Source organism: Bacillus sp. SB49 (assembly GCF_000469135.2).
Classification (GTDB): Bacteria; Bacillota; Bacilli; order Bacillales; family Halobacillaceae; genus Halobacillus.
In genome coordinates, this window is the sequence record NZ_CP048117.1 from 1,475,708 (window position 1) to 2,398,453 (window position 922,746).

At 46.5% G+C, this 922,746-nt stretch carries 975 protein-coding genes, 5 tRNA genes, 2 other RNA genes, 2 pseudogenes, 8 riboswitches and 3 other annotated features (2 of these 995 only partly in view); of the genes and pseudogenes, 450 read left to right on the forward strand and 534 right to left on the reverse strand.

Features of this window, described 5'->3' with window-relative positions; all coding sequences use genetic code 11:
• The 11 genes from M662_RS07755 to M662_RS07805 all read left to right on the forward strand — a co-directional run.
• Positions 1–39 carry the final stretch of a GRP family sugar transporter gene (locus tag M662_RS07755; RefSeq protein ID WP_008639431.1) on the forward strand. 819 nt of this gene lie to the left of the window's left edge, so 39 of the gene's 858 nt are visible here — the last part of the coding sequence; its start codon lies off the left edge, out of view; the stop codon is at positions 37–39.
• Between the two features lie 13 nt (positions 40–52).
• A complete protein-coding gene (locus M662_RS07760; protein WP_026577602.1) occupies positions 53–838 on the forward strand; it encodes a glucose-1-dehydrogenase in 786 nt (261 codons plus the stop codon).
• A 156-nt stretch (positions 839–994) separates the two neighbouring features.
• On the forward strand, positions 995–2,581 hold the full coding sequence (locus M662_RS07765; RefSeq protein ID WP_026577601.1) for an L-lactate permease: 1,587 nt from the start codon (positions 995–997) through the stop codon (positions 2,579–2,581).
• Positions 2,582–2,651: 70 nt separating this feature from the next.
• Complete coding sequence (locus M662_RS07770) at positions 2,652–3,365, forward strand: FadR/GntR family transcriptional regulator (protein ID WP_026577600.1); 714 nt, start codon at positions 2,652–2,654, stop codon at positions 3,363–3,365.
• A 73-nt stretch (positions 3,366–3,438) separates the two neighbouring features.
• Positions 3,439–4,155, forward strand: coding sequence for a (Fe-S)-binding protein (locus M662_RS07775; RefSeq protein ID WP_026577599.1), 717 nt, complete (start codon positions 3,439–3,441; stop codon positions 4,153–4,155).
• Between the two features lie 15 nt (positions 4,156–4,170).
• The gene (locus M662_RS07780) at positions 4,171–5,595 is read left to right on the forward strand and encodes a LutB/LldF family L-lactate oxidation iron-sulfur protein (RefSeq protein ID WP_026577598.1); all 1,425 of its coding nucleotides are present in this window, start codon (positions 4,171–4,173) and stop codon (positions 5,593–5,595) included.
• Complete coding sequence (locus M662_RS07785; protein ID WP_026577597.1) at positions 5,595–6,299, forward strand: LutC/YkgG family protein; 705 nt, start codon at positions 5,595–5,597, stop codon at positions 6,297–6,299. The genes M662_RS07780 and M662_RS07785 overlap by 1 nt, the downstream gene beginning before the upstream one ends.
• Before the next feature lie 72 nt (positions 6,300–6,371).
• Positions 6,372–6,752, forward strand: coding sequence for a VOC family protein (locus M662_RS07790; protein WP_026577596.1), 381 nt, complete (start codon positions 6,372–6,374; stop codon positions 6,750–6,752).
• A 99-nt stretch (positions 6,753–6,851) separates the two neighbouring features.
• Complete coding sequence (locus M662_RS07795; protein WP_026577595.1) at positions 6,852–7,469, forward strand: HAD family hydrolase; 618 nt, start codon at positions 6,852–6,854, stop codon at positions 7,467–7,469.
• A 31-nt stretch (positions 7,470–7,500) separates the two neighbouring features.
• Positions 7,501–7,824, forward strand: a complete 324-nt coding sequence (locus M662_RS07800; RefSeq protein WP_026577594.1) for a hypothetical protein — start codon at positions 7,501–7,503, stop codon at positions 7,822–7,824.
• A 317-nt stretch (positions 7,825–8,141) separates the two neighbouring features.
• Positions 8,142–8,564, forward strand: coding sequence for a VOC family protein (locus M662_RS07805; RefSeq protein ID WP_008639436.1), 423 nt, complete (start codon positions 8,142–8,144; stop codon positions 8,562–8,564).
• A 44-nt stretch (positions 8,565–8,608) separates the two neighbouring features.
• Here M662_RS07805 and M662_RS07810 read toward each other — a convergent pair whose 3' ends face one another.
• Positions 8,609–8,800 carry a CsbD family protein gene (locus M662_RS07810; RefSeq protein ID WP_008639437.1) on the reverse strand — a complete coding sequence of 64 codons (192 nt, stop codon included), beginning with the start codon at positions 8,798–8,800 and terminating at the stop codon, positions 8,609–8,611.
• 357 nt (positions 8,801–9,157) lie between these two features.
• On the opposite strand from M662_RS07810, the gene abc-f reads away from it, so the two are divergent.
• Positions 9,158–10,780 (forward strand): ribosomal protection-like ABC-F family protein, encoded by a 1,623-nt coding sequence (gene abc-f, locus M662_RS07815; protein ID WP_026577593.1) that lies wholly within the window; start codon positions 9,158–9,160, stop codon positions 10,778–10,780.
• Positions 10,781–10,816: 36 nt separating this feature from the next.
• Here the strand turns inward: abc-f and M662_RS07820 are convergent, their stop codons facing one another.
• Positions 10,817–11,068 (reverse strand): SunI/YnzG family protein, encoded by a 252-nt coding sequence (locus M662_RS07820; protein WP_008639444.1) that lies wholly within the window; start codon positions 11,066–11,068, stop codon positions 10,817–10,819.
• A 206-nt stretch (positions 11,069–11,274) separates the two neighbouring features.
• Between M662_RS07820 and M662_RS07825 the strand changes: the two genes are divergently transcribed.
• The 6 genes from M662_RS07825 (at position 11,275) to M662_RS07850 (ending at position 17,035) form a co-directional block, all read left to right on the forward strand.
• Entirely contained in the window at positions 11,275–11,997 is a 723-nt protein-coding gene (locus tag M662_RS07825) for a nucleotidyltransferase domain-containing protein (RefSeq protein WP_026577592.1), read from the forward strand.
• Between the two features lie 225 nt (positions 11,998–12,222).
• Complete coding sequence (locus M662_RS07830; RefSeq protein WP_026577591.1) at positions 12,223–13,725, forward strand: amidase; 1,503 nt, start codon at positions 12,223–12,225, stop codon at positions 13,723–13,725.
• Positions 13,726–13,874: 149 nt separating this feature from the next.
• The gene (locus tag M662_RS07835; protein WP_051348870.1) at positions 13,875–14,813 is read left to right on the forward strand and encodes an AraC family transcriptional regulator; all 939 of its coding nucleotides are present in this window, start codon (positions 13,875–13,877) and stop codon (positions 14,811–14,813) included.
• Positions 14,814–14,909: 96 nt separating this feature from the next.
• Positions 14,910–16,046 carry an FAD-dependent monooxygenase gene (locus M662_RS07840; protein WP_026577590.1) on the forward strand — a complete coding sequence of 379 codons (1,137 nt, stop codon included), beginning with the start codon at positions 14,910–14,912 and terminating at the stop codon, positions 16,044–16,046.
• Positions 16,047–16,266: 220 nt separating this feature from the next.
• On the forward strand, positions 16,267–16,662 hold the full coding sequence (locus M662_RS07845) for a hypothetical protein (protein WP_026577589.1): 396 nt from the start codon (positions 16,267–16,269) through the stop codon (positions 16,660–16,662).
• A 16-nt stretch (positions 16,663–16,678) separates the two neighbouring features.
• Complete coding sequence (locus M662_RS07850) at positions 16,679–17,035, forward strand: nuclear transport factor 2 family protein (RefSeq protein WP_008639454.1); 357 nt, start codon at positions 16,679–16,681, stop codon at positions 17,033–17,035.
• A gap of 153 nt (positions 17,036–17,188) precedes the next feature.
• Here M662_RS07850 and M662_RS07855 read toward each other — a convergent pair whose 3' ends face one another.
• Entirely contained in the window at positions 17,189–17,689 is a 501-nt protein-coding gene (locus M662_RS07855; protein ID WP_026577588.1) for a GNAT family N-acetyltransferase, read from the reverse strand.
• Positions 17,690–17,706: 17 nt separating this feature from the next.
• On the reverse strand, positions 17,707–18,264 hold the full coding sequence (locus M662_RS07860; RefSeq protein WP_026577587.1) for a DJ-1/PfpI family protein: 558 nt from the start codon (positions 18,262–18,264) through the stop codon (positions 17,707–17,709).
• Positions 18,265–18,401: 137 nt separating this feature from the next.
• On the opposite strand from M662_RS07860, the gene M662_RS07865 reads away from it, so the two are divergent.
• The 8 genes from M662_RS07865 to M662_RS07900 all read left to right on the forward strand — a co-directional run bounded on the left by M662_RS07865 (position 18,402) and on the right by M662_RS07900 (position 25,601).
• Entirely contained in the window at positions 18,402–19,274 is an 873-nt protein-coding gene (locus M662_RS07865; RefSeq protein WP_026577586.1) for an aminoglycoside 6-adenylyltransferase, read from the forward strand.
• Between the two features lie 125 nt (positions 19,275–19,399).
• On the forward strand, positions 19,400–20,395 hold the full coding sequence (locus M662_RS07870) for a LacI family DNA-binding transcriptional regulator (RefSeq protein ID WP_026577585.1): 996 nt from the start codon (positions 19,400–19,402) through the stop codon (positions 20,393–20,395).
• Positions 20,382–21,272, forward strand: coding sequence for a ribokinase (gene rbsK / locus M662_RS07875; protein WP_026577584.1), 891 nt, complete (start codon positions 20,382–20,384; stop codon positions 21,270–21,272). The genes M662_RS07870 and rbsK overlap by 14 nt, the downstream gene beginning before the upstream one ends.
• Positions 21,269–21,655, forward strand: a complete 387-nt coding sequence (gene rbsD / locus M662_RS07880; RefSeq protein WP_026577583.1) for a D-ribose pyranase — start codon at positions 21,269–21,271, stop codon at positions 21,653–21,655. The genes rbsK and rbsD overlap by 4 nt, the downstream gene beginning before the upstream one ends.
• An 11-nt stretch (positions 21,656–21,666) precedes the next feature.
• Entirely contained in the window at positions 21,667–23,157 is a 1,491-nt protein-coding gene (locus M662_RS07885; protein WP_008638431.1) for a sugar ABC transporter ATP-binding protein, read from the forward strand.
• The gene (rbsC, locus tag M662_RS07890) at positions 23,144–24,103 is read left to right on the forward strand and encodes a ribose ABC transporter permease RbsC (RefSeq protein WP_051348869.1); all 960 of its coding nucleotides are present in this window, start codon (positions 23,144–23,146) and stop codon (positions 24,101–24,103) included. Before M662_RS07885 ends, rbsC begins: the two co-directional genes overlap by 14 nt.
• Before the next feature lie 12 nt (positions 24,104–24,115).
• On the forward strand, positions 24,116–25,042 hold the full coding sequence (gene rbsB, locus M662_RS07895; RefSeq protein ID WP_026577581.1) for a ribose ABC transporter substrate-binding protein RbsB: 927 nt from the start codon (positions 24,116–24,118) through the stop codon (positions 25,040–25,042).
• 181 nt (positions 25,043–25,223) lie between these two features.
• Positions 25,224–25,601, forward strand: coding sequence for a hypothetical protein (locus tag M662_RS07900; RefSeq protein ID WP_051348868.1), 378 nt, complete (start codon positions 25,224–25,226; stop codon positions 25,599–25,601).
• A gap of 77 nt (positions 25,602–25,678) precedes the next feature.
• Here M662_RS07900 and M662_RS07905 read toward each other — a convergent pair whose 3' ends face one another.
• A complete protein-coding gene (locus M662_RS07905; RefSeq protein WP_026577579.1) occupies positions 25,679–26,110 on the reverse strand; it encodes an Lrp/AsnC family transcriptional regulator in 432 nt (143 codons plus the stop codon).
• Between the two features lie 117 nt (positions 26,111–26,227).
• On the opposite strand from M662_RS07905, the gene M662_RS07910 reads away from it, so the two are divergent.
• Complete coding sequence (locus M662_RS07910) at positions 26,228–26,656, forward strand: carboxymuconolactone decarboxylase family protein (RefSeq protein ID WP_026577578.1); 429 nt, start codon at positions 26,228–26,230, stop codon at positions 26,654–26,656.
• A 551-nt stretch (positions 26,657–27,207) separates the two neighbouring features.
• Positions 27,208–29,130, forward strand: a complete 1,923-nt coding sequence (gene thrS, locus M662_RS07915) for a threonine--tRNA ligase (RefSeq protein ID WP_026577577.1) — start codon at positions 27,208–27,210, stop codon at positions 29,128–29,130.
• A 124-nt stretch (positions 29,131–29,254) separates the two neighbouring features.
• Here thrS and M662_RS19685 read toward each other — a convergent pair whose 3' ends face one another.
• The 4 genes from M662_RS19685 to M662_RS07930 are packed head-to-tail and all read right to left on the reverse strand — an operon-like array spanning position 29,255 to position 31,344.
• On the reverse strand, positions 29,255–29,611 hold the full coding sequence (locus M662_RS19685; RefSeq protein ID WP_328700177.1) for a Sir2 family NAD-dependent protein deacetylase: 357 nt from the start codon (positions 29,609–29,611) through the stop codon (positions 29,255–29,257).
• Complete coding sequence (locus M662_RS19690) at positions 29,571–29,936, reverse strand: Sir2 family NAD-dependent protein deacetylase (RefSeq protein WP_328700178.1); 366 nt, start codon at positions 29,934–29,936, stop codon at positions 29,571–29,573. The genes M662_RS19685 and M662_RS19690 overlap by 41 nt, the downstream gene beginning before the upstream one ends.
• The gene (gene nfsA / locus M662_RS07925) at positions 29,933–30,673 is read right to left on the reverse strand and encodes an oxygen-insensitive NADPH nitroreductase (RefSeq protein ID WP_026577576.1); all 741 of its coding nucleotides are present in this window, start codon (positions 30,671–30,673) and stop codon (positions 29,933–29,935) included. The genes M662_RS19690 and nfsA overlap by 4 nt, the downstream gene beginning before the upstream one ends.
• A 14-nt stretch (positions 30,674–30,687) precedes the next feature.
• Positions 30,688–31,344, reverse strand: coding sequence for a hypothetical protein (locus M662_RS07930; RefSeq protein ID WP_026577575.1), 657 nt, complete (start codon positions 31,342–31,344; stop codon positions 30,688–30,690).
• A 147-nt stretch (positions 31,345–31,491) separates the two neighbouring features.
• On the opposite strand from M662_RS07930, the gene M662_RS07935 reads away from it, so the two are divergent.
• Positions 31,492–31,839, forward strand: a complete 348-nt coding sequence (locus M662_RS07935; RefSeq protein ID WP_008638414.1) for a hypothetical protein — start codon at positions 31,492–31,494, stop codon at positions 31,837–31,839.
• Between the two features lie 8 nt (positions 31,840–31,847).
• On the opposite strand, the gene M662_RS07940 is transcribed toward M662_RS07935, so the two are convergent.
• Positions 31,848–32,099 (reverse strand): hypothetical protein, encoded by a 252-nt coding sequence (locus tag M662_RS07940; protein ID WP_008638412.1) that lies wholly within the window; start codon positions 32,097–32,099, stop codon positions 31,848–31,850.
• Between the two features lie 257 nt (positions 32,100–32,356).
• On the opposite strand from M662_RS07940, the gene M662_RS07945 reads away from it, so the two are divergent.
• From M662_RS07945 to M662_RS07980, 8 genes are all read left to right on the forward strand, one after another.
• Positions 32,357–33,325: a daunorubicin resistance protein DrrA family ABC transporter ATP-binding protein gene (locus M662_RS07945; RefSeq protein ID WP_026577574.1), complete on the forward strand. Its 969-nt coding sequence runs from the start codon at positions 32,357–32,359 to the stop codon at positions 33,323–33,325.
• The gene (locus tag M662_RS07950) at positions 33,318–34,097 is read left to right on the forward strand and encodes an ABC transporter permease (protein ID WP_008638410.1); all 780 of its coding nucleotides are present in this window, start codon (positions 33,318–33,320) and stop codon (positions 34,095–34,097) included. Before M662_RS07945 ends, M662_RS07950 begins: the two co-directional genes overlap by 8 nt.
• A 169-nt stretch (positions 34,098–34,266) precedes the next feature.
• The gene (gene rsgA / locus M662_RS07955; protein WP_026577573.1) at positions 34,267–35,286 is read left to right on the forward strand and encodes a ribosome small subunit-dependent GTPase A; all 1,020 of its coding nucleotides are present in this window, start codon (positions 34,267–34,269) and stop codon (positions 35,284–35,286) included.
• 246 nt (positions 35,287–35,532) lie between these two features.
• Positions 35,533–36,450, forward strand: a complete 918-nt coding sequence (locus M662_RS07960) for a DoxX-like family protein (protein ID WP_026577572.1) — start codon at positions 35,533–35,535, stop codon at positions 36,448–36,450.
• Positions 36,447–38,033 (forward strand): YndJ family protein, encoded by a 1,587-nt coding sequence (locus M662_RS07965; protein WP_026577571.1) that lies wholly within the window; start codon positions 36,447–36,449, stop codon positions 38,031–38,033. Before M662_RS07960 ends, M662_RS07965 begins: the two co-directional genes overlap by 4 nt.
• Before the next feature lie 100 nt (positions 38,034–38,133).
• On the forward strand, positions 38,134–38,880 hold the full coding sequence (locus M662_RS07970) for a class I SAM-dependent methyltransferase (RefSeq protein ID WP_026577570.1): 747 nt from the start codon (positions 38,134–38,136) through the stop codon (positions 38,878–38,880).
• Positions 38,881–39,220: 340 nt separating this feature from the next.
• Positions 39,221–39,457, forward strand: coding sequence for a hypothetical protein (locus M662_RS07975; protein ID WP_008638404.1), 237 nt, complete (start codon positions 39,221–39,223; stop codon positions 39,455–39,457).
• 21 nt (positions 39,458–39,478) lie between these two features.
• Entirely contained in the window at positions 39,479–39,994 is a 516-nt protein-coding gene (locus M662_RS07980) for a GNAT family N-acetyltransferase (RefSeq protein ID WP_026577569.1), read from the forward strand.
• An 87-nt stretch (positions 39,995–40,081) separates the two neighbouring features.
• On the opposite strand, the gene glnA (M662_RS07985) is transcribed toward M662_RS07980, so the two are convergent.
• The gene (glnA, locus tag M662_RS07985) at positions 40,082–41,392 is read right to left on the reverse strand and encodes a type I glutamate--ammonia ligase (RefSeq protein WP_008638400.1); all 1,311 of its coding nucleotides are present in this window, start codon (positions 41,390–41,392) and stop codon (positions 40,082–40,084) included.
• 216 nt (positions 41,393–41,608) lie between these two features.
• On the opposite strand from glnA (M662_RS07985), the gene M662_RS07990 reads away from it, so the two are divergent.
• A complete protein-coding gene (locus M662_RS07990) occupies positions 41,609–42,004 on the forward strand; it encodes a hypothetical protein (RefSeq protein ID WP_026577568.1) in 396 nt (131 codons plus the stop codon).
• Positions 42,005–42,104: 100 nt separating this feature from the next.
• Positions 42,105–43,031 (forward strand): manganese-dependent inorganic pyrophosphatase, encoded by a 927-nt coding sequence (locus M662_RS07995; protein ID WP_008638397.1) that lies wholly within the window; start codon positions 42,105–42,107, stop codon positions 43,029–43,031.
• Positions 43,032–43,147: 116 nt separating this feature from the next.
• On the opposite strand, the gene M662_RS08000 is transcribed toward M662_RS07995, so the two are convergent.
• The 4 genes from M662_RS08000 to M662_RS08015 form a co-directional block, all read right to left on the reverse strand.
• Positions 43,148–43,585, reverse strand: coding sequence for a tripartite tricarboxylate transporter TctB family protein (locus M662_RS08000; protein WP_008638395.1), 438 nt, complete (start codon positions 43,583–43,585; stop codon positions 43,148–43,150).
• 2 nt (positions 43,586–43,587) lie between these two features.
• On the reverse strand, positions 43,588–45,069 hold the full coding sequence (locus M662_RS08005) for a tripartite tricarboxylate transporter permease (protein WP_026577567.1): 1,482 nt from the start codon (positions 45,067–45,069) through the stop codon (positions 43,588–43,590).
• A gap of 17 nt (positions 45,070–45,086) precedes the next feature.
• Entirely contained in the window at positions 45,087–46,196 is a 1,110-nt protein-coding gene (locus M662_RS08010; RefSeq protein ID WP_236096560.1) for a type 2 periplasmic-binding domain-containing protein, read from the reverse strand.
• A gap of 103 nt (positions 46,197–46,299) precedes the next feature.
• Positions 46,300–47,169 (reverse strand): LysR family transcriptional regulator, encoded by an 870-nt coding sequence (locus M662_RS08015; RefSeq protein WP_008638388.1) that lies wholly within the window; start codon positions 47,167–47,169, stop codon positions 46,300–46,302.
• A 128-nt stretch (positions 47,170–47,297) separates the two neighbouring features.
• Here M662_RS08015 and M662_RS08020 point away from each other — a divergent pair, with 128 nt between their 5' ends.
• Positions 47,298–48,458, forward strand: coding sequence for a 2-methylaconitate cis-trans isomerase PrpF family protein (locus tag M662_RS08020; protein WP_026577565.1), 1,161 nt, complete (start codon positions 47,298–47,300; stop codon positions 48,456–48,458).
• A 109-nt stretch (positions 48,459–48,567) separates the two neighbouring features.
• Here M662_RS08020 and M662_RS08025 read toward each other — a convergent pair whose 3' ends face one another.
• Positions 48,568–49,185, reverse strand: coding sequence for a GNAT family N-acetyltransferase (locus M662_RS08025; RefSeq protein WP_235601459.1), 618 nt, complete (start codon positions 49,183–49,185; stop codon positions 48,568–48,570).
• An 86-nt stretch (positions 49,186–49,271) separates the two neighbouring features.
• Here M662_RS08025 and corA point away from each other — a divergent pair, with 86 nt between their 5' ends.
• Positions 49,272–50,222, forward strand: a complete 951-nt coding sequence (corA, locus tag M662_RS08030; RefSeq protein ID WP_026577563.1) for a magnesium/cobalt transporter CorA — start codon at positions 49,272–49,274, stop codon at positions 50,220–50,222.
• A gap of 44 nt (positions 50,223–50,266) precedes the next feature.
• On the opposite strand, the gene M662_RS08035 is transcribed toward corA, so the two are convergent.
• Positions 50,267–50,650, reverse strand: coding sequence for an SET domain-containing protein (locus M662_RS08035; RefSeq protein ID WP_008638380.1), 384 nt, complete (start codon positions 50,648–50,650; stop codon positions 50,267–50,269).
• Positions 50,651–50,751: 101 nt separating this feature from the next.
• Positions 50,752–51,312, reverse strand: a complete 561-nt coding sequence (locus M662_RS08040) for an FAD-dependent oxidoreductase (RefSeq protein WP_008638379.1) — start codon at positions 51,310–51,312, stop codon at positions 50,752–50,754.
• Positions 51,313–51,457: 145 nt separating this feature from the next.
• On the opposite strand from M662_RS08040, the gene M662_RS08045 reads away from it, so the two are divergent.
• A complete protein-coding gene (locus M662_RS08045; protein ID WP_008638378.1) occupies positions 51,458–52,834 on the forward strand; it encodes an MFS transporter in 1,377 nt (458 codons plus the stop codon).
• Positions 52,835–52,857: 23 nt separating this feature from the next.
• Here the strand turns inward: M662_RS08045 and M662_RS08050 are convergent, their stop codons facing one another.
• Both M662_RS08050 and M662_RS08055 read right to left on the reverse strand, forming a co-directional pair.
• A complete protein-coding gene (locus tag M662_RS08050; RefSeq protein WP_026577562.1) occupies positions 52,858–53,190 on the reverse strand; it encodes a hypothetical protein in 333 nt (110 codons plus the stop codon).
• A 73-nt stretch (positions 53,191–53,263) separates the two neighbouring features.
• Complete coding sequence (locus tag M662_RS08055) at positions 53,264–54,001, reverse strand: SDR family NAD(P)-dependent oxidoreductase (protein WP_026577561.1); 738 nt, start codon at positions 53,999–54,001, stop codon at positions 53,264–53,266.
• A 112-nt stretch (positions 54,002–54,113) separates the two neighbouring features.
• Here M662_RS08055 and M662_RS08060 point away from each other — a divergent pair, with 112 nt between their 5' ends.
• From M662_RS08060 to M662_RS19640, 3 genes are all read left to right on the forward strand, one after another.
• A complete protein-coding gene (locus M662_RS08060; protein ID WP_026577560.1) occupies positions 54,114–54,632 on the forward strand; it encodes an HD domain-containing protein in 519 nt (172 codons plus the stop codon).
• A 380-nt stretch (positions 54,633–55,012) separates the two neighbouring features.
• Complete coding sequence (locus tag M662_RS08065; RefSeq protein ID WP_161484895.1) at positions 55,013–55,150, forward strand: hypothetical protein; 138 nt, start codon at positions 55,013–55,015, stop codon at positions 55,148–55,150.
• A 117-nt stretch (positions 55,151–55,267) separates the two neighbouring features.
• Complete coding sequence (locus M662_RS19640) at positions 55,268–55,402, forward strand: hypothetical protein (RefSeq protein ID WP_008639943.1); 135 nt, start codon at positions 55,268–55,270, stop codon at positions 55,400–55,402.
• Positions 55,403–55,636: 234 nt separating this feature from the next.
• On the opposite strand, the gene M662_RS08070 is transcribed toward M662_RS19640, so the two are convergent.
• Entirely contained in the window at positions 55,637–56,992 is a 1,356-nt protein-coding gene (locus tag M662_RS08070) for a dihydrolipoyl dehydrogenase family protein (RefSeq protein ID WP_026577559.1), read from the reverse strand.
• A 160-nt stretch (positions 56,993–57,152) separates the two neighbouring features.
• Between M662_RS08070 and M662_RS08075 the strand changes: the two genes are divergently transcribed.
• The 4 genes from M662_RS08075 (at position 57,153) to M662_RS08090 (ending at position 61,482) form a co-directional block, all read left to right on the forward strand.
• Positions 57,153–58,418, forward strand: coding sequence for a molybdopterin molybdotransferase MoeA (locus M662_RS08075; RefSeq protein WP_026577558.1), 1,266 nt, complete (start codon positions 57,153–57,155; stop codon positions 58,416–58,418).
• Positions 58,419–58,431: 13 nt separating this feature from the next.
• Complete coding sequence (gene moaA / locus M662_RS08080) at positions 58,432–59,445, forward strand: GTP 3',8-cyclase MoaA (protein WP_026577557.1); 1,014 nt, start codon at positions 58,432–58,434, stop codon at positions 59,443–59,445.
• Positions 59,446–59,522: 77 nt separating this feature from the next.
• On the forward strand, positions 59,523–59,948 hold the full coding sequence (locus tag M662_RS08085; RefSeq protein WP_008639936.1) for a YwpF-like family protein: 426 nt from the start codon (positions 59,523–59,525) through the stop codon (positions 59,946–59,948).
• A gap of 172 nt (positions 59,949–60,120) precedes the next feature.
• Positions 60,121–61,482, forward strand: a complete 1,362-nt coding sequence (locus M662_RS08090; RefSeq protein ID WP_008639934.1) for a TrkH family potassium uptake protein — start codon at positions 60,121–60,123, stop codon at positions 61,480–61,482.
• Between the two features lie 80 nt (positions 61,483–61,562).
• Here M662_RS08090 and M662_RS08095 read toward each other — a convergent pair whose 3' ends face one another.
• Positions 61,563–61,697 carry a YjcZ family sporulation protein gene (locus M662_RS08095; RefSeq protein ID WP_008639932.1) on the reverse strand — a complete coding sequence of 45 codons (135 nt, stop codon included), beginning with the start codon at positions 61,695–61,697 and terminating at the stop codon, positions 61,563–61,565.
• Between the two features lie 75 nt (positions 61,698–61,772).
• Positions 61,773–61,976 (reverse strand): hypothetical protein, encoded by a 204-nt coding sequence (locus tag M662_RS08100; RefSeq protein ID WP_026577556.1) that lies wholly within the window; start codon positions 61,974–61,976, stop codon positions 61,773–61,775.
• A 257-nt stretch (positions 61,977–62,233) separates the two neighbouring features.
• On the opposite strand from M662_RS08100, the gene M662_RS08105 reads away from it, so the two are divergent.
• The 8 genes from M662_RS08105 to M662_RS08140 all read left to right on the forward strand — a co-directional run bounded on the left by M662_RS08105 (position 62,234) and on the right by M662_RS08140 (position 70,647).
• Positions 62,234–63,718: a phytoene desaturase family protein gene (locus tag M662_RS08105; protein ID WP_026577555.1), complete on the forward strand. Its 1,485-nt coding sequence runs from the start codon at positions 62,234–62,236 to the stop codon at positions 63,716–63,718.
• A complete protein-coding gene (locus tag M662_RS08110; RefSeq protein ID WP_026577554.1) occupies positions 63,715–65,190 on the forward strand; it encodes a phytoene desaturase family protein in 1,476 nt (491 codons plus the stop codon). The genes M662_RS08105 and M662_RS08110 overlap by 4 nt, the downstream gene beginning before the upstream one ends.
• Positions 65,191–65,193: 3 nt before the next feature.
• Positions 65,194–66,030, forward strand: a complete 837-nt coding sequence (locus M662_RS08115; RefSeq protein WP_008639923.1) for a phytoene/squalene synthase family protein — start codon at positions 65,194–65,196, stop codon at positions 66,028–66,030.
• Positions 66,031–66,104: 74 nt separating this feature from the next.
• Positions 66,105–67,121, forward strand: coding sequence for a LytTR family transcriptional regulator DNA-binding domain-containing protein (locus tag M662_RS08120; RefSeq protein ID WP_026577553.1), 1,017 nt, complete (start codon positions 66,105–66,107; stop codon positions 67,119–67,121).
• 107 nt (positions 67,122–67,228) lie between these two features.
• Positions 67,229–68,068 carry an ABC transporter ATP-binding protein gene (locus M662_RS08125; RefSeq protein ID WP_026577552.1) on the forward strand — a complete coding sequence of 280 codons (840 nt, stop codon included), beginning with the start codon at positions 67,229–67,231 and terminating at the stop codon, positions 68,066–68,068.
• Complete coding sequence (locus M662_RS08130) at positions 68,065–68,754, forward strand: ABC transporter permease (RefSeq protein WP_008639916.1); 690 nt, start codon at positions 68,065–68,067, stop codon at positions 68,752–68,754. The genes M662_RS08125 and M662_RS08130 overlap by 4 nt, the downstream gene beginning before the upstream one ends.
• 66 nt (positions 68,755–68,820) lie before the next feature.
• A complete protein-coding gene (locus M662_RS08135) occupies positions 68,821–68,967 on the forward strand; it encodes a hypothetical protein (protein WP_008639914.1) in 147 nt (48 codons plus the stop codon).
• A gap of 147 nt (positions 68,968–69,114) precedes the next feature.
• Positions 69,115–70,647 carry a UDP-N-acetylmuramoyl-L-alanyl-D-glutamate--2,6-diaminopimelate ligase gene (locus M662_RS08140; protein WP_026577551.1) on the forward strand — a complete coding sequence of 511 codons (1,533 nt, stop codon included), beginning with the start codon at positions 69,115–69,117 and terminating at the stop codon, positions 70,645–70,647.
• A gap of 48 nt (positions 70,648–70,695) precedes the next feature.
• Here M662_RS08140 and M662_RS08145 read toward each other — a convergent pair whose 3' ends face one another.
• The 4 genes from M662_RS08145 to M662_RS08160 are packed head-to-tail and all read right to left on the reverse strand — an operon-like array spanning position 70,696 to position 74,713.
• On the reverse strand, positions 70,696–72,171 hold the full coding sequence (locus M662_RS08145; RefSeq protein WP_035387997.1) for a phytoene desaturase family protein: 1,476 nt from the start codon (positions 72,169–72,171) through the stop codon (positions 70,696–70,698).
• Positions 72,168–73,280: a glycosyltransferase family 2 protein gene (locus M662_RS08150; RefSeq protein ID WP_026577549.1), complete on the reverse strand. Its 1,113-nt coding sequence runs from the start codon at positions 73,278–73,280 to the stop codon at positions 72,168–72,170. The genes M662_RS08145 and M662_RS08150 overlap by 4 nt, the downstream gene beginning before the upstream one ends.
• 19 nt (positions 73,281–73,299) lie before the next feature.
• Positions 73,300–73,962, reverse strand: a complete 663-nt coding sequence (locus M662_RS08155) for a lysophospholipid acyltransferase family protein (protein WP_062513286.1) — start codon at positions 73,960–73,962, stop codon at positions 73,300–73,302.
• A complete protein-coding gene (locus M662_RS08160) occupies positions 73,943–74,713 on the reverse strand; it encodes a carotenoid biosynthesis protein (protein WP_008639898.1) in 771 nt (256 codons plus the stop codon). Before M662_RS08160 ends, M662_RS08155 begins: the two co-directional genes overlap by 20 nt.
• Before the next feature lie 389 nt (positions 74,714–75,102).
• Here M662_RS08160 and M662_RS08165 point away from each other — a divergent pair, with 389 nt between their 5' ends.
• From M662_RS08165 to M662_RS08175, 3 genes are read left to right on the forward strand one after another with little or no spacing between them, the layout of a single operon-like run.
• Positions 75,103–75,327, forward strand: coding sequence for a DUF1659 domain-containing protein (locus tag M662_RS08165; RefSeq protein WP_026577546.1), 225 nt, complete (start codon positions 75,103–75,105; stop codon positions 75,325–75,327).
• Positions 75,328–75,347: 20 nt separating this feature from the next.
• Positions 75,348–75,560 carry a DUF2922 domain-containing protein gene (locus M662_RS08170; RefSeq protein WP_008639894.1) on the forward strand — a complete coding sequence of 71 codons (213 nt, stop codon included), beginning with the start codon at positions 75,348–75,350 and terminating at the stop codon, positions 75,558–75,560.
• A 51-nt stretch (positions 75,561–75,611) separates the two neighbouring features.
• A complete protein-coding gene (locus M662_RS08175; RefSeq protein WP_008639892.1) occupies positions 75,612–75,749 on the forward strand; it encodes a YvrJ family protein in 138 nt (45 codons plus the stop codon).
• A gap of 73 nt (positions 75,750–75,822) precedes the next feature.
• Here the strand turns inward: M662_RS08175 and lepB (M662_RS08180) are convergent, their stop codons facing one another.
• Positions 75,823–76,344, reverse strand: a complete 522-nt coding sequence (gene lepB, locus M662_RS08180) for a signal peptidase I (RefSeq protein WP_008639890.1) — start codon at positions 76,342–76,344, stop codon at positions 75,823–75,825.
• A 263-nt stretch (positions 76,345–76,607) separates the two neighbouring features.
• Here lepB (M662_RS08180) and M662_RS08185 point away from each other — a divergent pair, with 263 nt between their 5' ends.
• Complete coding sequence (locus tag M662_RS08185; RefSeq protein ID WP_236096547.1) at positions 76,608–76,805, forward strand: aspartyl-phosphate phosphatase Spo0E family protein; 198 nt, start codon at positions 76,608–76,610, stop codon at positions 76,803–76,805.
• A gap of 147 nt (positions 76,806–76,952) precedes the next feature.
• On the opposite strand, the gene M662_RS08190 is transcribed toward M662_RS08185, so the two are convergent.
• Positions 76,953–78,107, reverse strand: coding sequence for an aminotransferase A (locus tag M662_RS08190; RefSeq protein WP_026577545.1), 1,155 nt, complete (start codon positions 78,105–78,107; stop codon positions 76,953–76,955).
• Positions 78,108–78,215: 108 nt separating this feature from the next.
• On the opposite strand from M662_RS08190, the gene M662_RS08195 reads away from it, so the two are divergent.
• The 5 genes from M662_RS08195 to M662_RS08215 all read left to right on the forward strand — a co-directional run bounded on the left by M662_RS08195 (position 78,216) and on the right by M662_RS08215 (position 81,581).
• The gene (locus tag M662_RS08195; RefSeq protein WP_081694881.1) at positions 78,216–78,362 is read left to right on the forward strand and encodes an FbpB family small basic protein; all 147 of its coding nucleotides are present in this window, start codon (positions 78,216–78,218) and stop codon (positions 78,360–78,362) included.
• Positions 78,363–78,476: 114 nt separating this feature from the next.
• Positions 78,477–79,334, forward strand: a complete 858-nt coding sequence (locus M662_RS08200) for a patatin-like phospholipase family protein (protein WP_026577544.1) — start codon at positions 78,477–78,479, stop codon at positions 79,332–79,334.
• Positions 79,334–80,032 carry a DNA alkylation repair protein gene (locus M662_RS08205; protein WP_026577543.1) on the forward strand — a complete coding sequence of 233 codons (699 nt, stop codon included), beginning with the start codon at positions 79,334–79,336 and terminating at the stop codon, positions 80,030–80,032. The genes M662_RS08200 and M662_RS08205 overlap by 1 nt, the downstream gene beginning before the upstream one ends.
• 54 nt (positions 80,033–80,086) lie before the next feature.
• Positions 80,087–80,491, forward strand: a complete 405-nt coding sequence (locus M662_RS08210) for a hypothetical protein (RefSeq protein ID WP_008639878.1) — start codon at positions 80,087–80,089, stop codon at positions 80,489–80,491.
• A gap of 184 nt (positions 80,492–80,675) precedes the next feature.
• Positions 80,676–81,581, forward strand: coding sequence for a chemotaxis protein (locus M662_RS08215; protein WP_026577542.1), 906 nt, complete (start codon positions 80,676–80,678; stop codon positions 81,579–81,581).
• Between the two features lie 60 nt (positions 81,582–81,641).
• Here M662_RS08215 and M662_RS08220 read toward each other — a convergent pair whose 3' ends face one another.
• The 3 genes from M662_RS08220 to M662_RS08230 all read right to left on the reverse strand — a co-directional run bounded on the left by M662_RS08220 (position 81,642) and on the right by M662_RS08230 (position 83,520).
• A complete protein-coding gene (locus M662_RS08220) occupies positions 81,642–81,860 on the reverse strand; it encodes a hypothetical protein (RefSeq protein WP_008639876.1) in 219 nt (72 codons plus the stop codon).
• A 68-nt stretch (positions 81,861–81,928) separates the two neighbouring features.
• Positions 81,929–82,396: a YkyB family protein gene (locus M662_RS08225; protein ID WP_008639875.1), complete on the reverse strand. Its 468-nt coding sequence runs from the start codon at positions 82,394–82,396 to the stop codon at positions 81,929–81,931.
• Between the two features lie 263 nt (positions 82,397–82,659).
• Positions 82,660–83,520: a metallophosphoesterase gene (locus tag M662_RS08230; protein ID WP_026577541.1), complete on the reverse strand. Its 861-nt coding sequence runs from the start codon at positions 83,518–83,520 to the stop codon at positions 82,660–82,662.
• Positions 83,521–83,665: 145 nt separating this feature from the next.
• Here M662_RS08230 and fadH point away from each other — a divergent pair, with 145 nt between their 5' ends.
• Complete coding sequence (fadH, locus tag M662_RS08235) at positions 83,666–84,430, forward strand: 2,4-dienoyl-CoA reductase (RefSeq protein ID WP_008639873.1); 765 nt, start codon at positions 83,666–83,668, stop codon at positions 84,428–84,430.
• Positions 84,431–84,502: 72 nt separating this feature from the next.
• On the opposite strand, the gene trhA is transcribed toward fadH, so the two are convergent.
• Positions 84,503–85,141: a PAQR family membrane homeostasis protein TrhA gene (trhA, locus tag M662_RS08240; RefSeq protein ID WP_026577540.1), complete on the reverse strand. Its 639-nt coding sequence runs from the start codon at positions 85,139–85,141 to the stop codon at positions 84,503–84,505.
• Between the two features lie 258 nt (positions 85,142–85,399).
• Between trhA and cbpB the strand changes: the two genes are divergently transcribed.
• The 5 genes from cbpB (at position 85,400) to M662_RS08265 (ending at position 90,759) form a co-directional block, all read left to right on the forward strand.
• The gene (gene cbpB, locus M662_RS08245; RefSeq protein WP_026577539.1) at positions 85,400–85,870 is read left to right on the forward strand and encodes a cyclic-di-AMP-binding protein CbpB; all 471 of its coding nucleotides are present in this window, start codon (positions 85,400–85,402) and stop codon (positions 85,868–85,870) included.
• Positions 85,871–85,957: 87 nt separating this feature from the next.
• On the forward strand, positions 85,958–87,439 hold the full coding sequence (locus M662_RS08250; RefSeq protein ID WP_035387996.1) for an MDR family MFS transporter: 1,482 nt from the start codon (positions 85,958–85,960) through the stop codon (positions 87,437–87,439).
• A gap of 61 nt (positions 87,440–87,500) precedes the next feature.
• A complete protein-coding gene (gene dapD / locus M662_RS08255) occupies positions 87,501–88,220 on the forward strand; it encodes a 2,3,4,5-tetrahydropyridine-2,6-dicarboxylate N-acetyltransferase (protein ID WP_026577538.1) in 720 nt (239 codons plus the stop codon).
• A gap of 60 nt (positions 88,221–88,280) precedes the next feature.
• Positions 88,281–89,396 carry an N-acetyldiaminopimelate deacetylase gene (locus M662_RS08260; RefSeq protein ID WP_026577537.1) on the forward strand — a complete coding sequence of 372 codons (1,116 nt, stop codon included), beginning with the start codon at positions 88,281–88,283 and terminating at the stop codon, positions 89,394–89,396.
• Positions 89,397–89,469: 73 nt separating this feature from the next.
• On the forward strand, positions 89,470–90,759 hold the full coding sequence (locus M662_RS08265) for a hemolysin family protein (RefSeq protein WP_026577536.1): 1,290 nt from the start codon (positions 89,470–89,472) through the stop codon (positions 90,757–90,759).
• Positions 90,760–90,857: 98 nt separating this feature from the next.
• On the opposite strand, the gene M662_RS08270 is transcribed toward M662_RS08265, so the two are convergent.
• Positions 90,858–91,697, reverse strand: a complete 840-nt coding sequence (locus M662_RS08270) for a mechanosensitive ion channel family protein (protein WP_008640442.1) — start codon at positions 91,695–91,697, stop codon at positions 90,858–90,860.
• 342 nt (positions 91,698–92,039) lie between these two features.
• Here M662_RS08270 and M662_RS08275 point away from each other — a divergent pair, with 342 nt between their 5' ends.
• The 5 genes from M662_RS08275 (at position 92,040) to M662_RS08295 (ending at position 99,082) form a co-directional block, all read left to right on the forward strand.
• Positions 92,040–93,797, forward strand: coding sequence for an ABC transporter ATP-binding protein (locus M662_RS08275; RefSeq protein WP_026577535.1), 1,758 nt, complete (start codon positions 92,040–92,042; stop codon positions 93,795–93,797).
• Between the two features lie 15 nt (positions 93,798–93,812).
• The gene (locus M662_RS08280) at positions 93,813–95,636 is read left to right on the forward strand and encodes an ABC transporter ATP-binding protein (RefSeq protein WP_008640444.1); all 1,824 of its coding nucleotides are present in this window, start codon (positions 93,813–93,815) and stop codon (positions 95,634–95,636) included.
• A gap of 254 nt (positions 95,637–95,890) precedes the next feature.
• Complete coding sequence (locus tag M662_RS08285; RefSeq protein WP_026577534.1) at positions 95,891–97,252, forward strand: cytochrome ubiquinol oxidase subunit I; 1,362 nt, start codon at positions 95,891–95,893, stop codon at positions 97,250–97,252.
• The gene (locus tag M662_RS08290; protein WP_026577533.1) at positions 97,249–98,262 is read left to right on the forward strand and encodes a cytochrome d ubiquinol oxidase subunit II; all 1,014 of its coding nucleotides are present in this window, start codon (positions 97,249–97,251) and stop codon (positions 98,260–98,262) included. The genes M662_RS08285 and M662_RS08290 overlap by 4 nt, the downstream gene beginning before the upstream one ends.
• Before the next feature lie 154 nt (positions 98,263–98,416).
• Positions 98,417–99,082, forward strand: coding sequence for a potassium channel family protein (locus tag M662_RS08295; protein ID WP_008640449.1), 666 nt, complete (start codon positions 98,417–98,419; stop codon positions 99,080–99,082).
• Between the two features lie 159 nt (positions 99,083–99,241).
• Here the strand turns inward: M662_RS08295 and M662_RS08300 are convergent, their stop codons facing one another.
• The 3 genes from M662_RS08300 to M662_RS08310 all read right to left on the reverse strand — a co-directional run bounded on the left by M662_RS08300 (position 99,242) and on the right by M662_RS08310 (position 101,068).
• Entirely contained in the window at positions 99,242–99,385 is a 144-nt protein-coding gene (locus M662_RS08300; protein ID WP_161484896.1) for a hypothetical protein, read from the reverse strand.
• Positions 99,386–99,448: 63 nt separating this feature from the next.
• The gene (locus tag M662_RS08305) at positions 99,449–99,853 is read right to left on the reverse strand and encodes a M67 family metallopeptidase (RefSeq protein ID WP_008639056.1); all 405 of its coding nucleotides are present in this window, start codon (positions 99,851–99,853) and stop codon (positions 99,449–99,451) included.
• Positions 99,854–99,859: 6 nt separating this feature from the next.
• Positions 99,860–101,068, reverse strand: coding sequence for a hypothetical protein (locus tag M662_RS08310; protein ID WP_008639057.1), 1,209 nt, complete (start codon positions 101,066–101,068; stop codon positions 99,860–99,862).
• Between the two features lie 315 nt (positions 101,069–101,383).
• Between M662_RS08310 and M662_RS08315 the strand changes: the two genes are divergently transcribed.
• The 5 genes from M662_RS08315 (at position 101,384) to M662_RS08335 (ending at position 106,375) form a co-directional block, all read left to right on the forward strand.
• Complete coding sequence (locus tag M662_RS08315) at positions 101,384–102,070, forward strand: BMQ_0737 family morphogenetic spore coat protein (RefSeq protein ID WP_008639059.1); 687 nt, start codon at positions 101,384–101,386, stop codon at positions 102,068–102,070.
• 97 nt (positions 102,071–102,167) lie between these two features.
• Positions 102,168–102,719, forward strand: coding sequence for a hypothetical protein (locus M662_RS08320; RefSeq protein WP_008639060.1), 552 nt, complete (start codon positions 102,168–102,170; stop codon positions 102,717–102,719).
• Positions 102,712–102,993, forward strand: coding sequence for a hypothetical protein (locus tag M662_RS08325; protein ID WP_008639061.1), 282 nt, complete (start codon positions 102,712–102,714; stop codon positions 102,991–102,993). Before M662_RS08320 ends, M662_RS08325 begins: the two co-directional genes overlap by 8 nt.
• A gap of 29 nt (positions 102,994–103,022) precedes the next feature.
• Positions 103,023–104,486: a coiled-coil domain-containing protein gene (locus M662_RS08330; protein ID WP_008639062.1), complete on the forward strand. Its 1,464-nt coding sequence runs from the start codon at positions 103,023–103,025 to the stop codon at positions 104,484–104,486.
• Between the two features lie 167 nt (positions 104,487–104,653).
• Positions 104,654–106,375 (forward strand): pyruvate oxidase, encoded by a 1,722-nt coding sequence (locus M662_RS08335; RefSeq protein WP_008639063.1) that lies wholly within the window; start codon positions 104,654–104,656, stop codon positions 106,373–106,375.
• Between the two features lie 53 nt (positions 106,376–106,428).
• On the opposite strand, the gene rnjA is transcribed toward M662_RS08335, so the two are convergent.
• Complete coding sequence (gene rnjA, locus M662_RS08340; RefSeq protein ID WP_008639064.1) at positions 106,429–108,099, reverse strand: ribonuclease J1; 1,671 nt, start codon at positions 108,097–108,099, stop codon at positions 106,429–106,431.
• Positions 108,100–108,102: 3 nt separating this feature from the next.
• On the reverse strand, positions 108,103–108,312 hold the full coding sequence (locus M662_RS08345; protein WP_008639066.1) for a DNA-dependent RNA polymerase subunit epsilon: 210 nt from the start codon (positions 108,310–108,312) through the stop codon (positions 108,103–108,105).
• Between the two features lie 426 nt (positions 108,313–108,738).
• Here M662_RS08345 and M662_RS08350 point away from each other — a divergent pair, with 426 nt between their 5' ends.
• The gene (locus tag M662_RS08350) at positions 108,739–109,518 is read left to right on the forward strand and encodes a Cof-type HAD-IIB family hydrolase (protein ID WP_026577532.1); all 780 of its coding nucleotides are present in this window, start codon (positions 108,739–108,741) and stop codon (positions 109,516–109,518) included.
• A gap of 122 nt (positions 109,519–109,640) precedes the next feature.
• Here M662_RS08350 and def read toward each other — a convergent pair whose 3' ends face one another.
• Complete coding sequence (gene def / locus M662_RS08355; RefSeq protein WP_026577531.1) at positions 109,641–110,195, reverse strand: peptide deformylase; 555 nt, start codon at positions 110,193–110,195, stop codon at positions 109,641–109,643.
• A 181-nt stretch (positions 110,196–110,376) separates the two neighbouring features.
• On the opposite strand from def, the gene M662_RS08360 reads away from it, so the two are divergent.
• From M662_RS08360 to M662_RS08385, 6 genes are all read left to right on the forward strand, one after another.
• Positions 110,377–111,060 carry a YkyA family protein gene (locus tag M662_RS08360; RefSeq protein ID WP_008639072.1) on the forward strand — a complete coding sequence of 228 codons (684 nt, stop codon included), beginning with the start codon at positions 110,377–110,379 and terminating at the stop codon, positions 111,058–111,060.
• A 501-nt stretch (positions 111,061–111,561) separates the two neighbouring features.
• Positions 111,562–112,644: a pyruvate dehydrogenase (acetyl-transferring) E1 component subunit alpha gene (pdhA, locus tag M662_RS08365; RefSeq protein WP_008639074.1), complete on the forward strand. Its 1,083-nt coding sequence runs from the start codon at positions 111,562–111,564 to the stop codon at positions 112,642–112,644.
• A 4-nt stretch (positions 112,645–112,648) separates the two neighbouring features.
• Positions 112,649–113,626 (forward strand): alpha-ketoacid dehydrogenase subunit beta, encoded by a 978-nt coding sequence (locus tag M662_RS08370; protein ID WP_008639076.1) that lies wholly within the window; start codon positions 112,649–112,651, stop codon positions 113,624–113,626.
• 29 nt (positions 113,627–113,655) lie between these two features.
• Positions 113,656–114,936: a dihydrolipoamide acetyltransferase family protein gene (locus M662_RS08375; RefSeq protein WP_008639078.1), complete on the forward strand. Its 1,281-nt coding sequence runs from the start codon at positions 113,656–113,658 to the stop codon at positions 114,934–114,936.
• 3 nt (positions 114,937–114,939) lie between these two features.
• Positions 114,940–116,346: a dihydrolipoyl dehydrogenase gene (gene lpdA, locus M662_RS08380; protein WP_008639079.1), complete on the forward strand. Its 1,407-nt coding sequence runs from the start codon at positions 114,940–114,942 to the stop codon at positions 116,344–116,346.
• A 71-nt stretch (positions 116,347–116,417) separates the two neighbouring features.
• Positions 116,418–117,170, forward strand: coding sequence for an arylamine N-acetyltransferase family protein (locus tag M662_RS08385; protein WP_008639080.1), 753 nt, complete (start codon positions 116,418–116,420; stop codon positions 117,168–117,170).
• Between the two features lie 163 nt (positions 117,171–117,333).
• On the opposite strand, the gene M662_RS19645 is transcribed toward M662_RS08385, so the two are convergent.
• Entirely contained in the window at positions 117,334–117,456 is a 123-nt protein-coding gene (locus M662_RS19645) for a hypothetical protein (RefSeq protein WP_255358485.1), read from the reverse strand.
• Between the two features lie 255 nt (positions 117,457–117,711).
• On the opposite strand from M662_RS19645, the gene M662_RS08390 reads away from it, so the two are divergent.
• A complete protein-coding gene (locus tag M662_RS08390; protein ID WP_026577530.1) occupies positions 117,712–118,773 on the forward strand; it encodes a TcaA 3rd/4th domain-containing protein in 1,062 nt (353 codons plus the stop codon).
• 2 nt (positions 118,774–118,775) lie between these two features.
• Positions 118,776–119,027: a hypothetical protein gene (locus tag M662_RS08395; protein WP_442858833.1), complete on the forward strand. Its 252-nt coding sequence runs from the start codon at positions 118,776–118,778 to the stop codon at positions 119,025–119,027.
• Between the two features lie 112 nt (positions 119,028–119,139).
• Here M662_RS08395 and M662_RS08400 read toward each other — a convergent pair whose 3' ends face one another.
• From M662_RS08400 to M662_RS08410, 3 genes are all read right to left on the reverse strand, one after another.
• Positions 119,140–119,535, reverse strand: coding sequence for a hypothetical protein (locus tag M662_RS08400; RefSeq protein ID WP_026577528.1), 396 nt, complete (start codon positions 119,533–119,535; stop codon positions 119,140–119,142).
• 167 nt (positions 119,536–119,702) lie between these two features.
• Positions 119,703–121,232 (reverse strand): glycine betaine uptake BCCT transporter, encoded by a 1,530-nt coding sequence (locus tag M662_RS08405; RefSeq protein ID WP_008639085.1) that lies wholly within the window; start codon positions 121,230–121,232, stop codon positions 119,703–119,705.
• Positions 121,233–121,293: 61 nt separating this feature from the next.
• The gene (locus tag M662_RS08410) at positions 121,294–122,364 is read right to left on the reverse strand and encodes an FUSC family protein (RefSeq protein WP_026577527.1); all 1,071 of its coding nucleotides are present in this window, start codon (positions 122,362–122,364) and stop codon (positions 121,294–121,296) included.
• Positions 122,365–122,519: 155 nt separating this feature from the next.
• On the opposite strand from M662_RS08410, the gene M662_RS08415 reads away from it, so the two are divergent.
• Positions 122,520–123,356 (forward strand): polysaccharide deacetylase family protein, encoded by an 837-nt coding sequence (locus tag M662_RS08415; protein WP_008639087.1) that lies wholly within the window; start codon positions 122,520–122,522, stop codon positions 123,354–123,356.
• Positions 123,357–123,569: 213 nt separating this feature from the next.
• Positions 123,570–123,683, forward strand: coding sequence for a GapA-binding peptide SR1P (locus M662_RS08420; RefSeq protein WP_008639088.1), 114 nt, complete (start codon positions 123,570–123,572; stop codon positions 123,681–123,683).
• A 53-nt stretch (positions 123,684–123,736) separates the two neighbouring features.
• Here the strand turns inward: M662_RS08420 and M662_RS08425 are convergent, their stop codons facing one another.
• Positions 123,737–125,206, reverse strand: a complete 1,470-nt coding sequence (locus M662_RS08425; protein ID WP_008639089.1) for an aminotransferase class I/II-fold pyridoxal phosphate-dependent enzyme — start codon at positions 125,204–125,206, stop codon at positions 123,737–123,739.
• Positions 125,207–125,330: 124 nt separating this feature from the next.
• Here M662_RS08425 and M662_RS08430 point away from each other — a divergent pair, with 124 nt between their 5' ends.
• The gene (locus M662_RS08430; protein ID WP_442858826.1) at positions 125,331–126,296 is read left to right on the forward strand and encodes an NAD(P)H-dependent flavin oxidoreductase; all 966 of its coding nucleotides are present in this window, start codon (positions 125,331–125,333) and stop codon (positions 126,294–126,296) included.
• A 16-nt stretch (positions 126,297–126,312) separates the two neighbouring features.
• Positions 126,313–126,585 carry a UPF0223 family protein gene (locus M662_RS08435; RefSeq protein ID WP_008639092.1) on the forward strand — a complete coding sequence of 91 codons (273 nt, stop codon included), beginning with the start codon at positions 126,313–126,315 and terminating at the stop codon, positions 126,583–126,585.
• Between the two features lie 60 nt (positions 126,586–126,645).
• Here the strand turns inward: M662_RS08435 and M662_RS08440 are convergent, their stop codons facing one another.
• Positions 126,646–127,281, reverse strand: coding sequence for a YktB family protein (locus tag M662_RS08440; protein ID WP_008639095.1), 636 nt, complete (start codon positions 127,279–127,281; stop codon positions 126,646–126,648).
• A 181-nt stretch (positions 127,282–127,462) separates the two neighbouring features.
• Between M662_RS08440 and M662_RS08445 the strand changes: the two genes are divergently transcribed.
• Positions 127,463–127,651 (forward strand): hypothetical protein, encoded by a 189-nt coding sequence (locus M662_RS08445; protein WP_008639098.1) that lies wholly within the window; start codon positions 127,463–127,465, stop codon positions 127,649–127,651.
• Positions 127,652–127,798: 147 nt separating this feature from the next.
• Positions 127,799–128,605 carry an inositol monophosphatase family protein gene (locus M662_RS08450; RefSeq protein WP_008639099.1) on the forward strand — a complete coding sequence of 269 codons (807 nt, stop codon included), beginning with the start codon at positions 127,799–127,801 and terminating at the stop codon, positions 128,603–128,605.
• A gap of 39 nt (positions 128,606–128,644) precedes the next feature.
• On the opposite strand, the gene M662_RS08455 is transcribed toward M662_RS08450, so the two are convergent.
• Positions 128,645–128,827 (reverse strand): DUF5325 family protein, encoded by a 183-nt coding sequence (locus M662_RS08455; protein ID WP_008639100.1) that lies wholly within the window; start codon positions 128,825–128,827, stop codon positions 128,645–128,647.
• Positions 128,828–128,960: 133 nt separating this feature from the next.
• On the opposite strand from M662_RS08455, the gene M662_RS08460 reads away from it, so the two are divergent.
• The gene (locus tag M662_RS08460; protein ID WP_008639101.1) at positions 128,961–129,341 is read left to right on the forward strand and encodes a YlaH-like family protein; all 381 of its coding nucleotides are present in this window, start codon (positions 128,961–128,963) and stop codon (positions 129,339–129,341) included.
• A gap of 53 nt (positions 129,342–129,394) precedes the next feature.
• Here M662_RS08460 and M662_RS08465 read toward each other — a convergent pair whose 3' ends face one another.
• Complete coding sequence (locus M662_RS08465; protein ID WP_008639102.1) at positions 129,395–129,598, reverse strand: YlaI family protein; 204 nt, start codon at positions 129,596–129,598, stop codon at positions 129,395–129,397.
• A gap of 137 nt (positions 129,599–129,735) precedes the next feature.
• Here M662_RS08465 and M662_RS08470 point away from each other — a divergent pair, with 137 nt between their 5' ends.
• A complete protein-coding gene (locus M662_RS08470) occupies positions 129,736–130,020 on the forward strand; it encodes a hypothetical protein (RefSeq protein ID WP_008639103.1) in 285 nt (94 codons plus the stop codon).
• A gap of 28 nt (positions 130,021–130,048) precedes the next feature.
• On the opposite strand, the gene M662_RS08475 is transcribed toward M662_RS08470, so the two are convergent.
• Both M662_RS08475 and M662_RS08480 read right to left on the reverse strand, forming a co-directional pair.
• Entirely contained in the window at positions 130,049–130,627 is a 579-nt protein-coding gene (locus M662_RS08475; protein WP_008639104.1) for a YhcN/YlaJ family sporulation lipoprotein, read from the reverse strand.
• 85 nt (positions 130,628–130,712) lie between these two features.
• The gene (locus M662_RS08480; RefSeq protein ID WP_008639106.1) at positions 130,713–131,207 is read right to left on the reverse strand and encodes a hypothetical protein; all 495 of its coding nucleotides are present in this window, start codon (positions 131,205–131,207) and stop codon (positions 130,713–130,715) included.
• Between the two features lie 90 nt (positions 131,208–131,297).
• Here M662_RS08480 and glsA point away from each other — a divergent pair, with 90 nt between their 5' ends.
• The 10 genes from glsA (at position 131,298) to M662_RS08530 (ending at position 143,140) form a co-directional block, all read left to right on the forward strand.
• A complete protein-coding gene (gene glsA, locus M662_RS08485; protein ID WP_008639108.1) occupies positions 131,298–132,227 on the forward strand; it encodes a glutaminase A in 930 nt (309 codons plus the stop codon).
• A gap of 87 nt (positions 132,228–132,314) precedes the next feature.
• Entirely contained in the window at positions 132,315–132,596 is a 282-nt protein-coding gene (locus M662_RS08490) for an Fpa/YlaN family protein (protein WP_008639110.1), read from the forward strand.
• Between the two features lie 205 nt (positions 132,597–132,801).
• Entirely contained in the window at positions 132,802–136,245 is a 3,444-nt protein-coding gene (gene pyc, locus M662_RS08495; protein ID WP_026577525.1) for a pyruvate carboxylase, read from the forward strand.
• 698 nt (positions 136,246–136,943) lie between these two features.
• Positions 136,944–138,008, forward strand: coding sequence for a cytochrome c oxidase subunit II (gene coxB / locus M662_RS08500; protein ID WP_008639116.1), 1,065 nt, complete (start codon positions 136,944–136,946; stop codon positions 138,006–138,008).
• A 38-nt stretch (positions 138,009–138,046) separates the two neighbouring features.
• On the forward strand, positions 138,047–139,918 hold the full coding sequence (ctaD, locus tag M662_RS08505) for a cytochrome c oxidase subunit I (protein ID WP_008639118.1): 1,872 nt from the start codon (positions 138,047–138,049) through the stop codon (positions 139,916–139,918).
• Positions 139,915–140,538: a cytochrome c oxidase subunit 3 gene (locus M662_RS08510; RefSeq protein ID WP_008639120.1), complete on the forward strand. Its 624-nt coding sequence runs from the start codon at positions 139,915–139,917 to the stop codon at positions 140,536–140,538. Before ctaD ends, M662_RS08510 begins: the two co-directional genes overlap by 4 nt.
• Before the next feature lie 3 nt (positions 140,539–140,541).
• A complete protein-coding gene (gene ctaF / locus M662_RS08515) occupies positions 140,542–140,868 on the forward strand; it encodes a cytochrome c oxidase subunit IVB (protein ID WP_008639121.1) in 327 nt (108 codons plus the stop codon).
• A gap of 157 nt (positions 140,869–141,025) precedes the next feature.
• A complete protein-coding gene (gene ctaG / locus M662_RS08520; RefSeq protein ID WP_008639122.1) occupies positions 141,026–141,925 on the forward strand; it encodes a cytochrome c oxidase assembly factor CtaG in 900 nt (299 codons plus the stop codon).
• 63 nt (positions 141,926–141,988) lie between these two features.
• Positions 141,989–142,444 carry a DUF420 domain-containing protein gene (locus tag M662_RS08525; RefSeq protein ID WP_008639123.1) on the forward strand — a complete coding sequence of 152 codons (456 nt, stop codon included), beginning with the start codon at positions 141,989–141,991 and terminating at the stop codon, positions 142,442–142,444.
• A 153-nt stretch (positions 142,445–142,597) separates the two neighbouring features.
• Positions 142,598–143,140: a GNAT family N-acetyltransferase gene (locus M662_RS08530; protein WP_008639124.1), complete on the forward strand. Its 543-nt coding sequence runs from the start codon at positions 142,598–142,600 to the stop codon at positions 143,138–143,140.
• 39 nt (positions 143,141–143,179) lie between these two features.
• On the opposite strand, the gene ytvI is transcribed toward M662_RS08530, so the two are convergent.
• Both ytvI and M662_RS08540 read right to left on the reverse strand, forming a co-directional pair.
• Positions 143,180–144,238: a sporulation integral membrane protein YtvI gene (gene ytvI, locus M662_RS08535; RefSeq protein ID WP_008639128.1), complete on the reverse strand. Its 1,059-nt coding sequence runs from the start codon at positions 144,236–144,238 to the stop codon at positions 143,180–143,182.
• A 132-nt stretch (positions 144,239–144,370) separates the two neighbouring features.
• Entirely contained in the window at positions 144,371–144,847 is a 477-nt protein-coding gene (locus tag M662_RS08540; RefSeq protein WP_026577524.1) for a YugN family protein, read from the reverse strand.
• A 206-nt stretch (positions 144,848–145,053) separates the two neighbouring features.
• Between M662_RS08540 and M662_RS08545 the strand changes: the two genes are divergently transcribed.
• The 5 genes from M662_RS08545 (at position 145,054) to M662_RS08565 (ending at position 147,541) form a co-directional block, all read left to right on the forward strand.
• Positions 145,054–145,482 (forward strand): CBS domain-containing protein, encoded by a 429-nt coding sequence (locus M662_RS08545; protein WP_008639132.1) that lies wholly within the window; start codon positions 145,054–145,056, stop codon positions 145,480–145,482.
• A 105-nt stretch (positions 145,483–145,587) separates the two neighbouring features.
• Entirely contained in the window at positions 145,588–145,812 is a 225-nt protein-coding gene (locus tag M662_RS08550; RefSeq protein WP_026577523.1) for a hypothetical protein, read from the forward strand.
• A 15-nt stretch (positions 145,813–145,827) separates the two neighbouring features.
• A complete protein-coding gene (locus tag M662_RS08555) occupies positions 145,828–146,592 on the forward strand; it encodes a CAP domain-containing protein (RefSeq protein ID WP_051348866.1) in 765 nt (254 codons plus the stop codon).
• A 57-nt stretch (positions 146,593–146,649) separates the two neighbouring features.
• On the forward strand, positions 146,650–147,015 hold the full coding sequence (gene ylbD, locus M662_RS08560; RefSeq protein WP_008639137.1) for a spore coat protein YlbD: 366 nt from the start codon (positions 146,650–146,652) through the stop codon (positions 147,013–147,015).
• Between the two features lie 82 nt (positions 147,016–147,097).
• Positions 147,098–147,541 (forward strand): YlbF/YmcA family competence regulator, encoded by a 444-nt coding sequence (locus M662_RS08565; protein ID WP_026577522.1) that lies wholly within the window; start codon positions 147,098–147,100, stop codon positions 147,539–147,541.
• On the opposite strand, the gene M662_RS08570 is transcribed toward M662_RS08565, so the two are convergent.
• On the reverse strand, positions 147,542–147,868 hold the full coding sequence (locus M662_RS08570) for a hypothetical protein (RefSeq protein ID WP_152413415.1): 327 nt from the start codon (positions 147,866–147,868) through the stop codon (positions 147,542–147,544).
• A gap of 99 nt (positions 147,869–147,967) precedes the next feature.
• Here M662_RS08570 and M662_RS08575 point away from each other — a divergent pair, with 99 nt between their 5' ends.
• Entirely contained in the window at positions 147,968–148,246 is a 279-nt protein-coding gene (locus tag M662_RS08575; protein WP_008639144.1) for a YlbG family protein, read from the forward strand.
• Between the two features lie 34 nt (positions 148,247–148,280).
• Here the strand turns inward: M662_RS08575 and M662_RS08580 are convergent, their stop codons facing one another.
• Complete coding sequence (locus tag M662_RS08580; protein WP_008639146.1) at positions 148,281–148,670, reverse strand: DUF7147 family protein; 390 nt, start codon at positions 148,668–148,670, stop codon at positions 148,281–148,283.
• Positions 148,671–148,771: 101 nt separating this feature from the next.
• On the opposite strand from M662_RS08580, the gene M662_RS08585 reads away from it, so the two are divergent.
• The 3 genes from M662_RS08585 (at position 148,772) to coaD (ending at position 151,357) form a co-directional block, all read left to right on the forward strand.
• The gene (locus M662_RS08585; RefSeq protein ID WP_026577521.1) at positions 148,772–150,034 is read left to right on the forward strand and encodes a hypothetical protein; all 1,263 of its coding nucleotides are present in this window, start codon (positions 148,772–148,774) and stop codon (positions 150,032–150,034) included.
• A gap of 283 nt (positions 150,035–150,317) precedes the next feature.
• Positions 150,318–150,866 carry a 16S rRNA (guanine(966)-N(2))-methyltransferase RsmD gene (gene rsmD, locus M662_RS08590; RefSeq protein WP_008639150.1) on the forward strand — a complete coding sequence of 183 codons (549 nt, stop codon included), beginning with the start codon at positions 150,318–150,320 and terminating at the stop codon, positions 150,864–150,866.
• 14 nt (positions 150,867–150,880) lie between these two features.
• Complete coding sequence (gene coaD, locus M662_RS08595) at positions 150,881–151,357, forward strand: pantetheine-phosphate adenylyltransferase (RefSeq protein ID WP_008639152.1); 477 nt, start codon at positions 150,881–150,883, stop codon at positions 151,355–151,357.
• A 19-nt stretch (positions 151,358–151,376) separates the two neighbouring features.
• On the opposite strand, the gene ylbJ is transcribed toward coaD, so the two are convergent.
• The gene (gene ylbJ, locus M662_RS08600; RefSeq protein WP_236096548.1) at positions 151,377–152,573 is read right to left on the reverse strand and encodes a sporulation integral membrane protein YlbJ; all 1,197 of its coding nucleotides are present in this window, start codon (positions 152,571–152,573) and stop codon (positions 151,377–151,379) included.
• 161 nt (positions 152,574–152,734) lie between these two features.
• Between ylbJ and M662_RS08605 the strand changes: the two genes are divergently transcribed.
• Both M662_RS08605 and M662_RS08610 read left to right on the forward strand, forming a co-directional pair.
• A complete protein-coding gene (locus tag M662_RS08605; RefSeq protein ID WP_008639155.1) occupies positions 152,735–153,532 on the forward strand; it encodes a patatin-like phospholipase family protein in 798 nt (265 codons plus the stop codon).
• A complete protein-coding gene (locus M662_RS08610) occupies positions 153,529–154,557 on the forward strand; it encodes a SepM family pheromone-processing serine protease (RefSeq protein ID WP_026577519.1) in 1,029 nt (342 codons plus the stop codon). Before M662_RS08605 ends, M662_RS08610 begins: the two co-directional genes overlap by 4 nt.
• Before the next feature lie 35 nt (positions 154,558–154,592).
• On the opposite strand, the gene M662_RS08615 is transcribed toward M662_RS08610, so the two are convergent.
• Entirely contained in the window at positions 154,593–155,804 is a 1,212-nt protein-coding gene (locus M662_RS08615; RefSeq protein WP_026577518.1) for a nucleotidyltransferase, read from the reverse strand.
• 193 nt (positions 155,805–155,997) lie between these two features.
• Between M662_RS08615 and M662_RS08620 the strand changes: the two genes are divergently transcribed.
• The 4 genes from M662_RS08620 to M662_RS08635 all read left to right on the forward strand — a co-directional run bounded on the left by M662_RS08620 (position 155,998) and on the right by M662_RS08635 (position 158,146).
• Positions 155,998–156,519 (forward strand): YceD family protein, encoded by a 522-nt coding sequence (locus M662_RS08620; protein WP_008639161.1) that lies wholly within the window; start codon positions 155,998–156,000, stop codon positions 156,517–156,519.
• A 48-nt stretch (positions 156,520–156,567) separates the two neighbouring features.
• Positions 156,568–156,741: a 50S ribosomal protein L32 gene (rpmF, locus tag M662_RS08625; RefSeq protein WP_008639163.1), complete on the forward strand. Its 174-nt coding sequence runs from the start codon at positions 156,568–156,570 to the stop codon at positions 156,739–156,741.
• A 105-nt stretch (positions 156,742–156,846) separates the two neighbouring features.
• The gene (locus M662_RS08630; protein ID WP_026577517.1) at positions 156,847–157,599 is read left to right on the forward strand and encodes an enoyl-CoA hydratase/isomerase family protein; all 753 of its coding nucleotides are present in this window, start codon (positions 156,847–156,849) and stop codon (positions 157,597–157,599) included.
• A gap of 64 nt (positions 157,600–157,663) precedes the next feature.
• A complete protein-coding gene (locus M662_RS08635; protein ID WP_008639166.1) occupies positions 157,664–158,146 on the forward strand; it encodes an RsfA family transcriptional regulator in 483 nt (160 codons plus the stop codon).
• A gap of 103 nt (positions 158,147–158,249) precedes the next feature.
• On the opposite strand, the gene M662_RS08640 is transcribed toward M662_RS08635, so the two are convergent.
• A complete protein-coding gene (locus tag M662_RS08640; RefSeq protein ID WP_008639167.1) occupies positions 158,250–158,738 on the reverse strand; it encodes an N-acetyltransferase in 489 nt (162 codons plus the stop codon).
• Positions 158,739–158,896: 158 nt separating this feature from the next.
• On the opposite strand from M662_RS08640, the gene M662_RS08645 reads away from it, so the two are divergent.
• From M662_RS08645 to M662_RS08845, 41 genes are all read left to right on the forward strand, one after another.
• Entirely contained in the window at positions 158,897–159,775 is an 879-nt protein-coding gene (locus M662_RS08645) for a 2-dehydropantoate 2-reductase (RefSeq protein ID WP_026577516.1), read from the forward strand.
• Positions 159,768–160,151: a DUF3397 domain-containing protein gene (locus tag M662_RS08650; RefSeq protein ID WP_008639169.1), complete on the forward strand. Its 384-nt coding sequence runs from the start codon at positions 159,768–159,770 to the stop codon at positions 160,149–160,151. Before M662_RS08645 ends, M662_RS08650 begins: the two co-directional genes overlap by 8 nt.
• Before the next feature lie 158 nt (positions 160,152–160,309).
• A complete protein-coding gene (gene bshC / locus M662_RS08655; RefSeq protein WP_026577515.1) occupies positions 160,310–161,935 on the forward strand; it encodes a bacillithiol biosynthesis cysteine-adding enzyme BshC in 1,626 nt (541 codons plus the stop codon).
• Between the two features lie 162 nt (positions 161,936–162,097).
• The gene (gene mraZ, locus M662_RS08660) at positions 162,098–162,529 is read left to right on the forward strand and encodes a division/cell wall cluster transcriptional repressor MraZ (RefSeq protein ID WP_008639171.1); all 432 of its coding nucleotides are present in this window, start codon (positions 162,098–162,100) and stop codon (positions 162,527–162,529) included.
• Between the two features lie 21 nt (positions 162,530–162,550).
• Positions 162,551–163,531 carry a 16S rRNA (cytosine(1402)-N(4))-methyltransferase RsmH gene (rsmH, locus tag M662_RS08665; RefSeq protein WP_008639172.1) on the forward strand — a complete coding sequence of 327 codons (981 nt, stop codon included), beginning with the start codon at positions 162,551–162,553 and terminating at the stop codon, positions 163,529–163,531.
• On the forward strand, positions 163,528–163,899 hold the full coding sequence (gene ftsL / locus M662_RS08670; protein WP_008639173.1) for a cell division protein FtsL: 372 nt from the start codon (positions 163,528–163,530) through the stop codon (positions 163,897–163,899). Before rsmH ends, ftsL begins: the two co-directional genes overlap by 4 nt.
• A gap of 21 nt (positions 163,900–163,920) precedes the next feature.
• A complete protein-coding gene (locus M662_RS08675; RefSeq protein WP_008639174.1) occupies positions 163,921–166,068 on the forward strand; it encodes a penicillin-binding protein in 2,148 nt (715 codons plus the stop codon).
• An 87-nt stretch (positions 166,069–166,155) separates the two neighbouring features.
• On the forward strand, positions 166,156–168,078 hold the full coding sequence (locus M662_RS08680) for a stage V sporulation protein D (protein ID WP_008639175.1): 1,923 nt from the start codon (positions 166,156–166,158) through the stop codon (positions 168,076–168,078).
• 43 nt (positions 168,079–168,121) lie between these two features.
• Positions 168,122–169,597: a UDP-N-acetylmuramoyl-L-alanyl-D-glutamate--2,6-diaminopimelate ligase gene (locus M662_RS08685; protein ID WP_008639177.1), complete on the forward strand. Its 1,476-nt coding sequence runs from the start codon at positions 168,122–168,124 to the stop codon at positions 169,595–169,597.
• The gene (locus tag M662_RS08690; RefSeq protein ID WP_026577513.1) at positions 169,594–170,952 is read left to right on the forward strand and encodes a UDP-N-acetylmuramoyl-tripeptide--D-alanyl-D-alanine ligase; all 1,359 of its coding nucleotides are present in this window, start codon (positions 169,594–169,596) and stop codon (positions 170,950–170,952) included. Before M662_RS08685 ends, M662_RS08690 begins: the two co-directional genes overlap by 4 nt.
• A 39-nt stretch (positions 170,953–170,991) precedes the next feature.
• Positions 170,992–171,978 carry a phospho-N-acetylmuramoyl-pentapeptide-transferase gene (mraY, locus tag M662_RS08695; protein WP_026577512.1) on the forward strand — a complete coding sequence of 329 codons (987 nt, stop codon included), beginning with the start codon at positions 170,992–170,994 and terminating at the stop codon, positions 171,976–171,978.
• Positions 171,975–173,318 carry a UDP-N-acetylmuramoyl-L-alanine--D-glutamate ligase gene (gene murD, locus M662_RS08700; protein WP_026577511.1) on the forward strand — a complete coding sequence of 448 codons (1,344 nt, stop codon included), beginning with the start codon at positions 171,975–171,977 and terminating at the stop codon, positions 173,316–173,318. Before mraY ends, murD begins: the two co-directional genes overlap by 4 nt.
• Before the next feature lie 64 nt (positions 173,319–173,382).
• Complete coding sequence (gene spoVE / locus M662_RS08705; protein ID WP_008639186.1) at positions 173,383–174,480, forward strand: stage V sporulation protein E; 1,098 nt, start codon at positions 173,383–173,385, stop codon at positions 174,478–174,480.
• Positions 174,481–175,086: 606 nt separating this feature from the next.
• The gene (locus tag M662_RS08710) at positions 175,087–176,007 is read left to right on the forward strand and encodes a cell division protein FtsQ/DivIB (RefSeq protein WP_008639187.1); all 921 of its coding nucleotides are present in this window, start codon (positions 175,087–175,089) and stop codon (positions 176,005–176,007) included.
• 395 nt (positions 176,008–176,402) lie between these two features.
• Positions 176,403–177,704, forward strand: a complete 1,302-nt coding sequence (ftsA, locus tag M662_RS08715) for a cell division protein FtsA (RefSeq protein WP_008639188.1) — start codon at positions 176,403–176,405, stop codon at positions 177,702–177,704.
• A 75-nt stretch (positions 177,705–177,779) separates the two neighbouring features.
• Positions 177,780–178,937 (forward strand): cell division protein FtsZ, encoded by a 1,158-nt coding sequence (ftsZ, locus tag M662_RS08720; protein WP_008639189.1) that lies wholly within the window; start codon positions 177,780–177,782, stop codon positions 178,935–178,937.
• A gap of 389 nt (positions 178,938–179,326) precedes the next feature.
• Positions 179,327–180,214, forward strand: a complete 888-nt coding sequence (spoIIGA, locus tag M662_RS08725; RefSeq protein WP_235601461.1) for a sigma-E processing peptidase SpoIIGA — start codon at positions 179,327–179,329, stop codon at positions 180,212–180,214.
• Between the two features lie 17 nt (positions 180,215–180,231).
• Positions 180,232–180,951 (forward strand): RNA polymerase sporulation sigma factor SigE, encoded by a 720-nt coding sequence (gene sigE, locus M662_RS08730; RefSeq protein ID WP_008639191.1) that lies wholly within the window; start codon positions 180,232–180,234, stop codon positions 180,949–180,951.
• A gap of 78 nt (positions 180,952–181,029) precedes the next feature.
• Positions 181,030–181,809, forward strand: a complete 780-nt coding sequence (sigG, locus tag M662_RS08735; protein ID WP_008639193.1) for an RNA polymerase sporulation sigma factor SigG — start codon at positions 181,030–181,032, stop codon at positions 181,807–181,809.
• Positions 181,810–181,909: 100 nt separating this feature from the next.
• A complete protein-coding gene (locus tag M662_RS08740; RefSeq protein WP_008639194.1) occupies positions 181,910–182,185 on the forward strand; it encodes a YlmC/YmxH family sporulation protein in 276 nt (91 codons plus the stop codon).
• A 57-nt stretch (positions 182,186–182,242) separates the two neighbouring features.
• Positions 182,243–183,040: a peptidoglycan editing factor PgeF gene (gene pgeF / locus M662_RS08745; RefSeq protein WP_026577510.1), complete on the forward strand. Its 798-nt coding sequence runs from the start codon at positions 182,243–182,245 to the stop codon at positions 183,038–183,040.
• Positions 183,041–183,062: 22 nt separating this feature from the next.
• Positions 183,063–183,734: a YggS family pyridoxal phosphate-dependent enzyme gene (locus M662_RS08750; RefSeq protein WP_026577509.1), complete on the forward strand. Its 672-nt coding sequence runs from the start codon at positions 183,063–183,065 to the stop codon at positions 183,732–183,734.
• Between the two features lie 20 nt (positions 183,735–183,754).
• The gene (locus M662_RS08755) at positions 183,755–184,204 is read left to right on the forward strand and encodes a cell division protein SepF (protein WP_026577508.1); all 450 of its coding nucleotides are present in this window, start codon (positions 183,755–183,757) and stop codon (positions 184,202–184,204) included.
• 3 nt (positions 184,205–184,207) lie between these two features.
• Positions 184,208–184,477, forward strand: coding sequence for a YggT family protein (locus tag M662_RS08760; RefSeq protein WP_008639198.1), 270 nt, complete (start codon positions 184,208–184,210; stop codon positions 184,475–184,477).
• Positions 184,478–184,546: 69 nt separating this feature from the next.
• The gene (locus M662_RS08765; RefSeq protein WP_008639199.1) at positions 184,547–185,338 is read left to right on the forward strand and encodes a YlmH family RNA-binding protein; all 792 of its coding nucleotides are present in this window, start codon (positions 184,547–184,549) and stop codon (positions 185,336–185,338) included.
• Positions 185,339–185,403: 65 nt separating this feature from the next.
• Positions 185,404–185,925 carry a DivIVA domain-containing protein gene (locus M662_RS08770; protein WP_008639201.1) on the forward strand — a complete coding sequence of 174 codons (522 nt, stop codon included), beginning with the start codon at positions 185,404–185,406 and terminating at the stop codon, positions 185,923–185,925.
• 168 nt (positions 185,926–186,093) lie between these two features.
• Positions 186,094–186,567 (forward strand): signal peptidase II, encoded by a 474-nt coding sequence (gene lspA / locus M662_RS08775; protein WP_008639203.1) that lies wholly within the window; start codon positions 186,094–186,096, stop codon positions 186,565–186,567.
• Positions 186,564–187,475 carry an RluA family pseudouridine synthase gene (locus tag M662_RS08780; protein WP_026577507.1) on the forward strand — a complete coding sequence of 304 codons (912 nt, stop codon included), beginning with the start codon at positions 186,564–186,566 and terminating at the stop codon, positions 187,473–187,475. Before lspA ends, M662_RS08780 begins: the two co-directional genes overlap by 4 nt.
• A gap of 109 nt (positions 187,476–187,584) precedes the next feature.
• Positions 187,585–188,208: a bifunctional pyr operon transcriptional regulator/uracil phosphoribosyltransferase PyrR gene (gene pyrR / locus M662_RS08785; protein WP_152522195.1), complete on the forward strand. Its 624-nt coding sequence runs from the start codon at positions 187,585–187,587 to the stop codon at positions 188,206–188,208.
• 168 nt (positions 188,209–188,376) lie between these two features.
• The gene (locus tag M662_RS08790; RefSeq protein ID WP_026577506.1) at positions 188,377–189,771 is read left to right on the forward strand and encodes a solute carrier family 23 protein; all 1,395 of its coding nucleotides are present in this window, start codon (positions 188,377–188,379) and stop codon (positions 189,769–189,771) included.
• A 181-nt stretch (positions 189,772–189,952) separates the two neighbouring features.
• A complete protein-coding gene (locus tag M662_RS08795) occupies positions 189,953–190,831 on the forward strand; it encodes an aspartate carbamoyltransferase catalytic subunit (protein WP_026577505.1) in 879 nt (292 codons plus the stop codon).
• Entirely contained in the window at positions 190,832–192,121 is a 1,290-nt protein-coding gene (locus M662_RS08800; RefSeq protein ID WP_026577504.1) for a dihydroorotase, read from the forward strand.
• Positions 192,102–193,211: a carbamoyl phosphate synthase small subunit gene (locus tag M662_RS08805; RefSeq protein ID WP_026577503.1), complete on the forward strand. Its 1,110-nt coding sequence runs from the start codon at positions 192,102–192,104 to the stop codon at positions 193,209–193,211. Before M662_RS08800 ends, M662_RS08805 begins: the two co-directional genes overlap by 20 nt.
• The gene (gene carB, locus M662_RS08810) at positions 193,190–196,390 is read left to right on the forward strand and encodes a carbamoyl-phosphate synthase large subunit (RefSeq protein ID WP_026577502.1); all 3,201 of its coding nucleotides are present in this window, start codon (positions 193,190–193,192) and stop codon (positions 196,388–196,390) included. The genes M662_RS08805 and carB overlap by 22 nt, the downstream gene beginning before the upstream one ends.
• Entirely contained in the window at positions 196,387–197,148 is a 762-nt protein-coding gene (locus tag M662_RS08815; protein WP_008637272.1) for a dihydroorotate dehydrogenase electron transfer subunit, read from the forward strand. Before carB ends, M662_RS08815 begins: the two co-directional genes overlap by 4 nt.
• Positions 197,145–198,077, forward strand: a complete 933-nt coding sequence (locus M662_RS08820; RefSeq protein ID WP_026577501.1) for a dihydroorotate dehydrogenase — start codon at positions 197,145–197,147, stop codon at positions 198,075–198,077. Before M662_RS08815 ends, M662_RS08820 begins: the two co-directional genes overlap by 4 nt.
• Positions 198,043–198,765 (forward strand): orotidine-5'-phosphate decarboxylase, encoded by a 723-nt coding sequence (gene pyrF, locus M662_RS08825; RefSeq protein WP_008637269.1) that lies wholly within the window; start codon positions 198,043–198,045, stop codon positions 198,763–198,765. The genes M662_RS08820 and pyrF overlap by 35 nt, the downstream gene beginning before the upstream one ends.
• On the forward strand, positions 198,740–199,369 hold the full coding sequence (pyrE, locus tag M662_RS08830) for an orotate phosphoribosyltransferase (RefSeq protein WP_026577500.1): 630 nt from the start codon (positions 198,740–198,742) through the stop codon (positions 199,367–199,369). Before pyrF ends, pyrE begins: the two co-directional genes overlap by 26 nt.
• Positions 199,370–199,433: 64 nt before the next feature.
• The gene (locus M662_RS08835) at positions 199,434–199,706 is read left to right on the forward strand and encodes a hypothetical protein (protein WP_235601483.1); all 273 of its coding nucleotides are present in this window, start codon (positions 199,434–199,436) and stop codon (positions 199,704–199,706) included.
• A 150-nt stretch (positions 199,707–199,856) separates the two neighbouring features.
• Entirely contained in the window at positions 199,857–202,043 is a 2,187-nt protein-coding gene (locus M662_RS08840; RefSeq protein WP_026577499.1) for an FUSC family protein, read from the forward strand.
• A 139-nt stretch (positions 202,044–202,182) separates the two neighbouring features.
• On the forward strand, positions 202,183–203,532 hold the full coding sequence (locus M662_RS08845; RefSeq protein WP_026577498.1) for a vWA domain-containing protein: 1,350 nt from the start codon (positions 202,183–202,185) through the stop codon (positions 203,530–203,532).
• A gap of 46 nt (positions 203,533–203,578) precedes the next feature.
• Here the strand turns inward: M662_RS08845 and M662_RS08850 are convergent, their stop codons facing one another.
• Positions 203,579–205,306: an Rqc2 family fibronectin-binding protein gene (locus M662_RS08850; protein ID WP_008637243.1), complete on the reverse strand. Its 1,728-nt coding sequence runs from the start codon at positions 205,304–205,306 to the stop codon at positions 203,579–203,581.
• A gap of 136 nt (positions 205,307–205,442) precedes the next feature.
• Here M662_RS08850 and M662_RS08855 point away from each other — a divergent pair, with 136 nt between their 5' ends.
• The 14 genes from M662_RS08855 (at position 205,443) to spoVM (ending at position 218,841) form a co-directional block, all read left to right on the forward strand.
• On the forward strand, positions 205,443–206,321 hold the full coding sequence (locus tag M662_RS08855) for a YicC/YloC family endoribonuclease (RefSeq protein WP_162129288.1): 879 nt from the start codon (positions 205,443–205,445) through the stop codon (positions 206,319–206,321).
• A gap of 79 nt (positions 206,322–206,400) precedes the next feature.
• Complete coding sequence (gene remA / locus M662_RS08860; protein WP_008637241.1) at positions 206,401–206,664, forward strand: extracellular matrix/biofilm regulator RemA; 264 nt, start codon at positions 206,401–206,403, stop codon at positions 206,662–206,664.
• Positions 206,665–206,678: 14 nt separating this feature from the next.
• Positions 206,679–207,293, forward strand: a complete 615-nt coding sequence (gene gmk, locus M662_RS08865; protein ID WP_008637240.1) for a guanylate kinase — start codon at positions 206,679–206,681, stop codon at positions 207,291–207,293.
• Between the two features lie 2 nt (positions 207,294–207,295).
• Positions 207,296–207,523, forward strand: a complete 228-nt coding sequence (gene rpoZ, locus M662_RS08870) for a DNA-directed RNA polymerase subunit omega (protein WP_008637239.1) — start codon at positions 207,296–207,298, stop codon at positions 207,521–207,523.
• 123 nt (positions 207,524–207,646) lie between these two features.
• The gene (gene coaBC, locus M662_RS08875; protein ID WP_026577496.1) at positions 207,647–208,855 is read left to right on the forward strand and encodes a bifunctional phosphopantothenoylcysteine decarboxylase/phosphopantothenate--cysteine ligase CoaBC; all 1,209 of its coding nucleotides are present in this window, start codon (positions 207,647–207,649) and stop codon (positions 208,853–208,855) included.
• Positions 208,852–211,263, forward strand: coding sequence for a primosomal protein N' (gene priA, locus M662_RS08880; protein WP_008637237.1), 2,412 nt, complete (start codon positions 208,852–208,854; stop codon positions 211,261–211,263). Before coaBC ends, priA begins: the two co-directional genes overlap by 4 nt.
• 27 nt (positions 211,264–211,290) lie before the next feature.
• The gene (fmt, locus tag M662_RS08885; RefSeq protein ID WP_026577495.1) at positions 211,291–212,238 is read left to right on the forward strand and encodes a methionyl-tRNA formyltransferase; all 948 of its coding nucleotides are present in this window, start codon (positions 211,291–211,293) and stop codon (positions 212,236–212,238) included.
• Complete coding sequence (rsmB, locus tag M662_RS08890; protein WP_008637235.1) at positions 212,231–213,577, forward strand: 16S rRNA (cytosine(967)-C(5))-methyltransferase RsmB; 1,347 nt, start codon at positions 212,231–212,233, stop codon at positions 213,575–213,577. The genes fmt and rsmB overlap by 8 nt, the downstream gene beginning before the upstream one ends.
• A 61-nt stretch (positions 213,578–213,638) precedes the next feature.
• Positions 213,639–214,397, forward strand: coding sequence for a Stp1/IreP family PP2C-type Ser/Thr phosphatase (locus M662_RS08895; protein ID WP_008637234.1), 759 nt, complete (start codon positions 213,639–213,641; stop codon positions 214,395–214,397).
• Positions 214,397–216,427 carry a Stk1 family PASTA domain-containing Ser/Thr kinase gene (gene pknB / locus M662_RS08900; protein WP_026577494.1) on the forward strand — a complete coding sequence of 677 codons (2,031 nt, stop codon included), beginning with the start codon at positions 214,397–214,399 and terminating at the stop codon, positions 216,425–216,427. The genes M662_RS08895 and pknB overlap by 1 nt, the downstream gene beginning before the upstream one ends.
• Positions 216,428–216,439: 12 nt before the next feature.
• Positions 216,440–217,321: a ribosome small subunit-dependent GTPase A gene (gene rsgA, locus M662_RS08905; protein WP_008637232.1), complete on the forward strand. Its 882-nt coding sequence runs from the start codon at positions 216,440–216,442 to the stop codon at positions 217,319–217,321.
• A gap of 3 nt (positions 217,322–217,324) precedes the next feature.
• The gene (rpe, locus tag M662_RS08910; RefSeq protein WP_008637231.1) at positions 217,325–217,975 is read left to right on the forward strand and encodes a ribulose-phosphate 3-epimerase; all 651 of its coding nucleotides are present in this window, start codon (positions 217,325–217,327) and stop codon (positions 217,973–217,975) included.
• Between the two features lie 80 nt (positions 217,976–218,055).
• On the forward strand, positions 218,056–218,718 hold the full coding sequence (locus M662_RS08915) for a thiamine diphosphokinase (RefSeq protein ID WP_026577493.1): 663 nt from the start codon (positions 218,056–218,058) through the stop codon (positions 218,716–218,718).
• 42 nt (positions 218,719–218,760) lie between these two features.
• Entirely contained in the window at positions 218,761–218,841 is an 81-nt protein-coding gene (gene spoVM / locus M662_RS08920; protein WP_035531293.1) for a stage V sporulation protein SpoVM, read from the forward strand.
• 53 nt (positions 218,842–218,894) lie between these two features.
• On the opposite strand, the gene rpmB is transcribed toward spoVM, so the two are convergent.
• Entirely contained in the window at positions 218,895–219,080 is a 186-nt protein-coding gene (gene rpmB, locus M662_RS08925) for a 50S ribosomal protein L28 (RefSeq protein ID WP_008637223.1), read from the reverse strand.
• Positions 219,081–219,316: 236 nt separating this feature from the next.
• On the opposite strand from rpmB, the gene M662_RS08930 reads away from it, so the two are divergent.
• Positions 219,317–219,679, forward strand: coding sequence for an Asp23/Gls24 family envelope stress response protein (locus tag M662_RS08930; protein WP_008637222.1), 363 nt, complete (start codon positions 219,317–219,319; stop codon positions 219,677–219,679).
• Positions 219,680–219,711: 32 nt separating this feature from the next.
• Complete coding sequence (locus M662_RS08935; RefSeq protein WP_008637220.1) at positions 219,712–221,376, forward strand: DAK2 domain-containing protein; 1,665 nt, start codon at positions 219,712–219,714, stop codon at positions 221,374–221,376.
• Between the two features lie 89 nt (positions 221,377–221,465).
• On the opposite strand, the gene M662_RS08940 is transcribed toward M662_RS08935, so the two are convergent.
• Positions 221,466–222,338 (reverse strand): sulfite exporter TauE/SafE family protein, encoded by an 873-nt coding sequence (locus tag M662_RS08940; RefSeq protein WP_026577492.1) that lies wholly within the window; start codon positions 222,336–222,338, stop codon positions 221,466–221,468.
• Between the two features lie 139 nt (positions 222,339–222,477).
• Positions 222,478–222,573, reverse strand: a riboswitch (SAM riboswitch).
• A gap of 165 nt (positions 222,574–222,738) precedes the next feature.
• A riboswitch (SAM riboswitch) is annotated at positions 222,739–222,856 on the forward strand.
• Positions 222,857–222,934: 78 nt separating this feature from the next.
• Here M662_RS08940 and M662_RS08945 point away from each other — a divergent pair.
• From M662_RS08945 to M662_RS08995, 11 genes are all read left to right on the forward strand, one after another.
• A complete protein-coding gene (locus tag M662_RS08945; protein WP_026577491.1) occupies positions 222,935–223,663 on the forward strand; it encodes a phosphoadenylyl-sulfate reductase in 729 nt (242 codons plus the stop codon).
• Positions 223,664–223,693: 30 nt separating this feature from the next.
• Positions 223,694–224,839, forward strand: coding sequence for a sulfate adenylyltransferase (sat, locus tag M662_RS08950; protein WP_026577490.1), 1,146 nt, complete (start codon positions 223,694–223,696; stop codon positions 224,837–224,839).
• A 5-nt stretch (positions 224,840–224,844) separates the two neighbouring features.
• Positions 224,845–225,453, forward strand: a complete 609-nt coding sequence (gene cysC / locus M662_RS08955) for an adenylyl-sulfate kinase (RefSeq protein WP_026577489.1) — start codon at positions 224,845–224,847, stop codon at positions 225,451–225,453.
• Positions 225,454–226,233 carry a uroporphyrinogen-III C-methyltransferase gene (gene cobA, locus M662_RS08960; RefSeq protein ID WP_008637214.1) on the forward strand — a complete coding sequence of 260 codons (780 nt, stop codon included), beginning with the start codon at positions 225,454–225,456 and terminating at the stop codon, positions 226,231–226,233.
• A 17-nt stretch (positions 226,234–226,250) separates the two neighbouring features.
• Positions 226,251–226,991, forward strand: a complete 741-nt coding sequence (locus tag M662_RS08965; protein ID WP_008637213.1) for a sirohydrochlorin chelatase — start codon at positions 226,251–226,253, stop codon at positions 226,989–226,991.
• A 13-nt stretch (positions 226,992–227,004) separates the two neighbouring features.
• Positions 227,005–227,643: an NAD(P)-dependent oxidoreductase gene (locus M662_RS08970; RefSeq protein ID WP_008637212.1), complete on the forward strand. Its 639-nt coding sequence runs from the start codon at positions 227,005–227,007 to the stop codon at positions 227,641–227,643.
• Positions 227,631–228,446 (forward strand): uroporphyrinogen-III synthase, encoded by an 816-nt coding sequence (locus M662_RS08975; RefSeq protein WP_026577488.1) that lies wholly within the window; start codon positions 227,631–227,633, stop codon positions 228,444–228,446. The genes M662_RS08970 and M662_RS08975 overlap by 13 nt, the downstream gene beginning before the upstream one ends.
• A 22-nt stretch (positions 228,447–228,468) precedes the next feature.
• The gene (locus M662_RS08980) at positions 228,469–230,277 is read left to right on the forward strand and encodes an assimilatory sulfite reductase (NADPH) flavoprotein subunit (RefSeq protein WP_026577487.1); all 1,809 of its coding nucleotides are present in this window, start codon (positions 228,469–228,471) and stop codon (positions 230,275–230,277) included.
• Positions 230,278–230,298: 21 nt separating this feature from the next.
• Positions 230,299–232,011, forward strand: a complete 1,713-nt coding sequence (gene cysI / locus M662_RS08985) for an assimilatory sulfite reductase (NADPH) hemoprotein subunit (RefSeq protein ID WP_026577486.1) — start codon at positions 230,299–230,301, stop codon at positions 232,009–232,011.
• A 64-nt stretch (positions 232,012–232,075) separates the two neighbouring features.
• Entirely contained in the window at positions 232,076–232,516 is a 441-nt protein-coding gene (locus M662_RS08990) for an Hsp20/alpha crystallin family protein (protein WP_008637207.1), read from the forward strand.
• A gap of 94 nt (positions 232,517–232,610) precedes the next feature.
• The gene (locus M662_RS08995) at positions 232,611–232,997 is read left to right on the forward strand and encodes a YuzC family spore coat inner layer protein (RefSeq protein ID WP_026577485.1); all 387 of its coding nucleotides are present in this window, start codon (positions 232,611–232,613) and stop codon (positions 232,995–232,997) included.
• A 97-nt stretch (positions 232,998–233,094) separates the two neighbouring features.
• Here M662_RS08995 and M662_RS09000 read toward each other — a convergent pair whose 3' ends face one another.
• The gene (locus M662_RS09000; RefSeq protein ID WP_008637205.1) at positions 233,095–234,423 is read right to left on the reverse strand and encodes an NCS2 family permease; all 1,329 of its coding nucleotides are present in this window, start codon (positions 234,421–234,423) and stop codon (positions 233,095–233,097) included.
• 164 nt (positions 234,424–234,587) lie between these two features.
• Here M662_RS09000 and sdaAB point away from each other — a divergent pair, with 164 nt between their 5' ends.
• The 9 genes from sdaAB (at position 234,588) to rnc (ending at position 242,733) form a co-directional block, all read left to right on the forward strand.
• Positions 234,588–235,250, forward strand: a complete 663-nt coding sequence (gene sdaAB / locus M662_RS09005) for an L-serine ammonia-lyase, iron-sulfur-dependent subunit beta (protein ID WP_026577483.1) — start codon at positions 234,588–234,590, stop codon at positions 235,248–235,250.
• 22 nt (positions 235,251–235,272) lie between these two features.
• Positions 235,273–236,157: an L-serine ammonia-lyase, iron-sulfur-dependent, subunit alpha gene (sdaAA, locus tag M662_RS09010; protein ID WP_008637195.1), complete on the forward strand. Its 885-nt coding sequence runs from the start codon at positions 235,273–235,275 to the stop codon at positions 236,155–236,157.
• A complete protein-coding gene (recG, locus tag M662_RS09015) occupies positions 236,154–238,199 on the forward strand; it encodes an ATP-dependent DNA helicase RecG (RefSeq protein WP_026577482.1) in 2,046 nt (681 codons plus the stop codon). Before sdaAA ends, recG begins: the two co-directional genes overlap by 4 nt.
• A gap of 185 nt (positions 238,200–238,384) precedes the next feature.
• On the forward strand, positions 238,385–238,945 hold the full coding sequence (fapR, locus tag M662_RS09020) for a transcription factor FapR (protein ID WP_008637193.1): 561 nt from the start codon (positions 238,385–238,387) through the stop codon (positions 238,943–238,945).
• A gap of 15 nt (positions 238,946–238,960) precedes the next feature.
• Entirely contained in the window at positions 238,961–239,965 is a 1,005-nt protein-coding gene (gene plsX, locus M662_RS09025) for a phosphate acyltransferase PlsX (protein ID WP_008637191.1), read from the forward strand.
• Positions 239,962–240,906, forward strand: a complete 945-nt coding sequence (gene fabD / locus M662_RS09030; RefSeq protein ID WP_026577481.1) for an ACP S-malonyltransferase — start codon at positions 239,962–239,964, stop codon at positions 240,904–240,906. The genes plsX and fabD overlap by 4 nt, the downstream gene beginning before the upstream one ends.
• The gene (gene fabG, locus M662_RS09035) at positions 240,906–241,646 is read left to right on the forward strand and encodes a 3-oxoacyl-[acyl-carrier-protein] reductase (protein WP_026577480.1); all 741 of its coding nucleotides are present in this window, start codon (positions 240,906–240,908) and stop codon (positions 241,644–241,646) included. Before fabD ends, fabG begins: the two co-directional genes overlap by 1 nt.
• 85 nt (positions 241,647–241,731) lie before the next feature.
• On the forward strand, positions 241,732–241,965 hold the full coding sequence (gene acpP, locus M662_RS09040) for an acyl carrier protein (protein WP_008637184.1): 234 nt from the start codon (positions 241,732–241,734) through the stop codon (positions 241,963–241,965).
• A gap of 75 nt (positions 241,966–242,040) precedes the next feature.
• Positions 242,041–242,733, forward strand: a complete 693-nt coding sequence (rnc, locus tag M662_RS09045) for a ribonuclease III (RefSeq protein ID WP_008637182.1) — start codon at positions 242,041–242,043, stop codon at positions 242,731–242,733.
• Positions 242,734–242,806: 73 nt separating this feature from the next.
• On the opposite strand, the gene M662_RS09050 is transcribed toward rnc, so the two are convergent.
• Positions 242,807–243,028, reverse strand: coding sequence for a DUF1128 domain-containing protein (locus M662_RS09050; protein ID WP_008637180.1), 222 nt, complete (start codon positions 243,026–243,028; stop codon positions 242,807–242,809).
• A 176-nt stretch (positions 243,029–243,204) separates the two neighbouring features.
• Here M662_RS09050 and smc point away from each other — a divergent pair, with 176 nt between their 5' ends.
• From smc to mutL, 112 genes are all read left to right on the forward strand, one after another.
• Complete coding sequence (gene smc, locus M662_RS09055; RefSeq protein ID WP_026577479.1) at positions 243,205–246,765, forward strand: chromosome segregation protein SMC; 3,561 nt, start codon at positions 243,205–243,207, stop codon at positions 246,763–246,765.
• Positions 246,766–246,778: 13 nt separating this feature from the next.
• Complete coding sequence (gene ftsY, locus M662_RS09060) at positions 246,779–248,035, forward strand: signal recognition particle-docking protein FtsY (protein WP_026577478.1); 1,257 nt, start codon at positions 246,779–246,781, stop codon at positions 248,033–248,035.
• 75 nt (positions 248,036–248,110) lie between these two features.
• Positions 248,111–248,440, forward strand: coding sequence for a putative DNA-binding protein (locus M662_RS09065; protein ID WP_008637865.1), 330 nt, complete (start codon positions 248,111–248,113; stop codon positions 248,438–248,440).
• A gap of 12 nt (positions 248,441–248,452) precedes the next feature.
• On the forward strand, positions 248,453–249,793 hold the full coding sequence (ffh, locus tag M662_RS09070; RefSeq protein WP_026577477.1) for a signal recognition particle protein: 1,341 nt from the start codon (positions 248,453–248,455) through the stop codon (positions 249,791–249,793).
• Between the two features lie 85 nt (positions 249,794–249,878).
• On the forward strand, positions 249,879–250,148 hold the full coding sequence (gene rpsP, locus M662_RS09075) for a 30S ribosomal protein S16 (RefSeq protein ID WP_008637867.1): 270 nt from the start codon (positions 249,879–249,881) through the stop codon (positions 250,146–250,148).
• 18 nt (positions 250,149–250,166) lie between these two features.
• Positions 250,167–250,394, forward strand: coding sequence for a KH domain-containing protein (locus M662_RS09080; protein WP_008637868.1), 228 nt, complete (start codon positions 250,167–250,169; stop codon positions 250,392–250,394).
• Positions 250,395–250,474: 80 nt separating this feature from the next.
• Positions 250,475–250,861 carry a YlqD family protein gene (locus tag M662_RS09085; RefSeq protein ID WP_008637869.1) on the forward strand — a complete coding sequence of 129 codons (387 nt, stop codon included), beginning with the start codon at positions 250,475–250,477 and terminating at the stop codon, positions 250,859–250,861.
• An 8-nt stretch (positions 250,862–250,869) separates the two neighbouring features.
• The gene (gene rimM / locus M662_RS09090) at positions 250,870–251,385 is read left to right on the forward strand and encodes a ribosome maturation factor RimM (protein ID WP_008637870.1); all 516 of its coding nucleotides are present in this window, start codon (positions 250,870–250,872) and stop codon (positions 251,383–251,385) included.
• Positions 251,385–252,116 (forward strand): tRNA (guanosine(37)-N1)-methyltransferase TrmD, encoded by a 732-nt coding sequence (trmD, locus tag M662_RS09095; RefSeq protein WP_026577476.1) that lies wholly within the window; start codon positions 251,385–251,387, stop codon positions 252,114–252,116. Before rimM ends, trmD begins: the two co-directional genes overlap by 1 nt.
• 127 nt (positions 252,117–252,243) lie before the next feature.
• A complete protein-coding gene (gene rplS, locus M662_RS09100; RefSeq protein WP_008637874.1) occupies positions 252,244–252,588 on the forward strand; it encodes a 50S ribosomal protein L19 in 345 nt (114 codons plus the stop codon).
• A 107-nt stretch (positions 252,589–252,695) separates the two neighbouring features.
• A complete protein-coding gene (gene lepB, locus M662_RS09105; RefSeq protein ID WP_026577475.1) occupies positions 252,696–253,244 on the forward strand; it encodes a signal peptidase I in 549 nt (182 codons plus the stop codon).
• A 10-nt stretch (positions 253,245–253,254) separates the two neighbouring features.
• Positions 253,255–254,097 carry a ribosome biogenesis GTPase YlqF gene (gene ylqF / locus M662_RS09110; RefSeq protein WP_008637877.1) on the forward strand — a complete coding sequence of 281 codons (843 nt, stop codon included), beginning with the start codon at positions 253,255–253,257 and terminating at the stop codon, positions 254,095–254,097.
• Positions 254,098–254,205: 108 nt separating this feature from the next.
• Complete coding sequence (locus tag M662_RS09115; RefSeq protein WP_008637880.1) at positions 254,206–254,970, forward strand: ribonuclease HII; 765 nt, start codon at positions 254,206–254,208, stop codon at positions 254,968–254,970.
• Positions 254,971–254,986: 16 nt separating this feature from the next.
• The gene (locus M662_RS09120) at positions 254,987–256,648 is read left to right on the forward strand and encodes a hypothetical protein (protein ID WP_026577474.1); all 1,662 of its coding nucleotides are present in this window, start codon (positions 254,987–254,989) and stop codon (positions 256,646–256,648) included.
• Positions 256,645–256,917 (forward strand): EscU/YscU/HrcU family type III secretion system export apparatus switch protein, encoded by a 273-nt coding sequence (locus M662_RS09125; protein ID WP_008637883.1) that lies wholly within the window; start codon positions 256,645–256,647, stop codon positions 256,915–256,917. The genes M662_RS09120 and M662_RS09125 overlap by 4 nt, the downstream gene beginning before the upstream one ends.
• A 136-nt stretch (positions 256,918–257,053) precedes the next feature.
• Positions 257,054–258,214 (forward strand): ADP-forming succinate--CoA ligase subunit beta, encoded by a 1,161-nt coding sequence (gene sucC, locus M662_RS09130; protein WP_008637885.1) that lies wholly within the window; start codon positions 257,054–257,056, stop codon positions 258,212–258,214.
• A gap of 18 nt (positions 258,215–258,232) precedes the next feature.
• Complete coding sequence (sucD, locus tag M662_RS09135) at positions 258,233–259,135, forward strand: succinate--CoA ligase subunit alpha (RefSeq protein ID WP_008637886.1); 903 nt, start codon at positions 258,233–258,235, stop codon at positions 259,133–259,135.
• Positions 259,136–259,202: 67 nt separating this feature from the next.
• Positions 259,203–260,072, forward strand: coding sequence for a DNA-processing protein DprA (dprA, locus tag M662_RS09140; RefSeq protein WP_026577473.1), 870 nt, complete (start codon positions 259,203–259,205; stop codon positions 260,070–260,072).
• 384 nt (positions 260,073–260,456) lie between these two features.
• The gene (gene topA, locus M662_RS09145; protein ID WP_008637892.1) at positions 260,457–262,532 is read left to right on the forward strand and encodes a type I DNA topoisomerase; all 2,076 of its coding nucleotides are present in this window, start codon (positions 260,457–260,459) and stop codon (positions 262,530–262,532) included.
• 287 nt (positions 262,533–262,819) lie between these two features.
• The gene (gene xerC / locus M662_RS09150; RefSeq protein WP_008637894.1) at positions 262,820–263,719 is read left to right on the forward strand and encodes a tyrosine recombinase XerC; all 900 of its coding nucleotides are present in this window, start codon (positions 262,820–262,822) and stop codon (positions 263,717–263,719) included.
• A gap of 5 nt (positions 263,720–263,724) precedes the next feature.
• Positions 263,725–264,270 carry an ATP-dependent protease subunit HslV gene (hslV, locus tag M662_RS09155; RefSeq protein ID WP_008637896.1) on the forward strand — a complete coding sequence of 182 codons (546 nt, stop codon included), beginning with the start codon at positions 263,725–263,727 and terminating at the stop codon, positions 264,268–264,270.
• A gap of 12 nt (positions 264,271–264,282) precedes the next feature.
• On the forward strand, positions 264,283–265,680 hold the full coding sequence (gene hslU, locus M662_RS09160) for an ATP-dependent protease ATPase subunit HslU (protein ID WP_008637897.1): 1,398 nt from the start codon (positions 264,283–264,285) through the stop codon (positions 265,678–265,680).
• A 28-nt stretch (positions 265,681–265,708) separates the two neighbouring features.
• The gene (gene codY, locus M662_RS09165) at positions 265,709–266,488 is read left to right on the forward strand and encodes a GTP-sensing pleiotropic transcriptional regulator CodY (protein WP_026577471.1); all 780 of its coding nucleotides are present in this window, start codon (positions 265,709–265,711) and stop codon (positions 266,486–266,488) included.
• A 142-nt stretch (positions 266,489–266,630) separates the two neighbouring features.
• Positions 266,631–267,961, forward strand: a protein-coding gene (locus M662_RS09170; RefSeq protein ID WP_162129281.1) for an IS3 family transposase whose coding sequence is annotated in 2 segments (ribosomal slippage) — positions 266,631–267,003 and positions 267,003–267,961 — 1,332 coding nt in all. Because the reading frame shifts where the segments join, the coding sequence is not laid out codon by codon here.
• Between the two features lie 357 nt (positions 267,962–268,318).
• On the forward strand, positions 268,319–268,711 hold the full coding sequence (flgB, locus tag M662_RS09175) for a flagellar basal body rod protein FlgB (protein WP_026577470.1): 393 nt from the start codon (positions 268,319–268,321) through the stop codon (positions 268,709–268,711).
• A gap of 1 nt (position 268,712) precedes the next feature.
• Positions 268,713–269,165, forward strand: coding sequence for a flagellar basal body rod protein FlgC (gene flgC, locus M662_RS09180; protein ID WP_026577469.1), 453 nt, complete (start codon positions 268,713–268,715; stop codon positions 269,163–269,165).
• Between the two features lie 12 nt (positions 269,166–269,177).
• A complete protein-coding gene (fliE, locus tag M662_RS09185) occupies positions 269,178–269,492 on the forward strand; it encodes a flagellar hook-basal body complex protein FliE (protein WP_008639526.1) in 315 nt (104 codons plus the stop codon).
• Positions 269,493–269,556: 64 nt separating this feature from the next.
• Positions 269,557–271,161 (forward strand): flagellar basal-body MS-ring/collar protein FliF, encoded by a 1,605-nt coding sequence (gene fliF / locus M662_RS09190; RefSeq protein ID WP_008639528.1) that lies wholly within the window; start codon positions 269,557–269,559, stop codon positions 271,159–271,161.
• Between the two features lie 13 nt (positions 271,162–271,174).
• Complete coding sequence (fliG, locus tag M662_RS09195) at positions 271,175–272,188, forward strand: flagellar motor switch protein FliG (protein ID WP_008639530.1); 1,014 nt, start codon at positions 271,175–271,177, stop codon at positions 272,186–272,188.
• The gene (fliH, locus tag M662_RS09200; protein ID WP_026577468.1) at positions 272,181–272,915 is read left to right on the forward strand and encodes a flagellar assembly protein FliH; all 735 of its coding nucleotides are present in this window, start codon (positions 272,181–272,183) and stop codon (positions 272,913–272,915) included. The genes fliG and fliH overlap by 8 nt, the downstream gene beginning before the upstream one ends.
• On the forward strand, positions 272,908–274,215 hold the full coding sequence (gene fliI, locus M662_RS09205) for a flagellar protein export ATPase FliI (RefSeq protein WP_026577467.1): 1,308 nt from the start codon (positions 272,908–272,910) through the stop codon (positions 274,213–274,215). Before fliH ends, fliI begins: the two co-directional genes overlap by 8 nt.
• Positions 274,216–274,230: 15 nt before the next feature.
• The gene (gene fliJ / locus M662_RS09210; RefSeq protein WP_008639536.1) at positions 274,231–274,680 is read left to right on the forward strand and encodes a flagellar export protein FliJ; all 450 of its coding nucleotides are present in this window, start codon (positions 274,231–274,233) and stop codon (positions 274,678–274,680) included.
• Positions 274,681–274,684: 4 nt separating this feature from the next.
• The gene (locus tag M662_RS09215; protein WP_008639537.1) at positions 274,685–275,263 is read left to right on the forward strand and encodes a MotE family protein; all 579 of its coding nucleotides are present in this window, start codon (positions 274,685–274,687) and stop codon (positions 275,261–275,263) included.
• Positions 275,264–275,291: 28 nt separating this feature from the next.
• Positions 275,292–277,628 carry a flagellar hook-length control protein FliK gene (locus M662_RS09220; RefSeq protein WP_026577466.1) on the forward strand — a complete coding sequence of 779 codons (2,337 nt, stop codon included), beginning with the start codon at positions 275,292–275,294 and terminating at the stop codon, positions 277,626–277,628.
• A gap of 8 nt (positions 277,629–277,636) precedes the next feature.
• Positions 277,637–278,080: a flagellar hook assembly protein FlgD gene (gene flgD, locus M662_RS09225; protein ID WP_026577465.1), complete on the forward strand. Its 444-nt coding sequence runs from the start codon at positions 277,637–277,639 to the stop codon at positions 278,078–278,080.
• A gap of 1 nt (position 278,081) precedes the next feature.
• On the forward strand, positions 278,082–278,444 hold the full coding sequence (locus M662_RS09230) for a TIGR02530 family flagellar biosynthesis protein (protein WP_008639543.1): 363 nt from the start codon (positions 278,082–278,084) through the stop codon (positions 278,442–278,444).
• Between the two features lie 87 nt (positions 278,445–278,531).
• The gene (flgG, locus tag M662_RS09235) at positions 278,532–279,416 is read left to right on the forward strand and encodes a flagellar basal body rod protein FlgG (protein ID WP_008639546.1); all 885 of its coding nucleotides are present in this window, start codon (positions 278,532–278,534) and stop codon (positions 279,414–279,416) included.
• A 42-nt stretch (positions 279,417–279,458) separates the two neighbouring features.
• On the forward strand, positions 279,459–279,677 hold the full coding sequence (locus tag M662_RS09240) for a flagellar FlbD family protein (protein WP_008639549.1): 219 nt from the start codon (positions 279,459–279,461) through the stop codon (positions 279,675–279,677).
• A complete protein-coding gene (gene fliL, locus M662_RS09245) occupies positions 279,674–280,090 on the forward strand; it encodes a flagellar basal body-associated protein FliL (protein ID WP_008639551.1) in 417 nt (138 codons plus the stop codon). The genes M662_RS09240 and fliL overlap by 4 nt, the downstream gene beginning before the upstream one ends.
• A gap of 26 nt (positions 280,091–280,116) precedes the next feature.
• The gene (gene fliM / locus M662_RS09250; RefSeq protein WP_008639553.1) at positions 280,117–281,121 is read left to right on the forward strand and encodes a flagellar motor switch protein FliM; all 1,005 of its coding nucleotides are present in this window, start codon (positions 280,117–280,119) and stop codon (positions 281,119–281,121) included.
• On the forward strand, positions 281,111–282,283 hold the full coding sequence (fliY, locus tag M662_RS09255; RefSeq protein ID WP_008639555.1) for a flagellar motor switch phosphatase FliY: 1,173 nt from the start codon (positions 281,111–281,113) through the stop codon (positions 282,281–282,283). Before fliM ends, fliY begins: the two co-directional genes overlap by 11 nt.
• A 22-nt stretch (positions 282,284–282,305) precedes the next feature.
• Positions 282,306–282,668 carry a response regulator gene (locus M662_RS09260; RefSeq protein ID WP_008639557.1) on the forward strand — a complete coding sequence of 121 codons (363 nt, stop codon included), beginning with the start codon at positions 282,306–282,308 and terminating at the stop codon, positions 282,666–282,668.
• 13 nt (positions 282,669–282,681) lie between these two features.
• A complete protein-coding gene (locus tag M662_RS09265; RefSeq protein ID WP_008639559.1) occupies positions 282,682–283,314 on the forward strand; it encodes a flagellar biosynthetic protein FliO in 633 nt (210 codons plus the stop codon).
• On the forward strand, positions 283,307–283,972 hold the full coding sequence (gene fliP, locus M662_RS09270; RefSeq protein WP_008639561.1) for a flagellar type III secretion system pore protein FliP: 666 nt from the start codon (positions 283,307–283,309) through the stop codon (positions 283,970–283,972). The genes M662_RS09265 and fliP overlap by 8 nt, the downstream gene beginning before the upstream one ends.
• A 15-nt stretch (positions 283,973–283,987) precedes the next feature.
• A complete protein-coding gene (fliQ, locus tag M662_RS09275; protein ID WP_008639564.1) occupies positions 283,988–284,257 on the forward strand; it encodes a flagellar biosynthesis protein FliQ in 270 nt (89 codons plus the stop codon).
• A 3-nt stretch (positions 284,258–284,260) separates the two neighbouring features.
• Positions 284,261–285,037 (forward strand): flagellar biosynthetic protein FliR, encoded by a 777-nt coding sequence (fliR, locus tag M662_RS09280; RefSeq protein ID WP_026577463.1) that lies wholly within the window; start codon positions 284,261–284,263, stop codon positions 285,035–285,037.
• Between the two features lie 3 nt (positions 285,038–285,040).
• Positions 285,041–286,126 (forward strand): flagellar biosynthesis protein FlhB, encoded by a 1,086-nt coding sequence (gene flhB / locus M662_RS09285; RefSeq protein ID WP_026577462.1) that lies wholly within the window; start codon positions 285,041–285,043, stop codon positions 286,124–286,126.
• An 18-nt stretch (positions 286,127–286,144) separates the two neighbouring features.
• Complete coding sequence (gene flhA / locus M662_RS09290) at positions 286,145–288,175, forward strand: flagellar biosynthesis protein FlhA (RefSeq protein ID WP_026577461.1); 2,031 nt, start codon at positions 286,145–286,147, stop codon at positions 288,173–288,175.
• On the forward strand, positions 288,172–289,248 hold the full coding sequence (gene flhF / locus M662_RS09295; RefSeq protein WP_026577460.1) for a flagellar biosynthesis GTPase FlhF: 1,077 nt from the start codon (positions 288,172–288,174) through the stop codon (positions 289,246–289,248). Before flhA ends, flhF begins: the two co-directional genes overlap by 4 nt.
• Positions 289,241–290,101: a MinD/ParA family protein gene (locus tag M662_RS09300; protein ID WP_008639580.1), complete on the forward strand. Its 861-nt coding sequence runs from the start codon at positions 289,241–289,243 to the stop codon at positions 290,099–290,101. The genes flhF and M662_RS09300 overlap by 8 nt, the downstream gene beginning before the upstream one ends.
• Positions 290,098–291,156: a protein-glutamate methylesterase/protein-glutamine glutaminase gene (locus M662_RS09305; RefSeq protein ID WP_026577459.1), complete on the forward strand. Its 1,059-nt coding sequence runs from the start codon at positions 290,098–290,100 to the stop codon at positions 291,154–291,156. Before M662_RS09300 ends, M662_RS09305 begins: the two co-directional genes overlap by 4 nt.
• Positions 291,157–291,161: 5 nt before the next feature.
• On the forward strand, positions 291,162–293,147 hold the full coding sequence (locus M662_RS09310; RefSeq protein ID WP_026577458.1) for a chemotaxis protein CheA: 1,986 nt from the start codon (positions 291,162–291,164) through the stop codon (positions 293,145–293,147).
• 11 nt (positions 293,148–293,158) lie between these two features.
• Positions 293,159–293,629, forward strand: coding sequence for a chemotaxis protein CheW (locus tag M662_RS09315; protein WP_008639584.1), 471 nt, complete (start codon positions 293,159–293,161; stop codon positions 293,627–293,629).
• Positions 293,629–294,258 (forward strand): chemotaxis protein CheC, encoded by a 630-nt coding sequence (locus M662_RS09320; protein WP_008639586.1) that lies wholly within the window; start codon positions 293,629–293,631, stop codon positions 294,256–294,258. The genes M662_RS09315 and M662_RS09320 overlap by 1 nt, the downstream gene beginning before the upstream one ends.
• Before the next feature lie 7 nt (positions 294,259–294,265).
• Positions 294,266–294,745: a chemotaxis protein CheD gene (locus tag M662_RS09325; protein WP_236096549.1), complete on the forward strand. Its 480-nt coding sequence runs from the start codon at positions 294,266–294,268 to the stop codon at positions 294,743–294,745.
• A 38-nt stretch (positions 294,746–294,783) separates the two neighbouring features.
• The gene (locus tag M662_RS09330) at positions 294,784–295,560 is read left to right on the forward strand and encodes a FliA/WhiG family RNA polymerase sigma factor (protein WP_008639590.1); all 777 of its coding nucleotides are present in this window, start codon (positions 294,784–294,786) and stop codon (positions 295,558–295,560) included.
• 31 nt (positions 295,561–295,591) lie between these two features.
• On the forward strand, positions 295,592–296,053 hold the full coding sequence (locus tag M662_RS09335; protein ID WP_008639592.1) for a hypothetical protein: 462 nt from the start codon (positions 295,592–295,594) through the stop codon (positions 296,051–296,053).
• 148 nt (positions 296,054–296,201) lie between these two features.
• Positions 296,202–296,939, forward strand: a complete 738-nt coding sequence (rpsB, locus tag M662_RS09340; protein WP_008639593.1) for a 30S ribosomal protein S2 — start codon at positions 296,202–296,204, stop codon at positions 296,937–296,939.
• Positions 296,940–297,077: 138 nt separating this feature from the next.
• Complete coding sequence (gene tsf / locus M662_RS09345) at positions 297,078–297,962, forward strand: translation elongation factor Ts (RefSeq protein WP_008639595.1); 885 nt, start codon at positions 297,078–297,080, stop codon at positions 297,960–297,962.
• Positions 297,963–298,069: 107 nt separating this feature from the next.
• On the forward strand, positions 298,070–298,792 hold the full coding sequence (gene pyrH, locus M662_RS09350; RefSeq protein WP_008639597.1) for a UMP kinase: 723 nt from the start codon (positions 298,070–298,072) through the stop codon (positions 298,790–298,792).
• Positions 298,793–298,794: 2 nt separating this feature from the next.
• Positions 298,795–299,352, forward strand: coding sequence for a ribosome recycling factor (gene frr / locus M662_RS09355; RefSeq protein WP_008639599.1), 558 nt, complete (start codon positions 298,795–298,797; stop codon positions 299,350–299,352).
• Positions 299,353–299,506: 154 nt separating this feature from the next.
• The gene (locus M662_RS09360) at positions 299,507–300,274 is read left to right on the forward strand and encodes an undecaprenyl pyrophosphate synthase (protein ID WP_026577457.1); all 768 of its coding nucleotides are present in this window, start codon (positions 299,507–299,509) and stop codon (positions 300,272–300,274) included.
• Positions 300,275–300,290: 16 nt separating this feature from the next.
• The gene (locus tag M662_RS09365) at positions 300,291–301,091 is read left to right on the forward strand and encodes a phosphatidate cytidylyltransferase (RefSeq protein WP_008639604.1); all 801 of its coding nucleotides are present in this window, start codon (positions 300,291–300,293) and stop codon (positions 301,089–301,091) included.
• A 16-nt stretch (positions 301,092–301,107) separates the two neighbouring features.
• Positions 301,108–302,253, forward strand: coding sequence for a 1-deoxy-D-xylulose-5-phosphate reductoisomerase (gene dxr / locus M662_RS09370; RefSeq protein ID WP_008639606.1), 1,146 nt, complete (start codon positions 301,108–301,110; stop codon positions 302,251–302,253).
• A 108-nt stretch (positions 302,254–302,361) separates the two neighbouring features.
• A complete protein-coding gene (rseP, locus tag M662_RS09375; RefSeq protein ID WP_026577456.1) occupies positions 302,362–303,618 on the forward strand; it encodes an RIP metalloprotease RseP in 1,257 nt (418 codons plus the stop codon).
• A gap of 82 nt (positions 303,619–303,700) precedes the next feature.
• Positions 303,701–305,404: a proline--tRNA ligase gene (locus tag M662_RS09380; RefSeq protein WP_026577455.1), complete on the forward strand. Its 1,704-nt coding sequence runs from the start codon at positions 303,701–303,703 to the stop codon at positions 305,402–305,404.
• A 93-nt stretch (positions 305,405–305,497) separates the two neighbouring features.
• Positions 305,498–309,790, forward strand: a complete 4,293-nt coding sequence (locus M662_RS09385) for a PolC-type DNA polymerase III (protein WP_026577454.1) — start codon at positions 305,498–305,500, stop codon at positions 309,788–309,790.
• Between the two features lie 353 nt (positions 309,791–310,143).
• On the forward strand, positions 310,144–310,617 hold the full coding sequence (gene rimP, locus M662_RS09390; RefSeq protein WP_026577453.1) for a ribosome maturation factor RimP: 474 nt from the start codon (positions 310,144–310,146) through the stop codon (positions 310,615–310,617).
• 14 nt (positions 310,618–310,631) lie between these two features.
• Positions 310,632–311,741 (forward strand): transcription termination factor NusA, encoded by a 1,110-nt coding sequence (gene nusA, locus M662_RS09395; RefSeq protein ID WP_008639616.1) that lies wholly within the window; start codon positions 310,632–310,634, stop codon positions 311,739–311,741.
• A 14-nt stretch (positions 311,742–311,755) separates the two neighbouring features.
• Positions 311,756–312,031, forward strand: a complete 276-nt coding sequence (gene rnpM / locus M662_RS09400; protein ID WP_008639618.1) for an RNase P modulator RnpM — start codon at positions 311,756–311,758, stop codon at positions 312,029–312,031.
• A complete protein-coding gene (locus M662_RS09405) occupies positions 312,028–312,342 on the forward strand; it encodes a YlxQ family RNA-binding protein (RefSeq protein WP_026577452.1) in 315 nt (104 codons plus the stop codon). Before rnpM ends, M662_RS09405 begins: the two co-directional genes overlap by 4 nt.
• A 7-nt stretch (positions 312,343–312,349) precedes the next feature.
• Positions 312,350–314,392, forward strand: a complete 2,043-nt coding sequence (infB, locus tag M662_RS09410) for a translation initiation factor IF-2 (protein ID WP_008639622.1) — start codon at positions 312,350–312,352, stop codon at positions 314,390–314,392.
• Entirely contained in the window at positions 314,389–314,667 is a 279-nt protein-coding gene (locus tag M662_RS09415) for a DUF503 domain-containing protein (RefSeq protein WP_008639623.1), read from the forward strand. The genes infB and M662_RS09415 overlap by 4 nt, the downstream gene beginning before the upstream one ends.
• Before the next feature lie 26 nt (positions 314,668–314,693).
• Entirely contained in the window at positions 314,694–315,044 is a 351-nt protein-coding gene (gene rbfA / locus M662_RS09420; RefSeq protein ID WP_008639624.1) for a 30S ribosome-binding factor RbfA, read from the forward strand.
• Between the two features lie 71 nt (positions 315,045–315,115).
• Entirely contained in the window at positions 315,116–316,012 is an 897-nt protein-coding gene (gene truB, locus M662_RS09425; protein ID WP_008639625.1) for a tRNA pseudouridine(55) synthase TruB, read from the forward strand.
• 42 nt (positions 316,013–316,054) lie between these two features.
• Entirely contained in the window at positions 316,055–316,993 is a 939-nt protein-coding gene (gene ribF, locus M662_RS09430; RefSeq protein WP_026577451.1) for a riboflavin biosynthesis protein RibF, read from the forward strand.
• 128 nt (positions 316,994–317,121) lie between these two features.
• Entirely contained in the window at positions 317,122–317,391 is a 270-nt protein-coding gene (gene rpsO / locus M662_RS09435) for a 30S ribosomal protein S15 (protein ID WP_008639627.1), read from the forward strand.
• A gap of 119 nt (positions 317,392–317,510) precedes the next feature.
• Complete coding sequence (gene pnp, locus M662_RS09440; RefSeq protein ID WP_026577450.1) at positions 317,511–319,634, forward strand: polyribonucleotide nucleotidyltransferase; 2,124 nt, start codon at positions 317,511–317,513, stop codon at positions 319,632–319,634.
• 101 nt (positions 319,635–319,735) lie between these two features.
• Complete coding sequence (locus tag M662_RS09445) at positions 319,736–320,662, forward strand: polysaccharide deacetylase family protein (RefSeq protein WP_026577449.1); 927 nt, start codon at positions 319,736–319,738, stop codon at positions 320,660–320,662.
• Between the two features lie 20 nt (positions 320,663–320,682).
• Positions 320,683–320,916, forward strand: a complete 234-nt coding sequence (locus tag M662_RS09450; RefSeq protein WP_008639630.1) for a YlmC/YmxH family sporulation protein — start codon at positions 320,683–320,685, stop codon at positions 320,914–320,916.
• A 132-nt stretch (positions 320,917–321,048) separates the two neighbouring features.
• Positions 321,049–321,942, forward strand: a complete 894-nt coding sequence (gene dpaA / locus M662_RS09455) for a dipicolinic acid synthetase subunit A (RefSeq protein ID WP_026577448.1) — start codon at positions 321,049–321,051, stop codon at positions 321,940–321,942.
• Complete coding sequence (locus M662_RS09460) at positions 321,939–322,538, forward strand: dipicolinate synthase subunit B (RefSeq protein WP_026577447.1); 600 nt, start codon at positions 321,939–321,941, stop codon at positions 322,536–322,538. The genes dpaA and M662_RS09460 overlap by 4 nt, the downstream gene beginning before the upstream one ends.
• Before the next feature lie 104 nt (positions 322,539–322,642).
• The gene (gene asd / locus M662_RS09465; protein WP_008640047.1) at positions 322,643–323,689 is read left to right on the forward strand and encodes an aspartate-semialdehyde dehydrogenase; all 1,047 of its coding nucleotides are present in this window, start codon (positions 322,643–322,645) and stop codon (positions 323,687–323,689) included.
• Positions 323,690–323,713: 24 nt separating this feature from the next.
• Positions 323,714–324,955: an aspartate kinase gene (gene dapG / locus M662_RS09470; protein ID WP_008640049.1), complete on the forward strand. Its 1,242-nt coding sequence runs from the start codon at positions 323,714–323,716 to the stop codon at positions 324,953–324,955.
• Positions 324,952–325,824, forward strand: coding sequence for a 4-hydroxy-tetrahydrodipicolinate synthase (gene dapA, locus M662_RS09475; RefSeq protein WP_081694878.1), 873 nt, complete (start codon positions 324,952–324,954; stop codon positions 325,822–325,824). The genes dapG and dapA overlap by 4 nt, the downstream gene beginning before the upstream one ends.
• A gap of 165 nt (positions 325,825–325,989) precedes the next feature.
• Entirely contained in the window at positions 325,990–326,709 is a 720-nt protein-coding gene (locus M662_RS09480; protein WP_026577445.1) for a ClpP family protease, read from the forward strand.
• Positions 326,706–326,915: a YlzJ-like family protein gene (locus tag M662_RS09485; RefSeq protein WP_008640054.1), complete on the forward strand. Its 210-nt coding sequence runs from the start codon at positions 326,706–326,708 to the stop codon at positions 326,913–326,915. Before M662_RS09480 ends, M662_RS09485 begins: the two co-directional genes overlap by 4 nt.
• Before the next feature lie 127 nt (positions 326,916–327,042).
• Complete coding sequence (locus tag M662_RS09490; RefSeq protein WP_008640055.1) at positions 327,043–329,331, forward strand: DNA translocase FtsK; 2,289 nt, start codon at positions 327,043–327,045, stop codon at positions 329,329–329,331.
• Positions 329,332–329,707: 376 nt separating this feature from the next.
• The gene (locus tag M662_RS09495; protein WP_008640057.1) at positions 329,708–330,433 is read left to right on the forward strand and encodes a GntR family transcriptional regulator; all 726 of its coding nucleotides are present in this window, start codon (positions 329,708–329,710) and stop codon (positions 330,431–330,433) included.
• 120 nt (positions 330,434–330,553) lie between these two features.
• Complete coding sequence (locus tag M662_RS09500; RefSeq protein WP_008640058.1) at positions 330,554–331,675, forward strand: BMP family lipoprotein; 1,122 nt, start codon at positions 330,554–330,556, stop codon at positions 331,673–331,675.
• Positions 331,676–331,811: 136 nt separating this feature from the next.
• Positions 331,812–333,338 (forward strand): ABC transporter ATP-binding protein, encoded by a 1,527-nt coding sequence (locus M662_RS09505; RefSeq protein ID WP_008640059.1) that lies wholly within the window; start codon positions 331,812–331,814, stop codon positions 333,336–333,338.
• Positions 333,338–334,384: an ABC transporter permease gene (locus M662_RS09510; protein ID WP_026577443.1), complete on the forward strand. Its 1,047-nt coding sequence runs from the start codon at positions 333,338–333,340 to the stop codon at positions 334,382–334,384. The genes M662_RS09505 and M662_RS09510 overlap by 1 nt, the downstream gene beginning before the upstream one ends.
• Entirely contained in the window at positions 334,385–335,344 is a 960-nt protein-coding gene (locus tag M662_RS09515) for an ABC transporter permease (protein WP_008640060.1), read from the forward strand.
• Between the two features lie 131 nt (positions 335,345–335,475).
• Positions 335,476–336,759, forward strand: coding sequence for an EF-P 5-aminopentanol modification-associated protein YfmF (yfmF, locus tag M662_RS09520; protein WP_026577442.1), 1,284 nt, complete (start codon positions 335,476–335,478; stop codon positions 336,757–336,759).
• Positions 336,760–336,761: 2 nt separating this feature from the next.
• Complete coding sequence (gene yfmH, locus M662_RS09525) at positions 336,762–338,054, forward strand: EF-P 5-aminopentanol modification-associated protein YfmH (protein ID WP_026577441.1); 1,293 nt, start codon at positions 336,762–336,764, stop codon at positions 338,052–338,054.
• A complete protein-coding gene (ymfI, locus tag M662_RS09530) occupies positions 338,047–338,766 on the forward strand; it encodes an elongation factor P 5-aminopentanone reductase (RefSeq protein WP_026577440.1) in 720 nt (239 codons plus the stop codon). The genes yfmH and ymfI overlap by 8 nt, the downstream gene beginning before the upstream one ends.
• 67 nt (positions 338,767–338,833) lie before the next feature.
• Positions 338,834–339,094, forward strand: a complete 261-nt coding sequence (locus M662_RS09535; protein ID WP_008640066.1) for a DUF3243 domain-containing protein — start codon at positions 338,834–338,836, stop codon at positions 339,092–339,094.
• A gap of 195 nt (positions 339,095–339,289) precedes the next feature.
• Complete coding sequence (locus M662_RS09540) at positions 339,290–340,081, forward strand: DUF3388 domain-containing protein (protein ID WP_008640067.1); 792 nt, start codon at positions 339,290–339,292, stop codon at positions 340,079–340,081.
• A 19-nt stretch (positions 340,082–340,100) separates the two neighbouring features.
• A complete protein-coding gene (locus tag M662_RS09545; protein ID WP_008640068.1) occupies positions 340,101–341,000 on the forward strand; it encodes a helix-turn-helix domain-containing protein in 900 nt (299 codons plus the stop codon).
• Between the two features lie 98 nt (positions 341,001–341,098).
• Positions 341,099–341,677 carry a CDP-diacylglycerol--glycerol-3-phosphate 3-phosphatidyltransferase gene (gene pgsA / locus M662_RS09550; RefSeq protein WP_008640070.1) on the forward strand — a complete coding sequence of 193 codons (579 nt, stop codon included), beginning with the start codon at positions 341,099–341,101 and terminating at the stop codon, positions 341,675–341,677.
• Positions 341,674–342,918 (forward strand): competence/damage-inducible protein A, encoded by a 1,245-nt coding sequence (locus tag M662_RS09555; RefSeq protein WP_026577439.1) that lies wholly within the window; start codon positions 341,674–341,676, stop codon positions 342,916–342,918. Before pgsA ends, M662_RS09555 begins: the two co-directional genes overlap by 4 nt.
• Before the next feature lie 168 nt (positions 342,919–343,086).
• Positions 343,087–344,130 (forward strand): recombinase RecA, encoded by a 1,044-nt coding sequence (recA, locus tag M662_RS09560; RefSeq protein WP_008640075.1) that lies wholly within the window; start codon positions 343,087–343,089, stop codon positions 344,128–344,130.
• Positions 344,131–344,405: 275 nt separating this feature from the next.
• The gene (gene rny / locus M662_RS09565; protein ID WP_008640080.1) at positions 344,406–345,968 is read left to right on the forward strand and encodes a ribonuclease Y; all 1,563 of its coding nucleotides are present in this window, start codon (positions 344,406–344,408) and stop codon (positions 345,966–345,968) included.
• Positions 345,969–346,078: 110 nt separating this feature from the next.
• On the forward strand, positions 346,079–346,876 hold the full coding sequence (locus tag M662_RS09570) for a TIGR00282 family metallophosphoesterase (RefSeq protein WP_026577438.1): 798 nt from the start codon (positions 346,079–346,081) through the stop codon (positions 346,874–346,876).
• 108 nt (positions 346,877–346,984) lie between these two features.
• Positions 346,985–347,245, forward strand: a complete 261-nt coding sequence (locus M662_RS09575) for a stage V sporulation protein S (protein ID WP_008640081.1) — start codon at positions 346,985–346,987, stop codon at positions 347,243–347,245.
• Positions 347,246–347,552: 307 nt separating this feature from the next.
• On the forward strand, positions 347,553–348,593 hold the full coding sequence (gene tdh / locus M662_RS09580; protein WP_026577437.1) for an L-threonine 3-dehydrogenase: 1,041 nt from the start codon (positions 347,553–347,555) through the stop codon (positions 348,591–348,593).
• A 19-nt stretch (positions 348,594–348,612) separates the two neighbouring features.
• Positions 348,613–349,791, forward strand: coding sequence for a glycine C-acetyltransferase (locus tag M662_RS09585; protein WP_008640084.1), 1,179 nt, complete (start codon positions 348,613–348,615; stop codon positions 349,789–349,791).
• A gap of 135 nt (positions 349,792–349,926) precedes the next feature.
• Positions 349,927–351,477: a tRNA (N6-isopentenyl adenosine(37)-C2)-methylthiotransferase MiaB gene (gene miaB, locus M662_RS09590; RefSeq protein ID WP_026577436.1), complete on the forward strand. Its 1,551-nt coding sequence runs from the start codon at positions 349,927–349,929 to the stop codon at positions 351,475–351,477.
• Positions 351,478–351,906, forward strand: coding sequence for a YlbF/YmcA family competence regulator (locus tag M662_RS09595; RefSeq protein WP_008640089.1), 429 nt, complete (start codon positions 351,478–351,480; stop codon positions 351,904–351,906).
• 172 nt (positions 351,907–352,078) lie between these two features.
• Positions 352,079–352,657, forward strand: a complete 579-nt coding sequence (locus M662_RS09600) for an outer spore coat protein CotE (protein WP_008640090.1) — start codon at positions 352,079–352,081, stop codon at positions 352,655–352,657.
• A 172-nt stretch (positions 352,658–352,829) separates the two neighbouring features.
• Positions 352,830–355,421: a DNA mismatch repair protein MutS gene (gene mutS, locus M662_RS09605; RefSeq protein WP_026577435.1), complete on the forward strand. Its 2,592-nt coding sequence runs from the start codon at positions 352,830–352,832 to the stop codon at positions 355,419–355,421.
• 13 nt (positions 355,422–355,434) lie between these two features.
• Positions 355,435–357,291 (forward strand): DNA mismatch repair endonuclease MutL, encoded by a 1,857-nt coding sequence (gene mutL / locus M662_RS09610; protein ID WP_008640092.1) that lies wholly within the window; start codon positions 355,435–355,437, stop codon positions 357,289–357,291.
• 134 nt (positions 357,292–357,425) lie between these two features.
• Here mutL and M662_RS09615 read toward each other — a convergent pair whose 3' ends face one another.
• A complete protein-coding gene (locus M662_RS09615) occupies positions 357,426–357,785 on the reverse strand; it encodes a helix-turn-helix domain-containing protein (RefSeq protein ID WP_008640373.1) in 360 nt (119 codons plus the stop codon).
• 189 nt (positions 357,786–357,974) lie between these two features.
• Here M662_RS09615 and miaA point away from each other — a divergent pair, with 189 nt between their 5' ends.
• From miaA to glnA (M662_RS09650), 7 genes are all read left to right on the forward strand, one after another.
• Positions 357,975–358,904, forward strand: coding sequence for a tRNA (adenosine(37)-N6)-dimethylallyltransferase MiaA (gene miaA, locus M662_RS09620; RefSeq protein WP_008640372.1), 930 nt, complete (start codon positions 357,975–357,977; stop codon positions 358,902–358,904).
• A 45-nt stretch (positions 358,905–358,949) separates the two neighbouring features.
• Entirely contained in the window at positions 358,950–359,174 is a 225-nt protein-coding gene (hfq, locus tag M662_RS09625) for an RNA chaperone Hfq (protein ID WP_008640370.1), read from the forward strand.
• Between the two features lie 134 nt (positions 359,175–359,308).
• The gene (locus tag M662_RS09630) at positions 359,309–360,250 is read left to right on the forward strand and encodes an AAA family ATPase (protein WP_008640369.1); all 942 of its coding nucleotides are present in this window, start codon (positions 359,309–359,311) and stop codon (positions 360,248–360,250) included.
• Between the two features lie 75 nt (positions 360,251–360,325).
• The gene (gene hflX / locus M662_RS09635; RefSeq protein ID WP_008640368.1) at positions 360,326–361,555 is read left to right on the forward strand and encodes a GTPase HflX; all 1,230 of its coding nucleotides are present in this window, start codon (positions 360,326–360,328) and stop codon (positions 361,553–361,555) included.
• A gap of 18 nt (positions 361,556–361,573) precedes the next feature.
• Positions 361,574–362,821 carry a methionine gamma-lyase family protein gene (locus M662_RS09640; protein WP_008640367.1) on the forward strand — a complete coding sequence of 416 codons (1,248 nt, stop codon included), beginning with the start codon at positions 361,574–361,576 and terminating at the stop codon, positions 362,819–362,821.
• A gap of 114 nt (positions 362,822–362,935) precedes the next feature.
• Positions 362,936–363,340, forward strand: a complete 405-nt coding sequence (locus M662_RS09645) for a MerR family transcriptional regulator (RefSeq protein WP_008640366.1) — start codon at positions 362,936–362,938, stop codon at positions 363,338–363,340.
• Positions 363,341–363,361: 21 nt separating this feature from the next.
• Complete coding sequence (gene glnA, locus M662_RS09650) at positions 363,362–364,693, forward strand: type I glutamate--ammonia ligase (protein ID WP_008640365.1); 1,332 nt, start codon at positions 363,362–363,364, stop codon at positions 364,691–364,693.
• Between the two features lie 624 nt (positions 364,694–365,317).
• On the opposite strand, the gene M662_RS09655 is transcribed toward glnA (M662_RS09650), so the two are convergent.
• Entirely contained in the window at positions 365,318–365,521 is a 204-nt protein-coding gene (locus tag M662_RS09655) for a hypothetical protein (protein WP_026577434.1), read from the reverse strand.
• 387 nt (positions 365,522–365,908) lie between these two features.
• Here M662_RS09655 and M662_RS19755 point away from each other — a divergent pair.
• The 4 genes and pseudogenes from M662_RS19755 to M662_RS09670 form a co-directional block, all read left to right on the forward strand.
• A pseudogene (locus tag M662_RS19755) lies at positions 365,909–366,163 on the forward strand (PAS domain-containing protein); the annotation flags it as partial.
• Complete coding sequence (locus tag M662_RS19695; protein WP_152413439.1) at positions 366,152–366,748, forward strand: methyl-accepting chemotaxis protein; 597 nt, start codon at positions 366,152–366,154, stop codon at positions 366,746–366,748. The pseudogene M662_RS19755 and the gene M662_RS19695, both read left to right, overlap by 12 nt.
• A 210-nt stretch (positions 366,749–366,958) precedes the next feature.
• On the forward strand, positions 366,959–368,068 hold the full coding sequence (locus M662_RS09665) for an N-acetylmuramoyl-L-alanine amidase (RefSeq protein ID WP_051348864.1): 1,110 nt from the start codon (positions 366,959–366,961) through the stop codon (positions 368,066–368,068).
• 81 nt (positions 368,069–368,149) lie between these two features.
• On the forward strand, positions 368,150–368,383 hold the full coding sequence (locus M662_RS09670) for a WYL domain-containing protein (RefSeq protein ID WP_152413438.1): 234 nt from the start codon (positions 368,150–368,152) through the stop codon (positions 368,381–368,383).
• 23 nt (positions 368,384–368,406) lie between these two features.
• Here M662_RS09670 and lexA read toward each other — a convergent pair whose 3' ends face one another.
• On the reverse strand, positions 368,407–369,030 hold the full coding sequence (gene lexA, locus M662_RS09675; protein WP_026577432.1) for a transcriptional repressor LexA: 624 nt from the start codon (positions 369,028–369,030) through the stop codon (positions 368,407–368,409).
• A gap of 291 nt (positions 369,031–369,321) precedes the next feature.
• Here lexA and M662_RS09680 point away from each other — a divergent pair, with 291 nt between their 5' ends.
• The 8 genes from M662_RS09680 to M662_RS09715 all read left to right on the forward strand — a co-directional run bounded on the left by M662_RS09680 (position 369,322) and on the right by M662_RS09715 (position 375,257).
• Entirely contained in the window at positions 369,322–369,981 is a 660-nt protein-coding gene (locus tag M662_RS09680) for a YneB family resolvase-like protein (protein ID WP_026577431.1), read from the forward strand.
• A 101-nt stretch (positions 369,982–370,082) separates the two neighbouring features.
• Entirely contained in the window at positions 370,083–370,316 is a 234-nt protein-coding gene (locus M662_RS09685; protein ID WP_008640353.1) for a DUF896 domain-containing protein, read from the forward strand.
• 171 nt (positions 370,317–370,487) lie between these two features.
• Positions 370,488–372,491: a transketolase gene (tkt, locus tag M662_RS09690; RefSeq protein WP_008640352.1), complete on the forward strand. Its 2,004-nt coding sequence runs from the start codon at positions 370,488–370,490 to the stop codon at positions 372,489–372,491.
• A 158-nt stretch (positions 372,492–372,649) separates the two neighbouring features.
• Positions 372,650–373,066 (forward strand): sporulation inhibitor of replication protein SirA, encoded by a 417-nt coding sequence (gene sirA / locus M662_RS09695; protein WP_008640350.1) that lies wholly within the window; start codon positions 372,650–372,652, stop codon positions 373,064–373,066.
• Between the two features lie 73 nt (positions 373,067–373,139).
• Positions 373,140–373,364, forward strand: a complete 225-nt coding sequence (locus tag M662_RS09700) for a YneF family protein (protein ID WP_008640348.1) — start codon at positions 373,140–373,142, stop codon at positions 373,362–373,364.
• A 139-nt stretch (positions 373,365–373,503) separates the two neighbouring features.
• Positions 373,504–374,208 (forward strand): cytochrome c biogenesis CcdA family protein, encoded by a 705-nt coding sequence (locus M662_RS09705; RefSeq protein ID WP_008640346.1) that lies wholly within the window; start codon positions 373,504–373,506, stop codon positions 374,206–374,208.
• 67 nt (positions 374,209–374,275) lie between these two features.
• On the forward strand, positions 374,276–374,725 hold the full coding sequence (locus M662_RS09710) for a Na(+)/H(+) antiporter subunit B (protein WP_026577430.1): 450 nt from the start codon (positions 374,276–374,278) through the stop codon (positions 374,723–374,725).
• Between the two features lie 49 nt (positions 374,726–374,774).
• Positions 374,775–375,257 (forward strand): CcdC family protein, encoded by a 483-nt coding sequence (locus tag M662_RS09715; protein ID WP_026577429.1) that lies wholly within the window; start codon positions 374,775–374,777, stop codon positions 375,255–375,257.
• Between the two features lie 17 nt (positions 375,258–375,274).
• Here M662_RS09715 and M662_RS09720 read toward each other — a convergent pair whose 3' ends face one another.
• A complete protein-coding gene (locus M662_RS09720; protein WP_008640337.1) occupies positions 375,275–375,703 on the reverse strand; it encodes a DUF2621 domain-containing protein in 429 nt (142 codons plus the stop codon).
• Positions 375,704–375,988: 285 nt separating this feature from the next.
• Between M662_RS09720 and acnA the strand changes: the two genes are divergently transcribed.
• The 7 genes from acnA to M662_RS09755 all read left to right on the forward strand — a co-directional run bounded on the left by acnA (position 375,989) and on the right by M662_RS09755 (position 383,072).
• Entirely contained in the window at positions 375,989–378,694 is a 2,706-nt protein-coding gene (acnA, locus tag M662_RS09725) for an aconitate hydratase AcnA (RefSeq protein WP_026577427.1), read from the forward strand.
• Between the two features lie 128 nt (positions 378,695–378,822).
• On the forward strand, positions 378,823–379,401 hold the full coding sequence (locus M662_RS09730; protein ID WP_035387992.1) for a redoxin domain-containing protein: 579 nt from the start codon (positions 378,823–378,825) through the stop codon (positions 379,399–379,401).
• 51 nt (positions 379,402–379,452) lie between these two features.
• Positions 379,453–379,596, forward strand: a complete 144-nt coding sequence (locus M662_RS09735; protein ID WP_008638210.1) for an FbpB family small basic protein — start codon at positions 379,453–379,455, stop codon at positions 379,594–379,596.
• Between the two features lie 125 nt (positions 379,597–379,721).
• Positions 379,722–379,946: a small acid-soluble spore protein Tlp gene (gene tlp / locus M662_RS09740; RefSeq protein WP_026577425.1), complete on the forward strand. Its 225-nt coding sequence runs from the start codon at positions 379,722–379,724 to the stop codon at positions 379,944–379,946.
• Positions 379,947–380,065: 119 nt separating this feature from the next.
• Entirely contained in the window at positions 380,066–382,324 is a 2,259-nt protein-coding gene (locus tag M662_RS09745) for an AAA family ATPase (RefSeq protein WP_026577424.1), read from the forward strand.
• 2 nt (positions 382,325–382,326) lie between these two features.
• Positions 382,327–382,752, forward strand: coding sequence for an acyl-CoA thioesterase (locus tag M662_RS09750; RefSeq protein WP_026577423.1), 426 nt, complete (start codon positions 382,327–382,329; stop codon positions 382,750–382,752).
• Entirely contained in the window at positions 382,752–383,072 is a 321-nt protein-coding gene (locus tag M662_RS09755) for a hypothetical protein (RefSeq protein ID WP_026577422.1), read from the forward strand. The genes M662_RS09750 and M662_RS09755 overlap by 1 nt, the downstream gene beginning before the upstream one ends.
• Before the next feature lie 27 nt (positions 383,073–383,099).
• On the opposite strand, the gene M662_RS09760 is transcribed toward M662_RS09755, so the two are convergent.
• The 4 genes from M662_RS09760 to plsY form a co-directional block, all read right to left on the reverse strand.
• Entirely contained in the window at positions 383,100–383,390 is a 291-nt protein-coding gene (locus tag M662_RS09760; protein WP_026577421.1) for a HesB/YadR/YfhF family protein, read from the reverse strand.
• A 76-nt stretch (positions 383,391–383,466) separates the two neighbouring features.
• A complete protein-coding gene (gene yidD, locus M662_RS09765) occupies positions 383,467–383,697 on the reverse strand; it encodes a membrane protein insertion efficiency factor YidD (RefSeq protein WP_008638194.1) in 231 nt (76 codons plus the stop codon).
• Between the two features lie 12 nt (positions 383,698–383,709).
• Complete coding sequence (gene folE2, locus M662_RS09770; protein WP_026577420.1) at positions 383,710–384,642, reverse strand: GTP cyclohydrolase FolE2; 933 nt, start codon at positions 384,640–384,642, stop codon at positions 383,710–383,712.
• Between the two features lie 154 nt (positions 384,643–384,796).
• Positions 384,797–385,378, reverse strand: a complete 582-nt coding sequence (gene plsY / locus M662_RS09775) for a glycerol-3-phosphate 1-O-acyltransferase PlsY (protein WP_008638189.1) — start codon at positions 385,376–385,378, stop codon at positions 384,797–384,799.
• Positions 385,379–385,728: 350 nt separating this feature from the next.
• On the opposite strand from plsY, the gene M662_RS09780 reads away from it, so the two are divergent.
• From M662_RS09780 to M662_RS09840, 13 genes are all read left to right on the forward strand, one after another.
• Positions 385,729–386,784 carry an ABC transporter ATP-binding protein gene (locus tag M662_RS09780; protein ID WP_026577419.1) on the forward strand — a complete coding sequence of 352 codons (1,056 nt, stop codon included), beginning with the start codon at positions 385,729–385,731 and terminating at the stop codon, positions 386,782–386,784.
• Entirely contained in the window at positions 386,781–388,307 is a 1,527-nt protein-coding gene (locus M662_RS09785; RefSeq protein ID WP_026577418.1) for an ABC transporter permease/substrate-binding protein, read from the forward strand. Before M662_RS09780 ends, M662_RS09785 begins: the two co-directional genes overlap by 4 nt.
• A gap of 11 nt (positions 388,308–388,318) precedes the next feature.
• Positions 388,319–388,732, forward strand: a complete 414-nt coding sequence (locus M662_RS09790; protein ID WP_026577417.1) for a CoA-binding protein — start codon at positions 388,319–388,321, stop codon at positions 388,730–388,732.
• A 307-nt stretch (positions 388,733–389,039) separates the two neighbouring features.
• Positions 389,040–390,995, forward strand: a complete 1,956-nt coding sequence (parE, locus tag M662_RS09795; RefSeq protein ID WP_026577416.1) for a DNA topoisomerase IV subunit B — start codon at positions 389,040–389,042, stop codon at positions 390,993–390,995.
• A gap of 15 nt (positions 390,996–391,010) precedes the next feature.
• Positions 391,011–393,476, forward strand: coding sequence for a DNA topoisomerase IV subunit A (parC, locus tag M662_RS09800; protein WP_026577415.1), 2,466 nt, complete (start codon positions 391,011–391,013; stop codon positions 393,474–393,476).
• Positions 393,477–393,578: 102 nt separating this feature from the next.
• On the forward strand, positions 393,579–394,205 hold the full coding sequence (locus tag M662_RS09805) for a TetR/AcrR family transcriptional regulator (protein WP_026577414.1): 627 nt from the start codon (positions 393,579–393,581) through the stop codon (positions 394,203–394,205).
• 71 nt (positions 394,206–394,276) lie between these two features.
• Positions 394,277–395,419, forward strand: a complete 1,143-nt coding sequence (locus M662_RS09810; protein WP_008638178.1) for an acyl-CoA dehydrogenase — start codon at positions 394,277–394,279, stop codon at positions 395,417–395,419.
• Positions 395,420–395,440: 21 nt separating this feature from the next.
• Positions 395,441–397,081 carry an AMP-binding protein gene (locus M662_RS09815; RefSeq protein ID WP_026577413.1) on the forward strand — a complete coding sequence of 547 codons (1,641 nt, stop codon included), beginning with the start codon at positions 395,441–395,443 and terminating at the stop codon, positions 397,079–397,081.
• A 13-nt stretch (positions 397,082–397,094) separates the two neighbouring features.
• Positions 397,095–398,447 carry an acetyl-CoA carboxylase biotin carboxylase subunit gene (locus tag M662_RS09820; RefSeq protein WP_026577412.1) on the forward strand — a complete coding sequence of 451 codons (1,353 nt, stop codon included), beginning with the start codon at positions 397,095–397,097 and terminating at the stop codon, positions 398,445–398,447.
• 13 nt (positions 398,448–398,460) lie between these two features.
• Positions 398,461–398,673 (forward strand): acetyl-CoA carboxylase biotin carboxyl carrier protein subunit, encoded by a 213-nt coding sequence (locus M662_RS09825; RefSeq protein ID WP_008638172.1) that lies wholly within the window; start codon positions 398,461–398,463, stop codon positions 398,671–398,673.
• Between the two features lie 9 nt (positions 398,674–398,682).
• Positions 398,683–399,594 carry a hydroxymethylglutaryl-CoA lyase gene (locus M662_RS09830; protein ID WP_026577411.1) on the forward strand — a complete coding sequence of 304 codons (912 nt, stop codon included), beginning with the start codon at positions 398,683–398,685 and terminating at the stop codon, positions 399,592–399,594.
• On the forward strand, positions 399,594–400,376 hold the full coding sequence (locus tag M662_RS09835) for an enoyl-CoA hydratase-related protein (RefSeq protein WP_026577410.1): 783 nt from the start codon (positions 399,594–399,596) through the stop codon (positions 400,374–400,376). Before M662_RS09830 ends, M662_RS09835 begins: the two co-directional genes overlap by 1 nt.
• 14 nt (positions 400,377–400,390) lie before the next feature.
• The gene (locus M662_RS09840) at positions 400,391–401,920 is read left to right on the forward strand and encodes an acyl-CoA carboxylase subunit beta (RefSeq protein ID WP_026577409.1); all 1,530 of its coding nucleotides are present in this window, start codon (positions 400,391–400,393) and stop codon (positions 401,918–401,920) included.
• 37 nt (positions 401,921–401,957) lie between these two features.
• Here M662_RS09840 and M662_RS09845 read toward each other — a convergent pair whose 3' ends face one another.
• Entirely contained in the window at positions 401,958–403,922 is a 1,965-nt protein-coding gene (locus tag M662_RS09845; protein WP_026577408.1) for an AMP-binding protein, read from the reverse strand.
• Positions 403,923–404,117: 195 nt separating this feature from the next.
• Between M662_RS09845 and M662_RS09850 the strand changes: the two genes are divergently transcribed.
• The 4 genes from M662_RS09850 to M662_RS09865 all read left to right on the forward strand — a co-directional run bounded on the left by M662_RS09850 (position 404,118) and on the right by M662_RS09865 (position 409,554).
• Entirely contained in the window at positions 404,118–405,620 is a 1,503-nt protein-coding gene (locus tag M662_RS09850; protein ID WP_026577407.1) for a flotillin family protein, read from the forward strand.
• Between the two features lie 297 nt (positions 405,621–405,917).
• Entirely contained in the window at positions 405,918–407,066 is a 1,149-nt protein-coding gene (locus tag M662_RS09855; RefSeq protein ID WP_008638163.1) for an NAD-dependent epimerase/dehydratase family protein, read from the forward strand.
• A 13-nt stretch (positions 407,067–407,079) separates the two neighbouring features.
• Positions 407,080–408,243, forward strand: coding sequence for a glycosyltransferase family 4 protein (locus tag M662_RS09860; protein WP_062513464.1), 1,164 nt, complete (start codon positions 407,080–407,082; stop codon positions 408,241–408,243).
• Between the two features lie 777 nt (positions 408,244–409,020).
• Positions 409,021–409,554 (forward strand): YiiX/YebB-like N1pC/P60 family cysteine hydrolase, encoded by a 534-nt coding sequence (locus M662_RS09865; RefSeq protein WP_026577406.1) that lies wholly within the window; start codon positions 409,021–409,023, stop codon positions 409,552–409,554.
• Between the two features lie 21 nt (positions 409,555–409,575).
• Here M662_RS09865 and M662_RS09870 read toward each other — a convergent pair whose 3' ends face one another.
• The 17 genes from M662_RS09870 to M662_RS09950 all read right to left on the reverse strand — a co-directional run bounded on the left by M662_RS09870 (position 409,576) and on the right by M662_RS09950 (position 427,006).
• Positions 409,576–410,511, reverse strand: a complete 936-nt coding sequence (locus M662_RS09870) for an exonuclease domain-containing protein (RefSeq protein WP_152522193.1) — start codon at positions 410,509–410,511, stop codon at positions 409,576–409,578.
• Between the two features lie 296 nt (positions 410,512–410,807).
• Positions 410,808–411,362 (reverse strand): nitroreductase family protein, encoded by a 555-nt coding sequence (locus M662_RS09875; protein ID WP_008640036.1) that lies wholly within the window; start codon positions 411,360–411,362, stop codon positions 410,808–410,810.
• A 185-nt stretch (positions 411,363–411,547) separates the two neighbouring features.
• Complete coding sequence (locus tag M662_RS09880) at positions 411,548–412,420, reverse strand: CvfB family protein (protein ID WP_026577405.1); 873 nt, start codon at positions 412,418–412,420, stop codon at positions 411,548–411,550.
• A gap of 125 nt (positions 412,421–412,545) precedes the next feature.
• Positions 412,546–412,632: a YjcZ family sporulation protein gene (locus tag M662_RS09885; protein ID WP_008640034.1), complete on the reverse strand. Its 87-nt coding sequence runs from the start codon at positions 412,630–412,632 to the stop codon at positions 412,546–412,548.
• 83 nt (positions 412,633–412,715) lie between these two features.
• Positions 412,716–413,705, reverse strand: a complete 990-nt coding sequence (locus M662_RS09890) for an LLM class flavin-dependent oxidoreductase (protein ID WP_026577404.1) — start codon at positions 413,703–413,705, stop codon at positions 412,716–412,718.
• An 11-nt stretch (positions 413,706–413,716) separates the two neighbouring features.
• Positions 413,717–414,097 carry a PadR family transcriptional regulator gene (locus tag M662_RS09895; protein WP_008640031.1) on the reverse strand — a complete coding sequence of 127 codons (381 nt, stop codon included), beginning with the start codon at positions 414,095–414,097 and terminating at the stop codon, positions 413,717–413,719.
• Positions 414,098–414,240: 143 nt separating this feature from the next.
• Complete coding sequence (locus M662_RS09900) at positions 414,241–415,236, reverse strand: zinc-binding dehydrogenase (RefSeq protein ID WP_026577403.1); 996 nt, start codon at positions 415,234–415,236, stop codon at positions 414,241–414,243.
• Positions 415,237–415,405: 169 nt separating this feature from the next.
• Complete coding sequence (locus M662_RS09905) at positions 415,406–416,251, reverse strand: LysM peptidoglycan-binding and 3D domain-containing protein (protein ID WP_026577402.1); 846 nt, start codon at positions 416,249–416,251, stop codon at positions 415,406–415,408.
• A 333-nt stretch (positions 416,252–416,584) separates the two neighbouring features.
• Positions 416,585–418,204: an ABC-F family ATP-binding cassette domain-containing protein gene (locus M662_RS09910; protein ID WP_008640025.1), complete on the reverse strand. Its 1,620-nt coding sequence runs from the start codon at positions 418,202–418,204 to the stop codon at positions 416,585–416,587.
• Positions 418,205–418,314: 110 nt separating this feature from the next.
• On the reverse strand, positions 418,315–418,527 hold the full coding sequence (locus M662_RS09915; protein WP_026577401.1) for a cold-shock protein: 213 nt from the start codon (positions 418,525–418,527) through the stop codon (positions 418,315–418,317).
• Between the two features lie 75 nt (positions 418,528–418,602).
• A complete protein-coding gene (locus tag M662_RS09920) occupies positions 418,603–418,803 on the reverse strand; it encodes a cold-shock protein (RefSeq protein WP_008640023.1) in 201 nt (66 codons plus the stop codon).
• Between the two features lie 218 nt (positions 418,804–419,021).
• Positions 419,022–419,540: a superoxide dismutase family protein gene (locus tag M662_RS09925; RefSeq protein WP_008640021.1), complete on the reverse strand. Its 519-nt coding sequence runs from the start codon at positions 419,538–419,540 to the stop codon at positions 419,022–419,024.
• 103 nt (positions 419,541–419,643) lie between these two features.
• Entirely contained in the window at positions 419,644–423,234 is a 3,591-nt protein-coding gene (locus tag M662_RS09930) for a dynamin family protein (RefSeq protein WP_162129289.1), read from the reverse strand.
• Between the two features lie 55 nt (positions 423,235–423,289).
• Complete coding sequence (locus tag M662_RS09935) at positions 423,290–424,339, reverse strand: C45 family autoproteolytic acyltransferase/hydrolase (RefSeq protein WP_008640019.1); 1,050 nt, start codon at positions 424,337–424,339, stop codon at positions 423,290–423,292.
• Positions 424,340–424,342: 3 nt separating this feature from the next.
• Positions 424,343–425,182 (reverse strand): alpha/beta hydrolase, encoded by an 840-nt coding sequence (locus M662_RS09940; protein WP_026577398.1) that lies wholly within the window; start codon positions 425,180–425,182, stop codon positions 424,343–424,345.
• A 5-nt stretch (positions 425,183–425,187) separates the two neighbouring features.
• A complete protein-coding gene (locus M662_RS09945; protein WP_051348863.1) occupies positions 425,188–426,060 on the reverse strand; it encodes a gamma-glutamylcyclotransferase family protein in 873 nt (290 codons plus the stop codon).
• Between the two features lie 22 nt (positions 426,061–426,082).
• Positions 426,083–427,006: a P1 family peptidase gene (locus tag M662_RS09950; RefSeq protein ID WP_026577397.1), complete on the reverse strand. Its 924-nt coding sequence runs from the start codon at positions 427,004–427,006 to the stop codon at positions 426,083–426,085.
• 83 nt (positions 427,007–427,089) lie between these two features.
• Between M662_RS09950 and M662_RS09955 the strand changes: the two genes are divergently transcribed.
• Positions 427,090–427,365 carry an acylphosphatase gene (locus M662_RS09955; RefSeq protein ID WP_026577396.1) on the forward strand — a complete coding sequence of 92 codons (276 nt, stop codon included), beginning with the start codon at positions 427,090–427,092 and terminating at the stop codon, positions 427,363–427,365.
• 32 nt (positions 427,366–427,397) lie between these two features.
• Here the strand turns inward: M662_RS09955 and M662_RS09960 are convergent, their stop codons facing one another.
• The 6 genes from M662_RS09960 to M662_RS09985 form a co-directional block, all read right to left on the reverse strand.
• The gene (locus tag M662_RS09960; RefSeq protein WP_008640011.1) at positions 427,398–428,138 is read right to left on the reverse strand and encodes an SDR family oxidoreductase; all 741 of its coding nucleotides are present in this window, start codon (positions 428,136–428,138) and stop codon (positions 427,398–427,400) included.
• 124 nt (positions 428,139–428,262) lie between these two features.
• On the reverse strand, positions 428,263–428,502 hold the full coding sequence (locus M662_RS09965) for a ferredoxin family protein (protein WP_008640010.1): 240 nt from the start codon (positions 428,500–428,502) through the stop codon (positions 428,263–428,265).
• 174 nt (positions 428,503–428,676) lie between these two features.
• Positions 428,677–429,225 carry a histidine phosphatase family protein gene (locus M662_RS09970; protein ID WP_008640009.1) on the reverse strand — a complete coding sequence of 183 codons (549 nt, stop codon included), beginning with the start codon at positions 429,223–429,225 and terminating at the stop codon, positions 428,677–428,679.
• 263 nt (positions 429,226–429,488) lie between these two features.
• Entirely contained in the window at positions 429,489–429,692 is a 204-nt protein-coding gene (locus tag M662_RS09975; protein WP_026577395.1) for a DUF6501 family protein, read from the reverse strand.
• A 68-nt stretch (positions 429,693–429,760) separates the two neighbouring features.
• Positions 429,761–430,372, reverse strand: a complete 612-nt coding sequence (locus tag M662_RS09980; RefSeq protein WP_026577394.1) for an alpha/beta hydrolase — start codon at positions 430,370–430,372, stop codon at positions 429,761–429,763.
• Between the two features lie 101 nt (positions 430,373–430,473).
• Complete coding sequence (locus tag M662_RS09985; RefSeq protein WP_026577393.1) at positions 430,474–431,505, reverse strand: AbrB family transcriptional regulator; 1,032 nt, start codon at positions 431,503–431,505, stop codon at positions 430,474–430,476.
• A 47-nt stretch (positions 431,506–431,552) separates the two neighbouring features.
• Between M662_RS09985 and M662_RS09990 the strand changes: the two genes are divergently transcribed.
• Positions 431,553–432,215 carry a GNAT family N-acetyltransferase gene (locus M662_RS09990; RefSeq protein WP_008640004.1) on the forward strand — a complete coding sequence of 221 codons (663 nt, stop codon included), beginning with the start codon at positions 431,553–431,555 and terminating at the stop codon, positions 432,213–432,215.
• 48 nt (positions 432,216–432,263) lie between these two features.
• On the opposite strand, the gene M662_RS09995 is transcribed toward M662_RS09990, so the two are convergent.
• The 16 genes from M662_RS09995 to M662_RS10070 all read right to left on the reverse strand — a co-directional run bounded on the left by M662_RS09995 (position 432,264) and on the right by M662_RS10070 (position 446,698).
• Positions 432,264–432,839: a TetR/AcrR family transcriptional regulator gene (locus M662_RS09995; protein WP_008640002.1), complete on the reverse strand. Its 576-nt coding sequence runs from the start codon at positions 432,837–432,839 to the stop codon at positions 432,264–432,266.
• Positions 432,840–432,906: 67 nt separating this feature from the next.
• The gene (gene msrB, locus M662_RS10000) at positions 432,907–433,860 is read right to left on the reverse strand and encodes a peptide-methionine (R)-S-oxide reductase MsrB (protein ID WP_026577391.1); all 954 of its coding nucleotides are present in this window, start codon (positions 433,858–433,860) and stop codon (positions 432,907–432,909) included.
• Positions 433,861–433,951: 91 nt separating this feature from the next.
• Complete coding sequence (gene vrrA, locus M662_RS10005; protein ID WP_008639997.1) at positions 433,952–434,488, reverse strand: VrrA/YqfQ family protein; 537 nt, start codon at positions 434,486–434,488, stop codon at positions 433,952–433,954.
• A 62-nt stretch (positions 434,489–434,550) separates the two neighbouring features.
• Complete coding sequence (locus M662_RS10010) at positions 434,551–435,231, reverse strand: uracil-DNA glycosylase (protein ID WP_026577390.1); 681 nt, start codon at positions 435,229–435,231, stop codon at positions 434,551–434,553.
• A gap of 170 nt (positions 435,232–435,401) precedes the next feature.
• Positions 435,402–438,515 carry an AAA family ATPase gene (locus M662_RS10015; RefSeq protein WP_026577389.1) on the reverse strand — a complete coding sequence of 1,038 codons (3,114 nt, stop codon included), beginning with the start codon at positions 438,513–438,515 and terminating at the stop codon, positions 435,402–435,404.
• A 1-nt stretch (position 438,516) separates the two neighbouring features.
• On the reverse strand, positions 438,517–439,671 hold the full coding sequence (locus tag M662_RS10020) for an exonuclease SbcCD subunit D (RefSeq protein WP_026577388.1): 1,155 nt from the start codon (positions 439,669–439,671) through the stop codon (positions 438,517–438,519).
• Positions 439,672–439,673: 2 nt separating this feature from the next.
• Positions 439,674–439,892 (reverse strand): YozE family protein, encoded by a 219-nt coding sequence (locus M662_RS10025; protein WP_008640502.1) that lies wholly within the window; start codon positions 439,890–439,892, stop codon positions 439,674–439,676.
• A 154-nt stretch (positions 439,893–440,046) separates the two neighbouring features.
• The gene (gene tatC, locus M662_RS10030) at positions 440,047–440,811 is read right to left on the reverse strand and encodes a twin-arginine translocase subunit TatC (protein WP_026577387.1); all 765 of its coding nucleotides are present in this window, start codon (positions 440,809–440,811) and stop codon (positions 440,047–440,049) included.
• Between the two features lie 55 nt (positions 440,812–440,866).
• Positions 440,867–441,055, reverse strand: a complete 189-nt coding sequence (tatA, locus tag M662_RS10035; protein WP_008640498.1) for a twin-arginine translocase TatA/TatE family subunit — start codon at positions 441,053–441,055, stop codon at positions 440,867–440,869.
• Between the two features lie 38 nt (positions 441,056–441,093).
• Complete coding sequence (locus M662_RS10040; RefSeq protein ID WP_062513489.1) at positions 441,094–441,267, reverse strand: twin-arginine translocase TatA/TatE family subunit; 174 nt, start codon at positions 441,265–441,267, stop codon at positions 441,094–441,096.
• Positions 441,268–441,391: 124 nt separating this feature from the next.
• Positions 441,392–441,979 carry a molybdenum cofactor guanylyltransferase gene (gene mobA, locus M662_RS10045; RefSeq protein WP_008640494.1) on the reverse strand — a complete coding sequence of 196 codons (588 nt, stop codon included), beginning with the start codon at positions 441,977–441,979 and terminating at the stop codon, positions 441,392–441,394.
• On the reverse strand, positions 441,976–442,476 hold the full coding sequence (locus tag M662_RS10050) for a dihydrofolate reductase (RefSeq protein WP_026577386.1): 501 nt from the start codon (positions 442,474–442,476) through the stop codon (positions 441,976–441,978). Before M662_RS10050 ends, mobA begins: the two co-directional genes overlap by 4 nt.
• Positions 442,477–442,498: 22 nt before the next feature.
• A complete protein-coding gene (locus M662_RS10055; protein WP_026577385.1) occupies positions 442,499–443,458 on the reverse strand; it encodes a thymidylate synthase in 960 nt (319 codons plus the stop codon).
• Positions 443,459–443,471: 13 nt separating this feature from the next.
• On the reverse strand, positions 443,472–444,065 hold the full coding sequence (locus tag M662_RS10060) for an HD domain-containing protein (protein ID WP_026577384.1): 594 nt from the start codon (positions 444,063–444,065) through the stop codon (positions 443,472–443,474).
• A gap of 12 nt (positions 444,066–444,077) precedes the next feature.
• Complete coding sequence (locus M662_RS10065; protein ID WP_026577383.1) at positions 444,078–444,932, reverse strand: DUF72 domain-containing protein; 855 nt, start codon at positions 444,930–444,932, stop codon at positions 444,078–444,080.
• 95 nt (positions 444,933–445,027) lie between these two features.
• A complete protein-coding gene (locus M662_RS10070; RefSeq protein WP_026577382.1) occupies positions 445,028–446,698 on the reverse strand; it encodes a formate--tetrahydrofolate ligase in 1,671 nt (556 codons plus the stop codon).
• Between the two features lie 298 nt (positions 446,699–446,996).
• On the opposite strand from M662_RS10070, the gene M662_RS10075 reads away from it, so the two are divergent.
• From M662_RS10075 to M662_RS10085, 3 genes are all read left to right on the forward strand, one after another.
• On the forward strand, positions 446,997–447,197 hold the full coding sequence (locus tag M662_RS10075) for a cold-shock protein (protein WP_026577381.1): 201 nt from the start codon (positions 446,997–446,999) through the stop codon (positions 447,195–447,197).
• A 163-nt stretch (positions 447,198–447,360) separates the two neighbouring features.
• Positions 447,361–448,038: a queuosine precursor transporter gene (locus tag M662_RS10080; protein WP_008640569.1), complete on the forward strand. Its 678-nt coding sequence runs from the start codon at positions 447,361–447,363 to the stop codon at positions 448,036–448,038.
• Positions 448,039–448,049: 11 nt separating this feature from the next.
• Positions 448,050–448,454, forward strand: a complete 405-nt coding sequence (locus M662_RS10085; protein ID WP_008640571.1) for a ribonuclease HI family protein — start codon at positions 448,050–448,052, stop codon at positions 448,452–448,454.
• A 2-nt stretch (positions 448,455–448,456) separates the two neighbouring features.
• Here the strand turns inward: M662_RS10085 and M662_RS10090 are convergent, their stop codons facing one another.
• The 3 genes from M662_RS10090 to M662_RS10100 form a co-directional block, all read right to left on the reverse strand.
• Positions 448,457–448,756: a DUF6123 family protein gene (locus tag M662_RS10090; protein WP_008640573.1), complete on the reverse strand. Its 300-nt coding sequence runs from the start codon at positions 448,754–448,756 to the stop codon at positions 448,457–448,459.
• A gap of 316 nt (positions 448,757–449,072) precedes the next feature.
• Positions 449,073–449,585, reverse strand: coding sequence for an isoprenylcysteine carboxyl methyltransferase family protein (locus tag M662_RS10095; RefSeq protein ID WP_026577380.1), 513 nt, complete (start codon positions 449,583–449,585; stop codon positions 449,073–449,075).
• Between the two features lies 1 nt (position 449,586).
• Positions 449,587–450,672: a type III polyketide synthase gene (locus tag M662_RS10100; protein ID WP_026577379.1), complete on the reverse strand. Its 1,086-nt coding sequence runs from the start codon at positions 450,670–450,672 to the stop codon at positions 449,587–449,589.
• A 216-nt stretch (positions 450,673–450,888) separates the two neighbouring features.
• Between M662_RS10100 and M662_RS10105 the strand changes: the two genes are divergently transcribed.
• The gene (locus M662_RS10105; protein WP_008640578.1) at positions 450,889–451,431 is read left to right on the forward strand and encodes a hypothetical protein; all 543 of its coding nucleotides are present in this window, start codon (positions 450,889–450,891) and stop codon (positions 451,429–451,431) included.
• A gap of 42 nt (positions 451,432–451,473) precedes the next feature.
• Here the strand turns inward: M662_RS10105 and M662_RS10110 are convergent, their stop codons facing one another.
• The 7 genes from M662_RS10110 to M662_RS10140 form a co-directional block, all read right to left on the reverse strand.
• Positions 451,474–452,964: a carboxypeptidase M32 gene (locus tag M662_RS10110; protein WP_026577378.1), complete on the reverse strand. Its 1,491-nt coding sequence runs from the start codon at positions 452,962–452,964 to the stop codon at positions 451,474–451,476.
• Positions 452,965–452,979: 15 nt separating this feature from the next.
• Positions 452,980–454,116, reverse strand: coding sequence for a THUMP domain-containing class I SAM-dependent RNA methyltransferase (locus M662_RS10115; RefSeq protein WP_008638482.1), 1,137 nt, complete (start codon positions 454,114–454,116; stop codon positions 452,980–452,982).
• A gap of 101 nt (positions 454,117–454,217) precedes the next feature.
• Positions 454,218–454,596: RNase P RNA component class B (gene rnpB, locus M662_RS10120), an RNA gene on the reverse strand.
• A gap of 85 nt (positions 454,597–454,681) precedes the next feature.
• Positions 454,682–454,990 (reverse strand): cell division regulator GpsB, encoded by a 309-nt coding sequence (gene gpsB, locus M662_RS10125; protein WP_008638483.1) that lies wholly within the window; start codon positions 454,988–454,990, stop codon positions 454,682–454,684.
• A gap of 81 nt (positions 454,991–455,071) precedes the next feature.
• Positions 455,072–455,638 carry an SLOG family protein gene (locus M662_RS10130; RefSeq protein WP_026577377.1) on the reverse strand — a complete coding sequence of 189 codons (567 nt, stop codon included), beginning with the start codon at positions 455,636–455,638 and terminating at the stop codon, positions 455,072–455,074.
• A gap of 97 nt (positions 455,639–455,735) precedes the next feature.
• Positions 455,736–456,227: a CotD family spore coat protein gene (locus tag M662_RS10135; RefSeq protein ID WP_026577376.1), complete on the reverse strand. Its 492-nt coding sequence runs from the start codon at positions 456,225–456,227 to the stop codon at positions 455,736–455,738.
• Between the two features lie 152 nt (positions 456,228–456,379).
• The gene (locus M662_RS10140; protein ID WP_026577375.1) at positions 456,380–456,781 is read right to left on the reverse strand and encodes a cytidine deaminase; all 402 of its coding nucleotides are present in this window, start codon (positions 456,779–456,781) and stop codon (positions 456,380–456,382) included.
• A gap of 176 nt (positions 456,782–456,957) precedes the next feature.
• Here M662_RS10140 and M662_RS10145 point away from each other — a divergent pair, with 176 nt between their 5' ends.
• Complete coding sequence (locus tag M662_RS10145; protein ID WP_026577374.1) at positions 456,958–460,026, forward strand: efflux RND transporter permease subunit; 3,069 nt, start codon at positions 456,958–456,960, stop codon at positions 460,024–460,026.
• A 39-nt stretch (positions 460,027–460,065) separates the two neighbouring features.
• Here M662_RS10145 and M662_RS10150 read toward each other — a convergent pair whose 3' ends face one another.
• Together M662_RS10150 and M662_RS10155 are read right to left on the reverse strand one after the other, a co-directional pair.
• Complete coding sequence (locus tag M662_RS10150; RefSeq protein WP_008638489.1) at positions 460,066–460,416, reverse strand: YppE family protein; 351 nt, start codon at positions 460,414–460,416, stop codon at positions 460,066–460,068.
• A gap of 55 nt (positions 460,417–460,471) precedes the next feature.
• Positions 460,472–460,738 carry a hypothetical protein gene (locus tag M662_RS10155; protein ID WP_026577373.1) on the reverse strand — a complete coding sequence of 89 codons (267 nt, stop codon included), beginning with the start codon at positions 460,736–460,738 and terminating at the stop codon, positions 460,472–460,474.
• Between the two features lie 499 nt (positions 460,739–461,237).
• Here M662_RS10155 and recU point away from each other — a divergent pair, with 499 nt between their 5' ends.
• Positions 461,238–461,828, forward strand: a complete 591-nt coding sequence (gene recU / locus M662_RS10160; protein ID WP_008638494.1) for a Holliday junction resolvase RecU — start codon at positions 461,238–461,240, stop codon at positions 461,826–461,828.
• A 16-nt stretch (positions 461,829–461,844) separates the two neighbouring features.
• Complete coding sequence (locus M662_RS10165) at positions 461,845–464,499, forward strand: PBP1A family penicillin-binding protein (RefSeq protein WP_026577372.1); 2,655 nt, start codon at positions 461,845–461,847, stop codon at positions 464,497–464,499.
• Positions 464,500–464,512: 13 nt separating this feature from the next.
• Here M662_RS10165 and nth read toward each other — a convergent pair whose 3' ends face one another.
• The 16 genes from nth to M662_RS10245 all read right to left on the reverse strand — a co-directional run bounded on the left by nth (position 464,513) and on the right by M662_RS10245 (position 479,100).
• Complete coding sequence (gene nth / locus M662_RS10170) at positions 464,513–465,187, reverse strand: endonuclease III (RefSeq protein ID WP_026577371.1); 675 nt, start codon at positions 465,185–465,187, stop codon at positions 464,513–464,515.
• Positions 465,188–465,195: 8 nt separating this feature from the next.
• Entirely contained in the window at positions 465,196–465,891 is a 696-nt protein-coding gene (locus tag M662_RS10175; RefSeq protein WP_026577370.1) for a DnaD domain-containing protein, read from the reverse strand.
• 99 nt (positions 465,892–465,990) lie between these two features.
• A complete protein-coding gene (gene asnS / locus M662_RS10180; RefSeq protein WP_026577369.1) occupies positions 465,991–467,283 on the reverse strand; it encodes an asparagine--tRNA ligase in 1,293 nt (430 codons plus the stop codon).
• Positions 467,284–467,304: 21 nt separating this feature from the next.
• On the reverse strand, positions 467,305–468,489 hold the full coding sequence (locus M662_RS10185) for a pyridoxal phosphate-dependent aminotransferase (protein WP_026577368.1): 1,185 nt from the start codon (positions 468,487–468,489) through the stop codon (positions 467,305–467,307).
• A gap of 14 nt (positions 468,490–468,503) precedes the next feature.
• Positions 468,504–469,040 carry a cell wall elongation regulator TseB-like domain-containing protein gene (locus tag M662_RS10190; RefSeq protein WP_235601464.1) on the reverse strand — a complete coding sequence of 179 codons (537 nt, stop codon included), beginning with the start codon at positions 469,038–469,040 and terminating at the stop codon, positions 468,504–468,506.
• On the reverse strand, positions 468,994–469,164 hold the full coding sequence (locus tag M662_RS10195) for a YpmA family protein (protein ID WP_008638509.1): 171 nt from the start codon (positions 469,162–469,164) through the stop codon (positions 468,994–468,996). The genes M662_RS10190 and M662_RS10195 overlap by 47 nt, the downstream gene beginning before the upstream one ends.
• A gap of 87 nt (positions 469,165–469,251) precedes the next feature.
• Complete coding sequence (gene dinG, locus M662_RS10200) at positions 469,252–472,050, reverse strand: ATP-dependent DNA helicase DinG (RefSeq protein WP_026577366.1); 2,799 nt, start codon at positions 472,048–472,050, stop codon at positions 469,252–469,254.
• A gap of 84 nt (positions 472,051–472,134) precedes the next feature.
• Complete coding sequence (panD, locus tag M662_RS10205) at positions 472,135–472,524, reverse strand: aspartate 1-decarboxylase (protein WP_026577365.1); 390 nt, start codon at positions 472,522–472,524, stop codon at positions 472,135–472,137.
• A gap of 25 nt (positions 472,525–472,549) precedes the next feature.
• Entirely contained in the window at positions 472,550–473,404 is an 855-nt protein-coding gene (gene panC / locus M662_RS10210; RefSeq protein WP_008638516.1) for a pantoate--beta-alanine ligase, read from the reverse strand.
• An 11-nt stretch (positions 473,405–473,415) separates the two neighbouring features.
• A complete protein-coding gene (panB, locus tag M662_RS10215; RefSeq protein WP_026577364.1) occupies positions 473,416–474,237 on the reverse strand; it encodes a 3-methyl-2-oxobutanoate hydroxymethyltransferase in 822 nt (273 codons plus the stop codon).
• The gene (locus M662_RS10220) at positions 474,230–475,222 is read right to left on the reverse strand and encodes a biotin--[acetyl-CoA-carboxylase] ligase (RefSeq protein ID WP_035387990.1); all 993 of its coding nucleotides are present in this window, start codon (positions 475,220–475,222) and stop codon (positions 474,230–474,232) included. The genes panB and M662_RS10220 overlap by 8 nt, the downstream gene beginning before the upstream one ends.
• Positions 475,198–476,403: a CCA tRNA nucleotidyltransferase gene (locus M662_RS10225; RefSeq protein ID WP_026577362.1), complete on the reverse strand. Its 1,206-nt coding sequence runs from the start codon at positions 476,401–476,403 to the stop codon at positions 475,198–475,200. Before M662_RS10225 ends, M662_RS10220 begins: the two co-directional genes overlap by 25 nt.
• A complete protein-coding gene (gene bshA / locus M662_RS10230; RefSeq protein ID WP_008638524.1) occupies positions 476,396–477,523 on the reverse strand; it encodes an N-acetyl-alpha-D-glucosaminyl L-malate synthase BshA in 1,128 nt (375 codons plus the stop codon). Before bshA ends, M662_RS10225 begins: the two co-directional genes overlap by 8 nt.
• 7 nt (positions 477,524–477,530) lie before the next feature.
• Positions 477,531–477,944, reverse strand: a complete 414-nt coding sequence (mgsA, locus tag M662_RS10235) for a methylglyoxal synthase (RefSeq protein WP_008638525.1) — start codon at positions 477,942–477,944, stop codon at positions 477,531–477,533.
• An 18-nt stretch (positions 477,945–477,962) separates the two neighbouring features.
• Positions 477,963–478,763 (reverse strand): 4-hydroxy-tetrahydrodipicolinate reductase, encoded by an 801-nt coding sequence (dapB, locus tag M662_RS10240; protein WP_026577361.1) that lies wholly within the window; start codon positions 478,761–478,763, stop codon positions 477,963–477,965.
• The gene (locus M662_RS10245) at positions 478,756–479,100 is read right to left on the reverse strand and encodes a nucleotide pyrophosphohydrolase (protein ID WP_008638527.1); all 345 of its coding nucleotides are present in this window, start codon (positions 479,098–479,100) and stop codon (positions 478,756–478,758) included. The genes dapB and M662_RS10245 overlap by 8 nt, the downstream gene beginning before the upstream one ends.
• Before the next feature lie 129 nt (positions 479,101–479,229).
• Here M662_RS10245 and M662_RS10250 point away from each other — a divergent pair, with 129 nt between their 5' ends.
• The gene (locus M662_RS10250; protein WP_035387989.1) at positions 479,230–480,129 is read left to right on the forward strand and encodes a YitT family protein; all 900 of its coding nucleotides are present in this window, start codon (positions 479,230–479,232) and stop codon (positions 480,127–480,129) included.
• 39 nt (positions 480,130–480,168) lie between these two features.
• Here M662_RS10250 and M662_RS10255 read toward each other — a convergent pair whose 3' ends face one another.
• The 40 genes from M662_RS10255 to prsW form a co-directional block, all read right to left on the reverse strand.
• Positions 480,169–480,843, reverse strand: a complete 675-nt coding sequence (locus tag M662_RS10255) for a zinc metallopeptidase (protein WP_008638529.1) — start codon at positions 480,841–480,843, stop codon at positions 480,169–480,171.
• 63 nt (positions 480,844–480,906) lie between these two features.
• Positions 480,907–481,605 carry a hypothetical protein gene (locus tag M662_RS10260; protein WP_026577360.1) on the reverse strand — a complete coding sequence of 233 codons (699 nt, stop codon included), beginning with the start codon at positions 481,603–481,605 and terminating at the stop codon, positions 480,907–480,909.
• A gap of 56 nt (positions 481,606–481,661) precedes the next feature.
• Entirely contained in the window at positions 481,662–482,246 is a 585-nt protein-coding gene (locus M662_RS10265; protein WP_008638531.1) for a lipoprotein heptaprenylglyceryl N-acetyltransferase LhaT, read from the reverse strand.
• Between the two features lie 69 nt (positions 482,247–482,315).
• Positions 482,316–483,215 carry a menaquinol-cytochrome c reductase cytochrome b/c subunit gene (locus M662_RS10270; RefSeq protein ID WP_008638533.1) on the reverse strand — a complete coding sequence of 300 codons (900 nt, stop codon included), beginning with the start codon at positions 483,213–483,215 and terminating at the stop codon, positions 482,316–482,318.
• Positions 483,216–483,244: 29 nt separating this feature from the next.
• Entirely contained in the window at positions 483,245–483,919 is a 675-nt protein-coding gene (gene qcrB / locus M662_RS10275; RefSeq protein ID WP_008638535.1) for a menaquinol-cytochrome c reductase cytochrome b subunit, read from the reverse strand.
• A 2-nt stretch (positions 483,920–483,921) separates the two neighbouring features.
• Positions 483,922–484,428, reverse strand: a complete 507-nt coding sequence (locus M662_RS10280) for a QcrA and Rieske domain-containing protein (RefSeq protein WP_008638537.1) — start codon at positions 484,426–484,428, stop codon at positions 483,922–483,924.
• Positions 484,429–484,547: 119 nt separating this feature from the next.
• The gene (locus M662_RS10285) at positions 484,548–485,012 is read right to left on the reverse strand and encodes a DUF2487 family protein (RefSeq protein ID WP_008638539.1); all 465 of its coding nucleotides are present in this window, start codon (positions 485,010–485,012) and stop codon (positions 484,548–484,550) included.
• Positions 485,013–485,159: 147 nt separating this feature from the next.
• A complete protein-coding gene (locus M662_RS10290) occupies positions 485,160–485,720 on the reverse strand; it encodes a ReoY family proteolytic degradation factor (RefSeq protein ID WP_008638541.1) in 561 nt (186 codons plus the stop codon).
• A gap of 34 nt (positions 485,721–485,754) precedes the next feature.
• Positions 485,755–487,008 (reverse strand): tetratricopeptide repeat protein, encoded by a 1,254-nt coding sequence (locus M662_RS10295; protein WP_026577358.1) that lies wholly within the window; start codon positions 487,006–487,008, stop codon positions 485,755–485,757.
• Positions 487,009–487,026: 18 nt separating this feature from the next.
• Positions 487,027–487,833, reverse strand: coding sequence for a hypothetical protein (locus tag M662_RS10300; RefSeq protein ID WP_236096513.1), 807 nt, complete (start codon positions 487,831–487,833; stop codon positions 487,027–487,029).
• A gap of 135 nt (positions 487,834–487,968) precedes the next feature.
• Entirely contained in the window at positions 487,969–489,258 is a 1,290-nt protein-coding gene (aroA, locus tag M662_RS10305) for a 3-phosphoshikimate 1-carboxyvinyltransferase (RefSeq protein WP_026577356.1), read from the reverse strand.
• A gap of 12 nt (positions 489,259–489,270) precedes the next feature.
• Positions 489,271–490,368, reverse strand: coding sequence for a prephenate dehydrogenase (locus M662_RS10310; protein WP_026577355.1), 1,098 nt, complete (start codon positions 490,366–490,368; stop codon positions 489,271–489,273).
• 1 nt (position 490,369) lies between these two features.
• Complete coding sequence (gene hisC, locus M662_RS10315) at positions 490,370–491,464, reverse strand: histidinol-phosphate transaminase (RefSeq protein ID WP_026577354.1); 1,095 nt, start codon at positions 491,462–491,464, stop codon at positions 490,370–490,372.
• Between the two features lie 4 nt (positions 491,465–491,468).
• Positions 491,469–491,840 (reverse strand): chorismate mutase, encoded by a 372-nt coding sequence (gene aroH, locus M662_RS10320; RefSeq protein ID WP_026577353.1) that lies wholly within the window; start codon positions 491,838–491,840, stop codon positions 491,469–491,471.
• The gene (aroB, locus tag M662_RS10325) at positions 491,833–492,915 is read right to left on the reverse strand and encodes a 3-dehydroquinate synthase (protein ID WP_008638554.1); all 1,083 of its coding nucleotides are present in this window, start codon (positions 492,913–492,915) and stop codon (positions 491,833–491,835) included. The genes aroH and aroB overlap by 8 nt, the downstream gene beginning before the upstream one ends.
• A gap of 1 nt (position 492,916) precedes the next feature.
• Complete coding sequence (aroC, locus tag M662_RS10330; RefSeq protein WP_008638557.1) at positions 492,917–494,086, reverse strand: chorismate synthase; 1,170 nt, start codon at positions 494,084–494,086, stop codon at positions 492,917–492,919.
• Between the two features lie 164 nt (positions 494,087–494,250).
• Complete coding sequence (locus M662_RS10335) at positions 494,251–495,024, reverse strand: CheR family methyltransferase (RefSeq protein ID WP_008638559.1); 774 nt, start codon at positions 495,022–495,024, stop codon at positions 494,251–494,253.
• A 164-nt stretch (positions 495,025–495,188) separates the two neighbouring features.
• Entirely contained in the window at positions 495,189–495,638 is a 450-nt protein-coding gene (ndk, locus tag M662_RS10340) for a nucleoside-diphosphate kinase (RefSeq protein WP_026577352.1), read from the reverse strand.
• 88 nt (positions 495,639–495,726) lie between these two features.
• Complete coding sequence (gene hepT, locus M662_RS10345; protein ID WP_026577351.1) at positions 495,727–496,698, reverse strand: heptaprenyl diphosphate synthase component II; 972 nt, start codon at positions 496,696–496,698, stop codon at positions 495,727–495,729.
• A 12-nt stretch (positions 496,699–496,710) separates the two neighbouring features.
• Entirely contained in the window at positions 496,711–497,421 is a 711-nt protein-coding gene (menG, locus tag M662_RS10350; RefSeq protein WP_008638568.1) for a demethylmenaquinone methyltransferase, read from the reverse strand.
• A gap of 3 nt (positions 497,422–497,424) precedes the next feature.
• Entirely contained in the window at positions 497,425–498,228 is an 804-nt protein-coding gene (locus M662_RS10355; RefSeq protein WP_008638570.1) for a heptaprenyl diphosphate synthase component 1, read from the reverse strand.
• Positions 498,229–498,316: 88 nt separating this feature from the next.
• Positions 498,317–498,541: a trp RNA-binding attenuation protein MtrB gene (gene mtrB, locus M662_RS10360; RefSeq protein ID WP_008638573.1), complete on the reverse strand. Its 225-nt coding sequence runs from the start codon at positions 498,539–498,541 to the stop codon at positions 498,317–498,319.
• Between the two features lie 184 nt (positions 498,542–498,725).
• A complete protein-coding gene (locus M662_RS10365) occupies positions 498,726–498,998 on the reverse strand; it encodes an HU family DNA-binding protein (RefSeq protein WP_008638574.1) in 273 nt (90 codons plus the stop codon).
• A gap of 362 nt (positions 498,999–499,360) precedes the next feature.
• Entirely contained in the window at positions 499,361–500,839 is a 1,479-nt protein-coding gene (gene spoIVA, locus M662_RS10370; protein WP_008638576.1) for a stage IV sporulation protein A, read from the reverse strand.
• A 218-nt stretch (positions 500,840–501,057) separates the two neighbouring features.
• Entirely contained in the window at positions 501,058–501,786 is a 729-nt protein-coding gene (locus M662_RS10375; RefSeq protein WP_008638578.1) for a hypothetical protein, read from the reverse strand.
• 13 nt (positions 501,787–501,799) lie between these two features.
• Positions 501,800–501,997 carry a DUF2768 domain-containing protein gene (locus tag M662_RS10380; protein WP_008638581.1) on the reverse strand — a complete coding sequence of 66 codons (198 nt, stop codon included), beginning with the start codon at positions 501,995–501,997 and terminating at the stop codon, positions 501,800–501,802.
• A 236-nt stretch (positions 501,998–502,233) separates the two neighbouring features.
• Positions 502,234–502,491 carry a stage VI sporulation protein F gene (locus M662_RS10385; RefSeq protein WP_008638582.1) on the reverse strand — a complete coding sequence of 86 codons (258 nt, stop codon included), beginning with the start codon at positions 502,489–502,491 and terminating at the stop codon, positions 502,234–502,236.
• 61 nt (positions 502,492–502,552) lie between these two features.
• Positions 502,553–503,593: an NAD(P)H-dependent glycerol-3-phosphate dehydrogenase gene (locus M662_RS10390; protein WP_026577348.1), complete on the reverse strand. Its 1,041-nt coding sequence runs from the start codon at positions 503,591–503,593 to the stop codon at positions 502,553–502,555.
• A 23-nt stretch (positions 503,594–503,616) separates the two neighbouring features.
• A complete protein-coding gene (gene der / locus M662_RS10395; RefSeq protein WP_008638588.1) occupies positions 503,617–504,927 on the reverse strand; it encodes a ribosome biogenesis GTPase Der in 1,311 nt (436 codons plus the stop codon).
• A gap of 182 nt (positions 504,928–505,109) precedes the next feature.
• Positions 505,110–505,295, reverse strand: coding sequence for a capping complex subunit for YIEGIA (locus M662_RS10400; RefSeq protein ID WP_008638590.1), 186 nt, complete (start codon positions 505,293–505,295; stop codon positions 505,110–505,112).
• A gap of 12 nt (positions 505,296–505,307) precedes the next feature.
• On the reverse strand, positions 505,308–506,177 hold the full coding sequence (locus M662_RS10405) for a YIEGIA family protein (protein ID WP_008638591.1): 870 nt from the start codon (positions 506,175–506,177) through the stop codon (positions 505,308–505,310).
• Positions 506,174–506,767 carry a YphA family membrane protein gene (locus tag M662_RS19760; protein WP_008638593.1) on the reverse strand — a complete coding sequence of 198 codons (594 nt, stop codon included), beginning with the start codon at positions 506,765–506,767 and terminating at the stop codon, positions 506,174–506,176. The genes M662_RS10405 and M662_RS19760 overlap by 4 nt, the downstream gene beginning before the upstream one ends.
• An 84-nt stretch (positions 506,768–506,851) precedes the next feature.
• The gene (fni, locus tag M662_RS10415; RefSeq protein WP_026577347.1) at positions 506,852–507,877 is read right to left on the reverse strand and encodes a type 2 isopentenyl-diphosphate Delta-isomerase; all 1,026 of its coding nucleotides are present in this window, start codon (positions 507,875–507,877) and stop codon (positions 506,852–506,854) included.
• 16 nt (positions 507,878–507,893) lie between these two features.
• Positions 507,894–509,036, reverse strand: coding sequence for a 30S ribosomal protein S1 (gene rpsA, locus M662_RS10420; RefSeq protein WP_008638596.1), 1,143 nt, complete (start codon positions 509,034–509,036; stop codon positions 507,894–507,896).
• Between the two features lie 102 nt (positions 509,037–509,138).
• The gene (locus tag M662_RS10425; RefSeq protein ID WP_026577346.1) at positions 509,139–509,720 is read right to left on the reverse strand and encodes a lysophospholipid acyltransferase family protein; all 582 of its coding nucleotides are present in this window, start codon (positions 509,718–509,720) and stop codon (positions 509,139–509,141) included.
• Positions 509,721–509,727: 7 nt separating this feature from the next.
• On the reverse strand, positions 509,728–510,408 hold the full coding sequence (gene cmk, locus M662_RS10430; RefSeq protein ID WP_026577345.1) for a (d)CMP kinase: 681 nt from the start codon (positions 510,406–510,408) through the stop codon (positions 509,728–509,730).
• A gap of 143 nt (positions 510,409–510,551) precedes the next feature.
• Positions 510,552–511,205 carry a flagellar brake protein gene (locus M662_RS10435; protein WP_008638603.1) on the reverse strand — a complete coding sequence of 218 codons (654 nt, stop codon included), beginning with the start codon at positions 511,203–511,205 and terminating at the stop codon, positions 510,552–510,554.
• Between the two features lie 178 nt (positions 511,206–511,383).
• The gene (gene ypeB / locus M662_RS10440) at positions 511,384–512,724 is read right to left on the reverse strand and encodes a germination protein YpeB (protein WP_026577344.1); all 1,341 of its coding nucleotides are present in this window, start codon (positions 512,722–512,724) and stop codon (positions 511,384–511,386) included.
• Between the two features lie 11 nt (positions 512,725–512,735).
• On the reverse strand, positions 512,736–513,545 hold the full coding sequence (sleB, locus tag M662_RS10445; protein WP_442858834.1) for a spore cortex-lytic enzyme: 810 nt from the start codon (positions 513,543–513,545) through the stop codon (positions 512,736–512,738).
• Positions 513,546–513,674: 129 nt separating this feature from the next.
• On the reverse strand, positions 513,675–514,340 hold the full coding sequence (gene prsW / locus M662_RS10450) for a glutamic-type intramembrane protease PrsW (protein WP_008638609.1): 666 nt from the start codon (positions 514,338–514,340) through the stop codon (positions 513,675–513,677).
• A gap of 88 nt (positions 514,341–514,428) precedes the next feature.
• Here prsW and M662_RS10455 point away from each other — a divergent pair, with 88 nt between their 5' ends.
• Positions 514,429–515,397 carry an asparaginase gene (locus M662_RS10455; protein WP_008638611.1) on the forward strand — a complete coding sequence of 323 codons (969 nt, stop codon included), beginning with the start codon at positions 514,429–514,431 and terminating at the stop codon, positions 515,395–515,397.
• A gap of 30 nt (positions 515,398–515,427) precedes the next feature.
• Here M662_RS10455 and M662_RS10460 read toward each other — a convergent pair whose 3' ends face one another.
• The 6 genes from M662_RS10460 to M662_RS10485 all read right to left on the reverse strand — a co-directional run bounded on the left by M662_RS10460 (position 515,428) and on the right by M662_RS10485 (position 521,467).
• The gene (locus tag M662_RS10460) at positions 515,428–516,360 is read right to left on the reverse strand and encodes a YpdA family putative bacillithiol disulfide reductase (protein WP_051348880.1); all 933 of its coding nucleotides are present in this window, start codon (positions 516,358–516,360) and stop codon (positions 515,428–515,430) included.
• A 152-nt stretch (positions 516,361–516,512) separates the two neighbouring features.
• Positions 516,513–517,793, reverse strand: coding sequence for a Glu/Leu/Phe/Val family dehydrogenase (locus M662_RS10465; protein ID WP_008638617.1), 1,281 nt, complete (start codon positions 517,791–517,793; stop codon positions 516,513–516,515).
• A gap of 129 nt (positions 517,794–517,922) precedes the next feature.
• Positions 517,923–518,867, reverse strand: coding sequence for a D-alanine--D-alanine ligase (locus M662_RS10470; RefSeq protein ID WP_008638618.1), 945 nt, complete (start codon positions 518,865–518,867; stop codon positions 517,923–517,925).
• A 127-nt stretch (positions 518,868–518,994) separates the two neighbouring features.
• On the reverse strand, positions 518,995–519,576 hold the full coding sequence (locus M662_RS10475; protein ID WP_026577342.1) for a genetic competence negative regulator: 582 nt from the start codon (positions 519,574–519,576) through the stop codon (positions 518,995–518,997).
• Between the two features lie 134 nt (positions 519,577–519,710).
• Positions 519,711–520,610, reverse strand: coding sequence for a MerR family transcriptional regulator (locus M662_RS10480; RefSeq protein WP_008638621.1), 900 nt, complete (start codon positions 520,608–520,610; stop codon positions 519,711–519,713).
• A gap of 68 nt (positions 520,611–520,678) precedes the next feature.
• On the reverse strand, positions 520,679–521,467 hold the full coding sequence (locus tag M662_RS10485) for a metallophosphoesterase (RefSeq protein WP_026577341.1): 789 nt from the start codon (positions 521,465–521,467) through the stop codon (positions 520,679–520,681).
• A gap of 148 nt (positions 521,468–521,615) precedes the next feature.
• Between M662_RS10485 and M662_RS10490 the strand changes: the two genes are divergently transcribed.
• The 3 genes from M662_RS10490 (at position 521,616) to M662_RS10500 (ending at position 522,745) form a co-directional block, all read left to right on the forward strand.
• Positions 521,616–521,837, forward strand: coding sequence for a spore coat associated protein CotJA (locus tag M662_RS10490; RefSeq protein WP_008638623.1), 222 nt, complete (start codon positions 521,616–521,618; stop codon positions 521,835–521,837).
• Positions 521,834–522,100 carry a spore coat protein CotJB gene (locus M662_RS10495; protein ID WP_026577340.1) on the forward strand — a complete coding sequence of 89 codons (267 nt, stop codon included), beginning with the start codon at positions 521,834–521,836 and terminating at the stop codon, positions 522,098–522,100. Before M662_RS10490 ends, M662_RS10495 begins: the two co-directional genes overlap by 4 nt.
• A 75-nt stretch (positions 522,101–522,175) precedes the next feature.
• Positions 522,176–522,745 (forward strand): manganese catalase family protein, encoded by a 570-nt coding sequence (locus tag M662_RS10500; RefSeq protein ID WP_008638626.1) that lies wholly within the window; start codon positions 522,176–522,178, stop codon positions 522,743–522,745.
• Between the two features lie 101 nt (positions 522,746–522,846).
• Here M662_RS10500 and M662_RS10505 read toward each other — a convergent pair whose 3' ends face one another.
• The 4 genes from M662_RS10505 to M662_RS10520 are packed head-to-tail and all read right to left on the reverse strand — an operon-like array spanning position 522,847 to position 526,297.
• Positions 522,847–523,158 (reverse strand): hypothetical protein, encoded by a 312-nt coding sequence (locus M662_RS10505; protein ID WP_026577339.1) that lies wholly within the window; start codon positions 523,156–523,158, stop codon positions 522,847–522,849.
• Complete coding sequence (locus M662_RS10510; RefSeq protein ID WP_008638629.1) at positions 523,151–523,747, reverse strand: CPBP family intramembrane glutamic endopeptidase; 597 nt, start codon at positions 523,745–523,747, stop codon at positions 523,151–523,153. Before M662_RS10510 ends, M662_RS10505 begins: the two co-directional genes overlap by 8 nt.
• The gene (locus M662_RS10515) at positions 523,737–525,248 is read right to left on the reverse strand and encodes a RecQ family ATP-dependent DNA helicase (RefSeq protein ID WP_008638630.1); all 1,512 of its coding nucleotides are present in this window, start codon (positions 525,246–525,248) and stop codon (positions 523,737–523,739) included. The genes M662_RS10510 and M662_RS10515 overlap by 11 nt, the downstream gene beginning before the upstream one ends.
• Positions 525,245–526,297, reverse strand: coding sequence for a YpbB family protein (locus M662_RS10520; protein WP_026577338.1), 1,053 nt, complete (start codon positions 526,295–526,297; stop codon positions 525,245–525,247). Before M662_RS10520 ends, M662_RS10515 begins: the two co-directional genes overlap by 4 nt.
• 130 nt (positions 526,298–526,427) lie before the next feature.
• Here M662_RS10520 and M662_RS10525 point away from each other — a divergent pair, with 130 nt between their 5' ends.
• A complete protein-coding gene (locus M662_RS10525) occupies positions 526,428–526,676 on the forward strand; it encodes a ferredoxin (RefSeq protein ID WP_008638633.1) in 249 nt (82 codons plus the stop codon).
• A gap of 43 nt (positions 526,677–526,719) precedes the next feature.
• Here M662_RS10525 and M662_RS10530 read toward each other — a convergent pair whose 3' ends face one another.
• The 16 genes from M662_RS10530 to M662_RS10605 form a co-directional block, all read right to left on the reverse strand.
• The gene (locus tag M662_RS10530; RefSeq protein WP_026577337.1) at positions 526,720–527,160 is read right to left on the reverse strand and encodes a helix-turn-helix transcriptional regulator; all 441 of its coding nucleotides are present in this window, start codon (positions 527,158–527,160) and stop codon (positions 526,720–526,722) included.
• A gap of 81 nt (positions 527,161–527,241) precedes the next feature.
• Positions 527,242–528,330 carry a hypothetical protein gene (locus M662_RS10535; protein WP_026577336.1) on the reverse strand — a complete coding sequence of 363 codons (1,089 nt, stop codon included), beginning with the start codon at positions 528,328–528,330 and terminating at the stop codon, positions 527,242–527,244.
• Positions 528,323–528,859 carry an RNA polymerase sigma factor SigX gene (gene sigX / locus M662_RS10540; RefSeq protein ID WP_026577335.1) on the reverse strand — a complete coding sequence of 179 codons (537 nt, stop codon included), beginning with the start codon at positions 528,857–528,859 and terminating at the stop codon, positions 528,323–528,325. The genes M662_RS10535 and sigX overlap by 8 nt, the downstream gene beginning before the upstream one ends.
• 100 nt (positions 528,860–528,959) lie before the next feature.
• Positions 528,960–529,484, reverse strand: a complete 525-nt coding sequence (locus M662_RS10545; RefSeq protein ID WP_008638642.1) for an ECF transporter S component — start codon at positions 529,482–529,484, stop codon at positions 528,960–528,962.
• Positions 529,485–529,490: 6 nt separating this feature from the next.
• On the reverse strand, positions 529,491–529,892 hold the full coding sequence (locus M662_RS10550) for a DUF4430 domain-containing protein (RefSeq protein ID WP_035387988.1): 402 nt from the start codon (positions 529,890–529,892) through the stop codon (positions 529,491–529,493).
• 148 nt (positions 529,893–530,040) lie between these two features.
• A riboswitch (cobalamin riboswitch) is annotated at positions 530,041–530,217 on the reverse strand.
• 49 nt (positions 530,218–530,266) lie between these two features.
• Positions 530,267–532,045 (reverse strand): ATP-binding protein, encoded by a 1,779-nt coding sequence (locus M662_RS10555; protein ID WP_008638644.1) that lies wholly within the window; start codon positions 532,043–532,045, stop codon positions 530,267–530,269.
• Positions 532,045–532,761, reverse strand: a complete 717-nt coding sequence (locus M662_RS10560; protein ID WP_008638645.1) for a response regulator transcription factor — start codon at positions 532,759–532,761, stop codon at positions 532,045–532,047. The genes M662_RS10555 and M662_RS10560 overlap by 1 nt, the downstream gene beginning before the upstream one ends.
• Positions 532,762–532,839: 78 nt before the next feature.
• Positions 532,840–534,027, reverse strand: coding sequence for a c-type cytochrome biogenesis protein CcsB (ccsB, locus tag M662_RS10565; protein ID WP_026577333.1), 1,188 nt, complete (start codon positions 534,025–534,027; stop codon positions 532,840–532,842).
• Between the two features lie 18 nt (positions 534,028–534,045).
• Positions 534,046–535,677 (reverse strand): cytochrome c biogenesis protein ResB, encoded by a 1,632-nt coding sequence (gene resB / locus M662_RS10570; protein ID WP_026577332.1) that lies wholly within the window; start codon positions 535,675–535,677, stop codon positions 534,046–534,048.
• Between the two features lie 29 nt (positions 535,678–535,706).
• Positions 535,707–536,258: a thiol-disulfide oxidoreductase ResA gene (gene resA, locus M662_RS10575; protein ID WP_026577331.1), complete on the reverse strand. Its 552-nt coding sequence runs from the start codon at positions 536,256–536,258 to the stop codon at positions 535,707–535,709.
• A 53-nt stretch (positions 536,259–536,311) separates the two neighbouring features.
• Complete coding sequence (locus tag M662_RS10580) at positions 536,312–537,040, reverse strand: pseudouridine synthase (RefSeq protein WP_026577330.1); 729 nt, start codon at positions 537,038–537,040, stop codon at positions 536,312–536,314.
• A gap of 143 nt (positions 537,041–537,183) precedes the next feature.
• Positions 537,184–537,699, reverse strand: a complete 516-nt coding sequence (locus tag M662_RS10585) for a spore maturation protein (protein WP_026577329.1) — start codon at positions 537,697–537,699, stop codon at positions 537,184–537,186.
• A complete protein-coding gene (locus M662_RS10590) occupies positions 537,696–538,286 on the reverse strand; it encodes a nucleoside recognition domain-containing protein (protein WP_008640105.1) in 591 nt (196 codons plus the stop codon). Before M662_RS10590 ends, M662_RS10585 begins: the two co-directional genes overlap by 4 nt.
• Positions 538,274–539,422 carry a D-alanyl-D-alanine carboxypeptidase family protein gene (locus M662_RS10595; protein WP_026577328.1) on the reverse strand — a complete coding sequence of 383 codons (1,149 nt, stop codon included), beginning with the start codon at positions 539,420–539,422 and terminating at the stop codon, positions 538,274–538,276. Before M662_RS10595 ends, M662_RS10590 begins: the two co-directional genes overlap by 13 nt.
• A gap of 73 nt (positions 539,423–539,495) precedes the next feature.
• The gene (gene scpB, locus M662_RS10600) at positions 539,496–540,083 is read right to left on the reverse strand and encodes an SMC-Scp complex subunit ScpB (protein WP_008640108.1); all 588 of its coding nucleotides are present in this window, start codon (positions 540,081–540,083) and stop codon (positions 539,496–539,498) included.
• On the reverse strand, positions 540,074–540,832 hold the full coding sequence (locus M662_RS10605) for a segregation/condensation protein A (RefSeq protein WP_026577327.1): 759 nt from the start codon (positions 540,830–540,832) through the stop codon (positions 540,074–540,076). The genes scpB and M662_RS10605 overlap by 10 nt, the downstream gene beginning before the upstream one ends.
• A gap of 137 nt (positions 540,833–540,969) precedes the next feature.
• Here M662_RS10605 and M662_RS10610 point away from each other — a divergent pair, with 137 nt between their 5' ends.
• A complete protein-coding gene (locus M662_RS10610) occupies positions 540,970–541,443 on the forward strand; it encodes a DUF309 domain-containing protein (RefSeq protein ID WP_026577326.1) in 474 nt (157 codons plus the stop codon).
• Between the two features lie 43 nt (positions 541,444–541,486).
• Here M662_RS10610 and M662_RS10615 read toward each other — a convergent pair whose 3' ends face one another.
• The 23 genes from M662_RS10615 to M662_RS10725 all read right to left on the reverse strand — a co-directional run bounded on the left by M662_RS10615 (position 541,487) and on the right by M662_RS10725 (position 559,830).
• Positions 541,487–541,852 (reverse strand): GNAT family N-acetyltransferase, encoded by a 366-nt coding sequence (locus M662_RS10615; RefSeq protein WP_008640114.1) that lies wholly within the window; start codon positions 541,850–541,852, stop codon positions 541,487–541,489.
• A 283-nt stretch (positions 541,853–542,135) separates the two neighbouring features.
• Positions 542,136–542,582, reverse strand: coding sequence for a site-2 protease family protein (locus M662_RS10620; protein WP_026577325.1), 447 nt, complete (start codon positions 542,580–542,582; stop codon positions 542,136–542,138).
• A gap of 22 nt (positions 542,583–542,604) precedes the next feature.
• Positions 542,605–543,039: a peptidylprolyl isomerase gene (locus M662_RS10625; RefSeq protein ID WP_026577324.1), complete on the reverse strand. Its 435-nt coding sequence runs from the start codon at positions 543,037–543,039 to the stop codon at positions 542,605–542,607.
• 5 nt (positions 543,040–543,044) lie between these two features.
• The gene (lysA, locus tag M662_RS10630) at positions 543,045–544,349 is read right to left on the reverse strand and encodes a diaminopimelate decarboxylase (RefSeq protein WP_026577323.1); all 1,305 of its coding nucleotides are present in this window, start codon (positions 544,347–544,349) and stop codon (positions 543,045–543,047) included.
• Between the two features lie 121 nt (positions 544,350–544,470).
• On the reverse strand, positions 544,471–545,937 hold the full coding sequence (locus tag M662_RS10635; RefSeq protein WP_026577322.1) for a spore germination protein: 1,467 nt from the start codon (positions 545,935–545,937) through the stop codon (positions 544,471–544,473).
• Between the two features lie 23 nt (positions 545,938–545,960).
• Positions 545,961–546,311 (reverse strand): stage V sporulation protein AE, encoded by a 351-nt coding sequence (gene spoVAE / locus M662_RS10640; RefSeq protein WP_008640128.1) that lies wholly within the window; start codon positions 546,309–546,311, stop codon positions 545,961–545,963.
• Complete coding sequence (gene spoVAD, locus M662_RS10645; RefSeq protein ID WP_008640129.1) at positions 546,308–547,321, reverse strand: stage V sporulation protein AD; 1,014 nt, start codon at positions 547,319–547,321, stop codon at positions 546,308–546,310. Before spoVAD ends, spoVAE begins: the two co-directional genes overlap by 4 nt.
• Before the next feature lie 12 nt (positions 547,322–547,333).
• Positions 547,334–547,792: a stage V sporulation protein AC gene (gene spoVAC, locus M662_RS10650; RefSeq protein WP_008640130.1), complete on the reverse strand. Its 459-nt coding sequence runs from the start codon at positions 547,790–547,792 to the stop codon at positions 547,334–547,336.
• Positions 547,793–547,810: 18 nt separating this feature from the next.
• On the reverse strand, positions 547,811–548,221 hold the full coding sequence (locus M662_RS10655; RefSeq protein WP_008640131.1) for a stage V sporulation protein AB: 411 nt from the start codon (positions 548,219–548,221) through the stop codon (positions 547,811–547,813).
• Positions 548,208–548,822, reverse strand: coding sequence for a stage V sporulation protein AA (locus M662_RS10660; protein WP_008640138.1), 615 nt, complete (start codon positions 548,820–548,822; stop codon positions 548,208–548,210). Before M662_RS10660 ends, M662_RS10655 begins: the two co-directional genes overlap by 14 nt.
• Positions 548,823–548,945: 123 nt before the next feature.
• Positions 548,946–549,692 carry an RNA polymerase sporulation sigma factor SigF gene (gene sigF, locus M662_RS10665; protein WP_026577321.1) on the reverse strand — a complete coding sequence of 249 codons (747 nt, stop codon included), beginning with the start codon at positions 549,690–549,692 and terminating at the stop codon, positions 548,946–548,948.
• A gap of 10 nt (positions 549,693–549,702) precedes the next feature.
• Positions 549,703–550,143, reverse strand: coding sequence for an anti-sigma F factor (gene spoIIAB, locus M662_RS10670; RefSeq protein ID WP_008640148.1), 441 nt, complete (start codon positions 550,141–550,143; stop codon positions 549,703–549,705).
• Entirely contained in the window at positions 550,128–550,493 is a 366-nt protein-coding gene (spoIIAA, locus tag M662_RS10675) for an anti-sigma F factor antagonist (protein WP_008640150.1), read from the reverse strand. Before spoIIAA ends, spoIIAB begins: the two co-directional genes overlap by 16 nt.
• 95 nt (positions 550,494–550,588) lie before the next feature.
• Positions 550,589–551,764, reverse strand: a complete 1,176-nt coding sequence (locus tag M662_RS10680; protein WP_026577320.1) for a D-alanyl-D-alanine carboxypeptidase family protein — start codon at positions 551,762–551,764, stop codon at positions 550,589–550,591.
• A gap of 232 nt (positions 551,765–551,996) precedes the next feature.
• Positions 551,997–553,298, reverse strand: coding sequence for a pyrimidine-nucleoside phosphorylase (locus M662_RS10685; protein ID WP_026577319.1), 1,302 nt, complete (start codon positions 553,296–553,298; stop codon positions 551,997–551,999).
• Positions 553,299–553,385: 87 nt separating this feature from the next.
• Entirely contained in the window at positions 553,386–554,207 is an 822-nt protein-coding gene (locus M662_RS10690) for a purine-nucleoside phosphorylase (protein ID WP_026577318.1), read from the reverse strand.
• Between the two features lie 15 nt (positions 554,208–554,222).
• Positions 554,223–555,401: a phosphopentomutase gene (deoB, locus tag M662_RS10695; protein ID WP_026577317.1), complete on the reverse strand. Its 1,179-nt coding sequence runs from the start codon at positions 555,399–555,401 to the stop codon at positions 554,223–554,225.
• Between the two features lie 98 nt (positions 555,402–555,499).
• A complete protein-coding gene (xerD, locus tag M662_RS10700; RefSeq protein ID WP_008640155.1) occupies positions 555,500–556,387 on the reverse strand; it encodes a site-specific tyrosine recombinase XerD in 888 nt (295 codons plus the stop codon).
• A 7-nt stretch (positions 556,388–556,394) separates the two neighbouring features.
• Complete coding sequence (locus M662_RS10705; RefSeq protein WP_008640157.1) at positions 556,395–556,613, reverse strand: YqzK family protein; 219 nt, start codon at positions 556,611–556,613, stop codon at positions 556,395–556,397.
• 207 nt (positions 556,614–556,820) lie between these two features.
• On the reverse strand, positions 556,821–557,297 hold the full coding sequence (fur, locus tag M662_RS10710) for a ferric iron uptake transcriptional regulator (RefSeq protein WP_008640158.1): 477 nt from the start codon (positions 557,295–557,297) through the stop codon (positions 556,821–556,823).
• A gap of 114 nt (positions 557,298–557,411) precedes the next feature.
• Positions 557,412–558,080 carry a stage II sporulation protein M gene (gene spoIIM, locus M662_RS10715; protein ID WP_235601466.1) on the reverse strand — a complete coding sequence of 223 codons (669 nt, stop codon included), beginning with the start codon at positions 558,078–558,080 and terminating at the stop codon, positions 557,412–557,414.
• A 53-nt stretch (positions 558,081–558,133) separates the two neighbouring features.
• On the reverse strand, positions 558,134–559,282 hold the full coding sequence (locus M662_RS10720) for an endonuclease Q family protein (RefSeq protein WP_026577316.1): 1,149 nt from the start codon (positions 559,280–559,282) through the stop codon (positions 558,134–558,136).
• Positions 559,283–559,284: 2 nt separating this feature from the next.
• A complete protein-coding gene (locus tag M662_RS10725) occupies positions 559,285–559,830 on the reverse strand; it encodes an NUDIX hydrolase (RefSeq protein ID WP_008640162.1) in 546 nt (181 codons plus the stop codon).
• Between the two features lie 96 nt (positions 559,831–559,926).
• Between M662_RS10725 and M662_RS10730 the strand changes: the two genes are divergently transcribed.
• Positions 559,927–560,847 carry an aldo/keto reductase gene (locus M662_RS10730; RefSeq protein ID WP_008640163.1) on the forward strand — a complete coding sequence of 307 codons (921 nt, stop codon included), beginning with the start codon at positions 559,927–559,929 and terminating at the stop codon, positions 560,845–560,847.
• A gap of 71 nt (positions 560,848–560,918) precedes the next feature.
• On the opposite strand, the gene M662_RS10735 is transcribed toward M662_RS10730, so the two are convergent.
• From M662_RS10735 to nagE, 8 genes are all read right to left on the reverse strand, one after another.
• Positions 560,919–561,965, reverse strand: a complete 1,047-nt coding sequence (locus M662_RS10735; RefSeq protein ID WP_008640164.1) for a dipeptidase — start codon at positions 561,963–561,965, stop codon at positions 560,919–560,921.
• Positions 561,966–562,106: 141 nt separating this feature from the next.
• The gene (locus tag M662_RS10740; protein WP_026577314.1) at positions 562,107–562,634 is read right to left on the reverse strand and encodes a DinB family protein; all 528 of its coding nucleotides are present in this window, start codon (positions 562,632–562,634) and stop codon (positions 562,107–562,109) included.
• A gap of 537 nt (positions 562,635–563,171) precedes the next feature.
• On the reverse strand, positions 563,172–564,287 hold the full coding sequence (locus M662_RS10745) for an NAD(P)/FAD-dependent oxidoreductase (protein WP_369815265.1): 1,116 nt from the start codon (positions 564,285–564,287) through the stop codon (positions 563,172–563,174).
• A 53-nt stretch (positions 564,288–564,340) separates the two neighbouring features.
• Positions 564,341–565,057, reverse strand: a complete 717-nt coding sequence (locus M662_RS10750) for a sugar isomerase domain-containing protein (RefSeq protein ID WP_026577312.1) — start codon at positions 565,055–565,057, stop codon at positions 564,341–564,343.
• 13 nt (positions 565,058–565,070) lie between these two features.
• The gene (locus M662_RS10755) at positions 565,071–565,796 is read right to left on the reverse strand and encodes a GntR family transcriptional regulator (RefSeq protein WP_026577311.1); all 726 of its coding nucleotides are present in this window, start codon (positions 565,794–565,796) and stop codon (positions 565,071–565,073) included.
• Positions 565,789–566,529 (reverse strand): glucosamine-6-phosphate deaminase, encoded by a 741-nt coding sequence (gene nagB / locus M662_RS10760; protein WP_026577310.1) that lies wholly within the window; start codon positions 566,527–566,529, stop codon positions 565,789–565,791. Before nagB ends, M662_RS10755 begins: the two co-directional genes overlap by 8 nt.
• Complete coding sequence (gene nagA / locus M662_RS10765; protein ID WP_026577309.1) at positions 566,507–567,700, reverse strand: N-acetylglucosamine-6-phosphate deacetylase; 1,194 nt, start codon at positions 567,698–567,700, stop codon at positions 566,507–566,509. Before nagA ends, nagB begins: the two co-directional genes overlap by 23 nt.
• A 12-nt stretch (positions 567,701–567,712) precedes the next feature.
• Complete coding sequence (gene nagE / locus M662_RS10770) at positions 567,713–569,620, reverse strand: N-acetylglucosamine-specific PTS transporter subunit IIBC (RefSeq protein ID WP_026577308.1); 1,908 nt, start codon at positions 569,618–569,620, stop codon at positions 567,713–567,715.
• 168 nt (positions 569,621–569,788) lie between these two features.
• Here nagE and M662_RS10775 point away from each other — a divergent pair, with 168 nt between their 5' ends.
• The gene (locus M662_RS10775; RefSeq protein ID WP_026577307.1) at positions 569,789–569,974 is read left to right on the forward strand and encodes a hypothetical protein; all 186 of its coding nucleotides are present in this window, start codon (positions 569,789–569,791) and stop codon (positions 569,972–569,974) included.
• A 37-nt stretch (positions 569,975–570,011) separates the two neighbouring features.
• Here the strand turns inward: M662_RS10775 and M662_RS10780 are convergent, their stop codons facing one another.
• The 5 genes from M662_RS10780 to M662_RS10800 form a co-directional block, all read right to left on the reverse strand.
• On the reverse strand, positions 570,012–571,469 hold the full coding sequence (locus M662_RS10780; RefSeq protein WP_026577306.1) for a UDP-N-acetylmuramoyl-L-alanyl-D-glutamate--2,6-diaminopimelate ligase: 1,458 nt from the start codon (positions 571,467–571,469) through the stop codon (positions 570,012–570,014).
• Between the two features lie 242 nt (positions 571,470–571,711).
• Positions 571,712–572,968 (reverse strand): DUF5068 domain-containing protein, encoded by a 1,257-nt coding sequence (locus tag M662_RS10785; protein WP_008640188.1) that lies wholly within the window; start codon positions 572,966–572,968, stop codon positions 571,712–571,714.
• Between the two features lie 417 nt (positions 572,969–573,385).
• Positions 573,386–573,559 (reverse strand): hypothetical protein, encoded by a 174-nt coding sequence (locus tag M662_RS10790; protein ID WP_162129290.1) that lies wholly within the window; start codon positions 573,557–573,559, stop codon positions 573,386–573,388.
• Between the two features lie 14 nt (positions 573,560–573,573).
• Positions 573,574–573,948, reverse strand: coding sequence for a hypothetical protein (locus tag M662_RS10795; RefSeq protein WP_008639819.1), 375 nt, complete (start codon positions 573,946–573,948; stop codon positions 573,574–573,576).
• Positions 573,948–574,148 (reverse strand): helix-turn-helix transcriptional regulator, encoded by a 201-nt coding sequence (locus M662_RS10800; RefSeq protein WP_008639817.1) that lies wholly within the window; start codon positions 574,146–574,148, stop codon positions 573,948–573,950. The genes M662_RS10795 and M662_RS10800 overlap by 1 nt, the downstream gene beginning before the upstream one ends.
• Positions 574,149–574,372: 224 nt before the next feature.
• On the opposite strand from M662_RS10800, the gene M662_RS10805 reads away from it, so the two are divergent.
• Positions 574,373–575,095: a 3-ketoacyl-ACP reductase gene (locus M662_RS10805; protein ID WP_026577305.1), complete on the forward strand. Its 723-nt coding sequence runs from the start codon at positions 574,373–574,375 to the stop codon at positions 575,093–575,095.
• 96 nt (positions 575,096–575,191) lie between these two features.
• Here the strand turns inward: M662_RS10805 and M662_RS10810 are convergent, their stop codons facing one another.
• From M662_RS10810 to M662_RS10825, 4 genes are read right to left on the reverse strand one after another with little or no spacing between them, the layout of a single operon-like run.
• The gene (locus M662_RS10810; protein ID WP_026577304.1) at positions 575,192–576,541 is read right to left on the reverse strand and encodes an NAD(FAD)-utilizing dehydrogenase; all 1,350 of its coding nucleotides are present in this window, start codon (positions 576,539–576,541) and stop codon (positions 575,192–575,194) included.
• Positions 576,534–577,103 carry a GNAT family N-acetyltransferase gene (locus tag M662_RS10815; RefSeq protein WP_026577303.1) on the reverse strand — a complete coding sequence of 190 codons (570 nt, stop codon included), beginning with the start codon at positions 577,101–577,103 and terminating at the stop codon, positions 576,534–576,536. The genes M662_RS10810 and M662_RS10815 overlap by 8 nt, the downstream gene beginning before the upstream one ends.
• Positions 577,104–577,140: 37 nt before the next feature.
• Positions 577,141–577,626: a GNAT family N-acetyltransferase gene (locus tag M662_RS10820; protein WP_026577302.1), complete on the reverse strand. Its 486-nt coding sequence runs from the start codon at positions 577,624–577,626 to the stop codon at positions 577,141–577,143.
• On the reverse strand, positions 577,623–578,837 hold the full coding sequence (locus tag M662_RS10825; RefSeq protein ID WP_008639809.1) for an EAL domain-containing protein: 1,215 nt from the start codon (positions 578,835–578,837) through the stop codon (positions 577,623–577,625). Before M662_RS10825 ends, M662_RS10820 begins: the two co-directional genes overlap by 4 nt.
• Positions 578,838–579,082: 245 nt before the next feature.
• Here M662_RS10825 and M662_RS10830 point away from each other — a divergent pair, with 245 nt between their 5' ends.
• On the forward strand, positions 579,083–580,000 hold the full coding sequence (locus tag M662_RS10830; protein WP_026577301.1) for a hypothetical protein: 918 nt from the start codon (positions 579,083–579,085) through the stop codon (positions 579,998–580,000).
• 84 nt (positions 580,001–580,084) lie between these two features.
• Here M662_RS10830 and M662_RS19650 read toward each other — a convergent pair whose 3' ends face one another.
• The 10 genes from M662_RS19650 to M662_RS10880 form a co-directional block, all read right to left on the reverse strand.
• Positions 580,085–580,693, reverse strand: coding sequence for a BclA C-terminal domain-containing protein (locus tag M662_RS19650; RefSeq protein ID WP_162129291.1), 609 nt, complete (start codon positions 580,691–580,693; stop codon positions 580,085–580,087).
• 55 nt (positions 580,694–580,748) lie between these two features.
• Entirely contained in the window at positions 580,749–581,132 is a 384-nt protein-coding gene (locus M662_RS10840) for an S-Ena type endospore appendage (protein ID WP_008639805.1), read from the reverse strand.
• A 211-nt stretch (positions 581,133–581,343) separates the two neighbouring features.
• A complete protein-coding gene (locus M662_RS10845; protein ID WP_035387985.1) occupies positions 581,344–582,642 on the reverse strand; it encodes a TRAP transporter large permease in 1,299 nt (432 codons plus the stop codon).
• Positions 582,639–583,115 carry a TRAP transporter small permease gene (locus M662_RS10850; RefSeq protein WP_008639802.1) on the reverse strand — a complete coding sequence of 159 codons (477 nt, stop codon included), beginning with the start codon at positions 583,113–583,115 and terminating at the stop codon, positions 582,639–582,641. The genes M662_RS10845 and M662_RS10850 overlap by 4 nt, the downstream gene beginning before the upstream one ends.
• 58 nt (positions 583,116–583,173) lie before the next feature.
• Entirely contained in the window at positions 583,174–584,193 is a 1,020-nt protein-coding gene (locus tag M662_RS10855; RefSeq protein ID WP_026577299.1) for a TRAP transporter substrate-binding protein, read from the reverse strand.
• 27 nt (positions 584,194–584,220) lie between these two features.
• Entirely contained in the window at positions 584,221–584,874 is a 654-nt protein-coding gene (locus M662_RS10860; protein WP_026577298.1) for a bifunctional 4-hydroxy-2-oxoglutarate aldolase/2-dehydro-3-deoxy-phosphogluconate aldolase, read from the reverse strand.
• A gap of 11 nt (positions 584,875–584,885) precedes the next feature.
• Positions 584,886–585,428, reverse strand: a complete 543-nt coding sequence (gene hxlB, locus M662_RS10865; protein WP_026577297.1) for a 6-phospho-3-hexuloisomerase — start codon at positions 585,426–585,428, stop codon at positions 584,886–584,888.
• Positions 585,409–586,050 carry a 3-hexulose-6-phosphate synthase gene (hxlA, locus tag M662_RS10870; RefSeq protein ID WP_008639797.1) on the reverse strand — a complete coding sequence of 214 codons (642 nt, stop codon included), beginning with the start codon at positions 586,048–586,050 and terminating at the stop codon, positions 585,409–585,411. Before hxlA ends, hxlB begins: the two co-directional genes overlap by 20 nt.
• Positions 586,051–586,058: 8 nt before the next feature.
• Positions 586,059–587,012: a sugar kinase gene (locus M662_RS10875; protein ID WP_008639796.1), complete on the reverse strand. Its 954-nt coding sequence runs from the start codon at positions 587,010–587,012 to the stop codon at positions 586,059–586,061.
• Positions 587,009–588,034 carry a LacI family DNA-binding transcriptional regulator gene (locus tag M662_RS10880; RefSeq protein WP_008639795.1) on the reverse strand — a complete coding sequence of 342 codons (1,026 nt, stop codon included), beginning with the start codon at positions 588,032–588,034 and terminating at the stop codon, positions 587,009–587,011. The genes M662_RS10875 and M662_RS10880 overlap by 4 nt, the downstream gene beginning before the upstream one ends.
• Before the next feature lie 231 nt (positions 588,035–588,265).
• On the opposite strand from M662_RS10880, the gene M662_RS10885 reads away from it, so the two are divergent.
• Positions 588,266–588,796 (forward strand): DUF420 domain-containing protein, encoded by a 531-nt coding sequence (locus tag M662_RS10885; RefSeq protein WP_026577296.1) that lies wholly within the window; start codon positions 588,266–588,268, stop codon positions 588,794–588,796.
• A gap of 122 nt (positions 588,797–588,918) precedes the next feature.
• Positions 588,919–589,149 (forward strand): hypothetical protein, encoded by a 231-nt coding sequence (locus M662_RS10890; RefSeq protein WP_026577295.1) that lies wholly within the window; start codon positions 588,919–588,921, stop codon positions 589,147–589,149.
• Between the two features lie 42 nt (positions 589,150–589,191).
• Here the strand turns inward: M662_RS10890 and M662_RS10895 are convergent, their stop codons facing one another.
• Genes M662_RS10895 through M662_RS10905 form a run of 3 tightly spaced genes read right to left on the reverse strand, consistent with a single transcriptional unit; the run spans position 589,192 to position 590,640 of the window.
• On the reverse strand, positions 589,192–589,716 hold the full coding sequence (locus M662_RS10895) for a GNAT family N-acetyltransferase (RefSeq protein ID WP_026577294.1): 525 nt from the start codon (positions 589,714–589,716) through the stop codon (positions 589,192–589,194).
• A complete protein-coding gene (locus M662_RS10900) occupies positions 589,713–590,189 on the reverse strand; it encodes a GNAT family N-acetyltransferase (protein WP_026577293.1) in 477 nt (158 codons plus the stop codon). The genes M662_RS10895 and M662_RS10900 overlap by 4 nt, the downstream gene beginning before the upstream one ends.
• Positions 590,190–590,208: 19 nt before the next feature.
• On the reverse strand, positions 590,209–590,640 hold the full coding sequence (locus M662_RS10905) for a PH domain-containing protein (RefSeq protein WP_051348861.1): 432 nt from the start codon (positions 590,638–590,640) through the stop codon (positions 590,209–590,211).
• A 138-nt stretch (positions 590,641–590,778) separates the two neighbouring features.
• A riboswitch (TPP riboswitch) is annotated at positions 590,779–590,878 on the forward strand.
• 94 nt (positions 590,879–590,972) lie between these two features.
• Between M662_RS10905 and M662_RS10910 the strand changes: the two genes are divergently transcribed.
• From M662_RS10910 to M662_RS10925, 4 genes are read left to right on the forward strand one after another with little or no spacing between them, the layout of a single operon-like run.
• Positions 590,973–591,572 (forward strand): YkoF family thiamine/hydroxymethylpyrimidine-binding protein, encoded by a 600-nt coding sequence (locus M662_RS10910; protein WP_026577292.1) that lies wholly within the window; start codon positions 590,973–590,975, stop codon positions 591,570–591,572.
• The gene (locus M662_RS10915) at positions 591,569–592,147 is read left to right on the forward strand and encodes an ECF transporter S component (RefSeq protein WP_008639777.1); all 579 of its coding nucleotides are present in this window, start codon (positions 591,569–591,571) and stop codon (positions 592,145–592,147) included. The genes M662_RS10910 and M662_RS10915 overlap by 4 nt, the downstream gene beginning before the upstream one ends.
• Positions 592,147–593,772 (forward strand): ABC transporter ATP-binding protein, encoded by a 1,626-nt coding sequence (locus tag M662_RS10920; protein WP_008639775.1) that lies wholly within the window; start codon positions 592,147–592,149, stop codon positions 593,770–593,772. The genes M662_RS10915 and M662_RS10920 overlap by 1 nt, the downstream gene beginning before the upstream one ends.
• Positions 593,759–594,496, forward strand: coding sequence for an energy-coupling factor transporter transmembrane component T family protein (locus M662_RS10925; RefSeq protein WP_008639773.1), 738 nt, complete (start codon positions 593,759–593,761; stop codon positions 594,494–594,496). Before M662_RS10920 ends, M662_RS10925 begins: the two co-directional genes overlap by 14 nt.
• Before the next feature lie 101 nt (positions 594,497–594,597).
• Here the strand turns inward: M662_RS10925 and M662_RS10930 are convergent, their stop codons facing one another.
• Positions 594,598–595,323 carry an alpha/beta family hydrolase gene (locus M662_RS10930; RefSeq protein ID WP_008639770.1) on the reverse strand — a complete coding sequence of 242 codons (726 nt, stop codon included), beginning with the start codon at positions 595,321–595,323 and terminating at the stop codon, positions 594,598–594,600.
• Positions 595,324–595,522: 199 nt separating this feature from the next.
• Between M662_RS10930 and M662_RS10935 the strand changes: the two genes are divergently transcribed.
• Complete coding sequence (locus M662_RS10935; protein WP_026577291.1) at positions 595,523–596,056, forward strand: peroxiredoxin family protein; 534 nt, start codon at positions 595,523–595,525, stop codon at positions 596,054–596,056.
• A gap of 83 nt (positions 596,057–596,139) precedes the next feature.
• Here M662_RS10935 and M662_RS10940 read toward each other — a convergent pair whose 3' ends face one another.
• The 4 genes from M662_RS10940 to M662_RS10955 all read right to left on the reverse strand — a co-directional run bounded on the left by M662_RS10940 (position 596,140) and on the right by M662_RS10955 (position 599,470).
• A complete protein-coding gene (locus tag M662_RS10940) occupies positions 596,140–597,309 on the reverse strand; it encodes a GTP-binding protein (RefSeq protein ID WP_008639764.1) in 1,170 nt (389 codons plus the stop codon).
• Between the two features lie 16 nt (positions 597,310–597,325).
• On the reverse strand, positions 597,326–598,462 hold the full coding sequence (locus M662_RS10945) for an FAD/NAD(P)-binding protein (protein ID WP_035387984.1): 1,137 nt from the start codon (positions 598,460–598,462) through the stop codon (positions 597,326–597,328).
• A 28-nt stretch (positions 598,463–598,490) separates the two neighbouring features.
• The gene (gene rpsN / locus M662_RS10950; RefSeq protein ID WP_008639759.1) at positions 598,491–598,760 is read right to left on the reverse strand and encodes a 30S ribosomal protein S14; all 270 of its coding nucleotides are present in this window, start codon (positions 598,758–598,760) and stop codon (positions 598,491–598,493) included.
• Between the two features lie 161 nt (positions 598,761–598,921).
• A complete protein-coding gene (locus M662_RS10955; RefSeq protein ID WP_008639757.1) occupies positions 598,922–599,470 on the reverse strand; it encodes a GNAT family N-acetyltransferase in 549 nt (182 codons plus the stop codon).
• 278 nt (positions 599,471–599,748) lie between these two features.
• Here M662_RS10955 and M662_RS10960 point away from each other — a divergent pair, with 278 nt between their 5' ends.
• The gene (locus M662_RS10960) at positions 599,749–600,144 is read left to right on the forward strand and encodes a sporulation protein (protein WP_008639755.1); all 396 of its coding nucleotides are present in this window, start codon (positions 599,749–599,751) and stop codon (positions 600,142–600,144) included.
• 35 nt (positions 600,145–600,179) lie between these two features.
• Here M662_RS10960 and M662_RS10965 read toward each other — a convergent pair whose 3' ends face one another.
• The gene (locus M662_RS10965) at positions 600,180–601,319 is read right to left on the reverse strand and encodes an FtsW/RodA/SpoVE family cell cycle protein (protein ID WP_008639754.1); all 1,140 of its coding nucleotides are present in this window, start codon (positions 601,317–601,319) and stop codon (positions 600,180–600,182) included.
• 127 nt (positions 601,320–601,446) lie between these two features.
• Between M662_RS10965 and M662_RS10970 the strand changes: the two genes are divergently transcribed.
• Positions 601,447–601,824 carry a fluoride efflux transporter FluC gene (locus M662_RS10970; protein ID WP_008639752.1) on the forward strand — a complete coding sequence of 126 codons (378 nt, stop codon included), beginning with the start codon at positions 601,447–601,449 and terminating at the stop codon, positions 601,822–601,824.
• Complete coding sequence (locus tag M662_RS10975) at positions 601,821–602,192, forward strand: fluoride efflux transporter FluC (RefSeq protein ID WP_008639750.1); 372 nt, start codon at positions 601,821–601,823, stop codon at positions 602,190–602,192. The genes M662_RS10970 and M662_RS10975 overlap by 4 nt, the downstream gene beginning before the upstream one ends.
• A 17-nt stretch (positions 602,193–602,209) precedes the next feature.
• Here M662_RS10975 and M662_RS10980 read toward each other — a convergent pair whose 3' ends face one another.
• Positions 602,210–602,917: a GDSL-type esterase/lipase family protein gene (locus tag M662_RS10980; RefSeq protein ID WP_008639749.1), complete on the reverse strand. Its 708-nt coding sequence runs from the start codon at positions 602,915–602,917 to the stop codon at positions 602,210–602,212.
• 131 nt (positions 602,918–603,048) lie between these two features.
• Here M662_RS10980 and M662_RS10985 point away from each other — a divergent pair, with 131 nt between their 5' ends.
• On the forward strand, positions 603,049–603,474 hold the full coding sequence (locus tag M662_RS10985; RefSeq protein ID WP_008639747.1) for a YusW family protein: 426 nt from the start codon (positions 603,049–603,051) through the stop codon (positions 603,472–603,474).
• Positions 603,475–603,503: 29 nt separating this feature from the next.
• Here the strand turns inward: M662_RS10985 and M662_RS10990 are convergent, their stop codons facing one another.
• The 5 genes from M662_RS10990 to M662_RS11010 all read right to left on the reverse strand — a co-directional run bounded on the left by M662_RS10990 (position 603,504) and on the right by M662_RS11010 (position 609,468).
• Positions 603,504–603,803 carry a hypothetical protein gene (locus M662_RS10990; protein ID WP_008639745.1) on the reverse strand — a complete coding sequence of 100 codons (300 nt, stop codon included), beginning with the start codon at positions 603,801–603,803 and terminating at the stop codon, positions 603,504–603,506.
• A 163-nt stretch (positions 603,804–603,966) separates the two neighbouring features.
• Entirely contained in the window at positions 603,967–605,115 is a 1,149-nt protein-coding gene (locus M662_RS10995) for a saccharopine dehydrogenase family protein (protein WP_026577289.1), read from the reverse strand.
• Between the two features lie 27 nt (positions 605,116–605,142).
• Positions 605,143–606,639 (reverse strand): aldehyde dehydrogenase family protein, encoded by a 1,497-nt coding sequence (locus M662_RS11000; protein ID WP_008639741.1) that lies wholly within the window; start codon positions 606,637–606,639, stop codon positions 605,143–605,145.
• Between the two features lies 1 nt (position 606,640).
• Positions 606,641–608,296 carry a thiamine pyrophosphate-dependent enzyme gene (locus M662_RS11005; protein ID WP_026577288.1) on the reverse strand — a complete coding sequence of 552 codons (1,656 nt, stop codon included), beginning with the start codon at positions 608,294–608,296 and terminating at the stop codon, positions 606,641–606,643.
• Complete coding sequence (locus M662_RS11010) at positions 608,293–609,468, reverse strand: aminotransferase class I/II-fold pyridoxal phosphate-dependent enzyme (protein ID WP_008639739.1); 1,176 nt, start codon at positions 609,466–609,468, stop codon at positions 608,293–608,295. Before M662_RS11010 ends, M662_RS11005 begins: the two co-directional genes overlap by 4 nt.
• Before the next feature lie 280 nt (positions 609,469–609,748).
• On the opposite strand from M662_RS11010, the gene M662_RS11015 reads away from it, so the two are divergent.
• Both M662_RS11015 and M662_RS11020 read left to right on the forward strand, forming a co-directional pair.
• Positions 609,749–610,936: a CaiB/BaiF CoA transferase family protein gene (locus M662_RS11015; RefSeq protein WP_008639735.1), complete on the forward strand. Its 1,188-nt coding sequence runs from the start codon at positions 609,749–609,751 to the stop codon at positions 610,934–610,936.
• Between the two features lie 12 nt (positions 610,937–610,948).
• Entirely contained in the window at positions 610,949–612,142 is a 1,194-nt protein-coding gene (locus tag M662_RS11020) for an acyl-CoA dehydrogenase family protein (RefSeq protein WP_026577287.1), read from the forward strand.
• 2 nt (positions 612,143–612,144) lie between these two features.
• Here the strand turns inward: M662_RS11020 and uvsE are convergent, their stop codons facing one another.
• The 4 genes from uvsE to M662_RS11040 form a co-directional block, all read right to left on the reverse strand.
• On the reverse strand, positions 612,145–613,122 hold the full coding sequence (gene uvsE / locus M662_RS11025) for a UV DNA damage repair endonuclease UvsE (RefSeq protein WP_026577286.1): 978 nt from the start codon (positions 613,120–613,122) through the stop codon (positions 612,145–612,147).
• 593 nt (positions 613,123–613,715) lie between these two features.
• Positions 613,716–614,180 (reverse strand): SRPBCC family protein, encoded by a 465-nt coding sequence (locus tag M662_RS11030; RefSeq protein WP_026577285.1) that lies wholly within the window; start codon positions 614,178–614,180, stop codon positions 613,716–613,718.
• Between the two features lie 26 nt (positions 614,181–614,206).
• Positions 614,207–614,836 carry a class D sortase gene (locus tag M662_RS11035; protein WP_026577284.1) on the reverse strand — a complete coding sequence of 210 codons (630 nt, stop codon included), beginning with the start codon at positions 614,834–614,836 and terminating at the stop codon, positions 614,207–614,209.
• A 61-nt stretch (positions 614,837–614,897) separates the two neighbouring features.
• Positions 614,898–615,788, reverse strand: a complete 891-nt coding sequence (locus tag M662_RS11040) for an LPXTG cell wall anchor domain-containing protein (RefSeq protein WP_008639726.1) — start codon at positions 615,786–615,788, stop codon at positions 614,898–614,900.
• 264 nt (positions 615,789–616,052) lie between these two features.
• Between M662_RS11040 and M662_RS11045 the strand changes: the two genes are divergently transcribed.
• On the forward strand, positions 616,053–616,256 hold the full coding sequence (locus M662_RS11045) for a hypothetical protein (RefSeq protein ID WP_008639707.1): 204 nt from the start codon (positions 616,053–616,055) through the stop codon (positions 616,254–616,256).
• An 11-nt stretch (positions 616,257–616,267) separates the two neighbouring features.
• Here M662_RS11045 and M662_RS11050 read toward each other — a convergent pair whose 3' ends face one another.
• Positions 616,268–616,975 (reverse strand): DUF421 domain-containing protein, encoded by a 708-nt coding sequence (locus tag M662_RS11050; RefSeq protein ID WP_008639699.1) that lies wholly within the window; start codon positions 616,973–616,975, stop codon positions 616,268–616,270.
• A gap of 514 nt (positions 616,976–617,489) precedes the next feature.
• Between M662_RS11050 and M662_RS11055 the strand changes: the two genes are divergently transcribed.
• Together M662_RS11055 and guaC are read left to right on the forward strand one after the other, a co-directional pair.
• Positions 617,490–618,128 carry a FusB/FusC family EF-G-binding protein gene (locus M662_RS11055; protein WP_026577283.1) on the forward strand — a complete coding sequence of 213 codons (639 nt, stop codon included), beginning with the start codon at positions 617,490–617,492 and terminating at the stop codon, positions 618,126–618,128.
• Positions 618,129–618,251: 123 nt separating this feature from the next.
• The gene (gene guaC, locus M662_RS11060) at positions 618,252–619,235 is read left to right on the forward strand and encodes a GMP reductase (protein ID WP_026577282.1); all 984 of its coding nucleotides are present in this window, start codon (positions 618,252–618,254) and stop codon (positions 619,233–619,235) included.
• A 54-nt stretch (positions 619,236–619,289) separates the two neighbouring features.
• On the opposite strand, the gene M662_RS11065 is transcribed toward guaC, so the two are convergent.
• Complete coding sequence (locus M662_RS11065) at positions 619,290–620,390, reverse strand: GGDEF domain-containing protein (RefSeq protein WP_162129292.1); 1,101 nt, start codon at positions 620,388–620,390, stop codon at positions 619,290–619,292.
• A gap of 117 nt (positions 620,391–620,507) precedes the next feature.
• On the opposite strand from M662_RS11065, the gene M662_RS11070 reads away from it, so the two are divergent.
• Positions 620,508–622,691 carry a hypothetical protein gene (locus M662_RS11070; RefSeq protein ID WP_236096514.1) on the forward strand — a complete coding sequence of 728 codons (2,184 nt, stop codon included), beginning with the start codon at positions 620,508–620,510 and terminating at the stop codon, positions 622,689–622,691.
• A gap of 71 nt (positions 622,692–622,762) precedes the next feature.
• On the opposite strand, the gene M662_RS11075 is transcribed toward M662_RS11070, so the two are convergent.
• Positions 622,763–624,193, reverse strand: a complete 1,431-nt coding sequence (locus M662_RS11075; RefSeq protein WP_026577280.1) for a glycosyltransferase family 2 protein — start codon at positions 624,191–624,193, stop codon at positions 622,763–622,765.
• Positions 624,190–625,233, reverse strand: coding sequence for a HEAT domain-containing protein (locus M662_RS11080; protein ID WP_008639685.1), 1,044 nt, complete (start codon positions 625,231–625,233; stop codon positions 624,190–624,192). The genes M662_RS11075 and M662_RS11080 overlap by 4 nt, the downstream gene beginning before the upstream one ends.
• A gap of 233 nt (positions 625,234–625,466) precedes the next feature.
• On the opposite strand from M662_RS11080, the gene M662_RS11085 reads away from it, so the two are divergent.
• On the forward strand, positions 625,467–626,633 hold the full coding sequence (locus M662_RS11085) for an iron-containing alcohol dehydrogenase (RefSeq protein WP_008639683.1): 1,167 nt from the start codon (positions 625,467–625,469) through the stop codon (positions 626,631–626,633).
• A 33-nt stretch (positions 626,634–626,666) separates the two neighbouring features.
• Here the strand turns inward: M662_RS11085 and M662_RS11090 are convergent, their stop codons facing one another.
• Genes M662_RS11090 through M662_RS11100 form a run of 3 tightly spaced genes read right to left on the reverse strand, consistent with a single transcriptional unit; the run spans position 626,667 to position 628,169 of the window.
• Positions 626,667–627,122 (reverse strand): SRPBCC family protein, encoded by a 456-nt coding sequence (locus M662_RS11090; protein ID WP_026577279.1) that lies wholly within the window; start codon positions 627,120–627,122, stop codon positions 626,667–626,669.
• The gene (locus tag M662_RS11095) at positions 627,115–627,579 is read right to left on the reverse strand and encodes an effector binding domain-containing protein (protein WP_008639680.1); all 465 of its coding nucleotides are present in this window, start codon (positions 627,577–627,579) and stop codon (positions 627,115–627,117) included. The genes M662_RS11090 and M662_RS11095 overlap by 8 nt, the downstream gene beginning before the upstream one ends.
• On the reverse strand, positions 627,576–628,169 hold the full coding sequence (locus M662_RS11100) for a DUF7010 family protein (RefSeq protein ID WP_008639678.1): 594 nt from the start codon (positions 628,167–628,169) through the stop codon (positions 627,576–627,578). The genes M662_RS11095 and M662_RS11100 overlap by 4 nt, the downstream gene beginning before the upstream one ends.
• A 238-nt stretch (positions 628,170–628,407) precedes the next feature.
• On the opposite strand from M662_RS11100, the pseudogene M662_RS19565 reads away from it, so the two are divergent.
• Positions 628,408–628,488 (forward strand): annotated as a pseudogene (locus M662_RS19565) (YjcZ family sporulation protein); the annotation flags it as partial.
• 121 nt (positions 628,489–628,609) lie between these two features.
• Positions 628,610–629,116, forward strand: a complete 507-nt coding sequence (locus tag M662_RS11110; RefSeq protein WP_008639674.1) for a peroxiredoxin family protein — start codon at positions 628,610–628,612, stop codon at positions 629,114–629,116.
• 37 nt (positions 629,117–629,153) lie between these two features.
• Here M662_RS11110 and M662_RS11115 read toward each other — a convergent pair whose 3' ends face one another.
• Positions 629,154–630,647 (reverse strand): potassium/proton antiporter, encoded by a 1,494-nt coding sequence (locus M662_RS11115; RefSeq protein WP_026577278.1) that lies wholly within the window; start codon positions 630,645–630,647, stop codon positions 629,154–629,156.
• 118 nt (positions 630,648–630,765) lie between these two features.
• The gene (locus tag M662_RS11120; RefSeq protein ID WP_008639838.1) at positions 630,766–631,662 is read right to left on the reverse strand and encodes an NAD(P)/FAD-dependent oxidoreductase; all 897 of its coding nucleotides are present in this window, start codon (positions 631,660–631,662) and stop codon (positions 630,766–630,768) included.
• A 151-nt stretch (positions 631,663–631,813) separates the two neighbouring features.
• On the opposite strand from M662_RS11120, the gene M662_RS11125 reads away from it, so the two are divergent.
• From M662_RS11125 to asnB, 3 genes are all read left to right on the forward strand, one after another.
• On the forward strand, positions 631,814–633,370 hold the full coding sequence (locus M662_RS11125) for an ABC-F family ATP-binding cassette domain-containing protein (protein WP_026577277.1): 1,557 nt from the start codon (positions 631,814–631,816) through the stop codon (positions 633,368–633,370).
• Between the two features lie 231 nt (positions 633,371–633,601).
• Entirely contained in the window at positions 633,602–634,273 is a 672-nt protein-coding gene (locus tag M662_RS11130) for an NAD(P)H-dependent oxidoreductase (RefSeq protein WP_026577276.1), read from the forward strand.
• A 212-nt stretch (positions 634,274–634,485) separates the two neighbouring features.
• The gene (gene asnB / locus M662_RS11135; protein ID WP_026577275.1) at positions 634,486–636,312 is read left to right on the forward strand and encodes an asparagine synthase (glutamine-hydrolyzing); all 1,827 of its coding nucleotides are present in this window, start codon (positions 634,486–634,488) and stop codon (positions 636,310–636,312) included.
• A gap of 45 nt (positions 636,313–636,357) precedes the next feature.
• Here asnB and M662_RS11140 read toward each other — a convergent pair whose 3' ends face one another.
• From M662_RS11140 to M662_RS11175, 8 genes are all read right to left on the reverse strand, one after another.
• Positions 636,358–637,455 carry a hypothetical protein gene (locus M662_RS11140; protein ID WP_026577274.1) on the reverse strand — a complete coding sequence of 366 codons (1,098 nt, stop codon included), beginning with the start codon at positions 637,453–637,455 and terminating at the stop codon, positions 636,358–636,360.
• A 225-nt stretch (positions 637,456–637,680) separates the two neighbouring features.
• On the reverse strand, positions 637,681–638,013 hold the full coding sequence (locus M662_RS11145; protein ID WP_026577273.1) for a hypothetical protein: 333 nt from the start codon (positions 638,011–638,013) through the stop codon (positions 637,681–637,683).
• Positions 638,014–638,521: 508 nt separating this feature from the next.
• The gene (locus M662_RS11150; RefSeq protein ID WP_026577272.1) at positions 638,522–639,271 is read right to left on the reverse strand and encodes a TerC family protein; all 750 of its coding nucleotides are present in this window, start codon (positions 639,269–639,271) and stop codon (positions 638,522–638,524) included.
• Between the two features lie 599 nt (positions 639,272–639,870).
• Positions 639,871–641,214, reverse strand: a complete 1,344-nt coding sequence (locus M662_RS11155; protein WP_008639856.1) for a GH1 family beta-glucosidase — start codon at positions 641,212–641,214, stop codon at positions 639,871–639,873.
• A 24-nt stretch (positions 641,215–641,238) separates the two neighbouring features.
• Positions 641,239–642,252, reverse strand: a complete 1,014-nt coding sequence (locus M662_RS11160) for a LacI family DNA-binding transcriptional regulator (RefSeq protein ID WP_008639858.1) — start codon at positions 642,250–642,252, stop codon at positions 641,239–641,241.
• Positions 642,253–642,338: 86 nt separating this feature from the next.
• Positions 642,339–643,172 (reverse strand): carbohydrate ABC transporter permease, encoded by an 834-nt coding sequence (locus M662_RS11165; protein WP_008639859.1) that lies wholly within the window; start codon positions 643,170–643,172, stop codon positions 642,339–642,341.
• Positions 643,173–644,126: a carbohydrate ABC transporter permease gene (locus M662_RS11170; protein ID WP_026577271.1), complete on the reverse strand. Its 954-nt coding sequence runs from the start codon at positions 644,124–644,126 to the stop codon at positions 643,173–643,175.
• Positions 644,127–644,186: 60 nt separating this feature from the next.
• On the reverse strand, positions 644,187–645,461 hold the full coding sequence (locus tag M662_RS11175; protein WP_026577270.1) for an ABC transporter substrate-binding protein: 1,275 nt from the start codon (positions 645,459–645,461) through the stop codon (positions 644,187–644,189).
• 407 nt (positions 645,462–645,868) lie between these two features.
• Between M662_RS11175 and M662_RS11180 the strand changes: the two genes are divergently transcribed.
• Entirely contained in the window at positions 645,869–646,045 is a 177-nt protein-coding gene (locus M662_RS11180) for a hypothetical protein (protein ID WP_008639380.1), read from the forward strand.
• Between the two features lie 225 nt (positions 646,046–646,270).
• The gene (locus M662_RS11185) at positions 646,271–648,169 is read left to right on the forward strand and encodes an LTA synthase family protein (protein ID WP_026577268.1); all 1,899 of its coding nucleotides are present in this window, start codon (positions 646,271–646,273) and stop codon (positions 648,167–648,169) included.
• A gap of 84 nt (positions 648,170–648,253) precedes the next feature.
• Here M662_RS11185 and M662_RS11190 read toward each other — a convergent pair whose 3' ends face one another.
• A complete protein-coding gene (locus M662_RS11190; protein ID WP_026577267.1) occupies positions 648,254–649,270 on the reverse strand; it encodes an NAD(P)H-dependent flavin oxidoreductase in 1,017 nt (338 codons plus the stop codon).
• 21 nt (positions 649,271–649,291) lie between these two features.
• Positions 649,292–649,708 carry a VOC family protein gene (locus tag M662_RS11195; RefSeq protein ID WP_051348860.1) on the reverse strand — a complete coding sequence of 139 codons (417 nt, stop codon included), beginning with the start codon at positions 649,706–649,708 and terminating at the stop codon, positions 649,292–649,294.
• A 129-nt stretch (positions 649,709–649,837) separates the two neighbouring features.
• Here M662_RS11195 and M662_RS11200 point away from each other — a divergent pair, with 129 nt between their 5' ends.
• Positions 649,838–650,263, forward strand: coding sequence for a hypothetical protein (locus M662_RS11200; protein WP_026577265.1), 426 nt, complete (start codon positions 649,838–649,840; stop codon positions 650,261–650,263).
• Between the two features lie 134 nt (positions 650,264–650,397).
• Here M662_RS11200 and M662_RS11205 read toward each other — a convergent pair whose 3' ends face one another.
• Positions 650,398–651,252 carry an AraC family transcriptional regulator gene (locus tag M662_RS11205; protein ID WP_026577264.1) on the reverse strand — a complete coding sequence of 285 codons (855 nt, stop codon included), beginning with the start codon at positions 651,250–651,252 and terminating at the stop codon, positions 650,398–650,400.
• 399 nt (positions 651,253–651,651) lie between these two features.
• On the opposite strand from M662_RS11205, the gene cyoE reads away from it, so the two are divergent.
• Complete coding sequence (cyoE, locus tag M662_RS11210) at positions 651,652–652,569, forward strand: heme o synthase (RefSeq protein WP_008639369.1); 918 nt, start codon at positions 651,652–651,654, stop codon at positions 652,567–652,569.
• A 41-nt stretch (positions 652,570–652,610) separates the two neighbouring features.
• Here cyoE and M662_RS11215 read toward each other — a convergent pair whose 3' ends face one another.
• The 12 genes from M662_RS11215 to M662_RS11270 form a co-directional block, all read right to left on the reverse strand.
• Positions 652,611–653,321, reverse strand: a complete 711-nt coding sequence (locus tag M662_RS11215) for a P-II family nitrogen regulator (protein ID WP_035387983.1) — start codon at positions 653,319–653,321, stop codon at positions 652,611–652,613.
• Positions 653,281–654,048 carry a DUF1538 domain-containing protein gene (locus tag M662_RS11220; RefSeq protein ID WP_008639362.1) on the reverse strand — a complete coding sequence of 256 codons (768 nt, stop codon included), beginning with the start codon at positions 654,046–654,048 and terminating at the stop codon, positions 653,281–653,283. Before M662_RS11220 ends, M662_RS11215 begins: the two co-directional genes overlap by 41 nt.
• Complete coding sequence (locus M662_RS11225) at positions 654,045–654,737, reverse strand: DUF1538 domain-containing protein (protein WP_008639360.1); 693 nt, start codon at positions 654,735–654,737, stop codon at positions 654,045–654,047. The genes M662_RS11220 and M662_RS11225 overlap by 4 nt, the downstream gene beginning before the upstream one ends.
• A gap of 140 nt (positions 654,738–654,877) precedes the next feature.
• On the reverse strand, positions 654,878–655,534 hold the full coding sequence (locus M662_RS11230) for a DUF429 domain-containing protein (protein WP_026577262.1): 657 nt from the start codon (positions 655,532–655,534) through the stop codon (positions 654,878–654,880).
• The gene (locus M662_RS11235) at positions 655,522–656,778 is read right to left on the reverse strand and encodes an MFS transporter (RefSeq protein WP_162129293.1); all 1,257 of its coding nucleotides are present in this window, start codon (positions 656,776–656,778) and stop codon (positions 655,522–655,524) included. Before M662_RS11235 ends, M662_RS11230 begins: the two co-directional genes overlap by 13 nt.
• A gap of 66 nt (positions 656,779–656,844) precedes the next feature.
• Positions 656,845–657,104: a binding site (T-box leader), on the reverse strand.
• 53 nt (positions 657,105–657,157) lie between these two features.
• Positions 657,158–658,009, reverse strand: a complete 852-nt coding sequence (locus M662_RS11240; protein ID WP_026577258.1) for a VOC family protein — start codon at positions 658,007–658,009, stop codon at positions 657,158–657,160.
• A 111-nt stretch (positions 658,010–658,120) separates the two neighbouring features.
• Entirely contained in the window at positions 658,121–658,624 is a 504-nt protein-coding gene (locus tag M662_RS11245) for a GNAT family N-acetyltransferase (protein WP_026577257.1), read from the reverse strand.
• Positions 658,625–658,674: 50 nt separating this feature from the next.
• A complete protein-coding gene (locus tag M662_RS11250; RefSeq protein ID WP_026577256.1) occupies positions 658,675–659,691 on the reverse strand; it encodes a ThiF family adenylyltransferase in 1,017 nt (338 codons plus the stop codon).
• The gene (locus M662_RS11255; RefSeq protein ID WP_026577255.1) at positions 659,691–660,452 is read right to left on the reverse strand and encodes a thiazole synthase; all 762 of its coding nucleotides are present in this window, start codon (positions 660,450–660,452) and stop codon (positions 659,691–659,693) included. Before M662_RS11255 ends, M662_RS11250 begins: the two co-directional genes overlap by 1 nt.
• Positions 660,453–660,459: 7 nt before the next feature.
• The gene (gene thiS / locus M662_RS11260) at positions 660,460–660,663 is read right to left on the reverse strand and encodes a sulfur carrier protein ThiS (RefSeq protein WP_008639334.1); all 204 of its coding nucleotides are present in this window, start codon (positions 660,661–660,663) and stop codon (positions 660,460–660,462) included.
• The gene (gene thiO, locus M662_RS11265) at positions 660,647–661,768 is read right to left on the reverse strand and encodes a glycine oxidase ThiO (protein ID WP_051348857.1); all 1,122 of its coding nucleotides are present in this window, start codon (positions 661,766–661,768) and stop codon (positions 660,647–660,649) included. Before thiO ends, thiS begins: the two co-directional genes overlap by 17 nt.
• Positions 661,765–662,340, reverse strand: a complete 576-nt coding sequence (locus M662_RS11270; RefSeq protein WP_051348856.1) for a thiamine phosphate synthase — start codon at positions 662,338–662,340, stop codon at positions 661,765–661,767. Before M662_RS11270 ends, thiO begins: the two co-directional genes overlap by 4 nt.
• An 89-nt stretch (positions 662,341–662,429) precedes the next feature.
• Positions 662,430–662,539: riboswitch (TPP riboswitch) on the reverse strand.
• A 408-nt stretch (positions 662,540–662,947) separates the two neighbouring features.
• Between M662_RS11270 and M662_RS11275 the strand changes: the two genes are divergently transcribed.
• Positions 662,948–663,958 carry an LLM class flavin-dependent oxidoreductase gene (locus M662_RS11275; RefSeq protein WP_008639330.1) on the forward strand — a complete coding sequence of 337 codons (1,011 nt, stop codon included), beginning with the start codon at positions 662,948–662,950 and terminating at the stop codon, positions 663,956–663,958.
• A gap of 44 nt (positions 663,959–664,002) precedes the next feature.
• Here the strand turns inward: M662_RS11275 and panF are convergent, their stop codons facing one another.
• The 15 genes from panF to M662_RS11350 all read right to left on the reverse strand — a co-directional run bounded on the left by panF (position 664,003) and on the right by M662_RS11350 (position 682,736).
• Positions 664,003–665,469: a sodium/pantothenate symporter gene (gene panF / locus M662_RS11280; RefSeq protein ID WP_008639328.1), complete on the reverse strand. Its 1,467-nt coding sequence runs from the start codon at positions 665,467–665,469 to the stop codon at positions 664,003–664,005.
• On the reverse strand, positions 665,466–665,747 hold the full coding sequence (locus M662_RS11285; RefSeq protein WP_026577254.1) for a YhdT family protein: 282 nt from the start codon (positions 665,745–665,747) through the stop codon (positions 665,466–665,468). Before M662_RS11285 ends, panF begins: the two co-directional genes overlap by 4 nt.
• A 193-nt stretch (positions 665,748–665,940) precedes the next feature.
• The gene (locus M662_RS11290) at positions 665,941–667,155 is read right to left on the reverse strand and encodes a NupC/NupG family nucleoside CNT transporter (RefSeq protein WP_026577253.1); all 1,215 of its coding nucleotides are present in this window, start codon (positions 667,153–667,155) and stop codon (positions 665,941–665,943) included.
• 124 nt (positions 667,156–667,279) lie between these two features.
• The gene (locus M662_RS11295) at positions 667,280–668,218 is read right to left on the reverse strand and encodes a nucleoside hydrolase (protein WP_026577252.1); all 939 of its coding nucleotides are present in this window, start codon (positions 668,216–668,218) and stop codon (positions 667,280–667,282) included.
• 105 nt (positions 668,219–668,323) lie between these two features.
• Entirely contained in the window at positions 668,324–669,148 is an 825-nt protein-coding gene (locus M662_RS11300; protein ID WP_026577251.1) for an MBL fold metallo-hydrolase, read from the reverse strand.
• A gap of 115 nt (positions 669,149–669,263) precedes the next feature.
• Positions 669,264–670,406 (reverse strand): mannitol-1-phosphate 5-dehydrogenase, encoded by a 1,143-nt coding sequence (locus M662_RS11305; protein WP_026577250.1) that lies wholly within the window; start codon positions 670,404–670,406, stop codon positions 669,264–669,266.
• 5 nt (positions 670,407–670,411) lie between these two features.
• Entirely contained in the window at positions 670,412–672,490 is a 2,079-nt protein-coding gene (locus M662_RS11310) for a BglG family transcription antiterminator (RefSeq protein WP_008639316.1), read from the reverse strand.
• A gap of 89 nt (positions 672,491–672,579) precedes the next feature.
• Positions 672,580–674,484 (reverse strand): PTS mannitol transporter subunit IICBA, encoded by a 1,905-nt coding sequence (locus tag M662_RS11315; protein ID WP_026577249.1) that lies wholly within the window; start codon positions 674,482–674,484, stop codon positions 672,580–672,582.
• A gap of 234 nt (positions 674,485–674,718) precedes the next feature.
• Complete coding sequence (locus tag M662_RS11320) at positions 674,719–676,044, reverse strand: 2-hydroxycarboxylate transporter family protein (RefSeq protein ID WP_026577248.1); 1,326 nt, start codon at positions 676,042–676,044, stop codon at positions 674,719–674,721.
• 128 nt (positions 676,045–676,172) lie between these two features.
• Positions 676,173–676,880, reverse strand: coding sequence for a response regulator (locus M662_RS11325; RefSeq protein WP_008639312.1), 708 nt, complete (start codon positions 676,878–676,880; stop codon positions 676,173–676,175).
• Positions 676,873–678,483: a DcuS/MalK family sensor histidine kinase gene (gene dcuS / locus M662_RS11330; RefSeq protein ID WP_026577247.1), complete on the reverse strand. Its 1,611-nt coding sequence runs from the start codon at positions 678,481–678,483 to the stop codon at positions 676,873–676,875. Before dcuS ends, M662_RS11325 begins: the two co-directional genes overlap by 8 nt.
• A 124-nt stretch (positions 678,484–678,607) precedes the next feature.
• A complete protein-coding gene (locus M662_RS11335; RefSeq protein ID WP_035387981.1) occupies positions 678,608–679,636 on the reverse strand; it encodes a phosphotriesterase family protein in 1,029 nt (342 codons plus the stop codon).
• Positions 679,637–679,766: 130 nt separating this feature from the next.
• Positions 679,767–680,492, reverse strand: coding sequence for an exonuclease domain-containing protein (locus M662_RS11340; RefSeq protein WP_026577246.1), 726 nt, complete (start codon positions 680,490–680,492; stop codon positions 679,767–679,769).
• A 2-nt stretch (positions 680,493–680,494) separates the two neighbouring features.
• Positions 680,495–681,457, reverse strand: a complete 963-nt coding sequence (locus M662_RS11345; RefSeq protein WP_035387980.1) for a DUF294 nucleotidyltransferase-like domain-containing protein — start codon at positions 681,455–681,457, stop codon at positions 680,495–680,497.
• Positions 681,458–681,479: 22 nt separating this feature from the next.
• A complete protein-coding gene (locus M662_RS11350; RefSeq protein WP_008639306.1) occupies positions 681,480–682,736 on the reverse strand; it encodes an ammonium transporter in 1,257 nt (418 codons plus the stop codon).
• A gap of 392 nt (positions 682,737–683,128) precedes the next feature.
• Between M662_RS11350 and M662_RS11355 the strand changes: the two genes are divergently transcribed.
• Positions 683,129–684,652, forward strand: a complete 1,524-nt coding sequence (locus M662_RS11355; protein ID WP_026577245.1) for a BCCT family transporter — start codon at positions 683,129–683,131, stop codon at positions 684,650–684,652.
• A gap of 27 nt (positions 684,653–684,679) precedes the next feature.
• On the opposite strand, the gene M662_RS11360 is transcribed toward M662_RS11355, so the two are convergent.
• The 4 genes from M662_RS11360 to M662_RS11375 form a co-directional block, all read right to left on the reverse strand.
• A complete protein-coding gene (locus M662_RS11360) occupies positions 684,680–685,048 on the reverse strand; it encodes a rhodanese-like domain-containing protein (RefSeq protein WP_008639304.1) in 369 nt (122 codons plus the stop codon).
• Positions 685,049–685,191: 143 nt separating this feature from the next.
• Positions 685,192–685,395: a hypothetical protein gene (locus M662_RS11365; RefSeq protein WP_008639303.1), complete on the reverse strand. Its 204-nt coding sequence runs from the start codon at positions 685,393–685,395 to the stop codon at positions 685,192–685,194.
• 98 nt (positions 685,396–685,493) lie between these two features.
• Positions 685,494–687,632, reverse strand: a complete 2,139-nt coding sequence (locus tag M662_RS11370; protein WP_008639302.1) for a type IA DNA topoisomerase — start codon at positions 687,630–687,632, stop codon at positions 685,494–685,496.
• Between the two features lie 108 nt (positions 687,633–687,740).
• A complete protein-coding gene (locus M662_RS11375) occupies positions 687,741–688,364 on the reverse strand; it encodes a putative glycolipid-binding domain-containing protein (RefSeq protein ID WP_008639300.1) in 624 nt (207 codons plus the stop codon).
• Between the two features lie 263 nt (positions 688,365–688,627).
• Here M662_RS11375 and M662_RS11380 point away from each other — a divergent pair, with 263 nt between their 5' ends.
• A complete protein-coding gene (locus tag M662_RS11380) occupies positions 688,628–689,749 on the forward strand; it encodes a DUF2515 family protein (RefSeq protein ID WP_026577244.1) in 1,122 nt (373 codons plus the stop codon).
• A gap of 20 nt (positions 689,750–689,769) precedes the next feature.
• Here the strand turns inward: M662_RS11380 and M662_RS11385 are convergent, their stop codons facing one another.
• The 15 genes from M662_RS11385 to M662_RS11450 form a co-directional block, all read right to left on the reverse strand.
• Positions 689,770–690,162, reverse strand: a complete 393-nt coding sequence (locus M662_RS11385) for a VOC family protein (RefSeq protein ID WP_008639298.1) — start codon at positions 690,160–690,162, stop codon at positions 689,770–689,772.
• Between the two features lie 46 nt (positions 690,163–690,208).
• Positions 690,209–690,988: a class I SAM-dependent methyltransferase gene (locus M662_RS11390; protein WP_035387979.1), complete on the reverse strand. Its 780-nt coding sequence runs from the start codon at positions 690,986–690,988 to the stop codon at positions 690,209–690,211.
• Positions 690,945–691,442 carry a hypothetical protein gene (locus M662_RS11395; protein ID WP_008639294.1) on the reverse strand — a complete coding sequence of 166 codons (498 nt, stop codon included), beginning with the start codon at positions 691,440–691,442 and terminating at the stop codon, positions 690,945–690,947. Before M662_RS11395 ends, M662_RS11390 begins: the two co-directional genes overlap by 44 nt.
• 121 nt (positions 691,443–691,563) lie before the next feature.
• Complete coding sequence (locus M662_RS11400) at positions 691,564–692,856, reverse strand: NCS2 family permease (protein ID WP_026577243.1); 1,293 nt, start codon at positions 692,854–692,856, stop codon at positions 691,564–691,566.
• A gap of 72 nt (positions 692,857–692,928) precedes the next feature.
• A riboswitch (purine riboswitch) is annotated at positions 692,929–693,029 on the reverse strand.
• A gap of 126 nt (positions 693,030–693,155) precedes the next feature.
• Positions 693,156–693,380, reverse strand: coding sequence for a YqkE family protein (locus tag M662_RS11405; RefSeq protein ID WP_008639291.1), 225 nt, complete (start codon positions 693,378–693,380; stop codon positions 693,156–693,158).
• Entirely contained in the window at positions 693,377–693,706 is a 330-nt protein-coding gene (locus M662_RS11410; RefSeq protein WP_008639289.1) for an iron-sulfur cluster biosynthesis family protein, read from the reverse strand. Before M662_RS11410 ends, M662_RS11405 begins: the two co-directional genes overlap by 4 nt.
• A 64-nt stretch (positions 693,707–693,770) precedes the next feature.
• The gene (locus M662_RS11415; protein ID WP_008639287.1) at positions 693,771–695,045 is read right to left on the reverse strand and encodes a Y-family DNA polymerase; all 1,275 of its coding nucleotides are present in this window, start codon (positions 695,043–695,045) and stop codon (positions 693,771–693,773) included.
• A gap of 144 nt (positions 695,046–695,189) precedes the next feature.
• Complete coding sequence (locus tag M662_RS11420; protein WP_026577240.1) at positions 695,190–695,369, reverse strand: hypothetical protein; 180 nt, start codon at positions 695,367–695,369, stop codon at positions 695,190–695,192.
• The gene (locus tag M662_RS11425; protein ID WP_008639283.1) at positions 695,362–695,568 is read right to left on the reverse strand and encodes a hypothetical protein; all 207 of its coding nucleotides are present in this window, start codon (positions 695,566–695,568) and stop codon (positions 695,362–695,364) included. Before M662_RS11425 ends, M662_RS11420 begins: the two co-directional genes overlap by 8 nt.
• Positions 695,569–695,626: 58 nt before the next feature.
• A complete protein-coding gene (locus M662_RS19470; protein WP_008639281.1) occupies positions 695,627–695,779 on the reverse strand; it encodes a hypothetical protein in 153 nt (50 codons plus the stop codon).
• Between the two features lie 27 nt (positions 695,780–695,806).
• Complete coding sequence (locus M662_RS11430; RefSeq protein WP_026577239.1) at positions 695,807–696,874, reverse strand: LolA family protein; 1,068 nt, start codon at positions 696,872–696,874, stop codon at positions 695,807–695,809.
• A gap of 2 nt (positions 696,875–696,876) precedes the next feature.
• Entirely contained in the window at positions 696,877–698,346 is a 1,470-nt protein-coding gene (locus tag M662_RS11435; protein ID WP_008639278.1) for a sensor histidine kinase, read from the reverse strand.
• The gene (locus M662_RS11440) at positions 698,343–699,047 is read right to left on the reverse strand and encodes a response regulator transcription factor (RefSeq protein WP_008639276.1); all 705 of its coding nucleotides are present in this window, start codon (positions 699,045–699,047) and stop codon (positions 698,343–698,345) included. Before M662_RS11440 ends, M662_RS11435 begins: the two co-directional genes overlap by 4 nt.
• Before the next feature lie 162 nt (positions 699,048–699,209).
• On the reverse strand, positions 699,210–700,004 hold the full coding sequence (locus M662_RS11445) for an SDR family NAD(P)-dependent oxidoreductase (protein WP_008639274.1): 795 nt from the start codon (positions 700,002–700,004) through the stop codon (positions 699,210–699,212).
• Between the two features lie 4 nt (positions 700,005–700,008).
• A complete protein-coding gene (locus M662_RS11450; protein ID WP_026577238.1) occupies positions 700,009–700,974 on the reverse strand; it encodes an MBL fold metallo-hydrolase in 966 nt (321 codons plus the stop codon).
• Positions 700,975–701,189: 215 nt separating this feature from the next.
• Between M662_RS11450 and M662_RS11455 the strand changes: the two genes are divergently transcribed.
• Complete coding sequence (locus M662_RS11455; RefSeq protein ID WP_008639270.1) at positions 701,190–702,719, forward strand: AbgT family transporter; 1,530 nt, start codon at positions 701,190–701,192, stop codon at positions 702,717–702,719.
• A gap of 58 nt (positions 702,720–702,777) precedes the next feature.
• Here M662_RS11455 and M662_RS11460 read toward each other — a convergent pair whose 3' ends face one another.
• Positions 702,778–704,400 carry a M20/M25/M40 family metallo-hydrolase gene (locus M662_RS11460; protein ID WP_008639268.1) on the reverse strand — a complete coding sequence of 541 codons (1,623 nt, stop codon included), beginning with the start codon at positions 704,398–704,400 and terminating at the stop codon, positions 702,778–702,780.
• Positions 704,401–704,479: 79 nt separating this feature from the next.
• On the opposite strand from M662_RS11460, the gene M662_RS11465 reads away from it, so the two are divergent.
• The 4 genes from M662_RS11465 (at position 704,480) to M662_RS11480 (ending at position 708,821) form a co-directional block, all read left to right on the forward strand.
• Positions 704,480–705,226 carry a glycerophosphodiester phosphodiesterase gene (locus M662_RS11465; protein ID WP_008639260.1) on the forward strand — a complete coding sequence of 249 codons (747 nt, stop codon included), beginning with the start codon at positions 704,480–704,482 and terminating at the stop codon, positions 705,224–705,226.
• A 156-nt stretch (positions 705,227–705,382) separates the two neighbouring features.
• Positions 705,383–706,399: an NADPH dehydrogenase NamA gene (namA, locus tag M662_RS11470; protein ID WP_026577237.1), complete on the forward strand. Its 1,017-nt coding sequence runs from the start codon at positions 705,383–705,385 to the stop codon at positions 706,397–706,399.
• A gap of 121 nt (positions 706,400–706,520) precedes the next feature.
• On the forward strand, positions 706,521–707,447 hold the full coding sequence (gene rnz, locus M662_RS11475; protein WP_026577236.1) for a ribonuclease Z: 927 nt from the start codon (positions 706,521–706,523) through the stop codon (positions 707,445–707,447).
• A gap of 12 nt (positions 707,448–707,459) precedes the next feature.
• Positions 707,460–708,821, forward strand: coding sequence for an aldehyde dehydrogenase (locus M662_RS11480; protein ID WP_008639253.1), 1,362 nt, complete (start codon positions 707,460–707,462; stop codon positions 708,819–708,821).
• Positions 708,822–708,918: 97 nt separating this feature from the next.
• Here M662_RS11480 and M662_RS11485 read toward each other — a convergent pair whose 3' ends face one another.
• From M662_RS11485 to M662_RS11530, 10 genes are all read right to left on the reverse strand, one after another.
• A complete protein-coding gene (locus M662_RS11485) occupies positions 708,919–711,153 on the reverse strand; it encodes an ABC transporter permease (protein WP_026577235.1) in 2,235 nt (744 codons plus the stop codon).
• Positions 711,150–711,851: an ABC transporter ATP-binding protein gene (locus M662_RS11490; protein WP_026577234.1), complete on the reverse strand. Its 702-nt coding sequence runs from the start codon at positions 711,849–711,851 to the stop codon at positions 711,150–711,152. Before M662_RS11490 ends, M662_RS11485 begins: the two co-directional genes overlap by 4 nt.
• Before the next feature lie 194 nt (positions 711,852–712,045).
• Positions 712,046–712,270, reverse strand: a complete 225-nt coding sequence (locus tag M662_RS11495; RefSeq protein ID WP_008639055.1) for a DUF3892 domain-containing protein — start codon at positions 712,268–712,270, stop codon at positions 712,046–712,048.
• A 74-nt stretch (positions 712,271–712,344) separates the two neighbouring features.
• A complete protein-coding gene (locus tag M662_RS11500; RefSeq protein ID WP_026577233.1) occupies positions 712,345–712,497 on the reverse strand; it encodes a small acid-soluble spore protein P in 153 nt (50 codons plus the stop codon).
• 17 nt (positions 712,498–712,514) lie between these two features.
• Positions 712,515–712,643: a YpzI family protein gene (locus M662_RS19765; RefSeq protein ID WP_008639053.1), complete on the reverse strand. Its 129-nt coding sequence runs from the start codon at positions 712,641–712,643 to the stop codon at positions 712,515–712,517.
• A 59-nt stretch (positions 712,644–712,702) separates the two neighbouring features.
• A complete protein-coding gene (locus M662_RS11510; protein WP_008639052.1) occupies positions 712,703–713,950 on the reverse strand; it encodes a DNA polymerase IV in 1,248 nt (415 codons plus the stop codon).
• 159 nt (positions 713,951–714,109) lie between these two features.
• The gene (locus tag M662_RS11515) at positions 714,110–715,234 is read right to left on the reverse strand and encodes a M20/M25/M40 family metallo-hydrolase (RefSeq protein WP_008639051.1); all 1,125 of its coding nucleotides are present in this window, start codon (positions 715,232–715,234) and stop codon (positions 714,110–714,112) included.
• A gap of 68 nt (positions 715,235–715,302) precedes the next feature.
• Positions 715,303–716,850 (reverse strand): acyl-CoA carboxylase subunit beta, encoded by a 1,548-nt coding sequence (locus tag M662_RS11520; protein WP_008639050.1) that lies wholly within the window; start codon positions 716,848–716,850, stop codon positions 715,303–715,305.
• The gene (mce, locus tag M662_RS11525; RefSeq protein WP_008639049.1) at positions 716,850–717,662 is read right to left on the reverse strand and encodes a methylmalonyl-CoA epimerase; all 813 of its coding nucleotides are present in this window, start codon (positions 717,660–717,662) and stop codon (positions 716,850–716,852) included. The genes M662_RS11520 and mce overlap by 1 nt, the downstream gene beginning before the upstream one ends.
• Positions 717,663–717,677: 15 nt before the next feature.
• A complete protein-coding gene (locus M662_RS11530; protein WP_008639047.1) occupies positions 717,678–719,327 on the reverse strand; it encodes an acyl-CoA mutase large subunit family protein in 1,650 nt (549 codons plus the stop codon).
• A 174-nt stretch (positions 719,328–719,501) separates the two neighbouring features.
• On the opposite strand from M662_RS11530, the gene prli42 reads away from it, so the two are divergent.
• Positions 719,502–719,615 (forward strand): stressosome-associated protein Prli42, encoded by a 114-nt coding sequence (prli42, locus tag M662_RS11535; protein WP_235601469.1) that lies wholly within the window; start codon positions 719,502–719,504, stop codon positions 719,613–719,615.
• 47 nt (positions 719,616–719,662) lie between these two features.
• On the opposite strand, the gene M662_RS11540 is transcribed toward prli42, so the two are convergent.
• The 11 genes from M662_RS11540 to M662_RS11590 form a co-directional block, all read right to left on the reverse strand.
• Positions 719,663–720,175 carry a L,D-transpeptidase gene (locus M662_RS11540; protein ID WP_008639046.1) on the reverse strand — a complete coding sequence of 171 codons (513 nt, stop codon included), beginning with the start codon at positions 720,173–720,175 and terminating at the stop codon, positions 719,663–719,665.
• Between the two features lie 46 nt (positions 720,176–720,221).
• Positions 720,222–721,172, reverse strand: a complete 951-nt coding sequence (locus tag M662_RS11545; RefSeq protein ID WP_008639045.1) for an aromatic acid exporter family protein — start codon at positions 721,170–721,172, stop codon at positions 720,222–720,224.
• Between the two features lie 95 nt (positions 721,173–721,267).
• Entirely contained in the window at positions 721,268–721,735 is a 468-nt protein-coding gene (locus M662_RS11550; protein WP_193743892.1) for a BrxA/BrxB family bacilliredoxin, read from the reverse strand.
• Positions 721,736–721,844: 109 nt separating this feature from the next.
• On the reverse strand, positions 721,845–723,149 hold the full coding sequence (locus M662_RS11555) for a dihydrolipoamide acetyltransferase family protein (RefSeq protein ID WP_026577230.1): 1,305 nt from the start codon (positions 723,147–723,149) through the stop codon (positions 721,845–721,847).
• Between the two features lie 18 nt (positions 723,150–723,167).
• The gene (locus tag M662_RS11560; RefSeq protein WP_026577229.1) at positions 723,168–724,151 is read right to left on the reverse strand and encodes an alpha-ketoacid dehydrogenase subunit beta; all 984 of its coding nucleotides are present in this window, start codon (positions 724,149–724,151) and stop codon (positions 723,168–723,170) included.
• Positions 724,152–724,166: 15 nt separating this feature from the next.
• Positions 724,167–725,159 carry a thiamine pyrophosphate-dependent dehydrogenase E1 component subunit alpha gene (locus tag M662_RS11565; RefSeq protein ID WP_008639033.1) on the reverse strand — a complete coding sequence of 331 codons (993 nt, stop codon included), beginning with the start codon at positions 725,157–725,159 and terminating at the stop codon, positions 724,167–724,169.
• A gap of 21 nt (positions 725,160–725,180) precedes the next feature.
• Positions 725,181–726,602 carry a dihydrolipoyl dehydrogenase gene (gene lpdA, locus M662_RS11570; protein ID WP_008639030.1) on the reverse strand — a complete coding sequence of 474 codons (1,422 nt, stop codon included), beginning with the start codon at positions 726,600–726,602 and terminating at the stop codon, positions 725,181–725,183.
• 14 nt (positions 726,603–726,616) lie between these two features.
• Complete coding sequence (buk, locus tag M662_RS11575; RefSeq protein ID WP_051348877.1) at positions 726,617–727,753, reverse strand: butyrate kinase; 1,137 nt, start codon at positions 727,751–727,753, stop codon at positions 726,617–726,619.
• Positions 727,716–728,819: a branched-chain amino acid dehydrogenase gene (gene bcd / locus M662_RS11580; protein ID WP_008639024.1), complete on the reverse strand. Its 1,104-nt coding sequence runs from the start codon at positions 728,817–728,819 to the stop codon at positions 727,716–727,718. Before bcd ends, buk begins: the two co-directional genes overlap by 38 nt.
• Before the next feature lie 15 nt (positions 728,820–728,834).
• Positions 728,835–729,737, reverse strand: coding sequence for a phosphate butyryltransferase (gene yqiS, locus M662_RS11585; RefSeq protein WP_035387976.1), 903 nt, complete (start codon positions 729,735–729,737; stop codon positions 728,835–728,837).
• Between the two features lie 96 nt (positions 729,738–729,833).
• Positions 729,834–731,909, reverse strand: coding sequence for a sigma-54-dependent Fis family transcriptional regulator (locus M662_RS11590; RefSeq protein WP_026577227.1), 2,076 nt, complete (start codon positions 731,907–731,909; stop codon positions 729,834–729,836).
• 134 nt (positions 731,910–732,043) lie between these two features.
• Here M662_RS11590 and M662_RS11595 point away from each other — a divergent pair, with 134 nt between their 5' ends.
• From M662_RS11595 to M662_RS11605, 3 genes are read left to right on the forward strand one after another with little or no spacing between them, the layout of a single operon-like run.
• Positions 732,044–732,280 carry a DUF2627 family protein gene (locus M662_RS11595; protein WP_008639018.1) on the forward strand — a complete coding sequence of 79 codons (237 nt, stop codon included), beginning with the start codon at positions 732,044–732,046 and terminating at the stop codon, positions 732,278–732,280.
• 24 nt (positions 732,281–732,304) lie between these two features.
• Positions 732,305–734,212 (forward strand): DUF294 nucleotidyltransferase-like domain-containing protein, encoded by a 1,908-nt coding sequence (locus M662_RS11600; RefSeq protein WP_008639016.1) that lies wholly within the window; start codon positions 732,305–732,307, stop codon positions 734,210–734,212.
• Positions 734,213–734,959: a 3'-5' exonuclease gene (locus M662_RS11605; protein ID WP_051348855.1), complete on the forward strand. Its 747-nt coding sequence runs from the start codon at positions 734,213–734,215 to the stop codon at positions 734,957–734,959.
• A gap of 51 nt (positions 734,960–735,010) precedes the next feature.
• Here M662_RS11605 and M662_RS11610 read toward each other — a convergent pair whose 3' ends face one another.
• On the reverse strand, positions 735,011–736,360 hold the full coding sequence (locus M662_RS11610; protein WP_026577226.1) for an aspartate kinase: 1,350 nt from the start codon (positions 736,358–736,360) through the stop codon (positions 735,011–735,013).
• A 208-nt stretch (positions 736,361–736,568) separates the two neighbouring features.
• On the opposite strand from M662_RS11610, the gene M662_RS11615 reads away from it, so the two are divergent.
• Positions 736,569–736,841 carry a hypothetical protein gene (locus M662_RS11615; protein ID WP_008639223.1) on the forward strand — a complete coding sequence of 91 codons (273 nt, stop codon included), beginning with the start codon at positions 736,569–736,571 and terminating at the stop codon, positions 736,839–736,841.
• A gap of 36 nt (positions 736,842–736,877) precedes the next feature.
• On the opposite strand, the gene spo0A is transcribed toward M662_RS11615, so the two are convergent.
• The 27 genes from spo0A to M662_RS11750 form a co-directional block, all read right to left on the reverse strand.
• Complete coding sequence (gene spo0A / locus M662_RS11620; RefSeq protein WP_008639226.1) at positions 736,878–737,657, reverse strand: sporulation transcription factor Spo0A; 780 nt, start codon at positions 737,655–737,657, stop codon at positions 736,878–736,880.
• 242 nt (positions 737,658–737,899) lie between these two features.
• Positions 737,900–739,141, reverse strand: coding sequence for a SpoIVB peptidase (spoIVB, locus tag M662_RS11625; RefSeq protein ID WP_008639228.1), 1,242 nt, complete (start codon positions 739,139–739,141; stop codon positions 737,900–737,902).
• Positions 739,142–739,330: 189 nt separating this feature from the next.
• A complete protein-coding gene (gene recN / locus M662_RS11630) occupies positions 739,331–741,058 on the reverse strand; it encodes a DNA repair protein RecN (protein ID WP_026577225.1) in 1,728 nt (575 codons plus the stop codon).
• Positions 741,059–741,073: 15 nt separating this feature from the next.
• The gene (ahrC, locus tag M662_RS11635; RefSeq protein WP_008639233.1) at positions 741,074–741,523 is read right to left on the reverse strand and encodes a transcriptional regulator AhrC/ArgR; all 450 of its coding nucleotides are present in this window, start codon (positions 741,521–741,523) and stop codon (positions 741,074–741,076) included.
• A 62-nt stretch (positions 741,524–741,585) separates the two neighbouring features.
• A complete protein-coding gene (locus M662_RS11640; protein WP_008639235.1) occupies positions 741,586–742,410 on the reverse strand; it encodes a TlyA family RNA methyltransferase in 825 nt (274 codons plus the stop codon).
• A 7-nt stretch (positions 742,411–742,417) separates the two neighbouring features.
• Positions 742,418–744,310 carry a 1-deoxy-D-xylulose-5-phosphate synthase gene (gene dxs, locus M662_RS11645; RefSeq protein WP_026577224.1) on the reverse strand — a complete coding sequence of 631 codons (1,893 nt, stop codon included), beginning with the start codon at positions 744,308–744,310 and terminating at the stop codon, positions 742,418–742,420.
• An 18-nt stretch (positions 744,311–744,328) separates the two neighbouring features.
• Positions 744,329–744,928 carry a hypothetical protein gene (locus M662_RS11650; protein ID WP_008639239.1) on the reverse strand — a complete coding sequence of 200 codons (600 nt, stop codon included), beginning with the start codon at positions 744,926–744,928 and terminating at the stop codon, positions 744,329–744,331.
• Positions 744,929–745,635: 707 nt separating this feature from the next.
• Positions 745,636–746,505 carry a polyprenyl synthetase family protein gene (locus M662_RS11655; RefSeq protein WP_026577223.1) on the reverse strand — a complete coding sequence of 290 codons (870 nt, stop codon included), beginning with the start codon at positions 746,503–746,505 and terminating at the stop codon, positions 745,636–745,638.
• A gap of 12 nt (positions 746,506–746,517) precedes the next feature.
• Entirely contained in the window at positions 746,518–746,754 is a 237-nt protein-coding gene (locus tag M662_RS11660; protein ID WP_008637088.1) for an exodeoxyribonuclease VII small subunit, read from the reverse strand.
• The gene (xseA, locus tag M662_RS11665) at positions 746,751–748,097 is read right to left on the reverse strand and encodes an exodeoxyribonuclease VII large subunit (RefSeq protein ID WP_026577222.1); all 1,347 of its coding nucleotides are present in this window, start codon (positions 748,095–748,097) and stop codon (positions 746,751–746,753) included. Before xseA ends, M662_RS11660 begins: the two co-directional genes overlap by 4 nt.
• A gap of 12 nt (positions 748,098–748,109) precedes the next feature.
• Positions 748,110–748,967 carry a bifunctional methylenetetrahydrofolate dehydrogenase/methenyltetrahydrofolate cyclohydrolase FolD gene (gene folD, locus M662_RS11670; protein WP_008637076.1) on the reverse strand — a complete coding sequence of 286 codons (858 nt, stop codon included), beginning with the start codon at positions 748,965–748,967 and terminating at the stop codon, positions 748,110–748,112.
• A gap of 23 nt (positions 748,968–748,990) precedes the next feature.
• Positions 748,991–749,368 (reverse strand): transcription antitermination factor NusB, encoded by a 378-nt coding sequence (gene nusB / locus M662_RS11675; RefSeq protein ID WP_008637074.1) that lies wholly within the window; start codon positions 749,366–749,368, stop codon positions 748,991–748,993.
• A gap of 159 nt (positions 749,369–749,527) precedes the next feature.
• Positions 749,528–749,929, reverse strand: a complete 402-nt coding sequence (locus tag M662_RS11680; RefSeq protein WP_008637072.1) for an Asp23/Gls24 family envelope stress response protein — start codon at positions 749,927–749,929, stop codon at positions 749,528–749,530.
• 14 nt (positions 749,930–749,943) lie between these two features.
• The gene (gene accC, locus M662_RS11685) at positions 749,944–751,302 is read right to left on the reverse strand and encodes an acetyl-CoA carboxylase biotin carboxylase subunit (RefSeq protein ID WP_008637070.1); all 1,359 of its coding nucleotides are present in this window, start codon (positions 751,300–751,302) and stop codon (positions 749,944–749,946) included.
• A 16-nt stretch (positions 751,303–751,318) separates the two neighbouring features.
• Positions 751,319–751,816: an acetyl-CoA carboxylase biotin carboxyl carrier protein gene (gene accB / locus M662_RS11690; protein WP_026577221.1), complete on the reverse strand. Its 498-nt coding sequence runs from the start codon at positions 751,814–751,816 to the stop codon at positions 751,319–751,321.
• Positions 751,817–751,959: 143 nt separating this feature from the next.
• Positions 751,960–752,505 carry a SpoIIIAH-like family protein gene (locus M662_RS11695; RefSeq protein ID WP_235601470.1) on the reverse strand — a complete coding sequence of 182 codons (546 nt, stop codon included), beginning with the start codon at positions 752,503–752,505 and terminating at the stop codon, positions 751,960–751,962.
• 15 nt (positions 752,506–752,520) lie between these two features.
• The gene (spoIIIAG, locus tag M662_RS11700) at positions 752,521–753,150 is read right to left on the reverse strand and encodes a stage III sporulation protein AG (protein WP_008637064.1); all 630 of its coding nucleotides are present in this window, start codon (positions 753,148–753,150) and stop codon (positions 752,521–752,523) included.
• Positions 753,143–753,745, reverse strand: a complete 603-nt coding sequence (spoIIIAF, locus tag M662_RS11705; protein WP_008637063.1) for a stage III sporulation protein AF — start codon at positions 753,743–753,745, stop codon at positions 753,143–753,145. The genes spoIIIAG and spoIIIAF overlap by 8 nt, the downstream gene beginning before the upstream one ends.
• Before the next feature lie 13 nt (positions 753,746–753,758).
• The gene (gene spoIIIAE / locus M662_RS11710) at positions 753,759–754,937 is read right to left on the reverse strand and encodes a stage III sporulation protein AE (RefSeq protein WP_008637062.1); all 1,179 of its coding nucleotides are present in this window, start codon (positions 754,935–754,937) and stop codon (positions 753,759–753,761) included.
• A 14-nt stretch (positions 754,938–754,951) separates the two neighbouring features.
• Positions 754,952–755,344: a stage III sporulation protein AD gene (gene spoIIIAD / locus M662_RS11715; protein ID WP_008637061.1), complete on the reverse strand. Its 393-nt coding sequence runs from the start codon at positions 755,342–755,344 to the stop codon at positions 754,952–754,954.
• A gap of 3 nt (positions 755,345–755,347) precedes the next feature.
• Entirely contained in the window at positions 755,348–755,554 is a 207-nt protein-coding gene (gene spoIIIAC / locus M662_RS11720) for a stage III sporulation protein AC (RefSeq protein WP_008637060.1), read from the reverse strand.
• A gap of 17 nt (positions 755,555–755,571) precedes the next feature.
• On the reverse strand, positions 755,572–756,081 hold the full coding sequence (gene spoIIIAB, locus M662_RS11725) for a stage III sporulation protein SpoIIIAB (RefSeq protein WP_026577219.1): 510 nt from the start codon (positions 756,079–756,081) through the stop codon (positions 755,572–755,574).
• Positions 756,026–757,003, reverse strand: a complete 978-nt coding sequence (gene spoIIIAA, locus M662_RS11730; protein WP_008637058.1) for a stage III sporulation protein AA — start codon at positions 757,001–757,003, stop codon at positions 756,026–756,028. The genes spoIIIAB and spoIIIAA overlap by 56 nt, the downstream gene beginning before the upstream one ends.
• 156 nt (positions 757,004–757,159) lie before the next feature.
• A complete protein-coding gene (efp, locus tag M662_RS11735) occupies positions 757,160–757,717 on the reverse strand; it encodes an elongation factor P (RefSeq protein ID WP_008637056.1) in 558 nt (185 codons plus the stop codon).
• Between the two features lie 18 nt (positions 757,718–757,735).
• Entirely contained in the window at positions 757,736–758,797 is a 1,062-nt protein-coding gene (locus tag M662_RS11740; RefSeq protein ID WP_008637053.1) for a M24 family metallopeptidase, read from the reverse strand.
• A 2-nt stretch (positions 758,798–758,799) separates the two neighbouring features.
• Entirely contained in the window at positions 758,800–759,255 is a 456-nt protein-coding gene (gene aroQ, locus M662_RS11745; RefSeq protein WP_008637050.1) for a type II 3-dehydroquinate dehydratase, read from the reverse strand.
• Between the two features lie 42 nt (positions 759,256–759,297).
• Positions 759,298–759,813 (reverse strand): YqhR family membrane protein, encoded by a 516-nt coding sequence (locus tag M662_RS11750; RefSeq protein ID WP_008637049.1) that lies wholly within the window; start codon positions 759,811–759,813, stop codon positions 759,298–759,300.
• A 313-nt stretch (positions 759,814–760,126) separates the two neighbouring features.
• On the opposite strand from M662_RS11750, the gene M662_RS11755 reads away from it, so the two are divergent.
• Entirely contained in the window at positions 760,127–760,528 is a 402-nt protein-coding gene (locus tag M662_RS11755; RefSeq protein ID WP_008637047.1) for an SA1362 family protein, read from the forward strand.
• A gap of 27 nt (positions 760,529–760,555) precedes the next feature.
• Here the strand turns inward: M662_RS11755 and M662_RS11760 are convergent, their stop codons facing one another.
• The 3 genes from M662_RS11760 to M662_RS11770 all read right to left on the reverse strand — a co-directional run bounded on the left by M662_RS11760 (position 760,556) and on the right by M662_RS11770 (position 764,739).
• Positions 760,556–761,443 (reverse strand): patatin-like phospholipase family protein, encoded by an 888-nt coding sequence (locus M662_RS11760; RefSeq protein ID WP_008637046.1) that lies wholly within the window; start codon positions 761,441–761,443, stop codon positions 760,556–760,558.
• Positions 761,444–761,563: 120 nt separating this feature from the next.
• Positions 761,564–761,995, reverse strand: coding sequence for a transcriptional regulator MntR (mntR, locus tag M662_RS11765; RefSeq protein WP_008637045.1), 432 nt, complete (start codon positions 761,993–761,995; stop codon positions 761,564–761,566).
• Positions 761,996–762,165: 170 nt separating this feature from the next.
• On the reverse strand, positions 762,166–764,739 hold the full coding sequence (locus M662_RS11770; RefSeq protein WP_051348854.1) for a vitamin B12-dependent ribonucleotide reductase: 2,574 nt from the start codon (positions 764,737–764,739) through the stop codon (positions 762,166–762,168).
• 354 nt (positions 764,740–765,093) lie between these two features.
• Between M662_RS11770 and M662_RS11775 the strand changes: the two genes are divergently transcribed.
• The gene (locus M662_RS11775; protein WP_008637042.1) at positions 765,094–765,474 is read left to right on the forward strand and encodes a rhodanese-like domain-containing protein; all 381 of its coding nucleotides are present in this window, start codon (positions 765,094–765,096) and stop codon (positions 765,472–765,474) included.
• Between the two features lie 81 nt (positions 765,475–765,555).
• Here the strand turns inward: M662_RS11775 and gcvPB are convergent, their stop codons facing one another.
• From gcvPB to gcvT, 3 genes are read right to left on the reverse strand one after another with little or no spacing between them, the layout of a single operon-like run.
• On the reverse strand, positions 765,556–767,019 hold the full coding sequence (gene gcvPB / locus M662_RS11780; RefSeq protein ID WP_008637040.1) for an aminomethyl-transferring glycine dehydrogenase subunit GcvPB: 1,464 nt from the start codon (positions 767,017–767,019) through the stop codon (positions 765,556–765,558).
• Positions 767,012–768,361, reverse strand: coding sequence for an aminomethyl-transferring glycine dehydrogenase subunit GcvPA (gene gcvPA / locus M662_RS11785; protein ID WP_026577217.1), 1,350 nt, complete (start codon positions 768,359–768,361; stop codon positions 767,012–767,014). The genes gcvPB and gcvPA overlap by 8 nt, the downstream gene beginning before the upstream one ends.
• A 22-nt stretch (positions 768,362–768,383) precedes the next feature.
• Positions 768,384–769,484: a glycine cleavage system aminomethyltransferase GcvT gene (gene gcvT, locus M662_RS11790; protein WP_008637034.1), complete on the reverse strand. Its 1,101-nt coding sequence runs from the start codon at positions 769,482–769,484 to the stop codon at positions 768,384–768,386.
• A 66-nt stretch (positions 769,485–769,550) separates the two neighbouring features.
• Positions 769,551–769,646, reverse strand: a riboswitch (glycine riboswitch).
• Positions 769,647–769,649: 3 nt separating this feature from the next.
• A riboswitch (glycine riboswitch) is annotated at positions 769,650–769,738 on the reverse strand.
• Between the two features lie 177 nt (positions 769,739–769,915).
• On the opposite strand from gcvT, the gene M662_RS11795 reads away from it, so the two are divergent.
• Positions 769,916–771,559, forward strand: a complete 1,644-nt coding sequence (locus tag M662_RS11795; RefSeq protein ID WP_008637032.1) for a DEAD/DEAH box helicase — start codon at positions 769,916–769,918, stop codon at positions 771,557–771,559.
• On the forward strand, positions 771,556–772,362 hold the full coding sequence (locus tag M662_RS11800) for a YqhG family protein (RefSeq protein ID WP_008637030.1): 807 nt from the start codon (positions 771,556–771,558) through the stop codon (positions 772,360–772,362). The genes M662_RS11795 and M662_RS11800 overlap by 4 nt, the downstream gene beginning before the upstream one ends.
• 202 nt (positions 772,363–772,564) lie before the next feature.
• On the opposite strand, the gene M662_RS11805 is transcribed toward M662_RS11800, so the two are convergent.
• Both M662_RS11805 and M662_RS11810 read right to left on the reverse strand, forming a co-directional pair.
• Complete coding sequence (locus tag M662_RS11805; protein ID WP_008637028.1) at positions 772,565–772,750, reverse strand: YqzE family protein; 186 nt, start codon at positions 772,748–772,750, stop codon at positions 772,565–772,567.
• Positions 772,751–772,799: 49 nt separating this feature from the next.
• The gene (locus tag M662_RS11810; RefSeq protein ID WP_008637026.1) at positions 772,800–773,282 is read right to left on the reverse strand and encodes a shikimate kinase; all 483 of its coding nucleotides are present in this window, start codon (positions 773,280–773,282) and stop codon (positions 772,800–772,802) included.
• A gap of 98 nt (positions 773,283–773,380) precedes the next feature.
• Here M662_RS11810 and comGA point away from each other — a divergent pair, with 98 nt between their 5' ends.
• From comGA to M662_RS11840, 6 genes are read left to right on the forward strand one after another with little or no spacing between them, the layout of a single operon-like run.
• Positions 773,381–774,391 (forward strand): competence type IV pilus ATPase ComGA, encoded by a 1,011-nt coding sequence (gene comGA / locus M662_RS11815; protein WP_008637023.1) that lies wholly within the window; start codon positions 773,381–773,383, stop codon positions 774,389–774,391.
• Positions 774,345–775,397, forward strand: a complete 1,053-nt coding sequence (locus tag M662_RS11820) for a type II secretion system F family protein (protein WP_008637020.1) — start codon at positions 774,345–774,347, stop codon at positions 775,395–775,397. The genes comGA and M662_RS11820 overlap by 47 nt, the downstream gene beginning before the upstream one ends.
• 20 nt (positions 775,398–775,417) lie before the next feature.
• Positions 775,418–775,717 carry a competence type IV pilus major pilin ComGC gene (gene comGC, locus M662_RS11825; RefSeq protein WP_026577216.1) on the forward strand — a complete coding sequence of 100 codons (300 nt, stop codon included), beginning with the start codon at positions 775,418–775,420 and terminating at the stop codon, positions 775,715–775,717.
• Positions 775,704–776,150 (forward strand): competence type IV pilus minor pilin ComGD, encoded by a 447-nt coding sequence (gene comGD / locus M662_RS11830; protein WP_008637017.1) that lies wholly within the window; start codon positions 775,704–775,706, stop codon positions 776,148–776,150. The genes comGC and comGD overlap by 14 nt, the downstream gene beginning before the upstream one ends.
• Entirely contained in the window at positions 776,140–776,466 is a 327-nt protein-coding gene (locus M662_RS11835) for a type II secretion system protein (RefSeq protein ID WP_026577215.1), read from the forward strand. Before comGD ends, M662_RS11835 begins: the two co-directional genes overlap by 11 nt.
• Complete coding sequence (locus M662_RS11840) at positions 776,450–776,866, forward strand: ComGF family competence protein (RefSeq protein ID WP_026577214.1); 417 nt, start codon at positions 776,450–776,452, stop codon at positions 776,864–776,866. Before M662_RS11835 ends, M662_RS11840 begins: the two co-directional genes overlap by 17 nt.
• A gap of 507 nt (positions 776,867–777,373) precedes the next feature.
• Here M662_RS11840 and M662_RS11845 read toward each other — a convergent pair.
• Complete coding sequence (locus tag M662_RS11845) at positions 777,374–777,757, reverse strand: Spx/MgsR family RNA polymerase-binding regulatory protein (protein ID WP_008637011.1); 384 nt, start codon at positions 777,755–777,757, stop codon at positions 777,374–777,376.
• Positions 777,758–777,999: 242 nt separating this feature from the next.
• Between M662_RS11845 and M662_RS11850 the strand changes: the two genes are divergently transcribed.
• Positions 778,000–778,245, forward strand: coding sequence for a DUF2626 domain-containing protein (locus tag M662_RS11850; protein WP_008637009.1), 246 nt, complete (start codon positions 778,000–778,002; stop codon positions 778,243–778,245).
• 50 nt (positions 778,246–778,295) lie between these two features.
• On the opposite strand, the gene M662_RS11855 is transcribed toward M662_RS11850, so the two are convergent.
• Positions 778,296–778,919 (reverse strand): MBL fold metallo-hydrolase, encoded by a 624-nt coding sequence (locus M662_RS11855; protein ID WP_008637007.1) that lies wholly within the window; start codon positions 778,917–778,919, stop codon positions 778,296–778,298.
• A 159-nt stretch (positions 778,920–779,078) separates the two neighbouring features.
• On the opposite strand from M662_RS11855, the gene M662_RS11860 reads away from it, so the two are divergent.
• Positions 779,079–779,246, forward strand: a complete 168-nt coding sequence (locus tag M662_RS11860) for a DUF2759 family protein (RefSeq protein ID WP_008637004.1) — start codon at positions 779,079–779,081, stop codon at positions 779,244–779,246.
• Positions 779,247–779,295: 49 nt separating this feature from the next.
• Here the strand turns inward: M662_RS11860 and M662_RS11865 are convergent, their stop codons facing one another.
• From M662_RS11865 to M662_RS11890, 6 genes are all read right to left on the reverse strand, one after another.
• The gene (locus M662_RS11865; RefSeq protein WP_008637003.1) at positions 779,296–780,084 is read right to left on the reverse strand and encodes an ABC transporter permease; all 789 of its coding nucleotides are present in this window, start codon (positions 780,082–780,084) and stop codon (positions 779,296–779,298) included.
• Positions 780,085–780,098: 14 nt separating this feature from the next.
• Positions 780,099–780,785: an ABC transporter ATP-binding protein gene (locus M662_RS11870; RefSeq protein WP_026577212.1), complete on the reverse strand. Its 687-nt coding sequence runs from the start codon at positions 780,783–780,785 to the stop codon at positions 780,099–780,101.
• 139 nt (positions 780,786–780,924) lie between these two features.
• Entirely contained in the window at positions 780,925–782,805 is a 1,881-nt protein-coding gene (locus tag M662_RS11875; protein ID WP_026577211.1) for an LTA synthase family protein, read from the reverse strand.
• Positions 782,806–783,094: 289 nt separating this feature from the next.
• A complete protein-coding gene (locus M662_RS11880; RefSeq protein WP_008637000.1) occupies positions 783,095–784,054 on the reverse strand; it encodes an ROK family glucokinase in 960 nt (319 codons plus the stop codon).
• Complete coding sequence (locus M662_RS11885; protein WP_026577210.1) at positions 784,051–784,269, reverse strand: YqgQ family protein; 219 nt, start codon at positions 784,267–784,269, stop codon at positions 784,051–784,053. Before M662_RS11885 ends, M662_RS11880 begins: the two co-directional genes overlap by 4 nt.
• 66 nt (positions 784,270–784,335) lie before the next feature.
• Positions 784,336–785,739, reverse strand: coding sequence for a spore germination protein (locus tag M662_RS11890; RefSeq protein WP_051348876.1), 1,404 nt, complete (start codon positions 785,737–785,739; stop codon positions 784,336–784,338).
• Positions 785,740–785,941: 202 nt separating this feature from the next.
• Here M662_RS11890 and M662_RS11895 point away from each other — a divergent pair, with 202 nt between their 5' ends.
• Positions 785,942–786,802 (forward strand): hypothetical protein, encoded by an 861-nt coding sequence (locus M662_RS11895; RefSeq protein WP_008636997.1) that lies wholly within the window; start codon positions 785,942–785,944, stop codon positions 786,800–786,802.
• Here M662_RS11895 and M662_RS11900 read toward each other — a convergent pair.
• The 4 genes from M662_RS11900 to rpmG form a co-directional block, all read right to left on the reverse strand.
• Entirely contained in the window at positions 786,796–788,328 is a 1,533-nt protein-coding gene (locus M662_RS11900; protein ID WP_008636996.1) for a rhomboid family intramembrane serine protease, read from the reverse strand. The genes M662_RS11895 and M662_RS11900 overlap by 7 nt on opposite strands.
• 95 nt (positions 788,329–788,423) lie before the next feature.
• Positions 788,424–788,615, reverse strand: coding sequence for a hypothetical protein (locus tag M662_RS11905; protein ID WP_008636994.1), 192 nt, complete (start codon positions 788,613–788,615; stop codon positions 788,424–788,426).
• An 81-nt stretch (positions 788,616–788,696) separates the two neighbouring features.
• The gene (locus M662_RS11910) at positions 788,697–789,266 is read right to left on the reverse strand and encodes a 5-formyltetrahydrofolate cyclo-ligase (RefSeq protein ID WP_026577209.1); all 570 of its coding nucleotides are present in this window, start codon (positions 789,264–789,266) and stop codon (positions 788,697–788,699) included.
• Between the two features lie 55 nt (positions 789,267–789,321).
• Positions 789,322–789,471 (reverse strand): 50S ribosomal protein L33, encoded by a 150-nt coding sequence (rpmG, locus tag M662_RS11915; RefSeq protein ID WP_008636983.1) that lies wholly within the window; start codon positions 789,469–789,471, stop codon positions 789,322–789,324.
• A gap of 179 nt (positions 789,472–789,650) precedes the next feature.
• On the opposite strand from rpmG, the gene M662_RS11920 reads away from it, so the two are divergent.
• Positions 789,651–790,037 (forward strand): response regulator transcription factor, encoded by a 387-nt coding sequence (locus tag M662_RS11920; RefSeq protein WP_008636981.1) that lies wholly within the window; start codon positions 789,651–789,653, stop codon positions 790,035–790,037.
• Positions 790,034–790,477 (forward strand): hypothetical protein, encoded by a 444-nt coding sequence (locus M662_RS11925; RefSeq protein WP_008636979.1) that lies wholly within the window; start codon positions 790,034–790,036, stop codon positions 790,475–790,477. Before M662_RS11920 ends, M662_RS11925 begins: the two co-directional genes overlap by 4 nt.
• A 30-nt stretch (positions 790,478–790,507) precedes the next feature.
• Here M662_RS11925 and phoU read toward each other — a convergent pair whose 3' ends face one another.
• The 16 genes from phoU to M662_RS12005 all read right to left on the reverse strand — a co-directional run bounded on the left by phoU (position 790,508) and on the right by M662_RS12005 (position 804,562).
• Positions 790,508–791,167, reverse strand: a complete 660-nt coding sequence (gene phoU, locus M662_RS11930; protein WP_008636976.1) for a phosphate signaling complex protein PhoU — start codon at positions 791,165–791,167, stop codon at positions 790,508–790,510.
• Between the two features lie 19 nt (positions 791,168–791,186).
• Positions 791,187–791,942 carry a phosphate ABC transporter ATP-binding protein PstB gene (pstB, locus tag M662_RS11935; protein ID WP_008636974.1) on the reverse strand — a complete coding sequence of 252 codons (756 nt, stop codon included), beginning with the start codon at positions 791,940–791,942 and terminating at the stop codon, positions 791,187–791,189.
• 105 nt (positions 791,943–792,047) lie between these two features.
• Positions 792,048–792,926: a phosphate ABC transporter permease PstA gene (pstA, locus tag M662_RS11940; protein ID WP_026577207.1), complete on the reverse strand. Its 879-nt coding sequence runs from the start codon at positions 792,924–792,926 to the stop codon at positions 792,048–792,050.
• On the reverse strand, positions 792,926–793,873 hold the full coding sequence (gene pstC, locus M662_RS11945; RefSeq protein ID WP_008636970.1) for a phosphate ABC transporter permease subunit PstC: 948 nt from the start codon (positions 793,871–793,873) through the stop codon (positions 792,926–792,928). The genes pstA and pstC overlap by 1 nt, the downstream gene beginning before the upstream one ends.
• A 79-nt stretch (positions 793,874–793,952) precedes the next feature.
• Positions 793,953–794,927: a PstS family phosphate ABC transporter substrate-binding protein gene (locus M662_RS11950; protein WP_026577205.1), complete on the reverse strand. Its 975-nt coding sequence runs from the start codon at positions 794,925–794,927 to the stop codon at positions 793,953–793,955.
• A gap of 142 nt (positions 794,928–795,069) precedes the next feature.
• A complete protein-coding gene (locus tag M662_RS11955) occupies positions 795,070–797,238 on the reverse strand; it encodes a peptidoglycan D,D-transpeptidase FtsI family protein (RefSeq protein ID WP_008636966.1) in 2,169 nt (722 codons plus the stop codon).
• A gap of 84 nt (positions 797,239–797,322) precedes the next feature.
• Positions 797,323–798,558 (reverse strand): MFS transporter, encoded by a 1,236-nt coding sequence (locus tag M662_RS11960; RefSeq protein ID WP_008636964.1) that lies wholly within the window; start codon positions 798,556–798,558, stop codon positions 797,323–797,325.
• A 103-nt stretch (positions 798,559–798,661) separates the two neighbouring features.
• The gene (locus tag M662_RS11965; protein WP_008636963.1) at positions 798,662–799,276 is read right to left on the reverse strand and encodes a superoxide dismutase; all 615 of its coding nucleotides are present in this window, start codon (positions 799,274–799,276) and stop codon (positions 798,662–798,664) included.
• Positions 799,277–799,585: 309 nt separating this feature from the next.
• Positions 799,586–799,658, reverse strand: a tRNA-Phe gene (locus M662_RS11970).
• Positions 799,659–799,674: 16 nt separating this feature from the next.
• Positions 799,675–799,767 (reverse strand) — tRNA-Ser (locus M662_RS11975).
• Positions 799,768–799,779: 12 nt separating this feature from the next.
• A tRNA-Ile gene (locus M662_RS11980) sits at positions 799,780–799,856 on the reverse strand.
• 3 nt (positions 799,857–799,859) lie between these two features.
• Positions 799,860–799,935: transfer RNA gene (locus M662_RS11985), tRNA-His, on the reverse strand.
• A 21-nt stretch (positions 799,936–799,956) separates the two neighbouring features.
• Positions 799,957–800,033: transfer RNA gene (locus tag M662_RS11990), tRNA-Met, on the reverse strand.
• A 192-nt stretch (positions 800,034–800,225) separates the two neighbouring features.
• Positions 800,226–801,863, reverse strand: coding sequence for a Na/Pi cotransporter family protein (locus M662_RS11995; RefSeq protein ID WP_008638221.1), 1,638 nt, complete (start codon positions 801,861–801,863; stop codon positions 800,226–800,228).
• 209 nt (positions 801,864–802,072) lie between these two features.
• Entirely contained in the window at positions 802,073–803,848 is a 1,776-nt protein-coding gene (locus M662_RS12000; protein ID WP_008638222.1) for a methyl-accepting chemotaxis protein, read from the reverse strand.
• Between the two features lie 93 nt (positions 803,849–803,941).
• Complete coding sequence (locus tag M662_RS12005; protein ID WP_026577204.1) at positions 803,942–804,562, reverse strand: NfeD family protein; 621 nt, start codon at positions 804,560–804,562, stop codon at positions 803,942–803,944.
• Positions 804,563–804,814: 252 nt separating this feature from the next.
• On the opposite strand from M662_RS12005, the gene ispG reads away from it, so the two are divergent.
• Positions 804,815–805,927, forward strand: coding sequence for a flavodoxin-dependent (E)-4-hydroxy-3-methylbut-2-enyl-diphosphate synthase (gene ispG / locus M662_RS12010; RefSeq protein WP_008638223.1), 1,113 nt, complete (start codon positions 804,815–804,817; stop codon positions 805,925–805,927).
• 38 nt (positions 805,928–805,965) lie between these two features.
• Here ispG and M662_RS12015 read toward each other — a convergent pair whose 3' ends face one another.
• Positions 805,966–806,502, reverse strand: a complete 537-nt coding sequence (locus tag M662_RS12015; RefSeq protein ID WP_008638224.1) for a hypothetical protein — start codon at positions 806,500–806,502, stop codon at positions 805,966–805,968.
• A 207-nt stretch (positions 806,503–806,709) separates the two neighbouring features.
• Here M662_RS12015 and M662_RS12020 point away from each other — a divergent pair, with 207 nt between their 5' ends.
• Positions 806,710–806,994 carry a DUF2624 domain-containing protein gene (locus tag M662_RS12020; protein WP_008638227.1) on the forward strand — a complete coding sequence of 95 codons (285 nt, stop codon included), beginning with the start codon at positions 806,710–806,712 and terminating at the stop codon, positions 806,992–806,994.
• A 38-nt stretch (positions 806,995–807,032) separates the two neighbouring features.
• Here the strand turns inward: M662_RS12020 and M662_RS12025 are convergent, their stop codons facing one another.
• Together M662_RS12025 and M662_RS12030 are read right to left on the reverse strand one after the other, a co-directional pair.
• Positions 807,033–807,926, reverse strand: a complete 894-nt coding sequence (locus M662_RS12025) for a deoxyribonuclease IV (RefSeq protein WP_008638229.1) — start codon at positions 807,924–807,926, stop codon at positions 807,033–807,035.
• Between the two features lie 17 nt (positions 807,927–807,943).
• Positions 807,944–809,263, reverse strand: coding sequence for a DEAD/DEAH box helicase (locus M662_RS12030; RefSeq protein WP_008638231.1), 1,320 nt, complete (start codon positions 809,261–809,263; stop codon positions 807,944–807,946).
• 173 nt (positions 809,264–809,436) lie between these two features.
• Between M662_RS12030 and M662_RS12035 the strand changes: the two genes are divergently transcribed.
• Positions 809,437–810,393, forward strand: coding sequence for a 4-hydroxy-3-methylbut-2-enyl diphosphate reductase (locus M662_RS12035; RefSeq protein ID WP_008638233.1), 957 nt, complete (start codon positions 809,437–809,439; stop codon positions 810,391–810,393).
• A 135-nt stretch (positions 810,394–810,528) separates the two neighbouring features.
• Here M662_RS12035 and M662_RS12040 read toward each other — a convergent pair whose 3' ends face one another.
• From M662_RS12040 to gpr, 37 genes are all read right to left on the reverse strand, one after another.
• Complete coding sequence (locus M662_RS12040; RefSeq protein WP_008638235.1) at positions 810,529–811,647, reverse strand: Nif3-like dinuclear metal center hexameric protein; 1,119 nt, start codon at positions 811,645–811,647, stop codon at positions 810,529–810,531.
• Positions 811,644–812,363: a tRNA (adenine(22)-N(1))-methyltransferase gene (locus tag M662_RS12045; RefSeq protein WP_236096515.1), complete on the reverse strand. Its 720-nt coding sequence runs from the start codon at positions 812,361–812,363 to the stop codon at positions 811,644–811,646. Before M662_RS12045 ends, M662_RS12040 begins: the two co-directional genes overlap by 4 nt.
• A 62-nt stretch (positions 812,364–812,425) precedes the next feature.
• Positions 812,426–812,794 carry a cytochrome c550 gene (gene cccA, locus M662_RS12050; protein ID WP_008638240.1) on the reverse strand — a complete coding sequence of 123 codons (369 nt, stop codon included), beginning with the start codon at positions 812,792–812,794 and terminating at the stop codon, positions 812,426–812,428.
• Between the two features lie 109 nt (positions 812,795–812,903).
• Complete coding sequence (locus tag M662_RS12055) at positions 812,904–813,440, reverse strand: hypothetical protein (RefSeq protein ID WP_008638242.1); 537 nt, start codon at positions 813,438–813,440, stop codon at positions 812,904–812,906.
• A 72-nt stretch (positions 813,441–813,512) separates the two neighbouring features.
• The gene (rpoD, locus tag M662_RS12060; protein WP_008638243.1) at positions 813,513–814,646 is read right to left on the reverse strand and encodes an RNA polymerase sigma factor RpoD; all 1,134 of its coding nucleotides are present in this window, start codon (positions 814,644–814,646) and stop codon (positions 813,513–813,515) included.
• 38 nt (positions 814,647–814,684) lie between these two features.
• On the reverse strand, positions 814,685–816,499 hold the full coding sequence (gene dnaG / locus M662_RS12065; RefSeq protein ID WP_008638245.1) for a DNA primase: 1,815 nt from the start codon (positions 816,497–816,499) through the stop codon (positions 814,685–814,687).
• Between the two features lie 37 nt (positions 816,500–816,536).
• Positions 816,537–816,998 (reverse strand): YaiI/YqxD family protein, encoded by a 462-nt coding sequence (locus M662_RS12070; protein ID WP_026577202.1) that lies wholly within the window; start codon positions 816,996–816,998, stop codon positions 816,537–816,539.
• 254 nt (positions 816,999–817,252) lie between these two features.
• Entirely contained in the window at positions 817,253–818,065 is an 813-nt protein-coding gene (locus M662_RS12075; RefSeq protein ID WP_008638250.1) for a pyruvate, water dikinase regulatory protein, read from the reverse strand.
• Between the two features lie 25 nt (positions 818,066–818,090).
• Positions 818,091–818,720 carry a transcriptional regulator CcpN gene (locus M662_RS12080; RefSeq protein WP_026577201.1) on the reverse strand — a complete coding sequence of 210 codons (630 nt, stop codon included), beginning with the start codon at positions 818,718–818,720 and terminating at the stop codon, positions 818,091–818,093.
• Between the two features lie 81 nt (positions 818,721–818,801).
• On the reverse strand, positions 818,802–820,889 hold the full coding sequence (gene glyS / locus M662_RS12085) for a glycine--tRNA ligase subunit beta (protein ID WP_026577200.1): 2,088 nt from the start codon (positions 820,887–820,889) through the stop codon (positions 818,802–818,804).
• Positions 820,882–821,769, reverse strand: coding sequence for a glycine--tRNA ligase subunit alpha (glyQ, locus tag M662_RS12090; RefSeq protein ID WP_008638258.1), 888 nt, complete (start codon positions 821,767–821,769; stop codon positions 820,882–820,884). Before glyQ ends, glyS begins: the two co-directional genes overlap by 8 nt.
• A gap of 283 nt (positions 821,770–822,052) precedes the next feature.
• Positions 822,053–822,796 (reverse strand): DNA repair protein RecO, encoded by a 744-nt coding sequence (gene recO / locus M662_RS12095; protein ID WP_008638260.1) that lies wholly within the window; start codon positions 822,794–822,796, stop codon positions 822,053–822,055.
• Between the two features lie 17 nt (positions 822,797–822,813).
• Positions 822,814–822,966, reverse strand: a complete 153-nt coding sequence (locus M662_RS12100) for a YqzL family protein (RefSeq protein WP_008638267.1) — start codon at positions 822,964–822,966, stop codon at positions 822,814–822,816.
• A gap of 95 nt (positions 822,967–823,061) precedes the next feature.
• Positions 823,062–823,967, reverse strand: coding sequence for a GTPase Era (era, locus tag M662_RS12105; RefSeq protein WP_008638268.1), 906 nt, complete (start codon positions 823,965–823,967; stop codon positions 823,062–823,064).
• 72 nt (positions 823,968–824,039) lie between these two features.
• The gene (locus tag M662_RS12110; protein WP_008638269.1) at positions 824,040–824,420 is read right to left on the reverse strand and encodes a diacylglycerol kinase family protein; all 381 of its coding nucleotides are present in this window, start codon (positions 824,418–824,420) and stop codon (positions 824,040–824,042) included.
• Complete coding sequence (ybeY, locus tag M662_RS12115; RefSeq protein WP_026577199.1) at positions 824,395–824,874, reverse strand: rRNA maturation RNase YbeY; 480 nt, start codon at positions 824,872–824,874, stop codon at positions 824,395–824,397. The genes M662_RS12110 and ybeY overlap by 26 nt, the downstream gene beginning before the upstream one ends.
• Positions 824,871–826,991: an HD family phosphohydrolase gene (locus tag M662_RS12120; RefSeq protein ID WP_008638271.1), complete on the reverse strand. Its 2,121-nt coding sequence runs from the start codon at positions 826,989–826,991 to the stop codon at positions 824,871–824,873. Before M662_RS12120 ends, ybeY begins: the two co-directional genes overlap by 4 nt.
• A 62-nt stretch (positions 826,992–827,053) precedes the next feature.
• Positions 827,054–828,016 carry a PhoH family protein gene (locus M662_RS12125; protein ID WP_008638272.1) on the reverse strand — a complete coding sequence of 321 codons (963 nt, stop codon included), beginning with the start codon at positions 828,014–828,016 and terminating at the stop codon, positions 827,054–827,056.
• A gap of 2 nt (positions 828,017–828,018) precedes the next feature.
• Positions 828,019–829,200 (reverse strand): sporulation protein YqfD, encoded by a 1,182-nt coding sequence (yqfD, locus tag M662_RS12130; RefSeq protein ID WP_008638273.1) that lies wholly within the window; start codon positions 829,198–829,200, stop codon positions 828,019–828,021.
• Complete coding sequence (gene yqfC / locus M662_RS12135; RefSeq protein WP_008638275.1) at positions 829,197–829,499, reverse strand: sporulation protein YqfC; 303 nt, start codon at positions 829,497–829,499, stop codon at positions 829,197–829,199. The genes yqfD and yqfC overlap by 4 nt, the downstream gene beginning before the upstream one ends.
• A 72-nt stretch (positions 829,500–829,571) precedes the next feature.
• On the reverse strand, positions 829,572–830,048 hold the full coding sequence (locus M662_RS12140; RefSeq protein WP_008638277.1) for a hypothetical protein: 477 nt from the start codon (positions 830,046–830,048) through the stop codon (positions 829,572–829,574).
• 29 nt (positions 830,049–830,077) lie between these two features.
• Positions 830,078–831,052: a flotillin-like protein FloA gene (floA, locus tag M662_RS12145; protein WP_062514134.1), complete on the reverse strand. Its 975-nt coding sequence runs from the start codon at positions 831,050–831,052 to the stop codon at positions 830,078–830,080.
• Positions 831,053–831,084: 32 nt separating this feature from the next.
• Positions 831,085–832,425 carry an NfeD family protein gene (locus M662_RS12150; protein WP_008638281.1) on the reverse strand — a complete coding sequence of 447 codons (1,341 nt, stop codon included), beginning with the start codon at positions 832,423–832,425 and terminating at the stop codon, positions 831,085–831,087.
• Positions 832,426–832,548: 123 nt separating this feature from the next.
• Complete coding sequence (locus M662_RS12155) at positions 832,549–832,995, reverse strand: GatB/YqeY domain-containing protein (RefSeq protein WP_008638282.1); 447 nt, start codon at positions 832,993–832,995, stop codon at positions 832,549–832,551.
• Positions 832,996–833,015: 20 nt separating this feature from the next.
• Complete coding sequence (gene rpsU, locus M662_RS12160) at positions 833,016–833,189, reverse strand: 30S ribosomal protein S21 (RefSeq protein ID WP_008638284.1); 174 nt, start codon at positions 833,187–833,189, stop codon at positions 833,016–833,018.
• Positions 833,190–833,354: 165 nt separating this feature from the next.
• Complete coding sequence (deoC, locus tag M662_RS12165; RefSeq protein ID WP_008638285.1) at positions 833,355–834,026, reverse strand: deoxyribose-phosphate aldolase; 672 nt, start codon at positions 834,024–834,026, stop codon at positions 833,355–833,357.
• An 86-nt stretch (positions 834,027–834,112) separates the two neighbouring features.
• Positions 834,113–834,865 carry a 16S rRNA (uracil(1498)-N(3))-methyltransferase gene (locus tag M662_RS12170; RefSeq protein ID WP_008638287.1) on the reverse strand — a complete coding sequence of 251 codons (753 nt, stop codon included), beginning with the start codon at positions 834,863–834,865 and terminating at the stop codon, positions 834,113–834,115.
• Between the two features lie 6 nt (positions 834,866–834,871).
• Positions 834,872–835,810 (reverse strand): 50S ribosomal protein L11 methyltransferase, encoded by a 939-nt coding sequence (gene prmA, locus M662_RS12175; RefSeq protein ID WP_026577198.1) that lies wholly within the window; start codon positions 835,808–835,810, stop codon positions 834,872–834,874.
• A 118-nt stretch (positions 835,811–835,928) separates the two neighbouring features.
• Positions 835,929–837,056 (reverse strand): molecular chaperone DnaJ, encoded by a 1,128-nt coding sequence (gene dnaJ, locus M662_RS12180; RefSeq protein ID WP_026577197.1) that lies wholly within the window; start codon positions 837,054–837,056, stop codon positions 835,929–835,931.
• Positions 837,057–837,216: 160 nt separating this feature from the next.
• Positions 837,217–839,037, reverse strand: coding sequence for a molecular chaperone DnaK (dnaK, locus tag M662_RS12185; RefSeq protein ID WP_008638293.1), 1,821 nt, complete (start codon positions 839,035–839,037; stop codon positions 837,217–837,219).
• 35 nt (positions 839,038–839,072) lie between these two features.
• Positions 839,073–839,606, reverse strand: coding sequence for a nucleotide exchange factor GrpE (gene grpE / locus M662_RS12190; RefSeq protein WP_008638295.1), 534 nt, complete (start codon positions 839,604–839,606; stop codon positions 839,073–839,075).
• Between the two features lie 124 nt (positions 839,607–839,730).
• Positions 839,731–840,753, reverse strand: a complete 1,023-nt coding sequence (gene hrcA / locus M662_RS12195; RefSeq protein ID WP_008638297.1) for a heat-inducible transcriptional repressor HrcA — start codon at positions 840,751–840,753, stop codon at positions 839,731–839,733.
• 99 nt (positions 840,754–840,852) lie between these two features.
• Positions 840,853–841,992 carry a radical SAM family heme chaperone HemW gene (gene hemW / locus M662_RS12200; RefSeq protein ID WP_008638298.1) on the reverse strand — a complete coding sequence of 380 codons (1,140 nt, stop codon included), beginning with the start codon at positions 841,990–841,992 and terminating at the stop codon, positions 840,853–840,855.
• Between the two features lie 73 nt (positions 841,993–842,065).
• Positions 842,066–843,883 carry a translation elongation factor 4 gene (lepA, locus tag M662_RS12205; RefSeq protein WP_008638299.1) on the reverse strand — a complete coding sequence of 606 codons (1,818 nt, stop codon included), beginning with the start codon at positions 843,881–843,883 and terminating at the stop codon, positions 842,066–842,068.
• 101 nt (positions 843,884–843,984) lie between these two features.
• Positions 843,985–844,269, reverse strand: coding sequence for a hypothetical protein (locus M662_RS12210; RefSeq protein ID WP_008638300.1), 285 nt, complete (start codon positions 844,267–844,269; stop codon positions 843,985–843,987).
• Positions 844,270–844,285: 16 nt separating this feature from the next.
• Complete coding sequence (gene spoIIP, locus M662_RS12215; protein ID WP_026577195.1) at positions 844,286–845,449, reverse strand: stage II sporulation protein P; 1,164 nt, start codon at positions 845,447–845,449, stop codon at positions 844,286–844,288.
• 77 nt (positions 845,450–845,526) lie between these two features.
• Entirely contained in the window at positions 845,527–846,618 is a 1,092-nt protein-coding gene (gpr, locus tag M662_RS12220; protein WP_026577194.1) for a GPR endopeptidase, read from the reverse strand.
• A 161-nt stretch (positions 846,619–846,779) separates the two neighbouring features.
• Between gpr and rpsT the strand changes: the two genes are divergently transcribed.
• Positions 846,780–847,040, forward strand: coding sequence for a 30S ribosomal protein S20 (gene rpsT / locus M662_RS12225; RefSeq protein ID WP_008638309.1), 261 nt, complete (start codon positions 846,780–846,782; stop codon positions 847,038–847,040).
• A 245-nt stretch (positions 847,041–847,285) separates the two neighbouring features.
• Here rpsT and holA read toward each other — a convergent pair whose 3' ends face one another.
• A complete protein-coding gene (gene holA, locus M662_RS12230) occupies positions 847,286–848,299 on the reverse strand; it encodes a DNA polymerase III subunit delta (RefSeq protein ID WP_026577193.1) in 1,014 nt (337 codons plus the stop codon).
• Positions 848,300–848,642: 343 nt separating this feature from the next.
• Here holA and M662_RS12235 point away from each other — a divergent pair, with 343 nt between their 5' ends.
• Positions 848,643–848,777, forward strand: coding sequence for a YqzM family protein (locus M662_RS12235; RefSeq protein WP_008638311.1), 135 nt, complete (start codon positions 848,643–848,645; stop codon positions 848,775–848,777).
• A 40-nt stretch (positions 848,778–848,817) separates the two neighbouring features.
• Here the strand turns inward: M662_RS12235 and M662_RS12240 are convergent, their stop codons facing one another.
• The 3 genes from M662_RS12240 to M662_RS12250 all read right to left on the reverse strand — a co-directional run bounded on the left by M662_RS12240 (position 848,818) and on the right by M662_RS12250 (position 852,264).
• A complete protein-coding gene (locus M662_RS12240) occupies positions 848,818–850,968 on the reverse strand; it encodes a DNA internalization-related competence protein ComEC/Rec2 (protein ID WP_162129294.1) in 2,151 nt (716 codons plus the stop codon).
• A 101-nt stretch (positions 850,969–851,069) separates the two neighbouring features.
• Complete coding sequence (locus M662_RS12245) at positions 851,070–851,624, reverse strand: ComE operon protein 2 (protein WP_008638315.1); 555 nt, start codon at positions 851,622–851,624, stop codon at positions 851,070–851,072.
• A gap of 64 nt (positions 851,625–851,688) precedes the next feature.
• Positions 851,689–852,264 (reverse strand): helix-hairpin-helix domain-containing protein, encoded by a 576-nt coding sequence (locus M662_RS12250; protein ID WP_026577192.1) that lies wholly within the window; start codon positions 852,262–852,264, stop codon positions 851,689–851,691.
• A 76-nt stretch (positions 852,265–852,340) separates the two neighbouring features.
• Here M662_RS12250 and comER point away from each other — a divergent pair, with 76 nt between their 5' ends.
• Positions 852,341–853,153, forward strand: coding sequence for a late competence protein ComER (comER, locus tag M662_RS12255; RefSeq protein ID WP_008638321.1), 813 nt, complete (start codon positions 852,341–852,343; stop codon positions 853,151–853,153).
• A gap of 233 nt (positions 853,154–853,386) precedes the next feature.
• On the opposite strand, the gene M662_RS12260 is transcribed toward comER, so the two are convergent.
• From M662_RS12260 to M662_RS12295, 8 genes are read right to left on the reverse strand one after another with little or no spacing between them, the layout of a single operon-like run.
• Complete coding sequence (locus M662_RS12260) at positions 853,387–854,109, reverse strand: class I SAM-dependent DNA methyltransferase (RefSeq protein ID WP_051348853.1); 723 nt, start codon at positions 854,107–854,109, stop codon at positions 853,387–853,389.
• A 16-nt stretch (positions 854,110–854,125) separates the two neighbouring features.
• On the reverse strand, positions 854,126–854,479 hold the full coding sequence (rsfS, locus tag M662_RS12265; protein WP_008638324.1) for a ribosome silencing factor: 354 nt from the start codon (positions 854,477–854,479) through the stop codon (positions 854,126–854,128).
• 50 nt (positions 854,480–854,529) lie between these two features.
• Positions 854,530–855,090 carry a bis(5'-nucleosyl)-tetraphosphatase (symmetrical) YqeK gene (gene yqeK / locus M662_RS12270; protein ID WP_008638327.1) on the reverse strand — a complete coding sequence of 187 codons (561 nt, stop codon included), beginning with the start codon at positions 855,088–855,090 and terminating at the stop codon, positions 854,530–854,532.
• A complete protein-coding gene (locus tag M662_RS12275; RefSeq protein ID WP_026577190.1) occupies positions 855,074–855,646 on the reverse strand; it encodes a nicotinate-nucleotide adenylyltransferase in 573 nt (190 codons plus the stop codon). The genes yqeK and M662_RS12275 overlap by 17 nt, the downstream gene beginning before the upstream one ends.
• A 12-nt stretch (positions 855,647–855,658) precedes the next feature.
• The gene (gene yhbY, locus M662_RS12280) at positions 855,659–855,949 is read right to left on the reverse strand and encodes a ribosome assembly RNA-binding protein YhbY (protein ID WP_026577189.1); all 291 of its coding nucleotides are present in this window, start codon (positions 855,947–855,949) and stop codon (positions 855,659–855,661) included.
• A gap of 1 nt (position 855,950) precedes the next feature.
• The gene (aroE, locus tag M662_RS12285) at positions 855,951–856,787 is read right to left on the reverse strand and encodes a shikimate dehydrogenase (protein ID WP_008638333.1); all 837 of its coding nucleotides are present in this window, start codon (positions 856,785–856,787) and stop codon (positions 855,951–855,953) included.
• 11 nt (positions 856,788–856,798) lie between these two features.
• The gene (yqeH, locus tag M662_RS12290; RefSeq protein WP_026577188.1) at positions 856,799–857,899 is read right to left on the reverse strand and encodes a ribosome biogenesis GTPase YqeH; all 1,101 of its coding nucleotides are present in this window, start codon (positions 857,897–857,899) and stop codon (positions 856,799–856,801) included.
• On the reverse strand, positions 857,899–858,423 hold the full coding sequence (locus tag M662_RS12295) for a YqeG family HAD IIIA-type phosphatase (RefSeq protein ID WP_008638337.1): 525 nt from the start codon (positions 858,421–858,423) through the stop codon (positions 857,899–857,901). The genes yqeH and M662_RS12295 overlap by 1 nt, the downstream gene beginning before the upstream one ends.
• 342 nt (positions 858,424–858,765) lie before the next feature.
• Here M662_RS12295 and M662_RS12300 point away from each other — a divergent pair, with 342 nt between their 5' ends.
• The 8 genes from M662_RS12300 to sigK all read left to right on the forward strand — a co-directional run bounded on the left by M662_RS12300 (position 858,766) and on the right by sigK (position 865,347).
• On the forward strand, positions 858,766–858,918 hold the full coding sequence (locus M662_RS12300) for a sporulation histidine kinase inhibitor Sda (protein ID WP_081594838.1): 153 nt from the start codon (positions 858,766–858,768) through the stop codon (positions 858,916–858,918).
• A 268-nt stretch (positions 858,919–859,186) separates the two neighbouring features.
• Positions 859,187–861,520 carry a Na+/H+ antiporter subunit A gene (locus M662_RS12305; RefSeq protein ID WP_026577187.1) on the forward strand — a complete coding sequence of 778 codons (2,334 nt, stop codon included), beginning with the start codon at positions 859,187–859,189 and terminating at the stop codon, positions 861,518–861,520.
• Positions 861,521–861,523: 3 nt separating this feature from the next.
• Positions 861,524–861,862 carry a Na(+)/H(+) antiporter subunit C gene (locus M662_RS12310; RefSeq protein WP_026577186.1) on the forward strand — a complete coding sequence of 113 codons (339 nt, stop codon included), beginning with the start codon at positions 861,524–861,526 and terminating at the stop codon, positions 861,860–861,862.
• Positions 861,855–863,339 carry a Na+/H+ antiporter subunit D gene (locus M662_RS12315; protein WP_008638347.1) on the forward strand — a complete coding sequence of 495 codons (1,485 nt, stop codon included), beginning with the start codon at positions 861,855–861,857 and terminating at the stop codon, positions 863,337–863,339. Before M662_RS12310 ends, M662_RS12315 begins: the two co-directional genes overlap by 8 nt.
• Positions 863,340–863,345: 6 nt before the next feature.
• Positions 863,346–863,822: a Na+/H+ antiporter subunit E gene (locus tag M662_RS12320; RefSeq protein ID WP_008638349.1), complete on the forward strand. Its 477-nt coding sequence runs from the start codon at positions 863,346–863,348 to the stop codon at positions 863,820–863,822.
• Entirely contained in the window at positions 863,822–864,133 is a 312-nt protein-coding gene (locus M662_RS12325) for a Na(+)/H(+) antiporter subunit F1 (protein ID WP_008638352.1), read from the forward strand. The genes M662_RS12320 and M662_RS12325 overlap by 1 nt, the downstream gene beginning before the upstream one ends.
• Entirely contained in the window at positions 864,114–864,500 is a 387-nt protein-coding gene (gene mnhG / locus M662_RS12330; protein ID WP_008638354.1) for a monovalent cation/H(+) antiporter subunit G, read from the forward strand. Before M662_RS12325 ends, mnhG begins: the two co-directional genes overlap by 20 nt.
• A 136-nt stretch (positions 864,501–864,636) precedes the next feature.
• Entirely contained in the window at positions 864,637–865,347 is a 711-nt protein-coding gene (gene sigK / locus M662_RS12335; protein WP_008638357.1) for an RNA polymerase sporulation sigma factor SigK, read from the forward strand.
• A gap of 39 nt (positions 865,348–865,386) precedes the next feature.
• Here the strand turns inward: sigK and M662_RS12340 are convergent, their stop codons facing one another.
• The 20 genes from M662_RS12340 to M662_RS12430 form a co-directional block, all read right to left on the reverse strand.
• Positions 865,387–865,611: a YrhC family protein gene (locus tag M662_RS12340; protein WP_008638358.1), complete on the reverse strand. Its 225-nt coding sequence runs from the start codon at positions 865,609–865,611 to the stop codon at positions 865,387–865,389.
• A 68-nt stretch (positions 865,612–865,679) separates the two neighbouring features.
• On the reverse strand, positions 865,680–866,372 hold the full coding sequence (mtnN, locus tag M662_RS12345; protein ID WP_008638360.1) for a 5'-methylthioadenosine/S-adenosylhomocysteine nucleosidase: 693 nt from the start codon (positions 866,370–866,372) through the stop codon (positions 865,680–865,682).
• A 16-nt stretch (positions 866,373–866,388) separates the two neighbouring features.
• Positions 866,389–867,051: a YrrS family protein gene (locus M662_RS12350; RefSeq protein ID WP_026577185.1), complete on the reverse strand. Its 663-nt coding sequence runs from the start codon at positions 867,049–867,051 to the stop codon at positions 866,389–866,391.
• A gap of 144 nt (positions 867,052–867,195) precedes the next feature.
• Complete coding sequence (greA, locus tag M662_RS12355; RefSeq protein WP_008638365.1) at positions 867,196–867,672, reverse strand: transcription elongation factor GreA; 477 nt, start codon at positions 867,670–867,672, stop codon at positions 867,196–867,198.
• 155 nt (positions 867,673–867,827) lie between these two features.
• Entirely contained in the window at positions 867,828–868,481 is a 654-nt protein-coding gene (gene udk / locus M662_RS12360) for a uridine kinase (RefSeq protein ID WP_008638367.1), read from the reverse strand.
• Positions 868,482–868,532: 51 nt separating this feature from the next.
• Positions 868,533–869,162 (reverse strand): O-methyltransferase, encoded by a 630-nt coding sequence (locus M662_RS12365; RefSeq protein ID WP_008638369.1) that lies wholly within the window; start codon positions 869,160–869,162, stop codon positions 868,533–868,535.
• A 95-nt stretch (positions 869,163–869,257) separates the two neighbouring features.
• The gene (mltG, locus tag M662_RS12370) at positions 869,258–870,388 is read right to left on the reverse strand and encodes an endolytic transglycosylase MltG (RefSeq protein ID WP_026577184.1); all 1,131 of its coding nucleotides are present in this window, start codon (positions 870,386–870,388) and stop codon (positions 869,258–869,260) included.
• 244 nt (positions 870,389–870,632) lie between these two features.
• Positions 870,633–870,917, reverse strand: a complete 285-nt coding sequence (locus tag M662_RS12375; protein WP_008640320.1) for a DUF1292 domain-containing protein — start codon at positions 870,915–870,917, stop codon at positions 870,633–870,635.
• Positions 870,918–870,932: 15 nt separating this feature from the next.
• Entirely contained in the window at positions 870,933–871,349 is a 417-nt protein-coding gene (gene ruvX / locus M662_RS12380; RefSeq protein ID WP_008640319.1) for a Holliday junction resolvase RuvX, read from the reverse strand.
• Complete coding sequence (locus M662_RS12385) at positions 871,346–871,618, reverse strand: IreB family regulatory phosphoprotein (protein WP_008640318.1); 273 nt, start codon at positions 871,616–871,618, stop codon at positions 871,346–871,348. The genes ruvX and M662_RS12385 overlap by 4 nt, the downstream gene beginning before the upstream one ends.
• A 64-nt stretch (positions 871,619–871,682) precedes the next feature.
• A complete protein-coding gene (alaS, locus tag M662_RS12390; protein ID WP_026577183.1) occupies positions 871,683–874,319 on the reverse strand; it encodes an alanine--tRNA ligase in 2,637 nt (878 codons plus the stop codon).
• Between the two features lie 362 nt (positions 874,320–874,681).
• Positions 874,682–875,743 carry an AI-2E family transporter gene (locus tag M662_RS12395; RefSeq protein WP_026577182.1) on the reverse strand — a complete coding sequence of 354 codons (1,062 nt, stop codon included), beginning with the start codon at positions 875,741–875,743 and terminating at the stop codon, positions 874,682–874,684.
• Positions 875,740–875,916, reverse strand: coding sequence for a hypothetical protein (locus M662_RS19475; RefSeq protein WP_201029303.1), 177 nt, complete (start codon positions 875,914–875,916; stop codon positions 875,740–875,742). Before M662_RS19475 ends, M662_RS12395 begins: the two co-directional genes overlap by 4 nt.
• 49 nt (positions 875,917–875,965) lie before the next feature.
• Positions 875,966–876,784, reverse strand: a complete 819-nt coding sequence (locus M662_RS12400; RefSeq protein WP_236096516.1) for a sugar phosphate isomerase/epimerase family protein — start codon at positions 876,782–876,784, stop codon at positions 875,966–875,968.
• Positions 876,785–876,797: 13 nt separating this feature from the next.
• Complete coding sequence (gene recD2 / locus M662_RS12405; RefSeq protein WP_026577180.1) at positions 876,798–879,125, reverse strand: SF1B family DNA helicase RecD2; 2,328 nt, start codon at positions 879,123–879,125, stop codon at positions 876,798–876,800.
• Between the two features lie 20 nt (positions 879,126–879,145).
• Positions 879,146–879,805: a tetratricopeptide repeat protein gene (locus tag M662_RS12410; protein WP_026577179.1), complete on the reverse strand. Its 660-nt coding sequence runs from the start codon at positions 879,803–879,805 to the stop codon at positions 879,146–879,148.
• A 69-nt stretch (positions 879,806–879,874) separates the two neighbouring features.
• Positions 879,875–880,987, reverse strand: coding sequence for a tRNA 2-thiouridine(34) synthase MnmA (gene mnmA / locus M662_RS12415; protein WP_008639510.1), 1,113 nt, complete (start codon positions 880,985–880,987; stop codon positions 879,875–879,877).
• A 15-nt stretch (positions 880,988–881,002) separates the two neighbouring features.
• Entirely contained in the window at positions 881,003–882,145 is a 1,143-nt protein-coding gene (locus M662_RS12420; RefSeq protein ID WP_008639509.1) for a cysteine desulfurase family protein, read from the reverse strand.
• Between the two features lie 22 nt (positions 882,146–882,167).
• Entirely contained in the window at positions 882,168–882,587 is a 420-nt protein-coding gene (gene cymR / locus M662_RS12425; RefSeq protein ID WP_008639507.1) for a cysteine metabolism transcriptional regulator CymR, read from the reverse strand.
• A complete protein-coding gene (locus M662_RS12430; protein ID WP_008639503.1) occupies positions 882,541–883,224 on the reverse strand; it encodes a YczE/YyaS/YitT family protein in 684 nt (227 codons plus the stop codon). Before M662_RS12430 ends, cymR begins: the two co-directional genes overlap by 47 nt.
• A gap of 119 nt (positions 883,225–883,343) precedes the next feature.
• On the opposite strand from M662_RS12430, the gene M662_RS12435 reads away from it, so the two are divergent.
• Positions 883,344–884,621: a replication-associated recombination protein A gene (locus M662_RS12435; RefSeq protein ID WP_026577178.1), complete on the forward strand. Its 1,278-nt coding sequence runs from the start codon at positions 883,344–883,346 to the stop codon at positions 884,619–884,621.
• 82 nt (positions 884,622–884,703) lie between these two features.
• Positions 884,704–885,357 carry an RsfA family transcriptional regulator gene (locus tag M662_RS12440; protein ID WP_026577177.1) on the forward strand — a complete coding sequence of 218 codons (654 nt, stop codon included), beginning with the start codon at positions 884,704–884,706 and terminating at the stop codon, positions 885,355–885,357.
• Between the two features lie 89 nt (positions 885,358–885,446).
• Here M662_RS12440 and ssrS read toward each other — a convergent pair.
• From ssrS to hisS, 3 genes are all read right to left on the reverse strand, one after another.
• A non-coding RNA gene (ssrS, locus tag M662_RS12445) (6S RNA) lies at positions 885,447–885,639 on the reverse strand.
• Between the two features lie 73 nt (positions 885,640–885,712).
• The gene (gene aspS, locus M662_RS12450) at positions 885,713–887,485 is read right to left on the reverse strand and encodes an aspartate--tRNA ligase (protein WP_008639498.1); all 1,773 of its coding nucleotides are present in this window, start codon (positions 887,483–887,485) and stop codon (positions 885,713–885,715) included.
• Between the two features lies 1 nt (position 887,486).
• Positions 887,487–888,767 carry a histidine--tRNA ligase gene (gene hisS, locus M662_RS12455; RefSeq protein ID WP_026577176.1) on the reverse strand — a complete coding sequence of 427 codons (1,281 nt, stop codon included), beginning with the start codon at positions 888,765–888,767 and terminating at the stop codon, positions 887,487–887,489.
• A 72-nt stretch (positions 888,768–888,839) separates the two neighbouring features.
• Positions 888,840–889,058, reverse strand: a binding site (T-box leader).
• Between the two features lie 160 nt (positions 889,059–889,218).
• Here hisS and M662_RS12460 point away from each other — a divergent pair.
• Complete coding sequence (locus tag M662_RS12460; protein WP_026577175.1) at positions 889,219–890,718, forward strand: N-acetylmuramoyl-L-alanine amidase family protein; 1,500 nt, start codon at positions 889,219–889,221, stop codon at positions 890,716–890,718.
• A gap of 46 nt (positions 890,719–890,764) precedes the next feature.
• Here M662_RS12460 and dtd read toward each other — a convergent pair whose 3' ends face one another.
• The 7 genes from dtd to M662_RS12495 all read right to left on the reverse strand — a co-directional run bounded on the left by dtd (position 890,765) and on the right by M662_RS12495 (position 899,654).
• Positions 890,765–891,211, reverse strand: coding sequence for a D-aminoacyl-tRNA deacylase (gene dtd, locus M662_RS12465; RefSeq protein ID WP_026577174.1), 447 nt, complete (start codon positions 891,209–891,211; stop codon positions 890,765–890,767).
• A gap of 20 nt (positions 891,212–891,231) precedes the next feature.
• Positions 891,232–893,436 carry a RelA/SpoT family protein gene (locus M662_RS12470; RefSeq protein ID WP_008639490.1) on the reverse strand — a complete coding sequence of 735 codons (2,205 nt, stop codon included), beginning with the start codon at positions 893,434–893,436 and terminating at the stop codon, positions 891,232–891,234.
• Positions 893,437–893,574: 138 nt separating this feature from the next.
• Positions 893,575–894,087 carry an adenine phosphoribosyltransferase gene (locus M662_RS12475; protein ID WP_008639488.1) on the reverse strand — a complete coding sequence of 171 codons (513 nt, stop codon included), beginning with the start codon at positions 894,085–894,087 and terminating at the stop codon, positions 893,575–893,577.
• Positions 894,077–896,404 carry a single-stranded-DNA-specific exonuclease RecJ gene (gene recJ / locus M662_RS12480; RefSeq protein ID WP_026577173.1) on the reverse strand — a complete coding sequence of 776 codons (2,328 nt, stop codon included), beginning with the start codon at positions 896,402–896,404 and terminating at the stop codon, positions 894,077–894,079. The genes M662_RS12475 and recJ overlap by 11 nt, the downstream gene beginning before the upstream one ends.
• A gap of 56 nt (positions 896,405–896,460) precedes the next feature.
• Positions 896,461–896,787: a LapA family protein gene (locus M662_RS12485; protein WP_008639483.1), complete on the reverse strand. Its 327-nt coding sequence runs from the start codon at positions 896,785–896,787 to the stop codon at positions 896,461–896,463.
• 155 nt (positions 896,788–896,942) lie between these two features.
• The gene (gene secDF / locus M662_RS12490) at positions 896,943–899,225 is read right to left on the reverse strand and encodes a protein translocase subunit SecDF (protein ID WP_026577172.1); all 2,283 of its coding nucleotides are present in this window, start codon (positions 899,223–899,225) and stop codon (positions 896,943–896,945) included.
• A gap of 144 nt (positions 899,226–899,369) precedes the next feature.
• Positions 899,370–899,654 (reverse strand): post-transcriptional regulator, encoded by a 285-nt coding sequence (locus M662_RS12495; RefSeq protein WP_026577171.1) that lies wholly within the window; start codon positions 899,652–899,654, stop codon positions 899,370–899,372.
• Between the two features lie 109 nt (positions 899,655–899,763).
• On the opposite strand from M662_RS12495, the gene spoVB reads away from it, so the two are divergent.
• Positions 899,764–901,320, forward strand: coding sequence for a stage V sporulation protein B (gene spoVB / locus M662_RS12500; protein ID WP_008639475.1), 1,557 nt, complete (start codon positions 899,764–899,766; stop codon positions 901,318–901,320).
• Between the two features lie 37 nt (positions 901,321–901,357).
• On the opposite strand, the gene M662_RS12505 is transcribed toward spoVB, so the two are convergent.
• Together M662_RS12505 and M662_RS12510 are read right to left on the reverse strand one after the other, a co-directional pair.
• Positions 901,358–902,014 carry a DUF421 domain-containing protein gene (locus M662_RS12505; RefSeq protein ID WP_008637979.1) on the reverse strand — a complete coding sequence of 219 codons (657 nt, stop codon included), beginning with the start codon at positions 902,012–902,014 and terminating at the stop codon, positions 901,358–901,360.
• 58 nt (positions 902,015–902,072) lie between these two features.
• The gene (locus M662_RS12510; protein WP_026577170.1) at positions 902,073–903,362 is read right to left on the reverse strand and encodes an ArsB/NhaD family transporter; all 1,290 of its coding nucleotides are present in this window, start codon (positions 903,360–903,362) and stop codon (positions 902,073–902,075) included.
• A gap of 127 nt (positions 903,363–903,489) precedes the next feature.
• Here M662_RS12510 and M662_RS12515 point away from each other — a divergent pair, with 127 nt between their 5' ends.
• Positions 903,490–903,870 carry a TIGR04086 family membrane protein gene (locus tag M662_RS12515; protein WP_008637977.1) on the forward strand — a complete coding sequence of 127 codons (381 nt, stop codon included), beginning with the start codon at positions 903,490–903,492 and terminating at the stop codon, positions 903,868–903,870.
• 53 nt (positions 903,871–903,923) lie between these two features.
• Here the strand turns inward: M662_RS12515 and yajC are convergent, their stop codons facing one another.
• The 25 genes from yajC to mreD form a co-directional block, all read right to left on the reverse strand.
• Positions 903,924–904,181, reverse strand: a complete 258-nt coding sequence (gene yajC / locus M662_RS12520) for a preprotein translocase subunit YajC (RefSeq protein ID WP_008637976.1) — start codon at positions 904,179–904,181, stop codon at positions 903,924–903,926.
• Between the two features lie 15 nt (positions 904,182–904,196).
• Positions 904,197–905,333 carry a tRNA guanosine(34) transglycosylase Tgt gene (tgt, locus tag M662_RS12525; RefSeq protein ID WP_008637974.1) on the reverse strand — a complete coding sequence of 379 codons (1,137 nt, stop codon included), beginning with the start codon at positions 905,331–905,333 and terminating at the stop codon, positions 904,197–904,199.
• A 34-nt stretch (positions 905,334–905,367) separates the two neighbouring features.
• Complete coding sequence (gene queA / locus M662_RS12530) at positions 905,368–906,393, reverse strand: tRNA preQ1(34) S-adenosylmethionine ribosyltransferase-isomerase QueA (RefSeq protein ID WP_008637972.1); 1,026 nt, start codon at positions 906,391–906,393, stop codon at positions 905,368–905,370.
• Between the two features lie 31 nt (positions 906,394–906,424).
• Positions 906,425–906,622 (reverse strand): DUF2905 domain-containing protein, encoded by a 198-nt coding sequence (locus M662_RS12535; protein WP_008637970.1) that lies wholly within the window; start codon positions 906,620–906,622, stop codon positions 906,425–906,427.
• On the reverse strand, positions 906,619–907,608 hold the full coding sequence (gene ruvB / locus M662_RS12540) for a Holliday junction branch migration DNA helicase RuvB (RefSeq protein WP_442858835.1): 990 nt from the start codon (positions 907,606–907,608) through the stop codon (positions 906,619–906,621). The genes M662_RS12535 and ruvB overlap by 4 nt, the downstream gene beginning before the upstream one ends.
• 25 nt (positions 907,609–907,633) lie before the next feature.
• Positions 907,634–908,251 carry a Holliday junction branch migration protein RuvA gene (gene ruvA / locus M662_RS12545; RefSeq protein ID WP_008637967.1) on the reverse strand — a complete coding sequence of 206 codons (618 nt, stop codon included), beginning with the start codon at positions 908,249–908,251 and terminating at the stop codon, positions 907,634–907,636.
• Positions 908,252–908,450: 199 nt separating this feature from the next.
• Positions 908,451–909,020, reverse strand: a complete 570-nt coding sequence (locus tag M662_RS12550; protein ID WP_026577169.1) for a BofC C-terminal domain-containing protein — start codon at positions 909,018–909,020, stop codon at positions 908,451–908,453.
• Positions 909,021–909,098: 78 nt separating this feature from the next.
• Complete coding sequence (locus M662_RS12555) at positions 909,099–909,851, reverse strand: YebC/PmpR family DNA-binding transcriptional regulator (RefSeq protein ID WP_026577168.1); 753 nt, start codon at positions 909,849–909,851, stop codon at positions 909,099–909,101.
• A 78-nt stretch (positions 909,852–909,929) separates the two neighbouring features.
• A complete protein-coding gene (locus M662_RS12560; RefSeq protein ID WP_008637964.1) occupies positions 909,930–910,484 on the reverse strand; it encodes a YhcN/YlaJ family sporulation lipoprotein in 555 nt (184 codons plus the stop codon).
• Positions 910,485–910,554: 70 nt separating this feature from the next.
• On the reverse strand, positions 910,555–911,292 hold the full coding sequence (nadE, locus tag M662_RS12565) for an NAD(+) synthase (RefSeq protein ID WP_008637962.1): 738 nt from the start codon (positions 911,290–911,292) through the stop codon (positions 910,555–910,557).
• A 35-nt stretch (positions 911,293–911,327) separates the two neighbouring features.
• Positions 911,328–912,287, reverse strand: a complete 960-nt coding sequence (locus M662_RS12570; protein ID WP_008637960.1) for an aminoglycoside phosphotransferase family protein — start codon at positions 912,285–912,287, stop codon at positions 911,328–911,330.
• Positions 912,277–913,176 (reverse strand): SafA/ExsA family spore coat assembly protein, encoded by a 900-nt coding sequence (safA, locus tag M662_RS19700; RefSeq protein ID WP_026577167.1) that lies wholly within the window; start codon positions 913,174–913,176, stop codon positions 912,277–912,279. The genes M662_RS12570 and safA overlap by 11 nt, the downstream gene beginning before the upstream one ends.
• Positions 913,177–913,348: 172 nt before the next feature.
• Entirely contained in the window at positions 913,349–914,224 is an 876-nt protein-coding gene (gene pheA / locus M662_RS12580) for a prephenate dehydratase (protein ID WP_008637956.1), read from the reverse strand.
• A gap of 15 nt (positions 914,225–914,239) precedes the next feature.
• Entirely contained in the window at positions 914,240–914,689 is a 450-nt protein-coding gene (locus tag M662_RS12585) for an ACT domain-containing protein (RefSeq protein ID WP_008637949.1), read from the reverse strand.
• Between the two features lie 14 nt (positions 914,690–914,703).
• Complete coding sequence (gene obgE, locus M662_RS12590) at positions 914,704–915,987, reverse strand: GTPase ObgE (RefSeq protein ID WP_008637947.1); 1,284 nt, start codon at positions 915,985–915,987, stop codon at positions 914,704–914,706.
• A 13-nt stretch (positions 915,988–916,000) separates the two neighbouring features.
• Positions 916,001–916,516, reverse strand: a complete 516-nt coding sequence (locus M662_RS12595) for a Spo0B domain-containing protein (RefSeq protein ID WP_008637945.1) — start codon at positions 916,514–916,516, stop codon at positions 916,001–916,003.
• Between the two features lie 154 nt (positions 916,517–916,670).
• Complete coding sequence (rpmA, locus tag M662_RS12600; RefSeq protein ID WP_026577166.1) at positions 916,671–916,961, reverse strand: 50S ribosomal protein L27; 291 nt, start codon at positions 916,959–916,961, stop codon at positions 916,671–916,673.
• Positions 916,962–916,975: 14 nt separating this feature from the next.
• Positions 916,976–917,305, reverse strand: a complete 330-nt coding sequence (locus M662_RS12605) for a ribosomal-processing cysteine protease Prp (protein WP_008637939.1) — start codon at positions 917,303–917,305, stop codon at positions 916,976–916,978.
• Between the two features lie 11 nt (positions 917,306–917,316).
• Positions 917,317–917,625 carry a 50S ribosomal protein L21 gene (gene rplU / locus M662_RS12610; RefSeq protein WP_008637938.1) on the reverse strand — a complete coding sequence of 103 codons (309 nt, stop codon included), beginning with the start codon at positions 917,623–917,625 and terminating at the stop codon, positions 917,317–917,319.
• Positions 917,626–917,638: 13 nt separating this feature from the next.
• Positions 917,639–917,710, reverse strand: a sequence feature (ribosomal protein L21 leader region).
• A 36-nt stretch (positions 917,711–917,746) separates the two neighbouring features.
• Positions 917,747–919,177 carry a ribonuclease E/G gene (locus tag M662_RS12615; RefSeq protein ID WP_162129295.1) on the reverse strand — a complete coding sequence of 477 codons (1,431 nt, stop codon included), beginning with the start codon at positions 919,175–919,177 and terminating at the stop codon, positions 917,747–917,749.
• A 17-nt stretch (positions 919,178–919,194) separates the two neighbouring features.
• Positions 919,195–920,052 (reverse strand): M50 family metallopeptidase, encoded by an 858-nt coding sequence (locus tag M662_RS12620; RefSeq protein ID WP_008637936.1) that lies wholly within the window; start codon positions 920,050–920,052, stop codon positions 919,195–919,197.
• Positions 920,039–920,809, reverse strand: coding sequence for a M23 family metallopeptidase (locus M662_RS12625; RefSeq protein ID WP_008637935.1), 771 nt, complete (start codon positions 920,807–920,809; stop codon positions 920,039–920,041). Before M662_RS12625 ends, M662_RS12620 begins: the two co-directional genes overlap by 14 nt.
• Positions 920,810–920,920: 111 nt before the next feature.
• Positions 920,921–921,718: a septum site-determining protein MinD gene (gene minD, locus M662_RS12630; protein ID WP_008637934.1), complete on the reverse strand. Its 798-nt coding sequence runs from the start codon at positions 921,716–921,718 to the stop codon at positions 920,921–920,923.
• Complete coding sequence (gene minC, locus M662_RS12635) at positions 921,711–922,397, reverse strand: septum site-determining protein MinC (protein WP_026577165.1); 687 nt, start codon at positions 922,395–922,397, stop codon at positions 921,711–921,713. Before minC ends, minD begins: the two co-directional genes overlap by 8 nt.
• A 35-nt stretch (positions 922,398–922,432) precedes the next feature.
• Positions 922,433–922,746: the 3' portion of a rod shape-determining protein MreD gene (gene mreD / locus M662_RS12640; RefSeq protein WP_008637932.1), read on the reverse strand. It continues 214 nt past the right edge of the window; 314 of the gene's 528 nt are visible here — the last part of the coding sequence; the start codon falls outside the window, past its right edge; its stop codon occupies positions 922,433–922,435.

Here is a 922,746-nt window from a genome sequence, read left to right on the forward strand (position 1 = left end):
ATTATCGGTGGAGTCATGCTCGGCTTCACGAAAAAATAGGAGGGTGTCATCCATGTATGAAGATTTGCAGGGAAAAGTAGCCGTTGTCACAGGTGCGTCATCCGGACTCGGCAAAGCGATTGCTGTCCGGTTCGGACAAGAGAAAATGAACGTCATCGTCAATTACTTGAATAATCCGGACGAAGCGGAGGAGGTCGTCACCGCGATCAAACATGCAGGCGGAGACGCAGCCGCTGTCCAAGGGGACGTTTCAAAGGAAGCGGATGTCGATGGGTTGATTGAGGCCGCCCATGACCGTTTCGGGACGCTGGATGTCATGATGAACAATGCCGGTATTCAGAAGGAAATCGAGTCCCATACGATGTCGCTTTCCGATTACGAAAAGGTGATATCGGTCAATTTGTCCGGCACCTTCCTTGGTTCCACAAAGGCGATCGCTTATATGCTCGATCACGGCATCAAGGGCTGTGTCATCAATATGTCGAGCGTCCATGAAGTGATTCCATGGCCGCATTTCGTTCATTATGCATCCAGTAAAGGCGGCATCAAGATGCTTACGCAGACGCTCGCCCTTGAGTATGCAGCGAAAGGAATCCGCGTCAACAATATCGGTCCCGGTGCCATTAATACACCGATCAATGCAGAGAAGTTCGCCGATGAGGAAGCAAAGCAGGAGGTCCTTTCCATGATTCCGATGAAGGAGATCGGTGAGCCGGAGCAGGTCGCTTCCATCGCTGCGTTCCTCGCTTCCGAGCAGGCAGGCTACGTTACAGGAACGACGCTGTTTGTTGACGGGGGAATGAAGCTCTATCCATCTTTCCGTGCCGGGAAGGGGTAATGTAGGAAAAAAGACCGTCTGATTCAGGTGGTCTTTTTTGTTTTACAAAAATAGGTTGCAAATGGCCGGTTTTCAGATTACACTACATTAAACAGGTCATCAGATGACCTTACTTATCCCATTTATTGAAAGCGATTTCAAAAGGAGGAGATGCATGTGTATTTACTTATAGCGTGGAGTGCTATTCTGTCCCCGTTCCTGTTCCTGGTAGTCTTCCGAATGCCTGCCAAGAAAGGAATGGCGATCAGCGCGGGAATCGTCATATTTCTATCCTTCCTAGCTTGGGGGATGGAAGGACGTGTCATTGCCGCTTCGATATTGGAAGGAACACATAAAACACTGACTATTCTCTATATCTTATTTGGTGCGATTGTTCTGCTCAACACATTGAAGAAAACGGGTGCGGTGGACAGGATCAACCAGGGGTTCCGGAACATCTCAACAGACATGCGGGTTCAAATCGTCATCGTCGCGTTTTTATTCGGGGCCTTAATTGAAGGGGCGGCCGGCTTTGGCACACCGGCTGCTGTCACCGGTCCGCTCATGGTCGCTCTAGGATTCACCCCAATGGCGGCTGCAGCCATTGCGCTGATCGCTGACAGTTCAGCCGTTTCCTTCGGGGCGGTGGGGACCCCGATTCAAGTCGGGCTCAGTAATTTACCGGATGCTGGATTGCCTTTATACAGAGAAATCGGAATTCAGGTCGCTTTCTTCGACTTGTTCGCCGGCACATTTATTCCGTTTATCCTCGTTGTGGTGCTCACATGGTTCTTCGGGAAGCAGAAAGGACTCAGACCGGCGCTGGAGCTTGCGCCATGGACGCTCGTTGTCGGATTCATCTATACATCCTCTGCGTTTCTTTATGCGTACTTATTCGGACATGAATTCGTAGCTATCCTTGCATCATTGACCGGGCTTGCTGCTGCTGGAATCACCGCGAAGAAGGGCTGGCTCCTGCCGAAAACTACATGGCAGGAAGCGCTGCAGGAGGACTTTCGTATGGAAGATAAGAAACACCATATGACTCTTATCCAAGCATGGTCTCCCTATCTTCTCATCGTTGGTCTTCTGCTCCTTACGAGAATCGTTCCGGACGTGAAGGCATTCACGTTGAAGTACATAGACCTCACCTGGTCCAACATCTTAGGTGTAGAAGGGATTACATCCAGCTGGCAGGTACTGTATTCCCCCGGCTCTGTCCTCATTTTTTCTGCCATCATCGGAGGGATGCTGCAAAAGAAATCGTTTCGGGATTTTGCAAGTGCATCCAAAGAGTCGATTCTATCAATGAAAGATGCCACGCTCGCCCTTGTCGCGACATTGGCTCTCGTTCAAGTGTTTACGAACTCGGGAGTGAATGCCAACGAACTCCTTAGTATGCCGCAGTACATAGCTCAAAACCTTGCGGCCGGTTTCGGTTCGTTGTGGGTACTTGCTGCTCCTTTCCTCGGCCAGCTCGGAGCATTTATAACCGGCAGTGCTACGGTGTCTACGTTGACCTTCTCGCCCATCCAGCACAGTATTGCTGAGGAAGCGGCTCTTGCAAAAGATACGATCCTTTCGCTTCAAGTTCTCGGTGCCGCTGCTGGAAATATGATTTGTGTCCACAATGTAGTTGCCGCAGGAACCGTTGTCGGTCTGACAGGAAAGGAAGGCGATATTATCCGGAAGACGCTCCTTCCCGCTTTGCTGTACGGCGTTCTTGCAGCTGCAGCCGCTCTCCTTTTCACTTTACTCAGGTAAGAACCTTTCGATTGTTCCGTTTTTGGAGTAGAATAAAGGTATCAAGTGACTGGAAGTTGGAGGCAGCAAGGTGGAATACAAACCAATTAGAACCAAGAAGATTTATGAACAGGTCGCCGATTCCCTGCTCGATTCTTTAAAGAATGGAACATTGAAGTCGGGAGACAAACTGGATAGTGTCGAGGTGCTGGCAAAGAATTTTGATGTCGGCAGATCCGCAATAAGGGAAGCGCTGAGTGCCTTGAGGGCGATGGGGCTGCTGGAGATGCGCCAGGGTGAAGGAACGTATGTGAAGTCCTTTGATGCGGCGCGGTTTTCGCTGCCTGTGTCTGTTGCTTTCCTGATGAAACCGGAAGATATGCGGGAGCTGCTTGAAGTGAGGAAAATCCTTGAAGTAGGTGCTGCTGGTTCTGCCGCGGTTTCTCGTTCGGAAGCGGACATTGCCAACATGAAGGATGCGCTGCGCTCCATGAAAGAGGCAGGAGGAAATGGGGAGCTGGGGGAACAAGCGGATCTTTTCTTTCACATGGCGCTAGTCCGGGCTTCTCACAATCAGATGCTGATTAATTTGATGAGCAGCGTTTCCGAAATCATGGTTCAGGCAATGCGGGAAACTCGCAAGCTCCTCCATATCAACAACGGTACAGAAAGACTGCTTCAGGAGCATAAGCACGTCTTAGAAGCCATCATAAACAAAGAGGAAGAAGAGGCAAGGACAGCTATGTACGCTCACTTGAGCAGCGTCGAGCATTCTCTGGAGAATTACTTAAAAAAAGGATCCTGATTTATTCAGCATCCTTTTTTAAAACTGGTAGTCATCAGATGACCTTATGTATAAAGTTAGGAGAGGGTAAAAGATGAAAGTTTCGTTGTTTATCACATGTCTATGCGACACGATTACACCGGATGTAGGAAAGGATACGGTCCAGCTCTTGGAGCGTTTTGGGTGCGAAGTTGATTTCCCTGATGGACAGACCTGCTGTGGGCAGCCTGCCTATAACAGTGGATACAGACAGGAATCCAGTCAGGCAATGAAGCAGATGATTCGCGCCTTTGAATCATCCGAGTATGTGGTGGGCCCTTCCGGATCGTGCGTACAGATGATTAAGGAGTATCCAAACGTCCTGAAGGAAGAGCCGGAATGGCAAAAGAAAGCGGAGATACTTGCAGAAAAAACGTACGAACTGACGCAGTTTCTTGTAGACGTATTGAAAGTTGAAGACGTCGGTTCAACTTTTTGCGGCAAGGCGACCTATCACCCTTCCTGCCATATGACAAGGCTGCTGGGAGTGAAGGATGCACCGAGAATTTTACTGGATCATGTGAAGGGGCTCGAATTGATTGAGCTGCCGATGGGCGAAGACTGCTGTGGATTCGGCGGCACGTTCGCTGTGAAGAATTCGGCAATTTCCGGGAGAATAGTTCAGGAGAAAGCGGAGCATGTAGAAGAAACCAATGCCAAGTATCTAATCGGAGGGGATATGGGATGCCTGTTGAATATGGGAGGACGTTTGAGAAGGAACGAACAGGGCGTGAAGGTACTCCATATTGCACAGGTATTGAACAGTCAATAAAAGGAGGAGTGTATCATGAGTATAAAAATAAGTGGAAAGCCTTATGCAGAAAGGATTCAGGATGGAATAGGAAATGGGTTCATGCGTCATGCTGTCTCGTCTGCACAGGGAAGGTTCCGTACAGGGCGTTTGAGGGCGGCTGATGAGCTCGGTGACTGGGAAGAATGGCGTACACTCGGGGAGGAAATCCGTGCCCATACAATGGAAAACCTTGATTATTATCTCTATCAGCTCAGTGAACAGGTGGAGAAAAGAGGTGGAAGTGTCTTCTTCGCTGAAACGGCGGAAGAAGCAAATGCCTACATACGAACCCTTGCAGAACAGAAGGAGGCGCGAAAGGTCGTCAAATCCAAATCGATGGTCACAGAGGAGATAGGGCTGAATGATGCGCTGACTGGGGCCGGGTGTGAGGTGGTGGAATCGGATCTCGGGGAGTGGATTTTACAGTTGGATGACGAACCACCGTCTCATATCGTTACACCGGCTCTCCATAAAAATAAAGAACAGATCCGAGAAACGTTTCGGAAGAAAAAGGGATATAGCGGATCGGATGACCCTGGGGAGCTTGCTGCTTTCGCCCGTGAACAGCTTCGGAAGGATTTTCTTGGAGCAGATATTGGCGTGACCGGATGTAATTTCGCCGTCGCTGAATCTGGAGCAGTGACTCTTGTCACAAATGAAGGAAATGCCCGAATGGTGACAAGTCTTCCGAAAACACAGATTACGGTGATGGGAATGGAGCGAATTGTCCCGACATGGGAGGACCTGGAGGTTGTTGTTAGTCTGCTGACCAGATCTGCCGTCGGTCAGAAGCTTACCAGCTATGTCACGGCCCTCACTGGTACGAAGCTGGAAGGAGAAGGAGACGGCCCGGAGGATTTTCATTTGGTCGTCGTGGATAATGGACGGTCTAAGATACTTGGCACGGAATTTCAATCGGCACTTCACTGTATCCGCTGTGCTGCTTGTATCAATGCATGTCCTGTATATCGCCACGTCGGTGGTCATGCTTACGGTTCCATCTATCCGGGACCGATCGGGGCAGTACTCACTCCACTTCTCGATGGATATGAGGATCATAAGGAACTTCCCTACGCTTCCAGCTTATGTGCGGCCTGTACGGAGGCGTGCCCGGTAAAAATTCCCCTACATGAACATTTGATTCGGCACAGGGAGATTATTGTGGAGCGGGAGCACAAGACATCGAAAGCGGAGCGGATCATGATGAACGGGTTTGCGAAATGGGCTTCTATTCCGGCTGCTTACAAGCTGTCTGCCAAATTGGCCGGCACAGCCTTGAAACCCTTGGTGAAAGATGGATATATCAGCAAAGGCCCTGGTCCGTTAAAAGGATGGACGGAGGAACGGGATTTTCCTGCCCCTCCGAAGACGAGCTTTCGTGATTGGTACAAACAAAGGGAACAGAGGAGGGAGCACTGATGGCTGTTTATAATGGTGAGGAATTCTTAAGTAAGCTGGCAGGAAGATTAGGAAGAGAGAGAAGAAAAGAAGTGCGCGCCCCTGTTTATTCTACCAGTCCGCAGGATCGAGTTTTTCAAGGTGCCGACCAAGACGACCTGATAGAGAAAATTGAGAAGCAGTGCCAGGTAATTCATACCGATTTCAGGAGGACGACATTCGATGGACTCGAAGCTACTCTTCTTCAAATACTGGATCAATATGAGGTATCAAGTATTGTAAGTGCCGGAGGAAAACGACTGGAGGAATACAAGCTAGACGAAATGTATGAACGATGGAGCCCTGGTCGCTTTGTTCATATATGGCAGGGGAAGAAGGGGGAAGAGAACATAGAAGTGGCCGAGCGTGCAGACACGGGAATTGTTTTTAGTGATGTCACGTTGGCGGAATCGGGTACGGTTGTCCTTTACAACGATCATGATAATGGAAGATCGATCAGCCTTCTTCCAAAAACTTTTATCGCCCTTATTCCAAAGAGTACCCTGGTGCCACGGATGACTCAGGCCGCCCGGTTGATTCATGAACAAGAAGTGGAAGGGAATGGGGTTCCCTCCTGCATCAGCTTCATCACTGGCCCGAGCAACAGCGCGGACATCGAAATGCAGTTGATTGTCGGTGTTCACGGTCCCGTGAAAGCCTCCTATATTGTCATAGAGGATAGATGATCCTAAGGAAGGGGAAACGGCTTTCTTGTCGAATAGAATCAATATCAACTATTTAATCAGGGAGGCGTTCTTATGTTCCAAAAGCTCGGACAGGTGATGGTGTATGTGGAGGATCAGGATAGGGCTGTCGATTTTTGGAAAGAGAAGCTGGGGTTTCACGTACGTTCGGAGGAAAAGGAAAGCGGGATGCGCTGGATCGAGTTGGCGCCGGAAGAAACATCGGAAACAAGCATCGTTCTTCATGACAAAGCCTTTGTCCAAAAGATGGATCCGGAGATGAATCTCGGTACCCCGTCGCTGATGTTCTTCACGGACGACCTTGATCACCTGTACGGAACGATGCAGAAGCGTGGTGTAACGGTCGGGGATGTAGTCGACATGCCCGGCGGCCGCGTGTTCAACTTTGCAGATGACGAAGGACAGTATTTCGCAGTTATGGAACAGAAAAAGTAAGTCTATAGAAAAAGCCGGATCACTCCGGCTTTTTTTGTGTCGTACCTTTTTTCTGTGATACATTAAAAAGAGAAAGAGGATAGACAGGAGGCAGTATATATGGACAGCATTATTTTTGACTTGGACGGAACCATTTGGGATCCGATTGATACGGTGCTCGATGCTTGGAACAAAGCACTGGAGCAGGACGACAGGATCGATACGACATTCACCCGTGCCGACCTGGAAGGGGTTATGGGACTTCAGGTGAAGGAAATGAGTGCAAAACTTATGCCGGAGCTTAAGGAAGCCGATCGTCTGGACATCATGGACCGCTGCTTCGAGCTTGAAGAAGAGCAGATCCGGAAGCAGGGGGGAGCCCTTTTTCCACAGGTGGAAGAAGTGTTGGATCGGCTTTCTGATACCTATGATCTGTTTATCGTCAGCAACTGCCAGGACGGCTACATCGAGTCCTTCTATGAATATCACAAACTCGAACGCTACTTTAAAGATTATGAAAATCCGGGCCGGACGGGGTTGTCAAAAGGCGAAAATATCAAGCTGGTGATCGACCGCAACAACCTTGATGCCCCGGTGTACGTGGGGGATACGAACGGGGATGAGAAGGCGGCGTCGGATGCCGGCATCCCGTTTGTGTACGCGGCCTATGGTTTCGGTGAAGTCGAAGGATATGATAAGAAGATCGAAGCATTTAAGGATCTGGAACAGCTGTTCTAATATTTGTTTAAAGATAGGATGAATGTACGTTTTGTTTGTTATGTATCTCGGAATGTCTGCCGGTATGAACGTCATGACCGGTGTTCATATAGCCATCGCTTTATTTGCCATCATCACAGCTAATGCAGCGGAACGTTCGATCATTACGAAGCGGTCGAATAAGTATCTGTTTCTCGGAGTCAGTATCATCTACAGCCTCGTCGTTCCTTTCATCGCAGAACCGGTGATGGTGGAGGCTTCCCACGGGGACTCTCCGGGGTACTTCCGCTTCCTGCTGTTTCTAATTGTGCTTGGTTTTGTATTTGTACAAATCATTGGATATGACCTGTTAAATCGCGTGACGGAAGACGATTGAGGCGTGAAAGAGGAAGGTGGATGTAAGAATTAAAGGCTGTCTATGCGGACAGCCTTTTTTTTCGTCAGCCGGTGATATCCTTTTCCTTTCCCTTCTCGTACGTGACGATGCTTGGAAGGAGAAACGAAATAAACAAGAAATAAAGCACGAGAGCGGCTGTGAAGACAGCAGAGGAATGGAGTAAGGGAACAAAATTCTACAAGATCGGGCAGGAATTGCATCGATACTTAGAGAAACAAGAACGTATATCCTGTGTGCGGAGGGGAGGTCGTTTCGTCAGCTGGTAAGAATCATCCTTTGTAATGGAGGGATTAAAGATGGCTTTACAGGCTAAACAGACGTATCTGAATCTACCTGTCAAAGATCTGGATAAATCCATGCGTTTCTTCAAGGAATTGGGGTTTGACTTTCATACCGATTATACGGACGACAAAGCAGCCTGTCTGATTATCAATGAACGGACGTTTCTCATGCTGCTGGTTAACGACATGTTTGATACGTTTACGAATAAGGAACGGGCAGACACGGCGAAACAGACGGAAATGATCATCGCCGTGTCCACCGATTCGCGGAAACAAGTCGATGACATCGTAAACAAAGCGCTGGAAGCCGGCGGGAAACCATCGAATGAACCATTTGATCACGGGTTTATGTACGGGTGGAGCTTCCAGGACCTTGACGGTCACCTTTGGGAAGTGATGTACATGGAAGAGAACGCGAATGAAGAGGCCGCAGGGTAAGAAAAAAAGACGGAAGAGGCGTGCATTCCTCTTCCGTCTTTATGTTATCGATTATGTTTTTCGTTGTCTTTCATATTGCCGATGCCTTCCTGCATGCTGCCTTTCGTCTTGTCTTTCTTGCCTTCGCGCTGCATTTTCGGGTCGTCTTTGGCATTACCTACCTGGTCTTTCACTTCCCCTTTGACTTTGTTGACAGCACCTTTCACTTTATCGCTGAGTCCTTTGTTATCTGCCATTTCGAACACTCCTTATGATAAAAGTGGTTGCAGAGTACTTGTACCCGCTGTGTACTTCCTGAAACATGGGAATGGTTTTGGAGGAAAGCTTTTACATGAAATGACGGCTGTGCTATAGTGGTTCTAACTTATGAAGAAGGGATGATGGGTGGCCGATGAAAAACTAATCTTATGTTCCAAAGTCTGAAATCGAAACATTTCATGCTTACGAATCTAGGATTAGTCTGCCCATTTTTCCATAGCGACAAGAGCTGTTCCCACGGGAAGGCTTTGTTTGTTGTTGTTTTCGTGCGGCTAATCCTTCCAGGAATCTGGGAGGATTTTTTGTTCTCCTGGAAAAGAGAGGATCGGATGTTTATGAACGAACACGTGAGAATAAGGGACGTCGATGCGGCAACGAATGAGAAAGTGATTTTGAAGGGAGCGGCTGCGACCTGTCATAAGGGAGACGTCATCGGCATCATCGGGCCGAACGGCTGCGGGAAGTCGACGCTGCTCCGCTTGATTTCGGGAGGTTTGAATCCAGACAGAGGGCGGATAGAAATCTTAGGCCGTTCCGTGAGGCTGCTTGAACAAGAGGTGGAGACTTTTCCAACGGAACCAAAGCTGCCGGAGGAGAAGCGGCTGCGTAATAAGTGGCAGGTTCCAGACGGTACGTTCACTTCTCTCAGCGGCGGAGAAAAGTTGAAAGCGCGACTGGCCCGGGCTTTCGCTCAAGGATCTGATCTACTCTTGTTGGATGAGCCGACAAATCACTTGGATGAAGCCGGTATGGAAGCGCTCCTTCAGGAAGTGAAGCGCTACAAGGGCACGATTCTGCTTGTTTCCCACGACCGTCGTTTTCTCGATGAAGCTGTTTCGAAAATCTGGTCGATCGAGAACAAAGGGATTGTCGAGAACGTCGGGAACTATTCGGCGTACATGGAGGTCCGGGAACAGCGGAAACGGACGGAGCAGCGGGCGGTCGCGAAACAACAGAAGATGGTCGAGCAGATCGAAGGCCAGATGAAGGAACTGGCATCGTGGTCGAAGAAAGCGCACGATGCCTCCACAAAGAAGGAAGGCTACAAAGAGTACTACCGGAAAAAGGCCAAGCGGACGGATAAACAGGTGAAATCGAAACAGAAGCGTTTGGAGAAAGAACTGGATAAGCATACGATCGACCGGTTGGAGGAGGAGAAAGACATCCGATTCTCCTTAAAGACGAAAGATAAAACGGGAAGACGTTTCGTGGAAGCGAAAGGGTTGACGAAGCGGTTCGGTGACCGGATATTGTTTGAGGATGTCCACTTTACCATTCAGCACGGGGAAAAAATCGGGCTCGCAGGGCCAAATGGCAGCGGGAAGACGACACTGTTGAACATCATCCTTGGCAGGGAGACAGCAGAAGGAGACGTGTGGATTTCGCCGGCTGCCAACGTCGGTGTTCTTACCCAGCAGGTTTTCGATTTACCATTGGACGAAACTCCCGCCCGCTACTTTTATCAGGAATCGTTTGAAGCGAGAGGGAAAGTGCGGACGTTGATGGATCAATTGGGCTTCACGGATGATCAGTGGAAAGAGAAGTTCAAGGATATGAGTATGGGGGAGCGTGTAAAGTGCAAACTGATGGTTCACTTACTGGATGGGAAAGATGTGCTCATCCTTGATGAACCGACGAACCACCTGGACCTCCCCTCCAGAGAACAGCTGGAGAAGACGCTCGCTCTTTATGAAGGGACGCTGGTCGTCGTATCCCACGACCGCTATTTCATGGAGAAGACGACTGACACAACATGGTCGTTGGCAGGCCGTAAGATCAGAAAGGGAACCAGGGTAAAACCCGTGGAGGAATCAGAAGCGATGCGGATGCGTCTGGAAACGGAACGGCAGGAAGTGCTCGGGAAATTGAGCTTCCTCCTGCCGGGTGATGATGCGTATCAGGAACTGGACGCTAAGTTCAAGGAACTGACACGATTGATCCATCAACAGGAAAAATAAAGGGAAGGGCGGAGAGCCCTTCCCTTTTTCGTAATCTTATTTCCTTAGAGTTGCCAAGATGGTCGCGGGGGATGTCGTAAACAGGATGTAGGTTTCCTTTGTCGTCTTCATAACGATTCTATCTGTCGTGGCAGATGGGAAACCGATGCGCACCGCGTCGGCGGGTCCTCCGCCGTACGTTTCATCCTGATAGATGTCAAGAATGTCTTCAGCAGGTATGTCCACCTTGAAAAACTGCCAGCGGATTTTGATGGTCCTTCCTGTATGTTTCACACGTACTTCGAACATGTCCTGCCTCCTTTTTCATAAACGGACTTCGCTCCTCTTTACGATGGTAGGAACGATTTCGTTTCAGAAGAATTCGGGTCTGTTTAGGAAAGCATCAATTTAATGGAAAATAGCGCTGCCGAATGACACGGTCCAAATCGTCAGAAAATGATAGCTGGGGATGCGGTTTTGTGGCATGATGGATAAAAAGTAGAGGAGAGATAGGAATGGCTTTGTCTAAAAGATTGGAGCCGCTTGAGGCTGTGAAACGGATAATAGACGAGAGGTTCCCCGCCTGTGATGCGGCGATCGTTGCCGGGAGTGTCATCCGAGGGGAAGGGACGGCGACGTCGGACCTTGATATCGTCCTGTTTGAGCGGGAAAGACAGGCCTCTTATCGCACATCCTTCTTTGCATACGGATGGCCGATGGAAGTGTTCGTGCACAGCTTCCATTCTTATGAAAATTATTTCGAAAGCGACAGGGAAAGAGGACAGCCGAGCCTGCAGCAAATGGTTTCGGAAGGGACGATCGTGCGGGATGCCCCTGAACTAAAACGTATAAGGGAAGAAGCGAAACAGGTGCTCTTGGAAGGACCGGACCTGTGGAGTGAATCGGTAATCAGGGAGAAGCGATATTTTATTACCGATCTGCTGGAAGACTTCATAGGGTGTTCCTCCAGGGACGAAGGAATATTCATTGCCGGATCCCTGGCAGAGCGGACGGGAGATTTTATTTTACGGACGAATAAGTGCTGGAGCGGGTCTTCCAAGTGGCTGCTGAGGGCTCTTAAGAGACATGACCCAACCATAGCTGGACAATTTAGTGACGCCTTTCACCGCTATTATCGGAATGGAGAAAAAGAATCAGTCATTCAATTGGTGGATGAAGCGATGGTTCCGCACGGCGGAAGGTTGTTCGAAGGCTTTTCGATTGGGAAAGACACATGAATAGGATAAGAATGGAGACAGCAGGGAATGATCACTGGTGTCTTTTTTGTGTAAAATATTTTGAAAATTATAACAAATTATCGTATGATAGAGTTTACCTTCTTATTCGATTGGAAGGAAGTGGTTATCTCAGTCGCTGTTCACTATAGTGGGAACGATTTCAGTAAGTCTGATGGAAAGCCTTTCGGGAGGACAAACCATAAAATTAAAAGGTGGAGATGGGATATGAGTTTTCAAATCGAGGAAGCTACGATTGCATCGATCCATACAGCCATGATGAACAAGGAATTGACGTGCAGGGAGCTTGTCGAGATGTATGTGCAGCGAATTCACGATTATGACCAGAACGGCCCGGAAATCAACGCCATAGTCGACGTGAACATGAAGGTGATGGAGGAAGCTGATGAACTCGACACCTACCTTGCCGCTGCCGGTAAATTGAAGGGGCCGCTGCACGGGATCCCCATTCTCGTCAAAGACCAGGTTGATACCAAAGGCATCCGCACGACCTATGGATCTGAAGTGTTCGATGAGCATATCCCTGATGAGGATGCCGAGATTATTAAGAAGCTGAAGCAGGACGGGGCTATTGTATTGGCGAAAACCCTGCTGCCTGATTTCGCCGCTTCCTTCTTCGCTTGTTCTTCCTCCGGCGGGGAAACGAAGAACCCGTATGCACTGGACAGGGATGCGGGTGGGTCGAGCAGCGGCAGTGCCGCCGGTGTTGCCGCGAATTTCGGGGCGGTAGCGATAGGGGAAGACACGGCGGGATCGATTCGTCTTCCTGCTTCCTTCAATAATATATTCGGTGTACGCGTAACGACAGGACTGATCAGCCGTCATGGATTATCGTCCCTGGTCCACTTCCAAGATACACCCGGGCCGATGACGCGGACGGTAAAAGATGCCGCCATCCTGCTCGATACAATGGTCGGGTATGATCCGAAAGATCCCTACACCACTGCTGTTCTTCAGGCAAAAGATGCAGGTACCTACACCGAGCAGCTATCGGCGGAAGGATTGAACGGAGCCCGAATTGGAATATTACGGGAAGCGTTTGGGCCGGAAGGAAACCCGGATTGTGCGGCAGTAAACGAAGTAGCAGTCGCTGCCATTGCTGCTATGGAAGAAAACGGAGCGGAAGTGATTGATTCTGTATCCATCCCTGATTTGGAGAAGTATACGATGGAAACGGCACTGTATCATATTCAGTCCAAATATGATATTAATCAATTTTTGGAGACGAAAGGCGAAGTTACTTTGGAGGAGATTTATGAAAAAGGTCAATATCACCGGCTGCTTGATTTATTCCATGCGGTCATGACAGGGCCGGATCGTCCTGAAGAAAATCCGCTGTATTATAAGCAGCGTCACTTACAGGAAGTTTTCAGGCGAGAGATCGAGAACGTGCTCGCTCTTCATGATTTGGATGCGCTTGCTTTCCCGGATGTCCAAGTACTACCGCCGACGAGAGATGAGTTGTACAGTGGCAAGTGGATGAAAGAAATATTCCCTACCAACACCCTCATTTCCTCTCAGACCGGTCTTCCATCCTTGTCTATGCCAGCTGGTTTCACACAGGACGGCATTCCTGTAGGCATCCAACTTCTGGGACGGTCCTACGATGAAGCTACGTTATTAACGCTCGCCTATGGGTATGAACAAAAAGTCAGACCGAGGAAATCTCCGGCACTGGATCTTGTTTCTATGGATGAAAAGCAGGTATAAAGCCTGCTTTTTTTGTTTTCAGAATGAATTCGTTTACCAATCTGCTTTCGTTCCCCCCCTTTCCTGCCCTCCTGATTGTTTGGACATATTACTTACATAGAAGCCGGGATGTTTTTATAATGGAGGTTTAAAGGTTTAGGAGGGGTAAGATGGAGTACCCGTACGAGCAGGTGATGATGGAAAGAGAAACACAAATTTTCATGCTTATGCCTTCCGTGGAATACATATCGATGCATTGGCATGATCGACTGGAACTAATATTGGTGTTGGATGGGAACGTGCGTCTTACCGTCGAGAAGGATGTCTACGATTTGCAGGCGCTTGACCTGGTAGTTGTCAACGCTGATGAAATCCATGGAGTAGAAGCACGAGGACATAACCGCCTGATCATTATGCAGATACCTGAGAAATTCTTGGAATCTGTGGACCCGGACGCTGCAAAGGAATGTTTTATGCGGTTCCTTTCAGCAGAAGGGGATGTAACGAGCGCGGACAAAATAAGAAAGAGAATGATTGAAATGTTGATTCTGGCTGATAAGAATAAACCGTTTGATCATATTAAGATTCATTCCTTATGTTTGGACATACTCTACCTATTGTTGAAGGGTTTCAGGACGTCATCGAATAGAGGATGCTTCCGGAAAAAGAAAAACGACCGTTCACGTCTTAACCGTATGATTCAATATATCCAGAACCACTTTTCCTATCCGATTACATTAGCAGATCTTGCGAAACAGGAAGGGCTGAGCCGGTCTTACGTGTCCAGATATTTTCGCAAGCACATGGGGATATCATTCATGTCCTATTTGAAGGGAGTGCGCTTGGAACATGCATTGCGCATGCTGATCGGGTCGGATTGGTCTATCACAGATATTGCACTCCAATCCGGTTTCTCGAATCTGACCACTTTCCATAATCTGTTCAAAACTACCTTCCATAAAACTCCCCACCAATATCGTAAACAAGCCCGGTCACATCAACCTCCGAAGGTTCAACAAAGCGGTGGCCGGATGTACCATTATGAGGAACAGGTGGATATAAACGTATTGGAAAAGGTATATGCACAACTGGCAAATGACAAGGATTGATAGGGTTTATGTCACAAAACGGGATGTTTCCACAAGAGGTCCAGTATACAATGTAGAAGGTGTTCAAACGAAGATTAGTAGGAAGAAGGTCATTCTATGTCACAATTACCAATTACGCGTGTTCTTATAGTCGGCGGAGGCATCGGTGGACTGTCGACGGCCATCGCCCTCGGAAAACTGGGGATAAAAACAGAAATAGTCGAAGTGAAACAAGATTGGCAGGTGTATGGAGTCGGTATTTTCCAGCCGCCGAATGCACTCCGTGCGTTAAATGAATTAAATGTAGCGAAACGGTGTCTGGAAGAAGGTTATTCATTTGAAGGAATGGCCTACTGCGATGCGGAAGGAAACCGATTCGCAGAACCGGAATCTCCTAAAATTGCAGGGTACCCCGGTCTGAATGTCATCTCCAGAAAAAAACTCCATGATCTTCTTCTTGAAGAGGCATTGTCTTACGACACGACAATGCGAATGGGGACAACAGTTGAATCTTTCAACCATATAGAGCAAGGGGTATCCGTACAGCTTACGGACGGGACTGTACAAACATATGATCTCGTCATTGGCGCAGACGGAGCGAATTCCAGAATGAGAGACTTGTTATTCGGATCGATCGAAAAGTCTTACGTCGGTCAGGCTGTATGGAGATACAAACTGCCTCGATTGGAAGGTGTGGAAACGAGTATCCTGTATTATGGTGAAAAGGCAAAAGCCGGCTTGGTTCCAATGTCGGAACAGGAAATGTACCTGTTACTAACGACGTCTGAACCAGGGAATCCGAGAATGCCGGAAGATCGCCTTCATGAGTTATTATTGGACAGGATCGATGGTTTCGGTGGACAAGTGGCTGCCATCAAGCCATGGATTACCGATCCTGATGCTGTCGTTTACCGTCCAATCTTTGATCATATGTTGCAAAGTCCGTGGTATGAAGGCTCTGTCCTATTAATAGGAGATGCTGCTCACTGTACGACTCCTCATCTTGGTCAAGGGGCAGCGCTCGCAGTCGAGGATGCCGTCGTCTTAGCGGAGTTGATCAAGGAGCATGAGGATGTTCATACCATCATGCAGGCGTTTATGAATCGCAGGTATGATCGCTCGCGCTATCTTTTGGACCACTCGCACCAGCTGGCGGAGTGGGAATTGATGGAATGGGCGGGGACACTTCCAGAACATACGGATGTGGCCGCTTATTCTTATGAAACGTTGAAGAAGATGAATGAAGCTATTTAACTCTGCGCACCCCTGAAGCAGGCAGCCTCCTGGTTCAGGGGTGCTTTTATCTGCTCCCATTCCGTTCACGCTGTGTTATATTGAGAGTATCACAGTAGTGGATTTTTATGTAAATTCAAGGTGACGGCACTGATTATTTCGGCGAAAGCTATTATCTTCAACCGACCAATATCATAGGATGGTAGAAAGCCAATGATAATGGAGAGGCAGGGGGATCTGTTTGAAAAAGTATGTGTGGATCGGCATCGGGTTACTTGCGGCCGTTGGGTTAAGCTTATTCGGCTATTTTGCCGTCGCCGGATCCGAAGCGGAACCGGCACCTGTCAAATGGGAAGGGGAAGTGACGCAGGAAGAGAAGGAGAAGGTAGGGAAGGTGATCGATGACGTTCTACAAAAAGATTTTTCTGAGAATATTGAGTCGATCACATATCAGCCTGATCAGGAGGCGCTTGTCGTACAAACGACTTTTCAAAAGTCGGACGTGCAGGAAGCATTGGCATTCGATGAAGCGGTCCTTAAGAAAGCAGGAGACAAAAAGAAGGGGCGGTCGTATCAGCTCATTCTGAATTACGACAACGGCGTCCCTTTCTCGACAGCTGTCATCCATAAGGACTGAGAAAAGGGGGAAGGGCATGGAAACAGCTTTAGAAAAGCATTTGTATCAGCTGGAAACCAAACTGCTGGAGGGAGAGGTGCGGAAATCGGCCACATCTCTAAACGAGCTGCTGGCGGATGATTTCCTGGAATTTTCGAGCACAGGAAAAGCGTACGGGAAAGAGCACGTTCTTAAGCGGCTCCCTGGTGAAGACGATCCCGGCTTCCTGCTTGATGATTTTCACTGCACGCCGCTTTCGCCGGAAAGCGCGATGACCTCTTTTCGTATATACATCCAAAAAACGGACAAACACTCCCTGCGGACCTCGGTATGGAAACGGACAGACGGGAAGTGGCAGATGACGTTCCATCAGGGGACAATGATCGGAGATTAGATGTGCGCCTCTCTTTGGAGAGGCGTTTTATGCTATTGCCAGGGAGCATAGGGGAATTACCCTAATGCTTCCTTTTTCTTTCAAACATAAGAAAAGGAATGGTTTAAAGCTTGGGACTGCATCATCGATCCCTCCCTGGCAGACTGCACGTGGTCAAACATCATCGATGGACAACAGCTCTTTGTGGAGAATTTCCCCGGGTAGTCCGTCGATCGTCCCTTGATAAACAGAAACAAAACCTTGTTTCGTTAAGATTCTTTTCGAAGCGGTATTCTTCGGATCGATGACGGCCGTCAGTCTTTCGAGGCCTTGGTTTTCTGCCATGGTGATTAACCTTCCAGCTATCCTACTTCCGTATCCGAGACCCCAGCAATCCGGCACGATCATATAACCGATTTCCGCTTCTTCTTGTTTTTCCACGCTGCGGGTTAAATGGGCAAGTCCGAGAAAGCCGCCGGACGAATCGTACACTTTATACGAACCGAACGACGTCCCGTCGGCATTCCTCTTCAGCAGTTTGTCGAAGTTGCTCCGGGCTTCTTCTTCTGGTATGGCACGCTCGGTTATTTGAGCCATGACACGGACATCAGAAACAAGGCGGAAGTAGTCGGAGAAGTCCCCCTCTGTAAATTTCCCCATGCTTATCTCTTTCATATGTTCCCTCCTGATGATCAAGCACGAAGCTGGTTTTTAAAGAACAGCACGGTTTCGAGTTCATCTTCCCGGTCCCGGAACAATCCTGCTTCCTTGGCGACGGCGACGGCAAATTCGATGTAGGCATTCCCTTCCGCAGTAATGACATTCCCGCTTACCGTCACGTCCGTTTTGCTTCTGCCTACTTCGGGAAGGTAATCCGGAAATTCCTCCGACTCGAGCGAAGTGGAATATTCTCTGTCTTCGAGCACTCCGCTCATGCCAAGCAGAGCAGAAGCCCCGCAGATGGCGGCAATTCGCTTGTTCTTGTCATGAAACGATCGGATGAGTGTCCTTAAGGCTTCATCGCCGATCAAAGGCTCCGGATCTCCACCCGGGATCACGAGCATGTCATAATCATCCACGTCACAATTATTTATGTTGTGGTCTACCCGGATGACAAACTGACCCGAATGTCTGATCTCTTCCGTATGGCCGGCCGTCTCAATCGTGACATCTGTTTCGCTGAATATATAGGCAAGTGGACTGATTTCCCAATCGACATACCCGTCGTATAAAAAGAAAAGAGCTTTCATGGATTTGCCTGCTTTCCATAAGGAATAAAATTACTCTCTGATTTTACCATAATTTTCGGAAAATTAAGGAGCGGATAGAGGAAAAAAGGTTCCTTCTGTCAAAGATATACTAGGATCAATGGACGGAGGGATAACAGGTGAGGACGGAATTGGAAATGATGAATCTGATTAATGGAATTGCCGAAGCGGATGAGCGGATCCGTGCCGTGTATATGAATGGTTCAAGAACAAATCCCAATGTGAAAAAGGATATTTTCCAGGATTATGATATTGTTTTTGTCGTGAAGGACATCGGTTCGTTTCTTGCAGACGGTTCGTGGATCCATCGGTTCGGTCGGATTCTTATCGCGCAGGAGCCGGATAAGGGGAGGGACCAAGACGAATGGGATTGGTACGGGTACTTGATGCTGTTGGAAGACGGAAACCGCATCGATCTCCATTTGGAAACGATCGCGCATGCAGAAGCGAACTATGGACAGGATTCTCTGACACTGCCTATTCTCGATAAAGACGGAATTCTTCCGACAATTCCTGAATCTGCGGATACGGATTACCATATTCAAAAGCCGGACAGGGAAGAATTCTACCTTTGCTGCAACGACTTCTGGTGGTGTCAGCAGAATGTGGCGAAAGCGATTTGGCGGGATCAGCTGCCCTATGCGAAATTCATGATGGAAGAGATCATACGCAGCAGGCTCAACCAAATGGTGTCCTGGTGGATCGGTTTCGATATGGGCTTCGACCTATCTGTCGGAAAAGCGGGCAGCGAATTCAAACGCCTGCTTCCGGATCCGTATTGGAATCTCTACGCGGCTACATACGCCGATGACAGCTATCCGGATATATGGGCCGCTCTCTTTACGATGGGAGATTTGTTCCGCTTCCTCGGCCTGGAGGTCTCCGGGGCGGGCGGGTACGATTATCCGGATGGAGAAGATGAGGCGATGACGAACTACCTGCTTCATGTGAAGCAAATGCCTGCCCACGCAAATGCCGTCTTCGACCTTTGATAAAAAGAAAAGAGCTTTCCTTATTTTTTGAAGAGGAAAGCTCTTTTTTGCAAAAAGGGAGGTTGCTTTCTTTGAGTGGGTATGCTACATTTTATGTAACCGGTTACATAAAATGAGGTGAAGACGTGGTTACAATAAAAGATGTAGCGAAGGAAGCCGGCGTCTCTGTCGCGACCGTCTCCCGTGTGTTGAACGACAACGGATATGTCGGTGCCGACACGCGTGAGAAGGTGATGGAGGCGATCTCGAAACTGAATTACAGTCCGAATGAAGTAGCCCGATCTCTTTATAAGCGGGAATCGAGGCTGATCGGCCTGCTGCTTCCTGATATTACGAACCCGTTCTTCCCGCAGCTGGCAAGAGGTGTTGAGGACGAGGCGGCCCGCGAAGGGTTTCGTCTGCTCCTTGGGAACAGTGATGAGAAAGCGAAGAAAGAACAGGAATACATTCAAACGTTCCTGCAGAATAACGTCGTCGGAGTCATCTCCGCGACCAACAGGGCGGATGATGGTATTTATGAGCCTTTATCGATTCCGCTTGTGCTGATGGACCGTACCTCCGGTGCCTATCCGTCCGTTTATGCGGATGGACGGGAAGGCGGCAGACTGGCGGCAAAAGCGCTGGTCGAACGAGGCGCGAAAAAAATCACGCTTATAAAAGGACCGGCGCACGTCAAGCCTGCGATGGAGCGGTTCCAGGGGGCGCTCGAGGTGCTGGGGTCGGCAGAAGTTGACTTCTCGGTCCTGTCGACAGACTCTTACACATTCGATGCAGCGAAAGGCTGGGCGGAAGAGCTGTTCCGGGTGCACCCGGACACGGATGGTGTGATTGCGAGTAACGATATCGTCGGAATTGCGATTCTCCATGAAGCTCTGCGCCTTGGGAAGCGGATTCCGGCAGACGTGCAGGTGGTCGGCTATGATGATATCCCACAAAGCAGTCTCGCCTATCCACCACTGTCGACAATCCGCCAGCCTGCCTACGATATGGGCAGGGAGGCAGCGAAGCTTCTGATCCGATTAATTAAAAAACAAAGCATAACGGAAACGGCAGTCGAACTGCCGGTAGCATTTATAGACAGACAAACGACTAGAGGAGGAACACATGATGAAGAAAGCTAAAATTGCCGTCATCGGCAGTTCGTCGATGGATCTCGTAGTAACATCAGCAAAAAGGCCGTCGGCAGGAGAAACGGTTTTGGGGGAATCTTTTCAAACGGTGCCTGGAGGCAAGGGAGCCAATCAGGCGGTAGCGGCAGCTCGCCTCGGGGCTGATGTCTATATGATCGGCTGCGTCGGAACAGATCCATACGGGGAAGCTGTTCTCGCCAATTTTCGTGAAAACGGTGTCCATACGGACTATGTGGAACCGGTTACAGATGCTAGGACAGGAACGGCTCACATCATTTTGGCCGAGGGGGACAACAGCATCGTCGTCGTTAAAGGGGCGAATGATCATGTGACGCCGGATTACGTAGAGAAGCTGATTCCTTTTTTCCAAACGTGCGACCTGCTAATGATCCAGCAGGAAATTCCGGAAGAAACCGTAAAGACGATGGCTCAAATCAGTGCCGACATCGGGGTCCCGCTTCTGCTCAACCCGGCGCCTGCCAGGCAAATACCGGCGGAAGTCATCGAACAGGCTGCTTTTCTTACTCCGAATGAGCATGAAGCAGCCGTGCTGTTCGACGGCGGCAACCCGGAGGATGTAACAAAGCGTTACCCTGGAAAACTGCTCATCACGGAAGGGGAAAAAGGCGTCCGCTACTATGACGGCGCAACAGAGAAGCTCATCCCTTCTTTCTCCGTTCAGGTCGTCGATACGACAGGGGCAGGGGACACATTCAATGCGGCGTTCGGAACAGCTATTGCAGAGAAGCAGGACATGGAAGCGGCACTGCTCTTCGCTAATCGTGCGGCATCGCTTTCTGTAACAGGCTTCGGTGCGCAAGGCGGAATGCCGACGAGAGAAGAAGTGGAAAGGGCGTTACGGTCATGAAGAAAAACGGGATGTTGAACAGTCATATTGCGAAGGTGCTCGCAGATCTCGGCCATACCGATACGATTGTGATCGCCGATGCCGGGCTGCCGGTGCCGGATGGTGTAAGGAAGATCGATGTGGCTCTCCGGGAAGGAACGCCGTCCTTTCTGGAAGTCATTAAGCTTATGCAGGAGGAAATGGTCATCGAACAGGTGACGCTTGCAGAAGAAATCGCAGGCAATGAAGCGGTGCACCAAGAGATGGCCGCAAGCTTCCCGGCCATCCGCTACACGGCCCACGAAGATTTCAAGGAAGCGACGGCGCATGCAAAAGTCGTGATCCGTACAGGAGAAACGACGCCCTATGCGAATGCTATCCTTCATGCGGGCGTCACTTTTTAAGGAGGGATACGATGCACATACGTATGGAAAACATTCATAAAGCCTTCGGTAAAAATAAGGTGCTCGAAGGTGTCGATATAGAAATCAGGGACGGGGAAGTCCATGCCCTGATGGGGGAGAACGGAGCCGGAAAATCGACTCTGATGAACATATTGACGGGGCTGCATAAACGGGATGAAGGTACGATTATCATAAATGGCGAGAAGCATACCTTCACCAATCCGAAGGAAGCTGAGAAGTCCGGTGTCGCCTTTATCCATCAGGAGCTGAACGTGTGGCCGGATATGACGGTGCTTGACAATTTATTTATCAATAAGGAACCGGTTACATCTTTCGGTTTAATTCGAAGGAACAAAATGAAAGCGATTGCAGAAAAGCAATTTGAGAAGCTTGCGATCACCATCCCGCTGACCAAGGATGCAGGGGAGTGTTCCGTCGGGGAGCAGCAGATGATCGAAATCGCCAAAGCGCTCATGACGGATGCGAAAGTGATCATCATGGACGAGCCGACGGCGGCGCTTACAGAAAGAGAGATTGAAAAGTTGTTCGCGGTCATCCGTTCCCTCAAACAAGACGGGGTATCCATCGTATATATTTCCCACCGGATGGAAGAGATCTTTACGATTTGCGACAGGATCACGGTGATGCGTGACGGAAAAACCGTCGATACGACACCGATTCCGGAAACGGACTTCGATGACGTCGTCCGGAAAATGGTCGGCAGGGAACTGACGGATCGTTTCCCTGCCCGAAAACCTTCTGTCGGAGAAAAGGTGCTGGAAGTAAAGAACCTTTCCCGGGCAGGAGCGTTCCGAAATGTCAACTTTTCTATACGAGCCGGCGAAATCGTCGGTGTCGCAGGATTGATGGGGGCGGGACGGACCGAAATCATGCGGGCGATCTTTGGGCTCGATCAGAAAGACGACGGGGAAATCGTCATGAACGGGGAACCGATTGTCGTCAGGCGTCCTTCCGAGGCCGTTGCCAAGGGCATCGGATTTATTACGGAAGACCGGAAAGAAGAAGGGCTCGTCCTTGATTTTTCCATTAAAGATAATATCGCTCTTCCCAGCTTAGCGAGTTTTACGAAGTACGGCCGGATCGAAGAGAAGAGCGAATCGGATTTCGTCGATCTTCTTATCAAGCGGCTGACCATCAAAACAGAATCTTCGGAAACGCCGGCGAACCACCTCTCCGGAGGAAACCAGCAGAAGGTCGTCATCGCGAAATGGATCGGAATCGGGCCGAAAGTATTGATTCTCGATGAACCGACAAGAGGGGTCGACGTCGGCGCGAAGCGGGAAATTTACCAGTTGATGAACGAACTGACGGACAGGGGAGTAGCCATCATCATGGTCTCTTCGGAGCTTCCGGAAGTGCTCGGTATGAGCGACCGGATTCTCGTCGTCCATGAAGGAGAAATCGCAGGAGAATTGGGTAGAGAAGATGCCGATCAGGAAAAAATAATGACATTGGCTACAGGAGGTCATGTACATGGATAACGCAGTCAAAACGAACCATATCGGGAATTTCATCCAGAAGCTCGGACCGCTGCTCGGTCTGATCGTATTGATGGCGACCGTTTCAATAATTAATCCGAGCTTTTTAGAACCATTGAACTTATTGAATTTATTAAGGCAGGTTGCCATTAATGCATTAATTGCTTACGGCATGACCTTCGTCATTCTGACAGGAGGGATCGACCTGTCCGTCGGGTCCATCCTTGCTTTATCGAGTGCTTTGATGGCGGGGATGATGGTGTCCGGCATGGACCCGATCCTTGCCATTTTGATCGGCTGTCTGCTCGGCGCCGTAATGGGTATGGTCAATGGGCTGTTAATTACGAAAGGGAAAATGGCTCCGTTTATCGCGACACTTGCTACGATGACCATGTTCCGCGGATTGACCCTTGTTTACACCGACGGGAACCCGATTACAGGGCTCGGAGACAGCTATGCGTTTCAGCTGTTCGGACGGGGCTACTTCCTCGGTATTCCGGTACCGGCGATCACGATGCTTCTAGCTTTTCTCGTCTTATGGGTGATTCTGCATAAGACACCGTTCGGAAGAAGGACGTATGCGATCGGCGGAAATGAAAAGGCAGCACGGATCTCTGGAATCAACGTTTCCCGGATGAAAATCATGATCTATTCCCTTGCCGGCCTTTTGTCCGCATTGGCGGGGGCGATTCTTACCTCCCGACTGAATTCCGCGCAGCCGACAGCGGGTACGTCTTACGAACTGGATGCGATTGCAGCCGTCGTACTCGGCGGGACAAGTTTATCCGGGGGGCGTGGATTGATTGTAGGGACGTTGATCGGCGCTTTGATCATCGGAACATTGAACAACGGGCTCAACCTGCTTGGCGTCTCGTCCTTCTTCCAGATGGTCGTCAAAGGAATCGTCATTATCATCGCCGTATTGATCGATCGCAAGAAAGCAGCATAGGAGGGAAATCGTATGAAGAAATTATGGATGGTAGTCATCGGCTTTTCGCTCATCTTTCTCGGTGCTTGTTCGCTGCAGCCGCCGGAGTGGGCAAAGCCTGGAAATAAGACAGATATGGATGATATCACAATCGGTTTGTCCGTTTCGACGTTAAATAACCCGTTCTTCGTATCTATGAAAGACGGTGTGGAGAAGAAAGCGGAAGCAGAAGGAATGGACGTGTTGACGGTCGATGCACAGAACGATGCGGCGAAACAGATCAGTGACGTCGAAGATTTGATCCAGCAGGGTGTCGATGTGCTCTTGATCAACCCTACGGATTCTGCGGCTATTTCAACAGCCGTGCAGTCTGCGAACAGCATCGGTATCCCTGTCATCACACTCGATCGCTCTTCTGAAAAAGGGGACGTAGAGACGCTCGTCAGCTCGGATAACGAAAAGGGCGGCGAGATGGCCGGGGAATACATCGTCGAGCAGCTTGGCGAAGGTGCGGCAGTAGCAGAACTTGAAGGCGTGCCGGGAGCATCCGCGACGAGGGAACGCGGTGCCGGCTTCCACCATGTTGCAGATGAGAAGCTGGACGTCGTCGCAAAGCAGACGGCGAACTTCGACCGGACGGAAGGCCTGGATACCATGGAAAACCTGATCCAGGGAAACCCGGATATTAAGGCTGTATTTGCTCACAACGATGAAATGGCGCTCGGGGCGTACCAAGCAATAAAGAGCTCCGGCAGGGATGTGCTTGTCGTAGGATTTGATGGAAACGAGGACGCTCTCTCCAGCATCGAACAAGGGAATTTGTCAGCGACAGTCGCCCAGCAGCCGGAGGAGATCGGCTCCCTTGCTGTAGAAGCAGGGCTTGATGTCCTGCAGGGTGAGAAAGTAGAAGAATACATTCCGGTTCCACTTAAATTGGTGACCAAGGATACGGAACAATAAGAAGAAGACCCTTTTGGCTCGTTTGCATAAAAGGGTCTTCTTCCTTTGTATTTCCATCCGCATTTCAAGTGCCGGCTGTTTTACGGACAGGGAGATCCGCTGCCGGGTTTCCTAATACCCTCTCATAAAACGTTTATTATTCCATAATTTGTTATAATAGTGTCAAAAGAGGAGGGATCGTGTGAAAAAAGCAGTAGGGATCCTCGCGTTTTTTCTTCTTCTCCTCGGCTGTTCCCAGGAAACACACCGTTTTGAAGGAACGGGTGATTTCTGGGATGTCCGCTTCCAGGCGGAGGTGACAGGGGAAGACAGGCAGACATCGTCCCTGCAGATCCGCTACATCGGGGATGGGGAAGCTCCTTCCACGGTCGATTATCATTTGGATACCCCGGCCGGAGAGTCTTCTCGAACAGGAGCCTTAGTAGAAGACGGGGCGTTTCAATATTCCGGAGGCGGCTGCTCGGGCTGTGCCGTGAACGAAGCTGACGACGACATCGTCTTTACGATTGATTGGGACGGAGAATCGGAGCAGATCGAACTGCAGAACGAAGACGAATGAAGCAGCTGAACCGCTTGACGGAAGAAGGACGGAACAGGTAGAGAGCAGCCGATGACGGCTGCTCTTTTTTCTATCGATCAGAGGCTTATAGATGTTTCCACTTGGGAGAATACGATGTTCGTCACGGTATGAGCGATATCGGCGAACTCGTCGATGAACCCTTCTATTTCTATCAGCTCGCTGACATGGAGCTTCAACATATAGCAGGCCCGGCCGGCGATTCGTTCACAGGAGGAGACGTCTTTCCGCTTCACGATTCTGTTCTGGAAGCGTTCGTACTGTCCGTCACGGACCGTCACTTCGATGATGCAGCAGATCGGCAGACCGGCGTTGGCGTAATCGATCCGTACCCCGTACCCCTTGATGATGCCGAACGATTCCATCTGCTTGATCCGCTCACTGACAGCCGGTGCGGACATGCCGATACGCCCGCCGAGCTTTCTCATGGAAAGGCGGCTGTCTTTCTGCAATTCATTTAAAATCTGCTTATCTATGTCATCGATTTTCATTTGGATAGCATCCTCTCGAATTCATTTGTGAATGTAAGGTATTCCTCAGTGTTGCTTCTTTTATGTAATGGTGAGATCCGTGTATTTCTCTTATGATTATGACAAGGGGGAGAGGAAATGCCAAGAATTAATTTTGCATCAGAAGGAACGACACCATTTGAACGATTATTAGGACATCAGCCCGCTGCGATGAAAGCGTGGAGCAGCTTAGGTACCTGTCTTATGGAGGAGGGCAAACTGTCCGCAGCATTGAAGGAACAGGTACGGCGGGTGCTCGCGCAGAAGAATGGCTGTGAATATTGTAAGGCGAAAGGAAAGCCGGATCCTTCCGAGTATGACGAACGGACTGCTGTCGCTGCGGGGTTCGCAGAAGTGTTCACCGTCTATCGCGGCATGGTTCCGGATTCGGTCTTCCAAGTCTTACGGGATGTATTCAATGATGCAGAAATCAGTGAACTGTGTGCGTACATCTGCTTCACGACCGCCTCCCAGTACATGGGGGCCGTCCTCGGACTCGAAGCGGAAAAATCTGCAAAAAGTGGTTGACTGGATTTTCCTTTTGGTATAAAGTGTATATCAATTCGATAGGCAACAGCCGTGATGAGGACAAACGGTGGGGTACAGCGGTCCACAGAGAAGGAAGCACAAGCTGAGAGCTTCCTGGAATGCGCCGTCTCCATTTACCACCTCGAAGCTGCATGGAGGATAATGCCATGCCGGATCTGCACCGTTAATGCAGCCGAAGCCGTTACTTATGTGACGGGAATTTGGGTGGAACCACGAGTCGAACACTCGTCCCTTACTGTGAGGGATGCGTGTTTTTTTTATTTACAGAGAAAGCGAAGAAGAGGACAAAAGGGAACCGTTGACGATCGACAGAGAGGGAAGGGTATGCTGAGAACTTCCTCGATGCCGGGCTGTTCCTTACCACCTCCGAGCCGCGCGGAGGCCAATGCCGTGCCGTATTGCTGCGTTACAAGCTGTCAGAGAGCCGTCCTTTAACGAAGACGGGAAACTGGGTGGAACCACGAGCGCACACTCGTCCCTTTATCGGGATGAGGTGCGTTTTTTTTATACAAAAAAAGGAGAGATTTGTTATGAAGCACTCAAACGTGGAAATCGTTTTTCCAGACGGAAAAAAGAAGGAATACGAAAGTGGCATCACGCTTGAAGGAATTGCGGATTCAATCAGCCCGAGTCTTAAAAAGCGGTCTGTCGGTGGAACGGTCAACGGGGAGTTGTATGACTACCGACGTCCGATTGTTGAAGATGCAGCCATCGAACTGCTGGACTCAAAGTCAGAGGCATTCGTGAAAATGATGCGTCACACGGCCGCTCATGTGCTTGCCCAAGCGATCAGGCGGCTCTACGGGGACGTCCACCTCGGCATTGGACCAGTCACAGAGAATGGGTTCTTTTACGATATCGACATGGATCACATGCTGACGAAAGAAGATCTTCCTGTAATTGAAAAAGAAATGAAAAAAATCATAGAGGAAAATTACCCGGTAACAAGGGAATCGATGACGAGAGAGGAGGCGCATGCCTTGTTTGAAGGGGATCCATACAAAGAACAGCTGATCGACCGGGTGCCGGATGACGAGGGGATTTCTATTTATCGACAAGGGGAATTCGTCGATTTGTGCCGAGGACCCCATGTTCCGTCCACAAAATGGGTCGGTGCCTTTGTGCTTACGAATGTTGCGGGAGCTTATTGGCAGGGGGATAAGGAGAAGCCGATGATGCAGCGGGTGTACGGTAAAGCTTTCCCGACAAAGGCAGAGCTTGACGAACACTCAGCCCTTCTGGAAGAGGCAGAGCGTCGCAGTCACAGGAAGCTCGGGAAGGAACTCAATCTTTTCTTCTTTTCGGAAGAAGCTCCCGGCATGCCTTTTTACACGAAGAACGGTCAAATAATCAGGAATGAACTGGAAGGATTTCTGCGCTGTCTTCAACAGGCACACGACTATGAGGAAGTCCGGACGCCTCTTATGATGAATCAGCGCCTTTGGAAGCAGTCGGGGCACTGGCATCATTATAAGGAGAACATGTACTTCTCGGAAGTGGATGATCAGACGTTCGCTATGAAACCGATGAACTGCCCGGGCCATATGTTGATTTTCAAAAATCAGCTTCATTCGTACCGTGACCTGCCGATCCGCATGTCTGAGTTCGGGCAGGTGCACCGTCATGAATACAGCGGCGCGTTGAATGGGCTTCTCCGGGTGCGGTCCTTTTGTCAGGATGATGCGCATATATTTGTCCGACCGGATCAGGTCGAAGATGAAATTGCTTCTGCTCTCCGGTTGATCGACGAGGTGTACCGCACGTTCGGGTTTGAATATACTGTTGAGTTATCCACTCGTCCGGAGAAGTCGATGGGGGAGGATGCGATGTGGAACCAAGCGGAGGAAGCATTGAAATCCGTATTGGACCGCCTGCCGAATGATTACGTGATTAATGAAGGCGACGGTGCGTTTTATGGACCGAAGATCGATATTCATATTAAAGATGCGCTGCAGAGAAGCCATCAGTGTGCAACCGTACAGCTTGATTTTCAAATGCCCGAGAAATTTGATCTCACTTATGTAGATGAAACGGGAGCGAAAGTCCGTCCGGTCGTTCTGCACCGCGCCGTATTCGGCTCCATTGACCGCTTCCTTGGCATTTTAATTGAACATTTCGCCGGAGCATTTCCCGTCTGGCTGGCCCCAGAACAGGTGAAAGTGCTGCCCGTATCGCCTATTGCCCATGAGGCATATGCCGGCCGTGTCATCGAACATTTGAAAAGATCAGGAATAAGAGCAGAGGTGGACGCAAGAGAAGAGAAACTCGGCTATCGAATGCGGGATGCTCAAATGAGTAAAACACCGTATATCATCGTCGTAGGAGATGCAGAGAGAGACAATCACTCCTTGAACGTACGGATCTACGGACAAAAAGAGTCCGAAACGGTGTCGCTGGAAGCCTTTCTGCAAAAAGTGACAAAGCTTATAGAAAATCGTGTTCTTTCCTATTAATATATCTGTGGAAACCCTTACATTTGTGTAGTATAATCGAAATAGAACGAAACGACCTGAAGGATGCTTGTCCGGGAAAGCAAAAAGGCTCAGAGTATGGATCTACTCTGAGCCTCTCTTTCTATCATCCCTTATTCTTTAAAGCCCGCAGCACTTCCGTTAAGTCCCCGTGGATGACATAATCGAAAAGGTGATCATGGCCGGTTGCTTCCCGGTTAATGATGACCGTCGTGATGCGAGGATCCCCCGCTGCCGTATACGGCAGCAGACTAAAAGGGGTGACCGTAAGGGACGTTCCCATGACAAGCAGCACGTCTGCCTGTTCAATCCGTGCTTCCGCTTCTTCGTGAAGCGTGATCGGGTCACCGAACAGCATAACGTCAGGTCGAAGCACACTTCCGCAGGAGATGCAGGAGGGAAGGACAGCTTCCCGGATCGATTCAACCGGGTAAGCGTTCCAGCACGTCCGTGCTGCCTGCACGTTCATGCAGCCCGTCTACATTTTGCGTAATGATGGAAACACGACGGCCCGCTTCCAGTTGTTTCAGGAAGTGATGCACATCATTAGGCTCGTAGTCCTGGAGCAGTTTAAGCCGGAAGATCTCTTTATATTTGTTCCAGAAGTCCTGCGGGTTCTGGTGGAAATAATCAGCGGACATGTAGTACTCTCGGGAATGGTCTTCTGTCCACAGCCCTTGAGAAGAACGAAAATCCGGTATGCCGCTTGCCGTCGAGACGCCGGCACCTGTTAAGACGACAACTCGTTCTGCCTCATCCAGAACCTTTCTTACTTCCTCTATTTTCATTGTTTGTTAAAGCCCTTCTTCTTCACGATGCCGGTAACGTCCATCCGGATCGGTTTCTTGAAACGGCGCAGCATTTGGTCTGTCCACGAATCGCTGCGGTTGTTCGTCTGTCTGCCTGCGTAATAAGCGGCAATCGTTTGATCGAACGCGGCAAGTTTCTCCTTGTGATCCTTCTGATAGGTATTTTCGAAATAAACGGCTTCTTTCGGCAGTCGGGGTTTCTTATCCGGTTCAGCATCCGGCGTGCCGAATACCATGCCGAACAATGGAAGTACGTGTTTAGGAAGATCAAGTATTTCATCTACTTTATTCAATTGGTTTCGGATACTGCCGATATAACAAATACCAAGTCCCATCGATTCTGCAGCAATGGCAGCATTCTGAGCGGCCAGTGCTGCATCGATCGCTGCCACAAGGAAGTGTTCACTGTTCTCCAGGTTTTCCACCATTTCTTCATATTGGTCTTCTGTCGCATGAAGAGTGTGGCGGTGCAGGTCGGCACAGAAAATCATCAGGTGTCCGTTATCCTTCACGTACGATTGTCCGGTGATCTCCGCCAGCTGTGCTTTCTTCGTTTCATCCGTGACGCCAATGATGGAATACGCCATCATATAGCTGGAAGTCGAAGCCTGCTGAGCAGATGCGATAATGGTGTTCAACTGCTCGCCGGTCAGCGGAATATCTTTGAATTTGCGGATGGATTTATGATTCAAAATCGTTTCTAAAGTTTCGTTCATTTTTGTGTTCCTCCTTATTCCTTTCCGTACTTCCATAGCGAAGTTACGCTTTCGCGTCCGGGTTCTTCCGGAATGGATTCGCTTTTCATTTGAATGAGCGTTTCTTCCATAAAAGTAACAGAATCAATCGCATATTGGTACTGATCCGGTCTGGGAAGTAAGTATTCATCGGCGGTTTCCAGCTCCATAGGATTGAGGGAAGCCATATCCACAACGGTCATCTGGTGTTTCTTTTCTCCATTGACGTCACGGGAGAAAAGGAAGGCCGCATACCCTCCCTCCGGAGATAATTCTATGCTTTCCCGTTCGCTTAAATCGCTCAGAAGGTAAGATACTTCGTCTTCAAAGCTGATCAATAAATGGGAGCAGACGTCTTCCCGGCATGCAAAATCTATAAGATAACGGTCTTCCGTTACCTCCTGATAATGCAGCCCTTCTATTGCAGCCTCCGTGTTTCCTGAAGAGTGGATGAACTGCCAAAGAATAGGGAAATTATCCTGCTCTATTATGTAAGTTGTGCCGTCCACATCAAGTTTGGTTGATTCTTCCTGTTCTTCCGTCGAGTCACCGCCTGCAGCGGAGTCCGAACCTTTTTCCCCGGCACTGCCTGTCCAGCTGCAGCCTGCAATGATCAGGAGGAGAAGGAAAAGAATCGACAACCATTTCCTCATACTTGGATCTCCTCTCCCTTTCGTGGGATCTTGATTTAAGAATACCATAAAAGCATGCAGGGGTAGGAATATATTGCAGTCATGCAGGAGATTGTCCTTTTTGAAAGAATTATTGTACTATACTATTATGTGGGGAGGTCGGATAGGATGGCGGAAGTGTACAATTTCAAAGATTATCAAAAGAAGAAAAAAGGACGGTCTTTTCAGGATGAACGGACGACTGTCGCAATTTATAAAAGTGTGGTTCATTATGTACATATGTATATCGAACCTCAGTATGAGGAACCGTTCGAGCACTTGACTACAAACATCTGCGTCCCTGAGTTATATAAGTATAATAAAGGGAAATTTTTAGAAACATTCGCAAGCCTGCTTGCTTATTGGAATATCGAGCCTCATCCGGAGAGTGACATTCCAAGAGGCGAAGAATTCAACTATTTTCCTACAATCGGGCATCTATGCTTCTATATTGAAAAAAGGGTGAAAGGTCTATAAGAACATGATTACTCATGTCTCATAGCTTTCACCCTTTTTATATTCACCAAACCAGCGTAAAACTGGATGAGGCCGATACCGAAGAGGATCGGTCCGACGGTCGTCGCGAAGTTAAGGCTGATAAAAGTCTGCACCATTCCCAGTGCTGTAAAGATCATATATTTCCTGGACTTCAAACTGAAGTAGGACGCGAACAGGGTCGCGATACTCACCAGTAGGAGTACAGGTGCGATCCATGGATATAATTCCAATAATCCCATGACTGTCACCTCCTGTAAATTAATGTTGTCAGAAAATTAAGTGTTTTTATATCTTATCATGGGTGGGAGGTATGGGACAAGAGCGAAAACCGTCTAGTTTTGCGGTTTCCAACTTGTGTTGTGAAGTTGTTTATACCCGCTCTATAAAAACATCAAACCTTTACTTCGAAATAAATGCCCCCAGGCTCATATGTATGCGGAACGGGGTATAAGGATAAAGATGAAGGAAAAGGTGAAGAAGGATGGAGGGGTTTGGTATGAATGGAAGAATAGAAGTAGAGCATCTGTCAAAAACATTCAAGAAGGGAAATGTCACCGCGGTGAAAGACGTTTCCTTCCAAGTGGAAGAAGGAGAATTTTTTGCATTTCTCGGACCGAACGGTGCGGGTAAATCCACAACGGTACAAATATTGACAACGCTCATCAATGCATCCTCCGGTAACATTACGGTTGCAGGTCACGATGTCATCCGTGCACCGGAAGAGGTGAGACGTTACATCGGCGTTGCTCTCCAGGAAACGGGAGTAGATCCTGATTTGACCGGTAGAGAGCTTTTGGAACTACAGTCTTATATTTTCGGGTTTGGCAAACAGGACGGGAAGAAGCGGGCAAGCGAGCTCTTGGAGATTGTGCAATTGGAAGACGCAGCCGAGCGTCGTGTAGGCAACTACTCCGGCGGGATGCGCAGGCGCCTTGACTTGGCGCTGACACTTGTCAATGAACCAAAAATTCTTTTTCTGGATGAACCGACGACCGGGCTTGATCCATCAAATCGGATCGCCATTTGGGAAGAACTCCGCCGCTTAAATGAAGAGAACGGGACGACAATCTTCCTTACAACACAATATTTGGAGGAAGCGGATAATCTCGCTGACCGGCTCAGCATCATTAACAAGGGAGAAATCGTCGCTACCGGGACACCGAAGGAATTGAAGCAGCAGATCGGGGATGATTTGATTACTCTTCGGTTGAAGGACTCCAATCAGGAGGAAGCCGCCCAAGCTATTCTTCATGACCGGTTGGAACAGAACGATGTCATCAGGAAGGACGGAAATTTACTGATATACGTAGAAGAAGGGACGAAACAGCTGCTGGAAGTCGTCCGTATCTTCGATCAGGAGGGGATCGCAGTGGATGACATCCAGCTTTCTTCTCCGACGTTGGATGATATTTTCCTGAAGATCACGAAAGAGCAGAAGGAAGAAGGGGAGAGAGCACATGGGTAATAATGTATGGAAAGATACATGGCTGCTCACTGTACGCAGTATTAAGACGACGATCCGTAATCCGTTCTCTTTCATTCCGAACTTAATCATTTCTGTCTTTTTCCTGCTCGTCTATGACGGAGGGTTAAGCGGGATCTCCCAGCTTCCTACCTTCGAAGGAGCCAATTATTTAGCATTCATTCTTCCTGTATCCATCGTTTCGGCGGCAATCGGAGGCGCAGGCGGGGCAGGGCAGGGAATCGTCAAAGATATTGAGAACGGCTTCTTTTCCAGGCTTCTGCTGACGCCGGCTTCAAGACTTGCAATCGTGCTCGGACCCATCATTGCAGGAATGCTCCAGCTTCTTGTTCAGACAGTATTGATCTTCGGAATCGCTTTCTTGATGGGGCTTGAGGTGAAGACAGGTTTTCTCGGCATGCTGTTTGTCTTGTTGATTGCCATCGGGTGGGGGCTTGCTTTCGCCGGCTATTCGGCGGGGGTCGCGTTAAGAACGAAGAATGCACAGGCGTCTCAGGCGGGAACCTTCATCTTCTTTCCGCTCATCTTCCTGAGCACGACATTCGTACCGTACGACCTTATCGAAGCGCAGTGGCTGAAGGTAGCCGCTGCCATCAACCCGACGACGTATGTCTTTGAAAGCATGCGGACGGTGATGATTGACGGCTGGGTGTTCGGGGATCTGATGAAAGGAGTTATCGCCATCCTTATCGCCTGTGCAATCACGATCACGTTTGCGGCTGTTTCTGCGAAAAAAGCGGTGGCTCGTGGATGATATCAGAAAATTGCCTCCATTCCAACGTTTTCTGATATAATAAAGGAACCAAATAAGTCAGGAGTGATGTTTTATGAAAACGACAAAGCCATTTAACGTAACTTACACCCAGCCATATACAAAAGGAGGACATCACTTCTGACGTCCTCCTTACCTTAGGAGGAATCGAATGGAACGGACAGATTTTAATGCATTTTTTCAAGAGCAAGTGAAGGAAGAAGAGCATGCAGGGAGAGTCGTACGCCATACACGCGGTCTGTACACACTGGCGTCTGGAAACGGGGATGTCAGAGCGGAAGTGGCAGGACGTTTTCATCATACCGCTCTTCATGACAGCGATTACCCTGCGGTCGGTGACTGGGTCATTTTTGAGGCGTATGAGAACGGAAGCAGGGGAATCATCCAGAGGGTCCTGGAAAGGAAGACGGTTCTTTCGCGAAAGAAAGCGGGAACAGGACACGACGAACAGGTGATAGCGGCGAACGTGGACACGGTATTCATCGTCACCGCCATGACGCTTGAATTCAACGTGAGACGGATCGAGCGCTACGTCCAGCAGGTATATGAAAGCGGGGCAAGTCCTGTCGTCGTCTGTACGAAAAAAGATTTATGCAGCGATCCGGACGGAAAGACGAGAGAAGTGGAGCAGGTTGCTCCCGGTGTCCCCGTTTATGCCGTAGACAGCCTCAGCGGTGCCGGTATAGAGCAAATCCGGCAGTCATTCCGTCCCGGCGAGACCGTCTCTCTGATTGGTTCTTCCGGTGTCGGCAAGTCTACGTTAACGAACGCCCTGATGGGGGAAGCCGTTCAGCACACCCAGTCCGTGCGTTCAGAGGATGGGCGTGGCCGTCATACGACGACACACCGGGAACTCTTTGAAATCCCAGGTGGAGTGTACCTGATCGATACACCGGGCATGCGTGAACTGCAGCTGTGGGGCGAAGATGCAGACCTCGACCAAACGTTCAGCGATGTAGACGCTCTTGGGAACAGCTGCAAGTTCCGCAACTGCAGACATGAAAGCGAACCCGGATGCGCGGTGCGGGCGGCGATAGATTCCGGCGAGCTGTCGGAAGGTCGTCTGAAGAGCTATAATAAGCTCAAGCGCGAATTGAATCGGCTGGAGTTGAAAGATAAATACGGCACGCATCGGACGAACCGCATGCTGCACGGATCGAATAAACGGTGAAGAATTAATGTCGGGTGGAGAGGGCATGCTCCCGTCCGTTCGCTGAAATTTTCCGTTCCTAATTAGATATATAGTTACAGCGATATTATATTTGTGAAGGAAACGGTTCTTTAAACCTCTTATGTTTCTCACCAATCTGAAAAGATACCTTTAACGAGGTATCTTTTCTTCTTTCCAAATTGTCATCGCTTTCAAAGTTTGGAATAATGAGTATGTGCTATATTTCACAATCTTGAGGTGATGACGATGAAGAAGAAATCAATCTATGTAGAAATACCAATCCGTACCTCTATGGATGACCTGTGGAAAGCAAGCCAGGAACCTTCTGTTCATGAACGTTGGGATCTGCGCTTTTCTTCTATTACTTATCTTCCGAAAGCGCAAGGGTCTCCTCAGAGATTTACATACAAGACGAGAATAGGCTTCGGGCTCGATATTTCCGGATGGGGGCAGAGTGTGACAGCGAGAAAAGGGGGAGATGGTGCACGGACATCTTCGCTCCATTTCGGTACAGAGCAGAAACGGTCGATCATTCGGGAGGGGCGGGGTTTTTGGAAGTATGTGCCGAGGCAAGACGGAGGGGTGACGTTCCTCACCCGCTATGATTATACGACCAATTTCGGGGCAGCAGGCCGGCTGTTCGACAGGTTTTGCTTCCGCCCTTTAATCGGCTGGGCGACGGCACTCAGCTTCGATGTCCTGAAGAGGTGGCTGGAAAAAGGGACAGTGCCGGAAGTGCAGTATCGAAATTTTTTCGTTACATGGCTTTCCGCCATCCTATTCAGCTTTATTTGGATCTATCACGGGCTTGTACCAAAACTGATTTTCCAGCATCCTCAGGAACTGGCGATGCTGACATCTGTTCTACCCATTGGAGAAGCCGTGGCTCACCGGGTCATGTCTGCGATCGGAATTGGCGAAGTCGTCATCGGTCTTCTTTGGTTGCTATGCCGAAGGAAGCGCTGGTTGTTCGCCGCTCAGACAGCTGCTTTTCCACTATTGACAATTGGAGCCGTCACGGCTGCCCCGGAATCGCTGACACAGCCATTTAACCCGTTAACTTTCAATCTGGCTCTTTTCGCGCTTTCTTTCCTGGGGTTTTCGTTCAGTAAAGACGTGCCGACTGCGAAATACTGCAGGAGAAGGCAGGTGACGGGGGAATGAAGCCTTGGTTGGTTGTCTCAACGCTGCTGTTTCTTTTAGCCGCCTTCTTTTCCGCAGATCCGTGGTACTATTCGATTCTTACCGCCGCACAAATGATTTATGTCCCTCTCCTCCTTTCAAACAGGCGGCCGGAAGAGGGGAAATCCTCGCTTCTCTTGTACGGAGCGGGTACCGCGGTGGTCATGGTCGCCATTCTTCGGTTGACGGGGGACATGCCGTGGGATGCAGCTCTTGGTCTTTTGTATTTTATTTTTACCATTCTCGTCGCTTTTCATGGCGTTCGCCGAATGGTGCGGCGAGGGTTTACCCATGTCGAAGAGTTTTTCCTTGATGTGGGGTATGTGTATCTCGGTATCGGAGGGTTTTGGTTCTTTGCTTTTGTGGCGGAAATAGATACCGGCTTTTACCCTCTGCTTACATGGCTGACGAGTATTCACTTCCATTATGCGGGATTCATGCTGCTCACCTTTCTCGGGCTTCTCGGCAGAAGGAGGAAATCGCGTTCCTATTATACCGCGGGATGGTCCGTCGTGGCGGCCCCTATCTTGCTTGCGCTCGGCATTTCCTTTTCTCCTATCCTTGAGGTAGCCTCTGTCCTTCTTTATATCGTTGGTATTTATACACTTATCGCTACAGCGTGGAGGACGTCGTTCAAAAATCGGATGCAGGAACTGTTGTGTCGGATTTCTTTTACTTCGCTGGGTGTGACGATTCTCTTTTCCCTTGCTTATGCTCTCAGTCAAGTCATGGATGAGTTTGTCGTGACCATCGAATTTATGATTATGTTTCACGGCGTTATCAATATGGTCGCTTTCGGCTTGTCGGGAGTGTGGGGGTGGAGTCTCGCCTTTCCGGATTCCATGTACCAAGTCCCTCGCTTTCCTGTCAGTAACATAACTGGAGGGTGGCGGATTGGAGAGCATGTTTTGAAAGGGAAGGAAGGTGGAAGGTCCTGCAGCGGCCTTGTCGACGATTTTTCGATCTACGTATCCGAACGGGAAGAAGGGGAGGTCCATCCGGAGATCGTATCCTTTTACGAGCAGACCGATAAATACCGGTTATATTCCCGTGTCTGCTGGCATTGGTGGTTCTATCCCTTCGCTGTTCTCTACCGGGCCGTCAGTATCGTGACAAAGCAGATCAACCTTCCGCTGTCGAGGCAGACGTATGAAATGACGGGGGCTATCCGTTCTGTCTCGGATAAATTAGATGGAAGAGAAAATACTCGTGCCTGGATAAGGAAGATCAATGAATCCGAGGTGTTTATCGCCTTGTATGCTTCCCATACATCCAGAGGGCAGACGTACATGAACATCTCTCTGCCGCTGCCATTTTCTGCAATGGCAGGCATCTTGGAGGTGGAAAGGGAAAGGGAAGAGCTCGTTCTCACTAGTGAAAAGGGGAACCCGGAATCGGATGCCGGCACGTACCTTATTGTTCGCGGCCGCCCCATCGTTCTGCCGCTGACGGAGCATTTTCGCGTGAGCCATGAAGAGAACGGCGTCCTCTGTGCTGTTCATACGATGAGAATTTTCGGTCTTCCGTTTCTCACCATCCATTATCGAATTAATAGAAAGGGATGAATCTATGTACAGCCGAATACCAGATACATAACAATACCAGCGGGCACGCGCACCTCCTGGAGGATAGAATCGTCCACAAAATAATAGAGGAGGCGCAAAGATGAATTTTAATGATTATTTAAAAGAGGTAGACCGGCCTTTCCATGGATGGGATTTCTCTTACATTACCGGGGCAGGAAGAATGCAGAGCGGACTGCTGCCATGGTCGTATGGATCGATGGCCAGGAACTTCCTCCATGGCGCACGTGCTGCACTCGATATGGGGACCGGAGGAGGCGAGTTTTTGGAAAAGCTCCTTCCGTTTCCGCTGTATATGGCTGCGACAGAGGGGTATGCACCTAATTACCCGCTGGGAAAAGAACGACTGGAGCCACACGGAGTGACGGTGGTTCCTGTCGAGAATGACACGCTTCCCTTCGAAAACGCAAGATTCGATCTTGTACTGAATCAACACGACTCTTACGACCTGGGAGAGGTGAAGCGTGTATTGAAGCCTGGAGGGATATTTCTTACGCAGCAAGTAGGAGGGGTGGATTGTTCCGGCATAAACGATCGACTGGAGGTTCCTGTTAATGATGAGTATGCAAAGTGGTCCTTGGAAACGGCTGAAAAACCCTTCCTTTCTCCTGAATGGGAACTGATTGCGTCAGGGGAAGCTCATCCGACTCAGAGGTTTTATGATATCGGAGCGCTGATCTACTATTTGAAAGCCATACCCTGGCAGGTGCCTGATTTCACAGTGGAAAAATATAGAGAAGAGCTGCTCTCTATTCACAAGGAAATGAGTAATAACAAGTCTTTAGACGTCAGACAACATCGGTTTTTCATCGCTGCCAGGCTGCTTTAAAAAGTTTGTTAATTATTTTTTTAACTTTTTTTCTGATGTTTTTTTCCGGAATTGAAGGAGTGTTTTTCCTCCGATTTTTTTTCGTGCATACCATTGCATGCTGTAATCCTTCACCCTTGATTTCACAAGGGTTTGGACGCTGTAAAGTAATAAAACATACCCCTTATCCTCTGAAGGATAAGGGTTTTTTTTACCGATTTGAAGCGTTTGCACAGGGTGTTATATTTCGTGGAACGAAGTTGTTTTTTGTCAAATCGCTATTGTTTTATTGTCTTAATTTTGCAATAATTACTTCTAAAGAAATTGGACATTTGGTAGTAAATGAAGGAGTAGGAACGCAATGAAAAATATGAAAACGATGTGGATGGATGAACAGAAGGAAGTCGGAGTCGTGGAATTGCAGGATGAAGTTTTCGGAACCTCTTATCATCCGGTAATCTTCGTCGATGTAGAGGAAAGAGAGTTTAAGGTCATCAACAATCTTTGGTACACGACTTATCATGGGGCGAGGCAGTTCTTTCGCTCGAAGACGAATACATATGTCGTGACAGGCCGAATGAAAAAAGTACGCAGTTGAAGAAGGGGCGGTTCGGTAGATATGGTGGAGGTACGGAAAGCGGATGGTTCCAATGTAGCGGACATTATTCGTGTCTGTGAAGCTGGCTATCGGGAAACATACAAATCGTTGCTGGAGAAAGAAGATATTGAGCAGGTGATTGAAGAATTTTATAACGCAGACCGGATTGCGCGGGAAGTTCGTGATATTTCCGATGAATGGAACGGGTGGTTTGTCGCTGTCGATGAGGAAGGGACTGTCGTCGGTGCCGGCGGGGGAGGAATGACCGGATCTGAAACGGCAGAACTTTTTGTTCTCTATCTTGATCCTGAGAGAAAGCGGGAAGGCATCGGAGGCAGACTGCTTGAAGCTATCACAGAGGATCATATTGCTCGTGGTGCATCGGAGCAATGGGTCTCTGTAACGAAAGGGAACGAGATGGGCATTCCCTTTTATGAGAAATCCGGCTTTGTTTACAAAGGGGAGCGGCCGTCTCATAAGCTTCCTTCAGAAAAGTCCTATATTTCGTTGCGGTATCGAAGAGAAATAGGAAAATAAAGCAGGTGGAACAGCCCCGCATCGGCGGCGGCTTTTTGTTTACACTTAAAAAGAAGCAGCCTTTTGTAAGGCTGCTTCTTTTTGGTGTTATCTATTCATATACATGTCTACTTCCCACTGGCTGACCTGCAGGGAGTATTCTGTCCATTCTTTTTCCTTCTCTTCGATATAAGCTTGGGATGTGTGATCGCCAAGTGCGTTCAGAAGGATTTCATCTTTCTTCAAAGCAGAGATAGCTTCTTTCAAGTTCGTAGGAAGAGTAGGCACGCTGTCATCCGTCACTTCGTAAAGGTTACGAGTTTCTGCGTCGCCTGCGTCCATTTCCTTACGGATACCTTCAAGACCTGCCTGGATCAATACAGCAAGCGTCAAGTAAGGGTTAGCCGTCGGATCCGGGTTGCGGACTTCGAAACGCGTTCCTTTACCACGTGTTGTTGGTACGCGGACCATACAACTACGGTTGGAGTGGGACCAAGCTACACTTACAGGAGCTTCATAACCAGGAACGAGACGCTTGTAGGAGTTCACGTTCGGGTTCGTAATTGCTGCAATTCCGCTTGCGTGATGCAGAATTCCTGCGATGAACTGTTTCATCGTCTTAGACACGCCGTCTTTCGCATCTTCATCGTAAAACGCGCTGTCTCCATCACGGAACAAGGACAGGTGGCAGTGCATTCCGGAGCCGTTCTCGCCTGCGATCGGTTTCGGCATGAATGTCGCGTGGTAGTTATGGTTTGTTGCAATATCCTTTACAACGTTCTTAAAGGTTTGGATGTTGTCTGCTGCTTTCAGCATGTTATCGAAACGGAAGTTGATTTCGTGCTGTCCCATCGCTACTTCGTGGTGGGAAGCTTCCATCTCGAAACCGTACTTCTTAAGGGTGCGTACGATATCACGGCGTACCTTGTCTCCTTTATCTTTAGGAGAAGCATCGAAGTATCCGGCGCGGTCGTTCATCTTACGAATCGGATAACCTTCATCGTTCAGTTTGAACAGGAAGAATTCCGGTTCAGGACCGACGTTAACGGTATAGCCTAAATCCGCTGCTTCTTTCATAGCACGTTTCAGGATGTAGCGAGGGTCTCCTTCGAATGGAGTGCCGTCCGGCTTGTAGATGTCACAAATGAAGCGCGCGCTGCGATCTTCATCGACCATAGATGGAAGTAGTAGGAACGTATCCAAATCTGGTACAAGATACATGTCACTTTCTTGGATTGCAGAGAAACCGGAGATGGAAGAACTGTCGAACATCGCTTCGTTGTTCAGCACCATGTCCAATTCATCTATCGGCAGTTCTACGTTCTTAGTATCCCCTAGCATGTCTGTGAACTCTAGTAGGATGAATTCTACGTTATTCTCTTTGACTTCCTGCTTGATCTGTTCTTTTGTGTAAGTCATACAATACCCTCTCTTTATCTTTTTTTATGAGTCTTCCATCCCTGATCATGCATCGGATAAGAACCTCAAAATGTCTATGTAAGGAATTCTAACACATAATGTCGTGAAATCTCAAACATCTTTTTGACAATTCCCTTAATTTTTTGTCGTAAACGTCTTTTCAGCGATTTTTATTGGAACGGATTCATAGAGTGATAGAAAAGGAGGAGATGGATAATGGGAAGGTATCAGGCGATCATTTGGAAAGCAGCTGTTTTCTTCTTTTATTTATGGCTGGTTTCTTTTATACAATCGAAGCTTCAGACGCTGGCGGCAGAGTCGTTTATTGTTTACCCTTATATAATCTTCGGTCAAACGGCTTATATTCCTGCCGGTTTTCTGTTGAAATTTGAAAAAATAACACAATGGAGGAAGAAAGACGTCTTATGGAGGTGGAATAGGAAAGGGGTGGGGGTGATCACTCTTTGCCTCTATTTTCTATTCGTTCCTTTCGTGCTTCCTCTGCCTGCGCTGCTTCCCGGAGTCCTTGTTACCAATCCGTCTGCGAGTCCTGTCGTCCAAATGGTGGCCGGATATGCCGCTGCGGCATGTTTTCTGAAGGAGCGCCGGTAATCATTTTTCCTATAGGAGAAGTTGGACTCTTCCGGTATTCTATTTTATAATCGAAAAGACGTAATGCTTACATACTTCGATTATAGAAAGGAAGATTATTTTGGCTAAAACTCTAGTTTTCGGTCACAAGAACCCGGATACGGACACGATCTGTTCTGCACTTGTGTATGCGGATCTGAAAAAGACGATTGGGGAAGACGCGGAAGCCGTCCGCCTCGGTGAAGTAGGGGGAGAGACACAGTTTGCCCTTGAACAATTCAATGTGGAGGCGCCTCGTTTCGTAGAACGTGTATCCGACGAAGTGGAACAGGTTATTCTTGTCGATCACAACGAACGCCAGCAGAGTGCCGACGATATTGATGATGTCCAGGTGCTTGAAGTGATCGACCACCACAGAATCGCGAACTTCGAGACGAAAGGCCCTCTTTATTATCGTGCAGAGCCTGTCGGATGTACGGCAACGATCTTGAACAAGCTTTATAAAGAGCACGGAAAAGAAGTGCCGAAACAAATGGCCGGACTGATGCTTTCTGCGATCATTTCCGACTCTCTCTTGTTTAAATCCCCGACATGCACAGAGGAAGACCGTAAAGCGGCGGAAGAGCTTGCTGCCATCGCAGGTGTCGATGCGGAAGAATACGGCCTTCAAATGCTGAAAGCCGGAGCTGACATCAGCGACAAAACAGCAGAGCAGTTGATTTCTCTTGATGCGAAGGAATTCTCTATGGGTGATAAGAAAGTAGAGATTGCTCAGGTGAATACGGTTGACACGAACGATGTGCTTTCCCGTAAAGGTGAACTGGAGCAGGCGATTGAAAAAGTAACAGCGGATAAAGGGCTTGATCTCTTCGTCCTTGTTGTTACAGACATCCTTGAAAGTGACTCCACCGTCGTAGCCGTAGGCGAAGCGACAGACGCGGTAGCGAAAGCATTTGACGTAACGCTTGACGGTAATCAAGCCGTCCTTCCTGGTGTCGTCAGCCGTAAGAAGCAGATTGTTCCACCTTTGAATACGTATTTCGGATAAAAAAAAGCGCGGTCCTTCTATAAAAGGGCCGCGTTTTTTTATCGGATTACAGGGAGAGAAGGCTCCGGAAAGCAGAGTGCTTTCCTCCATGCGTCCCAGCGCAAAACAGCACTCCATTATAAACCAAGCAGGCTTTCCGGCCAGGCAATTTTCATGAAGGTGCTGAGAACGATCAGGGCAACGATTGTAATTCCCGTTGAGTACGCCGCCTTGCCGATGGTGAATCGGGATTCCTTTACTAGAAAAGTCATCAGGAAGACCGCGGAAGCTGCCAGCACTCCGATGATGTAAATCAGTATTACATATCCTACAATCCAGGCGAGATAAATAAGCGGCTGGACAATAAGAACTTTCTGATGCTTCTTATCTTTCTGCTTTACATATTTGATGATTTCAGAGCAGAGGTACAGTCCGGTGACGATGCTTCCCGCTGTTGATACGTAAATGGGAAAAAACTGAGCAAGCCTTGAGAAAGAGAGTGCTGTGATGGCAGCCCAGGTAAATAATGCGAATAAGAAAATAGTAAAAGCGATATTCAACTTTTGTTTATCCATGCTTACACACCTTCTTTCTGAATGCGGCCGCTGATTCTTTTCATTACAGAACCGCCTGTAAGTAATACGACGATCAGGACCGCCAGTGCGATGACGATCGGGTTGCTGATCCATTCCCATCCATAACGTTCAATGGAAATCCAGTAGTACCTTTCTGCGGAAATGGCCAGGACGAAGCCGATCAAAAGCGGCGGCCGCGGCCAGTCGAGGATTGTCATGACATATCCGAGCAGTCCAATGACAAGGAAGGTCACGATATCTCCCCATGCGAAGTTGCTTTGATAGGCCCCGATTAATAATAGAATGACCAGGAAAGGAACCAGCTTTTCACCCGGAATAAGACTGATTTTTGCAATGGGACGGATGAGTACCATACACATCAGCGCACCGACAATATTTGCAATAACAAGTGTCCATACAATGGAAAGCGTGACGGGGAGGTCGTTTGTCAACATTCTCGGACCTGCCTCCAACCCCATTAGAATCAATCCTCCAAGTAAAATGGCTGTCGTTCCGCTTCCTGGGATGCCGAAGAGAAGGGTAGGGATGAGAGAGCCTCCTTCTTTGGCGTTGTTAGCACTCTCCGGAGCGATGACTCCCCTGATATCTCCTTCCCCAAAATTATTGTTCTTCACGGTTTTCTTCCCGGCTCCATAAGCGAGCCAATCGACGACGCTCCCGCCGAGTCCGGGAATGAAGCCGATGAGGCTCCCGAGGACGGCACTCCGAAAGATAAGGAACTTATTGCGGAGGCCATCCTTTACCCCTTCCAACACGCCGCCTTGTAATTTGCCGGTATCTGATACGCTGCCTTTATCCGTCAGCATAGTGATGAGAATGGGGAATGCAAAAATGGCAAGCGCAACAACTGGAAGAGAGAGTCCGTTTGATAAATATAGAAAATCGAAAGTATAGCGGTATTCTGTGATGGCCGGGGCGCTGCCGACAGAGCCTATTAAAAGTCCGAGAAGACCGGACATCGCTCCCTTAGCTGGAGAATTGCCAGCCAGAAGGCCGGCCATGCTTAAACCAAGCATGGTCAGCATAAACAGTTCCGGGGAAGAAAAGCTCGTGATGAGAGGAGTAGCAAAAGGGATAGCGGCGTAAAGGGCAATTCCTCCGATGACGCCTCCGATCATCGAACAGAACAAAGCTGCCCCCATGGCACGTGCTGCCTGGCCTTTTTTCGCGAGGGGATATCCGTCCATGATGGTTGCCTGAGATCCCGATGAACCAGGTATACCGAGCAGGACCGAAGGGAAGGTGTCCCCGGTGTGGACAACAGCGACCATTCCGATTAGTAACGCCATGCCGATGTAAGGGTCCATTCCGAATATAAACGGAAGGAGAAGGGACATCCCGACGGTACCTCCGAGCCCCGGAAGCAATCCTACAACAATACCGAGACCAATTCCGAGAACCATAAACAGCATACGGGAAGGGTCAAGGACAATATGCAAAGCTGACACTGCACTTTCCAACATATGGACACCTCATCTCTTCATAATTTTTTCACATCAACTCCGTGTTCGTGCAGTAGGAAGTCATAGATCCAGTCGATCATTTCCGGAGTAGTGTTTTCTTCTAAACTGGTAATTCGTTGTTTCAATTCTTCATTTGTATATAGCTCGTAGTCTTCAAGAATTTCCGCTGACTCCTTCAGGAAATCTTCATCAGATTTCAAACGATCCGCCGCTTCTTCCAGTTCTTTTTTGGTAGATTCGGGGGCATCCTCGTGGACCCAGATGACTTTCTGTAGCGTGTAAGTCGCATTCAGGAAGTGTTTGTAGGCGTTCCAGTCTTCCCCGGACGGTTCCTTTCCATATAGATCTTCATAGACTTCCTTCACAGTAGGGAGATCAGGAAACTGCGGGTCGCGTACGACGTTGCCTTTTTCATCAATCTGTCCAAGGCTGTAGAGTGGTACAGCACTTCCTTCTTCCACTCTTGGTTCTATATTCCTCTTATAAGCGGTGGTCGTCTGAAAATCGATATTGCTTTCCCCTTGCTCGAATGCCACTCTGGCAGGTCCTCTTCCTTCATACCCGAGGACAGCCTTCGCATCCATTCCCAATACCTCAAAGGAAATCAAGGTAGTGAGGTCGAGCCCCGTCGGTGACATGCCTGCAAAGTAAAGCTTCTCATCCAGTTCATTCAGATCTGATGCGCTCTCTATTCCAAGGGAGTCGGATACATAGACGACAGCCCCGGTAGGAGCGCCGATGATGGGGTTTAAATCTTCGAAGTTGTATTTTACAGATGATTGACCCAGAAGAAGCGGGATGTGTGTGGAGGCACTTGTCGTGATGAGGTTGCTCCCGTCTCTGTCATAGGAAGTGATGTATTCGTTGGCGCCTGTGATGCTTCCTCCACCGGGGATGTTCTCCACCTGGATACTCGGCTTCGATTCTATATGAGAAGCAAGTGGGTTCGACATATATCTTCCGAAGACATCTGTGCCGCCTCCGGAGTTATAGGGAACTACCATCGTCAAAAGATCTGTTCCGATGCCTTCCTTATCCGAAGTTGATAGCTTGGACTGACCGAGCGTGAGAGAAGAGCATCCGGTTAAGCATAAGGCGCATATGCATATAAAAGTAAGCGCATACATTTTATTCACTGTTCGTCCTCCTTTTTATGTGGTTGGCATAAGGTTATAAAAAAACAGGACATAAGTAAAATAGCGAAAAATTATGAGGTTAAATAAATTTTTTTTATAATTTAACTTTTTGCTGGCTCATGAGGAAGTCGATGAAGGCTTTGACAATGTGAAGCTTCAAGTAGTCCGGCCTGTACATTAACCATGTATCCCGCATGACAGGTTCCCCGTTCTTATAATGAAGCCCTTCTGTGTACAGCTGATCGGATGGACGGAGACAGATTTCCGGTACTACCGCAAACCCGAGGCCGTGCTTGACCATTTCTTTACTCGTTTCCTGACGATCCACTTCCATTGGAGAGTACGGGGACTGGGAAAAATGATTGTTCCACCACTTCGTAATGAGCGACTGCAGGGAATTATCTGTCTTGTAGTTAATAAACGGGAGGCTCGGTAAATCCTCCACAGCGACTGCGTCTTTGGAAATGATATGGAGCTGTTCCTTAATGAGCAGCTGTTTTTCGCCTTCCCAATCATAATCTCCTCTCAAAATGCCGAGGTGGATATGGGACCGGCTCAACAAATTCTTAATTTCAACACTCCATCCTGTTTGAACGTCGAATTGAATGTTCGGGTATTGCTCCGAAAATTTCTTTAAAAGAGCAGGGAGTTTATATTGGGCGAAGTTACTGGAAACACCGATTCTTAACGTGCCCCGCACCTCTTTACCAATGTTCATCAGTTCATCGGACAAGGTCTGCAGCTCTTGGAGCTGTCTTTTTGCATAGGCGACGAGGTGTTCTCCTTCCGAGGTGAATGCAATGCCTGTCTTCGTGCGGAAGAAGAGTTTTGCTTGAAAGGTATCCTCCAGCTGTTTTAAACGGTAACTCAAGGCTGGTTGAGATATGAACAGGGCCTCGGCTGCTTTGGTCAAGCTTTTCCTTTCATCTACAGCACGCAGGATGTCCCAATCTTTTTGATCCATGTCGAGCCTCCTATTATAAAATATTTTTATCTGATAAGATCAAAATTCGTGATTTTTCTTATGGTGACTTCCATTGTACGCTAGAACCAACCTGATCACAATAGTATTCCTGGAGGAGAGGATAGCGTATGTATAAAGTTCCGGTGACTCTTATGCGAGGGGGAACGAGCAAAGGTGTATTTATTTTGAAGGATCACATGCCTGCCGATCGAGAAGAGTGGGAGCCGTTTCTTCTCGATATCATGGGGAGCCCCGATCCCAATCAAATCGATGGATTGGGAGGGGCAAATTCCCTTACAAGTAAAGTGGCGATCATCAGTAAAAGCACCCATCCGTTCCATCACGTAGACTACACGTTCGCGCAAGTCAGTCTTGACAAACAAGTCGTAGATTTTAATGGGAATTGTGGCAATATCTCATCCGCTGTCGGACCATATGCAATCAGTAAAGGGATGGTGGATCTCCTTGAGCCGGTTACGACGGTTCAAATATGGAACACAAATACGAAGAAGCTGATAAGTGCAGAGGTGGAAGTCGAAGGCGGTAAAGTCAAGACGGAGGGAAGCTACGAGATTCCGGGCGTCCCTGGAAGTGGATCGCCGATTTTTCTTTCCTTCGAGAAACCGGAAGGGGCCGTTACTGGGAGAATTTTTCCTTCCGGGAAGCCTAAAGAGTACGTTGCGTGCTCTTATGGTACCATTCCTATTTCCATTGTGGATGTGGCCAATCCGCTCGTGATGGTAAATGCTGCTCACGTCGGACTCGCAGGAGATGAACTACCGGATGATTTTTCCAGTGAAACATTAAAGAGGTTGGAGGAAGTCCGTTCGATAGCAGCTGAGCTTTGTGGGTTCTCAGCGAAGGAGGATGCTTCTGACCAATCACCTGCTGTACCGAAATTGACTATTGTAGCCGAGACTTCTAAGCACACGGATATCCAAGGAATTACTCATGAGAAAGAGGACGTTGACGTGCTTGTTAGAATGATGTCAATGCAGAAGCCGCACAAGGCCCTGGCTATTACAGGGGCCGTCTGCCTCTCCGTTGCAAGCAGGTTGACTGGTACCGTGCTCTCTGATCTGGCAATCCGGTCGCAGGATTCCCTTCGGATCGGACATCCTGGAGGCGTTCTGGAAGCATATATTACCGAAGATCCGGATGTCCGGGTGAAAATCGGAAGGACGGCGAGGCTCTTAATGGAGGGAATCGTTTATACCAAAAAAGATTATGAAATAAAGGCAAAAGCCGATTCCCGGCTGTTATCCACCTTCCTCCATGAGTCTATTTAAATAAGAATTCAGTAAAAAGAGGACCCCGCAATTCGTGGAGTCCTCTTTTTATTCAGAAGAAAATCGTTGTTTTCGATGATTGTAAAAGATAGATGATCCTGTCTTGATTCTATAGAACCATCCGTCTATTCCATTCTTCCCTCAGGATTCCCATCCGAATCGAATCGTAGTAGGCGCCTTCATAAATTCGGCACTTACGCATTCTGCCTTCGACTTTCATTCCCAATTTCTCGCCGACCCGCATCATCCGTTCGTTTCTTGACCATGTCGTGAGCCCGACCCGTGCGAGCGGGAGATGACGGAACAAGTGATCGATCCACAATTCCAAAGCCTCGGAACCGTAACCGCCGTTCCAGTAGTGCGGGTCATAGATGCCGATACCGACTTCGAGCCAGAGGGAAGGCTTGTGTTCCCAGTAATAGGTGACGGTACCGATGATTCGGCCTTCGACTTCTATAATTAATCGAGAGTCCGGTTCTCCATTCTTCAGCCTTGCTTTTCTTGCGTGCTCGTGGCTGCGGTAGCTTTCCAACGTGTGCGGCTCCAACGGGTAGTAAGGAGCGTCCCACTTCTTCCACTCCGGCTCGAATCCTTGATAAATCAAGTCATAAAGGACGGGAATATCCGTATCCTCGATGCTTCTCAAACGTACGAGCCGTCCTTGTATATGCAGTGCTTTATCCGTATCTGCCATGCCCGCATCCTCCGTTCTTTCCTTTTTTTCCATCGTACCACATCCTGACGGCCCTGTTTGAAGGAATGTTGCAGAGGGTAAAGAAAAAAGGTATCGTACATAAATGGCAGGTGATAGCAATGATAAACATTATGGCTTACTCCAAAGAGAAGGGGATGCAGGAAGGAATACCGATGCAGGAGCTGCGGTCTGAGACTTGGGACTGGTACTGGGTGGATTTCGAAGAGCCGACGAAGGAAGAAATCGGGATGCTGGAAACGGAATTCCATTTCCATCCGCTCGCCATCGAAGACTGTCTGCAAGGGTTGCAGCGACCGAAGCTGGATTATTACGACGACCATACTTTTTTTGTCATCCACTCGGTCAGTCGAATGGAGCTTGAGAAGAAGGAGATCGATATCTTCCTTGGTGACTGCTCGATCGTAACCTTTCATAAAGAGAAAAACGATCCGCTTGAACAGGCGAAACGGATGGTCCGACGCGTAAAAGATTACCAAGAGGTCGATGAATATTTCGTGTTCCACCAGATTCTCGATAAGGTCGTAGACAATTATTTCCCGATCATCTATAAGATTGAGGATCACATCAATGATATCGAGGACAATACGAAGAACCTTTCCATGGAGCGGTTGCTGGAGGAGCTGTTTGATCGCAGAGGGGAACTTTTGACGCTGCGTCAAACGGTCCATCCGATGCGCGACTTACTGTATCGTATTTTGAACTCCCACCATTTGGACGGGGTTTTTGACCGGAGGGAATACTTTGCTGATATCCACGATCATTTGGTCAAAGTGGCGGACATGATCGCTTCCAACAGGGAGATGACGCAGGATATCCGGGACAGTTATTTATCCTTAAACTCCCATGAAACGAACCGGACGATGCAGATCCTTACGGTTATTTCGGTCATCTTCATGCCGCTGACCTTTATCGTAGGCGTGTATGGGATGAACTTCTCAAACATGCCGGAATTAAGTACCACATACGGTTATCTGGTTGTTTGGATCATCATGATCAGCGTTGCGGTAGGGATGTACATCTGGTTCCGTAACAAAGGATGGTTTGATTAATGCTTTCAAAAAAAGGCCGGGGTCACGTGTCCCCGGCCTTTTTCTTATTCTTCTTCTTTGTCAAACCATAGAAGCTCCTGCTCATCTACGAAACCATTATAGTTGATGAACACTTCTTCTCCTTGTTTAATGTCCTTATAAGCATAGAAATCGAACGTATGCTGCTCGAAGTTAATTTTATAATTGGCATTCGGTTCGTAGGAGTGATTGAACATCATTCCATAACCGAGCAAAAAGGCGGTATGGTTCTCCCCGTATTCAAAGGCATAGTCGGCAAGACGCGTCTTTTCAATATGCACGTGTTCGCTGTTGGGGTAGGGGATGACGGGCGCTTCGTGGATCAGTTCGTCTTTGGCAATGTCGCGGGTTGCAAACATTCCTCTGTTCAACTCCTCATCCTCGAAACGGGATGTACGTACTTCAATCATTATTTTCACCTGCACTTTCCCATAAAACATTACGTTACAAGTGTGACAGGTCTAAGCAAATAAAGCAAATGGATGACGGGCTGCTCCCGTTATCCGAACTTTTATTCCAATACATCATGGTCGACGTAGCGCTTTCCATTCAGGGCGCTGATAACGTTGACCGCTACTTTTGCTCCATCTCCTGCAGTGATGATGGTATGGACACTTGCGCCTGCTGCGGTCCCTGCCGCCCAAACTTTAGGCATCGATGTGTGCCCGTTTTCGTCTGTTTGGATTATTTTTGCGACCCGGGGCTCGGTGCCTTTTATAATGTCTACGCCAAGATTTTCCGCTGCCTTGACGGACATGCCAGTTGCAAAGATGATGTGTTCGACTTCGTAGGAGCGGGTTTCGGTTTGAATCTCATGTGCTTCGCCTTTAGTGACAATTCCGTTTACGGTTTCCGATACAATCTCTGCTCCGAACTTCGCTGCCTGGGCCTGTCCCTGTTTCAAGAGGTCCGGCCCTTTGATTCCGTCCACTCCGTAATGATTTTCCACCCAGGCCATCTTCGTTATGCTTTTTCCGTGATCGAATACGACTGTCTTCTTGCCTGCTTTGGCGGTGAAAAGTCCGGCACTTGCGCCTGCCGGGCCACCGCCGATAATGGCGACATCGTACATGAAGCAACCCTCCTTATCCTATTACACCTTTCATTATATCTAAATATTCCGACTTTTTTAAGTGGTTGTGTATACTCTTGTTGCTTTCTCTTGTGAAGTGCTGTATGATTCATTTCGATACTCGAAAGAAAGGGAGGTAAGACATGTGGACCAACGTGTGAAAAATCCGCGTGGGCTGTTAATTTCTTTATGTGCGGTCATGATGATGTCCGTTATGAACGGTACGATGTTCAATATAGCCGTTCCTGACATTGCAGAGACTTATCATTTGATGCCGTCGGAAGTCAGCTGGGTGATGACAGGATACATTATGGTATACGCTATCGGAGCTTTGACATATGGGAAACTGGCTGACTTTTATCCTTACAGGACGTTGATTACGTACGGGTTGATCATATTCAGCGCTTCATCGTTGTTTGGTTTCTTCGCTCAGAACTATGCCATGGTCTTGGCGGCAAGAGTGCTCCAGGCTTTGGGTGGCGCCATGATTCCGGCCCTCGTATTCCTTGCCCCTTTGAAATATTTCAAGCATGAGCGTGGTCGGGTGCTTGGGATTGTTGCATCCGTCATGGCATTCGCTTCCGGTATTGGACCGATAGCAGGCGGTTTTATCGCAGGCTTCTTAGACTGGAGGTATTTGTTCCTGACCTCTGCAGCTATTATTGTCACGCTGCCCTTCTTAAGGAAGAACCTTCCTCAGGAAGAAGCGAAAAAGGGGTATATCGATTTCATTGGTGCCGCCTTGATTGCAGGATTCATATCTACCCTATTAATAGGTATCACACTTGATATGCCCTTGCTTTTTGTCGCTTCCGGCCTGTTCCTCGCCTTAAACGTGTGGCGGATGCGGACAATTGCCGAGCCGTTCATTCCGACGCACTTGTTCAAGGATGTTCCTTACAGAACGACGATCATTACAAGCTTTCTTGCCGTGCTCTGTTTATTCGGAATGATGTTCATGCTTCCAATCATGTTCCGGGACGCTTATCAAATGGAGACGATGATGATTGGCCTCGTCCTGTTTCCCGGAGCCGTCAGTGCAGCGCTTATGGGGCAGAAGGGGGGCAGTCTTGTCGATACGAAAGGAAATACGTTTGTTCTATATACTGCGATGATACTGCTGATCTCAGGTTTTCTCCTGCTGTCATTCATCGTCGGAGCCCATCCTTATGTTGTCGGGGCAGCCATGATTGTCGCCTACATGAGTTTCCCGCTTGTTCAGGCCTCGTCCGCCGACATACTTGCCAATATACTCGATGACAAGGAGACGGGAGTGGGGATGGGAGTCTTCAACCTGATCAATTTTATCTCCGGTGCTTTAAGCGGTGCTTTGATCGGGAAGGCTTTGGATCTTTATGAACCTGTCTCACCGCTCCACGGAATCGGTTTTCAAGGGGACACGGCGATCTACAGCAATATTTTCCTTTTTTTCGCGGGAATCATAGCTGTAGGATTCGTTCAATTTCACTGGAATTATTTCAAAAAAAAGCAGACCCGCCAACAGAAAGAACCCGCATCCTGATTCTCAGGTGCGGGTTCTTTGGATTACACGAATACAGAGCTTACATTTTTAAGAGCTGCTTCGCTGTACTGTTGGCGCGGGGTGCTGACGGCACCGTTAGCAGCCCATAAGTTTTCTATGTCTGTATAAATTTCTGCACAGCGCTCGCCGCCGATGATCAGGACGAGTGGTTCCTCCATCTTCATGCAAAGGAAGAAGGAAAGGAGCTTTGGCAGATGCTTGGCGTCCGTAATCAGTTGGTCCTGATGTAAGTATAAATCACAACCGCCGCGGGAAATCAGTTTATATAATTTCATGATTTGGTTCGTTTCTAATGGTTGGCGCAGTTGGACCTGGTAAGAGGACAGTTCACTCACCGGCAGTCACCTCCGAAATAGTATAGTTGTATAGAAACTACCCGCCTCCCGGATCATATAAACCTGACCGGATTCAGTGCTCGTAGATCATCTTCCGTGTCATCCCGCCGTCAAGGACAATATTTTCTCCATTTACGAAGTGGTTATCAGGGTCTGTCAGGTATGCACAGGCTTTGGCTACGTCTCTGACGTTACCGGCGCGCCCGGAAAGATGCTGTTGATGGTCGATGTCCCTCAGGTCTTCTGCGTCTCCTGTATGGATCCACCCGGGGCTTACGGCGTTTACTCTGATTTGATAAGGACTTAAGGATGCAGCCAGGGCATGGGTCAATGCATAAATTCCGCCTTTACTAGCTGCATAGGCTTCCGAGTCCGGTTCACTCATGAATGCCCGGGTGGAAGCGATATGAACGATTCGGCCCTTGGTTCCCGTCTCTCTCCACAATTCTGCTGCATATTTCGACATGAGGAAACAACTTCTCAAGTTGGTGTGAATCACATCATCAAACCCTTCTGCGTCGATATCGAAAAGGGATTGAAAGCGGCTGACGCCCGCATTGTTAATCAAGATCGTTATCGTTCCGAAACGTTTTTTTACATCTTCGTGGATTTTCTTGATAGCGGATGGATCACGCACGTCGCAGACAAGGAAATGGATGGCTGGATTTTCATCCGAAAGCTTTTTTCCCGCCTCCTCATCGACATCCAGCGCTATAACCTGCGCACCTTTTTCTGCATAGTATAACGAAAGGCCTTTTCCGATGCCGTTCGCAGCTCCCGTAATCATTACTAATTCATTATGGAATGTCATGTGCTTACCTCCTTGTTTCTATTTTCCTACAGAAGGGGAAAGGTAAACATGGATTTGCTTGTCGGTATTCGGAGAACGTGGTATGATTTCTAAAAAAATTGGAGGTGATCGTATGAAACGAGTGACATTAGTGGATGTATTCAAACATCGCATTACACAAAAGTATTTGCAGCGGTCAGGTATCAACCACGCGGTCACCGTAGCCGGGTATGCCTATGATATGGCGGTGGAGGCAGGTGTCGACCCTGACCTTGCCACGAAATCCGCGCTTCTTCATGACATGGGGCATTATGAATGGTACAGGGACGGGAAGTGGGATTACGATGAGTATCGCAAGCACGATATTCATGCTATAAAAGGAGCGGAGCGGGCCCATAAGCTTTTGATCAGGCTTGGAGAAGACCGCCTTCGTGCCAAGGAAGTGTCTCTCGCGGTTCTTCTCCATACGGACAGCTATCTTCCTTTCGGGTTGGATGGAAAACGAACGGATCTGCAGGAAGTGGTTAGGAAAGCAGACGAGAAAGATGAACAGCCGATGGGGCTCCATCATTACAAAGAAATGGATAAAAGTATGGCTGTTCAGCTTCTTCATGAATTGGACAAAAAGGTCGAAGGTGAGATGGTTGGATAAGGTATGCTCTGTCTGTCAAGCTATTATTTTGAAAATTTAGTGAAAAGTGCTTTACTTTTGGAAAATAGTCCTATATACTTTCCAGTGTAAACAAAATTTCTCAGAAAGCGAGGTCGACTACAATGGCATATAACATGATTCAAACTTCAGCCAACTTCATATTATCGACCTGCGCAGGAACCAACTTCTGAGCTTATTGACCAAATTGCGAAATAGCACTCATAGGAGCCGCAGGTGATGCATAATGTATTCCTGTGGCTTTTTTAGTGGAGAAATCCGTTTTAAAGAAGCTGCAGGCCACCTGCGGCTTTTTATTATGCTATCAAAGAGTAAATTTACTCTTTTGATATAAAATTACTCTTATGAAAGGAGCGTTACCCATGACGATGAATTTTCTTATCTTCAAAGTTACCGTTGTTAAGAACAAGCGGAAGAAATACCAACAGCTGCCTGGATATCATCCAACAGTGAAAGATCAATGGCTGGACCGTAAATCATCCTTTATCCATTACATGTAAAACAAACACAAGGAGGTAGGAAACTATGATGGCACTCATGAGGATGGCATTTATGGATTGGTATAACGGGGAGAAGGATACGGATTAGCTCTCATAGGCACGGAAGGAGGTACCGGCATGAGAATCAACTTTTTGATTTTTGCGATTTTCATTCAGCGGCGGGATGCGGCTTCCATCGACAAATCGATCGAACGCAAACGCGTGATTGAAAATAAAATCAACGATGCAAAATTGAAGCACACCAGTATATAAAAAGAAAGTCTCTGCTCGAAATCGGGCAGAGACTTTCTTTTGTTTCCAGCAATAAAGGATGGATGGAGGTGAATACTTAAAAAGAGGGAGGGATAACTAATGGCCCAGGGAAACAAGAAAATCAACGAACGCAATAAGCGCAAGCATGCAGAGAAAGCAGAAGGCAAACGAGAAAAGCAGAGCAAATAAACCACATTAAAAACCGGACGCCCTTCGTAGGGGCGTCCGGTTTAGTTATTGAAAAAAGCTTGGAATGTCACTTTCTTCTGAGGGGTATGCCCATAAGATTTGTGACAATTCCTGCTTTGTCATGTTTTTCTTGATGGCGACGGTGAACAGGTTAATAAGATGATCCGCATGATCGCTCAAGAGGTGTGCTCCAAGGATTTCATCCGTCCCGGGACTTGTAAGTACCTTAATGAAAGCACCTGTCGATCGTGTCCTTTGATAAGAAAAGAACGGGGTGATTTCCTTCGACAGGATTTCATAGGGTACTCCTTGCTCCTCCGCTTCCTGCTGACTAAGGCCCGTTTTCGCAAGTTTGGGATAGGTGAAAACGACGGATGGAATGACTGGATCAAAGGCGGAATGGTCTTTGTCCTCAAGCATATGGGAAAGGGCTCTCGATGCGCCGAAAGATGCGGCTGGTGTCAGTGGAGGAAGCCCGCTGTCGGCCGCATCTCCAGCTGCATAGATAGATGAGTCGGATGCGGATTTAAAGTTAGCATCGACAGGAATACCTTTGTCCGTAGGGTCTATACCGGCACGCTCAAGATGAAGGGATTGAATATTTGACACTCTTCCGCCGCCGTGAATGACCAGATCGGTGTTGAACTTATGGGTTAAACCGTCTTTTTCCGCTTCTACTATAAACCCTTCCCGGTCTGTTCTCGTAATGTTTGTCACCTGCGCGTTCGTATGGACGTTAATTCCGATATTCCTGGATAATTCCACGAGTTTGTTCGTCATTTCTATGTCATATTCCTCAAGTACGTGCGCGGCGTCATGGAAGATGGAAACGTTCCTCCCCATTCTTCTGCACATATGAGCCAATTCGAAGGAAACAGGACCTCCTCCTACAAAAACAATAGTATCGGGAAGCTCCTCCTGTTCGAAGAAATCATCACTGGTTAGTAAATGTTCCGTCCCTTCAAACGGAAGCGGTGCAGGAAGCGATCCCGTCGCTATAAGGAAGTGATCCGCTTTCAGAACACAATCCCCGACTTCGATCGTCGATCCGTCTATAAATACCGCTGTCCCTTTGTACACTTCCATGCCGATTTCTCGGAAGGAATGTTCTACTTGTGCAGGAACAGGAACGGTAAACGTATCTTTGAATTTCTTCATCTGATTCCAGTCTAACGACAATGCCCCCTGTATTCCATAGTCCTTAAGGCGGTGAGCGTCATCATAGGTTTCTGTAATGCCTGACAATATCCTTTTCGGGTCACATCCCCGGTTGGGGCACGTGCCGCCGAGTGAGCCGCTTTCAACGACCGCGGTCTTCCAGCCGTATTGTTGAGCTTCTGTCGCCGCTTTTCTGCCGGCGGCCCCGCTTCCGATTACAATCAGATTATAGGTTGCGTCCATTTTCACTGCTCACCCTTTCCTTTTGTCTGTACAGGTTTATACCCTGTCATCAAAGGGAAAAAACGGATGGAAGAAGAAGTCACTCACTCAATAAGAGAGAATATTCGGTAATCTCATGTGTGAATGGTACAATGGAAGAAAAGGGAAGGGAAGATGCACGATGTATTTACATAGAAAACCACTCCCCGTTCCGGAAGCCGTCGCCCGTGTGATGGAGTACGCATGGAACGGCCCTTCGGAAATCGTTTCCATCGGGTCCTGTGACGGAAGAATTCTTGCTGTAGATGTGGAAGCGACTCATCCGGTTCCGCCATTTGATAAATCCCCGTATGATGGATTTGCGTTAAAAGCAGGTGATACGGAAGGTCTCTCCAAAGATCATCCGGGAAATTTCCACGTATTGGAAACAATCGGAGCAGGTGCCCGCGCTTCGCGAGCCCTCAGGGAGGGGGAAGCCGTCCGGATCATGACCGGAGCAGAAATGCCGGAAGGTGCCGATTGTGTCGCTATGTTTGAAATTTGTCATACATATGAAGAAGCCGGTAAGGATTGGGTAACGTTGAAACGGCCGATGCAGGCCGGCCAGAATGTCATAGGAAAAGGAACAGAAACAGAATCCGGGAGAGTGCTGGTGGAGAAAGGGACACCGATTAATCCGGGAGTGAAGGCACTCCTTGCTACTTTCGGTTATTCAGACATCCGAGTACATAAGAAGCCGCGGATCGGTGTATTCGCTACAGGTACGGAGCTTCTGGAAGTAGACGAAGCATTGGTGCCGGGTAAAATCCGCAACTCGAATGCCCAAATGGTCTTGAGCCAAATTAAACGTGCCGGGGGAGAAGGCGTGTATCTCGGTAAGCTGGCAGATGAATTCGAAGTCTGCTATCAGGCTGTATCCCGTGCGATGAAGGATTTCGATTTTCTAATGACGACCGGAGGCGTTTCGGTAGGGGATTATGACTTAATGCCGGCCATTTATGAAAAGCTGGAAGCCGATGTGCTTTTCAATAAAGTAGCCATGCGCCCCGGCAGCGTGACAACGGTAGCGGTGAAAGACGGAACACTCCTTTATGGACTTTCCGGTAATCCGTCCGCCTGCTATGTCGGGTTTGAATTGTTCGCTTACCCAGTGATTCAATCCTTCCTTGGCAGAGAAAAGCCGTATCACCCTTCCATTCAAGCCGTTTTGGGAGAAGATTTTAAGAAGCCGAACCCATTCGCAAGGTTTGTACGCGGCTTCCTTGCTTATGAGGAAGGAAGGGTTCTCGTGTATCCTGCAGGAGTGGATAAATCGGCTGTTGTAACTTCACTTGCACATACAAACGTGCTGATCGTCTTGAAAGGCGGTACACGCGGATACCAGAAAGGGGATACTGTCCAGGCGATTTTGTTGGAGTCGCCGGGAGGCCAACCTCATTTCCAGTAGAAGGGGTGATCGTATCGATCCGAACATCATTGATCAATTAGGAAGGCCGATCCGGGATTTACGCATCTCCGTCATCGATCGGTGCAACTTCCGCTGTACTTACTGTATGCCGAAAGAAATATTCGGGAAAGATTATGCCTTCCTCCCGAAGGATGAACTGCTGAGCTTCGACGAAATCCTCCGTCTCGTAAGGATTTCTGCTGCATTCGGAGTGGAAAAAATACGTCTGACGGGCGGCGAGCCACTGCTCAGGAAGGATTTGGACGTGTTGATTCAAAGAATCCGTGAGGTGGAAGGAATCCGGGATATCGCGTTGACAACGAATGCTGTGCTGCTCACCAAGCAGGCAGAGCGGTTGAAAGCGGCCGGGCTTGATCGTGTGAATATCAGTCTGGATGCTGTTGAAGATGAGGTATTTCAACGAACCAACGGGATGGGCATTAAAACAAAGCCTGTGCTGGATGGGATAGAAGCAGCGAGAGAGGCGGGTCTTGCAATCAAGATCAATATGGTCGTGAAGAAAGGCATGAATGAGGACCAAATTCTGCCGATGGCAAGATATTTCAAAAGTACCGGCGACACCCTGCGTTTTATCGAATTCATGGAAGTAGGCAACCACAATGGGTGGAACATGGATGCTGTCGTATCGAAGAAGGAGATCATTGACCGGATTCACGAAGAAATGCCTCTCATCCCGCTTGATGCGGATTATTTCGGGGAAGTAGCCACCCGCTATAAGTATGAAGACAGCAGCACGGAAATTGGAATTATCTCTTCCGTGACGGAGGCATTCTGCTCCAGTTGTACGAGGGCGCGGCTGTCTGCTGACGGAAAGCTCTATACATGTCTTTTTGCAACGTCCGGTTTTGATCTGCGGGAACGATTAAGGGACGGGTCTACGGATCAGCAAATCACGGATTACCTCTTATCCATATGGACAGGAAGGGCCGATCAGTATTCTGTGGACAGAGCCGAAGGAAAACCGATGAAGCACAATAAAATCGAAATGTCCTATATCGGAGGATGATTGTTGTTCTTTCTTTGCCCCATGCAGCATCGTCCTCTATAATATAAATAATAATCTTTTTCGGGGAGGTTGTTCTCGTGAAAACCTTTAAATTGATTTCTTTAGATATCGTGGAAGAGAAGAATGATGACATTACACAGAGACGGATCAAGCTGCAGGACGGTTTAATCATAAACCGAGAAGATGATCACGGGCGCTGGGTCATTGAAGCTTATGTGGACCACAGCTATCAGGAATTCTTTGAAGACATGTACGAGCGACAAGAAGAAATCATCATCCAGGCGAAAATAACAAAGCAGACCAATACGCCAGCTGCTTTCATGGTAAAGCCGATTGATATTAATAAAATCGGGGATTCTATGAATGTCATCTTCATGGGTACGATTATCGACCGCCGACTGGAACAAGTCGAGCAGGTGTTGAAACAGCTCGTTGACGAGGGATATCAGGGAGAAGCGCTCCTTGAAGCGTTTAAACAGCGCGGGCAGAAAACGAAAGCATAACGATGGCGACAATGGGTTCCGGCCCGTTCGTCGCTTTTTTTAGTAAGAGCCGGCAGGTCTTTAGAATCAATGGATTTAAAAAGATGGGAGAAATTTATCGAACATCCTGCTATACTATGACATGGTGATTCACAAGAGGAATCAGAAAATGAAACATTAAAGGAGATTTACTATGTGGGTGAGGAGAAAAAGCCTGCTGTGGCTGAATGATTTATCGCCATTTCAACTAATCGCACTATACTACTTATTAGCCGTCACCATTTCATCCATATTGATATCTTTGCCGGTCGCTCACAATGAAGGGGTTACGATCAGCTTTATCGATATATTGTTCACTGCTGTCAGTGCCGTCAGCGTTACAGGCCTTACGACTGTTCCGATTGCCGACACGTTCAGTACGACCGGGTACTTCATCATCGCTCTTGTGCTGCAGTTCGGTGGGATCGGTGTCATGACGCTTGGAACACTTGTCTGGCTGATGCTCGGTAAGAAAATAGGGATGAAAGAACGCCGGCTTATTATGACGGACCAGAACCAGACTTCGTTCCAGGGAATGGTCCGGCTCGTCAAGCAGATCGTCCTTGTGGTGCTCATCATCGAATTGATCGGTTTCCTTATCCTGGGTACGTATTATCTGCAGTATTACGATGCTGGGGAAGCGTATCTTCAAGGTTTCTTCGGAACAATCAGCGCCATGACGAACGGCGGTTTTGATATTACAGGACAGTCCCTTGTACCATATAAAGACGATTATTTCGTTCAATTCATCCATATGATTCTGATCATTTCCGGAGCTATCGGATTTCCGGTGTTAATTGAAGTGAAGCAATACCTGCTCCATAATACGGACGAGCAAAGCATCAGCTTCTCTCTGTTTGCAAAATTAACAACATTTACGTTCCTGGCATTGGTCGTATTCGGTACCATCATGATTTTCCTCCTGGAATTCAAAAACTTCTTTGTCGACAAATCGTGGCACGAGATTCTTTTTTATTCCTTGTTCCAATCGGTAACGACGCGTAGTGGAGGACTGGCGACGCTTGATATTAATCAATTTACGGAGCAAACACAGCTGTTCATGTCCTCTCTCATGTTTATCGGAGCTTCACCGAGCAGCGTAGGAGGCGGTATAAGGACAACCACGTTCGCGCTGGTCGTCATTTTCGTTCTCACCTTTGCACGTGGCGGCGATAACATCCGCATCTTCCGTCGCGAAATCCATCCGGAAGATTTGAACAAGGCCGTCGTCGTAACGATCGTCGCTTTGTTCGTCTGCTTTACCGCTGTCCTTGTTCTTTCCATTACAGAACCGTTCAGTCTGAATGAATTGATCTTTGAAGTGACATCCGCTTTCGGTACGGTAGGGTTATCCCTCGGTATTACGCCTGGTCTTTCCTGGTTCGGGAAATGTATACTCATGCTTCTCATGTTCCTCGGAAGAATCGGCCTGCTTACTTTCCTGTTCTCGTTCAAGAAAGAGGATAAGCCGAAAGGGAAGTACCACTATCCGAAAGAACGCGTTATTATAGGATGATAATAAAAAGCACACAGCTTTCGCTGTGTGCTTTTGTTTTGCAACGACCGAGGTTGCCGGTACGTTTTGTTACCCGTTTATTAGCAATAGAATGCTGCTCCGACGATAACCAATAGAATGAACAATACGACGATCAAGGCAAAGTTATTGCCATAACCACGTGGTCTGTAGCATGGGTTGCCACAGCCTCTTCCTCCGTAATAGCCTCCGTACATAAGCTCACCTCCTGTTTCTACATTCGTAGCCTATGCAGATGGAGGCGGTGGTGTATAGTCATTCACCCATTTTTATCAAATAGTGAAAGTCGGAGCTGCCAGTTTAGCGATTTTGCTTTTATGATGTTGTTCATTTCTTCGCTGTTCTTCGTAATGTTCACACCGATCCACTTCTTCACACCAATGGTTCAGTCGTTCGTTGCTGAATTGGTTGTGGGGAGGGTGGTGGGTGGAATGGGAAGGGAAATACGGACTTGAAATTCTTTGATTGGCATACATGCAATCGACCTCCTTGGCCGTATTCTTTCCTTTATAGAGGATTTTATCCCGCATGTGCAGGAATAGCTTTCTTTATACAGAAATAATAACGTAATCGCCTGCCTGGGTTATATCTGATCAAATAAGGGTACATGATGGATATAGTTATTTTTACATAAAAGCTACAACATATTGGTAAAGCATATTCATTAGATATCTTTGTACAACTTTTGTATAATACTTGTACACTTAAAAGACAGATAGAGAAGGTGGAAGTTATGAGAAAAATTGCAGTGATCGGTGCCGGCCCGGGTGGCCTTGCATCCGCCATGATCCTTGCGTCCCAAGGATACGAAGTCGATGTATATGAGAAGCAGGCTTATGTAGGAGGGCGGAACGGGCATTTCCAACTTGGGGATTATACATTCGATATCGGGCCGACGTTCTTGAGCATGCCGCAGATCATGGAAGAAATCTTTGAAATGTCAGGGCGGAATGTCCATGACTATATGGATCTGCGGGAGCTTTCACCTATGTATGAACTCCAGTTTGACGGTAAGCGTGTTCCTATGTATAGAGACCGGGAGAAAATGCTCGCTGTCATCCGTGATTATTTCCCAGGAAATGAGAGAGGATACGAGCGCTTCATGGAGGACACGGGTGAAAAGATGCAGGCATTGATGCCTCTTCTACAGACACGTCACCATCGTCTGATGGACTATGCGAGCAGACGCGCCTTGAAAGCACTCCCTAAATTATCGCTTGGGAAATCGGTCTATGATGTGTTGTCCGAATACTTTACAGATGAAAAGCTGAAAATCGCTTTTACATTCCAGGCGAAATATCTGGGGATGTCACCTTGGGAATGTCCAGGTGCTTTCTCTATCCTTTCCTATATGGAACATGAATGGGGAGTGTTTCATCCGATCGGAGGGGTCAATCAATTGACGAAGGCTATGGCGAAGGTGACGGAAGAACACGGCGGCAGGATCCATTTAAACAGTGGAGTGAAAAGGATTGCGGTAGACGGCAAACGAATCACAGGACTTGAGCTTGAAAACGGGGATTCGGTGATTGCGGATGAGTACATCATAAATGCGGATTTCGCCGAAGCGATGTCCAACCTTGTGGATGACGGAGCACTGAAAAAGCATTCCAGAGACAAATTGGACCGGAAGAAATTCTCCTGCTCGACATTCATGATTTATGTCGGCCTGGATAAGAAATACGATATGCCTCATCATACGATTCTTTTTGCCGATGATTATAAAAAGAACGTAGAGGAGATGACGAAGGATCTTGTGTTGTCTGATGAGCCTTCCATCTATATCCATAATGCGAGCGTTACGGATCCGACCCTTGCACCCGATGGCCATTCAGCCGTCTATATTCTGGCACCGGTCCCGAATAATTATTCGGATATTGACTGGGACGGCAAACAGGAAGCTTTTAAAGAACTCGTTTATGACGAGATAGAGAAGAAAACAGGATTTCACGATATTCGGGAGCATGTGGTTGTCGAGAAAGTGCTGACACCAAAGCAATGGCAGACGGATCATTATGTGCATCAGGGAGCGACGTTCAGCATGGGGCATCAGCTCTCACAAATGATGTATTTCCGCCCTCACAATCGATTTCAGGAACTGGACCACTGTTGGCTTGTAGGAGGCGGTACCCATCCAGGAAGCGGTCTGCCGACGATATTAGAGTCCGCCCGTATTACAACCGGTTGGATCAGGGAAGCGGAGGTGCAGCCTTCATGACAAAGACTGCGATTATCGGTGGAGGTATCGGCGGGCTTGTGACAGCACTGCTTTTATCCCGCGAAGAGAACAGGGAAGTGACTATTTTCGAGAAGAATGACCATCTCGGCGGCCGGTTGACGTATGAACGTCATGGAGAGTTCAAGATCGATCAAGGTCCGACGATTATTCTTCTCCCTGATATGCTTCTTGATATATTGGAAGAGGGTGGGATTCCGAGGGAGGATATACCGATCATCCCGTGCAGCCCGCTTTATGACGTACATTTTGAGGACGGCAAGAGTTTCGTGAAATTCTCCGATCCGGAGAGACAGAAAGAAGAGCTGCGAGCAAAGTTCCCTGGTAATGAGAAGCACTTCGACCGGTTTCTTGCGGATATGAGAACAAGGTTCCTTCAGGGGAAATCCCAGTTTCTTGAGAAATCTTTCGTAGAGAAGCGAACGTTCTTCTCAAGGAAGAACTTAAAAACGCTCATGAAATTGAAAGCCTATCAGAATGTAAAGAAAATGATGCGCAGCTACTTTGATGATGAACGTCTCATCGAGGCATATACGCTGCAGACGCTTTATATCGGCGGTCACCCGGAGCAGTCTCCGGCAATGTATTCCCTCGTTTCATACAGTGAACATGAACACGGTATATGGTACATGAAAGGCGGTTATGCCCGACTTGTTGACATCATCCAAGCGGAACTGCAGAAACGCGGAGTGGCGATCCGGACAGGTACGGCAGTGGAAGAAGTGCTCGTGGAAGGTGGAACGGCGAAGGGCATAGCTACGAAGGAAGGCCGGGCCTACTATGATGAGCTTGTCATGAACGGAGATTTTCCGATTATGGATCGAATGCTTCCAGAGCGGTACCGGCTGAACCGTAAATACACGCCTTCTTCCGGTTGTTTATTACTCTACATGGGACTCGATCGGAATTATCCCAACCACTCTATTCACCAGTTCTTTATGACAGGGGATTTCGACCGGCACATGAGGCAGGTGTTTCAGGACAAAATGCTTCCGGATGATCCTTCGTTCTATACCTTCCATCCCTCCTTGGTCGATGACTCGCTTGCCCCGGCAGGCAAGGGAGTCCTTTATACATTGATTCCGGTCCCCTCTGGAGAAGAGGTCGACTGGAGCGGAAAAGACCGGCTGATCGAGCATGTGCTCGATCAAATGGAAGAAAGGGGCTTTCCTGATCTGCGGGAGCATATCGAATGGCTCCATGTCCGTACACCGGCACAGGCAGAGCAGGAGGGGCTTTATGCGGGAGGAAGCTTCGGAATTGCCCCTACGCTCTTCCAATCGGGTGTCTTTCGTCCGCAGCTGCAACCGTATCAAGTCGACCACCTGTATGCCGTCGGTGCTTCTATCCATCCGGGAGGAGGGGTGCCGATTGTCATGCAGGGGGCGAAGATATTGGCAGATTATTTGCAATTTGAGGGGAAAGCAAGGCATAATTACAAGCGAGGTGTTTAATTGATGACGGATTTGAACCAAGCATACCATCATTGTCGCAAAGTAATTGAAAAACATTCCAAGACCTTCTCCAAAGCTTTCGCACTGCTGCCGAAACAGCAAAAACAAGCGGTTTGGGCCATCTACGCTTTTTGCCGGCGCGTGGATGATATCGTTGATGAGGGGGCGAATCCGAAAGCTGAGCTTGAAGCATTTGCCTTGGAATTCGATAATTTCATGGAAGGAAAGCTCGAGCTGAATGATCCGGCCTGGCTGGCGCTCGACGACGTCTTTCGGAATTTCACCATCGACCCCGAGCCTTATTACGAAATGATCCGGGGACAGCGGATGGATCTGTATCCCGAACCCATAGATACGAAAGAGGACCTTCTTCATTACTGTTATCATGTCGCAAGTACTGTAGGGCTGATGCTGCTGCCGGTAATCGCACCTGGACGTGTCGCTGCATTAAGGACGGGAGCGATCGAGCTCGGTTATGCCATGCAGATCACGAACATACTTAGGGATATCGGCGAAGATATGGAAATCGGACGCCTCTACTTACCTAAAGAGACAATGGAAAAGCACGGCTATACGATGATCGATCTCCGGAGCGGGAAGATCAACGAATCGTTCATAGCGATGTGGGAAGAATTGGCCGCGGATGCCGAGGGATATTATGAGCGTGCACTTGCTACGCTCCCTGAGTATCCTGTCTACTCCCGGATGCCTGTCGGGGGTGCTGCCAAAATGTACCGTGCCATCCTTCCGACTGTCCGCAGGAATAACTATCAAGTGTTCGGCAAACGCAACTTCGTTTCAGATCAGGAAAAGAAAGAGATCATTGCAGAAATGCAGTGATCTCTTTTTTTCGTTCCTATACGTTTTCGTAAACATGTTTTATAATAGTTGAAAAATGGGTCAGGAGGAAAGACATGGAGGCAGTACAATTCATAAAGGTGGAAAGACGATCCGGCGATCATGTCATCCTTCCTTCGTTGAGCTTTTCGATCGATAAAGGGGCGAGGATAGGCGTTTATACGAGTCTGGAAAGGCGCAGGGAGCTTCAGGCGCTGCTCATCGGGCAACAGGATCAAGCAAGCGGAGATGTCAAATTATTCGGGAAGTCTATACATAAAAAGCGCCCCCCTGCACCAGAAGAACTGGGGATATTATTTCTTGATGAAGGGTATTATGAGAGGCTTAATGTGAAAGATCACCTCCGATTCTACAAAAGGATTTATGGATCAGCTCATTCCATACAAGATATTTTAAATACGGTCAAATTGGCGAAGCATGAGCGAGTGCAGGTGGAGCGACTCTCCTTATCGCACCGGCGTCGTTTAGGTATGGCAAAGCTCCTCATTCAAAATCCGGAAATTTTTCTGTTGGAGGAACCGGATCAGAACGTCGATATGGAAACGAAAGTATGGATCAGAGAGCTGCTGATACAGCTCCAAAACGATGGGAAAACGGTACTTGTATTAACGGAGCACATGGAACCGGCGGTTTTATTAAGTGACACGGCGTATCATTTGGATGAAAAGGGCTTGTCTCTGCTTCCCTCAGAGAAAGAAGAAGAGGAGGAGGGCCAAGAGACGGACACGGTCATAAGGATCGATAAAATTCCGGCCAAGTGTGAGGACAAATGGCTGCTGTTCGACCCGGCGGAAATCGATTATTTTGAAAGTGACCAGGGGACATCCGTCCTCTATTGTCATGGAGAGCATTTTCCATGCGGCTTTACGATGGCAGAGTTGGAAGAACGGTTAAAGCATGTCGGTTTCTTCCGCTGTCACCGCTCGTACCTCGTTAACCTGCAGCGCGTGAGGGAAATCATCACATGGTCGAAAAACAGCTACAGTCTGACTCTGGATCGCAAAGAGAAACGGCAGATTCCTCTGTCCAAGAATAAAATGGCGGATTTAAAGACTCATTTAGGGATCAAATAGCTCCATTCAACCTCTTTTATGCTCTTTTCGTGTGAATAAGGAGGAAGGCGACCTCCGTTTCTATTACGATGTAATCAGATCACGAAAAGAGGAAGGGGAAAACGATAGTGATAACAATGGAGAAAGTCGTTAAGTCATTCAAACAAAAAACGGCGTTGAATGAATTGGATGTTCAAGTAAGTAAAGGGGAGATATTCGGGTTTCTGGGTCCGAGTGGATCAGGGAAAACGACCACCATTAAAATCCTGACAGGTCAGATGGTTCCTGATCAAGGCTCAGCCCGCGTTTTTGGAATAGATTCCATTAAAATTAAAGAACCGCAGCATTTAAGGAATATTGGAATCATGACAGACAACAGCAGTTTATATGAGCGTTTGTCCGTATGGGAGAATTTGAAACTGTATTGTAAGCTGTATGACATTCCTTTAAAACGGGTGGATGAGGTGCTTTCCATCGTCGGACTGACCGGTACAGATAAGGAGACAGTGGCCGGGCTGTCCAAGGGGATGAAGCAGCGCATTCTGCTTGCAAGAGCGATCCTTCATGAACCGAAACTGCTTTTCTTGGATGAGCCGACTGGAGCGCTTGATCCTCTGAATACCCGTCATATTCATGAAGGTCTCCGTACGTTGAGGGACAATGGTGCTACGATTTTTCTGACGACGCACGATATGGAAGAGGCTGAGAGCCTGTGTGACCGCGTCGCATTTCTTAGTGATGGGAGAGTCAAAGAAATAGGCAGGCCGGATGTGCTCCGCCGGAAGTACTCTGACTCGACGCTTGTCCTGGAGTTAACCAATGGGACTCAAATCCAGCTGGATCATACGAAGGACAGCGCCAAAGAAGTGTTTCACTATATGCATACCGAACAGGTTGCAAGCATCCATACAAAAGAACCAAGTCTTGGAGACGTATTTATGACAGTAACGGGGAGGCATTTAGTATGACAGGAAGTGTGCGAAGAATTTACGCAATATTCGAGAAAGATTTCAAGGACTTATCTAAAAACCTTTATGTTTTATCGTCTTTGTTGATCCCCGTCCTTTTGGCTTTTCTTATGCGTACGGCAGAAGGAGTCCAGGATATGGTTTATTATATGATTATCAACCTTACTTTTGCAGCTGTCGGAACGTTTCTTCAGTCCGCCATGATTGCAGAAGAGAAGGAGAAGAATACCCTGCGTGGTTTGATGTTGTCCCCAGCCTCTACGACGGAGATCCTTGTAGGCAAGAGCCTGCTTACCGCGTCGATGACATTTCTGCTTCTTTTATTGTCGCTGCGAATCTTAGGCAAGGGTCTTACTTTTGATGGAATGTGGATGACGGCTTTCCTATTGCTGTTTCTCTTTTATATTGCTTTCGGAACGGTGATCGGGCTGTTGTCCCGTTCATTAATGGAGGCGTCTGTTTTCATTGTGCCCGTCCTGCTGATCTTTGGAATGGGCTCGATGTTCCAGGCATGGATGGATAAATATGAATTTCTCGGCTTCCTTCGGTACTTCCCTAATTTTCTGATGGAAAAGGCCGGAGCGGCAGATGGTTCATGGCAGAGTGTCTCCCTGCTTGCCTTATGGGCACTAGCTGCTGTATTTATGACGGTGGTTGTCTATCAGAGAAGCACGCGGGATGACTGACTATGTATAATTATCCGGTCAAAATGGAATACTTCTTCTTGACTACATTGTCTTAGGAGGTTTCCCGTGACGGAGAAATATTTGGTTTATCACCAGTTGAAATCAGGAGTTGTCAAACAGGTAGCTGTCATGGCTTCCCATAAGGAAAAAGCCCGTGAAGAGCACTTGAAGACGGATCCTAAATCCAAAATCACCCACATTCGTTTAATTTGAGAAACCGGGAAGCATCTGCCTTCACGGTTTTTTTCTTATTCGTCAAAATCCGCGTACATACGTTTCATATTCCATAAACCCGGGTATGTATCTGATATTGAATGCTTTCACTTAGTAAAGCATAGATTGATACTAAAGGGTGATACCATGAATAAGAATATTTTCCGACTGGATGACATCCTGACAGGAACATTTATAGGTCCTGTGGAGCAGAGGATTGTAGACGTCGTCTATGATTCCCGAGAAGTAAAAGACGGAGACGCATTCGTCTGTATCGCGGGTGAACATTTGGACGGTCATCGATATATAAAGCAGGCAATCAGTAATGGAGCACGGACGATTATCGGTACGGATGCAGGGGAAATCCATACATACGTGCATGACTATCCTTATCATAGTTTTGTTATCGTCGAAGACAGCAGAGAGGCGCTCGCCTGGATGGCGGCTGCCGTATGTGGAAATCCCGCTCGGTCTCTGCATACGATCGGCGTTACCGGTACGAATGGAAAGACGACGGTGTCGGCTTTCATCTATTCCCTTCTTAATCACCTGGAATGTCGAACAGGATCCATCGGTACGGCCGGCATTTGGGACGATCAGCAGAAAACAACGTTTAAACAGACGGTACCGACGACCCCGGAAGCGCCTGATATTCAGCGCGTACTCCGTCATTTCCGTGAGAGGGACATGCAGGCAGCTGTCATTGAATCGACGTCCATTGCGATGGAGCAGAAACGCTTGGATACCATTCTTTTCGATGTAGCGGTCCATACCAATCTGACTCCGGAGCATCTGGAATTCCATAAGACGATGGAAGCTTATAAAACAGCCAAAATGAAGCTGTTTAGGCAGGCCAAGACAGCGGTCATCAATGTGGATGACCCGGGTATGTCCGGGGACTTGCTCCGGGAATTCAGCGGTAAACGATTGACTTATGGAATGAACGACGAAGCGGACTTGCGGGCGGAGGATGTCCAGCCCCATCTTCAAGGGACGTCATTCCGACTCCGTGCATTCGGCGAGACGCACGAAATAATGGCACCGGTTTATGGACTTTATAATGTCTCCAACCTGATGGCCGCGATCGGCGCTTGTTTGCTGCTCGGATTCCCTTTGAAGAGAATACTTACAGGAGTGGATAAGATTAAACGCCCCGAAGGACGTTTTCAATTGGTAGATCGGGAAGCACCTTATCAAATTGTTACCGACTACGCTCATACACCGGATGCGCTTGAAAAAGTACTTGGTGCGGTAGAAGGACTGCCTTACCGCCGGTTAATCGTGATGATCACGGGAATTGGATTGCGTGATCCGAAGAAGCGTCCACTCATGGCAAGTGTAGTGGAGGGACGGGCGGATGAAATTGTCGTGAGTGTAGATCAGCCCGGGCATGTGGATCGTCGAAGCATTGTCGATGACGTGCTGGCCGGCTTCCGGCAGCCTGACGCCCCGACTATTCATCCGATGCTGCATAGAGAAGACGGAATCCACAAAGCGCTCGATTTAGCGAAGCCGGGAGATGTCGTTCTTTTGACCGGAATTGGATTCGGCGGCTATCAAATCATTGGTGACGTCAAGGTCCCCTACGATGAACTGGCTGTGATCGATGAATACTTCCAGCGATCCGGACATGCGAAGGTTATAGAACAGCGGAATAAAGTACAGACAATCGATCGATAAAAGAAGGCCCACCCTGTTCTATCTCATAACAGGGTGGGCCTTCTTTTGTTATTCCATTTCAACAATCCTTCCAATGATCTTATTGGCAACGTTCTGTCCGCTTAAGACAACCATCGGAGATCCGCCGCCCGGATGCGTGCTGCCACCGCAGAACCACAGGCTTTCGATATCCTGTGACTTGTTGAAGGGGCGCATGAACGCCTGTGCCCGGGTGTTGGAAGAGGGGCCGTACAGCGACCCTCTATGTGCGCCGAACTGGTTCTCGATATCGGCAGGGTCCATGACCATCTCGAACGCGGCATGCTTGCGGATCGGAATCTGATAATGCTCCAGCTTGTCGTAAATCTTTTCTTTGTAGACCTCTTTATCATAATGATTGTTTCCTCCTGCTCTGATTGCAGGGGCATTGACGAGTAGGAAGCAGTTGTCTCCTTGCCTGGAAATGCCGGGATCTGTTTTGGAGGAAGTGGATATATAGATAGTCGGATCCTCTGGGTACTTTCCGGATTTCAGAGTCTGGAACTCTTCTTTATAATTCTTGGAAAAGAAGAGGTGATGATGGTGAAGCCGGTCCAATTCAGTATCCAACCCTGCCATAATAACAAAGGCCGATATAGAAGGATCAAAACGACTGATCCGTCGGTTGGAGAGGGAAGGGCGTTCCGAGTCTGAAAGCAGCTCGGGAACAGATTTGAGCAGGTCACCGTTTACAATGACGTGGTCTGCTTCATAGTAACCATCTGCTGTTTCCACGCCTTGCACGCGCTTGTTTTTCGTATGGATCTTCTTCACCTCGGTGCCGCTGTAGAGAGTCACTCCGACGTTTTCTGCTGCCTTTACGAAAGCTTCGGCGATCTTCGTATTGCCGCCCCTCACGTAGTACACACCGTCGTTCCACTCCAGATGAGCAATCATAGCAAATGTCGCAGGGGCACGGTAAGGATCGGACCCAATATACGTGGAATAACGGTTTAACGATTGGATAACGGCAGGATTCCGGAAATATTTTTGGAAAAAGTGGTCCATGGACTCAAGCGGCCGTACTTTTGCCGTATTCAAAGCAAGGGCAGGGGATAGATAATCCTTCCACCCGGAAAATGTACGGTGGAGAAAATGTTTTCGGGACAGCTGATACAGCCGTTCGATTTCCTGGAGAAAGGAATCATAGTTCTTCAGGCCGAAAGGATCCAGCCGCCCCAACTGCTGCTTCATATACGCTTGATCGGTGGAGAAGTCGAACGTAGAACCATCAGGGAAGTCATTTCTCGTGTGGTGGACGACGTGGATAAACGGAAGTTCGAGGTCCGGATCCAGTCCACCCTGTTTAATGACGTCCCGAAAAACTTCCGGCATGGTTATGGTGTTCGGACCGAAATCGAAGTGGTACCCTTCTTCATCCACCGGCATCATCTTTCCACCGAAATGGCTGTTTTTTTCAAAAAGCGTGACGTCCGCCCCGTGCTTGGCTAACGTTACGGCAGCGGACAAACCTCCGAGTCCGCCACCTATAATGCTGACTTTCATAAGTAGGATCTTCCTTTCCATTGATAAGATTCGCCCCGTTTATGAACCGCCATCGAAGCAAAGAGAATAGCGATTAACAGCACGATGGCGACTGGCAGACAGAACGAAAGCCACAGCGGGTGGCCGGTCTTTACATCGGTGTACATCTTGAAAGCGACCGTCAATAAGTAAGGGAGCAGGTAATAGACAGGAGCACCGAAGAGGACGGTTACAGCGAGAAACGCCGGCAGAAGAAAAACGGCCGTATAAAAGACGGAAAGACCGACGGCCATGACGGTCGAGCGCCCGATTCCTGTAAAGATGTTCTTCTTAAAACCAGCCCACGTTTCTGCGGAAGAATCGTACATATAGGACAGGACCGATCCGGTAATGTTGACGAGTATCATTCGATACCCGTGCTTTTTGATCTGTCGTGCGATATGGACATCTTCCACCAGCGAGCCTTTGACGGATCGGTGGCCGCCGATTGCTTGGTACGCTTGCTTCTCCACCATAAGGAAGATACCGCATGCCGCGGTGAACATCGGCTTTGTTGTCCGATTGGCTACAAATAATGGGAGATGAAGAAGAACGATCATATGCTGAAGCGGCACGAGCATATGACTTAAGAAATGGAAGTTCGGATACCGCGGAAAGCCGCTCACCATGGCAGCGCCGTGCTTTTCCATCGTTGCCATGGTCCGTTCGATGACATCAGGAGCGACCCTTGCATCGGCATCCAGGAACAACAAGTAGTCCCCTGATGCCTGTTCAGACAACTGATGGCAGGCGTGGACTTTGCCGTTCCATCCTTCCGGCAGGTCGTTTCCTTGGATGATCCGGAAACGGGTGTCGTTTCCTGTACAGGAGACGAGCAGGTCATAGGTATCATCATCCGAGTGATCGTCGAGCAGGATCACCTCCAAGTTGTCATATGTCAGACGCTTCAAAGACTCTGTCAGCCCCTTGACATTGGCCGCTTCGTTACGCAGCGGCACAAGAAGGGAGACAGAGTGCCGGGAAGCGTCTCCCTGTCTTTTTTCCAAAGGATAGAGCGACAGGCTGTTAAGCATGGTCCATAGGTTTAAGAAGACAGTGAAGAACAGCAGAACTGTCCATAGCGTCATCATGTATCATTCACCACCTTGATTATAAATTACGGAATGTCCGATGGTCTTCCGTTCGTACTTTCTCCCGCAGACGATCGAGCTGGTCTGTCGCGCACTTCTCGAAATAATTCGTCATTTGCTTTCTATTCAGGGGGAGGTATTCGTTCTCCGGTAAGGGATTTCCTATTTCTATGTATGCGTTCGGTTTCCGTGTATGCTCGAGGCTGTAATAGATCGAGACGGGAACAACTTTCACATCCGGGGTCTTCTCAGCAATATAGGAGATGCCGGAAAAGAATTCGAGCGGTCTTTTCTCCTGATGCTGCTCCTCACCTTGCGGGAAAATCCAGACGGTCCGCTGCCGTTCAAGGAGGCGGATGCTGTATTTCAATGATTCCAACAAGTGTCTGCGATCGGTCTTGTCGACAGAGAAAGCACCGATGCTGCGGAAGAAGGGGAACCGGCGGATTCCTTCCTCGCCCATCATTCCATAGGCATCCGATTGAACGAGCCGTTCGTTCAGGTGGAAGATGATCAATGGGTCCCACCATGAACTGTGATTGATGAGGAACAGCACGTTACGGCTCGCAACTTCGGGAGGGCTGGCGACACGGATGGATTCAAAGTGTTTTTTTAGGAACCATCGGTTGAATCGTGTAAACCCCCACTCGATAAGGGGGTGCTTACGTGCTTCCCTGAACATCGCCGTCCCTCCATTTATATAAGACATACCATATAACCGTCAGGATTGTAACAAGTGTAATCGCAAAAAACAGTCCGCCTGTCAGTGCGACGACAAGGAACATGAAGACGATCATTAAGAACACATAGCTCATCCGTTTAGGCCACATACCGGTATCCTCCAGTGGTTTAGGGCTCCATAATAAGAAAATCAAGTGGAACACAGCAGACAGGACAAACCATCCGACAAAATTGGAAGCTGGGATATCGTAATAAAGCCCAGGCTCATCCCACAACCAGTATTCCTTGATTTTGTAATTAACAGGATCAAGAATTAAGTCCATCGTTACGGTAACGAGTGAACCAATGATCAGAAAGCTGATGTTCTTAAAAGGTCCTTTCCACGCGGATGTAATGCCACGGGCCATTTCGTGCGAACAGCCCATAACAAGAAGCCAGGCGAAACCAATCGTGATCGGCGTATCGGCGATTTTTAATCCGAAATTATCATTATACGTGTAAGAACCGAAGAGGAAGTCCTGCTCCACGCCGAGGTGCTCCACGTATATACTGACCACAACGATAATAATGCTGTACAGCAGCCCTTTGTATGTACCATACATCTTACAGAAATAGATCCCGCCGACGACCCCTGCCGTAATCAGAAAGACACTGTTTGCCCATTCCAGCCAGGGCGGAAGGATGTCAAACGTTACGAGGATCAGCCCGCAGGCATACCAGAATAAAAAGAAGCGGTAAATAATAGTCGTCATAAAACACCTCATCCACTTTACTAGTTCCGTTATGTATATAGGAGAATCCTTCTATCATCATACCTCATCTAGAAGAAAATTAAACGGAAAAGCCCTCGCGTGGAAGACTTGAATAAGGATAGGGAAATTTCAGAAAATAAAAGGCATGCGCTTTCAAAATTTGTTAAAATAAACAGGTAGAGAGGGGTTGGACTAAATGGAAATGGTCATGTTTGTTGTCTGTTTGGTTATATTGATCTCGTTAATAGGGATGTGCATGTTTGATAGAGGGTAACCCTTCTTAAAAACAGAGGTGCCGGGTCTTTTATAAAAGATCCGGCATTTTTTTTGAAAGACGACACCTCCTTTTTATCCTTCTTCGATTATAGAAGTGAAAGGAGGTGATCAGCATGGCAGTGGAAGCCCACAAACTTGACACAAGGCTGCAGTTGTCTTTTGAAGCAGGGAGAGATCCGGAAGGGAATGTGATCGTCGCCCGTAAATCGTTTAACAACATTAAACTGACCGCGACAGATGAGCAGCTGTATCTTGTATCCCAGGCGCTTGCTCCTCTTCAGAATCGATTGATGTTCCAAGTGGAGCGTACGGATCAGACGGTATTAATCGATGTTTAAAACACAGGAGGAGAGAGTAGATGAAAACACTGGAATTGAAGTTTCTCAATGAAGAGGACAAGGTCGTAACGCTTACACTGGATGATCCGGTCGAGCCGGCCGATCCGGCGGCTGTTAATGCCGCTATGGACGAAATTATCAACCAGAACTGCTTCTATTCAAGCGGAGGTATTCTGATTGGTAAGAAAGAAGCCCGCATTGTCGAGCGGAATGTGGTGGATATTGAAATCTAAAAGAGCAGGGGTTCCTTGAGGGACCCCCTTTCTATTAAGGGGATGGCGGATATGGAAACGTGGTTGTCGCTGATGGCGGATGTCGGTTTTCCGGTGGCAGTAACGTTCTACTTGCTGCATAGAGTAGAAGGGAAGCTGGACCAGTTGATCGACTCCATACATCGGCTGCCGGAAAAATGGATTCCATAAAAAAGAAAGGCCCGGAGGCTCTATGCCGTCCGGGCCTTTCTTTTTTTATTGGTGTCTTCGCTCACGGAGGGTTTTACTTCGTGAGTCCCCATTCCTGGAATGGGTAAATGACCAGTTCTGTCCGGCCGATGATCTCTTCTTCATCAATAAAGCCGAGACCGTTTCTGCTGTCTTTACTGATTGAACGGTTGTCACCCATAACGAAATATTCGCCTTCCGGTACATCAACGGGACCAAAGTCACGGGTCGCCGTAGCTGCCTCGTCCGTCAAATAGTCCTGTGTTTGTTTTTCGCCGTTTACATACAGTTCGTGTTCTTTAATTTCAACCGTGTCACCCGGTTTTCCAATAATCCGTTTCACATAGCTCTTCACAGGACGTTCGATGATGACGATATCGCCACGCTGCGGCTCGTCTATATAATACACAATTTTATTGAACATGACTCGTTCACCGTTTTGAAGTGTCGGGTCCATGCTGGCACCTTCCACGATGGAAGTTGCAAAGAAGAACGTTCTAAGGATAAAAGCCAGCGTGATGGCAACGGCAATGGCTTTCAGCCACTCCAGCCATTCTTTTTTCGATTGCTCGGACAATCTGATCTTCCTTTCTCGATGAACGCTTTATCACATATATTTTACCATAGAGGATAAGAAATGAAAGGGAAGGGAAGCTTAATTTAATACAGATGTAACAATACCGGCACCTCGTAGAGGGTATAATAGAAGGGAATATTTGTCGAATTTTAGGAACTTTTTGCATTCGTATTTACAAAGTGAATGAAAATTGAGATAATTCTTCCCGTGCCACGTTGCATACGAACACACATTCTTTCTTTTAGAAGGAAGAGTACAAGGAAATGGATAGAACAAGTCAGGAGGTAGTCGGAATGCAGATGACCGATAAGGATCCTCGCATAACGAGAGTGGAGATACTCCGGAAAGAAATGACCAAAGTAGCCATGGAAAAAGGACTCTCAAGTAAAGAATCCGTGAAATTAAGCCAGGAATTAGACACCTTACTGAATGAGATACAAAGTGATAAACGTCCGAAATAAAGCATATGGACCCCGTCTATATGCTTTTTTAGCTTATGGAAAAAGTACTTTTCCTAGCGAACGGGCTTCGATAAAATGAATTACCTTTTTAAGTTTTTTGATCTTCTGGAAAAGCCCATGGATCCAGTCCACGGGCTTTTTGCTGTTTCAGTTTTTTTGGAGAAACTTCTCGAGCCGGTCGAGTCCTTCTTTCAGCGTATCCATATGATAGGCGTAGGAAAGCCGCATAAACCCTTGGCCGGAAGCGGAAAAGGCATCACCGGGTACGAGAGCGAGTTTGGCTTCCTCCACCAGCTGGACAGCTCGATCGAACGTCGTTCTTCCTTCAAGTGGAAATTCCACGAAAATATAGAAGGCGCCTTCCGGTTCAGCGAAGGACAGACCCATTTGGCGCAGCCTTTCGGTCACATAATCCCTCCGTTTCCTATAGGCATCCCTCATTTGTTCGGCGTCCTGCTTTCCGTTCGTGAGCGCCTCTAAAGCTGCGTACTGGCTGATCGATGTCGGACAGGAAACATTGTATTGATGCACTTTGAGAATATGGGAAGCCAGCCAGCGCGGGGCAAGTAAGTATCCGATCCGCCATCCTGTCATACTATGGGACTTCGAAACACCGTTGATGACGATGACCTTATCTCTCAGTTCGTCATACGAGGCGATGGAGACGTGCGGCCGTTCGTACACAAGTTCACTGTATATCTCATCAGCGATCAAGAAGACATGTTTACCGGCAAGAAAGTCCGCAATATCTTCCAATTCCGGCTCTGTCATCGAAACGCCGGTAGGATTGGATGGGTAAGGAAGAATGACGGCCTTCGTCTTATCCGTCCACGCCCGTTCTATTTCGGCCCGTGTGAGTTTAAAGTTGCTTTTCCTTGTATCGACGGTGACTATCTGTCCGCCTGCCAGGTGCACAAGCGGTTCATAGCCGGGATAGACAGGTCCCGGAAGGATTACTTCATCGCCTGGTTCAAGGATTGTCCGAAGTGTCACATCGAGGGCCTCGGAAGCTCCTACGGTGACAATAATCTCATCTTCCGGTGCATAATCGAGTCGGTAATTCGTCTGTACATGTCTGCTGATCGCTTCTCTTAATGGGAGAATGCCTGCGTTGTGCGTGTAGCTCGTCCGGTCTTCTTCGATGGCTTTAATCCCGGCTGCTTTGATGTTTGCCGGTGTCGGGAAATCAGGCTGCCCGATTGTCAGAGAGACAACATCTTTGTAGCCATTGACCATATTGAAGAACCGTCGTATTCCGGATATTTCGATTTCTCTTACTTTCGTATTGATCCTATGTTTCATCGTTTCTCTCCTTGTAACACATAATTAACAAAATGTTCAAACAATTTAATGGTGCAGCCTTCAGACATTTGGTATACTGCTAAGGAAGAAATGGAAAGGAGAACAGCTATGAGACCAAACCGAATTTCCTTTGAAGATCTTGTAGATCGTAACAAACAGCAGCTTCTGAAGGACGAAGACGCCCTCGAAAAAATCGAGAACAAAATAGATGAAAAGCATGCCAAAAGACTGGAAAAGAAAACGTATGTCAATTGATGACAGTACATGAGAGAAGCGTCCGATTCTGCGGGCGCTTCTTTTTACTTTCCGGAATCATTTGTGGCAGAATGATAATAAGAATATCTTAAAACAAATCAGAAGGTGATTTCAATGGAAAATACGGGACTGGTGCTGGAAGGCGGCGGCATGCGCGGCGCTTATACAGCGGGGGTGTTGGACTACTTCCTGGATGAAAACATCCAATTCCCTTACGTCGTCGGTGCTTCTGCGGGAGCCTGTAACGGCAGTTCTTATGTCGCGGGACAGCGGGGGAGGAACTATGAAGTAATCGTCGAATACGGGAGTCATCCGGAATACATATCTTACAAACGGATGTTCACAAAACGTCAATTGTTTGGAATGGATTTCATATTCGATACACTTCCAAACCAATTGGTTCCTTTCGATTACGATGCGTTTCTTAAACAGGATACGACTTTTGTGATCGGTACGACGGATATGGAGTCCGGGGCTCCGGTGTTTTATGATAAGTATCCTGATAGGAGCAGTCTGCTTCAGTTGATACGTGCTTCAAGCTCTCTACCCATGATCGCTCCAAGCATAGCTTACGATGGCAGGCAGTTGATGGATGGCGGCATAGCGGACCCGATTCCCCTGGACCGCTCGATGGAGGACGGCAACAAGAAGCACGTCGTCGTCCTGACCAGGAACGATGGGTATATCAAAGGAAAGATGAAAGGCGCCTGGTATATGAATCGGAAGTACAAGCAGTTCCCCTTGTTCGCAAGAGCGATGATCGAACGCCATATCAAATACAATCAGCAGCTTAAGCTTTTGAAGGAGATGGAAGAGGAAGGATCGGTCCTCATTATCCGGCCGAAAGAGCCGCTTAAGGTCGGGCGTGTGGAAAAGAACAGAGAACGTCTGCACCAGCTCTATGTTCAAGGGTATGAAGAAGCGAAACAGTCTGCAGAGCTTCTAGCTTCTTTTTTGGAGAAAGAAAGTTGATGAATAAGGCGAAGGTATTGGCCGCAGCTGTTCACGAGGCGCTTGCTTCAAACAGGAATGAGAAAAACAAGAGGCCCATGGAAGCTTATATGAAACACCATTTTTCTTTTTTTGGGATAAAAGCACCGGATCGCCGGCTTCTATGCCGGCCGATATGGAAAGAATACCGGAACATAGAGGAAGCGGAGAGGATGGAGGCTGCGAAACTCCTGTTCGATATGGAAGAAAGGGAATGTCATTATGCAGCTATTGAACTACTGGAGCGCGGCACGAAGAAAACGCTCCCGTCCGCCATCGACGGGTATAAGCAACTGCTGGAGACGAAACCCTGGTGGGATACAGTCGATCCGATCGCGTCGAAATTGTGTGGTGCTTTCTTCCTTCGTTACCCCGATTTTCTCCGTCCTGTTACGGAGGAATGGAGCCGGTCGGAAACGATGTGGCTGCGCCGCTCGAGCCTCCTGCATCAGTTGAGATACAAAGAAAAGACGGATCGGGACCTGTTATATCACGTCACCCATGAATTGAAAGAGGAGCGGGAATTTTTTATCGAGAAAGCAATCGGATGGGCGCTGCGGGAATACAGCAAGACAGCACCGGAAGCCGTCCTTCTGTTTGTAGAAAGTCACCCGCTCCGCCCGCTCAGCAGAAGAGAAGCATTGAAATGGATGAAAGCACAGGGCATGCTGGACGTTTAAGGAAATCTTTCCTTGTTCATAATGGTAGTAATGAGAACAAGGAGATGAACGTACATGAATTTGTCCGAATGGCTGGACCCCTCTATTCTGGATGGAGCAATCCGGATGTTGGACCCTGATCTATTGGGAATATTCGGCCTTGAACCCCACCACGTCCAATTCACACTTGTATTTCTGTTGATGGCGGCCGTCATGTGGGTGATGAAACCCGTAATGGAGTGGATCATCCTTCATAACTGGAAGACTTTTGCAAGCTACCTGGGCAGCAGTCTGACAGTGCTCGTCTTTCTTCAACTGATTGATCGTTATGCGATGAGCGGAAACACGTCGATGCTGCCTGACTTTTTCTGGTCGATTTCCCTGCTTGGCATGAGCAGCTTCGGTTTATGTTATATCCTCTTTCAGGCAGGAAAGCGGAGCTGGAAGAAACTCAGCCGTCGCCACAAAAAAGCAGCTTAGGATGTTTTCTGTGACGACGGACTCTTTGTCATTTATGTGGGAGAATAAGTATATTTGTTTGCATGTATACATGTCATTGAGCCTGAATTCAGGGGCTTTTTTTGTAAGTAGGACTTCTTTTCTAAACCTTCCAGGAAGAATGTCGATATAAGGCATAGATCCGATACAGGAAGGGCGATGAAATGTGAACAAAGAACACGGAATCCTATTGGAGAGCGGCACCAACGAATTGGAGATTGTAGAATTCGGTATCGAGGGCAACCGCTTCGGGATCAACGTCATCAAAGTCAAGGAGATATTAAACCCGCATCCTATTACGAAAATTCCTCATTCCCATAAGTCGGTGGAGGGAATTATAGAAATTCGTGGAGAGGTCGTGCCGGTGGTGGATGTGGCACACGCCCTGGGTTTCCCTGCCTCGGAAAATCCGGAACGGGATAAATTCATTCTTACGGAATTTAATCAGACAAAAATTGTTTTCCACGTACATACCGTTACCCAGATCCACCGCATTTCATGGAGTGATATCGAAAAGCCTGATCGTATGTATCAAGGGCTGGAGACGCAGGTCACAGGTGTGATCAAGATGGAAGAGGGAATGATGCTTCTGCTTGATTTTGAGAAGGTCGTCGCTGACATTAACCCGGAGTCCAGCATTCACAAAGGGCAGCTTAGGGAACTTGGAGACCGGGATCGGTCGACGAAACGAATTCTGCTGGCAGAGGATTCAGCCATGCTCCGGGCAATGGTTCAGGAGACACTCGGGGAAGCAGGATATGAGCAGACGTTCAGCTTTGAAGACGGCAAAGAAGCATACGATCATTTGGCAGGATTGGCAGAAGAAGGTAAAGTGCTGGAAGAGGAATATCAATTGATCATTACAGACATTGAGATGCCCCGTATGGACGGGCATCATCTGACAAAACTGATTAAAGAAAATGAAGCGATGAGCAAGCTGCCGGTGATCATCTTCTCTTCCTTGATCACCGATGATCTGCGGCATAAGGGAGAAATGGTCGGTGCTGATGCGCAAGTGTCCAAACCGGAAATCGTCGACCTTGTTAAATGGATCGACCATTTTATTCTGTAACAGCTGTAAACGAGGGGTACGAAGAAAAAAAGATGACAAAGGGCGCAAAGCGGCCTCTTGTCATCTTTTTTTATCCATCTCATTCTGTGTGAAAAGCTTATCATGCCAGGCGTAGGCATGCTTGGAGAGTACTTCCGGGTCCTTCCCTGCAGGGGACGCCTGGATGACCTTTTCTTTTTGTTCTGCGGTCAGATGCTCATAGGATGAACGCATTTCCGTCGTGTATTCCATATACTTCTTCAAATGATAAAGAAAGTCTTCCATTGGATCCATCGTCATAGAAATCAGCCTCCTCCTTATGTTTCATTCCTTATTTTTACAGAAGCGAAACATAAAGAGCGGTTTTATCAGCGATCCCTTCGTCTGCGTTGGTTCCACGGACCGCCGGTCGGCTGCCCGAGAAAGCTCGGACTTGTCGTCTGCATGGCATGCATCGGTTTTTTCGGCATTTTCCAATCCAAATAGTGGTAAAGATTCCGCTTCGCTTTCGACAGGGAAAGCTTCGGCTTAGGATTGCGGTAGGACTGGTCGACTTTACCGAGGTGCTTGAGTTGATCGAAATCCTGTTTATGTGCAGGAACGTGGAAGTAATAGCCCCCGACTTCAATCAGGAGAGTCGAATGCTGCTGGCTGAATCTCGGGTGGTCCGAGAAGTGAAGTCCTACTTTCTTCGCGCGGTTTTCCTGAAGGAGTTTTTCGATGGTTTGTTTTTTGATGTCGTATAAGTGCTTTGGTTCCGGAGCTGTCTTGGCATGGCGGTTGACGATAAATAAGGATTCTGCCAATTCCCGGTTCGATAAATGTGTTTCTTTCATCAGTGGACTCCTTTCCATCCAATTCAAACGGTTTTCTATCTATTAGGATTTGACGAAAGGCGGTGTAACGGAAGTTCCCGTCATAGATCCGCCTGGCTGTAAAAGACGCTTTGGTAACGGGCGGATGCATCAGCCTGTCCCTCCCTAGGTAGGAGGAGGATAGAGAGAGCTGTCTTAGTATAACCAACAGGACCTCTCCTACAAGTAAACTTCTTCTAGTGTACCACTTGTATTCGTATGGTTGCATGATTTATGTGTAGTCTTTAAGAATCATTTGATTTCAAGAGAAATAACGAAATTTCCGGCTGACAAAGGAAACGGTAAGGCAGCCGTGTCGTTCCGATGCCTCTGCTCACGTACAAATCGAGTCCCTGTTCCAAGCGGTAATGACCTTCGACATATTTCTCCGCATAGGGAGGGGTGACCATGTACCCGTAAAACGGCAGCTGCACTTGTCCTCCATGGCTGTGACCGGAAAGTTGAAGGTCGATCGGGTAGCGTTGATAGTCGTCGGCAACATCCGGCTCATGAACCATCAGGAGTGTGAATAAATCCTCTGGAATACGGTTCAATGCTTTTTCAATATCCGGTTTCCCCAGCATCACATCGTCCAAACCTGCAAGGGCAAAAGATGCAGACCCATTTCGAATGAGGATGTGTTCGTTCTGCAAAAGTTGGAAGCCGCCCTGGTCCATCACGTCCCGGATTTTGTCTGTACCGTAACCACCATGGTCGTGGTTTCCGTAAATCCAGTACTTCCCGCGTTTAGCTTCCAGTTTCCTGAGCACCTGCACAAGCTCCACAGGATAATCGTACGTGTGGGGTTTATCGACGAGATCGCCGGTAAAAAGCAGGAGGTCGGGCTCGTACCCATTGATGGTCTCTGAAAGCTTGTTTAATTGGTTTATATCATAATGGAACCCGAGATGGGTATCGGAGAACTGGAGAACTTTGAAATTGTGGAAAGCTCTCGGAATTTTTTCGCTTGTAATCGAATAGGTTTTTGTCTGAAGCATGTGAGGCTCGAGATAACGGGCATACGAGTATCCAAAAGCGCCGATCCCGAGAATGCCTGCTGTACCGGATAACACGCGTTTCAGAAAGGTTCTACGACTCATTTTCATAGCAGCACTCCCCCGAATTCTTCCGCCATTATATCACGAAACGAAAAAAAAATTCGTCGAAAATACCGCGTTTTTTATAAAATGAACAGGAATTCATTTTATGCGTGTAGAAAGATATGTAAGAGGAAAAGAGGAGGAATTTGTCATGAAGAACGAAGTAGTCATTGTCACGGGAGGATCGAGCGGGATGGGGCTCCATATGGCTAAATGTTTCGTGGAGGCAGGAGCAAAGGTCGCCATTGCCGGTAGAAACGAAGAACGTCTGGAAGCGGCGCGGAAGGAAATTGCACAAGGAAAGGAAGATGACGTCCTTACCATTCAGATGGATGTGCGAGAAGTGGAAGATGCAGAGAGAATGGTCGCTGAAACTGTAAGCGCTTTCGGTAAGGTGGATCATCTTGTTAATAATGCGGCAGGTAATTTCATCGTACCTGCGGAGGATTTATCGCCCAACGGCTGGAATGCGGTCATTAACATTGTACTGAATGGTACCTTTTACTGCAGTCATGCCGTAGGAAATTACTGGATTGAAAACAAAATCAAAGGATCCATTCTGAATATTGTCGCTACATATGCATGGGGAGCAGGGGCAGGAGTTATTCATTCCGCCTCGGCTAAAGCGGGGGTCCTTGCCATGACCCGCACGCTTGCTGTGGAGTGGGGAAGTAAGTATGGTATAAGGGCGAACGCCATTGCCCCTGGGCCGATTGAGAGGACAGGTGGGGCAGACCGGTTGTTTCAGTCGGAGGAAGCGGCGGAGCGGACACTGAAGTCCGTACCTCTGAAGCGTCTCGGAACACCGGAAGAGATTGCGGCTCTCGCAAATTTTATTCTCTCAGAAGCTTCCTACATGAATGGTGAAGTGGTAACGCTGGACGGCGGACAGTGGCTGAACAAACATCCATTTTGATTCACATAGAAAAAGGTTCAGAACCGTCATCCGGCTCTGAACCTTTTTTTATGTGCTGATGGAACGATCACTTCAACCGATGATATAGAAGAATACCGTAAAGAAGTGCAGGATCGACCCACCGAGGACGAACAAGTGCCAAACCATATGGTGATAGGTGAAACTGCGCCATACATAGAAAATTGCACCGATGGAATACAAGACGCCTCCGACGACGAGGTACGTGATGCCGGCGGCTGGAACCTGAGCGGTAAGCGGACCCCAGGCAAGAACGATAAGCCAGCCCATCAGTACATAGAAAACGGTGGACATTACAACAAAACGTTTGACGAAGAATACCTTAAACAGAATACCGAGAACCGCAAGCCCCCATACGATGCCGAACAGAGTCCAACCGAGCGCTCCTCTTAATGGGACGAGCAGAATCGGGGTATAGGTGCCGGCAATGAATAAATAAATCGCCGAGTGATCAAAGATTTCAAACAGGTCCTTTGCTTTCCCTGGAGGAAAACTGTGGACGAGTGTCGAAGAAACATATAAGACGAGCATGGATACACCGTATATCGTCACACTTGTTATGTGCCATGCATTGCCGCCGATACTTGCGAACACAATCAGAAGGACGAGCATGGCAGCACTCAGGACAGCCCCTATCCCGTGCGTCACAGCATTCGCTATTTCCTCGCGTTTCGAGAAGGTGTGTGTCATCATTTCCATCTATTCCACTCCAATACTATCAGGTGTGTTCATTATACGCCTATAAAAGTGATTTATAAAGGGAAGCAGAAAGAAGAGGTTTGATGTTATCCAAATAGTGGGTAATAGATAGTCGTCCGAATGCGTCAGAGAGAGAGAATTGTCGGAAATTGCGGTTCGTGATCAGGCTTGATCTATGTTAAACTATGTAATGGTTCCTTAGAGCGTCTCTTTCTGCTCCTTCAGATGTTGAACAAAGGAGTGAACATGATTATGGTAAGTATAGAAGAAACAGAAACATTGAGGATCCCTCTCGTATCAGAGATCATGATCCCATCAGAGAAGGTCGCCCACGTGCAGGTAGGCAATCCTTTGGAGCACGCGCTGCTAGTCCTCGTGAAATCAGGCTATTCTGCAGTTCCTGTACTGGACCCTACGTACAAATTCCAAGGGGTGATCAGTAAGACAAAGATACTGGAGGAAACGTTGGGAATGGAAAGGTTCGAGCTTCATCACTTATCGGATATCAAGGTGTCGGAAGTGATGGATAAAGAGGTACCGTGCCTTAAACAGGACGATACGATGATCGATGCCCTTCATAAACTGATTGATTTTCCTTTTGTCTGCGTCACCAATCCGGAAGGCGAATTTGACGGAATCGTCACCCGCCGCACAATACTAAAACAATTCAGCAAACACTACCACGAAACCTTCAAACACACGATGAACGGATCGAATGCATAATACAAAAACTATACCGGAATAGATGGCATCTTCCTGATGTCATCTATTTTTTGTAGTATAGTAAAAGCGATTACATAGATAAAGGGGATGAATCCTTTGCAGAAAAACAGACAGAGAAGGGGACTCGTCCTTGCTTCGATTATGCTTGCCATGTTCCTGGCAGCCATCGAAGCGACGATCGTTTCGACGGCTATGCCGAGCATCGTGGCCGACCTTGGTGGGTTCAGCTTGTACAGCTGGGTATTCTCCGCCTACTTATTGACCAATGCCTCTACGGTTCTGCTGTTCGGCAGACTGTCCGATGTTTATGGTCGAAAACCGATTTTCATGGTCGGAATCAGCTTGTTTTTAACGGGAGCGGTCATTAGTGCACTTTCTCCTTCTATGGAAGTATTGATCGTGGCAAGGCTTGTTCAAGGACTCGGAGCGGGTGCTTTGATGCCGATTGCGACGACGATTGTAGGCGATATCTACACGAAAGAGGAGCGGGCGAAGATCCAAGGCTACCTCTCGAGCGTCTGGGGGATTTCTGCTGTTACAGGTCCTGTTCTGGGCGGTTTTTTTGTGGATATACTCAGCTGGCATTACGTATTTTGGATGAATATACCGCTCGGCCTGCTGGCTCTCGCAGGTATCCTGCTTTTCTTTAAGGAGGAAAAGGTCAAAGAAAAGCGTTCGGTCGACTGGACAGGGTCGCTACTGGTGGTCGTTACCATCAGTACTGTCATGATTATCCTTGTAGAAGGAGGTACGGGACTCGAGTGGAGCTCGCTTCCAATTGCCGGACTTGCTGCTGCAGCTTCAGCGGGGGCTTTGAGTTTTGTCTTTCATGAGAGAAGAATAGCAGACCCGATGATTCCGGTCGAGTTATGGAAGATCCCTTCCATCCGCTACGCCAACCTCACTTCTCTCACGACAGGAATGATTCTGATCGGCGTCAGCAGCTACCTGCCTGCATTCGTCCAGGGAGTAATGGAGCAGTCTGCGACCGTTGCGGGCTTCACCTTGACGACTATGTCGATCGGCTGGCCGATTGCTTCGACGGCTGCAGGACGTCTCATCCTGAAAATAGGATATAGACCAACCGCATGGATCGGAGGAGTTTCCCTTATTATCGGGGGAGCGGTCTTTACCATGCTTACACCTGATAAAGGTCCGTGGTTCGCCGCCTGTGCTTCATTGTTCATCGGGATTGGAATGGGTCTGACGTCGACCTCTTTCATTGTGTCCATTCAAAATGCCGTGCCTTGGAAGCAGCGGGGGATCGCGACAGCAACCAATATGTTCATGAGGACGATCGGCAGTGCCGTGGGGGCGGCACTCTTAGGAGGCCTCCTGAACAGCCGGCTTGCAGGTACGATCAAGGAAGCAGGCTTAGCTGATTCGCTCGGAGTCGATTCCGCCAATTCCCTGCTTAGGGAAGAAAGCCGGGGCGATTTAACGACGGAGGAGCTTCGTGTTTTGCAGGACGGACTCACGGACGGCCTGCACCTTGTTTACATCGGTTTATTGGTGCTCGCCATTGTCAGTTTTCTTTTAATTCTGCAACTTCCGAAAAAAGAGGATTGAAATTAGGCACGGTGCTTTGATAAAGTAAAGGGGGAAAGAAATACATAGAGGAGGAAACAACATGAAGCAGATGGACGCTAATGAAATCATTTCATTCATTTCAAATAGCAAGAAATCAACACCGGTCAAAGTTTACGTCAAAGGGAGCGATCTTGAAAGTATCGAATTCGGAGAAGAAGTGCAGGATTTCGTCTCCGGTACTTCCGGCGTCCTTTTCGGAGAGTGGAAAGTCATTAAATCGGTTCTTGATGCAAACGAGTCTAAGATTGCGGATTATGTAATAGAGAATGACCGCCGTAATTCCGCGATTCCGCTGCTGGATATGAAAGATATCAATGCCCGTATCGAGCCTGGTGCTATCATCCGCGACCAAGTAGAGATCGGAGATGGAGCCGTCATCATGTTCGGTGCCATGATCAATATCGGTTCTGTAATCGGGGAAGGTACGATGATCGATATGAACGTGGTTCTTGGAGGACGCGCAACAGTAGGGAAGAACTGCCACATCGGTGCTGGAGCCGTACTTGCAGGTGTTATTGAGCCGCCATCCGCTAAACCGGTTGTTATCGAGGATGGCGTTGTCATCGGTGCGAACGCTGTAGTACTGGAGGGAGTAACCGTCGGTGAAGGTGCTGTTGTTGCTGCCGGAGCGATTGTAACGGAGGATGTTCCGCCGAATACACTTGTTGCCGGTACCCCTGCGAAAGTTCTTAAGGAAATCGATGATCAGACGAAGTCGAAAACCGAGATCAAGCAGGAACTGCGTAAACTGGACAATTAATTTAACGAATTACAGGGCCTTGCTGGCAAAGCAAGGCCTTTCTTATAAGGAGGAACCACCATGCAGCAAGAGCAGTTGACAGCTGTGCGAAGAGAATTACATCGTATTCCGGAGCTCGGCTTTCAGGAATTTGAAACCCAGCGTTATTTATTGAACTATATTGCCGGGCTTCCTCAGGAGGCTTTGGTTGTTGAGACATGGAGGACCGGAATTTTTGTCAGAGTCAGAGGAACTGTAGGAGCGAAGACAATCGGCTACCGGGCCGACATGGACGGATTACCGTTGACGGAGCAGACCGGCTATGACTTTGCCTCGGAATACCCGGGGAGGATGCACGCGTGTGGACACGATTTCCATATGACCATCGCGCTCGGGGCTCTCACCCGTCTGGCGGAAAAGCCGACAGAAGATGATGTCGTGTTTCTTTTCCAACCTGCAGAGGAAGGGCCGGGCGGTGCGGAGCCGATGATGCAGGCGGAGGAAATGAAATCCTTCCGTCCGGACGTCCTGTTCGGGCTTCATATTGCACCGGAACTGCCTGTCGGGACAGTATCTTCCAAACCAGGTCTCCTGTTTGCCAATACAAGTGAGCTGTTTATCGATTTTCACGGACTTGGAGGGCATGCAGCATTTCCGCATCTGACACGGGATATGGTGGTCAGTGCCAGTACATTCGTGACCCACTTGCAGCAGATTGTCGCGAGAAGAGTCGATCCACTGGACAGTGCCGTCATCACGATCGGGAAAGTGGAAGCAGGCACGGTGCAGAACATCGTCGCTGAAACGGCCCGTCTGGAAGGGACGATCCGTACATTATCACCTGAGGCGATGGACCGGGTGAAGAAAGAGATCGAAAAAGTGGCCACAGGATTTGAAATTGCTGATGACTGTCGAATTCACATCGATTACGGATCAAACTACCATCAAGTATTCAATAACGACACATACGTGAAGCAGTTCCGAGGAATTGTAGAACAATCGGATTACCAATACAAAGAAGCTTTGATGGCCATGACAGGAGAAGATTTTGGATATATGATCAAAGAAATTCCTGGTTTTATGTTCTGGCTCGGTGTAGAGTCTGATGCCGGCCTGCATCATGCAACGCTGAAACCTAAAGAGACAGCACTCACCGTCGGTGTGGATGTTGTCGAACAAACGATCCGCGGACTATAGATACCCATGCATACCTGCTATATACAAGCAAACAATAAAGTAGGCTTGATGTATGCAGGAGGAGGGTTTGCGGATGGAATCCACCATAAAATTAATCGCCGTTGCATTATTGATTGCATTGACGGCATTTTTCGTTGCCAGTGAGTTTGCTATCGTTAAGGTAAGAAGGACGCGTTTGGAAGCGAAAGCGCAGGAAGGAAACAAGCGGGCTGAGATGGCGCTGAAGATCGTCCGAAACTTGAACTATTATTTATCTGCCTGCCAGCTGGGCATTACGATTACGGCGCTGGGTCTAGGGTGGCTCGGTGAACCGACACTTGAAGTGCTGCTCCATCCACTTTTCGGTTCCCTTTCGCTGCCGGCAGGCTTTACAAATACGCTTTCCTTCGCTGTCGCTTTCTTTGTCATCACTTTCCTCCATGTTGTTTTAGGAGAGCTGGCACCGAAAACCGTAGCGATACAAAAAGCGGAACAGCTGAGTCTGCGTCTGGCGCGGCCGCTTCTCCTTTATAGTAAAATTATGTACCCTCTGATCGTTCTTTTGAACGGATCAGCTAATCTGCTTGTCCGCCTGCTCGGATTTGGAGTCGTCAAGGAATCGGAAGAGGTACACTCGGAAGAAGAACTCCGCCATATTTTGACGAAAAGTTACCAGAGCGGAGAAATCAACCACTCCGAGTTCACGTATGTAGACAGGATATTTGAATTTGACAATCGAATGGCGAAGGAAATCATGGTGCCGAGGACAGAGGTGGTCGTCCTTGATGCTCACCAATCCATTGCCAGTGCTGAACGAGAAATGAAGCAGAACCGCTTTACCAGGTACCCGGTCGTGGACGGGGATAAAGACAACGTAATTGGTTTAATTCATATGAAGGAACTTTTATATGAAGACGGCTCCAAAGATATAAACATCCGGCCGTATATCCGCCCGATTATGAAGGTGTTCGAGAATGTACCTATTCAGGAAATACTCGTCAAGATGCAGAAAGAGCGGAGCCATATCGCTTTACTGATCGATGAGTACGGAGGTACTGCCGGTATCATCACGATTGAGGATATTATTGAGGAAATCGTCGGAGAAATCCGTGATGAGTTCGATGCTGCGGAGGAGAGAAATATCAAACGCCTGAAGAATGGTCACTTCCTTTTGGAAGGAAAGACGCCGCTTCAGGAAATCAATGACTACTTTGATCTCCACCTGACCGGACAGGATGTCGATACCATAGCAGGATGGGTCTATATGAAAGATTATGAAGCAGGACAAGGGACGGTGCTCGAAGCGGAGGATTATCAGTTCCGCGTGATCGGTGTCGACAGGGGGCAGATCAAAAAGGTGGAAGTGATCCGGGGTTACGAATAAAAGGTCCGGCCGGAGGGTCTTGAGAATTGAGAATAGCATGAACAAGCGTATAGGACATTCCTTCGCCAATAAAAAAAGACCCCATCAGGGTCTTTTTTTTATGCTTCTTTGCGTATGTTAACTTGATGTGGGTAGGGGATTTCGATGCCGGCAGCGTCCAGGGCTTCCTTCATCGCTTTTCTCATATCGCGTTCCACTGCCCATTGTTCCATGTTCTCTGTCTTTCCGAGGATACGGATAACGACATCGGAAGAACCAAGGCTTTGGACACCAAGGACGTTCGGACCTTCTTTGAAACGCTCATCGGATGCAAAGTCATCAGCCACCTTCTGAAGTACCGCCATAGCTTCGTCAATATTCTCGTCATAGCCGATGCCAATATCAACAAGGGCGCGCATATTTCCGCGGGAGTGGTTCGCCACGCCTGAAATGTTGCGGTTCGGTACGAAATTGAGCGTACCGTCAAAGCTGCGGATCTTCGTCGTGCGGATACCTACCTCTTCCACGACTCCGTCGTACCCGCCGGCAGTTACGTAATCATCGACTTCGACCTGACGCTCCAATAATAAGAAGAAACCGGTCACGATATCGGACACAAGTCCCTGCGCACCGAAACCGATCGCAAGTCCAAGGATACCGGCACCGGCAAGAAGCGGTCCGATATTGATGTCGACAGCAGTGAGCAACATCATGATCAGAATGGCGATCAATACATAAGAAAATAAATTGACACACAAACGATGAAGGGTTTTTGTGCGCCCCTCCGATAATTTCCGCTGTTGACCCATCCGATCGATTGCGGCACCGATCGCTTTCGAACCAAGCGGTTTGACGATAGCAAACGCAATTAATAATACGATGATTTCCAAGCCGACAGAAATAAGGCTGTCCACCAGCTCTGCCGCATTAAATTTAAATCCCTCTTCAAAAATGTTCAAAGTCAAAACTCCTTCCTGTCTTCCAATTTCTACTGCTCCTACATAGGATATCGGAAATCACAGGGGGATTTCAACGATTAAGAATGAATTTGTAGATAGATGTCGAATGCTTGCTGCCGTATTCCTTCCTTTTTCAGCCTTTCTCAGCATTTCTTATTACCACAGGGTGTATCGTTCTTCCACAATAAGATGGAATTCTTAGAAAGTTGTTTTAAGGTAAAGGACAGAAAATTTTAAAAATTGGGTCGAATAGGTGGAAAAATATTTCGATACCCGATATATTTATAGTTATGTTCCGAAACAAATTTCCCATCGGACGATAAACAAAAAGGAGGGGCATCTATGGAAACATTCAGGAAATTAAAGGCATTCTACTGGCCCTATCGGAAATATTTCTTCTTATCTCTATTCTCACTTTTCTTTGTGACGGCTATTACAGTCGTCTATCCCATTGTTCTGCAGGTGACCATCGATGACGTCGTGGCAGGGGGACGGTACGAGTGGATCCCTTACATCTGCGCGGTTTTCCTCTTGTTGATGGTAATCAAGGGTATTGCTACTTATTACCATCAGTATCTCGGCGATTACTTCGGGATCCGCTCTGTCTATCGCCTGCGTGACGGGCTGTACAAGAAATTGCAAAGGCTTTCTTTCAAGTATTACGACAATGCGAAGACGGGAGATTTGATGTCGCGCTTGACGGCGGACGTCGAAGGGTTCCGTTTCTTTCTGTCCATGGGATTCTCGGAGCTCGTTCGTATCGTCCTGCTCATCCTTATCAGTTTAAGCGTCATGTTTTATTTCTCTGTACCTCTTGCGCTCATTACGATGGCTGCTATGCCTTTTCTTGCCGTGGTCGTCTACCGCTTTGAAATTCAAGTCCACCCCGCATTCCGAAGAATCCGTAAGTCATTCGGGAAGTTGAATACAAGGGTGCAGGAAAACATCAGCGGCATGAATACGGTCAAATCCCTTTCCCGCGAGAATTTCGAAATCGGTCGTTTCTCGGACAGCAGCAGCGATTATCGCTCTAAATTCATTACATCTTCCAACATCTGGGCAAAGTTCTTCCCTCTGATGGAATTCATTGGAAATGTGAGCGTCGTCGCACTTCTGGCTTACGGCGGATATTTAGTTGTCAATGGCTCGCTGCAGCTTGGGGAGCTGGTCGCTTTCTTCAGTCTCGTCTGGTATATCCTGGGGCCGCTCATGAACATCGGTTTCGTCATCAACCTGTTTTCTCAAGCCAAAGCATCCGGAGAGCGTCTGCTTGAGATATTAGAGGCGGAAGAAGACATCCAGGAGAGGGAGGACGCGCTGTCCGTTGATCGTCTAAATGGCCATGTCACCTTCTGCGATGTCACCTTAACGTATGTCGAAGGGGATGATTCCGCATTGAAGCATATCTCTTTTGATGCGCCTCCCGGCAAAACGATCGGCCTGATCGGACCGACTGGTTCGGGAAAAACGAGCATTACCCAGCTGATTACACGCTTCTATGAACCGGAGGCGGGAGAGGTGCTCATCGATAACCATCCTGTTTCGGATTATGGCTTGAAATCCCTGCGGAAGAATATCGGTTTTGTTCTTCAGGAGTCTTTCTTGTTTTCGACGACCATAAGGGAAAACATCGCCTATGGCGATCCTGATGCTTCCGAAGACGCAGTGATCGAGGCAGCCAAGCGTGCTCAGGCACACGACTTCATCATGGAAATGCCCGACGGCTATGATACGCTGCTCGGTGAACGGGGGATGGGACTCTCCGGTGGACAAAAACAGAGGATTGCTATTGCACGCTCGATTCTAATCGACCCGGCTGTCCTCGTTCTCGATGATGCAACATCCGCGGTTGATATGGAAACAGAATTCCAGATTCAGAAGGCACTAAAGGAAGTGATGAAAGGGAGGACGACGTTCATCATCGCCCACCGGATTTCTTCCTTAAAGCACGCGGATGAAATCCTGGTGCTGGAAGATGGAGAAATCAAGGAGCGTGGTGTCCATGATGATCTCTTACACAATAACGGCCCATATCAACGGATCTATGATATCCAATACCAGGATAAAGAAAAAATACTGAACGCATCCAACGTTTCGTAAGAAGGAGGAGTGAAGATGTCTGCTGAAAAAACAGAAACGAATAAGCATTTGAATCGTTTCAAATATACACAGGACCAGGCCATTGAGAAGCCGTTTAACTGGGGACAAATGTGGCGTCTGCTTGCTTACATAAAGCCGTACGCCAAGACGCTGCTGCCAATCTCCATCATTGCAATGCTGGTCTCGACGCTGGTCCGGCTTGTCGTTCCAATCCTGATCGGAAAAGTGGCCATCGATATAGCGATTAAAGACGGCAATACCAATTTATTGATCGAGCTTGTCGTTGGAATCGCCGTTTTATACGGGCTCAGCTATGTCGGCAATATTCTTCGGATTAAATATGTCAACATCCTTGGTCAAAACGTCATATACGATTTGAGACAGCATTTGTTTTCCCACGTCCAGCGCTTGTCTCATAAGTTCTTTGATTCCAGATCCGCCGGTTCTATTCTTGTGCGGATCATGAACGATATCAACTCCCTTCAGGAACTGTTCACAAATGGAATTATCAATTTATTGATGGACATCGTCATGTTGACCGGAATTATTGTCATTCTATTTGTGCTGAGTCCAAAGCTTGCCCTCGCCGTTCTTGTCATCATGCCGATCATGTTTTACATTTCGACGAAGCTCAGGCGTAACATACGCCGCTCCTGGCAGGATGTGCGGATCCAGCAGTCGCGCTTGAATTCCCATTTGAATGAGAGTCTGCAGGGCGTAAGAATAACCCAGTCGTTCTCACAGGAGAGGGAAAATACGGAATACTTCGATGGTGTCAACAGCGACACCTTCGCATCTTGGAATACGGCATCTAGAAAAAGTGCCATGTTCCGGCCATTCGTCGAGATGAGTAATGCCGCAGGTACCATTATTCTGGTCGCATTCGGAGCTCATCTTATCCTTGAAGGCGATGTGGAAATCGGTACTTTCGTATCCTTTGCCTTCTTCCTGGGAATGTTCTGGGAGCCGATTTCACGTCTCGGCATGGTCTACAATCAGCTGTTGATGGCCATGGCCGCATCCGAGCGGATCTTTGAATTTCTTGATGAGAAACCGAATGTGGAAGAAAAGGCCGGCGCTGTGACTTTGACAGATATGAAAGGTCACATCGAATTTGATCACGTCCGCTTCGCCTATGATGAGAAGCGAATTGCTCTCCATGACATAGAATTGGAGATGAAGGCAGGGGAGACGGTAGCCCTCGTCGGCCATACCGGGTCCGGTAAATCGACCATCGCGAACTTAATCAGCCGCTTTTATGACCCGACGGGAGGTTCTGTAAAAATCGACGGTGTCGATCTTCGTGATGCGACCATCGATAGTGTCCGCCAGCAGATCAGTGTCGTCCTGCAGGATACATTCATTTTCTCAGGGACGATCATGGAGAACATTCGCTTCGGACGACCCGGTGCATCCGATGAAGAAGTCATGGACGCTGCGAAGGTTGTTGGAGCCGATGGTTTTATCCAAAGACTCAGTGAAGGATATCAAACGGAAGTAGAAGAGAGAGGAAGCATTCTGTCTGCAGGGGAAAGGCAGCTCTTATCCTTCGCCCGCGCCCTTCTGGCTGATCCGAGGATTTTAATACTGGATGAAGCGACAGCGAGTATCGATACGGAAACAGAAGTGAAAATCCAGCAGGCGCTGAAAAGACTTCTGAAAGGCCGGACAGCCATCATGATCGCTCACCGATTGTCGACGATCAGGGAAGCAGACAACATCTTCGTACTCGAGCAAGGGAAAATTTTAGAGCACGGGTCCCACGAGGAACTGATGGATGCTAAAGGGGAGTACTACGAATTAGTCAAAGCCCAGTTCCGCATGCTCGATGCTATGTAATTCCATTGAATATTCATTTCTTGTAAATATGGAAGCCGTCAGTCATGACGGCTTCTTTTTTTGTGGAAGATCCTGTTACGATCCGTGCCGGAAGGGGTAAACGAGTAATGTCGAACGGAAGGATTTTTGAAGGAAATGTGAAGTTTGTGAAGTATGTCACAAAATCGTCAACACTGACTGCCCACGAAGTGGGATGACCGCATTATACTAAGTGTATCGGATAGATTACCACGAGTTCGTTAGGAGGAAGATTCATGTTCGATTTTGATAACGTCGCCGTAAGTCAGTCACTGACGGCGATGACTCTATTATTCCATGCTATTTTCGCAACGATCGGAGTCGGTGTTCCTGTGCTCGTTTCCGTCGCTGAATTTATCGGGATCCGGAAGAAAGATCCTCACTATACATTACTGGCAAGACGATGGACCCGCGGTTATACCATCACCGTAGCCGTTGGGGTCGTGACTGGAACCGCGATCGGCCTGCAGCTTTCTTTGATCTGGCCGAGCTTTATGCAGATCGCAGGTAACGTCATTGCTCTGCCGCTCTTCATGGAGACGTTCGCCTTCTTCTTCGAAGCGATCTTCCTGGGCATTTATTTATATACGTGGGACCGGTTCAAAAACCCGATCCATCACTGGCTTTTGTCCATTCCTGTGGTGATTGGAGGGACGATGTCCGCCTTTTTCATCACGACGGTCAACTCCTTCATGAACACGCCGCAGGGATTCGACCTGGAAGGCGGTCGTTTCACGGCAGTCGATCCAATTGCAGCGATGTTCAACCCTGCAACTCCGACAAAGGTATTTCACGTCGTATCTTCATCCTATTTGACAGCAGCCGCCATCCTTGCTGGTATAGCCGCTTTTATTATTTTAGTGAAAAAAGGAAGTGCTTATCATAAGAAAGCTTTGAAATTAACGGTTTCCATGATGTTCATTTTTGCTATTCTGACGGCTCTTGCCGGGGACTTATCAGCGAAATTCCTTGCTGAACACCAGCCGGAGAAGCTTGCTGCAGGAGAATGGCACTTCGATACGGAGGAAGGAGCAGACCTTGTCGTTTTTGGAAGACTTAATGAGAATAATGAGGTGGAGAACGCCATCCGTATTCCAAACGCTCTGAGCTTCCTTGCTCACGGCGATTTCCAGGCGGAAGTAGAAGGTCTGAATGAAACTCCTGAAGAAGAACGTCCGCCGTTATGGATACACTATATGTTCGATCTGATGGTGACGATCGGATTTTACCTGCTCGGCATTTCCCTGTTGTTCCTCGTGTTCTGGAAAGTGAAGAAGTGGAATACGTATCATCCGCTGCTTCTTTGGGGAATTGCGCTTGCCGGACCATTGTCCATGCTCGCCGTCGAATTCGGGTGGATATTTGCGGAAGTCGGCCGGCAGCCATGGATCCTGCGCGGGTTTATGACCGTTGCCGAGGGTGCGACGACCTCACCTTATGTCACCCAGATGTTTGTCCTGTTCGCCGTCCTTTATTTGGTGCTTGCCCTCGGGTGTATCCTTACCCTGCGAAAAATCTTTAAGGGGAGACCAGCCGAGCTTGAAATGGAACGACGATATCCGCAGGTGGCAGCAGCGAGAGAGGAGGCCGATGAATGAACTATGAATTGATTGGGATCAGCGTCTTGTGGCTGTTCCTTTACGGGTATTTAATCGTAGCATCCGTCGACTTCGGCGCTGGTTTCTTCGCCTATTATGCCAGGTTGACGAAGCAGGACCATGTGATAAATAAACTGATTTCCCGCTATTTATCTCCTGTTTGGGAAGTGACGAACGTATTCTTTGTGTTCTTCTTCGTCGGTCTGATCGGATTCTTCCCGGATATGGCCTACTATTTCGGTCAGGCCATGCTCGTTCCGGGCAGCATCGCCATTGTTCTCCTTGCCATTCGCGGCTCATTCTACGCTTTTGAGAATTATGGATCGAAAAATAACAGCTTCTACATGTTCCTGTACGGGGCGACCGGACTGCTTATTCCGGCTGCGCTTTCGACCGGGTTGACGATCTCGGAAGGGGGTTACATCGAAGAGACGGCGGACGGGGTTCACCTGCTCGTCGGAGAACTGTTGACCAGCCCTTATTCCTGGAGTGTCGTGTTCCTTGCGATTGTTTCCGTTCTGTATATCAGCTCGATGTTTCTCAGCTATTACGCTCACAGAGCGGATGATCAGCCTGCTCTTAATCTCGTCCGTCGTTATGCCTTGTTTTGGAGTTCCCCTGCGATTATCGCCAGTCTGACGACATTCATTGCCCTCAGTCAGCAGAACGAGGAGCATTTCAACAAGGCGCTTGATCTGTGGTGGGTATTCGGCCTCTCTGTCGCAGCCTTTATGCTTGCCGTCTTTCTCGTATATAGAGGGAAACATTATGGATGGGCGTTCATCGCCGTCATGGTCCAGTTCTTCTTTGCCTTCTTCGGCTACGGAGCTTCCCACCTGCCTTATCTATTGAAGCCTTTCGTAACCTTGACAAGCGGAGTGACAAATGACGCGATGGCTGTTGCACTTGTCATTGTATTCATCGCAGGGCTTTTGTTACTCATCCCTTCCCTGATCCTGTTGATGCGCCTGTTCCTGTTCGACGCAGAATATGTAAAAGGGAAAAAATAGATACAGGGTCTAATGATTGGAACGTCTGCAGCAGCGGGCGTTCCTTTTTTATGCTAACCTTGTGAAAGGAAGATCGATCGGTACTGGCATAACATTCGCCTTTCTTTTATGATAGAATGGATGTACATTTGGCCTGATAAATGGAGGAACAATCATGAAAAAAGAATTTGCAGTCATTGGACTGGGTCGTTTCGGCGGCAGCATATGCCGTGAGTTGAGCAGGGAAGGGATGGAAGTGCTAGCCCTCGATCTGGATGAAGATAAAGTCAACGAGTACAGAGATATCGCTTCTCATGCCGTCATCGCTGATTCAACGGACGAACACGTTTTAAAAGAACTGGGATTCCGCAACATCGACCATGTGATTGTCGCGATTGGTGACAACATCCAGGCGAGTATGCTGACCACTCTGATCCTTAAGGAAATGGGAATTAAAACAATTACGGTTAAAGCGCAGAATGACTACCATGAGAAAATCCTGAACAAGATCGGAGCCGATCAAGTTGTCCACCCGGAACGGGATATGGGGAAACGGATCGCGCACAATATCATTTCCAATAATATTCTGGATTATATCGAGCTTTCTGATGATCACAGCGTCGTCGAAGTGAAGGCCGGCAGTAAAATGAGCGGAAAAACGCTTGTTGATCTGGATATCCGTGCCGAGTACGGATGTAACGTCGTGGCAATCAAACGCCATAAAGACGTCATCGTTTCTCCGATGGCTAGTGAAGAAATCCGGGAAACGGATGTCCTGATCGTCATCGGGGCCGATAAAGATATCAGCCGGTTCGAGAAGAACCTCGTTGTTGAAGATTAAATCATTACGAAGAAGCCCATCCTGCAGGATGGGCTTCTAATATATATATGAAATATTTATGATTCATTATCGTCTGGCTCAGGCATGGAGGGCTCCTTCAGCCCTCGATTGTACTCTTCGATCGTCCATATTCTCATTCGGAGGTGAGAAGGGAACGAGTTACCTTTTTTTCAAGCAGCATCCGCCGCGTCTTACCGGGCGTTGTACTTTTGTTTGCGGTGATGTTTCAATGACAATCGGCGTGCTGGACTTCTTAACAGATCTGCTGCTTTGAACTTGTCTTCTCACTCTTCTAGCTTTCACGAATACCTCTCCTTATGGTTTGATAATGTATTATAAGAAAAAATGCGGAAAATGGGAGGGCATTTATCGCTTTTTAATTGAAAAAGGGTGTTCGTCACATGTCCTGTTTTTAATGGTGAAACATCGCATGTGTGGAGGATTGGTCTTGTAAGAAAGAATGACCATGATGACATTATCGTCGGGGTGGTGAAGGAGATCTGTATAAGAGGGATAAGGTGCTGTATCAGGGTGAGTGTGATAGATCGCCAACACCTTATGTCCCGCATGACTCACATGTTCCAACGTTTGTGCGACTACCTTGGCACTGACAAAAAAACGGTTTCTAGCCTTCCATTCGTTTTCCAACGGCCAGACGGATAGGATCACTCCTGGTTCCTCTCCGGCCAATAAACCACAGGCTTCGAGCGGCCATTCCCTGCGTCCGTGCTCCATTATCTGTTCATACTGCTCTTCAGACAGTTCGATCATGGAAGCTCACAGCCTTCTTTGAAAGAATGAAAAGATCGAAGCACGCTCTCGCTTCTTCGGTGCATCTTCGTCATTCTCCTGCGTGAATGATTCCACTTTTCGACCGCGTGCAGGCAGGGATTTAGGTCTGTTGGCAATTCGAAAAGAGGCCATCTTAGGCTTATCATCCGCTTCTTTATGAGGAAGCGTCTCTTTAATGGAGAGGGCTTTCTGGTTGGACTCTTTCTCCAAGGGTTCCGGATTCTTCGTGACAGTCTTCTGGACTTTTTCTGGTTTCCTGTTTTCTTCTAATCTCTGGGCGGTTTCTTCACCGTTTTTTTTTCGAATGATGGTGTTCTGGTTGAAGTCCATAGCAGAATGACCGGGCATCCGTCTTTTTCCTGGCTTATTATTTCCGGATTCAGGGAAAGAGATGCCATTCTGTTGAAAGCCCTGCTGGTTCTGATAATAGGATGATTGCTGCTGATACCCTGGCTGCGACATAGGTGGGTAATAATCGCTTCTGCCTGTATGGTACTTCCGTGAAGATTGCAGCATGCTTTGAAGTTTTCTGTACTCCGACGTTTTCTTCGGTGCAGGTGCCTGCTCTCTTGGTTCTTCAATCGGCATTTCCGGAACTTGTTGTCTTGAATGAACCAGCTGTTCTCTCAAGCCGTCGAGTTCTTCCTTCAGGCGGTCCACTTCGCTTGTTTCCGTCTGCTTGCTTGGAACCTGCTGGTTTTTCAACGAAGCCAATTCTTCTTTTAACCGCTTCACTTCGCTTGATTCCGTTTCTTTCTGTCTGTGCTGCTGTTCTTTTAGCTGCCTTAATTCTTCTTTCAATCGACTTACTTCTCCCGATTCATCCTGCTGCTTCGACCGCTCCTGTACCTCAATTACCCGATTCATTTTTTCCATTAAGTCGTGGACTTGAAGGCGGTCCATCTTCTCCTTAATGAAATCGATGTCGCGTTTTAATGTACTGACGGTGTCGTTCACAGATTGCAGCTGGGCAGCCAGCTGATTCGTTCGTTGGTCTGCACTGTAGTGGTACTCTTCCATACGTTTCATTACTCCTTCGAATTTATGATGGAACCCATCGGATTCCTGTTTCATTAGAAGGTAGTCGTCGGCTATGGTTCCTGTTTTGATGGAGTGGAGCATTTCCTTGTAAAGGGATAATTTCGCTTTCATGGTTTCGATCGCTTCCGGACTGTACGTGTTGTTCAGATCCATTACTCATCACCCTTTTGCAGCACATTAATATACTATTGATGAACCACCAATACGTGACAAATGTGCCGATTTTTCTGACACGCATGACCTTGGAAATCCGTCCTGTTTTTTTTCTTACTATTGTATGCAGCACGGAACAAAAAAGTAGTTGTTTGTATCGGACAGTCACACATTTCCATTTGTCGCATTTATTATGGGTGTTCGCACAATTCGCAAAAGCACACCAAATATCAGCGATAGCACTAGACCCAACTGTACACTTGTTCATATGCTACGAATGAAAGAGAAAATCTTATTCGGAGGTGTTTGCAAATCATGCAAGCAAAAAATTTAATGGGGGGCCAAGAGCTCCTTTGTATCAACACAGAAAAAGTTTACGACTGGATTATCAACGAAGCGTCTTTTGATTTGACGTTGGGTGATTTCGATCTACCGGTCGGACCGACAGGAGATTTGCTGGAGTGTACAGATATCGAGAATGTCACTTGTGTCGTGGAACCGGCAGAAGTAGACCCTATCGAAATCGTAGGTCGTACCGATCAAGAATTGGTCGTTGATGGAACATTGTTGACTCTGCAGTTGGTCAACATTCGTAAAAACTTCACCGTGACTGTTCTTGTCGAGCTTATCCCTGAACTTGGCGGCGGTACTATTGAAGTCGGTTCTGTCGACTTTACACGTTGTGAGCAAGTGCTTCTATGTGCGCCGGATGGAACAGATGTCGATGTTTCTTATACAGATCTCGACTGCTTCATCTGTAACTTCTCCTGTGAGGAAAATGGTTCTTTGGAAGACACATTGACTGACGTTACTGTAACGGTTCGTCTGTGCCAAAGCATTCAGTCCACATACGACGTAACGCTTGAAATCGTAGCGGACTTCTGCCAACCGCGTGATATTCTTCCAATCCCGCCTTGCCCTGCTCCAACCATCCCACCTCAATGTCCTGTATTGTTCCCGAATGTGGACGATGGCCCGGGACTATCCGGTGATAAGTGCTAATACTCAGGCATAGAATCAAAGAGAGGATTTCTTCCTCTCTTTTTTCTTTTTGTCTTAATTCGGCTCTTTGTGTTCAGACAGTACGGAGGTGAAACGAATGAAAGGATCGGCTGAGCTGCTTTCTGAATGGCAGCAGAAACAGAAGCGCTACATGGAAGCATTTCGAGATCGGATCAAGGAATTGGAAAAGGCGAGGTCTTGGAAGGTGATCAGCTATTTTACATACTCGGTTCACCTTGCGCATGACAGATCAAAAGAAAGCATTCTTCTTGGAAGCTATCATATCCATAATATCGGTGAGGAACCTTTCGTGGATCCTTACATCTGTCTTCAATTGTCGGAGGACTCCCCCTTTCAGTTTTCCGGGAAGTATCTGTACAAAGATTCGATTCAGAAATTGCAAATGTCCGGGGCTTGGGAACGTTTGAATGAAGCAGACAACAAAACAGAGTATTGGCTGCGCCCTTCCGGAAAGCAGCTCATCTCTCCGGGAGAGAAACTGACCTTCTCCAATTTTCAAATGAAATGGATCGCAGATAAGAAATATGCGGGGAGTCTGAATGGATACACCTATGGAGAGGAGGCGAAGGAGGGGATTCCTTCGCTCAATCAAATCAACCTTAGTGGGGAGGGGGATGCAGGTGGATGAGCTAGACCTCCAGTTGGTGCTTCGTAAATGGCTGAAAGAATGGATGACCCGTCAAGTAACGAGGTTGAAAACAGACGAAGAGAAGCGGAGTCAAAGCTTTGTTTTTCTGGATGACGACACCATCCAGATGATTCTTATGATGTTGGCCATGAATCAGCGTCATGGATGGAATGCTGAAAAGGTAACAGACAACACGGAGGATAGGCAGGCGGTAAAGCAGTACATTGAGGAGAGCGAACGGGAGTGGACCGATTTACTTTCCCGTTTGAATTGAAATGAATTCCTACCTGGGGGGTTATGGTTATGGAGAAAGATACGATCCTTCTACAACAGAAGATCATTCATTTCAAGTCGGAACTGGCAAAGTACAAGGAGAAAGTGAAAGATTATCAAGAGAATTATCACTATGCCCTGCTGGAGAAGCTGAAAAAAGAGAATACCGCCCTTCGTGACAGGGAAGAACAGCTGCAAAAGGAAAAAAGTGTCGCAACCCAGGAATCTGTCAAACGCATCCAGGGGATGGAACAGCAAATAGCCAGTATGGAAAAGGCGAAACAAACAATGGAGGAAGAAACGGCGTTATGGAAAGAGAAGGCAGCGAGGTTCCAAAAAGATTTTGAATCCGCACAAACCCGTCTCATTCGTCTACAAAAAGAATCATCTGCTTATCAATATCAGCTGAAGCAGGCTGAAAAGCATTCGGAGGAAAGAGAATCCTTATGGAAGGAAGAGCGTTCCCTTCTAAAAGATAAGCTTGCAGCGGAAAAGAAAGCGAAAGACTCGTTGTTCCAAAAGGCTCAAGGTCTGAGAGAAGAAGCGAAAGACCAGCGGGAATATGTCCAGGAAGAAAGACAACAGAAGCATAACTGGAAAGCAGTTTACCTGGAGAACAGGACGCGGGCAGCAGGGCTGGCGCAGGAGAATGCGGAAATTCAAAAACGATTGGAGGCAGCGGAACAGGAGGCAGCCGTTTGGAAAGATCAAGCGAAACAATTGGAAACGGAAGTCCGGAAGGCGGAAGGGGAATTGGCCAGAACAGCAGGGGAGTCTGCAGCGACTGTTTCTGAATGGAAGCTTCGGGAACGTCAATTTCAGAAAGACATCATCCGTTTGAAGCAATCAGCACAGGAAAAACAGCAACTCCTTAACATAAGGGAAGAAGAGCAGGAACGACTGGAGACAGAAAATAAGGAGCTCTGCTCGGATATCAAATACTACGTGTATTATACAAAACAGCTCGGCGATCTTCTCTCCGGCGCGGAGGTGGATTTGAATAAACAAAGAGATGTAGTCCGGGAGTTGGAACAATCGAAAATTAAAGCAGAAGACGAATCGAGACGCATCGGAAGGGAATTGGAGACGAAGGTTGCCGCTTTAAAGCAACTGGAAGATGAGCAGCATTCCCGTAATCAGGAAAGAAGGTTGTGGGAAGAAGAACGACAGAACTATCAGTCTGATGTCGCCGACTTAAAGAGGCAGCTCAAGGAGGCTCATGAACAAGTGGAGGAACTGCAGATGATCCAGACTCATCTGAAAAAGCAGAATGAAAAGGTCCTCGGCATGTTCTCCAAGGAAGGAAGCGCGGATACTCCCAGCGATATCCTGTCCGTTCTGGATGAGCAGATGAAGAATATCCTAGGACAGACGTTCGAGTATGAAGAACAGCTGGATTCCAAAATCATCTTCATGGAAGCACTGGAAGAGAAAATTGATCAGCTTGGGAAAGAGATCCTTCAGATGGAAGAACGGGATGGTCAGGAAGATTGAACGGACGAAGGGCACGCCGGGAGGCTGCTCTTTTTTTGTGCGAAAGATTCAACGGAATCAGGAGAAAATAGGACCAGTATCTCCTCGATTTGTTTAAAGCTTTGCAGGAAAGGAAATAAGAACCATTAGAAGCTATTATATTGTTCACCAGAGAAAGGATGAGACAGATGTTTGAAAAGCGTACAGGAGAAGTGATCACACAGCAATTGATTGATTGGGGGGTGGACCACATCTATGGAATGCCCGGCGATTCCATTAACGAGCTGATGGACGACCTTCGAAAGAGACAGGAAGAAATATCCTTCCTGCAGGTCCGTCATGAAGAAACAGGAGCGCTTGCGGCTGCGGCTTATGCGAAACTCACCGGAAAGCTTGGAGTGACCCTCTCGATTGCCGGCCCCGGCGCTGTTCACTTACTTAATGGATTGTATGATGCCAAGGCGGATAAAGCTCCTGTACTTGCCCTTGTCGGACAGGTACATAGTGAAGAGGTGGGGACAGGTGCTTTTCAGGAAATCAATTTGGAGCGCATGTTCGATGATGTTGCGGTGTTCAACCGCCGTGCGGAAACAGAAGCACAGCTTCCCGATCTCTTAGATCAAGCGATTAAGGAAGCTTATGCAAACAAAGGGGTCTCCGTTCTCATCGTACCGGACGATCTGTTTGCAAAAAAACAAAAGAACGAACCGCGTTTGACTGCCGGAACCTACTATCGTCCTGAGATCGTTCCCAATTCGGATCAGCTGAAAGAGGCCCGGCATTTAATCGAGCAGGCGGAGAAACCGCTCATTCTTGCCGGCCAAGGGACGAAGGATGCATCCGCTGAGTTGATTCAATTCGCAGAGACGATCCAGGCTCCTATCGTTATGAGCCTTCTTGGTAAAGGAATCATCCCGGACAATCATCCGTACTGTCTAGGGCAGCACGGTCAGATCGGCACAAAGCCTGCCTACCATGCAATGAAGGAAACCGATCTTCTCATTCTCATCGGTACGCAATTCCCGTACCGTGATTTTCTTCCGGAAGAGGTGAAGGCGGTCCAAATCGATAACAAGCCGGAAAACCTGGGCAAATACTATCCGATTGAGCTTGGTCTTCCTGGAAACAGCAAGGAGACTTTACAGGCGCTGATCGAACTGATTACTCCAGTGGATGAACGCGGCTATCTTCGTCATTATCAGGAAAAGATGAAGGATTGGCGGATTGCGCTTCAGGAAGAGAAACGTTCCACAAAAGACCCGCTCCATGCACCGCAGGTCATGTATGAGCTGGAGAAGCATATGGAATCCGGTGCGATCATATCCGGAGACGTAGGAAATGTTACCGTATGGCTTTCCCGATTCCTGCATCTTGTCAACCAGAAGTTTCTCATGTCCGGCTGGCTTGCTACAATGGGGAGCGGCCTGCCGGGAGCACTGGCTGCGAAACAAGCCTTCCCGGATAAACAGGTGATCGGCGTTTCCGGAGACGGTGGCTTTTCCATGGTGATGCATGACTTTGTTACAGCCGTTAAGTACGATCTTCCGATTAAAATGATCATTCTAAACAACAGTAAGATTGGAATGATCAAATACGAACAGGAACAGATGGGGCATTTAAATTATGCGACGGACCTTGGGGAAGTGGATTTTGCCAAGTTCGCCGAAGCTTGCGGGGGAGAGGGATACCGCATTCGCTCCTATGAAGAATTGGAGCCGAAAATGAAGCAGGCTTTCGTATCGAATAAGCCGGTCATCATTGATGTCGTTATCGAAGATCAGGCGCCTCTTCCTGGTAAAATTGATTACACCTCAGCGGTCAATTTCTCGAAATATATCGTTAAGAACTTCTTTGAATCCGGGACGCTTGATCTGCCGGATATGAAAAAAGCGCTCCAGCGCCTGACTTGATCAAAAAGAAAAACCCGCGCCGGGTCATCCCGGCGCGGGTTTTGTTCATTCGATCATACTTCCATAATGATTGGAAGAATCATCGGACGACGCTTCGTTTTTTCAAACAAGAACGGAGCGATCGTATCCGTGATTTCGTTTTTGATTTCTGACCATTGCGTTGTACGGCGTTCCATGACTTTCTCAACATGAGAACTTACCAGCTTCTGTGCTTCCTTAATCAAATCTTCGGATTCTCTCATGTAAACGAATCCGCGGGAAATGATGTCCGGGCCGGAAGCGATTTTGAATTCCTTCATATTAATACTTACGACGACGATGACAAGGCCTTCTTCGGAAAGAATACGGCGGTCGCGTAGTACGATATTACCGATATCACCAATTCCGCTGCCATCTACATAGACAGAACCGGAAGGGATCTTACCTGCGATGGAGGCTTCGTCTTTACCAAGGGCAAGCACGTCACCGTTGTCCATAACGAAGCAGTTCTCTTCCTTGACATCACAATCAAGGCTGAGTTTCACATGCTCTTTCAGCATGCGGTATTCTCCGTGGATCGGCATGAAGAATTTCGGCTGCATCAGTCGGAGCATCAGTTTCATCTCTTCCTGACTACCGTGTCCGGAGGTATGGATGTTTGTCAATGGACCGTGAATAACATCGGCACCTGCACGGTAAAGCTTGTTGATCGTACGGCTGACACTGATCGTGTTTCCAGGGATTGGGGAAGAAGAGAACACGACTGTATCGCCAGGCTGGATTTGGATCTGACGGTGGGTACCGTTTGCGATCCTTGACAGGGCAGCCATCGGTTCACCTTGGGAACCGGTACAGAGAATGACGACTTCATTAGCCGGCAGACGGTTGATTTGTTGAGCATCAATGAACGTATCCTTAGGGGCACGGATATATCCAAGTTCCTGACCGATGCGGATGGAAGATTCCATGCTCCGTCCAAAAACAGCTACTTTCCGATTATTCCTAACGGCTGCTTCCACTACCTGTTGAAGGCGGTGGATGTTTGAGGCGAACGTTGCGAAAATCAAACGACCGTTATCCATACGCGTAAAGATATCCTGGATGCTTTCTCCTACGACACGCTCTGACTTCGTAAAGCCTGGTACTTCACTGTTCGTACTGTCGGAAAGAAGAGCAAGTACACCTTCTTTACCGATTTCCGCCATTTTAGCGAGGTCTGCAGGTTCACCGACAGGGGTGAAGTCGAATTTAAAGTCTCCCGTGTGAACGATGTTCCCAGGCGGTGTCTTAACAACTACACCGTAGGAATCAGGGATACTGTGTGTCGTGCGGAAGAAGGACACGGATGTTTTACGGAACTTGATGATGTCATCTTCCTGAATTGTATTCAGTTTCGCACTGCGAAGGAGACCGTGTTCATCAAGCTTGTTGCGAATCAAGCCGATGGCAAGCTTCCCTGCATAAATTGGAATGTTAATTTCACGCAGCAGGTAAGGGATACCGCCGATGTGATCTTCGTGTCCGTGTGTGATGATAAGCCCTTTGATCTTATCTTGGTTCTGCACGAGATACGTATAATCCGGAATGACATAGTCGATACCGAGTAGTTCATCTTCCGGGAATTTAATACCAGCATCAATGAGGATGATTTCGTCTTGGAATTGAACTGCGTATGTGTTTTTACCAATTTCACCGAGTCCGCCAAGGGCGAATACGGCTGTCTGGTCGTTCTTCACGAATTTCATAAATTAAAATGTCTCCAACGCGAAATCTTCGGATTGCTTCTCATATCCCAGGTGATCCTCATCAAGCACCTGGATATATTCAATATTGAACCCTTTATCTTTTAACTTTTCTCTGACTTCTCTCTCTGTTTCCGCTTCCACATACATGGAATTCGTATGTTCACGGACAGGAACTTCTGTTGCCAGTTCCTGATACAAAACTTTGAATATCATTGCACTATCGCTCCTAACTAGATATAATTTCCACATTCTTGTCCTTCCATCATCATAGCACGTTTCGAACCCGCATGGTAATGATAATGATAGTCACAGGTGTTTCGCTGCACCTGGACAATGGTATTACGCGTATGTTTTACGATTCATTAAATTCTTCCAACGTTTTCTAAGCTTCCTTCGTAGACGCTTCATCATATGCATCCATCCCCTTTCACCAGATGAAGAAAAGCGCCAAAAACGTTAAAACCGCCCAATCCCTGTTATCTCTAGTATAATACGGTTTGTGGAAGAATGAAACATTACATTTTATATTTTGTCGTTATCGTTTGTTTTTCTTCTCAAACTTATCCACTCATGCTACAGTATAGCCAAAGAAGACACTATGTTAGTATAAATGTGGAAATCCATGTAGGAGGATCTGGTATGACAAATAAAAAAATCGCCTTCTTCGATATAGACGGCACCCTGCTAGACCATGATAAGAAACTTCCTGAAAAGACAAAACAGGCCATACAGAAATTGAAAGAGCAAGGGGTATACTGTGCCATTGCCACCGGCCGTGCCCCGTTCATGTACAAGAGCTTGCGAGAAGAACTTGGAATCGATTCCTATGTGAGCTTTAACGGACAGTACGTAGTTTTTGAAGGGAAAGAGATTTACAAAAACCCACTTTCAGAAGAAGCACTTCAGAAGCTGCACGTCCACGCAGAAGAGAATGACCATCCGATGGTCTTTATGAACGAAGAGGAGATGAGAGCGTCTACGCCTGATCATGACTCTATTCGCCAAAGTCTCGGCACGCTTCTGCTTGACCATCCGGCTGCAGATGAAGGTTTCTACAGCGGTCGTAACATCTATCAATCCCTGCTTTTCTGTGAAGGAAGAGAAATTGAACAATATGAGGAGGCGTACGAGGCATTCGACTTCATTCGCTGGCATCCGCTCTCCTGTGATGTTCTTCCTAAAGGCGGATCTAAAGCAGAGGGAATTAAGAAAATGATCGAAGCAGCCGGCATGACCATGGGGGATACGTACGCTTTCGGTGACGGACTCAACGACATTGAAATGATTTCAGAAGTCGGAACCGGGGTAGCCATGGGGAACGCTGTACCGGAAACGAAGGCCGTAAGTGACTACGTTACGACGGATGTTTCGGAAGATGGTCTGTCCCACGCCATTTATGAGCTTGGTTTATTGAAATAACCGAGAGGAAATAAAAGAAATCAAGCATAAAAAAATCCGGGTGATCATCTGAGATAGACGATCGTCCGGATTTTTTGTTCTATAGAAGCGATTTGTCTTTCTTCTATACATACAGAGGTTTCTCATCGGTCGGCGGGTGTAGCATTCTCCGGCTCTTTGAAAGGATTATCCATATCAATATGATCGTAGAACATGACGCCGTGCAGGTGATCGATTTCATGTTGAAATACGATAGCTGCATAATCTTTCAGACGCAGCTTGACTACATTACCTTCAAGATCTGTGCCCTTTACGGTGATTCGGCGGTGACGAGGGACGTAGCCGGGTACTTCTCTGTCAACAGAGAGGCACCCTTCCCCTGATGTCAAATACGTCTTTTCAACGGAATGACTGACAATTCTCGGATTAAACAGACCATAACTGTAGAGCTTATCCTTCATGTCCGTGAAGTGTACGGCAAGCATTCGTTTATTCACGTTGATCTGCGGAGCTGCCAGACCGACACCTGGTCTTAAGCCGTACCGGCTGCACACCTGGTCATCCTGGCTGTTCTTCAAGTATTGAAGCATTTCTTCCAACGTCTCTTTATCCTCTTCGGATGGTGGGAGGGAGACTTCTTCGGTCACGGTTCTCAAAGCGGGGTGACCTTCCCGGACGATATCATCCATCGTAATCATCTACAACATCCTTTCTGGAAAACAAGTTCTACAATAGCACGCCGGTTCCATTAAGAAAACCATCGGCCATCTATTTGGTAACATTTGTGAAAAGGTGTTTCCATTTAATATCATTTATTATACTATGGTAGATATGGCAAGATTACAATACGATTACGTAGAAATTCAAGGGGGAAGAGCTGTGCCGAAACGTATGCTGATCGGAGGCCTGGGTGCTGCTGCAATCTTGCTGTCTGCATGTACGGGGACGTCCGCACACGAAGCGATGTACGATCATTTGGAAAAAGCGGTTTCTTTGGAAGATGCATTCCGCGACCAGCAGCAGCCGATGGTGGAGCTGGAAGAGAAGGAACAGAAACTTTACGAAGAGATCATTGATCTTCAGACGGACCAGATGGATCAAATCAAAGAGAAGTCCAAGGAAGCCTCTGCTATTGTAGAAGATCGGAAGAAGAAGCTGAAACTGGAGAAAGAGAGCATCGACGCAGCCAAAGAGGAGTTCGATAACATAGATGGTCTTGCAAAAGACTTGGAAGAGGACAAGGCCGAAGCGAAAGACGAGGCCGAAGCCCTCGTAGAAACAATGGATCAGCGCTACGATACATACCAGACTCTTTACAGTGCTTACACAAAAGCCCTTCAGCTGGACGAAGAGCTCTATGATATGCTTCAGAAGGAAGATTTGACGCAGGAAGCCATGCAGGGCCAGATTGAGAAAATCAACGAGAGCTATCAGACGGTTATGGATAAGAATAAAGAATTTAATGAATATACGGACGCCTACAATAATAAGAAGAAAGAACTTTACGATGCCTTGTCCTTAAATGTGGAATATGAGGATCATGAAGAATCCAAGGAATCCTGAGAAGAAGCCGCTGCTGTTGCAGCGGCTTCTTCTATTGCTTATAGAAGAGAAGGGCATGGGTGGGTGATTATTAAGTTAACACTGTGAAAACTCCCCCTTTCACACACGGGGAAAATGTTATACTTTTCATTTGATTCTTGATAAGAAAAAACGTAGAATTAATACAGGCAGTAATTTCAGGTGATACAGTATAGTTGTTTTCATCGACAGAATCAGCTGCTTTCCGATTGCTGTGTGTTTAGTCTCGTACTATATAAAGAATATATACTGCGAAGTGATTGACGAATGATGACGAATTGAGCTAAACTACATAGTGGATTGACATTGTACCATTGAATTTTGCTTCTTGAGTGTAACAGTTTATATGGTATTCTCTGTATGATTAGTTCCCTAAACGACGGGGTAAAAACGTAAAGAGCAAATCGGTACAGTTTTTTTTCATATTTGGGAAAGCTACTCACAGCATCCATTTTAAAATACGAAAGGAAAGGGTGAAACACTTTGAAACGAACTCTTGAGAACATCGAAAATCAGTTCGAAACGTTTCAAATCCTGAATGAGGAAGGCGAAATCGTAAATGAAGATTACATGCCTGACCTATCAGACGAAGATCTAAAAGAAATTATGCGCCGTATGGTTTATACGCGTATCCTGGACCAGCGTTCTATCGCGCTTAACCGCCAAGGACGTCTTGGTTTCTATGCACCAACAGCAGGGCAGGAAGCTTCCCAGCTGGGTACACAATTTGCATTGGAGAAAGCGGACTTCATTCTCCCTGGTTACCGTGATGTACCACAATTGATCTGGCACGGCCTTCCACTTCACAAGGCGTTCCTATTCTCTCGTGGACACTTCCAAGGGAACCAAATGCCTGAAGGCGTTAACGCAGTAAGCCCGCAAATCATCATCGGAGCGCAGATCACTCAGACTGCCGGTGTTGGACTTGGCTATAAGAAACGCGGAGAGAACGCTGTAGCAATCACTTACACAGGTGACGGCGGTGCGTCTCAAGGTGACTTCTACGAAGGTATTAACTTCGCAGGTGCTTTTGGTGCGCAAGCGATCTTTGTCGTTCAGAACAACCGTTTCGCAATTTCCGTACCTGTTGAAAAGCAATCTGCTGCACAAACGATTGCTCAAAAAGCAGTAGCTGCAGGAATTGAAGGTATTCAGGTAGACGGTATGGACGTTCTTGCTGTTTATGCTGCAACGAAAGATGCTCGTGAGCGTGCCGTAAACGGAGAAGGTCCGACATTGATCGAGACGCTTACTTACCGTTATGGTCCACACACAATGGCCGGAGATGATCCGACTCGTTACCGTACGGAAGATCAAGACAGCGAGTGGGAGAAGAAAGATCCAATCGTTCGTTTCCGTAAATTCCTTGAAGCGAAAGGCCTGTGGTCTGAAGAGGAAGAAAACGAATTGATCGAAAAGACAAAAGAAGAAATCAAAGCTGCCATCAAGGAAGCTGACAATACTCCGAAGCAGACAGTTACTGATTTGATCGGTATCATGCACGAAGAGCTTCCATCCAACTTGAAAGAACAATTGGATGAATACAAAGAAAAGGAGTCGAAATAAGACCATGGCACAAATGACTATGATTCAAGCCATCACAGATGCGATGCGCACAGAACTTAAAAATGATGAAAACGTGCTGATTTTCGGTGAAGACGTCGGTCAAAACGGCGGTGTATTCCGTGCGACAGAAGGTCTTCAAAGTGAATTCGGCGAAGACCGCGTATTCGATACGCCTCTTGCTGAATCCGGAATCGGCGGTATGTCCATCGGGCTTGCCCTGACTGGTTTCCGTCCGGTACCTGAAATCCAATTCTTCGGTTTCGTATACGAAGTAATGGATGCAATCAGCGGTCAAATGGCACGTTACCGTTACCGTTCCGGTGGTACACGTCCAATGCCGATTACGGTCCGTTCTCCTTTCGGTGGTGGTGTACACACACCAGAACTTCACGCAGACAGCCTGGAAGGCCTTATGGCACAACAGCCTGGACTTCGTGTAGTTATTCCATCCAACCCTTACGATGCGAAAGGTCTATTGATCTCTTCCATCCGCAATAACGATCCTGTTATCTTCCTTGAGCACATGAAGCTTTACCGCTCTTTCCGTGAAGAAGTTCCGGAAGAAGAGTACACGGTAGAGCTTGATAAAGCTGCAGTGAAGCGCGAAGGTACAGACGTAACATTGGTCGCTTACGGCGCAATGGTACACTCTTCCCTTAAAGCAGCGGAAGAACTCGAGAAAGACGGAATCAGTGCAGAAGTTATCGACCTTCGTACTGTAAGCCCGGTTGACTACGAAACGATCCTTGAATCTGTTAAGAAGACAAACCGTGCGGTAGTCGTTCAAGAAGCTCAGAAACAAGCTGGTATTGCAGCGAACGTCGTTTCTGAAATTCAAGAAAAAGCCATTCTTCACTTGGAAGCTCCTGTTCTGCGTGTAGCTGCACCGGATACAGTATATGCATTCACTCAAGCGGAAGAAGTATGGTTGCCTAACCACAACACAATCGTTGAAAAAGTCAACGATGTTATGAACTTTTAATCATCTCTAACTTATAGGAGGGAACAACCGTGGCATTTGAATTTAAGCTACCTGATATCGGTGAAGGTATCCACGAAGGTGAAATTGCAAAGTGGTTCGTCAAGCCTGGCGACGAAGTAAAAGAAGATGACGTGCTTTGTGAAGTACAAAACGACAAAGCCGTTGTAGAGATTCCTTCTCAAGTAGATGGAACTGTTAAAGAGCTTCACGTGGATGAAGGAGAAGTAACAACTGTAGGTACGGTCATCATCACGATTGATGACGGTTCTGAAGATACAGGCTCCTCAGAAGCACCTAAAGAAGAAGCGAAGGAAGAAGCTCCTAAAGAGGAAGCGAAATCCGAAGAGCCTCAAACATCTGAAGAGAGCGATGTAGATGAAGACAAGCGCGTCGTAGCCATGCCTTCTGTACGTAAATTCGCTCGCGACAACGATGTGGATATCCGTAAAGTACAGGGCTCCGGCAAAAACGGACGCATCGTGAAAGAAGACATCGAAAGCTTCTTGAACGGCGGACAGCCGGCTGCTTCTGAAGCACCTGCAGAAGAGAAAGAAGAGGCATCTGCTTCTACTTCTTCCGAACAGGCCGTACCAGCTGCGGGCGAAGCATATCCGGAAACACGTGAGAAGATGAGCGGTATCCGTAAAGCGATCTCCAAAGCTATGGTTAATTCCAAGCATACGGCTCCTCACGTAACGTTGATGGACGAAGTGGACGTAACAGAACTTGTTGCCCACCGTAAGAAATTCAAAGCAGTTGCTGCTGAACAGGAAATCAAGCTGACATATCTTCCTTATGTTGTGAAGGCTCTTGTTTCCACACTGAAGAAATTCCCTGTACTGAACACGTCTATTGACGACAGCACAGATGAAATTATTCAGAAACACTACTATAATATTGGTATCGCGGCAGATACAGATAAAGGCCTTATGGTTCCAGTCGTTAAAGACGCAGATCGTAAGTCTGTCTTCTCTATCTCCAGCGAAATCAATGAACTTGCTGTAAAAGCTCGTGACGGTAAACTTTCAGCACAAGAAATGAAAGGTGCTTCCACTACAATCACGAACATCGGTTCTGCTGGTGGTCAATGGTTTACTCCGGTAATCAACCACCCAGAAGTAGCAATCCTAGGTATCGGCCGTATCGCTGACAAACCGATCGTCCGCGATGGTGAAGTAGTAGTCGCTCCTGTCCTTGCGATTTCCTTGAGCTTCGACCACCGTATCATCGATGGTGCTACAGCTCAAAACGCAATGAACAACGTCAAGCGTTTACTGAACGATCCACAACTAATTATGATGGAGGCGTAAAGTATGGTAGTAGGAGATTTCCCAATTGAACTAGACACGTTAGTAGTTGGTGCGGGTCCCGGCGGCTATGTAGCTGCCATCCGCGCTGCACAAACAGGACAAAAAGTTACAATCGTTGACAAAGGCAACCTCGGCGGTGTCTGCCTTAACGTTGGATGTGTACCTTCCAAAGCATTGATTCAAGCGGGTCACCGTTATGAGCATGCAAAAGGATCCGAAGACATGGGTATCAAATCGGAGAACCCGACTGTTGATTTCACAAAAGTACAAGAGTGGAAGGGCAGTGTCGTTAACAAACTTACCAGCGGTGTCGAAGGGCTTCTTAAAGGAAACAAAGTAGACATCGTAAAAGGTGAAGTTTACTTCGTGGATAAAAACACGGTTCGCGTTATGGATGAGAAAAATTCTCAAACTTACACGTTTAACAACGTAATCATCGCGACAGGTTCTCGTCCAATCGAGCTTCCTACTTTCAAATACTCTGATCGCGTCCTGGATTCTACAGGTGCTCTTAACCTTAAAGAGATTCCTAAGAAACTGGTCGTTATCGGTGGTGGATACATCGGTACAGAGCTTGGTACGGCTTACGCTAACTTCGATACAGAAGTGACGATCCTTGAAGGTACAGGCGATATCCTTGGCGGCTTCGAGAAGCAAATGACTTCTGTCGTTAAGAAACGTCTGAAGAAAAAAGGCGTCGCTATCGAAACGAACGCCCTTGCACAAGGTGTGGAAGAGCGTGAAGACGGCGTTACCATTACTTACGAAGTTAAAGGCGAAACGAAATCCATCGACGCTGACTACGTACTTGTTACCGTTGGTCGTCGTCCGAACACAGACGAAATCGGCTTGGAAGACCTTGGCGTGAAAATGAGCGACAAAGGTGTTATCGAAGTGGATAAACAGTGCCGTACGAGCATTGACAACGTCTACGCTATCGGTGATATCGTTCCTGGTCCTCCACTTGCTCACAAAGCCTCTTACGAAGGTAAGATCGCTGCGGAAGCAATTGCTGGTGAGAAGTCTGAAATCGACTATCTTGGAATTCCAGCTGTTGTATTCTCTGATCCAGAACTTGCTTCTGTTGGTTACACAGAACAAGAAGCGAAAGATGCTGGTTACGAAGTAAAAGCAGCTAAATTCCCGTTTGCAGCAAACGGACGTGCTCTTTCTCTTAACGACAGTGACGGTTTCTTGAAACTGGTTACTCGTAAAGATGATGGTCTCGTTATCGGTGCTCAAATTGCAGGTCCAAACGCTAGTGACATGATCGCTGAACTTGGCCTTGCTGTAGAAGCAGGCATGACGGCGGAAGATTTGGCTCTTACAATCCACGCTCACCCAACTCTAGGTGAGATCACGATGGAAGCTGCTGAAGTAGCTTTGGGTAACCCAATCCACATCATGTAATTATTTTAAAAAAGGCAAAAGCTCTTCGGAGCTTTTGCCTTTTTCTCTTATATAGAGAGGAGAGCAGGAAGATGGAAGTAGAGCGTTATTTAAAGCGTATTCATGTAAACAGGTTGGAGGCACCCTCTTTGTCCTTCCTGAGCAGACTTCAGGATCAACATATGCTTCATGTCCCTTTCGAGAACTTGGATGTCATCCGTCAAGTTCCAATTGAACTGCATATACCATCCTTTTATGATAAAGTTGTTCTCCGCAGAAGGGGAGGATTTTGTTATGAACTGAATGGTCTATTTCATTGGCTGCTCGGAAAGGCGGGGTATGAAGCGCGGTTGATCAGTGCCACAGTGAAGCAGCCGGATGGGGATTGGGCTCTAGAGGACAGCCATGCCGCTATCATCGTGTGCCTGGATGGATCGGAGTATTTGGTTGATGTTGGATTCGGAGATTCTACGAGGAGGCCGCTTCGCCTGAGCGGGGAGGTTTCAAGAGACGTGAGCGGGGATTACCGCGTCGATAAGTGCGGGAAAGCATTCTATCTGCAGAGAAAGAAAAATGACTCAGAGGAGTGGCAGACGCTGTACCGTTTTTTGTCCAGAGGAAGAAAATTAGACGATTTCCATAAGGCCTGCGAGTATAACCAGACCTCCCCTTCTTCTCCTTTCACAGGTAAGGATATCGCTACGATTGCTTCAGCTGACGGCAGACTGACTATTTCCGGAAATACCTTGATACAAACAACCCGTTTCGGCAGAGAAAGAACCGGGATCGAGGAGGAAGAGAAGAAGCTGCTTCTTCAGAACGAGTTCGGCATGTCTTCTTTTTGATACCAGGAAAAGAAGGAGATACCCCGTCCCTATAGAACAGTATGTAGAAAAGGGAAAAGAGGTGTCATAGGTGAACAGCCCTATTCGTCCTGTGATTCATACGGTGCTCGTACCTGTCACGGATTTAAAGGCATCCAGCAGGTGGTATGGCCTATCCACTCCGTTAGATGCTGTGTCTCCCCCCGTGCAAAACATCCCGCTTGACCATCACACCGGCCTGACTCTGGATACGGGAAGGTAGTTTGATAAGGAAAAGCAAAGCGGATTGCCCCTGTTCAACTTCCATACGGATGATATCCTATCCGCTGCGGAATTCGTGAAGAACCGAAAGCTTGGAGAGATCAGTGACATTACCGTCTTCGATGATCTTTCTTTTTTTACTATACAAGACCCGGATGACAATATAATTATGATAGGAACCGGATGAGCAGAGAATTCTATTCTCTGCTTTTCATCATGCTTTCTTTATTAAGAATATATTGTGCGATATAGAAGAATATGTTAAATTGTATCTCGTATCACAAGGGATAGGAGAGATAGAATGAAGAAAAAAATCATATTCGTTGCTTTACCGGTACTGGCGGTTCTTGTCTTTGTCGTCATTCAAATGAGCAAGCCGTCCCCTTCTGACGTGTTGACGGATTTTAAGGAAGCGGTCGAGGCGGAAGATTCAGATCGGCTGTTCGACATGGTCGAGCTCGAAGATGACATCGAGTGGAGTAAAGAAGACGCAGAAAGTATGATTACATATTTTAAGCAAAATGAAGATGATTGGTCTGGTCAAATGGAAGTATTAAACAGGCAGGCAGCTGCGTACCAATCGAAAGGCGATACATCGGTTTCAGCCGGTGCAAACGAGTTGGCTAACGGTGGATTTTATATGAAGAAGGAAGATGGCCTTTTTGGAGCTGCGTATGCGATAAAGGCGGCTGGGTTTCATCTGGATCTGCAGGCTCCTGAAGATGCTGAGATTACTTTCAAGGATGCCGAGATCGATATGTCAAACAAGGAAACGAAGCGGCTTGGTACGTTCGGACCCGGAGTTTATACGATTCATGGCTCTAAACAATATGAATATACAAAGGTTTCCGAAGACAAAGCAGTGACGTTGTTTGAACAAGGGGATTATTCGCAGGCCGTTCAAATGGATTTGACAGGAGAGAAGGTTACTGTCACGTCTCAGACACCGGAAACTAAAGTGAAAGTAGAAGGAAAAGACACGGAGCAAACAATTAACGAGACGCTTGCCGTTGGTCCCATTGGAGAAGGAATGACGGTTCAAGGATTCAAGGAGTTCCCGTGGGGAGAGGCAACAAGTAAATCGTTTGTGGTCGGGGAGGATGAATACACCGATGTGGGAAAAGGTTTCGCTAAGTTGGAAGGGTATGATCTGACTCCCGATCCTGTGGTAGGCGATGCGATGAAAAAGGCAGTAGTTTCTGCCATCAACCGGTTCGCTGAGGAGGAAGTAAAGGCCAAGAAAGAACAAGATGTGGAGATACTTACTAATATCAGTGATCCATTGGAAAAGGACTACATCGTCCAAATTCAAGATTTTGATGAGGAAATTACTTTGAAGGAAAAGCCCTTGGAACGCGGATAGACATAGAGAATGCAAGTTATGAACAAGGACAGGGAGGCGTGGACTTATTAAGAGTTCCTGTCGAGTTTCACGAGGAATCCAGGGAAGTTTATGAATATATTGATACAGAGATGAGAGAGTCATTCGATGCCACTGTCGTTGTTCTGACGTATGATGAGCAGGAGAAGCAGTGGATCATCTACGATAAAGAGAATAAGCGTCACGTGGGAGAGGACTATATGTCTGGGGAAGGTGTAGTGAAAACGGAATTTTAATTGGTTGTTGCATGTAGAGTTTCCGCACTCATCCTCGTTGAATAGGAAGAAAAGAATCGAATATGAAAAGATCCGGTCTCTGTAGAGGCCGGATCTTTTTCCTTCCTGTCCATCAGGAAGGTTTTTCTGTATAGGAACCGGTCATGTTGATGGAATCTTCCAGTGCTGTAAGAATATCAATATGCCGGTTATCACCTTTTATCGTCTTAACGGTCTTTCCTTCTTTCTTAACAACAAGGGCAGGGAGATCTTCTTTCGTCAGACGAAGGTTATCCGAATTCATCTCCTGCTGTTTAAATTCCAGCTCTTCTGTATCCTGTTGTTTGACTTTCCAATCAAGCAGGGCGCTCATATAATTTTTTGCTGCTTCCTGCTCATCGCTGTCTGTGTAGAGGTACAACTCATAATCGAGAGGTGATGCCTTCAGAACCTGGACATCTTCTGTTTTCGGTATGCAACCGGCTAACAACAGGACAGCAAAAAACGTCATGATCAGGTACTTGTTCATCCTCCGCCACTCCCTTAGCTTCGTTCCATCCTAAGTGTAACAAAGGACTAGGGGATAGTTGGAACTGTTATCGTTTTGTTACGGAAATGAAAGCCTTATGTCGCTTTATGATAACAATGTGTAAAATAAAACCCCCTCGATCCACGGGACCGAGGGGGAGGATATCTTTATTTCTTACGCAAATTGACCTTTTTGCCTTCTTCCTGGAATGCTTTGAAGAGGGAGAAGCAAATCAAAATCATGATGAATGTAAACGGGAAGGCGGCGATTATTGCTGCTGTCTGCAGGGAACTCAATCCACCCTGCCAAAGAAGTACAGCGGCTGCACCGGCCTGAATGATACCCCAAGTGAACTTCACCTGGTTCTTAGGGTTCAGGCTTCCGTTGGTCGTCTGCATACCGAGAACGAAGGTCGCAGAGTCGGCAGACGTGATGAAGAACGTGCTGATCAACAGCAGTCCGATAATTGCCATGACGGAACCAAGCGGAATATGCTGCAGCATAGAGAACAGCGCGACTTCTGTACCAAGTTCGCTTACATCGGATTGAATGTCTACTCCTTGGAAGAACTCAAGGAAGATCGCAGATCCACCAAATACGGAGAACCAAAGAGCTCCGAAGATCGTAGGGACGAGCAGGACACCGAGAACGAATTCGCGGATGGTACGTCCTCTGGATACACGGGCAATGAATGTACCTACAAATGGAGCCCAGGAGATCCACCAAGCCCAGTAGAAGATCGTCCAGTCCTGTACCCACGTATTATCTTGGGAGAACGGCGTCATGCGGAAGCTCATCTGCGGAAGGTCACGGACATATCTTCCGAGTGTCGTTGTGAAGAAGTCCATGATGAAGTTCGTCGGACCGGCGAACAGCAGGAAGAGCATAAGTACAATTGCAAGCACGATGTTCGTGTTACTCAAGTACTTGATCCCTTTGTTCAAACCTGTCATGGCAGATGTCATGAACAAGACGGTAACAATAGCGATGATTGTCAACTGAAGAGCGAACGTATCGCTTAAGCCGTCAAATGTGTACGCGAGACCACTGGAAATCTGCAGTGCTCCAAGACCGAGTGATGTTGCAACACCGAAGATCGTTGCGAATACAGCGATGACATCGACCAATGTTCCGATCGGGCCTTTGACGCGTTTCTCACCAAGGATCGGTGTCAGGGCAGCGCTGATGACGCCGGGAGCGTCTTTACGGAATTTGAAGAATGCCAGTGCCAGTGCAAGGACGGCATAGATGGCCCAAGGGTGGAGTCCCCAGTGGAAGAAGGAATATTTCAGCGCGGACTGCGCGGCATCCTCACTCATCGGCTCCTGTTCTACGCCTGCTGGTGTATGCAGGTGGGAAAGTGGTTCCGCTGCACCCCAAAATACGAGGCCGATACCCATACCGGCACTGAAAAGCATAGCGAACCATGTGAGATAAGAATATTCCGGTTCTTCATCCGGTTTACCCAATTTCAAATTACCATATTTAGAGAAGATTAAATAAATGGCGAAAATCAAAAATCCTGTAGCGGACAGCAGGTAAAACCATCCGAATTTTTCTGTAAGAAATCCTTGGACATTTGATGTAATGTTAGCAAGGTTCCATGTCGGCAGCGTTGATTCTGGAATCGTTCCCCAGATGATGAATAAGAACGCAATGACGACGGAAATGTAAAATACTTTAGTTACTTGATTCATGTCTAAGTTCCCTCCTAATGGATTTGTTTGTGCACATTCCCCTTTGTACAGTTTTGTACGATCAATCTCTTAAGTAGCACTTCTCCACCAAGGCCATCTGTTTTGCAGATAAGTCCTGCAGTTCTTCCAAAACATCATGGAAGCACAGCATTTCATAAAGCAGGATTGTCTGTGGTGGGAGGTGGTGTCGGTATGTGGTTTTCTTGATGACGTGGTCTTCTTTCCATTTCCAGAATAAGCGGTCCAAATGGGCGACGTTTTGAAACTGCTCTTCCTGGATGGAATGGGTCGGGTCCAGTAATACCCGGACATAATGATCCGTCAAAGAATGCAGAAGTTCCTTCTCAGATTCCGAGAAATCGGATCCCTTCGTCTGAACATACTGCAGATTCCCCAGATGATAGACGATTTGCTGGAAGGCTGCGAGCTTCCTTTGGGAAAGTTGAAAAGCGACCATTTCTTCATTCGTGTGACGGTGATACTTCCATTCTTCCCGCTGATAACTTGACAGCTGCAGAGTTTTCTCCAGATGAGCGGTCAGCTGCCGGTAAGACCGCTGGTTATTCCGTGTTTTCTCTTTAGATTCTGCCGTAATATCATAAATTATTCGTTTCAGGAGAAGGCCGGCTTGGTTATAAAGGCCATTGATGTTTTTGTAAATCATTGGGGAATAATTGGGCGGCAGCAGAAAAAAGTTCACAAATGTCGAAACAATGATCCCAATGGATGTAGTACCCAATCTTGTGAAGAATGAAACAAAATAATGGTCCTGAAAGTCCGGAATCATGGCTGTCGCCGTAATGGTGGCGACAAGAATGCCGGCATCGAGCTTCAGTTTGTGACAGACAGCAATAGTCGCCATCGCAACCAGCGCAAACGTAAGGGCACCTTTTCCGAAAAGTCCGTAGAAAGCCGTAGCAAGCAGAGCTCCGATTGCAGAGGCGGGGAAACGCACTGCCGCCTTCTTGATCGAGTCGGCTGCCGTATGCTCGATCGTGACAATTGCGGTTATGACAGCAAAAATAATGGGTAAATTAAAAAAACCGCAAATCAATGCAGTCAGAAAGACAGATATACCCGTCTTCAATGTACGGCTTCCGAGAAGTTTGAATCGCTTGATTGCTTGAAGCATTTCCATCACCCATTCAATAAAAAATGAAAAATAGATATTTAATGAAAGACCACATCAAAACATTATATAACAAATTACCTAAAAAACATAGAAAAAATGTAGATTTGTCGGATATAATGGAATATGTGGAAATACATAACAGTGGAGGGTTTACTATGAAGAAGTGGTCCCTATTCCTCTTCATCCTGCTGATCATGCTTGCTGCATGTTCCGAAACGAATGGACAGGAAGGACAGGAGAAAGACCAGAAAGCAGAAGAAAATGTACAGACGTCTGATGATTCCGGGCAGACATCCGAAGATGAAGCCGACAAGGAGGATTCAGAAACCAAAGAGGAAGCGGAAGAAGCGACGGCCGATACAGCGCCTCAGTACGAACTTACGGGAAACTGGTCGTTTCAGCCGATCGGGGATGCCAATCCGAAAGTTGCTCTGCTGACCTTTGACGACTCTCCCGATAAACATGCGGTTGAAATGGCCCGGCTGCTGAAAGAGAAAGGCGCACCGGCCATTTTTCTTGTGAATGGACACTTCATCGATTCGGAAGAAGGGAAGCAGAAATTAAAGGAAATTTATGAAATGGGCTTTGCCATTGGGAACCATACGGCAACACATGCCAACTTGAAGGACCTGACAGAAGAACAGCAGAGGGAAGAAATTGTGAGCGTCAGTGATACCGTGGAAGAAATAACAGGCGAACGGCCGAAGTTCTTCCGTGCACCTTTCGGCTCCAACACTGATTTCTCCAAGCGTCTGGCGGAAGAAGAAGGAATGCTTGTTATGAATTGGACCTACGGCTACGATTGGGAGAAGCAGTATCAGAATCCGGAAGCTCTTGCTGACATCATGGTCCATTCCGAATATTTGAATGACGGGGCCAACCTGCTTATGCACGACAGGGAATGGACATATCAAGCGCTCGGTGATATCGTCGATGGTCTCCGGGAAGAGGGCTATGAGCTCCTCGATCCTGCACTAATTCAAACGCCTTAAGAGAGAACGAACCACATAATGTACAGGCTGAAGACCATCTCCGGATGGTCTTTTTTTGTCTAAATCTTTTCCGTATCACATATATTGTAGGAAGGAGAAAATTAGTATAACACATTTATTAAAAAGTTATACTTTTGGGCTTGATTTTTCGTTTGTGCCATATTAAAATGAACTTACATTGAAAACGATTACAAATAAAGGGAGTGGATGTAGATGGGTACAATCATTTGTCAAGACTGTCAGAAGGTAATCGAGCATTACGATAATGAGAAGGTGGCTACTCTTTACAGCACATGTCCAACATGCAATAAACCGAAAGAACAATAGGGGATAAAATAAAAAAGAACCAAGCGCCGGAAAAGGCGGCTTGGTTCTTTTTTTTATTGAAATGCTTTCTGTTCCCTGATAACGTGGATGGTTTCCAACGTGTCATCCTCAGGACCCTGTACAGGGAGACCAGCTTCCATATTCTCGTGAATGTAATCGACGTTCTCTTTGGTAATGATCTCACCAGGGATGAAAATCGGAATGCCTGGAGGGTACACCATAACGAATTCGGCACTGATTCGTCCGACAGCCTCTTTCAAAGGCATGGTCTCCGTTGTGGAGTAAAAAGCTTCCCGCGGCGATATCGCAAGTACAGGTATATCCGGCACCTTCACCTTAGCGTTTGCCACTTCGACGGCAGAGGAACGCTCCTCAGCCAATTGACAGAGGGCGTCGATCAATTTGTCGACATCCTCTTCCCGGTCGCCCGGGGTGATGATACACAAAATATTGTAAAGATCGGAGAGTTCGACTTCGATCGCGTAGTGTTCCCGCAGCCATACTTCCACGTCGTAACCCGACATACCAAGTTTCTTAACGGATATGATCAGCTTCGTAGGATCGTAGTCCACTGTGGCATGACTCGTGAGGATCTCCTCTCCAGGACAGTAAATGGATGGAATATCGTTGAGCCTCGTTCTTGTTTCGTCTGCCAGGCGGAGCGTTTCTTCCATCAGCTTACGTCCGTTGACAGCTAGATGTCTCCGTGCTGTATCTAAGGAAGCGAGCAGGATATAGGAAGTTGATGTCGTATGGAGCATCGAAAGGATCGTCTGAACCCGTTCATGTGATACAAGGCCTTCCCGAAGGTTCAATACGGAGCTTTGCGTAAGCGATCCACCGAGCTTATGGACGCTGGTTGCAGCGAGGTCTGCACCTGCCTGCATCGCAGACAGTGGCAGACGCTCATGGAAGTGGATATGGACCCCGTGTGCTTCATCGACAAGGACGGGAATGTCATACCCGTGAGCGATCTCTACTATCTGCTTCAGATCCGCCGTGACACCGAAATACGTAGGATTAATTACGAGTACACCTTTAGCATCGGGGTGGGCTTCGATGGCTTTCTGCACGGCCTCCGGAGTGACCCCGTGGGATATACCGAAGCGTTCATCCAGTTCCGGGTGTACGAAAATCGGCCGTGCACCGGAAAGGATGACAGCAGTCGTAATGGATTTATGGACATTCCGTGGGACGATGATTTTATCTCCAGGCTGGCACACGCTCATGATCATCGTCATGATCGCACCGGAGGTCCCCTGGACAGAGAAGAATGTATAGTCTGCACCAAACGCTTCTGCTGCAAGGTCCTGTGCCTCTTTAATCATGCCCTGCGGATGATGTAGATCATCCAGAGGTTCAATGTTGATCATATCTATGGACAGCGCATTCTCTCCAATGAATGCCCGGAATTCTTCGTCCATTCCTTTTCCGTTCTTATGACCGGGAATGTGGAACGGTGTCGGTTTTTTATCTCTATGTTTCTTGAGCCCTGTGAACAGGGGCGTCTCGTGTTGGTTCATAGTAAAAGCTACACCTCTTTACAAATAGAAAAGCAAATGAATTATAGCAGAGGAGGGGGATAACTGGCTAGTGTTTTATGTATCCTTTTTTCCAACCATGATAAAATGGGAAGGAAAGGAGCGGATGGATGTGAGATGGTCGACACGTGTTACCGAACTGCTTGGCATTACATATCCGATTATTCAGGGGGGGCTTGCACACCTGGCTTATTCAGAACTTGCATCAGCAGTTTCCGAGGCAGGCGGTCTTGGACAATTGACAGCGATGAGCATGGAAAGTCCGGAGGTATTGAAAGAGGAGATCGGGCGTATGAGGGAGAAGACGGCACGGCCGTTCGGTGTCAACTTCGCTATCGGTCAGCACGGCAGGCCGTACGAAGCGATGGTGCAGGCGGCAATCGATGAAGGCGTCCCAGTCGTATCGGTCACAGGGGGTAATCCTAAGCCTGTCCTTGAAATGGTTCAAAAACATGGGGTGAAGACCCTTGTGCTTGTGGCGTCCCGCAGGCAGGCGGTCAAAGCAGAACAGCTGGGCGCCGACGCGGTGATGGTGGTGGGTCAGGAAGGGGGAGGGCATCTTGGGCGTGATGACGTCGGAACGATGGTCCTGACCCCGCAGGTGGTGGACTCTGTCAAGATCCCGGTTATTGCATCAGGCGGGATCGGCGACGGACGTGGATTAATGGCCGCTCTTTCCCTTGGTGCAGAAGGCATAGAAATGGGGACGCGCTTCATCGCAACAAAAGAATGCACCCTCGCCCATACTTCTTATCAGCAGGCGCTTGTGGAGGCTGACGAAACGTCAACGACCATTGTTAAACGGAGTCTTCAAGCACCTGCAAGGGCATTGAAAAATGAGTGGACAGCACGTATTCTGGAATTGGAGGCAGAAGGAGCGGGGTATGACGGTTTGAAGACGTTCATCGGGAACGAAGCGAACCGCGCTTTTATTCATGAAGGAAAAGAAAGTGCAGGATTCGGCTGGGCGGGTCAGGTGGCCGGCCGGATCAGCGATGTACCGACAGTCGAAGAACTTTTTGACCGCATGCTTAAGGAAGCGGCTGATATCCGTACCCGCTTCCGTCCGTAAAAAGGAGGATTATTTTATGAGTTATACGTATCCAATCGATGAAGTTCACTGGTCCAAGGAGGAAATCATCGATGTTGTCAATTTTTACAGTTTAGTTGAGAAAGCATACGAGAACGGGGTGAAGCAGGAGGAACTGCTCCTTGCTTATACGAGATTCAAACAGATCGTCCCTTCGAAAAGTGAAGAGAAGACGCTTTGCGGCAAATTTGAGAAAGAATCCGGCTATTCCTGTTACCGGACGGTGAAGGAAGCGCGTTCCAAGCATCCGGAAGATAAAGTGAAGATGTAAAGGAAAGGGCGCCCCAACGGGGCGCCCTTTCCTTATTTCTATAACTGCTCATTGAATTCTTCAGGCCAACTGTTTCGTTGCCTGGTAGAGTGGTTCAAGCGTTTGGAACGTCTCTCTGCACAATTCGAGGAAAGCTTCCCCATCCTTCAAGCGCAAGTCCCCCCGTTCCAAATGGCGGCCGCAGAGAATCTCCGCTTTCTTCACAGACTGAAGCCGCTCTGTCATGCTTAAGAACTTCTCCTCATCGACCTCGCTGTGAGGGATGGCGTCCGGTTTCGTATGATCGATCGACCAGACGAAATCATCCGGTATTTCCTTTAAGATAGCTGCTTTACTATGCTCGAGCTTTCTTCCGAAGTCCTCTTTAATCGGGCTCTCGTAGATGACGGCAAACCAGATGAACACGTGGGTTTCCCACAAGCCGATTTGAAAATGCGGCAGCTTTTTATAGCCGCGTTTGTTGGATGCAAGGGCTGCCCACGTATCGTTCGGCGGGTTCGTTTTCCGGCGGGCATGCTTCGCAACGTGAACGAACATCTCGTCACCAGTCATAGCAGTCACATCAGGGGCAAGGTCTGTAGCAATCGCTTCCAGTTTCGGGGAAATCCTGCCCCGCAATGCCTCCATTCTATTTTCAAGTCCTGGAATGGAAAAGACGTCGAAATCTTCCTGGGTGAATCCGTGGAACGTACTCATTCTATTAACACCTCCGGTTAGTTCGGTCTTATTTTACCACAACACATCCGCTTTACTAAGCGATGTGTTCGTCTGGTTTGAACGTTGTAAAAATGGGTTACATATAAGTAATCTAACTGAAACTTCTGTCGCAAATGTCACATATATATATAGTAAGGATTTGAAAGGGAGGGGTTTGGCAATGAAACATGTCATGGAAGCGTTGCGTAAGCGAGAAGCAGAAGAGAAGCTCCCGGTGATCCGTATGGAAATTGATTACGAACTGGTCTCCTTACATGATGCGATTCTTGCGGGAGATCAAGAGCAGATGAAGAAGACGAAAAAACGTCTCTCTGAACTTCGTAGACAACTGATTGAATGGTCCATATAGACCGAGCGGCGATTTCCGTTGCTCGCTTTTTTTTGTTTGGAAGGGGGACAAGGACTCCCGGCGGCATTAGGGGAGAGCCTATTTGATGCATTTCCTGTAAAATTTTGATAGGATGGAGGGTGACACTTAGAGAAGGGGTACGATGATATGGATCAACAGATGAAGAATAAGATTTATGATCATGCGAAGGCATGGATCTATGAAGCAGGCGAAAACATCCGGGCTGGAATCGATTCACCTAGATCCATCGAAACGAAATCAAACCCGAATGACCTGGTAACCGAAATGGACCAACAGACGGAGAAATTTTTTGCGGAGAAAATAAAAGAAACCTATCCGGACCACCTGCTTTTCGGAGAAGAAGGCTTCGGAGATGATATCAAAGATTTGTCCGGAACGGTATGGATCGTCGACCCGATTGACGGTACGATGAATTTCGTTCACCAGAAAAGGAATTTTGCTATTTCCATCGGAATCTATTCAGAAGGTACCGGTGAAATAGGCTTGATCTATAACGTGATGGAAGATACTTTGTATGCAGCAAAGCGTGGGGAAGGGTCGTATAAGAACGAAACCCGTCTCCCACAATTGAGCGGGGAACGTCCATTAAACCAGTCGATCCTGGCCTTAAATACGACGTGGCTCCTACCTGAGAATCCCTACGTGGAACATAAAGGGATGGAGAACCTTGTTAAGAAATTGCGGAGCACAAGGTCTTACGGCTCTGCTGCTTTGGAATTCGCATTCATGGCGGAGGGAATTATGGACGGTTATTTGACGATGTCTCTTATGCCTTGGGATTACGCTGCCGGTGCCATCCTCGTTAATGAAGTGGGAGGGACCGTAACGAAAGCGGACGGGTCACCTCTTGATTTGTTAAATAAAACGACTGTCCTTGCATCAAGAGCGAACATTCATGAAGAAATTCTTGAAGGATATGTCCTTTTGAAATAAGAGTAAAAAGAGCGGCCTCGGATTCGAGACCGCTCTTTTTTATGCGTGTTCCTGCTGTAGTTTACGTTTTCTTCGCAGGCCGACGCTCATGATCGCGAAGCCGAGCAGGAAAAAGGCACCCGCAAGCCAGAAGACCTGCTGGCCTAAGGCAAACCCGACAGCGACAAAGGACAAGATGACAAGCAGGGCCAAAAAGCCGTTGCTCCATTGAAAATTCTTCACAAAGACTCACCTCAATTCTTCTCTATTATATAGGATTTGTCTAAATAATGAAAATGCTGTCATGGGTAGCTTATCCTGGATAAATTTAGTATGATGGGAAAGTAAGGAGCCGAACTAGTGGAGGAGGGACTTCATGAGGGACATGTCTACATTACCGGTCCCCGCCGATCTGTGGCCGGTAGCGGATTTCTTCTTCCGGGGGCTGGGAAGTGAAGTCAACTTGAATGATGAAACAGAAGTGGGAATGTTGTTTCGTTCGTTTTTATTATTATATTTGACCGTCGTGTTGCTGGCGATCGCGACTTTCAAGCTTGGATTCGCAAGAAAACTGCCTGTATTGAAGACGATTGTCGTATACGGGGTGCTCGTCATCGGTACCTTCATACTGACTCTTCTGTTAGGGTTGAACTTGCCGATTCCGGAAAGTCTGATGGTGGCAGCCCTTATTCTCGGTGTTTACCGTGTTCGTCTTCACAGGGAACGCAGGGAAAGAGCCGGGAGAGAGCCGTCCTGATATGGAAAGAGCCCGGGTGCAGGCACCCGGGCTCTACGGTTCTATAGTTTACTTCAGCTTAAATGCTTCTCTTTCTTTCTCTCCTTTTGAAAGCGGAAAGAACCGGAAGCGAGCCGTTTTTTCGTGTTTTTTTCAATGCGATCGTGGCATGATTGACACATGTACGTGTGAATCCGCCTGTTTCTCAATCGCTTCGCCTGTAAACAATAACTGTCGATTTTTTCAATCTTGTCGCATATCACGCATTGTACACGCATCTATTTCACCTCTATCTTTCAAAACGATTACATATAGTTTAACATATGATGGCAATTTAAAATAGATGCAGATTCCACGTTTGATTGGACAGGTGGTTGGGAAATGTAAGAAAAGAAGTCAAGGAAAGGGTGGTTGGATGAAGAAACGTTGGATTTTTACCGCAGTTGGAGCAGTAGCAGGAGGAACACTTGCTTATTTCCTGAAAGATGAGGATAACCGCAAGCAGGTAAAAGACAAGGCAAAATCCATTCAAGGTACGTTCACCTCCAAGGATGATATGCCGATTGAGGAAGCCGGTAAGCCGGAAGTCTCTCATTTGGAAAATGCGGACATGGTGTCCGAAGGCTCTCAGTTCGGTGTTCAATACTACAACGAACTAACAGAGAAGGAAAGAGAGATCCTGGAAAGAAGTAACAGCTAAATCCTTTACGGATTTAGCTGTTTTTCTGTTAATGATCCTTCGACTGTTTCTTTTGGACATCTTCCAGATTCTCTTTTTTATCTTTTGGTATCGTTTCTTCGTTTGTATTTGTTTGCGGTTTTTCGTTAATCGGACCTTCGGGCATGTACCTGGCGACAATCTGGCTCAGTTCATCCGTCACACCTTCGACCGGATGTCCTTCAGCAATCTTTCTGCCAAGTCCTCGAAGGCGTTCGACCCCGTCTGCATCGGCAATGACGGCTGCCTGCTTGCCGTACGGATCATGCTTGAGCGCTTCAGCGACGGAATACTTAATGACCCCGACGCGGGAGCGGTCCAAATCCTTGTCCACATCAATGCCGACGGCTACATAGTTACCAAGTACGATCGCTGTCGCATCATGGACGTCAGGAACCTCTACGGCAATTTTCGCCAAATGCCGGGCTGCCTGCTGGCTCGTTAAGTTCTTTCTTTCCACCGGATCCGAGTCCGTCACATATTTCAGTTCCGTCTCACCCTGTCGTTCCTGAAGCAGCGACTCTTCACCGGATTGCTGCTGACAGGCGGCTGTAAACAGCAGCGCAGTTGTCAATAGAAGTTTTTTCACTGGAAACACCACTTTTTTTATTTATAGCCTGTGATTTATGGTGGATAATATGCAAAAAGGACAGCTGTATCAGCTGTCCAATTGTTTACTTCAATTCAATTTTTTTGATGCCTTTGATCGGTTCGGATCGATTGGAACCATCCTGGAAATACAGATGGACCGGCCCTTCTTCTTGGAGCGGCTTTCCATTCTCTGCGAACAGCAGGTAGGCGTGCTTCAGAACATCGGCATCGACGACGTGTTCTCCTGAAGCCGTATGTAAAGCGGCCTGTGTGACTTCTTTTTCCGGCTCACTCGTCTCGAGGAACGGCTGGATCGGCATAAGGAACGTACCGGTCAATATCCGCTGTTTCTCATATCGGTTCAAGCTCTTGTTCACCGGTGGGTTAATTTTCTGTTGGTAAACTTCTCTGTCAAAGCGTAGGGACTTGCGTTTGAGTTCGTCTTCTTCTTCCGATTGTGCCCGTACTTCATCCGGTTCGAATATTTCGTCGAACGTCATCTTCCGATCATCGAAGATCCATACGGTAGGATCCAGAGTGATCGGGAATTTTACATTTCCTGCTATTTGGACAATCATGGCGAAGCCACCTTTCGAATAGTAAAAAAATTCATGCATAAAAAGCATAGCAAAAAATGAATTCGATTTCATTACAGGGAGGTCCTTTCATTGAAAAAAGATATTACCGAACAGGAATTATCCGGATGGCTGGATAATGTCCGGCCCTATGCCTATGACGGACAAGTAGCCAACTATATCCCAGCCTTATCACGCCAGGACCCCGAAGATCTGGCAGTTGCCATCCATTATGTAAATGGAGAATCGGTGGAAGCAGGTAAAACAGAGGTCCGGTTCACTTTGCAGAGTATTTCCAAAGTGATTGCACTTGCGCTTGCATTGATGGATAACGGGGAATCCTACGTTTTTGACCGTGTCGGAATGGAACCGACGGGGGATCCATTCCACTCGATCTACCGTTTGGAACAAATACCTTCTAAACCGCTTAACCCAATGATTAATGCAGGAGCGCTTGCGGTTACAAATATGATTCACGGAGACACACCGGATGAGAAAGTGGGGAGGCTGCTCAGTTTCATGCATGAACTGACGGATGATCACTCCATTACGTACAATGAGGAAGTTGCCGGCTCTGAATTTGAAACAGCCTTTCTCAACCGATCCCTCCTTTTCTATATGAAGCAGCATAGAATTGTCACGGGAAGTGTGGAAGAGACACTCGATGCATACACGAAGCAGTGTGCGATAGAGGTCAATGTCTGCCAGCTGGCAAGAATCGGTGCCCTCCTTGCAAACGGCGGGGTGGATATTCAATCCGGAAGGCGGATTATTCCGAAACACCTGGCCAGAATATGTAAAACATTTATGGTTACGTGTGGGATGTACGATGCTTCCGGTTCCTTTGCGATTAAAGTGGGCATCCCTGCGAAGAGTGGTGTTTCCGGATCGGTGCTTGCTTCCTTAAATCATTTTGGAGGGATAGCGGTTTACGGACCAAGCCTTGATGAGAAGGGAAACAGCGTCGTCGGGCTGAAGCTGCTGGAGATCCTCTCCAACCGTTATGACCTGTCCATTTTTTGACGATGCCAAGCGATTCCAATGTTGCATTTTTTGCGTGTAAACGATAAGATGTTAAAAAGAAAGACATGTATTCGGGAGGGGATTTTGATGTTGTCTGATGTGGCTGTGGATCATCGTGAGAAAGCCTATGCCCTTCTTAAAGCTGATGCTGATAAAATTCTACAGTTGATTAAAGTACAGATGGACAATCTGACAATGCCTCAGTGTCCACTTTATGAAGAGGTTTTAGATACACAGATGTTCGGTTTATCCAGGGAAATCCACTTTGCGGTCCGGCTGAACCTGATTAGTGATGAAGAGGGAAAACAGCTGTTGGATAATTTGGAAAAACAATTGAATGTACTGCACGAGGCTTCTCAAAAGTCTTGATTATCAACTCAAATTACGACAATACTTGTTGTAGTTTGAGTTTTTTAGTTTTTAAAAAACAGCGCACAGATAACTGCCATCCATTGGAAAAGTCAAAAAAGCAGGAAAAATAGGTTCCTATGTAGTAAAAGTAACAGAAAGATCATCCATTGCAGATTACATCTAGAAACAGACATAGTAAATGATAGAAATGGAGAGTGGGACTATGGCACAAGTGAAAAAAATCAACAAAGTTCTTGTAGCGAACCGTGGGGAGATCGCGATTCGTGTATTCCGCGCGTGTACGGAACTGAATATCCGTACGGTCGCCGTCTATTCTCAGGAGGATACAGGCTCCTATCATCGGTATAAGGCGGATGAAGCCTATCTTGTCGGGGCAGGTAAGAAGCCTATTGATGCTTACCTGGACATTGAAGGAATCATCGAAATCGCGAAAAGTGTTGGAGTAGATGCCATCCACCCGGGCTATGGCTTTCTATCAGAGAACATTCAATTTGCCCGTCGATGTGAAGAAGAGGGAATTACGTTCATCGGCCCGACCAGCCAACATTTGAGCATGTTCGGGGATAAGGTGAAAGCCCGTTACCAGGCGGTTCAAGCGGATATTCCCGTCATTCCCGGGAGCGATGGTCCTGTAAGCGGTTTGGATGAGATACGAGCCTTTGGTGACAAACACGGCTATCCGTTAATGATCAAGGCATCCATGGGCGGCGGCGGCCGGGGCATGCGGGTCGTCCGCAGTAGAGAGACCCTGGAAGATTCTTATGACCGTGCCCGCTCGGAAGCGAAGGCTGCCTTCGGAAGTGATGAAGTATATGTAGAGAAGCTGATTGAAGAGCCGAAGCACATCGAAGTGCAGATCATGGGGGATCATGAAGGCAACGTCATCCACTTATACGAGCGTGATTGCTCTGTCCAGCGCCGTCACCAGAAGGTGGTGGAAGTGGCTCCGAGTGTTAATCTTTCAGATGATCTCCGGGAGCGGATTTGTGCTGCAGCGGTTAAATTAATGGACAATGTCCAATATGTCAATGCTGGAACAGTTGAGTTCCTTGTTACCGGCGATGACTTTTATTTTATAGAAGTAAACCCTCGTGTTCAGGTAGAGCATACGATCACAGAAATGATTACAGGTGTGGATATCGTCCAGACCCAAATTCTTTTAGCGGAAGGGTACGGACTACATAGTGACCGGGTCAGCATTCCTCATCAGGATGAAATCAAACCGCACGGTTACGCGATCCAGTCCCGTGTTACGACAGAGGATCCGTTAAACAACTTCATGCCGGATACAGGGAAGATCATGGCTTACCGGTCCGGAGGAGGTTTCGGGGTTCGTCTCGATGCAGGGAATGCGTTTCATGGTTCCGTCATTTCCCCTTACTATGATTCCCTGCTTGTGAAGTTGTCCACATGGGCACTGAGCTTCGATCAGGCAGCGAATAAGATGGTCCGTAATTTGAAAGAGTTCCGGATCCGCGGTATTAAAACGAATATTCCTTTTCTTGAGAATGTCGTTCAGCACAAGCAGTTCCTGTCAGGCGAATATGATACCACCTTCATCGACCGTTCACCGGAACTATTTGTATTTCCTAAGCGGAAAGACCGTGGTACGAAGATGCTTTCCTATATTGCCGATCGGACGATCAACGGTTTTGAAGGGTACGGCAACCGGAAGAAACCTCCATTTCAGAAGCCCAGGGTTCCCGAAGTCAAATACTCCGAACCTGTGCCGGAGGGATCAAAGCAAATTCTTGATGAACGCGGCCCGGAAGGACTTGCTGAATGGCTGAAGGAACGGAAGGATGTGCTCCTCACCGATACGACGTTCCGTGATGCTCACCAGTCGCTCCTTGCCACAAGAGTAAGAACGAAAGACCTTGAAAACATCGCAGAGCCTACTGCACGCCTGCTTCCAGATTTATTCTCCTTGGAGATGTGGGGAGGAGCCACCTTTGATGTATCTTATCGATTCCTCAAAGAAGATCCTTGGGAGCGTCTATTAAAGCTGCGTCAAAAAGCACCGAACGTATTGTTCCAAATGCTCCTTCGTTCATCCAACGCGGTCGGATACAAAAATTATCCGGACAACCTCATCCGTGAGTTCGTGGAGAAAAGTGCAAATGCCGGAATCGATGTATTCCGTATTTTCGACTCTTTGAACTGGGTGGAAGGAATGAAGCTGACCATAGATGCGGTGCGTGAAAGCGGCAAAGTAGCAGAAGCAGCCATCTGTTACACAGGAGACATTCTCGACGAAAGCCGTCCGAAGTACGATCTGAATTACTATAAGCGGATTGCCAAGGAATTGGAAGAGGCTGGTGCCCACATTTTAGGAATCAAGGATATGGCAGGGCTGCTTAAGCCGGAAGCCGCTTATCAATTGATCACAGCTCTCAAAGAGACGGTGGATATTCCGATCCATCTTCACACGCATGACACGAGCGGAAACGGCTTATTTACCTATGCCAGAGCGGTAGAAGCGGGTGTTGATGTAGTAGACGTTGCCGCAGGATCGATGGCCGGATTAACGTCACAACCGAGTGCGAACAGCCTTTATTATGCTTTGGAAGGCAGCGAAAGAAAGCCTGATGTCAACATCAAAGCTTATGAAGAGCTCGGGAAGTACTGGGAAGATATCAGAAAGTATTACCAGGATTTTGAAAGCGGTATGATGGCTCCACATACGGAAGTTTATGAGCATGAGATGCCAGGGGGGCAGTACAGCAACCTGCAGCAGCAGGCGAAAGCCGTCGGGCTTGGGAACAGATGGGAAGAAGTGAAGACGATGTACCGTCGTGTAAACGACATGTTCGGTGATATCGTCAAGGTAACACCGTCATCCAAAGTGGTCGGAGACATGGCCCTTTACATGGTTCAAAATGACTTAAACGAGGATGACGTATATGACAAAGGGGACACGCTTGACTTTCCGGACAGCGTGGTAGAGTTGTTCCAAGGCTATCTTGGACAGCCGTACGGTGGGTTTCCGCAGGAGCTCCAGCGTATTATTCTTAAAGGGCGGGAACCGATTACCGTACGCCCGGGAGAATTGCTGGAGCCGGTAGATTTCACGGATCTGAAAGAAACGCTGTTCCATAAACTCGACCGTCCGGTGACCAGCTTCGATATGATCAGCTATGCTCTTTATCCGAAAGTGTTCATGGATTATCATGGATTCACGGAACAGTACGGAGACATGTCTGTACTTGATACGCCGACATTCTTCTACGGAATGCGCCTCGGAGAGGAAATCGAAGTAGAGATCGAACAGGGAAAAACATTGATCGTCAAGCTCGTTTCTGTCGGAGAACCCCAGATCGACGGAACCCGCGTTATCTATTTTGAGCTGAACGGTCAGCCGCGTGAAGTCGTTGTACGTGATGAGAATGTGAAGGCGGCTGTTGATGAGCGTCCGAGAGCCGATAAATCAAATAATAAACATATAGGAGCGAGTATGCCTGGTACAGTCGTCAAAGTCCTTTCCAGCAAAGGAGAAGATGTAAAGAAGGGGGATCATCTGATGATCACCGAGGCCATGAAGATGGAAACGACGGTTCAAGCTCCATTCGACGGGAAAATCAAAGATGTTTATGTATCCAATAACGATGCGATTCATGTAGGAGATCTCCTCATCGAATTTGAATAAGATAAATACGTGTCCCTAAGGGGGCGCGTATTTTTTTGATGGCAGAGGCTGCTTTATAGATCTACGATTATTTCTTGGTCATCTTGGATAGGATGGTAGGTGGAGATCCTCTTCGCGGTACTGGGAAGCTTCGGATTCGAAGCTTATGAGTGCCTCATTGAAAAATTCACAAATTCGTCACAAAATAATAAAATTCCTCTGTTTAAATAGATACGATAGCGATTACATGATACAATTTATTTGATGTTTCCTGTCATTAAATTACTTTTCTAGCAAGAAACAGTTTCTTTTTTACATGCTTGTTAACATTGGTGGAAGCAGTAAGAATTTATCTTTATTCCATCCGGTTCAAGAAGCATGACCGACCTTAATCTGTCATCCTTTAGACTTTTTTATTTTTCAACTTGCGGAACCGCTTTCGTGAGTGATTCTCCATGATACCTTCACCGATTCTTCCAAATTTCATCCGACAGGAAGTGGAAGATGACAGAGCTTTGTTCACACCTATTTGCATACGATTGTTGGAAAGAGGCACGATATCACTAGTCCTGCATGAAAGATTTACCTCTGCTGTTGAAGAATACCTACATAAGGCTTTGAACTAAGCCGGTTACCGGGTTTTCGTTTTTATGGCCGGTCCTTATGGATCGGGCTTTAAAATATAATTTGTCACTATAAGAGAAAGAGAGGTATTGCGCATGAGAGGTTGGACGAATAAGTTCCGTTCTTTCCTTTTACTCGGTTTTCTTACCGCGTTCCTTTCCGGATGTGGAGAAGAGAACCTTAGTGCCTTGAAACCGAAGGGGTATGGAGCGGAATTATTATTGGATCTTATGTTGATCAGTATTGCGATCATGATCTTTGTTTTTGTGATCGTTATGGCCATTTACGCCTTCGTTCTTATCCGTTTCAGGGAAAAGAAAGGACAGGAACACGTCATTCCGAAACAGACGGAAGGCAACAAGGCGCTGGAAGTGATCTGGACAGTCATTCCAATCATCCTTCTGCTTGTCCTGGCCATTCCTACCGTACAAGCGACTTTCGATCTTGCTGATCAATCCACTCAAGGGGATGAAGGGGTTGTGACGATCGAAGTCACCGGGAACCAATATTGGTGGCATTTCAATTACCCGGATCAGGAAATTGCCGTCAGTCAGGAGCTCTACATCCCGACAGGCGAGCGTGTCTACTTAAATATGAAATCCAGTGATGTCATCCACTCCTTCTGGCTTCCTTCCATCGCTGGAAAGATGGATACGAATCCAGGAGAGAATATGAACACCATGTACTTAGAAGCTAATGAAGAAGGGGTCTACTGGGGACACTGTGCCGAGCTTTGCGGCCCTTCCCACTCTTTGATGGATTTCCGCGTGGTGGCGGTCAGTCCGGATGAGTACGATCAGTGGGTGGAAGACATGCAGAATATTGATCCGGAAGCCGCTCCGGAGACGACATCCGCTCAGGATGGTCAGAAACTTTTCAATGATAACTGTATGAGCTGTCACGCTATCGGTGGAGCGTCTGCCGGTGTGGGGCCGAATCTGGCTAACTTCGGTAATCGGGAGAAGATTGCCGGTATATTAGAGCCTTCCAAGGAGAACCTCGTCGACTGGATCGTACAGCCGGATGAAGTGAAGCCTGGAAACCAGATGCCGTCCGAGCTTGTTACAGAAGATGAGGCAGCTGATATTGCCGATTACTTATTACAATTGCAGCACTCTGACGTGGGCAGTGATGTTCCGACACAGAGTGAGGACGAGTGATTCAATAATTGATAGAGGTTGAAAAGGGAGGTTAAAGCGTGAGTACTGCAGTAGCACACAAGCGAGGCCTCGGTGCTGCGATTTGGGATTATTTGACTACCGTAGACCACAAGAAGATCGCGCATCTTTATCTGGTTGCCGGAGGATTATTTTTCCTTATCGGCGGTCTGGAGGCCATGATTATAAGAATTCAGCTGATGAAACCGGACAACGATTTCATTTCGGCTGGACTATATAACGAAATGATCACGATGCATGGAACAACCATGATTTTCCTTGCGGCTATGCCGCTCATTTTCGCATTAATGAACGCCGTTGTACCGTTACAAATCGGGGCGCGGGACGTCGCCTTTCCATTTTTGAATTCTTTGGGATTCTGGCTTTTCCTGTTCGGCGGATTGATGCTGAATGTTTCCTGGTTCACAGGAGGAGCGCCGGATGCCGGTTGGACCAACTATGCACCGTTATCGACGACATCACCTGGTCACGGCGTTGACTACTATGTCATGGGTCTGCAGATATCAGGTGCCGGAACGTTGATCGGGGGGATCAACTTTCTCGTAACGATCGTCAATATGCGTGCGCCTGGTATGACGTATATGAGGATGCCGTTGTTCACATGGTCGGTCTTTGTGACAAGTACACTGATTTTGTTCGCCTTTCCGGCTTTGACGGTCGGTTTGTTCCTGATGATGTTCGATCGAATGTTCGGTTCTGCGTTCTTTGACGTCGCCCTCGGTGGTAACGTCATCATCTGGGAACACTTATTCTGGATTTTCGGACACCCGGAAGTCTATATCCTGATCCTGCCGCTGTTTGGTGCATTCAGTGATATCTTCTCGACGTTTTCCAGAAAGCGTTTGTTTGGATACTCCGCAATGGTATTTGCTACGGTATTGATCGGGTTCCTTGGATTCATGGTATGGGCCCACCATATGTTCACCGTCGGAATGGGACCGATTGCTAACTCCATTTTCGCCGTAGCTACGATGGCCATCGCGGTTCCGACCGGAATCAAAATATTCAACTGGCTCTTCACGATGTGGGGCGGCCAGATCAAGATGACCTCTGCAATGCTTTGGTCTGTCGCCTTCATCCCTTCTTTTACCATCGGTGGGATGACAGGGGTTATGCTGGCAGCGGCGGCTGCCGATTACCAGTATCATGATACGTATTTCGTAGTCGGTCACTTCCACTACGTCATCGTCGGCGGTGTCGTCTTTGGATTGTTCGCGGCTCTGCACTACTGGTGGCCGAAGATGTTTGGTAAAGTATTGAACGAAAAATTAGGTAAATTGGCATTTTGGCCGTTTTTCATCGGCTTCCACCTGACATTCTTCATTCAGCACTTCCTGGGGCTGATGGGGATGCCGAGACGTTACTGGGTATTCCTTGAAGGACAGGGGTTGGAAACAGGAAACTTGATCAGTACGGTCGGGGCCTTCCTGATGGCGATTGGAACCGTTATTTTTATGATCAACGTCATTTACACGTCCGTTCGTGAGAAGAAGGTCGACGGGGATCCTTGGGGCGGCCGTACGCTTGAATGGTCCATTCCTTCCCCTCCGCCGCACTACAACTTCGTACAGACGCCGTTGGTCCGCGGCCTGGATCCATTGTGGGTCGAAAAAATGGATGGAAAAGAGGGGATGACTCCGGCAGAACCACTTGGTGACATCCATATGCCGAATGCATCGATTCTTCCATTTACTATGTCTTTAGGACTTTTCATCGCCGGTTTCGGCTTCATTTATCAAGTCGATGATTCTTCCTGGTTGATCGCGGTCTTCGCAGGGATGGGAATCACCTTACTATCGATGCTGCTCCGGTCTGTAAAAGATGATCTCGGCCATCACATCCATAAAGAAGAGTTGGAAGAAGATATTAAGAAGGGGGTTGCCAAGAAATGAGTCATGAAGATGTATTGAATCCCAAACAAATGCCGCATGATCCTGAAAAGGCCACCCTCGAAGGAAAGAATAAGTTTCTCGGTTTTTGGTTTTTCCTCGGTGGGGAAACGGTCCTGTTTGCGAGTCTGTTCGGAACCTATCTTGCTCTGAACGGCTCCACACAGGGAGAGAACACACCGGAGAATTTATTCGGTCTTGAACTTGTGTTCCTTATGACGATGCTCCTTCTGACGAGTTCATTAACAAGCGTATATGCGATGTATCACATGAAAAACCACGATTTCGGCAAGATGCAGGCATGGCTTGGAGTGACGGTGCTGCTCGGGCTTGGATTCCTTGGATTGGAAATTTATGAATTCGTCCATTACATTCACGAGTATGAATTCACATTCCGTTCTTCTGCGTTCGGTTCTGCCTTCTACACGTTGGTAGGTTTTCACGGCGGACACGTCCTCTTCGGACTCAGTTGGATCGTTACGTTGATGATCCGTAACCAGAAGCGGGGCTTAAACTTATACAATGCCCCTAAGTTTTACATCGCCAGTCTTTATTGGCACTTTATCGACGTTGTATGGGTCTTCATTTTCACAGTCGTCTACCTTATGGGAAAGGTGGGTTAAGCGATGGCGAAGAAAACATATACCAAACCTGTCCACAAGGCGGAGTATGAGAAGAAACAGCACAAGGAAGAAATGAAGCAGCAGGTGATCACCTTTGTGCTGATGATTTTCTTCACCTTAATTGCTTTCGGAATGGTGATCATGGAAGTGAGTTCGTATTTCATCATCCCGATCCTGATTGTTCTTGCAGTCGTCCAGGTGGCATTCCAGCTCTATTATTTTATGCATATGAAAAACAAAGGGCACGACATGCCGGCGTTGATGATGTACGGCGGAGCGGCTGTGGCACTCCTGACAATCATCACGTTCACCTCTATCGTTTGGTGGTAACTGGGAAAAGACCGGGACACGTGTCCGGTCTTTTCTTCATTCGCAATAATTTTGTCTAAATAATGAATAGTGGGAATATTACTTAATATTTCCTCGTTTTTTCCAAATGAATTCGGTAAAATGAAGAAGAAAATACAACGAACAGGGAGTGGCAACCATGTGGTTAGAACTTCAAATCTTCGGCTTCCGTGCACTGTGGAGTCCATTCTATCTTCTTTTTGTCCTGGTACTGGCATCTGTCTACTATTATGTGACCGGTCCGGGGAGAAAGGAAGGGGAAGCGCGACCTTCCATTGTTCAGCAAGTGCTGTTTTATTCGGGTATAGTTCTCTTATACACCATTAAAGGCTCTCCTGTCGATCTCCTGAGCCATATCATGTTCACCGCCCATATGACGCAGATGGCGCTGTATTATCTGCTGTTCCCAATTTTAATTATTAAGGGTGTTCCCGTCTGGATTTGGGAGAAAGTCCTGACGGCTGGAGGGATTGCTCCCGTTATGAGTTTCTTAACGAAACCACTGCTTTCTCTAATCGTATTCAACGGCTTGTTTTCTATCTATCATATGCCGCCTATATTCGATTTTGCCAAATCCAGTGAGTGGGCGCACACGTTGATCACGACGTTCATTCTGTTTACAGCCTTCTGTATGTGGCTTTCCGTCTTTCCGCCGCTGAAACGGATGGACAGGCTGAGTCCCCTGTTGAAAATTGGATTCATTTTTGCAAACGGCGTCCTGATTACTCCTGCCTGCGGGCTGATTATTTTTGCCGGGTCACCAATCTATGCGACATATTCAGACGGCGGCGCTTGGATTCAGGCAATGAGCCTGTGTGTGCCAGCGGATGTTTTGAGTGGTTTGTCAGGAACGCTGACTGGTCCTTCTTATTTTTCAGCGATGCCGGTCCTTGAAGATCAACAGCTTGGCGGGATTATCATGAAAGTAACGCAGGAGATCATTTTCGGATCCGTGATCGCTTATATCTTCTTCCAATGGTTTAATAAAGAAAAAGATACGATCGATCCGCTTCCCGGTACAGTTGGAACAGAGACTTGAAGCGTCCATTTAATAACCAGAAGTTAATATCATCATTGTTTGAAAAGGGAAAGAGGTGCTTGTATGCCAATATTGCCGACGTTAAGTACATTTTTCATCGTAATCAGTGCCGTTTTTGTAGCTGTCGGATGGTATTTGATTATTAAGGATAGAAAGAGTGCACACAGGAAAGTAATGCTGCTTGCTGCGGTCAGTGCACTGACTTTCTTTATCATCTATGCCAGCCGGACTGTCTTTGTCGGGAATACAAGTTTCGGTGGACCGGATGAAATCAAAGTCTACTATACGATCTTCCTCATTTTTCATATCTTCCTTGCGACAGCAGGGGCTGTATTTGGAATCGTGACCCTGCTTTTCGGGTTTAAGAAGAACATTGGAAGACATAGGAAAATCGGACCAGTAACAAGTATCATCTGGTTCTTCACCGCGGTTACCGGAGTTGCGGTTTATCTGCTTCTTTACATCATCTACGACGGCGGCGTGACGACGAGTATGATCAAGGCGATTCTAGGTACATAAGTGGAAGGTCGCTGCTTTCGCCATTCCTCTCACGGAAGTTAGGAAAAACAACGAAATTATTCGTTGTTTTTTTGTTTAACAACTGGAGGAAAAAGGTATAAAGGAATGTACTAATAAAATCCTCTATACATATAGGAAAGGGATGGATTACGGATGGAAGTGAAGTCAGCAAGATTGAAGCTTTTTCCGGTCACACTCGATTTGGCACAAACATTGATGAAGAATTCCTTGGCTTTTTATTACAAATTCCAACTGCCTTGGAATAAAAATTGGCCGCATGACGGACTGCGAGCGTTGCTGCCGATGTATGCAGAGAGGCTGGAGAACAATCCGGAAGAGCTTGGATTCGGACCGTGGGTGATCATCGACCTTGAAGAAGAACATGTAATCGGGGATATTGGTTTTAAAGGCCTGCCCGATGAAGATGGAAACATAGAAGTCGGTTACCATATCGTCGCATCCGAGCGTAACTTCGGCTTTGCCTCGGAAGCAGTGGATGCATTGTGTCAATGGGCGTTTCGCCAGGAGAATGTAAAGGGGATCGAAGCGCAGTGTGATAAGGGAAATATTCCATCACAGAAAGTTTTAATCAATAACGGTTTTAACCATACGGGAAGAAGCCAGGATATCCTTGTATTCAAGAAAGATAAAACACCGAAGGATCATAAACAGAATACGTTTCACGAAGGAATTTAAAAACCCGGAAGCATGAAGATGCTTCCGGGTTTTTATCGTTTATATTTTCATATTCCATTTAATAATTCCCGCTTCTTTAGCGGAATTAAAAGCGATGACAAGCAGAGGACCAAGGATAAATCCGAGCAGTCCAATCAGCTGCAGTCCTAAATACATGGCGATGAGCGTGGCAAGCGGGGAGAGCCCGATATGCCGACCCATGACCTTCGGTTCGACTGTACGCCTTATAGCCAGTAAGACGATAGCAAGAATGGCGAGCTTCGTTCCGGTAGCCACATCACCGGTGAGCAGGGTATAGACGGACCATGGACCGAGAATAACAATGGAACCGATAATTGGAATGAAGTCGATGATCCAGATAATAAAGGACATCAGTAGAGCGACTTCCGGTGCAATCCACAGTAGTCCTGCCAGAGAGACAATGAAAATGATAATACTCACAAGAAATTGGGCTTTCAGGAAGCCGAACACGACATAGGACAGGCGAGCATTCATGAATTTAACTTTTTCAGATGTCGCTTCCGTGAAATTGTTGTGCATCTTTTCCCGTAAGCGCGGAAGCTCCAACATAAACATAAACAGGGCAATCAGATAAACGAGCAGACTGACCAGTAATTCCGGTATCTTGGCCGCGGCGGCTGCGATATTTGTAATTTCAAGCTTTTCTGCAATCGTATTGGAAGTCCTGTCCACTGCATTTGTAAGTTCATTCGTTACTTTGTCGACGAACTCCTTCGGCATATTCTGTGTGAAGCTGGACATATTCTCTTCCCAGTCCAGAAGGACATCGTTGATTTGGTTAATATAACCCGGAGCGTTGTCAGCCAGCTGCACAATTTGAGTGACTGCTTTCGTTATCGTGAAAGAACCGAGAAGGCCGAGAAATACAAGGAACAAAAGAAACACGATCGTCACAGACATTTTCCTGTTGATCCGGAACCTGAATTCGAAAAATCGAACCGAGGGATTCAAGAATAATGCCGTCACAAATGCCAGGACGAGCGGAATCGACACAGGCAGAATAAAGTAGGCGATGATGATAAGTAGGATAGCTGCCATGATCAGCAGCCATTGTTTTTTTGAAAGATATCGGAACAATTTAAGTATCTTTCTCCTTTCCCCCATGAATCTGTGTAGAGTTTGCATAAATGGAACCTGTTTCCATATACAGGTCTGCTAAAAAAGCCGCCCATCATTCAATGATGTGCGACTCAGTGGCATCCGGCTGTATCAGCGGCGGTCCGGATCGTTCGAAAGTTCATTCACTTTTGCGAGCACTTCTTCGTTTTCATTTTCCTGTGCCCATTTCTTTAATTTATCGAGGACAATATGTTCAGGTACTTGTGTATGGTATTTCTTCGCGCCGTCTGCGACTTTGTGTACCAAGGATAAGGCTCTTTCTACTAAATCATTAGAAAAGCCCTCCTGATGCCCATACTCGATGCCGTGAGGATAATAATGACGTCCTAGAAGAGGCTGAAGAAGCCGGATGACGGCATCTCCTCGATCGACATCCCCTTCAACGGCGAATCCCTGAATCCGTATGTAATGGGTCACATTCTTTTCTGGTGCTTCCAACTTGTAATCGTACGTTACTCGCTCATAATCCCAGGAGCCGCCAAGGATAAAACCGTTGCTTTCCATTAATTCCGTAAGCGGTTTAAGGTCGACGACAAGACCTTCCATACCAGTACCTTCTAACCTCATAGTTTATACACCTCACAAATTGTTATGTATCTTACCGGACGATCGTACGGATTTATTTCGCAATTGTCTATGGTGTTCCGTTCCATTACTTACTATTGGCATTTACAGTTATATTATACAACAAAAGGGTCGGCATTGCATGTAATAAAATCCTCAAATAGGAGACAATAAAGTTTGATTTCGACTTAATGAAGGAGGAATTATTGATGAAGACGGTAAAAGATATTATGACCAGTGATGTAGTTGTCTGTCATACGAATGATCAATTGAGCCAAGCGGCTTCCATGATGAAAGAAAGGAACGTAGGAGCGATTCCAATCTGCGATGAGCAGGGGAACCTTATGGGAATGGTCACGGACCGTGACCTGGCAATTCGCGGTTATGCGGCGAAGCAGCCCGATTCTACACCGATCCAGCAGGTGATGAGTGACCATATGTACAACTGTTCACCGGATACGTCATTGGAAGAAGCGAGCCGGATCATGGCTCAGCACCAAATCAGACGCTTGCCTGTCGTGGAAAACGGCAAACTCGTCGGCATGCTTTCTCTCGGAGATCTCTCCGTTGAAGAAATGTCCGACCATGCAGCAGGAGTGGCTTTGCAGGATATTTCCGAACGTCCGGAACTCCACTGAGAAGAAGGCAACCCGCTTTAGGGCGGGTTGTCTTTTATAATGTTCATAGATGATTTGGATGATTATTATACATATAAGTAAATACTTTTTAACAAGGAGGAACGGATGAAAAGATGGGGGTTGATTTGGGGATGTGCAGCGGCCTTGCTTATTTTTGGGCTATGGAAGATAGGTGGGGAAGAAGAGAAAGGTTTGGAAGAGGCTGTAGTGACAACGGGGGAGCCCATGCAAGAGAAAGAAGCGTTCTCCTTGGAAATGATTCCGGGGGCGACCGCGAAAGACCTCGCGGTGCTGTTGGGTGCACCGATGAAGAAGGCCCCTGGGAGATAAGGCTATCAGTGGTGGATGTACAAAGAAGGAGAGGCACCGATCCTGATTGGGATGTATGAAGGGGAAGCGGTAACGGCGGTTGTATTCCATAGAGTTAAACACGGGGATGTCCGAGTCGGTGATTCCTACCAAACCATCGGCAGGCGTGAGACGTTGCAGAGAAAATTCCCCTTACCGAGTGAAGATCCTTATACCTTTGAATTATCGGAAGAGGACGTTCGGACGAGGCCGCTCTTACCATTAGAAGAGCAGTGGTCGCTCCAGTTATATATCGATACGGTGACAGAAAAGGTTTCTGCTGTTCGGTTGATCCGTAATGATTTCCTGCTTCGGCAGCAACCGTACCGTCTCGTCTATAACGGGGCACTCCCGGCAGCGGAGTACTTGGATAGAGAAGAGTGGGAAGCCGTGCAGGAAGGGGAAAAGGCGCAGATCTTCGCCCTTACTAATTACATAAGGAAACGGGAGGGAGCGGATGAGCTCAAGGAGCATAAAGAAGCGGGAGCAGTCGCTTACCGGCATAGTGAGGACATGGCACGGTCGGATTATTTCTCTCATCATTCTCCGGACGGAAATGGATTGAAGGAGCGCTTGGAAGGCATTTCTTACACCCGGGCGGGAGAAAACCTTGCCGCTCGTTACGTCGATCCGACAGCCGCCTTGAACGGCTGGATGAACAGCCCCGGCCATAGAAAAGCACTGCTGGATACGGAATTCACTCATGTCGGCATCGGTGTCTTCCGAATGCATTACACCCAGAATTTCCTGACACTCCCATGAACGCCTCGCTTCTTTATGCATAGGCTATACTGTAATTCTGACAGTGAGGTGTAGGAAATGGGAACGAATGAGTTGCACCCGAATGTCCAACAGTTCAAAGCATTCGTCGATCGTAAACCTGCAGTGAAGGCACAGCTCCGTAAAAATCATGGTTTGATCCAGAACTATTACGAGAAATGGCTGATCCTGGGTGAAAAGGATCCGTTCTGGGGATCCCTTCCTAAAGTCAAGAATGAACCCGGTCAGGCGAAGATGGACTGGATCAAACAAATCGGCCTGTTGATGGAAGATATAAACTGGGAAGAGGTATCGCGTCAGATCGATGAACTAAATGGAGCGTTGGGCCAGTTCCAGCAGTTGATCACCGATGTCCGGAGTGATTCCACACAGGGTAAAGAGAAAATGGAGTACCCCTATTATTAGGGAGAAAGAGGCAGGTGGAGATTCTTACATTTCCATCTGCCTTCCTATTTGATAAGATAGAGATGGAGGTGGACAAGTTATTATGTTAGCTACAATGGAGATTGTCGATATCCTGGACCGTTCCGAGTCTATAGGCCGGATGGTCATGAACTCCGATACGATGCAGCATTACCAAGAGGCGAAATCGGCTCTTGCCAACGATAAAGAGGCGCAGAAGCTCATCAAGCGCTTTGCAGATATGAAAGAACACTATGAGGACGTGCAGCGATTCGGTCGCTATCACCCGGATTACAATTCGATCATGAAGGAAGTCCGACTGGTAAAAAGAGAGATGGATATGCATGAATCCGTGGCACAGTTCAAGAAAGCGGAACGCGAGATTCAAAAGCTCCTGGATGAAATAAGCGAAAGTGTTGCTTTCAGCGTGAGCGAACAGATTAAAGTACCGAAAAACGGCGCGGCCCTTACCGACAGCGGATGCAGCGGCGGCTGTGGTAGTGGTGGAAGCTGCGGCTGCGCTTCCTGACTACCGCTCCAAACGGATGCAGTCGGTACATCCATTCCCACAGCAGAACATCTTCTTTTGTGGTACGAGAAACCGAACCCGATACACATAAAGCGCCTGATCCTTGCGTACATAACTCATCGCAAGGGTCAGGCGTTTGCCTTTCATCGCAGTCGCTGCACAGTTTTTCAGCGTATTTTCAACGGGTTCTCGGTCAACGGATCTATCTGTATGAAGATAAAAGAACGGCATCCCGGCATATATTTTTGATGTAACTTGCTTAAAAAGAGGAGATTGATCCAACAAGGATTCGAACTTCTGCCAAGCTTTTTCCTGATCGGTCTGCATGAAAATACCACCCTTCAAAAAAAGAGTCATTGCCGGCTTGTTCCTCATTTGGTAAACTGTCGTTAACAAATTATGTTTCATGGGGAGTAGAGACGGACTATGAACAGAACGAAACGGCAAGGAATTATCGTCTATTTTCAACATATGAAAAACATCAGGCAGATAAAGAAACATGGGCATTTGATCCATGCTTCCAAAAAAATGAAGTATGCTCTCATTTATGTTAATCAGGAGGACTTGGAGTTTAAGATGGAGAAGCTGGAACGCCTCCCTTTCATTTCCCGCGTCGAGCCTTCCTTCAAGCCGGAAATACGGACGGATTATGAAAATGCGAAGCCTGATAAGGCGAAGCAGTATGATTATAAGATGGGTATTTGACTGAAAAAGGAACTTCCGACCGGAAGTTCCTTTTTTATGTGAGTGGAGCGATGAAACGGTTCATCCGAAGAATGCCGATCAAGTGCTGATAGAACAATTCGGTTTCCGGAAAAAGGTTGGATGGTTTGATTGTGAATTCGCTTACCTCTTTGCCGGCTTTCTCGGCCATTTCCTTAAATAGATCAAACCGCTTGTTAGGCATCTCGTGGGGATTTGGGATCCCTTCTCTGCATATATAAATCGGTTGAAATTTATCTCCAAAGGCGGGTTTCATGACAAGCGAAAGGGAAGCGGTCGGTTTGCCTTCCTTCTCACTGTAAAAAGCGATGGCGTGCTGAATACGATCCGGCATTCGTTCGCCCAGATCAATTAATTCATAAATATCCGCATACCCTTCGCCAAGTTCGATGAATTTCTGTATCATAAATAAGAACATCCTTTCTTCGTTGCATCTTCTCGTTTAAAGGTAGCACGAATGTCAGGAAATGTGAACGTTGATTTTCTCAGGAAAGGAGGGAAGTTCTATTGAAAATATGGAAGCGGACAGGCTGGCTGGTTTTCGTCTTTTTCACCGTTATCCTTGCCTATCAGTGGCATGCGGCAGGGAAAGGTGGTGCGAAGCCTGAACAGGAACTGCAGATCACAATCGAAGCAGAGCGACAAATAGCCGTTGTCACATATCATTACGCGGTTCTTGCACCGGGTGTTTATGAGGTCGATTTCCCTCCTGGTGCAGGGGACGTATCCTGTGCATACGAAGAAGATGGATGCCGTTTGGTTGATGGTCAACAGTTAAACCTGGAAGAGACAGCCTCCGTACACCTTACGTATACGGTAAAGATTCCAGAGAACAAGCAGTGGGATAATTGGCATTTGGTAGTACACAAAAACGGCAGCCCGGTCCAGTCTTCCTTCACTCTGAAAATATTGGATGCTGCAGGTTCCGAAAGAAATTGGGCGGCACCTGTCCGAAAGCCGGCAGACATCGAGCTCGACAGGATACATTTTCACCGTTTTAAGTTCGGGAAAGAATATCCTCTTTATGTGACAAGAGGTATGGAGGAATGGACGTATGAGGACAGTACGGTGCTTCTTTCTGACAAGAACAACTGGCTGGAGGAAGACAGGGAATCGTTCAAGGAGATTCTTGACTTATACGGGCCTGCCGTTGTCCGCACCGGTACAAAATCCCTTAAAGTAAAAGACGGATACTGGCAGGTGCCCGGTAAAGATGACGATGCTCTAAGGATGGAACTGTTAAAGCGAAAGCTGACCTCGTTATCTTCCGAGCAAGATGGTAACACAATCGAACGGGCGGTTGGACTGATAGGTGCGGAAAACAGGGATGGTCTTTCTAAGGCGGCTCGAGATTTATTGGAACAAAAGATCGTACGCTCCGAAGCCCCTGCCGACCTTGCATCCTTTCTAGACCGCTCCCTTTATGAGATTACAGGTATGAAAACCTCCTACTTTAGGAAAGGCGAGAAGGAACTGTACTTTGTTCTTAAACACGAGCCGGTGCCGGCAGTCGTTTACCAGGGAGAGCCGTATTATCCCGTGAAAGAATTGGCACAACAGCGAGGATACAGCTTGGTCTCTGTTGGTAAAGGGCAGATACGAATCCTCACACCTGATGGAGAGTACGTCTTTTATGAAAATGAGCCCATCTTCATCTTCAACGAAGAGGACTTCGGGATAGCGGAAGGGGCACTGAAACAATTCGGCGAAACATTTTATATGAAAAAACGGTATGTAGACGATTTGTTCGGCGCATTTCAAAAAAAATAGGGCTGCCCGAATCACGGGCAGCCCTGCTTTTTTGGATCATGCAAGATGAAACAAAAAAGTAAAGGGAGAGGAGAAACCGGAGGAAGAACTTATGGGGATGTAAGTCTTCTCCGTTTTCAGAAGCAGTATCATCCGCTTCCGTTGCTAGTATGGGCATAAGTCCAGCCGGATATTCATGGAACAGGAAATTTTTATTGATAAGCATCCCCACAAGGATGCACTTCCCCGAAAGACGTAATTTATGGTAGGATTATGGGGAATGCTGACAAAAGAGGTGTACACAATGCGAGTGATTGCAGGTCAATTCAAGGGCAGACAGTTGAAATCTGTCCCTACTCATAAAACACGCCCGACGACAGATAAAGTGAAAGAAGCCGTCTTTCACGGAATTGGTCCTTTCTTTGACGGTGGACGGGCACTGGACTTGTTCGCCGGCAGTGGTGGTCTTGGAATCGAAGCGATCAGCCGCGGGGCGGATTCCTGTGTCTTCGTCGACCAGCAGCAGAAAGCGGTCCAGACCGTATATGAAAACATCAAACTGCTCGATATAGAAGACAGGGTGGAAGTGTTTCGTACCGATGCGAAACGCGCGATTAAAGCTGCGGGGAAACGCGGGTTGGAGTTTGAATATATCTTCCTTGATCCTCCTTATAAGAAGTTCTCGTATAAGGATTTAATGGAAGCGCTTTTACAGAACGATCTTGTTGCAGATGATGCTATTATCGTCTGTGAGCACGATGCCTCGGAAGATATCCCGGAAGAAGCGGGCCGTCTGAAACTTCAGAAAACCGACTTCTACGGCAGCAATATCGGCGTGAGCATTTTTCAATGAGGAGGATTAAGTAGATGACAAAGCTAGCAATTTGTCCGGGAAGCTTCGACCCAGTTACATATGGTCATCTGGACATTATCAGAAGAGGTGCCAAAGTGTTCGATCACGTGACGGTGGCGGTGTTCAACAACCAAAGCAAATCACCGCTGTTTGATGTCCATGAACGCGTAGCGCTTCTGGAGGAAGTAACGAAGGACTTGGATAACGTTTCTGTCGATGCCTGCAGTGGTCTTCTGATGGATTATGCAGAAGAGAAGAATGCGAATGCCATTATTCGCGGCCTGCGGGCGGTCAGTGACTTTGAATATGAAATGCAGATTACATCCATGAACAGAAAGTTGAACGAAGACATTGAAACCTTCTTCGTCATGACGAACAACCAATACTCTTTCCTAAGTTCCAGTATCGTAAAGGAAGTCGCCAAATATCGGGCGAATATTTCCGATTTGGTGCCTCCTGCGGTCGAGAAAGCACTCGCAGAGAAATTTTAACGAAAAAGACAATCCTTCTTCATGAAGAAGCGGATTGTCTTTTTTTTGTCCATTTCACAGCAATCATAAAGAGGATGGCAATCATAGTAATTGGTGGACCATACTCGTGGAAGAATTCCAGAATCGGCAGCGTGAATCGCTCATCCGGGTTCCAAATCGGCAGCGATTGTGTCTGAAAGGGAGAACGGACGTAAAAGGCATAGCAGATGAACATGAGTACCGTTGCTAGAACGCCGTGGGCTATGCGGGCGAGCGCATAAGGTTGGAAACGAATGTCTGTTTCCGACAGGATGCTTGCAATCTGTGCCTGAATAGAAAAGCCGTGGAAGCCAAGGATGAAGCTGACCACTAAAAGTTGGGCGAGCAGGGGTTCGTGTGTGTCTGTCACCGCTCCTACTCCAGTCGTCAACTCGAGCATTCCGGCAGCGAAAGGAACCTGGAAAGCATCTGGAAGGCCCGTCCATGCAAGGATATGGGTGAAGATATGAATGGCGCCCGTTTGTTTGAGAAGCTCAGTCAGGACGGAGAAGAGCATGATGAATCCCCCGACCATAAGTAGCGTATCGACAGAACGGGTCACAGCGTCACCCATTAGTCTACCGAAAGAACGTCCATCCTTCAGGCGTGAGTGATGCATCTTCCAAAAAGCATCTTTCCACGTTGACGACTTCCGCTCCATGGATCGTTGTTCCCGGTCATTTCTCCCATAGAACCGCATCCCGATGCCTACAAGCATATTGCCGCCGTAGTGAGAAGCAGCGAGCAGAACACCAAGGTTGGCATCATGGAAAAAACCAACAGCAATGGCGCCGAAAAGGAACAAAGGGCTGGACGCATTCGTGAACGCCACCAGCCGCTCTGCTTCCACTCTTGTCACCTCTCCTTTCTTCCTGAGATCAGCTGTCCATTTTGCCCCGGCCGGGTATCCGCTCGCCATCCCCATCACCCATACGAACCCGCCACACCCAGGAACGTTGAACAGCGGCCGCATGAATCGTTCGCTCAATGCTCCGAGACCGTGGACAACACCAAAACCGATCAGGAACTCTGCCGTGATGAAGAAGGGAAGCAGGGACGGGAAGACGATTTCCCACCAAATATCAAGTCCCCTCAAGCTTGCGGAGAGGGCATCTTTCGGGTAAAGGATCAAAGCAACCGCAAGAGAAGTCGCCATCAGGGTAAGAACGACGGTCTTCAATTTAGAAATCTGGATCAACCTCCTCCGGTATCGCAGTTTTCTGTACTTATACCTAGAGAAATAGTAGAATGAGGATATATTTCGGCTGGATATAAGGTTTGTCCATATTCTATGTGTACGCTCATAAGGAGTCGGTTTATTCCATAAAATAAACTACTCGCGAGAAAGGGGAATGCCATGTGGGAAGACCGAAGATCGGCTTGGCTCTGGGCTCTGGTGGCGCCCGGGGGTTTTCACACTTGGGGGTATTAAAAGTCCTCGAAGAGCAGCACATACCAGTCGATTTAATTGCCGGAAGCAGTATGGGAGCGCTTGTGGGCTCTTTTTTTGCTGCCGGACAAAAAATGGACGATTTATACAAGCTTGCGTTCACATTCAAGCGCAAATATTTCCTTGATTTTACCGTCCCGAAAATGGGGTTTGTCCAAGGGAAGAGGATCAAGGAGTACATCCGCCTGTTTACGTTCGGGAAGGCGATCGAAGACTTGGATATTCCGATGTCCATCGTCGCTACCGATCTATATGCAGGTAAGAAAAAAATTTTCACAAGCGGCCCTGCGAGCGATGCGGTACGGGCAAGTATCGCTATTCCGGGGATATTCGTGCCTGAGAAGATTGGGGATCGTTTGTACATAGACGGAGGAGTCATGGACAGGGTTCCGGTCTCCGTCGTGAAAGGAATGGGGGCGGACTTTGTCATTGCGATCGACTGTGCCCATTTCGATGCCAGTCCCAATATCAACTCTATCTATGACGTCATCACCCAAAGCATTGACATCATGCAGGATGAACTGCTTACAGCGACGGGTGTTTCCTCGGATGCGGATGTCATGATCCGTCCGGATGTCTCCAGGTACAGTTCCCGTGCGTTCACAAACATACCCGAGATCGTGAAAGCAGGGGAGAAGGCAGCGGAGGACAGCATGGAAGAAATACGTAAGAAACTCGCTGCGTGGAAGGAGTCTGGAACAAAATGAAATCGAATAAAAGACTGGTAATAACCGCGGTCATTACATTACTGATCGTCGCTTTTCTCGGGGCGTATCGTCTTCCGTTCTATATTTATAAACCGGGAACGGCTGATGCGCTCAATCCAATTGTCGAAGTGGACGGAGGGTATGAAAGTAAAGGAGATATGCACCTTGTGACCGTCCGGGGCGGACAAGCGACGCCGATCCAATGGCTTCTTGCCAAAATCCGTCCCTATCATCAAATCTATCCAATTGATCAAATCCGCCCGGAAGGCGTGTCGGAAGAAGAATACTTCCACGCTCAGCTGCAGATGATGGAGACATCCCAGGAAGCGGCGAAAGTCGTTGCCTATGAGGCAGCCGGGAAAGATATCCAGATCAATTATGAAGGCGTGTATGTCATGAGCCTTGTTGACGGCATGCCGGCAGAGGATGAACTGGAGATAGGTGATCAGATCACAGAGGTGGACGGCAAAGAGATTAAAGAGACGAGCGATTTGATTGACTACGTTAGTCAAATGAAGGAAGGGGACACAGTGAAACTGACGATCGTACGAGGGAAAGAGACTATTCAGAGGGATGTCGCGCTTGCTCCATTCCCGGATACACCGGACAAAATCGGAGTCGGTATCTCCCTCGTTACAGACCGGTCTGTTGATGTCAATCCGGCAGTAAACGTAATGAGCGGCGATATCGGCGGACCGAGTGCCGGTTTGATGTTCTCCCTGGAAATTTATGATCAGCTGACCGAAGAGGATATGACTGACGGTCTTGAAATTGCCGGTACCGGAGAAATCAATTATGAAGGAATCGTCGGCCCGATCGGTGGAATTGATAAGAAAGTGGTAGCTGCTTCGAAGGAAGGTGCCGACGTGTTCTTCGCTCCAAATGAAGAGGGAAGGAAAGGCTCCAATTACGAAGTGGCGAAGAAAACGGCGGAGGAGATCGATACGGATATGAAGGTCGTTCCTGTTGATACCTTTACCGATGCCCTTAACTATTTGAAAGACATGAAAACGGAACAGGGGTAATAAAAGAGCCGTTCTTACAGAACGGCTCTTTTTGATTACAGAATAACAGGGGCTTGGTATTCCCGTTTCATGAGTGCCGTGCGCTGCTTCGGCGCGAGAGGAGCGTAATAAGCAGCCGTCGCCCGTTCCTCAAGCTCAAGAAGAGGATGAGTCAGCTGTTGTGGCTGGGTAATCACAGGTACAGGCGTTGTTTTTTTAGCTTCTTTCAAGAACGAGCGTCCATGCTCATTCATTCCGAGTACTCTGGCATAAGGCGGTTGTTCTTCCTGAAGCTCGCGCCGGGCGGTTTCTTTATCTGTCCCGACAAGGATGTGCACAAGCGTCCTCTGCAGCCTCGTCCATGTATAGCGTTTTGTTTTGACTTTATCCATAAAGTCCTGGAAGGATACAGCGTCCTTCATCAGGCGCTTCAGCCTGTACTCAAGCCCTTCATCGACCCCGTGAATGCTTCTGAGTACGGAAGCTTCCATCGTGCCGACCTTGTATTGGAGGAGCTGAAAATAACGCTCCCATTCATGCCACACTCCCGCCATAGAGCGATAAGACAGCAGCTGCTCCACCGTATCCTTTCGCAGGGATTTCACTGCCGCTTCAGTCAAGCATTGTTTTTTTAACAGCTCCCTGCGTATGCTTGTAGCACTTGCGATGGTTCCGGTAATGTCTTCCTCGTGGTAATGGCTGTCTTTCCGAAGAATCGTCACCGGATCTATATGCGGGGCATAAGCAGCGATTTCTTTCAAATAACTAAGACCGAGGATATTGTTCGGCTGGGACATGTCGACCGCACCGTCGGGGAAATCGATGGCTTCGTATCCCAACCGAGACGCTTCGGGAAAGGAAAGGCCTTCTGCCATGCTTTTCCTGAGTGTTTCCTGATACGTATCCTCATGAAGCTCCATCTGCTCCTTCGTTTGCAAGAAAGCGTCGATCCGTCCACTCTCACTGCCGAAGCAGACCGCTTGGACACCCAGATCGGCCAAAATTCGGATGGCCCCTTTACTGAAAAAGTCGCTGTTTTGGACGGCATAGAGAAAGGGAAGTTCGACGACGAGATCCGCGCCGCCCCTTAGTGCCGCCTTCGTTCTGTGCCATTTGTCTATGATGGCAGGCTCTCCCCGCTGCAGGAAAGGACCGCTCATGACGGCGACGATGCAGTCCGCTTCCGTCTGTATCCTTGCTTGTTGAAGATGATAGTAGTGACCATTGTGAAAAGGGTTGTACTCGACAACCACTCCGCAGGATTTCATGAAAAACCTCCTTCGTCCTTGAACAAGTGTTTGGTTTATTTTATCATGGAAATAGGAAAAATTCGCTTTCCTTAAGGATCTTTGGTTAAAACGTCAGGACGGATCACTCGAAGGTTCTATGCTGTAAAGAAAAAATATTGACAAATCAACCAAATACTTTTACAATAACTCTTGTTGCCATGAGGTGATAACTATGAAATTTCCTCTACAAAAACTCAAGCGGACAGGTGAGGAACCTTTCCACTTTGAGGATGACGTAGATATTCGCGAATTAGCAGAATTGAACAATGACATTCGCAGGATTTCCCCTGTTCATGTCAAAGGTCAAGCAATGACTCAAGGAAATGATATAACGGTAACTTTTTCAATCGATGGAGAAATGGTGTTGCCTTGTGCCCGGACGTTAGTTGATGTGACTTATCCATTTCACATTAATGCTCTGGAGGCATTTAATCTGTCACCTTACCATACAGAAGAAGATGACTCTGAAGTTCATTCCGTGAATGGAGAAGTGCTTGACTTAACGCCTTATATCAAGGAAAATGTACAGTTGGAGATTCCGACTCGCGTCTTTTCCGATGATGATGAGGCCCATGAAGCAGCTCCCCAGGTGGGGAAAGGCTGGCAGGTGGTTACAGAGGAACCTGAGGAAAAGAAAGTGGATCCTCGATTGGCTAAACTGCAATCATTATTAAATGAAGAAGAGAACGACTAAGATAGTCTTCCTGGTTCTCAGAATCGTATTTTAAAGGAGGTGTACAACATGGCAGTACCTAAGCGTAGAACGTCTAAAAAAGTCAAAAACCAACGCCGTACTCACAAGAAACTTCACGCACCAGGAATGGTGAAATGTGATAACTGTGGTGAGTACTCCAAACCACACCATGTTTGCAAATCTTGTGGACAATACAACGGAAAACAAGTGGTGAACAACTAAGTTCATCGAAAAGGGCTTCGACTTCGGTCGAGGCTCTTTTTTTTGCGGATAAGCCTGTTGTTCTTTCCTTGTTCTGGTACATTAGTAAGAAAGGGGGAGACACACATGTCATATATTTTAGTAGAGCGTAAGCGGGAGGGCGTTGCCGTGCTCACGATGAATCGACCGGAGAAGCGAAATGCTGTGAATCAGAAGATGGCGGAAGAAATGCTGGATGCACTGACCGACCTCGCGGCTGATCGTTCGTTGAAACTGCTTGTTGTGACCGGAGCAGGGGACAGGGCTTTCTGTGCAGGAGGAGATCTGGAAGAACTGCACGGCGATATCAGTGGGGAAGAGGCATTTCGTCTGTTGTCCCCGATGAAGGACGTATTGTATGCTCTCGCTCTGTTCCCACTACCAACCATCGCATTACTGAACGGAGATGCAAGAGGAGGGGGATGTGAAATTGCCACCGCTTGTGATTTCCGCTACGCGGTTCCGGGAACGAAAGCAGGATTTATTCAGGGAAGTCTGGGAATCATCCCCGGCTGGGGCGGCGGTGTCTTGTTATACAAGAAAGTTCGTCCGGAAACTGCCGTCCGGTGGTTAATGGAAGCGTCGATGTTTGATATGGAAGAGGCTTATCATTATGGATGGTTACATAAAAAGATTATGGTAAACCTAGATCGCTTATTCGCCCCTTTTACAGCCAAGTCTATAAAACAATTAAGGGTGTTGAAAGAACAATATGTCAGAGAGCTGGGTGCAGACGAGCTTGCGGAACGAATGGAAGCAGAAGTCCGGACGTGTTCCGACTTATGGGACTCAAAAGAACATAAAGAAGCGGTCCGAAGATTCCGGGAGAGAAAAAGATGAGGAATGCGATTCTATCAATCCCCCCTTATGCATAACTATAAGCAAACGATAGAGGAGGGATGCTATGGATGCTCCTAGACAAGACGCCTGGAAGGACGAGGAAGACGTCTTTCTTGCAGATACGGTACTGAAATATATCACAGAGGGAAAAACACAGCTCGAGGCCTTTCAGGAAGTTGCGGAGAAGCTGCATCGAACCCCCGCTGCATGCGGATTCAGGTGGAATGCGACCGTCCGTAAACAGTATCAGAAGGAAATCCAGGAAGCGAAAAACAGCCGGAAAGCGACACGTACACTGTATACGGCTGCTTCCGGAAACGGCGAGACGCCGATGTCGCTTGATGCTGCTATTTCTTTTCTGAAGGAAATGAAAAGCAGACAATACGATGAACAAGGCAAGGAAAGCCTCGAAGTTCAGCTGAGGCAGTTGAATGAAGCGAACGAGAAGTTAAGAGAAGAGCTCAAGCAATGGGAAGCGGCGTGGAATGAGATGGATAAGCTCGTCCACTGGGTGAAGGAAAAGCGTAAAAGTGAAAGTGGCGTGTAATCATTTAATAAAAGCGTGGACTTCTTCTCTATTATCTTCCTATTTACCGCACACACGCCAATGAAAAAGGCCCCTACCAAACAGCGTAGAGGCCTTTCTTCGTTTATTTCTCTTCTGCGGGCCGCTCCTCGACTCCCGAAGGAAGCCAGATAAGAGGGTTCTCCCCAAGATCTCTTTCCACATCGTAATGGGCTTTTTGGAAGCCCATCTTTTCCCAAAAACTGTGTGAGTTAATGCGCGGGTTTGTTTTCAGTGGAAGATCATAGCCTTTTGCGAACTCTACGAGCGCTTTTCCATATCCAAGACCACGATAGTCAGGAAGCACCTCGAGCTTCCATAACTCCAGATAATCCTGAGGAGGCTTGAAGTAATGGTCATATTTCGATTTCACACGATATAAGCTCATCCGCGCAACTAAAGCGCTTCCATGATAAATGCCGTAAAATGGTGATTCACTGTCATTCTCTACAATATTGCTCTCAAGATCCTCCAGCATCGTAAGTTCCTGATTGCCATATTCCTTGAACCTCTTGAATTCTTCCAGCGTTTTATAATTGACCAGTAGCGGCTGGACTTTCATTTTCGTTGTCATGATGGAATCCCCTTTCTTATATCTGTATCTCTCTATATTATAATATAAAAAAATTCAGAAATAAATGAACAATTGGTTCGTGGACAAGAATCGACTGCACCAGCAGAAACTATTCTGCTACAATAGGGAATTAGAATGGGAAGAAATGGGGAGGATTCATGAAAATAGGAATAGTTGGAGCCGGGGCTGTCGGATTGCTCGCCGGCGCATACCTGGGCAGACACCACGAGGTACATATGATCGTGCGGCGCGAAGAACAAAGGAGAATGTTGACAAAGAACGGAATTGCCTGCGATACGCTTGAAAGTCCCGTCCCTGTAAAGGCTTCGCGCTCCTTGGATGAGGAGGTGGACCTTATCCTTTTGACCGTAAAGCAGCATCATCTTCCGGATGTGTTGGATGATGGACTCCCGGCCGGTGTCCCGTTATTATTTCTGCAAAACGGTATGACGCACTATAGGCGTGCTTCCCTCGATCCGCGTCCGTGTTTTACAGGAATTGTGGAACATGGAGCGAGGAAAGAAAACGATTGCTCCGTCCGTCACACAGGGAAAGGTGTCATGCGAATAGCGCCGTTAACAGACGAGGGCTTTGGGGTATATCGCCGCCTGTTTGAGGCGCTTGCGGAAGAGGATTTCCCGATTTATTTGGAGGGACGGGCGGAGACGATGCTGAAGAAAAAGCTTCTTGTGAATGCGGTCATTAATCCTGTAACCGCCGTCTTTAAAGTGAGAAACGGAGAACTGCTTACCAACCCTTATCTTAGCGATATAGCACGGAAACTCTGTGAAGAAGCCTGTGACGTCCTTTCTCTCTCTTTTCCGGACGAATGGGACAGGGTATGTCGGATCGCAGAGAAGACAGGCAGCAACCATTCTTCCATGCTTGTTGACCTTATGGAAGGGAGACAGACAGAAGTGGATGCCATATCCGGCTATATTTTAGAAGAGGGCACCCGGCCGCTTCCCTATCATGAGTTCATCGTTACCGCTGTCCGGGCCATAGAATGGGAGGAAGGAGGGAATACGAATGAGTGATCTTTTTGTGTATGTCATTGCAGGAATCGTGACCCTGCCGATTCCGTTTCTCGTCCTCTTTTATTTATGCGCACGCAAAATGAGCCGCTATAAGCTTAAGGCTCTCCACCGTACGGCCAATTACACAGCACCAGTCTTCATCTTAGCTGTCCACGTGCTTCTGATCGTATTGTTCGACCGCAGCTTTTTATCTGTCATCATCATCTTATTACTGTTATTATTTGCTGCATCGATCATTGCCCAGTATAAGTGGAAGGAGGAAGTCCGCTTTTTACGGGCGTGGAGAAGCTTGTGGCGGGTAAGCTTCCTGTTGTTCATGGTTCTGTATATGGGTTTGTCCTTGTTCGGCTTGGTCGACAGGCTGTTCTTCAGTTGATATGGTGGGGGGAGCCATACGGAGATACGACGCCTGGAAACGCGGGTTCCGTATCTTCTCCAAACAGATGAGGTGAAGTATCCTCCTGTTTTTTGTACAATACAAGAGGATACATACTTCAACCATGTAACTTCAGCAAATAAAGGAGCCATATAGATATGCGTATCGACCCAATACAATTACCGTCCAAGCAAGCGTTCTTCCAGGATTATAAACAGAATTATGAAGCGGTAGCCGACCGTTTTGCGTACCACCCTTTCGAAGATACGACCTGGCAGGCAAGACTGGACAGGCTGAAAAAACAGCCTTATCAGCGGGAAGCCTTGGCAGAAGTGCTGACAGAAATGAATACCCGCTGGGATGCGCCCGCCGCCTCTATGGAAAATATTGAGAAACTGAAAGAAGAAGACAGTGTCGTTGTCATAGCCGGACAGCAGGCAGGGCTTCTTACAGGACCGCTTTACTCCGTCCACAAGATCATCTCTGTCCTGCAGCTGGCGAAGGAAAGCGAGAGAGCAACGGGGCGGAAGGTAGTCCCGGTTTTCTGGATCGCCGGGGAAGACCACGACTTTGATGAAATCCACCATGTGTTCATGAAAGAAGATGACCACATGCGTAAGATGACCATCGACCACATGCCGGAAACGAAAGCATCGGTTTCAGAACTGGACATCGATCAGGAGAAGGGGCGTAAATGGCTGAAGGATGTCTTTCAGATGATTCCGGAAACCGAATATACCCTGGATCTGTTCAAGGAAATGGACCGTCAGTTGAACGAGTCCAAGACGTACACGGACTTCTTTGCTCGATTGGTGTATCGCTTGTTCCCGGATGAGGGGATCGTTTTGATCGATGCCCATGCCCCGGAAGTGAGAGAACTGGAGTCGGATTATTTTAAGAATATGATTGAGCACAACCGTGAAATTGCCCAGGGGGTATATGCTGTCCTTCAGAAGAACCGCCAGGCCGGCTACGAAACACTACTGGACAGTGAAATCAATGACGCTCACCTCTTTTACCACCGGGGAAAAGAGCGCATTCTCCTTAACCGGGAGGAAGACGGGATGTTCCGAGGGAAAAATAATGAAGTGGCTTTATCGAAAGAGGAGCTGCTTCACATAGCAGAGCACTCTCCACAGCAATTGAGTAACAACGTGGTGACAAGGCCGTTGATGCAGGAGTCGTTATTCCCGGTGCTTGCTTTTATCGGTGGTCCCGGTGAAATCAACTACTGGTCTGCCCTTAAACCAGCCTTCGATGCGACGGGTCTCTGTATGCCGCCTGTCTTCCCGAGGCTGTCCTTTACACTCGTCGACCAGAAGACTGGGCAGAGCCTGGAGAAGTTCCAGATCACAGCTGAGCATGCTGTCCGATACGGTGTCGCCGGGGAGAAAGTCAATTGGCTTGCCGCGATGAGTCAGCCTCCGATTGGACGTCTGTCTGAACAAGTAAAGGAAGAGATCGGCCGTGTGCATGCTCCTTTACGACAGACATCTGCCGGTATCAGTACAGATCTCGGGCAGCTTGCAGAGAAGAACCTGCAATATATCCTGGATCATATCGATTATATGGAGAAGCGTCTCCACCAATCCATGGAAAACCGTCATCAATATGAAATGGATCTTTTTGCGGACATCGATGTCACACTTCATCCATCCGGGGGCCTTCAAGAACGAGTGTGGAGCATTCTCCCATGGGTCAACCAGCACGGGATGGAGTTGTTCAGCCGGTTGAATAGACACCATCTGAGCTTTGAGCAGGACCATTTTGTCGTATATTTGTAGGGGAAGTCACCCACTTTCTACCACGAACAGAAAAATAGCTTCCACCCTTTAAAATCCTGCCTTTCGAGGCAGGATTTTTGCTGTTGGGAGAGAATGAATAAAAAGTAAGTGGAGAAAAGTGGGGCGATGTGGTAAGGTGAAATCAGAAGGTGGGGGAACTCTATGTTCATGGGTGAATACCAACATAACATCGATGCGAAAGGAAGGATTATTGTGCCTTCCAAGTTCCGCCCCGATCTCGGCGAAAGCTTCGTCCTGACCAGGGGTTTAGATCAATGTTTGTTTGCTTATCCTATGGATGAATGGAGACTGTTGGAAGAGAAGCTTAAAAAGCTTCCCCTTACTAAGAAAGATGCCCGGGCCTTCACCCGCTTCTTCTTCTCCGGTGCTGTTGAATGCGAAGTGGACAAACAGGGGAGGGTGAATGTCCCCCCGACACTTCGGAAGTATGCATCATTGGAAAAGGAATGTGTCGTGATCGGTGTTTCCAACCGAATCGAGTTTTGGAGTCATGAAGAATGGGAAAGTTATTTCGAGGCATCGGAAGAATCCTTCTCAGAGATTGCAGAGAATATGTTGGATTTTGATATCTGACAAGCAGAAACGAGTGAAACCATGTTTGAACATTATAGTGTATTGAAAAAAGAAACCATTGAATATTTAGCTGTCGATCCGAAAGGGATTTACGTAGACTGCACCCTCGGTGGTGGAGGACATTCCGAAGCGATCGCATCCGTGCTTGAAAGCGGAGGACGGCTGATCAGTTTCGATCAGGATGAGATTGCACTGGCAGCCGCAAAAGAAAGACTGGAGCCGTACGGAGATCGGGTGACGTTCGTCCATGCGAACTTCCGACAGCTGGAAGAAAAACTGGAAGAATTGGGCATCCCTGAAGTGGACGGGATCATTTATGACCTCGGTGTCTCCAGCCCTCAGCTGGACGTGGAAGAGCGTGGTTTCAGTTATCACCAGGATGCACCGCTTGATATGCGGATGGACCAAAGCCGCCCGTTAAGCGCAAAAGAAGTCGTTAACGATTGGGCATATGAGGATCTGGTTCGTATTTTCTTCAAATATGGAGAAGAGAAATTCTCGAAGCAGATCGCCCGTAAAATTGAAGCGGCAAGGGAAGATAAACCGATCGAAACGACGGGAGAACTGGTGGAATTGATCAAGGATGGAATCCCTGCACCCGCAAGAAGAAAAGGCGGACACCCGGCTAAACGGATTTTCCAAGCCATTCGTATTGCGGTCAATGATGAATTAGGTGCCTTTCAGGACAGCCTTCATCAGGCAGCGCGTTCCGTAAGCGTCGGCGGCAGAATCGCTGTCATCACATTCCATTCTCTTGAAGACCGCTTGTGTAAGCAGGCATTCAAGAAGTGGAGTTCGAATCCGCCGCTTCCGAAAAATCTGCCAATGATACCGGAGGATAAACAGCCACCTTTCCATCTCGTCAGCCGAAAGCCTATTGTGGCGGAAGAGGAAGAGCTTGAAGAGAATCGCCGTTCCCGTTCAGCCAAACTAAGAATCGTCGAGAAAGTCAAACCTTGGAATAAGGATTTTGAATTCAATGAAGGGTGGAAGCAAACATGAGCGCGGAGCAAATAAGAAGACAAAGACAGCCTTTACATCAGCCTGATAAACAGAAGCAGGTGAAAGTAAAGGTACATAAAAAGAAGTGGATCAGTACAGGAGAGAAAGTGTTGTATTCCGTTTCCAGTGCCGTCGTCATCGCCGCCTCTGTATTCCTTGTTCAGTTCTCCTCCTCTACGGATTCTCTCAATAGAGACATCCGCAGTCTCGAGGAAAACATTTCGAAACAGGAATCGGTCAATGAGAATCTTGCCTATGAAGTCAAAGAATTAAGTAACCCGGACCGTATACTGGGTATTGCTAAAGAAAACGGGCTCGATATCCAAAACGCCAAAGTAAAACAGGCCGGAAAGGTTTCCGATGAGTGACTCTCACTCAGGTGATGCGTGATGAAGAATAAGAAAACCAATCGCAGCGCCGCCCTGCTTCTGTTGGCTTTTGGAGTCCTGTTCCTCGTCATCGCGGGTCGTTTCTTATATATTGAAACGGCTCCGAAAGTCGAAGGGGTGGACTTGAAGAAGTGGGCGGAGAACGTGCGGAAGACGACCTATGATATCGATGCAACACGAGGCAAGATTTACGATAAGAACGGGATGGTTCTTGCTTACGACCGTCCGACTTATCGGATCTATGCGATTCTGGATCCGGATTATTCCATAAATTCCGCGGAGCCGAACCATCTGCAGGATGTGGATGAAGCAGCGGAGAAGCTTGCTCCGATTCTTGAGATGGATGCGAGTGAAATTAAGGAGAAAATCGTAGACGGCCAGGAAAACGATCGGTTCCAAATCGAATTCGGTTCTAAGGGCCGTGATCTTTCACAGGCGAAAAAGGAAGAAATTGAGGATCTTGACATAAGTGGCATAAACTTTACAGAAGAAGCGAAGCGCTATTATCCAAACGGGATGTTCGCTTCTCATATCATCGGCTTTGCCCGGACATCGGAAGGGGAAATATCCGGTGTGACCGGCATCGAAAAGCAGATGGAGAAGTATTTGAAAGAGACGAAGGGCGAAATCAGTTACGAGCGGGATAAGTATGGGACGAAGCTGCTGAATCCGAATGAAGTGATGAAAGAACCGGAAAACGGGGACGAAGTCTACTTGACGATCGATCAGAAGATTCAGACATTCCTGGAAGATGCGATGTCGGAAGTGGATGAGCAGTACAACCCTAAGAAAATCATGGCGGCGGTAATGGACCCGAAAACGGGCGAAATCCTCGCGATGAGTAACCGACCGAGCTACAATCCGAACGCAATCGGAGATGTAGACAACTGGTATAACGACATGATTTCCAACCCGTTTGAACCCGGGTCGACCGTAAAGATGTTCACTTGGGCAAGTGCGATTGAAGCAGGCGTCTATAAAGGAAGTGACATGTTCAAGTCAGGGACGTACAAGGTGACGGAAGACTCGCCTGTCATCGGGGACCATAACAACCGGAACGGCTGGGGGTCCATAACGTATGATGAAGGCTTCCAGCGTTCATCCAACGTGGCGGCTTCCAAGCTTGCGTACGATGTGCTGGGACCGGAGAAACTTCGTAAATATTTCTCTGACTTTCACCTTGATAAGAAGACGGGGATCGACCTTCCGAATGAAAGCAACGGAAGAATCGTATTCGATCGTCCGATCGAGCAGATAACGACAGCCTTTGGACAGGGATCGACGTTCACGCCGATCCAACTGATGACGGCGGCGACGTCGATTGCCAATGATGGTCAGATGATGAAACCATACGTTCTTTCGAAAATCACCTCCAGTGAGGACGGCAAGGTCGTGAAAGAAAATAAACCGGAACAAATCGGAGCACCGATTTCCCCGGATACGGCGAAACAGATGAGAGATCTGCTCGGAACCGTCGTCACTTCCGAGCACGGCACGGGTCAGTCGTTCAAGCTGAATGACTATTCGTTAGCTGGAAAGACTGGTACGGCACAAATAAGTGAACCCGGCCAAGGCTATCTTACAGGCAGAAACAATTACGTTTTCTCCTTCATGGGAATGGCACCGAAAGAAGACCCGGAACTTCTTATGTATGTCGCTGTCCAGCAGCCGGACCTTGAACCGACGGAACTTGGATCGGAGCCGGTTTCCTATATCGTGAAGACGGTCATGGAGAACAGTCTGCATTATATGGATATCAAGCCGGATAAAGAAGTAGAAGAGCCTATGACCCCGCTCTCCCTGCCTGATGTCACAGACCAGCCGGCAGATGAAGCGGCCCGCAAACTGAAAGAGACTTTCGAAAATGTGGAAGTCATCGGCGATGGCAGTAAAGTGACAGCCGTTCTACCTGAACCCGGTACGAAAGTGGTAGAGAACCAAAAGATCATGATCGTCACGGATCAGCCGAAGATGCCTGACTTGACCGGTTATTCCATCAGGGATATCCAGCGTCTTGCGCGGCATTTCAAACTGAATATTGAAACAATGGGTAATGGATATGTTGAAAAACAAAGCATACCGGCAGGCTCACCAATAAAAGAAGGAGGCTATCTGGTGGTGGAACTTTCCCCTCCGGCCTCTGAGTAACACCATTCCAGGCAGTGTTCTAATCGTTTCTTGATTGCATATAGTGATACAAGCTGACTCTAACGACTTTTCAAAGGAGTTTAAGAGATGAGACGAGTATCGCAAGTAATCGTAAAGAAACGGTTAGTCACTGTTTTTCTTGTGGGAATGGTTATTTTTTTTGTCATTGCAGGGAGACTTGGATATGTACAGTTCTTCTTAAGTGATTTCCTGATCTCCAAAGCGGAAGAATCGTGGAGCAGGGATATTACGTTCGAGCCGGAGCGGGGAGAGATCCTCGATACGCATGGGGAAGTGCTTGTGGGGAATCAGTCCGCTCCGACGGTCATGGTTGTACCCAGACAGGTGAAGGATCCGGACAAGACTGCTAAAGATCTGGCTCAAATTCTGAATATGGATGTAGAGAAGGCGCTTGGTCACGTGACGAAGAAGACGTCAATCGAACGGATTCATCCGGAAGGCCGCAAGATATCGGAAAAGCAGGCGGAGGCCATTCAGTCCCTGCAGCTTCCGGGGGTTTATGTAGCAAAGGATTCGGAGCGTTATTATCCTCATGGTTCGTTTCTTTCGCACGTGCTTGGGTTCAGCGGCATCGATAACCAGGGGCTGCTCGGGCTGGAAGCTTATTATGATGAAGAACTGAAAGGGGAGAAGGGCGCGCTGTCCTTTTTCTCCGATGCGAAAGGGAAACGAATGCCGGATATGGCGGACATATACAGCCCGCCGGAGGATGGCAAGGATCTTCAGCTGACAATCGATTACAAAGTACAGTCCATCATCGAGAGGGAACTTGATATTGCACAGGCGAAATACAATCCGGATGGAGCCGTAGCGCTGGCGGTGGATCCGGATACCGGCAAAGTGCTTGGGATGGCGTCCCGTCCCAATTTCAACCCGGCGAATTATCAAGAGGTCAAACCGGAAGTATATAACCGGAATCTGCCTGTCTGGAGTACGTACGAGCCCGGATCGACCTTCAAGATCATTACGCTTGCTGCAGCGTTGGAAGAGGATCTCGTCGATTTGGATGACGAGCACTTCCATGATTCCGGATCAATCAATGTCGACGGCTCGACCCTGCACTGCTGGAAGAGCGGAGGCCACGGCGATCAGACGTTCCTCGAAGTGGTACAGAATTCCTGTAACCCGGGTTTTGTACAGCTGGGACAGCGTCTTGGCACAGAACGCTTGTTTGAATATATTCATCGTTTCGGCTTTGGTGAGAAGACCGGCATCGACCTCGAAGGAGAAGGAAAGGGAATCCTCTTTAAGGAAGAGAACGTCGGGCCGGTAGAGCAGGCTACGACAGCCTTCGGACAAGGGGTATCTGTCACACCGATTCAGCAGGCGATGGCAGTTGCGGCCGCAGTGAACGGCGGTTATTATTATGAACCGTATATTCAGGAAGCATGGCGTGATCCTGTCAGCGGCGACATCCTCGAGAAAAATGAACCGAATATGAAGGAGCGCGTCATTTCCGAGAAGACGTCTGCAGAAATCAGACGTGCCCTTGAGAGCGTCGTTGCACAAGGAACGGGGAGAGGGGCTTACGTTGAAGGATACCGCGTCGGAGGAAAAACGGGTACCGCCCAGAAGGTAGGTCCGGATGGCAGATATATGGAGAACAATCACATCGTTTCTTTTATCGGCTTTGCTCCTGCTGACGACCCAGAATTAGTCGTTTACCTTGCTATCGACAACCCGAAGGACACGGTTCAATTCGGCGGAGTCGTCGCTGCCCCGATTGTTGGCAGCATTATGGGCGACAGTCTGCGTGCGATGGGGGTCAAACCGAGGAAAGATGGCCTGGAAAAAGAATATGCGTGGCCGGAGGAACCACTCGTGGAAGTTCCTGATATCATCGGAATGGACGAAGAAGAACTGGGGCAGATGCTTTTGAATTTAGAAATTGAGGCAAGCGGCGACGGTAAGGAAGTCATCACGCAGTCACCGGAACCGGGTGTGAAAGTAGAGAGCGGTTCGAAGGTTCGTGTCTATATGGGGAATTGATTTTACGCTATAATAAAATTTGCATGCAGGTAGGGTGACGTGTATGAAAATGAGTGAGCTGCTACAGTTTCTTCCTTTCTATCAAACGACTCAGCCGGTTGCAGATATAGAGGTCAAGGGTTTGTCCATGGATTCGCGGACGACCTGTAAGGGCGATGTATTTATCGCTATCCGCGGGGTGGAGGCAGACGGACACCGTTACATAGCTTCAGCGGTTCAAAAGGGGGCCGCAGTGATCGTAGCGGAAGAAGTGACGGATACAGATGTGCCTGTCGTGCTCGTCAACGATACGTCACGGGCACTTGCTATGATGGCGTGTGCTTTCTATAAGACACCCTCTCATTTCCTTCCCGTTATCGGCATCACCGGTACCAACGGGAAGACGACGATCACGTACCTTCTTGAAGAGATGTTCCGGCTTCACAGACAGAGAACGGGGATTATCGGAACCATTCAGGTGAAGATAGGAGACAGAGTCTTCCCTGTAAAGAATACCACTCCGGATGCACTTACGCTCCAAAGGTATCTATCCGATATGCGTGCAGAAGGAGTAGATCAGGTAATCATGGAAGTATCCTCGCATGCACTGGATCAGGGGCGGGTGTACGGCTGTGATTTCGATATCGCTGTCTTTACAAACTTGACGATGGATCATCTTGATTATCACGACAATTTCGACGATTACCTTCGTGCTAAGTCCCTATTGTTCGCACAATTAGGAAATGGGTATAATAAGGGACGTGAGAAATTTGCCGTCATTAATAAAGATTCTCCATCTGCGATAAAATTCATCCGATCGACCTCACAGGCACTGCTCACATACGGCATCCACGAGCGGGCGGATGTCATGGCGAAGGATTATGTCCTGAAGGAGACGGGCACGCAGTTTCAGTTGATTACACCGATTGGAAACGTTAGGATCGACAGCCCTATGATGGGGATGTTCAGCATATACAATATGCTGGCGGCGGCAGGGGTAGCTGTGTTGTCTGGCATCCCTCTTGCGACCATTCAGCAGTCTCTCGGCAGCAGTAAGGGAGTGAAGGGCCGCTTTGAACCGATACGGGAGGGGCAGGATTTCGGCGTAGTCATTGATTATGCCCATACCCCGGATTCCCTTGAAAACGTGATTCAAACTCTGGATGGAATATGTCAGGGAAGAAAAATCGTCGTAGTCGGCTGCGGCGGGGATCGTGACAGAAGCAAGCGTCCCCTCATGGCCAGGCTTAGTGTGGATAACGCGGACCTTGTCTTTTTTACGAATGATAATCCGAGGACGGAGGAACCGGCACAGATTTTTCATGACATGACGATCGGTTTGAAGGGGAACTATACCATTATTGAAGACCGGAGAGAAGCCATAAAGCAAGCGTTGAAGCAGGCGAAGCAAGGCGACATCGTCCTGATTGCAGGTAAAGGTCATGAGACTTATCAGGAAATGGACGGTGTCCGCCATCCATTTGATGATGGAGAGACAGCAAAACAGATACTAAGAGAAATGAAGGAGCATCCAACATGATACTAGAAGTGGTAGAACTATCGAAACTGTATCCGAACAATAAAGGAGCGTCCAAAGACAGCATCCGTATTGAATCCGTCATGACCGATTCCCGTAAAGAAGCGAAGCAGAGCCTGTTCGTTCCTATCGTTGGCGAATCGTTCGATGCCCACCGATTCATTGGTGATGCGATCAAACACGGGGCTGTCGCAGCAGTGTGGCAGAAAGACGTAGAGGTTCCTGCCCTTGTACCGACGGATTTCCCGTTGTTCTTCGTGGACGATACGACCAAAGCGCTTCAGGATGTTGCAGACTACTATTTGAAGAAGGTGGACCCGGTCATCGTCGGTGTAACGGGATCAAATGGAAAAACGACTACGAAAGACCTGGTCGCAGCCGTGCTGTCGACCCGTTTCCGGACGCATAAAACGGCAGGCAACTTTAACAATCATATCGGGCTTCCGCTGACCATCCTTTCTATGGACCCTGAGACGGAAGCATGCGTACTGGAGATGGGAATGGACCGGGCAGGGGAGATTTCCGTTTTATCCAATCTTGCAGAACCGGATCACGCCATCATTACGAACATCGGGGAGTCTCACATCGAAAACCTTGGATCGAGAGAAGCCATCGCAAAAGCGAAGCTGGAAATCACGGAGGGACTTTCCCGGACAGGATCGTTGATTTTGGACGGTGACGAACCGCTGCTTGAACACAAGAAACAGGAGGAAGGAACAATCAGCTGCGGATTTGGTGATGACTGTGACTATCAAGCCGTAATTGAGTCGTCCTCCGATAATGACACGACGTTCCGTGTTGGTGCATCCACCTATACGCTGCCTATGGCCGGGAAACATAATGTGAAGAATGCCACATTTGTCATTGCCCTCGCCGAGCGTCTCGGGTTGACGAAAGAACAAATTCAAAATGGATTCGGCCGCATACAGATGTCTGCCATGCGTTTTGAAAAACATGAAGGTCCGGAAGGGTCTCTTATTATAAATGATGCGTACAATGCGTCCCCGACGTCTATGAAAGCCATCATTGAAGTTATTAAAGATTTGACATCAAAAACCCAAAAAGTGTTAGTATTAGGTGATATGTTTGAATTGGGAGATCAATCAGAGATGCTCCACCGGAGTGTGGCAGACGCCATCGATGAATCGATTTCAGCCGTATTCACCATCGGCGCCCACGCCAAACAGATCTCCGACGCCGCACGGGCGGAATATCCGGATATGGAAACTAAACACTTTGAAGAAAAGAAAGCGTTAAGTCATCATGTGCGTTCGTTACTGACTGCTGATACTGTAGTTCTCATTAAAGCTTCCCGTGGGATGAAACTCGAAGAGCTGCTGACGGATCTTGTAGACTGATCGACAGGCGATGATGATGCTTAAGGAGGAAACGTACTAATGAACGAATACATACTACTAATTACTATGGCAATTTCATTCGCTATCACCGTCGTGATTTCGCCGATGATCATACCATTTTTAAGACGATTAAAATTCGGGCAGGCCATTAGAGACGAGGGGCCTGAATCCCACCAGAAGAAATCAGGAACACCGACGATGGGTGGAGTCATGATCATCGTTGCCGTTCTTGCAACAACGCTGATTGCAAGTGCAGTCTTCCATCCGGATTCCAATGGAGCGGAATTGTTCATCCTGCTATTTGTCCTTGTGGGGTACGGACTGCTCGGGTTCCTGGATGACTATATTAAAGTCGCTCTCAAGCGCAATCTCGGCCTTACTTCCAAGCAGAAGATGCTCGGCCAGATCATTATTGCTCTGGTCGTTTATTTCATTTTACGCAACTCCGGATTCCCTACCTATATCAGCATTCCTGGAACTTCCGTGGAATTTGATCTCGGCTGGGGTTACGCCATCTTAATTCTGTTCATGCTTGTCGGTGCCTCCAACGCCGTTAACTTAACGGATGGACTGGACGGATTGCTTGCGGGTACAGCAGCCATCGCTTTTGGAGCATTCGCCATCCTTGCCTGGACAGGAGATATGAATGTCGAAGTCACGCTCTTTTCTTTGGCGGTCGTAGGAGCCCTGCTTGGATTCCTGGTGTTTAATGCCCATCCGGCTAAAGTATTCATGGGAGATACCGGCTCGCTTGCCTTAGGTGGAGCCATCGCAATCATTGCCATTCTTACGAAAATGGAATTAATCCTTGTTATTATCGGTGGCGTATTCGTTTTAGAAACGTTGTCCGTTATTATTCAGGTCATCTCTTTCAAAACGACCGGCAAACGGGTCTTCCGCATGAGTCCGCTGCACCATCACTATGAACTGAAGGGATGGTCTGAATGGCGTGTAGTAACGACATTCTGGACAGTGGGGCTTTTATTTGCTGTTATTGGTATTTATATTGAGGTGATGTTCCGATGAAGACGTTGAAGCAATTTTCCTATACGCATGTATTAGTTTTAGGTTTAGCAAAGAGTGGAACAGCTGCGGCCCGCTTGTTGTTGGACAGCGGTGTGCAGGTACGGGTTAACGATTTGAAGGCAGATCCGGAGAGTACGGAAGTCCGTGCATTAATTGAAGCAGGAGCAGAAGTGATTACTGGAGGGCATCCGCTGTCCGTTCTGGATGGTGTTGATTACCTGATCAAGAATCCGGGAATCCCTTATGAAAATCCGATTGTTTCAGAAGCGGTGGAGAGAGGGATGCCGGTTGTAACAGAAGTGGAGCTCGCCGGATTGCTGCACGAAGGACCGCTCGTAGCAGTCACAGGATCCAACGGGAAGACGACGACTACGACGCTGATTCATGAAATGATTAAAGCAGACGAGCAGAAGGTCGCCCTAGCCGGCAACATCGGACACGTATCCTGTGAAGTAGCGCGTTCCACAGAAGCCGATGAAACGATGGTGACCGAACTTTCTTCTTTCCAGCTGCTTGGAACAGAAGAATTCCGTCCGGATATCGCTGTCTGGCTTAATTTGTATGAAGCGCATCTCGATTACCACCATACGCTTCACAATTATCATGAAGCGAAAGCGAGGATCACCAGGAATCAGACGGAAGCGGATACCCTCGTTTACAATGCCGATGATGAAAGGATTCAGGCCTTCCTTTCACAGACGAAAGCGAAGCTCGTGCCGTTTTCACTGAAAGAAAAAGGGAAGGGAGCCTGGGTGGATGACACGCATCTGTACTTTGAAGAAGAAGCGGTCATAGAGCTTTCGGAAATCGTGCTTGTCGGGGAGCAGAACCTGCAGAATATATTAGCCGCTGTCGCCTGCGTGAAGGTTAACGGTATTCGGAACCAGGCCATCATCGAAGTTCTCCGTACATTCGCAGGCGTCCCGCATCGGTTGCAGTTCGTCACAAAGAAAGAGAACCGATTGTTTTATAATGATTCGAAGGCGACCAATATCCTTGCGACTTCCTATGCGTTGAAGTCCTTCCAACAACCAGTCATCCTTCTCGCCGGAGGGCTGGACCGCGGGAACAGCTTCGACTCACTTCTGCCTTACCTCGGGGGAGTGAAGGCGATGATCGTGTTCGGCGAGACGGCAGAGCTGCTCATGAAGACGGCTGAAGATGCCGGGATTGAATCGGTTGGGAAGGTAGATACGATGGAAGAAGCCGTCCATGAAGCTTACCGGCAGTCCGAAGCAGAAGATGTAATTTTGCTGTCTCCAGCATGTGCCAGCTGGGATCAGTACCGCACATTCGAAGAAAGAGGCGACATGTTTATAGAAGCGGTGCATAAGCTCTAATAAGGGCTTATGCGACAAGCTTTAGCCCTGTTTTCCACTAAGATGGGAGGTAGGGCTTTTTTGTATGGAAGAACAAAAGAAGCCGGATTTATGGCTGATAGTCTCGATCCTCGGTATATTGACGATTGGTATCATCATGGTGTACAGCTCTTCGAGTATATGGTCGGAATATAAGTTTGACGACCCCTGGTTCTTTGCGAAGCGGCAGATTCTTTTTGCGGCAGCCGGCCTCATAGCCATGACAGTACTGTCGCGGATTCCTTATTATGTCTGGCACAGACACGCGAAAGTTATCCTGGTCATCTGTCTCATATTCCTTATCGCCGTCCTTATTCCCGGAGTAGGGATGGTGCGCGGCGGCGCCCGGAGCTGGATTGGTGTCGGGATGTTCAGTATCCAGCCCTCCGAATTCATGAAGCTCGGTTTGATCTTATTCCTGGCCCGTTTTTTATCCGAGCGTCAGAAGAAGATGGCCTCCTTTCAAGAAGGCTTTCTTCCGAGTCTTGCCCTCATTCTCGTTCCGTTTGCTTTGATCATGCTCCAGCCGGATCTAGGGACAGGTGTCGTCATGGTCGGGACATGCCTTGTTATGCTGTTCACAGCTGGTGCAAGAGTCAGCCACTTCATGTGGATTGCCGCGGCCGGTGCGGCTGGCATGATCGGGTTGATTGCTTCTGCCCCTTATCGGATTAAACGGATCACCGCGTTTCTTCATCCTTGGGAAGACCCGCTTGGTGCTGGGTTTCAAATCATTCAATCATTGTATGCCATTGGACCGGGCGGACTTCTCGGCTTAGGGCTTGGTAACAGTATGCAGAAATTTTTCTATCTGCCGGAGCCTCAGACGGATTTCATTTTTGCTGTGCTTGCAGAAGAGCTTGGTTTTCTCGGTGGACTGCTTGTTCTCAGCCTGTTCTTCATTCTGCTGTGGAGGGGGATTCGGACAAGCTTATATGCACCGGATCTGTTCGGATCGCTGCTTGCTCTTGGTATCGTTGGAATGATAGCCATACAGGTCATGATCAATGTGAGTGTAGTAACCGGCCTGATTCCCGTTACCGGCATCACCCTCCCTCTGGTAAGCTATGGAGGTTCGTCCCTTACGCTGACCCTTGCAGCTCTCGGCCTGCTGCTCAGTGTAAGCCGCTACTCGGCAAAATAACCTGATCTTTGTAAAGCAACAGGTGAAATTCCAAATAGGATTCTCCTTGAGTGTTCCCGACCCCTAGCACTGCCTGATGGCAGTGCTTTTTCATTTTTGTACAGGTAACAGCATCCCGTTGCTCCGCTCCCCGGTCATTTACGGAACGAAAGCCCTGTGTACCAAGGTCTACGTCCATTCATGAATTCACGGATAAACGGCACTTCCATCCCGGCTGTCGGATAGGAGAGCCTCGGATCATAACTTTCCGACCGTTTCGAACGAACCAAAAAACAAGCCGTAATAGAGCCATATTTTTCTTCTGTAAACTATAATTAGGTTTTAATGTAAGCTTTTTTACATAATCCTTTAATTTTTCGTTTAGAGTTTTTTGTATATGGGTAAACCATTTTAGCGAATGGACGCCGGATCTCCCGATTCGGCTGTTTTTTTGTATGAAATTTGCTAGCAAACTAGTAAAACTCTCTCAATCTCGTGCACCGTTTTTGTGATATAATGGCAATGGATAGGTGTATTGAACATCGACACATATCAAGGAATATCATTCTTTCCGACAGCTAGATAGAGCATCGAAAGGGTGTCTGGGAGTAAGGAGAAATGCCCGTTATGGAAGAGAGAAAAGTGGTTTCCATAGAAGATCGCATACCAAAACTGAAGCAGACGAGGCGAAAGAAAGCCAATCGTCGATTGATTGTGTATTTGACTATTCTATTTTTGCTGATTGCGACGGTCATCTATCTCCAGTCGCCGCTCAGCAACGTTCGAAATATCGTCGTGGAAGGCAATGATCATGTGCCTGAAGAGAAGATTATGGAGCTTGCGAAGCTGAGTACAAACACGAATTACTGGAAAGTGAACGACAAAGAAGCAGAGAAGAATATTGAAAGTCATAAACAAGTCACGTCGGCGACGGTGGACCGCCGTTTCCCGAATACTGTCCATATTGACGTGACAGAGGCAGAGCGTATCGGATATGTTCAGCAGGATGGAAAGTATTACGCGATTTTGGAAAATGGGACGAGGCTGGACGGTTCCGACGCTTATCCTGGTGGGGATGCACCGATTCTGGCCGGATTCACAAAAGAAACGTATTTGAAAGAGATGTCCCAGGAATTGAAGGAGCTTCCGTCCAGTGTGTCCAGTCTGATTTCCGAAATACACTGGGAACCGGAGGAAGGGAATCCTTACCAGATCCGTCTTTACATGAATGACGGTTTCCAGGTTCAGGCTTCCATCCGTAATTTCTCTGATAAGATGCCTGCTTATCCTTCCATCGTTTCTCAATTGGAGGACGGCGCAGAAGGTGTCATACATATCGGAGTCGGCGCCTATTTCGAGGAATTCTCATCCTCTGACAAAGAGGAAGGCCCGGAGGAGGAAGAGACACAGACAGGAGAGACAGCACCTGAAGAGCCTGCGATTCCGGATGAAGTCGCTCCTGAACCGGAGGAAGCAGATGGCGGGGAAGGTGAGTCTGAAAGCGCTCCGGGGTCGGAACAATCTGACCAAGCTTCCACGATACAATAAGTTCTTCCGAAGAGAGTAGGGGAGGGGTTGAACCCGCGTCGCTGCGGTGTTTTCATTCCCCGCCCTTCAAGTCCATACCGCGTATATCTGTCCTTAACATCACGGCTGTGTGGACGGGGGGCATTCCTTCTCGGCGGACGTTCTGCTGCACAGGCTGCTTTTGTCCAGAAATTACTAATGAAAAGATGAAAAAAATCAGCGTATTTAAAAGGAAATTAACGAAAGTCTGTGGAAAACAACTATATAGTACCAGTTTGCCACTAGGATAAAGGAAATGCATAAACCATTCGAATATATCAATTCATTTACGTTTATATTGCAGCGATTGTTTTTTGAACGTGAATTCGATATGCTTTGAACTACTTATATGGCTTGTTACAGGAGGTGCGTCACTGGTGAATCAGAATGAAATTTTAGTTAGTTTAGATATAGGTACAAGTCGGATTAAAGTGATAATTGGAGAAGTGATGAACGACAGCCTCAATATTATCGGGGTTGGCACAGCAAAATCGAACGGAATGAAGAAAGGCGCTATCGTGGATATCGACCAAACGGTCCATTCGATTCGTTCTGCCGTAGAGCAGGCGGAGCGGATGGTGGACATGAAGATCGACCGCGTCGTCGTCGGGGTAAACGGTAATCATATACAACTGCAGTCCTGTCATGGCGTAGTAGCCGTTTCAAGCGAAACTCGTGAAATCGGTAACGAAGATATCGCCCGTGTGATCGATGCTGCACAAGTCGTCTCTATTCCGCCGGAAAGGGAGATCATAGATGTCATACCACGACAGTTTATCGTGGATGGACAGGATGAAATTACAGACCCAAGAGGGATGATCGGTGTTCGTTTGGAAATGGAAGGAATGATCATTACCTGCGCGAAAACCGTTTTACATAATACATTGAAATGTGTGGAACGAGCAGGACTGGAAGTGTTGGATGTTTGTCTGCAGCCGCTCGCTTCCGGCACTGTCTCCTTATCCGGGGATGAAACAAACCTCGGTGTCGCTCTGATCGATGTTGGAGGCGGTTCTACTACAGTTTCCGTATTTGAAGAAGGGCATTTGAAGGGCACGGGCATGATCCCGTTCGGCGGAGATAATGTAACGAAGGATTTATCCATCGGCCTGCGTACTTCTACAGAAGAAGCGGAACAGGTTAAAATGAACCACGGTCACGCCTTTTTCGACGATGCTAATGAAGAAGAAAACTTTTCTGTCACAATAATTGGAAGTAATCGTCAACAAGCATTCAATCAACTGCAAATCTCTGATATGATTGAAGCTAGAATGGAAGAAATTTTCGTGTTCGCTGCGCAGGAGATTCAGAAGATGGGTGTGCGTGAGCTGCCCGGCGGTTTCGTGCTGACGGGTGGAACGATGAATATGCCCGGTGTGCTTGAACTGGCCCAGGACGTGTTCCATGCCAATGTAAGGCTTGCCATCCCGGATTATATAGGTGTTCGAGAACCGCAGTTCACCAGCGGCGTAGGCATCTTGCAATTCGCCTATCGTAATGCGAAAATACAAGGGAAAGAGATTTTCCCTTCCGTATCGGAAGACTTCCATGAAGAATCGCAGCAGCCGAAGAAACAGAAGCGATCAACGGCTAAACAACAGCAGAAAGAAGAAACAAAGAAACCAGAGAAGAAAAAAGAGTCAGGCTTCAGCAATCTATTGAAGTATTTCTTTGATTAACCCACAAGTTTGAGTCGGTCGATGGACAGACGAACCAATAAATCTTGTAATCTCGTGTATTAGGAGGAACGGAAGATGTTAGATTTTGATACAAGCATGGACCAACTGGCAACCATTAAAGTAATCGGGGTAGGCGGCGGCGGTAGCAACGCCGTCAACCGTATGATCGAGCACGGTGTCCAAGGTGTCGAATTCATTGCGGTGAATACGGACGCCCAGGCACTGAACTTATCTAAAGCAGAAGTCAAAATGCAGATCGGCGGTAAATTAACGCGTGGTCTTGGTGCGGGTGCGAACCCGGAAGTAGGCCGTAAAGCAGCAGAAGAAAGCAAAGAGCAGCTCGAGGAAGCCCTTCAAGGAGCAGACATGGTGTTCGTTACTGCCGGAATGGGTGGAGGTACCGGAACAGGTGCTGCACCGGTTATCGCCCAGGTGGCTAAAGAACTTGGTGCTTTGACTGTAGGTGTCGTGACACGTCCGTTCACATTTGAAGGACGTAAGCGTTCTACACAAGCTACAGGCGGAATTGAAGGATTGAAAGGCGCAGTCGATACACTGATCGTCATTCCTAACGACCGCCTTCTTGAAATCGTTGATAAAAATACTCCGATGCTTGAAGCGTTCCGCGAAGCGGATAACGTCCTTCGTCAAGGTGTCCAAGGTATTTCCGATCTGATTGCCGTTCCTGGATTAATTAACGTCGACTTTGCAGACGTGAAGACCATCATGGTCGATAAAGGATCTGCATTGATGGGAATCGGTATAGCAACAGGAGAAAGCAGAGCAGCGGAAGCAGCGAAGAAAGCGATCTCCTCCCCGTTGCTTGAAACATCGATTGATGGCGCACACGGTGTCCTTATGAACATCAGTGGAGGCGCTAACTTAAGCCTCTATGAGGTACAGGAAGCGGCAGATATCGTAACATCCGCAGCAGATCAGGAAGTAAACGTCATCTTCGGTTCCGTTATCAATGAGAACTTGAAAGATGAAATCGTTGTGACCGTGATCGCTACTGGATTTGACGAGTCCCAACTTGCACAGGGACAGCAGAAGAAACGCCCTCAGGCAAACCCGGCAAGCCAGCCTAAACAGGTGGAGCAGCAGCCGGAGCGACAGAGCGTTCGTGAAGAACAGCCACGTCGTCATACACCACAGCCCCAGCAGAAACCGAATCAGGAAGAAGACACGCTGGATATTCCGACATTCTTGCGTAACCGCAACCGCCGTCGATAAACCAGTTTTCGAAAAACCGCCTTTTCAGGCGGTTTTTTTTGTTCTGAAAACTCGATTTCAAGGGAACTTTCCTATTCTACGGATTCATCCAGCCAAGTTTATGAAATAATATTCATTTTACGAAAAGCCGTCTGTTTTCCGCGTTTTATGCGTTCCTAAGGCTTTATTCCCTTAACCTTCTCCCTTAATACATTTGCTTTCTCTTTTATTTTCCTTCGTCGACTCTTTCGTATTAGAAGCATCAGGAGTATGATTTCACCCTTCTACAAAACTTGCTAAATACAGGTTCAGATTCTGACAGACTTTTCATAAGGACGGCCTTATACTTTTTTAGTAACAGCAGACAGAGAAGGAGGGGAGAGGGAATCATATACCTAGATGCTGTTTGGTTGCTCAATTTATTGATGGACGGGATGATTCTTTCGCTTACACAGGGGGTAACGCGGTCAAAGTCATCCAGGCTACGGATGGTAACAGGCGCCTTTGTTGCATCGACCATCGTCCCTATCACGATCTACATGCCGGATTCGTGGATGGTCAGCAGTATGGGTAAACTTGTTTTTTCTCTGCTTATCATTTGGGTAACCTTTACATTCACCTCTCTCCGCGCATTTTTCGTCCAGTGGATCAGTTTTTATTTCATTACGTTTGCGATCGGTGGAAGCATGATGGGGGTACACTATTTCTTGGCTTCAGAAGTGAATGTGCTGCACGGAGCGGTCGTGACGTTTCGCGGTGGTTACGGTGACCCGGTCAGTTGGCTGTTTGTCGTCCTGGGATTTCCGGTCTCTTATTTTTTTACAAAATGGCGTTTGAACCAAGTCAGTGTCCACCGGATGAAGCTCGAAGATATTTACGACGTGACGGTGGAGTGGCAGGGGCGGCAGGCAGTTTGTAAAGGGCTCGTCGACAGTGGAAATCAGCTCACCGATCCGCTCAGCGGAAAAATTGTATTTTTAGCAGATCAGCACCTGTGGGGGCAGTTTTTTTCAAAAGAAGAATTGGATCGTTTGGATGTGGACAAGGTGACGGTTACGATGGAGGACTTGGCGGAAGAGACACAGGCTGCGATCCGGCTCGTTCCATTCAGGGCAGCCGGGTCTCAAAGCGGCCTGCTGTTGACACTGGTTGTCGAGCGGATCATTGTCCATACGGATGCGGGGGATTTAGAAATGAAGCATCCGCTGCTCGGCGTCCAGCAGAAGGATTTGACCCATGATCGTCTTTATCACATGCTTATTCACCCGCACATGATGGTAAAAGGTAAATCTGCATGATCCAGGAGGGGGATTCGATGTTCAAATGGTTCTTTAAGGCGAGGCTGTGGTACTACCGTCTGCTTATGAAGCTTGGTATCAAGCAGGATGAAATTTACTATATCGGAGGAAGCGAAGCGCTGCCTCCGCCACTGTCGAGAGAAGAAGAGAAAGAACTGCTCGAGCTGCTTCCAAAAGGAGACAAAGCGGCAAGGGCGATGTTGATCGAAAGGAACTTGAGGCTCGTCGTTTACATTGCCAGAAAGTTTGAAAACACAGGATTGAACATAGAAGATTTAATCAGTATCGGGACGATCGGGCTCATCAAAGCCGTCAATACGTTCGATCCCGAGAAAAAAATCAAGCTTGCCACCTATGCTTCCCGCTGTATAGAAAATGAGATTCTTATGCACTTGAGGAAGAGCAATAAATTAAAAACAGAGGTATCTTTCGATGAGCCGTTGAACGTCGATTGGGATGGCAATGAGCTGCTGCTGTCGGATATCCTCGGTACGGAAGAGGACATCATTACAAAAGGGATCGAGAAGAAAATCGATAAGAAATTGTTGAAATCGGCATTGGAGCAGTTGAACGACCGGGAAAAACAAATTATGGAGCTCAGGTTCGGTCTTATCGGTAAGAAGGAAAAGACGCAGAAGGACGTAGCGGACATGATGGGCATTTCCCAGTCCTATATATCAAGGCTCGAAAAGAAAATCATCCGCAGGCTTCAGAGAGAATTCGATAAAATGGTATAAGGGCATCGTGCATAAATTTTCCTCCCAGGGAGATACTTAGAACTGATTACAGTCACAGCTTCTTGGGAGGGTCTTACATTGACACGACATAAAGTAGAAATATGCGGCGTAGATACATCGAAACTTCCAGTACTGAAGAACACGGAAATGAAAGACCTGTTCAAACGGCTGCAAAGCGGGGAAACCGAAGCTAGGGAACAACTGGTAAATGGAAACCTCCGTCTCGTATTGTCCGTCATCCAGCGTTTTAACAACCGTGGGGAATATGGGGACGATTTGTTTCAGGTCGGTTGTATTGGTCTAATGAAATCGATTGATAATTTTGACCTGAGTCATAATGTTAAATTCTCCACGTATGCGGTTCCGATGATCATCGGGGAGATCCGCCGATACCTTCGGGACAATAATCCGATTCGTGTATCCCGTTCCCTGCGCGATACGGCATACAAAGCACTGCAGATGCGCGAGAAGATGATTGGTGAAACGAATAAAGATCCGGCTCCTCATGAAATTGCCGAACGCATGGGTGTTCCGAAAGAAGATGTCGTTTTCGCGATGGATGCGATTCAGGATCCCGTTTCCCTCTTTGAGCCGATTTACAATGACGGTGGAGATCCTATCTTCGTGGTTGATCAATTGAAAGACGACCGCGAGAAGGATTCCGTCTGGCTTGATGAATTATCTCTCAGGGAAGGCATGAAGAAGTTGAATGACCGTGAGAAAATGATTTTGACGAAGCGGTTCTTTCAAGGGAAGACACAGATGGAGGTCGCTGATGAGATCGGCATCTCCCAGGCACAGGTTTCCCGTCTGGAAAAGGCGGCGATTAAAGAAATGAATGCTTCGATGTTTCAATGATGATCCAGCGCTCCGCCGATCCGGCGGGGCTTTTTTTATGCATGGCTCTTTTTCTATTCCTGTTTCTTTCTGCATATAGTGTAAGAGAGGAGGGGAATACATGAAAATCACGGAACTGCAGATGAAAGACGTCATTGCCATGGAAACAGGAGAGCGTCTTGGATATATAAGCGACTTGGATATTGATACACAGCGGGGCCGTCTTAAAGGGCTTGTGCTCACGTTGAAAGGGAAAGCAATGGGGTTGTTCGGGAAGGAGGAAGAGCTTGTCATACCTTGGGATCAGATCGTCAATATCGGTGCGGATGTCATTTTAGTGAAAAAGTCCGCCTACAAGGGCATCCCTACGTCCCAAAAGGCAGAATCAGAGGAATAAAACAAGAAATAAGCGGAATTATGTGTTAAAATGAAGAGAAATTGAGGTGTTGAAAATATGGAACCCTTCAAACGGAAATCAGAGAAGCAGCTGGCTTGTTTGGAAAACTTCCCGGAACTTGTAGCGGGAATTTCCACAAGAAGCGGCGGCTGCAGTCAAAATCCTTATCACACATTGAACATGGGGCTCCATGTCGAAGATGAAGCGGAAACCGTTGTGAAAAATAGACAAAGGCTTGCGGAGGAGCTTGCATTTCCTCTGGAAAGCTGGGTCATCGGCGAGCAGATACACGGGACGAAGATTCACGTCGTACAGAGGAGTGACCGCGGAAAGGGTGCGGCTTCCCATGCGACGGCTGTGGCCGGCGTAGATGGGCTGATCACGAAAGAGCGGGGCATACTTCTTGCGGCTTTCTTCGCGGATTGTGTTCCCCTTTACTTTTACGATCCGGAAACCGGATGGATCGGTATCGCTCATGCCGGGTGGAAAGGGACTGTAAAAGAAATGGCGGGGAAGATGCTTGACGCTCTTCTGGAGCAGGGATGCCGCAAAGAGGATATCCGTGTCATCATCGGACCGTCCATCGGGATGGAGCGCTACGAAGTCGATGATAAAGTAGCGGATGCTGTTCCTGACGCTCACAAAAAAGCGTGTTTGATCGAGCAGGAGGCGGGGAAATATCTTCTTGACTTGAAATCGCTTCATGCCCATATGCTGATCAAGAAAGGTATCCCGTTGGAACATCTGCATGTATCGGGATATTGTACATACGAGGAAGAGGCGGTCTTTTATTCCCATCGGCGCGACCATGGAAAAACGGGACGCATGCTCGGGTTCATCGGGCTCCCGGAATGATAAGAGAAGAAGGAGTTTTGGAATGACGGTCGAAGAAAACCTGGCAACTATCGAACAGAATATAAGACAAGCCTGTGGCAACTGCGGAAGAGCCATGGAGGAAATCACTTTGATCGCTGTTACGAAATATGTCACGATCGAGCGGGCCAGAGAAGCAGTCGCAGCAGGCGTGACCAATCTTGGTGAAAATCGTAAAGAGGGCTTGCTGGAGAAATACGATGAAATTGGCGATGATGCTTCCTGGCACTTTATCGGTTCCCTCCAGACCAGGAAAGTGAAAGATATCATTGATAAAGTTTCAGTCATCCACTCCCTGGATCGCAAATCATTAGCCAAAGAAATCGATAAACGCGCAGACAAGCCTGTTCCGTGCTTCGTCCAGGTGAACATAAGTGAAGAAGAGAGTAAACACGGCTTGCAGGCACAGGAAGTCCCTGCATTTATCGAAGCGATCAAGGAATATTCGAATGTCCGTGTCGTAGGCCTTATGACAATGGCCCCGCATACGGACGATGAAGAGAGACTGAGGGGTGTGTTCCGTCAGTTAAGAGCTTTAAGAGACAGAATTAGAGACAAAGGGTACGCCCATGCTCCATGTGAACACTTATCGATGGGGATGAGCAACGACTACGCCTTAGCTGTCGAAGAAGGTGCGACACACGTCCGGATTGGGACAAGCCTTGTCGGTGAATAAAAAAATCAGAGGTGATAACAATGAGTATGAAGAATAAATTTCGTTCTTTTTTCACATTGGATGATGAATATGAATATATCGAAGAAGAAGTAGAGGATGAGGTGGAAGAGGAGCAAACGTACAACCAGCGCTCCCAGAAGAAACAGGATACTGGTAACGTTGTATCCTTGAAGAGTGCGAAAGGCTCATCCAAAATGGTTTTGAGTGAGCCCAGCAGCTACAACGAAGCCCAGAACATCGCCGATCAACTCGTCAGCCGCCGTGCGGTCGTTATTAATCTTCAGCGCGTCGATCATATGCAGGCGAAGAGAATTGTGGATTTTTTGAGCGGCACCGTTTATGCTATAGGTGGAGATATTCAGAAACTCGGTTCACAGACGTTTCTGTGTACGCCGGATAACGTGGAGATTTCCGGATCCATTTCGGAAATGCTTTCACAGGAAGATGACGACATTAACAGAAGGTGGTAGGCCATGGCGTTTTTGTTTAATATTATTGGAACGGTCATACAACTATATAGTTGGGTTTTAATCATTTATATCCTTCTTACCTGGTTTCCTGGAGCAAGGGAATCCAGCTTCGGAGAAATATTGGGAAGACTTGCGGAACCTTTCCTGGAACCGTTCCGAAGAATTATCCCGCCGCTTGGAATGATTGACATTTCGCCGATTGTGGCGATCCTGGTCCTTCGTTTTGCCGGGCAGGGATTGAATCAACTGTATTTCATGCTTTCAGGACTTTAAAACAAGGAACAGGTCATAGAGCCCGTGCTCTTTATCTGTTCCTTTTCGTAATTATGGAGGTTGGAAGATTTGGAGATCTATCAACATTTTCGCAAAGAGGAACAACCATTCATCGACCAGGTGACGGCGATGCGGGAGGAAGTCGCCATGAAGTACCAGCGGAAGCTGACAGACTTTCTCGATCCTAGGCAGCAGATGATCGTGAAGACGATTCTCGGCAACGATCCCGACCTTATCTACGGCATGGAAGGCGGCGGTGCGTCGAATGAACGGAAACGGGCGATTCTTGCGCCGGATTATGAAATACTTGCACCGGAGGACTATCAGCTCGTTCTTTTGGAGGCGTCGTACCCGGATAAGTTCGTCACTCTGGAGCACAGGGATGTCCTCGGTGCTTTTATGTCTCTGGGCATCCGTCGCGAGAAGCTTGGTGATTTGATTGTCCGGGACGGCAAAATCCAGATCATCGCGGCGTCAGAAATCAGCGAATACATTAAAATGAACCTGACCGGCGTTAAACGCTCAAACGTCCAATTCGAAGAAAAACCGTTTTCTGCATTGCTGGAGAGCGATGAGGAATGGGCGGAAAGGGAGTCTACGGTCTCCTCACTCCGGCTTGACGTCCTCGTCAAAGAGATCTACGGTATGTCCCGTAAAAAAGCAGGTCTGTTTATTGATTCCGGTCAAGTGAAAGTGAACTACCGGGTCGTGGAAGATCCCGCCTTTTCTCTGGAAGAAGGAGACATGCTTTCCCTTAGAGGAAAAGGGAGAAGCAGGCTGCTTCAAGTGCTCGGCCAGACGAAAAAAGAGAAATACAAGGTGAAGACAGCTAAATTAAATGGAACGAATCCTTCGAAATAGCAGGATTTGGCCGTTCCATGTCGAAATGGAATACGTACATGGATTTGATATAGGAGGTGGATGGTGTGCCTTTAACACCACTGGATATTCATAATAAAGAATTTACGAAGGGTTTTCGCGGCTACGACGAAGATGAAGTAAATGAGTTCCTGGATCAGGTGATCAAGGACTACGAAATCGTCATACGTCAAAAGAAAGAGCTTGAGCGCGAGGTCACGCAGCTGAATGAGCGTCTCAGCCATTTCAATACAATTGAAACAACGCTCAACAAGTCGATCCTGGTAGCACAGGAGACGGCCGAGGAAGTAAGAAACAACGCAAATAAAGAATCGAAGCTGATTGTAAAAGAAGCAGAGAAGAATGCCGATCGTATCATCAATGAGGCTCTTGAGAAATCCCGCCGCCTTTCCATTGAAGTGGAAGAAATGAAGAAGCAGGCAAAAGTGTTCAAGACACGCTTGCGTATGCTGGTGGAAGCCCAGATTGATATGATTGAAAACGATGATTGGAACCACATCTTCCAGACGGAAATCGATGATGAAACGGATGTGGAAGAAGAAGAAAAGGCGTACAGCCCGCAGGCGTAAGGGACGTACATAAGGATAAAGCAATTCTTTCATTATAGGTTTTTAATTCAGATCAACGGATGTACCTGTGTATAGAAGATGCCGCCCTCTAATTGGACGGCATCTTTTCTATGGGCAGGTCGATTTTATGGTACAATAGCCTAGGAATATGTTTGATGGAGGACGCTTATGTATGTGTATTATTTGATTATCATTGCATTGATTGCGCTTGATCAATGGACCAAATGGCTCGTCGTGACTAAAATGAATCTCGGCGAGAGCATTACGATTATAGAAGATTTCTTCTACCTGACCTCGCACCGAAACCAGGGAGCCGCATGGGGGATTCTGCAGGGGCAGATGTGGTTCTTCTATATCATCACGGTTCTTGTGATTGCTTTTGTCGTTTATTACCTGCATCAATATGGCAGAAAAAGCCGTTTTGTCGGTGTCGCGCTAGCATTTATTCTTGCCGGTGCCGTCGGGAACTTCATTGACCGCGTGTTCCGTAAAGAAGTCGTTGATTTCGCGAACACGTACATTTTCACGTACAATTTTCCGATATTTAATATCGCCGATTCGTCCCTCGTCATAGGAGTAATCCTTATCATGATCGCTACATTCGTCGACGAGCGGAGAAAGAAAGGAAGTTTGAACTCTTGAGTGAACAGTATATCGTAACAGAGAATGATCAATCATCACGCATCGATAAACTCTTGGCAGAACTGATTGAAGACGCCTCCCGTTCCCAGATCCAGGGGTGGCTGAAAGACGGCGTCGTCAAAGTTGACGATCAGCCGGTGAAGAGCAATTATAAAGTACAGGAAGGTAATGTCATCACATGGTATATCCCGGAGCCGGAGCCGATGGATATCCTTCCGGAAGATATTCCGCTTGATGTTGTCTACGAAGATGAAGATGTGATTGTGGTCAACAAACCATCCGGTATGGTGATCCACCCGTCTGCGGGACACTATTCCGGTACACTCGTTAATGCTCTTCTGCATCATTGCGATGACTTGTCAGGCATCAACGGTGTCGAGCGCCCGGGTATCGTCCACAGGATCGATAAAGATACAAGCGGCCTGCTGATGGTAGCTAAAAATGATGTGGCACACCAATCATTGGCACGCCAGCTGTCTGAGAAATCGGTGGAGCGTAAATATGTGGCTATCGTTCATGGAGACATCACACACGAATACGGTACCATTGATGCCCCGATCGGCCGGGATACGAGGGACCGCCAGCGAATGGCCGTCGTCGATAACGGACGCGATGCGGTCACCCATTTTCGTGTGCTGCAGCACTTTGAAGACTATACGTTGGTAGAGTGCCGTCTGGAAACCGGACGTACCCACCAGATTCGTGTACACATGCGCTATATCAGCCATCCGCTTGCTGGAGATCCGAAGTACGGCCCGCGCAAAACGCTCGATTTGGACGGACAGGCTCTTCATGCCAAATTGCTTGGTTTTGAGCATCCTCGCACCGGGGAATGGAAGCAGTTCGAAGTGGAACCGCCGGAGGAATTCAAGGAAGCTCTTCGTTATTTGGAGACAAGAGAAGGATAATTGTCGAATCCCTTCTTGACAAATAAGCCGTGCTTTGACATAATCGGATATAGAAAATAACAGACCTTTAAAAGACAGTCCCGTGAGGCTGAGAAGGAAAACGGTAAGAATGCGCGATTCGTGTATTCACAAAGCCACTTTTCTGCCCTCATGCGGAAAAGTGGCTTTTTTGTTGAAGGAGAGAGCGTGCATGAAAGCGAAAGCGACGGTCCTTGATGACGCGGCCATCCGCCGTGCATTGACGAGGATTTCCCACGAGATCATCGAAAAGAACAAAGGGATAGAAGATTTGGTCCTTGTAGGAATCAAGACCCGCGGGGTGCCGATTGCCCAGCGCCTGAAACATAAGATCCAGGAGATAGAAGGGGCGGAACTTCCGGACGGGGAGCTTGATATCACGCTGTACCGGGATGACCTGACTCCGGAAACGGATGCTCCGGAACCGCAGCTGAAGGAAACGAACATCAAGGCTGATATCGACGGAAAGAAAGTGATCCTCGTCGATGACGTCCTCTATACAGGTCGGACGGTGCGTGCCGCAATGGACGCCCTCATCGACCATGGCCGACCAAGCCAAATCCAGTTGGCCGTCCTCGTGGATCGAGGACACAGGGAGCTTCCGATCCGTGCCGATTACGTCGGAAAGAACGTTCCCACTTCCCTTGAGGAAGTTATAACTGTAACTTTATCCGAAACGGATGAAGCAGATGAAGTGAGAATTTATGAAAAATGAAACAGATAATCCGGTCCTTTAAAGGAAGTCCCGTGAGGCTTCAAAGGTTCGTATCGATGAGCGTGTATCGTTGTACACGTCTACCTCTTTGCGTACCTAGGGACGCAAAGGGGTTTTTTTATGCCCCTTTGCTCCCCATGACTGTGACTGATCTAAGGAGGAATCATCATGACAAAACATAATCCAGCATTGGATATCCACGACGTACCAAAATTACACAAATGGCTCACCCTAAGCCTCCAGCATCTATTCGCCATGTTCGGAGCGACGGTTCTTGTACCGTTCCTCACCGGCTTGTCCCCGTCGGTCGCCCTCGTATCAAGCGGCTTCGGGACGCTGGCCTATCTGCTGATTACCAGAGGAAAGATCCCGGCTTATCTCGGATCAAGTTTCGCTTTCATCTATCCGATCATGGAAGTATCGAAGACACACGGGGTAGAAGGAGCAATGGTCGGAAGCTTTCTATCCGGCCTTGTGTACGGGCTTATCGCATTATTAATCAGCATCTTCGGTACGAACTGGTTAATGAAAATTCTCCCGCCGATTGTGGTAGGTCCGGTGATCATTGTCATCGGTTTAGGTCTTTCCTCGACCGCGATTGACATGGCGATGTACCTCCCGGGCCAGGAAGAAAACATTTACAGCGGAACACACTTCATGGTCGCCCTTGTTACGCTCGCGTTGACGATTATCGCATCGATTTTCTTCAAAGGATTCTTCTCCCTTCTTCCGATATTGTTCGGAATCGTTGGAGGCTATGTTTTCGCCCTCACCCAGGGGATTGTAGATACGACTGAAATACAGGCGGAGTGGTCGGCTGTTACATCTTCAGACTCTCTCGGAGGGTTCCTTAGTGCAGTATTCCATACACCGGATTTCGTAGTCCCGTTTGCTGATTTCTCCCCGTTCGATGTGTTCAGCTGGGAAATCGTCTTCCTGATGGTTCCCTTCGCTCTCGTTACAATCACCGAACACACGGGAGATCAAATGGTGTTATCCAAAGTTGTCGGACGGAACTTCCTTAAGAATCCCGGACTTGATAAATCGATCCTCGGAGACGGAGTGGCGACGATGATCGCCTCCTGTCTCGGCGGCCCTCCGAACACAACCTACGGAGAGAATATCGGTGTCCTGGCGATCACCAGAGTCTACAGCGTGTTCGTCATTGGAGGAGCGGCGGTCATTGCCATCTTCTTCGGATTCGTCAGTATGATCACCGCAGTCATCGGTTCGATACCGAGTGCTGTGATGGGAGGCGTTTCGATCCTTCTTTTCGGGATCATCGCCTCCAGCGGCCTGCGCATGCTGATCGATAACCAGATCGACTTCGGTGAAAAGAGAAATCTGATCATCGCATCTGTCATCCTTGTTATCGGAGTCGGTGGTGCGTTCGTCCAAGTGACCGACAGCATCCAAATTGCCGGTATGGCTTTAGCTGCAATCATCGGCGTCCTGTTGAACCTGATTCTGCCCGGCAAAGAAAAGGGCATCGGCAATGGCAATATGTTCGAAGCTCCGGAAGATATGGACAAAGAGAAAGACAATCATCACGCAGCTTCCTGAAATAACCAACACTCAGTCACGTTTTAACCGAGTCCTGTGAGGCTCAGAAAGGTGTACGAGGGATTGGCTCGTTACGCATGCAGCGAGCACGACACCCCCAGACGCCTGGGGGTGTTTTTTATACCCTTCGTATCTCTATTATCACAAGATTGGAGAGATGAGAATGCCTGCAATAGAATCCTTGTCCCATTTATTATCCATGAAGAAGCTGTCCAATGAGAGGATCATGCACTTGTTTGCAACGGCGAAACATATGGAGGAGACGGATCGTCTTCCTTCTTATCAAGGGAGGTTCGCTGCCAACTTATTTTTAGAGCCGAGCACAAGAACGAAGAGCAGTTTCCACATCGCCGAACGCAGACTCGGAATGGACGTTCTTCACCTCGATGATGCAGCCTCAAGCGTCACGAAAGGAGAAAGCTTGTACGATACGCTGAAAACGCTGGAGTCGATCGGCGTCGACCTCGCCGTCGTCAGGCAGTCGGAAACAGGCATCCTGCAGGAATGTACCAAAGGATTGAACCTTTCGATCGTGAACGCTGGAGACGGCTGCGGAGAGCATCCGACACAGTCGCTTTTGGATCTCTATACGATCCACGAACATTTTAAGAGTTTCAAAGGTCTGGAAGTAACGATTGCCGGTGACTTGAAACACAGCCGAGTCGCGAGATCCAATGCCCACGCCCTGAAACAATTAGGCGCAAACGTCACATTCGTGACAAAGCCGGAATGGCAGGACCCGACTCTTACAGATCAATACATAACGATGGACGAAGCGGTCGATCGTTGTGATGCCCTGATGCTGCTGCGCATTCAACATGAAAGACATGAACAAGGTGCCTCTGTCCTGTCGTATTTAGATCAGTTTGGATTGACGAAAGAGAGAGAAGCACGCATGGGGGAACACAGCATCATTCTGCACCCTGCTCCAGTGAACAGGGGAGTAGAAATCGACAGCGACCTTGTAGAATCCAGTAAATCAAGGATCTTTACCCAAATGAAGAACGGCGTGACGGTGCGTATGGCCGTCATCGACGCATTGATGAAAGGGGAACTTTAAATGAAGAAGAAAATCATCAACGGTAAACGAATAGTCGAAGGCAGCCTGGAGTCCTGTGAAGTAGTCATCGAGGATGGACATATAGTCGAGATCGAGACTACAGCAGGGGAGGCAGATGAGGTCATCGATGCAGGAGGTAACCTTATCCTGCCGGGATTCGTGGATGTCCACGTTCATTTGAGGGAACCGGGAGGAGAAGCGAAGGAAACGATCGCAACGGGAACACAAGCGGCAGCGAAAGGCGGGTTTACAACCGTCTGTGCCATGCCGAATACGACGCCGGTTCCGGATTCCGTGGAGATAATGAAGCAGGTCCAAGCGGTTATCGATCGGGATGCCGTCATCCGAGTCCTCCCTTATGCGTCGATCACCACAAGGCAGGTAGGGAAAGAGCTTGTCGATATGGAAGCACTCAGCAGCCTTGGTACGTTTGCATTCACAGACGACGGTGTCGGAGTCCAGACAGCAGGTACGATGTATGAGGCGATGAAGGAAGCAGCGAAGTACGGAAAAGCGATCGTTGCTCACTGTGAAGATAATTCTCTTGTTTATAAGGGTGTCTCCCACCTTGGAGAGGTGAGTGAGAGGCTTGATCTCCCGGGTATCGCGAATGTGGCAGAATCGGTCCAGATTGCCAGGGATGTCCTGCTCGCAGAAGCGACAGGGTGCCATTACCACGTGTGCCACGTCTCGACGAAGGAATCTGTGAGGGTGATCCGTGATGCGAAGCGAGCCGGCATTCACGTGACAGCGGAAGTGACACCGCACCACTTGCTTTTGAATGAAGCGGACGTCAAAGAAGATGATGCTTTCTTTAAAATGAATCCTCCGCTCCGTTCCAAAGAGGATCATCAGGCACTGATCGACGGTTTGCTGGACGGAACGCTTGATTTCATTGCGACAGACCATGCGCCTCATACGGAAGAAGAGAAGCAGCAGGGCTTCCTATACTCGCCGTTCGGGATTACAGGATTGGAAACAGCATTCCCGCTTCTCTACACGCACCTGGTAGGTAAGGGAGTCCTTGATTTGGAACAACTTGTCGGGCTGTTAAGCCGGAAACCTGCAGAAACCTTCGGGCTTCCATACGGGACGCTCAAGGTCGGTGCTCCTGCCGATATTACATTGATAGATTTGGAAACAGAAAAGGCGATCGACCGCCAAACATTCGTATCGAAAGGGAAAAATACACCGTTTGACGGCTGGAAGGTGAAAGGCTGGCCGGTACGTACACTAATGAATGGAAATACAGTTTGGGAGGAGAGTTCATATGAAACAACTCGTGCTTGAGGACGGAACAATTTTTGTCGGAGAAGGGTTCGGCAGTGACAGTGAATCGATAGGGGAAGTCGTATTTAATACGGGAATGACTGGATACCAGGAAGTAATTTCAGACCCATCCTACTGTGGCCAGCTGGTCACTTTCACCTACCCGCTAGTCGGGAACTACGGCATAAACCGGGATGATTTTGAAACAGTCAACCCGGCCGTTCTCGGTGTCATCGTCAAAGAACATTGTGAACATCCATCCAATTTCAGAAATGAAGAAACGCTTGATGCTTTCCTGAAAGCGAAACATATTCCAGGCATCAGCGGAATTGATACAAGAAAGCTTACGAAGATCATTCGTCAGCACGGTACGATGCGGGCAATCATCACTTCAAGCGACCGCTCTGTTAACGAAGTGCTGCAGGAGCTCAAAGAAGCAGAACTTCCGAGGAACCAGGTGGAGCAGGTATCCACGGTCAAACCGTATGTCGTTCCCGGCCGAGGAAAGCGGATCGTTCTAATGGACTTCGGAATGAAGCACGGCATCCTGCGAGAATTCACGAAGCGGAACTGCCACGTCACCGTTGTTCCTTATCATACATCTGCCACTGAAATCGAACGGCTGAAGCCGGACGGGGTCATGCTTTCAAACGGACCTGGAGATCCGAAAGATGTACCGGAAGCGATCGAAACGATTCGCGGCTTGATCGGGAAGGTTCCGATCTTTGGTATCTGTCTTGGGCATCAGCTTATCGCGCTTGCAGCCGGTGCAGACACGTCCAAAATGAAATTCGGTCACCGCGGTGCCAACCAACCGGTCAAAGACCTTCGCTCAGGCAGAACGTATATGACGTCGCAGAACCATGGCTATGCCGTAGACAGAGGGTCGCTCCAGAACACGGATCTTGAATTGACTCAGCATTCCCTGAATGATGACAGTGTCGAAGGATTACAACATAAAGAATTTGAAGTATTCAGTGTCCAATACCACCCGGAGAGCTCTCCAGGACCTGAAGATACAGCTCATTTATTCGATGAATTTCTTGAAAGAATCGAACGTACGGAAGAGAAGACGAAGGAGGAATCTTCATGCCTAAACGCACAGATCTAAACAAAATTCTAGTTATCGGGTCCGGCCCGATTGTCATCGGACAAGCGGCGGAATTTGACTACTCCGGAACACAAGCCTGCCAGTCTTTGAAAGAAGAAGGCTATCAAGTCATTCTGGCTAACTCGAACCCGGCGACAATCATGACCGATCATACATTTGCGGACCAGGTTTACATGGAACCTCTCACCCTTGAATTTCTTAAGAAAATCATTCGTAAGGAACAACCGGACGCAATCCTGCCGACGCTTGGCGGGCAGACCGGTTTGAACTTAGCGGTAGAGTTGAGCGAATCCGGGATCCTGGAACGCTACGATGTCGAGCTGCTCGGTACTCCTCTTGATGCCATCCAACGAGCGGAGGACCGGGAGAAATTCCGTTCCCTCATGCACCAGATGGGACAGCCGGTACCTGAGAGTGAAATCGTCAGTACGGTCGATCAGGCCCTCGCTTTTGCAGATCAAATCGGCTATCCGGTAATTGTCCGTCCAGCCTACACGATGGGCGGCGCCGGAGGTGGAATGTGCGATAATGAAGAACAGCTTCGGGAAACGGCCCGAAATGGTCTGGCTCTTTCCCCTGTAAGTCAGTGTTTGATTGAACGGAACATCGCAGGATTTAAGGAAATAGAATACGAAGTTATGCGTGACAGCGCCGGTAACAAAATCGTCGTCTGTAACATGGAGAACTTCGACCCGGTAGGTATTCATACGGGAGATTCCATCGTAATCGCTCCGTCCCAAACGCTGAGTGACCGCGAATACCAAATGCTCAGAAATGCATCGCTTGACATCATACAGGCTTTGGAAATCGAAGGTGGATGTAACGTGCAGCTTGCACTAGATCCGCACAGCTTCCAATACTATATTATCGAAGTAAATCCACGTGTCAGTCGTTCTTCGGCGCTTGCATCGAAAGCGACAGGGTATCCAATCGCCAAGCTTGCAGCGAAGATTGCAATCGGCATGACACTGGATGAAATTAAGAACCCGGTCACGGGAACGACTTACGCCTGCTTTGAGCCGGCGCTTGACTATGTCGTTACGAAAATTCCACGCTGGCCGTTCGATAAGTTTGCCAAAGGAAATCGTAAGCTCGGTACCCAAATGAAGGCGACGGGAGAGGTCATGAGTATCGGCCGTACGTTGGAAGAATCTCTGCTTAAGGGGGTACGCTCTCTGGAAGGGGAAACCGAGGAATTCTATCTGCCGTCCGCGGTTAAGCTTGGTGATGAAGAGCTGCGTTTCCGTATGAAAAAAGCAGACGATGAGCGGATCTTCCTTTTGGCAGAAGCTCTGCGCAGGTCCTATACACTCGAGGAAATTCACGCGATCACAGGTATCGATTTCTTCTTCCTGCATAAGCTGAAGCGCATCATTGATGTAGAGAACGCAATCGCAGAAAACGGTTTGACACCAGCACTGCTGGAGAAATCCAAGAAGCTTGGTTTTTCCGATCAGCAGCTTGCACGTCTGACAGGCTCGACATCTGTTGAAATCATGCATGTCCGAAAAGAGCAGGGACTGCGCCCCGTCTACAAAATGGTAGATACGTGTGCAGGGGAATTCGCATCGGAGACACCTTACTTCTACAGTACGTATGAAGACGAGAACGAGTCCATACAGTCTGAGAAGAAGAAAGTGCTCGTCATCGGATCCGGCCCGATTCGAATCGGGCAGGGGGTCGAATTTGATTATGCAACGGTTCACTCCGTACTCGCTCTTAAAGAGATGGGATATGAAGCGATCATTATGAATAACAACCCGGAGACAGTTTCAACAGACTTTAGCGTTTCGGACAAGCTATACTTCGAACCGCTTACCATAGAAGATGTGATGAATGTGATCGACCTGGAACAGCCGGAAGGGGTCATCGTACAATTCGGCGGTCAAACGGCGATCAACCTTGTCGAAGACTTGTCTAAACAAGGGGTGCAGATCCTTGGTACGACAATGGAGTCAATTGACAAGACCGAAGACCGTGACTTGTTCGAACGCCTGTTAAATAAGCTGGATATAGCCAAACCGGGCGGAGAAAGTGTCACGAGTGAAGCAGAAGCGTATGCGGCAGCAGAAAAGATCGGCTACCCGCTGGTCGTTCGTCCTTCCTACGTCCTTGGTGGACGTGCCATGGCGATCGTATATTCCGAAGAGGAGCTGGCAGCGTATTTAGAGTCGAATGTTACGGTGCATAACGGACATCCGATCTTAGTCGACAAGTATATGACAGGGATGGAAATAGAAGTCGATGCGATTTCAGACGGAAAGGACGTCTTCATTCCAGGAATCATGGAGCATATCGAACGGGCAGGCGTTCACTCCGGAGACTCGATGGCCGTTTATCCGACGCAGCGCTTAACCGCTGATTTGGAACAACAGTGTATCGAAGCGACGACGAAAATCGCAAGGGAACTGGATATGAAAGGCTTGATCAACATCCAGTTTGTCGCTTACAAGGGTACCGCGTATGTTCTGGAGGTCAACCCTCGTGCGAGTCGTACGGTACCGTTTTTAAGCAAGATCACCGGTGTTCCAATGGCTAGGCTTGCAACCCAGGTGATTCTTGGAGAATCGCTGGCGTCTCTTGGGTACAAATCCGGTGTTGCACCAAAACCGAACGGCGTGTATGTGAAAGTGCCCGTCTTCTCCTTCGAGAAGCTTCGCAGCGTAGATACGACGCTTGGACCGGAAATGAAGTCCACTGGAGAAGTCATCGGCTATGACCAGACTCTTGAGAAAGCCTTGTACAAGGGAATGACTTCTGCTGGACTCAAGATTCCAACGCAGGGTTCGGTTCTGCTTACGGTTGCGGATAAGGACAAAGATGAGATGCTCGACATTGCCAACATCTTCTATGAGCTTGGTTTCCGCCTGTTTGCAACGGAAGGAACAGCAGCTGTTCTGAAAGAAGCGTCTATTCCGGCTGAAGCAGTCGGTAAAGTGGGGTCCGATCAACGCGATGTCATCGATCTTATCCAAAACGGAGACGTACACGTCGTCGTCAATACCCTGAACAAAGGGATGCAGTCCCGCTCTGACGGATTCCGTATCCGCCGGGAAGCTGTGGAACACGGACTTCCTTGCTTGACAAGCCTTGATACGGCGCGATCCATCGTGGACGTCATCAACGCGATGTCCTTTACGGCAAGAGCTATTGAACCGATGGAAGGGGTGACTTCATGAAGCGAGCCCTTATGAATATCATCGGACATACAAAGATTGCCAAAGATACGTATCGTCTCCTTTTGAAAGGGGATATCGTCCATGATATAAAGGCTCCCGGCCAGTTCGTCCACATTCAAGTGGACGAACGGTTTTACCTGCGCAGGCCCGTTTCCATTTCAGACATGGATGTGAAAGAGGAAACGATTACGCTGCTTTACAAAGTGATGGGGAAAGGGACCGATGCGCTCACAACAAAAAAAGTCGGGGAAGACCTTGATGTTTTAGGCCCGGGTGGCAGCGGATTCCCTGCACAGAATCTTGGCATCCGCCATGCCCTGCTCGTCGGTGGAGGGATCGGCGTACCGCCGCTTTATAATTTGGCAAAACAGCTGAAAGCAGACGGAGTAGAAGTGACGAGCGTCCTTGGGTTCCAATCTGCGGAAGATGCGTTTCTTACAGAAGCATTTGCTGAATTCGGTGATGTCCATATCACGACGAATGATGGGAGCCTTGGTACGAAAGGTTTTGTCACCGATGTCCTGCCTTCAGTCGAGGAATCTTGTGATATGTATTTCACTTGCGGTCCCACCGTCATGCTGAAAGCGGTGAAGAAACAGCTGGATCATAAACCCGGCTATATCTCTATGGAAGAACGGATGGGGTGCGGAATCGGCGCATGTTTCGCTTGTGTCGTCGAAGCGAACGATGAGAAGGGATACCGGCGGATCTGCTGTGACGGTCCGGTATTTGACGCCAAGGAGGTTGTCCTTTCATGAAAACACAAGTTATCCTTCCAGGATTAGTACTGAAAAACCCGGTTATGCCGGCGTCCGGGTGTTTCGGTTTTGGGAAAGAATTTTCCGGGTTTTATGATTTGGCTGAGCTTGGAGCAGTCATCATGAAGGCCGCGACCGGTGACAAACGATACGGGAATCCCACGCCAAGAGTAGCCGAGGCGGCGAGCGGTATGCTGAATGCGATCGGTCTGCAAAATCCTGGCGTCGATGGGATCATCCGCGATGAGATCCCTTTTTTGAAGGAACAGGGTATGCCGATCATTGCGAATGTCGCAGGCAGCACCATTGAGGAATATGTCTCTGTCGCTGAGCGGATCTCTTCCCACGTCGATGCACTGGAATTGAACATTTCCTGTCCGAACGTTAAAGAAGGTGGCGTCCAATTCGGAACGGATTCCGCCTTGGCGGAAGAAGTCACGCGGAAAGTGGTCGATGCGAGTGCTGTACCGGTGTACGTCAAGCTTTCTCCGAACGTTACGGATATTGTCCTTATGGCGAGGGCCGTAGAAAAAGGCGGGGCGTCCGGTTTATCCATGATTAATACATTGACAGGGATGCGTATCGATCCAAAAACCCGTAAACCGGTGATCGCCAACCAGACCGGGGGTCTTTCAGGAGCTGCTATCAAACCGGTAAGCATCCGGATGATCCACCAGGTCTATGCTGCCGTCGATTTACCGATCATCGGGATGGGTGGAATTGAAACGGCGGAAGATGTGGTGGAGTACTTACTCGCAGGTGCGAGCGCTGTCGCTGTCGGCAGTGCCAATTTCAAGAACCCGTTCATTTGTAAGGAGATCATCGATCAATTACCGGAGACACTCCGCAAGTATGGATTTTCTTCTGTGGAAGAAGCGATAGGAGGGGCGCATGATGAAAGAACTGCAACCAGTTTATTTCGCACTTGATTTTGAAACAGGGGAAGAAGCCCTCGGGTTTCTTGAACGTCATCAGCTAACAGGAATCCCTGTTAAAGTCGGAATGGAGCTCTATTACAGGGAAGGTGCTTCCATCATCGAACGTCTAAAACAGAACGGCCACAACATTTTTCTGGATCTGAAGCTTCATGATATTCCGGAAACCGTGCGGAGAGCGATGCGCAACCTTGCTTCTCTTGGTGTAGACGTCGTCAACGTCCATGCCCAGGGGGGAAGCAGGATGATGACAAGTGCGAAACATGGCTTGCAGGAGGGACCGGCTGGTCATACGCCAATCCTTCTTGCCGTAACTATGCTCACATCCACTGACCAATCGATGATGGAACAAGAGCTCTTATATGATCGAAAGCTCCATGATGTCGTGCTTCATTATGCACAACTGGCAGAGAAAAGCGGTGTCGACGGTGTCGTATGCTCGGTGGAGGAAGCGGAGCTTATCCACAGACATACGAAGCTTTCTGCTCTGACACCGGGGATTCGTCTTCCTGGAGGGAATGCCCACGATCAGAAACGGATAGCTACGCCTGAAATTGCCGGCCAGAAGGGCAGTAACTCCATCGTCGTCGGTCGGGCGATCAGAGATGCAGAAAACCCATTTGCTACATATCAACAAATCAAGGAGGCTTTTACTTATGGACAATCGACAGCTCATTCATGACCTTCTTTCCATCGGAGCAGTCAAAATTGAGACAGAAGACTTTTTTACTTGGACATCCGGTATTAAGTCTCCCATTTATTGCGACAACCGATTAACGATGTCTTATCCGGAGATCAGGAAAAAAATCATCGCTGCTTTTATAGAAAAGATTGAAGAACTTGGAGAGGAAGTCGATGTCATTGCGGGATGCGCAACGGCAGGTATTCCTCATGCAGCGTGGATTGCGGAAAAGCTGGAGCTTCCCATGGTTTATGTCCGTGCTTCTGCTAAAAAACACGGGAAGGGTAACCAAATCGAAGGAAGAATCCGCAAAGGGCAAAAGGCGGTCGTTATTGAAGATTTGATCTCTACAGGGAAATCTTCCATACAAGCAGCCGAGGCTCTTCAGAAGGAGGGAGTGGAGGTGCTTGAGGTCCTTTCCATCTTCACCTATGGTCTTCATAAAGCGGATGAAGCCTTTAAGGAAGCAGGACTCTCATACCGCTCCATTACAAGCTACGAAAACCTGCTGAATGCTTTGGTTGATGCGGAGCGGATGAATGAGGAAGAGCGAAGGCTGATGGCGGAATGGCGTCAGGATCCTTACATTTTTACACAAACTTAACGGGAGATGGTGTTGCTATTTAAGCAGGACACTAGTAGGATAAAAGCATCAAATAAAAATGGTGATGACAGTGAAATCAAACAAGCACTCTTGTTTCATTCTCATGAATGCCGCCCTTGGAATCCTGACCTGTTTTATTTATTTATACTCATGGGTGGCGCTCACATTTTTGGAATCGATGCCTGTACTCGAACCGGTTTTTTCTCTGACCCTTTCGATGCTGGTCTTCTTTCTCTGGAATTTTGTCATGCTTAAGAGAGAGCGGAAGCGCTACTGGGCGCAGGCGGTATTCTCCTACTTTGGTTCCGTCGCTTTTTTCGCCTATTTCCTTACGTAAGGCCACGATGAACGTCGTGGTCTTTTTGTCTGCAAAAAGTTGGAATACTTAAAAATAAGGATACGGCGGTCAAATCATTTGTCCTCACAAACAAAACGGATTACGATAGATAAGTATGAATAAAAAATCGGAAAGGGGGCGGTACACATAATGGTAGAAGCAAAACTGCGTGTGAAATATTGGTTCAGGAGATTATTAGCATCGGATCCTGGAAGAAAGCGGCTCAGTCAAGCCGGAAAGGCGACGATCAGTCTTATTTCTTCTGTTTTTACGACCATTTTCCTTATGAACATGTTCGGTCACTCCCCCTTGCTCCCGGCGGTCGTTTCCGGTATGGCGGGAATGATGGGGATCATGGTCGTCATGGATGATACGAGGAGGAAGAAGCAGGTAACGACGGGACTGCTTGCGATTTCAGCCAGTAGTGGAATTACTCTAGGCTCTTTACTTTCCTTCAATGCCGTACTTGTAGCCATCCTGATGATTATTATCATTTTCAGCAGTTTCTATTTTTCTCAGTATGGCAGCCGTTACTTCTCGCTGGGTATGATCGCCTTCTTTACAACGTATCTTTCTTCGTTTCTGAAACTCCCCCCCGCACAATTTCCATGGTTTTATCTGGCGGTCATCATCGGGATCAGTTACGCCTTCTTTTATAATTTCTATTTATTTAAAGATTCGGCTCAATTGCTCAGACGCAGCATCCAATCCTTTCACAGACAGGCGAACCTTACTTTCGAAATGATGATTGAGATTATCGAAGAGCCGGATATGACAGAGGCAAAAAAGAGAAAAGCGGAATACAATGTCAAGAAATTGAGGCAGTATGCGAGTAATGTATCGACGGATATCAATGAAGAAGACGTTCGTAAACTTTGGCAGGGTTTGAAGCCGAGTCAACTGCGTCTCTATATCTTCGATACGGCCATGTTCGTCATGACGCTTTCAGACAGCCTGAAACGTTTGAAGGAAGACGGGGCATTGGAAATGGATGAGCTGCGTTCACTGCTTGTGCGTGTCATCCATTCACTAAAGCAGGCAAAGATACTGGATACAGGAAGCGAAGATGAAAACCTGAAGGAAGCAAGAAATGTGGTACTTGCTTTAAGAAGCCTTATCGATGATCTTTTCGAAGAGCGTACCGGTCCTCCGGAAGGCTGGCTGTATCTCGTCAGACGGATTGAAGCGATCGCCTCGCATGTAACAGAAGGGGCACAGAAAGTAAGGGACGATATTGCAGATAACAGCTCAGAAGAGGTAATAGAAGAAACAGAAAAGGAAGAGGATACGGGTACCAAAGAAATGAGACCTACCACGAAAAAGGCGATTCAGTCGATGATAGCCGGAACGATTGCCATAATCGCCGGTTATTTGATATCACCGATCCAGCCTTATTGGATTGTCCTTACTGCTTTCATTGTCCTCTTGGGTACAGAGACGGTAGGAAGAACGTACTTGAAAGGCTTGGAGCGGTCCGTCGGAACGGTTATCGGCGCTGTCATCGGGTTTCTTCTTGCCAATCTCGTATCCGGACACATTGTCCTGATCATCGCTCTGTTGTTCTCCGTCGTTTTCTTCGCCTTCTATTTACTGACTGTATCCTATACGCTTATGAGTGTTTTCATTACGATGCTCATTGCTTTTATGTACGATCTCCTGCTCGGAGGAATCAGCTATCAGCTGCTGGGTGCCCGTGTCCTTGATACCATCATCGGTGCGGCAATTGCACTAGCCGTATCTGCGTTTATTCTCCCATCCAGAACGATGGACAAGATTACGGAAGTGTTCACCGATTATCTCGAGAATTTGGAAACATACGTCACTTCCTACGTGAAAGGGTTCCGTACACCGGTGCAGGTGAAGAATTTAGCCAACACCGCTTTCGATATGGATGATAAAATCCAGGCTATGGAAGATGAAGCAAAGCCGATTCTTCAAGGCCCTGGTGCGAGGAAGTATTCCAGACTTCCAAGGTTGATCACCGTGTTTACGGCCATTAACTATTATGCTAAACATTTGGTCGCTTCCTCTTATCAGAAGAACTTTCAATATCCAGAAGAACTCTGCCGGACGTTTGAAGAAATGGAGAGGAAACTCAGCTACAATATGGAACTTGTCCAGACGTTGATCGAAACGAATAAGATTGCTGGAGAGTTTTATGACCTTAAACAAGAGAGAGAAGAAATCGAACGCCACGCTCCGAACCACAACGAAAATCAGGGCGATCTCGTTCACCACCTCTACTATGTATGGAAAATAAATCAAGCTTTGATGCTTATGGGCGATGTGCTTGGCGCAAATGAAGGGAATCAAGAAATGAAACCGCGGACCGATTAAGGTTTGCGGTTTTTCATTTATAGGTATATGGGATGAGTGGAGGGAGGAGTATACTCCCATCTTTGGCGAAATGTGAAACATTCCCTCCCACAGTCCGTAATTCCTGTAACGAACACGCAAGTTGAACAGGAGGATTTGAATGAGAAAATACGTAGGCATGCTCGGTTTGTTAGTGATCCTGGTACTCACTGCTTGCTCATCAGGAGAAGAGACGAAGACTGTCAATAAGGAGGAGGTACCGGGAAAGGAGCAGGAATCGGAGCCGGCAGAATCTCCGTCCATGGAGCTTTCGGAAACGATGGATGATATTCTCCAGGAAGAGGCTGGGGAATACGCCGGCGAGCATTATGATAAAGAAAAGGTTAACCAAGCCTTGGATGACTTGGACATGGAAGGAATGGAAGCGGAAGAAATATATATGAACATCCTCCCTTTAATGAGTGAATCCGGGCAATACCGTGAATACTCAGAGTTCATCCAATCATTCCAAGCGAATATCGAAACAGAGGTGTCTGATACACCTGGAGGAATGGAACTGGAGGAAGGGAAGAAAGTGGAAGGTTCCGCCAACATAACGTTCCTCCTGGACTCCAGTGGAAGTATGGCAGAGACGATTGACGGCAGACAGAAGATGGACCATGCGAAGGACGCCATCCATGATTTTGTGGCCTCCATGCCGGAAGGATCCAATGTTTCTCTTCGTATTTATGGACAGGAAGGCAGCAGCAAAGAGTCTGATAAAGCATTGTCCTGTTCCAGTACTGAGAATGTTTACGACAGGAAGGCTTACGATGAAGAAGCTTTCCAACAAACACTGGAAGGGGTAGAGCCGGTTGGGTGGACGCCGATTGCCAAGGCCATAGAAGAGACGGAGAAGGATTTGAAATCCGGACCGAAAGTGAGGCAGCAGTTGGTTTATATTGTAAGTGACGGAATCGAAACATGCGGCGGTGATCCAGTCGCGGCAGCAGGTGCTCTGCGCGATTCCGGGGAAGAAGGAACCATCCACGTTATTGGTTTTGATGTGGATGATGAAGGGCAGGAACAGTTAATGGATGTAGCCAAGGCCGGCGGCGGGGAGTATGAAAGCGTCGACTCTGCAGCGGATTTCCAGCGTCTGTTCGAAAGAGAACGAGTTCGTCTCTTTAACGAATGGAGCAGGTGGACGACCGATAATTTTAATAACGTCGCGAGAGAACAGACAGATAAGTTAAATGAGTTGTACAGGGAGAGGACCGATTTTAAGAACCTTACGTTCCGGGAACAGAGCAACCTGAAAAATGCAGTCCTACACTTATCACAAGACGATCGAATCGATAGTGATACGAATAAACAAATCTATGAACTCATTGAGGAACGGGCAGATACGCTGAAAGAGTTGGAAGCGGACTTTGATGCCGCTCTCGACCAGACGGATGAGGAAGGCGATGAAAGAAGAGAGGATATTCTCGATAAAGGAAAAGAGAAAAAGGATCAATACAGCAACTGAGTGAACGTAAAAGGCCGGGCGATTGTTACAATCGTCCGGCTTTCTTCTACTGCTGTTCTTTTTTGTTCTTTCTCAACTTTTTGATGAAAGAATCATCAGGTGTTACAAATAAGGTCTGTTGGTTATCGTACGTCACAAAGCCTGGTTTAGCACCGGATGGCTTTTTCACATGACGGATCAGAGTATAATCGACCGGTACAGAGGATGAGCGGCTCGATTTACTGAAGTTCGCTGCCAGCTGTGCTGCTTCAAACAGGGTGTCTTCATTCGGGTCGCTGCTCTTAATGACGACATGGGACCCGGGGATGTCCTTGGCATGGAGCCAAATGTCTGTTTTGTGGGCGAGCCGGTTCGTCAAGTATTCATTTTGTTTGTTATTTCTTCCTACGTAGATGAGGGTTCCGTCACTGGCTTCGAATGCCTCGGGTGCCGGGGTTGCCTGCTTATTCTTTTTGTTTCCTTTGGACTGGGGCTTCATCTTCAGGTAGCCCTGCTCGCGAAGCTCTTCACGGATTTCTTCAATATCCTCTTCCCGAGCGGTCTCCACCTGTTGAAGCAGCCGGTCGAAATAGGCAATTTCATCTTCCGCTTTTTCTATCTCCACCTTAACGACCTGCTTGGATTTCTTGAGTTTCTGGTACGTTTGGAAAAGGCTTTGAGCATTTTCACTCGGAGATTTATTCGGATTCAAGTCGATGGTGATCTCGGCCTGTTCCGGATCATAGTAATCAACGACTGTTACCGCCTCATCCCCCGGTTTTACGAGATGCATGTGAGCGGTCAACAACTCTCCTAAGCGCTGATAGCGGTCGGCGGAATCCGATTTCTTCAACGTATCTTCATGTTTTTTGATTTTACGGATATTTTTATCTCTCTCATTTTTCATGAAACGATGGAGATCGCCGGCCTGCTGCTTGACACGGTCCCTTTCCGCTTTGCCCGAATAGTAGTCATCAAGCATGGCGCTTACCCTCTCGTACTGTTCCACTTCCCCATCAAATGCTTGGAGTGGAAATACATAGAACTGATTCTTTCCGCTGAGCTGCGCCTGGGGCGTATAATCGTGGGCAAGGATACGATCCCGAAAGCTCTTATAGGATTGCTTGAGGGCATCTGATCCACCAAGCCCTGCCTGATGAACGATCTCCTTGGCTATCATCGGCGAGAATCCCATGACGAGATTAAGGATTTGTTTATCCATTTTTCCGCTGTTAAAGTCAAGCTTTCTAATGAATAGATCCGGATCTAAATCAATCGGATTAAGTTTTCCTTGTTCCGGAGGGAGTTTGTATGGCTGACCGGGCATGATAGTACGGTGCCTGTTCTGCGAAGGAGGTAGGTGTTTGATACTGTCTAGAATATGCCCTTCCTCTTCATCTACAAGCAGGATGTTGGAGTGTTTCCCCATCACTTCTATAATCAGGGTCTTGATGGTTTCATCTCCAATTTCATTCCTGCTTCGAACTTTCAATTTTACGATTCGTTCCATATCCACCTGCTCGATTTCTTCTACAAATCCTCCGACCAGGTGTTTCCTCAGCAGCATGCACAACATCGGCGGTTCTTTCGGGTTGTTATAAATATCTTCCGTCAGATGGAAGCGTGCATAACTGGGATGAGCCGATAACAGCAGGCTGTGTTTCTTTCTCTGGGAACGGACGGTAAATACCAGTTCCGTGTCCGTCGGCTGATAAATTTTCATAATTCTACCCGAGCGGATGGTCTCATTTAATTCATGAGTAATCGCCCGGGTGACGATTCCGTCAAACGACATGGTCTTCACCTCTCTACTGTTGCAAGTATAGCACGAGTGCAGGAGGGAATTCTAAGAAAATTCCTTACACCCTCGCTATACGAAGCGGCTAATGGTAGAATGTTGTTTCGGATAATCTACGATGGGTGTGAGATGGATGAAGAGTATGACGGGATACGGTAAGGGAAGGGTGGAAAAGGATGGGACGGTCGTTCATGTTGAGTTGAGAGCTGTTAACCATCGTTTTCTCGATATCCATGTGAAACTGCCCGCGAGCTTTCTATCTATGGAAGAGGCTGTACGAAATGCCGTTAAACAAGAGCTGGAAAGAGGACATATCGACATATCTGTCATGATTGACGGAGACGGCTTTTTGAAAAAGAGGGTGGATATCGACTGGGATTTGACCGATCAGTATATTCATCAATGGAAGAAACTGAAAAGTCATTATGATTTGACGGGCGAAATGACTATTGATATGGTATCCAAGTTAGACGATGTTTTTTCTGTTAAGGAAACAAAGGAGAATACATCCTACATAAAACCTGTACTGGACGAAGCGATGTTTGCTGCGCTGCGGGCCTTGAATAAGATGCGGAGTCTGGAAGGGGAACGGATCTGGACAGACCTCCAAGCACGTGTTCGGGCTATGCGGGCGTTGTTAAAGAGAATGGAAGTAAGACGCCCGGCCTTTATCAAGGAATACAGGGACCGGATTAAACAAAGGGTTGAAGAATTCTCAAGAGAATTCATCGACCCGGAAGAGTCCCAGCTTCTCAAAGAGATTGCCATTCTTTCAGAAAAAGGGGACGTGACAGAAGAGTTGACCCGGATGGATTCCCACCTTCTGCAGGTGGAACGTCTCCTGAATGAAAAGGGAGCTGTCGGACGCCGGCTTGATTTCATGATTCAAGAAATGCATCGCGAAGTGAATACAATCGGCTCGAAATCCAATGACAGCGCACTGCTCGAGATCGTCATCCAATGGAAAAATGAATTGGAGAAAATGAAAGAACAAGTGCAAAATGTCGAATAACAATTGTGTTTATCACTAGTTTTTTCATATAATAGAGTTAGTGATTACAGTGCTTGGTCAGAAGAAGGAGGAGTCAGCTTTGAGTTTGAAGTTAATTAACATCGGCTTTGGAAATGTAGTTTCTGCCAACCGCATTATCTCGATCGTTTCACCGGAATCTGCGCCCATCAAACGTATTATTACCGTTGCACGTGACAATAATAAACTAGTAGATGCTACATACGGCCGTCGAACGAGAGCCGTCATCATTACCGACAGCGATCATGTCGTCCTTTCCGCCGTTCAGCCGGAAACCGTAGGGCAGCGGGTAATCAGCCATGATGAGATTTCAGATGAAAATTAGGGGGACAAACTGAAGTGATTGATCAGAAAGGAATTTTATTTATACTGTCCGGCCCCTCCGGGGTCGGGAAGGGTACTGTACGAAAGGCTTTGTTCGAACAGTCGACAGATTTGCGTTATTCTATTAGTATGACGACACGCGAACCTCGTGAAGGGGAAGTGGACGGCGTCGACTATTTCTTTAAAACGAGAGATGAGTTTGAGACATTGATTTCCCAAGGACAGCTCATTGAACATGCCGAGTATGTCGGCAACTATTACGGAACACCCCGTCAATATGTGGAGCAGACGCTTGAGGAAGGGAAAGACGTTTTCCTGGAAATCGAGGTCCAGGGTGCGATGAAGGTCCGCGAGAACTTTCCGCAAGGGGTATTCGTCTTCTTAATTCCGCCTTCTTTGGAAGAATTGAAAGACCGCATCGTCAACCGCGGTACCGAGACAGAAGATAAAGTGAAAAACCGTCTGCTCGCAGCTAAAGAAGAAATTGATATGATGGATGCCTATGATTATGTTGTCGTCAACGATGACATTAATCATGCCGTATCGAAAGTACAATCCATCGTAGCCAGTGAACACTGCAAGCGTGAGCGTGTAGCTCATCAATATAAGAAAGCATTGGAGGATGAATAATTATGATGCTGGAACCGTCTATTGACTCCCTACAGAAAAAAATTAAATCCAAGTACACGATTGTAACATTATCTGCCCGCAGAGCCCGTGAATTGAAACAGGGCAGCGCGCCGATGGTCGAAAACCCGAACTCTTTTCAACAAGTAGGTGTCGCTTTAGAAGAAATCGACAGCGGCAAGTTGAACTTCATCGAGTCTGATGAAATCCAGGCCCGTACAGAAACGCTATAAAACCGGACGTTCGTTATGCGTTTGGTCCATAAGAAGTACAAAAGCCGCGCTCATTCTCTGAATCCAGCGCGGCTTTTACTACGTAGCAAACATATATTCCAGTCGAGCAAAGGGGAACGTCTTATGTTAAAAGGAAAAAACATTGCATTGGGAGTCTCCGGCGGGATCGCCGCTTATAAAGCTGCTGCATTAACGAGCAAGCTGGTACAGGCAGGTGCGAACGTGAAGGTGATCATGACAAACAGTGCGCAGCAGTTCATCACGCCGACTACGTTTCAGGCGCTTTCCAGACAGCCTGTATACACCGATACTTTTCATGAACAGGACCCATCCCAAATACAGCATATCGATGTCGCGGACTGGGCAGACCTGTTCCTCGTCGCTCCTGCTACAGCCAACGTGATAGCGAAGATGGCAGGTGGCCATGCGGATGATATGTTGACGACGACACTGCTTGCCACAGAAGCACCTGTTTACATTGCTCCTGCGATGAATGTCCATATGTACAGTCATCCTGCTGTGATGAATAACATGAAGCAGCTGGATGAGTGGGGCTTTCGATTCATTGAGCCCGGAGAAGGATATCTTGCCTGCGGCTATGTCGGGAAGGGTAGGCTGGAAGAACCGGAAACGATCGTACGTGTGCTCGAAGGGGAAATGGACCGTAAAAAGATATTGGAAGGGAAACGTGTATTAATTACGGCAGGACCGACCAGGGAAAAGATTGACCCTGTCCGTTACTTCACCAACCCGTCGACAGGGAAGATGGGCTTTGCCCTTGCCCGCCAGGCCGCAACGCTTGGAGCGGACGTCACTCTGATTGCGGGACCGGTTCAGCTGGATACACCCCCGGGCGTAAATCGCTTCGATGTAACAACGGCAGAAGATATGTTTCAGGCTGTGATGCAGCATTATCCTGATCAGGACATTGTCATCAAATCAGCTGCCGTCGCCGACTACCGACCGAAAGTCACCTATGAACATAAAATGAAAAAACAGGCCGGGAATTATGTCGTGGAGATGGAGCGGACGAAGGATATTCTTTTCGAGCTTGGCCAGCGCAAGGAGCACCAGTATTTAATTGGCTTCGCAGCTGAAACCAACGATGTGGAGCATTATGGGAGGAAAAAGCTCATCAATAAAAACCTGGATGCCATCGTGATCAACAATGTAGGAGATCCGGGGGCCGGGTTCGGAACGGATACGAACGCCTCTCTATTCCTTACGAAAAAAGGGCAGGAGCAGACGTATCCGCTTCAGAGCAAAGACGAGCTTGCCGCCCGGATACTGACAGAAGCATACGGGGAGCTTGTGGAGCGTGACACCCCGTGACAATTGCCAACGTCATCGTAGATGTTCCATCTCAAAATACGGATCGACCCTTTGATTATAAAGTTCCGGAGAAATTTGAAGGCATCGTTCAGCCGGGCGTCCGGGTGATCGTCCCCTTCGGCCCGAGAAAAATTATGGGCTACGTCGTCTCTTTATCCGAAACAAGCAGTTTCCCGTCGGTAAAGAACATCACGGATGTACTGGACGTGCTTCCTACGCTGACAAAGGAACTGTTGGAGCTTGGTAAATGGCTTTCCCGTCAGACGCTCAGTTACTATATATCCTGCCTCCAAGTTATGATTCCTCAGGTGATGAAAGCGAAATACCGTAAGGAACTTTGGAAGTTGACGGAGGAACCGCTCGTGCCGGAGCTGGATCGGCTCTTTGATGGAAGGGGTGTCGTTGATTTCGAGGAGTTCGAACGATCCGGCATCAGCTACCGTCTGTTGAAGAAGCACATGGATGACGGCGAAGTGGATGTCCATTATGAAGTGAAGAGCAGAGAAACGAAGAAAGTCATTCCGATGGTGGAACCTGCACTTGAACCACTGCAATTGGAGGAGAAATGGCAGGACATATCCCCGAGGGCCAAAAAACAGTTGGCAATTGTTGAGTTTTTCATTGAATATCCGCATGCATTAGAGAAGAAGCGGCTGCTGTCGCTTCTTTCGACAACCCCGGCTTCCTTGAAGCCGCTTATAGAGGATGGGACGCTTCGCGAATATAAGCAGGAAGTGTTCCGCGATCCCTACGGCGAGAGAGAGTTTGAGCGGACAACCCCTTTTCCGTTAACGGATGAACAACAGTCTTCCATCACGCCGATCCTCCGTTCTATTGAACAGAAGCAGCATGAAATTTTTCTGCTGCACGGAGTGACCGGAAGCGGTAAGACGGAAGTATACCTGCAATCCATACAGGAAGTGATCGATAAAGGGGAAGAAGCAATCATGCTGGTGCCGGAAATCGCGCTGACTCCGCAAATGGTGGAACGATTCAAGGGAAGGTTCGGGTCAAAAGTGGCTGTTCTGCATAGTGCCCTTTCTGCAGGGGAGAAGTATGATGAATGGCGGAAGATCCAGCGCCGGGATGTTCAAGTCGTCGTGGGGGCAAGGTCTGCCATTTTCGCTCCTTTTACGAATCTCGGATTGATTATTATTGATGAAGAGCATGAAACCAGTTATAAACAGGAGGACAGAACAAGATACCATGCGAGGGACGTCGCCATCAAACGCGGGGAGACGCACCGATGCCCCGTCGTTCTCGGAAGCGCGACTCCGGCTCTTGAAAGTTACGCCAGGGCGGTCAAGGGAAACTATCACCTCCTAACGATGAAAAAACGGATGAACGAAGCGGTCATGCCGGAAGTAGAGCTTGTCGATATGAGAGAAGAACTTCATGAAGGGAACCGTACGATGTTTTCACGGGTGTTGAAGGAGAAAATAGAGGACCGTATTGCCAAAGGAGAACAAATCGTCTTGTTCTTGAACAGGCGTGGTTATTCTACATTCGTCATGTGCCGGGACTGCGGTCATGTGCAGGAATGTCCACACTGCGATATTGCCCTCACCTATCACAAGCGGCAGAATAAATTGAAATGCCACTATTGTTCCCACGAAGAACCAATGCCTAAGGAATGTCCGGAGTGTGAAAGCAAAACGATTCGTTTCTTTGGTACTGGAACGCAGAAGGTGGAGGAAGCTTTGCAGGAGCTTATACCAGAAGCGCGCGTACTCCGAATGGACGTGGATACGACCCGGCGCAAAGGTGCTCATGAACGGCTTCTGAAACAGTTCGGTGAGAAAGAGGCGGATATTTTACTCGGAACACAGATGATCGCAAAGGGGCTGGATTTCGGAAATGTTACGCTCGTCGGAGTGCTCGCGGCCGATGCGATGCTCAACCTTCCTGACTTTCGCGCTTCAGAAAAGACGTTCCAACTCCTCACGCAGGTCAGCGGCCGGGCAGGGAGACACGAAAAGGCGGGGGAAGTCGTCGTCCAGACGTACACACCCGAACATTACAGCATTGAACTTGCAAGCACGTACGATTTTGAGCGTTTTTTCCAGGAGGAAATGAAGCTTAGGAAAGCGTTCCGGTACCCGCCTTATTACTACTTAACGCTGTTCACGGTTTCTCATCCGAATCAGCTGAAAGTTCAGGAAGTCACCCAGAAAATAACGATGTTCATGCAGCAGCAATTGTCCGATGGTGCCTTTGTACTGGGGCCGACGCCGTCTGCGCTGACCAGGATCAATAATAGATATCGCTATCAATGCATGGTAAAATACAAGAAAGAACCAGAGCAGCGGAAATTCGTGGAACGGATCCTGCATTACTATGAAGAAGAAATGAAACAAGAAAATGGATTACAAATCACGGTTGATTTTCAACCGTACCAGCTTATGTAAGCTGTCGTCAGAAGGGAGCAACTAGTCATGACAAGAATCGCATTCATGGGAACACCGGACTTCGCCGTCCCCGTTCTCGACCGCATCATAGAAGAAGGATACGAGGTCGTCCTCGTCATCACCCAGCCTGACCGCCCGAAAGGTCGTAAAAAAGTAATGACCCCGCCGCCCGTCAAAGTGGCTGCGGAAAAGCACGGCATTCCTGTATTTCAACCGGAGAAAATCAAGAACGAATACGAAGAGGTCTTGGCTTATGACCCGGACTTGATCGTTACTGCAGCTTTCGGACAGATCCTGCCGGAAGCGTTGTTAAAAGAACCGAAGCACGGATGTATCAACGTCCATGCATCCCTGCTCCCTGAATTCAGGGGAGGAGCACCGATTCATTACAGCATCTTAGCAGGTAAGAAAGAAACGGGCGTTACGATCATGTATATGGTCAAAAAGCTGGATGCCGGCGATATGCTTGCCAAAACAGTTGTCCCAATTACGGATGAGGACCACGTCGGAACACTCCATGATAAACTTTCGGAAGCCGGTTCCGACCTGTTGGCCGAAACGCTGCCGAGGCTGTTGGCCGGGGAGATCACACCGGAGAAGCAGGACGAAACCCTCGTCACTTTTGCTTCGAATATTAAACGGGAGCAGGAGCTTATCGACTGGAACAAGGATCAGCAGACCATCTATAATCATGTGAGAGGCCTCCACCCTTGGCCTGTCGCCTATACGTATTGGAACGATAAACCAATGAAGATCTGGTGGGTGGAGAAAGTGGACGGCACAAGTTCCGAAGTAGCCGGAACAGTCACAGGGATCGAAGAGGACGGTTTTCTTGTCGCCACCGGAGACGGGAAAACGGTCAAGGTTACGTCCCTGCAGCCGTCCGGCAAGAAAAAAATGGACGGCCAGGCCTTTATTAACGGATCCGGTCAATCATTAGAAATCGGAGATCGTCTGGGGGAGCAGCATGACTAAATTTTTACTTAGAGAGACGGCTCTCGATCTATTAACGAGAATCGGAGATCAAGGCGGCTTCAGCCACGTACTGCTGGATAGAGAAATCAATAAACAGGATTTCTCCAGGCAGGACGGCGGGCTGTTGACAGAAATCGTATACGGCACTCTTCAGCGCCGCGATCTCATTGCTTATACGATACAACCTTATATACAGAAACAAAAGAAAATAAAGCCCTGGGTCCGCTGGCTTCTTTATATGTCCGTCTATCAAATGATGTTCCTTGAGCGGGTTCCGGATCATGCAATCATCCATGAAGCGGTAGAGATATCGAAAAAGCGCGGCCACAAGGGAATCGCATCGTTTATGAATGGTGTGCTGCGTAACGTACAGAGGAATGGTGGACGGGATCTGGATGAGATTACAGATCCGGTGGAAAAGCTTGCGATCCGAACGAGTCACCCACTTTGGCTTGTCAAACGTTGGGCGGAGCAATATGGAGAAGAAGTGACGGAGGCGATGTGTGAAGCGAACAACCGCCATTTGCCGATGAGCATCCGAATTCAACCGCTGCGGATGGACAGAGAAGAGGTCGTTTCCAGACTGGAAGAAGACGGGCTTACCGTAGAGGAAAGCCAGCTGTCCCCGCAAGGATTGATCGTCACTGGTGGTGCCATACTTAAACACCCGCTGTTTGCGGAAGGATATGTAACCGTACAGGATCAAAGCTCCATGCTTGTTGCGGAGATGATGGATCTTGCTTCAGGTATGACTGTCCTTGACGCCTGTAGTGCCCCCGGCGGCAAGACGACACATATCGCGGAGAAGATGGCAGATGAAGGGGAAATACTGGCTTATGATCTGCATGAGAAGAAAGCGAAGCTTGTAGAGAAGAAAGCAAAACAGCTGCAGTTGACTTCGATTACGGCAGGGCAGGCCGATTCTCGAAAACTTGGCGAGAAACATGCGGCAGAACACTTTGATCGTATTCTGCTCGATGCTCCTTGCTCCGGACTTGGTGTTTTGCGCGGAAAGCCGGATATAAAGTATCATAAAACGGAACAGGATATATACTCGCTCCGTTTAATCCAGGATGATCTCCTCGATGAGATGGCACCTTTGTTGAAATCAGGCGGCAAGCTTGTTTATAGTACGTGTACAGTAGACCGTCATGAAAATGAAGAAGCTGTGAAGCACTTTCTTTCCAAACATCCAGAATTCCGTGTGGATCCTTCGTTTAAGGAAGATCTGCCACCTGCTTTGAGGGACGGCATCGGCCTTTCTGAACACGGACTTCAGCTATTCCCGCACGAGTGGGATACAGATGGATTTTTCTTGACCCGATTGATCAAACAATAACTCGGAGGGTGCATCGGTTGTATTTCCGGTGGCCCCCGGGAAATCAAAAGTAGGTGAGTCTATGTTAGGCTATTTTCTTACAGACCAAGGGCAAGTTCGCAATCATAATGAAGATGCGGGTGGTGTGTTTTCCGAAAAAGCACCAATCCTCGCTGTCGTTGCCGACGGAATGGGCGGCCACCAGGCGGGAGACGTCGCAAGCCGGATGGCAACCGATCATTTACATAACAAATGGAAAGAATCCGGCACTATAGCGACTCCGGAAGAGGCAGAGCAGTGGATGATAGAAACGGTTCGGTCCGCAAACGATGAAATAAAAGCATATGCGGATGAGCACGAGGAATGTCAAGGGATGGGGACAACGATTGTTGCAGCTATCAGCACGGACCAGTTTGCGACAATCGCTCATATCGGAGACAGCCGTTGTTACCTTGCGAATGCATATGGGTTCCAGTCTGTAACGGATGACCATTCTTTAGTCAATGAGCTGGTACGGACAGGGCAGATCACGGAAGAAGAGGCGGAACATCATCCCAGGAAGAACGTTCTGTTGAAAGCTCTCGGAACCGAATTCGGTTTGGAACCGGATGTCCGCACGCTGGAATTTGAAAAAGATGACCGTCTTCTTTTGTGTACAGACGGATTGACGAACAAGGTGAATGATCAGGAATTATCTGAGCTGAAAGATTTTCATGGGGAATGGGAAGATTTTTGCCGTCGATTAATTGAACTGGCCAACGCACGGGGCGGAGAAGATAATATCACCCTTGCTGTCGTCCATTATGATTCGGCAACCCATGAGAAAGAGGGTGTACAATAATGCTCCAGGACCGTCTCCTTAATGACCGTTATCGCGTAGGGGAGATGATCGGCGGCGGGGGTATGGCAAACGTTTATCTCGCCCATGATACCATCCTCAACAGGGAGGTGGCCGTCAAAGTCCTACGTTTAGAACACGGGAATGACGAGGAATTCATTGCCAGGTTCCACCGGGAAGCACAGTCTGCCACAAGCCTTTCCCATCCTAATATCGTCAATATCTATGATGTCGGGGAAGAAGATGACATCTATTACATGGTGATGGAATACGTGGACGGAATGACCTTAAAGCAGTACATCCAGCAGCACAGCCCGATTGACGCTTCCGATGCTGTCGATATCATGAGGCAGGTAGCCTCTGCGATCGCCCATGCCCATGATAATGAAATCGTTCACCGGGACATAAAACCGCAGAACATATTAATTGATCACTATGGACATGTAAAAGTAACAGACTTCGGGATTGCGATGGCGTTAAGTGCTACTTCGCTGACGCAGACGAATTCGGTGCTCGGCTCCGTCCACTATTTATCACCGGAGCAGGCACGCGGCGGTGTCGCTACAAAGAAATCTGATATTTATTCTCTTGGTATTGTTTTCTTCGAACTGCTGACAGGACGCCTTCCTTTCTCCGGTGAGTCTCCTGTGTCCATTGCTTTAAAGCATTTGCAGCATGAGACACCGTCCTTGAAACGATGGAATTCGGACCTTCCGCAAAGCGTGGAGAACATCGTTCTGAAAGCGACGGCTAAAGATCCCTTCCACCGATATGAGTCTGTATTGGATATGGAACAGGATATTGAAACGTCTTTGGAACTCGATCGGAGAGATGAAGCGGCTTTCGAAATACCGCAGGATGACGAGGAAGAAATGACGAAGGCCATCCCGGTCATTACAAATGATGTGTATGGTGAACAGACCGAAGAAGACACGATTATCCATTCTCAGCCGAATGGTGTCCAGACTCCTGCTGAGGAGGAAACGCAGGAATATAACCAACCTCCTGCTCCGGCGAAGAAAGGCAAAAAGAAAAAGAATAAAAAAGTAAATAAGCCGAAAAAACCGAAGAAAAAACGGAAAGTCTGGCCGTGGATCGTCACGATCCTTATCCTTCTGCTTTTGGGTGGCGGAACGGCAGCTGCACTTTATGTTCCTGGATTTATTCGGCCGGCAGAAGTCGAGATGATTGATGTCGCAGGCATGGAATATGAAGAGGCTTACAGTGAATTGAGCGATTTGAACTTAAAAGTGAACCGGGAAACGATGTTTTCAGAAGATGTCGAAGAGGGAATGGTCATTCGGACGGATCCGGAAGCCGGCCGTACGGTTCAAGAAGAGTCTGAAGTAACCGTTTATTCAAGCCTTGGAAGAGAACGGGTCGAATTTGAAGATTACACAGGGGAAGATTTCGACAGTGTCGAAGAGGAGCTTCGGGATAAAGGGTATTCTGAAATTGAACGAATACCTGAAACGAGCGATCAGCCGCCGGGAGAAATTACGGCGCAGCTGTCCCCGGAACCCGGGACGAAAGTACTTCCGGATGAAACGAAGGTCATTTTCCGTGTCAGCAGCGGCCCACCGACCATCGATTTAGGTCGGCTGGATGATATGACGAAGGAGCAGGCGGAAAGTTATCTTGATAATCGTAATCTTAAAATGCAGGTAGTGGAAGAGTATTCCGATGAGGTGGACAAGGGACGCGTCATTACGCAGGATCCAGACCCATACACAGAAGTCAAGGAAGGTTCGACGGTAACCATTACTGTTTCCTTGGGTCCTGAGGAAAAGCCGCCTCGGGAGGAGACCGTCTCGGTAGAAGTGCCTTTCGATGAGGCTTCGGAAGAGACCGAGCAGCAGGTGCTCATTTATGTGGATGACTTGGAACGGGATATGGAAGAGCCTGTCATTGAGGAGACCATTACCGAGACGACGTCGTTCGATATAACATTGACGATTGCCGAAGATACGGAAGCAGCGTATAAAGTTCAAAGGGGTGACGAAGTCATTGCAGAAGAAAGTGTATCGTATTAAGAAGGTGAAATCATGGCGACAGGCAAAATAATCAAGGCCTTAAGCGGGTTTTATTATGTCCTTCATGAGGGAGAAATTTACCAATGCAGAGGGAGAGGTAACTTTCGGAAGAAGAAAGTGTCTCCTCTCGTCGGTGACATGGTCGAATTCAAAGCGGACAATCGGGAAGAAGGGTATATTTTATCTATTGAAGAACGGAAAAATGAATTTGTGCGGCCGCCGATTGCCAATGTGGATCAGGCTCTGATTGTAACATCCGCTACCCGACCGGATTTCAATGCGCTTCTCCTCGATCGTTTCCTTGTTCTTGTGGAAGCGAAACGGATTGAACCGATTATCGTTATTTCGAAAATGGACCGTCTGGATGAAGATCAGGTGAAAGAGATGCAGCATTATGAGACGATGTATGGCGAAATCGGCTATCCCGTTATCCTGTCTGCTGTCAATGATCCAGAGGCGATGGACTTGATCCAGTCCCATCTTGCAGACCGCACGACTGTAATTGCCGGTCAGTCGGGGGTAGGGAAATCCTCTCTCTTGAATTCCATCGATTCCAGGTTGTCCATTGATACGGATGAAATATCAGAGAGTCTCGGCCGCGGGAAGCACACGACGAGGCATGTGGAACTGTATGAAATATCCAATGGGCTTGTAGCAGATACGCCGGGGTTCAGTTCGCTTGAATTTGCAGACTTGGAACTGGAACAGCTGCCGGAGTGCTTTCCGGAATTTGTGGCGGTTCAGGATGGGTGCAAATTCAGAGGCTGCCTGCATCATAAAGAGCCTAAATGTGCGGTGAAAATGGAAGTAGAGGCAGGTAACATCAGCAGCCAGCGCTACCAACATTATCTGCAGTTCCTGGAAGAAATACAGAATAGAAAGCCGAGGTATTAAACGATGACAAAAATTGCACCATCCATCTTAGCATCCGATTTTGCTAAACTGGGAGAGGAAATTAAAGACGTCGAGCTCGCAGGAGCAGATTATATCCATGTAGATGTCATGGATGGACATTTCGTTCCAAACATTACGATCGGCCCTTTGATTGTTGATGCGGTCCGCCCGGTGACGAGCCTTCCGCTTGACGTCCATTTAATGATCGAGAATCCGGAAGCTTACGTGGAAACGTTCGCCAAAGCGGGCGCAGATATTCTAACGGTCCATCAGGAAGCGTGTCCGCACCTCCACCGCACCATCCAACTGATTAAAAGTCACGGGGTGAAAGCAGGTGTGGTCATTAACCCTGCGACACCTGCCGAAGCGATTCGTCCTATACTGAAAGACGTGGATCTTGTATTGTTAATGACGGTCAATCCTGGTTTCGGTGGTCAGTCATTCATACATTCTGTACTGCCTAAAGTCAGCCAGATCGATGCATGGAGAACGGAAGAAGCGCTGGATTTTGAAATTGAGATTGATGGCGGCGTCAATGAAGAAACGGCACGCCTTTGCACCGAAGCCGGTGCTGATGTCCTCGTAGCAGGAAGCGCTGTTTTCAATCACCCCGACCGTAAAAAAGCGATAGATGCGATTCGCAGCTCTTTATAAGGGGAAGAAGCTCAAATGATTGCCAGCAGGCATCCATTTGAGCTTCTTGTTTATTCATCATTAATCTTGGAGGGAATCATATGAACCACACCATCGTCGTTGTCGGAGGAGGACCGGCAGCTTACATACCAGACCTGAAACAGACAGTGCAAGGGGATTGCCTGTGGATCGGTGCAGACAAGGGAGCCGAAGTACTGATCGAGCAAGGCATTAAACCGGATCTTGCCATCGGAGACTTTGATTCTGTATCACCGGAAGTATTAAGGCGTATTCAGGCTTCGGCAGCTGAAACACGTATATATCCGGATGAGAAAGATGAAACCGATCTTGAGCTTGCTGTGATAGAAGCACAAAAAAGAAACCCTGCGCATATTTTATTAGTCGGAGTGACGGGAGGAAGGCTTGATCATTCCCAAGCTAACATTCAGCTGCTTTACACGCTTGCAGAACGGGATGTGAAAGCGACCATCGTAGATAAACAAAATCGAGTGGAATTAGTCAAAGCCGGAGAGCATACGATAGAAGCGGATGAAGAATACCCGTACATCTCTTTCCTGCCTGTCACCCTGGATGTGTCAGGGCTTACTCTAAAGGGTTTTTATTATCCACTCACAGACGCATATGTACCTTATGGATCAACCCTCTGCATTTCGAACAGGCTTCTTGAAGATACGGGTACTTTTTCCTTTCAGGCAGGCATACTCTTAGTAATAAGAAGCAAAGACTTGACTAATAGAGGGTAGAGAAGGGTTGTTCCATCAGTTATAACAGGAGGAGGGGGCTCTTTGAAATTTTATACTATCAAACTCCCGCGGTTCGTCGGGGGCATAGTGCGTGCAGTCATAAGTACATTCAAAAAAGACTAACAGGCCCAACAAAAAAAGCACCCGGAATCCGGGTGCTTCTTTTGTTCAAAGAGTTATACGCGTTGTAATTTGCCTGATTTTAGCTCACGTGCAGTAACGTAAACTTTCTTAGGCTTACCATCTACAAGAATACGTACTTTTTGAAGGTTAGCTTTGAATTGACGTTTATTAGCGTTCATCGCGTGTGAACGGTGGTTACCTGAACGTGTACCTTTACCAGATATAACACTACGTGCCATGAAAAATCCCTCCTGTTACATAAATCATCAGATACTTAGTAACTTTATCATATCAAAATAAGGTTTGCAATAAGATAGGTCGAATTATATCAAGAATTTCTTCTTGACAGATACATGGATATGTCTCAAAGTATATAAGGGATATTCAGATCCTTTTCGGGAATTGAAGCAGAATTCACCTGTGAATCTTATGTTATAATTGAGTAAGAATACGAGGATTATAAAGGAGGATCTATATGTCCGTGGATTTGAACAACCAATATGGTCATATCACTATTAGTAATGAAGTAATCTCAACGATCGCCGGAGGGGCGGCAGTCGAGTGTTATGGAATTGTCGGCATGGCTTCGAAGAACCAGATACGGGACGGCCTGTCCGAAATGCTCCGTAAAGAAAACTTTTCCAAAGGGGTCGTTGTCAGACAGGACAAAGATCGCCTTCATATAGATATGTTTATCATCGTAAGTTATGGGACGAAGATTTCTGAGGTGGCTCATAACGTCCAATCTCAAGTGAAATACACACTGAACAAAACAGTCGGTTTGTCCGTTGACTCTGTGAACATCTTTATCCAGGGAGTCCGTGTGACAAGCGCATAAAGCAGCGGTTGCAGTCAAAGGAGGACGTAAGTGTGACGGTAGAAAAGCTAGACGGCAAAATGTTGGCCGAAATGATTTTACAGGGGGCGCATCATCTGAAGAGAAATTCCCAGATGATCGATGCCCTAAACGTATTTCCCGTACCAGACGGAGATACAGGAACGAACATGAACTTATCCATGACCTCCGGAGCGGAGGAAGTGAAAACCGTAGATCAAAATCATGCAGGGGCAGTGGCGAAAGCACTGTCCAAGGGACTGCTTATGGGCGCCCGTGGGAATTCCGGTGTCATCCTTTCTCAAATCTTCCGTGGTTTCTCAAAAGTTAATGAAGATAAGGAAACGTTGACAACGAAAGATTTCTCGGCGGCTCTTGAAGGCGGCGTGGATACAGCCTATAAAGCGGTTATGAAACCGGTAGAAGGAACAATTCTTACCGTAGCTCGTGAAACAGCGGAAGGTTCGGTGGAAGCTGCAGAAAAGCACACGGCTTTCATTCCGTTTATGGAAGAAGTGGTAAAAGCTGCGAAAGCATCGCTTAAACGGACCCCGGAACTGCTTCCTGTTTTAAAGGAAGTCGGAGTCGTGGACAGTGGCGGCCAGGGTCTTGTAACCATTTATGAAGGATTTCTTGCTTCCTTGAAAGGGGAAGAACTTCCGGCAGTTCAGGAAACCGTATCCATGGATGATATGGTCAATGCAGAACATCATAAATCTGCTCAGGATTTCATGAATACGGAAGATATCGAATACGGCTATTGCACGGAATTCATGGTGAAATTCGAAGAGGACAAGCTTGCGGAAAACCCTTATGATGAGGATGCATTCCGCAACCAGCTCAGCGAAATTGGTGATTCCCTCCTAGTCGTTTCCGATGAAGACTTAATTAAAGTGCATGTTCATGCCGAGTATCCCGGCGAAGCGATGACGCTCGGTCAGAAGTACGGCAGTCTCATTAACATGAAGATCGAGAATATGCGTGAACAGCATACATCTATTGTAGGAGACAAGAAAAAAGGCGCTAAGCAGGAAAAGAAAGCGCCATACGGTATCGTCACAGTAAGTATGGGGGAAGGGATCAGGAAATTGTTCGAAAGCCTCGGCGCGACAGTTGTCATCCAAGGTGGACAAACAATGAACCCTAGTACCCAGGATCTGTCGGAAGCGATCAAGGAAGCCCATGCAGACCGTGTGCTCATTCTCCCGAACAATAAGAATATTGTGATGGCGGCGGAACAGGCGGCCGAGCTTGCTGATGTGGAAGTAGCCGTTATTCCGACGAAGACCATTCCGCAGGGAATGAGTGCTCTTCTAGGATTTAATCCGGAAGCGGATCTTGACACGAATAAAGAGGAAATGAGCCAGCTGATGTCCGAAGTGAAAACCGGACAGGTTACGTATGCGGTACGGGATACCCAGATCGATGGACTAGCCATTGAAAAAGGCCATTTTATGGGGATCGCGGAAAGTAAAATACAAACAACGGCAAAAGAAGCGTTAGAGGCAGCGAAGGCTCTGCTTCGCGAGATGATCGATGAGGATGAAGATGAAATCCTGACCATTCTTACTGGTGAAGAAGTTGAAGAAGATGAAATTGGTCAGTTGGAAGCGTATATTGAAGATACGTTCGAAGATTTGGAAGTGGAAGTTCACACAGGTGGACAGCCGATTTATTCCTATATCTTCTCTATTGAATAAAATATAGAAAAAGAGATCAGAGCATACAGCTCTGATCTCTTTTTTTATATTATCATAAAAGCGTGCTGCTCAGGACAACACTGTTCCTGCTACCTGGTTGCCGGCTTAAGCCGGAAGTTTCTGCGGATGGACAAGAGAACCATGCAGATATAGGCAAGGACTAAAGCCGTGTAAATAATGGCGATGGAGGTGTCTCCAAGCTCTACTGTATTCAAAAGCGTTCGGATATTTGTCAAAACGATGAATCCACCGGCGAGGACACCTAATACGAGAGACGGCATTATTTTCACAAGCCAGGCAGCAAGGGGGGCCGCAATAACCCCGCCGATCACAAACGCAGATACGAGCAGCCAGCTGAATTGCTCCCAGCCAAGAAAGATAAGAAACCCGAGGGTCGCAGAAACAGTGACGATGAATTCGCTGGTATCTACCGTTCCAATCACTTTTCGGGGTTCAAGCTTCTGTCTTGCCAGGAGAACGGGCGTATTCACTGGTCCCCACCCGCCGCCGCCGACTGCATCAAGAAAACCTCCGATAAATCCAAGTGGAAACAAAAAGCTCTTTTTGAAAGGCCGCTTCTCCTGGGGCCGCTTCTGTCCCATGGTAAGGAAACGAATGATGATATAGATTCCTAATACGAGGAGGAAGAGTGATATGTAGGGTCGGATAATTTCTCCTGGAACCCAGCTTAATACAGCTGCACCGAGAAAAGCGCTGATGGCACCGGGAACAGCCAGAATAACGACGAGACGCTTATCGACATTCCCGAATTTATAGTGAGAGAAGCCGGAAGCGGCCGTCGTTGCCACTTGAGCCATATGAATGGATGCAGAAGCTACTGCCGGAGCAAGTCCATAGGCAAGCAGAATCGTTGAGGAAGTCAATCCGAAGCCCATGCCGAGAGCACCATCGACTAACTGAGCAAAAAATCCCACTAATGCGAAAACAATTAATTTATTCAATCCAACCTCTCCTTTTACCCTTTAATTCCAGCTCCCATATGGTGTATGATTAATCATATGAGAATACTTGGTTTTATGTGTGAAGAGGTTTTCTACAAAAATAAAAAAACCCTTCACACAGAAGAGGCTTTCGTTCCTCTCCTTATCTTTCAGACAATGTCTGCTGGATGGAGCACCTTTAAAAGGTTGCTGCGGGATCGTTGGACCAGTTTCCTCCCCCGGCTCTTCATAAGGATGTAGTATCTTGCTTTGATTACTTACCAAATTAAAGCAGAGGGGGACCATTGTCAATATTAAAAACAGAAAAGTTGTAATTTTTAAAAAACCTGTTGACATATCTTAGAAAGAAGCCTACTATTTGAATCAATTAGTTTTTTTGAAATATCCAACCGACTAATTTTTCTTATCTAGAGAGGTGGAGGGACTGGCCCATCGAAGCCTCGGCAACGGGTCTAACCGTTAAAGTTAGACGCTGTGCCAATTCCAGCAGATGCTGAAAGCATTTGGAAAGATAAGAAGGACGTATCTTACTTTCAGACGCCCTTCTTCTTTTCCGGAAGAGGGGCGTTTTTATTTGGAGAAAGGCAGGCGAGTGTATGGGAAACTTACTTACGTACCAGCATTTTTCCGGTGATCCATTCAAAAATGATCAGCCAGAGGATGATACGAAAGGCGCGAGAAAGGTCATTCAATGGGCATACGACCAGTATGGTTCTGACGTGGTTTATGCGTGCAGCTTCGGCGCAGAGGGAATGGTACTCATCGATCTGATTTCGCAGGTCAAACCGGATGCGGATGTCGTTTTTCTCGACACAGGTCTTCACTTCCAGGAAACCTACGATTTGATTGATAAAGTGAAGAAGCGGTATCCGGCGCTTCATATTCATATGAAATTACCGGAGCTTACAGTGGAAGAACAGGCAGAAAAGCATGGTTCCGCTTTGTGGAAGAGACAGCCGGACCAGTGTTGTTACATCCGGAAGATCAAACCGTTGGAAGAGGCACTGTCCGGTGCGGTTGCCTGGCTTTCCGGCCTGCGCAGAGAACAGTCCCCGAGCAGAGCGAAGACGGATTTCATCAACAAAGATGAACGGTTTAAGTCCGTGAAAGTTTGTCCACTGATACATTGGACTTGGGACGACGTATGGCATTATATCCGACTAAATAGCTTGGATTACAATGCTTTGCATGACCAAAACTATCCAAGTGTAGGATGTATTCCTTGTACATCCCAGGCCGTCGGCGACGACCGCTCCGGCCGCTGGAAAGGATTTAATAAAACGGAGTGTGGTCTTCACACCCCGGGCCCATCAGAAACGAACTAATCGAAACGAACTAATAGGAGGATGTATGAAATGGCAGTCATTAAACCCCATGGAGGGAAGTTAATCAATAGATGGAACGAAACACCGGAGGATTTACCGAAGGACAGTATCGAACTGGATGGAATGGCTCTCAGTGACGTGGAGCTGATCGGTAACGGAGCATACAGTCCGCTGGAAGGGTTCCTGAACAAGGAAGACTATGAATCCGTTGTCGATACGATGCGTTTGAAAGACGGGACACCCTGGAGCATTCCGATTACGCTGCCTGTAAGTCAAGAGAAGGCAGAATCGTTAGGAAAAGAAGCCAAGCTTATCCATAATGGAACGGTGTACGGTGTGATTGAGATCGAAGACATCTTCAAACCTGACAAAGAAAAAGAAGCGCAAAAAGTATATTTAACTACGGACCTTGCTCACCCGGGTGTCAAAAAGTTGTTTGAACGCCCCGACTATTATGTATCCGGTACTATCCAGGTTTTTGCTTCGTCAGCAAAAGAACACGGAGAAGAGTTTTACCTCGATCCGAAAGAAACGAGAGCACTTTTCGAAAAGAACGGATGGAGGAAGGTTGTCGGTTTCCAAACAAGGAACCCTGTCCACCGCGCCCACGAATATATTCAAAAAGCGGCCTTGGAGACGGTTGACGGTTTATTCCTGAACCCGTTGGTGGGCGAGACGAAGAGCGATGACATACCAAGTGATGTTCGGATGAAGAGCTACCAGGTACTGCTTGATCATTACTATCCGAAGGACCGCGTGACCCTGGCCGTTTTCCGTGCAGCCATGCGCTACGCAGGTCCAAGGGAAGCGATCTTCCATGCCATCGTCCGTAAAAACTTCGGCTGCTCTCATTTCATCGTCGGCCGTGACCACGCTGGAGTAGGCGACTACTACGGAACGTATGACGCACAGAAGATATTCTCTCACTACGACGAAGGCGAACTTGATATTACTCCGATGTTCTTTGAACACAGTTTTTATTGTGAGGCATGTGAAGCGATGGCCTCTCACAAGACGTGCCCGCACGATAAGGAAAATCACGTCATCCTTTCCGGAACCAAAGTCCGTGAGCTGTTACGGAGCGGGGAGAAACCGCCGAAGACATTCAGCCGCCCGGAAGTTGTAGAAGTTTTGATTGAAGGGCTGCAGGCGAAAGCTGCAGACGTAAAGGGGTGAAGGGAATGGAACGGAATCTTACTTGGCACGAAGCATCTGTAAGTCAGGAATCCTACCGGAATAAGAATGGACACCACAGTGGTGTCCTCTGGTTCACGGGACTTTCCGGTTCCGGCAAGTCCAGCATCGCCAATCAGCTGAACCATCTCCTGCATGAGCGTGGTGTTCATACGTATCTCCTTGATGGCGATAACATCCGTCACGGATTGAATGCGGATCTCGGTTTTTCTGAAGCGGATCGTACGGAAAATATTCGAAGGATTGGGGAAGTCGCAAAGTTGTTTGCTGATAGTGGGACGATTGTACTGACAGCATTTATCTCTCCGTTCAAGAGTGACAGGGAGCAGGTGCGCGCATCAATTCCAGAAGGGGACTTCCTTGAGGTTTATGTTGAGTGTCCATTGGAAGCTTGTGAAGCACGTGATCCTAAAGGGCTTTATAAAAAAGCCCGCTCCGGAGAGATCAAAGGCTTTACTGGAATCGATTCTCCATATGAAGCCCCCGAAACACCGGAAGCTGTTGTTTCCTCTCATCAATATGATATCGAAGCATGTGCCGAACAGCTGTTGCAGGTTTTGGAAGAAAAAGGGTGGATACCGAAGGGAGCATCATAGATGGCTAAGGTTTATATTGTCGGAGCAGGACCAGGTGATTATGATTTGATTACGGTCAAAGGGCTGAAAGCAATCCAGCAGGCGGACGTTATTCTGTATGACCGGCTCATCAATCAAGAATTACTCGATGAAGCCCCGGATCATGCGGAGCTTATATTCTGTGGGAAACGGCCGGATCATCACGCCTTGACACAATCAACAATCAATCATCTTTTGTGTAAATATGCGCTTCAGGGCAAAACAGTCACTCGATTGAAAGGCGGCGATCCGTTCGTATTCGGGCGCGGTGGAGAAGAGGCGGAAGAACTTTCCCGACGCCAGATCGCTTTTGAAATTGTTCCCGGAATTACCTCCGGTATCGCGGCTCCCGCTTATGCAGGCATACCTGTCACCCATCGGGAATACAGTTCTTCCGTAGCCTTCATCTCCGGGGTAAGTAAGCTTGGCATTGAAGAGGATGCTTATTGGGAACACGTAGCGAAAAGTATGGACACTCTTTGTATATACATGGGTGTGAAGAAGCTGCCGGATATCTGCGGAAAACTCGTGAAACATGGCAGAGGGCTCGATACTCCTGTCGCTCTCGTTCGATGGGGCACGACGGAACAGCAGGAAACCGTTACCGGGACGCTTGAGGATATCGTTGCTAAAGCTGCAGATATGAAGAACCCGGCGATGATCGTCGTTGGTGAAGTTGTGAAATTGCGTGAGCAGCTGCAGTGGTTTGAATCGATACAGCAGGAGGACCAGGTGGACATCGCAAAATCGATTGTCGGCTGAATGAAAGGGGGAGAAAGATGGACGCAGTTCTCTATGTCAGTCATGGAAGCAGAAAGAAAGAAGCAACAGAGCAGGCGCTTGATTTTTTGAGTAAAGTCCAGGAAGAGATCGGCATTCCCCTTTTCGAACGATGTTTTCTTGAATTAGCCGAACCAGACATTGAGGAAGGAATCCACCGTCTTGTCAAGAAGGGTGCGACGAGAATCGCCGTTTTACCGGTACTGCTTCTGAGCGCGGGGCATTATTTTGAAGATATACCGGAGGAGCTTGATAAGGCGAAGCTGCGCTTTCCTGGTGTTGAACTGCATTACGGGGAACCCCTTGGAGTACAGGAGCGTATTATCGACGTCCTTGTTGATCGAGTAAGGGACATTGTTGCAGGGAATCAAACTCCTAATATCCTTCTCGTTGGAAGGGGCAGCAGACATCCATCAACAAGAACAGCAATGGAATTTATTGGAGAGCGTTTGCGGAGCAAAGCGGGTGCGGACAGTGTTCATGTTTGTTACCTTGCCGCAATCACTCCAAGCTACGATGAGGCTTTTCATGCAGTGTTGGAATCGGGTAAGCCTACCGTCGTCGTCCCGTACCTGTGGTTTACCGGAGTACTTCTCCGTTCTATGGAAGCTAAGGTGCAAAAGGCTGCGGAACAAGGATATGCGGTGAAGATTTCCGGACATTTGAATGACCATCCTCATATGATCGAAGCGATGGCGGATCGTGTGAAAGAAACGCTGGTGGGAATGAAGACACCTTGAGAGGAGACTTCCTGTGAACAGTCACTTACCTATGATGGTGGAATGGAAAGGGCGGAGAGTCGTCGTTGCCGGCGGTGGGCGCGTCGCGCTTAAGCGGGTGAAAACGCTGATGACCTGCCGCGCAGAAATAATCGTTGTCAGCCCTTCCCTCCATCCCGAGCTTTCCCTGTTGGAGAAGAGTGGGGAGATTACTTGTTACCGTCGAACGTTCACTAGTTCCGACAGCAAAGGAACGGACCTCCTGATCATTGCTACAAGCGACCAAAAAGAGAATGACCGTATTGCTGCTTTAAGTGAAAGGATACCACTGATCAACAGAGTGGATGGTGGCAGCGGGGGGAATGTACACTTTCCGGGCTTCCTTAAACGCGGGAGGCTGACAATATCCGTATCAACCGACGGAGCGAGTCCGATGCTTGCCTCCAAATTAAAACAACGCCTGGAAAGCGAGTACGGGGAAGGTTATGGGGAGTATGTTGACTTCTTACATCACTGCCGTACGCTGCTTAAAGAAAGTAGTATGAACAAAGAAACACAGCATGATTTTTTAAGGGAAATCCTCAAGGAGGACTACCACGATACAGAAGCGCAAAAGCGGGTGCTTGATGATATACATAGCTATAGGAAAGGGGGAGGGACGTGTCAGGATTAACGAATAAACACATAGGTGTGGCAGCGGATCGAAGGTCGGAAGCCATTACTTCTCTTATAGAAAATTTAGGCGGCCGTGCCTCTGTCTATCCGATTCAAGGGAAGCAGGTGCTCCACGAAGAGCGCTGTGTGAGAAATGTCAAAGACTATCTGGATGAACCATTCGACCTTGTCGTCTTAACAACAGGAATCGGTGCAAGGACGCTTAACAATGCAGCCTCTGAAAGAAAATTGTCCCGTGCTTTTGTAAAAAAGCTGAACACGGAAACGCTTGCTGTTAGAGGTTCGAAGACAATGGATTGGTTAAAAGAAAACGAGATACAGCCGGCCCTCGTTGCGGCAGATGGGACGATGAAGGATCTTGTGGAGCGCATTCAGAAAGAAGCGGCTTCGGGTGGAAGGTTGTTCCTGCAGGCGTATGATCAGGATGATGCCGTATGGAAGGAATCCTTGGAACAACTTGGATTTTCCGTCTATTTATCAAAGCCTTACACATTTGAAAAGCCATCTTTGTCCATTATCGACAATTTGAAGAATGCTATTTTTGCGGGGGAACTGGATGCGGTGGTGTTCACGAGTAAAACTCAGGTGAAAAACTTGTTTGAAAAAGATGCGGATCGCAGCCGTCTCACCGCTTCCTTCGAAAAGGACGTCACAGCCGTCGCCGTTGGCAAAGTAACAGCAGAGGAGCTTGCCGGTCAGGGAATATCCACAGTGATTCAGCCGGCCCGTCCGAAAATGGGGGCGATGGTCGTCACACTTGATCGCTACTATAAAGCGAAAGCTTCCGAAATAAAAAAATAAAGGTTTTATGGAGGTGGAAATGTTGTCCTTACAAGTCAGCAACAGTCCGTTCAATAAAGATCAGGCGGACTTGTTAAACCAGTTATTAACATCATTAAGTAATCATCAAAAAATATGGTTAAGCGGGTATTTGGCATCTTCCCTGGCTTCAACCGAAGCAGACCCTGCTGCTCAGTCTCACCCTTCCACTACAGAGGAGAAGGCTGCTGCAACGAGGAGTATTACCATCCTCTACGGATCTCATACGGGGAACTGTCAGTCACTGGCAGAACAGTACAAGGAAACGTTGGATAAGAAGGGGTTTGAAACGACGTTATCAGCACTGGATGACTTCAAACCGAAGGCTTTGAAAAATGTAGAGGATCTTCTCATTTTGACCAGTACGCATGGAGAAGGAGACCCGCCGGATAACGCGCTGTCGTTTTATGAATTTATCCATGGGAAGCGTGCACCGAAGCTGGAGGGGGTTCGGTATTCGGTTTTGGCACTTGGAGACAGCTCTTATGACTTGTTCTGCGAGACCGGTAAAGTGATCGATGAGAAGCTCGCTGAACTTGGCGCGGAAAGGATGTATCCGAGGGTCGATTGTGATCTTGATTATGAAGATCCCGCGGAGGAGTGGTGGCGGGGCGTTAGTCAGCAGCTGGGTTCTGCGTCAGAAACCAATTCTCCTGCTGCAGCTGCTGCACCGCTTACGGACGACGTACCGGTCCACTCCAAATCTAATCCGTTTCAGGCGGAAGTGTTGGAGAACATCAATTTGAACGGGCAGGGTTCCAACAAAGAAACCCGGCATTTGGAGATCGACTTGGAAGGGTCCGGTCTGACCTATGAGCCTGGAGACAGTCTCGGAATCTATCCCCAAAATGAGCCTTCCTTGGTAGATGCACTGATTACAGAGATGAATTGGGATCCGGAGAAGTCCGTCTCAGTCAATAAGCAAGGGGAGGTCCGTGCGCTTAGAGAAGCGCTGCTGACCCATTTTGAGATTACGGTTCTTACCAAGCCCCTCCTCGAAAAGCTCGCTCCTTTTACTTCTAATGAGAGTTTAGCGGATCTCTTGACAGATAAAGAGCAAGTTTCCCAATACATTCACGGGAGGGATCTGTTGGATTTCGTCAAAGACTATGGACCTTGGGAAGTCGATGTCGATGCATTCCTTACTGCATTACGTAAGATTCCAGTACGTCTATATTCAATTGCCTCAAGCCTGAAAGCCAACCCCGACGAGGTTCATTTGACGGTAGGGGCGCTTCGCTATGATTCTCATGGGAGAAAGCGGACGGGAGTCTGTTCCGGACAGTGTGCCGAAAGGACGAAACCCGGGGATCAGCTTTCGGTTTTTGTACAGAAAAACCAGAATTTCAAGCTTCCGGAAGACACGACCCGGCCGATCATCATGATCGGCGCTGGTACTGGTATTGCACCTTACCGTTCCTTTATGGAGGAATGGGAAGAGTCGGAAGCGGAAGGGAAGTCATGGCTGTTCTTCGGTGAACAGCACTTCGTGACGGACTTTCTTTATCAGACGGAATGGCAGAAATGGATCAAAGACGGCGTTCTGACGAATATGGACGTTGCCTTTTCCAGGGATACAGATCAAAAGGTCTATGTGCAGCACCGCCTGCGTGAAAAGAGTAAAGAGGTCTTCCAATGGATTGAGGAAGGTGCTTATCTTTATATTTGCGGCGATGAGAAACACATGGCGAAAGACGTGCAGGAAACCCTGCTTGATATCTTCCAGCAGGAAGGCGCTTATACAAGAGAAGAAGCAGAAAATTATTTGACAGAACTTAGAAAATCAAAGCGCTATCAGAGAGACGTTTACTAATAGCGGGAAGGAGTTTTACGGATGTCTGAACACAAAACATTGCATAAACCGGAAGGTCCTCCGAGTGAAATGGAAGAGATTAAAGAAAAGAGCCGGTTTTTACGGGGCGATCTTGTCGAGAGTTTCCAGGAGCCGCTTTCTGCAAGCATTCCTGATGATCAAACGAAGCTTTTGAAATTTCACGGCAGCTACATGCAGGATGACAGGGACCTGCGGAACGAACGAAAAAAGCAGAAATTAGAGCCGGCGTATCAATTCATGATCAGGGTGCGCCTTCCCGGTGGTGTGGCGACTCCCGACCAGTGGCTGGCTATGGATCGTTTGGCAGACCAGTACGGCAATGAAACGCTGAAACTGACGACCCGTCAGACGTTTCAAATGCACGGTATTTTAAAATGGAACATGAAGAAGACGATACAGGCGATGGATGCCGTATTGATGGACACCATTGCGGCATGTGGCGATGTGAACAGGAACGTCATGTGTAACGTTAACCCTGAACAATCCGCCCTTCATAAAGAAGTGTATGAGTGGTCGAAGAAAGTGAGTGAACATCTCCTTCCGCGGACAAGAGCTTATCATGAAATTTGGCTGGATGAAGAAAAAGTGGTGGACGGTCAGGAAGAAGAGCCGATTTACGGACCGCTGTATCTGCCGAGGAAATTCAAAATAGGCATTGCCGTTCCACCTTCCAATGACGTCGATGTGTTTTCACAGGACCTGGGGTTCATCGCTGTATTGGACGATGGAAAGCTGCAGGGATTCAACGTCGTCGTTGGCGGGGGGATGGGAATGACCCACGGCGACACTTCGACATATCCGCAGCTCGGTCGTACCATCGGCTTCTGTGTGCCGGAGCAGGTGGTTGATGTAGCGGAGAAAATTTTGACGATACAGCGGGATTACGGCAATCGTTCCAATCGTAAGAACGCCCGGTTCAAGTACACGGTTGACAGATTAGGAGCCGATCAGATTCTGGAGGAACTTAATCGTCGATTAGGTTATGCGTTGGAAGAAGCGAAGGCATATCATTTTGATCACAACGGGGACCGGTACGGCTGGGTCAAAGGAGAAGACGGGACCTGGCACCACACATTCTTTATCCAGAATGGACGCATCAAGGATGCGGAAGGGTATAAATTAAAGGAAGCAATGAGAAAAATAGCGGAAACCCAAATCGGGGAATTCCGTTTGACCCCCAACCAAAACCTTATCATCTCACGAGTATCAGAAGCGGAGAAGCCTGTGATTGAAGCATTGATTGAACAATACGGGTTGTCGGACGGCAGCCAGAATTCTGCTCTCCGTCGAAATTCAATGGCATGTGTTTCGATGCCGACTTGCGGATTGGCAATGGCGGAGGCGGAGCGGTATCTCCCGACATTGATCGACCACCTGGAAGAGATTTTAGATGAAGCCGGATTGAAAGAACAGGAGATCGTTATCCGAATGTCCGGATGCCCGAATGGGTGTTCCCGCCCGGCGTTGGGAGAGATCGGATTCATTGGAAAAGGGCCTGGCAAATATAACATGTATCTCGGAGCTGGATTCACAGGGGATCGTTTGAATAAATTGTATAGAGAGAACATTGGTGAAGAAGAAATCCTTAAAGAGCTGAAACCGATGATTCACCGCTATGCGAAGGAAAGGGAAGAGGACGAGAAATTCGGAGACTTCGTTATCCGCAAAGGCTATGTAAAAGCGGTGGCATCCGGTCTTGATTTCCATGAGTGAGGTACCTGAAGATTGATCTGGGCATATGTTGGTAGGGTATAACTTCAACCAAAGAGGTGTCCCTATGAAGAATAAAAACGATCATTTGCCGGATTTGTTTCAGCAGGATTTGGAAGATGTGATGAAAGTAGTTGATTCCTTTTTTGGAGATGCCTTCCAGAAGCTCGATCACTATATCCAAACCACCACTATTCCGATAGAGGTGGTTGAAACAGACAAAGAATACACGATTGAAGCATATCTTCCGGGAGTTAAGAGAGAGCAGATTCATCTTGAACATGTCGGCAGCCAGGTGAGAATCAGGGTGGAGGGTTCCGAGGATCGTTACGTTCATGATCACTCCATGAATTATTTTAATCAGAGCCGTTCGTTTACTCGGAAAGAAAGAATCATTCCACTTCCATTCACTGTTTCAGACACTGTCTTTCGGGCATCTTTCCAAGACGGCCTGCTGACGATTTTATTTAAAAAGCAGGGTTCGTCTATCATTCCTATTGAAGATTAAAAAAGAAGACGTTTCAACGTCTTCTTTTTTTGTTTTCTTTTCTGCCTGTTCACATAAACATGAAGAAAGGAGCAAACAAGGGGAGGTTTTATTCTTGCCTATGGTCTGGGTACCCTATCCCTATTTCATGTATGATTACCGGATTCCTGCTTATGTTCAAGTCGGCAGACCAGCTTTCCCTGAAGTCGACAGCAGCTTGTTTCGTCAATCTGCGAAGGCAGCGAAACAAATGATGAACGGGGCAGAGAAAGTGATGGAGCGGGTGGAGGCATCGAAGGAATTCGCCGATGAGCTAATGGAGGCAGCTCAGCGGTCGAATCGTCCAAAGGTGGAACAAATGATTAAAGAGGCTGGAGCAGTGGGAGATTTCGACTTTGATTATAACCCGGAGAGGATCAAAATTCAGTGGAAAGGCACGGCTGGAGGGGTAGACTGCTGCAAAATGACCGTAATGCTCCGCTGGCGTGTCCAAAGAGGTTAGAGATTTGTAGCGAAATAAAAAACCGGCTGATCACCCTTCTTCAAGAGAAAGGGTGCAGCCGGTTTTTTCAGAGAACGGGTAAATACGTTCATCTGTATTAATGTCCAAGTGAACGAACGATAAATTCAATGAGAAAGATCATGGCGATAAGAACGACTGGTGCCGACAATTCCCTTTGCTTTCCAATAGCAAACTTGACAATAGGGTAGGCAATAAATCCAAAAGCCATCCCATCTGCTATGGAATAAGTGAACGGAATCATCACAATGATAAGAAAGGCCGGCATGGACTCTGATAATTGGTCAATCGGAATCTCTTTGATGTTCTGCACCATAAGGGCCCCGACGATGATTAGAATCGGCGCAATAGCTGTAGAAGGCACCATAGAGATCCAAGGGATTAGAAAAAGCGTCCCGATGAACAACACAGCCATCGTCAAGCTCGATTTTCCGCTTTTACCGCCTGAGGCTATAACAGCTGCACTCTCTGCGGATGAAACAGTAGGCGAAGTGCCGAGGAACCCTGTCGTAAGTGCGGAAAAGGCAGACGCCTGATAAGAACGTTTGAACTTCCCTTCTTGATCAAGCATTCCCAGCTGTCCGTGGATCAAACCCATGTTTTCAAAGATGAGTACGATCGCCAGCGGAAAGACCGCCATCCAAAAACCGAATTGTCCAATGGTTGAAAAGTCCGGCATATAGGCGAAGGATTGGCTTCCGAGAGAAATGGGATCTCCTTTTTCACCAAGAACGCCGGTGAACTTCGCAAGAATCGTTCCTGCGACCATCGTGATCAGGAAGTTCCCAGGTACATTTCTGGTGAAGAGGAAAATGCCGATGAACAGCGTCAGGATACTCGTCATTACTAGTGCTGACGAGGGGTTTCCAAGGGCAATCAACGAGTGATCGCCTTTGACGACAAGTCCACCTTTCTCCAATCCGATCAATGTAAGGAATAAACCTAATCCGACCGTAATGGCGTGCTTCAAAGAAGAAGGGATCGCCTGCTTCAGCCAGTCTCCAAGCTTCGTAAATGCTGTGATGAGAAACAGTATCGAAGCAACGACGACAACGGCCAGCCCCTGCTGGAAATCCATTCCTGTCCCTTCGACAATGGAATAGGCGAATAAAGCGTTGACCCCCATACCTGGTATCAGAACCATAGGTGCGTTCGCATATAAGGCCATGATCAAACAGCCTAGTGCACTGGCAAGAATCGTTGCCACCATTCCGCTTTCAAGCGGAAGTCCGGCACTCTCCATGATCTGGCTGTTGACAGCTACGATGTAAACAGTCGTAAAATAGCCGATTAAACCTGCCAGACCCTCTTTCTTCCAGTCTGCACGATTGCTTTGCTGATTGAGCATTTCAATCTCCTCTATGAAGTTATCCCTCTCCCACCCGGTTACCGAGTAACCCACAACCATCTATTTTACTCTTGATTAAAGTATCTTACAAGCAGCATTATTTGTATTCTAGTAAAATGGAGGTGAAAATCTCAAGTTTGTGATAAGATGATAGGGGATTATTCGATGTTAGTAAGCGTTTTCTTTCGTGCAATAGAGACAGAAACAAGGGGAAGGTGAAACAAATGAAATATCGTTCTGTTTTCGATATCATCGGACCTGTCATGATCGGTCCGTCCAGTTCACATACAGCAGGTGCGGCCAGGATAGGCAGAGCCGCACGTCATTTATTCGGCAGAGAGCCCAAATATGCGCATATCCATCTGTATGGATCATTTGCAAAAACTTATAAAGGGCACGGTACAGATGTCGCGATTATCGGAGGGCTGCTCGATTACGATACCGACGATCAGCGGATCCGGGAATCTTTGGTAACAGCAAGGAAGAACGGAATGAAAATCCGTTTTTATGAGGAGGATTCCCATACGGATCACCCGAACACCGCCCGCGTCAAAATAGGTGATGAGGATGGAGAACTTGAGCTTGTCGGCATATCCATCGGAGGCGGTAAGGCGGAGATTACGGAGCTGAACGGCTTTGAACTGCGTTTGTCGGGAAGCCACCCTGCCATTTTATTGATTCATAATGATCGTTACGGAGCAATTGCCTCTGCGACGGCGGTCCTTGCCAGGAATGAAATCAATATCGGTAGAATGGAAGTATCGAGGAAAGCGCAGGGAGAACAGGCGCTTATGGTGATCGAAGTGGATCAGAATATCGACGACTCCGTTTTGAACGAGTTGGAGCGTGCTGATCATATTACACAAGTAGCCAAAATATCAGACTGACAACAAAGAAAGGGGCGATCCCATGTTTCGCAACGTAGCAGAGCTTGTTGAAATGGCAGAGAGTCAAAACATACAGATCTCGGAAGTGATGATCCGTCAGGAAATGGACGTGAAGCAGCTGACGAGAGAAGAAGTGATCGAGCAGATGGAAAGGAACCTGTCTGTAATGGAGAAAGCGGTTGAGGATGGACTGAAAGGGGTAAAATCCCACAGCGGCCTGACCGGAGGTGACGCCGTACTCATCCAGAATTATATGAAGAATCATACTCCTTTATCCGGTAATCTGATGATGGACGCCGTAAGTAAAGCAGTTGCCACTAACGAAGTCAATGCGGCAATGGGTACGATTTGTGCGACGCCGACAGCTGGAAGTGCCGGGTGTGTCCCGGGTACATTGTTTGCTGTGAAAAATCAATTGAAACCGACGCGGGAACAGATGGTACGGTACTTGTTTACGTCCGGCGCTTTCGGATTCGTTGTAGCCAATAATGCTTCTATTTCCGGTGCGGCAGGCGGCTGTCAGGCGGAAGTAGGTTCTGCTGCCGGTATGGCAGCTGCGGCCATTGTAGAAATGGCAGGAGGCACTCCTTCCCAATCAGCGGAAGCGATGGCGATAACACTTAAGAATATGCTAGGTCTAATTTGCGACCCTGTAGCTGGATTGGTGGAAGTCCCGTGTGTGAAAAGGAACGCCATGGGGGCATCGAACGCAGTCGTAGCTGCAGATATGGCGCTCGCAGGTGTGACGAGCCGTATTCCATGTGATGAGGTTATCGATGCCATGTATAAGGTGGGACAGCGCATGCCGTCAGATTTCCGTGAAACAGCCCAGGGGGGGCTCGCCGCCACTCCAACAGGAAGAGAGCTTGAAGCGAAAGTGTACGGAATCTCGTTGAAGAAAGAGTGAAACCATTGCTGCAACAGTCTATCAGTGAAGTGAAAGGTGTAGGACCGAAACTGGCAACGAATTTGAATGAATTGGGTTTGTTTACGGTCGAGGATTTATTGTTTTATTTTCCGCACCGTTATGATTCTTATGAAATTAAACCCCTGACAGAATTAGAAAACAATGAGAAGGCGACAATTGAGGGACAGGTCGTCTCCGATCCTGTCCTCAGTTTTTTTGGTAGGAAAAAGTCGCGGTTGACGTTCACGTTGCAGGTGGAACAGTTCGCTGTGAAGGCTGTAATGTTCAATCGCGCTTTTGCCAAGAAACAGCTGAACCCGGGAGATACCGTTACGGTGACGGGGAAATGGGACCAGCAGCGGCTGCAGATTACAGTCAGCCAGTTCAAAAAAGGCGAGTCGAAAGAACAGGAACCGATCCAGCCGGTTTATACGCTGAAAGAAGGAGTCAGCTTAACGACACTCAGGAAAGTGATCCGTACAGCTCTTGATGCGTATGGGCAAGACGTTCCTGAGATTCTCCCTGAAGAGTTGACATTGGGATATAAGCTTCCGGACCGCGTACAGGCTTTAAGACAAATGCATTATCCCGACAGCAGGGTATTGCTTAAGCATGCGAAGCGCCGGTTCATCTATGAGGAGTTTCTTATCTTCCAGCTCAAAATGCAGCTTCTCCGTAAGTATCACCGGGAGGCGAGTGAAGGGCTAGTCCAGCGGTATGACAACGGACGCTTGACGGAGTTCGTACAGGCCCTGCCATTCGAACTGACCTCGGCTCAGAAAAAGGCGCTTGCGGAAATTCTCCACGATATGAAGCATCCGCATCGGATGAACCGCCTGCTGCAAGGGGATGTTGGTTCAGGTAAAACCGCCGTAGCTGCCATCGGTCTTTATGCATCCATCACCGCCGGTTTTCAAGGAGCGCTAATGGTTCCTACAGAAATTCTTGCTGAGCAGCATTACCAATCGCTTAAAGAAATGTTTAGTGGACGTGCCAATGTCGCTCTGCTTACAGGTTCCATAAAGGGGAAAAAGCGACAGGAAATATTGGAGGCTGTTGAGCGGAAAGAAGTAGATATCCTGATCGGTACTCATGCGTTGATTCAGGACGAGGTCGTGTTTTCCGACCTGGGATTCGTTATTGTTGACGAACAGCATCGTTTCGGTGTCAAACAGCGGAGAGCCCTTCGGGATAAAGGTTTACATCCGGACGTACTGTTCATGACGGCGACACCGATCCCCCGGACGCTGGCCATAACGGCTTTCGGGGATATGGACGTCAGCGTCATTGATGAAATGCCTGCAGGGAGGAAGCCGGTAGAGACTTATTGGGTAAAAGGTGAGATGACCAACCGCGTTTTAAGCTTTATTAAAAAAGAAATTGACCAGGGACATCAAGCTTATGTCATCAGCCCGTTGATTGAAGAGTCGGATAAACTGGATATACAGAATGCTGTTGATCTCTATCATCAATTAAGTGCTGTGTTTGAACCGGATGTTTCCGTCGGCCTCATGCATGGACGCTTACATAATGAAGAGAAAGAAGCCGTCATGGAACGGTTTGCAGCTAATGAGCTGAGTATTCTTGTATCTACGACGGTGGTGGAAGTAGGGGTGAATGTTCCGAATGCGACCATGATGGTCATCTACGATGCCGAGCGCTTCGGACTTTCTCAGCTCCATCAGCTTAGAGGCCGTGTCGGCAGGGGCTCTGATCAAAGTTATTGTATTCTGCTTGCAGACCCTAAGGGCGATGTGGGCAAAGAGAGGATGCGGATCATGACCGAAACGAATGACGGCTTTGAACTTTCCGAGCAGGATTTGAAGCTCAGGGGGCCTGGAGATTTCTTCGGCAGGAAACAAAGCGGCCTTCCGGAATTCAGAGTCGGAGATATGGTTCATGATTACAGAGCGTTGGAAACGGCGCGAAAGGATGCAGCCGATCTCGTCCTTTCTGATTCATTGGAGCGAGATCCGCGCTACCACTCTTTGAAGGAATTGCTGTATGAGGATAAGAGTATTCTTGGGAATGTATTGGACTGAGAGATATGCTTTCTTCCTTCAGGGTTCCGGCAGACAAGCCGGAACCTTTTATTTATGAAAGAGAATCGGATGGAATTTTCAGAAAAATAACCCCCTCCTTGCGTAATCGGACATGGTATTATATATTACTATTAGTACCTAGTCATAAAGTCGAGCGTTTATGCTAGATGAACGGTGGAATCAATATGAGAAAACCTAAGAAGATTCGTCAGGAAGAATTGAAAAATCAAATTGACCGTGTGCCTTTTATTACGGATGAAGAGCTTGCAAAAACCTTTGGTGTCAGTATACAAACCATTCGTCTCGACCGGATGGAAATGGGGATTCCGGAGCTTCGTGAAAGAATTAAATCTGTTGCGAATCAGGAATGGAACGGTACGGTGAAAGCTCTGCCTATCGAAGAAGTCATTGGTGAGGTTGTAGATCTTGAATTGGACGACAGGGCTATTTCCATTTTGGATATTCGTCCCGACCACGTATTCTCGCGTAATCACATTGCGAGGGGGCACCACCTGTTCGCCCAGGCGAATTCACTTGCTGTAGCCTTGATCGACGATGAACTTGCTTTGACTGCCCGGTCCACTATACACTTCTCCCGTCCCGTCAAACTCGGGGAGCGCGTCGTTGCCAAAGCGACTGTCCAAGGAGAAGGGGAGAAGGGCAGAACGATTGTCAAAGTCCACAGCTACGTCGGTCAGGAAGAAGTGTTTGCGGGTACATTTGAAATGTACCGTTCTAAACAATAGAAGGAGATGGAAGAGATGAAACTCGTCATAGATGCGATGGGAGGCGACCATGCTCCGGAAGCTGTCGTGAAAGGAGCCGTCCAGGCAGCTGATGCCATTGATGGACTGCACATCACGCTGGTCGGAGATGAATCGCTGATCTCCCCTTATTTGAAGGGGCAGGAAAACGTAACGGTAATACATACGACAGAAATGATTACGGCGGAAGATGAACCTGTAAGAGCTGTTCGAAAGAAGAAGAATGCATCCATGGTTCTCATGGCGAATGAAGTCAAGGAAGGAAGGGCTGATGCCTGCATTTCCGCCGGAAATACGGGTGCCCTGATGAGTGCGGGACTATTCATTGTCGGCAGAATGAAAGGTGTGGATCGTCCGGCGTTAAGCCCGACACTTCCTACCATAGACGGAAAAGGATTCTTAATGCTTGATGTTGGTGCGAACGTTGATGCGAAACCGGCGCATTTACTGCAATATGCCGTCATTGGCTCCATTTATGCAGAACAGGTCCGCGGTTTGGAACGTCCCCGTGTCGGACTGCTGAATGTAGGTACAGAAGAAGGAAAAGGCAGCGATTTGACGAAGAAGGCGTTCCAACTGATGAAGAATGCTCCGATTCATTTTGTCGGAAATGTGGAAGCACGTGATTTGCTGAATGGTGCAGCGGACGTCGTAGTGACTGACGGTTTCACAGGGAACGTCGCATTAAAAACAATTGAAGGTACGGCTATGTCGATGTTCTCTATGATTAAACAAACATTCATGAGTAACTTTAAGACGAAGATTGCTGCCGGTCTTGCTAAAAACGATCTGAAAGGATTGAAGACACAGCTTGATTACTCGGAGTATGGAGGAGCAGGGTTGTTCGGTTTAGCAGCACCTGTGATTAAAGCCCACGGCTCGTCTAACGAAAGAGCCGTTTTCAACGCCATTCGTCAAGCTTGTCAGATGGTGGAGTTAAATGTGACAGAAACTATTGCGGAAACGCTCAAACAAATGGATTCAGAGGAGGATGAATCATGAAACGTATAGCAGCAGTATTCCCAGGACAAGGCTCTCAAGAGGTAGGCATGGGGAAAGCGATGTATGAGACGTACCCTTCTGTAAAGGAATTATTCGACCGTGCGGATGAAGCGCTCGGTTATTCACTCTCGACCCTCATGTTCGAAGGTCCTGCAGAAACCTTGACGAAAACGGAGAATGCCCAGCCGGCTCTTCTTCTTAATAGTGTAGCCATCCAGATGGTCTTGGAAGAAGAAGGAATAAAACCGGCGATGACGGCTGGTCACAGCCTTGGTGAGTACAGTGCGCTTGTCAGTGCTGGTGCGCTGGATCCAATTGATGCAGTGAAGCTTGTTCACGTGCGTGGAAAATTGATGGAAGAGGCTTTCCCGACGGGTAAAGGGACGATGGCAGCCGTGCTGGGTCTTGATCGTTCTGATATCGAAAAGACGCTGGAAGGCTTCGACGGTGACCTCACGGTAGATTTAGCCAACATTAACTGTCCTGGACAAATCGTTATTTCTGGTACGAAAGAGGGCGTGGACAAAGCTTCTGAAAAACTCTCCGATGCCGGAGCGAAACGTGTCCTTCCATTGAACGTAAGCGGACCTTTCCATTCCAGATTGATGAAACCGGCCAGTGATGAATTTGCAGAGTATTTGAATCGTATAGAAGTGAAAGATGCGCAGATTCCGGTCTATGCAAATGTGACGGCAGCGCCTGTAACAGACGCTGGAACGATCAGGAACTTGCTTGTTGAGCAATTGTATTCACCGGTCCGTTTCCATGAAATTTTAGACGCGTTCGTCGAAGAGGATGTCGACGCCATCGTCGAAGTAGGTCATGGGAAGGTGCTGAGCGGCCTTGTTCGCAAAGTGAAGCGCAGGATGAAAACGTTTAGTATCCAGGACCCTGATACTATGCACGCATTCTTGGAATGGAATAAGGAGGAGTCTTCATGATTTTACAAGATCGATCGGCTCTTGTTACGGGAGCTTCCAGAGGAATAGGAAAAGCGATTGCCCTTGAGCTTGCAGCAAAAGGGGCAAAAGTGGCAGTTAACTTCGCCGGGAGTGAAGACAAAGCCGAGGCAGTCGTTCAGGAAATCCGTGAAAACGGCGGAACAGCTATTAAAATTCAGGCGAACGTGTCTGATGCAGATGATGTGAAACGAATGGTGAAGACTGTTGTGGATGAGTTCGGCAGTCTGGATATTCTTATTAACAACGCTGGCATCACGAAGGATAACCTTCTGATGCGGATGAAGGAAGAAGAATTCGATGCCGTCATCGACACCAATTTAAAAGGTGTTTTCCTTTGTACGAAAGGTGTGACGCGTCAGATGATGAAGCAGAAGTATGGCCGTATCATCAATGTCGCGTCCATCGTCGGCGTCTCCGGAAACCCCGGCCAGGCGAACTACGTAGCTGCAAAAGCCGGTGTCATAGGAATGACGAAGTCGAATGCTAAGGAGCTTGCCGCGCGGAACATTCATGTCAACGCGGTAGCGCCGGGGTATATTGCTACGGATATGACCGATGCTTTGACAGATGAACAGCGGGAGCAGATGCTTAATCTGATTCCTTTATCCCGTCTGGGTGAAGCGAAAGATGTCGCGCGTGTCGTGCGTTTTCTTGCCTCTGAGGACGCAGATTATATGACAGGCCAGACGCTTCACATTGACGGTGGAATGGTGATGTAACAAACGTGGTGGAAAAGGTTATTGGATAAGTCCTTGCGCTTTTTCCGGCACCTTACTATAATTACTGAAGGGAGGTGAGGTTCCAATGGCAGATACATTTGATCGCGTAAAACAGATCATCGTCGATCGTCTCGACGTTGATGAGTCCAAAGTGGTTATGGAAGCTTCCTTCAAAGAAGATCTAGAAGCAGACTCTCTTGACGTAGTTGAGCTAGTAATGGAGCTTGAGGACGAGTTTGATTTGGAAATTTCTGATGAAGAAGCTGAAAAAATCAATACAGTAGGCGACGCTGTGAATTACATAAGCAGCCAGTCGTAAGGAGAATCGCTGTCCGTTTTATACGGGCAGCCTTTCCTGTATTTCAGAAATTCTCAGTAAAGGACAAGGTGATTTATGGATGATTTTTCGAGTTTCCAGAACAAAATTAACATAAAGTTCCGTGATATTTCGTTACTGGAACAAGCTTTCACGCATTCATCTTATGTGAATGAGCATCGGAAAACCGACCGCGAAGACAACGAGCGTCTCGAATTTCTAGGTGACGCGGTCTTGGAACTGGGAGTATCCCAATACCTGTATCGGGAATTTCCTGATATGGCAGAGGGGGAGCTGACGAAATTCAGGGCTTCCATCGTTTGTGAAGTCTCTTTGGTAGAGTTTGCCAATGAGTTGAATTTCCAGGAGCTTATTCTTCTCGGTAAAGGAGAGGAAATGACGGGTGGACGCAACAGGCCTGCACTTTTGGCTGACGTGTTTGAAGCGTTTATCGGAGCCCTCTATTTGGATCAAGGCTATGACAAGGTCATACAGTTCCTTCAAACTTACGTTTATCCGAAAGTGAAAAAAGGTGCTTTTTCTCATGCGATGGATTTTAAAAGTCAGCTGCAGGAATTCATACAACGAGATAAGAATAGTAAAATTGAATACGAAATCGTCGAAGAAAGAGGACCTGCCCACAGCCGCGAATTTATTGCTCACGTCCGTATCCAGGATGATATCGGTGGAATCGGAGTCGGACGGACGAAAAAAGAAGCAGAACAGAAAGCTGCCCAGCAGGCGCTGGAGAATCACGGAGCGATTTCATAAAAAAAGACCGTCCACGGCAACTCATTTCATGCCTGGCGCGGTCTTTTTTTAGCTCTAATTGGATACGGCCCTGTTACTTGCGGTATTGTCCGAGTTCCGTAACGAAGGCTTGTATCTCGGAGACGCTTAAACTGCCTTTCATCTCAATAATGTCATGAAGGGATTTGATTTCTTCATAATTATTCAAATCGTAGTCTTCCGGATCCATAAGGGAACGGTTGACGACTTGCAGTTTATCTGCCATGTCATGGATGATCACGGCCAGATTCTCTTGGCTGGCTTCTTGTAAACTCAAGGTGTTTCCTCCTCCAGTGCGCTTAATAGTACTAGTACATATAATAAATCAGTTTCATCGTTTTTTAAACCCTCATCGGATAAAGAGGCGGAACCTTCCTACCGTAGGGTGTGCGAATATGATAAAATATACAAGTTGAGTGACAGATAGATTTGTGAAAATACAGGAGGATGAGTATGTTCCTCAAACAATTGGATACTATTGGATTTAAATCATTTGCCGAACGGGTAACCGTCGACTTTGTAACAGGTGTGACTTCCGTCGTCGGTCCTAACGGCAGCGGAAAGAGTAATATAACCGATGCTATACGCTGGGTGCTTGGTGAGCAGTCCGCTCGTTCCCTGCGCGGTGCGAAGATGGAAGATATCATCTTTGCAGGCAGTGAGACAAGAGCGCCATTAAATATGGCGGAAGTAACTTTAACATTAGATAACACCGATCAGGCACTTCCTCTTGACTATCAGGAAGTCAGTGTCACAAGACGAGTGTATCGTTCTGGTGAAAGCGAGTTTTATATTAATAACCAAACATGCCGTTTAAAGGATATTGTCGATCTATTTATGGATTCCGGCCTTGGACGGGAAGCTTTCTCTATCATCAGTCAAGGGAAAGTGGAAGAGATATTAAGTTCGAAGGCAGAAGAACGCAGATCGATTTTTGAAGAAGCAGCCGGTGTGCTTAAATACAAACAGCGCAAGAAAAAAGCGGAATATAAACTATCCGAGACACAAGAGAACTTGAACCGTGTCGAGGATATTCTTTATGAAATTGATGGTCAGCTGGAGCCTTTGAAGGAACAGGCGGCTATTGCTAAAGATTACTTGGAGAAGAAAGATGAATTGAAACATATAGAAATCTCCCTTCTCATCACACAAATTGAGAAGCTGCACGGAGAATGGCAGGCACTTTTGAAAGACCTCGAGAAAATCAAAGCGGAAGAGGCTTCCTTACAATTAAAGATTGATAACAAAGAACAAACAGTCTTGAAGCAGCGGTCGGACATGCAGGCGTTGGATGAGTCGATTGAAGATCTTCAGGAAACATTGCTGGTTCTCACGAAAGACCTTGAAAATTTTGAAGGTAAGAAACAACTTATGAAGGAACGCCATAAACATTTCGAAGAGAATAAATCAAAGCTTGAAGAAGCATACGAAGACCTTTCTGAAAAACTGGAGAGGTTGAAGGTGACCGCGGAAGAAGAGACGAAGCGCCTTGAGGAAACCAAACAGATCCGTAAGGAAACGAGGCGGGAACTCAACCAAACGAACCAGGCCCTGAATAAAGATGTCAACCGGATCGAAGAACAGATCGAAGATTTGAAGAGTGAGTACATTGAACTGTTGAATAAACAAGCGGCCAAACGGAACGAGAAGCAGCTTTTGGAGAAACAGTTAAATCAGATTCATTCCAAAAAAGGATTGCAGAACGATAAGTTTAAAGATTTAAGGGATGAACGAGCCAAACTGGAAGAACAGCTTCGGTTGACCACTTCTGAACAAGAAGAAGTTAAGAGTGAGAGGCAAAAGCTGGAATCCACGATTCAATCATTAACGGCTCAGGTGGAGCAGAGCAGAACGGCTTACCAAGAGTCGCAGGAGAAATTGTATAAAGGCTATCAATATCTGGAGAAGATGCGTTCCAAGAAAGAGATGCTTGAGGATATGAAAGAAGACTTCACCGGTTATTTCCAAGGCGTCAGGGAAGTGCTGAAGGCTCGTCAGAAAGGGCAGCTCCCTGGTGTGGAAGGAGCGGTTCTTGAACTCATTGACATCCCCTCTGATTTAATAACGGCTGTTGAAACGGCTCTTGGAGCTCAGGCGCAGCACATCGTGGTCAAGGATGAGCGGACAGGGAGACAGGCGATTCACTGGCTGAAGAGCAACAACAAAGGGAGGGCGACGTTCCTCCCTTTGGATGCCATTCAGGCACGCTCTGTCTATGGCAAAGAAAAGCTTGGCGGTCAGCCCGGGTTTGTGGGTATTGCGGGAGAGTTAGTAAAGTATGAGGAACCTTATGCAAAAGCGATTCAGCACCTGCTCGGTCATATCGTGATTGCGGAGGATTTGAAGAGTGCCAACCAGCTTGCAAACTATTTGAACCGGAAATACCGAATAGTGACAGTAGACGGGGATGTTGTGAATCCGGGCGGTTCGATGTCCGGTGGTGCAAAGAAACAGTCCAACCAGTCCCTGTTTACAAGGGAGAAAGAACTGCAGGATCTCACAGCCAAGATCGGTGAGTATGACCAGAAGGCGAAAGACATGGAGCGGAAGGTTATGCAGCTGAAAGAGCAGCTCACCCTTCAAGAGAAGGAAGCAGCCGGACATAATCAGGAACTCTCCGAATGGAAGAGGGAAGAATATGAGAAGGCATCGACTTTGAGGGAGCTGGAACTTAAATGGAACCATCTGAATGACCAACTGCAGCTTTTCGATCAGGATCAGGCCCAGTATGATCAGGACAGGGAAGATGCCCATGATCAATTAAATAACCTGGAGAAAGTCCTTGCATCGTTAGCGGAAGAACTTACACTGATTCAGAAGAAAATCGATGAACTGACGGACACGAAAGAACGCCAGAAGTTGGACGAAGCAAAGCTGACCAACCGAAAACAGGAGCTTGAGATCAAGCTTGCCGAACAGGAATCAGCCTATTCCAATCAGCAGGAGAAAACCGGCCGTTACTTGGAGGAGAAAGCACTCATTGAACAAGAGCTCCGTGGAAACCGTTCCTCTTATCAACAGTTGATGGAAGTTGCAGAGTCCAACCAAACGGAAGAAGAACTGCTCGAACTGATTGAGGAGACGAAGCAGAGGAAGGAAACGACTTCTGTCCTGATCCAGGAACGCCGAAAAGAACGGAATGAATACGGCTTCTCCATTCAGAGGGCGGAGCAGTTGTTGAAGGAATTAAAACGGAACCACCAGAACTTTATCCAGGACATTCAGCAGAAAGAAGTCAAAGCTAACCGCCAGGATGTAGAGCTCGAGAACATGCTTTCCTACTTGCAGGAAGAATATGTCATGACCTTTGAGAAGGCGAAACGGGAGTATGCCCCTGTAGAGGATATGGCTGCAGCAGAGACGAAAGTGAAGCTGATCAAGCGCGCCATTGAAGAATTGGGAACTGTAAACATCGGTGCTATTGATGAGTATGACCGTATCCTTGAACGATATGAGTTCTTAAAGACCCAACAGGACGACCTGTTGGAAGCGAAACAGACGCTTCATACGGTTATAGAAGAAATGGACGGAGAGATGAAGCGGAAATTTGAAGACACGTTTACGAAGATCCGTAACGAATTCGGAGAAGTGTTCCGCAGTCTCTTCGGAGGCGGAAAAGCCGACCTTAAACTTACCGATCCTGATAATATGCTTGAAACAGGTGTCGATATCGTCGCCCAGCCACCAGGTAAGAAACTGCAGAATATGAGTCTTCTGTCGGGAGGGGAACGGGCGCTGACTGCTATCGCGCTGTTGTTCTCCATCCTGCGTGTCAGACCTGTCCCGTTCTGTGTCCTGGACGAGGTGGAAGCGGCTCTTGATGAGGCAAATGTCGACCGGTTTGCAAAGTTCCTGAAGGAGTTTAGTGCGAAAACCCAGTTCATCGTCATTACTCACAGGAAAGGGACGATGGAAGAATCAGATGTACTCTATGGTGTGACGATGCAGGAGTCGGGAGTATCCAAACTCGTCTCTGTCAGGTTGGAAGAAGCACCGGAATTATTGGAAGCGTAGGAAGGATGAGTCGATGAGTTTTTTCAAAAAGTTGAAAGAGAAGTTTGTGAAGAATGAAGAAACAGAGAAAAAGGAACAACTCCCTTTAGAGCAAGAGGAAGAAACAGAGCAGGAATCCCTTGATGGAGAGACCGAAGTCAAGTCGGAAGAGGTACCTGCCCCGGAAAAGGACACGTCTGAAGAAACCGCCGGTCAAGCATCACCTGAGCAGTATCCTTCTTCTACAGAACAGGAAGAAGTTGAGGAAGCCGATGAAGAAGAAATCCAGTCGGAAACGGAAACAGACGTGGAGGAAGAGAAAGACACCATCGCCTCGAAGTTCAAACGAGGCCTTCAAAAGACAAGGAACTCCTTTTCCAGTAAAATAAACGACCTCGTCGCCAGGTACCGCACGGTGGATGAAGATTTCTTCGAAGAGCTGGAAGAAGTACTCATTTCCGCAGACGTCGGTGTGACAACCGTCATGGAAATGATTGAAGAGCTTGAAATGGAAGTAAAAAGAAAGAACATTAAAGATCCACAGCAGGTGAAGGAGGTTATTTCCGAGAAACTGGTGGAAATCTATTACGGAGATGATGATGCAGGTGAAGTGGAAGGCCTGAAAGAAAACCCTGATGGTTTGACCATTTATCTCTTCGTAGGTGTAAACGGCGTCGGAAAGACGACGACAATCGGCAAACTTGCACACCGCCTGAAGTCAGAAGGGAAGAACGTAACGCTTGCAGCAGGAGATACATTCCGTGCCGGTGCGATTGAGCAGTTGGAGGAGTGGGGTAAGCGTGTCGGCGTGAACGTGACGAAGCACAGCGAAGGAAGCGATCCCGCAGCCGTCATCTTTGACGGGATCCAGTCAGCCAAATCAAGAAATGCCGATGTGCTCATCTGTGATACGGCCGGCCGACTGCAGAACAAAGTCAATTTGATGAATGAGCTTTCCAAAGTGAAGCGCGTCATCGAAAGAGAAGCTCCGGGTGCTCCTCATGAAGTACTGCTCGTCCTTGATGCAACAACGGGTCAGAATGCAATGAGTCAGGCGAAGACATTCGCAGAAGCGACCGATGTTACCGGTATCGTGCTTTCCAAGCTTGACGGGACGGCTAAAGGTGGAATTGTCCTGGCCATCCGTAAGGAGCTGGACATTCCGGTTAAACTGGTCGGCCTCGGTGAGAAAGTGACCGACCTTGAGAACTTCGACGCCCATGCATTCGTCTACGGTTTGTTTGCTGACATGATCGATGAGTATGAAGAGGACGAAGAAAAAACGTCTTAAGCCTTGACATCTGGGGACAGGCTCCGTTAATATTTATGTGTAAAGGTATTTCACTTAACAAGGAGTGCTTCCAACGTGCTGGAAAAAACGACACGTATCAACTATCTTTTTGATTTCTACCAATCGTTGTTGACTCCTAAACAAAGAAATTATATGGAGTTATATTATCTCGAAGATTACTCGCTTGGTGAAATATCCGAAACCTTTGATGTCTCGCGTCAAGCGGTTTATGATAACATTCGCCGAACAGAGACGATGCTGGAAGAATATGAAAAGAAACTTCTGCTATATGAAAAATTCCAGAAACGCCAGCAGGTGATCAAAGAAATGGAAGCAGAAATAGAACAAGAGAAGCTTCCGGAACGATTCCATGACTGGCTGGAACAACTACAAGAATTAGAATAGGGGGGGCTTTCAATGGCTTTTGAAGGTTTATCCGACCGTTTGCAGGAAACGATTAAGAAAATCAAAGGCAAAGGGAAGGTGACCGAACAAGATGTAAAAGAAATGACGCGTGAAGTTCGCCTCGCCCTCCTCGAGGCCGATGTAAACTTCAAAGTCGTCAAAGACTTCGTCAAGCGCATTAAAGAGCGCGCGATCGGCCAGGAAGTAATGGAAAGCCTTACTCCGGGGCAGCAGGTTATCAAAGTCGTCAAAGAGGAACTCACCGAGCTTATGGGTGGGAACGAAAGCAAAATCGCCGTCGCCAAACGACCACCGACTGTCATTATGATGGTCGGACTTCAAGGTGCCGGTAAGACGACGACCACCGGAAAGCTTGCCAACCTCCTAAGGAAAAGCTACAACCGCAGCCCGCTGCTCGTCGCAGCAGATATTTACCGCCCGGCCGCCATCCAGCAGCTGGAGACGCTTGGCAAGCAGCTGAGTATGCCTGTTCATGCGGAAGGAACGGAAGCGAATCCTGTGGATATTGCGAAGAATGCTATCGCCAAGGCGAAGGAAGAGCACTATGATTATGTGCTGATCGATACCGCCGGCCGACTGCATATTGATGGAGATCTGATGGGAGAACTGCAGGAAATCAAAGAAGCGGTCAACCCGGATGAAATCTTCCTCGTCGTCGACGCGATGACAGGGCAGGATGCTGTCAACGTAGCGGAAAGCTTCGATGAGCAGCTAGATGTAAGCGGCGTACTCCTGACAAAACTGGATGGGGATACCCGCGGTGGTGCGGCTCTTTCCATTAAAGCAGTAACAGGGAAGCCGATTAAGTTCGCCGGTATGGGAGAGAAGCTCGATCAGCTTGAGACGTTCCACCCGGAACGTATGGCATCCCGTATTCTCGGGATGGGGGATATGCTTACACTCATCGAGAAGGCACAGACCCAGGTTGATGAAAAGCAGGCGCGTGAGCTTGAAACGAAGATGCGTACAGCCTCTTTCACTTTCGAGGATTTCCTTGAGCAGATGCAGCAGGTGAAGAATATGGGGCCGTTGGATGAGATCCTCAACATGATCCCCGGCGCCAATAAGATGAAAGGCTTGCAGAACGTCTCGTTTGATGACAAACAGATTGTTCATGTGGAAGCGATTATCCAGTCGATGACCAAGCATGAGCGTCAGGATCCGTCCGTCATGAACGCAAGCCGCAAGAAACGGATCGCCAAAGGGTCCGGAACGTCCGTTTCCGAGGTCAACAGACTTTTGAAACAGTTTGAAGAAATGAAGAAAATGATGAAGCAGATGAGCAATACCAAAGGGAAAAAAGGTAAAGGATTTAAATTTCCGTTTATGTAATGGAAAAAACCTTTACACACCATTGAACTTCTGCTAAAATCTAAATCTGTGTGAAACATTAAAGAAATTTTGGAGGTTGTTAAATATGGCAGTAAAAATTCGCCTGAAACGTATGGGTTCTAAACGTAACCCATTTTACCGTGTAGTAGTAGCAGATTCCCGTTCTCCTCGTGATGGTCGCATCATCGAGCAAATCGGAACATATAACCCAGTCGCTAACCCTGTAGAGGTTAAGATCGACGCTGACAAAGCGATCGACTGGATGTCCAACGGCGCGAAGCCAAGCGACACGGTTCGTAACCTATTCTCAAACGAAGGCATCATGAAGCAGTTCCACGAAAAGAAAAACCAATAACGAAGTAGTGGTGATCCCATGAAAGCCTTAATCGAAACGATCGTCACTCCGCTTGTCGATCATCCCGAAGACATCAAGGTGGACGTAAAAGAAGAAGATCATAAACTGATTTATCATCTTTCCGTCCATCCCGATGATGTTGGAAAAGTGATCGGAAAGAACGGGCGGATTGCGAAAGCGATTCGAACTGTCGTGTATGCGGCAGGCTCAGATTCCGATAAGCGAATCTATTTGGATATCATGTAAGAAGGGAGAGGGAGAACCTTTCCCTTTTTTACTAGTTTCATGTATGAAACGCATGAGGAAGCGGTGGTGAGGGAACGAAGATGCAGATCATCAGAAGAGTCCCGGTAAAAGAAGTACTGACCAATAATAGCCGTGCAGAGATGAAGCGGAACTTCGACCAGAAATGGAAACAGCTTGATCAGGAATGTGAGCAATTGATGTTCGAACAAAAGAAGTTGGAACGTAAACCCGGCCTCTCGAAGCAGGAAGTCGAGAAGAGATTCTCTAAAGAAATCAGCCGGAGAAAAGATCAGCTTCGCTGGTTGGAATATCAATCGACACAGCTGGACATCCTGCCTGATGGAAGTGAGCTCAAGACGGACGAAGTAGATGTATTAGTCACCGTCCACGAAGGCGATTGTTGGAAGGACATAACACAGGAACAGGAAATCGTCATTAAAGATGGAAAAGTCATACGAGCGAGGTAGTCATATACATGGATAAACAATTGTACAACGTCGGAAAAATTATTAATACACACGGCATCAAGGGGGAAGTAAAGGTCCATCGCGTTACGGATTTTGACGAACGCTTCCAGCCGGGACAGCAGCTTTACTTGGTTCAAGAAAACAAGGAGCCGAAACCCCTCGTCATAACGACGCACCGTATCCATAAGGGGTTCGATCTGATTCGATTCGAGGAACATGGTTCCATTAACGATGTAGAACAATATAAGAATGGGAAGCTGATGGTTTCCGAGGAAGCTCAGGCTCCGCTTGGCGAGCACGAATTTTACTTCCATGAAATCATAGGCTGTGCGGTGTACTTGGAGACAGGGGAAGAGCTTGGTTTGATCAAGGAGATTCTGACACCTGGTGCGAACGACGTCTGGGTTGTCAAGCAAAAACAGGGCGCAGATGTCCTTATTCCTTATATAGAGTCTGTTGTAAAGCAAGTGGATGTAGATAACAAGACGGTGGTCATCGATCCAATAGAGGGGCTGCTTGACTGATGCATATCGATATTTTGACGCTTTTTCCTGAAATGTTCAACGGGGTGCTGCAGACTTCTATTATGAAGCGGGCTCAAGAGCAGGGAGCCTTCACTTATAATTATGTGAATTTCCGGGATTATACAGAGAACAAGCATAACAAAGTGGATGACTATCCCTACGGTGGTGGTGCAGGACTCGTATTATCACCCCAGCCGATCTTTGACAGCATTCAGGCCATCAAAGACAAATCGGAAAAACCACCACGGGTCGTCCTTTTATGCCCGCAGGGAGAACCGCATTCCCAGAAGAAAGCGGAGGAATTGGCGCGGGAAGACCACTTAGTGTTCATATGCGGTCACTATGAGGGGTATGATGAGCGGATAAGGGAAGAACTTGTAACGGATGAAATATCACTCGGAGACTATGTGTTGACGGGTGGGGAACTCGGGGCAATGGTCGTTATTGATTCCGTGGTGCGGCTTGTACCAGGTGTCCTTGGTAATGACCAATCAGCTCCGATGGATTCCTTTTCCAACGGGCTGCTTGAACATCCACACTATACAAGACCAGCTGACTTCCGCGGACGTAAAGTTCCGGATGTCCTTCTGTCAGGCAATCATGCCAAGATTGAAGAATGGCGCCACTATCAATCCTTGAAACGGACATTCGAGCGTCGTCCGGATTTGTTAAAAGACAGGGAACTCTCTGATAAGGAGAAATCTTGGATCAGGGAATGGGAAAATAGCTGAGAGCTGTTGAACTTTGCCCGGTCCTGTGGTATATTAATCTTTGTGCTTAAACGAACGGTTTAAGTGGAAAACGATGTTCCGCTGTTTCATAGAAAACACGAGCATTAGTTAAAAAGGAGTGAAGATCATGCAACAATTGATTCATGACATTACAAAAGAACAGCTTCGTACAGACCACCCAGACTTCCGTCCTGGTGACACTGTAAAAGTACACGTGAAGGTAGTCGAGGGTACTCGCGAGCGTATCCAGGTATTCGAAGGTGTTGTAATTAAGCGCCAGAACGGCGGAATCAGCGAAACATTCACTGTTCGTAAAATTACTTACGGTGTAGGCGTTGAGCGTACATTCCCTGTTCACTCTCCACGTATCGCTAAAATCGAGCGTACTCGTCGTGGTAGAGTACGTCGTGCGAAACTTTACTACTTGCGCAACCTGCGTGGTAAAGCGGCACGTATTAAAGAAATTATCTAATTTCAAGAGAAAGGAGCTTGCATCTGTCAAGCTCCTTTTTTCTAGTCAAGAAAGATTTGGGAGACAGCTTTTTAACTGTTTCGAATGCCCAGGAAGCGGGGACTAGTATGAAACAACAATGGTTAGATTGGATAAAGGCTTTCGTCATTGCAGCTGTACTTGCTGTCGTGGTACGTGTATTTCTGTTTGCGCCGGTTGTTGTTGAAGGGCCGTCTATGCTGGATACACTACATAGCGGGGATCACTTGATCGTTAGTAAATTGAACTATACATTAGGCTCTGCGGATCGTTTTGATGTCGTAGTGTTTCATGCGACTGAGCGGAAAGATTACATTAAACGTGTCATCGGTCTGCCCGGGGATCACATTCAGTATGAAAATGATCAGCTGTTCGTAAACGGAGAACCGGTGGACGAGCCTTTCCTTGATGAAAGAAAAAGCGAACTTCCCGAGGGTGTGCGTTTCACCGAAGACTTCTCCATGGAAGAGCTGCCCGGATCGTATGAAGTTGTTCCGGAAGGGCATCTGTTCGTGCTTGGGGACAATCGCAACAATTCCACAGACAGTCGGATGCTCGGCATGATCTCCGATGATCAAATTGTCGGACAGGCTGTTTTGTCCTACTGGCCGCTTAATCGGGTCAGTCTTGTTAATTAGGAGGTTTACGATGACTATTCAATGGTATCCCGGCCACATGGCCAAAGCAAAGCGGGAAGCGGCAGAGAAGTTGAAGCTCGTCGATTTCGTTATCGAACTTGTCGATGCAAGAGCACCTTTCTCTTCCCAGAACCCGATGCTGCATGAAATATTACAAGAAAAACCTAAGATGATCGTCCTTATGAAGAAGGACTTAGCCGATCCGCAGAAAACAGCAGAGTGGATCGAATATTTTGAAGCGTCATCCATCCCGGCAGTCGCAATTGAAGCAAATAAAAAACAAGATGTACAACGAGTAGTCCAGAAGGCGAAAGAGCTGGGCAGGGAGAAGCTGGAGAAATTGAAAGCAAAGGGCGTTCGACCGCGTGCTTCCAGAGCAATGATTCTTGGCATCCCGAACGTTGGGAAATCCACTCTCATCAACCGTCTTGCCAATAAAAAGATGGCCAAGACCGGCGATAAGCCGGGGGTAACGACTAAGCAGCAGTGGATCAAAGTGAAGAAGGAATTTGAGCTTCTTGATACTCCAGGGATTCTCTGGCCGAAGTTCGAAGAAGAAGAAGTAGGTTATCGTCTTGCGGCCATCGGAACGATCAAGGATCAGATCCTTCCGAAAGAAGATGTGGCAGCTTATGTTCTTGATTACATGAGAGACCATTATCCTGCTTTGCTTGAGGAGAGGTTCGGATTCGACCGTTATGATGATATCATGGAAGCTTTCGAACAGATTGGTCGGAAACGAGGGTGTCTCGAGAGCGGGGGCGTCGTCAATTTTGAGAAGGTGTCGGATGTTATCCTTCAGGATCTAAGATCAGGTAAATTCGGCTTGATCAGTTTAGAAAGTCCGGAATAAGGAAGAAAGCGCACAGGAATAGCTGCCTTGCGCTTTTTTCTTATGTAGAGAAGCTAATGATTGCAGAGATGTTTCCGATAAAAGAAGAAAGGTAGTGGACGTACTGTCATGTCAAAACGGACGATTGCAGAGATATCTAAAAGGATAAAAGAAGGAACGATGACTTCAGCAGATTGGGAGGCGTTCCAAAGAGATGAACGAAAAGGTGTCAAGAAGCTCTTGGAACGTTATTTGAAAGAGAAAGAAAAAAAAGCAGAGCAGAAAGCTCAGTTCGAGGAGAAACGTCAATTTGAAATTGCATGGATTTCTCAAGGAAAGCAGGCGATTGCAGGAATTGATGAAGCAGGAAGAGGCCCGCTTGCCGGACCGGTCGTTGCTGGTGCCGTCATTCTTCCGGAAGGTTTCTATCTGGAGGGTCTGGATGACTCTAAGAAGCTTTCATTAAAGAAGAGAGAAGCGTTCTTTTGCCGAATTACGGAGGAGGCCGACTGGGGCGTAGGTGTCGTATCAAGTGAAGAGATCGATCGCTTGAATATCTATCAGGCTACCAAATTGGCGATGAAGAGGGCAGTAGAGCAGCTATCTGTATCACCTGACCACCTGCTTATTGACGCCATGGAGATCGATTATCCAGCCTGCAGCCAGACAAGCCTCGTTAAAGGTGACCAACGTAGTGTATCCATTGCCGCTGCGAGCGTCATCGCCAAAGTAACTCGAGATCGCTATATGGCAGAACTGGAAGAGGCGTACCCTGGTTATCATTTCCGGTCTAATCAGGGGTACGGGACGAGTGAGCATTTAGAGGCGTTGAGAACGCTGGGAGCGACACCTGCCCATAGAAAGAGCTTCGCTCCTGTGAAATCTGTCTTGTAAGAAAGGGCGTATAATCATGTTGAATGGTATTTGGTCCAAACTCGGTCCGATTATCCAAAACGCTGCTATGAAGGAGACCCCTGGTAAGAATCAGGTAGTGAGAGGATATGTGTCAGAGCGCCCACAGGGTACTAAAACGGTCGTCGAAGTCGGCGGCCGCTCTTTTTCTATTCATACCCAGTCTAACGTTAAAGAAGGCAGAACCTACTTCTTTAAAGTACTGGAAACGGAACCTGTGATGAAGTGGGAAGCTTTGCGCGAAGGGCGGCATGCAGCCATGCCTGCCCGGACCGGAGGAAGACAGCCCCTCTCCACAGATAAAGCAATGCTGGATACACTCCCCGTCTTCCCCCAACCACATACCGCTCCATTCCTTCCTCTTTTACAGAGTGATCGAAACAGTGCCGAATTCATACAGGTCATGGCCAGGAGCGGGCTTACGGTACCTCCTGCGCTGATTAACAGCTTGGTGAGGAAAGCCTCCCATTCTGTCACTGCAACATTTGCCAAGCTGGAACAAGCACTCTCTCAAGCTCCGATATCACGACGTATCAATAAGCTGCAAGGCGTCCTGACACACTTCACGGCAGAGAATTCCTCGGAATCGGCAGCCGGATCTGCTGCAGAGAAACTGTTACGGGAAGTCGTAGAAGGAGACCGAAGCTCGTATCAGCTCTTCCGTCAAATTGGTTTAATTTCCACCCAGTCCTTTTCATCCTATCGTTCTGCCTGGCTTCAATGGGCAGAAAACGGGGAAGAATCACCTCCCTTTCCACAAAGCCTGGAAAAGATGGCGGAAAAACTAAAAGGGGTGTGGGATGTTGTCCAGTCTCGAGAGTTGGTTGATCCCCCTACTATTATGAAGACATCTCTTTCACATAAAGCACCTCTTCTTCCTTTTGCCACCACGTTGGAAAAAGGGATGATAGAGGATACTGCTTCTCCTCCTGGTTTTTCTTCTCCGGCCGTAGACAAAGTGTGGCCTGATTTACTTAGTCGTCTTCATCATATAAGAAACGATCCGGCCATGATTGACCTGCTGGTGGACTGGGTCAGCCGATTAAGCATATTCCTTAAGCTTTCGGAAAAGGAACATGCATACATTCGTTTGAAAGCGGCTGTTGCCAGTTACGGATTCGATTCTGAAAAGCGGATGGTTTCAGGAGAACCACAAAGAGACAGCCTGAAATCTCTGTTGCTGCATCCGGAATCAAAAGCCCTGCTGGCCCCGCAAGTACTCAAGGAGACTCTGAACACGTTAAATAAAATGCAGTCGATCTCACGCAGGGAGACGGATCAAGGAGTACAGCTGTTTCTTCAGCTCCCTGGAGCCGTCTTTCATGCTTCCGGTGACATTTACATAACCATGGACGGGAAGAAGAAGCGGAACAGCTCAGCTTTGGACCCGTCATTCTGTCACATCCTATTTTATCTAAATCTTGAAAGCCTGGACGAGACGGTCCTTGACCTTCGAATCAATAATAAAAACGTATCCGTACTCGTTGAGCCGGGGGTAAAAGGAGCGGGTGCCCTTGTCGAATCCTATAAAAAAGAGCTGGAGCAAGGTTTGTCGGAGCAGGGATACCGGCTGGTAAAGTTTCATGTGTATGATTCCAAAGAGACCTGTGCTCCGAAGACAACTGCAACGGATAAGAAAGGAGTAGATGTGTGGATATGAACAAGAAACAGAAAAGGGCGGTCGCCCTCCGGTATCAATCGGGTCATCATGCGGCACCGGTAGTAAAAGCGAAGGGGACGGGCAGCACGGCCGATCGTATTCTACAAAAAGGGGAGCAGCACGATGTTCCGGTCCATGAAGACCCGACTCTCGTGGAGTTATTGTCTGAACTGGATTTGAATGAACACATTCCGGAAGATTTGTATCATGTCGTTGCTGAAGTTTTCGCTTTCGTCTATAAAGCTGACAAAGAATGGGGAAATTCTTAATGCATAGATTGTGTTTACATAATAAAATATCTGTCAATCTTGCGAATTTTTCGACAGAAATCTAGCTTAGTATGGACAATTGATAGCGTTTTTTTATACAATGGACATGCAGTGAAAAATGATGGGAGGATGAAACATGAATATTCACGAGTATCAAGGAAAACAAATCTTGCGTGATTTCGGCGTTTCTGTGCCGAACGGCCACGTAGCATATACCGTAGATGAAGCTGTTGAAGCAGCGGAGAAATTAGGTAGCAGCGTGACTGTAGTAAAAGCACAAATCCACGCAGGTGGACGTGGGAAAGCCGGAGGAGTCAAGATTGCCAAGAATCTTGATGAAGTGCGTACATACGCGGAAGAGATACTGGGAAGCACCCTGGTAACCCATCAAACTGGTCCAGAAGGTAAAGAAGTAAAGCGCTTACTAATTGAAGAAGGCTGCGATATTCAAAGTGAATATTACATCGGGCTTGTCCTTGACCGTGCAACAAGCAAAGTAACAATGATGGCCTCAGAAGAGGGCGGAACAGAAATTGAAGAAGTAGCAGAAGCTACACCGGAGAAAATTTTCAAAGAAGTAGTTGACCCGGTGACAGGCTTGACGCCGTTCCAGGCGCGCCGGTTGGCGTTCCAAATCAATATTCCGAAGGAGGCGGTCGGAAAAGCTGTCAAGTTCATGCTCGGACTTTATGACGTCTTCGTACAAAAGGATTGTTCTGTAGCTGAAATCAATCCCTTAGTCACAACCGGAGACGGAGACGTCATCGCTCTGGATTCCAAACTGAATTTTGATGACAATGCTTTGTTCCGTCAGAAGGATATTGCTGAACTTCGCGATTTGGATGAAGAGGATCCGAAAGAAGTAGAAGCGTCCAAGTATGACCTTAGCTATATTGCATTAGACGGCAATATCGGTTGTATGGTAAACGGTGCGGGCCTGGCAATGGCGACTATGGATACAATTAAACACTACAGTGGTGATCCTGCTAACTTCCTTGACGTAGGAGGCGGTGCGACTGCGGAGAAGGTAACCGAAGCGTTTAAGATCATCCTGTCCGATGAAAACGTAAAAGGAATCTTTGTGAACATTTTCGGAGGAATTATGAAGTGTGACGTCATTGCCCAGGGCGTCGTAGAGGCGACTAAACAAATCGGGCTTACGCTTCCACTTGTCGTACGTTTAGAAGGAACGAACGTGGATGCAGGGAAGAAAATTCTTGAAGAATCCGGACTAAATATCACTTCTGCAGATTCCATGGCAGAAGGTGCACAAAAAATCGTAGAACTGGTCAAGTAAGAAAGGTGGGGAAAACGGATGAGTGTCTATATTGATAAGAATACAAAGGTAATAGTCCAAGGTATCACAGGTTCGACTGCACTATTCCATACGAAACAAATGGTGGATTACGGTACACAAATCGTCGGAGGAGTGACACCTGGTAAAGGTGGAACCGAAGTCGAAGGTATTCCGGTATTCAATACTGTGTCAGAAGCTGTAGAAAAAACAGGAGCCAACGCATCCGTCATCTATGTACCTGCACCATTCGCAGCTGACGCGATTATGGAAGCGACAGATGCAGAGGTTGATCTCGCTATCTGCATTACAGAACATATCCCGGTTTTGGATATGGTTAAAGTAAAACGATACATGGAAGGAAAGAAAACGCGCCTTGTCGGTCCTAACTGCCCTGGTGTTATTACTCCGGATGAGTGTAAAATCGGTATTATGCCGGGCTACATCCACAAAAAAGGACATGTCGGAGTTGTATCCCGTTCCGGAACACTCACATATGAAGCGGTTCATCAGTTGTCAGAGTCCGGTATCGGCCAGTCGACTGCTGTCGGAATCGGCGGTGACCCTGTCAATGGCACAGACTTCATCGACGTTTTGAAAGCTTTCAACGAAGACCCAGATACAGAAGCCGTAATTATGATCGGGGAAATCGGCGGAACGGCAGAAGAAGAGGCAGCCGAATGGGTAAAAGCCAATATGAAGAAGCCGGTCGTTGGATTTATCGGAGGCCGTACAGCACCTCCCGGCAAGCGTATGGGGCATGCCGGTGCCATTATTTCAGGCGGTAAAGGTACAGCTGACGAAAAAATCCGCGTCATGAATGAATGCGGAATCGAAGTGGCGGAAACCCCTTCCGTTATGGGAGAAACGCTTATAAAAGTGTTGAAAGAGCAAAATCTCTTCGATAAATGCAAGACCCACTAAGTAACTAAGGCGGAGGCCGTGTCGATCTAAAGGCACGGTCTCTATCTAATGGAAAGAAGGTGCCTGATTGAATAACAGGAGAACACGTTTGATCGCCCTGCATCAAATCCCGGGAATGTCCCGTTCTTTGTTAAAAAGGATAGGGAGAGCAGATTCAGATCTGCTGTTACCGTACCGTGCCGATGCGGAGGAGCTTGTCCATATGCTTGGTATTTCCCCCGTCCGTGCTGCTGGTATCATTCATCATAGGAACGACCCTAATATAATGAAGAAACTCGACAAAATCTTACAACACGGCCGTGTTGTTACATGGTTCGACAGGCATTATCCACCCCTTCTCCGAACAATCCCAGATCCTCCTCTCATTTTATATCTCCAAGGAGACGCTTCTCTATTACACCCCTTTCGCCCGTTGAGCGTCATTGGAACAAGAAAGCCTTCCAAATATGCCTATCCTGCGATGACGTCCGTTCTAGTCCCGCTGATAGATAAGGGCTTTACAATCATCAGCGGAATGGCCAAGGGAATCGATCAATATGCCCATCAGCTGGCAGTGGAAAATAAGGGAAGAACGATAGCTGTGCTCGGTTCCGGTTTTCATCATGTCTATCCCCGTAATAATGAGAGTCTTTATAGAACCCTCGCTGAAAATCAACTCGTCATCAGTGAATATCCGCCGGATCAGCCGCCTAAGAAGTATCACTTTCCAGAAAGAAATCGTATTATTTCCGGTCTATCTACAGCGACGTTTGTAGTGGAAGCACGCCTTAGAAGCGGGACCCTTATAACGGTCGATCAGGCTCTCGAGCAGGGGAGGGACGTCTATGCTCTGCCAGGTCCGGCGGGAAGTCAAACGAGCGAAGGGTGCCATCGGATGATCAACGATGGTGCGAAACTTGTCCATACCTATGAGGATATATGGGAGGATTGGGAATAGAAACTGGGATCGTTTCCTTTTCGCTTCCATATCCGACCGATATTTCATTAAATTGTAACTTTTTTCACGCTCCCGAACATATGTATTGCCAAAAGGTGCCGTTTCCATATATTCTGTTTATTAAACGTACCGAACCGTTTCCTCAAAAGGTTGATATCACGCTGTTTTTCGTAGGAAACGCTTTCCTGTTCCGAGAATTCAAAAGGAGATAATTTCGGGGTGAACAGGGAGATACTTAAGGAGATGCGGCTTAACTCGGGGCGTTGTTTTTCAAGAAACATGTTTGACAAACGGTTTCATTGTATTTAATAATAGGGAAGATTTATTTATGAAAAATTATCAAAGAATGGAACAGAGAAATTTACCTCTATGGGAGGAACCTACATGGCAGATTATCTTGTAATCGTTGAATCACCAGCGAAAGCAAAAACAATTGAACGCTATCTCGGAAAAAAATACAAAGTGAAGGCTTCACTTGGTCACATCCGCGACTTACCGAAAAGTCAAATGGGTGTAGATGTTGAAAATGAATTCGAACCAAAATATATAACCATCCGTGGTAAAGGGCCCGTCCTGAAAGAACTGAAAACCGCTGCAAAGAAAGCGAAGAAAGTATATCTCGCAGCCGACCCCGACCGTGAAGGGGAAGCAATTGCCTGGCACCTTGCCCACAGCCTCGATATTGATGATACCTCCGACTGCAGGGTCGTCTTCAACGAAATTACGAAGGAAGCGATCAAAGATTCTTTCAAACATCCGCGTTCGATCGATTCGGATCTCGTTGACGCCCAGCAGGCACGCCGGATTCTTGATCGCCTTGTTGGATACAACATCAGCCCGATCCTTTGGAAGAAAGTTAAGAAAGGTTTGAGCGCCGGTCGTGTGCAGTCCGTAGCCGTAAAAATAATTATCGATCGGGAAAATGAGATTAAGAGCTTCGAGCCTGAAGAGTATTGGACGATCGACGCTGATTTCTTGAAGGATAAGGAAGCTTTCCAAGGATCATTCTATGGTGTTGATGGGAAGAAGCAGGAATTGAAGACAGAAAACGACGTTAAAGAAATACAGAGCCGTATGAAGGGAAAAGATTTTTCCGTTGAAAAAGTCAACAAACGAGAGCGCAGACGGAATCCGTCCCTTCCGTTCACGACTTCTTCTTTACAACAGGAAGCGGCGCGGAAATTGAACTTCCGAGCCAAGAAAACCATGATGATCGCACAGCAGTTATATGAAGGGATTGATCTTGGCGGAAAACAAGGCACGACGGGTTTAATTACCTACATGCGTACAGACTCCACAAGGCTGTCTAATTCCGCTAAAGAAGATGCGAAACAGTATGTGGAAGGCCACTTTGGCAAAGAGTACCTGGGTGCAGATAAGAAAGCGAAGAAGCAGGAAGGAGCACAAGACGCACACGAAGCCATTAGACCGACGGGTGCCGACCGTGATCCTAAAGCTATGAAGAGCATTCTTTCCCGCGACCAGTACCGCCTTTATAAACTGATTTGGGATCGTTTCATCGCCAGTCAGATGGCTCCTGCCGTACTCGATACGATGACTGTCCACCTTTATAATGAAGGAGTGGAGTTCCGTGCCACAGGATCAGAAGTGAAATTCAAAGGTTTCATGAAGGTATATGTGGAAGGAAACGATGATAATAAAAAAGAGAAAGATAAACTGCTTCCTCATCTGGAAGAAGGAATGACGGTGAAAGCGGAAGAAATCAAGCCGAATCAGCATTTCACCCAGCCGCCTCCGCGATACACAGAGGCCCGCTTGGTAAAAACGCTGGAAGAACTTGGTATAGGTCGTCCGTCCACCTATGCTCCTACACTTGACACCATTCAGCGTCGTGGGTACGTAGCCCTTGATAATAAGCGTTTTGTACCGACGGAATTAGGGGAAATCGTCTTAGAACAATTGAAGGAGTACTTCCCTGAAATCATTGACGTCGACTTTACGAAAGAAATGGAAGATGACCTCGATGCCATTGAAGACGGCAAGGAGGAGTGGGTGAATATCATCCAGCACTTCTACAAAGGTTTCGAGCCCCGCTTGGAAAAAGCGGAGAAAGAAATGGAAGAAGTGGAAATCAAAGACGAACCGGCTGGGATTGATTGTGAGAATTGCGGTCATGAAATGGTCTACAAGATGGGCCGTTACGGAAAATTCCTCGCCTGCTCCAACTTCCCGGAATGCCGGAATACGAAGCCGATCCTTAAAAAGGTTGGCGTCACTTGTCCGAAGTGTGAAGAAGGCGAAGTAGTGGAAAGAAAAAGTAAGAAAAACCGGAAATTCTTCGGTTGTGAACGGTACCCGGAATGTGATTTCATTTCATGGGATAAACCGATCAGCCGCCCTTGTCCGAAATGTGAATCGCTTCTTGTGGAGAAGAAAGTCAAGAAGGGCACTCAAATCCAATGTACAAGCTGTGATTATAAAGAAGAGCCGCAGGCATAATCCGGTTATATAAATAAGAGCCTATGACTATCCTTATAGTTGTAGGCTCTTTTCCCTTTTTGATTGACACCGGAAGTAGGTGGCGCTATAATTACGGTTTGGTAAGGCTACATACTTGACAGCTGGTTAAATAAGGTTGGACCCATGACTAATGACTTAAACATGCTCAAGTCGATTGCTTATAGTTGGAAACAATTCAGAATTTTGTTACATTTTTATTAAATCCATTGTTATTCGGAACATGCATGTGATAAAATTTAAGCGCCTTTGCGAGGTGACAAAAAACGATGCAGAATTATAAAGAAGAATTCATGGAATATCTTCAGATTGAGAAAAATGCTTCACCATTGACCGTGAAACATTACGGAAGAGACATCGATGAATTTGCTGATTTTCTGCAATCTGAAGGCTTCACTATACACGACTGTGATTACCCTGTGATCCGGGTCTTTTTATCGAGGCAGCATGAGCACGGGTACTCCAGAAGATCGGTTTCTCGAAAAATATCTAGTCTGAGAAGTTTCTTCCGCTTTTTAGAGAGAGAAGAGGTTCTCGCGAATAATCCCTTCATCAACGTTTCGCTTCCAAAAGAGGATGCACCAATCCCTGAATTCTTCTATTCAGAAGAACTGGAGCATTTATTTACGGTAAGTGACCTTGATACCCCTCTTGGACAGAGGGACCAGGCGCTTATCGAGCTACTGTATGGAACAGGTATTCGGGTCAGCGAATGCGTGAGAGTGGAAATGGGAGACATCGATTTTTCTCTGCGTACCGTCCTGGTACACGGGAAGGGGCGAAAGGAAAGGTATGTCCCGTTCGGCCAATATGCGGGAGAAGCACTTGAAACCTATATCAACAGCGGCAGAAAAGTTTTGTCTGAAAAAAGGACCGAAGCGACGAATCGAGTGTTTCTAAACGCTAAAGGTGGACCTCTCCGGGCCGACGGTGTTCGTCTGATTTTGAAGAGAATGGTGCAGAAGGCAGCGCTTACTGTGGATATTCATCCGCATAAACTGCGTCACTCCTTTGCCACTCATCTTCTGAACGAAGGAGCCGATCTCCGTGCAGTTCAGGAACTGCTTGGACATGAGCACCTGTCTTCTACACAAATTTACACCCATGTTACGAAAGACCGGTTACGGAATGTTTATATGAATGCCCATCCAAGAGCAAATAAGAGGTGAAGGTTATGGATCAACAATTTCATGCTACAACGATATTCGCAGTACAGCATCAGGGGAAAAGTGCGATGAGCGGTGACGGTCAGGTTACCCTAGGAAATCAAGTCGTCATGAAACATACCGCACGTAAGGTGCGGCGATTATTCAATGATCAGGTGCTCGCTGGTTTTGCCGGTTCTGTTGCAGATGCATTCACTCTTTTCGAGAAGTTCGAAGGGAAGTTGGAGAGTTACGACGGCAACCTTGCAAGAGCATCGGTAGAGCTTGCAAAAGAGTGGCGGAGCGATAACGTTCTCCGTAAGCTGGAAGCGATGTTGATCGTAATGGATAAAGAAAACATGTTTCTAGTGTCTGGTACAGGGGAAGTAATAGAACCGGATGATGGTATTTTAGCCATCGGTTCCGGAGGTAATTTCGCCCTCAGTGCAGGAAGAGCGCTTAAGCGCTATTCCCCAGAGCAGTCCGCGGAACAGATAGCCAGAGCTGCACTTGAAATTGCAGGTGAAATTTGTGTATTCACCAATGATCAAATCATTTTGGAAGTTCTCGATTAAGGGGGCATACGTATGTCATTAAATTTAACGCCTAGAGAAATCGTCGAAAGGCTCGACCAATATATTATCGGCCAGGGCAGTGCCAAGCGTTCTGTCGCGATCGCTCTTCGGAATAGATACCGTCGCATGCAGCTGACGGATGACCTGAAGGATGAAATTGTTCCGAAGAACATCCTAATGATGGGACCGACGGGGGTAGGGAAGACAGAGATTGCCCGCCGTCTTGCCAAACTGGTCGGTGCGCCATTTGTAAAAGTGGAAGCGACGAAATTTACGGAAGTAGGTTACGTCGGACGCGATGTAGAGTCCATGGTTCGTGATCTTGTAGAGATGGCTGTCCGTATGGTTAAACAGGAGAAGATGGAAGCGGTCAAAGACCGTGCAGAGGAGCAGGCGAACAAAAGACTCGTCAAGCTGCTGGTCCCTTCCAAAAAGAAGCAGGGCAACAACTTTAAGAACCCGTTTGAGATGATCTTTAATCAAGGCGGTCAAGAGGATAAGGATTCCGCTGAGGATAAAGACGAAACGGAAATTGAAACGAAGCGTAGCCGCATCAGACATCAGTTGGATCTCGGCGAGCTTGAGGATCGCATGGTCACAATTGACGTGGAAGAATCTCAAGCATCCATGTTCGATATGCTGCAAGGTTCCGGGATGGAACAGATGGGAATGAACATGCAGGATGCTTTCAGCCAGTTCATGCCGAAGAAGAAGAAGAAACGGAAGCTCTCTGTTGCAGAAGCCCGAAAGGTATTGACACAAGAGGAAGCAGGCAAGCTTGTGGATATGGATGAAGTCGGACAGGAAGCCGTTTCCAAGGTGGAACAGTCCGGGATGATCTTTATCGACGAGATTGATAAGGTGGCAGCGAAAGGAGACAATCAGGCGAACGTCTCCAGAGAAGGGGTTCAACGTGATATTCTGCCGATCGTTGAAGGTTCAACGGTCGTCACGAAATACGGCCCCGTATCGACCGATCATATTTTGTTCATTGCTGCCGGTGCCTTTCATATGGCTAAACCGTCCGATCTCATCCCTGAGCTCCAGGGAAGGTTCCCGATCCGGGTCGAATTGAATAAACTGAGCGTCGCGGATTTCAAGAACATTTTGACAGAACCCTCCAATGCGCTTTTGAAACAATATAAAGCATTACTTGAAGTTGAAGGTATAAAGGTTGAATTTTCTGACGATGCTATTACTAGACTTGCAGAAATCGCTCACGAAGTGAACCAGGAAACCGACAATATAGGAGCTCGGCGTCTCCATACAATCTTGGAGAAGCTGCTTGAGGACCTATCCTTTGAAGCTCCTGACGTTACGATGGAAACGATCGAGATTACACCACAGTATGTAGACAGCAAACTATCATCTATTGTAAAAAACAAAGACTTATCACGATTCATTCTATAAGGATGAGATCAACAAGGAGGAAACGCACATGAAACTTCTAGAACGTGCACGCAGAATCAATGCTATGTTACAAACAACAACAGGAAAATCGGTGGATTTTAATGAAATGTCCGCAACGATGAGAGACGTTATCGAAGCGAATACATTCGTTGTAAGCCGCCGTGGGAAGCTGCTCGGCTTCGCCATCAACCAGGAAATTGAAAACGAGCGCATGAACGCAATGTTCTCTGAACGACAGTTTCCACAGGAGTATACCCAAAATTTATTCAACATTAAGGAAACGACGCCGGACATCGATATTGACAGCGAGTATACGGCTTTCCCTGTAGAGAACAAGGAATTGTTCAAAGAAGGATTGACGACAATCGTACCAATCATCGGAGGTGGTCAGCGCTTAGGAACGTTGATCCTGAGCCGTCTGAACGGAAGTTTTAATGATGATGACCTGCTGCTTGCTGAGTATGGTGCAACCGTTGTCGGAATGGAGATCCTGCACGAGAAGACAGAAGAGATTGAACAGGAAGCCCGCAGCAAAGCTGTCGTTCAAATGGCAATTTCTTCTCTTTCCTACAGTGAATTGGAGGCCATCGAGCATATCTTCGATGAACTGGAAGGTAATGAAGGACTACTTGTTGCCAGTAAAATTGCAGACCGTGTCGGAATCACACGTTCCGTCATTGTAAACGCGCTTCGTAAGCTTGAAAGTGCGGGTGTCATCGAATCACGCTCATTGGGAATGAAAGGTACGTATATCAAAGTGCTTAATAATAATTTCCTACTGGAGCTTCAAAAGCTTCGTACGAATTAAAATAATAAAAAAAGCCGCTTTCAGTGAACTATAACCCGAATAATGGACACTTATAAAAAAGTGCCCCGTTATTCGGGTTATTTCTGTTTCAAGGAAGGAAACCCGTTTATAATCAAAATAAATATATGAACGGAGTGTGACTATGAGTAAACATCTTTATTCAAATACGGAAATGAAACAATTAGAGGACAATCCGAATGTCGTAAAGGTATCGGAACGTTCTATCACATACCATCCTTTATTTAAGAAAGCTGCAATTCAGGAATATCAGAATGGAAACTTTCCATCTCAAATATTTGAAGAGCACGGATTTGATTTAGTAGTGATTGGGAAGGATCAACCCAGAAGATGCTTAAAGCGCTGGCGTAACACATTTGAAAAGTACGGAGAACTTGGTCTGGAGGGAGACCGTCGTGGAAAAGGAAGTAAAGGTCGACCTTCTTCAAAGAAGATGTCTGCGGAAGAAAAACTTGAGAAAGCGGAAGCTCGTATTAAGTACTTAGAGGCTGAAAATGATTTTTTAAAAAAGCTAGACAAACTCGAAAGGCAGGCGTTGAAGAAGAAACGAAAATAACTCCATCAGAAGTCTATCAGCTTATTTATGAAACAATCCATAATTACTCCTTAAGGAGTATGGTCTCTTATTTATGTGAATTCACAGGAGTAAGTCGAAGTGGATATTATGCGTGGATAAATAGTGATTCCAAAAGACAAGTGAAAAATCAGAAAGACGAAAAGGATATACAAATTATTCAAGTTATCTTCTCACAAAACCATGAGAAAGTAGGAGCTCTGCAAATTAAGTTGATTCTCGAAAATGATTATGGGGTCATCATGAATCATAAAAAAATTCGAAGATTAATGAAGAAATTTGATCTTTCGGCAAAGATCAGACAGGCTAAACCATACAAACAAATGTTGAAAGCCACTCAAGAGCATCGTACGTGCCCAAACCATCTTAACCGAGAGTTCACACAACTAGAACCCGGAAAAGTCTTTTTGACTGATATCACTTACACGTATTTTGGGAAAGGTCAAAAAGCATATCTTTCTTGCGTGAAAGATAGTACAACAAAGGAAATTGTAGCTCACCATATATCTACTTCCCTAGGGATGGATATTGTTTACCGAACGTTAGAGAAACTTCAAGACACCGTAAAATCTTTCCATCCAGAAGCAATGATTCATTCGGATCAAGGGTTTCATTACACTCACCCCAAATTCCAATCTAGAGTGAGAGAAGCTGGCCTTCGTCAGTCCATGTCCCGAAAAGGTAACTGTTGGGATAATGCACCTATGGAATCATTCTTTGGTCATTTAAAGGATATGGTGGATCACCAATCATGTGAAAGCTTAAGCCAACTTAAAGAAGAAATTAACCAGTATATAGCAAAATATAATAATAAAAGATATCAGTGGAATTTAAATAAGATGACCCCGGTGCAATACCGAGATCATCTCCTAGCCGCCTAAGGTTCTTTTTATAAACTGTCCGAATTATAGGTTACAGTTCACAGCTGAAAGCGGCTTTTTTTATGCAATAATTACATAATTATCCTTAAATGACTTACATAAGTAGTATTTTGAATATTTGACAAAAAATTAATACAATTCGACAATTAACTATGTCATAATGTTCATTATAATAGAAGACCTGTACATATGTAACTATTTTCCATATTAAGGGGATTAAAAACCTAGTTCTTTCGATGTGTTTGGTAAGCTTCTGTAAAAATCATTCGGGAAAGATAGACAGAGGTATACAAATTTTTTTAAAATTGTTTCTGTAATCAAAGAAAATGTCGAATAAAGGAAACAAAGGAGATGCCGATGACCATATTCAGTAGTACTTTTTCCACATTGGAACAGGCTTTAAACTTCACAACAGCTAAAAACAGAACAATATCCAACAATATAGCTAATGTTGACACCCCTGGATATAAGGCTAAAGGAGTAGCTTTTCAGGACGTGTTGAATGGAGAGCTGGCTTCTATTCAGACAAAACGGACAGATGAGCGTCACATTGATTTCCGGGCTCGTACGTCCAATTCTTTTCATACCTTTACTAAAACCGGGACGACGTACAGCCATAACGGCAACAACGTAGATGTGGATAAAGAAATGAATGACCTTGCTCAAAATCAAATTCAGTATGAGGCACTGGTCGATCGGATGAGCGGGAAATTCAAAAGCTTGGAGTCGGTGATAAAAGGAGGTAGATAGGGTGAGTATATTTCGGGCAATGAATACAAGCGCGAGTGCCTTGACGGCTCAGAGGTTGAGGATGGATATTGTATCTTCCAACATAGCGAATGCCGATGCTACACGAGCGGTTCAGAATGAAAACGGTGAATGGGAGCCATATCGTAGAAAGATGCCGGTATTCCAAAGTGAAGGTTCTGGCTTCCGTAGTCATTTGTCGCAGGCCCGGACCGGTTCTGGAGAGGACGGCGGCGTAAAAGTGTCAAGGATCGTAGAAGATCCAGAACCCTTTAAAACGGTGTACAACCCTAACCATCCAGACGCTGACGAAGCGGGATATGTAGAAATGCCGAACGTGGATCCCTTGCAGGAAATGGTTGACTTGATGAGTTCTACAAGATCATACGAAGCCAACGTAACAGCTGTCAATGCATCAAAGAATATGCTCATGAAAGCTTTGGAAATCGGAAAATAAGGAGGGACTGGAATGGTCGAAATGACTTCCATGATGAATACCCCGGTGCAAATGTCCTCAGCTAATGGATCCCAGTGGAAAAAAGCCGTATCTGCAGGGGAAGCCCAGGGGGCCTTTGCAAATCAGCTGAAGCAGGCGATTGAACAGGTCAATGAAGCACAAATTGCTTCGGATAATAAGACGAAGGCGCTTGCTCGTGGGGAGATTGATGATCTGCACGACGTCATGATTACATCGCAAAAAGCGAGTGTAACGATGCAGATGGCAGTGGAAATGCAGAGCAAAACAATTGAGGCATACAAAGAAATCATGCGTATGCAGGTTTAATTATTACCGAACGATTATCAGCACTAAACCATTCGCGTAGGTTGTGCTTTTTTTGGGGGCAGCTATGAAAGAAAAAATAAACGCATACAGAGAGAAAGTCGTGTCGTTTTGGAAAGAGCGGAAAAAATCACAAAAGGGCTGGATCATTGGTTCCGTTGCAGCTGTCATTCTGGCCGCAGTCTTGCTTGCTGTCTTACAAGGCGGTTCCAAGATGACACCACTTTACAGCGATTTGACGCTTCAGGAAATAGGCCAGATCAAATCAGAATTGGATACAAGAGGCATTCCTTATGAATTGGATAAGGGCGGAACGACGATACTCGTTCCGGATACAGAAGCGGAGTCGCTGCTCGTTGATCTTGCTGCGTCCGGTCTTCCGAACAGCGGAAGGATCGATTACGGATTCTTCAGTGCCAACACATCATGGGGGATGACGGACAATGAGTTTGATGTCATCAAACTGGATGCGATGCAGACCGAGCTTGCCAATCTCATGAAAGGGATCAGTGGAATCCAGGATGCCCAAGTAATGATTAACATGCCGGAGGAGCAGGTGTTTGCATCGGAGCAGGGGCAGGAAGCCTCAGCATCCGTCGTCCTGAACGTACAACCGGGAGCAAGTATCGAACAGCCTCAAGTAGAGACGCTGTACAATCTGGTATCAAAGTCTGTTCCTAATTTATCTAAAGATAATATCGTCATCATGGATCAGAATTTTAATTATTTTGACATTAATGATGCTTCCTTAGCTGGGAGCTCCGACGCTTATACATATCAACAAAATGTCAAAGAAGATATTGAACGGGACATAAAACAGCGCCTGCAGCGGATGCTTGGTACCATGATCGGTCAACAAAAGGTCATGGCAACCGTAACTGCAGATATCGATTTTACAAAAGAAAACCGTGTCGAAGAGCTTGTTGAACCGGTTGATCCTGAAACGATGGAAGGACTGCCGGTAAGTGTGGAGCGCATTGAAGAAACCTATGAAGGCGGCGTTCCGGAAGGCGGCGTTCCAGGAGCAGGAGATGAAGATGTAGCCAACTACCCTGCAGGTGAAGAGGGCGGAGACGGCGATTATGAAATGAATCGCGAAACGATCAACAACGAGTTCAACCGGATCAAGAGAAATATTGAAGAAAGTCCGTATAAAGTAAGAAATCTTGGTATTCAGGTTGCTGTGGATAACACAAAAGGGACAAATGCAGAGGGCGAAGTTGAATATTTGACCGCCGCAGAGCAGCAGACCGTAGAAGAGGGCATTCAATCCATTGTCGACTCCATGATAACGACTTCCATCGATGCTGGTTATGAAGATCAAATTGAGGCAGACGAGAATGTGTCGATCGTCTTCCAGGAGTTCAATGGCAAACCGGAAGCCCCTGAAGCACAGCCGGGAATTCCTCTGTGGGTGTATATTACTGGCGGCGTCCTCGCTCTACTCATCATCCTGCTCTTGATCTTGTTGTTCCGACGCAGGAACGTAGAGGAAGAGGAAGAATACGTCTATTTTGAAGAACCACTGATCGAGCAGCGGTCGAAAGAAGTGCAGGAGATACAGGAGAAAGAAGACGAGTCCACACAGAAACGGAAGCAGCTGGAGAAACTGGCGAATGAGAAGCCGGAAGATTTTGCGAAACTATTGCGGTCATGGATTGCAGAAGATTAAGGGGGTCTGAAGGATGGCCTTAAGAAAGACAAGATTAACAGGAAAACAAAAAGCTGCCGCCCTGCTTATAGCCCTTGGGCCGGATGTGGCAGCAAAAGTGTACAAACATTTGAACGAAGAAGAAATTGAACAATTAACGCTGGAAATTTCATCGGTACAAAAAGTCGATGCAAAAGAAAAAGAAGAGATTTTGGATCAATTTCATCAAATTGCCCTCGCCCAGGACTATATTTCCCAAGGCGGAATCGGTTATGCGAAAACGATACTGGAGAAAGCGCTTGGACCTGCGGAGGCCGCCAATATCATTGGACGGTTGACTTCTTCGCTGCAGGTGAGGCCGTTTGATTTTGCGCGCCGGGCCGATGCGGGACAGATTTTGAATTTTATACAAAATGAGCATCCTCAGACGATCGCACTGGTGCTCTCCTACCTTGATTCAGAGCAGTCAGGTCAGATACTCTCCGAGCTGCCACAGGAGCTGCAGGGGGATATAGCGAGACGAATCGCCACGATGGATTCCACTTCCCCGGAAGTCATCAGCCAAGTCGAGCAGATTCTGGAGAAGAAGCTGTCGACTACGGTTATGCAGGATTACACCGATACGGGCGGTATACAGGCGGTTGTGGAAGTGTTGAACGGAGTCGATCGCAGTACAGAGCGGACGATCCTTGACTCTTTGGAAATACAGGATCCGGAACTGGCGGAAGAGATTAAGAAGAGAATGTTCGTATTCGAAGATATTGTTGCTCTTGATAATCGTGCGATACAGCGGGTCATCCGTGAAGTCGATAATGACGACTTACGTTTGTCCTTGAAAGTCTCCAGTGAAGAAGTAAAGGAAATGGTATTCAAGAACATGTCCCAGCGAATGGCCGAAACCTTCAAAGAGGAGATGGAAATCATGGGTCCAGTCAGGCTTCGTGACGTGGAAGAGGCACAGACAAGGGTCGTGTCTGCAATCCGGCGCCTTGAAGATATTGGTGAAATCGTAATCGCCCGAGGCGGAGGAGATGACATCATTGTGTAAATCCAATCGACACGGACGCGTCATTGAACTCCGGCAAGTTGCAATCGGCCCGCGCGGAGAGGAGTCCCGTCACCATGCAGAGCTTCAAGAAGCGAAGCAGGAGCAGAGAGAAATACTCCGTTCAGCAGAAGCGGAGCGGGAACGCATTCTTCAGAAAGCAGAAAAAGAAATAGAACAGTGGCGAAAGACATGGGAAGAAGAAAAGCGTCTTATTACAGAAGAAGCGTTTAACGAAGGCCGCCTGGATGGCTTTGAAGCAGGAAGGATGGAAGGTTTTGAGTCATACAAAGAGAAGATCTCGGAAGCCAACCGGGTCATGGGGCAGGCTAAAGAGCAGCATGACAGAGTGGTGGAAGAAAGCGAACAAACCATTCTTCGATTAGCAGTCGCTTGTGCGGAGAAGGTCGTTAAAAAGCAGCTGGATCAATCCGATGACTACTTTCTATCTTTGGTAAGGCATGCCGTCAAAGAAGTCCAGGATCAGCCGGAAATTACAGTAAAGCTTCATCCGGATCAGTACGAACTTCTCCATCACCAGATGGAAGAACTCCAGAGATTGGTCGACGTTCACACAAAGCTCGTCCTTTATGCAGACATAGAACTTTCCCCCTACGCCTGCGTCATCGAATCTCCCTTTGGGATGATTCGTGCAGGAGTGGACAGTCAATTGTCCGAACTCAGGGAGAAACTGTTTGAAGCCGCGTTTGGAGTGGACAGCGATGAATGAGTCGATCTATCAGCAAGCAATCCGGCAGGCGGATACATATAAACGGTTCGGTAGGATAAAACGCGTCGTAGGCCTGATGGTTGAATCGAAGGGACCGGACGCATCCGTGGGGGACCTTTGCTATATCCATTCCCCATCTGGGAAAGTGGCACCAGTGGCAGCGGAGGTGGTAGGTTTTCATAACGAAAACATCCTGCTGATGCCGTTCCAGGAAGTTCGGGAGGTCAGTCCGGGAAGTCTTGTAGAAGCAACAAAGCAGCCGCTGAATGTCAAGGCAGGCATTGGTCTGATCGGGAACATTCTCGATGCAATGGGTAATCCGCTGGACGGGAGCGCGCTGCCTAAAGGTCTAAGACCGTATCCGACCGACCAGGCCCCCCCGAATCCTTTGGAGAGACCACCGATCAAAGAGCCTATTCAGGTCGGGGTGAGAGCCATTGATTCACTTCTGTCTGTCGGAAAAGGACAGAGAATCGGAATCTTCGCCGGAAGCGGAGTAGGAAAAAGTACGCTGATGGGAATGATTGCCCGGAACAGTTCGGCCGATTTGAATGTCATTGCATTAATTGGCGAACGCGGCCGGGAAGTACGGGAATTTATTGAGAATGATTTAGGAGAAGAAGGAAGGAAGCGCTCGATTTTAGTTGTCGCGACCTCCGACCAGCCGGCATTGATGCGGGTCAAAGGCGCCTATACAGCGACGGCGATCAGTGAATACTTCCGGGATCTTGGATATGACGTTAACTTGATGATGGACTCGGTTACAAGGTTTGCTATGGCACAAAGAGAGATCGGCTTAGCGACAGGAGAGCCGCCGACAACGAAAGGTTATACGCCGTCGGTTTTTGCAAAACTTCCGAAACTTCTGGAGCGGACTGGTTCCAGTGATAAAGGAACGATCACAGCCTTTTATACGGTACTCGTTGATGGCGATGATCTGAACGAACCGATATCAGATACCGTCCGCGGTATTCTGGACGGCCACTTCATTCTTGACCGCAAAATTGCGGAACAGGGGCAATATCCTGCTCTTCATATTTTGAAATCGATCAGCCGGGTCATGAAACAGATCGTATCGGAATCCCATATCGAGCGTGCCCAGCAGTTGAGGTCGCTTCTTTCCACTTACGAAGAGAATAGAGAATTGATCCAGATCGGTGCGTATAAAAAAGGCTCCAGTAAAGAGATCGATCAAGCGATCCATTATCATCCTTCCATTATGGAATTTTTGAGGCAGGGAATTCATGAACCGTCAACCTTCGAACACTCGGTGGAAGATTTGAATCGTTTGTTTTCATAAAAGAGAGGTGAATGCATGACTACCATTCATACGTTCGAGAAGATACGAGACTTGCAGGATCGGGATAAAAAAGAGAAACAGCGTACACATGAAAAGGCGGTCGATCAATTCGAAGAACATGCCTATAGACTGTATGAAGCATTAAAGAAAAAAGAGGATGCTATTCAAGCCTTTAATTCCACGATGGAGAAGAGAGCGATCCAGGCTCATGCGTTCCTCCAGCATCAGCAGTATATTGCACGTCTGGAAGAGATCATTCATTCGCTTCAGCCACTGGTTCAGCAGGCAAGGCGGAAAATGGATCGGACGCAAACGAAGCTCACAGAAGCCTACAGAGAAGTGAAGAAATATGAACGCTTAATTGAGAACAAAGAAGAGAAACAGAAACAGTACGCCAAGCAGGAAGAAAATAAAAATATGGATGAAGTGTCCATGGTCCAGTATTTAAACAGGAGGAACAGGTGATCGGATGGCAAAGAAACTACCAAAGCAGCAAACAGGAGGCAGCCGTTTTCTAAAGATATTTTCGGCTGTTGTCTTTCCGCTCCTCTTCCTGGTTGTATTGACCGTGATCGTGATGACGCTCATGGGTTACAACGTTTTTGAACAGGTGGAAAAGTACGGAGCTAACATACCCGGCATAGCAGATACCACTTCCACGGATTCGGCGTCCTCAGAGGAAACGGATAAACTACAGGCGATGTTAGCTAATAAAGAAGCGGAAATCGAACAATTAAAAGAGCAGGCTTCGGCTGGGGATGCAGAAAAGAAAGACATGGAAAACCAGATTGTACAGTTGGAGAAAGAGCTCGAAGGGACGACCGAGGAACGGGGGGAGGAAGATGTGGAAGAAGACAGTGCAAAAGACATTGCTGCATCCTTCCAGAAGATGGACCCGGAAGAAGCCGCTCCAATCATCTCCACCATGAATCAGGACTTGGCTGTTCAAGTACTTCGTTTGATTGCAGTGGAAGAGCGAGGAGACATTCTCGGCCAGATGGACCCAGAGATAGCCGCCTCTTACGCAAGTGCGCTCATCGATTCTTAAAGGAACCGTTCGAAAGGAGGTGATAGCAATGGATTGGAACGTTTTGTTTAGTGGACAAGCTAACCCTCAACCTTTACAAGGACAAGCGGTTCAAACGACATCAACCCCTGATTTTGCCCCTCAGTTCAAGGAGCGATTGGAAGGAATGATCGAAGAGGCAGCTGCTTCAACGCTGACTGCGGGTGCAGCGAAATCGGATGGGTTGGATGAATTGGGGGAAGAACTCCGGTCTATATTCCAGACATTATACGACAAGGTACCGAGGAGCGAAGAAGAAGAAGAGAGGCTTGACGTGATCGGCCTGCGTTTGGAACAGTGGCATGCGCTTCGGTATAGAACCGCCGCCCCAGGACAACAAGACGTACATAACCAACCGTTGGACTCAGAAGGTATCGAGCAGATTTCTAATAACGTGAAACGTTTGAACGTTTTCCGTGAGGTAACCACGGCGTACGAAAAAAGGGATGCGGATGCTTTCCTTCATCGCATGGTGGAAGAGCTTCCTTACTTGGCGAAAGACATTTCGGTAGAAGCTATGAATACGAGCATCGGTAAGAATCAGCCGGAAGTTACTCCGGCAGCGAACGGGACTTACAAAAAACGGAATGTTGATATATCTATAGACAGCCTGAAAGAAGAGCTGTCATTTTTACCGGAAAGGATTTGGAATGACAGTGCATCCCTCAGGGAGGAGCAAAAAGGGTCTATTCCATTTGCGCCCTCTATAAATGAAGGCCAGGTCTCGATTAATGATGGCGCAGAGTTGATAAAGTTGGAAGGACATTTGAAAAAGGAATGGAATGCTTTGCTTCACACCTTGATGGAGAAGGGAGTGGAGGCTGATAGCAAATCCCCCTTACTCTCAACTATTCTTCATCGTATGGAGCAATGGGACAGTCTGCATAACAGGGAGCTTCCGGTTCAGCATGAGATACATAGAGAGCTGTCTCCAGATGGACAAGCTTCGGCGGTCCAAACAGCAATAATTCCAGAGAATCTTTCCAGAGCAATAGACCGTGCGTTTGATGCAGGGGATATCTTACAATTTATCCATTTAACAACGTCGGAACTACCTTATTTGGCGGATGCTGTTAAGTTAGACGGCCGCTTCTCAGGCTTGAATCATTACGGCCGTATAAACCAGTCGAACAGTAACCGCGGGTTAGTACCGCCTATAAACGCAGAAGCATCTTCACAGAGCGTCCGCACCGATGGACCCAAAGCTTCGAGTGGCCATATTACTATCGATGTGGAGACAGAAGAAACGATAAAAAGTTCTGTTGTGGAAGTTTTGAGAAATTTCCTTCAGCAAATGCGCACCCATCCATCCAAAAGTATTTCGAAAACATTTTCCATGAATCCGGAACAATTAGGGAAGATGACCGTCCAATATACGGCTGAATCAGGGGAACCGGTGCTTGATATAAAGGTGGAAAATAAAGCAGCCTTTACCTTGTTAAAACCACTTCAGGCAGATATCCGCACCCAGCTTCCTTTAAATCAGCTGTCCCTTACATTGGCTGAAGGGAATCGTGCCGCCGCTTCGGATGTCAGGAAGGAGGGGGAACATAAACCGGCTGCCATGACCGTATCGCAAGACCTTTCGAAAAGAGTGGTTAAAGTATTGGAAAGAGTGACGGACGGGAGGCAGGCTCTACCCCCGCAATCGACTACGCTGGCAGTGAGAAATGCCGTTGTTGCCCAACAGCAGCTTGGTCTCTATGAGACGGGGAACCGATCAGGGGAACAAAAGGCCCTAGGTATGGCAATTCGCTCAAAAGAAGCCCTTGATCCATGGACGGCTCCTTCTGCTTCTATACCTCTTCTTCAAAAAGAGGCTGCGGCTCGCATAGACGGTAATGCGGATAAAGCTGCTTTCCAAGTGCTCCGAATGTCTGAACAGCCGGCTTTTCCTTTGGCTGAAACTAAGACTTCCGGACAAGAAATGAAGCAGTGGGTGAAGGATTTAGAACAGTTTGTCCAAAAGAGCAGGATGCTTACGGACCTTCATGGCAATAAAGAGCTGCGCATCCAGATGAAACCTGGAAACCTTGGTGACTTGACGGTGAAAGTGGCTCAAATCAACGGCGAGATGGTCGTGAAGCTTATGGTAGGCAGCCAATCTGCAAAAGAGGTGATTGAAGGAAACCTCCACCACCTGCGCCACGTGTTCTCTCCACATCAAGTCGTTGTCGAAAGGACGGACACCCCTGCCGGCGGCCTTGCTTATCAAGAAAGCAAAGAACAGGAGGAATCCGGCAGCAAGCGAAATGGACAGGGTTCGTCCCCGGACCGCGAGCGCGATGATACGGAAGAGGATGGTCCAACGTTTGAAGAATTGTTAAGAATGAATGAGAAAGTGTAGGTGATTCCATGACAGCCATTGACCCGTCCATCTATTTGAAAAATCAGCAGAAGCAGACGTCTGGCAGTAACATTCTCGGTAAGGATGATTTCCTCAAAATCTTGATGACGCAGATACAGAACCAAAATCCGCTTGACCCGATGGAGGATAAAGAGTTTATCGCGCAGATGACCCAGTTTTCCAGTTTGGAACAAATGACGAACATGTCGCAGTCTCTGCAGAGCTTCCTTGACGGACAACAGTCTCCCCCTCTCATTCAGTACAGTCATTTGATCGGTAAGGAAGTATCTTACACGGTCACAAATCCGGAAACTGGAAGCGAGGAAGTCAAAGCAGGGCAGGTGATATCGGTCAAACAGAAGGATGGAGATATCCTTCTTGAAATAGAAGACGGAGCCGCGGTTCCTGTCGGCAGCCTCACACAAATCAAAGACGTGAAGGTGGAGGAATGATATGGATCCGCGTATACAAGCTCTTCACCGACCGCTTACTATCCCTAAAAATGCTCCTGTTAAGAACGATTTTCCTTCTTTCAGGGATGTATTGGAGGAAGCGAAAGAGGTCAAGGTCAGTAAACATGCAAAGCGCAGGCTGGAGGAGCGGAATATTGACATCAGCGAAAACATGTGGGGAGAAATAGCCGGTAAAATGTCCGAAGCGAAACGTAAAGGCATTACCGATTCTCTCATCGTTACGGATGATGCGACATTAATCGTAAGCACGAAAAATAATACGGTAGTGACGGCACTTGATCGTGAAGAGTCCGCCTCGCAGATTTTTACAAATATCAACGGAACGATCTTTATAAGCAAATAAGGCCGGACCCGCAATCAGGGAAGCCTTTAACGCCGCGGAATGAACGAAGCGGCGTCATACAATTTAAAATCGAAAGGAATGGTTGGTATGTTACGTTCACTTTATGCAGGGGTTTCCGGAATGAAAGGGTTTCAAACGAAGTTGGATACGATCGGTAACAATATTGCAAACGTCAATACGACGGGATTCAAGAAAGGGAGGGTTTCCTTCCAGGATATGATGAGCCAGTCCGTTAAACCAGCAGAAGGGCCGAATCCTGATACGGGTCGTGGTGGTTTGAACCCTTCTCAAGTGGGCCTGGGATCAAAAATTGGCTCCATCGATACGATTCATACACAGGGGAACAATCAAACGACAAACCGCGCTCTTGATGTAGCTTTGGAAGGAGACGGGATGTTCGTTTTAGCGGAGGGTGGCGTCACTTACGATGCAAACGATAATCCAACTAACTTTACTTTTGGTAATTCATCCCTGAGCTTTACGAGAGCAGGTAATTTTTACCTTGATAATAGTGGGGCTATCGTAAATAACAGTGGTAAATATGTAGTTGGAGAGGGAGGCATTATTACCATTCCTGAAAACGCTCAAAGTTTCAGTATTCTATCTGACGGTACCGTGTCGTATGTAGATGAAAATCAAGAAGTACAAGAGGCAGGTAGAATTGCTCTGGCCAGTTTCTCCAACCCTGGCGGATTAGAGAAAATAGGCGGGAATGAATACCGTATGACAGATAATGCCGGGTTCATTAGTTCTAATAATAACGATTTTGTTTTAAATGACTTAAATGATCTCTCGGTTGCCGGTCAAAACGGAACGGGACAGATGGTTTCCGGTTCTCTTGAAATGTCGAACGTCGACCTCGCCGATGAATTTACGGAAATGATCACAGCCCAGCGCGGGTTCCAGGCGAATACAAAGATTATCACGACATCGGATGAAATCCTCCAAGAGCTCGTCAACTTGAAACGATAAGCCGAAGGGAGGGGGAGGGCATAACCGCCCTCCTGTGAATCTATGATACCTTTAACGAAATTGAACGGGGACCCGTTTACGATTAATGCTCTGTATATTGAGCAGATTCAGTCCCATCCGGATACGACGATCACGACCGTTTCCGGCCGGACGATTCTTGTGAGAGAGTCCGAAGAGCAGGTCGCTCGGTTAGTAAAGAAATATTACCAGGGAATTGGTTTGCTGCGCGTCGTACAAAAGGGTGGTGAAGAGGAACGATGAAACTATTTAAAATCATGGTAATTTCATTCAGCAGCCTTTTAGTACTTGGAGTGATCGCCTTTGTTCTGGTGCTTAATATGGGTGATACAAAGAAAGCCAGTGGAGAACGCTCCATTGATGACATCGTAGATTCTTCCTATACAACAGAAGAGATCACTACAGACTTGGAGAGCGGAGACTATGTCCGCATCAGTTTTCGTATTGTCGCCGACAGCAAAGATACGGTGAAAGAGTTGGAGAAACGGGACTTTCAAGTACAGAATATTCTTTTGAAAGAGCTTGCTGTAATGGATGCGGAGTCCTTCCAGTCCGGTCTTTCGGATCTTGAAGCCACGCTTAAACTTAAGCTGAATGAATTTATGGATGAAGGCTCTGTCACAGATGTTTATACAGTCACCAAAGTGCTGCAGTAAATGCAATAGGAAAGGGGGGTGAGGTATTGGCTGAAGAAGTTCTTTCGCAGAACGAGATCGATTCCTTACTTTCTGCCCTCTCTACAGGAGAAATGGATGCAGAGAAATTAAAACAGGAAGAACAGGAGAAGAAGGTAAGAGTCTATGATTTTAAGCGGGCTCTCCGTTTTTCGAAGGATCAGATCAGAAGTTTATCGAGGATCCATGAAAACTTTTCCAGACTATTAACGACGTACTTCTCCGCGCAGCTGCGTACGTATGTCGATATTGAGGTCGCATCCGTAGATCAGCTTCCCTATGAGGAGTTTATCCGCTCGATTCCGACGATGACGATTTTGAACGTTTTCCATGTTCCTCCTTTAGAAGGAAGGATACTTATGGAGGCAAATCCGAACGTCGCTTATGCCATGATGGACAGAGTGCTCGGTGGAAAGGGAAGCAGCGTGAACAAAGTGGACAATTTGACGGAAATTGAGACGACGATCATGTCCCACCTCTTTGAACATGCGCTGGAAAATTATCAGGAGGCATGGGGATCCATTGTTGATATGGAACCGGAACTGGAGGATTTTGAAGTCAACCCTCAGTTCCTTCAACTCGTATCACCGAATGAAACTGTCGTGGTCGTTTCGTTGGAAACGACTGTAGGTTCTACGAGCGGAATGATTAACATCTGCATTCCTCATGTCGTATTAGAACCGATTATTCCGAAGCTGTCGGTACATTACTGGATGCAGAAGGAACAGCCGAAGGAACGCGATCCGGTTGAACAGGAAGCACTCACTCAAACCATTCGCGGTACCGAGCTTGATATTCGAGCGGTATTAGGAGAGGCATCGATGTCGATCGAACAGTTTTTAGATCTGAAAGCAGAAGACGTCATCCGCCTGGATCAGCCGATAGGAAAGCCGCTTATGCTGCGGGTCGATGAAGAGGATAAGTTTTACATACAGCCGGGGAAATTAAACAATAAACTGGCCGTGCAAATTTTAGAAGAGTGTCAAGGAGGTGCCGGACATTATGACGGATGACATGTTATCACAGGACGAAATTGATGCACTATTGAACGGAGGCGGAGGAGATGACTCTTCTGCCGAACTCGATAAGGATAAGAAAGATACACCAGAAGCGGAACGTCTCTCTGTTTTGGAGGAGGATGCTTTAGGGGAAATCGGTAACATCTCTTTTGGCAGCTCCGCTACTGCCCTGTCTTCGCTCCTCAATCAGAAGGTGGAGATTACAACTCCGACGATATCCGTCGTAGACAGGGCTCACTTACCGGAAGAATTCCCGAAACCGCATGTCGCCGTAGGGGTGACGTACACGGATGGGTTCAGCGGCGAAAATGTGCTCGTGATCCGAACCGAAGACGCAGCGATTATTGCGGACCTCATGCTGGGGGGAGATGGAACGTCTCCCGATGCTCAGCTCAGTGATATTGCACTTAGTGCGGTACAAGAAGCGATGAATCAAATGATGGGCTCTGCCGCGACCAGTATGTCGACGATTTTTAATAAAAAGGTGGATATTTCTCCGCCTGCTATCGACGTTCTGGACTTGGGGGTGGATAAGGGTACCGAACGGATTCCAAACGAAGAAGTGCTTGTTAAAGTTTCCTTCCAGCTTAAAATTGGAACGTTGATTGATTCCAGCATTATGCAGCTGATCCCCGTCCGTTTTGGGAAAGAGATGGTGGAAGAACTGCTGAACCCGGAAGCGAAAGAAGAACCTGAACAAGTTACGGAATCTCCGCGCGTGGAAGAATCAGCGCAAAAAGATCCGGCCCCCCCGTCTGTGAAAGAAACTGCCGAGCAGGCAGCTCCGGAGCCTCAGTATGTAGGCGCGCCTTCAGGGTACGGCATGGAGAAGGCAGACATTCAGCATGCAAGTTTCCAGGAGTTTGACCAAAGCAGTGCCATGACGCCTGCGGCTCAAAACAATCTGGATATGTTGATGGATATACCGCTTAAGGTAACCGTAGAACTAGGGCGGACGAAGCGCACCGTGAAAGAGATACTGGATTTATCGGCAGGCTCCGTCGTTGAACTGGATAAGCTGGCTGGTGAACCTGTCGACATTCACGTCAATGACAAACTGATGGCAAAAGGCGAGGTTGTCGTCATCGATGAGAACTTTGGTGTGCGTGTCACCGATATTGTAAGCCCGAAAGAACGATTGACTAAACTACGTTAATGGATAAATAGGAGGAATAGATATGGGAGAACGAATACTAATTGTTGATGACGCGGCTTTTATGCGCATGATGGTAAAAGATATTTTGACGAAGAACGGATATGAAATCGCCGGGGAAGCGGAAGACGGCCAAAAAGCGGTCGACTTATATAAAGAAGAAAAGCCGGATCTTGTAACGATGGATATTACTATGCCTGAGATGGATGGAATCACAGCTTTAAAGGAAATTAAAAGTCATGATCCTCAGGCAAAGATCATTATGTGTTCCGCGATGGGGCAGCAGGCAATGGTTGTGGATGCCATCCAGGCCGGTGCCAAAGATTTTATAGTAAAACCGTTCCAGGCGGATCGTGTCATCGAAGCGATTCAAAAAGCGTTAAGTTGAAGAAGGAATGCACATGCGCATTGCAGCCAGAGTCATCGTCATCCTAGTCATGTTCGGGAGCCTCTTGGGTAGCCATCCTTGGACGGCCCTCGCTCAGCCATCCGTCGTCGAATGCATGGATAATCCGGATCTTTCCGGATGTCCGGATGACGACGGAGGGGAGAATCAAACTGTTAACGGTTCGGAAACAGAGGCGCCGTCGGGAGGGTCGCTGGTGTGGAACGTCATCAAGCTTATCCTAGCCTTGGCCTTCGTTGTCGCTCTCATCTATGCATTACTAAAGTTTTTTAATAAAAAGAACAGGCTCTTCCAACAGAATCGCACGATGGAGAATCTCGGAGGATTGAACCTCGGCCCGAACAAGTCCGTTCAGGCAGTTAGAATCGGCGGGCGCGTCTTCATTCTAGGCGTAGGTGATTCCGTGCAGGCAATTACGGAAATTACAGATGAAGAAACGATAGACGCATTGAAGAAACAAGATATGTCATCCGGCTTCACGGAGGTCATTAAAAAGAACCTCCATCAAGGAAGGTCGGAAAATAAATCAAGTGATTTCAAGCAGTTATTTGAAACCCAGTTAAAGGAAATGAAAGAGAAAAGGAAACGGCTGCTGGACAGGAAAGAAGGGGGCGGCGGGGATGAATGAATTTGTAGACATTTTTTCAAGCTCTGACCCCGGCAGTGTCGCTACTTCTGTAAAACTTCTGCTCTTGCTGACCGTTTTGTCGCTTGCGCCGGGAATCTTGATCCTGATGACCAGTTTTACAAGAATTCTGATCGTATTGTCCTTTGTTCGGACATCCCTTGCCACCCAACAGATGCCGCCGAACCAGGTTCTTGTCGGTATTGCATTATTTCTAACGTTTTTCATTATGGCTCCTACTTTCCAGGAAGTGAATGAACAGGCGTTGACGCCGTTGTTTAATGAGGAAATTACGCTTGATGAGGCTTATGAAGAGGCCAGCGTGCCGATGAAGGAATTTATGGGAAAACATACGAGGCAGAAGGACCTTGCGCTATTCATGAACTATTCCGGCATGGAGGCACCGGAGACGATTCAGGATGTCCCATTAACGACGCTCGTTCCTGCCTTTGCCATCAGTGAATTAAAAACAGCCTTTCAAATGGGCTTTATGATATTCGTACCTTTCCTAGTCATCGACATGGCCGTGGCGAGCGTGCTTATGTCGATGGGTATGATGATGCTGCCGCCGGTTATGATTTCCCTTCCATTTAAAATCTTGCTGTTCGTCCTTGTAGACGGATGGTATCTGATAACGAAATCATTACTAGAAGGGTTTTAGGACAGGAGGTACAGGATGGATACTAATATGGTTATCTCATTTGCAAAAGAAGGCATTTATACGGTACTGCTCATTTCCGGACCGGTACTCATACTGGCTCTTGCTATTGGATTGGTAGTAAGCATCTTCCAAGCGACGACCCAGATCCAGGAACAGACGCTTGCCTTCATACCGAAAATTGTTGCTGTATTAATCGGATTAATTGTTTTCGGTCCCTGGATGTTGACGAACATGGTGGAGTTCACAGCAAATATATTCAACAACCTTAATGTGCTGGTCGGTTAACGGATGCTTGAATCTATTGCTCTTGTGAACGTACCGGCGTTTCTACTGATATTGGTTCGGATCACGGCTTTTTTTGCCACCCTGCCGCTGTTTTCCTACCGTACGGTACCAACACAGCACAAGCTTGGCTTCAGTGTTTTCCTTGCAGCCATTCTTTATTTTACGATACCGCTTCCGGCCGTCTCTCTTGATGCAGAATACATACTCCTTCTATTGAAGGAAGCAGCGGTGGGGATTGCTGTCGGATTAATCGCCTATATCGTGTTGGCGGCTATACAAATCGCCGGTGGATTCATCGACTTCCAAATGGGGTTCGCTATTGCCAACGTCATCGATCCGCAGACAGGAGCCCAAAGCCCTCTTGTCGGTCAGTATATGTATATCGTTACGCTCATCCTCATTCTGGCTGTCGATGGTCACCATTTAATGATCGACGGAGTGTTCTACAGCTATGAGTGGATCGGGCTTGACCAGCTTTTGCCTTTAAGGGAAGACGGATGGATCGAATATGTCCTCAACGCTTTTAATCATATGTTCATCACGGCATTTCTTCTTGCTGTGCCGATCGTCGGGTGTCTGTTTTTCGTCGATATTGCGCTCGGCATTATTGCAAGGACGGTCCCGCAGCTAAACGTTTTCGTGGTCGGGCTTCCGCTGAAGATCTTTGCAGGTCTTGCCGTGCTGGTCATAGCCATGCCGTTTTATATTTTCTTAATCCATAAATTATTTGAAACGATGCTTGATACCATGCGCGGCTTGATGGTACTGTTCGGAGGCTGATCGATGGTTTATTTGCAATTGGATCTTCAATATTTTGCTGCTGATGAAAAAACAGAAAAAGCAACGCCGAAGAAACGTAAGGACACGAGGAAAAAAGGCCAGGTCCCGAAGAGTCAGGATGTCAATACGGGTTTTCTGCTGCTTTTGGTCTTCGGTGTTCTGTATTTAACTGGAGGATTCATGAAGGAGACGATGACCGGCATGTATGAACATGCTTTCACCGATTATCTCTATATGGATCTGACCGAAGAAAGGACGGCTTCTGTCTTCCTGGAAATGACGACAGAGGCAGCGAAGGTGGTCGCTCCGGTTATGGGAATTGCCATCCTTGCAGGGTTAGCATCCAATCTTCTGCAGGTAGGAGTGATGTTTACGAGTGAGCCGTTGAAGATGGACTTGAAACGCCTCGATCCGATTAAAGGTGCAAAACGGATTTTTTCAGCCAGAGCACTTGTGGAACTGCTGAAATCACTATTGAAAATCAGCGTCATCGGCATCATTTCGTTCTCTGTCATTTGGTATTACAAAGATGAAATGATGCTGATGTCTCAAAAGAATGTGGACGCGGCGCTGGCATTCTTCGGAACTACCACTGTCATCATGGGTCTTGTTTCCGCCCTGGCGCTGCTCCTATTGTCTGTTCTTGATTATACCTATCAGCGGTATGATCACGAAAAGAACATCCGGATGTCGAAGAAAGACGTCAAGGATGAGCATAAGAACATCGAGGGAGATCCGCAGATCAAGGCGAAAATCAAGGAGAAACAGCGTCAGATGGCTGCAAGCAGGATGATGAGTGAAGTGCCAAAGGCGGATGTCATTATTACCAACCCCACGCACTATGCCATCGCCATTAAATATGACGAAGCACAGTCCTCCGCACCAATCGTCATAGCCAAAGGGGTGGATGTCCTTGCTATGAAGATCAAGGAAGTGGCAAAAGCGAACGGGGTACCTGCCGTGGAGAACCGTCCGCTGGCACGTTCTCTCTATCAGCATGCAGAACTCGATCAACCCATTGATGAACAATTTTACAAGGCCGTTGCGGAAGTGTTGGCTTACGTTTATCAATTGGAGAAAAAAATGTAACAGAAAGGAGTGCCCCACATGTCAGCAAGAGATTTATCTGTACTCATCGGTGTGATTTTAATTATTATCATGCTCGTCATACCACTTCCGGGGTGGCTTCTCAGTTTCTTCATTCTTATCAATATCACGTTAGCTCTCATCGTCATCCTTGTATCTATGAACATGGAAGAGGCATTACAGTTCGCCGTGTTCCCCACTTTGTTACTCTTACTAACATTGTTCCGCTTGGGGTTGAACGTTTCCACTACCCGTTCCATTTTGTCAGAGGCGGATGCAGGCGGTGTCGTGGCGACCTTCGGGACGTTTGTAATCGGTGGAAACCCGCTTGTCGGATTCGTCGTCTTCATCATCCTGATTATCATCCAGTTCCTTGTCATCACAAAAGGGGCAGAACGGGTGTCCGAAGTGGCTGCCCGGTTCACATTGGATGCCATGCCGGGAAAACAAATGAGCATTGATGCTGATTTAAATGCCGGTATGATCAACGAACATCAGGCGAAAGACCGCCGTGAAAAGATTGAACAGGAAGCGGATTTTTACGGAGCGATGGACGGTGCGAGTAAATTTGTCAAAGGAGACGCTATTGCCGGAATCATTATCGTTCTGATTAATATCATCTTTGGACTGATCATCGGGATGGTCCAGATGGGCATGTCATTTAATGAAGCGATTGATACGTATATGCGTCTGACGGTAGGAGACGGGCTTGTCAGTCAGATTCCTGCTTTGCTTATCTCCACAGCTACCGGGATTGTAGTTACGAGGGTTGCGTCTAAAGGCAATTTGAGCACGGATGTAACGAGCCAGCTGCTTCGCTATCCGAAGCTGCTCTATATTGCGGCCATCACTATATTTCTGCTCGGCCTCACCCCGATTAACTTCTTTCTTACGACCTTGATTTCTTCCGTTCTCGCCTTCGGGGCTTTTTGGCTGTCGAGAGAAGACAAAGCTCCTTTAATTGAAGAACCGGAAGAATTGGATGAGGCAGACGGCAATCAAATGAAGTCGCCTGAAAATGTCGTCCAGTTAATCAGTATGGATCCGATAGAATTCGAATTTGGATATGCGCTTATTCCCATTGCGGATACAAGCCAGGGGGGAGACCTGCTCGACCGGATTGTTATGATCCGCCGGCAGCTGGCGATCGAACTTGGTATTGTGATCCCGGTGGTTCGGATCAGGGATAATATTCAGCTGGGCCCGAATGAATACCGGCTGAAGATTAAAGGGAATCAAGTAGCCGAAGGGGAACTGCTGCTCGATCACTTTCTTGCTATGAGTCCGGAAGGGGATGACGGAATAGGAGGCATTGATACAAACGAGCCGGCATTCGGTCTTCCTGCTAAATGGATAACGGAAGAACAAAAGGATGAGGCGGAGTTGTCTGGGTACACGGTCGTCGACCCTCCTTCCGTCGTCTCCACTCATATTACAGAGGTCATTAAACAACAGGCCCATAACCTTCTCGGTCGTCAGGAAACGCAGCAGCTCATCGATCACCTGAAAGATTCCTATCCAATCCTTGTCAATGAAGTGACTCCTGAACCTTTGAGCGTCGGGGATATACAGAAGGTCTTATCCAAGCTGCTCCGTGAAAACGTCTCTGTCAAGAATCTGCCGATTATTTTTGAAACCCTTGCTGATTTCGGCAAAATGACGAGTGATACGGATCTCCTGGCCGAGTATGCAAGACAGGCGCTCTCCGCTCAGATTACCGGCCAGTACCGGTCGGCGGATAACCAGGTAAAGGTGATCACCGTTTCCGGTAAAGTGGAGAAAATGATAGCAGAAAGCATCCAACAAACGGAGCATGGCAGCTATCTTGCCCTTGATCCAGACAGCCAGCAAGCAATCATTCAATCCATAGCAGAACAGGTGGAGCAGATGTCCTTACAGGAAGAAACGGCCATTATTCTTTGTTCTCCTGCTGTTCGGATGTATGTGAAGCAGCTTTTGGATCGCTTCCTTCCACAAGTAGTCGTCCTCTCTTATAACGAGCTGGAACCAAGTGCCGAGGTACAAAGCATAGGGGTGGTGAATGTGGCATGAAAATAAGAAAAATCCAGGCGCCAACGATGCCAGAAGCGATGAAGAAGGTGCGAAAGGAGCTTGGAGCGGATGCCGTCATTTTGAATTCTAAAAACATAAAGACTGGCGGATTCCTCGGTTTTTTCAAGCGTGAGCAGACGGAGGTTATTGCGGCAATCGATCCGGAAGACCAAAAAAAACAGGGCAGTGAACTAGAGGTAAACATGCCGCCATCCAAGGATGAAGAGGCAATCGTGAAAGAAATCCGGCAGATGAAAGAACTGCTGTTAAAGAAGGATTCACACTATCCACCTCTCTATCAACACGCCTATGAATATTTAATTTCTAAAGAAGTGGAGACAGATCTTGCCGGCTACTTCGTTGATGCACTGCTGGAAAAATACGAGCAGACAGAAGATACGGAGGTGTTAAAGCAACGACTGACAAATGAAATATACGACCATTTGAAGGGGTTGAGTTTCGGAAAGTCGACGTTTTCTAAACCTTTTGTACATCTGGTCGGTCCCACGGGAGTCGGGAAGACGACCACCCTTGCAAAACTGGCAGCCGACGCTATACTTCACCGGCAGCAGAAGGTTGGATTCATTACGACGGACACCTACCGAATCGCTGCTGTAGACCAGCTTAAGACGTATGCCACCATTCTCAATGTTCCTCTGGAAGTAGCCTATAATGCGGATGATTTCAAGGCAGCAAGAGAAAAGTTCGCAGATTATGATCTTGTCTTCGTAGATACCGCAGGGCGGAATTTCCGTGATGCTGCTTATGTAGAGGAATTGAAAGATTTAATTGATTTCGACAACGATTCGGAGAATTTTCTCGTGTTGAGTCTTACGAGCAAGCTAGTTGACATGAAGGCGGTTTACAAAGAATTCAAAGATCTTCCTGTCGATCAGTTGATATTTACGAAGATGGATGAAACGGTCCATATCGGAAGTGCTGTCAATATGGCTTCATCCACAGGAAAGGGAATTGCGTACTTCACCAATGGTCAGGATGTGCCTGATGATAGAAAAGAAGCATCGCCTATGTACCTTGCCAGGTTGCTGATGGAGGGATTCGCTCATGAATGACCAGGCACAGCAGCTGCGTCAGAGGATGGAAAACGATACCGTTCCTACGGCGAGGACGATTGCAGTCATAAGTGGAAAAGGCGGAGTAGGAAAAACCAACATATCTGTTAACTTCGCATTGACACTTCAGAAAAAAGGAAGACGGGTGCTGCTGATCGATCTGGATATCGGAATGGGAAACGTTGATATTTTATTAGGAGTGACTCCGGCTTATTCTTTTCCTGACTTATTCCGCAGGGGATTATCCGTCAGAGACATCATAGAGGAAGGTCCTGCCGGGCTTGGCTATATTTCCGGTGGATCAGGGTTGTCGGACATTTTTCATATGGATGAGGGGGACTTTGGTTTCTTTCAAGATCAGTTCCGGCAGCTATTGGAAGTCTATGAGTATATTATTCTTGATATGGGGGCGGGAGCTACTGAAGAAAGCCTTGCTTTCATACGCTCGGCCGATGAAGCGGTGCTGGTTACGACGCCTGAGCCGACGGCAATGACGGATGGATATGCCATGATCAAGCATGTAGTCCAAAGGGCGCCGGATCTGCCAATTTCCGTTTTAGTAAACAGGGTTCTGGATGCCCGTGAAGGGCGTGAAACCATGGACAAGCTCAAAACAGTAGCTATGCGCTTTCTTAAAAAGGAGTTGAACGAAACAGGCCTCCTTCCTGATGACAGCGCCGTTCTTAGAGCGGTAAGGCGACAAAGGCCCTTTGTGCTTGATTCTCAAGGGAGCAAGGCAGGAACGATGATGAAGCATATCGTCGGAAATTATTTAAACGAAAAGCAGCCGGAGCGGACCGGTAAATTTCTTTATAAGCTGAAGAATCTGATGTTTGCAAGGGGGAAGCGATGAACAAGATTCGGGTTCTTATCATAGACGATTCGGCTTTCATGCGCCGGATCTTAACGGATATTTTGGAAAGGGATGCCAGAATAGAAGTGGTGGCTGCTGCAAGAAACGGTCGGGATGGGCTTGAGAAAATGGAGGCCCTTGAACCGGACGTGATTACATTGGATGTAGAAATGCCGGTGATGGACGGCTTGACCACCCTTGAAATCATTATGCAGAAGCGTCCGACGCCTGTCGTTATGGTGTCAAGTCTAACCAAGGAAGGCGGAGACAGCACCATTAAAGCCCTGAGCTTAGGTGCGGTGGATGTCATTCAAAAGCCGTCCGGATCCATTTCCCTTGATATGGAAACGGTCCAGTACCAGGTGATAAGGAAAGTAATAGCTGCGGGAGGAGCCAATGTTACTGCTCTTCCCACTTCCACTAAGCAGGAAAAGCAAAGGACCCACCCACGGTTAAGGGCGGAAAACAGAAGGAACTTGATTGCCATCGGAACATCGACCGGCGGCCCCAGAGCCCTGCAAGAGGTTCTTACCTCGTTGCCACGGGAGCTTCCTGTTCCCGTCTTAATCGTCCAACATATGCCGAAAGGATTTACGAAATCTCTCTCTGAGCGTCTCAACAGACTGGCAGAGATAACGATCAAAGAAGCGGAAGACGGCGAACGCTTGGAACAGGGGACGGCGTATATCGCTCCTGGAGATTTTCATATGACCGTCCGTGAACGGGGCGGTGAATGGTACACGGTGCTCGACCAGACGCCTGCTCTGTCCGGGCATCGCCCTTCGGTCAACCGGCTGTTTTCTTCCTTGTCAGACTTGGCGGGTGTTACTCCATCCGTAGTCGTCATGACGGGGATGGGAGCAGACGGTTCGGAAGGGTTGCATAAATTGAAACAGAAAATCCGGCATACCTACAGCATCACACAGTCCGAAGGGACGTGTGTCGTATACGGGATGCCTAAAGCAGCAGTGAAGTCGGGGTTGTCGGATGAAGTAGCCGATTTAGAGGATATCAGTAAGGCTTTAATCCTGTCACTCCAAAACGGAAGGGAGTAAACGCAATGGAAATGAATCAGTATTTAGAAGTATTTCTCGATGAAAGCAGAGAGCATTTGCAAGCGATTAATGACCACCTGCTCGTACTAGAAAAGAATCCCGAGGATTTAAGCATTGTTAATGAAATTTTCCGTTCCGCTCATACGTTGAAAGGAATGTCTGCCACGATGGGGTATCAGGATCTCTCTGATCTGACACATAAAATGGAAAACGTCCTGGACGCCGTTCGCAACGGAAACATTATCGTTGATGGTCCGGTCCTTGATGTCGTCTTCGATTCCGTTGATGATTTAGAAGCGATGGTCGTGGATATAGCCAATGGAGGAAATGGAGAGAGGGATGTGCAGAAAGTCGTTCGCATGCTTCAATCCATAGAGGAAGGCACTGCGGCTGGTCAGTTGGATGAAGCGGCTGCGACAACAGCCGATCCCCTGCCCGAGCAGGGTCTTCCAAAGGTTGATGAATATACCTCCGCCGTCCTTCGCCAAGCGGAGGAGCAGGGACATATTAATTATGAGGTTCGGGTTCGTTTAAGGGAGGACTGCCTGCTCAAGTCGGTCCGCGTGTTCATGATATTTGAAGTTCTCGAACAAATGGGGGAAGTGCTGCAAACGAATCCACCTGCAGAAGATTTGGAGAATGAAGCCTTCGAAGAACAGTTCACCGTCTTGCTGACGACAACAGAACCGGCGGAGGAAGTAAAGGAGAAAGTTCTTCAGGTTTCGGAAGTGGAGCAAGTGGACGTTTCTCCTTATGAGCTTCCTGAACAAAAGGCGCAGGAGATAAAAGAAGTACGAAAAGAAGAGACGAAGGAAGAGTTAGAATCAGAGAAGAAGCAGATTGGAAATAAAACGATACGAATCAATATCGACCGACTGGATGCATTAATGAATTTGTTTGAAGAACTTGTCATCGATCGTGGGCGGCTGGAACAAATTTCTAATGAAATGAAGCATGACGAGCTTCAGGAAACGGTAGAGCGGATGGTCCGGATCTCCGGTGATCTGCAGAGCATCATTTTAAATATGCGTATGGTGCCTGTTGAACAGGTGTTTAATCGCTTTCCAAGAATGGTTCGTCAACTTTCAAGGGATCTCCATAAAGAGATCCATCTCTCCATACTTGGAGCAGAAACGGAGCTGGATCGAACCGTCATTGACGAAATCGGTGATCCGCTTGTCCACCTTATTCGTAATGCGCTTGATCATGGGATTGAAAGTCCGGAAATCCGCACAGCGCAAGGGAAGCCCCCGGCAGGAAGTTTGGAGCTCAAGGCTTACCACAGCGGAAACCATGTGTTCATCGAAATTACGGATGACGGTGCCGGAATAAATAGGGATAAGGTAATTGAAAAAGCTGTTGGTAACCGGATAATCACACGGGAACAAGCGGAAACCATGACGGATTCGGAAGTGTTCGAGTTGATCATGGCAAGCGGCTTCTCCACTGCTGATACTATTTCTGATGTATCCGGCAGAGGAGTCGGCCTTGATGTCGTAAAGAATACGATTGAATCTCTGGGGGGAGCCATCACGATTGAGAGTGTCTCCGGAGAAGGGAGCAGATTCTCTATTCAGCTTCCTCTGACACTTTCCATTATTTCCGTCATGCTTGTGGAAGTCCAGGAAGAGAAGTACGCAATTCCGCTTTCTTCTATAATAGAAACCGCGATTGTCAAGAAGGAAGACATCCTCCATGCCCACAATAAGAAGGTCATCGACTTCCGCGGGCGGGTCGTTCCACTTGTTTTTTTAAAAGACATCCTTCATGTACCGGAATCGCTGGAAGAAAAGGAGCATTATTCCGTTGTTATCGTTCGAAAAGGAGAAAAAATGGCAGCTCTCGTTGTCAATACGTTCATTGGACAGCAGGAAGTCGTGCTGAAATCACTCGGAGAGTACCTCTCCGGTGTATTCGCCATCTCGGGGGCTACAATACTTGGGGATGGACAGGTAGCGCTCATTCTGGACAGCAATGCACTAATTAAATAGGAGGGATAGAAATGACGGAACAAAGCCGATCCATTAAGAAAGTCATCGTCTTTCAAATCAATAATGAAGAATATACGGTCCCGGTTGATCAAGTAGGTTCTATAGAAAGAATGATGCCGATCACCCGTGTTCCGGGGACAAGTGCATTTGTTAAAGGTGTCTTAAATCTGAGAGGAGTAGTCACTCCTGTCATTGACCTTAGAGAACGATTCGGCCTGCCGTTCAAAGAAGCTGATGAGAGAACGAGGATTATCACGGTAACGGTGGGAGAGCTGAATGTCGGGTTGATTGTGGATGCAGCGAATGATGTGCTTGACCTGGACGAAACGGATGTCGAACCACCGCCTGAGATTGTCGGTACCGTAGAGGCGGAATATATACAGGGTGTTGCTAAACAGGAACACAGGCTTCTCATTTTGTTGAATTTGGAGAAAATCCTCTCAGAAGAAGAAGCGAAGAGCTTACAAAAGGCTGGAAATTAATGGAGGATAGCTTCAGCTATACTAAGGCACACATAGACGTGTGGAGGGAGATAGGGACGATCGGCGCCGGACATGCTGCGACGGCCCTTTCCCGTCTTCTGGGCAGAGGCTTTGACATGCATGTTCCCGATGTCCATGCTGCTGGTTTCGATGAGGTGCTGAAACTTGCTGGAGGGAGCGAAGAAGAAGTGGTAGGAGTCTGCCTGCAAATCCACGGCGACGCCTCTGGATATATGTTCTTTCTTTTCTCTCCTAAACAAGCCGCCATGTTCGCAGACCACTTGACTTTTGCGGCCGGGCAGTCATATAGAAACGATCCGACGCTGGCTGTATCTGCCGTCAAAGAACTTGGGAACATTTTGTCCGGCTCGTATTTAGCAGCATTGAACCAAATGACAGCACTCACGATGTACCCGTCCATTCCTTCTTTATCCAAGGATATGGCAGGTGCCGTCCTCAGTGAAGGGCTGGTTCGAATTGCCGTTGACAGGGACACTGCTCTGGTTATAGAGACGGTTCTGGTGGACCGCGAGAAAGCGGAATCGATGAAAGGGCACATTTTCTTCTTTCCGGATCCTGTATCCTATGACCGTATTTTTAAGTCGTTGGGAATTCAAGCGGATGGGTGAGATAGGGATGCTCATACGTGTAGGGATAGGGGAGATGGCTGGTGTGAAAGCTCCGGACACGATTCGTACGTCGGGACTTGGTTCTTGTGTCGGAATCGTCCTTTACGAAGAGAGGTCAAAGTTCGCGGCCATGGGTCATATCATGCTGCCGGATTCGACGGTTTCAAGGAATGCGCGGAACCGGGCCAAGTATGCAGATACAGCTGTAGAAGATCTCTGCCGACTAATAAAAGAGCAGCGTGTTCCCCTACATAAGGTTAAAGCGAAAATTGCCGGTGGGTCACAAATGTTTCAGTTCGGGGAGGCAAATGACACGATGCGGATTGGGCCGAGGAACGTCAAAGCGGTACGTCAGTGTCTCGCAAAGGTTCATATTCCGATTGTCGCAGCAGACGTTGGGGGATCAAAAGGAAGAACAATTGAATTCGATCCTTCCACCAATGCCCTTAAGATACGAACGGTCGGGGCGGGGGAACGGATTATATAATGGGACAACGATCCAATAAACAAGCGGGGAGGATGAAAATGGCCAGCTGTTTATCTCCTCAGGAACAACAGTGGTGGGAACTTTGGACGAAGAAGCAGGACGTAGATGCTGTCAACCACTTAGTCGAGCGATATGATTATCTTGTAAATTACCACGTACAAAGGATATCTGCCCACCTTCCAAAAAGCGTGAGCAAAGATGATGTCCGCAGCCTGGGCATGTTCGGTCTCTACGATGCGTTGAAGAAGTTCGATCCGACAAGAGATTTGAAATTCGATACCTATGCATCTTTCAGAATCAGGGGCTCCATTATGGACGGTCTCAGAAAAGAGGACTGGCTCCCAAGATCTGTCCGGGACAAAGCTAAGAAGGTGGAACAGACGACAGAAAGGCTGGAGCAGAAACTGCAGCGTCCTCCTACCTCATGGGAGGTGGCTGCAGAGCTTGAGGTCACGCAGGCAGAAGTGGAAGAGATCGTGAAAGACTCTCTTTATGCGAACGTCCTGTCTATGGAAGAAAAACCGAAAGACGGCAGGGAAGATCATAAAGAAGGAATCGGCTACTCCATCCCTGATGAACAGACCCGGACACCACAGGACTCCATTGTACGAAAAGAAAACTTCCAGGAGCTTGCAAAAGAAATACGGCAGTTGAATGAAAAGGAGCAGCTGGTAATCAGTTTGTTTTACCATGAAGAACTGACGTTGACGGAAATTGGTCATGTGTTGGAGCTGACCACGTCCAGAATCTCGCAAATTCATGCGAAAGCAATATATAAACTGCGTCATTCCCTACGGGAGATGATAGAAGCATGACGGAATATCAACAGAATTGACAGGTGATTAGATGACAGGATTTCTATTATCCATAAGCTTCCTGATCGACGGGGTGCTGCTTTATGCTATTTTCATACTGATGAAGCGAGTCAAACAGGCAGGGGAACTGGAAGAGCAGAAGCAAGAGACCGCTTCTGAAATAGACGACCTGTTTACTTCCTATTTAGCAGAGCTGAAAGATGAGAATGAGCGTTTGATGGCATGGGTGGCAAATACTCCGGAACAAAAGCCGGTTACATACACCGATGAGCACCAAGCGAAAGCATCTATTCGGGAGAGTGCTCCGGTTTATACTCCCCCCGTCCCTGTAGAAGGAACAGAAGTTATTTATGAGCGTTCCCTGCAGTCGCAGGTGATCGACATGATGCAGAGCGGCCTTACCATTGAAGAAACAGCCCGGAAATTAGATAGAGGAAAGACAGAAGTGGAGCTGTTGTACAAATGGAGCCAAAAAACTAGCGAAAAAACTTGAACGTCCTCCGCTCTTGTGGTATATTTACTGACGGTGTCAATACACACGCCTTTGGATCCTCCGGTGAGGTTGCTCTTCACAAGAAGAGTTCACTAGAGGAAATGATAGAGGCGGAGGATACTAAAAAAACCTAACAGGAGGAACTAACATGTCAGTAATTTCTATGAAACAGCTGCTAGAAGCTGGTGTTCACTTCGGACACCAAACCCGTCGCTGGAACCCGAAAATGAAGAAATACATCTTCACGGAGCGTAACGGGATTTACATCATCGACCTTCAGAAAACTGTGAAGAAGGTAGACGAGGCATTCAACTACGTGAAAGAGGTCGCTGCTGACGGCGGTAACATTCTTTTCGTAGGTACGAAAAAACAAGCGCAGGACACTGTCCGCGACGAAGCTACTCGTTGTGGCATGTACTACATCAACCAACGTTGGTTGGGTGGAACGCTTACTAACTTCGAAACAATCCGCAAACGTATCTATCGTTTGAAAGATATTGAGCGTATGGAAGAAGACGGTACGTTCGACGTACTTCCTAAAAAAGAAGTTGTCGACATGCTTAAAGAGAAAGATCGTCTTGTTAAATTCCTAGGCGGAATTAAAGAAATGAAGAGCCTTCCGGATGCAATGTTTGTCATTGACCCTCGTAAAGAGCGCATCGCAATCGCTGAAGCTCATAAATTGAATATCCCGGTTGTAGGTATCGTTGATACTAACTGTGACCCAGACGAAATCGATTATGTCATCCCAGCAAACGATGACGCAATCCGTGCCGTTAAATTGTTGACTTCCAAGATGGCAGACGCTGTTCTTGAAGCGAAACAAGGGGAAGAAACAGAAACAACGGAAGAAACAGAAGCTGCAGTAGAAGCTGCTCAAGAGTAAAAAAAGGGTCAAAAAGGTGATAAGGGGACGTACCTTTATCACCTTTTTTAAAGAGACTTTCTTTAATATTCCGCCTCTCATCCTTGACCAGGACAGAGAAGCGGCTTCGATTTGTATATTAACAAGGAGGCTTTAACAATGGCTGTAAATGCAAAAATGGTAAAAGAACTTCGTGAAAAAACTGGCGCAGGTATGATGGACTGTAAAAAAGCGCTGACAGAAACTGATGGTGACATGGACAAAGCGATCGAGTGGCTTCGTGAGAAAGGTATCTCCAAAGCTGCTAAGAAAGCAGATCGTATCGCTGCAGAAGGTTCTGCTGCAATTGAAATCCAAGGGAACACGGCTGTTCTTTTCGAAGTGAACTGTGAAACAGACTTCGTAACAAAGAACGACCAGTTCAAAGAGCTTTTGAAAGAACTTGGTCAACACCTGGTTAACCAAAAGCCGGCTACTGTAGAAGAAGCGCTTGAACAGAAACTTCACGGTGATGGAGAAGTTCTTAGCAGCTACATTACAGACCGCGTAGCGAAAATCGGTGAAAAGCTTTCCCTTCGCCGTTTCGTAATCAAAGAAAAAACAGATAACGATGCGTTTGGTGCTTACCTTCACATGGGTGGGAACATCGGTGTCCTTACCGTCCTTGAAGGTTCTACAGACGAAGCGGCAGCTAAAGACGTTGCGATGCACGTAGCGGCTGTAAGTCCTCGTTATGTATCCCGTGATGAAATCCCTGCCGAAGAAGCAGACAAAGAGCGCGAAGTTCTTAAGACTCAGGCGCTTAACGAAGGCAAACCTGCCAACATCGTTGAGAAAATGGTAGAAGGACGCATCAACAAGTTCTTCGAAGAGATCTGCCTGCTCGACCAAAGCTTTGTTAAAGATCCTGACCAGAAAGTGAAACAGTTCGTCGCTTCTACAGGCGGACAAATCACTGGTTTCGATCGTTTCGAAGTAGGAGAAGGTATGGAGAAACGTGAAGAAAACTTTGCTGATGAGGTAATGAGCCAAGTTAAAAAATAAGGATAGTGAAGAGTAGGGGACACTGTCGGTGTTCCCTATTTTCAAACATGCTACATAGTGGCAGATGTGCAAGCAAACAGGAATAGCAAAATTCACGGGAGGTTACTATGACTACAGCTCGTTATCGTCGTATCGTATTAAAATTAAGTGGAGAAGCTTTGAGTGGTAAGGCAGGATTCGGATTGGAGCCGAGCATCATCAAGTCTGTCTCTAGACAAGTGAAAGAAGTAGCGGAACTGGGAGTAGAAGTTGCTGTCGTCGTCGGAGGCGGAAACATCTGGCGCGGAAAAGTCGGTGCAGAAATGGGCATGGATCGTGCGAATGCCGACTATATGGGAATGCTCGCAACGGTTATGAACTCTCTTGCACTGCAGGACAGCCTGGAAAACCTCGGTATTCCGACCCGTGTTCAGACATCTATTGAAATGAGACAGGTAGCCGAGCCATATATTCGCAGAAAAGCGATCCGCCACCTGGAGAAAAAGCGTGTCGTCATTTTCGCTGCGGGTACAGGTAATCCGTATTTCTCTACGGATACGACAGCGGCCTTGAGAGCTGCTGAGATTGAAGCCGACGTCATTCTTATGGCGAAGAATAATGTTGACGGTGTTTACACAGATGATCCAAAACTGAATGAAGATGCTGTCAAGTACGACCAGCTCTCTTACATGGACGTCCTTAACGAAGGGCTAGGAGTCATGGATTCCACTGCATCTTCCCTATGTATGGACAACGATATCGATTTATTGGTATTCTCTATTACAGAAGACGGTAATATCAAAAAGGCCGTAATGGGCGAAAATATTGGAACGATCGTGAGGGGGAAATAATCATGTCTGAAGCCGTGATTAATGAGACAAAACAACAAATGGAGCAGGCGGTACAAGCTTTTTCTCGCCAGTTGGCGACAGTTCGTGCCGGACGCGCCAATCCATCTATCCTTGACAATGTGTATGTGGACTACTACGGAGCTGCGACGCCGTTGAACCAGCTTGCACAAGTATCCGCACCAGAGCCTCGTCTACTTGTCATTACACCATATGATAAGACTGCGATTGCTGAAATTGAGAAAGCAATCCAGAAAGCGGACCTTGGGTTGTCTCCATCCAGTGACGGAAATGTTGTCAGAATTAACATTCCTGCACTGACAGAAGAGCGTCGTAAGGACCTTGCCAAAGTAGTAGGCAAGTACTCGGAAGAATCGAAAGTACAAATTCGTAATATCCGCCGTGATTCCAACGACAAACTGAAGAAACTTGAAAAAGACGGCGAACTCACAGAAGATGATCTTCGATCTTATCAGGAAGATGTCCAAAAGGTAACGGATCAGCACATCGTCAAAATCGATGAGTTGGCCAAAACGAAAGAAGAAGAGATCATGGAAGTTTGATCTTCTTCCTGAACTCATATGCCTTGAGGTGTATAAGCCGCGCTGTAGATGTTTGGCAGCGCGGCTTTCATTTTGTTTCCATCATATAGAACGACATATCGTCGAAATATAGTATATAATAGAAAGATGGAAGAAACGGACTGGAGGATTCAACATGCCAATCAAGTTTCCATTTGCCAAAAGAAAAAAACAACCGAAATCCCAGCCGCTCGGGCTCGATTACGATCATATTCCGGAGCACGTGGCAATCATCATGGATGGAAACGGCCGTTGGGCGAAGAACCGTGGAATGCCGCGAATTGCCGGGCATAAGGAAGGTATGGGAGTAGTGAAACGGATCGTGCGTTATGCGTCCGATATCGGCGTGAAGGTTCTCACTCTGTATGCATTTTCAACTGAAAATTGGAAACGCCCGAAAAAAGAGGTCGATTTCCTGATGAAGCTTCCTGTTGATTTCTTAAATACATATTTGCCTGAACTGATCGAGAGAAATGTCCGGGTCCAGACCATCGGAGATTTTGATGTCCTGCCACCTCATACGAGAAAGGCAGTCAAAGAAGCGATGGAAAAAACAAAGAACAACGACGGACTTATTCTTAACTTTGCACTCAACTACGGCAGCCGCTTTGAAATGGTGCAGGCAGTCAGGCAGATTTCTTCCAAAGTCCAGTCAGGTGAACTGGTCCCGGAAGATATTAATGAAGAGGTTTTCAGTAAGGAGCTTTATACTTCCGACTTGATTGAACCGGACCTCCTGATCCGTACAAGCGGGGAACAGAGGCTTAGTAATTTTCTGCTTTGGCAGCTCGCCTATGCAGAATTTTGGTTTACTGAAGTATATTGGCCTGATTTCAATGAGAGCCATTTTGAGAAAGCTCTCTATGATTTTCAAAATCGTAAACGTCGTTACGGCGGAGTATAAGGTGTGATTAATCTTTATGAAGCAAAGAACCATTACAGCAGTAGTTGCCGCATTGATCTTTATTCCGATCATCATGCTCGGAGGATGGCCGTTCCAGGCGTTCGTGTACATCATTGCGAGTATCGCTTTGCTGGAACTCATACGTATGAAAAAAATCGCTAGATATTCAGTCGCTGCAGGACTTGGTCTCCTGCTTATGTGGGCGCTTATGTTTCCTTATGAAGTGTTTGACGGTATTGTGGCGGATGAGGATTTAATTACGAAGTCCGAAATAACTCTTCTGGCCGTTTTAGTGTTGTTGAGCTACACGGTACTCGTCAAGAACCGCTTCACTTTCGATGATGCCGGATTTCTCCTGCTGTCCGCCATTTACATCGGAATGGGATTTAATTATTTGATCGAAACACAACAGGCGGGGCTTGAATATGTGTTTTTCTCCTTGTTTGTTGTTTGGGCGACGGATACAGGTGCTTATCTGTTCGGCCGTTCATTTGGAAAGCACAAGCTCTGGCCGCAGATCAGTCCGAAGAAGACCATTGAAGGATCGATCGGGGGAATCGTACTTGCCTGCATTGTGGCCGTCCTGTTTCAGTGGGTCTATCCACTTGATCATTCTTTGATCGTCATCCTGCTTGTCACGATATTGGTTTCTATTGCAGGACAGATCGGTGATCTGGTCGAATCTGCATTTAAAAGACATTATGCCGTTAAAGATTCCGGGAAAATCCTCCCTGGACATGGAGGCGTGCTTGATCGATTCGACAGTTTAATCTTTATTCTGCCGATCCTCCATTTAATTAATTTCATTACGGTCTAAAGGGGGAGTATGAGAGATGAAACAAATAGCACTGCTCGGGGCGACAGGGTCCATTGGTATTCAAACCCTCGATGTCATCCGACTGCATCCCGACGAGTTCCGTCTGTACGCAATGGCGTTCGGAAGGAATATTGAAAAAGCTTTGCCGCTCATCAAGGAATTCCAGCCTGAAATGATAGTCGTTCAGGATGAAGAGACCAAAGACAAGCTGGAGAAAGAAATAGAAGGTATTTCTGTCCTTTCTGGATCCAAGGGTTTAATTGAAGCCGGTGTAGCCGATGCTGTGGATGTAGTAGTCAATGCCGTCATGGGAAGTGTTGGACTTCCGGCGACGTTGAAAGCCATTCAGGCTCAGAAAGTAATTGCGATTGCCAACAAAGAGACTTTGGTAACAGCCGGTCATTTAGTAATGGCAGAAGCAGAGAAGTACGGCGTTGAACTTCTCCCGGTAGACAGTGAGCATTCTGCCATATACCAGTCCCTGAACGGGGAGAATCCAAAAGATATAAATAAACTGATCATCACCGCTTCCGGTGGGAGCTTCCGGGACCGGACACGTGAAGAATTAAAAGGGGTAACAGTGGAAGACGCCCTCAAGCATCCGAATTGGAGTATGGGAGCTAAAATCACCATTGATTCTGCATCCATGATGAATAAGGGGCTTGAAGTGATCGAAGCACACTGGCTTTTCGGTGTACCTTATGAACAGATTCATGTTATTCTTCATAGAGAAAGCGTCATCCATTCCATGGTGGAATACTCCGATCGAAGCGTGATTGCCCAGCTCGGAACACCGGATATGAAAGTGCCGATCCAGTATGCATTGACATATCCGGAACGGAAAGAGCTTCCGATTACGAAGCCGTTAAACCTTGAAGAGATAGCTGCGCTTCATTTTGAAAAAATGGACTTTGAACGTTTTCCTTGTTTGAAAATGGCGTATGAAGCAGGAGCTTCGGGTGGTTCGATGCCGACGGTGCTTAACGCAGCAAATGAAGAAGCGGTGCAGCTTTTCCTGGAAGGCAAAATATCCTTCCTCGATATTGAGAAATACATTGCACAAGCATTGGAAAACCACACAAGGATTCATAACCCGGACTTGTCTACCATAATTTCTATAGATGAGGAAACGAGAAAGAGCGTCCGTTCTTTTCTTGTATAACGGTTTTAATGGGAAAGGTGTTCGCCTTTCCTGGCTGCTGCAGATTGGAGCCGTAAAGCGGACGAGTCTGCTCGATAACAATGCCATAAAAGAAGGAAGGTGCTTCATTTGACTACCGTGATTGCATTTATACTCATGTTCGGGCTTTTGGTTTTCGTTCATGAGTGGGGGCATCTTATTTTCGCTAAGCGTGCAGGGATGCTCGCCCGTGAATTTGCGATCGGTTTCGGACCCAAGATCTTCGCCTTCACTCGAAACGAAACACTATACACCATTCGGCTGCTGCCGGTCGGTGGGTACGTTCGGGTAGCAGGGGAGGATCCCGAAATTGTTGAATTGAAAGCCGGTCACCATATCGGTCTTGAATTCAACCAGGAAGGAAAAGTGAATCGGATCATCGTTAACAACAAGTCGAAGCATCCACACGCGAGAGTCATCGAAGTGGAAAAAGCAGATCTCGATCATAACCTTCTGATTGAAGGGTATGAAATCGATGAGGACGAGAAACTTTTCTTTGAAGTCGATCCGAAGGCGATGTTCGTCATGGATGAGAAGGAAACGCAGATTGCTCCATACGATCGTCAATTCGCATCCAAAACAGTGCCACAGAGAGCGATGCAGCTATTCGCCGGTCCTTTAATGAACTTTGTACTAGCCATTATTCTGTTCCTGATCCTTGGATTTGCTCAGGGTGTGCCGTCTGATGAAGCGAAGCTTGGTACCATACAGGACAATTCGCCTGCAGACCAGGCGGGGTTAATGGCTGGTGATCGAGTGACTGCTGTCGACGGACAGTCTGTCGACACGTGGGAAGAATTCACGACGATCATTCGCGAACATCCGGATGAAGAAGTTGCACTTACGCTTCAGAGAAATGACCAAACGCAGGAAGTGAATGTTACTCCTGCTGCGGTAGAGGCGCAGGATATTACCATCGGTCAAGTCGGCGTTTCAAGGGCATTTGAGGATTCTTTCGCTAAGAAGCTGACGTTCGGATTCACGCAGACCTACGAGTGGTCCACGCTTATCCTTACGAATCTCGGAAAGCTTGTAACAGGCCAGTTCTCGCTTGATATGCTCTCCGGACCTGTCGGCATTTATGATGCCACCGACCAGGTCGTCCAGACAGGTTTCACGAATTTCGTCATGTGGACGGCGATCCTTAGTATCAATCTGGGGATTGTCAATCTGCTGCCGCTTCCGGCACTGGATGGCGGACGTCTGTTGTTCGTTGGATTAGAAGGAATCCGAGGAAAGCCGATCGATCCTCAAAAAGAGGGTATGGTCCATTTCATCGGTTTCGCACTATTGTTCCTGCTGATGCTTGTCGTCACCTGGAACGACATTCAACGGTTATTTTTATAGAAAATATGGCTGGAAGCCTCCAGGTACAGGTTGATTCCTAGGCTTCTAGCTTCTTTTATTAATCAAGAACTGAGGTGTCACTATGAGACAAAGTCAAATGTTAATTCCAACGTTGAAAGAAAACCCGGCTGATGCGGATATTAAGAGCCACCAGCTGCTCGTCCGGGCAGGTTACATACGCCAGATTGCATCTGGAATTTACAGTTTCCTACCAATCGGCAAACGTGTATTGAATAAAGTAGAAGCTATCGTACGTGAAGAAATGGAGAAAATCGGTGCTCACGAAATGGCGATGCCCGCTCTTGAGCCGTCTGAATTGTGGAAAGAAAGTGGTCGTTGGACAACCTTCGGGTCTGAGCTGATGCGAATGCATGACCGAAACGGCCGTGAATTCGCGCTGGGTGCCACACACGAGGAAGTAATCACAAGCCTTGTCCGTGATGAGGTGAAAAGTTACAAGCAGCTGCCGCTGACCGTCTTCCAAATTCAAAACAAATTCCGTGATGAAGCACGTCCTCGATTCGGACTGCTTCGCGGCCGTGAATTCTTGATGAAGGATGCTTACTCGTTTAATGAATCGTACGAAAGCCTTGATGAAACGTATGACAAAATGTTTCAGGCTTACTCTAATATTTTCAGCCGTTTAGGCTTGAACTTCCGAGCGGTCATTGCTGACTCTGGAGCAATGGGAGGGAAGGACACCCATGAATTCATGGTGCTGTCAGAAGTAGGGGAAGACGTGATCGCTTATTCCGATACGTCCCGTTATGCAGCGAACATCGAAATGGCACCGGTCGTGACTAAATACGAGAAGTCCAAGGAAGCCTCCAAAGAAATGGAGAAAGTCGAAACACCAGGTAAGAAAACGATGAAGGAAGTCGCGGACTTCCTTGGTCATGATCTCGATAAGGGTATGAAAGCGATCCTTTTCCAAGTGGACGAAGCGTTTGTGATGGTTATTACACGCGGCGATCACGAAGTCAACGATGTAAAGTTGAAAAATCTGTATGACGCCGGTGTCGTAGAACTAGCATCGGAAGAAGATACAAAGCGGCTCCTTGGAACGGGTTTCGGTTCTCTTGGACCGGTTAATGTGCCGGAAGACGTGGATGTTGTAGCAGACTTTGCCGTGGAAGCACTTGTTAATGCTTCTTGTGGGGCAAATGAGGAAGGGTATCATTACACAAACGCAACGCCCGGTGTAGATTTCCAAGTGAAGCAGTATGCAGATCTTCGCTTCATTCAGGAAGGGGATCCTTCCCCGGACGGTGAGGGTTCCATTAAGTTCGCGCGGGGAATCGAGGTTGGTCACGTGTTCAAGCTGGGCGAATTCTACTCGGAACGCATGAACGCGACATTCTTAAATGATCAGGGGAAAGCGAAAACAATGATCATGGGATCATACGGAATCGGTGTCTCCCGGACAGTAGCTGCCATTGTGGAACAATATCATGATGAGCGCGGCATCACTTGGCCGGCCAATATCGCTCCTTACAAAGTTCATCTTTTATCCATGAATCCGAAGAAGCAGGAGCAGAAGGATTTGGCAGAAGAAATTTACGGGATGCTGCTTGAAGCGGGCATCGAGGTCCTATATGATGATCGTAAAGAACGTGCCGGAGTCAAGTTCGCAGACAGTGACCTGTTCGGTGTCCCGCTCAGGATAACGGTAGGAAAGCGTGCTCCTGAAGCAGTGGTTGAACTGAAAGAGCGTGCAACCGGAGAACAGAAGGACTTGGAAACAAATGAAATCATCGACTATGTGAAAAACTGGTATCAGGCATAAGAATCGAATGGAGAACACATACCCTTGCTGCGAGAAACTTTAGCAAGGGTATTTCCATGATGACCTGTGTTCTGTGGAAGAGGAGGAACCCTTATGAGCGTATCCAATCAGGAGAAAATGCACTATCTGCTGGAACAGATCCAATTTCCTCATGATTTGATTGAGTCTCATTTCAAAGACAGCCGTCTCGAAAAAGTGGTCGTTTATCGGGAAAGGAAAGTATGGCACTTTCATTTTAAACTGCCTAAACCGCTGCCGCCGTCTGTCTATGAATTGTTTACGTCCAAACTTACGAGCGCGTTCCGCGCCATTGCAGAGGTTTCCTGGACGATGGAAACGACAGAAAAAGAATTGACACCATCAGACGTTTTGGAATATTGGCAGGCGTTCATCCGTACTCTGAAGAATTTGACGCCTGGTTACAAAGACTTACTTATGGAACAACAGCCTGAGGTTAACGGAAATAAGATTATGTTAACTTGTAGAAATCTTGCAGAAAGCCACGCGGTCCAAAAGAATCTCGAAGAACCGCTGAAGCAGTTCTGTTCCGTCACAGGGCTTCCGCCATATATGCTGTCGACACGTGTGAAAGAGGAGAAGGAACAAATCAAGAAGTTCCAGGAAGAGCGGCAGAAAGAAGACAAAATTCTTGTGCAGCAAGCGGTTAAAGAACAGGAAGAACGCGCAAAAGAGAAGGATGATACAAAACCGAAAGGGCCGCTTGAAATCGGGTATAAGATTCAGGATGATATTGTGATGATGTCGGACATTCTGGAAGAAGAGAGAAAGCTTGCTGTACAGGGGTACGTGTTTGATGTAGAAGTAAAGGAACTTCGCTCAGGTCGACACCTGCTTCTATTGAAAGTTACGGACTACAGTGATTCCTTCTCCATTAAGATGTTCTCCCGCGGCGATGATCATGCAGAAATGTTCAAGCATGTGGAAAAAGGCATGTGGGTAAAGGCCCGGGGAAGTATCCAGACCGATAATTTCACGAATGAATTGACGATGATGGCTAATGACATCAATGAAGTGAAACCAAATCTCCGCAGAGACGAAGCACCAGAAGGGGAGAAACGGATTGAATTGCATGCGCACACGACGATGAGTGCGATGGACGCTCCTGTTGCTCCTTCCCGTCTCGTCAAACAGGCGGCAGATTGGGGGCATGAGGCGGTAGCCATTACGGATCACGCCGTCGTCCAAGCCTACCCGGATGCCTACGCAGCCGGCCAGAAGAACGGCATAAAAATCCTTTACGGTGTGGAGGCGAATCTCGTTGATGACGGGGTGCCCATTGCTTATGAAGCCCAGGACAGGGTGCTCGAAGACGATGTCTATGTCGTTTTTGACGTAGAGACTACCGGACTGTCTGCCGTATATGATCAGATTATTGAGCTTGCAGGAGTGAAAGTGAAGGGCGGAGAGATCATCGATCGCTTTGAGTCCTTTGCAAACCCTCATCACCCGCTGTCTCAAACGACAATCGATTTAACTGGTATTACGGACGATATGGTAAAGGATGCGCCGGAGATCGGGGACGTCCTGAAGGATTTCCATGAGTGGATGGCAGACGATATTCTCGTCGCCCACAACGCAAGTTTCGATATGGGATTCCTAAATGCAGGGTTCAAGCGTATTGATTATGGAAAAGCAAAGAACCCGGTTATCGATACGCTTGAACTTGCCCGTTTTCTTGTTCCAGAACTTAAGAACCACCGTTTAAATACGTTGTGTAAGAAATTTGATATTGAACTTACTCAGCACCACCGTGCGATTTATGATGCCGAAGCGACCGGTTATCTTTTGTGGAAATTGTTAAAACGTGCGTTTGAAAGAGGAATTACCAACCATAAGAACTTAAACGATTATATGGGGGAAGGGAAAGCTTATCAACGTTCCCGGCCTTTTCATTGTACGCTTCTAGCTCAAAACAGTACTGGTCTTAAGAATATTTACAGGCTCGTATCAGAAGCACATGTTAACTATTTTTACCGTGTACCGCGCATCCCCCGTTCTCTATTGTCTAAATATAGAGAGGGGATTTTGATCGGCTCCGGCTGTGATAAAGGGGAGGTGTTTGAAACGATCATGCAGAAGTCGGAGGAAGAGGCAGAGAAGGTTGCCGAATTCTACGACTACATTGAAATCCAGCCTCCAGGAAACTACAATCACCTGATTGAGAAAGATCTCGTTCAGACAGAAGCGCAGGTGCTGGATATTCTTAAGCGTCTCGTCGCTATGGGAGAAAGACTTGGAAAAACGGTCGTCGCTACAGGGAATACCCACTACCTGGAGCCGCATGAAAAGCAGTACCGGCAGATTCTCGTCTCCTCCCAGAACGGAAATCCTTTGAACCGCCAAACTCTTCCTGAAGTCCATTTCAAGACAACCAACGAGATGATAGAAGAATTGTCGTTTCTAGGTAAGGATAAAGCGAAGGAACTGGTCGTCGACAACACCCATAAAGTATCCGGGTTGATCGAAGATGTGAAACCCGTAAAAGATGACCTGTACACCCCGAATATCGAAGGGGCGGAGCAGGAAATCAGGGAGATGTCTTATAATAAAGCCCGCAGCATTTACGGCGAACAGATACCGGACCTGATTGTTAAGCGTCTGGAAAAAGAACTCGACAGTATTATCGGTAACGGTTTTGCGGTCATTTATTTGATTTCCCAGAAGCTTGTAACGAAATCGCTTGAGGACGGTTATCTAGTGGGATCTCGTGGTTCCGTCGGTTCTTCCTTTGTTGCTACGATGACCGATATTACAGAGGTGAACCCACTCCCGCCTCACTATGTTTGTCCATCCTGTCAATACAATGAATTCTTCACAGATGGTTCTGTGGGGAGTGGATTCGATCTTCCGGAGAAAGAGTGCCCGGAATGTGGTACATCCCTTAAAAAAGACGGTCAGGACATCCCCTTTGAAACGTTCCTTGGTTTCAAAGGGGACAAGGTTCCGGATATTGACTTGAACTTCTCCGGGGAATATCAGCCCCATGCCCACAACTACACGAAAGAGTTGTTTGGCGAGGATAGTGTGTACCGGGCGGGTACGATCGGTACGATTGCGGAGAAGACGGCCTATGGGTACGTGAAAGGCTATGCTGGAGACCATCAGCTTCAATATAAAAATGCAGAGATAGACAGGCTCGTCCAGGGTTGTACAGGTGTCAAAAGGACAAGCGGGCAGCACCCCGGCGGGATCATCGTTGTTCCGGATGATATGGAAATTTATGATTTCTCTCCGATCCAGTATCCGGCGGATGATACGAAATCCGAGTGGAGAACGACCCACTTTGACTTCCACTCCATCCACGACAACTTGCTGAAGCTTGATATTCTCGGGCACGATGATCCGACGGTTATCCGCATGCTTCAGGACTTAAGTGGAATCAATCAGAAGGAAATACCTGTCGACGATCCGGAAGTGATGAAGATTTTCAGCGGACCGGAAGCACTTGGTGTAACAGCAGAACAGATCATGTGTAAGACAGGGACGCTGGGAGTACCGGAATTTGGTACACGCTTCGTCCGGCAGATGCTTGAAGATACGAAACCGAAGACGTTTGCCGAGCTAGTTATTATATCAGGTCTGTCCCACGGGACGGATGTATGGCTTGGAAATGCGGAACAGTTGATTAATGACGGTATTTGTACATTGCCGGAAGTTATCGGGTGCCGGGACGATATCATGGTTTATTTGATGCACAAGGGTCTCGATCCATCTCTTGCTTTTAAAATCATGGAGTTTGTCCGTAAAGGACGGGGGCTTCAGGATGAGTGGATCGAAGAGATGAAGAAACACGGGGTGCCGGACTGGTATATCGACTCCTGTAAAAAGATCAAATACATGTTCCCTAAAGCCCACGCAGCAGCTTATGTCCTGATGGCGGTCCGAATCGCTTACTTCAAGGTTCATTATCCCATTTACTTCTATGCTGCTTACTTTACAGTTAGAGCAAGCGACTTCGAATTGGAAACGATGATGAAAGGAGCGGACGCTATCCGCTCGAGAATCCAGGAGATACAAGGGAAGGGCCTTGACGCAACGCCGAAGGAGAAGAGCTTATTGACTGTTCTTGAGCTTTCCCTTGAGATGGCGGAACGTGGGTATGGGTTTAAGAATGTGGACCTTTACCAATCGAGCGCTACAGACTTTCTAGTAGAAGGAGATTATCTGATCCCGCCATTCAACGCTGTGGACGGACTTGGAACGAATGCCGCGATCAATATTGTAAATGCAAGGAAAGAAGGCGAATTCTTATCCAAACAGGATTTAAGGGAACGCAGCCGTATCTCTAAGACCGTTCTCGAATACTTGGATAACTTTGGCTGTTTGGAAGGGATGCCGGAAGAAAACCAGCTTTCTCTATTCTAATCTTCCTACTTTGTGAGAGCCCGTGTCATTTTCTTCATGTGTTGCATAAATGAAGCATGTATGATATATTTCTAATGGTGAGAAGAGCGATACGAACGGCGGAAGAGTGGGGAAACCCACTCTTTCGTCATATTCCAGGCTCTTGCTTGTGGTTAAACTTCGATGCATCAGGGGCTTGGATGCCCACGAGACGAACCGCTATGATTTATGTCATAGCGGTTTCTCGTGACATTTTACGTATATGCCTGAACCTGCGTAATGCTTTTTAGTCAACTTAGATAAACGGCTATGAAATCTGCAAATCCATGCAATACTAATAGAAGCAAAGCATTGCAATTGAAGGAGGGAAGAACATGAGTAATCATGTCACATCCGTCACTGAACGTCTCGTTCAGCCTATATTGGATGAAATGAATTTGGAGCTTGTCGACGTGGAATACAAGAAAGAAGGACAGAACTGGTATCTGCGAGTCTTCATTGATAAAGAAGGCGGCATCGACATAGAAGAATGCGGACAAGTATCTGAACAGCTGAGTGAGAAATTGGACGAAGAAGATCCAATTGAAATTCCTTACTTTCTAGAAGTCGCATCACCAGGTGCAGAGCGACCGTTGAAAACGGAAGCCGACTTTAAGAAGTACGTCGGGGAATATGTCTATATGAAACTATACGAACCGATTGATGGAGAGAAAGAATTTGAAGGGACACTTAGAGCCTTTGAGGATGGGGTCGCTTCCGTCGAAATCACCATCAAGACGAGAAAGAAACAGTTGGACGTACCATTTGCTAAAATTGCAAAAGCAAATCTGGCTGTCACGTTTAATTAAGGGGGAGAAAACCGTTGAGTAGTGAACTATTTGATGCCATGGATTATCTAGAGAAGGAAAAAGGCATCGACAAAAACCTGTTGCTTGAAGCTTTGGAAGCAGCTTTGATCTCTGCATATAAGAAAAATTTCAATTCTGCAACGAACGTACGTGTGGATATTAATGAGCAGGAAAGTGCCATGAAGGTGCTTGCTCGTAAAGAAATTGTGGAAGAGGTTATGGATCCACAACAGGAGATTTCCTTGGAAGAAGCAAAAGGCATCGATCCTAACTATGAGCTGGAAGATGTCATAGAGCTTGAAGTAACGCCCATGGATTTCGGTCGAATCGCAGCACAGGCTGCGAAGCAGGTGGTAACACAGCGCGTACGGGAAGCAGAACGCGGTATTATTTACGGAGAGTACGTCGATCGCGAAGAAGATGTCATGACAGGTATCATTCAGCGTAAAGACCCGCGTTTCGTTTATGTCAACTTAGGCAAGATCGAAGCCCGTCTCCCTGAGGGAGAGCAGATGCCTACCGAAACTTACGAAGTGCATGACCGCCTCAAGGTGTTCGTCACGAAAGTAGAGAACAGCAACAAGGGTCCTCATATTTATGTGTCAAGAACACACCCAGGACTGCTTAAGCGCCTGTTCGAAATGGAAGTGCCGGAAATCTATGATGGTACGGTCGAAGTTAAATCCGTAGCGCGTGAAGCAGGTGACCGCTCGAAGATCTCTGTTTATGCAGAAGATCAGGAAATCGATCCGGTCGGTTCTTGTGTCGGTCAGCGTGGACAGCGTGTACAGGCAATCGTCAATGAGCTGAAGGGTGAAAAGATCGACATCGTGCAGTGGTCCGAAGATCCTGTAGAATACGTATCCAACGCTCTTAGTCCATCTAAGGTTATCGAAGTCCTCGTAAATGAAGAGGATAAAGCAACGACCGTTATCGTTCCGGATTATCAACTTTCCCTGGCAATCGGTAAGCGCGGGCAGAACGCACGCCTGGCAGCCAAGTTGACAGGATGGAAAATTGATATTAAGAGTGAGAGTGAAGCGCTTGAACAGGGAATCCTGACTAAAGCTTCCTCTGAAGGTGAAGACGCATCTGACCTTGACGAAGATTTGTTTGAAGAATAAGGAGGGGTGGTACGATGACCCATTCCAAGAAACAACCCATGAGAAAGTGCGTCGTGACACAGGAAATGGTGCCGAAACAACAGTTGATCCGGATTGTCCGCAATAAAGAGGGAGAAATTTTTGTTGATGATACCGGTAAGAAGAACGGCCGAGGCGCCTATTTAACGAAAGATCTCGACGTCATAGCAAAGGCGGAAAAGGGCCAGGTGCTCAACCGCCATCTGAAAGCAGATGTCGATGCCGGCATTTATCAACAACTTAAAGATATAGTGCAGGCAGAACGAGCATGAAAAAGCCATATTTGAACTTGCTCGGCATGGCCATGAGAGCCGGTAAATGTACGCTTGGCGAGGAATCCATCGTCCGTGATATCCAGAAAAGACGGGCGAAACTGGTTCTCATTGCAGAAGACATCGGCCCGCAAACGAAAAAGAAGCTCACAGACAAGTGCAGCTTTTATGAAATACCTTGTTATACCGTGGACGATCGCCAAACATTGTCCCAGGCCATCGGAAAGACAGGGAGAGTCGCGATCGCAGTTCTAGAGAAAGGATTCGCTGAGAAATTGCAATCGCTGCTCGATGAATCCATTCGGGGGTGAAAGATTTATGAGTAAAATTCGCGTATACGAATATGCAAAGAAAAATGAACTATCAAGCAAGCAGGTAATTGAGAAACTGCAGAATCTAAATATAGAAGTGAACAACCATATGTCCACATTAGAAGATGGAGCTGCAGAAAAGCTGGATAAGGCTTTCGGCAAAGGGCAGAAAGCTAACAGCTCTAAAGGAAACGCTCCGAAGAACAACAGCAAGAAGCCGAATAATAACAACAAAAACCAGCGTAACAAAGGTCAAAAGCCGGCGCCACAGCAGCAGAGGAAGCCTAAGAAACAGATGCCTGAGAAGATTACGTTCGCAGGCAGCCTGACTGTAGGGGAACTTGCTGATAAACTGAACAAAGATTCTTCTGAAATCATCAAAAAACTTATGTTCCTTGGCGTCATGGCTACGAAAAACCAGGAATTGGACGCGGATACAATTGAGCTTATCTGTACAGAATTTGATGTCGAAGTGGAAGAAGAAATCATCGTTGATGAAACAGATATCGAGAACATGACGTTTGACGATGCACCGGAAGACTTGAAAGAGCGCCCGGCGGTTGTAACGATCATGGGTCACGTTGACCACGGTAAAACGACGCTTCTGGATCAGATTCGTAATACGAAGGTAACCGAAGGCGAAGCCGGAGGAATCACGCAGCACATTGGTGCTTACCAAATTGAAGAAAACGATAAGAAAATTACGTTCCTTGATACCCCTGGTCACGCTGCGTTTACAAGTATGCGTTCCCGCGGTGCACAGGTAACTGACATTGCGATTCTCGTCGTAGCAGCTGATGATGGAGTTATGCCTCAAACAAAAGAAGCAATCAGCCATGCGAAAGCGGCGGAAGTACCAATCATCGTAGCTGTGAACAAGATGGACAAAGAAGGTGCTAATCCTGAGCGCGTGATGCAGGAATTGATGGAATATGAACTCATCGCCGAAGATTTCGGTGGAGAGACGATCTTCGTGAAGATGTCTGCCGTTAAAGGTGAAGGAATCGATGATCTCCTGGAAATGATCGTACTTGTTTCCGAGATGGAAGAATTAAAAGCAAACCCTGAACGTCCGGCATATGGTACTGTAATTGAAGCGGAACTTGACAAAGGCCGTGGGCCGGTTGCGACCCTTCTTGTACAGAACGGTACCCTTAACGTAAGTGACTCTATCGTTGTAGGTAATACGTGGGGACGTGTACGTGCCATGGTCAACGATATCGGCCGCCGAGTTAAAGTTGCTGGTCCATCGACACCTGTTGAAATTACCGGTTTGAACAACGTACCGCAGGCCGGCGACCGCTTCCTGGTTTTTGACGATGAGAAGAAAGCCCGCTCCGTAGGGGAAGCTCGTGCACAAAGACAGCTGGAGGAAAATCGTTCCGCTACAGCTAAAGTCAGCCTTGATGATTTGTTTGAACAGATCAAGCAGGGAGATGTCAAAGAAATCAATTTGATCGTCAAAGGGGACGTGCAAGGTTCTGTCGAAGCACTTGCAGGTTCCTTGGAGAAGATCGAAGTGGAAGGCGTCAAAGTTAAGATCATTCACACAGGTGTAGGTGCAATTACAGAGTCCGATGTGACACTTGCATCCGCATCCAATGCCATCATTATTGGTTTCAATGTCCGTCCAGACGGGAATGCTAGAAAAGCAGCGGAGTCCGAGGATGTAGAAATCCGTCTGCACAATATCATTTACAAAGTGATGGAAGAAATTGAATCAGCGATGAAAGGTATGCTTGATCCGGAGTACGAAGAAAAAATTATCGGTCAGGTGGAAGTTCGTGAAATCTTCAAAGTGTCTAAAATCGGTACAATCGCCGGTTCTTATGTCACAGATGGTAAGATTACACGCCATTCCGGTATCCGCGTCATCCGTGACGGTGTCGTCATTTATGAAGGTGAAATCGATGCATTGAAACGTTTTAAAGATGATGCAAAAGAAGTAGCCCAAGGATATGAGTGTGGAATTACGGTCAAGAATTTCAACGACATTAAAGTCGGAGACATTATTGAACCATACGAAATGCAGGAAATTGAGCGCGCATGATTATAAGCGCAGAAGTGGATGCTTTTATCTATGATGCGCAGTCCTTGAAAGAGAAGCGTGCCGTATTGAAGAGGATTCAGACGAGGCTTCATAATGAGTTTAACATCGCTGTCAGTGAACTGGAGTTCCAGGATCTCTGGCAGCGGACCCGCCTCGGTCTTGTTACGATTGCGAGCAGTAAGAAGGTCGCAGAACAGACGATGCAGCAGGCTCTCTCTTTCATTGATTCATTCCCAGAGATCGAACGTACAGAGACGAATCTGGAATGGCTTTGATGTTTGTGTAGAAGAGGTGAATAAAGATGAACGATTTACGAGCAAGCCGCGTCGGTGAGCAGATGAAAAAAGAGATGAGTGACATCATCTCTAAGAAAATCAAAGATCCGCGCGTAGGCTTTGTAACCGTCACCGAAGTCAAAGTGACGGGTGATTTGCAACAGGCAAAAGTATACATTTCCGTATTGGGAGACGAAAAACAACGGCATGATACCCTTGTTGGCTTAGCAAAAGCGAAAGGCTTCATCCGTTCTGAAATTGGTCAGAGAATTCGACTCCGTAAAACGCCGGAGATCATGTTTGAATTCGATGAAGCGATTGAACGCGGGAATCGTATTGAAACACTCCTCCGTGATTTGGATGATACGGAAAGCTGATAATGGAATCCGTGCTTGTTTAAGCACGGATTTTATCTGTTCTTTTTAATTTCAGGATGGAGGTGGAAGCTATGGATGGAATCTTACCATTATGGAAACCTAAAGGGTTTACATCTCATGACTGCGTCAGTAAAGCGCGTGGTATGTTGAGAATGAAGAAAATCGGCCACACAGGTACGCTTGATCCGGATGTCGAAGGTGTCCTGCCATTGTGCGTTGGAAAGGCGACGAAAATTGTTCCGTTTCTGACGGACACCGACAAAGTATACGAAGCCGTAGTGACCTTGGGGTATTCGACAGATACAGAGGATGCCGGAGGGAATCAGGTGGAAACGCTCAGCGTGGACAAACCGGTGGATAAAACACAAATTAAAGAGACACTTCGGTCTTTCGAAGGAAGAATTACTCAGACTCCTCCGATGTACTCGGCGGTTAAAGTAAACGGCAGGCGGCTCTACGAATACGCAAGAGAAGGAAAAGTTATCGAACGGCCGACGCGTCATGTGACCATTAAGGAAATTGCGCTTACGTCGGTAGATGAATCTGTTCAGAACGGTACTTTCTCGTTCTCCTTCCGCGCTGTATGCTCAAAAGGTACATACATCCGGACTCTCTGCGTGGATATAGGGAAAGCACTCGGATTTCCTGCTCATATGTCTTCTCTGGTACGTACGAAGACAGGAGGCATTGAGAAAGGGGACTGCTACACCTTCGATCAGCTGCAAGAGGCAGCAGATGAAGGAAGAATCAGTGAATTTCTGCTTCCGCTTCAACGGGGCCTTACCCATCTTCCTGTTCTTGAAGTGACAGAAGCAGAGCAGGCAATGATTGCGAACGGAAGAGTACTGGAGGAGCCGGACAATTTCTCAGAAGACGTTTTTGTAGTCTCCCGTTTGGATACGGCGCTGGCCATTTATCAGAAACATCCGGAGAAACCTGGAAAGATCAAGCCTGTCCGGGTATTCTGAAAGAATAGGAAGCAACAATTACAGTAAAGCGCAGGTGAGTTAATGGAAACGTTTCATTTATCGCAGTCATCGCCTGTAGATCCTTTGGAGATCGAGCCGAATGTAACGGCCGTCGGTTTTTTTGACGGTATTCACAAGGGTCATCAGAAGGTTATAAAAGCCGCGGGTAGGAAGGCAGACGAACTTGGTTTGAAGCGAGCGGTCATGACATTTGATCCTCATCCGTCGGTCGTATTGAAAAACAGCGGAAAAAAGGCAAGGTATATCACACCCCTTGGAGAGAAGAAAGCAATCCTTAAAGAAATGGGCATCGACTACCTATTCGTCGTCCGCTTCGACAAGGGGCTCGCTTCTTTGTCTCCACAAGATTTTGTTGAGCACTATTTTGTAGGACTGCATGTAAAACACGTCGTAGCCGGGTTTGATTTTACTTATGGATATAAAGGCGTGGGATCTATGCGTACACTTCCTGACGATGCCAGGGGCCGGTTGACTCATACAGTCATTGAGAAAGTGGAGAAGGATCAAGAGAAAGTCAGCTCCACGCGGATTCGGAAGCTGTTGGATACAGGGGAGGTCAGTGAAGTAGAACGGCTGCTCGGAAGACCCTTCTATATCACAGGGAAAGTTGTCTCCGGTGAAAAACGGAGCAGAACCAGTGGTTATCCGACCGCAGACATACAGGTGGATGAGAGCTTTTACCTTCCGAAACCGGGAGTGTACGCCGTTTCGATCCGTCTTAAAGGGAAGAAGCTGTTGGGTATGGCGAATTTAGAGCAGAAACCGATGTTTTATGATACCCAGCATGTAAGTCTGGAAGTGCATGCTTTTGATTTTCGTGGAGACTGGTACGGTGAATGTCTTGCGGTGTGCTTCCATCAGCGGATCCGCAGCGAGCGTAACTTTTCTGATACGGAGGAGATTGCGGGCCAGCGGAAGCAGGACGAAGCTGAGGTTCGTACATTTTTTAAGAGGAATTGACGGTTTCCCTTGCATTTCACCTGAAAAAAATGTAGTCTTTACTATGGAACCTTCGCTTGGCGGAACGTAGCTCCGACGTCCGCTCGGGGATAGGGAATTCTTAACTATTTATAGGAGGTGTAGCTATAATGGCTATCACAAAACAACGTAAACAAGAACTAATCAATGAGTACAAAACTCATGACAATGACACTGGTTCTCCAGAAGTACAAATCGCTGTACTTACTGAGCAAATCACGACATTGAACGATCACCTGCGTACACACAAGCAGGACCACCACTCTCGCCGTGGATTGCTTAAAATGGTAGGTAAGCGTCGTAACCTATTGAACTACCTACGTAATAAAGACATTACACGTTACCGTGAGTTAATCAAGAGCCTTGGCTTGCGTCGTTAATGGATGGGAAAAAGCGGGAGTATTCCCGCTTTTTCTGTATGTTTACATACAGAAGGGTGTAAACTGTTCATAGCCCCTTAAGTTGAAAATGAGAGTTATTGAGAGGAGTTAAGTTCTTTATGGCAGAAGAAAAACAAGTGTTTTCCATAGATGTCGCCGGTCGTACATTTTCTGTAGAAATCGGTGAATTGGCAAAACAGGCAAATGGTGCGGCACTCGTCCATTACGGTGATACGACAGTCCTGTCTACTGCGACGGGATCCAAAGAGCCGAAGGACCTTCCGTTCTTCCCATTGACTGTGAACTACGAAGAGCGTCTATACGCTGTTGGTAAGATCCCTGGAGGTTTCATTAAACGGGAAGGACGTCCGAGTGACAAAGCAGTCCTTGCATCCCGCTTGATTGACCGTCCAATCCGCCCGCTGTTTCCAGAGGGTTTCCGTAATGATGTACAGGTTATCAGTTCTGTAATGAGTGTCGATCAGGACTGTTCTTCTGAAATGGCAGCGATGCTCGGTTCTTCGATTTCCCTTGGAATTTCCAATATTCCATTTGGCGGGCCGATTGCAGGAGTGATCGTCGGTCGAGTCGAAGGAGAATTCGTCATCAACCCGACTATCGAACAACAGGAGAAAAGTGATATCGATTTAACGGTTGCCGGTACGAAAGATGCGATCAACATGGTTGAAGCCGGTGCGGATGAGGTTGCAGAAGAAGATATGCTTGAAGCAATCATGTTCGGACACGAGGAAATCAAACGTCTGGTAGCATTCCAGGAAGAGATCATTGCAGCGGTCGGCCGTGAGAAAATGGACGTCCAGTTGTTTGACTTAGACGCCGAGCTTAAGAGCAAGGTGGAAGAACAGGCGAAGGATACCATTATACAAGCAATTAAGACGGAAGAGAAGAAAGCCCGTGAGGAAGCAATCGATCAGGCTAAGACAGAAATTCTATCCATCTATGAAGAGCAGGAAGCCGATGAAGATACCTTAAAACAGGTTGCATCGATCCTTGAACATATGGTGAAGACAGAAGTTCGCCGTCTAATTACAAAAGATAAAATCCGTCCGGACGGGCGTGGGGTGGACGAAATCCGTCCGTTGACTTCCCGTGTTGGACTGCTCCCACGGACACACGGTTCCGGATTGTTCACGCGCGGCCAGACACAGGCGCTGAGCGTGGCGACATTAGGGGCACTTGGTGATGTACAGATTCTGGACGGGCTTGACCTTGAAGAATCCAAACGGTTTATGCACCACTACAACTTCCCTAAATTCTCCGTGGGTGAAACAGGACCAATTCGTGGCCCGGGACGACGGGAAATCGGTCATGGTGCACTTGGTGAGCGGGCGTTGGAGAAGGTTATCCCTTCCGAGAAAGACTTCCCGTACACCATCCGCCTCGTATCTGAAGTACTTGAATCCAACGGTTCTACGTCTCAGGCAAGTATTTGTGCAAGTACGCTTGCTATGATGGATGCAGGTGTTCCAATTAAGGCACCAGTGGCAGGTATCGCGATGGGCCTTGTCAAATCAGGCGATGACTATACCATTTTGACAGATATCCAGGGCATGGAAGACGCGCTCGGCGATATGGACTTCAAAGTTGCCGGAACAGCCAAAGGTGTGACAGCCCTGCAAATGGATATTAAAATTGAAGGGTTGTCGAGAGAAATTCTTGACGAAGCTCTCGCTCAGGCGAAAAAAGGCAGAATGGAGATCCTGAACCATATGCTTCAAACAATGCCGGAAACTCGCGGTGAACTTTCTGAGCACGCACCGAAGATCATGACGATGAAGATTAATCCTGATAAGATCCGTGACGTTATAGGACCAAGCGGGAAACAGATTAACCAAATCATTGATGATACCGGAGTGAAGATTGATATCGAGCAGGATGGTACGGTATTCATCTCATCCACCGATGCAGGAATGAACGCAACGGCACGTAAAATCATTGAAGATATCGTCCGTGAAGTGGAAGTCGGAGAAGTCTACGACGGTAAAGTGAAGCGCATCGAGAAATTCGGAGCCTTCGTTGAATTGTTCAAAGGTAAAGAAGGACTTGTCCATATTTCAGAAATGGCGGAAGAAAGAATTGGTAAGGTGGAAGATATCGTATCTCTTGGAGACACCATCCGTGTCAAAGTTAAGGAAATCGATAGTCAGAAACGAATCAACCTTTCCCGTAAAGCCGTTTTGATCGACGAGAAAAAAGATGAAGAAGCGAATGTAAATAAATAATAGTGAGAAGAAGAGCTGGCCCGCCAGTCTCTTTTTTTCCTTTAACAAACAAGTCTAACGTACTCGCATGGATCATATACTGTCTCTAGAGGTGGTTGTCCATGAATAAGAGAACGGTTGGGCTTTTTTTTATTCTGCTGTCATTTTTGGCCGGATTAGTACTTGCCTATTGGACAGTGGAGGAAGTTGTCTCCGTGAATGTGGATGCAGAAGATCCACTATATAAGGAAATAGAAGAGAGAAAATCGAAATACGAGTGGAAGGTGGAAGATGCGCGGATCGATTCTGTCTGGAAGAAGACACCGGGGATTATGGGCAGGAAAGTAAACGTAGAGGCATCCTACAAAAAGATGAAGAAGAAAGGGACGTTTGATTCTGACCTGTTTGTTTATAAACGCATCACACCTAAGGTTTCTCTTGATGATCTCCCTCCTTCCCCCATCTATCGGGGACATCCGGATAAGGAAGCTGTGACCCTTCTCATTAATGTGTCCTGGGGGGAAGAGTATCTGCCGGACATGATTGAGACTCTTTCGGAGCATCAGGTGAAAGCGAACTTCTTTATTGACGGGGCATTCGCAAAAGAATTCACCAATCTTGTTCAAATGATAGAAGAAGAGGGACACACCATCGGAAGTCATGGATATATGCATAAAGATATGGCGAGAATGTCGAAAGAGCAGGCAACAGCCAATTTGGAACAGGCGGATGAGCTTTTATTCGGTTTGACAAAAGAGAACATCACCTATTTCGCCCCTCCTTCCGGCAGCTATTCACAGACGGCTGTGGAAGCAGCGGATGAGATGGGAATGGAAACGATCCTTTGGACCGTAGATACTATAGACTGGAAGAAGCCGACAAAGGATGTGCTGCTTAACAGGGTGCTGGGTAAAGTTCATAACGGAGCTACCATTCTCATGCATCCGACGGAAGTGACGAGAGACAGTCTCGGGGAGCTTATTGAGGGCATTCAGGATAAGGGATACAAGATTACAGCACTGCCTTCATTCTTATCAGAAGAACGTTAGAGGAAGAGGTGCGGTACAGGATGCGCATGAAATCATTGGCTAAAAAGCAGGTCATCGATGTTGATAATGGAGAGAAATTGGGGGTGCTGGGGAAAGCTGATCTTATCATCGATCCCGCATCAGGGACCATCAAATCCCTTGTTATTATGAACCACGGCTTGATCGGCATTGGCACGTCGAAAAAGGAACTGACCATTGAATGGAGTCAGATTAAAACCATTGGGGATGAAACGATCCTTCTCCACAGACGCTGAAGAAAGGATCCAATCATCATCCACCACGGCTTTTTGCTGTGGTGTTTTTTTGTGTTTAAAGCAAATCACTATCTTGGCGTTACGGCATAGGATACAAGGAGATAAGATCATAGAAAGAAGGAGACATCCGTAATGCTAACAGGATATCATGTAGCGGTAATAGGAGGAGATGCCCGGCAGATCGAACTGATCAGGCGCTTGAATGAGTGGGATGCCACGGTGTATTTGGCGGGGTTCGATCAATTAAATGAAAGCTTCAGAGAGGCAGTGGAGCTTGATTTTGAAAGCCAGCAAGCAGAGAAACTCGATGCCGTCATCCTTCCCGTTGCGGGGACGGACGATCAGGGAAGAATTGAGGGGATTTTCTCCAATCAACTCATCGATTTATCGGAAGAATGGTTAAAGCGGACACCGGAGCATTGTCAGATTTTCACCGGAATCACAAACACTTACCTGACTAATCTTGCAAGTCGGGCAGGCCGTAAGCTGGTTCCGCTTATGGACCGGGATGATGTGGCCATTTACAATTCCATTCCCACGGTGGAAGGAACGCTCATGCTCGTCATACAGCATACAGACTTCACGATACACGGATCCAAAGTGATTGTATTTGGTCTGGGACGTGTAGGTGTCGGTCTTGCAAGGACGTTCCATCATCTTGGTGCCGACGTCTCCGTGGGAGTCCGGACCCCGGAAAGTGCAGCAAGAGTATATGAAATGGGTTTAAAACCAATTGATATGAATGATATAACAGATAAAGACATGGGCTGCGATATTCTTTTGAATACGGTACCTCATCCTGTTGTCGATGCTGCCATTATAAAGCAGTTGCCTTCTCATGCGCTCATATTGGATCTTGCTTCCAAACCGGGAGGGACAGATTTCAAATATGCAGATAAACGAGGGATCAAAGCTTTACTTGCACCCGGCCTCCCGGGGATTGTAGCACCGAAAACCGCAGGGAGAATTATAGCAGATGTGGTCCAGAGGCTTCTGGACCACAAAGCGCGGAAGGAGAATGGATGATGACAACATTAAAAGGAAAAGTAATCGGTTTCGGATTGACCGGATCGCACTGCACGTATCACGAAGTGTTTCCTATCATGCAGCAGCTTGTGGATAAGGGTGCGACGGTTATTCCGATATTGTCCTATACCGTCCAGAAAACAGATACAAGATTTGGAGATGCGGAGGACCACCTGAAGAAGGTGGAGGAAATCACCGGGGAAAAACCGATCATGACTATACCGGATGCAGAGCCGCTTGGACCCAAACGCCCGCTTGACTGTATGTTAATCGCTCCTCTTACAGGTAATTCTACAAGTAAACTTGCGAATGCTTTAACAGACTCCCCCGTACTGATGGCGGCAAAAGCAACACTCCGAAACGAAAGTCCTGTAGTGCTGGCAGTCTCAACCAATGATGCCCTCGGATTGAACGGGGTCAACATCATGAGATTGATGGCGACAAAGCATATTTACTTCGTCCCCCTTGGTCAGGATCATCCATTCAAAAAGCCTAATTCTCTCGTGGCTGATATGACGCTTATCCCGGAGACTATTGAAGCGGCCCTCTTAGGGAAACAGCTGCAGCCGGTCTTGATCGAACGCTATCCAAATTAAGTGAAACTTTTCATACAGGTATTCTTGGAAATATGATAAAATAACAAAAATAGTGACATATCTTACTATTCTTACAACAACACACAGAGAGAGGATGCCATTTGATGAGTGAAGCAAAACAATATAATGTAGCCGTAGTCGGCGCGACAGGAGCGGTCGGACAGAAAATGCTCGAAACGCTGGAGGACCGTAACTTTCCAATCAACCAGCTTAAGCTTCTGTCTTCCAGTCGCTCAGCTGGATCGAAAGTGACATTTCAAGGAAACGATTATACGGTGGAGGAGGCGACTCCGGAGAGCTTCGAAGGAATCGATATCGCTTTATTCTCCGCAGGAGGTTCCGTCTCCAAGAAACTGGCACCGGAAGCGGTCAAGCGCGGCGCTGTCGTTGTAGATAATACAAGTGCCTACCGGATGGCGGAAGATGTACCGCTCGTTGTACCGGAAGTGAACGAGAAAGATATTGCTGATCATAAAGGAATTATTGCCAACCCGAATTGTTCCACCATTCAAATGGTTGCTGCACTGGAACCAGTGCGCAAAGCCGTGGGGATGAAGCGTGTGATCGTTTCCACGTATCAAGCGGTTTCCGGTGCTGGAAATGAAGCAGCGGAGGAATTAAGGAATCAGTCCCAGGCATTCCTCGATGATACGGATTTGAAAGCAGACATTCTTCCTGTAAAAGGAGATAAGAAGCATTATCCGATCGCATTCAATGCGTTGCCGCAGATTGACGTGTTCCAGGATAATGGATATACATTCGAAGAAATGAAAATGATCAACGAAACGAAGAAGATCATGCATGCCCCTGAATTATCCGTTGCAGCCACCTGTGTGCGCCTTCCGTTCTTCACTTCCCATGCGGAGAGTGTGTATGTGGAAGTAGAGAAAGACGGCGTCACGGTTGAGGAGATTAAGCAGCTTTTGGCCGATGCACCTGGTATTGTCCTTGAAGATGACCCTGCGACACAGACCTATCCAACACCGCTTTCCGCGGCAGATAAAAGGGATGTGTTCGTCGGAAGAATCAGAAAAGATTTGGACGATGATCGCGGATTCCACCTTTGGGTCGTCTCTGACAACCTGCTTAAGGGAGCGGCATGGAATTCTGTGCAGATCGCAGAATGCTTGATCGCGAACGAGTGGCTGTAAACTCATATAAGTAGAGGTGGCCAAATGAAGCTACTTGTGCAGAAATTTGGTGGAACATCCGTCCGGGATCAGGAAAGCAGATCCCGGGCGATCCATCATGTGAAAAATGCTTTGGACGAAGGCTATAAAGTTGTCATAACAGTGTCAGCTATGGGTAGAAAGGGAAGCCCTTATGCGACGGATACGCTTCTTGGGTTAATCGACTTCCCAAAAACAGAAGTATCATTAAGGGAGCAGGATTTAATGATGTCCTGCGGAGAGACGATTTCCTCCATTGTATTTGCTCATGAACTTTGCAAAGCGGGAATCTCTGCTGTTTCCTTAACCGGAGCTCAGGCTGGAATTACAACCAATGAAGAGTTTACTCGAGCGAAAATTACGCAGATGAACCCGGCACGCCTCCTGCAGACTATGCAGACGAAAGACGTTGTCGTCGTAGCCGGCTTTCAAGGTCAGACGCTTCAAGGAGATGTAACAACCATCGGGCGCGGGGGAAGTGATACAACTGCTGCGGCTCTTGGATCTGCGCTGAAAGCGGATTACATTGATATATTTACCGATGTCGACGGCATTATGACGGCGGACCCGCGGATTGTAAAAGAGGCAAGACCGCTCACAAGCATCACATATAATGAAATCTGCAATCTTGCTTATCAAGGTGCAAAAGTGATACATCCTCGTGCGGTTGAAATCGCTATGCATGCGAAAGTTCCAATCCGGGTGCGATCCACTTATTCGGATTCTCTCGGAACTCTGGTCACAGGTACGAAAGAAGAAAGCTTCGGTCAGGACATCCAGGAAAGGACCGTCACCGGGATTGCTCATATGGACGGTTTAACACAAATCAAAGTACTTTCTAAGAAAGACCCCTCCAAACTCCAATCGGACGTATTTAAATCCATGGCTTCGGCTAATATATCCGTAGACTTCATAAATATATCTCCAATTGGTGTCCTTTACACCATAAACCATTTGTACACAGAAAAAGCCGTAGATATCCTAACAGATCTGGGGTATGACCCTGTCATTCGCAGACAGTGTGCAAAAGTCTCCGCCGTAGGCGCCGGAATTACAGGTATTCCGGGTGTAACCGCACAAATCGTGCAATCTTTAACCGATCAGGGCATTCCCATTCTGCAGTCTGCTGATTCCCATACGACTATCTGGGTGCTGGTGAGAGAAGAAGACTTGATTCCTGCCGTCAACGCGCTGCATGAAACCTTCCAATTGAATTCTAGAGCGAAGAATGGGGCGAACCTATCATGAATTTCGGAAAAGTGCTGACAGCAATGGTTACTCCTTTTGACAAAGGTGGGGAACTTGATTTAAAACGCACGACAGAGTTAGTGGAATACCTGCTTGCAAACGGTTCGGACGGTTTAGTTGTTACTGGGACGACGGGGGAGTCACCGACACTCTCTGCTGATGAGAAAGTGACTCTGTGGACCCACGTCGTTCAAGTGGCAGGAGGCCGTGCTCCTGTCATTGCCGGAGCAGGAAGCAATAATACACGTGAATCGGTGGAACTTTCCAAACGTGCCGAACAAACAGGGGTGGATGCTGTGATGGTCGTTGCCCCTTACTATAATAAGCCGAATCAGCAGGGGCTGCTTCGTCATTTCCAAGCGGTTGCGGGTGCCGTCCGTCTGCCTGTGATGATCTACAATGTCCCGGGAAGGTCTTCTGTTACCATTGCTCCGGAAACTATCATCGAACTGTCTCAAACGGACAACATCGTGTCAGTAAAAGAAGCAACAGGAAACCTGGACGGAATGGCTCAAATAATTGAAAATACGAGAAGTGACTTTTCGCTTTACAGTGGTGATGATCATTTGACACTCCCAGCTTATGCGATCGGTGCGAATGGTATCATAAGTGTATCTTCCCATATCATTGGTTCAGAAATGCAGCAGATGCTGCAATTATTTGAAAAAGGGGATTATAAGGCAGCGGCGTCTCTCCACAGAAAACTTCTTCCCGTATTCCAAGCGGTTTTCTGCGCGCCTTCGCCTGCACCGGTGAAAGCCGCCCTCAAGAAAAAGGGGATGGACACGGGAGGGATGAGGCTTCCTCTTGTACCTCTCAGCCTGGATGAAGATGCTCTTATCGAAGCGATCATCCGTAAGTTTCCTTAATAGCACATACATCCGCCCTTCCTTCTTGTTACTGAAGGAAGGGCGGTTTTTTTCGACGCGCAGGTTCTTTGAATTGCAGCATGGTAAATCAAAGGATATGCCTGTATGATTCCAATGTGTTTAAGTCATACTACGGGAAAAGAAGAAAAGGGGTCTGATCATACCATGAACGAAGATACGCCCAAAGAAAAAGAAGCCAAACCACAGTCTTCTCTCGTAGATAAAATACAACAGCTGGGTCAGAGCAACGTGCCACAGCCCGGTGATTCCAACATTCACGTCCTGCCTATTATCGGTCAGGTGGAAGGGCATGTGCAGCTGCCACAGCAAAATAAGACAACAAAGTATGAACATTTAATACCTCAGCTGATTGCGATTGAACAAAACCCGAAAATTGAAGGATTAGTTGTCTTGTTAAACACAGTAGGCGGGGATGTCGAAGCTGGCCTTGCCATATCGGAAATGATTGCATCACTGTCTAAACCGACCGTTTCCATCGTCCTTGGGGGCGGGCATTCCATTGGTGTTCCGATCGCCGTATCATCGAATTATTCTTTTATTGCAGAGACGGCGACGATGACTATTCATCCCATCCGTATGACTGGTCTCGTCATTGGTGTCCCGCAAACCTTCGAGTATATGGATAAGATGCAGGATCGTGTCATCAATTTCGTAACGAGGCATTCCAACATTGAAGAAGAGAAATTCAAGGAACTCATGTTCGAAAAAGGCAATCTGACCAGGGATATCGGAACGAACATCGTAGGGAGACAAGCAGTGGAAGCAGGCTTGATCGATGCCGTCGGCGGCGTGAAAGAAGCGATGGGGAAGCTGAATGAGATGATCGAAGCGAACAAAGATACAGGAGAGCAGGTCGTCCAATGAGTATCCTTTACACGCCGCTCAGCGAACAGGACATTTTCCCTCCGGAGAACGAGGCTTATCAAGTGATTCTCCATCAACATGAGAAGTGCCCGTTAAAATGTGCGAAGACGCCGGATGGAAAGAAGCAGATCATGCAGATTCTATCCACAGATCCTGCTCATTATATGGATCCTGAGCTCCAGCCGGGACAATGGTTGGACTCGTAACACTACACCGCCCTATGGTATAATTAGGATAGCTGAAAGAAAAAAAGGATGCCGCTGTCATCTTCTTGGATGGGGAAGAAGAACAGCAGGCATCCTTCTCCTTTCAGCTTAGGGAGGTGGAATCGGAATGGCAAGAAAACGAAAAAAGAAAAAGAAACAGACGAATTTCAAAAGTCAAATAAAATTTGAATTACTCGGACTCTGTTTCCTGTTCCTGGCCGTGATTGGCAGCGGTGCTGCAGCAATTAGTGACGGTGCAGTTCCTGGAGGTCTCGAGCATTTATGGCAGTTCTTCTTCGGCGTATGGTATTTTATCGTATCCTTATTTTTCCTTGTTGTCGGTATTTATCTCATGGTAAAACGCAAATGGCCGACCTTTTTACATAGACGATTAGCTGGTATGTATATCCTTTTGATATCTCTTTTACTGTTTACGCACTTAGAAACATTGTCCGCGGAGCTCGGATCCGGCAATGGCTCCATTCTCTCCATGACGTGGGAGCGGCTTACAGCTATGATGAGAGGGGAAGCCTCCTTTTACACGGTCGGAGGAGGTCTCATTGGAGCAGTTCTCTTATCGATAACCTATTATCTGTTCTCCGGTGTAGGGACAGCGATTGCCGCTTTTTTCTTATTCATCGTAGGACTTATATTTGTAAGTGAATGGTCGATCGGCGAATTTTTCTCGAAGCTCGGCAAGAAACTGAAGGTAATTGGCAAAGACCAGGTAGAGCGTTTGAAACAGGCAAAAGAGGAGAAAAAATCTCTTCCTGTGAAAGAGAAAGAAGATGTTGAGGAAACCGTAGTTTATGAAATGAATGAAGAGAAAGACGAACCGGAAGAGTTGGAGACTTCGGAGGAGCCTATCATACAGGACTTTACAGAACATGCACGGAAGACGGATAAGCCATCTTCTGAAAGCAAACCAGCAAAAGACCCGGATGATGTCCAATTGGAAACCTCCATGCCGACCGCAGAGCTTGAGAATGTTGATTATCAGCTTCCGAGTCTTGAATTGCTGGACGAACCTAGTTCCACGCCACAGACACAGGGAAGATCTCATATCCAAGCGACTGTGAAAAAACTTGAGAAAACGTTCCACAGCTTCGGGGTCAAGGCAAAGGTGACTAAAGTTCACGTCGGACCTGCCGTGACGAAATATGAAGTCTACCCGGATGTTGGGGTAAAGGTTAGTAAGATTGTTAATTTAAACGACGATCTCGCCCTTGCCCTTGCCGCCAAGGACATTCGGATAGAGGCGCCGATCCCGGGTAAATCGGCCGTCGGTATCGAAGTACCGAATAAAGAAGTTTCGATGGTCTCCTTGAGAGAAGTGCTGGAGACAGGGAAGTCGAAGCCTGAATCCAAGCTGAGCTTCGCCCTTGGAAGGGACATTTCTGGAGAAGCAGTCATGTCTGAATTAAACAAGATGCCTCACCTGCTCGTAGCCGGGGCGACCGGAAGCGGTAAGAGTGTCTGCATCAATGGGATCATTACGAGTATCCTCATGCGTGCCAAGCCTCATGAAGTGAAAATGATGATGATTGATCCGAAGAAGGTGGAGCTCAACGTTTATAATGGTATACCGCATCTTCTGGCTCCTGTTGTTACGGATCCGAAAAAGGCATCCAGAGCGCTGAAAAAAGTGGTGGCCGAAATGGAAAGAAGGTACGACCTCTTCTCTGATTCTGCAACGAGAAATATCGAAGGCTATAACGAATACATCCGAAGGCAGAACCAGAATGCAGAAGAAGAACAGCCGCAGCTTCCATATATCGTCGTACTCGTAGATGAGCTGGCCGACCTCATGATGGTCGCCTCCAACGAAGTGGAGGATGCAATCACAAGACTTGCCCAGATGGCAAGGGCGGCTGGCATCCATTTGATCATTGCAACGCAGCGTCCTTCTGTCGACGTTATCACCGGCGTCATCAAGGCGAACATCCCATCTCGAATCGCGTTCAGTGTATCGTCTCAAACAGACTCTCGGACCATTTTGGATTCCGGAGGAGCAGAGAAGCTGCTTGGTAGAGGAGACATGCTCTTTACCCCTGTCGGTTCAAACAAACCGACACGAGTGCAGGGTGCTTTTTTATCGGATGATGAAGTGGAGCGGGTCGTCGGCTTTTGTGTGGAACAACAGAAGGCTCAATACCAGGATGAAATGATTCCGGAAGAAGAAAGCGAAGTGAAGCAGGAAGTGGACGATGATTTGTATCCGGAAGCCGTCCAAATGGTTATAGAAATGCAGAGTGCCAGTGTTTCTATGATTCAGAGACGTTTCCGCGTCGGCTATACACGTGCCGCGCGGCTGATCGATGCAATGGAAGACAATGGCATCGTCGGTCCTTACGAAGGAAGTAAACCAAGAGCTGTCCTCGTAAGCCAGTCAACAGAAGAACAACATACTTCCTGAGCAAAGGAGCTGCTGCCCGTCAGTAGCTCCTTTTTTAGTTGCAAAAGGAAGATAATTCCATGAAACCAAAAGTCGAATTAGGATGGAACATTATCCCATTAGTATGTAACAAGGGAAAAACCAGAATATCCAATGATTTGACGCGTTAATCCACTGCTGTAGGGAAATGGGCCCGGTACACGGGGGCTATATAATTATCTCTAATCAAAACCCTTTGATATCAAGGTTTCACAGAAGATGCTGTCGTAAAATTCACAAAAATGGGGAAATTGTATTTATTTATTCCTTGTATAGTGTTATATTATTGTAAAAATATGATGTGTCGAACGTCAGAGGTCAGATCTCTCAGATAGTTCAAAAGACTTGGGGTGAAACGATGTCCATTAGACAGGATACTCGTCATCTATACTTACAGGTGATCGAGCAGATAAAACGAGATATTGAACACGGTATTTTTAAAGAGAAACAAAAGCTTCCATCAGAATTCCAATTATCCAAAACCCTTGGTGTATCAAGAGCAACCCTTCGTGAAGCGCTCCGAATACTGGAGGAAGACGGTGTCGTCACGAGAAGGCACGGAGTGGGGACATTCGTCAATTCCAAACCGCTGTTTACATCCGGTATCGAGGAGCTCGATAGTGTGACAGGAATGATTTTGAAATCAGGTATGACTCCTGGTTCCCAGTATCTATCGGCGGATTTAATCGACCCCACGGAAAAGGATAAGGCCAGATTTTCTCCGCTTGAAGTGACATCGCTTGCGAAAGTAGAGCGTGTCCGTACCGCGGATGACGAGCCTGTTGTTTACTGTACCGATAAAATCCCCGAAGGACTCCTTCCCATCGACCATGTCAGGGAAGCGGATTCCCTCTTTCAAGTGCTCGAAGCTTACACCGGCAAGTCGATTGAATATGCCGTAACCCACATAGAACCCATCGGCTACCATGAACGGATTTCCCCGATCCTGAAGTGCGAGCCCGATCAGGCGCTGCTGTTACTTAGACAAATGCACTACTCCCAGGATGATATTCCAATGCTCCTTTCATCCAACTACTTCCGTGCAGATAAATTCAGCTTCCATGTTCTGAGAAAACGTGTGTGATGCTTTCCTGTTTTAGATGACTTTGTGCCATTTTAGGGAGGTGAGGCTGGTTTACAAAGATATTCCTAAGGTTGGTCTTTGCAACTCATACTTAACAAAATCAATTAGGGGGTCATTGTTTTGTTGAAGAATCGTTTTCTTTTAGTCTTTGTTTTACTACTTACGCTTGGTATGGTCCTTGCTGCCTGCGGCGGCTCAGATAACGAGGAAGAATCTGGTGGAGAGGACAACTCAGGAAATGAAGAGTCGTCCGGTTCAGAGGAATCATCCGGTGACTTCTCTGTAGCAATGGTTACAGATACAGGCGGCGTCGATGATAAATCCTTTAACCAGTCTGCCTGGGAGGGTCTTCAGGCCTTTGGCGATGAGAATGGATTCAGTAAAGGAGAAGGCATTGATTATGCGCAATCAGAAAGTGATGCCGATTATGCCACTAACTTGAATCGCCTTGTCCGTCAGAACTACAACCTTGTCTTTGGAATCGGATACCTGCTTCAGCCGGCGATTGCTGATGTGGCAGAGCAGAATCCGGATACACACTTCGCTCTTGTCGACTCCGTGCAGGAAGGTGACAACGTCGTGTCGATCACATTCCGTGAGCAGGAAGGTTCGTTCCTTGCCGGGGTAGCTGCCGCTAAAAAGACTAAATCGAATAAAGTAGGTTTTGTCGGCGGGGAAAACAGCAGCTTGATCAACAAATTTGAAGCAGGCTACGTTGCCGGAGTTAAATCCGTTAATGCCGACATCGAAGTCGAAGTAGAGTATGCAGAAAGCTTCGGTAACCCGGATAAAGGACGAGCTATTGCTTCCAACATGTATGACAAAGGTGTAGACGTCATCTATCATGCTTCCGGTGGAACCGGAAACGGCGTATTCGCCCAAGCGAAAGACATTAAGAATGGCAACCCTGATGAAGATGTCTGGGTAATCGGTGTCGACCGTGACCAGCACGAGGAAGGCGAGATCGGTGATTCCAACGTGACGCTGACATCCATGGTTAAACGTGTGGACCTAGCTGTTCAGGATATTTCCGAAAAATCCATGAACGGAGAGTTCCCTGGTGGAGAAGTCGTTGAATATGGTCTCTCTGATGATGGAATCAGCCTTGCTACTACGAACGAAGAGGCAATGACAGAAGATATCGTTTCTGCAGTAGAAGAATGGAAAGAGAAGATTGTCAACGGTGATGTCGAAGTTCCTAGTACACATGACGAATTGAAGGAATATGAAGATTCATTGTAAACCGTAATGAGAAAAGGCTGGTGAGAGCCGGCCTTTTCTTTTGTCTGAAAAAGGAAAAGTCACCGAATGAAAAGATCGTTCCGGCCCTTTTCATTCGCTGATTTTTAGAGGACATCAGGGGGAGGTAGGAAGATAGATGGAATATGTTATTGAAATGTTGAACATCAGGAAAGAATTCCCGGGGATCGTGGCAAATGACAACATCAACCTGCAGGTGAAAAAGGGAGAAATACATGCGCTGCTCGGGGAAAACGGGGCAGGGAAATCCACGCTTATGAACGTATTGTTCGGACTCTACCAGCCGGAAAGAGGCGAAATCAAAGTTCGCGGAAAAAAAGTGAACATCTCCGATCCGAACGTGGCAAACAACCTTGGAATCGGAATGGTACACCAACACTTCATGCTCGTCGATACGTTCACTGTGACCGAGAATATTGTGCTCGGCAGTGAGCCGACAAAAGGCATGACAGTCGATATTAAAAAAGCGGAAAAGCAGGTAGAAGAACTCTCCTTAAAGTATGGCTTGAACGTAAATCCAAGAGCCAAGGTGAGAGATATCTCCGTAGGTATGCAGCAAAGAGTCGAAATTTTAAAAACATTATACAGAGGAGCGGATATCCTCATTTTTGATGAGCCATCTGCTGTATTGACGCCTCAGGAAATTAAAGAACTAATTACAATAATGAAGAGTTTAGTGGAGGAAGGAAAGTCGATCATCCTCATTACACACAAATTGAAAGAAATTATGGAGGTTTGCGACCGCTGCACGGTCATCCGTAAAGGCCAGGGAATCGGGACGGTGGACGTCGAACAAACAACACCTACAGAGCTTGCTTCTTTGATGGTCGGTCGAGATGTCAGCTTCTCCACGGAGAAAACAGCTGCAGAACCGAAAGACATCTACTTATCTGTTCAGGATCTTCGGGTGAAGGACGGACGAGGCGTCGAGATGGTCAAAGGTCTGAACCTGGACGTCCGAGCAGGAGAGATCGTCGGAATCGCTGGTGTCGATGGGAATGGACAGTCGGAATTGATTGAGGCAATTACCGGATTGAGGAAAGCAGATTCGGGTACAATTAAGCTTCATGATAAAGCCATTACCAACCTCACTCCTAGAAAAATAACAGAATCGGGTGTTTCCCATATACCTCAGGATCGGCACAAATTCGGTCTGGTCCTCGATTTTCCAATTGGGGAAAACATGGTGCTCCAAACATACCATCATCAGCCTTATTCGAAAAAGGGAATTATGAACTTCAAAAATATCTACAAGAAGGCGGAAAGCCTCATTAAAGAATATGATGTCCGGACACCGGATGCGTACACCAAAGCAAGGGCCCTGTCCGGGGGGAACCAGCAGAAGGCAATCATCGGCCGGGAAGTGGACCGGTCCCCGGATCTCATTATCGCTGCTCAGCCGACTCGTGGTCTTGATGTAGGAGCAATCGAGTTCATTCACCAGAAGCTGATCGAGGAACGGGACAAAGGGCGGGCCGTCCTGCTCTTGTCATTCGAACTCGATGAAATTATGAACGTGAGTGACCGCATTGCTGTCATGTTTGACGGAACAATCATTGCGAATGTCACGCCGGAAGAAACGGATGAACAACAGCTCGGTCTGTTAATGGCCGGAAATACGGAACAGAAAGCAGGTGGAGAGTAATGTTTTCAAACCGTATGATCAATATCCTCATCCCTGTCTTGTCTGTAGTTCTTGGACTTCTTGCCGGTCTTTTGATTATGCTTTTCTCTGGATATAATCCGTTGGAAGGGTATGCAGCACTTTGGAATGGCGCTTTCGGAGATGCTTATTTCATTGGTGAAACGATTCGTCAAGTCACGCCGTATATTCTTGCTGGTCTAGCTGTCGCTTTTGCACTCCGCTCCGGCTTGTTGAACATCGGTGTGGAAGGACAGGTCTTCATGGGATGGCTCGCTTCGGTATGGGTGGGTATTTCTTTTGAACTGCCAATGGCCGTCCATTTACCACTTGCCGTCCTTGCCGCGGCTTTTGCAGGTGCCCTTTGGGGGTTCATTCCTGGTCTATTAAAGGCGAAACTCGGCGTACACGAAGTTATTGTAACAATCATGATGAACTATATTGCCCTGTATGTTACCAATTCTCTAATTCGAAACGTTCTTACCGACGGGGAAGATCGAACAGCAAATATTGCTCCTACGGCTTCTTTCCAGTCGGATTGGCTGGCAGAAATGACTTTCTATTCCCGTATTCACTACGGGTTCATTCTTGCTTTATTCATGGCTCTTGTCATGTGGTTCATTTTGAACAAGACGACACGTGGCTTCGAGCTTCGTTCCGTCGGTTTCAACCAGCATGCGTCTAATTATGCCGGGATGAACGTTGGCAGAAATATTATTATGGCTATGGTGATCTCCGGTGCTTTTGCCGGTCTTGCGGGTGCGATGGAAGGGCTCGGCACTTTCGGATTCATGTCTGCCAAGACGAGCTTCACAAACATCGGATTTGACGGAATCGCTGTTGCTCTGCTTGGTGCAAACACCGCTCTAGGAGTCGTTTTAGCGGCATTTCTTTTTGGCGTATTGAAAATTGGAGCCTTGAACATGCCGACCGTTTCCGGAGTTCCTACCGAACTGGTCGAAATTATTATTGCGTTAATTATATTCTTTGTTGCTTCGAGCTATATGATCCGATGGGTCATTCTTCGCTTTAAGAAGGAGGGGAAATAAATGGAATTCATTGAAATATTGAGCCGTATTCTCGGTTCCGCCATTGTATTCGCTACCCCTCTGATTTTCACGGCCCTCGGCGGGGTGTTCAGTGAACGGTCCGGCATCATTAACATCGGCCTGGAAGGTTTGATGATTATGGGAGCCTTTGTAGCCGTCGTATTCAACTTGACGTTTGCTGATGCTCTTGGCGGTGCAACTCCTTGGGTTTCCATACTAGTTGCTATGGTCGTGTCTGCCATCTTCTCGCTGGTCCATGCTGTGGCTTCTATCTCTTTCCGGGCCGACCAGGTAGTCAGCGGCGTTGCAATTAACTTCCTTGCCCTGGGTATTGGCTTGTTCTTGACGAAGCAATGGTACGATAAAGGTCAAACTGATTTCGTTTCCAAACCTTTTTACTCGGCAGATGTTCCGCTATTAAACAAAATTCCTATTATCGGTGATTTATTTTTCACCGGATGGTACTGGCCATCCTATTTAGCCGTTGCATTAGCATTCTTGTCCTGGTTTATCCTTTACAAAACACCGTTTGGACTCAGGCTGCGTTCGGTCGGGGAACATCCGATGGCTGCGGATACAAACGGAATCCAAGTGTACAGAATGCGATATATTGGTGTTATGATCTCGGGTGCCCTCGGTGGTCTTGGAGGGGCGGTTTATGCACTGACGGTCGCGCTTAACTTCTCAGGAGGGACGATTCTCGGGCAGGGGTTCATAGCCCTCGCAGCCGTCATCTTCGGTAAATGGCATCCGCTGGGTGCCCTTGGTGCTGCCGTATTCTTCGGGTTTGCTCAGAGTTTAAGTATCGTTTCATCCGATATTTCTTTCCTGGAGAGTGTACCAAGCGTCTTTATTTTAATTGCACCTTACGTGCTGACAATCCTTGCGCTTGCAGGTTTTATCGGCCGTGCCGATGCACCGAGATCTCTCGGGGAAGCCTATGTAAAAGGAAATCGATAAAAATTAAGCCCGGCATAACTGCCGGGCTTAATTTTTTACTTTTTCCCACATATACCTTAGCATTAGCTATAATGGATGAATATGGACATGTCCGTCTATAATAATAAAAGAATAAGAAGGAGGATACACATATGAAATTGACAAAAGAAACGATACTCGATAAAGAAGGGTACCGTCTACATATATTACCTAGCAAGAAATATAAAACGATCACCATTGTAGCTAAATTCAAAGCGCCGCTTAAAAGGGAAGGTATCACGGAACGTGCGCTGCTTCCACATGTGCTTCAGAAAGCGACCTCCAATCACCCCAATATCCGTTCCCTGCAGTCGGCGTTTGAGAACCTTTACGGGACAGCACTTTCCAGCGATGGATCTAAAAAAGGGGAGAACCATGTCATCAGCTTTCGCATGGAAGTGGTGAACGAAGCTTATTTAAACGACGAAGAGCCGATATTAGAAGAAGCACTCAAGCTGTTCCATGAAGTCCTGTTCGATCCCAAAAAAGAAGGGGATGGATTCGATACAGATATCGTCAAACGGGAGAAACAGACGCTTGAGCAGAAGATTACGTCCATTAAGGATGACAAAATGAGTTATGCGAACCTGCGTCTCATGGATAATATGTGCAAGGATGAGCCTTACGCACTCCATGTACACGGGTACTTAGAAGATTTTAAAGATATCACGCCGGAATCCCTTTATTCCTATTATGAGCAGATGATTAAGGGTGATATGCTTGATGTGTATGTAATCGGAGACATTCCCTCCAAAGATGTTGAGTCTTTAACAAGTCGCTTCTTCACGAGGAAAAACAGCGACAATTCGGATAATGACCAAGTCTCTGTGTCCAAACAGGTGGAGGAAGTGAGTGAGATTGTAGAGAAGGAAGAAGTGAAGCAGGGGAAACTGCACCTGGGCTATCGGACGTATACGAAATTCGGGGAAGATGATTATTACGCCCTTCAAATCTTTAATGGAATTTACGGCGGCTTTCCGAGTTCCAAGCTGTTCATGAATGTCCGGGAGAAACACAGCCTTGCATACTATGCTGCTTCACGATTTGAAAGCCACAAGGGGTTGCTGCTCGTATTCAGCGGGGTGGATCCAAAAGATTACAAACAGGCAAAATCGATTATCCTGGAGCAAATGGATGCGATGAAAGCAGGAGACTTTACTGAACAGCAGGTGGAAGAAACGAAAGAACAGGTCATCAACCAGCTGCAGGAGACAATGGACAATGCAAACGGGTTGATCGAAGTCCTTTATCATCAGATGATTTCCGGTGCAGAGATGCCTGCGGATGAACTGATCGAAAACATCCGCAAGGTGACTAAAGATGATGTCATTAAAATGGCGAACAAGATAGAACTGGATACGATTTACTTCTTGACTAGCAAAGACGGAGGGGAATAAGCATGGAGGAATTAGTATATAAACAATTGAACGAAACCGTATATCAGGAGACGTTGGATAATGGCCTGAAGGTCTTCCTGCTCTCAAAACCGGAGATGGCGAAAACGTTCGGTATATTCACGACCAATTATGGATCGATCGACCAGACTTTTACGCCGATCGGTCAGACAGAGGAGGTTACGGTACCGGAAGGAATCGCACACTTTCTTGAACACAAATTGTTCGAAAAAGAAGACCGCGACGTTTTTCAGGATTTTACAAAACTCGGAGCATCCGCTAACGCCTTCACATCTTTCACGAAGACGGCTTACTTGTTCACAGCAACAAGCCAAATTGAAAAGAACGTAAATATTCTTCTTGATTTCGTTCAGGATCCATACTTCTCCGAAGCTTCAGTGGAAAAAGAGAAAGGCATCATTGCACAGGAGATCCGCATGTACGACGACCAGCCGGACTGGCGCGCGTTTTTCGGTACGATTCAGAGCCTTTATCATAACCACCCGGTGAAAGTGGACATCGCGGGAACTGTTGACAGTATTCAGGATATAACCAAAGACGACTTGTACACGTGCTATGAAACGTTCTATCATCCTTCCAACATGACCCTGTTTGTTGCAGGAAACTTCGAGCCTCAGGCTATGATGGAGCTGATCCGTTCCAATCAGGACAAGAAAGAATTTCCCGACGCGCCGGAAATCAACCGCTCCTATCCGGAAGAACCGGCTGCAGTATCTATGAAGGAACACTCCATTACGATGCCTGTGACTACAGCAAAAGCGATGGTCGGAGTGAAAGAGAACGTCAGCGGTTTGACCGGCCAGCAACTGCTTCGTAATGAACTGCTTTCCGGAATGATCCTTGATTATTATTTCTCAAGAAGCGGCATTTTTTATGAAGAACTATATCAACAAGATTTAATTGATGACAGCTTCCAATTTGAAACAGAACTTGATCAGCATTTCGGCTTTACTATTCTCGGTGGAGACACGCGAAAACCGGATGAAATGGCTGCACGCGTTAAGGAAATGCTCCATGAGCTAAAAACAGAGCGGATCTCAGACGAAGACTTCCTTCGAATGAAACGGAAGAAAATCGGTCAATTTATGCGTGCCCTGAACTCCTTGGAATTCATTGCGAACCAGTTCACACATTATGATACGCTCGGAGTGAACTTGTTTGATGTCGTACCAGTCATCGAATCCCTTACAGCAGATGATGCAGATGAATACCTTCAGAATTGGATCAAGGAAGAAGCCATATCCGTCTTCCAGGTGAAACCGCAGGCAAATGCGTAAACGTTGTTTAGTGATCGGAGCAAGCGGGGATATCGGCTCGGCAGCAGCTGCAGCTGTAATCGGCAGAGGATATGCAGTTGGTCTCCATTATCACTCCAATGAAGCGAAGGTCAAGGAACTGGTGAAGGATGTTCCTCCCGAAAATCTGGCTGGAACATTTCAGTCTGATTTATCCAAAGAGGAAGGAATTCTTCATCTTCTTTCTCAGGTCGGGGAGGAGTGGGATGCGTTAGTATTTGCCGGAGGACCGATGTACAGCGGTCTTTTTCAGGATATGACTGTCTCTGCGCTGGATACGTTATATCATACGCATGTAAAAGCGCTCTGGCTTATAAGCAGGCATCTCCTCCCGTATATGATCCGTAACAAGTCCGGAAACATTGTAGTTGTTTCTTCCATATATGGAACGGAAGGTGCGAGCATGGAAGTTGCCTACAGTTCTGTCAAAGGTGCACAGGACAGTTTCGTAAAGGGGTTAGCCAAAGAGGTGGCACCGAGCGGGGTTCGAGTAAATGCCGTAGCACCAGGCTTTATTAATACGAAGATGAATGAGCATCTACAAGGAGAAGAACGGCTTGCCATTGAAGAAGATATTCCGATGGGGCGCGCAGGAGAGCGGGAAGAAGTAGCGGGGATGATCGGTTTTCTCCTCGGTACAGACGCAAGCTACGTGACCGGACAGGTTCTCCATGTTAATGGTGGTTGGTCCTAAAGTGCATGCATAATATCCTGATACCTTCTCATACTAAACATGAATAAATCATGAGGAGGTTTCAGTGATGTCTGTTATCGATAATTTCGATTCATGGAAAGACTTCTTAGGCGACCGTCTACATCAGGCCAAGGGCCAGGGAATGCAGGAAGGTGCTGTTTCTCAGCTTGCCTATGAAATCGGCGGATACCTTGCCAATTCTGTAGATGCAAAGAACGATCAAGAAGCGGTGCTTCGTGATTTGTGGAATGTTGCAGATGAACAGGAGCAGCATGCGATCGCTAACATGATGGTCAAGCTTGTTCAAAACGAAGGCAACCAGGCGTAACCGGAAAAATCCGCACAGGGTCTCTTGTGCGGATTTTTTACTTTACCTTATTCTAAAGTTTATTTTTGATGGATGTATTTTTTTGTGCAATTCTGTGGTTCCATCCTTTCCTATTTCAAGAAAATCCTTTATGATAGATAAAGAGTTATCACTTGCTTTGACAAATCACGACATTTTTTCCAGAGGAGTTGTGTTATGGAGAAGAAAGAATGGTACTTAGAATATGAAATACAATACAACCGTCCCGGCCTTCTCGGTGACATATCATCCTTGCTGGGAATGATGGCGATTAACATCGTCACGATTAACGGTGTGGAAAACTCCCATCGTGGCATGCTCTTGCTCTGCAAAGATGAAGAGCAGATCACAAGGCTTCGTTCCATCCTGAATACGATGGATACGATTAAGGTGACGAAACTCCGTAAGCCAAAGCTTAGAGACCGCCTGGCAGTAAGACATGGGCGTTATATACATAGTGACATCGATGATCGGAAGACGTTCCGTTTCAACAGAGAAGACTTAGGACTCTTAGTTGACTTCATGGCAGAGTTATTTATGAAGGAAGGTCATAAATTGATCGGGATCCGTGGCATGCCTCGGGTCGGGAAGACAGAATCCGTCGTAGCGGCGAGTGTTTGTGCCAATAAGCGATGGCTGTTCGTTTCGAGTACGCTCTTGAAGCAAACGGTTCGTAATCAGCTGATTGATGAAGAGTACAGGGAAGATAATTTATACATCATTGATGGAATCGTTTCTGCAAGGAGAGCGAATGAAAAGCACTGGCAGCTTGTCCGTGAAATCATGAGGCTTCCTGCAACAAAGGTTATTGAGCATCCCGATATTTTCGTACAGGAAACGGAATACAAAATGGATGACTTCGACTATATCATCGAACTCCGTAATAATGAAGAAGAAGAAATTACGTATGAAACTGTGGAAAAGCCGAGTATTTCTATGAACGATGGTTTTTCCATGTTCGATTTTTAGAAATTGGATGGTGTTAGACATGGAAATAGGAGCGAGACTTAAAGAGGCGCGAGAAGAAAAAAGCCTGTCTTTGGAAGCCCTTCAGGATACAACCAAGATTCAGAAGCGATACCTGAAGGCGATTGAGGACAATCAATTTGAAGTGCTTCCGGGGAAATTTTATACCCGTGCTTTTATACGCGAGTATGCATCTGCTGTAGGGCTGGATCCGGAAATGATTATGGAAGAGCACAAAAATGAACTGCCTACATTTGATGAAGAACCGACGATTCAATACAGTCGGGTTCAGAAGGCAAGAAATGAGGCAACTCAAAAGAGCTCCCGGTCGTTCAAGTTCCTGCCGACGTTCTTAACCGTGGCCTTGATCGTGGCAGTGGCGTTTGTAGTCTGGATCGTCATTCAGAGTGTCGGCGGTACGAGTGATGATACGGCGGAGGACGGACAGGGGTCGGACAATGAAATCAGCGTCCCTGCAGACAGCGAACAGGAGGACGAAGAAACTCCGGAAGAGGAGCCTCAGGAAGAAGGAGAGACACCTCAGGATGAAGAGCAACCGGCAGAAGACGACAGCGAAGCCGAGGAACCCGCTTTAAACGCGGAGCTGACGCAAGAAGGTACCGGAGGATTCCCTGAACATGTATACAGCATCTCCGGTGCGGAGGATCGGTCGGTAACCATCGAATTGGAAGGAACCGCGTACTTGGAAGTACAGTCCCCGAAGGGCGGGGAAAACTTGATTACCCCTAAAGAGTACACGACAGGGGAATCGCCTTTATCTCTTGAATTTGATGGACAGAATGAATTGTATATTAAAACAGGGAATGCACCAGGTACCGTCGTGAAAATTGGCGATGAAGTAATTGAATTTCCTGACCCTGAGAAATCCACGCAGAAAATGCTGCTTCAATACCAAGAATAATTATGGAAGGCTGTCCACGCGTGTGTTCCGCTGATTGCGGGAACACTAGGTTTGACCGGGGACAGTCTTTCCTTTATTTCATGTAGGAGTGTGAACAAATGAATTTACCAAACAAAATTACCTTATCCAGAATTTTTCTTATCCCGATCTTTATTATCCTTATGAGCGTACCGTTCAATTGGGGAAGTTTGAATATCGGCGAAAACGAGCTGCCTGTATCCCATTTGGCGGGTGCTGTACTGTTCATCATTGCATCCACGACAGACTGGATTGATGGATATATCGCACGGAAATACAATCTCGTAACGAACCTCGGTAAATTTCTCGATCCTTTAGCAGATAAGCTCCTCGTAAGTGCCGCGCTGATTCTGCTTGTCGAAATCGGTCTTGCTCCGGCTTGGATCGTCATTCTTATCATCAGCCGCGAATTTGCAGTTACAGGACTCCGACTTGTGGCGGCGGGAGAAGGAAGCGTGCTTGCTGCAAGTCAGATGGGTAAATTGAAGACATGGATTCAAATCATTGCAATCTCCTTGCTGCTGCTTCACAATTGGCCGTTCTCCTATATCGGTTTTCCGATGGGGCTGATCGCGCTTTATTTAGCATTGATTATTACGATTTATTCCGGCTACGATTATTTCAAAAAGAACTGGCATGTGATGAGGGATTCTAAATGAGAGCGGAAAAGGCGGAAATCATTGCCGTAGGGACTGAGCTTTTGCTTGGTCAAATTGCCAACACCAATGCTCAGTGGATTTCAAAAGAACTAGCTGCACTCGGTCTTCCGGTTTATAGTCACACAGTGGTCGGAGATAATATGGACCGCGTCCGTACATGCTTCAAAGCAGCGGGGGCAAGGTCTGACATCATCATTGTAACGGGCGGACTCGGGCCTACAGAGGATGACTTGACCAGAGACGCCGCTCAGGAAATCTTTGGCCAGGAACTCGTAGAGCATGAGCCCTCCATGGTGAAGATTCTTGCCGTATTTGAGCGGAATGGAAGACCTATGACACTGAATAACCGGAAGCAGTCCCATGTATTCCAACAGGCTGAAGTGCTGACCAACAGTAAAGGGATGGCACCCGGCCAAATTGTGGAGCACGAAGGCACGATATGGGTCTTCCTTCCTGGAGTACCATCTGAAATGAAGGCGCTGATGGAAGAGGAAGTTCTTCCGAAATTGCGGGAACGCTTCGAATGGAAGTCACAGATCGTATCAGAAATGATGCGTTTTATAGGAATTGGGGAATCAAGGCTGGAAACGGAACTAAGCGACCTTATATCCACCCAGACGAACCCGACTATCGCTCCTCTCGCAAGCGAAGGGGAGGTCGGGCTGCGATTGACGGCTACCGGCGAAACGGATGCTGAAGCGCTCCAAAGTATTGAAGCCCTGAAGGAAAAAATATTAGAAAGAGTCGGCGGGCACTATTATGGCAGTGACGCTGTTACGATTGAAGAAAAAGTGAAACAACTGCTTGAGAGCAGGAACTACACGATTGGATCTGCGGAAAGCTTTACCGGCGGCATGTTTATGGAGAACCTTGTCGCCCTCCCTGGAGCATCGGCTGTATGCGAGGGAGGTATCGTTTCCTATACTCCGGCAGCGAAGGAACAAGTCCTGCAGGTGCCGAGTTTTATCATCAAAGAATTTGGAACCATCAGTCATGAGTGTGCCGAAGTGATGGCGTTGAATGCACAGGCAATTCTCCGCACGGACATCGGGATCAGTTTTACAGGAGTAGCAGGGCCGGAGGAAAGTGAAGGGAAAGCGCCCGGGACGGTCTACATCGGTCTGCAGATAGGCGAAAGGAAGCCGGAGGTGCATGAGCTTTATTTCCATGGAGCTCGCGAGCAGGTGAGGCACCGGGCAGTCAAGAAAGGCTTCGAGCTGCTTTTCCAAAGGCTGAAATAGCACTTTATGGAAGCGGGTGGGTGCAGTTTATGAAGTTTCGCAGAGGGGAACTCATAAATTGCACCTCTTTTCTTTTTGAAAAAAAGGGAACAAATATTCGCTTTTTAGTTGGCAAATCGAAGAAAACAAGTTATGATAGGGATAGATATTTTGGAAAGGCGGTATAGTATGAGTGATCGTAAACAAGCATTAGATATGGCATTGCGTCAAATAGAAAAGCAGTTCGGTAAAGGTTCCATCATGAAGCTCGGAGAAAGTGCAGAACAGCGGGTGAACACAGTATCCAGTGGCTCTCTGGCTCTTGATGTGGCGTTGGGTGTCGGTGGATACCCGCGAGGTAGAATTATAGAAATATATGGACCGGAATCATCCGGTAAAACGACGGTAGCGCTCCACGCGATTGCCGAGGCACAAAGAAAAGGCGGACAGGCAGCGTTTATCGATGCGGAGCACGCACTCGATCCCGTGTATGCAAGGGCGCTCGGGGTAGACATTGAGGAGTTACTGCTGTCCCAGCCTGACACCGGGGAGCAGGCGCTTGAGATTGCTGAGGCGCTCGTACGAAGCGGTGCGGTGGATATGGTTGTTATCGACTCTGTAGCCGCACTGGTCCCGAAAGCTGAGATTGAAGGAGAAATGGGAGATGCACACGTTGGTCTTCAGGCCCGTTTGATGTCCCAAGCACTGCGTAAGCTTTCCGGAGCTATAAATAAGTCGAAGACTACAGCGATCTTCATTAACCAAATTCGTGAAAAAGTCGGCGTTATGTTCGGTAACCCGGAAACAACACCTGGCGGTCGTGCGCTGAAGTTCTATTCTTCCGTGCGTTTGGAAGTTCGTCGTGCAGAAACGCTGAAACAGGGGAATGAAATGGTCGGTAACAAGACCCGTCTGAAAGTCGTGAAGAACAAGGTGGCTCCGCCTTTTAAACAAGCAGAAGTTGATATTATGTATGGAGAGGGAATATCCAGAGAAGGTGAACTGATCGACATCGGTACAGACCTTGATCTCATTCAAAAGAGCGGATCCTGGTATTCCTATAATGAGGAGCGACTTGGCCAAGGTCGTGAAAATGCCAAACAGTTCCTGAAAGAAAACGTGGAAATTTACGATGAAGTAAAACGTTTGATTCGGGATCATTACGGAATGGATGCGGATGAACCTTCTGTTGAAGCGCCGGAAGCTGACAGTCAGGAAACGCTTGACGTTTAAAAAGCACAAAAAAGCAGTGCAGAAAAGCACTGCTTTTTTATACATAACCTTTACAAAATCTAAAAGAAAACGTGAAAAAGATACTGATAGTTTAAAATATTTCAATATATCAGCACATACGTGATGGGTTTCCTTGACATTCCTTATGCGCAAGCATAAAATGAATGTGTATCATTTTCATCTTTATACCCTTATATTACCTAAACGAAACTGAAAATGAAACGTTTGTATTTGCCGACAAACGGACCAAGTTCATAGCAAGAGGAGGTGAAAAAATGGATTTAATATCCTCGCTCATCTTCATTTTGCTTGCCCTTATCGTCGGTTCTGTTGTTGGTTATCTTATTCGGAAATCGATTGCGGAGGCGAAAATTTCCAGTGCTGAAGCGCTTGCGAAACAGATTGTGGATGAAGGTCACCGCAATGCAGAATCAGCTAAGAAAGAAGCTCTTCTTGAAGCAAAAGAAGAGAATCAGAAATTTCGTCAGGAAGCGGAGAACGAGATCCGCGAACGCCGCATGGAACTGCAGAAAACTGAAAATCGTTTAACTCAGAAAGAAGAGAATCTTGATCGTAAGAGTGAGACGCTTGACCAGCGTGATTTTTCACTCGACAAGAAAGAAGGGACTCTTGCCGAGAGACAACAACAAATTGAAGAAATGGAAAGCAAAGTGAAAGCTATGCTTCAAGAACAGCAAACCGAACTGGAACGTATATCCGGTTTGACATCAGATCAGGCGAAACAGATGATTCTTGAGAAAGTAGAGCAAGAAGTGTCGCATGAGTCCGCACTAATGATCAAGGAAGCGGAGAATAAAGCGAAAGAAGAAGCGGATAAGAAAGCGAAGAACATTCTTTCTTTAGCTCTACAACGCTGTGCTGCCGATCACGTTGCAGAAACGACGGTTTCTGTGGTCAACCTTCCGAACGATGAGATGAAAGGAAGAATTATCGGTCGGGAAGGACGCAACATTCGTACCCTTGAAACATTGACTGGCATTGACTTGATCATTGATGATACGCCGGAAGCTGTCATTCTCTCTGGTTTTGACCCGATCCGCCGTGAAACGGCGCGGATGGCACTTGAGAAACTCGTACAGGACGGGCGCATTCACCCAGCCCGTATCGAGGAAATGGTGGACAAGTCCCGTCGCGAAGTGGATGACTACATTCGTGAAGTAGGGGAACAGACGACTTTCGAAGTCGGCGTTCACGGCCTGCATCCGGATCTGATCAAGATTCTTGGCCGCTTGAAGTATCGTACAAGTTACGGTCAGAATGTACTCAAACACTCTACAGAGGTTGCTTATTTGTCCGGTCTGCTTGCCGCAGAACTTGGCGAAGACGAAGTGCTTGCCCGTCGTGCAGGATTGCTGCATGATATAGGGAAGGCAATTGACCACGAAGTGGAAGGAAGCCACGTAGAAATCGGTAAAGAACTTGCGATGAAGTATAAAGAGAATGAGACAGTGATCAACGCTGTTGCATCTCACCACGGTGATGAAGAACCGACCTCCGTCATTGCTGTCCTTGTCGCAGCTGCCGATGCTTTATCAGCAGCAAGACCTGGCGCACGTAGTGAAACGCTCGAGAACTATATCAAGCGTCTTGAGAAACTGGAAGAGATTTCTGAATCCTATGAAGGAGTCGAGAAATCATTTGCAATCCAAGCCGGTAGGGAAGTTCGGATTATGGTTCGCCCTGATGAAATTGATGATCTTGAAGCTACGCGACTGGCCCGTGATATTCGAAACCGAATCGAAGGAGAACTCGATTATCCTGGTCATATCAAAGTAACCGTTATTCGTGAAACACGTTCTGTGGAGTATGCGAAATAAATCTGATGAAGCGGCCGTTTCGGGCCGCTTCATTTGTTTTTAAGAGGTTCCCTGTTCATGGATCAGGGAATGAAGAAGGAATGCTTTAGAAGAAAGAGGTAGGTTCGCACATGAGAATTTTATTTATTGGAGACGTGGTGGGTTCACCGGGAAGAGAAATGGTGGATGAATACCTTCCGAAATTGAAGCAGAAGTTTCAGCCTGCCGTTTCTATTGTTAACGGAGAGAACGCAGCATCTGGGAAAGGCATTACAGAAAAAATTTATCGGAGATTCCTTGAAAAAGGAGCGCAGGCAGTTACGCTGGGGAATCATGCCTGGGACAAGAAAGAGATTTTCGAATTTATTGATGAAGCAGATTACCTTGTCCGACCGGCCAACTTTCCGGAAGGGACTCCCGGTCGTGGATTAACTTTCGTAAAAACACCAAAAGGAGAAGTCGCTGTTATTAACTTACAGGGGCGGACGTTTATGGCTCCCAATGACGATCCATTCCGCAAAGTGGATGAATTGATAGAAGAAGCAAAAAAAAGAACGTCCATCATTTTTTTGGATTTTCATGCGGAAACGACTAGTGAGAAACAAGCGATGGGATGGTACGTCGATGGCAGAATCAGCGTAAGTGTTGGAACCCATACACACGTTCAGACGGCGGATGAACGTATTCTTCCAAAAGGAACCGGGTATATTTCCGATGTTGGAATGACCGGACCTTACGATGGGATATTGGGTATGGATAGAGATGCAGTCATGAAACGATTTCTGACAAACCTTCCTGTACGTTTCGAAGTTCCGAAAAAGGGAAGAGCACAACTGAGCGCCTTTTTGGTGGATGTAGATGAGAAAACGGGAATGTCTACGAAAGTGAAGCGCATTCTTATTAACGATGACCATCCATTCTTTGAATGATTGTTTGAATTTTGCGACAAATTCATTCATAATGAAAAGGTAATATTCTACATCTCCAAGAATATAGTAGTTATGGAACAACTATAGTGATTGAAGGAGGAGCTAGTAATGGAAGTCTTAAAAGTATCAGCTAAATCCGTACCTAATTCAGTAGCAGGGGCCCTTGCCAATGTTGTAAGAGAGCGTGGAACTGCTGAAATCCAGGCCATTGGAGCAGGAGCATTAAATCAGGCTGTCAAGGCGGTTGCGATAGCAAGAGGTTTCGTCGCCCCGAGCGGTATGGACTTGATCTGCATCCCGGCCTTCACTGATATTATGATTGATGAAGAGGAACGTACGGCAATCAAGTTAATTGTCGAACCTCGCTAGTGGTCCCCTGATGCGGTTGGAATCTCTTATCACCTTCGTATCGTAGATAGATTGTTCATATGACTGAATACTTTCGTAGAATGAAAACGTCGCTTCATGAGTAAGAAAGACATACGCCAAACACGGCGTATGTCTTTTTTTTATAAAAAATTCACAGGACGATCCCTGTGTTGACAACCTTTCTATTGTAAACGTAGTCATTTGTATTTTTACAGTGGACAAACAGGGTTGTTTGTTTTTTTGTTCATGATATAATCCTTGTTATAATAGGTTTAATTAAATGTTATGTTGTAAGGGAGTGTTCACTGTGAACGGAACGATGAAAGCTATAGTAAAGCATCAACGTGGATTGGGCGCAGTATTAAATGAAGTGCCGATTCCTCAGATAAGCGAAGATGAAGTGCTGATTCGTGTGAAAGCTACCTCTATATGCGGTACCGATGTTCACATTTATAATTGGGACGAATGGTCTGCGAGCAGAGTACATCCGCCATATGTGTTTGGTCATGAATTCTCCGGTGAAATTGTGGAAGTTGGTGGTAAAGTAAGCGGCTTTTCTATCGGGGACTTCGTCAGCGCTGAAACTCATCTCGTCTGTGGGCAGTGTCCGCAGTGTCTGACAGGGAAATTCCACATCTGTAAAAATACAAAAATCATTGGAGTCGATACCCAAGGATGCTTCGCGGAATTTGTAGCGCTGCCTGCAAGCAATCTTTGGAAAAACCCGAAGGAAATGCCCGTAGATATCGCTTCGATTCAAGAACCGATGGGTAATGCGGTACATACGGTTTTGAACGGGGAGGTCGCGGGAAAAACGGTAGCAGTCATCGGCTGCGGGCCGATCGGGTTGATGGCCGTAGGAGTGGCGAAAGCAGCAGGAGCTTCCCAAGTGATTGCGCTTGATCTTAATGGCTACCGACTTGGCCTTGCCGAAAAGATGGGTGCGACGAAGGTCGTTGATTCGGGGAAGGTCGACCCGGTAGAAAAGGTGAAAGAATGGACGGACGGCAATGGTGTAGATGTCGTTTGTGAGATGAGCGGACACCCTGTCGCCATGGATCAAGGATTCAAAATGGTGACAAATGGCGGAAGAGTATCTATTCTGAGTCTCCCAACTAACCGAGTCAGCATTGATATAACAAACGATGTTGTTTTTAAAGGGGTAGAGGTTCAGGGAATTACCGGCAGAAAAATGTACGAAACGTGGCAGCAGGTATCCAGACTGCTTCATTCCGGGCAGGTGGATGTGAAACCGATCATCACCCATCATTTGAAGCTGGAAGAGTTTGAGCAGGGGTTCGACTTGATGAATCAAGGGTTATGTGGAAAAGTGGTACTACACCCATAAAATAGGAGGAGGATGTTCGATGAAAGGTTTTGAATACTTACAGGAAGAATTAGATGCGATGCAGGAACAGGGAACGTTCCGGAGGTTAATTCCGCTAGAGTCTGCTCAAGGATCCAAGGTAACCATCAGGGGTAAGGAAGTCATTCAACTTTCTTCCAATAACTATCTCGGGCTCACTTCCCACCCGAAGATGAAGCGTGCGGCCGATGAGGCGAATGAGAAGTACGGCGTCGGCACTGGTTCTGTCCGTACGATTGCAGGTACACTCGAAATGCACGAGGAATTCGAGAAGAAGCTTGCAGAATTTAAGCACACGGAAGCTGCTTTGGTGTTTCAATCCGGTTTTACGACAAACCAGGGGGTCTTGTCGTCCATCCTCGGGAAGGATGATGTCGTTATCTCCGATGAATTGAACCACGCTTCCATCATAGACGGAATCCGGCTGACGAAAGCAGACCGCAAAATCTACAAGCACGTGGATATGGAATCGTTGGAGGATGCATTGAAACAAAGCAGTAACTACCGCACTCGCCTGGTAGTTACGGACGGCGTCTTTTCGATGGACGGAAACATCGCTCCGCTTCCTGAAATCGTCGAACTTGCCGAGAAATACGATGCGCTTGTCATGGTGGATGACGCCCATGCGAGTGGTGTGCTTGGGGATAATGGAAGAGGAACGGTCAATCATTTCAAATTGGACGGCCGTGTCCACATTCAAGTAGGAACGTTAAGTAAAGCGATTGGTGTCTTGGGCGGATATGTAGCTAGTACGAAAACGCTGCGAGACTACTTGATCCATAAAGGCCGCCCGTTCTTGTTCAGCACGTCTCATCCACCGGCAGTTACGGCGGCTAATGCTGCAGCTATCGATGTTCTTCTTGAAGAACCGGAATTGATTGAGAAACTGTGGAATAACACAGCCTTCTTCAAGCAAGGCTTACAGCAACTCGGGTTTGATACAGGAATCAGTGAAACACCTGTCACACCAGTGATGGTAGGGGATGATGCGTTGACCCACAAGTTCTCTGATGAACTCTTCGGAGAGGGCGTCTTCGCGCAGGGAATTGTTTTTCCTACCGTTCAGAGAGGGAAAGGAAGAATTCGAACGATCGTGACTGCGGAGCATTCTCAGGAAGAGCTTCAGGAGGCGCTTGATGCTTTTGAAAAAGTAGGGAAGAAGCTAGGTATAATTGAATGAGGAAGAGACCACCATGGTAAAACATGGTGGTTTTTTTCTGGGAAAATTACTTAAATCGAAGGATAACGCTTAAATATTATTTGGAAAATTGATATAATGATACAGTGAGCAGGTACGGTTCGAAAGGAGATCATTATGAACGAACAGCAGAAGAAAGAGATGTCGCAGATCAAACCGGCATCCAGCAGTAACCTGGAACGATTGAAACAAAAAACAAGCGAAGACTTCATGAAATATTTCGAAACTACATATCAGCCTCCTAACATGCGTGATGCCCAACGCCGGAAGCGGAAAGATACAGATGTACTCTATGATTTTCATATTCCTGAGGGTATGATGGAAGCGGGTAAAGGCAAGAAATACTTAATTCGTACTTATGGCTGTCAGATGAACGAGCATGATACAGAAGTAATGGCGGGTATCCTTGAAGCGATGGGCTATGAATCTACGGACACCGCAAAAGAAGCAGATATCATCCTCCTTAACACGTGTGCCATTCGGGAGAATGCAGAGAACAAAGTGTTCGGGGAGATCGGTCATTTGAAACCGCTTAAAACAGAAAACCCTAACCTGATTCTAGGGGTGTGCGGCTGTATGTCCCAGGAAGAATCCGTGGTAAATCGCATTCTGAAGAAACATCCTTTTATCGATTTAATCTTCGGGACTCATAATATTCATAAGCTTCCTGAACTTGTCCAGGAAGCTGTGTTTGGCAAAGAAATGGTGATCGACGTTTGGTCCAAAGAGGGAGATATTATTGAAAATCTTCCCCGCTCCCGTAAAGGCAGGATTAAGGCATGGGTGAATATCATGTACGGATGTGATAAATTCTGTACATACTGCATTGTTCCCTATACCCGTGGGAAAGAGAGGAGCAGGCTTCCGGAGGATATCATTCAGGAAGTTCGTCATCTTGCAGCACAAGGGTATAAGGAAATCACTCTCCTTGGTCAGAACGTGAACGCTTATGGGAAAGATCTGGATGGGGGATACGGACTCGGAGACTTGATGGATGAACTCAGGGCGATTGACATTCCGCGTATTAGATTCACTACGTCTCACCCGAGGGATTTTGATGAGCGATTAATTGAAGTCCTTGCTAAAGGCGGGAATATGCTCGATCATATTCACCTGCCCGTACAGTCGGGGAATACCGAAATTCTAAAAATCATGGGGAGAAAGTATTCCAGGGAAGACTACATGGAGCTCGTTCGCAACATACGTGCGGCTATGCCGGATGCGACGCTTACGACCGATATTATTGTCGGCTTTCCAAATGAAACGGAAGAGCAGTTCCGGGATACGCTCTCCCTTGTCGAGGAAGTCGGGTTCGAAGCAGCCTACACGTTCATCTATTCCCCTCGGGAAAATACGCCGGCTGCTAGGATGGAAGACAATGTATCCATGGAAGAGAAGAAAGACAGGCTTCAACGTCTCAACAAGATTGTGAACAAGCAGTCGGCAGAGGCGATGAAGACGTATGAAGGGGAAATTGTCGACGTTCTGATAGAGGGAGAAAGTAAAAATAACCCGGAGGTCCTTGCCGGGTATACGAAACGTAATAAACTTGTCAATGTCCGGGCACCGCGTGAGGTCATTGGACAGATCATTCCTGTGAGAGTCGTCAAGGCCAAAACATGGTCCCTGGACGGAGAAATGATTGCAGAAAAAGTAGAGGTGAAATGAATGGCACAATACACAAGGCAGCAAGTAGTTGACGAAGCAAAAAAATTGGCTAAAATGATGGCTGAAATAGATGAAATTGATCGTTTTAAGCAGCTGGAAGCTAAGTTGAATGAGAACCTTAAAGTACAGGCTCACATTAAAAAGATCAAAGCATTACAGAAGCAGGCCGTCAATTTCCAAGCTTACGGAAAAAGCGAAGCCCTTCAGAAAATAGAAGGAGAAATTGATCGTCTTCAGGATGAACTGGATGCTATTCCGGTGGTGGCGGAGTTTAAAGATTCGCAGACCGTCATCAATGATATTCTCCAAATGGTCTCCAACACCATATCCCGGGAAGTTACGAATGAAGTCATTCGATCCACCGGCGGAGACGTACTGGAAGGCAAAACCGGATCAGCGAACAAAGATAGTCATGGCTGCAGTCATTAATGCATACACTTCCGTCAGAGGGTTTTCCCCTCTGGCGGATTTTTTTTCGTACAATTTTATGGGCTAGTGCATAGAATGAATTAAACACGTCCTTAGACCTTTGCCCTGCAAGTAACTATTCGCCCAACCTCTGCATAGAATGGTTGGTAGAATAAGGAGGAGTGAAAACCCTATGTCTTATTTCGAAAGAGATTACCGAGAAATCATCACAAAGGCCGTCATTGGAAAAGGCAAAAAGTTCACAGAATCTACGCACACCATCAGCCCCTCACACCGCCCGACCAGTATTCTCGGATGCTGGGTCATCAATCACATCTACAATGCTAAGAAGAAAGGAGAACATGTAGAAGTAACAGGAAGTTACGATATTAACGTATGGTATTCCTATAACGACAATACAAAAACAGAAGTCGTCACTGAGCGCGTCAGTTACTGTGATTATGTTAAACTATCCGTCAAAGATGACAACTGTATACATGATGACTTTGAGGTAATAGCAAAAGTAGTGCAGCAGCCGAACTGTCTGGAGGCAAACATTTGTCCAAAAGGACAGAAAATCATTGTCGAGGTTGAGCGTGAATTTATCGTCGACGTCATTGGAGAAACGAAGCTTTGTGTGAAGGTTGACCCACACGGCTGTGATAAGAAAGAAGATTACGAGTATGACTTGTCCTCCGATGATTTTTCTGCGATCGAGACGGACTTCCTGCCATCATCATCCAGTTCTCATCATCATGATAAGAAAGATTGAAGAAAGAATTCCTTGCTGTCTCAGCGAGGTTTTCTTTTTAGGACGAAGAAGGGTTGTGTATCCGGCAGCCCTTCTTATTGTATTTTAGGGAACGAACAAGTTTATAGGAGAGGATTGCGCCTTATGCTATAATGAGTGGAGAACAATTACGTACGTTTTGGAGGATTTACCAATGGCACAATACACACCAATGATGCAGCAATATTTGAAGATCAAGGCAGATCAGCAGGATGCTTTTCTGTTTTTTCGTTTAGGAGATTTTTATGAAATGTTCTTTGAGGATGCCATTCAGGCATCGAAGGAACTCGAGATAACGCTTACGAGCAGGGATGGAGGGTCCAGCGACCGGATTCCGATGTGCGGAGTTCCTTATCATTCTGCTGAAAATTACATAAAACAGCTTGTTGAGAAAGGGTACAAGGTGGCCATCTGTGAGCAGGTGGAAGATCCGAAAGCCGCTAAAGGCGTCGTCAAACGGGAAGTCGTTCAATTGATCACTCCCGGGACGGTCATGGAAGGGAGTATGCTGGAAGAGAAGGAAAATAACTATGTAGCTGCTCTAAGTTCATTTGATGACGGATCTTATGTCGTCAGTTACAACGATTTGACGACCGGTGAGAACAGCGCTGCACTCGTTACGGGTGGTTTCGATGCCGCACTAAGTGAGTTATACAACCGTCCCGTTAAAGAAGTGGTCGTAGCTTCCGACTTTGATGCCGCCCACCAGTCTGTACTCTCCGACCGCTTAGGGTATACGGTATCCCATCAGGACGATGCATCGATCAGTCCGCCGTTTCGACAGCTGGTAGAAGGTGTAAGGGAAGAAAAATTAATATTTGGATTCGGACGTCTTTTGAATTATATCCAGCATACCCAGAAGCGGGCGCTGGATCACCTTCAGCCTCTTCAAATCATCGAATTGAAACAATACATGACGCTTGATATGTATTCGAAGCGGAACCTGGAACTTTTGGAAACGATCCGCAAACAAGGGAAAGCAGGAAGCCTCCTTTCCGTGGTGGATAAGACGATTACTTCCATGGGTGCGAGAATGTTAAAGAAGTGGATGGAACGTCCGCTTCTGTCTGCTGACGCCATTGCGGACCGCCATGATCAGGTGGAGGGTTTCCTTGATCAGTTTATTGAGAGAGAAACACTTCGCGACGAATTAACAAACGTGTACGATCTGGAGCGTCTTGCAGGAAGAGTTGCTTATGGGAACGTCAACGCAAGAGATTTGATTCAACTCCGTAACTCCTTGCAGAAAATTCCGGATATTTTATCAACATTGTCCCGTTTTACACACGGTTCCATCCATAGGCTTTATGAAAAGATTGATCCACTTAAAGACCTCCGTCATCTTCTTGAAGAAAGCATCGCAGAAGATCCTCCCATCGCAGTGAAGGAGGGAGGGATCATCCGGTCCGGTTTCCATGAACAGCTGGATGCCTACCGGGATGCTTCCAAAAATGGTAAGCAGTGGATTGCAGAGCTGGAGCAGAGAGAGAGGAAGGAGAGCGGGATCAAGTCGCTTAAGATCGGTTATAACCGGGTGTTCGGGTACTATATTGAAGTGACAAAAGCGAACCTTAAGTTTCTTCCTGAAGGGAAATATGAACGGAAACAGACATTGACAAATGCAGAACGATTCATTACTCCTGAGCTGAAAGAGAAAGAAACAATGATACTTGAAGCCCAGGAGAAGAGTGTGGAACTCGAGTATGAACTGTTCCTCAAAATAAGAGACGAAGTGAAGTTTTACGTCCAGAAGCTTCAGCAACTCGCTGAACAAATCAGCAGAATCGATGTTCTTCAGGGCTTTGCACAGGTAGCTGAATCCTCTCAATACGTACGACCGACATATCGACAAGAACGAATCGTCGACATTAGAGAGGGGCGCCATCCGGTGGTGGAACAGGTGATGAAGGACAGCACCTTTGTTCCGAACGATATTTATATGGACGAAGAAACGGATGTCCTGTTGATCACAGGTCCTAACATGTCCGGTAAAAGTACGTATATGCGTCAGCTTGCTTTAACGGCTATCATGGGCCAGATGGGGTGTTTCGTCCCTTGTTCATCAGCAGTGATGCCGATTTTTGATCAAATATTCACAAGAATCGGTGCGGCGGACGACCTTGTTTCCGGTCATAGTACGTTCATGGTGGAAATGCTGGAAGCGAATCATGCCATCAGTCATGCCACGGAAAACAGCATGATTCTGCTTGATGAAATAGGAAGAGGGACGAGCACCTACGACGGAATGGCTCTTGCTCAGGCAATCGTTGAATATATCCACCATGATATTAAAGCGAAGACGCTGTTTTCTACGCATTATCATGAGCTTACATCACTTGAGAATCCACTGAAGCGGCTGAAGAATGTACACGTTCGTGCAGAGGAATATGAGGGAAATGTTATTTTCCTTCACCAGATAAAAGAAGGACCGGCGGATGAAAGTTATGGTATCCACGTAGCGAAGCTCGCAAACCTACCGGAGCCTTTGATCGGCCGGGCGACAGAACTGCTGCACCAGCTGGAGAACGGCAGTCATACGGAAGAGCCTTCGTCTGTAGAAGCAGCTGCCAGTCTGGAGGAGGAACAACAACTCAGTCTATTTGTTGAGGAGACAAAACAGAAGGAAGAGAAGAAGAAGTCTTCCTCCGTGATAGAAAAACGGCTGAAAGCTCTTGATTTAATGGAAATGACGCCGATGGAGGCCATGAACGAATTATACAGCCTTCAGAAAGAACTGAAGAAGTAAGGGGGACACAGAGATGGCGCGTATACGCCTTATGCCGGACCATTTAGCCAACAAAATAGCGGCAGGGGAAGTTGTTGAACGGCCCGCCTCTGTTGTAAAGGAGTTAATAGAAAACAGCATTGATGCCGGTGCATCATGGATTAAAGTCGAACTGCTTGAAGCAGGGCTTGAGCGTATTCGGATCACTGATGACGGTTCCGGTATGGAGGAGGAGGACTGTGAGAGGGCATTCCTTCGTCATGCTACGAGTAAGATCAAGGATGAAAATGATCTATTCCATGTCCGTACCCTCGGCTTCCGGGGGGAGGCCCTTGCCAGTATTGCGGCGGTCAGCCGTCTGACGGTACAGACTTCCACCGGCGACGCGGCCGGGACGAAACTGACTCTTGAAGGGGGAAAGCTCCTTTCCAAAACGAAAAGTGATGCCAGAAAAGGGACGGATATCACGGTAGATGAACTTTTTTATAATACGCCTGCAAGGCTGAAGTATATGAAGACGATTCATACGGAACTGGGGCATGTCACAGATATCCTCAACCGGGTGGCTCTCGCTCATCCAGAAGTCCAGATACTCTGCGTCCATAATGAAAAGCAGATTTTTAAAACGAACGGCCGGGGAGACCTCCTTCAGGTGGTTGCCAACATTTACGGGATGAACGTTGCAAGGAAAATGGTACCAATCGAAGCGGAAAATGCAGACTTTAAAATCACCGGCTTTATTGCTAAACCGGAAGTTTACCGCGCATCCAGAAACTATATGTCTACAATCATCAACGGTCGTTTTATCAGAAGCATACCCTTGAATAAAGCAGTCCTTCAAGGCTATCACACGCTTCTTCCGATTGGTAAAAGCCCTATTGTCGTTTTAAACATCGATATGGATCCGATTCTTGTGGATGTGAACGTACATCCGTCGAAGTTGGAAGTTCGTTTCAGTAAAGAAAAAGAATTGTTCGGCCTGCTTGAGGATACGATCAGGCAGGCGTTTCGAAAGCAGACGCTTATTCCTGAGGTGGAAGAAAAGAAAGAAAAACCGGAGAAATTAAAGTCCACACAGACCTCTATGGAGCTTTATGAAACGAAAAAAGAGGAAGCGCATAAGCACCAGGAAGAAACAATCGGCCAGCTGATTGAAGCAGACGCACCTGTCGAACGACGGGTGGACAATTATACTGCCCGGCAGGATGTCCTTTTGAAAGAAATGGAAGAGCCGTTCGGCAAAGAAGAACGGACTGTCCCCTCCGTCGATTTAACGAGGATGAAAGAAGAGGAGTCACAGCCGAAGAAAAGGGTGCCGACCATGTATCCGATTGGTCAGCTCCACGGGACATATATATTGGCTCAGAATGAAGAGGGTATGTATATCGTCGATCAGCACGCAGCTCAGGAGCGGATCAAGTATGAATTCTTTCGTGATAAGTTAGCGGAAGTGGAGCATGAAGTACAGGAACTCCTCGTCCCGATGACGTTTGATTTTTCAAGGCAGGAGTCGCTGCGCCTGGAAGAACATAAAGAAGAATTAGAGAAAGCAGGTCTTTTCTTTGAATCATTCGGAGAAACCAGTTACATTATCCGCAGCCATCCAATCTGGTTTCCGAAAGGATTTGAAGAGGAGATCATTGATGAAATGATCCAACAGCTGATCACCGAAGAGAGAATTGATATTCTCAAACTTCGGGAAGAAGCGGCAATACTAATGTCCTGCAAACGATCCATTAAAGCAAATCATTATTTGAACCAGGAAGATATGTTCCGTCTGCTGGAGGATCTTCGTAATTCCACGGATCCATTTACGTGTCCGCACGGCCGGCCGATTATTGTTTTTTTCTCAGAATATGAAATGGAGAAAATGTTTAAACGTGTTATGTGATCGTTTCAATTGTTAAGAAATAACCCCAAAAGAAGCTTCTATTCCAGAAGTTTCTTTTGGGGTTATTTTGTTTACATAATATAATTACGGTCATTATTTTGTCGATTAGCTCGTTAAGCTCCCGTAGGGGAGGGTTAGGATATATTTTTTTGTTGGAGAAGGAACCGGAAATAATTATCAATCTGTTTAATATCATCCGGTTGAATACCGAACCAGGCGCTCTTATCAAAGAAAACGGGTTTGTTATAACCTTTCGTTTCGAGCAGCTGCTTGATCTCACGCATTTCATCTTCCTGCTCATCACTTAAGCCAAGCAGGTAATCAGCGGTAGTATGAAGAGCGTTTGCGATCTTCGTCAGATCATCCAGATCAGGAGAAGTATAATTGCGTTCCCAATTTGATACGACTTGTGGGGATACACCGACTTTTTCAGCAAGCATCGACTGCGTTAATCGTCTTTCCTTTCTAAGCGAACGAATCCTTTCATGGACCAATTCAGTCGCCTCCTTTCCTATACTATAACACATACTAACGAGATGCGATAGTGAAACTAACGAATATTTTGAATATTACTAACGGAACTCGTTAGTTTGTGTAACGAAATCCGTTAGTTTGGCTCGTGAGGTATGATTCTGTAGGGATTCCTGTATAATAGGTATCAGCTTTGTTTAGGAGGTAATGGCTTGAAACCGAAAGTAATATCAGTGGTTGGCCCGACAGCCGTCGGAAAATCGAACCTTGGAGTGCGGATTGCGAAGCGTTTCGACGGAGAGGTGATCAGTGGTGATTCCATGCAGATTTACCGGACGATGGATATCGGTACCGCCAAAGTGACGAAAGACGAGATGGAAGGTATCCCGCACCATATGATTGATATCAAAGGTCCGGAGGAAAGCTTCTCCGTGGCGGAATTCCAGCAGAGAGTCCATGGTTTAATCCATGCCATCACTAATCGTGGAAAGCTTCCTGTGCTCGTAGGTGGGACGGGTCTGTACATACAAGCAACGCTTTATGATTTCAATTTTGCAGAGGAAAAGAAAAGTCCGGAAGTTATGGAACGACTCGAACAGGAGTTGGAGGCTCATGGGAAAGAAAATATGTACAAGCGGTTGGAAGAAATCGATCCAACGCATGCAGCTTCTGTTCATCCGAACAACGTGCGCCGGGTGCTCAGAGGTCTGGAACTCTATGAAACAACAGGGAAGACGATGAGTGAATATCAACAAAACCAGGCATCTGAGTCTCCTTTTGATCCATTCCTCATTGGACTCGAAATGGAAAGGTCCCGTCTTTATCAAAGAATCGATGAACGTGTAGATACCATGATCGCATCAGGGCTTCTTGATGAAGTGCGCACTCTCTTCGAGGACGGGCTGGAAGATTCTCAATCCATGAAAGCCATCGGCTACAAAGAGCTCCTTCCATATCTTAAAGGAGAAGGCACCCTGGAAGAAGCGGTTGCCATTCTGAAGAGAAATTCCAGACGTTACGCTAAACGGCAATACACCTATTTTAAAAACAAAATGGACGTTTCCTGGTATGAAGTATCACCGGAGACGTACGAAGAGAAATTTGAAACAATTTTAGCCGATTTAGCAGGAAAGATCCGATAATACGTAGAAACGTACTAGTATAGATAGAAAAGAGGAGGAAGATCCATGGCTCAAACAGTAAATATCCAAGATAACTATTTAAACCAACTAAGAAAAGAACGTATGCAGGTGACCGTCTTTCTGCTCAACGGTTTCCAATTGAGAGGTGTAGTGAAAGCGTTCGATAACTTTACCGTGCTTCTGGAGACGGAAGGGAAGCAGCAGCTTATCTTTAAGCATGCGATTTCCACCTTCGCTCCGCTCAAGAACATTTCATTGGATAAAGAGTAATACCCTTTTCAAAGTCGAACGTTACAGAAAGCGGGTATCCCGGTAATTGCGGGGTACCCGCTTTCTTTTCCTGGGCGTTTGTCACAGGGGATTCCTTCGATGCGTATGATGAAGGGAATTGAGGAGGGATCCATGTGCAACCGCAAGCGAAAACAGCGAAACCCGGCACGATCAATATCGTCCTTCATGAATCAAAAGATAGAACGGTTCCGGTTGGTAAGGGGAAAAGGGTGGAGAAGTCCGTCCCTCTCTTCCATAGAATTGATGAGTATTTCGCCTCTATTATCGGCATGGAAGATCTGAAGCGGAGAGTGAAGGAGATTTATGCCCAGGTGTTGATTGCGAAGAAAAGGGAAGCGGAAGGGTTAAAGGCAAGTGCCCAAGTGCTCCACATGGTGTTTAAAGGGAACCCCGGTACTGGGAAAACAACGGTGGCCAGGATGGTAGCTGCTCTTTTTAATGAAATCGATGTTCTCGAAAAAGGGCATTTCATTGAGGCGGATCGAAGTGATCTCGTCGGTGAGTATATCGGGCATACGGCTCAGAAAACGAAAGACTTAATTCATAAAGCGCTGGGCGGGGTGCTGTTTATCGATGAGGCTTATTCTCTAGCGCGCGGGGGAGAAAAGGATTTTGGGAAGGAAGCGATCGACACGTTGGTCAAGTGCATGGAAGATCACCATGATAAGTTAATTATCATTCTTGCCGGTTATCCGGAAGAAATGGAAGATTTTCTGACAATAAACCCGGGTCTTGCTTCCAGGTTTCCTATTCAGCTGCCTTTCGAGAATTATCAACCGGAGGAGCTTGCCATGATTGCTTCCGGAATGATCAAGGACCGCGATTATCGAATGACTCGCGATGCAGAAAGGAAGCTTTCCCAGCACCTGCGGCTGGTATGCCGCGAACGAAAGAGAAATTTCTCGAACGCCCGCTACGTCAGGAACATGATAGAAGATGCGATCAGGAAGCAGGCGTGGCGTGTCATCAACGGAACGGATTACAAAAAGGAAACGTTGATGACTTTAGGTGCGTCTGATTTTTGTTTCGATGCTTCAGCTCATTTTATTGACTAGTTTACGGGAAACATGTATTCGGTCCTGCTTTTTGTTATGATGGATGGGGATAGATAGAGAAAAGAAGGTGAAAGCATGAAAGAGACAGCGATTTTAGTTGCAAGAAAAGACCCGCGGGCGGACGAAGAACGGTTTCAGTCTTCCCTTCAGGAGCTTCAATCTCTGACCGAGACGGCAGGTGGAGAAGTCTGTAAAATCATCACCCAGAGCAGGGACCGGGTTCACCCGGCTACTTATCTGGGGCAAGGGAAATTGGAAGAAATTAAGCTGGAGGCAGAAGCTGCCGAAGCGGAGTTAATTATATTCAATGATGAACTTTCACCTGGTCAGTTAAGGAACATATCCGATCGGGTGGAGCGTCGTGTTATTGACCGCAGCCAGCTCATTCTGGACATTTTCGCCGGGCGTGCCCGAACGAAGGAAGGGAAGTTGCAGGTGGAACTCGCTCAGTTGCAATATCTGCTTCCGAGGCTCGCTGGTCAAGGTACGGCTCTGTCCCGTCTCGGTGGAGGGATCGGGACGCGTGGGCCGGGAGAAACGAAGTTGGAAACGGATCGGCGCCATATCCAACGCCGGATTGACGACATTAAAGTCAGGCTTGACACAGTCGTACGACAACGGGAGCAGTACCGCAAACGCCGCAAGGAAAATCGTGCCTATCAAATTGCGATTGTCGGATACACCAATGCGGGGAAGTCCACTTTCTTCAATAGAGTGACAGAAAGCCAGTCGTTTGAAGAAGATCTACTGTTTGCGACGCTCGATCCGCTGACGAGGCAGTTGAACCTCCCATCCGGTTTCCGTGTGCTTTTATCGGATACAGTCGGGTTCATTCAGGATCTGCCAACAACGCTCATTGCAGCCTTCCGTTCCACCTTGGAAGAGGTGACAGAGGCGGATTTCGTTCTGCACATGGTAGATGCCTCTCATCCTGATCATATCCAGCAGGAAAAAACGGTTAGAAAGCTGTTGGAAGAACTGGGGGCTTCCCGGCTGCCGATGGTCACCGTATATAATAAAAAAGATCTCCTTACTGGAGACTTCATTCCGCCGAGCCACCCTTCCTTGACGGTCAGTGTCCACGACCCGATCGATTTGAAGCGTGTGCTTCATAAAGTGGAAGATACATGGAAGGAAGACTGGGTGGAATATGATGTGTTTATACCCGCTTCAGATGGAAAACGTCTGCAGCGATTCCGCTCTTCCAGTATCGTTACATCCATGCTGTTCAAGGAAGATCAGGAAGGGTATGCGCTCCACGGCTTCATTGATCCGGATCATCCTTTAAAACATCAGATATTATAATGTAAGGAAGTTGTCAACATGAATGTACAAGAAGTGAAACAAAGAACAGAAGATACCATTAAACTACAGCACCAAGCCATTCAAAGCACTGTAGAATACAACCAAGAAAAAGTGCTTCGTGCCTTTCAGGAACTTCGCGTCAGCGATTCCCATTTTCATCCGACGACAGGGTATGGATATGATGATTTCGGACGTGACACCCTCGAAGCGCTCTATGCGGCCATTTTTCAAGCAGAAGACGCACTGGTGCGGCCTCAACTCATATCGGGCACCCACGCCATAACGACCGCCTTGTTCGGCGTTCTTCGCCCCCAGGATGAACTGCTTTATATTTCCGGGGAACCATATGATACGCTGCATGAAGTGATTGGCCGTCCGGATGGAACGGATAAAGGTTCGCTCCGTGATTTTGGGATCGGATACAAATCCGTGCCGCTTCAGGCGGATGGTTCTTTTGACAGAGAAGGCATAAGAGCCGCGATCCATTCCAATACAAAAGTAGTCGCTATCCAGCGTTCCAAAGGGTATGAGGACCGGCCCTCTTTCCTAATCGAAGAAATCCGGTCCATCATTGAACACGTGCGAAGCATCAAACCTGATGTCGTTGTATTTGTAGATAATTGCTACGGAGAATTCGTAGAACGGGAAGAACCGATTCAGGCGGGAGCGGATCTGATTGCCGGCTCGTTAATTAAGAATCCCGGCGGTGGTATTGCACGGATCGGCGGGTACATAGCAGGCCGTAAAGAATTGATTGAACAGTGCAGCTATCGATTGACAGCCCCGGGGCTTGGAAAGGAAACGGGAGCAAGCCTGAATATGCTCCAGGAAATGTATCAAGGCATCTTCCTTGCACCGAATGTCGTCGGGGAAGCGTTGAAAGGAGCGGTTTTCACTGCCAAGTTCCTTGCAGAGCTTGGTTTCCGTACAAACCCATCCTTCGATGCCCGTAGGACAGACTTGATCCAATCGGTTAGTTTTGATACAGCCGATCAAATGATACGGTTCTGTCAAACGATTCAACAAGCTTCTCCTGTCAATTCCCATGTCCGTCCGGAACCAAGTCCTATGCCGGGGTATGAAGATCCGGTGATTATGGCTGCCGGAACCTTTATTCAAGGGGCGAGTCTCGAACTTACAGCAGACGGACCGATCCGTCCACCATACACAGCATTTGTTCAAGGAGGACTAACATATGCCCATGTGAAGATTGCTGTGCAAAAGGCTGTGGACCAGCTTATATCTGAAGGCATGGTGAAAGTGTGAAAGCATTTCCAAAGCATTGGGAACATTAATGTGTAAACATTTCTCACATATGTTGACATATACCTTGCGTATCGTATAATGAAGGTATCATTCTTATGGGAGGAGGGCACATCGATGAGTGATGAAATTCGTCGTTCCATGCCGTTGTTCCCAATGGGGATTGTTCAATCTCTTACTGATCTGACTGCGAGGCAGATCCGGTACTATGAGCAGCATAAGCTGATCAATCCGGCCAGGTCGGAGGGGAATCGCCGCATATACTCCTTTAATGATGTCGACCGGTTGCTTGAAATCAAGGACCTCATCGACCAAGGGGTTAACATGGCGGGGATCAAGAAAGTTCTCAAGCTTGAAGAGAAGCCTGAGAATGAAGCATATAATGAAGAAGAAGTGAAGGAAGTCCATAATGAACTGACTGAGAAAGAGCTTCGTCGTATGCTGCAGCAAGAACTATTCACATCGGGAAGACAAGGCAAGCTAGGAATCAGACAGGGAGAAATGTCCCGGTTCTTTCATTAATCGTTTCAAGGGGGAAATCCAATGGGTTTAACAAAAGAAGAAATTTACAAAAAAATTGATGAAGAAAACGTACGGTTTATCCGTCTCCAGTTTACGGATATGCTCGGTACGATCAAAAACGTAGAAATTCCACTGAGCCAGCTGGACAAAGCGCTGGACGGCATGATGATGTTCGACGGTTCCTCCATTGAAGGATTCGTTCGGATCGAGGAATCCGATATGTATCTTGTACCTGACATCGATACATTCGTCGTTTTCCCATGGTCTTCAGAAAAAGGCAAAGTGGCACGATTCATCTGTGATATTTACAACCCAGATCAGACTCCTTTTGAAGGTTGCCCGCGTTACAACTTAAAGCGCAACCTCAAGAAGATGGAAGAACTTGGATTCTCCGCTTTTAATATCGGTACAGAGCCGGAATTCTTCCTTTTCAAATTAGATGAAAAAGGCGAACCGACGATGGAATTGAACGACAAAGGCGGGTATTTCGATTTAGCACCGACCGATCTCGGTGAAAACTGCCGTCGTGATATCGTCTTAGAGCTGGAAGAAATGGGATTTGAGATTGAAGCATCCCACCACGAAGTTGCTCCCGGGCAGCACGAAATTGATTTCCGTTATTCCGATGCCCTGAAGCATTGTGACGATATCCAGACATTTAAATTGGCAGTAAAAACCATTGCGCGTAAGCACGGTCTTCACGCTACCTTCATGCCTAAGCCGCTCTTCGGCGTGAACGGATCCGGTATGCACGCAAACATGTCTTTGTTTAATGAGAAGGGGAATGCCTTCTTCGACGAAAACGGAAAAGACCAGTTATCAGAAGTCGCTTATCAATTTACAGCAGGGATCATCAAGCACGCGACCAGCTTTACTGCTGTGACGAACCCTACTGTAAACTCCTATAAGCGTCTCGTTCCTGGCTATGAGGCACCTTGCTACGTTGCTTGGTCCGGACAAAACCGCAGTCCCCTCGTCCGCGTACCTACATCCCGTGGGTTGAGCACGCGAATTGAAGTGAGGAGCGTCGACCCATCCGCAAACCCTTATATGGCAATGGCAGTCCTGTTGTCCGCTGGCCTCGATGGGGTGAAGAATAAGCTGGAAGCACCGGCTCCGGTTGATCGCAACATCTATGTCATGGACAAAAAAGAACGGGAAGCGCACGGTGTGAAAGATCTGCCCGCAACCCTTTACGATGCCCTTGTAGAGCTGCAAAAAGATTCGATCATGGTGGAAGCTCTTGGAGAGCACCTTTTCGAACACTTCATTGAAGCAAAGGAAATCGAATGGGATATGTTCCGCACACAGGTTCATCCGTGGGAAAGAGAGCAGTATCTGCAAACGTACTAAACCTTAAAACCCTTGGGCCTCTAAGCCTCGGGGTTTTTTTATATGCAAGACCCAAGTGGGTTTACATATGTTTAACCTTTAAAAGGTGCAGGTTGATGAATGACAGTACATCTGGAAGTTGAATGCCTACAGGGATGTGAGAGCGCCCTGCAATATTATTTATAGTAATTCTTATAAGCTGATTTCCAGAAGCCTTTCGTTATGCTGAGGGTGAGGAAATAAAAGGTAGGTTAGGGAAAAAAGAAGCACATATCATAATCATATTTTCAACTTAGCGTCAGGAAGATTTAAGCCGGTATTTGATCGTACATTTCCTCTGGAAGAAGCCAGTGGAACCCAGACATATTTTAAAGATACAGGGAAAATGGGGGGGATTGTATTAGTCCCTGAGGCTATTTGAGTTTGAAATTATATAGAAGCGATGAGGGAAACTAAAATCAACAAGTGAATCAGCCATTCCCTGCATCATCCATAATCTAAAGTTTTCTTAAATGAACAACGTTAGTTACGTAGAGTATGTTTACGAACGTTTGTTTACGCTGTGTTTGACTGGATTGTGTTGCTTCCATTCCCCCTGAGCCTTCGCTCCGGGAGATTCTTACCTCAGTGAGAAGGAATGACCGCTTAGCCTTCTTTTATTAATCTTATAATCAAATCTTCGTAAGTATCCACTTGAGCCTGTAACGTTTCATTTATTTGTTTTAATTCCCTTATACGACGAAGCATTTCATCCATTAACTTGAGTTGTTCGTCATTCGTGCGATCCCCGTCGATATCGTCATACAAACGAATTAACTTATCCATTAACTTATCCATTAACTTATCCACACTACCCCTCCTTAATGCCTGGATTTGAATATTATTATACGGTATAAAATGATTAACTTCCTCAGAATAGTTTTATTTAACTATTCTGATTGTTTTTGTTCTATAGCTTTTATTACATCCGTTTTCACATAAAAGAGGTATGCTTACAAATAGAAACCCTCCTATGCTGATTCTTCCGTCCATAAAGATGTCTGGTTTTGGTCTTAGACGGAGAGCATTCAGGTGGTAATAATGTACCCGGGGTGGTTTTTAGTTTTTTGAATAGGGTAAAATACCTATACGAAAGAAACAAAATAAATAAAGAGTAAGGGGAATGAAATGGTTAGTGCAGCAGATAGAGATGTTATAGAAGAGCGCTTGTTTCGATCCATCAATGATAATTTGGCGATGATATATTTTGGAACTGATCGCAAGGTGCGTTATGTCAATGATCGGTTTGCTGATACAATGGGGTACAACTCGAACCGGGAAATTATAGGGAAGGATCATAAGGAGTTCTGTTTCCGGGACTTTTCTGAAAGTGCAGAGTATCTGCTTTTTTGGGAAAATTTGAGAACCGGAAAGAGTTTTCAGAATAAAATTCTCAGAAAGAACAGGCGAGGAGCAGAAATTTGGCTGGAAGCAACCTACATGCCTGTATGGGAGAATGGAATGGTCAGTGGAATATTAAAAGTTGCAACAGACATATCAGAGCGGCAGCAGGGACTTCAGGACCTTGTCGGCAGGTTGAAGGATATGTCTTACACATTAAATGAAAAGGCGGTCCAAGGATTAGCCTTTCAGAATGATTTAAGTGACAGAGTAGATCAGATTTCTTCGATATCTTCTGAAAACACGGAAACGCTTGGGGAGCTTGGTATTCAAACAACTAAGATCCAGGGAGTGGTTAAGACCATTCGTGATATTGCTTCTCAGACAAACTTGTTGTCATTAAACGCCGCAATTGAAGCTGCGCGTGCGGGAGAGCATGGGAGAGGATTCGATGTCGTTGCAAAAGAAGTGCGTAAATTATCGAATAAAGTAGAAAAATCCATCAGCGAAGTGAATGAAAATGTAGAAAGCATTACTAATGAAATAGAAAATATCACAAAGGGAACGGTGAAGATACAAAAAGATGTGGAGGCTGCTTTATCACAAATTAAGTCTGCAAGTGAGATTTATCATGAGCTTGTCGGAGACGGGGAAGAGTTGGAGGTAAGAGCCAATCACTTGCAAGAAATTATATAGATAGATATAAGGGAGCGGCCGTGAACAGAACGGAGCGCTCCTTTTGTATGATTTTTGGGCTTTAGTAAGGGACAGAAGCGGATATATGTGCCCTATGTTGCGGCAAAATGGAACCAAAGGACAAGAGTGAGCATAATCTTGTTACATAGAAGTAGTTACTATTGCTAAATATTTGTAAAGGAAATTAATAGATTAGTAAAGGAGATCATTATGGCAAGATTAGTCTATCCAAGCGGAAGCTGGAACGGCAGGTTGGTTGCTTTGGATGATGGACATGGGATGGAGACTCCTGGGAAGAGAACGCCGTATATACCTGAGCTGGGGCGTCAAATTAAAGAGAATGAGTTTAATAGAAAGGTCGTTGCTTATCTCTCAGATATTCTTTTATACCATGGCTTCCGTGTGCTGCTTGTTGCACCCACAGATGCGGATACCCCTCTTACGACAAGAACAGCAGAAGCGAACAGGTACAATGCAGATATTTACGTGTCCGTGCATTACAACGCATTTGACGGTTCTTTCGGTGGATCAGATCCCAGCGGAATTGAAGTATATGTGTATCCGGGTTCTTTGAATCGGGAGGCTGGCAGATTGGCAGCGCTTGTCGGCAAGTATTTACGGCGAGGGACGCAACAGAACTGGCGCGGTGTAAAAGAAGCCAATTTTCATGTGTTGAGAGAAACAGACATGCCGGCAATTCTGACCGAGAACGGTTACATGGATAACAAACGTGAGGCATTGTTAATGATTAATGAAGCTTTTCAACAAGAAGTAGCAAAGGAACACGCGCAGGGAATCTGTGAGTACTTCGGTGTGGCTTTTAAAGGAGTCGGTGAAACGATCGACAAAAATTACCTTTCTCTTGGGGATACGGGAGAAGCGGTACGTGTGCTGCAGCGCAATTTATTGAAATTGGGCTATTCCATGGGAGGCTACGGGGCCGATGGTTCCTTCGGTCCAGCTACAGAGACAGCTGTCAAAGCTTTTCAGAGGGATCAGGGTTTAAGAGTCGATGGATATTATGGGCCAAATACAAAAAGGGCAATGGAAGAAGCCCTCAAAAAAATGGAGGATGATGAAATGGAAGAGGTTGCAGTTGTCATCAATTCATTTGCTGATTTCCCTGCTGTGGAGACACTTGCTATTCGGGAAAATGCAATGATTGCGTTAAGGCGTACGGCAGAGAGGCGCCAAGTGGCTAAAAAGATAATCGTTGCCGGTGGGGGAACGGCTGGCTTAAAAGGGTCCAATTTTGTTGATCTATCCGGAGCGACGCGTCTGGAGACAGCCCGAAAGATCGAAAATTATTTAAAACGATGAACGGCCCAGGATTTCCCGGTATACTTTCGGCGTCATTCTTCATACAATAGAAGAACAAATGTTCGTAATGGGGTGATGTGTATGCACCAATTATTAAACCGTTCTATGATAGAGCATTTACCGTTAGAAATTATTTATCATGCCCGTGATCAATCTATTTCTCAACGATTAATTCGAGTTATAAGGATGGAGGAAGCCTGTTGCGTGGCTTATTGTTATACACGGAAACAAGTAAGAACGTTCAGATGGGATGGAATTCTTGCCGTGGCAGTTTTTCGTAAAAATAAAGGAACAGAGAAAAGAAGCGGGGCTTAAAACGGCCGCCGCTTCTTTCTGTTTTAATGCACCGTCCGGTATAAACCGACAACTCGTCCTAAAATGGAAACATCATTTAGTATAATCGGTTCCATTGTCGCATTTTCCGGCTGAAGCCTGATGTGGTTCTGTTCTTTAAAAAAGCGTTTAACCGTCGCTTCCTCTTCTTCTGTCATGGCAACGACAATGTCACCGTTCTGAGCTGTCTGCTGCTGTCTGACTACTACCATATCTCCGTCCAGGATTCCTGCTTCTATCATACTCTCTCCCTGTACGATGAGCACAAATGTGTTGTCGTCCGTTCCTGCAAGCGTATCCGGGAGTGGAACGTACTCTTCAATATTTTCGACAGCGGTGATGGGAGACCCTGCTGTGACCTTACCGATCACAGGGGCATAGGCGACCTCGCTTCTGGGAATACTGTGATCCTCTTCTAATTCAATAACTTCAATTGCCCGCGGTTTCGTAGGGTCCCGACGGATAAAGCCTTTTTTCTCAAGCCTTGATAAGTGTCCGTGCACAGTCGAGCTGGAAGCAAGACCCACAGACTGTCCGATTTCCCTAACGGATGGTGGATACCCTTTTAACACTACCTGTTCTTTTATGAAATCTAGTATTTCTTGCTGCCGCTTGGAAAGTTTATTCATAGATTAGCACCTCGTACATAGGATTATAGTAACCACATTGTACCATGGAGGGCAAAAAAACACAAACAAGCGTTCGAAAAAAGTCGTTGACAGGAACGTACATTCGTATATAATTAAAAATATCAAATGCGAACACAGGTTCTTAGGAACGTTCGTTCTTAATATGGAGGGGTTCACATGTTCAATAAACTATCCAAACTGGACGTCACGTACATCATTTTGTTTGTTGTCAGCTTCGCTTTTCTCTATTATTCTATGGTAACGAGCGGATAAGAGAGGGGTTTATTGTAGATGAAGGTTGTCTTGTACTGCCGCGTCAGCACGGAAAAAGAGGCGCAGATCTCATCGTTAAAACGCCAGAGGGCGGAATTGACTGCCATGGCAGAAAATCACGGGTTGGAAATTGTCGATTGCATTGAAGAACAGGCAAGCGGCTACGAAATAGAAAGAGAAGGTATTTTTTCTGTTTTGGAGTACCTTTCTTCAAGACAGGCGGATGCATTGCTGATTCAGGATGAGACGAGGCTCGGAAGAGGGAATACGAAGATAGCCCTTTTCCATCAGCTTAACAGGCTTGGGGTTAAGGTTTATTCCCTTACTCATGAAGGCGAACTTCAGATTTCCGAGTCGGATTCTATGGTGCTTCAGATCGTTGGGATTGTGGAGGAGTATCAGCGGAAAATCCACAATATGAAAATACGAAGAGGAATGAAGAAAGCTGTAGCAGAAGGATATGACCCTTCTGAAAATTTATCCAACAGACATATGGCTCCGGGCCGTGAACGACTCCATTTTCCAATTGAAGAGGTTGTGCGACTTCGCAATAATGATTTGACATTTAAAGATATCGCAGCGACGCTTCGAGGACTGGGATATGACGTTTCTAAAGCGACCGTACATAGAAGGTATAAAGAATACCTATCGCTTGAAAAGGAGACGGAAGAACTGTAATATAAATAGACGATAGACAAGGGTCTGAAGGCTGCTTGTCTTTTTCCGTTTTATGTACCATCGTCTGCTTATCGATCACTAATAAAAAGGAGCAGGATCATATGTTATCCCAAGAGAAAATCAAGCGAATTAATGAGTTGGCCAATAAATCCAAGCAGGTGGATTTGACAGATTCCGAAAAAGCAGAGCAGAAAACGCTCAGACAGGAATACTTGAAAAACGCCCGCAAATCGTTTAAGAACCAATTGAAGGGTGTAACGGTTGTAGATCCAGAAGGAAACGACGTGACACCGGCAAAATTGAAACAGATGCAGAAGAATGAGAAGAAAAATTAACTTCCTCCGCACGCTTAGCCATAAAGCGTGCGGCTTCTTTGTTTAATTTTGTTTATTCAGGGAAAATTAGAACGGTCACGGTTTTATTGAGTCCTGGCGCTTGTCTCAAATGTAATTTCATTATAGGATAATACATGGTACATATGCCTTAACAGAAAGGGGAATGTTTACATGGCTAACAGCCTTGAACAAACATCAATCAATACTATTCGTACTTTATCTATCGATGCAGTAGAAAAAGCTAATTCCGGCCACCCTGGAATGCCTATGGGAGCAGCTCCAATGGCTTACACACTTTGGACGAAGTTTATGGATCACAATCCTAAGAACTCTCAATGGTTCGACCGTGACCGCTTTGTCCTATCCGCTGGACACGGGTCCATGCTTCTTTACAGCATGCTTCACCTGTCTGGTTATGACGTATCCATCGAGGATTTGAAGTCCTTCCGTCAGTGGGATTCTAAAACTCCTGGTCACCCTGAATACGGCCACACGGACGGAGTCGAAGCTACAACTGGTCCTCTAGGTCAAGGGCTTGCAATGGCGACCGGTATGGCAATGGCAGAAGCACACCTTGCTGCTAAGTACAACCGCGGTGATTACAATGTTGTCGATCACTATACCTTCTCCATTTGCGGAGATGGCGACCTTATGGAGGGCGTTTCTCAGGAATCTGCTTCCCTTGCAGGTCACTTAGGTCTTGGGAAATTGATCGTGCTTTATGATTCCAACGACATCTCTCTTGATGGAGACCTGGATCGTTCCTTCAGCGAAAGCGTAGAGAAACGCTACGAAGCTTACGGTTGGGAAGTCATCCGTGTTGAAGATGGAACCGATACCGAAGAAATTGCAGCAGCAATTGAAAAAGCAAAAGCGAATAAAGAGCAGCCTACTATGATTGAAGTGAAAACCGTCATTGGATTCGGTTCACCGAACAAATCCGGTAAGTCCGCTTCTCACGGCGCGCCACTTGGTGCTGAGGAAACAACAGCTACGAAAGAATTCTACAAGTGGGAGCATGAGCCGTTCCACGTACCGGATGAAGTTTATCAAGACTTCAAAGAGAAAATTCAAGACAATGGTCAAGCGAAAGAGCAGGAATGGAACGAGCTGATGAAGCAGTATAAAGAAGCGTATCCAGAGCTTGCCGAAGAATTGGAAACGGCGATCGCTGGTCAGCTTCCGGAAGGCTGGGACAAAGAGCTTCCTTCTTATACAGTAGGAGAAGACAGCCCGGCTACACGTGCGGCATCCGGTGATGCGATCAATGCATTATCCAAAACAGTTCCTTCTTTATTCGGTGGTAGTGCCGACCTTGCAGGATCAAATAAAACAGCAGTCAAAGAAGAAGAAGATTTCACACGTGAAAACTATGCCGGAAGAAACATCTGGTTCGGTGTACGTGAATTCGCTATGGCGGCTGCTATGAACGGAATTGCCCTCCACGGAGGTCTCAAGATCTATGGCGGTACGTTCTTTGTGTTCAGTGATTACCTGCGTCCGGCCGTTCGTTTATCTGCTTTGATGAACCTGCCGGTAAACTACGTCCTTACTCATGACTCTGTAGCAGTAGGAGAAGATGGACCTACTCACGAACCTGTGGAGCAGCTTGCTTCTCTTCGTGCGATGCCTAATCTTGCAGTCCTTCGTCCCGCAGATGGAAACGAAACGAATGCTGCATGGAAGATTGCGATGGAGTCTGAAACGATGCCTACAGCACTCGTATTGACTCGTCAAGGCCTTCCTACACTTGAAGGAACGGAAGAGAAAGCATATGAAGGTATGAAGCGAGGAGCTTATATCCTTAGTGATTCTGACAAAGAAGAGCCTGATGCAATTCTTCTCGCTTCCGGATCGGAAGTTCAGCTGATCGTAGAAGCGCAGAAAGAATTGAAGACAAAAGGATTCGATGTCCGCGTAGTAAGCGTACCGTCCTTTACTCACTTCGAAGCTCAGTCTAAGGAATACAAAGAAGAAATTCTTCCTTCAAACGTTCGCAAACGTCTTGCTGTCGAAATGGGAGCATCCTTTGGTTGGGACCGTTATGTTGGTCTGGACGGCTCTATTATCGGTATCGACAAGTTCGGCGCTTCCGCTCCTGGAGATACGGTAATCAAGAACTACGGTTTCACTGTAGAAAATGTTGTGAAACATGCGGAGAACCTTATGAAATAAATAACAGGGAGAGCTTCCGCCTTCGGAAGCTCTCTTCTTTCCTGTTTTACATAATGTAAATCAGCGTCATTTTGACAAAATAACCATGCCTGTCCTTTCATATTATGACAGCATATCCCTCCTGCGCCCTCTATAATAAGCACAAGGAGAGGATAGCGATGCAGTTTATCATTTTTTCCGTGAAAAGAGAGATTATGGAAAAGTATTACCATAGAGCAGAAGTGCTCAGGCAGTTCTTCCTTGAATGTGTGGAGGAGTATGAGCCGGTTATTCATTACAAGCAGTTGTCTTACATAGTCGATTCTTTTCCATTCTGTGATTTTCCCCTTGCGGAAGGGTCTTTGGAGAAGAAAACGGCCGATTTGTGTCGTCCTTTTTTCGAATTACCGAGCGGCTATGATATAATAAGAAGTAAGAACTATTGTTGTCTCTATTACAGTGAGAGCCTTTGGCAGGCAGAGAGCTCTGTTTTCCACCCGTTAAGGAATACGGATCATTCTTTCTTTATTATCGAATTGTCCGGTCAATATTATGGATGGATTGCCCCGCTGCCTTCTGCCAGACTCTTCTCTTAAAACGGCTATTGTATTCTCATAGACGTTTTACTATACTGTTATGGGAGACAATTCGAAGGAGGAAGACGAAAACATGACACTGGGGATCGTATGGGTTATCATCATAGCCTTGTTGACTCTTGTCGGTGGTGTAGCCCTGGGCTTCTTCATCGCAAGAAGGTACATGATGAACTATTTAAAGAAAAACCCGCCAATTAACGAACAGATGTTACGTACACTGATGATGCAGATGGGCCAGAAGCCTTCACAGAAGAAGATCAATCAGATGATGCGTTCCATGAACAACCAAATGAAATAATGAATCGAGCCTTCTACCGGACGTCTGGGAGAAGGCTCTATCTATGTAAACTTCCATAGATGTTCACACACTTTCGTCGTTTTTCGGATTTTTATTTGATACAATGGTAGGCGAGGCAGAAACAAGGGGGGGTGGGCCAATGACAGAAGTCAATGTATTTCTCGCTTTTGGTGCAGGATTTTTATCGTTTATCTCTCCGTGTGTGTTTCCTTTGTATCCAGCTTTTCTTTCCTACATAACCGGGATGAGCGTTCATGAATTAAAGGAAGATAACGGGATGTTGAAAAGGCGCAGCCTGTTGCACACGGTACTGTTTTTGCTTGGGTTTACCACCATTTTTCTGATTCTTGGATTTTCAGGGAGTTTTATTGGTCAGTTTCTCATTCAAAATGAATCCGTGATCCGTCGCTTAGGAGCAATTCTTATCATTTTCTTTGGTTTCGTCATTATCGGCGTTTTTAATTTTCGTTTTTTAATGAAGGATCGCAAAATAGCGTTCAAGAACCGTCCTTCCGGGTATGCGGGAAGCTTTTTAATTGGTTTAGCCTTTTCGCTGGGATGGACGCCCTGTACGGGGCCGATTCTTGCCGGTGTTTTGTCGCTCGCAGCTGACTCTCCGGACTTGTTTTTAGTCATGATGGTTGCCTATTCCCTCGGTTTCTCCATCCCATTTCTCCTGCTGTCTTTCTTTGTCGGCAAACTGGGTTGGATTAAACGACACAGTGCGGGAATCGTAAAGGCAGGCGGATATGTAATGATAGCGGTAGGGATTGCGCTCTATTTTAACTGGATGACGAAGCTTACTTCCTACCTTGCCGGCTTCTTCGGATTCCAAGGTTTCTGATCATGGATTTTCTGCTGTTTTTGTATTATCATGAAAGTACTTGAATAAAAGACAAAGGAGCATTCGTATGACTCGAACGAACGACATCATTCTAAGAACCACAACAACATTGATCGCCTTCATACTGCTCGGCTTTTCCGTGTATCTATTCTTTGCGGGCCACAATAAGCCTGGGGGAGGATTCATCGGTGGTCTGATGACTTCTGCTGCTATCGTCCTTATGTATATGGCTTATGGTATACGTGCCATGGAAAAGATACTACCGGTCAATTTCCGTTACGCCATTCCTGTTGGATTGATTATCGCCCTTGCTACAGGGGCAGGTTCTTTTCTTTTCAATGTACCTTTTCTCAGCCATACAGACGCTTATTTTCATCTGCCGATCTTAGGGGAAACACACTTGGCTACGGCTATCCTCTTTGACTTAGGTGTTTACTTGGCCGTTGTAGGGGTGACGATGACAATCATTTTAACCATCGCCAACGACAGGGAAGAAGCGGAAGAAGCATTGGATTAATTCGTTTACCAGCGCAATCGGGGACGAAATAAAGAAAGTGTGAATCGGTATGTTCTGGTTAATTGCAAGTACGGTTGCGGCTGCTGGTATGGCTGTTGCCATGATATTTGTCCGACTCCGGGCTTCCAAGCAGCCGGCCAGCATTAAAAAAATTATTCTGCCGCCCTTTTTTATGAGCACCGGGGCGCTTATGTTTGTATTTCCTGTATTTCGGGTGGAGTGGGCACAGGTAGCAGAAGCGCTTTTGATCGGGATGTTGTTCTCTGTTTTACTGATCCGCTCCTCCAAGTTCGAAATAAGGGGAGATCAGATTTTTTTAGTACCCTCGAAAGCCTTTGCATTCATTCTTTTCGGGCTTCTAATTGTCCGAATCATTTTCAAACTGGTTGTCGGACAGCATATCCCTCTCGGGGAAACAAGCGGTATGTTCTTCCTTCTCGCTTTTGGAATGATCTTCACGTGGAGGCTCGCCATGCTCAGGCAGTATCTGCAGTTGGAGAAAAAACTGGATAGAGGAAAGGACCTGGCATAAAATGCCGGGTCCTTTTTTTATGGTTCCAATAAGGTTTGATAAGGGCGGATGTCGATTTCTTTTTCCTTCAGTTTCTTGACGAGAAATTTATGGTCCCTTTTTGGAGTTGCCAGTATATACCCTTCAATCAAAATGTCCTGAGTTATTTTCTTTTTTTTCTTCTGTATAGCAATTTCCCCAATTCTTCCTGCTATCTTCTGGCGTGCAACGTCACGAAACAATTCTGGAACGGGGGAGACAAGCTCCTCCAGCAGCAACTTATGTTCATCACTCCACATGTGTCTTGTCTCGTCAACATAGTACTCCTCCCAGTCAATAGCTGACTTTCCGTCTTCTTTCGGCATTCTTTTCAGAAATTTGCGGAACATGAAAAAACCGCCGATACTCATAAGTCCGACCATGACTACGATCCACCCGATAATAAATAAAGCGAATCCACCTGACATTTGATCACCTGTTTCAATTTATTGGTAGGTATCGATGACTATATTATAAAAGTTCAGACATCTAATTACAATAGCGCTCCTGAAGGGTCTTTGGTTATAAAATTTGTCGAATTCAGAAAAATTTGCGTTTATTCATTTTACTTATAAATCGTTTTCATTTACAATAAAGATTGCAGATTTGTGAATCTATTACAAATATAGGTCACAAATATACAAATTTGGGGAATGGAGAAGCCGGTCGAACGGTGACACCATTTGAATATTGATGAGGGGGTAACAAGGAACATGGCTAGCAATGCTTTTAATGCTCGCAAACAATTTGACCTTAATGGCAAAACGTACAACTATTATGACTTGAAAGCCTTAGAAGAAGCGGGACACGGTAAGATTTCCCGTCTACCTTTCTCGATCCGTATCCTACTTGAATCTCTGCTTCGTCAACACGACGGACGCGTAATCGCTGATGCACACGTAGAGAGTCTTGCGCATTGGGGAACTGAAAAATCAAAAGGGGAAGACGTACCATTCAAACCTTCCCGTGTAATTCTGCAGGACTTCACCGGAGTACCGGCAGTCGTTGACCTCGCCTCTTTGAGAAAAGCGATGGTGGACATGGGTGGCAGCCCGGATAAAATCAACCCGGAAGTACCTGTCGATCTTGTAATTGATCACTCTGTACAAGTCGATAAGTATGGTACTGCTGATTCCTTGAATGTAAACATGGAACTTGAATTTGAACGTAATGAAGAACGCTACGAATTCCTTCACTGGGCACAGAAGGCATTTGATAATTACCGTGCTGTTCCACCTGCAACAGGAATTGTACACCAGGTTAACCTTGAATACATCGCAAACGTTGTCCACGCTCTTGAGAACGAGGACGGTACTTATGATACTTACCCGGATACACTTGTCGGAACCGACTCACATACGACGATGATCAATGGTCTTGGAGTACTAGGATGGGGTGTCGGAGGAATCGAAGCAGAAGCCGGGATGCTCGGACAACCTTCTTATTTCCCTGCTCCGGAAGTAATTGGTGTGAAACTGAACGGCAGCTTCCCACAAGGAACAACGGCTACTGACCTGGCACTGAAAGTCACTCAGAAGCTTCGTGAACAGAACGTCGTTGGTAAATTTGTTGAATTCTTCGGACCTGGTCTTCAGGAAATGCCGCTGGCTGATCGTGCGACGATCTCCAACATGGCTCCTGAATATGGTGCGACATGTGGATTCTTCCCTGTAGATGGAGAAGCGTTGGAATACCTTCGCTTGACCGGCCGCAGCGAAGAGCAGATCCAAATCGTTGAAGAATACTGCAAGAAGAACAATCTTTGGTACGATCCATCCCTTGAAGATCCGGAATTCACTTCATTGGTTGAAATCGATCTCGGAGATTTGGAGCCGAACCTTTCCGGGCCGAAGCGTCCACAAGATTTGATTCCACTTTCCAAAATGAAGGAATCTTTTGAGCAGGCGATCACTGGTCCATCCGGAAACCACGGTTTCGGGTTGGATAAGTCCGAATTTGATAAGAAAGCAGAGATCAAGTTCGAAAATGGCGATACGTCAACAATGAAGACAGGTGCTATTGCGATTGCTGCTATTACATCCTGTACGAACACGTCCAACCCACACGTTATGCTGGGGGCTGGATTAGTAGCTAAAAAAGCCGTAGAAAAGGGTCTGGAAGTTCCGGATTACGTGAAGACTTCTCTTGCACCCGGTTCGAAGGTAGTAACGCGTTATCTGGATGATTCCGGATTAATGCAGTACTTGAACCAGCTTGGATTTAACCTTGTCGGTTACGGATGTACGACATGTATCGGTAACTCTGGTCCACTTCTTCCGGAAATCGAAAAAGCGATTGCGGACAGTGATTTGACGGTTTCCTCCGTTCTTTCCGGTAACCGTAACTTTGAAGGACGTATCCACCCGCTTGTAAAAGCGAACTACCTGGCATCACCACCGCTTGTTGTCGCTTATGCACTTGCAGGTACGGTTGATATCGATCTTAAGAATGATCCGATCGGTAAGGATAAAGATGGTAAAGACGTCTATTTCAACGACATCTGGCCGTCTCAGGAAGAAATCAAAGCAGAGATTTCCCGTGTCGTAACCCCGGAAATATTCCGTAAAGAGTACGAGAACGTGTTTAATTCCAACGAAAAGTGGAATGAAATCGATACGACGGACGAACCACTGTATGATTGGATCGATAACTCCACATATATTCAGAATCCGCCGTTCTTCGAAGGTCTATCAAGTGAACCTGAAACGGTTAAACCGGTAACGGGTATGCGTGTGATCGGAAGGTTTGGCGACTCGGTAACGACCGACCACATTTCTCCGGCCGGTGCTATTCCTAAAGACATGCCTGCCGGCGAGTACCTGCAGGAAAATGGCGTAAGCCCTAGAAACTTTAACTCATACGGATCCCGTCGTGGTAACCACGAAGTAATGATGCGCGGAACGTTCGCAAACATTCGTATTCGTAATGAACTTGCTCCTGGAACAGAGGGAGGTTTCACAACTTACTGGCCTACAGAAGAAGTGATGCCGATCTACACAGCAGCTATGAAGTATCAGCAGGACGAAACGCCGTTGATGGTCCTTGCTGGAAACGACTATGGTATGGGCAGCTCCCGTGACTGGGCAGCTAAAGGTACAGACCTTCTGGGGATCAGAACGGTCCTTGCAGAAAGTTTTGAAAGAATCCACCGTTCCAACCTTGTCATGATGGGTGTACTTCCGCTTCAGTTCCAACCAGAAGATTCTATTGAGTCTCTCGGTCTGTCCGGACGTGAAACGTTCGATGTAGAAGTGGGTGAAAGTGTCAAACCTCGCGATCTTGTCAAAGTGACAGCGACCGATGAGGAAGGCAATAAGAAAGAATTTGAAGTAATTGCCCGCTTTGACAGCGAAGTGGAAGTGGATTATTACCGTCACGGTGGTATTCTGCAAATGGTTCTACGAAATAAATTGAGCTGATCCAATGTAAGAAGATCGTCCTTTGGGCGGTCTTCTTCTTTCATATAAAATAGGGACTAGAAGGAATAAAAGAATTCCGTTATTCTTATACATAGAAGTAAATGAGTTTCGGACGGGGGCAGGATATAATGAAGCAATGGCTGGCTTTGGCTTTTCTCCTTGTACTTTTCGCCATGGTTGTCCTTCCCGGTTTTGGAGGGGAAGATGAGAAAACGGGTGAGAGGGATACAGAAGAAAAGCAGGGGGCAGGGATGGTGGCTCCGAATGCGCCGGACGGCTTAGAGGTGGGGGAGGCAGCTCCTGATTTCACCGTGGAGACAGTAACGGGAGAGATCGTCCGTCTAAGCGATTACAGGGGAAAGAAAGTGTTTCTTAACTATTGGACGACCTGGTGTCCCCCATGCCGGGAAGAAATGCCCGAAATGCAAAAGTTCTATGAAGCCTTTTCTGATGAAGTGGAGATCCTTGCCGTAAACGGTACCGGCACCGAAGACGGAGGAATAAGTATGGTGAGAGATTTTATCAGCAGCGGGGAATATACATTTCCTGTTCTTCTGGATGAACAGCTCGAAATAAATGAGACATATCAGATCTTAGCTATTCCGACCACTTATTTCATAGGTACAGATGGAATTATCCAAAAAGAGCGGAGAACAGGCCCGATGACTTATGAATTTATGGTGAAGATGAAAGATGCGTTAAATTAGGAATATTTTTATTGTTTAAGGGAAATACTGCTTATTAAAGGAGAGATTCCCATGAGAAGACATAAACCCATATCCCTGGAAGAACGGATTAAAGAAAACATTCGCTCTATTCAGGCAGATGAGAAATTAATGGCACAGATCGATGAACGGATAGAGAAACGCCACCGAGATCGAATGAAACAAATCCCGTCTTAAACTGGGATTTGTTTTTTTTTTGAATTCCTTCATAAAGTGCCGGACGAAGGGGAAAAGTAATCGTTGACCACTGGATGGTTCATTCTTTTTAGGAGGTTCATGAGATGTCTCATAAACAACAGCATATGTCGAATCAAAAGCCAAACCCGGATCATCGGGCTGATAATGTGGAGCGGTTACAGAATCAGGTGCAGAACACGATAGAGAACATAGAAGCGTCAAATGATGTATTAGCCTACGCGACCGAGGAAGAGCGCCAGGACATCGAGAAGAAAAATAAACATCGAAACCAATCTCTTCAGGCTATGAGGGAAGAAATGAAAGATGAATCCAGGCATCAGCAATATTGATGGTAAGCCGTCCTTGTCAGGGACGGCTTTTCATTTCTCGACTTTAAGCGGTGTTCGTCTACATAATTCGTTGTCTGTGATAAAATGAAAGGCGTTGATAGAAAAGGAAGTGATTGGACATGTTAGATAAGTTAAGGCAATGGTCGGATATAGAGGACCAGCCGCCGATTTCTGAAACGGAAGCATTGCGATATTTAAATGAAAACGAATTACAGGATAAAGAGCTGCAGGCCCTGTTGTATGCGGCACTTGCTTATCACCGGATTCAAAGACACGATGGAAAGGATGCGCTTGCCGAGCAGTTTATCGATGAGGCAAGAGTCATGGAGGGAAACCATCCGCTTATCCATGATCTATATGAATCCCAACTGCTGCTGCACGCTTATAAGTTATTAAGGGATACGCCGTTTGAACAGTGGTCCCTTCATGAGACAGATCATGATTCTGCAAAGGCGAAAAAGGCAAGAGTTATATATGAGGATATTAAAGAACTACGGGAAACGTGGGATGGGGATCTTGCTGAGAAGACCATTTTGAATGCATCCACTCGTATGAAAATTTACCAGGAAGTCTATCAGGAATTGACAGACCTTGAAACGATGCTGGAGGATGCAATCGCGTCTATAGAGAACCGAAGAATACGGCTCCCTGTCAAAGACATCAATCAGCGAATGCGACGTTTATCCGACGTTCAGGATGAGCTTTTCAAGCGTTTGCCTGATTTTTTGACAGGTGGTGTGTATGGAAGTCCATTAGAAGCTTTTGACAGGATGGTGGGTTTGAAGGATGTAAAGACATACATTCGCAGGTACTACCATTTTCTTAAATATCAGCAAAGAAGGAAAAGCTTTGGTTTTTCCATGGTCGACGAACCGGGTCTGCACATGATTATTACTGGTAATCCAGGAACAGGAAAAACCACGATGGCACGCCTGCTCGCTGATATTTATCATGAACTGGGGATTCTTGAAACGAAAGAGGTAGTGGAAGTAAACCGCTCCCATTTAGTAGGATCTTACGTTGGACAAAGTGAAGAGAACACGATGAATTATGTGAAACAAGCCATCGGAGGAGTACTGTTTATTGATGAAGCCTATACACTCCGCAGGGAAGGACAGACAGGAAACGACTACGGTCAAGCCGTCATTGATACGCTCGTCTCTGCTATGACAAGCAAAGAATATGGTGGGAAGTTTGCGGTGATTCTTGCTGGTTATCCGGAGGAAATGCGGCAATTCCTATGGTCCAATCCCGGATTACGCAGTAGATTTCCGGAACAGAATCAAATGGAGCTGCCGGATTATCAGATGGACGAACTCATCACGATTGCCGAAGAAACCGCGCTAGATAACGATTTCTTTTTCACAGAAGCAGCTCGAAATGAATTTGTCTCTTTAATTGAAAGAGAGAGGGTCGATGATTCGTTCGGGAATGCACGGACGGTGAAAAATCTCGTTTTGAAAACCGTTTTCCAAAAAGGTGCGAAAGAAGCGGAGAGAGACAAGCACCACTGGCTTGATCATATGAGAATTGACTTGGATGATTTGGATGTAGAGGAATCTTCTGATACCAGCGAACATTCCCCGATGAAGCGCCTTGATTCCTTAATTGGACTTCACAATGTCAAAGAGGAAGTGCGTAAGCTTTCTTCCTTCGTACAAGCGCAGCAAAAACGGAAAGAACAAGGATACCCGGTTGTACCGATTCAGCTTCATTCCGTCTTCTCTGGTAACCCGGGAACAGGAAAAACGACGGTGGCTGATATTTATGCAGGGGTCCTTAAAGAATGCGGCTTACTTAAGCGCGGCCACATGGTCGTCGTTTCGAGAAGTGATCTGGTAGCAGGTTATGTCGGGCAAACCGCTATAAAAACGAAGCGTAAGATCAGAGAAGCTCTCGGAGGCGTACTGTTTATCGATGAAGCCTATTCCTTATATAATGGTGGGCGTGACGAATTCGGAAAAGAATCAATCGAGACACTCGTCGACGAAATGACGAAGCACAATGAAAACTTAGTGGTCATTTTAGCAGGGTATGAGAAGGAAATGGAACAATTGGTTGACAGCAACCCAGGGTTATCATCCCGATTCAAAAAGTATTTTCGTTTTCCTGATTACGCGGAACAGGAACTGCTGCAGATGACACACTATCAATCGGCTCAATACGGCTATCATTTCAATGAATGGACGGAGTCATTTCTTCTTGAGAAGTTCACCGATCATTCTATTCAGGGGAATGGAAGATTTATTCACAATCTAGTCAACGAAGCCATCCAGTTTCAGGCCATCAGGATTCTGGAAGTGGAAGAAGCGGATATGAATGTATTAGAGCTTAATGATTTTGAGAAAGCTTGGAATATGGTACGGAGGGAGTCGTAACGATGAAAATAGTAGAAACGCCGATACAGGTAAGGTATCAGGAAACAGATATGATGGGGGTTGTCTATCATGCAAACTACCTTGTGTGGTTTGAAATCGGCAGGACGAGTTTCATCGAGGGGATCGGTTTCAATTACGCGGAAATAGAGAAGCAAGGAGTCGTTTCTCCTGTCATCGATGCGAATATCAGCTTTAAGAATCCAGTCCGCTACGGAGATGATGTCAAAGTGCGCACATGGATAGCTGCCTACGACGGTCTTCGCGTATCCTATGGCTATGAAGTGGTGCATGCAGACGGGACCCTTGCCGTTTCCGGTGAAACCAAGCACGTTATCGTAAAGAGTGAAAATTTCCGTCCCGTTTCCATCCGGCGTCGTTTTCCCGACTGGCACGACGCATACGTAAATGCAATGGAGCCGTCCTCCTGATGGCTTTCGGAGTGAAGCGTGAAGAATTGATGGAATGGAAGCGCCGTGTCAAAAACGGGGAAATCGCTTTTCTGACACATTTTTGGCTTGATGATCGCTTTCCGGGATGCGATACAGTAACGAAAGTCGGATGTGCAGATATTCAGAAACTGGAGGAGTGGGGCAAGGTACATGGCCTTGACGGCAAATGGATTCACCGTGACCCCCGTTTTCCTCACTTCGACCTTTTCGGGGATCGTCAGTTTGATATCCTCTCTAAGGAAGGATATGGGGAGCACATTCGCAGATTTCGTTTGAAAAAGCAGAAGGAACGCCCTTAAACCAAAAATAAGACGCCATAAGGCGTCTTATTTTTGGTATTCGAAGGAAGGTTCCTTCCATTTTTCATCTAGTTCCACAAGGAGGGAATGGCCGTCGAAATACCATTCATCATCCGCTTCAATGAAAAAGTGAATCGTTCCTGTATCCGTTTGAGCAATTGGATCGACGGGTTCTGACAGGCTGATGGCTAAAGAAAAACCCGGCTGCAGGCCTCCGACACCGCCGTACCGGACATAGAAACGGAGGTGTCCTTCTTCCTCTATGTCAAGCTCGTCTTTGTACCATTTTGCTGCTTCCTCAGTTACTGTTAAATTCATGATTTCATCTCCTGTTCGTTCAGATGGTCTAATAGTGCTGTATCCTGTGTTTCATCTGTTCAAACCTGTTTCTGCATTATTTAAGGCTGCGTTTTTTATCTGGAACAGGATCGAATCCCCCTTTGTGAAAGGGGTGGCATTTCGAGATGCGTCTTACAGTGAGGTAAAAACCTTTAAAGAATCCAAACCGGCGAAAGGCTTCAAGTCCGTATTCGGAACATGTCGGTTGAAATCGGCATGTCGGCGGGAAGAATGGACTGATGCCCTTCCGGTAAAACTGGATCAATGCAATCATTATGTGTTTCATCGCTTGCGAACCTTAGTTTTGTTCCTGTTTCTTATCATAAGTCACCGTTGCTAGTGCATCGTGCAGGTGGATGGATTCTTCATTACGACAGGAAACTTTAAATGCCTCCACAAAGTCGTACTCATACAAATCTGCTGCAACTAGACGTACGATATCCTCGACGAAACGAGGGTTTTCATAAGCCTGCTCCGTCACCATTTTCTCATCCGGACGCTTGAGGACCGGATGAATACGTGCACTGGCATTGCTTTCCGCCGCTTCTAAAAGGGCAGCTTTCCAATCTAAGTCCTGCTCATCGTAATCATCGGTTAATTTCACTTCCATCGTGACATTCCCACGCTGGTTATGCGCACTGTATTCACTAATTTCCTTGGAGCAAGGGCATAATGTTGTGATTTTCCCTGTCAATGCAACTGTTATATCATGACCTGTCTCCCCATCATATTCTACCCGTATGGTTGCATCCGCATGGTTCATGCCTGCAAGATCGGAATAAGGTCCTTTCCGTTCAAAAAACCAAGGAAAGGTTACTTCTACTTCTGCGTCTTTTTGTTTCAGGCGTTCCGCAAGTTCCTCTGTGAACTGCTTCAATGTAGCTATATCGACGGCGAAGCCTTCGTTATGATACTTGTCGAGCTGCTCTGTGAAGCGGCTCATATTTGTTCCTTTACTGCCTTTTTCAATCGAAGAACCGAAAGAAAAAGTACCGATGGTTGTTTGGATCTGAGGTGTGAGGTCGCTCGGAATCCGAATCGGATGCTTTACATTCGAAATCCCGACCATATCGATATCAAATAAGAAATCTTTTCTTGAGTTTTGCAGATCGGCCATTTTATCTTTTTCCATAGGCTTTGTGCGCGGTCCCGGTGCTACGGATCCGAAAAGCTTATGGCGCTCTTCTTTAGAAGGAAGTTGTTTGTTTGTATTAAGCTCTGTCTTGTTCATGACAATGACTCCTTTCAGACCTTCAATATATGTGAAAGTATACAATATGTACTTCTAAATATACAACGGAATGCTTGCAGGATGTGCACTATCCTTTAGGGTATGCTATAAAATAAAGCCTATCCCGGAAAGGATAAGCTTCCTTCATGGATATTCACATCCAGGTAATTTTCGGTTCGGTCTTGTCGATGATCCGTTTAATGTTGGATCGGTGCCGATAAATGACGAAAACCGTAAATAATCCAATGATTATACTCAAACCGAAATCTTTGGTGAGAACGGCTGCAATAATGCCGATAACTCCGCTGATCATCGATGACAGGGAGACATATTTACTGATATACAAAAGGATGAAGAAAGATAAGACCAAAATCAGAAATACGAGCGGGTTCACGCCTAAGATGACACCGGCAGATGTAGCGACCGCTTTTCCCCCTTTGAAACCTGCAAAGACAGGATACATATGTCCAATGACTGCAAATATACCTATGACAAGAGGAATGACGTCAGCACCGGCGAAGAAAGGGATTGCTGCAGCCAAGGTTCCTTTCAGAATATCTGATATTGTAACGATGAGGCCAGCTTTCATGCCAAGTACCCGAAACGTATTCGTTCCTCCGAGGTTTCCGCTTCCATGCTCACGGATGTCTGTACCGTAGCCGATTTTTCCAACAATCAGGCCGGAAGGGATCGAGCCTAAAATATAGGCGAGAACTATATATAGAGCATACTCCATGGCGTTCATCTCCTTTCATAGTAATAGTTTATCATGTGTCGTCCAGTTAAAGAACTGTCTGTCCAAATACTTTTTTCCTGCCGCGAGGGCAAAGGAAAAGGCTGTTGGTCCAATTTTCTGCATTTCTAGTATGTACTGATTAAAGGGAGCGAGGTTCGCTCCGACGACTCTTTATTATACCAATTGAACGGTTCATTACAAGTTTTTTTTGGAGCAGTTCTTAGATAAATGGATAGGGGAAACGAACATGGGGGGATTTGACAGACCAAACTTTCCGCTGAAGGTTTATCCATATAGGAAAATGGATATATAAATATGATGCCAGCTAACTTGTTTACAGGAGGAAAACGATGATTACGTTTAAAGATGTGACAAAAACCTATCCGGACGGAACCACGGCGTTAAAAGACGTTAATTTTGACGTTCGCGAAGGAGAACTTCTCGCCCTCATCGGACCTAGTGGATGCGGAAAAACGACGACGATGAAAATGATCAATCGTCTCATTGAACCGACGGAAGGATTAATAGAGATACATAACAAGGATATTAAGGAATACAACATTCATGAACTGCGCTGGAACATCGGTTATGTCCTGCAGGAAATCGCTCTGTTTCCACATATGACCATCGAAGAGAATATTGCCGTTGTACCTGAAATGAAAAAGTGGAAGAAAAAGGAGCTTTCAGCCCGTATCGATGAGCTGATGCATATGGTCGGACTGGACCCTGATAAACACAGGAAGCGTAAGCCGAGTGAATTGTCCGGTGGTCAGCAGCAAAGGGTCGGTGTCATACGTGCTCTCGCTGCCGATCCTGAAATCATTTTGATGGACGAACCGTTCAGTGCTCTCGATCCGATCAGCAGAGAGCAGCTTCAAAAGGATATACGCTCGCTGCAGCAGGAGATTAAGAAGACGATTGTATTCGTTACCCATGATATGGATGAGGCCCTTGCACTTGGGGATCGGATCTGCTTGATGAAAGAAGGGGAAATCGTCCAACTGGACACCCCGCAAAACCTTGTCCTTAACCCGGTGAACAGCTTTGTGGAGGATTTCATCGGCTCAAGAAAAACACCGTGGCAGACGGCGGTCGACGTCATTATGGAACAATCCGACGATGCTGTTTATTCTGTGGACGATTACGAGAGCGGCCGTGTACCGACTCATGGAATGTTTCATCTTCGCAAGTCCGATGGTACGAACGGCGGAGCAGTCATAGATGGACGCCGGGAGGTTGTTCCGGAACTGGATAATGGGATGGTCTTGAAAGATGCAGTTGCCCTGTTTGAGAAGCACAAATATGACAGCCTGCCTGTCGTTCGCGGCAATAAGCTGATCGGAACACTGTCCTATAAAGATATCGTTCTCTTTCTCAAAAGCCAGTCGAAGGAGGAAGAGGTATGAATCAATTCATCGAAGTGTTCAGCCAGAGACAGGACATTCTGCTTGAAAAGATATGGGAACATCTGCAAATCTCCATTATATCACTCGTCATTGCTACGTTGATTTCTGTCCCTCTCGGTTTACTGTTGACGCGCAAACAGAAAATTGCAGAACCGATCATTGGACTTACGGCAGTCTTGCAAACGATCCCCAGCCTTGCGGTCCTGGCTTTTCTTATTCCGCTGTTCGGGATCGGTCAGACACCGGCAGTTATTGCTTTGACCGCCTACGGACTACTTCCGATCCTGCGTAACACGTACACAGGTATCAAAGGGGTCGATCCTGCTTTGAAAGAAGCGGCTACAGGTATGGGCATGTCCTCTTTCCGAAGGTTGTCTAAAGTGGAACTGCCTTTGGCGATGCCGATTATTATGGCAGGAATAAGGACGTCTATGGTCCTGATCGTAGGGACGACGACCATTGCAGCATTAATCGGAGCAGGCGGGCTCGGTGATCTAATTCTGCTTGGGCTCGACCGCGGCGGCGATGCCAATCTCATTCTTCTTGGTGCGATACCTGCGGCGCTGCTTGCCATCCTTCTCGATTTAATTTTGCGTTTATTTGAACGAACATCAGCGAAGTCCGGATTCCGGTCTTTGATCAGTTTATTGGTAATCGCTGCACTTATCGCTGTGGGTCCGCTCGCATTCGGAGGCAAAGGGAAAGATGACCTTGTCCTCGGTGCAAAGCTCGGGTCAGAGCCTGCTATCCTTATCAACATGTATAAGCTTTTGATAGAAGACGAGACCGACCTCCAAGTAGGCTTGCAGGCTAATTTAGGGAAAACGGACCTGGTCTTCAGTGCACTCGAGGAAGGAAGTATTGATATCTATCCGGAGTTCACCGGAACAGCCATTGTATCCCTCCTTGATGAAGAGGCAGAAAGCAACGATAAGAAGGAAGTCTATCTTCAGGCAAAGCGTGGGTTGGCAGAAACGTACGATATGGCTTATTTGGAGCCGATGGCATTTAATAATACGTACACGGTTGCCACCACGGAAGAAATAGCAGAACGTTACAACCTGGAAACCATGGAAGATTTAAAAGCTGTGGAAGATCAGCTGACTGCAGGTTTCACCTTGGAATTTAACGACCGACAAGACGGCTATCAAGGGATGAAAGAGCTGTACGGACTCGATCTTGCCGAAGTGAGGACCATGGACCCCGGTCTCCGTCAAGGTGCTATATCGAGCGGAGATGTGGATATCATTGACGCTTATGCCACGGATAGTTATATGGTAGAATTAAATCTAAAAGTGTTGGAGGATACGAAGAACCTTTTCCCGCCTTATCAAGGTGCACCATTGATGAAGCAGGAAACACTGGAAGAGTATCCGGAGCTTAAGGAGATCCTGAATCAGTTGTCAGGAAAGATCTCCGATGAAGAAATGAGAGAAATGAACTATCAGGTAGATTATGAAGACCGTTCCCCGGCTGATGTTGCAAGCGAATATTTGGTTGAGGAAGGTTTAATCGAAGAATAGGAGGAGTTAACGTGACCTTTCAAAATCCATCGAAACAAGAGATAAAAGAACTGCTCCAAAACTCGAAGCGTATTGCCGTCATCGGCCTCTCTGATAAGCCGCACCGTACATCGTATCAGGTAAGCGAGGCGATGCAGCAGGCAGGTTATGAAATCATCCCCGTCAATCCGGCTGTTGAGGAAGTGCTCGGTCAAAAAGCAGTAGCAAGCCTTGCGGAGGTGGAGGGACCCATTGACATTATCAATGTCTTTCGACGTTCTGAATATCTTCCTGAAATCGCTGAAGAAGCCAAAAACGTCGATGCGAAAGCGTTCTGGGCTCAGCAAGGCGTTATTCACGAGGAAGCTTATGATATACTGAAAGATGATTCCAAACTTGTCATCATGGATTTGTGTATCAAAGTGGCTCATGCCCTTTATCGATGATATATCTGTGATTTTTCGTTTAAATCCCTGCATCTGCGGGGGTTTTTTCGTTTTTTTTGGAAGAATTATGTTTGCGAAACCATATAAAATCGCTACAATATAACAAGCGATGTTTTTTGTTGTCAGTGCAATACACTTTTTTTGAATGAACAACAAGCTTCTCTTAGGGGGTATAAGAAAGGTCAAGGTAATCCCTGACTTATTCCATAGGGTCTCTTGAGGTTCCATATGTAAAATCCGTTTACACAATCGAACGTTTGTTCTATTATGGTAATAGTTGTTGGTTAAGAAAGGAGCCGATGGTAAATTGTCGAGTCAAAATCAAACATACACAGATGATTCCATACAAGTACTAGAGGGACTGGAGGCTGTCCGAAAGCGGCCGGGGATGTATATCGGATCCACCGATCATCGCGGACTCCATCACCTTGTCTATGAAATCGTCGATAACGCCATCGATGAAGCATTGTCTGGTTTCGGCGAACAAATGACTGTCACGCTCCACAAAGATGGAAGTGTTTCTGTCGAGGATGAAGCGCGCGGAATGCCGACGGGAATGCATAAAACAGGAAAGCCGACCCCGGAAGTCATCTTGACTGTCCTGCACGCCGGAGGGAAATTCGGTCAAGGCGGTTATAAGTCGTCGGGAGGTCTGCATGGCGTAGGTGCTTCTGTTGTAAATGCTCTTTCGGAATGGCTGGAAGTTCATATTGCCAGGGACGGAGAGAAGTTCTATCAACGGTTCGAGAACGGCGGTGTTCCGGTTACGTCTCTTGAGAATAAAGGGAAGACGCGGAAGACAGGTACGACCATCCGATTTAAGCCTGATCCGACCATTTTCTCAGTTACGAAGTTCAACCTGGAAACGTTATCGGAAAGGCTTCGCGAAGCGGCTTTTCTTCTAAAGGGGTTCCGAATCATCCTGGTTGATGAACGGAATGAAAAAGTTCAGGAAGTTTATCAATATAACGATGGGTTGGAGTCGTTCGTCGGTTACTTAAACGAGGAGAAAGATACGCTTCATCCTGTCGTGTCATTTGAGGGCAGCCAGTCCGGTATTGAATTGGATTTCGCTTTTCAATTCAATGATGGTTTTGCTGAGAACATCTTGTCCTTCGTAAACAATGTGCGGACGAAAGACGGCGGTACCCACGAGTCGGGAGCGAAGACAGCGATTACACGTATTTTTAATGACTATGCAAGAAGAGCACAGCTGTTGAAGGATAAGGATAAGAACCTGGAAGGTAACGATATCAGAGAAGGGTTTACAGCTGTCATTTCTGCGCGTATCCCTGAAGAGCTGCTGCAGTTTGAAGGCCAGACAAAGAGCAAGCTCGGGACATCGGAAGCAAGATCAGCCGTGGACAGTGTCATCGCTGAGAAGCTTTCCTACTTCCTGGAAGAGAATCCGGACATTTCTTCCATGCTGATTAAAAAAGCGATCAAAGCTAAAGAGGCAAGAGAGGCTGCTCGTAAAGCAAGGGAAGATGCGAGATCCGGCAAGAAGAGGAAGCGCAAAGATACGTTGTTGAGCGGGAAGCTGACTCCTGCCCAGTCGAAGAACGCACAGAAGAATGAGCTCTATCTTGTAGAGGGTGATTCTGCCGGTGGTTCAGCGAAACAAGGAAGGGATCGAAAATTCCAGGCTGTCCTTCCGCTTCGTGGTAAAGTTATCAATACAGAAAAAGCCAAGATTGCTGACATCTTTAAAAATGAAGAGATTTCCACGATCATTCACACAATCGGTGCGGGTGTCGGAGGAGACTTCACATTAGAAGACTGCAATTACGATAAAATCGTCATCATGACCGACGCGGACACCGACGGAGCGCACATTCAGGTGCTTCTTTTGACGTTCTTCTTTCGTTATATGAGGCCGCTTGTAGAAGCTGGCAAAGTCTTCATCGCTCTCCCGCCGTTGTATAAGGTGAGTAAAGGCAAAGGCAAGAAGGAGAAAGTCGAATACGCCTGGGATGAAGAAGGCATGCAGAAATTATTAAAAGAATTCAAGAATGGTTATTCGATCCAACGTTACAAAGGTTTAGGGGAAATGAACGCTGATCAGCTTTGGGAAACGACGATGAATCCGGAATCACGTACATTGATTCGAGTCACCATCGATGATCTTGCTCGTGTAGAACGCCGTGTGACGACACTGATGGGGGATAAAGTAGAACCTCGACGGAAATGGATTGAATCCCACGTCGCTTTCGGAATGGAAGACGAAGCGAATATATTAGAAAATGATAAAATCCAATCGTAAAAGGAGGACCTCCTGTTGTCTGAGGCAGAAAAGTTTTTAGATTTACCATTAGAGGAAGTTCTCGGAGACCGCTTCGGGAGATACAGTAAATACATCATCCAGGAAAGGGCCCTCCCGGATGCAAGGGACGGCTTGAAGCCGGTGCAACGGCGGATTCTTTATGCCATGCACCAAGAGAAGAATACCCATGATAAAGCCTACCGGAAATCGGCAAAAACGGTCGGTACAGTTATTGGTAATTATCACCCGCACGGAGATTCTTCGGTCTATGAAGCAATGGTGCGCTTGAGTCAGACGTGGAAGGTGCGGCATCCGCTTGTGGAAATGCACGGGAACAACGGCAGCGTAGATGGAGATCCGCCCGCGGCCATGCGTTATACAGAAGCCAGGCTGTCTGCAATATCCTCGGAGCTCCTGCGGGATATTGAAAAGCAGACGGTTGAATTCATTCCTAACTTCGATGATACGATTGAGGAACCGACCGTTCTTCCTGCCAAGTTTCCCAGTCTGCTTGTAAACGGGTCTACAGGGATATCCGCTGGGTATGCTACCGAGATACCTTCTCATAATTTAGGCGAAGTCATCGATGCGGTAATCATGCGCATCGATAAGCCGAAATCCACAGTCCCTGAATTAATGACGAAGATTCAAGGTCCGGATTTCCCTACGGGCGGTATTATACAGGGGGTTGCCGGAATTCAAAAAGCTTATGAGACCGGCAAAGGGAAAATCGTTCTTCGCGGCCGGGCGGAAATCCAGCAGCAGCGTGGCGGCAAAGAACAGATCGTTATTCATGAAATACCTTATGAAGTGAATAAAGCGAGTATGGTTAAACGGATGGACGAGCTTCGTATTGACAGAAAAGTGGAAGGGATCGCCGAAGTTAGGGATGAGACCGACCGCACGGGCCTGCGGGTGGTTATCGATTTGAAGAAAGATGCAAACAGCGAAGGCGTGCTGAACTACCTTTATAAGCATACGGACCTGCAGATTTCCTACAACTTCAATATGGTTGCCATTCACGAACGGACGCCGAAGTTGATGAGTTTACCTTTGATGCTGGATGCCTATATCCACCACCAGAGAGAAGTAGTGACGAGGCAGTCAATCTACGACTTAAATAAAGCGAAGAAACGTGCGCACATTGTAGAAGGATTAATTAAAGCTATTTCCATCCTCGATGAAGTCATTGCAACCATTCGGTCATCTAAGGATAAAGCAGACGCAAAACACCAATTGATGATGCAGTATGACTTCAGCGAAGAGCAGGCGGAAGCCATTGTTACGCTCCAGCTCTACCGTCTGACGAACACGGATATTACGGCACTTCAAAAAGAAGCGGCCGAGCTTGCCGACCAAATTGCCTATTTGGAGAACCTGCTTGGTGATGAGAAGGAAATGATGAAGGTCATCAAAGCAGATCTGCGTTCCATGAAAAAACAGTACAGCGAGAACCGCCGCACAACGATCGAAGAGAAAGTGGAAGAACTAAAGGTCGATCTTGAGGTTACCGTTGCAAGTGAGGACGTCATTGTTTCCGTTACGAAAGACGGTTACCTGAAACGGACGAGCCCGCGGTCATACGGTGCCTCGAACGGGGAAGATTTCGCCCTGAAAGACGGAGACCATCTGCTCCGATTGTTCGAGATGAACACAACGGACACCATTCTGTTATTTACAAATCTCGGGAAGTATCTGTTTCTTCCCGTTCATAAACTTCCGGATATACGCTGGAAGGACCTTGGTCAATATATCTCCAACATCGTTCAGGTCGATAAGAACGAATTTATTGTGGAAGCCATCCCTATTCGTACATTTGAAGCGGACCGGTACCTCCTCTTCTTTACGAAGAATGGAATGGTGAAGAAGAGCGAATTAGGGTTGTATAAAGCACAGCGGCATTCCAAAGCTTTGGTCGCCATTAACTTGAAGAACGATGATGAAGTGGTGGATGTCCATTTGACAGATGGAAATTCTGATATTTTCATCGCTTCCAATAGAGCATATGGACTATGGTATAAAGAGGAGGAAGTAAATACTGTCGGCCAGCGGGCTTCCGGGGTGAAAGCCATCACGCTTAAGGAAGACGAACAAGTCGTATCCGGACAGGTCTTTAAAGCATCGGAGGACCCTTCCATCCTTCTTTATACCCATCGAGCAGCGGTGAAACGGATGCGTTTGAAAGAATTTGAATGTACAAGTCGAGCCAAACGAGGGCTCATCATGCTGAGAGAGTTGAAGAAAGATCCGCATCAGTTGATTGATGTACACCTTGTGCAGCGCGACGATCAAATCGTGCTAATGACGGAGAAGGATCAGTTAACAGAATTGAAACCGATGGATTTCAAAGCCAATGACCGCTACAGTAACGGTTCTTACGTCCTTGATACAGAGGAGCAGGGCCGGGTGGTCGAAGCATGGCTCAAGTCGGAATATGAAATCCCTTTTCGTGATGAATCCGAGGATACGGATAACCGTTAAGGTATAAGAAGCGCCCTGATATCAGGGTGCTTCTTTTTACCTCGTTGTATTTTCAGAAAAATGTGATAAGATGAATGTATATTCATCGCTTGGAGGTGATGTATGAGTGAGCTTAGGGACAGGATCATTGGACATTCGCTGATCTTATTTGAAAAACATGGGTTTCACGGCGTTTCCGTTCATGAAATCGTGCAGGCTTCGGGTACTTCCAAGGGAGGGTTCTATCACCACTTTCAATCAAAGGATGAACTGCTGTACGTCATTCATGACATGTTTCTTACATATGTATGGAGGGAAGCGAGGGCAGCAGACGACACCCATCCATCTCCGGTTGCCAAGGTACAGGCGATCATACGTGCTTTCGTACACGTATTCGACTTATATCAACCCCACATTTCCGTCTACTATCAAGAGAGCATCTACTTAAAAGCACCCTATGCAGAAAAAATAAATCAAAAACGCGATGAATTTAAGCAGCTGATTTTTCACATTGTGGAGGAAGGGCAGAAGACAGGACATTTCCGAAGGGAGCTTCCTCTTGAAGTTACGGCCATGGCGATACTCGGAATGGTTAACTGGATGTACAAATGGTATAGAAAAGACGGCCCCTATACGATCGAACAGATAGCAGATGTCTACACAGACCTCGTACTTCACCTTTTGTTACCGAGAAGAGAGGACCGGACATATTTTGATCACTTATTGAAGGTGCCTTTTTTTTACGAATAAAAGAAAGCGTTTTCTTTTTTGTTTGATTACAGACCAACCAGTCGGTCTTCCAACTTGTAAGGAGGATATCTATGAATTTTGAATGGACAAAAGAACAGGAAATGACGAGGAACATGGTGCGTGACTTTGCGGATAAAGTTATCGGACCGAGAGCTGTTGCCATTGATAAGAACGCGGAGTTTCCAGAAGATATCTTTAAAGAAATGGGCAAGCTTGGTCTCCTCGGCATTCCGTTCCCGGAAGAGTACGGCGGTTCCGGTGGAGATACGGTGACTTACGCACTTGCTGTAGAAGAAATCGGACGTGTTTGCGGGTCCACAGGACTCAGTTATGCTGCAGCGGTTTCCCTCGGGGCAAGTCCTATCTATTATTTCGGAACAGAAGAGCAGAAACAGACGTTTTTGACACCACTTGCTAAAGGAGAGGGGCTTGCTTCTTTCGGTTTGACGGAGCCGAATGCAGGATCCGATGCCGCTGGCACACAAACCCGCGCGGAACTGAATGGTGATCATTATGTCATCAACGGGGAAAAGTGTTGGATTACTAATGCGGAGTATGCTCGTTCGATAACTGTGACTGCCGTTTCCGGTAAGCGTCCGGACGGGAAAAATATCATCTCTGCTTTCATCATTCCGAAAGATACCAAAGGCATGAAGGTGACGAGTCCGTACGACAAAATGGGAGTACGCGGCAGCAACACATCAGAGATTATTCTTGATCATGTCATAGTACCAAAAGAAAACCTGCTTGGAGATCCGGAGGCAGGATTCAAACAGTTTCTTTATACGCTGGACGGCGGGAGAATATCTATTGCGGCACTTGCTGTCGGTATTGCTCAAGCTGCATTAGACAGGGCTTTAGCCTATGCAAAAGAACGGAAGCAATTTGGCCAACCGATTTCCAAATTTCAAGCTATTCAATTTAAACTGGCCGATATGGCGATGGAAGTCGAGCTTGCAAGGAACATGGTTCATAAGGCGGCTTGGTTGAAGGATAAAGGAAAGCCATTTACGAAAGAATCCGCCTATGCCAAACTGTTCGCCTCTGAAACGGCTTTCCGCGCAGCAAATGAGGCGATTCAGATACACGGAGGATACGGTTATATGCGCGAATATGAAGTGGAACGCTTTTTGCGCGATGCGAAACTCCTGGAAATTGGAGAAGGTACATCAGAAATACAGCGGCTTGTTATCGCCCGCTCATTAGGCTGTTAATTAAAGGAAGGAGGAAGCGTTATGGCTTTATTGGAACAGACCGTTGGGGAACTCTTGTCAGAAAAAGCAGCGCAGCATCCGGATCAGGAGGCTTTTGTCTATCCTGGTTTGTCGATAAGGAAAACTTACAGGGAATTTGAAGAAATGACGGATGAAGTGGCTAAAGGCCTGATGGCTCTTGGTGTTGAAAAGGGAGAACATATAGCTATTTGGGCGGACAACAAGCCGGAATGGCTATTAAGCCAGTTTGCCTCCGGAAAAATGGGTGGCGTTCTCGTAACCGTCAATACGAACTACCGAACTCAGGAACTGGAATACTTATTGAAGCAGTCAGATGCTTCCACTATCATTCTTGCAGAGGATTTCAGGGGAACGTCCTATATGGATATTTTGAAAGAAATCTGTCCTGAGCTTGAAACATGTGAGAAAGGCGCTTTGGAAAGCGAACGACTTCCATTTCTAAAGAATGTCATCGTATTAAGCGAGCGCTCATATAAAGGATGCTACAACTGGCAGGATCTTCTCGATATGGGACTGACTGTTTCAAACGAGGATCTCTCAGAAAGAAAAGAGACGCTTCATTTCCGGGATGTCATTAATATGCAGTACACTTCCGGGACGACAGGGTTCCCTAAAGGCGTCATGTTAAGTCACCATAACATCGTGAATAACGGAAACCAGGTGGCCGACTGCATGCGGCTTACAAACGAAGACCGCCTATGTATACCGGTTCCTTTCTTCCACTGCTTCGGATGCGTACTAGGTACTTTGGCGGCGGTTTCTAAAGGCGCGACAATGGTTATTTTAGAGCAGTTCGATCCTCTGGAAGTATTAAAAGCGGTTACGAACGAATCTTGTACAGCGCTTCATGGTGTCCCGACGATGTTCATTGCTGAATTGAACCATGAAGATTTCGAAAAATGGAAACCGACAACCCTCCGTACCGGCATCATGGCAGGTTCGACTTGTCCGATGGAAGTGATGAAGCGGGTGATGGACGACATGGGTGCAGGAGAAATAACCATTGCATACGGACAGACGGAATCCTCCCCGGTGATTACTCAAACGAGAGCCGATGACCCGATCGACCTTCGTGTGACGAGCGTCGGCCGCGTCCATCCGCATGTCGAAGTGAAAATAATCGAACCGGCCACCGGAGAAGAGCTTCCTCCGGGTGTACCAGGTGAACTGTGCACACGCGGATATTTAGTAATGGCAGGATATTATAAGAATGAAGAGGCAACGGAAGCGGCTGTTGATCCGGACGGATGGCTGCATACGGGAGATGTTGCTGTCTGCAGTACGGAAGGATATATCGAAATTACCGGAAGAATCAAGGACATGGTCATCCGTGGAGGCGAAAACGTCTATCCCAGAGAAATCGAAGAGTTCTTATATAAACATCCGGACGTTCTCGATGTACAGATCGTTGGAGTGCCTGATGAGAAATTCGGGGAAGAAGTCATGGCATTTCTCATTCCAAAGGCAAACGTCACATTGGCAGAAGAGGATATTCGTGCGTTTTGTTCAGGCAGTATATCGAAACATAAAATTCCGAAGTATATCTGTTTCGTAGAGGAGTTTCCGATGACGGCCAGCGGTAAAATACAAAAATTCCGTTTAAGGGAAAGCGCGCTTGAAATACTGCAAACAGAAACGTGAGGAGGAAACACCTATGTTTTCCAAAGTATTGATTGCCAACCGGGGAGAAATTGCTGCCAGGATCATTCGGACGTGCAGGAAGATGGGCATTCAAACGGTCGCTGTTTATTCGGAAGCGGACCAGGACAGTGCGTATGTATCCATGGCAGACGAAAGCTACCTTATCGGTAAACCAAGAGTAAGCGAATCTTATTTAAACGCGGATAAAATTCTCGACGTCGCTGTAAAGTGCGGCGCACAGGCCGTTCATCCCGGGTATGGTCTATTAAGCGAACATGCAGGTTTTGCGAGGAAGGTGGAAGAAGAAGGGATGACTTTTATCGGTCCTCCTTCAAAGGTTATTGCCAAGATGGGAGACAAAGTAGAAGCTAGAGCGGAAATGAAAAGTGCTGGTGTTCCGATTATCCCCGGTACGGAGGGTTCGGTTGATTCTGTGGAAGATGCAAAGAGAATCGCAGATGAATTCGGCTATCCCGTCATGCTGAAGGCAGCGGCAGGCGGCGGAGGGATCGGTATGCAGGCGGTCCATAATGAGCAGGAATTGGAAAAGGCATTCGCAGGGAACTCGAAACGGGCGGAGACATTTTTCGGAGACGGCAAGATGTTCTTAGAAAAACTGATTGACAAGCCGCGCCATATAGAGATTCAGGTGCTCGCTGACGAACACGGGAATGCCATTCATTTATTTGAGCGGGAATGTTCGATTCAACGCAGGCATCAAAAAGTACTCGAAGAAGCACCATCCCCGTCTCTATCTGAAGCAACGCGGGAAAAGATGTATAGAAGTGCTCTGAAAGCGGTGGAAAGTCTCGGCTACACGAATGCGGGTACGCTTGAATTTCTCGTAGACCAGGAAGAGAACCACTATTTCCTGGAAATGAATACGCGTTTGCAGGTGGAACATCCCGTTACAGAAGAAATTACAGGGGTGGATATTGTTGAGCAGCAGCTGCGCATAGCAGCTAAGGAGCCGTTGTCCTTTGGACAGGAGGATGTACAAAGGAATGGGCATGCGATAGAAGTGAGGATTTATGCAGAAGACTCCAATACTTTCTATCCCTCTCCCGGCAAACTCACAAAGCTTCGTCTTCCCGAAGGAGATGGAATCCGTCATGAGACGGCCATCTGTGAAGGTTCTGAAGTCACCCCTTTCTACGATCCAATGATTGCGAAATTAATAGTCCACGGCGGGGACCGTAAAGAAGCCGTAGAACGACTGACGCAAGCCGTGCATGCGTATGAAATAGAAGGAATTAAGTCAAATTTGATGATGTTGAAGCGGATCGTTACGCATGAGAACTTCATCATTGGCGACACGAAAACAGATTTTATTGAGGTCCATTATTTACCGACGTTAACGAAATGAGGAGGATGAAGAGATGAAGGAAGTGAAGGCTTCGATGGCAGGAAGTGTATGGAAATTGGTAGCAAAAGAAGGAGATTCGATAGAGGACGGGCAGGATGTCGTAATCTTGGAGTCAATGAAAATGGAGATACCAATCACGGCAGAATACTCCGGTGTCCTAAAGGAGATGAAGGTTGCAGAAGGCGACTTTGTCAATGAAGGAGATACGATCGCAGTCATTGAATAGGAGGGTCCTATGATCTCATTCCCTGAGAAAGTAAAGATAAAGGAAGTCGGTCCGCGCGACGGGTTACAGAATGAAGCGGTAGAGGTTCCATGGGAGCGGAAGGTGGAATGGATAAATCTTCTTTCTGCTGCCGGGTATGAATATATTGAATTCAGTTCTTTCGTTCATCCGAAGTGGATTCCACAACTGAAGGATGCTGATATAGTGGCGCGGTCCATCGACAGAAATCCCGGAACGACCTACGCTGCTCTCGTTCCGAATGTAAAGGGGTTGCGCAAAGCGCTGGATAACGGTGTCGATGAAGTAGCTGTCTTTATGTCGGCGAGTGAAACACACAATAAAAAGAATATCAACAAAACCATCAACGAGACGTATCCTGTTCTGCAAGAAGTCATCACAGAGTCCAAGCAGGAAGGAAAAAAGGTAAGGGGTTATATTTCTTGTGTATTCGGTTGCCCTTATGAAGGACATGTCCCATTCGAGCGGACAGCAGCAGTCGCAAAGACACTTTTGAAGATGGGGGTGGACGAAATATCTCTTGGCGATACCATCGGGACGGCCGATCCGAAGCAGGTCGACCTTTTTCTTGAGTACATGAAAGAGAGAGTCTCTTTGGAACATACGGCGCTTCATTTTCATAATACCAACGGAATGGCGCTTGCAAATGTGACGGTGGCTCTTCAACATGGAATCACCATCTTTGATGCATCTCTCGGCGGGCTTGGTGGATGTCCCTATGCCGAGGGAGCTTCAGGAAATCTTGCAACAGATGACCTCGTTCACATGCTTCATCGTATGGGGATCGAGACGGGAATTAATGAAGAAAAACTAAGGAAGGCAGCCGCCTTCCTTGAGCAAGAGCTCGGAAAACGTCTGCCGAGCCATCAAAGACAGATAGCCGCTAAAGAGGAGGTAGGTTGATGGATACGTTCACGAAACTGGAGGCTTTGGATACCCATGTGTATCTGCTGACATTAAACAGACCATCGAGTGCCAATGCCCTTTCCAGCGGGTTATTGGATGAATTGGAAGAAACGCTCAAAGATATTCAGCGGCGGCCGGAGATACGTGTGCTTTTAATAACAGGGAGCGGAAACAAAGCATTCTCCGCAGGCGCTGATTTGAAAGAACGGGCGGAAATGGGCGAAAAAGAGGTACTGGCGGCAGTGAAGAAGATCGGCAGTACGTTTCGACTTCTGGAAACGTTGTCCATTCCAACGATTGCAGTAATGAACGGTGCTGCTTATGGAGGCGGGCTTGAGCTTGCTCTTGCCTGCGATATCCGGTTTATGAGCAGTTCTGCAAAAGCAGGGTTGACGGAAACGTCGCTTGCCATCATTCCGGGCGCGGGAGGTACGCAGCGCCTGCCCCGCCTTATCGGACCAGGGAAAGCAAAAGCTATGATCTACTCTGCAAAGCCGGTGGAGGCGGATAAAGCTCACGCCATCGGTCTTGTCGAATATGTGTATGAGCCGCAGTTCTTATTATCTGAAGCAAAAGATTTCGCCTGTGCCATCGCACGCAATGCACCAACAGCACTGAAACAGGCAAAAAAAGCGATTCAGGAAGGGCTGGATGCAGATCTGGAAGCCGGCTTGAAAATCGAACACTCCTGCTACGAAGTAACCATTCCCACCAAAGACCGCCTGGAAGGGTTGAATGCATTTAAAGAAAAAAGGAAGCCGGATTATAAAGGAGAATAAACGTGGAGAAGACGATGCCCAATGAAAAAACGTGGAAAGAAAATAAGCAGCGGATTAAGGCAGGCGGGGCGGAAAAGTATCATGAAAAAAATGCCCAAAAGGGGAAATTGTTCGTCCGTGAACGCCTGAGGCTGCTTTTTGACGACGATATCGATGTGGAAGATGCTTTCTTTGCAAACTGTATGGACGAATCACTCCCTGCGGACGGTGTTGTGACGGGAATAGGAAAAATTAACGGCGAAGATGTCTGTGTGATGGCTAACGATTCAACTGTGAAGGCAGGCTCGTGGGGGGCACGAACGGTAGAGAAGATCATACGCATCCAGGAAACAGCAATGAAACTTAATCTGCCGATGCTGTATCTCGTTGATTCCGCAGGAGCACGTATTACAGATCAAATCGATATGTTTCCGAACAGACGCGGAGCCGGTAGAATTTTTCACAATCAAATAAAATTGAGCGGTCGTGTCCCGCAGGTCTGCCTTCTCTTCGGTCCATCTGCAGCAGGTGGGGCTTATATCCCGGCTTTCTGCGACATCGTTGTCATGGTCGATGGTAATGCTTCTATGTATCTTGGATCCCCGAGAATGGCAGAGAAAGTTATCGGTGAGAAAGTGTCATTGGAAGAAATGGGCGGGGCAAGAATGCACTGTTCGGTTTCCGGTTGTGGCGATGTTCTCGCCAAAGATGAATCGGAAGCTGTCCAATTTGCAAGGGACTATTTAAGCTACTTCCCGCAGAGCCATAAGGAGCGGCCGAAGAAAAAGACGCCACTTGCACCGGGAGACTTTGACAAATCCATCGGTGACTTGATCCCTTCCAATCAAAATGCGCCCTTTGATATGTATCAGCTGATAGACAGGTTGATTGATGAAGGTTCTTTCTGTGAAATCAAAAAGAAGTTTGCGCCCGAACTCATTACAGGTCTCGCACGAATCGAAGGAAGAAGTGTCGGTGTGATTGCCAACCAGCCGCGTGCAAAAGGCGGTGTCCTGTTTCCTGATTCTGCAGATAAAGCTGCTAAGTTCATTCAGCTATGTGATGCGTTCCATATACCCCTTCTCTTTCTTGCCGATATTCCAGGCTTCATGATCGGAACAAAGGTGGAACGCGCCGGAATCATCCGGCACGGGGCCAAAATGCTGTCTGCCATGAGTGAAGCGACCGTTCCTAAAATATCAGTGATTGTAAGAAAAGCATATGGTGCGGGATTGTATGCTATGGCAGGTCCTGCGTTTGAACCGGATGCATGTCTTGCTCTTCCGTCTGCTCAAATTGCCGTCATGGGACCGGAAGCAGCCGTGAACGCTGTGTATGCAAACAAAATAGCGGAACTTCCGGAAGAGGACCGTCCCGCTTTTATTCAGGAAAAGCAGCAGGAGTATAAGGAGAACATTGATGTATACAGACTGGCATCTGAAATGATCATAGATGATATAGTGGAACCGGATGCACTTCGTTCTGCCTTGGCTATTCGTTTCCAGGCTTACGAACGAAAGGACATCATCTTCACAGAAAGAAAGCACGGTGTTTATCCCGTTTAAAAAAAGCCCCTGATCCTTCTTGGACCAGGGGCTTTTTTTATTCTCTCTCATTCAAATGGGAAGCACCGATCTTCCTTATTTCTTCGACCGTATCCGGATTTTCAAGCGCACTCAAATCACCGGATGAATGATTCAAATATGCGGATTTGATGGCCCTTCTCATCACTTTCGCATTTCTCGTTTTTGGTAAATCTTTGACGAAATGCATGCGCTTCGGGGCAAGCGCTTTGCCAAGTTTCCTTTCCATATATAGCTGCAATTCTTCTAAAAGGACATCTCCTTCTTCGTACAAGGGGGACAAGATGACGAAGGCGACAGGCTCTTCTCCTTTGATTGCATGCGGGACCCCGATGACACCTGCTTCACTAACGGCCTCGTGATCAACAAGGACCGATTCGACTTCAGCAGGACCGAGCCTTTTCCCGGCTACATTGAGGACATCATCCGATCGCCCGGTAATGGTAAAATAACCTTTTTCATCTTTTAAAGCCCAGTCTCCGTGGACCCACGTGTCTTTAAAACGGTTCCAGTAAGTGGATAGGTAACGTTTATCATCTTGATAAAAACTATTTGTCATCCCTACCCACGGAGTTTTGATAACCAGCTCTCCTACTTCATTCGTTACAGATTCCCCTCGCTCATTCCATACATCCGCATCCATACCTGGAAGTGCTGCATTGAACGTGACCGGTTGAATCGGCTTGATCAATACATTTCCTAAAATCCCTCCCGAAATTTCCGTACCGCCGGAATAGTTGAAGATCGGTACTTTTTTCTGACCGGCATGCTTAAACAGCCAGTGCCAGGGATCGGGATTCCATGGTTCTCCAGTGGATGCAATGAGCTTCAAAGAGGTTTTATCATGTTGTCGCAGCCACTCTTTCCCGTGCCTCATTAACGAACGGACGAGAGTGGGGGATATCCCTAAGTGAGTCACCTTGTACCGTTCAACCAGTTCCCATAACCGTGAGGGGGCGGGATAGTCCGGTGTTCCTTCGAAAAGGACGACGGAAGCTCCGTTAATCAGGCCTCCATAGACGAGAAAAGGCCCCATCATCCATCCCATATCCGTGTACCAGAACACCGTGTCCCCTGCTCGGACATCCATACAGATACCTGCGTCAAATGCCGCTTTTATCGGAAAACCGGCGTGAGAATGGACAGCTCCTTTTGGTTTTCCAGTCGTTCCTGACGTATAAATAATCATAAAAGGATCGTCTGCATGCATGGGTTCTGTTTTGAAAGCGTTACCATTTTTCCTTAAAGAAGACCACTGTACATCCCTGTAAGGATTCCAGTCGATTTCTATACCTGTCCTTTCTACAACAATAATGTGTTCAAGGGAAGGACAATGATCAGCAGCAAGGTCTGCTTCGTCTTTCATTCGAATCGATTTGCCGCGCCGGAAGAAACCATCCGCAGTAATGAGAGCTTTTGCCTTGGAAGCCTTTAATCTAGACAGAAGTGCTTCTTCCTTGTAACCGGAGAATGCTGGTGAGAAAACGGCGCCTGTTTTGGACAGGGCGAGCATGGCAATCACTGTTTCGGGAATCATCGGCATGTACAGAAGGACATTGTCTCCTTGTGTGATTCCAAGACTATTCAAACCATTTGCAATGCGGTTCACTTCGTCATGGAGCTCTTGGTACGTATAAGAAAGGCGCACACCATCATCACCTTCCCAGTAGAGAGCGACAGCGTTCTTCTTAAAAGGGTTCCCTGCCCATCGATCCAAAGCCAAATGAGCGACATTCATTATACCACCATCAAACCATTTCGGGAACGCAGGACCGGCGGAGAGATCCAGCGTTTTCTTAAATGGGGTGTACCACTCCACTCCAAGCTCGTTTACAACTTCTTTCCAGAACCAGTCGGGGTCTTCTACAGACTTTTGGTGAAAAGAGTCATAATCAGTAAATCCAAGTTTTTTCATCCATTGGAATAACCGGGTAGATTCAGCCTGTGTGGGATCAGGCATCCATACATTTTCGTGCTTGGACATAAGCAAAAACCCCCAGAATTCAGAATTGTCTTTCTTTTTATTATACATGATTAATAAGGGTGGAGGAATGTTTGCGCATTTTTCACAAATAATTCCTTGGAAAAGGTTGAAAATTTCTATCATTTTCTATACGGTGGGAAAAGTCATGGGATATTTATCCACGAATGACAAATGTACAATAAAGGAGAGAGAAAGATGTTTGAAGGAGCAATTACTTTGTTGATACTTGGGGTTGTCGGTATCATCGCCATTATAGCGGGGATCATTACCCTGATTATTTTCCGCCTGCGTTACAAGACAGCGAGTTCCAATGAAGCACTGATTGTTACAGGACCGAAGCTCGGGGACCCGGAGCAGGAGAAGAATGTGTTTGAAGACGATAACGGGAGGTCCGTCAAGATCATCCGTGGCGGAGGCTACCGGCTTAGAATGTTCCAAACCGCAACGCCTATTGATCTTACATCCTTCCAGCTGCAGGTAAACTCAGAAAAAGCTTACACAAAAGAAGGGATTCCGGTTCGGGTGGCAAGTACAGCCGTCATCAGTATCGGAAGCGAACTTGCAATTATGGCCAATTTTGCCGAGAAGTTTTTAGGGAAAAAGCAAAAAGAAAGGGAAGAGGAGCTAAAAGACGTCTTAAACGGACATCTTCGTTCCATCATTGCCTCCCTTCCTATTGAAAAAATCTATAACGACTTCAAAGAAGTTAATACACAAGTGAAGAAAATTGCAGAGTCTGATTTAAAGGGAATGGGGTTCGAAATCACTTCATTCGCCTTGAATGACGTCGAGGATGTAGATGTGGAGAATGGTTACATAGATGCACTGGGGCGTCCTCATATTGCGGAAGTGCAGAAAAAAGCCAACATGGCTGAATCCGATGCAACGAAAGAAACACGCATCTATCAGGCGAAGAATGACCAGGAAGCGCAGGATGAAGAAAACCGCCGTTTGACTGCTGTTGCAGAGTCAAGAAAAGAAAAAGATATCAAAGAAGCAGAATTTGAGAAGGAAACAAACCGCGCCAAAGCGAATGCAGAGCAGGCAGGAGAACTGGAACGTCAAAAGCTCGCTCAGCAGATCAAAGAAGAAGAGCTCCAAGTCCAGTATATTGAGAAAAAACGAGCCGTTGAATTAGAAGCGGAAGAAAACAAACGGAGACGGTCGATTGCAGATGCAGAGGCTTATGAAGTAACAAAACGGGCTCAGGCGGAAGCGGATAATGAAAGAATTAAAGGGGAATCAGAAGCAGAAGTCATTCGTCAACGCGGAATTGCAGAAGCGGAGTCGAAAGAACGAATGGCGAAAGCAATGGAGCATTACGGAGAAGCGGCCATAATGGAAATGCTGATTAACGTTCTTCCAGAATACGCAGAAAAAGTTTCTCAGCCGCTCAGTCAAATCAAAGATATGAAAGTGATTGATATGGGGGGACAGGACAGCAAAGGCGGCACTGCAAAAGTTGCCAGCAGTGTTACGTCTACGATGCTCGGTATTCAGGAATCACTGAAGGAAACGACCGGGATGGATTTGAAGGCGATGCTGGAGAGTTATGTGTCCAGAGGTGCTGTCCATTCCTTTCATAAAGAGGAAGAGAAGTACAAAGAAGCGGCTGCTGCAAAGGAAGAAAGGGAAGACGAATCGAATCAGCCGTCAGAACGAGAGAAGAAAACAGAAGATGATGCAAATCAGCATTAAAAAGAGAGGCGCACAGATCTGGAAAGGTCTATGCGTCTTTCTTTTACTTGTTTTTCCTAATAGATACGTTTAAGGGATAGACCGGTTGGGGTATTATAATTCTCAGGCATATAAACAGCATGGTCTTTTATTTCTTACATAGTTCACAAATACTTAGCCAGTAATTAATTGTTTCAAAATTGAATTAATGGTAAAGTCAAAAACGTAGAGACCTTAGGTGCACATGAAAGGTGCATCGGAAGGTTTACTGCGCAAAAAGGAATACGAGTATGCTAGATGTTACTAGGAGGTAGGATTATGAGAATTATTGTAGCAGGGGGAGACGGTTTTTGCGGTTGGCCGACAGCATTATACCTATCCAAGCAAGGTCATGATGTAACCATCGTAGATAATTTAGTACGCAGGAAATATGACGATGAGCTGCGGTCCAATTCCGTGACACCAATCGCCACTCTGGAAGAACGGGTAGCGAAGTGGAAAGAAGTGACCGGTAAAGAAATCAAGACATTTATCGGGGATTTGAATCATTACGATTTCCTGAGCGAAGTATTCCGTCAGACAGAGCCGGAAGCTTTTGTGCATTTCGCCGAACAGCGGTCCGCGCCTTATTCCATGATTGACCGCGAACATGCGGTCTATACTCAATCAAACAATGTCATCGGTAACTTAAACGTGCTGTATGCCATTAAAGAATTTGCACCGGAGTGCCATCTGATTAAACTCGGCACGATGGGTGAATACGGAACACCGAATATTGATATAGAAGAAGGATATATTGAAATAGAACATAAAGGACGTAAAGACCTGCTTCCTTACCCGAAACAGCCGGGTTCTTTCTATCACTTGTCCAAAGTGCACGACAGCCATAACATCATGTTTGCGTGTAAGATTTGGGGAATCCGTGCGACAGACTTGAATCAGGGCATTGTTTACGGTCTACATACCAAGGAGACGGCGCTTGATCCGCTGCTTGTGAACCGAGTAGACTATGACGGCGTCTTCGGTACGGCTCTTAACCGTTTTATCAACCAGGCAGCAATTGGTCATGATTTGACGGTGTATGGAAGCGGAGGGCAGACAAGGGCTTTCCTTAACATCGAGGATACCGTCCGCTGTGTGGAAATTGCAGCAGAGAACCCTGCTGACAAAGGAGAATTCCGTGTATTCAACCAGTTCACAGAGTGGTTTTCCGTCATGGAGCTTGCGGAACGTGTCCAGCAGATAGCGAAAGAAGAAGGACTGAACACAAATGTCCAACAGATTGAAAACCCGCGAATAGAGAATGAAGACCATTATTACAATGCGGTGAATACGAAACTGAAAGACTTGGGTCTGGAACCGCACCTCCTGACAGATGATGTCATCCGGGGCATTCTTAAAACAGCGATCGAACATAAAGACCGTATTATTAAAGAGAACGTATTGCCGTCCATTACTTGGAAGTAGGGAGTTTTCCGCTTTGAAAATCGCCATTATTACCGAAACATTCCTTCCATCCACGGATGGAGTCGTAACAAGATTAAAGGAAGCAATCAAATACCTGATCAACCAAGAGCATGAAGTCATAGTCATTGCTCCGGATCTTGGAGTGACAGAATATGAAGGGGCGATTGTCGAAGGGGTTAAACCGACAACCATGCCTTTTTACAGATCCAAAGAGTTTTCGCTCCCGCAGCGACGCGTAAAGGATCTGCTTATCAAACATGACCCAGACCTCGTCCACGTCGTTAATCCGGCCCTCGTCGGGGTCTCAGGGGTGTATTATGCGGACAAATTAAACTACCCGTTGATTGCATCCTATCATACCCATGTACCGAAGTATCTTGATTATTACAGGCTTTATCCATTCAAGCCGCTCGTATGGTGGTATTTCAGGAAGCTGCACAACTATGCAGATGTCAATTTATGTACATCGAGAGCGATCAAACAGGAGCTTGACGATAAGAAGTTCCATAACGTAAGTGTTTGGGATCGGGGGGTGGCTGTGGATCACTATCATCCGCGGCATCGGACTTCTGCGATGAGAGAAAGGCTTTCCGACGGTAATACGGAGAATAAGCTTCTTGTTTTCGTAGGGCGACTGGCGCCTGAGAAGGAGATCCATAAGCTGAAGCCTTTACTTGAATCAAGGGACGATATATCGCTTGCCATCGTAGGGGAAGGGCCTGTCAAAGACCAGCTGGAAAAGACGTTTGAAGGGACCAATACGGTGTTTACAGGGTTGCTCCACGGAGAGGAACTTGCTCAAGCGTTTGCTTCATCGGATGCTTTAATTTTCCCATCTGTAACAGAGACGCTCGGGTTGGTTATTCTTGAAGCGATGGCTTCCGGGCTGCCGGTTGTTGCAGCGAAGAGCGGGCCTACCATGGAACAGGTAGAAGACGGCAGAACAGGCCTGCTGTTTGAAAATGAGAATACAGAAAGCATGATCGCTGCTATTAAGCGCCTGGAAGATGATGATCTGTATGAAGAACTGTGCAGCAACGCAAGAGCTGAAGCAGAGAAATACAGCTGGCAGAAACCATCGGAACAAATTCTTGATTACTATTATGAAACGATAAAAGTTTTCAACGAGAACGAAAGTCCATCGTCCAAAAAAACCAAAATGAAAGTCACAGAGTAATACTCTGTGACTTTTTTCATTGAAACTTAGTAGCAACTCCGAACCTGAAGAATGATACAATCAACAACGGAACATAAGTTCGTGGAAATACAAAACAAAAGTCGTTTAAGATTCTAACTTACAACTTAGTAGCAACTCCGAAAGAAAAATATAAAACACTCAATAAAATGAAAAAAGACCCGGCATACGTGAAATAAAAGGCTGGAAAACTAGGCAGCCGAATTAAAACTTTACTGGATTCTAAAGAAAAAAGCAATGAATAAATGAGGAAGTATGAACGTGGATTTTGTATAGCAGTCATAAAGATGATCTATAGACGGAATAACTAATAAGTGCAACGTCATGATCATTGCTTGGTTAACAAGGAACGATCAACTGATTCATGGAAGAAAAACAAAGCAGATGAGTAATACGAAAAAAACACAATATGAACAAATTGTGTGGTTTAACAAAGTAAAACCAGTAATTGATGCAATTTTGGATCTGTACATTTTTTATCTGTATTGTCTCAATATCAAAAGTATACTTAGTTATTGAGACGGAAAGTCATTATTTTAAATGACTCAGTATAATATATATTATGTAAACTAAGAATATTATTAAAATAAGTAAGCGAGTCATTTGTCTTCTCTCTTTGTTGGTTAACTGCTATAAGAATGATTTGCGAACATTTGTTCCGGGGGTGGTATTTTTGGCACTTAGCATCTTTCATTCCCTTTGTTTTTCTACTGGCGATGAAGTACTCTAAAAGAAATCATAAGTTAAAGGAACGATTCCATGAAAAAACGATTGTTATTTTCCCTTTTAGCAGTTCTGGTGTTCATAATTAGATATATTTCTAAGAACCCCTCCAGCTGCTGCCGACTCGATGCTTCTTTGGTAGAACCTGGTGATTTGTTGTTCTCCCCGATTGGTAAGAAAGAATCATTTTATATCGGACATGTGGGCATCGTAACTGGAGATAATCATGTGGTTCATTCTGTGCCTGCAGGAATTATCCGAGATCCTCTTCCGTATTACTTACAAAAATTTCGTGGAATCGAACGGTACAAACCGAAACAAAAAGATGCGGGCCTGCGTGCTGCGCAGTATATTGATACTCACTATCCCAATCATACACCTGCAGACTACACAATCATCACGACTCTAGGAAGCCGAAGTCACCAGCAGTATTGCAGTAAGATTGTCTGGCAGGCGTATTATTACGGTGCCGGGATTAACCTGGGAAGACAGCCGAAGCTCGCTGTTGCTGTTCATCCACAAGTCTTAAAAGACAGCCGGTATTTTCTTCGAATGGAACGTTTGACATAACAAAAACGCTGCTGTGAAGCGTTACACAGTAGCGTTTTTGTTTAACTCGTTCATGAAAACGGTCTCGGGTAGTATTTCTATGGATGCTCCCTGACTTAACAGCTGTTCAGCTCGTTCAAGTTTTGTTGTTTTTTCTCCATTTAAATAGTTATCATACGTTTTAGATCCCACCACTACATAATTGGTTGTTGACTCAATCTGAGGGTGCCAAACGGCTCCTGCACGTTTGATTTGTTCTACTGCGTCTTGTCTTTTCAACCCATTTAATCTCCCTGTAAAAGCAATCGTACAACCGGCATACGGGTGATTGTGATTTATTTCTTTGGTTGCTGCAGCAAATGTATGGCCAGTAGATTTCCTGGCCTTTTTTCGTTTGTTGATCCGGGCCGGTTCATATCCACCGTCGAAAATCATGCCATTTGTTGTCCCCGTCTTTTCTATTAAGTCTTTGAGGTTTACGGCGCCAAGTTCTTTTTTTGCTTCAAGAAGGATAAAGGCGGAGGCTTTAGCGTCTTCCAAGGCATGGTGGTGATGGAAAGCAAAGCCCAGGTGGTCAGCCACGACATTTAATTTGTATTTTGGGAGATCCCATGTTTTTTTTGCAATATTGACGGTACAGTTGTATGCAAGCATAGGATACGGAAGTTGGTAAGCATCGAGCACAGCTCGAAGCACGCCGATGTCAAACGGGGCATTATGAGCGACCACCAGCTTCCCTTCCACCATCTGCTTTATCTCCCTTTCCCAAAGAATGTCGAACGTATCGGCATCAGCTACATCCTCCGGAGTAATTCCGTGTACTTGAATATTGATTGGTGCGAAATAATTGTTCTTCGGTTGGACGAGCCTGTAATACTCCTGAACAATTTCTTCATTATCATACTCAACTATTCCGATGGAACAAACGGAAGAGCGTTCTCTGTTGGCTGTTTCAAAATCGAGAGCGATAAAATTCATAAAATGCTCCTTTATTAACGTTTTACCTCTATCATAAAATGAATACAGCCTCCCCGTCTATCATCAAGCCTTATTGTATAAATTTGACCTTGCCACTGGAGTCTGAATTGTGAAAAATATGGGTGCACACAAACTGAAACTCGTGGAAGACCTGGAGAAACACTAGGCGTCGTTTTGATCGCTTTTGATTCAAAATATAAGAACAAGAAACACGAACATTAGTTCTCCCCTTCGCATTTTTGGCATTTTCGGCATGAAACGAATAAAAAACACATCAAATCGATGTGTTTTTTGTGTTAATTTTTATAAACGCTCCATTTTTGTTCGATCGGTGTCCGCGTTTTCGTTTTTGGTTCGTGATCAAAAAAGCCCATGTGGATGAATCCGACAATCTTCTCTCCCTGTTCGACTCCTAATAAACGACGAACTTTCGGCTCATGAATCTGCGGGTTTGTTTTCCATACGACTCCGAGTCCTCTCTCCCATGCCAGCAGCTGGAAATTCTGAAGCAAGCAGCTGATTGCTCCAAAGTTCTCTTCCCATTGTTTCTGTCGCGGGTCCTCTTCCATAACCGCAATTAAAAAGGCAGTCGGCTGGCTGAAATAATTTCTCCTGTTTTCCTGCATGTCTTTAGGGAATGTCTGAACAAGTGATTCAACAAACCCCTCTTTCTCTTCTTCTGGTATGTAGATAAACCTCCAAGGTTCCCTTAAGCCGTGAGTTGGTGCCCAACAGGCATCATCCAGAAGCTCCTTTACTAATTCCTGAGGGACAGGCTCATTGTTGTAGCCGGTTTTTACTGATCGTCGTTCCCTGATAATTTTTGCTAAATCTGATTTAGTCGTTTCCATTATTGTTCCCCTTTATCTGGTTTATGATAAAGATAATGATAATCCTTCTCAATTATAGTGTCAAGCATCCATTTAACTACTGAAGATACTTAAAGATGTATATTTATCTCCATAAAAAAAAGAACTTCTTTATCCTTATGGATGATTGAAGTTCTTTTTATATTGTTCGGAGTTGCTACTAAGTATTATTCCGAGTGGTGTTTGATGACAGTTTTACCATCTTTAAACTCGATTTTGGACTGTTTCAGCAGCTGTCCCAACGCCCGTTTGAAAGCTGCTTTGCTGATCTGGAACTGATTCCGGATGGCTTCTGGATCGCTCTTATCATTTAGGAACATGACTCCATCGTTTTCTTGGAGAAAATCATAAATGATCTCGGCATCTTCCTTCATGCTTTCCTGCTTCAAAGGTCGTAGAGTCAGATTAATGGTACCATCATCCTTTACGTCGATTACCCTTGCCGTTACTGTTTGTCCAAGCCGAGGCTCTTCCTTTCGCTCACTGGGATGAATAAAGCCTCTGTACCCTTCTCCTGTAAGGACTGCTGAACCTGATTTAGTCGCTTTATACACTCTTGCGGTCACTTCCTGGTTGATCAACGTTTCCGGCGCTTTCTCCAGATCGTCCATGACCTCTTGTTCCGATATTGGTTCTGCTACAAGGCGACCCTTTTTATCGGTTTCCAGACTGACGAACAAATAGTCCCCTTCTTTCGGCCATGCGGATTTCAGTAACGGGAGTTCATCGGAAGATACGAGAATATCCTTACCTTGAAGACCGATATCGACAAATACCCCCATAGGAGCCATGTACTCGACGACTTCTGCCCATCCATAGGAATCCCTTGTGACATCCGGAATATCCATCGTAGCTGTCTCGGTGCCTTTTTTATCCGTGTAAATAAAAGCATCAACGATCTGACCGATTTCCATCTCGCCCTGGATTTCTTCATCAGGTATGATGATTTCCTTCGTTCCGTCAGTGGCCGCAAAACCGCCGGTGATCTTTTTTAGGATCTCTAATTTTTGTATGGTTCCCAGATTTTTATTTTCACTCATTTTATAGCCATCCTTTATAAACATAATACTCCCTATTATAGCTTACCTTACCCCGTTTTAAAATGGGCTCTTTATGTAAACGCAAATGAAAAGAGCGCGGCACTTGCCGCGCTCTACGCTGGTGATTAATACCACCAAGAAGCTCCTACAATAATGAGGAGAATAAACAATACGACAATCAACGCGAATCCTCCACCATATCCTTTACTCATTCCAAATCCCCCCTTTCTACTGTATATGCAGAAAGGGGCGAATTGGTTTGGGTGAATAATAATAGAGGGGTTCCGCGCATAGTTTACATTAGTTCGGCCAACAGTTCATAGGAACGCTTTTTCTTATTAAAGTCATAGATATTGGTAATCACTAAGAATTCTTCCGTTCCGTATTTTTCTGCTAAAAGGTCAAGCTCCCTTTTTACATGGTGAGGATCTCCTATGATGCAGCGACGCCTGTTGCTGCGAATCTTTTCCATCTCTTTCTCCGTGTACGTACGTGCGCTCGCTTCTTCTACAGAAGCGATTCTCGTTTCTAATCCTTTCTCCACTTCAAGAAGCCACAAATCCTGACTTGCTGCCAGTCTTTCTGCCTCTTCCTGCGTGTCTGCACAAACGACGAAAACACAAACGTTTACTTGCGGCATCTTTAAACTCTTAGAGGGGCGAAAACGTTCTCTGTAGGTACGAACAGCTTCCTCCCCTTTATCAGGACTGATAAAGTGCCCCATCGTAAATCCAGTACCATATAACGCTGCGTGCTTCGCTCCACGCTCGCTCAAGCCGAGTACCCACATAGACGGTACTGTCTTCGTGGCAGGGCGAGCTGAAACTCCATAATACTCGTGTCCTTTAGGAATATCTCCATGAAGGAACTGCTGCAGCTCCTTTACCTGCCTGGAGAACGAGTGAAGCGGTTTTTCCATTCCATCCGTCAAAGCAAGCCTCGTCCTTTTTCCACCTCCAGGGGAACGACCGACACCAAGATCGATTCTCTCCGGATGGAATGCTTCCAATACCCGGAACGTTTCAGCAACTTTCAATGGACTATACTGCGGCAGGAGCACTCCACCAGATCCAACCCGAAGCCTTCTCGTAGAAGCCGCGATCTGACCAATTAATATCTCCGGTGAAGATCCCGCGAGGCCATTTGTGTTATGATGTTCTGCTACCCAATAACGGTGATAACCCAGTTGTTCCGTATGAACGGCAAGCTGAATCGTTTGCTGCAACGCTTCTTCTGCTGTCTGCCCTTTTGATATAGGACTCTGATCTAAGACACTCAGCCTCATGTGTGCCCCTCCTAACGGTAAACGTCGGACATAATCTTTTTCAAAATAAAAATCTGTTCCTCAAACAAAAGTTTATATCTCTTCTTCAATACGTCGAACTCTTCTTTCCCATCATCCGTAAGGCTGTACCAATACACCTTCTGACGTTTCCGATCATGTGACTTATAGTCTTCCTTCCGGTATAATAACCCCTGCTCTGTCATTTCATGAAGGGTGTCGAGAAGTGTTGAAGGCGCCGGTACCCAATTGTTGGTCAACTGTTTAAATTCGGCCTTGAAATGCTCACTGATCATCGGTTGACGGAGTTGCAGAAGGTGCATAATATAGAACTTGGTGAACTGAGCAGCACTCATGTTCAAAGCGAATCGCTTCGGATTGTTTTTGTGTGACAATGGTTCCACCTCCATTGATTGCATTGCTTGTTACTATTTTACAATAAATGAGGGGTCTTTTGTCGACTATTACGCACATTCGTTCGCTTATTGTATGTTTTTTTATTTCATTCGGAGTTGCTACTAAGTTTTAAGTGGGATGATTATTGAAAACGAAAGCCGATTTTTCCGAAATTACCGCTGTTCTTTAAATACTCAAATGCCTCAACAGGTTGATCGGGCTTAAACAGCTTGTCTACCTGAGGATGAATGTCATTCTCTTCAATGAATGAAAGCATTTCCCGGAACTCCTCCGCACTTCCCATGGTTGATCCGAGAATGTTTTGCTGAGCATAAAAAAACTTCCGGATATCAATGGTTACTTCATCCTCCGTCGTCGCTCCAAAAGTAACAAGCGTTCCTCCTTTTCTCAGGACCTCCAAAGATTTATGGAATGTAGCCTTGCCGATGCTTTCAATAGACAAATCAATCGTTTCTTCCGCGAGCTCCTCTTTCCAATCGCTTTCTGTCATAACTGCAGCATCTGCACCGATCGCAAGCGCTGCCTCCAGCTTTTCTTTCGAACGGGATGTTACGATAACACGAGCTCCTTTTGCTTTGGCGAATTTAAGAGCAAAGGTAAGGACACCACTTCCGATGCCGGGTAACAACACCGTCTGACCTGCTTTAATTTGCCCCCTGGTCACTAAAGCGCGGTAGGCTGTAAGAGCAGCTAATGGAAGAACTCCGGCTTCTTCGAAAGATAGATGCGACGGTTTCTTTTCTACGTGTGCTTCGGAACAGCAGTAATATTCAGCAAATGCTCCATGATCCGGCAACCCTACAATTTCAAACCCTTCCGGAGGATATTCGCTTTTCTTTTCCCAACCGAGACCAGGATTAATAACTACTTCGTCCCCCTCTCGAAATCGCTGTACATCCTCTCCAACCGCTTCGATAACTCCCGAGGCATCAGATCCGGGAATTAATGGCGCATCCGTTCCTTTATGCCTCTTTGTAACCACAGCTACATCTCTTCTGTTCATACCTGCTGTATGTACCTTAATTAATACATCCTTACCTGTCGGCCGCTCCATATTCATTTCCTTATATTGAAGACCTTCCAAACCATCTTTTCGTTCGTGGACAATTGCTTTCATAATTAACGTACCCCTTTCCGTGTCAAGATGCTATTAGTCTACCAAGAAGGAACCGTGGATCCAACTATATCGACTCCAAAATAAAAAGCCCTTTGTCGGTGATAGACAAAGGGCTTGATATTATAAAAGATAGAAGATAGCTGTAAAAAGAAGGGGCAACACTTCCGTTTTAGTCAGCTAGAACTTGAACTTTTACTGTCTTGCGTCCGAAATCAAGTGCAGAAGCACGATCCTTCATGTAAACATCAATTTTGTTTCCGTTGATTGCTCCGCCGGTGTCTCCAGCAATCGCTGTACCATAACCTTCTACATACACCTTAGAACCAAGCGGGATAACGTTAGGGTCAACGGCGATTACTTTAAGGTCAGGATTTGCTTTCAAGTCGATTCCTGTTGCCGTTACACCGCTGCATCCAGCACAGTTTGCTGTGTAAGCAGTAGCAGAAGCAGTGATTTCTTTAACTACATCATTGCTTGTACCTTTATTGGAAGTGTTTGTCTGAACAGCTTCTTTTGTACTCTCTTTAGGTGCACTTGCCTCTTTTGGTGCGCTCGTTTCTTTCGGCGCACTTGCTTCCGGCTGTTCCGTTGTGCTAGGAGCAGATGCTTTCGGCTGGACAGATGCCTGACCGTCTACTTTGAATTGGTCACCAGGGTAAATGAGGGTGGAAGATAGGTTGTTCCACGCCATCAACTGATCTACGGAAATATTGAATTTTTGGCTAATGGCGAACAACGTATCTCCGGACTTCACTGTGTACGTGGATGCGTTCGAAGATTTAGGAGATGTAGAGTTCGTTGCGTCATTGGATACTGTTAACGTTTGATTAGGGTAGATGATATTAGAATTCAAGCCGTTCCAAGATTTCAAATCATTTACAGATACGTTATGTTTTTGTGAAATACTCCAAAGGGTGTCACCCTTGTTGATACTATATTCTTCGGCACTGACAGATGTCGCAAATGCACCGGTAAGTGCTACGGTAGCTGCAACAGAAAATACGGTTTTTTTCATGAGATTCTGCCTCCTCTTGTTTGGTCGATCACCTTCGTACTTGCCCCGTGATCAGGTCACATTTACAAGAATACCAGAATCTTCATGGATTTTAAGAACAAACAAGCAACAGTTTGATTGCAAAGATAACATCTATATTTCAGTCCCATTACAAAAAGGGCATTCGTAGCATGAAAATGCCAAAAATACCCTCATAGAGCCTTTTATCGACAGAATTTACGGAATATATTTTCTTTTTTCTTACATTATTGATACCACGACTGTAAGAAATAAAACATAATTTATCAAAAAAAAGCACCTGTCTTATTGCTAAGAACAGATGCTTTCTCTCTATTAAGCGTACATTTTTTTAACTTGCTTTTGAACTTCCGCATCTTCCAGAAACTCATCATAGCTCATCTCTTTGTCTACAATACCGTTAGGAGCCACTTCGATAATGCGGTTGGCAATCGTCTGAATGAACTCATGGTCATGGGAAGCGAAAAGGATGGAACCTTTAAAGTTAATCAACCCTTTGTTCAACGCTGTAATAGATTCCAAATCAAGGTGGTTGGTCGGTTCATCCAACAGGAGAACGTTCGAACCGGAAAGCATCATTTTGGAAAGCATACAACGTACTTTCTCTCCCCCGGACAAGACTTTCGCCTTTTTCAACGCTTCTTCTCCAGAAAACAGCATCCTACCGAGGAAACCACGCAGGAATGTTTCTGTTTCATCCTCTGGCGAATACTGGCGCAGCCATTCAACAAGGCTGAGCTCCGAGCCTTCAAAGAATTCAGAGTTATCCTTAGGGAAATAGCTTTGTGAAGTTGTGATCCCCCACTTATAGGTTCCTTCATCCGGTTCCATTTCACCCGTCAGAATTTGGAACAACGTCGTTTTCGCCACTTCATTGGAACCGACGAAGGCAACTTTATCATCTTTGTTCAAAGTGAAGCTGATCCCGTCCAGCACTTTGACGCCGTCTATAGTTTTTGTAAGGTTTTCTACCGTCAACAAGTCATTCCCGATTTCCCTATCCGCTTGGAAAGCGATGTAAGGATATTTCCTTGAAGAAGGCTGAATATCATCCAATGTAATTTTCTCCAGCAGCTTCTTCCTGGACGTCGCTTGCTTCGATTTAGAAGCGTTCGCACTGAAACGAGCGATAAATTCCTTCAAATCGTTAATCTTTTCTTCCTTCTTCTTGTTTTGTTCCTGAGCCATTTTGAGAGCCAGCTGGCTGGATTCATACCAGAAATCATAGTTGCCTACATAAATCTGGATCTTACCGAAATCAAGGTCTGCAATGTGTGTACAAACATTGTTCAGGAAGTGGCGGTCGTGGGATACGACAATGACCGTATTTTCAAAACCGATGAGGAAATCTTCCAGCCATTGAATCGCTTTAATGTCCAGGTGGTTGGTAGGCTCATCCAGAAGAAGGACATCCGGATTTCCAAAAAGAGCTTGTGCAAGAAGCACTTTCACTTTATCAGAGCCCTCCAGCTCACTCATCTTCTTCTCATGAAGATCTTCATCGATCCCAAGCCCCTTGAGAAGGCGGGCAGCATCAGAATCCGCTTCCCAACCATTCATTTCAGCGAATTCTCCTTCGAGTTCCGCTGCACGCATACCGTCTTCTTCGGTGAAGTCGCCCTTCATATAAATGGCATCTTTCTCTTTCATCACTTCATACAAACGGGCATGTCCCATAATAACGGTTTCGAGTACGGCGTAATCGTCATATTCGAAATGGTTCTGCTTCAAGACAGCAAGGCGCTGATCTTTCTTCAGCGATACTTCTCCCGTCTGCGGTTCGATCTCCCCGCTCAAAATTTTCAGAAACGTCGATTTTCCTGCACCATTCGCACCGATAAGTCCATAACAGTTACCAGGCGTGAACTTTATATTGACATCTTCGAACAGCTTTTGATCTCCGAAACGAAGACTCACATTGTTTACATTCAGCATAAATTAATCCTCCAGTGTTAACGTAGTAGACCATTAAGAATTATAACATTCATCCCCTCGGAATGAACAGAAGAAAAGAAAAGCGATTGCTCCATGGCAACCGCTTTTCTTTATGATTGGGATTTATAGTAGAGACTGTTATTTTCCACAACCTGAAGGACTTTGTTTTCTTCCTCCATCGGGCTGCCGCACATAGGACACTTCTTATCATCATTCGTTCTAAAGTTATCTCTCATCCAACAGTTACAATCATCGGATGTACACACCCAGATTTTTGTATCTTCTTCTTTGATTTCAGCCTGGTTTTTTTTACCGAAAGCCATGATGTAGCCTCCTTTAGACTTGAAATGATATAAAAGAGACTGACCCGAAAAGCCAGTCTCTTTATATTTGTGTTTTTATATTTTTGTTACGTTTGCAGCCTGTGGCCCGCGGTTTCCTTCTGTAACTTCAAACTCTACAGCTTGACCTTCTTCAAGAGATTTGAAGCCTTCTTCGTTGATCGCGCTGAAGTGTACGAATACATCGTCTTCGCCCTCAACTTCGATGAAACCGAAACCTTTTTCCGCGTTGAACCACTTAACTGTACCTGTTTTCATAGGGATGGATCCTCCAATATTTCTAAAATTAATATGCGTTCATTCATGAAAATCACATATTATGAAAAGTACCCTAAAAAGGATCACTCTTTATAACATGTATTTTCTTAAATTTGGCAAATGGAAACCTTGTCTAAACTATACTATGACTCACCGGTGAAGTCAAGTATAGACGCCTCGCGCCCCTGCTTATTACATTATATCCATGAAGGCGTATTTTATTCCATTCTTTCTATAATTCCACAAGCAATTCTCTTTCCCGCGTTTCCACTCGGCTGCGATTGGTAATCGTCGGGACCTTGATGGATGATGATCGCCTTACCGATCACATCCTCTACTCGAAAACGATCGGTAAAGAAAATCATTCTCGCTCTGCCTTCATTGGAAAACAGAACTGGAAAATCACCTGCGTGGTTTCCATGAGGCTCATTGTCCGGATTCCAGTGGCCTCCCGCAGATGCAAAAGGTTCTTTGCCATCTCCGATCTCACAAACACCTTTTTCATGGATGTGGAACCCGTGCGGGCCGATTTGTGCTCCGTTCTTCGACGCCTGGAAAGCCGGCAGTCCTTCTACTTGAACAAAAACTTCCACGCCGTAAGGCATCTGATAGAATTGAACCGCCCCTTTTAAGTCCGGAGCAAGTGGACTTGCAAGCAGGGACGCCTGTGCCGTTTCAGATGCATACGTCTGACGATACATGCCTTGTCCCTGATAAGGATGGGAATATGGATACATATATACGTCACCTCCCTTTCCTTAGCATTCTATGCTGATTGATCCATCATCATGAATTTATTATAAAAAAACGGCCCCCGTCAGACGGCAGACCGTTTCTCATTTATTTTAATTGCTTATAAACTGCTTCGAGATGGGCTACATCAATAGGGTTTTCCAACGGGTACAACAGTCGGTCAAAACTATCCTGCGTCTGATGCATCCACTCGCTCTGGAATTGCATAAACAATTGGTCCCACTGCTCTTGGTAATGCCTTGTTACAATGCCGCTTTGGCCACCGATCGAATCGCTTAATGCATCTCTAATATAGGAGAGAAGCGTGTCCCTCAGTGCTTCTTTTTCATTACGTTCGAAGAAGGCTCTCGTGCTCTTGACTGCTTTTTTCGATTCTTTCTCGGCTTGCGGATCGATGTGAAGGTCGGCATGAATGGCTGGGATAGGAACATCCGGCCATTCCGGCTGTTCTAAGTGGATACTTTCTTTGACCTGTTTAAGATCCTGATTAACCTTCATCATGTGGCTGGCAGTTAACTCCCTGAGTGTCTGTTCCATCCGTAGACATACAGCTTTCAGTTCCTGATTCAATTCAAATTTCACCGCTTCTGCATGTTTGCGGTATGCTTCTAAAGCCTGTTCTCTCATATCCTGCCCCCGGCCGTTGATTACGGCAGGATTGAAAAACTGTTTAAAGAAATCGTTGTAATTAAGCAGCATCCGCTCCTGGACATAATGCAGTTGCTTCGCCACTTTATTACGAACCGCCTCTTTCGCTCCAACCGGCTCCTCCTTATGGAACAGAGCCAGCGCAGAAGCCTTTTGTCTTTCCAACAACCGTTTCTCTTCTTTCCTTTGTCCTTCATTCATCCGGCTCGTTGATATAAACGCCTCGACCATCTGCTTAGCTGTTGAAACATCCGCTTCCATCGATTGAATCAAAACGGAAGCAAGCTCTTCATTCAGGAAGCTTCGAAACTTTGCTTCAAAAGCTTCCATTCCAGATGACAAATGTTCCTTCTGTTGCTTTTCTTTCAAGGCGAGCAGGCTTGAGACGGAATAGAGCCGCGGTTTACGGATTTGGAAACCAAGCAGCTGCTCTTTCATATACATCTCGACCTGCTGAAGTTCCTCCTCGGACGCTGCTAAATCTGCCGCATTCAGAAGGAAGAACATCTTATCCATGGCAAAACTGTCCTTCACCCTGCCGAGCTGCGTCAAAAAGGATTGATCCGCTTGAGAGAATGGGTGGTTATAATAAGTAACGAACAAAACAGCATCTGCATCCTTAATGTATTTAAAACTAACATCTGTGTGCCTTGCATTTACGGAGTCTGCGCCGGGCGTATCAACAAGCGTGATTCCCGCCTTTGTCCAAGCACAATCATAAAACAATTCCATGGATTCAATGAAGCAGGACTTCTTTTCATCTGCTACGAAACTTGTAAACTCGTCAAAGGGAGCTTCCATGCGTGTCCCCAAATATTCCCTCATTTCATGGTAGCCTTCCATGAATGCCTCCAGGAAAGAAAGCTGCTTCTGGTCCAAAAGATCGCTCTGCGTCCCTTTCTGCTTTACTTCCTCATATAGAAGATCGAGTGTCTCTCTCTGAAGCCCCATCCGTCTCCTGATATCCGCAAGGTCTTCCATCATCTCTTTTTCATTTTTAACGTACACATCAAGCGTCCGATCAGGTTTTTCTATAGACGGTGGGGAAATCTTATTAATCGTTGCCGTTGTTGGATTCGGCGATACAGGCAGGACCGATTCACCAAGCAGCGCATTGGCAAAAGACGATTTCCCTGCACTGAATGCGCCGAATAAAGCGATGGTAAAGGATCGGTTCTTGAGTCTTTCCCGCTTCCTTTGCAGTTGTTCACGGAGACTTTGGAGTCCATCGAGCGGTGCAATGGCATTAATCGTCCGGTCGACTCGTTCTAGCGTTGCATGCATCATACTGGAGGAAGATGTGCGATCCTGATCGGAAAAATCCTCCCCAGCTTCTGTTTCCTGTCGACTCTTCCGCGTGATCCTCACTCCCGCAGTTTCACCTTTTATCCGCTTCCTTCTGTTCTCTAAATCCTTTTCCACCTTCGCTTCTACACTGGATGTGATACTTCCCGTGAAATGGGATCGAAGGCTGTTTTCATAGGACTCGATTTCCGCTTCCTGCGAACGTATTGTTTGATTAATGTGCTGAATTTCTTCATAAGCGGCAAACGCTTCTTCGTGTTTGTCTTTCCATTCCTGCTGCTGCCTCTTAAGTGCTGCCTCCCATTCCCTTTTCCATGCACCGACATAAGTTTTCATTTCCTGTCGGATATCTTTAGCGATTTGATCTGTATAAAGCAGCACATATGCGCCGGTAACGGATGCACCGCTTTCCACTAAAGAACGAAGTCGCTCCTTAGGATATTGGAAATCCATATCCTGTACCTGACTCACCAATTCTGGTGCACGCAGGCCTTGTGTATCGATGATCGACAGCATCCGTTCCCGCAGAGGCCATTGCAGATTCTCTTGAATGGATGCGTTCAATTTTTCATAAAATGTTTCTTCCCTTCTTTTTCGTTCCTCCTCCGTTTTCTTTCCGGAGAAAAGAAGGCCTACTTTAAAGTTCAGCTGCAGTGCCTCGAGAAAAGCTTCTGCGTATTCCCGAAGAGAACTGGGCATTAAATACGCATTAGGAAGGAAGTTCAAGATACGTTCCTCAAATGTTTCCATTCCTCTGTTTAGAAGGTCTTCTGTCTCATGGAAGATACCTTCGTCCACAGGGCTGTTTTCCACTTGATCCAACAGCGTCTGCTTCCGCTCTTTTAGATCTGCGAGGAAGGAGGAACGTTCTTCCTTATATGTACGAACGCTTTCCTCCATGATCATTTCGGCTTCCTTCACGGCCTGATGAGAACCTTTGGAAGGACCGAGGTCAAAAAGGGCACGGAAATGTTGAGATAGTTCTGCCCAATCACTCTCCGGATGGGACGAATCCCGCATTGTCGTATAAAAAACAGCTTCCGGATGAATCCCCCATGTTTTCAGGGCTGCCTCGATGCTCCGTTTGTAAGATTCGAACGTCAACTCTTCTTCTTTGTGTTTATCGATCTGATTAATGACGAGAGAAAAGGGTTTCTTTCTACGCTGCATTTCGTCAAGAAACTGCAGATTAACTTCAGACTGGACGTGGTTGTAATCCATCACGTAGTACATGTAATCCATTTTATGCAAAGAGGCTTCCGTGATCAGTCGATCGGCATCATTAGTAGAGTCCACTCCTGGTGTATCAACAACAGATACATGGGAGGGCAGTCCTCCTTTCGGCCTCTGAATCGTCAGTTCCTTCACCGCATCTCCATCTCTGCATAAATCCTTTACCATATCCATAGAAATTTTTTCTTCATAACATACAGGATCTTCCTGATCAAAAAATACAATTGTCTTTTCTGACCCCGTTTTTAACCGGACAATGTTTGCACTGGTGGGGATGGGACTGGAAGGGAGCAGTTCATGGCCGAGAAGGCGGTTGATCAGCGTTGATTTACCGGCTGAAAAATGGCCGGCAAAGCCGATTATTGTTTCCTCTTCCTTCACCTTTTCTATCAAGTCCAAGAGTTTGACAGCAGAGGCTGCATCCCCTTCCTGAGATAAATAGTCGTACACATGCATTAGTTGGTCTAATTTAGAATCCGTCATCGTTGTCATCTCCAAACTCCTTTTCCCGTACATTCTCCCATCATTTTACTCTGAAATCGCTCTCTTACTCAAGAGGGAAATCATCGATGTACGGGATGGGCTCCTGTGTATCCAGATGCCCAAGGACTTTTTTTACACGGATTCTTTTACCGTTCATGAATTCTCCAAAGTCGAAAGAAACCCCGCTGGTATCCCCGCCCAAACCAAAACGAACGATTTTATCTCTGGGTTGATAACTGCATGTATGGATGGTTCCGGACCACTGAGAATAGCGTTTTGAAAATATCGGTCCTGTCGTATCGTTCAAAAAGCGGAAGGCCTCTTCTCCGTTCATTCTTTTTTGCGCATCCATGAGATGACCTAGACGCTCATGCGAATCAGATAAGTGCCTTCGGTTTTCATTTTCCAAATGAAGAAAATGATTGGTACAAACTAGTGCCTCATGAATGCGGACACCTCGCGGGGAACCTTCAATTGTTTTAGTCACACCATTGCAATCTGTTACCACGTAATTAAAGGAGTGGCGGTGAGGGAGCCTCTTCAGCATGTCGACGGCCTCTTCTGTCGTTCTGCACGTCTCAAGTATGATTCTGGTCAATGTGCAGCAAATAAACCCGTCACCAGGATGAACACGGTTGACAAAGTTGTAGCCGATACACAATCCGTAGGCGTTCATTCCATCCGTACGACCTAGAATTCTCTGTCCGGGTCCGATGGTGGGAGTCCCTTTTGTTGGAGCATAAATAAGAAACCTGCCTTCATATGTTTTCGGATGATAGTCATAATTTCGTGTAAAAAAGGAATCGCCTGTCAAAATCGAACAGCCGGACTTATCCCATTCCTGCTGCCACCCGCTGTATTCGTGCACGACATCATCCACGGACCATTTAAGTCCCTCTGCGAGACCGAGCAGTTCTTCCCATAAAGGAGGAAAAAACTCATCCAGCAAATGCTTGACCACTGATTTTTCAGACTTATAATGCCGAACGGAACGAGGACGCCGGTTCTTATGGTAGTTCAAAAGACGGGACGATTGTAACCCGCGGCCCTGTTCATATCCGAAATCCCCGTATCCCCCCCGAAAAGCAAAAACGTCCGTATAAATATCCTTCATGCTTTACTGTTCCTCTGCATGACGCCCTGCAATCACGCGATGGAGATCAGAATGATGAAGGATATGGTTATGGTCAACCCCTGGAATCAGCAGGACGTCCAATCCCCACGTCTCCTTCACCCAATTCTTAAGGAGTGGATGAACAATAACCTCATCCTCATCACCGATAAAGATGGAAACGCGATCTTCCATGCCGGAAAACAGATCGTTGACGATCTTCTCCGGAAACCTCGACAGAAGCAGGCGGAAACTTAGTTTCAAACGGTTGCTGTAATGGAATTCATCTGGTATCTCTGCGACATGCGCATCATCAAAGCGGTGTATGTTCATTTTGTGAAGCGCTACGAGAGCAATCATTTTCTTGTCATGAATGACGTAATCGACATCTGTTTCAGGCTTCCCTTGTTCGGTAGCATCGTCATGATAGACAGGAAGGGTTGGATGGAAGAAGGGAGCAATGAATAGATACTCCTCTGCTATATCCGGATGGAGATCCATCAACCTCAAAATATTCGCGCATCCCATGGAGTGGCCTGCAAGCACAATCCGCCCGTATCCCTGCTTCCGAATGAAGTGGATAAAATCTGATAAATCGTCATCATATTGTCCCAAATAGTCAATATCCCCTCTTTTTCCTTTCTGGTCGTATCCTCTAAGGAGGGGCAGGAAGACATCTGCCTTTCGCTTACAGAAAGATGCGAATTTCTTGTGGTGATCCAGTTCAGCTGTGATTCCATGAATCATAATGATCGCTTCTTTGTTACCGGGTGAACGTTGGAATGCTATATAGGGAAGAGAAGAGAAATCCCTTGCCCTGTAGTGGGACCAGGTCGCCATAGTCATGAATGTCAGCTCCTTTTCAGCAAATAATTACGGAACTCTTCACCGCAAACTTCTTCTGCAAATCTCTTTTCTATTTCATCCACATACGAACGTGATAAATACCGCCCGGCACCCCTGTGGATTTCTTTTGCATAATGGAAAGGGGGCGCACTCTCCGGCTGTTTTTCCCTGACTGTGAATGATAAAGCTTCCACTTGGTTTCCGGAAGCAAGGGCGACAGGGAGCACCATCGGTCGATAGCCGCCCCTGTCGACACCTTCCCTCCTGTAAAGGTATTGTCTTGCTTCCTCGTTAATCTCATACACGACACCTTCAACATTGCCTTCTGCTTCTACAAGATCTGCCCTTGCCCCGTCGGGAAGAGGGTATGTGAATCCAAGGCGGTAGCCCTTCGCCGATCCTCTTCCGGTAACGTTTTGAAATAGACGATCGACCCCATGTTTTGCGAATCGTTCATCATCCATACAGGAACCGTAAGCAAAATAATAGCAGGAGCCCCCGTTTACCAACAGGCGGTGGACTTTCCAATTGCCGGATGCTACTGGTTTTCCCAATGACTCTTCAGAAGCGACATAGACATATGCTTCTTCCTTTCCACTGTCGGTCCAGACAGGAAGGCTTTTTCTTATAAAAGTTCCCTTATCCGTTTCCGGATCATATTCCTCCAAAGCATCGAGAGAAACAAGGTCTCTTTCATCGACCTCATACAACTCCCCATATGTCCAGGCTCCTGGCTCCTCCACAAGCAGCGGATAATAGGATTCTCCTTCATATAGCCTTCCGTTTACACGTGCTTCCTTTGCGAGAAGGGGCGCCTGAGACAACACATGATGGTTTTCCATCCCTGTCATCAAGGATCCATAAACAAATACAAGCATGGGTATCCTCTCCGTTCTTTTTTTAGTGTTCAAATGCCCGAAGCACAGCTTTCTCAACAGCGAACGCAGCCATCGCCCCGAGTCCGTTAACATCACATGCTACTTCATCCCCGTGCATGGTAAAAAGCGTATCCCCATCTACATAGGTATGAGAAGGACGGATGGTTCTAGCCAACCCATTATGGGAGATGGATGCAAGTTTATTAGCTTCCGACTTATGTAACGAAGCATTAGTCAGAAGAACGCCGATCGTCGTATTCCCTTGGAAGGAATCAGTGACTGGTACCGTGGAGACGTTATTCATCAAATGTGTTTCCGTCCGCAGAAATTCTCCATTTTTATGCAGACCGGCAACTACTCTTCCCGTGCCTGGGTCAACCACATCACCAAAACAGTTTACTGCGATTACCGCTCCTACTTTCACCTTTCCAGATTGGAAAGCATAACTTCCGATGCCGCCCTTCATGCTGTTCTCTCTCCCAAAGAGCTTTCCGACTGTCGCTCCAGTACCGGCACCGTATCTTCCATTGCTGAAGGGAGGGTTCTCCCACGCTATCCGTGCCGCTTCATAGCCCATGGCTGCATCGGGACGGACAGCAGGTCGGGACGGATCAATATCATATAAAATAGCCCCCGGGACAATGGGGACCTTCACCGGGCCTGTCTCAAACCCAATATGGTGTTCTTCCAGCCACTGCATGACTCCGCTTCCTGCAGAAAGACCATATGCGCTTCCTCCAGCAAGAAAAAGCCCATGTACCTTTTGAACCATATTTTCCGATCGCATTAGATCCGTCTCCCTCGTTCCAGGAGCACCACCACGGACGTCAACCCCAGCGACCGCCCCTTCTTTACTCAGGATGACGGTGCACCCTGTTGTACCGGTGTTATCTTCCGTCTGTCCTATAAAAAAATCGGATACGTTCCTGATATCTATTTCTTTCATCCAGCAACCTCCTGTTGTGTTTCTATTTGATCCTTTCAGGGAATCAATATCACTGAAGCCTGTAAAGAAAGGGGTAAGACCATATGAAACGAAAGAGGCTGACGATCCACGGGAGAGTCCAGGGCGTTGGATTCCGGGCAGCAGCAAAGCAGAAGGCTGATTACCTCGGCATATGCGGGTGGGTGAAAAACCAGCCGGACGGGACCGTCTTAATGGAAGCAGAAGGAGAAGAAGCGGTACTTAACACTTTTGTCGATGAGATTTCCAAAGGTCCGACGCCCTTCAGCTCCATCCGTCATATCGACCAGGAAGACCGGGAGGATTCTAAGCAGCATAACAAATTTAAAGTCATTCATTAAAAGACCGCAGTTCCGCTGCGGCCTTTTTTTCATTATTTCTGGTTCATCGGGCGAACAATAATTTCATTGACGTTGACCGAAGCAGGTTGACTTACCGCATATCCTACAGCTTTGGCAATATCATCCGCTTCCAGCGGCTTCATGCTGCGCTCCTTAAACATCTCAATCACATCCCCGTCTGTAATGTGATCCGTCAATTCCGTTTCCACCGCTCCAGGGGAAATATTCGTGACACGGACACCCGTCTTCGACAATTCCTTCTCCATCCCCATAGAAAGTGCCTTTACTGCATATTTTGTTGCACTATACACAGTACTCGACGGGAAAACTTCATGACCTGCGACCGAAGAAACATTGATAATGTGTCCAGTATTCTGTTCGATCATTGTCGGTAAGGCTGCATGGATTCCGAACAGTACACCTTTGATGTTTACATCCACCATTTGTTCCCACTCGTCCACGTGATCATTCTTGAGAAAAGACAACAGCATGACACCAGCATTATTTATCAGGATATCTACACTACCGAATGTATCCTTTGTCGTTTGAACAAGATTTTCAACATCTTCCCGCTTCGTCACATCCGTTTCTACAACCTTCGCCTCAACTCCATGCTCCGATTCGATAGCATCGGCCAGTTTTTTCAGACGCTCAGATCTTCGGGCAGCAAGAACAACGTTTGCCCCGTTCGATGCGAGTTCATGAGCGATCGCCTTTCCAATACCACTGCTCGCTCCGGTTATGATAACTGATTTTTTTTGTAGATTCGTCAAGATCCCTACCTCCTAAGTAAGTACAGTTCTTTATGTATCTACCCGCATAAAGGGAAAAGTATGCACCGGGAGGTATCAAAAAAACCGCCTCTCTATATAGAGAGGCGGTTCCTGGTTATGTTACTTACTGTTCTTCAAAGAACTTGCGGTTAATTTCGATGTATGGGGTTTCTTCTTCCGGTACCTCGTCTTCAATGTAGATTGCTTCTACCGGACAAACGGCTTCACATGCACCACAATCTATGCAAATCGCAGGATCGATATAGAACATATCTTTCCCTTCCTCGATACAATCAACTGGGCACACATCCATGCATTCTCCCGCTTTTTCATCTTTACATGGGGATGTAATTACAAATGCCATCGATTTTCTCCTCCTTTACGAATAGAGTTCGTGTGCTTATATTACTATATTCACCGATAATGGTTAAGATAAACACCACCATCTATAATAACGATTTTATCGAAAAATCGCAATTCCTGTAATCATTCGACTTTCTTCGCGTACGCGTGAAAAAAAGAAGACGATGCCTGGGCATCAGTCCTCCCATATCCGCTCGACGGTATATTCCCCTCCAAACTTCTGAACGAGGAATACATCCGGGCGCGTCAGCCGCTTCCATTCATAGAATCCAATTTCGCGTTTATACTTTTGAAGAAGTAAAGCGAGCAGATTCCCGTGTGTCACAAGGAGAACGTTCCCACAATCCTCTTGCTCCAATTCTTCGATGAGGGAGAGGACTCGTTTCTTCGCTTCTTTCGAGGATTCTCCTCCGGAAAGCTTAAGTTCAGGATCCTGGAAGGTATCATGCAGAACTTCTTCCCAGTCATTGAGTGGTTCATGGCTTAATACTCGTTCTTCCAACCGTTCGTCGGTTTCCACCTCTAGCCCTTTCTTTCTGGCATAGGGTTTAATTGTTTCAACGGCCCGTAAAAAAGGACTGGAGATGATTCGGTCCACTTCATGACCGGCGCGGTCAAGGAAATAAGCAAGTGTTTGTGCCTGCCTGATGCCCTGTTTCGTCAACGGCGAATCTTCATGCTGTCCTTCTGTCTCACTATGGCGAACGACTATCAATTTATCCATAAAAAACTCATCCTCCCCTTCCATCAGCTTACCTTCATTATCGCCGATGAATCGAGTGTTTACAAGAAAAGTTGGTGAATTGTTTCACTTTATATACGGACTTTCTGGTATAGCTTCATTAAAACAGCAAACCAGTTCCTAACTATGGAGGGAACGAAGTCTGTCTCTCCACCAGATATTAGGATGTCCAGCTTTTTCCTGCAGTATTCTACCGGGCATCATAAAAAAACCAGAAAGGTTTCGCCCTTCCTGGTCTTATCTGTTTATACTTCCTTAAAGTATTCTTTATAAAATCCGCCCATGCGGCCGGAATTATCGATGACAAAATAAAATTCTTCGCTCTCATTTTTGACATCATATACTTTTCCAGGTGTTAATACATTGTGGACGACAAATTTCTTGGCGTCGTTGTGAATACACTCCACCTGTTTTGTTGTTTCGTTTTGTTCCCATGTCTTATGAATCATGATCCAACCTCCTCGCTGCTTGCGTGTCTTCTATCATACAACGAACAAAGAGACTCAACAAGAGATTGTTAAAATGTCCGCTTATACCATTCCGAAGCAGCCTTCACTTCATTAGCCGTCAATTGATGTCCCATCTGCTCCCAATGCTCCTCAACTTCCGCTCCTGCTTCCTCCAACAGTTTTTTCAAATCTTTTGTTTCCTTGGCGGGGCAGATCGGATCATTTTCCCCTGCCCCGATAAATACCGGAAGGCCGGGGTGTTCAGGAAGTTGGATTTCTCTTCTTGGTACCATTGGATGGAAGAGGATGGCTCCTTTCAATGCTTTTTCATAGTGGAACAGAAGACTTCCCGCTATATTCGCACCGTTGGAATAACCGACGGCAATAACCTCTTTACGATCGAAACCATAATGATCTGCTGCTTCATCGAGGAATTGATTCAGCTCTTCTGTTCTAGCGACCAAATCCTCTATATCAAACACACCTTCTTGAAGTCGTTTAAAGAAGCGAGGCATTCCGTTTTCTGTGACGGTTCCACGGACAGAAAGAACCGCTGCTTCCGAATCAATCATCTCAGCTAACGGAAGGAGATCCTGTTCTGTACCACCGGTTCCGTGCAACAATAGCAAAACGTTACCCGATGGGTTGGCCCCTTCTTTATAAATATGTTTTCTGTTCATCATAGTACCCTCCTTGAGTTTAATTTACATAATATAAATACAGTTAATTGTAAGTGTTATTCTTACTTATATTATCTTCAATTCGAGGCAATGTCAAAATACTACATACGTATATGCCTTTCCATCCGTTTAAATAAAAGCGGCAGAACGAGTACAATAGTCAATAACCGAATGGTTTGAAGCGAGCTTACGACGGCAGGATCTCCTCCCGTCTGGCCGGCGGTAATAGACATTTCCACTAATCCTCCAGGCGCCAGAGCAAGGACGGACGTGACAATATCGACACCTGTCCAGAATGAAAACAAAAAGGCAAACAGGATCCCTACAGCGATTATGAAAATAGAAAGAGATAGAAAGTAGAAGCAGCTCTTACCTGCACGGACAATCTCCCTAGGCATGATCGTATGGCCGAGGTACGTCCCTACCATCAGCTGAGAAGCTGAAAATAAAGAGGACGGGAGCGAATACAGGAAGAGCCCGGAAGTCTGAATGGCCCCAATAACAATCATAGGCAGGACGACGAGCCCTGCGGGTATCTTATGCTTTCCCTTCATGCCGATGAAGAATACGAGAATGTAAAAGAGAACCGTCCACAAAGGCCCGTCGACGGAAAGGGAATAATCAACCGCGGCGGAATTTTCTCCCCCCCACATATGGGTGACAAAAAAAGGTATAATGAATAAAACACTCATGAGACGCAGCGTATGAAAGATGGTGACAAGCCCGCTGTTCCCTTGCAGCGATTCACTGATAGCGATCATTGCAGATAAACCACCGGGAGAACTTCCGACCATACTCGTCGTTTTATCCATTCCCGTCCGTTTCGATATCCCCAACCCGATGACGAGGCAGATTCCTATCATTAGAAAAGAAAGCAGCGCATATGGAAGCATATATGGGAAAATACTCGTGAACGTATCGGAAGTAAACGTATGGCCGATTTGAATTCCCAACAGGACAAAGGCAATATCTCTTGCTAATGGAAACGTACTGCTTTCCATATGGAAAAGGGATTTAGCAAACACAATGGCCGTCACAGGACCGAGAATGAACGGAATTGGAATGTGGAGCAGCTGGAACATACAACCGCCTAAAAGAGCAATGGCATAGGTGGAGAGTGAAGGATACCTCATGTTTCCCTCCCCTTTCAAATTTTAAATTTTATTAAAGAGGTGTTTTTATGAATAAATGGCTCTACGGATACGATAAGATGAAAAAAAAGTACAGACACATTCATATCAGACCTTATGAAGAAAAGGATTTCGAAACGTTGATAAACATTCAGAAAAAAGCATTCCCTCCCCCGTTCCCCTCTGATTTGTGGTGGACCAAAGAGCAATTGAGTCAGCAGCTTGCCGCTTTTCCCACCGGTTGTTTATGTATAGAAGTGGAAGGAACGATCGCTGGTTCCATGACGGCGATGCAAGTACACCTGGATGATGACAAAGACCATACTTGGAAGGAGATCACAGCAGACGGCTCCATGGAGACGCACGACCCGGAAGGGGATACTTTATATGTCGTCGACTTGTGTGTCGATCCGGACTTCCGTTCCCTCGGACTCGGCAGACAGTTGACACAGGCCATGTATGAAATCGTTATTCAGTTCGGGCTGACCAGGCTTGTAGGGGGCGCACGGATGCCTCTTTACCATAAATACAGCCACGAATGGACAGCAGAGGAATATGTAAATCTCGTTATAGCTTCTGAGATACAAGATCCTGTGCTTACTTTTTTGTTAAAGTCCGGGCGGTCTCCCATCCGGCCTGTCCCAGGTTATTTGGAAGATGCGGAATCCTGCAACTACGGTTTATTAACAGAATGGAAAAACCCCTTTCTCTGAATTCTTGTAAAAAGGACAGCCGGTATCCTCTAATCAGGATACCGGCTGTCACCTTGTTTGAAGAACTCCACGTTCCAGCATATGAAAAAGTTGATCGGCCAACTTCTTCACACCAAGTTTTTCTCGTTGTGGAAACAGGATGGAATGGAAAATCAGATCCCCGAGCAGTTCTGTATCGACATCATGATTCCAAATCCCTTCCTCTTTACTGGCATTGATCCAATCAAGCATCTTCTTATATGTCTCCATCAAATTCTGATGGACTTCCGTGCGGATAAAGAAAGCAAGGCTTTTATCCCCGGACTGCAGTTCACGGATCATCTGATCGATATGATGAACCTCTGCATGTTCAAGAAGGACGATCAAGAGCCGGTAAAGCTTTTGGTTCGGTGCGATATCCGCAGGGATTTCAGATATTTTGGATTCCATCTCATCCATCATTGCCTTCATATAGGCGAGGATCAGTGCTTCTTTGTTTTCGAAATAATCATAAAAGGTGCTTCTGCTCACATCAAGCATTGTTGCAAGTTTCTTGAAGTGGATACCTTTGATTCCCTCGGTACGCATAACTTCGCCTGTCACCTTGAATATTTCTTCTTGTGTCAGTGCCCTTTTTCTTCCCACTTCCGTTCCCCCTCATCCTTTCATTATACCATTACCCAAGAAGAATGAGGATGGGAGAACAGGATCATCAGCGGAACAAGTGCTTCAAGTACCCATACCCTTTTTCTTCCATTTCTTCTGCCGGTACGAATTCGAGCGCAGCGGAGTTGATGCAGTATCTCAATCCACCCTTGTCCCGGGGACCGTCATCGAAAACGTGGCCAAGATGAGAATCCGCCTGCTCCGATCGAACTTCTGTACGGAACATACCATGGGATGTATCCAATTCTTCTTTCACCTTCTCAATGGGCTTCGTGAAGCTCGGCCAGCCGCAACCGGCATCGTATTTATCCTTGGAACTGAAAAGCGGTTCTTTGGAAACGATGTCAACGTAAATTCCTTCCCCTTCATGGTCATGGTATTCGTTCTGAAATGGACGCTCGGTACCATTTTCCTGCGTCACCATATATTGAATATCCGTTAATTGACTGCGGAGTTCCTTTTTATCCTTCGGAAAGCTCCAATGGTTTTTGATGAAATCTGCTCTTCCGGAGCCTTTTTTGTATCGCTTGTAATGAAACTTGCTCTTCTTGTAGTAGTCCTGATGCTTGTCCTCTGCAGGGTAAAAAACTTCAGCAGGGAGGATTTCCGTCACAATCGGAGCTTTAAACTTACCGGACTCCTCCAAACCTTGTTTACTCTCTTCGGCCAAACGCTTCTGTTCTGCACTGTGATAATAAATAGCTGTCGTATAAGACTGGCCTCGGTCTGCAAATTGACCGCCTGCATCTGTCGGGTCAATCTGCTGCCAGAACAGCTGCAGGAGACGCTCATAAGGGAAGATCTCCGGGTCGTAGGTGATTTGCACAGCTTCCCGGTGTCCCGTTGTCTCTGATACAACTTCCATGTATGTCGGATTTTCCGTATGGCCTCCGGTGTAGCCGGAAACGATGGAGTGGATACCCGGACGTTCGTCGAACGGCTCCACCATACACCAGAAACATCCCCCGGCAAATGTTGCTTTTTCTACTTGATTACTCATTATTAAAAACCTCCTAAACGTAGGTTCATGCTTTTCCTGCATGTTCCTATTCTTTCTAATTCATAAAAAAAAATCAAGTGACACGCACAGCCTAAATATACAATTTAGGCTGTGATGCTCCTTGATCTTCTTGCTGCTCGGACTCTGAACTCCCGAAACTGCTCGATTCGGAAGCATTTGACGTCCCTTGTTTCTCTTCCTTTTCCGGCGATGTTTCTTCTTCATCCGGCTCATTCATGATTTTCATCATATTAATCATCGCCGGGATGTTCTTCAACATCGGTCCGTATTGCTGCATCATCGGAGCCGCTGACTGCATCGCTTTCAACGCGGTCTGCATATAACCGATCCATCCTGCCCCTCCGCTTTTAGCAGCTGTGCCTGCTGCACCTAACGCCTTCGTACCCAAACCGGATCCGCCTCCGAAGAATCCCGGGACTGCAGATCCTGCATTACCCAGGAAACCAGGAGCTCCGAAGCCGGGTGCGCCGAAAGCACGCATGGCCCCTCCAGGTCCCCCTCCTTGGAAAAAGGGTGCTGCAGAACGCATCATATTCGGTTGGACGGCTTGTTGAAACCCTCGAAACTGCCCCATAGGAGGGTATGGTGGTTGACCTGTAGGAAACATATAAACCCCTCCGAAACTTTAGAATACTGTAGCATATGCCCTTCTTTCAATCTGGTTTGGGCTCATGCGTCCGGACAATCGGCTGGAAGCTTCCAATCGATAGGTTCTTCCCCATGCTTTTTCAAAAATTCGTTTACGCGGGAGAATGGTTTACTCCCAAAGAATCCACGGTGAGCCGCAAATGGACTTGGGTGAGGGGAAGCGATCACCATATGCTTCTCTGTATCTATAGAAGCGCCTTTTTTCTGTGCGTGTTTTCCCCATAAAAGGAACACTACCGGTCGTTCTCTTTGATTAAGTATTTCTATGACAGCATCTGTAAATCGCTCCCACCCTATCCCCTTATGGGAATTAGGCTGCTTCTCTCTGACGGTCAGGACATCATTCAGAAGCAGGACCCCTTGTTCCGCCCAATGCAGCAGGCAGCCGTGATTAGGTGCTGGGATGTCTAAATCATGGTGCAGTTCTTTATATATATTCCTTAAACTCGGGGGAATGGTAACATCTGGACGAACGGAAAAACTGAACCCGTGCGCCTGTCCCTTGCCGTGATAAGGATCTTGGCCGAGAATGACTACTTTGGTAGCTTCCCTGGGAGTGAAAGCAAGAGCATTCAATATTTCCGACTTAGCAGGATAGACCCGATGCTCTTTATATTCCTCGTTCAACTTCTGTTTCAGTTGAAGGAAATAATCCTTCTCTTTTTCCTCTTCAAGCAACTCATTCCAATCATTATTTAACATACGTACCCCTCCCTCCAAATGGTGCAGTATTTCCCCGTTCTCTTTTAAGATTTCCCAGTCTATATTTCCCGGGCAAGCGCACGTAGCGACAATAGGAAGATTAAACCGTCGTTCCATGTCATACGCTTTTATTTCGTGTCTGATCCTTTGTCGAATACTTGTTCATTCCGTTACTGAAAAGTGAATTCCAATGTGGATCCCCTTACTCCCGCACGGATTTGCAGTTTGGCAGGAATTTCTTCTTTCAGCTGTGGGACGTGGGAAATGATCCCAAGCAGCCTGTTTCCATCTTGGAGACTGCGAAGGCAGGAGATTGCCTGCTCTAAGGAAATTTCATCCAACGTTCCAAAGCCTTCATCAATGAATAAGGTATCCAGCTGGACACCACCTGCATGGGCCTGCACCACATCAGCCATACCAAGGGCAAGACTCAAAGAAGTTTTGAAGCCTTCTCCTCCGGACAGGGTTCGAACCGAACGTTGTTTTCCTGTATGGTGATCAATTATTTCCAAATCCAGCCCGCTCTGAGCTCCTCGTTTGGCAACTGCGTCACTGCGAATCAGCTGATAGCGGTGATCGGTCATCTGATCCAGGCGCACATTTGCCTGAACAAGGATTTCATCAAGATAAGAAGCTAGAACATAACGTTCAAGAGAAAGGCGGAGATGGTTGTCCCCTTTTGCCAATTGGGCTAGTTCTGCAATATCGTAATACTTGGAAGCCAGTTCTCCTTGGTCATCCATGAGCATATTTATCTTCTCCCGGATTTCCCGGTTCTTTCGGTACGCTGCGCTCCGTTCATTGAAAGCTTCCTGCTTAATGGCAAGTATTCGGCGTTTTTCATCAAGGAGAGACTGGAGCTCTTCCAAATCCGGCTTATGCTTATCAGCAAGGCGTTGATCGAGATCTTTCACACGGTCTTTCACTATGCTTTTCCTCTTCTCATAATCATCGACAATACGCTGGTTCTCAGCTATGAACCCCGGAGAACGCACCGCCTGCTTATATGCTTCATGATCATGGAAAGAAAATTGAACGAGCGTTTGATCAAGTTGTTTTTTCGACTTTTTAACAGCTTTATCCAGATCCTCCAAATAACGCCCACCTTCTTCGACAGCGGTTGTCAACTGCTGCAGCTGCTCCTTCTTGGTGCGGTGTTTCTCCTTCAACTCTTCCCACTCATTTAGAGCTTTAACATAGAGACCGCGTCGGTTCTCTGCTTTTTCTTTCAGCGTTGTGACATCAGTGGATGAGAACGCATAATTTTCTTCCATTGCCTGCACCTTGGAAAGGATCTTGACGTGTTGCTGCTCTTCTTCGTGCAGACGACTTCTCGTTTCTTCCTGAGCGGATCGAAGCTTCGCCGAACGTTCTTCCACCTGTTCCAGTTCTTTTGCCGCTTCCGTCAACGATTTCCACATGGCATCAAGCTCTTCAAAGCGCTGCTCTCCCGCTTTCAGATCCTCTTCAGATTGAATAATGGCCCGTTGAATGGCCTGTTCATCCAGCGTTTTCACATAACCATCCCATTCTTCCATGGCCTTCTCCGTCAGCTGTCTCTGCGCTTCTCCAGCCGATGTAACTGTTACCAATTGGCGCTGCATTTCTTGATAAGCAGCATCATCCTCTTGATAAACTTGTTTCAGGCGGTCTAGCTCTTCCTGAGCCGGGACATTTAATGGACGATCGACCGGGCGGGGATGATCGCTGCTTCCACAAACAGGACACGGCGTGTCTTCTTCCAGCTTCAAAGAAAGAGTGTACGCATGATGATGGCGGATTTCTTCGAGAGAATCCTCGTAAGCCTGCTTGGAAGACTGTTGACGGACCTCTGCGTTTTTATACTGTTTCATGAAAGATTGATAGTTTCTGCGCATCTCCTCAAGTTTACGCCAATGCTCCTGCAATTGCCGAAGCCCATCCAACCGCTTATAGAGTACGTCTATTCGCTGCTTCGTTTCATACCAGGAATCGGACGTTTCCCGCTCTTTTCTTCGTTGATTTTTCAATTCTTCCGCACGGTTTTCGCATTTGCCCAATGCTTCCTTCCGCTCGGCCAGCTTCTTTTCCTTCGTTGCAATGGATGTTGTGTATGCTTTGCTGTCTTCGAGCAGTTTATTATAAATGGCTACATTCTCCTGCTCTTCCACTGCTTGCTCCCAAGAGCTTTTCAACTGTTCCCGCTCTTCCTCTTTTCCTGAAAGCTTGTGATAAGCCTCATCGATCTGATGGAATTCTTCACGAATAGTTTTAAGACTTGCAAGTTTATCTTCATACGATTTCTGCCACTTCTGCCACTCCTCCATCCGTTCCTTGTATTGTTTCTCATAGGGAGTGATCTCGGCGGCTCTTCTTGCGGCTTGCAGCTCTTTCTCTGTTTTTTCCACTTCGCTGTGCTTCTGATCCAGTGCGTGCTTCTCTTCATCAAGCGATGCTTTTTCCTCAAACAATTCCAGGAGCTGCTCCGAGTGGTGGTACCGTTTTTTCCATTCATCGACTTCTATTTCTAGTCGTTCCACCGCTTCTTTTTCCGCAGCGACAAGTGTTTCCTGTTTTTCCAGGCGATCATCCAGGCGCGTATTGAAACGGGATAGTTCCTCGCTTTCATAGGTGGCTTCTTGATCTTCCCAAACGACTTGATTCCGTTCCTGCTCGATCTTCCATTCAAACTGTTTGATTTCTTCTTCCAGCTGTTTGGACTGTGTTTTAAAGTATTCGGTTATGTCATCAAAGAACTTCGTTTTGAAGATACGTTGAAGTATCTCCTCCCGTTCCTTACTGTTCTCGGAAATAAGCTTACGGAATTCCCCTTGAGGGATCATGATCATCTTACGGAATTGTTCATAATCTAAACCGATGATTTCCTCAATATATTCGTTGACTTCCTTCACCTTCGATGCAACCAGCTGTTCCTGATCGTTTGTTAAGAGGAACAGCTCCGCACGAGCCGGGTCTTCCTTAAACCCTTCTCCCCGCTCCTTCTTTCTTGTCTGTTTGGGCATTCTTACCACCCGATAGGTTTTCCCTCTCAGCTCGAAGGAAAACTCCACAAACGTCGGATCATTAGGATGGGCGAAGTGACTCCTCATTGTATCCTGATCCCGGTCACTTCCGCTCGCACGCCCGTATAAAGCAAAGCACACGGCATCAAAAATTGTTGTTTTACCAGCTCCGGTAGGTCCGGTAATTAAAAAGATCGATTCACCGCCGAGCATTGTAAAATCGACCACTTGTTCATTCCTGTAGGGACCAAATGCTCCCATTCGAATAGCTAATGCCTTCATATCAACGCCCCCTGTCCTCCTGTTTCAAGTGCTGCACCGCATCTTCCACCAACCGGCTTCGATGCTCTGATATTTCGTCTCCCTTTATATCTTCATAAAAAGATCGAAATAGATCCTGATACGATAATGTCTGTCGCTTTTTCACTTCATGGAGATCTTCCAGATTCGCATAGGTAAGGGATCTTCTTCTCTCCAAATGAAGTATATTAGGATAAACTTGACGTAATTTTCCCATCGGATCAATCAGCTGGCCGTCATCCAATAATCGAATGTGCAGATAATTCTCTGGGTTTCCTGCCGCCTCTCCTACCATAAGATCTTCGAAAAATCCCTCAACGATTTCAAAATCTCTCTCTGGAACAAGGGGAACTTTAGTAAATGTAGTGTCTCCCGACTCATCCATTTCGACAACTGTGACTGACTTCTTATGATTGGCTTCCGAGAAAGAGTACTTTAGAATGGATCCGCTGTAGCGGATATAATCCCTAGTGATTCGCTGGGATTGATGCAGGTGCCCGAGCGCTACATAAGAAAATCCATCATATAATGCAGCATCGACATATGGACTGCCTCCAATCATGGAGAGCCTTTCTTCGGACTCGCTCTCCATTCCTCCAGCTAAAAAGGAGTGACCTACCCACACGTGCCGTTCCTCTTCGTTAAATCTATCCTTTATATCCTGCACAAGCGCTTCTGCCGCCTGCTGATGAGAATGGATTGTATCATCTTCCAGAACAGATGCCGCTTCTGCCGGCTCGACGTACGGAATTAAGTGAAAATGTACCGGGCCGTGCGTATCGTATAACGTAACAGGCTGTCTGTTCGGCTTCAGTTTCGTATCAAGGAAAAGTCCCTGCCTCCTGAACAGTTCACTACCAAATTGAAGGCGGTCAGGACTATCATGATTACCTGAAATGGCAAGTACAGGGATGCCCAGGTCATTAATTAAAGTTGTCAGGGTCTCGTTTAACAACTCCACTGCCTGCTTTGGAGGAATGGAGCGGTCGTAGAGGTCTCCTGCAATCACCACTGCATCCGGAGCCTCCGTTTTCACTATCTCTATGAATTTAGCGAGAATCCAACGCTGATCCTCCGTCATATGTACCGAGTTTACGATTTTGCCGAGGTGCCAATCCGCTGTATGGATGAATTTCATGCCTACTCCTCCTCCAACATATATTGTTCGTAAAGTCTGTCAAATGCTGATAAGGCAGAGGGGAAAGGAGCATTCCATTCCAAGTATCTGCTGATCTCATCGTACGTCTTCGCTTGTCTCGGAAAACTGTGGTCTTTAAACATCCACTCTGCAAGCTGTTTTTCTTCATTTAAAACCAGGTTACCGCGGTAACGCATCATATAATGGTAAAACGATCTCATTTTCTGTTTCCTCCTCGATCTTCTTCCTTATTTTTATCACGAACGGACGAATTCGGCAAAACATTACGGTTTTTTCCAATAAATTCAGCGACAAAAGAAAAAAAGAACCCCCTGTATATCGAGGATTCTTCTGTCTTATAAGTATGACAACCCTTTACCCGTTGGAATCATCCATAAACGCTTCATGCGCTTCCTTCTTCTTCCTGTAAACGACACGCGATAGGAGAATGCTGATCTCATAAAGAATGATCAGAGGAACCGCCACGACAAGCTGAAGAATGAAATCCGGAGGGGAAATAATGGTTCCGATAATAACCAGTACGAAATATGCATACTTTCTAATTTTGACTAGAAAGCCTGGGGTAACGATACCAAGACTTGTGAGAAACATAACCAGAATAGGAATCTCAAACAAGATGGCAAACGGGATGGTCACACGGAATAAGAAGCGGAAATATCTTTCCACTGTATAGATCTCATTAAACATTCCATCGTTAAGCGACAACAAGAAAGGAAGAATCAGATGGACAAACACGAGATATCCGAATGTCAGTCCTGCCAGAAAAAGAAGGAATACAGCAGGTATGTAGGACAGCGAAACTTTTCTTTCTTTCGGCGTAAGTGCCGGTTTAACAAACAACCACGCCTGAAAGGCTAGAACGGGAAGCGTCCCGATAATTGCAACAATGGTTGCGATGGTAAAGATGATCCAAATGATTTCTCCAGGGCTCGTCATATTCAATTCAAAAGGGAGGTCTTTCACAAAAAATGCCTGAATCGGTTTAACATAGAGGAAACCTGCAATGAAAAAAAGGACGAAGAAGAGAAGGGTCCAAATAATTCTTCTGCGCAGTTCACTCAAGTGCTCCGTTACATTCATCTCTAAATCTCTGTCATATTTCTCTTCAGCCAATTCCATTACCTCCCATACGCGACGTGAAAAAAGATGCAAGGGAGTCCCCTTACACCTTTCATTATTCTTTGCCCGGCTTGTCTGCCTTCTGCTGTTCTCCGTCAGAAAGAATATCCCCTGCCGCTTTCTTAAATTCCCTCAGGGACGAGCCGAAAGCTCTTCCTATCTCAGGAAGTTTAGAAGGGCCGAAAACAACGAGAGCAAGCACAAGGATCAAGATAAGCCCTGGTATCCCTATATTAGAAAACAAGAGAATTCCTCCATCCATTAGACAAAAAGACAGGACCTTTATTTCCCTGTCTTATCGTCTTTGCTCTCCTCTGTAAGCTCCCGTGTAGACTTCTTGAATTCCTTCAATGTTTCCCCGGCAGCCTTTCCAATCTCAGGCAGTTTCTTCGGTCCAAAGATGACAAGTGCAATCGTAAGTATGAGGATCAATCCAGGTACACCTATGCTGGCCATACAGCTTCACCGCCCTCTCAGATAACTTGCATTCTTAGTTTAACCGTTTTCATAAGAAAAAGACAGAAGCGGGAAAAGAAACCGCTCTTTCTTTCATCATACCATGTTCTGGTAGAGATTGTCTCTATCTGCCGGTAAATTTCGAGAGCTCTTTCGCTTGTTCAAACTCATTCCATGTATTCATGTTAAAGAAGTGCCTGTTTAGTATTTCGGGTTTTAATGAGCTGAAATCAGATACTTTCGTATAACCGGTCGTTTCCAGCAGTCCTCTCACGGATCTTCCGCCTTGATGAAGATAGCGGTGAAGTGTATCAAGCATCGTCCTTGGGTAAATGCCTGACATAGGCTGGAGGAGACCGTCAAAGGAAGGGATGACGGCCTTATCTTTTCTCTGCATAAGTAAATGAGTATAAACTTCGGGTTGAACAAAGGGCATGTCGGTTGCTGCTACGATGAACCAATCTTCTTCCCTTTCTTCCATAGCCGCATGGAGCCCGGACAGCGGCCCTGCATCATTCAGGTGGTCCATTACAGTCGGATACCCCGGGTAATCCCCTCGGTTCTGACTGATGACAACAATAGAAGTGAGCCGCTCCATTGTATCAATTACATGTGCAAGAACCGGACGATCTCCAAGGACGAGTGCAGACTTATCCGTCCCCATTCTCGTAGATTTACCACCGTTTAATACGAGTCCGCAAAGGCGGGTCATTTACTCCCTTCCTTTTTCTCGTATGTGCGGAAGTAATAATCATACGGATTCTTCTCGTCTTTCAACCCTTTCGTTTCAGCTACCAATCCCCAATCTTCCAACCGGAAAGCTGGAAAGTACGTATCCCCTTCAAAACTTTCATCGATATAGGTTAAATACATTCGATCCGCATGTGGAAGCATCTTTTCAAATAATACGGCTCCCCCGATGACAAACCATTCTTTATCAGGCTCGTCCCTTTCAAGCTTTAGGATATCTTCCATAGAGTGAATCACTGTGCAGCCGTCCCTGTCATAGTCCGGATTGCTGGTAATAACGATATGTTTACGCTCTGGAAGAGGCTTACCGAACGACTCAAACGTTTTACGTCCCATGATGATCGTCTTTCCCCATGTCATGTCTTTAAAAAATTTAAAATCGTTAGGTATATGCCAAGGAAGGTCGTTGTCCTTGCCGATTAAACGATTTTTATCCATTGCGAAAATGAAAGATATCATTTTTCCACATCCTTTATGTTTTTTAGACAGCTACAGGCGCTTTAATACCCGGGTGAGGCTCGTACCCTTCGATTGTAATATCTTCCATTTCAAAATCGAAGATGGATTTTTTATCCCGGTTCAGCTTCAATTGAGGGAAATCCTTCGGTGTGCGTGCAAGCTGTGTGTCGATCTGTTCTAAATGATTGCTGTAAATATGGGCATCTCCAAGCGTGTGGATGAATTCCCCGACATCCAGTCCACATTCATGTGCAATCAGATGCGTAAGTAATGCGTAGCTCGCAATGTTGAAAGGAACGCCGAGGAAGATATCTCCGCTTCTTTGATACAGCTGACAGGAAAGCTTGCCATCTGAAACGTAGAATTGGAAAAGAGCATGGCATGGCGGCAGCGCCATATTGGATGGAACATCTTCCGGGTTCCAGGCTGTTACGATATGTCTTCTTGAATCCGGATTATGCTTAATTGCTGTTACGACATTTTTAAGCTGATCAATCGTATCTCCTCTTGACGTACGCCATTCCCTCCACTGTTTTCCGTAAACAGATCCGAGGTCCCCGTAAGTTCTTGCGAATGCATCGTCTTCAAGAATACGATCCTTAAATGCTGCCATCTCTTTATCATAGCGTTCCTTGAAGGAATCATCCTCGAGACTCCGACGTCCGAAATCTGTCATATCAGGCCCTTGATAGGCATCACTTTCAATCCATTTCTGAAACGCCCATTCATTCCAAATATTGTTGTTATGCTTCAGCAGATACTGGATATTCGTATCGCCTTTAATGAACCAGAGCAATTCCGATGCAATCAAACGAAAGGGGATCCGTTTCGTTGTCAGCAGTGGAAACCCATCCTTCAAGTCAAACCGCATTTGATGACCGAAAACCGACTTTGTACCGGTCCCTGTCCGGTCCTGCTTTATCGTTCCTTCATTTTTCACCATTCTGCATAAATCTAGATAAGCCTGTTCATTCTTCACCATGTTGATTCTCCTTTTACTCTGAAGCTGTTTCCCTGTTGAATTGATTGATAAACTCTTCCATGAACTGATGCCGTCGATCTGCTTCCTCCCTGCCGGAGGGCGTATTCATTTTGTCTTTAAGAAGAAGCAGTTTCTCGTGAAAATGAGAAAAAGAGCTGCCCCCTTCTTTTCGATAAAGGGGTTGGTTCTTTGCGCCGCCGAACGCAAATGTTCGAGCAATCCCAATCGCACCAATGGCGTCGAGACGGTCCGCATCCTGCACGACTTTTCCTAATAGAGTGTCCGGAGTTTTCCCTTTTCGAAATGATACGGTCTCAATGGCATGATGGATATAAGTGATGTCTCTTTCCGAAAAATGAAGATTCCTCAACAGCTCATCCCGCTCTTTTATCGCATCTTCCTTCGATGCAAACAGCTTGTCATCGCCAACGTCATGAAGCCACCCGGCCACCTCAGAAAGAAATGGGTCCGCGCCTTCCTTCACGGCAAGTAACCTCGACCACTCTGCGACCCTTTGCATATGATTATCATCGTGCCCTGTAACATCGTCATGGAAAAGCCGGAATACAAATGCTTTTATTTCTGTCAGTTTCTCCGCTTCCTTCAACAAAGATCCCCCTTAAAATCCGAATAGATCCATCTGCCTTGGATTGAGATCATGGTATTGAATCTTCAGCAGATCCTGCATTTCTTTTGCGTTATCTGCCGCATCTCCACCGGAATTATTATTAAAAAGCAGGGTGATCTCCGGTGTTTTTTTCTGCAGTTCTGTTATACGATCCGCCCACTCCTGCAGCTCTTCTGCGTTGTATCGGTATAAGAAACGAACTTTCCGCCAATCTTTCCGGCCGTTCTTGTTCCATCCATGAATATTTCGTCCATGGAAGCGCACCAGTGTTTTTTGGGGATGGGTGGGTACAAGCACTTGCGGGACAGAACCTTCCCCCGCCTGTGGTTCATCACAAATGGTATGAATCCACTCTTGATCTCTCATAAAATCCAATGTCTGTGCTTTATACCCCTCTTGGAACCAAGACCGGTTACGGAACTCCAGGGCCAAGGGGTATGATTCCAGCCAGTCACGTATGTATCTCAATTTCCTTATGTTTTCTTTTCTGACATCAAACCAGGGAGGAAATTGGAACAAAAGGCAGTCGATCTGTCCTTTCTCCCACACTGGTTGAATGGACTCTTCGTACCGCTTCATTAAATCCCTTGCTTCCTGCACAGACCTGGATTCCCTGTCATGTCCGGTCAGCTGCTGAAATGCCTTAATAACGAAGGAAAACGAATCGGGCGTCTCCTTCAGCCATTTCTCATACCTTTCTCTGGGCTGAATGGCATAAAAAGCCGTATCTACTTCCACCACCGGAAAGTGAGAACCATATTCCGCAAGCTTTTCTTCTGATCTGGTCTGTTCCGTATATAAAGCCGGATGGTCTCCCCAACCGGTTAAACCGATCTTCACGCCCACCCACCATACCTCCTTTACTCAAGCTTTCTTCACTTAAGACTATCGATATTGTACCAAAAAAGGACTCTTCCTGACTAGAAGAGTCCCGGTACTCCTTAAAACAAACCGGTGATGGTCCCGTTGTCCTTCACATCCATTTGAAGCGCTGCAGGTTTTTTAGGCAGCCCCGGCATTGTCATCACGTCACCTGTCAAAGCAACGAGAAATCCGGCACCCACAGAGGCATGAAATTCTTTCACATGAATCGAAAAGCCTTCCGGCCGGCCGAGCTTTTCCGGGTCATCCGTTAAAGAATACTGCGTTTTAGCCATGCAGACCGGCAAGTTCCCATATCCCAGTTCTTCCAGCTGGTTGATCTGCTTCTTCGCTTTGGATGACCATTCCACTTGATCGGCCCCGTACACGTTAACCGCAATCTTTCTCACCTTTTCTTCAATGCTGTCTTCTATATCATACATATACCTCATGGAACCCGTCTTTGCTGCCGACGCCGTTACAACTTTTTCTGCCAAGTCAATACCGCCTCTGCCCCCTTCTTGAAACACATTAACAAGAGAGACAACGGCTCCTTCATTCTGACACCAATCCACTAACGTATCTTTCTCCCGATCCGTATCTGTCGGAAATGCGTTGATGGCAATAACATAAGGAAGATTGAATTGTTCTATGGTCTCCATGTGCTTCTTCAAGTTCGCAACACCTCGTTTTAAAGCGGCGATATCTTCCGTCTCCAGCGCATCTTTTTTTACTCCACCATGCATTTTCAGAGCTCGGATTGTTGCGACTATGACGACAGCATCGGGTTCAAAACCACCGGCACGTGTTTTAATATTTAAGAATTTCTCTGCCCCGAGATCTGCACCGAATCCGGCTTCTGTAACTACATAGTCACCGAGTTTCGCCGCCAGTCGTGTGGCAATAACGCTGTTGCATCCGTGAGCAATATTGGCGAATGGTCCTCCATGGATAATGGCAGGCGTGTTCTCAAGCGTCTGGACGAGGTTTGGTTTTACAGCATCTTTCAAAAGAAGCGTCAACGCACCTTCAAAACCAAGGTCCTTCACATATACCGGCTGTTTATCGTATGTATAACCGACCACGATATTAGACAGACGCTGCTTTAGGTCTTTTAGATCTGTAGCGAGACAGAGGATTGCCATAATCTCAGACGCTACGGTAATCTGAAACCCATCTTCTCTCGGCACTCCTTTCACAGGACCTCCCAATCCTACTACGACTTGTCGAAGTGCACGGTCATTGATATCCAGGACGCGCTTCCATTCTATTCTCCGCGGGTCAAGGTTGCACGCATTCCCTTGATGGATATGGTTATCAATGAATGCTGCCAAAGCATTGTTCGCGGCCGTAATGGCGTGGATGTCTCCTGTGAAATGCAGGTTGATGTCATCCATCGGAACGACTTGAGAATATCCTCCGCCGGCTGCACCACCTTTTATTCCCATAGTCGGACCAAGGGAGGGCTCCCTTAAAGCGATGACGGTCTTTTTGTTGATTTGGTTCAGCGCCTGACCAAGACCGACAGTCACGGTGGATTTCCCTTCTCCTGCCGGGGTTGGATTAATGGAAGTCGTAAGTATGATCTTTCCATTTGGACGATCAGACAATTTATCGAGCAGGCGGTCGGATAATTTTGCTTTATAATGACCATAAGGCTCCCAATCTTCCTTACCTAAGGACAGTTGATCAATGATTTCATTAATCGGTCTCATCTTTGCTTCCCTTGCGATTTCTATATCTGTTTTCATAATGTCCTTCATCCTTTCCAATAAACGGTTTCGACCTTATTGTACCCCACTATCTACTATAGAAATAGGGAAGTGCTGAAACCTCTTATTCTTCACCCTTCATATAGTCTGAATATTGACGCTTTTAAGTGGATAAGATATATTGAAATCAAGCAAATATACTGAGCGTAATCACAAAAGCAAGGTAGCTCCCATAGAAATGCTTGGGGTTTTATTATTCCCTTGCCGTCTATGTTTTTTTCGTTTGGATATTTGTAATTCCCACGTTTTACGTGCAAGTTACAGGAGGAAGAAGCCTATGCAAAACGGAACAGTGAAATGGTTCAATGCTGAGAAGGGCTACGGTTTCATACAGGTAGAAGGCGGCAGCGATATATTCGTTCACTTCTCCGCCATCCAGGAGGAAGGATTCAAATCATTGGAAGAAGGACAGGCGGTCACATTTGAAATCGTTGAAGGCGATCGCGGCCCACAAGCTGCCAACGTCGTGAAAGCATAAACAGAGCAGCCGAAAAAGGCAACCGCTGACGGTTGCCTTTTTCAGCTGCTTTCTAAAACTTTACATATTGCATTGTCTACCAATCCATCGTATAATTTAGGGCTGTTGGTCTATTACCGCGGTTCGAAACCTCCCGCGATACCAAAACTAAGGAGGAACTAAAATGAGTAACGAATGGATTTGGATAGGCTTTGCCCTTATTAATTTCCTACTATTGATATCTATGTACCGTCTGTTCGGTAAACCCGGGTTGTTCGTATGGATCGGGATGTCAACGGTACTTGCAAATATCCAGGTCGTAAAAACCATCGAACTTTTCGGGCTGAACGCAACGCTCGGGAACATTGTCTATGGGACTGCTTTTCTGGCGACGGATATATTGAATGAAAAATACGGAAGGAAAGACGCACAAAAAGCGGTTTGGATGGGATTCTCCACCCTGATCATCATGACGATGATCATGCAGACAGCACTGCTGTTTGCACCCGGGGAAAATGATATGGCCCAGCCGGCTTTGGAGACGTTATTCGGTATTGTACCTAGAATAGCAATCGGAAGCCTTGCCGCCTATATTGTCAGCCAGTATTTTGACGTTTGGCTTTACTCCAGATTGAAAAAGCTGTTTCCAGCCGATCGTCATCTATGGATCCGCAACAATGGAAGTACGATGATCAGTCAGCTGCTTGATACAGCAATCTTCTGTACCATCGCGTTTTACGGACTGTATCCAGGCGGAATTTTCTTGGAAATCTTCCTGACGACCTATATAATTAAATTTGCAGTGGCGGCGCTTGATACCCCGTTCTTCTATTGGGCTAAGAAGATCAAACCTTCAGAATAGGAGATGTTGCAATGATCGAAGCCTACACAGATGCAGCTTCCGGCGGTGATCCCGGACCGAGTGCCGCAGGGGTTGTTATCAAGAAAAAGAACCAAGTGTACGAGTTTCCTAAATATCTTGGGACTTGGTCCAATCATGAAGCTGAGTTTTTAGCTATCATCCATGCATTAGAAGTATGTGTACACCATTTCCCGGATGAAATCATTTCCATCCGGTCTGATTCTAAGACAGCCGTCGAGACGATTGAGAAGAACTTTACAAAAAACGGTAAGTTTCTTCCGCTCCTTGAACGGATACAAACCCTTCAGGCGTCCTTTCCTTTTGTATTTTATAAGTGGATTCCTGAGAAACAGAATAGAAACGCCGATCGGGTGGCTAAGCAATGCCTGATCCAACATGAGAGTCTGGACCATTAAGGTCAGACTCTTTTTTTTGCAGCTGACCCGCCGACGGAGAGCCGCTGATCAATGTGCCTGTAGGCGTGACGCTTTGTACGGATGGACGGGGCAGCAATTAATTCTAAAATACTGATATAAAAGCTTGGATCGAAATTTTGTTGGACTTTCAGAGTGGTACGTACAGCTATGATCGTCTTCCACTCGGAGGCATTGGTGGAATTCTTTCCAAAATAAATGAAGCGTACGTCTTCATCACTCAATTTGAAGCCCTTCGACCATAGATCTTCTAAGAAATAAGCGAGTGCATGCTTCTTCTCCATAATTCGCTCCTTTTCTTCCTGGAAATCACTATCCTTTGTATTCGTTCGACAATTTCTCTTTTCTTTCTACCAATCATAACAAAAAATAAAAGCCAAGTGGGAATCACCTGGCTGAAATAATTTGATCCTATTCATCTTTTTTATGATTAGATGCAGGCGGTATGGGCCGACCCTTCCACCCAGCCAATACCGACCGTGCGGGCTGAAAACCAATTTCCGATAATAAGGAACACCATCCCACTTCGCACCTTCCTCATTGAAAGTGTTTTCCTTAGTGGGTTAGAAATACAGTGGATCCAATGCCTGGCTGTAATAGTTACACACGCTCCCGTAGAGCCCTTTCTTCCGCGGGAATCCTCACCTGTAAAACAAGCAGGTGGAGAAATGGAAATACGAGAGCTGTTACATACGCTTGAAAAAGGACGGGAATGACGAGCAGTTCAAAAAAGACAATCACGTAATTCGGGTGTTTGATGTACCTGTACAGACCTCTGTTAATTGGTTCTTCGTCCGGCAGTACGATAATTCTGGTGTTCCACCTCTTTCCGAGCGTCCCTATACACCAAATCCGGAGCGCTTGTAAGACGATGAACGACAAAAGTGCTGTAAAGAACAGCGGTCCCGGCTCTGGAGCAGGGGTAAGGAGAAAATCTCCAAGCAGGGAAAGAAAGAATAACGTATGAAGAATCAGAAATAAAAAGTAATGATCCTTCCCCCATTCTTTGGCTCCCCGTTCCATCATCCACTCCCTGTTCCGGTCCGCTATTTGAAGCTCTGCCAATCGCTGAACGACTAAGAAGATAAGAATCAACCATAGAAGCAGTTCCATCTTACACCCACTCCAAACTGACGATTTCCGAACTGAATCCAGGTCCAAGGGAAGCCATAAGGGACTTCACTCCCTTATGCGGTCGATCCTGCAGAACCCGGTCTAGGACGAAGTGAACGGTCGGGGACGACATGTTCCCATGTCGGGCAAGGACTTCAGAAGAATGGCGTAAAACGCTTGGATCCAATCCGAAAATCTCTTGATAGCTCTCCAGAACTTTTCTTCCGCCGGGATGCGCAATCAAAAATGGCAGCTCCTCCACTCTCCAACCGTTCCGATCCAATACTTCCTTTGCATGTCCACTCCAAAAATCTCTAACCAATTTCGGAATGCTTTTATTAAAAATAACTTCAAATCCGGTATCTACAATACGCCAGCCCATCACATCCGTACTATGCTTCTTCGTCTTTGAATCGAATCCGGTTATCTTTGGAACAGAACCTCTCCTCTTCTCATTTAATGTTGAAGCATCCCCGGTCAAGAGAACCGCAGAAGCTCCATCACCAAAAAGTGCGGTTCCTACGAAGTTGCTCACCCGTGGGTCTTTCCTTTGAAAAGTAAGGCTGCAAAGCTCCACGCAAATAACAAGGACGTTCCCTTCCGGGTTACCAAGCAGCCATTCGTACGCCTTCCCCACCCCACTCGTCCCTCCTGCACAGCCGAGGCCGAACAGCGGAGTCCGCTTTACATTTTCCCTCATCCCCATTTCGTTCATAATATAGGTATCGAGCGTCGGCGTTGCTATCCCCGTTGAAGAAACGAATAAGATATGGTCAATCTCCGAGGGAATTACCTTATCCTTCAACAATTCCTTGTTATTCAGACACTTCTCAACCGCACCGATCGAATAACGGAGTGCTTTATCCTGGTATATCTCGTTCCTTTCCTTTAATCCATGCGAGGTACGGAACCAATCGAGAGGCTGAGAAAATTGCCGCTCGGAAATATGAGCGTTCTCAAAAATAGGAAGCAATCGTTTCTTCTCATGGGGTTTCAATGGGAAAAGGTCATCGATCATATCCTGTACCGTACTCTGTTTGGCGGAGTAATCCGCTTCCTGAATACCACTTGTTAGTATGTAAGGCATGTTCTTCCGCCTCCTTTTTTCCTTATCATCTGCAAAAAGGAGAAAAATATTCCATTATTCTTCATTCCTGCGTAAAACTAAGAAAGACCCACCTCTAAAAGCAAAAAATAAATATTAGAATAATCAGTATAGTTTAACATTTTAGCAAATTCTTTACATTTTACTCCGTCTCCCTTAAAATGGAATTTGCTATACATATAGAAAGGGGTAGGTCACATGAAGAAATGGTTATTGGCTTTGGGCTTGACCAGTGCCATCGTCGTTGCAGGCTGCAGCTCGGACGACGAATCGGCAGAAGAAAACACGGATCAGACAGAACAAACAGATGAGAAATCCGGCGATGAACAAGACGCTAAAAAAGCCGTCATCGATGCGCAGATGAACATGAAGGACACGTTCCATCCTTATCAAGAAAAGATCACCGCTTATCAAACAGCAGCATCCGCGGAAGAACCGGATGCCGAAGCAGTGAAAGCTGCCGGTGAAGAAGCAAAAACAGCGGCTGATGAAGCAGCTGAGGCCGCTACTGGTTTTGAAGTAGAAGCGGATGTATCAGATGAGGTGAAGACACAGATTGAAGAAGCTGTTCCATCCCTGCAAGCGTACTACGAAGAAGTATCCAAGGCTCTCGATGAGAGCATCGAAGAAGCAGACTTCACAGCAGCCGATGAAAAAGCAGCAGAATTCAATGAAAAGATCGGAAAAGTATTTGAAGATGCTGGACTTGCAGCACCTGATATGATGAAAGAACTTTCCTAAAAACACACCCCCTGGTGCATCTGAGCACCAGGGGGTTTTTATTCAAAATTGATATATATGTTTATATTTGGTTTCGAGATAACGGAGCAGGTAGTCCGGATTAAGTCCTTCTCCTGTGACTTCCGTCAAAATTTCCAGCGGTTTTTTCATTTTTCCATGCCGGTGGATCTTTTCCTTCAGCCATTCCTTAATTATTCGAAAATCGCCTTCCCGAACAGCTTTGTCAACGTCGATTTCTTCTCTCATTTGCGCATCGAATTGAGCAGCGTACATATACCCAAGTGCATAGGATGGGAAATAACCAAAATCACCGCCGGACCAGTGAATATCCTGAAGGACTCCTTCCGCATCTGTATCCGGTCTTACACCGAGGTACTCTTCCATTTTGTCATTCCAACGCGAAGGGAGATCTTTCGCATCCATATCACCGGCGATAAGGGCTTTTTCCAGCTCATAACGAATCATAATATGAAGGCAGTAAGTCAGTTCATCCGCTTCAATTCGGATAAGCGATGGTTTCACTTCGTTGACGGCAGCAAAGAACGAGTTAAGGGAAAGTTCGCGGAAATTATCCGGGGCATACGTTTGAAATAGCGGATAGTGATTCTCCCAGAACTGTTCACTGCGGGCGATGAAATTCTCCCAAAACAATGATTGAGATTCATGGATCCCCATGGACGTGCCTGTAGCAAGGGGTGTGAAAGATAGATCCTCAGAAATATTTTGCTCATAAAGGGCGTGTCCGCCTTCATGGATTGTTCCGAAAACAGCCGTTCGGAAGTCGCTCTCATCGTACTTGGTCGTTACCCGTACGTCGTTCACGTTCAATCCGATGGCGAAAGGGTGAACGGTCTCATCCAAGCGTCCTGCATCGAAATCATAACCCATCCGCTTCAAAATTTCTTTACTGAACGCCGTTTGTTGATCTTTAGGAAAATGCCCTTTCAATACAGAAGGATCAGGTTGGGCCGGAGCTTCTTTCACACGACCGAGCAGTTCTGTCAACGCTTTTCTTACCTTTGGAAATACTTGATCCAGCAGTTCCACTGTCACTCCGGGTTCATAATTGTTCAACAGCGCGTTATAACGATGTCCATCATAACCCCAATAGTCAGCGAAGGTACGATTGAATTCTACGAGCTTCTCTAAATACGGGAGAAAACCTGCAAAGTCATTCTGTGCTTTTGCTTCGGACCACTTTGATTCTGCCTTTGACTGCAGGGTGACGTAAGCCCGATACTCATCTGTTGGAATTTTAGCTGTTTTATTATACGTTTCCTCCGCCTCTTCCAGGCATTTGATCACAACAGGGTCTGAAACATTCCCTTTAAGCTTATCGATGCAGTTCCGCATTGCTTCGGAGGTTTGAATTTCATGGACTTTCTGCGCAAGAACACCGAGGACTTCCGAGCGGTTATCCATCGCTTTTTTCGGTGCTTTTGTCCGCATATCCCATGCAATTAAACCAATCGCTTCCCCGTAGGAAGTTTGTTCCCTTAATAAATCCATGAACTCATTCACTGTTTCCTTCATCCCGCGACCTCTCCTTTATCGATTTCTTTTACCGAAATACTGATAATAGTCCGTCTTGATGAATCCGTTAAAAAGCTTCCGTCTCTTTGTAGCCGGCTTTCCATAAAGCTTTTCAAAACCTTCATGGGAAGTAAGGATGTACACGCTCCATGATGGATGATCACGCATGATCGAACCGAGATCCCGGTACATCTGTTCTACCTGCTCCTTCTCTCCCATCCGTTCTCCATAAGGAGGGTTGGAGACAATATATCCATCTTCCTGCTTAGGAGAGAGATCACTCATCTGCATTTGTTTCCACGTGATTAGATCACCCAGTCCTGCCTCCATTGCATTCTCTTTGGCGATATCTATCATCTTCGGATCGATATCGGAGCCTGTAATGGAAAGGGGTTGATCGTAGTTCGCCGCTTCTTCAGCTTCCTGAAAAGCATCATCCCATGCTTTCTGCGGGATAAAGTCCCATCCTTCAGAAGCGAATTCCCTGTTGAAGCCAGGTGCGATATTCTGCCCGATCAGTGCCGCTTCAATGGCAATCGTACCTGAACCACAGAAAGGATCTACAAAGGGTTTATCCGGGTGCCAGTTAGTAATTTGAACGAGAGCAGCAGCAAGGGTCTCTTTAAGGGGAGCTTCCCCCTGACCTGCTCGATAACCGCGTTTATGCAGCCCACTCCCGGAGGTGTCCAATGTGAGAAGAACCTCATCTTTATGAATAGCGACCTCCGTCCGGTAAAAGGCACCCGTTTCCTTCATCCAAGAAGAAACTCCATGCCTTTGTTTTAAACGGTCGACCATTGCTTTCTTAACGATCGATTGACAGTCTGGAACACTGTAGAGCTTGGACTTGACGGATTTACCTATGACAGGAAATTCTCCGTCTTCCGGTATGAATTGTTCCCATGGCAATGCTTTCGTCTGTTCGAACAAGTCATCGAATGTAGTTGCTTTGAATCTCCCAACAAGAAGCTTGACACGATCAGCTGTACGAAGCCATAGGTTCGCACGTGGGATTGCGCTTACATCCGCTTCGAAAATAACGCGTCCGTTCTCCACCGTTACTTCGTCATATCCGAGATCCTTTACTTCTTTTGCTACAATTGCTTCCAAACCCATGGCTGCAGTTGCAATCAGTGTGATTTTCTTTTGCAAGTGATTACCTCCTTTAGTTATGTATGAACAGTAAAAAACCCTCCTAAAAAGCAGCGGCTTTTCAGAAGGGTGTATTGTCATCATAAAGCGACCTTTGAATACTCTGTAAGCCATGTTCTGTTCCATAGTACTGCAGACGGTGGTCAACCTCGTACTCCGGTGGCAATCATCTATCTGCCGTCTTACAACGACCTCTCCTTCCGTTTGATTCCTTCCAGAGAGTGCCCCTACCTATATTTGGGTTGCTCGCTCGCGGGGTTTACCTCGTTCCACCCGGCGTATTTCTACGACGGCTCCGTCACTGTGGCACTTTCAAGGTATTCCTTCCGTATCCGAAGACTTAGGAAGTTTCCCTGCCGTTAGTTCAAAAAGAACTACCTTGACTTATGGTTTCGTCAAGCACGAACACTACAGACATTTCAGCCTGTGCGAGCATGGACTTTCCTCTGCATGTAGGACATGCAGCGATTACCCGAGTATTCAAATGTTTGGTTGTGACGTTCATAAGTGACGCACTTGACAAAGTATAGCAGATATTACTCTGTTTGTCATTGGTAATCTTGCATCAATCAGCGTATTTGTTGCCAAAAACCGCTTTTTCCAAATTGGAAACTCGTTTCAAAATATCATAGTTGACTTGGTGATTACCTGTATTGCTTTGTCTTTGGCGGGGCGCCTGTTCTCTTGATGAGAGCTTCTTCAAGCGTTCGTTTTCCTGTTGTAGACGCTCAATTTCCTGTTGAAATCGATCGTAATCCTGAATGATAAGGTCCAAATACTCATCGACCTCTTCCTGGTTGTACCCCCGCATGGAGGTCTTGAAATCTTTCTCCAGTATGGCCTTGCCTGTCAAGTGATATTCTTCTGAATTCATTATCATTTCACCTCTGTTCAGCACATTATATATATTTTTTCAAAAGGTTGGCCAAATGTCAATTTGACTTTATGGAAAGTTTCATTGATTCCAGTAATCCGGATCGCTCATACGCCTTTCCTCTACCGTTTCTTCAAGGTCCAGGGGAGTAATGTAAAGAATTTGATAATCTTTTGTTTCTTTATACTTTTCCGCCGTTTCAAGGAAATAATCAGGACTCCCCTTCGTATCTTCATCGTAAAGAACGAGGCAGCCGTCCGAGTGCTCAACCAGAAACTGATCTCTGGCACGGAACTGATATGGTCCGTCATATCCTTTCTGGTAAAGGGGGCGGAAGAAGTCTGCCAGCATCGTCACTTCTTCATACACTTGCTGAAGATCTTCCGGCCAGCGCTCCTGCTGATTTTCGAACGGCGGGAGGATTCCAAGCCTAATATCATAGCCCTCCTCCTTCAAATCCAGAACAACCTCTGCTGTCCATAGTTCCACACCCATTTGGCCGGAGTGGATCACCCACTCCAGCCCCTCTTCCATATAGGCTAACAATCGTTTACGTATCGTTTCTTTCACAAATTCAATTTTATGGTCGTTGGCTTTAAATATACCAATTTCCATCGGTTTGTATCCTGTGACGACGACAGTCTTCATTATGTACCCTCCTGCATCCGTGTAACCTTTCTCTATTTTAATACGGATATTGGGAAAAATAAAACAAGCCCCGGGTCCCGAGGCTTATTTTATTCTGTTATTCCATTTCAGGACCCATCATCATCGGCATTTGGTTCATCATCGGCATTTGGCCCTGACCCATCATTTGCTGCGGCATTTGACCGCCCTGACCCATCATCGGCATTTGATTCATCATCGGCATTTGGCCTTCCTGACCCATCATCTGCTGAGGCATCATCGGCATCTGCCCTTGACCGCCCATAGGCATCTGCCCCATATCCTGGTTCATATACTCCATCCAGTTATAGTCTGGAGATGACCCTTGCGGATAAGCGAACTCTTGAGTTTGGAAACTGTTCTGTTCGGATACCATATAAGGGAAGTAATGGAAATTATTTAACAAATGATGATTTTGGACAAGCACGTGAGTCGGATGAATATAATCCTGATTTTCTACGAAGTGGTTATCTACCACACATTGTTGAACGGGACATACGATAGGTCGACGGTTGCACGCAGGTTGAGCAGCAGGACCGCAACCGCAGGAACCTTGCATTGAATGATGCATACAGCTTTCACTCCTTGTTCTGTTATTCCTTATCAGCGTATGTCATCATTCCTGAGAACGTACTGGGCGATATCACCATCTATTCCTATTTTATGCTGTGTCCCTTCCTTTTTCCATACAAAAAAAGGGTGCTCACACACCCTTTTGCATCATCATTCTCCGGTTAGATCTGTGGACTGGAACGAAAACGGCAGAATCTCGTCCATTGTAAACGTCTTCGTTTCGCCTCTTAGGTTCGTCGTATAAATCGTAGTATCGGTTGTAAAGAATTCGCTCATTACTTGACGACAGGAACCGCATGGCGGTACCGGACGCTTTGTATCAGCGGCGACAGCCAGTGCCTGAAACCTGCTGTGACCTTCCGACACAGCTTTGAAAATGGCAACCCTTTCTGCACAGCAGCTGACAGGATATGCCGCATTCTCAATATTACAACCTGTGTAGACACTGCCGTCTTCTGTAATTAAAGCAGCACCTACAGGAAATTTCGAATAAGGAACATAAGCATGTTCTCTGATTTTTTTCGCTTCTTCGATCAACTGTGTATGATCCACGTTATCCCCTCCCTTAATATGGGAACGTAATTATATATAAATTTTCTGAATTTGTAAAGCGATTACAAAATAATGGCTCAGCACATCGGCAGGTTAAATAGTTGACACCTGTGTCAGAAAAAAGTTTATACTTAGAATGCATCATATAAAACATAGATTTGGGAGGGAAAAACAAGGTGAAATCTATCCTTACTTACAAAAAGATTGTATGGGTGTTCATAGCGCTTCTCGTTTTCACGGGAATTTTCACTTATCTACAGCTTCCGAAAAGGGAAATTCCGGAGATCAACGTTAATGTAGCATCCATATCGACTGTATATCCCGGGGCAACACCGGAAGAAGTGGAAAGGACCATCACGAATCCTGTGGAAGAAGAACTTCTTTCCATTGAAGGTGTCGATGAAGTAACTTCCGCCTCCACTGCCGGCTTCGGTTCTATAACCGTGACCCTGGCCGGGGATGCGGATCGAAACACGGTAAATTCGAAAATCAATCAAGCTGTATCAGACGTTTCCAGAAGTTTTCCTGACGAAGTTCAAGACCCTTCTATTAATACGGACGTATCCGGCTCAGCAGTGGCTTCTTATCATCTGCTCGCGGAAAATACAGAAACTCTTTACGGTCTCCGCGATCAACTGAATGATTGGGAGGAAGAATTAACATCGATTAACGGTGTGGATTCCATTATGATTAAGGGCCTTCCGGATCAGAAGGTTTCCGTTTCTCTCGATAATGAGCAGCTCGAAGAGAATCAAATTCAACCGTTCAACGTTATTAGTACTATTCAGGAAGAAATCGGTCCTGCAGCCATTGGAACGGAAGAACAGGACAATGAAATCAAACAGCTCATTTTCAACAAATTTAAGAGCGTGGATGAGCTGAATGATCTTGGGGTCGGAACGAACGACCAGGGAGATTCCGTCACATTGTCAGATATAGGCTCCGTATCAGTGGCAAATGAGGATGCGGATGATTTAATTACTTATGATAGTCAATCGGCACTTTCGGTTACGGTAATGGCCGATGAAGGAGTAAACATCTCCTCCGTTCAAGATCAAATTACTGAAAAGTTGGATACCTTGAAAGAAGAGCTTCCAAGCGAGATAACCGTCGATCGTTTTTATACACAAAGTACAATTATCGATGAAGTTTTTAATAACTTAATAACATCCCTTGCTATTTCATTCTTTGCAGTTATCGTCATCATGGTCTTGGGACTTCCATTGTCATCCGCCCTTTTGGTTGCTTTGGCCATCCCCATTTCCATTATCATCGGACTGATTCCGCTGCCTTATGCAGGGGTGGACCTCAATCAAATATCCATAATTGGAATGATTATAGCCATTGGTATCCTTGTTGATGACGCCATTGTCGTTAACGATAACATTCAACGAAGATTCCAGCTTGGAGACGGGCCTTTGGAAGGAACTATTAAGGGTGTACAGGAAGTAGGTAAATCGATCATCACCTCTACGTTGATGATTATTTTCAGCTTCTTCCCGTTAACGTTCATCTCTGGTTCAAACGGCGATTTCATACGTGCCCTTCCTTCTGTACTCATCTTTACCGTCATTGCTTCAACCTTTATCGCATTGACATTCATCCCAACTGTTCAATACGCAAGACAACGGAACAGTAAGAAGAAGACGAAAGCGAAGACGGGACTGCTTGGCGGCCTGTTCAATGGTATGGAGAAAGTTTATGCAGACAAAATCCTTCCGAAAACAACGAAGAAACCATGGTTAACGACCATATCCGGTCTTGTCCTTTGTCTGCTGCTTGCTTTATTGGCTATCAAAATTCCATTTGAGTTCTTCCCGGCAGCCGACCGCCAGGAAGTTACCATTTCCATCGAGAATCAGCAGGGTACACCTCTCGAGGAGACAAAAAATCAGCTGCAATCTATGGAAGAATACTTGGAAAGCAAGGATGAAAATATTACAGAAACGGCTGTTTATGCCGGATCCGGCCTTCCTAATATCTTTAATTCGGGTCTTCAGCGTTCTGGAGAAAATACCGGACAGCTGCTCGTTCGTATTGACAGAGAAAAAACGAGCGCATCCGATTTTATTAAGGAATGGGAAGAACCTTTAAGAGAAGAATTTCCAGATTCTGAAATATTCCTGGAAACGATTGTATCCGGACCACCTCCTTCTCCACCAGTTCAAGTGAAGATTCAAGGGCCGGAGCTTTCCCCACTTGTCGAGGAAGCGAAAAAAGCACGGGACCTGCTTTCGGATGTTGAAGGTGCAGAAATCGCGACCGTCAATGCTGGTGAAGGACAGTCCTTTATTGAATATAATCCGGATCGTGAATTACTCAAAGATAATAACATCACGATCGATCAAGTCACATCGCTCATCCAACTGGCAAATACCGGCGTGCCGCTTGGTACTTTCGACAATGGCGTGGAGCGTCTTCCAATAGAAGTGAAAATTGATGACGGAGTGGCGAACGGCGTCGACTTAAGTGCACTTTCCATTGCCGGAAACACGGCAGGCCAATCCGGACCTCCGGAAACTATATCTCTTGAAGACGCGATTTCTACCGAAGAGGTTGAACAAATCGGAGTAATTCCCCACCTTGACGGTACGAGGACGATTACCATCGAGGCCTATCCGGAGGAAGGAAAGGATCAAACGTTCTCTGCTGGAGCAGAAGACGTGATCGCAAAAATCAAAAAGGAACTTCCGGAGAACTATTCCCTCGTTGAAACAGGTGAATCAGATGCTACAACAGACTTCTTCGTGGAAGTCGCTAAATTGTTTGTTATCGTCTTGTTCCTTATTTACTTGACGATTGCTATCCAGTTCAATTCCCTGTTGATGCCGCTGCTTATTACAGGAACGGTATTCTTGGCGATTACAGGTGCCATCGTAGGACTGTTTGTATCCGGTGAACCATTGAGCTTCCTTGCAGTTCTCGGTATTGTTTCTTTATCTGGAATCGTAGTAAGGAACTCGGTCATTCTGGTCGAATTCATCGAGCAGAACATTGAAAGGTATGGTTCTAGAAGGGAAGCCGCCATCGAGGCAGGAAGGGCAAGAATACGCCCGATTGTTCTGACGTCCCTCACATCGATCGCTGCTCTTGTGCCGATTATCATTACAGGAGACGTATTGTTTAAACCACTCGCGATATCGATTGTCTCGGGTCTGTTGTTCTCGACCATACTAACCTTGTTGCTTGTTCCATCTTTCTATTTGATTATTGCAAAGGTCACGAAAAGAAAGACAGCAGAATAAAATGAAAAGAAGCTCCCGTCCGGGAGCTTCTTTTACATCTCAATCCATATCTGAAAGGAGCATATCCAGTACATAATGAGAAGACTGGTACAATTCTTTATACCTTTTCCTCTCGACATCCAAATAATAGCTGTGCAAAATAATCATTTCGACATTCTCGTGGGTGGATTTCACCTGATTAGGATGAACTGAGGAATTACGGTTTTTAACGAATGCTTCCGCGGCCGCCATCCAATTGCTGGTAAGATCAAACAGAGGTGCGGTTTCTTTCTTAACCATTTGAAAAAATTCGTGGCTCCTTCGATCGACAGGCCCTTCTGTGTTGAGGAACTTTTGGTGAAGTTGGTCGATCATCTCTTTCATTTCTTCTGTATACGTTCTTATTGACATAGGACTCACCTTTTTACATCTACTTTAGCACGGAAGATAATATAGAAGCAAAAATTTAACCGACCGTCCTTTGTTTCGCTTCTTTAGCAGCTGAAAGAAGGTGTGCCCTTTGTAAAGCAGCGCCTGCACGCTGTCTGTTAACCGTCAACTGCATAACATCTTCCCTGACTTTCTCTATGTCCTTCCGATGGGAGACCGTCATCGAAAAGACGATTTCATCCGTCTTCATAGACAGCCGGCGCTCCAGCAAGGCGAACTTATCACGGATGTTGGACAGCTGCTGTTCGAATTCGACCGGTGTGACGACCTGACTTTTTTTCAAAAGAATCTCCTCCTCATTTCTGGTAATAACATTTTCGCCAGGGAATGCATAAGTCCTTCCCCGTTGACAAGACTAGAACTAAAGCTACAAAACAAGCCACTATCACAAGACCCTTCGACACAAAGGAGGTCATGACCATGGCGAAGAAAAAAGATCAAAAAGCAAAGAAACCGACACCTGCCAAAACGGGAAACCCGAAGCTTGAGGGGGAGAATCGTCCGTCCACCTAAGACGTCAGAGCTGCTGCTATGCTATAGCAGCAGCTTTTTTTCAACGATTCCCCCTTAAAACCTCAACCCTTGACGAATAAATTAGATGGGTTTCACGTTTGATGATTCCGGGTATAACATGCCGGTGCTCCCCAAAAAAGCTTGTCGGTTTTGTGAAAAAATGAAACTTTTTTGTTGTTCACACGTCTAACATATTTGAACCATTTTGATATATCCTTCGACCCTTATTTTTGTTATGATACTCTCATGGCTATAAGGAGGGATGGCGTTTGAATTATCCCAACGGGAAGCGCGCTATAAAGCATTCGCTCGCCCCAAAAGGTAAGACGAAGACAGATTTCAGCAACCGTGGGATGTCTTTGGAAGAGGATATTAATGTGACCAACGAGCACTACCTTGCGTCTCAGAAAGCCGTGGTCCATAAAAAACCGACACCGGTACAAATTGTAAATGTGGATTACCCGAAACGAAGCGCTGCCGTTATCAAAGAAGCATACTTTAAACAAGCTTCGACGACAGACTTCAATGGAGTTTATCGCGGGAAATACATCGATTTTGAAGCGAAAGAGACGAAAAACAAAACGTCCTTTCCCTTAAGTAACGTACACCAGCATCAGATCGATCATATGAAGGCGGTTCAACTTCACGGCGGCATCAGTTTTCTGATCGTCAAATTCACCCCTTTGGATGAGGTCTACCTCCTCCCTGCTCAAGATTTATTCGTTTATTGGGACGAGCAGTGGCAAGGAGGTCGCAAATCGATTCCCTACTCCTATATTAAACAAAAAGGAAGCTTGATTCCTTTCCGTTATCAGGCACGGGTCGACTATGCTTCTGTACTCGATAAGCTCTATTTTTGAAATGGAGGAAAGATAAATGTCCAACGACAGCCAATCGCGTTCAGCACGAAGAAAGCAAGCTCAAAGCACGAAAAAAGGAAAAAACAAGAAAACTGGAAAAGTAAAACGTATATTTATGATCCTCTTTACCATCGGCTTACTTCTGGCCCTCGGTGTAGGACTATTATTCAGCTACTACATCGTCACAGCACCGGAACTCGATGCATCGAAATTATCCGTTCCTTTCTCTTCGAAAGTGTACGATCAAAATGATGAACTGGTTGCTGACCTTGCCAGCGATGAAAAAAGAACGAAAATTACTTATGACGATATTCCACAAGTCATGGAGGATGCGGTTCTTGCGACAGAAGACGTTCGCTTTTATGACCATATGGGAATCGATTTCCGACGAATCGGAGGTGCCGTCATTGCGAACATAACCGGCGGCTTCGGAGCACAAGGTGCCAGTACTATAACCCAGCAGGTTGTCAAAGAGTCGTTCCTTTCCCAGGAGAAGACGCTTAAACGTAAAGTCCAAGAGCAGTACCTGGCAATAAAACTCGACCAGGAATACACAAAAGAAGAAATTCTTGAAATGTACCTGAACAAGATCTATTACGGGGACGGAGCCTACGGTGTCGCGGTAGCGGCCGAAACTTACTTCGGCAAAAAAGACTTGAGCGAACTCACGCTCCCGGAAGCCGCTCTGCTTGCAGGACTGCCTCAGCGTCCAAGCGGATATATGCCATACGATCATCCTGATTTGGCACAAAAACGAAAAAACACCGTTCTCAGCCTGATGGTCCAGCACGGAAAGATCACCGAAGCGGAAGCCGAAGAAGCGCGTAACGTGAAGGTGGAAGATATGCTTGTCGAACGCCAGACGGAAAAAGCAACACCTTACCAGGCGTTCATCGACCGCGTGGAGGAAGAAGTACGAGAGAAAATGGATGGTGCGGAAATCTATGAGGATGGATTGAAAATCTATACCACTCTTGATACCGACGCACAGGATAATGTCCAACAAATGCTGAGCAACGAAGGTCCAATCGCGTGGCCGGATGATGAACTTCAAACAAGCCTGGCAGTTACGGATACTAAGACCGGTGCGATCCGCGCCATCGGCGGGGGACGCAACTATCAGAAAGGCGGTTATAACTATGCAACAGATATCAATCGCCAGCCTGGGTCGACGTTCAAACCGATAACGGCTTACGGCCCTGCCATCGAATATGACAAGATCTCTACGTATCACCAAATTAAAGATGAGAAAACCGATTTCGGTAACTGGAGCCCAAACAACTTCGATAATCAATTCCGCGGATGGGTTTCTGCCCGTTATGCTTTAAGCAGGTCCTTAAATATTCCGGCTATTAAAACCCTTCAGGAAGTAGGCGTCGGCAAAGGGCAGGACTTTGCGGAAGGATTAGGCATCGACTTCGGTGAAGATGGAATGGCCTTAAACGATGCAATCGGCGGCGGTAATACCGGCGTCAATCCGGTTCAACTTGCCGGTGCGTATGCCGCATTTGGTAACGAAGGTGTGTATAATGAGCCGTTCACGGTAAGAAAAGTAGAAGTTCCCGGAGAAGGGACTATTGACCTTACTCCAGAGCCGGAATCAGCGATGAGCAGCTACACTGCTTATATGATTTCAGACATGTTGAAAACGACCATGACAGAAGGTTCAGGGCGTGCCGCCAATATTTCCGGGCTCCCTGTAGCTGGTAAAACAGGAACCACCAACTTTGGTGATGTGGCACCTGACTCCTGGTTCAGCGGCTATACGACGAATTATACGATATCGATCTGGACCGGATACGGAGAGGATAATTCACGCGGATTGTCCGATGCTTCGAAAGATATTCCGAAGCAAATCTTTAAACCACTGATGACCGAGTTGTCGCAAGGGGTGGAAACGAAAGACTTTAGTAAACCGGACACCGTTGTTTCCGTCGATGTAGAAGAAGGATCCAATCCTGCACGTCTTCCAAGTGCCTATACTCCGGAAAGCAGAATCGTGACCGAATTGTTCCACGTTGACAATCAGCCATCTAAAGTTAGTAAGACGTTCCAGAAACTGGATTCCGTTAAAGGATTAGCTGGTAAATTCAATGAAGAAACAGGAAGCATTGATCTGAGTTGGAAATATGGAGATGCAGATGGAGTCACCTTCCGGGTCGCAGCATCCATTGACGGCGGAGAGAGCAGAGAACTTACGACTACCGGTGATACAAGTCTGGAGATCACCAATGTCAATCAAGGTTCAAGCTACGAATTCTCTGTTACCGCCATCAGCAGCGATGAGGATGCTCAAAACAGCGATCCTGCTACCGTCCGTGTCGATACCCCTGGTTCCAATGAAGAACCAGAAGAAGAAGCAGAAGAAGAACAGGACGAGTCGCAGGAAGAGAACACAGAAGAACAGCAGGAAGATGATCAACAGCAGGAAAACGAACAAGAAAATCAAGATCAAAATGAAGGCAGTGAAAACGGCCAAGGAAACGAGAGCGAAGACGGTTCAGATAGTAGTGATCAAGGAAGCAACGATCAAGGGAACGGCGGGCAAGGCGAAAATAATAACGGCTCAGACGAGCAGCAAACGCCGGAACCTCCTCAAGAGGAACCACCAGCTCAAGATCAACCGGCCGATCAGCCTGATCAACAGCCGCAGGAAGAACCTGCTGCCTAACAAAAAAACACCCTCATTCGAGGGTGTTTTTTTCATGTTGTGCTTTTTTACGCATACGCTTTTGACCTTCTCTACATAAATCCAGCAGAGGACAGGCTTCACAGTTCGGGCGTTGTGCTTTGCAGTGATAACGCCCGAAGAAAATCATCCGGTGATGGGTATCGCTCCATTCCTCTCTCGGAATTTTACGCATTAACGTCTTTTCCACTTCCAACACAGAATCCTTCCATCTGCAGATCCCAAGCCTTTTTGACACCCTTTCCACATGGGTATCGACAGCGATCGCAGGTTCCCCGAATGCGACGGATGCGACAACGTTCGCCGTTTTCCTTCCTACTCCCGCAAGACTTTCCAGCTCTTTTTGAGTAGGCGGTACTTGACCGTCAAACTGGAGGATGAGTGTTTCGGATAATTTCTTGATGTTTTTCGCTTTATTGCGGAACAGTCCAATCCTTTTTATATCGTCCTGCAGTTCTTCCAGGGAAACATCAATATAATCTTTTGGTGTCTTGTATTTGGCAAACAACCCGGGAGTTACCTTGTTGACAAGGGCATCTGTGGCCTGTGCAGACAAAACGACAGCGACGAGCAGTTCAAACGGATTACTGTGATTCAGCTCACATTCCGCCTCCGGAAACATTTCTTCAAAGGTATCTAAACAGTAACGAATTTGTGTTTTATTCAGCATAACGGTTCTTAAGAGTCCTCCTCCAACCAGTTATAATACAACGATATATCCTTTTTCTTACTTTCCTGCGGACGCGTCTGTCTTGGCTGCTGGCCCTGTCTGAACTGCTTTCCCTGCTCCCTCGCCTGTTCGACAGTCCGAATTCCTTTCCTGTTCCACTCTCTTAGAATACGGTCAATATATTTGAAGTTCAATTTACTCATCAAAACAGCTTCCCGAAGCGCGGCTTTAATCAGTGCGGGTGATTGTTTTTCTTCATCCAGCCATATATTAATGGTTTCAATTTCAAATGGAGACAACGGCCTTCCAAACTCCTGTTCAAACAGCGGGAATATATTTTCATTGTAAGAAGCGGAACTACTCGTTTGGACTTCTCTCGTTACGGTGAAAAGTTTTTCAAACAGCGGTTCCATCGAGTAACTTTCATTCAAAACGTGATCGCTATGATTCTGTTCGATCGTCAGCATCCGTTTCTGGATAAGACTCCGCAATACTTTGGAACAGTCCTGAGCAGAAAGCGTGGAATGATCAGCTATTTCCTCGGGTGTAGGAAATCCGTTACCATCTGCACGGAAACGATGTATCTGCAACAAAATAACAAGTTCCGTTTCGCTTAAGTTCAGCTTCTTATAATGCATCAACAAATGCTTGGGAACGACCATTTGGTTGTCCATGATGTTTTGGAAGCTTTGGTATTTAGCCAAACAAATCCCTCCGATTTTTCGTATATACCTAAATGGAATGAAAAACACCGATCCGCCAGAGGCGAGGCATCGGTGCTTCTTCCACATTTCATGCAGTTCTTAAGGGTAAAGTCTGTTGAGCAGACGCGGAAATGGAATCGTTTCACGAACATGCTCGACGCCGGCGATCCAAGCAACTGTTCTTTCCAGACCCAATCCGAATCCGGAGTGTGGAACGCTGCCGTACTCCCGTAATTGAAGGTACCATTTATAAGCATCATCCGTTAAACCGTGCTCTTCGTACCGTTGTTTCATCAATTCGAGATCATCGATCCGCTGGGAACCTCCAATGATTTCCCCGTACCCTTCAGGAGCAATCAAGTCCGCACAGAGGACAACTTCCGGGCGTTCCGGATCAGGCTTCATGTAGAACGCCTTAATTTCAGCAGGGTAGTTGGTTATGAATACAGGTTTATCATAGCTTTCGGCGATAGCTGTTTCATGCGGAGCCCCGAAGTCTTCTCCCCACTCAATGTCATCGAATCCTTTGTCCTTCAAGAGCTGAACCGCATCATCATAACTGATGCGCGGGAAAGGTGCCTGAATTTGTTTGAGCTTTTCTGTGTCACGCCCAAGTGCTTCCAATTCAATGGCACAGTTTTTCAGCACAGACTGAACAACGTGGGATACGTACTGCTCCTGAACTTCCAGGCTTTCCACGTGTTCCATAAATGCCATTTCCGGCTCGATCATCCAAAACTCAATTAAATGACGGCGGGTTTTCGACTTTTCAGCACGGAAAGTCGGCCCGAAACTGAATACTCGACCGAATGCCATCGCAGCAGCTTCCATGTACAACTGACCACTTTGAGAAAGATAGGCATCCTCTTCAAAGTACTTAGTGTGAAACAGTTCTGTAGAACCCTCTGCTGATGAACCCGTCAGGATCGGCGGGTCGATTTTGACATAACCGTTATCGTTGAAGAATTCATACGTTGCACGAATAATTTCATTACGAACGCTCATGACGGCATGCTGACGTTTGGAACGCAGCCATAGGTGCCTGTGATCCATCAAAAATTCCGTTCCATGTTCTTTCGGTGTTATGGGATAATCGACCGCCTCGTGAATGATTTCGAAGTCCGTTACCTGCATTTCATATCCGAGCGGTGAGCGGGTATCTTCGGCAATCACACCTGTTACGTAAAGGGACGTCTCTTGTGTTAGCGCTTTGGCCTCTTGGAACTTGTCTTCTCCAATATCTGCTTTGACGACAATACCCTGCATGAAGCCCGTTCCGTCACGAAGCTGCAGGAAGGCAATTTTACCACTTGACCGCTTGTTGCTGAGCCAGGCTCCAATCGTTACTTTCTCTCCTATATATTTTGCTGCTTCTTTAATAGTTGTCTTCAAAATAATACCTCCAACATTGCTTTATGATTGATGATTTTCTACGAACCGTTTGATTCGTTCCGCAGCTTTTTCCAGCTGGTCTAATGAAGTTGCGTAGGATAGTCGGACATTATCCGGACTTCCAAAGCCGGAACCCGGAACGAGTGCTACTTTCTCTTCATCAAGAAGAGCCTTCACCCATTCATCCACATTTCCGAAACCGCCTTGCTCTGCTGCCTGTTTCACGTTCGGGAACAAATAGAAAGCCCCTTGCGGCTTCACGCATGTCACTCCCGGAACTTCCACAAGCCGTTGATAAAGAACATCCAAACGTTCTTTAAATGCTTCTTTCATTTCTTCCACCTTCTCTTCAGAGCCCGTGTACGCTGCCAGTGCTGCGTATTGAGCGATAGAAGTCGGGTTGGATGTCGAGTGGGAAGCCAGGTTGGACATCGCTTTAATAATGTCTTTGTTTCCAGCGGCAAATCCGATTCGCCACCCTGTCATCGAATGAGACTTTGACACACCGTTGATAATGACGGTCCGGTCGTATAATGCGTCAGAAATCTGAGCGATGGACACATGTTGCTCATCCGTATAAATCAGCTTCTCATAGATTTCGTCGGAAATGATAAGGATATCGTTTTCCTCGCATACGCTGCCGAGAGCTTCCAGCTCATCCTTGGAATACATCATCCCCGTCGGATTACTCGGTGAGTTGATGATGACCGCTTTTGTCCGTGACGTTATAGAATTCTTGAGCTGTTCCGGAGTTAATTTAAAGTGGTTCTCCTCTTCTGCTGCCACGATCACCGGATTACCTTGTGCAAGCTTGATCTGCTCCGGATAGCTGACCCAGTACGGTGCAGGGACGATTACTTCATCGCCCTCATTCAGAAGAACTTGGAACAGTGTAAATAAGGCATGCTTCGCTCCTGTAGTTACAATAATCTGTTCGTTTGTATAGTTCAACCCTTGATCGCGTTTCAGCTTGCTCGTAATACTGTTCTTCAATTCCGGAATTCCGCCAGCTGGAGTATATTTCGTCATACCTTCGTCCATCGCCCGTTTGGCAGCATCCAATATGTAGGACGGAGTATTGAAATCAGGCTCGCCTGCACCCAAACCGATTACATCGTGCCCTTCTGCTTTTAATGCTTTGGCTTTCGCTGTGATGGCCAGGGTGGTGGATGGCGTTAATGATTGAACACGTTCAGCTAATTGCATATTCTTCACTCCTATTATTGGGTTCGTTTAAAGGCGAAACGTTGATCGAAATTATCGCCGGATAATGTAAAATAGTCGAATACATAGCGGTTCTGCTCATCTATATACGTGAGCTGAAACACTGGTTCTTGTTCTTCATATCCATATTGAATATCTTTGAATTGGCATGATGCACACGATTGCTGCCACTGTTGTCTCATCGCTTCAGGAGATATTTGACCACTCATATCTTCCACCTTCAGCACCTTCTTTTCAGAAAGGTCGAGAAAAGCAAGTTGCTCTGTGCCATTCTCTGTACTTCCCTTTACGATATGGATAGGAATGTTACCGTTGTAGGTTGACACATTCTCCACATTTGCAAGGTCCGTCTCTGCTAATGCGAGAGCTTCCGCCTCTGTCTGACCAGCTTCTCTATCGTGACTGATGCTCGTGTACATCCATACAAGGAAGGAAAAACCAAGAAGCAGAACCACCGCCAGAGCTGTCAGAGAAAACCACACCCACTTAGGTACGGTAAATCGTGAAGACTGCTGTCTCAGCATCGTCATCATCTAAAGCCAGTCCAAACATGAGATTATTTTCTTTTAATGTCCGATTCAAGGTATCGACGACTTTATATAGGTCGTCTGATTTCTGAATCCTGACGGTCGATAATGTTTCAATTTTTTTGTCCATCGTCAAACCTCCATGGTACTTTGTATTACCAGTATTGAATTTCCCGTCTTACATTATAACAGTTTCTATTGATTTGTTCTGCGCTTATTACAACCAATTTTCAATTTTATCAATGAGCTGACGTGTGGATTGATAACTTACCGGCACCTCCGGGAGCGAGTCCAGGAAGTGTTTTCCATATTTGGCCTCCATAAGGCGCTGGTCACAGATGAAGATGATTCCTCTGTCGCTGTCACTTCGAATTAAACGACCGAATCCCTGCTTGAATCGAATAATGGCGTTTGGCAGAGATTTCTCCATGAAGGAGTTTCTCCCTTCTTTCTTGAAACGGTCTTTCCGAACCGCCTGCACAGGCTGATCAGGCGGTTGGAATGGCAGCTTGACCATCATGACGCAAGATAAATCATCACCGGGGATGTCCACCCCTTCCCAGAAAGAACTCGTACCGAGCAGAATCGATTGATCGAACGCCTGGAAGTTTTTCTTAAGCCTGTCACGACTCCCACTCGAAATACCCTGAGCAAAAATCATGAATTCTTCGGGATCAATAAATTCTTTAAGCAGCAGGTAGGTCTTCTTCAACATATCGTAGGAGGTGAAGAGGACAAGCATCCTGCCTTTGGTCACCTGCGCGATAGAATACACGGCTTCACTGATTGCTTCAATGAACGATTCAGGATCGTCTTTTACACTTGGGAAATCGTTCGGTACCATTACTTGAACTTGGTTGCGGTAATCGTAAGGAGAAGGAATCTGGACTTCCATGGTTTCCTTTAAATCCAATCCAAGGGAATGCCTCATATAGTCAAAGGAATGATCGGTGGCGAGCGTCGCACTCGTTAAAACGACACTCTCTTTTTTATGGAACAATTTCCTTTGGAGTAACCCGGCTACGTCAAATGGCTCACTGAAAAGATAGATGGAGTTTGCCGCACCTTCCCCTTCAATTTCAATCCATTTCACTTCGTCTTGGTCCAAGTCGAAATAATGAATCAGCTCTAAACGGACCGTCCTGCACAATTCCAGCTGGGTTTGTATCCGAGTAATGACCACAGGAATGCCATTATCTTCTTTCAAGGAAAGAAGAGTGGCTAGTTTCTCTTCCATAGCTGACATTTGAACGACCATTTTCTGAACGGCAGCAAGAAAACGATGAGACATTTCTTTCGCTGTTGTAATAAAAGACGGCAATGCCGAAGGCTGCAGCAGAAACTGCATTCTTCCTACATCGCTTCTTCCCTTATCGGAGCGCTTCTCTTTTTTTACATTCTGGTGTATATATTTGGACAGCTGACTCAATTCCTCTTTGGCCTCATCGACAGCGTACTGGCCTTTACGCAAGTGTTGAGAAAAGCCGGTTGGAAGCTTCCACGGTCGGTACATGCCCTTTTGGAATATCTCCCCGCATTGACTCAAATGACGCTGCAGTTCTTTGTAATCCATCCGAACTCCGAAATAGCGGTTTGCCACCGACTCCAAGTGGTGGGCTTCATCGACGACAGCGCACGAATATTCCGGTAACACAGGGTCTTCCCTGACCATATCCATACAAAACAAAGCATGGTTCGTAATGATCAAATCCGCTTCCAAAGCCCTTTTCTGCGCCCATTGAAAGAAGGAATCATCTATGTAGCCCAATTGCACATTCTTCGATGACTGCTCAGCGGAAACTTTATGCCAAAACTGTCTTCCATTGGAAGGGAGTTGAATTTCATCTACATCACCAGTGCGCGTCCGTGTCAGCCATACGAGAATCATCCCTTTAGTAAGCGCAATATCATAGTTGTCCTGACTCGAATGCTCCAGTTCATAACGAAAATGAACGAGACTGATATAATGCCCTTTACCTTTATAGAGAACGGCTTTCAGAGGCCTTGGAAACATCCGTTCAATTTTAGGGATTTCATCTTCAAGCAGCTGCTTTTGAAGGGAGGTCGTGTACGTTGTGATGACAACTCGTTTCTCTTCTTTTAAGGCATGAAAGGCAGAAGCAAGCAGATAAGCAACGGATTTTCCCGTCCCAGTCCCGGCTTCTATAATCGCGTGCCTCTTATTCTCCAGCGCACGATAAACGTGGTCGGTCATCTCCTTTTGACCAGCACGGTTTTCATAACCCTGAACGATGCTCTTCAATCCTTCATTCCCTTCGTAGACCTGGTTCTTCCAATTACGGAAATCCAGAAGGCGCGTTCCAGAAACATCGGTGCTCCGCTGCAGCTGTTTCCGGATGGGAATCCCGTGATGGATGTCGAATTCCCGACTAACAGTTCGTCCGTACCGCTTACCTTCCATATATTTTATTAAAAACGGCCGAAAATCACTTTTAAGCTTTGGTTCCACCTTTAAAAGGTGGTCGAGCGTCTTTTCAGGTAAACCCTCCATTTGCCCCAATAAATAGAGCAGTAAATCAGATGTTACCTGAGCATCGGATAGTGCTCTGTGAGGGCGGTCATGCCCTAATCCAAGACGTTCAGCCAGCTGACCCAATTTGAATGTCGGGGATGTGGGAAGCATAAGTCTGGCGAACTCCACCGTGTCGATGATCGGGTTATGTAGTGGCGGAAGTCCGCATCGTTTAAATTCGTCGTTAAGGAAGCCTAAATCGAACTCAATATTGTGCGCTACTATGTAGGCATGGTCAAAAAGAGGATGAATATCCTCTGCAATTTCTGAAAACAGCGGGGCTTCCAGGACATCCTCTTCCTTAATTCCTGTCAGGGAAGATACAAAAGGAGGGATCTCTCTTTCTGGATAAACAAGGGAGGAGAATTCCTCCAACGTTCTTCCCTCTTCCGTGACGACCACGACCCCTATCTCGATAATCCGGTCCCCTTTAGAAGCTGCGTTTCCTGTTGTTTCTAAATCTACGATTGCAAATGTAGTCATGTCATCCCCTACTTTCGTTCACAAAAAGCAAGGACCCTCACCTATCTTAATCGGCAAAGATCCCATGTTCTTCCTGGTATCTGTTCATAAAGGTATTGCCTGTAACGGTGGCTCTTCATCCACTACTTGTTGAATCTGGTTATCCGCATCCATTAACGCGATTTTCGGACGGAAGCTGCTTAGCTCCTCTTCCGAAAGCATCGCATAAGCTACGATAATTACAATATCATCTTTTTGAACAAGCCTTGCCGCCGCCCCGTTCAAACAAATCACACCCGATCCGCGCTCTCCAGCAATTACATAGGTTTCCAATCTGGCTCCATTGTTATTATTCACCACCTGGACCTTTTCATGTGGCAAGATCCCGACGGCATCCAACAAATCATGGTCAATCGTAATACTGCCGACGTAATTTAAGTTCGCTTCCGTTACGCGGGCCCGATGTATTTTGGCTTTCATCATCGTTCGAAGCATGCTCTGTTCCCCCTGGTTCCTGTCCTTATCCCCGGTCCGGTCGAAAAACAATATTATCGATCAAACGTGCCTGGTCATAAAAGACTGCCGCCGCAAGTATAACCTGTCTGTTAACAGCCTTAACCGGCTCCAGTTCCGGATAGGACAATAATTCAATATAATCTATCTTACCACGAGTTCGTTTCTCAAGAAACTCCTGGACTGCATTCAGCACAGGAGCACTTTCCACCTCGCCGTTCAATATCATTTCTTTGCCTTTCAGGAGGGCTTGATAGATAGCTGGGGCTTCCTGCCTTTCCACTTCCGAAAGATTAACATTTCTGCTGCTTTTCGCAAGCCCATCTTTCTCCCGCACCGTTGGAACTGGAACCAATTGTATCGGGAAGTTAAAATCATGGACGAGTGCATCCACCACTGCATACTGCTGGGCGTCCTTCATTCCAAAATATGCTTTTGTAGGCCTTGCAATATGAAACAGCTTTGTAAGGACGGTCACCACTCCGTCAAAGTGCCCGGGACGGGATTTTCCACATAAGACATCCGTCCGTTTTGTCACTTCCATTCGAATGGAAGGTGTTTCGGGATACATGGTTTCCGGGGTTGGCATAAATAACAGATCGACACCGGCTTCTGCAGCCAGAGCTGCATCGCGCTCTTCATTCCGAGGATAACCGGCAAGGTCTTCCGCTTCATTAAATTGAAGTGGGTTTACGAAAATGCTCAACAGGACGATATCGTTTTCTTCCCTTGCCTTCTGCAAAAGACGTAGGTGTCCTTCATGCAGATAACCCATCGTCGGAACGAACCCGATGGTCTTCCCTTTCTTAACAAAACCTTCCACCTTCGACTGCACGTCACTGATTCGATTCAAAACATCCATACTGCTTCTCCTTAATCTTCCGGTAAGTCCGAAACATCCATCGTATATGTATGTTTCTCTTCTGGAAACGTTTTTTCTTTCACTTCCGTCACATAGGAATGGAGCGCTTCTCCAAGAATCTGATTGCTGTCCATATAGGACTTCACAAATTTAGGAAGGCGTGTCACTCCGTACTGGAGCAGGTCATGATAGACAAGGACCTGACCGTCACAATCCACCCCTGCCCCGATACCGATTGTAGGTATGGAGAGTTTAGCCGTGATGAACGCTGCAAGCTGCCGCGGCACGCACTCCAGTACAAGAGCCATTGCACCTGCTGATTCAATCTCCAAAGCTTCCTCGAGTATACGGGAAGCATCCTGTGAATTTTTCCCTTGGACTTTGTAGCCGCCGAGAACGTTGACCGACTGAGGAGTAAGCCCAATGTGCCCGACTACGGGGATTCCTGCTCGGATGAGAAGTTTCATCGCTTCCGACACTTCCCCGCTGCCTTCAAGCTTCAGCGCCTGTGCGCCCGACTCTTGATATAACCGTTTGGCATTTCTCAACGTATCTTCCTTAGAAATGTGGTAAGACATAAACGGCATATCGATTACTTTGAATGTATCTTTTGCACCACGGGCTACGGCCCTTCCGTGGTGGATCATATCATCCATCGTTACTGGAATTGTAGAATCATAGCCAAGGACGGTCATCCCCAAGCTGTCTCCGATTAAGATCATATCGGAACCGGCATCTTCCGCCATCTTAGCGGAAGGGTAGTCATAGCTTGTAACCATGGCGATCTTCTCCTGACTTTTCTTCATCTGCAGAAAATGACTTTTTTTAAGCATGATAACCTCCCTTTCCCCAATGAATTTCAGCGGAATAAAGTTTTTCTTCTTTTCCTTCCTTGTCTCTGGCCAGCAGAGCTCCATCCGGTTCTATGCCGACAAGGACTGCCTCCCACGTCCGCTTCATCGTAGAAATGGTCACATCCTGCCCGATCCGGTATCCATAATGCTCCCACTCTTTTTTGACACGGTCGAACCCAAACTTCAGGAACTCTTCGTATGACTGTTCCAACAAGTGCAGAATATGCTGGATGGTGGTTTGAATGTCCCATTCCTCTCCTGCTTCCACTCGCAGTGATGTCGCTTTATGATGAAGTTCTTCCGGTATTTCTTCCCTACTTTGGTTGACGTTCATCCCCATCCCGAGAACGATATACTGGATTGTATCCTGTTCCGCCTGCATCTCGGTTAGTATACCGGACACCTTCTTATGATTAATCAGAAGATCGTTCGGCCATTTGATTTTCGGCTCAAGACCGGATCGTTCGGCGACCATCTTAGCCAACACGGTTGCTGCAAGCAAAGTCAGCTGTGGTGCCTGTACAGGTGGGAGATCGGGTCTTAGAAGGATACTCATCCATATCCCCTTCCCTTTCGGAGAATACCAATTTCTAGCCATCCGTCCTTTTCCTTTCACCTGCTCATCCGCGATCACAACCGTACCATGAGGTTTTCCTTGTTTAGCCATTTGATGTATGACGTCCTGCGTGGACTCCACTTGATCATAATGATGCAGTTCATGACCAAGCCATTTGGTATCAAGTCCCCATTGGAGGGTATTGCCGCTGATCTTATCCGGCGACGAAACAATTTTATATCCCTTTTTCTGCACCGCTTCAATTTCGTATCCGTCATTCTTCAATTCGTTCATATGCTTCCAAACAGCAGTCCTTGATATGGCCAGCTGCTCGGAAAGCTCCTGACCGGAAATGTAGCCCTCTTTTTGATCCAGCAGACGGATCAGTCGTTTACGGGTGGATTCCATGACACAGCCCACTCCTTTATCGCGTCGTATTCATTTTTCAATTTACCTGTAACAATCTCGTACTCCATCGCTTTCATCTTATCTGCAATCCACGGCCCTCTTTTTTTGTCCGGGAACATTGCAATTAGATCTTCCGCTTGAAAAGCTGCTTCCTTCAGCGTTTTAATTGGGAGTTCTTCATAAAGAGCATGGAGATCGGATAATACCTTTTGCTCCTGTGCCGTCCCCTCTGCCGCTGCCAGTCTACTGAAAGATGGAAACAACTCGAAAGGAAGACGGTACACGAGCCAGGGGCGGATGGCGTTCTGCTCCTGATAAGTGCAAAAAGCCTCCGTCAATTGGTCTGCTTCCCGGCGGATCCGGTTAGAGAGTTTCCACTGTTTGACGAATGTTGCCGGTGTGCATTCTGAAGACCTCAAACATAGAAATGCCGCCAATTCCCCCCAGCTGACAAGCCTGCCTGAAGGGATAATAGTAGAAAGTTCCATACCATGAAGGATTGGAAGCTCCTGCTTAAGGCTGGTACGCTCCAACAGCTGCAACGATTCTTTATAACCTTCTCCGGCGTACAGCTTTCTCATTTCTTCCGCAATTCGCTCAATGGATATGTGACGGAGCATCGATGCTTCTTTCTTCAATGCATCCTCTGTTTTCTTATCGAGCGTATACAAAAGCTGACTGTGAAAACGGGCAGCCCTCATCATCCGTAAAGGGTCCTCCCGAAAACGCTGGACAGGATCTCCAACAGCCTCAATCCGTTTAGCGTCTACAGCTTCTCTCCCGTTGAATGGATCTATTATTGTTCCATGTCGATCCATTGCCATAGCATTAATTGTGAAATCCCTGCGGGCAAGATCGTCGGAAATGGAGCGCACGAACGTCACTTCATCCGGATGCCGAAAATCGGAATAGGTTGCTTCTTTACGGTACGTTGTCACCTCATAAGATTCAGATCGGTAGCGGACGATGACCGTTCCGTGTTCGACGCCGACCGGTATCACTTTGTCGAAAATCTCCTGAATCCGTTCCGGTGGTTCTGATGATGCTATATCGATGTCCCCTACAGGACGACCACTCAAATAGTCCCTGACTGCGCCTCCAACGACATAGGCTTCTCCTCCAGCCGCTTCTATTTCAGCCAAAACCTCGAATGCCTCACGGAAAATAGAATTCCTACTCATCCTTCAACACCTGTTCATAGAGGTTTTCGTACTGTCTAAGTATCGTTTTCGTTGCAAACTTCTCTTGAGCCAGCCGCTTTGCTTCCTTTGACATGGATCGATGAAGCTCGCGGTCTTCCAGAATTCTGTTGGCGAAGTGCGCGATCTGCTCGATATTTCCAAGTTCCGTCACATAGCCGGCTTCACCATGGGTGATCACTTCCGGTATACCCCCGACATTGGTACCGATGCAAGGTACCCCGCACGCCATCGCTTCCAAAAGAACAAGCCCGAAACTTTCTTTTTCTGACAGGAGCAATTTAAGGTCGGAAATGGAAAGCAGGTCACTGACGTTATCCTGTTTTCCAAGGAAAAGGACCTGTTCTTCCAATTCATACTCTCTGACGAGCTGGTGACAGTCGGAATACTCGGGACCGTCCCCTACAAGAAGCAGTTTAGCCGGACGTTCCGCTGCCACTTCAGCAAAGGTGTGTATGACATCCTGTACACGTTTGACTTTTCTAAAGTTTGAGATGTGAATGAGAACGGACTCATCTTCTTTAATCCCATACTGTTCTCTCAAGCCGAAATTGTCTTTTCTATGATATTCCCGTTCATCTACGAAGTTATAGATGACGTCGATATTACGGTCTGTCTGAATCATTTCTTTCGTTTGCTCCACAAGGCTGTGGGAGACGGCTGTTACTCGATCGGACGCTTCAATACCAAATTTAATCATCTGTTTTAAAGCGGAATCAATACCGAGTACCGTAATATCCGTTCCATGCAGCGTGGTAATAATCTTAACATCCCGTTGACACATTTGTTTGGCTAAAATAGCACAAATGGCATGCGGCATGGCATAATGAACGTGAAGGATATCCAATTCTTCCCTGTTTATAACATCGGCCATTTTGGCAGCCAGCGCTAAATCATAGGGTGGATGTTGAAAAACGGGATAATTACTGACCTCCACCTCGTGGTAGTAAATATTGGGATACACCCTGTTCAGCCGGAAGGGGACCTGAGATGCGACAAAATGGATTTCATGGCCTTCTTCTGCCAGAAGTTTACCTAACTCTGTCGCAATTACCCCCGAGCCACCAACCGTGGGATAACATGTGATTCCTATTTTAGCCATTACCTGCTCACTCCTGTTTTCTGTTGTGTTCTATGATGCTTTTCCACTCAAAGTCTTCATGGTCGAGCGCACGGATCATAATGTCTGCCCCTGCTCGGTTCGTTGCTACGGGAATTTGGTGAACATCACAAAGACGTAGAAGAGCGCTTATATCCGGTTCATGCGGCTGAGCTGTCAAAGGGTCGCGGAAAAACAAAACCATATGCATGTCTTCATCCGCAATTTTCGCACCGATCTGCTGGTCGCCACCAAGGGGTCCGGACTGGAAACGTGTAATTTCAAGTCCTGTTTCACTATGGATCTGCATCCCGGTCGTCCCTGTCGCATAAAGATCATGTTTCTTTAAAACCTCTTTGTATCGGTCCGCAAACTCTATAATATCTTTCTTTTTCTTGTCGTGAGCGATCAACGCGATTTTCATCTGTCCTTCTCCCTCTCTTCAGTCAAGTAAATGCTCTAAACCGTACACAAGCATATCCAGTTCCATTACCTTTTCGGAGGCAAGTTTAACACCACTCATGAAAGATTCCCGATGTATGGAATCATGCTTGACGGTAAGCGTCTCTCCAAGCCCTCCAAAAGTCACCTCCTGATGCGCCACAAGGCCCGGCAGGCGCATACTATGTATCCTCATACCTTCAACATCTGCTCCTCTGGCACCAGGCAGCGTTTCCTTTTCTTCCGGATGTCCCTGTTTGTGAGCCTCTCTCACTTCTTTAATGAGCTCCGCCGTTTTCAATGCCGTCCCTGAAGGTGCATCAAGTTTTTGATCATGGTGCTTTTCGATAATTTCCACATCAGGGAAATATTTGGCCGCCCATTTAGAGAACTGCATCATCAAAACTGCTCCAATGGCAAAGTTTGGAGCGATGACCGCACCAATTTTATTCTTTTCTGCAAGCGCCGTAAGTTCGCGGAGCTCCTCTTCCGTGAAGCCTGTTGTTCCTACAACCGGACGTACACCGTTCTCCAGCGCCAGCTTCGTGTGCTTATACCCGTTTTCAGGCGTTGTCAGATCCACAAGTACGTCCGCATCTGTTTCTGCGAGGCAGACGGCCGCATCGGTGTAAATAAGCGCTTCCGATTCAGTCAGTCCTTTAATCTCTTTTACCCGCATGCCGTCATTCTTACGATCGATACAGGCAGCAAGGATGAGCGATTCCTCTTTTTCAATCATTTGCAAAGCTTCTTTCCCCATCTTGCCACGCGGTCCTGCAACGATTACTTTGATTTCATTCATGTCCAGAACTCCCTTCTTTTCTTGTCCATCTATCTTTGTCTCTCGTCTCGATTTTACTCATGGATCGTTCAAACGCTTCTGACAAATCCATATCTAGAGAGTTGGCGAAGCAAGTCAATACGAAAAGTACATCTCCAAGCTCTTCTTCCAGTGCTTTATCCGCTTCCGTCTCTTTTTTTGGCTTTTCTCCGTACCTGTGGTTAATCTCCCTCGCCATCTCTCCGACCTCTTCCGTTAATCGTGCCTGAAGAGCAAGCGGCGAAAAATAGCCCTCTTTGAATTGCGATATGTAACGGTCCACACGTTCCTGAATATCATTCGTCGTGTAATTGCCCATGAAACCCCTCTTTTCTAGTATAAACTCTCTCTAAATGTTAGCCAATAGGACGGCTTTTGACAAATCATTTAGCTTTTCTACAAGACCATACACTATTGCCGGCTGTCGACACTATAACTATAATGGAAAATGGACAGATTTTATGGAGGTGGTCGTTTGAAAGTTTTCGGTTTGCGCTTGAAGAACATCCTGTTTATTTTGATCGGTTCCGCTGTCTTCTCATTTGGGCTGGTCCACTTTAATATTCAGAATCAGCTTGGAGAAGGTGGTTTCACAGGGATTACTCTGCTCCTTCTTTATCTGTTTAATTGGGACCCGGCCGTCATGAATATTGTGCTCAACATTCCAGTCCTTATCATTGGTTGGAAGAGCTTGGGGAGAGTCACGTTTTACTACTCTTTAATCGGTATCGTCGCTGTATCCGTCTTCATTAAAATTTCCCAATTGTATATGATCGATATCCCTTTATCGTCTGATATGACACTTGCGGCTTTATTTGCAGGGGTTTTCATAGGAATTGGGCTCGGAATCATCTTTCGATACGGGGGAACGACCGGAGGGGTGGATATCATTGCCCGCCTGATTAATAAATATTTCGGCTGGAGTATGGGACGGGCAATGTTCGCCTTCGACGCGGTCGTCATCCTTGTCTCGATCCTTACTTACCTGGACCATATCCGCGGCATGTACACTCTACTGGCCGTGTTCATAGGTGCCAGGGTCATTGATTTCATCCAGGAAGGTGCCTATGCTGCAAGAGGGACGACCATTATTTCCGAGAAAAGCGAGGAAATATCGAAACGTGTCATGGAAGAAATGGACAGAGGTGTAACGGTACTGGAAGGCCGGGGTTCATTCTCTGGCGCCAAGCGCGATGTCCTGTACTGCGTCATTGCCAAAAACGAAATCGTACGGTTGAAATCAATCATAGACCACATTGATCCGCACGCCTTCGTCGCAGTCAATCATGTACACGATGTCATGGGAGAAGGATTCACCTTGGATGAGAATAAAAATCCTATTGAATAAAAACACAAAAAACCCCCTCGGGATCCGAGGGGGTTCGTTTTATTCTTCGTTCATACCTACGAACATGAAGACGAATCGCAGCAATTCAGCGAGTGCGACCAGTGCAGCAGCGACGTAAGTCATCGCAGCAGCATTCAATACTTTCTTCGTCTTCCGTTCTTCATCATTACGGATAATGCCGGTGGAAACGAGTTGACTCATCGCTCTATTTGATGCGTCAAATTCGACCGGCAGCGTGACCAATTGGAACAACACGGCAGCTGCGAAGAAGATGATCCCCACAACAGCAAGCTGCATCATACCAAGAAGAAAACCACCGATAATTAAGAAGATGGAGATGTTGGAACCGAAACTCGCCACAGGTACAAGCGCGCTTCTGAAACGCAGGAACGCGTAATCCTGAGCGTCCTGGATGGCATGCCCTACTTCGTGAGCGGCAACAGCAGCGCCTGCAGCGGAACGTCCATGAAAATTATCTGTGGACAGACGGATAACTTTCGAACGTGGATCATAATGGTCTGTCAGCTGTCCACGTACTTCTTCGACAGCGACATTATACAAACCGTTGTCATCTAATATCTTTCGTGCGACTTCTGCTCCGGACATAGCGGATGATGTCGGTACTTTTGAGTATTTTTTGTACGTACTTTTAACTTTAGACTGGGCCCAGATCGGAATGATCAGAATCAGGGCGAAATAAATGAGAAAACTCATGGTTCACTCCTCCATCTTGGATGTATTAGCTTAGGTCAATTTTAGTCAAAATGTCGGACAAAATCAACTGTTTTGCCTTCTAAGGTTGTGTCTATTTTTTGAACGTGAGGGGTGTTTCCGAATGGCGACATAGGTTAAGGTGACAAGGATCGATCCACCGACAACGCCAATCGCAAGCATGAACCCGTCTTCTTTGGGAGACTCTGCTTTTATATAGTTAAGCTCAGCCAACAGCTTCTCCCTTGCCGACATACTCCCACCTGTCATACTGCTTAAGCTGTTGGTAATGATGGAGACGGACTCCTGCCCCAGGATCTCTTCGTAATAAGGACGGTGCATTTCCCATTCATACGTAAGGACAGCTGCCGGAATATTCAGGTCTGAAGCACGATCTGCAAACGAATGAAGTTCTTCCATCATATCCATATCAGATCCGGACTTTTGGGAAGAGAGGGTTTCAAAAGCTTTAACGATCGTTTTCAGTTCCTCAGCGGACATCCTTTTGTTAACGCGATCCAGGACTGTGGACCAAACGAACTGTTCTTCCATAGATCTTGTCTTCATATAGTTTTCCATATCAGCGAAACGGTTATACAAGAGCTCTTCCGCAAGCTCCTCTTTCCCGTCGTAGACTAACCGTTCATACTGCTCCACAAAACCGTCTAAAGAAACAGAAAGATCCACCGTTTTCTCTCCATGAACAGCCACCGGAAATAAAAAGATAAGGGAAGCGATTAATATTATGCTCCATGCCCGTCCCATCCAGCTCTCCCCTCCCACTGAAGTCTTAATTAAAACGTATGTGAGAGAAGAGCTTTTTAGACCGTTGGTTTATGCCTTTGCGTCAGTATGTATGCGAGTGTTATGCACAAAATGCTCAGCCAAAACGTAAAATAGCCAATTTCATTCATATGTTCGACAATTGCCGGATAAATCGGCATTTGTTCAAAAACATAATCAATGACGTCATTATGGAGTGTCCACACAGCGGCGAAAGCCAGGTGTCTGAGCTGAATTGCGTAATACGGGGCATACAGAACTCCCTGAACAGCCATAGCGCTGTGAGAAATGATCAACATATATCCCGTCCACGGCAGGGAACCATATTCCATCATCGTCAGTATATTCATGATGACAGCCCAGACACCGTACTTCATTAAGGTAATAAGCGCAAGGGCCTCTATATACGGGACGTTTCGCCCGAAAAGATAAAACCCAAGAAAAATGGTAAAGAACATACTTGCTGTAGGACTGTCAGGAACGAAAAGCAGGAACTTAGGTTCTGTGATGGACAACTGTGGTTCGTACCAAATAAATCCATAAATCGTTCCGAATAAATTAACTACAAATAAAAGGATAAGAAAAGAACGACTCGTTAATACATAGGAAATAAGACTTCTCATGTTCGTGGTGCCTCCTTACATAGATGAAGCCGCGCTTATATAAGCGCGGCGAAAAGATCGGTTCTTTAGTTATGATTCTTCCTCTGCAGCCTCTTCAGAATCAGCGGATCCTTCTTCTTCAGAAGCGTCATCCGCACCTTCCTCCGACTCCGCTGCATCTTCTTCAGCAGATCCTTCTTCCTCCGATCCGCCGCCTTCACCGGAACCGGCAGAAACGACAAACTCAGCGAGCTGCTGCAGTTCTTCATCCGTGCCGCCGAAAATACCAGCAGGCATTTCGCCTTTACCGTTAACGGCGATGTCTTTCACCTGATCCACCGTCAGCTCCGCATCAATGAGGGAAGGGTAGTTCCCCTGCCCTTGAAGCGCGTCTCCGTGACAGCTCAGGCAGTTCGCTTCGTACACGGCATAGCCCGGATCTGATTTGTCAATCGTTGACTCGACTGCTTCTATATTAACACCATATTTCTCCGCACGCATCTCGTAATCGGCATGCGTAACAGATTCATATGTCAGCCAGAACGTAGCAATGAATCCGATGAGCATCAGCCCGACAGCGATCGGGCGTTTATGTGGACGACGTTCAGGTCCGCGGTCAAGAAATGGCGCGAGGAGCAGTGCTCCGAAAGCAAGACCGGGTATGACGATTGCTCCGATCACAATATAATCTCCGCCTGCGTACTGATACTTCAAGAATTGGTATAAAAACAGGAAATACCAGTCAGGCAGAGGAATATAACCAGCGTTGTTCGGGTCTGCCTGCTGCTCGAGCGGTGACGGGTGAGCAGCCGTCAATATCAAAAAGCCGATAAGGAAGACGGATCCGACGAGCCATTCCTTTAAAAGGAAGTTCGGCCAGAAAGCTTCCGTACGACCGGGATACTCGGAATAATCTTTAGGCAGGTTGGCTTTCTTCTCGGCAGTGACACGTGAATCACCGACAAACTTCATCCCTTTTCCCCTATGCACAGCTATCCCTCCTTTTTAATAAAAAACGTTTATAGTGGCCCTGAAATACCTTGTTTCCGGATTAAAATGAAGTGGAAGGCCATTAATCCGAATAAAGCTGCAGGAAGGAAGAATACGTGAATCGCGAAGAATCGTGTAAGCGTTTGGGCACCGACGATGTCCGGATCTCCCGCTAGCAGTGTGCGGATTTGATCTCCGATGAATGGTGTTGCTGCAGCGATTTCCAATCCAACCTGTGTTGCGAAGTACGCTTTGTTATCCCATGGAAGCAGATATCCGGTAAAGCCGAGGCCAAGCATGACGAAGAACAAGAGTACACCAATTACCCAGTTCAACTCACGCGGTTTTTTGTATGCTCCTTGGAAGAAAACCCGCAGCGTATGTAAAAACAGCATGACGATGACAAGGCTCGCACCCCAGTGGTGCATACCGCGGACAATCTGCCCGTATGCGACTTCACGCTGAAGATAGTATACGGATTTCCAGGCATTCTCGATATCGGGAACATAATACATCGTCAGGAACATTCCAGATAAAATTTGAATGACGGTAATGAAGAATGTCAGACCGCCGAAACAATAAACAAAAGCTGAAAAGTGATGGGCCGGGTTAACGTGTTCGGGTACTTCATGGTCGGCAATGTCTCTCCACAACGGGGTTACATCAACACGCTCGTCCACCCAATCATAAATTTTCTGCAGCATGATTATGAACCCCCTCTGTCTTTTGCTTCGCCCAAGTAGAGCATGCCCTCTTCCACTTTGTGTTCAAACATTGGGAGTGGAGCAGTTGGTGGTGTGCCGGGCACATTGACGCCATCCTTTGTATATCGTCCACCGTGGCACGGACAATAAAATTCTTTCGGATATTGTTCGTTGGAAGCCCAATCCACCGTACAGCCAAGGTGCGTACAAATTGGAGAAAGCGCTATTATTTCATCGTTTCCGTCTCTGTACACCCATGCGGTTTTTTGTACTTCTGATTCATACCAGGCGTCCACTTGGTCAATAGACCATTCGAAACGCTGCGGTTCATTCGTGATATCATCGACGGAAGCAACGGAGATGAAGTCGCCGCTTTCTTTCGTCTTCAGCACAGGATCGATGGCGAACCGCACCATCGGTGCCAGCATTCCTGCCGCCATGAAACCGCCTACACCTGTCAATGTATAGTTGAGAAACTGACGACGGGATACCCGTTTCTTATCACTCATTCCTTTCCCCCCTCTTTTCATCCATGCAACATGGATTTTCCACACCGTTTTACTGACATTTCCAATGATAGCGCAATCTTATAGCCCGGTCAATAAAATATCCAGTCTAGTCAAACTTTTCATAATTGCCAGTCATATTGGATTAATTCATTGATCTGACGGGCTTGTTCCTTAACAAAGGACTGCGTTTCTTTCGATTGGATGTCGCCCTCTTTCATTCCAGGAATCCAGAGCAGCTTTCCATTAAGCTTCGCCTCATATTTTCTCCATTTACTATCAAATGTAAACAGGAAAACATGTTGGAATGGCTGTGTATTAAAATGACTTATCCATTGATTCAGGCGCTCCCACTCGGTTTCATGGGTATTGCTTAAGTAATGATAGTCGGGAGCAAGAAAGATCCGCCCGTGGTATTCTTTCTCTATGAAGTTTGTAAACAGTTGGGTAAGCTCCCTGCGAAAAGCCTGCTCCGTCATCGATCCGTCCGAAGACGGGTCAAATGGAATCAATGGAATAAGGACGGTGTCGATGTACTGCTTTTCCGGTAAGTACTGTGTAGTATCTGCTTTTGTCCAGCGCATCATTCATTCCCTTTCCTAATACTATGTATCTTTTCCTCTATTTTACTATACATCCTGGAAAGCGCAAGCGCATTCATTTTTCAGAATCATATGGAAGTTCCGATCCAAGCAAAAAAAGAGGGGCAGCCGGTGCAGCTCCCCCTCTTTCCTTCATATAAATGTATTTAAATCCTGCTTCACCTGTTCCAGTTTTACACACAATTCCTGAAAGGTTTCTCTCTCCCCTGCGATCAACGCCTGGTCAATGCGATGCTCAATACTTTTTCTGCGGTAGTTGAGCAGGCTCAAGGACAGCAGCTGTTCCGCTTCGTTCTTATCACGGTCGTTTAAATAGTAATCTTTCGGAAGGTACGGATTCTCTTCTAGAACCAACGCATACTTAGAGCATTGCTGAGCATTCTCGAAATTCATTTGAATGTAGACAGGCTCTCCCTGATTCATCCTGAGGTCATGAAAAGATTTCTCGGCATCGTTCGTCATCACCTGACCTTTATAAAAACGGAAAGGCGGGTCCGACACACCTTGAGCACTGATCTCCATCCCACGGGGGCAAAACTTCACTTCCTGGACGAAATGGACACTGGATAAAAGAGACTCATGGTTCATCAAATAATTCAGAATCCAGACGCTTTCTCTCTTTTTTAATTGAAAGTGGTTCAAAAACCAGCGGACAAAATCTTTTTTCTCATCCACAGAAATCGGTGTTTGCATAGGCGCCCCTCCTGCGCTTTATTAATCCATCTTGTTATCGTTCCTTTAACCGCTCCACGAAATCTTCCATCTCTGTATCAGCAGGATCGTGCTTGAGGTATTCTTCCAATACGTTCTTTCCTTCTTCCATTTTCCCGTCTTCCACAAGAAAGTATCCATAAGCCTTCAAAAAGTCCGTGTCTTCTTTAAGGGAAGGATAGGCTTGGTTGTATTGTTCATAGGCATCTTCAAACCGTTCTTCCTCTTCATATGCTTGTGCCAATTCCCATAGATAGTTCGGGTCTTCTTCTCCGAGCGCAATCAATTCATTGATTAAATCAATAATATTTTCATAATCACCGTCGGCTTTATAGTTCTCGATTAAGAATAAAACCGCTTCTTTATATCCTGGGTCGAGAGCGACGGCCTCTCTCATCCATTTATAGCCCTCTGCCTTATTTCCCAGACGATGGGACAATGTGCCTGCCAAGTGGTAGAGTTCCTTGTTGAATTCATCCTTAGCCAGACCTTTTTTAGCCATTTCCAGTGCCTCAGCAGGCATTCCTTCTGCTTCGTAGGCTTGGGCGAGCAGCGGATAGACCGACTGGAAATAAGCGTCTTTTTCAATCAATTCTTCCCAGACGTGGATCGCAATGTCGTTTCGGTTCGCCTGAAAGGCTACAAACCCGTAGCGGAACATTACATCAGGGTTGTCTTCTTCCACCTGTTGGAAAAATTCCAGAGACTGTTCAAATTCGCCGTTCGCTGCATAGGCTTCTGCCAATCTTGTGGCGACTTCAATGTCCCCTATGACAGGCTGATGATGCATGGCATTTTCGTAATAGGGAATACACTTGGAGTATTCACCGTTTGAAAAGGCCAATTCACCAAGAGCAAAATCAATGATTGCCGAGTTGGGTTCCACTTGTTTGGCAGCCAGAAGCTTCTGCTCGGCTACTTCAAAGAGTCCCTGTGCCTGATAAAGATCCGCCAGCTGTACTAACGCTTGTAAATAGTCTTCATCTTCCGGACCGAATTGATTCAGAATTTCTATTGCCTCATCGTCTTCCTCGAGGTCGATATGGATCTCCGCCATCATCACTTTCAGTTCTAGTTCTTTCGGATAGCGCTGAATGAGTTCATGAAGGACCAGTTTGGCCTCTTCAAGCATTCCCCACTGCATGTAAAGCTCTGCAATGGTGAAGCGTTCCTCCTCATCCGCTTCCGGCAGGTAGTTGGTCAGTGTCTTTATCGCGTCTTCCGTCTTATGCGCTTCCATTTGACGGATTGCTTTTTGTATTTCCTCCATGATGACATCCTTTCCATCTCAAACAAAATGCTTGTGAATCTTCACTTTTATATGGGTACCGGGCGTGTGGGGTACAATGTTCTGCTGCACCTGCACCACACTTCCGTTCATAACTGTAACATCCGGAACAGAATCATGATATCGGAAATCATCGTCATCATCAAACGTTTGGACTGATTTCCTATAATAAAGATTGTAATCTGCGCTTCCTCCGGACAATAGATCCCCCCTGAGCGGGTAAATACCGCTGTCTCTAAGGTTTTGTACGGAAACTTCTTCTCCATCCGAGATATCTGTTAATTTAATCATACCATATTGTCTTGTAAGTGAAGACCACAATTCCTCATAGAAATTCGACGCATCTCGGCCTTCTTCGACCATTAATGATAGCGGCATCCGTCTGTAACTCTGCGCTTGCACAATCCATTCCCAACACACGTCAAGCAACTCTTCTCTCGACTTGATTCTGATACATAAAAAGGGGCTGCCTTTTCTTGAGAAAAAGCGGATGACCTCTGGACGCAAAAGCTTTACCGGAACGACCGGGAGCACCATGAAATTTACAGGAAGCTTCCTTAGTTTCTTTAAAAACTGTTCATATTGTACTTTGTAGTGACGTAAGCTAGTCACTAGGTGCTGTGTGAGTAAAAGCGTGCAGCCTCTTTTTATGTAAGATTCTGCGGTGGCATAAGGACTGCTGGACGTCTCGATTCGTTCTTCCCTGTCGATCCGTACACGGCCGGGGGTGATAAGAAAGTCCTTTACATCCAATTGTCGATAAGATAGGGGACCTGTACGGTTCTTTGTGAACTTCGCTTGATTCACTGCCCACTCCTCTTGTTCAGGCGGACCTTTCGCCCTTTTTACGTATCCGCTAAACCAATAAGCTCCCATACGATTCAAACCTCCAACTAGGCTTTTTATATCGTATGAGAGCTATATCAAAACTATGAAGTTAATTTACTTAAGCGACTGATTTAAATGGTCAAAGAAATTCGGGTATGATATATTGATGCAGTCTTTATCCTGAATAGTGACCGCCTGTTCACTTACAAGAGATGCGACAGCCCCCATCATTCCAATTCTGTGGTCCCCGTAAGAATGAATCACTCCCCCGGATAATTTCCCTTTTCCATGGATGATCAATCCGTCTTCCGTCGTCTCAACATCAGCCCCCAGAGTATTCAACGTATCAGCAACGGCTGATATTCTGTCCGTCTCCTTAAAGCGAAGCTCTTCTGCATCCTTAATGATGGTTGTACCCTCCGCCTGTGTAGCCGCGAGTGCAATAATCGGAATCTCGTCAATAACATTAGGGATAAGCTGTCCACCGAGTTCTATACCCTTCAGCGAACCTCCTTTGATGTAGACATCACCAACAGGCTCTTTACCGATATGCGTGTGGACATCCGCCCGAATGTCCGCCCCCATTTGCTGCATGGTTTGAACAATGCCGTTTCTAGTATTGTTTAAGCCTACATTCTTTATGACAAGATCACTGCCGGGCAGAAGGGCAGCTGCTACAATGAAGAATGCAGCAGAAGAGATGTCCCCGGGCACCTTAACATCAGCAGCTGTTGGCTGCTGGTTTCCAGTAATGCTGATTGTACGGCCATCCACCTCTACATCGACACCAAACTCCGGAAGCAGCATTTCCGTATGATTCCTTGTTTCGCCAATTTCCGTCACCGTAGTCTTCCCATCTGCAAGCATGCCGGCAAGCAGGAGGGCGGATTTAACCTGTGCACTCTTAACGGTGAGCTTATGATCATATCCTTGCAGGGACGTTCCATCAAAAGCAAGTGGGAGAAGGCCTCCCTTATTTCTTCCGCTGATCCTGGCTCCCATTTTGCGCAGAGGAACAGCGACACGATCCATCGGACGTTTGGAAAGAGACTCATCTCCAAACGCCGTCGTGAAGAACGAAAGTCCTGCAAGAACGCCGCTCATCAATCTTGCAGTTGTGCCGGAATTGCCAAAGTTGATCGGAACGACCGGCTCCTGCAACGCTGCGATTCCTTTTCCATGGATCGTCAAAGAATCATCGTCCTGCTCAATCTCTACTCCCATATCACGAAATGCCTGCACCGTGCGCAGACAGTCCTCCCCTGTCAGGAAATTAGTGATTTTCGATGTGCCCTCGGCGAGCGAAGCAAATATAACAGAACGGTGGGAAATGGACTTATCGCCGGGGACATTTAATTCTCCGATAATTTTCTTATCCGTCGGTTGTAATTGGATGTCAGACATTGATTTCCTCCTTCACTGCTGAATCATGACTTCATACTGCTTATCTAATATTTCTTTACTTTCAAGCTGCTCCCGGCTTGTAGCGAAACTTATCCGCAAAACACCGGTGATACCTTCTCTAATTTCAAGAATTTGAATGTTCTTGATGCTGATCGCATGCTGGGCAAGCAGACCGATCACATGATAGATAGCTCCAGGACGGTCATGGATATCGACATAGATATCGTAAAAGGACGGAATTGCTCCTTTTTCACGCACAGGCAGACCATCCCGAAACTGCTTAGCATCAAATAGATAGCGGTATGTTTCTTCTTTCTCTTCGTCTGCTAAGTAGTTCCGAACCTTTTTCATCTCCTGAATCCAATCGTCAAGCATCGCGAGCAGCAGGGTTCGGTTTTGAAAGAAAATATCCTGCCAAAGCTTCGGGTTGCTGGAAGCGATCCGCGTAATGTCTTTGAAGCCCCCAGCAGCCAGCTGCTCAAGAAATGGGTGTTTCTCCTGCCAATTTCTCGCCTGATGTACGAGCGAAGAAGCGATCAGGTGGGGGAAATGAGAAATGACTGCGGTCATTTCATCATGTTCCTCTGTTGAAAATGTTAAAAAGCGCGCCTGTGTCTCAGAGAATAAATCGATTAAACGCTCCGCTTCTTCCTCCGTAGCGTGAACGGAAGGCGTAAGGACGTATATCGCATTTTCAAATAAGTGCGGTTTAGCGGCTGTGTACCCCTGCTTGTGGGAGCCCGCCATCGGATGCCCTCCAACAAAAGAGAGGAGCGGATGGTTCAGCTCATTTGCCGCTGCCAGCACTTGATTCTTTACGGAAGAGACGTCTGTCACTAACAGCCTTTTTTTCAGTTGTATATCATTCAATTGTTGAAGGTAATTTATTGTCACGGAAATAGGGGTCGCGAGCACACATACATCCGCCTCTATGGCTGCTTTCTTAAAATCGGAAGAAGCTTGATGGATGACCCCTTGTTTCAGAGCCATATTTAAGGTGGCTTCATCCCCGTCCACTCCTATTAAGAAGACATCGTCTTTCTTCGAAATATTCATGGCGAGGGATCCACCGATCAGGCCCAGGCCGACAATCAGTACTTTCTGTTTCATATCAAACTTCCCCGGCGGTCAGTTTCTCTTTGATCGCTTTCTGAACTTCTTCCATATCTTCTTCTTTACCAATGGTCAGACGGATGGTATTAGGAAGACCAAGCGCTTCTCCGGACCGGACTATGAACCCTTTCGTCAGCAGATGTTCGAACATTTCATCACCACTGCAAGGAAGGTGGATCAACAGGAAGTTTGCCTGAGTATCATAATAGGACAGCCCGACTTCCTCACAGAATTCTTTTAGAATTTGTTTGTTCTTCCTGTTCTCCTCAACCGTTTCCTGAATGAACTTCTGATCATCCAGAGCGATGATTGCAGCCGCCTGGGCCACGGTGGAGGTATTAAACGGTTCCCTTGCCGGTTCCAGACTGCGGATAATGTCCGGGTGTGCCACACCGTACCCGATCCTTAAGCCGGCCAGGCCGTATGCTTTAGAGAAAGTACGTAATATTATAGTGTTGGGGAAACAATCGAGCGCGCTAATAGAGTCGAACGCATCTGCAGCATCCATATATTCAAAGTAGGCTTCATCAATGACGACCAAAACATGATCCGGACATTTTTCAAGAAGGGCTTCCATCTGATCTTTTACAATATGTACACCTGTAGGGTTGTTCGGAGTACAGATCCATAATACTCTCGTTTGTTCATCCACCTCTTCAAGCATGCGATCCAGGTCATGATGACCGTCTACAAGAGGAACTTCTCTTACTTCGGCTCCTTCTATTAAAGCATTATGACGGTACTGAGGGAACGTAGGAGCCGCCATGACCGTATTCGCTCCGGATTCAAGGAATGTACGGCAGATGATTTGGACAATCTCATCCGAACCATTCCCGAAAATCAGTTGTTCCTCATTGACCGCGAGAAACGAAGCAAGTTTTCGACGGATTTCCGCCCCGTAACCATCCGGATAAATCTCCAAACCGGAGATAAGCTTCGGGAGCTCTTTTTCCACTTTTGGAGAAAATCCAAATGGATTCTCATTGGAAGCGAGCTTTACGATTCGTTCGAGTCCGTACTCTTTCTTTACTTCTTCAATCCCTTTTCCCGGTGTATATGGTTTCATGGTTTTCAATATTTCTTTTGCCTTCATACAATCACTCCTCCGTACTCTTCAAATCAGGTCTCAGCTGCTTTGCTTCATAGTGGTAGATATGCCGGATCTCCTGCTGGGTCCGCTCCGTCTCCACCGTCACCATCACACGAATGCACTTCTCAAGACTTCCCGGCACGGGAATCTCTCTCATGCACATGACAGGAACGTACGTCCATCCGTCCAAACGTCGAAGAGCCTTTGCCGGAAATACGGCGTCAATATCATCTGTTACGGTGAAATAGACGGAAGTGACATCCTCTGGTGCTATATCGTTTGAAGATACGATGTCTATCATTAATTCCGCTGCTCGCTCAATAATTTCTCCCGATTCGTTTTTCAACACGGTCGTCGCGCCGCGAACTCCTCTATTCATTTCCAATCACCTCATTCATCCAACATCTCAAAGCATCCATGATTACCTCGTCATCCACTTGTTGAACTACCGGTTGACCGATGGAATCAAGAAGCACAAAATTAATGTGCTGGTGTACTGTCTTTTTATCCCATTTCATGCGATGGACAAGCCTGTCACTATTCAGCGTTTTCAGGATAGAAAGGGGGTAACCATTTGCGTTGAGCCAGTTTACATATTCTTTTTCCGGTAAATCAGAACCAAGTACCTTGCTGCTTAATCGAAAAGCGAAGGATAATCCTATCGCTACCGCCTCACCGTGTGTCACTTCTCCATAACCAAGTTCCGATTCCACTGCATGAGCCAAGGTGTGACCCAAGTTGAGATATTTCCGAACGCCGGCTTCTTTTTCATCCTGCTCAACGATGGACGCTTTGACGCGTATGCCTTTTTTTAAATCTGTTTGAAGCTGAGCTGAAGAGAGGCGGGACACATTTGTTTCAAGCACTTCCTCCACCCATGCTGCATCGCTGAGAAAAGCGTGTTTAATTACTTCTCCATACCCGGAGCGGATCTCTTTCTCCGGCAGTGTTGTAAGAGTTTCCAGATCATAAATGACGTGTACGGGGCTGTAAAAGCTGCCGATCAAATTCTTTCCCTGCGGGTGATTGATCGCGACTTTACCACCGACGCTGCTGTCATGGGCGAGAATGGTTGTCGGCATCTGTACATAAGGAACTCCCCTTAGGTAGGTAGAGGCAACAAAGCCCGCCAGATCACCAATCATCCCCCCGCCGAGAGCAATGATAAGAGCACGGCGGTCCAGTTTCGCTTCCACGCATCTATCAAGGAGATAGCTGTACTGATCCATGCTTTTCGAGCCCTCACCTGCGGGTACAACAGCAGTGTGTACGGATCCGATCGAACCCACCGCTCTTTTAACCTCCTCTAGATACCTCCCGGCGACGGTTTCATCCGTGATGATTAAAACTTGGGAATAATCACCCTCCAGGAGAGTCGTCATCCGATGTCGTATGCCTTCTTCTATCGTTACATCATAGACATGTGTACTGGAATGGATGCGTATGGTGGCCATATCAGAAACTCCTTACTTCTTTACGATAGTCATCGACTGCCCGCTTCAATCGTGGGAAATAGTCGGACGGGAATTCCTCCGTAATTGCTTTTGCCAGTTCGAATGCAACCACATGCTCCATGACCACGGACGCAGCCGGTACCGCACAGGAGTCCGATCGTTCAATGCTCGCGCTGAACGGTTCTTTTGTTTCAATGTCCACACTTTGAAGCGGTTTATATAAAGTAGGGATCGGTTTCATGACACCTTTTACTACAATCGGCATTCCGGTCGTCATGCCGCCTTCAAAACCTCCGAGACGGTTGGTTCTACGTGTGTACCCTTCTTCCTTACTCCAGAGTATTTCATCGTGGACCTGGCTTCCAGGACGGCGTGCAGCCTCAAAACCGATTCCGAATTCCACCCCTTTATAGGCATTGATACTCATGACGCTTCCAGCAATCTTCGCATCAAGTTTACGGTCATATTGAACGTAAGAGCCGATTCCAGCAGGCATCCCTTCTACATACACTTCCGTCACTCCGCCGATGGAGTCCCCTTCCTTCTTCGCTTCATCGATCGCCTGCATCATCTTTTCAGCCGCTTCTTTATCAAAAGTTCTGACAGGGGACGCTTCGGATATATCGCGACGCTCAGCAAGGGTCATCGTTTCATCCACTTCACTTACGATTCCAGCGATTTCACGGACATAACCCGTCACCTCAATACCAAGTTCTTTCAGCAGCACCTTAGCTACAGCACCTGCAGCAACGCGCGCTGCTGTTTCACGGGCTGAAGATCTCTCCAGGACGTTTCGCATATCCCTGTGTCCATATTTCATGCCTCCGTTCAAATCGGCATGACCCGGACGGGGTTTAGTAACGGTGCGGCGGATGTTACCCGTGTCTTCAGGAAGAGGGTCCTCGCCCATGATATCCGTCCAATGCTTGAAGTCATCATTATGTACGACGAGCGTGATTGGTGAACCGAGCGTGTATCCATGACGCACACCGCTTGTTACTTCTACCAGATCTTTCTCAATCTGCATTCGTTTTCCGCGGCCGTACCCGCCCTGCCTGCGAATCAAGGATTCGTCTATTTGTTCTCTTAATAATGGTAAGTGGGATGGAACTCCTTCTATGATTGTCGTCAACTGTTTTCCGTGTGATTCACCTGCTGTTAAGTAGCGCATATATTTATGAACCTCCTGTTATTCACTTTCGCACGTTAAACCGTGTAAGTGTTATGAATTTTAGATACTACTATATCATATGGTCCTGCGTTTGTGGCGAATAAAATGCTTATTTTTTGAAAAAATTCGTAAAACAAGGAGGAAGAACGGTTATTCTGTCGGGATCACTGCTGTTTCTGATAGAAAAACGTATCGTACACCTGAAATCCGTACGATTGTGGAGAGAAGATCTGTTCTGTGCTGCCCACAAAAAAGATTCCATCTGAGTTTAGTGATCTGCTGAAACGATGATATACCTTTTCCTTCGCTTCCTCGGTAAAATATATAAGGACATTCCGGCACACAATCAAGTCAAACCCTTCCTCATACGAATCCGACAGCAAATTATGACTACGAAAAGTCACACATTTTTTTATCGCCTGATCAACAAGGTACTCCGAACCTACCTTCGTGAAGTACTTTTCTTTTATATCCGGCTCTACTTCTTTGAGGGATCGTTCATGATACTTTCCATCCCTCGCCTTAGCAAGAGCGTTGCGGTCCAGATCTGTCGCCAGAATCGAAACATTAGAAAGCGATGTATGCCTGTCTAAAATCATAGCAAGTGTGTAAGGTTCTTCCCCCGTGGAGCAGGCCGCACTCCATATTTTAAGCTTTTTTTTCTTTTTCAACAAAAACGGAATAACTTTTCTCTCCAATACTTCAAACCGTGTCCGGTTACGATAAAATTCAGACACGTTAATGGTCATTCGATCCAGGAATTCATCAAGGAGAGCCGCGTCCTTCTCGAGACTGGAAAAATACGCACGAAACGATGAATGGCCCCGTTTGTCCCTTAGTGAAGTAAGGCGCCTTTTCATCTGCGCTTCCTTATATAATGATAAATCAATGCCGGTCTTGTGATTGATCTGTTGAATAAACTGTTCGTAATCGGTCATTCTTCCAATCTCCTCGCCAATAGGTTCTTCCTAAGGGTACTCTACATAAAAGGGATTGTAAATGTTCAAGAATTCAGAACTTTCCACTTGTTTAATAACACTGGTATCGTTCTCAGATTAAATATAAAAAAAGCCGACCTCTGTATAGGACGGCTTCTTTGTATTCATTCATATACCCAATTTGAGATGTCTTTGTCATAGGAGAGGATTTCCTCTTCCTTGAAGAACAAGCCGATTTCCCGCTGTGCGCTTTCCGGTGAATCAGAACCGTGGATAATATTTTTCCCTACTATCACACCGTAATCTCCTCTTATCGTTCCAGGAGCTGCTTCTGAAGGCTTCGTCGAACCCATCATCTGACGTGCCGTCAAGATAATGTCCTCCCCTTCCCATACCATTGCAAATACAGGACCTGAGGTGATGAAATCAACCAATTCGCCGAAGAATGGTTTTTCCTTATGTTCTCCGTAATGTTCTTCTGCCAATTCAGCGGGGATCTTCATCAGCTTTGCCCCTGCCAATTTAAAGCCTTTTCTTTCGAACCTTGCCGTAATGTCACCGATCAAATTTCGTTGTACACCGTCTGGTTTTACCATCAAAAAAGTCTTCTGCATGACATACACCTCTTTATGTATTATGTGAAAGCGCTTTTAATAAGTGCCATAAAAAAGTCTAACAAACAATGAAGGGAAAGGCAATAGATCATGCCCTTCTTTTTCCAATATACTTGGCGATCCCCTTCAATGTTTGTTTCGCTCTTCCTGCAGGCAGTTTTGCCAAGGATTCATAGGCTTTCTTTAAATAGCGATCACTTATTTCCAATGACTGCTCAATGGAACCGTTTGTCTGGACTGTTTGAACGATTGGACGAAGTTCCTCTTCATTTACATCTTCTTTTTGAAGAAAGGCTTTAGTCAGCTGATCCTTGAAGGTTGGATCCTGCATGGAAAACAGTACGGGCAATGTGATATTTCCCTGAAGCAGATCACTGCCGGCAGGTTTTCCAAGTTCCTCTTCGGAAGCTGTAAAATCAAGAACATCATCTATAATCTGATAAGACATCCCAACATTATATCCATATTCATAAAGAGCTTTTTCCTGTTCGGGCTTTACATCCGAAGCAATGGCTCCAAGCCGACAGCTTGCTGCGATTAATAGGGCTGTCTTCCTTTTGATACGCCGCAGATAAACCCTTGTATTCTGCTCTACGTTATATTTATCCTTGATTTGTTCAATTTCACCAAGGCACAGCTCCACCATTGTCTTGGCGAGAATTTGATGTGCTCTAGGATTGTTCAATTTGGACAAATTCTCCAAAGACCGCGCAAAAATGTAATCACCGGTGTACATTGCGATGCGGTTATCCCATCGCGCTTTGATGGTTGGTTCCCCACGCCTCAACTCCGCTTCATCAATGACGTCATCATGGACGAGGGAGGCAGTATGTATGAGTTCCAAGGATACCGCAACTGCTTTCATCCGCTCGATATCATAGTGGCCGAACTTACCACCTAGAAGAACGAAAACAGGGCGGATCCTTTTGCCTCCCGCCTTCAGGAGTTGGCTTGAAGCCTGTCTTAACACGTCATTGTCTGACTGGATCGTATCATTGACGGCCTCTTCCATGATTGCTAGATCATTTTTTAGAAACGAGTAAATCATTGCTAGTTTCATTGCGCTTCATCCTTAAGTTTGCTTTTGACCCATATGCATGGCAGCGACGCCGCCGGTATAGGATTTTACGTTGACGTTATGAAATCCGACTTCTTTAAACATTGCCTTTAATTCTGCTTTACCAGGAAAATCTTTCGCCGATTCGTGAAGCCAGCTGTACTCCTGATAGCTTTTAGCAAACAGCTTACCGAAAATCGGCATGATGTTACCAAAGTAAAAATAATAAAGTCTTTTGAACACAGGATTGGTCGGCTGTGATGTCTCCAAGCAGACGACCTTTCCACCAGGCTTAACGACCCGGTACATTTCTTTTAACACCTGTCGGTAATCGGGAACGTTCCGAAGACCGAAGCCGATGGTCACGAAGTCAAAAGAATCGTTCTCATAAGGAAGTTCCATTGCATTACCATGCTGAAATTCCACCTGTTTGACCCGGCGCGCAAGCTTCTTCTTAATACCGACCGAAAGCATATTTTCGCTGAAGTCAAGACCGATCACTTTCCCGTCCTTACCAACCGCATCCGCAAGTGTCATTGTCCAATCGCCCGTGCCGCAGCACAGGTCCAACACACAGTCTCCCCGACGCACGTTCATTCTTCGCATGACATCTTTCCGCCATAGCCGGTGCTGCTGGAAAGAAATGATGGAATTCATGCTGTCATATTGATTGTAAATTTTTTCAAAAACGTTGTGTACACGCTCTTCCTTCGTTTGTGGCTGCATGTTCTAACCCTCTTCCGCTGTCTTTCGATGATTAAATTGATGATGAATTGCTGTGTGTACATAATCCTTCAACCAGTTAAAATGAATCGGCAACTGGGAAACAGCCGATTCCAAGCGCAGGACATGACTTTGCAGCATTTGTTCTAAATTGAGGAGTACCTGGCTGTTGCTTCCAAACAACCCGGGCCGCTTCGTAAGTACGTCCATGAGCGGTGAAAAATTCCCTGCCTGGTAACTCCGCTTCTCCTCCATAAGCTTCTTGGCTAAGAGCCAGTCGCCGGCCATATCATTGATTGCCGTCTTCTGCACATACGAGGCAACCCTTTGAATAAGCAGGGACTCTATCTTCTTCACACTTTCAAGGAATTCTTGGAAAGAATCCACGTCTTTGTAATATAGCTCCATCTTCCACTCATTGATTTCCTTTATTGCTCCTGCAAGCGTGTGGATCATCGGGATATCATCGAGTTGGGACAACAAGTAGTAATACAGGCCGCTGTAATAATCTCCCGCAAGCACGGTGAGCTGCCTCGTTCTGACAGTTTCCCTGTCATCATCCTCTTCCGATAATGTGACGAGATCGTGCGTATCAAGGGCGATCTGCACGAGCATGGTCGTTATAATATACTGTTCTTTTTTTACTTCAGAAAGGTTTGTGTGATCCATGATTGACGAAAGAATGACAAGTTTGTCTTCATCGATGGTAGGTTCAGGTATAAAGCGGACCAAATAAGGATGCCGAACCTTTGATGCGATTTTCTGTTTGAGTTCCTTTATATTGTTATCTGCAGAATTCAACGTGATCACCTGATCCCTTCCTGAAACGATGTTGACCCGAATCTGATTATAGCACAAATTCGTCCGTCATCTGTATGTATAGTATGCCGCAAGTGGGTCAATCCGCTTCGTTTGTCATCTCTCCGTGACTTGTCTGAATGACAGCTTTCCCTCTCACTTTCACTGCTGATGTATGTTCTGTAAACTGGGCAATCATAACTTCGCCCTTATCCAGTTTTTCCGAGTGATGGAACCGTGTGTCCGTACCGCGTGTTAAACCGATGACGTTGACACCGTCCTCCAACGCTTTAATAACGAAAAAATCATTGTTTGGTGCTGACATGTTCACGCCTCCTTCTTTATCAATACTATCTCTTACAAGGGGGGCTTTGTCAAAACATCCACCTTGTGGGCGATGAGACCAGATGCCTTTCTTATCTCCATTATGGACAGCCTTTTCTTTTTCTAACGGAATAAAAAGAAAAAAGGGTGCTTATGCACCCTTTCTTCAAGCCCTATGTAGCTGTTTATTTAACTGCATCTTTAAGGGCTTTACCAGGTTTGAAAGCTGGTACTTTGCTAGCAGAGATTTCAATCTCTTCTCCAGTTTGCGGGTTACGGCCTTTACGTGCCGCGCGCTCACGAACTTCAAAGTTACCAAATCCGATAAGCTGGACTTTGTCACCATCTTTAAGTGAATCCATGATAGATTCGAATACAGAATCTACAGCTTGTGTTGCGTCTTTCTTAGAAAGATCTGCTTTTTCAGATACTGCGTTGATAAGATCTGTTTTATTCATGATATTCACCTCCTCCCAAGAAGGTTAAACTCATTAAAGCGACGGAATGCCGCTTCAAATGTTTATTTTAGCGGTCATCTCTTTGATGACATGCCTTATAATAAACGAGTTTTCTCTGAAATTCAATAGACAACCCTTTTAAAATCGCGTAACAATGCGATTTCAGAGCTGAATCACCCCTCACTTAAAGGACGGATTACCATAAATGGATTTTACTAGCAACAACCTCTAAACACTGTCACATCAAGGTTTTCAGCCATTTTTCTATTGTTACATTGCTAAATACGACGCCGATGGAAGAAACTCCTTCCTATCAAAGATTTTTTTCCGAAAAAAAATTAAAAACGGCCCCATCGGAGCCGTTAAAGTATGATCGCTATCATGCCGCCGGAGCCTTCATTAATGATTCTTTCCAGCGTTTCCTGCAGTTTATATCTTGCATTTTCAGGCATCAATGCGAGCTTAGCCTGAATACCTTCCCTCACAATAGAGCTCAGGGAACGACCGAAAATATCTGAATTCCAAATCGAAAGCGGGTCCTCTTCGAAATCCTGCATTAAATACCTTACAAGTTCTTCGCTTTGTTTTTCGGTTCCGATAATCGGGGAAAATTCGGACTGGACATCAACTTTAACCATATGAATCGACGGAGCGACTGCTTTGAGACGAACGCCGAACCTTGATCCTTGACGGATGATTTCAGGCTCATCAAGCCTCATATCCTCCAAGGTTGGCGCAGCGATGCCATAGCCTGTCTGTTTGACCATCTGTAGAGCATCCGCGACCTGGTCATACTCTCTCTTCGCATGAGAAAAGTCCTGCATGATCTCAAGGAGATGATCTTTCCCGCGGATTTCCTCTCCGACGATTTCCTTCAGCACCTGATCGTATAACTGTTCCGGGGCCTGCAGGTCGATTTCTGCGACTCCTTCTCCAAGATCCATACCGGATATATGTGCTCCTGTAATATATTCATACTGATCGAAGTTACCTACGACGGTATCGACATCACGGAGTCGCTTAATATCTTTAACCGTCTCTTCAATCGCTTCCTGAAGGTTGTTTCTCAGCCAGTGCCTATTGTCCAGTACCATGACCCAGCTTGGAAGGTTTACATTTACTTCAAGCACAGGAAACTCAAATAACGCTTCACGAAGGACGCTTTGGACATCCTGTTCCCTCATACTCTCTACAGATAATGCAAGAACAGGAATATCATATTTCTCAGAAAGGTTTGCCCTCAGCTTCTCCGTGTTCGGATGATGAGGCTGCGCCGAGTTGACGACCATGATAAACGGTTTGCCTACTTCTCTTAGTTCATCGACAATTTTTTCTTCTGCTTCTACGTAATCCTGCCTGCTGATCTCACCGATGGTCCCATCCGTGGTCACAACAATTCCGATGGTTGAATGCTCCTGTATAACCTTCTGCGTCCCAATTTCCGCAGCTTCATGGAAAGGAATGGCTTCTTCATACCATGGCGTGTGGATCATACGTGGTCCATGTTCATCTTCATAACCGATCGCACCGTTCACAGCATAGCCGACACAGTCGACCATACGGACACGAATATCAAGGTGGTCATCGATGTTAATCGTTGCCGCCTGATTTGGTACGAACTTCGGCTCTGTAGTCATAATCGTTTTCCCGGCAGCACTCTGCGGAAGCTCATCCAAAGCGCGTTCACGCTCCGCTTCATCTTCCATATTCGGAAGCACTACAAGCTCCATGAATTTCTTTATAAATGTTGATTTACCCGTACGCACTGCCCCAACGACCCCTAAATAAATGTCTCCATTCGTCCGTTTGGAAATATCACTGAAGATATCAACCTTTTCCAAAGGATCCCCTCCCAAATAAAATTTCACCATCATACAAGCCTAGACAATCTAATTCTATGACGTCGCCCTACCGTAATATGCACAAATTCGAGAAGTAAAATGAGAAGCGTTTGGTAAATCATAGATTGATAACTTCGTCGGACCGTTACATATCATTAAGGATGATTTCGTTTAATCATATGAAAAAACCGCTCCCTTATGCAGGAAGCGGTAAGAATTTATGACGGCTGTTCATTCATGAAGACAGGTTCACCGTCTTCAACGGTATATGGTTTGGAGTAGGCGGGCACGAAAGGAGCGTGGTCTGTAAGAAGGTAACGAATGTCATCGCCCGGCTTATAATCCGCTCCTTCGTCCCGCATGAAGCTGTATATGTCTTTACGATAGTCTATAAACACCTTCCCCTGCTCATCTATATAAAGAGGAAGTGTATGTTCCGAATAGGGGCTGTCCACACTCGGCGGCTCCTTTAAACCGAGTTTCTCATGATCGATCTCATATACTCCTTTGGCCACAAAATCACCAAAAGGAGGATACCGGTGACTTTCCTGATAGAACGTCACCTTCACCTGAACGGAACGTACGGTTTCCGTTGTCCTGAGGTCAAGCACCTTCACCGTAGGATCCGTCTCCGGATGAATCAGCACGTACTGATAATGCCCCCCATTCTCAAAAGACGTCCCCGGAAGTTCTCCGATCAGATTCTGTTCCTTCAGCTTCTGGAACTCAATCGGATATTTCTGAAAGACCGGTGTTTCCTGATCTTTTGTTTTAATCGGGAGAAGACCGCTGCTTTGCTCCTGAAAGCTGTCCACTGCCGTCTGGACCATTTGCAGCTGGGCATCGTTCGGAATTTTGTTCTTCTCTAAACGGGATTCCGGATAAAGACAACCGGAAAGGACAAGCAGAACCAAAACGGATAGTGCACCAATAGCTTTCTGTTTCATTACAGCCCCTCCTTCACGCCGTCGGCCCGCTCAGAACAATATAGAAGATGATCAGTCCGCCAAGGATCATAAAAAAGTATGCGAATATGGCAACGATGACGGATACTACACCCTTTAATTTATGTCGGCTCAAATAAATCAAACCTACGGCAAGGAATAGGGAAATAATCCCACCGAATGATATGTACATTTTTAACATGGATAAAGACATAGGCGCGCCTCCTAGCGACAATTGTAACTTTTGGTATTATACCATAATCAGGACACTTCTCCTACATCCTTACAGGTAGCGCTTCCAAACATCTTCATTCCTAAAAAAAACCGGAGCGGTTTATCCGCTCCGGGTGACTAAATAATTCCCTAACCAGCTCATGTGTAATGATTGCTGCGTGTTATCTTATGCATACGATCGAAGGACCGCCTCCTCAGGCGCCCACGGGTTCGTAATTATTTCATAAATTTCCCTAACGTGTTCATATCGAGAGGCATATTCTGCTTCGTGATCGCTTCTACAATCTTATCTTCTTTCTGCTTGGAGATGTTCTTGTTCGCGACCTTCGCCAACTGTCGTACGAGGCGACGGACGGTCTTCTCATCACTGAAGTCCGCATTTTGCACAGAATTTGCAACTTTAAACACATCTTCCGGGTCGATGTTTGCCTTCTTCTTTAAATGGTCGAAAATATTCTTCTGAAAATCACTCATCTATCCTTGACCTCCTCGTGCATTAGGTTCTGTGTAGTATATGCACGGGGGCGGGGATGTGTCAGTGATTCATCTTATCATCAAGAATATTCGTTAAGTCTTCCATCTCGTGGCGGCGGATCCTCGTCATCAATTGGTCAACGACGTCTCCCGGAGCAGCATCTTCAAAGAGCACTTGATGAATTCCAGTCGTGATCGGCATGTCCACCTTTTGGTCAAGCGCCAGCTGATAGGCCGCTTTCGTTGTGCGGACTCCTTCTACGACCATGCCCATCTGCTCAAGCACTTCTTCAAGCGCATACCCTTTGCCGAGCTTATAACCTGCACGCCAGTTTCTGCTGTGAGAACTTGTACATGTGACGATCAAATCACCGACACCGGTCAATCCGGAAAAGGTCAGCGGGTTCGCTCCCATGGATGTACCAAGCCGGGCTATTTCGGCCAGGCCCCGGGTAATGAGAGCTGCTTTAGCATTATCCCCATAACCGAGTCCATCGGAAATACCTGCTCCAAGGGCTATGATGTTCTTCAAAGCACCTCCAAGCTCGACACCAACAAGGTCAGGTGATGTATAGACACGGAACTGCTTATTAATAAATAAATCCTGTACCTTTTCGGCAATTTCCAACTTCTCACCCGAAACGGTAACCGTTGTCGGTTGTCTCAAGCTTACTTCTTCGGCATGGCTTGGACCTGACAGGACTACGACATCTTCATATAAGTGTGCAGGAATCTCTTCCTTGATCACTTCTGAAACACGCTTGTACGTATCCGGTTCTATCCCTTTGGAAGCATGCGTGAGTACGGCTCCCGGTTCCATCACATCTTTCAATTGACGGCACACGTCCCTCATTGCTTTTGTCGGCACGACTAACACAATGTGTCCGGCACCTTTCACGACATCCTGTAAACAGTCGCTGGCTGTGATTGTATCCGGAAGTTCTACTCCTTCCAGGTATCTGTTGTTCGTATGGGATTCGTTGATTTCATCAGCGAGCTCTTTCCTGTGGGCCCAGATATGAACATCCAGGTCGTTATCTGCCAGAACAAGAGCCAGGGCTGTCCCCCAGCTTCCTGCTCCCAATACTGCAACTTTTTCCATCATACCTGCCTCCTTATGGACGATTAGCTACGTTTCCTTGCATAAATTTTAATTGGAGTACCTTCGAATCCGAACGCATCACGAATTCTATTCTCGAGAAAGCGCTCGTATGTGAAGTGCATCAATTCCGGATCGTTCACGAAAACGACGAACGTCGGCGGCTTGACGGATACTTGAGCAGCATAGAAGATCTTAAGTTTCTGCCCTTTCACAGAAGGTGTAGGATTCATCGCCAGCGCATCCACGATGACTTCGTTCAGGATATTCGTCTGAACACGCTTCGAATGATTTTCGCTCGCTTCCAGCACCTTCGGCAGAAGCGTATGAATCCGCTTTTTCGTTTTAGCGGATAAGAATACAATCGGCGCATAGTCGAGGAAACGGAATTGATCCCGCACTTTATCCTCAAATTCCTTCATCGTTTTCTCTTCTGTCTCTACAGTGTCCCACTTATTGACAACAATGACGACAGCTTTTCCGGCTTCGTGCGCATAACCGGCAATTTTCTTATCTTGTTCATGAATACCAGTATCCGCATCAATCAGTGTAAGGACGACATCGGATCGTTCGATTGCTTTCAAGGCGCGCATGATACTGTAGCGTTCTGTTGATTCGTAAACTTTTCCACGCTTTCTCATACCTGCTGTATCAATGATAACAAAATCCTGGTCATCTTTGGTAAAAGGCGTGTCAATAGCATCGCGGGTCGTTCCTGCTATATTACTGACGATAACCCGCTCCTGACCAAGAAGGCTGTTAACAAGAGAAGACTTCCCGACATTCGGACGGCCGATCAAGCTGAAGCGGATTGTTTCATCGTCCACCTCTTCCATCACTTTCTCTGGGAAATGGCTGACGACTTCATCGAGCATGTCTCCGAGTCCAAGGCCGTGTGTCCCTGAAATCGGGAATGGCTCTCCAAAACCGAGGGAATAGAATTCGTAGATGTTTTCACGCATCTCGGGGTTGTCTACTTTATTAACAGCCAGCACGACCGGTTTATTGGATTTAAAAAGGAGCTTCGCCACTTCTTCATCCGCACCTGTAATGCCGTCACGTCCGTTCACCATGAAGACGATCACGTCCGCTTCATCGATGGCCACCTGGGCCTGGGCACGCATTTGAACGAGGAGAGGCTCGTCCCCAAGTTCAATTCCTCCTGTATCAATGACGTTAAAGCGTGTAGTAAGCCACTCGGCTTCTGCATAGATACGGTCCCTCGTTACACCGGGCGTATCTTCTACAATAGATATTCTTTCTCCTACCAATCGGTTGAAGATGGTCGACTTCCCGACATTCGGGCGGCCGACGATCGCAATTACTGATTTTCTCATGAAAGGATCATCCTTTCTCTATTTCTTTTTCAATTATTTCATGTGTACTCAGTAGTAAAAAGCAAAAAATGCCGTTCTTCAACGGGATGGTGTAACAGCCCATCTTCCGAAGAACAGCAGGATGCCATTAACTTTATTATCTTAGCAAACTTTGTGAAAAGAAACAATTCTTTATCCAACCCTTAATGTTTGACAATAATATAGAGATGATCACTCAGTGCATGAGCAATTCCGTCAAGAATTGCTTCCAGGTTGGCAGCGACCGCTTCCATCTCTTCTTTTGTCTCGCATTTGAATACGGCAGCACTTCCCTGCACTTTATCTTCGGATGTGGTAACAGCTGCCAATATCGCTTTCTCTATTTTCATGAGTAACACTCCCTATCTCCGCTTCGTCGGCATTTGTATCGCATTCTCAAGTACCGGTACGGCTGAAATAATTTCTTTCGCCCTTACCGGGTCCTGCTCCTGAGGAAGGATGAAGACACCGATCCTTCCATCATTTAAGTCTCTCTTAATCAACGGTACAAGCGCAGGCGTACCGGAATCGCGGAAAACCCCCAGCGACACGGAAACGTCATGTAAAATCGCCTGACGCTGGCCGAGGTTCGCAATCGTCGACCGGAAGTTAAATGATTTTGGAGTAAGAATAAAACCCATTCCGTATTTTAATATCTCTCTTTGACGCTCTTTGAGTCCGATGTTCATGATATAAATGTTGTCTACATATAAACCGGCACCGTCAAAGGACACCTCTGCCTGTTCAACAGTGACGATATCAGACAACTGGGATCCGCTCATCAACACACTCGACAGGATGAAAACCACCACCGCCGCACCTATCGCGACCCAAACATTAAAAGCGAGGTATCCTAGCGTAACGAGGAAAGACGAGAAGATAACCAGGTAGTTTCTGCTTTCAAACGCAACGGCTATCCCCTCAATATAAGTATTCCCCCTCGGTACAAGTTCATAGGAATCCATTTCAGATAGAGTATTTCTCTCCATATTACGCACTTCCCGAAACTGAGAGGCGGCAAGAGTGAGAAATGTCACAGCAGTAAATTCTTTCTCCATTATGGAAGGTACCGCTATCGTACCAAGAGAAGCGGCGATGAAGCCTAACGACAAATGAATGATTTTTCCATGAAGATAGGTTGGATACTGTCTATAATCTGTTCGCAACATAAAAACACGAAGAGCGGTACCGACGATGATCCCAAAAAGGATGGGATATGTAAATTCGTTCATACAAATGCAGATCCTTTCTTTCGCAGGCTGCGTTTCTTTTTGTTAATCGATTGTTTCATACGCTCCACGCCGTAGATGATAAATAGGATGAATAACCCCTTCATCGTCAGCGTCATCATATTTCCGCTTTCCACCAATCCTTCTTCTGTGTAAAGAGAGAAGACATAGTAACTGAGGAGCGATCCTCCTGCATTCATAAAAATCCACAATCCTATACGCCCTTCTAAATCTCGTATAACAAGACGCAGACTGAAGACCACTCCCGCCAAAAGCAGGGATATCCCCGGAAACACCGCCCAAACCGGGTGTATGATATGAATGATCCACACGGCCGAATAACCAATGCTTGATAGGAGCAGCCAAGCATGCTCCCACTTCTTACGTCTTGTCCGATTCCAAAAATATATTCCAAACAGCAAAAAAAAGCCGGTTTGGACAAAAATATAATCCGTTTCCTGTATAAAAGGAACATTGTAGAGACACATAGAAAGGCACAAAAAAATGTACAGCCTTGGTCTGATGTACGTATTCGCAAAAAAACATGCGATAATTACAACCATCCAGGTTATCCAATAAAACGTTGCCGGCATATGGATCCCCCCTTTATCCCCTTTATTATGGAACAAAATTTATCAGTTTAAACATCAGCCATAACAAAAAAACCCATGACATTGTCATGGGTTTCTCTGATCGTACCAATCTTTTGTTTGACCGTACAAAACGTATGGTTTCCCCTTCAGTTCCTGCGTTTTCGTGCAGTTTAAAAGCATCATTGCCATTTTCACTTCTTGATGAATATGGTCGACAGCTGATAGGAGGTTATCCGGCCCTTCTTCGACTAGAACTTTCAAGAGAGCTCCTGCCATACCGAAAGCTTGGGCGCCGAGAACCAAGGCTTTCGAACCGTCAAGTCCGTTTCTGATACCGCCTGATGCAAACAGATGAAGATCACTGTATCGGGCCGCATTTTCGAGGATGGAAGAAGGTGTGGGAATGCCCCAGTTATTGAAGGAAGCAAACGGCCGTTCTCTGCGCATGTTCTCTACTTTAGAGAAATTCGTTCCACCTCTTCCGCCGACATCGATGTACCGCACTCCCATGTCATAAAGTTTGTCCACCGTTTCTTTGGACATACCATACCCTACTTCTTTCACAATAACAGGAACAGGTGAACGCTCCAGGATTCGTTTAATGTTCACAGAACGCTTAGTGAAGTTGCGGTCTCCTTCGGGCATGATTAATTCCTGTAGGGTGTTAATATGAATTTGAAGTGCATTTGCTCCGAGCATACGGACGGCCTCCACTGCCTGATCGGGAGTCGCTTCACTTCCGACATTAGCAAAGAGAATTCCTTCCGGGTTTTCTTCTCGAACCACTTCATACGTCCGGCGTTCTTCGGGGTTTTTTAAGGCAGACATTTGCGAACCTACAGCCATGCTGATTCCGGCCTGCTTAGCTACGACAGCCAATTCCCTATTAATGCGTTCCGTTTCCCGACCACCGCCGCCTGTCATCGCATTGACAAAAAGAGGGGAACTTAAATTAAGTTCCCCCACTTGTGAAGCTATGCTTATTTGATGAAAGTCCAGCTCAGCCAGACTTTGATGAACGATCTGTACATCATCGAAATGATTGTGAAATTCCCGTTCATGCCCCAAGGCGTGGCGGATATGGTCGATTTTTCTTTCCGATCTACTCATATCCTCACCTGCTTCATTACTTCTTATATTTATCTAGTTTATCACCGATCATATCACTCAGAGAGAAGCCGGAGTTATCGTCCTCTTTCTCATACTGTTGAATATCGGCGCGTTCTTCATCACGCTCAAGCTCTTTCATGCTAAGGGAGAGACGTTTTGCATTTTCGTCAACGTCAAGAACTTTCACTTCGACCTGCTGTCCTTCATCAAGGACTTCATCAGGTGTCCCGATATGACGGTTGGAAATTTGAGAAATATGGACGAGACCTTCCACTCCAGGGAAAACTTCCACAAACGCTCCGAAACTAACGAGACGTCGCACAGTGCCCTCCAATACATCCCCGGAACTAACTTTGGATTGGATATCGTGCCAAGGTCCCGGCTGTGTAGCTTTCAAAGATAGAGAAATCCTTTCGTTATCGCGGTCGACTGAGAGGACCTTCACTTTCACAGCTTGTCCTTCTTCCACAACATCAGAAGCCTTCTCTACATGTTGGTGGGAGAGCTGTGAAATATGTACAAGCCCGTCGATCCCTCCAAGATTAACAAAGGCACCAAAATCTGTAAGCCTTTGAACAGTACCCTCGATCACTTGACCTTCTTCGAGTGACTGAAGGACCTCTTGTTTCTTAACGGATTCTTCTTCTTCAACTACAGCACGGTGGGAGAGGATGACACGGTTTTGTTCACGATCCAATTCCACGACTTTCAAAGATAATGTTCTTCCTTTGTAGTCTTCAAAATCTTCAACGTAATACGTTTCAACCAATGAAGCCGGAATAAATCCACGGAGGCCGATATCCACGACAAGTCCGCCTTTAACGACGTCTTTGACTTCCGCTTCAAAAATCTCTCCGCTTTCGAATTTGGCTTCCAGATCCTGCCATGCTTTATCGGCATCCACAGCTCGCTTCGAAAGGACGATTTCATCATCTTCCACTTTCTTAACCTGCAAAGTCAGCTCGTCTCCTTCGCTGACAGCATCTGAAGCTTTTTCTACATGAAGGCTGGATAGTTCACTGATAGGTACAATACCCTCGACTTTATATCCAACATCTACGAGGACTTGCTTATCTTCAATTTTCACGACTTTACCAGTCACGATGTCCCCTGCAGAGAATTCTTTCATTCCTGATACTTCCTGATTCATTTCATCCATACCAAGCTACCTCCTTCAATTTCCGACACAACCTAAAATACAGAAATGCCCTTTTGTCTAACTTCTAATATTTAGAGCATTTTGTCAAGTGATTACGCCTCATCATTGATGAATTTTATGCAATTGTCTGATTTCTTCCATAATTCGATCCGTAACGACCTGGGCAGAAGCTTTCTTTTCCCGATATTCTGTCATATCAATCGGCTTACCATAAACAACTTTCAGAGGCTTAAATTTCCGGTAAGGACCGATGATGGCACAGGGCACAATGGCCGCCTCTGATCGAAGCGCGAAGAAGCCTGCCCCGGCAAGCCCCTGACCGATTTCACCGTTTTTCTGCCTTGTACCTTCAGGAAACAGACCGAGTGCATTTCCCTCTTTAAGAATATCAAGACCTTTTCTCAAAGCGTTCCGGTCCCTCATGCCGCGCTTAATAGGGAAAGCATGGACTCTTTTCAATATTCCCCCAATGAAACGTTTTTCAAACAATTCTTCTTTAGCCATAAAGTAAATGTTCCTGCTGCTTGTAATCCCAACTACGGGAGGGTCGTAATTGGAAATGTGATTGGCACTGATGATGACAGGACCGTCAGCAGGTATATTTTCCTTACCAATGACTTTAATCCGAAACATCGGATAAAAAATGGCACTGCAGACAGCCTTACCTACTTTATAAAGATCCATCACTGCCTCATTCCCCCTTAGCCGCTTTCTCTTTGACTATATCAAGGATACGGTTCACAACCTCTTCGATATCCATGGATGTCGTGTCCACCTCGACAGCGTCCGCTGCTTTCACCAGAGGGGCGATTTCCCGGTTGGAGTCGATCTCATCACGTTTTCTAATATCCTCTTTCAACTGCTGAAGATCGGATTGGAATCCTTTTTTCAGGTTTTCCTTATGACGGCGTTCTGCACGTTCTTCGACCGAAGCAATCATAAATACTTTTACTTCCGCTTGAGGAAGTACGTGGGTACCGATATCACGGCCATCCATGACGACCCCTCTATCTTTGACAAGCTCCTGCTGTCTTCTTACCATCTCTTCTCGAACAAGACGATGTTTTGCAGCGATAGACACCTGATTGGTGACTTCGTCGGTACGAATATCATCGGAAACATCTTTACCATCAAGGATGACCCTTTGTCCATCCGGGCTCTGAATAAGATTCAGTTCCGTTTCTTTCAGAAGCGCGGTCAAAGCTTCCTCATCCTCAAGGGATACCTTGTGCTTTAACGCTTTCCATGTAAGGGCACGGTACATGGCACCCGTGTCCACATAAATAAAGGACAGCTCTTCCGCCACCTTCTTCGCTACTGTGCTTTTGCCGGCTGCGGCCGGTCCGTCAATCGCAATTGTCATAGTGTTCATACATCCATATCCTCCATCTACCATACTACAATAAAAAACGCACAAGGACCGTGCGTCTTTCTCCAGTTGAGTAAGCGTTCATTCGATTTATTTACAATTAAAAGAATAACATAACGGTTGTAAAAAAATCCATGAATTCTCCATCAAACTCTCTTATCTGTACGAAGTTTCATCTGTTGTTCAAAACAATAACGGATGATCGTCTGACGATCCTGTTCTTCAATATCCGAAAATTCCAATGAAGCCCTTTCCGGGCGTTGATCCGTACCCTCTATTTCCCTTACCAATTCACCCACAGCACGGACGTAATGATAGGATCCCGACTTCATCGGCAGCACGATAGTCATCTCTACAGGACTGTCACTAGGAAATATTTTAGTGGAGGGTTTCACTATAAGAACGCCTCCCCCGCTGATATCATGCGTAACCGTCGTAAACGGGACACCATCCACCTCCACCGCTATATCAACGTTCGCAGGGACGCGGACATACTGTCTACGTTGTACTCTTTTCCACTCCTGTTTATCCGGCAATTCCAAAAGAATGACCGGGATCGTTCTTTTTTCCCTCCCGACTACTGTTGCTTCGAATGAATACACAGCTTGTTGGTTGTCGACAAAGCTTACCTTAAACACAGCTCCCTCCAGGAAAAAACCAGGTCTTCCAGTTACAGAGTGGATGGGGTAGTCAATACAGACGAAGGCTTCTTCTACGTCCACTATTTTGCATTTGAATGTTTCTCCACCGTTGTTTTCCGTTTCAAGGGAAAGCGGAATACCAATGTGTAAAGGATTCATGGATTGCCCTCCGTTTCATGGGTCTTAAGCATTAACTAATTATCCCACGACCATTATAAAAAGGAAAGCATTTAGGTATAAAGATTCATTAAAACCCGATTCGAATAACGGGTTTCACTACTATTATTCTGCGATGTAAAAAAGGACTGCATCTCTGCAGTCCTTTTTTATATGGAACTTATACATCTTGGTTGAATTTCATCTCGGCTTTCTTCAACGTCTCCACTTTTTCTTCCTCTCCGTTGGAAGCGTTAATGAAAATTCGGTACGTCGTCTGGTCCATAGTGGTTAGAAATTCGTAAGTCAGCACTTGTTCTTTTACATCATTTTCAATAACCGCCATATGCTCTTCTTGAATTTCAAGGTTTGGATTTATCTTATCCCTGGCTTCCTCCACCGTAATTTCCGGTTTGTTTACCTCCATATCGGTGTGGTAGTTGAAGTAATCCCTTGCTGACATACCAAGAACTTCTCCATTATCAAGGGCAACTTTGACAACAATAGCATCGGAATGGTACCGGATGTCGTCTTGCGTATAAACAAAGCGGAAGACACCCATTTTGTCGTATTGGCTGCTCTCAATAAGAGTCAGTTCATCAATATCTAATCCTTGCACGTACTTTTTAGCTTTTTCGGAAGCATCATACAAGCTGATTTCTGCTTCTCCTACGGGACGGTTGATCATGATCGTCAGCGGATGCCCGCCTTTCTCTGTTAAATCGATATACCCGTTTTTATTCCCTTTTTGGAAGGAAGCGGTGTAGGTAGGTACTTCTGCCCCCTCTCCGGATTTAGTTACTGTCAGCGCTTGAGGGTCTACCTTTTCCAACCATTTACTTGCCGTGTTTCTCGCTTCTTTTTCGGATATTTCTTCTCCTGAAAGATCAGCAAACGGCTTGTCCCTTGTCGCTTCCCCGAAGCCGACCTGCGTGGTGTCTCCTTCGTAGCTCTCTACCGATTTCTCCACCGTCTTGAAACCGTTCACAATGGTATTGTCACCAACTTCATCATTGGTTGCTAACGCAAGTTGAACGTCCATCCACCTTAAATTATCATTTAAAACAACATTCTGGACTTTTCTCAACTCTTTTTCAATTTCACCTGATTGTGTATGAAGCTGCTCCAACTTGCCGATTTCCTCTTCGCTGAGCGGTTTTTTCTCCAAGTCCCGAACAGCTGTCCGATAGGCAAAATCACCGATATTGTATAAAAATTCTTCGGTTTTATTGAATGGGAGCAGGGTCAAAGGAAGCTGTCCTACGTCTGTATTAGCCTCCGACGAAATCTTCCATATTTCTGCTAATTGCGGAGAAAGCTGTTCCCTGGAATTCATTGCTAAACTGGAGCCGATTTTATCATGTAGTAGGTCTATATTATAGGTCAGATCATGAAAGGCTCTCTGATAACTGTTTTCCGCCTGTAGAAGGACTGCGTTTTTATCCTGGTTTTCTTTATATCCCCATACCCCTACTCCGACTAAGACAATACTCAAAACAATAATAGTTATCCAACGTACCATACTTCCACCTCCTATTTACAGAATATGTGTTTACCAATTTGTTTAATTTGCGGTCTGGACCATATCCAGCTCGAAGTCGCTGTATTAGGGTTGAAATAATACATCGCTTCTCCAGAAGGGTCCCAGCCATTAATGGCATCAAGTACCGCTTCTTTAGCTGTGTCATTAGGTTCCAGCCATATTTGACCATCACTGACCGCAGTAAAAGCGCGGGGTTCGAAAATAACACCGGACACAGAGTTAGGAAACGAAGCACTCTCGACTCGGTTCAATATAACGGAAGCTACGGCAACCTGACCGACATAAGGCTCTCCACGCGCCTCTCCGTACACTGCATTTGCCATCAGTTGAATATCATTCTGTGAATATCCGCTTGGAACGTTGACGGCTGTCTGCTCTGTTTTTTTAGGTTTCGATTGTTCCGGAGCCTGATTACCGTTTGAATCATTTCCGGCTGGTTTCTTTGTCTGTTGAGACTTAGGCGTTCCGCCGTAATGGGTGAATTTATTTCCCTGGCGGATCTGTTCTTTAACAAAACCCTCATCAAAATTACTCGCCTTCACTAATTTATTTTTTACTTCAGGTCCCGCCAACCCGTCGATTTCCATACCGAATTCATACTGAAAATTACGGAGAGCCCAATACGTACCCCAACCGAACACTCCGTCAATTTCTCCATTATAAAAGCCGAGATACTGGAGACGGGACTGCAGTTCAATTACGTCATCCCCTGTCGCTCCCTGCTGTATCACTTGATTAGAGAATGCTTCCACTTGATTTCCTGAGTACACAGGTATCATCAAAAGCGTCATCCCAATCATGATGACCGCTGCTTTCTTCCATACCATTTCATACACACCCCTGTCCCAATAATTTATAGGGGTAGTTTTTGACAGATGTTGAACTTTATACACAGCCTGTGCGATAAAAAAAGAGCTGCCAGGGGCAGCTCAATGATCGATTTCCGGGTATGAAGTATGATGTTGGTTGGCAACTCGGATATGGCGGAAACTGATTATCCATAAGATCACGATGAACGGGGTGATCCAATACATCCATGAATCTCCCTTGATTGTGATGATATAATCATATATGGTATGAAGCATAACTGGAATAAAGAGAGCGATGTACATATATCTGTTTGAATACTCTCCTGCAAATTTGGCTTTTCCCATATAAAAGCCCATCATGATTCCGAAAAGACCATGGGAGGATACCGGAAAGACCGCACGGAGCACCGCAATTTCTATTCCGTTTGCAAACAAATAAATGACGTTTTCGATTGTTGCAAACCCCAGACTGATTGCTACTCCATAGATGATTCCATCATAATGGTGGTCGAAGTCGGAATGCCTGTATGCCACGAACAGAAGGAAGAACCATTTGAAGAATTCCTCAAGCAGACCCGCAAGGAAGAAGGACTTTAGAAAAGGCTCTTGAAACACCCCTTCTGCTTGAAAGGCATACTGGATGAACATCAAAGGGAACACCATAATGACACCGATAACGAACATGCGGAAAATCAGCGGTAACGGTTCCAACTCGATCCGTTTGCTTAAGTATATGAATGTCATGATGGCCACAGCAGGAGATATGGCAGCAGTGAGTATGGCCATTTTATCAACCTCTCTCTTTCTTTCACCTACATTTCATCGTATCATGAAGAAGATGGAAAAGGAATAATTGAATGGAAGTTGGTGTGCTATGAAAAGAATTTTGATCATTCATACAGGTGGGACAATCTCGATGAAAGAGGATAAAGAAACAGGAGAAGTGAATACAGCTTCCAACCACCCTTTACAGGAGATTTCCGAGCTGCTTAAAGATCACGTAGAAATTGAGGATGACATCCTATTTTACCTTCCCTCCCCCCACATTCGACCGGACCACATGTTGAAACTCGGCCGGTCCATCCATGAAAAGATGGCCCGTAAGAATTATGACGGCATCGTGATTACGCACGGCACGGATACACTGGAAGAAACAGCGTTTTTCCTGGACCTTTTCCTGCAGACGAGAAAGCCTGTCGTTGTGACCGGCGCAATGCGATCAAGCAATGAAATTGGCTCCGATGGTTTATACAACCTTTTAAGTGCGATAAGAGTAGCAAGCTGTGACGAAGCACAGGACAAAGGTGTCCTTGTCGTGATGAATGATGAAATACACACGGCGAGAAACGTTACAAAGACATCGACCAGTAATGTGGCGACATTCCAAAGCCCCCAATATGGACCAATTGGAATCACCACCAAACAAGCTGTCTTCTTCCACCATAAAATGACCAAACATGAATCCTATCCGATCCAGAAAATTGACAAGAAAGTCTCCTTGATCAAAGCATTTGCTGGTATGGACGGTTCTCTAATTGATGCCGTTAAGGAAAGCGGAGCTGATGGTCTCGTCATCGAAGCGCTCGGCCAAGGAAACCTTCCGCCCGAAACGGTAGATGCCATTGCCAGGACACTGGATGCAGATATCCCGATTGTCCTCGTTTCCCGGTGTTACCAAGGTATCGTACAGGATACATACGGATATGCAGGCGGTGGAAGGGAACTGCGTCAGCTCGGTACCATATTTGCGAACGGTTTGACCGGACCGAAAGCCCGCATTAAACTGATGGTTGCATTGGAATTGACTAATAACCGGACAGAGCTTGAGCACATGTTCAGCTGAAATCGAAAAAGGAGCCCTGAGGCTCCTTTTTTATTTCTTATTAATGATGGATGAAGCGATGCGACCGCCATGGTGGCGACCGTTCTCAATAAAAATCTCGTTGTTGTTATAACCGGCAGCAATAACACCTGCAATGTATATTCCAGACACATTTGTCTCCATTGTGTCTTCTTGGAAGGCCGGACGCCCTGTTTCTTCATCCATCTCCACGCCCATTCTTTGAAGGAATCCGTGATCAGGACGGTACCCGGTCATAGCAAAGACGAAATCGTTGGCTATGCGTTTCTCTTCCCCGCGGCACTCATAGACGACTTGATCCTCCGTGATTTCTTTTACGTCGGCACAGAATTCCATATCGACGATCCCTTTCCTTACAAGGGCTTCAAATTGTGGTAAAATCCAAGGTTTAATACTTTTTGAATATTCTTCTCCTCTATAAAGGACTGTTACCTCCGCACCGCATTTCTCCAGTTCAAGCGCTGCATCTGCAGCTGAGTTCTTTCCACCGATGACAACGACCTTTTTCTTGAAATAAGGATGTCCTTCCTTGAAATAATGCATGACTTTAGGTAGCTCTTCCCCTTTGACACCCATGAAATTCGGCTGATCATAATATCCGGTAGCAACGATGATGTTATTCGTTTGGTAGACGTTGTTTTCCCCTGTGTTTGTTTCCGCGTTTACAACGAAGCCCGTGCCTGACTGTTCAACCGTCAACACTTTTTCGAAGGTGTTTACGCGCAGATCCTCTCTGTCTGCAACGGCGCGGTAATAAGCAAGCGCTTCGTTACGTACAGGTTTCTGCCTTTCGCTGATGAACGGAATATTTCCTATCTCCAGTTTCTCGCTGGAGCTGAAAAACGTCTGATGCGTCGGATAATGATAAATGGAATTAACGACATTTCCTTTTTCAATAATTAGTGGATCGATTCCATGTTTTTTTAATTCGATGGCTGCGCTCATTCCGCACGGCCCACCGCCTATTATAATTACATCTTCATTCGGTTGTTGCACAATGAAACACTCCTCTTCCAATAACCTGGACCTGATGACACTTAACATAATAAAAAATCTCCTACCATATTATGATAGGAGATTGTTCGATTAGAATCAACCTATATCCATCCTCTGAACCTTGATGCTTCGGCCATTTTACGCACGCCGACCATATAAGCAGCCAGTCTCATATCCACACGTCTCGTCTCGGCTGTACCGTAAACATTGTCAAAGGCCTTCACGATAACCTTATGGAGTTTCTCTTCCACTTCCTCTTCCGTCCAATAATACCCCTGGTTATTCTGTACCCATTCAAAGTAGGATACGGTTACACCACCTGAGGATGCAAGGACATCGGGAACGAGAAGGATGCCGCGTTCAGATAAAATTCTCGTAGCATCGAGCGTCGTAGGGCCATTGGCAGCTTCTACTACGATAGAAGCCTTAACATTATGTGCATTATCTTCTGTAATCTGATTCTCAATCGCTGCAGGAACCAGAATGTCGCAGTCAAGCTCCAGGAGCTGTTCATTGGTAATGGTATTCTTAAACAGGTTCGTTACCGTACCGAAGCTGTCCCGGCGGTCAAGCAGATAATCAATATCCAGCCCATCCGGATCGTGCAATCCGCCATAAGCATCAGAAATACCAATCACTTTTGCGCCACGATCGTGCATGAATTTGGCAAGGAAACTTCCCGCATTACCAAAGCCCTGAACGACTACGCGTGCGCCTTCTACACTGATACCCTTTTTCTTGGCTGCCTCTTCTATACAGATGGTTACTCCCTTGGCCGTTGCGGTTTCTCTGCCGTGTGAGCCGCCTAGCACCAACGGCTTTCCTGTGATGAACCCTGGATTATTGAATTCGTCAATACGACTGTATTCATCCATCATCCATGCCATGATTTGAGAGTTAGTAAATACATCCGGTGCAGGAATATCTTTTGTCGGACCTACAATTTGACTGATGGCACGTACATAACCGCGACTGACTCCCTCGAGCTCCCGGAAGGACATTTCACGTGGATCGCAGATGATGCCGCCTTTACCTCCACCATATGGCAAGTCGACGATGCCTGCCTTAAGACTCATCCATATAGATAAGGCTTTCACTTCTTTTTCGGTGACATTCGGGTGAAAACGGACTCCGCCTTTCGTTGGTCCGACAGCATCATTGTGCTGCGCTCGATAGCCTGTGAAAATTTTGATCTGATCATTATCCATACGAACGGGGATACGGACCGTCATCATTCGTACAGGTTCTTTCATCAATTCGTAAACTTCATTTGGATATCCTAATTTATCAAGTGCTTTCTTGACCACCTTTTGTGTGGACTTCAACACGTCTAGTTTATCATTAGTTTCATTTGCAGAATCTGCTGGCTTATCGGCTACCATCCATTTACCTCCTATATCCATCCATTCGATTAGGGCTCATCTTTCAGTGATTAGTATACACCTTCCACCTGGTTAAGAAAAGATGGAAATACAGCTTTTCTCCTAATTAACCAAATAAAAAGAAAGCGATTACACCTTTTTCTTCTCCGTGGCTCCGGAAAGGTCTACGAACTTCTGAATCAAATCATCATAACTCCAGCCCACCGCCTGGGCAGAATCAGGGAAAAGGCTCGTCGGTGTCATTCCAGGAAGTGTATTAACTTCGAGTATTACCGGCTCATTCCTTTCATTAATAATGAAATCGACCCGGGAGTAGACATCGCACCCCAACAGCTGATGTGCAAGAACCGCATGCTGCTGAAGCTTTTCTGTCAAAGCATCTTCCACTTTGGCAGGAACAATATGCTCACTTCCACCTGGCTTATATTTTGAATCAAAATCATAATAATCATTCTTAGGTATAATCTCAATGACAGGGAGCGCCTGTTCCTTCCCTTTCTTTCCGATAACCGGAACCGTAACTTCCCTTCCACTGATGAAATCTTCCACCAATATATCAGTATCTGACTTTGCAGCCGTTTCAATAGCGCCTTTTATCTGTTTTTCTTCTTTTACAATCGTCAACCCAAGGGTAGAACCTTCCTGATTCGGCTTAATGACGAAAGGAAGTTGGAATTCCTTCTTAATCTCCTCTTCAATCTTATGAAAAAGGGTTGAATCCCTCACGTCATACGCCACACTCTTCGCTGTGTGAAGTCCGTTCAACGAAAACAACTGCTTTGATTTTGCTTTATCCATGGCAAGAGCGGAGGCTAGGACTCCTGAACCTACATAAGGAAGTTCCATCATGTCGAGCACGCCCTGAATTTTCCCATCCTCTCCGAAACGTCCGTGAAGCCCTATGAACACAAGATCTACATCCAGATCAAGGACCTCGTTTATTCTATCAGGAGAAAAATCCACGGAAACCACTTCGTGCCCTTTGTTCTTCAGGGCGTTAATGATTCCTTTACCTGTCGATAAGGACACTTCCCGTTCTCCGGAAGTTCCACCATATAAAACCGCTATCTTCATGCTTTACACTCCATTTCCAACTACAATAATAATAGTTTGATACCGTTTTAATCTTAACACGTCCAACGTGTCTGCTTCTATTAAAAATAAAAAGAACGAAGCTTTTAATAAGCATCGTTCCGACAAATCAGGAAAAATGTATGAATAATGTTTCACACGCCTGACCGTCCATAACCAGCTTCCCGTATTCCATCAGCCGATGGGAAGTAGCTGCAGAAGCAGACGCAAACTCTGACAACAGTGCAATTACCTGGTCCTGATCCAGATGTAAAATATCTTCATCCTGAAGCAGCATATAGTAATTTTCATTATAATAATAAACGCTACCGCCTGTCACGCCCAGCTGATAGAGTTGTATACCGGCCTGGATCACATCCTCGAAATCATCGAAAGAAAACATCATTTCTTTACTTTCGTCCAATGTAACTTTCATTTCAAAGTAATCTTCGTCCTCTTCCAAGTCCAGGGATTCTGTTCTGGTCACGACCACAAGCATTCCCTGCGCCTGTAATAGGTACACCTGAACAAGCAGCACTCCGGTAAGTTCCAAACCGAGCTCGATCCCCGCATCATACATCATGTCACTAAATATTCTGTGTACCCTCGGGAGGTCGTTCCACAGCTCTTCACGTGACAAACCTCTATCCATTAAATCATCAAACGTCAAAAATATCTTAAACTTCTCATTCGTCATTCTTTCCACTCGCACATGATCGCCCCCCTGCCACAATGTGTGTTATCTATATATTATGATGTACGTTCCGATTATGGCACCTTTTTTCAAATTATATCCGGCACAGCAGGAAGGGCCGGCCGCTTTCTCCAGAGAATTCATATCTCTGTTCAATTATCTTTCAGCCAAACCTCCCATGCTTTCTTTGAATTCCCAACAATGAACGGCTCTATCCGCTTCTTATCCAATTCAGAAAGGCGATCATAAGCATACCCGCCGAGGCCGATGACAAGATCAGGGTACTGTTTCTGAAGAGATTCCGCCAAGCGGACGGTTATTGGTATGTTCTTCTTAAGCGTACAGGACATGAACATATATTTAGGCTTAATTTCATCAATCACGATATCAATATCTCCGCCGGCTATACTTTGTCCAAGGAATACAACATCATAGCCTTTACGCTTCAGAAATAAAGCAAAGATAAGCAGCCCTAATTCGTGACGCTCATTTGGTCCGCACACAAGCAGCGCCTTAGGCAGCATGCTGTCCGTCGGTATAGATAAAAGCATCATGCCGATTCTGGACCGGATAAACTGACTCGCAAAGTGTTCGTGCGCACTTGTTATTTTGTTGGCTTCCCACAAATCCCCAATGTTAATGAGGATCGGGCCGATAATATCAATAGCGACTGTTTCCGGAGTAAAAAGACTAAAAGCATGATCGAGATGTTTTTGTGCATCATTCTCACTAAAGGAAAGCAGGGCGTCAAGCAGATCATCTCCGAGCTTTACCAACTGTTTGCTATGATCTCTGTTATCTGTATCCACCACTACTTCCTGATTGCTCTCAAGAAGCGAGACAGCCTGGGAAATGGTAAAACCTCTATCCACTTTCTCCATCAGCCATTTTAATATCCTGATATGCTCTTCTGTGTACAGCCTGTGTCCTGCTTCATTCCGTGAGGGGCGGATCATTTGATAACGACGCTCCCATGCACGCAGCGTACCCGGTTGAATGCCGAGCCGCTGGGAAACTGCTTTTATATTATATTTAGGTCTCGCCGTATCCATCTCGCCCCACCTGTCCTTTTTCTCTATTATATAAGAAGGAAGAATAACGTGTAAAATTTGTCTATTCTCTATATCTTTTCCCTGTAACCCTTCGCAGCAGGAAGAATTTGAATGGAATGCAGCTCCGCTCTCGTTCCGAGTCTCAACGGTAAAGCGGAGGTCCCGTATCCTTCACTGACCAGGTTCATCTGTTCTGCCGAACCTGCCCATCCACCTCTCTTGTATGGACCAAGTCCGAATAGACGAACCTGCCCGCCATGGGTATGTCCGCTGAGGACGAGGGAAAAGCGTGCTTTATTTTCTTCGTGCATCCGATGATACACATATGGATCGTGGATGCAGAGGATAGAGAACACGTCTCCTGGATTCTGTCGAAACGAGCGTGGCCCTGTACCAAGGTAATAAGGATCAAGTCCTCTCAGCAAAATACGTCTCTCATCATTTATTTTTATGACTGCATCCTCATTCGACAATGTTTGGACGCCGAGGGCAGCCAGTTCTGCAATGATTTTTTGACCATGATATTCATGATCGTTGTTACCAGGAATGAAATAAACAGGAGCCCCTGCCTTTTGCAGAGTCTGAACATTCTGGACTAATTTCTCCCTTGATGTTCTCTCATCGACGAAGTCCCCTCCTATAATAATCAGCTCCGGCTGAGGATACTTTAGAAGAGATCGTTCAAGGATTCGTCGATTATGTACATCGGAAAGAAATAAGAGTTCCAAAGGCTTCTCATATGGATAAGCAGCTAACTTCACTTCTTTTCTCTCCAACCGGTCGTTAAAGGCACTGTGAACCATGAAGAGGAGAATGACGACCATTCCTAATACTGCTATAGATAATATCCACCACATCTTGGGTCCCCTCCTCGAATTATGGAAGTTAATCGTATCACAAATCGCTCAAGGATAACATGAAATGGTTTATAAACTTCTCCATGAATCTTCATAGGACAAGTATCCCTGGACATATCTATGAGAGGTAAAGGATGTGATGAGTGGAATGTACACCCCGATTAAATGTTACCAACCGTACCACAGTCCGAATGACCCCTGCCCCCCGAGAGGGTATGCATGTTATCAAACCCCTCCTAATTTGTATTTAGGTTTTCAGCCGCCCAACCTACCGCAGTTCTCTCTGCAGGAGGCACTGTACAAAGGGACCTTATGGCCTGTTCTCTTCGATCCTTACCCTACGCCTCTGCCGCAAGGAGGGAAACAATGAATCAGGCACCTCAAACGGATCCACGTGCCCAAATGATGGAACAGATTCAAATGGTCGATTTCGCCCTCGTCGAACTGACGCTTTACCTGGATACGCATCCGAACGATACCCAGGCGATCCAACAATTCAATCAGCTTGCTGTCCAAAGCAGAGATTTAAAAGCCGCTTATGAACAACACTTCGGACCACTGCGTCAATTCGGCGGCAGCTTCTCCGGATACCCTTGGAATTGGAAAGACAGCCCCTGGCCGTGGCAGGTATGAAGAATAACCACAGTTGGAAGGGTGGGTGGGTCATCCCTCTCCTTTCCAGCGACTTAACCTAAAAGGAGTGGTGGTATGTGGTATTACGAAAAAAAACTCCAATATCCAGTGAAAGTTTCCGAATGTAATCCGAGACTTGCCAAGTATTTGATCGAGCAGTATGGAGGCGCCGACGGGGAATTGTCTGCTGCTCTTCGTTACTTAAATCAGCGGTACACCATCCCGGATAAAGTTATCGGTCTGCTGACGGATATCGGAACGGAGGAATTTGCACACTTGGAAATGATTGCAACTATGGTCTATAAATTGACAAAGGATGCGACTCCCGAGCAGATGAAGGAAGCCGGTCTCGGTGCCCACTACGCCAATCATGACCATGCGCTTTATTATAATGATGCGTCCGGCAACCCATGGACTGCTACATATATAGCAGCAAAGGGGGACCCGATTGCTGACTTATACGAGGACATCGCTGCAGAAGAAAAAGCACGGGCGACTTATCAGTGGATCATTAATATGTCTGATGATCCTTGCCTTAATGACAGCTTGAAGTTCCTGAGGGAAAGGGAAATCATTCACTCTCAACGGTTCCGGGAAGCAGTTGAAATACTGAAGGATGAACGCGACCGTAAGAAGATTTTTTGAGGAGCGACTTAGTCACACAGCAAAAAATCCGGATCACCTCCAAGTCTTCGAGCGAAGACTATCATAAGGTGGTCCGGATTAAATTATTGCAACCCTCTTACTTAAGGTGCTCTGTCCACAGTGACTTTTTGATGCTGGTACTCCGGTTGAGAGGGGTCCAGGATGGAGTGTTCAAACCACTGGTCCCAATACGGATAAGACAGCCATACACAGATGAGTATTATAAATACGAGCAGAAGGAAGCGGATCCATAGGGTACCCACTTTCCACTTTGTTTTGGACTGTTTGGAATCATGGGTATCTCTTCTCGGTGGGAGGTTCAGTACGTCAGGTTCTGTCTCCTGGAACTGTTCCTTTTCCGCATAACTTCTCAATTGCTCCGCTTGATCCTTTTCTTTCAATTTATCACTCACTTCCTCCACCCCATTTGCCGAAACGGATCGATAATGCCAATATTAGATCAATAATAAAATGGGCGGTAATCGTAACCGTGATGCTCCCTGTCCATTCGAACATATAGCCAAGCAGAAAGCTTACGAATAACACAGACAGGAGCAGCACTATTTTATTCCAATAACGAATATGCATCAGCGCAAAGAGAACGCTCGCAATAATATAACCGAACTGGGTATGCAGTACGCCGCGAAACAAAAGCTCTTCACTAATGGCTATAAGCAGGGTCAAAGCCACAATACCTGCTACGGACCTTGTTTGGAATACCTTTACATTAATACCGCCATCATCGTACATCTTTTCAGGTAAACTATACATGAGAATAAAATCGATGAGAAGTATCAGAAGTCCCGGGATGATCCCGAAATAGACCCATGTATGTAATTCTACATAAAACAGCTTCCTCCACTCCGCTTGAAAGGAATCGAAAAGAAAGAAGCTTCCTGCCAACGCGAGAAGGAGAAGGACGAGCTGAGTAAATACTAATTGAACCGTAACTTCCCGATCACTCATTTCATGAATGATTTCCGCCTGGCTTTTACGATTCATGAGACGCCTCTATTTGAAACACGCTTTTCAAACGATCCAACCAGCTGCCGGCACCCAATACACGACTATTCACATTAAATCTAACACTATCTATGTGAAACCCACAGTTATCACAACAGGGCACATTTGGTTCCCGGTACCCTGATTGGAACGGACGGTAAAGACTTTCACGCCGGCAGCCAGTGACGTGCAGCCAGCTCAACATTTCCTTAAGTTTATAGTGCTTATACTCCAGGCGTTGACGTAATATCCGCTTCAACTCGAGGTGAAAGGAAGACGGTACATCGCTGATTCTTTGATTGTTCATCCACCCGTTTTCCTCTAAGTGATACTTTATGAAATTCCATTGTGATTCCGAGAGCTGATAGGCTTCCATCATCAAAGTATCCTCCACAGAAACAGGACGATTCGATGAATGGAGGACACGCTCAATATCCGCTTCTGTCGGGAGCTCACCTTGTATAAGCAGCTGTGGAAGGTGGTGATCACGAGGAGTATGCAGGACAAGACTTACAGAAGCTTCCCCGTCACGGCCGGCCCGACCGATTTCCTGTATGAACGATTCCAGTTGGGAAGGGAGGTGAAAGTGAATGACAAGGCGGATGTTTCCTTTATCCACCCCCATGCCGAATGCACTTGTACAGCATATGACATCCAGCTGATCATTCATGAACTGCTGCTGAACAAGCATCCGGTCCGTTTGATCCATACCACCGTGATAGAAAGCCACCCGCTTGTCAACCCTCTGCCTAAGCTCAACGGAAACTCTTTCCGCCCATTGCCGGCTCGAAAAATAGATCATGGTTGGAGCATGATTACTATTTAATAGACCTACGATCCTGTCCACCTTATCATCCGGTTTCTCATAGGACTCCACTGCCAGACTTATATTCTGTTTATCCATAGGAAAGATTCGTTTTTTCATGTTTGGAAGATTCAGCTTATCCATAATATCCTGCTGTACCTCCGGGGTTGCCGTTGCACTGAGGGCGAGAACGGGTGGATTTCCGATCTCCTCGATCGTCCGGTGCAGTTTCATATAATCGGTCCGAAACTCATGGCCCCATTGAGAAATACAATGAGCTTCGTCAATGACGAACAACGTCACATTCGTGCTGTCCAACCGCTCTTTAAGCCGTTCATTCTGCAACATTTCCGGCGAGATATATACGAGTGAAAAGTCAGAAAGGCGTTCCAATGTTCTTATTTTTTCCTGACGATCCATGAAACTGTTCAGGGCTGTCACATCTTTATAACCGGCTGCCTTCAACTGTTTAACCTGGTCAATCATAAGGGAAATAAGCGGAGAAACAACGATCGCTGTTCCACCTAGCAGCTTGGCAGGGAGTTGATAGCACAAAGACTTACCTGTACCCGTCGGGAGAATCCCAAGAACATTTTCGCCGGCAAGAATATCCCTGATCACTTCTTCCTGCCCCTCCCGGAACTGCCGGAAACCGAAGTAATGTTCCAAAGCTTTAGTCAAATCCAGTGTCGTCATAAAAGCTTCCTTTCTTTATAAAAATGCTGGGCCACTGCCAGAGCAAGCCGCAATTGAAAGTAGTCGTACCTTCCGTCTAACGCTTCCTTTATGCGCTTAAGCCGTTTTGTATCCAAACGTTGTGCGACCATGATAATCTCCTCTACCTCTGCTTTTCTCATGAATGGCTCAAAGCGGAAGGAAGAATCCACCAATGCCGCTTCCACGACATGATCCTGGATGGTGCTCTTCTTCAAACGCCGCAAAGAGACGATGTCGTCCAAACTGTATCCCTGCTCTAAATAATGGTACGTCCATTTTGCTGATTCTGTCACCAAACTTGTGCCGCCGAGCCCTGTTTTACAGGAGGAAAGGATGGGAAAGCGTTCTTCGCTCACCTGATAGAGACGATAGTACATATGCTCAAGACAAATCCTTACGTCCATTTCCGTAATCTTGAACTCCCTGGCAAGCTGTTCCACTGTCAGTCCAATCACTCCACCGCCTGTCATGCGGTATGTGAATATACCAGCTTCCAGACTATGGCAGGTATTCAGTATCACCTGCAGTTCATCGAAGAGGTCATGAGTTGTCCTGGTGAGCTTCCCCTTTTGACCTGCATACATACGCTTCACCCACTGTTGTACCTCAGGATCGTCCACAATCGGCACAAAGGATGAAATAGAAGCGTTTATATTCGTCCACGTCTGTATCAATAAATTCAGTCGCTGACGGAATACATGGATAATGGTGTGTTTTGCCATCCCATCAAATGCAGTAAGAGCAGGGCCGGCATACTCTTCCAACGCTTTCTTCCCATGCACTGTCAAAACGGGATAAGCATCGTTTTCCATCCGGATACAGCCGCCACGCTCCAGATTCCCTATTTCATTATCCAGCGACTCTCTTTCTAAATCTGTATATACGGCAAAATAATTGTCCAGACGATACCCTTTCGCATCCTGCATCGTTTGGGAAGATCGCTTCCCGGTCAGCAGGTGAAAGATCCCGGAAACCGTCCGCTCGCCTCTAAGTTTCTCTATACATGTCAACAGTAAGTATTGAAACACGATTTCCCCTCCTTCCTGTATCCGGTCAGGTGCTTCCTATTGAAAAGTATATAAGCTGGATTTACAATGAATGGTGTACTTATGTAAATCTGTCTATTTAATAATCGTTTGGACAAAGGAGGATTTCACGGTGGCTAAGTTCACTATTGTGGACCAGGATACGTGCATCGCATGCGGGGCATGCGGCGCAGCTGCACCTGACATATATGATTATGATGATGAGGGAATTGCTTATGCAGTACTCGATGATAACAAAGGATCGTTCGAGGTCCCGGAACTGTATGAAGAAGATATGGAAGACGCTTTCGAAGGGTGTCCGACAGATTCAATAAAAATTGCCGACACACCCTTTGACGGAGACCCTTTGAAACACGAATAGTTTGCAGCCCCTCCCGATATCGGCAGGGGCTTTTTTTTTACAGTTAAGTCCAACGGTCGAGAGTCATTTCTGCTTCTGTACGATCCACACTGGTGAAACGTCTTCCTGTATTATAGTCACTAATCCGGTAATGGCCGCTTACAGCGTGCTGCTCCATGACAACACTGCCTTTCTCCTCCAAAGGCTTCCAGTACCATTCCTCTTGGCGAGAAGCTTCCCACTCGTACCGTTGATGCGCAATAGTCAATGCCGTTTCCAGCGGGGAATCACCGCAGGCTGCTTTTAACACACTACTTCCCGGAAATAGTGCGATGACGGCCACTACGGTCGTCCATCCCGCTAAAATACGCCCTTTTTCAATCTGCACGAGCGTTTTTTTCGAGACACCGATGATCACCGCCATTCGATCTTGTGTGTAGCCCTGTTCCACACGTATCAGTTTTATCTTATCGGAGATGATTGCTATCAACTGTTCTTTGTCCATTCCCATCTTCCCCTTTTTGATACTTCCATTTTAACATGATTCATCGCTGTCCACTATCTGCAGGGCTTTGACTATTGACCATCAATTCGGAGCGAGAAGATTAATAACCTCAGGAGTAGGTATAGGGTGACGAAAATCGTAGGCACCTTTCTCTCGTTCCAGGCCGCTGAACTTCACTTCCCGATAACCGGCTGAAAATGCCGTTGCAAGCAAAGCATCCACCATTTCCCTTCTTTCCCTTTCATCCTTAAAGGCATGGTGGTCTACATCAAGATACAAACGCTCTTTATCTTCCTTAATGACGGACAAACGAACATGATCTGGAATTGGAGACTCAAGCTGTGGAAAAGGAGCATTCTTTCCCATCTCTGTAAGGAGATCCGAAAAGTCTGCATCATCATCTGCTTGTACGGGAGTGAGCAGCGATTTTGTGGAAGCATCATAGTGATAAATAAGAAAATAATACGTTTCTTCTGAAACTACAGGCAGTTTATCGGTCATACCATAATTACCGATGGCAACCTGTTTCCCGTCAGAAGTCTTCACATCAACGGAATCTGAGGCATATCCGGATAATTCCCACCTCACACTTTCCACGACAGACCTAGCCCATGAACTCCCGCTGACTTGATAGTTCTCAGGAAATACCGCTCTCGCTTTCCCATTCTCTTCATCTATCTCGTAATCCACTTCAGGAACGGTACGCGGAGAAAGTCCGAAAGTGTCTGGGTCCACTCTCGTTTCTTCGGAAGCGAGTGTGATTGGAATGACGAACTCTCCATTCCTGTCCGGGAAGGCCTGCACCCTCATCCCGGATTTGCGGGTATCTGCAACCAGTGACAGTGTATGTGTCGGCATATCCAATCCAGCTCTTTCCAAAACGGGTGGTAATGGGACAAATTCCCCTTCCCTCGTGTCTGTTTGCTGTGCCCCTTGTTCAGGAAGGGGCTGCAGGCTTTCCTGAACAAACGGGAGAGAGACTGCAAGGAGAGAGAGAACGGTAAGAATAGATAATAGAGGAACAATCCGGTGCCGCTTCTTCCTCACACCACGATTTATCCTTCTTTCAACAGCGCGGTACACCTCCCCCTGCTCCCTTTTGTCTTCCAAAGAAGGTAACTGAGAAAGCCACTGCTTCACATCCTGGTCTGATATTTTTTTCTTACTCAATGTCTCCTCCTCCTTCCCTCGCTTTTTCTATATGGGTTCTCAAGGCTTTCATACCACGATGCTGCGTCGTTTTCACTTTGCTTTCACTGAAAGAAAGAGCCTCTGCTGTTTCCTGAATGGACATTCCCTGCATATAGCGGAGTATGAGCACACTCCTCTGATTAAAAGAACACTTATCCAAAGCTCTGTACATTTCCTTCACCTCTTCGTTCATTACAGCTACTTCCTCAGGCAGAGGGAGACCATCGCGTAAGCTCTCCTTATTCTTCGTCCAATCAAATGTTTCTATAATACGATCCCTTTTTCTCTTCTGCTTCCGAAAATAGTCGATGGCCACGTGACGGGCAATGGAAAGCAGCCACGTCTTTTCTGAGCTTTGCTTTCGAAAGGAATGATAGGATTTTATGACACGTATGTACACTTCCTGCACGAGATCTTCTGCAACAGCACGGTCCTTGACCATATAGATAAGAAATTGAAATAAATCCCGGTGATGTTGCTTATACAGTTCATCAAAGAACGATTTCAAAACAGTACCCCCTGAATCACCTATGTATATAGTCGTAACAAATAGATAATCGTTACACTACCTATACTAATACGAAAAAAAAAGAAAAAGCTACCCTGTTCTAGGGCAGCTTTCCTGCTGGGTCCAATCTATGGTTTGTTAATGGGTAACGTCTGAACAACCGTCCTAATACAGGAGCCATAACAATCAGAAAAACAGTGTTTGAAACCGCATGATTGATGTCCATAGGAATCCCTGCCAGATAATAGGCCCAGAAGGGCTGTCCTGCGACATGCATCGTGAGAGACAGGACAAAGCCATAGAAGATACCACTCAAAAAACCATATACAGATAACAACCATACCGGAAGCTTAGGAAGAATCTTACCTAAGATACCTGCTCCGACACCGATTAAACCCCAGGCTGTTATCTGCCATACGGTCCACATACCCATGCCGAGGAGGAGGTTGGAAGTCAGTGTCGTTACGAAAGCAACCAGTACACCTCCAACTGGACCCAGCCAAAATCCGGCGATGATAATAATCGCCGTTACAGGCTGAACATTAGGAATATTGGCAAGAGCCATTCGGCCCGCAACAGCTAATGCTGACAGCATGGCAATCAACGTCAGTTTATATGTGTTCATAGTTGGTCATTCCCACGCATGATAATCGAAGGTAACCTGATCTCCATCTTTCAATTCATAATCTTCTGCGCCGACTTGACCTTCTTCTCCATTGACAGTGTACATCCATGCTTTCTTTTCATCGCCTCCAACACCTTCAATGGTGTTGATGAATCCTCCGGACTGTTCCACTTTGAAATTGTCCTCCATCACCTGCATCAGATTCGTACCTTCTTCGGCAGTAATCGATTCAGAAGCAATTTCTTCGGCACCATTATCTTGTGAAAGCTCCACCTCTACGGTAATTTCCTGTTCCTGCTGTTCGGTCGTTTCTGCACTCTTTTCTTCATCTTCCTGCGCGCCGCATCCTGCCAAAACACCGACGGCAAGGAAGGCCGCCATCATCAGGCGATACCATTTCTGTAACATTTTTTTCTCCCCTTCTGTCTTTTTGAGGGTTTTGAGTAGCCACAAATAAGAGCCTGCCCCTGTTGGGACAAGCTCTAAGACGAACCAATAGAAGCGGGACTGGCCGCCATTCACCGATCGGTTGCCTCAAATACTCAATCCTCGAAGTATTGAAACGCGAGATCAGGCAGGTCTACTGACTCGTGCGTCATCCTTCCAAGGCTCCTTCCCGTTATCCACAGTGGATCCACCTTTTCGTCGGCACTCACAGTTGCGAGGACAGTTCCGGTTTCCTTACCGGATTCCCATTTTAAGTCTTTCAGACACCTGAATTCTCATTTTATACAGTTCCTTTTTAAGCGTACACGAAACCGTCACAATTGGCAATAAGGGGATTACCCATGAATGAAAGGGATGCGGAAGGTAAAGGTCGTCCCTTCCCCAAGCCTGCTGTGGACGCTGATCTCCCCGTCGTGCCCCTCGACGATGTTCTTTGCAATGGCGAGACCGAGACCGGTTCCTTTCTTATAATCCTTCGTTTTTCGCTTCCTGGATTTGTCCGCCTTATAGAAGCGTTCAAATACAAATGGCAGGTCTTCTTCAGCAATGCCCATACCGCTGTCGTTTACCGAAGCGACCCAGTCATTCCCGTCTGGAACGACCGTCACATTTACTTCTCCGCCTTCTTCCGTGTGGCGGATGGCATTATCAATCAAGTTCGTGAACACTTGTTCAATACGATCCGGATCAAAGGTAAGCCTGCCGAGTTCAGGAGCAAGATCAAGCGTAAGGTTCACCTGTTTATCACCTGCCAGACCACTGAACTTCCGGATAATCTTCTGCATATACGGTCCCATTTCGATCGTATCATGAGCGAGCTGAATATGCCCCGCTTCCATACGGGCCAAATCCAGCAGCTCGTTGACCAATCTGCCGATCCTGAGGGATTCATCATGAATGATCTGAGCCAGCTCGTTTTTGTCTTCTTTAGTTTCTGCAATATCATCCACAATTGCCTCGCTGTATCCCTGAAGCATAGAAATTGGAGTGCGTAGTTCGTGCGAAACATTGGCTATAAAATCTTTACGAAGCTTATTTAGTCTCCGTTCTTCCGTCATATCACGCAGAACCGCGACGGCGCCACGAACCTTTTCCCTGTCATAGAGAGGGGTCATAATGATCACCCATGAGCGACCTTGTACGGATACTTCCACCATGGATTCATGTTCCTCTGTTATAACACTTTGAAAGAGCTCTTTTAAAGGCTCCGGCAGACGAAGCTCCTCTTCCTTATCCCGGGACGGATCCCGTTCGAAATCAGCGGCTTTCAAATACTGCTGGGCTGGAGGGTTCGTTATGAGCACATCTCCTTGACGATTGATGGTTATGACACCGTCCGCCATGGAACGCAGGATCCCTGAGAGTTGTTCTTTCTCTTGATTCAAAGCATTAATATGAAATTTCAACTCTCTTCCCATCCGATTAAAAGCCATGGCAAGCTCGCCGATTTCATCATGCGTTCGGATCGGGATTTTCGTATGAAACTCTCCCTTAGCGAGTTCCATAGCTCCCTTTCTCATTTTAATAAGTGGAGCTGTTATTCTCGTAGACAGGAAAAAGGCAAAAATTGTAGTTAAAATAATCGCGATCCCTGCTCCAAGAAATATGATTTTCGTCGTTTGCTCCGAGGTCTCTTCTACGGTGTCGAGCGATTGATAGACAAAGACCGCTCCAGAGCTATTCTCAAGAGGTGTTCCAACTACCATCACACCGGAGGCATGCTCCTGCATATCTGCAATCTTTTTGACGTCTTTACCATTTTCCATAACGGCCCGAAGTTCAGGGTCCTTCCGAAACCACGCATCATCAAGCTGCGGCATCGCTTCGGATTCACTTTCAGCGAAAAGACTGTCGCCGGGTCCCCAGACAATGACTGCGCTGCTCGCTGGATCTTTAACTAAAATAGTCGATGAAAGCAGAAGGTCTTCATCAGATTCATAGCGGTCGACAACTTGAGAGATCTTGTCGGCTGTCTGAAGCAGATCGCTTTCCGCTTCGAGTATGTGATAGTTTTGGAAGAACTCAAGCAGCAGAATGGTAAGGATAAAAAGGACGAAGCATACAAGCAGGAGGATGGTGAACCAGAGTTTCCCGACAACACTCCGCCAGAACATCAGTCTCCGCTGACCTCGAACTTATATCCGATTCCCCAAACAGTCACAATCATACCGGCAGCTTCCTGAGAGACTTTACTCAGCTTCTCCCTCAGGCGTTTGACATGGGTATCCACCGTTCTTAAGTCACCAAAAAATTCATACTGCCATACTTCCTTCAACAACTGCTCGCGGTCGAAAACCTTGTCTGGTGACTGCGCCATAAAATGCAACAGCTCGTACTCTTTCGGAGTCAGGGAAACTTCCTCCCCTTCCGCAGTCACCCGGTGGGCATCATTGTCGATAGTCATATGCGGAAACACCAATACATTTCTCGCCTGCGTATCTGTTTCCAGGAATTTGGTCGAGGATGCTCTCCGCAACAATGCCTTCACACGCAAAACTACTTCCCTCGGACTGAACGGCTTGACTATATAATCGTCTGTACCGACCTCGAATCCTTGAACCCGGTTGGCTTCTTCACCTTTTGCGGTAAGCATGATTACTGGAGTAGCTTTTTTCTCTCTTAATTCCCGACATACATCTATCCCGTCTTTTCCGGGCAGCATTAAATCGAGTAAAATGACGTCATAATCATTGTTCAGCGCTTTTTGCAGAGCTTCTTCTCCATCCTCTGCTTCATCGATCTCGTAGTGCTCTCTTTCCAAATACATGCGGATCAACCGACGGATACGCTCTTCATCATCAACGACCAGTATTCTTGCTTCTTGTTCCATGTTACCTACCTCCGACTGTATATTCTAAGTTAGACAAAGGGCAGGCGGGACATTTCGTCCCCCTGCCGGGCTTCTCGTTTACGCATACGAATGTAAACCGGATATAATTAAATTCACAGCAATGAGATTAAACATAATAATACCAAATCCTCCGACAGCAAGCCAAGCGGATTTCATTCCCTGCCATCCCCGTGACAAGCGAAGATGCAGATAGGCTGCATAAAAGAAGAAGGTGATTAAGGCCCACACTTCTTTTGGATCCCAGCCCCAAAAGCGATCCCACGCCTGCTGTGCCCAAATCATGGCGAAAATAAGCGCCCCGAGTGTGAAAACCGGAAATCCAATCGCTACGGCCCGGTAGGAAACTTCGTCCACGACCTCAGGATTCACCTTGTTTAACAAAGGCTGAATACTTGCTGCAATCCGTTTTCTCAGAATGATCCGTGCCGCCCAATACACAACAAGACCTCCGAGAACTGCCCAGATAAACGTATTTAATTTCTTCGCAGCGTCTTCTCCTCGCATCCACTCCGGTACTTCAAAGAGCGGCCCGAAATTGTCACCGGATACTTTTTCTCCACCGGAAGGACCAGCGATCGCCGGCATGTAGTAGACAATTTCCTTCACCTGACCCTCAACCGGGGCTTCAAACGTCGTTTCGTGCCCTATAGCATTGAAGGTAGAGGAAAGGACAATAAAAGCGATGGTGGTTGCGATAATATAAATAACAAATTCCAGCCATGTGGTATGTTTCGATCGCCTTGATTGATCGACCTGCCTTATAAGAAATATTAAACCGGCAACAAAGCTGACGGATAAAATCCCCTGTCCAAGCGAAGCCGTCGTCACATGGATGTATAACCAATGTGACTGAAGGGAAGGAACCAGTGGTGATATCTCCGTGGGAAACATACTGGCGAACGCAATCAGAAGCAGCGCGATCGGCAGTGCGAACAATCCCAGCAGATCCAACCGATAGATGAAATATAAAACAATAAACGCAAAGACGAGCATCATCCCGAAGAAGGTGGTGTACTCGAACAAGTTACTTACCGGTGCATGTCCGCTTACCATCCATCGTGTAATGAAATACCCGACCTGAGTCAGAAAACCGATTACTGCGAGGGTGATACCAATATTCCCCGCTAGTTTACTCCGCCCTTTCTTCTTGTCTCTAATCGTTCCTGCAAAGAAAAAAGTTGCGATCAAATAGATAAAAAAAGCTGCATACAGCAAATTGCCGCTAATCGTCGTCAAGTCCCCCATATCCATCCTCCTGACTATCTATGATTTCATTTCATATTGGTCTTTCGGTGATTCTATGTTGGTTCCGTCGATGGCTTTATCGATCTCCATTCTCAAAGCGTACCAGTTTTTGTTTGTATGTCCGGAAACCCATACCCCGTCTTCACGCGGTTGCAGCCAAATACGGCGGTGGTTCCAATACATACCCTGGATGACACCAATCATGAAGATGGCACCGCCGAGGGCAATGAGCCAAAGCGTGTGGTCTTTCTTTACCGTTAATCCGGTGACGTCCCGAACATCGAAAGCTGTAAGACCAAGTTTATACTGATTGTCCCCTCCGGCGTCAATGTTTGCACCGATCCCGAGGAAACTCGTCTCCGGTTCCGCCTCGCCGGGAGGATAAACATGAAAGACAAAAGCAGGGTTTCGTGGATATTTAGAGGCGGACACCGGCTCCCCGTTCTCCATCTCATAATCCGGGAAGTAGTTGGCAATCTCCACACGATAGTCTCCAACTTTGTATTCCGAAGCAGGTGCTGTCAAATCCACAGTGAACTCCCCGTAATTGGTTTCGTCATCGTCTTTATCATGAATCTTAAAGCTCATCTCTTTAAACTCATCCAGTTGATAACTTGCCTGATAAAGCGCATAATCATCGAATTTCAGCGGATTGTTCATCGTAGCGGCGCCTTCTTTCAACTCTTTCAGCTCCGGTTCCGCACCGGTAACACCCTGATTCGTCCGCTCATAGATGACAGCATCTGTACGGAAGGTCTTTGGAATGGCACCTTCCTGATTCTCCAGCGCTTCTTTAAACCTGGCATCTTCCGGATTATCTTTATCATAAGTTTCCAAGGTAAACGCTTCATTTTTAATGTAAAACTGACCATCCGTCCCGTTGATCAGTGCCGTTTCCCCTTCCCGTACCCATATGAAATCATCGACATACAAAGCAGGTACGAAGCGTAAAAGCGCTCCCAGCAAGAAAACGATTAAGCCGATATGGTTGACATAAGGTCCCCATCTGGCAAAGCGGTTTTTTTCAGCGAGCAGATGACCGTTTTCCTCCGTAACCTTATACCGGCGTTTCTTTAAATTCTGCTTGAATAATTCCGTGTCGATATCATCCCGAACCGTCTCTCCGAAAATACGCTGTTTCTTCATGAATAGTTCATGACGTTTCGGTTTCTGTCTCTTCAAGGTTTTATACAATGGGAAGAAGCGGTCGATACTCGCGATAATGATCGATATGCCGATCATGGCAATCAGAAGCATGTACCACCAGGACGAAAATAAATCGTGGAATCCCAGCTGGTAATAAATCTGACCGAACATTCCATATTGGTCACGGTAGTGTGTACTTGGATCTACGTTTTGCGGTATGTACATTTCTTGAGGGAGTATCGTGCCAACGGCAGATGCAATAACAGTAAGGAAGATCAGCCAGACTCCGACTTTTACAGAAGAAAAGAAATTCCAAATCTTATCAATGATCGTCCTGTTGTAGGTCTTCGAACGACGGGCGCTCCCGTCATACCTCATGTTGAGCAGCTCTTTCTGATCATTGCCATCAATATGTTGATTCTTCTCGACAGGTTTTCCGCAGGACTCACATAACACAGTCCCTTCCGGATTCACATGCCCACACTCACAGGTAATTTCGTTCATTAACAAAACCTCACAATATCGTGTAAAATCTACTCCTCCGGCGTAATCCTCTTCAGGTAACCTTCCAATTTATCCAACGTCAATGGACCAATTACCTGTTCTTCAATATCCCCGTCTGGTGTGATGAATAAAGTGGAAGGAAGGGGGTTTATATTATACAATTCCATAACCTGCCCATCCTTATCTCTAAGAATCGGGAAAGTAAGATTATATTGGTTGATAAACTTATCTACTACGAGATCGGTGGAATCGAGATTGATCGCCAATATCTCCACACCTTTTTCCTTATATTCCGGATACAGTTCCTGCATATAAGGCATTTCCTCTTTACAAGGACCACAAAAGGTAGCCCAGAAGTTTATCATAACGCCTTTACCTTCCAGTTCGCTTAACCGGACGGTTTCCTCTGTTCCAAATTTTTTCAATTGAAAATCAGGCGCCTCTTCCCCCTTGGCGATAACTTCCTTATCTTCCTTCCCATTTGCAAAGATGGCAAAGACGACAAGACCAGCCATGACCAACAGCATAAACGAACGAAAGAGTAAGCGCTTTTTTTTCTTGGCCAATGTCTTTTCCTTCACTTTATCCACCCCCAGATTATTATACCATTGAATGGAAATTTTAAATTTGAACGTTATTCAACATTTTTTTCCGCCAGCTGTCTCAGCTGTTTCACTTCATGAGGCTTCAGCGGCCGGTAATCCCCTGCATTCATTCCACGCAAGTCGAGCGAGCCGTATCTTTCTCTCTTCAACTTGTCCACAGGAAAACCAATGGCTTCGAACATCCGGCGCACTTGGCGGTTCTTCCCTTCGTGAAGGATGATTTGGACAATTGCCGTGTTCTTTCTGGAGTCCGTGGATTGAACTTTGGCGTGTACGGCCTTCAAGTAATCGCCGTCTACCTTCATTCCTCTTTTCAACTGCTGGAGCTGTTCTCTTGTCGGAACGCCCTTCGTCTTTGCGATATACACTTTGTCCACTTCATGTTTCGGGTGCATAAGCAAATTTGCAAAATCACCATCGTTCGTAAGTAGAATCAATCCGGATGTATCATAGTCCAGGCGGCCGATAGGAAAAATACGTTCCGTCACTTCCGGCAGGTAATCCGTTACGACCTTTCTCCCTTTATCGTCACTTACACTGGAGATGACACCCCTCGGTTTATATAGGAGATAATAAACAGGCTCTTCTTTGTCAATCGGTACACCGTTCACCTCGACATCATCATTCCTGCTTACCTTTGTGCCGAGTTCTGTCACCACTTCACCATTGACCGTTACTTTTCCATCGGCGATCAATTTCTCAGCTTTCCTTCTTGATGCAATCCCTGCGTGAGCGATCACTTTCTGTAGTCGTTCCATTTCTGCCATACGACCGTCACCAACTTTCTTATACTCGTTTTTCTTTAAAATCCATAGCACGAAGCCACGCTTTTCTAAAGCGAGGCTCGATGATTCCTCTTCATTATACACATTATTGGTATATTTGAACAAAAAAAATCATCCTATCCTTGAAATAGAATGATTACGATAACAATGGAAGCCGCAATACCTACAAGATCTGCCAGAAGACCGACTTTCAAAGCGTCCCCCATCTTCCTGATTCCTACAGCTCCGAAGTAGACGGTAAGGATATAAAGAGTCGTATCCGTACTTCCCTGCATGACAGAAGCAAGGTAGCCGATAAAGGAATCCGGACCGTGCGTCCGAATCAACTCTGTCGTCATGCTTAAGGCAGCGGTTCCGGATATCGGACGGATCAAAGCTAATGGTAATATTTCCTCCGGGGCTCCGATTGCGGAAAGGAGCGGTTCAAACAGGCTGCCGATCGCCCCCATTGCCCCTGATGCCTGGAAAATGGCTATGGAAACCATCATTCCCAACAAAAACGGAAGGAGGGAAATGGCAATGTGAATCCCTTCCTTACTGCCTTCTACAAATACTTCGTAGGATGGAACTTTCTTTATCGTTGCTGTCACCAATACAATAAGAATGATTGCCGGAATCAGCCAGATACTCATAATCGGACCGATCTCTTCCTACGGTAATGGAAATACCGATCGATGACTAAAGCGGCGCAGGTGGATACAAGCGTCGCTAATATTGTAGCTCCTATAATGGCAGTTGGATCAACGGAACCGTATTTCATCCGAATCGCGATCACTGTCGTCGGTACAAGTGTCAAAGAGGACGTGTTGATGGCAAGGAAAGTGATCATCGATCTGCTGGCTTCATCGGAACCGGATAGTTCCTTCAATTCTTTCATCGCTTTCAGCCCCATCGGTGTTGCAGCATTACCCAGTCCGAACATGTTCGCTGTCATATTCGAGAGGATGTATCCGAATGCGGGATGACCGTCCGGAATGTCAGGAAATAACCGTCGTACTATCGGTCGGAACAGCTTCGAGAGCCCTGCCAACAGCCCGGCTGTCTCCGCTATCTTCATCAATCCAAGCCAAAAGACCAGCACACCGGTAAGGCTGAGCGTAATCATCACTGCTTCATCAAGCGTTGCGAAAATTGCCTGATTCACCTGATCCATCGTACCAGCAAAAGCAGCATAGATGATACCTGTAACGGCAAGCATGGCCCAGATTACGTTGACCATGGCGCCACCCCCATCATACGGTCCATGAAACCTTTCAGCTCCTTGAAAAAGCCCTCCTTTGGCTTTTCCTTGTAAACAGGAATGTCTGCTACTGGTTCGTTTCCTACTTTAAATGTTGTCACACCTGCCATATTAGACGATGCATCCTCATTCTGATATCGGTAAAAGACAGCTTTCACGTCTTCTTTTTCATTCAACGTCAGAGGAACAACAAGATCACGGGGTATGTAAAAAGATGTCCCGCCAACTTCAACCGTCCCTTCTTTCTGAAGAGTGACAGATTCAAAGTTTTCAAATCCCCATTCATACATCCGTTCATGATCATTCCAGTCATCCGAGGCTTGAAGGGTGACAGCGATCAGCTGCATGCCGTCCTTTTCGGCACTGGAAACCAACGTCCGACCCGCCTTTTTTGTATATCCGGTCTTCCCTCCGTTTGTCGGGTCATAATACTGGGTTAACAACTTATTTTTATTCATCCACGCATAATCTCTGTTCTTCGACCGATACATCTCACTACCTGTCACCTCTTTGAACGTTTCATTCTTCATGGCGTAAGACATTAAAAGAGCAAGATCATAGGCGGTGGAATAATGCGTCTCCCCATCCAATCCATGGGGGTTCTCGAAGTGACTGTCATTCATACCCAACCACAGCGCCTTTTCGTTCATCATTTGCACAAAACCCTCAACACTGCCACCAACGTGTTCCGCAATAGCAACGGCAGAATCATTCCCCGAACGGAGCATAAGACCGTAAATAAGGTCCTTCAACGGGATTTTCTCTTTCTCTGTTAGATAGATGGAAGATCCTTCGGTATAAACAGCTCTTTTACTTACCGTAACTTTTTCTTCGATGTCTGCCGCTTCAATAGCAATAATCGCTGTTAAAATTTTTGTCGTACTTGCAATCAACGTCGGGTCGTATGCATTTTTTTCATAAAGGACACGTCCAGAATCAGCATCCATCAACACCGCACGCTCTGCGGATACGGAAATGTTCGCTTCTGCATGAACACTGCCTGCCTGATTCATGGATACTATTAAAAAAAGGATAATGAAGAACCATAAGCACCTCTTCAAAAAAAGTTCCTCCCATTCAACGTCGTTTGCTTCACCATATGCGAAAAAGTACAAGCATATTCTTCTATGCAGTAGTAAGAGAGAAGGAAAACCATAAAAAAAGACCACCCAAAATGGTGGTCGGTAATTAATCATCAAAGGGGTTCTCCGGAAATTCATCAAAAAAGAGGTCTCCGCTGCCTGCGGCTTCTCCGGGTTGCTTCAATTCAGCTAAAGGCGGAAGCTGTTCCATGGACGTCAATCCGAAATAAATCAGGAAATCCTTGGTTGTTCCAAAAAGGACAGGACGACCGATCGCATCTTTACGCCCCTTCTCCTCAATAAGGCCTCTATTGACGAGCGTTTGAATAGCCCTATCACTTTTCACACCGCGCAGGTCATCAATTTCGATTCTTGTAATCGGCTGCTCGTATGCGATGATAGCCAGGGTTTCCAGCGCAGCTTGGGAAAGCCTTGTTGAGCCTGGTGTATCCAACAGTTTCTTATAATAGGAGGCATGCTCCGGCTTGGTTGTCAAGTGCAAAGTCCCTTGGGAATCCATAATGGTAAGGCCCCTGTGTTTTCCATTATAATCTTTTTTCATTTCTTCCAATATCCCGTTGACCGTCTTCGTGTCCACTTCCAGCAGTACGGACAGTTTTTTCTTTGTCACACCTTCGTCTCCTGCTGCGAACAAAAGACCTTCGATAATTGCTTTTGTTTCTTCTAACTCCATGGTGCATCCTCCATCTTAAACACAATCAGTTCTTCGAAATGTTGTTGCTGAACACAAACAATATCATTATTTTTCATCAATTCAAGAAGCGCGATAAAGGTAACGACAATGTGCGGTCTGGTTCTCCTCTCGAACAATTGGTCAAAAGGGGTTCCTCCAGAATGCGTTTCGATCTTCGTCAGAATCTCATCCATCCGCATCTGAATGGGGATTTCATCCCGCCTCACTTTTGCTTCCTGGGATGACGGTTGTTTACTCCTGTTCAAAAGACGCCCCATCGCCTGGATCATATCATAAATGGAAGCTTCCCCAGGCTTCACCGTTTCTACTTTCTCTTCCGAAAGATCCTCTGTACGGAGCGGAGGACGTGTATAAATACGGTTTGCATCCAATTCTTTGTCTTTCAGATCTTCAGCTGCCTGCTTATATTTTCGATATTCTATTAAACGTCTCATAAGATCCTCACGCGGATCTTCTTCCATCTCACTCTCTTCGAAATCATCGACAACAGCGGTGTTAGGCAGCAGCATTTGACTTTTAATCGCGAGAAGGGTGGCTGCCATCACCAAGTATTCACTCGCAAGATCAAGCTCCAACACCTGCATCGTGTGAATATAATGCATATACTGGTCTGTGATCTGCGACACTGGTATGTCATAAATATCAATTTCATAGCGGTTGATCAAATGCAGAAGGAGATCCAGTGGACCTTCGAATCCTTCCACTTTTACTTGATAGCTTTTCATCATAGCATTCTTCCTTCACGTTTGTACTTCTTTCCTATCGTATCAAAAAAACCTCCGAATCAACAGACGGAGACAGGGGGATAGTTGCATAACAGATCTCTGTTTCTATACAATGGAATGGAGAATCGGAGGTTTCCACTATGTATCCAACACCTTATGTAAAATTTCTTGCTCATTTTCACGGTACCCGTGACTACTTCGAATGCCACGAAGTACTGGAAGAATATTGGAAAGAGGTCGACCCGAAAAACCGCTCTTCTATATGGGTCCTCTTCATACAGACAGCTGTTTGTATGTATCATTATCGAAGAGACAATAAGAAAGGTGCAGACACCTTAATTAAAAGATGTATTCTTCGAGCAGAATCCGGCCTTTCAGAGATAGAAGAATTAGGCGTGGATGCAGAATCCTACCTGGAGCATCTAAACAGAATCAAATCGGATCTGCAGGAAGATCTGCCCTATCACAGCTGGAATATTCCATTGACGGATCTCTACTTAAGACAGGAAGTGCAGCAGATGTGCCTGGATTGGGGCGTCGCGTACGGATCGCCCAGTGACTTGGATAATGCCCAACTCGTCTATAAACATAAGCTCCGCAACAAACAAGCCTAAGGAATCCAAACGGAAAGGAGGTGCCGTCAGCGGACACCTCCTTTCAAATTTGGGAAGAAGCACTCTCTTCGTCACATTTATCTACAAAAGATTCCGTAGAAGCATCTGCACAAACACGCACCTGCTCTCCGTAATGTGCACGAACGCGCCGGATCATCTGCTTTCCAATACCCATATTTCGATGGGAAGGGTTGACAGATACGTGCTGTATGACAGCCTCATCGTTCTCCAGACGTACGCCGACAGCACCGAGAATGTCCTCTTCTTTCCACAAGAACAAATTCCAATCAGGATTAGAATCGTACTCTTTAATGATTTCCTGAAGAGTTTTCACATCGGATACTTCCGGCATGAAAGAAAGTAAACCCATGGCAATCTTTTCAAATGATTTTTTATATCGAATTAGCATATTAACCCCTCAATTATGAAAATAACTTCCAATTTTGCCGTAGAGGCACAAAAGGTCCTGGAACTACCGTACTTTATAACGGCTGAAATCCGTGTGTTACTTTCAAGCGATAGCCTAACTTTGCCCCCTGAATGATGGCGCCCCAGAAACAGGTGATTACCAGCATCCCTGACCAAAGAAGACAGATAACATAACAAATGCCCTTTATCCCGGTCCATTTTAAGAAGCAGGAAGCTTACAAGCTCATACTCTTGTAATAGGATATAGGATTCTCCATCGATATTCAACCCCCATGCCTGCGGAAGCTGGACCACACATGGCAGCCGTCTGATTTTCTGCCATTTACGGTAAAGGGGATCATATTCGCAACAGCAAGATAAAGGTTGAACCAGAACAGTAAGGACCAGAAAATATGTATACCAAGGAGCGGCCAGACGAGGCCGGCCGCCCCTATGTTGAAGAGAGGTCCACCGAAACTGATCCATCCCTGTTCCTGCCTTGTGAAGGAGGGTTCCCTTTCATTTATAGAGAATGCTCCTTGAAAAAAGAACAGACAAATGACCAGACGAAATTTCCTGCTGCGGACATCTATAATCCGATACCCCCGTCCTAATTGCAAGGTACTGCATTCGGAGCGAAAGGCTAAACCAAAAAAGACATGCCCCAATTCATGAATAAACAAACTTAATGGAGCGACAAGGAGAACCAACAGGAATACGGCAGTGATCATCAATTCATATCAGGTTCTGCAATTATTTCTCTTCGACTCTTACCTTCTGCATTACATCTCCGACGCGGACACGGTCGACGATGTCTACACCATCAATCACTTTACCAAAGACTGTATGACGACCGTCCAGGTGAGGCTGCGAGGAATGACAAACGAAGAATTGGCTTCCTCCCGTATCTTTTCCAGCATGGGCCATTGAAAGAGATCCGCGTTCGTGTTTGTGTGGATTACCTTCTGTTTCACATTTGATCGTGTAGCCTGGGCCGCCTGTACCTGTCCCGTTCGGACATCCGCCCTGAATAACGAAGTCAGGAATAACACGGTGGAATGTCAAACCGTCATAAAACTCATCATTTGCAAGTTTTTCGAAGTTCGCTACCGTTCCTGGAGCCGCCTCTTCATATAGGTCAATCACCATTTTTTCTCCATTTTCAAATTGAATTGTTGCTTTTTTCATTTTCTCTACCCCTTTCCATTTTCGTAAGACAAATCAAGCCGTGTCATCTCTTGGTATGTTTCTCTCCGCACGACCAGCTGATGCTTTCCGTCTTCGACAAACACGACAGCCGCCTTTTGAAAGCGGTTGTAATTGTTTGCCATAGCATAACCATACGCTCCTGTGCTGAAAACTGCAAGCCTATCCCCATGCTCAACTTCCGGCAACGCCACATCCCATATTAGCATATCTCCAGACTCACAGCACTTCCCAGCAATTGAATATTCTTTGACAGGGTCTTCTGTCATGCGTTCTGCCAAAGCAGCTTCGTATTTCGCCTGATAGAGAGCAGGACGGATATTGTCCGTCATTCCACCATCTACCGAGACATACGTCCGTACTCCAGGGACTTCTTTAAGAGAGCCGAGCGTATATATAGTCGTCCCTGCTTCTCCAACAATCGCGCGACCAGGTTCGATCCAGATTTCCGGCATAGGATATTGGTACTGCTTCGATAAATGTTTGACTTCCTTGATCAAAGAATGGGCATATTGATCCAAATCCAGCGGACGGTCCTCCTTCGTGTACTGAATCCCAAAGCCTCCGCCTAAATTAAGGACACTCGCTTCGTAACCGTGCTTCTCTCTCCATTCTTCCAATGTTTCAAAAAGCTTCCTTGTTGCCATTTCAAAACCATTCGTTTCAAATATTTGAGAACCGATATGACAATGCAGACCGATGACATGTATCTTCCGGTGATCCTTCAGCTTTTCGAAGGCAAGTTCTGCCTGCCCGCTGCCAAGATCGAAACCGAACTTCGAATCTTCCTGCCCGGTCAATATGTAATCATGCGTATGAGCTTCAATACCCGGCGTCACGCGAAGAAGTACGTCAATTTCCGTATTCTTCTCTGTCAATATCGCATCAAGAAGCTCCATTTCATAGAAATTGTCCACTACGATGCAGCCGATGCCGTAATCAACAGCCATCTCCAACTCCCTTATGCTTTTGTTGTTCCCATGCATATGGATTTTCCCCACAGGGAACCCGGCTTCAAGCGCCGTATGAAGTTCTCCTTCAGAAACGACGTCCAGGCTCAACCCTTCCTGTCCTGCCACCTGCAGCATCGCCACACTGGAAAAAGCTTTGCTTGCATAGGCCACTTGAGCCGGTACATCATACTCACGAAACGTTTCTACAAATGCTCGTGCATTCGATCTGATTTTCCCTACGTCATAAACGTACAGAGGTGTTCCGTATTGATCTGCCAACTCTTTGACCGACACGCCGCCGATCATGAGATGTCCTCTATTATTCACTTCGTGATTCATCGTATCCCGCCTTTATGTCCGATACCGGATGTGTTTGTTAAAAATAAAATGTCCTTTGACATCAAAGGACATTTTCAGATTTATTTTAATTTATCACATTGCTAAAGAACCGGCAATACGATTATTTTTGTCGCTGGTTGTTTTGCGGGTGAACGACGCTCGGACGTACTTTGAGAGTCGGCATGCTCATACGGAAAACAATCTGCATGGCGGCTTTTAAGTTGAAAGGAAGAAACGGCCATAGGTACGGCGTGTTCAGCGATTTCGTATGGGCCAGCAATAGGATATAGGCCATAAAACCAATCAATAATCCTTTTATTCCGAAGACGGAAACAAGTATGACCAGCGTGATCCTCGCCATTTTATTCGCAACCGACAACTCATAACTCGGTGTCGCATACGAGCCAATAGCGGCGACCGCAACGTACAAGATAACCTCCGGCACGAACATCCCAACGTCGATCGCTATCTGTCCAATCAATACGGCAGCGATCAGCCCCATGGCCGTCGATAACGGGGTCGGAGTATGAATAGCCGCAATCCTCAGCATCTCCAAACCTAAGTCGGCGAGTAAAATTTGAAAAATGATTGGAATGGCGCTTTCTTCATTCGGCCCTATGAATGATAAAGGCTCTGGTAATAAATCAGGCTGCATAACGAACAGCATCCATAATGGAAGTAAAAAAACGGAAGAGAAAATACCGAAGAACCTTACCCATCGCACAAATGTACCAACAGCGGGTGATTGTCTAAATTCCTCTGCATGCTGGACATGGTGAAAGTAAGTCGTCGGCGTGATAATCATACTCGGGGATGTGTCGACCATGATCAATACATGCCCTTCAAACAAATGAGCAGAAGCGACATCCGGACGCTCGGTATAACGCACAAGAGGAAACGGGTTCCTTCCCTGATTAACCAGGTATTCTTCCAATGTCTTGTCCGCCATTGTCAGCCCGTCGATATCAATATTTTGAATTTCTTTCTTTATCAATTGAACGAGACCCGGGTCGGCTACATCTTGTAAATAAGAGAGGCAGATATCCGTTTTGCTTCGTTCTCCGACCTGCATGATTTCATGACGGAGCCGCTCATCCCGGATTCTCCTTCTCGTCAGTGCTGTATTTTCTATGATATTTTCTGTGTATCCGTCACGAGAACCGCGTATGACTTTCTCCGTATCCGGCTCTTCCGGTGTCCGTCCAGGATAAGAACGAACATCCACAATAAACGCTTTCGGCTCTCCTTCGATAAAAATGACGATCAGACCGGATAAAAGCTGCGTAATACACTTTTCCATATCATCGGCTTCTTCCACCTGCTGGTGTGGAATATCGCTTTTAATCCTTTCAAAAATGGACATTTTCTTGTCTGCTGTCTCATTTATTTCAAACAACTGCCGCATCAATTCCACGATAATTGGTGTTTCACACAAACCTGTCACGTAATAGATATTTACTTCATGATCGAAAACGTGAAGGGTGCGGAACCCGATATCAAAGGACTGCTCCACCCCGACACGCTCATTCATAATCCTGCGATTCTGCTCCAGCTTCATGACAATCGGCGTCTTTTGTTGTTCAGGCATCACTTCATCTCCTTGCTATAGCATTATCCTTTCGGCTTAAAAAACACAGCGACAATGAATCCGAACAGGATGGCAGAAGCGATCCCGGCAGATGTCAATTCAAAGATTCCTATGGCAATTCCGATCAGTCCGTGATCCTCCGTCTGCTCCATTGCCCCGTGCAGGAGGGAGTGCCCGAAGCTCGTAATCGGTACGGTCGCCCCTGCGCCGGCAAATTCAATTAAGTTATCATAAAGATCGAAGGCATCGAGGACCGCCCCTGCTACAACAAAAGAGGACATAACGTGTGCGGGCGTCAGTTTAAATACATCAAACAGAATTTGTCCAATGACACAAATGCCTCCGCCCACCAGGAAAGCCCACAAAAAAGTCATGACGGTTCCCCCTTTCCTAATACGACGGCATGTGCGATGCCAGGTATCGATTCTTTCTGCTGAATCATCATCGGGTTCATGAGGGCACCCGTTGCTACAATAAGGACACGCTTATACTTACCTGCTTTTAAATCCTGAACAATTTTTCCGTAGGTAACGACCGCGGAACAAGCGCACCCGCTTCCCCCGGCAAAAACCGGCTGGTCACTGTGATAAACGAGATTACCGCAGTCCTTATGAACATCTGATATGTCGTACCCGTCCTGCTTCATTAAATCACGAAGGATCGGAGTACCGACAGACGAGAGGTCTCCTGTTGCAATCAAGTCGTAATCCGAAGGCATCCTCCCCATATCTTCTAGATGTGTCTTAATCGTATCCCAGGCCGCAGGAGCCATCGCTGAGCCCATATCGAACGGATCCTTGATGCTGTAATCCATGACTTTCCCGATAGTGGCCGCTTCCACCTTCACCTCCGAAGGGACTCTGGAAAGAATGGCCGCGCCGCTGCCTGTCACAGTGAACGTCGCGGTTTTCGGCTTCTGTCCTCCGTATTCTGTCGGATACCTGAACTGCCTTTCTGCTGTACAGTTGTGGGAACTGACGGCCGCCAGCACTTGGTTCGCATAACCGGATTCCACAAGAGCTGCTCCGGTTGCCAGCGTCTCCATACTTGTCGAGCAAGCTCCAAACATTCCGATGAGCGGAATCCCAAGCTGTCTCGCCACATAGTTTCCTGTCACGTTTTGGTTCAACAGATCCCCAGCCAGGAAGAGGTCGATAGCGGATTGATCGACACCAGCTTTCTGAAAGGCTGTATGAACAGCTTCCATCATCAGTTTTCGTTCTGCGAGTTCCCAGTTAGCTTCTCCGCAGTGCAGCTCTTCATGAATAATATCGAATGTTTCTTTCAGGGGGCCTTCCCCTTCCATCGGTCCTACAGATGTTCCGGTCGACTGGAGGTAGACGGCATCATTGAAAGACCACGATTGCTTTCCTGTTTTTCCCATAATGTTTACCTCCTAAAATATAATCGACCACAAATAACGAATGATTCCCAGCACGTAAGCAGAAACGACACCGAAGACGATGACGGAACCCGCAAGCTTAAATAAGTTCGTAGCAACGCCGAGCACCAGTCCTTCCGATTTATGTTCCAAGGCTGCGGAAGTGATGGAGTTGGCGAAACCCGTAATCGGCACGGCAGAACCCGCTCCTGCGAATTGTCCGAGTTTATCATAGACACCAAAACCCGTCGCCAGCGCAGCGAGTAGAATAAGCGTCGCCGCGGTGGGATTCATTGCATTCTCTTCTTTAAAGTCAAACCAATGCACATACATCTGGCTGATCAGCTCACCAAAGACACAAATGAGCCCTCCTACGATGAAAGCTTTGAGGCAATTCATGACGATGGGCGGTTTGGGCTGATACGTTTTACTTACCTTTTCAAAGTTCTTCTCGTTCATCGTTTGCTTTTCCATGATGTAACCTCCTGATGCTCATTTAACGAATATAATCCATTGAAACAAGGAACCTGCTATTTTCCCCAGCACTAACGCCATTAATAACGTAAACAAAAAGCCATCTACTCCTATGCGCTTGAACAACAAGGGAAATACGTTCAACACTTCTGTCAATGCAGCAGCGAGCATCCCGATGAATATGCCATGGAAGAGACCCCAAATTATGATTCCGACCAGAGACATATGGACAGGCACGTCTCCAAAGGATAAATAGATGCCGCAGAAAACACCCAGGATAATAGCGGTCTCGTAAACACGGAGTTTGGATTGCGACCGGCTCAACTGCATCAGCCGGGGAACGATTCCAAGCACCGTCAGAAAAGCGACGAACCCTGTCCCGACCGCGATGCCCGCAGCTAGACCGATCAATATTTCAATGATCCACATCCTGTTTTTCCACCTTATTTTCTTTGATGGCCACATAATGATCGAGGTCTTCCTGATAATTGAAAATCTCCACTTCCATTGGACTCGGTTCTTCATTAAACCGCTTCTGGAACCAGTGGTTGAAGAAGAGGATCATACCGACCCCCAGTCCTATGGAATATGGAACCTGGATCCACAACGGGTGCTCTTCCTCTTCTCCTGTCAACATAAAGTGAAGCTTCTGCTGAACGGATTCCATGCTGACATCGTAGTGAAAGTTCATGATTGCCATCGCTGCACCGATGAATAACAAAATCCAGATTCCTGCGATCAATAATGGTGAAGGTTCTTTCTTTCGATCCTCTACATGGACTACGCACTGGCTCGGTCCAATCATTTCGATCTCAACGTCCGGATTTCCGGCTAGTATTTGTTCGATGACCATGAATGAGTCGATCACCACGATATTCTGATCCTCTTTAGTAACCTGATGAAGTTCCATGTGTTCGACTTCTTCCAAGTGACGTCCGGGACCCACGACCCGCGCGATATCCGAGAGGCGGATGACCGCACCGGGCGGGACATAAATCGACTGCTTCATGCGGATATAGATCGGCGTCATATCATTCGCCTCCCTGGATTGATTTGTTGCACTTATTATGTGTGTGTTGGGTGAAATCATACAGAATCACCGAGATGAGGGTTTGGACAAACAAAAAAAGACTGCACCCCACTGGGTACAGTCTCAACTTGTATCGGTCATCGTTTCTTTCATGTCTGCGAGGATCTTTTTTTCCAATCTCGAGACCTGAACCTGAGAAATTCCAAGACGTTCTGCTACTTCCGTCTGCGTCTGGTCTTTATAGTAGCGGAGATAGATGATCAACCGCTCACGTTTATCCAGTCTGCTCATGACATCCTGCAGGGTAAGGTGGTCAAACCAATTGTTATCCTCTTCTGCAATTTGATCGACAAGCGTGATTGGATCTCCTTCATTCTCATAAACCGTCTCATAGATCGACTGCGGCGAGCGCCCTACTTCTTCTGCCTGAACAATTTCTTCTGTTGTAAGTCCAAGGGCATCGGCGAGTTCATTAACCGTAGGAGAGCGTCCGTTCTCTTTGAGCAGCTCTTCTTTCTTCGCACGCACCTTATGATTAAGCTCTTTCAGACTCCGACTTACTTTCACACTCCCGTCATCCCTGATGAAACGCTGGATTTCCCCGATTATCATGGGTACGGCATATGTGGAGAAACGGACATCATAGCTCAAATCAAATTTGTCGATCGATTTCAAAAGTCCGATGCATCCGATTTGATATAAATCATCCTGGTCATATCCCCTGCGCAAATAGCGCTGCACGACAGACCAAACGAGCCTCGTGTTCTTCTCGACAAGGAAATCTCTCGCCTTATGATCCCCGGACTGACTCTTCTTTATCAAGTCTTTGACATCTTTGTCGGACAGACGTTCCTTTGTCGTATCGCTCATTCGCAGTCCCTCAATTACATAGAGCACGGGAGGAGGTCAATTGTTTCGTCATACGAATCGTTGTCCCCATCCCCGGCTCTGATGTAATATCGACTTGGTCCATGAAGTTCTCCATAATTGTAAAACCCATCCCCGACCTTTCCCACTCGGGTTTTGAGGTGTATAAAGGTTCTTTCGCCATATCGATGTTCTCAATGCCGCGCCCACGATCCTGGATAATTAATTCAATCTCTTCCCCTTCAATAGCGCAGGTTAAAAGAACTTTTTCATCCGCTTTCTCTTCATACCCGTGAATAATTGCATTGGTTACGGCTTCTGATACGACCGTTTTAATATCCGTCAGTTCTTCCATCGTCGGATTTATTTGACTGATAAAAGCTGCTACGGATACACGCGCCAGAGATTCGTTGGCACTGATACTCGTGAATTCGATGGTCATTTCATTTCGCATGATGCCACCCCCAGTACCTCAAGCGCAGTCGCTTCGTCCTCAACATGCTTCATGATTTTAAACATTCCCGACATATCGAACAGTCGTTTCACCTCAGGACGTATGGAACAAAGCATCATTTCATTCCCTCTCGCCTGAACCTCTTTGTAACGGCCAAGCATTACTCCAAGTCCGGAGCTGTCCATAAAGGACAACTTCTCTAAATTGACGATTACATGTTCGACTCCGGGATTCTTTAAATGTGTCTGCCACTTCTCTCGAAGCTGGGTAGCCTCATGATGATCCAACTCTCCATCCAGACGAACAAGCAATACGTTTTCATTCACAGCAAATTGTACACGAAGACTCAAGTGGTTCCCCTCCTCATACGATATAAGAGTCACACTAAGACTTTCGTATTTTCCACCTCTATTTCCTGCATGAAAACAATACTAGCCCAAAAATGCTAAAACCTCTGAAAGCTCGTCAAATTCCTCCAGGAACGCTCCCACAGTTCAAGAATACTCGCTCTCTTTACTGGATCCTTCGTTTCAAGACGCACTTTAGCCACTTCCTTCCCGTCTTTCTTAACGGCTACCCACCCCATGTGCGTCCCTTTATCCATAGGAATGTCGACCTGTCCGCCCTTCTTCAATTCTGTCTGGTAATCGGCTTTCTTTTCATTCTTTTTCTTTAATACAACCACGTCTTTCTCAGGATACAGCTTAATTTGACGCGGTTTCCCTCTTGTTTCCGTCACCACGTCCATTGCTTTATCCTTGGAATGGAGTTTGACAGCTTCATACTGTCCAAAACCATAATCTAAAAGGCTTGTAATATCCGCGTTTCTTTTCTTTGGATTTTCAGCACCCATGACCACCGCAATCATATGCATCCCGTCCCTGGTAGCAGATGCAGTCAAGCAGTACTTGGCCTCTGATGTATAACCCGTTTTCAAACCATCCATGCCTGGATAGGACTTGATCAATTTATTGGTATTAACAAGCCAAAATTCCTGATCTGTACCTTTTCTTAAGTAATCTTCATATATTTTCGTATAGTTCGTCACTTCTTCATGAAGCAGCAGTTCTCTTGCCATGACAGCCATATCATGTGCCGTGCTGTAATGACCCTCTGCCGGTAGACCGGTTGGATTCTTAAACTGGGTATTCTTTAATCCAAGATCCTTGGCTTTCTCATTCATCCGGTCAACAAACGCCTTTTCACTGCCGGCAATTCTTTCTGCCATCGCTACACTGGCATCGTTTCCAGAGGCTACAGCGATTCCTTTCAGCATTTCCTCCACCGTCATTTCTTCTCCTTCTTCAAGGAAGATCTGCGATCCCCCCATGGAGGCGGCATGTTCACTGACTCTTACTTTTTCGTTGAGTTTAATACCACCGGTCTCTAATTCCTCCATGATCAAAAGCAGCGTCATAATTTTCGTCATACTGGCAGGCGGCAGCTGTTTGTCCGCATTTTTATCGTATAGCAGCATTCCGCTGTTTTTTTCCAAAAGTACAGCGGAATTCGCTGATTGAGTGATGTCGGAAGCTGCTTTTTCCTCGGCAAAGGAAACCGTTCCCGGCATGACAGTCAAAAGAAAGAAAACTGCGGCGATCGTACCAATCAATTTTCGCATAAACAAGACCTCCCATTGGCTTTAAGTGCCCCTATTCTTCCCTTACCAGCATCTTCTATACATAAGGGAAAAAATACTGCACAAATACAAACAACGCCCCCGCAGAGACGTTGAAAATAATATGGAAGGTTGTAGATTGGGAAATTAAAGAAAACGTGATTTTCACTACAGAAAACAAAAGAACGATAAGCTGAAAACGATAAAATCCCGGCACTGCCTGCCGGGATTTGTTTTACTTGATGATGTTATGAATCAGCTTTGGTTTAGAAACTTTTTCTTGTGCGATTGTGTACGCTTCCTTCACTTTATCAATGGAGTCTTGAGGAGTTTCAACATCACTCAACAGAACAACCAGGGCCTCTCCAGCTTTTACTGGATCACCAATTTTTTTCTTCAATGTAATTCCTACTCCATGATTAATCTCGTCATCTTTGGTCGCACGCCCCGCACCAAGGTACATGGCAGCAATACCGATTGACTCTGCATCAATGGCAGCGATATATCCCGCTTCCTCCGCCTCGACCGCGACTTCGTATTTTGCTTTGGGGAGCAGATCAAGATTATCAATCATAGAAACGTCTCCCCCCTGTGATTCTACAAGGGTACGAAGGGATTGGAATGCCTTCCCGTTCTCAATATTTTGCTCTAAGGCAGCATAGGCATCCTCATAGGAGGCAAATACTTCTGCAAGAACCGCCATATGGGAAGCGATTTCCAAGGAAAGCTCCCGTAAATCTTCTACTCTTTTACCTTGGAGGATTTCTGCAGCTTCTTTAATTTCATTGGCATTACCCACTTCAAATCCAAGCGGTTGGTTCATATCGCTAATTACTGCGACTGTTTGTCTGCCAAGATTATTGCCGATATCCACCATCTCACGCGCGAGCGCCTCAGAATCTTCCAATGTTTTCATGAATGCTCCGGAACCGGTTTTCACATCGAGCACAATACTATCCGCACCGGATGCGATTTTCTTACTCATAATAGACCCTGCAATAAGGGGAAGGGAGTTCACGGTACCTGTCACATCACGAAGAGCATAAAGCTTTTTATCGGCAGGAGCAAGGTTTCCAGTTTGCCCCGCTACTGCTAATTTATGTTTGTTTACGTTTTCAATAAAGCGTTCTTTTGTCATCTCGATTTCGAGACCCTCTATAGATTCGAGTTTATCCAGCGTACCACCGGTATGACCCAGTCCGCGTCCCGACATTTTCGCAACCGGTATCCCTACGGAAGCTACGAGCGGTCCAACAATGAATGTAACCTTGTCCCCTACACCACCGGTGGAATGCTTGTCCACTTTCTTGCCATCTATGGCGGAAAGATCGATCGTTTCTCCTGAATTTACCATAGCCTGTGTCAATGTTGCTGTTTCCTCCGGCGTCATCCCCTGGAAATAAATAGCCATCGTTAGTGCAGAAGCTTGATAATCCGGTATCTCGCCTTTTGTATAACCATCAACGAAAAATTCAATTTCTTCTTTCGTCAATTCTCCACCATCGCGTTTCTTAACGATCACATCATACATACGCATCTCGCATCCACCCTTTACTTTTTAGGAATTAGAATTATCAGCGGTGCTCTCAACACAGGCAGGAGCACCGCAAATGTTTAAATGCTCTTAAGCCGGAAGACCACGAAGAAGATCTTTAACAAAACCGAGGAAGTCTTCCCTTACCTGTGCTGTCGTATCGATCACTTCGTCATGGGTCAGGGGCTGGTCAAGAATGCCCGCTGCCATATTAGAAATACAGGAAATGCCTAGTACACGCATCCCGGAATGGTTCGCTACCATTACCTCCGGCACCGTTGACATACCGACAGCATCTCCACCAAGTGTACGGAGCATGCGGACTTCTGCACCGGTTTCATAGGCAGGTCCGGTATTTCCGACGTAAACTCCCTGCTGAACCTTAAGATTAAGGCGCTCTGCCGATTGGTGTGCGTGTTGGATCAAGTCACGGTCATAAGCTTCCGACATATCCGGGAAGCGGGGCCCAAGATCCTCATCGTTCGGCCCGATCAGCGGACTATTTCCCATATTATTGATATGGTCCGTAATAATCATCAAGTTGCCAGGCTGGAACGTTTCGTTAATTCCACCAGCCGCATTCGTGACGAACAGCGTCTCAACGCCAAGCTCCTTCATAACTCTGACAGGGAAGGTCACCTGCTGCATGCTGTAGCCTTCGTAATAATGGAAACGGCCCTGCATAGCGATTACCTGCCTGCCCTCAAGCTCTCCAATCACGAGTTGTCCTTTATGTCCGGACACCGTCGATTCTGGAAAATGTGGAATTTCCTTATAAGCGATTGTGACGGGGTTTTGAATTTCGTCAGCCAGAACACCCAAGCCCGATCCAAGAATAAGTCCAACGGTCGGTTGATGAGTTAACTGCTCCCGTATAAATGATGATGCTTCCTTGATTTTCGTTTGAACCATGTTTTCTACTCCCCTTTATTTAATTTCTTTCAAAAAGCTAGTTCCGTATTCCGGTAAGGTAATGGAAAAATTATCAGATATCGTTGCCCCTATATCAGCAAACGTACGACGCTGCGCGATCTCCGTTCCTTCTTGAATTCCCTTATGACAAACAAGAAGCGGCACGAGCTCTCTCGTATGATCCGTCCCGTGATGAACAGGGTCGTTTCCATGATCTGCCGTAATGATCAACAGGTCATCCTCACGCATTTTATCCAACACTTCCGGAAGACGGGCGTCATAGGCTTCCAGAGCTTCTCCGTATCCTTTGGGATCACGACGGTGACCATATTTCGCATCAAAGTCCACCAGATTTAAAAAGCTCATGCCTTGGAACTCCTTATCCATGGAGTTTACCAGTTGATCCATCCCGTCCATGTTATCTTTCGTGCGGATCGCTTCCGTTACCCCTTCCCCGTCATATATATCTGATATCTTTCCAATCGCGATGACATCAAGGCCGTTGTCTGCCATTTCATTCATTACCGTACGGCCGAACGGCTTCAATGCATAGTCATGACGATTAGACGTTCTTTCGAATGCACCTGGTTTACCGACAAATGGACGAGCAATGACACGACCCACCATGTATTTTTCATCTTTAGTCAGTTCTCTGCAGAACTCACAGATTTCATAAAGCTCTTCCGGTGGGATGACTTCTTCATGAGCTGCTATCTGCAGGACCGAGTCTGCAGACGTATAGATGATCAAATCGCCTGTATTCATATGATGCTCGCCGAGCTCATCGAGAATTTCCGTTCCGGATGCAGGTTTATTTCCGACAATCCCACGTCCGGTTTTCTCTTTGATTTGATCCAGTAATTCGTCCGGGAACCCATTTGGAAATGTTCGGAACGGCTGATCGATATACAGACCCATGATTTCCCAGTGTCCGGTCATCGTATCTTTTCCGTTAGAAGCTTCCACCATCGTCGTATAGTGGGCTTTTGGATGATCTACTGGATCAATACCTTTGATTTCTCTGATGTTACTGAGCCCGAGACTGCCCATCACAGGCATTTTCAGCCCCCCCATATGTTCGGCAATATGACCGAGGGTGTCGGCTCCTTTATCATTAAATTTCTCGGCATCGGGAGCTTCCCCGATTCCGACAGAATCCATTACGATTACAAATACTCGCTTGAATGCATCCATTGATGATCCCTCCTAATGTTTAATTTCCCAATTTCAAGAATATTTACCCCACAAATTAAGTTGTAGGATGTCAGACAACTAAAAATAAAAAAATTATCTCACGCACGGGGATGATAAGAGCGGTATACATCCTTTAATCTTGTTTTCGAAACGTGCGTATAAATTTGAGTCGTGGAAATATCCGCATGTCCAAGCATCTCTTGAACCGCCCTCAAATCTGCCCCGTTCTCCAGCAAATGCGTGGCAAACGAATGGCGCAGCGTGTGCGGAGTCAGCTCCTTGTTCACACCCATCTCCCTAGCAACCGCTTTCAGTATCTTCCAGAATCCTTGCCGGGAGAGCGCATTCCCGTGATGGTTCACGAAAAGCTCTTCCGTCTTTTTTTGCTTTATTAACGATCCACGACCAGCTTCAAGGTAATGCTCCACAGCTTCTTTAGCCATATCACCTAAAGGAATAATTCTTTCCTTCGATCCTTTTCCAAGACACCGTACAAACCCCATCGTCAAATGCAGATCACTCACTTTAAGTGAAACGAGCTCCGTCACGCGGAGGCCGGTAGCATAGAGCATTTCAAACATCGCCTTATTCCTCGCAGAAAGCGGGTCTTTCGCATGAATGTTCAGCAATTTCTCTACATCTTCTGAAGAAAGAACCTTTGGAAGCTTTCGTTCCTTCTTTGGAGTTTCAATATGTAAACTCGGATCTTGATCTGTCACTTTTTCTCTAATTAAAAACTGATGAAAAAGACGGATGGAAGAAAGAAACCTGGCAACAGTGGCAGCAGAGCGGTCCTGGTCATTTAAATGATGCATGTATTTCATGATGTGCGCCCTCGTAATCTGCCCCCAGTTCTCCATCCCTTCCCGTTCCTCCATGAACGAACGGTATTGAGTAAGGTCGCGCTTATACGATTGAATCGTATTCGGGGACAGGCCGCGTTCGACAGTCAAATAATGAAAAAAATCTTCCAAAGCGAATTGCATTGTCGATCTACTCTCCTAATTGGAAAAATATCGATAACCGATCCGTCCACGATTGCTCGGCAGGTTGATAGACTTTGACCGCCGCTCCCCCCGGAGGATCATACCGATGCTGCCTTTCGTATTCTCCATGGACCATTCGAAGCGCCATGTAGAATATACAAGTGCAGATGGTAAATACAATGAGGACTTTCAGTAAATCCTTCAGCCCGTGCTGAAATTTAGACATGAATTTCCATCTCCTTTAATCATACCTTGATTAAGGATATGCCTAAATTCCTGCTGATTATACGTAAATAATCAATGGAGACGCCATAGGTAAGAAAACCGTCCTCTTTCCGTTCCATCTAGCACTAACGTACACGATTTCATGCTTTTTGTAAATATAGAATAACAAAATAAAAAGCCACTATGCATACTCATAGCGGCGATTCTATCACTCTTCAGTTTCTGTGCTTGTTGAAACCGCGACTGCTTGTTTCTGGCAGACCCTGCATATACCATGAAACGTTAATCGATGGTCCTTCACTTCAAAGCCCCACTGGCCTTCAATGATCTTTTCCACATCACCGAGCAGGTCTTCTTCAATCTCTTCCACTGATCCACACTCAATACATACGAGGTGATGATGAAAGTGTTCGGCTCCTTCTTTTCTCAAGTCATACCTTGATACTCCATCGCCGAAATTAATCTTATCTACTACTTTTAATTCGGATAATAATTCCAGTGTTCGATATACGGTCGCTAATCCTATCTCCGGTGCTTTCTCTTTTACGAGGAGGTAAACATCTTCTGCACTTAAGTGATCTTCTTCGTTTTCCAATAAAACACGGACGGTAGCTTCCCGTTGAGGCGTCAATTTGTAACTTTGGGAATGTAGCTGCTTTTTAATTTTCTCTATACGATGTTCCATATCGTTCGTCCCTCCCTCGCAATTGCATTCTCATTATAATTCAGAGACAGAACGAGTGTCAAATTATAATGATTATTATCTGTTAACGATAATCATTATTAAGTGATAGTTTAATCATTTATAAATCCACTTCAGTACGTATTCCAACACGGAATTAGATACGAATACCTCGATCAGTGATGCTACAAGCAGAATAATCAGCAAGACTCCGAACAACGCGCTGTATCTACCGAACGCTTTCAAAATAGGTTGGTGCACCTTCCGTATAAAAAGCTGCCTGCACAGAGTCAAGGAGAATATCAATGCCAGCGACCCAGCAATCAGGTAAACGGGTATAATGATCAAATTCTGCGGTGCGATAGAAACAGAAGATATGACAAGCCCGTACCAACCCATCTGATTTACTAGAAAGCCGACCGAAAAACCAATAACGAGTCCTTTGATGAAAAGAAGAACCGTAATGATCGGCATTCCTATTACGGAGATACCGAGAAGGAAGAGCAGCAGCATATACTTCATATGGTATAAGATGCTGTCCTGCCACAGAACCGCTCTGCTCGAACCTTCCACGGACGTCTGCTGCTCGAAAAACTGCTCCAAGTAAAAGAAAAGATCCTGTTTCTGAACAAAGTTCATACTGTTTACGATGACCGCTCCAAAGACCATTCCCATAATGAATAGCACAAAGATAAACACAAATATATTCATGTGTGTCTTGACGTCATTTTGAACCATTCTCACTCCGTGCTGCATCGTCACTTCTCCACCCTTCTGTCCACTCATTCTATGACTAATCTATGAGCGAAAAGAAAAAAGTAGACCAAGGACCTTCTATATTAATGGATCTTTCCGAACTTACCGCCTCCGCCGGCAGCTATATCAAGCTCTCCCTTTCTCATTTGAATGATATAGTGGACGATGGAGGAGGAAACGATTTCTTCCAGTTCCACAGATGGAACGTCATGAATGACGGCCATCTCAGACCCGAAAGCAGCAAGGAGTTTTTCATACGTTTGCTTTCCTATACCCGGCAGCGTTTCCAGAGGCACTTGATACACGTATGGAGGGCGCTTTGTTACCTGTCCCTCGTCCGACAGTTCCTTAATTCTTTCGGAAACACCTTTAACCAGACGGCTTTTTCTGCATGTACAGCCGGTTGCCGTCACCGGATGCAGGCAGTTTCCGCAAACGGTTTTATGATACTTCCCCATTTTCGGATCCATACCATAATTGGCGACGATACGGCGTCCATCTTTTCTATGTAATGCAAGCTTTAATTCTTCCAATGACAATCCATCCATTCTTACCAGTTGATACTCTCTGGCAAGCTTACCAAGAGAATGCGCGTCAGAATTCGTAACATAGGTGTAAGGAGCGAGTTCAGCTAACTGGGAAGCCATCTCCGTATCTGCACTCAATCCAAGTTCAACCGCATCGATTTTATCAGAATCAAGGATCTCTCTCAACGACTTTTTTACACCTTTACCGTAAAGGCTTTTGAATGGAGTGAAAATATGGGCAGGTATAAAAAGGCCGCCATTTTCTCTAACATAAGTCTGCAGTTCTCTCGCTGTACCATAAAAGCGCTGAGAGCTTAAGCTGACATTTTTCATTTTCTTCGAAAGCCATAAGCTGAATCGACGCATCGTATCTATGGTAGGAAAATAGCAGAGAACGTGAATGGGACCCTGACAGGATGCATCATATATTTCCACTTCTGAACCTAAGAGGAGGGTGGTGCTGTCGGAGCGCACTCCCCCTCCGGAAACTTCTTCCGCATATCCCCGATCGATCAAATCTTCCACCTCATCCAAAACAGCGGGTGACTGAGCGTCGATAATACCGATCAAATCAAGGCCTTTTCGTCTGCTGGCCTCCAGGAAAATGTTTGTGAGTGTGAGCGTTTTTGATCCGGTAATTTTAACAGGGCCGCCTTCCCAGTCCCTCCCTATATGAACATGAAGATCGACAAAGTAATCTTTCATTCTTATCCATTCCTTCTTAATTTTAAATAAAGAATCGCATAAGCGGTCTTTGCATCGTGGATCTTCTGCTCCTTCTCCAACTGTTCCGCTTCTTCTACGGTTATTTCCATCAGTTCCACAAATTCATCCACATCCCCTGCAGGCTTTTCATTCAATTTTTCTACACGATCGGTAAAATAGACGTGGACGATTTCATCAGCGAAACCTGGTGAAGTATAAAAGGAAGTGATAAGATTTAAGTCATCGCTCGTGTAACCCGTCTCTTCTTCCAATTCCCTTAACGCGCAGGCCTTCGGATCTTCTCCCGGTTCCAGTTTTCCGGCAGGGATTTCTACGAGGTTCTTCTCGAGTGGTTTCCGGTATTGCTCGACGCAGATCAGTTTCCCTTCATCCGTTAGAGCTATGACCGCAACGGCGCCCGGATGTTTGATCAATTCCCGTTTAGATGTTTTCCCGTCGGGTAATGTTACACTGTCAATATCTAATTGAACGATCTTCCCTTTATAGATTGTTTCTGTTTTATATGTTTTCTCTTCAAAATTACTCAAGATGCTCATCCTCTCTAAACTCTTTCTTCATTTTAACATAGGAAAGGCAGAGACAAAGCATCACAACTACCAGTACTCACAAGAAAGGATGATTCTATGAATAAACGTCAATTAGGGAAAACAGATTTGTATTTATCTGAAATCAGCCTTGGCTGCATGTCCCTCGGAACCGATCAAGCACAAGCAAAATCAATCATCGACCGGGCCATTGACAGCGGGGTGAACTATTTGGACACCGCAGACCTCTACGATTACGGAAAGAATGAAGAATTAATAGGGGAAGCGATCCGTGGACGCCGCCAGGATTTAATTATCGGATCGAAAGTAGGGAACCGTTTTACACCGGGGGAAGAAGGTTGGACATGGGATCCATCCAAAGAACACATAAAAAGCAGCGTCAAAGACAGCTTAAAACGGTTAGGAACGGATTATATCGACTTATACCAGCTTCACGGCGGTACCATTGATGACCCGATTGATGAGACAATCGAAGCGTTCGAAGATTTAAAATCAGAAGGGTGGATCAGGGAATACGGCATATCCTCCATTCGTCCGAATGTGATAAAGCAATTTGCAGAGAAATCCTCGATTGCCAGCGTCATGATGCAGTACAGCGCTCTCGATCGAAGGCCGGAGGAAGAGATCCTTCCCCTGCTCCATGAGTATGAGATCAGCGTCCTGGCACGCGGCCCTCTTGCTAAAGGCATCCTCTCTGACCGTGGAATAGAAAAAGCGCGCGATAAAGCAGGCGACGGCATCCTTGAGTATGATGCTGATGAAGTGATGTCCATCGCTCGTGATTGGAAAAAAGTAAGCAACACTTCAAAAAGTGCGGAAGCTGTTGCCCTCCAATATGTTCTTCATCATCCGGCCGTTACGACAGCCGTATTTGGTGCAAGCTCTGTGGAACAGTTGGAACAGAACCTCACTTTTTTGGAAGCAGCTCCTCTTTCCGATGCGGAGTACAACAATATTCAATCCCTTACAAAAGACATTACTTATCAACAACACAGATAACCATATTTCCCGGTGTGCGCTCTCTTTTGTTTCTGGGCACACACCGGTATTTCATGTGTCTATCTCCATCATTACTTCCAAGTATTCGAAAGAACTCTCCTCCAGTTACCTTGTGTAATTTTATAGATTTCCCCCTCTGTCATTCCTTCCTTCTCCAGTATTCTTAAGATCTTTGGAACACCCGTCACATCATGCATTGAGTATGGAATCCGCGTGCCGTCAAAGTCTGATCCAAGTGCGACGTGGTCAATGCCCATCCGTTCGATCATGTAATGAATATGTTTTACAATTGCAGAAAGCGCTACATCCTGTCTATTGACACCGTCTTCTGTCACCATGTTGGGGCTGGTGCTGTAAGTGACACCAACGAGCCCCCCGCTGTCTTTGACCGCATCCAGCTGCCGGTCGGTCAGGTTCCTGGATATTGGACAAATGGCATGAGCATTTGAATGGGTTGCGACAAGCGGGGCGTCTGTCAGCGTGGCAATGTCCCAAAAACCTTTTTCGTTTATGTGAGATAAATCAATCATCACACCAAGAGCATTACATACCTTCACGAGCCTCCTTCCAGCCTCCGTTATTCCCGGCCCGGTGTCCGGAGAGGATGGAAAGCGATAAGGGACGCCTTCTCCAAAGATATTTTTCCTAGCCCAAACCGGCCCGAGGGAGCGGAGTCCTGCATGGTAATAAACATGCAGAGCATCCAGCCCCTCATCAATCGGCTCCGCTCCTTCCATGTGAAGTATCCCGCCCATCCATTCTCCATTCCATGCTTTATCCAAATCCTCCACCGTTCGAACGGCTTTAAACCTCCCCTCAGAGCAAGCCTCCAGCTGATAAAATCGGGAAATTAACGTATTGGCAATTTTCCAAGCATAATCAGGATCCAAAGAAGCGGGAAAGGATTTCTCATACCCCTGCTCCGTTTTGTAAGTCACCTGAGCAGGATCTGTGTCGGGATTGGGACAGAACACCGCAAAGAAACCTGCCGCAAAACCTGCCGCCATACCCTTTGAATAATCTAAATGGCCGTTAGGAATTCCCTTGAAAAATTTATCCACCCCATCTTCCAGCATTAGCAGGGTATCGTTATGACCGTCGATGAACCGGTGTATCATCCTTCTCCCCGTCCTTTCTTGCTTGATTTGCTCTTCTGTTATCGACAGTAGAAGCTGTTCAGGATTACAGGTTCTTCTCTTTAACATGTACATGCATAAACAGGAGACAGTTTTCACCGTCTCCTGCATTTTTAATATGATTCAGGAAGAAACTTTCTTCTCCTTCATGGAACGAATCAATGCCCTTATTTGACCTCGATGATTAATCTCGTCTTCCAACACATGAAACCATAAATAATAATGATTAAAGGTCACTCCGTTTGACCATACATCTTCTTTGTAAAGCCAGTCATCATTTTTACCCTTGAGGTAGTCCAGCGTCTGATCCCTCGTCGCTTCCAATACATCCAGAAGATCGTCGATAGACATGCCATGCACATGCTGTTTTGCCTTTTCCCCAAGTTCGAGTGCTGCCCCCCACTCTTTTCTTTCCGATTCATCCATGTCCCTCTGTTCAAAACTAATGAGCTGGTGGACATATTCGACAGCAGCTATGTGCGAGAGAAGCGCACCGATAGAATTTCCGCCCTCCATGGACCAATCAAGTTCTTCCGTACTAAGATCCGCTACTTCCTGGATTGTGATCGCACGGGTGTGTTCCAGCATCCAGACGAGTTCACCGACTTTTCCCGTAAACCCTTTCTCCGATTGAACTTGATAAGAAATCATCCAGCTTCCCCCTTCACTAATAACAAAATGTCAAAGGTGGTGTTCATACCCCTTTGCATATATACATATTCGACGTACAGGTACTATAACCTTCTTAAGAATTGGAGAAGGAATCGAATTTTGTAGATATTTTTGTTGTTTAAAATTTCTGAAATGACGGTATATGCTAAGTATTAACAAACTGGACCTGTTTGTTCGCCAAAAGCCACCATACTAATTCCATTACAGGAGGAAAAAATGATGAAAATTAAAGTGGGTATTTGGAGCAAACTGACAAACTCGGACAAAATGACCTTATTGAAAGCAGCAAGTCAACAAGGAGCGACCGTGAAGAGTGCATAAACGGACCCATTCTTCTTCCTATCCCTTCATTCATGCTGCATACATCCAACCATTCAACGCTAGCGGGCCTCTCCCTGAGATATAAGACAAACCATTTGTCTTATATCTTCGTTTACATAATTAAATTATCGTATATTAAAAATCACCACAGTACCCCTTTAAAAAGGTTTCCTGTGGTGAGAGTGGTATGGAAGTTTATAAAAATAAAGAGGATGGAGGGTAGTTCTCTAATGGCAAATCAACGGTGTTTCCCGATGCAAGGTTTGCTAACTGTAAACCGACATAAGGACCGCTGGTCAACCCGGAGGCTCCAAGTCCATTTGCGACTATCAGATTTTCTATCCCGGGAACGTTTCCGAGGACAGGTGTATTCCCCTTGGTAAACGGACGGAATCCGACCTTTGTTTCGACGTGAGCTGCCTCCGCCAGACCCGGAGCCACTCGAAGTGCTTTGTCCAACAATTGATGAACAGCTCCTGCCGTTACGTCTACATTAAAGTCACTGCGTTTTTCTTTTGTTGCCCCGACCACAATCTTCCCTTTATCAAAGGAAAGGATATAATGATTGAAAGGTGGCAGTACTACCGGCCAATTCTCTGTCGCAAACTCAGGCATTTCAAAATGCAGGATCTGAGCTTTTTCAAAATGGACGTTCGATTTAAGCCCTACATCCTGAAAAAGCTGGTTCATCCATGCTCCAGAGGTCAAGAGGTACCTGTCGGCATTAATGGTCCGACCATTGACTTCGACCCCTTCCACATTTCCACTATGCATGAGTAAACGTGCATCTCCCTTTATATACGCTGCCCCTAATTTCACGGAAGCATTCAGCATGGCTTGGGCAACTTTGTCGCCGTTCACTCTTGCGGCACCACTTATATGAAGGGCACGATAAGACTCGGACACCAACGGGAACATCTCCCTCGTCTCTTTTGTTGTCAGCTTGGACAACTCTCCCATCTCTGTTGCTTCTCGTCTGCGTTCAACTGCAAGGTCGTATTTACGATCCAGTTTTTCATCCGTATCGAATAGGTTAATGGCACCTGTTTTTCGGTAGCCGGTTTCTCTTTCTCCGTATTCAACAAGCCGTTCAACGAGCGGTTCATAGTATGCAGCCCCTCGGATAACCAGTTCATACCAGTCCTTGTTGCTTCTATTTGTTAACCAGGGGCAGATAATACCAGCGGCGTTTCTTGTTGCCTGCCCCGGCTCGAACCGATCGATAATCACGACTTCCTCTCCCTTTTCTACTAAATGGAGAGCTGTAGAGGCACCAAGTATCCCTGCTCCTATGATGATATGTTTCATTATTAACACCTTCAAATTAGGATTTTGTATTGCACCTCATTTTACTAGAGAATTCATTAAAATGAAATCCGCCCCTTGTATTTTTCGATCAAGCGGGAGTTATGATCGTCCGCACCATCGACATTTCCACTTTTAAATATCGGCGGTTCCATTCCTCTTGACAGCAGCACATCCATCACATTTGCCATCAAATAATGCAAAAGGGCCGATCCAAGGACAGAGGAGACGGGTCCAAACTTCGTATCCAGGTTCTCTCTTTCTTCCACGGCATCACCAACCGGCACCATAGAATCGACTACGGCATCGACTACATCCTCCAAGCGTTTGCCGGATACATGCCTGGATTCTTGAGAGGAAGTGTAATAGAGCGATTGAATGGACAGAACGAAGGCACCGGATTCTTTAGCAAACATAGCTGCATCAATCGGTGCAGGATTTCTTCCGGATGTGGAAAACACGACCATCACGTCTTTCTCTGTGATGGTCTCCTGCTCTAAATACGAAAGGACAAATCCATCCGTCCTTTCATTATTGGATGACTGTAGTGCCCCTTGGTGCAGCATCAGCGGCTCGATAAAAATCGGTTTGACAGGTACCAAACCTCCAGCACGGTAAAATGCATCCTGCGCCAGCAGTCCGGAGTGACCACAGCCAAACATGTAGATAATCCCTCCGGCCTGTATTCTGTCTGCCAGAGATTCAGACAATTTCTCCGGGATGCCCGTCTGTTCCAAGTCTTTCAGTTTCTGAATTACTTTAAGTAAATAGCTCATAGACCTTCCCTCCTTACGTCCGGTGTATTTCACTGATGAATTTATATCGGTCGGCGCGGTAGGAAGATTTCACCACTTCAAAAGGGGTCCCATTTGTAAGGACACTAAGCCTTTCTATATGAAGAACAGCTGCCCCGTAAGGAATGGCCAAAAGCTCAGACTGCTCCTGATCTGCAGTCGTCGCTTCAATTACCTGTGTCGCTTTGTCGATCTTATAGTCATGATTCTCTTCTATATGTTCATATAAAGATCCCATTACAATCGATTCATCTACTCCCGGCACAAGAGCGATCGGGAGGAACGTCCGTTCAACAGCCATAGGCTTCCCATCAGCAAACCGTATACGCTGGATTTCATAAACTTCTTCTCCTTGTTCCAAATGCAGCTTTCTGGCTATGTCCGGAGGAGCAGGGATGACGGAAAATCCGATCAGTCTGCTCGTTGCTGTCATTCCACGCTTCTTCATATCTTCGGTGAAGCTTGTCATTCCCGTAAGAGGCTGCTCGATCTTTCTCTCAGAAACGAAGGTACCCTTTCCTTTTTCCCGGTACAGAGCCCCTTCATTTACAAGATTGGAAACGGCCTGTCTTACCGTCATTCTGCTAACACCGTACTGTTCACTCAGCTCCCTTTCGGATGGTATCGTCTTCCCAACACCAAACAGCCCTGATTCAATCTTTCCTTTGATATCTTCTTCGATCTGATAGTACATCGGAAGAGGTGATTTCTTATCAAGCATCGTTTCCTTCCTCCACTCCGTATGCTTCTTTATCCAGAATCAGCGTAACATTGGGGTGATTCATAAGAATGGAAGCTGGAAAATTCACGTCGACTTCTCCTTCCAATAAACGGGCAATAGCCTTCCTCTTTCTCTTGCCGGAAGCCAACAGGAGTATTCGTTCACTCTTCATAATGGAGCGGATGCCCATCGTTATCGCATGGGTAGGGACCTCTTCCTTCGTATTGAAAAAACGGGCATTCGCTGTTCGGGTAGAGGGGGTCAGTTCCACCACATGTGTTTCGCTTTCCATGCTGCTGCCGGGTTCATTGAAGCCGATATGACCGTTCTCCCCGATTCCGAGGAGCTGCAGATCAGGGGGACCGATGTCCTCAATTAAGGATTCGTACCGCCTGCACTCCTTATCCAAATCTTCACACGTACCCTTTGGCACATAGGTGTTTGCTTCATCGATATTTATATGAAGAAACAGCTCATTTTTCATAAAATACCGGTAACTCTTTGGGTGTTCCTCATCTAAACCGATATATTCATCAAGATTGATCGTTGAAACCTTGGAGAAATCCACTGTGTTCTCTCCATTTGCACGGATAAGCTCCTTATACGTTCCAATCGGTGTACCCCCTGTCGCAAGCCCAAGTACAGTTTCCGGTTTCTTATCAATTTGATGGACAATAATATCTTTCGCCCGTTCACTCATTTTTTTATAGTCATCGACGATGATCAACTGCACCATTACCCCTCCTGTCATATGCAATAATGCCTTTACAAATTGTCATACTCACCTGTGTTTGGTCATTAAGGAGAACAATATCCGCATCTTTTCCAACAGTAATCGTCCCTTTTTTATCTGCTACTCCTGTTTGTTCTGCTGCATTAAGGGAGGTGATCCGGACAAAGTCATGCCAGCTCATCTTCATGGCTTTTTTTATCTTTTCCGCAGCCTCTTCCAAACGAAGGATGCTGCCGGCAAGGGTGCCGTCCTCTAATCTTGCTTCTTTTCCGGAGACATAGACGGATTGTCCCCCCAGGTCATACGTTCCATCTTTTAAACACTTAGCCCGCATTGCATCGGTAATCAAAATCAGCCTGTCCGGCCCGATCATTTGATAAGCCGCTCGAACAGCTTCCGGATGAACATGAATATAATCCGCAATTATTTCCACTTTCAACCTTTTATCAAGGAAAGCAGCACCAACGATTCCCGGTTCTCTATGGTGGAAACCACTCATCTGATTGAACAAATGAGTGACGTGACTCGCTCCGTGATCTGCAGCTTTAACTGCCTGATCAAACGTCGCTTCACTATGACCAATAGATGCTGTCACACCTACCGAAGAAAGGTGGCGGCATAGTTCCAGCCCAGCTTCTGATTCCGGATCCATTGTGACGAGCCGGATGTTACCACGGCTCACTTCCTGCCACTTATCAAATAATGTGGAAGATGGTGGAATAATGTGCTCCACCGGCTGTGCACCCGCTTTGTTCTCATTAATGAAGGGACCTTCTAAATGAATGCCGATTACTTCTGCATTTCCAGGGGACTGCCCATATTTGATATAGTCTCCGGCGTTTTCAAGCGCTTTTTCGATCGCTTCTTTGGACTGGGTCATCGTCGTGGCAAGAAACGCAGTCGTTCCCTCTTCGGTCAGCTTTAATGCCATACCCTCCAAAGCTTCACGCGAAGCATCCATGACATCGTGCCCGGCCGCACCGTGCACATGAACATCTATAAACCCCGGCACTAACGTGTTCCCTCTTCCATCAATGACGGTTCCTTGAGGAGCGATCGTCCCCTTCTCGACTTTTTCTATCTTACCCTCCTTTATTTGAATGGTGCCGTTATCTATAACCTCGTTATCCGTAACGATTCTGACGTTGTGGATCTGCATGATATCTGTCACGATTATCCTCCCTTACTTTATCGATAAAAGACCTTTGTCTCCCTGCATCTTATCCTCCGTAGCTAAAAGCTGGAATGATTCCTCTTTTAAATTCGTAAATATAATCGGTGTAATTAGAGAAGGTGCGTGCTTAGAGACATAATTTAAATCAACACGAAGCAGCGGCGTTCCTTTCTTCACTTTCTGCCCGGCATTTACGAGACTTTCAAACCCTCTCCCTTCCAGTTTGACCGTATCCAGCCCTACATGAATGAGAATCTCTAATCCGTTATTCATTACGATTCCGACGGCGTGTTTCGTCGGGAAAACTTGAACTACTTCTCCGTCGACGGGCGAGCAGAAAACATCCCCTGCCGGATCCACAGCAAATCCCTGCCCCATCATACCTTGAGCAAAAACCTGGTCGGGAACTTCGGTCAGCGGCAGAATCTTTCCATCCACAGGCATCTGAAATTCATCGGACTCCAGTGTATAACCTTCGGATTCAACCTGTTCCATCGTTCCGGCCTTTTCCTTTTCAGAATCCGATAAAGGAAGCAAGCCGGTCTCTATTTGTTTCTGCATGGCGGATGCCAAGAATTCGACCGTTGTGCCAACAACAACTTGTACATTCGTTTTACCGACTTTCATGACTCCTTTGGAACCCAATCGTCTTAATGCCTGCTCATCCACTACTTCCCGATCTGCCATCTGCAGGCGCAGTCGAGTCGTGCAATAATCGAGCGAGACGATGTTATCTGGACCACCGAGTGCATGAAGATATCGGGCTGCCTTCTTATCGTAGGCGTTCTCTTCCTGTTCTTCCTCCATAATATCCTCTTCGTCTTCCCGTCCAGGTGTCTTTAAGTCCAGTTTTACAATTAGGAAATAGAACAATACGAAATACAGGACGAACATGATTAATCCGATCAAGATCAAAGAAACCGGGTTTTCTGCAATGTTGTAGTTAAGTGCAAAATCAATCAATCCGGCAGAAAATCCAAAACCGTGACGGATGTCAAACGCGTAGGCTAACGCCATAGCTACCCCTGTTAAGATCGAGTGGACGACATAAAGAAGGGGGGAGAGGAACATGAACGAAAATTCAATCGGTTCTGTAACCCCGGTCAGGAAAGATGTAAGGGCGATACTTAAGAGCATCCCACCGACAGCTGCTTTCCTGTGCTTCTTTGCAGCCATATACATGGCAAGACATGCAGCCGGAAGGCCGAACATCATAATTGGGAAGAAGCCGGCAAGGAAATAGCCCGCATTCGGATCCCCGTTGAGAAAACGATTTATTTCACCATGAACCACGGCATCCGCCGCCGTTGTGAATGTACCGAAATCAAACCATATAAATGTATTGATAACGTGATGCAGACCGACAGGAATGAGCAGACGGTTCAAAACGCCATAAATACCAGCACCAATTTCTCCGGCGTTTAAGATCCAGCCGGTCGCCGCATCAAGCGCATATTGTGGATATACCCACAAATATCCGAGTACGAACGATAAAATGACCATGACGAGGGATGTAATGATCGGAACAAACCGTTTTCCGCCGAAGAATGATAAAAATTCAGGGAATTTAACATCATTAAAGCGGTTATACAATAATCCAGCAATGACTCCTGCGATTACTCCGGCAAACACTCCCATATCGATCGTATCATTGATGGCGGTGATCCCGTTTGTCAGTACAAGGTATCCGACCGCGCCAGCCAGAGCTGCCGCCCCACTACCGTCTTTCGCAAATCCCATGGCAATACCTATCGCAAAAATGAGAGCAAGGTTTTCCAGTATTCCATTCCCTGCCGCAGTCATAAATGGAATACCAAACATATCGTCCATCCCAAGCCTGACCAATAATGCTGCTGCAGGCAGGGTGGCAATCGGAAACATAAGCGACTTTCCGATCCGTTGTAAAAAATTCAGCATATAGTAAATCCTCCTTCAATATTGATGAAAACGTTTTATCAAGTAATAAGATATCATCCATTTATATAGTTGTCTATACCAGTTAGCATTTACATACCTTCTTTTTTAAATCGTGCAGAAAATACCATGGTATGATATTTTTAAAGAAAGTTTAAAGGGGGATGAGCCGTGAACAAACAAATGAAAAGCGGCATCGGCCTCATCGGCAGCCTGTTGTTAGTTATGGTCGGCCTATACCGATTATGGACGAACCAACTAGAAGAAATGTCTATAATCGTTGCCTACTTGTTCCTCGGAGTAGGAATAATCGGAACTATTACCAATGGTGTTAAATGGAAAAAACACAGCAGATAATATTCTGCCGTGTTTTTTCTTCATTTATTTTCAAGCTTCAAACACGGATTTTCCTTTTTTCAAGGATATAATCCACTGTTTCTCTATCGGAGTGAACGGAATAACAGAAGTCCTGTTGGTAGGTCTCATGCCCTTTTCCGGTGATAATCACCCATGTACCGCTTTCAGCCTCCAGTACTGCATTCTCAATAGCGATCGTTCTGTCCGATACAAAGGTCCCTCGGTCACCTGCGAAAGTTTCCTGGATCATGGTCACCTCTTCTTTCATTTCACTTACAGAAACACCGTTTAAATCATCCATCGTCAATACCGTTCGATCCGCATGTTCCAGAGAAGCAAGAAGCATTTTCTCCCTTTTAGATATGTCTCTGTTGCCTCTAAAACCGAAGACGTGACATATAGAGGATGCCCCTTGAGCTCGTACCGCTTGTAATGTATGGGAGATACTATCTGCTGTATGAGCGTAATCAATGACGATCGTTACATCAAAATCCGTCCGAATCACTTCGAACCTGCCTTTAATCCCCTCAAACTGCTGTAATGATTCCAAAACAGCATCGGTAGGAATGTCAAGACTTTTCGCTACGGCATAGGCTTGGGCGGTGTTGTATAAGTTGTGCTCCCCCTCCAATGGAGAAGGTAGGACCACATGCTGGTTTTCTTCTCTAAGAAGTACCATGGACGATGCTGGAAGAAGGCTTTCCATTTTCAGAGAACAACCTTGTTCCTGACCAATCGTCTTCAAAGGTTTATCTTCGAAACAGGAGGCAAGCTTGCTTCCCCACGGATCGTCTGTGTTTATAATGGCTGCTCCATTCTTTTTCAGCATCGTAAACAACTTCGACTTCGCCTGAAAATATTCTTCCATTGTCCTGTGATAATCCAAGTGGTCATGGGTGAGGTTTGTGAAGACAGCATAATCAAAGGAGATGCCTTCCAGCCGATACTGCTCCAGACCATGAGAGGACACTTCCATAATAATTAGATCGTCCTCACTTTCTGCCAGCAGCTTTTGTATAGTGGGTGCATCCGGTGTGGTTTGATCGGCCGGAAGCGTTTCACCATTTACAATATTGTCGATCGTCCCGAACAAACTGCAAGTATAGCCATTCTGTTCACAAATATGTTTTAGGATATGACTGGTTGTCGTTTTCCCGTTTGTTCCGGTGACTCCAATGACAGTCTTCTTCTCGGCCGGATATCCGTAGAATGCAGCTGCTGCTTGACCAAGGAACTTCCGGCTATTATCCACTTGGATATAAGGAACCGGAAGTCCTTCCAATGGCTTCTCTCCAACAACTAAGACCGCTCCTTTTTCTATCGCGTTGCTGATGAAAGCATGACCATCCGAATTATATCCGGGCACGGCCACAAACACATATCCTTCCTCCATGGCACGGGAATCGGCAGTGACCCCTTTCACCATGCTCCTTTGTTCTTCCATATTTAGTGGCGCCTGTATAGATGTGTATTGAATCAATGTCTGTACTCTCACTGGCTGCTTCTCCTTTTAGCACGAAGTTTATAGTATCCTGCAGCCTCATTTTAACGCGTTCCCTCCACAAAGAAAGGTGGGTTATCAATATGTAATTTGATTTTAATATCTATTGTAAATATTGGATGAAATTTTCTATACAAGCGAATCACTCATCAAGGATAATGCCTTTTAAAGAACGAGCCTCTTGCGTTAGAGAGGCTCGTTTACTCACGACACTATTCATTAAGTTTGTTTATATTCTATCTTGGAAGGTCGAACGTGACCGTTTCCCCTTTGTACATTTTTTCACCATCATCAGCGATGAACGGACCGAATTCCAGTTGGAAAGACCCGTAAGATTCAAAATCGTCTTTTCTGAAAAGAAAGACGTGGTATTTCTCTCCGGATTCTCCCGCTTCAACGGCTTGCGGATCGGATGGTTCAACCATGCCTTGTGAAAGCACGGAAGCCCGGCCGTCATCTACATTCACTTTAGACCCTAAATTCCATATACTCACAGGTTGATCGGATTGATTATCCAACGAGAGCTTGATGGTGAGCGCAACCATGCCCGCGTCACCAAAGTTCGAGAACCTCGCTTCATTACCAGCAGTCGGTTCGATCTCAGCATACTGGACGCCATCCAGTGTCACTTGGACATCCCCAAGCTGCTTGGATTCGTCGATACCCTCTTCTTCAAATATCATCGTCTTATTCGCAAGGTTTCCTGTTGTCAACTCGTCCGGATATAGATTAGATTCCGCTTCTACTTCTTCTTTTTGTTGTTCACCGTATACGAAATCAAATGTTTCGTTTCCTTTGTAAGAATCGCTGAAGCTGCTATTATCCGCAGCTCCCCCTTCGATCACCAACTTCGGTTTAACACTTTGGAGCACATCGAATTGATCGTTGGTCATTGTGAATGTAACCAGACCTGTTACTTCTTCCCCTGCAGCGTATTTAGAGGTTTCCTCTTCCACTTCCGACTTTGGATACTCATCTCTTACGAAAGTTCTGGAAGAGGTAAGAAAATCTGTCGAGTTCATCCCTTGGAGCCTTAGAAAACTCGGATAATACATCGCTTTATCTTTCGTATTGTTCACTTTCACTTCCGCAACGACAACATAGCCGTCGTTTTGATCATCGAATTCTATGTACATGTCATCGTTCATGTCCGTGACTTTCAGGACCTGATACTTCTCTACAGACACAATGAATCCGTCCATATCGTTTTTGAAACCAGGATCTTCATTCGTATATAGCACTTCAACATCGCCTTCTGATTGTTCGGTGATATTATCTGTCATAACTTCCCCCCCATTGGGCGAAGCTTCCTCCTCATCTGTTGCTTTCTCCTCTTTCTCCTCTTTCTTTTCTTTTTCTTCACCTTCGTCTTTTTTCTTTTCTTCTGCTGCTGTGTCCTGGTTATCTGAAGAACCGGTTTCTTCAGACGAGCCACAGGCAGCAAGGAAAAAAGCCAAGACAGTCATTAGAATAAGCAAATACCTCTTGTGCATGTTCTCAACCCTCTCTCACAGAATTTAATAAAACCTTAACCATATTAACCCAAATATTTGGGTTAATATTTATAAAAGGAATATTTTAGTTATAAATAACCATACTTTGGTAGAAATAAACCAGTAATAATACATTCACGAGAAAAAAGGCCCACCCAATAAGAATCAGTATGGAACCTTCCAAGAGCGCCCTGGAAGATGTTTTATAAATACGCACAAAAAAACGCCCGGAAATTCCGGACGTTTTTCCCTTTAACGATATGGATTTTGTTTTCCAGTACCGTTTGTCTCCCCTTTTTCTCTTCTTAATGCGTTAAGATCTTTCTTATTTTTGTTCTTTTTCTTTTCACCCATAAGATGACCTCCCTTCCCCTTTAGTTTGTCTAAATGGTCGGAAATCAGCAGAACCATTGGATGTCAGCGATTCCAGACACTGACGAATATGACAACCGCTGCAAACACAATGGCGGATATGGATAGAATTTTGATAAATCCTTTCTTAGATAAAGCGTTATTCGTTGTTTCTCGACGAGCTGTCCAATATAGAATTCCAAATGTGACGAGGAAGGCTGCCGGAAAAAACCATTCCATCTCCAATCCCTCCTTTACATCTTTTTGGATAGAATTACCCAGGAAAGGAATACTGTACAAATATTCAACGCAATCAACATCTGGATGACCATGGAGGCCGTAAGGTTAACTCCTGCTTCCAGCAGCGTAAGTAAAGCAAACATATAGATAAGCATGGCAAAAAAAGAATAGAACAATCCTTTATAACGAATCAGCTGCATACGCTCGTCCTTCTGTTTGAACTGTGGGTGCAGATACGCCATGGAAAAACTCATGACCGCCATCGATACCATTAAATAAGCAGGCATGGACGGCAGCGTTCCTGCAAGAACAGATATAAGAATGAAGAACAGCGCCTGTACACTGAATAGTCCACCTGCTACTTTATACGCCAGTGGATAATAATCCATTATTTTTCCTCCTCAAAAATAAATATATCTTCAATGGCAGCCTGAAAAATACGTGCAATTTTAAATGCTAAAGGCAGGGATGGATCATATCTTCCTTTCTCGATGGATATAATCGTCTGTCTGGAAACCCCTAACTTTTCTGCCAGACGATCCTGTGATAATTGATGTTTTTTTCTATAGGCTACTAAATGATTTTTCACAATTACCCTACCGCCCTTTCTATAAAAAGAATAATGTAAAGCCACCTTTACGTCAAGGTAACTTTACATTATTCTTTTCGATTCCCTGAGTTGTTTTTCAAGCAAGCTTTTTGTTTACCATAATTTTTTTATGTATAGTAAATGTGTGGGAATGATTTTTTATCGTGCTTCCTTTTTGCAAGAAGGCTGTATACGTCGTAAAATCAAAAGAAAGGAGGATGAATATGGCACAACAGATAAGTAATAAAATTGCGTACATAACCGGTGCAGGAAGAGGGATTGGTAAGGCCACTGCTTTGGCACTGGCAGAAGAGGGTGTTCACCTTGGCTTGATGGCCCGAACGGAGAGTTCTCTCCATGAGGTGGCTGAGGAAGCCGCGAAGTATGGTGTTAAAGCCGTCACAGCTCCTGTAGATATTTCGGACATCCAAGCGGTCAATAAAGCCGTAGCAACATTGGAGGCAGATTTGGGAAAAGCGGACATCCTTATTAATAACGCGGGGATCGGCTTGAACGGATCGTTCCTTGAGCTGGAGCCTGAAGAGTGGAAACGGACGTTTGAAGTAAATGTCTATGGTACTTACCATGTCACTAGAGCCGTCCTTCCTCACATGGTGGATAAGAATAAGGGAGATGTCATCACGATCTCATCCAGCAACGGTCTCAAAGCCACAGCAGGTTCAACTTCCTACAGCGCTTCTAAATTCGCTGTCCAGGGGATGACGGAAGCATTAATGCAGGAAGTTCGCCGCCATAACATTCGCGTCTTCACCATGAACCCGAGTCTTGTCGCAACAGAACTTGTCTTTGGTGACGAGCTGGAGGAGAAGAACCAAGACAAATTCATGCAGCCGGAAGACCTGGCAGAATTCATTATATCCCAGTTGAAACTGGATCAGCGTATTTTCATTAAACAATCGCTTCAATGGGCAACCAATCCATTTTAAATCAAAACACCTCTCATTTTATTGATGAGAGGTGTTTTGATTTCCCTTTCTTATTCCCGCTTTTCTTATAGGATTACTGATTAAAGACACCGTTTTTCATGGGCTTAATTGTTTTGAAATCACATCCGCGATGTACACACCGGAGGCAGCTGCCTGGGAGAGAGAATGCGTTTCGCCAGAGCAGTCTCCAGCCAGATAAAGTCCGGAAATCTCCGTTTCAAAGCAGCGGTCTGTCGACATTTTCGGTTCATAAAATTTAGCATCCATTCCATAAAGAAGGGTATCCTCATCCATAGTTACACCAGTCCAATTCTCTAACCTTCGGAGCAGCGTTTCCATCGCTGAAATATAAAGATCGGGAACTTCATCTTTAAGAAAACCAGGGTCCGCCGCAAGGGAAGGTTTGACCCGGTTGTAAGTCAATGTTGACGTTGGTTTGTTCTGCCGAAGATCCCCGAGCCGCTGGACGAGAATTCTTTCATCCTTTCGATTAATTCCTCCCAGCACCTTGGATGCTGCTTTCATAGCAGCTTCGTATGTATGGAAATACTGAGGAACGAAAAGGGTGAAATTTAAATTGCCGCTCGGACCGCCTCCCTCGTATTGATTCTGCCCATCTGCCATCGTCCATCCGTGCTGAAACTTTCTAATAATCCTTCCGTCCGGGTTCATGCAGTAGGTCGTAGCCTCCCATTCGTCCGCTGCTATCCTCCATTTTGTTTCAAATGTGCGATCCAGAATGCTGTCTAGCTGGCCACGCTTCATCTCCACTCTAAGCCCGAGATCAAGCCTTGTTTTCAAAGATTTTAATCCTAGTTCCGCTGCCTGATTGAGCATCCAGTCACTTCCGCTTTTTCCTGTTGCAAAAATCACCTTTTTTGTTCGGATGATCCCTTCACTCGTGCGGAGAAGAAAAACGTTCTCATTCGACGTGACCTCATATACATCGGTCTGGAAAGAGAAGCTGATGGATTTCTTCAAGGTTTCAAACATGTTCTGAAAAACACGTTTTGATACTTTTGTTCCCAAGTGCCGGACAGAGGTGGTCAGCATCTCCAGGGAGTGTTCACGCGCCTCTGCTGCCAATTCCTTATTCCACGTGTGATAGATCCTCTTCACGTCCCCACCATAATCACAAAGAATGTCATCAACAGCCTTCATGTATTCCATCGCTTTTCTGGAGCCGATTTTTTTATACAGTTCTCCTCCAAAAGCATTGGTATAATTGAATTTCCCTTCGGATTTTCCGAGACCGCCAAAGCCGAAATAACGATCGCATAACTGACCGCACGTACACGATTGTCCAATCTCCGACCCACAAAAACGATTGGCAAGAGGTTTTCCTTTATCTATTATTTTGATGGATAAAGGGTTTCTTTTCTGTGCCAGACGACAAGCAAGGAAGGCCGCACTTACACCGGCACCAATGATGGTGACGTCATACATCGGTCTTCACCTTTGCGTACACACACGTATCCGTAAGTTTCGATCCATCAACAGATTTGTCTTCATTCCTTAAGATCCCTTCAAGATCAAACCCCAGCCCTTCCGGGACAGCTCTGCTCCGTCGATTGTCGGACTCGCACCGTATTTCCACCCGTGCACAATGCAATCCTCTGAATGCATAATCTGTCAGCACCGATACCGCTTCCCTCATGTACCCTTTACCTGTTGCCTGCTTATCCAACCAGTACCCGATCTCTACTGCCGGGACATTCCAATTGATCCTGTGGAATCCACACGTCCCGACATAGCTGCCGCTTTCTTTCTCAAACAGAAGGTACCGGAGGTTTGTGCGAAGGTAGAATTTCGCACGGGATTCGCGCGCGTTCGCTTCTGTTTCTTCTACTGTGGGAAGCTGCTGCACGAAACCAAGCCAAGGACGCAGTTCCTCTATTGATCTGCGAATCGACGCATTGATCTCAGCCCCGTCCCCTGGTTCAGGTATCCTTAAGATTAACCGATCCGTTTCTAACTTCTCTTTCACATCCACCATTACCGGATTCAAAGTAACACCCCTTAAAAAAGAATATCTTTCACCCGCCTTATTCCTTCTTTCCAGTCGCTTCTCTCACCATAGTTATAAACTTGTCCGGACCACTATAGAAGGCTTGATCTGCCTCAAAACCCATCCGTGAATAAAGACGGATGGCACGCCTGTTAAACGTGGCAACAGATAGACGCAGACAGCTTTCGGAGTCTTTTTCCACCTCATCCAGTACAGCTTTGAAAAACGGTGTTCCTTTTCCCTGTCCCGTCCAGGACGGCTTCAACCCTACTCCAATATCCGTACAACGGCGCTCATAGGCTCCAAAAGGATACCCAGCGGGGACGCGGGCACTCGGACCAGTACAATAGAAGCCGATGAGGTTCTCCCCTACAAACGCTGCCACATAGCTTCCATCCAAACGCTCCTTCACATTTTCTTCGTTTACAGCTACATTATAAAAATCATAGGGCGGCTCATAAGCGAAACGAAGAGATTCTATCGCCAGCTTCTTCGTCATTGGATGAAAAGTGATGGACGTCATTGCAGTAAACACTCATGATTATAGAGATAAGCATAGCGTAAATCGATGAAGAGAAAATGAGTGTCCGTAAGCGGAAAACTAAAGGTACGAACCATTTCCTTCGTTTCAATATCGGAATAAAGGTCGGACAACAGCCCGGTATTCCAAGCCTTCATACGCATAACGTTCTCAAGGAAATATGGACGAAAAGCCCAGTTAGATCCTTTTTTGTGCGGCTCCATCTGCCATTCACTGTCACGCTTCCGAAAGTTGGCAGATACTTGCTGCCCTTCTCCATTACAAACGAACATCCGAAAACTCTCCTCATCAAAAAGATCCGTCACTTCTGCAATGAAAGTATCCGCTTTTTTAGGGCCCTCCCATTTTACCAGCAGTCCTTTCACCTTTTCTTCCCATTGCCTTACAAATAGCAGCCGTTCTTCTATAAGTGTGCGCTGTCTATGGACATATCTTTTTACCTTTTCGGACAGATCGACAGCCAGTGACTCCTTTTCAACAAGGTCAAACGACGGATACGCTAAGTAATACCCTTGGTAGTACCTGCTCCCATTTTTCCATGCGAAATAAAGCTGGAAATCATCCTCTATGTTTTCAAATAAGAGGGCTGCTCCTATCCTGTGGGCCAGCATAGACAAGGAAAACATGACATCCTGGAATTCGTCCCCGTTATGCTTACGGATAATGCCTGAATCTATTTTAAGAATATGCGGCTCTAATTGACGGATTCGGTCAATGTTCGAACTTTTTGCTCCGACGTGGTCTACGGCTACTTGAATACCGTACGTCTTGTAATATAGGAGAAGGTGACCGAGCGTTTCGAAATCTTCATCAAAATCATGCTCCGTCACTTCAATCACGACCCTGTTCAAGTGAAAACCTTTTTGGTCATACAAAAGAAGCGTCTCCAGAAGAGCTTCTCCATCGTTCACGAGGAGCTGGCTGGCATTCCTGTTGATGAACAGCATTCCGTCCTTCTCCTTCTCCAACATCTCGTCCATTGCAAGTTTCAACAGGTGTTGATCGACTTCCTCTTTGAATTCTTCCGGCACATCTTCATCTTGGAAAAAAGGGCCCAATGACTTCCAGCGGTCTTCATCCTGGATACGTCCCAATACCTCATATCCGATCACATCATGATCGATTGCTCCAATCACCGGTTGGAAGACAGGCTTGATATTATGTAAATTCCCAATGACATCGAACGGGTCCATGTGTCCTCCTCCTCTTATCCTTTTCCCACATTATACAACAATTCTGACTATGATCTAGAACATTTCCACCTTTTCTACCCATCTCCCCGCAACCTCAGGGAGCAATCGCAGCGATATTTTCGGCATGCTTTCCACTTTCTAAACAAACCGGCGCCGTATGTGTAAATACAGCAAAAAATAGTTCACCGATCTGGGCATTCGCACATACGTTATCAAAACAAGTGACTTTTGGAGGAGGGCGGGGTATGAAAGAGATGGAATCAACCTGCGTTCGTGTTAAAGAAGTATATGACTGGATGGAAACCCGTACATGTAAAGAATTGGTGCGCCGCGTACTCGTTCCTAATTCCACTTCCGAAGCAGAAGAGTGTATTTGTATTCCTTATTATGTAAGAAATGATTCAGAAGACCCTTCGCCCATTTATACAACCGTCGGTCTTAATGCTGTAGAAAGCTGTTATGCTGTAACCCATACATGCACCGGGAACTGTGAACTGACTATATTAGTCAATGGAAAGGAAGAGACTTCCCTCGCTTCCGGGGATACGCACCTGGCTGAAAAGGATCATCTAGAATCGATCACCATTCTTCCAGATCCTTATGGGCAAGGATGCAAGGGGACTTTGACCTTGGATATTTCTTACTCCGCCGGCTACCCGGCTCGCGAGTTTCAACGGAGAGAGCTCCCCTGTTATTTAACCACCGCAGAAGGAACTATCCTAACGTCTGCTGGTCCAGATACGTTCTACTGGCAGATTGAGAAAACATCCGAACAGCGCTCTTTCCCTTTGAGGGACGGAAGCCGGGTTCTGCTTAATAGAATTTCAGCAGCTTTCCGCACACACGTTACCGTAGATATTTATGATCGTGCTGGTGACGTCGTTACCCCCTGTACCTTCCCCGTAGAAATAGAAGAGACGTACTATCTATGTGCACCGGATGGTTGCAAATTCGAGGGATATGTTACTGAATTTCTTCCCAACGCATACGTCATCCCTGCAGAAGAAAATGGATGCGTATGTCTGGATATCCATCTATCCTTATGTATCTCCCATCACATGAAAGCCTTCGGTGACCGAACAGCAGCTATAAGGGGAGCACTATGTTCACCTAGAGAAGACATTCCTCTTCCATGTACTCCCCCACCTGTACCCATCTGTTAATACGTGCGTATATTTCTATGCGTATTACAAGAAGCATTTGCCGGCTCCCCTAATTCTTAAAAGAAGCTGGCGAAATACTTCTCGTTATACTAATTCGTCATCAATACGGATGATTGTAAGAGTAGCTCCTTGACCATCCTGCAAAGTTGCTGCACCCAGGAGGCCGAATAATTCAAGGCTAATCGTGTCTCCCACATCCAGGGATACTATAATATCCGCATTAAAACTGCTGACACTTAACACAGGGTTGGTCTCAGAGGCTTCCAATGGAGTACCATTGACCGTAAGTCTTGCTCCCAATAGTAATGCAGCTGTTGTATTTACTTTGTAGGACAAATAATAACGCCCGGAAAGTGTGATAGTAAATACCGTGTCTGTAGGATCTACTGTGATATTTTTTACATTCTGTGAGTTCGGTAATGGAACGGTTGTTCCTCCAAGTACCACAGCAATTAGAGCTCCTTCTGTATTAGCCGCGAATCCAGATGTTTCCGTAACAACAGGACCTGCTGGACCAGCGGGTCCTACTTCTCCTTGCGGGCCTGCCTCCCCCTGTGGACCTGCCGGACCTGTTTCTCCCTGTGGACCTGCCGGACCTGCCTCTCCCTGTGGACCTGCCGGACCTGCCGGGCCTTCAGGTCCTCTTAAACCGCGGACACAATCTCCACTTCCATCATAAAAGTTTATAGCCATTACTCTGTTTCTCCCTTCCATAATAGTAAGAATTCCTGCCCATAGCCGGAATTTTTTACACTGCATCACAATTGACTTGATAACGCGGCGTCAAACAAACTAACCCGGAGGAAATATCTCCTTCTTCGCTATCAGGTACAGTGACTTCAATGCGCGTAAAGTTCGTTGCGGTAAAGCTTACACTGCCCCCCGCATATACAATTAAAGGCGTGCCTACCTGCGTTCCATCATTATAAAAAGTGACGCTGATAAACTCGGCAGCACCAGAGTCATACGCAACGAAACCGGAACTAAAAACGTTCACTCCACTTGTCACATATATATCTTGGTTGACTCCCTGCGGCATGCTCCATCCTACGCAGACTTTATCCTTAACAAAATCACAAGATACCGTAGTATCCGTATTGAAACAATCAAAACAATCGGAACAACTCGCCATTCTTTTAACCTCCGTTCGCCATAAATAAGAACTACAGTCATATCGTATTAGTTAATATCTGAACCGGAGACGGCCAATGACTCATACAGGATGAATTTATAGGTATTTATAATTTCCTTTTTTAAATGTACATAGTAAAAAATACCGAGACCTCCTCCAAATATGGAAGAATATCGCGGTTTTATAACCCTTACTCTTTTGTTGTCAGTATTTATTGACCGGAGAAGATGTCAGGGCTCATCTTTTCCGGCAGATAAAAGGCGATGTCAGGTAGAAATGCCACGAATAACAACACGACAACCACCACTGCTATATAAGGAATAACTGCTTTGAACGAACGCTCCACAGGCAGCTTTCCGATCTTCGCAGCTAGTAGGAGACATAGTCCGTAAGGCGGGGTAACCAATCCTACAGCAAGCGTCATAACGGTAACGATCCCCAGCAGTACCGGACTTACATCGAAAGTCAATGCCACGGGAAGCAGGACAGGGATAAACAGAATCATGGCAGGTATGGCATCCATAAATGTTCCAACAAATAAAAAGAAAGCGATAACAATTAACAGGAAGACCCACTTGCTGTCAATGTTGTTTGCGAAGAATTGCTCCGCCCAAGTGGACAACTGATAATAACTCATCAATTCTCCAAGCGCATTTGCAGCTGCTAACGCAAACAAGGAAAGGGAACTTAATGTAAGTGTATCAACAAGAATTTTAGGAAAATCCTTGATTTTCAATGTCTTGTAATAAAACATCCCCACGATAACCGTATAAATAGAGGCGAAAGCTGCTGCTTCTGTAGCTGTAAAGATGCCTGTGATGATCCCTCCAATCAAGATGACAGGAGTCATTAATGCCGGGACCGCATCAAAAAACTGCTTGAAGAAATTTGATATTGAGGCTTTTTGATAGGTCGGGTATCCTTTCTTTAAAGCCAGGAAATAAACAATGACCATCATGGAAATGCCTACGAGGATCCCCGGGATAATGCCCGCCAGGAATAGAGCACCTACAGAAACATTCGTAAGTCCAGCGTATATAATCATAGGAATGCTGGGCGGGATGATAACTCCAATAGTAGAAGAGGCTGCAGTAACTCCGACAGCCGTACCGGTATCATACCCCTGCTTTTTCATATTGGGAATTAAAATTTTCCCAACTCCTGCTGTGTCTGCCTGGGAAGCTCCAGACACCCCGGCGAACAACATAGATACAAGGATGTTGGCATGGGCCAGTCCACCCTTTATATGCCCGACCATGGACAAAGAAAAATCAATGAGTTTCTGGGATATCTTTCCACTGTTCATTAGATTCGCTGCAAGGATGAACAAGGGAACTGCCAGCAGGACAAATGAATCCAAGCCGTTGAACATTTTAACCGGGATGGTGACTTCAGGAATATAAGGGATATTAAATATGCCCACGAGAGCAACGATTCCAATGACGAAAGCGATGGGAATCCCTATGACCATCAATAAAATAAAAATGCCGACTAATAATGGACCGATCATAGTGCTGCCTCCTCTTTGGAGAATTCCTTAATGTTTTTAATAACGTGGCCAAGCGTGTAAACTGCCATCGTAGCTCCCATAACAGGAACGGAAATCCACACATAGCCCATTTTCATAGCCTCTATAGATACCCATTCATAATCCCAGAAGCTGACGGCTGCCTGCCATCCAAAATATACGATAGCTGTACTGAATAATAGAATGATAAGATCATTAATCAAATACAGAACGTTTTTGTATTTCCCTTTTGCTTTCCTTAATAAGAAATCAAACTGAAAATGTTCCCTCCGGTTCACCATGACACCAGCCCCCATGAATACAGACCATATGAAGGAGTACGTAGCGAGCTCTTCGGTCCATATAGCGGAAATGCCCATAAATCGAGTGACTACTTGAATGACAATCGTAACGAAGAAAGTAAGAAGGAACACAACACCGATGGTCAGTTGGACTCTTTCCAGTAGTTTTATCATCTACACTTGGCCTCCCTGATGAAATTAGGAAGCCGGGATCGGCCGGCTCCCTTCCTTTCTATTCCAATTCTTTGATTTGCTTAAGGATATCCTGCGCACCAACTTTATCCGCCGTCTCCTTTTGGATCGGTTCAGCCGCATCCATGAATGGTTGGCGATCAATTTCGTTCACTTCCGCCCCATCTTTTACTGCCTGCTCCTTATACTCTTCTTCCTGGGCATTTACCGCTTCTCTTTCTGCCTTTACGGATGCTTCGGCAGCTTCTAAGACTGCTTTCTTCTGCTCTTCTGAATAGTTATCGAACTTTTTGCCGTTAATCAAAAGAAAACGTGTCGTATAGTCATGGGCTGTTTCAGTAATATATTTACCATTATCTACTTTGTGATGATTTTGCTGCACGAAATACGGATAGGAGTTTTCAGCCGCATCTACAACGCCCTGCTGCATTCCCTGGTACAGCTCTCCCCATGCCACAGACGTAGGAACCGCGCCGACCTGTTCCCAATAATCCGCTACTGCACCGGAGGTCTGTGTTCGATATTTCATGCCCTTAATGTCTTCGATTGTTTTAAGAGGTTTCTTTCCATAGTAATGTCGTACACCCGCCGACCAATATCCCAGCAATTTAAAATCATTCTTTGATTTCTCATTGATGATATCGGCCATTTCCTTTCCTATGGAACCGTCAACTACCTTTTCCCAATGGTCATAATTTTTAAATACATAGGGTACTGCAAAAAGGTCAATCTCTTCAATTCCCGTTTTAGACATAAAGCCGGGAGAAACAAGAACGATATCTGCTCCGCCAAGTTTTAATTTCTCCACCAACTCTGATTCACTTGTTCCCAATGTGCCTGCATGAACTTCTACTTCAATTCCCGCGCCTGCACTTTCAGCCGTTTCTTTGAAAGCTTCCATCCCAATTTGATAAGGGTTTTCCGGAGACGTTTGGTTATGAGCGGCTACGATCTTGATGCTTCCTTCTCCGGAAGGATTCTTAGCTTCACCATTGCTGCAGCCTGCTGAGACAAAAGCGATGATTGCAAAAGAACAAAAAGCCATTAGTAATTTCTTCATTAAATGTCCTCCTCCTATTGGATGCGCTTACATAGTAGAAAAAGATAGATTTATTTTTTTCTTCACCATCGAGACATAATCCTCGGTTAACTGTTCCAACGACGTGTAATCTTCGGTCTTTTGATAGGCAGAGGGTCGGACCAATTGGCTTCCAATCCCGACAGCATCCGCGCCGCTTGTCAAATATTCCTCCATATTCCCGAGATGAATCCCCCCTGTAGCCATAACTTTAATGTCAGGGAACGGACCTTTTAGACTTTTAATATATTGCGGGCCCATAACATGCGCTGGAAATACTTTAACCATTGCAACTCCGTACGTTAGCGCCTGGCTGATTTCCGTTGGAGTGAGGACTCCCGGAACACATAGTTTCCGGTATCGGTGGGTAAGCTTTATTGTGTCGATGTTCAATCCCGGAGATACGATGAATTCTGCTCCTGAAGCAATCATTTCCTTCGCCGTTTCTGGATCAAGCACCGTACCAGCACCAACCAGCATCCTAGTTCCGAACTCTTTCTTCACATCAGCTATCATGGCTGCCGCTCCAGGTGTCTCTGCCGTAATCTCCACTGCTTTTATACCACCTCTAAGCAAGGCTTCCGTAATGGGAACAATCTTATCTCGTTCTACCCCTCTGATGACAGGAGTCAGGCACAGCTTATTTAAGATCTCTTCCTGCACAGTTTCCCCTCCTATTCTAAATTGGCGTGTCTTGCCGCCATTTCTTCTTGATCGCCACCCACTACCTGTATAACCACAGCATCCAAAAAGAGGTGGACGGATTGATCAAACTGGTTACCAAGAGGCTGAATGGTTTCCGGTTCACCCGCGTTTCTTTTCTTCGTCGCTGCAGGAACAAGAACATATGTATCGCACTTATCCAGAATTGGCGCATCCGAATTAGTAGTAACAACAGCGGTTCTCGCTCCTGCTCCAGCCGCCGTTTCCGTATATTGGACAAGACCTGAGGTCGTACCGGAACCAGTTATGGCAATAAGGAGATCCCCTTTTTCGATAGTTGGTGTAATTGTTTCCCCGGTTACATACACTTCAAATCCTCCATGCATAAGCCTCATCGCAAACGCTTTTCCCATTAAACCCGACCGGCCTTCTCCCGTCACGAATATCCGATTTGCTTTGCCTAATTCCGCTGCAAGTTTCAAGGCTTGGTCCTCATTTATATTACGAAGCACATCCGTGACTTCCTTGGCTACCTCAACAATAATTTCCTTCAACCTTCATCGCCCCCTTTATAGCTTCCGCTTCCGCTTTTGGATTCTCTGCTTTCGTTAGTGCACTGCCCACAATGACGATTTGCGGTTCGTACTCGGACAAGGTCTTTATTTTATCTATGCTTATCCCACCAGCTACCGCTATATCAAAGTCTGGATACTCTTTAACTAACGAAAATAACTCATCCATCTCCGCGCCCTTCTTTTTCTGCATATCTTTTCCATAATGAAGACCAACCAAGTCGACACCAAGGTTCGACAGCTCTTTCAGCCTGGTTTCATTTTGAACATTTAACAGGTCCACCATGACTCGCTTTCCGTATATTTCTGCCATTAGAAGAGAATCCTTAATTGTTTGATCCGCAGAAAAGGCCATAACCGTAGTGACATCTGCACCTGCCCTGAAAGCTTGTTCCGACTCGTGCTTGCCGGCATCACATGTTTTCATATCTGCAACCAAAGTCGATTCAGGATACGCGGCTTTTAATTCAGCGAGAAAAGAAACACCGTACTCTTTAATGACACCTGTCCCGACTTCAATCCAGTCCACGTATGCCTTCGTTTCTTCGATAAGATCGATGCAATTTTCTTTGGTCATTCTATCCAATGCAAGCTGTAACTTCATAAGCTCCCCTACCTCTCTATCATTTCTTTCTCCCCAAGCTGAACAAATACATCTTCCAATTCAGGCAATCCTTCATTATCCCCGTGTACACTTACCACCATGGATCCAATGGTATTAGCAAATGCTAACGTTCGGTCCAAGGACCATCCTTGAAGCAGACCATAAATGAAGCCGGCATCAAATCCATCCCCGGCGCCTACCGTATCAACCACTTTGGCTGGAGGTACGGCAGGCATAGTAGCGGATTGATTATCTTTAAACGCATAAGCACCTAAATCTCCGTGTTTTACAGCCACAGTAGTTATTCCATAAGCGGTACACGCAGCGGCAATATCACGTGGGTCCGTCACTCCAAATAACAGTTCCGCCTCTTCGACACCGGTAAGCATGATATCTACATAAGGCAGCAACTCCTTTAAGGACTCTTTTGCTTCTTCTCTGCTCCATAGCTTCAAACGGATATTCGGGTCGAAGGAAATTAATGCCCCATGATCTTTGGCATATGTAATCACCCGCTTCAACAATCTTATGTTTTTTGCCGGGTTGATCGCAGCAAATACTCCTGTTATGTGGAGCACCTTCGTATCGCGGATGAAATCCATATTGAACGTCTGTTCTGTGAGTGTCTGTGTAGGGGAATTACTCCTGTAATAGAACGTGCTGCCACTTCCATCCTCTTTGATCTCCTTGAAATTAATGGAGGTAGGATGTCCGTCCACAAGCTTCACTTCTGATACGTCAATTCCTTCCCCTCTTGCAAAATTGCGAATATACTTTCCGAATTCATCCTTTCCAAGTCGGCTGATCCAAGCAGTTTCCAGCCCAAGTCTTGCGCAGCCAATGGCGAAGTTAAACTCAGCGCCCCCTGCTTTACGCTCAAACGTATGAACATTCCTCAGCGGTCCTTTTTTCAAAGGGTCGAATGTAATCATTGCATCTCCTATCGTCGCAACATCTTTCATTTCCCATCACCATCTCCTTTCCCCTTCTTTAGAGAGTCTCGGATCATCAAAGTCGGCTGGAACCGAAGATCAGACTCCCGTATCTCTTTTTTAGTAATTTGATTGAGAAGCAGTTCCGCGGCCTTTTTCCCCATTTTAAAAGTTGGTTGAGCAACGGTGGTAATGGCCGGAGAGTAAAATCCTGCGAAGGAAACATCGTCAATTCCTATCAACGCCAATTCATCCGGTATAACCACATTCTTCCTTTTGGCATATTTCAAGATTTCGATCAAAACGAGGTCGTTACCGGCCAGGAGAGCATCCGGAGGTGTATCCAATCTCAACAGCTCTTCCAATTGGTCTGTCAGGCCCTGAGGTTCAGCGCTGACAATATAATCTTCTGAAACCGCGATGCCATGGTTACTCATCGCTTCTTTGTAACCTTCGATTCTATCTATCCTAGTAGAAATATGCTCAAGGATGGATGTCGTAATAACAGCGATCCGCTCATACCCTTCTTCTACTAGGTGGTCGACCGCAAGTTTGGATGCTTTTCGATTATCAAGCGATACGGTCGGGATGTGGACGTCGGTTATCGTGCGGTCGAGAAACACGACAGGGTACGAAGCGTCCTTCATTTGTCTATACAAGCTAAGATTGTTCCCTGTAGGGAAAATGATCAGCCCATCCACCTGCTTCGCCCGCAGCATTTCAATATAATGTCTTTCTTTGACAGGATCATCATCTGCGTTACAAATAATCGTATGGAAATCTTCCCCGTGGCAATAGTCTTCGATCGCTCTTGTGACTTCTGTAGTAAATGTGTGCAGGATATTCGCTACAATGACACCTATTGTCTTTGTGGATTTCTGCTTTAAACTCCGCGCTACGATATTAGGCTGGTAACCAAGCTCCTGAATCGAAGCTTCAATTCTTTCCTTTGTCTTTTCCCCCATGTACGTGTAGCGTTTATTCAAATATTGAGAGACCGTGCTCTTCGATACATCTGCATGCTTTGCCACATCGGCTATTGTCACTGTCATTTTATACATCGACTCTTTCTTTTAAGTTTAATAAATCGGTTTAGTAAATCGGTTTAGTGATAGTATAATGCCTTTGTAAGCGTTTTACAATCATTATTTTCAGAAATTTCTACACAGATAACCCATAAAGTTACTATTTTTGTCACGACAGCTGTATCTTCATTAGTGAATTTCTCGGGTTTTTTTAATATACTTAGATTGGACAACTTAAAGAGAGATGGTGAATTTCACATGGAGATTAAAAAAGATTTCAATTACGTCCCTTGGGTCGTGGGGCTTTCAATTGTCATTAACGCCATTGTTGTGGCACTATTATTTGTACCTGAAATAGAAGGCGATACAGGTTTTGATATTACACTGCTTCCTCTGTTAAATGCAGTTTTTAATTCCTTTACGTTCGTTTTTCTATTGGCAGCGTTGTTTATGATTATTCGAAAGAATATTAAATGGCATAAACGGTTCATTTTCGCCGCTTTCACAACAACAGCATTGTTCTTAATTTCTTACCTGACCTACCATTCGATGGCTGAGTCTACTCATTTTGGTGGGGAAGGAATAATCGTACCTATCTATTACTTCATCCTGATCACCCATATCGTTCTTGCAGCGCTGATCGTACCATTAGCACTTGTTACACTATTCCGTGGGCTTTCCATGCGCGTCGACAAACACAGAAAGATTGCCCGCTGGACGATGCCCCTCTGGCTGTATGTCAGCCTGACAGGCGTCATTGTTTACCTAATGATCTCCCCATATTATTAAACGCAAAAAAGATCCAGGAACCTGCAGGTTCCTGGATCTTTTTATGGGTAGGTTTGAGAAAAATTATATCGGGAAAGTATAAAAGTAGTTACATCTATTCTTTTCGTTATAAGGAGCATTCCATGGATATTTTGAAACATATGTTGGAAGAAGGCTATGGTTCCGCCAGGTTTTCCTCTGTCAGCGGGAAAGAATTCCACGTTGACCTCCATGACTTGATAAGCAGTAAGGAGCTCTTTGATAAGATGGAGATTATTCCACGGGCAATTGAGTATTTCCCCTTTGAAAGGGTCCCATATATCGCCCTCAATGACGGGGAACAATCCTACAAAATTAAACTTATTAAATTATAACCATATAAGAAAGCAGACCTTATTCACCGGCCTGCTTTCTTTTTATTTTCTGCTTATCCAAAACCGCTTGACTACGTTGCCGTCCTCTTCCACGAAGTCTTGGTCTTCCTTCCCCCCATTTTTCAAAATAGCTTTCCAAGACCCTGTATTCCACTGATCACATACGACAAGGACATCCGTTATCTTCATTTCCCAGGCTTTCTCCAATGAAAGGCGCAGTAATGTCGTTGCATAACCATTCCTTCTTTCCGAAGGTCGGATACCATATCCTATATGACCGCCTTCTTTTCTCAGACGATCTGTCAATTTGTGGCGTATGTTGGTAACACCGATTATTCGTTCTTGTTTATCCATCATCCAATAGGTGGTGTCCGGTACCCACCCGGGAGGAAGATAGACTCCTCGTTCATTATTTTCCAGGAATTCTATCATCTCGTCAAAAGCATACGGATCTTTCTCTATGACCCATGGTATCATCGTTTCTCCACTTTCCAGCCATTCCTTATAATAATTTATGTAAGCATCCTTCCACTTCAAGGCAGGCTTCACCAGAGTCATTTCACTCATCTTTCCCCATCTCCTTTCACCAAAACGATTTCATCCAAAATTGGTATCCCTGTAGAAGAAAAGCGGGGGATGGATGGTTTTACTAATCTCGCTTTTTCAACCGCTCCTCTAACGACGGACTTCAATCGGAAGCCTCTGCGCTGATAGAAACGGATAGCATGAATATTTTCATTTGTCGTGATTACCTTAATCCTTCGACCATCTGCTACACTCTCGACTCTATCAATCAGAAGAGAACCTATCCCTCTTCCTTCCCTCAAGCTGTCCAGAGATACGATTTCCACTTCCTCCTCACTCTCCACGTATGTGATGAGACCGATAATTTCTGCTTTTTCCCCCACATATGTGAACCCATCTAACTTCCTGCAATCGTAGATCCCGCTTGATACGATCATATATGGACTGTCCCAGTTATCCTTAAAAAAGGAATCCCACTTTCCCTTAGCTGTCTCCTGTTTTTTGTATATATTCATGAAAGTGCTCCGTACTTTCTCATCTACTCCCAATCTCCTTCAGAAACAGCGATTTATTTTTCGGGGATACTTTAATGGACTCCGCTGTTCCATAGTGAATTTCCAGGCGGTCAAAGGAAAGGGCAGGTGCCTGAAGTATATCCTTCACTTCCTCCACTCTCCTGATTTGGTCAAGCGGTACACGCTTCCGGAAAGGACCGTAGACGATTTTCAACTCCTCGTGATCGATGATATATCGTGTCCCAAAATATATCCAGCCGACGAGCGCACTTATAACAACTGCAAAGATCACCTTGGCAATGTAAGAATTCGAAAGGCAGGGAATCATAAATACCCCCCACTCCAGTCCGCCTATCGCATCAATAAGTACCACTCCCATTACCAGAACCAAGAAGACGGATAACCACTTGCTTTTCTTTGACGCGAATCGAAGGGATTGCTGATTGCTCATACCATCTCTCCTTTATGGAAATTTTATACTACTACATTCTACGACCGGACCCCTGCATACGTTTCAAGAAAAACAACCATTTACAAAAATTAAAATATTCGCTAAGATGAAGGCATCCAAGACAACTGCATAACATGGAACTTGCACTGGGGGAGCTGCATTTGCGGCTGAGAGGTTTATCCGACCCTTAGCACCCGAACTAGATAATACTAGCGTGGGGAAGTGCAGCCTGACTCTCGCGATCAGACTTCTTTTTTGGCTTTTCTTTTCGATTGTTGGACTGCATTCCCATGGAATGCAGTTTTTTTGTGTTTAAAAAAGGAGGAAATTATATGACTCAAGTATGTGGAAATTCAAAAATTGCCGGCTGCTCTTTTTCTGTCCATCCTATGTGTAATGACTTTCAGGATATGATCATGACAAGCCTTCAACAGACCGACACATCCAAAGTATGGATGAAAACGGATCATGTTACGACGACGGTTCGCGGACGTTTGGAACACGTCTTTGACGTAGCCAAAGCCGTCTTTCACCATACCGCCGTCACAGGGGTTCATGCCGCATTTCAGGGGACGTTTTCCATCGGCTGCCCGGGCGATTCTACTGGTGATGTGTACCTGGATGAAACATCTAACGTGATGAACAGGAATACAGCAGCTGTCAAACAGGCGGTGGCAGCTAAGTTTTCTCTATACCCTTTAGGTGGAGGTAAGTATATGGAAACGATTTACGAAAAGATTGAAAGGATGAGAGAACAAGGCATTTCTGTAACACCTGACCACTATTCCACCAGGCTGGAGGGGGATATCCACGACATCTTTCACGGTTTGGAAAACGTGTTTAAGGAAACAGAGGCCGGTGGATCCTCCCACACCGTGATGACTGTGAGCATTTCTGCAAACAGCCCATCTAAAAAGGAGGAGGAGGAATGAAGAACTGGAAATTAAAAGAAATCGTCGTCATGTCTGTACTTGCCGTCGTATTCGCTGTTGTTTACTTAGCTTTTCTACCTGTAGGCAAAGTTCTGTCCGGATTAATGGGTCCGATTGGATATGACTTCATATATGGAATATGGTTCATTGTCTCCATTATCGCCGCCTACATACTAAGGAAACCAGGCGCTGCATTCTTATCGGAAACCATTGCCGCCACTGTGGAAATGCTGCTCGGGAATGCGTCCGGACCGATGCTCATTTTGACAGGCGTCATTCAAGGACTTGGGGCAGAGACCGCCTTCGCCATCACCCGTTATAAGAGTTACCAACTCCTTACACTTATGCTCTCCGGTATGATGGCTGCCGTGTTCAGCTTTTTCTGGGAATATTTCCGCCTGGGGTACAGCGCCTTAAGTACGGATTACGTAGCAGCTATGTTCATCATTAGACTTCTAAGTGGAGCTCTCATCTCCGGGCTGGCAGGAAAAGCAATTGCCGATGCCCTTGCCAAAACAGGAGTGCTGTCAGGATTTGCTCTGGGTAAAGAACGTCGTAGGAAGCGGGCGGCATAATGAAAATGATTTTTGAAGTTGACCATTTATCGTTGACTTATGACCAACACCCGCAGCCGGTACTTAAGGATATAAACTTAAATGTCGCACAAGGAGACAGCGTTTTGGTACTTGGTCCAAGTGGCTCGGGAAAAAGTTCCCTGGTGCATTGCCTGACGGGACTTTATCCTGAAGAACTTGACGGCACCATGACCGGTACCGTCAAGATAGCAGGAAAAGATGCGTGCACCTATAAACCGGGAGAAGCAGCAAAAAAAGTAGGCGTCGTATTTCAGGATCCTGAAACGCAGTTTTGTATGCTTACAGTAGAGGAGGAAGTAGCTTTTGGTCTTGAGAATTTAGCCGTACCTCCTTCGCAAATGCAGGATCTTATCGAACAGGCGCTCTCCTGGGTTGGTCTGGAACAATACAAGAAAGAAAAAATCCACGTCCTTTCCGGCGGCCAGAAGCAGAAACTGGCTCTTGCCTGTACACTCGTAATGGAGCCGGATGTGCTGATATTAGATGAACCAACAGCGAATCTGGACCCGGTTTCGGCTAGAGAATTCATCGAGATCCTCTCAGAAATAAAGCGTAAGCGTAAACTGACTTTAGTAGTCATCGAACACCGGTTGGAAGGCTGGCTTTCTCTTCTTACACGCGTAATCGTCCTTGAGAAAGATGGACATATGTTTAGTGAGGGACCACTTCTGGAAAATTTGAAAACCTATGGGCCTACCTTGATGAAAGAAGGCGTCTGGCTCCCCTACTCTGCCCGCACTGCCATGGCTCTTGGATGGAAGGGAAAGCTACCGCTGAGCATAGATGAGTATGTATCGCTGCCAATTCCTTTACCAGCTCCCGAAATAAAAAAGCCGGCGACTGAGGGAACGCTATTGTCAGCAAATAACGTGGCATGGAAAGAAGTCCTTCATAATATCCATTTGGATATCCATCCTGAGGAATGGGTAGCCGTCGTTGGAGCGAACGGAAGTGGAAAAAGCAGTCTTTCCAAGCTTTTAGCGGGTATTATAAAGCCGTCCAACGGAGATGTTGCTTTCAAAGGAAGATCGATCACACGCTGGAAAGAGAAGCTTCTTCGCCGCGAAATCGGTTATGTTTTTCAAAATCCCGAACACCAATTCATAACAGATTCTGTATTTGAGGAAGTGTCCTACAGTTTGAAAGAGCGAGAAATGGATGAACAAGAGACGAAGGAAATAGTCCGGAAGACGCTTCGACTCTGTCAATTGGAAGGCTTGGAACATTCTCATCCATTCCTTTTGAGTCAAGGACAGAAACGGAGACTCAGTGTCGCCACCATGCTCGTTTTGGATGTCAATCTACTTATTTTGGACGAGCCGACATTCGGTCAGGATGCTGGTTCTACCGAAAGTCTTATGCAGATCCTGAAAGAAAAACACGACCAGGGCACCTCCATCATCATGATCACTCATGACATGGAGCTTGTCGACCGTTTTGCAACAAGGACCATCGTTATCCAGGAAGGCGGTATTCAATGGGACGGACCTACGGAAGAACTATGGGAAATAGAATCATTGGAAGATTACCATTTGGAAACACCCCCGAGGCTGAAACTGACATCCTCAAGGGACGCAAAGGAGCGGACTCATGTCTTTTCATAACGTTAACCCGACAGTGAAAGCATTGACGATCCTCGCCGTTGTCTTCGTGCTGGCTTTACGATACGATCCTGTCACCCCGGCGGTTTTCTCTGCTGCAACAATTGCCGTCACTTTTTTGTTCGGAAATGTAAATAAGAAGTTGTATGTGATCTATTTAATGATATTTTCCATCTTCGCCTTTGGGATGTTATGGACAACCATCGCATTCGCGGACGTTCCTGCAGATGCTAAGGAAACGGTTTCCTTGTTCGGATGGGTCGTCCCAAAAGAAGATTGGCTAATGGCATTATCTTTATCCTTCCGCATCATCGCATTTGCATCGCTTTCCTTATTGTTTGTCTTTACGACAAATATGGTGGAGTTTTTATTAAGCTTGATGCAGCAGCTTCGGCTGCCACCAAAACTCGCCTATGGCATTTTGGCAGGCTACCGCTTTCTTCCCATGATGAAGGACGAATTCCAACAAATCCGTGCAGCCCACCGGATCCGGGGCATCGAATACGCTTCCAGCCTGCAAGGAAGATGGATGCAATACCAACGTTATCTCATACCTCTACTAGCAGGAGCCATCCGAAAGGCAGAACGTACGGCTGTCGCAATGGAATCCAAAGGGTTTACAGGTAGTTGGAATCGTACCTTTTACAGACCCATGACTATCCGTAAGAAAGATTGGATGTTTCCGCTCCTCATGACGGCCATCCTTATGGGATCGATTCTCATATAGGTAAATGATCATTCCCACTCCTAAAGAAAATCCGAACGACCAATTCAGGTCTGTTCGGATTTTCTTTAGTGTTATATTTCCTGGTTGGGACATGCATTTGCTTACTCTTCCATGTCCTGTATCCAGTCCGTCATATCGTTTATAATGATGTCCTGCTGCTCCCATACGGTTATTTCAGCTTCCTTATCTCCTTTTTGAGGACCGTAAACACCAAACTGACCGTGATTACCACCAGGTATTTCCTTCCAAGTCGTCTGATTGGAAAGCAGCTGTTTTGTCTCTTCGACCTTATCAAGCGTCGTCAGTCCATCCCTCTCCCCGTATATCGAAAGGATGGGAAAGTCCGTTCCGGACAAATCATCTCCGGCAGGGTAGGAGGCCAGTAAAATTAACCCGTCGACCTCATTCATATTCCTGGAGGCAAAAGATGCAGCTGCGACCCCCCCAAGGGAATGACCGCCAACATACCAGTGCTTAACATTCGGATAGTCATCGATCAATTGCTCTGCTTTATCGCTGTCCAACATGGCAAGATTAAGGGTGACTTCAGGAATTCCTGTTACATATCCATCATCTGCTAAATTTTCGGCAATATAGCTGTATGCTTCCGGCTCTACTTTCGCTCCTGGATAAAGGACGATTCCTCCTTTGACGGCACCTTGCGGAATGTAAGTGATCCACCCATCTATACGGGACGGAATTTCCGTCCTTTCTTTCAATTCCGGAGATGCTTTATATGTCTGCTGTGTCCAAATCAGAAAAGCTGCTACTCCAGCTGCAGCTAAGACAAGAAGACTAATACCAATATATTTCCACCTTTTCTTCATATACCCTCCACCTTCATCTGTACCTTGGATTAATAGAATGATTCTATAAGATATAGATGGAGATTGTCCAGTTGGAAGATGGTTTGATATTAACCCCAATTGGTTATGCTTATGGATGATCCATTATTTTAAGAACCACTGAACAAGGAGCCGCATACGTTTGGTAAGAGATGCAATGAATCATAAAGGAGGTCACCATATGGCTGATATCACCCTTGGAGATCCTGCTCCAAATTTCTACCTTCCCTCTGTAGATGGAAGTAATTTTCTCTTTGAAACACAGCGGAAACACTATGAAGAATCGTGGCATCTCATTGTTTTCTTTCGCGGGTCCTGGTGCCCTGTGTGTATAGAAACCCTTAAGGAACTGGAAGTGTACCATGCAGAGCTTCATAAGAACGATATACAAGTAACTGCCATAAGCGCAGAGCCTTTGAATAAATTGAAAAGAATGAAGGAAAAAGAGAACCTGACATTCCCTGTTCTATCCGATGAATTCTTTTCCGTTCTCGACGCTTTCGGTGTCTACATTCATAAGACAGGAGCCCCCTATGAAGATCACGGCGCGCATGGCGAACCAGCATACTTTCTTTTCAATAAAGGCGGGACGCTTATGTACCAGCAGAAACAGACAGGTCCATTCGGGCGCCCTTCTCCAGAAGCAATCTTACAGACCGCTGCATTGATCCGAAGTCATATGAAGACTACGCCTCCAAAAGAAGAAAGTGGATAATTAATAAATCAACTTCAGAAGCTTTCTGAACACGGAATGAATTAAGCATGTGAATGGTCCAAAAAGAATGCCCATTTTCTGTGCTATTGGTAGGAAGGAAGAGTATCTGGAAAGGACCTCCAATCCATCTGCATCTCTTCCTCACTCAGCAGACATCCATCCAGTTCCTTTTGAATGGTTTCCTTGTCCATATTTGCACCAATGAATACCAGCTCCGTCAATCGATCCCCATGCATAGTATCCCACTCATCATAGAGAGCCGGATCTTCTTCCAACAAAGCAGACTGCTCCTCTGCGGGGTAGGACGCTATCCAGGAACCTGCCTTCTGGATGGATAAAGACGGGCCGGCCTGGGAAAGCAGACCAATGGCTTCATTCCTGGAAGCAAGCCAGAAAAAACCTTTAGAACGGATGACTGTATCCGGCCATTTCTCGAGCCATTGATGGAACCTTTCCGGATGGAAGGGTCTTTTCCTTTTATAAAGAAACGATGCGATTCCGTATTCCTCCGTTTCCGGCACGTGTACTTCATTCAATTCTTTGATCCAGCCTGCAGACTGACTGGCCTGCTCCCAATCAAATGAATAAGTACCCCACACTTCTTTTACATCCAGTTTCCCAAAGGATGTTTCGACAATTTTGGCATCCGGGTTCAATCGACGCAACACGGCAGAAAGATACTCCCTGTCTTCATCCCTAACAAGATCCACTTTATTGACGACGATTACGTTGGCAAACTCGACTTGGTCTATTAGTAAATCGATTACTTCCCGCTCATCCTCCTGACCTGACCCTTCCCCTTTGTCTATCAGTGACTCGCCAGATTGATAATCATGCCAGAAGCGATAGGCATCAACAACTGTGACCATCGTATCCAGTCTGCAGATAGAATTCAAATCAATTCCAGTTTCCTCATCTTTATAAGTGAATGTCTGTGCGACGGGGATAGGTTCGGAAATTCCTGTCGATTCAATGATAATATAATCGATATCCAATTTAGTTAATTTTTCCACTTCTATAATAAGATCTTCTCTTAATGTGCAGCAGATGCACCCATTTTGAAGTTCCACCAATTTTTCCTGCGTGCGCTTAAACGCCCCGTGTTTAATCAAAGAAGCATCTATATTCACTTCACTCATATCATTCACGATAACGGCTGCTTTGACCCCTTCTTTATTATGCAGAATATGGTTTAAAACTGTAGTTTTACCCGAACCTAAGAAACCGCTTAATACCGTAACAGGTACTCTCATTCATCCTTTTCCTTTCTTATAAAGCAGAGATGCGCTCTGCCACTTTTCTTGCACCTGCAATATTCCTTGCAGCTGGACCAATTTCAAGCTCAGCTAACGGACCTGTGACAAAAAGGCCCGATGCCCACGCCAGATTTTTATCGGGTATTGGAAACCCACACGGGGCACAAGGCAGGTCGGCTTGGCATATGGTCTCTTTTAACCAGAGAGGAAGCTTCTGCTCTGATCCAGTAGCAAAAATGCATTCGTTCACTTCGATCGTACAACAGTCCAAGGACAGCTGGATTTCCATCCCTTTATCCTCTACTTTCTCTATTTCACCTGTGTGAACAGTCAGCATCTTCTTTTTTTCCAACCTGTTAGCCTTTATGTGAAGATCCCTTGTTATCGACCCTTTATTACGGGCATGACGGATCATATCTCTTCGCTTTATATAGCAGGTGCTTTCATTAAATTTATTTAAATATTTTGGACCTAACCATCCGGGATCACTGTCAAAGTCCTTGATTCTGAACGGGTGACGTTTGATAAGATGGACCGGCTTCTCTGAAGTCTCAGCAAGCGATGCCGCCAAATGAACGGCTGACATTCCACCACCAATCACCGCCACTTCCCCTTCCTTTTGAAACGTATCGTGGGAAAAGACGTGGACAGGCTTTCTTTTCAACCCCTCCGCCCAGGCAGGTATAGATGGATACTCCGTCGCACCAACAGCAAGAACGACATTTTCAGCTATCATCTCTTCCCCGTCGTCAAGCTGGATCTTCCAAACATCGTTCAGCTTCCAGAGACCTCTTACTTTCCCTTTTTCCCAACACGACTTAAGATCAACAGCATGAAACATATCTTCACAGTGATTATTAAACATTTCAAGCATCGGGCGGTCATATCGACCGACAAACCCTTTCGTATATTCCTTCTGCTTCTTGTATTTTCTCAAGCTGTAAGGGTCGGGATGAAGATGATGAACGGAAGAGGACCGAAGATATTTCATCCCCACTTTAGAAGTTAATGTTTTCCATTTTTCCATTGGATGATCATGCGGGTCGATAATTACTACATCTTCCTTTCGCGTTTTCTCCTGAAGTAAAAGCCTTGTGGCAACGCTGCAACCGTGTACCCCTCCCCCAATAATCACCCACTCAAACATCATTTTCACCTCTTATTCCTCTGTTTTGAGATTACCAGCTTGATTTCTTCACGCCGGGAATCTGGCCTTTATGGGCATAATCTCTAAACGTGATACGTGACATTTTGAATTTTCGCATATATCCGCGGGGCCTTCCTGTGACTGCACACCTTCCAGTCAACCTTGTAGGAGAAGAATCCCTCGGCAGTTTACGAAGGGCCTCATAGTCACCCCTTTCCTTTAGTTCTCTTCTCAAGCTCGCATACTTCGCGACTAATTCCTGACGTTTTCTTTCCTTGGCAATCTTCGATTTTTTAGCCATCCTGTATCTCTCCCTAAAAAGTAATTATTACGATTTAAAAAACGTTAAAAAAAACACCCTCGAGGATGTTTTTTAGTAACGATTACGATTTACATGATATCGTATCGTTCCAATCTTGTAAAGTTTCTTTCCTCTCATGAAGAATACCGTCCTTTCCAACACTACGAAGACAGATCGTATTCCTCACTTAATAGCGAGTGAATGAAAGCGTCGTGACTTTGATCTTCACGGACTAAATAGTTCCGCAGCGTCCCTTCTTTCTTAAATCCGAACTTCTCCAACATACGGTTGGAAGGAATATTATCAGGAAAAGTGACAGCCCCGAGCCTACGTATCTTCAGCTCAAGAAAGGAAAAACGGATAATCTCTTTTACTGCTTCAGATCCCAATCCGAGACGCCAAAAGTCAGGATGAATCTCATAACCGATCTCCGCCCTCATGGCTCTTGGATTCCAATTGTTGAGACCAACTGTACCTATAAATCTTGACTCGTTCTTCACTGTAAGGCCCCAGCGGATTCCCCGCTTTTCCTTCCAAGTGGATTGGAAAGACCGGATGATTTCTCTCGCCTGCTCCGGAGTTTTCAATGCATCCATCCCATAATATTTGGTCACTTCTTCTCTGGACATGATGTCTAAATATGCAGCAGAATGCTTTCTTGATACATTAGTAAGTGACAATCTTTCTGTCTCCAAAATGGGAAATTCCATCTCCATCCCTCCTGATAAAATCAACCATACCACACCCTTAGAGAAAAGAATAAAGAAATTTCGAAAAAATGTTGACGAGGAGTGAAGCGTTAGGTAATATATGGCTACAGTCTTTAGAAAAAGAAAGATCATTGATTTTTGTGCAGCGAGGCGAAGGCTCAGTGGGAGCTGTTCGTGATGGATCTGCCTCTTTTTCACAGGAATGGCGATGGACCTTTATTTCTCCGTCGGGAATTATAATTTTGAGCAGCTATCACTTTTGTTCGGAGGTCTTACCTATGATTGCGAAACTACTGAACCTGGTTGGAGTTGGATCCCCAAATGTTGATCTTGTGTTATCGAAAACGAATTTTCACCCTGGGGATACGGTAACCGGTGCATTCCATTTCCGGGGAGGAATTAGTACACAAACTGTGAAACGGCTTGAATGTGATCTGATGAAGAAAGAACCCGGGGAAAACCCCGTATGGATCCAAGCCGTCACAACCATTTTAATGGCCCGCACGATGGAATCAGGGACCCGTGAAGAGTATCCATTCAGCTTTGAGATACCAGATAACATCGACTGCTCCAATCCGGCTCTGACATATGAACTAAAAACACGTCTTGTTTTTACGAACGATAAGAAAACATCCGATACGGATATGATTCATATCATTCCGAGACACGAATAAAAAAACGCCGTCCCTTTGAGGGCCGGCGTTTTCCGTTATGCGGCTATTTTGTCTTCCTGGTTTTTCTTTACTTTCGATACAGCGTGAATATTGATCAGGATACCCACAGAAAACATCATCATCAATAATGACGTTCCACCGTAACTCACAAAAGGAAGTGGAACTCCAGTGAGCGGAATCATTCCCGTCAACCCTCCGAGGTTTACAGCTGTTTGTATTCCTATCAGACCCGATATCCCTATTGCCAATAAACGCCCGAACATATCATGGCTCTTCATACTAATGAAAAGTCCCCTGAGTACAATCAAGGCAATCAATCCGAGTACCACAGTTACTCCAATAATGCCAAGTTCTTCTGCCACAACAGCCATGATGAAATCCGTGTGTGCTTCCGGCAGATAACCGAGCTTCTGGACACCTGCTCCGAGACCCGTACCAATCAAACCGCCATTATGTATTGCAAGGTAGGAATTGATCAGTTGATAGCCGGAATCATCAGCGTTTTGAAAGGGCTGATAGGCTCCCTCAAAGCGCGACATCTGCTCTTCACTAAGTCCGAACATATACAAACAGACGGCTGTTACACTAGCAAGTGTCAACAGGAATATAAGGTGGGACCGCTTCAGGCCGCTTGACATAATAACTAGTCCGGATACAGCAAGCGCAATAACGGCTGTCCCTAAGTCAGGCTGTTTAAATATCATACCGATGATGAGCATGGTCATGATGATAGGCGGCAGCAATCCGCGTGCAAAATCTTCAATGTAATCTTTTTTCTTCGTGTAAATAGCTGCAAGGTAGATAATCAATGTCATCTTGGCCAGCTCCGCAGGCTGAAAGCGCCCCAAAAACGGGATCGGCAGCCAGGATTGGGCGTTATTGGAAGTATGCCCGATGGCAAATACAAGCAGCAGAAGCACGATGGTCAATAAAAGCAGTAGTTTGAACAACTTCCTGTAATTCCTGTAAGGAAGGACAATTCCGAGGAACAAAGCGAACAAGCCTATTATCCACGAAACCACCTGCCTTTTAAAGAAAAAATCAGGGGTTACATCGTACACCATCACACTACTGACCATACTCGCGCTGTACACCATCACTGTACCGAAAGCGGAAAGGGCCAGAACTGCGAATAGGATGGAAAAATCCATGTTTTTTAAAATCTTCAGAATCATTGGTAACCCTCTTTCATCTGTTCCTTCCCTTAAATTATAAGGCTTATCTTCCCGTAAAAAAAGCATTCCTTTCAAATAACTTCGAAAGTAATTATAATGTCATATAGATAGGCAGGTGTTTTGTAAGATGGTATACCTTTATGTCGGTATGGGTGGTTTTATCGGGGCTGTCCTGCGTTACCTCGTCGGGTTGTTTTTGATGGGGCCGGTTACAGGTTTCCCGTACGCCACGCTTTTTGCCAATTTGACCGGCAGCTTCCTGCTGCCCGTCCTGACGATAGGCTTTTTAGAGAAGCATGATATTTCAAGAGAATGGAAGAGCGCAATTGGTACAGGATTAGTCGGATCTTATACGACTTTCTCGACTTTGACGACAGATGCACTGGCTCTTTACGGAACAGGCGCGTCTATTCTTTCCATTACTTATATTATCATCAGCCTTGCCGGGGGGCTTCTATTATCTAAATTCGGTTTCGAACTCGGAAGAAGGAGGGTCGCATCTTGATTTTCTTAAAAATTTTCTTAGTGGGTGCGGGAGGTTTCCTCGGTGCCATCCTTCGGTATGAGGCAAGCGAGCGTATGAAAGGGTGGATGAATGGGGACTTCCCATGGGGAACGTACACAGTGAACCTCCTGGGTTCCTTCCTGTTGGGATTCTTAATAGGCAGGGATACGCCCCCGTTGGTATTGTTATTCGCCGGAACAGGATTGATGGGCGCCTTTACAACCTTTTCCACCTTTAAGTTTGAGGCTGTTAAATTACTTGCGCAGGAGAAGCGGATAACATTCTACGTGTATCTTACCTTCAGCTACGCAGGCGGCTTGCTCTTTGCGTTTACAGGACTAAAACTCGGGCAATGGTTCGTATACTGAACCTTGTGCCCGAGTTTTTATTCATCAAAATCATATGCCTGGATAATCCGTTTCGTCAATCGTTCGTACCCTTTTTCATTCAGATGAAGTTCGTCACTGAAAATACGTGTCGTTTTTTCTTCAAAAAGATCATTGGTTTCTACAAACGTGATACCTGTATAAGAATCGATCAGACCCTTGCTCGTGCTATTCCATTCCTTAATAATTTCATCTATTTTTCCATTATCCGGGTAAGGGTTATAAAGACCGAGAAAGAGGATGGGAGCATCTCCGTTCGAACCCCTCACCGTTTTCAAGATTGATTTTAAATTCTTTACATAATCCTTTTTACCCGCAGCGATTGCCTCCTTATTGATTTCTGACAAGTCTCCCCCGTTACTTTCAATCAAGTCATTGGTTCCAATGAATAACAGGATATAGTCTGCCTTCTGCAATGACTTCAGAACTTCCGGATCATTCATCTGGGTTAGCATCCCGTCCGTCTGCTGATCAGGAATTCCGTAATTATCTACTTTCACATCTTCTCCATTCGTTTCAAACCACTGTTTAAGGTTTTCCACGTACCCTTGTCCGCTGTCATCTCCAATTCCATAGGTCAATGAATCTCCCAATGCGACAATTCGCTCCTCTTTTGGACCGAACCAATCATTTCCCGCACCTATCAGAATAATAGGGACGAAGACGACTAATACAGCAAGGATGGCCTTAGTTGTTGTTTTTTTCATGACTGCACCTCCGAATCCATGACACGTAGTTTCCCCAGTTACAAAGGAATAAAACTTTTACTGCGACGTTTAGTCAATGATTTTTCAGCATAAACTAAGATCAAATCCGATAAAGGAAGGCGGCAGGAAGAATGAAAGTCGTTTTCATTTGCCTATTGACAGGATTTCTACTTTTAAGTGGATGGATGTCCAGCCCGGAAACAGCAAAAAAGGAAGATAGGGTCCTGAAACAGTCCCTTTCTTCCTCTCCCCAACACGTGGAACAAATCCATATAGGAGTCATTTATCCAAATAATAAGGTCGTGCGCATTCGATTCCATTCCGGCAATCAGCAGTCTGCAGCCTATAGAGACGACCGGAACCTGATCAACTGGAAAGGGGAAGAGGCATGGAGGGAACTCGATGGCGTTCTTGAAAGCCTTATCTTATCTAAAGAATTGGACGAATCCTTCTATAAAAATGCTGTGCTTGAGATGTTTGCGATTTCCACAGATTATAAGGAATTCTCCATGGAAGTGACCTTCGAAGATGGAACAAAACTCAAAGTGGAAGAATAAATAAACTATAAAAACCAGAGAAACTCAGCTCAAAGGCGGTTTCCCTGGTTTTTGAATTGTCGCGCATGCATCTTGGCAAAGGCGATGATACGGCGGTAAACATCCGGATGAATCTCTTTCTTTAAAGGGATATAAAGTTTAGCACTATCCTCGTCAATGATTTTGATCCGCTCTCCTCCCCTTACATAAAGAGTCACATAGAGGAACGGGTCCCTCATTTCAATCTGTCTGAGGTAATTTTTTGGAAACTGCGCGGTGATCAACAATCGATCTTCTACCTGCTTCAAAGAAAGCTGGCTGTGAAACGTTAGATTATTTATTTCTTCCAAGTACAACAAACCACCTCCGCATTTTTACAGAATTTTATTAGGCCTATAATAACATTCCACATCCTCTACTTGAAATCCTACCCTTCCATCTACAGTGACTGTAAAGTTAGTGTGAAGGTTTTCTTAAAACAGGAAAGGGCGGTCTCTGCCGCCCTATTCCTTCTTACTTTAGGTCCTCATTAATCATGACTCCGCGCTTCGCCATTTCCTCGATATACAACGCACCTGGAACGATGGACTCCGGCGGACATACACCTCGCTTGGATATGGCACCGCTTCCGATCATTTGTGCGACAACAGATATCGTATTAGCAGTCGCACGGGCCATTGCTGTCACCTTTGTTTCCGGGTCTTTATACGTCACCATCTCGTACTCGTATGTCTTCTCGACGCCTGCCCTGTTTCCACCAACGCTCACGCGCAGGAGCACAGCATCCTCTTTATCTTTCAAGTCGACTATTGGGTCAATGGACTTTAGTAAGACCTCTCTCGTCTTTATCAGTGTTCCGCCTATTTCGACTGTATTGTCGGCTCCGGTTAAGTTCAAATCTACGAGCAGCTTCATTTTTTCAGCATGGCCCGGGTAGCGGATCGTTTTGTACTCGAGCGTCTCTATATTCGGGTAGGATTTCAACAGCGTCGAAGTCCCGCCCGACGTATGGAAAGCTTCCAGCGGCCCGAACTTTGCGAAATAGATTTTTTCCACTTCTGTAAGGGATTCCACCTCCGTAAGTTTTCCACCACGAATGATTGTAGAAGGATCCGAATAATGATCGAGCAGACCTTCCATGGAGAAGACATGATTATATTCAAGCGGGGGTTCTGGACGAACCGGTATCCCTCCTACGAACAGCCGGATCGAAGACAGGTGATTGAGCTTTCCAGCACCGAATCCGGAGAGAATATTTATCATCCCCGGAGCTACACCTAGATCCGGTATAATAGTCACACCCTCCTCTTTAGCCCGTTCATCAAGTTCGAGCACTTTATCGGTTATGTGCCCGATATGCCCTCCAAGGTCCACCGAATGAACACCAACATCGATTGCTGTCCTCGCTACTATTTCATTAAAAGAATAGAACAAAGCATTGATGACGACGTCATAGTCCTTGAGAAAGGCCGCTAGCTCGTTCGTATTCCCGGCATCGACGACATGAGCACTGATTTTACCGCTGCTCAGCGATTTACAGACCGCTTCTGCTCTTTTAAGGTCGATATCTGCAAGCCCGACCTTCTTCACGCCGGGACTGTGCACTAAATCACGCGCTGCTTCTTTTCCCATTAAACCAGACCCTAGAACAGCTACTCTCATTGTCCCATCCCCTTTTATATATTGATCTTAATCCACGTCGATTTGGGCCCTTTGGAGCTTTCCGCTGAAATCGACATATACGGCTTTCCACTCTGTAAATACATCCAACGCAGCAACCCCGGAGTCTCGATGGCCGTTGCCTGTCCCCTTCGTACCTCCAAAAGGAAGATGGATTTCAGCTCCTGTCGTTCCGGCGTTTACGTAAACAATTCCTGTATCTAAATCTCTTTGAGCCGTAAAGACTTTGTTGACATCCTTTGTAAAAATGGAACTGGAGAGACCATATTCTACACTGTTGTTGATATCAACGGCTTCTTCAAAACTCTGGACAGGAATAAGCGAAACGACCGGTCCGAAAATTTCTTCTTTGGCTATACGCATGTCTTTTGTGACATCTGTGAACAGGGTGGGGGCAAAGTAGTTGCCTTTTTTATGGCTGCCGTTTTCCATAATATAGCCGCCCGTAAGCAGCTTGGCTCCCTCCGCTTTCCCAACATCAACATAGCCTTTTATTTTTTCGAGGCCGGACCGGTTAATAATCGGTCCTACTTTGATCGATTCATCCAAGCCGTTGCCGATGGAAAGCCTGGCAATTGCTTTCTGAAGGCGCTCTTCCAGCTCATTTTTCACCTTCTCATGTACCATCACACGGCTGCACGCCGTGCAACGTTGGCCGCTTGTTCCGTAGGCGCTCCACAAGATCCCTTCTACGGCAAGGTCCAAGTCTGCGTCATCCATGACAATAACCGCGTTCTTTCCACCCATTTCAAGGGATACTTTCTTCAGACGCTCCCCGCATTTCCCTGCAATGGTGCGCCCGACCTGGTTGGACCCTGTGAAAGAGATGACGCGGATGTCCTCTTCTTCGATCATGGCTTCTCCCACTGTCGAACCAGAGCCGAAGACGACGTTAAGTACGCCTTCCGGAAGTCCGCAATCCTCAAAGATCCTTGCCAGTTCGAAAGCCATAATCGGTGTTTCCGTCGCAGGTTTCCAAACGACTGCATTTCCAGCTACAATTGCCGGAAATGATTTCCATGTAGCAATGGCAATAGGGAAATTCCAGGGGGTGATGATGCCGACAACACCGACGGGCGCGCGGACACTCATTGCGAATTTATCCTTTAACTCAGATGGTGTTGTTTGACCGAAAAGTCGTCTTCCTTCACCGGCCATGTAAAAAGCCATATCAATTCCTTCCTGCACTTCACCGCGGGCTTCCTCAATCACCTTTCCGTTTTCCATCGTTAATAATTGAGAAAGACGTTCCTTTTCTTCTTTCATCCTCTGACCGACTTTGTATAGAATTTCTGCACGCTGTGGTGCGGGTACTAGTGCCCATTTTCTTTGAGCCTTCTTTGCAGCCTTCACCGCATCGGAGACTTCCTTGCGCGTCGACAACGGAACATGAACGATCGTTTCGGATGTAGCTGGATTGACAACCGGCACCGCGGCTCCTGACTTGATTTCCTCCCATTTACCACCTATAAAGTTACGCAGTGTTTCCGTTTGAATATGACTCATACTATTCCTCCTCCATATGACGCTCTCTAATTTGGTCGATCGTTGCTCCTACCGATATCCGCTCGCGGTCCTCTTCAATTTCAATGAGGACCGGTCCATCTATCTGCAGGGCTTCTTCCAATACTTCACGGAATCGGGAAGCCGTTTTGACATAAAACCCTTTTGCTCCAACTTTGTTTGCCCATTCATGGAATGGAACTTGTCCCAGTTCTGTACCGATGACTTCACCTGGATAATGCATTTCCTGATGCATCCGAATAGTACCGTACATGCGGTTGTTAAATACGATACTGATGACAGGGATGTGATACCTTACCGCTGTTTCCAACTCCTGCATCGTCATCATAAATCCACCGTCACCGGACAGGGATACCACTTTCTTTGTAGAGGAAGCAAGCTTTGCTCCAATCGCTGCCGGCAGACCATATCCCATAGCTCCTGAAGTAGGGCCGATATAAGTCCGATCCTTCCTGAATTGAAAAAAGGAGTGAAGCCACCCGGCAAAGTTCCCTGCATCATTGGTTATAATCGTATCTTCTGGAACCGTTGCTTGCAGATGACCGATTATTTGACCATTCAGCGTTTCGTCTCTCGACGTAAGCGTTCTTTCATAAACCAACCTTCGTTCCTTCCTCCATTCCTCCCACGTTCTATTAAGAGAGAGAGCATTTAACGAATGTAATGATTCCTTTGCATCCGCTACACAACCGACATCCGGCGCAAAACTTGTTCCGAGAGTATCATAGGATATATCGATGTGTATGAGTTTCTGCCGCGGCTGAATTAAGGAATAATCCTGGGTGGTCACTTCGGAAAGTCTCGTTCCGACCGCAAGAATCACATCCGCACGTTGGACGGTTTCTTTGACACCGCGGTCCAGCCCTAAACCTAAGTGGCCGACATAGTGAATGGAGTCGTTTGGATACACATCGTGCCTCCGAAATGCAGCCAGCACCGGAATATCAAATTTCTCCGCAAATGTTCTTAATGAAGCTTCGGCCCCTGATGCAACGATTCCACCACCGGCAATGATAACCGGCCGGTCTGCCCCCTTCAGCAGATCGAGGATGTCTTGGATTTGACTGTCCGAGAGCTTCGGTTTCGGAATCTTTACAGGGGCCTTTTGAAATACCATGGAGGACGTCTGCTTTAATACATCTTCCGGCAGAGAAAGCACCACAGGCCCCGGTCTTCCTGTCCTTGCAATCCGGAATGCTCTTTGTACAAGTTCCGCTGTCCTTGGAGGCTCACGTATTTCAGCCACCCATTTTGAAATCGGACGCAAAAAAGCCTCAAGATCCACTTCCTGAAAGCCTTCACGGCCACGAAAACCTGAGTGTACCTGACCAAGCAAAACGACCATTGGTGTAGAATCCTGGTACGCGGTGTGAACCCCAATGGTTAAGTTCGATGCCCCGACCCCTCTCGTAGCCAGAACCACCCCGGGTTTTCCGCTTGCCTTGGCATAACCTTCTGCCATGAAGGATGCTCCACCTTCATGTCTCGCAGAGATTAGCTCGATATTCTGCCTCTTCTTTATGGCGTCCATCACAGGAAGGTAACTCTCTCCGGGAACGCAAAACACTTTGGATATTTTCTCCCTGTTTAGACATTCAACGATGGCCTCTGCGCTTGTCATTGTTTTTTCTTCTTTCATACAGATCCCCCCTTCCTCGCTTTCTTCATACGAATGACCGCTTGTTCCAGCCTATCTAAAGGAACAGACAAACTGATCCTTACATACCCTTCTCCACCTTCGCCGAAAGCCGTGCCAGGGGTAATAATGACTCCCGCATTGTCGAGCATCTTCTCACAAAACTCTGCAGATGTTTCTCCCGCCGGTACCTTTGCCCATATAAACAGCGTTCCCTTCGGTTTCAAAGCTCTCATATCTAGAGATTCTAAAGCACCCATCATCATCTCCAAACGTTTTTCATAGATGCAGTTGTTCTTTATAACTTCCGATAGATCACTTTGAAGCGCAGTTGCCGCTGCCTTCTGAATCGGGAGGAACTGACCAGTGTCTTTATTGCTCTTTACTACCGACAACGCCTGGATCAATCGAGCGTTACCTACGACATATCCGATCCTCCACCCCGACATGTTGAAACTCTTTGACAGAGAACCGAACTCGACCGCGACTTCTTTCGCTCCTTCTACCTGAAGAATGCTTGGTGCACGATAGCTTCCGAAAGTAACCAGGTCATAGGCGGCATCTTGAATTAGAAAGATTCCTTTATTACGCGCAAAGGTTACAGCTTGCTCGAATGTTTTCCGTTCCACGGTTGCTCCGGTAGGGTTGTTTGGATAGTTCATGAGCATCAGTTTTAATCGCTGGTCCTCCTGACCAAGGAGCCTTTCAAAAAGGGGCTTGTACCCGCTCTCCTCATACAGCCGGTATTTAATCCCTACACCATGAGCCAAGTGAATGGCGGATTGATAAACAGGATACCCGGGATCCGGCATAAGGACACCGTCTCCCGGGTCGATGACGGCTTCCAGCATATGGGCCAACCCTTCCTTGGAACCAATCAGGGCAAGCACTTCCGTTTCCGGATCCAATTGAACATCATAGCGTTTCTCATAGAAATCAGCGACCGCTTGTCTAAACTCTTCGCAGCCGCTGTATGGAGAATATTTGTGATTCGCCGGTTTGTGGACTTCATCCACCAACCGGTCGATGATGAATGGAGGCGTCGGCAGGTCCGGAGCCCCTATTCCAAGATCAATCACGTCTATCCCCTGCGCCTGAAGCGCCTGCTTCTTCTTTTGAAAAATAGAAAATAAATAGGTAGGTAAACGATCCACTAACTTCGAGCTATGCATCATACCATTCAAACCTCCAAGCGGAACCATAATTGATCAAATGAACTGCCCACTATCTCATTCTATGGTCTGCCGTTCTGATTCATGATCATTGATTTTAAGAATCATAAATAATAGGGGACCGGCATAAATTAAAGTGTACATCCGGACAACTTCCCTCCCTTGTTTCAAGAAATGATCATGTTGTTCCCAAGCCAGTCGGATTCATACTTCGTATGGGTTCTTCTGGCTTTTCCCATGAGGGTACGCCCATATAATCCCAATCCAGATAGGATGTGGTGGTATGACAACCGCACTAAGCGGCATACGTGTGTTGGATTTATCGAGAGTCCTTGCCGGTCCCTACTGCTCTATGATCCTAGGAGATCTAGGGGCGGAAGTAATCAAAGTGGAAGCGCCCGGTGGAAGTGATGACACGAGGACTTGGGGACCGCCGTTCCAACAGGGGGTCAGCGCTTATTATCTCTGTGCAAACAGGAACAAAAAAAGCTTAACTGTTGACTTGAAAACAGCCGAAGGACAAGCAATCATACGGGAGCTGGCGAGCCGGAGTGATGTTCTTCTCCACAATTTCAAAACCGGTTCGATGGAAAAATTCGGACTGGACTATGAGAGTATGAGCGAGCTTCATCCCGCTCTCATCTATTGTTCCATTACAGGTTTTGGAGAAACCGGTCCCTACAGCCATTTACCAGGATATGACTTTATCATCCAAGCCATGAGCGGATTGATGGCCGTTACAGGTACGCCTCAGTCCGGCCCTCAAAAAACAGGTGTTGCAATTTCCGATATTCTCACAGGTCTGTACGCAGCTATTGGAATTCAGGCAGCGCTGCTCGAGAGGCAACACACCAATAAAGGGCAGAAAATAGACTTATCCCTGCTCGACTCAGCGGTCAGTGCTTTAGTGAATATCGGAAGCAATTTTCTGATGACAGGAGAAGAACCGACCCGCATGGGAAATCATCATGCAAACATAGCCCCCTACCAGATGTTCAAAACAAAAGACGGGGAGGTTATAGTTGCAGTCGGTAATGACAGGCAGTTTTATCATTTTTGCAATGCTGTCCAAAAGCCGGAACTCTCCGAAGATCCCCGTTTCTGCACGAATGCTGTCCGGGTTAAGAACAGGGAAGAGTTGACCGCTATTCTGCAAAAAACTATGGAGGAGAAAAAAACAGCCTATTGGTTGAAAATATGCCGGGATTCTCAAATACCAATAGGACCTGTTCATACGCTTACCGACGTTGTGCAGGATGAACAGCTGATGGCAAGGGATATGTTCGTGACTGCGAACCATCCGGCGGCAGGCCCCATTCGGATGGTCGGAAGCCCGCTGAAGTTATCCGGATCATCCTTCCGTGTCAACCATGCCCCGCCAGAACCCGGGGAACATACAATAGAAATTTTAAACATGCTTGGTTACAGCAGAGAAATTATCGATGAATGGAAAAAAAAGCGCATCATATAAGGAGGCTTACTAATGAATTTCGACTATAGTGATGAACAGGTAATGCTGAAAAAAACAGTAAGGGATTTTGTAGATAAGGAAGTTATGCCTTACATTCAGGAATGGGATGCGAGAGGATTTATAGATGCCGGTATCTATAAAAAACTTGCGGATTTAGGTTTAATGGGGGTATGCATCCCGGAAGAGTACGGCGGGAGCGGCATGGATTATAATGCGCTGGCCATCGTCTGCGAAGAACTCGAACGTGGAGACACGGCATTTAGAACAGCTGTTTCCGTACATACCGGACTCAACAGCATGTCGCTGCTCCAATGGGGGAATGACATACAGAAAAAGAAATACCTCATCCCACAGGCGAAAGGCGAGAAAATAGGGGCATTCGGCTTGACGGAACCGGGAGCAGGATCGGACGTGGCTGCCCTTCAAACGACCGCGCATAAGAATGGGGATCACTATATTTTAAACGGTCAGAAGACGTGGATATCCCTATGTGATACGGCTGATCACTTTCTTGTTTTCGCCTACACAGATAAAAGCAAAAAACATCATGGGATATCTGCGTTTATTGTGGAGAGGACGTGGGAAGGTTTCTCTTCCAAAGCGATTAAAGGAAAACTGGGGATACGGGCTGGAAATACAGGCGAGTTGTTTTTTGATGGCGTCCGAGTTCCAAAAGAGAACCTGCTAGGTAAAGAGGGAGATGGTTTCAAAATAGCCATGGCTTCCCTTGATAACGGCAGATTCACTGTGGCAGCCGGAGCTTGCGGGCAAATCATGGCATGCCTCGAAGCAAGTGTTCAATACTGCAAGGACAGAAAGACGTTTGGTAAAGAAATAGGAAGACACCAGCTCGTTCAGCAAATGATCGCCAGGATGGAAGCAGGTCTTCAGATGAGCCGATTACTCGTCTATAAGGCAGGAGAACTAAAAAACAAAGGTGTTCGAAATACCAGGGAAACCTCCCTCGCCAAATGGCAGGCCTGTGACTTCGCAAATGCTGCTGCCGACGATGCCGTTCAAATCCACGGAGCGTACGGCTACTCCGGTGAATATCCAGTAGAGCGGTATTTAAGGAATTCGAAGGCCCCTGTCATTTATGAGGGAACGAGGGAAATCCATACGATCATGCAGGCGGAATACGTCCTTGGTTACAGGAAGGATAAGCCGCTTCATAACAACCTCCCTCCCTATGAACCTAAGATTTGAAGCTAAACACCTGTTCCTTTCCAACGAAAAGTGGAAGGTGTTTCAATAAGGATATTGGGATGAGTCTGTAATTCCCTCATCAGCTTTTTCAGCGCCTGATCCTTTTGTTTCGCCTCAATCATACAGTCTATCATCGAAGTCGACCCATCTACATTTTTTATAAAATTTAAGAACATGTCCCTATCAATGAAATCAGCATGGCTGTTAAAAGCTTTTTCACTTTTCGGACTGGATATATGCATTTTAACTGGAAGCTGGGATCCCCGCCACGTGTCGATCACCCTCGACCAGTGTGACGTCCAATCTTCCCCATCGTTATTAGCCAAATGATGGTGAAGGTCAAACACTTGAGGGATACCCAGCTTTTCGCATATATACAAACAATCGGAAAGAGTGAAGGAAGTATCATCGTTCTCAATCATCACAAGCTTCTGCAGTCCGCTCGGTACATGCGCCCATTGGTCAAGGAACCTTTCCAGAGACTTTTCTTTATCCCCATACTTTCCTCCCAGATGAAGTACACAGCGGTGCATAGGATCGATCCCCATGTAGTGAAGCAGCAGGTAATGGTGCTTTAATACTTCCATGGAATTACGAAAGACATCCTCACTCGGAGAGTTAAGAACGACGAAATGATCTGGATGAAAGTCTACGCGCATCGCATGTGAAATGGCATAGTCTCCAAGCATGTTAAGCTCTTTCTTAATAGAGGAGATATAATCCCAGTCGGTCAGTTCTTTATGAGTAGCAAGGGGAACAAGTCGTGAACTGAACCGGAAAAATTCAATTTGTTCCACGAGGTTATGTTTTAAGATACGCAGACAATTATGAATGTTAGATACAGCGATGCTTTCAAGCTTTCTTAACGCTGCTTCCCGGTCTTTCATCCCAGAAAATCGCTTGAAGGTTAACGTCTGTGACGGTGAAGCATTTTCAAGCTCCAGGCTCATTGCTACGTATCCCAGTCTAAATAAAGTCATGATTTTCTCCTTCTTTTTCGTTAGTTTGGGGTGAAATCACAATTTCATGTACTTTAAATATTGAAACTTCAGCACGCGGTAAACCTGCCCCCAGCCAATCCAAACTTCGATAAGGGTGCATAAGAAAGAGCCGGCAGTATCCAAATTCCTTTTTCCCAATAAAAACCTGCGCCTAGGACGGCAAGGTACGCCATTCCATAAAAATACAAAATAAATGCTGCAATATTTTTTTATTTTTTTAAAAAACAGGGTGGGGAGAGGTTTATGTCACATTGCTTCAGGGTATATACTCACTAAGACCATTGAAGAGGCTCAACCATTGCGAGTTCGTTTCCCAAGGAACGAATCATTGGCGGATAAAGGGAACATCTCCCGTGTATGGGTATAGGCAGAGCCCTGATGAAGCCGAACAGGAAGTGGAAAGAGTCATTACACGCTTGAAGGGAAAAAGCACAACAGGAAACGGATTCACAAGCAAGAATCCTTCCGATCAGCTTTTCACCACAGGATCGCGAACGATTCTGAAATGGTTGGGTCCCTTCAGTGGTCTAAAAAAACCCGGCATAACTGCCGGGTTTTTCATTACTCACTCATCATTCCAATTGTCTTCTCAAAGCAATCTCCGCGAGAGCCTCTGCTCTTTCCATCAATAACCGTCGCATATACCTTTTCAAAAAAAGCACATCGGCAAGCTTACCTATCCATCCGAACGGCGCTTCATATTCAAATACATCCGTCATGATTGTACCGCCGCTTTGTGTATTCTGGAATCGGTGTGTATGTGTAAAAGAATGAAATGCGCCTTCCAGCATTTGGTCCGTGAAATTCCACGGCTCGTTCAATTCAGTAATCTGAGCGGTCAATGACTGCCAAACACCAAGGTGCTTGGCTCTCCACGTTACCTGATCTCCAAGCCCCATAATGCCGCTGGTCACTCCACTGATTGCACTCTCCCGGCTCTTCTTCGTTGTTTCTGTATGTACATCTACATTCCTGGCCATATTAAAGCAAATCTCCACAGGTGCGTGGATGTACTGATGATGTATAAGAACGGGCATCTATTCTTCTCCCCCATAAAAAACCATTATTCTATTTTATTCACACTTTCGAGAGTCGCCTCAATAATATACCTGTCCGGGGCGTCTCCAACGAATTCAAAGGGATAACAAGTAGTAAGCGTCAGGACAGGTTCATCCTTATCAACAATGACAGTGCGATCTTTTGCATCGGTGACCCAAGTCTTGGCCACGCTGTATTCGTATCGCTTGTTTTGGAATTCCACAAATATACTGTCTCCTTCCTCCACTTCACCAAGCCCCGTAAAAACAGTCTCTCTATGGCCGCTCAAAACCGTATGGCGTTGTTCTTTAGGAGTCGTTGTCCATTGACTAACATACATTCCTACCCCTCTTTTCAAGGATTCTTCATCGGCTCCCCAATAAACTTTGAACCCTTTCTCCAGCTTGGGAATGATCACTCTCCCCACTTCATCCCCTTGCTTAAACGTCTCCAGATCTTCCGTATAAACAGGAGGTTTTTCTTTCCTCTCGATTGTTTGTTTTTCCATAGATGGAGCATCTTTGACCTGATCCCATTGCTCAATTTCCTCCAGTGGTACTTCTTCCACCGCCTGGATCGAGCTCCACCACTGGAAGCCGAAAAAGAATGCTATGACAATTCCGGCAGCCATTACAGCAGCAAGTATCTTATTCAAAAGTCGATCTCCTTCCATTATGTATAGAGGGGAAACCGACAAACCGGTCTCCCCTTCCATATTAAGCGTTCTGTTTTCTTCTAAACACCAACACACCGCCTGCAGTTAAAGCAAGAATAGCTCCAAGAAGCGTAAACGCTGGTTCGGATGTAGCCGTATCCGGCATTTCCCCGCCCGCTGCCTCCAAAGGCTCCGCTCCGTTTATTACTTCCTGTGGTATTTCTACGGTCCCGACATTGTTAAACTCGCTGACCGTTGTTTTAGATGACTGGGAAATATTCATCGTTTGGCCTTCCATGGAAAGGCTCATATCGATCATCATATCCACACTGGTTAAATAATGGTTTTCTTTATCTACAGTTATTTTATAGGACACATCATTGATTGTCATCTGATCCTGCAGTTGTTCCATCATTTTCTGCATTTCCCCGCTGTCTTCTCCGGAAGACATATTGGACTCCATCATCTTCATGGACATTTCCAAAAGTTCTTGTCCATCTCCTTCATAAGTTAAAACATAGCCATCATCCGACTCTTCCACACTCATGTCTTTAGCAAGGCCGGCCGCCTGATCCACCTGCGCTTGTGCCATCATCGCATTCTTGATCATGGTACCATCCGTTACTTTAACCCATCCTTCTCCAGGAATTTCTGTAAAATAACCCTCTTCCGATAGATAGGATTCGATCGTCTCCCCATCAAGCATAGTCTGAATATGCATGACTAACGGATTGTTTTGAACATCCGCCGACATTTCTGTCTTAACGGCTTCTTCGCTTGAACCATCCGTCATTTCCGATACGGTATGGATTTTGTAACTATCAAGTTCCATCATAGCCTTATTGGATTTCTTCAGAATCTCCTCTGCTTCCATCTCCTCTGCGGATATCTGCATCGGTAATACGAACAAAACCACCAAAATCAACGACAGACTTACCCATTTTTTCGCCATCCAAACACTCCCCTATCAAATTTGGTGAAAGAGCAGCAGTCATTATGTATGTAAGGGACAAAAGATGCATCCACTTTCCCCACCAAAGTCCCTATTTCCTTATTATTACATCATTAAACATTTTTAGGTGATAGAATGACAAAAAAAACGAAAAACATCGAAATTTCCGCATATTAAAACTTGACTCTGCAATTATTACGTTTAGTTCTATGAAATCGTGGGAATTGATATCTTCAGATATGAATGAGACGGGAGTTCTGCCGAATGGAGGATCAACTAACATTAGATAATACAGAAATATTGCTGCTGGAAAGAGATAAGCATTCCTTGCGATGCCTGAAACAAAAAACACAGGATTCCTCTCACCTGTCGATACTCAATTCGCAGATTAATCTATTAGAGGAAGCCTTATACTTATCTAAGAAGCAAGCCACACAAAAGCGCCGTACTAAAGAAAAATCGGTATAACAGACTGATTTCTACATGTCTTTTCGTGTCAAACCAAGGCTGTCTTCGCTCCGATCTATATAAAGATTCCCTTCTGTATCCAGCTGTGCCGTGACGATTTCTGCCCAGTCCGATATTCCCCTCTCTGCTATCTTATCCTCTATCCATTCCTCACTGTAACCGGTAGCAGCTAAACTGTTAGGCAGAAGATTCCCTTGTATAATAACTACCTGCGGAAAAGATTGTTCGTTTCCCTTCATTCCAATATCCCCTTGAGTCAATGGCGTATACTGTGATTTTCTTAATACGCTCACGGTTCCATCCGTTTCCAGGACTGCGACTTGAACATCACGGAAGTGAAATACGCCACTTTTCCTCAACTCCCCAATCAATTCATCCACCGTGAAACGCACTTTCGCCATCCCCTCCTCTAAAATTTTTCCGTTGTCGATCAGCAGCGTCGGTTCACTGTTCAACCATTTTCTTACACGGAACGACTTGATTGTCCATATATCCATAATCATTACCAGAGCGGAAAACAAAACGAGAGCAGCAATCCCGTGCCATAAAGGGAGATCCGGGGTAAGAAATGTGTTGGAAGTCATAGATCCTAACGTAATACCCGCAATAAAATCGAATAAGGTCAGTTGGGATATAAGCTTTTTACTTAAAATTCTTGCCAGTATATACAATAGGGCAAACATAATAAAACCACGCAAAAGGAAATCAACAAGGACCATAAACACTCCCTCCAATACCCACTCATTCACCGTACAAAAGGAAGAAAGCCGCGGCCTTCTCCCTCCCTCTATAATGGAATTTCCATCTTAAACAGAGATAAAAACCACTCCCAGCAGAAACATCCCCGCTGCATATAAACCGATCCATGCTGATATCGGGAGCGGGAGCCTCAACCAATGAACAGAATTCCTCATCCATAAAAAAAGAGCATAGGACAGGAAAAAGGTAAACAGATAAGCAGTAGAATTCCAGTCCTCTTTAAAGATTCGATCTGCTATATTATGTAAGATCGTAAAAGAAAGCAGAAACAGGAGAAACCACACCTCTTTAAACTTGCGGAAATTTCGAAAAATCATAGTTCTTCCCCTTTCATCAGTTTTTCTTCCTAGCTTGTTTCAATTTCCTGTTCTGCATACATAAAACAAACTATTCTTTTTAAGAAGGTGAATAAGTTGATAGAAAGTCCCTGACCTGAAATAATAAGAGTCACCACAATGAACGGAGGCAGGATTCATGAAAAAATTCATTCGTCCCGACCAATACCATTTCATTCAGTCTTGTGCACATCATTTATATAAAAACAACCTCATCTCGAACGATGCTGCCGTCACCAATGCTTTGAAAGAGATGACCCATGAAAAAGTTCTTGAAGCTTTTCAAAGCCTCACACTGCCTCAAAAGCAAATTATAGATCAAATAAAAAATGTGCAGGATGAAACGGATGCCATCCTTTATTTTTCTCGTATCAAGCAATATGTTAATCCACTTGCAGATATCACAGAGGAAACCATCCAGCTGCTTTTTCCTAAAACAAAGAAATTGACTATTCCAGACCTTAATAAGCTGGAGTGGACGGAACTGTCGTATATAGGATGGAATGATTATGGAAAAGCAAAGAAATTTATTGTTACTACAATCGATGACAGACTGGTTGGTTTATCCGGACATTTCTCATCATCCGCTAAGCATGGAATCTGTTCCATTTGTCATGAACAGGGAAATGTGGGACTTCTTACATCCGTCGTATCACGACAAACAAATGGTGAAATGGTGAGTCGGGGTAACTATATTTGCGTAGACAGTCAAACGTGCAACAAGAATTTGAAATCGAGAGATCATCTGGAAAACTTCATGAAGCGAATGAAATCATAAAAAACCTCCCATTCCTTGGAGGTTTTTTATTTTGACTTTCAAAAGAAAATGCTGTAAATTACAATATGTACGAACGATAAAAGATATTAAATCGAATAACATTCGGTTTTAGGAGTGTTTTTAATGGAAAATGTATTTGATTACGAAGATATTCAATTAATTCCTGCTAAGTGTATAGTGAACAGCCGCTCAGAATGTAATACCTCCGTTACTTTAGGGTCTTACACATTTAAACTTCCTGTAGTACCTGCAAACATGCAGACGATCATCGATGAATCCATCGCTGCGACCCTCGCGGAAAACGGATATTTCTATGTAATGCACCGGTTCCAGCCGGAAACACGGGAAGCATTCATCCACACGATGAAGCAGAAAAATTTAATCGCTTCCATAAGTGTCGGGGTGAAGGATGAAGAATATGAATTTATTACAGGCCTTGCAAATAAAGGTCTTGTTCCAGAATTTATTACCATTGATATTGCACACGGACACTCAACAGCTGTTATTGAAATGATTCAACACATAAAGGAACATTTACCGTCGACTTTCGTTATTGCAGGTAATGTCGGTACTCCAGAAGCAGTCAGGGAACTGGAAAATGCCGGAGCGGATGCAACTAAAGTAGGGATCGGCCCGGGGAAAGTATGCATTACGAAATTAAAGACCGGTTTTGGTACCGGAGGGTGGCAGCTTGCAGCTCTTCGTTGGTGCGCCAAAGCTGCTAAGAAGCCGATTATCGCTGACGGAGGAATCCGAACCCACGGAGACATTGCAAAATCTGTTCGTTTTGGAGCCTCTATGGTCATGATCGGTTCCTTATTTGCCGGGCACGAAGAATCTCCAGGAGATACCATCGAAGTAGATGGAAAACTGTATAAAGAATACTTTGGATCTGCGTCTGAGTTCCAAAAAGGGGAGAAAAAGAACGTAGAAGGCAAGAAAATGCATGTAGAGCACAAAGGAAACCTACAGGATACACTTGACGAAATGGAGCAGGATCTCCAATCAGCTGTCAGTTACGCAGGAGGCACGGACTTAAACGCTATCCGCCACGTCGACTATGTCATTGTGAAGAACTCGATCTTTAACGGAGATAAAGTCTTCTAAAAAACTCAAATAAAATCCATACAAAAAAGGAGCCATAGAGGCTCCTTTTTTTATTCAGTAAACGACCCGGTTCCTGCCAGTGGTTTTTGCCTTATATAAAGCTTTATCCGCGTTCTTGTATAAATCATCCGGCTTCTTCATTTCTTTTTCTAATTGGCTGACCCCTATTGAAATCGAAAGTTTGATTTCATCTCCCTCCGGCAGCACGAAACGGTGCCTTTCCACCGCGGCCCGGATTCTTTCTGCAATTTCCAAGGAATCTTTCCTAGAACAGTCGGGAAGCAGCACGGAAAACTCCTCCCCCCCGTTTCTTGCTATCTGGTCTGTCGGTCTGGCATTTGCCTGCAGAAGCCCACCCAGTTGTTTAAGGACGGCATCCCCGGCGTCATGTCCGTATGTATCATTAACGCGTTTAAAATGGTCAAGATCCATGAGCAGTAAAGATACACCTTTCACTTGATTACCGCTCTTCTTAAATAAATCGTTCAGGGTAAAGTGAAAGTGACGTACGTTGCTTAAACCGGTTAAGAAGTCCGTCTTTGAATCGTTTTTCAACTGCTGAAACATGCGCTTGGAATATTGGATGTCCTGAAAGAAAACTGCTGCAAAAACGCCGGCTGGAACAGCAATAAACCAATAATATATCAACACTTCCCAATATTCCCTATCTCCTCCCATAACTACATACAAATGTGTACTGATGATCAGCAGACTGATGATGTTCAGGACGGATATCTTTTTGGTTGTCCCTAAGGAAATAAATCTGCTGGCAACTCCTACGATCAAACCGAAGATAAGAGTAGTCATTAAAGCGAAAAGCGACGTCTCATCAAAACCGAATAAAAGCCGGGATATGCCGATCAGCGCGGCAGATACCATCGTCGGGACAAACCCTGCATAGTAAGCAAGAATAATGATCGGAATATGCCTGAGGTCGATCATGATATTGTCTCCAACTTCTATAGAGAAGAACATGAGAACCAAGCCTATACCCGCTGCTAACACACTCATAAGACATCGATCCCATCTGCCTGATTGCCTGCCGATCGGTTCTTTAATAATTTTTCCTGCCAGATAGAACCCGGCTATCATAATTGCTAAATTAGCCACTAATTCTTTCAATATATACACCATCCCTGTAATCTCTCCTGTCATCCATCTATCCCTACTACGTGAACACTTAAAATCATCCATCCATCTACCCAATTTTATCACGAGCTATTATAATGAACATATAAAAGTAGAAATTTTTTCCTCTAAGGAGCTGTTTTTTTGAAAAACTTACTTATATTCTTTTTTTTGGCTGTAATGATCGTGACAGGGGGCGTTCTTTTTTGGCAGAATCTCTCAACCGAGCCGGAAAGTAAGCTTCCATCGAACAAATCTTTGAATGAGGAGATGAAGAAAGTGGAACTGGCCTCTGTCGACGACTTGTCTTATCCATCCAAAATAGAAGATAACCGAATGCACGTATATAAGGATGAAAAGTGGGTGCCTATTACCATTAAAGGGGTGAACATTGGTATGGGCAAGCCTGGGCACTTTCCTGGTGAAGCAGCCATTGACGAGGATGAATACCTGCGTTGGTTCCAGCAGATTGGGGACATGAACGCGAACGCCATACGGATTTATACCCTTCATCCCCCGGGCTTTTACAAAGCACTGGCCGCCTATAATGCTCAGGCAGAACAGCCGCTCTATGTCCTGCACGGCGTATGGGTCGATGAAACTCCGCTAGAGGAAACAGAGGATGCTTTTCATAAAGAAATAACAGATTCCTTTCAGAACGAAATGAAGAAAATAGCCGATGCCATTCACGGTCAAGCGGAAGTAAAACCTTCTCCTGGACATGCATCCGGGGTTTATGACATCGATGTTTCCCCATATGTGATCGGTTGGATTATCGGAATTGAATGGCACCCTAAAATGGTGGATTCTATGGATCGCGCGTATCCTGATCTTGGTGACTTCGACGGAGAGTATGTTTTCACTGAAGGCGCGAGTCCGATGGAACACTGGCTTGCCGTCCAACTGGAAACCCTCACAGCCTATGAAAGCGAAAATTACAAAAGCATGCGTCCCATCAGTTTTACGAACTGGGTAACCACAGATCACATAGATCAGCCGGCAGAGCCGTTGGAAGAAGAAGATTTGGCGTCTATAGATCCCAATCACTTTCACCGAAAAGGAGCCGGTACAAAACCGGGAATGTTCGCTTCCTATCACGTCTACCCCTATTACCCTGACTTTATGAACCTGGAAGAAAAGTACACAAAGTATTTGGATCACAGAGGTGAACGTAATAATTATGCAGGCTACCTGCATGATTTATCCGAAGCGAATGATATGCCGGTCCTGATTGCGGAATTCGGAGTTCCTGCATCCCGGGGTCTAACCCATCGTAACCCTTTCGGTTGGAACCAGGGCTTTCACTCCGAAAAAGAGCAAGGGCAGATTGTCAAACGGCTCTATGAAGATATCCTGGAAGAAAATATGATGGGAGGACTTATCTTTACTTGGCAGGATGAGTGGTTTAAACGGACGTGGAACACTATGGATTATGATAACCCGGACAGACGCCCCTATTGGTCCAACGCGCAGACTAACGAACAACAATTCGGACTACTAAGTTTTGACAGACACAAAATTAAAGTCGACGGAAAGAACGATTGGGATGCATCGAAAACGCTCCTTTCCAAAAATGAAGGCAGCCTGCAGAGCTTAGCGGTAGACCATGATGAACGTTACCTCTACATAAAAACCGAGCTTGAGACACTTTCCGATACGTTTTGGGACAATCATCACATCAACCTTTATTTCAGCATAAGGCCGGAAAAGGGCATCGATGTCTTTGGTGACGCATCGATGAGAGCAGACTTCCGCCTGACGATTCGTGGAAAGGATGAGGCAGTCCTCGAAACAGCCGGAGATTATGATCCATTCCTGTTTCACTACACCGAAGATTTGAACATGGTCAAGGTACCGGAGAAAGAACTGGAGGGGAAAGAGAAGATTTTCCGCCCCATCCATCTCGCCTTGAACAAAGGACTTGTCCGTCCGGATACTGGAGAAGAGATTCCATTTGAATCCTACGAAACGGGCGTCTTCCGCTTTGGAAACGGAAATCCAAATGCAGATGATTACGATTCCCTCGCCGACTACTTTTTCACAAAGGATGGACGAATAGAAATCCGTATACCGTGGATGCTCGTTAACGCAAAAGACCCCAGTCAGAAAGAGTTTATGGGGGATATATATAAGAACGGAATAGACGCCTCCATCAAAGTGGACGGGGTGGAAGTTGCTGCCGCGATTACAGATGACAATTCAAACGTAGAGAAATTCCCTGACGGGCCGGCTCTTTACACGTGGGACAACTGGGACCTTCCACAATATGAAGAGCGGCTGAAGGACTCCTACCCGATCATCCAGCAGCTATTTAAAGATGTGAAATAAAACAAAGAACCACAGTAAACCACTGTGGTTCTTTGTTTTATCAGCGCCCCAAGGAAAGCACCGTCTTGGGACTAAGACTCTGCATTGGTTTGAGATAAACCTTTCCGATTCATATCTCCCCAACTTCCTTTTTTCTTACAGATTGCTTGATAAAGGCCTGCGACGCGCCACCAAACAAGCATAGGCCGATACCAGAAACTCTCTGTAAGTGCGTAAAGAAATAACACGACGACACTTTTCAAATCAGGGTACTTGTGATAGGTCCACTCTTCAAGAAGGACCGCCAGTGAGGACAACATGGAACCATAGAATATGGTTAACAGCCCCATAGCAATACTCACTTCAATAGATATAAAGGAAAAAATCAAACCGATTACGATAATGGCATACCCCAGTAATTCGAAAACCGCACTCAACAATTCGACGAAGAGATAATAGGGAAGAGAAAACATTCCAATTCCTTTGTATTTAGGATTAAAAAGCATGTCCCGATGCTTCCATATTGTCTCTGCAAGCCCACGCTGCCAGCGCTTTCTTTGCGCACAAAGAGAGGAAATCGTAGATGGAGCCTCTGTCCAGCATACAGGATCCTGAATGTATTCAATTCGCTGCTTTGAGTTCTCTTCCTTAATAGTACGGTGCATACGAACGATCAATTCCATATCCTCTCCAACTGTATTCGTATCGTAACCACCGGCTTTAATCACCCGTTTCTTTTCAAACACACCAAAAGCACCGGATATAATCAGCAGGATATTTAAACGGCTGAGGCCTAGTCTCCCAATCAGGAATGCTCGAAAATACTCAATGATCTGCATTCGCACCATCGGTTCTCTGGCAAGACCGATCTTTTCCACCACACTTTTCACGATAAGGGATCCGTTGGCGATCCGGACGGTCCCCCCAGTAGCGGTCACCTCCCCGTTTGAGTCAATGATCGGTTTCATCGTCTTAAGTAAGGCATCCCTGTCTAATAAAGAGTCACCGTCGATTGCTGCAAAATAGGGATACTTGGAGAAATTAATGCCGGCATTCAAGGCATCGGCTTTTCCTCCATTTTCTTTTCTTAATAGATAGACATGAGGATAAAGAGTGGATTGATACCCAGCGGTCACATCCTTCGTTTGAAAGTGCCGTCGTGTAGCTAGATTAAACGGCTCCATCTCGAACGTATGGATCATTTTCTCTGCCGTCCGGTCTTTGGATCCGTCATCAATGACGATGACTTCATATTGAGGATATTGTAAAGCAAGCATCGATTCCACCGTATTAAGAATACCCACTTCTTCATTATAAGCCGGCACGAGAACAGATACAGGGAACGTATCTGTATTAACAGCCGTGTCTTCAATCAATTCTTCCCTGTCCAGCTCTTTCTCCTTTTTAATTTTCGGCCCGGCGAGAAGAAATAATACCCCATATAATACGGCAACGATTACCATATAGAGAATGACAAACACCGCAGTTACATCTACGATAACCGATAATATTTCCTGCATCATACGCTTTCCCTCACTTTCATGCTCATAAATTGACGAGCCATATCACGAGCAAAACCATCGGGATGCTCCTCCGCTATACGAGCCAACATATCCTGTCCGGCAGGCAGCTGCCGGATAGCTTGACATGCGGTGTACCGCACCCACCATTCTCTGTCCCCGGTCAGATCATGAAGCGCTTCTCTGCTCTCCTTTACTCTACGCATGCCTGCAAGTCGTGCCACTAACATTCGTTCCTCCCAATAATTTGATTGGAAGAAAGAGGCGATTACGCTCATTTCCACGTCCGCATCCGCATCAGCATAGCTGCGAAGTGCTTTTAAACGTATTTCCTTATCCTCATCCTGAAGCCATCCCTTAATAAAAGCGACATGTTCCTGATTTTTTGTTTCTCCGCAGTAGGTAAGGATTCCAATAATTACATCTCTTTTTGTATCCGCTCCTTCCTCTATCAAATAGATTAATGTACTAAGAAAATCAGCGGGCATACGCCTGAGCATTTGCTTTGCAAGCCTCTGAGTCATGTGTGGAGTTTCAAGAATAACTCGAATGACTCTCTCATCCCCAAGTGCAGCAGCCGTCCTTAGGGTCTGCCGATATTCTTCATCTATTTTTCTTAACGATTGGAAATGTTCCCATACGTCATCCTTTAATTGGGTCATATGAAAGTCTTCTATGTAGAACAGAGTGTTTACGCGCTGAGACCAGCTTCCCTTCTTTAGTAAAAGCTGGTAGGACTGGGCAAGGTGTTTATGAGAAGATTCTTCCACCCGCTCTTCTGAAACAGCCGGGTCCTTGCGATCGACGATATCATTGAGCATTCGTTCGATCAGGTTAACCTTGTCTGTTTTTGACATGATGTACTCCGGCTCTTCCTCCTCACCGGCAAGGAAGGATCGAAAACTACCATAGTAAAAAGCATAAAGATCATTCCGGTGTTCCTGGATCCTCAATCTGTTTGCTTTCATAACCAATAAATAGCAAAGCAAAAAAACTTGAAGAGCAAAAAGGACTCCAACAAGGATGAACACAAGTTGCAGCATCCCATCACCTCACTTGTTAATTATAATGAACATTATACGAATACTTTCCGTGTTTTGGAAGTTAAATACTCGCAATCACGATATAATAAGCTTCATTTCACCCCTTATTACCTAGGTACATGGTAGACAAATGGTCTGAATGTTCCTTTTTTCCATATTGCTATGTTTACATGTATCAGCAATCGGCAATGCACAGGAAGGTAGGCAAGAAACTCAGCATAGGAGGATGTATAATGAACCGATTTACCATACCCCGAGACATATATTTTGGCGAGAACGCATTGGAAGTGCTGAATACGGTAGCAGGAAAGAAAGCATTGATCGTAATCGGAGGAGGCTCCGTCAAGAAGAACGGAAACCTGGATCAAATTGAAGGATACTTATCGGAGGCTGGTTTGGAAACGAAAGTTTTGGAAGGCGTCACAGAAGAACCTTCGACTGATTTAATAAATAAGTATCTGGACGAGGTGAATGATTTTGCCCCTGATTGGATCATTGGAGTAGGCGGCGGTTCTCCGATGGATGCAGCAAAAGCCCTTTGGCTCTTTTACGAACATCCGGATTTGACCTTCCAAGAAGCTGTAGAACCTTTTCAGCTTCCGGAGCTAAGGAATAAAACCAAATTCATAGGCATTCCCACGACAAGCGGAACGGCCTCTGAAATATCCAACCTATCTGTCATTACCGATTCAGAAACCGGCGTCAAATATCCTCTCGCAAGCTTCGAGCTCACTCCCGACCTTGCGATTATCGATCCGGTCATGGTGGAATCCATGCCTAAAGAGGTCATTGCATACAGTGGAATGGATGCAGTGACCCATAGTATTGAAGCCTATGTAGCTAAACCACGGACTACATTCACCGATTCCCTGTCCATCGAAGCACTGGACATATTAAATCAGAATCTGCTGGCTTCTTATAACGGGGAGGAAGCAGCACGTGAGAAAGTCCATTACGCTCAAGCGATGGCTGGTATGGCATTCGCTAATGCTGTGCTGGGGAATGTACACAGTATGGCTCATAAAAGCGGACCTACATTCGGAATCCCGCATGGTTGTGCAAATGGTATCTACCTTCCCTATGTCATCCAATTCAACCGCTCCGTAGTAGAAGATCGATACGCTGCACTCGCTCGACGAATCGGCCTTGTCGGAAGTAACGATAAAGAGCTTGTTGATTCTCTCATTGAGTGGGTCCGGGATTTAAATAAGGCAATGGAAGTGCCGAACAACTTGAAGGACTTCGGCATTGAAGAAGCATTGTTCCATGACCACGTGGACAAAATGGCCGAAAATGCTGTGGAGGATCCGTGCACGGGCACCAACCCGCGTGAAACATCCAAAGAAGAAATGAAAGATCTATTCACCGCTGCATACCATGGCAAAGCCGTTACCGTTTAACACGAAAGAAGCTGCCTCATTGAGGCAGCTTCTTTAATGTTTCATCTCCGCTTCTCTTTCCACACGATCCATGAATTCCCTAACAACACGTGCATTCCCTTTTCTATTGGCGAATAATAACATCAGTTTTGATAAAACGGTGATTCCCTTATTTCGGCCCGAATATTGAAACATCGTTAGCCCGTCTTCGGATTCACTTAGTTGAAAATCAGCCGTCACTTCAAACATACCGCTGATTACAAATTGAATTTTTTTATGTTTCTTTTGTGGAATGTCCTCATATGCGAGCGTCCTTACTTCATAGGATTCCAACCGATCTCCTTCTTTATATGTCTGTTGGTGGACTGCGCCTGCCTCTGTTTCTGTTCCTTTTATCAGCTGGTGTTCGACCACTTTAGGCATAATACGCTTTATATTTTCATCGGAAAACAACACCCAGACGTCCTCGATGTTCTCACGTACCTTCCTTTCTTCCTTCCACTTAATCATGTAAGATATCCCCCTTTGCCGCGACGGGCTCATACAGGTCTACAACAAGCTCTTCTTGGTTACCCCACCGCCGGTAAACTTCCATACAAAAAGAAGTAAAAATCCTTTCGTAGCCGTTTACATCCATAATAGAATGTAAAGTTTCATATGTACGTCGAATATCCACACCTGAGCCCGTATGCGTCATGACGGCGTAAGTCTGGGCTGGTATTGTAAGTACCGACATTCCAGCTCTTTTTTCTCCCGCCTCCTCTAGAGGTACCCCAAGCCAATACCCATCCTCATCCTTTTCGCACGGACCAGGAATGAATGCTCCGATTTGACATGTGGAAGCTGGAAATTCCTTTGAAAGAACACGGGAGGCAGAAGCGATTTCCTTTCCATAAGCAGCTTCTGAACACAGAATATGGAAGCCGATCAGAGTCCGGCTTTCCTCCTTAATATATTTTAACGTCATATCCTTCTCTCCTTTTTTGGATCAGCGGCAGAATAACCGTCCATTTCCAGCTTTTTGTTTCTTGACTCCATCTTTGTTCCAACAATGATAGCGGAGATAGATACAATCACAATGATTGGAACAAGAAGAAATTGAAGCTCGGGGTAAACGATTATGCTGCATAAGCAGAAAATCATCATTGCGACGGGGGGAAAAATATAAGCTTTTGATTCATACAGCCACGCAAACGGAAAGAAATGGCCGCCTGTGATAATAGCAATGGCAAAAGGAAGCGCCCCTGGATCTGAGAAAAATATGTACACGGTGAGAGGTCCCATTATTGCAGGAACAGCTGCCAGGACACCGGAAAGTCCGGAAAGCGGATTTAATTTTCGAAACAGCTCGATACCCATCCATTTAGCAAACAGGACACCGATCGGAAGCAATAACCCGGTGCCGTACAAATAAATGATGGCAAGCAGCTTTTCGTCCGTAATGAAGAAAGATAAAAGAAGCAGGGCCGTCCAGTAAAGGAGTGCACTCCATAAAACAGGAACCCCTTTCCTGTTGTAGTCCGCCAATTCCCTTCTTGCTTGATTAATATCCAACATCCACGCCCCTTTCTATTCCTCTTTTTTCTATTATACCAAAATTATTGTAATTATTTGAAGACTTCTAGACGAGCACACACCCGAATCGAAGGCGACTACATAGTATAAGAGTAGTGAGGCTGGTATTCATTGCCTCTATTCTATTAATGAAGGAGTGTTTTACATGGGCTTCGGATATGGCGGATTCGGCTGGGGAGGTTACGGCGGATACGGATGCGGAGGTTATGGCGGCGGCTGTGGTGGTTATGGCGGCGGCTTTGCATTGATTGTCGTGCTGTTCATCCTTCTCATCATCGTTGGAGTAGCGTACGTTAAGTAAACCATGAAGCGGAGCGGTCTTTACTGCTCCGCTCTTCGACATGCTTCCACACTACATAGGTTAACTATAAAAGAAACAGGGTAAAGGATGTCGTACGTAATAGGGAAGGAGTGTCATTTCAATGACTCAAACATTCAAACTGAATCAGGACGCGCCTGATTTCAAATTACCGAAAATATCAGGTGGCAGCTTCAGCCTCTCCGAGGCGCTGGAATCTCAGGATCAGTGGTACCTGATTACATTCTTCCGTGGTTCCTGGTGCCCTGCCTGCATGAGCGAATTGGATGAATTCCAGGACAGCCTGGACTATTTTAAGAAGCATGACGTCCGTGTGGTGTCAATTACACAGGATCGTGTGGAAGATTTGGAGAAAATGGTGGAAGACCATGGCTTTACTTTCCCCGTTCTGGTGGACGAAGATCTGGAATTCGCATCCTCCTACGGCGTTCATTACCATGACGAGCAGGCTCCCTATGAAGATCATGGTACCCACGGCGAACCGGCTTATTTCCTACTGGATGAGAAAGGAAAAGTCCTATATCAGCAGAGACAGACAAGCCCATTTGGTCGCCCCCATCCTAACGAGCTCAGAAAAACAATAAAATACATCAAAAAGAACTTAAAGTAAAACCACATAACAAAAGGACCCCAAAAGGGTCCTTTTGTTATGTGGCCTGAGATTGTTTGGCACGTTTTTGCTCAAGTGTCTTCTTGAGTTCTTCTTTATGCTTTTCTTCAACGAGAATATACAGGAAGTCTCCAGCATGAATCTCCGTTTCTCCATACGGGGTAATAATTTCATTGTTGCGTATGATCGCACTTATATTAGCTCGATTTGGAAATTGGACATCACGCAGCTTCTGTCCCACAATGACAGACTCTGCATTCGTCTGGTACTGTATCATTTCCGCCTTCGCCTTCCCCATTGATATAAGCTCAATCGAATGGTGCGGGACATCCTTTTTCGGCCCGACCAACTGCATCTTATTGGCTACATAATTGATGGTTGATCCTTGAACCAGTGCAGAAGTCAGTACGACGAAAAATACAAGATTGAAAATTCCCTGGCTGTTTTCCAAACCATCGACAATTGGGAATGTTGCAAGCACAACCGGTACAGCGCCCCGCAACCCTGCCCAGGAGATGAACAGCTTTTCTTTGACCGTATAATTCATTTTGATCAAGGAAAGAAAAACCGCCAGTGGTCTTGCGATAAGGATAAGAACGATGGAAATGAGCAAGCCGTTAAGGATGATACCGGAGGAGAAAAGCTCCTGCGGGAATACGAGCAGCCCGAGGATTACGAACATGAGAATCTGTGCCATCCAGGCAAACCCTTCATTAAATTGGAAAATGGAATAACGATAAGTCAATTCACTGTTGCCAATCACTAATGCTGCCACATATACAGCTAGGAACCCACTTCCTCCTATATAGGCCGTCACGCTGTAGGTCGCAAGTGCAAAGGCAACCGATAGTACCGGGTAGAGTGCACTAGAATCCAGTTTGATTTTGTTGATGGACAGAGATGCTAATTTTCCTAGACCGACACCAAATAGAATGCCGATGCCCATCTGCAGGAAAAATTCCGGAATCAGTATCCAAATGGAGGTCCCTTCTTGGGTGATCAGTTGAATGAGGGAAAGGGTCAGAAATACGGCCATCGGATCGTTTGTTCCTGATTCAGCTTCCAATGTTGCTCCCATTTTAGCTTTAATATTTCTTTCCTTTAAAGAGGCGAATACGGCTGCAGCGTCTGTAGAACCAACGATGGCACCGAAGAGAAGACTTTCCAGCAGAGTAAAATCGACAAGGAAATAAACAGCTATCCCCACCATCAGGGAAGTGAGCAGAACACCAATGGTAGCGAGAGACAAAGATGGCAGCGCAACCGAACGGACCGTCGCCCATTTTGTATGTAGACCACCTTCAAAGAGGATGATTACAAGTGCAAAAACACCGATGGTCTGCGCGGTTTTGGCATCATCGAAATATATAATCCCCAGCCCGTCGCTTCCGAACAGCATCCCCACCATTATGAAAAGAATCAGAGCAGGTATGCCCCAGCGACTGGAGAATTTAGCGACGAGTACACCGCTGAAAAATAAAAGAGCGGTTAATAACAGGATGGTATTTGGTCCATAAGAGTCAAAAAACATGGAATTTTGGATGCTCCTTAAAAGGTCATATAGTAATTGTGGAAAGAAAGAGGCAAAAGAGATGATACATTTAGATTATCGGAATTTTTTTATAAAATCAAAGTAAATGCTCAACGTTTCACTCTCTTTTTCGAAGCCACTTTTGAATCCAAATCGCCGCCTGGGCCCCTTCCCCCATGGCTACCGTCGCAAGCTGAGAATGAATAGATACATCGCCTGCAGCAAACAGACCCTCAATATTAGTAGCGGTTGTTCTTGTATCCGTCATTACCGGTCCGCTGCCTTTCACAATGGCTCCCAGCTTTTCTGCAAGAGCCGTCACAGGGCGGCTTCCCCCCAGGGCAAGAAATGCTTTTTCCGCTCTCAATACTCTCCCTGAATCCAATTTCAATCCTGCCATTATTCCATCCTTCTGCTCAATTTGGTCTACTTTCCCTTGTATGACAGGAATTGCTTCCATTCTCGATAATTCTTCAAAAACCGGTGATATTTCCTTTGATAAGTGATCAATGACTATTAAGTCTTTCGTCCAATACATAAGTGTCTCGGCCATGCGGGCTCCTGCGTCTCCTGAGCCGATGACAACCGTCTTTTTGTTAGTGATTTCATACCCGTCACAATCCGGACAAACATATATAGAACGACCGAGGCATGGAAAGAGACCGGCTATATCGGGTAAATTATCTTCCACTCCCGTGGCGAGCAAAACAGTTCTTGACTTATATCGTACCCCTTCTCTCGTCTCCACTTCGAAACTCCCTGACTCCTGACTTAAGGATACGGCCATGGTTTCCTTCCGTTCTACACTGTAACGTGCAGCCTGTAACCACCCATCCTTTCTTAATTCCTCCCCACTGATCCCCTCCGGGAAGCCGAGAATATTATTGTATTGCCGGCATAAGGAAGATCTTCCACCGCCAGCATCAATGATTAAAACTTTTCTTCGGTACCTTCCCAACATGATGCTGCACTGGAGGCCGGCTATGCCGCCTCCTATTACGATACAATCATACATTCCACCATCTCTCCTTTTTCTTTTTAACGTTCCCGGCAGCAATCCATTTTACTCGGTTTGTACGAATAGAGGGATTCCCTCCTTTCAATCCATCCGGACGCCCTTTATAATGAGAAAGAATGAATTTTAACTAAAGAAAAGGTGTTAACAGATGAGTTTACTCACAGTAAAGAATTTAAGTCATGGGTTCGGGGACAGAGCAATCTTCGAAGACGTATCCTTCCGCCTGCTTAATGGCGAACATATAGGGTTGATCGGTGCAAACGGGGAAGGTAAATCAACCTTCATGAATATCATTACCGGAAAACTGGAGCCGGATGCCGGCCACATTTCATGGGCAAAACGGGTCCGGATCGGTTATTTAGATCAGCACGCCGACTTGGAACAGGGAATGACCATCCGCGATGTCTTGCGGACCGCCTTCCAATACCTGTTTGATATGGAAGAAGAAATGAACAGCCTGTTTGCAAAAATGGGAGAAGTGGATCCTGAGGAACTGGAGAACCTTCTCGAAGAAACAGGTGTATTACAAGACGCATTGACAAATAACGATTTCTACACGATTGACGCAAAAGTGGAAGAAGTGGCTAATGGACTCGGTTTGGATGAAATAGGTCTCGACCGGGATGTGCACGATCTAAGCGGCGGCCAGAGAACGAAAGTGTTACTTGCAAAGCTTCTATTGGAGAAACCGGATATCCTTCTTCTTGATGAGCCAACCAACTATTTGGATGTGGAACACATCGAATGGTTGAGGAATTACCTGATTGAATATGAGAATGCATTCATTCTCATCTCTCATGACATTCCATTCCTGAACAGCGTGGTTAATCTCATTTATCATATGGAAAACCAGGAACTTTCCAGATACCCTGGTGATTATGATGAATTTGTTCGTGTATATGAAATGAAGAAACAGCAGCTTGCCTCCGCCTATAAGAAACAGCAGAAGGAAATCGCTAACTTAAAAGACTTCGTCGCACGTAATAAAGCAAATGCCGCAACAAGTAAGATGGCAATGAGCCGCCAAAAGAAACTGGATAAAATGGATGTCATTGAATTGGATGCCGAAAAACCAAAGCCGAAATTTGACTTCAAACAGGCTCGCACTCCCGGCAAGTATCTATTCCAGACAAAGGATCTCGTCATCGGCTATGACGAACCTCTATCACGGCCTCTCAACTTATCTATGGAACGAGGCCAGAAACTTGCCCTTTCCGGTGCTAACGGAATTGGAAAAACGACCCTCCTGAAAAGTATTCTCGGAGAGATCAGTCCTGTTTCCGGATCGGTCGAACTCGGCGAGCATCTTCATATCGGTTACTTTGAACAAGAGCAGAAAGACATTGGCAGTCAAACGTGCATCGAAGAAATATGGGAGGAGTTCCGTCACTTCACTCAGTATGAAGTAAGAGCTGCTTTAGCAAGGTGCGGACTCACCAGAAAACATATCGAAAGTAAAGTTCAAGTGTTAAGCGGTGGAGAGAAAGCCAAAGTCCGACTCTGCAAGTTAATCAACAAAGAAACGAACCTGCTTGTACTTGACGAACCGACCAACCACTTGGATGCCGATGCTAAAAATGAACTGAAACGGGCATTAAAAGATTATAAAGGAAGCGTACTCCTCATCTCCCACGAACCTGAGTTTTATCAGGACATCGTCACGGATGTTTGGAACTGCGAAGACTGGACAACTAAATTATTTTGATTAGAAAGAAGCTTCCTTTAACAAGGAAGCTTCTTTCAGTATTTGGAGAAAGTTTAAGCGGTCAGGAAATTCAATCCAAAAACCATAACCAGGTTCACCAGCCGTCTCCTTAAAACTTCTTTAACAAGCTTCATTTCTTCACCTGTCAAACCCGGAACCAAGCATATAAGAGGAATGGTATAAGGAATTTGTGTTATATTACGTATGCAAATTCCAAGGAGGGATACTACCATGTCTGTACATGAAAAAAAGAAGCAACAACTGTTAGAAGCAGCACACTTCCGCTATGCGACAAAGAATTTCGATCCAGATAAAAAAATCTCCGATGAAGACTTTCAATTTCTTTTAGAAATCGGCAGACTTTCCCCAAGTTCATTCGGGTATGAACCTTGGCGTTTTGTCGTTGTTGAAAGCGAAGAACTTAGACAGAAGATTAAGGAGACTGCATGGGGCGCATACGGAAAGCTGCCGGATGCAAGCCACTTTGTCCTTTATCTTTCCAGAACGGGAAAGGACACACGATTCGACTCGGATTATTTGAAAGATCAGTTAAAGACAGTAAAAGGTATGCCGGAAGAACATGCTCAAAAATTCATAGGCAGAATAGAAGAATTCCAGAAGCAGGACTTCCAATTAGATACAGATCGCGCCCTACTTGACTGGGCAGGTAAACAAACCTATATTGCATTGGGAAATATGATGACAGCAGCGGCTGAGATCGGAATTGATTCTTGTCCAATTGAAGGGTTTCCGATAAAAGCAATGCACGATCTTCTTGAAGAAGAAGGACTTCTGGATAATGGAAGCTTTGAACTGTCTGTCATGTGCGCTTTCGGTTACAGGAACGAAGAACAACCGAAAAAAACACGCCGCCCAATCGATAATGTCGTAAAATGGATCTAATAAATGTTACAGGGATTTTCCTTATGTAGGAAAATCCCTGTTTACTTTCTCCCTCTCTTAACAAAAAACTCAACCAAATGTCTCATTGACGGTTAAAATCTTATAGTTGTATCATACAAATATAAAGTTGTAACATACAACTATTTATTCAAGCATGCCGTTGAAAAAGTTTCTTTACGGCAAATCAACCAGCTATGAAAGAAGGTTACATCATGTGTGGAATTACAGGATGGGTCTCATGGACCCGTTTATTAGAGAATCAAGAGAAAACACTGAAAGAAATGACAGAATCCATTACTCACAGAGGACCGGATGCCGATGGTTTTTGGCTTGATGGACAAGCCGCTTTCGGTCATCGTCGTCTGATTGTCGTTGATCCGGAAGGCGGCCTCCAGCCAATGATTTACGAAGCAGACGGAAATAAAGTCGCCCTTTCCTACAACGGGGAAATCTATAATTTCCAAGAGCTTCGCGAAGAGTTGACAGTGCTTGGTCACACCTTCCAAAGCTCCTCCGATACGGAAGTCCTCCTCCATTCCTATCTGGAATGGGAAGAGAACTGTGTCCATCATCTGAACGGGATCTTCGCTTTCGCTATTTGGGATGAACGCAAAGACCAACTGATGTTGGGACGCGACCATCTTGGCGTAAAACCACTTTACTTCGCCAACAGGGATGGAGAAATTATTTTCGGATCCGAATTGAAAACTTTATTCGCTCACCCTTCCATCGAACCTGTTATTGATAAGAACGGTTTATCTGAAGTATTCGGTCTCGGGCCGATCCGCACGCCGGGACAAGGTGTCTTCAAGGATATCGAAGAAGTACGTGCCGGCCACTACGTTCTTTTTACGAAAGATGAGCGTCACACGGAACGATACTGGAAGTTGGAAAGTAAAACACACGAAGATGACCTGGATGAAACGGTCGAGAACATCAAGTGGTATTTGGAAGATACGGTAAACCGCCAATTATATGCGGATCGACCTGTCGTCTCTATGCTGTCCGGCGGCCTGGATTCCAGCGGATTGACAGCCATTGCATCTAAACAGCTGGAGAAGACCGGGAACACACTTCATACGTACTCTATGGATTTTGAAAACAGCGACGACAGCTTTGCTCAGGATTTCCTGCGCGTAGACAAAGACGAGCCATGGGTCAAGAAAGTAGCCGAACATGCAGGTACAAACCATGAATCGATCATCCTTGACGCTGAGTCTCTTGTGAACAACTTATTAGTTCCGATGAGAGCAAGAGATCTTCCGGGTGTCGGAGAAATTGAAACCTCTCTTTACCTCCTTTTTAAAGAAATGGAAAAAGACGCAACGGTTGCTCTATCCGGTGAATCTGCGGATGAGGTGTTCAGTGGGTATCCATGGTTTCATAAAGAAGAATTTCTTGATGCAGACACGTTCCCTTGGTTATTGAACATGCAGGGGATATCCGGCATCCTTTCCGACGATATGAAAGAAAAATTAGACATTCCCGCCTATCAAAAAGCACGCTATCAGGAAGCACTCGAAGAAGTGCCGACGCTTGATAGCGAAACAGAGACACAGGCAAAACAAAGACGTATGTCTTACATGTTCATTACACGCTTTCTCCCTTTCATGCTGGATCGAAAAGACCGTTCCAGTATGATGACAGGCTTTGAGGTACGCGTTCCTTTCTGTGACTACCGACTTGTAGAGTACCTATGGAATGTACCGATTGAAATGAAGAACGTAGATGGAATAGAAAAAGGAATTCTGCGCCGTGCCCTTGCCGACTATTTGCCGGAGGATGTACGATACCGCAAAAAGAGTGCCTACCCAAGTACGAAAGATGAAGAATATTTGGCAGGGGTGAGAAACTGGATGCTTAGAATCCTTGATGATCCTGATTCTCCTGTCCTTGCCTTTATCGATACGGATAAAATTCGCAGCATTGCAGAAGAAAAAGCGACGGATATCGATGCCAATGCTGCTAAATCTCTATTCGACTATTTGATTCAGATCAATGAATGGATGAAGGAATACGACATTAAAGTAGAACTATGAAGAAGGAAAATCCCCACTGCTTAAGCAGTGGGGATTTTTAGTAAATTATTGATAGTTAATGATGGACGGGTTCGGATCCATTTTCAATACTTCTTCTGCGGTCAGTACCGGCTCGTCTTTCTTATAAAAGACTTTGAATCCACCATATTGAACGGCCTCATTCCGAACAAATTTGCGGTATAGACTCATCTTCGTTCCAGCGGCTCCCCATCCGTCATAGTTTAGCGCAACTTCGACATTATCCGTGGGCTGGATAGCGTCCTTATTAGTCAGAGCCTCGTCCATAAACTGGTGAACAAGTACGATTTTATCAGGGAGATTGTTCTCTTCCACCATTTTCGATATGTATTCTACCGCCTCCTGAACTTCCGCACCATCGACCTGTCCCAGGTTAATTCCGGGTGTTTCTCCTTCAGCAACGTGGAATTCCGTATCAATTGCTAAATGTACATTCGGCATTTTAAGCCATTTCTCTATCAATTTCACTTGGTTCATAACCGAATCTGTGCCAAGTTGCACATCAAGCATTAATAGTGCATCGTTCTCTTCCGCCAGTTCTGCATAACGGTCAATATCTTCCGGAGAAGTCATGTGAAAATATTTTCCTTCTTCGCCCGGATTACGCTGTGCCACCGTAGTGATCAGCTCAATCATTGGTATGGCCGGCCGCTCAGGATCCGCATCGGAATAAGCCTGTGTCTGCTCCTTCAATTTGCTCATCAGTGCTTCCGGCTCCATTTCTCCAAGAATACCCATATTCTCAGAGTTTGGGTGACCATAGTAAGCTACAATTCTATGATCTTTCAACGGTCCATCCGATTTATCTTCTGCACCCTTAACAAGCGTCTGCCCTACAGGCACCATACGTTCCCGTTCGCCGCCATGCGCCTGAACGGCCGGCATCTTCTCTTTCTCCTCTTCGGTGAGACCATCAGCAATCGGCTCGGACCCTTCTGCTGGTTCCAATGCCTTGTAAGGAGTTTCAGGTTCTTCCTCTTCCGGCTCCGCTTCTTTCTTTTCAACTTTCTGGTCCGTTTCCTCATCGGCCGTCTTTTCGTTATTCGTTGATGCCGTATCTTCCGAGCACGCAACAAGGAAAAATGCAACGACAGCCAACAACAAAAGCATACTGAATTTCTTCACTATTTGTCACTTCCTTATGTAATTTGTTCCAAAAACTTTCTACATTTTAACACAGGATGAATTATTTTGTGGCTGGTATTTGAAATTGAACAGAAAGTCTCATCTATATTCCCCCTTCCTAATTCAACCAACTCTACCCTTCACAACAGTGCACAAAACAAAAAGAAGACGTGTCACGCCTTCTTTTCCGAATAAATGTGCTGGTCTTCACAGAGGATACAGGATTCAAACCAGCTGCCGCTTATAAATTTCTTCCTTAGTACGAAGATCGACTGCGTCAACAACCATTTCCAAAACAGCATCATCTTTCATTGATTTCTGCCCCCACAACCTTATGTAATAGTCTGAACGATGATCGTGGAAAGCAACCTCTACATTTCGAATGCCTTCCTCTTCCTTTATTATACACTCCTTAAATTCCATAACCTCCCGGGGCTGACTTAATAAATATTGGCGCAAGACCGCTTCTAACTCTGGAAAAACGAGTGCTCCTTCCACCAACACTTTTTGCTCGAAATCATCCCATTGATTAAAATGGTGAACAGTGATTTGATCCATAAAACTGACCTCTCCTTTCTGCTGTGGAAAACTGATTCCCTTAACGGACGATAGGCAAACCTATCCCTATATAGCTCCATACCTAGTTATATCTAACCTCTATAATGATCAGATAATTAAGAAAATTCGTTCTGGACTGCATTACACCAGCAGAAATGGCATGTGTTTTATGGATGACCACATCGTATCATACAGGAAACTCTAATTTGGACAAAGATTTATTGTAAGATTTACTCACAAAAATATAGCACATTTTGTAAATAACTGTTGTAATAATAGCATAGCTAACGACAGGATCTTCTCCTTTTAGTTTAGACATTTATCCTATCAGACGTGAGCTAACACCTATCCGTACTTGGATGAGTCTATTACACTCACAGGTTCATCGGGTGACTGCGGATAAGGTATCCTCCTTTTACCCTCGATAGGCAGCCCTCCAACCGAATCGATGCGAACGTATCGAAAAAAAGCAAAGACACAGCTTCACCCCTGCGTCTTTGCTAACTCTTTAACTATTTACTTCTCTTCTATTCTTCCCGGAGTAGAACCAACCGCCTATTGCCACCCCTAATAGAACCGTCCAAAAAGTGATGGTCCAGGCCGCTCCATGTGCAAAATGCTCGTCGAGAACACCAACTTTTTCATGAGAAAGTGTAATAACAGCAAGTTTCACACCAACCCATGCGACAATAAGGTAGGCTGTAGTTTCCAGAGACGGCCGCTTATCCAGCAGTTTAACAAACCAGGTAGCAGCAAATTTGATTAAGATCAATCCTGCAACACCGGCGGCAAGTACAACCAAAAATTGACCGCCGTCCATTCCTCCGATTTCCGGTAGGGGGGTATTAGGCAATGCTAATGCGAGAGCCACAGCAGCAAGAATAGAATCAATAGCAAACACTAAATCCGCTGCACCAATTTTTAAAACCGTCGGCCAGAACCCTTGTCCGGAAGACAACTCTTCCTCTTGGTCTTCTTCTTTTTTACCAATAATATTTTTCAGACCTAAGTAGATGAGGTACACAGCACCGACAGCCTGAACCTGCCAAACGTTTGCAATAAATGAAATAACAAAAAGTGCGATAAACCGGAAGATAAAGGCACCAATAATTCCATAGTTAATGGCCCGCTTTTTCTGATCATCCGGCAAGTGTTTGGCGATAACGGCAAGCACAAGGGCATTATCCGCAGACAACAAACCCTCTAAACCAATGAGGATAACCAGGGTCCAAGCATATTCTATCCATAATGAGTCCATTTTTCCCCTTCTTTCCTTATGCCCCACATAAAAAACCCTTGCATCGTTTGCAAAGGTTCAGCTTTCTGCACGTATCCGCATTCTGCATATGTCTTATGAAAATGGCAGGACTCTGTGGGAGCATGCTCCTTTGATGAATATAAGAACTATATCAACAAAGACCTGGATGGTCAATTCGAATCTTCACCATTACCCACGAGCATTATTTAGAAAATGTTATTGTCAACCGTAAATTCAAGGATGACAGCCGGACACAAGAGATAGGACTTATCGAATGGACCTGGATGCTGGCCGCTCCCGTAATCGTATGTCGCTTGACCAAGGCGGTATCCTAACCAGGGATATAAGTCTCCTGCTCGTGATATTAAATTCTTTCACTTTTTGATCACCTCTTCTCTTTAACCATATGGTCCGTCCATTCAAATGGTTGAGCTTTTAAAAAAACCGTTTCCCGAGGTCAGGAAACGGTTTTCCTCTATTGAATCTGGAGGGTCACATCATCTATATGAATGTGATGCACTTCCGCAACGTCCCCCATCAAAAGCTTAAGGAAAGTCGTTTTCTTTTAAGACGAAATCGATTTCGTAACGGAAAAAATTTTACCGGTTAAACGAATTATTCTTAATGGTTTCTTTATACCAGTAAAAGCTGTCTTTCTTCGTTCTTTTGAATGTTTCAAAGTCTACGTGAATGATCCCGAACCGCTTATCATATCCTTCCGCCCATTCAAAATTATCCAGGAGCGACCATACAATATAACCGGCGATCGGAACTCCGGATTGAATGGAACGATCCAGTGCGGTCAAATGCTGCTTTAAGTAATCAATCCGCTCCTGATCATGAACTCTTCCATCCTTGACACCGTCATTGTAGCATGCGCCATTTTCCGTAATGTAGATAGGAACATTCCCGTAAGTTTGATGAATATCCGTCAATGCTTTATGAAAACCTTCTGCATAGATCGGCCACCCTATATCCGTTCTTCTTTCATCAAGAGGAACCTCCTCTACTTGAAACATCCCGCCATCTTCATGGTAACGACCGAGACTCCCTGTGTAAAAATTGATTCCCATAAGGTCGATAGGCTGGGCAATGGTATCCATATCCCCTTCCATCAACCGGAGATGTGCCCCCTGTTCAGCGAAAAGTTGGACTAACTCTTCTGGATATGATCCTTTGAATACAGGATCCATGAACCATTCCTTCTGCCACATCATCCCGAGCTTACAGGCATGAACATCCTCCTGTTTCCTAGTATATGGTTCAAGCCAGCCGATATTTGGAGCGTAGCCGATTTCCCCGTCCGGAACCTCTTCCCGGAATGATTTTACCGCTTTCCCATGTGCAAGAAGCAAATGGTGAGAGACATCCACCGCCGCCTGCAGATCTTTTTTCCCGGGAGCATGTACACCCAAGAAGTTAGAAAGAAAGGATGCACACCAAGGTTCGTTGATTGTTAACCACTTCTTCACGCGGTTTCCGAATAATTGGAACATGCATGTCGCATATGTATCGAACGCATCAACGGTAGATCTGCTTTCCCATCCGCCGTTTTCCTGAAGATATTGAGGAAGATCCCAGTGATATAGGGTGACCATCGGCTCTATACCTTCTGCAATAAGTGCGTCAACAAGGGAAGCGTAATAGTCGACCCCTTCTTTATTTGGGATTCCTGTTCGGTCTGGAAATATCCGCGACCATGAAATGGAGAAACGGTAAAGATCGACGCCTAGTTCTTTTAAATGTCGGACATCCTCCCTGTATAAATGGTAGCTGTTACATGCACGGTCACCGGTGTCCCCGTTTTTTACGTTGCCTGGCGTATGGGAAAACACATCCCATATAGAAGGGGTACGGCCTCCTTCTTCCACCGCACCCTCGATTTGATAAGATGCCGTGGCGGCACCCCATTTTAAGCTTTCAGGAAACTTTATAGTTGTCATGCTATCCCCTCCATAAATAATGACTCAACGTTCGATTGTCGTTGCCCGCGGTACCAGTTCAGGGTCTACTTTTACTGCCTGAATGGCATGATCTGATTTCATTAAATCTTCCAGCATATATGCAGAAAGTTTTCCAAGTTTCTGTTTATCCTGCTTTACAGTGGTAAGCGGCGGATCACTATACCGGCAAGCCTCGATATCATCGCAGCCGACCAGCTGTATATCATGAGGTACGGAGAGTCCGTGTTCTTTTATGGCTTTTAAAGCACCAAGAGCCATCATATCAGAAGCGGCGAATACGGCTTCCGGAAGCCTTCCTCCATTCAGAATCTTCTTCATCGCGTCATACCCGCTGTCTTCAAAGAAGTCCCCATAATGGATCCAGTCCTTCTCTACGTTCAGACCAAATTGGTTCATAGCGTCCACGAATCCGATATTACGGATACTGGATACTAAAGAGTCTTGTTTCCCTCCGATGTAAGCAATATTCCGAACCTGATTTAAATACAGATATTCCACTACATTAAAGCCGATTTTTGCATTATCTGTCATGATGTAACTGGAACGGGGGCCTTCCAATTTTAAATCGATTCCGATACAGGGGATGTCGCTTGCTGCGATCTCGTGGACCGCATCTTCAATCTCATCTCCAGCAATAATCAAACAACCATCGACATGGAAGTGTTTGCATCTTTCCAAATACTTGCTCTCCCCTTCATAAATCTTTTCATTTGAGAAGAGCAGTAAATCATACCCAAGGGCGCCTACCGTTTTCTTAAAAGAGTTGACGACCTCGTTAAAGAAAGGGTGCTTGAAATCTACGTTGATTTTCCCCGCATAGATCAGACCGATCAAGTTGGATTTCTTTGTAGCCAGTGATTTGGCTGAAAAAGTGGGCTGATATTTCGTATCTTCGATGATTTTAAAGACTTTCTGCCTTGTTGAATCACTGATGCCACCGTAATTATTAATAATTTTTGATACAGTAGCCGGTGATACACCGGCCATCTTCGCGATATCCCTGATCGTTAAATCCATGGTTTTGTATTCTCTCCTTAGACACTTTCCTGTAAAAACTATGTTTCTATTGTATCAACAATTGGAATATTTAACATATGGATCGATTACTTTACCGATCCTTCCGTGATACTGGATATAAACCATTTATTAAAGATAAGGAAGATGATGATCAACGGAACGGTCGCCCAGAATACGCCTGACAATAACATACCGAAATCCACCCGGAATGCATTGTTCAAGGATGCCAGAGCGACTTGCAGCGTGTAAGAAGACGGGTCTCTTAAGACGGTGAACTGCCACAAAAACTCTCCCCACACAAGAGTGAATACGATTATTCCAAGTGTAGCAAATGCCGGTTTAATAATCGGAAGGACGATACTTCGATAAATACGGAAGTTTGAGCAGCCGTCCAGTTTCGCAGCCTCCATAATTTCATCCGGAACCGATTCACTGATATATTGGCGCATAAGGAAAATGCCAAGCGGATTTAACAGAAACAATACACCTGCACCGAACAATGTATCTAACCACCCAAGCTGCGACACAAGGTAATATTGAGGGATCAATCCCAGTTGGGGAGGGATGACCATCGTCAGCAGGATACAGATAAAGAAAAAGTTCTTGCCCGGGAAGTTGAATTTAGCAAACGCGAAGCCTGCTAAAGAACTGATTATCAAGACAGCAAGCGTAACAGTCGTACATAAAAGGATCGTATTCCACATCGCTTGAAAGAATGGAATGGTATCCAACACTTTGGTAAAGTTTTCGACCAGTTGATCCCCTGGTAACAGTGTCGGAGGGATCGAGTTATAGGCAGCACTCGGTCTCGTTGCCATAACAAACATCCAATAGAATGGAAAGAGAGACAGCAAGGATGCCAAGCTCAGTAATATATATATCGGGACTCTTCCGCCTTTCCCTTCTGCCGGTTTTCTCATTTAAGACACCTTCCTTTTCTTCTCACGATTGAATCCTGAGGTTAACCACGTATTGATGGCTGCTGCTGCAATGATGATGATCAGTAAAAGGACAGCCGTAGCCGATGCTGTACCGAAAGAACCCAGATTAAAAGCATCCCTGTATAAGTACATGACCACTGTCATCGCTTCATCACGACTAAAGGCAGAAGATCCTAGGAATACTGTCGGTTCTGCAAAAAGCTGCAGGGCACCAACCGTAGACATAAAGACGGTTAACAGAATGAACGGTTTCAGCAATGGAATCGTAATATGGAAGAATTGCTGCACCTTCCCTGCACCATCAATGGTGGCAGCCTCATACAGATCCTTTGGAATACTTTGCAGACCTGCCAGGTAAATAATGGTGTTATATCCTACCCATCGCCAGAAAACCATCAGAGCGATTGCGATCTTCGCCCCCCATTCCGATGTTTTCCAACTTACAGGATCGATACCGAAAAGACCGATAAAGTAATTGGCAAGAGCTGTTTCGCTGCTGCTGAAAAACACACCGAATACGAGCGCAACCGCAACCATAGAAGTGATATACGGCATAAAGATCGTCACCCGGAAGAAGTTAGTGAACCGTATGACGGCAAGGTTCAGGAAGTAAGCAAGAATGATACCGACAATCAGCTGTGGCGCAGTGCCCATCAATCCAATAATTACTGTATTATAGAGTGACTTCCAAAACAGCGGATCCTGTAGAACAATTATAAAATTGCTCATTCCTACAAACTCCATTTCACCCAGACCATTCCACTTTTGAAAAGCAAGAACGATGCTGAAACCTGCAGGATACAAACCTATAATGCCAAATATGATAAAAAAGGGAGCGATATAGAAATACCCGGAAAGCATATCTTTCTTCTTCTCGGACATGTGACTCGTCTTCGCTCGGGAGACTCTCTGTTGCTTCTCCACACTCTCCATCCAATTTCCTCCTTCGTTATGTAAGGCAGGCTGAACAAGTGCTGTCCAGCCCGGCCTCCTTCATCGTTTCAAAAGATCATTGATCCGTTTCACGGCTGCATCCCATTCTTTCTCCGGATCAGCACCTTCCTGGACATTCTTCAGGGCTGTAAGCACTTCGTTGTTTACGGTCACATATTTAGGACCTTTGTAAACTTCTGGAATTTCCTGTGCTGCTTCAGCGAAGTAAGCGGCTGTATTTTGCCCTCCAAAATATTCGTCCTCATTATTGGTGAACGCTTCCATTTCATACGTATCCGGTGTGGATGGGAATAAACCGCTCTCCGTAAAGGATTTCATTTGATTTTCTGGTGATAACAACCATTGAGCGAAGTCGTAAGCTTCCTCCTTATAATCTGTTTCAGCCGGCATCGCTACGTAGGATCCGCCCCAGTTACCTGCAAACTGTGTAGGCATAGTCGTCACGCGCCAATCCCCTTCCGCATCGGGTGCATTTTCTGTCATGTATCCTTTCAACCATGCAGGAGCCAATTCTGCTGCAAAACTCCCCTCATTTAAGGCGTTCGCCCACTCAGGTGTCCACATATCAAAATTAGAGACAACCCCCATATCATTTAACTCCACTGCATAATCATAAGCCGCTTTGACACCGTTATCGGATTCTTCAATAAGAAGTTCGCCATCCCTGTTGAAGTAGCTGACCTCGAGAGCGTCCATGTTGGCACGGAATGCCATTTCCATACTATCGACCATCGGTTTATTGGTCTCTTTCCATACGGTCTCTGCTGCTTCTTTGAATTTTTCGGGAGAATCGATCATGGCAGTCACTTCATCCGGATCCGTAGGCAGACCTGCTTCTTCAAAAATCCCGGTATGATAATACATGGCTTTCGGGCCGATATCCGTAGGAAGTCCAAACAAAAAATCTCCGTCGCCGTTCTCTGCCATCTTCCATTTCCAATCTAAGTATTTGCCTTCCAGATCTTCTGCGCCTAAATCATAAAAATTGACGAATCGATCCTGCGCTTCCCTATAACGGTCCAGCTGATCGATTTCAATCATTGTCAGATCCGGTGCGCCGGTTCCAGCGGATATAGCTGTAAATAAGCTATTATGATGGTCTTCTAACTCAGAGTTTTTTATGTTGATTTTCACGTCAGGGTTCTCTTTTTCATATTCTTTTGCAAGATCTTCATAATTGGTTGCACCAAAAACCCAGAAATCAAGGGTTACTTTACCTTCTCCCGAAGCAGAATCATCTCCTCCACTGCACGCATAAAGAAAAGTAGTCAACAATAATAACATTGCAATCATCCAACTCTTTTTCAACTTCATTCCTCCTCTGAAATGCCATTAACGAAACCGGTTTCGTTAATGGCCAAAAAAAATCAATTGATCACTCGTGATATTTTGATTATATCTAGCAATGTATCCGTTTTCAATATAAATTTCAGAATTTTACTCACATTTTATTAACATATAAGGAAATCGGTTTCCTAAACAATGTTTAACCTTCTCCTTGTCTGCATACAAGACAAGATGATCCTTCCTCTTCCATGCCGGCATCTTTTTTTGCAGAAGAAAAAATGTATCACTATTAATGTTTTCGTTTAACCCCCCATTTACTACCATGACAAGACTGATAGTACTAAAGAATGAATTTAACATACAAAGAAGTAATTTCCTTTAACTTAGGGAATAGAATAAGTGAAACCTAAATCAATCAAGGGAGGAATCGCCACATGATATGGATGCTTTTGCTGATTCCGTTGGTATGCCTGATTGGAATTGCTTTATATTTTGATAAATCAAAGAAGAACAAAACAGGTGTGGATAACGAAAAGACGTATGAGGAAATCTATGAAAATAAAGGTGCCGCTACTAAGTCCGCAGATCCAAAATATACAAAGAACTTCTAAATTGATATAGGAAAGCCTTTCAGAATTTAGTTTCTTACTAAATAGGGTATAAATGGCTTCACCATTTACAGTACACTGCAGGGATGGTCCCGAGGGCCTCCCCTTTTTTTTGTGAAAAACCGCACCATACCTCCCCGCCTATGTTTGTAAAGTACAACTATTTACTTTATGATGGAAATCTGATAGATTTGATTATTATTGTTAAACACCATTACCAGGAGGTTCATGATTTACATGAAAACTACCAATCCATTAAACAAAGGCTGGGTTTTCTTCTGGACCGCAGTAATATTACTGTGGGCAAAAACCTATTACGCCCTACAAACAGCATTTACGTTAGATATTGAAAACGGCGCACAACAATTCATTCTGATCCTTACACCAATCAGTTCTATCTTATTCTTTTTCAGTTTTGCATTCTTCTTCTCACCAAAGAGAAGAAATAAAGCATTTATGACCATTTACTTCTTAATGTCATTCATTCTTTATGCAAACGTCGTGTATTATCGTTTCTTTAACGATTACATCACCCTTCCTGTGTTGATGCAGTACAAGAACTTCGGGGATCTAGGAGGCAGTGCTCAATCATTGATGCACGTTTCTGATGTACTGTACTGGGTTGATTTCGTTCTTCTAATCGCATGGTTGGTAGCGAAAAAGACCAATCCGACGATGCACTTTAAGAAAAGAACCGTCGCTATGCTTTTTGCTTCATCCATAGGCTTTGCGGCAGTAAACCTGTCCATGGCTGAGGTTCAAAGGCCAGAACTGCTCGTACGTACGTTTGATCGCGCAAAACTCGTCAAACTGCTAGGAATCTACAATTATCACATCTATGATTCTGTGATGACAGCTAAAACATCGTCCCACCGAGTTCTTGCAGACAGCAATGAACTTGTTGACGTCTTGAACTACGTCAATTCCCAGCAAGGGAAAATGGGAGCGCACGGAGAGTTCTTCGGAAAAGCGGAAGGAAAGAACATTGTACTCGTTTCGCTTGAGTCCACGCAGAACTTTGTTATCGACAGAGAATTAAATGGACAGGAAATTACTCCTTTCCTTAATGATCTCAAAGATGACAGCTTCTATTTCAGCAATTTTTATCACAATACCGGACAAGGGAAAACCTCAGATGCAGAATTCATCATTGATAATTCCCTGTATGGACTGCCGCGAGGCGCTGTCTATACAACGAATGCAAACAACGAATACAATGCTACTCCGGAAATTGTAAAAGAGCACGGGTATACACCTGTGAGTTTCCACGGAAACCACTCAAGTTTCTGGAACCGTGATGTCATGTATCAAAACCTCGGGTACGACGAATTCTACTCGAAGAAATATTATGATGTAACAGATGAGAACTCCGTCAACTATGGTTTAAAGGATATTCCATTCTTTGAACAATCCATGCCTTTACTCAAAGAGCTGGATAAACCGTATTATGCAAAATTCATAACGATGACGAACCACTATCCATACATTATGAACAGCGAAGACATGAAGATGATTGATCCGGCCGATACCGGAGACGGTTCTGTTGACCGCTACTTCCAAACGGTTCGATACGAAGACGAATCTATCAAACGGTTCTTCGAATTGATGAAGGAGCAGGGAGAATACGAAGACAGTATCTTTATCCTTTACGGCGACCACTACGGAATATCCGAAAACCATAACCGTGCTATGAGTGAAATCCTTGATAAGGAAATTACTCCGTTTGAACATACACAGCTTCAGAAAGTTCCTTTGATCATCCATATTCCTGGAATGGAAGGAAAAGAAATGGATACGGTTGGAGGAGAAATCGATTTAAAACCTACGATTCTCAGCCTTCTCGGCATAGAGGAAGAAAATGATGTTCAATTCGGTACCGATTTGTTCAAAGAAGATCGGGAAAGTAAGACAATCTTCCGTGATGGAAGTGTCGTTACAGACGACTATGTCTATGCTGCCGAAGGAGACCACTGTTACGACAAATCGACAGGGGAAGAAGTCGACGGGGAAGCATGTACACCGTTGAAAAAAGACGCTCAAACGGAGTTGAATTACTCTGATAAAGTTGTTTATGGAGACTTGCTGCGTTTCTTAGATGAAAAACAAAATCAGAATACAGAGAAATAACCAAAAAAACTCGGCTGCGATGCAGCCGAGTTTTTTAATTACCCCAATTGTGAGTGCCTTCTCGCTTTTTGCAGTAAATCATAATCATTCCATGGCGGACTTGATAACCTCAGCAGCAGAACGATTATCACTTAATCGAGGGCTTTGTCCGGACCACAAAGACATGTACCTCGTATCCCCATTTTGAGCGGCTGCCGATCGAATCGGCTTCGTCAGGGAGTTCTGAAGTGGATACGGGAGGTGTGGCTTCCCTTCCATATGGCGTATAAACGCGTTCTCTATCCCCCTTGCCGGCTTTCCACTGAAACTTGCCGTAACTGCCGTTTCCGTCTCTCTTGCTCCCAAAATGGCTTCTTTGTGGCGTGGATGTGCTCCACTCTCTTTGCACGTTACAAAAGCAGTCCCCATTTGTACTCCAGATGCTCCCAGGGCCATTGCAGCACGGACTCCCCTACTGTCCATAATTCCTCCTGCAGCAATGACAGGGATTGTTACTTGATCGACGATTTGCGGTACGAGAGAAATCGTACCGATCATGCCTCCTCTTTCTGATCCAAGAAAGGTTCCTCTATGTCCTCCTGCTTCACTCCCTTGAGCAACGACCATATCCATTCCGCTTCTCTCATTCAAGACTGCTTCCTCCACATTCGTGGCAGTTCCAATTAATTGAATTCCCTCCTGCTTCAGTCTTTCCATTGTTTTACGATGAGGGATACCGAACGTGAAACTTACAATTGGTACGTTTTCTTCGATTAGGATACATACCTGCCTGTCGAAATGGTCCATGTCTGCTTCTGGAATCGGACTCACCTCCACCCCCAGTTCACGTCGATATGGTTCCAGCCATCGTTCTGCCTCCTCCATCTCCGCCTTGCTGTATGTTGGGTATTCCGGCACAAACAGGTTTACGGCAAAGGGACGATTTGTCAGCTGTTTAATCCGCTGAACAGATGTTTTCAAAGCCTCCCCGGTCATATAACCTGCCCCCAGACTTCCAAGCGCTCCGGTGTTGGAAACTGCAGCGACCAGCTCCGGTGTTGTCACCCCTCCGGCCATTCCTGCTTGTATAATCGGGTAGGTCAAACCTAATATCTCCTTCATATAATAACTCCTCTCTATGATTTAACATTGACATATCATCAGCATATTACCGTCCGGATCCTGAAAACTAAAGTAATGGCCATGTTCAATGGAACCGATCCATCCTGCTTCCATTTCCTGTACTTGAAGGTAAGCCTCATGGATGTCATTTGTATTCAAATGAAAGACCGGATTTTTATATATCGATTCCTGATTGTATCGTTTGCTGTCCAATACAATATTTACACCTGATAAAGGTAAGATATACAAATGATCGTGAGGAAATTCTTCTTTATACGGAACAGCCAACAGCCTGGAATACCACATGGCTCCCTGTCTGATATCCTGCACGGGAATGAAGACCGTTCCGATTTCCGGAAGAATCGCACCGTCTTTTTTTATATCTGTAGTACTTTTCTTGTCCCCTTTGGATAGCTCTTCTGATGCATGACCTGCCATTCGAACCACTCCATTCCTATGTAATGAGTTGCTTTTCGAAACTTCAAGCATATCTTCCTGTTGAAATGAATTGATTCCAAAGCTCGACACCCCTATAATTAGGAAAAGAAAGGATTGTGAGGAATCAACATGCTTTACATACGAAACATCGAAACAATCATTGAGGAAATCTATCAAGAAAACCAGTTGGATTTACAATACGAAGTCAACAGCACCCTGCCATCACCGATGAGCTTCAATGTATCCACCAATACGCTTGCTTTCAATTACCTTCAAGTCAATGGATACATGAGCAAAGTAAAAATTCAGGAGTCAGAGGAAGACTTCGTCCGAATCATGATTTACCGTGAACTTGGCTATTATATTACGTTTAAAAAGCATCGGCCGGATATGCGCACCCTTCTATACGGCGGGGACGCGGAAGTCGCGGAGCTTAAAGCAGAAATAGAAACGAATGCATGGGATTACGGACGTGAACTCGTTCCTGACCGTCTGAAACAATCGTATGATATCGTACGAGAAAGGGACGGCATGCTGCTAAATGGCCGTTTATAATCGAGAAATTACCCCTTGACTGTTTTTTCTTTTCCCCTTCCTTACATTCGTGTTCGTTAAGGAAAAACCTCCATGTCTGGACCAAAATTTCCTATAAATAAAGAAAGGATCACCGCCGAGGGGTGATCCTTTCTTTATTTTACTGGAATCCAGATTTCTGAGTAATACGAGTCACTGGAAGGATCTCCGTCCGGATAGACTTCCATTTCCGGTCCATTTCCTTGTGTAAATCCGCTGGAAGGAAACCATTCCGAGTAAATTTGTTTCCAAACCTTCTGTATGGCACCCGGCATGGAGCCATGCACTTCAAAAACCGCCCATTTCGATGCCGGTATTTCCAACATATCATACGATCCATCAGGTTGTTTCCCTTGATAGGAAGCCCCGATCCAATAGTCGATGGATTCGCCATTCCCAATGGTACAACAAACCCCGATAAGCCCTTCCATTACTCCATCATTCCAATCATCCAGATCATCTAATACACCATCCTCATTAAACTGCCGCCACATCTGTGGAATTATTTTCAAGTTCTCTCCTTCTTTGCAGGAGATCCGTTCTTTCCTTCCCATGATTCTGATTGCTTCTTTTTCCATGATTTGATACTTCATCGGCTCTACTCCTTTCAAGGAAACTTGAATAACCAGGCGGTTATAGAATACTAAGGATCCATTATAGTTTCGCGCATCCCGTGGTGACATGCCATGCTGTTTACGAAAAGCTTTCGAGAAAGATTCCGGAGAGTCATATCCGTACTTATAGGCGAGATCAAGGACTTTCCTTCTGCCTGCCATCAGCTCTCCCGCAGCAAGCGTCATTCTTCTCCTTCTGCAGTAGTCCATGACAGACGTATCTGTCAAGATCCGGAATAGGTGCTGGAAATGATAAACAGACATGTGGGCTTCTTTCGCAACATCCTCTATACGCAGTCCTTCCAATAGATGTTTCTCCATATAATCAACAGCACGCTGCATGGAATCGATCCACATCCGAACTTCCTCCTCTCTTAAAAAATCATATCAGTTATTCCTTCGCCCTTCCTGTCTGTTTGTGCTTTTTCAGGACAGATAAGACGTTTACACTCCCAAAAAAATCCATAATGGATAAATGTCAAAAACTTGTCGTTTCTTATGGTTGCTTGTCAGGAATGCTTTCCGTAAAATAGTTGAGTGGGAGACCATTACCGAATGTATGTATCATACAAGCACAGGCAAGGCTGGTAGAAGACCCTTTGTCAGCCGCAATACCTGTTTTAAACTTTACCAGCATGCGACGTGGTCCGCCTGTACGTAACCTTGACATTAATTAAAACTGGATTTAACATACCGTAGAGTGTCATTTATTATCAAGGTCGGATCGATAATCTAGTAACAGGAAAGAGGAGAATCATGGAAAGGGAAGATATTCGGACAACAGAGAAACAGCCTCTTACAGACATTTTAGCGAAGACTGTAAAAACAGGCATTATCAAGTCTAACCTTGTCCCGATGTTCGCCGGGCTTACATTAGCATTATACACGTATGAATACGGATTGTTGGAAAAGCTGCCGGAGATAATTTTTGCCTTGATCGGATCGATCATGGTGATGGGTGCTGCCGGAGCGTTCAACAACTGGTATGACCGGGACATTGATGCCATTATGGAAAGAACGAAGACAAGGCCGACTGTAACCGGACAAATTAAACCGCGCCAGGTGCTCTGGCTTGCCAGTCTGATGGCCGTTTTAGGAGTCATCATTTTATCGCTTGCTACTCCGCTCGCAGGATTTCTCGGTTTCCTCGGGTTGTTTTTTTATGTCGTGCCATACACTATGTGGACGAAGCGAAGAACCATTTACAATACGGAAGTTGGAAGTTTGTCAGGAGCAACACCGCCTTTAATTGGTTGGGCGGCCATTTATCCGGACATTACACACCCGGCAATTTTAGGACTTTTCGTCATCGCACTTATTTGGCAGATGCCGCACTTTTACTCTATAGCCATTAGAAAACAGGAAGAATACACGGCTGCCAAGATACCCATGCTGCCAGTGGTGAAAGGTGCACGCCGTACTTATATTCAGACGAATATCTATTTAGTTATACTGATCGGCACAAGCTTTCTTTTAGGAACGCTCAGCCTCGGCCTTCTCCTCGTGTCTCTGCTGCTTGGTATAGGCTGGTTGGTGCTCAGCCTATACGGATACAGGAAGATGGATTCGGAGAAATGGGCAAAATATATGTTCATCTATTCCCTCATCCACATGACTGTATTGTTCACTACCGTCATCATCTACTCCCTTATGGGTGTGTTGTTCGGCTTATAATGTCAAAAGCAGTATAAAACACCGCCTTAACGGCGGTGTTTTTATTTATCACTTTTCCCAACGGGCAGATGATTGATGCCGGCCGTGTGCTCCACATCCATGACAAAGGCTATCCCCCGCCCCGGCTGATTCAGTTTAGCTCCCAATTCGATTGATTTCAGAACGGCATCTGTTTTTTCTTTTTCAATCAATGTCAATATGACTTCCTTTTCCGGCTCAATCAACATATTAAACAATCGTGCCTTTTCATGAATGCCTGTTCCACGTCCGGAAAGGATCGTTCCTCCTTCGGCACCTGCCTCCTTTGAAGCTTCCACCACTTTTTCTGCATCTCCCTTGTTCACTATTGTTACGATAAGATCGTAAGCAAGCGTCTTTTTCACCATTGGCTGAGCCACTTCCTTCCCTCCATCTTCCTCCTCAAGGCCTAGACCGACCATATGATTGATTCCGCTTATTCTCTTCGCATCAATAACCATCCCTATTCCGCTTCTCGGTTTTTGTAATTGGGCCGTTCTCTCAATGGCGTTCATGACCTTCGGGTAAATGGAATCGGATACGAGTGTCAATATAATCTCCCGTTCTCTTTCTACAGGAATACCAAGGAAGCGTTTTTTCTCGTCCGTCCGAAATCCCTTGCCAAAGAAAGTTGTACCGCCCTGCGCCCCCGCGAGAGTAGATGCATGAACAACTTTTTTCGCCTTTTCCTTTTTAACTATCGTAATAATGAGCTTCTGACCGTCCTTCATCATCCTGATGCTGCTCCTTCCGTTTGTAAATCATCCCTAACACCAAGACAGACAGGATGGGTGCCAGAGCGACGAGAGCAACCATTCCGAATCCATCAACTAAGGGGTCTCTTCCTTCCATCACGGTAGCAATACCAACAAATAAAGCAAGGACAAATGTCGCCGTCATAGGTCCTGTGGCTACACCCCCGGAGTCAAAGGCGATGGATGTAAACGTTTTCGAAGAATATTTTACTATAATCAGCGCTAAAATATAGCCCGGCACAACAAAAATCCAGATGGGTATGCCGAGAATGATCCGGATCATGGAAAGCGCAATGGAAATACCCACCCCGAACGACAAGGTGTATAAGAGAATTTTTTGTGGTATGTATCCGCCCGACGCCTTTTCTACTTGATGGGTCAGGACGCTTACCGCCGGCTCTGCATAAATCGCTACGAAGCCGATAACGAAGCCGATCGGGATAAGCATCCAACGATGGTGGATCGTGGCAAGCTTTTCTCCCATCATCGTACCTGCAGGCATAAACCCAATGTGGACCCCTTGCAGAAAGAAGGAAAGCCCAAGGAAGGTGAGAAGAAATCCGACAGCGATGTCTTTCATTTTGCTCCAGGATAGCTTGAGGAGAAAGAGTTGAAATAAAACGAAAAGGACTAATAACGGAATTAGAGCCACGGCCACGTCCACTAATACGGTTCCGAATCCGTGAAAAACGTCGGCAATCATCATCCATAAATCACCCCAAGCAGCAACACAGAAAGAATCGGCCCTATGGAGGCAAGGGCAACCAGTCCGAAACCGTCCGTTGCCGAGGTGCGTCCTCTCATGACCGTAGCAACCCCCACTCCAAGAGAAAGAATAAACGGTACAGTCAGTGGTCCCGTCGTCACCCCTCCGGAATCAAACGAAATCGGAATGAAAGAAGGAGGAGTGAATAATGCCAGCAGAAACACAAGCCCGTACCCCGGGGCTAACAGGTATGTAATTGGTACATGGAAAATGATGCGAAGCATAGAGAGGCCAACAAACAGGGCCACACCAAGAGCTACGGCTACTATGAGGATATTCCTCGGAATGTCACCTCCGGATACTTGATCGACCTGTGTAGCGAGAACGCGGACATCCGGCTCCGCCACGGTCACAACTAAACCGAGGATGAAGCCAAAGCCTACGATTACCCCTACCTTCTTTGTTTTCGACAAAGCAGAACCGATCCACTCACCAACAGGCAACAGTCCGATCTGCACACCAAGCAGAAAAAGGATAAGACCAATGCCTACAAAGACGACACCAGCGAGGAATTGAAAGAAAACTTCCATAGGAAGCCAGATGAGGGAAAACTGGAGAATGGTTACAACCAAGGTTATGGGAAGAATCGACAGAGTCACTTCCATCACGGTCTCTTTAATATTGTCCATCGCAAACCTCCTTAATTCCGAATATTCAGTAAATTAACGGCGTACGTTTGATAAGAATTTATCTTATTATATCATGAAAAGAATGGAAACATGACCGGATATACTAAATACCTGCCTATCGATGGATAGGCAGGCGATTTTTAAATGCAGTAATCATAGGGATGAAGAGGCGGTTCTGCCGGATACAGCCATGGAGAGTGATAAGCAGGGTCGATCCAATGCCATGCTCCGAGCGCTGCTGCACATGCATCCACCGTGTGGGATTCTTGAGCAAAGCTTTCGGGAATACCGATTAACTGCTGGCTTTGGAACCAGCGGAGAAGCTTACTGCGAATCTGCAAATCCTTTTTATATTCCAGTACTTCGGAAAGACTGGTTCCCATTCTCGATCCAATGACCGCACCGGGGTGAACTTCTACCAGGTGGACAGGGTATGCTGTCTCTGCTGTGGTTATTTCTCGGGACAATCGAATGCCCCTTAATGTAAGGTAGACCATTTTGGTCATGGTAGGAGCCATAATGGATCCCGGTTTCATCCCTAAACTTATTATGAAACGTTTCAATTCTTTGTCCTGCTTCCTCTCTCCTCCACCGTCTTCGTACGAGAGCGGTGCGTCCATCCCAATCACTACTTCCGCATGTTCCGATTTTTCTTCAATAAAAGCAAGGATTTCTTCATCTCCTGCCGGCTGTATATGTGTGTGATAATCCAATGCCTCTCCTTTTCTCTCAAAACAAACCAATACCGTATCCTTTGTATTGCTCGGACCGGATAAATCGATTCCTATAAAGTACAAGATCCTTCCTCCTCTTTAATCTCTTCATTCAACAGATCGCTCCCTGCGCCGCGAATACATATTCTTCGAAGCACCACAGCTCCGCTGAACATAATGATCGTCCCCGTCAGTACGGCCAAGCGTACAGATCCCCACTCCGCAGCAATAGATATAAAAACGGTCATCATTATGATGAGGACAGCTTCCATCATGCTGTACACACTGGCAATACGTCCCATCATTCTAACAGGAACATGGTTTTGATAAAACGTGTAAAACCCTGTGTTCGCAAAAGCTAAGGAAAAGGATAGAATAAAGAAACCGGAAGCTGCACCTACAACAGTCGTTGAACATGCATAAAGCAGGTACCCGGCCGACACGAAGAGAGGGCCCGTGCTTAACAAAGAAGACGCCTTCCATTTGTGCGTATATCCGGCGTTACACAGAGATCCAACAGCTATGCCCACTCCTGCAACACTTACAAGCATCCCGTAAGCAGCATCGGATATATGCAGAACATCTTTCGCAAATACCGCTTCCAGCGAATCGACGGCTGCCGCCATCACCATCATGAATTGAAACCAACCATAGATGAAAAAGACCCCCGGAACATGACGGCTGAAGCGGATAACCTCTCTCCAGTCCTCATGGAACATCCGAAATGTAAGACGATGCTCTGCAGAATCATTTTCTTTTACAGAGACATCAGGGAGCAGTAACATCAATAAACCAGAGAGAAGAAAGGTACCTGCGTTCACATAAAAAGCCGCCTCAGGTGGCCAAAAAAGTAAGATCAAACCGGCAGCTCCCGGACCGATAAGAAAACCGCCGGACATGACGAAACTTTTCCAAGCTTGAAATTTCTGCCTGTCGTCCTTTGGTATAAGCAGTGTTGCATAAGTAAGCGAGCTTGGTTCAAAGACAGCGCTTGCCATGTTAACGAAGAAGACAATCACATATATGGCAGGAAGCTCTGTCAGAAACGCCAGAATCAGGATAGATGCCCCTCTTATAAGATCGAGGAAGATAATCATGTATTTGTGGTTCCATCGATCAATCAAAGTACCTGCCCAAAAGTTGGTCGATAAGCTGGCCAGTGGTTTCAGAAGATACAGGGCTGCTACAGCCATCGCCGATTCGGTTTTTTCGAAGACAATCAAGTTTAAAGCGATCAGGTAAATCCAATCACCGAGGTTGGAAAGTCCAATCGTTGTCAGATACAGCTTATGGTACCTTCGTGTAAAGGGAACGCGGCCGCTCTCCATAGAATTTCCTCCTTGTCTATGGTTTTTTAGAGAATAAAAAAAGAACCTCCTCTCCAAGACATTTGTCTTGGGGACGAGATCCTTATCCTCGCGGTGCCACCCCAGTTTACCGATACGTCACCATACCGATCTTTTCAAGTACGACAAACTCTGCGTTTGCTTATACCCCTGCTCTGTAACGGGAGCTCCCGTCTTATCATCCCCTGTATGGTTCCGATAAGAGGCTCGGAGATTTGGTTCAGAAGATATCCGCCTACCCCATTTCCAGCTGCAGGGGTTCTCTGTGAAGCATCAGCTCTTCCTACTCTTCTCTTCATCGCCTTTACTATTTCTAATATTATCCACATAAACATAGTTTTTGTAAAGTCCACCTATTTTATTAATTCGTCACGAGCCGTACCCGGTTTCCAGAAGGGTCCAAAAACATGGGGGTATCCTTGCCTGTAGAACGGTATCCGAGCGCATGGAGACGCTCCGTCGTTTCATCCACCGCGCTGCGTCCGGGGAGCACAAGATCGAAATAACGGAGACCCGTTGAAGTGGAAGACGGTGCCGGCGCCCCTTCTCCTTTCCATGTATTAAGACCGATGTGATGGTGATATCCGCGATCGGAGAGAAATAAAGCCTGTGGAATGGAATCTGCAACGACTTGAAATCCTAACCCTTCTACATAGAAAGTCCGAGCGTCGTCTAAATTCGATACATGGAGATGAATATGTCCGATCCGTGCTTTCTCAGGCATCCCACTCCAGTGTCCGTGCCGTTCACTTAATAAGCTTCCGGCATCCAATGGTTCCGTCGTCATACCGACTCTGCCATCCTTCCAACTCCATTTCGCGGATGGACGATCATGATAGACTTCGATACCGTTACCGTCCGGATCTTCGAAGTAGAGGGCTTCACTTACCAGGTGATCGGCACCGCCTTGTTGGATACCCTCCTTCATCAAATGGGCGAGCAATCGCCCAAGATCGCTTCTCTCCGGAAGCAGAATGGCAAAATGGTAGAGACCCGCTGCATGTTCATCTTTAGGAACAATTTCGTTATTGGTACGGATGCTCAGAATACTGTGTACGCCATCTGCTGAGAGTTCCACGGTCTCCGGATTTTTCTTCTGCACTTTCAAGCCAAGAACAGCTGTATAAAATTCGAGAGATCGGGTTATGTCTTTCACCTGAAGTACGACTTTATCTATATGAACGGCCGGGTTACTGAAGAAATGATGTTCCAATCCTCTGCCTCCTTTTTCCTACCAGTTTACACGATAACCATTGCCTGACAAGAAGGCACTTTCAAGTAACTTCGTATCCTTCGAGATACTATGCGGCAGGCACCTCTTTATCTAATCCCTTGTTTTGAGAGCATACAGACAAACCTTTTTATTATTTACGACGACGTCCTGTTCATATACCATGCCTATCTTTTCTGCTACGGATATGGATGGTAGATTTTCATGATGAATGAGAGCTATCAAGCGACTTATCCTTCGTGCCCTCCCCCGTCGAACGAGGCTTTCGGCAATTTCCGTCGCATATCCCTTCCTCCAATACTCTTTCCAAATCCAGTAACCAACTTCCATCTCCTGTTGTCCTTCGACGACCTGTGGAACCAAACCGGCGTGACCTATTCGTTGTCCTGAATCTTTATGAAGTATAATCATCAGTCCATTACGCTCATCCTCAGCATACGCCCGCATTATCCATTGGAGAAACCTGCGGGTACCATCTCGATCTTTCGTTTTCCCGTCTCCTATGTAACGCATCATTTCCGGTGCTTTTAACATATGGAATAAAAAATCTTCATCCTCCTGAGTATACGGCCTGAGAATTGTACGAGTAGTTTCCATGGCTTCTCCTCCTTTTCGGTTAAAAAAAGAGACACCTCCAGTGCCTCTTTTCATGTTTCAATATATTTATGATAAAGCAATTGTGCCTTCTCTGCATCCTTCACCCCGTGAATAAGGGCTCTCCCATCCTTGAACAGGACAAACCGGTAAGTATCGACGGAAAAAGATATCAGATGGCTGTTTGCTTTCCAATCGGAAACGCGGGTGGACAACCTTCTGGGCAGGTTTTCAAACATACCGTCTTGGGGCTCGATCGGTCGGACTTGAACCGTATCCCGTCCACAGAGAACGGCTGTTTTCATCTTTTTCCGTTGGATCAGGTATGGGTAGGAGGCTGACTCCGAACAGGATGGACATTCCTCATCGGACAGACCATCCAGAGAAATCGATGCGTGCTCCCCTTCCCATACATTAAAATAAATCCATTCTCTATTCGGTATTTTACCGGTCAGATATTGTAGAGCCAATACCGTTTGATAAGAGGCGGTCATTTGTACGGCGGGACCGATGATGCCCAGTAAGTCACACGAGCCTCCATCTGTGTCGATATAGTCTTTCAAACACTGGAGACAGGGAGGTTCTTCAGGATTGATAAAGGCTGCTCCTCCGCTTGCTTCCACGCACCCTCCATAAATCCACGGGATGCTGTGTTTGGCAGAGACATCATTAATAAGAAAACGGGTATGGAAATTGTCTGTAGCATCCATCACCAGGTCGACACCTTCCATAAGTTTCTCTGCGTTTCCACTATGAAACTCCTGGACGATTCCTTCCACGGTAATACAAGAATTGACTTTGCCCAACCGCTGTTCTGCTGCTTTGGCCTTGGCGTGTAACGCCCGGACGTCATCCTCTGTATAAAGATGCTGCCTTGTAAGGTTGCTCCACTCTACATAATCACGATCAACTATCGTCAATTTTCCAACCCCTGCCCTTGCAAGCATGTCCGCAGCCGCGCAGCCCAGCGCCCCGGCTCCAATGATCAGCACATGTTTATTCGCCAGGGAATGCTGACCATTCTCACCGATTCCTTTAAAACGCATCTGCCTTGAATAACGATCATTTATCACTGGATCATCCCTGCTTCCGGGCTGCTTGCCGTACCATACTGCCGTTCCTCCGCACGGCCTGCTTCATACCCAAACCGACCCCCTTCTACGGCAAGCTTCATTGCTGCTGCCATCTTTACTGGATCGCATGCTCCTGCTACAGCCGTGTTAAGAAGTACACCATCCGCACCGAGTTCCATCGCCCAGGCTGCATCTTTCGGACTTCCGATTCCCGCATCAACAATGACAGGAATGTCCGACTGTTCTATGATAAAACGCAGATTCAATGGATTTACAATACCCTTCCCCGATCCGATAGGGGAAGCACCCGGCATAATGGCATGCACCCCGGCCTCCTCCAGCCGTTTCGCAAGGACGACATCATCAGAAGTATAAACAAGCACAGTGAAACCCTCCTCCAGCAATTGAACCGACGCTTTCATCGTTTCAAAGGGATCCGGCAGCAGCGTTTTATCACAGCCGATTATCTCGACCTTGATCATATCGCATAATCCGGATGCTTTCGCTAGTCTGGCAATTCGAACCGCTTCCTCTGCATTCTTCGCTCCGGCCGTATTTGGTAGCAGGGAATACTTCTCTAAATCGATGGACTCCAGGAGGTTCGGTTCCTCTTCATTAAAGATGTTCATTCTCCGCACAGCGAAAGTAAGTATTTCCGTTCCAGATGCCTCTACCGCTTCTTTTTGCACATCAAATGACGGATATTTTCCTGTTCCTAGCATCAATCTCGATGTGAATGTCTCGTTATTAATCTTCATTTTTCCTTCATCCTCCTCCTACGAAATGAACGATCTCCACGCTGTCCCCACTTTGAAGACGCTCTTTATCGTATTCTTCTTTATTTAGTATTTTCCGGTTAAGTTCCACAACAGAAAATCGTGTCCGAATATCTAATTGTTCCAGGAGATCAGCTACGGTGCTGTCTTCTCCTCTACATTCCACCACTTTCCCATTAACGTGTATGTTCATAGACTCCTCCAATCTGAAATCTTGCCGGTGAAAACAAACCCTCATACTTCTTTGCAAACGTGCCTTTCTCAAACAAGCTCTGAATCAGTTTTCCTGTTGCAGGAGCAAGAAGGATGCCGTTCCGGTAATGACCCGTTGCAAAGAAGATGCCTTTCTCTTGTGGATGCTCTCCGATGACCGGGCGCCCGTCCGACGTACCAGGCCTTACTCCGGACCACCACTTCTCAAGCGGCTCCTCTCTAAGCGCCGGGAAAACGCGAAACACCTGATCCATCAAGTCGGCAATTCCGCCGGCAGAAGTCGATTCGCTGCCATCCCCTTCTCTGGAGGTGGCTCCAATAACGATGCTTCCGTCCCTCTTCGGTACGACATAAAAAGAAGGAGAGAAGTAAGTTTCCTGAAACAACAGGTTCCTCGGTTTAATAGAGAAGCATTCCCCTTTCACTGGAACCATCGGGTTTGGTAGGCCTGTTTCCCTGAACCATGGTCCACTGTCTGCCCCGGCAGCGACGACGATGCGCTCTGCGAAGATCTCTCCTTCATTCGTCGTCACCTCATATCCTTGTCCGCTCTTCCGTATGCGGATGACGAAGCACCCATCCTTAACGGTGCTTCCGAATGACCGTGCGCCTCGCTTGAACGCTTCAGCCACTTTTTCCGGTTTTACGTTGCCGTCCTCCCGCATCCATAAAGCCCCGGAGGACTTAACCCACGGATGACGGATTTTCATCTCTCGATCGTCCAGCCAGGAGAGAGAGGGAAAAGATTGCTGCTTCTCCTGCAGTTCTTTCGCCTCCCTCTCATCCAAAGCGATTTGGAGCATACCGTTTGTAGTCAGCTGAATGTCGATTCCGGAACACTGATACAATTCTGTATGCAATTCGTTATACATATCTCTGCTCTTGACACAAAATTCATGGTACAGTCCCGGCGTCCGGTTTTCCGTGTGGACCCCCAGCATCCCTGCAGCAGCCCCGGTCGCTCGTCTGCCACCTGTACCTTTATCCAGCACACACACATCGGCCCCTGCCTTACTAAGGTGATAAGAAATAGAATGACCGATGATGCCCCCACCAACGATTACCGTATCCCAATGGTTCTTCATGAAAGAATCGCCTCCCGATAATTTTCTGCTGCCGAAATTGGATCCTCCGCGTCGAAAATACCCGACTGCACAGCCACGCCTGCTGCTCCTGCCTTCCGCAACAGAGATATATGCTGTGGCTGAATCCCTCCGATAGCGAAAACAGGAATAGCCAACCCTCCGGTAAGCTCCATCAACGAGCTTATCCCCCTGGGTGGCGCGTTCCGCTTACTGTCCGACTGAAATATATGACCGAAGAGAACATAGTCCGCGCCTGCCCTTTGTGCTGTTCTGCCTGATTCCAAACTGTGAACGGAAACCCCTCTAACCTTCCCTGTTCCTACCTTAAGATCATCCATACACCTCTCTGGATAATGGACGCTTCGATCCGTACGATCTGCAATTCCACTATGCTTGTGAACCGTCCACTTATCAGAGACATCCATCAAGTCTCTAAATGCAGCTTCATAATCCACCAGAGACTTTGAGTTATCTCGGTAAATGACAGTGTCGACATACGGATCAATGGCTGGAATTATACTCTTCAAGGTGACGGGATCCATCTCGTCTTTTGTAACGGCTAAAAGCTTCATTGCTTTGTTCCCCCCAATAAAAAATGCCACTTTCCAGAAGGAAAGTGGCATACTTGAACATACGTACACGTGAGTGCAGCGTGATTGTTTAGATATAACCGCCACTTTCCTCCGCTGGTTTGAGCCAGTTCAGGTTCAAAGAGTCCCGAAGTATCACTTCGATCTCAGCCTTTTCTTAAAGGCACCCCTAGTGCATGTGCTTATTGATTTTGTAATGCATGTGTTCATCCTACAATACATTGAAAATTTCGTCTACCATATTTTTGCAAGGTACTCCGTCATCTTTTCCTGAATGCTCTCCGTTCTGCATAGGTAACGCACGTCCGGCAAACGACGACAGCCCTGCCTTCATCATTGTAATACCGCGATGGATCTACTGGTTTACGTCCACATATCACACAACGTTTCCTGCCAAGCCACCGGTTCAAAAAATTTTTCATTATGCTTCGTCCCCCTTATCTTCTCTGTCTTAAAAAACACCCATATCCAGTTATAATATACCAGTATTTTAGTCCCGTAAATAATAGAGAAACAAAACATTTTGAAACACGAAATAATCTTGTTAAGATATGCTATAGGATTTTCCTAAAGAAAGAAGGTAAACGATATGACGAATACATCTTTTTCCGATACAAAAATATCCGTTCTTGACCTTGTCAGTGTAAAAGAAGGCAGGTCTACGAAACAGGCTTTTGAAGATACGATAAGCTTAGCCCAACACGCAGAAAAGCTCGGTTACAACCGATACTGGATGGCAGAACATCATAACATGCCCGCCATCGCAAGTTCTGCTACGGCTCTCGCTGTCAGTCACGTCCTTCACCATACGTCTGAGATCCGCGTTGGTTCCGGGGGTGTGATGCTTCCAAACCATGCACCACTGATTATCGCCGAGCAGTTCGGAACGCTGGAAACACTATTTCCGGGACGAGTCGACCTTGGACTTGGCCGTGCTCCGGGTACGGATCAAATGACGGCAAGAGCGATGCGGAGGCATTTGGAGAGTGATCCAAATGAATTTCCACAGCAGGTAGACGAACTTAGGGGATACTTCCGGGGGGATAACCCGGTCCATGCCTACCCAGGAGAAGGAACAGACGTGCCGATCTGGCTGCTCGGGTCAAGCGGGTTCAGCGCACAGCTTGCAGGACAGCTCGGGCTGCCGTTCTCGTTTGCAAGTCACTTCTCTCCGAACAATACACACGGAGCACTGAATCTTTATCGTGGAAGCTTCAAGCCATCTGGTGAGCTGGAACAACCTTATGCCATGCTCGGCGTTCACTTGATTGCAGCGGATACCGATGAAGAAGCGACAAGGCTTGCGACTTCACTGCAGCAACAGTTCTTGAATCTCGTGCGCGGCACGACAAAACTGCTGCAGCCGCCTGTAGATGATATAGAACAAGTTTGGACGTCTCAAGAGAAAATGGCCCTTCATCAACAGCTTGGCGCTTCAATTATCGGGAGCAAAGAAACCGTTAAACGGAAGCTGGAAAAATTCCAATCCGAAACACAAGCGGACGAAATTATGATCACCTCTCCGATCTATGACCATGAAGCACGTCTTCGTTCCTATGAAATCGTCTCAGAGATCATGAAAGAAACCAATAATCATTGATGTATAGAAAAAAGCCACGATTATTATATAATCGTGGCTTCTTTCTATACCTTCCAAAGCTTCTCTATAATTTCCTCCTGCACCCTTCTATGGCGTTCACCTGTCAAAAGACTTACCAGGACATAGATGACAAGTGCCGTAAGAACAGGCAGAATGACGGTATGCATCCCAAAAGGGTTATCCCAAAAACTGTAGATAATGATATAGCTGCCAACGCCGGTCAACATAGAAGCAAGTGCGCCGCTTGCGTTTCCTTTTTTCCAATACAAACCGAGCACGACCGGCCAGATGAACGCGGCTTCAAGCCCGCCGAAAGCGAATAAGTTGAGCCATATTAATAATTCCGGCGGCTGTATGGCCATAGCAAAGACGAGTATTCCGATCATGGCAGTTACTCCGAAACTTATACGCTTTACTGTAGAATCGGAAGCATCCGGCTTTATATAGTTGATATAGACGTCTTTAACGACCGCAGAACTAACCAACAGCAACAGCGAATCAACGGTGGACATGATCGCGGCCATTGGAGCGGCAAGCACAATTCCTGCAAGCCACGGCGGCAATACTTCCATTGCTATTCTCGGCATAACGGTATCTCCTATTTCTATACCAGGCAAAACGGCGCGGGCAAAGACTCCTGTTAAGTGCATGCCAAGCATAATGACTCCGACAACGATGGTGCCGATGATTAACGCCCGATGCATCCCTTTTGAGCTCTTATAGCTCATTGCTCGGACAGCAACCTGCGGAAGACCGATGACCCCTATCCCGACAAGTACCCAAAAAGAAGATACATACGCCGGTGTCAGGGATCCATCAGCTCCATAAGGTGATATCAAGTTAGGATTTTCCTGAGCCAGATCGTTGATGATCGCTTCCACGCCGCCTCCTGCGACGATCGTACCGATTAAAATGATGACGGTACCGACGAACATGACAATTCCTTGAACCGTATCGGTAATCGCGACCGCACGAAACCCTCCGATAATGACATAGATGAGCACCGATACGGCGAACAGCGCCAGTGCCGTTGTGTACGAAAGGCCGGTCATCGTTTCAATAAGACGCGCTCCCCCAACCCATTGGGCAGCCATTGCCGAAAATAGGAAAACGATAATACTGAATGCGGCAATCAGCACGACCCATTTGCTGCGATACCTTTCCTTAAGAAAATCAATCAGGGTAACAGCCCGGATTTTACGAGCCATGATGGCAAATTTCTTACCTAAAACGCTCAGCACGAAATATCCGGTGGCTAGTTGGGACATCGATAGCAGCACCCAGCCCAGCCCCATCGTATAGGCAACACCGGGGCCCCCTACAAAACTAGATGCACTCCCATAAGTTGCTGTCATCGTCATGGCGAGGATAAAACCGCCCAGTTCTCTACTGCCAAGAAAGTATTCTTGAAGGAAGTCAGATGCGGTCTTCATTCGTGCCGATGCATAAAAGCCGATAAAGAATATGACGGCGAGAAAAACGAGGAGAGGTAGTACGACTTCCCAATTCATTCGTCTCCCTCCTCATCCAGCGGCACCTCTATAAAGAAGTAGCGCACAGCAAAGATCACGACAACGAATATAAATCCTGTTACAGCAATACAGCTGTAGAAGAACCACGCCGGCAGCCCCCATATATATTGATAATCTTCGACCGGTTCCGCCCCCAGCCCGTAAGCGAAGCCGAACCACAGGAGGAAGTTTACAACTACGATGCCGATACCAATCCATGCTTCACGGTTGGCAATACGGTACCGCGGATCATCTTGTTTGTTTCGATTTTGTTCCACTTTCCCTTACCCCTTTCTGACCATAAAGACGGCCAGCCTTGTTATGTATCGTATGGACAAACCCTTTTATAGCTTATTTTATATAAACGATTATGTCCATCCATCTACTTATCATTTCCTCCTATTACCAAACTGGAGATGAACGTGGTAAGAATACGACGGGACACCCGACGAAGCTTACCACCGTTCCCCCTTATAGAAACATACCCGCTATGCTTGCTGATAGAAAGTTAGCTAGAGTCGCCGCCACGACAGCCCGGAGACCCAGCCTCGCAACATCTTTGCGTCTGTCCGGAGCGAGACCGCCCAAGGCCCCTATCTGTACCCCGATTCCGGAAAGGCTGCCGAACCCTGTCAACGCAAACGTCGTTACAATCTCTGCTTTCTCACTCAACTGTTCCTTGACTTCCCCGAGACTGGTGAATGCGACAAATTCATTGGCGACTAGTTTCTGCCCGATGAAGCTTGCAGAACGGACCGCCTCCTCCCAAGGCACCCCAATTACGAATGCCATCGGTGCAAAAAGATAGCCAAGAAGCTTCTCAATCGTAATGGAAATACCGAAAAAGCCGCCGACATATCCGATGATCCCGTTCATCAGTGCAAGGATAGCAATAAAGGAAAGTAAGATAGCCCCTATATTCAAGACAAGCTTTAAACCTGCTGTTGCACCGTTCGCAATCGCATCGAAAACGTTCGCTGAATCATCATCCTCCGGCTCCACTACTTCTGCTGTTTCTACTCTGTCCTCCGTCTCGGGGACGATGATTTTGGCGAGAACCAATGCAGCTGGTGCTGCCATGAAAGAGGCTGCCAAAAGATAATCAGCACGAATTCCGAGCAGCGTATATCCAACAAGCGTTGAGCCTGCGATGGAGGTGAACCCGCCGGTCATGACTGCAAAAAGCTCTGACTTCGACATAAAAGAGATGAACGGACGGATTAGCAAAGGTGCTTCCGTCTGTCCTACAAAGATATTTCCAGCTGCATTGATGCTTTCGACTTTCGTTGTCCCAAGCAGCTTCGAGAGCATGCCGCCGATCCATTTAATGACCACTTGCATGACCCCCAGGTGGTAAAGAACAGCAATCAAAGAACTGAAGAAAATGACGGTCGGAAGGACTTGGAAAGCAAACATCGTTCCCATGCCCTCATGATCGATAAGCGGGCCGTAAAGGAAGGAAATCCCTTCTGTTGTATAATCGATCAACGTGCTTATACCAGTGGACATGGCGTCAAGGACCGCACGGCCCCCACTGGTCTGAAAGACAAGAAATGCGAAGAATAGCTGCAGGGAGATGCCGACACCGACGGTTCTCCAATTAATGAGGCGTCTGTTTGTAGACAGAAGCACCGCTAATGCTACTACCGTCAGCATGCCCCCGATTCCCCATAAGATTTGATTCATGATGTTTCCCACTCCTTCTATGGTGTGTACGTGCCTTTTGCAAAAATACCATCATATCATTAGAAGAAGTAGTTTTCCAAGAGGGGAATGAAAAAAGCATGCTCCAATAGGAACATGCCTTTGTTTATCCTTGCCGGGCAAGGTCTGTTATGTAATGGAAGAATGGATCACGATCCACTTCATAAACGAGAGAGACGTCTCTTCCATCCTCCGCAATCTCTGTTTTCCCCTGACTGGCTCCGGACTCGATGACAATGCTTTTCACAACCTTCTTCTTGACTAAATCAGGCTTTCCAACGGTCGCTGTCGTAAGTACGTCCCAAAGGAAATACGTTGAATTCGTCTGGAAGTGGACAAGCGGGGGAACCATCGCATAGCATTGACCCAGAAAGTCGATACCGATATCCTCTCGTTTGGAAGCCCAATCCTGTCGAACTTCCGGCGTCAGAGGAACCATATTTGTACTTTCAAGCGCAACTAAATCAATGGGAATGGAACTTTCCCAAACGCGGGCGGCCGCCTCCGGATCCCAGTAAGCATTCCATTCCGCCGTTCCATCATGTTCCGGTTCTTCCACATTACCTTCCTCTAGAAACGTCCCGCCCATCCAGACTAACCTTTCTATGTTGGATTCGATTTCAGGAGACAACTGTAAGGCTCTTGCAAGATCCGTCAACGGTCCAATGAATACGAGCGTCACCGGCTCATTGCTCTCTGTCACCTTATCGACCAAATGCTCATGAGCAGGGACACCCACAGGCTCCGACTGCCTATCCGGATACTCGTTTAATAACGGTAGGGCATCTACGTAAAAAGCGTGCATCCGCCAATCCTTCGGAAAAGGATTTTTCCCGCGTGAATTGGAAGCAGCAACCTCGACCTCTTTCCCTTTTCCAAATCGGCCGATGATTTTTCTGCTTGCATAAACGGCTGGTTCCAGGTAACAATCTGCCGGAATGACTCCGACTCCAAGAAGATCCACTTCTTCCATCTGTAAAAGTAAAAACAACGACACCAAATCATCCACGCCGCCGTCATGATTTAAATAGACAGGCTTTCCCATTGACTCTCTCCCCTTCTTCTACAACAAATTTGCATCCTACCTGCTTATTCTATCAAAGGTCAGAAGGGAAAGCGAACCATTGTCAAACGACTCGGAATTCTCTGTTTAAGTGGAAAAAAGTTCGCCTTCCAACGCTTGTATGTAGCGATCAGCGGACCGTTGTACGACTGCATCCGCGTCTTTCCTTACGGTCTTATGAAAAGCGTTATATAGACGAGTGAACCTCTTTCCTTCGATTCTATCCACCATATGTCTCACTATCTCTGCAGGCAGAGGAATCAAATTAGGATAACTGTACATGAAGCTGACCCAGTTTGTATCTTGGACGACTTGAATGATGTCGCCGGAAAGAAGGACCCCGTCCCCTTCCAATCCGTGCTCCCAGTGCAGAACGGCTCCTCCTTTGAAATGACCGCCCAGCCGGTGAAGCGTAACTCCCGGCTGTAAAGAGTACACTTCGCCCTCCCATAATTGAATGGCATCACCAGGTTCCATCACCCAGTCAGCATCATCGGCATGAATGTAAATCGGAGCCTTGAACGCTTCTGCCCAGTCTAATTGGCGGGAATAATAGTGAGGGTGAGATAAAGCGATCGCACCCACCCCGCCAAGGGCGTCTATCTGCTCGATCGTCGCTTCATCCAAGTAGGTGATACAATCCCACAAGACATTATACTCTTTACCCAAGACGAGGTAAGACGTCTGTCCAATACCGAATGACGGAGCCGTCGTAATGCTGTAAAGTCCTTTTTCCACCTGCTTTATCTCATTACGGAAGACTCCGCCGCCCACCATGTCTTTATGCGTCGTCCATTGCTGTCCATCCGGATGGACATACTGCCTCTCCTCCAAACAAATCGGACAATATTCGGGCTCTTCTTTCTGTTCCGGATACTGAACCCCGCAAGTAATACAAACAAATTTACTCATGCTCCCCCTCCTGTTCAACCATATTTTACCTTTATTAAACAGAAGTGTCTATTCAACTTTCTATGAAGAAAAAAAAAGAACCGGCCGCTTTCCTCACGACTGGTTCTTTGCAGCTTTATTCCGCTGTCTTTTGTTTGTATATACGGATGACTTCCTGAGCAACGGCATGGTCTTCCTCTAAGCCGCTCACTTCTTCTAAAACAGCCGCTACCCCTTTGTCACGAATCATATTCTGCATTTCCACCGCTTCTGCATCCTCCGGATAGTCAAACTGGAGCGCTGCTGCAATGGCTTCTGCAATCATGGTATAGGACAACCCAGCTTCCTCCGCACGGACAGCGGGCCGGATCAATCGGTCAGCCGGTCCTAATTTTCGAATAGGTGCTCTTCCTACACGGGTTACCTGATCATTCAAATAAGAATTTTGGAAACGTTCAATATTCTTTTCTATATAGGCTTCATGTGCCTGTTCTTCCAACCCGTATCGATGTATGAGATAGGCTCCCGTTTCTTTCAACGTAGCATGGACCTGTTGTTTGATAGCCTCGTCAAGGAGAGTTTCATGAATCGTTGCTTTATCCGAGAGATAACCGAGATAGGCGATAACCGCATGTCCGGTATTCACAGTGAAAAGCTTCCGCTCAATGAAAGGATCGAGTTCGTCGACGATGGTCATTCCTTCCACAGAAGGAATGGATGCTGGAGCTTCTACCACCCACTCATAATAAGGTTCAACTAGGACATCAAGAGAGCTTTGGTCCTGAATCGGTACAATCCGATCCACGGCGGAATTGAAGAAGTACACCTGTCCTTTAAGACTTGCCTTCTCCTCCTCGTCCAGCTGTTCTAGAATGTGGCGTTTCAAGATATCCGTCGCACCGATCTGGTTCTCACACGCAATGATATACAGCTTCTCATCCGACTCCTTCGTCCGCTCGACAATTCCTTTGGCAATGAGAGGGGCAATTCTTGGTAGAATGTTCGGACCGATGGCCGTTGTAACAAAGGCAGCTTCCGTAATTGCGGCTACCACCTCATTCTCCTGGGTTCTGTTATTAAGGCCGGATACGTTATTGATCCGCTCCGACTCCCCACTCTCCGAGGCCATTTTCACGTCATAACCCTTTTCCTCGTTCAATCGATCTATTACTGTATCTGCAATATCAACGAATGTGACATGGTACCCGGATTTAGCAAATAGAGCTCCGATGAATCCACGTCCTATGTTTCCTGCTCCAAAATGGACCGTTTTACTCAATGTTATCATTCCTTTATTAGTTTAGTTTGAAGATAGTCTAAGAACAACTCCTCCAATTTTTCCATTATCAACGCATGATTAGATGAGGAAAAAATCATCATTGATGTCTGATCCTCAATAAGCCCGGTGCTGATCATGCTCAATATCTCCTGCTCCCTATTGCTCAAATCTTCCGGTGCAAGCATGAGTAGTAAACTCTTCATTGCAACCCGACCGCCGTCCATCCCTTTGACGACCGCCGGCTTATCCATATGCGCCACCTGAAACGTCAGCTCTTTGACATTAGCATCACGGCAGTGGAACAGCCCCATACTCGTAGCGGGAATACCGAGTCCACCCATTTGTTCCCGTTCCCTCAACCGATTTATGACTCTATCGGGATAGTCCAGAATTCCGTCCCTGTCTGCTTGTATCACCATTTCTCGCAAAACGTCCCAGTGGCTTTCCGCTTCTTTTTTCCTGAAAACACGGAAATGGTGAAGAATGGAATCCATACTCCGGTGAACATCACGAATTTCTTGAAGAAGTGACTTTACTTTGGTCTTCACAGGCGGCGACGGCTGTTCTTCCTTAGCAGCCGTGCTCCACTCTGCCTTCGTCGTCAATTTATCCACATTATTTTGAAGATACGCTTGAATCACATCAATATCCTCTTCCTTCAGCAATGGATTTGTCAATATATACTCCACTCCTGAAAACGGAAGTCTGACCGTCGAGATGACAATATCATATCGGTTTAGATCTGCATTTTGAAAATCATGAATGGATAAAATATCCACGTCCTGAATCATCGGAAGTTCTTTTTGGATTCTGCTGGCAAGCATTTTGGAAGCCCCGATTCCCGTCGGGCAGACAACTACCGCTTTAATTCTTACCCGCTCCTCTTTCATGACGAGGGCGGAACCGAAATGGAGAACGATAAAGGCAACCTCATCATCTGGGAATTCCATGTCTTCAAATACCGTTTCCAGGCTTCGTTTGACCGCCATGAACAAGACAGGGTACTTTGCTTTTATTTCTTCTTTCAATGGATTATATAAATCCATTTGCTGCTGCAGCCGGAAGATTGAAGGTCCCATATGAGCAACAAGCCCTTGGAAAAGAGAAAAATCATCAGTCATATCTTCATGGAGATTTAATGAAACCTCCCGGATCACTTTCCTGATCATATGGCTGAGGAGAATTTTATCATCATAGATTTTCTGATCGCTCTGAACCTTAGAACCCTTAAGTACAATCGTTAAATACTGGATATCTTCTTCGGTCATCGTTATGTCTTTCTCGAACAACCTGCTTTTTATCCTCTTCACTACCCGGTGTTCCGCCATGGCCTCTTCATCCATGTCTATCGGTTCCAGAAGGTGACCTTCCTGGGTTCTTTGAATGGAAAGACATAAATGGATAAGGAAGCCGAGGTAATCCACATCCACAAGTTTCCACTGTTCTTCTTCAAACGGAACACTTACCGCTTCATCCGCAAGCAGCAGGTATCCGGCATGCAAATAGCCGAGCACATCCTCTCCTCCGTGCTTTTCTTCTTTCAAAAGATAAAACTGCTCCATGATCTCTTCATAGAAATAGGCGAGAATAAAACTTGCAAGAGCCTGACGCATGCTTGTTTCTGATGCCGAAAGCTCCAAGCCGACTCCCCTTTTTTTGGAGATGGCAATCGTGAATTTCTTCAACCAGCTCTCCAAGTCCTCCAAGTGGGCATCCAGAGTTGCAATACTCACCCCAAGTTGGTTGGAGAGGACTTGTTTCTTGAAAGAAGGCCCTTCCCGGAACAGTATGAGAAGAAGTTTCAGCTTTTTTTCTTCCGGGGTTTCATCGGTCGTATGGACGGCGGCGAGGTCCTGAATGAGCTTATAAATGTGTTCATTCCTACCATCAATAAATAAACCTTCTTCTTTTGTCCGCTTCAATGTCAAATGGTACGTTTGAAGAAGCTTTTCAATAGATTTCAAATTTCGTTGAATTGTCCTTCCGCTTACCTCAAGCGCTGCGGAAAGAGAATAGACAGTATGCTTTCCTGATGTTCTTACAATTAAATCGATGATTGCTTTTTCCTTGGATGTAATAAACATGCGATCCTCTCATTTCTTTAAAGGTGCCGGTTAATCTTGTCCATCCATGCAAAGAGAAAGGCGGAAATTCCGCCTTTCTCAAATGTCCATCAATTGCTGCTGATAATATCCTTCAACTCTTTAGCGGTTTTAGCCTGAACCATGCGGTCAACATTGTCCTGTTCCGAACAAATAACAGCAATGCCTGACAAAATTTCCAAATGCGTTCCGTCTTTTCCGGCAATACCGAAGATCAGCTTCGCCGGTTCTCCGTTAAAGTCAACCCCATCCGGGACTTGAATAACGGTAAACCCTGATTTAATGACAGCTTTCTTCGCATTTTCCGTACCATGAGGAATAGCTACATTGTTACCCATATAAGTAGAAGTAATGGTTTCCCGCTCCAGCATAGCTTCTACATAATCGTCTTCCACACAACCGGCCTTAACGAGTGCTTCTCCAGCAAAACGAATGGCCTCCTCTTTTGTGGAAAAGTGCTGGTTTATAAAGATGTTCTCCTCTTTCAAGAGCTCCTCCTCTTGACCGGAAGTCTGTTCTGTCTTTCCATCATTTCCAGCAGCCGGCTCTTTGTTGTCTACCTTGTCGCTGGTGTCTTTCTTCAAGCTCGTAATCAGTTTCTCATATTCCGGGCTTGATAAAAAGTTATCTACGGAAATATGATGAGCGGATGGAAGCTTGCTTTTGGCACGTGGTGTCAATTCTTCCTGTGTAATTACGATTTCCGCATCCGAAGGAAGATTGCTTATTGATGTGTTCGTTACTTTGATATCAAGATCGGCTTCTTTCATCTTTTTACGTAAAAGAGAGGCTCCCATTGCACTTGATCCCATACCTGCATCACAGGCGAAAACAACCTTGCTGACCTCTTGAGGAAGGGTACCCTGATTCAATTGTCCGGAAACAGAGCTCTTTTTCCCTTTCATTTCTTCCATCTTCTTTGTAGCTTGATCGATATCCTCTTCTGCAGCCTTACTTGATTTCAATATGACGGCCGAGACGAGGAAAGAGACGGTTGTCGCTACCAGGATAGCGGCAATGTTTGCCACGTACGACACGCCCTGCGGAGGTGTGACGGCAAGAATAGCGAAAATACTACCAGGGGAAGCTGGTGACACCAAGCCTCCGTTTAAGAGGACCAGCGTAAAGATTCCGCTCATGCCTCCCAGAATTACAGATACAAAGAGCAGCGGCTTCATCAGCACATACGGGAAGTAGATTTCATGAATACCGCCAAAGAAATGGATGATACCTGCTCCAGGTGCCGACCTCTTTGCTGTACCTTTTCCAAAAATCATGAAAGCGAGTAAAACACCAAGACCCGGCCCCGGGTTTGCTTCCAATAAGAACAGGATGGATTTTCCGCCTTGTTGAACCTGTTCCAGCCCGATCGGAGAAAGAACGCCGTGATTGATGGCGTTATTTAAGAACAATATTTTTGCAGGTTCTATGAGAAGACTTGTCAAAGGAAGCAATCCTGCTCCAACCAGCCAGTCCACTCCTGCTACCAGGACTTCTGTAAAGGCGTCAACGGCCGGACCAATACCGAGATAAGCAAGGATGGCCAGCAGGCCACCGAGTATCCCTGCGGAAAAGTTGTTGATGAGCATTTCAAATCCTGCCCGAATTTTACCTTCGATCATCTGGTCGAACTTCTTAATCACCCATGCTCCGAGCGGCCCCATGATCATAGCACCCAGGAACATCGGTGTTTCCGGTGCCCCGACGATCACTCCCATCGTTGCAATGGCACCTACCACTCCTCCACGTTGATCATGGACAAGCTTACCGCCTGTATAACCAATCAATAGAGGCAGCAGATAATAAACCATAGGATCCACCAGATTGGCAAGGCTTTCATTTGGGATAATACCAGTAGGAATAAATAAAGCCGTAATTAATCCCCAAGCAATAAAAGCGCCGATATTAGGCAATACCATTGAACTGAGGAAGTTACCAAACTTCTGAACTTTTACTTTAATGTTTGATTCTGCCACATTCCTCTTCCTTTCATAAATCGTTTATCGTTACATGTTTTATGATAGGATAGCGCTTGCATATTCACAAGAAAGAGGAAAACCAACTTTGTCACCCGGCGGGTGACAAAGTTGGTTTTCCTCATATACTTCTTTTCCACTTATATAATCATTCGTCTTCGCTCAGCCTTTTGAGGGTGTGGTCTACCTATAAAAAGGAAGACCGCTCTGCCTATTCACAAAGCGGTCTTTATCTTATATAAACAAGGGAACAAGCAGACCGGCAAGAAGCAGAATCAGCGCTCCTCCAAGACGGGAAGAAATCTGCGCAAAAGGCATAAGCTCCATACGCTTCGAGGCAGAAAGAACAGCCACATCTCCCGTACCACCCATATTCGCCATACACAGACCAGCTGTAATGGCGGATTCTATTGGATAGAACCCGACCAGCTTTCCAAGCAGACCGGCGCCGATGATCGCACCGAAGACTACCCCGAAGACAGTTAGAATGTAAGGAAGTGTCAACGCTTCGATGACAGTATTTAAATCCGTATAAGCGATACCGATTCCAAATAACAGGGCAAGCGTCCAATTGGATGCAACAAATTTATACCACTGACTGGCACCGTCCAGGACCGTTTGCGGAATGACATCCGCTATTTTCGCTACAGCTACCAGGATAATCATTAACGCATATGGATGAAGAGGAATGAAATCGCCAAGAAGCCCCCCCAGAGAGAAGAATGCTATGGCAGCAAGCATTCCGACACCCATTTTCTTAATGTCGTACGTATGCTTTTCTTCCTTTATTTTGAAACCACTCATCAACTGTCCGTTACCGCTTAAGGAAGGAACCTTTCGACCGAGCATATCCAGCATACTGGCAAGGACGATAGCAAAAACATTGCCCAGAGCGAGTGCGGGAACAAGCATGGAAATATAGTATCCCGGGTCATTTCCCATCAACTCCGAATAAACCTGACTCATTGGCACAGCACCTGCTCCCATACCCCCGCCCATGATCGGCATCGTAATGACTAGTACCGCATCTCGAATGGAAAAACCGGCGATCGCACCAAGCAGGCCGGCAAATAATGCTGCACCAATCAAAGAACCGAAGATCGGAACGAAATAACGCAGCCCGACTTTAACAAGTACCTGCTTATCCATACCGAGAATACTTCCTGTAATGAGTGCGGCGATGTAGAAATTAAGAAAACCGCCATCCGTCATGAACGTGGTCATGCTGTCGACCGAAGCCGCCGGGAGCCAGTTCATATAGACCATAAATGCTGCTCCGAAAATGGCTACGATCGCTCCCCCGCCAAGGAACGTTTTAACGATCGGTGTATGGTCGCCGATCCAACCAAGCAGTTCTCCGAGAACGATCATGAGGAGAAGACTGCCGATCATACCACCGGGAAGATTACCAGTATATAAACTAACCAACGTGATTACAGCAAAAATTCCGAACCATACTACCGGTAACCCGAAGATTTTCGGCGTTCTTTTCTCCTGCTTTAATTCCGTGACATTTCCTGTCTGCTTTTGCTCATACATATTACCTGCTGTTTGCGCCATTTCACCACTCCCTTTATAGTAAGCGTTTTCAATTGTTGAACCTATCATAAGAAATTCTGTTATTTATGAACATATTGTGAAATTAATTTATTTATTGAAACTAAAAAAAGCAGCTGCGGAAGCTGCTTTCATAAGTATGGATGGAGGACATGATCCTGCCCTTCTTTCGTCTGATAGAGATATATCGGACGCCCTACACCGTAACTGAGCGTCTCCTCCAGGTATTGTATTCGACTCAAAAATTTCAAATACTTACGGATCGACACCCTTGAAATGGCGGTTGCATCCGAGAGATCTTCCGTCGAGAAGGTTTCCCCCTTTCTAGCCTGAATTGCTTTATGAACGCGGTGAAGCGTGTTCTTCGTCAACCCTTTCGGGAGTTCTGCCGGAAGAGGAGACGCTTCCGACGAAGGCCGCAGCCATGAATCCAGATCTCTTTGACTCATATGGTCTTTCTGAATCCATTTACTCCGCCGCCCTTTATATCGCAATACGGCCTCTTCAAACCTTTCAAATTCAAACGGCTTGATCAAATAATCAATGGCACCATAACGCATTGCTTTTTGTATATGTTCCCTGTCGGACGCTGCCGTTATCAGGATGACATCGACATTCGCATTACGGTTGCGAATTTCTTTCAACAGTTCCAAACCGTTCATTTTGGGCATGTATATATCCAGAAGTACCAGATCAACCGCTGCATCTTCCAAATATGGAAGAACGTTCTCACTTTCTTTGATGACTTTTACCGTCGTAAAACCTTCCATTTGGTGGATATACTGCTTATTCAATTCTCCCACCATGGGATCGTCTTCCACGATCAGAACTTTAATCATGATATTTCCCTCCTGGTTCGTATGGCAGAAGCACCGTAAAGGTCATGCCGCCCGAATCGTTTCTCTCCATTTCCAGCGTACCACCTTCTTCTTCGACCGTTTTATTAACCAAGAACAGGCCGAAGCCTCTGTGGAATCCTTCCTTGGTTGAAAAACCCTTCTCCAGAATTTTATTTTCAGCTCCCCTTGGAATCCCTGTTCCTTGATCTTCTACAGCAGCCTCCAGCAGGCCGTCGATATAAGAAAGGAAGACGCGGATCCGTTTACGACCGCTGTTTTCGGAACTTTCGATTGCGTTATCGATTAAATTACCTAGAATGGTAATTAATTTGTGTGAAAAAGCCGGATCTTTAGATGGCGGGATCTCCGTCTCGCACTCGATGGTCATTCCAACCTGCGCTTCCCTCGCATAACTGATCTTGCCGATAAGAAAACCTGCCAAGGCGGAATCTTTAATATACTTCGTCACATGACCGACCTCATGCGCCTGATGCTCCACAAGGGTTCCGATGAACTCCTTCAACCGTTCATATTCTCTCATTTCGATTAATCCAAGCAGGACGTGCAGTTGATTCATGAACTCGTGGGACTGGGCTCTCAGCGTGTCTGCATAGAGCTTAACGCCGGTCAGTTCCTCTGCCAGCCTGTTCACTTCCGTCTTGTCTCTGAACGTCGCAATGGCACCGATCACTTCCTCTTGAACGATTAACGGGACCCTGTTTGTAATAATGGCCACCCCGTTGATTACCTGCTCTTCATCCAATTCGCCCTCTTTCGTACTTAAAACCCGCTCCAAAGAAGTTCCCGGCAGAAAATCATGGATGACCATCCCAATCGGTTCTTTGGCTCCCAGACCCGCTTTTCGAAAGATCCGCCGCGCCGACTCATTGACGATCACAATTACTCCATCATGGTCAATTGCAATAATACCTTCTCTCACCGAGTGAAGCATTTGGTTACGCTCTTCATGAATTCTTGCAATGGCATAGGGCTCCAGTCCGAATAAACTCCGTTTAATATACCAAGCCAGCAGAAAAGCACCAGCGATACCGATCAGCACACCGATGATCGATCCAATAAGAATCTGCCGCTGGTTTTGATGAATCGATTCTTCCACCGCCTCAAGAGAAATACCGACGGACACCGCTCCGATTTGTTCGCCCTTTCTGTTTATTACTGGAGCAAAAGCGCGCAGCGACTGCCCGAGTGTACCTTCCGACTTCGATACGTAAGTCTTCCCTTCGAGCACCCTTTGCTCATCTCCTCCTTGAAACGGCTTTCCAATCAAGGATTGGTTTGGATGAGAAAGGCGGATCCCGTTCATATCCATGACAACAATAAATAACACGTCAGAAGCTTCCTGTACCGACATGGTATATTCCTGTATATCCATGTCCGCTTCCCCATTCTCCAGTTCCTGCTGAACCAGTCTCGACTGGGCCACTGTCTTGGAAACGATCCCGGCCTTTTCTTCCAGCTGGTTCTCTATGTCACTGCCGGTCGACCGGGTAATTAAGAGATCTGTTATCAACAAAGATAAGAGCACGACCAGGCAGACGAATATCATAATAATCGTGCTGAGTTTCATGCGTGGTTTTGACATAGGACCCCCTCATTTCCGACCTAAGTTTAATCGACTTTCTATATCATACCAAAAGAATACTGGGATGAAACCAGGAGGACCGTCAAAAAAACACCGGTTCCTGTTTTCGGAACCGGTGTACGTTCTAATTTATATGCTTTGTTTCAAGCCTGTCCACTTTTCCTTCCACCGCTCCTCCTCCAAATAAGCGGGCAGCATTGGAATGAAATATCGTAGTTATCTGTTCTGATGAAAGGATCCCCTTCTCAAGGAGCTCCGGGAGGATATTTTTAAAGATATGATCAGGATGCCAATTGGCAAGCAGGGATTGTAAAGTTTCCGGAAGAACGGGCTCCCTTCCCCACCATGTGTTTACCGTATCGTGAGCAAGAAACAACTGATCTTCATAGCCCATGCCTACAAGGGCCGTTAATACAGCAAGCCTCTCTTCATCTTCCGGTGCGCCAACAATGCCTTGAAGTCCAAAACGGTCGAGTGCCACATACGCTCCCTTTTTCAATACTTGTAAATGCTGATTTAAGTCACTTGTGCCACACATATGACCAATGACGACCTTCTCCGGAATCGCGCCCTCGTCTATCAGGAAGTTTATCTGCTCCGGTCCCATCGTTCCCTCCTGGGTATGTGTCAAAAGGACAATCCCCGTCTCTTTTTGAACCCGCACCGCTGCCCGGAAAAACATTTGCTCATACTCCGTGATCCGGCCCTTGCTTGATGCCAATTTAATAATTCCGGGTTTAATTCCCGTGCCTTCGATCCCTTCCGTAATCTCTGTCATGAACATACTATAGATATCTTCTTCCGCTGTACCGAGCTGTTGTCGAAACTGGAAGTAAGGCGTTGCTCCTTCTCCTTCATAATAAAACCCCGTCGCGCAGATGATATGAAGGCCTGTAGCTTCAGACACCGCTCTCAACAACTTCACATCTCTCCCGCACTCATTAGGCGTGGGATCGACAACCGTTTGGACGCCGTGTTCCATCATCAAAGCCGCCGTTTTTATGCCCTGTGCTTTCTTCTCGTCAAAATCGAAGCCGCCAAGTGTCAAGTCCCCGTGAAATCCAGGATATCCGAAAAAAAAGTGCTCGTGAATCAACGTTTTACCCAATTGATCCACATGTACAAGCCCTCGTACCGTCTCCACCTTACTCACTTTTACTCATCCCCTTTACATACTAACTGGTTGGTATGTTCGTGGTAGTATGCATTAAATATAGTATAAGTAAAGAAAGGAAACAACGTTTATTTGAATAACCGAACAGCACAAAAAGGTTTTTGTGCTGTCAATCTTCCATATTGGCAAGTCTTTCGTAGACATCGTTCAAGTTGGAATATCCCTGCCCTTGAACGAGCCGCGCGCTTTCCACCCAAATTTCCGCTGCTGCTACCGCATCGTGCAGGGCATGGTGCCTCTGTTCATTCGTTATACCATAAACGTCACAACAGGCATCCAAACTAAGTTGGTGTTCCTCACTAAGGGTGAGTCTCGTCAGAAAAGAAGTATCGACGAGTCGATGCTGAAACTTCTTCTTTAATGCAAGCCACGTGGCATGCTGCATGAACTGTTTCTCATGGGATGCATGATGCGCTACGAGTACATCATCCTTAATATACGTATAAAACTCTCGAAGGACCTCTTGGAGAGACGGGGCGCCATGGATCATTTCTTCCGTAATTCCCGTAAGCTGCGTGATTTCATCCGATGGCGGAACCTCTGAGGAGACGAGGGAATAGAAGGTATCCTCCTTCACTACCTCTCCTCTTTTGACCTTTACGGCGCCGATGGACAGGATGCGGTCCCCGTTATATGGATGAAATCCGGTTGTTTCTAAGTCAAAAACTGTAATCGGAAGGTCATTAAACGGAAGAGAGAGCACATCCTTCTCTTTCATTTGACGCTCCAGATTCCTCATATAGGCCACACTCGTCGGATCCTTCTCATTCAAGGAAGAGAAACCGCTCCCCAATCTCCCGGAAAGATCCTTTACGAATTGAAAGAAGGGGTTCATACTTATCCTCCTCCCCTTATGTGGTGCCGCGTTTCTGACACCAACTGCTTCCCATGCTTCATCCATCGCTTTAACAACTGTTTTTCTTCTTTATCCAAAATAGAAGGAGAAATCAGATGTACGTTTTCATAATGATCCGCATCCCGACCCCATTGAATTCGGTATTCCAACAACTTCCGAAAGTCATCTTCATATTCGGAGAGGCTTGGGTAATACGATAACAGCGCACGGAATCTCTCCAGGGTGGAAGGTGGATAGATGCCTTCACATAGTGCCAGAATTCTCAAAGCGTTCACATAAGGAAAATAAACGGTTTCTTTCACGTTAATTTTTCCTTTTCCCTCCCCTGTCTGTTCCGTCAAAAGCTGACCAAATACTCCTGTCCCTTTTTTCATGAATTCCATATTTTCATACAAGCGTTTATAAAGGTGAGGGGCCTTTTGCAATTGTGAAAACGCATGGGCCTTTACCTCTCCCAACAGAACAGGATCCCCATGCAGCACCCTCGAATCAAAAAATATTGTAAAATGGCGCAGTGTCTGCCAATCTTCCGCTTCGAGCCAACTGCGAATTTGTTCCTTGAACCGAACTGTACTTTGACACCATAGCGGATTGGAAGCCATGACTTCTCCTTCACACCGATCATAACCAACAACTTCCAACCCACGGCTCACTTCTTCTCCAAGACGCAGGAAGTACCCCTGTAGATGGTCCTCTCCTGAAAAAAGAATGCCGTGATCCTGATCGCTCCAAACCGACTGCTCACCTCTGCCGGCACTACCCATTAAATAGAAAGCAAAAGGAGCAGGGGGATCACCCTGCTCTTTCGCTACCTGCCGCCTGGCCAGACGAAACGTCCTTGTAATCAAACGATCATGAAGTGCGTGCAGTTCCTTATGACCATAAAGAACAGACTGCAATCTCATCTCCCGATACTCTCTTAAAGCTTCATAAGTATCCAACATCGTATCCCTTCCCGATTCTTATTTAAGCACCCGTTTTCGGAGGTGTCAGGTTCTCTGGATATCCATATCCTCCATGCTCACTCAAGTCAAGACCCATAATTTCTTCCTCTTCCGTTACGCGCAAGCCTCCCATCGATTTATCCATGACCTTCAGGATAATATAGGAAACGATGAATGCATAAAGTCCACAGCTTACGACACCTAAAAGCTGGACTCCAAGTTGTTCAAACCCGCCGCCGTAAAACAACCCGGGGCGCCCGACGGTCGCCAATTCCGGAGTAGCGAAAAGACCGTTGGACAACGTCCCCCATACTCCGACCGTTCCGTGAACAGAAAGAGCAAAGATAGGATCGTCAATTCTACGTTTGTCAAAGAAACGCATACTGAAGAATACAAACGCACCGCCAATCAAACCGATAACGACAGCCGCCCATGGCTCAACAAAGGCACAGGAAGCCGTAATGGCGACCAACCCTGCCAATGCGCCGTTCAGCGTTGTCGGCACATCTGCTTTACCCGTGATCACCCACACCATCAGCATGGCTCCAACCGCACCTGCCCCAGCTGCAAGCTGCGTGTTCAAAGCAACATATCCGAAGAAAGCATCTGCCACCCCGAAGGTACTTCCCGCATTAAATCCGAACCATCCCACCCAAAGAAGCAGTACCCCAAGCGCCGTGAATACTTGGTTATGTCCCGCAATTTCATTGGATGATCCGTCCTTATTGTATTTGCCGATCCTCGGTTTAAGGATCATCGTAGCCGCAAGCGCGGCCATGGCACCTGTCAAATGGACGACTGTCGATCCTGCGAAATCCTGCTTTCCATGCTCGGCTAGCCATCCGCCGCCCCAGATCCAGTGAGCAATGACAGGATAGATGATAACGGAAAACAAAACAGCGAATATGACATAAGCGATCAACTTGGCACGCTCAGCGAACCCCCCAAAGGCAATAGTCATAGCAATGGCCGCAAAGGCGAGTTGGAACATGAAATCAACCGAACCGGCAAGCCCCTCGCCCATCGTTGTGGCATCACCGAAAAAGAAATCAGAAAATCCAATGATGGCATTGCCCTCACCGTAGATAAGACCGTAACCGACAGCCCAGAAAACTAAAGAAACAATCCCTACAGTGAAAACTGTTTTGCCAGCAATGTGTCCCGCGTTCTTCATTCTCGTTGAGCCTGCTTCCAGTAAAATGAATCCTCCCTGCATCAGTAATACGAGGATTGTACAAACGATGATCCATAAATTATTCATAAGAAACGTTGAATCCATCAGCCCATCTCCTAATGTTAGATTTTATTACATTGTATGTTAGTTAAGAGTTTAGCAAATACTGAAAATTTTCACAATACCTATGTTAACTTTTTTTACATGACCTTAAAAAAGAGACAATTTCGTTTTATTCTTAAAGAAAACGGACGATTACAGCACGATTTAGAGGATACGAGAAATAGGTCGTCGAGGTGCATAACCATCTCCTGTAAAGCTTCCCTACGTGATTTTGCCGTTTTCTAATCTTATGTTATGCTCTTAAATGTCGCTCAAATTTACGAAAAAATAAGTATGTCAGGCATCATGAATAGACACTGGTTTTCTTTATACCTAAACAGGGTATGAGGAAGTTTGAAGCGTCTGCTTACATACACGTATGAGGTGAAAGAAGTTTGAAAAATGTATCTAGTGTATTTTGGTATGGCATCGCCATCTGTGCGCTTGTCATCATTTGGGGGGCTGTCGGCCCTGAACATTTACAACATGTAACAGAATCAATAACTGCGTTTGTTTCCGATCGTTTCGGCTGGTATTATCTACTTCTCGTCGTTTTGATTTTAATTTTTTGTGTGTACCTTATTTTCTCGAGGTTCAATACGATTAAATTAGGAAAGGAATCAGACGAACCCGATTTCAATCTTCCGACATGGTTTGCTATGTTATTTAGCGCAGGGTTGGGAATGGGACTTGTGTTCTGGACGACCGCCGAACCCATTTCCCACGCATTCATCAACAGCCCGATTGCGGAAGAAGGAAGTGACGAAGCGATTAAGCAATCGCTTCAGTTTTCGTTTTTCCATTGGGGCATCCACGCCTGGGCGATTTACGCCTTGACTGCCCTCGTCCTTGCCTACTTCCGTTTTTACAAAGGTTACTCCGGCCTGATCAGCCCGACGCTCATTCCTCTCTTCGGTGAAGAACGAATGAACGGACCGCTCGGGAAGGCTGTGGATACGATGGCTGTTGTAGCTACTGTCGTAGGGGTCGCAGCCATACTAGGTTTCGGTTCTGCTCAAATCAACGAGGGACTCGCCTTTCTGTTCAACGTTCCGACCAACTTCACGGTACAGCTGATTATCCTTACTGTATCAACAGTCCTGTTCCTTGCGTCAGCATGGTCCGGTGTAAGTAAAGGAATCAAATATTTGAGTAATGCCAATATGGGACTCGGTTTCCTACTTATGATCATGCTGTTCATCGTTGGTCCGACCCTGTACATCCTGAATATGTTTACTTCTTCTATCGGGAGTTATATCGCAAATTTCGTAGATATGAGCTTCCGGATCGCTCCCCTTGATGAAGACGGCCGAAGCTGGATTAATGACTGGACTCTCTTCTATTGGGCATGGTGGATCTCCTGGGCACCATTCGTCGGTATATTCATTGCCCGTATATCTAAAGGAAGAACCGTTAAAGAATTCATGCTTGGGGTTCTACTCGTCCCATCATTGATCTGCTTCATTTTCTTCACCGTGTTCGGTGTTTCTGCATTGAACCTGGAGCAGTTGGGCATAGAGAAAATCTCACAATTCCCAGTTGAAACGGCGACGTTTGCAACGTTACAGCATTATCATCTCGGTACAGTTATGTCATTCCTTACACTGTTTGTCATAGCAATATTCTTCATTACATCCGCCGATTCAGCGACATTTGTCCTGGGGATGCTTTCTACAGGGGGATCCATGAACCCTCCGGGATTCGTCAAAATCCTTTGGGGTGTTTCGCTGTCAGCGATGGCAGCCATCATCGTGTATTTCGGCGGAACACAGGGGCTGCAAAACGTCCTGATCGTCGCTGCTTTTCCATTCTCCATTATTCTTATGTTAATGGGCGTATCTTTCTATAAAGCAATAAACGCTGAAGTAAAAAGAAAGAAACGAAAGAGAAAACGCACCCATAAAAAAGAGCTGTCCTAATAAGGACAGCTCCTTTTTTTCAGTATTCTACTCTCCTAAACAAGGCTTGGAGAGGCGGTTTGTTTCCTGCGGTACATAGAACCCTTCTACTTTAAACCCTTTCCGTTCCAGGAAACGCACGGCCAGGTTCCTCTCCACCTTATCCGCGCAGATCAACACAACGCGGGTCGACGAAATATTCGGGTAATACCTTCGCAGATACGCAAGCGGGAGAAGCAGCGTGCCGTCGCACGCCTCCTTGGAGGACACTTGGTAATCCCTCGTATCCACGACGATGACTCCCTTTTCAAGTGAGGAAGAGGGGTGCCTGTTGAAATCCTTCAAGCCAAACACAGGTAAATAGCGCTTGGAAAACAGGATTAGGATCAATAATGGAATAATGACAGCTAATATCATACAATCACGCCTTTCCATCCACACACTATATACCCAATAGGGTAATGAAGTCAAAGAATAGACACTCCCATGATCCATCTATTCAAATGAAGTCTGCAAAAGACGAAAAGAGTACCAGCTTTATGCTGGTACTCTTCTTCCATTCATCTGTTCCCGTCTTCGAATTTTTCTTTATAAGCTGCGAGCGCTTGTGATATCGTCTCTACAATAGACGTATCATTATGAAATGCCAGACGTCTGTACTCTTGAAAATCTTCCGGATAAATACGGACAGATTTATATTGCTGCTTTTTCTTCCCCATCGCCTGACTCATTTCATCAGTGGACTTTTCTTCCTTATCCGGCATTTCCTATCCCCATCCTTTGTTACGTATCCCCTGTATCTATCTCTCCCTGAACATTATACATTATTTGTAATAAATGTTAAGTAAATATGGATGAAGGGTTACTTATTGTCTTTCGTTTTATTCTCAAAATCAAATTTTATCTTGTTCTTTTCATCCAGAAGCAGCGCTGCATTAAATTTTTTCTTCCCTTTGAAACCCTTCAGAACTCTCGTCTTCCGTTTCTCGCAGAGCGTTTTAATCATATGCTTTGTAAGCGTCTTTCCGGCGATCCGCTTGGGAAAAGAAAGCTTACATCCCTCTTTGTAGGCGGAGCATCCGTAGAACCGTCCTCGATCCATCACGCCTCCCTGCTTACAGGCTGGACATTGCGCGATGGCTTCCCCCGTTCTTGTTTGAGCAGCTGCGCGTACTTTCACTTTTTCTACTTGACCCGGCGTTTCTTCTATAAGCTTATGAATGAATTGTCCCGTCTGCTTAAGAAATGAGTCACTGGAACCTTGTCCGTTCCCGATTTTCTTCAAATACGTCTCCCACTTCGCCGTCATGGCCGGACTCGACAATAATGTACCGTCGATCGCTTCGCAGAGCATACGGCCTTTCTCTGTAATGCTGACGATGTTCTTCTTCACTTCGATGTACTTCTGTACTTTAATTGTCTCGATGATCCCTGAACGGGTGGCCTCTGTTCCTAGCCCTTCCACCTCTTTCAAAATCTCATGATCCGCTTCATCCTCGATATACTTTCCGCACGTCTTCATCATGTTGATCAGCTGCCCCTCGGTGTACGGCTTCGGCGGCTTCGTCATTCCTTCTTTAATATGTACAACAGCTTCCACGCCTTCATCCGGCTTTACAGGCGGGAGGATGTCCTCGTCGTTTGTTTTCTTCCCAGTCGGAAACAATTCCTTCCAGCCCTTCTGTACTTCTACTCTCCCAACGGAGGTGAACAGCAGTTCCTGAACTTCCGTCTTAATCGTTGTCTCTTCATAAATATAATCCTCATGAAACATGGCGAGTGTCGTCAGGACTACTTCTTTGTATAAGTTTGTCTCATCGCGTGTGAGGCGTTCTATAGCAGACGCAGTCGGCACCTTCTTCGTGGGGACGATAGCATAGTGCTCCTGTACTTTTCCATCATCGACGTACCGCTTCTTTGGATAGGTAGAGGACGGTTGGAACGTCACTCCCATCGACTGCTGATACCCTTCCAGATTATTGCGCAGGTAACTGAACTCACTTTTTGTTATGTGCTGGCTGTCGGTTCTCGGGTAGGAGACCAGCTTCTTCTCATACAGCTTCTGCACGGTCTTCAACACATGGGAAGGGCTGTACTTCCATTTTCGGTTCGCCGTACTCTGCAGGGTCGATAAGGAATGAAGCTTCGGAGATTTAATATGTTTTCGTTTTTTCTCCACCGTCTGCACGCTTCCTGCTGCCCGGGCACCTTCCTCGATGTTATGTTTTATTAACAGCTCCTCCACGACATCTTTCTTATCTGCTTTAACCTCAGCCATCCCTTTATAAGTCCCCTGCCGGGATGTAAAGGTCCCTTCGAGCTGATAAAAGGGGGTAGAAACGAATTGCTCTATCTCCATCTGCCTTTGGTAGATCATATAAACGGTCGGGGACTGCACCCTTCCGATCGAGAGACTTCCGGCAAAACCTTTTTGCTGCATTAAAAGAGAAAACAACCGGCTCGCATTAATGCCGACGATCCAGTCGCTGATCTGCCTTGCCTTGGCTTCCTGGAACATTAACAGATCCCGTTCGTTCGACTGGAGGTTTTGGAATCCTTTCCTGACTTCATCTTTCTCCAGGGAATTGATCCACAAACGCTTAATTGGTTTATGACGTACCCCTGTGAGACGGAGTATACTGTAAAAAATATTCGATCCTTCCCGATCGACGTCCGCAGCATTAATAATCATGTCCGCCGCCTGGAACCAGCTCTTCACCGCCCGGAATTGAGCGCTTTTTCCTGCCTGTACCTTTTCACGGAAATTATCAGGAATGATCGGCAGTTCGTCCAATTTCCACGTTTTCCATTCTTTCTTATAATCGTGGGGTTCCTTTAATTCTGCAAGATGACCAATCCCCCAAGTGATAACAGCCCCTTCCGGAAAAATGGGGTCCGGTTTTATGACAATATGGGTTTTCGTTTTTTCTTTCACTTGAAAGGCGTCTGCATATGCCTTCGCCTGGGAAGGCTTTTCCGCCAATATAACTACCGTGTTCATGAATGTTGTTTCCTCTCCTCTTAGCTGATTGGTCCACTCTGCTTTAAGTATAAAACTTCTTCCTGTATAAAACAAAAACCCCGCGGAACGGGGTAGGGAAAGCACCAGTTAATAAAACGCGTGGAAGGCCATGGTTTCATTTGTGGAAGGAGGCTTCTCCCCGCTCTCTTCCGACTGTGCAGAAGCAGCCAAGGTAAACACCCTTGGATATTCCATGACTACTCCACTTTCATCGACAAAAATCTTTGTTTCATATTCTCTGCATTTATACTGGAAAACCCGTTCTCCGCCGTCAACGCCTAAATACGTGTAGGTCTGGAGTACAGGCGCAGCCTCTTCTTTCCACACGTCGATATATACCATCTTAAACGTCCGCTTCTGCCCGATCTCCCACGACACCCGGTTGATCGGAAACATGTTGGATAAAGGGGTGATGGACAGATCCACATTCGTAGCTCCATCCATATTCTCGTCATAGCACCCATTCACATACCATTTATCTTCCTTCTCCGTCTGGACGACAAACGGCTCCTCCCTGTCCTCCTTATATATTTTCACCTTCTTCGTCTTCCAGTCGGATCCGAGCTTGATCGAATATCTGATTCGTACAGGACGCTCTTCACGGACCAGCAGGACCGTCCCTTCCGCCTGCATGTAATCTTTCTGATGCTTGATCGTCACAAATTCTGCTCCCTGGTCTTCAAAATTAGTCCACAACAGCTTTTGTTCCATCCTATCCCTCCTTCGATTTTTCAGCTTTCATCCAACGCTTCACTTATTCCTTCCCCTGCGAAGAAAACAAAGGAATAAATGGGACATAACCTCCTCTGCCCTTTTCATATCCTTGGATAAACGGATAAGAAAACGCCTGTTCCTTATTCTTTGACATTCGTCATCGAGTGCAAAATAACCTTCCTTTTTTTACATGAAAAGGAAGGTTTCGCGGATACTATATAGTATAAAAAAACGGCAAGGTAAGAGAGGAGACGACAGGCATGCTGGACGGCGGTCGCTGGTTGAAGAAACAATTGAAGCAAACGCTGAAAGCGAAGGGCGTCAGTCACCCCTTATCGATGAAGGATAAAGAGATCATCGAAGCCATCCGGAAAGAGACGGTAACGGCGAACCGGAACAACTGCACCAGAACTGCAGCATATTTCCAATATTATCGAAACAACCCGGAAATGCACTGGTCCCTGCTCGCTCACCTTGTTTCCAGAAATGCAGGGTGGAACATGACGGACCTTAAGGGGGAATATCTCCCTGTATTATTATCAGGAAAAGAACAAGTCGATTTCTTCGTGTTTTTGGAGCGGGGAAACTGGCTTATTTTTCAGGATGCTTATCCGCAATTGCTGTTGTATCAATACAGCAGGCAGATCGGCAGACCTCTCTTCCACCTGCTCGCTCCCCTCGGAATTTCTGCGTTCATGCTTCCTTTTTGGGAGAAGTTCTGGGACGATGGGAACAGTGAAAGAATCACCAAAGCCCTGATCGTTAACGAGCAGATGTATATTGAGGAACGTGTCGTCCAGAATCATCAATATATGCAGACCGTGACGGACAAAGTCATGTTTAAGCTGCAGGACATTCTTGACTTTAATCACATCCTATTCCCTTACGAGACTCCGAACCAGAAGAAAACAAAGCTGATTGGAGGAACGGTTCATCACTTCTCTGCCGTCGATGCGCGTGTCTTCTTCGGCAAGTCTTTATACCATACTCTTTTCTCTGTAAAGTCACGATTGGAGCAGATTACAGCGTGGTCAGAAGCACATGTGCATTCCGGATCACGAAGCGATTACTGGCCGGACTTGTTCAGCCTTGTAAAGGAAACACCACCAGGGAAGGTTCATGAGCTGTTAGAAAGTCCATGCAGAAGAAAGCATAAGGGTCCTAAAATATACAGCCCTCCACTTGAGCAGGCATGGGAAGACTGGACACATCAGGAAGCAGAGCCTGGAGACTGGTTCCGAAATTTAACCACCCTTCGCTGGATGAAAGCGAAAACAAAAGAGTTGGACGAGGACATCGAGTCCAGCTATTGTCGAACGATTGAAGAGGTGGAGATGGCTGTCACTGCCAAAAACACCTTTAAGAGGGAGGAAGAAGCCTGATTTGCTTCCCGCCCCCTCCCTCACTTATACTCTCCACTCCCACTCCATACATCAATCCTGTTACCGTCCAAATCGAAGAAGATAAAATTTCTGCCCGGGTGCCCCCTGTCTTCCAACTCCCCAACCGAAACGCCCGCGGCGATTAAACGGGTTCGAAATTCCTCCAACTCTGTGACCCCATCCACTTCCAGCGTAAGAGACGGACGCACAACTCCTTCCGCGTCAATAAAATCAGACGTCTGCCCCGATGGAGAACGTACAAGAAAGAAGCTCAAATTGGCAAAGTCGAAGATCGCTTTATCTCTATCCACAAAATGACTGCGGATGCCCACCTTCTCTTCATACCACTCCTTCGCTCTCTTCACATCACAAACTGGTAAATAAATGGTTCCCACTCGCATCCTGCCCTTCAAAAAATCACCCTCCTCTTCTATACAACCTTAACGAAGCGCTCGGCACCTAAAGCCTAACATTCACTGCCCTTGTCGCCATCATCGTCTTGATGTAAGAATCGACCAGCCTCCCGTCCCCGAAGTTGTCTTCATACATATCCGTGATTACGAAGCCGGCATCCATCTGTCCCTGGAGCTGGTCCTCCAGCGTATGGCCGAATTCGAGCGCTTCGCCTTCTCGTACTTCTTCCTCCAGCGGAGAATATGGAATCTTATGTACCACTTCCAACTTGCCTGCCGCTTCTTTTTCCTCATCGAACAGATATAGCACTGGATTCATAAACCCGGAGATAAGCACCCCTTTTTCTTTCAGTACGCGGGAGGCTTCCCCCCAAACGGGACGAATGTCAGGAATAAATACATTAGACACGGGATGGATGATCAAATCGAACGTTTCATCACGGAAACAGGACAGATTTGTCATATCCCCTTTCACTGTTTGCAAAGAGAGCGATTCGGCTTTTGCAACTTTACGATCCTGCTCCAGCTGCTTCTCCGACAGATCGAAAACCGTGACGTCTGCTCCTGCGGCTGCAAGTACCGGGCCCTGCTGCCCTCCCCCTGAAGCTAAACAAAGAACCTTCCGCCCCTCCATGGAAGGTGGGAACCAGTTTCTCGGTATTTGCTTATCTGCCGTTACCCCGATCGACCAGACGCCTGCCTTCGCTTCTTCCACAGTAAGAGAGGAAACCGATGCTGTGTAGCGGACTCCTTCCTCAACCTTCTTGTCCCATGCTTTGCTGTTATGTTCTGTTACATGCTCCACGTTCTTCCCCCTCTTCCTCATTTGTATGTAAGAATGACATCGATACACGCTTTCCAGACAATCCGTCAAGCTCTCTAAGCAGCGTTTCCCTATCCTCTTTTTTCATATTCTCTAAATATATTTCTTCTTCTTCTCTGTCTTTTCCTGTTTGTAGCACGAGAATTTCTCCGTCAACCAGCTGCATCCTTGTAATCTCTTCAAAGGGAACAGAGATATTCCTGTCGATCCAATTAGCCCGGATCTTCAAGTGGTCTTTCCCAAGGGAGACATATACCCGTTCCGGCATCTTTCTGTAGTAAATGAATTTAGCGATTCCCAGCACAAAAAGAAATCCACTCGCAAGCATATAGAATGGTTCCACCCTGTCGTGTACGTATAATGAAAAAACTACGGTCAGCATGACGCCACCGATTTCCAAAAAAGACTGGTTCGATTTCTTGATCCAGGTTTCTCTGTTACTGTAAAGAAAACGCATCGCACGCATCCCCCTTTTCTTTTCTATACGGGTGACGGCTGATCATCGTTTCAATTATCCGAATTGTCTCCTAATTTAAATCAAAAAAACCCCCGGAGTTCTACTCCGAGGGCTGTCCCTATTATAAAAATATAAAATAAAGCAGAAACAGAAAAGCGAGAACGTACATAATCGGATGGACTTGTCTCCAATTTCTGTTCGCAATCATAGCAAACGGGTAAAGAATAAACCCGAGCGCAATCCCTGTCGCCACACTGGACGTGAGCGGCATCATAATGATCGTCACGAAGGCAGGGACAAAGATTTCAAATCGATCCCAGTTGATTTCCTTCACTTCTGTCGCCATCAATGCCCCGACAATGATGAGAGCCGGAGCTGTGACTTCCGGCGTGATGACGCCGAGAAGCGGGGAAAAGAATAAAGCAATGAAGAAACAGACGGATATGACGACACTGGTGAAACCGGTCCGTCCACCGACTGCAACGCCTGCTGATGACTCGACGAAGGACGCCGTCGTGGAAGTACCGAAGACCGCTCCCGCAACACCAGAAGTGGAGTCGGCGAGAAGCGCACGACCGGCATTGGGAATTTGGTTATCCTTCATAATTCCCGCCTGGCTCGCCACGGCAATAAGGGCACCAGCGGTATCAAAGAACGCCACGAACAGGAACGTGAAGATGACAGCAAGAATTTCAGGCGTCCAAATATTCCCGAGGTTTTCAAACGCGACACCGAACGTAGGCTCAAGACTGGGCACCTGTCCGACAATTGAATCCGGAACAGCAACCAGTCCCGCAAGCATCCCGACGATACTCGTGATGACGATCCCGTAGAAGATGCCTCCACGCACACCACGGACCATCAGCATGAGCGTAATGATGAACCCGAAGGCAGCAAGGGCTGTTGTAGGTGTTGTGAACTGACCGATCGAAACAATCGTCGATTCCGCCCCGACGATGATGCCGGCGTTCTTCAAACCTATAAATGCGATGAAGAAGCCGATTCCTCCGGCAATAGCATGCTTTAAATCCTTGGGAATAACGTTTATAATTTTCTCACGGATCTTAAAAAGACTCAAAATAACGAAAATGACACTGGCTACGAATACCCCTGTCAATGCGATTTCCCAGTCAATCCCCATTCCGATAACAACAGAAAAAGTAAAGAAAGAGTTCAACCCCATACTCGGAGCGATTCCTACCGGGAAATTCGCCAGCAGTCCGATCAACAGTGAACCTACGATGGCTGACAGGGCAGTCGCCGTAAACAGCGCCCCTTTATCCATACCTGCCTGGCTCAATATGGTCGGATTAACGACCAGAATATAAGCCATGGACAGAAACGTTGTAATTCCAGCCATGGTTTCTTTGCGGTAGTTCGTACCACGGTCCTGGAACTGAAAGAAGTTTCTCATGATGTACCCTCCTATAATGCAACAAAAAAAGCACCGGTCCCAGCACCAGTGCTCATCCATAGGAAAAAGGAATCAACATTCACTCTTCCCTGTAGACAAGCTATTTCCGGTAGCTGGTAGAAACGCTCAGGCCATATTCCTGAACTTATACAAGGTACTTCATGTATCAATTTATAACGAGAATCATAACAACGAAGGGGCTGTGGGTCAATCGTTTCCGTCGAAGTCCGGGAATTCCCGCTTTTCTGACTACGGTTCATCGATCTCCTTCCAATGAAAAAAGCCCCCGGGATGGGGACTCATTTTTTAAATTTCTTCCAATCCATGTCACTCTCGTTGAGCAGCTCTTCAAAGCTTTTGTTCGCTTCTCTTTGTTTCCGTTCAGCGATCCGGCGTTCCTTCTCTTTCGCTTCACGGATCTCCTCCTGCTTTTTCAGCTCGGCCTTTTTAGACTCCAGCTTCGTCCAAACATCGGCACCAAGCTGATCCGCAAGTGTTCCACTCGTTTGTTTCTTCTTGCTCATACCGCAGCTCCTTTGACCGTTTTAATCGGGATGATCGGATTTAGGATACCGTCCGGGCTGGACAGGCGGAACGTTCCCTTGGCAAAATCCAGCTTCATTTCCTGCTTGAAAAAGACAGACTGCTGGTCGTCGATGACGACAGGATACGCTTCATTTTCCACTTCTTTATCCGTATCGTACCGTTTATCATCAAAGCGGATCATAGGAAGCCCGTTCACACCGCAGCCGCAGCCTTCGGTATCATAAAACAGCCGAATAATCGGACGCTCCGTTTCTTCCATCCGCTTCAGTTGTTCCATTGCTTCGTCTGTTATCCTTAATTTCATCTTTCATCCCTCCTGTTCCTCTATTTTAAAAAATCCGGGACGTTCGTGCAATCGTTCTGTTTCTCTATTCTGCATAGTGACCTCCGACAAGCCGGCTCCGATGGCGGGCCGTGCCCGCATCGGTCCATGACACGGCCCGCAGCAGCATATCCTGACCGTACCGCTCCCTTATTTCATCCATTACATACCCAAGATCCCTTTTCCTGTCCCGGGCGTGCTGAAACAAATCAAGCTGGATGTCCGAGTCTTCCGTTATATTCCCAAGAGAAATGGAAATCTTACGTACGACCCCGCCGTTATAATAGCGGCTGAACAAGACGAGACATGCCCGGTAAAGGTCCATCGTAATACTCGTCGGATGCTCGACGGAAACCGACCGGTGGAAACCGGACCCGCCTTCCGTTTTGCTGTAGCCGATACCGAGGGAAATCGTTCGTCCCGCATGCCCTTTCCGCCGGGCGCGACGGGCGACTTCCTCGCACATCTCCAAGATGACGTACTTAACATCCTCGGGCTTATGATAATCCCTCAAGAGAATCTGACTCTTCCCGTAGCTGACCTGCCCCTGGATGATCGGTGCCCCGGGATCGGACAGATCGACACCGTTTGCATGGTAAAAAAATTGATTGCCCATGACCCCGAACGCTTTCTCCAGCTGTTCCAACGGAAACTTCGCCAGCTGGCCGACAGACCAGATCCCCATCCGGTTGAGCCGCCGTTCCAGACGAGGACCGATCCCCCACATCTCGGACAATGGTGCCACCGGCCACAGCTTCTCTCTGAAGTTGTCATACGTCCAACGGGCAACACCCTTTTTCTTCGCTTCCAGATCCAGGCACAGCTTCGCAAGCAGCATGTTCGGACCGATGCCGATCGCTGCATCCAGATGGAACGTTTCCTTCAGCTCATCTATAATCATTTGGGCAGTTTCTTCCGGATTGCTGAATCTCCCTTCTCCGTTCCCCACTTCAAGAAAGCTTTCATCGACGCTGTAGGTGTGGATCTTCTCTTTCGGCACGAATTTATGGAACAAATCCGTCACTTGCGTGGAAATCTCTAAATAGGTTTTCATTTGAGCGGAGACGATGACGATTTCCGGAACGGAGGGAATTTCGAACAGGCGGCTGCCTGTTCGGATGCCGTACTTCTCCTTCATAGCGGGCGTCGCCGCCAGAACGACACTTCCCCTGCGCTCCATATCTGCAACGACCGCGAGCGGACATATCAGCGGGTCGAGTCCCCGCGCGACAGCCGCGCAGCTGGCATAGAAACTCTTCATATCGACACAGAGGATCCCCCGGTCTGGATAACTACCGTAATCGATGTTCGGATTTTTCATACCTGCTCCTCCTTTTCCTCTACATACTATTATGCGAATATATGTTCGCATTTGCAAGTGGCAATTACTGTTAGAGGAAAACTGACAAAAAAGAAAAAGTCCCCTTTCCTGCAGAAGGATAAGGGGGACCTTTATGAGAAACCATTACTTTTCCCGGCTTCTATGTACCTTTTCTGCCCGGGCCACGCTCAAAAACGCTGCGATTTGAGCAAGCACAAGGTAAAAGACAAAATACTCACTGGAAAGGACGGCAGATAAAACAGAAAGAAGACTGAAAAGGGACGCCGCACAAAATCCCGTCTTCTTATCTATCCCTTCAGCCATAGTGACCGATCCACTTAAGCAAAAGCACCCCGACGCATGTGACGACCGCCCCCACTGAAAATACGAGCAGCATCACCCGCTTGCTCCTCGTTTCCCACCAGGCTAACCCGGCGGTGGCGGCGGTGAAGAGCATGCCGAAAAGAAACGAAGCAAATGGACTTGTCGGAATAATCCAATCGTACCAATGAACAACTCCCATCGATTCAACCTCCTGCCATCAATCGTACCGATACTGCTCCTTACAATCATATACCTGCTTAGAGAAGCGAAACCGTGAGGACCGCAGCAGATAAAGTACCTACAGCTGTAAGAATGATGATTTTACGGTGACCCTGCCTGTCCGAAGGTTTGAGCAGCTCTTTTATTGCTGCTGCCCATATCCAGATAGATGCGATAGCAATCATCCCCATATTTACTCTCCATCCTTTCCTCGACCGTCATTCCAACGCCTCGGCAATGGCAAATATTTCTTCCTTTGTCAGCTCCGGATCTTCCACAAGGAGCGAATACCGAAGTCCACCTTCTTCCCAAAGGAGGTTTGTAATGACATCTTCCGTAAAGACGCCCTTCGTCCCTCGGACTTCCACTATTTCTTCCCCGCTGAAACCGGCAGAAAGGTTGTCTTCCGGAGCTTCAAAAGAAGTCAGTGTGAACTGCCCGTATCCATCTTTGCTATAGGATTGATTCACCTCGGTACGCTTTAGCTCTTTGCTGGAGAAACGATCAACAGCTGTTAATTCATAGGCCTCATCCTTGACCTTCAAAACAGGCTGACCGTAGATTTCCTCTGCCTCTTCAAGAGACGTCTCCTCCGTTAAACCGAGATCATCCATCTCTTTCACCTCGACACCCTGAGGAAGGTCCATCGTAAAGGTACGGTCGTCGAAGGAAGGGTCCACATCCAATTCCGTCACCGTATATTCCGTCTTAAGATCCTCACTATGGGCGACCATTTTGATAATGATCCAATGCTTATCGGAAATCCAATACTCCTCGTTCCCGCGGAATCCCCCGTCCTCTTTCGGCACGGCTTTGATATGGTACGTTCCAAATCCGTTCACTTCTTCCTCCCCAATGAGCTCGACGTCATGGGTTTTCCTTGTCTCTTGAAGCATTTGCTGCAGCTGCTCCCGTTGAGACTCCCCGGAAAGCATTTGTTCTGTCCCGGGACTGTCTATGGTGAATGCTTCTCCCTGCTCTTCCGAATAAAACATAGTTGTCTTCCCATCATTCAACGACTGGACAGCACCACCCTCCGTATCTGCGATGACCTTGATCCGATTATTAGCAACATCCGACCACTGTTCCATTGTAGAGCGGTCAATGGTATCGTCTCCTTTTTGGACATCCATCTCCATTTTCATATAATAGCGATCCAACTGATCTTCTTTTTCGACCGCATTTGCTACAATCTGATCCGGCGAGTACGCTCCGCCCGACTCAGCGGAGCAAGCCGATACGAGACACACACCTGCTGTAATGACTCCAATTAACCACTTCCTCACGTTTAACCCTCTCCTTCATGTACTTGATTGAACAACATAGCAATGATCATCCCGCGCCCGGGCACGGACCAAAGCTTCATCTCTCCTTCATGGCTTTCCGCAATCATATGGGCGATGCTTAATCCAAGCCCCGATTGTTTGCCGTCATCCGACGTCCGGGAAGCTTCTCCTTGATAAAATGGCTTGAGTACCGATTCCAGCTGCTGTTCCGCAATCGCCGGCCCTTCATTCTGTACAAGCAAGAGCGCTCGGCCCTTTCTTTCCTGGAACATCTCTTCTGCTGCCTCCGGGAAAACCCACCCGGGCAGCGGCTCCTTTTCGCCAAGGACGGCGGCAAAAATGGTTTTTCCCTCCGGCGTATAGCGCAGGGCATTGCTCATAAGATTATCGAGGTAACGAATCATTTCCCTGGCGCTCATCCGCACCGTTCCTTCGATTCTCTCTTCTTTTAGAAACAGGACTCCTCGGGCACGGGCCATCTCATCGTAGCCCTCAAACAACATATCAAAGAATTCTTCTGCATCCACTTCAGGCCGCTCCATCTCATAGCTGCTGGACTGAAACTTGGCGAATGTCGTCAAATCCTCAATCAGACCTTTCAAGTGATTGGATTTACCTGCGAGGATCTGCAGGTATTCTTTCCTTTCCTGTTCCGTCAACCCTTCTCCCTGCAGAGCCTCCGCATAGGTCTGTAAAGATGTCAGGGGCGTCTTAATATCGTGGGAGAAAGAAGCCATCATGAGCTGCTTTTCTTCCTGCTCCCGGACGGTTTCTCTGTTGGCCGCTTCCACCTGCTCCTGCATGCTTTCGAAATGAGTCATTAACTGGCCGAGCTCATCCTTCTTCTTATCCGGGAAACGCACCGTCGTCTGGTAATCTGCAAAGCGGTCCATACCAGAAATTAAACGCTTTAAGGGAAGGTTCCACTTGCGGTGCAGCATCCAAAGCACCCCGGAGTAAATGAGTAGAAATAAAACCCCGGATAATGCAAGAATACCGATGCGCCTGTTCTTCACACCTTCCACCCATTCCGAACGGTCGATCCGGATGTCATAGATCCCTTTTATCTCCCCGTCAACGAATACCGGCTTTTTTACGGAAAGGGACTGAAAAGATAAGTCATAGTGATAAAGACCCTGCAGCAGCGATTGACGGGGCTCGATCCGTAAATCATTGGATTCAGAATTATAGACCATCAACCCATCCGATCGAAACAGCTTAACGGCTACGTCGGAATCATTCGTCACCGCTTCCCATTCTCGATTAAATTCTTCGCGTGGTCTGCGCTCATACCAGTCCACGGACTGTAATGATGCTTCCAGTTCATGGATACGCTCTGTTAACTCAAACGTATCCGCCACCCTTTTCTCATGGTTCCATTCCTGCACCCAGAGAAAAAAGCCATACGCGCCGGCGAGCGGGAGGATCATGACGAGCAGATAGGTAATCATCAGCCATGTCCTTATTTTCATGAGAGGACTTCCCCGATAAAACGATAGCCGGTTCCCCAGACGGTCTCGATCCATATCGGTTCTTTGACATTTTCCCCGAGCTTATTTCGAAGACTCTTGATATGGACATTGATCGTGTTATTACCATTAAGCTCCACCTCTCCCCAGATGTGTTCGTACAGTTCCGCTTTGGTGAAGGTACGAAGCGGATGTTGAATGAACAACCGGAGCATCGCGAACTCCTTAGCCGTCAGCATAACTTCCTTCCCTGCCACTTTCACCGTCCTCTTCTCCACATCCACTGCAAGCTCACCGGAGTACAAACACTCCCGTGACAGTTCCTGTTCCGGGTTTCTGTAGCGGTCATACCTGCGCAAATGGGACTGGACTCTGGCTGTAAGTTCCATCAGACTGAAGGGTTTGGTAACATAATCATCCGCACCGAGGTCGAGGCCTTTGATTTTCGATTCTTCTTCCTGCCTGGCACTGATGATTACAATCGGCAGATCGCTTTTCAGACGGATGTTTCTGCAAAGGCTGTATCCGTCCATTTCCGGAAGCATCAAATCGACCAGTATCAAATCATACGCCTTATCGTGAAAATCCTCCCATCCCTCCTGTCCAGTCGAAGCCCATGTCACCTCCATCCCCTGCCGTGTGAAATGGTCCTTTACGATTCTCGCAATTTCTTTGTCATCTTCTACCAGTAAAATAGCAGCCATTCTGTTCCCCTTCCTGACACTTTCATTGTAGACACGAATCCGGTACACGCACCCGATTTAATAAATCCTTTATTTTATCCTTCTTCAGCTTCTGAAACGAACGAATGGAATAACAAGAAAAAAGCTCCCGCCCCTCCGCTGCAAACGGAAGAGAGGAAGCCATTATTTCTTCTCAAACTGCTTTTTCATCACTTTCTCGATCGTTCCCGGTGACAGTGCATAGAGTTTGCTTCCTGCATTCATCCAGGCAGGCATATTAATTTCCCGGCATTTGGTAAACAAGTGGTCGACGACGGTTCTAGCGACATGGTTGGGGTCAAGCATCATTTGTTCGACCGCCTTCTGGTAGGTACCCGCCGGATCCGCCTGTTCGAAGAAGTTGGTCTGGACAGGTCCAAGATTGACGGAAGTGACGAACACTCCCTTCGGTTCCACCTCCATGCGCAGCGCATTCGTAAAGCCAAGCACAGCATGCTTTGTCGCTGCGTAGACCGACGATTTCGGTGTCGCCATTTTCCCAGCCTGGGAAGCGATGTTGACGATATGCCCCTCCCCTTTTTGAAGGAAATGAGGCAGCAGCTGATGGGTAGAACGGAACAAGGAAGTCACATTTACCGCAACCATCCGTTCAATATCCTTCCACTTCGCCTGTTCCACCAGATCGAAAACGGCCATCCCTGCATTGTTTACCAGTGCATCGATCGATCCATGGTCATAGCAGATCTGGTCGATGACATCTTTCCACTCGGCATCCATCGATAAATCTGCCGTATACCACGGGCATTCGATAGAGAAAGATTCCTCAATCTTCTCAGCAATGATCCGAAGTTTGTCGGTTGACCGGGCGACAAGAATTGGTACGCCCCCCTGCATGGCCGTATGGATCGCTATGTATTGGCCGATGCCGCTGGAAGCTCCGGTTATCAGCACTTTCTTTCCTTTTACAAGTTCATTCACAAGATCATTCCTCCACTACATATCGTTTTCGTCCTTCTGTTACCTGTGTCTTGACGTCTCCATGATGCTCCAAATAATCGAGCTGGCCAATACTCTCCGACATCGTAAGCCCGAGCTGGGATTCCACATGTTTCGGAAACAGCCGTTCACACACTTCATATGCCGTAAGCGGTACTTCCCTTACCATTTCTTTCACCTTTCGTGCTCGTTTCTCCTGCTTTTCCAGCCTCTCTTTGATCAAAGGGGCGTGACCGTCAAAGATCTTCCCATGCCCCGGGTAAATGGAAGTAATAGGAAGATCAAGCAGTCGCTCCAACGATTCCCTGTACTGCAGAAGTGGACGAGGACGTGGATCCCCGTCACAGAAACCCGGCTCAAGCAGAGGATTGGAGGAAATGTGAGACAAAAGAAGATCGCCGCCGATGAACGCCCCGTCTGCTTCCCGTAAGAAAGAAAGATGACTCTGGGCATGCCCCGGTGTCTCTAATGCCTTCCAATTGTCATGACCAGGAAGCGTATCCCCCTCCTGCAGAGTGCCGGTTAACGTGCCGCGGGCGGACCATTTCAAGGATTTACGCAGCCCTTTAAGCATCGGTAAAAACCTCTCCGGAACGCCGGATTCTATATACATAGCTTTGAAAAACCTCTCATAACGCTGCAAGTAGTCTTCCTCACGCTCCAGCCAAGGCTTAAGTTTAGGGTGTGCTATAATGGAGTCGAGTTTCGGAAAGCGCTCGATGAGCCCCATATGGTCCGGGTGGTGATGGGTGAGGATGACCTGCTCGATATCCTCCGGTGCATATCCCAACTCTTTGAGCCGCTCTTTCAAAACCGTCCAGGCCTCTTCCGTTTTCACACCCGCATCTACGAGTGACAAGCGGTCTCCTTTCAATAAATATATGTGTACATCACCGACCGCATAAGGCGTAGGTAAAGTGATTTGTGAAATGGTATCTTTTAACGTACGCATATCAAACCCCTCCTAACTGAATCATCATTCATTTCTATTGTAGCATGTTTATGTATATTTTTCCCTTGTGTAACAATTCGTAATACTTCTTGAACTCAAAATGTTTTTTCTAGTGGCACTTTTTCCAAATGCCTTCAAATACAAATAATTATTTTATATACTTTAACGCGTTATCGTAAATAAATAATACCACAGTAAAAAGTAGGAGGAAAAAAATGGACCAAACAGAAAAGAAAGGGCTTACGATGCGGATGCTTGACGGAATCGAGCGGATCGGCAACAAACTCCCTCACCCTGTCACATTGTTCGCAATTTTTGCATTGTTAGTCATCATCGCTTCGTGGATCTTCTCTTCCATGAACGTGGAAGTGGAAGATCCGGCAACAGGAGAAACGCTTCAAGTCGTCAACCTGCTGTCAGGCGATGGGATTCAATATATATTTGACAGCATGGTGGAGAACTTTGTAGGTTTCGCTCCGCTCGGAACCGTCCTTGTCACGATGCTTGGAATCGGTATCGCGGAACGGTCCGGACTTATAAGTGCCATGCTTCGTGGTCTCGTCACATCGGTACCGCGGTCTTTGATGACGGCTGCTCTCGTTTTTGGAGGAATCATGTCGAGCATGGCAGCGGACGCCGGGTATGTCGTTTTGACACCGCTTGGAGCCGTATTGTTCGCAGGTCTTGGACGCCATCCCCTTGCAGGACTGGCAGCTGCGTTCGCCGGTGTATCTGCCGGGTTCAGCGCCAACCTGCTCTTGACATCCCTTGATCCACTGCTCGGTGACCTTACTATTCAGGCGGCAGCTACGATCGATCCTGAATACGCAGACACCATTCTTTATACGATGAACTACTACTTCATGATCGCTTCCGTATTCGTCCTGACAATAATCGGAACAATCGTAACGGACAAGATCGTCGAACCGAGGTTAGGAACGTATAAAGGAGACATAGGCGAGGACGAGGCTCAATATGTCACTCCTATCGAGAAAAAAGGAATGCTCGGTGCCCTCATCGCTTTCATCGTAACGATCGGACTTTTGTCCCTGCTCGTCTTACCATCATGGGGGCCGCTTCGTGATCCTGATGACTTTCTTGCCTCTCCGTTCTTCCAAAGCCTTGTACCTGTCATTTTGATCATGTTCATCGTACCTGGTTATGTTTATGGACGGATTACGAAAGAAATCAAGAACGACAAAGACGTTGCCAACCAGATGTCCGATACGATGGCTTCGATGGGGATGTATATCGTACTCGCTTTCACAGCCGGTCAGTTCGTCGCATATTTCAACCACACCAATCTTGGGAAAGTCATCGCCGTAAGCGGTGCAGAATTCCTGGATTCTATCGGATTCACAGGAATCGGTTTAATCATTGCCTTCATTTTCGTAGCAGGGTTCATCAACTTGTTTATCGGAAGTTCTTCTGCCAAATGGGCGATCATGGCTCCCGTCTTCGTTCCGTTAATGATGAACCTCGGATATTCCCCTGAGCTCACGACATTGGCATACCGAATTGCTGATTCAACGACAAACATCATCTCTCCGTTGATGCCGTATTTTGCAATCGTCATCGCTTTTGCACAGAAATACGATAAGAAGGTGGGAATCGGAACATTGATATCCACCATGCTTCCTTATTCGATTGCTTTCTCCATCATTTGGATCGTCATGCTGCTGATCTGGATGTTCATTCCAGGCGCGGAAATCGGCCCGGGTGCCGGCATCTATTATAATGGATAAACCACAGGAAGAAAGCGCCGGAGAATAATCTCCGGCGCTTTTTTATTACCTCTATCTACTATTCCTGCGTTCGAAAAAGTTCATGGATCGTATGAGTCAGAATCACCGGAAGTTTTTCAAAGCTGTAGCTCAATTCCAGCCGCTCCGTCCATTGGTGCGGATCCCTGCCGAGCGGACCAACATTAAGGATCGGCATCGTGATCATTTCCATCGCCTCTGCCGGCCATTCAAATCCATTGCCGTGAATCGGCATCTGTTTCGTAAGGTCCTGAAGCGAACTTGCCGTCGAAGCTGGTCCTATGAAACTTAAATCCGATAACCCCGTGAAATATTCGACCATCTCCAACTCTTCTCCATAATGCTCCCTGGCATAATCCATCGCTGTCTTCGCCGCATGTTGAATGTAAGGATCGTCATGAGACGATACAGACGGATAGAACGGCGGACTGTAGAAAAGGACGATCATCGGACTGATATCTTTACATATGGATGCAAGGCTCTGCACGAGTGTTGTGGAAAAGTCCCTGTCTCCCTGATCCCTTAAGTTCACTAACCGGTTCTGGCGACGGTCGACTTCCGCTTTTCCAAAACGTTTGACGGCTTCCTTATACAGCTGATCATAAGTCAGAATCGTAATATCAGGCTGGAAGGAAGAGGTTTGCGTTCCTTTTAAATAAAAGGAGGCTTGATGATGATAGTGATGGATAATTTTCGCCCGGGCCCGCTGGGCGGCCTGAAGCAGCTTCTCATTCAGCTCCTGAATCGTCTGCTTCATATAGAGCACGTTGTACATCGTAACGGCTGCCTGTGGTGTTTGCACGGAATATTCATGCTTTAAGTCCCGCTGCATCAAACTGATAGGAGGCGGCGTGCGCTCTCCACCGACATTCTCGATGAATGCTTCATTCAACTCCAGCTCCTGGGCGAGATAACTCATCATCAAGTTTGCGTTCAAACCGCCGAAGGGCTCACCGACGTGCGTTTCTTTCCCGTAGCATAGAAAGCCCGGGAGCGTCTTGCCGATCGATCCTGTATAAAGATAATAGGCAGGGTCCCCTGGGTACTTGCTGAACATAGGCTCGCCGTTCAAAGCGGCTTTAAAGTTCAAGTTCTCTTTTTCTTTTATCTCGGCAAGCGCCGGGAGAGCGGCAAGCATCCCTTCGGAGTTCACCTCTTCATCCGGCACAGCAACAAGCAGCAGATTACCGTCAAATTCACCCGCCATCGCTTTTTCCAACAGGGACAGGTGAACCGTAAGTCCCGCTTTCATATCCATGGCTCCCCGGCCGAAGAGCCAGTTTCCGGTCTTTAAATCCCGCGCTGCTTCCTTCGGCAGGTCGTCGATGTTCTTAAGGAACTCCTGCGTCAATTCTCTCGGATAAAAAGCCAGGTTCTGATACGATCCGTAATCCTCGATCCCAACGACATCGACGTGGGCGATCAACACGATCGTATCTGCGGCCTCGTCCTTTTTCACAAGTGCAGTCAACAGTTGACGTCCGTCATCCAAGGGATGCAGTTTCAGGTGATCGGGCTTGTTTTGATAATAATTCCGATCCTCTAAAATATAATATAAGTATTCAATGATGGCGATTTCTTCGTTGCTGTTGGTTATGCTCGGGTATTCTACCAGAGAGCATAGCAATTCGGTCAATTGTTCCCTTGTCTGCCACAGGGTCATGGTCAACACTCCTTATTGACTTTTACTAGTTTTTCCCACACAATCAAACACAAAGTCTATCTGGAAGAGGTGCATCTTTATGAAAACATTGATCTTTGCGCATAGAGGAGCAAGCAAATTAGCGCCGGAAAATACGATGCCCGCCTTCGAGATCGCTGCGGAGTCAGGCGCAGACGGAATCGAAACAGACGTGCAGCTGACCAAAGATCAAGTTCCCGTGTTAATACACGATGAAAACCTCCGCCGGACGACAAATGGGACAGGATTTGTTCAGGACTACACGTATGCCCAGCTGCGTCTGCTTGACGCCGGAAGCTGGTTTTCCCCTGAATATTCTGACACCTATATTGTATCATTAGAAGAGTTCCTGCGGTGGTTCCATGATAAACCTATGTTTTTGAATATAGAATTAAAGACAAATGTCATTCCTTATAAGAATATAGAACAGATCGTCTACGATACTCTGAAGCGGCATCAGGTGCTCGAAAGGACGGTCTTCTCCTCTTTCAACCCGGACTCCCTTGTGAGACTGAAAGAGATCAACCCTTCTGTTCCAACTGCCTTTCTCACCTCTACGAAAATGCGGGATTTGTGCCAGTATGCGAAATCCATAGGAGCCGATGCTCTTCACGTTAAGCACCGGCTATTGGACAAGAAGCTCGCTAAGAAATGCCGGAAGGAAGGATTGGACCTGCGGATCTATACGGTAAACAGGCCGGCGTTGATGAAAAAATGCTACCAGCTCGGTGTGAACGGTATCTTTACGGACGTCCCGCACCAGGCTTTGGAATACAGGGACCTGGCAAAAGAAAAAGTTCGAAAATAACCTCCCGTCTGAAGCGTCTTGGAGAAGACAGCCTCCTCCCTGCCTTCTTCACCGAGCCTAATTATTCGCACGATCGATCGTCCTTTGATATTTTATACTTATGGTGCCTCCCGTTCTATACGAGGGTACACCTCATCATCCATAGGAGGATCGTTCATGAAGCACAAACTATTTCACCCTTATACAGTAAAAGATGTTACATTGAAGAATCGAATCGTCATGTCACCTATGTGCATGTATTCAGCTCACGACCAGGACGGAAAGGTCCAACCTTTTCACTTGGCTCATTATGAGAGCCGTTCGGCAGGACAGGTAGGACTGGTCATCATTGAAGCAACTTCCGTCCTCCCGGAAGGGCGTATCTCCCATGAAGATCTCGGAATATGGGAAGACGAACAAATCGAAGGATTGAAGCAGATAAATGAAGGCATCCATCGTCACGGTGCAAAAGCAGGCATCCAACTGGCCCATGCCGGCAGGAAAGCCAATTTACGCGATGAGATTTTCGCACCGACGCAAGAAGCATTCAGCTCTTCCATGAAAGTACCTACGGAAATGTCGAAAGCGGATATCGACAGGACGATCGATGCCTTCAGAGAAGCCGCTTCCCGTTCCAAGCGCGCAGGATTCGATATTATCGAACTTCATGCGGCTCACGGATATTTGATCAACCAGTTCCTTTCTCCACTTACAAACAAAAGGACTGATGAATATGGTGGAAGCCGTGCCAACCGATACCGCTTCCTTAAAGAAATTATCAAGGGCGTTAAAGAGGTATGGGATGGACCATTGTTCACACGCATCTCCGGTGAAGAGTACCGGGAAGGTGGAAATCAGATGGAAGACTTCATCTATTTCTCCGAGGAAATGAAAAAACAGGGCGTGGACCTGATCGATGTCAGTTCAGGAGGAGTCGTTCCGGCAAGCATCGAACCGTACCCTGGATACCAGGTGAAATTCGCTGAACAAGTGAAAGAAGGTGCCTCTATCGATACAGGGGCTGTCGGGCTGATTACGACTGGAAACCAGGCCGAAGAAATTCTCCAGAACGACCGGGCGGATTTGATTTTTCTTGCGAGGCCTCTTCTGCGCAACCCATACTGGGCCAAGCAGGCTGCCGATGAGCTTGGATATCCCCTCGAAGGACCGATTCAGTACACAAGAGCATGGTGATCCGCTCTTTAAGGAATGAACCTGCCGCGCTTTCAGCCGGCAGGTTTTTTCTATATTAGAAGTGTGTTCCCCGCCCCCAGGTGGTATGATGGGGGTAGATGGTAGTAGGAGTGAATGTATGATGGAATTATTTTTTCTCGGAACGGGATCAGGAGTCCCCTCAAAAGAACGCAACGTCTCTTCTCTGGCACTCCGCATGCTGGAAGAGCGCGGTACGACATGGATCTTTGACTGCGGTGAAGGAACGCAGCATCAAATCTTGAACACGAACCTCCGCCCTCGGCGCATTGAGGTCATTTTTATCACCCACCTGCACGGAGATCACATCTACGGTCTTCCCGGTCTGCTGAGCAGCCGGTCTTTCCAGGGTGGCGAATCGCCTGTAACCGTTTACGGCCCGGCAGGATTGAAAGAGTATATCGACTGGAGTCTTCGGCTCAGCGGCACCCACCTCCGCTATCCGCTCCGCGTAGTGGAAATAAAGGAAGGGATGCTTTTCGAAGACGATCAGTTCATTGTAGAAGCGGTCAAATTACAACACGGCCTCGAAAGCTACGGGTATCTTTTGAAAGAGAAAGACAGATTAGGAGAACTGCAGCCGCACAGATTAAAGGAACTCGGCATACAGCCCGGGCCGATTTACCAGACGATCAAAGAGCAGGAAACGACCCGATTGGAAGACGGCCGGGTTATCCATCGTTCCGACGTGCTCGGCCCTGCGGAGAAGGGCAGAAAGCTGGCCATTCTCGGGGATACCAGATACCTCCCCTCCCTTGCAGATAAACTTCAGCTTGTAGATGTCCTCGTTCACGAGGCGACGTTTGCCGGTGATGAAGAACAGATGGCATATGACTATTATCATTCCACAGTCAAGCAGGCTGCGTCACTGGCAGATGCAGCGGGAGCCGGCGAACTTATTCTCAACCATGTATCCTCAAGGTATCAAGGGAAAGCCGTGGAACAGTTGGCGGAAGAGGCACGTTCTATCTTTCCGAACACGACGATCGCCCATGATTTCTATCGTCATACTATAAGCAGAAACCGTTAAGGGGGATAATTTATGCAAACCATCGTGCAGCAGCAGAAAGCATGGTTCAAAGAGGGACATACAAAAAGCTATTCCTTCCGTAAAGAACAGCTTTTAACAATGAAGAAGATGCTGTCAACCTTTGAGAAGCCGATTCTGGAAGCGTTAAAATTCGACCTGAGCAAATCCGAATACGAAGCTTACGCATCTGAAATCGCCTTCTTAAAAAGCGAAATAGATCATCATCTCAAACAGTTGAAATCATGGATGGAACCGCAGAAAGTAAAAGCGCCGTTAACTCACACCGGCTCCAAAAACTTTATTATGAAAGAACCATATGGTACGGTGCTCATCATCGCGCCTTGGAATTATCCGGTTCAATTAGCGCTTGCCCCTGTTATCGGAGCGGTCGCAGCCGGAAACACAGTAATCATAAAACCATCGGAATTGACGCCTACGGTTTCCTGGGTATTAAAAAAAATGATCGAACAATACTTCCCCCCTGCATTCATAGCCGTCGTCGAAGGGGACAAAGAGGTTACCCAGGAGCTTCTCGATCAGCCGCTGGATTACATCTTCTTTACCGGCAGCGTGCCTGTAGGAAGGATCATTATGGAGAAGGCAGCGAAACGTCTCATCCCAGTCACACTTGAATTAGGCGGGAAAAGCCCTGCCATCGTCCATAAGGATGCATCGATCGACCTGGCAGCGAAACGAATTGTCTGGGGTAAGTTCACCAATGCAGGGCAAACGTGCATTGCACCGGACTATCTGTACGTCCATCATGAAGTTAAGGCGGAGCTTATGAAATCTCTGCAGGCGTATATTCAAGAATTCTACAGCTCCAATCCTTTAAATAATGAAGAGTATACAAAGATTGTAAACAAGGCACACTTCGATCGTGTCGCTGCCTACCTGGATTCCGGAACCATCGTATCAGGTGGCGCCGTTAATGAAAGGAATCAAAAAATTGAGCCTACGATCCTTGACCAAGTCTCCTGGCAGGACCCTGTCATGCAGGAAGAGATATTCGGGCCGATTCTTCCTATCCTGACGTATGATTCCCTGGAAGAAGTCACAGGACAGATCACAGAAAAACCAAAGCCGCTTGCCTTATATTACTTCGGAGAGTCGGAAGAAGATCAGCAGGAGATCCTGTCTTCCATTTCATTCGGTGGCGGATGCATTAATGACACCCTTTATCACATTATCAACCCCCACCTCCCATTCGGAGGGGTTGGAGAAAGTGGAATCGGCAGTTATCATGGACAAGCAAGTTTTGATACGTTCTCTCATTCGAAGAGTATTACGAAACAAACTACGAAATTCGACCAAAGTTTCCGCTACCCCGGCTCTAGTTTGGGACTATCCATCATGAAACGGATATTCGGCTGATCATACAATACAAAAAAGTCAAGGGATACTTCCCTTGACTTTTTCTTGCTTCTTTTATTCCAGAAGCATTTCCTTATGTTACAAACAGGCCTCCTCCCTACTCTGCTTGTTTACTGAGTGCTTCCTGAAGCGATACTTTCCTTAATTTCCGTTTGGATAAAAACAGGGAGAACCAATAGGTAAAACCGATGGCCGCCAGCCCGATGGCCCCCATCCACACGTTCACATCCGTCGGGAGAAGGAATCCCGTTTCTTCCACCAATGAATTCATCGTCTGTTCCAGGGACCAGCCGGCAAGTGGAATGGAAACAAAATAGGCGAGAAAAACGACAGGCGTGTAAACACGCAGCAGCAACTTGGAAATTTCTTCATCACGATATCCCATGACTTTAAGCAAGGAAATGGAGGAGCTGTTTTCCTCGACGATTAAATGGATCAGCAATGTCAATATAAGTACACCGATAAAAAATGCGAAAGCTGCCATAACTAGTACAGAACTGCGAGTAGCTCCTGAAGTGGCTTCAAAGCTGTCCATCAGCCTTTGTTTGTCCTCAACCATATAGATATCATCGGCGGTTTCCGGTTTCCGGTCCTGCCATACCCCCGTATATCCGTTTTCAGGAAGACCGAGCTTTTCATTCATCTGTGTCCTCTCGAGAAACACGTTGTTTCCGATGTACATATCGGCAATACCGGTGACCTTTGCACGCAGTTCGCCGCCTTCTCCATGAAAGGTAACCGTATCCCCTTCCTTCACCTTCAGTACGGCAGCCAAAGGTGCGCTGAGAATTGCTCCCTTTTTCAAACGCTCGTTCATATTCTCTCCTCCGGCCTGAAGCCGCATGTGATCTGTTTCGGGATCTATGCCGAAACCGTTGATCGTTACGTCTGTTCCCTTGACGGATAGATTTGTCATTGTGAAAGGACTGGCCTCTTCTTCCGGATCCGCAGTCTTGATTCCTGAATAGTGGACAGCATAATTATAAGCCTGTATTTCTTCGTATGTTTGCTCTACCAGTCGATCCATGCTTTGAAAGGTGATGAGACCGATAAGCAGCAGGACCGACGAGAAAATAACCCCGGCGAACACGTACAACGCCCTCGCTTTACTGCGAATGATCAGCCGCAGCCTGAAACGCCGCAGGAAACTTCCATTTCTCACAAAGGGCAGCTTTTCCAACCAGGATTTCTTCCCTCTGCTCATCTCCTTCGGACGAAGCAGCGTCAAAGGGTCACTTTGAAGCGCACGCCAAATGAGTGTCGCTGTAGATAATAAAAGGAGCACCACCGGTACAAGAAGGCCGATGATAAGAACAGAGAGATTCCAGGTAAAGGTTTCGAAAGCCGGCAAGTTGAAATAAACTGCGTACAAATCAGATAACGGCAGGGATAACAAGGAACCTGCAGCCACTCCTAAAAGGGTACCGGATAAACCAATGACCCAGGCATAGGTCAAGTAATGCTTCATCAACTCTCCCCTCCTGTACCCCATCGCCATCAGCGTACCTAACTCCCGCCGTTGCATATCGATCCTACGCTTCATCAAAAGCAGCACCATGAATACGGAGAGAGCAAGGATGACCAGCGGGAGCGTCGTTACCATACGTTCCGCCCCTTCGATCTCTGTCTCGACGTACTGAATTCTTGCATTCTCATCAGCCGGAACGTACTGCAGGACGGAAATCTCCTGACGAATGGCTTCCATGAATCGATCCGGGTTTTCTACGGACATCCCGAGAACCTCTGTCCTTGCGATTCCCGGAAAATGATCGATGGTTTCTTCGGTGGCAACACCGATACCAAATGCCTCTGCATGGCTCAGCACGTCCGTCTGCTCCTTGACCATGTAGATATAATCAGGCAAATATACAAAACCAGTGACTTCTAAAACGCCTGCCTCCGTTTCCAACTCATCTCCGATGGAAATCCCATTGGCCTCTGCAAAAACCGGTGCGATGGCAACTTCACCGGCATTATTCGGCATCTTTCCTTCTGAAAGGTAGGGCTTATTTATCTTTTCCGTAGGAGTAAGGAGGCGAAGGGTAGACGATTCGGATACCTGCAGATCTTTAAATTTCCGCTTTTCAAGCGTTGCTTCATATTTATCAGTCCAACTGGTAAGCAGGCGGGCCGACGGCTCTTCGCTCGTAACTATATGAAAAGACTCCTGCCTGTAATCCTCTATAAATGTTTCATTTCTTTTATCCAAGGCAGCGATTGCCATAGATAAACTGACGTAAAGCATGACCGCAAGCATAAGCAGGAGCATGACCCCGCCGTATTGAAACTTCCTCTCTTTCAGGGTACGAAGCACAGACTTCCGAAGAATCATGACCACTTCACCTTCTCCGGATCAACAGGTTGTTCGTTCTTATACGTCTCTACGATTGCTCCGCTTTTCATTCGGACGACTTTATGCGCCATTTCTCCGATTCCCTGATTATGGGTGATAATCAGCACCATCGTTCCGTATGTTTCTTGAACGAAGCGGAGCAGTGCCAGGACTTTCTTTCCGGTTTCTTCATCCAAGGCACCAGTTGGCTCATCACATAAAAGAACTTCCGGGTTTTTGATCAAGGCACGCGCAATGGCGACACGCTGCTGTTCTCCTCCACTCAGCTGATAAGGGAATTTATCCCTCTTATCATACATCCCGACCTTGCCAAGTATTTCTTCCATATCAAGCGGTCGGCTGCTCTGTTCTCTTCCGACTTCAATATTTTCTTTCACTGTTAAAGTCGGAATCAAGTTGTATTGCTGAAATATGAACCCCGCATGTTTTCTTCGATATTCTGTAAGTTCTTTGTCTTTGCAGGTGCTAAGGTCCAATCCGTTCATGATAACCGTCCCTGAATCACAGCGGTCTATGCCTCCGATCACATTTAATAAAGTCGATTTCCCGGACCCTGAAGGCCCTAAAATGGCTATGATCTCGTTATCATCAATATCTAATGTCACATGCTTTAACGCTTCTATTTTCACTTCTCCGCTTTGATACGTTTTCTCTACGTTCTGGACTGAAATAGCCATCCGCGCACCCCTCTAATTAAAATATGAAATATAATATTTACAATGTTTCATTTCAAGTGTACCTCATGCAGGAGAGAAGTCAACATAATTATGTAATATATATACGTTTATATTTCATAATTATATCACATAAGTGCTGTTCTCTTTTCGTCAACAACCAAAAAACAGGAAGAGCATATGCTCTTCCTGTAACATTAAAAGGTTGGAAGGTTATCCAGATTGTTGGAGGTAATGCCATCCGGTTCACTGCGCAGATGATCTTCTCCATCCTTCCCTCTGATGAGGTTCACATGTTCCAGTTCCCCGTTGCGCGCCATTTCGTGTGCCTGTTTATAATCGACAACATCTCCAGACGACAACTGCATTTCTATAATGCTGCCTTGTCCGTTTTTTCTGACTGCCACAATTCGTTCCGGCATTTTAATCATCCTCCTCTATCCTATCTTGACCTTCCTTCCTGTAACTATCCTTGTCAAGTTATGCCAGAATCGACTCACATGTCATGGGATGACTTTTGTTTCTGGCGGGAATGATTGGCCGTCTTCACTTTATGAGAACCTTGTGCCGGTTCCCCGTAACCCTGATCCGGTCCTAAAGGTAAATTCGGCTGCTTCTGTTGTTTCGGACCCATTCGTTTACCACCCATAGAAAACACTCCTTCTTTTATCGGCGCTTCCGGGCTTCTTCCGGCCCTTCCATCATCGTTGCACCATTGTAACTCAACTTTTGATCGCGATCCGACTGAACCTTTCCAGAACGCTTCAATTTCTTCTCCTGACGATCTCTACCCATAAGAAAAAACCTCCCTTCCTGTTTAGTATGAAACAGAAAAGAAGGCTCATTCCTGGGAATCACTTTTTAAAATCATCAAGGAAATCCTTTTGAAAACTGGTCGTCACTGGACTCTCCTCTTTGTCCGTCAATCTCCGGAACGGGTTCTTCCCATATTTATCCGTAAGCTCATCGATCGCTTTGTAAAGCCTTTCTTTCCCGGCATACTGCTCATAATTGAAAAGGTCCAGCTGCTGGGTAACTTCGGACTTCTCTGCGAGATCACTTGCGGTCACTCCAAGCAGACGGACGGGCTGCTGATTCCAATGCTCATCGAAAAGCCGGATGGCGATTTGGAATAAGTCGTCTGTCGTCGCAATGAAATCGCGCAGTTGTCTGCTTCTTGTAACGGTCTTCCTGTCATGATAACGAATCATCAGCTGCACATTCCGGGCCAGTACATTTTTGCTCTTCATCCTTGCCTCTACTTTACCTGATAAGCGGCGGAGAACGGAGCGGATCTCATGATCATCCACCGTGTCTGCCGGCAGCGTGGTTGAAGTTCCAATACTTTTGAACTCATGAACAGCATCAGGGTCAACGGGGCGGTCATCTAATCCGTTGGCACGATTTTTAAGCCGCTCTCCATTAATACCGAGGACCCTCTTCAGCTCTAAAGCAGAATGGGAAGCAAGATGTCCAATGTTCTCTATCCCAAGCCGTCTGAGCTTCTCTGCTGTTTTCTGACCTACACCGTACATTTCTTCAATTGGAAGCGGCCAAAGCTGTTCATCAAGCTTTCGTTTCCTTAAAATCGTAATTCCCATCGGTTTTTTCATATCCGATGCCATCTTGGCAAGGAATTTGTTCGGCGCAATTCCTATACTGCAGGGGAGATCCAGCTCATTCGCTATGCGCTGCTGGATTTTTTCTGCAATTTCAGGAGGGGAGCCTTGATCCTCACAGTCCGTTATATCCATATACCCTTCATCGATGGAAACGGGCTGGACAGTCGGCGTCACATCGGAAAGGATTTTGAACATTTCTTTTGATGCAGCCCGATACCTTTCGAAATTGGGGCGCATGACGATTAAATCCGGACATAAACGTTTTGCCTCACCGACAAGCATGGTCGTTTTCACCCCGTATTTACGGGCTTCGTAGCTGCTCGTTACGACAATCCCCTTCCGTTCTTCAGGGTTTCCTGCAATCGCTAGTGGTTTCCCTTTCAAAGCCGGATCATAGGCAGCTTCGACGGATGCATAAAAGCTGTTCATATCCACATGAAAAATGACCCGGCCGTTCTTTGGGTACCATTTCGATGACATACAACTTCCCTTCTTCCTCCATTAGAACATCTGTTCTTCCATTATATCAAAAACGAGCCGGTTAATCATGAAAAGGACCTCGGAATAATATTCCCACGCAATGTCCGGGGGAAGATAAAAAAGAACCTTCCCTTTAAAAACGGGAAGGTTCTTGTAAAATTATTTTGCTACTTCTTCTACAATTGCTGTTACATATTCGGCGATTTTCTCCAACTCACCGACCGGCATGCGTTCGTTCGTAGTATGGATCTCCTCGTAGCCGACGCTTAAATTGACGGTAGGAATGCCGTGCCCCGCGATGACGTTCGCATCACTTCCTCCACCACTCGTCAACAGTTCACTCTCACGGCCGATACGCTTGGCTGCAGCCCTTGCGACTTCGACCACTTCGTCCCCGGCTGCCTGCTTATAGCCCGGGTACATCACTTGGACATCAAGTTCAACATCTCCATCCATTTCTTCTGCCGTTTCCAAGAACGCCTGTTTCATTTTCTCTACCTGCTCTTCCATCTTAGCAGGGTTCAGGGAACGGGCTTCAGCCAAAATTTCGACATGGTCACAAACGATATTCGTTTTCTGTCCACCTTCGAAACGTCCGATATTGGCAGTCGTTTCATCATCGATACGGCCAAGCGGCATTTTAGCAATAGCGCGGGACGCAAGCGTAATCGCCGAGACACCTTTTTCAGGCGCTACACCAGCATGGGCTGTTTTCCCTTTAACGACGGCATTGATCTTTGCCTGGGTAGGCGCTGCAATAATAATGTTTCCCACCTGCCCGTCACTGTCGATAGCGTAGCCGAACTTCGCTTTAAGAAGCGTGCTGTCCAATGCTTTGGCTCCGACAAGACCGCTTTCCTCTCCGACAGTGATGACAAACTGGATATCTCCGTGTTCTACTTTGTTTTCCTCAATAGATCGAATAGCTTCCAGTATAGCGGCCAAGCCCGCTTTGTCGTCCGCCCCCAATATCGTCGTTCCATCTGTAATGATATACCCGTCCTCTACGGAAGGATTGACGCCGTTCCCGGGGACGACCGTATCCATGTGAGACGTAAAGTAGATCGTATCGACCCCTTCCTTCGTGCCTTTCCAATTACAAATAAGGTTGTTGGCGGCATGTCCGGTTTCTTCCGCGGCATTGTCTTCAAGCACTTCAAGCCCAAGCGCTTCGAATTTATCTTTTAACACACGGGATATTTCCGCTTCCTGACCAGTTTCCGAATCAATTTGAACCAGTTCCAGGAATTCTTCCAATAAACGTTCTTTGTTGATTGCTACCATCTATAGGTCCTCCTTCATATGTAACACGTTCCACTTAGTACGTTAGCGGAACTGGAGAGTCGTGTCAATCAGAGCGGGATGTTTCCGTGCTTTTTATACGGTCTGTCCTCCTGCTTATTCCGTAGCATATCCAACGAACGAATAAGCACCTTCCGTGTTTCTCTTGGATCAATGACGTCATCAATCATGCCGAGACCTGCAGCGACATATGGATTAGCGAACCGCTCCCGATATTCGTCAATCTTCCTACTCCTTGTCTCTTCCGGTGCATCACTGTCCTTGATCTCTTTTGCGAATATAATGTTCGCTGCCCCTTCCGGCCCCATGACGGCTATCTCCGCATTGGGCCAGGCAAAAACAAGATCTGCACCTATCGATTTACTGTTCAGTGCGACGTATGCCCCACCATATGCTTTCCGTGTAATAACCGTAAGCTTCGGAACGGTAGCTTCAGAATAGGCATATAAGATTTTTGCTCCGTGGCGGATAATGCCCCCGTGCTCCTGCTTGATCCCCGGGAAAAAACCGGTGACATCTTCAAATGTTATGATAGGAACATTAAAGGAATCGCATGTTCGAATAAAACGGGCCGCCTTATCACTGGAGTCGATATCGAGCCCCCCTGCCATGTACTTTGGCTGATTACAAACGAGCCCTACGGACTTCCCTTTTATGCGGGCGAAACCGACGACAATATTCTTTGCGAAGTCTTTATGGATTTCAAAGAAAGATTGATCGTCAACTACTTCATCAATAATGATCCGTACATCATAAGGGCGAACAGGATCGAATGGAATTATATCAGTCAGATCGGGTCGATAGTCATCCTCTTCGCTTCCCTCCAATACTTCCGGCAGTTCTTTGTTGTTTTGAGGAAGATAGCAAAGCAGATCGCGGACGGCGTCCAATGCACCCGCTTCATCTGCTGCCTTCAAATGAGCGTTCCCACTCAAGGAATTATGAACGCCTGCCCCACCGAGGTCCTCGGCAGAAATCTTCTCTCCCGTTACGGTTTCTATGACTTTTGGACCTGTAATGAACATCTGCGACGTCTTTTCGACCATAATGACGAAATCCGTGATAGCAGGAGAGTAAACGGCACCGCCTGCACACGGCCCCATAATGACGGAAATCTGAGGAATGACTCCGGAATAAATAGAATTCCGATAAAATACCTGACCATATCCGTCCAAAGAAGAAACGCCCTCCTGAATTCTCGCTCCGCCGGAATCATTAAGTCCGATAAACGGCGTTCCATTTTTGACCGCGAGATCCATAACTGCCGCAATCTTCTTGGCATGCATTTCGCCAAGGGCACCTCCGTACACAGTGAAATCCTGAGCGAACAAATAGACGTCGCGGTTGTTTATCTTCCCGAATCCGGTGACAACTCCTTCCCCGGGAGCCGTTTTCCCATCCATACCGAATGCGTCATGCCTGTGCTCCATAAATGGATTCAGCTCGACAAACGTCCCTTCATCCAAGAGGTATTCCACCCGCTCACGCGCCGTCCACTTTCCTTTTTCATGCTGCTTTTCAATGCGGTCGTCTCCGCCGCCAAGCTCAACCTGGCGCCGTTTATCATACAGTTCATTTATTTTATCAAAAATATCCATCACTCATCCCCCTTGCTTTCTACCATTTCATACAGCACACCGTTTGCCGCTTTCGGATGAAGGAACGCCACTCTCGTATCGTGGGCTCCCACAGCCGGTTCCTCATGGATCAGACGTACCCCCTGCTCCTTGTATTTCTTCAAACGGGCATCCAAGTGATCGACTTCCACTGCGATGTGATGGATTCCTTCCCCTTTCTTCGTTAAGAAAGACTGGATCGGAGACTTATCGTTTAAAGGTTCCAGTAATTCTATCTTCGTTTCACCGATTTTCAAAAAAGCTACGCGCACTCCTTCCGAATTCACGGTCTCCACCGCTTCCAAAGACAGACCGAGCGTATGCTGATAAAAAGGAAGAACGGCATCAATGCTCTTAACGGCAATTCCGATGTGCGCGATGCGTTTCGGCTCTTCGAACATATCCCTTTGGACGAGCTGCTTGATATAAACGGCTATCGCATCTGTCGGGGAACCGCTCGTAAATATCTTGTTCACGCCATGCGACTCAAGGAATGGAATATCTTCTGCAGGTATGACTCCCCCTCCTATGACCGGAATGTCAGAAGCCCCCTGTGCAGCCAACGCTTCCACCACTTTAGGAAACAAAGACTTATGGGCACCGGAGAGAGAAGACAACCCGACGACATCGACATCTTCCTGTATGGCCGCTCTTGCGATTTGAACTGCCGACTGACGAAGTCCTGTATAGATGACTTCCATCCCATGATCGCGGAGCGCCTGAGCGATGATCAATGCCCCTCGATCATGGCCGTCAAGACCCGGCTTTGCTACTAGTACACGTATTGGTTTCATCTCTATCCTTCCTTTCTACATTCCCGTATATTCTCCATACTCTTCTCGAAGTACGTTAGCAATTTCACCTACGGTCGCATACGCCTTCACTGCTTTGACTACATGCGGCATGACGTTTTCCGATCCTTTGGCGGCAGTGTGGAGTGCGTCCAGGCACGCGGCCACTTCTTCCGAGTCTCTTTCTTCCCTTACCTGCCTTGTCTTTTTCACTTGTGCTTTCTCTAGTGCTTCGTCTACTCTCAATAAGTCAGCATGGATCTCTTCTTCTATCCGAAACTCATTCATGCCGACAACAATGTCTTCTTTCGACTCGATCCGCTTCTGTGCTTCATAGGCTGCCTGATGGATTTCCCGCTGCATATAACCTTCTTCCACCGCTTGGACAGCACCGCCAATTTCACGGATTCGATCCAGATATACATTCGCTTCTTTTTCTATCTGGTCCGTGAGTGCTTCCACATAGTACGAACCGGCCAGAGGATCAATCGTATCTGCTACTCCACTTTCATTTGCAATGATCTGCTGGGTACGAAGAGCAATCCGGGCTGATTCCTCTGTAGGAAGTGCGAGCGCTTCATCACGTGAATTCGTATGGAGGCTCTGTGTACCTCCCATGACGGCAGCGAGCGCCTGTAATGTCACCCGTACAATGTTATTATCCGGCTGCTGCGCTGTTAATGTACTGCCTCCTGTCTGTGTATGAAAACGCAGCTTCCAGCTCTTCGGATCCTTCGCACCAAAGTGTTCCTTCATGATGTTCGCCCACATCCTCCTGGCAGCCCTGAATTTTGCTGCTTCTTCAAAGAACTGATTGTGCGCGTTAAAGAAGAAGGCGAGGCGGGGGGCGAACTGATCGACTTTCAAACCGGCTTCGATAGCTGCATCGACGTAAGCCATCCCGTTGGCTATGGTAAAGGCAACTTCCTGAACGGCCGTCGACCCCGCTTCCCTGATATGGTAGCCTGAGATACTTATGGTATTGAACTTAGGCAGATGCTCCTGACAATAAGCAAAAATATCTGTAATCAACCGCATGGACGGCTTAGGCGGATAGATATACGTTCCGCGTGCAATATATTCCTTCAGGATATCGTTTTGAATCGTGCCTGTCAGAAGTTCCGGAGATACGCCCTGCTTTTCACCGACGGCAATATACATGGCAAGAAGAATACTCGCAGGGGCATTGATCGTCATGGACGTACTTACGCGGTCCAAAGGAATGTGATCAAACAGCTGTTCCATGTCCTTAAGGGAATCAATCGCTACACCGACTTTCCCCACTTCGCCCTCTGCCATAGGATCATCGGAGTCATAGCCGATTTGAGTCGGTAAGTCGAAGGCAACAGACAGCCCTGTCTGCCCCTGCTCGAGAAGGTACCGAAATCTTCGGTTAGTTTCTTCTGCAGATCCGAAACCGGCGTACTGGCGCATCGTCCAATATCTACTGCGGTACATGGTCGGCTGTATTCCCCTCGTGTAGGGATACTGGCCAGGATACCCATTCTTTGCTATGTAATGATCGTCAGGATTCTCCGGCGCATAAAGTCTGTCAATCGGTATTTCTGAACTCGTATAGAACGCTTCTTTGCGCTCCGGAAACCGTTTTATTGTCTTTTCCACTGCTTCTTCCCATTTATTTTTATTATCACTTGATGAATGCTTCACAGGAAAAACCTCCTTATACAGTCCAATCTCCTTCTAGCATACCAGAAATAAAGCGCTTACCTGTCTAAAAATTACTATTATTCACAAGATAATTGTAAATGGTCAAACAACCTTGTCCAATTTCTCTTTTTTATGTAAAATATGAGTCAGGATGGACGAGAAGGGGGTTACACCTTGGCTGGAAATAAGAAATCGAAACGCGAACGCCGCATGAAAGTTATCATTTATCTGATGATCCTTTCCATGGTTTTATCAACCCTGTTGGCAGGCGCAAGCTTTTTCCTATAATTTAAAAAAGACCGAAGCGACTGTTTATGCCGCTTCGGTCTTTTCTTTTATGGCTGTATCATTTCTTTCCATTTATTCTTTTCCCATTGATCATGCACGGCTTTCATATCCGCGTCTGTGTCGACAATAACAACGTCCATCTCCACTGGTACCAGTTCGTAAAGCCGCTCGACATCCTCGTTTAACAGCCGAACACACCCCGCTGACACGGATTTCCCAATCGAATCAGGACGATTCGTCCCATGGATGCCGTACATTCGACCATCGGTGCCTCTGGCATCAAAACCGATCCACCTTGTACCAAGGGGATTCTCTGGATCTCCTCCGGGAATATCGAGTTTCCGATAATAAGGATCTTCTGCTTTTACTTTGATGGAAAAGATGCCTTCCGGAGTTAAATCTTTTGTCTTCCCAACCGCTGCATCTGCACGGAACACCGGCTTGGAATTCTTGAATAAGACAAGCTCGTGGGTTGCTTTATTGACTATAATAACGGAATCTTCCATAACCGGTGGAAAGAGAGGGCCTGTCAACAATAGGACTAATGCGAGTATCTTCATGATCTGTCAACCTCTTTTAGTCCAAGTTTCCCCCGAGGAAGACGGGCTATACATCACTCTTCTTGAAGGAGCGTTTAATGATCAAATATTCCTCAATTTCATTCAACAAATGGTAGAGGCTTGCTCTGATTTCAAATTCTTCTCTCGTTTCCGGAAGCTTGTCTTCCCGGAACTCTTCTTTCATTTCTTTCAATTTTCTTAAGTAAATGAGGGCCGTATTTCCAGGATGTATTCCTTTTGCCAACTCCTCAAAAAAGTCAGCGATTTGGTGGCCGTGTTTATCCGATCCCGATATCCGGCTTACCAGGGGAAGCATACGTTCCAAGAGCTCAAACTGTTTTGTCCGCATGTGGAAATAATGGTAGTGATGATTATGGGACCGAAGCAGATGGTTTTCCACTTCTCTGTAAGACAGCGATTTGGCCTTCTCCAAAAGAGCAGCCGTCTCTGTTAATTCTCTCCCTGTCCAGTCATAGTCCCCTTTTCTAAGGAATTGAGCAATCTCTCCCATGATGATCGAGAAATTCTCTTCAATCTCATCCCGGTATTTCTTCAGTTCGCTGTCCAGATTCGGCATATACAAGTTAAGAATTAATGCCGTCCCGATACCGACAGCAATCAGGCAGATTTCGTTCCATATGATATTAACCCCGATATTACCGGATCCGTATAAATGAAGGATAATGACAGAACTTGTTACGATTCCAGGTGATACTTTCAACCAGACCGTGACCGGAATAAATGCAAAAAGCATAAGTCCGATCGCAATGGGGTTATATCCAAGCAATTCAAAGAATACGAAAGAGAACACCATAGCGAGCAAGCAGGCGGCAAAACGGTGCCATGCGCTAAGGAAAGATCTTTTTCTTGTGACTTGGATGCAGAGAATGGTCAATATACCTGCCGAAGCAAAATTCTCCAGTTGCAACAATTGGGCAATCCAAATGGCGATCGGTGTGCCCAATGCCGTCTTGATGGTTCTGTAGCCGATTTTCACGTATTTCTCCACCTCAATTTTCTTAGTCCCTTCCTTCCCGCACAGGGAAGCAAAAGAGGACCTTTGTCTATTAACAAAGATCCTCGTTAGGATGCTTAAACTTCCTCGCAGTATTCTTCGAAGCTCCGCTGAAGCTTACCGATTACTTCCATCGGTTCGAAGCCTTCGATGTCATGACGTTCCACCATCGTCTGGATCTTTCCGTCTTTCAAAAGAGCAAAGGACGGGGAGGAAGGTGGAAAACCTTCGAAGTATTCTCTTGCACGTTCCGTTGCCTCTTTATCCTGACCGGCGAAAACGGTGACCAGCTGATCCGGGCGCTTATCATAATGGATCGCATGAGCAGCTGCCGGTCTCGCGATTCCCCCTGCACAGCCACAAACGGAGTTGATCATGACGAGCGTCGTTCCTTTCTTTGTAAGCGCAGCGTCTACATCCTCAGGCGTCGTTAATTGTGTATAGCCTGCTCCTGTAATTTCTTCCCGAGCTTTTGTAACAACATCGTTCATGAAAATATTAAAATCCATGTGACATGGCCCCTTTTCTATAAATACTATGAACATTTTACCAACATATCCGGCTGCTTTCAATTGAATTGCGACTGGAAATTCAAGTCTGCTTCCGAAAAAAGAGAAAAACTGCCCTCCATAGAAAAAGAGGGCAGCTGGTTCATTAATAAACGGACGTCGTCTCTTCTGACATCTTCTCCAGTATTTCTTTAACCCGTGCAAGGAAATTACCCGCCACAAGTCCGTCAAGCACCCGGTGATCAAGGGATAGACAAAGGTTGACCATGTCTCTTGCCCCGAACATCCCGTCCTGATAGACAGGCTTCTTCACAATTGATTCCACCTGGAGGATGGCTGCCTGCGGATGATTGATAACCCCCATGGATTGGACGGAGCCGAAAGAACCGGTGTTATTGACCGTGAAGGTACCACCCTCCATATCCGATGTCGTCAGCTTACCAGCTCTCGCCTTGTTGGCAAGATCGGTGATGTCCTTGGCAATTCCTTTGATGCTTTTTTCATCTGCGTTCCGGATGACCGGCACGAACAATTGGTCTTCCTTGGCGACAGCGATATTTAAATGGATCGCTTTTCGCTGGATGATCTTATCTCCGGCCCACGTACTGTTCAGTTGAGGATACTCCTTCAACGCTTGGGCGACTGCCTTAACGAAGAAAGCGAAATAAGTAAGGCTGAATCCTTCCTGCTGTCTAAACGCCGTTTTCTTCGCATTACGAAGCTCTACAAGGTTTGTTACATCGACCTCCACCATCATCCAGGCATGAGGGATTTCCGTCTTGGACTTTACCATATTTGCTGCAATAGCTTTACGAACTCCTGTGACAGGTATTTCGATATCGCCGTCAGCAGCAGTTACAGAAGAAGAGACCGCAGTCCTCTGCTTAGATGCGGCAGTCTCCGTTCGGGAGGAAGGAGCTGCTTCCTCTTTATCGTTACTCCGGTCATTCGAAGCAGACGGAATATTTCCAGAACGGATAATTGTTTCTAAATCTTTTCTTGTGATTCTTCCGCCACGGCCCGATCCTTCCACCTGATTCAAGTCGATGTCATGTTCTTGGGCAAGAGTCATGACGGCAGGTGAATACCTTTTCTTCGTCTTATCTTTCTGCGGTACCTGCTTTTTTTCTACCTGCTGTTGTACGTCATCTTGGGAAGCCTGCTTTTCTGCTGCAGGTTCTTCCGTTTTTTCCTCGGAAGAACCGGCCCCTTCGACTTCTACATAACACATCAATTCTCCGACGGAGATGGTATCTCCTTCTGAAGCAACCAGTTCTTTAATGGTGCCGGAGAACGATGACGGTACTTCTGCATTCACTTTGTCCGTCATGACTTCTGCAATCGGATCGTACTTGTTCACTTTGTCCCCGGGCTGGACGAGCCATGTGCTGATCGTGCCCTCGGTAACACTCTCACCGAGCTGGGGCATATTGATTTTTTCTAAACCCACAAGAAACTCCTCCTTCGATTAAAATTCTGCTAGCTCCCGCATCGCTTTTTCAACTTTATCCGGATTCATCATGAAGTACTTTTCCATTGTTGGTGCATAAGGCATGGATGGAATATCCGGGCCGGCCAGACGTTTAATCGGTGCATCCAGATCAAACAGACAGTGCTCACTAATAATGGCAGAAACCTCGGATATGATGCCGCCTTCTTTATTGTCCTCTGTTACGAGCAGGACTTTGCCGGTTTTGGAGGCTGCCTCTATAATAGCTTCCTGATCGAGTGGATAGACCGTACGAAGATCCAGAATATGCGCATCAATTCCTTCTTCCGCAAGCTTTTCCGCTGCCTGAAGAGCGAAATGAACGCACAAGCCGTAGGTAATTACCGTAATATCCGATCCTTCCCGTTTCACATCCGCTTTCCCAATCGGAAGCGTATAATCTTCCTCTGGAACTTCGCCTTTAATAAGACGATACGCCCGTTTATGTTCGAAAAAAAGCACAGGATCGTTGTCACGTATCGATGCTTTTAACAGCCCTTTGACATCATATGGAGTCGACGGCATGACAATCTTCAGTCCCGGCTGGTTGGCAAATAGTGCTTCTACGGACTGGGAATGATACAACGCGCCGTGCACTCCACCGCCGTAAGGAGCGCGGATTGTTATTGGTGCTGTCCAATCATTATTGGAGCGATAACGTACTTTAGCCGCCTCGGATACAATTTGGTTGACGGCCGGCATGATGAAATCTGCAAACTGCATTTCAGCTACAGGGCGCATGCCGTACATAGCCGCTCCGATTCCGACTCCTGCAATAGCAGATTCTGCAAGCGGTGTATCCAATACCCTGTCCTCACCGAACTCTTCATAAAGTCCGTCTGTCGCCCGGAAAACACCGCCACGCTTCCCGACATCTTCTCCAAGTACGAACACTTTCTCATCCCGCTGCATTTCTTCTTTCAACGCCTGGGTAACGGCCTGTATATATGATATTACTGGCATAATAGCTCCCCCTCCTTACTCTTCATACACATATTTCATAGCGGATTCCGCTTCGGCATAAGCTGCATTCTCCGCATAGTCCGTTGCATCGTTTACGATTTTTTCAATTTCGTCATTCATTTCTTTCTCTTTCTCATCAGAAAGAATACCGTGTTCCCGCAGATACTCCGCAAATGTGACAATCGAATCCTTCTTCTTCGCCTCATCCACCTCTTCCCGCTCTCTGTACGTACGATCATCATCGTCGCTGGAGTGTGGTGTCAAACGATAGGATACGGTCTCGATTAATGTCGGTCCTTCTCCGCCTCGGCCTCTGTCGGCAGCTGCCTTAACTGCTTCATATACAGCCAACGGATCGTTCCCGTCCACTGTGTACCCCGGCATTCCGTATCCGATGGCACGATCAGAGACCTTTTCACAGGCCAACTGTTTGGACACAGGAACAGAAATAGCATATTTATTGTTTTCAACCATGAAAATAACCGGCAGCTTATGGACACCTGCAAAGTTCGCTCCTTCGTGGAAATCCCCCTGATTGGAAGAGCCCTCTCCAAAGGTAACGAAAGATACGAAGTCCTTTTTTTCCATTTTTCCGGCAAGCGCGATTCCCACTGCATGCGGAACCTGTGTCGTAACAGGAGAGGATCCTGTTACGATTCTGTTCTTCTTCTGTCCGAAGTGGCCCGGCATCTGACGGCCGCCCGAGTTCGGGTCTTCCGCTTTGGCGAACCCGGACAACATCAGGTCACGTGCCGTCATGCCGAAAGCAAGTACCACGCCCATGTCCCGGTAGTACGGCAGTACATAATCTTTGTCCCGGTCAAGGGCGTACGATGCCCCTACCTGCGCCGCTTCCTGACCTTGACAGGAGATAACAAACGGTATTTTACCTGCACGGTTCAACAGCCACATGCGTTCATCTATTCTTCTTGCTAATAACATCGTTCGGAACATGTCCAATACTTGCTCATCACTTAATCCTAGAGATTTATGGCGGTTCTCAGCCATGTGGATCCCTCCTTTGTTCTTTTACCCGTGAATTTGATTACCGTCCACAGCCATTGCGGCTTCTCCGATCGCTTCTGAAAGGGTCGGATGTGGATGAATGCTGCCTGCAATTTCCCACGGCGTTGCATCCAACACCTTAGCCAGCCCTGCTTCCGAAATCATATCGGTCACATGGGGTCCGATCATATGCACTCCGAGCAGATCATCGGTTGCTTTATCGGCAATGATCTTAACGAATCCGTCCGACTCGCCGAATACGAGAGCTTTTCCAACCGCTTGAAACGGGAAGGTTCCTACTTTCACCTCATACCCTTGTTCCTTCGCCTGTGATTCTGTCAGGCCGACGCTCGCTGCTTCCGGGCTGGAGTAAATGCACGTAGGTACCTGTTCCGGATCCACCGGGTGTGGATCGCCGTCAGCCATGTGCTCCACTGCTGTAATGCCTTCATGGGAAGCTACGTGGGCAAGCTGCATGCCGCCGATCACATCGCCGATTGCATACATATGACTTTCCTTCGTCTGGTAGAAGGCATTCGTCTGAATGACACCATTTTCCACGACAATGTCGGTGTTTTCCAATCCGATGTTCTCCACATTCGCAGCTCTTCCTACCGAAACGAGCATACGATCGGATTTGTATGTCCTGGTTTCCCCATCGACTTCTGCGTCGATCGAGATTCCATCTTCTTTCCTGGTCGAATCCGGAAGAACCTTCGCTCCTGTAACGATAGATACTCCCTTCTTCTTCATCTGCTTCATCATTTCCCTGGAAATAGACTCATCTTCTGTCGGGAGAATGTGCGGAAGGTATTCAAGCACCGTCACCTCAACGCCGAAATCAGCCAGCATCGAAGCCCATTCGATACCGATTACTCCTCCGCCGACAATGATGATTGATGAAGGAAGGGTGTCCATTTGAAGCGCTTCGTCCGATGTCATGATGTATTCGCCATCTATTTCGAGACCTGGGAGCGTCTTCGGCTTCGACCCTGTAGCGATGAGGACATTCTTCGGGATCAGCATCTCATTCTCTTCCCCGTTGTTCATCTCTACTGAAATCGTTCCTGCTGTCGGTGAAAAAATGGAAGGCCCGAGAATTCTTCCGAATCCTTCATATACGTCAATCTTTCCTTTTTTCATCAACCCTTGTACGCCTTTATGTAACGTATCAATAATGGACTGCTTCCTCTCCTGGACTTTCAAGAAGTCCAATTCCGGCTTACTTGTTGTAATACCGAACTGACCTGCTTCCTTTGTCTGTCTGAAAACTTCTGCACTACGAAGCAGCGCTTTGGAAGGAATACACCCGCGATGCAGGCACGTCCCCCCTAATTCACGTTTTTCGACGACAGCTGTCTTTAATCCGAGTTTGGATGCGCGGATGGCAGCCACGTAACCGCCTGTGCCGCCTCCCAAAATAACCAAGTCATATTCTTGCGCCATCGGAATTCTCCTTCCTATTCCATAAAATTAGGATACTGCTTAGGTGCTTCTTCCTTATTTAATATGCGGAGTGTGCCCTCATTTAAAGCCTCCAGCTCATTCTCACCAGCATACACGAGGACATCGGCAATCCACTGGACCCTGCGGGAGATCGCTTCAACGAAGTCTTTCCCATAAGCAAGCCCTCCGGTTAATGCGATCGCATCGACCTTACCTTCAAGGACTGTACTCATGCTGCCGATTTCTTTGGCAATCTGATAGGCCATCGCATCAAAGATCAAGGCAGCTTTTTTATCCCCGTTCTCTACCAAGCGTTCGACCTCTCGCGCATCATTTGTGTCAAGATATGCCATCAGTCCCCCTTGACCGACAAGTTTCTTCATGACTTCATCCCGATAATATTGTCCCGAGAAACATAAAGAGACCAAGTCACCCGCTGGAACGGTTCCCGCTCTTTCCGGGGAAAACGGCCCGTCTCCGTGTAAACCGTTGTTGACATCAATAACACGGCCGCCGGAATGTGCACCGACCGTGATCCCCCCTCCCATATGGGCAACGATCAAGCGGCTTTCCTTATAAGAGCGCTTCAGGTCGGCAGCCGCTCTCCTTGCGACCGCCTTCTGATTAAGTGCGTGAAATATACTTTTACGTGGGATTTCCGGTACTCCTGACACCTTTGCCAGATCATGAAGTTCATCAACGACGACAGGATCAACGATATAGGCACCAATATTCAGCCCTTTCGCGATTTCGTGGGCGATGATCCCACCGAGGTTCGACGCATGTTCTCCATTATATCCATCTCTCAAGTCCTGAAGCATGGCATCGTTCACTTCATAAGTACCGCCTTCAATCGGCCGAAGCAGGCCGCCGCGTCCACAGACGGCACTCAATTTACTGATATTTATGCCCTCTCCATCCAGCACATCGAGAATGATACGCTTTCGGAACTCATATTGATCAATAACACGTTTAAATTCACTCAGCTCATCTGCGCTGTGACGGATTGTCTTCTCCAGAACGGACTCTGTTCCATCGAAGACTCCGATTTTTGTCGATGTAGACCCAGGGTTAATCACAAGAATCCGATGTGTACTCACTGATAAATCTCCTTTATCTGTTCTGTCTTCTGCTAAGAATGTGATGTCCATTTTGAAGGAACTGGCTGCGGGAACGACGCATACGTTCAATTCTCTCTTCCGCCATTCGATCTGCAGCTACATAACTCGGAATGTGGTCACGCTTGGATATTTCGAAAACGCGCGCGACATTATCGTAGATTGTTTCTACACGCTTCATAGCACGATCTTTGTTATACCCGTAAAGTTCATCGGCCACGTTGATGACCCCTCCGGCATTGATGACATAATCAGGTGTATAAACAACGCCTTTCTCATGAAGAATATCTCCATGACGCGTCTCTTTCAGCTGATTATTTGCTGCTCCTGCAATTACTTTGGCCTTTAATTGAGGAATCGTATTGTCGTTGATGGTCGCACCAAGCGCACATGGTGCATAGATATCACATTCAACCCCGTAAATTTCATCCGGCTCGACCGCTTTCGCACCGAATTCTTCTACCGCTCGCTGAACTGCCTCTTTATTAATGTCTGTCACTATTAAGTTCGCACCTTCTTCATGCAGGTGACGGCAAAGATTAAAGGCAACGTTTCCTACTCCTTGCACAGCTACGGTCTTTCCTTCTAAGGAATCCGTCCCGAAACCTTCCTTAGCCGCCGCTTTCATCCCTCGATACACGCCGTATGCTGTTACTGGAGACGGGTTTCCGGAAGAACCGAATGCAGGAGAAATACCTGTAACATAGTCGGTCTCTTCATGAATCAAGTCCATATCCTGTACCGTTGTCCCTACGTCCTCTGCCGTGATGTAACGACCATTCAGTCCTTGTATGTAGCGCCCGAATGCGCGGAACATTTCCTCGTTCTTCTCTTTCTTAGGATCGCCGATGATGACCGTCTTTCCGCCGCCAAGGTTCAAACCGGCAGCCGCGTTTTTGTAGGTCATTCCTTTCGCGAGTCGAAGCGCATCTTCCACCGCTTCATCTTCTGATGCATATGTCCACATCCTGGTACCGCCGAGAGCCGGACCCAATGTTGTATCATGAATAGCAATGATTGCTTTTAATCCTGATTGCTCATCGTGACAAAATAACAGTTGCTCATAATCGTATTCTTTCATATAGTTGAAAATTTCCATGGTGATTCCTCCTTATTAATAGCTGGCCCGAAGTGCGAGTGCCAGGGAATATATCTTGCTTTGTGCATCATCCGCTCGGGAGGTTAGTACAATCGGTGCTTTAGCACCGCTGATGACACCTGCCACCTTCGCGCCTGCAAAGTACATGAATGATTTATATAAGGCATTAGCCACTTCAATGGTAGGGACAACCAGAATATCGGCTTTACCCGCTACTTCTGAATGTATCCCTTTCTGTCTGGCTGCTTTCTCATCGACAGCATTATCAAAAGCTAACGGACCATCAACCAGGCAGTCCTTAATTTGACCGCGCCGGTTCATTTGTGAAAGAACAGCCGCATCCCGTGTTGCAGGCATCGCCGGATTTACTACTTCAACAGCAGCAAGCGGTGCTACTTTCGGCATCTCCCAACCAGCACGTCTCGCTGTTTCGACTGCGTTCTGAATAATTTGAACCTTCTCTTCCAGTGAAGGAGCAATATTCATCGCCGCATCCGTAAGGAATATAAGTTTATCCCTTCCGGGTATTTCAAAAAGAGCCACATGGGACAGAACAGACCCTTTTCTCAGCCCGTATTCTTTATTCAGGACTGCTTTAAGCAAGGTTTTCGTGTCGATATTCCCTTTCATAAGCACATGGGCTTCTCCATCATGGACTGCCTTTACTGCAGCGCCTGCACTTTCTATAGATGGAACATCCAGAACACGCACGCCCCTTTCGGACAAATCAATGCCTGCATCTTTGGCAGCCTGATTGATTGCCTCCGTTTCTCCAGTCAGAATAAAATCGGCTATTTCTTGGTCCAACGCTCGTTTTACTGCTGTAAGAACGGCAGCATCCGCCGCTTGAGCTACTGCAACTGTTTTTTTGTTCGTCCTGTCTATTTGATCCACTAATGCATCTAAAGTAGTTATCATACTTTCCCTCCCTCTTCATTACTTGCAAGAACGGTGCCAACTCGCAGCCGCGTAAAAAGCCGAGAAATGCACAAAGCGGGAATGCAAAGTTTTTCACTATGAAAATTCTTGCATGCTTTTTTTGTCCAAATCATACTTCTCTAATTTATAATATAAGTTCCGGATCGAGATTCCAAGCGCTTTGGCTGTTTTCGTTTTATTAAAGCCGTGGGAACGGTACGCTTTTGCCAGTAACTTCTTCTCATAATCATCCACAGCTTCTTGTAATGTAACTTCCGGCCAAGAGGTGTTTTCGGAAGGAATGTACTCCGTACGTGCAGCTTTCGTCAACGGAGGAAGATGTTCTGCAAGAATCGTATCCTCCATATTCTCCATATAGATCATCGCCCTCCCGAGTACGTTCTCAAGCTCACGAACGTTCCCCGGCCATCCATACTCTTTCAGCAACCCGTAAGCTTCCTCATCCATATGCTGTACATGCCTCCCGTAATCTTCATTCAGTTTACTAATCAGATGACGGGCTAAAGATATAACATCTTCCTTTCTTTCCCTGAGGGGAGGTATATAGATCGGAAGACGGTTCAAGCGATAGTACAAATCTTCACGAAAGGTTTTGTTCATAATCGCTTTTTCGAGATTGACGTTCGTGGCCGCAATGACGCGGACGTCTACATGTACAGGTTTCGTTCCTCCGACACGGACAATTTCGTTTTCCTGCAGGACGCGGAGAAGCTTTGCCTGCATGGAAAGGGTAAGCTCCCCAATCTCATCAAGAAAGATACTTCCATGATTCGCCTCTTCAAAAAGCCCTTTTTTTCCTCCTCGCTTCGCACCGGAGAATGCTCCATCCTCATAACCAAATAACTCACTCTCCAAAAGCGATTCGGCGATCGCCGCACAATTGACACGGATGAACTTATTATGCCGCCGCTTGCTTTCATTATGAATGGCGTGCGCGAAAAGCTCTTTTCCTGTGCCCGATTCGCCGCGGAGCAGGACCGTTGCAGGAGTTCTGGCGCCTACTTTTGCCTGCTCCAACGCCAGCGTCATCTCCTGTGACCTTCCCACTATATCATCAAAGGTGTACTTAGCTTCCAGACTGCGGATGATCTGGCGGGCCCTCTTCAATTCAGACGTTAACGACTGAATCTCCGACACGTCATGAAGAACACCTACGCTCCCTTTCAGTCGGCCGTCAACGATTACCGGAGCTACGTTGACGAGGACATCTTTATTCGCCGGCCCTACCTTCATCCGCACGCCCCTCACCGGGCGGCGCGTGCGGAGTACTTTCATGTGCATACTTTCCCCTTCTGCTATATCCACCGTTGCCGGTTTGCCCACGATTTCCTCTTCAGAAAGTCCGGTAATCCTTGTATAGGCGGGGTTAATCATTAAACCGCTTCCATTTTCGTCTACTACGGAAATCGCTTCATCCGAAGAATGAATGATCGCTTCAAGCATGGTCTGTATTTCCTTTAAATTCGTAACCTCTTCTGCGAGATCCACTACTTCCGTAATATCTTGAAAAACAGCGAAAGCACCTATAACTTTCTGATCTTGCCCAATCATAGGAATCCTTGTCGTAATGACTTTCTTTCCGTTCTCCAATTCGAGCTGCTGATTCAGTTCTTTCTTCCTGGAAGCGAGAATACGGGGAAGTCTGGAAGCCGGAATGACATCTGTTACCGGAAAACCAACGATCTCTCTTTTGTCTTTATCAAGAATACGTGCAGCACTTTGATTCACAAAGGAGACACGGCTGTTTTCACCAATGACGATCATCCCGTCGTGAATGCTGTTCAAGATAAGGTGTTGGTTTTGCGTCTGTTGTTTCAACTCTTGAACAAGTGCCTCTTTTTCTTCTAGAAGTTCCGATGTTACGTACGCTACGGAACCAGGTATAACAACTGTGAAAGGCATCCTTTTTGCACGGATTTCCCCAAAGACGGCATCACTGCCTGTCGCCTCAATGACGATATCGATGTCTTTATGTATCCAGTTCTCCCAATGACGGTCTGACGGAATCTGCATCTGCTCTGCCAGTATTAAGCCTTCCGCATCAGGATCGATATCGGTAATAGCAACGACCTGCATACGCTCAATTTCATTCAATAATTTAAGAAGAGCCGCGCCACCCTTCCCTGCACCAACAATCAACACACGTTTCATTTCACCACACCCTGCAATATTTTGCGTACTTTCATCCTATAACATTCTGCATGTTTTAGCAAGAAGACCAACAGTTCCCTCCCACGGCTCCATTTGATATACTTAACTTGGATTGAAACAAAGGAGCTGTGCTCATGCGCTTACTTGCCTTATTAGTGTTAGTCACACCGGGAATACTCGCTGTCTATGGAATTAAATTAATCCGGGATGCTCTCTTCGGAGAATTCCACGAGATATATTTTCACATCGCTGTCCAAGGTCTTACCGGTTTGCTTTTTTTCCTCGGCGGCCTTCTTTGGATCGGCGGTTTCATCTTATACAGAGACAGAAAAAGAGGACTGACAAAAGGTCGTTTCAAACAGGATCACTAAACAGATACAAAGGAGTTTTGCTCTGTGACAGAGTTCGAATTGTTTCGAAAGCAATATCCTTTTGACTTGCTTTCGGACGAGGAATTTGAAGAGATTTTCGGCAAAGCCGTAGTCAAAGAATACAGCACCAATGAATTTATCATTCATGAAGATCAGGATGAAGACAGAATTGACATCCACTTCCTCGTATCCGGTCTTGCAAAAAACATCATGCACCGATCCAATGGTCGCCAGCTCTCTGTAAGGTTCTACTACCCGGGAGACCTGGTAGGAGTGATGATTCTTCTTACGAGCGGAGAAATGCGCTTTTCTGTCCAGGCGCTGGAACCGGTCAAAACGGTCTGCTTCGAGAGGGAATCGTTTTTACAAACGATGTCGAACAACACTCATTTCTCCAAGGTCGTCATGGATGGAATCAGCCATTTAATGAAGAGCCTCTATGACGAGGTGAAGTATAAAAGTTCCACCACGGATGAGCAGGACGATCGTGAGCTTTACAAAAAGCGTGCAGATGCCTATATGGAACTTCCAACGTTTATACACCCGGAATCCTCCATTGAAAAAGCAGCCCGCATGCTGCAGCAGCAGAAGATAGAAGCGCTTATTGTAAGCGACGACCAAAGCTCGATGCTTGGGATGATCGGATACGGCCAGATTTTAAAGGCCTATTTTGAAAATGAGCACAAAAATCCCGTTCGGACTTACATGACGGAGGAGTCCTATGAGATTAACGAACAGGAATTCATCTACGATGCGCTGAGTTATTTGAAACACCATCCAACGGAAATCATACCGGTTCTCCACAAAGATAAGGTGGTTGGAATCCTCAGACAGTCTTCCTTCTTCACCATCAAAAACTCCGTTTATTTCGATTTAACATACAAAATATCAAACGCAGCCAGCATTGATGAAATCCGTCCACTTTCTCCCATTTACAATGCAAGATTCCAGCAGTTTGTGTCCAGTCTGATTAAAGACAACATGTTTGCGTACGATATTGCTGAATTAATGACCAACTACAACGACAGGCTGCACAAACAGGTCGTACAAATCGCGGAAGATGAAATGGTGAAAGAGGGGTACGGAGCACCTCCAATCAATTACTGCTTCCTGGTCATGGGAAGTGAGGGACGTAAAGAGCAAGCTTTCTCCACGGATCAGGACAATGCCATGATTCTCGCTGACTACAGCAGTTCCAAGCATAAAAAGACGATAGAAGAATACTTCCGAATCTTTGCCGGTAAAATTAACGACATGCTGAATGAGTGCGGCTATCCTTATTGTACAGGCGGAATTATGGCAAGAGAAGATAAGTGGCGTCAGCAGACAAGCCAGTGGCACGCAAGTATCGACCGCTGGATTGCCAAAATGGATGCGGAAGAGATCCGCGATTTTACTATCTTCATGGATTTCCGTCCGATCATTGGAGATTATTCACTAGCCTATGATTTAAAAAAATATGTGACCAAGCGCGTTCAAAAATCATTGAACCTCCATCAACTGCTGATGAAGGATACATTGAGATTCCGCGTCCCTGTCCAGCCCTTCGGACGGATTACCGGAATCGGAAAAAAACGGACATTAAATTTAAAGAAATCTGCAATTATGCAGATTGTGAATGCCGTCAGGATATACAGCATGAAGTACGGCATCGAAGAAATCAATACCGTAAACAGGCTGGAGGCATTGGCTGAGCAGGAGCGCTTCCATCCACGCGATGTGGAAAATGCAAAGACAGCCCTGCACAGGCTGATGTTGTTCCGGCTAAAAGCAAATCTAGATCAACTTGACGACGATGAACCATTGTCCAATGATTTGAAGCTCGGCTCTCTGAAAAAAGAAGAGCGCCGCTCTTTAAAGGAAGCGCTGATCATCGCCAAACGACTGCAGCAAGTTTTAGAGTTGAGCTATAACCGAAATCGGGTGGTATAGTTGTTACCTGTTGACTTACAAATTATTAAATATATCTTTTTTGAGAAACCGATGTATCATTTTAAAATCAAACCATTTTTGAAATGGAACATTTATCAATCGCTGGAGGAAACATTGTCTCTATATGAAAAAGACACTCGTTTCCACCAAAAAAAATTGGAAGAATTGGATTTTACAATTTTCGATCTAGAAACAACCGGCTTCTTTCCGGAAATTGGTCATGAAATCATTTCTATAGGGGCCATCCGTTTAAACGGTCTTCATGCCTGCAGGAGTCGGAAGTTTCATCAAATCATCCGTCCTATCCGTCCTGTTAACAATCAAACATTACGCCTTACAGGACTCACTAAGCAACAGCTCATGGATGCAAGTCCTTTCATCGAAGGTTTCACAAATTTCCTGGAATTCAGTGAAGGGTCCGTCTTGGTCGCCCATCCGGCAAAGTTTGATATGCGTTTTCTGAGAGCTATGTTAAAACGATGGAAGCTGCCGGACTATGAACCCCATGTATTGGATTCACAGATAATGGCACAATGGCTTCTGCCACACGTCAAACACCAGCTTGATCCATTATTAAAATATGTAGGGATAGACAAACGGGAGCGCCACCACGCGTTGAATGATGCCATCATGACCGCAGAGTTGTTCCAATTCCTCCTCTCTAAAGCGATGAATCATGATATTCAGACACTGGATGACCTTTATACGGTATGCCGGAAACAACAAAAGGCGAAACAGCAATCGTAGCTGTTTCGCCTTTTTTTCTGCCCCCGTCCATACACAGAACGCCCATGCCTCTTATTCAAAGAAGGTATGATAAAGGGATTGAAGAGCATCCGAAAGCCCGGAGGATTTCACACCGAACATCATGGCTACTTCGGATGATCCTTGATTAATCATTTCTATATTCACACCAGCCTCCCTGAAAGCAGATGCTGCTTGACTGGCAATGCCGACCGTTTGGTTCATCCCTTCCCCTACAATCATAATCATAGCCATCTCTCGTTCAATCAGTACCGTGTCAACTTTCAACTCTTCTTTGATCCGATTTACCACCACTTCTTCCTTCTCTGGTGGAAGGTGATGTTCCCTGATGACAACAGACATGTCATCGATTCCCGAAGGAGCGTGCTCAAAGGAAACCTCTTCATCTTCCAGTATTTGAAGTAGTTTTCGACCGAATCCGATCTCACGGTTCATCAAATATTTACTGACATATAAATTCAGAAAGCCGTCATCACTTGCAATTCCTACGACATGGCTTTCCCGCTCAGGCAGCTCTGCTACGATCATCGTCCCTGGAGCAGAAGGATTATTTGTGTTTTTTATGCATACCGGTATTTTCGCTTTAAAGGCCGGTATGAGAGCTTCGTCATGGAAGACGGAAAAGCCTGCATAAGACAGCTCTCTCATTTCCCTGTAGGTTAAGGATGTCAACGGCTTTGGTTTGTCCACATACATTGGATTAACACAAAATACCGAATCAACATCAGTAAAGTTCTCATAAAGCTCGGCTTTTAACCCGGCAGCAACAATGGAACCGGTTATATCCGAACCTCCTCTGGAGAAAGTTACGATCTCTCCTTCCGGTGTAAACCCAAAGAATCCGGGTATGACTAAAATTTCGTTCCGACTTCTTAATTCATACAATCGATCGAAACTTTCCTCTAAAACGATGGCTCCTCCAGGCTCATCCCTGACGAGAATACCTGCGTCTTTGGGATTTACATAGGAAGCAGACAGACCTGACTTCTCCAAATAAGCACTGATGATACGTGCGGATCCGTCTTCACCACAAGCTTTCAGGGAATCAAGCCCATGGCTGTGCTCCTCTTGTATCATCTGAACGGCGTTGTCGATTTGTTCTTTTACAGACTCCATCACGCTTATCGAAAGGTCGAGCTCTTCTGTCATAGACCGGAAACGATCCAGAATTGTTTTATATACATCTTCTTTCATAACTCCTGCCTGTAAAGCCATTCCCAGCTCGATTAATAAATCGGTTACCTTTGTATCCTCTTTATATCGCTTGCCAGGCGCCGACACAACGACAACACGCCGGCTGTCATCCAATTCAATAATCCCTTTTACTTTTTTGATTTGCCCCGCATCTGCTACAGAGCTGCCACCAAATTTAATAACTTTCATATGTACAACACCCCATTAGTGAACCAAAGTAATTAATAATTAAGAATTGTACCACAAAATAAGAGGAGAATAGAATAGATATTTATGAAAAAAAAGATTATATAAAATATTTTCGACTTTATGTTGGGAATTTTTACATTATTTATGTATATCTGTTACATCTTTGTCTCATTTGCTTTATTATGGATATGAAAGGAGGAGTAGTCAGATGGTGTTACGCAGAGATGGATTCGGAGGAACAAGGTATTATCCGGAGAACAGCGAAATTCATATCCTTTGTACATACATGGAAACGGGCCATCGCTATATCATCATCCACTACTTGGATCTTCCTTTCAGCTACAGACAGTTGAACCGGGATGGATTATTGTTCTTGGAGGAACATATTTATACGTGCCTGCTGCCTGAATTGGATCGGATTGATGAAGGGTTTTACGATGATATGTCCATGGCAGAAGAAATTGTCAGGATGATGAAATAAAAAACACGAGGGGAAATACCCCCTCGTGTTTCGCGTTCAACTTGCTTTATGCTCCAGGCGGAGCCTGTCCGCTACCATTGCGATGAACTCTGAGTTCGTCGGTTTTGCTTTCGTATTGGAGATGGTGTAACCGAACAAGGAAGAGATCGCGTCAATGTTTCCACGATTCCAGGCTACTTCAATCGCATGACGGATCGCCCTTTCCACTCTGGAAGCCGTCGTGTTGTATTTCGTTGCAATATCAGGATAAAGGACTTTCGTAATGGAGCCGAGCAGTTCCAAATCGCGATACACCATCGTGATGGCCTCCCGCAGATATTGATACCCTTTAATATGCGCAGGGACACCGACTTCGTGAATGATATGCGTAATGCTCGTATCCAAGTCTGGTTTCTTGGACTTCGTAGACGTGTAGGTGTTTCCAAGTGCACGATTTATCGGATCTCCGGCATGCTTGATCTGGCGGACCTGCTCTCCCAGGTGATCCAGGTCGAACGGTTTCATCATGAAGTAGGCAGCACCTAATTCCACCGCTTTTTTCGTCACTTCTTCCTGACCGAACGCTGTTAACATGATCACTTCCGGCTGCTTGTCCAGCTCTCTCAATTTATTCAAAACCGCTAATCCGTCCAAGTGAGGCATGATGATGTCGAGAATGAGCACATCGGGATTCTTTTCTTCGACCATTTGGAGACAATCTTTACCATTAAATGACGTCCCAATGACATCGATATCGTGCGTGTCCTCAAAATAATCCTCAAGAAGCTTCACCAGCTCGCGATTATCATCAGCCAAACAAACTTGAATTTTTTCCATTAATTTTCCTCCTTACAAAATTGTCCTCTTTTCTCTGTAATTCATAAGTTCGACAGACAGGAAATCTAACCCTTTTTTATTATAACAAAAAAATTTTAATATTCGAGATTATCTCTTAAATGCTTTAAAATACTTTAAAAATCGCACTGTTTCGACATTGAGATCCTCCATTTGTCGAATCATGTCGATGACGTTGCAGATATTTCTACCAAAAAAAAGAAGAACCCCGTTCAGGGTTCTTCTTAGCTTGCTTTTTGACCTTTTTCTTCATAAATATCGATTCCCGCTTCTTGCAGCATCCATTCGATGTGCACACCGTAACCACTAGTAGGATCGTTGACAAAAACATGCGTGACGGCACCGATAATTTTGCCATTCTGAATGATTGGACTTCCACTCATTCCTTGAACAATTCCTCCGGTTTTCTTCAACAGTTCTTTATCTGTAATCTTGACGATCATGCCTTTTGTAACGGCTGATTTCTTCGGCGTGTTGCTCACGATTTCCACATCGAAAGTCTGCATTCTTTCTCCATCCAGCACCGTCATGATTTGTGCGGGTCCTTCTTTAACCTCTTCCGCAAATCCGACTGGTAAGCCTTCAGGGTAAGCGCTGTTCTCCATATCGCCCTCTAGTTCGCCGAATATACCAAACGGCGTATTCTTGGTAATATTTCCGAGCTTATCGTCTTTCAATGAGAACTTAGCCCGCTTTTCTCCCGGGATTCCCCGACTTCCCTTTTCAATGGAAGTTACTTGGGATTTTACTATAGTACCTTCATGAATCTCGATCGGTTTTTTTGTATCCATATCCGAGATCACGTGCCCGAGCGCTCCATATTTCTTACTTTGTGGATGGTAAAATGTCATCGTTCCGATTCCTGCAGCGGAATCTCTAATATACAGGCCGATCTGATACTCGTTTTCCTGCGCGTTGAACGCCGGTGTTAACGAAGTTTGAATCGTTTCTTCTCCACGTTTAATCGTAAGATCGACAGCATTTTCTTTCTCTCCTGACTCCTTGACGATGGAGGACAGCTGCTCCATGCTGTGAAGGTCCTTGCCATTACCTTTAAGGAGAATATCCCCCACATGGATATTCGCTTCTTCACCAGGAGAGGCTTTTTCCGCTCCTTCACCACTAACTAAATGGTGGCCGACTACGAGGACGCCTTTCGTATGCAGTTCGACGCCTACCGACTGTCCTCCCGGTACGAGCCGGATGTCTTTCATCCCTTGTACGCTCGTCTTCTTAAGAGGAATTCCTGCAAACTCATGGAACACCTCGTCATCATCAGTAGATGAAAATGCCGTAAGTGCCTTGGAATCGTCATTCCAAACAGGTGTAGATACAGAATTGGCAGTCGTCACTTTCATTTCTGTTGGGATGGACAAATATTGTTGAACAGGTGTCAATAATGGTAACGTGAGCATGAACAGCAGGAGAACAGAACCACATATATATTTCATTATCCTTACATTCACGGGTTCACTCTCCTTCTAACTCCAGTACCAACTAAATGGCTTACTTATAATGTGGTCTTCCGCCCCTTTTTTTAAACGAGCATAATCACAGTAAATATAGTACCCATTCCCTGCCCATGTAAGATATCCCTTGAATAAAACAAAATAGGCGCAGAAAAAGCATCTGCGCCTATTTTTACCTGATCCCTGTTATTTATTACGTTTATGTTTATCTGCCATAACGAGTAGTTCTTTTGCATGCTCGACTGTCGTTTCCGTCAATTCTGCGCCGGTAATCATTCGTGAGATTTCATCCGCCTGCTCTTCGTGTGTTAATTCCGAAGCAGCCGTGTGGGTTCGATCATTATCCACGCGCTTCTCAATCCTAATGTGCGTATCGGCCATTGCAGCTACTTGTGGCAGGTGGGAGATGCAGAGCACTTGGGATCCTTCGGAGATGCCGTATATCTTCTCAGCAATCGCCTGAGCTACTCTGCCGCTTACACCTGTGTCGACTTCATCGAATATGACGCTCGTTACTCCCTGGTGTCTGGAAAATATCCGCTTTAGTGCAAGCATTATACGTGACATTTCTCCACCGGAAGCGACTTTATGTAATTCTTTAAGCGGTTCTCCTGGATTTGTGGTAATGAGGAATTTCACAATATCCGTACCGTTTGGCATCAGCTGAACCGGCTTACCTTCAAACATTGGATCCTGTTCTTTTCCTTCCTTCATACGGACATCAACCGCAAAAGATGCTTTCTCTAAATATAAATCGCGCAGCTCTTCATGAATGTATTCCCCTAGACGCGAAGCTGCTTCCATTCGTATGTCGTGGATTGCTTTCGCTTCCAATACGGCATCCTGACCAAGTTCATATATGTCTGATTCCATCTTACTTAAATGAGAGTCTTTGTTCTTAATCTCATCAATTTCTTCCTCAATCTTAGATGCGTATTGAAGCATATCATCCACTGTACCACCATATTTTTTCTTCAAACGGTTGAGCTCATTCAACCTTGACTCCATTTGATTCAATCGTTCAGGATCAAATTCCAGTTCAGCCATTTGACTGCTCAACTGGAAGGTCATTTCTTCGATTAAATAATAAGAATTAGCCAATTCCTCTGATATTTTTGCGATGTTTTCATCGACATCCGCCGTGCTTTCCAAGGAAGTCATCGCATGACTAAGCCAATCGAGACCCCGCTGTTCACCATAAAGGGAATAATAGGCATCATGAATGCCTTGATAAATCTTCTCATAATTAAGCAGTTTCTTACGTTCCTCAGCCAGCTCTTCATCCTCTTTAGGTTCCATCTCCGCTTCCTGAAGTTCGCGAAGCTGAAATTCAAGAAGGTCAAGCCGCTGCGCCATCTCCTGCTCATTCTGACTCAAATCCTTATACCGTTTCCTCAATGTCCTGTACTTATCAAAGACCTTCTGATACTCCTCAAGCGTCGGACGAATGCCTTCCCCGGCAAATACATCGAGAAGCTCTATGTGTCGATCAGGGTCCATCAATGACTGTGTTTCATGTTGGCTGTGTATATCAATGAGGGCCTGACCAAACTCCTTCATAATGCCAAGTGTAACAAGCTTTCCGTTTACGCGACATATGCTCTTTCCCTGATTTGTAATCGTCCTGTTCAAGACAACCATTCCATCATCCTGAATGTCCACTCCAAACGCTTCCCCTGTACGGTAAATCGGGTGGTCGCGCTCCACGATAAATAAACCCTCTATTTCCGCCTTTTTCGTTCCATGCCGGACGAACTCTACAGAGCCTCTTCCGCCTGACAGCAGTTGAATAGCATCGATGATAATCGACTTACCGGCACCGGTCTCTCCAGTTAAAACGGTCAAACCTTCTTTAAATGTAATGGAAATCTGATCGATAATTGCAAAATCACGAATGGATAATTCCGTTAACATGAAAATACACCTCAGTTATAGCATATTTAGCAGCTGTTCGCTTATCGCCTCTGTCTGCTTCTCACTTCGACAAATAATCAAACACGTATCATCCCCGCATATCGTGCCCATGATCTCGTCCCAATCTAAATTATCCACCAATGCGCCAATGGCATTCGCATTCCCGGGCAGAGTCTTCAAAATGATGAAGTGACCTGCGCGGTCAATACTGACGAAAGCATCCATCATAAGTCTTTTCAGCTTTTCCAACGGGTTGAACCGCTGATCGGCAGGCAGGCTGTATTTATAACGACCATCCATCATAGGAACTTTGACAAGGTGCAGTTCTTTTATATCACGGGATACCGTTGCTTGTGTGACGTTGTACCCCATTCCCTTTAAACGATCCACCAGTTCATCCTGCGTTTCAATATCGTCGTTTGTAATCAATTCCCTGATTTTGATATGACGTTGTCCTTTATTCATGACCATCCTCCATTTCAAGTCCTTCCATAAGAAAAGGGCCGAAGCTCAGCCCTTTTTATACATTATGCGTTTTTGCCGTGCGCATCATGCGCTTCCTTGACAACTGCCTGAACATCGACATTATTGTTAATAACCGCTTGCCCCTGCTCCGTCAGACGAAGATGAACAAGAAATTCAATGTTTCCGTCTCCCCCGGTGATCGGAGAATACGTGAGTCCATAAACAGAATATCCGTACTTTGTAGCAAAATCAAGGATTGTTTCAACGACTTGACCATGAATGGCGGGATCTCTGACGATGCCCTTTTTCCCTACTTGTTCTCTCCCTGCTTCAAACTGGGGTTTGATAAGAGCTACGACATCGCCGCCCTTTTCTAAAATATCCGCCAGTACCGGCAGGATGATTCGAAGGGATATGAATGATACATCAATGGAAGCAAATTGAGGGGTGCCGTAGGACAAGTCCTCGGACGTCATGTAACGGAAGTTGGTTCGTTCCATAACAACGACCTGGTCGTTGTTACGAAGCTTCCAATCCAACTGATTGTAACCGACGTCGACGGCATAACTCATTTTCACACCGTTCTGTAGACCGCAATCGGTAAATCCTCCGGTGGAAGAGCCGATATCGATCATAACTTTGTCTCTAACTGACAAATCAAACACTTTCAAGGCTTTTTCCAGCTTCAGTCCTCCACGACTTACGTAAGGAATGGCTTTTCCCTTAACCGTCAGTTCCAGGTCTTCCTCCACCTTTTGGCCAGGCTTATCTAAACGGTTCTGCTCGTGAAAGACGAGACCGGCCATGATGGTGCGCTTGGCTTTCTCCCTCGTCTCCACGTAGCCTTTTTCAACTAACAAAACATCTAATCGTACTTTTCTGCCCATATCTTAGTTATGCCCTTTGCTGTTTAGTTGGGACCAATTCTTTTAGATTCTTGACGAGCGCATCCTCCGTCAATCCAATCTCTTCCCATAATTGACTTACACTTCCGTGTTCAATAAAACGGTCCGGAATTCCCATACGCTTCACAAATTGTCCGTTATACCCATTCTCTTCGGAAAATTCCAGGATGCTTGCTCCGAAACCGCCCTGAAGAACAGCTTCTTCGACTGTAATAATAGGTAGACCTTCCTTCATAATGTCATGGAGCATCGCATCATCAAGCGGTTTGATGAATCGGGCGTTGACAACCCGGACAGAGCGTCCTTCCTTCTCCATACGCCTGCTTGCTTCCAGAGCCATATCGATCGTAGTTCCGAAGGTGAGTATAACAGCATCTTTACCTTCTTTAAGAACGTCCCAACTGCCGATCGGTATCGTCTTCTGAACACGATCCACTTCCACACCTTTTGCATTTCCACGTGGATAGCGGATGGCAAACGGACCATCATCATAAGACGCGGCCGTATGAACGAGGTGCTGCGCCTCATTTTCGTCTTTAGGCATAGTAATGATCATATTCGGAATGGAACGTAGAAACGCGACATCGAATACTCCCTGGTGTGTTTCTCCATCCGCACCGACAAGCCCGGCACGATCGATTCCAAGGATGACATTCAGTTTCATACGGGCGATGTCATGGATCACCTGGTCGTAACTGCGTTGAAGGAATGTCGAGTAAATAGCCAAAAACGGCTTCATCCCCTGAGTTGCCAGCCCCGCAGACAGCGTGGTCGCATGTTGTTCTGCGATACCTACATCATAGAGCCTGTCCGGAAACTCCTCGCCGAATTTTTCAAGCTTGGAACCGAGAATCATTGCTGGTGTGACTGCAACAATACGATCATCTTTTCTTGCTTCCACCCGCAGAGCTTCACTGATGACCGAGCTCCATGCTGGAGGGGCATCTACAGGCTTGATTTTCTCCCCGGACTCGATCTTGTAAGGGCCCACGCCATGCCATTTGTCTTTCACATCATTCTCAGCCGGATGATAGCCTTTACCTTTTTGGGTCATGACATGGACGATGACAGGACCATCTGTTTTCTTCGCATATTTGAGATTTTCGATAAGGTCGTCGAAATCATGCCCGTCCACAGGACCAAAATAAGTAAATCCCAGTTCCTCAAAAAACATGCCGGGAACGACGAAATATTTCATGCTGTCTTTCAATCGTTCAGCGACTTGGGCAATCTTACCGCCGACGGCTGGGATCTTCTTCATGATCCACTCTAAGTCGTCTTTTGCACGGTTATATTTCCCGGCACTTCTCATTCGAGCAAGTGCCCCGTGCAGCGCACCGACGTTTTTGGCGATGGACATTTCGTTATCATTTAAGATGACGGTTACATTCTTCTTCTCATCCCCTATATGGTTCAGCGCTTCCAAGGCCATTCCCCCTGTAAGGGCGCCGTCTCCAATAATCGGAAGGATCGAATGGTTTTCTTTTTTAAGGTCCCTTGCGATCGCCATTCCCATGGCTGCGGAAAGAGACGTGGAGCTGTGTCCCGTTTCCCAGACATCGTGTTCGCTCTCATCCCGCTTAGGGAATCCGCACAGACCTTTATATTGGCGAAGCGAGCCGAATTGGTCTGCTCTCCCTGTCAGGATTTTATGGATATAGGACTGGTGTCCGACGTCCCACAGCAGGCGGTCTTCCGGACTGTTGTACACTTTATGCAAAGCAAGCGTCAGTTCGACTACGCCGAGGTTAGCCCCCAGGTGCCCTCCTGTCGCTGCCAGATTTTCAATAAGGAATTGTCTTGTTTCCTGCGCTAGTACTTCTAGCTGCTTTGTATTCATTTCCTTTAGAAAGGAAGGATTTTTGATTTTACACAGATCCATAAATGGACCCCCTTGTATTTATCTTGATTTTTTTGCGGATGCCGCCGTTCCTGTTACTATTTTTACTTTCAGACGCTTTTCTAACCATGCAATTACTTTTGCGGCTGTAAAGATAATCTTCGTGGAAGAGTGAATAGCAAAGGATTTCCCTAAAGCCTTCCCTCCGACCGTAAGCGCAGCGACAATACTTGTCAGTGTGACAGAGATGACGATCTGCACGGTCGAACCTTCATTGTAGCCGAAGGAGTTGGCGAGTTGGATGACGACAACAGCAGATGCTGTTCCGCTGACTATACCAGATATATCCCCTATTACGTCGTTACAGAAACTAGCGAATCGATCCGCGTTTCTCACGATGACAATAGCTTCTTTCGCACCTGGGACCTTTTCAGAGGCCATGGCATGAAACGGGGTTTCATCTGCAGCAGTGGCTGCTATGCCCAGCATATCGAAAACGACACCAATCAATACGATGATCAATACAATGACGAGGCCGAAGATCCATATGACACCACTTAACACGGAAGAAGATATAACTGAAAAAATAGCCGCTAACACGAATGTGATAACGGCAATACTCAAACTAAATTGTACGGCTCTTTTAAATTTATTGTCCATTCTATACCTCTATATATTAGAATTACATTTCATATGTAGGAAAGGAATGGTCATGAAACAGGTAAAAATTGCGGCTTAGGTCTAGTAGGTTTTCCCAACTGAGTACCGAGTGTCACCACTCTGGCGGTTCCCCATTAAACTCAGCTCAGCTCCGTCTCCGAAAACTGGACTAGATTGCCACTCAGTCCGCACTATAATTCCTGTTCCATGTCCATAAACGAACAGCCTAGGGGATTTCCCCGACAGCCTTTAGCCGTTCCTTAGCCTCTTTTGCAGTCATGATTTCATATAGTTTACGCATCAGCACCTCAGTGGCCATCTGAAGATGAACTGACATTCATGCTATAATCCCCTCAAACACCACTCAAGGCAGGCTACGCTGCGCACATAGAGACTACTCCATATGCTGCAGGTTCATACCCCATTTCATAACGGCATCTGGCTCAGATGCCATCACAAGAATGGGCCTCCGCGGAAGCAGGGTCAACGCCCACATGCCTTTGTGGATCGCCCTGCGACCTTAACTCCCAGCATCGACCCAAGGCTGGGCGCCTCAAGCCAACACAAGGAACTTCATCGATGTGCCCTTCGGCGGATTTTTAGGCCCGCCTTCAGGAACGGAGGGCCGACTAGGATACTGCACCATTCCTTTATATAAATCAAATATACCATAGAATGATCAGCCGCTCAATCGAAAACATCCGGGATCAATGGTCACGATCACTTAAGTACTCGATCAGTTGGGATAGAAACGTCCCTTCCACTCCGGCGTCTTTAAGTGCCTGTTTTGCTATACCGACATATTGCTCCTTCTGCTCCACGGCACCTTCGAGGCCAAGAAGTTGAGGGTAGGTGCTTTTATGATTGCCTTCATCGCTTCCTGTCGGCTTTCCAATGACGGCTGCGTCTCCCGTTACGTCCAGGATATCGTCCTGAATTTGGAAAATAAGACCGAGTGCATCCGCCATTTTCTCCATGGCTGCACTTGCTTCGGAGGAAGCTCCTCCTAAATAAGCACCTGCCATGACAGAAAAACGGAGAAGCTGTCCCGTCTTATTTCTATGGATACTTTCAAGCTCATCCAGCGTAATTTGTTTATTTTCACTGAGCATGTCCTGCATTTGTCCCTCGACCATGCCGGTGGCTCCACTTGCTTTTGCCAGTTCTTTAATCAGATACACACGCTCTCGATCGGAAAGCGCAGGATCTTCTGCAACGATCCGGGAGCTCATCGTAAGCAGTGCATCCCCTGCAAGAATCGCTGTCGCCTCGTCAAATTGTTTGTGATTGGTAGGCTGACCTCGACGCACATCATCATCATCCATTGCCGGAAGGTCATCGTGGATTAAAGAGTAGGTATGGATCATTTCCAGGCTCGACGATACTCCCAATGTTTTTGTTTCTTCTACTCCAAACGCCTCGGCTGTCGCCATAAGCAGAATCGGCCGCAGTCGCTTCCCTCCTGCTCTTAACGAATACAGCATGGCATCCTGCAGCCTCCCGGGAGTCGAGTATTCGCGCAGGTACATATCCAAATAGTCATTGATTGTCTCACGTTTATCGCTGAGGTAATCCATTAATGCCACGGTTTATTCTTCCTCCTGGACGGAGAATGGTACAAATTCGCCATGCTCATTCATTATTTTCTGCATCTGCTCTTCCACATTGCCCAATTTCTCGCTGCATAATTTAGAAAGCTTCATACCATCCTGATAATATTGGATAGCTTTCTCCAGAGGGACCTCCCCCGTCTCCAATTTCTCTACAATGCCTTCTAACTGGTCCATCGCTTCTTCGAAACTGAGTTCATCTTTCTTCTCGGTCATTTTTCATCCTCCTTCACAGCGGTTACGTGACAATTAATGCTTCCATCCTGCACCTTAAGCGAGATTGCTTCCCCTTCTTTGACTTCAGAAGTCTTTTTTATGACCCCGCCCTGGTCGTTGAACGGGATCGCATATCCGCGTTTCATGATTTCCAGCGGGTTCAGGAGCGTCAACTTGTCTATGTGATTGTGGAAACGATCTTTTTTCGTTTTAATGATCTGATCCATTCTGGTGTTCAACTGTTTTTCTGTCCGTTGGAGAGCTCGGGACCCGTCTCTGATTTTCATTTCCGGTCCCTGTTGACGGAGTCTCCTCGTCAAGGAAGTCCACCGCTCCAGCGTCTGTGTCTTGTTCTGTTCAATCCTGCGCGTCAATCGTTCGAGCATCCTGTCAAGATCCTGCTCCTTCTGTCTGAGCAGTTGTTCCGGATACTTAAAGGCATAGGATTTCTTAATGCGTTGAAGCCTTTGTAGAGACTCATCTTTCTTGACGATCATGGATCGATTCAAGCGGCGCTGCCGTCCTTGAACGGTCTCTCTCAGTTCTACAATCGACGGAACAGCTAATTCCGCTGCGCCTGTCGGAGTCGCAGCCCGGACGTCTGCCACGAAATCCGCAATGGTGGTATCCGTTTCGTGACCGACGGCAGAAATAACAGGGATCCGGGAATCAGCAATTTCTCTCGCGACCTGCTCTTCATTAAATCCCCACAAATCTTCAATCGAACCCCCGCCCCTGCCGACAATCAACACGTCGCAGTCGAGGTGTTCGTTTGCATAACGGACTGCCTGAGCGACAGAGTCTGCCGCTCTCTCGCCCTGAACAAGAACGGGAAGAATAGAGACAGGAACAATTGGGTAACGCCTCTTTATTGTCGTCAAGATGTCTCTTACAGCTGCTCCGGTTGGAGAAGTAATGACACCGATATGTTTCGGATATGTAGGCAGAGGCTTTTTTCTCTCTACATCGAATAAGCCCTCTTTTTCCAATTTCTCCTTCAATTGTTCAAATGCAAAATACAAAGCTCCAATTCCGTCCGGCTGCATTTCCTTGATATACAATTGATACTGCCCCATCGGTTCATAGACGTTAATTTCACCTTTAACAAGTACGTTCATCCCATTTTCCGGAACGAACTTTAACGACCGGTTGCTGCCGGCGAACATGACTGCCTGAATACGCGCCTGTTCATCTTTCAGGGAAAGATACATGTGGCCGCGGCTGTGGTGCTTAAAATTAGAGATTTCCCCCCGCAGCCATACGGTTTTCAGATGAGGATCTCCCGACAGCTTCCGCTTAATGTACTTCGTAAGTGCCGTAACCGTTAAATATTGATCGCTCACAGTAAAATCCCCTTATTGATCGTAGTGATGGATGCGCTTGGCCGCTTTAATTGTATTATGGAGAAGCATAGTGATCGTCATAGGGCCGACTCCTTTTGGTACAGGAGTAATGTGGGAGGCTACTTCAAGAGCGGATTCGAAATCAACATCTCCTGTCAATTTCCCGTCCACACGGTTCACACCGACATCAATAACGACAGCACCTTGTTTAATATCATCCCCGGACACAAGAGAAGCTTTCCCAGCTGCTACGATGAGTATATCTGCTTGTTTCGTATGATAGCGTAAATCTTTTGTCCGTGAATGGCAGTGGGTCACGGTCGCGTTTTTATTAAGAAGGAGCTGGCCCACCGGCTTGCCGACGAGGTTACTTCTCCCGACGATAACGACGTGCTTCCCTTCCAAATCAATGTTTGCTCGTTCAAGCATGACAACAATTCCATAAGGGGTGCATGGGAAAAAGGTGTCTTGACCAGTCATCATTTTCCCAACATTTGAAGGGTGGAATCCATCGACATCTTTTTCAGGAGCAATAGCTTCGATGATCTTCTGATCTGAAATATGGTCAGGAACCGGCAGTTGAACGAGGATCCCATGAACCGTTTCATCGTGATTCAGACGATCGATCAGGGACAGGAGTTCCTCCTCTGTCGTTTCTTCCGGAAGCTCAATCAAATCAGAATCCAGACCGACTTTCTCTGAAGCGCGCTGCTTCCCTTTGACATAGGACATGGATGCAGGGTCTTCCCCGATTATGACAACAACCAATTTAGGATGAATCCGGCTTTCGTTTAAAGTACGTACTTCTTCTTTCATTTCCTGACGTAATTCTTCCGCTAACTGATTACCGTAAATAATTTCTGCTGACATTTTCCCATTCCCCCTTGTTTGTGTTAAACCATTTTCGATAGAACGCCGTTGACAAACTTACCTGAATCTTCTTCACCGAAGATTTTAGCAAGCTCAATGGCTTCGTTGATAGCGACCTGAGTCGGCACATCTTCCTTGTAGCGCATTTCGTAGGCTGCCATTCTGAGTACCGTCTTTTCCACTTTTGGAAGACGCGGCAGTGTCCAGTTATCCAAATGCTCAGAGATCCATCCGTCCAGCTCGTCCCTGTTCTTCATAACACCGTGCACCAGGTCATGAAGGAAGGGGTCTACTTCCTGATCTTCGATTACGTGCCGGATCGCCTCATCGGTATCGATTTCACTCGTAATCGTTTGGAAAAGCGCCTGAAAGGCTTTTTCGCGTGCTGTGCGTCGTTTCATTTTCATTCTCCTTTAAGTAATATCCGTTTGCATAATAACATTTTAGCGGAATAAAAGCTATCAGAACAGGAATGTTCGATGATGACAGAACATTTCGATTTTTCCTCTGCAAAAAAAGAAAAATCAGAAAAGGAGGACCCCTTTCTGATTTTTAACTCATTAAATTTCTTCCATATCTGTATCTTCTTCTTTTGTCTCCATCTGGACGCCTACAATATGAACATTGATTTCGCTGATATCCAATGCCGTCATATTCTTCAACGCCTGACGGGTGTTATCCTGAATCTTTTGAGCGGTATCAGGTATAGATATTCCATAGTCCATGACGACATAGGTGTCGATTAAGATACCTTCTTCCGTCAATTCGACTTTCACACCTTTTCCGTGATTCTTCTTGCCGAGGCGCTCTGCTACTCCGGAGGCAAAGTTCCCGCGCATAGAAGCGACACCAGCGACTTCTGAAACAGCAATTCCGGCAATGACTTCGATCACTTCCGGTGCAATCTCGACGTTACCGAGAGTCGAGCCGTCTGTGACATTTAACAATTGCTTTTCACTCACTACGATCACTCCCCTTAAGATTCATCCTTCATTATAGTATATTTCTCCAGGAACTTTGTATTAAAGTCTCCGCCTACAAAAACTTCGTGTTCCATTAAGCGCTGATGGAAAGGAATAGTTGTATGAACGCCTTCAATGACGAACTCATCGAGGGCACGCTTCATGCGACGAACCGCTTCATCACGATCTTTTCCGTATGCGATCAGCTTAGCGACCATGGAATCATAATAAGGAGGAATGCTGTAACCCGGGTAGGCAGCTGAATCGACACGCACACCAAGACCGCCTGGCGGAAGGTACATCTCGATCTTCCCTGCAGAAGGCATAAAATTCTTCGCTGGGTTTTCGGCATTAATACGGCATTCAATTGCCCATCCGTCAAAAGTAATATCTTCTTGTTTAAAGCTTAGTTTCTCATTATTAGCAATCAAGAGCATTTCTTTAATCAAGTCGACGCCCGTCACCATTTCTGTAACCGGGTGTTCTACTTGAATCCTTGTGTTCATTTCCATGAAATAGAAAGAGTCCGCTGCCTGATCAAAGATAAATTCTACCGTGCCCGCTCCAGAGTAGTCGACAGCCAATGCGGCTTTAACAGCTGCATCTCCCATCTTCGCACGCATTTCTTCAGAGATTGCCGGAGAAGGCGTTTCTTCTACAAGCTTCTGAAGACGGCGCTGGATGGAACAATCACGCTCCCCTAAATGGACGGCGTTTCCATGATTGTCCGCCAACACCTGGATTTCCACGTGACGGAAATCTTCAATGAATTTCTCAATATACACACCAGGATTACCGAAAGCCGTTTCCGCTTCCTGCTGCGTCATACGGATTCCTGTTTTCAGTTCTTCTTCATCACGGGCTACGCGGATACCTTTACCACCGCCGCCGGCAGTCGCTTTGATGATAACCGGATACCCGATTTCTTCTGCGACCTTCAGACCGGCTTCCACATTTTCAATGATTCCTGCAGATCCGGGAACAACCGGTACACCTGCTTCTTTCATTGTTTCTCTCGCTACATCTTTCGTACCCATCTTCTGGATAGCATAGGCGGACGGTCCGACGAAGGTGATATTGCACTCTTCGCACATTTCCGCGAATTCGGCGTTTTCCGCAAGGAAGCCGTACCCCGGATGAATGGCATCCGTACCTGTCGATGTCGCGACACTCAAAATATTTGTATAACTCAAGTAGCTGTCTTTACTGAGTTTAGGACCAACACAGTAGGCTTCATCCGCCAACTGCACGTGTAGAGCTTCTTTATCGGCCTCCGAATAAACGGCAACCGTTTCTATACCCATTTCTTTGCAGGCACGGATGATCCGAACTGCGATTTCTCCTCGGTTTGCAATCAGAACTTTTTTAATCAAACGTCTCATCCCCCGATTACTTAGACTTTACACGGAATAGCGGTTGTCCGTATTCTACGAGTTCACCGTCTTTGACGAGAATTTCGACAATCTCTCCAGAGACTTCCGCTTCGATTTCGTTAAATAGTTTCATCGCTTCGACGATACATACGACGGAATCTTCTTTCACTTCATCGCCGACCTTCACATAAGCTCCCTGATCCGGTGACGGTGATTGATAGAACGTCCCCACCATTGGTGAAGTCACTTCTGCATCATAGTCCGCTTTTGGAGCCGCCGCCTCTTGTTGGGCAGCCTCAGGTTTGCTTTCCTGCTGTGGTGCAGCCTGAACAGCTTCCGGCTGTGCTTCTGGAACTGCTTGGACCGGCTGTGAAGTTTGAACCGGTGCAGAAACGACTTGTCCCTGCTGTTTCTTCATTGTTACTTTCGTTCCGTTCGTTTCATACTCGAACTCATCGATATTAGATTGATCAATTAGTTTAATGATTTCACGGATTTCTTGTACCTTTAACATATGTGGCACCCCTTTATGTAGTTAACTTTTTATAACTGGTACTAATAACTCCTCTTAACATTCTATTATAAAGTACCACATCCCTGCAACTTGCCTTCTGTTATACGTGAAAAAACCCGCTCCTAAAGGAACGGGTTTCGCTCTTATTTACTGGATGGCTGGAATTGAACCTGGACTTTCTTCTCTCCAAATTCATCGGATACCATCTTATTGATCTGATTGGCTTCTGTCTTGGTTAATTCATCCGCCTGAACCGTCACATGGACGACTTCATCTTCGGCCCGGACGAGAACATCATCATATTCCGCGCTGGCAAGAATGGTATTTTCAATGATGGATTCCTTAGACTGGTTCGACTTGATGGTTTCCATTTTCTCCAATGCATCATTCTTCTCCTGAGTGGTGAAATCACTGGAAGCAACAATCTCGGACAGCTGTTCTTGCAGCTGATCGCGTTCGTTCTGCATATCCAGACGAATAGCAGAAAACAATTCATCTGTAGACATCTGGGAAATAGAGGCACCGTCACCGCTCGTCTCTACGTCTTCTGCATTCTCCCCTGTCATCTCTGCCCATTCATCTTCCTGAATAAATGCCATTTCACCATTATCCGGGGAGGTCATGTAGTAGACGCTCAGGACAATCAACAAGCTCAACATCGTTAACAACCATACTGTTTGTTTTTTCACCAAGGGAATCCCTCCTTATTTTTTAGGCAGCACCGAAATACGGTGGGTAGGAACATCCAATACTTTAGAGACCGCCTCCACAACCCAGGCTTTCACTTTCATTTGATCCACCCCTTCAGCGGTCACAAATACGCCGCTTACTTCCGGTTTGGATGTCTGGGTGAGCAGCGGTACTTCCCGGTCTCCTTGCCTCACGAGCACTAGCTGCTGTTCACGAGAATAATCCTCAATTTCCCTTTCGCCTCCGTTCTTATCGTTTTCTTTCGTCGTCTGCTTCCCGATGATCAAGTTCTTGTCATACACTTTTTTATGAGTGGAGGATAAATTGATCATAATATCAACATTGCTCACCCCTTGAATATTTTCGAGCAGCGGAAGGAGCTGCTTCTCATATTCCGTCTCCAGTTGTGTGATGGAATCGGTCATTTCCGCCCCTTCCGCAGCCGCCTGACCGGTACCTGCCTGCTGGGCTGTACTCTGCTCCAGATCGCCGGGCGACGGCTGGTCCGAAGACTGAAACCAGTTGCTCGTCAGGATGATCAACACCCCGATAATTCCGAGAGCGATCAAATATTTGGGCTTATGGAGCTTTCTCCCTTCTTTACTAGACAAAGGTTGCAACAGCTTCTTCCACCATTTATCCATTCTCTTCCTCCCAGCGGATATCAATTTGTTCTTTGTCCAAGTCTAATTGTTCGGCCACCCATTGTTGAATTTCTTCATCGTTTCCCCGAGCTTCCGTTTGCTTTTCCTCTTTGATTGAAATGTCCACCTCTTCCACCGCTTCTCTTTCCTTTTCACTGGAAAGAGTTAAGGTCAACTTGTCCAACGTCTCCATGCCGTAGGGCTCCTGATAAAAGCTCATTTCCACATCAGCGAGAGTCATTTGATAGTTTTCCTCCAACGGTTGTTCCAGCTCGGCAGATAAAGCTTGGGTAACTTGTTCTAATTTATATGCATCTTGTCCCTCGAGTATTTCCTTTTTCTTCGATTCTATTTCTTCATCAAGCATCTCTCCATCCACTTGTTCGTCAAGCGCTGCATTCGTCTCCCTCATCAACACTTCAGGATCGACGTTCAATAACCGGAAAAGAGGCCCGAGGAAGATCAGCAGCAGAAGGATGGACATGACGAGCCTGGCATACTTCTTCATGACCCCGGAAGGCAAGAGCGCATCTGCTACAATCGCCAGAATAAGAAACAGCACAATTCTCGTAATCCATTCTACGAAAGCTTCCAAACTTAAAGCCCCCTTACCTGATCATCATCGTTATATTACTCGCTGCAACCATAATGACAATTACAAGAAAGAACATCATCGAAACCATCAGCAATGCTGCAAATATATAAAAAATGTGCCGGCTTACAACAGCCATCGCCTCAATAACGGGACCATCTCCAAGCGGTTGCAGAAGTGCGGCAGCAATTTTGTAAATAATAGCAATGGCGAGTACCTTCAAGGCCGGGAAAATGGCAATTCCAAGCAGAATAACCACTCCGGCAATTCCTAACGTATTCTTCAGCACAAGGGATGCGCCTAAGATCGTGTCCGTAGCATCTGTAAACAGACGGCCGATTACCGGGACGAAATTACCGGTAACGAACCTTGCCGTCTTCATGGTAATTCCGTCCTGCACAGCGGTAACCGTCCCCTGTACAGAAATGACACCTAGAAAGATAGTTAAAAACACGCCCATGACAGCAAGCCCCGTTTTCCTAAGCAGTTCTGCAAGCTGATCGACCTTGTAATCATCATTCAACGTACCTACAATAAGCAGGAGGGCAGAGGATGCAAACAAAGGGATCAACAAATATTTCACAAGCAGTCCGCTTGACTGCACAAGTGCAATAATGATCGGATGAAAGAAAGATATAGACATAAGGTTCGTGAATGAAGCCATGATCCCAAGTAAAAGTGGCAGAAGACCGATCATGAATCCACTCATCCGCTCAATGGTATCCAGCGTATAAGTAATCACCTGCCGAAAGCTCTCCAAAGCCAGCGTGATAAGCACCAGATATATGACCATGTAAGCAATTCTGCTGACAACAGAGTTCTCGAAGGCCGACTGAATGGACCGAAGCAGGGTACTGAATAACGTAAGGAATAACAACGTTGCCAAGAGCTTCCCATTGACCATCAATTCCTGAAAAAAGAACTTCAAAATACCGGAATACCATTTCGACGCTTCGATTGTGCTCTCTTTGTCAATGAAATCCCTGAAATTCTCCCCGTTGAAAGCCGGGAGATACTCCCCATACTGCCGTTGAACATCCAGCCAGTTCTGTTCGAGCTCGTCCACCGATAAGTGATCAAGCATATCTGACCCATCATCCGTTTCTACCGAGGATGGAGAGGGGGATGCAGAGGAAACAACAGGGAAGCTCCCCCAACATAGACAAAGGAAAATCACGGCAATTATCTGTTTCATTGCACCCCTCCTCTTCATGCCCCTGGAATGAATCCGATAATCGTCTCAATAACGGCCGTGATGATCGGGATGGCCAGCATTAGAATGAACAACTTTCCAGCCAGTTCTACTTTGGATGCCAGGGCGTTTAATCCTGCGTCGCGAATCAACTGGGCACCGAATTCCGCAATATAGGCGATGCCGATTATTTTCAGGATGGTTTTGAAATAAACCGGCTCTACCTGCGCCTGGTTGGCCATATAGGATAACAGAGAGAATATGTGCTGTATTTGATCAAGGATCGTCAGAAAAATAATGAGGACCGTAAATAATAACAGCAGGAAAGCAATCGTCGATTTGTGTTCCTGAAGCAGGATGATCAAGAGTGCCGCGACCAGTCCTAAAGCAACGACTTGAATAATATCCATGACCTACCCTTGATATAGAAATACCGATTTGATTTGCTGAAAAAGATCGGCCAAACGATGGAGAACGATAAATAATACGATAATGAAACCGGTCAGCGTGACAGCTTGCGCGATTTCCTCTTTCCCCATCTGTTTTAAAATACTGTGAATCATTGCTACGATTATCCCGACACCGGCTATTTGAAAAAGGATCGTTGCATCCTGAAGCACAATGTTTCGTCCTCCTTTTACATAATTAAGATTATGACTAACAGACCACTCAAAACTCCCATCCCTCTTGCCATCTTCTGGTACTGCTCCACCCCTTCCATTGCCTCATGAAGCTCTCTGTCAAGATGATGAAGGGTCAGCTGAATCTGTTTCTGCTGCTGCTCCAAGTCATGCTGTCCAAGTGTCCTTCCAAACTGATGAAGAATTTCCAGTTCCGTCTTACCAAGTGCATTCTGTGACCAGTGCCTTTGAAGATGTCCTGACCACCATGAAGGAAAATCATCGCAGTCATCTATATTCTCCACCATTTCTTGAAAGAACCGAGCGATCGGGTCCGGCAGCTGTTTCGATAAGTTCTCACATACTTCCCACAAAGACGAATGTCCGAAGACCATTTCTGCTTCTATCATCTGAAGAGCACTCTTCCACTGTCTGATTTGGCCGGGCCGCTTACGAAAACGAGAGGCGATGTCAAACCCTGTCCACGTGGTGACAGTCAGAATAATGACGGCTCCGATCCACTGCACGATCATCCCATCCTTTCCATCCCGCCAGCTTTTTGCCGGATTCATCCAGAATAACTACGCCTCCATTTCTTTCCGGAGACATTCGTTCCAACACAACATACCGTTCAAAGACTTGTTCCTCGACCAAGCTTCGTGCCGAAGGGCGTTTCCTCACGCCATCCAACGTCCGGCCATGTATACTGCAAATGACTTGTACACCGGTGTAAGAAGCTTCCCTGACGGCATCCGCATCCTCCAGACCGCCGATTTCATCGACGATGAGGACGTCGGGCGACATGGAACGGATCATCATCATCATACCGGCTGCTTTCGGACAGCCGTCCATGACGTCCGTTCTGACTCCTACCTCCAACTGGGGGACGCCTCTTAAACTTGCAGCAATTTCAGAACGCTCGTCCACGACTGCCACCTTGCACCCCCGGTATCCCGTATGATCCGAACCAATCCATTTGCTTAAGGCCCGGAGCAGGGTCGTTTTTCCTGAATGGGGAGGGCCTATAATCATCGTGCTTTTCCACCTTCCATCTGCATATAAAAACGGGAGGAGAGAAGAGACCTGTCCAGCCACTTCTCTAGCGACTCGGATGTTCATGAAAGTGATATGCTTTAATGTATCGATCCGGTGTCCGGAAGTGTTCACCTTCCCTGCCAGACCGACTCTATGTCCACCTTCAATCGTCAAGAACCCTTCTTTCAGTTCATCTTGGAGCCGATAGAGAGAAAATTGGCTGATCTGGTTGAGCACAAAGGCAAGGTGTTCCGCTGTAACGATAATTCCTTTCACACTGGTATGGCTTGCTCCATCTAACACTTCTAATGGATGATTGACCCTCAAGCGAATTTCCTGCACCTTCCCCCAGGAAACATCATTCATCAGAAATCGTTGGAAAGAAGGAGGAAACAATCGGACAATCTCTTTCATTCCTCTCCCTCCTTTAATTGGTTTACTTCATATGTATGCCTATACTTCCGGGTTATGACAGGTGAGAGAAGAAAAAATAGAGGTTTAATAGAGGATTCTGATAGAGCTTACGGAACAAAAAAAGCCCTTCCCGCATGGGAAGGGCTGCAGCATGCATTAAGCACGCGAAACGTATTTACCTTCAGTTGTGCTGATAAGCAGTACATCTCCTTCATTGATGAAGAAAGGTACTTGTACGGACAATCCGGTTTCCAGCGTAGCCGGCTTCGTACCGCCGCTTGCTGTGTCCCCTTTGATACCAGGTTCCGTTTCAGTTACCGTCAGTTCAACGTTCTTCGGAAGCTCTACTCCGATCACTTCACTCTGGTAGGACTGAATTTGGACTTCCATGTTCTCTTTCAAATAGTTTAGCTCTGTTTCAATCGTTGCACCAGGAATCTCTACTTGCTCATATGTTTCCATATCCATAAACGCATGCATGTTCCCATTTGCATAGAGATACTGCATTTTTCGGTTTTCAATATGAGCACGCTCTACTTTTTCTCCACCACGGAACGTTTTCTCCGTAATGTTGCCGTTACGAAGGTTACGGAGTTTTGAGCGGACGAATGCGGCACCTTTTCCAGGCTTGACGTGCTGGAACTCCATAACCTGCCAGATATTACCATCCACTTCGATTGTTAATCCTGTTCGAAAATCGTTTACTGAAATCATGATGATTCCTCCTTTAAATTACAACGTGATCAATTCTTTGGTTGTGGTGTTCAGGCGTTCATTACCGGTCGCAGTGACGATCAGATCATCTTCAATCCGACATCCACCTACCTCAGGAATATAAATACCAGGTTCCACCGTAACGACCATGCCCTCTTCGAGAATCTGATCCGAACGGAAGGAAAGCCCCGGCCCTTCATGGACATCAAGACCTATTCCATGACCTGTCGAGTGTCCGAAGTAATCGCCGTATCCTTTTTCCTTAATATAATCACGACACAATGCGTCTGCCTGTCTACCGGTTATGCCTGCTTTTATTCCTTTCATACCTCTAAGCTGTGCCTCTAAAACTGTATCATAAATGTCTCTTAGCTTATCGCTGATTTCACCGACAGCGACTGTCCGTGTCATATCTGAGCTGTAACCTTTGTACACAGCCCCGAAATCAAGAGTGACCAGCTCCCCGGATTGAATCGTCTTCTCAGAAGCCGCTCCGTGCGGTAATGCGGAACGGTAGCCGGATGCGACAATGATATCGAAGCTTGAGGAGGCTGCTCCCTGTTTACGCATGAAGAACTCGAGTTCATTTGATACATCTATTTCTTTGACACCAGGCTTTATGTAATTGAGGATATGTTCAAAGGCATCATCCGCAATCTTGACGGCATCCTTTAATATACTAATCTCCTCATCCGTCTTTATCAAGCGTAATTTTTCAATCAATCCGGAAGTCGGAACTAGTTCCGCGCTTAATGCTTGTTTATACTGCTCATATTGACTATATGTAACATAATCTTTTTCAAAGGCGATTTTATGAAGGTTTAACTGCTGGGATAGTTCCGCAACCGCCTCGTGGAGCGGTTTCTTATGTTCAACGATACGAAAATCAGGCGCTTCGTTCCCTGCCTGTTCCGTATATCGGAAGTCCGTGACAAGAACGGACTCTTGTGCTGTAATCAGTAGCGCTCCTGACGACCCCGTAAACCCAGACAAGTATCGTCTGTTCATTTCACTCATGACAAGAATCCCGTCTAATTCCCGGGAGGCAACAGCCTTCCTTAGACTTGACAACTTACTCATAATTAATTTCTCCCTTCCTTTTCTATCTTGTCAATAATCCCCATTACGGCAAGGCGATATCCATCGATACCGAATCCGACGATTTGACCCGCACAAACAGGAGCCAGCATGGATGTGTGCCGAAATGTCTCACGGCTGTGTACATTGGATATATGAATTTCAATCACAGGAGGGGTAATAGCACTGATCGCATCCCTCAGGGCAATACTTGTGTGTGTATAAGCAGCCGGATTAATGATGATCCCCGCAGCCTTTTCCTCAGCAAGCTGTATGCGATCAACCAACTCTCCCTCGTGATTCGACTGAAAGTCCTCTACTTCATACCCGGCTTCCCATGCCGTGTCCTTCACTAATTGAACGACATCCTCCAGCGTGTCGTGCCCGTAAGTATCGGGCTCTCTCTTGCCGAGCATGTTCAAGTTCGGACCGTTGATCAAGAAAATACGTTTATTCCCCATTCCTAGACCCCCACTAAACGATTCAATTACACTTCCAGTTTATCACACTCTCCCCTGCTTTGAATAAGATTTCGAAGTCTCGCTCGACTCTCTATACTCATAAGAAATGGAATACCCTATGAATACGCCGTATAAAATAAATAAACAGCCCGTCGTCACCCACGTATCGCTGTCCATCTCCAAAAAGGTTGGCACCGCCGGAAAGACCGGTGTCAGAACGAGGAATACTACGGCCCAGATTATCCCTCCATACAACATCCCCGGCCAAAGTCCATTTTTGTTTTTAAGTAAAAAATAATAGACCAGCGCGGTTAGAATGGATAGGATGCCTGTAAGCAGGATGGCAAGTACTTCCGAGAGCCATGTCCCCGTCCAGTCCGTTTGAAAAAAAGACCGAAAGAAGAAGGAAGCGGCGGACACTTCGGCGAAATGGAAGTAATAAGCAATTGTTCCCAATCCACTCCACAATATTCCCGCTACAAAACCTGTAATCAACGCTTTTCCTAACACACTCTGCTGTGGTTCTTGCTGTCTTTGATCTTTCTGTTTATCTGCCATTTCTCATACCTCCTATACTCATTTTAACCAACCGCTATTATTTCATGCCTGAGCACGGGCAAATGCTGGAGATTAAGGGAGGAATGTTATAAAATAAAGGTACGATCCTCCATTGGAAAACCCTGAATGTACAGATGAATAAGGCAGACAATATTTGCATAAAACGATGAAATAAGGAAACAATTTGAATAACACATATAAGCACACAAGAAAGCATTTTCCATGATAAAGATGTCCCTGTTTAGGGTATAGACAATCAACGGGTGTTTCAGAAGATGACCCATGACCCTTATATTAGAAAGGAGGAACATATATGCGTAAGTGGATGACTCCTGTCATGTACACGCTCATCGGCCTTGCTGTCTTCTTCGTGGCTGTCCAGCTGTTCACCAACACATCCAGCTTTCTGAACTCCATCCTGATGATGGTCGGTTTCGCCGTATTGATTTATGGTGCTATTTATTTCCTTTTCCTCCGCAACCGAGGATTTGGAGGCGGCGGGAACCGTAATGAGATGAAGAAATATAAACAAGCGGTTAAACAATCCAAACAAAAGTATAAACAGCCTGCTCCTGTAGTTAAGAAGAAAACAGCAGTCAAAGCACAAAGCAAGCCTTCCCCTTTAGGTAAGCGCGGAAGAAAAAGAAGCAGCGGTCCACAGCTTCGCGTTATAGAAGGAAATAAGAGCAAAGACAAAAATCGAGCCACTTTTTAATGGCTCGATTTTTTCATGTATTCTTATTCATCTGCTCCAACGCTTAAGAAACTTCCGCGCATGGACATGCCCGAGTTCAATTAGAGCTTCCTTCTCCGCGTCCGATAAATGGAAATCAGTGGTTTCCACATCATTTACCGGAATGAAAATAACGTCTTTGCTCATCGTTTTGGAAATGTAGCGTGCATCATGTGCCTGCTGCATCGTCTTAAAAAGGGCGTGGAACATTTGTATCGCATTGCTGATTTGCTGCTCCGGCAGTTTATCCGGTTCGTCACTCAGCTTCATTCCGATGATAGGCCTCGTACGGCATCCGTCGGCTTTTTCCCATATCCATAATGGAAAGTTGCTCAAAACTCCTCCGTCAATAATAAAAGACTTCCCCCGTTTGCCATGAATCTTGACAGGAATGAAAAAATAAGGGAGGCCTGAACTCATCCGAACGGCTTTCGCTACAGAAAAGGTGGCAGGATCAATCCCATAGACTTTCTTTAGATCATCGGGCAGAACTACGATCCTTCCAAGGGTCAAGTCGGAACAGATGACCTTCAGGGAACCTTCAGGGAGGTCTGCGAACGTCCGTATTCCTTTCTCCTCCAGCCATTCAGACAGTAGCGCTTCCAGCTTGTTCCCCTTATATAACCCCATCCGGAAATAGAGGAGCAGCCACTTCAAGAAGGGGAAGAGCCGGTCTGTAATCGACACATCTACCAATTGTTCAAAAGAGAGTTTCTCCACTCGTTGCCTTATTTCTGTCGAAGTGAATCCAGCTGCTGTCAGCGATGCCAGAATCGCTCCGGCGGAGGTACCGGCCAGACGACGGAATTTGTACCCTTGTTCCTCGAGCTCTTCCAAGGCCCCGATAAACGCCAGAGCCTTTATGCCGCCTCCCGAAAATACTCCATCCACTTTCATACTGCCTCACCCCACTTTAGTTCATTATAAACGCGACAAATGGAATTTAGAACAACCGGGACCTAATCCCTATGTAATAAAAAAAGACGCATGGAATCTTTCCAAGCGCCTCTTGATGTCTTATTCTTCATTTTGTTCTTCATTCTTCTTCTGCACTTCACGGAGGGCCTTCATACGTTCAGGGTTTTCATCAAAGTACTGCACCAAATCTCCAATCCTGTCGATTGAATTCCAGCTCATATGGTGCTCAATCCCTTCCACATCCTCGTAAATGTTCTCATGATCGACCCCTATGATTTCAAGAAACTGCTCCAGTAATTCATGTCTGTACACCAGTCTCTTTCCTACTTTTTTCCCTTTGGCCGTCAGAATCAAACCCCGGTATTTTTCGTAATTCAAGTAGTGATCGCGGTCCAGTTTCTGCACCATTTTGGTGACGGATGACGGGTGAACCTGGAGATTCTCTGCGATATCCGACACGCGGGCATATCCTTTTTCTTCTATTAATATATATATTTGTTCAATATAGTCTTCCATGCTTGGTGTTGGCATGATGAACCCCCAATTACCATTGTATGTACAAATGGGCACGACCCTACCGATAATGGTCTGGTGATCTGTTTCCCAATATAAAATGATACACTAGTTTAACCTGAGTGACAAGGAATGCTGCACCCAGAAAAAAGGAAGCATCGGACAGCCTGTCCGATGCTTCTTCCTTTTTACAGTCCGCACTTCAATTGCGCATTACAGTTCGTGCACGTATTGCATCCGCCGATGTCTTCTACCGTTCCTTGACGGCAGACCGGGCAGGTGTCACCGACTTCCGATCCAATCGTCACATTTGTTTTGTCGAGCTCCTGAATCGTATCCATGAGAACGACACGCGGCGTCTTCTCCTCTTCTTCAAAGAGTTCTGTCTGTTCGCCGTCGAAATCATTCTCTTCTGCTTTCAACGTAAGCACCTGGCTGTCACGGCTTCCATCCACATACACCGTACCGCCTTTCGCTCCTCCGCGGTATAGGCGTTGATAGACGCTCTCTACCTGTTCGACCGTGTATCCTTTCGGTGCGTTTACCGTCTTGGAAATACTGCTGTCGACCCAGCGTTGGATAATGCACTGCGTATCTGCATGTGCTTCGGGGCTGAGAGTCATTGCGGTTACGAACCATTCCGGAAGCTCGTTTGGATCCTGTTCCGGGTGTTCATCCAAATATTCCTGAAGAATATCTGCTTTCACTTCAATAAACTTACCTAGACGTCCGCTTCGGTAGTAAGAGAAGGAGAAATAAGGTTCCAGACCAGTACTAACGCCCACCATTGTGCCTGTACTACCTGTCGGAGCAACAGTCAACAAATGGGAGTTGCGGATACCGTAAGTCAATACATCTTCACGGATATCCTCAGGCATGTCTTTCATATAACCTGTGTTGATAAAACGCTCACGAAGCTCCTTTGTTTCTTCTTCTGTCTCTCCGATCAGAAACGGGAAACTTCCTTTCTCTTTCGCGAGTTCAATCGATGCACGATAAGCCGTGGTCGCAATGGTTTCAAAGATTTCATCGACAAGTTTATTTCCTTCTTCGGAACCGTAGACGGATTCACAGTAAATAAGGAGATCGTGGAGCCCCATTACCCCTAATCCAATACGACGTTCACCAAGAGCCTGCTTCTTATTCTCTTCCAGGAAGTATGGCGTTGCGTCAATAACGTTATCCTGCATACGCACACCACGCTCGACCGTTTGTTTCAGCTTAGCGAAATCGACCTGCTTGTTAGCCTTATCGGCGACACCGGCCAAGTTTACGGCAGCAAGGTTACAAACGCTGAACGGCGCTAACGGCTGCTCTCCACAAGGGTTTGTCGCAACGACTTTTTGACCATAAGCGGTCGCATTAGTTTTCTCATTGGCATTGTCGATGAAGAAGATACCCGGCTCTGCTGAGTACGTAGCACAAATATTAATCAAGTTCCAAAGTTCTTTCGCCTTGACTGTACGGTACGTACGGACTCCAAAACCACGTTCCTCCCATTCACGGACGTCGCCGCTGTTGTGCCATTCTTCGTTATACACACGCATTTCCTCTTCTGTGTAATTCTCCACGTCCGGGAATCGCAGTTCGTAGGCAGCGTCCTGATCGACAGCTTCCATAAATTCTTTTGTGACACAGACGGAGATATTGGCTCCCGTCAAAAACTCGGAATTATGAACGGTATAAGTGCCGCCGATTTGAAGCTTTTCTTCTGCTTCGCGGATGCTTTGGTCCGTAAAGCCCCCTTGTCCTTGGATATGCTTGTAATTCACGACGCTCTGATAGAGATCTTTCTCCGTCTCCGTAAGTGGGGTGAATTTAAGCTTGTCCTTGGCAAGCTGCTTAATTTGTTCATCTTCTGTATTTTCGATCAGGTAACGCAGGATTCGTGGATTCTGCATTTTAGAAATGATGAATTCAAGAATATCCGGATGCCAGTCTGAAAGCATAATCATCTGCGCACCGCGTCTCGATCCACCTTGTTCAACCAAGTGCGTTAATTTCGCAATGTCATCAAGCCAGGAAACGGATCCGGATGATTTACCGTTCACTCCACGGGCCAGCGTATTGCGTGGGCGCAGTGTGGAACCATTCGTACCGACACCGCCTCCTCGTGACATAATTTCCATCACCTGTTTTCTGTGATCGGATATGCCTTCCCTGGAATCCTGGATATAAGGCATCACGTAACAGTTGAAATACGTAACATCCGTTTGGGAACCGGCACCATAAAGCACACGGCCGGCCGGGATGAAATTCATATCAGAAAGTTCTTCGTAGAATTTCCCGAAACTTTCCTGTTTCTTAAGCGGATCTGTTTCCACTTCGGACAGGCCTGTCGCATTCCGAAGAGCGATCTGTTCGTAATATACCTCTAACGGTTTATCAATCGTGTCAAGGTTTCTGCGGATCAATCCTGACTCCTGCTCTTCCGGTCTGTCAAGGACGCTTAGGAATTCATCTTCGACACGGACAACAGCTTCGTGCTTCTCCCAATCAATCTCATGAATGAAGCCAAAGCCTCGAGCCGGGAACTTAGGATCGTCTTTGACCGTGAGAACAACAAAGTCTCCCTCCGACAATGTAAGTTTCTCTGTATCTTTGAATGCATAGCGGTCCAACATGACAAGCCGGGACACGCCTTTGTGTGTAATAGACATGTTTTCTGTAATTTCATGTACTTGCGGAAACTGACGGATATCTGCGTTCAGTCTTTCCACATTAATCTTTGTATGGACATCGGTGGAGGTTGACGTCTGCATCTTGCATCTCTCCCTTACTAAATAAAAAATCGATATAAGTAACATACCACATTTTCAAAAATATAATCAATATCTTGTGCCCTTTTTCAGAATATATTCAATATCTTGTGTTTTGAACAAAAAGGTAGAAATTTGTCAATCTAATAATATTACGAGCGAAGCCGATTTGAAAAGCAATCCGAAGCAAAAACAGCCGATTATCCTTCTTTTCCATTTATTCATCTGTTGCATTCCCACTTCCATCGGAAAACCATGATGGCGCATGTTTTTGCTTAAACACGGAAAAATATTTTTGAAATGCAAACGATTCCCTCCTATAATAGATAGAGAAAGAGAGAAAAGGGGGAGGCACATATGGATTTATGGATTTTAATCGGTGCACTGGTCTTGATCATTGCTTTTGGATTATATAGATACTTCAAAGCTAGAAAAATCATGACGACACTGACGGAAGAACAGTTCCGCGAAGGATACAGAAAAGCCCAGCTCATCGACGTCCGGGAACCGAAAGAATACGAAGGCGGACATATACTGGGCGCGAGAAATATTCCACTATCGCAGCTGCGCAATCGTCTTGTTGAAATCCGCAAAGATAAGCCGGTGTACCTGTACTGCCAAAGCGGTGCCAGGTCTGCACGTGCAGCTATGCTGCTGCATAAAAACGGCTACAAAGATTTGAACATGCTGCAGAGCGGATTCAAAAAATGGTCCGGAAAGATCAAAACGAAGAAGTAATATCCTGCCGGGAGATTACTCATTATCCCAATCATGATAGAAAAAAGCAAACCGGAGTCCTTGAAGGGACTCCGGTTATTTTCATTCGCCTTTCCGGTATTTCAATACCGGTTTCCTTGCCGCCTGTGTTTCATCCATGCGGCTCACGATTGTCGTATGAGGAGCTTCCTGAACAATTTCAGGATTCTCTTCTGCTTCTTTGGCTATTTGAATCATCACATCGATAAAGCCGTCCAGCGTTTCCTTGGATTCGGTTTCCGTCGGTTCGATCATCATTGCTTCCTCGACGTTAATCGGGAAATAGATGGTCGGTGGATGGTACCCAAAATCAAGCAGGCGTTTTGCTATGTCCAACGTCCGTACTCCGAGCTTCTTCTGACGTCTGCCAGATAAAATAAATTCATGCTTACAATGACGGTCAAATGGAAGGTCATAATACTCCTGAAGGCGGCGCATCATGTAGTTGGCATTTATGACAGCATACTCACTTACCTTCTTCAAGCCTTCCGCCCCCATTGTACGTATATACGTGTAGGCACGAACGTTGATGCCGAAATTACCGTAATACGGCTTCACCCGGCCGATAGAATCCGGTCGATCATAATCAAAGATGTACTGACCGCCCTGTTTCACCAGAATCGGCTTAGGCAGGTACGCCGCCAGTTCTGCAGTTACCCCTACAGGCCCGGAACCAGGTCCTCCCCCGCCGTGTGGACCTGTAAACGTCTTATGCAGATTCAAGTGGACGACGTCAAATCCCATATCCCCGGGGCGGGCATAACCTAAAACAGCATTCAGATTGGCACCGTCATAATAAAGCTTTCCGCCTGCTTCATGAACGATCGCTGCCATTTCTTCAATATCCTCTTCAAACAGACCAAGCGTGTTCGGGTTTGTCAGCATTAAGGCGGCCGTCTCTTCATCGACCACACGTTTTAAATCTTCCAGATCGACGAGCCCGCGATCATCGGATTTAACGGTTACAGCTTCAAATCCTGCGACTGTTGCGGAGGCTGGGTTCGTTCCATGCGCAGAATCCGGAACGATAACTTTCGTACGGTTGTAATCCCCATTCGCTTCATGGTAGGCACGAATCATCATTAATCCCGTCCACTCTCCATGCGCACCCGCTGCCGGTTGCAGAGTGACGGTATCCATCCCGGTTATAGCAGCAAGCGATTCTTGAAGGTCGTACATTAAATGCAGGGCACCTTGTACCGTCTCCTCCGGCTGATACGGGTGGATGTGGCTGAAGCCAGGAAAGCGGGCAACATCTTCATTCATTTTAGGATTATACTTCATCGTACAGGAGCCGAGTGGATAAAAACCGGAGTCGACCCCGTGATTCCGTTTAGAAAGTCCCGTATAATGCCTTATAATTTGAAGTTCACTTACTTCCGGGAGATCCGGTTCCTGTTTCCGAACATATTTCTCGCCGATCATACCTTCCACGTCCACTTCCGGTACATCCAACTCCGGAAGACTGAATCCGGTACGGCTTTCTTGACTCAATTCAAAAATTAACGGAAAGTCCTGATTAGCCACGAATATCCCCCATTTCCTTAACAAATTGATCAATTTCTTCTTTTGTCCTGATTTCTGTAACAGCAAGCAGCATGTGTTCAGACAATCCTTCTGACATCCGACCGAGATCGTACCCTCCGATGAAACCTTTCGCAAGGAGTTTTTTGTTTACTTCCGCAATATTACGGCCGACGTTTACAACGACCTCATTAAAGAAAGCGTCCTTGTATGGAAGTTCAAAACCCGCTGCCTCCAACTGGTTTTTCATATAGGCAGCTTTCTGTATATTCATCCGCGCCATCTTCTTCAAGCCCTGCTTGCCCAGGGAGCTCATCGCTACAGATGCTGCCAGAGCGTTTAGTGCCTGATTCGAACAGATGTTGGAAGTAGCTTTGTCCCTCCGGATATGCTGCTCCCGAGCCTGAAGCGTGAGCACAAAGCCACGTCTGCCATCTTCATCTACCGTCTGGCCGACCAGTCTGCCAGGTACTTTGCGCATCAGTTTCTTCGTCGTGGCGAAGTATCCGCAGTGTGGGCCCCCAAACTGAGCAGGGATACCAAATACCTGCGCATCACCAACAACGATATCTGCTCCAAATTCACCAGGAGGTGTCAGATAACCCAGCGCAAGAGGATTGCTGGAAGCAATAAGCATCGCTTTTTTCTCCTGATCCACAATGGAGCGGATCTCGGCTAAGGGTTCGATTTGACCGAAGAAGTTCGGATATTGAACGACGACACTTGCTACATTCTCATCTAATTCTCTCTCCAGCTGTTCCAAATCTGTCTTTCCTTCTTTGTGATCGATTTCAATGACTTCAAGGCCGGGACCTTTCACATAAGATCGAATAACGTCAAGGGATTCCGGATGGATCGCTTTCGATACGAGCACTTTCTTTTTCTTCGTCTGGCCGGCTGATAAGTTTACGGCTTCTGCAAGTGCCGTTCCGCCGTCATACATAGAAGAGTTCGCTACATCCATCCCCGTCAATTCACTGATCATTGTTTGAAACTCAAAAATTGCCTGGAGTTCACCTTGAGAAATCTCCGGCTGGTACGGTGTATAGGCCGTATAAAATTCAGAACGGGAAATAACATGATCGACGATCGACGGGATATAGTGATCGTAGACTCCCGCACCCAAGAAGGAAACATGGGATTTCAAATGAACGTTTTGTTCTGCGAGATTGGACAGCTCTTTCGTCAATTGGAACTCATTCTTCGGATCCTTTATATCGAGGTCTCCTTTGAAACGTACACTTTCCGGTATATCGGAAAACAGCTCATCGGAGTGCTCCACTCCGATTGCTGCAAGCATTTCTTTCTTATCCTTCTCCGTCATGGGCAGGTAACGAAATTCCATACGTAGTTCCCCCTTCATTTAATTATCGTTTATAAAATGGTGTAGTGACGACTTTCGCCTTTAAACGGCGTTTCCGCACTTGGACAATGACTTCCGTGCCAGGTTCCGTAAACTCTTTCTTCAATAAGGCAAGTCCAATGTTTTTTCCTAAAGTCGGAGACTGGGTACCTGTCGTTACAAAACCGATATTCTCTTCTCCGACGAACACTTCATAATGCGTACGCGGTATGCCTTTATCGATCATTTCAATTCCTACAAGCTTCCTTTGAGGACCGTTTCCCTTCTGTTCTTTCAACACGTTCTTTCCTATGAAGTCCGCATCCTTGTTCACTTTTACCGCAAAGCCAAGACCTGCTTCCATCGGAGTAATATCCGCACTTAACTCCTGGCCGTATAACGCCAGATTCGCTTCAAATCGAAGCGTATCCCTCGCCCCCAGCCCGATCGGCTGTAATCCGTGCGGCTCACCGGCAGTAAGAAGCGCCTGCCACAGCTCCCTTCCAGCTTCTGCAGGAAGGTATATTTCAAACCCATCCTCGCCGGTGTATCCGGTCCGTGAGACAATAGCTTCTTTTGATACACCTTTCAAGCGGACATCGGATAGAAAACGAAAGAACTTAATGGAAGAAACGTCGCTGTCCGTCAATGTCTGCAAGATCTCTTCTGCTTTGGGACCCTGGACAGCAAGTTGAACGTATTCATCCGATACATCCTGGATTGTCACATCGCCTGTCTGGTGATCTTTCAACCACTGATAGTCCTTTTCTCTGTTCGCTGCATTGACGACGAGCAAGTATTTCGCTTCGTCCAGATGATAGACGATCAAATCATCGACCGTTCCACCGTTCTCATAGCACATGATCGTATACTGGGCCTTCCCCGGTTCCAATTTAGAAACATCATTCGTCAACATTTTCTGTAGAAAAGGAAGACTGCCCGGTCCTTCCACCATCACTTCTCCCATATGGGATACATCGAACAACCCGGCAGCCGTTCGTGTAGCCTCATGCTCCTCCTTGATACTCGTAAATTGGACAGGTAAATCCCAACCTCCGAAATCAATCGTTTTTGCTCCGAGTTCTTTGTATTCAGGGAACAAAGGGGTACGCTTCAACTCTGTCATCCAAACCACTCCTTATGCAATGTGATCATCCATAAAAAAAGAGACTCCTCCTGTAATCAAGGGAGTCTCTGTCCATGTAAGCCAGAAAGTTTCACGTACGGATTCCTATATCCGTCCGCTTGCTTCTTGGGCGGTCTGCTTCTTCGCAGACGCTCTCCAGAGTTGCGTCCTGTAAAGGTCTTTTTGCCTGAGAGATTCACAAAGATTGTTTGCTCCTTCGGCGCCACGGTAGTAGTCTCTCCCATTACAGTCATCCGCTTTCGTATTTTATTAGATTGCAGCGGGCATACTATTTTATAGCTTATGGATGCGGTTTTCACTTCAAATTCAGCTACATTATATCACGCATTCTTTACAAAAGACATGGGAATTCAACAAATTATTCACAATCTTTACGAAAGGCAAACTATTAGAAAAAGGAGCGATTCCATATGATTCAAATTCATCCAGATGAAGCGTTTTTACACACATTATCCGGTCATTTGGACTCTTCGGAAAGACTGAGTTCCTGGGAGGGGTTCAAACTTGCCTATAAAGCGGCACAGTTCCAAACGGTCCCACACTTTGATGGTCTGCTTTCCCTTGAACACCTTCCCCATATCGACTTCATGGAACATCAGATAGAAGCTGCCTCCAAGGTCATCCACCATATGCATGGCAGGGCGATTCTGGCTGATGAAGTGGGGCTCGGTAAGACACTGGAAGCAGGGCTGATTTTGAAAGAGCTTATGATCAGAGGGCGGGCGAAGAAAGTATTGATTCTCACGCCTGCATCTCTCGTGAACCAATGGATACAGGAATTGAACGAGAAATTCTATATTCAGGCCGCTTCTCCCAGGAAAAAACATGCATCGTGGAAAGAATGGGAAATAACGGTCACATCGATTGATATGGCGAAAAGAGAACAGCATAAAGAGGAAATACTTAATATTGATTACGACCTGGTGATCATTGATGAGGCACATAAACTAAAGAATCACCAGACGAAGAACTATCAATTTGTCCAGTCGTTGAAAAAGACTTACTGCCTGTTACTCACGGCAACACCGATACAGAACAAACTGAGCGACCTGTTCAATCTCGTCTCTATATTGAAACCAGGATATTTGGGAAACCTGACAGATTTCAAAAAGAAATACCAGAAGAATGCCGATCAAGACGAACGTACAGAACACATTCATTCTCTTGTTGGAAAATTAATGATTCGGAACCGGCGGAAGGATACAGGACTGGATGCTTCCAAGCGGAAAGTGACGAATGAACGCCTGGAATTCTCCGAGGAAGAGGCAAAAGTCTACCAAAGCCTCGAGACATTGAAAGCCTCACACCCTTCGTTTACGTGGCTGACCCTTGCGAAAGAATTATGTTCTTCCAGAGAAGCCTGTTTCCTGTCGCTTCAAGAATTAAAGAAGAAAGCACCGGAAGGGAAAAGCGCCTTGTATGATGACATCATGGAGGCGGTCGGTAGTCTCCCCCACCATGTGAAAGCGAAGCGAATGATCGAAAAAATTGAACAGACAAAAGAAAAGTTCATTATTTTCACAGAGTATCGGGCAACCCAGTTCTATCTCCAGTGGTACCTGCAGCAGCACGGAATTACCTCGGTCCCATTCAGCGGAAAGTTCAATAAAGGGAAGCGGGACTGGATGAAGCAGCTGTTCAGAGATAAGGCTCAAGTCATGGTAGCAACCGAAGCGGGCGGAGAAGGTATTAATCTGCAGTTCTGTCACCACATGATCAACTACGACCTGCCTTGGAACCCGATGCGCCTCGAACAAAGAATCGGCAGGATTCACCGGTTCGGTCAAGAAAACGACGTCAAGATTTATAACTTTGCCATCAAAAATACGATTGAAGACCATATCATGAATATGCTTTATGAGAAAATTGAAGTCTTTAAGAATGCGGTCGGAGACCTGGACCACATTCTGGAGCAAATACCTGGAGGGTCATTCGATCAGCAGATACAGTCGATCCTTAAGCAGTCGGAGAGTCAAGGCGAAGTGAATATAAAACTGAACAATCTGGTCAGCTACGTAGAATACAGCGTAAATGAGAGGAGAGAATCCAGTTGAATGAAACAAACCCGCACGAAAGTTTCGTCCAATCTTTCTTTGAAACATACGGTTGTTCCATTATAGACAAAGCTAAAGGACATTTTACGGTCCAGCTGACCAGTGAAATGGATGAAGAGATTATGAACCGCCCGTTCTACTGGCATTATATGAAGAAAATGAACCGGGATGGAGACCCGATGCAGTTGACCTTCACCGATACCAACCATACGGAAAAAGAAGGAATTTATCTTCATGCCGGCACTCCGAAGCTGCACTCGCTCTATCATACGGCCATTAAGAAAGGGAAGACGGCTCGTTTGTACGAAGTCATCGATACCCCTGGTACAAACAGGGCGATGAGTCCATGGCTCATCTTAAACCTGCAGCTCCAATACAGAGGAAAACAAGCTAAGGACGAACCTTTATCCATTGGTATAAACCTCATTCACGGGACGCTTATGGTCGGAATGATGGAGCGGATCATGCCGCTGCGGTTTGAATCAACCGTATCCGACTATACGTTCCCGATGACACCTGTGATTTCCTTGAAGAACGCCTATGTACGCATACAAAAGCATCTGGAACAGCATATTCAAGCGAGAACGAATAAATGGGCGGAAGAATCCATTTTAGAATGGAATAAAGAGAGAGAGTTGTTGGAAACATTTTATCAGTCGGAAGACATTGACCTCGATTCTTTCACAAGGGAAAGAGAACAGCTCGACATCCGCTACAAACCGAGAATTGAGTGGGACGTTATAAACGGCGGTCTTTTTTACCTATCGCAGAATACGAGTGCCGAGTGGCTGACCAAACGATAACAAAACAGTCGGCGGAAGAGAAGAACCTCTCATCCGCCGCGTCTGCGTTTGGTGAGCGGGAATCCACAAACGGATAAGACATAGAGAAAAGGCATACGGGCCAGTGGAAGCGCTCATTTTACTTGATTCGCCTTCCCTTCCTGCATATCACTTCTTCAACAAGCTGAAAAAAGCCGCTGATTTCTCAGCGGCTTTTTCGGTTTCAAGGATTTGTAATCCTTCTTTTTCTTTTAAACAACTTCCAAGCAAAGGGAAGAATGCCGAACCAATACGAGGATGATTTCTTGGAAGGTTTCTCTTCCTTCCTCAACCTTTTTTCTTCTTTAGACAAATGCATGTACTTGACCATTTCTTCTGTCAAAAATTTCACATAATCATTCTTGTCCATTTGAATCCCTCTTTTTTAACCGTTTGGTTCTAGTATGTACCTATCACCATTATTTTAGACGCAATTGTATTTCCTCCGCTATTACCTGTGGTGATTTCTTATCTACATCAATGGTGATATCCGCCACTTCCTTATAATAAGGAAGGCGTTCTTGAAACCGCTTCTGCTTGTCAGAAGATGCACCGGACCACAAAGGACGATTTTTATCGCCGGCGAGACGTGCTGTGATCGTCTCCCACTCCGCCCTTAAATAAACGACGGTTCCTTCTGCAAGAATTCTTCGATTTTCCTCCTGGAGAATGACGCCTCCCCCGGTGGAAACAATGCCGTCCCCGTGAAGCCCTTTTAGAAAACGCGTTTCCGCAGAACGGAAATACGCTTCTCCGTATCGCTCGAACATCTCAGGAATCGTCATCCCTTCCAGACGTTCGATTTCTCTGTCCATCTCCACCGCTTTGTACCCGGTTGCTTCTCCAAGCTGTTCTGCTACGGTCGTTTTTCCGCTTCCCATGAAACCTACGATAAAAATCATTGACGGGCCCCCTTTTTATTTTTTCCTGAAGCAGGATTTACTCGATCATTGTCGAATATAATTCTATGTATAAATTTAGAAATGAGGTGATTATTCATTTGAACTCCGTCGCCACCCGCGCAAACGACCTCGTCCTCTCCGCGATTCAGCAGTCTGCCTCCGATATCCATTTCACACCTTACTCCGAGAACGCGAACGTCCATTTCCGCATCCATGGGGAACGAATTTTCCACTCGAAACTTCCACTGCCTATGTATCAGAAAATCCTTTCCTATTACAAGTTCACTTCCGGTATGGACATTGGTGAACAGAAGCGCCCCCAGAACGGCACCATCCCTTACAGAAACAACCACTCGATTTTCGATCTCCGTCTCTCCACTCTTCCCATTACCGGAACGGAGAGTCTCGCCATTCGCATACTGAATCCGATGAACCATATGCCACTCGAACAACTCTTCCTCTTCCCTCATCAGCGGAACCGTCTGGAATCCTGGCTTCGTCACCGAAGCGGAATGATCCTGTTTACCGGACCGACAGGGAGTGGAAAAACAACCACCCTGTACGCCTTGATTCAATCCCTCATGACACAGAGCTCCTTCCAGGCCATCACGCTTGAAGATCCCATCGAGAAGAATCTGAACAACATTATTCAGGTCCAGGTAAATGAACGGGCCGGTGTTACCTATGACACCGGTCTCAAAGCGGCACTTCGTCATGATCCTGATCTATTGATGGTCGGAGAAATCAGGGACCAGGCAACAGCAAAATTCGCTTTTCGAGCAGCGCTCAGCGGACACCTCGTCATCAGTACGATTCACGCAATGAATGCCTATGGAACCATTCACCGTTTGAAGGAGATGGACATCCAGCAGGCGGAATTGGAGCAGTCCCTCATTGCTATCACCGCTCAGCAGCTCGTTCCAATTACGGCAAACAAACAGCTGCCGAAACGAGCGGCTATTCTCGAAATGCTTGAAGGAGAGCTCCTACGCCGGGCGATGCTCGGGACCGCACCTTCCCCACATCTTTTTCATTCATTCCAGAAACTGAGGAGGAAAGCCTATGCTCTCGGCTTTATTGAGAAAAAGGAAGCAGGTCCGCTCCTCTGATCGAAGGCTGCCGGATCATTTGCAAATCCTGTTCCTTCATAGACTCAGTCATATCCTCAGTAAGGGATATCCTCTGCTTGAGGCTTTAAGAATGACCGGTTGGGACGCACGATTAAAGCCTGTCGCAGAGTCACTGATTACAGCACTTGGAAGAGGAGATACGATTGATCAGGCCTATAAACACGCCCGCTTCTCAAAAACCGTAACCAACTTTCTATATTTCAGCAACATCCACTTCGACCTGCCTCACATCTTCCGTCAGACCAAACAGCTTATGGAAATGAAGAAAGAATACAAAGAAAGAATCACCCGCGTCCTCCGATACCCTCTTCTGCTCTTAGTTTTCCTCATTGGTGCTTTTACAATCATGAAAAGGACCGTCTTGCCTAATTTCATCCAACTCTTTGAAGGAGAGTCCACCAGCACTTTGTGGCTGCTGATGGGGGTCGATTATTTCATGACCGGAATGGTAATCATTTTCCTGCTCCTGGGCGGTTCTCTTGTATCTCTCCTGTTTATATTACCGAGGATGTCCGTACAAAACAAGTTGGATTTCTATCAGCGTTTTCCAGTACTGCGCGTTTATTACTCCTATTCTGCCTCCTATTCCTTCACTACCCACCTTCACTCCTTACTGCGTGCGGGATTGACCTTAAAGCAATCGATGGAAACGATGCGGGACCATCACGGGGATGAGGTTTTGTCCACTTACAGTAAAGAGATCCTCCTTCAGCTGGGCGAGGGAAAGTCTTTTGGACAGGCATTACACAGCTGCCCGTTATTCCGAACAGAGCTGACTGATATCTTCCACCACACCAACGATGTGGAAGCACTGCAAAGCGAACTGGAAATACTGGCTGAATTTTTCATTGAACATATTCAGAGTAAGATTACGACTTGGATCCAGAGAATACAGCCGATATTTTTCGTTCTGGTAGCTGTGGTGATCATAAGTATTTATGCATCCATCATGCTTCCTCTATATGGATGGATGAATCAACTATAACGAAAAGGAGTCGTTCAAACATGAAAAATGAAAAAGGATTCACACTAATCGAGATGCTTATCGTGCTGCTGGTCATTTCCGTACTGCTTATCATCACGATTCCAAACATGACCAAGAATAGTCAGAATATCCGCGACAAAGGATGCGAGGCACTCACAGCGACGGCGGAAGCCCAGGCAGAAGCCTATTTTCTTGATAATGATGCCTATCCAACGACGATAGACGTATTAAAAACCGAGGGATATTTGAAAGAAACAAAGTGTCCGAATGGAGATACCTTAACGATTACAGACGGCAAAGTTGATCATGCCCCTTCCTAATTCACAGAGCGGTTACACGTTTACAGAAACAGTCCTCGTCCTGTTATCATGGTCCATCCTCCTCCTCTGTATCGCACCTCTGCACCATCACACCCTCCACCACGTTCAAGAAAAGCTCTTTCTGCAGCAATTCCAGGAAGACGTCCTGTTATCCCAGCAGCTGACTCAATATAAACACCCCTACTTCACCCTTTACTTCTATGAAACGAACAATCAGTACGCTTTATATGACAGCAAGGAAAAACGAATGGTATTTCAGCGCACATTACCAGCTGATTGGAGAATCAATATGCTGACACTCAAGCCTCAAGTAAAGTTTAATCAAAGAGGAATCATTCAATCCCCGGGAACCATGAAGTTCACCTCTCGAGACACGTCATACAAAGTCACCTTTCCATTCGGAACGAGCAGGGTGAGAATAGATGAAGAATGAAGGTTTTACGCTCCTTGAAACAATCGCCGCTTTCAGCACGGTCATGGTCATCTGTCTTACCGTCCTGCCTGCTCTGACTCAACTCCGCTCTGATCAAAAAGAGCTTGCCATGGAAAGAGAAATGGCAGTCCGACTATATGATGAACTTCAGCTGCATACAGATGAAAAACCTCTTTCCTTTCATTATACCGGAACACAGCCGACCGCTTATGAAATCCAATTATGGAAAAGCGATTCCATCCTGACCGGCTGTATTACCTGGCAAAGGAAAGATAAAGAGACTAAGGAGTTTTGCTTACATGCCCCGTCTTCATGAGTCTAATGGGTTTACTTTTCTGGAAGCACTGTTCAGCCTCACTATCATTACCATCATCCTTTTCTTATCGACTCCTTTACTCACTTCTATCCGCAACCCTTCTTACTATGAAGAACAGGCTTCGCTCCACCTGTTTCACTTCATACAGGAAGAGATCAATGCCTCTAAAAGCTTCTCTTTAAACGGCAACACCCTTCAAATTGTTTCTTGGGATGACCGGATCATTCAAATTGAGCAATACGGCACCATCGTACGTAGAACCGTAAATGGAACAGGTCACGAAACATTACTCACTCCAGTTGAATCTTTCACTATACACGATAATGGTCCATCCACCCTTACTTTGGAGGTACAGATCCATGAGGACAGTAGGTTTCAACGACTCATACATCTGCCTTAAAAAAAAACGAGAGGAAGGAGTTATCTTTCCATGGGCATTGTTAATATGCCTGGTGCTTTGCTCCGCCTTACTGACGACAACAGCCATGTATAAGAACCAGCTTAGCAATACAGAGATGACCAAACGCGCCCTCACCTCCCAATACCTTGTGCAGTCGACACAGAGCATTTTAAACGATGCACTTGTTTCTACTCCAGACCGTGAATCAACCTATACATTCGTTCGACAGCTTCCCGAGGGGGAAATCAAATCGGTCTGCACAAAAGATCAGATAGGCGGGTGGATTTGCAACTGGACCATTTCCCTATCAGACGAATCTGTAAAATCAGTTGTCACTTATCAAGACCCCTCCAAATGAGGAACGGGGCCGGTGTTCCCTCTTTATTTCTTTGCTGCAGAACATGTACATGCACATTTGAATGATGGCCCCTCCTTATGGATTAGGGATACTTTTACAAACAAAAAGAGCGCTTTTCTATTTAGAAAGGCGCTCCTTTTGTATATGGTTTATGAAATGATAGCCGTATATTCCAAACGATTATTGGTAATTCCTCTCAAACCATCGAGGTCATAGCCGATAACCAATTTTTCTCCGTTGGTTAGGATCGGTCTTCTAAGCAGTTTAGGCTTTTCTGTAACAAGTTCGAGAAATTCGTTTAATGTCATATCCTCTACATCCATGTTCAACATTTTATATTCCTTGCTGCGTTTAGCCAGTATTTCATCAATTCCATGGGTCGTCAGTGCTAGTATTCTCTTCAATTCATCCTTCGTAGGAGTCTCACGAAATAGGTGCTGTTCGTTAAAATCCACCCCTTGGCTCTTCAACCATGACTTAGTCCGTCTACAAGATGTACAACTTGGGTATGTGTAGAATTTTAACTCTTCCATTTTTTTCGCTCCTCGCTTTTTTTGGTACGCCTCTATTGTATAGTACCTGTATAACCTTTGTACAATATTTGAAACCTATTTCGACATAAAATTCGAAAATAATTTTAATTTTGAGTGAATATGCCGACGAAAAATGCACAAACTGAAAGAAGGTATTTATGTATGCGTTTTATTTACAATTTTTACTGGTTCGGATATAATTACAGTTGATACTCTAACGCGCGAGAAGGAGGGGGAAAAGCATGGACCGTATGTTCCGGGTGCTGGCTTTCTGGACAGGGATCTTCACTGTCATGTTCTTTGCCGGCGATATGATGGAAGCAGCACTATTGTCACTTGCTCAAACGGCATTTTTCCTTACTATTGGTTATCTGAAGCTGTCTGAACGTATGTATGTCTACATATTCTTCTCATACTTGACAGTCTTTATGATCGGTTTCACGTATTATACTTCATTCATTCTCGTACCAACATTCGGAGGGCACTGAAAAAAACCTGTTATCCAGTTGAGGATAACAGGTTTTTTTCATAGTGCGATTCATTTAAGGAACGGATTGGTGCCTAATTCTTCTCCAACGGTCGTCGGCATCCCGTGTCCCGGGAAGATTCTCATATCATTTCGAAGAGTGAGCAATTGTTCTTGTATACTGCGATTCAACAAGGAACGATCGCCTCCCGGAAGATCTGTCCTGCCGATTCCGCCCTGGAATAAGGTGTCCCCGGCAATTGTCAGTCGCTGGTTCCGGAAAACATAGGAGACGCTTCCCGGAGAATGACCGGGAGTATGTCGGACCTCAAAAGGCATGCCCGCAATCTCCATTGGACCCACTTCGATGAACTGATCGGCAGGTGCTGCTGTTATCTCTCCCAATCCGAACAGCTTCGATCCGTTCTTATCAGGATTCTGCAGCCAGTCCGCCTCTTCCTTATGTACATAAACAGGAGCATGATAGGCTTCTCTCAGTTGATCAACGGCACCTATATGGTCGAAATGAGCGTGAGTGAGAAGGATAGCCTCTACCTCGAGTTCCCGCTCTTTCAAGTAATCATCCAACTTATTGAAATCTCCACCAGGATCAAAAACAACTGCTTTTTTGTTTTCATGAATGATATAAGCGTTGGTAGCCACCGGACCCAGTGGTAATCTGGAAATTTTAATCAAAACATACACCTCACTGATAATTTTCAAAATACACAGAATGCAACTCGACTTTTTCAAAATTTTCCTATAAAATGAAAGATAGAATATACTCGATACATATAGTATAACATCCATGCCTAGTGGATGATAATAAAGAAAAGAGCTTTGGAGGTGCTGATCATGGTAACAGCTATACTTCTTTTACTCGCAACTATCTTATGTATCTTCGCAGTCTTAAGAGAGCTGAAAACAAAGAACTTTTTCGCTGTCGTCTTTGCAGGTGCATCCGCGTTGGTTTTTGGATGGTTCTCCGTCATGACGATTTGGCACAACCTTTTTGTGGCATGAACGACAAATAGGCGGCCTTCCCAATGGAAGGCCGCTTATTTGTGCTTAATCAGGATCGGTTGTTACGTATCTCCTCTTCTGTTTCAAGCAGCTGTTTATTCTGATTGAAGAAGTAACGGTACATGGCAAGTGTAATAAACATCGCACTAAGGGAGACAGATGAAAAGATACTTAGCGATATGACGAGCTGATACTTAATAGCCATTACCGGTGAGACTCCCCCAAGGATTAGTCCGGTCATCATCCCCGGCAGTTGAACAAGACCTATCGTTTTTAAACGATCCACGTTTGGAATGAGAGAAGCGTGCAGCGTTTTTTGGACGATCATATGGGAAGCCTGCTTTGGTTCAGCCCCGAGGGACAACGCTGCAAGGATCCGTCCGTTGTTTTCTTTGTATTCCTCCTTCATCCGTTCGAGCGCGAGTCCCATTGCTGTCATACTGTTTCCAATAACCATCCCGCTCATTGGTACGACCTCCGAGGGTTCAAAATTGATCATATCAAACACCAGCCAAAGTGTTAATACTCCGACCTCAATAACCAAAAGCCCGAAAAATAGGATGAAACCTACATAAGGGAGCTCCTTTCCCCTCTGTCTGGCATGAAATGTAGCGATGATAATCATAACGGTCAACATGAAGGGAATGCCGTATGCGGCAGGGAGATCGAATAAATAAGTCAGGATATAGCCGATGGCAAACAGTTGAACCGTCCCGCGAAGCGTCGACCAAATGACACTTTTACTGACACCCAGTTGATAATAATAAGATAAGGCAAGTGGAACGATTACAAAAATAATCAGGAATAGCAAAGATTGGTTAGATATCTCAGGCGTCAAAAGTACTCACATCCTTAATCTTCAAGAAATTGAGAAAGTTTTTCTGTTTTCGGATGGTCCAGCATATCCGGGAAGGGGCCGTCTTCCTGCAGATGTCCATCTGCAATAAAAAGACCACGGTCTCCCAGGCGGCGTGCCTGAGAGAGATTGTGTGTAACCATCAGCATCGTTAAAGAATGTTCATGAATCAATTCCTCCAGCACCTCTTCGATCTCTTCCGCCGTCCGGTAATCCAGAGCACTGGTCGGCTCATCCAGAAGCAGAACGTCCGGAGAATTCGCGAGGGTTCTAGCAAGAGACACGCGCTGCATTTCACCGCCGGACAGCTGTTCCACGTCCCGATTGAGATAGCTGGATGGCAGCTGCACATACTCCATCAGCTTTTTCCCCTCTTTATCATTCCATTCTCCAGACAGACTTGGTCCATATTTAATATTGTCAAGAACCGTTCCTGGAAAAAGGTTCGGAGATTGAAGAACAAGTCCTACTTCTTTACGAAGTTTAGTTATCGAATAATTCTCAATCGGTTCTCCTTTGAAATAAATTTCTCCTTTTTGCGGATCGCTCAAGCGGTTCAGCAGGAACAATAGAGTGCTTTTCCCTGCACCTGAAGGTCCGAAGAGAATGACTTTTTCATTCTTCTCCATCGTGAAGTTGATGTCTTCCAAAGGATCTTGATACACATGCTTCAATTGGAACATAAGGCTTCCCCCATTTCTTAAATCACTATGTATATATGTAACCATACCCCCATATGCACAAAAATATGTAGACAAACCACCCCGCGCAGAATTTCACATAAAAAACCCCTACTCCCATAGGGAATAAGGGTTTGTCATATCATTTTCCGGTCTTCTGAAAATCGTAAAAACGGAACAAATCTCCATAGATAATATTATCAGAATAACTTAATTCTTTATTCACTGCCTCTTTTGTTTGATCACATGCGTCCTTCTGATTTTCCGGAAGAGGTTCTCCCGTTTCCCTGTCATAGCATGTTTCACTTGCATAGACGTAATCATTCGTCACGAAGCTTCCATCTCTCATTGCGACAAAATCTTTTTTCCTTTCCCCGAACATGTTGTCTCCAAAGGTCATATCCTCCGAAGCATCGATACCGAGAAGGTGAAGCAATGTCGGCTTGACATCGATTTGGCCGACCACTTTCTCATTGATCCCACCTTGTTCATACCCGGGAATATGGACCATGAAAGGGACACGCTGGAGTTGAGTCTGGACATAAGGAGTCACTTCCTCTCCCAGGAACTGTCCCATGGCTTTGTTATGGAAATCACTGATACCATAATGATCCCCCATAAGAACAATAATGGAGTCTTCATATATCCCTGAATCCTTTAGCTGTTGAAAGAATTGCTCCAGGGCCTCATCCGTATAACGAGCCGTCTGCACATAGGCATTAAGGGTGTTTGAATTGGAATCGTATGGGTCGATATGTGCTTTTTCTTCCGGCAGTTCGAAAGGAAAATGGTGCGTAAGTGTAATGAACTTACTGTAAAACGGCTTCTCCTGCGCTTGTAAATACTTGATTGACTGCTCAAAGAAAGCTTTGTCTTCCAGCCCCCATCCGAACGAATTGTCCGGTGTGATCTGGTAGGAGTTCTCATCGTAAAATTCGTCATATCCGATGTTGTCGTACATGACATCCCTGTTCCAGAAGCTGGCGTTGTTTGCATGAAAAACAGACGTTTCATACCCGTTATTGTTCAGTATTTCCGGTAAAGCGTGGTATTCATTATCGGCATTGGTGAAGTAGACCGCTCCTCTTCCCAAAGGATAAAGGGAGTTTTCAACGATGAATTCAGAATCCGATGTTTTTCCCTGTGCGGTTTGATGATAGAAATTATTAAAGAATATGGTATCATCCTGTTCTTTCAATTCATCAAGGAAAGGCGTAATCTCTTTCCCGTTCACTTCCGAATCAAGCAGGAAATTCTGGAAAGATTCCACACTGACGAAAATGACATTTTTATTTTCAGCGATACCAAAAAGCTCATCTTTCTTATCCACCGTATCCGGCGAAGTCTCCTCAATGTAGGATTCAATCTCACTGATTTCACTTCCATCGGCGAATACGCGCTGTGCCTTGGTCTTCGTCTGCATCGTCGCGTCATAAAGATGATAGTTGTAAATCCCGATGTTCTTCACCAGGTATTCTCTGTCAAACGTCCTCACGAACAGCATGGGCCTTTCAATTTCAGCAAGAACCACGTTGCCGGCGAGCAGCAGGAACGTAATCGCTGTTGCTGCAATCTTGCCGTTCTTTGGAAGTCTGACGGTCAAATCGAACTTTTTCGTACTCAAATACCAGACAACCGCCACATCAAGGAACAGAAAGATATCTTCCCAGTGGATCAGTGTCAGGATGCTTCCTGACAAATCGGCTGCGTTATTTCCTTGGAATAATACCGGGAGGGTAATGAAGTCCGTGAAATTTCTATAAAAAATCAGATTAAAAAACAATACCAAAGTTCCGAGTAACGTCGTCCATCTCAAATATTTCCGCTGGCTATTAGGCTTAAACCAAACACTGACAGCGAAAACGAGATAGGCGCTTGCAATCGGGTTAAAGAACAAGATGAATTCCTGCATCGGATTTTCTATTGATAAATCAAAAAAGAACCGATAAACCAGGTAGGTTTTCAGCCCGAACAGTAATGTCGCAATCACAAAAAGCGGAATGCGATTATTTCTTACCTGCATGATGGCTCCTCCTCTATAGCAATAGCGGTTCTGCACGTTGTTATCGTGCCCCGCATGATCCTTTAGCTTATTCCACTCCATAAGATTATTAAACAGCTTCGTCTTATATGACGAGTATCATACGCTAAAAGTTTCAAAAAAATATTTTTCCATCATTTGTAACCGAACATAATCCATCTCCTATCATAATAAAGGAAAACTAAAAAGGGAAGCCTTATCCCTATAATTTTGAAAGGAAAAATTTGTTTTATAAAAAGAAAAAGGAGCTGATCACTCAGCTCCTTTTTCTTTATCGATTTTTTTTGACTAAATAGGCACCACCGATTACTCCTGCATCATTCCCTAATTGGGCGATACCGAAGGACGAAGCTTGCGCCGTCCGCTTCAGTGCATATTTTCTATACGCTTCCTCCAGCGGCTTGAGCAGAATGTCGCCGGCTTTGGAAACGCCCCCGCCAATGACGATTTTCTCCGGATTAATGGCAATGGCCAGGTTGGCGATGGCCATCCCCAGGGTCTCTGTCACTTCATGCACGACTTGGGCAGCTGAAGCATCTTTATTTGCTGCTGCTTCAAAGACTGCTTTCGCAGATAGTTCCCCTTTATTGATAAGATCGTTCAATATAGAAGTCTTGTCCTTATTGGCAGCAATCGTTGCTTTACGAACAATTCCAGTAGCAGATGTTTCCGTTTCCAAACAGCCGGTCTTTCCACAGTTACATGGCGCCCCGCCTGAAGGCAGGACGGTCACATGGCCGAGTTCAGCCGCTGTTCCATTTGCGCCGTTTAAGATATTGCCGTTCGCAATAATGCCGCCACCGACGCCGGTTCCGATCGTTACTGCAATCAATTCTTTGCATCCCTGCCCGGCTCCGAGCCAATTTTCCCCGAGAGCGGCCAGGTTGGCATCATTATCGACCCAGACAGGTAAACCAGTCAATTCCTTCAAGTGCATACCGAAATCGAAATCTTTCCAGCCGATATTGACCGCTTCATGTATGAAGCCGGTTTCTGTATCAACAAAACCGGGAGCTCCTGCACCTATACCGGCTACCTGTTCCCTGTCAATTCCGCTTTCCTGCAATTTGGAAGCGATTGCTTCTGCAATATCAGCAGGTATAGATGCCCCCATGTCTGTGGTGTTCGTAGGTATCTCCCATTTCGTAAGAATGTCGCCGTCCTCTTTAATAACAGCCAGTTTTACGGTCGTGCCTCCGATATCCGCACCTATGTAATAGGTTTGTGTCATGATGTTCCCTCTCCCCTCAATCGTTCTCTCTCTTCTGCCATTTCACTACGCAGCAGTAAAATGGCCATTTGGTAATCATGGGAGGACATGCATTGGGCCTTATACAACTCCCTGATTTCCTCTTCCATCAACTCGAGATCGGCAATACGATCTCCGATATAAATAAATGTTCCAAACTTTTTTAAGTATTGCTGAATATCATAAATCGTTTTCACGAAGCATCACCTTTATCCATTATACCAAGTCCATCGCATTCTGAAAATAATAAAACCCCGATACCATTAACGGTCGGGGTCTTGGGGATGCAGGAACGCAGGCCGTCTGTTTTTGAGAGGGATCGGTGAACGGAGCAGGACATCCCGCAACGGCTTCCAGGCGAAAGGAAGAAACGGCCACAAATAAGGAGTCTTAAAGGTCTGCATGTTCGCAAGATACAATATCCAAAACGTCACACCTATGACATACCCTTTCACTCCGAACACACCGGTAAACAACAACAGCGCCATTCGTGAGAGTCTGTCTGCGAGACCGATTTCATAGCTCGGTGTTGCAAACGTACCCACGGCAGCGAGTGCTAAATAGAGGACGACTTCACTCGAGAACAAGCCGACTTCGACGGCAACCTGTCCGATTAAGATCGCCGCTACAAGACCAAGTGCTGTCCCGAGCGATGATGGTGTATGGATGGCCGCCATACGCAGCATGTCAATACCGATCTCGGCAATCAGGAACTGGATGATCAGCGGAATGATTCCCGCCTCTGATGGACCAATAAATGACAATAATTCCGGCAGTAATTCCGGCTGTTTAGAGAAAAGGAAATATAAAGGTAATACAAAGATAGACGCAAAGAATGCAAAGAAACGAACCCAGCGCAAATATGCGCCGACAAGCGGTTTCTGCCGGTATTCCTCCGCGTGCTGCAAGTGATGAAAAAAAGTAGCCGGCGTAATCATTACACTTGGTGATCCGTCAATGATGACCAGAATATGCCCTTCATATAGATGGGCGGCGGCTGTATCCGGTCTTTCCGTATATCGAATGACAGGGTAAGGATTCCAATATCTCCCACTGATATATTCTTCGATCGTTTTCTCCGCCATTGGAAGAGCATCCGTATCGATCTCTTTCAACACACGCTGGAGGTGCTCGACGCGTTCTGTGTCTGCGATGTCTTTAATATAGCAGATACACACATCCGTTTGGGAACGTCTTCCAATCTGCAAGTACTCCATCCGAAGGGAGCGATCCCTCACTCTTCTCCGTGTTAGTGCCGTATTAAAAACGATCGTCTCAACAAAACCGTCCCTGGATCCTCGAACCACCCGCTCTAAATCGGGCTCCTGGGGGCCGCGTACCGGATACGTCCTGGCATCGATGAGTATGACTTCATCCACACCTTCCACGACAAGCGCCGTTGGTCCTGCCAATACCGTATCTGCTGCTTTATTTAAATCCTTTTGCTTATCCAGTTCTATATAAGGAAGGTGTGTTCGAAGCAGGCGTTCCAGCGGATCAGGCTCAAGCTGATCTTTATCAAGCTCCGATAGTAACTTCATTAAATAGTGGAGTATATCATCTTTCACAAAGCCGTCGACCATGAACAGGGACATGCCCCTGCCTGCGTAGACGAGATCAAGGTGGATCATGTCAAAGCTCTCATCCACACCGAGCCGCTCTTTCATATAGGAAACATTTTTTGAGTAGTCCTGAAATAACCGTTGTTCCTCCACAGCATTTCCTCCTTCTTCCTTGCTACCGGTTAGTTTTTTCCAAACAAGAGGAATCATGCATGGACGATCAAGGAATTCACAGGCATGTCCCGGAGAAAAACATCATATCCTCCCTATATAGAATAGCTTTCAGCCTTCAAGGGAGTTGGTAGTGGTGAAGAAGGTATGGATTTATTGGGTGCTGGGTTTGCTCGTATTAGCCGCCACCATCGCTGTGTTCACACAATCTTACACGGAAGAAGCAGTCATTAAATATTTCCCGCTGGATGAGACAACGGCATTCAAATCTTTTGGGACGAGTCTGGAATTTTCCGGCCAGGAAGACGAAGATGAATATGAAGTGGTTTGGGAAGTTTCTTCCGAGAGCGAAAAACCGATGTATCTGCGTCAGGATGTTTCCCTTCTATATGTAAATGGAAGACTAAAAGGAGTGGTGAGCAAATGGGAGGAGAACGCGTCCATCATCAAGAAGAAAACGAGCATCCACGGAGAGGACAGTCAGAAATATCAAGCGGTATCGTTCCATCACGGTGAGCTTCATCTAGGGGAGGAAGCAATCAGGAGCATTCAGGCAACATCCGGAGATGAGCTCTACGTCATCGATTCTCCGCATACGAAGCGCACCTCTTTTACATCCCCGGAAACACCGGAGGAAGAAGAGTGGAAACAACGGCTCGATCATACCATTAATCAACAGATCCGCGCCCAGTGGGATGAGCTTCTCGCTCACTTTCAAGTGAAAGAAAGCGACTATACCGCTGTTCCCCTCACACGCCTGGCAGACTTTGAAGATAAAGAACTTCCAGGAGTTCCTAAAGGGCAGTCAGAGAGGATTAAGGGACAGCTTTGGGAAGGATTGTATAAGAACTACATTCTGGGTATCCATGATACGAATTCCAGCCACCCGATCCAAAGCTATATCCCACTCCTTCTCTTCGATAAAAAGGGGAAGCATGTAATGGTTCTGTATGAAGACGACACAGGTAAGAAACATCAGCTGCTCCAATATTATTGATTGAGTTCCTGATAAAACCGATGGAAATCTTCATTGCCGGGAACCAACTGGGCAGCCTCTCTCGCATGAGAGGCTGCTTTCTCTATATCTCCCTGCTCTTCATACAGAAGAGCGAGATTATAATGAGCTTCGGCCATATCCGGAGCTAGATCTACGACTTTATTCAGATCCTTCTCTGCAAGAGCGGTCTCCCCTTCTTGAAAATACGCATAAGAACGGTTAAACAAAAGCTCCGCTTCATACAAGTCAGGGGCCTCCAACGCATCTGTCGTACGATCGATGACCTCCTGAAACTCCCCTTGTTCATTTAGTTCCTGCGTTTTCTGTACTTCAGAAAAGACCTGGCCGCCGTTGAATGTGCCATTCCATCCGAGAAGGACCATCGCCCCAAGAGCTGCTGCAAATACGAGCACCGACACCGTCCGCAGCCCTGGCCGCTTCTGTTTCGGCAGCTGACTGATCGCCGCTGCGATAAAACCGCCGATTAACCCACCCATATGAGCTCCGTTATCAATTTGTGGAACAAATAGTCCGAAAGCGATGTTCAGTCCGATAATAAACAGCAGATTCCAGCCCATCGTCTGAAAGAACAACCGTCTGTTCCAAACTCCGAAATACAGCAGGGCACCAAACAATCCGAATATCGCCCCGGAAGCACCTGCGGAGACTTGTGGGTTAAGCATAAAGCTGGCAACACTTCCGAATACTCCGGCAAGCAGATAGATAATGATATAACGCCACGATCCGTAAATACGCTCCACTGCCGTTCCTATATAATAGAGCGCAAGCATGTTCATCATCAAGTGGATAAGACCAATATGAAGGAACATGGAAGTCACGAGCCTCCACCATTCCCCCTCCATGATTGCAGGATTAAATTTCGCTCCATACTCAATGAGGGTTTCCACGTTTGTACTTCCCCCCGCCCACTCCAGTAAAAGAAACAGGGCGACGTTCACAGCCAAAAGCAGATAAGTGACGAACGGCTTTCCATTTCCGAACAGCTCTTGTACTTCCTGTTTCTTTCTTTCATGATGAGCTACAATCTGACGCTGCAGCTGAGGAATGGCAGCCTCTTTCTGATCTGCATCCCAATCTCCGGTCTCTTCCATCGGCGTCAAGCCTAATTGATCATAGAATTTTGCTGTCCCTTCCCTCTTGTTCTCATCATGGAGATAGTAAAGCTCCGTCGTCGTCTTAAAAGAGGACGTGATTTCGGATACATCCTCCCAGTCATCAACCGGCGGATGCTCGGATATATAAATGGAATGAAAGACGACTTTCGCCCCGCGGAACAGCTGTTTATTTTGATTAAGCTGGGTGAGGGTGATTTCCAAATCTCTTTTCCATTCACTTCTCCAATTGATTTGTTTATGTTTCATGCGGACGACATGATTTTTCCGTTTGTATTGTTTCTCAAGCCAGACTTCCCCTGCTTGAGTATTCATATGTAAAACTTGGAAACCTTTGTTTAACACTAAATCATAGGTCATTTTCCATAAGTGAAACTCCTGTTCGATAAACACAACCGATTCCCCCCTCTTCCCGTTCATCATACCATGACGGCATTCAAGCGGGCTAATAGCGTGCACAAAAAAAGCCATCAGGAAACCTGACAGCTTTACTCTCCACCTCTTCGAAACATTTGGCTCAGCATTCTTTCTCTGATCCAAGGAATGTTCATCGAGAAACGGACCAGTATTCTCCTTAATACAGGGACCTTCGCCACCACATCGAGAACCATATACCGGTAGCGATACAGCGTACTGATCATGGTGCTCACGAAAACCGCCCAACGGAAGAAACGGCGCATCCAAACCACCTCGACTCTTTTCTGTGATATCCCTATTTTCCGCAGGCGGATGTAGTCTTATTCATGAAAAGTTAAGTTCCTTCACTTTTCAACTGTGGAACGGATGCCTGACTCTGTCAGAATATAATGGACAGGCTGATCATAAGATTCGATGGGAAGCCTTTCCTGCTGCTGCATTTCCGCTGCCATCATCATCGTAGTCCCTCGGAAATCCTCCAGGAAACGATCATAATAGCCCCCTCCGTACCCAATCCGGTATCCTTCCGCGTCATACAACAGCCCTGGTACGAGAAGAAGATCGATCTGCATTTTGTCGACCATTTCGGCTCGCTCGGGATCCGGCTCTAAAAGACCGAAATACACTTTTTCCAGCTGGTCGTAATCTTCCAGGCGGTAAAATGCCATCTGTTTCGTATCAGGGAAGCACTTCGGTATAACAATCGTTTTGTCATCCCGCCACCCTTCCTCAATGATCCCTTTAGTCGACCATTCGTGAGCCTGGGAGAGCGTCCCCCCTATGACGTCGGCTGTCTTCCATAAAGAACTGCGGAACAGGTTCTCCTGCATAGATGCCTCCAGCTTCTCTCTATCCCCGGCACCAATCCCTTTAAGCAGACGCTTTCCTCTGAAACGTAGCTCTGTCTTGTCCACAACGTCCTCTCCCTTCTTTTGATACAAAAAAAACAGTAGGAAAAAATCCTACTGCTTACTTCGTTTCACGGTGAAGCGTGTGTTTACCTAGGCGTGGGCTGTATTTCATAAGCTCCAGACGCTCTGTGTTTTTACGCTTGTTTTTCGTAGTAATATAATTGCGGTCACCAGTTTCAGTGCAAGCAAGTGTAATATTTACGCGCATGTGTATTCCTCCTAATCATCATCGAATTCACTGTCTATCCTTCACTATCAGACTTAATCATAATAACAAAAAGAAACTTTCCTTTCAAGTATATATTCACGGAAAACATCGGAAAACCCATAGTCACCGGAGACCATCTATGATATAACTAATTTTGGAGAAAAAAAAGGAGTGGTTTTATGATATCCATCATTAGTACCATCGTCATCATTGCCGCGGTCCTGTTCATCCTCTCATTTTTCATGAAAGATCGTGTGAAGGAAGTAGAGAAGCAGGTAGAGCAGGTCTCTCTTACGATGATGCAGAACAATTATCAAATGAAAAAGAAAATGAAGGTCCTGGAAGAAGAACTTTTAAGTGATCATATAGTGGAAGATAAAGCTCCGCGCCCGGCTTCCCCGCGTCCGTCCGCGCCTGTTCCCGAAGACCTTCCGGCTGAAGAAACCGTACTGCATATGTACAGAAAAGGCTATAAGACACATTACATAGCGAAACAGACAAAACTCAGTGAACATACGGTGGAGTCCTTGATTGAGGAAGAGAAAGCGGCAGGTGTGAAGCAATGAAGACGTCACTCAGAGCCTTCTCCCTGGGATTGATGACTTCCGCTCTTATCCTTGCAGGATTCCTTTGGATTACGGACGAACCGGTTAAGAAAGTGGAGAGCAGGCAGCTGCCTGCGAAAGAGGAAATGATCAGCCAGCTGGAAGATGATGGGTATGCCGTTATGACCAGCGACGAAAGGGCTGCCCTTACTGCTGAACAGCCTGTGGAAGCTGCCAAGCCTGATACAGCTGTCCACACATTTTCCCTTGATATAACAGCAGGAACTACGCTCCCTGATATTATTGAGAAACTGGCCCGAACAAACATCCTTCAAGACCCGGACGCTCTCTCCGACTACATGGAGGAGAACGATTACAGCCGATATATACGCCAGGGTACCGTTACCGTCAATTCCAACATGTCTATGGAAGAAATAGCGGAAGCCATCTCTACTAAATAATGAAAAGGCCGCCTTTTGGCGGCCTTTTCATTATTTATTCAAATCAAGCGTCTTCCCTTTAACCAGGTAATAAATGTTCTCTCCAATGTTCGTGATATGATCAGCGAAACGCTCGATATACCGCGCCACATAGGAAACCTGCATGATATGCTGGATCTGTTCCGGGTTAATCGCCGTCAATTCAAGTGTTTCTCGTGTAATTTTCCCGTATTTGTCATCCACGATATCATCCATTTCCTGAAGCTTCCTCGCAAGAGAAATATCTTCGTACTCGAAAGCCTTGATGGCGAGGTCAACCATGTCCATCGCCATGACCGCCATTTCCCTAAGTTCCGGGTTGATAGCTATCCCATGATTTTCACCAAGATGAAGCGTTGCCTTCGCAATGTTCGTGGAATGGTCTGCCATTCTTTCCAAATCTGCAGATATCTTGATGGAAATGATGATCTTACGCAGATCCCTGGCAACAGGCTGCTGCTTTGCCAGCATAAGAATCGCTTCGTCATTAATTTTTTCTTCTTTTAAATCAATCCATTCATCCTCTTCCATGATCTTCCTTGCTCCCTCCAGGTCTCCCTCGTAGAAAACATGGATAGCCGTGTCCAAAGATTCTTTCGTCGATAAAGCCAAATCCTGAATCTGTTTCTTTAAACCATCAAGTGCTTCTTCAAAGTGTGTTCGTGTCGTCATAGTATCCCCCTTTTGTTTCTTAACCGAAACGGCCTGTAATGTAATCTTCTGTACGTTTATCCCTAGGGGTTTGGAACAGGTCATCCGTAGCGGCATATTCGATTAATTCCCCGTTTAGGAAGAAAGCTGTCTTGTCAGATATACGCGCAGCCTGCTGCATATTGTGAGTGACGATGATGATGCTGTATTTCTTCTTCAACTCCTGAACGAGCTCTTCGACCTTAGCCGTAGAAATAGGATCCAGGGCGGAAGTCGGCTCATCCATTAAAATGACATCCGGTTCCACGGCAAGAGCACGAGCAATACATACACGCTGCTGCTGACCACCGGACAAACCATAGGCATTTTCGTTCAGACGATCTTTAAGCTCATCCCAAATAGCAGCGCCCTTTAAACTTTTTTCTACGATTTCGTCCAGCACCGCTTTCTTCTTGATTCCATGGATACGCGGTCCGTAAGCAACGTTGTCATAGATGGATTTTGGAAAAGGGTTCGGCTTTTGGAAAACCATACCGACTTTCGTCCGCAAGTATTCCTTCTTGAATTTACTGTTGAATATTTCTTCATCCCGGTATTTAATACTTCCGGATGTCTTTACAATCGGCACCATTTCCACCATACGGTTCAACGTTTTCAGGAATGTAGATTTCCCACAACCCGATGGGCCGATAATTGCCGTCACATTTCGTTCCGGAATCTCCATATTCACATCGTACAGTGCTTGGTCTGATCCGTACCAAAGGTTCAAATTCTCCACTTCCATGATGTTCTTCATGCTTTCCTTGCTACCATGGTCCGCAGTCTGATCCACCGCTGGTGTCGTTTGGTTCTTTTTTGTTTTATCCATGACTTTCATCATGAGAAACCCTCCTCATCCAAGTTAAAAACGTTTTTGATATTTGTTTCTGATTACAACGGCAATAGAGTTCATGAGCAACAATACGGCAAGAAGAATGATGATCCCGGCCCCTGCAACAAACTGCCATTCTTCCTGCGGGCGGCCCGTCCAGTTATAAATTTGAATCGGCATGACCGTGTACTTCGCAAGCAGCGATTCCGGCAGCGTATAGATCGCTGTGGCCGCTCCGACGATGATGAGCGGAGCCGTTTCTCCGATGGCTCTGGAAAGGGCGATGATTGTTCCCGTCAGAATACCAGGTACGGCAGCCGGCAGGATTACCCGCTGAATCGTCTGCCATTTGGAAGCTCCCATTCCGTATGACGCTTCTTTAATTTCCGCCGGTACAGACCGGATGGATTCCTGCGTAGCTACAACGATGACCGGAAGAATCAAGAGAGCCATCGTCAATCCTCCAGCAAGCAAGGTATAACCGAAGCTGAACATGTAAACGAAAAATGTCAGACCCAGTAGACCAAACACGATAGATGGAACGCCGGCAAGGTTCTGGATATTGACACGGATGAAATCCGTCATCTTATTCTTCGGTGCATATTCCTCTAAATAAATGGCCGTAGCCACGCCTATGACCACTGATACAATCGCAACAATGATCATAAGAAAGATCGAACCGATGAGACCGGCATAAATTCCTGCTTCTTCCGGATAGGGAGCAGGAAAGTTAGAAATGTAATCCCAGCTTAAATAGCCAATTCCTTGAGTCAATACACGATAAAAGAGCAGGACGAGGAAGATGAGTCCTACAGCGGTCGCAAGCCCGAACAGTGCCATCATGATTTTATTGACAGCTACTCTTCCTTCCATTCGTCTCTTTATGGTTTGTTCCTTTTGTCCAAGCATCAATATTCCTCCCTGAACCTGCGTGATATAAATTGTGCAATTAGGTTCATGACAAGCGTAAAGACGAACAACGTCATTCCTACAGCATAAAGGCTGTAATAAATCGTAGAGCCAAACGTCGTATCACCCGTTGCCGCCTGCACAATAAACGCCGTCATCGTCTGAATGGATTCCGTAGGGTTGAATGTCATATTAGGGGTGGCACCTGCCGCAATCGTTACAATCATCGTTTCCCCAATAGCCCGCGATACAGCGAGAACGACGGAAGCGACAATTCCAGAGAATGCAGCTGGAAGGACCACTTTAAAGACAACTTCCAACTTGGTTGCACCGAGTCCATACGCACCTTCCCGAAGCGCGTTCGGCACGGAATTCATTGCATCTTCCGACAAAGAGGCGATCATGGGAATAATCATAATTCCAACGACGACACCTGCACTCATGGCGTTGAATATTCCTAAGTCAGGAATGAAGGACTGAAACAAAGGTGTAATGAACGTCAATGCGAAATATCCATAAACGACCGTAGGAATACCAGCCAACACTTCCAGAATCGGCTTGATAATCCTTCTTACTCGATCACTTGCGTACTCACTCAAGAAAATAGCGGACATTAATCCGAGCGGAACTGCTACAACTGTAGCGATCAATGTAATCAAAAGCGTTCCACCGATCAATGGTGCAATCCCATATTCCCCGGACCACGGGGACCACTGGGTTCCTGTATAAAAATCAAAGAGATTCACCTCGGAGAAAAATCCGATAGACTCCCGTAACAATGTGAACAAAATACCTGCTGTTGTCAGTACACTAACGGCTGCACACAATAGAAGGAAGAACGGGATGACACGTTCCATACGCTCCCCCATGGTTTTCTTTCTTTTGTTCTCTTCTATCATCTGTTGGACATCAATCATTTTCCCCTCTGATTGCAATCCTTTGTCCATCTTCAAAACTCCTCTCATCCATAAGGCAAGGTGAGACCATAATCAGTCTCACCTCTCCTTGTTCAGTTTTCCAAATTTATTATTCCGTCCAGCCTTTTACTGTTTCCAGCTGTTCTTGATACTTCTCTTCAGGCAGAGCTACATAACCAACTTCTTCTGCTGCCTTACCGGCATTCTCAAGCAGGTATGTTGTGAAATCCTGAACCTGCTCCTTCTCTTTGTATGCATCCACGTTTACGTAAGTGAACAATGGACGGGAAAGCGGTGTGTAAGAACCATCCTGAATCGTTTCTGGATTCGGTTTAACTGCTTCTCCACCATCCTCAGAAATTCCAAGAACCTTAAGCTTGTCTTCATTCTCTGCATAATACGCATATCCGAAGAATCCGATCGCATTTGGATCATTCTCAATTCCGCGTACTAGGACGTTGTCGTCTTCAGAAAGGGTCGTGTTCTTGCCTTCTTTCATCGGCTCTTCTTCAAGAATGACTTCATTGAAGTAGTCGAACGTACCGGAATCGTGACCAGGGCTGAAGATTTTGATTTGCTCATCCGGCCATTCCGGATTGATGTCAGACCAAGTTTGTACATCCGAAGAATCAAGGAAGATCTGCTTCAGCTGATCGATTGTCAATTCATCGACGAAGTCGTTTTCTTTACTTACTACGACGGAAAGACCATCATAGGCAAGTTCAAGCTCTTCCAACTGTACATCGTTTTCTTCTGCTGCAGCCATCTCTTCTTCCTTAATAGGACGGGAAGCATTGCTCAAGTCGATTTCTCCGACCGTTGATTTCTTGAATCCGCCGCCTGATCCGGAAGCGTTAACTGTCACATTGACATCCGGATTGTCCTGGTTATACGTATATGTCAGGTTTTCCATGATTGGAAATACAGTAGATGAACCGTCAATGGCGATTGGACCGGATACTCCGTCTCCACTTTCGGAATCAGAACCTTCTGCAGATGAATCGTTGTCCGACCCACACGCTGCCAATACACCCATTACAAGCATTAATACAGAAAGTAGTGCAAATTTCTTCAAGTTGTTCATTTCTTTTCTCCCCCTATTTCTTTTCAGATCTATGTAGGCGGCCCCGGCCGACCCACAACTACATCATAACGGGGGTATTTTAAGGACATATGAACTATACGTAAAGGTTTTGTAAATAGAAAAAAAGAGCGATGCTTTCGCATCACTCTTCTTCGGTCGTCTGCTCTTCTTCTGTTCCTTGTACCTGTTCTTCATCTCCGCTCATCGTCAAGCCCTTCTCTGCGCGCTCTTCCTTCAGATCGAAGTAGGCTTTGCCGATCCGGGCACCGATGTTGTTACTGACATTGAACGTACTGTTGGCGTCTTCACCGACGTGCGGCGTAACGACGGAAAAGGCGATTTCCGGATCATCGTAAGGCGCATAACCTACCAGCACTTTGTTCAATAATTCCTCTACATACGTATTGCCGCCCTGCCCGTCCGGGACGGTAGCCGGCGCTTCCGCCGTTCCGGTTTTCCCTGCCATTTTATACTTTTTATAGGCAGGACTGGAGAACACGCTGCTCGCCGTTCCCCCGCTCGTCTGGAACACTTGGCGGAACCCTTCCTGCACCCGTTCGATATAGGAGGGATCCATATCGATACGATTCAAGACCTTTGGATCATAGTCTTTGTATATCGGTCCCAGCCCCTCCTGTTGGGAAGGGTCGTGAATGCTCTTCACAAGATGCGGCTGAATACGGTAACCGCCATTAGCGATCGTGGATACATACTGATTGAGCTGCATCGCTGTATAACTGTGGAACTGACCGATAGAGAAATCGAGAATCTCTCCTGGATTTGAAATCTCTCCATTTACACCGGTCGATTCATATGGGAAATCTATTCCGGTCTTTACACCTAGACCGAATTGATTGAAATTATAAACGAACTTATCAAGAGTTCCCTCTTTAAGAGATAATCCTTTGACATTATAATCCATCCCGTAATCTCCACCCAGCCTTCTTGCGAGGAAGAACATGTATACGTTTGATGACTTCTGCAGGGCTGTAATATCATTTACAGTTCCATTGTTTTGGGATAAGGAACCTTTTTTCAATCCATTAATATACATTGGTTTGTCAAAGAATGTCTGCCCGGGCTGAATAGCCCCTTCATGTAAACCGGTCAAAATCGTCGCTCCCTTAATAGAGGACCCCGGGGTGTACGAGTTGTACACCGCCTGGTGGGAAACATCGGTGAACCTCGAGCCGCCCTCTTCGATGACGCGGTTATACTGCTGGCCGGATATGGCAAGAATCTCGCCGGTCTTCGGATTGGAGACGACGGCCATGGAGGACCTTAAATGACGGTTCTGTCCCGGCGCCTTCTGAATGGCAGCCGCGAGCTCCTCCTGGACGATTTTGTCGACTTGTTCCTGTAATTCCGCATCGATTGTCAGAACGAGATCTTTCCCCCGCTCTCCTTCTCTCACGACTTTCGTGTTGATGACGTTGTTGCGGCTGTCGGTTTCGTATTGGACTTTCTCTTTTGTACCTCTTAAGACGTCCTCATACTGCTGTTCGAGGCCGCTGACGCCGACACGGTCGTTGCGGCTGTAATCGAGCGACATCAGACGATCCATCTGATCCTTTGGAATACCCTGCTTGCTTGACGTGATGCCTCCGATGTAGCTGCGGAACAGGGACTCGTAAGGATAATCCCGTTCCCAGTCTGCGGTTACGTTAATACCGGGAAGCATTTCCAAGTTTTCCGCTACAGCAGAATACTCCTTCTCCGATATATCTGCATTTTTCACCACGTGCGGTGCAAGCGCGTAGGCCTGGTCCAGTTCTTTCTTGATCGCGATGACTTCCTTCGTCTGATCATCATAGCCGGAAATTTCGTCATCTTTGATGCTGTCGAGCTGAACCTTATACACTTCTCCATTATCCATATCATCATCGACTTTATCTTCGACCCGTTCTGTAATCTCTTCTTCATGTAATAAGAAGAAATACTCTTTCAGATCCCGATCGGTCAAATTATCATGGTCCATATCGATGTACGCGGCAAGCTTCTCTGCCAGTTCCAATTTATCCGTCGCCTGTACCCCTTTGGACGGCGTGTATGTAATGGAATACAGCGGCTTATTATCGACGACTACCCTTCCATAGCGATCATACATTTCCCCGCGGGGGACCGGTATGGTCGTAGTCGTATTCTCTGTTCGGTCAATTTCATCCTGTGCTTCTTCCCCGTTGAGTATCTGTACGACACCCAGCTGCAGAATGATCGCTGCAAATAGGACAAAGACAACAAAAAACACGATGTTCAAACGGAAAGGAAGATGTGAATTCTGATTGTATTTATTCTTGTTTTTCTTCCCCATGGACTCCTCTCCTTCTTAAAAAAATCCTTCCATCATTATAGCATTTTTCCTGTTATGAAGGATAGGAGAACATGGGATTATGTTTCAATTATGTGACGCTCTGGACACCCTCGTATCAATCCCTTTTATAAAAAAGTAAATGAAGAAATGTCCTCCACCTACAATCAAAAGAATATAAGGAATTCCCGTTTCCGGAGATATGAGCGCAATCGCCAGAAGGAAAATGATAATCGATACGACACGGCCGATATTCAAGAAAATTTCGCGCACAACGATGTATTCGATCCTCATTTCGGCAGCGTTCCAGGACTTCCCTATCACATCATAGGTCAGGGAGACATAGGGAACATATAACAGCGGGAAGAACATTCCGGCAATGGCACCGTATAAAAGGAGGAGCGGCATCGTATCACTGATGAGCAAAAGCAGGACATTCAAATATAAGACAAGCCCCGATATGAAGATGGCCTTTTTTCTGTTATAAGGCTTCACTATTTTACTTACAAGGAAGTAAAAAAGGAAGGAGAAGCCGGAATAAACCAGGTTGAAAACGCCAAGCGACAGCTCATTCTGGGTCATTAGAAAAATCCAGATGGTGACAGCAAACAAGAAGATCCCTTCCCGGAAGCCCTGAGATACGTGGGCATGAAGGATTTTTCGCCAATTGCCGTTTCGCTTTCTCTCCCTTACTATCTGCCTGAAAGAAAATACCCCCGCCGCCTTCCTTCTCGATAAACCGAAGCTTACAAGCACCGCTACGATAAATAAGCTGAAAGATATCGTAAAGATGACGGTGTATCCTGTAAAATTATTCAGCCGGGAAATGATGAAACCAGCAAGCAGTGGTCCACTCATTCCACCAAGGGACTGTAGAACCCCTAGAAATCCGTTGAAGAAGTCCCTCGTTTCCGGTTCCGTAATTTCAAAGGTCAAGACATTATAGGCAAGCCAGTAAAAGCCATAGCCGATACCAAGCAGTGCGCCGAGCATAATATTGAACTCGGCTGCCCTTTCCCCTACAATCAATACCGTCATAAAGAAAAGAGATAAAACGGTCACCCCGGCTCTAAGCACAATGACTCTGTCGATTCGTTTGGCACACTTTCCAGCAAAGATGAATGTCAATGGCTGCATGACATAAATGGCCAAATTATACATGGCTATATCTGTATAGCTGTTGGATTGCTTCCACAAATATATGTTCACAAATGTACTGGATAAGAAGATGCCAAGCGAGTATAAGCCTCCGATCAAAAGCAACAACAACAAATCTTTCGGTACGTCTTCGCGGCCGAGCCACGTTCGCAAGCTGCTCACCATAAATCCACGTCTCCTTTGTGTTCCTCTTTAGTGTTATCAGAACAAAAGGAGATATACAAAAAGAAGGGTACGGATATAAATCCGTACCCTTCTCCTCATTTAGTTATTTTGCAGCGTCGAAGCGCTTCGATACTTCATCCCAGTTGACAACGTTCCAAAATGCGGAAACATAGTCAGGACGACGGTTTTGGTAGTTCAGGTAGTATGCATGCTCCCAAACGTCAAGACCTAGGATTGGAGTTTTTCCTTCCATAATCGGTGAATCCTGGTTAAGGGTATCGATTACTTCAAGGTTGCCATTATTGACTACTAGCCAAGCCCAACCGGAACCGAAACGGCCTGTTGCTGCGGATTCGAATTCTTCTTTGAACTTGTCAAAGCTTCCGAACGTATCATTGATCTTCGTAGCAAGATCTCCTGCCGGCTCACCGCCGCCATTCGGAGAAAGAATTGTCCAGAACAAGCTGTGGTTGGCATGTCCACCACCGTTGCGGCGAACAGCTGTACGAATTTCTTCCGGTACGACAGAAAGGTTATTGGCAAGCAATTCCTCAAGAGATTTGTCCTGAAGATCCGCGTGACCTTCCAACGCGCCGTTCAGTTTCGTAACGTAGCCGTTGTGGTGCTTCGTATGGTGGATGTTCATTGTTTCCTTATCGATTGTTGGTTCTAGTGCATCATAGGCGTAAGGTAGTTCTGGTAGTTCAAATTTAGCCATAATGTAACTCCTCCTTTAAATTAATATGTAAGAACAGAAGCCTCGCTTCTCATCTTACATTATCAAACCGCAAAATGACATGCAAATTTTTTGCATCCGGAAGAAAGCTATTTCTCTTCCGGTATTAAGAATTCCCCCTGAATAGAAATTCAAACATGAAATTTTCACGTCCCATTCTTCATCCTACGAAGAATACATACGCATAAAACTACGGAGAGAAGAAGCTTGGTGCCGGGATCATCGGAACAAGGGAGACTCGGCTGTTGCTAAAAAAAAGAACAAGCCTTAAGGCTTGTTCTTTATCAAAAGTGGCTCGGGACGGAATCGAACCGCCGACACACGGATTTTCAGTCCGTTGCTCTACCGACTGAGCTACCGAGCCGTATCATTATGTATGATGGCGGAGGAGGAGGGATTCGAACCCCCGCGAGCCGTAAAGCCCCTGGCGGTTTTCAAGACCGCTCCCTTCAGCCAAACTTGGGTACTCCTCCGTATCATGTATGTGGTGGACCCTGCAGGACTCGAACCTGCGACCGATCGGTTATGAGCCGATAGCTCTAACCAGCTGAGCTAAGGGTCCACATGGGGCGGCTGATGGGAATCGAACCCACGAATGCCGGAACCACAATCCGGTGCGTTAACCACTTCGCCACAACCGCCATGTTTCTATTTAATATGTATGGTAGCGGCGGAGGGGATCGAACCCCCGACCTCACGGGTATGAACCGTACGCTCTAGCCAGCTGAGCTACACCGCCATGATATCGCTTGAAGCGACTTTATTAATATAACATTTACGAACTGTAATGTCAACAAGTTTTTCCGGTGTCGTTTTTGGCGACAAGAATAATATACCATCCTGTCCAGAATAGTTCAAGGGTTTTTTAAAAGAAAAGTATTTCATGGATAAAAAAAGATAAACGGCCATTATAAATGGCCGTTTAAACTAATTACAGGCTTTCTTTTTCACCAAGAACTTCTTCCGCAATGTTCACGGCATGGTCGCCGATACGTTCCAGATTGCTGATCATATCTACAAAGACGATACCGGCCTGTCCTGTACAGACGCCTTCATTCAAACGAATGATATGCTTCTTGCGGTAGCTTCTTTCCATACGATCCAACTCATTCTCTTTCTGAACAACGGCGAGCGCTTCTTCTCTGCTCATTGTTTCCAGAGATTTAATGGACTGTTTCACCGTCATCAAAGTCAAATCAATCATCGTATTTAAATCTTCGATTGCCTGCGGTGTCAAATTCACCTTGTTGGAGTTCTTGTAATCGATCAGCTCGATAATGTTCTCGAAGTGATCTCCCATACGCTCGATATCCCGGACAGAATCCATAAGGGTGGAGTGTTTCTTACTCTCTTCGTCCGTTAAGGAAGCTTGGGAAAGATCGACAAGATAGTCGGTAATCTTCCGATCGAGATTGTTCAAGGCTTCTTCGATCTGCAAAGCAATTTCTGAGTGTTTCTGCTGTTTACTGTTCAAGTAAAGGCTCGTTTCCTCCAAGCCTTTATATGCGTACTCTCCCATGCGGACCACTTCTTCTTTGGCCTGGTCGAGCGCAAGAGATGGAGACTGTTCAATAAAGATCGGATCCAAATGCTGCGGCTTATGGTCGATCAAAGAGTCATCTCCAGGTACCAGCTTCACAACCAGCCAAGCAAGGAAAGCTACGAACGGGAACTGCACGATCGTGTTAGCAATGTTGAAAGATCCGTGGGCAAAAGCAATCGTCATTTCTGGTCCCAGATTAAATTTATCCTGAAGCCAGCCGACATAAAGCGTAAACGGATGAAGAAGGATTAAGAATACCGTTGCTCCAATTACGTTGAATATAACGTGGACGGTAGCCGCACGCTTCGCTCCGACACTGGCACCGATAGCTGCGATGACAGCAGTAATCGTCGTTCCGATGTTATCCCCGAAAAGCACAGGAAGAGCTGCCTTTAAATCGACCAGACCTTCCCCGAACAGCCCTTGCAGAATTCCAATTGTTGCACTGGAACTCTGAACAATAACGGTGAACAATGTACCGATGACGACACCGAGGATCGGGTTTTCACTCATGCTTAACGTCAATTCGTGGAAAGCTTCCAAGGATCGGAGAGGCTTCATTCCACCGCTCATGAGCTCCAGTCCGAAGAACAGAGATCCCAGACCGAAGACGGTTTGTCCAATATTTGTTACTTTTTTATTCTTAAAGAAGAAAATCATCAGGGCACCGACTGCTAAGATCGGAAGACCGTAAGCTTTAATATCGATACCAATGATGAACGCTGTAAACGTCGTACCGATATTGGCCCCCATAATAACTCCGATTGCTTGTCGGAATGTCATAAAACCAGCGTTTACAAGTCCGACGGTCAAAACAGTAGTTGTCGAACTACTTTGAACGAGGATCGTTACGACCATACCAGCGATGACACCCATCAATGGATTACTGGTAAAGCGATCTAACAGTTCTCTCAGGCGGTCTCCAGCTACTTTCTGAAGTCCGTCCCCCATATACTTAATACCAAAAAGGAAAATACCGAGTCCGCCGATGAATTCAAATATCATCTGCTGCACGTTGATATCCAATTTTTCTCCACCCTTTCCTCATCCAAGTTGTACATTTTTATATTTATCTATTAAAAACACCTCATTCATTATTAACGATGCGCTCTTTATTTGTAAAGGATAAAAATGAATCTTAACATTAAATTTACAAAGGACAATACTCTATACCCTCTTCCTTCCTTACAAACCCGACACAACAAAGGAGCACCTGTGTTTAAGGTGCTCCTTTGTTAAGATGCTATGCGGGACTTTAGCTTCTCAGAGCCCCGTCCGTCCGCCGGCTCATGTGTCTCCACTTCAACCTTCCATTGATTGGACAAAACCAAGGCCAACATTTCCTTCGTCATCTCTGTGATGCCGGTCTGAATCTCTTCTAAGTTTCTCATGTCTGTCTGATGATGGTTCATGATTTCGAAAAGGTCTTCGGTGTATGTGGATTGTTTATGTACGATATGGTCCATTCCATTCTGAGCGTCCGCCATTTTAGGAATGACTTCTTTGCCTGTAATCAAATGACTTTCCGAAAGGTCCATATAGGCACGGAGGCTTTCCATCCCAGTCATAATTTCATGGAAGCTATCCTTTTCACTGTCGACGATCCTCTCCTGCGTTTCGATCTCTCTGCCTAAATCCTTACATTTATCGGAGAAGTATCTTCCTAAAGACAAAACATCTTTCATACGCTGATCAATTTCTATCGCTGCCGACTTCGAACGATCGGCTAACTTTCGAATCTCTTCTGCTATGACGTGGAAGCCCCGACCTTCTCCTTCTGTTCTCCCTACTTCGATTGAAGCATTCAGTGCAAGCATTCTTGTCTGCTCTGCAATCGCTTGAATCAAAGAACCAGAATCTTTAATGGTGGACATATACCGCTCAAACGTTCCGACCCGTTCCCTCATTTCTTCTATTTCATCTTTTAACCGAAGAAAAGAACGGTCCATTGCATTCATCCCTTCCTGTCCAGTCATAATCGCACCCTTCATTGCCTCTTGTTGTTTCCACATTACTTCCAGTTCTTGTTGTAAGCTTTCAAACATCTCCGTTAAGTCTTGAAAAACTTCTTTTTCTTTATTGAGATGACAGATAGTTTGTCGGCTAGATTCCCGTAAAAGTTCTGTGTCTTGAATGATTTTATTTCTTGACTGGTCCATCCCCTCAAAAGCTCTTCTTAAACCTTCCCCACCTTCTCCCAACCGGTGAGCGGCAGCAGTAACGGAGGACAAGATTCCAGTTATTTTGCTGATCAGTTTGCTGTAACTTTTTTTCAAGGACTGTATTTCCGGTATCGTTGTTTTCACAAAAGACGGGTCCTTCAACGTCCCTTCCCCGGCTTTATCCATCACGCCCTCCAAGCGGTTGAGCGGCCGGACTATCTTCTTCACGGCCCAATATACCACCAGAACGGTAAGGACAAATACCAGCACTCCTATAAAGAAGATATATGCGGCCAGATTGTTGATTTCCTCCATAATATCGGCAGCAGGTATACGGATGATGTATATGCCCTGCAACTCTTGAACGGGAGCAAAGGTGACTAGGATCTCCTCCCCATCCACTTTCCATGTTTTCGTACCACTTTCCGTTTCCTTTATTTTATCCAAATACTCTTCTGGAAAGATCTCCTCCCTATTGGAAGAATAAGTAATGATTCCAGAATCAGTAAGAAGATACATTTCAGCATCCAGGCCGTCCTGTACCAGTTGAGCTTGCTGAGCGTTGACATAGACCTGCATTCTTTTCTGAAACTGTTCCTCCTCTCCTACAAAGGCATACATGAGCTGCTTCGAAATATCCTGTATCATCACCAATTCCCTGTCCAGGCGGTCCTGGATAAACTGCATTTGACTTTCTTTCGCTTTTGAATAGGAAAGGAAACCAATAAGAATTACCGCTATTAACAAAAAGAGCGCAAGGACGAGCGATAATCTCCATTGAAAGCTTAAAGATCGTCTTCTGCTCCCCATCCTGCGCTGTTTAAATTTCCTTCCAACATCATTTAACAAACCTCTCCACTCCCATACGTTGAATCATTCCATTCCAAAGTATGAAGGAGATTTGTTGAGCGAATATGAATGATGTATTAATGAATTGTAATTTTAAGTCTTTTCAACCAGTATTTTAGTCCCATCCACAGCAGCCACCCTTATCGATTCTCCTTTGCCCAGCCACTTTCCATTGGATACGGCACTGTACTCTTTTCCATTCACACGGATCGTCCCTACAGGCCTCATGTCTGTCAACGTTGTTCCACTGCTGCCTACTAAATGACTGTAAGATTCGTTCATGGAATTGTATCCCATTTCCGATGTGAGCTGGTCATTCAACGTCATCTTCGTCCACATATCCCGACGTTTGAACACTTTAAGAAATACGAGCGAGGCGGCCCCGCCGATAATTACACCGATCACGCTGTATAGGCCGGCAACCCAGTTGGGGGCACTGAAACCGACGGCAATAATCATTGTAACGGCTCCAATAGTTGCAAGTGTCCCATCATTGACGACTTTTCCATCAATGATGATCAAGGCGATGCCGAGTAAATACACAAGCATCATAATGACGAACATCTCCGGCGCTAGATAACTGGAAAAATAAACGGTTATGAATCCGAGACCGAGAACCGCGAAGACCCCCCGCATATTGACAAGGAGTTCTCCGATGAGGAACATCGTCCCGAGCAAGGTAATGAATAAGGCGACCCAGTCATAGGTTAACACGGCATTTCACTTCCTCTCCTTCTATGTTACTTTATACGTGCGAGCAGACGGATTCGTTTCAAACGTTATCCATTTTTTTAAATTCCACGGCATGGTATAATTCCATGGGTACCAATAATTACGAAGGGTTCCTGCCTTACCGGCATCTCTTTTGAGTGTCTATGCTTCTCTTTTCTGCCGGTAGCCCTTATAATGAAGGTTGGAAAATAACCTTGCATACCTTTTTGTTAATAAATAAAGGAGCGATTTTACATGCCAATTACGCACAGAAAAGATACCCGTCCCGTAAAAGTCGGCGACGTGACCATAGGTGGATCGGACGAAGTAGTCATCCAGTCCATGACCACAACCAAAACACACGATGTGGAAGCGACCGTTGCCGAAATCAAGCGTCTGGAAGAGGCAGGATGTCAAATTGTCCGTGTCGCCTGTCCGGATGACCGCGCAGCCGATGCCATTCCGGAAATCAAAAAACGCATCAACATCCCGTTGGTCGTCGACATTCATTTCGATTACAGAAAGGCATTAAAAGCGATCGAAGGCGGCGCGGATAAGATCCGCATCAATCCGGGAAATATCGGAAGCCGCGAGAAAGTGGAAGCTGTCGTAAAAGCAGCTAAAGAGAAAGGCATTCCCATCCGAATCGGTGTGAACGCCGGTTCCCTGGAACGTCATATCCTTGAGAAATATGGATATCCGACTGCGGATGGTATGGTGGAAAGCGCATTGCATCATATCAAAATCCTGGAAGATCTTGATTTTCATGATATTATTGTTTCCCTTAAAGCTTCGGATGTAAAACTGGCGATTGAAGCTTATGAGAAAGCGGCAGCAGCCTTCACTTATCCGATCCACTTGGGAATTACTGAATCAGGAACGCTTTTTGCCGGAACTGTAAAAAGCGCCGCCGGCCTTGGTGCGATTCTTAGTAAAGGAATCGGCAGCACAGTCCGCATCAGTTTGAGTGCCGACCCTGTCGAAGAAGTAAAAGTGGCGAAGGAACTTCTGAAATCATTCGGTCTTGCTGCCAATGCAGCGACACTAATCTCTTGCCCGACGTGTGGACGTATTGAAATCGACTTGATTTCCATTGCCAATGAAGTCGAAGAATACATCCAGACGATCAAAGCCCCGATCAAAGTGGCCGTTCTCGGATGTGCCGTAAACGGACCGGGAGAAGCGAGAGAAGCGGATATTGGAATCGCTGGAGCAAGAGGCGAAGGACTATTGTTCCGTCACGGGGAAATCATCCGTAAGGTACCGGAAGATATCATGGTGGAAGAATTGAAGAAAGAAGTCGACAAACTCGCTGAAGAACATTATGAGAAAGAACGCTTGAAGAAAGAAGAACAGAAACAATCCTGACAAAAAGGGTGGACCATAAAGGTCCACCCTTTTCACATTCAGATCAAGTTAAAAAATGGAGCGAAGAACAACGAAAAGGCAATAGATACGATACTGATGATAATCGCCATATTTCCAAGCGTATCTGCACCACGTCGTTTCCCTATGGCACCGAAAATGATGCCTGTTACACCAAGTATGATTGGTGCAAAGAAGAAGGAGAGAATGGCAGCCGTGAGCCCGATCCAGCCCATACCGACTTTGACGTCTTCCCTTTCTTCCATAGTGGTTTCTTGTTCTCTATGGTTCATCGGTTCGTCTATACGGCCGATTGCCGCTTCCTGAGCGAACTCCTCTTCGTAACTGTCCCCGTAAACCGGCTGGTCCGGTCCACGTCCATGATCGTCCACATCTTCTGCACGCTCACGGTAACCGGCTTCCTGTCTGAAATCCTGCTCCTGCATCTCTGCAAAAGCTTCATTCAACACTTCATCGGTAGTCGGCTCATCTCCATTGTGCACTTGTTCTAATTCATCTCCGTGTCTCGGAGCTTTTTCTGTTTCCTGATTCTCAACAGGCTTCTTTGGATCATACATACGAACACCCTCACTTTCTGTTTGGAGAATCACGTTTAGTATGTGTGCCTGACGGTGATTTTAAGTGAGGGAGTTCATGGTAAATTCGAGTTGCCAGCGAGGCGTCACACCACTCACTTCTTCTTAGTAGGGGCATTCAAAAAACACAAATCCTTCCCACTTTTCATACTGTGTTATAAATAGCGGGAAGAAGGGGAGTATCTGCCAATGATGAAGCATGTGGCCCAACAGTTCATTGCACAGAAGTTGAAAGAGATGACCGTTGATGACTTATTATCCTACAGTCGGAAGTACGGTATTCCAATCACTCGGCAGGAAGCAGAAAAAATCGTCAAAGAACTGAGGAAATCGAAGGAGAACCCCTTCGATCCTGAGGACAGGAAACGTATGCTTGGTAAACTGGCTAAAATCACTTCAAAAGAAACAGCGCTTTCCGTTCATCGTTTACTTAAAAAGGTTGCTAAAGAATACGGAGTCGAGCATTGGCTCTAATAAAAAAAGGCAGGGGAAAGATTCCCTGCCTTTTTTCCTTATTGTTCCATTATTTTCTCTTTTAAGCCTTCATCGAACGTACCCTCTTTGATCATATCGATTTCAAAGCGATACGGAGGTTTTTTATTCTTTTTGTCTTCTCCGACATAAGGCGTTTCGAGAATTTTTGGAAGATCCTTTAACTCCGGATGATGGACGACTTTATGAAGAGCATCAAAGCCGATATGTCCGAACCCGATGTTTTCATGACGGTCTTTCTGAGCGCCGCATACGTTCTTGCTGTCATTCACGTGTACAACCTTGAGGCGGTCAAGCCCTACGATCCGGTCGAAGTCTTCCAGCACTCCGTCAAAGTCGTTTACGACATCATAACCGGCATCGTGGATGTGGCACGTATCCATACATACGGACAGCTTTTCATTCAACGTTACGCCATCCATAATTTTTGCCAGTTCATCAAAACTTCTGCCGATCTCGGATCCTTTACCTGCCATCGTCTCCAGAGCGATTTGGACGTGCTGATCTTTGTTAAGCACTTCATTCAAACCTTCAATGATCTTTGGCAGCCCTTTATCTACTCCTTGTCCAACATGAGATCCTGGATGCAGGACAATCTGTCTTGCACCCAGAGCCTCTGTACGCTCGATTTCATTTCGAAGGAAATCAACCCCGAGTTCAAACGTTTCCGGTTTCGTTGTATTTCCTAAGTTAATGATATACGGGGCGTGAACAACGATATCATTAATACCGTGTTCTTTCATATGTTGCAGGCCCGCCTCGATATTCAATTCTTCGATCGGACGACGCCTCGTATTCTGGGGCGCACCTGTGTAGATCATAAACGTACCGGAGCCATAGGAAGCCGCTTCTTCACTGGCACCTAACAGCATCTTCTTCCCTTTCATCGATACGTGTGAACCGATTTTAAGCATGGAATCCCTTCCCTTTCTTATTTCCTCTTATAACTTTCCCGTTTCAATTTACGCAGATTCTTACTTGCTTCCTTTTTAATTTTCTTCTTATATCCTGGTTTAACTTTTTTCGGCTTCCGGACCATCTGTTTCGCTTTTCGCTCGATATCAGATGTTCGTCGTTCTCTGTTCTGACGCTCATTATAGGCGTTGATCTCTTTCCATTCGCCATTCTTCACCTCATAAAACTCGAACGTAAGGCCTTTCTTCTCGAGCTTTTGAATCAGCGGCAAATCAGATTCTTTATACAGGTTGATTGCCGTTCCCTGAAGACCGGCACGGGCCGTTCTTCCGACGCGGTGCACATAGAACTCTTCTTCTTTCGGCATTTGGGCATTGATGACGTGACTCACACCCTGGATATCAATACCACGGGAAGCAAGGTCCGTTGCCACAATATACTGGTAGCGAAGACTTTGCAATTCCTTCAGCATCCGCTTTCGTTCCCTTGGCGATAGTCCACCGTGCAGGACTCCGACCTCAAGACCACGGCTAATCAGATCATCTGCAAGCTGGTCTGCATGTTTCTTTCCGTTGGTGAAGATAATCGCTAGGTACGGCTGAATCGATTTGGATATTTCTATGATTACGTCTGCCGGCTCTTTATGACGGAGCGGTACTAAACGGTGCTCCATTGTTTCCGGTGACGGTTTATCATCTTCGATTTGAATGTGGACAGGATTCGTCAAATATTTTTTGAGGAACGGCTGTAAACGCTCCGGGATCGTTGCTGAGAATACAAGCATTTGGACGTTTTCATCCATCCGTACAAGGATTTGGTCGACTTCTTCAATGAAACCGAGATCAAGCATTAAGTCCGCTTCATCTAAGACAAAACCTTTCGCATGATAGAGGTCGACCGCCTCTTCCTTCACCATATCTAAAATACGACCCGGTGTTCCAACAACGATATGCGGCTTGCGGGAAGCAAGCTTATCGACCATCTTCTGCTTGTCCGTTCCGCCGATCAAAAGCTTGGACAACCATGCTTCTTCTTTACCAGCAAATCTTATTGCCTTTTTCACTTCCTCGTGAATTTGGATAGCTAGCTCCCTTGTGGGTGCTGTAATAACGAACTGCACTTCATCGAGCGATTCATCCATTTTGTTCAACAAAGGCAGCAGGTATGCATGGGTTTTTCCAGAGCCTGTGTGTGATTGACCGATCAGGCTCTCCCCTCTTAATGCAGGAGGCAGGACCTGCTGCTGAATTGGTGTCGGTGTCTTAAAGCCCAATCCTTCGACGATCCGACTAACTGTCGAAGTGATGGCGTATTGATCAAATGTATGCTTACTCATAACCGTTCTCCTTTAATGTAAAATGTTCCTTCCCTATTATAAGGGAGTGGGAGCCAAAATGCACGATAACGTTCTATTGCGACAACTTTCTTTGTCATCTTTCGCTTTACCCTTTATAATGAAAATGGTACTTTAATAGTCACTGGATTGTATAAAGAGGAGGACGCTAACAAATGGAAGTCATTAAAATCGCCCCTCGCGGTTATTGTTATGGCGTAGTAGATGCCATGGTCATTGCACAGAATGCTGCCAAAGACCCTAATCTGCCTCGCCCTATTCATATATTAGGGATGATCGTCCACAATTCCCACGTCACGGATGCCTTCAAAGAAGAAGGAATTATCACCGTCGACGGGAAGAACCGGATGGATCTCTTGGAAGGAATCAATGAAGGCACTGTTATCTTCACGGCTCACGGAGTATCCCCGGAAGTGAAAGAGCGCGCGAAAGCGAAAGGGCTGGTCACGCTGGATGCAACCTGTCCGGACGTAACGAACACACATAATCTGATTCGTAAGAAGGTCGCTGAAGGTTATGAAATCATTTATGTCGGGAAGAAGGGACACCCGGAGCCTGAAGGAGCCATGGGCGTTGCCCCCGGAAAAGTGCATCTCGTACAGACAGAAGAAGATGTCGAAAACCTCACGCTGACACATGACAAGCTGATGATTACCAACCAGACGACGATGAGTCAATGGGATGTGTATGATGTCATGGAAAAAGCAAAAGAAAAGTATCCACAGCTCGAGAAACAGCAGGAGATCTGCATGGCTACGCAAGTAAGGCAGGAGGCTGTTTCCGAACAGGCAGGAGCCGCAGATCTCACACTTGTCGTCGGTGACCCTAAGAGTAATAACTCCAACCGTCTCGCGCAGGTTTCCATGGAGAAGGCCGGGACAACCGCTTACCGGATCGCCGATGTAACGGAAATCCAGTTGGAATGGCTGGAAGGAGTAGAGAAGGTAGCCGTTACTGCCGGTGCCTCCACACCGACACCGATTACGAAAGAAGTCATTAAATTCATTGAACAATACGATAGAAATAATGAAGAAACATGGATCCGTGAATCCAAAGTGGAGCAGAAAAAGATCCTGCCCCGCGTCAAGGTTAAGAACCGCGAACGTAAATAAAGGAAAGCAGGGAGCACATCGTGCCCCCTGCTTTTTTTGTATGTTGGAGAAACATAAACCAACGCCGGTCCCTTGAATCCTGAGGACTACTTTTATGGTGCCGGACAGCTAAGGATAGATTGTTCACCCTTCTTTTTACTGGAAAGTGAACGGTTCCGTTACCGCCTCGGATACCATAATGTTCATCCTTTCATCCTTATTACACTCCTGCTCAAGGAAATCTTTAATGACCGGACAGATGAGCTTTTCGACATGGTGACCGGGATCAATGACAGCAAGCCCCATTTCCAAAGCGTCCTGCGCTGCGTGGAACGTCATATCGCCTGTTATATAGACATCTGCGCCCATGCGCTTCGCTGCATGAATGTATTTCTCTCCACTTCCTCCGAGAACAGCAACCTTTTTCACTTGCTTGTCCATTCTGCCTGTAACACGTAAAGCCGGAATCTCATAGGCAACCTTCACTTTTTCAGCGAACAGTTCCAGTGCTTCAGGAGCATCCAGCTCCCCAATCCGGCCAAGCCCATAAGAGGCACCTTCATTCAATAGTGGATAGATGTCATAGGCGACTTCCTCATAAGGATGCGCCTCTTCCATAGACCGGAGCACATCTTTGAGCTTACGCTTTTCCACAATCGTCTCCAACCTCACCTCATCGACGGTTTCCAGTTTTCCGCTTTCCCCGAGATAAGGGTCCGTACCTTCCAGAGGGAGAAAAGCTCCATGCCCTTTACTTTGGTAAGAGCAGTGGCTGTAATTGCCGATATGGCCCGCGCCGGCGTACCCCAGGGCTGCCTGGACGTTAGACGCATGTGTCTCCGGGACGAAAACAACAAGCTTTACAAGCTCTTCTTTCCCTGTTTCCATCAATGGTCTCGTGTCCTTCAACCCGAGGGCATCTGCCATCACATCGTTTACACCGCCACTTGCAATATCCAGATTGGTATGGGCGGCATAGACGGTGATATCATGTTGGATCAGTTTGCGAACGACCCGCCCCTTCGGCGTATCAAAGTTAATTTGATGAAGCTTGACGAATAGTAGCGGATGATGGGCAATAATTAAATCGACGTTCTTTTCAACGGCTTCATCCACGACGTTCTCCAACACATCCAGCGTCACCATAACGTTACGGACGGGTTTATTTAATGATCCCACCTGAAGGCCGACATTATCCCAATCGTAGGCCAACGTTTTAGGTGACCACTCTTCCAACCGTTTAATAATCTGTTGTGCTGTCATGGTTGCATTCATGACCCCAATTCCTCCTTCAGCCAATCGATTTCTTGCTGCAATCGGGCTATTTTCTCTTCATCGAATCGCGCCGCCCGCTTCACCTGGCTGAGCACGTATTCCTTCTTTTGCTTTTCCTCTTTACATTTCTGTATAAACGCATCATTTCTTTCAGACAAGAGAAACGGTCCGAGCCACAATTCCTTCTCTTTGTTCGATGTATAAGGTCTTTCCGGTTCTCCTTTTTCTGCAACGAGCACTTCATAGATGTGACCGTTCTCTTCGAGGATCTGTTCTTCGATGAGCTCGTACCCGTTAGCGATGTACCAAAGGCGAAGTGCCTTAGCATCGATGTTCGGCTGTGTAATGATCCTTTCGACTGAATCAAGTTTATCTTTGCCCTGCTCGAGGATATCCCGGATCAAGGGACCGCCCATTCCCGCTATCGTGATTTGTTGGATGCCGTCTTCTGGCTGGATCACTTCGAGCCCATTTCCAAGCCGCACATCAATCCGTGCCTCCAGGTTTTGTGTCTGCACTTCGTCTACTGCACTTTGAAACGGTCCTTGATTTACTTCCCCGGCAACAGCACTCGCCGATTCATCTTTAAGGCAGACATAGCAAGGCAGATAGGCATGGTCGGAACCGATATCCGCAAAGCGGGCCCCTTTCGGCAAATAGTCGGCTACAACAGCCAGACGGTCAGATAATTGGTTAACATTCATAGTTTTCTTCATTCCCTCTCTCATAAAAAGAAAAGCTTTCTGAAACAGCCCAGAAAGCTTTTCTTACCTGTTACTTATTTTTTCTCTGCCAGCCATTCGGCCAGCTGTGTAGCTTGCTCTCCGGTGTAAAGCCCGGCAGGCATCGCGGAACCTTTTCCGTTTACAATGATATCCTCAATTTCTTCAGCGGAATAGCGGCTGCCTACTTCCTGCAGGTTAGGACCTGCGCCACCGCTTAAGTCGCCTCCGTGACAGTTGGAACATTTGCTTTGGAACATCTCTTCAGGGTTAGCATCTACCGTTTCTTCTTGCTGCTCTCCGCCGCCTTCTTCTTCGTTCTGAATGGCTTCGCGTTGATTGTTACCTGCTGTGGATACAATGATCATAGCGATGATCCCCAGAACAGCAATCACTGCGAATGGAATCACAGGGTTTCTTCTCATCGGTTGCAACCTCCTTATGTATTCCCACTTATTAAATTTTTCACGTCTGTCCGACTATCTTTATTCTACTTGAAAACTGTTTCATATAAAAGAGTAAACCTGTGAAATTTTACAAATTCACAAGTACTGCGAGTAGTAAAAATCCCGCCAAACCAGAAATCGTAAGGGTTTTCACGCTGAGACGGTGTCCGATGGCTACCCAAAGAAAGCAATGAAAAGCGGCCGTCCACGCCAAACTGGATGAACCAGGGAAATAATACCCCACCGCTGTTATCGAAAGAACGAAGAAGATAAGCAGACCGACAATCAGAGGAAGCGGAAACCAAATCGATTTTCTATATTTTAACCAACCCGAATGAATCCATGCAGTGATTACAAAACTCGACAAAAGCCCTGTTTGCATTATGATTCCCATTTGAGTAAAATAAATGACAAGAAATGAAAGGGGTAACAAAATCAGGGTAACAGCTAAAAAGCTGTAGAACAGGAGACTGCTCCACTTCAGCCGGGAACCTCTTTTTTCCTCCTGACCGTCTCCCTGAGTATAGAGAGCCAACAGGAAATCACAGTACGTAGCAGGCAGTAGACGATTTTGCTTCCAGTAATGGATCTCATTGATTATGACCTTCGTACGCTCATCTCTCATAGCATCCTCCTGAAGCCAAAATAAAAACCCAGAACCCGTTTTCTGCAAGAAAAGGGTCCTGAGTCTGTGGGCTTATTCCATGAAGTCTTTCAAACGTTTGCTTCGGCTCGGATGTCTCAGCTTACGCAGAGCTTTAGCTTCGATTTGACGGATCCTTTCGCGTGTGACACCGAACACTTTCCCTACTTCTTCAAGCGTGCGTGTGCGGCCATCATCCAGACCGAAACGAAGGCGGAGGACGTTTTCCTCACGGTCCGTCAATGTGTCAAGCACGTCTTCGAGCTGCTCTTTTAATAGTTCATAGGCTGCATGGTCAGAAGGAGATGTCGCTTCCTGATCCTCAATGAAGTCTCCCAGATGAGAATCATCCTCTTCCCCGATAGGCGTTTCCAAAGATACAGGCTCCTGAGCAATCTTCAGAATCTCTCTTACTTTATCCGGGGTAAGATCCATGTCCTGTGCGATTTCTTCCGGTGTAGGCTCTCGGCCAAGATCCTGCAGAAGCTGACGCTGGACGCGAATCAATTTGTTGATCGTTTCCACCATGTGAACAGGAATACGAATCGTACGAGCCTGGTCAGCAATGGCGCGGGTAATCGCCTGTCTGATCCACCACGTTGCGTACGTGCTGAACTTGTACCCTTTTCGGTAATCAAATTTCTCAACCGCTTTGATCAGGCCCATGTTCCCTTCTTGAATGAGATCAAGGAACAGCATGCCGCGACCTACATAACGCTTGGCGATACTGACGACCAAACGAAGGTTTGCTTCCGCCAAGTCCCGCTTCGCTTCTTCATCTCCACTTTCAATCCGCTGTGCCAGACTGATTTCATCTTTAGCAGAAAGAAGGTTGACGCGCCCGATTTCTTTCAAGTACATACGGACTGGGTCATTGATTTTCACACCGGGAGGTACACTTAAATCGTTGAGGTCGAATTCCTCTTCTTTGTCGAGCTGTTTCATACTTGGATCCGATTCAGAGTCACCGATTACCTCGATTCCCTGCTCACTTAAGTGCTCGTAGAATTCATCCATCTGATCTGAATCCAATTCAAAATTGGAGAGCTTTTCAGCGATTTCCTCGTATGCAAGCACCCCTCTTTTCTTACCTATTTCCACTACCTGCTCTTTTGCCTGCTCAAGGGTCAATTCTGTCTGATTTTCCGTTTCTTTAGAACGTGATGGCTGTTGTTTCTTATTTGCCATGTGTCCCCCTCCTTCCAACAATCTATACAAACTAAAACCTAGTTGTGTTTTAAGGCTTGTTTCCTTTTAATGAGATCCATTGCAATCTGGGCTGCTTTAATTGGATCATTTTGCTGTTCTGCTTTTTTCAGTTCGGCTTCTAATCCTTTAATGTCCGTCCGATCCGTCTGTTCTGATCGTATCCTTACGATATAATCCTGGATTTCCTGATCGGAGATTTCTTCTCCGTTCGGTGCCATCGCCAGCTCAACGGCCAGATTCTTAATAGAAGGATCCTCAATTCGTTCCACAAACTGGCTGACATCTGATTCATTGCCGTCTTCATAATATGCGTAAAGATGGGTCACAATGACCTGATGATCTTCAATATTGAAAGCTCCCCCTATTTCCTCCTGAACTTTATCAGCAATATAAGGATCGTTCAACATATACGCAATCAGCTTTCTCTCCGCATTATGAAAAGCAGGAAGCAGCTTCTTCTGCACCGATGACTGTCTCGTTGTAGTGTTAGTATATCGGTTATTGCTTTCCTTATCCTTGGGAGCTTCCCTGCCCCTGATCGACTGTACTTCCTCTTTCAGCGTGTCGATCGATAATCCAAACTCCGACGCGATATCATTAAGGTAGTGCTCTCTTTCAATCGCACGGTCCAACGTGGAAATCTCTTGTAATACCTTTTCGATATAAGCAATTTGATCTCCTTCTAATTGGAGGTTATAATCGCGCCTGAGATAGCTCATCATGAACGAAATATACGTTTCGCTCGTGTCCAGCACTTCTTTCCGGAAACGTTCACCGCCGTGTTTTTGAATAAAGTCATCCGGATCAAGTCCATCGGGCACTCGGGCCACATACGTTTGACAGCCTACGCTTTTCACAAGTTTAGCCGCCTTTACGGCTGCCTCTATACCCGGCTTGTCCCCGTCATAACAGACAATAATCTGATCCACATATTTTTTGAGAAGGTTTGCCTGAGCACTTGAAATGGCAGTTCCCATGGTCGCTACACCATTATGAACCCCGGCTTGATCTGCGGAAATAACGTCCCCGAACCCTTCAAAAAGGATAACCGATTTTTCTTTTCGAATCGACGCCCTCGCCTGGTCGAAATTGTATAAGAGTCTTCCTTTGTGAAACAGTTCGGTCTCCGGGCTGTTTAAATATTTCGGCTCCTGCTTCCCAAGAGAACGGCCGGCAAATGCGACTGTCTTTCCAAGGTGATTGCGCAGGGGGAATATGACTCTCCCTCGAAAACGGTCGGCGTAATCTCCCTGATCGTTAACACTCAGCAAACCCGCCTTCACCATTGTCTGCGGATGAAAACCTTTCTTCTCAAGAAACGTGACCACAAAGTCCTTCGATTCCGGGGAGTAGCCCATTTGGTACTTTTGTATCGTCTCATCGGTAAACCCCCGATCAATCAGATACTGATAGGCTTCCCGGCCTTCTTTGGAATTCTTTAACAAATGATGATATAATTTGGTAAGCCACTTATGTGCTTCCAACATTGCTTGGGCTTCTGTACTCTTTTCGGATGGCCGCTCATTTGTCACCTGATCAGGCAGATCAATGCCGGCCTGCTCGGCGAGCTGCTTAAGCGCCTGTATAAAGCTGAAGCCCTCCATTTCCATCAGAAAGGTATAAACATTCCCTCCCTTTCCACAACCAAAGCAGTGAAATATCTGCTTATCCTGAGAAACGGAAAAAGAAGGAGTGCTTTCTCCATGAAAAGGACAAAGACCAAAGTAGTTTCTTCCTTGCTTCTTTAAGTCGATATAATTACCGATAACATCGACGATATCTATCGACTTTCTAATCTGATCGACAGTTTCTTCTGGGATATGTCCAGCCATATTATCACCATACTACTCCATTATTCTTGCTCTTCCTTCAAAATCCTTCTTGCTCTCTCAACAGCGCTGAAAAAACTTCGCGAAACTTGTCCCGGTCTTCCATTGTAAAGGAAGAAGGGCCTTTCCATCGTTTCCTCTGTTTCATCGTCTGCTGACGGAGAAACTTCTGATTCATAATATGATCGGCATCGCCTTCTCTAATCAGTTTACCTCTAGGCGTCATGACATAAACCCTTTTGGGCGTAAGCAGGACGGCCAGAGACAAGTCCTGTGTAATGACGACATCGTACTTTTTTACATGATTGAGAATGTATAAATCGACAGACTGCGATCCGTGATCTACAAACGTCCATTCCATCATCGATTTGTTCATGCTGTAATGATTGACGGTCGCGATGAATTGAGGAGTTAGTTCATACTGGCTGCATACTTCGACTATTTCATCCTGGACCGGGCAGCTGTCTGCATCCACCCATACGGTTATATTATGTTTTGGCATAGTATCAGTATTTCTACAATAAGCGGTAGAATCCTCCTAAATTACGAATGTTTTATTATTCTGAAAAGTTCACAGGGGTGTTAAGCAGCGTTCCCTGTTGGAAGATAAGGGAAAAGCGGTTCTCCCTTAAGGATTTTTACCACAAATAGATATTATAATACATTCCTCCTGTTTATGCCATGTCCAATTTTACCTAAATTCATTCTTCCCAACAAAAGTCGCGCTTAATCAAAGCGCGACTTCCTTCATCTTTACTATTGCTGAGCATCTTTGCGGAGTTTGTTCAAAATAACGTTAGCTGTCTCTTCCACTGCTTTGTTGGAAACATCGATGACCGGACAGCCGATCCGCTCTACGATCTTGTTGAAATGATTAAGTTCCTGATTAATTCTGTCCATATTCGCATAGCTCGCCTGCGCCCCAAGACCAAGCGACTTCAGACGTTCTTTACGGATATCGTTCAGCTTCTCCGCACTGATCTTCAAGCCGATGCATTTCTCCGGATCAACCCGGAACAACTCAGAAGGAGGCTGGACTTCCGGAACAATTGGAACGTTCGCTACCTTTAAACGCTTATGAGCCAGGTATTGCGATAGCGGAGTTTTAGATGTCCTTGATACGCCGATCAAAACGATGTCCGCTTTGGTAATCCCTCTTGGATCCCTGCCGTCATCGTAACGGACGGCGAACTCTATCGCTTCCACCCGCTTGAAGTAATCTGCATCCAGTTTGTGAACAAGACCCGGTTCAAGCCGTGGTTTGATATGCAGATGGTCTTCCATTAACTCCATCATAGGTCCCATGATGTCTACACACTTAACGCCCAGCTTGTCGGCTTCTTTCATAAGATGATCCCTGAATTCCGGAACAACAAGAGTGAAACCGATCATAGCGCCCTGCTCCTTTGCCTGCTGGACCGCCTCGTTAATGGTCCCCTTATCTTCTACATACGGAATGCGCTGCAAATCGAACGGTCCATCATCGAATTGGCTGAGACAGGCTTTCACGACCAATTCCGCTGTTTCACCGACGGAATCCGAGAGTACATATATCAATGGTTTATCCACGATTCCCATCCCTACCTTCCTCGACTCATAAATGTTGATCCCGGGCAAGCTCAACGAGAGCCTTCGTAATATTTGTTTTCGTCAACCTTCCGACTACGACCTGCCCACTTTCCTCGGGTGTAACGACAGGAAGCCCGTCGATCTGCTTCTCAATCAATTTTTGTGCGGCATCCAAAAGAAGGTCTTCGGGTTGACATACGGTTATATTCGGCATACGTGTCATGATGATGTGGACGGGTACAGAGGTCAAATCTTGATTGCCGATGCTTGCACGCAGCAAATCTTTCCTCGAAAGAACACCGACGAGGTGCGTGTGCTCATTGATTACGAAAAGGGTCCCTACATCTTCCAGGAACATTGTGCAGATCGCATCATATGCAGACACGTTTTCGTCGACGACAATCGGTATCGATTGGTATTCCTCTACTTTGAATTTCTTCAACTTTTCAGTGAAGAGCTCGGACCCCGTCTTGCCGGTGAAGAAGTATCCGACACGGGGCCTGGCATCCAAGTAACCGGCCATAGTCAAAATGGCCAGGTCCGGACGCAGGGTAGCCCGCGTCAAATTCAAGCGCTCCGCTATGTTCTCCCCGGTGATCGGTCCATTGTCTTTCACGATTTGTATGATTTGTTCCTGTCGATTAGATAATTCCAATCCATCACCACCCTGATCACTCAATGTGACATACTATTTACTATTATAGCTCATATTCTTCTTCGGGTAAAAGGGGGTGACTCAGAACTGCTGCTTCCACTCGATTGCATTCAAGTCTGCAAACAGATAAACATCTTCAGCAATGGCTTTCAGCATGCTTAAACGATTAAGGCGTACGTTCTTGTCTTCGGCCATGACCATAGTGTGTTCAAAGAATGCGTGAATAGGTTCAGCAAGTCCGGACAACTTATTCAGTGCATCCTCCCACTGCTCCTGTTGCAGAAGTGCCACATACGCTTCGTGTATGGATTGATGTACTTGATGAAGTCGTTCTTCTTCCGCGTTTTCAAACAAGGATGGATCGACTGTTCCTGCATCCTCAGCCTTTTTAGCAAGATTCAGTACACGCCCCAGTGCTTCATGGACTGGTTTAAATGCCTGATCCTGTCTTTTCTCAACGAGGATACGTCCTTTAGCAGAAGCGGAAGGAAAGACACCGATGCCGTTTGCAAGCACCGCTTCGACGATATCCGGATCGATATGGTCTTCTCTTAACAAATACGCGGCACGAACACGGAAAAATTCGTGAAGATCTTCATGGACTTCTTCTTTCGTGCGGGTCGGCAGGCTCAGTTCTATGTAGAACTGGTGCACAAGGTCAATGAGGTTTTCCACTGGCACGTTCCACTTTCTCTCATTCAAAGTCTGTAAGATTCCAAGCGCTTGACGACGTAAGCCGTATGGGTCTTGAGAACCGGTTGGAATAATGCCGATAGAGATACTTCCGACAATGGTATCGAGTTTGTCAGCTATACTTACGATGGAGCCGATGACGCTTGCTGGCACCTCTCCATTTGCCTGACGAGGCATGTAGTGCTCATTAATTGCGACAGCAACTTCTTCCGGTTCTCCGAAGATGCGGGCGTACTTCTCCCCCATCACGCCCTGAAGTTCCGTGAACTCATCCACCATTTGTGTAACCAAGTCGAATTTGCTGATTTCTGCTGCGCGTACCGCATGTTTTCCAGTCGTTTCATCCAGGTCAAGCCACTCACTCAATTTCTTTGTAATGGCAACGATCCGCTGCACTTTATCAGCAAGCGTCCCGAGCTCTTCCTGGTAGACCATCCGGGACAGCTTCTCCATTTTCTGGTCGATGCTGCCTTTTTGATCTTCCTCGTAGAAGAATTGAGCGTCTTTTAAGCGGGCCTTTAGAACCTTTTCGTTCCCTCGTGCAACATTCTCTATATGCTTTTCATTCCCGTTCCTTACTCCTACGAAATAGGAGAGGAGCGTTCCTTCTTTAGAACGAACAGGGAAATATCGCTGATGCTCCTTCATAGAAGTAATCAATGCTTCTTCCGGAATGGCGAGGAATTCATCGGAGAAGCTTCCACTGAACACTGTTGGATATTCCACAAGATGGGTAACTTCATTCAACAGGTCTTCATCAATGATGAGTTTCCAGCCTTTTGATGCTTCCAAAGCTTTTAACTGACGATGGATTTCCTGTTTCCTCTCTTCGGCTGAAGCAAGAACGTTTTGATCCTTCATTATTTGTTCGTACTGGTCAGCAGAAGGGATCGTCGTCTTTCCACCGAGGAAGCGATGACCGAATGTTGTTTTACCGGCTTCTACATTCTCAATGGTGAAAGGAATGACTTCTTCTCCGAAAAGTGCTGCAATCCAGCGAATCGGGCGGACATAGCGAAGATCACGATCTCCCCACCGCATGTTTTTCGGGAACGAGAGACTAAGGAAGACTTCACGAAACTGTTTCAGCAGTTCGAAAGTTTCCTGGCCCTCGATATACTTGTTGACATGGACATATTCCGTTCCGCCGATTTCTTTGAAGTAGATGTCATCGACACCTTTTCCCTGCCCCTTGGAAAAACCGATGGCAGCTTTCGTCCAGTTGCCTTCTTCATCCAATGCGATTTTCTTGGCCGGTCCTTTTGCTTCTTCCTCGACATCCGGCTGTTTTTCCGCTACATCCGTGATTTGTACAGCGAGACGACGTGGGGTGGCGAAGTCTTTCACAGCCCCGTAAGGAATGCGGTTCTCTTCCAACCAAGCGATGGTCTTCTCTTTTAATTGACCGATGGCATCATCGATAAATCGTGCCGGTAATTCTTCAACTCCAAGTTCAAACAATACGGTTTTACTCATTGGTATCCTTCTCCTCCTTCAGCATCGGGAATCCGAGGCGCTCGCGTTCTTCCACATAAGTCTTGGCAATTTTCCTTGCAAGGTTACGAACTCTTGAGATGTAACCGGTACGCTCTGTCACACTGATGACTCCTTTAGCGTCAAGCAGGTTGAACGTATGGGAACACTTCAACACGTAATCATAGGCAGGGAAAACAAGGCCTTGTTCCATAATGCGCTTTGCCTCCTGCTCGTAAGTATTAAAGAGATCGAAAAGCATTTGTTCATCCGATGCTTCGAACGTATAAACCGAATGTTCATATTCCGGCTGTGTGAAAATATCTCCGACCGTAACTCCATTCGTCCATTCCAGTTCGAAAACATTCTCCTTATCCTGAATATAAGAGGCAAGTCTCTCCAAACCATACGTAATTTCAGCAGAAACCGGGCGTGCTTCCAATCCACCGATTTGTTGGAAATAAGTGAACTGCGTAATTTCCATACCGTCGAGCCATACTTCCCAGCCCAGCCCGGCAGCTCCAAGCGTCGGGTTCTCCCAGTTATCTTCCACGAAACGGATATCGTGCTTATCCGGGTCGATACCGAGTGCGCGGAGAGAATCCAAGTAGAGTTCCTGGATATTATCCGGGGAAGGCTTCATGATCACTTGAAATTGATGGTGCTGATAAAGACGGTTCGGGTTCTTGCCGTATCGACCATCCGCAGGGCGACGTGATGGTTCCACGTATGCCACGTTCCAAGGCTCAGGTCCAAGGCTCCGGAGCAGTGTCATCGGGGACATCGTCCCTGCCCCTTTCTCTGTGTCGTATGCCTGCATGAGCAGACACCCCTGGTCGGACCAGTGTTTTTGTAATGTTAAGATCATATCTTGTATGTTCATTGTTTCCCTCCTCGAATTATAGGTAGATAAAAAAGACCCCGTCCCTATGCCTGTTTCAGGCATAGGGACGGGGTCTCCGCGGTTCCACCCTAATTGCTTTCTCCATAAGAAAGCCACTTTTAAAGAATTTGCTCCGGAACGCCTTCACCAAACCGCATGATGCCTGACTCTCACCCCCACAGGCTCGCTTTAACCAGCATTGTTCAGCTACTACTTTCCTTCAACGCAAAACGATATTTTGTATTCAAATCATACTCTACTGACTGATGTCTGTCAAATAACATCAGGAGAACTGATCAAGCTGTCTGAGGAACTTTTTTGATTTCAAAAAATAACCGCCGTATCGTTCGTAATAATCATCCATCAACTGCCTGAGCAGTTTCTTATTTTCTTCCTTCATCGTGATGGTACCCAAACGCTTGACATCCATATGTAGAAATACACGCAACAGCTTCGGCAGCGGTTCCGGCAGTCCATAGGCTTCCGGATCGCGCCCTTTACAACGAAAGCACAAGACGCCTCCTTCCACGATGGAGAAAGAGAACGGTCCTTCCTGACTGCCGCAGTGAATACACTGATCCACGACCGGAGCAAAGCCCGCTTTCTTGAACATCTTCAGTTCGTACATCATCGAAAGGATGTTCGGATCCTTGCCTTCGTTCATCCAGGACAGTGTCTGCAGGAGCTGTTCAAAAAGAAAAGGATCCGGCTGTTTTTCTTCCATGAGTTTGTCCGTCAATTCAGCAATATAAGAAGCGTACGCTGTTTTAACGATATCTTCGCGGATCGATCGCAGCGAAGAGAGCATTTCGCCCTGACTCATAGAACCTAATCCGGACCCCGAATGAATGAGGTACATCCCATGGATGAAAGGCTGCGTCACCGATGACATCCGGCTTTTCGGCTTTTTAGCCCCGCGCGCCATCACAGCAATTTTACCTTTTTCTCTAGTCATCAGGGTTACGACCTTATGAGTCTCCCCGTAATCGTTCGTCCGGATGACCAAGCCTTCCACTTTGTCTAACAAATGGCTCACCTGCTTCGTTAGTGTCTCCACTCATCTGTTGATAAAAATTCAGGAGAAGAAGCATGTTTCTCTTCAGACTGTTGATCTTGAGACTCCAACTCTTTCATTAACAAATACGTCTCCACGCTTCCAGTCATACTGAAAACATTCCATGAAAGTTTGTCGCGCACAAGAAACACCGCCTTTCATATCATTGTTAAACAAATACACAATATTAGAATGCGTTCTTCTCCTTGAAACCATAAGGCTTAATTTTTTCCAAGTATCAATATTCGTCTTCCCGATAGCCGAAATCGCTGAGCTGGATCTGCTTGTTGCGCCAGTCTTTCTGCACCTTGACCCAAAGCTCCAGGAACACCTTACTGCCAAGCAGCGCTTCAATATCCTTCCGGGCACGCTTTCCGACTTCCTTCAACATACTGCCCTGCTTGCCGATGATGATGCCTTTCTGTGATTTCCGCTCTACAATGATGGCAGCCTGGATATAAACGGCATTAGAGTTTTTCCGCTTTTCAATTCCCTCGATAACCACCGCGATGGAGTGCGGAACTTCCTCTCTTGTCAGATGCAGTACTTTTTCCCTGATGAATTCACTGATAACAAAGCGCTCCGGGTGATCGGTGATTTGATCTTCCGGATAAAACTGAGGACCTTCCGGAAGATGATTCTTCAGGACGGAGACAAGGTGGTTCACATTGTTTCCCTCAAGGGCGGAAATAGGAATGATTTCTTCAAAGTCGAACATTCCTTTATACTGCTCAATTAAAGGGAGCAATTCATCCGGATGCACCTTATCAATCTTATTGATGATCAGAAATACCGGTTGGTCGACGCGTTGGAGACGATCAATGATGAATTGGTCTCCCCGGCCGTATCCTTCCTCCGCATTGATCATAAACAAGACGGCATCCACTTCATTCAGCGTATTCTCAGCAACATTGACCATATAGTCCCCGAGGCGGTGCTTCGGCTTATGGATACCGGGTGTATCAATAAATATCATTTGTGCTTCTTTATCTGTATAGACCCCTTGAATTTTGTTTCTCGTTGTTTGCGGCTTATCACTCATAATTGCGATTTTTTCCCCGATGACGCGGTTCATAAATGTCGATTTCCCGACATTCGGACGACCTACGATCGTGATGAAACCGGACTTGAAATTGTCTGTCATAGCTGTTCCTCCAATAATTACTTAAACGTTACTCTCTATATTCTACTATACATTGCCCATACTTTCATGAAGTTAGAGCAACGGAATGAGTTTCGGCAGGAAAATGATCAATCCGATCACGATCGATCCGGCGCTCGCGACGAGCACCGCACCTGCCGCTATATCTTTAACTTCCCCCACCGCAGGATGCCGCTCTGGAGCTAGATGATCCAGGATCCGTTCAATCGCGGAGTTCACCATCTCCAGTGTCATTACAAGAGCGATGATCCCCACAACAACCGCCCATTCCAAAGCGGAAATCGAGAGCACAGCACCCGCGATACATACGATGGAAGCGACGGAGAGATGGATTCGAAAGTTTCGCTCAGAGTTTATGACACGAACAAGACCGTGCCAAGCATATCGAAATCCAATTCCCCGTTTCTTTTTACGACCTTTCGAGTCCGAACTCATGGAGGATTTCCTCTTGACGGCCAAACATCTTCTTCTCATCCTCAGTATTCATATGGTCATATCCCAGGAGATGCAGGAAACCGTGCAAAGCAAGGAAACCGAGCTCTCTTTCAAGGGAATGCCCATATTCTTCCGCCTGCATCTTCGCTGTATCAACAGAAATAATGATGTCTCCGAGAATCATCGGCATATTCTCATCCAGCACGTTCACTTCTTCTTCTCCTTCTCCCAATTCCTGCATAGCGAAGGAAATCACATCCGTCGGTGTATCTTTTTGTCGGTAATTTCGGTTAATCTCCTGAATTTCTTTATCATCCACGAAACTAACAGACACTTCTGCTTCCGCTTCAATTCCCTCTTTCTCTCCTGCAAAACTAATGATGCGGTGGATCAAGTCAACGAACGCTTCGTCGACGGAATTCGTTTCATCATGAAAATCAATGGTAATCATTATTTAGCCTCCCTGACTAATTGTTTCGTATCCGGATATTCAATTCTTGAATGGTAGATCCCTTGAAGCGTCTCACATATGGCATATTCCAACTTCTTAAGGTCATTAAACGTCAAATGGCTGTCGTCTAACTGCCCATCAAGCAAGCGGCTTTCCATAATGGAGCGGACGATGGAGCGAATTTTATCTGCTGTCGGATGGTCCAAAGAACGAACAGCAGCCTCAACGGAATCGCAGATATTGATAATCGCAGCTTCTTTTGTTTGAGGTTTGGGCCCCGGGTAACGGAACTCTTCCTCCTTCACGCTCTCTCTACGTTCCTGTGCCTTATGGAAGAAATATTTGAGCAGAGTCGTTCCGTGATGCTGTTCCGCAATTGCAATAATCTCGGGCGGAAAGTTTTCCTTTTCCAGCATGGCCGCTCCTGCATAAGGGTGATCGATAATGATTTCGGCACTCTCTTCCGGTTCCATATAATCATGAGGGTTCTTCATCCCCATTTGATTCTCGATAAAAAAGTGCGGTTTTACCGTTTTTCCTAAATCATGATAATAAGCAGCTACTCTTGCCAAAAGTCCGTTGGCACCAATAGACTCGCATGCCGCTTCACTTAAGTTAGCGACCATAACACTGTGATGGTACGTCCCGGGTGCTTCTATCAATATTTTCCGCAGGACCGGGTGATTGGGACTTGCCAAGGCTAACAGTTTCTGGTCGGACAGTATACCGAAACCTGTCTCGAAGAAAGGAAGGAGACCAAGGGTAAGAACCGCCGCAATCATGGCAGCAGCAAAGCCGTACCCGCAATAAAGGAGCACTTCCGACCAGGTGTATTTCTCAAAAGAAATGAATAGGAAGAACAAGATGGTACATATATTGGTGATAGCAACACCGGCACTCGCCTTCACGATGGACAACCTTTCTTTCTTCCTTGTAAGAAAGAAGATACCGGCCAACTGGGATAAGAGCAGGTACATACCGGCAGCAGCATTCAGCGTACCGGACAATTGTCCGTTGAACAATACACAGCCCATAAGCGCATAGAGGATCGCCATAACAAGAGCCAGTCTCTCCCGACAAAGGACTTTGATCAACACCGCCCCTGTCGCTGCCGGAACTAAATAAAAGATAGGCTGATCCATACTATCATAAAGACTGATCATCTTCATCAAAAAAACCATAAAGATGGATATGAGCGCCGTAATCGCCAGATGACTTAGTGAAAGGCCGTAATGATGCACAGCACGAAAACTTTCCATATACATAATCGTCCCCAAAAGAAGCGCAAAACATGCCAGTCCCAAAAACGGCAAAAGGTTTCTCTGCTCTTTCAACACACCCGTTAAACGAAGGTCTTCGTAAATATCATTGGTAATGGTTGACCCTTTTTGGACCAGCACCTCCCCTGCACGGATCATGATGGGTTCGACCTGGGAGGCTGCTGACTTAATTGCTTCTTCCGTCCTCCTCGGATCGTAAAGCGAATTTTCCACGAGCCCAAACGCTGCAATGTCGGAAACCACTTGCTTTAAAGAAGCAGGCACGCTGGAGTATTCTGCTTTGAGATGAATGTTCCGCTCGGCATCCGGCAGATCTTCCGCACGGATTCCATCTTCTAAAGCAGTATGTACGGAGGGGATAAGAAATTGTTTCGCCGTTTCCCTTTCCTCTTTGTCTGCCTGTAGCAGCGGCAGAAAAATCTCCGTCGGAAGCTCTGAAGTAATTTCATCAGAAAGAAGAGCCTGCACTTTCCTAAGCTGCTCTTCCTTCCCAGCGGCATCGTCTCCTTCAGCGCCCGTTTCTTCCACTACATCAAAAATTTCTTCGATCATGGATATCCGCTCTTCCGTTATATCCTCAGAAACCGTGTAGCGGTCATCTACCGCTCTCGTGACTTCCCTTATCTGCTGGTCCGTTTTCTGTTCGTTTTCGATCGTAATCGGGGACCGGATCGTCTCCGGGGCCGTTCCGTATTTCTCCAAATTATAGGTCTGAGTCTGTATGTTCGGTATCGCCAGTATAAAGAAAAAGGCTGCAACGACCAAGGCCAACAATCCGATGATCGGCTTCGATGTACGCCATTCGCCCTTAAAGAATCTTTCACGCATCCTATCGAACATCACGCCACTCCCTTACATAATTTTCCTTGCAGAACAGAAAATAAGACCCTTTTCTCAGGGCCTTATTTGTCTTCCCTTTCGTACGCATCTATGATCCGTTGAACGAGCGGGTGTCTGACTACATCGGATTGCTCCAGGTGGATGAATGCCGAGCCTTTCACTTTCCCTAAGCGTTCTTCCGCCACTCTTAGTCCGGACTTCACGCCTTTAGGAAGATCGACTTGGGTGATATCACCCGTTATGATCATCTTGGATCCGAATCCTAGTCGAGTCAAAAACATTTTCATTTGTTCAGGTGTCGTGTTCTGTGCTTCATCCAAAATTGCGAAAGCGTCATCCAGAGTCCGCCCGCGCATGTAGGCCAGAGGGGCAATTTCAATCGTTCCTCTATCAATGAGCCTCGCCGTGTGCTCGGCACCGAACACATCGTGCAGGGAGTCGTATAGCGGACGAAGATACGGGTCTACCTTTTCCTTCAGGTCTCCAGGCAGGAAACCTAAACTTTCGCCTGCTTCAACCGCTGGCCTTGTCAGGACAATCCGTTTAACATCTCCGTTCTTCAGTGCATTTACCGCCATGACGACAGCCAAATACGTCTTACCTGTTCCCGCAGGCCCGATACCGAAGACTAGGTCGTTCTTCTTAATAGCAGCAATATAATTCCGCTGCCCGAGCGTCTTAACACGGATCGACTTACCTTTGGCGTTTTTGGTGATCTCATCTTCATATAATGCTTCAAATTGATTTATTTTCCCTTTTTTAGCAAGTTCCACCGCGTAGACAATATCACGTTCTGTTACAGTCAGTCCCTTTCTGATAATAGCGAGTACACTCATCAGGATGTCCTCTACCATCTTCACATGCTCAGCCGGGCCGGACACACGTACTTTCTCCCCACGGGTGATGATCGTCACTTTCAACTGCTCTTCAATCTGTTTTAAATTGCGGTCTTCTGTACCGAACAGAGCTAATGCTTCTGTCGTATTATCTAATTGAATGTCCATGTTCTTCAAGTCTTCTGGCATACTCAATCTCCTTGGCTTAAATACTTTGTGACTGCAATATTTTCATGTACTTTATACAATAGGATTAATTTTACTTTACCATGCTCCTCACCCAGGTGCAAAACTTTTTCCTCCTTGATTTCTGCATCTTTAGGGATCTCCTGCTGCAAGCTTCGTCTTCCCGATGCAAGACCCAGTTTCTCTAACTCATCCCTTGAGGACGCATATGCTTTCGGGTCAATAGAATAGTGATCCGTCGTCTTCATTCCAAACGGACTTTCCCAACCGAACAAGTCCCAGCCATCCCTGTGGTTCTCTTCTCGAAAATTTCCGTCCTCCCCTTTCCACCATCCCCAGAAGGGAACTTCCCACTCCCCAAGGCGGAAGTGATACTCCGACTCCACTTGACCGTCTGTAAGCGTCAGCACCTGTTTCATAGGCAGGTTCTGCTCCACTTTATACCATGTCTCTGCAATTACTTCCCCGTCCGAATGAATGACAGTTTCTTTGTCTTCTACAAGTTTTCCGGTCGCCAGCACTTGTCCTTTTTTAACGACGTCGTACACGGAAACAAGTGGACGGCCTTTCTTAATAAACGTCTCCACTATCATCCCTTTCTTTGCAGCAACCAGGTTTGAGGGACGGTTGTCCATTTTCGTATCATAGCGAGTTTTCTCCACACCATAAAGGTGATAACTCGTCCCCTGCTTCTTGACCCCTATCCAAAGCAGATCAGGTACATCATCAAGCAGCTTCTGCTGAATCTCGATCGGATCACTCATCCCGATGGTCAACTTACCCGGCTTGATTCCATAATCCTTCAAATGTGTCTCCACATCCGCTTCTAATTCCGGCGTCAGCCCGTCCACTTTGATGGACCAAAGGGTGTTAGCGAGGAGAAATATGACGACGACTGCAGCAAGGAAGGCGAAGACTAAATACAACCGCCCCAGCATTTGATTAATAAAAAACGGCAGCCCGTTTCCACCTTTAATAGATATTTTACATCGATACTTTTTCCGTAATTGACGAAGTATCTGCCAGTCTTTCAACCGGATCGTAAGGAGGACCTTCCCCTCCTCCGTGCGCTTCATATCCGATATATGGCACCCGCGTTTAACACACGCCTGCAGAAACGGCTCCATTAATGCCCCCTGAACTTCCACCATCATCCTGCCATGAAAAAAGTCACGCTGGTTCCTCAAGTTTTCACCCCCCCGGCCGAGTCAGGCAAGAATTCCACCGACTGCAGTTCTCCTTCCAGTAGCAGCTCTTCCTTCAACATCATTTTCACGCCAAGGTCCTTACCTAAAATGCGAACCTGCCCCTTTTTATATTGAATCCTGATCTCATGATCCGAGAAATGCAGGAGGCCTGTATGATTCTCTATGTACAAATGAATCGAGCCGATCGTCGTGATCCTTGGCAAATCCAGCATGACATCAGAAGGTAAATCAAAGTAACGACCGATCCATGTACGGATATGCTGCTGCCATTTTGACATGCGCCCGCCCTCCTCTCTCTTTATTTATACGAAAAACGCACGAATTGTATCACTACAATTCGTGCGTTTCGGTTATCTTTTTCGCGGATGAGAGGAATGGGGCTTGTGTGCCCGGGGAGGACCAAGCACCTCCGCCATCAAAATTCCTTCCGCAAGCTTCTTTTTATTCCAGCTCTTCGGATTTGCAACACTAACTTCTCTGCGCCCTGTTCCTGCTGACTGCGCAGAAGTTACTTCCACCTGGGGGCCGGGACCGGACGACCGTCGCTCCGACCCGCGCATTCTCTCTCTGGATTGCTGCACTTCATTCAAGCGCTGCTGTTTCTCTTCATAGTAACGCTTCAGACGATCTTCTCCACTCGTCTTGTCTGCTTCCACCTTCTGTTCCGGCACCTTCTCAGGAGCCGGGCTGGAAGACGGCATCGGCCGGGCTGGTTTATCTGCCTGCTGCTCTTTCTTCCCTGCTCCACTGAAAAAGCTGATGATTCCACCGATGATTGCAGCGACGACGAGGAAGTTACTGAATATCAGATCAAGAAGATCTCCCATATCCATTCTCCTTTTCGTCCATCATTGGATTATTTATCTTCACCTTCGGAATCTTCGTCAGATCCTTTGCCGAGTGTATTCCTCATATCTGTGTCGGCATTGATATTCTGATAGTTCATATAATCCATCACACCCATTTTTCCTGAACGGAGAGCCGCAGCAAGGGCTTGTGGAACTTCCGCCTCTGCTTCAACAACCTTCGCCTGCATTTCTTGAACACGGGCGCGCATTTCTTGTTCCTGGGCAATTGCCATAGCGCGGCGTTCTTCCGCTTTCGCCTGGGCAATGTTTTTATCTGCTTCCGCCTGATCGGTTTGAAGGATGGCACCGATGTTCTTCCCGATATCAATGTCTGCAATATCAATCGATAGAATTTCAAATGCAGTCCCCGCGTCCAACCCTTTGCCTAAAACATTCTGCGAAATACGATCCGGATTCTCCAGCACTTGACCATGACTGGAGCTGGAACCGATAGTAGAGACGATACCTTCACCTACACGGGCAATAACGGTATCTTCCCCTGCACCACCGACGAGGCGGTCGATGTTGGCACGCACAGTAATCCGCGCCTTCGCTTTCACTTCAATCCCATCCATCGCTACACCGGCGATAAACGGCGTTTCAATAACTTTAGGGTTAACACTCATCTGCACAGCTTCCAGTACATCACGGCCGGCAAGATCAATGGCCGCACAACGCTCGAAGCTTAGTTCGATATTTGCACGCTGCGCTGCAATCAAGGCATTAACAACGCGGTCTACGTTACCTCCCGCCAAGTAGTGACTCTCCAACTGGTTTGTATCGACGTTTACCCCCGCTTTGTGGGCCTTGATCAACGGGTTAATGACTCTGGATGGAATAACCCTTCTCAAACGCATACCTACCAGTGTAAAGATATTGATCTTCACTCCCGCAGCCAAGGCACTGATCCACAGCATAACGGGTATAAACGTGAACAGAACTGCTAATACGATAATAATGATACCGATGATAATTAACGGCATTAATTCCTGAAGTGTCAAAATACTTCCTCCTCTTATTCGTCTGTTTTTAAGGCCCTGACAACTATTCTGGACCCTTCTGTCTTCACAACTTTCACTTTTTCTCCTATTCCGATGAAACCGCCTTCTGTGACTACATCAAGCCTTTCTCCATCAAAATCAGCGGTTCCGGATGGGCGAAGCGGGGTGATGGCGCTTCCTTCCAAACCTATAAGCTCCAGCCTGCTTACCGACGACACGTATCCTTTATCACTGGAGGTGGAGTCATTTAAAATAATGTGGCGGAAAAATCCCTTTTCGAGTCCGATCGTCTTGAAAAGAATGACGGACACGATAATGGTAACAATCAGAGCTATTCCGATACTCATCGCCATGTGCCCCATATCCGCGGAGGACATCATAAGGGCGGCGACAATAGCTACAACCCCAATCACCCCGGCTATCCCTCCCGGAAGGAACAACTCCGCTATCACCAGGCCTACACCAAGAATCAACAGAATGATCGCCTCATATCCCGCAAGTCCTGCGACAATATGTCCGTAGAAGAACAGGACGAGTGCCAACGCTCCCATAATTCCAGGTATACCGAAACCAGGTGAATAAAGCTCCACTACAAGCCCTATACTTGCGATTGAAAGCAAGATCGGAATGACGACAGGATCCGTTAAAAATCTGGCCACGTTCTCTGAAAGCGTTGGGTTCTCTTCAACTATCTCTGCATCCGATAAACCAAGCGCACTCAACAGTTCATTACGATCTTCTACGATTCCTTCTGCATAACCGACTTCCTCTGCTTCTTTCGGACCTAACGTGAGGAATTCTCCTTCCGGCGCACCATAGTCGGGGAGGTCTACATTACTATCCGCCATGGCTCTTGCGTACTGTGGATCTCTTCCATTCGCTTCAGCGGCTGCCACCATAGCTGAAATCCAGGCAGACTGTGCTTTTTTGTCGGCCGCTGTCCCATCAGAATTGATTACTCCGGAAGCTCCCATCGTCGCCTGTGGTTTCATGTATATAGTATCTGCATTCAATGCTATATAAGAACCGGCTGAATACGCTCTGCTTGTGACAAATGCTGTGTTGGGAATGTCGAGATCCTGAAAGATCTCGCCGATGTCACCGGCCGCATCTACCCTTCCGCCGGGAGTATCAATTTCAAAAATGATGTGGTCGACACCGTTTTCCTCGGCATCAGACGTTACCCTTTCAAGAAAGGCCGCCATTCCCCTTTCCACCGTATCCCTTACAGGAACGATATATACAGTCTCTCCTTCACCATCTGCTTGAGTTATGATATCTCCAGGACTGATTGCTAAGTATAAGGCGAAGATAAGGATTGCCGCATAGAGCGAAACGCGAACCGATTTCTTCATTCCTCCATCACCTCCCTCCAGATAGTTTTCCCATCGTACCATTCCTATACGAACGAATGCGGTTTCAGGTTTCAAAAATATAAAAAGGCCTCTCTTACTTAATAAGAGAGGCCTTTATATTGTTTAAGATAATTGCTGAAGAACGAGTTTATTGACCTTGGTTCCGTCGGCCTTGCCCTTAACTTTAGGCATGACGGCGCTCATGACTTTACCCATGTCACTCTTGGAAGCAGCTCCTACTTCCGCAATCGCTTCATCAACGATTTGCTTGAGTTCTTCATCTGTCAGCTGTTTCGGCATATATACTTGTAAAATCTCAAGTTCACGTTCGAGTCCTTCTACAAGATCTTCACGTCCAGCTTCTCTGAATTCATGGAGGGAATCATTTCTCTGTTTTACCTCACGGGTTAAAACAGTCAATTCTTCTTCTTCAGATAATGAGTCTTTCCCCAGTTTAATCGCTTCATTCTGCATAGAAGCTCTGACCATGCGGATCGTTGACAAACGTTCCTTGTCACGTGCCTTCATGGCCGTTTTCATATCCTGGGCTAGACGGTCTGTAATAGTCATCTCTTCAACACCCTCTACAATTACTTACGCTTTCTAGCCGCCTCAGACTTTTTCTTACGGCGTACGCTAGGCTTATCGTAATATTCACGCTTACGATATTCCGCTAATGTACCACTTTTTGATACATCACGCTTAAAGCGACGAAGAGCATCTTCAAGAGACTCGTTTTTACGAACGCGAGTTGTTTTTGACATGCTAATTTCCCTCCCTCCGAAGCAAACAAAACTGTTTCTCTTGTATGGGAACCCCCCATACCTTTGACAATTATATTATAAGGAGCACATATGGTCAACTTTTTTTGCGGAATAACCGATCTTTATTACCGTTTTCTTCCACGTTAACCAGCTGCTAATCCTTGATTAGTAATCAGAGGTACCCTGTCCTCCATTAATGATGGAAATCCCGGCACTTGCACCGATCCGGGTCGCACCCGCTTCAATCATCGCTTTTGCTCCATCATAGTCGCGGACACCGCCGGATGCTTTGACACCCATTTCCGGGCCTACGGTTTTGCGCATCAGGCTGATATCTTCAACCGTTGCACCGCCGCCGGAGAAACCTGTTGATGTTTTAACATAATCAGCCTCTGCTGCTTTGGCAAGTTTGCATGCCGTTACTTTTTCTTCGTCTGTAAGAAGAGATGTTTCAATAATAACTTTTACAAGAGCTTGATCTTTGGCAGCGTTAACGACAGCTTCGATATCTTCCTGTACAAGAGCACTGTTCCCTGATTTAAGCTCTCCGATGTTAATAACCATGTCCACTTCTGTAGCACCGTTCTCGATTGCCTGCTTCGTTTCAAAAGCTTTCGTTTCTTTCGAAGTGGCTCCAAGCGGGAAACCAATAACGGTACAAACCTTCACATCTGTATCCTTCAACAGACTATAGCAATACTCGACCCAGTGTGGGTTTACACAAACAGAAGCGAAATGGTTCTCTTTCGCTTCTTCACAAATCTGAGTGATTTTTTCTTTTGGTGTATCCGGCTTCAGTTGCGTGTGGTCTATCATTTTAGCTAAGTTTTGTTCCATGGATGATTCGTCCTTTCACGGTTTAGTTGTTCGTACATCTTATTGTAGCACAGCATGAAAGCGATTCAAATATAAAAACCGCACACTTATTCCTGTTCCTCGAACAGAAAAGAAATACTGGACAAGAAGTAAAGAGGGGCTGTCTCCATACGAAGGATCCGGGGTCCTAAGCGGATAGATAAAAATCCATCCCCATCCAGCGTCTGCACTTCCTGGTCAGAAAAGCCGCCCTCGGGACCAAAGACCACGAGAACCTTCTCTCCCGGAGATGCTTCTGCCAATCGTGTGTGCAGTGCATACGAACTTCCTCTTCTTGCCTCGTCTGCGTATGCAAAAAAGCACCGGTCGAAAGCTTTTTTTCTGGTTCTTAATTCTGATAATGATACGGGTGGATAAATGTCAGGGACGTGAGACCGCTCTGACTGCTCCGCCGCTTCCTTAGCGATTTTCTCGAGCCTGTTGATTTTTTTATCCACTTTTTTATTCTCCCATTTCGCGACACAACGCTCCGCTTTAAACGGGATGAAGGCATGGGCACCGAGCTCCGTTCCTTTCTGAACAACTTGCTCAAGCTTGTCGCCTTTGCCGATTGCGGACACGATCGTCACCTGTACCGGAAGTTCCCTGTCTTCCTTCCGCCATTCACCAAACTTACATACAACGGTGTCCTCCGATATATCCGTAATTTTACAAAGAGCCGGTCCCTTATCGGGATGGATGGCTATGATTTCATCACCGGTTCCCATTCTCATCACACGCGTTATATGATGTACGTCATTACCAACTATGGTGATATGGCTATCCCGCCACTGTTCTCGATCAATGAAATATCGCTGCATCGTCCATCACTCCGGTTTTCGTGCAATAATGCTGACCCAGTCTTCCATCATGTTTGTTTCGACGATCTCAAAACCAGATTCCACCAGACGATCTCTGACCATTTCTTTTCTGGCTGAAATAATACCACATGTGATGAAATAGCCGCCCGGTTTCACCACGTTATACGCGTCATCAGTAAACTTAACAATGATTTCAGCAAGGATGTTGGAAACGATCAGATCCGCTTCCCAATCCACCCCTTGAAGAAGATCATTGACCTGAACCGTCACTTTATCATCGACCTTATTTAGAGCGGCATTATTTTTTGAGCTGGACACAGCAACGTCGTCCAAATCGTAAGCATACGCGTGTTCCGCTCCCAGCATAATGGATGCTACGCTTAAAATGCCGGACCCTGCTCCTACATCGATCACGTTGTCTCCCGGAACAAGGTACTGTTCCAGTGCCTGAATGCTGAGAACCGTCGTTGGGTGAGTCCCCGTACCGAATGCCATTCCTGGATCCATTTCAATAATGATTTCGTCACTGGATACCGGCGTGTAGTCCTCCCACGTAGGGATAATGGTAATTTTCTCGGAAATCTTCACCGGTTTATAATATTTCTTCCACGATGTTGCCCAATCTTCTTCATGTACCTCTTGGATCGTGACTTCATTTCTCCCGATATCGATACCGAATTCGGTTAGGTTGTTAACCGAACGTTTAATGCCGTCCACGGTTTCCCCAAGAAAACTAGTCATCGGCATATAAGCTTTGACATATACTCCATCTTTCGGATAGTCATCCGGATTAAGCTCATAGATTTCTCCAAGCTTAGTCTTATATCGTTTCATATCTTCCGGATCTTCGATGACGACTCCGCTCGCTCCAGACTCATGGAGAATATTCGATACCGGTTCAACTGCTTCACTGGTCGTATGGATACAGACTTCAGACCACTTCATAGGTTCCCACCCTTTTCATTATATTGAATTCTTCTCATACAAAAAGTGCCTGTACGACAGGACAGGGAAATCCTGTCAGAAGACCCTTTAGACCTTTTCGTACAGACACGTACATCTGTTATTCTCCTTTAAACGCGCGCTTCATACGCTCGAAGAAATTTCCATGCTGCTCTTCTGTCGCTTCATTTCCACTAATATCATTGAATTCACGCAACAGTTCCTTTTGACGCTCTGTCAGGTTCTTCGGTGTGATCACTTTCATCTTGACATGCTGGTCGCCATGACCACGGCCATGAACATTCGGAGACCCTTTTTCCTTTAAGCGGAAGGTTTTTCCCGTTTGTGTACCCGCAGGCACTTTCAGCTTCACATTGCCGTGAACAGTCGGAACTTCGATTTCATCGCCAAGTGCCGCCTGTGCATACGTGAGCGGAATTTCACAGAAAATGTGATCGCCGTCTCTGCGGAAGAACTCGTGCTGCTGGACACGGATAACGACGAACAAGTCTCCTGCCGGTCCTCCATTGACACCGTCTTCGCCTTTGCCCTGAACGCGGATCTGCTGACCATCGTCAATGCCGGCAGGAATGTCGATGTGGATGGTTCTGCGTTTCTTCACACGACCATCGCCACCGCAGGTCTGGCATTTTTCTTTGACAAGGTTACCAGTCCCCTGGCAGTGATGGCAGACGCGGCGATTCACGACACGGCCGAATGGTGTATTCTGCTCCTGGTTAATTTGACCGCTTCCTTGACAATGCGGGCAGGTTTCAGGACTCGTGCCGGGCTTCGCACCGGAACCGTCGCAGGTATCACATTCTTCTTCCGTCGGAATTTGAATATCTGCACTTTTACCAAAAATCGCTTCTTCAAATTGCAGGGTCATCGTGTATTGAAGGTCCTGACCTTTTTGCGGAGCGTTCGGGTCACGACGACGACCGCCGCCGCCGAAGAACATGTCAAAGATGTCACCGAAGCCGCCGAAGTCTTCTCCTCCGCCGCCGAAACCACCAAAGCCGCCCTGATTTGGACCGGCATGGCCGAATTGATCGTATTGTGCACGTTTCTGTTGATCACTCAGCGTTTCGTAGGCTTCTTTCGCTTCCTTGAACTTATCTGATGCATTTTCTTCCTGACTGACATCAGGGTGATACTTACGTGCCAGTTTACGATAAGCTTTCTTGATTTCTTCCTTGGAGGCGTCTTTGGAAACTCCTAGAACCTCATAATAGTCACGTTTACTCACTTGTCGATCACTCTCCCGGACGCTATTACATAACGTTTATATTAACATTGAAGAAGGAGGCAGGCAAATGGTTCTCTTGCCGAAACCATCGTCCTTCCTCTTCAAGAAAAAAGCCAAAGTCAAGAAGAACCTGACTTTGACTTTTGAATTCTACCTTCTCTTACTTTTTATCGTCTTCGTTGACTTCTTCGTAATCTGCATCAACGACATCATCATCTCCAGAAGCACCCTGCGCTTCTTGAGCCTGCTGCTGCGCCTGCTCATAAAGTTTTACAGAAAGAGCCTGTACGTGCTCTTGAAGAGCTTCTTTCTTCTCTTTGATCACTTCAAGATCTTCTCCTTGAAGCGCCGTTTGAAGTTCTTCTTTCGCTGCTTCCGCTTTTTGCTTATCTTCTTCACTTACCTGCTCGCCAAGATCTTTGATAGTCTTATCTGTTGTGAAGATTAGCTGGTCTGCTTCGTTACGAAGTTCGATAGCTTCCCGCTTCTTCTTATCTTCTTCGGCGTTTTCTTCCGCTTGACGTACCATATCTTCTACTTCTTCATCAGAAAGGCCTGAAGAAGATTTAATCGTGATGGATTGCTCTTTATTGGTACCCATATCTTTCGCACGCACGTTTACAATACCGTTCGCATCGATATCAAAGCTAACTTCGATTTGCGGAACACCACGTGGTGCAGGCGGGATATCCGTCAATTGGAAACGGCCGAGTGTTTTGTTATCCTGAGCCATTTCACGTTCCCCTTGAAGGACATGAATATCAACCGCTGTCTGATTATCTGCAGCAGTAGAGAACACCTGGGAGTGGCTTGTCGGAATCGTCGTATTTCTTTCGATCAATTTCGTTGTTACTCCGCCCATTGTTTCAATACCCAGGGAAAGTGGTGTCACGTCAAGAAGAACAACGTCTTTAACATCTCCCTGCAATACGCCGCCTTGGATGGATGCACCCAGCGCAACTACCTCATCAGGGTTAACACCTTTAGACGGTTCTTTACCGATTTCTTTCTTAATGGCTTCCTGTACAGCAGGAATACGTGTGGAACCACCGACAAGAATAACTTTATCGATTTCGCTTGCGCTCATACCGGCATCTTTCATCGCTTGACGAGTCGGCTTCATAGAGCGTTCTACAAGGTCAGATGCAAGCTCTTCGAATTTTGCACGAGTCAAGTTCATTTCCAAGTGAAGTGGACCAGCTTCGCCAGCCGTAATAAACGGAAGGGAAATCTGCGTCTGAGCTACACCAGAAAGGTCTTTTTTCGCTTTTTCTGCTGCATCTTTCAGGCGTTGTTTCGCCATTTTATCTTGAGACAAATCAATGCCGTTCTCTTTCTTGAATTCAGCTACCATGTGATCGATGATAACCTGGTCGAAGTCATCTCCGCCAAGGCGGTTATCTCCGGCAGTAGAAACTACTTCAAAGGTACCTTCACCGATATCAAGGATAGAGACGTCGAATGTACCGCCACCAAGGTCGTATACAAGAATTGTTTGATCTTCATTCTCTTTGTCAATGCCGTAAGCAAGTGCTGCGGCCGTAGGCTCGTTAATAATACGCTCTACCTGAAGTCCTGCGATCTTCCCTGCATCCTTCGTTGCCTGACGCTCTGCATCGTTGAAGTATGCTGGAACAGTGATAACAGCTTTATCCACTGTTTCTCCAAGATAGTCCTCTGCATAGCTCTTGATATATTGAAGGATGATGGCAGACACTTCCTGTGGTGTGTACTCTTTGCCTTCTACTTCAACTTTGTGGTCTGTACCCATGTAACGTTTCACAGAAAGGATTGTATTCGGGTTTGTGATCGCTTGACGCTTAGCGACTTCCCCTACTTGACGTTCCCCATTTTTGAAGGCTACAGCGGATGGAGTCGTGCGGTTTCCTTCCGGGTTGGGAATAACTTTCGCTTCTCCACCTTCCATAACTGCAACACAAGAGTTTGTTGTACCTAAATCAATACCGATGATCTTACCCATTGGTTTGTGTCCTCCTTTAACATACTCTTCTAATATTATTGATTTACTTTAACCATAGACGGGCGAATAACCCTGTCTTTCAAGCGATAACCTTTTTGCAACTCTTCTACTACGACATTGGATTCGTAGTTTTCATCTTCCACCTGCATGATAGCCTGGTGCAAGTGAGGATCGAATTCTTCTCCTTCGGCAGGGATTGCTTCCACCCCTTCTTTCTCCAAAGCAGTCTTGAACTGGTTATACACCATCTTCATACCCTCAGAGAAGTTTTTGGCAGAATCTCCGTCTACTTGAACCGCCAAGGCACGTTCAAAGTTATCCAATGCCGGAATCAACTCTTCCACCAAGCTTTGGGATCTATATTTCCGATCCGCTTCTTTCTCTTTCTGAGTACGGCGGCGGAAATTATCATAATCTGCCTGCAGACGAAGCAGACGATTATTAATTTCTTCTTTCTCCTGTCGCAGTTGTTCCAGCTCGTCGTTGCTTTCTTCTACAACTTCCTGGTCTGCATCTTGTTCGTTTTCTAATTCTTTGTCATCAATGATTTCCTGTTTGTTCTCTTCCATGACTTCCACCTCCTACTTTCCATTAGCCGTTACTGACTATAACATGAATTCCTATCCATAAAAAAGCATTAGACAAAAAGAAGCGATGGGAATCATGCACCCATCTGAAGTTTTCTCACACGATTCAATACCAATCGCGGAAGGTCCTGGTCATATGCTTGGATAACACGTTCATAAGGGAAAACATTCGATTATACTCCATACGCGTAGGACCTAGCAGTGCAATCGTTCCTACTTGATCATTTCCCAAATGATAACTTGCTGTAATCAAACTGCAGTTTTGCATGCTGTCAAAAGGATTTTCCTGTCCGATTCTCACATGGATGCCCTCTGGATCAGAACGGAGGAGATCTGCCATTTCTGCCTCTTTTTCCATAGTGGCATAAAGAGAGCGGACTTTATCCAGATCCCTGAATTCAGGCTGCATGAGAATATTGGTCTTCCCTCCGATATACAATTTGGACGGATGATCGTCAATAAGGGCAGCCCTCAAATAAGTGAAAGCTTCCTCATGCTGGGAAGTGTGTTTACGGATCAGTTCATCAATCTCTGTGAAAAGCTTCTCATGAAGCTTCACTAACGGTACACCCTGCAGCCGACTGTTCAGGATATTCATCATCTTCTCCAGATCGGCACCAGAGATTTCGGATGGAACGTTGAAAGCTCTGTGCTCCACATGGCCGGTGTCCGTGACGAGGATGGCTATAGCTGATTGTTCGGATAAAGGAACAATTTGCAGCTGCTTCAATTTCGTCTCGAATATTTCCGGCCCGAGTACAATGGAAGTGTAGTTCGTCAAATCGGAAAGTATGCTTGCCGATTTCTGAACTACCCGTTCGAATTCCATCATTTGTTCAGCGAATGCTCCCCGAATAGTGGTTATCTCTGAACCGGATAATCGAAGTGGTGACAGCAGATGATCGACGTAGAAACGGTAGCCTTTCTCTGAGGGCACTCTACCGGAAGAAGAGTGTGTCTTCTCAATAAAGCCCATTTCCTCCAAGTCGGCCATTTCATTCCGTATAGTCGCCGAGCTGAATGTCACAGAGTCCTTCTTTGATATGGACCGCGAGCCGACCGGCTGCGCAGTCGAAATGAAATCATCAACAATGACTTGCAGTATCAGCAATTGTCTATCTGTTAACATCGATGATCACCTCTGTTAGCACTCCTATACAGCGAGTGCTAAATCTAATAATAAATTATCAAAAGGACTTTCCCATGTCAACGGTTAAGCTCGGTTTTTTCAGTCATCTAATAAAAATTCCTGGAATACTTCATTGCCGAGGATGCGACCTTTTGGAGTCAGGCGGAGGTATCCTTGTTCTTCCTCCATTAACCGGCGGTCCTTCATCGCTGAAATCGCCTGCCCGAACACATCGACTATTGGCTGATCATACTTTTCTTTGAAACGTTCCACTTTTACCCCCTGCGTTTTCCTAAGGCCGAGAAACATCTCTTCTTCCATCATTTCTTTTCTCGTTATCGGTTCCTCGTGAAGGACAGGTTTCCCGTTTTCCATCGCCTGCTTAACATAGGCAGGAAGCGGACGAATATTGATGGTACGCTTGCCGGGCATGTATCCATGTGCCCCGGCACCTATTCCGTAATAATAAGCATTATCCCAGTATGTCAAGTTATGCTTGCTTTCAAACCCCGGCTTTGCGAAGTTGCTGATCTCATATTGGACTGCTCCTGCATCAGCAAGCCTGCGCTGCAGCAGCTCATACATTTCAGCTTCGCGTTCCTCCGGAGCCTTGGAGAGCTTACCCTTTTTGTACCTTTGATAAAACACCGTTTTCGGTTCAATTTGCAACGAATAAGAGGAGTAATGCGGAAGCCCGAACTGCAGGGCTTCGTCAATGGTTTTATTAAAATCCTCGACCGTCTGACCCGGCAGGGCGTACATGAGGTCGATGCTTATATTCGACAACCCGCCGCTCAAAAGTCTGTCGATGTTTGTATAGACATCTTTCACTTTATGGACACGGCCGATCTTTTCCAGCATATCATCATCGAACACTTGAACACCGAGGGAAATGCGGTTGACTCCATAGGCTTTCAAGAGCCGGACTTTCTCCATATCCAAATCGCCCGGGTTCGCCTCAAATGTATATTCCTCACAACCGGCGACATCGAAATGGGCGTCGATCATTTTCAATAACTTTTCCAATTGCTGATGGTTTACCGCCGTCGGGGTCCCGCCTCCGACGAAAATGGTACGCACACTTGCCTTTCCGCTCGGAATGTATGTGTGAATCTCTTTTTCAAGAGCAATAAGATATTCATCAGCTAAACGCTCATTATAGAAAAACTTCGTAAAATCACAGTAGTGGCAGATCTGCTGACAGAACGGGATGTGTATATAAGCGGATGATATAGTCATTGGATGTGTTTCCACCTTTCATAAGGAAAACCGCAAGAGAAAATCTCCTGCGGTTTGCTTCTTTCGCACCTTTTTAGTCTTCATTCAAATCAAGGACGGACATAAACGCTTCCTGCGGCACTTCTACAGAGCCGACCATCTTCATGCGCTTTTTCCCTTCCTTCTGTTTCTCAAGGAGCTTACGCTTCCTCGAAATGTCTCCCCCGTAACACTTGGACAAAACGTTTTTGCGCATGGCCTTGATTGTCGTACGCGCAACGACTTTGTTGCCGATAGCAGCCTGAACAGGGACTTCAAACTGTTGTCTCGGAATAAGTTTCTTCAGTTTATCGGCAATCAGCTTCCCTCGCTCATAAGCGAAGTCGCGGTGGACGATAAAGGACAAGGCATCGATTGTGTCCCCGTTAAGAAGAATATCCATCTTCACAAGGTTGGAAGAACGATAACCGATCAATTCATAGTCAAAAGATGCATAACCTTTCGTCTGGGATTTCAAGGAATCGAAGAAGTCATAAACGATTTCTGACAACGGAATCTCATAGACGACATTGACACGATTATCATCGAGATACTGCATATCCATGAAATTCCCGCGTTTTCTCTGACAGATCTCCATGACAGGACCTACGTAATCATTCGGCACCATGATGCTCGCCTTCACATAGGGCTCCTGCACTTCCTCTAATTTCTGGTTATCCGGCATCATGGATGGGTTGTCCACGTCCATTTCGGAGCCATCCGTCATGCGGACTTTATAGATAACGCTCGGAGCAGTCGTTATTAAATCGATTTTATATTCTCTTTCAATCCGTTCCTGAATGATTTCCATATGGAGCATACCAAGGAAACCACACCGGAAACCGAAACCGAGTGCCTGGGAGGTCTCCGGCTCGAACTGGAGGGAAGAATCATTCAACTCCAGACGCTCAAGTGCGTCACGGAGATCGTTGTATTTACTGGCATCCACCGGGTACATCCCGCAGAACACCATCGGGTTCATCTTTTTATATCCCGGCAGCGGATTGGCAGCAGGATTGTTGGCTAAAGTAATCGTGTCACCGACGCGGCTGTCGCCGATGTTTTTGATGGATGCAGAGAGGTACCCGACGTCCCCGACATTCAATTCTTTCAATGGCGTCGGTGTAGGGCGGAAAACACCGAGTTCATTAACTTCGAACTCTTTACCAGTAGCCATCATTTTAATCTTATCACCAAGCTTAATAGATCCTTCCCGCACACATGTGTACGCAACGACTCCACGATAAGAGTCATATAAAGAATCAAAGATAAGCGCCTTCGTCGGGTCGTTCGCATTACCTTCCGGAGCAGGAATATCCGTTACGATCCGTTCCAGAATTTCATCAATCCCGATTCCTTCTTTTGCAGAAGCGAGGATTGCATCCGACGCATCAATGCCGATAACGTCTTCGATTTCTTGTTTTATCCGTTCCGGGTCCGCACCTGGAAGGTCGATTTTGTTGATGACCGGGATAATTTCCAGATCGTTCTCCAATGCAAGGTAGACGTTTGCAAGCGTCTGCGCTTCAATCCCTTGTGCGGCATCTACTACAAGAATGGCACCTTCACAGGCAGCAAGGCTTCTTGACACTTCGTATGTAAAGTCGACGTGTCCTGGTGTATCGATTAAATGAAAGGTATAGTCAAGCCCGTCATTAGCATTATAGTTCAGCTGAACGGCATTCAGCTTAATCGTAATTCCGCGTTCCCTTTCCAGATCCATCGCATCAAGGAACTGTTCTTTCATTTCCCTTTGGGTAAGGGCGTTTGTTTTTTCTAAAATTCGGTCAGCAAGCGTCGATTTCCCGTGGTCAATATGGGCGATGATCGAAAAGTTGCGTACCCTTTCTTGTTTCGATTGTGTTGTCAACATAAATCACTCCTACTGAAATTCGGCACAAATATCTAGCTTGATTATAGCAATACAAAGGGCATTATTCAATCTAAACCATAAAGCTGTTCCCTTTTAAAGAGCTAACCGCTTTGAATGATTCCTGAAAAAACAAGAATGACAGCATGGAAACAAATCGCTACACCCTCCCCTATAGCTCCTGCAAGTTTGGCAATCCAAGGAATATCCGTCTCTTGGGGGCCGACTTCACAGGAGAGCCCGGCAGAAGAGACGGCGGACGCCGATTCTGCCTGCTCACTGGTTACGATTTTCTCTTCCGGTTCCTTAAGATTGTTACGATCGATCCCTGTCAAAGCCCCGAACAAGAAGGAAGCAGCTATCAAGATCACAGCTAATATCGCCTTCACACTAGGACCTCCTTGTTCAAGATGGTGTGTCCACTTTCTGATCTTCGAAATAATATTCACCGAACACCTCTGCCAGAATATCTGCAGACCGGTATAATTCCTCCAAGTGATTATCCACTCCTCCAAACTCAATTAAAATAGCGTTCGGGTTAAGGTCCTGGTTATACACACCGTCCACTCCTGATCCCTTCTTCGTAATTACACCACGGCTGATTCCCGGGTATTCTTTTTCGAGGCGTTGGTGGAGGGCGGAGGCAAATTTCAAGTTCTGTTCATAATTAGGGTGTTCGGCTCCGATCACGAAAGCGAACCTTGCATATTTTTTCCCTTCGATCGTCGTTGTCGTATGCTCCCCTCCGATACTGTCCCTGTGAAGATCGAAGAAATACGTGAGGCCCTTATTTTGACCGATGGCTTCCTCCACTACAGGGCGGACAGCGTCGTAAGATTGATAATACTCCAACCCTTTTTCACTTCTTATTGCTGCAACGTCCGTTTTATCTACTATGGTGCCAATCCCTTGTTTTTCAAGGCTCTCTCCAAGCCTGTCTCCGATCAGTGTAATGTTGACTTTGCCATCGTAGCTGGTTGATTCATCAGGCAGGTGAGGATAGAAAGACTCTGTATTATGCGTATGATAGATGTAAACCTTATCCTCGCCTACCGGGGTTTCCTCCTGTTCTTCCTGCTGCTGGTCCTTTCCTTGATCCTCCTCGACCACACCTTCTTCGCCCCGTTCCTTCACTTCATCCGGCGGCTCGGATTCGATCGGCAGGTTGGAAAAATCGGTTCCTTCCCCCGCTATGATAATCTGACTGTTATAAGAAGACAGGCCGGGTATCTCTCTTCCGAGCAGGCTGCGTGGATCGTTAGGAGTGAGACTGGTGAACAATTGAAAAGAAAGGGTTCCAAGCCCGGGAATCCTGTTCCCTTCCGGATGCGCTTCTTTATACGATTTGTTCTCCATCTCAAATAGATAAAGAAAAGAACTCCCTTCCAACTTAGTCGTCCATTCCTGGATTGTATCGGAATACAAACGGTAAGTCGTCTTCGCTCCTGTCAGAATTCCAATACCAATAAAGAGTAAAATCAAGACCGTGATGGAGACGATCGTCCACCTTGTTACCTGTTTCATATAGCCCGGTTCTTTCCCTTTCCACTTCTTCGGGTATTGAGACATTAAAAATCCTCTCCTCATACTCTATCTAGTAGATGGTATGAATGAGAGGGATTTAATAGAACCTGTCTCTATTGAATTTATCTGGAAAAAGATTCTGCTTCTCCATCCTCTATCCCGGAATGGAGGGCGCCGTTGATACCGGTGGCAATGACGTGAGCCATGTCCACAATGAAACTGTCCACCTCTTTCGGAGTGACCATCAAGTTGTGACCAAGAGGGGTTAGAACTTCTTTAATCAACTGCTTTTTCTCTTCGTGTTCCAGCTCTCCAAACATGCCGAGGAGTGCTTTGCTCTGTTCTTCATTCGGATGGTCTTCGTCCGTCAGCGATTTTCTCTCGAATGGATTCATTGCAGGGGACAAAGCGTTAGAAGGTCTGTCTTTCTCTTTCCATTCTCTTCCGAAATGTTTCAATACATAATCAATCGTATCGTTTGTGATGGTAACCGCGTCCACAACGGTTGGTACACCAATAGATAAGACAGGAATACCGTACGTTTCCTTACTGATTTCCTTTCGTTTGTTTCCTACACCGGAACCCGGATGAATACCCGTATCAGATAATTGGATGGTAGCATTGATTCGGTTAATGGATCTGGATGCGAGAGCATCAATGACCAGCACGAAATCCGGTTTAATTTCTTCAATGATTCCGTGTACCATATCACTCGTTTCAATCCCGGTCACACCCATGACTCCCGGTGTAACGGCTGAAACAGGTCTGTATCCTTCAGAAACCGTTTCGGGATGAAGTTCGAACAGATGACTCGTTACGAGCACCTCCTCTGTGACAAGCGGTCCGAGAGCATCCGGCGTGACATTATGGTTGCCAAGACCGACAATTAAACCTCTGTCCATTTCACTAATGCCGCATTCAAGGAGCAGTTGTCTGATCTGGGCAGAAAGCGTCTTAGCCAGGCGCACCTGCATAGCCGTATCCTGCTTACGAATCGCCAGCGATTCAAGGGTGACGTAGTGCCCTGCTTTCTTTCCGATTCGATCCGCTCCTTTTTGATCAATGGTGACGTAGGTGATTTTAATATCATCCGCTTCTTCTTCTTTGACCTGAACACCATCATCATCCGTCGATGAGGGGTCATTATCTACGTTCATTTCGTGGGCTTCCAAAGCTAAATCGGTACGCAGTGTATAAGGTATTTGTTCATCCATTACGCTTCAACCTCCTTATATCCATGTTCTCCCAATGGACGGGATCCTATGCAAATCCTCCAACAGATGCATATAAGTATTGAAAAGCACGTCCCGCTCTGGTAAAATGTCTCTTGTTCGATATGAATGAGTCTTTTTGTTTTTACCTAGGAGGTGAAACTATGCCTAACATTAAATCAGCGAAAAAACGTGTACGTGTTAACAGCGATGCTCGTGCTTTGAACGCAGCTTTCAAATCTGACATGCGTACTGCTGTCAAGCGTGTTGAAACGCTTGTACAAGCGAAAGATACTGACAACGCGAAAACAGCACTTCCTACAGCTGTCAAGAAAATTGACAAAGCAGTGCAACGCGGTGCCCTTCATAAAAACACAGGAAACCGTAAGAAATCTCGCCTAACTAAATTAGTTAACGCATTATAATTAATTTGTTATTTATGACCAACACAAACGATCCTTCTTATGAACGGATCGTTTTTCTCATGAAGAAGCCCTCCCGGTATTCCGGGAGGGCTTCTTCAAACTACATATTTAAGAGAACCAGTGATTTTTTTAACTCCTACCACATAAATAAAGATCTCCCGCTTCAGCAAAAGCTGTAACAGCTATACGATGCAACCATTTCCCGGAGACGGCGGCCTTTCCCCTTAATCACAATTTCCCCTATTTTATACAGCATGACCTTGTTTGATGTTAATCATCTTATATAGAAGCATCTCAAAGGCCAGAGATTTGTCCATCATTCCCTGTTTAAGCGTATGATCCGTTTCCGCAAGCTGCTCCATTATTTGATTTAATTCCTCATTTGTGAAGAACTTCTCCCGCTTCAAAGCCATTTTAAGTACATATGGATGCGCCTTGATGTAAGATTTCATTTGGTTTTGGGCGTATCCTTTCTGCTTCAATACTTTTGCCTGGTTGATGATCCGAAACTGGGAAGCAAGAAGCGCCGTCAATGCAATAGGCTCCTCGTTCAACTTCTCCAAATCCTTATAAATACGGATCGCCCTTCCAAGGTCTCGTTCCATTACCGCATCCACCAGCTTTAATCCTGATGCTTCGGCACTGTGGGATAAGAGCTCTTCCGCCAATTCTTTGGTTACGACGCCGCCCTCCCCGACATTCAATGCGAGCTTCTCCATTTCCATTCGCAGCGCCATCAAATTTGCTCCGATTTCCTGTGTGAAAAGCTCGTGGATCGATTCCGGTACGGTAATATGTAATTCCCCGGCTAGTGTTTGAATCCATTTATCCATGTCCCACTCTTTAACCGGCTGACAAGAGATAACCTCGCCGTGCTTCTTCAGCTGCTTAAAGATTTTTTTACGTTCATCCAGTTTTTCATAAGGAGCAATCAAGATCAACACCGAATAATCCGCGGGGTTTTCAATATAGGACAACAGCGTATCCACATCATGTTCAAAAGGCAGTTTATCCGGTTTTGCCTTTAGAAATCCAGGATGATTGGCAATGACAACTTTGCCGTCTCCGAGGAAAGGAAACGTTTCTGCATCTGTGACCGCATCCTCAATCGGTGTCTCTTCCAGATCGTATTGCGAAATATTGAATTCCTGATCTTCCTTTTTCAGTGTCTGTCCAATAATTTTATTCTTATATTCCTGAATGAGGTAGGATTCTTCTCCATATAATAAATATACCTGTGATTGTTTTACTTTGACCATAATAGTGGCTAACCTTCCTTTTATGTTTCCATTTCCATGAAAAAAAGATACGGCGACCCCTGTCGGGTGCCGGTGTCACCATTTTATGCCCGTTTCGGACATCTGTCAAAACAGTGAACCGTATCGCCGTATGTTCCATCTATATAAACGCCATTCCAAAAGCCCCGGGCGCTTTTGAAGAGGACGATGTTGTTCCTCTCTTGCGTTTAGTTTGACCGCTTCCAAAAGAATTATCTGTGACAAGTCTTGCTAGCTGTGGGAATGATTCTTGACTGTTTTCAAGGAATGTAGATTTTTTCCTTATCTTGGACTATACTGGATGTAGATAAGAGGAGGGGTAACAATGAACGAATTTAAGAACGACATACAATCTAAGACGAACGACGTCATTGATTCTGGATTAGGGTTTGTGTTTTCCTTTGTTTTCTTCTTCGTCATCTTCTTCATAGGTGTGGTATTTTCCATCCTCGGACAATGACCATTTGTGTCAGGAAGGCTGCTGTAACGGCAGTCTTTTTTTATTCTCTGCTCGCATTATACGGAAGATAGGTCCTAAATGTTCCACTTTGCCCGGAAAAAATATAGCTTACCGCTCCATGAAGGTCCGTACGGAAGATCACCGTCCCTCTCTCCTCCAGCCTCTGCGTCACTTCCTCATGGGGATGGCCGTAGCGATTATTCCGTCCGACGGAAATCCATGCATATTCCACGGATAGTTGTTCTAGAAAGGATTCGGAAGTAGATGTACGACTTCCATGATGACCAACTTTCAATACGTCCGTATGAATATCGGGATGACCGGACAGAATTTCGTCCTCTACCTCCAGCGGAACATCTCCTGTAAAAAGCCACCGCTTACCACCCAGTTCGGAAGCAAGAACTAAAGAGTTACGATTCGCATCGTTCTGATCCTCATTCGGGTGAAGCACTTCAAAACGATACGATCCGATTTCCAACACGTCACCCGCTTCTATCACCTCTGTCTTATCAGCTATCGTCTCCCCTTCATAAAAAGGACTGACCACAAGCTGTCCAATCTGCATTTCTCGAAACAACGGGAAAACACTCCCACTATGATCCTGATCCTCATGAGTAACAATCAACGCATCCAGCTGATGGATGCCCCGGGATTTAAGAAAGGGCAGGATAATCTGCTTGGCTGTTTCATCCCCTGCTTTTTGAAAAGTCAGCGGACCAGCTGCATCAATCATCAATACACCGCTTCTGTAGGGAAGCTCTATGATAAAAGAGTCCCCCTGGCCGACATCCAGCATGGTTACAGCACCCTTGTCAGAGAAATAAGGAATCGCACTGTATATCATCAGCACCCCCACCGCTCCACAAGCAGCCAGAAAGGCTGTAATCCGTTTCTTTTTCGACCAGCATATAACCATAAGGATGAAGCATGTGCTATAGAGCAGGATCACAGAAGAAGGAACAGCACCGATTACCCAGGGGATATCCATATAGGAAGTCACTCCTTTGGACACGTCCATAACGTATTCATGCAACTGAAAGACAAAAGAAGAGAAGGGTCCAGCTGTTTGCGGCAGCAGAAAACTGCAGGCAAAGACGAGAAAAAGAAGTGGAATAAATACAAAAGAGAAGTAGGGAACCAAGACGGTATTCACAAATAAGGAGAGCGGCTGGAATTCGTAGAAGTAGTGTACTTGAAGGGATAGGATCGATAATTGACTGATGAGGCTGATAACGGCCGATTGGAGAACAGCATTCGAGTATTGTTTAAGAATGGGCAACGACAGAATGAGACTGAATGTAACCAGAAAGGAAAATTGAAAACCGATATGGTGGAAGTAGGAAGGATTAAGGAGAAGAAGAACGAACGCCGTCACGGACAGGAGGTCTGATAACGGAATCCGTATTTTTAAAAAGGAAAAAAGAAGAAGAACGAGTGCCATCGATCCTGCTCGGATGACCGAAGGCGCCGATCCAGCAAAAACGATATAGAAAGGCAGGAAGAACATAAGGAACAGAGAGGCTTGACGTCGTGTTGCCACCCCGCTTCGGAAAAGAACGAGATACATGCCCCCGACGGTCAATCCGACATGCAGACCGGAAATCGCGAGAACATGAGCCAGGTTAAATTTCCGAAACCAGAACAAGGTATCCTCCGGAAGCTCCCGTGAATCCCCGAAGAGAAGCGCCCTCATCCAAGGATATAACGAAGGTTCTACCTGCTCCTCTAAAGCATCCATCATATTTTTTCTGAATTCAAACAAATAACTTAGAAAAGATTGCCCTTCACACTCCACGTCACTAAGCGAGGCAAGTGTGATTTGTTGATATACCCCTTTGGAAGCCATGTAATTCTTATAATCAAAATTACCGGGATTTCTAGCTCCTTCTATTTGTTCAACATCACCGACACCAACACACGAGGCTCCATGCGGCCAATCAGGTACAGGCCCTTCCTCCTCTTTAAACAGACGGAGAATAAATCCGGTACCATCGGAAGTTTTAATTATTGTCTGATAGGTATGGCTCGTTTCTGTTCTATTTGAGGAGAGCGTCCCTTGAAAACTCCGCGCTTTTTCCGCTTCAAAGGGAGGAGACTCAGGGAGAGGGAGGTAGGACCAGCCGAGGATAAAAAAAGAGGCGAGGATAAAACACCAGTAGGTTTGTTTTCTATGGATGAACAGCCACACCACAACAAGGAAACCCATTACAAGTTGAATCGCGATGCTTTGTATAGCAGTTACCCCGCCAAGCACGAAGGCCAGGACGGGGACATGCCATATCCCCTTCCACATCATTCAGAATAACGGAAGAGTTCGTCCGCCTTTTTTCTCAAATGTTGGACGTCAGGATCTTCATAATGTTCCAGTTTGTCGAGAAGTTCAACCATGAGCTGTTGATGCTCCACGTGCATCGGCTCCCGTTCAATAGCGACTTTCTGAATGCGTACACCTGCCTGCTGAAGCATTTCGACCGCATAAGGATCATTCTTATAGTCTTCACTATAATAAACAGCTTGAATACCAGCTTGAATGATGGCTTTTGTACAGTGAAGGCACGGAAAGTGAGTGACGTAAATTTCTGCATTTTCCGTTGCAACACCGAACTTGGCACATTGAAGAAGGGCGTTCATTTCTGCATGAATGGTACGTACACAATGGCCGTCCACCACATAGCACCCTTCATCGATACAATGGACACCGCCTGATACGCTGCCGTTATATCCTCCTGCGATCATTCGTTTATCTCTAACAATGACTGCCCCGACGGCGAGCCGCTGACAAGTGCTTCGAGACTTCAGCAAGTAACTCTGGGACATGAAATATTGATTCCAAGTAATCCGTTCCATTTTATGTACTCCTCCTATTTATTCTCCTTCAGTTTACTCTCCCGAAACACCGGTCGTCAAACGATCAAGGAGCCCTTATACTGTCCCTCATATTCTCAAGGGTCTTCTCTCCTATCCCGGGTACATTCACTAGATCATCAACAGATGCAAAAGGGCCGTTCTCTTCCCTGTATTGGATGATCGCCTCAGCCTTAGAAGGACCAATTCCCGGTAGTGTCTCCATTTCCGCCGCAGTCGCTTGATTGACGGCCAGCTTCTCTCCCACCGCTGAAGCACTCGGACCGGGTACGGCCGCTTCTTCAGCAGCACTCGGTACCAAAACGACCATCTCGTCCTGGAGGATCTGTGCTAAATTCACCTGAAGCGGGTCTGCAAATTCCGTCATACCGCCCGCCTCACGAATTACATCGTCCACCCGCATTCCCGGGCGGACGACATATACGCCCGGCTTGCTCACTTCTCCCTTTACATCCACACGGAACGTTGCAGTCTCTTCTTGCTTCGCCTCTGCTTCCTCTTCGTGTTTAGCTTCCACTTTCTCTACCGCTGCCGGTGTAGGTGACATCGATTCCCGCCAGTAAAGAAGAAGAATGATCAAGAGAGGGGCTCCCAGCCATAGGTACCTTTTCCATTTGGTCATGGCAGTGGACCTCCTTTCATATATTTGATTTTGGAGAATATGGATAATTAGATAAGGATAAAGGGAGGGATTCCATTTGAATATAGGAATCATCGGAACTGGAAACATGGGAAATCTGCTGGTAACCAGTTTTATTAGAAGTGGTGCGGTCGCAGAAAAAGACATTACCATATTCAACCGGACGCCGGCAAAAGCGGACGCATTAAAAGATCAATTCCCAACCATTCAGGTGGCGGAAAATTTAGCGGCCCTTCAGAAGAACAGCGATATCGTATTCCTTTGTGTGAAACCGCATAACTACAAGGATGTGTTGGATGCCTTAAAAGCAGGATGGAGCGAACAGCAATGCCTCATTTCCATTACAAGCCCGGTCTCTGTTTCACAGCTGGAAGAGGTGACTCCGTGTCAGGTCGCAAGAATCGTCCCTTCGATCACAAATCACGCACTGGCAGGAGTAAGTCTGTTCACATTCAGCGACAGAGTGACAGCATCCAACCGTGCTCTGTTAGAAAAATTATTTGAAAACATTTCCACGCCGATAGATATCCAAGAAGAACATATCAGAGTCTCTTCCGATATCGTTTCGTGCGGTCCAGCCTTCATCAGTTATTTACTTAGTAATTGGATTAAGGCAGCAGGAGAAGTTGCCGGCCTGCCGGAAGATAAAGCGACGGCATTGACCGAAGAAATGGTGGTGGGACTTGGAGAGCTGCTCTCCCAAAAGGTGATGACCCTTGAAGAGCTGATGGCCAAAGTGACCGTGAAGGGCGGGGTTACCGGAGAAGGACTTCAGGCGTTGGAAGACAATATAGGTCCTTTGTTTCAAAAGATGTTTGAAGCAACCCAGAAGAAGCATAAAGAGGATAAAGCAACAATTGATTTAAGCTAAATAACGTATTCGACAAAAGCTGCCTGTTTCCTGCAAAAAAAAAGAGTCCGACTAAAAATCGGACTCTTTGCAGGCTGTGGAGCAACTTCAACTTCCAATCATATATGATCAACAGACTTAGCTTCCTTAACATAGAACGTTTATTTTTCAGAAAAAAACGCCTCGGCTAAAATTTATTAAGGCAGATGCCTCAGTGGAATGGTCCCCATTTAGAGGAGTTCCTCCTATAGATATCATTTGCTTTCCTTTTGACAAACGAACAGAAGCCTATCTCCTTCTTGTGAAGGCTGTTTACGAAAGTCGGCATAAATGCCTTTCAAAAGAAAGCCTGCATCTTTGAGCCAGGTTGCCAAATCTTCTGTCTGGTACCCCTGTTGGTAGTGAACTTCATCAAAACGATTATACAAACCATTCGTCTGAACGAAGAACGTCAAATCATGGACGAAGCTGTTCTCTTTTTCACCAGGATCACAAAACCATACATAAGATAAATCGTCATACACTTCGGCAAATGTGGCACCTAAAAGGTCTTGTTGAATATGCTCTATAGAATGAACATCAAACAAGAATAGACCATCCTTACCAAGAGCTTCGTGAATATGGCGGAAAGAATCCTTTACCGCATCCTCTTCTGTTACGTAGTTGATAACATCACAGTAACTGATGATACAATCTACATCATGGAAGCCACTCAAGGATGTCATATCCTGCCTATGCCAGGCAATCGGAGCCTTTGGATCCTTTTGCTGAGCAATGGTCAGCATATCGGAAGAAAGATCGATGCCCGTCATATGGTATCCACGTTTGTGAAGGCGATGGGTGATTTCACCGGTTCCACAACCCAGATCAATAATGGCTGCAGCTTTCGGATGGAATTTCTTCAGCATACGATCCGTGAATTCAACCCAGCGGTCATAAGGAGCATCCTCCATCAGACGATCATATACTTGCGCCATCTCCCTATAGCTCACTTTAACTGCCGATCCCTTCTACAGGAACAGTATCCGCATCTCCCCATAGTCTTTCGAGGTTATAATAGTGGCGTTCATCTTTGTGGAAAATGTGACAAACAACGTCATTCAGATCCACCAGTATCCAACGCGCCTGCTCAAAACCTTCCATTCTTTTCACTTCGATCCCTTGCTCTTCGGCCTGGTTTTTCAATTCCCTTGCAATCGCCTGCACTTGACGTTCATTTGATCCCTCACAGATCAGAAAATAATCGGCAATCAGCGATACTTCGGCCATATCTAGTACGACAATGTCGTTTGCTCTTTTTTCGTCACAGGCCTGTGCGGCCAGTGTCACTAGTTCTTTGCTTTCCAATGAGTTTCCTCCCTTAATCCTCCATAACTTTTATCCTTTAAGAATAAAAGTTAGATTAAATCATTATATGCATGAAACGTGTCCGGATAAACGGTCCTTTCCTTACTAATTAGAAATACGATGGTATTCTTCAAGGCAAGGGCACATGCTTGCTCCAGATTAGTTTCTGCAATTTCCCGCACTTCATCAACCCCGGGGAAGTTACGGCCAGGTTCTATATAATCAGCCAGAAATACGACCTTGTCTAATGGAGACATGTGTTTCTTTCCTGTGGTATGGTAAGTGATCGCCGAAAGAACCGCCTCATCTTCGAGTCCCAGCTCCTGTTCCAGCATCAATGCCCCTACAGGTCCGTGCCACAATTCGTGGTGGTAATGCAGCAGGTCTTTCGGCAGGCGCCTGTCCTGCTTAATCCAGCGCTCCATCAAGTTTCTGGGCATATACTTTGCATAATCGTGGAGGGCTGCAGCAAGCTCCGCCTGCGATTTATCCACTCCGAAACGGGAAGCAAGCTCAATCGCAGTGTCCGCCACCCTTACTGTGTGTTCATACCGCTCCGGCTTTAAATACGGTTTCACATATGCCAGCGCTTGTTCACGAGTCAGTTTCATATAGACCATACTCCTTCATGTATTGTGTGACGGATTCGGGGACTATATAGCGGATACTCTTTCCGGCAGCGACCCTCTCCCTGATCACAGTCGAAGAAATGTCTACAGATGGGATATCGACGAATTCGACGGGTATTTCATGGCTGCGTTCATACCCAGGGCGGTTCACCCCTACAAACTGGACGATATCCACCAACTCCTCAATCCTGTTCCACTTCGGCAGATGTTCTACCATGTCTCCGCCGATAATGAAATAGAAAATGACTTCCGGATACAGCCGCTTTAAATCACGCATGGTATCGACTGTATAAGACGTGCCTTCCCGCTTTCTTTCAATATCACACACTCGGAAGTCCGGATGGCCGCTGATGGCACGTTCCACCATGGCCACCCGCTTATCGGCATCCGTAGAAGCCTCTTCCTTGTGCGGTGGAATATAAGAAGGCATGAACCAAACCTCGTCGAGGCCCATTTCTTCATACACATACTCGGCCATCGTTAAGTGTCCGAGGTGGGGTGGATCGAAGGTTCCGCCGAGTATTCCAATCCTCTTCATATCTAAACTCCTTTAAGGTAGTTCGATTTGTTTGTTTTCTTCGGATTCTTTATACAAAATAATCGTGTTTCCAATCAGTTGAACGAGCTCAGCTCCTGTTGCTTCTACAATTTCGTCAGCCACCTGACGATTATCCTCAAAGCAGTTTTGGAGAATACTCACTTTAATTAACTCCCGTTTCTCCAGCGCTTCACTGATTTGAACGGTCATATTTTCATTAACACCCGCTTTACCTACTTGAAAAATAGGCTGAATCGGATGAGATATTGTTCTCAGATGCTTTTTCTGTTTACTTGTTAACATTCTATACCCCTTTCAACTTTTGTTCGAACTCTTGAAGCAGCAGCTTGGACTCGGGACTGGTCCCTGTCCAAATGGAAAATGCATAAACTGCTTGCTGCAAAAGCATTTCATGGCCAAAATGGAGACGAGCTCCCCTCTTATCTGCTTCTGCCAGCAGTTTCGTCTTCATAGGACGATAAACAATATCGCTCACAACCGTCCCTTTTGTCAAGCGTTCCATAGCTATTATAAGGCTGTCTTCCTCAGGACTCATTCCTACAGTAGTTGTCTGGATAACCAGATCATACATGCCGAGTGTCTGCTCTGCGTCCGCTAAAGTAACAGCATCTGCTTTCCCATCAAACGGCAGCTCCTTGATCAGTTTCTCCGCGCGTTCTACGGTACGGTTAGATACGTTGACCTCCCGTATCCCTTCGCGTATTAATGCTTCGAATATACCACGCGCTGCGCCGCCGCTCCCGAGAAGAAGAGCTTTTGCACTGCCGTTGAATAAATCAGGATAGCGCTGCTTCAAAGAATAGACGAATCCGATTCCGTCTGTGTTATATCCGATCCAGCCCTCTTCCGTACACTTTACCGTATTGACCGCTCCAAGGTGGCGGGCGCTCGTGTCCAAGCCGTCCAGGTGTGCTATTATTTTCTCTTTATAAGGAACGGTTACATTAAACCCGTCAAGATTTTGCGTCTTCAGCCATGCCATTCGCTCATCAAATTGTTCCGGATCTATATCATAAAGTTTATATTCCCCGTTTAAACCTTGCTGTTGCATAAGCTGGTTATGAATCCAAGGCGACAAAGAGTGTCCGACCGGATGTCCAATCAATCCTAAGTTCAACAAAGGAACCCCTCCTATATCAAAGACTCTCTTAAAGATACCTTCACACCCTCAGGAGCATACGCCTGAACGGTCACTCCACCTTCAGGAACGGTTATCCATCCAAGACCTGAAAAGACGATATCCGTCTTATCCTCTTTGATCTTTAATGTGTGCCCTTTTAACGGCGGGAGTTTTTCCTTGGTTGCAGCATCTGGTGGAGAAAGCAGCTCTCCCAGGTGGTTCTGATACAAATCATCAGCCTTTTCCAACTTTGTCCTATGGATGGAGAGTTCATTGGAAACGTAACATATAAATGAACTTCTGGAGCCGGTCTCAAAGTCAAGTCTGGCAAGTCCACCAATGAACAATGTCTGCTCTTCGTTTAATTGGTACACCTTTGGCTTAACTTCTTTACGCGGTGTAATTAACTTTAGATCCTTATCTGATACATAATGAGCCATTTGATGACGGTGGATAACACCAGGCGTATCATAGAGTGAACTGTCATTATCCAGAGGAATATCAATAAAGCCGAGTGTTGTGCCAGGGAAATAGGAAGTTGTAATAGCGTCTTTCACTCCAGATGTATTTGAGATCAATGTATTAATAAACGTTGATTTACCAACGTTCGTCGTTCCGACCACATAAACATCTCCGCCATTTCGGTAACGGTCGATTGCCGCTGAGAGGGTCTCTATGCCTTCGTTTTTCTCCGCGGAAATTAGATAAACATCTTCGACTTCCAAACCATTCTCTCTTGCCGACCGCTTCAACCAATGTTTAACCTTACCGTGGTTGACCGACTTTGGAAGGACATCCATCTTATTACCAACAAGCAGAACCGGATTGTTACCCGTCAGACGTTTCAATCCTGGAATAAAGCTTCCGTTAAAGTCGAAGATATCAACAAGCTGGACAATTAATCCGTCTGTTGCGCTTATTTGATTAAGCATTTCCAGAAAATCATCATCCTGATATGGAACGTCCTGCACTTCATTGTAATGTTTGAGGCGGAAGCATCGTTTACAGATGATGTCTTCCCTCTCAAGGGCAGAAGCAGGCGCATAGCCTGCTTCTGCCGGATTTGTTGTCTGTATCTCTACTCCGCAACCCTGGCATTGTATCACCGCCATCATGTATCTCTCCTGTCCCAAGTAATTTTTCCTTTTCTTCTCATCCAATTAAGGATTCTCCGCTCAATTTTTCGATTAAACCTCGTGAAGAAGCCGTCTGTTTCAACGATCGGTACTACCAAAATGGTATGAAGACCGGCTGAATTACCGCCCAGTACATCCGTAAGCAGCTGGTCTCCGATGACAACGACTTCGTCCTTTTTCAATCCCATTCGTTTACAAGCTTTACGGAAGGCTTTGGACAGTGGTTTTCTGGCACTGTAAATAAATTCTGCATCCAAAGGTTCCGAAAACAATTTCACACGCGCTTCCTTATTATTGGAGGCGATCATTACCTGAATTCCATGATCTCTCATCATTTGGAACCAGTTTCTGATATCCTCTGTGGCATCCGGTACATCCCATGCAACCAAGGTATTATCCAGATCTGTAATGACTCCTTTTATCCCTTTGTTCTTCAATTCGACTGGATCGATATCAAAGACGCTCGCAACGTGCTCGCCCGGCAAAAAATTCTTTAACATATCACATACTCACTCCATCTCTTATACAACGGCAAAAAATAGTCCTTCACCATCATATACAAAAATTCGTCATGTTTCAAAAAGACTCTTGTAAAGAACAAAAATCGTTCGACAAATACTGACAACTTCAGGCTGTGGATAAGTTTATACACAGTTTCCACACAGTTACTTCTTTGTTATCACTCATTTGTGCAGACGTGTTCAAAAGTTATCTACATTTTCTTGTAGATAACTTCCATATTGTGGCGATTTTGAGGTCATGGTAAGGTAAGAATACATTAAAAATGACTCGTCGAGCCATCTACTCATTCGGGAGGTGACTGTCACATGTGTGACAGCGGTATGAAACAGTTATCTGATTCCCTACTCATACAATCTTACCACAAAGCCATTGAACTCAATCTCTCAGAAGAATTCATACAACAAATTGAAGCAGAAATGAAAAAACGGTCCCTCAACCACCGCCTCAGAAAGCAAATATCCCAAGTAGGTTAACATCAACGAGGCAGATAAAGGCAAATCCCATTGATTTTAAACTCGATCCCATCAAAGGACGGGTTTTTTTTTTATGAATTTTTATTTACGAAATGATGACTCTCTTCTTATTTAAGAGGGAATAATAAAACCATGCGTCCTTTCACAACGCCCGATATACGAGAGTTGAACAAACCTGCTTTTTTTGATTACAATTGAGTGAATACTTTGTTACGATCATCCAAATCATTTGATAGATGAAACATATGTCAAGGGAGGAACAAACCACATGCTGGTGGCTGTATTATTGCCTTTTATCATTGCTATTTTCATTCCATTTCTCAGTAAATGGAAAGACAAAATCCACACAGGCTATTTCGTAACAATCGTGCCTGTCCTCATCTTCATCTTCTTCATCCGTTATATCGGATCAGGTTTTGAACCTGTTATTTCGGAGTACAGCTGGATACCATCGCTTGATATGAATATGGTCTTCCATCTGGATGGACTGAGTCTGCTCTTCGTACTTTTGATTAGTGGTATCGGTTCCCTGGTTGCTTTCTATTCCATCTTCTACTTAAGCAAGACGGAGCAACTGGGTCATTTTTATGTGTACTTTCTAATCTTTATGGGATCGATGCTTGGAGTTGTCCTTTCGGATAACGTGTTCGCCCTCTACAGTTTCTGGGAATTCACATCGCTTTCCTCATTCTTGTTGATCGGTTTCTGGAACTTTAAGAAAGAGTCCAGATACGGTGCATTAAAATCCATGCTGATCACTGTATTCGGGGGGTTAAGCCTGCTGGGTGCGCTTGTGTTCATGACGATACTTACGAATACGACGAGTATTCGCGGAATGATCGAGCAGCAGGATCTGATTTTGAACAGCGAATTTTTTCCGCTGATTTTAGTATTGCTTCTTTTGGGCGCCTTTACTAAATCCGCTCAGTTCCCTTTCCACATCTGGCTCCCGGATGCGATGGAAGCGCCGACACCTGTCAGTGCCTACCTGCACTCCGCTACGATGGTTAAGGCAGGTATTTACTTGGTGGCACGGTATTCACCGATGCTTTCTGCCAATGAGTGGTTTTTCATTATCGTATCCACAGCGGGTATTGTAACTTTGTGCTGGGGATCTTATATGGCTGTAAGACAGACAGACTTGAAGGGTATTCTGGCCTTCTCCACGATCAGCCAGCTCGGTATGATTATGGCTATGCTCGGATTTGGTACGAAAGTAGCCGTATTCGCAGCGGTATTCCATATTTTAAACCACGCGACATTTAAAGGAAGTCTATTTATGATTGCCGGTATCGTAGACCACGAAACCGGTACAAGGGACATTCGGAAACTTGGCGGCTTGATGACCTACCTGCCGATGACCGCAACGCTTGCCGTATTTGCATCCTTCTCCATGGCCGGTGTTCCTTTACCGTTTTTAAACGGGTTCTATAGTAAAGAAATGTTTTTCGATGCTTCCTTGGAACTGGAAGCTGCAACGACAGGTTTTGCAGGATTCCTCCAGATGGTTATCCCTTATTTGGCAGTTTTCGGAAGCATATTCACCTTCGTCTATTCCATGTATTTCTTCTTCGGAACATTCCGTGGCAAGGCGAAACTAGAGGAGCTTCCTAAAAAGCCGCACGAAGCACCGATCGGGATGCTTGTATCACCATTCATTCTCGTAGCTGGCGTCATCATTATTGGTCTGTTTCCGGGGCTGATTAATGAATCGTTTATCGCCCATGCTGCAGAAGCAGTGAAAGGAACAGCCATCGAGAAAGAGATTTACTTCTGGCACGGCTTGATTCCACCATTCATTATGTCTCTTGCCGTTGTCGTATTCGGTACGATTTTAGCACTGTCCATTAAAGTATGGCAGCCGGTGTACCGCTTCCTTCCAGGGGTACTGAGTGCAAATAAAGTTTATGATGGAGCAGTCGCTCGTTTAGAGAGCTACTCCACTACAGTTACAAAAGGATACATGAACGGATCTTTGGGAAGATACGTACGTCTGATCCTATCAGCGATCATTATTGTAACGTTTGTCATGATGGCTATTACAGGAGGATTCTCCATCGACACCTCCAACCTGGCCGACATCACAGCGCCCGAAATTCTCGTCGCTGTAACAATGGTCATTGCCGCGCTTGGAACGGCGCTAACGAATAACCGGATAGCAGCGATTCTCATTCTTGGTGTCGTCGGTTACGGGTTAGCTATGCTATTTGTCCTTTACCGTGCTCCAGACCTTGCTCTGACCCAGCTTATCGTAGAGACGGTAACAGTAGCTCTCTTCCTGCTCGTCTTCTACCATCTTCCGAAGCTTAAGAAGAAAGACGATGCATTAAGTACGAAAGTATTGAATTTAATCATTTCCATCGGATTCGGAGCGATGATGACGATGGTTGCCATCAGTTCCCACAGCAGTAAGTGGTTCGAAACCATTTCTCAATACTTCGTCGATAACTCCTATAAGCTGGGCGGGGGAGACAACATTGTCAACGTCATTCTTGTCGACTTCCGTGGACTGGATACATTATTCGAAGTGGTCGTATTAGGCATTGCTGCAATGGCGATTTTCGCATTAATCCGATTTAGAAAAGATAAGGGGGAGGAGTAATAGATGGAACTCATCATGGCCGTACTTGCCGGACTATTATTCGCAACAGGAATCTATAACCTCCTTCAAAGACAACTGTTGCGCATCATTATCGGGACCGCACTGATTTCGCACGGAGCCCACCTCTTCATCCTAACCATGGGTGAACTGAAACGCGGGGCTCCACCGGTGTTGACCGAAGGAGTAGAAAATTATGCAGATCCGCTGCCGCAAGCATTAATTTTGACATCCATCGTCATAAGCTTCGGTGTCACAAGTCTACTACTCGTATTAGCTTATCGGGCCGCTAAGATCAACGGCACCGATAATATGGAGCAATTGAGGGGTAACGATTATGAGTAACTTAGCTGTACTACCTATCATCCTGCCGCTTTTAGCCGGCATTATCGTCGCATTCATCCACAAAAAGACAGCACTTGCCAGGAACATATCTAAACTATTCGCTGTCTTTAATCTTGCTGTCGTCATCTACGCCTTCTGGCAGGTAAAAAGCAACGGCACTCTCGTTCTTGAATTAGGGGATTGGCAGGCTCCGTTCGGAATTGTACTCGTCGGCGACCTGTTATCCATGACCCTTGTTTTAACAACGAACGTCGTCGCTGTCGCGTGCGTATTTTTCGCCCCGCAGTCACTCTCTGAGAAAGAAGAATCCTTTTACTTCTATACATTCTTCTTTATGCTGATTGCAGGCGTCAGCGGGGCTTTTCTTACAGGTGACTTGTTCAACCTCTTCGTATTCTTTGAAGTACTGTTGATGGCGTCTTACGGCCTCATTGTTTTAGGAAATGGAAAAGCTCAGCTTCGTGAATCCATTAAGTATGTATTGATCAACCTGTTTTCTTCCATGTTGTTCGTTACGACCATCTCTTTCCTTTACTCTGTTGTCGGGACCGTAAACATGGCTCAAATAGCAGAGCGTGTACAGGAAGTGAATCAGGATGGAATCTTGACGACAATCGGGATCCTGCTTTTCTTCGTTTTCGCAACGAAGGCAGCTGTATTCCCTCTTTACTATTGGCTGCCAAGACCTTATATTTCACCCAATCCTGTAGTATCTGCCCTTTTCGGTGCATTGCTTACAAAAGTCGGAATCTATTCGATCCTACGAACATTCACTTTGATGTTTAATCAGGAAGTTCAGCTTACCCACTCCCTGTTTATCATCCTCGCAGGTTTGACGATGATTTTCGGAGTGGTCGGAGCGCTCTCCACGAACAATGTTAAATTGATTGTCGCCTATAACATCATTCCTGCTGTTGGATTTATGTTAATGGGCATTGGAATCTTCACGGAAGTTTCCATCAGCGGAACGGTGTACTATCTGGTTCATGATATGATCATCAAGAGTGTACTCTTCCTCCTTGTCGGCGCTGTGGTTTACGTAGCAGGAACTTCCGACCTCAGAAAAATGGGAGGATTGATTCACCACTACCCTGTCCTCGGCTGGTTATTTTTTGTCGCTACCCTTGTACTTGCGGGTATCCCACCGTTCAGCGGCTTTATCGGTAAACTTCAGCTGCTGCGCGGAGGGCTTGCAGAGGAAGAAATCGGAATCGTGATCATCGCTCTGCTTTCCAGTTTGATGATCCTCTTCTCCATGATCCGCATTTTCATTCGTGGTTTTTGGGGAGAAAAAACAGATATTCCAATTCCTGAACGTAAAAAGAAAGGCACACGTATGGCTTGGCCGGCCGCCGGTCTGCTTACTCTATCCGTTCTTTTGGGAGTCGGTGCAGAATTATTCTACCCGACGATCCAGTCCATCGCCCAGTATTTGATGGATCCGCAAATCTATATTGATTCTGTGTTAAAGGAGTAGAAGCTGATGCCTTTACAAATCGTTATAAACATCATTATTGCTATCATGTGGATGTTCCTTAGTGAAACGTACAATTTCTCTTCCTTTCTTGTTGGATATATTCTCGGTATCGTTTTATTGTTCGTTCTGCGAAGGTTCATCCCTGATTCTTTCTACATGAAACGTGCCTGGAAGTTCCTTCAGCTCATCCTCTTATTCATAAGAGAATTGATTTTATCTAACATTGATATCGTCAAACACGTGTACAAGCCCAAGCTGAATGTTCAACCAGGGATTTTCGCGCTGCCGGTAGATGTCAAGACAAATTTTGAAATTACGCTGCTGGCTAATTTAATATCCCTGACACCCGGTACCCTGTCGGTCATCGTGAGCGAAGACCATACAAAAATTTATATCCATGCAATGGATATGCCGGACGTTGAGAAGTCTGTGAATGATATTAAAGAGACATTTGAACGTATGATCTTGGAGGTGACGAGATAATGGACAGCGTAGCAAGTTTCACAAAAACCCTCGTGGATATTTCGGCAACCATTGCTATTATCGCCGTTGCCGTTTCCGTCATCATGCTCCTTTATCGTGCCATCACCGGTCCTACGAACCCGGACAGGGCGGTTGCGCTTGATATTATAGGCATCAACTTGATGGCATTGGCAGGATTACTCGCCATCCTGCTTGTGACAACCAAATTTAATGATGTCGTCTTATTGATTGGGATCCTGCTGTTTATAGGTACGGTTGCCCTGGCGAAATTCCTAGAAAAGGGTGTTATCATTGAGCGGGACATGGATTAACATCATATTTGACATCATCATCTGCCTTTCACTGCTCAGCGGTGCTTTCTTCCTCATATCGGGATCCATCGGTATTTTAAGATTTCCGGACGTATATACAAGGCTGCATGCGGCCACGAAGAGTTCGACTCTGGGTGTGGCAGGTATTATGATCGGAGCATTTCTTTTCCTGTATGTGGAACACGACATCGTAAGTGGAAAATTACTGCTCGGCATCGTATTCGTACTGTTGAGCGCACCGGTTTCCGGACATATGATTTCACGTGCTGCTTACCGCAGCGGCGTCCCTTTATGGGAAAACAGCATTAAAGATGAATACGCTGAAGTTTTGAAGGAAGAACAAAAGCGGCAGATGCCGGATAAATAAAAGCTCCCCCAGCGAATATCGCTGGGGGATTTTCTTTATCATGACAACTATATTTTAAGGGGTACAAGCACAGACCTTCCCACAGGCACATAAGTATGTGATAGGCGTTTGCCTAATCCACGAGGAGGTGCATCCTGTGAGCAGTCTGATCGCTTCTATCCTATACTTTTTTAAAGAGTCCCTCTTCTTCATGTCCTACGTTAAGAACCAGGCCTTTCCGAACCCGCTGTCCTCCGAAGAAGAAGCGGAGCAGTTGAAATTGATGCAGGAAGGCAGTCATGAGGCAAGGAACAAACTAATCGAACATAACCTTCGTCTCGTTGCTCATATCGTTAAAAAATTCGAAAACACGAAAGAGGATTTCGAGGATTTAATTTCTATTGGAACGATCGGCCTCATCAAAGGAATCGAAAGCTATTCGACAGGCAAAGGAACGAAACTCGCCACCTATGCTGCGAGATGTATCGAAAATGAGATTCTAATGCACCTCAGATCGACGAAAAAGACAAATAAGGACGTTTCCCTTCAAGACCCCATAGGACACGACAAAGAGGGTAATGAGCTTAATTTACTCGATATCCTGCAGGCGGACGTAACGGATATCGTCGAAGAAATCCAACTTCATATGGAATTAGAGAAAATCAAGGACTTCATTACTATTCTCGATGAGCGGGAAAAAGAAGTGATCATTTTCCGCTATGGATTAAATTCCACGGAAGAAAAGACTCAGAGGGAAATAGCAAAGGAACTCGGCATCTCAAGAAGTTATGTCTCTCGCATTGAAAAGAGAGCCCTTATGAAGATATTCCACGAATTCTATAAACAGAGTAAACAAGGAAAGAAATAAATAAAAGAACCGGGTCCCCAAATGAGGAACCCGGTTCTTTTATTTATCTGCCGACAGCCGCTGCCATTTTCTTATTTTCATAGTCATGAGGAAGGCAGTGATCAGCGCCGCGCCGATTAATGGGTACAGATACATATAGGTAGCCGTTCCATACTCATAAAGGCTGATTAAAGTTCCAATATATAAATAACTGCTGAATATCAGTAAAGTCATGATAAACCGCTTATAGTCGGCTATCTTCTTTTTCCATTCGGTAGATTCCATAAAACTTCCACCTCCTGATCTATAGATATCGTATCATATCCATATCCATTTGTCGGTGGAAATTACTGTTATTTATAAGACTGGATCATCGTCATAATCATTTGTGCCGCGTTTTCTGCCGCCTTCGGAAGGAACTCATCGAAAGAAATTGATGATTCTTTGCCGGCAATATCCGAGAGCGCACGGATGACCACAAAAGGTGTCCCGTATTTATGACAAACCTGAGCAATGGCAGCTGCTTCCATCTCTGCTGCGATCATATCCGGGAACTTCCCTCTTACAAAATCCACTCGGACGGGATCCTGCATGAAAGAATCGCCTGTAGCAATGATTCCTTTAGCTGCACGTGCATCCGTCTTAGCAATGGCTTCCATCGCTTTCTCCATTAATTGTTCATCGGCATCGAACATAGCCGGCATTCCAGGTACCTGCCCGTACGCATAATCAAAAGCGGTAACATCGACATCATGATGGGTGACGGAGGTTGATACGACGACGTCCCCCACCTCCAGCTCTTTGGCAAATCCGCCCGCCGAACCTGTGTTTATAACCGCGTCTATTTCGTACTGCTCATGAAGAATCGTAGCGGACACCGCTGCATTGACCTTCCCTATCCCTGATAACAGCAATACCACCGGCACGTCGTAAAGCGTACCCTCGATATATTTACTTCCAGCCACTTCTTTCTCCGCAGTCACTTCCATTTCCGACTGCAGGCGTTCGATTTCTTCATCCATTGCTCCAATAATTCCGATAGTCATATTTAAACTTCCCCTTTTAACGATTGATTTCTTTCTCTTTCAACACTTCCAGCTTCGTCGGCTTATAGCCTTGGCCGTCGACCCATTCAACAGAAACACGAAGATAGCCGGTTTCACTTTTATCCGATACAGTAGCGACCGCTTTATTCGGACCTCCGCCGTTGCCGATCCACCAATAGATGATATCGTCTTCAGCAAGTCCTACCCCTTTTCTAATCGCCTGCTTCAACTCTTCATAGTCTTGAGAGCCTTCCTGATAGGTTATGCTGTGGTTCCCGCCTGTATCCTGCTCTGTCGGTACAGAGGACCAATCTTTCGTTACCACACGTTCTACGTTAGGATCTTCACTCTCTTCCACTTTCAATCCTTCCTCATCCTCAATAGGCTTCAGCTCTTCAAAACCTTCGAGTGAGACTTGTGTGCCTTCGCTTTCTTCTTTCTGTTTGGAATCGTCTTTGGACTTACTGGATTGCTCTTTATCCTGCTTTGCTTTCTCAATTAACGATGCCTCGGTGCTTTTCGCTTTACCGGGTTCGTCATTAGTGCTGAATACCATAACCGAGATGAATACGGCAACAACGAGGACGCCTACCCCTGATAACCACGTGACCCACTTGAAGCTGCGTCTCTTCTTCTCATTGCGCGATGAACGGGAATTCGATGTATGTTTTTCTGACATTGTCCTTCTCCTCCTTTTGACTCGTGTATATTATACATGATGTCAATGCGCCAACCAATACTTCCATGGTCCTCCCTGCTATTGCCCGGGAAATGTAGAAAAAAAAGGCAGGGAGAATAAGCCCTGCCTTTACGATTCATAGAATTATTTAACGGTAACGATCTTCACGTCTATTTCTCCACCTGGTGTAGCGACTTTGACCTGATCGCCTACTACATGTCCGATCAGACTTTGAGCCATAGGAGAATCGTTGGAGATTTTCCCTTCAAACGGATCTGCTTCTGCACTACCTACGATCGTGTATGTTTCTTCTTCACCATCAGGAAGTTCCTGGAATGTAACAGATTTACCCATTGTAACCGTATCCGGGTTTTCAGTATCGTTTTCAATGATGACAGCATTGCGGATCATGTTCTCCACCTGCGTAATACGGGCTTCAACGAAAGCCTGCTCGTCCTTCGCTGCATCGTACTCAGAGTTCTCAGACAAATCGCCGAATCCGCGGGCGATCTTGATGCGTTCCACTACTTCTTTACGACGCTCCGTGCGAAGGTGCTCCAATTCATCTTCGAGCTTCTGTTTACCTTCTTCAGTCATGTAATAGCTTTTATCTTCTGCCATGGTCGAACACTCCTTTAATACAAGAAAAAATGATAGTCCTTAATATAGGAAATGAGCAGTACACCGGTACGCTCATTTGCAAATTACTATACTTTACCCGAGGACATGATGATTTAGAACTACTATTGAAACTATGCCAGATTTCTGCCAGTATTTCAACTATTTTCTTTGCTTACCGCTTGTCCCTTTTCGTACAACACCGTTTGTATCTTCGTAGCCATCAAATCAATCGCCACGTGGTTCTGTCCGCCTTCCGGGATAATGATGTCCGCATAGCGTTTCGTCGGTTCTACAAACTGCAGATGCATCGGGCGTACAACGTTAATATATTGGTCGATGACCGAATCGAGCGTGCGGCCCCTCTCATTGATATCCCTCATCATACGGCGGATAATGCGTACATCAGCGTCCGTATCAACGAATACTTTGATATCCATCATATCTCTTAAACGCTCATCTTCCAGGACCAGGATCCCTTCGACGATTATGACTTCCTTAGGGTCTACGTGAATCGTTTCTTCAGACCTCGTGTGTCTTGTATAATCATATACAGGCTTCTCCACAGGCTTCTGATCAATCAACTGTTCCAATTGTTCAATCAATAGATCATTGTCGAAAGCCAGCGGGTGGTCATAGTTCGTCTCCAGCCGTTCCTCAAACGGAAGGTGGCTCTGATCCTTATAATAATAATCTTGTTCTAACATCAATAACGTCTTGTCCGTAAAGCGCTGGATGATGGATTTGGTGACAGATGTCTTACCTGACCCGGTTCCTCCTGCAACGCCGATAACTACTGGTTTGTCGTGCATGCTTCTGGCTTCTCCTTTCATCCAATTCCTTGGATATCTATGACCTTTTATTTATTTCTTCTTCGTAATCGCTACTCCGTCCCCGATCGGAACAATCGTCGTATGATAGTCCGGATGACGAACCAGCCATTCATTGAAACCGCGGATCTTGCGTGCGATCTTTGCCATACGCGGACCGGCATCCGTATCGTCCGCTACATATCCCTTAAAGAGGACGTTATCGGAAATGATCATTCCGTCCTGCTTCACTAACGGGGAATAGAGATGGAAAAATTCCTCATACTTCCCTTTCGCAGCGTCGATGAACAGCATATCGAATGGTCCATGACCGCTTACCACTTCTTTCACGTCCAAAGCATCTCCATGAATGACGCGAATCTGATTTTCTTTATGCATGTTGCGAATATTGGACAGTGCCTCGTTATAACGTTCTTCATCCCTTTCGATCGTCGTAACGGTGCAGTCCGGATTAGCTTCTACCATTCTAAGCGCAGAATATCCGATCGCCGCTCCGATTTCCAGGATGGCTGTTGGTTTCTGGATCCGTATGAGCTGCATGAGAAATTCAATACCTAATGGCTCCATGATGGGAACATGATTTTCCTTGGCATACGTTTCCATTTCTTTGACAGGTCTGGAAGGCTCTGAAAGCAATGATTGTAAATATTGCTCTTGCTCCATCAAGTTTCATCCCTTCACAATAATTTTACAACCACACTATTTTAACACAAAAAAAAGAAGGAATGCGAGTGTTCCCGTCATTCCTTCTAAAAAATTCACTGGCCGGTTATATGTTCTTCTTTATATATATTATGCTGCTTCAAGGTTTCAGAATAATGAATGTCTCCATCACTGTCTGCAAGGAAGTAAAGATAATCGTTATCATTCGGTTCCGCTGCAGCTTTTAAAGAGTTTTCATTGAAATTGGATATCGGGCCGACCGGAAGTCCTTTCACCTGATACGTGTTATAAGGAGAGTCTACTTCCAAATCTTCATACAGCACTCTGTCCTTATGTTCTCCAAGGGCATAAAGGACGGTAGGATCGGTTTGCAGGGGCATCTCTTCTTCCAGTCGGTTCTGGAAAACACCAGAAATCTCCTCCCTGCTTTCTGCCGTCCTTGCTTCGTTCTCAAGAAGGGATGCCATGGTTACGAGATCATGGACGTCTTCTATACCTTTTAATCCATCCACCTCATCCATATATGGAAGAACGACGGACTGGGTGCGGTCGAGCATACTCTCAATGATTTGATCAATGCTTGGGTCCTCTACATTAAAAGGATAAGTAGAAGCAAATAAGTAGCCTTCCAAAGGATAACGAATATCCTCGTTCAGGATGTCTTCCGTAAGTAAATCCGGATACTTCTCCATTAACGTCTTGACATATTCCTCGTCATTGGCCCGTTTCAGAAATTCCTCTTTTGTAAAGTCCATTTTCTCAGCATAAGCTCCCGCGATCTCTTCCAAATCCCTTCCCTCTGGAATGGTTACGGTAACTGCTGCATCCTTGACAAGCTTTCCTTCTTTCAAGGATTCAATAACTTCATCAATGCTCATGGATGAAGTGAACTGATAATCTCCAGCCTGAAAATCGGACTCATTCTTGAATTTCGTATAGAAACGGAAGATCATGCCGTTCTTGATGATATCATTCTCTTCCAATATCGATGCGATTTGCGAAGTGGAAGAACCGAGGGGGATTTCAACATTTTTCTGCTTTTCGTTTCCCGGATCCACCGGTTGAAGAGCGGAGCGGACGTACAAATAGCCCGAAAGCCCTCCAATCAACAGGATGAGGACGAGTGCCGTCAATATACCGGCTACAATCTTTCTTACGGTACTTGCTTCTTCTATTCTATTTTTCAGCTTTTTCTTATACTGTGTATTAAAGTCAGATTTAGACAACAGCCTTCCTCCTTTCATCCGGTACATTATACTATAAATTGAAAGAACCTTTCTACAAATTGCCCGGATTTTCTACAAATGCCGCCGAGACAGCTCCTTTTCAGAACCTTTATTTAAATAAACCTGCCCTTTATACATGCTGTAATTTTCAGGGAATGAGAGCCAAGGTCTCTTCACCGCCCGATCTTCTTAACAACATAAAAAAACCCGCAGCAGAGCTGCAGGCTTTTGGGCGTGACTATAATCAGGTAAGGTCTTCATCAGTCAATGTATTCAGCATTTCTTCGACCATTTCCCACTCATCTTCTGATTCGATTTGGAATAGAGCAAGATCATCCTCTTCGTTCCCTTTTTCCTCATAACGGAAAGCGAAAACTTCGACTTCGTCGCCTTCCTTCTGCTCCGCAGGGATGACGGCAATGTAAGAATGTCCGGTCTGCTCGACGTCGAACGTGAACAACACCTCAAATAGATGCTCTTCTCCGTTCTCGTCCGGTATAATGATGCGTTCTTCTTTTGCTAATGCCATATCAGACATCCTCCTTTATTGTTTCGAATCCAAATATCCTTGTAAAATCATAACGGCAGCCATCTTATCGATGACCTTCTTCCTTTTCTTACGACTGACATCAGCGTCGATCAACACTCGTTCAGCAGCCATTGTCGTAAGTCGCTCGTCCCACAAATGGGTTTGGAGACGAAATTCCTCTTCAAGCCAAGCAGCGAATTTTTGACTGGCTTCTCCACGTGGACCGACGGTTCCGTTCATGTTCTTCGGAAAACCGACCACCGCTTCCGTCACCTCATGGTCTCTGATGACCTCGGCCAGATTGTCTTTCGCTGTGTTGAAGTCCTTCTCGTCCCATCGGAGCGTCGTAAGCCCCTGGGCAGTCCAGCCGAAGGCATCAGAAATTGCGATGCCTATCGTCTTTTCCCCCACATCTAAACCTATTTTCTTCATTCCATGCCCTCTTTATTCTCTTTGATGTAAAACTTTACCAACTCTTCGATCAGCTCATCTCTTTCGATTTTTCTGATCAGGTTTCTTGCATCCTGGTGACGAGGAATATAAGCAGGGTCTCCGGAAAGGAGGTAGCCTACGATTTGATTAATCGGGTTATACCCTTTCTCCTCCAGTGCACTGTGCACAGATAGCAGTACGGATCGGACATCTTGATCAAACGGTTCTTCCGAGAAGTTAAACCTCATCGTCTTATCCATTGAACTCATTACAGTCACCTCGCACATTTATTGTATTTACTCCATTATATACCTATTTGCAGGATTAGAAAAACTAGGCTTTCTGTCCCGCATATTCTTTGGCATACGTAAGAGCATCCGGGATTTTGGAAGCATCTTTGCCGCCTGCCTGCGCCATATCCGGACGGCCTCCGCCGCCGCCGCCGCAGATAGCAGCTGCTTCTTTAATCAATTGACCGGCATGATACCCTTCTTCTACTAAATCCTTGGATACTCCTGCAATTAATTGAACTTTCTCGCCGTTAGGTGCAGCCAGCAGAATAATGCCGGATCCAAGCTTCTGCTTCAAGTCATCCACCATGGAACGAAGGCTGTTCATATCCTTGACATCCACTTTCTTCGCAAGGACCTTCACGCCTGCTACTTCCTCTACATCATCAAGGATGCTGGAAGCTTCCAGGTTGGATAGTTTAGCGCTGAGTGAATCCTTCTCTTTCTGAAGCTCTTTCATTTCTTTATGAAGAGCATCGATCCGGTCCGGCACCTGTTCCGGCTTCGTTTTAAGAAGCGCTCCCGCCTCTCTCAAGACGTTTTCCTTTTTATTCATATACAGATAAGCATCTTTGGCAGTCACAGCTTCTACCCTGCGCGTCCCTGCACCGATACCGGTTTCGGAAACGATCTTGAACAGGCCGATTTCCGCTGTGTTCTGCACGTGACAGCCGCCGCAAAGCTCAAGGCTGTAATCGCCGACTTGAACGACTCTTACAGTGTTTCCGTATTTTTCTCCGAAAAGCGCCATTGCTCCCTTTTCTTTTGCTTCTTCGATAGAGCTCAGCTCGATCGTTACAGGGATCGACTGCCACACCTTCTCGTTTACGATGGATTCAATCTGCTCCATTTCTTCGTCGGATACAGAGCCGAAATGGGAGAAGTCAAAGCGGAGGCGATCCGGTTCAACGAGGGATCCCGCCTGATTAACATGATCTCCAAGGACATCCTTCAATGCCTGATGAAGGAGATGGGTCGCTGTGTGGTTCTTGACGATAAAGGAACGGCTTCCCGGATCCACCTCGGCAACCACTTTCGTACCCTTCTCCATGGATCCTTCCCGGACGATTGCTTCGTGCATATGTTGTCCATTAGGAGCTTTCTTTACATCCGTCACTTCCAAAAGAGCCGCTTCCGAGCGCAGGAACCCTTTATCTGATACCTGACCTCCGCTTTCCGCATAGAAAGTCGTTTGATCGAGGAAGAGATACACCGTATCCCCCGCTTCGGCATGCACAGCGAAATCTTTTCCTTTTATCATTTCAACAACCACCGCTTCTGTCCGCAGGTGATCATACCCGATAAAGGAGCTTTCCACATGGACATCTCCAAGTACTCCGTCCTGTACCTGCATGGAGTCCGTCTTCTGGCGGGCGTTGCGGGCACGCTCCCGCTGTTTCTCCATTTCTTCACGGAAACCTGCTTCATCAATGGTGAATCCAGCTTCTGCTACATATTCTTCTGTGAGCTCTTTTGGAAACCCATACGTATCATAAAGGCGGAAAACTTCCGTTCCAGGAAAGACGCTGCTTCCTTTCTCTGATTCCTGCTTCATAATAGTAGAGAGGATTTGCAGTCCGTCATTCAGCGTTTCGTGGAAACGTTCTTCTTCGGTCTTGATGACGTTTTTAATGAATGCTTCCTTCTCTTTCACTTCTGGATAGAAATCGACCATGATATTAGATACTTGCGGGACAAGTTTATACATAAACGGTTTATCGATTCCAATCTGCTTAGCAAAGCGAACCGCTCTTCTCAGCAGACGGCGCAGGACATACCCGCGTCCTTCGTTGGAAGGCAGGGCTCCATCACTGACAGCGAACGTTACGGTTCTCATGTGATCGGCGATGACTTTAAATGCTGCATCTCCATCGACACTGTCTCCATAGGCTGCTTCGGCAATTTCTTCTGTTGCTCTAATGATTGGAATAAACAAATCTGTTTCAAAGTTCGTTTCCGTCTCCTGGATGACACATACCATCCGCTCCAAGCCCATTCCTGTATCGATATTCTTCTTCGGAAGCGGTGTGTACGTATCGTCAGGGTTATGGTTGAACTGCGAGAACACAAGGTTCCAGATTTCCAAATACCGTTCATTCTCGCCGCCTGGATATAATTCCGGGTCGTTGGAGTCGCTGCCGTATTTCTCGCCGCGATCATAGAAAATTTCGGTGTTCGGTCCGCTCGGCCCTTCTCCGATGTCCCAGAAGTTCTCTTCAATTCGGATGATCCTCTCGACAGGAAGACCGATCTTTTTCTCCCAGATTTGATAAGCCTCATCATCTTCCGGATGGACAGTCACAGAGAGCTTCTCCGGATCGAAGCCGATCCATTTCTCGCTTGTTAGAAACTCCCACGCCCACTCTATAGCCTCTTCTTTGAAATAATCTCCAATAGAGAAATTCCCCAGCATTTCGAAGAATGTATGGTGTCTTGCCGTAAAACCGACATTTTCAATATCGTTGGTTCGAATCGACTTCTGGGCATTGACGATTCTCGGGTTTTCCGGAACCACCCGTCCGTCAAAATACTTCTTCAATGTCGCTACACCACTGTTGATCCATAAAAGCGTCGGATCCTCATGAGGAACGAGGGATGCACTTGGTTCCACACGGTGGCCTTTCTCCTTGAAAAAATCAAGGAACATTTGTCGAACATCTGCGGATGTCAATTTCTTCATAACAGAAACCTCCTTGAATTATATACAATTTAGACGGTACTGGACGAAGCTTCATCTTTGACAGACACAGAAAAAACTCCCGTCTCTGCCTGATGATTCGGCAGGGACGGGAGTTTTTCCGCGGTACCACCCTGATTATAGACCTGTTGCATCTATCATCTCGAATGCTGATAACGTAGCATGAATCCGGCGGGGATTAGCCGCACTCCGGAATAGCGTTCAGCAACGATCATGGAGCACGTCTTTCAGCCAGGGACGTACCTCTCTATCCATAAACAATGTCGCTTACTCGGTTCCTTCTTCGTGTTCTTCGTCCAAATAGTCTTCGCTATGCGTAATTATAGATAACTGTCCTTCATCTGTCAATGCCCGAGCCTTCCCGCCCTGATTTCATCAACGACGACCTTGAGGCAGGTGAGGACAGGTACAGCAAGAATCATTCCTGGTATGCCGGCAAGTTCCCCACCTGCCAGGAGGGCGAGAATAATCAAAAGCGGGTGGATATGGATACTTCTCCCCATAATGTAAGGGGATAATAGATTCCCCTCCAGCACCTGAATGACAACTACGACGGCAAGAGTAAACAGCAAGGCCTGAAAAGAAACCGTCAAAGCCACAACCAGAGCCGGTCCTGCTCCAAGGAGCGGACCGAAATAAGGGATAATATTCGTGACCCCCGCGACCAATCCAAGTACGAGCGGGTATGGCAGATCGATCAGCCAGAATCCAATTGTCGCAAATACACCGACAAATAAACTGATCAACAACTGTCCTCTGATATATCCGCCAAGAGAATGATTTAACTGAATAACCAGCCTTTGTGCTTCCTGGTGCCAGCTGCGGGGCAGGAGGTGGAGAAAGGCAAGACCGATTCTTTTATAATCTTTCAGGAAATAAAACGTCATAACCGGGATGACCGCCAGCAGGATGATCATATTGAAGATGCCACTCAAACCCGTGAATACGGCCATCAGTCTGGCGCTCAATCCTTCTTCGAAGGTTGTGATGGCTTGATCCAGCTTATGGTGCATCCCATCCGGAAGTCGTTCCGTATGGGCATAGTATTCCTTCGTCCATGCCTGGTATGACGCAGCAAGATCAGGCAGTTGGTCATTAAGAAGCTTTACTTGCTCCAAAAGACGGGGATACCCCTTGTAGATGCCCCAGCTCGTAAGGGAAAAGAACAGCAGGAATATAAGCAGAATTGCAATTGCCCTCCGCACTCCAACACCTTCCAGCGTTTTCACCAGTGGATGAAGTAAAAGCGAGAGTACAAGAGCAAGGACAAATGGTAACAGCACTCGTCCAACCATTACGAGTACATGATCGTAGTATGGAAACAGCCAGGCAAGAAGCAGCAGCGTAAGCAGGATGATGAATAGTATAGAGAGACGACGCAGCCATTTGGAAGAGCGGTCCGTCATGAACCTTGCTGATAGAAAATATCATTTAGCGAGCTGAGACTGCCGTCCTCTTCGATTTGGTTGATGTTCATCTTCCCGTCCTCCATTGTCAGTTCAAGACAACAAGTCCAGCAATAATACTGGTCGTTACCGATTTTGCCCAGCTGTTTTTCTTTGCAGTTCGGACACCTCATTGGTACAAACCCCTTTTTTTACCAATCAGTATGCCCGACTCTCTCTTATTCATACATTCAGCAGATTACGTACCCATTGGATCCCCTCTTCTACCTGCTTTTCTGATGGATGTGTGTGTGGTGTATGTTCAAAAATAAAAAACTTCTCTCTTCCCTGACATAAAACCTGCAGCAAATCTTTCATGTCAAAACCTCCCTGCCACTGATGATAGTCAGGGTGAATGGGCGCCCAGAAGTATGTTTCGAGTAAAGAAGTGACATTGTGCATGTGGACCACACGAATGTATGGAAGCAGCGGTTCTATGTACGTTCTCCAGTCGTTTTTGCATGCCATCATGTAATCACCGATATCAACACAGATATCCAGAGGACTAAACGTCCGGCCAGACATTAAAAACTCATGGAGATAGCGGATGCCGTCCACGGACATGTCCTGTCCAAGCTTAGGCTCACAAACGATCGGGATATCATAGGTCTTCTGAAGTTCTGCAAGGTAGGAGATCCCTTCCTCCATGGCTTGCATCGGGTTATTGTGGCTCCCTTTAAAATAAGGGAAATGGACCAGGATGTAGGAGGCTCCCGCTTCCTTTACCATTTCGACATCGCTCTTAAACCGATTCCTTCCGTCTTTCGGATCCATGGCTACTTTTTCAATCAGGTCGTATTTGCTTCCTCCGCGAAGAAGAGGTGCATGAACGCCGAACGTGCCACCCTGTTCTTTCTGTAAGCATAAAAACTGTTCCATCGATGCCCGGTCCCGAAACTCTCCGATCTCCACATGAGCGTGTCCCCATTTAAACAATTCATCGAACTTATCCGGATCCGACATGATGGTACTGCCGGACATACCAAGTGTATGACCCATCATCAATCCCGCCTTTCTACATGAAATCGTACGGGGAGAGCTGTTCCTCTTCTTCCTCTCCATTTACGTCCTGAGGTTCCTCGGACTGCAGCTTCTCTTTGAGCATGGTGTATCGGGTGTTGGTATCCGTCGTCCCGATGCCGTCCAGAAATGCTTCTTTATCTCCACAGATGATCAATGACTGCTTCGAACGAGTGATAGCCGTATAAAGTAAGTTTTTCCTGAGCATCCTCCGGTAACTTCTTACAACAGGAAGAACAACGATCGCAAACTCACTCCCCTGTGACTTGTGAATTGACGTGCAGTAGGCGTGCATGACGTTATTCAAATCCTTCTTCGGGTAGACTACCTCTTTCCCATCGAAGTCAATGACCAGCTGCTCGACACCGTCCGTATTCTCTTCTTCACGGAAAATGGCGACCACCTCTCCAATGTCCCCATTGTACACTCCGTCTTCCGGTTGGTTGACCAATTGGATCACTTTGTCCCCTTTTCTATAGGTGACGTCAAAATAAGTCAAATCCCGTTTCTGCTTATGCTTGGGATTGACCGATTCCTGAATGCTTCGATTAAGCTGATGAATCCCTACTTCTGTCCGGTACATCGGTGCCAGGACCTGAAGATCCTTCATCTCGATCCCTTTCTCCTGCGCTTTCTTCACGATGTTTGTAACGAGGTCGCTCAGCTGGTGTTCTTTAGCGGGGATGAAATTAAAATCATGCTCCTTCACAAGCGAGCGGATCGAGCAGGTATCGTTTTTGATCTCGTGCGCGAGCTGAATGATTTTCGAACCCTCTTTCTGGCGGTACACCTCCGTCAATTTAGTGGAAGGGATGACTCCTGATGCCAATAAATCCGCCAGCACCTGGCCGGGGCCGACAGACGGCAGCTGGTCTTCATCCCCGACGAGAAGCACCTGCATATTAGACGGAACAGCCCGGAACAGCTGATTCGCAAGCCAAACATCCACCATAGAGAATTCATCCACGATCAAAACATTGCCTTCCAATGGATTATTTTGATTCCTTTCAAACGAGTCGTGACCGTCCCAGCCGAGAAGACGGTGGATCGTACTCGCCGGCAGCCCTGTCGATTCGGTCATACGTTTCGCGGCACGACCGGTCGGAGCTGCTAAAACGAACGGAAACGGCTTATCACTTCCATAGTCTTCCGGATCCATAGAAAGCTCGTTCAGGCCGGCATATGTTTGGAGAATCCCTTTAATGACGGTCGTTTTCCCTGTCCCCGGTCCACCGGTAAGAATCATTAGTTTGGACTGAAGAGCTTGTTCAATCGCCTTATACTGCTCTTCTCCGTAACTGATGGCTTCCTCTTCCTCCAACTTGCCGATGAGCTTTAACAAATCCGCCTGCGTGTGTTCCGCTTCCACTTCTTCTATTTGAATGCGGTCCAAGTGCGTGCGAACCCCGTTTTCCGCAAAATAAAGCGAAGGCAGATACACACGATTTTCTTCGATGTAGACATATTTCTCTTCACCAAGATTGATGATCTGTTCAGAAAGCTGTTCAAAGGAGATGGACCCGTTCTCTCCCTGATTAAGCAGTTGTTCTACCTGTAACAGGCACTCTTCTGTCGGAAGGTACACGTGTCCCGCTCCCATGCTTTTCTGCATGATATAGAGGCAGGCAGCCCGGATCCTTGTCGGATGATCCAGAGACAGATTCTGGGCTTTGGCGATCTCATCCGCGCGATGGAAACCGAATCCTTCTACATGAAAGACGAGTTGATAAGGATCTTCCTCGATGATGGCCATCGTTTGATCTTGGAACGCCTGATAAATTTTCTGAGCAAGTTTCAAACCGAATCCATATTGGGACAGATGTACCATCACATGCTCGAATCCTTGATGCTCTTTCAGTGCGTAGTAAAGCTGCTCTGCTTTTTCTTCAGGCAGCTTCGGTACTTCCTTCAACACATCGCGATCGGAAAGGATTTTGGAAACGGCCTTCTCTCCAAGATGCTCCACGATCCGCTCTGCCGTTTTCTTTCCGATTCCATGAAAGAGATCACTGGACAAATACAGAACCAACCCGTCTTTCGTTTCCGGAAGTACACGATGATACATCTGAACCTCGTACTGCTTCCCGAACTTCTTATGATTTTTAAATTCTCCATGAAAGATATACGTCTCCCCTTCTTCGAGGGGGGAGAAATGACCTTTGATCACAAGATTCTTATCATCGAAGTCTTCGTTCGTTTCTGTCACCTTGATCGAAGCGATGGAGAACTGCTCCGTCTCCTTATGGAAGATCATCCGGGCCAGTTCCCCTTTGACATAAGGGCGTTCTTCTTCCGTTTCATTAAAAAGGGATGGTTGCATCATATGCGTCGTTCTCCTTCGTTCTACTCGTTTAGCGCTTGTTCCACTTGTCCTTTGGCGTGGGCGGCAAGCATATGCTCGGGGTTTATTTCCAAGGCTTTGGAGAAGTGTTCCAAAGCTTTTTCCGCTTCTTCTTTATGAAGAGCCACCACACCAAGATTGTAATGGGCGTCACTATGCTGTTCTTCCAATTGTAGCACATGATGCATGACCTGTTCAGCCTGTTCAATCGCTCCATTTTGGGCGAGACACAGGCCGTATTGAAACTGAATATCCACATCTTCTGGAGCGAGTTCGGAAGCCGTTAACAAATATGGAAGCGCCATTTTCACTTGATCTTGATGCAGGAAGGTCAGGCCGAGCATGAAATGGACATCAGCTTCATTCAGGCCCTTCTTTATGGCAGTAAGGAACTGTATTTGTGCCTTATTATAATCTTCCTGTTCATAATAGACATTCCCCAAACCGTAAAATGCCGTCGCTGCTGTCTCATCTAACTCTATAGCTCGATGGTAAAACCGTTCTGCCCGTTCATAGTCGTTCATATGTGTGAGCAGGTTACCAAAGTTGATATACCCCACAGGCTCTTTAGGATTTTCGTCAATTGCTTCGGTAAACAGTTTTGCGGCTTCCTCGTAATCATGGTTCTGCATGCGTTCAATTCCCTGTTTCAATTTATCCATCGTTTTTCCCCTTTCCGTTCTTTGTTTCCCATAAAAAAGCCATGTCCGTTGATGGGACATGGCCTGGTTTTATCCTACATAGGTGATGGCTGCATTTTGCTTTAATACAACATCGATAGTAGCTCCGCCGAGGCAGACATCGCCATCATACAAAACAACTGCTTGTCCTGGTGTAATTGCACGTTCCGGCTCATGGAACATGACCTTCCACGTTCCATCATCCAGCGGATATACCGTGACCGCACTGTCATCTTGACGATAACGGAATTTAGCCGTACACTCAAACGGCTCCTGAGGGACTTCCCCTCTTGTCCAATTTGCTTCAGAAGCAATCAGACCGTCGGAATACAAAGCTTCGTGATGGAAGCCCTGGCCCACATAAAGGACGTTCTTCTCTACATTCTTCCCGACAACGAACCACGGATCCCCCGCACCCCCGATGCCGAGACCTTGACGTTGTCCAAGTGTATAATACATAAGTCCGTCATGCCGGCCTTTCACTTCCCCGTCCAACGTCTCCATATTGCCGGGCTGGGCAGGCAGATACTCACTTAAGAATTCCTTGAAGTTACGTTCACCTATGAAGCAGATTCCTGTGGAATCCTTCTTCTTAGCCGTTGCAAGGCCGTGTTCTTCTGCGATTCTGCGGACTTCTTTCTTTTCCATATGTCCGAGTGGGAACAGGACTTTCTCAAGGACATCCTGAGAAAGTTGGTTAAGAAAATACGTCTGGTCTTTATTGTTATCGACACCTCGCAGCATTTCGTATGTGCCTTCGTTTTCACGCACCTGCGCGTAATGACCTGTAGCGAGATAGTCTGCACCAAGGGACATGGCATGGTCCATGAATGCTTTGAATTTAATTTCTTTGTTACACATCACATCCGGGTTCGGTGTTCTTCCTTTCTTATATTCCTCAAGGAAGTAGGTGAACACTTTATCCCAATATTGTTTCTCGAAGTTGACGGCATAGTACGGGATATCCAGCTGGTTGCAGACACGGATGACATCTTCATAGTCTTCCGTTGCTGTACATACCCCGTTCTCGTCTGTATCGTCCCAATTCTTCATAAAGATTCCTACGACATCGTAACCCTGCTCCTTTAAAAGGAGAGCGGCAACGGAGGAATCGACACCCCCGCTCATTCCTACGACGACGCGTGTATCTTTCGGTTCTTTCATTACTCTCACCTTCCTTTAGACAGTCAAACGTTTAATGATTCGACTGACTCGTCTTGCTGCTTCTACTATATTTTCTTCATCGTTCGCCAAGCCGAAACTAAAACGAATCGAATTTGTGGTTCTTGGGTCATTTTTTCCGAACATTTCCGTCAGTACATGAGAAGGCTCTACGGACCCGGCAGTGCAGGCACTTCCGCTGGATGCGGCGATGCCGTCCAGATCAAAGTTTGTCAGAAGTGCTTCTACGTTCATCCCCGGAAAACTGATGTTTACGATCGATTCCACTGTCCATTCTTCCGGACTGTTCACATGGAAATCAACCGCTCCTTCTTTCAGTGTCTCTAGAAACAGCCGTTTAAATCCTGCATATTTTTCTTTCGTAGAGCTTCTCTCCGCCTGCATGATCTCCACGGCTTTCTCCAAGCCTTTGACGGCAGGGATGTTCTCTGTACCGGCACGACGCTTCCGTTCCTGTTCTCCTCCATGTTGAAGAGACTCAAGCGGCGTTCCTTCCCTGGCATATAAAAATCCGATACCCTTCGGACCATTAATTTTATGACCGGAGACAGCAAGCAGGTCTACCGGAAGCTCGGACACATCAATATCGATCAATCCATACGCCTGGACGATATCCGAATGGAACAAAGCCTGATGATCAGCTAAAAGTGCTGCTGCCTTCTCAATAGGCTGGACAGCTCCCGTCTCGTTATTGACCATCATAATCGAGACAAGAATGGTTTCTTCTCTCAATGCTTCTTCCAAATCCTTCATCCTGATGATTCCTTGTTCATCGACAGGAAGGTAAGTCACTTCAAACCCCTGCTTTTCCAAGTGTTCGACTGCATGTAATGTAGCATGATGTTCGACCGAGGTGGTAATGATATGCTTACCCTTCCCGGAATTTGCTAAAGCAGATCCGATGACTGCAAGGTTATCCGCTTCCGTACCTCCACTTGTAAAGATAATCTCTTTCTCATCTGCCTGGATGCTCTTTGCAATAGTTCGTCTCGCCTCATCGAGAATCCGGCGTGCTTTCCGCCCGAATTGATGGACGCTGGACGGGTTCCCGAACACCTCTTCAAATACGGGAACCATCGTCTTGACAACATCCGGATGAACCGGTGACGTCGCAGCATGATCTAAATAGATAGGTTTCATTTCGTTCACTCCATCAAAGGTATTAAATATAGAACATATAGGCGTCCTGCGTCTGATCTTCCACGTGATCTTTCAAATCCTCAAGCGTTGTCGTATCGAGCACGTCTTTCACCGCATCCCTTACACGCTTCCATAACGCCTGTTTGGCCGGCTCTTCATTTTCAATGCCTTCGACGGGCGTAATCGGCCCTTCCAACACACGAATAACGTCTCCGGCAGTTATTTCATGTGGAGCCCTTGTCAACATGTAACCGCCATATGCCCCGCGGACACTTTTGACGAGACTTGCATTCCGCAGTGGCGCAATAAGTTGCTCCAAATAGTGCTCGGACAAATCATTATCCCTGGCAATCTGCTTGAGGGATATGGGCCCGTCCCCATACTTGCGTGCAAGTTCAATCATAATGGTCAGCCCGTAGCGGCCTTTGGTAGATATCTTCATAGGAATCACCTTTCATTATAAGAAACTGTAACCACTTCTTCGCTTGAGGAAGGGTATAACCGACAAATGTACCTAATAATAACGCGATGAATACGGTACCCAATCCTACAGGTCCGCCGAGGGCGAAACCGAGGACAGCGACTGTAATCTCAATTCCATTCCTTACGGTTGAAACTTTCCAGCCGGTGGCATTTGTAAGGAGCAGCATAAGGCTGTCCCTCGGTCCTGCACCTATCTCGGAAGATACATATACACCGACCCCGAGGGCCGTGATGAACGTACCACCGGCAAAAACGATAAGCTGGAAAAGTAAAGACTCGGGCTCAGGCAGAACCCAGTTGAAAAAATCAATAAATACGCCGATCAACACCATGTTCAACACGGTACCGATCTGCGGCAATTTCTTTTGGGCGACAGCGCTCAATAAAACAATGATAAGTCCGGCAATGATTGACCATGTCCCCACAGTTAATCCGAACTGTAAAAACAGACCATAGTGAAATACGTCCCATGGTCCGATTCCAAAGTCCTTGACTTGCATCGTCATAGAGATACCGAGGCCCAGGATGACTAATCCGATTGCGAAGAAACTCCAGCGGAGAACCGCTTCGTACTTCGTCTTTTTCTTGTTGCTCACACGTCATCCTCCTCTCTCTATTATACCAAACGCTATTATAGCATGGATGGCAACCCTCTTGCATTTTATACGGAATCATTCTACGCTTACCATTACAATGAGAAGAAGGAGACTGAACAATGAGTCAACAACCACTCGCATTCCGCATGCGTCCATCTAATATCAATGAAATTATCGGTCAGCAGCATCTGGTAGCCGAAGGTAAAACGATCCACCGCATGGTAACGGCAGGAAGACTCGCTTCGATGATCCTCTTCGGTCCGCCTGGTACAGGGAAGACGTCCATGGCAACAGCATTGGCCAAGAGCTTACGCATTCCGCATAAATTATTGAATGCTGTGACAGATAAGAAGAAAGACATGGAGATTGCTGTTGAGGAAGCCAAAATGCACGGACAGCTCGTGCTGATCCTCGATGAAGTACACCGTCTGGATAAAGCGAAGCAGGATTTTCTCCTTCCTCACCTGGAGAGTAACCGTTTAACACTGATCGGCTGCACAACGAGCAACCCATACCATTCGATCAACCCGGCAATCAGGAGCAGATGCCACCTTTTCGAACTTCATTCCTTAACAGAGGAAGATGTGAAAACCGCTCTGGAAAGGTCCATCAACGACGAAAACCAAGGACTCGGTCATATGAACATCTCTGTCACCGATCAAGCCCTTGATCACTTTGCTGCTGCGTCGAACGGGGATCTGAGGTCCGCTTTAAACGGTTTGGAGCTTGCCGCCTTTTCTACACCGGAAGACGAAGCAGAAACCGTACAGATCACGCTGGAAGTGGCGGAAGAATGCATGCAGAAAAAGAGCTTCTCTCACGATAAAGACGGGGACGCCCATTATGATGTCCTGTCCGCCTTTCAGAAATCGATACGCGGGAGTGACGTAGATGCATCCCTTCATTATTTAGGCCGTCTCATTGAAGCCGGTGATCTAGACAGTATAGCCAGACGTCTCGTGGTCATCGCCTATGAAGATATCGGTCTCGCAAACCCCCAGGCAGGGCCGCGCGCACTCGCTGCCGTAGAAGCCGCTGAACGAATCGGATTTCCCGAAGCAAGAATACCGCTGGCGGTAGCTGTAACGGAGCTTGCTCTTTCCCCGAAATCCAACAGTGCTTATAAAGCGCTGGATGCAGCTTTGGCAGATATCCGGGCCGGCAAGAGCGGGGACGTACCTGCCCACCTGAAAGACTCCCACTATAAAGGGGCACAAACGCTCGGGCGGGGAATCGACTACAAATACCCGCACAACTATGAAAACAGCTGGGTCAATCAGCAGTATCTACCAGACAAATTGAAAAACCGTACCTATTACGAAGCGAAACGGACAGGGAAATTCGAACAGGCACTGGAGCAAGTCAATAATAAAATAAAGAAACAAAAATCCACGTGAGTATAAACGGCTGCCTTGTTGGCTACACTACTATTAAATCTGACAAACTATCAGCTTACCGATAAAGTTAGGAGTGGTGTAGATGCCTAAAGTAAGGCAGGATGCCTGGTCTCATGAAGATGATTTATTATTAGCAGAAACGGTGCTTCGTCATATCCGTGAAGGAAGCACTCAGTTACGTGCCTTTGATGAAGTCGGCGACCTTTTAAACCGTACGTCTGCCGCCTGTGGTTTCCGTTGGAATGCAGAAGTACGCCAAAAGTATGAACAAGCAGTAGAACTAGCGAAGAAACAGCGGAAAGAAAAGAAACGGAATGAAGCGAAGCAGCAAGTGGAATACCCGCAGCCTTCCCGTTCTGTTCCGGAAGAGAAAGAAGTGGCCGAACACCATGCCTACACCTATACAGAACCGCTGGAACAAGCGATTCCCGGCCCACGTAAAGACGACCTTAACCTAACAGATGTTATCCGTTTCCTGGATACTCTTCAAAAAGAAACGTCCGCTTCCGGACCAGTTCAACAACAGTTGAATCAATTGGAGGCACAGAACGAAGAATTGATGGAACGGAACAATCAACTGTCACGTCAACTAGAATCGATGTCAGAGGATTACCAGGCATTGATACAGATCATGGACCGCGCAAGAAAAATGGTTCTATTCGACGAGCAGGATGCTACTTTCAAACCGCAGTTCCGAATGGAGAAGAATGGAAATCTGAAGAATGTAGCCCGCTAGGATAATAAAAAAGGCTCCGAGCATTTAAATGCCCGAAGCCTTTTTATTATGTAAAAATTCTCTCGTAAATCCTATAACACAATAAAAAAATCAATCCCAATCGTGCCGTCGCATCATGAGTTTTGAACCTGCTCCTGGCAGGTGGGTGCCCTGCTCCACATTTCTTGCGTCCTCCCATCAGTGATGGTTATGAGGCTTGCATTCCATGTGGAAACGCCAGGCTCCCGATTCAAAAATGTTAGGTCAAAACGTACATTAGAGCAACGTACACATCAGGATTGATCTCTTTAATTGTAATGTTATCTTAGCATATATCCATTAGCTAAGCAAGAAGGAAGAAACAGTTTTACTCAGCTCATTTATCCGAGCCGGATTCTTTCAGCTGCAGATGAAGTTCTTCCAATTGCTGGGTGCTTACTGCCCCTGGTGCATCTGTCAATGGATCTTGAGCAGATGCCGTTTTAGGGAATAGAATCGTGTCACGGAGATTGGTGCGTCCGGCAAGAAGCATGATGAGTCTGTCCAATCCAAAAGCGATTCCCCCGTGTGGAGGAGTCCCGTACTCTAAGGCTTCCATAAGGAATCCGAACTGTTCATCCGCTTCTTCTTTCGTGAATCCTAGTACTTCAAACATTTTTTCCTGCATTTCCTTCTGATAAATACGAAGGGAGCCGCCGCCTAGTTCGTATCCGTTCAGTACGATATCATATGCTTCCGCTTTGACGTCCTGCGGATGCCCCTGCAATCGATCCACGTCTCCGTTTTCAGGCATCGTGAACGGGTGATGGGCTGCATAGTAACGACCATCCTCTTCATCGTACTCGAACAGCGGCCAATCTGTTACCCAAAGGAAGTGGAACTTGCTTTCATCAATTAAGTTCAAGGAACGTCCCAATTTCAAGCGGAGCGCACCGAGGCTGTCTTGAACAACCGATGTTTTGTCCGCTACGAACAAAAGAAGATCTCCTTCTTCTGCTTCCAGCGCTGCGCTTAGGGCATCTGCTTCCTCATCACCAAAGAATTTGGCGATCGGCCCGTTGAACGCACCTTCTTTCACTTTTAACCAAGCAAGCCCTTTAGCGCCGTATACTTTGACGTCCTCTGTCAACTTATCAATGTCCTTGCGGGAGAAATCGTCCGCTTTTCCTTTCACATTGATTGCGCTGACTTGTCCTCCGGAAGCTACAGCACTGCTGAATACTTTGAAACCGGAATCTTTCACAAGTTCAGAGATATTGACCAGCTCCAGGCCGAAACGTGTATCCGGCTTGTCGGAACCAAAGCGCTCCATTGCTTCATCAAACGGCATGCGCAGGAAAGGCGTCTCTATATCCAATCCCTTTACTTCTTTCATGACGTGCTTCATCATGCGCTCCGTCATACTCATGATTTCATCTTTGGACATGAACGAAGTTTCGATATCGACTTGGGTGAATTCGGGCTGGCGGTCCGCTCTTAAATCTTCATCACGGAAACAGCGGGCAATCTGATAATACTTTTCAAAACCAGCCATCATCAGCATCTGTTTAAACAGCTGTGGAGATTGAGGCAGCGCATAAAACTGCCCTTCATGAACACGACTTGGAACGAGATAATCACGTGCTCCTTCCGGTGTACTCTTCGTCAACATCGGCGTTTCCATATCCAGGAACTCTTCCCCGTCCAGGAAGTTCCGGATGGCATTCGTTGTCTGAGAACGAAGACGGAAAGTATCCTGCATTTCCTTACGACGAAGATCTAAGTAGCGGTATTTCAAGCGAAGATCTTCCGATACATCCGTTTCATCTTCAATCATGAACGGTGGGGTTTTCGCTTTATTTAAAATGTTGACCTCTTGAACCGCCACTTCCACTTCTCCGGTTCCAAGATTTTTATTGACGGTTGCTGACTCACGGGCGACGACCTGTCCTTTCACTTCCAGGACGAATTCACTGCGTACTTCTTCTGCCGTCTTCAGCGCCCTCTCTGAAGTTGCCGGATTGAAGACGACTTGAACGATACCGGACCTGTCGCGGAGATCGATGAAAATCAATCCACCTAAATCTCTTCGTTTCTGTACCCATCCTTTTAACGTAACTTCCTGACCTATATGATCTTTCCTTAATTTACCGCCATTCGTTCTTTCCATGTCATTTCCCTCCAGCCAGTTTGGATTGCATATAACGGACGACTTCCTCAAGCGCTATTTCTTTCTGCTCGCCGGTCTCCATGTCTTTCACATTGATGACTTGCTTTTCCAGCTCCTGATCACCGATGACTAATACATAACGGCTCCCAAGACGATCGGCAGCTTTAAACTGCCCTTTCATTTTCTTCCCTAGATAATCTTTGTCCGCCTGTAAACCGTTCAAGCGCAGCTCATTCGTAATTCGAACGGATTCCTTTTCGGCCTCTTCTCCCATAGCGACAACGAAGCAATCCATCCCCTGCTCCACCGGAAGTTCCACCCCTTCTGCATCCAACGCCATAAGAAGGCGCTCGATACTCATAGCAAAACCGATTCCGGAAGTTTCAGGACCTCCTACTTCCTGAACAAGTCCCGTGTAACGGCCTCCTCCACTGAGGGTGGTGATCGCACCGAAACCGTCAGCCTCACTCATGATTTCAAAGGCTGTATGATTATAATAATCAAGACCACGAACAAGATTCGGATCGATCACATATTCAATCCCCATAGTATCCAGGTGTCCTTTAACACGTTGGAAATAATCTTTCGAATAATCGTTTAAATAATCCAGGATGGATGGTGCCGTGGCCATCGCCGGATGATCTCTGTCCTTTTTGCAGTCCAATACGCGGAGAGGATTCTGATCTAACCGAAGTTGGCAATCCGAACATAGTTCTTCTTTGTGAGGTTCGAAGTGCTCCACCAGTGCTTGTCTGTGAGCTTCTCTGCTTTCTTTATCTCCGAGACTGTTCAAGACGAGTTTCAACGACTTCAAGCCAAGCGTCTTATAGGAGTTCAAAGCAAGGGAAAGGACTTCTGCATCTATGGCCGGGTCGTCAGAGCCGAGTGCTTCAATGCCGAACTGAACGAATTGACGCTGTCTCCCCTGCTGCGGACGCTCATAACGGAACATCGGCCCCATATAGAAGTATTTCGTCGGCTGGTTCGGAAGACCGTACACTTTGTTCTGGACGAAGGAACGCACGACGGAGGCTGTCCCTTCCGGTCTCAGTGTGATACTCCTGTCGCCTCTGTCCTGGAAGGTGTACATTTCTTTCTGTACGATATCCGTGCTGTCCCCGACACCTCTTTGAAACAACTCCGTGTGTTCGAAAATAGGTGTCCGGATTTCTTTATAATTAAAGCGTCTGCATAGTTCTGTCAGCTGTTGTTCAACAAACTGCCATTTTTCTACGACACCAGGCAAAATATCCTGGGTGCCTCGTGGGGCATTGATAGCCATGAAAATTCCTCCTTCATACGTTACAAACCATTTTTAACCATTAAAAAACCCGTCCCTTTTTCCGATATAGGAAAAAGGGACGGGTTACTACCCGCGTTGCCACCCTGATTGAAGCATGAAGCTTCCACTCAAAACAGTTAACGCCTGTGTACGTCTGTACCTACTTGGTCTTTCGATACAGCACCTAGGAAACGTCTTTCATCCGATCATAACGGGGGGTGTTCTTTCAGCCTAGGGAACACCTTCTCTGTCCGCATGGGAAAGGGTTACTCTTTTCCTCAATGGTTTTACGATTCGCTTTTGAATTGATTACTATCATATAGTTTCCTTCATTCCAATGTCAAGTTATCTGTGGCAAATAATTTGTTTAAATCTATCGAAAGACGGAAGGATAATCCAATTCACTGTCGAATAATGTGTGATGTATACTTTTAACAGGAGGTGTAAGTATTTGAAGAAATGGCTATTTGTCATGGTTGTTATCCTGACAGCGGCCCTATTTCAGGGAAATGAAACTGTCTTTGCAGATCAGGCCGTCATTCAAACGGATAATATGAATGTACGATCCGGACCTGGAACCAACCATGATTCCATAGGAAAAGTCCATACCAATGAATCCTACACCATCGTCGATAAAAAAGGCGATTGGTTGAAGATCAAATGGAATGGCAAAACAGGATGGGTCGCAGCATGGCTCACAAAAGTGAAAACGGATAGTGCTTCTCCCGGAGGTACCGTCTACACCACCAAGTATGACTACTTGAGGATACGTTCCGATGCAGGTTTAAACGGAACGATCAAAGGTCACTTGATGAAGGGGGATCAGGTACAGGCACAGGATAAGACCGGAAAATGGGTCCTTATCACTCACAGTGGAATCAAAGGCTGGGTCCACAGCGATTACCTGACGACCAAATCCGTTAAGAAAGAGTCCTCAAGCGCGACTGGTTCAAACAGCTCCGACCAAACTGTCAAAGGAAAAGTGAAGGTCGGCACGGACGTTTTGAACGTAAGGAGTCAGGGCTCCCTGCAAGGAAAAGTGTTAACCCAGATTCAAAGAGGTCAGACATATGAATACATAGGCGAACAAAATCGTTGGATTCATATTAAATGGGGAAACGGAAAGACAGGATGGGTAGCAGGGTGGCTGGTTAACAAAGTAGAGGACAACTCCAGTACGAAAGCCGATACCTCTATTACATTGTCTTATAACGGGACAAATATCCGCAGCGGTCCTTCAACAAATGACAAGATTCTTGGAAGGGCTCATAAAGGGGATCAATTCCAGGTTCTTTCCAAAGAAGGACAGTGGTACAAGATCAGCTACAGCGGAAAAACCGCCTACGTAGCCGGTTGGATTGTCGAAGAAAGCGGTAAAGGAAGCCAAACAGCAACACCAGTCTCCTCCGGCAGCCTGAACGGCAAAACTATCATGATCGATGCTGGTCACGGCGGAAGAGACCCCGGCGCTATCGGGAGAAACAACAGCTTGGAGAAAAACCTTACATTAAGCACAGCTCAAAAATTGAAGAACCAGTTGGAGAGTAAAGGGGCAAAAGTATTAATGACACGGACGAAGGATGAATATATTTCCTTGTCCATCCGTTCCTATTATGCAAAACGTTCCGACGCTGATGCATTTGTAAGCCTGCATTTAAACAGTGCGCCATCCGGAGTAACGGCGAGAGGAATCAACACGTTCTACTATCATTCGAAAGATAAGGGACTGGCTACCTCCGTACAAAACTCTGTCGTAGATTTTACCGGTTTAAACAACAGGGGAATTTTGAACGGGAACTTCCACGTACTTAGAGAGAATAATAAACCTGCCGTTTTGGTAGAATTGGGATTCATCTCTGATGCCCGCGAAGAACAGACCGTGCGCACCAATCAATACCAGGAGAAAGCAAGTCAAGGAATCACTCAAGGCCTTATCAATTATTTTAAATAAGCAAGGTCAAAAAAGCGCCGGAGCATCTAGCTCCGGCGCTTTTTCCTCATCTTTCTTTACTGTCGATAATCAAGGTTACCGGCCCGTCATTCGTAAGCTGGACATTCATCATTGCTCCGAATTCGCCTGTCTCAACCGGAATGCCCTCCTGTGTGACCATCTCATTAAAGGTTTTATATAACGGTTCTGCCAACTCCGGTTTTGCAGCACCCATAAAATTAGGTCTCCGTCCTTTGCGGCAGTCACCATATAAAGTAAATTGGGAAATCGACAACATTTTCCCCTCTACATCCATTAATGAATGATTCATCTTCCCATTCTCATCTTCGAAAATCCGGAGATAAGGAATTTTCTTCGCCAAATACCTGGCATCTTCCTCTGTATCCTCCTGAGTAACGCCCAAGAGGACGACAATTCCCTGTCCTACTTGTCCGATCGTCTCTCCAGCCACTTCCACAGAAGCTCCGGAGGTACGTTGTATAACTGCCCGCACTCCATTCACCTCATCTTCTTTTACTGCATAACACGACGCACTGTATATACTTCCTGTATCTGCTTAATCCGTTCAACAATTTTTCTTAAGTGATTCGTATTTTGTATCAAGATGGTGATATGGATCGTAGCCATCTTGTTGCGGTCCGATTTCCCGGAAACGGCTGTTATGTTCGTTTTCGTTTCGTTGACAGCCTGAAGCACTTCATTTAGAAGCCCTCTGCGATCATAGCCCCAAATTTCAAGGTCAACGTGATACTGTTTCGAATCGGTAACCGACATTTCCCATTTGACAGGAAGCAGCCTAGGCTGTGCTTCTTCCGTCTGCACATTCGGACAATCCGTCCGGTGCACAGATACACCACGGCCTTTCGTTATATATCCGATAATTTCATCACCGGGTACCGGGTTACAGCACTTGGATAATCGAACAAGGAGGTTGTCCACACCTTCCACACGTACGCCTGAATCACGCTTTCCGACTTTCGGTGGTGTTTTAATCTCCGTGGTACTAACGTCCGCAAGGGTCTGTTCCAGGTCCTGTTCCTTCTGCTGACGTTTTCTGATTTTCTCCGTCAGGCGTGTCGCTATTTGAGCTGCTGTGATTCCCTGATAACCGACAGCGGCGAACATGTCTTCCTCGTTTGCAAAGTTAAACTTCTCAGAGACACGCATCAGGTTCTCCTGTGTGTAGACGTCTTTTGGCTGGATACCGAAATTACGGATTTCTTTATCGACAAGCTCTTTCCCTTTCGCTATATTTTCATCCTTCTGCTGTTTCTTGAAGAATTGTTTAATCTTATTTTTAGCTTGGGAGGTCTGTGCTAGCTTAATCCAGTCTTTAGACGGGCCGTAGGCATGCTTGGATGTCATGACATCGACAATATCTCCTGTTTTCAATTCATAGTCAAGCGGCTCCATTTTACCGTTAACCTTCGCCCCTATTGTCTGATTGCCGACTTCCGTGTGGATGCGATAGGCAAAATCAACAGGTACAGAACCCGACGGGAGTTCAATAACATCTCCCTTCGGTGTGAACACATAAACCATATCCGAAAATAGATCGACTTTCAGAGATTCCATAAATTCTTCTGCATCATGCGTTTCATTCTGCCATTCCAGAATCTCACGGAACCAAGTCAACTTCTCTTCAAATGACTGTTCTGCCGCACTTTGTTTGCCTTCTTTGTATGCCCAGTGAGCCGCAATTCCGTATTCGGCTATCTCATGCATGTCATGTGTGCGGATCTGCACTTCCAAAGGATCACCTTTTGGACCAATTACCGTCGTATGCAGAGACTGGTACAAGTTCGGTTTAGGCATAGCGATATAATCTTTGAACCTTCCCGGCATCGGTTTCCAACACGTATGGATGATACCTAAGACGGCATAGCAATCCTTAATGCTTTCTACGGTAATTCTAACGGCTAACAAGTCATAGATTTCGTTGAACTGCTTATTCTGCAGAACCATTTTCCTATAGATGCTGTACAAATGCTTCGGTCTTCCGTTTAAATCCGCTTGGATGTTCACATCATCCAACTGCGTCTGTATTTCGTTAATTACTTCCTCAATATAATGTTCGCGTTCATTACGCTTTTGCTTCATCAAGTGAACGATTCGATAATACTGCTGCGGGTTCAAATAACGGAGGGCCGTGTCTTCCAGCTCCCACTTAATTGTAGAAATTCCTAAACGATGCGCAAGCGGTGCAAAAATCTCCAATGTCTCATTCGAGATCCTGCGCTGCTTCTCCGCAGGGAGATGCTTCAATGTCCGCATATTATGAAGGCGGTCGGCTAGTTTGATCAGAATAACACGGATGTCCTTCGCCATCGCAACGAACATCTTCCTGTGATTCTCTGCCTGCTGCGCTTCCTTGGACTTATATTTGATTTTACCAAGCTTTGTGACTCCGTCCACCAGCATAGCCACTTCAGTGTTAAATGCATCGCCGATTTCTTCCAAGGTAATATCCGTATCCTCCACCACGTCGTGAAGAAACCCACCAGCAACAGTTTCCGGATCCATTTCCAGATTAACTAATATCCCTGCTACCTGAATCGGGTGGATAATATAAGGTTCTCCGGATTTCCTGAATTGATTGCTGTGGGCTTTCTCGGCGAATTCGTACGCACGACGAATAAATGCCAGATCTGACTCATTCAAATACTGACTTGCTTGCTCTATGACTTCTTCTGCAGTTAGAACTGTATCTTTGGCCATTCCATCACCCTAGTTTCTTTAAAACTTTCTTTATTTTCTATTTGGTATCATTATCAAAAAAAGCGCGGCTTTTGTAAAGGAAAAGCTTACTTAATTGTAAAACAAAGAGCGCCCCAACAAGGGCACTCTTTCTTTTTATTAGTATTGCATTAGCGTACAGACATCATGGCCTTTCAGCTTGCTGCGGCCGTTCAGGTAAGTAAGTTCAATTAAGAACGCACATCCCGCAACTTCTCCACCGAGCTGCTCAACAAGGTTAATCGTTGCTTCGATTGTTCCTCCTGTAGCAAGAAGGTCATCGATAATCAAGACACGCTGACCCGGTTTGATCGCATCTTTATGAATAGTCAATACGTCCTTACCATACTCGAGGCCGTAATCGACTTTGATTGTTTCACGAGGCAGTTTTCCTTCTTTACGTACCGGTGCAAAACCGATTTCGAGTGCATAAGACACAGGACAGCCTACGATAAACCCGCGTGCTTCCGGTCCTACGACGATGTCGATGTCCTTGTCTTTGGCATATTCCACGATTTCGTCAACCGCTTGTTTGAATGCAGGACCATTATCCATAAGTGGGGTGATGTCCTTAAACTGCACTCCCTCTTTCGGCCAGTCCTGTACGATTGCGATATGTTCTTTAAAATCCATTAAATACTTCCTCCTTGACGTGCTTAGACCCTTGGTTCATATATTGGTCAAACCAATCTTTCAACTCATGATAAGTGGAATAGTAGAGCGTTTGTTCCATCTGAAGTTGTTCTTCGCGTCTGCGATAGAACTGTGACTCTTTCAAGTCCTTCTGTGAAGGTTGTGATTCAACCGTAATAATCCCATTCTCTATTCTAACAAAGTCCAGTTCAAAAAACACCTCTGAAATAAATTCCACCATGGAACGGTCCCAGCCTTTACGGTTGGCAAGCAATTCCGTTTCTTTACGAAGATCAAAACGCCCGCGTTTTAAAAGCATACCATAAAACCATTTGAAATGATCCCTCGTCGGCCATCTCTTAAGAAAAGCGCCATCTTCAAGCTGATAACAGACATACACTTTACGCGCATCCACTATTTCTAAAACCTTTTTCAACTGATCGATTTCAGAAGGAAGATCGAGGAGCAGGAGCCCGTCCAGATGAAGCTCTTCGGTAAGATCGTTTGAACCGTATACAGGTATGTCAAACGGGGCCTTCGTCTTCTCTAGAAAACGGATAGCCGCATATGTTTCCCCTTCCGGTATATCGATGCTCTTTTCCAAATGTTTCGAGCCGCGCAGGTCAAAAAGCTGCTGCTCCTTTACAGCCAGATCCTTGACCATGACCTGCACATTTTTCCGACCGTTCCATTCATTTATCCCGAGCTCACCAACGATGTCCAACGGGGTATGTGGAGCAATCTGCGGATACAAATCCCCCATATGAAAAGCGATCCCGTCCACCTTGGCTTTATTTTGTAGAAACTGGAACTTCAGATGATTTTTCTTGCTTCCAATCAAACGTATTTCCTTCGGCGTATGCTTCAGGTGAAACAGCGGCTTCGGGTTGCCCATACCAAAAGGACGCAGCCTGTTCACTTCTTCAATCTGCTTTAATGAGATTTCTTCGATTTCCACCGTAGATTCAATATCAAGTACCTGGTGGTAGTCTTCTTCGGTCAGCTTTTCTTCTGCCTTTTGGATCAGGTCTTCCCGCAGGTTATTCACTTCTCCTGTTTCAAGAGTCATACCCGCTGCCTGCGCATGTCCACCGAAGTGAATAAATCGATCCCTGACTTCCATGCAGTTCGTAAATAAATCAAAAGCAGCGATGCTTCTTGCCGAACCTTTCGCTTGCTGCTTTTCCGGATCAATGGCAAGAACGATGGCAGGACGGTCAAATTGACGCACGAGTTTCGATGCTACAATTCCCAGGACTCCGGGGTTCCAGCCTTCCTTGGCGACGACAATAACCTTGTCTGCTTCACCTTTTTCATTCTTGACCATCGCTTCCGCTTCTTTCGCGATGGAGGCGACGATTTTCTGCCGTTCTATATTCAACTGGTTGATAAAAGCGGCGATCTCCTGCGCCTCATCCAGACTGTCTGATATCAATAAGTCCACGGCCGGTGTCGCATCTTGAAGTCGACCGACCGCATTCAAACGCGGCCCAATCGTAAAACCAATGGTTTCTTCCTCCATATCCCCCTCGATTCCACAAACCTGTCTAAGTGCCTGAATACCTGGACGAGTAGAACGGGAAATCGCTTCTAGACCGGCGGAGGCCAGAACACGATTTTCCCCTTTCAGAGGGACGAGATCGGCGATCGTACCTATGACCACCAAATCAAGGAATTCCGTCGGAAAATGCCCCAGGAGCGCTTCGGCAAATTTAAATGCGACGCCGACACCTGCCAGCTCCTGAAACGGATAGTCCGCCGAAGTTTTCGGGTGAATGATGCTGTAGGCGTCGGGCAGGCGTTCCTGCACTTCGTGGTGATCGGTAATGATCAAGTCAATGCCGAGCTCTTTTGCAAAGGCGGCCTCTTCGATAGCGGCAATGCCGGTGTCAACCGTAATGATTACCTTGAAGCCGGAATCACTCGCGAACTGGAAGGCTTCTTTATTCGGACCATATCCTTCCGTAAAACGGTTGGGAATGTAGAAATCACAGTCAGCACCCGTTTTGCGGATTGCTTCTACCATAAGAGTTGTCGACGTGACACCGTCTGCATCATAATCTCCGAAAACAAGAATCGGCTCCCCTTTTTCAACCGCTTCTTTTACACGGTTGACCGCCTTCTCCATCCCATCCATGAGGAAAGGGTCGTGAAGTTGTGTGACAGATGGGTTCAAAAATGTCCGCACATCTTCCGGTGAGACGATTCCGCGCTTCTCCAGCAGCTGTTGTGTAAGGGGGGTAATCCCCTGTACATCTTCAATGGTTGCCGCGGCTTCTCTATATGTAAAATTCCATTTCATCTTACTTTGTATCATAAGTTCACCCCTGACCCGTCTATTATACTAGAGCGGACCAGGGGTAGCAAACCGGATTATGTGAGTTTGGAGTTTTCCTCCTGCTCATCATTTACAGCAGGATCATGGACAGGTTCATCTGTATGAGTATGGACATCAGCAGGCGCATCCAGTTGAGCGCGCAGCGACTTGTTTTCCCGTTTGAGCCTGTAATAGCGAATGGCTCCTACAGAAGCTGTTGCCAGTCCACCCAGCAGTACAGATATCAGAATAACAAGAATCAATGGCGCTTCTCCGGTGCCGAATAAATAATTGACCTGCACGGCATCCACGTTGATCACGGCGAAGATCGCAATGAGTAAAGCGAATATAAGTGCAAGGATAATGTAAGTTTGCCCTTTCACATTCCCACTCCTTTCTTTTTGTCTTTATTGATATACCCCGAACACTATAATAATAATCAAAAATGCCCGTTATCACCAGAAAGCTGCAGCTATCCTATCACAACAAGCTGAAAAAATCCCCGCCTTCAGGGCGGGGATTTTTTCTTTCTCTATTCTTAGACTTGTGGTCCATCCACTTTTTTCTTTTTCACGTAGTTAATTGGCTTTTCTTTGATGTTGCGTCCACGCCATATCAGCCACAGCTGAGAAGCAATGAACAGGGACGAATACGTACCTGCGAGCAAACCAATTACCAGCGCAAAGGAAAAATTCGTGATGGAAGAAGCACCGAAGAACAAGAGCATAACAGCCGCAAAAATAACGGTAAGTACCGTATTAATACTCCTCGTCAATGTCTGCATCAAGCTGTCGTTGACGATTTTAGCAAGTTCTTTAAAGGACTTGACCTTTTTCTTCTGCTTCAGGTTCTCTCTGATTCGGTCAAACGTAACGATTGTATCGTTGACGGAATACCCGACAATTGTCAGGATTGCCGCAATGATAGTGACGTCAAATTCAAGCCTTGTGATACTGAACAAAGCGATGATGAAGAATGCATCATGCAGCAAAGCAATGATTGCTGTGAGGGCGAAGAAAATTTCAAATCGGATAGTCACGTAAATGATAATCCCGATGGATGCATATAACACAGCAAGTGCCGCATTCTTCGCAAGCTCCTGTCCGACAACAGGAGACACCGTGCTGACGTTCGGTGTGTTCCCGTATTCTTCTTCATAGTAGGCCTGAATCTCAGACACCTTGTCTTTGCTTAGTTCCTTATCGAAACGAGCTACAGCTATTTCGTTATTATCTCCGGAAATAACGACTTTTTTCGGTGACAGATCGAATTCATCTTCCATTGTCTGTTCGATCTGTTCTGAAGAGACATTCTCGTCAGCAAGGATGGAAACCCGCGAACCGCTCGTGAAGTCAATCCCCAGATTCAAGCGGAAGATCGCGATGGCTATGATTCCCGCTACTACCAGGGCAATAGAAACTGCAAAGAACCGTTTTCTTAGACCCACGAAGTCAAATTGACGTTTGGCGAACGTTGCTTCAACTTCCTGTCCATCCTCAATATTTTGAATATCCTCAGGCTTTACCCCAAACCATTTCGGTCGCTTGTTCAGGAATCTGCTCTTCACCCAGAGCCCCATGAACAGGCGTGTACCGTAAACTGCAGTGATGAAGCTGACAAGGATACTTACAATCAGCATCGTCGCAAACCCTTTGACGGAACTTGTACCGAAAATGAACAATACTGCTGCAGCAATCAAGGTAGTGATGTTGGCATCCAATATTGTGGAAAGCGATCGTTTATTTCCTGCTTTGTAGGCAGACATGAGTGATTTACCTGATTTCAATTCTTCTTTAATCCGTTCATATGTGATGATATTGGCATCGACAGCCATTCCCACCCCGAGAATCAGGGCAGCGATACCCGGTAAGGTCAGGACACCATTCATCCATTCGAACACAAGCAGAATTAAATAAATGTAAGTCGTCAATGTAATCGTAGCGATGACACCCGGGAACCGGTAATAAGCGATCATGAACAAGAAGATAACAGCTACTCCTATAAATCCGGCAAGGATCGTTTTGTTCATGGCTTGTTCCCCGAATTGAGCACCTACAGAAGTCGAGTACGTCTCTTCCAAGTTAACCGGAAGGGATCCCGCATTGAGAACATCCGCCAGCTGTTTAGCCGACTCAACAGTGAAATCACCGCTGATCATGATGGAGTTACTTCGGATCGGACCATTCCGTCTGAACGACGGAGCAGAAATATAACCAGGATCCTCTTTCCCATACTCCTCTGCAAAGGATGTATCCTCATTGTAATCAAGCCAGATGACTAATAAATCATCCGGATAAGGCGTTTCCGGATCGTCCGGTGTTTCATAAATCTCCTTGGATACATCATAGAATTTAGAAGCATCTTTCACTTTCAACGTGACAACCGGCTCGTTTGTATCCGGATTGAAGGTCTGCTGAGCGCTTCCTTCCACCAAGTCCGAACCGTTTAAGTATTCTTTCCCGTCCGTGCCTCTCATAGAGAGCTGCGCGGATGTCGATAAAAGCTCCCGAGCCGTTTGTTGGTCTTCTACACCTGCAAGTTGAACACGAATCCTTCCTCCGTCTTCAATGGAGATATTCGTCTCACTGATACCTAGTGTATTGACACGCTGGTTCAATGACTCAGCAGTCGCTTCCAACACTTGATCATTGACTTCCTGGTCTTCGTTCAACGGTTCGACATCGTATAAGATTTCGAATCCTCCTTGAAGATCCAGTCCGAGTTTTATGTCTTTTGTAATTCCCGTGATGGTCGTCCCGATTGCAGCCGCTATCAACAAGACCACAAGGAAAAAGGCGACGATCCGCCCTCTTTTCACCATATATACCGCTCCTTCTATTCTGTTTCACACAGGCGGTTGTTGAACCACTTGTTATGTATTATGTATCAAAATCTGACAAATTAGAATCACTCGTTCTCCATTCTACTACTTTTTTTAAAAATGGCAACTGTACCGGAGAGCGTTTCAGGAACCTTCCAAGGCTTCGATCGAAGCAAGCAGGTCGTCGCTTTCGTATGCTTCAGCCGTCAAATAACCGGTGTATGTATGACTCGAGAGGCGAAAGATGTCCTGAACGATTTCATGAAGCCTCTTCTCCGGTTCTCCGTTCCAGACCTTCTTAATCAAGCAGTTCCAAACTTCTTCCTTTGTCGCTTGTTCATAGCCTAACAAATGCAGTTCTTCCACTTTGCTCTGCAACACCGGAGACACGCGCCTTCTCCATTCTCCGACCGTTTTCATTTGATCCATATCCATTCGCCTCTCTCCGCTATTTAATCTATTGTCATGGCTTGTCCAACCATACGCATATACTTCATTGTAGCGGAAATTCAATACTTTGAGAAGGCGGATCAATGTTATGTCTAAACAAACTTTTCTTCATGGAGCTCTCATTCTCGTAGCTGCAGGACTAATCACGAGATTGCTTGGCTTCATTAACCGGATCGTTGTAGCCAGGGTAATGGGGGCGGAAGGGGTGGGCCTTTACATGATGGCACTGCCTACACTCATTCTCGCCATTACGATCACTCAGTTCGGACTCCCCGTTGCTATCTCAAAGAGGGTGTCAGAAGCGGAAGCAGGCGGAGATGAACGGAAAATCAAGCGGATTCTGGCCGTATCTCTCTCCGTAACAGGTACACTCAGTATCTTATTCACAGCGCTGCTGTTCATCATGGCTCCCGTCATTGCCAATCACTTTCTGACGGATTCCAGAGCCCTCTATCCACTGCTTGTCGTTACACCAATCATTCCAATCATCGCTGTTTCCTCTGTAATAAGAGGCTACTTCCAAGGCCGTCAGAATATGAAACCTCAGGCGATGTCTCAAGTGATCGAACAGGTCGTGCGAATAGGTGCTGTCGTCCTTCTTACAAAACTGCTCTATCCTTACGGTGTCCAATTTGCAGCCGCAGGGGCCATGGCATCAGCTGTCCTCGGAGAACTTGCTTCTCTTTTCTATATGCTAAGACAATTCAACGTACACAAGCGGTTCCGTTTGAGGAAGACATGGAAAAGTCATATCGGTGAGGGACGAAAAACGTTGAATGAGTTGATGACCATTGCCCTTCCGACAACCGGCAGCCGATTTATTGGATCGCTGACGTATTTCTTTGAACCCATTCTCGTCGCACAAAGTCTGGCCATTGCGGGAATCGCAGCCGTTGAATCAACGAAACAGTATGGAGAGCTTACCGGGTATGTGCTGCCGTTATTGTTCCTGCCCACCTTTTTGACGCATGCTTTGTCTATATCTCTCGTTCCGTCCATCAGTGAAGCTCAAGCTCAAGGAAAAACAGAGACGATTCAGTACCGCATCATGCAGTCCATCAGACTCTCCATAGCTTCCGGTGGTGTCATCACCATTATTTTTATGATCTTCCCCGCCGTCATTCTCATGACTATTTACGGGACAAGCAGCGCCGCTTTTATGCTGCAGTTCATGGCACCATTCTTTCTGCTGCACTATATACAAACACCCCTTCAGGCGACTCTCCAGGCACTTGATTTAGCCAAGCCGGCTATGTGGAACACACTCATAGGCTCGGTCGTAAAATTTGTCGTCCTTGTCGGTTTAAGTTCACGACCTGAATTCGGTATACACGGAGTCGCGCTGGCAATCGTTGTAGGGGTGGTCGTCGTAACCCTGCTGCACATGGCTGTATTAATCAAGTACAAAATTATCACCTTCCCTGTTTCCATGTTCCTTAAGTTTGCTGCTGTAATCGGCATCACAGGATATGCAGGAATGACCTGGAAACATGCATGGCTGGATGCCAGCAAGCCGGTCTCTCAACTCTTGACGATGGGCGTAACGCTTACTGTCTTCTACCTTTTCTTATTATTCTTCTTCCAGCTTCTCCGCGTGGAAGAGTGGAAGATGATCCCATGGAAGCGATTATTCCATAAAAAATAACCGCAGCAATCGCGGTTATTTTTTTATAAACAAATTCCTATTGAAAGGCATCGTTGCTGTCAAATAAAAGCTCCCCCTGATCGTTGATCGTACATAAGGATACTTCCTCGACGGATGAAAAACCGTTCTTCTTAACCTCGTTCAAAAGCCAGCTCTTATTCTTGCGGACCGTCCTCAGTCCACTATACTGTATCAAGCCGTCAGCAATGAGAACAACAGCGTAATCGGAAGTACCATCTTTCTTCTTTTCAAAGACGGAAAGTTTTCCGGACGGTTCCAAAATAGCATAGGAAACATCCTGCACCTGCTGAATACCATGTTCTCTTAACTGCAGTAGTAAATCATTGAAATTATAACGTTGCCGCCTCATTTCATGTTCATCCACGTGCCCATGCTTAATGATGATGGAGGGTTTCCCATCGAACCAGTTTCGGAAGCGTTGGTTTTTCAAAGAAAGCCAGGCACTTGCCAGTTGAATTAACAGCAGCACTCCCATTGGAACGAGGGCGTGCCATAATCCGGAATCCGGCTTTTCGATTAAAAAGACAGCGATTTCCGCAAGCATGATATAGACGACGAGGTCCATGATACTCAACTCTCCAATCTCCCGTTTACCCATGAAACGGAAGACAAGCAGAATAAGGAAATAGGTGAGCAGTGTTCGACCTATAACGGAAACGACGACGAAATCCATCGATCCACGCCCTTTCTTGTAGGTTCTCCTCTACTTAACATCACCTATTTCCCCGAATTTATGAGAGAAATGGAAGCAAATATCGCACCCATATATAAATGGATGAGATGATAAGCGACAAGAACAATACCGGCACCCCGTAAAAAGAAAACTTCAGAAAAGGAATCGGTTGATTATGACTGGCAGCAAGCCCTGCCACCACTACATTGGCAGAAGCACCCACCAAGGTCCCATTACCTCCGAGGCAGGCTCCAAGCGCCAGGGACCACCAAACAGGGTCAACATCCATCATCCCGTATCCCTGCAGCTCCTGAACGACAGGGATCATGGCAGCGACAAAAGGAATATTATCGACAACGCCGGAGAGCAGTCCGGCACTCCACAACATGACGGTCGCCGTGATCGGCATGTCTCCACCGGATATCCATACCATCCCTCTTGCCAGTTCATCGATAATTCCTACCGTCTCAAGACCTCCGACAAGCATAAAAAGTCCAATGAAGAAAAATAAAGTCACCCATTCCACCTCTTGAAAGACATGCTCCACCTCGACTTCTTTTTCAGACAGGAAGAGGAGAAGCAGGGCACCGGAAACAGCAATGGTTGTTATATCCATATGAATGAATGGATGAAGCATAAAACCCGCAATGGTAAGAACCATCACGGAGATGGATTGGATAAGCAACCGGGAAATCGTCAAGTGTTCCTTTGCATCCATCTGCATCAATTCTTCTGCCAGCGCTTTATTATAAACAAGCCCTTTCCGGAAGAGGAGAAGTATGCCGGAGATGACCACGGTGAATATGATCAATACTACTGGACCCAGATGATACAGAAACGATACGAAGCTGAAATGATCGACCGCTTGTCCGATCATGATATTCGGCGGATCTCCGATCAAGGTTGCCGTCCCCCCGATATTGGAGCTGAAGATGGTCGTAATTAAATATGGAAAAGCCGGCAGCTTTAAACGGTCCACTAATGACAATAATACCGGAACAAATAAAAGTACCGTCGTAACATTATCCAGAAAAGCGGACCCGACAGCTGTGAACAGAGCCGTCATGAATAACAGCGGGACAGGACGGCCACGGACCACCTGTGCAAGCCGAATAGCCATGTACGTAAAAATTCCAGTTTTTTTCGTGATGGAAACAAGGACCATCATCGAAAACAACAGAGCAACTGTCTCCCAATCAATGAATCCGAAAGCCTGTTCCCACTCATACACATTTGCCATCAGCAGCAAAACCCCTCCGGCAATGGCCACAAGAGCACGGTTCAATTTCTCCGTCATGATCAATACATAACTAGCCACGAATATAAGCAATGCAAGTACAGTTGTCATAGACCTTCCCCTTTACGTGGACTTTTACTTATACCTATTCATATGGAAGGGGAAATATCTACTTCTATCCCTGTATAAAACATGCATATAGATAGAAAAGACAGGCGTTATAGAGAGGAGGGATGGGATGAAGAAATTACTACAGGGAGTACTTGGGTATGGTGTCGGTTCTATCTTCCTTTTGATGATTACAGCGGCTGGTGTACTGGCTCTGCTCCTTCGCTTTACATCCATGGAATACGGCACGTTGAACCAGATTGCTCTGGTGACAGGTTTAACGATCCTCGCCGTGGGTGGAATGCTTGCCGCTTATAAAGGCGAACAAAAAGGATGGCTGTCAGGCGGGATGACGGGAGTAATATTTGTTAGTGCCATGATACTGTTTCAAATCATCTTTGAAAACACGTTAATCTCCCTGCCACAGCTTAGTTATTTCGGCGGCCTTGTCCTGGCTGCATGGCTGGGAGGCATGATCGGAGTAAACCTGCCGAGAAAAGCGGCCAGGTGAAAGAATGCATAAAAAATCCCGCTACACGGTGTGTAACGGGATTTTTTGTCTCATCAGCTGAGTTTTTCACGAACAGAAGAACGATCAAACTTAAGCTGTGTACCATCTTGAACAGTGACAACCAGCGTACCTTCATCTATAGCATGAATCGTACCGTGTAGTCCTCCAATTGTTATGATTCTATCACCCTTTTGTAAGTCCGACTGCATCTGCTGCACTTGTTTCTGTTTCTTTTGCTGCGGTCGGATCAATAGGAAATAGAAAATGACAAACATTAGAATAATCGGCAATAATCCTACTAATGTCTCCATTTATTTCCCCCCTTTCTAAAAGTTCTTTGCGTTTGGTTTGTTGAAACCATACATTTCAAAGAATTCTTCTCTAAAGTCACCGAGTCGATCTTCTCGAATGGCTTCACGCACTTGCCCCATTAAGTTTAACAGAAAATAAAGGTTATGATAAGTCGTAAGTCTGAATCCGAATGTTTCATTCGCTTTAACCAGGTGACGGATGTATGCACGGCTGTAATTCCGGCACGTATGGCAATCGCAATTCTCATCAATTGGTCGGAAATCGCGCGCATATTTAGCATTTCTCACGACCAATCGGCCTTCCGATGTCATCAATGTACCGTTCCTCGCAATCCTTGTTGGAAGGACACAGTCGAACATGTCGATTCCACGGATGGAACCGTCAATGAGCGAGTCGGGGGAGCCGACTCCCATTAAATAGCGGGGCTTCTCGGAAGGAAGCAGAGGAGTCGTAAATTCAAGTACGCGGTTCATGACGTCCTTCGGTTCCCCAACAGACAAACCTCCTACAGCGTACCCCGGGAAGTCCATAGACGTTAGATCCATCGCACTCTGCCGGCGCAGGTCTTCGTACTCTCCACCTTGGATGATTCCGAACAGCCCTTGGTCGTTAGGTCGCTTATGTGCCTCCAAACAGCGTTCCGCCCAGCGGCTTGTCCGTTCGACGGACTTTTTCATATACTCATGTTCTGCGGGATAAGGAGGGCATTCGTCGAAGGCCATCATAATATCCGCTCCCAGTGAGTTCTGAATACGCATGGCTTTCTCTGGAGAAAGGAAAAGTTTTTCTCCGCTGATATGATTGCGGAAATGGACGCCCTCTTCTTCAATTCTTCTTAAGTCACTCAGGCTGAATACCTGGAACCCGCCGGAATCTGTCAGGATAGAGCCGTCCCAGTTCATAAATTTGTGGAGGCCGCCTGCTTCTTCGACGATATCCTCCCCCGGGCGGAGCCACAGATGATACGTATTGGAAAGGATGATTTGTGCGCCCATTCTTTCCAGTTCTTCCGGACTCATCGTTTTAACGGTAGCAAGCGTCCCTACCGGCATAAACATCGGAGTTTCAAAAGAACCGTGAGGCGTGTGTACTTTCCCAAGCCGCGCCCCAGTCTGTTTACAAGTTTTTATTAATTCATAAGTGATTGCCATGTTTTCTTCCCTTTCTTACTCTTAAGATACAAAATCATGTAAGGAACATCGCGTCTCCGAAGCTGAAGAAACGATAGCGCTCTTCGACGGCTTTATGATAGGCTTCCATAACGAACTCCGTACCGGCAAATGCACTGACGAGCATAATCAATGTCGATTTAGGCAGGTGAAAATTCGTTATTAACCCGTCGATCGCCTGCAACTTCTGTGGCGGGTAAATGAAGATATCCGTCCATCCACTTGCTGCTTTGAAGTCCCCGTGGTCTCTAACTATCGTTTCAAGTGTTCGTGTCGAGGTCGTACCGACAGAAATGATACGGCCTCCCTTCGCTCTTACATTACGAAGATGCGCAGCTGTTTCTTCATTTAAACGATAAAATTCTGCATGCATATCGTGTTCTTCTATATTATCAACACTGACCGGGCGGAATGTGCCTAGTCCTACATGAAGAGTCAGATAAGCAATCTCGACTCCTTTTTCCTGAAGCTCTGTCAACAGCTCCTCTGTGAAATGGAGGCCTGCCGTCGGTGCGGCCGCAGATCCTTCTTCTTTCGCATAGACGGTTTGGTAACGTTCACGGTCGGATAACTGTTCCTTGATATAAGGAGGCAGAGGCATTTCCCCCAACGATTCCAAAACCTCAAGGAAGATCCCTTCATAATGAAACTTGACTTTACGACCGCCATGCTCCTGTATCTCCGTACATTCCGCGGCGAGCTGACCGTCGCCGAAGACGATTCGTGTCCCCAGCTTGATTTTCTTGGCAGGCTTCACAAGCACTTCCCATTCATCCGCCTCTGTCTGATGAAGAAGAAGAACTTCCACCTTGCCGCCTGTGTCCTCCCTGGCCCCATACAACCGCGCAGGAAGCACACGTGTATTGTTCAATACAAGGCAGTCTCCTTCGTTAAGATGGTCGGTAATTTTGGAAAAGCGCGTATGTTCAATAGATTGGTCCTCGCGGTTGCAAACCATCAAACGGGACGAAGAACGATCCTCCAAAGGCACTTGGGCAATCAGTTCTTCCGGCAGTTCAAAATCATATTGCTTAATATCCATGCTAATCCCCTATTCTTGCTATGTTTTTAATTCACCATTTGTTTATCAAATAGAAAAGGAAGGAAAGGACGATACTCACGACAATCGAGGTCACAATAGGAAAATAGAAGGTCATGTTTCCTTTCCTGAAGCTGATGTCTCCTGGAAGCTTGCCAAAGATACTCCACAGTAGACCGATGACGATAAACACAATCCCTATAACAATAAAGATTTTACCGAACCCAGTCAAGAGCCGGGCACCTCCCTGTTGAAGTGAGCATAAGCTTTCGGTGTCACAACCCGGCCCCTCGGCGTACGTTGGATATAACCGATTTGAAGGAGATAAGGTTCGTACACGTCTTCGATCGTCTGTGGTTCTTCCCCGATCGTAGCAGCGATTGTATCCAGCCCGACCGGACCTCCTTGAAAACCGTCCATAATTCCTTCCAAAAGCTTATGATCGATGAAATCCAGTCCTTCCGCATCCACTTGCAGCATTCGAAGAGCTTCTTTCGTCGTTTGCTTGGAAATGACGGATTCTCCCTTCACTTGCGCAATATCACGCACCCGCTTCAAGAGCCGGTTGGCGATACGCGGTGTTCCACGAGAACGCCGTGCCACTTCAGATGCCGCTTCTTTATCGATGTCCACGTGGAAAATTTCAGCCGTCCTTTCCACAATGGAGCATAACGCCTGGGTATCATAATATTCCAAGCGGCTGTGGACCCCGAAACGATCTCTCAGCGGTGCGGAAAGCAGCCCGGCCCGAGTCGTTGCTCCTACAAGCGTGAAAGGCGGGAGGTCAAGACGGACAGAACGGGCGCTCGGACCTGTACCAACGACGATATCGAGGCAAAAGTCCTCCATGGCAGGATACAGTACTTCTTCCACCGATCTCGGGAGTCGGTGAATCTCATCAATAAATAAAACATCCCCGGGTTCCAGCGAAGATAAGATAGCTGCCAAATCTCCAGCCCTTTCAATGGCAGGACCAGCAGTTGTACGGAATTGAACACCCATTTCATTGGCTATGATAGAAGCGAGCGTCGTTTTCCCCAATCCCGGCGGCCCGTACAAAAGAGCATGGTCCAGCGGTTCGTTTCTCATTCGCGCTGCCTCAATGAATATTTTCAAATTACCCTTCACCTGGTCCTGGCCGATATACTGCCTAAGCGTTTCAGGACGGAGACTCAGCTCTATATCCTGATCTACCTCCTGCTGTTCTCCAGATATCATACGATCTTCCACCAGTCATCCTCCTTCAAGCTTTCATCAATAGCTGCAGACCCTGGCGGACATAATCGTCCACACTCCCCTGCTTCGTCTTCTCCAGTTCTTTACGAACAAACTTCACTTCTTTCTCTGTATAACCGAGCGCCTTGAGTGCCTCAATAGCATCATCCAGACGTTCTCTGCGTTCTACGGAGGTCAAATCTTCTTTGTAGAACAGCGTATTTTCGTTCTCTTCATCCGGAAGCCAGACGATAAGTTTGCCTTTAAGATCAAGAATCATTTGGCGGGCTGTCTTCTTCCCGACACCGGGAAACTTAGTCAAGTACTTCTCATCTTCCTGCTCAATCGCGGATACGAATTCCGGCACACTTACCGTCCCCAGAATGGCGAGTGCGCCCTTCGGTCCAATTCCTGACACGTTCAGCAGCTGGGCAAACAACTGTTTATCCTCTTTCTTGCGGAAACCGAACAGCGATTGGTTATCTTCCCTGATGTAATGATACGTATGTACTTTCACTTCCTGATTCATTTCATCTTGAAAATGAAAGGGGTTGGCACATAAAATCTCATACCCTATCCCGTTCGTTTCTATAGTCATCGACCCTTCATCAAGCGTCGTAACGATTCCTCTGACATAACTGATCATGTAACTAATCCTCTCCAACCTTTAATAACTAATACTGTTATTGTAACATAGAAGCACATGTTCGCCCATCCTTCAAGCCTTGCAACACGGATCCTTTTCTCCGAAAAAAAAGAGGAGACAACTTTTCACAAAAAAACGAATGCTTCCTTAATTAACAAAGGGTCGGCATTCGTTTTTTCTATAATTTCTTATGCATGGATCAGGCATGCTCTTCCTCCGTCACCCTCTGCACCACTTGTTCAAAATGGCGGAAATCTTTTATTTTTATCCCCGTCTTCAATTTATTTTTATACTTGGATTCCAGCGGCTTCACAGGTACGGGCTTGAATGATTCTATCACTTCCCCATGATCCGGAAGCCCTTGAAAGACCGCAAGCTCCCCATCCTTATTTAAACCGAAATATCCTTGGCTCTTCGTCAATGGGGAGATATCTTCCACTTGTCGTTGAAACACGATTTTCCCGACTTCCTGCTCTTCTACTGTCCAACCAGCGTATTCCGCCCAAAAATCCGGCATGGACCAGATTGTTTCTTCTTCCTGAGTCGTTTCTGTGACTCCATCCCTGTAATGCTTCTTCAACACGACTATAAGTGTCAGAGGTTCCGCCTGCACACGCGTCTCTTCTGTGCTGCTTTCTGACACCTTCCCGTCAATGTTTCGTTGGAAAGGATGGTCTTCTGCCTTCAAAGGTCGGTCGTTACTGTTTTCCATCCCCTGCCAGCCAACAAGAAGGAGACTGATGCCGATAGCCCACCACAAGCGTTTCATACTCGGTTCCCCCCATAAACTAAAATAACTTCCATTCCTAGTGTGTCCGGGAATGAAAGTTATTATGATAGAAAAGGGTCAGGACAATTTCGCCAGAACAGATTCATCTGCATCCAGGTTATGATAAACTTCCTGGACATCATCATTATCCTCGAGCATATCAATCAGTTTGAGCATTTTCTCTACTCCTGATTCATCAAGGTCTGTGTATGTTTCCGGTATCATCGTCACTTCATTGGTAAGAAATTGGTATCCGCTGTCCTTAAGGGCATCTTTGACAGTTGAGAACGACTCCGGCGCAGTATATATTTCAAACCGGTCTTCATATGTTTCCATTTCTTCCGCTCCGGCTTCGATCGCTTCCAACATCATGTCTTCTTCATCTGCATCTGTCAAAGAACGATCAATCACTAAATAACCAGAACGTTGAAACATAAAGGAAACACATCCATTTTCACCGAGGTTCCCATCATTTTTGTTGAACGCATGTCGTACATCCGCCGCCGTGCGATTCTTATTATCTGTCAATACTTTCACCATAACCGCCACACCACCAGGGCCGTAGCCTTCATACGTATATTCTTCATAATGGACGCCGTCCAGGTCCCCTGTAGCTTTCTTGATGGCACGATCAACGTTATCTTTGGGCATGTTGTTGGCACGTGCTTTATCCATAGCTAAGCGTAGAGGCGGGTTCGTCTCCGGATCTCCGCCTCCCTGCTTGGCAGCCATAAATATTTCCCGGGCCAGTTTCATGAACAGTTTGCCGCGTTTTGCGTCCTGCGCCCCTTTGCGATGCTTAATGTTACTCCATTTTGAATGACCAGCCATGGACATTCTCCTCTCCCATGCAAATCTTTTCCTTTATAAATATATCATAATCCCCAAAATGCTTGAAAGTCTGCCGAATTAGTTCTGATTAAAGAAACTTTGGAAGCGGTTTTTCCACTTATCCGGCATGTCAGACGCTTTTAATCTGGAATTTAAATCTTTCATGTGATCCCAGTTATTGTTGTTCGTATATATCGTGACTTTCTTATCTGAAACCTCTGCTACTTTCTCTTCAATTTTGTCCGGTATCGATTGATTTCTCCGGTCATAAGGGTTAATCATGACAGCGACGTACATACGGTCATCGGTTGAAAACGCCTGGGCCATGGTCACTTCATCCAGCTCATTGACCTTTTCGACGACACGCATCGCATCTTCGTTATTGAAGTCGTTATCGTGGGAACGATTTGTTTCTTGATATTTGGACTGCCGGAACTCTTCGTCTGCCGTCCGCTTGAAGTAGCTGTCTTTCCCTGTAGGGATCTTTCCTCTTCGCTCGGTTCCTTCGTCTGCTTGATATTCCATCGGTTCATAAATGGACTCTTTCGGTTCGGGAACCGTTTCTTCCTTTCCTGTCTGGCAGGCTGCGAGCACCCCCGGTATGAGGATGAAGACGATGAATAATTTCCACATAAAAACATTCTCCTTTTTCCCTTACTATGGGTCCAAGAAGAATGTTTTAATCTGACAATATTCGCCAAGCTTATTGAGGGGGTGCAGGCGGCAGCTGACGCTTATGAGCGGAACGTTTGTGTAAAGCTTCAATGATTTGACGGTCTTTCTCAGGGATTTCTTCCCCCTTCAAGTGACGATCGATCATCTCATAGCTGGTTCCCATTTCATTTTCGTCTGTCTGTCCTTCCCAAAGGCCGGCACTCGGCTGTTTATGGATGACTTCTTTCGGAACTCCAAGGTATTCTGCCATTTCCCGGACTTCTCCTTTTGTCAAGTTCACAAGTGGAACGAGGTCTACCCCGCCGTCCCCGAACTTAGTGAAGTAACCTGTGTACCATTCGGCAGCATTGTCTGTTCCTACGACAAGGTATTTGTGATTTGTAGCAACTGTGTAAAGCGTACTCATTCTCAAACGGGCACGAAGGTTGGCATCTGCGAGCTGGGATTGCTCTTCATTCCACTGCCCCGCGCTCTCCAGCTGTTCTTTAATGGTGGAGAACATGACCTTATGCGTTTCGGTCAAGTCTACGACGATGGAAGACAGGTCGCATGCATCAATTACGCTCTGGGCATGCGTTTGATCGTCCGATTGGCTCTTACAAGGCATAATTACGCCTAAAGAGCGTTCAGGAAAGGCTTTCTTGATTAGGTTGGCAACAACTGCAGAGTCGATTCCTCCACTTACCCCGACAAGCAAACCTTCTACATTTGCTTTTTCTACTTGTTCCTGCAACCATGCTACGATTTGATTTACTTTTTGTTCCACCGGATTGTTCATCCTTTCACACATATGATATACAATCATAGCATATGTTCTGCATATCGGACAAACATCTTTCTACTTTCCCAGGCTTTTTCCAGCTTCCGCATCGGCCGCTGCATCGTCGATCCTTCCCTCACACCGCTTCTGTACCCATAAAGCCATTCGCGCAGCAGGTCAGCAGGAACGAGGACCCCTTTCCACCAGATTTCCTTCTCCTTCACATGCGGGAAGTAAGAAATCAATGCTGTACGGTCTTTTTCTAAACAGGGGAGAAAGCGTTGGGCTAATTGAATGTGGTCGTATAAATGGGGGCCGGTATGAAGAAGATCGAAATCGATCAATTTGATCTGCTTATCCTTTGTCACCATGAAATTATGGTGGGCGACATCTCCATGCAGCCATTCATGATGATTCCACGCCCGTTCTTCGATTTCCCCCCATGGATGTTCAGAAAAATCCTCCAGGCGCTGCAGCATGGAAGAACGAATTTCTTCATACATATGTTTCTTTCCTAAATCAAGGAAGGTGTCTCTCGTCTCTTCAAATTGTTCCAGACGCCGCTCCCATTTGACGTAAAGCGGGTCTTTGGGAACCGAAAGCACCCCGATCCCTTTCGTAGTTCGGTGGAAATGGTGAAGGATGCGTACTGCCTGCTTACGGTCATGGTGCTTGTTGAAATCTGCGTGGTGTCCGTTCACATGTTCAAAAAGCGCCCACTCACATCCAAGCCTTCCTTTCGTTTCTTTTCTATCGGGAAACGGCACCGGACGCGCTGCTATTCTGTAAGCGTAATTCCAATGCTTAAAAAATTCCAGCTGCTGGTCAATGACACGGGGCCTGCGATACCCTTTCAAGATGAACGATTGATCCTTGTAGTTGACCTGGTACACTTTTGGTTTAATATGCCGCTCGAAAGTGATCGGCAAACCTTCCTCTGCCTGGAGCCAATGAAAAAGGCGATCCGTATATGAATCGCCCTTCCTCTTGTCAGCTCTCATCTAAATCATCTTCCCGCCAAGGTTGCTGATAACCCGGCCACATCGGCTGCCCCCAGCCCTGCTGTCCCTGCGGCATATATGGTCCTTGTTGACCCCAACCAGGATAACCCTGCTGCCAGCCCCCGTGATGGTACGGCATCGGTGCGCCATAGCCCATCTGTCCTTGCGGCAGTGTCTGGCCGCCCCCACAGCCACAGCCACCGGACTGTGTGCCGGGACTCATCATGTTATTGGACTCTTCTTCCCACATCGGCTGCTGCATTGGCATGTGCATCGGCATCGGCTGCTGCATCGGCATTGGCTGCTGCATCGGCATGTGCATCGGCATCATGACCGGATGCGGAGGACAGCAATAGAAGTCGGTATGAACGAGTTGGGGACCCTGTGGAGGGCAATACGGCTGCTGCGGCATAGGTGCCGGTACGAACTGTTCCCCTTTCACTTCCGGAGCCTTCACTTCTTCCGGAGACTCTTCCTCTTTCGGCTGCGGCGCGGGCATCTGCGGCAGGTGGAAGGTCGTATAATAATTTTGCATCTGCTGATCGATGCTCGGCATGGTGATCGGCATATTCATGTTAATTGGCTGCATCGGCATCATCGGTTTTTCCATGACACCCTTGACCGGTTTTTTCTCATCTTCCTTCATTGCCGGCGGAGGAGAAGGCATCGGCATTTCCTTCTTCGGTGCAGGCGCTGGAGCCATTTGCTGCTTGGGTGCTTCCTTTTTCACCTGCTTCGTACCTTGAGGGACTTTGATCTTCATACCCGGCATGATCATATCAGGATTGGATAGCTGGGTATTTACGGATTTCAACTCTTCAAAGTTAACCCCATATTTCTTGGCAATGTTCCAGAGTGTATCTCCTTTTTGTACAATGTGAATTCTCACATCTGCAACTCCCTTCCTGTCAATCTAAAAAACGATAAGACAATAATAGCTCAATAACACTCTATGCAAGACAACCCGAAAGATTGATGAAAAAGCCTACAATAAATTCGAAAAAAATATAAACAAACCCCCGGAACCCTATGTTTATAGGATTCCGGGGGTTTGTGTTTTTTTATGCTTTTTGTACCGGAGTAGGAATGTCCAACTGATAGGTCGGATAGGTCCCAAGAACGCGAAGCTGACAGCCTAACGCTTCCAACTCTGCCTGCACACCTGGAAACAGCACCTGATCGTAAGGCTGATCCACATCTATCAGGAAGAAATAGTTGCCGAGCCCGGTCTTCATCGGACGGGATTCGATCTTGGATAAGTTCATCTTCCTCCAAGCAAAGGCAGCAAGCACCTGATGGAGCGCCCCTACATAATCTTTCGGCAGTGTTACCATCACTGTCGTCTTATGGCTTGACACCGGATGGTCCTTCACTTTCAGCGTATGCGGCGTCTTCTGGACGACGGCAAAACGGGTATGGTTATTATCATAATCATGGATATCCGAAGCCAGCATCCGCAGACCATTCTGTTCAGCTGCCAGATGATTGGCAATCGCTGCAACCCCGGGACCGATTTCAGAAACCATTTCAGCCGCTCTGCCCGTGGAAGTTGTCGATTCCAATTGCGCATCCGGATAATGACTGTGCAGATATTGGTGACACTGGGCAATGGCATGACTGTGTGAATACACTTTTTCAATTTCCTGCCCGTGATGATCGGGATGGACAAGCAGGTGTTGTTTGATCGGCACCGTAAGCTCTGCAATAATCGATTGATCCACTTGGTGGACCAGGTAATCGATCGTCAAATGCACCGATCCCTCAATAGCATTTTCCAACGGTACGACTGCTGTCGCTATCTCTCCCTTTTCAACGGCATCCAGACAGGAGGGAATGGTTTCAAAACTTACATACGTCCCTCCATCAAACATAGCGTCCACGGCCATTTTCGTAAATGTTCCTTTAGGTCCTAAGTATCCGATCCGTTGTTCCGACATGATTTCCCCTCCAAATTATGCTCCCGAACTGAGAATCTCTACACGATCCACAAAGTCCAGCTTATGCAGTTGCTGCAGTAATTTCTCAATTGATCCTGTCATTCCTGACGTATTCAGGGACAACGTGACGTTTGCTTTCCCCTGTAACGGAATCGTCTGATGGATCGTCAAAACGTTACAACCTGACCTCGCTACGATCATCAGCAGATCAGAAAGTGTCCCTTTCCTGTCTTCTAAATGGAAGAACAACGTGATCATCTGTTCTTTGACCATTGCCTGAAAAGGGAACACGGCATCTCTATATTTGTAAAAAGCGCTTCTGGAAAGTCCCACCTTCTGGACGGCATCGAAAATCGATTCCACTTTCCCCCGCTCCAGCAGGGCTTTCGCATCAATCGTTTTCTTCATCGCTTCCGGGAGGATGTCACTACGGACTAAATAAAACTTCTCATTATAATCCGCCATCGGATCTGCCTCCCTTAATCGACGAATTCAAATTCGTAGTCAAGCAGACGGACAGTATCTCCGTTCTCCGCACCACGTTTACGCAATTCTTCATCTACCCCCATGCTCCGCATTTGGCGCGCGAATCGGTTGATCGACTGATCACGCGAGAAGTCGGTCCTGCGGAACAGGGATTCAATTTTATCGCCATACAATACGTATGCTCCGTCATCATCACGACGGACTTTGAACGCTGCTTCTTCTTTCTCGTACTTATAGATCACACGCTCGTCGACTTCTTCAATCTCTTCTTCCTGCTTAGGAATCTGATCTAATTTGTCGGCGACTGCATAAAGAAGCTCCTCTAACCCTTCTCTCGTTACCGTAGATATGGAATAAATGTCTGCTTCCGTATCACCCAGCTGCTCTTTAAAAGCCTCTAGGTTCTCCGCAGATTCCGGCATATCCATCTTGTTTGCCACGATGATTTGCGGGCGGTTTTCCAATCGTTTATCGTACGACGACAATTCATTGTTAATCGTCACATAATCGTCATATGGGTCCCGTCCTTCCACGCCGGACATGTCAATGACATGCAGAAGCAGACGAGTCCGTTCGACATGACGAAGGAACTGATGGCCAAGACCTACTCCCTCGTGCGCCCCTTCAATCAGACCAGGAAGATCGGCAAGAACGAAACTACGATGATCCTGACTCTCCACGACACCTAAGTTTGGAGACAGCGTCGTAAAGTGATAATCGGCAATTTTCGGTTTTGCTGCCGTCACTACGGAAAGGAAGGTGGATTTCCCGACACTTGGGAACCCGACAAGACCGACGTCAGCAAGAAGCTTCAGCTCAACGATGACATCTAATTCCTGGCCCTGCTCTCCATTTTCAGCGATTTCCGGTGCAGGGTTGCGTGCCGTAGCGAATCGGGCATTCCCACGCCCTCCCCGGCCTCCTTTAGCGATGACTGAGCGCTGCTTATGTTCCGTTAAATCGGCGATCACCTTGCCTGTTTCTGCTACTTTAACCGTTGTTCCAGGAGGCACACTCACGACGAGCGGCTCCGCATTCTTGCCGTGCTGTTTCTGGTTCATACCGTTTTGTCCGCGGGTCGCCTTGAAATGGTGCTGATACCGGAAGTCCATTAATGTATTGAGTCCTTCATCCACTTCAAATACGACATCTCCACCGTTTCCGCCGTCACCGCCGGCAGGACCGCCCATTGGAACGTACTTTTCACGTCTGTATGCGACGAGACCGTTCCCTCCGTCGCCACCTTTAACGAATACTTTGACCTGATCGACAAACATTCTATTCACCTCTTCATTCTATCGTCATTTCGATAGAAAGTTCTTTGTTATCAAATAATGTTACGATGAACCCTTCATGATTCAGCTTCTGCTTTAAATCGTCCCCGTTAATGAAAGGTCCTTCCCATTCCCAACTCAATCCTAAAGCATTCTGGCCGCCCACATAAATCGTAAGCACCCCTTCATACAACTCACCCGGTACTGTATGCTCGTCCATGAGCTGTATCATCCGTATCCCATAAGCGGTCAACCTCTGATCATGACGGGATAAATCAACATCGTCCACAAAGGAGAATTTCACTCGATAGGAATCGTGCGTCCAATTGAACGTCAACAGCCAGATGGAGAATGCTCCTGCATGACTATTTAACAACTTCCGCTCCTCTTCCGCCTCTTCCTTCACTTCTTCAATCTGTTCCATAAGTTTGTCCTGCTTTCCGAGAGACGCATACCCATGGATCAATTGAATTTGATTCATCCAGTCATGACGCTTATGCCTCAACACGGTAATGATATCCTGTTCTCCCATCCTGTCAGCTCCTCGTTCACCCATAATAATAAAAAGTATAGCAAAAATCCAAGGAAACCTAAACAGCCCTCGAAGCGCATGGCAAACAATATAGAAAAAGCCGCGCTTATGCGAAAAGCAAAGCGCGGCTTTTGTGCTGCAGGATCGTATTCAGTTACGCTTCCTGTTGTACAGGATAGACGCTGACTTTCTTACGGTCACGTCCGTAACGTTCGAATTTAACAACACCGTCCACTTTCGCGAACAACGTGTCGTCACCACCGCGGCCGACGTTTGCACCAGGGTAGATCTTCGTACCGCGTTGACGGTAAAGGATAGAACCACCTGTTACAGTTTGTCCGTCTGCACGTTTAGCTCCAAGACGTTTAGACTCGGAATCACGGCCGTTCTTTGTACTACCTACACCCTTCTTCTGGGCGAAAAACTGCAAATCAAGACGTAGCATGAGTCTTCACCTCCTTATCGATGGGATATTTTAATATATTGAGCGTACTCATTTTCAATGGTTTCCAATGAAACCAACATGCCTTCCAAAAGCGTTTGGGCTTTAGAATGAACGGATTCATCCATATTCCCGGGAAGGGTGATCTTTAAGTATCCACCTTCTCCGCCTTGTTCGACAGCAGGTTCGAATTCACACAGACTGATGACTGCATTCACTGCACCAAAGGTAACAGCAGAAACAGCTGCACATACGAGATCATGGCCATAAGGACCACTCTCTGCATGACCGGATACTTCAAATCCGGTAATCGAGCCGTGCGAGCGAAACATCGATACATGTATCATCAGGACGATCCTTACGCGTTGATGTCTTCAACGATAAGTTTCGTGTATGGCTGACGATGACCTTGTTTGCGCTTGTAGTTCTTCTTCGGCTTGTATTTGAATACAGTGATTTTCTTTTGACGACCTTGTTTTTCAACTTTAGCCGTTACAGAAGCACCGTCAACGTAAGGAGCTCCCACTTTCGTGTCATCTCCGCCTACGAAAAGAACTTTGTCAAAAGTAACAGATTCACCAGCTTCTACGTCCATTTTCTCAACGAAGATCTCCTGGCCTTTCTCCACTTTCACTTGCTTGCCACCAGTTTCAATAATTGCGTACATACTTGCACCTCCTCGATTTACTCAGACTCGCCATTCAGGTACCGGAAATCGGTTTAAAACCTGTTCTGCGCGGTTGTAGCATCGAAGTGCTACTTGAATAACAAAACAATGTTACCACAGATCAAAACAAGTTGTCAACATGATATCCGCGGCGCTGAACAGCATCCCGGATCATGTTTAAAGACCCTTCAAGCTCTATTTGATAGTGAAGAATTTGGGAATCCTCCCTAACAAACAGCTCCTGTGGAATTTTACTAGAAATCGCCCCGGAAAGCAATCGTTTTTTTTCATTATGGAAAAGAGGATTCACTACAAGGAGCTTCGCCTCCGTGCCGTCTCCCTTGGAATCGATTAGCTCCCGCTCCAGACGATAGACGGCAGTCTCCATCGTGAACGATGGTGATTGCTGTTCAGCAAGAAGGTCCGGCAGTCTCGCACCTTCTCTCTTCCTTGTCATTTCCAAGAGTCCGAGCTTCGTCAACCCGAGCACCGTTGTATGGACCGGGTCGTACCGAAGCGCCTTTTTCATTTCCGCGATCAGTCGTGCGTTGGATTTCTGATCTTTCATAGAAAGGAAGTCGACGATGATGATCCCGGACAGATTACGGAGACGGATCTGCCGTTGAATTTCCGGGACCGCTTCAAGATTGACCTGAAGCGCCTGGGAATTGGAGAAAGCGCGACCTTTGAATGTAGAGCTGTTTACATCAATAATCACCATTGCTTCCGTCTGATTAATATTAAGACGGGTCCCGTTTCCGATTTCCACCTTATCTGATAGCATTTGCTGCTGCAGAAGATCCAACGAAACAGGCAGCTCTTCGGATAAATTTCTGCTCCAGCGGATGAGAGGAGATAAAGATGGATACCGTTCCCTTGCCTCTTTGGCAGGCGTTCCGCTGTCGAAGACGATCTCCTTGATAGAAGTGACGGGGAATTTTCGCAGCAGTTGATCCGGAATCAGACTTTCCTGAAACAGTTTTCCCGATTTGTCCGTCTTCCCATTTAAAACGGACTCCCATTTCCTGCGCAGGTGACAAAGCTCCTCACAAACGTCATTCACTGCCGCCTCGGCCGCTCCAGTACGGACAATCACCCCTTCTCCATCTTCTATTTGATGAAGGACAGGGCCTTCCAGCCTTGCCCGATCTTCCTCTTTCAGTTTGCGTGAGAACACCACTTTTCCACCGAAAGGCTGATAAATGAGGTTCAGGCCCGGGATGGTTACATCCGCTGTTACCTGCGGCCCTTTCTCGCCAAGGGGCTCTTTTATCACTTGGACAATCAGGGATTCCCCTTCCCTAAGAACCGATTGAATGTTCTCTCCAGACCTCGGAATGGATTCCCTTCTTAGAAATCCACTCTTTTCTTCGCCGATATCAAGAAAGGCGGCCTGTAACCCTTGATCAACCTTTCTAACTTTAGCTGCATATAAAGAACCCGCGAGCGCTTCCGCTCCGGGCCGGTCCAGGACATATTCCTGAATAACGCCGTTTTCTATGACAACGGCGGACTTTTCCGTCGTTTCTGTATGTAGCACGAGCTTTCTCATGATTGTTCCATCCCTTTTCATAATGCAATTTTGCGAACGTCCCCCAATCGCAGGTCGGTTTTCTTTTCGTCAAAAAAGACCCGGAAACACTCTTGTTCATCTACTATATATAATTGGGATGGCTGTTTCAAGACGTATTTGTAGCGACGGTTAGCCCGGACATTCTTCAACACATCCCGTACAAGCGTATCAGAATCCGCCTTCCTGTATGTTGTCTTCAAGTACGTTCTGTTTTGAGATGCGCAGTACAACAAATACCGCATCTGGGTGTAGGAGCGGCGTTTCCACTCCAAGCCGTTCTCAACAATGAGAAAAGAGGCAAGCAGAATGGCAGAGAGAGTCCAGCGCCCTTCCATAAACAGCCAAAGAAAGGCCAGAATCAAAACCGTACAGGAGAGTAGAATCGTAAAGGCAAGGCTTTGCCGGAACGACCAAACCTGGGTTGCTGCATAGAAGCAGATTTTCCCCCCGTCCAGCGGCCAGACAGGAAGAAGATTAAAAAGCAGGATCACTCCGTTATACAGGAGAGCTTTTTCCAGAAGCGGATGAGGGCCGACCAAATTTCCCAGACCAAATAAGAGTCCCGCGATCCATACATGCTGTATAGGACCAGACAGTATCACGAGCATCTGCTCGCGAAAAGGCCTCGTATTATGTTCTTCACTTACTACAGCTCCGCCGAAAAGCCAAATCTCCATTTTCGTCACCCTCCAGCCACAGCGGCGGGCGGCGGTGAAGTGTCCGAGTTCATGAATAAACACAATGGTGAAAAGAACGACAAATTCATAAATCGCACCGGTCAAAAGTGCCGATCCAGCCAGGAGAAAAAACAGGGGGTGCACGTGGATCGTGTCTTTCAAATTAAGACCCTTCATTCACTTGGATCACCTCAGCCGGATCGAGGAACTGATCGTCTTTCTCCACCGCAAAAAAGAATTCAGCTGCTGATTCTCCCGCATCTGCCTCGACTGACCCCAAACCTTTCTGCGCCTTAACATTTTCATAGAGATGAACGTCAATGCTTGATAAATAGCCGTATGTTGTTTTCGTACCATCCTCATGCTGCAAGGTCACTGTATTTCCTGTATCCTCGTCTTTCCCTGCAAAAATGACCGTACCCGCACGAACCGCTTTCACCTGGGAATCATTCTCTGTCCTCATAATAATCCCCTTTCCATCATTTTGAAAAGACGTGGTTACCGTCCCGCTTACAGGCATAGCCAGTGGTTCTTTCCCACCATCCTCCACAGGCTGAATAACCTGCAGCGGATCACCGAAACGCTCACTATACCACGCACTGACGCTTGCAAATGGGAACTCTTCCTGCATCTGACTGACAGCCCATTCTCCGGGGCCGCTTAACACTGGTAATTCCGTGTTCTTACCAAGAGCGACAACACCGAATAACAGAACGGCGAACAGCATTTGCAGACCGAGCCGGCTTGTCCCCTTCGACCCAGAGGGTTCTTCCCTTCCATACGTACTGCTTGTTACAAGTGGTGGATATCCATGCACCTCTTCATCTCCAGGCGGGGCCACCCACTTTTTCGGTGGCACAGACCCGCTGCTGTACAGTTTCTTTTTCTTTCTTCCCGCTATGTCCCTTCGTATATCACGAATGTCTCTTTTCACAAAACAAACCCCTCTCCAAGGACCCTTTTTACCATTCTATGGGACAAGGAGTGGTAATATTTATTTTTCCAAAAAAAAGCTGCCACACATGGTGTGTGGCAGCTTTTGCAGTTAAGCGCGTATTCCAAAGAACCGCTTCACTTTGGCGAATACGCCCTGCGTTTCTTCCAGATTCATCAGGGGAACCGTTTCCCCAAGGATGCGCCGGGCGATATTGCGATAAGCGAGAGAAGCTTTGGAATTCGGCTTCATTGCAACAGGCTCTCCGCTGTTGGAGGCTTTGATGACCGCATCATCATCGATCACGATACCGACAAGATCAATGGACAGGACATTGACGATTTCATCGACGTCCAGCATTTCTCCATTTTTCATCATGTGGTTACGAATCCGGTTAATGATCAATCGGGGTGATTCCATGTCTTCCTGTTCCAACAACCCGATGATTCGGTCGGCGTCACGGACACTCGCTTTTTCCGGAGTCGTTACGACGATCGCTTTATCCGCACCGGCCACAGCGTTCTTGTATCCCTGTTCGATTCCTGCCGGGCAGTCGATGACAACATAGTCATAATCCTGCTTTAATTCATCGACGATCGCTTTGATCCCCTCAGGAGTGACCTCCGATTTGTCGGAGGTCTGCGCTGCAGGCAGCAGATGCAGACAATCGAACCGTTTGTCCGTTATCAACGCCTGTTTTGTTTTGCAACGCTCATTAACAACATCGACAATGTCGTAGATGATACGGTTCTCAAGTCCCATGACAACATCCAAGTTTCTTAGACCAATATCCGTATCCACCAGACAGACCTTCTTATTCTGCAAGGCGAGTGCAGTACCAAGATTAGCTGTCGTCGTTGTCTTTCCGACTCCTCCCTTGCCAGAGGTTATGACTATCGCTTCACCCATCAATCATTCTCCTTTCAAAACTAACGAGATCCGGCCGCCGCTTCAAGACTTCCTGAAGGCGGTCGATCCGAATCTTACCGAGCGCTTCGTCAATGAAGCCGCATTCCATATAGACCCCTTCCGACTCATAATCCGGTGAACGGCTGACCTGATCCGCTATCCGGAGCTGGTTGGGCTGCATATAGGAAGCAGCGATCACCGCGCCCGTATTTCCTTCAAACCCTGCGTGGGCGATTCCTCGCAGCCGCCCCAGGACGAAAATGTTACCTGTCGCATTGATTTGTCCACCAGGGTTAACATCCCCCACCAACAGCAAGTCTCCCCGGACTTCAATGACTTGTCCGGATCTTACCGTTCTTGCCATTGGTGTCATGTCGGTATTTTCTTTCCATTCTAATGCTTCCTGCTTGGTCAAGATGTCCGATTCAATCCGTTCGACTACAAGGTTCTGTTTCTCTCTGACCACTTCAGCCAAAAGTTTTTTCTGCTCCTCATCCAAATACCGCTTCCCTAACTGGATGGTGACACGAATCATTGGCTGGTCTTCGGTAATACCGTTCATAGAGAGCTTTTCTTTTAATTCAGAGAGGATGGTATCAAACGTACACTGATCATCTAAGCGCAGTGTTAATCCATCTCTCGTCCCTTTTATCATGATTATCTGACCATTCGCCGTCATGGCTTTCACCTCAAACCTTAGACATATCCGACACTTCAAGCATTATTTATTTCTTCTCCCCACGTATAGACACGCTCTTTCAAAAGCGGATACAGAAGGATGAAGAAGATCATATTCGCCGCCAGGGTAGGCAGAAGACGCAGAAGTAGATAATCTCCCCAGCCCATGGATGTGATCTGGACGAAAGAATACACGACGTACAGAATCGTATCGCAAAGAGCTACTCCGACAACTGCCAAAATAGAAGCGGCGAAAAAATTCGCATGCACCAGTTTATTTAATCCGTGGACGATATAAATGACAAGCGTATAAGTAATCATATATACACCGAGCACACCCGTATATACGA

What these genes read in the sequence shown, in the direction of transcription:
- M662_RS07760 (WP_026577602.1), top strand. Translation starts at nt 53, where the DNA reads ATGTATGAAGATTTGCAGGGAAAAGTAGCCGTTGTCACAGGTGCGTCA.
- M662_RS07775 (WP_026577599.1), top strand. Translation starts at nt 3,439, where the DNA reads ATGAAAGTTTCGTTGTTTATCACATGTCTATGCGACACGATTACACCG.
- M662_RS07780 (WP_026577598.1), top strand. Translation starts at nt 4,171, where the DNA reads ATGAGTATAAAAATAAGTGGAAAGCCTTATGCAGAAAGGATTCAGGAT.
- M662_RS07785 (WP_026577597.1), top strand. Translation starts at nt 5,595, where the DNA reads ATGGCTGTTTATAATGGTGAGGAATTCTTAAGTAAGCTGGCAGGAAGA.
- M662_RS07790 (WP_026577596.1), top strand. Translation starts at nt 6,372, where the DNA reads ATGTTCCAAAAGCTCGGACAGGTGATGGTGTATGTGGAGGATCAGGAT.
- M662_RS07795 (WP_026577595.1), top strand. Translation starts at nt 6,852, where the DNA reads ATGGACAGCATTATTTTTGACTTGGACGGAACCATTTGGGATCCGATT.
- M662_RS07805 (WP_008639436.1), top strand. Translation starts at nt 8,142, where the DNA reads ATGGCTTTACAGGCTAAACAGACGTATCTGAATCTACCTGTCAAAGAT.
- M662_RS07810 (WP_008639437.1), bottom strand. Translation starts at nt 8,800, where the DNA reads ATGGCAGATAACAAAGGACTCAGCGATAAAGTGAAAGGTGCTGTCAAC.
- abc-f (WP_026577593.1), top strand. Translation starts at nt 9,158, where the DNA reads ATGAACGAACACGTGAGAATAAGGGACGTCGATGCGGCAACGAATGAG.
- M662_RS07820 (WP_008639444.1), bottom strand. Translation starts at nt 11,068, where the DNA reads ATGTTCGAAGTACGTGTGAAACATACAGGAAGGACCATCAAAATCCGC.
- M662_RS07825 (WP_026577592.1), top strand. Translation starts at nt 11,275, where the DNA reads ATGGCTTTGTCTAAAAGATTGGAGCCGCTTGAGGCTGTGAAACGGATA.
- M662_RS07830 (WP_026577591.1), top strand. Translation starts at nt 12,223, where the DNA reads ATGAGTTTTCAAATCGAGGAAGCTACGATTGCATCGATCCATACAGCC.
- M662_RS07835 (WP_051348870.1), top strand. Translation starts at nt 13,875, where the DNA reads ATGGAGTACCCGTACGAGCAGGTGATGATGGAAAGAGAAACACAAATT.
- M662_RS07840 (WP_026577590.1), top strand. Translation starts at nt 14,910, where the DNA reads ATGTCACAATTACCAATTACGCGTGTTCTTATAGTCGGCGGAGGCATC.
- M662_RS07850 (WP_008639454.1), top strand. Translation starts at nt 16,679, where the DNA reads ATGGAAACAGCTTTAGAAAAGCATTTGTATCAGCTGGAAACCAAACTG.
- M662_RS07855 (WP_026577588.1), bottom strand. Translation starts at nt 17,689, where the DNA reads ATGAAAGAGATAAGCATGGGGAAATTTACAGAGGGGGACTTCTCCGAC.
- M662_RS07860 (WP_026577587.1), bottom strand. Translation starts at nt 18,264, where the DNA reads ATGAAAGCTCTTTTCTTTTTATACGACGGGTATGTCGATTGGGAAATC.
- rbsK (WP_026577584.1), top strand. Translation starts at nt 20,382, where the DNA reads ATGAAGAAAGCTAAAATTGCCGTCATCGGCAGTTCGTCGATGGATCTC.
- rbsD (WP_026577583.1), top strand. Translation starts at nt 21,269, where the DNA reads ATGAAGAAAAACGGGATGTTGAACAGTCATATTGCGAAGGTGCTCGCA.
- M662_RS07885 (WP_008638431.1), top strand. Translation starts at nt 21,667, where the DNA reads ATGCACATACGTATGGAAAACATTCATAAAGCCTTCGGTAAAAATAAG.
- rbsC (WP_051348869.1), top strand. Translation starts at nt 23,144, where the DNA reads ATGTACATGGATAACGCAGTCAAAACGAACCATATCGGGAATTTCATC.
- rbsB (WP_026577581.1), top strand. Translation starts at nt 24,116, where the DNA reads ATGAAGAAATTATGGATGGTAGTCATCGGCTTTTCGCTCATCTTTCTC.
- M662_RS07905 (WP_026577579.1), bottom strand. Translation starts at nt 26,110, where the DNA reads ATGAAAATCGATGACATAGATAAGCAGATTTTAAATGAATTGCAGAAA.
- M662_RS07910 (WP_026577578.1), top strand. Translation starts at nt 26,228, where the DNA reads ATGCCAAGAATTAATTTTGCATCAGAAGGAACGACACCATTTGAACGA.
- thrS (WP_026577577.1), top strand. Translation starts at nt 27,208, where the DNA reads ATGAAGCACTCAAACGTGGAAATCGTTTTTCCAGACGGAAAAAAGAAG.
- M662_RS19690 (WP_328700178.1), bottom strand. Translation starts at nt 29,936, where the DNA reads ATGAAAATAGAGGAAGTAAGAAAGGTTCTGGATGAGGCAGAACGAGTT.
- nfsA (WP_026577576.1), bottom strand. Translation starts at nt 30,673, where the DNA reads ATGAACGAAACTTTAGAAACGATTTTGAATCATAAATCCATCCGCAAA.
- M662_RS07930 (WP_026577575.1), bottom strand. Translation starts at nt 31,344, where the DNA reads ATGAGGAAATGGTTGTCGATTCTTTTCCTTCTCCTCCTGATCATTGCA.
- M662_RS07935 (WP_008638414.1), top strand. Translation starts at nt 31,492, where the DNA reads ATGGCGGAAGTGTACAATTTCAAAGATTATCAAAAGAAGAAAAAAGGA.
- M662_RS07940 (WP_008638412.1), bottom strand. Translation starts at nt 32,099, where the DNA reads ATGGGATTATTGGAATTATATCCATGGATCGCACCTGTACTCCTACTG.
- M662_RS07945 (WP_026577574.1), top strand. Translation starts at nt 32,357, where the DNA reads ATGAATGGAAGAATAGAAGTAGAGCATCTGTCAAAAACATTCAAGAAG.
- M662_RS07950 (WP_008638410.1), top strand. Translation starts at nt 33,318, where the DNA reads ATGGGTAATAATGTATGGAAAGATACATGGCTGCTCACTGTACGCAGT.
- rsgA (WP_026577573.1), top strand. Translation starts at nt 34,267, where the DNA reads ATGGAACGGACAGATTTTAATGCATTTTTTCAAGAGCAAGTGAAGGAA.
- M662_RS07960 (WP_026577572.1), top strand. Translation starts at nt 35,533, where the DNA reads ATGAAGAAGAAATCAATCTATGTAGAAATACCAATCCGTACCTCTATG.
- M662_RS07965 (WP_026577571.1), top strand. Translation starts at nt 36,447, where the DNA reads ATGAAGCCTTGGTTGGTTGTCTCAACGCTGCTGTTTCTTTTAGCCGCC.
- M662_RS07970 (WP_026577570.1), top strand. Translation starts at nt 38,134, where the DNA reads ATGAATTTTAATGATTATTTAAAAGAGGTAGACCGGCCTTTCCATGGA.
- M662_RS07975 (WP_008638404.1), top strand. Translation starts at nt 39,221, where the DNA reads ATGAAAAATATGAAAACGATGTGGATGGATGAACAGAAGGAAGTCGGA.
- M662_RS07980 (WP_026577569.1), top strand. Translation starts at nt 39,479, where the DNA reads ATGGTGGAGGTACGGAAAGCGGATGGTTCCAATGTAGCGGACATTATT.
- glnA (WP_008638400.1), bottom strand. Translation starts at nt 41,392, where the DNA reads ATGACTTACACAAAAGAACAGATCAAGCAGGAAGTCAAAGAGAATAAC.
- M662_RS07990 (WP_026577568.1), top strand. Translation starts at nt 41,609, where the DNA reads ATGGGAAGGTATCAGGCGATCATTTGGAAAGCAGCTGTTTTCTTCTTT.
- M662_RS08000 (WP_008638395.1), bottom strand. Translation starts at nt 43,585, where the DNA reads ATGGATAAACAAAAGTTGAATATCGCTTTTACTATTTTCTTATTCGCA.
- M662_RS08005 (WP_026577567.1), bottom strand. Translation starts at nt 45,069, where the DNA reads ATGTTGGAAAGTGCAGTGTCAGCTTTGCATATTGTCCTTGACCCTTCC.
- M662_RS08010 (WP_236096560.1), bottom strand. Translation starts at nt 46,196, where the DNA reads ATGTATGCGCTTACTTTTATATGCATATGCGCCTTATGCTTAACCGGA.
- M662_RS08015 (WP_008638388.1), bottom strand. Translation starts at nt 47,169, where the DNA reads ATGGATCAAAAAGATTGGGACATCCTGCGTGCTGTAGATGAAAGGAAA.
- M662_RS08020 (WP_026577565.1), top strand. Translation starts at nt 47,298, where the DNA reads ATGTATAAAGTTCCGGTGACTCTTATGCGAGGGGGAACGAGCAAAGGT.
- M662_RS08025 (WP_235601459.1), bottom strand. Translation starts at nt 49,185, where the DNA reads ATGGAAAAAAAGGAAAGAACGGAGGATGCGGGCATGGCAGATACGGAT.
- corA (WP_026577563.1), top strand. Translation starts at nt 49,272, where the DNA reads ATGATAAACATTATGGCTTACTCCAAAGAGAAGGGGATGCAGGAAGGA.
- M662_RS08035 (WP_008638380.1), bottom strand. Translation starts at nt 50,650, where the DNA reads ATGATTGAAGTACGTACATCCCGTTTCGAGGATGAGGAGTTGAACAGA.
- M662_RS08040 (WP_008638379.1), bottom strand. Translation starts at nt 51,312, where the DNA reads ATGTACGATGTCGCCATTATCGGCGGTGGCCCGGCAGGCGCAAGTGCC.
- M662_RS08055 (WP_026577561.1), bottom strand. Translation starts at nt 54,001, where the DNA reads ATGACATTCCATAATGAATTAGTAATGATTACGGGAGCTGCGAACGGC.
- M662_RS08060 (WP_026577560.1), top strand. Translation starts at nt 54,114, where the DNA reads ATGAAACGAGTGACATTAGTGGATGTATTCAAACATCGCATTACACAA.
- M662_RS08065 (WP_161484895.1), top strand. Translation starts at nt 55,013, where the DNA reads ATGACGATGAATTTTCTTATCTTCAAAGTTACCGTTGTTAAGAACAAG.
- M662_RS19640 (WP_008639943.1), top strand. Translation starts at nt 55,268, where the DNA reads ATGAGAATCAACTTTTTGATTTTTGCGATTTTCATTCAGCGGCGGGAT.
- M662_RS08070 (WP_026577559.1), bottom strand. Translation starts at nt 56,992, where the DNA reads ATGGACGCAACCTATAATCTGATTGTAATCGGAAGCGGGGCCGCCGGC.
- M662_RS08075 (WP_026577558.1), top strand. Translation starts at nt 57,153, where the DNA reads ATGTATTTACATAGAAAACCACTCCCCGTTCCGGAAGCCGTCGCCCGT.
- M662_RS08090 (WP_008639934.1), top strand. Translation starts at nt 60,121, where the DNA reads ATGTGGGTGAGGAGAAAAAGCCTGCTGTGGCTGAATGATTTATCGCCA.
- M662_RS08095 (WP_008639932.1), bottom strand. Translation starts at nt 61,697, where the DNA reads ATGTACGGAGGCTATTACGGAGGAAGAGGCTGTGGCAACCCATGCTAC.
- M662_RS08100 (WP_026577556.1), bottom strand. Translation starts at nt 61,976, where the DNA reads ATGTATGCCAATCAAAGAATTTCAAGTCCGTATTTCCCTTCCCATTCC.
- M662_RS08105 (WP_026577555.1), top strand. Translation starts at nt 62,234, where the DNA reads ATGAGAAAAATTGCAGTGATCGGTGCCGGCCCGGGTGGCCTTGCATCC.
- M662_RS08110 (WP_026577554.1), top strand. Translation starts at nt 63,715, where the DNA reads ATGACAAAGACTGCGATTATCGGTGGAGGTATCGGCGGGCTTGTGACA.
- M662_RS08115 (WP_008639923.1), top strand. Translation starts at nt 65,194, where the DNA reads ATGACGGATTTGAACCAAGCATACCATCATTGTCGCAAAGTAATTGAA.
- M662_RS08120 (WP_026577553.1), top strand. Translation starts at nt 66,105, where the DNA reads ATGGAGGCAGTACAATTCATAAAGGTGGAAAGACGATCCGGCGATCAT.
- M662_RS08130 (WP_008639916.1), top strand. Translation starts at nt 68,065, where the DNA reads ATGACAGGAAGTGTGCGAAGAATTTACGCAATATTCGAGAAAGATTTC.
- M662_RS08140 (WP_026577551.1), top strand. Translation starts at nt 69,115, where the DNA reads ATGAATAAGAATATTTTCCGACTGGATGACATCCTGACAGGAACATTT.
- M662_RS08145 (WP_035387997.1), bottom strand. Translation starts at nt 72,171, where the DNA reads ATGAAAGTCAGCATTATAGGTGGCGGACTCGGAGGTTTGTCCGCTGCC.
- M662_RS08150 (WP_026577549.1), bottom strand. Translation starts at nt 73,280, where the DNA reads ATGATGACGCTATGGACAGTTCTGCTGTTCTTCACTGTCTTCTTAAAC.
- M662_RS08155 (WP_062513286.1), bottom strand. Translation starts at nt 73,962, where the DNA reads ATGTTCAGGGAAGCACGTAAGCACCCCCTTATCGAGTGGGGGTTTACA.
- M662_RS08160 (WP_008639898.1), bottom strand. Translation starts at nt 74,713, where the DNA reads ATGACGACTATTATTTACCGCTTCTTTTTATTCTGGTATGCCTGCGGG.
- M662_RS08165 (WP_026577546.1), top strand. Translation starts at nt 75,103, where the DNA reads ATGGCAGTGGAAGCCCACAAACTTGACACAAGGCTGCAGTTGTCTTTT.
- M662_RS08170 (WP_008639894.1), top strand. Translation starts at nt 75,348, where the DNA reads ATGAAAACACTGGAATTGAAGTTTCTCAATGAAGAGGACAAGGTCGTA.
- M662_RS08175 (WP_008639892.1), top strand. Translation starts at nt 75,612, where the DNA reads ATGGAAACGTGGTTGTCGCTGATGGCGGATGTCGGTTTTCCGGTGGCA.
- M662_RS08185 (WP_236096547.1), top strand. Translation starts at nt 76,608, where the DNA reads ATGGATAGAACAAGTCAGGAGGTAGTCGGAATGCAGATGACCGATAAG.
- M662_RS08190 (WP_026577545.1), bottom strand. Translation starts at nt 78,107, where the DNA reads ATGAAACATAGGATCAATACGAAAGTAAGAGAAATCGAAATATCCGGA.
- M662_RS08195 (WP_081694881.1), top strand. Translation starts at nt 78,216, where the DNA reads ATGAGACCAAACCGAATTTCCTTTGAAGATCTTGTAGATCGTAACAAA.
- M662_RS08200 (WP_026577544.1), top strand. Translation starts at nt 78,477, where the DNA reads ATGGAAAATACGGGACTGGTGCTGGAAGGCGGCGGCATGCGCGGCGCT.
- M662_RS08205 (WP_026577543.1), top strand. Translation starts at nt 79,334, where the DNA reads ATGAATAAGGCGAAGGTATTGGCCGCAGCTGTTCACGAGGCGCTTGCT.
- M662_RS08210 (WP_008639878.1), top strand. Translation starts at nt 80,087, where the DNA reads ATGAATTTGTCCGAATGGCTGGACCCCTCTATTCTGGATGGAGCAATC.
- M662_RS08220 (WP_008639876.1), bottom strand. Translation starts at nt 81,860, where the DNA reads ATGACGATGGATCCAATGGAAGACTTTCTTTATCATTTGAAGAAGTAT.
- M662_RS08225 (WP_008639875.1), bottom strand. Translation starts at nt 82,396, where the DNA reads ATGAAAGAAACACATTTATCGAACCGGGAATTGGCAGAATCCTTATTT.
- M662_RS08230 (WP_026577541.1), bottom strand. Translation starts at nt 83,520, where the DNA reads ATGAAAATGAGTCGTAGAACCTTTCTGAAACGCGTGTTATCCGGTACA.
- fadH (WP_008639873.1), top strand. Translation starts at nt 83,666, where the DNA reads ATGAAGAACGAAGTAGTCATTGTCACGGGAGGATCGAGCGGGATGGGG.
- trhA (WP_026577540.1), bottom strand. Translation starts at nt 85,141, where the DNA reads ATGATGACACACACCTTCTCGAAACGCGAGGAAATAGCGAATGCTGTG.
- cbpB (WP_026577539.1), top strand. Translation starts at nt 85,400, where the DNA reads ATGGTAAGTATAGAAGAAACAGAAACATTGAGGATCCCTCTCGTATCA.
- M662_RS08250 (WP_035387996.1), top strand. Translation starts at nt 85,958, where the DNA reads ATGAATCCTTTGCAGAAAAACAGACAGAGAAGGGGACTCGTCCTTGCT.
- dapD (WP_026577538.1), top strand. Translation starts at nt 87,501, where the DNA reads ATGAAGCAGATGGACGCTAATGAAATCATTTCATTCATTTCAAATAGC.
- M662_RS08260 (WP_026577537.1), top strand. Translation starts at nt 88,281, where the DNA reads ATGCAGCAAGAGCAGTTGACAGCTGTGCGAAGAGAATTACATCGTATT.
- M662_RS08265 (WP_026577536.1), top strand. Translation starts at nt 89,470, where the DNA reads ATGGAATCCACCATAAAATTAATCGCCGTTGCATTATTGATTGCATTG.
- M662_RS08275 (WP_026577535.1), top strand. Translation starts at nt 92,040, where the DNA reads ATGGAAACATTCAGGAAATTAAAGGCATTCTACTGGCCCTATCGGAAA.
- M662_RS08280 (WP_008640444.1), top strand. Translation starts at nt 93,813, where the DNA reads ATGTCTGCTGAAAAAACAGAAACGAATAAGCATTTGAATCGTTTCAAA.
- M662_RS08285 (WP_026577534.1), top strand. Translation starts at nt 95,891, where the DNA reads ATGTTCGATTTTGATAACGTCGCCGTAAGTCAGTCACTGACGGCGATG.
- M662_RS08290 (WP_026577533.1), top strand. Translation starts at nt 97,249, where the DNA reads ATGAACTATGAATTGATTGGGATCAGCGTCTTGTGGCTGTTCCTTTAC.
- M662_RS08295 (WP_008640449.1), top strand. Translation starts at nt 98,417, where the DNA reads ATGAAAAAAGAATTTGCAGTCATTGGACTGGGTCGTTTCGGCGGCAGC.
- M662_RS08305 (WP_008639056.1), bottom strand. Translation starts at nt 99,853, where the DNA reads ATGATCGAACTGTCTGAAGAGCAGTATGAACAGATAATGGAGCACGGA.
- M662_RS08310 (WP_008639057.1), bottom strand. Translation starts at nt 101,068, where the DNA reads ATGGATCTGAACAACACGTACAGTCCGGAAGCGATCGAAACCATGAAA.
- M662_RS08315 (WP_008639059.1), top strand. Translation starts at nt 101,384, where the DNA reads ATGCAAGCAAAAAATTTAATGGGGGGCCAAGAGCTCCTTTGTATCAAC.
- M662_RS08320 (WP_008639060.1), top strand. Translation starts at nt 102,168, where the DNA reads ATGAAAGGATCGGCTGAGCTGCTTTCTGAATGGCAGCAGAAACAGAAG.
- M662_RS08330 (WP_008639062.1), top strand. Translation starts at nt 103,023, where the DNA reads ATGGAGAAAGATACGATCCTTCTACAACAGAAGATCATTCATTTCAAG.
- M662_RS08335 (WP_008639063.1), top strand. Translation starts at nt 104,654, where the DNA reads ATGTTTGAAAAGCGTACAGGAGAAGTGATCACACAGCAATTGATTGAT.
- rnjA (WP_008639064.1), bottom strand. Translation starts at nt 108,099, where the DNA reads ATGAAATTCGTGAAGAACGACCAGACAGCCGTATTCGCCCTTGGCGGA.
- M662_RS08345 (WP_008639066.1), bottom strand. Translation starts at nt 108,312, where the DNA reads ATGATATTCAAAGTTTTGTATCAGGAACTGGCAACAGAAGTTCCTGTC.
- M662_RS08350 (WP_026577532.1), top strand. Translation starts at nt 108,739, where the DNA reads ATGACAAATAAAAAAATCGCCTTCTTCGATATAGACGGCACCCTGCTA.
- def (WP_026577531.1), bottom strand. Translation starts at nt 110,195, where the DNA reads ATGATTACGATGGATGATATCGTCCGGGAAGGTCACCCCGCTTTGAGA.
- M662_RS08370 (WP_008639076.1), top strand. Translation starts at nt 112,649, where the DNA reads ATGGCACAAATGACTATGATTCAAGCCATCACAGATGCGATGCGCACA.
- lpdA (WP_008639079.1), top strand. Translation starts at nt 114,940, where the DNA reads ATGGTAGTAGGAGATTTCCCAATTGAACTAGACACGTTAGTAGTTGGT.
- M662_RS08385 (WP_008639080.1), top strand. Translation starts at nt 116,418, where the DNA reads ATGGAAGTAGAGCGTTATTTAAAGCGTATTCATGTAAACAGGTTGGAG.
- M662_RS19645 (WP_255358485.1), bottom strand. Translation starts at nt 117,456, where the DNA reads ATGGAAGTTGAACAGGGGCAATCCGCTTTGCTTTTCCTTATCAAACTA.
- M662_RS08390 (WP_026577530.1), top strand. Translation starts at nt 117,712, where the DNA reads ATGAAGAAAAAAATCATATTCGTTGCTTTACCGGTACTGGCGGTTCTT.
- M662_RS08400 (WP_026577528.1), bottom strand. Translation starts at nt 119,535, where the DNA reads ATGAACAAGTACCTGATCATGACGTTTTTTGCTGTCCTGTTGTTAGCC.
- M662_RS08405 (WP_008639085.1), bottom strand. Translation starts at nt 121,232, where the DNA reads ATGAATCAAGTAACTAAAGTATTTTACATTTCCGTCGTCATTGCGTTC.
- M662_RS08410 (WP_026577527.1), bottom strand. Translation starts at nt 122,364, where the DNA reads ATGCTTCAAGCAATCAAGCGATTCAAACTTCTCGGAAGCCGTACATTG.
- M662_RS08415 (WP_008639087.1), top strand. Translation starts at nt 122,520, where the DNA reads ATGAAGAAGTGGTCCCTATTCCTCTTCATCCTGCTGATCATGCTTGCT.
- M662_RS08420 (WP_008639088.1), top strand. Translation starts at nt 123,570, where the DNA reads ATGGGTACAATCATTTGTCAAGACTGTCAGAAGGTAATCGAGCATTAC.
- M662_RS08425 (WP_008639089.1), bottom strand. Translation starts at nt 125,206, where the DNA reads ATGAACCAACACGAGACGCCCCTGTTCACAGGGCTCAAGAAACATAGA.
- M662_RS08430 (WP_442858826.1), top strand. Translation starts at nt 125,331, where the DNA reads ATGGATGTGAGATGGTCGACACGTGTTACCGAACTGCTTGGCATTACA.
- M662_RS08435 (WP_008639092.1), top strand. Translation starts at nt 126,313, where the DNA reads ATGAGTTATACGTATCCAATCGATGAAGTTCACTGGTCCAAGGAGGAA.
- M662_RS08440 (WP_008639095.1), bottom strand. Translation starts at nt 127,281, where the DNA reads ATGAGTACGTTCCACGGATTCACCCAGGAAGATTTCGACGTCTTTTCC.
- M662_RS08445 (WP_008639098.1), top strand. Translation starts at nt 127,463, where the DNA reads ATGAAACATGTCATGGAAGCGTTGCGTAAGCGAGAAGCAGAAGAGAAG.
- M662_RS08450 (WP_008639099.1), top strand. Translation starts at nt 127,799, where the DNA reads ATGGATCAACAGATGAAGAATAAGATTTATGATCATGCGAAGGCATGG.
- M662_RS08460 (WP_008639101.1), top strand. Translation starts at nt 128,961, where the DNA reads ATGAGGGACATGTCTACATTACCGGTCCCCGCCGATCTGTGGCCGGTA.
- M662_RS08465 (WP_008639102.1), bottom strand. Translation starts at nt 129,598, where the DNA reads ATGCGTGTACAATGCGTGATATGCGACAAGATTGAAAAAATCGACAGT.
- M662_RS08470 (WP_008639103.1), top strand. Translation starts at nt 129,736, where the DNA reads ATGAAGAAACGTTGGATTTTTACCGCAGTTGGAGCAGTAGCAGGAGGA.
- M662_RS08480 (WP_008639106.1), bottom strand. Translation starts at nt 131,207, where the DNA reads ATGATTGTCCAAATAGCAGGAAATGTAAAATTCCCGATCACTCTGGAT.
- M662_RS08490 (WP_008639110.1), top strand. Translation starts at nt 132,315, where the DNA reads ATGTTGTCTGATGTGGCTGTGGATCATCGTGAGAAAGCCTATGCCCTT.
- pyc (WP_026577525.1), top strand. Translation starts at nt 132,802, where the DNA reads ATGGCACAAGTGAAAAAAATCAACAAAGTTCTTGTAGCGAACCGTGGG.
- coxB (WP_008639116.1), top strand. Translation starts at nt 136,944, where the DNA reads ATGAGAGGTTGGACGAATAAGTTCCGTTCTTTCCTTTTACTCGGTTTT.
- M662_RS08510 (WP_008639120.1), top strand. Translation starts at nt 139,915, where the DNA reads ATGAGTCATGAAGATGTATTGAATCCCAAACAAATGCCGCATGATCCT.
- ctaF (WP_008639121.1), top strand. Translation starts at nt 140,542, where the DNA reads ATGGCGAAGAAAACATATACCAAACCTGTCCACAAGGCGGAGTATGAG.
- ctaG (WP_008639122.1), top strand. Translation starts at nt 141,026, where the DNA reads ATGTGGTTAGAACTTCAAATCTTCGGCTTCCGTGCACTGTGGAGTCCA.
- M662_RS08525 (WP_008639123.1), top strand. Translation starts at nt 141,989, where the DNA reads ATGCCAATATTGCCGACGTTAAGTACATTTTTCATCGTAATCAGTGCC.
- M662_RS08530 (WP_008639124.1), top strand. Translation starts at nt 142,598, where the DNA reads ATGGAAGTGAAGTCAGCAAGATTGAAGCTTTTTCCGGTCACACTCGAT.
- M662_RS08540 (WP_026577524.1), bottom strand. Translation starts at nt 144,847, where the DNA reads ATGAGGTTAGAAGGTACTGGTATGGAAGGTCTTGTCGTCGACCTTAAA.
- M662_RS08545 (WP_008639132.1), top strand. Translation starts at nt 145,054, where the DNA reads ATGAAGACGGTAAAAGATATTATGACCAGTGATGTAGTTGTCTGTCAT.
- M662_RS08550 (WP_026577523.1), top strand. Translation starts at nt 145,588, where the DNA reads ATGAAAAGATGGGGGTTGATTTGGGGATGTGCAGCGGCCTTGCTTATT.
- M662_RS08555 (WP_051348866.1), top strand. Translation starts at nt 145,828, where the DNA reads ATGTACAAAGAAGGAGAGGCACCGATCCTGATTGGGATGTATGAAGGG.
- ylbD (WP_008639137.1), top strand. Translation starts at nt 146,650, where the DNA reads ATGGGAACGAATGAGTTGCACCCGAATGTCCAACAGTTCAAAGCATTC.
- M662_RS08565 (WP_026577522.1), top strand. Translation starts at nt 147,098, where the DNA reads ATGTTAGCTACAATGGAGATTGTCGATATCCTGGACCGTTCCGAGTCT.
- M662_RS08570 (WP_152413415.1), bottom strand. Translation starts at nt 147,868, where the DNA reads ATGCAGACCGATCAGGAAAAAGCTTGGCAGAAGTTCGAATCCTTGTTG.
- M662_RS08575 (WP_008639144.1), top strand. Translation starts at nt 147,968, where the DNA reads ATGAACAGAACGAAACGGCAAGGAATTATCGTCTATTTTCAACATATG.
- M662_RS08580 (WP_008639146.1), bottom strand. Translation starts at nt 148,670, where the DNA reads ATGATACAGAAATTCATCGAACTTGGCGAAGGGTATGCGGATATTTAT.
- rsmD (WP_008639150.1), top strand. Translation starts at nt 150,318, where the DNA reads ATGCGAGTGATTGCAGGTCAATTCAAGGGCAGACAGTTGAAATCTGTC.
- coaD (WP_008639152.1), top strand. Translation starts at nt 150,881, where the DNA reads ATGACAAAGCTAGCAATTTGTCCGGGAAGCTTCGACCCAGTTACATAT.
- M662_RS08610 (WP_026577519.1), top strand. Translation starts at nt 153,529, where the DNA reads ATGAAATCGAATAAAAGACTGGTAATAACCGCGGTCATTACATTACTG.
- M662_RS08615 (WP_026577518.1), bottom strand. Translation starts at nt 155,804, where the DNA reads ATGAAATCCTGCGGAGTGGTTGTCGAGTACAACCCTTTTCACAATGGT.
- M662_RS08620 (WP_008639161.1), top strand. Translation starts at nt 155,998, where the DNA reads ATGAAATTTCCTCTACAAAAACTCAAGCGGACAGGTGAGGAACCTTTC.
- rpmF (WP_008639163.1), top strand. Translation starts at nt 156,568, where the DNA reads ATGGCAGTACCTAAGCGTAGAACGTCTAAAAAAGTCAAAAACCAACGC.
- M662_RS08630 (WP_026577517.1), top strand. Translation starts at nt 156,847, where the DNA reads ATGTCATATATTTTAGTAGAGCGTAAGCGGGAGGGCGTTGCCGTGCTC.
- M662_RS08635 (WP_008639166.1), top strand. Translation starts at nt 157,664, where the DNA reads ATGGATGCTCCTAGACAAGACGCCTGGAAGGACGAGGAAGACGTCTTT.
- M662_RS08640 (WP_008639167.1), bottom strand. Translation starts at nt 158,738, where the DNA reads ATGACAACGAAAATGAAAGTCCAGCCGCTACTGGTCAATTATAAAACG.
- M662_RS08645 (WP_026577516.1), top strand. Translation starts at nt 158,897, where the DNA reads ATGAAAATAGGAATAGTTGGAGCCGGGGCTGTCGGATTGCTCGCCGGC.
- M662_RS08650 (WP_008639169.1), top strand. Translation starts at nt 159,768, where the DNA reads ATGAGTGATCTTTTTGTGTATGTCATTGCAGGAATCGTGACCCTGCCG.
- bshC (WP_026577515.1), top strand. Translation starts at nt 160,310, where the DNA reads ATGCGTATCGACCCAATACAATTACCGTCCAAGCAAGCGTTCTTCCAG.
- mraZ (WP_008639171.1), top strand. Translation starts at nt 162,098, where the DNA reads ATGTTCATGGGTGAATACCAACATAACATCGATGCGAAAGGAAGGATT.
- rsmH (WP_008639172.1), top strand. Translation starts at nt 162,551, where the DNA reads ATGTTTGAACATTATAGTGTATTGAAAAAAGAAACCATTGAATATTTA.
- ftsL (WP_008639173.1), top strand. Translation starts at nt 163,528, where the DNA reads ATGAGCGCGGAGCAAATAAGAAGACAAAGACAGCCTTTACATCAGCCT.
- M662_RS08675 (WP_008639174.1), top strand. Translation starts at nt 163,921, where the DNA reads ATGAAGAATAAGAAAACCAATCGCAGCGCCGCCCTGCTTCTGTTGGCT.
- M662_RS08680 (WP_008639175.1), top strand. Translation starts at nt 166,156, where the DNA reads ATGAGACGAGTATCGCAAGTAATCGTAAAGAAACGGTTAGTCACTGTT.
- M662_RS08685 (WP_008639177.1), top strand. Translation starts at nt 168,122, where the DNA reads ATGAAAATGAGTGAGCTGCTACAGTTTCTTCCTTTCTATCAAACGACT.
- M662_RS08690 (WP_026577513.1), top strand. Translation starts at nt 169,594, where the DNA reads ATGATACTAGAAGTGGTAGAACTATCGAAACTGTATCCGAACAATAAA.
- mraY (WP_026577512.1), top strand. Translation starts at nt 170,992, where the DNA reads ATGAACGAATACATACTACTAATTACTATGGCAATTTCATTCGCTATC.
- murD (WP_026577511.1), top strand. Translation starts at nt 171,975, where the DNA reads ATGAAGACGTTGAAGCAATTTTCCTATACGCATGTATTAGTTTTAGGT.
- spoVE (WP_008639186.1), top strand. Translation starts at nt 173,383, where the DNA reads ATGGAAGAACAAAAGAAGCCGGATTTATGGCTGATAGTCTCGATCCTC.
- M662_RS08710 (WP_008639187.1), top strand. Translation starts at nt 175,087, where the DNA reads ATGGAAGAGAGAAAAGTGGTTTCCATAGAAGATCGCATACCAAAACTG.
- ftsZ (WP_008639189.1), top strand. Translation starts at nt 177,780, where the DNA reads ATGTTAGATTTTGATACAAGCATGGACCAACTGGCAACCATTAAAGTA.
- sigE (WP_008639191.1), top strand. Translation starts at nt 180,232, where the DNA reads ATGTTCAAATGGTTCTTTAAGGCGAGGCTGTGGTACTACCGTCTGCTT.
- M662_RS08740 (WP_008639194.1), top strand. Translation starts at nt 181,910, where the DNA reads ATGAAAATCACGGAACTGCAGATGAAAGACGTCATTGCCATGGAAACA.
- pgeF (WP_026577510.1), top strand. Translation starts at nt 182,243, where the DNA reads ATGGAACCCTTCAAACGGAAATCAGAGAAGCAGCTGGCTTGTTTGGAA.
- M662_RS08750 (WP_026577509.1), top strand. Translation starts at nt 183,063, where the DNA reads ATGACGGTCGAAGAAAACCTGGCAACTATCGAACAGAATATAAGACAA.
- M662_RS08755 (WP_026577508.1), top strand. Translation starts at nt 183,755, where the DNA reads ATGAGTATGAAGAATAAATTTCGTTCTTTTTTCACATTGGATGATGAA.
- M662_RS08760 (WP_008639198.1), top strand. Translation starts at nt 184,208, where the DNA reads ATGGCGTTTTTGTTTAATATTATTGGAACGGTCATACAACTATATAGT.
- lspA (WP_008639203.1), top strand. Translation starts at nt 186,094, where the DNA reads ATGTATGTGTATTATTTGATTATCATTGCATTGATTGCGCTTGATCAA.
- pyrR (WP_152522195.1), top strand. Translation starts at nt 187,585, where the DNA reads ATGCGCGATTCGTGTATTCACAAAGCCACTTTTCTGCCCTCATGCGGA.
- M662_RS08790 (WP_026577506.1), top strand. Translation starts at nt 188,377, where the DNA reads ATGACAAAACATAATCCAGCATTGGATATCCACGACGTACCAAAATTA.
- M662_RS08800 (WP_026577504.1), top strand. Translation starts at nt 190,832, where the DNA reads ATGAAGAAGAAAATCATCAACGGTAAACGAATAGTCGAAGGCAGCCTG.
- M662_RS08805 (WP_026577503.1), top strand. Translation starts at nt 192,102, where the DNA reads ATGAAACAACTCGTGCTTGAGGACGGAACAATTTTTGTCGGAGAAGGG.
- carB (WP_026577502.1), top strand. Translation starts at nt 193,190, where the DNA reads ATGCCTAAACGCACAGATCTAAACAAAATTCTAGTTATCGGGTCCGGC.
- M662_RS08815 (WP_008637272.1), top strand. Translation starts at nt 196,387, where the DNA reads ATGAAGCGAGCCCTTATGAATATCATCGGACATACAAAGATTGCCAAA.
- M662_RS08820 (WP_026577501.1), top strand. Translation starts at nt 197,145, where the DNA reads ATGAAAACACAAGTTATCCTTCCAGGATTAGTACTGAAAAACCCGGTT.
- pyrF (WP_008637269.1), top strand. Translation starts at nt 198,043, where the DNA reads ATGAAAGAACTGCAACCAGTTTATTTCGCACTTGATTTTGAAACAGGG.
- pyrE (WP_026577500.1), top strand. Translation starts at nt 198,740, where the DNA reads ATGGACAATCGACAGCTCATTCATGACCTTCTTTCCATCGGAGCAGTC.
- M662_RS08835 (WP_235601483.1), top strand. Translation starts at nt 199,434, where the DNA reads ATGACAGTGAAATCAAACAAGCACTCTTGTTTCATTCTCATGAATGCC.
- M662_RS08840 (WP_026577499.1), top strand. Translation starts at nt 199,857, where the DNA reads ATGGTAGAAGCAAAACTGCGTGTGAAATATTGGTTCAGGAGATTATTA.
- M662_RS08845 (WP_026577498.1), top strand. Translation starts at nt 202,183, where the DNA reads ATGAGAAAATACGTAGGCATGCTCGGTTTGTTAGTGATCCTGGTACTC.
- M662_RS08850 (WP_008637243.1), bottom strand. Translation starts at nt 205,306, where the DNA reads ATGTCGTTTGACGGAATCGTCACCCGGGCGATTACTCATGAATTAAAT.
- M662_RS08855 (WP_162129288.1), top strand. Translation starts at nt 205,443, where the DNA reads ATGAAGAGTATGACGGGATACGGTAAGGGAAGGGTGGAAAAGGATGGG.
- rpoZ (WP_008637239.1), top strand. Translation starts at nt 207,296, where the DNA reads ATGATGCTGGAACCGTCTATTGACTCCCTACAGAAAAAAATTAAATCC.
- coaBC (WP_026577496.1), top strand. Translation starts at nt 207,647, where the DNA reads ATGTTAAAAGGAAAAAACATTGCATTGGGAGTCTCCGGCGGGATCGCC.
- fmt (WP_026577495.1), top strand. Translation starts at nt 211,291, where the DNA reads ATGACAAGAATCGCATTCATGGGAACACCGGACTTCGCCGTCCCCGTT.
- rsmB (WP_008637235.1), top strand. Translation starts at nt 212,231, where the DNA reads ATGACTAAATTTTTACTTAGAGAGACGGCTCTCGATCTATTAACGAGA.
- M662_RS08895 (WP_008637234.1), top strand. Translation starts at nt 213,639, where the DNA reads ATGTTAGGCTATTTTCTTACAGACCAAGGGCAAGTTCGCAATCATAAT.
- pknB (WP_026577494.1), top strand. Translation starts at nt 214,397, where the DNA reads ATGCTCCAGGACCGTCTCCTTAATGACCGTTATCGCGTAGGGGAGATG.
- rsgA (WP_008637232.1), top strand. Translation starts at nt 216,440, where the DNA reads ATGGCGACAGGCAAAATAATCAAGGCCTTAAGCGGGTTTTATTATGTC.
- rpe (WP_008637231.1), top strand. Translation starts at nt 217,325, where the DNA reads ATGACAAAAATTGCACCATCCATCTTAGCATCCGATTTTGCTAAACTG.
- M662_RS08915 (WP_026577493.1), top strand. Translation starts at nt 218,056, where the DNA reads ATGAACCACACCATCGTCGTTGTCGGAGGAGGACCGGCAGCTTACATA.
- rpmB (WP_008637223.1), bottom strand. Translation starts at nt 219,080, where the DNA reads ATGGCACGTAGTGTTATATCTGGTAAAGGTACACGTTCAGGTAACCAC.
- M662_RS08930 (WP_008637222.1), top strand. Translation starts at nt 219,317, where the DNA reads ATGTCCGTGGATTTGAACAACCAATATGGTCATATCACTATTAGTAAT.
- M662_RS08945 (WP_026577491.1), top strand. Translation starts at nt 222,935, where the DNA reads ATGGGAAACTTACTTACGTACCAGCATTTTTCCGGTGATCCATTCAAA.
- sat (WP_026577490.1), top strand. Translation starts at nt 223,694, where the DNA reads ATGGCAGTCATTAAACCCCATGGAGGGAAGTTAATCAATAGATGGAAC.
- cysC (WP_026577489.1), top strand. Translation starts at nt 224,845, where the DNA reads ATGGAACGGAATCTTACTTGGCACGAAGCATCTGTAAGTCAGGAATCC.
- cobA (WP_008637214.1), top strand. Translation starts at nt 225,454, where the DNA reads ATGGCTAAGGTTTATATTGTCGGAGCAGGACCAGGTGATTATGATTTG.
- M662_RS08965 (WP_008637213.1), top strand. Translation starts at nt 226,251, where the DNA reads ATGGACGCAGTTCTCTATGTCAGTCATGGAAGCAGAAAGAAAGAAGCA.
- cysI (WP_026577486.1), top strand. Translation starts at nt 230,299, where the DNA reads ATGTCTGAACACAAAACATTGCATAAACCGGAAGGTCCTCCGAGTGAA.
- M662_RS08990 (WP_008637207.1), top strand. Translation starts at nt 232,076, where the DNA reads ATGAAGAATAAAAACGATCATTTGCCGGATTTGTTTCAGCAGGATTTG.
- M662_RS09000 (WP_008637205.1), bottom strand. Translation starts at nt 234,423, where the DNA reads ATGGTTGTGGGTTACTCGGTAACCGGGTGGGAGAGGGATAACTTCATA.
- sdaAB (WP_026577483.1), top strand. Translation starts at nt 234,588, where the DNA reads ATGAAATATCGTTCTGTTTTCGATATCATCGGACCTGTCATGATCGGT.
- sdaAA (WP_008637195.1), top strand. Translation starts at nt 235,273, where the DNA reads ATGTTTCGCAACGTAGCAGAGCTTGTTGAAATGGCAGAGAGTCAAAAC.
- fapR (WP_008637193.1), top strand. Translation starts at nt 238,385, where the DNA reads ATGAGAAAACCTAAGAAGATTCGTCAGGAAGAATTGAAAAATCAAATT.
- plsX (WP_008637191.1), top strand. Translation starts at nt 238,961, where the DNA reads ATGAAACTCGTCATAGATGCGATGGGAGGCGACCATGCTCCGGAAGCT.
- fabD (WP_026577481.1), top strand. Translation starts at nt 239,962, where the DNA reads ATGAAACGTATAGCAGCAGTATTCCCAGGACAAGGCTCTCAAGAGGTA.
- acpP (WP_008637184.1), top strand. Translation starts at nt 241,732, where the DNA reads ATGGCAGATACATTTGATCGCGTAAAACAGATCATCGTCGATCGTCTC.
- rnc (WP_008637182.1), top strand. Translation starts at nt 242,041, where the DNA reads ATGGATGATTTTTCGAGTTTCCAGAACAAAATTAACATAAAGTTCCGT.
- smc (WP_026577479.1), top strand. Translation starts at nt 243,205, where the DNA reads ATGTTCCTCAAACAATTGGATACTATTGGATTTAAATCATTTGCCGAA.
- ftsY (WP_026577478.1), top strand. Translation starts at nt 246,779, where the DNA reads ATGAGTTTTTTCAAAAAGTTGAAAGAGAAGTTTGTGAAGAATGAAGAA.
- ffh (WP_026577477.1), top strand. Translation starts at nt 248,453, where the DNA reads ATGGCTTTTGAAGGTTTATCCGACCGTTTGCAGGAAACGATTAAGAAA.
- rpsP (WP_008637867.1), top strand. Translation starts at nt 249,879, where the DNA reads ATGGCAGTAAAAATTCGCCTGAAACGTATGGGTTCTAAACGTAACCCA.
- M662_RS09080 (WP_008637868.1), top strand. Translation starts at nt 250,167, where the DNA reads ATGAAAGCCTTAATCGAAACGATCGTCACTCCGCTTGTCGATCATCCC.
- M662_RS09085 (WP_008637869.1), top strand. Translation starts at nt 250,475, where the DNA reads ATGCAGATCATCAGAAGAGTCCCGGTAAAAGAAGTACTGACCAATAAT.
- rimM (WP_008637870.1), top strand. Translation starts at nt 250,870, where the DNA reads ATGGATAAACAATTGTACAACGTCGGAAAAATTATTAATACACACGGC.
- trmD (WP_026577476.1), top strand. Translation starts at nt 251,385, where the DNA reads ATGCATATCGATATTTTGACGCTTTTTCCTGAAATGTTCAACGGGGTG.
- rplS (WP_008637874.1), top strand. Translation starts at nt 252,244, where the DNA reads ATGCAACAATTGATTCATGACATTACAAAAGAACAGCTTCGTACAGAC.
- lepB (WP_026577475.1), top strand. Translation starts at nt 252,696, where the DNA reads ATGAAACAACAATGGTTAGATTGGATAAAGGCTTTCGTCATTGCAGCT.
- ylqF (WP_008637877.1), top strand. Translation starts at nt 253,255, where the DNA reads ATGACTATTCAATGGTATCCCGGCCACATGGCCAAAGCAAAGCGGGAA.
- M662_RS09115 (WP_008637880.1), top strand. Translation starts at nt 254,206, where the DNA reads ATGTCAAAACGGACGATTGCAGAGATATCTAAAAGGATAAAAGAAGGA.
- M662_RS09120 (WP_026577474.1), top strand. Translation starts at nt 254,987, where the DNA reads ATGTTGAATGGTATTTGGTCCAAACTCGGTCCGATTATCCAAAACGCT.
- M662_RS09125 (WP_008637883.1), top strand. Translation starts at nt 256,645, where the DNA reads ATGAACAAGAAACAGAAAAGGGCGGTCGCCCTCCGGTATCAATCGGGT.
- sucC (WP_008637885.1), top strand. Translation starts at nt 257,054, where the DNA reads ATGAATATTCACGAGTATCAAGGAAAACAAATCTTGCGTGATTTCGGC.
- sucD (WP_008637886.1), top strand. Translation starts at nt 258,233, where the DNA reads ATGAGTGTCTATATTGATAAGAATACAAAGGTAATAGTCCAAGGTATC.
- topA (WP_008637892.1), top strand. Translation starts at nt 260,457, where the DNA reads ATGGCAGATTATCTTGTAATCGTTGAATCACCAGCGAAAGCAAAAACA.
- xerC (WP_008637894.1), top strand. Translation starts at nt 262,820, where the DNA reads ATGCAGAATTATAAAGAAGAATTCATGGAATATCTTCAGATTGAGAAA.
- hslV (WP_008637896.1), top strand. Translation starts at nt 263,725, where the DNA reads ATGGATCAACAATTTCATGCTACAACGATATTCGCAGTACAGCATCAG.
- hslU (WP_008637897.1), top strand. Translation starts at nt 264,283, where the DNA reads ATGTCATTAAATTTAACGCCTAGAGAAATCGTCGAAAGGCTCGACCAA.
- codY (WP_026577471.1), top strand. Translation starts at nt 265,709, where the DNA reads ATGAAACTTCTAGAACGTGCACGCAGAATCAATGCTATGTTACAAACA.
- flgB (WP_026577470.1), top strand. Translation starts at nt 268,319, where the DNA reads ATGACCATATTCAGTAGTACTTTTTCCACATTGGAACAGGCTTTAAAC.
- fliE (WP_008639526.1), top strand. Translation starts at nt 269,178, where the DNA reads ATGGTCGAAATGACTTCCATGATGAATACCCCGGTGCAAATGTCCTCA.
- fliF (WP_008639528.1), top strand. Translation starts at nt 269,557, where the DNA reads ATGAAAGAAAAAATAAACGCATACAGAGAGAAAGTCGTGTCGTTTTGG.
- fliG (WP_008639530.1), top strand. Translation starts at nt 271,175, where the DNA reads ATGGCCTTAAGAAAGACAAGATTAACAGGAAAACAAAAAGCTGCCGCC.
- fliI (WP_026577467.1), top strand. Translation starts at nt 272,908, where the DNA reads ATGAATGAGTCGATCTATCAGCAAGCAATCCGGCAGGCGGATACATAT.
- fliJ (WP_008639536.1), top strand. Translation starts at nt 274,231, where the DNA reads ATGACTACCATTCATACGTTCGAGAAGATACGAGACTTGCAGGATCGG.
- M662_RS09215 (WP_008639537.1), top strand. Translation starts at nt 274,685, where the DNA reads ATGGCAAAGAAACTACCAAAGCAGCAAACAGGAGGCAGCCGTTTTCTA.
- M662_RS09220 (WP_026577466.1), top strand. Translation starts at nt 275,292, where the DNA reads ATGGATTGGAACGTTTTGTTTAGTGGACAAGCTAACCCTCAACCTTTA.
- flgD (WP_026577465.1), top strand. Translation starts at nt 277,637, where the DNA reads ATGACAGCCATTGACCCGTCCATCTATTTGAAAAATCAGCAGAAGCAG.
- M662_RS09230 (WP_008639543.1), top strand. Translation starts at nt 278,082, where the DNA reads ATGGATCCGCGTATACAAGCTCTTCACCGACCGCTTACTATCCCTAAA.
- flgG (WP_008639546.1), top strand. Translation starts at nt 278,532, where the DNA reads ATGTTACGTTCACTTTATGCAGGGGTTTCCGGAATGAAAGGGTTTCAA.
- M662_RS09240 (WP_008639549.1), top strand. Translation starts at nt 279,459, where the DNA reads ATGATACCTTTAACGAAATTGAACGGGGACCCGTTTACGATTAATGCT.
- fliL (WP_008639551.1), top strand. Translation starts at nt 279,674, where the DNA reads ATGAAACTATTTAAAATCATGGTAATTTCATTCAGCAGCCTTTTAGTA.
- fliY (WP_008639555.1), top strand. Translation starts at nt 281,111, where the DNA reads ATGACGGATGACATGTTATCACAGGACGAAATTGATGCACTATTGAAC.
- M662_RS09260 (WP_008639557.1), top strand. Translation starts at nt 282,306, where the DNA reads ATGGGAGAACGAATACTAATTGTTGATGACGCGGCTTTTATGCGCATG.
- M662_RS09265 (WP_008639559.1), top strand. Translation starts at nt 282,682, where the DNA reads ATGCGCATTGCAGCCAGAGTCATCGTCATCCTAGTCATGTTCGGGAGC.
- fliP (WP_008639561.1), top strand. Translation starts at nt 283,307, where the DNA reads ATGAATGAATTTGTAGACATTTTTTCAAGCTCTGACCCCGGCAGTGTC.
- fliQ (WP_008639564.1), top strand. Translation starts at nt 283,988, where the DNA reads ATGGATACTAATATGGTTATCTCATTTGCAAAAGAAGGCATTTATACG.
- fliR (WP_026577463.1), top strand. Translation starts at nt 284,261, where the DNA reads ATGCTTGAATCTATTGCTCTTGTGAACGTACCGGCGTTTCTACTGATA.
- flhB (WP_026577462.1), top strand. Translation starts at nt 285,041, where the DNA reads ATGGTTTATTTGCAATTGGATCTTCAATATTTTGCTGCTGATGAAAAA.
- flhA (WP_026577461.1), top strand. Translation starts at nt 286,145, where the DNA reads ATGTCAGCAAGAGATTTATCTGTACTCATCGGTGTGATTTTAATTATT.
- flhF (WP_026577460.1), top strand. Translation starts at nt 288,172, where the DNA reads ATGAAAATAAGAAAAATCCAGGCGCCAACGATGCCAGAAGCGATGAAG.
- M662_RS09300 (WP_008639580.1), top strand. Translation starts at nt 289,241, where the DNA reads ATGAATGACCAGGCACAGCAGCTGCGTCAGAGGATGGAAAACGATACC.
- M662_RS09305 (WP_026577459.1), top strand. Translation starts at nt 290,098, where the DNA reads ATGAACAAGATTCGGGTTCTTATCATAGACGATTCGGCTTTCATGCGC.
- M662_RS09310 (WP_026577458.1), top strand. Translation starts at nt 291,162, where the DNA reads ATGGAAATGAATCAGTATTTAGAAGTATTTCTCGATGAAAGCAGAGAG.
- M662_RS09315 (WP_008639584.1), top strand. Translation starts at nt 293,159, where the DNA reads ATGACGGAACAAAGCCGATCCATTAAGAAAGTCATCGTCTTTCAAATC.
- M662_RS09320 (WP_008639586.1), top strand. Translation starts at nt 293,629, where the DNA reads ATGGAGGATAGCTTCAGCTATACTAAGGCACACATAGACGTGTGGAGG.
- M662_RS09325 (WP_236096549.1), top strand. Translation starts at nt 294,266, where the DNA reads ATGCTCATACGTGTAGGGATAGGGGAGATGGCTGGTGTGAAAGCTCCG.
- M662_RS09330 (WP_008639590.1), top strand. Translation starts at nt 294,784, where the DNA reads ATGGCCAGCTGTTTATCTCCTCAGGAACAACAGTGGTGGGAACTTTGG.
- M662_RS09335 (WP_008639592.1), top strand. Translation starts at nt 295,592, where the DNA reads ATGACAGGATTTCTATTATCCATAAGCTTCCTGATCGACGGGGTGCTG.
- rpsB (WP_008639593.1), top strand. Translation starts at nt 296,202, where the DNA reads ATGTCAGTAATTTCTATGAAACAGCTGCTAGAAGCTGGTGTTCACTTC.
- tsf (WP_008639595.1), top strand. Translation starts at nt 297,078, where the DNA reads ATGGCTGTAAATGCAAAAATGGTAAAAGAACTTCGTGAAAAAACTGGC.
- pyrH (WP_008639597.1), top strand. Translation starts at nt 298,070, where the DNA reads ATGACTACAGCTCGTTATCGTCGTATCGTATTAAAATTAAGTGGAGAA.
- frr (WP_008639599.1), top strand. Translation starts at nt 298,795, where the DNA reads ATGTCTGAAGCCGTGATTAATGAGACAAAACAACAAATGGAGCAGGCG.
- M662_RS09360 (WP_026577457.1), top strand. Translation starts at nt 299,507, where the DNA reads ATGCCAATCAAGTTTCCATTTGCCAAAAGAAAAAAACAACCGAAATCC.
- M662_RS09365 (WP_008639604.1), top strand. Translation starts at nt 300,291, where the DNA reads ATGAAGCAAAGAACCATTACAGCAGTAGTTGCCGCATTGATCTTTATT.
- dxr (WP_008639606.1), top strand. Translation starts at nt 301,108, where the DNA reads ATGAAACAAATAGCACTGCTCGGGGCGACAGGGTCCATTGGTATTCAA.
- M662_RS09380 (WP_026577455.1), top strand. Translation starts at nt 303,701, where the DNA reads ATGAGACAAAGTCAAATGTTAATTCCAACGTTGAAAGAAAACCCGGCT.
- M662_RS09385 (WP_026577454.1), top strand. Translation starts at nt 305,498, where the DNA reads ATGAGCGTATCCAATCAGGAGAAAATGCACTATCTGCTGGAACAGATC.
- rimP (WP_026577453.1), top strand. Translation starts at nt 310,144, where the DNA reads ATGAGTAATCATGTCACATCCGTCACTGAACGTCTCGTTCAGCCTATA.
- rnpM (WP_008639618.1), top strand. Translation starts at nt 311,756, where the DNA reads ATGACCCATTCCAAGAAACAACCCATGAGAAAGTGCGTCGTGACACAG.
- M662_RS09405 (WP_026577452.1), top strand. Translation starts at nt 312,028, where the DNA reads ATGAAAAAGCCATATTTGAACTTGCTCGGCATGGCCATGAGAGCCGGT.
- infB (WP_008639622.1), top strand. Translation starts at nt 312,350, where the DNA reads ATGAGTAAAATTCGCGTATACGAATATGCAAAGAAAAATGAACTATCA.
- M662_RS09415 (WP_008639623.1), top strand. Translation starts at nt 314,389, where the DNA reads ATGATTATAAGCGCAGAAGTGGATGCTTTTATCTATGATGCGCAGTCC.
- rbfA (WP_008639624.1), top strand. Translation starts at nt 314,694, where the DNA reads ATGAACGATTTACGAGCAAGCCGCGTCGGTGAGCAGATGAAAAAAGAG.
- truB (WP_008639625.1), top strand. Translation starts at nt 315,116, where the DNA reads ATGGATGGAATCTTACCATTATGGAAACCTAAAGGGTTTACATCTCAT.
- ribF (WP_026577451.1), top strand. Translation starts at nt 316,055, where the DNA reads ATGGAAACGTTTCATTTATCGCAGTCATCGCCTGTAGATCCTTTGGAG.
- rpsO (WP_008639627.1), top strand. Translation starts at nt 317,122, where the DNA reads ATGGCTATCACAAAACAACGTAAACAAGAACTAATCAATGAGTACAAA.
- pnp (WP_026577450.1), top strand. Translation starts at nt 317,511, where the DNA reads ATGGCAGAAGAAAAACAAGTGTTTTCCATAGATGTCGCCGGTCGTACA.
- M662_RS09445 (WP_026577449.1), top strand. Translation starts at nt 319,736, where the DNA reads ATGAATAAGAGAACGGTTGGGCTTTTTTTTATTCTGCTGTCATTTTTG.
- M662_RS09450 (WP_008639630.1), top strand. Translation starts at nt 320,683, where the DNA reads ATGCGCATGAAATCATTGGCTAAAAAGCAGGTCATCGATGTTGATAAT.
- dpaA (WP_026577448.1), top strand. Translation starts at nt 321,049, where the DNA reads ATGCTAACAGGATATCATGTAGCGGTAATAGGAGGAGATGCCCGGCAG.
- M662_RS09460 (WP_026577447.1), top strand. Translation starts at nt 321,939, where the DNA reads ATGATGACAACATTAAAAGGAAAAGTAATCGGTTTCGGATTGACCGGA.
- asd (WP_008640047.1), top strand. Translation starts at nt 322,643, where the DNA reads ATGAGTGAAGCAAAACAATATAATGTAGCCGTAGTCGGCGCGACAGGA.
- dapG (WP_008640049.1), top strand. Translation starts at nt 323,714, where the DNA reads ATGAAGCTACTTGTGCAGAAATTTGGTGGAACATCCGTCCGGGATCAG.
- dapA (WP_081694878.1), top strand. Translation starts at nt 324,952, where the DNA reads ATGAATTTCGGAAAAGTGCTGACAGCAATGGTTACTCCTTTTGACAAA.
- M662_RS09480 (WP_026577445.1), top strand. Translation starts at nt 325,990, where the DNA reads ATGAACGAAGATACGCCCAAAGAAAAAGAAGCCAAACCACAGTCTTCT.
- M662_RS09485 (WP_008640054.1), top strand. Translation starts at nt 326,706, where the DNA reads ATGAGTATCCTTTACACGCCGCTCAGCGAACAGGACATTTTCCCTCCG.
- M662_RS09490 (WP_008640055.1), top strand. Translation starts at nt 327,043, where the DNA reads ATGGCAAGAAAACGAAAAAAGAAAAAGAAACAGACGAATTTCAAAAGT.
- M662_RS09495 (WP_008640057.1), top strand. Translation starts at nt 329,708, where the DNA reads ATGTCCATTAGACAGGATACTCGTCATCTATACTTACAGGTGATCGAG.
- M662_RS09505 (WP_008640059.1), top strand. Translation starts at nt 331,812, where the DNA reads ATGGAATATGTTATTGAAATGTTGAACATCAGGAAAGAATTCCCGGGG.
- M662_RS09510 (WP_026577443.1), top strand. Translation starts at nt 333,338, where the DNA reads ATGTTTTCAAACCGTATGATCAATATCCTCATCCCTGTCTTGTCTGTA.
- M662_RS09515 (WP_008640060.1), top strand. Translation starts at nt 334,385, where the DNA reads ATGGAATTCATTGAAATATTGAGCCGTATTCTCGGTTCCGCCATTGTA.
- yfmF (WP_026577442.1), top strand. Translation starts at nt 335,476, where the DNA reads ATGAAATTGACAAAAGAAACGATACTCGATAAAGAAGGGTACCGTCTA.
- yfmH (WP_026577441.1), top strand. Translation starts at nt 336,762, where the DNA reads ATGGAGGAATTAGTATATAAACAATTGAACGAAACCGTATATCAGGAG.
- ymfI (WP_026577440.1), top strand. Translation starts at nt 338,047, where the DNA reads ATGCGTAAACGTTGTTTAGTGATCGGAGCAAGCGGGGATATCGGCTCG.
- M662_RS09535 (WP_008640066.1), top strand. Translation starts at nt 338,834, where the DNA reads ATGTCTGTTATCGATAATTTCGATTCATGGAAAGACTTCTTAGGCGAC.
- M662_RS09540 (WP_008640067.1), top strand. Translation starts at nt 339,290, where the DNA reads ATGGAGAAGAAAGAATGGTACTTAGAATATGAAATACAATACAACCGT.
- M662_RS09545 (WP_008640068.1), top strand. Translation starts at nt 340,101, where the DNA reads ATGGAAATAGGAGCGAGACTTAAAGAGGCGCGAGAAGAAAAAAGCCTG.
- pgsA (WP_008640070.1), top strand. Translation starts at nt 341,099, where the DNA reads ATGAATTTACCAAACAAAATTACCTTATCCAGAATTTTTCTTATCCCG.
- M662_RS09555 (WP_026577439.1), top strand. Translation starts at nt 341,674, where the DNA reads ATGAGAGCGGAAAAGGCGGAAATCATTGCCGTAGGGACTGAGCTTTTG.
- recA (WP_008640075.1), top strand. Translation starts at nt 343,087, where the DNA reads ATGAGTGATCGTAAACAAGCATTAGATATGGCATTGCGTCAAATAGAA.
- rny (WP_008640080.1), top strand. Translation starts at nt 344,406, where the DNA reads ATGGATTTAATATCCTCGCTCATCTTCATTTTGCTTGCCCTTATCGTC.
- M662_RS09570 (WP_026577438.1), top strand. Translation starts at nt 346,079, where the DNA reads ATGAGAATTTTATTTATTGGAGACGTGGTGGGTTCACCGGGAAGAGAA.
- M662_RS09575 (WP_008640081.1), top strand. Translation starts at nt 346,985, where the DNA reads ATGGAAGTCTTAAAAGTATCAGCTAAATCCGTACCTAATTCAGTAGCA.
- M662_RS09585 (WP_008640084.1), top strand. Translation starts at nt 348,613, where the DNA reads ATGAAAGGTTTTGAATACTTACAGGAAGAATTAGATGCGATGCAGGAA.
- miaB (WP_026577436.1), top strand. Translation starts at nt 349,927, where the DNA reads ATGAACGAACAGCAGAAGAAAGAGATGTCGCAGATCAAACCGGCATCC.
- M662_RS09595 (WP_008640089.1), top strand. Translation starts at nt 351,478, where the DNA reads ATGGCACAATACACAAGGCAGCAAGTAGTTGACGAAGCAAAAAAATTG.
- M662_RS09600 (WP_008640090.1), top strand. Translation starts at nt 352,079, where the DNA reads ATGTCTTATTTCGAAAGAGATTACCGAGAAATCATCACAAAGGCCGTC.
- mutS (WP_026577435.1), top strand. Translation starts at nt 352,830, where the DNA reads ATGGCACAATACACACCAATGATGCAGCAATATTTGAAGATCAAGGCA.
- mutL (WP_008640092.1), top strand. Translation starts at nt 355,435, where the DNA reads ATGGCGCGTATACGCCTTATGCCGGACCATTTAGCCAACAAAATAGCG.
- hfq (WP_008640370.1), top strand. Translation starts at nt 358,950, where the DNA reads ATGGCTCAAACAGTAAATATCCAAGATAACTATTTAAACCAACTAAGA.
- hflX (WP_008640368.1), top strand. Translation starts at nt 360,326, where the DNA reads ATGAAAGAGACAGCGATTTTAGTTGCAAGAAAAGACCCGCGGGCGGAC.
- M662_RS09640 (WP_008640367.1), top strand. Translation starts at nt 361,574, where the DNA reads ATGAATGTACAAGAAGTGAAACAAAGAACAGAAGATACCATTAAACTA.
- M662_RS09645 (WP_008640366.1), top strand. Translation starts at nt 362,936, where the DNA reads ATGAGTGATGAAATTCGTCGTTCCATGCCGTTGTTCCCAATGGGGATT.
- glnA (WP_008640365.1), top strand. Translation starts at nt 363,362, where the DNA reads ATGGGTTTAACAAAAGAAGAAATTTACAAAAAAATTGATGAAGAAAAC.
- M662_RS19695 (WP_152413439.1), top strand. Translation starts at nt 366,152, where the DNA reads ATGCCTGTATGGGAGAATGGAATGGTCAGTGGAATATTAAAAGTTGCA.
- M662_RS09665 (WP_051348864.1), top strand. Translation starts at nt 366,959, where the DNA reads ATGGCAAGATTAGTCTATCCAAGCGGAAGCTGGAACGGCAGGTTGGTT.
- M662_RS09670 (WP_152413438.1), top strand. Translation starts at nt 368,150, where the DNA reads ATGCACCAATTATTAAACCGTTCTATGATAGAGCATTTACCGTTAGAA.
- lexA (WP_026577432.1), bottom strand. Translation starts at nt 369,030, where the DNA reads ATGAATAAACTTTCCAAGCGGCAGCAAGAAATACTAGATTTCATAAAA.
- M662_RS09680 (WP_026577431.1), top strand. Translation starts at nt 369,322, where the DNA reads ATGAAGGTTGTCTTGTACTGCCGCGTCAGCACGGAAAAAGAGGCGCAG.
- M662_RS09685 (WP_008640353.1), top strand. Translation starts at nt 370,083, where the DNA reads ATGTTATCCCAAGAGAAAATCAAGCGAATTAATGAGTTGGCCAATAAA.
- tkt (WP_008640352.1), top strand. Translation starts at nt 370,488, where the DNA reads ATGGCTAACAGCCTTGAACAAACATCAATCAATACTATTCGTACTTTA.
- sirA (WP_008640350.1), top strand. Translation starts at nt 372,650, where the DNA reads ATGCAGTTTATCATTTTTTCCGTGAAAAGAGAGATTATGGAAAAGTAT.
- M662_RS09700 (WP_008640348.1), top strand. Translation starts at nt 373,140, where the DNA reads ATGACACTGGGGATCGTATGGGTTATCATCATAGCCTTGTTGACTCTT.
- M662_RS09705 (WP_008640346.1), top strand. Translation starts at nt 373,504, where the DNA reads ATGACAGAAGTCAATGTATTTCTCGCTTTTGGTGCAGGATTTTTATCG.
- M662_RS09710 (WP_026577430.1), top strand. Translation starts at nt 374,276, where the DNA reads ATGACTCGAACGAACGACATCATTCTAAGAACCACAACAACATTGATC.
- M662_RS09715 (WP_026577429.1), top strand. Translation starts at nt 374,775, where the DNA reads ATGTTCTGGTTAATTGCAAGTACGGTTGCGGCTGCTGGTATGGCTGTT.
- M662_RS09720 (WP_008640337.1), bottom strand. Translation starts at nt 375,703, where the DNA reads ATGTCAGGTGGATTCGCTTTATTTATTATCGGGTGGATCGTAGTCATG.
- acnA (WP_026577427.1), top strand. Translation starts at nt 375,989, where the DNA reads ATGGCTAGCAATGCTTTTAATGCTCGCAAACAATTTGACCTTAATGGC.
- M662_RS09730 (WP_035387992.1), top strand. Translation starts at nt 378,823, where the DNA reads ATGAAGCAATGGCTGGCTTTGGCTTTTCTCCTTGTACTTTTCGCCATG.
- M662_RS09735 (WP_008638210.1), top strand. Translation starts at nt 379,453, where the DNA reads ATGAGAAGACATAAACCCATATCCCTGGAAGAACGGATTAAAGAAAAC.
- tlp (WP_026577425.1), top strand. Translation starts at nt 379,722, where the DNA reads ATGTCGAATCAAAAGCCAAACCCGGATCATCGGGCTGATAATGTGGAG.
- M662_RS09745 (WP_026577424.1), top strand. Translation starts at nt 380,066, where the DNA reads ATGTTAGATAAGTTAAGGCAATGGTCGGATATAGAGGACCAGCCGCCG.
- M662_RS09750 (WP_026577423.1), top strand. Translation starts at nt 382,327, where the DNA reads ATGAAAATAGTAGAAACGCCGATACAGGTAAGGTATCAGGAAACAGAT.
- M662_RS09755 (WP_026577422.1), top strand. Translation starts at nt 382,752, where the DNA reads ATGGCTTTCGGAGTGAAGCGTGAAGAATTGATGGAATGGAAGCGCCGT.
- M662_RS09760 (WP_026577421.1), bottom strand. Translation starts at nt 383,390, where the DNA reads ATGAATTTAACAGTAACTGAGGAAGCAGCAAAATGGTACAAAGACGAG.
- yidD (WP_008638194.1), bottom strand. Translation starts at nt 383,697, where the DNA reads ATGAAACACATAATGATTGCATTGATCCAGTTTTACCGGAAGGGCATC.
- folE2 (WP_026577420.1), bottom strand. Translation starts at nt 384,642, where the DNA reads ATGAACAAGACAGAGCTTAATACAAACAAACAACTTCCTTCTAAAGAA.
- plsY (WP_008638189.1), bottom strand. Translation starts at nt 385,378, where the DNA reads ATGGAGTATGCTCTATATATAGTTCTCGCCTATATTTTAGGCTCGATC.
- M662_RS09780 (WP_026577419.1), top strand. Translation starts at nt 385,729, where the DNA reads ATGATTACGTTTAAAGATGTGACAAAAACCTATCCGGACGGAACCACG.
- M662_RS09785 (WP_026577418.1), top strand. Translation starts at nt 386,781, where the DNA reads ATGAATCAATTCATCGAAGTGTTCAGCCAGAGACAGGACATTCTGCTT.
- M662_RS09805 (WP_026577414.1), top strand. Translation starts at nt 393,579, where the DNA reads ATGAGTGAGCTTAGGGACAGGATCATTGGACATTCGCTGATCTTATTT.
- M662_RS09810 (WP_008638178.1), top strand. Translation starts at nt 394,277, where the DNA reads ATGAATTTTGAATGGACAAAAGAACAGGAAATGACGAGGAACATGGTG.
- M662_RS09815 (WP_026577413.1), top strand. Translation starts at nt 395,441, where the DNA reads ATGGCTTTATTGGAACAGACCGTTGGGGAACTCTTGTCAGAAAAAGCA.
- M662_RS09820 (WP_026577412.1), top strand. Translation starts at nt 397,095, where the DNA reads ATGTTTTCCAAAGTATTGATTGCCAACCGGGGAGAAATTGCTGCCAGG.
- M662_RS09825 (WP_008638172.1), top strand. Translation starts at nt 398,461, where the DNA reads ATGAAGGAAGTGAAGGCTTCGATGGCAGGAAGTGTATGGAAATTGGTA.
- M662_RS09830 (WP_026577411.1), top strand. Translation starts at nt 398,683, where the DNA reads ATGATCTCATTCCCTGAGAAAGTAAAGATAAAGGAAGTCGGTCCGCGC.
- M662_RS09835 (WP_026577410.1), top strand. Translation starts at nt 399,594, where the DNA reads ATGGATACGTTCACGAAACTGGAGGCTTTGGATACCCATGTGTATCTG.
- M662_RS09840 (WP_026577409.1), top strand. Translation starts at nt 400,391, where the DNA reads ATGCCCAATGAAAAAACGTGGAAAGAAAATAAGCAGCGGATTAAGGCA.
- M662_RS09845 (WP_026577408.1), bottom strand. Translation starts at nt 403,922, where the DNA reads ATGTCCAAGCACGAAAATGTATGGATGCCTGATCCCACACAGGCTGAA.
- M662_RS09850 (WP_026577407.1), top strand. Translation starts at nt 404,118, where the DNA reads ATGTTTGAAGGAGCAATTACTTTGTTGATACTTGGGGTTGTCGGTATC.
- M662_RS09855 (WP_008638163.1), top strand. Translation starts at nt 405,918, where the DNA reads ATGAGAATTATTGTAGCAGGGGGAGACGGTTTTTGCGGTTGGCCGACA.
- M662_RS09865 (WP_026577406.1), top strand. Translation starts at nt 409,021, where the DNA reads ATGAAAAAACGATTGTTATTTTCCCTTTTAGCAGTTCTGGTGTTCATA.
- M662_RS09870 (WP_152522193.1), bottom strand. Translation starts at nt 410,511, where the DNA reads ATGAATTTTATCGCTCTCGATTTTGAAACAGCCAACAGAGAACGCTCT.
- M662_RS09875 (WP_008640036.1), bottom strand. Translation starts at nt 411,362, where the DNA reads ATGGAAACGACTAAATCAGATTTAGCAAAAATTATCAGGGAACGACGA.
- M662_RS09880 (WP_026577405.1), bottom strand. Translation starts at nt 412,420, where the DNA reads ATGAGTGAAAATAAAAATCTGGGAACCATACAAAAATTAGAGATCCTA.
- M662_RS09885 (WP_008640034.1), bottom strand. Translation starts at nt 412,632, where the DNA reads ATGAGTAAAGGATATGGTGGAGGATTCGCGTTGATTGTCGTATTGTTT.
- M662_RS09890 (WP_026577404.1), bottom strand. Translation starts at nt 413,705, where the DNA reads ATGAGGCTGAGTGTCTTAGATCAGAGTCCTATATCAAAAGGGCAGACA.
- M662_RS09900 (WP_026577403.1), bottom strand. Translation starts at nt 415,236, where the DNA reads ATGAAAGCAATTGTCCACGAACGAAAAGATGGTTTGGAAGGTCTTCAA.
- M662_RS09905 (WP_026577402.1), bottom strand. Translation starts at nt 416,251, where the DNA reads ATGAAAAAAACCGTATTTTCTGTTGCAGCTACCGTAGCACTTACCGGT.
- M662_RS09910 (WP_008640025.1), bottom strand. Translation starts at nt 418,204, where the DNA reads ATGCTGAATGTAAACAATGTGAGTCTTCGTTTCGGAGATCAAAAGCTG.
- M662_RS09915 (WP_026577401.1), bottom strand. Translation starts at nt 418,527, where the DNA reads ATGGCTTTCGGTAAAAAAAACCAGGCTGAAATCAAAGAAGAAGATACA.
- M662_RS09920 (WP_008640023.1), bottom strand. Translation starts at nt 418,803, where the DNA reads ATGAAAACAGGTACAGTTAAGTGGTTCAACGCGGAAAAAGGTTTCGGT.
- M662_RS09925 (WP_008640021.1), bottom strand. Translation starts at nt 419,540, where the DNA reads ATGTATCCATATTCCCATCCTTATCAGGGACAAGGCATGTATCGTCAG.
- M662_RS09930 (WP_162129289.1), bottom strand. Translation starts at nt 423,234, where the DNA reads ATGACAACGATGACGGATTCTAAATTAGACCAACTAATGCATGTGTAC.
- M662_RS09935 (WP_008640019.1), bottom strand. Translation starts at nt 424,339, where the DNA reads ATGAAGGATATTTATACGGACGTTTTTGCTTTTCGGGGGGGATACGGG.
- M662_RS09940 (WP_026577398.1), bottom strand. Translation starts at nt 425,182, where the DNA reads ATGACTATGGCGACCTGGTCCCACTACAGGGCAAGGGATTTCTCTTCT.
- M662_RS09945 (WP_051348863.1), bottom strand. Translation starts at nt 426,060, where the DNA reads ATGCTTGTATTTGTTTATGGATCCTTGATGACAGGGATGGAAAACCAT.
- M662_RS09950 (WP_026577397.1), bottom strand. Translation starts at nt 427,006, where the DNA reads ATGAAAGAAATAGATATCAGGAACGTATCCGATTTTTTTATAGGACAG.
- M662_RS09955 (WP_026577396.1), top strand. Translation starts at nt 427,090, where the DNA reads ATGAAACGAAAGAGGCTGACGATCCACGGGAGAGTCCAGGGCGTTGGA.
- M662_RS09965 (WP_008640010.1), bottom strand. Translation starts at nt 428,502, where the DNA reads ATGGCATTTGTAATTACATCCCCATGTAAAGATGAAAAAGCGGGAGAA.
- M662_RS09970 (WP_008640009.1), bottom strand. Translation starts at nt 429,225, where the DNA reads ATGGATAAATTGATAGTCGTTCGCCATAGTGAGACAGAAGGACAGCAT.
- M662_RS09975 (WP_026577395.1), bottom strand. Translation starts at nt 429,692, where the DNA reads ATGATTCATAAGACATGGGAACAAAACGAAACAACAAAACAGGTGGAG.
- M662_RS09980 (WP_026577394.1), bottom strand. Translation starts at nt 430,372, where the DNA reads ATGAACAGAAAACATATTTATAAAGAAGGGGCCAACCCATCGGGTAAC.
- M662_RS09985 (WP_026577393.1), bottom strand. Translation starts at nt 431,505, where the DNA reads ATGAGGTATCCTTCACTCTCCACCTATGCCATTGCTCTTTTAGGCGGT.
- M662_RS09990 (WP_008640004.1), top strand. Translation starts at nt 431,553, where the DNA reads ATGAATAAATGGCTCTACGGATACGATAAGATGAAAAAAAAGTACAGA.
- msrB (WP_026577391.1), bottom strand. Translation starts at nt 433,860, where the DNA reads ATGAGTAATCAAGTAGAAAAAGCAACATTTGCCGGGGGATGTTTCTGG.
- vrrA (WP_008639997.1), bottom strand. Translation starts at nt 434,488, where the DNA reads ATGTTTCCTACAGGTCAACCACCATACCCTCCTATGGGGCAGTTTCGA.
- M662_RS10010 (WP_026577390.1), bottom strand. Translation starts at nt 435,231, where the DNA reads ATGTTAAATAATGATTGGAATGAGTTGCTTGAAGAGGAAAAAGAGAAG.
- M662_RS10015 (WP_026577389.1), bottom strand. Translation starts at nt 438,515, where the DNA reads ATGAAGGCATTAGCTATTCGAATGGGAGCATTTGGTCCCTACAGGAAT.
- M662_RS10020 (WP_026577388.1), bottom strand. Translation starts at nt 439,671, where the DNA reads ATGAAATTCATCCATACAGCGGATTGGCACCTCGGCAAAATCGTAAAC.
- M662_RS10025 (WP_008640502.1), bottom strand. Translation starts at nt 439,892, where the DNA reads ATGAGATCGTTTTACCATTATATGATGCGTTACCGCGGTAACCTGGTT.
- tatC (WP_026577387.1), bottom strand. Translation starts at nt 440,811, where the DNA reads ATGGAATTGGCTGAAGAGAAATATGACAGAGATTTAGAGATGAATGTA.
- M662_RS10040 (WP_062513489.1), bottom strand. Translation starts at nt 441,267, where the DNA reads ATGGCCAGCATAGGTGTACCTGGATTGATCCTCATACTTACGATTGCA.
- mobA (WP_008640494.1), bottom strand. Translation starts at nt 441,979, where the DNA reads ATGACCCGCCTTTGCGGACTCGTATTAAACGGTGGTAAATCTACGAGA.
- M662_RS10050 (WP_026577386.1), bottom strand. Translation starts at nt 442,476, where the DNA reads ATGATATCTTTCATTTTCGCAATGGATAAAAATCGTTTAATCGGCAAG.
- M662_RS10055 (WP_026577385.1), bottom strand. Translation starts at nt 443,458, where the DNA reads ATGGTGAAGAATGAACAGGCTTATCTAGATTTATGCAGAATGGTGAAA.
- M662_RS10070 (WP_026577382.1), bottom strand. Translation starts at nt 446,698, where the DNA reads ATGAAAACAGATATAGAAATCGCAAGGGAAGCAAAGATGAGACCGATT.
- M662_RS10075 (WP_026577381.1), top strand. Translation starts at nt 446,997, where the DNA reads ATGCAAAACGGAACAGTGAAATGGTTCAATGCTGAGAAGGGCTACGGT.
- M662_RS10080 (WP_008640569.1), top strand. Translation starts at nt 447,361, where the DNA reads ATGAGTAACGAATGGATTTGGATAGGCTTTGCCCTTATTAATTTCCTA.
- M662_RS10085 (WP_008640571.1), top strand. Translation starts at nt 448,050, where the DNA reads ATGATCGAAGCCTACACAGATGCAGCTTCCGGCGGTGATCCCGGACCG.
- M662_RS10090 (WP_008640573.1), bottom strand. Translation starts at nt 448,756, where the DNA reads ATGGAGAAGAAGCATGCACTCGCTTATTTCTTAGAAGATCTATGGTCG.
- M662_RS10095 (WP_026577380.1), bottom strand. Translation starts at nt 449,585, where the DNA reads ATGGAACTGCTTCTATGGTTGATTCTTATCTTCTTAGTCGTTCAGCGA.
- M662_RS10100 (WP_026577379.1), bottom strand. Translation starts at nt 450,672, where the DNA reads ATGCCTTACATACTAACAAGTGGTATTCAGGAAGCGGATTACTCCGCC.
- M662_RS10105 (WP_008640578.1), top strand. Translation starts at nt 450,889, where the DNA reads ATGAAGAAATGGTTATTGGCTTTGGGCTTGACCAGTGCCATCGTCGTT.
- M662_RS10110 (WP_026577378.1), bottom strand. Translation starts at nt 452,964, where the DNA reads ATGAAGGAAACAGTGAATGAGTTCATGGATTTATTAAGGGAACAAACT.
- gpsB (WP_008638483.1), bottom strand. Translation starts at nt 454,990, where the DNA reads ATGAATTCAGAAGAATATCACTTGACAGGCAAGGCCATACTGGAGAAA.
- M662_RS10130 (WP_026577377.1), bottom strand. Translation starts at nt 455,638, where the DNA reads ATGAAGACTGTCGTCGTCACAGGATACAAACCGATGGAAATTGGTATA.
- M662_RS10135 (WP_026577376.1), bottom strand. Translation starts at nt 456,227, where the DNA reads ATGCATCATTCAATGCAAGGTTCCTGCGGTTGCGGTCCTGCTGCTCAA.
- M662_RS10150 (WP_008638489.1), bottom strand. Translation starts at nt 460,416, where the DNA reads ATGTCAATAAGAACGTATACAGAAGAAATGAAAGAGATGATCGACCAA.
- M662_RS10165 (WP_026577372.1), top strand. Translation starts at nt 461,845, where the DNA reads ATGTCCAACGACAGCCAATCGCGTTCAGCACGAAGAAAGCAAGCTCAA.
- nth (WP_026577371.1), bottom strand. Translation starts at nt 465,187, where the DNA reads ATGCTGAATAAAACACAAATTCGTTACTGTTTAGATACCTTTGAAGAA.
- M662_RS10185 (WP_026577368.1), bottom strand. Translation starts at nt 468,489, where the DNA reads ATGCAATTAGCTGAACGTGTTCAATCATTAACGCCATCCACCACCCTG.
- M662_RS10190 (WP_235601464.1), bottom strand. Translation starts at nt 469,040, where the DNA reads ATGATGACGATGCTGAGACAGCAGTCTTCACGATTTACCGTACCTAAG.
- M662_RS10195 (WP_008638509.1), bottom strand. Translation starts at nt 469,164, where the DNA reads ATGGACAAAAAAATTGAAACATTATCGACCGTCAGGATTCAGAAATCA.
- dinG (WP_026577366.1), bottom strand. Translation starts at nt 472,050, where the DNA reads ATGACTACATTTGCAATCGTAGATTTAGAAACAACAGGAAACGCAGCT.
- panD (WP_026577365.1), bottom strand. Translation starts at nt 472,524, where the DNA reads ATGCTTCGAACGATGATGAAAGCCAAAATACATCGGGCCCGCGTAACG.
- panC (WP_008638516.1), bottom strand. Translation starts at nt 473,404, where the DNA reads ATGGATGTTTTGAATCGAATCAGTGACGTGCAGTCGAAGGTGGAAGGT.
- panB (WP_026577364.1), bottom strand. Translation starts at nt 474,237, where the DNA reads ATGCTTAAAAAAAGTCATTTTCTGCAGATGAAGAAAAGTCAGGAGAAG.
- M662_RS10220 (WP_035387990.1), bottom strand. Translation starts at nt 475,222, where the DNA reads ATGGAATCCACCCGTAAACGACTGATCCGTCTGCTGGATCAAAAAGAG.
- M662_RS10225 (WP_026577362.1), bottom strand. Translation starts at nt 476,403, where the DNA reads ATGAGTAGGAATTCTATTTTCCGTGAGGCATTCGAGGTTTTGGCTGAA.
- bshA (WP_008638524.1), bottom strand. Translation starts at nt 477,523, where the DNA reads ATGGCTAAAATAGGAATCACATGTTATCCCACGGTTGGTGGCTCGGGG.
- mgsA (WP_008638525.1), bottom strand. Translation starts at nt 477,944, where the DNA reads ATGAAAATCGCGTTGATCGCTCACGACAAGAAAAAGAAAGATATTATA.
- dapB (WP_026577361.1), bottom strand. Translation starts at nt 478,763, where the DNA reads ATGAATGAAATCAAAGTAATCGTTGCAGGACCGCGTGGCAAGATGGGG.
- M662_RS10245 (WP_008638527.1), bottom strand. Translation starts at nt 479,100, where the DNA reads ATGGGCAATTACACGACGAATGATATTCAGGAACGTGTGGACCGTTAC.
- M662_RS10250 (WP_035387989.1), top strand. Translation starts at nt 479,230, where the DNA reads ATGGACAGATTTTATGGAGGTGGTCGTTTGAAAGTTTTCGGTTTGCGC.
- M662_RS10255 (WP_008638529.1), bottom strand. Translation starts at nt 480,843, where the DNA reads ATGAGTTTTCTCATTTATTTCGCCCTGATTCTGATCATTCCGATCTGG.
- M662_RS10260 (WP_026577360.1), bottom strand. Translation starts at nt 481,605, where the DNA reads ATGGGACGGGCATGGAGCATAATATTAATCGCTTCCCTTATCTTTTTA.
- M662_RS10265 (WP_008638531.1), bottom strand. Translation starts at nt 482,246, where the DNA reads ATGAGAAGTCTTATTTCCTATGTATTAACGAGTCGTTCTTTTCTTATC.
- qcrB (WP_008638535.1), bottom strand. Translation starts at nt 483,919, where the DNA reads ATGCTGCAGAAAATTTATGATTGGGTGGACGAGCGTGTTGATGTAACC.
- M662_RS10280 (WP_008638537.1), bottom strand. Translation starts at nt 484,428, where the DNA reads ATGAGTGATAAGAAACGGGTATCCCGTCGTCAGTTTCTCAACTATACA.
- M662_RS10285 (WP_008638539.1), bottom strand. Translation starts at nt 485,012, where the DNA reads ATGATGCGCTGGACAAAAGCAGATACTACACAGTACTTACCGGAAAAG.
- M662_RS10290 (WP_008638541.1), bottom strand. Translation starts at nt 485,720, where the DNA reads ATGCAAACACCGATTTCTGTGGATGAGAAAAAAGATTTTGTCCGCTGG.
- M662_RS10295 (WP_026577358.1), bottom strand. Translation starts at nt 487,008, where the DNA reads ATGGAGGAAATACAAAAAGCAATCCGTCAAATGGAAGCGCATAAGACG.
- aroA (WP_026577356.1), bottom strand. Translation starts at nt 489,258, where the DNA reads ATGTCTGACATCCAATTACAACCGACGGATAAGAAAATTATCGGAGAA.
- M662_RS10310 (WP_026577355.1), bottom strand. Translation starts at nt 490,368, where the DNA reads ATGAAACAGAAAGTACTGATTGTCGGCCTGGGCCTGATCGGTGGATCC.
- hisC (WP_026577354.1), bottom strand. Translation starts at nt 491,464, where the DNA reads ATGAAGGCAAAAGAAATATTGAAAACCATGAAACCATATACACCGGGA.
- aroH (WP_026577353.1), bottom strand. Translation starts at nt 491,840, where the DNA reads ATGAATAGAGGAGTTCGCGGCGCGACGACCGTGTTGAAAAACGAATCG.
- aroB (WP_008638554.1), bottom strand. Translation starts at nt 492,915, where the DNA reads ATGGCCACCATACGCATCCATTCCAGTACACATGTCTATGATGTAACG.
- aroC (WP_008638557.1), bottom strand. Translation starts at nt 494,086, where the DNA reads ATGCGCTACTTAACAGCAGGTGAATCACACGGAAAACAGTTGACGACA.
- M662_RS10335 (WP_008638559.1), bottom strand. Translation starts at nt 495,024, where the DNA reads ATGACCGATTACGAACAGTTTATTCAACAGATCAATCACAAGACCGGC.
- ndk (WP_026577352.1), bottom strand. Translation starts at nt 495,638, where the DNA reads ATGCAGAAGACTTTTTTGATGGTAAAACCAGACGGTGTACAACGAAAT.
- hepT (WP_026577351.1), bottom strand. Translation starts at nt 496,698, where the DNA reads ATGAAACTAGCAATGATTTACTCGTTTCTAAAAAATGATCTAGCAATC.
- menG (WP_008638568.1), bottom strand. Translation starts at nt 497,421, where the DNA reads ATGCAGCCACAAACGAAGGAAGAGCGTGTACACAACGTTTTTGAAAAA.
- mtrB (WP_008638573.1), bottom strand. Translation starts at nt 498,541, where the DNA reads ATGTCAGCACCAAACAATGATTTTTTCGTTATTAAAGCGTTGGAGGAC.
- M662_RS10365 (WP_008638574.1), bottom strand. Translation starts at nt 498,998, where the DNA reads ATGAATAAAACAGATCTTATCAACGCAGTATCTGAAAAAGCAGATCTT.
- M662_RS10375 (WP_008638578.1), bottom strand. Translation starts at nt 501,786, where the DNA reads ATGAAACAGAAAGCTATTGGTGCACTATCCGTTTTGGTTCTGCTTGTC.
- M662_RS10380 (WP_008638581.1), bottom strand. Translation starts at nt 501,997, where the DNA reads ATGTCTTTATCCATGTTAAAAATGTACATATCATTCGGTGGGATTATT.
- M662_RS10385 (WP_008638582.1), bottom strand. Translation starts at nt 502,491, where the DNA reads ATGAGTGATTTTCAGAAGAATATTTTCGACCATTTAAAGAAGAAGGCA.
- M662_RS10390 (WP_026577348.1), bottom strand. Translation starts at nt 503,593, where the DNA reads ATGGAAAAAGTTGCAGTATTGGGAGCAGGAAGCTGGGGGACAGCCCTG.
- der (WP_008638588.1), bottom strand. Translation starts at nt 504,927, where the DNA reads ATGAGAAAATCAGTAATTGCGATCGTCGGCCGCCCGAATGTCGGGAAG.
- M662_RS10400 (WP_008638590.1), bottom strand. Translation starts at nt 505,295, where the DNA reads ATGAAAATAGAGAAAGCGATATTGGCAGCTGTTACCACATCCGAAGAT.
- M662_RS10405 (WP_008638591.1), bottom strand. Translation starts at nt 506,177, where the DNA reads ATGAACGAATTTACATATCCCATCCTTTTTGGGATCATCGTCGGTACC.
- M662_RS19760 (WP_008638593.1), bottom strand. Translation starts at nt 506,767, where the DNA reads ATGCCGGCAACGTTTTATTGGATAACCTGGATGGTTGTAATTATCGCA.
- fni (WP_026577347.1), bottom strand. Translation starts at nt 507,877, where the DNA reads ATGAGTAGATCGGAAAGAAAAATCGACCATATCCGCCACGCCTTGGGG.
- rpsA (WP_008638596.1), bottom strand. Translation starts at nt 509,036, where the DNA reads ATGGATGAAATGAATCAGGAAGTATCAGGAATGAAAGAATTCTCTGCA.
- M662_RS10425 (WP_026577346.1), bottom strand. Translation starts at nt 509,720, where the DNA reads ATGGATCTTTATAAAGTAGGTAAGGCTGTCTGCAGTGCCATTTTTTAT.
- cmk (WP_026577345.1), bottom strand. Translation starts at nt 510,408, where the DNA reads ATGAACACTATGACAATTGCGATTGACGGACCGGCCGCAGCCGGCAAA.
- M662_RS10435 (WP_008638603.1), bottom strand. Translation starts at nt 511,205, where the DNA reads ATGAATCCTTTACACATTGGTATTCCGCTTTCCCTTGAAACGGAAAAC.
- ypeB (WP_026577344.1), bottom strand. Translation starts at nt 512,724, where the DNA reads ATGGTACGTTGGATAACTATTATTGTTTTGAGTATTGTCTTAGTCGGA.
- sleB (WP_442858834.1), bottom strand. Translation starts at nt 513,545, where the DNA reads ATGATTGGGATGACGCTTTTGATGATACCTGTGTACTCAGGAAATCAA.
- prsW (WP_008638609.1), bottom strand. Translation starts at nt 514,340, where the DNA reads ATGGCCATACTCACTGCTGCCATATCTCCTGCTGTGGCCATCATGACA.
- M662_RS10455 (WP_008638611.1), top strand. Translation starts at nt 514,429, where the DNA reads ATGAAAAGAATTTTGATCATTCATACAGGTGGGACAATCTCGATGAAA.
- M662_RS10460 (WP_051348880.1), bottom strand. Translation starts at nt 516,360, where the DNA reads ATGAGCGCAGCCATCGAATTAAAAAAACATGGAATCGATCCACTAATT.
- M662_RS10465 (WP_008638617.1), bottom strand. Translation starts at nt 517,793, where the DNA reads ATGGTAGCCGATAAGCCAGCAGATTCTGCAAATGAAACTAATGATAAA.
- M662_RS10470 (WP_008638618.1), bottom strand. Translation starts at nt 518,867, where the DNA reads ATGAAGATAGCGGTTTTATATGGTGGAACTTCCGGAGAACGGGAAGTG.
- M662_RS10480 (WP_008638621.1), bottom strand. Translation starts at nt 520,610, where the DNA reads ATGGATACGGCGAGACCTAAATATAATATAAAAGCAGTTTCCCAGCGG.
- M662_RS10485 (WP_026577341.1), bottom strand. Translation starts at nt 521,467, where the DNA reads ATGTGGTGGATATTATCTATAGCAGTATTAGGAATGGTCGTCATTCTC.
- M662_RS10490 (WP_008638623.1), top strand. Translation starts at nt 521,616, where the DNA reads ATGTACACCCCGATTAAATGTTACCAACCGTACCACAGTCCGAATGAC.
- M662_RS10495 (WP_026577340.1), top strand. Translation starts at nt 521,834, where the DNA reads ATGAATCAGGCACCTCAAACGGATCCACGTGCCCAAATGATGGAACAG.
- M662_RS10500 (WP_008638626.1), top strand. Translation starts at nt 522,176, where the DNA reads ATGTGGTATTACGAAAAAAAACTCCAATATCCAGTGAAAGTTTCCGAA.
- M662_RS10510 (WP_008638629.1), bottom strand. Translation starts at nt 523,747, where the DNA reads ATGAATCGTAAAAGCCAGGCGGAAATCATTCATGAAATGAGTGATCGG.
- M662_RS10515 (WP_008638630.1), bottom strand. Translation starts at nt 525,248, where the DNA reads ATGACGACACTGGATTTGACTAAAGCTTTGGAACATTACTTCGGTTTC.
- M662_RS10530 (WP_026577337.1), bottom strand. Translation starts at nt 527,160, where the DNA reads ATGGACAAAGAACAGTTGATAGCAATCATCTCCGATAAGATAAAACTG.
- M662_RS10545 (WP_008638642.1), bottom strand. Translation starts at nt 529,484, where the DNA reads ATGAACACATATAAACTGACGTTGATTGCCATGCTGTCAGCATTAGCT.
- M662_RS10550 (WP_035387988.1), bottom strand. Translation starts at nt 529,892, where the DNA reads ATGTTACAGAAATGGTATCGCCTGATGATGGCGGCCTTCCTTGCCGTC.
- M662_RS10555 (WP_008638644.1), bottom strand. Translation starts at nt 532,045, where the DNA reads ATGTTCTGGCGGAGTGTTGTCGGGAAACTCTGGTTCACCATCCTCCTG.
- M662_RS10560 (WP_008638645.1), bottom strand. Translation starts at nt 532,761, where the DNA reads ATGGAACAAGAAGCAAGAATACTGGTCGTTGATGATGAAGAGCGTATC.
- ccsB (WP_026577333.1), bottom strand. Translation starts at nt 534,027, where the DNA reads ATGGGGGACTTGACGACGATTAGCGGCAATTTGCTGTATGCAGCTTTT.
- resB (WP_026577332.1), bottom strand. Translation starts at nt 535,677, where the DNA reads ATGAACGAAATTACCTGTGAGTGTGGGCATGTGAATCCGGAAGGGACT.
- M662_RS10580 (WP_026577330.1), bottom strand. Translation starts at nt 537,040, where the DNA reads ATGGAACGACTACAGAAAGTGATCGCTCACGCAGGGATTGCATCAAGA.
- M662_RS10585 (WP_026577329.1), bottom strand. Translation starts at nt 537,699, where the DNA reads ATGAGTATCTGGCTGATTCCGGCAATCATTCTTATTGTATTGGTGACA.
- M662_RS10590 (WP_008640105.1), bottom strand. Translation starts at nt 538,286, where the DNA reads ATGGTCAACGTAATCTGGGCCATGCTTGCCGTTACAGGTATCATCTAT.
- scpB (WP_008640108.1), bottom strand. Translation starts at nt 540,083, where the DNA reads ATGGAGTTAGAAGAAACAAAAGCAATTATCGAAGGTCTTTTGTTCGCA.
- M662_RS10605 (WP_026577327.1), bottom strand. Translation starts at nt 540,832, where the DNA reads ATGATGAAAAGCTATCAAGTAAAAGTGGAAGGATTCGAAGGTCCACTG.
- M662_RS10610 (WP_026577326.1), top strand. Translation starts at nt 540,970, where the DNA reads ATGTATCCAACACCTTATGTAAAATTTCTTGCTCATTTTCACGGTACC.
- M662_RS10615 (WP_008640114.1), bottom strand. Translation starts at nt 541,852, where the DNA reads ATGCTAATTCGATATAAAAAATCATTTGAAAAGATTGCCATGGGTTTA.
- M662_RS10620 (WP_026577325.1), bottom strand. Translation starts at nt 542,582, where the DNA reads ATGATCACTGCCGTATTCCTGTTGGTTCTCCTTGTCGCTCCATTAAGT.
- M662_RS10625 (WP_026577324.1), bottom strand. Translation starts at nt 543,039, where the DNA reads ATGAAAAAAGCAACAATTCAATTTGAAAATGGAGAAAAAATGGTGATT.
- lysA (WP_026577323.1), bottom strand. Translation starts at nt 544,349, where the DNA reads ATGAATCACGAAGTGAATAATAGAGGACATCTCATGATCGGCGGCGTG.
- M662_RS10635 (WP_026577322.1), bottom strand. Translation starts at nt 545,937, where the DNA reads ATGCCTGAACAACAAAAGACGCCGATTGTCATGAAGCTGGAGCAGAAT.
- spoVAE (WP_008640128.1), bottom strand. Translation starts at nt 546,311, where the DNA reads ATGACTTTTTTGTGGGCTTTCCTGGTGGGCGGAGGCATTTGTGTCATT.
- spoVAD (WP_008640129.1), bottom strand. Translation starts at nt 547,321, where the DNA reads ATGGGAAAAACAGGAAAGCAATCGTGGTCTTTCAATGATGCCGTCTAC.
- spoVAC (WP_008640130.1), bottom strand. Translation starts at nt 547,792, where the DNA reads ATGGAAAAGCAAACGATGAACGAGAAGAACTTTGAAAAGGTAAGTAAA.
- M662_RS10655 (WP_008640131.1), bottom strand. Translation starts at nt 548,221, where the DNA reads ATGTGGATCATTGAAATATTGATCGGTCTAGCTGCGGGCATCGCGGTC.
- M662_RS10660 (WP_008640138.1), bottom strand. Translation starts at nt 548,822, where the DNA reads ATGACGCCGATCTATATCCGCATGAAGCAGTCGATTTATGTCCCGCCC.
- sigF (WP_026577321.1), bottom strand. Translation starts at nt 549,692, where the DNA reads ATGAGCGATACGACAAAGGAACGTCTGTCCGACAAAGATGTCAAAGAC.
- spoIIAB (WP_008640148.1), bottom strand. Translation starts at nt 550,143, where the DNA reads ATGCGAAATGAAATGACCATCGAATTCACGAGTATCAGTGCCAACGAA.
- M662_RS10680 (WP_026577320.1), bottom strand. Translation starts at nt 551,764, where the DNA reads ATGCGAAAATTGATTGGTACGATCGCCGCAGTTTTCTTTCTTTTGACT.
- M662_RS10685 (WP_026577319.1), bottom strand. Translation starts at nt 553,298, where the DNA reads ATGCGTATGTATGATGTGATCGTTAAGAAACGCGATGGTGGAGAATTG.
- M662_RS10690 (WP_026577318.1), bottom strand. Translation starts at nt 554,207, where the DNA reads ATGGTTCAAACGAAAATCAAGGAAGCATCATCATTTATACGGGAGCAG.
- deoB (WP_026577317.1), bottom strand. Translation starts at nt 555,401, where the DNA reads ATGGATGCATTCAAGCGAGTATTTGTAATCGTAATGGATTCTGTCGGA.
- xerD (WP_008640155.1), bottom strand. Translation starts at nt 556,387, where the DNA reads ATGCAATTCGCTTTGGAAGATTTTTTTCATTATTTGACTGTCGAACGC.
- M662_RS10705 (WP_008640157.1), bottom strand. Translation starts at nt 556,613, where the DNA reads ATGTCTAAATTTCAGCACGGGCTGAAGGATTTACTGAAAGTCCTCATT.
- fur (WP_008640158.1), bottom strand. Translation starts at nt 557,297, where the DNA reads ATGGAACATCGTATAGAGAAAATTAAAAAGCAGCTACATTCCCAAAGT.
- spoIIM (WP_235601466.1), bottom strand. Translation starts at nt 558,080, where the DNA reads ATGAGTGGACAGAAGGGTGGAGAAGTGACGATGCAGCACGGAGTGAGA.
- M662_RS10720 (WP_026577316.1), bottom strand. Translation starts at nt 559,282, where the DNA reads ATGAAAGATTACTTTGTCGATCTTCATGTTCATATAGGGAGGGACTGG.
- M662_RS10730 (WP_008640163.1), top strand. Translation starts at nt 559,927, where the DNA reads ATGAATAAACGTCAATTAGGGAAAACAGATTTGTATTTATCTGAAATC.
- M662_RS10735 (WP_008640164.1), bottom strand. Translation starts at nt 561,965, where the DNA reads ATGATACACCGGTTCATCGACGGTCATAACGATACCCTGCTAATGCTG.
- M662_RS10740 (WP_026577314.1), bottom strand. Translation starts at nt 562,634, where the DNA reads ATGATTTCTTATCAAGTTCAATCGGAGAAAGGGTTTACGGGAAAAGTC.
- M662_RS10750 (WP_026577312.1), bottom strand. Translation starts at nt 565,057, where the DNA reads ATGAGCTATTTACTTAAAGTAATTCAGAAACTGAAAGACTTGGAACAG.
- M662_RS10755 (WP_026577311.1), bottom strand. Translation starts at nt 565,796, where the DNA reads ATGCTTGATAAGAAATCACCTCTTCCGATGTACTATCAGATCGAAGAA.
- nagE (WP_026577308.1), bottom strand. Translation starts at nt 569,620, where the DNA reads ATGCTGAATTTTTTACAACGGATCGGAAAGTCGCTTATGTTTCCGATT.
- M662_RS10785 (WP_008640188.1), bottom strand. Translation starts at nt 572,968, where the DNA reads ATGCACAAGAGGTATTTGCTTATTCTAATGACTGTCTTGGCTTTTTTC.
- M662_RS10790 (WP_162129290.1), bottom strand. Translation starts at nt 573,559, where the DNA reads ATGGAATGGTTTTTTCCGGCAGCCTTCCTCGTCACATTTGGAATTCTA.
- M662_RS10795 (WP_008639819.1), bottom strand. Translation starts at nt 573,948, where the DNA reads ATGGATTATTATCCACTGGCGTATAAAGTAGCAGGTGGACTATTCAGT.
- M662_RS10805 (WP_026577305.1), top strand. Translation starts at nt 574,373, where the DNA reads ATGGCACAACAGATAAGTAATAAAATTGCGTACATAACCGGTGCAGGA.
- M662_RS10810 (WP_026577304.1), bottom strand. Translation starts at nt 576,541, where the DNA reads ATGTATGACGTCACCATCATTGGTGCCGGTGTAAGTGCGGCCTTCCTT.
- M662_RS10820 (WP_026577302.1), bottom strand. Translation starts at nt 577,626, where the DNA reads ATGACGTCCATCACTTTTCATCCAATGACGAAGAAGCTGGCGATAGAA.
- M662_RS10825 (WP_008639809.1), bottom strand. Translation starts at nt 578,837, where the DNA reads ATGGACCCGTTCGATGTCATTGGGAATTTACATAATATCAAGCCTGTC.
- M662_RS10830 (WP_026577301.1), top strand. Translation starts at nt 579,083, where the DNA reads ATGAAAGAGATGGAATCAACCTGCGTTCGTGTTAAAGAAGTATATGAC.
- M662_RS19650 (WP_162129291.1), bottom strand. Translation starts at nt 580,693, where the DNA reads ATGGCTATAAACTTTTATGATGGAAGTGGAGATTGTGTCCGCGGTTTA.
- M662_RS10840 (WP_008639805.1), bottom strand. Translation starts at nt 581,132, where the DNA reads ATGGCGAGTTGTTCCGATTGTTTTGATTGTTTCAATACGGATACTACG.
- M662_RS10845 (WP_035387985.1), bottom strand. Translation starts at nt 582,642, where the DNA reads ATGATCGGTCCATTATTAGTCGGCATTTTTATTTTATTGATGGTCATA.
- M662_RS10850 (WP_008639802.1), bottom strand. Translation starts at nt 583,115, where the DNA reads ATGATAAAACTACTGGAAAGAGTCCAACTGACCATCGGTGTTGTGTTC.
- M662_RS10855 (WP_026577299.1), bottom strand. Translation starts at nt 584,193, where the DNA reads ATGAAGAAATTACTAATGGCTTTTTGTTCTTTTGCAATCATCGCTTTT.
- hxlA (WP_008639797.1), bottom strand. Translation starts at nt 586,050, where the DNA reads ATGAAGTTACAGCTTGCATTGGATAGAATGACCAAAGAAAATTGCATC.
- M662_RS10875 (WP_008639796.1), bottom strand. Translation starts at nt 587,012, where the DNA reads ATGAAAGATGTTGCGACGATAGGAGATGCAATGATTACATTCGACCCT.
- M662_RS10880 (WP_008639795.1), bottom strand. Translation starts at nt 588,034, where the DNA reads ATGACAGTGACAATAGCCGATGTGGCAAAGCATGCAGATGTATCGAAG.
- M662_RS10885 (WP_026577296.1), top strand. Translation starts at nt 588,266, where the DNA reads ATGGAGATTAAAAAAGATTTCAATTACGTCCCTTGGGTCGTGGGGCTT.
- M662_RS10890 (WP_026577295.1), top strand. Translation starts at nt 588,919, where the DNA reads ATGGATATTTTGAAACATATGTTGGAAGAAGGCTATGGTTCCGCCAGG.
- M662_RS10895 (WP_026577294.1), bottom strand. Translation starts at nt 589,716, where the DNA reads ATGAGTGAAATGACTCTGGTGAAGCCTGCCTTGAAGTGGAAGGATGCT.
- M662_RS10900 (WP_026577293.1), bottom strand. Translation starts at nt 590,189, where the DNA reads ATGAATATATACAAAAAACAGGAGACAGCTAAGGGAAAGTGGGATTCC.
- M662_RS10905 (WP_051348861.1), bottom strand. Translation starts at nt 590,640, where the DNA reads ATGAGCAATCAGCAATCCCTTCGATTCGCGTCAAAGAAAAGCAAGTGG.
- M662_RS10910 (WP_026577292.1), top strand. Translation starts at nt 590,973, where the DNA reads ATGACTCAAGTATGTGGAAATTCAAAAATTGCCGGCTGCTCTTTTTCT.
- M662_RS10915 (WP_008639777.1), top strand. Translation starts at nt 591,569, where the DNA reads ATGAAGAACTGGAAATTAAAAGAAATCGTCGTCATGTCTGTACTTGCC.
- M662_RS10920 (WP_008639775.1), top strand. Translation starts at nt 592,147, where the DNA reads ATGAAAATGATTTTTGAAGTTGACCATTTATCGTTGACTTATGACCAA.
- M662_RS10925 (WP_008639773.1), top strand. Translation starts at nt 593,759, where the DNA reads ATGTCTTTTCATAACGTTAACCCGACAGTGAAAGCATTGACGATCCTC.
- M662_RS10930 (WP_008639770.1), bottom strand. Translation starts at nt 595,323, where the DNA reads ATGAAGAAAAGGTGGAAATATATTGGTATTAGTCTTCTTGTCTTAGCT.
- M662_RS10935 (WP_026577291.1), top strand. Translation starts at nt 595,523, where the DNA reads ATGGCTGATATCACCCTTGGAGATCCTGCTCCAAATTTCTACCTTCCC.
- M662_RS10940 (WP_008639764.1), bottom strand. Translation starts at nt 597,309, where the DNA reads ATGAGAGTACCTGTTACGGTATTAAGCGGTTTCTTAGGTTCGGGTAAA.
- M662_RS10945 (WP_035387984.1), bottom strand. Translation starts at nt 598,462, where the DNA reads ATGATGTTTGAGTGGGTGATTATTGGGGGAGGGGTACACGGTTGCAGC.
- rpsN (WP_008639759.1), bottom strand. Translation starts at nt 598,760, where the DNA reads ATGGCTAAAAAATCGAAGATTGCCAAGGAAAGAAAACGTCAGGAATTA.
- M662_RS10955 (WP_008639757.1), bottom strand. Translation starts at nt 599,470, where the DNA reads ATGGAATTTCCCATTTTGGAGACAGAAAGATTGTCACTTACTAATGTA.
- M662_RS10960 (WP_008639755.1), top strand. Translation starts at nt 599,749, where the DNA reads ATGATTGCGAAACTACTGAACCTGGTTGGAGTTGGATCCCCAAATGTT.
- M662_RS10965 (WP_008639754.1), bottom strand. Translation starts at nt 601,319, where the DNA reads ATGATTCTGAAGATTTTAAAAAACATGGATTTTTCCATCCTATTCGCA.
- M662_RS10970 (WP_008639752.1), top strand. Translation starts at nt 601,447, where the DNA reads ATGGTATACCTTTATGTCGGTATGGGTGGTTTTATCGGGGCTGTCCTG.
- M662_RS10980 (WP_008639749.1), bottom strand. Translation starts at nt 602,917, where the DNA reads ATGAAAAAAACAACAACTAAGGCCATCCTTGCTGTATTAGTCGTCTTC.
- M662_RS10985 (WP_008639747.1), top strand. Translation starts at nt 603,049, where the DNA reads ATGAAAGTCGTTTTCATTTGCCTATTGACAGGATTTCTACTTTTAAGT.
- M662_RS10995 (WP_026577289.1), bottom strand. Translation starts at nt 605,115, where the DNA reads ATGAGAGTAGCTGTTCTAGGGTCTGGTTTAATGGGAAAAGAAGCAGCG.
- M662_RS11000 (WP_008639741.1), bottom strand. Translation starts at nt 606,639, where the DNA reads ATGAGTCATATTCAAACGGAAACACTGCGTAACTTTATAGGTGGTAAA.
- M662_RS11005 (WP_026577288.1), bottom strand. Translation starts at nt 608,296, where the DNA reads ATGAAAGAAGAAAAAACAATGACAAGCGCAGAGGCCATCGTTGAATGT.
- M662_RS11010 (WP_008639739.1), bottom strand. Translation starts at nt 609,468, where the DNA reads ATGATGCATAGCTCGAAGTTAGTGGATCGTTTACCTACCTATTTATTT.
- M662_RS11015 (WP_008639735.1), top strand. Translation starts at nt 609,749, where the DNA reads ATGACAACCGCACTAAGCGGCATACGTGTGTTGGATTTATCGAGAGTC.
- M662_RS11020 (WP_026577287.1), top strand. Translation starts at nt 610,949, where the DNA reads ATGAATTTCGACTATAGTGATGAACAGGTAATGCTGAAAAAAACAGTA.
- uvsE (WP_026577286.1), bottom strand. Translation starts at nt 613,122, where the DNA reads ATGACTTTATTTAGACTGGGATACGTAGCAATGAGCCTGGAGCTTGAA.
- M662_RS11030 (WP_026577285.1), bottom strand. Translation starts at nt 614,180, where the DNA reads ATGCCCGTTCTTATACATCATCAGTACATCCACGCACCTGTGGAGATT.
- M662_RS11040 (WP_008639726.1), bottom strand. Translation starts at nt 615,788, where the DNA reads ATGGCGAAAAAATGGGTAAGTCTGTCGTTGATTTTGGTGGTTTTGTTC.
- M662_RS11045 (WP_008639707.1), top strand. Translation starts at nt 616,053, where the DNA reads ATGGAGGATCAACTAACATTAGATAATACAGAAATATTGCTGCTGGAA.
- M662_RS11050 (WP_008639699.1), bottom strand. Translation starts at nt 616,975, where the DNA reads ATGGTCCTTGTTGATTTCCTTTTGCGTGGTTTTATTATGTTTGCCCTA.
- M662_RS11055 (WP_026577283.1), top strand. Translation starts at nt 617,490, where the DNA reads ATGAAAAAATTCATTCGTCCCGACCAATACCATTTCATTCAGTCTTGT.
- guaC (WP_026577282.1), top strand. Translation starts at nt 618,252, where the DNA reads ATGGAAAATGTATTTGATTACGAAGATATTCAATTAATTCCTGCTAAG.
- M662_RS11065 (WP_162129292.1), bottom strand. Translation starts at nt 620,390, where the DNA reads ATGACAGGAGAGATTACAGGGATGGTGTATATATTGAAAGAATTAGTG.
- M662_RS11075 (WP_026577280.1), bottom strand. Translation starts at nt 624,193, where the DNA reads ATGATGCAGGAAATATTATCGGTTATCGTAGATGTAACTGCGGTGTTT.
- M662_RS11080 (WP_008639685.1), bottom strand. Translation starts at nt 625,233, where the DNA reads ATGCTGCAACTTGTGTTCATCCTTGTTGGAGTCCTTTTTGCTCTTCAA.
- M662_RS11085 (WP_008639683.1), top strand. Translation starts at nt 625,467, where the DNA reads ATGAACCGATTTACCATACCCCGAGACATATATTTTGGCGAGAACGCA.
- M662_RS11090 (WP_026577279.1), bottom strand. Translation starts at nt 627,122, where the DNA reads ATGATTAAGTGGAAGGAAGAAAGGAAGGTACGTGAGAACATCGAGGAC.
- M662_RS11095 (WP_008639680.1), bottom strand. Translation starts at nt 627,579, where the DNA reads ATGACGTTAAAATATATTAAGGAGGAAAGCCGGACTCTGATCGGCTTC.
- M662_RS11100 (WP_008639678.1), bottom strand. Translation starts at nt 628,169, where the DNA reads ATGTTGGATATTAATCAAGCAAGAAGGGAATTGGCGGACTACAACAGG.
- M662_RS11110 (WP_008639674.1), top strand. Translation starts at nt 628,610, where the DNA reads ATGACTCAAACATTCAAACTGAATCAGGACGCGCCTGATTTCAAATTA.
- M662_RS11115 (WP_026577278.1), bottom strand. Translation starts at nt 630,647, where the DNA reads ATGTTTTTTGACTCTTATGGACCAAATACCATCCTGTTATTAACCGCT.
- M662_RS11120 (WP_008639838.1), bottom strand. Translation starts at nt 631,662, where the DNA reads ATGTATGATTGTATCGTAATAGGAGGCGGCATAGCCGGCCTCCAGTGC.
- M662_RS11125 (WP_026577277.1), top strand. Translation starts at nt 631,814, where the DNA reads ATGAGTTTACTCACAGTAAAGAATTTAAGTCATGGGTTCGGGGACAGA.
- M662_RS11130 (WP_026577276.1), top strand. Translation starts at nt 633,602, where the DNA reads ATGTCTGTACATGAAAAAAAGAAGCAACAACTGTTAGAAGCAGCACAC.
- asnB (WP_026577275.1), top strand. Translation starts at nt 634,486, where the DNA reads ATGTGTGGAATTACAGGATGGGTCTCATGGACCCGTTTATTAGAGAAT.
- M662_RS11145 (WP_026577273.1), bottom strand. Translation starts at nt 638,013, where the DNA reads ATGGATCAAATCACTGTTCACCATTTTAATCAATGGGATGATTTCGAG.
- M662_RS11150 (WP_026577272.1), bottom strand. Translation starts at nt 639,271, where the DNA reads ATGGACTCATTATGGATAGAATATGCTTGGACCCTGGTTATCCTCATT.
- M662_RS11155 (WP_008639856.1), bottom strand. Translation starts at nt 641,214, where the DNA reads ATGACAACTATAAAGTTTCCTGAAAGCTTAAAATGGGGTGCCGCCACG.
- M662_RS11160 (WP_008639858.1), bottom strand. Translation starts at nt 642,252, where the DNA reads ATGGATTTAACGATCAGGGATATCGCGAAGATGGCCGGTGTATCACCG.
- M662_RS11165 (WP_008639859.1), bottom strand. Translation starts at nt 643,172, where the DNA reads ATGAGAAAACCGGCAGAAGGGAAAGGCGGAAGAGTCCCGATATATATA.
- M662_RS11170 (WP_026577271.1), bottom strand. Translation starts at nt 644,126, where the DNA reads ATGGAGAGTGTGGAGAAGCAACAGAGAGTCTCCCGAGCGAAGACGAGT.
- M662_RS11175 (WP_026577270.1), bottom strand. Translation starts at nt 645,461, where the DNA reads ATGAAGTTGAAAAAGAGTTGGATGATTGCAATGTTATTATTGTTGACT.
- M662_RS11180 (WP_008639380.1), top strand. Translation starts at nt 645,869, where the DNA reads ATGATATGGATGCTTTTGCTGATTCCGTTGGTATGCCTGATTGGAATT.
- M662_RS11185 (WP_026577268.1), top strand. Translation starts at nt 646,271, where the DNA reads ATGATTTACATGAAAACTACCAATCCATTAAACAAAGGCTGGGTTTTC.
- M662_RS11190 (WP_026577267.1), bottom strand. Translation starts at nt 649,270, where the DNA reads ATGAAGGAGATATTAGGTTTGACCTACCCGATTATACAAGCAGGAATG.
- M662_RS11195 (WP_051348860.1), bottom strand. Translation starts at nt 649,708, where the DNA reads ATGGCAGGTCATGCATCAGAAGAGCTATCCAAAGGGGACAAGAAAAGT.
- M662_RS11200 (WP_026577265.1), top strand. Translation starts at nt 649,838, where the DNA reads ATGCTTTACATACGAAACATCGAAACAATCATTGAGGAAATCTATCAA.
- M662_RS11205 (WP_026577264.1), bottom strand. Translation starts at nt 651,252, where the DNA reads ATGTGGATCGATTCCATGCAGCGTGCTGTTGATTATATGGAGAAACAT.
- cyoE (WP_008639369.1), top strand. Translation starts at nt 651,652, where the DNA reads ATGGAAAGGGAAGATATTCGGACAACAGAGAAACAGCCTCTTACAGAC.
- M662_RS11215 (WP_035387983.1), bottom strand. Translation starts at nt 653,321, where the DNA reads ATGATGAAGGACGGTCAGAAGCTCATTATTACGATAGTTAAAAAGGAA.
- M662_RS11220 (WP_008639362.1), bottom strand. Translation starts at nt 654,048, where the DNA reads ATGATGATTGCCGACGTTTTTCACGGATTCGGAACCGTATTAGTGGAC.
- M662_RS11225 (WP_008639360.1), bottom strand. Translation starts at nt 654,737, where the DNA reads ATGGACAATATTAAAGAGACCGTGATGGAAGTGACTCTGTCGATTCTT.
- M662_RS11235 (WP_162129293.1), bottom strand. Translation starts at nt 656,778, where the DNA reads ATGGAGAGCGGCCGCGTTCCCTTTACACGAAGGTACCATAAGCTGTAT.
- M662_RS11245 (WP_026577257.1), bottom strand. Translation starts at nt 658,624, where the DNA reads ATGGAAACTACTCGTACAATTCTCAGGCCGTATACTCAGGAGGATGAA.
- M662_RS11255 (WP_026577255.1), bottom strand. Translation starts at nt 660,452, where the DNA reads ATGAAGATTAATAACGAGACATTCACATCGAGATTGATGCTAGGAACA.
- thiS (WP_008639334.1), bottom strand. Translation starts at nt 660,663, where the DNA reads ATGAACATACACGTTAATGGGAAAGTGGTGGAATGTAGAGGAGAAGAC.
- thiO (WP_051348857.1), bottom strand. Translation starts at nt 661,768, where the DNA reads ATGAAGAACCATTGGGATACGGTAATCGTTGGTGGGGGCATCATCGGT.
- M662_RS11270 (WP_051348856.1), bottom strand. Translation starts at nt 662,340, where the DNA reads ATGAAGCTTTTAGCCGTTACAAAAGACGAGATGGATCCCGTCACCTTG.
- M662_RS11275 (WP_008639330.1), top strand. Translation starts at nt 662,948, where the DNA reads ATGACGAATACATCTTTTTCCGATACAAAAATATCCGTTCTTGACCTT.
- panF (WP_008639328.1), bottom strand. Translation starts at nt 665,469, where the DNA reads ATGAATTGGGAAGTCGTACTACCTCTCCTCGTTTTTCTCGCCGTCATA.
- M662_RS11290 (WP_026577253.1), bottom strand. Translation starts at nt 667,155, where the DNA reads ATGAATCAAATCTTATGGGGAATCGGGGGCATGCTGACGGTAGTAGCA.
- M662_RS11295 (WP_026577252.1), bottom strand. Translation starts at nt 668,218, where the DNA reads ATGGGAAAGCCTGTCTATTTAAATCATGACGGCGGCGTGGATGATTTG.
- M662_RS11300 (WP_026577251.1), bottom strand. Translation starts at nt 669,148, where the DNA reads ATGAGTAAATTTGTTTGTATTACTTGCGGGGTTCAGTATCCGGAACAG.
- M662_RS11310 (WP_008639316.1), bottom strand. Translation starts at nt 672,490, where the DNA reads ATGTTTATTACATCCAAGGAAAAAGCAATCATCGATTTAATTGTAAGA.
- M662_RS11320 (WP_026577248.1), bottom strand. Translation starts at nt 676,044, where the DNA reads ATGGCGCAAACAGCAGGTAATATGTATGAGCAAAAGCAGACAGGAAAT.
- M662_RS11325 (WP_008639312.1), bottom strand. Translation starts at nt 676,880, where the DNA reads ATGATTAAAGTTCTGATCGTGGAAGACGATCCCATGGTGGGAGAATTG.
- dcuS (WP_026577247.1), bottom strand. Translation starts at nt 678,483, where the DNA reads ATGTCAAAACCACGCATGAAACTCAGCACGATTATTATGATATTCGTC.
- M662_RS11340 (WP_026577246.1), bottom strand. Translation starts at nt 680,492, where the DNA reads ATGAACCCCTTCTTTCAATTCGTAAAGGATCTTTCCGGGAGATTGGGG.
- M662_RS11345 (WP_035387980.1), bottom strand. Translation starts at nt 681,457, where the DNA reads ATGTTGGATACTTATGAAGCTTTAAGAGAGTATCGGGAGATGAGATTG.
- M662_RS11350 (WP_008639306.1), bottom strand. Translation starts at nt 682,736, where the DNA reads ATGGATTCAACGTTTCTTATGAATAATTTATGGATCATCGTTTGTACA.
- M662_RS11360 (WP_008639304.1), bottom strand. Translation starts at nt 685,048, where the DNA reads ATGATATTAGCTGTCATTATTCCATTATTGATCCTAATCCTGTTTTCC.
- M662_RS11365 (WP_008639303.1), bottom strand. Translation starts at nt 685,395, where the DNA reads ATGCCGGATAAGGAAGAAAAGTCCACTGATGAAATGAGTCAGGCGATG.
- M662_RS11370 (WP_008639302.1), bottom strand. Translation starts at nt 687,632, where the DNA reads ATGAACACGGTAGTTATATTGGCGGAAAAGCCTTCCCAGGCGAAGGCA.
- M662_RS11375 (WP_008639300.1), bottom strand. Translation starts at nt 688,364, where the DNA reads ATGGAACAAAAGCTGTTGTGGACTAATTTTGAAGACCAGGGAGCAGAA.
- M662_RS11380 (WP_026577244.1), top strand. Translation starts at nt 688,628, where the DNA reads ATGCTGGACGGCGGTCGCTGGTTGAAGAAACAATTGAAGCAAACGCTG.
- M662_RS11390 (WP_035387979.1), bottom strand. Translation starts at nt 690,988, where the DNA reads ATGAGGAAGAGGGGGAAGAACGTGGAGCATGTAACAGAACATAACAGC.
- M662_RS11395 (WP_008639294.1), bottom strand. Translation starts at nt 691,442, where the DNA reads ATGCGTTTTCTTTACAGTAACAGAGAAACCTGGATCAAGAAATCGAAC.
- M662_RS11400 (WP_026577243.1), bottom strand. Translation starts at nt 692,856, where the DNA reads ATGAGAAACTTCTTTCAGTTCCAGGACCGTGGTACGAACTACCGCAAA.
- M662_RS11405 (WP_008639291.1), bottom strand. Translation starts at nt 693,380, where the DNA reads ATGAGCAAGAAGAAACAAACGAGTGGAACACTTGCGGATCAGCTTGGT.
- M662_RS11410 (WP_008639289.1), bottom strand. Translation starts at nt 693,706, where the DNA reads ATGAAATTAAGGATAACAGACGAAGCAATGGAACAACTGAAGCGGATG.
- M662_RS11415 (WP_008639287.1), bottom strand. Translation starts at nt 695,045, where the DNA reads ATGAAAAATCCGAACATCGATTACGGTAGTTATCCAGACCGGGGGATC.
- M662_RS11420 (WP_026577240.1), bottom strand. Translation starts at nt 695,369, where the DNA reads ATGGCTGAAGGGATAGATAAGAAGACGGGATTTTGTGCGGCGTCCCTT.
- M662_RS11425 (WP_008639283.1), bottom strand. Translation starts at nt 695,568, where the DNA reads ATGGGAGTTGTTCATTGGTACGATTGGATTATTCCGACAAGTCCATTT.
- M662_RS19470 (WP_008639281.1), bottom strand. Translation starts at nt 695,779, where the DNA reads ATGGGGATGATTGCTATCGCATCTATCTGGATATGGGCAGCAGCAATA.
- M662_RS11435 (WP_008639278.1), bottom strand. Translation starts at nt 698,346, where the DNA reads ATGAAAATAAGGACATGGCTGATGATTACCTATCTGCTCGTCATGATC.
- M662_RS11440 (WP_008639276.1), bottom strand. Translation starts at nt 699,047, where the DNA reads ATGGCTGCTATTTTACTGGTAGAAGATGACAAAGAAATTGCGAGAATC.
- M662_RS11450 (WP_026577238.1), bottom strand. Translation starts at nt 700,974, where the DNA reads ATGCGTACGTTAAAAGATACCATTTCACAAATCACTTTACCTACGCCT.
- M662_RS11455 (WP_008639270.1), top strand. Translation starts at nt 701,190, where the DNA reads ATGGACCAAACAGAAAAGAAAGGGCTTACGATGCGGATGCTTGACGGA.
- M662_RS11460 (WP_008639268.1), bottom strand. Translation starts at nt 704,400, where the DNA reads ATGACCCTGTGGCAGACAAGGGAACAATTGACCGAATTGCTATGCTCT.
- M662_RS11465 (WP_008639260.1), top strand. Translation starts at nt 704,480, where the DNA reads ATGAAAACATTGATCTTTGCGCATAGAGGAGCAAGCAAATTAGCGCCG.
- namA (WP_026577237.1), top strand. Translation starts at nt 705,383, where the DNA reads ATGAAGCACAAACTATTTCACCCTTATACAGTAAAAGATGTTACATTG.
- rnz (WP_026577236.1), top strand. Translation starts at nt 706,521, where the DNA reads ATGGAATTATTTTTTCTCGGAACGGGATCAGGAGTCCCCTCAAAAGAA.
- M662_RS11480 (WP_008639253.1), top strand. Translation starts at nt 707,460, where the DNA reads ATGCAAACCATCGTGCAGCAGCAGAAAGCATGGTTCAAAGAGGGACAT.
- M662_RS11485 (WP_026577235.1), bottom strand. Translation starts at nt 711,153, where the DNA reads ATGATTCTTCGGAAGTCTGTGCTTCGTACCCTGAAAGAGAGGAAGTTT.
- M662_RS11490 (WP_026577234.1), bottom strand. Translation starts at nt 711,851, where the DNA reads ATGGCTATTTCAGTCCAGAACGTAGAGAAAACGTATCAAAGCGGAGAA.
- M662_RS11495 (WP_008639055.1), bottom strand. Translation starts at nt 712,270, where the DNA reads ATGCCGGAACGAATTGTGGCAGTCAGAAAAAACGGACAAGGCAGCATT.
- M662_RS11500 (WP_026577233.1), bottom strand. Translation starts at nt 712,497, where the DNA reads ATGGGTGGTAAACGAATGGGTCCGAAACAACAGAAGCAGCCGAATTTA.
- M662_RS19765 (WP_008639053.1), bottom strand. Translation starts at nt 712,643, where the DNA reads ATGGGTAGAGATCGTCAGGAGAAGAAATTGAAGCGTTCTGGAAAGGTT.
- M662_RS11510 (WP_008639052.1), bottom strand. Translation starts at nt 713,950, where the DNA reads ATGTCATCGAAATGGTACCCAAAGAACGGCCGGGTCATTTTTCATGTG.
- M662_RS11515 (WP_008639051.1), bottom strand. Translation starts at nt 715,234, where the DNA reads ATGGTAGCAATCAACAAAGAACGTTTATTGGAAGAATTCCTGGAACTG.
- M662_RS11520 (WP_008639050.1), bottom strand. Translation starts at nt 716,850, where the DNA reads ATGGATATTTTTGATAAAATAAATGAACTGTATGATAAACGGCGCCAG.
- mce (WP_008639049.1), bottom strand. Translation starts at nt 717,662, where the DNA reads ATGAAACCAATACGTGTACTAGTAGCAAAGCCGGGTCTTGACGGCCAT.
- M662_RS11540 (WP_008639046.1), bottom strand. Translation starts at nt 720,175, where the DNA reads ATGAAGATACTCGCATTAGTCCTATTGTTGACAGGCCCTCTCTTTCCA.
- M662_RS11550 (WP_193743892.1), bottom strand. Translation starts at nt 721,735, where the DNA reads ATGTTCATAGTATTTATAGAAAAGGGGCCATGTCACATGGATTTTAAT.
- M662_RS11560 (WP_026577229.1), bottom strand. Translation starts at nt 724,151, where the DNA reads ATGCCAGTAATATCATATATACAGGCCGTTACCCAGGCGTTGAAAGAA.
- M662_RS11565 (WP_008639033.1), bottom strand. Translation starts at nt 725,159, where the DNA reads ATGGCTGAGAACCGCCATAAATCTCTAGGATTAAGTGATGAGCAAGTA.
- lpdA (WP_008639030.1), bottom strand. Translation starts at nt 726,602, where the DNA reads ATGGCGCAAGAATATGACTTGGTTATTTTGGGAGGCGGCACAGGCGGT.
- buk (WP_051348877.1), bottom strand. Translation starts at nt 727,753, where the DNA reads ATGGACATCACATTCTTAGCAGAAGACAGAACAGATAAAGGAGATTTA.
- bcd (WP_008639024.1), bottom strand. Translation starts at nt 728,819, where the DNA reads ATGGAAATTTTCAACTATATGAAAGAATACGATTATGAGCAACTGTTA.
- yqiS (WP_035387976.1), bottom strand. Translation starts at nt 729,737, where the DNA reads ATGATAACTACTTTAGATGCATTAGTGGATCAAATAGACAGGACGAAC.
- M662_RS11590 (WP_026577227.1), bottom strand. Translation starts at nt 731,909, where the DNA reads ATGAAACGTGTGTTGATTGTTGGTGCAGGGAAGGGTGGCGCGGCTCTT.
- M662_RS11595 (WP_008639018.1), top strand. Translation starts at nt 732,044, where the DNA reads ATGCGCTTACTTGCCTTATTAGTGTTAGTCACACCGGGAATACTCGCT.
- M662_RS11610 (WP_026577226.1), bottom strand. Translation starts at nt 736,360, where the DNA reads ATGAAAGTTATTAAATTTGGTGGCAGCTCTGTAGCAGATGCGGGGCAA.
- M662_RS11615 (WP_008639223.1), top strand. Translation starts at nt 736,569, where the DNA reads ATGGTGTTACGCAGAGATGGATTCGGAGGAACAAGGTATTATCCGGAG.
- spo0A (WP_008639226.1), bottom strand. Translation starts at nt 737,657, where the DNA reads ATGGAAAAAATTCAAGTTTGTTTGGCTGATGATAATCGCGAGCTGGTG.
- recN (WP_026577225.1), bottom strand. Translation starts at nt 741,058, where the DNA reads ATGTTAACGGAATTATCCATTCGTGATTTTGCAATTATCGATCAGATT.
- ahrC (WP_008639233.1), bottom strand. Translation starts at nt 741,523, where the DNA reads ATGAATAAAGGACAACGTCATATCAAAATCAGGGAATTGATTACAAAC.
- M662_RS11640 (WP_008639235.1), bottom strand. Translation starts at nt 742,410, where the DNA reads ATGGGCAGAAAAGTACGATTAGATGTTTTGTTAGTTGAAAAAGGCTAC.
- dxs (WP_026577224.1), bottom strand. Translation starts at nt 744,310, where the DNA reads ATGGATCTGTGTAAAATCAAAAATCCTTCCTTTCTAAAGGAAATGAAT.
- M662_RS11650 (WP_008639239.1), bottom strand. Translation starts at nt 744,928, where the DNA reads ATGGACAATAAATTTAAAAGAGCCGTACAATTTAGTTTGAGTATTGCC.
- M662_RS11655 (WP_026577223.1), bottom strand. Translation starts at nt 746,505, where the DNA reads ATGGATTACCTCAGCGATAAACGTGAGACAATCAATGACTATTTGGAT.
- M662_RS11660 (WP_008637088.1), bottom strand. Translation starts at nt 746,754, where the DNA reads ATGACCGAGAAGAAAGATGAACTCAGTTTCGAAGAAGCGATGGACCAG.
- folD (WP_008637076.1), bottom strand. Translation starts at nt 748,967, where the DNA reads ATGTCAGCAGAAATTATTTACGGTAATCAGTTAGCGGAAGAATTACGT.
- nusB (WP_008637074.1), bottom strand. Translation starts at nt 749,368, where the DNA reads ATGAAACGACGCACAGCACGCGAAAAAGCCTTTCAGGCGCTTTTCCAA.
- accB (WP_026577221.1), bottom strand. Translation starts at nt 751,816, where the DNA reads ATGTTAAAGGTACAAGAAATCCGTGAAATCATTAAACTAATTGATCAA.
- spoIIIAG (WP_008637064.1), bottom strand. Translation starts at nt 753,150, where the DNA reads ATGGATAAATGGTGGAAGAAGCTGTTGCAACCTTTGTCTAGTAAAGAA.
- spoIIIAE (WP_008637062.1), bottom strand. Translation starts at nt 754,937, where the DNA reads ATGAAACAGATAATTGCCGTGATTTTCCTTTGTCTATGTTGGGGGAGC.
- spoIIIAD (WP_008637061.1), bottom strand. Translation starts at nt 755,344, where the DNA reads ATGGATATTATTCAAGTCGTTGCTTTAGGACTGGTCGCGGCACTCTTG.
- spoIIIAA (WP_008637058.1), bottom strand. Translation starts at nt 757,003, where the DNA reads ATGAAAGAGATTGTCCGATTGTTTCCTCCTTCTTTCCAACGATTTCTG.
- efp (WP_008637056.1), bottom strand. Translation starts at nt 757,717, where the DNA reads ATGATTTCAGTAAACGATTTTCGAACAGGATTAACAATCGAAGTGGAT.
- M662_RS11740 (WP_008637053.1), bottom strand. Translation starts at nt 758,797, where the DNA reads ATGAGTAAGTTGTCAAGTCTAAGGAAGGCTGTTGCCTCCCGGGAATTA.
- aroQ (WP_008637050.1), bottom strand. Translation starts at nt 759,255, where the DNA reads ATGGGGAATAAACGTATTTTCTTGATCAACGGTCCGAACTTGAACATG.
- M662_RS11750 (WP_008637049.1), bottom strand. Translation starts at nt 759,813, where the DNA reads ATGGCAGATAAACAGAAAGATCAAAGACAGCAAGAACCACAGCAGAGT.
- M662_RS11755 (WP_008637047.1), top strand. Translation starts at nt 760,127, where the DNA reads ATGCGTAAGTGGATGACTCCTGTCATGTACACGCTCATCGGCCTTGCT.
- M662_RS11760 (WP_008637046.1), bottom strand. Translation starts at nt 761,443, where the DNA reads ATGAAAGTGGATGGAGTATTTTCGGGAGGCGGCATAAAGGCTCTGGCG.
- mntR (WP_008637045.1), bottom strand. Translation starts at nt 761,995, where the DNA reads ATGCCAACACCAAGCATGGAAGACTATATTGAACAAATATATATATTA.
- M662_RS11770 (WP_051348854.1), bottom strand. Translation starts at nt 764,739, where the DNA reads ATGCAGACGTCAACCTCCACCGATGTCCATACAAAGATTAATGTGGAA.
- M662_RS11775 (WP_008637042.1), top strand. Translation starts at nt 765,094, where the DNA reads ATGGATTTATGGATTTTAATCGGTGCACTGGTCTTGATCATTGCTTTT.
- gcvPA (WP_026577217.1), bottom strand. Translation starts at nt 768,361, where the DNA reads ATGGAATTTCGTTACCTGCCCATGACGGAGAAGGATAAGAAAGAAATG.
- gcvT (WP_008637034.1), bottom strand. Translation starts at nt 769,484, where the DNA reads ATGACAGAGTTGAAGCGTACCCCTTTGTTCCCTGAATACAAAGAACTC.
- M662_RS11795 (WP_008637032.1), top strand. Translation starts at nt 769,916, where the DNA reads ATGATTCAAATTCATCCAGATGAAGCGTTTTTACACACATTATCCGGT.
- M662_RS11805 (WP_008637028.1), bottom strand. Translation starts at nt 772,750, where the DNA reads ATGGACAAGAATGATTATGTGAAATTTTTGACAGAAGAAATGGTCAAG.
- M662_RS11810 (WP_008637026.1), bottom strand. Translation starts at nt 773,282, where the DNA reads ATGATTTTTATCGTAGGTTTCATGGGAAGCGGAAAAACGACCGTAGCA.
- M662_RS11820 (WP_008637020.1), top strand. Translation starts at nt 774,345, where the DNA reads ATGCTCTCGGCTTTATTGAGAAAAAGGAAGCAGGTCCGCTCCTCTGAT.
- comGC (WP_026577216.1), top strand. Translation starts at nt 775,418, where the DNA reads ATGAAAAATGAAAAAGGATTCACACTAATCGAGATGCTTATCGTGCTG.
- comGD (WP_008637017.1), top strand. Translation starts at nt 775,704, where the DNA reads ATGCCCCTTCCTAATTCACAGAGCGGTTACACGTTTACAGAAACAGTC.
- M662_RS11835 (WP_026577215.1), top strand. Translation starts at nt 776,140, where the DNA reads ATGAAGAATGAAGGTTTTACGCTCCTTGAAACAATCGCCGCTTTCAGC.
- M662_RS11840 (WP_026577214.1), top strand. Translation starts at nt 776,450, where the DNA reads ATGCCCCGTCTTCATGAGTCTAATGGGTTTACTTTTCTGGAAGCACTG.
- M662_RS11845 (WP_008637011.1), bottom strand. Translation starts at nt 777,757, where the DNA reads ATGGAAGAGTTAAAATTCTACACATACCCAAGTTGTACATCTTGTAGA.
- M662_RS11850 (WP_008637009.1), top strand. Translation starts at nt 778,000, where the DNA reads ATGGACCGTATGTTCCGGGTGCTGGCTTTCTGGACAGGGATCTTCACT.
- M662_RS11860 (WP_008637004.1), top strand. Translation starts at nt 779,079, where the DNA reads ATGGTAACAGCTATACTTCTTTTACTCGCAACTATCTTATGTATCTTC.
- M662_RS11870 (WP_026577212.1), bottom strand. Translation starts at nt 780,785, where the DNA reads ATGTTCCAATTGAAGCATGTGTATCAAGATCCTTTGGAAGACATCAAC.
- M662_RS11875 (WP_026577211.1), bottom strand. Translation starts at nt 782,805, where the DNA reads ATGCAGGTAAGAAATAATCGCATTCCGCTTTTTGTGATTGCGACATTA.
- M662_RS11880 (WP_008637000.1), bottom strand. Translation starts at nt 784,054, where the DNA reads ATGACACAAACCTATTACATAGGTGCGGATATCGGAGGCACGACCGTA.
- M662_RS11890 (WP_051348876.1), bottom strand. Translation starts at nt 785,739, where the DNA reads ATGAAAGAGCGGCTCGGTGTGGATGAGAGCTTTGACATGATCCACCTT.
- M662_RS11905 (WP_008636994.1), bottom strand. Translation starts at nt 788,615, where the DNA reads ATGCGCCGTTTCTTCCGTTGGGCGGTTTTCGTGAGCACCATGATCAGT.
- rpmG (WP_008636983.1), bottom strand. Translation starts at nt 789,471, where the DNA reads ATGCGCGTAAATATTACACTTGCTTGCACTGAAACTGGTGACCGCAAT.
- M662_RS11920 (WP_008636981.1), top strand. Translation starts at nt 789,651, where the DNA reads ATGATATCCATCATTAGTACCATCGTCATCATTGCCGCGGTCCTGTTC.
- M662_RS11925 (WP_008636979.1), top strand. Translation starts at nt 790,034, where the DNA reads ATGAAGACGTCACTCAGAGCCTTCTCCCTGGGATTGATGACTTCCGCT.
- phoU (WP_008636976.1), bottom strand. Translation starts at nt 791,167, where the DNA reads ATGACGACACGAACACACTTTGAAGAAGCACTTGATGGTTTAAAGAAA.
- pstB (WP_008636974.1), bottom strand. Translation starts at nt 791,942, where the DNA reads ATGAAGAACATCATGGAAGTGGAGAATTTGAACCTTTGGTACGGATCA.
- pstA (WP_026577207.1), bottom strand. Translation starts at nt 792,926, where the DNA reads ATGCTTGGACAAAAGGAACAAACCATAAAGAGACGAATGGAAGGAAGA.
- pstC (WP_008636970.1), bottom strand. Translation starts at nt 793,873, where the DNA reads ATGGACAAAGGATTGCAATCAGAGGGGAAAATGATTGATGTCCAACAG.
- M662_RS11950 (WP_026577205.1), bottom strand. Translation starts at nt 794,927, where the DNA reads ATGAACAACTTGAAGAAATTTGCACTACTTTCTGTATTAATGCTTGTA.
- M662_RS11955 (WP_008636966.1), bottom strand. Translation starts at nt 797,238, where the DNA reads ATGGGGAAGAAAAACAAGAATAAATACAATCAGAATTCACATCTTCCT.
- M662_RS11960 (WP_008636964.1), bottom strand. Translation starts at nt 798,558, where the DNA reads ATGGTGAGCAGCTTGCGAACGTGGCTCGGCCGCGAAGACGTACCGAAA.
- M662_RS11965 (WP_008636963.1), bottom strand. Translation starts at nt 799,276, where the DNA reads ATGGCTAAATTTGAACTACCAGAACTACCTTACGCCTATGATGCACTA.
- ispG (WP_008638223.1), top strand. Translation starts at nt 804,815, where the DNA reads ATGCCAATTACGCACAGAAAAGATACCCGTCCCGTAAAAGTCGGCGAC.
- M662_RS12015 (WP_008638224.1), bottom strand. Translation starts at nt 806,502, where the DNA reads ATGTATGATCCAAAGAAGCCTGTTGAGAATCAGGAAACAGAAAAAGCT.
- M662_RS12020 (WP_008638227.1), top strand. Translation starts at nt 806,710, where the DNA reads ATGATGAAGCATGTGGCCCAACAGTTCATTGCACAGAAGTTGAAAGAG.
- M662_RS12025 (WP_008638229.1), bottom strand. Translation starts at nt 807,926, where the DNA reads ATGCTTAAAATCGGTTCACACGTATCGATGAAAGGGAAGAAGATGCTG.
- M662_RS12030 (WP_008638231.1), bottom strand. Translation starts at nt 809,263, where the DNA reads ATGAGTAAGCATACATTTGATCAATACGCCATCACTTCGACAGTTAGT.
- M662_RS12035 (WP_008638233.1), top strand. Translation starts at nt 809,437, where the DNA reads ATGGAAGTCATTAAAATCGCCCCTCGCGGTTATTGTTATGGCGTAGTA.
- M662_RS12040 (WP_008638235.1), bottom strand. Translation starts at nt 811,647, where the DNA reads ATGAATGCAACCATGACAGCACAACAGATTATTAAACGGTTGGAAGAG.
- M662_RS12045 (WP_236096515.1), bottom strand. Translation starts at nt 812,363, where the DNA reads ATGAAGAAAACTATGAATGTTAACCAATTATCTGACCGTCTGGCTGTT.
- cccA (WP_008638240.1), bottom strand. Translation starts at nt 812,794, where the DNA reads ATGAGAAGAAACCCTGTGATTCCATTCGCAGTGATTGCTGTTCTGGGG.
- M662_RS12055 (WP_008638242.1), bottom strand. Translation starts at nt 813,440, where the DNA reads ATGAGAGATGAGCGTACGAAGGTCATAATCAATGAGATCCATTACTGG.
- rpoD (WP_008638243.1), bottom strand. Translation starts at nt 814,646, where the DNA reads ATGGCAAATAAGAAACAACAGCCATCACGTTCTAAAGAAACGGAAAAT.
- dnaG (WP_008638245.1), bottom strand. Translation starts at nt 816,499, where the DNA reads ATGGCTGGACATATCCCAGAAGAAACTGTCGATCAGATTAGAAAGTCG.
- M662_RS12070 (WP_026577202.1), bottom strand. Translation starts at nt 816,998, where the DNA reads ATGCCAAAACATAATATAACCGTATGGGTGGATGCAGACAGCTGCCCG.
- glyS (WP_026577200.1), bottom strand. Translation starts at nt 820,889, where the DNA reads ATGAGTAAAACCGTATTGTTTGAACTTGGAGTTGAAGAATTACCGGCA.
- glyQ (WP_008638258.1), bottom strand. Translation starts at nt 821,769, where the DNA reads ATGAACATACAAGATATGATCTTAACATTACAAAAACACTGGTCCGAC.
- era (WP_008638268.1), bottom strand. Translation starts at nt 823,967, where the DNA reads ATGACAGACAATTTCAAGTCCGGTTTCATCACGATCGTAGGTCGTCCG.
- M662_RS12110 (WP_008638269.1), bottom strand. Translation starts at nt 824,420, where the DNA reads ATGAGTTCGGACTCGAAAGGTCGTAAAAAGAAACGGGGAATTGGATTT.
- M662_RS12120 (WP_008638271.1), bottom strand. Translation starts at nt 826,991, where the DNA reads ATGTTCGATAGGATGCGTGAAAGATTCTTTAAGGGCGAATGGCGTACA.
- M662_RS12125 (WP_008638272.1), bottom strand. Translation starts at nt 828,016, where the DNA reads ATGCCAGAAGACTTGAAGAACATGGACATTCAATTAGATAATACGACA.
- yqfC (WP_008638275.1), bottom strand. Translation starts at nt 829,499, where the DNA reads ATGTCAAAATGGCAGCAGCATATCCGTACATGGATCGGTCGTTACTTT.
- M662_RS12140 (WP_008638277.1), bottom strand. Translation starts at nt 830,048, where the DNA reads ATGGGAGATCTTCTTGATCTGATATTCAGTAACTTCCTCGTCGTCGCT.
- floA (WP_062514134.1), bottom strand. Translation starts at nt 831,052, where the DNA reads ATGCCGTTAATTATCATCGGTATCATTATTATCGTATTAGCAGTTCTG.
- M662_RS12150 (WP_008638281.1), bottom strand. Translation starts at nt 832,425, where the DNA reads ATGAAGAAATCGGTTCGCGTTTCGCTCTATGCGGCAATCCTTATCTTC.
- M662_RS12155 (WP_008638282.1), bottom strand. Translation starts at nt 832,995, where the DNA reads ATGACTATTACAGACCGTCTAGCCCAGGATATGAAAACGGCCATGAAG.
- rpsU (WP_008638284.1), bottom strand. Translation starts at nt 833,189, where the DNA reads ATGTCAAAAACAACTCGCGTTCGTAAAAACGAGTCTCTTGAAGATGCT.
- deoC (WP_008638285.1), bottom strand. Translation starts at nt 834,026, where the DNA reads ATGGAACAAAACTTAGCTAAAATGATAGACCACACGCAACTGAAGCCG.
- M662_RS12170 (WP_008638287.1), bottom strand. Translation starts at nt 834,865, where the DNA reads ATGCAGCGATATTTCATTGATCGAGAACAGTGGCGGGATAGCCATATC.
- prmA (WP_026577198.1), bottom strand. Translation starts at nt 835,810, where the DNA reads ATGAAGTGGTCTGAAGTCTGTATCCATACGACCAGTGAAGCAGTTGAA.
- dnaK (WP_008638293.1), bottom strand. Translation starts at nt 839,037, where the DNA reads ATGGGTAAGATCATCGGTATTGATTTAGGTACAACAAACTCTTGTGTT.
- grpE (WP_008638295.1), bottom strand. Translation starts at nt 839,606, where the DNA reads ATGGAAGAGAACAAACAGGAAATCATTGATGACAAAGAATTAGAAAAC.
- hrcA (WP_008638297.1), bottom strand. Translation starts at nt 840,753, where the DNA reads ATGTTAACAGATAGACAATTGCTGATACTGCAAGTCATTGTTGATGAT.
- hemW (WP_008638298.1), bottom strand. Translation starts at nt 841,992, where the DNA reads ATGACTATATCATCCGCTTATATACACATCCCGTTCTGTCAGCAGATC.
- lepA (WP_008638299.1), bottom strand. Translation starts at nt 843,883, where the DNA reads ATGTTGACAACACAATCGAAACAAGAAAGGGTACGCAACTTTTCGATC.
- spoIIP (WP_026577195.1), bottom strand. Translation starts at nt 845,449, where the DNA reads ATGTCTCAATACCCGAAGAAGTGGAAAGGGAAAGAACCGGGCTATATG.
- gpr (WP_026577194.1), bottom strand. Translation starts at nt 846,618, where the DNA reads ATGGATGAACAAATACCTTATACACTGCGTACCGATTTAGCTTTGGAA.
- rpsT (WP_008638309.1), top strand. Translation starts at nt 846,780, where the DNA reads ATGCCTAACATTAAATCAGCGAAAAAACGTGTACGTGTTAACAGCGAT.
- holA (WP_026577193.1), bottom strand. Translation starts at nt 848,299, where the DNA reads ATGGTCAAAGTAAAACAATCACAGGTATATTTATTATATGGAGAAGAA.
- M662_RS12235 (WP_008638311.1), top strand. Translation starts at nt 848,643, where the DNA reads ATGAACGAATTTAAGAACGACATACAATCTAAGACGAACGACGTCATT.
- M662_RS12245 (WP_008638315.1), bottom strand. Translation starts at nt 851,624, where the DNA reads ATGGAACGGATTACTTGGAATCAATATTTCATGTCCCAGAGTTACTTG.
- M662_RS12250 (WP_026577192.1), bottom strand. Translation starts at nt 852,264, where the DNA reads ATGACCAAATGGAAAAGGTACCTATGGCTGGGAGCCCCTCTCTTGATC.
- M662_RS12260 (WP_051348853.1), bottom strand. Translation starts at nt 854,109, where the DNA reads ATGGCGCAAGTATATGATCGTCTGATGGAGGATGCTCCTTATGACCGC.
- yqeK (WP_008638327.1), bottom strand. Translation starts at nt 855,090, where the DNA reads ATGAAACTGACTCGTGAACAAGCGCTGGCATATGTGAAACCGTATTTA.
- M662_RS12275 (WP_026577190.1), bottom strand. Translation starts at nt 855,646, where the DNA reads ATGAAGAGGATTGGAATACTCGGCGGAACCTTCGATCCACCCCACCTC.
- yhbY (WP_026577189.1), bottom strand. Translation starts at nt 855,949, where the DNA reads ATGTTAACAAGTAAACAGAAAAAGCATCTGAGAACAATATCTCATCCG.
- yqeH (WP_026577188.1), bottom strand. Translation starts at nt 857,899, where the DNA reads ATGGCGGTGATACAATGCCAGGGTTGCGGAGTAGAGATACAGACAACA.
- M662_RS12295 (WP_008638337.1), bottom strand. Translation starts at nt 858,423, where the DNA reads ATGTTAAAGAATTTTTTGCCGGGCGAGCACGTTGCGAGCGTCTTTGAT.
- M662_RS12300 (WP_081594838.1), top strand. Translation starts at nt 858,766, where the DNA reads ATGAAACAGTTATCTGATTCCCTACTCATACAATCTTACCACAAAGCC.
- M662_RS12305 (WP_026577187.1), top strand. Translation starts at nt 859,187, where the DNA reads ATGCTGGTGGCTGTATTATTGCCTTTTATCATTGCTATTTTCATTCCA.
- M662_RS12310 (WP_026577186.1), top strand. Translation starts at nt 861,524, where the DNA reads ATGGAACTCATCATGGCCGTACTTGCCGGACTATTATTCGCAACAGGA.
- M662_RS12315 (WP_008638347.1), top strand. Translation starts at nt 861,855, where the DNA reads ATGAGTAACTTAGCTGTACTACCTATCATCCTGCCGCTTTTAGCCGGC.
- M662_RS12320 (WP_008638349.1), top strand. Translation starts at nt 863,346, where the DNA reads ATGCCTTTACAAATCGTTATAAACATCATTATTGCTATCATGTGGATG.
- M662_RS12325 (WP_008638352.1), top strand. Translation starts at nt 863,822, where the DNA reads ATGGACAGCGTAGCAAGTTTCACAAAAACCCTCGTGGATATTTCGGCA.
- M662_RS12340 (WP_008638358.1), bottom strand. Translation starts at nt 865,611, where the DNA reads ATGGAATCTACCGAATGGAAAAAGAAGATAGCCGACTATAAGCGGTTT.
- mtnN (WP_008638360.1), bottom strand. Translation starts at nt 866,372, where the DNA reads ATGACTATCGGAATTATTGGAGCAATGGATGAAGAAATCGAACGCCTG.
- M662_RS12350 (WP_026577185.1), bottom strand. Translation starts at nt 867,051, where the DNA reads ATGTCAGAAAAACATACATCGAATTCCCGTTCATCGCGCAATGAGAAG.
- greA (WP_008638365.1), bottom strand. Translation starts at nt 867,672, where the DNA reads ATGGCAGAAGATAAAAGCTATTACATGACTGAAGAAGGTAAACAGAAG.
- udk (WP_008638367.1), bottom strand. Translation starts at nt 868,481, where the DNA reads ATGCACGACAAACCAGTAGTTATCGGCGTTGCAGGAGGAACCGGGTCA.
- M662_RS12365 (WP_008638369.1), bottom strand. Translation starts at nt 869,162, where the DNA reads ATGGAGCAAGAGCAATATTTACAATCATTGCTTTCAGAGCCTTCCAGA.
- M662_RS12375 (WP_008640320.1), bottom strand. Translation starts at nt 870,917, where the DNA reads ATGGCATTAGCAAAAGAAGAACGCATCATTATACCGGACGAGAACGGA.
- ruvX (WP_008640319.1), bottom strand. Translation starts at nt 871,349, where the DNA reads ATGAAGAAAATAGGTTTAGATGTGGGGGAAAAGACGATAGGCATCGCA.
- M662_RS12385 (WP_008640318.1), bottom strand. Translation starts at nt 871,618, where the DNA reads ATGAGTTCAATGGATAAGACGATGAGGTTTAACTTCTCGGAAGAACCG.
- alaS (WP_026577183.1), bottom strand. Translation starts at nt 874,319, where the DNA reads ATGAAGAAATTGACATCCGCAGATGTTCGACAAATGTTCCTTGATTTT.
- M662_RS12395 (WP_026577182.1), bottom strand. Translation starts at nt 875,743, where the DNA reads ATGACGGACCGCTCTTCCAAATGGCTGCGTCGTCTCTCTATACTATTC.
- M662_RS19475 (WP_201029303.1), bottom strand. Translation starts at nt 875,916, where the DNA reads ATGAGGTGTCCGAACTGCAAAGAAAAACAGCTGGGCAAAATCGGTAAC.
- M662_RS12400 (WP_236096516.1), bottom strand. Translation starts at nt 876,784, where the DNA reads ATGATGGGTCATACACTTGGTATGTCCGGCAGTACCATCATGTCGGAT.
- recD2 (WP_026577180.1), bottom strand. Translation starts at nt 879,125, where the DNA reads ATGATGCAACCATCCCTTTTTAATGAAACGGAAGAAGAACGCCCTTAT.
- M662_RS12410 (WP_026577179.1), bottom strand. Translation starts at nt 879,805, where the DNA reads ATGGATAAATTGAAACAGGGAATTGAACGCATGCAGAACCATGATTAC.
- mnmA (WP_008639510.1), bottom strand. Translation starts at nt 880,987, where the DNA reads ATGAAAGAACCGAAAGATACACGCGTCGTCGTAGGAATGAGCGGGGGT.
- M662_RS12420 (WP_008639509.1), bottom strand. Translation starts at nt 882,145, where the DNA reads ATGAAACCTATCTATTTAGATCATGCTGCGACGTCACCGGTTCATCCG.
- cymR (WP_008639507.1), bottom strand. Translation starts at nt 882,587, where the DNA reads ATGAAGATATCTACCAAAGGCCGCTACGGGCTGACCATTATGATTGAA.
- M662_RS12435 (WP_026577178.1), top strand. Translation starts at nt 883,344, where the DNA reads ATGAGTCAACAACCACTCGCATTCCGCATGCGTCCATCTAATATCAAT.
- M662_RS12440 (WP_026577177.1), top strand. Translation starts at nt 884,704, where the DNA reads ATGCCTAAAGTAAGGCAGGATGCCTGGTCTCATGAAGATGATTTATTA.
- aspS (WP_008639498.1), bottom strand. Translation starts at nt 887,485, where the DNA reads ATGGAAAGAACGAATGGCGGTAAATTAAGGAAAGATCATATAGGTCAG.
- hisS (WP_026577176.1), bottom strand. Translation starts at nt 888,767, where the DNA reads ATGGCTATCAATGCCCCACGAGGCACCCAGGATATTTTGCCTGGTGTC.
- M662_RS12470 (WP_008639490.1), bottom strand. Translation starts at nt 893,436, where the DNA reads ATGGCCAAAGATACAGTTCTAACTGCAGAAGAAGTCATAGAGCAAGCA.
- M662_RS12475 (WP_008639488.1), bottom strand. Translation starts at nt 894,087, where the DNA reads ATGGATTTTAAAGAACATATCGCAATCGTACAGGACTGGCCGAAAGAG.
- recJ (WP_026577173.1), bottom strand. Translation starts at nt 896,404, where the DNA reads ATGATACAAAGTAAGATGAAATGGAATTTTACATATAGAGAAGCCGCG.
- secDF (WP_026577172.1), bottom strand. Translation starts at nt 899,225, where the DNA reads ATGGTGAAAAGAGGGCGGATCGTCGCCTTTTTCCTTGTGGTCTTGTTG.
- M662_RS12495 (WP_026577171.1), bottom strand. Translation starts at nt 899,654, where the DNA reads ATGGATCAAATGAAAACGGTCGGAGAATGGAGAAGGCGCGTGTCTCCG.
- spoVB (WP_008639475.1), top strand. Translation starts at nt 899,764, where the DNA reads ATGTCTAAACAAACTTTTCTTCATGGAGCTCTCATTCTCGTAGCTGCA.
- M662_RS12505 (WP_008637979.1), bottom strand. Translation starts at nt 902,014, where the DNA reads ATGGATTTCGTCGTCGTTTCCGTTATAGGTCGAACACTGCTCACCTAT.
- M662_RS12510 (WP_026577170.1), bottom strand. Translation starts at nt 903,362, where the DNA reads ATGACAACTGTACTTGCATTGCTTATATTCGTGGCTAGTTATGTATTG.
- M662_RS12515 (WP_008637977.1), top strand. Translation starts at nt 903,490, where the DNA reads ATGAAGAAATTACTACAGGGAGTACTTGGGTATGGTGTCGGTTCTATC.
- yajC (WP_008637976.1), bottom strand. Translation starts at nt 904,181, where the DNA reads ATGGAGACATTAGTAGGATTATTGCCGATTATTCTAATGTTTGTCATT.
- tgt (WP_008637974.1), bottom strand. Translation starts at nt 905,333, where the DNA reads ATGGCAATCACTTATGAATTAATAAAAACTTGTAAACAGACTGGGGCG.
- queA (WP_008637972.1), bottom strand. Translation starts at nt 906,393, where the DNA reads ATGGATATTAAGCAATATGATTTTGAACTGCCGGAAGAACTGATTGCC.
- ruvB (WP_442858835.1), bottom strand. Translation starts at nt 907,608, where the DNA reads ATGATATCTGGAGAACAGCAGGAGGTAGATCAGGATATAGAGCTGAGT.
- ruvA (WP_008637967.1), bottom strand. Translation starts at nt 908,251, where the DNA reads ATGATCAGTTATGTCAGAGGAATCGTTACGACGCTTGATGAAGGGTCG.
- M662_RS12550 (WP_026577169.1), bottom strand. Translation starts at nt 909,020, where the DNA reads ATGAAACGCTTGTGGTGGGCTATCGGCATCAGTCTCCTTCTTGTTGGC.
- M662_RS12555 (WP_026577168.1), bottom strand. Translation starts at nt 909,851, where the DNA reads ATGGCTGGTCATTCAAAATGGAGTAACATTAAGCATCGCAAAGGGGCG.
- M662_RS12560 (WP_008637964.1), bottom strand. Translation starts at nt 910,484, where the DNA reads ATGTGGAAATTATTCATCGTCTTCATCCTCATACCGGGGGTGCTCGCA.
- M662_RS12570 (WP_008637960.1), bottom strand. Translation starts at nt 912,287, where the DNA reads ATGAGAGCTGACAAGAGGAAGGGCGATTCATATACGGATCGCCTTTTT.
- pheA (WP_008637956.1), bottom strand. Translation starts at nt 914,224, where the DNA reads ATGTCGGAACAACGGATCGGATACTTAGGACCTAAAGGAACATTTACG.
- M662_RS12585 (WP_008637949.1), bottom strand. Translation starts at nt 914,689, where the DNA reads ATGGCGGATTATAATGAGAAGTTTTATTTAGTCCGTAGTGACATCCTC.
- obgE (WP_008637947.1), bottom strand. Translation starts at nt 915,987, where the DNA reads ATGTTTGTCGATCAGGTCAAAGTATTCGTTAAAGGTGGCGACGGAGGG.
- M662_RS12595 (WP_008637945.1), bottom strand. Translation starts at nt 916,516, where the DNA reads ATGGGAGAACAGGATATCATTACCGTGTTGAGGCATAAGCGTCATGAC.
- rpmA (WP_026577166.1), bottom strand. Translation starts at nt 916,961, where the DNA reads ATGCTACGTCTTGATTTGCAGTTTTTCGCCCAGAAGAAGGGTGTAGGT.
- M662_RS12605 (WP_008637939.1), bottom strand. Translation starts at nt 917,305, where the DNA reads ATGATACATGTATCGATGTTTCGCTCGCACGGCTCGATTACCGGATTT.
- rplU (WP_008637938.1), bottom strand. Translation starts at nt 917,625, where the DNA reads ATGTACGCAATTATTGAAACTGGTGGCAAGCAAGTGAAAGTGGAGAAA.
- M662_RS12615 (WP_162129295.1), bottom strand. Translation starts at nt 919,177, where the DNA reads ATGAGAAAGCTCGTGCTACATACAGAAACGACGGAAAAGTCCGCCGTT.
- M662_RS12620 (WP_008637936.1), bottom strand. Translation starts at nt 920,052, where the DNA reads ATGAAGGGTCTTAATTTGAAAGACACGATCCACGTGCACCCCCTGTTT.
- minD (WP_008637934.1), bottom strand. Translation starts at nt 921,718, where the DNA reads ATGGGTGAAGCGATAGTCATAACCTCTGGCAAGGGAGGAGTCGGAAAG.
- minC (WP_026577165.1), bottom strand. Translation starts at nt 922,397, where the DNA reads ATGACGGCGAATGGTCAGATAATCATGATAAAAGGGACGAGAGATGGA.